Annotated in this window: 850 protein-coding genes, 16 tRNA genes, 2 other RNA genes, 20 pseudogenes and 1 riboswitch (1 of these 889 only partly in view); of the genes and pseudogenes, 455 read left to right on the forward strand and 433 right to left on the reverse strand. The window is 55.5% G+C overall.

The window, feature by feature from the left end; all coding sequences use genetic code 11:
- Together dnaA and HEQ18_RS00010 are read left to right on the forward strand one after the other, a co-directional pair.
- Entirely contained in the window at positions 1 to 1,446 is a 1,446-nt protein-coding gene (gene dnaA / locus HEQ18_RS00005; protein WP_397606224.1) for a chromosomal replication initiator protein DnaA, read from the forward strand.
- A gap of 573 nt (positions 1,447 to 2,019) precedes the next feature.
- The gene (locus tag HEQ18_RS00010) at positions 2,020 to 2,643 is read left to right on the forward strand and encodes an SH3 domain-containing protein (protein ID WP_432815027.1); all 624 of its coding nucleotides are present in this window, start codon (positions 2,020 to 2,022) and stop codon (positions 2,641 to 2,643) included.
- 18 nt (positions 2,644 to 2,661) lie between these two features.
- Here HEQ18_RS00010 and HEQ18_RS00015 read toward each other — a convergent pair whose 3' ends face one another.
- The 4 genes from HEQ18_RS00015 to secB form a co-directional block, all read right to left on the reverse strand.
- On the reverse strand, positions 2,662 to 3,315 hold the full coding sequence (locus tag HEQ18_RS00015; protein ID WP_397604655.1) for a DUF4136 domain-containing protein: 654 nt from the start codon (positions 3,313 to 3,315) through the stop codon (positions 2,662 to 2,664).
- Between the two features lie 103 nt (positions 3,316 to 3,418).
- Positions 3,419 to 4,417 (reverse strand): tryptophan--tRNA ligase, encoded by a 999-nt coding sequence (gene trpS / locus HEQ18_RS00020; protein WP_432815028.1) that lies wholly within the window; start codon positions 4,415 to 4,417, stop codon positions 3,419 to 3,421.
- A gap of 5 nt (positions 4,418 to 4,422) precedes the next feature.
- On the reverse strand, positions 4,423 to 6,027 hold the full coding sequence (gene murJ, locus HEQ18_RS00025) for a murein biosynthesis integral membrane protein MurJ (RefSeq protein ID WP_432815029.1): 1,605 nt from the start codon (positions 6,025 to 6,027) through the stop codon (positions 4,423 to 4,425).
- A gap of 23 nt (positions 6,028 to 6,050) precedes the next feature.
- On the reverse strand, positions 6,051 to 6,560 hold the full coding sequence (gene secB, locus HEQ18_RS00030) for a protein-export chaperone SecB (protein WP_432815030.1): 510 nt from the start codon (positions 6,558 to 6,560) through the stop codon (positions 6,051 to 6,053).
- Positions 6,561 to 6,801: 241 nt separating this feature from the next.
- On the opposite strand from secB, the gene HEQ18_RS00035 reads away from it, so the two are divergent.
- The 3 genes and pseudogenes from HEQ18_RS00035 to HEQ18_RS00045 all read left to right on the forward strand — a co-directional run bounded on the left by HEQ18_RS00035 (position 6,802) and on the right by HEQ18_RS00045 (position 9,245).
- Positions 6,802 to 7,461, forward strand: coding sequence for a Tim44/TimA family putative adaptor protein (locus HEQ18_RS00035; protein ID WP_432815031.1), 660 nt, complete (start codon positions 6,802 to 6,804; stop codon positions 7,459 to 7,461).
- 12 nt (positions 7,462 to 7,473) lie between these two features.
- A pseudogene (gene mltA, locus HEQ18_RS00040) lies at positions 7,474 to 8,683 on the forward strand (murein transglycosylase A).
- A 7-nt stretch (positions 8,684 to 8,690) separates the two neighbouring features.
- On the forward strand, positions 8,691 to 9,245 hold the full coding sequence (locus HEQ18_RS00045; RefSeq protein WP_432815032.1) for a Smr/MutS family protein: 555 nt from the start codon (positions 8,691 to 8,693) through the stop codon (positions 9,243 to 9,245).
- A 49-nt stretch (positions 9,246 to 9,294) separates the two neighbouring features.
- Here HEQ18_RS00045 and dapE read toward each other — a convergent pair.
- From dapE to HEQ18_RS00060, 3 genes and pseudogenes are all read right to left on the reverse strand, one after another.
- Positions 9,295 to 10,396, reverse strand: a pseudogene (dapE, locus tag HEQ18_RS00050) (succinyl-diaminopimelate desuccinylase).
- Positions 10,397 to 10,475: 79 nt separating this feature from the next.
- The gene (locus tag HEQ18_RS00055; protein ID WP_432815033.1) at positions 10,476 to 11,942 is read right to left on the reverse strand and encodes a glycerol kinase; all 1,467 of its coding nucleotides are present in this window, start codon (positions 11,940 to 11,942) and stop codon (positions 10,476 to 10,478) included.
- Entirely contained in the window at positions 11,939 to 13,468 is a 1,530-nt protein-coding gene (locus HEQ18_RS00060; RefSeq protein WP_432815034.1) for an SLC5 family protein, read from the reverse strand. Before HEQ18_RS00060 ends, HEQ18_RS00055 begins: the two co-directional genes overlap by 4 nt.
- A gap of 92 nt (positions 13,469 to 13,560) precedes the next feature.
- On the opposite strand from HEQ18_RS00060, the gene HEQ18_RS00065 reads away from it, so the two are divergent.
- Positions 13,561 to 15,735, forward strand: coding sequence for an alpha-galactosidase (locus tag HEQ18_RS00065; RefSeq protein WP_432815035.1), 2,175 nt, complete (start codon positions 13,561 to 13,563; stop codon positions 15,733 to 15,735).
- A gap of 216 nt (positions 15,736 to 15,951) precedes the next feature.
- Here the strand turns inward: HEQ18_RS00065 and HEQ18_RS00070 are convergent, their stop codons facing one another.
- From HEQ18_RS00070 to HEQ18_RS00095, 6 genes are all read right to left on the reverse strand, one after another.
- Positions 15,952 to 16,482, reverse strand: a complete 531-nt coding sequence (locus tag HEQ18_RS00070) for a retropepsin-like aspartic protease (RefSeq protein WP_432815036.1) — start codon at positions 16,480 to 16,482, stop codon at positions 15,952 to 15,954.
- 588 nt (positions 16,483 to 17,070) lie between these two features.
- Positions 17,071 to 17,946, reverse strand: coding sequence for an alpha/beta fold hydrolase (locus tag HEQ18_RS00075; protein WP_432815037.1), 876 nt, complete (start codon positions 17,944 to 17,946; stop codon positions 17,071 to 17,073).
- Positions 17,943 to 21,356, reverse strand: coding sequence for an AAA family ATPase (locus tag HEQ18_RS00080; RefSeq protein WP_432815038.1), 3,414 nt, complete (start codon positions 21,354 to 21,356; stop codon positions 17,943 to 17,945). Before HEQ18_RS00080 ends, HEQ18_RS00075 begins: the two co-directional genes overlap by 4 nt.
- A gap of 52 nt (positions 21,357 to 21,408) precedes the next feature.
- Positions 21,409 to 22,146 carry a DsbA family protein gene (locus tag HEQ18_RS00085; protein WP_432815039.1) on the reverse strand — a complete coding sequence of 246 codons (738 nt, stop codon included), beginning with the start codon at positions 22,144 to 22,146 and terminating at the stop codon, positions 21,409 to 21,411.
- Positions 22,147 to 22,186: 40 nt separating this feature from the next.
- Entirely contained in the window at positions 22,187 to 22,861 is a 675-nt protein-coding gene (locus tag HEQ18_RS00090) for a thioredoxin domain-containing protein (protein ID WP_432815040.1), read from the reverse strand.
- Between the two features lie 53 nt (positions 22,862 to 22,914).
- The gene (locus tag HEQ18_RS00095; protein ID WP_432815041.1) at positions 22,915 to 23,478 is read right to left on the reverse strand and encodes a DUF721 domain-containing protein; all 564 of its coding nucleotides are present in this window, start codon (positions 23,476 to 23,478) and stop codon (positions 22,915 to 22,917) included.
- Between HEQ18_RS00095 and HEQ18_RS00100 the strand changes: the two genes are divergently transcribed.
- Genes HEQ18_RS00100 through HEQ18_RS00115 form a run of 4 tightly spaced genes read left to right on the forward strand, consistent with a single transcriptional unit; the run spans position 23,477 to position 27,408 of the window.
- Entirely contained in the window at positions 23,477 to 24,553 is a 1,077-nt protein-coding gene (locus HEQ18_RS00100) for an A/G-specific adenine glycosylase (RefSeq protein WP_432815042.1), read from the forward strand. The genes HEQ18_RS00095 and HEQ18_RS00100 overlap by 2 nt on opposite strands.
- A 2-nt stretch (positions 24,554 to 24,555) precedes the next feature.
- The gene (locus HEQ18_RS00105) at positions 24,556 to 25,851 is read left to right on the forward strand and encodes a serine hydrolase domain-containing protein (RefSeq protein ID WP_432815043.1); all 1,296 of its coding nucleotides are present in this window, start codon (positions 24,556 to 24,558) and stop codon (positions 25,849 to 25,851) included.
- Positions 25,852 to 25,867: 16 nt separating this feature from the next.
- A complete protein-coding gene (nudC, locus tag HEQ18_RS00110) occupies positions 25,868 to 26,737 on the forward strand; it encodes an NAD(+) diphosphatase (RefSeq protein WP_432815044.1) in 870 nt (289 codons plus the stop codon).
- Complete coding sequence (locus tag HEQ18_RS00115) at positions 26,734 to 27,408, forward strand: DsbA family oxidoreductase (protein ID WP_432815045.1); 675 nt, start codon at positions 26,734 to 26,736, stop codon at positions 27,406 to 27,408. Before nudC ends, HEQ18_RS00115 begins: the two co-directional genes overlap by 4 nt.
- On the opposite strand, the gene HEQ18_RS00120 is transcribed toward HEQ18_RS00115, so the two are convergent.
- Both HEQ18_RS00120 and mgtE read right to left on the reverse strand, forming a co-directional pair.
- Positions 27,405 to 27,809 (reverse strand): DUF1489 family protein, encoded by a 405-nt coding sequence (locus tag HEQ18_RS00120; RefSeq protein ID WP_397604678.1) that lies wholly within the window; start codon positions 27,807 to 27,809, stop codon positions 27,405 to 27,407. The two genes, HEQ18_RS00115 and HEQ18_RS00120, sit on opposite strands and share 4 nt — an antisense overlap.
- 24 nt (positions 27,810 to 27,833) lie before the next feature.
- Positions 27,834 to 29,243: a magnesium transporter gene (gene mgtE, locus HEQ18_RS00125; RefSeq protein WP_397604679.1), complete on the reverse strand. Its 1,410-nt coding sequence runs from the start codon at positions 29,241 to 29,243 to the stop codon at positions 27,834 to 27,836.
- 156 nt (positions 29,244 to 29,399) lie between these two features.
- On the opposite strand from mgtE, the gene HEQ18_RS00130 reads away from it, so the two are divergent.
- Positions 29,400 to 29,849, forward strand: a complete 450-nt coding sequence (locus tag HEQ18_RS00130; protein ID WP_397604680.1) for a peptidylprolyl isomerase — start codon at positions 29,400 to 29,402, stop codon at positions 29,847 to 29,849.
- Positions 29,850 to 29,910: 61 nt separating this feature from the next.
- Here HEQ18_RS00130 and HEQ18_RS00135 read toward each other — a convergent pair whose 3' ends face one another.
- From HEQ18_RS00135 to pdxH, 4 genes are read right to left on the reverse strand one after another with little or no spacing between them, the layout of a single operon-like run.
- Entirely contained in the window at positions 29,911 to 30,189 is a 279-nt protein-coding gene (locus HEQ18_RS00135; RefSeq protein WP_432815046.1) for a hypothetical protein, read from the reverse strand.
- Positions 30,190 to 30,224: 35 nt separating this feature from the next.
- The gene (locus HEQ18_RS00140) at positions 30,225 to 31,025 is read right to left on the reverse strand and encodes a PhzF family phenazine biosynthesis protein (RefSeq protein ID WP_432815047.1); all 801 of its coding nucleotides are present in this window, start codon (positions 31,023 to 31,025) and stop codon (positions 30,225 to 30,227) included.
- Entirely contained in the window at positions 31,015 to 31,968 is a 954-nt protein-coding gene (locus HEQ18_RS00145) for a cation diffusion facilitator family transporter (protein WP_432816012.1), read from the reverse strand. The genes HEQ18_RS00140 and HEQ18_RS00145 overlap by 11 nt, the downstream gene beginning before the upstream one ends.
- Positions 31,969 to 31,978: 10 nt before the next feature.
- Positions 31,979 to 32,575, reverse strand: a complete 597-nt coding sequence (gene pdxH / locus HEQ18_RS00150) for a pyridoxamine 5'-phosphate oxidase (RefSeq protein WP_432815048.1) — start codon at positions 32,573 to 32,575, stop codon at positions 31,979 to 31,981.
- Between the two features lie 63 nt (positions 32,576 to 32,638).
- On the opposite strand from pdxH, the gene HEQ18_RS00155 reads away from it, so the two are divergent.
- The 6 genes from HEQ18_RS00155 to aroC all read left to right on the forward strand — a co-directional run bounded on the left by HEQ18_RS00155 (position 32,639) and on the right by aroC (position 37,274).
- Positions 32,639 to 33,094 carry an ABA4-like family protein gene (locus HEQ18_RS00155; RefSeq protein WP_432815049.1) on the forward strand — a complete coding sequence of 152 codons (456 nt, stop codon included), beginning with the start codon at positions 32,639 to 32,641 and terminating at the stop codon, positions 33,092 to 33,094.
- 62 nt (positions 33,095 to 33,156) lie between these two features.
- Positions 33,157 to 34,083: a DnaJ C-terminal domain-containing protein gene (locus tag HEQ18_RS00160; RefSeq protein ID WP_432815050.1), complete on the forward strand. Its 927-nt coding sequence runs from the start codon at positions 33,157 to 33,159 to the stop codon at positions 34,081 to 34,083.
- Positions 34,076 to 35,038 carry a YihY/virulence factor BrkB family protein gene (locus HEQ18_RS00165; RefSeq protein ID WP_397604686.1) on the forward strand — a complete coding sequence of 321 codons (963 nt, stop codon included), beginning with the start codon at positions 34,076 to 34,078 and terminating at the stop codon, positions 35,036 to 35,038. The genes HEQ18_RS00160 and HEQ18_RS00165 overlap by 8 nt, the downstream gene beginning before the upstream one ends.
- A 7-nt stretch (positions 35,039 to 35,045) precedes the next feature.
- The gene (gene fabI, locus HEQ18_RS00170; RefSeq protein ID WP_432815051.1) at positions 35,046 to 35,873 is read left to right on the forward strand and encodes an enoyl-ACP reductase FabI; all 828 of its coding nucleotides are present in this window, start codon (positions 35,046 to 35,048) and stop codon (positions 35,871 to 35,873) included.
- Positions 35,873 to 36,208 (forward strand): hypothetical protein, encoded by a 336-nt coding sequence (locus HEQ18_RS00175; RefSeq protein ID WP_397604688.1) that lies wholly within the window; start codon positions 35,873 to 35,875, stop codon positions 36,206 to 36,208. The genes fabI and HEQ18_RS00175 overlap by 1 nt, the downstream gene beginning before the upstream one ends.
- Positions 36,198 to 37,274, forward strand: a complete 1,077-nt coding sequence (aroC, locus tag HEQ18_RS00180; RefSeq protein ID WP_397604689.1) for a chorismate synthase — start codon at positions 36,198 to 36,200, stop codon at positions 37,272 to 37,274. Before HEQ18_RS00175 ends, aroC begins: the two co-directional genes overlap by 11 nt.
- 7 nt (positions 37,275 to 37,281) lie before the next feature.
- Here the strand turns inward: aroC and HEQ18_RS00185 are convergent, their stop codons facing one another.
- From HEQ18_RS00185 to HEQ18_RS00215, 7 genes are all read right to left on the reverse strand, one after another.
- Positions 37,282 to 37,944, reverse strand: a complete 663-nt coding sequence (locus HEQ18_RS00185; protein WP_432816013.1) for a glutathione S-transferase family protein — start codon at positions 37,942 to 37,944, stop codon at positions 37,282 to 37,284.
- Between the two features lie 72 nt (positions 37,945 to 38,016).
- Positions 38,017 to 38,637 carry a ribosome biogenesis GTP-binding protein YihA/YsxC gene (gene yihA / locus HEQ18_RS00190; protein ID WP_432815052.1) on the reverse strand — a complete coding sequence of 207 codons (621 nt, stop codon included), beginning with the start codon at positions 38,635 to 38,637 and terminating at the stop codon, positions 38,017 to 38,019.
- Positions 38,634 to 40,403 (reverse strand): membrane protein insertase YidC, encoded by a 1,770-nt coding sequence (gene yidC / locus HEQ18_RS00195; RefSeq protein ID WP_432815053.1) that lies wholly within the window; start codon positions 40,401 to 40,403, stop codon positions 38,634 to 38,636. Before yidC ends, yihA begins: the two co-directional genes overlap by 4 nt.
- A gap of 34 nt (positions 40,404 to 40,437) precedes the next feature.
- Positions 40,438 to 40,650, reverse strand: coding sequence for a membrane protein insertion efficiency factor YidD (gene yidD, locus HEQ18_RS00200; protein WP_432815054.1), 213 nt, complete (start codon positions 40,648 to 40,650; stop codon positions 40,438 to 40,440).
- A 148-nt stretch (positions 40,651 to 40,798) separates the two neighbouring features.
- Positions 40,799 to 41,134, reverse strand: coding sequence for a ribonuclease P protein component (gene rnpA / locus HEQ18_RS00205; RefSeq protein WP_397604692.1), 336 nt, complete (start codon positions 41,132 to 41,134; stop codon positions 40,799 to 40,801).
- Between the two features lie 23 nt (positions 41,135 to 41,157).
- Positions 41,158 to 41,292 carry a 50S ribosomal protein L34 gene (rpmH, locus tag HEQ18_RS00210; RefSeq protein WP_125230634.1) on the reverse strand — a complete coding sequence of 45 codons (135 nt, stop codon included), beginning with the start codon at positions 41,290 to 41,292 and terminating at the stop codon, positions 41,158 to 41,160.
- A 115-nt stretch (positions 41,293 to 41,407) separates the two neighbouring features.
- Positions 41,408 to 41,749 carry a hypothetical protein gene (locus HEQ18_RS00215; protein ID WP_432815055.1) on the reverse strand — a complete coding sequence of 114 codons (342 nt, stop codon included), beginning with the start codon at positions 41,747 to 41,749 and terminating at the stop codon, positions 41,408 to 41,410.
- Between the two features lie 168 nt (positions 41,750 to 41,917).
- Here HEQ18_RS00215 and HEQ18_RS00220 point away from each other — a divergent pair, with 168 nt between their 5' ends.
- Complete coding sequence (locus HEQ18_RS00220; RefSeq protein WP_397604694.1) at positions 41,918 to 42,319, forward strand: acyl-CoA thioesterase; 402 nt, start codon at positions 41,918 to 41,920, stop codon at positions 42,317 to 42,319.
- Positions 42,320 to 42,491: 172 nt separating this feature from the next.
- Here the strand turns inward: HEQ18_RS00220 and HEQ18_RS00225 are convergent, their stop codons facing one another.
- From HEQ18_RS00225 to HEQ18_RS00250, 6 genes are all read right to left on the reverse strand, one after another.
- Complete coding sequence (locus tag HEQ18_RS00225; protein ID WP_432815056.1) at positions 42,492 to 43,262, reverse strand: phosphoadenylyl-sulfate reductase; 771 nt, start codon at positions 43,260 to 43,262, stop codon at positions 42,492 to 42,494.
- On the reverse strand, positions 43,255 to 43,677 hold the full coding sequence (locus HEQ18_RS00230) for a DUF934 domain-containing protein (protein WP_432815057.1): 423 nt from the start codon (positions 43,675 to 43,677) through the stop codon (positions 43,255 to 43,257). Before HEQ18_RS00230 ends, HEQ18_RS00225 begins: the two co-directional genes overlap by 8 nt.
- The gene (locus HEQ18_RS00235; RefSeq protein WP_432815058.1) at positions 43,670 to 45,298 is read right to left on the reverse strand and encodes a nitrite/sulfite reductase; all 1,629 of its coding nucleotides are present in this window, start codon (positions 45,296 to 45,298) and stop codon (positions 43,670 to 43,672) included. The genes HEQ18_RS00230 and HEQ18_RS00235 overlap by 8 nt, the downstream gene beginning before the upstream one ends.
- A 1-nt stretch (position 45,299) precedes the next feature.
- Positions 45,300 to 45,596, reverse strand: coding sequence for a DUF2849 domain-containing protein (locus HEQ18_RS00240; protein ID WP_296199915.1), 297 nt, complete (start codon positions 45,594 to 45,596; stop codon positions 45,300 to 45,302).
- Positions 45,593 to 46,360: a uroporphyrinogen-III C-methyltransferase gene (gene cobA / locus HEQ18_RS00245; protein WP_432815059.1), complete on the reverse strand. Its 768-nt coding sequence runs from the start codon at positions 46,358 to 46,360 to the stop codon at positions 45,593 to 45,595. Before cobA ends, HEQ18_RS00240 begins: the two co-directional genes overlap by 4 nt.
- A 68-nt stretch (positions 46,361 to 46,428) precedes the next feature.
- Positions 46,429 to 47,838 carry a protein adenylyltransferase SelO family protein gene (locus HEQ18_RS00250; protein WP_432816014.1) on the reverse strand — a complete coding sequence of 470 codons (1,410 nt, stop codon included), beginning with the start codon at positions 47,836 to 47,838 and terminating at the stop codon, positions 46,429 to 46,431.
- 37 nt (positions 47,839 to 47,875) lie between these two features.
- Here HEQ18_RS00250 and HEQ18_RS00255 point away from each other — a divergent pair, with 37 nt between their 5' ends.
- The 3 genes from HEQ18_RS00255 (at position 47,876) to HEQ18_RS00265 (ending at position 51,103) form a co-directional block, all read left to right on the forward strand.
- Positions 47,876 to 49,024 carry a glycosyltransferase family 4 protein gene (locus tag HEQ18_RS00255; protein WP_432815060.1) on the forward strand — a complete coding sequence of 383 codons (1,149 nt, stop codon included), beginning with the start codon at positions 47,876 to 47,878 and terminating at the stop codon, positions 49,022 to 49,024.
- A 72-nt stretch (positions 49,025 to 49,096) separates the two neighbouring features.
- Positions 49,097 to 50,500, forward strand: a complete 1,404-nt coding sequence (locus tag HEQ18_RS00260) for an NAD(P)H-dependent flavin oxidoreductase (protein WP_432815061.1) — start codon at positions 49,097 to 49,099, stop codon at positions 50,498 to 50,500.
- A 174-nt stretch (positions 50,501 to 50,674) separates the two neighbouring features.
- Entirely contained in the window at positions 50,675 to 51,103 is a 429-nt protein-coding gene (locus tag HEQ18_RS00265; protein ID WP_432815062.1) for a DUF262 domain-containing protein, read from the forward strand.
- A gap of 113 nt (positions 51,104 to 51,216) precedes the next feature.
- On the opposite strand, the gene HEQ18_RS00270 is transcribed toward HEQ18_RS00265, so the two are convergent.
- Entirely contained in the window at positions 51,217 to 52,293 is a 1,077-nt protein-coding gene (locus tag HEQ18_RS00270; RefSeq protein ID WP_432814106.1) for an IS5 family transposase, read from the reverse strand.
- A 44-nt stretch (positions 52,294 to 52,337) separates the two neighbouring features.
- Between HEQ18_RS00270 and HEQ18_RS00275 the strand changes: the two genes are divergently transcribed.
- Positions 52,338 to 53,753, forward strand: coding sequence for a hypothetical protein (locus HEQ18_RS00275; protein WP_432815063.1), 1,416 nt, complete (start codon positions 52,338 to 52,340; stop codon positions 53,751 to 53,753).
- A 951-nt stretch (positions 53,754 to 54,704) separates the two neighbouring features.
- Here HEQ18_RS00275 and HEQ18_RS00280 read toward each other — a convergent pair.
- On the reverse strand, positions 54,705 to 55,703 hold the full coding sequence (locus HEQ18_RS00280) for a 2-hydroxyacid dehydrogenase (RefSeq protein WP_432815064.1): 999 nt from the start codon (positions 55,701 to 55,703) through the stop codon (positions 54,705 to 54,707).
- Between the two features lie 83 nt (positions 55,704 to 55,786).
- On the opposite strand from HEQ18_RS00280, the gene HEQ18_RS00285 reads away from it, so the two are divergent.
- On the forward strand, positions 55,787 to 56,284 hold the full coding sequence (locus HEQ18_RS00285) for an SH3 domain-containing protein (protein ID WP_432815065.1): 498 nt from the start codon (positions 55,787 to 55,789) through the stop codon (positions 56,282 to 56,284).
- A 10-nt stretch (positions 56,285 to 56,294) separates the two neighbouring features.
- Here the strand turns inward: HEQ18_RS00285 and HEQ18_RS00290 are convergent, their stop codons facing one another.
- The 5 genes from HEQ18_RS00290 to HEQ18_RS00310 all read right to left on the reverse strand — a co-directional run bounded on the left by HEQ18_RS00290 (position 56,295) and on the right by HEQ18_RS00310 (position 61,525).
- Positions 56,295 to 56,555, reverse strand: a complete 261-nt coding sequence (locus HEQ18_RS00290; RefSeq protein ID WP_395614718.1) for an ATP synthase F1 subunit epsilon — start codon at positions 56,553 to 56,555, stop codon at positions 56,295 to 56,297.
- 198 nt (positions 56,556 to 56,753) lie between these two features.
- The gene (atpD, locus tag HEQ18_RS00295) at positions 56,754 to 58,331 is read right to left on the reverse strand and encodes a F0F1 ATP synthase subunit beta (protein ID WP_432815066.1); all 1,578 of its coding nucleotides are present in this window, start codon (positions 58,329 to 58,331) and stop codon (positions 56,754 to 56,756) included.
- A gap of 61 nt (positions 58,332 to 58,392) precedes the next feature.
- A complete protein-coding gene (locus HEQ18_RS00300; RefSeq protein WP_432815067.1) occupies positions 58,393 to 59,274 on the reverse strand; it encodes a F0F1 ATP synthase subunit gamma in 882 nt (293 codons plus the stop codon).
- 119 nt (positions 59,275 to 59,393) lie between these two features.
- The gene (atpA, locus tag HEQ18_RS00305; RefSeq protein ID WP_432815068.1) at positions 59,394 to 60,923 is read right to left on the reverse strand and encodes a F0F1 ATP synthase subunit alpha; all 1,530 of its coding nucleotides are present in this window, start codon (positions 60,921 to 60,923) and stop codon (positions 59,394 to 59,396) included.
- Between the two features lie 35 nt (positions 60,924 to 60,958).
- Positions 60,959 to 61,525: a F0F1 ATP synthase subunit delta gene (locus HEQ18_RS00310; RefSeq protein WP_432815069.1), complete on the reverse strand. Its 567-nt coding sequence runs from the start codon at positions 61,523 to 61,525 to the stop codon at positions 60,959 to 60,961.
- Between the two features lie 295 nt (positions 61,526 to 61,820).
- On the opposite strand from HEQ18_RS00310, the gene HEQ18_RS00315 reads away from it, so the two are divergent.
- Positions 61,821 to 61,910 (forward strand): hypothetical protein, encoded by a 90-nt coding sequence (locus tag HEQ18_RS00315; RefSeq protein WP_432815070.1) that lies wholly within the window; start codon positions 61,821 to 61,823, stop codon positions 61,908 to 61,910.
- On the opposite strand, the gene truA is transcribed toward HEQ18_RS00315, so the two are convergent.
- The gene (gene truA / locus HEQ18_RS00320) at positions 61,907 to 62,647 is read right to left on the reverse strand and encodes a tRNA pseudouridine(38-40) synthase TruA (protein ID WP_432815071.1); all 741 of its coding nucleotides are present in this window, start codon (positions 62,645 to 62,647) and stop codon (positions 61,907 to 61,909) included. The genes HEQ18_RS00315 and truA overlap by 4 nt on opposite strands.
- Positions 62,648 to 62,933: 286 nt before the next feature.
- Complete coding sequence (fmt, locus tag HEQ18_RS00325) at positions 62,934 to 63,839, reverse strand: methionyl-tRNA formyltransferase (protein ID WP_432815072.1); 906 nt, start codon at positions 63,837 to 63,839, stop codon at positions 62,934 to 62,936.
- Positions 63,840 to 63,881: 42 nt separating this feature from the next.
- On the opposite strand from fmt, the gene recR reads away from it, so the two are divergent.
- On the forward strand, positions 63,882 to 64,478 hold the full coding sequence (gene recR, locus HEQ18_RS00330) for a recombination mediator RecR (protein WP_397605322.1): 597 nt from the start codon (positions 63,882 to 63,884) through the stop codon (positions 64,476 to 64,478).
- Between the two features lie 31 nt (positions 64,479 to 64,509).
- Complete coding sequence (gene def / locus HEQ18_RS00335) at positions 64,510 to 65,067, forward strand: peptide deformylase (RefSeq protein WP_397605321.1); 558 nt, start codon at positions 64,510 to 64,512, stop codon at positions 65,065 to 65,067.
- 38 nt (positions 65,068 to 65,105) lie between these two features.
- Here def and HEQ18_RS00340 read toward each other — a convergent pair whose 3' ends face one another.
- Positions 65,106 to 66,269 carry a penicillin-binding protein activator gene (locus HEQ18_RS00340; RefSeq protein WP_432815073.1) on the reverse strand — a complete coding sequence of 388 codons (1,164 nt, stop codon included), beginning with the start codon at positions 66,267 to 66,269 and terminating at the stop codon, positions 65,106 to 65,108.
- 33 nt (positions 66,270 to 66,302) lie between these two features.
- Between HEQ18_RS00340 and rsmI the strand changes: the two genes are divergently transcribed.
- From rsmI to HEQ18_RS00360, 4 genes are read left to right on the forward strand one after another with little or no spacing between them, the layout of a single operon-like run.
- A complete protein-coding gene (gene rsmI, locus HEQ18_RS00345) occupies positions 66,303 to 67,133 on the forward strand; it encodes a 16S rRNA (cytidine(1402)-2'-O)-methyltransferase (protein WP_432815074.1) in 831 nt (276 codons plus the stop codon).
- Positions 67,130 to 67,480 (forward strand): YraN family protein, encoded by a 351-nt coding sequence (locus tag HEQ18_RS00350; RefSeq protein WP_432815075.1) that lies wholly within the window; start codon positions 67,130 to 67,132, stop codon positions 67,478 to 67,480. The genes rsmI and HEQ18_RS00350 overlap by 4 nt, the downstream gene beginning before the upstream one ends.
- An 11-nt stretch (positions 67,481 to 67,491) precedes the next feature.
- Positions 67,492 to 68,454 (forward strand): glutathione synthase, encoded by a 963-nt coding sequence (gene gshB / locus HEQ18_RS00355; RefSeq protein WP_397605317.1) that lies wholly within the window; start codon positions 67,492 to 67,494, stop codon positions 68,452 to 68,454.
- Positions 68,454 to 69,098, forward strand: a complete 645-nt coding sequence (locus HEQ18_RS00360; RefSeq protein WP_397605316.1) for a DedA family protein — start codon at positions 68,454 to 68,456, stop codon at positions 69,096 to 69,098. Before gshB ends, HEQ18_RS00360 begins: the two co-directional genes overlap by 1 nt.
- On the opposite strand, the gene HEQ18_RS00365 is transcribed toward HEQ18_RS00360, so the two are convergent.
- The 4 genes from HEQ18_RS00365 to rph form a co-directional block, all read right to left on the reverse strand.
- Positions 69,055 to 69,951, reverse strand: coding sequence for a tyrosine recombinase XerC (locus HEQ18_RS00365; protein WP_432815076.1), 897 nt, complete (start codon positions 69,949 to 69,951; stop codon positions 69,055 to 69,057). The two genes, HEQ18_RS00360 and HEQ18_RS00365, sit on opposite strands and share 44 nt — an antisense overlap.
- A gap of 4 nt (positions 69,952 to 69,955) precedes the next feature.
- Positions 69,956 to 71,128: a radical SAM family heme chaperone HemW gene (hemW, locus tag HEQ18_RS00370; protein WP_432815077.1), complete on the reverse strand. Its 1,173-nt coding sequence runs from the start codon at positions 71,126 to 71,128 to the stop codon at positions 69,956 to 69,958.
- 124 nt (positions 71,129 to 71,252) lie between these two features.
- A complete protein-coding gene (rdgB, locus tag HEQ18_RS00375) occupies positions 71,253 to 71,879 on the reverse strand; it encodes an RdgB/HAM1 family non-canonical purine NTP pyrophosphatase (RefSeq protein ID WP_397605313.1) in 627 nt (208 codons plus the stop codon).
- Between the two features lie 130 nt (positions 71,880 to 72,009).
- The gene (gene rph / locus HEQ18_RS00380; RefSeq protein WP_432815078.1) at positions 72,010 to 72,723 is read right to left on the reverse strand and encodes a ribonuclease PH; all 714 of its coding nucleotides are present in this window, start codon (positions 72,721 to 72,723) and stop codon (positions 72,010 to 72,012) included.
- A 118-nt stretch (positions 72,724 to 72,841) separates the two neighbouring features.
- On the opposite strand from rph, the gene hrcA reads away from it, so the two are divergent.
- The 3 genes from hrcA (at position 72,842) to HEQ18_RS00395 (ending at position 76,046) form a co-directional block, all read left to right on the forward strand.
- The gene (gene hrcA, locus HEQ18_RS00385; RefSeq protein ID WP_432816015.1) at positions 72,842 to 73,888 is read left to right on the forward strand and encodes a heat-inducible transcriptional repressor HrcA; all 1,047 of its coding nucleotides are present in this window, start codon (positions 72,842 to 72,844) and stop codon (positions 73,886 to 73,888) included.
- A gap of 101 nt (positions 73,889 to 73,989) precedes the next feature.
- Entirely contained in the window at positions 73,990 to 74,565 is a 576-nt protein-coding gene (locus HEQ18_RS00390) for a nucleotide exchange factor GrpE (protein ID WP_432815079.1), read from the forward strand.
- Positions 74,566 to 74,648: 83 nt separating this feature from the next.
- Positions 74,649 to 76,046: an MATE family efflux transporter gene (locus HEQ18_RS00395; RefSeq protein ID WP_432815080.1), complete on the forward strand. Its 1,398-nt coding sequence runs from the start codon at positions 74,649 to 74,651 to the stop codon at positions 76,044 to 76,046.
- On the opposite strand, the gene HEQ18_RS00400 is transcribed toward HEQ18_RS00395, so the two are convergent.
- Positions 76,035 to 76,499: a vgr related protein gene (locus HEQ18_RS00400; protein ID WP_432816016.1), complete on the reverse strand. Its 465-nt coding sequence runs from the start codon at positions 76,497 to 76,499 to the stop codon at positions 76,035 to 76,037. The genes HEQ18_RS00395 and HEQ18_RS00400 overlap by 12 nt on opposite strands.
- A 2-nt stretch (positions 76,500 to 76,501) precedes the next feature.
- The gene (locus HEQ18_RS00405) at positions 76,502 to 76,975 is read right to left on the reverse strand and encodes a copper chaperone PCu(A)C (RefSeq protein WP_296200847.1); all 474 of its coding nucleotides are present in this window, start codon (positions 76,973 to 76,975) and stop codon (positions 76,502 to 76,504) included.
- Between the two features lie 225 nt (positions 76,976 to 77,200).
- Between HEQ18_RS00405 and dnaK the strand changes: the two genes are divergently transcribed.
- Positions 77,201 to 79,108 (forward strand): molecular chaperone DnaK, encoded by a 1,908-nt coding sequence (dnaK, locus tag HEQ18_RS00410; RefSeq protein ID WP_432815081.1) that lies wholly within the window; start codon positions 77,201 to 77,203, stop codon positions 79,106 to 79,108.
- 68 nt (positions 79,109 to 79,176) lie between these two features.
- Complete coding sequence (gene dnaJ, locus HEQ18_RS00415; protein ID WP_432815082.1) at positions 79,177 to 80,307, forward strand: molecular chaperone DnaJ; 1,131 nt, start codon at positions 79,177 to 79,179, stop codon at positions 80,305 to 80,307.
- Here the strand turns inward: dnaJ and HEQ18_RS00420 are convergent.
- Positions 80,297 to 82,645, reverse strand: coding sequence for a patatin-like protein (locus HEQ18_RS00420; RefSeq protein WP_432815083.1), 2,349 nt, complete (start codon positions 82,643 to 82,645; stop codon positions 80,297 to 80,299). The two genes, dnaJ and HEQ18_RS00420, sit on opposite strands and share 11 nt — an antisense overlap.
- Positions 82,646 to 82,917: 272 nt before the next feature.
- On the opposite strand from HEQ18_RS00420, the gene radA reads away from it, so the two are divergent.
- The 4 genes from radA (at position 82,918) to HEQ18_RS00440 (ending at position 87,116) form a co-directional block, all read left to right on the forward strand.
- Entirely contained in the window at positions 82,918 to 84,282 is a 1,365-nt protein-coding gene (radA, locus tag HEQ18_RS00425) for a DNA repair protein RadA (protein WP_397603131.1), read from the forward strand.
- A 91-nt stretch (positions 84,283 to 84,373) separates the two neighbouring features.
- Positions 84,374 to 84,898, forward strand: a complete 525-nt coding sequence (locus HEQ18_RS00430; protein ID WP_432815084.1) for a CvpA family protein — start codon at positions 84,374 to 84,376, stop codon at positions 84,896 to 84,898.
- Positions 84,898 to 85,329, forward strand: a complete 432-nt coding sequence (locus HEQ18_RS00435) for an iron-sulfur cluster assembly scaffold protein (RefSeq protein WP_432815085.1) — start codon at positions 84,898 to 84,900, stop codon at positions 85,327 to 85,329. Before HEQ18_RS00430 ends, HEQ18_RS00435 begins: the two co-directional genes overlap by 1 nt.
- Positions 85,329 to 87,116, forward strand: a complete 1,788-nt coding sequence (locus HEQ18_RS00440; RefSeq protein WP_432815086.1) for a monovalent cation:proton antiporter-2 (CPA2) family protein — start codon at positions 85,329 to 85,331, stop codon at positions 87,114 to 87,116. The genes HEQ18_RS00435 and HEQ18_RS00440 overlap by 1 nt, the downstream gene beginning before the upstream one ends.
- Here the strand turns inward: HEQ18_RS00440 and aroB are convergent.
- Both aroB and HEQ18_RS00450 read right to left on the reverse strand, forming a co-directional pair.
- Complete coding sequence (gene aroB, locus HEQ18_RS00445) at positions 87,113 to 88,213, reverse strand: 3-dehydroquinate synthase (protein WP_397605301.1); 1,101 nt, start codon at positions 88,211 to 88,213, stop codon at positions 87,113 to 87,115. The two genes, HEQ18_RS00440 and aroB, sit on opposite strands and share 4 nt — an antisense overlap.
- Positions 88,210 to 88,734 (reverse strand): shikimate kinase, encoded by a 525-nt coding sequence (locus tag HEQ18_RS00450; protein ID WP_432816017.1) that lies wholly within the window; start codon positions 88,732 to 88,734, stop codon positions 88,210 to 88,212. Before HEQ18_RS00450 ends, aroB begins: the two co-directional genes overlap by 4 nt.
- A 291-nt stretch (positions 88,735 to 89,025) precedes the next feature.
- Here HEQ18_RS00450 and HEQ18_RS00455 point away from each other — a divergent pair, with 291 nt between their 5' ends.
- From HEQ18_RS00455 to HEQ18_RS00470, 4 genes are all read left to right on the forward strand, one after another.
- Complete coding sequence (locus tag HEQ18_RS00455) at positions 89,026 to 90,807, forward strand: hypothetical protein (protein WP_432815087.1); 1,782 nt, start codon at positions 89,026 to 89,028, stop codon at positions 90,805 to 90,807.
- 30 nt (positions 90,808 to 90,837) lie between these two features.
- On the forward strand, positions 90,838 to 91,743 hold the full coding sequence (locus HEQ18_RS00460; RefSeq protein ID WP_397605298.1) for a tyrosine recombinase: 906 nt from the start codon (positions 90,838 to 90,840) through the stop codon (positions 91,741 to 91,743).
- Between the two features lie 17 nt (positions 91,744 to 91,760).
- Positions 91,761 to 92,705, forward strand: a complete 945-nt coding sequence (locus HEQ18_RS00465) for an acetyl-CoA carboxylase carboxyltransferase subunit alpha (protein ID WP_432815088.1) — start codon at positions 91,761 to 91,763, stop codon at positions 92,703 to 92,705.
- A 96-nt stretch (positions 92,706 to 92,801) separates the two neighbouring features.
- Positions 92,802 to 94,301, forward strand: a complete 1,500-nt coding sequence (locus tag HEQ18_RS00470) for a M48 family metalloprotease (RefSeq protein WP_432815089.1) — start codon at positions 92,802 to 92,804, stop codon at positions 94,299 to 94,301.
- A gap of 90 nt (positions 94,302 to 94,391) precedes the next feature.
- On the opposite strand, the gene HEQ18_RS00475 is transcribed toward HEQ18_RS00470, so the two are convergent.
- The 3 genes from HEQ18_RS00475 to HEQ18_RS00485 form a co-directional block, all read right to left on the reverse strand.
- Entirely contained in the window at positions 94,392 to 94,568 is a 177-nt protein-coding gene (locus tag HEQ18_RS00475) for a Flp family type IVb pilin (protein ID WP_432815090.1), read from the reverse strand.
- A gap of 123 nt (positions 94,569 to 94,691) precedes the next feature.
- Positions 94,692 to 95,768 carry an IS5 family transposase gene (locus tag HEQ18_RS00480; protein WP_432815091.1) on the reverse strand — a complete coding sequence of 359 codons (1,077 nt, stop codon included), beginning with the start codon at positions 95,766 to 95,768 and terminating at the stop codon, positions 94,692 to 94,694.
- Between the two features lie 186 nt (positions 95,769 to 95,954).
- Positions 95,955 to 96,131, reverse strand: a complete 177-nt coding sequence (locus HEQ18_RS00485; protein WP_432815092.1) for a Flp family type IVb pilin — start codon at positions 96,129 to 96,131, stop codon at positions 95,955 to 95,957.
- An 84-nt stretch (positions 96,132 to 96,215) separates the two neighbouring features.
- On the opposite strand from HEQ18_RS00485, the gene HEQ18_RS00490 reads away from it, so the two are divergent.
- Positions 96,216 to 96,623, forward strand: a complete 408-nt coding sequence (locus tag HEQ18_RS00490) for a (deoxy)nucleoside triphosphate pyrophosphohydrolase (RefSeq protein WP_397605294.1) — start codon at positions 96,216 to 96,218, stop codon at positions 96,621 to 96,623.
- On the opposite strand, the gene HEQ18_RS00495 is transcribed toward HEQ18_RS00490, so the two are convergent.
- A complete protein-coding gene (locus tag HEQ18_RS00495) occupies positions 96,620 to 97,480 on the reverse strand; it encodes a class I SAM-dependent methyltransferase (RefSeq protein ID WP_432815093.1) in 861 nt (286 codons plus the stop codon). The two genes, HEQ18_RS00490 and HEQ18_RS00495, sit on opposite strands and share 4 nt — an antisense overlap.
- Before the next feature lie 73 nt (positions 97,481 to 97,553).
- On the opposite strand from HEQ18_RS00495, the gene HEQ18_RS00500 reads away from it, so the two are divergent.
- From HEQ18_RS00500 to HEQ18_RS00590, 19 genes are all read left to right on the forward strand, one after another.
- Positions 97,554 to 98,291 carry a ComF family protein gene (locus tag HEQ18_RS00500; protein WP_432815094.1) on the forward strand — a complete coding sequence of 246 codons (738 nt, stop codon included), beginning with the start codon at positions 97,554 to 97,556 and terminating at the stop codon, positions 98,289 to 98,291.
- 31 nt (positions 98,292 to 98,322) lie between these two features.
- Positions 98,323 to 98,592 carry a glutaredoxin 3 gene (grxC, locus tag HEQ18_RS00505; protein WP_397605291.1) on the forward strand — a complete coding sequence of 90 codons (270 nt, stop codon included), beginning with the start codon at positions 98,323 to 98,325 and terminating at the stop codon, positions 98,590 to 98,592.
- Complete coding sequence (locus tag HEQ18_RS00510) at positions 98,592 to 99,080, forward strand: DUF1178 family protein (RefSeq protein WP_397605290.1); 489 nt, start codon at positions 98,592 to 98,594, stop codon at positions 99,078 to 99,080. Before grxC ends, HEQ18_RS00510 begins: the two co-directional genes overlap by 1 nt.
- 35 nt (positions 99,081 to 99,115) lie before the next feature.
- Positions 99,116 to 99,192 (forward strand) — tRNA-Arg (locus HEQ18_RS00515).
- Positions 99,193 to 99,575: 383 nt separating this feature from the next.
- Positions 99,576 to 100,418 (forward strand): DUF4915 domain-containing protein, encoded by an 843-nt coding sequence (locus HEQ18_RS00520; RefSeq protein WP_432815095.1) that lies wholly within the window; start codon positions 99,576 to 99,578, stop codon positions 100,416 to 100,418.
- A 264-nt stretch (positions 100,419 to 100,682) separates the two neighbouring features.
- The gene (locus tag HEQ18_RS00525) at positions 100,683 to 101,312 is read left to right on the forward strand and encodes a response regulator transcription factor (protein WP_432815096.1); all 630 of its coding nucleotides are present in this window, start codon (positions 100,683 to 100,685) and stop codon (positions 101,310 to 101,312) included.
- Positions 101,313 to 101,591: 279 nt separating this feature from the next.
- Positions 101,592 to 102,361 (forward strand): IS5 family transposase gene (locus HEQ18_RS00530; protein WP_432815097.1). Its coding sequence is split into 2 segments (ribosomal slippage): positions 101,592 to 101,906 and positions 101,909 to 102,361, totalling 768 coding nucleotides; the frame shifts between segments, so codons are not numbered across the junction.
- Between the two features lie 608 nt (positions 102,362 to 102,969).
- Complete coding sequence (locus HEQ18_RS00535) at positions 102,970 to 104,298, forward strand: TolC family protein (protein ID WP_432815098.1); 1,329 nt, start codon at positions 102,970 to 102,972, stop codon at positions 104,296 to 104,298.
- Positions 104,292 to 104,564 carry a hypothetical protein gene (locus HEQ18_RS00540; protein ID WP_432815099.1) on the forward strand — a complete coding sequence of 91 codons (273 nt, stop codon included), beginning with the start codon at positions 104,292 to 104,294 and terminating at the stop codon, positions 104,562 to 104,564. Before HEQ18_RS00535 ends, HEQ18_RS00540 begins: the two co-directional genes overlap by 7 nt.
- A 23-nt stretch (positions 104,565 to 104,587) precedes the next feature.
- Complete coding sequence (locus HEQ18_RS00545; protein WP_432815100.1) at positions 104,588 to 106,543, forward strand: ATP-binding cassette domain-containing protein; 1,956 nt, start codon at positions 104,588 to 104,590, stop codon at positions 106,541 to 106,543.
- Positions 106,540 to 107,742, forward strand: a complete 1,203-nt coding sequence (locus tag HEQ18_RS00550; RefSeq protein WP_432815101.1) for an HlyD family efflux transporter periplasmic adaptor subunit — start codon at positions 106,540 to 106,542, stop codon at positions 107,740 to 107,742. Before HEQ18_RS00545 ends, HEQ18_RS00550 begins: the two co-directional genes overlap by 4 nt.
- Before the next feature lie 135 nt (positions 107,743 to 107,877).
- Positions 107,878 to 112,524: a beta strand repeat-containing protein gene (locus HEQ18_RS00555; RefSeq protein ID WP_432815102.1), complete on the forward strand. Its 4,647-nt coding sequence runs from the start codon at positions 107,878 to 107,880 to the stop codon at positions 112,522 to 112,524.
- Positions 112,525 to 112,639: 115 nt separating this feature from the next.
- A complete protein-coding gene (locus HEQ18_RS00560; protein ID WP_432815103.1) occupies positions 112,640 to 118,633 on the forward strand; it encodes an Ig-like domain-containing protein in 5,994 nt (1,997 codons plus the stop codon).
- A gap of 242 nt (positions 118,634 to 118,875) precedes the next feature.
- Positions 118,876 to 119,031 carry an integrin alpha gene (locus tag HEQ18_RS00565; RefSeq protein WP_432815104.1) on the forward strand — a complete coding sequence of 52 codons (156 nt, stop codon included), beginning with the start codon at positions 118,876 to 118,878 and terminating at the stop codon, positions 119,029 to 119,031.
- Between the two features lie 117 nt (positions 119,032 to 119,148).
- Positions 119,149 to 122,604: a beta strand repeat-containing protein gene (locus tag HEQ18_RS00570; RefSeq protein WP_432815105.1), complete on the forward strand. Its 3,456-nt coding sequence runs from the start codon at positions 119,149 to 119,151 to the stop codon at positions 122,602 to 122,604.
- A gap of 102 nt (positions 122,605 to 122,706) precedes the next feature.
- On the forward strand, positions 122,707 to 123,330 hold the full coding sequence (locus HEQ18_RS00575) for a hypothetical protein (protein WP_432815106.1): 624 nt from the start codon (positions 122,707 to 122,709) through the stop codon (positions 123,328 to 123,330).
- Positions 123,327 to 124,190 (forward strand): hypothetical protein, encoded by an 864-nt coding sequence (locus HEQ18_RS00580; protein WP_432815107.1) that lies wholly within the window; start codon positions 123,327 to 123,329, stop codon positions 124,188 to 124,190. Before HEQ18_RS00575 ends, HEQ18_RS00580 begins: the two co-directional genes overlap by 4 nt.
- A gap of 49 nt (positions 124,191 to 124,239) precedes the next feature.
- Complete coding sequence (locus HEQ18_RS00585) at positions 124,240 to 125,790, forward strand: LysM peptidoglycan-binding domain-containing protein (protein WP_432815108.1); 1,551 nt, start codon at positions 124,240 to 124,242, stop codon at positions 125,788 to 125,790.
- Between the two features lie 305 nt (positions 125,791 to 126,095).
- Complete coding sequence (locus HEQ18_RS00590) at positions 126,096 to 126,395, forward strand: DUF1153 domain-containing protein (RefSeq protein WP_432815109.1); 300 nt, start codon at positions 126,096 to 126,098, stop codon at positions 126,393 to 126,395.
- 177 nt (positions 126,396 to 126,572) lie between these two features.
- Here the strand turns inward: HEQ18_RS00590 and HEQ18_RS00595 are convergent, their stop codons facing one another.
- The 3 genes from HEQ18_RS00595 to HEQ18_RS00605 all read right to left on the reverse strand — a co-directional run bounded on the left by HEQ18_RS00595 (position 126,573) and on the right by HEQ18_RS00605 (position 127,888).
- Positions 126,573 to 126,836 (reverse strand): hypothetical protein, encoded by a 264-nt coding sequence (locus tag HEQ18_RS00595; RefSeq protein WP_125229852.1) that lies wholly within the window; start codon positions 126,834 to 126,836, stop codon positions 126,573 to 126,575.
- A gap of 72 nt (positions 126,837 to 126,908) precedes the next feature.
- Positions 126,909 to 127,322, reverse strand: coding sequence for a holin family protein (locus HEQ18_RS00600; RefSeq protein ID WP_432815110.1), 414 nt, complete (start codon positions 127,320 to 127,322; stop codon positions 126,909 to 126,911).
- A 20-nt stretch (positions 127,323 to 127,342) separates the two neighbouring features.
- Entirely contained in the window at positions 127,343 to 127,888 is a 546-nt protein-coding gene (locus tag HEQ18_RS00605; RefSeq protein WP_432815111.1) for a glycoside hydrolase family 108 protein, read from the reverse strand.
- An 859-nt stretch (positions 127,889 to 128,747) separates the two neighbouring features.
- On the opposite strand from HEQ18_RS00605, the gene HEQ18_RS00610 reads away from it, so the two are divergent.
- From HEQ18_RS00610 to HEQ18_RS00620, 3 genes are all read left to right on the forward strand, one after another.
- Positions 128,748 to 135,380, forward strand: coding sequence for an Ig-like domain-containing protein (locus HEQ18_RS00610; protein WP_432815112.1), 6,633 nt, complete (start codon positions 128,748 to 128,750; stop codon positions 135,378 to 135,380).
- A gap of 177 nt (positions 135,381 to 135,557) precedes the next feature.
- A complete protein-coding gene (locus HEQ18_RS00615; RefSeq protein ID WP_432815113.1) occupies positions 135,558 to 136,628 on the forward strand; it encodes a TIGR03032 family protein in 1,071 nt (356 codons plus the stop codon).
- Positions 136,629 to 136,803: 175 nt separating this feature from the next.
- Positions 136,804 to 137,358, forward strand: a complete 555-nt coding sequence (locus tag HEQ18_RS00620; RefSeq protein ID WP_432815114.1) for a hypothetical protein — start codon at positions 136,804 to 136,806, stop codon at positions 137,356 to 137,358.
- Between the two features lie 53 nt (positions 137,359 to 137,411).
- Here the strand turns inward: HEQ18_RS00620 and HEQ18_RS00625 are convergent.
- Positions 137,412 to 137,519 (reverse strand): annotated as a pseudogene (locus HEQ18_RS00625) (IS1595 family transposase); the annotation flags it as partial.
- A 79-nt stretch (positions 137,520 to 137,598) separates the two neighbouring features.
- Between HEQ18_RS00625 and HEQ18_RS00630 the strand changes: the two are divergent.
- Positions 137,599 to 138,662 (forward strand): IS630 family transposase gene (locus HEQ18_RS00630; protein WP_432814187.1). Its coding sequence is split into 2 segments (ribosomal slippage): positions 137,599 to 138,090 and positions 138,093 to 138,662, totalling 1,062 coding nucleotides; the frame shifts between segments, so codons are not numbered across the junction.
- Here the strand turns inward: HEQ18_RS00630 and HEQ18_RS00635 are convergent.
- From HEQ18_RS00635 to HEQ18_RS00645, 3 genes are all read right to left on the reverse strand, one after another.
- Positions 138,663 to 138,926 carry a transposase gene (locus HEQ18_RS00635; protein ID WP_432815115.1) on the reverse strand — a complete coding sequence of 88 codons (264 nt, stop codon included), beginning with the start codon at positions 138,924 to 138,926 and terminating at the stop codon, positions 138,663 to 138,665.
- 477 nt (positions 138,927 to 139,403) lie between these two features.
- Positions 139,404 to 140,627, reverse strand: coding sequence for an IS256 family transposase (locus tag HEQ18_RS00640; RefSeq protein WP_432814241.1), 1,224 nt, complete (start codon positions 140,625 to 140,627; stop codon positions 139,404 to 139,406).
- A 21-nt stretch (positions 140,628 to 140,648) separates the two neighbouring features.
- On the reverse strand, positions 140,649 to 141,662 hold the full coding sequence (locus HEQ18_RS00645; RefSeq protein WP_432815116.1) for an IS110 family transposase: 1,014 nt from the start codon (positions 141,660 to 141,662) through the stop codon (positions 140,649 to 140,651).
- A gap of 176 nt (positions 141,663 to 141,838) precedes the next feature.
- Between HEQ18_RS00645 and HEQ18_RS00650 the strand changes: the two are divergent.
- From HEQ18_RS00650 to HEQ18_RS00670, 5 genes and pseudogenes are all read left to right on the forward strand, one after another.
- Positions 141,839 to 143,047: pseudogene (locus HEQ18_RS00650) on the forward strand (IS3 family transposase).
- A gap of 243 nt (positions 143,048 to 143,290) precedes the next feature.
- Positions 143,291 to 143,590 (forward strand): DUF6471 domain-containing protein, encoded by a 300-nt coding sequence (locus tag HEQ18_RS00655; RefSeq protein ID WP_432815117.1) that lies wholly within the window; start codon positions 143,291 to 143,293, stop codon positions 143,588 to 143,590.
- A 92-nt stretch (positions 143,591 to 143,682) separates the two neighbouring features.
- Positions 143,683 to 143,991: a hypothetical protein gene (locus HEQ18_RS00660; RefSeq protein ID WP_432815118.1), complete on the forward strand. Its 309-nt coding sequence runs from the start codon at positions 143,683 to 143,685 to the stop codon at positions 143,989 to 143,991.
- The gene (locus tag HEQ18_RS00665; protein ID WP_432815119.1) at positions 143,988 to 144,734 is read left to right on the forward strand and encodes a nucleotidyl transferase AbiEii/AbiGii toxin family protein; all 747 of its coding nucleotides are present in this window, start codon (positions 143,988 to 143,990) and stop codon (positions 144,732 to 144,734) included. Before HEQ18_RS00660 ends, HEQ18_RS00665 begins: the two co-directional genes overlap by 4 nt.
- Before the next feature lie 71 nt (positions 144,735 to 144,805).
- Complete coding sequence (locus HEQ18_RS00670) at positions 144,806 to 145,675, forward strand: Fic family protein (protein ID WP_432815120.1); 870 nt, start codon at positions 144,806 to 144,808, stop codon at positions 145,673 to 145,675.
- A 97-nt stretch (positions 145,676 to 145,772) separates the two neighbouring features.
- Here the strand turns inward: HEQ18_RS00670 and HEQ18_RS00675 are convergent.
- Positions 145,773 to 145,849, reverse strand: a tRNA-Pro gene (locus tag HEQ18_RS00675).
- 179 nt (positions 145,850 to 146,028) lie between these two features.
- On the opposite strand from HEQ18_RS00675, the gene yajC reads away from it, so the two are divergent.
- The 3 genes from yajC (at position 146,029) to secF (ending at position 149,021) form a co-directional block, all read left to right on the forward strand.
- Positions 146,029 to 146,355 (forward strand): preprotein translocase subunit YajC, encoded by a 327-nt coding sequence (gene yajC / locus HEQ18_RS00680; RefSeq protein ID WP_432815121.1) that lies wholly within the window; start codon positions 146,029 to 146,031, stop codon positions 146,353 to 146,355.
- Positions 146,356 to 146,422: 67 nt separating this feature from the next.
- A complete protein-coding gene (gene secD, locus HEQ18_RS00685) occupies positions 146,423 to 148,021 on the forward strand; it encodes a protein translocase subunit SecD (RefSeq protein WP_432815122.1) in 1,599 nt (532 codons plus the stop codon).
- Between the two features lie 10 nt (positions 148,022 to 148,031).
- Positions 148,032 to 149,021: a protein translocase subunit SecF gene (secF, locus tag HEQ18_RS00690; RefSeq protein WP_296198892.1), complete on the forward strand. Its 990-nt coding sequence runs from the start codon at positions 148,032 to 148,034 to the stop codon at positions 149,019 to 149,021.
- 3 nt (positions 149,022 to 149,024) lie between these two features.
- Here the strand turns inward: secF and HEQ18_RS00695 are convergent, their stop codons facing one another.
- The gene (locus HEQ18_RS00695; protein ID WP_432815123.1) at positions 149,025 to 149,588 is read right to left on the reverse strand and encodes a helix-turn-helix domain-containing protein; all 564 of its coding nucleotides are present in this window, start codon (positions 149,586 to 149,588) and stop codon (positions 149,025 to 149,027) included.
- An 88-nt stretch (positions 149,589 to 149,676) separates the two neighbouring features.
- Between HEQ18_RS00695 and HEQ18_RS00700 the strand changes: the two genes are divergently transcribed.
- Positions 149,677 to 150,174, forward strand: coding sequence for a DUF6456 domain-containing protein (locus tag HEQ18_RS00700; protein WP_432815124.1), 498 nt, complete (start codon positions 149,677 to 149,679; stop codon positions 150,172 to 150,174).
- Positions 150,175 to 150,435: 261 nt separating this feature from the next.
- On the opposite strand, the gene HEQ18_RS00705 is transcribed toward HEQ18_RS00700, so the two are convergent.
- On the reverse strand, positions 150,436 to 152,238 hold the full coding sequence (locus tag HEQ18_RS00705) for an ABC-F family ATP-binding cassette domain-containing protein (protein WP_432815125.1): 1,803 nt from the start codon (positions 152,236 to 152,238) through the stop codon (positions 150,436 to 150,438).
- 135 nt (positions 152,239 to 152,373) lie between these two features.
- Between HEQ18_RS00705 and HEQ18_RS00710 the strand changes: the two genes are divergently transcribed.
- The 5 genes from HEQ18_RS00710 (at position 152,374) to HEQ18_RS00730 (ending at position 156,475) form a co-directional block, all read left to right on the forward strand.
- Complete coding sequence (locus tag HEQ18_RS00710) at positions 152,374 to 153,222, forward strand: D-amino-acid transaminase (protein WP_432815126.1); 849 nt, start codon at positions 152,374 to 152,376, stop codon at positions 153,220 to 153,222.
- A 27-nt stretch (positions 153,223 to 153,249) separates the two neighbouring features.
- Positions 153,250 to 153,966 (forward strand): SIMPL domain-containing protein, encoded by a 717-nt coding sequence (locus HEQ18_RS00715; RefSeq protein ID WP_397606343.1) that lies wholly within the window; start codon positions 153,250 to 153,252, stop codon positions 153,964 to 153,966.
- Between the two features lie 80 nt (positions 153,967 to 154,046).
- Positions 154,047 to 154,343, forward strand: coding sequence for a PepSY domain-containing protein (locus HEQ18_RS00720; RefSeq protein ID WP_432815127.1), 297 nt, complete (start codon positions 154,047 to 154,049; stop codon positions 154,341 to 154,343).
- Positions 154,344 to 154,415: 72 nt separating this feature from the next.
- A complete protein-coding gene (locus HEQ18_RS00725) occupies positions 154,416 to 155,081 on the forward strand; it encodes a response regulator transcription factor (protein ID WP_296198906.1) in 666 nt (221 codons plus the stop codon).
- An 83-nt stretch (positions 155,082 to 155,164) separates the two neighbouring features.
- Positions 155,165 to 156,475, forward strand: coding sequence for a sensor histidine kinase (locus tag HEQ18_RS00730; RefSeq protein WP_432815128.1), 1,311 nt, complete (start codon positions 155,165 to 155,167; stop codon positions 156,473 to 156,475).
- Here the strand turns inward: HEQ18_RS00730 and HEQ18_RS00735 are convergent, their stop codons facing one another.
- Positions 156,476 to 156,763, reverse strand: a complete 288-nt coding sequence (locus HEQ18_RS00735; protein WP_432815129.1) for a chorismate mutase — start codon at positions 156,761 to 156,763, stop codon at positions 156,476 to 156,478.
- 96 nt (positions 156,764 to 156,859) lie between these two features.
- Between HEQ18_RS00735 and HEQ18_RS00740 the strand changes: the two genes are divergently transcribed.
- From HEQ18_RS00740 to HEQ18_RS00750, 3 genes are read left to right on the forward strand one after another with little or no spacing between them, the layout of a single operon-like run.
- Positions 156,860 to 157,873: a polyprenyl synthetase family protein gene (locus tag HEQ18_RS00740; RefSeq protein WP_432815130.1), complete on the forward strand. Its 1,014-nt coding sequence runs from the start codon at positions 156,860 to 156,862 to the stop codon at positions 157,871 to 157,873.
- 29 nt (positions 157,874 to 157,902) lie between these two features.
- The gene (gene hrpB, locus HEQ18_RS00745; protein WP_432816018.1) at positions 157,903 to 160,356 is read left to right on the forward strand and encodes an ATP-dependent helicase HrpB; all 2,454 of its coding nucleotides are present in this window, start codon (positions 157,903 to 157,905) and stop codon (positions 160,354 to 160,356) included.
- Positions 160,357 to 160,412: 56 nt separating this feature from the next.
- The gene (locus tag HEQ18_RS00750) at positions 160,413 to 160,688 is read left to right on the forward strand and encodes an ETC complex I subunit (protein WP_296198917.1); all 276 of its coding nucleotides are present in this window, start codon (positions 160,413 to 160,415) and stop codon (positions 160,686 to 160,688) included.
- Here HEQ18_RS00750 and HEQ18_RS00755 read toward each other — a convergent pair.
- Genes HEQ18_RS00755 through HEQ18_RS00770 form a run of 4 tightly spaced genes read right to left on the reverse strand, consistent with a single transcriptional unit; the run spans position 160,685 to position 163,316 of the window.
- Complete coding sequence (locus HEQ18_RS00755) at positions 160,685 to 161,203, reverse strand: NUDIX hydrolase (protein WP_432815131.1); 519 nt, start codon at positions 161,201 to 161,203, stop codon at positions 160,685 to 160,687. The two genes, HEQ18_RS00750 and HEQ18_RS00755, sit on opposite strands and share 4 nt — an antisense overlap.
- Complete coding sequence (locus HEQ18_RS00760; protein WP_432815132.1) at positions 161,200 to 161,889, reverse strand: TPM domain-containing protein; 690 nt, start codon at positions 161,887 to 161,889, stop codon at positions 161,200 to 161,202. The genes HEQ18_RS00755 and HEQ18_RS00760 overlap by 4 nt, the downstream gene beginning before the upstream one ends.
- A gap of 11 nt (positions 161,890 to 161,900) precedes the next feature.
- Positions 161,901 to 162,686 (reverse strand): TPM domain-containing protein, encoded by a 786-nt coding sequence (locus HEQ18_RS00765; RefSeq protein WP_432815133.1) that lies wholly within the window; start codon positions 162,684 to 162,686, stop codon positions 161,901 to 161,903.
- Between the two features lie 21 nt (positions 162,687 to 162,707).
- Positions 162,708 to 163,316 (reverse strand): LemA family protein, encoded by a 609-nt coding sequence (locus HEQ18_RS00770; protein ID WP_432815134.1) that lies wholly within the window; start codon positions 163,314 to 163,316, stop codon positions 162,708 to 162,710.
- Between the two features lie 256 nt (positions 163,317 to 163,572).
- On the opposite strand from HEQ18_RS00770, the gene HEQ18_RS00775 reads away from it, so the two are divergent.
- The 5 genes from HEQ18_RS00775 to HEQ18_RS00795 all read left to right on the forward strand — a co-directional run bounded on the left by HEQ18_RS00775 (position 163,573) and on the right by HEQ18_RS00795 (position 168,922).
- Positions 163,573 to 164,775 (forward strand): serine hydrolase domain-containing protein, encoded by a 1,203-nt coding sequence (locus HEQ18_RS00775; RefSeq protein ID WP_432815135.1) that lies wholly within the window; start codon positions 163,573 to 163,575, stop codon positions 164,773 to 164,775.
- 122 nt (positions 164,776 to 164,897) lie between these two features.
- Positions 164,898 to 166,007, forward strand: coding sequence for an ABC transporter substrate-binding protein (locus HEQ18_RS00780; RefSeq protein ID WP_432815136.1), 1,110 nt, complete (start codon positions 164,898 to 164,900; stop codon positions 166,005 to 166,007).
- A 3-nt stretch (positions 166,008 to 166,010) separates the two neighbouring features.
- Entirely contained in the window at positions 166,011 to 166,925 is a 915-nt protein-coding gene (locus HEQ18_RS00785; protein ID WP_432815137.1) for an ABC transporter permease, read from the forward strand.
- Positions 166,925 to 167,761, forward strand: coding sequence for an ABC transporter permease (locus HEQ18_RS00790; RefSeq protein WP_296198936.1), 837 nt, complete (start codon positions 166,925 to 166,927; stop codon positions 167,759 to 167,761). Before HEQ18_RS00785 ends, HEQ18_RS00790 begins: the two co-directional genes overlap by 1 nt.
- Positions 167,762 to 167,791: 30 nt before the next feature.
- Entirely contained in the window at positions 167,792 to 168,922 is a 1,131-nt protein-coding gene (locus tag HEQ18_RS00795) for an ABC transporter ATP-binding protein (protein WP_432815138.1), read from the forward strand.
- Between the two features lie 11 nt (positions 168,923 to 168,933).
- Here HEQ18_RS00795 and HEQ18_RS00800 read toward each other — a convergent pair whose 3' ends face one another.
- Positions 168,934 to 169,737, reverse strand: a complete 804-nt coding sequence (locus HEQ18_RS00800) for an FKBP-type peptidyl-prolyl cis-trans isomerase (protein WP_432815139.1) — start codon at positions 169,735 to 169,737, stop codon at positions 168,934 to 168,936.
- 163 nt (positions 169,738 to 169,900) lie between these two features.
- On the opposite strand from HEQ18_RS00800, the gene HEQ18_RS00805 reads away from it, so the two are divergent.
- Positions 169,901 to 170,670, forward strand: a protein-coding gene (locus HEQ18_RS00805; RefSeq protein WP_432815097.1) for an IS5 family transposase whose coding sequence is annotated in 2 segments (ribosomal slippage) — positions 169,901 to 170,215 and positions 170,218 to 170,670 — 768 coding nt in all. Because the reading frame shifts where the segments join, the coding sequence is not laid out codon by codon here.
- A gap of 366 nt (positions 170,671 to 171,036) precedes the next feature.
- Here the strand turns inward: HEQ18_RS00805 and HEQ18_RS00810 are convergent.
- From HEQ18_RS00810 to HEQ18_RS00825, 4 genes are all read right to left on the reverse strand, one after another.
- Positions 171,037 to 172,428 carry an aspartate aminotransferase family protein gene (locus HEQ18_RS00810; RefSeq protein WP_397604126.1) on the reverse strand — a complete coding sequence of 464 codons (1,392 nt, stop codon included), beginning with the start codon at positions 172,426 to 172,428 and terminating at the stop codon, positions 171,037 to 171,039.
- 281 nt (positions 172,429 to 172,709) lie between these two features.
- Positions 172,710 to 173,024, reverse strand: coding sequence for a gamma-glutamyl-gamma-aminobutyrate hydrolase family protein (locus HEQ18_RS00815; RefSeq protein WP_432815140.1), 315 nt, complete (start codon positions 173,022 to 173,024; stop codon positions 172,710 to 172,712).
- Complete coding sequence (locus HEQ18_RS00820; RefSeq protein WP_432815141.1) at positions 173,024 to 173,203, reverse strand: DUF4177 domain-containing protein; 180 nt, start codon at positions 173,201 to 173,203, stop codon at positions 173,024 to 173,026. Before HEQ18_RS00820 ends, HEQ18_RS00815 begins: the two co-directional genes overlap by 1 nt.
- A 10-nt stretch (positions 173,204 to 173,213) precedes the next feature.
- Complete coding sequence (locus HEQ18_RS00825; RefSeq protein WP_432815142.1) at positions 173,214 to 174,377, reverse strand: isovaleryl-CoA dehydrogenase; 1,164 nt, start codon at positions 174,375 to 174,377, stop codon at positions 173,214 to 173,216.
- A gap of 109 nt (positions 174,378 to 174,486) precedes the next feature.
- Here HEQ18_RS00825 and HEQ18_RS00830 point away from each other — a divergent pair, with 109 nt between their 5' ends.
- The 4 genes from HEQ18_RS00830 (at position 174,487) to fdxA (ending at position 179,234) form a co-directional block, all read left to right on the forward strand.
- Positions 174,487 to 175,722 (forward strand): NAD(P)/FAD-dependent oxidoreductase, encoded by a 1,236-nt coding sequence (locus HEQ18_RS00830; protein ID WP_432815143.1) that lies wholly within the window; start codon positions 174,487 to 174,489, stop codon positions 175,720 to 175,722.
- Positions 175,723 to 175,807: 85 nt separating this feature from the next.
- On the forward strand, positions 175,808 to 178,528 hold the full coding sequence (locus HEQ18_RS00835; RefSeq protein ID WP_432816019.1) for a helicase-related protein: 2,721 nt from the start codon (positions 175,808 to 175,810) through the stop codon (positions 178,526 to 178,528).
- A 13-nt stretch (positions 178,529 to 178,541) separates the two neighbouring features.
- Entirely contained in the window at positions 178,542 to 178,790 is a 249-nt protein-coding gene (locus HEQ18_RS00840) for an RNA-binding S4 domain-containing protein (RefSeq protein WP_432815144.1), read from the forward strand.
- A 105-nt stretch (positions 178,791 to 178,895) separates the two neighbouring features.
- A complete protein-coding gene (fdxA, locus tag HEQ18_RS00845; RefSeq protein WP_296198955.1) occupies positions 178,896 to 179,234 on the forward strand; it encodes a ferredoxin FdxA in 339 nt (112 codons plus the stop codon).
- On the opposite strand, the gene HEQ18_RS00850 is transcribed toward fdxA, so the two are convergent.
- Genes HEQ18_RS00850 through lipB form a run of 3 tightly spaced genes read right to left on the reverse strand, consistent with a single transcriptional unit; the run spans position 179,231 to position 181,500 of the window.
- On the reverse strand, positions 179,231 to 180,523 hold the full coding sequence (locus HEQ18_RS00850; protein WP_432815145.1) for an NADH:flavin oxidoreductase/NADH oxidase family protein: 1,293 nt from the start codon (positions 180,521 to 180,523) through the stop codon (positions 179,231 to 179,233). The genes fdxA and HEQ18_RS00850 overlap by 4 nt on opposite strands.
- The gene (locus tag HEQ18_RS00855; protein ID WP_432815146.1) at positions 180,520 to 180,804 is read right to left on the reverse strand and encodes a hypothetical protein; all 285 of its coding nucleotides are present in this window, start codon (positions 180,802 to 180,804) and stop codon (positions 180,520 to 180,522) included. Before HEQ18_RS00855 ends, HEQ18_RS00850 begins: the two co-directional genes overlap by 4 nt.
- 15 nt (positions 180,805 to 180,819) lie before the next feature.
- Entirely contained in the window at positions 180,820 to 181,500 is a 681-nt protein-coding gene (lipB, locus tag HEQ18_RS00860) for a lipoyl(octanoyl) transferase LipB (protein WP_432815147.1), read from the reverse strand.
- A 204-nt stretch (positions 181,501 to 181,704) separates the two neighbouring features.
- Between lipB and HEQ18_RS00865 the strand changes: the two genes are divergently transcribed.
- Complete coding sequence (locus tag HEQ18_RS00865) at positions 181,705 to 182,448, forward strand: hypothetical protein (protein ID WP_432815148.1); 744 nt, start codon at positions 181,705 to 181,707, stop codon at positions 182,446 to 182,448.
- Here HEQ18_RS00865 and HEQ18_RS00870 read toward each other — a convergent pair.
- From HEQ18_RS00870 to petA, 7 genes are all read right to left on the reverse strand, one after another.
- Entirely contained in the window at positions 182,438 to 183,025 is a 588-nt protein-coding gene (locus HEQ18_RS00870; RefSeq protein ID WP_432815149.1) for a GNAT family N-acetyltransferase, read from the reverse strand. The two genes, HEQ18_RS00865 and HEQ18_RS00870, sit on opposite strands and share 11 nt — an antisense overlap.
- 6 nt (positions 183,026 to 183,031) lie before the next feature.
- Positions 183,032 to 183,889, reverse strand: a complete 858-nt coding sequence (gene hemF, locus HEQ18_RS00875) for an oxygen-dependent coproporphyrinogen oxidase (protein WP_432815150.1) — start codon at positions 183,887 to 183,889, stop codon at positions 183,032 to 183,034.
- Positions 183,886 to 184,347 carry a tRNA (cytidine(34)-2'-O)-methyltransferase gene (locus HEQ18_RS00880; RefSeq protein WP_432815151.1) on the reverse strand — a complete coding sequence of 154 codons (462 nt, stop codon included), beginning with the start codon at positions 184,345 to 184,347 and terminating at the stop codon, positions 183,886 to 183,888. The genes hemF and HEQ18_RS00880 overlap by 4 nt, the downstream gene beginning before the upstream one ends.
- Positions 184,348 to 184,448: 101 nt before the next feature.
- Positions 184,449 to 184,522: transfer RNA gene (locus tag HEQ18_RS00885), tRNA-Gly, on the reverse strand.
- A gap of 120 nt (positions 184,523 to 184,642) precedes the next feature.
- Positions 184,643 to 185,506 (reverse strand): cytochrome c1, encoded by an 864-nt coding sequence (locus tag HEQ18_RS00890; RefSeq protein ID WP_432815152.1) that lies wholly within the window; start codon positions 185,504 to 185,506, stop codon positions 184,643 to 184,645.
- A gap of 18 nt (positions 185,507 to 185,524) precedes the next feature.
- A complete protein-coding gene (locus HEQ18_RS00895; protein ID WP_432815153.1) occupies positions 185,525 to 186,820 on the reverse strand; it encodes a cytochrome b in 1,296 nt (431 codons plus the stop codon).
- A 14-nt stretch (positions 186,821 to 186,834) separates the two neighbouring features.
- A complete protein-coding gene (gene petA, locus HEQ18_RS00900; protein ID WP_432815154.1) occupies positions 186,835 to 187,503 on the reverse strand; it encodes a ubiquinol-cytochrome c reductase iron-sulfur subunit in 669 nt (222 codons plus the stop codon).
- 284 nt (positions 187,504 to 187,787) lie between these two features.
- Between petA and HEQ18_RS00905 the strand changes: the two genes are divergently transcribed.
- A complete protein-coding gene (locus HEQ18_RS00905) occupies positions 187,788 to 189,161 on the forward strand; it encodes a class II 3-deoxy-7-phosphoheptulonate synthase (protein WP_432815155.1) in 1,374 nt (457 codons plus the stop codon).
- Between the two features lie 40 nt (positions 189,162 to 189,201).
- Here HEQ18_RS00905 and HEQ18_RS00910 read toward each other — a convergent pair whose 3' ends face one another.
- The 3 genes from HEQ18_RS00910 to HEQ18_RS00920 form a co-directional block, all read right to left on the reverse strand.
- Positions 189,202 to 189,888, reverse strand: a complete 687-nt coding sequence (locus tag HEQ18_RS00910) for a response regulator transcription factor (protein ID WP_432815156.1) — start codon at positions 189,886 to 189,888, stop codon at positions 189,202 to 189,204.
- A 155-nt stretch (positions 189,889 to 190,043) separates the two neighbouring features.
- Positions 190,044 to 190,118, reverse strand: a tRNA-Gln gene (locus tag HEQ18_RS00915).
- A gap of 62 nt (positions 190,119 to 190,180) precedes the next feature.
- Complete coding sequence (locus HEQ18_RS00920; RefSeq protein ID WP_432815157.1) at positions 190,181 to 191,281, reverse strand: branched-chain amino acid aminotransferase; 1,101 nt, start codon at positions 191,279 to 191,281, stop codon at positions 190,181 to 190,183.
- Positions 191,282 to 191,329: 48 nt separating this feature from the next.
- On the opposite strand from HEQ18_RS00920, the gene HEQ18_RS00925 reads away from it, so the two are divergent.
- From HEQ18_RS00925 to HEQ18_RS00940, 4 genes are all read left to right on the forward strand, one after another.
- On the forward strand, positions 191,330 to 191,839 hold the full coding sequence (locus tag HEQ18_RS00925; protein WP_432815158.1) for a MarR family winged helix-turn-helix transcriptional regulator: 510 nt from the start codon (positions 191,330 to 191,332) through the stop codon (positions 191,837 to 191,839).
- Entirely contained in the window at positions 191,839 to 192,153 is a 315-nt protein-coding gene (locus HEQ18_RS00930; protein WP_432815159.1) for a phosphoribosyl-ATP diphosphatase, read from the forward strand. The genes HEQ18_RS00925 and HEQ18_RS00930 overlap by 1 nt, the downstream gene beginning before the upstream one ends.
- A 280-nt stretch (positions 192,154 to 192,433) precedes the next feature.
- Complete coding sequence (locus tag HEQ18_RS00935) at positions 192,434 to 192,811, forward strand: histidine triad nucleotide-binding protein (RefSeq protein WP_432815160.1); 378 nt, start codon at positions 192,434 to 192,436, stop codon at positions 192,809 to 192,811.
- 66 nt (positions 192,812 to 192,877) lie between these two features.
- On the forward strand, positions 192,878 to 194,326 hold the full coding sequence (locus tag HEQ18_RS00940; RefSeq protein ID WP_432815161.1) for an amino acid permease: 1,449 nt from the start codon (positions 192,878 to 192,880) through the stop codon (positions 194,324 to 194,326).
- Between the two features lie 95 nt (positions 194,327 to 194,421).
- Here the strand turns inward: HEQ18_RS00940 and HEQ18_RS00945 are convergent, their stop codons facing one another.
- Complete coding sequence (locus HEQ18_RS00945; protein WP_432815162.1) at positions 194,422 to 195,675, reverse strand: multidrug effflux MFS transporter; 1,254 nt, start codon at positions 195,673 to 195,675, stop codon at positions 194,422 to 194,424.
- 121 nt (positions 195,676 to 195,796) lie between these two features.
- Positions 195,797 to 196,492: a RadC family protein gene (gene radC / locus HEQ18_RS00950; RefSeq protein WP_296198990.1), complete on the reverse strand. Its 696-nt coding sequence runs from the start codon at positions 196,490 to 196,492 to the stop codon at positions 195,797 to 195,799.
- Positions 196,493 to 196,602: 110 nt separating this feature from the next.
- On the opposite strand from radC, the gene HEQ18_RS00955 reads away from it, so the two are divergent.
- The 15 genes from HEQ18_RS00955 (at position 196,603) to HEQ18_RS01025 (ending at position 210,235) form a co-directional block, all read left to right on the forward strand.
- Positions 196,603 to 199,776: an intermembrane phospholipid transport protein YdbH family protein gene (locus HEQ18_RS00955; RefSeq protein WP_432815163.1), complete on the forward strand. Its 3,174-nt coding sequence runs from the start codon at positions 196,603 to 196,605 to the stop codon at positions 199,774 to 199,776.
- Between the two features lie 25 nt (positions 199,777 to 199,801).
- Positions 199,802 to 200,041: a YnbE family lipoprotein gene (locus HEQ18_RS00960; protein ID WP_432815164.1), complete on the forward strand. Its 240-nt coding sequence runs from the start codon at positions 199,802 to 199,804 to the stop codon at positions 200,039 to 200,041.
- Positions 200,041 to 200,433 (forward strand): YdbL family protein, encoded by a 393-nt coding sequence (locus HEQ18_RS00965; protein WP_397604407.1) that lies wholly within the window; start codon positions 200,041 to 200,043, stop codon positions 200,431 to 200,433. The genes HEQ18_RS00960 and HEQ18_RS00965 overlap by 1 nt, the downstream gene beginning before the upstream one ends.
- 178 nt (positions 200,434 to 200,611) lie before the next feature.
- On the forward strand, positions 200,612 to 200,929 hold the full coding sequence (locus HEQ18_RS00970; protein WP_432815165.1) for an AtpZ/AtpI family protein: 318 nt from the start codon (positions 200,612 to 200,614) through the stop codon (positions 200,927 to 200,929).
- 67 nt (positions 200,930 to 200,996) lie between these two features.
- On the forward strand, positions 200,997 to 201,752 hold the full coding sequence (locus HEQ18_RS00975; RefSeq protein ID WP_432816020.1) for a F0F1 ATP synthase subunit A: 756 nt from the start codon (positions 200,997 to 200,999) through the stop codon (positions 201,750 to 201,752).
- A 42-nt stretch (positions 201,753 to 201,794) separates the two neighbouring features.
- The gene (locus HEQ18_RS00980) at positions 201,795 to 202,022 is read left to right on the forward strand and encodes a F0F1 ATP synthase subunit C (RefSeq protein WP_125229901.1); all 228 of its coding nucleotides are present in this window, start codon (positions 201,795 to 201,797) and stop codon (positions 202,020 to 202,022) included.
- Between the two features lie 58 nt (positions 202,023 to 202,080).
- Positions 202,081 to 202,575 carry an ATPase gene (locus HEQ18_RS00985; protein WP_432815166.1) on the forward strand — a complete coding sequence of 165 codons (495 nt, stop codon included), beginning with the start codon at positions 202,081 to 202,083 and terminating at the stop codon, positions 202,573 to 202,575.
- A gap of 97 nt (positions 202,576 to 202,672) precedes the next feature.
- On the forward strand, positions 202,673 to 203,227 hold the full coding sequence (locus tag HEQ18_RS00990; protein WP_432816021.1) for a F0F1 ATP synthase subunit B: 555 nt from the start codon (positions 202,673 to 202,675) through the stop codon (positions 203,225 to 203,227).
- Positions 203,228 to 203,443: 216 nt separating this feature from the next.
- Entirely contained in the window at positions 203,444 to 205,402 is a 1,959-nt protein-coding gene (gene uvrC / locus HEQ18_RS00995; RefSeq protein ID WP_432815167.1) for an excinuclease ABC subunit UvrC, read from the forward strand.
- A gap of 70 nt (positions 205,403 to 205,472) precedes the next feature.
- Positions 205,473 to 205,784 (forward strand): hypothetical protein, encoded by a 312-nt coding sequence (locus HEQ18_RS01000; RefSeq protein ID WP_397604410.1) that lies wholly within the window; start codon positions 205,473 to 205,475, stop codon positions 205,782 to 205,784.
- Between the two features lie 37 nt (positions 205,785 to 205,821).
- On the forward strand, positions 205,822 to 206,412 hold the full coding sequence (gene recO / locus HEQ18_RS01005; RefSeq protein ID WP_432815168.1) for a DNA repair protein RecO: 591 nt from the start codon (positions 205,822 to 205,824) through the stop codon (positions 206,410 to 206,412).
- A 328-nt stretch (positions 206,413 to 206,740) separates the two neighbouring features.
- Positions 206,741 to 207,787: a 3-isopropylmalate dehydrogenase gene (leuB, locus tag HEQ18_RS01010; protein WP_432815169.1), complete on the forward strand. Its 1,047-nt coding sequence runs from the start codon at positions 206,741 to 206,743 to the stop codon at positions 207,785 to 207,787.
- Positions 207,788 to 207,814: 27 nt separating this feature from the next.
- Entirely contained in the window at positions 207,815 to 209,023 is a 1,209-nt protein-coding gene (locus HEQ18_RS01015) for a trans-sulfuration enzyme family protein (protein WP_432815170.1), read from the forward strand.
- Entirely contained in the window at positions 209,020 to 209,430 is a 411-nt protein-coding gene (gene apaG / locus HEQ18_RS01020; protein ID WP_296199014.1) for a Co2+/Mg2+ efflux protein ApaG, read from the forward strand. The genes HEQ18_RS01015 and apaG overlap by 4 nt, the downstream gene beginning before the upstream one ends.
- Positions 209,431 to 209,440: 10 nt before the next feature.
- The gene (locus HEQ18_RS01025; RefSeq protein ID WP_432815171.1) at positions 209,441 to 210,235 is read left to right on the forward strand and encodes a LysR family transcriptional regulator; all 795 of its coding nucleotides are present in this window, start codon (positions 209,441 to 209,443) and stop codon (positions 210,233 to 210,235) included.
- Positions 210,236 to 210,491: 256 nt separating this feature from the next.
- Here the strand turns inward: HEQ18_RS01025 and parE are convergent, their stop codons facing one another.
- Together parE and HEQ18_RS01035 are read right to left on the reverse strand one after the other, a co-directional pair.
- Positions 210,492 to 212,480, reverse strand: coding sequence for a DNA topoisomerase IV subunit B (gene parE, locus HEQ18_RS01030; protein ID WP_432815172.1), 1,989 nt, complete (start codon positions 212,478 to 212,480; stop codon positions 210,492 to 210,494).
- 87 nt (positions 212,481 to 212,567) lie between these two features.
- Positions 212,568 to 213,239 (reverse strand): GcrA family cell cycle regulator, encoded by a 672-nt coding sequence (locus HEQ18_RS01035; RefSeq protein WP_397604416.1) that lies wholly within the window; start codon positions 213,237 to 213,239, stop codon positions 212,568 to 212,570.
- A 91-nt stretch (positions 213,240 to 213,330) separates the two neighbouring features.
- On the opposite strand from HEQ18_RS01035, the gene HEQ18_RS01040 reads away from it, so the two are divergent.
- The gene (locus tag HEQ18_RS01040) at positions 213,331 to 214,188 is read left to right on the forward strand and encodes an ABC transporter permease (RefSeq protein ID WP_432815173.1); all 858 of its coding nucleotides are present in this window, start codon (positions 213,331 to 213,333) and stop codon (positions 214,186 to 214,188) included.
- Positions 214,189 to 214,207: 19 nt separating this feature from the next.
- Here HEQ18_RS01040 and HEQ18_RS01045 read toward each other — a convergent pair whose 3' ends face one another.
- The gene (locus HEQ18_RS01045) at positions 214,208 to 214,630 is read right to left on the reverse strand and encodes a DUF2147 domain-containing protein (protein WP_432815174.1); all 423 of its coding nucleotides are present in this window, start codon (positions 214,628 to 214,630) and stop codon (positions 214,208 to 214,210) included.
- 94 nt (positions 214,631 to 214,724) lie between these two features.
- Between HEQ18_RS01045 and maiA the strand changes: the two genes are divergently transcribed.
- Positions 214,725 to 215,357 carry a maleylacetoacetate isomerase gene (maiA, locus tag HEQ18_RS01050; RefSeq protein ID WP_397604418.1) on the forward strand — a complete coding sequence of 211 codons (633 nt, stop codon included), beginning with the start codon at positions 214,725 to 214,727 and terminating at the stop codon, positions 215,355 to 215,357.
- Positions 215,357 to 215,803: a MarR family winged helix-turn-helix transcriptional regulator gene (locus HEQ18_RS01055; RefSeq protein ID WP_432815175.1), complete on the forward strand. Its 447-nt coding sequence runs from the start codon at positions 215,357 to 215,359 to the stop codon at positions 215,801 to 215,803. The genes maiA and HEQ18_RS01055 overlap by 1 nt, the downstream gene beginning before the upstream one ends.
- Positions 215,804 to 215,816: 13 nt before the next feature.
- Here the strand turns inward: HEQ18_RS01055 and HEQ18_RS01060 are convergent, their stop codons facing one another.
- Together HEQ18_RS01060 and HEQ18_RS01065 are read right to left on the reverse strand one after the other, a co-directional pair.
- Positions 215,817 to 216,353 (reverse strand): C13 family peptidase, encoded by a 537-nt coding sequence (locus tag HEQ18_RS01060; protein ID WP_432815176.1) that lies wholly within the window; start codon positions 216,351 to 216,353, stop codon positions 215,817 to 215,819.
- Between the two features lie 27 nt (positions 216,354 to 216,380).
- Positions 216,381 to 216,764, reverse strand: a complete 384-nt coding sequence (locus HEQ18_RS01065; RefSeq protein WP_432815177.1) for a hypothetical protein — start codon at positions 216,762 to 216,764, stop codon at positions 216,381 to 216,383.
- A 79-nt stretch (positions 216,765 to 216,843) separates the two neighbouring features.
- Between HEQ18_RS01065 and HEQ18_RS01070 the strand changes: the two genes are divergently transcribed.
- Positions 216,844 to 217,851 carry a fumarylacetoacetate hydrolase family protein gene (locus tag HEQ18_RS01070; protein WP_432815178.1) on the forward strand — a complete coding sequence of 336 codons (1,008 nt, stop codon included), beginning with the start codon at positions 216,844 to 216,846 and terminating at the stop codon, positions 217,849 to 217,851.
- A gap of 36 nt (positions 217,852 to 217,887) precedes the next feature.
- On the opposite strand, the gene HEQ18_RS01075 is transcribed toward HEQ18_RS01070, so the two are convergent.
- Genes HEQ18_RS01075 through HEQ18_RS01100 form a run of 6 tightly spaced genes read right to left on the reverse strand, consistent with a single transcriptional unit; the run spans position 217,888 to position 222,764 of the window.
- Positions 217,888 to 218,886 (reverse strand): type II secretion system F family protein, encoded by a 999-nt coding sequence (locus HEQ18_RS01075; RefSeq protein ID WP_432815179.1) that lies wholly within the window; start codon positions 218,884 to 218,886, stop codon positions 217,888 to 217,890.
- A 21-nt stretch (positions 218,887 to 218,907) separates the two neighbouring features.
- On the reverse strand, positions 218,908 to 219,870 hold the full coding sequence (locus HEQ18_RS01080; RefSeq protein ID WP_432815180.1) for a type II secretion system F family protein: 963 nt from the start codon (positions 219,868 to 219,870) through the stop codon (positions 218,908 to 218,910).
- A 40-nt stretch (positions 219,871 to 219,910) separates the two neighbouring features.
- Positions 219,911 to 220,624, reverse strand: a complete 714-nt coding sequence (locus HEQ18_RS01085) for an AAA family ATPase (RefSeq protein WP_432815181.1) — start codon at positions 220,622 to 220,624, stop codon at positions 219,911 to 219,913.
- Complete coding sequence (locus HEQ18_RS01090) at positions 220,555 to 221,154, reverse strand: pilus assembly protein N-terminal domain-containing protein (RefSeq protein WP_432815182.1); 600 nt, start codon at positions 221,152 to 221,154, stop codon at positions 220,555 to 220,557. Before HEQ18_RS01090 ends, HEQ18_RS01085 begins: the two co-directional genes overlap by 70 nt.
- Positions 221,155 to 221,158: 4 nt before the next feature.
- Complete coding sequence (cpaB, locus tag HEQ18_RS01095; protein ID WP_432815183.1) at positions 221,159 to 222,172, reverse strand: Flp pilus assembly protein CpaB; 1,014 nt, start codon at positions 222,170 to 222,172, stop codon at positions 221,159 to 221,161.
- 43 nt (positions 222,173 to 222,215) lie between these two features.
- Positions 222,216 to 222,764: an A24 family peptidase gene (locus HEQ18_RS01100; protein ID WP_432815184.1), complete on the reverse strand. Its 549-nt coding sequence runs from the start codon at positions 222,762 to 222,764 to the stop codon at positions 222,216 to 222,218.
- On the opposite strand from HEQ18_RS01100, the gene HEQ18_RS01105 reads away from it, so the two are divergent.
- Together HEQ18_RS01105 and HEQ18_RS01110 are read left to right on the forward strand one after the other, a co-directional pair.
- The gene (locus tag HEQ18_RS01105) at positions 222,763 to 223,686 is read left to right on the forward strand and encodes an alpha/beta fold hydrolase (RefSeq protein ID WP_432815185.1); all 924 of its coding nucleotides are present in this window, start codon (positions 222,763 to 222,765) and stop codon (positions 223,684 to 223,686) included. The genes HEQ18_RS01100 and HEQ18_RS01105 overlap by 2 nt on opposite strands.
- A complete protein-coding gene (locus HEQ18_RS01110; protein ID WP_432815186.1) occupies positions 223,683 to 224,792 on the forward strand; it encodes an NAD(P)/FAD-dependent oxidoreductase in 1,110 nt (369 codons plus the stop codon). The genes HEQ18_RS01105 and HEQ18_RS01110 overlap by 4 nt, the downstream gene beginning before the upstream one ends.
- Here HEQ18_RS01110 and rnhA read toward each other — a convergent pair.
- The 3 genes from rnhA to ispH are packed head-to-tail and all read right to left on the reverse strand — an operon-like array spanning position 224,789 to position 227,167.
- Positions 224,789 to 225,229 carry a ribonuclease HI gene (gene rnhA, locus HEQ18_RS01115; protein ID WP_397602785.1) on the reverse strand — a complete coding sequence of 147 codons (441 nt, stop codon included), beginning with the start codon at positions 225,227 to 225,229 and terminating at the stop codon, positions 224,789 to 224,791. The two genes, HEQ18_RS01110 and rnhA, sit on opposite strands and share 4 nt — an antisense overlap.
- Complete coding sequence (thrB, locus tag HEQ18_RS01120; protein ID WP_432815187.1) at positions 225,226 to 226,200, reverse strand: homoserine kinase; 975 nt, start codon at positions 226,198 to 226,200, stop codon at positions 225,226 to 225,228. Before thrB ends, rnhA begins: the two co-directional genes overlap by 4 nt.
- 1 nt (position 226,201) lies before the next feature.
- Positions 226,202 to 227,167: a 4-hydroxy-3-methylbut-2-enyl diphosphate reductase gene (gene ispH / locus HEQ18_RS01125; RefSeq protein WP_432815188.1), complete on the reverse strand. Its 966-nt coding sequence runs from the start codon at positions 227,165 to 227,167 to the stop codon at positions 226,202 to 226,204.
- Between the two features lie 136 nt (positions 227,168 to 227,303).
- Between ispH and HEQ18_RS01130 the strand changes: the two genes are divergently transcribed.
- The 10 genes from HEQ18_RS01130 to tatC all read left to right on the forward strand — a co-directional run bounded on the left by HEQ18_RS01130 (position 227,304) and on the right by tatC (position 235,084).
- A complete protein-coding gene (locus HEQ18_RS01130) occupies positions 227,304 to 227,954 on the forward strand; it encodes a hypothetical protein (protein ID WP_432815189.1) in 651 nt (216 codons plus the stop codon).
- A 25-nt stretch (positions 227,955 to 227,979) separates the two neighbouring features.
- Positions 227,980 to 229,701, forward strand: a complete 1,722-nt coding sequence (gene argS, locus HEQ18_RS01135) for an arginine--tRNA ligase (protein WP_432815190.1) — start codon at positions 227,980 to 227,982, stop codon at positions 229,699 to 229,701.
- Between the two features lie 19 nt (positions 229,702 to 229,720).
- A complete protein-coding gene (locus HEQ18_RS01140) occupies positions 229,721 to 230,353 on the forward strand; it encodes an SPOR domain-containing protein (RefSeq protein WP_397604435.1) in 633 nt (210 codons plus the stop codon).
- 276 nt (positions 230,354 to 230,629) lie between these two features.
- On the forward strand, positions 230,630 to 231,136 hold the full coding sequence (locus HEQ18_RS01145; protein WP_397604436.1) for a DUF1993 domain-containing protein: 507 nt from the start codon (positions 230,630 to 230,632) through the stop codon (positions 231,134 to 231,136).
- Positions 231,137 to 231,211: 75 nt separating this feature from the next.
- Positions 231,212 to 232,261 (forward strand): beta-N-acetylhexosaminidase, encoded by a 1,050-nt coding sequence (nagZ, locus tag HEQ18_RS01150; RefSeq protein ID WP_397604437.1) that lies wholly within the window; start codon positions 231,212 to 231,214, stop codon positions 232,259 to 232,261.
- A gap of 8 nt (positions 232,262 to 232,269) precedes the next feature.
- A complete protein-coding gene (locus tag HEQ18_RS01155; RefSeq protein WP_432816022.1) occupies positions 232,270 to 233,052 on the forward strand; it encodes a segregation and condensation protein A in 783 nt (260 codons plus the stop codon).
- Entirely contained in the window at positions 233,049 to 233,654 is a 606-nt protein-coding gene (gene scpB, locus HEQ18_RS01160) for an SMC-Scp complex subunit ScpB (RefSeq protein ID WP_432815191.1), read from the forward strand. The genes HEQ18_RS01155 and scpB overlap by 4 nt, the downstream gene beginning before the upstream one ends.
- 64 nt (positions 233,655 to 233,718) lie before the next feature.
- Positions 233,719 to 233,940 (forward strand): twin-arginine translocase TatA/TatE family subunit, encoded by a 222-nt coding sequence (locus HEQ18_RS01165; RefSeq protein WP_432815192.1) that lies wholly within the window; start codon positions 233,719 to 233,721, stop codon positions 233,938 to 233,940.
- Positions 233,941 to 233,987: 47 nt separating this feature from the next.
- Positions 233,988 to 234,320 (forward strand): Sec-independent protein translocase protein TatB, encoded by a 333-nt coding sequence (gene tatB / locus HEQ18_RS01170; protein ID WP_397604439.1) that lies wholly within the window; start codon positions 233,988 to 233,990, stop codon positions 234,318 to 234,320.
- Positions 234,317 to 235,084, forward strand: coding sequence for a twin-arginine translocase subunit TatC (gene tatC / locus HEQ18_RS01175; protein ID WP_432815193.1), 768 nt, complete (start codon positions 234,317 to 234,319; stop codon positions 235,082 to 235,084). Before tatB ends, tatC begins: the two co-directional genes overlap by 4 nt.
- Before the next feature lie 242 nt (positions 235,085 to 235,326).
- Here tatC and HEQ18_RS01180 read toward each other — a convergent pair whose 3' ends face one another.
- The 3 genes and pseudogenes from HEQ18_RS01180 to HEQ18_RS01190 all read right to left on the reverse strand — a co-directional run bounded on the left by HEQ18_RS01180 (position 235,327) and on the right by HEQ18_RS01190 (position 238,543).
- Positions 235,327 to 235,449 carry an entericidin A/B family lipoprotein gene (locus HEQ18_RS01180; protein ID WP_125229934.1) on the reverse strand — a complete coding sequence of 41 codons (123 nt, stop codon included), beginning with the start codon at positions 235,447 to 235,449 and terminating at the stop codon, positions 235,327 to 235,329.
- A gap of 131 nt (positions 235,450 to 235,580) precedes the next feature.
- Positions 235,581 to 237,713 (reverse strand): TonB-dependent receptor, encoded by a 2,133-nt coding sequence (locus HEQ18_RS01185; RefSeq protein ID WP_432815194.1) that lies wholly within the window; start codon positions 237,711 to 237,713, stop codon positions 235,581 to 235,583.
- 123 nt (positions 237,714 to 237,836) lie between these two features.
- Positions 237,837 to 238,543, reverse strand: a pseudogene (locus HEQ18_RS01190) (IS5 family transposase).
- Between the two features lie 184 nt (positions 238,544 to 238,727).
- On the opposite strand from HEQ18_RS01190, the gene HEQ18_RS01195 reads away from it, so the two are divergent.
- The 3 genes from HEQ18_RS01195 to HEQ18_RS01205 are packed head-to-tail and all read left to right on the forward strand — an operon-like array spanning position 238,728 to position 240,879.
- Positions 238,728 to 239,720: a cysteine synthase A gene (locus HEQ18_RS01195; RefSeq protein WP_432815195.1), complete on the forward strand. Its 993-nt coding sequence runs from the start codon at positions 238,728 to 238,730 to the stop codon at positions 239,718 to 239,720.
- Positions 239,721 to 239,750: 30 nt separating this feature from the next.
- Positions 239,751 to 240,038, forward strand: a complete 288-nt coding sequence (locus tag HEQ18_RS01200) for a hypothetical protein (protein WP_432815196.1) — start codon at positions 239,751 to 239,753, stop codon at positions 240,036 to 240,038.
- Positions 240,039 to 240,048: 10 nt separating this feature from the next.
- On the forward strand, positions 240,049 to 240,879 hold the full coding sequence (locus HEQ18_RS01205) for a Gldg family protein (RefSeq protein WP_432816023.1): 831 nt from the start codon (positions 240,049 to 240,051) through the stop codon (positions 240,877 to 240,879).
- Positions 240,880 to 240,886: 7 nt separating this feature from the next.
- Here HEQ18_RS01205 and HEQ18_RS01210 read toward each other — a convergent pair whose 3' ends face one another.
- Positions 240,887 to 241,039 carry a hypothetical protein gene (locus tag HEQ18_RS01210; RefSeq protein ID WP_432815197.1) on the reverse strand — a complete coding sequence of 51 codons (153 nt, stop codon included), beginning with the start codon at positions 241,037 to 241,039 and terminating at the stop codon, positions 240,887 to 240,889.
- A gap of 141 nt (positions 241,040 to 241,180) precedes the next feature.
- Between HEQ18_RS01210 and HEQ18_RS01215 the strand changes: the two genes are divergently transcribed.
- From HEQ18_RS01215 to HEQ18_RS01335, 25 genes are all read left to right on the forward strand, one after another.
- Positions 241,181 to 241,678, forward strand: coding sequence for a division/cell wall cluster transcriptional repressor MraZ (locus HEQ18_RS01215; RefSeq protein ID WP_397604444.1), 498 nt, complete (start codon positions 241,181 to 241,183; stop codon positions 241,676 to 241,678).
- On the forward strand, positions 241,675 to 242,631 hold the full coding sequence (rsmH, locus tag HEQ18_RS01220) for a 16S rRNA (cytosine(1402)-N(4))-methyltransferase RsmH (protein WP_397604445.1): 957 nt from the start codon (positions 241,675 to 241,677) through the stop codon (positions 242,629 to 242,631). Before HEQ18_RS01215 ends, rsmH begins: the two co-directional genes overlap by 4 nt.
- Positions 242,628 to 243,221 carry a hypothetical protein gene (locus HEQ18_RS01225; RefSeq protein ID WP_432815198.1) on the forward strand — a complete coding sequence of 198 codons (594 nt, stop codon included), beginning with the start codon at positions 242,628 to 242,630 and terminating at the stop codon, positions 243,219 to 243,221. Before rsmH ends, HEQ18_RS01225 begins: the two co-directional genes overlap by 4 nt.
- A complete protein-coding gene (locus HEQ18_RS01230; RefSeq protein ID WP_397604447.1) occupies positions 243,221 to 244,957 on the forward strand; it encodes a peptidoglycan D,D-transpeptidase FtsI family protein in 1,737 nt (578 codons plus the stop codon). The genes HEQ18_RS01225 and HEQ18_RS01230 overlap by 1 nt, the downstream gene beginning before the upstream one ends.
- Before the next feature lie 32 nt (positions 244,958 to 244,989).
- The gene (locus tag HEQ18_RS01235) at positions 244,990 to 246,384 is read left to right on the forward strand and encodes a UDP-N-acetylmuramoyl-L-alanyl-D-glutamate--2,6-diaminopimelate ligase (RefSeq protein ID WP_432816024.1); all 1,395 of its coding nucleotides are present in this window, start codon (positions 244,990 to 244,992) and stop codon (positions 246,382 to 246,384) included.
- Entirely contained in the window at positions 246,381 to 247,769 is a 1,389-nt protein-coding gene (locus HEQ18_RS01240) for a UDP-N-acetylmuramoyl-tripeptide--D-alanyl-D-alanine ligase (RefSeq protein ID WP_397604518.1), read from the forward strand. The genes HEQ18_RS01235 and HEQ18_RS01240 overlap by 4 nt, the downstream gene beginning before the upstream one ends.
- Positions 247,769 to 248,839 carry a phospho-N-acetylmuramoyl-pentapeptide-transferase gene (gene mraY / locus HEQ18_RS01245; RefSeq protein ID WP_432815199.1) on the forward strand — a complete coding sequence of 357 codons (1,071 nt, stop codon included), beginning with the start codon at positions 247,769 to 247,771 and terminating at the stop codon, positions 248,837 to 248,839. The genes HEQ18_RS01240 and mraY overlap by 1 nt, the downstream gene beginning before the upstream one ends.
- Positions 248,836 to 250,125 carry a UDP-N-acetylmuramoyl-L-alanine--D-glutamate ligase gene (murD, locus tag HEQ18_RS01250; RefSeq protein ID WP_432815200.1) on the forward strand — a complete coding sequence of 430 codons (1,290 nt, stop codon included), beginning with the start codon at positions 248,836 to 248,838 and terminating at the stop codon, positions 250,123 to 250,125. Before mraY ends, murD begins: the two co-directional genes overlap by 4 nt.
- The gene (locus tag HEQ18_RS01255) at positions 250,122 to 251,342 is read left to right on the forward strand and encodes an FtsW/RodA/SpoVE family cell cycle protein (protein ID WP_432815201.1); all 1,221 of its coding nucleotides are present in this window, start codon (positions 250,122 to 250,124) and stop codon (positions 251,340 to 251,342) included. The genes murD and HEQ18_RS01255 overlap by 4 nt, the downstream gene beginning before the upstream one ends.
- On the forward strand, positions 251,339 to 252,520 hold the full coding sequence (gene murG / locus HEQ18_RS01260) for an undecaprenyldiphospho-muramoylpentapeptide beta-N-acetylglucosaminyltransferase (RefSeq protein WP_432815202.1): 1,182 nt from the start codon (positions 251,339 to 251,341) through the stop codon (positions 252,518 to 252,520). Before HEQ18_RS01255 ends, murG begins: the two co-directional genes overlap by 4 nt.
- Positions 252,517 to 253,935 (forward strand): UDP-N-acetylmuramate--L-alanine ligase, encoded by a 1,419-nt coding sequence (gene murC, locus HEQ18_RS01265; RefSeq protein ID WP_432815203.1) that lies wholly within the window; start codon positions 252,517 to 252,519, stop codon positions 253,933 to 253,935. Before murG ends, murC begins: the two co-directional genes overlap by 4 nt.
- On the forward strand, positions 253,932 to 254,828 hold the full coding sequence (murB, locus tag HEQ18_RS01270; RefSeq protein ID WP_397604453.1) for a UDP-N-acetylmuramate dehydrogenase: 897 nt from the start codon (positions 253,932 to 253,934) through the stop codon (positions 254,826 to 254,828). The genes murC and murB overlap by 4 nt, the downstream gene beginning before the upstream one ends.
- Complete coding sequence (locus HEQ18_RS01275) at positions 254,825 to 255,748, forward strand: D-alanine--D-alanine ligase (protein ID WP_432815204.1); 924 nt, start codon at positions 254,825 to 254,827, stop codon at positions 255,746 to 255,748. Before murB ends, HEQ18_RS01275 begins: the two co-directional genes overlap by 4 nt.
- Positions 255,748 to 256,680: a cell division protein FtsQ/DivIB gene (locus HEQ18_RS01280; protein WP_432815205.1), complete on the forward strand. Its 933-nt coding sequence runs from the start codon at positions 255,748 to 255,750 to the stop codon at positions 256,678 to 256,680. The genes HEQ18_RS01275 and HEQ18_RS01280 overlap by 1 nt, the downstream gene beginning before the upstream one ends.
- The gene (ftsA, locus tag HEQ18_RS01285) at positions 256,677 to 257,942 is read left to right on the forward strand and encodes a cell division protein FtsA (protein ID WP_432815206.1); all 1,266 of its coding nucleotides are present in this window, start codon (positions 256,677 to 256,679) and stop codon (positions 257,940 to 257,942) included. The genes HEQ18_RS01280 and ftsA overlap by 4 nt, the downstream gene beginning before the upstream one ends.
- Positions 257,943 to 258,046: 104 nt before the next feature.
- Positions 258,047 to 259,555, forward strand: coding sequence for a cell division protein FtsZ (ftsZ, locus tag HEQ18_RS01290; RefSeq protein WP_432815207.1), 1,509 nt, complete (start codon positions 258,047 to 258,049; stop codon positions 259,553 to 259,555).
- Between the two features lie 127 nt (positions 259,556 to 259,682).
- Positions 259,683 to 261,464, forward strand: a complete 1,782-nt coding sequence (locus tag HEQ18_RS01295; protein ID WP_432815208.1) for a hypothetical protein — start codon at positions 259,683 to 259,685, stop codon at positions 261,462 to 261,464.
- Positions 261,465 to 261,503: 39 nt separating this feature from the next.
- The gene (locus HEQ18_RS01300; protein WP_432815209.1) at positions 261,504 to 262,655 is read left to right on the forward strand and encodes a deoxyguanosinetriphosphate triphosphohydrolase; all 1,152 of its coding nucleotides are present in this window, start codon (positions 261,504 to 261,506) and stop codon (positions 262,653 to 262,655) included.
- The gene (locus HEQ18_RS01305) at positions 262,652 to 263,308 is read left to right on the forward strand and encodes an NAD-dependent epimerase/dehydratase family protein (protein ID WP_432815210.1); all 657 of its coding nucleotides are present in this window, start codon (positions 262,652 to 262,654) and stop codon (positions 263,306 to 263,308) included. The genes HEQ18_RS01300 and HEQ18_RS01305 overlap by 4 nt, the downstream gene beginning before the upstream one ends.
- Positions 263,309 to 263,342: 34 nt before the next feature.
- A riboswitch (glycine riboswitch) is annotated at positions 263,343 to 263,431 on the forward strand.
- Positions 263,432 to 263,613: 182 nt separating this feature from the next.
- Entirely contained in the window at positions 263,614 to 264,762 is a 1,149-nt protein-coding gene (gcvT, locus tag HEQ18_RS01310; protein WP_432815211.1) for a glycine cleavage system aminomethyltransferase GcvT, read from the forward strand.
- Positions 264,759 to 265,130, forward strand: a complete 372-nt coding sequence (gcvH, locus tag HEQ18_RS01315; RefSeq protein ID WP_397604462.1) for a glycine cleavage system protein GcvH — start codon at positions 264,759 to 264,761, stop codon at positions 265,128 to 265,130. Before gcvT ends, gcvH begins: the two co-directional genes overlap by 4 nt.
- A 36-nt stretch (positions 265,131 to 265,166) precedes the next feature.
- A complete protein-coding gene (gcvPA, locus tag HEQ18_RS01320) occupies positions 265,167 to 266,525 on the forward strand; it encodes an aminomethyl-transferring glycine dehydrogenase subunit GcvPA (protein ID WP_432815212.1) in 1,359 nt (452 codons plus the stop codon).
- Positions 266,522 to 268,090, forward strand: a complete 1,569-nt coding sequence (gcvPB, locus tag HEQ18_RS01325) for an aminomethyl-transferring glycine dehydrogenase subunit GcvPB (RefSeq protein WP_432815213.1) — start codon at positions 266,522 to 266,524, stop codon at positions 268,088 to 268,090. Before gcvPA ends, gcvPB begins: the two co-directional genes overlap by 4 nt.
- Positions 268,087 to 268,716 (forward strand): DUF938 domain-containing protein, encoded by a 630-nt coding sequence (locus tag HEQ18_RS01330; protein WP_432815214.1) that lies wholly within the window; start codon positions 268,087 to 268,089, stop codon positions 268,714 to 268,716. Before gcvPB ends, HEQ18_RS01330 begins: the two co-directional genes overlap by 4 nt.
- Positions 268,717 to 268,811: 95 nt before the next feature.
- Positions 268,812 to 270,371: a fatty acid--CoA ligase gene (locus HEQ18_RS01335; protein ID WP_432815215.1), complete on the forward strand. Its 1,560-nt coding sequence runs from the start codon at positions 268,812 to 268,814 to the stop codon at positions 270,369 to 270,371.
- An 18-nt stretch (positions 270,372 to 270,389) separates the two neighbouring features.
- On the opposite strand, the gene HEQ18_RS01340 is transcribed toward HEQ18_RS01335, so the two are convergent.
- From HEQ18_RS01340 to HEQ18_RS01370, 7 genes and pseudogenes are all read right to left on the reverse strand, one after another.
- Complete coding sequence (locus HEQ18_RS01340; protein WP_432815216.1) at positions 270,390 to 271,691, reverse strand: UDP-glucose dehydrogenase family protein; 1,302 nt, start codon at positions 271,689 to 271,691, stop codon at positions 270,390 to 270,392.
- A 159-nt stretch (positions 271,692 to 271,850) separates the two neighbouring features.
- A pseudogene (gene wecB, locus HEQ18_RS01345) lies at positions 271,851 to 272,561 on the reverse strand (non-hydrolyzing UDP-N-acetylglucosamine 2-epimerase); the annotation flags it as partial.
- 134 nt (positions 272,562 to 272,695) lie between these two features.
- Positions 272,696 to 273,772 (reverse strand): IS5 family transposase, encoded by a 1,077-nt coding sequence (locus HEQ18_RS01350; RefSeq protein WP_432815217.1) that lies wholly within the window; start codon positions 273,770 to 273,772, stop codon positions 272,696 to 272,698.
- 68 nt (positions 273,773 to 273,840) lie between these two features.
- Positions 273,841 to 274,254, reverse strand: a pseudogene (locus HEQ18_RS01355) (UDP-N-acetylglucosamine 2-epimerase); the annotation flags it as partial.
- A gap of 101 nt (positions 274,255 to 274,355) precedes the next feature.
- Complete coding sequence (locus HEQ18_RS01360) at positions 274,356 to 277,460, reverse strand: efflux RND transporter permease subunit (RefSeq protein ID WP_432815218.1); 3,105 nt, start codon at positions 277,458 to 277,460, stop codon at positions 274,356 to 274,358.
- Between the two features lie 12 nt (positions 277,461 to 277,472).
- Positions 277,473 to 278,519 carry an efflux RND transporter periplasmic adaptor subunit gene (locus tag HEQ18_RS01365; protein WP_432815219.1) on the reverse strand — a complete coding sequence of 349 codons (1,047 nt, stop codon included), beginning with the start codon at positions 278,517 to 278,519 and terminating at the stop codon, positions 277,473 to 277,475.
- Positions 278,520 to 278,687: 168 nt separating this feature from the next.
- A pseudogene (locus HEQ18_RS01370) lies at positions 278,688 to 278,954 on the reverse strand (FAD-dependent oxidoreductase); the annotation flags it as partial.
- 338 nt (positions 278,955 to 279,292) lie between these two features.
- Between HEQ18_RS01370 and HEQ18_RS01375 the strand changes: the two are divergent.
- The gene (locus HEQ18_RS01375) at positions 279,293 to 280,729 is read left to right on the forward strand and encodes a S41 family peptidase (RefSeq protein WP_432815220.1); all 1,437 of its coding nucleotides are present in this window, start codon (positions 279,293 to 279,295) and stop codon (positions 280,727 to 280,729) included.
- A 20-nt stretch (positions 280,730 to 280,749) separates the two neighbouring features.
- On the opposite strand, the gene HEQ18_RS01380 is transcribed toward HEQ18_RS01375, so the two are convergent.
- The 4 genes from HEQ18_RS01380 to HEQ18_RS01395 form a co-directional block, all read right to left on the reverse strand.
- Positions 280,750 to 281,493, reverse strand: coding sequence for a 3'(2'),5'-bisphosphate nucleotidase CysQ (locus tag HEQ18_RS01380; RefSeq protein WP_432815221.1), 744 nt, complete (start codon positions 281,491 to 281,493; stop codon positions 280,750 to 280,752).
- Positions 281,490 to 283,412: a sulfate adenylyltransferase subunit CysN gene (cysN, locus tag HEQ18_RS01385; RefSeq protein ID WP_432815222.1), complete on the reverse strand. Its 1,923-nt coding sequence runs from the start codon at positions 283,410 to 283,412 to the stop codon at positions 281,490 to 281,492. The genes HEQ18_RS01380 and cysN overlap by 4 nt, the downstream gene beginning before the upstream one ends.
- Positions 283,412 to 284,314, reverse strand: a complete 903-nt coding sequence (gene cysD / locus HEQ18_RS01390) for a sulfate adenylyltransferase subunit CysD (RefSeq protein ID WP_432815223.1) — start codon at positions 284,312 to 284,314, stop codon at positions 283,412 to 283,414. The genes cysN and cysD overlap by 1 nt, the downstream gene beginning before the upstream one ends.
- Before the next feature lie 421 nt (positions 284,315 to 284,735).
- Entirely contained in the window at positions 284,736 to 285,617 is an 882-nt protein-coding gene (locus tag HEQ18_RS01395; RefSeq protein WP_432815224.1) for a hypothetical protein, read from the reverse strand.
- A gap of 192 nt (positions 285,618 to 285,809) precedes the next feature.
- Here HEQ18_RS01395 and HEQ18_RS01400 point away from each other — a divergent pair, with 192 nt between their 5' ends.
- The 4 genes from HEQ18_RS01400 (at position 285,810) to HEQ18_RS01415 (ending at position 290,582) form a co-directional block, all read left to right on the forward strand.
- Positions 285,810 to 286,631, forward strand: coding sequence for an IS5 family transposase (locus tag HEQ18_RS01400; protein ID WP_432815225.1), 822 nt, complete (start codon positions 285,810 to 285,812; stop codon positions 286,629 to 286,631).
- A 1,155-nt stretch (positions 286,632 to 287,786) separates the two neighbouring features.
- On the forward strand, positions 287,787 to 289,100 hold the full coding sequence (locus HEQ18_RS01405; protein WP_432815226.1) for a tyrosine-type recombinase/integrase: 1,314 nt from the start codon (positions 287,787 to 287,789) through the stop codon (positions 289,098 to 289,100).
- 24 nt (positions 289,101 to 289,124) lie between these two features.
- Positions 289,125 to 289,832, forward strand: a complete 708-nt coding sequence (locus HEQ18_RS01410; protein ID WP_432815227.1) for a hypothetical protein — start codon at positions 289,125 to 289,127, stop codon at positions 289,830 to 289,832.
- Positions 289,833 to 290,360: 528 nt separating this feature from the next.
- Positions 290,361 to 290,582, forward strand: a complete 222-nt coding sequence (locus HEQ18_RS01415; protein WP_432815228.1) for a helix-turn-helix domain-containing protein — start codon at positions 290,361 to 290,363, stop codon at positions 290,580 to 290,582.
- A 1,654-nt stretch (positions 290,583 to 292,236) separates the two neighbouring features.
- On the opposite strand, the gene HEQ18_RS01420 is transcribed toward HEQ18_RS01415, so the two are convergent.
- Positions 292,237 to 292,536 carry a hypothetical protein gene (locus HEQ18_RS01420; protein ID WP_432815229.1) on the reverse strand — a complete coding sequence of 100 codons (300 nt, stop codon included), beginning with the start codon at positions 292,534 to 292,536 and terminating at the stop codon, positions 292,237 to 292,239.
- On the opposite strand from HEQ18_RS01420, the gene HEQ18_RS01425 reads away from it, so the two are divergent.
- From HEQ18_RS01425 to HEQ18_RS01440, 4 genes are all read left to right on the forward strand, one after another.
- On the forward strand, positions 292,516 to 295,638 hold the full coding sequence (locus HEQ18_RS01425; RefSeq protein WP_432815230.1) for a MobA/MobL family protein: 3,123 nt from the start codon (positions 292,516 to 292,518) through the stop codon (positions 295,636 to 295,638). The genes HEQ18_RS01420 and HEQ18_RS01425 overlap by 21 nt on opposite strands.
- Positions 295,639 to 295,692: 54 nt before the next feature.
- A complete protein-coding gene (locus HEQ18_RS01430) occupies positions 295,693 to 295,872 on the forward strand; it encodes a hypothetical protein (protein ID WP_432815231.1) in 180 nt (59 codons plus the stop codon).
- A gap of 561 nt (positions 295,873 to 296,433) precedes the next feature.
- A complete protein-coding gene (locus tag HEQ18_RS01435) occupies positions 296,434 to 297,351 on the forward strand; it encodes a DNA N-6-adenine-methyltransferase (protein ID WP_432815232.1) in 918 nt (305 codons plus the stop codon).
- 86 nt (positions 297,352 to 297,437) lie between these two features.
- Positions 297,438 to 298,181: a hypothetical protein gene (locus HEQ18_RS01440; RefSeq protein ID WP_432815233.1), complete on the forward strand. Its 744-nt coding sequence runs from the start codon at positions 297,438 to 297,440 to the stop codon at positions 298,179 to 298,181.
- 323 nt (positions 298,182 to 298,504) lie between these two features.
- On the opposite strand, the gene HEQ18_RS01445 is transcribed toward HEQ18_RS01440, so the two are convergent.
- A complete protein-coding gene (locus HEQ18_RS01445) occupies positions 298,505 to 299,158 on the reverse strand; it encodes a Crp/Fnr family transcriptional regulator (RefSeq protein WP_432815234.1) in 654 nt (217 codons plus the stop codon).
- An 82-nt stretch (positions 299,159 to 299,240) separates the two neighbouring features.
- On the opposite strand from HEQ18_RS01445, the gene HEQ18_RS01450 reads away from it, so the two are divergent.
- Positions 299,241 to 300,086: a sterol desaturase family protein gene (locus tag HEQ18_RS01450; RefSeq protein ID WP_432815235.1), complete on the forward strand. Its 846-nt coding sequence runs from the start codon at positions 299,241 to 299,243 to the stop codon at positions 300,084 to 300,086.
- A gap of 140 nt (positions 300,087 to 300,226) precedes the next feature.
- Here HEQ18_RS01450 and HEQ18_RS01455 read toward each other — a convergent pair whose 3' ends face one another.
- From HEQ18_RS01455 to HEQ18_RS01470, 4 genes are all read right to left on the reverse strand, one after another.
- A complete protein-coding gene (locus tag HEQ18_RS01455; protein ID WP_432815236.1) occupies positions 300,227 to 301,672 on the reverse strand; it encodes a PepSY domain-containing protein in 1,446 nt (481 codons plus the stop codon).
- A 37-nt stretch (positions 301,673 to 301,709) separates the two neighbouring features.
- Complete coding sequence (locus HEQ18_RS01460; RefSeq protein ID WP_432815237.1) at positions 301,710 to 303,869, reverse strand: TonB-dependent receptor; 2,160 nt, start codon at positions 303,867 to 303,869, stop codon at positions 301,710 to 301,712.
- A 151-nt stretch (positions 303,870 to 304,020) separates the two neighbouring features.
- Positions 304,021 to 304,149: a hypothetical protein gene (locus HEQ18_RS01465; protein WP_432815238.1), complete on the reverse strand. Its 129-nt coding sequence runs from the start codon at positions 304,147 to 304,149 to the stop codon at positions 304,021 to 304,023.
- Positions 304,146 to 304,379, reverse strand: a complete 234-nt coding sequence (locus HEQ18_RS01470; RefSeq protein WP_432815239.1) for a GTP-binding protein — start codon at positions 304,377 to 304,379, stop codon at positions 304,146 to 304,148. The genes HEQ18_RS01465 and HEQ18_RS01470 overlap by 4 nt, the downstream gene beginning before the upstream one ends.
- A gap of 96 nt (positions 304,380 to 304,475) precedes the next feature.
- Here HEQ18_RS01470 and HEQ18_RS01475 point away from each other — a divergent pair, with 96 nt between their 5' ends.
- The 5 genes from HEQ18_RS01475 to HEQ18_RS01495 all read left to right on the forward strand — a co-directional run bounded on the left by HEQ18_RS01475 (position 304,476) and on the right by HEQ18_RS01495 (position 307,750).
- Complete coding sequence (locus tag HEQ18_RS01475) at positions 304,476 to 304,862, forward strand: MerC domain-containing protein (protein WP_432815240.1); 387 nt, start codon at positions 304,476 to 304,478, stop codon at positions 304,860 to 304,862.
- A gap of 68 nt (positions 304,863 to 304,930) precedes the next feature.
- Positions 304,931 to 305,287, forward strand: a complete 357-nt coding sequence (locus HEQ18_RS01480) for a hypothetical protein (protein WP_432815241.1) — start codon at positions 304,931 to 304,933, stop codon at positions 305,285 to 305,287.
- Positions 305,288 to 305,321: 34 nt separating this feature from the next.
- On the forward strand, positions 305,322 to 305,975 hold the full coding sequence (locus HEQ18_RS01485) for an ABC transporter ATP-binding protein (protein WP_432815242.1): 654 nt from the start codon (positions 305,322 to 305,324) through the stop codon (positions 305,973 to 305,975).
- On the forward strand, positions 305,975 to 307,234 hold the full coding sequence (locus HEQ18_RS01490; RefSeq protein WP_432815243.1) for an FtsX-like permease family protein: 1,260 nt from the start codon (positions 305,975 to 305,977) through the stop codon (positions 307,232 to 307,234). The genes HEQ18_RS01485 and HEQ18_RS01490 overlap by 1 nt, the downstream gene beginning before the upstream one ends.
- Positions 307,235 to 307,243: 9 nt before the next feature.
- On the forward strand, positions 307,244 to 307,750 hold the full coding sequence (locus HEQ18_RS01495; protein ID WP_432815244.1) for a DUF3299 domain-containing protein: 507 nt from the start codon (positions 307,244 to 307,246) through the stop codon (positions 307,748 to 307,750).
- Between the two features lie 25 nt (positions 307,751 to 307,775).
- On the opposite strand, the gene HEQ18_RS01500 is transcribed toward HEQ18_RS01495, so the two are convergent.
- On the reverse strand, positions 307,776 to 308,978 hold the full coding sequence (locus HEQ18_RS01500) for a hydrolase (RefSeq protein ID WP_432816025.1): 1,203 nt from the start codon (positions 308,976 to 308,978) through the stop codon (positions 307,776 to 307,778).
- Positions 308,979 to 309,113: 135 nt separating this feature from the next.
- Here HEQ18_RS01500 and HEQ18_RS01505 point away from each other — a divergent pair, with 135 nt between their 5' ends.
- From HEQ18_RS01505 to HEQ18_RS01535, 7 genes are read left to right on the forward strand one after another with little or no spacing between them, the layout of a single operon-like run.
- Positions 309,114 to 310,079, forward strand: a complete 966-nt coding sequence (locus tag HEQ18_RS01505) for a CobW family GTP-binding protein (protein WP_432815245.1) — start codon at positions 309,114 to 309,116, stop codon at positions 310,077 to 310,079.
- A 1-nt stretch (position 310,080) separates the two neighbouring features.
- Positions 310,081 to 311,115: a WD40 repeat domain-containing protein gene (locus HEQ18_RS01510; protein WP_432815246.1), complete on the forward strand. Its 1,035-nt coding sequence runs from the start codon at positions 310,081 to 310,083 to the stop codon at positions 311,113 to 311,115.
- Positions 311,112 to 311,297 (forward strand): DUF1289 domain-containing protein, encoded by a 186-nt coding sequence (locus HEQ18_RS01515; protein ID WP_432815247.1) that lies wholly within the window; start codon positions 311,112 to 311,114, stop codon positions 311,295 to 311,297. The genes HEQ18_RS01510 and HEQ18_RS01515 overlap by 4 nt, the downstream gene beginning before the upstream one ends.
- Positions 311,294 to 312,115 carry a nickel permease gene (locus HEQ18_RS01520; protein ID WP_432815248.1) on the forward strand — a complete coding sequence of 274 codons (822 nt, stop codon included), beginning with the start codon at positions 311,294 to 311,296 and terminating at the stop codon, positions 312,113 to 312,115. Before HEQ18_RS01515 ends, HEQ18_RS01520 begins: the two co-directional genes overlap by 4 nt.
- On the forward strand, positions 312,112 to 314,508 hold the full coding sequence (locus HEQ18_RS01525; protein WP_432815249.1) for a M1 family aminopeptidase: 2,397 nt from the start codon (positions 312,112 to 312,114) through the stop codon (positions 314,506 to 314,508). The genes HEQ18_RS01520 and HEQ18_RS01525 overlap by 4 nt, the downstream gene beginning before the upstream one ends.
- On the forward strand, positions 314,505 to 314,996 hold the full coding sequence (locus HEQ18_RS01530) for a DUF6702 family protein (RefSeq protein ID WP_432815250.1): 492 nt from the start codon (positions 314,505 to 314,507) through the stop codon (positions 314,994 to 314,996). The genes HEQ18_RS01525 and HEQ18_RS01530 overlap by 4 nt, the downstream gene beginning before the upstream one ends.
- 26 nt (positions 314,997 to 315,022) lie before the next feature.
- On the forward strand, positions 315,023 to 316,237 hold the full coding sequence (locus tag HEQ18_RS01535; protein WP_432815251.1) for an alpha/beta fold hydrolase: 1,215 nt from the start codon (positions 315,023 to 315,025) through the stop codon (positions 316,235 to 316,237).
- A gap of 3 nt (positions 316,238 to 316,240) precedes the next feature.
- Here HEQ18_RS01535 and HEQ18_RS01540 read toward each other — a convergent pair whose 3' ends face one another.
- Positions 316,241 to 318,157 (reverse strand): PhoX family protein, encoded by a 1,917-nt coding sequence (locus HEQ18_RS01540; RefSeq protein WP_432815252.1) that lies wholly within the window; start codon positions 318,155 to 318,157, stop codon positions 316,241 to 316,243.
- 272 nt (positions 318,158 to 318,429) lie between these two features.
- Here HEQ18_RS01540 and HEQ18_RS01545 point away from each other — a divergent pair, with 272 nt between their 5' ends.
- From HEQ18_RS01545 to hisI, 6 genes are all read left to right on the forward strand, one after another.
- Positions 318,430 to 320,454 (forward strand): M3 family metallopeptidase, encoded by a 2,025-nt coding sequence (locus HEQ18_RS01545; RefSeq protein ID WP_432815253.1) that lies wholly within the window; start codon positions 318,430 to 318,432, stop codon positions 320,452 to 320,454.
- Positions 320,451 to 322,250 (forward strand): M14 family metallopeptidase, encoded by a 1,800-nt coding sequence (locus HEQ18_RS01550; protein WP_432815254.1) that lies wholly within the window; start codon positions 320,451 to 320,453, stop codon positions 322,248 to 322,250. The genes HEQ18_RS01545 and HEQ18_RS01550 overlap by 4 nt, the downstream gene beginning before the upstream one ends.
- Positions 322,251 to 322,272: 22 nt before the next feature.
- Complete coding sequence (locus HEQ18_RS01555; RefSeq protein ID WP_432816026.1) at positions 322,273 to 323,010, forward strand: superoxide dismutase; 738 nt, start codon at positions 322,273 to 322,275, stop codon at positions 323,008 to 323,010.
- 109 nt (positions 323,011 to 323,119) lie between these two features.
- Positions 323,120 to 325,156, forward strand: coding sequence for a TonB-dependent receptor (locus HEQ18_RS01560; RefSeq protein WP_432815255.1), 2,037 nt, complete (start codon positions 323,120 to 323,122; stop codon positions 325,154 to 325,156).
- Complete coding sequence (locus HEQ18_RS01565) at positions 325,153 to 326,343, forward strand: CobW family GTP-binding protein (protein WP_432815256.1); 1,191 nt, start codon at positions 325,153 to 325,155, stop codon at positions 326,341 to 326,343. The genes HEQ18_RS01560 and HEQ18_RS01565 overlap by 4 nt, the downstream gene beginning before the upstream one ends.
- A gap of 221 nt (positions 326,344 to 326,564) precedes the next feature.
- Entirely contained in the window at positions 326,565 to 327,035 is a 471-nt protein-coding gene (hisI, locus tag HEQ18_RS01570; RefSeq protein WP_432815257.1) for a phosphoribosyl-AMP cyclohydrolase, read from the forward strand.
- Here hisI and HEQ18_RS01575 read toward each other — a convergent pair.
- Positions 327,032 to 328,120, reverse strand: coding sequence for a succinylglutamate desuccinylase/aspartoacylase family protein (locus HEQ18_RS01575; protein WP_432815258.1), 1,089 nt, complete (start codon positions 328,118 to 328,120; stop codon positions 327,032 to 327,034). The genes hisI and HEQ18_RS01575 overlap by 4 nt on opposite strands.
- Positions 328,121 to 328,182: 62 nt before the next feature.
- On the opposite strand from HEQ18_RS01575, the gene HEQ18_RS01580 reads away from it, so the two are divergent.
- From HEQ18_RS01580 to HEQ18_RS01610, 7 genes are all read left to right on the forward strand, one after another.
- Positions 328,183 to 330,321 carry a S46 family peptidase gene (locus HEQ18_RS01580; protein ID WP_432815259.1) on the forward strand — a complete coding sequence of 713 codons (2,139 nt, stop codon included), beginning with the start codon at positions 328,183 to 328,185 and terminating at the stop codon, positions 330,319 to 330,321.
- A 179-nt stretch (positions 330,322 to 330,500) separates the two neighbouring features.
- Positions 330,501 to 331,895 (forward strand): cysteine--tRNA ligase, encoded by a 1,395-nt coding sequence (gene cysS / locus HEQ18_RS01585; protein WP_432815260.1) that lies wholly within the window; start codon positions 330,501 to 330,503, stop codon positions 331,893 to 331,895.
- Complete coding sequence (gene yidD, locus HEQ18_RS01590) at positions 331,892 to 332,116, forward strand: membrane protein insertion efficiency factor YidD (RefSeq protein WP_432815261.1); 225 nt, start codon at positions 331,892 to 331,894, stop codon at positions 332,114 to 332,116. The genes cysS (HEQ18_RS01585) and yidD (HEQ18_RS01590) overlap by 4 nt, the downstream gene beginning before the upstream one ends.
- Positions 332,116 to 332,559 carry a Fur family transcriptional regulator gene (locus HEQ18_RS01595; RefSeq protein ID WP_432815262.1) on the forward strand — a complete coding sequence of 148 codons (444 nt, stop codon included), beginning with the start codon at positions 332,116 to 332,118 and terminating at the stop codon, positions 332,557 to 332,559. Before yidD (HEQ18_RS01590) ends, HEQ18_RS01595 begins: the two co-directional genes overlap by 1 nt.
- Complete coding sequence (locus HEQ18_RS01600; RefSeq protein WP_432815263.1) at positions 332,556 to 332,825, forward strand: hypothetical protein; 270 nt, start codon at positions 332,556 to 332,558, stop codon at positions 332,823 to 332,825. Before HEQ18_RS01595 ends, HEQ18_RS01600 begins: the two co-directional genes overlap by 4 nt.
- A 9-nt stretch (positions 332,826 to 332,834) precedes the next feature.
- Positions 332,835 to 333,962 (forward strand): iron-containing alcohol dehydrogenase, encoded by a 1,128-nt coding sequence (locus HEQ18_RS01605; RefSeq protein WP_432815264.1) that lies wholly within the window; start codon positions 332,835 to 332,837, stop codon positions 333,960 to 333,962.
- Between the two features lie 146 nt (positions 333,963 to 334,108).
- Positions 334,109 to 334,834 (forward strand): hypothetical protein, encoded by a 726-nt coding sequence (locus HEQ18_RS01610; RefSeq protein WP_432815265.1) that lies wholly within the window; start codon positions 334,109 to 334,111, stop codon positions 334,832 to 334,834.
- 531 nt (positions 334,835 to 335,365) lie between these two features.
- Here the strand turns inward: HEQ18_RS01610 and HEQ18_RS01615 are convergent.
- Complete coding sequence (locus HEQ18_RS01615) at positions 335,366 to 336,559, reverse strand: IS91 family transposase (RefSeq protein ID WP_432815266.1); 1,194 nt, start codon at positions 336,557 to 336,559, stop codon at positions 335,366 to 335,368.
- Between the two features lie 3 nt (positions 336,560 to 336,562).
- Positions 336,563 to 337,462: a tyrosine-type recombinase/integrase gene (locus HEQ18_RS01620; RefSeq protein ID WP_432815267.1), complete on the reverse strand. Its 900-nt coding sequence runs from the start codon at positions 337,460 to 337,462 to the stop codon at positions 336,563 to 336,565.
- A 274-nt stretch (positions 337,463 to 337,736) separates the two neighbouring features.
- On the opposite strand from HEQ18_RS01620, the gene HEQ18_RS01625 reads away from it, so the two are divergent.
- The 4 genes from HEQ18_RS01625 (at position 337,737) to HEQ18_RS01640 (ending at position 341,459) form a co-directional block, all read left to right on the forward strand.
- Complete coding sequence (locus HEQ18_RS01625) at positions 337,737 to 338,654, forward strand: DNA N-6-adenine-methyltransferase (RefSeq protein WP_432815268.1); 918 nt, start codon at positions 337,737 to 337,739, stop codon at positions 338,652 to 338,654.
- Between the two features lie 244 nt (positions 338,655 to 338,898).
- Positions 338,899 to 339,699 (forward strand): hypothetical protein, encoded by an 801-nt coding sequence (locus tag HEQ18_RS01630; RefSeq protein ID WP_432815269.1) that lies wholly within the window; start codon positions 338,899 to 338,901, stop codon positions 339,697 to 339,699.
- 117 nt (positions 339,700 to 339,816) lie between these two features.
- Positions 339,817 to 340,428 carry a hypothetical protein gene (locus tag HEQ18_RS01635; protein ID WP_432815270.1) on the forward strand — a complete coding sequence of 204 codons (612 nt, stop codon included), beginning with the start codon at positions 339,817 to 339,819 and terminating at the stop codon, positions 340,426 to 340,428.
- Between the two features lie 185 nt (positions 340,429 to 340,613).
- Positions 340,614 to 341,459, forward strand: coding sequence for a hypothetical protein (locus tag HEQ18_RS01640; protein ID WP_432815271.1), 846 nt, complete (start codon positions 340,614 to 340,616; stop codon positions 341,457 to 341,459).
- Between the two features lie 138 nt (positions 341,460 to 341,597).
- On the opposite strand, the gene HEQ18_RS01645 is transcribed toward HEQ18_RS01640, so the two are convergent.
- The 3 genes from HEQ18_RS01645 to HEQ18_RS01655 form a co-directional block, all read right to left on the reverse strand.
- Positions 341,598 to 342,047 carry a hypothetical protein gene (locus HEQ18_RS01645; protein ID WP_432815272.1) on the reverse strand — a complete coding sequence of 150 codons (450 nt, stop codon included), beginning with the start codon at positions 342,045 to 342,047 and terminating at the stop codon, positions 341,598 to 341,600.
- Positions 342,048 to 342,102: 55 nt separating this feature from the next.
- Complete coding sequence (locus tag HEQ18_RS01650; RefSeq protein WP_432815273.1) at positions 342,103 to 342,699, reverse strand: hypothetical protein; 597 nt, start codon at positions 342,697 to 342,699, stop codon at positions 342,103 to 342,105.
- A gap of 468 nt (positions 342,700 to 343,167) precedes the next feature.
- Positions 343,168 to 344,522, reverse strand: a protein-coding gene (locus HEQ18_RS01655; protein ID WP_432815274.1) for an IS3 family transposase whose coding sequence is annotated in 2 segments (ribosomal slippage) — positions 343,168 to 344,183 and positions 344,183 to 344,522 — 1,356 coding nt in all. Because the reading frame shifts where the segments join, the coding sequence is not laid out codon by codon here.
- A gap of 73 nt (positions 344,523 to 344,595) precedes the next feature.
- Between HEQ18_RS01655 and HEQ18_RS01660 the strand changes: the two genes are divergently transcribed.
- The gene (locus HEQ18_RS01660) at positions 344,596 to 345,594 is read left to right on the forward strand and encodes an IS110 family transposase (protein ID WP_432815275.1); all 999 of its coding nucleotides are present in this window, start codon (positions 344,596 to 344,598) and stop codon (positions 345,592 to 345,594) included.
- Positions 345,595 to 345,891: 297 nt separating this feature from the next.
- Here the strand turns inward: HEQ18_RS01660 and HEQ18_RS01665 are convergent, their stop codons facing one another.
- Entirely contained in the window at positions 345,892 to 347,016 is a 1,125-nt protein-coding gene (locus HEQ18_RS01665; RefSeq protein WP_432815276.1) for an AAA family ATPase, read from the reverse strand.
- Positions 347,017 to 347,488: 472 nt separating this feature from the next.
- A pseudogene (locus HEQ18_RS01670) lies at positions 347,489 to 348,415 on the reverse strand (IS110 family transposase); the annotation flags it as partial.
- A 117-nt stretch (positions 348,416 to 348,532) separates the two neighbouring features.
- On the opposite strand from HEQ18_RS01670, the pseudogene HEQ18_RS01675 reads away from it, so the two are divergent.
- Both HEQ18_RS01675 and HEQ18_RS01680 read left to right on the forward strand, forming a co-directional pair.
- Positions 348,533 to 349,706 (forward strand): annotated as a pseudogene (locus HEQ18_RS01675) (IS3 family transposase).
- Between the two features lie 148 nt (positions 349,707 to 349,854).
- Positions 349,855 to 350,880, forward strand: a complete 1,026-nt coding sequence (locus HEQ18_RS01680) for an IS110 family transposase (protein ID WP_432814488.1) — start codon at positions 349,855 to 349,857, stop codon at positions 350,878 to 350,880.
- A gap of 423 nt (positions 350,881 to 351,303) precedes the next feature.
- Here HEQ18_RS01680 and HEQ18_RS01685 read toward each other — a convergent pair.
- From HEQ18_RS01685 to rpsD, 13 genes and pseudogenes are all read right to left on the reverse strand, one after another.
- Positions 351,304 to 351,450: pseudogene (locus HEQ18_RS01685) on the reverse strand (IS3 family transposase); the annotation flags it as partial.
- Between the two features lie 85 nt (positions 351,451 to 351,535).
- Positions 351,536 to 354,637 carry an HsdR family type I site-specific deoxyribonuclease gene (locus HEQ18_RS01690; protein WP_432815277.1) on the reverse strand — a complete coding sequence of 1,034 codons (3,102 nt, stop codon included), beginning with the start codon at positions 354,635 to 354,637 and terminating at the stop codon, positions 351,536 to 351,538.
- Positions 354,630 to 355,814, reverse strand: a complete 1,185-nt coding sequence (locus HEQ18_RS01695; RefSeq protein WP_432815278.1) for an AAA family ATPase — start codon at positions 355,812 to 355,814, stop codon at positions 354,630 to 354,632. Before HEQ18_RS01695 ends, HEQ18_RS01690 begins: the two co-directional genes overlap by 8 nt.
- Positions 355,811 to 357,025, reverse strand: coding sequence for a restriction endonuclease subunit S (locus tag HEQ18_RS01700; RefSeq protein ID WP_432815279.1), 1,215 nt, complete (start codon positions 357,023 to 357,025; stop codon positions 355,811 to 355,813). The genes HEQ18_RS01695 and HEQ18_RS01700 overlap by 4 nt, the downstream gene beginning before the upstream one ends.
- A complete protein-coding gene (locus HEQ18_RS01705; protein WP_432815280.1) occupies positions 357,022 to 358,566 on the reverse strand; it encodes a type I restriction-modification system subunit M in 1,545 nt (514 codons plus the stop codon). Before HEQ18_RS01705 ends, HEQ18_RS01700 begins: the two co-directional genes overlap by 4 nt.
- Before the next feature lie 157 nt (positions 358,567 to 358,723).
- Positions 358,724 to 359,452: pseudogene (locus HEQ18_RS01710) on the reverse strand (IS3 family transposase); the annotation flags it as partial.
- 212 nt (positions 359,453 to 359,664) lie between these two features.
- Positions 359,665 to 359,740: transfer RNA gene (locus HEQ18_RS01715), tRNA-Lys, on the reverse strand.
- A 40-nt stretch (positions 359,741 to 359,780) separates the two neighbouring features.
- Positions 359,781 to 360,314, reverse strand: a complete 534-nt coding sequence (gene folK, locus HEQ18_RS01720; protein WP_432815281.1) for a 2-amino-4-hydroxy-6-hydroxymethyldihydropteridine diphosphokinase — start codon at positions 360,312 to 360,314, stop codon at positions 359,781 to 359,783.
- The gene (gene aguB / locus HEQ18_RS01725) at positions 360,298 to 361,164 is read right to left on the reverse strand and encodes an N-carbamoylputrescine amidase (RefSeq protein WP_397604481.1); all 867 of its coding nucleotides are present in this window, start codon (positions 361,162 to 361,164) and stop codon (positions 360,298 to 360,300) included. Before aguB ends, folK begins: the two co-directional genes overlap by 17 nt.
- A gap of 101 nt (positions 361,165 to 361,265) precedes the next feature.
- Positions 361,266 to 362,126: a class I SAM-dependent methyltransferase gene (locus tag HEQ18_RS01730; protein ID WP_432815282.1), complete on the reverse strand. Its 861-nt coding sequence runs from the start codon at positions 362,124 to 362,126 to the stop codon at positions 361,266 to 361,268.
- A gap of 75 nt (positions 362,127 to 362,201) precedes the next feature.
- A complete protein-coding gene (locus HEQ18_RS01735; protein ID WP_432815283.1) occupies positions 362,202 to 363,182 on the reverse strand; it encodes an agmatine deiminase family protein in 981 nt (326 codons plus the stop codon).
- Positions 363,183 to 363,185: 3 nt separating this feature from the next.
- Entirely contained in the window at positions 363,186 to 364,865 is a 1,680-nt protein-coding gene (locus tag HEQ18_RS01740; protein ID WP_432815284.1) for a M28 family metallopeptidase, read from the reverse strand.
- A 295-nt stretch (positions 364,866 to 365,160) separates the two neighbouring features.
- Complete coding sequence (gene rpsD / locus HEQ18_RS01745) at positions 365,161 to 365,775, reverse strand: 30S ribosomal protein S4 (protein ID WP_125229985.1); 615 nt, start codon at positions 365,773 to 365,775, stop codon at positions 365,161 to 365,163.
- Between the two features lie 179 nt (positions 365,776 to 365,954).
- On the opposite strand from rpsD, the gene HEQ18_RS01750 reads away from it, so the two are divergent.
- A complete protein-coding gene (locus HEQ18_RS01750) occupies positions 365,955 to 366,272 on the forward strand; it encodes a chorismate mutase (RefSeq protein ID WP_432815285.1) in 318 nt (105 codons plus the stop codon).
- A 2-nt stretch (positions 366,273 to 366,274) separates the two neighbouring features.
- Here the strand turns inward: HEQ18_RS01750 and HEQ18_RS01755 are convergent, their stop codons facing one another.
- The 5 genes from HEQ18_RS01755 to rpiB are packed head-to-tail and all read right to left on the reverse strand — an operon-like array spanning position 366,275 to position 369,610.
- A complete protein-coding gene (locus HEQ18_RS01755) occupies positions 366,275 to 366,997 on the reverse strand; it encodes an RNA methyltransferase (RefSeq protein WP_397604488.1) in 723 nt (240 codons plus the stop codon).
- Positions 366,994 to 367,455, reverse strand: coding sequence for a transcriptional regulator NrdR (nrdR, locus tag HEQ18_RS01760; protein ID WP_397604489.1), 462 nt, complete (start codon positions 367,453 to 367,455; stop codon positions 366,994 to 366,996). Before nrdR ends, HEQ18_RS01755 begins: the two co-directional genes overlap by 4 nt.
- Complete coding sequence (locus HEQ18_RS01765; RefSeq protein ID WP_432815286.1) at positions 367,456 to 367,800, reverse strand: zinc-ribbon domain-containing protein; 345 nt, start codon at positions 367,798 to 367,800, stop codon at positions 367,456 to 367,458.
- A 47-nt stretch (positions 367,801 to 367,847) separates the two neighbouring features.
- Positions 367,848 to 369,161: a serine hydroxymethyltransferase gene (gene glyA, locus HEQ18_RS01770; protein WP_432815287.1), complete on the reverse strand. Its 1,314-nt coding sequence runs from the start codon at positions 369,159 to 369,161 to the stop codon at positions 367,848 to 367,850.
- Positions 369,158 to 369,610, reverse strand: a complete 453-nt coding sequence (rpiB, locus tag HEQ18_RS01775) for a ribose 5-phosphate isomerase B (protein ID WP_397604492.1) — start codon at positions 369,608 to 369,610, stop codon at positions 369,158 to 369,160. The genes glyA and rpiB overlap by 4 nt, the downstream gene beginning before the upstream one ends.
- Before the next feature lie 116 nt (positions 369,611 to 369,726).
- Between rpiB and HEQ18_RS01780 the strand changes: the two genes are divergently transcribed.
- Positions 369,727 to 369,933: a hypothetical protein gene (locus tag HEQ18_RS01780; RefSeq protein WP_432815288.1), complete on the forward strand. Its 207-nt coding sequence runs from the start codon at positions 369,727 to 369,729 to the stop codon at positions 369,931 to 369,933.
- A 162-nt stretch (positions 369,934 to 370,095) separates the two neighbouring features.
- Here the strand turns inward: HEQ18_RS01780 and HEQ18_RS01785 are convergent, their stop codons facing one another.
- A complete protein-coding gene (locus tag HEQ18_RS01785) occupies positions 370,096 to 370,752 on the reverse strand; it encodes an alpha/beta hydrolase (RefSeq protein WP_296201015.1) in 657 nt (218 codons plus the stop codon).
- Positions 370,753 to 370,866: 114 nt separating this feature from the next.
- Between HEQ18_RS01785 and HEQ18_RS01790 the strand changes: the two genes are divergently transcribed.
- The 4 genes from HEQ18_RS01790 to ssrA all read left to right on the forward strand — a co-directional run bounded on the left by HEQ18_RS01790 (position 370,867) and on the right by ssrA (position 373,737).
- Entirely contained in the window at positions 370,867 to 371,907 is a 1,041-nt protein-coding gene (locus HEQ18_RS01790; protein ID WP_432815289.1) for a cysteine desulfurase family protein, read from the forward strand.
- The gene (locus tag HEQ18_RS01795; RefSeq protein WP_432815290.1) at positions 371,904 to 373,058 is read left to right on the forward strand and encodes a cysteine desulfurase family protein; all 1,155 of its coding nucleotides are present in this window, start codon (positions 371,904 to 371,906) and stop codon (positions 373,056 to 373,058) included. The genes HEQ18_RS01790 and HEQ18_RS01795 overlap by 4 nt, the downstream gene beginning before the upstream one ends.
- Positions 373,055 to 373,387 carry a 2Fe-2S iron-sulfur cluster-binding protein gene (locus HEQ18_RS01800; protein WP_296201026.1) on the forward strand — a complete coding sequence of 111 codons (333 nt, stop codon included), beginning with the start codon at positions 373,055 to 373,057 and terminating at the stop codon, positions 373,385 to 373,387. The genes HEQ18_RS01795 and HEQ18_RS01800 overlap by 4 nt, the downstream gene beginning before the upstream one ends.
- A gap of 6 nt (positions 373,388 to 373,393) precedes the next feature.
- Positions 373,394 to 373,737, forward strand: a transfer-messenger RNA (tmRNA) gene (ssrA, locus tag HEQ18_RS01805).
- 111 nt (positions 373,738 to 373,848) lie between these two features.
- On the opposite strand, the gene HEQ18_RS01810 is transcribed toward ssrA, so the two are convergent.
- From HEQ18_RS01810 to HEQ18_RS01840, 7 genes are all read right to left on the reverse strand, one after another.
- A complete protein-coding gene (locus tag HEQ18_RS01810; RefSeq protein WP_432815291.1) occupies positions 373,849 to 375,102 on the reverse strand; it encodes an N-succinylarginine dihydrolase in 1,254 nt (417 codons plus the stop codon).
- Positions 375,102 to 376,121: an arginine N-succinyltransferase gene (locus tag HEQ18_RS01815; protein WP_432815292.1), complete on the reverse strand. Its 1,020-nt coding sequence runs from the start codon at positions 376,119 to 376,121 to the stop codon at positions 375,102 to 375,104. The genes HEQ18_RS01810 and HEQ18_RS01815 overlap by 1 nt, the downstream gene beginning before the upstream one ends.
- Positions 376,118 to 377,326 carry a hydrolase gene (locus tag HEQ18_RS01820; RefSeq protein WP_432815293.1) on the reverse strand — a complete coding sequence of 403 codons (1,209 nt, stop codon included), beginning with the start codon at positions 377,324 to 377,326 and terminating at the stop codon, positions 376,118 to 376,120. Before HEQ18_RS01820 ends, HEQ18_RS01815 begins: the two co-directional genes overlap by 4 nt.
- A 51-nt stretch (positions 377,327 to 377,377) precedes the next feature.
- A complete protein-coding gene (gene rsmA, locus HEQ18_RS01825) occupies positions 377,378 to 378,199 on the reverse strand; it encodes a 16S rRNA (adenine(1518)-N(6)/adenine(1519)-N(6))-dimethyltransferase RsmA (protein WP_432815294.1) in 822 nt (273 codons plus the stop codon).
- Positions 378,199 to 379,215 (reverse strand): 4-hydroxythreonine-4-phosphate dehydrogenase PdxA, encoded by a 1,017-nt coding sequence (gene pdxA / locus HEQ18_RS01830; protein WP_397580441.1) that lies wholly within the window; start codon positions 379,213 to 379,215, stop codon positions 378,199 to 378,201. Before pdxA ends, rsmA begins: the two co-directional genes overlap by 1 nt.
- A complete protein-coding gene (locus HEQ18_RS01835; protein ID WP_397604502.1) occupies positions 379,215 to 380,555 on the reverse strand; it encodes a peptidylprolyl isomerase in 1,341 nt (446 codons plus the stop codon). The genes pdxA and HEQ18_RS01835 overlap by 1 nt, the downstream gene beginning before the upstream one ends.
- 106 nt (positions 380,556 to 380,661) lie before the next feature.
- Entirely contained in the window at positions 380,662 to 382,941 is a 2,280-nt protein-coding gene (locus HEQ18_RS01840) for an LPS-assembly protein LptD (RefSeq protein WP_432815295.1), read from the reverse strand.
- A 129-nt stretch (positions 382,942 to 383,070) separates the two neighbouring features.
- Here HEQ18_RS01840 and HEQ18_RS01845 point away from each other — a divergent pair, with 129 nt between their 5' ends.
- From HEQ18_RS01845 to HEQ18_RS01860, 4 genes are all read left to right on the forward strand, one after another.
- Positions 383,071 to 384,528, forward strand: a complete 1,458-nt coding sequence (locus tag HEQ18_RS01845) for a leucyl aminopeptidase (RefSeq protein WP_432815296.1) — start codon at positions 383,071 to 383,073, stop codon at positions 384,526 to 384,528.
- A 12-nt stretch (positions 384,529 to 384,540) separates the two neighbouring features.
- The gene (locus tag HEQ18_RS01850; protein ID WP_397604504.1) at positions 384,541 to 384,972 is read left to right on the forward strand and encodes a DNA polymerase III subunit chi; all 432 of its coding nucleotides are present in this window, start codon (positions 384,541 to 384,543) and stop codon (positions 384,970 to 384,972) included.
- Positions 384,973 to 385,040: 68 nt separating this feature from the next.
- Positions 385,041 to 385,463 carry a nucleoside-diphosphate kinase gene (gene ndk / locus HEQ18_RS01855; protein ID WP_397604505.1) on the forward strand — a complete coding sequence of 141 codons (423 nt, stop codon included), beginning with the start codon at positions 385,041 to 385,043 and terminating at the stop codon, positions 385,461 to 385,463.
- Between the two features lie 10 nt (positions 385,464 to 385,473).
- Positions 385,474 to 386,064, forward strand: coding sequence for a hypothetical protein (locus tag HEQ18_RS01860; protein WP_432815297.1), 591 nt, complete (start codon positions 385,474 to 385,476; stop codon positions 386,062 to 386,064).
- Between the two features lie 16 nt (positions 386,065 to 386,080).
- On the opposite strand, the gene purN is transcribed toward HEQ18_RS01860, so the two are convergent.
- Positions 386,081 to 386,983 (reverse strand): phosphoribosylglycinamide formyltransferase, encoded by a 903-nt coding sequence (purN, locus tag HEQ18_RS01865; protein WP_432815941.1) that lies wholly within the window; start codon positions 386,981 to 386,983, stop codon positions 386,081 to 386,083.
- A gap of 168 nt (positions 386,984 to 387,151) precedes the next feature.
- A complete protein-coding gene (gene purM, locus HEQ18_RS01870) occupies positions 387,152 to 388,258 on the reverse strand; it encodes a phosphoribosylformylglycinamidine cyclo-ligase (RefSeq protein ID WP_432815298.1) in 1,107 nt (368 codons plus the stop codon).
- 61 nt (positions 388,259 to 388,319) lie between these two features.
- On the opposite strand from purM, the gene HEQ18_RS01875 reads away from it, so the two are divergent.
- Both HEQ18_RS01875 and HEQ18_RS01880 read left to right on the forward strand, forming a co-directional pair.
- The gene (locus HEQ18_RS01875; protein WP_432815299.1) at positions 388,320 to 389,375 is read left to right on the forward strand and encodes a heavy-metal-associated domain-containing protein; all 1,056 of its coding nucleotides are present in this window, start codon (positions 388,320 to 388,322) and stop codon (positions 389,373 to 389,375) included.
- 17 nt (positions 389,376 to 389,392) lie between these two features.
- Positions 389,393 to 389,977 (forward strand): ATPase, encoded by a 585-nt coding sequence (locus tag HEQ18_RS01880; RefSeq protein ID WP_397604510.1) that lies wholly within the window; start codon positions 389,393 to 389,395, stop codon positions 389,975 to 389,977.
- A gap of 14 nt (positions 389,978 to 389,991) precedes the next feature.
- On the opposite strand, the gene rnd is transcribed toward HEQ18_RS01880, so the two are convergent.
- Positions 389,992 to 391,188 (reverse strand): ribonuclease D, encoded by a 1,197-nt coding sequence (rnd, locus tag HEQ18_RS01885; protein ID WP_432815300.1) that lies wholly within the window; start codon positions 391,186 to 391,188, stop codon positions 389,992 to 389,994.
- 94 nt (positions 391,189 to 391,282) lie between these two features.
- Here rnd and aspS point away from each other — a divergent pair, with 94 nt between their 5' ends.
- Positions 391,283 to 393,067 (forward strand): aspartate--tRNA ligase, encoded by a 1,785-nt coding sequence (aspS, locus tag HEQ18_RS01890; RefSeq protein ID WP_432815301.1) that lies wholly within the window; start codon positions 391,283 to 391,285, stop codon positions 393,065 to 393,067.
- 95 nt (positions 393,068 to 393,162) lie between these two features.
- On the forward strand, positions 393,163 to 393,948 hold the full coding sequence (locus tag HEQ18_RS01895; protein ID WP_432815302.1) for a polyphosphate kinase 2 family protein: 786 nt from the start codon (positions 393,163 to 393,165) through the stop codon (positions 393,946 to 393,948).
- On the opposite strand, the gene HEQ18_RS01900 is transcribed toward HEQ18_RS01895, so the two are convergent.
- Both HEQ18_RS01900 and HEQ18_RS01905 read right to left on the reverse strand, forming a co-directional pair.
- Entirely contained in the window at positions 393,930 to 394,418 is a 489-nt protein-coding gene (locus HEQ18_RS01900) for a GreA/GreB family elongation factor (RefSeq protein ID WP_432815303.1), read from the reverse strand. The two genes, HEQ18_RS01895 and HEQ18_RS01900, sit on opposite strands and share 19 nt — an antisense overlap.
- 101 nt (positions 394,419 to 394,519) lie before the next feature.
- Positions 394,520 to 396,427, reverse strand: coding sequence for a lytic transglycosylase domain-containing protein (locus HEQ18_RS01905; RefSeq protein ID WP_432815304.1), 1,908 nt, complete (start codon positions 396,425 to 396,427; stop codon positions 394,520 to 394,522).
- Between the two features lie 207 nt (positions 396,428 to 396,634).
- On the opposite strand from HEQ18_RS01905, the gene dapA reads away from it, so the two are divergent.
- The 8 genes from dapA (at position 396,635) to alaS (ending at position 406,396) form a co-directional block, all read left to right on the forward strand.
- Positions 396,635 to 397,510: a 4-hydroxy-tetrahydrodipicolinate synthase gene (dapA, locus tag HEQ18_RS01910; RefSeq protein ID WP_432815305.1), complete on the forward strand. Its 876-nt coding sequence runs from the start codon at positions 396,635 to 396,637 to the stop codon at positions 397,508 to 397,510.
- Positions 397,510 to 397,992: an SsrA-binding protein SmpB gene (gene smpB, locus HEQ18_RS01915; RefSeq protein WP_125230014.1), complete on the forward strand. Its 483-nt coding sequence runs from the start codon at positions 397,510 to 397,512 to the stop codon at positions 397,990 to 397,992. Before dapA ends, smpB begins: the two co-directional genes overlap by 1 nt.
- The gene (locus HEQ18_RS01920; RefSeq protein ID WP_397606095.1) at positions 397,989 to 398,555 is read left to right on the forward strand and encodes a DUF2062 domain-containing protein; all 567 of its coding nucleotides are present in this window, start codon (positions 397,989 to 397,991) and stop codon (positions 398,553 to 398,555) included. The genes smpB and HEQ18_RS01920 overlap by 4 nt, the downstream gene beginning before the upstream one ends.
- A 137-nt stretch (positions 398,556 to 398,692) precedes the next feature.
- Entirely contained in the window at positions 398,693 to 401,101 is a 2,409-nt protein-coding gene (locus HEQ18_RS01925; protein ID WP_397606096.1) for a hybrid sensor histidine kinase/response regulator, read from the forward strand.
- Positions 401,102 to 401,227: 126 nt separating this feature from the next.
- Positions 401,228 to 402,307 (forward strand): recombinase RecA, encoded by a 1,080-nt coding sequence (recA, locus tag HEQ18_RS01930; protein ID WP_397606097.1) that lies wholly within the window; start codon positions 401,228 to 401,230, stop codon positions 402,305 to 402,307.
- 181 nt (positions 402,308 to 402,488) lie between these two features.
- Complete coding sequence (locus HEQ18_RS01935) at positions 402,489 to 403,052, forward strand: arginase family protein (protein ID WP_397606098.1); 564 nt, start codon at positions 402,489 to 402,491, stop codon at positions 403,050 to 403,052.
- A gap of 10 nt (positions 403,053 to 403,062) precedes the next feature.
- Positions 403,063 to 403,689, forward strand: coding sequence for a glutathione S-transferase family protein (locus HEQ18_RS01940; protein ID WP_432815306.1), 627 nt, complete (start codon positions 403,063 to 403,065; stop codon positions 403,687 to 403,689).
- A gap of 64 nt (positions 403,690 to 403,753) precedes the next feature.
- The gene (gene alaS, locus HEQ18_RS01945; protein ID WP_432815307.1) at positions 403,754 to 406,396 is read left to right on the forward strand and encodes an alanine--tRNA ligase; all 2,643 of its coding nucleotides are present in this window, start codon (positions 403,754 to 403,756) and stop codon (positions 406,394 to 406,396) included.
- On the opposite strand, the gene HEQ18_RS01950 is transcribed toward alaS, so the two are convergent.
- Complete coding sequence (locus tag HEQ18_RS01950; protein WP_432815308.1) at positions 406,393 to 408,153, reverse strand: cation:proton antiporter domain-containing protein; 1,761 nt, start codon at positions 408,151 to 408,153, stop codon at positions 406,393 to 406,395. The two genes, alaS and HEQ18_RS01950, sit on opposite strands and share 4 nt — an antisense overlap.
- A 101-nt stretch (positions 408,154 to 408,254) precedes the next feature.
- Positions 408,255 to 409,475 (reverse strand): NADP-dependent isocitrate dehydrogenase, encoded by a 1,221-nt coding sequence (locus HEQ18_RS01955; RefSeq protein ID WP_296199626.1) that lies wholly within the window; start codon positions 409,473 to 409,475, stop codon positions 408,255 to 408,257.
- A gap of 152 nt (positions 409,476 to 409,627) precedes the next feature.
- Between HEQ18_RS01955 and HEQ18_RS01960 the strand changes: the two genes are divergently transcribed.
- The 3 genes from HEQ18_RS01960 to HEQ18_RS01970 are packed head-to-tail and all read left to right on the forward strand — an operon-like array spanning position 409,628 to position 412,530.
- A complete protein-coding gene (locus tag HEQ18_RS01960; protein ID WP_432815309.1) occupies positions 409,628 to 410,362 on the forward strand; it encodes a phosphatidylserine decarboxylase in 735 nt (244 codons plus the stop codon).
- On the forward strand, positions 410,362 to 411,129 hold the full coding sequence (locus HEQ18_RS01965) for a CDP-alcohol phosphatidyltransferase family protein (RefSeq protein ID WP_432815310.1): 768 nt from the start codon (positions 410,362 to 410,364) through the stop codon (positions 411,127 to 411,129). The genes HEQ18_RS01960 and HEQ18_RS01965 overlap by 1 nt, the downstream gene beginning before the upstream one ends.
- Before the next feature lie 54 nt (positions 411,130 to 411,183).
- A complete protein-coding gene (locus HEQ18_RS01970) occupies positions 411,184 to 412,530 on the forward strand; it encodes a DNA recombination protein RmuC (RefSeq protein ID WP_432815311.1) in 1,347 nt (448 codons plus the stop codon).
- A gap of 2 nt (positions 412,531 to 412,532) precedes the next feature.
- Here the strand turns inward: HEQ18_RS01970 and HEQ18_RS01975 are convergent, their stop codons facing one another.
- The 7 genes from HEQ18_RS01975 to HEQ18_RS02005 are packed head-to-tail and all read right to left on the reverse strand — an operon-like array spanning position 412,533 to position 417,712.
- On the reverse strand, positions 412,533 to 413,345 hold the full coding sequence (locus tag HEQ18_RS01975) for a TrmH family RNA methyltransferase (RefSeq protein ID WP_432815312.1): 813 nt from the start codon (positions 413,343 to 413,345) through the stop codon (positions 412,533 to 412,535).
- Positions 413,345 to 413,623: an HPr family phosphocarrier protein gene (locus HEQ18_RS01980; protein WP_296199619.1), complete on the reverse strand. Its 279-nt coding sequence runs from the start codon at positions 413,621 to 413,623 to the stop codon at positions 413,345 to 413,347. Before HEQ18_RS01980 ends, HEQ18_RS01975 begins: the two co-directional genes overlap by 1 nt.
- Entirely contained in the window at positions 413,620 to 414,024 is a 405-nt protein-coding gene (locus HEQ18_RS01985) for a PTS sugar transporter subunit IIA (protein WP_432815313.1), read from the reverse strand. Before HEQ18_RS01985 ends, HEQ18_RS01980 begins: the two co-directional genes overlap by 4 nt.
- The gene (rapZ, locus tag HEQ18_RS01990) at positions 414,021 to 414,986 is read right to left on the reverse strand and encodes an RNase adapter RapZ (RefSeq protein ID WP_432815314.1); all 966 of its coding nucleotides are present in this window, start codon (positions 414,984 to 414,986) and stop codon (positions 414,021 to 414,023) included. Before rapZ ends, HEQ18_RS01985 begins: the two co-directional genes overlap by 4 nt.
- Entirely contained in the window at positions 414,983 to 415,456 is a 474-nt protein-coding gene (locus HEQ18_RS01995) for an HPr kinase/phosphorylase (RefSeq protein ID WP_432815315.1), read from the reverse strand. The genes rapZ and HEQ18_RS01995 overlap by 4 nt, the downstream gene beginning before the upstream one ends.
- On the reverse strand, positions 415,456 to 417,036 hold the full coding sequence (locus tag HEQ18_RS02000; protein ID WP_432815316.1) for an ATP-binding protein: 1,581 nt from the start codon (positions 417,034 to 417,036) through the stop codon (positions 415,456 to 415,458). Before HEQ18_RS02000 ends, HEQ18_RS01995 begins: the two co-directional genes overlap by 1 nt.
- Positions 417,005 to 417,712 (reverse strand): response regulator transcription factor, encoded by a 708-nt coding sequence (locus HEQ18_RS02005; RefSeq protein ID WP_432815317.1) that lies wholly within the window; start codon positions 417,710 to 417,712, stop codon positions 417,005 to 417,007. The genes HEQ18_RS02000 and HEQ18_RS02005 overlap by 32 nt, the downstream gene beginning before the upstream one ends.
- A gap of 190 nt (positions 417,713 to 417,902) precedes the next feature.
- Between HEQ18_RS02005 and HEQ18_RS02010 the strand changes: the two genes are divergently transcribed.
- The 3 genes from HEQ18_RS02010 (at position 417,903) to prfB (ending at position 421,073) form a co-directional block, all read left to right on the forward strand.
- On the forward strand, positions 417,903 to 419,504 hold the full coding sequence (locus HEQ18_RS02010; RefSeq protein ID WP_432815318.1) for a phosphoenolpyruvate carboxykinase: 1,602 nt from the start codon (positions 417,903 to 417,905) through the stop codon (positions 419,502 to 419,504).
- Positions 419,505 to 419,542: 38 nt separating this feature from the next.
- A complete protein-coding gene (locus tag HEQ18_RS02015) occupies positions 419,543 to 419,827 on the forward strand; it encodes a hypothetical protein (RefSeq protein WP_432815319.1) in 285 nt (94 codons plus the stop codon).
- Positions 419,828 to 419,945: 118 nt separating this feature from the next.
- A complete protein-coding gene (prfB, locus tag HEQ18_RS02020; protein WP_397605939.1) occupies positions 419,946 to 421,073 on the forward strand; it encodes a peptide chain release factor 2 in 1,128 nt (375 codons plus the stop codon).
- 20 nt (positions 421,074 to 421,093) lie between these two features.
- Here the strand turns inward: prfB and HEQ18_RS02025 are convergent, their stop codons facing one another.
- On the reverse strand, positions 421,094 to 421,903 hold the full coding sequence (locus HEQ18_RS02025) for a hypothetical protein (protein WP_432815320.1): 810 nt from the start codon (positions 421,901 to 421,903) through the stop codon (positions 421,094 to 421,096).
- A gap of 161 nt (positions 421,904 to 422,064) precedes the next feature.
- Between HEQ18_RS02025 and HEQ18_RS02030 the strand changes: the two genes are divergently transcribed.
- On the forward strand, positions 422,065 to 422,406 hold the full coding sequence (locus HEQ18_RS02030) for a hypothetical protein (protein ID WP_397605941.1): 342 nt from the start codon (positions 422,065 to 422,067) through the stop codon (positions 422,404 to 422,406).
- Positions 422,407 to 422,412: 6 nt separating this feature from the next.
- On the opposite strand, the pseudogene HEQ18_RS02035 reads toward HEQ18_RS02030, so the two are convergent.
- Positions 422,413 to 422,520, reverse strand: a pseudogene (locus HEQ18_RS02035) (short-chain dehydrogenase); the annotation flags it as partial.
- Between the two features lie 122 nt (positions 422,521 to 422,642).
- On the opposite strand from HEQ18_RS02035, the gene HEQ18_RS02040 reads away from it, so the two are divergent.
- The 3 genes from HEQ18_RS02040 (at position 422,643) to HEQ18_RS02050 (ending at position 427,358) form a co-directional block, all read left to right on the forward strand.
- Complete coding sequence (locus HEQ18_RS02040) at positions 422,643 to 423,800, forward strand: CaiB/BaiF CoA transferase family protein (protein ID WP_432815321.1); 1,158 nt, start codon at positions 422,643 to 422,645, stop codon at positions 423,798 to 423,800.
- Positions 423,801 to 423,802: 2 nt separating this feature from the next.
- Positions 423,803 to 425,017: an acetyl-CoA C-acetyltransferase gene (locus tag HEQ18_RS02045; RefSeq protein WP_432815322.1), complete on the forward strand. Its 1,215-nt coding sequence runs from the start codon at positions 423,803 to 423,805 to the stop codon at positions 425,015 to 425,017.
- Between the two features lie 145 nt (positions 425,018 to 425,162).
- Complete coding sequence (locus HEQ18_RS02050) at positions 425,163 to 427,358, forward strand: 3-hydroxyacyl-CoA dehydrogenase NAD-binding domain-containing protein (RefSeq protein WP_432815323.1); 2,196 nt, start codon at positions 425,163 to 425,165, stop codon at positions 427,356 to 427,358.
- Positions 427,359 to 427,429: 71 nt separating this feature from the next.
- Here HEQ18_RS02050 and HEQ18_RS02055 read toward each other — a convergent pair whose 3' ends face one another.
- Positions 427,430 to 429,979, reverse strand: a complete 2,550-nt coding sequence (locus tag HEQ18_RS02055; RefSeq protein WP_432815324.1) for a TonB-dependent receptor — start codon at positions 429,977 to 429,979, stop codon at positions 427,430 to 427,432.
- Between the two features lie 548 nt (positions 429,980 to 430,527).
- Between HEQ18_RS02055 and HEQ18_RS02060 the strand changes: the two genes are divergently transcribed.
- From HEQ18_RS02060 to pgl, 7 genes are all read left to right on the forward strand, one after another.
- Entirely contained in the window at positions 430,528 to 432,720 is a 2,193-nt protein-coding gene (locus tag HEQ18_RS02060; RefSeq protein ID WP_432815325.1) for a thiamine pyrophosphate-dependent enzyme, read from the forward strand.
- Complete coding sequence (locus HEQ18_RS02065) at positions 432,717 to 433,751, forward strand: ACP S-malonyltransferase (RefSeq protein WP_432815326.1); 1,035 nt, start codon at positions 432,717 to 432,719, stop codon at positions 433,749 to 433,751. Before HEQ18_RS02060 ends, HEQ18_RS02065 begins: the two co-directional genes overlap by 4 nt.
- 365 nt (positions 433,752 to 434,116) lie before the next feature.
- Positions 434,117 to 435,562, forward strand: coding sequence for a glucose-6-phosphate dehydrogenase (gene zwf, locus HEQ18_RS02070; protein WP_432815327.1), 1,446 nt, complete (start codon positions 434,117 to 434,119; stop codon positions 435,560 to 435,562).
- On the forward strand, positions 435,555 to 437,378 hold the full coding sequence (gene edd / locus HEQ18_RS02075) for a phosphogluconate dehydratase (protein ID WP_432815328.1): 1,824 nt from the start codon (positions 435,555 to 435,557) through the stop codon (positions 437,376 to 437,378). Before zwf ends, edd begins: the two co-directional genes overlap by 8 nt.
- Entirely contained in the window at positions 437,375 to 438,346 is a 972-nt protein-coding gene (locus tag HEQ18_RS02080; protein ID WP_432815329.1) for a glucokinase, read from the forward strand. Before edd ends, HEQ18_RS02080 begins: the two co-directional genes overlap by 4 nt.
- A 13-nt stretch (positions 438,347 to 438,359) precedes the next feature.
- The gene (eda, locus tag HEQ18_RS02085) at positions 438,360 to 438,974 is read left to right on the forward strand and encodes a bifunctional 4-hydroxy-2-oxoglutarate aldolase/2-dehydro-3-deoxy-phosphogluconate aldolase (protein WP_432815330.1); all 615 of its coding nucleotides are present in this window, start codon (positions 438,360 to 438,362) and stop codon (positions 438,972 to 438,974) included.
- A gap of 16 nt (positions 438,975 to 438,990) precedes the next feature.
- Entirely contained in the window at positions 438,991 to 439,698 is a 708-nt protein-coding gene (gene pgl, locus HEQ18_RS02090; protein WP_432815331.1) for a 6-phosphogluconolactonase, read from the forward strand.
- On the opposite strand, the gene HEQ18_RS02095 is transcribed toward pgl, so the two are convergent.
- Positions 439,699 to 440,085, reverse strand: a complete 387-nt coding sequence (locus tag HEQ18_RS02095) for a PilZ domain-containing protein (RefSeq protein ID WP_432815332.1) — start codon at positions 440,083 to 440,085, stop codon at positions 439,699 to 439,701. It abuts the gene before it with no gap.
- Between the two features lie 135 nt (positions 440,086 to 440,220).
- Positions 440,221 to 440,586 carry an RNA polymerase-binding protein DksA gene (gene dksA / locus HEQ18_RS02100; protein ID WP_296199528.1) on the reverse strand — a complete coding sequence of 122 codons (366 nt, stop codon included), beginning with the start codon at positions 440,584 to 440,586 and terminating at the stop codon, positions 440,221 to 440,223.
- Between the two features lie 459 nt (positions 440,587 to 441,045).
- On the opposite strand from dksA, the gene serS reads away from it, so the two are divergent.
- From serS to HEQ18_RS02115, 3 genes are all read left to right on the forward strand, one after another.
- Complete coding sequence (gene serS, locus HEQ18_RS02105; RefSeq protein WP_432815333.1) at positions 441,046 to 442,326, forward strand: serine--tRNA ligase; 1,281 nt, start codon at positions 441,046 to 441,048, stop codon at positions 442,324 to 442,326.
- Positions 442,326 to 443,093 (forward strand): 5'/3'-nucleotidase SurE, encoded by a 768-nt coding sequence (gene surE, locus HEQ18_RS02110; RefSeq protein ID WP_432815334.1) that lies wholly within the window; start codon positions 442,326 to 442,328, stop codon positions 443,091 to 443,093. Before serS ends, surE begins: the two co-directional genes overlap by 1 nt.
- A gap of 90 nt (positions 443,094 to 443,183) precedes the next feature.
- Positions 443,184 to 444,212 carry a potassium channel family protein gene (locus HEQ18_RS02115; RefSeq protein ID WP_432815335.1) on the forward strand — a complete coding sequence of 343 codons (1,029 nt, stop codon included), beginning with the start codon at positions 443,184 to 443,186 and terminating at the stop codon, positions 444,210 to 444,212.
- Between the two features lie 78 nt (positions 444,213 to 444,290).
- On the opposite strand, the gene HEQ18_RS02120 is transcribed toward HEQ18_RS02115, so the two are convergent.
- A complete protein-coding gene (locus tag HEQ18_RS02120) occupies positions 444,291 to 444,692 on the reverse strand; it encodes a DUF1761 domain-containing protein (RefSeq protein ID WP_432815336.1) in 402 nt (133 codons plus the stop codon).
- A 90-nt stretch (positions 444,693 to 444,782) separates the two neighbouring features.
- Between HEQ18_RS02120 and rimO the strand changes: the two genes are divergently transcribed.
- Positions 444,783 to 446,147: a 30S ribosomal protein S12 methylthiotransferase RimO gene (gene rimO / locus HEQ18_RS02125; RefSeq protein WP_432815337.1), complete on the forward strand. Its 1,365-nt coding sequence runs from the start codon at positions 444,783 to 444,785 to the stop codon at positions 446,145 to 446,147.
- Here the strand turns inward: rimO and HEQ18_RS02130 are convergent, their stop codons facing one another.
- Entirely contained in the window at positions 446,148 to 446,957 is an 810-nt protein-coding gene (locus HEQ18_RS02130; RefSeq protein ID WP_432815338.1) for a DUF1295 domain-containing protein, read from the reverse strand. It abuts the gene before it with no gap.
- Positions 446,954 to 447,559, reverse strand: a complete 606-nt coding sequence (locus tag HEQ18_RS02135) for a lysophospholipid acyltransferase family protein (protein ID WP_397605901.1) — start codon at positions 447,557 to 447,559, stop codon at positions 446,954 to 446,956. Before HEQ18_RS02135 ends, HEQ18_RS02130 begins: the two co-directional genes overlap by 4 nt.
- A 119-nt stretch (positions 447,560 to 447,678) precedes the next feature.
- Between HEQ18_RS02135 and HEQ18_RS02140 the strand changes: the two genes are divergently transcribed.
- On the forward strand, positions 447,679 to 448,818 hold the full coding sequence (locus tag HEQ18_RS02140) for a beta-ketoacyl-ACP synthase III (RefSeq protein ID WP_432815339.1): 1,140 nt from the start codon (positions 447,679 to 447,681) through the stop codon (positions 448,816 to 448,818).
- Between the two features lie 155 nt (positions 448,819 to 448,973).
- On the opposite strand, the gene HEQ18_RS02145 is transcribed toward HEQ18_RS02140, so the two are convergent.
- Positions 448,974 to 449,150, reverse strand: a complete 177-nt coding sequence (locus HEQ18_RS02145; protein ID WP_296199519.1) for a PspC domain-containing protein — start codon at positions 449,148 to 449,150, stop codon at positions 448,974 to 448,976.
- A 380-nt stretch (positions 449,151 to 449,530) separates the two neighbouring features.
- Between HEQ18_RS02145 and recF the strand changes: the two genes are divergently transcribed.
- A complete protein-coding gene (gene recF / locus HEQ18_RS02150; RefSeq protein ID WP_432815340.1) occupies positions 449,531 to 450,589 on the forward strand; it encodes a DNA replication/repair protein RecF in 1,059 nt (352 codons plus the stop codon).
- Positions 450,590 to 450,601: 12 nt separating this feature from the next.
- Here the strand turns inward: recF and clpA are convergent, their stop codons facing one another.
- Together clpA and HEQ18_RS02160 are read right to left on the reverse strand one after the other, a co-directional pair.
- A complete protein-coding gene (clpA, locus tag HEQ18_RS02155; protein WP_432815341.1) occupies positions 450,602 to 452,944 on the reverse strand; it encodes an ATP-dependent Clp protease ATP-binding subunit ClpA in 2,343 nt (780 codons plus the stop codon).
- Positions 452,945 to 453,090: 146 nt separating this feature from the next.
- On the reverse strand, positions 453,091 to 453,288 hold the full coding sequence (locus HEQ18_RS02160; protein ID WP_432815342.1) for a DUF1192 domain-containing protein: 198 nt from the start codon (positions 453,286 to 453,288) through the stop codon (positions 453,091 to 453,093).
- 119 nt (positions 453,289 to 453,407) lie between these two features.
- Here HEQ18_RS02160 and HEQ18_RS02165 point away from each other — a divergent pair, with 119 nt between their 5' ends.
- Positions 453,408 to 454,412 (forward strand): NAD(P)H-quinone oxidoreductase, encoded by a 1,005-nt coding sequence (locus HEQ18_RS02165; protein ID WP_432815343.1) that lies wholly within the window; start codon positions 453,408 to 453,410, stop codon positions 454,410 to 454,412.
- Here HEQ18_RS02165 and HEQ18_RS02170 read toward each other — a convergent pair.
- Complete coding sequence (locus HEQ18_RS02170) at positions 454,369 to 455,337, reverse strand: alpha/beta fold hydrolase (protein WP_432815344.1); 969 nt, start codon at positions 455,335 to 455,337, stop codon at positions 454,369 to 454,371. The genes HEQ18_RS02165 and HEQ18_RS02170 overlap by 44 nt on opposite strands.
- Positions 455,338 to 455,495: 158 nt before the next feature.
- Between HEQ18_RS02170 and HEQ18_RS02175 the strand changes: the two genes are divergently transcribed.
- The 10 genes from HEQ18_RS02175 (at position 455,496) to HEQ18_RS02220 (ending at position 464,870) form a co-directional block, all read left to right on the forward strand.
- A complete protein-coding gene (locus tag HEQ18_RS02175) occupies positions 455,496 to 456,197 on the forward strand; it encodes a DUF1013 domain-containing protein (RefSeq protein ID WP_397605894.1) in 702 nt (233 codons plus the stop codon).
- A gap of 49 nt (positions 456,198 to 456,246) precedes the next feature.
- On the forward strand, positions 456,247 to 457,347 hold the full coding sequence (locus HEQ18_RS02180; protein WP_432815345.1) for an MBL fold metallo-hydrolase: 1,101 nt from the start codon (positions 456,247 to 456,249) through the stop codon (positions 457,345 to 457,347).
- 7 nt (positions 457,348 to 457,354) lie between these two features.
- Entirely contained in the window at positions 457,355 to 459,037 is a 1,683-nt protein-coding gene (locus tag HEQ18_RS02185; protein ID WP_432815942.1) for an AMP-binding protein, read from the forward strand.
- Between the two features lie 13 nt (positions 459,038 to 459,050).
- A complete protein-coding gene (gene dinB / locus HEQ18_RS02190; RefSeq protein ID WP_432815346.1) occupies positions 459,051 to 460,148 on the forward strand; it encodes a DNA polymerase IV in 1,098 nt (365 codons plus the stop codon).
- Positions 460,149 to 460,213: 65 nt separating this feature from the next.
- Positions 460,214 to 460,858, forward strand: a complete 645-nt coding sequence (locus HEQ18_RS02195; RefSeq protein ID WP_432815347.1) for a TetR/AcrR family transcriptional regulator — start codon at positions 460,214 to 460,216, stop codon at positions 460,856 to 460,858.
- Positions 460,859 to 460,959: 101 nt separating this feature from the next.
- Positions 460,960 to 461,373: a DUF1330 domain-containing protein gene (locus HEQ18_RS02200; protein ID WP_432815348.1), complete on the forward strand. Its 414-nt coding sequence runs from the start codon at positions 460,960 to 460,962 to the stop codon at positions 461,371 to 461,373.
- A 1-nt stretch (position 461,374) separates the two neighbouring features.
- Positions 461,375 to 462,316: an NAD(P)H-dependent flavin oxidoreductase gene (locus HEQ18_RS02205; RefSeq protein WP_397605888.1), complete on the forward strand. Its 942-nt coding sequence runs from the start codon at positions 461,375 to 461,377 to the stop codon at positions 462,314 to 462,316.
- Positions 462,317 to 462,324: 8 nt separating this feature from the next.
- Positions 462,325 to 462,720, forward strand: coding sequence for a ribose-phosphate pyrophosphokinase (locus tag HEQ18_RS02210; protein WP_432815349.1), 396 nt, complete (start codon positions 462,325 to 462,327; stop codon positions 462,718 to 462,720).
- 36 nt (positions 462,721 to 462,756) lie between these two features.
- Complete coding sequence (locus HEQ18_RS02215; protein ID WP_432815350.1) at positions 462,757 to 463,560, forward strand: TIGR03084 family metal-binding protein; 804 nt, start codon at positions 462,757 to 462,759, stop codon at positions 463,558 to 463,560.
- A gap of 5 nt (positions 463,561 to 463,565) precedes the next feature.
- Positions 463,566 to 464,870 (forward strand): amidohydrolase family protein, encoded by a 1,305-nt coding sequence (locus tag HEQ18_RS02220; protein WP_432815351.1) that lies wholly within the window; start codon positions 463,566 to 463,568, stop codon positions 464,868 to 464,870.
- On the opposite strand, the gene HEQ18_RS02225 is transcribed toward HEQ18_RS02220, so the two are convergent.
- A complete protein-coding gene (locus HEQ18_RS02225) occupies positions 464,857 to 465,945 on the reverse strand; it encodes a DUF2855 family protein (protein WP_432815352.1) in 1,089 nt (362 codons plus the stop codon). The two genes, HEQ18_RS02220 and HEQ18_RS02225, sit on opposite strands and share 14 nt — an antisense overlap.
- Positions 465,946 to 466,066: 121 nt before the next feature.
- Between HEQ18_RS02225 and ribB the strand changes: the two genes are divergently transcribed.
- From ribB to HEQ18_RS02260, 7 genes are all read left to right on the forward strand, one after another.
- Positions 466,067 to 467,368: a 3,4-dihydroxy-2-butanone-4-phosphate synthase gene (gene ribB / locus HEQ18_RS02230; protein ID WP_432815353.1), complete on the forward strand. Its 1,302-nt coding sequence runs from the start codon at positions 466,067 to 466,069 to the stop codon at positions 467,366 to 467,368.
- Positions 467,368 to 467,787 carry a 6,7-dimethyl-8-ribityllumazine synthase gene (gene ribH, locus HEQ18_RS02235; RefSeq protein ID WP_432815354.1) on the forward strand — a complete coding sequence of 140 codons (420 nt, stop codon included), beginning with the start codon at positions 467,368 to 467,370 and terminating at the stop codon, positions 467,785 to 467,787. Before ribB ends, ribH begins: the two co-directional genes overlap by 1 nt.
- 180 nt (positions 467,788 to 467,967) lie before the next feature.
- Positions 467,968 to 469,611, forward strand: a complete 1,644-nt coding sequence (locus HEQ18_RS02240) for a carboxyl transferase domain-containing protein (RefSeq protein WP_432815355.1) — start codon at positions 467,968 to 467,970, stop codon at positions 469,609 to 469,611.
- A gap of 316 nt (positions 469,612 to 469,927) precedes the next feature.
- On the forward strand, positions 469,928 to 470,149 hold the full coding sequence (locus HEQ18_RS02245) for an HTH-like domain-containing protein (protein ID WP_432815356.1): 222 nt from the start codon (positions 469,928 to 469,930) through the stop codon (positions 470,147 to 470,149).
- A 7-nt stretch (positions 470,150 to 470,156) separates the two neighbouring features.
- On the forward strand, positions 470,157 to 472,019 hold the full coding sequence (locus HEQ18_RS02250; RefSeq protein ID WP_432815357.1) for an acetyl/propionyl/methylcrotonyl-CoA carboxylase subunit alpha: 1,863 nt from the start codon (positions 470,157 to 470,159) through the stop codon (positions 472,017 to 472,019).
- Positions 472,020 to 472,167: 148 nt separating this feature from the next.
- On the forward strand, positions 472,168 to 472,626 hold the full coding sequence (locus tag HEQ18_RS02255; protein WP_432815358.1) for a MaoC family dehydratase: 459 nt from the start codon (positions 472,168 to 472,170) through the stop codon (positions 472,624 to 472,626).
- Positions 472,627 to 472,982: 356 nt separating this feature from the next.
- The gene (locus HEQ18_RS02260) at positions 472,983 to 473,834 is read left to right on the forward strand and encodes an HpcH/HpaI aldolase/citrate lyase family protein (RefSeq protein WP_432815359.1); all 852 of its coding nucleotides are present in this window, start codon (positions 472,983 to 472,985) and stop codon (positions 473,832 to 473,834) included.
- A gap of 123 nt (positions 473,835 to 473,957) precedes the next feature.
- Here HEQ18_RS02260 and acnA read toward each other — a convergent pair whose 3' ends face one another.
- Positions 473,958 to 476,633: an aconitate hydratase AcnA gene (gene acnA, locus HEQ18_RS02265; RefSeq protein ID WP_432815360.1), complete on the reverse strand. Its 2,676-nt coding sequence runs from the start codon at positions 476,631 to 476,633 to the stop codon at positions 473,958 to 473,960.
- A gap of 242 nt (positions 476,634 to 476,875) precedes the next feature.
- Here acnA and HEQ18_RS02270 point away from each other — a divergent pair, with 242 nt between their 5' ends.
- From HEQ18_RS02270 to HEQ18_RS02280, 3 genes are all read left to right on the forward strand, one after another.
- On the forward strand, positions 476,876 to 477,205 hold the full coding sequence (locus HEQ18_RS02270) for a type II toxin-antitoxin system HicB family antitoxin (RefSeq protein ID WP_432815361.1): 330 nt from the start codon (positions 476,876 to 476,878) through the stop codon (positions 477,203 to 477,205).
- A 104-nt stretch (positions 477,206 to 477,309) separates the two neighbouring features.
- Positions 477,310 to 478,452 (forward strand): AAA family ATPase, encoded by a 1,143-nt coding sequence (locus HEQ18_RS02275; RefSeq protein ID WP_432815362.1) that lies wholly within the window; start codon positions 477,310 to 477,312, stop codon positions 478,450 to 478,452.
- On the forward strand, positions 478,452 to 479,045 hold the full coding sequence (locus tag HEQ18_RS02280; RefSeq protein ID WP_432815363.1) for a hypothetical protein: 594 nt from the start codon (positions 478,452 to 478,454) through the stop codon (positions 479,043 to 479,045). Before HEQ18_RS02275 ends, HEQ18_RS02280 begins: the two co-directional genes overlap by 1 nt.
- Positions 479,046 to 479,285: 240 nt before the next feature.
- Here HEQ18_RS02280 and HEQ18_RS02285 read toward each other — a convergent pair whose 3' ends face one another.
- Together HEQ18_RS02285 and HEQ18_RS02290 are read right to left on the reverse strand one after the other, a co-directional pair.
- Positions 479,286 to 479,471, reverse strand: coding sequence for a hypothetical protein (locus tag HEQ18_RS02285; protein WP_397605874.1), 186 nt, complete (start codon positions 479,469 to 479,471; stop codon positions 479,286 to 479,288).
- A gap of 149 nt (positions 479,472 to 479,620) precedes the next feature.
- On the reverse strand, positions 479,621 to 481,264 hold the full coding sequence (locus HEQ18_RS02290) for a tetratricopeptide repeat protein (RefSeq protein ID WP_432815364.1): 1,644 nt from the start codon (positions 481,262 to 481,264) through the stop codon (positions 479,621 to 479,623).
- A 690-nt stretch (positions 481,265 to 481,954) separates the two neighbouring features.
- On the opposite strand from HEQ18_RS02290, the gene HEQ18_RS02295 reads away from it, so the two are divergent.
- The 9 genes from HEQ18_RS02295 (at position 481,955) to HEQ18_RS02335 (ending at position 487,212) form a co-directional block, all read left to right on the forward strand.
- A complete protein-coding gene (locus HEQ18_RS02295; protein ID WP_432815365.1) occupies positions 481,955 to 482,098 on the forward strand; it encodes a hypothetical protein in 144 nt (47 codons plus the stop codon).
- A 43-nt stretch (positions 482,099 to 482,141) separates the two neighbouring features.
- A complete protein-coding gene (locus HEQ18_RS02300) occupies positions 482,142 to 482,342 on the forward strand; it encodes a prolyl oligopeptidase family serine peptidase (protein WP_432815366.1) in 201 nt (66 codons plus the stop codon).
- A 55-nt stretch (positions 482,343 to 482,397) separates the two neighbouring features.
- The gene (gene crcB, locus HEQ18_RS02305; RefSeq protein ID WP_397603086.1) at positions 482,398 to 482,775 is read left to right on the forward strand and encodes a fluoride efflux transporter CrcB; all 378 of its coding nucleotides are present in this window, start codon (positions 482,398 to 482,400) and stop codon (positions 482,773 to 482,775) included.
- The gene (locus HEQ18_RS02310; RefSeq protein WP_432815367.1) at positions 482,772 to 484,016 is read left to right on the forward strand and encodes an RluA family pseudouridine synthase; all 1,245 of its coding nucleotides are present in this window, start codon (positions 482,772 to 482,774) and stop codon (positions 484,014 to 484,016) included. The genes crcB and HEQ18_RS02310 overlap by 4 nt, the downstream gene beginning before the upstream one ends.
- Positions 484,017 to 484,476: 460 nt before the next feature.
- The gene (locus HEQ18_RS02315) at positions 484,477 to 485,076 is read left to right on the forward strand and encodes an FMN-binding negative transcriptional regulator (RefSeq protein ID WP_432815368.1); all 600 of its coding nucleotides are present in this window, start codon (positions 484,477 to 484,479) and stop codon (positions 485,074 to 485,076) included.
- On the forward strand, positions 485,073 to 485,735 hold the full coding sequence (locus HEQ18_RS02320) for an HAD-IA family hydrolase (protein WP_432815369.1): 663 nt from the start codon (positions 485,073 to 485,075) through the stop codon (positions 485,733 to 485,735). Before HEQ18_RS02315 ends, HEQ18_RS02320 begins: the two co-directional genes overlap by 4 nt.
- Complete coding sequence (locus HEQ18_RS02325; RefSeq protein ID WP_432815370.1) at positions 485,732 to 485,971, forward strand: hypothetical protein; 240 nt, start codon at positions 485,732 to 485,734, stop codon at positions 485,969 to 485,971. Before HEQ18_RS02320 ends, HEQ18_RS02325 begins: the two co-directional genes overlap by 4 nt.
- Entirely contained in the window at positions 485,968 to 486,669 is a 702-nt protein-coding gene (locus HEQ18_RS02330; protein WP_432815371.1) for an ATP12 family chaperone protein, read from the forward strand. The genes HEQ18_RS02325 and HEQ18_RS02330 overlap by 4 nt, the downstream gene beginning before the upstream one ends.
- Before the next feature lie 66 nt (positions 486,670 to 486,735).
- Positions 486,736 to 487,212 carry a DUF3429 domain-containing protein gene (locus HEQ18_RS02335; protein WP_432815372.1) on the forward strand — a complete coding sequence of 159 codons (477 nt, stop codon included), beginning with the start codon at positions 486,736 to 486,738 and terminating at the stop codon, positions 487,210 to 487,212.
- A gap of 9 nt (positions 487,213 to 487,221) precedes the next feature.
- Here the strand turns inward: HEQ18_RS02335 and gmk are convergent, their stop codons facing one another.
- The 4 genes from gmk to HEQ18_RS02355 all read right to left on the reverse strand — a co-directional run bounded on the left by gmk (position 487,222) and on the right by HEQ18_RS02355 (position 490,404).
- Positions 487,222 to 487,875 (reverse strand): guanylate kinase, encoded by a 654-nt coding sequence (gene gmk, locus HEQ18_RS02340; RefSeq protein ID WP_432815373.1) that lies wholly within the window; start codon positions 487,873 to 487,875, stop codon positions 487,222 to 487,224.
- A gap of 69 nt (positions 487,876 to 487,944) precedes the next feature.
- Positions 487,945 to 488,139 (reverse strand): hypothetical protein, encoded by a 195-nt coding sequence (locus tag HEQ18_RS02345; RefSeq protein WP_397602484.1) that lies wholly within the window; start codon positions 488,137 to 488,139, stop codon positions 487,945 to 487,947.
- Positions 488,140 to 488,542: 403 nt separating this feature from the next.
- Positions 488,543 to 489,931: a class II fumarate hydratase gene (gene fumC, locus HEQ18_RS02350; RefSeq protein WP_432815374.1), complete on the reverse strand. Its 1,389-nt coding sequence runs from the start codon at positions 489,929 to 489,931 to the stop codon at positions 488,543 to 488,545.
- Entirely contained in the window at positions 489,928 to 490,404 is a 477-nt protein-coding gene (locus HEQ18_RS02355; RefSeq protein WP_397580390.1) for an SspB family protein, read from the reverse strand. Before HEQ18_RS02355 ends, fumC begins: the two co-directional genes overlap by 4 nt.
- Positions 490,405 to 490,497: 93 nt before the next feature.
- Between HEQ18_RS02355 and hisB the strand changes: the two genes are divergently transcribed.
- The 6 genes from hisB (at position 490,498) to groL (ending at position 495,899) form a co-directional block, all read left to right on the forward strand.
- The gene (gene hisB / locus HEQ18_RS02360; protein WP_397580391.1) at positions 490,498 to 491,085 is read left to right on the forward strand and encodes an imidazoleglycerol-phosphate dehydratase HisB; all 588 of its coding nucleotides are present in this window, start codon (positions 490,498 to 490,500) and stop codon (positions 491,083 to 491,085) included.
- A 180-nt stretch (positions 491,086 to 491,265) separates the two neighbouring features.
- A complete protein-coding gene (hisH, locus tag HEQ18_RS02365) occupies positions 491,266 to 491,880 on the forward strand; it encodes an imidazole glycerol phosphate synthase subunit HisH (RefSeq protein ID WP_432815375.1) in 615 nt (204 codons plus the stop codon).
- Positions 491,881 to 491,974: 94 nt separating this feature from the next.
- The gene (hisA, locus tag HEQ18_RS02370) at positions 491,975 to 492,703 is read left to right on the forward strand and encodes a 1-(5-phosphoribosyl)-5-[(5-phosphoribosylamino)methylideneamino]imidazole-4-carboxamide isomerase (protein WP_432815376.1); all 729 of its coding nucleotides are present in this window, start codon (positions 491,975 to 491,977) and stop codon (positions 492,701 to 492,703) included.
- A gap of 193 nt (positions 492,704 to 492,896) precedes the next feature.
- Complete coding sequence (gene hisF, locus HEQ18_RS02375; protein WP_432815377.1) at positions 492,897 to 493,655, forward strand: imidazole glycerol phosphate synthase subunit HisF; 759 nt, start codon at positions 492,897 to 492,899, stop codon at positions 493,653 to 493,655.
- A gap of 166 nt (positions 493,656 to 493,821) precedes the next feature.
- Entirely contained in the window at positions 493,822 to 494,109 is a 288-nt protein-coding gene (gene groES / locus HEQ18_RS02380) for a co-chaperone GroES (protein WP_295442258.1), read from the forward strand.
- 134 nt (positions 494,110 to 494,243) lie between these two features.
- Positions 494,244 to 495,899: a chaperonin GroEL gene (groL, locus tag HEQ18_RS02385; RefSeq protein WP_295490368.1), complete on the forward strand. Its 1,656-nt coding sequence runs from the start codon at positions 494,244 to 494,246 to the stop codon at positions 495,897 to 495,899.
- 62 nt (positions 495,900 to 495,961) lie between these two features.
- Here groL and HEQ18_RS02390 read toward each other — a convergent pair whose 3' ends face one another.
- Positions 495,962 to 497,398 carry a carotenoid oxygenase family protein gene (locus HEQ18_RS02390; protein WP_432815378.1) on the reverse strand — a complete coding sequence of 479 codons (1,437 nt, stop codon included), beginning with the start codon at positions 497,396 to 497,398 and terminating at the stop codon, positions 495,962 to 495,964.
- A gap of 50 nt (positions 497,399 to 497,448) precedes the next feature.
- Between HEQ18_RS02390 and HEQ18_RS02395 the strand changes: the two genes are divergently transcribed.
- Complete coding sequence (locus HEQ18_RS02395) at positions 497,449 to 498,051, forward strand: TetR/AcrR family transcriptional regulator (protein ID WP_397602478.1); 603 nt, start codon at positions 497,449 to 497,451, stop codon at positions 498,049 to 498,051.
- On the opposite strand, the gene HEQ18_RS02400 is transcribed toward HEQ18_RS02395, so the two are convergent.
- The 11 genes and pseudogenes from HEQ18_RS02400 to HEQ18_RS02450 form a co-directional block, all read right to left on the reverse strand.
- Entirely contained in the window at positions 498,048 to 498,440 is a 393-nt protein-coding gene (locus tag HEQ18_RS02400) for a nuclear transport factor 2 family protein (protein ID WP_432815379.1), read from the reverse strand. The genes HEQ18_RS02395 and HEQ18_RS02400 overlap by 4 nt on opposite strands.
- A 136-nt stretch (positions 498,441 to 498,576) precedes the next feature.
- Complete coding sequence (locus HEQ18_RS02405) at positions 498,577 to 499,521, reverse strand: D-2-hydroxyacid dehydrogenase (RefSeq protein WP_432815380.1); 945 nt, start codon at positions 499,519 to 499,521, stop codon at positions 498,577 to 498,579.
- Positions 499,522 to 499,524: 3 nt separating this feature from the next.
- Entirely contained in the window at positions 499,525 to 499,932 is a 408-nt protein-coding gene (locus HEQ18_RS02410) for an endonuclease domain-containing protein (RefSeq protein ID WP_432815381.1), read from the reverse strand.
- A gap of 161 nt (positions 499,933 to 500,093) precedes the next feature.
- On the reverse strand, positions 500,094 to 501,551 hold the full coding sequence (gene cysS / locus HEQ18_RS02415; protein WP_432815382.1) for a cysteine--tRNA ligase: 1,458 nt from the start codon (positions 501,549 to 501,551) through the stop codon (positions 500,094 to 500,096).
- A gap of 428 nt (positions 501,552 to 501,979) precedes the next feature.
- Positions 501,980 to 502,651 carry a nitroreductase gene (locus HEQ18_RS02420; protein WP_432815383.1) on the reverse strand — a complete coding sequence of 224 codons (672 nt, stop codon included), beginning with the start codon at positions 502,649 to 502,651 and terminating at the stop codon, positions 501,980 to 501,982.
- 64 nt (positions 502,652 to 502,715) lie between these two features.
- Positions 502,716 to 504,534: pseudogene (gene cobT, locus HEQ18_RS02425) on the reverse strand (cobaltochelatase subunit CobT).
- Entirely contained in the window at positions 504,534 to 505,010 is a 477-nt protein-coding gene (locus tag HEQ18_RS02430; RefSeq protein ID WP_432816029.1) for a hypothetical protein, read from the reverse strand. The pseudogene cobT and the gene HEQ18_RS02430 overlap by 1 nt, the downstream one beginning before the upstream one ends.
- Complete coding sequence (locus tag HEQ18_RS02435) at positions 504,949 to 505,731, reverse strand: alpha/beta hydrolase (protein ID WP_432815384.1); 783 nt, start codon at positions 505,729 to 505,731, stop codon at positions 504,949 to 504,951. The genes HEQ18_RS02430 and HEQ18_RS02435 overlap by 62 nt, the downstream gene beginning before the upstream one ends.
- On the reverse strand, positions 505,731 to 506,267 hold the full coding sequence (locus HEQ18_RS02440) for a peroxiredoxin (RefSeq protein ID WP_397605019.1): 537 nt from the start codon (positions 506,265 to 506,267) through the stop codon (positions 505,731 to 505,733). Before HEQ18_RS02440 ends, HEQ18_RS02435 begins: the two co-directional genes overlap by 1 nt.
- Positions 506,268 to 506,306: 39 nt before the next feature.
- The gene (gene cobS, locus HEQ18_RS02445) at positions 506,307 to 507,302 is read right to left on the reverse strand and encodes a cobaltochelatase subunit CobS (protein WP_397605018.1); all 996 of its coding nucleotides are present in this window, start codon (positions 507,300 to 507,302) and stop codon (positions 506,307 to 506,309) included.
- Between the two features lie 10 nt (positions 507,303 to 507,312).
- Positions 507,313 to 507,909 carry a J domain-containing protein gene (locus HEQ18_RS02450; RefSeq protein ID WP_432815385.1) on the reverse strand — a complete coding sequence of 199 codons (597 nt, stop codon included), beginning with the start codon at positions 507,907 to 507,909 and terminating at the stop codon, positions 507,313 to 507,315.
- A 43-nt stretch (positions 507,910 to 507,952) separates the two neighbouring features.
- Between HEQ18_RS02450 and HEQ18_RS02455 the strand changes: the two genes are divergently transcribed.
- Genes HEQ18_RS02455 through HEQ18_RS02465 form a run of 3 tightly spaced genes read left to right on the forward strand, consistent with a single transcriptional unit; the run spans position 507,953 to position 509,727 of the window.
- Positions 507,953 to 508,231: a BolA family protein gene (locus tag HEQ18_RS02455; RefSeq protein ID WP_397605016.1), complete on the forward strand. Its 279-nt coding sequence runs from the start codon at positions 507,953 to 507,955 to the stop codon at positions 508,229 to 508,231.
- 45 nt (positions 508,232 to 508,276) lie between these two features.
- Entirely contained in the window at positions 508,277 to 508,795 is a 519-nt protein-coding gene (locus HEQ18_RS02460; protein WP_397605015.1) for a hypothetical protein, read from the forward strand.
- Between the two features lie 17 nt (positions 508,796 to 508,812).
- Positions 508,813 to 509,727, forward strand: a complete 915-nt coding sequence (locus HEQ18_RS02465) for an alpha/beta fold hydrolase (protein WP_432815386.1) — start codon at positions 508,813 to 508,815, stop codon at positions 509,725 to 509,727.
- On the opposite strand, the gene HEQ18_RS02470 is transcribed toward HEQ18_RS02465, so the two are convergent.
- Positions 509,724 to 510,812 carry a DUF2332 domain-containing protein gene (locus HEQ18_RS02470; protein WP_432815387.1) on the reverse strand — a complete coding sequence of 363 codons (1,089 nt, stop codon included), beginning with the start codon at positions 510,810 to 510,812 and terminating at the stop codon, positions 509,724 to 509,726. The two genes, HEQ18_RS02465 and HEQ18_RS02470, sit on opposite strands and share 4 nt — an antisense overlap.
- Before the next feature lie 39 nt (positions 510,813 to 510,851).
- Between HEQ18_RS02470 and hisG the strand changes: the two genes are divergently transcribed.
- The 5 genes and pseudogenes from hisG (at position 510,852) to HEQ18_RS02495 (ending at position 516,485) form a co-directional block, all read left to right on the forward strand.
- Positions 510,852 to 511,508 (forward strand): ATP phosphoribosyltransferase, encoded by a 657-nt coding sequence (gene hisG, locus HEQ18_RS02475; protein ID WP_397605012.1) that lies wholly within the window; start codon positions 510,852 to 510,854, stop codon positions 511,506 to 511,508.
- On the forward strand, positions 511,495 to 512,784 hold the full coding sequence (gene hisD, locus HEQ18_RS02480) for a histidinol dehydrogenase (RefSeq protein ID WP_432815388.1): 1,290 nt from the start codon (positions 511,495 to 511,497) through the stop codon (positions 512,782 to 512,784). The genes hisG and hisD overlap by 14 nt, the downstream gene beginning before the upstream one ends.
- Positions 512,781 to 513,245: a transcription antitermination factor NusB gene (nusB, locus tag HEQ18_RS02485; protein ID WP_296200558.1), complete on the forward strand. Its 465-nt coding sequence runs from the start codon at positions 512,781 to 512,783 to the stop codon at positions 513,243 to 513,245. The genes hisD and nusB overlap by 4 nt, the downstream gene beginning before the upstream one ends.
- A gap of 56 nt (positions 513,246 to 513,301) precedes the next feature.
- The gene (gene thiL, locus HEQ18_RS02490; protein ID WP_432815389.1) at positions 513,302 to 514,219 is read left to right on the forward strand and encodes a thiamine-phosphate kinase; all 918 of its coding nucleotides are present in this window, start codon (positions 513,302 to 513,304) and stop codon (positions 514,217 to 514,219) included.
- A gap of 136 nt (positions 514,220 to 514,355) precedes the next feature.
- Positions 514,356 to 516,485, forward strand: a pseudogene (locus HEQ18_RS02495) (sodium-translocating pyrophosphatase).
- A gap of 76 nt (positions 516,486 to 516,561) precedes the next feature.
- On the opposite strand, the gene HEQ18_RS02500 reads toward HEQ18_RS02495, so the two are convergent.
- On the reverse strand, positions 516,562 to 519,255 hold the full coding sequence (locus HEQ18_RS02500; protein ID WP_432815390.1) for a hypothetical protein: 2,694 nt from the start codon (positions 519,253 to 519,255) through the stop codon (positions 516,562 to 516,564).
- A 179-nt stretch (positions 519,256 to 519,434) separates the two neighbouring features.
- Here HEQ18_RS02500 and infA point away from each other — a divergent pair, with 179 nt between their 5' ends.
- From infA to HEQ18_RS02525, 5 genes are all read left to right on the forward strand, one after another.
- Positions 519,435 to 519,653, forward strand: a complete 219-nt coding sequence (gene infA, locus HEQ18_RS02505) for a translation initiation factor IF-1 (RefSeq protein ID WP_125230427.1) — start codon at positions 519,435 to 519,437, stop codon at positions 519,651 to 519,653.
- A gap of 18 nt (positions 519,654 to 519,671) precedes the next feature.
- Complete coding sequence (locus HEQ18_RS02510) at positions 519,672 to 520,247, forward strand: Maf family protein (protein WP_432815943.1); 576 nt, start codon at positions 519,672 to 519,674, stop codon at positions 520,245 to 520,247.
- Positions 520,240 to 521,232, forward strand: a complete 993-nt coding sequence (locus HEQ18_RS02515; protein WP_432815391.1) for a ribonuclease E/G — start codon at positions 520,240 to 520,242, stop codon at positions 521,230 to 521,232. The genes HEQ18_RS02510 and HEQ18_RS02515 overlap by 8 nt, the downstream gene beginning before the upstream one ends.
- Before the next feature lie 28 nt (positions 521,233 to 521,260).
- Complete coding sequence (yacG, locus tag HEQ18_RS02520) at positions 521,261 to 521,395, forward strand: DNA gyrase inhibitor YacG (protein WP_432815392.1); 135 nt, start codon at positions 521,261 to 521,263, stop codon at positions 521,393 to 521,395.
- A 67-nt stretch (positions 521,396 to 521,462) separates the two neighbouring features.
- A tRNA-Phe gene (locus tag HEQ18_RS02525) sits at positions 521,463 to 521,537 on the forward strand.
- Positions 521,538 to 521,689: 152 nt separating this feature from the next.
- Here the strand turns inward: HEQ18_RS02525 and HEQ18_RS02530 are convergent.
- A complete protein-coding gene (locus HEQ18_RS02530) occupies positions 521,690 to 524,287 on the reverse strand; it encodes a TonB-dependent receptor (RefSeq protein WP_432815393.1) in 2,598 nt (865 codons plus the stop codon).
- Between the two features lie 225 nt (positions 524,288 to 524,512).
- On the opposite strand from HEQ18_RS02530, the gene HEQ18_RS02535 reads away from it, so the two are divergent.
- The 3 genes from HEQ18_RS02535 (at position 524,513) to HEQ18_RS02545 (ending at position 528,402) form a co-directional block, all read left to right on the forward strand.
- Positions 524,513 to 524,653, forward strand: coding sequence for a DUF2256 domain-containing protein (locus tag HEQ18_RS02535; RefSeq protein ID WP_296200580.1), 141 nt, complete (start codon positions 524,513 to 524,515; stop codon positions 524,651 to 524,653).
- Positions 524,654 to 524,918: 265 nt separating this feature from the next.
- On the forward strand, positions 524,919 to 527,363 hold the full coding sequence (locus HEQ18_RS02540; protein WP_432815394.1) for a TonB-dependent receptor: 2,445 nt from the start codon (positions 524,919 to 524,921) through the stop codon (positions 527,361 to 527,363).
- A 58-nt stretch (positions 527,364 to 527,421) separates the two neighbouring features.
- Positions 527,422 to 528,402: a 5'/3'-nucleotidase SurE gene (locus HEQ18_RS02545; RefSeq protein ID WP_432815395.1), complete on the forward strand. Its 981-nt coding sequence runs from the start codon at positions 527,422 to 527,424 to the stop codon at positions 528,400 to 528,402.
- Between the two features lie 136 nt (positions 528,403 to 528,538).
- Here the strand turns inward: HEQ18_RS02545 and HEQ18_RS02550 are convergent.
- The 4 genes from HEQ18_RS02550 to HEQ18_RS02565 all read right to left on the reverse strand — a co-directional run bounded on the left by HEQ18_RS02550 (position 528,539) and on the right by HEQ18_RS02565 (position 532,047).
- A tRNA-Thr gene (locus tag HEQ18_RS02550) sits at positions 528,539 to 528,614 on the reverse strand.
- A gap of 20 nt (positions 528,615 to 528,634) precedes the next feature.
- Entirely contained in the window at positions 528,635 to 529,483 is an 849-nt protein-coding gene (locus HEQ18_RS02555; protein WP_432815396.1) for a hypothetical protein, read from the reverse strand.
- The gene (locus tag HEQ18_RS02560) at positions 529,483 to 530,808 is read right to left on the reverse strand and encodes a replication-associated recombination protein A (RefSeq protein ID WP_432815397.1); all 1,326 of its coding nucleotides are present in this window, start codon (positions 530,806 to 530,808) and stop codon (positions 529,483 to 529,485) included. The genes HEQ18_RS02555 and HEQ18_RS02560 overlap by 1 nt, the downstream gene beginning before the upstream one ends.
- 72 nt (positions 530,809 to 530,880) lie before the next feature.
- The gene (locus tag HEQ18_RS02565) at positions 530,881 to 532,047 is read right to left on the reverse strand and encodes a glycosyltransferase family 4 protein (protein ID WP_432815398.1); all 1,167 of its coding nucleotides are present in this window, start codon (positions 532,045 to 532,047) and stop codon (positions 530,881 to 530,883) included.
- Positions 532,048 to 532,076: 29 nt separating this feature from the next.
- Between HEQ18_RS02565 and HEQ18_RS02570 the strand changes: the two genes are divergently transcribed.
- Positions 532,077 to 532,799 (forward strand): MOSC domain-containing protein, encoded by a 723-nt coding sequence (locus tag HEQ18_RS02570; RefSeq protein WP_432815399.1) that lies wholly within the window; start codon positions 532,077 to 532,079, stop codon positions 532,797 to 532,799.
- 194 nt (positions 532,800 to 532,993) lie between these two features.
- On the opposite strand, the gene HEQ18_RS02575 is transcribed toward HEQ18_RS02570, so the two are convergent.
- The 11 genes from HEQ18_RS02575 to HEQ18_RS02625 form a co-directional block, all read right to left on the reverse strand.
- On the reverse strand, positions 532,994 to 533,932 hold the full coding sequence (locus HEQ18_RS02575; protein ID WP_432815400.1) for a hemolysin family protein: 939 nt from the start codon (positions 533,930 to 533,932) through the stop codon (positions 532,994 to 532,996).
- Between the two features lie 32 nt (positions 533,933 to 533,964).
- Positions 533,965 to 534,540: an rRNA maturation RNase YbeY gene (gene ybeY / locus HEQ18_RS02580; RefSeq protein ID WP_432815401.1), complete on the reverse strand. Its 576-nt coding sequence runs from the start codon at positions 534,538 to 534,540 to the stop codon at positions 533,965 to 533,967.
- A complete protein-coding gene (locus tag HEQ18_RS02585; RefSeq protein WP_432815402.1) occupies positions 534,533 to 535,528 on the reverse strand; it encodes a PhoH family protein in 996 nt (331 codons plus the stop codon). Before HEQ18_RS02585 ends, ybeY begins: the two co-directional genes overlap by 8 nt.
- Positions 535,529 to 536,863, reverse strand: a complete 1,335-nt coding sequence (miaB, locus tag HEQ18_RS02590; protein WP_432815403.1) for a tRNA (N6-isopentenyl adenosine(37)-C2)-methylthiotransferase MiaB — start codon at positions 536,861 to 536,863, stop codon at positions 535,529 to 535,531. It lies immediately after the preceding gene.
- Positions 536,864 to 536,872: 9 nt separating this feature from the next.
- Positions 536,873 to 537,673 carry a lysophospholipid acyltransferase family protein gene (locus tag HEQ18_RS02595; RefSeq protein ID WP_432815404.1) on the reverse strand — a complete coding sequence of 267 codons (801 nt, stop codon included), beginning with the start codon at positions 537,671 to 537,673 and terminating at the stop codon, positions 536,873 to 536,875.
- Positions 537,645 to 538,067: a Fur family transcriptional regulator gene (locus HEQ18_RS02600; RefSeq protein WP_296200900.1), complete on the reverse strand. Its 423-nt coding sequence runs from the start codon at positions 538,065 to 538,067 to the stop codon at positions 537,645 to 537,647. Before HEQ18_RS02600 ends, HEQ18_RS02595 begins: the two co-directional genes overlap by 29 nt.
- A 90-nt stretch (positions 538,068 to 538,157) precedes the next feature.
- Positions 538,158 to 538,592, reverse strand: coding sequence for a MucR family transcriptional regulator (locus tag HEQ18_RS02605; protein ID WP_296200903.1), 435 nt, complete (start codon positions 538,590 to 538,592; stop codon positions 538,158 to 538,160).
- A gap of 99 nt (positions 538,593 to 538,691) precedes the next feature.
- Positions 538,692 to 539,093 (reverse strand): GNAT family N-acetyltransferase, encoded by a 402-nt coding sequence (locus tag HEQ18_RS02610; protein ID WP_432815405.1) that lies wholly within the window; start codon positions 539,091 to 539,093, stop codon positions 538,692 to 538,694.
- Between the two features lie 50 nt (positions 539,094 to 539,143).
- On the reverse strand, positions 539,144 to 539,752 hold the full coding sequence (gene tsaB / locus HEQ18_RS02615; RefSeq protein WP_432815406.1) for a tRNA (adenosine(37)-N6)-threonylcarbamoyltransferase complex dimerization subunit type 1 TsaB: 609 nt from the start codon (positions 539,750 to 539,752) through the stop codon (positions 539,144 to 539,146).
- A gap of 21 nt (positions 539,753 to 539,773) precedes the next feature.
- Positions 539,774 to 540,364, reverse strand: a complete 591-nt coding sequence (locus HEQ18_RS02620; protein WP_432815407.1) for a malonic semialdehyde reductase — start codon at positions 540,362 to 540,364, stop codon at positions 539,774 to 539,776.
- 27 nt (positions 540,365 to 540,391) lie between these two features.
- The gene (locus HEQ18_RS02625; protein WP_432815944.1) at positions 540,392 to 540,967 is read right to left on the reverse strand and encodes a NifU family protein; all 576 of its coding nucleotides are present in this window, start codon (positions 540,965 to 540,967) and stop codon (positions 540,392 to 540,394) included.
- Positions 540,968 to 541,065: 98 nt separating this feature from the next.
- Between HEQ18_RS02625 and HEQ18_RS02630 the strand changes: the two genes are divergently transcribed.
- Complete coding sequence (locus HEQ18_RS02630; protein ID WP_432815408.1) at positions 541,066 to 541,890, forward strand: SDR family NAD(P)-dependent oxidoreductase; 825 nt, start codon at positions 541,066 to 541,068, stop codon at positions 541,888 to 541,890.
- Positions 541,891 to 541,895: 5 nt separating this feature from the next.
- Here the strand turns inward: HEQ18_RS02630 and HEQ18_RS02635 are convergent, their stop codons facing one another.
- Together HEQ18_RS02635 and ccmA are read right to left on the reverse strand one after the other, a co-directional pair.
- Positions 541,896 to 542,543: a heme exporter protein CcmB gene (locus HEQ18_RS02635; RefSeq protein ID WP_432815409.1), complete on the reverse strand. Its 648-nt coding sequence runs from the start codon at positions 542,541 to 542,543 to the stop codon at positions 541,896 to 541,898.
- A complete protein-coding gene (gene ccmA, locus HEQ18_RS02640; protein WP_432815410.1) occupies positions 542,540 to 543,151 on the reverse strand; it encodes a heme ABC exporter ATP-binding protein CcmA in 612 nt (203 codons plus the stop codon). Before ccmA ends, HEQ18_RS02635 begins: the two co-directional genes overlap by 4 nt.
- Before the next feature lie 49 nt (positions 543,152 to 543,200).
- Here ccmA and HEQ18_RS02645 point away from each other — a divergent pair, with 49 nt between their 5' ends.
- Complete coding sequence (locus HEQ18_RS02645) at positions 543,201 to 543,494, forward strand: 4a-hydroxytetrahydrobiopterin dehydratase (protein ID WP_432815411.1); 294 nt, start codon at positions 543,201 to 543,203, stop codon at positions 543,492 to 543,494.
- A 7-nt stretch (positions 543,495 to 543,501) separates the two neighbouring features.
- Here HEQ18_RS02645 and HEQ18_RS02650 read toward each other — a convergent pair whose 3' ends face one another.
- Positions 543,502 to 544,320 (reverse strand): SDR family oxidoreductase, encoded by an 819-nt coding sequence (locus HEQ18_RS02650; RefSeq protein WP_432815412.1) that lies wholly within the window; start codon positions 544,318 to 544,320, stop codon positions 543,502 to 543,504.
- Between the two features lie 118 nt (positions 544,321 to 544,438).
- Here HEQ18_RS02650 and HEQ18_RS02655 point away from each other — a divergent pair, with 118 nt between their 5' ends.
- On the forward strand, positions 544,439 to 544,948 hold the full coding sequence (locus HEQ18_RS02655) for a hypothetical protein (RefSeq protein ID WP_432815413.1): 510 nt from the start codon (positions 544,439 to 544,441) through the stop codon (positions 544,946 to 544,948).
- Here the strand turns inward: HEQ18_RS02655 and HEQ18_RS02660 are convergent.
- Entirely contained in the window at positions 544,945 to 545,568 is a 624-nt protein-coding gene (locus HEQ18_RS02660; protein ID WP_432815414.1) for a DNA-3-methyladenine glycosylase family protein, read from the reverse strand. The two genes, HEQ18_RS02655 and HEQ18_RS02660, sit on opposite strands and share 4 nt — an antisense overlap.
- A 5-nt stretch (positions 545,569 to 545,573) precedes the next feature.
- The gene (gene rlmB, locus HEQ18_RS02665; protein ID WP_432815415.1) at positions 545,574 to 546,335 is read right to left on the reverse strand and encodes a 23S rRNA (guanosine(2251)-2'-O)-methyltransferase RlmB; all 762 of its coding nucleotides are present in this window, start codon (positions 546,333 to 546,335) and stop codon (positions 545,574 to 545,576) included.
- Positions 546,336 to 546,480: 145 nt separating this feature from the next.
- Here rlmB and HEQ18_RS02670 point away from each other — a divergent pair.
- Together HEQ18_RS02670 and acs are read left to right on the forward strand one after the other, a co-directional pair.
- Positions 546,481 to 546,566, forward strand: a tRNA-Tyr gene (locus tag HEQ18_RS02670).
- A gap of 312 nt (positions 546,567 to 546,878) precedes the next feature.
- Positions 546,879 to 548,816 carry an acetate--CoA ligase gene (gene acs / locus HEQ18_RS02675; protein ID WP_432815416.1) on the forward strand — a complete coding sequence of 646 codons (1,938 nt, stop codon included), beginning with the start codon at positions 546,879 to 546,881 and terminating at the stop codon, positions 548,814 to 548,816.
- A gap of 173 nt (positions 548,817 to 548,989) precedes the next feature.
- Here acs and HEQ18_RS02680 read toward each other — a convergent pair whose 3' ends face one another.
- Together HEQ18_RS02680 and ald are read right to left on the reverse strand one after the other, a co-directional pair.
- Positions 548,990 to 550,006 (reverse strand): LacI family DNA-binding transcriptional regulator, encoded by a 1,017-nt coding sequence (locus HEQ18_RS02680; RefSeq protein WP_397604858.1) that lies wholly within the window; start codon positions 550,004 to 550,006, stop codon positions 548,990 to 548,992.
- Positions 550,007 to 550,037: 31 nt separating this feature from the next.
- The gene (gene ald, locus HEQ18_RS02685) at positions 550,038 to 551,165 is read right to left on the reverse strand and encodes an alanine dehydrogenase (protein ID WP_432815417.1); all 1,128 of its coding nucleotides are present in this window, start codon (positions 551,163 to 551,165) and stop codon (positions 550,038 to 550,040) included.
- An 87-nt stretch (positions 551,166 to 551,252) separates the two neighbouring features.
- On the opposite strand from ald, the gene HEQ18_RS02690 reads away from it, so the two are divergent.
- The 12 genes from HEQ18_RS02690 (at position 551,253) to tig (ending at position 564,381) form a co-directional block, all read left to right on the forward strand.
- On the forward strand, positions 551,253 to 551,765 hold the full coding sequence (locus HEQ18_RS02690; protein ID WP_432815418.1) for an Lrp/AsnC family transcriptional regulator: 513 nt from the start codon (positions 551,253 to 551,255) through the stop codon (positions 551,763 to 551,765).
- A 452-nt stretch (positions 551,766 to 552,217) separates the two neighbouring features.
- Positions 552,218 to 552,940 (forward strand): TorF family putative porin, encoded by a 723-nt coding sequence (locus tag HEQ18_RS02695; RefSeq protein WP_432815419.1) that lies wholly within the window; start codon positions 552,218 to 552,220, stop codon positions 552,938 to 552,940.
- 121 nt (positions 552,941 to 553,061) lie between these two features.
- Positions 553,062 to 554,408: a glutamine synthetase family protein gene (locus tag HEQ18_RS02700; protein ID WP_397604855.1), complete on the forward strand. Its 1,347-nt coding sequence runs from the start codon at positions 553,062 to 553,064 to the stop codon at positions 554,406 to 554,408.
- Between the two features lie 150 nt (positions 554,409 to 554,558).
- Entirely contained in the window at positions 554,559 to 555,833 is a 1,275-nt protein-coding gene (locus tag HEQ18_RS02705) for an NAD(P)/FAD-dependent oxidoreductase (RefSeq protein WP_432815420.1), read from the forward strand.
- Positions 555,830 to 557,197: an aspartate aminotransferase family protein gene (locus HEQ18_RS02710; protein WP_432815421.1), complete on the forward strand. Its 1,368-nt coding sequence runs from the start codon at positions 555,830 to 555,832 to the stop codon at positions 557,195 to 557,197. The genes HEQ18_RS02705 and HEQ18_RS02710 overlap by 4 nt, the downstream gene beginning before the upstream one ends.
- 4 nt (positions 557,198 to 557,201) lie before the next feature.
- Complete coding sequence (locus HEQ18_RS02715) at positions 557,202 to 558,605, forward strand: glutamine synthetase family protein (protein WP_432815422.1); 1,404 nt, start codon at positions 557,202 to 557,204, stop codon at positions 558,603 to 558,605.
- A gap of 142 nt (positions 558,606 to 558,747) precedes the next feature.
- Positions 558,748 to 559,035 carry an Asp-tRNA(Asn)/Glu-tRNA(Gln) amidotransferase subunit GatC gene (gene gatC / locus HEQ18_RS02720; RefSeq protein ID WP_295492228.1) on the forward strand — a complete coding sequence of 96 codons (288 nt, stop codon included), beginning with the start codon at positions 558,748 to 558,750 and terminating at the stop codon, positions 559,033 to 559,035.
- Between the two features lie 127 nt (positions 559,036 to 559,162).
- A complete protein-coding gene (gatA, locus tag HEQ18_RS02725; RefSeq protein ID WP_432815423.1) occupies positions 559,163 to 560,647 on the forward strand; it encodes an Asp-tRNA(Asn)/Glu-tRNA(Gln) amidotransferase subunit GatA in 1,485 nt (494 codons plus the stop codon).
- A 35-nt stretch (positions 560,648 to 560,682) separates the two neighbouring features.
- Positions 560,683 to 561,135: a hypothetical protein gene (locus HEQ18_RS02730; protein ID WP_432815424.1), complete on the forward strand. Its 453-nt coding sequence runs from the start codon at positions 560,683 to 560,685 to the stop codon at positions 561,133 to 561,135.
- A complete protein-coding gene (gene gatB, locus HEQ18_RS02735; RefSeq protein WP_432815945.1) occupies positions 561,126 to 562,598 on the forward strand; it encodes an Asp-tRNA(Asn)/Glu-tRNA(Gln) amidotransferase subunit GatB in 1,473 nt (490 codons plus the stop codon). The genes HEQ18_RS02730 and gatB overlap by 10 nt, the downstream gene beginning before the upstream one ends.
- A 104-nt stretch (positions 562,599 to 562,702) precedes the next feature.
- Positions 562,703 to 562,787 (forward strand) — tRNA-Leu (locus tag HEQ18_RS02740).
- A gap of 94 nt (positions 562,788 to 562,881) precedes the next feature.
- Positions 562,882 to 564,381: a trigger factor gene (gene tig / locus HEQ18_RS02745; RefSeq protein WP_432815425.1), complete on the forward strand. Its 1,500-nt coding sequence runs from the start codon at positions 562,882 to 562,884 to the stop codon at positions 564,379 to 564,381.
- A 69-nt stretch (positions 564,382 to 564,450) separates the two neighbouring features.
- On the opposite strand, the gene katG is transcribed toward tig, so the two are convergent.
- Positions 564,451 to 566,637: a catalase/peroxidase HPI gene (katG, locus tag HEQ18_RS02750; protein ID WP_432815426.1), complete on the reverse strand. Its 2,187-nt coding sequence runs from the start codon at positions 566,635 to 566,637 to the stop codon at positions 564,451 to 564,453.
- 239 nt (positions 566,638 to 566,876) lie between these two features.
- Between katG and HEQ18_RS02755 the strand changes: the two genes are divergently transcribed.
- From HEQ18_RS02755 to HEQ18_RS02765, 3 genes are all read left to right on the forward strand, one after another.
- The gene (locus HEQ18_RS02755) at positions 566,877 to 567,509 is read left to right on the forward strand and encodes an ATP-dependent Clp protease proteolytic subunit (RefSeq protein ID WP_295492237.1); all 633 of its coding nucleotides are present in this window, start codon (positions 566,877 to 566,879) and stop codon (positions 567,507 to 567,509) included.
- Between the two features lie 134 nt (positions 567,510 to 567,643).
- Complete coding sequence (clpX, locus tag HEQ18_RS02760; RefSeq protein ID WP_432815427.1) at positions 567,644 to 568,915, forward strand: ATP-dependent Clp protease ATP-binding subunit ClpX; 1,272 nt, start codon at positions 567,644 to 567,646, stop codon at positions 568,913 to 568,915.
- Positions 568,916 to 569,176: 261 nt separating this feature from the next.
- Positions 569,177 to 571,816, forward strand: a complete 2,640-nt coding sequence (locus HEQ18_RS02765) for a TonB-dependent receptor (protein ID WP_432815428.1) — start codon at positions 569,177 to 569,179, stop codon at positions 571,814 to 571,816.
- 50 nt (positions 571,817 to 571,866) lie between these two features.
- On the opposite strand, the gene mtgA is transcribed toward HEQ18_RS02765, so the two are convergent.
- From mtgA to HEQ18_RS02780, 3 genes are all read right to left on the reverse strand, one after another.
- A complete protein-coding gene (gene mtgA / locus HEQ18_RS02770; RefSeq protein ID WP_432815429.1) occupies positions 571,867 to 572,568 on the reverse strand; it encodes a monofunctional biosynthetic peptidoglycan transglycosylase in 702 nt (233 codons plus the stop codon).
- A gap of 51 nt (positions 572,569 to 572,619) precedes the next feature.
- Complete coding sequence (rpoH, locus tag HEQ18_RS02775; RefSeq protein WP_432815946.1) at positions 572,620 to 573,525, reverse strand: RNA polymerase sigma factor RpoH; 906 nt, start codon at positions 573,523 to 573,525, stop codon at positions 572,620 to 572,622.
- Between the two features lie 73 nt (positions 573,526 to 573,598).
- Complete coding sequence (locus HEQ18_RS02780) at positions 573,599 to 574,540, reverse strand: RluA family pseudouridine synthase (protein ID WP_432815430.1); 942 nt, start codon at positions 574,538 to 574,540, stop codon at positions 573,599 to 573,601.
- A gap of 22 nt (positions 574,541 to 574,562) precedes the next feature.
- Between HEQ18_RS02780 and HEQ18_RS02785 the strand changes: the two genes are divergently transcribed.
- The 9 genes from HEQ18_RS02785 (at position 574,563) to HEQ18_RS02825 (ending at position 582,001) form a co-directional block, all read left to right on the forward strand.
- Positions 574,563 to 574,964 (forward strand): Mov34/MPN/PAD-1 family protein, encoded by a 402-nt coding sequence (locus HEQ18_RS02785; RefSeq protein WP_432815431.1) that lies wholly within the window; start codon positions 574,563 to 574,565, stop codon positions 574,962 to 574,964.
- Between the two features lie 64 nt (positions 574,965 to 575,028).
- Positions 575,029 to 575,670, forward strand: a complete 642-nt coding sequence (locus tag HEQ18_RS02790; RefSeq protein WP_432815432.1) for a histidine phosphotransferase family protein — start codon at positions 575,029 to 575,031, stop codon at positions 575,668 to 575,670.
- A 102-nt stretch (positions 575,671 to 575,772) separates the two neighbouring features.
- Positions 575,773 to 576,465 (forward strand): N-acetylmuramoyl-L-alanine amidase, encoded by a 693-nt coding sequence (locus tag HEQ18_RS02795; RefSeq protein ID WP_397604840.1) that lies wholly within the window; start codon positions 575,773 to 575,775, stop codon positions 576,463 to 576,465.
- 6 nt (positions 576,466 to 576,471) lie between these two features.
- Positions 576,472 to 576,851, forward strand: an RNA gene (gene rnpB, locus HEQ18_RS02800) — RNase P RNA component class A.
- A gap of 142 nt (positions 576,852 to 576,993) precedes the next feature.
- Complete coding sequence (locus tag HEQ18_RS02805; RefSeq protein ID WP_432815433.1) at positions 576,994 to 577,608, forward strand: Yip1 family protein; 615 nt, start codon at positions 576,994 to 576,996, stop codon at positions 577,606 to 577,608.
- Between the two features lie 51 nt (positions 577,609 to 577,659).
- Positions 577,660 to 578,193, forward strand: coding sequence for a J domain-containing protein (locus HEQ18_RS02810; protein ID WP_397604838.1), 534 nt, complete (start codon positions 577,660 to 577,662; stop codon positions 578,191 to 578,193).
- A 6-nt stretch (positions 578,194 to 578,199) separates the two neighbouring features.
- Positions 578,200 to 578,625, forward strand: coding sequence for a hypothetical protein (locus HEQ18_RS02815; RefSeq protein ID WP_432815434.1), 426 nt, complete (start codon positions 578,200 to 578,202; stop codon positions 578,623 to 578,625).
- A 51-nt stretch (positions 578,626 to 578,676) separates the two neighbouring features.
- The gene (locus HEQ18_RS02820) at positions 578,677 to 580,650 is read left to right on the forward strand and encodes a TonB-dependent receptor family protein (protein WP_432815435.1); all 1,974 of its coding nucleotides are present in this window, start codon (positions 578,677 to 578,679) and stop codon (positions 580,648 to 580,650) included.
- A gap of 10 nt (positions 580,651 to 580,660) precedes the next feature.
- Entirely contained in the window at positions 580,661 to 582,001 is a 1,341-nt protein-coding gene (locus HEQ18_RS02825) for a PepSY-associated TM helix domain-containing protein (protein WP_432815436.1), read from the forward strand.
- Here the strand turns inward: HEQ18_RS02825 and HEQ18_RS02830 are convergent.
- From HEQ18_RS02830 to HEQ18_RS02880, 11 genes are all read right to left on the reverse strand, one after another.
- Positions 581,989 to 582,393, reverse strand: coding sequence for a SufE family protein (locus HEQ18_RS02830; RefSeq protein WP_397604834.1), 405 nt, complete (start codon positions 582,391 to 582,393; stop codon positions 581,989 to 581,991). The two genes, HEQ18_RS02825 and HEQ18_RS02830, sit on opposite strands and share 13 nt — an antisense overlap.
- Before the next feature lie 25 nt (positions 582,394 to 582,418).
- A complete protein-coding gene (locus tag HEQ18_RS02835; RefSeq protein WP_397604833.1) occupies positions 582,419 to 582,661 on the reverse strand; it encodes a hypothetical protein in 243 nt (80 codons plus the stop codon).
- A 27-nt stretch (positions 582,662 to 582,688) separates the two neighbouring features.
- The gene (locus tag HEQ18_RS02840) at positions 582,689 to 582,961 is read right to left on the reverse strand and encodes a hypothetical protein (protein ID WP_296200714.1); all 273 of its coding nucleotides are present in this window, start codon (positions 582,959 to 582,961) and stop codon (positions 582,689 to 582,691) included.
- Positions 582,962 to 582,973: 12 nt separating this feature from the next.
- On the reverse strand, positions 582,974 to 583,270 hold the full coding sequence (locus HEQ18_RS02845) for a hypothetical protein (protein WP_296200712.1): 297 nt from the start codon (positions 583,268 to 583,270) through the stop codon (positions 582,974 to 582,976).
- A gap of 11 nt (positions 583,271 to 583,281) precedes the next feature.
- Positions 583,282 to 583,587: a hypothetical protein gene (locus HEQ18_RS02850; RefSeq protein ID WP_296200756.1), complete on the reverse strand. Its 306-nt coding sequence runs from the start codon at positions 583,585 to 583,587 to the stop codon at positions 583,282 to 583,284.
- A gap of 36 nt (positions 583,588 to 583,623) precedes the next feature.
- A complete protein-coding gene (locus tag HEQ18_RS02855) occupies positions 583,624 to 583,923 on the reverse strand; it encodes a hypothetical protein (protein WP_432815437.1) in 300 nt (99 codons plus the stop codon).
- Positions 583,923 to 584,078: a hypothetical protein gene (locus HEQ18_RS02860; protein WP_432815438.1), complete on the reverse strand. Its 156-nt coding sequence runs from the start codon at positions 584,076 to 584,078 to the stop codon at positions 583,923 to 583,925. Before HEQ18_RS02860 ends, HEQ18_RS02855 begins: the two co-directional genes overlap by 1 nt.
- Positions 584,079 to 584,104: 26 nt before the next feature.
- On the reverse strand, positions 584,105 to 584,482 hold the full coding sequence (gene pspC, locus HEQ18_RS02865; protein WP_432815439.1) for an envelope stress response membrane protein PspC: 378 nt from the start codon (positions 584,480 to 584,482) through the stop codon (positions 584,105 to 584,107).
- 1 nt (position 584,483) lies between these two features.
- On the reverse strand, positions 584,484 to 584,771 hold the full coding sequence (gene pspB / locus HEQ18_RS02870) for an envelope stress response membrane protein PspB (RefSeq protein WP_432815440.1): 288 nt from the start codon (positions 584,769 to 584,771) through the stop codon (positions 584,484 to 584,486).
- A gap of 3 nt (positions 584,772 to 584,774) precedes the next feature.
- Positions 584,775 to 585,458 carry a phage shock protein PspA gene (gene pspA, locus HEQ18_RS02875; RefSeq protein WP_397604827.1) on the reverse strand — a complete coding sequence of 228 codons (684 nt, stop codon included), beginning with the start codon at positions 585,456 to 585,458 and terminating at the stop codon, positions 584,775 to 584,777.
- Positions 585,459 to 585,568: 110 nt separating this feature from the next.
- Positions 585,569 to 585,757 (reverse strand): hypothetical protein, encoded by a 189-nt coding sequence (locus tag HEQ18_RS02880; protein WP_432815441.1) that lies wholly within the window; start codon positions 585,755 to 585,757, stop codon positions 585,569 to 585,571.
- Between the two features lie 167 nt (positions 585,758 to 585,924).
- On the opposite strand from HEQ18_RS02880, the gene pspF reads away from it, so the two are divergent.
- Complete coding sequence (gene pspF / locus HEQ18_RS02885; RefSeq protein WP_432815442.1) at positions 585,925 to 586,962, forward strand: phage shock protein operon transcriptional activator; 1,038 nt, start codon at positions 585,925 to 585,927, stop codon at positions 586,960 to 586,962.
- A gap of 50 nt (positions 586,963 to 587,012) precedes the next feature.
- Here pspF and HEQ18_RS02890 read toward each other — a convergent pair whose 3' ends face one another.
- On the reverse strand, positions 587,013 to 587,576 hold the full coding sequence (locus HEQ18_RS02890) for a urate hydroxylase PuuD (protein ID WP_397604825.1): 564 nt from the start codon (positions 587,574 to 587,576) through the stop codon (positions 587,013 to 587,015).
- A gap of 165 nt (positions 587,577 to 587,741) precedes the next feature.
- On the opposite strand from HEQ18_RS02890, the gene HEQ18_RS02895 reads away from it, so the two are divergent.
- Complete coding sequence (locus HEQ18_RS02895; RefSeq protein ID WP_432815443.1) at positions 587,742 to 588,362, forward strand: superoxide dismutase; 621 nt, start codon at positions 587,742 to 587,744, stop codon at positions 588,360 to 588,362.
- 16 nt (positions 588,363 to 588,378) lie between these two features.
- Here the strand turns inward: HEQ18_RS02895 and HEQ18_RS02900 are convergent, their stop codons facing one another.
- The 5 genes from HEQ18_RS02900 to HEQ18_RS02920 all read right to left on the reverse strand — a co-directional run bounded on the left by HEQ18_RS02900 (position 588,379) and on the right by HEQ18_RS02920 (position 593,715).
- Entirely contained in the window at positions 588,379 to 589,008 is a 630-nt protein-coding gene (locus HEQ18_RS02900; RefSeq protein WP_432815444.1) for an inner membrane-spanning protein YciB, read from the reverse strand.
- Positions 589,005 to 589,934 carry a signal recognition particle-docking protein FtsY gene (ftsY, locus tag HEQ18_RS02905; RefSeq protein ID WP_397580283.1) on the reverse strand — a complete coding sequence of 310 codons (930 nt, stop codon included), beginning with the start codon at positions 589,932 to 589,934 and terminating at the stop codon, positions 589,005 to 589,007. Before ftsY ends, HEQ18_RS02900 begins: the two co-directional genes overlap by 4 nt.
- Positions 589,931 to 591,184, reverse strand: coding sequence for a tRNA (N(6)-L-threonylcarbamoyladenosine(37)-C(2))-methylthiotransferase MtaB (gene mtaB / locus HEQ18_RS02910; RefSeq protein ID WP_432815947.1), 1,254 nt, complete (start codon positions 591,182 to 591,184; stop codon positions 589,931 to 589,933). The genes ftsY and mtaB overlap by 4 nt, the downstream gene beginning before the upstream one ends.
- 8 nt (positions 591,185 to 591,192) lie before the next feature.
- The gene (gene dapF, locus HEQ18_RS02915) at positions 591,193 to 591,999 is read right to left on the reverse strand and encodes a diaminopimelate epimerase (RefSeq protein WP_397604822.1); all 807 of its coding nucleotides are present in this window, start codon (positions 591,997 to 591,999) and stop codon (positions 591,193 to 591,195) included.
- Between the two features lie 66 nt (positions 592,000 to 592,065).
- Complete coding sequence (locus tag HEQ18_RS02920; protein WP_432815445.1) at positions 592,066 to 593,715, reverse strand: putative bifunctional diguanylate cyclase/phosphodiesterase; 1,650 nt, start codon at positions 593,713 to 593,715, stop codon at positions 592,066 to 592,068.
- A 273-nt stretch (positions 593,716 to 593,988) separates the two neighbouring features.
- On the opposite strand from HEQ18_RS02920, the gene ffh reads away from it, so the two are divergent.
- From ffh to HEQ18_RS02965, 9 genes are all read left to right on the forward strand, one after another.
- Positions 593,989 to 595,473 carry a signal recognition particle protein gene (gene ffh, locus HEQ18_RS02925; protein ID WP_432815446.1) on the forward strand — a complete coding sequence of 495 codons (1,485 nt, stop codon included), beginning with the start codon at positions 593,989 to 593,991 and terminating at the stop codon, positions 595,471 to 595,473.
- Positions 595,474 to 595,517: 44 nt separating this feature from the next.
- Complete coding sequence (gene rpsP / locus HEQ18_RS02930) at positions 595,518 to 596,078, forward strand: 30S ribosomal protein S16 (RefSeq protein ID WP_432815447.1); 561 nt, start codon at positions 595,518 to 595,520, stop codon at positions 596,076 to 596,078.
- A 102-nt stretch (positions 596,079 to 596,180) separates the two neighbouring features.
- The gene (gene rimM / locus HEQ18_RS02935) at positions 596,181 to 596,699 is read left to right on the forward strand and encodes a ribosome maturation factor RimM (RefSeq protein WP_432815448.1); all 519 of its coding nucleotides are present in this window, start codon (positions 596,181 to 596,183) and stop codon (positions 596,697 to 596,699) included.
- Between the two features lie 30 nt (positions 596,700 to 596,729).
- The gene (locus HEQ18_RS02940; RefSeq protein WP_432815449.1) at positions 596,730 to 596,999 is read left to right on the forward strand and encodes an antitoxin; all 270 of its coding nucleotides are present in this window, start codon (positions 596,730 to 596,732) and stop codon (positions 596,997 to 596,999) included.
- A complete protein-coding gene (locus tag HEQ18_RS02945; RefSeq protein WP_296201607.1) occupies positions 597,000 to 597,389 on the forward strand; it encodes a type II toxin-antitoxin system VapC family toxin in 390 nt (129 codons plus the stop codon).
- A gap of 768 nt (positions 597,390 to 598,157) precedes the next feature.
- Positions 598,158 to 598,859, forward strand: coding sequence for a tRNA (guanosine(37)-N1)-methyltransferase TrmD (gene trmD, locus HEQ18_RS02950; protein WP_432815948.1), 702 nt, complete (start codon positions 598,158 to 598,160; stop codon positions 598,857 to 598,859).
- A 7-nt stretch (positions 598,860 to 598,866) separates the two neighbouring features.
- Entirely contained in the window at positions 598,867 to 599,259 is a 393-nt protein-coding gene (rplS, locus tag HEQ18_RS02955) for a 50S ribosomal protein L19 (protein ID WP_125230085.1), read from the forward strand.
- A 274-nt stretch (positions 599,260 to 599,533) separates the two neighbouring features.
- Complete coding sequence (locus HEQ18_RS02960) at positions 599,534 to 600,559, forward strand: aspartate-semialdehyde dehydrogenase (RefSeq protein ID WP_296199172.1); 1,026 nt, start codon at positions 599,534 to 599,536, stop codon at positions 600,557 to 600,559.
- A 3-nt stretch (positions 600,560 to 600,562) separates the two neighbouring features.
- Positions 600,563 to 601,216: a 2-hydroxychromene-2-carboxylate isomerase gene (locus HEQ18_RS02965; RefSeq protein ID WP_432815450.1), complete on the forward strand. Its 654-nt coding sequence runs from the start codon at positions 600,563 to 600,565 to the stop codon at positions 601,214 to 601,216.
- 3 nt (positions 601,217 to 601,219) lie between these two features.
- On the opposite strand, the gene HEQ18_RS02970 is transcribed toward HEQ18_RS02965, so the two are convergent.
- The 3 genes from HEQ18_RS02970 to HEQ18_RS02980 are packed head-to-tail and all read right to left on the reverse strand — an operon-like array spanning position 601,220 to position 604,230.
- Positions 601,220 to 602,776, reverse strand: a complete 1,557-nt coding sequence (locus tag HEQ18_RS02970) for a DHA2 family efflux MFS transporter permease subunit (RefSeq protein ID WP_432815451.1) — start codon at positions 602,774 to 602,776, stop codon at positions 601,220 to 601,222.
- Positions 602,751 to 603,797: an HlyD family secretion protein gene (locus HEQ18_RS02975; protein WP_432815452.1), complete on the reverse strand. Its 1,047-nt coding sequence runs from the start codon at positions 603,795 to 603,797 to the stop codon at positions 602,751 to 602,753. Before HEQ18_RS02975 ends, HEQ18_RS02970 begins: the two co-directional genes overlap by 26 nt.
- The gene (locus HEQ18_RS02980; RefSeq protein WP_432815453.1) at positions 603,790 to 604,230 is read right to left on the reverse strand and encodes a MarR family winged helix-turn-helix transcriptional regulator; all 441 of its coding nucleotides are present in this window, start codon (positions 604,228 to 604,230) and stop codon (positions 603,790 to 603,792) included. The genes HEQ18_RS02975 and HEQ18_RS02980 overlap by 8 nt, the downstream gene beginning before the upstream one ends.
- Before the next feature lie 145 nt (positions 604,231 to 604,375).
- Between HEQ18_RS02980 and HEQ18_RS02985 the strand changes: the two genes are divergently transcribed.
- From HEQ18_RS02985 to HEQ18_RS03000, 4 genes are read left to right on the forward strand one after another with little or no spacing between them, the layout of a single operon-like run.
- Complete coding sequence (locus HEQ18_RS02985) at positions 604,376 to 605,134, forward strand: alpha/beta fold hydrolase (protein ID WP_397606528.1); 759 nt, start codon at positions 604,376 to 604,378, stop codon at positions 605,132 to 605,134.
- Positions 605,131 to 605,694, forward strand: a complete 564-nt coding sequence (locus HEQ18_RS02990; RefSeq protein ID WP_432815454.1) for a GNAT family N-acetyltransferase — start codon at positions 605,131 to 605,133, stop codon at positions 605,692 to 605,694. Before HEQ18_RS02985 ends, HEQ18_RS02990 begins: the two co-directional genes overlap by 4 nt.
- A gap of 7 nt (positions 605,695 to 605,701) precedes the next feature.
- On the forward strand, positions 605,702 to 606,232 hold the full coding sequence (locus HEQ18_RS02995) for a hypothetical protein (RefSeq protein ID WP_432815455.1): 531 nt from the start codon (positions 605,702 to 605,704) through the stop codon (positions 606,230 to 606,232).
- A gap of 54 nt (positions 606,233 to 606,286) precedes the next feature.
- Entirely contained in the window at positions 606,287 to 608,161 is a 1,875-nt protein-coding gene (locus HEQ18_RS03000; protein WP_432815456.1) for a M2 family metallopeptidase, read from the forward strand.
- A gap of 48 nt (positions 608,162 to 608,209) precedes the next feature.
- On the opposite strand, the gene HEQ18_RS03005 is transcribed toward HEQ18_RS03000, so the two are convergent.
- The 3 genes from HEQ18_RS03005 to HEQ18_RS03015 all read right to left on the reverse strand — a co-directional run bounded on the left by HEQ18_RS03005 (position 608,210) and on the right by HEQ18_RS03015 (position 610,725).
- Positions 608,210 to 608,638, reverse strand: a complete 429-nt coding sequence (locus HEQ18_RS03005) for a hypothetical protein (RefSeq protein WP_432815457.1) — start codon at positions 608,636 to 608,638, stop codon at positions 608,210 to 608,212.
- 68 nt (positions 608,639 to 608,706) lie between these two features.
- A complete protein-coding gene (locus tag HEQ18_RS03010; protein ID WP_397604804.1) occupies positions 608,707 to 610,152 on the reverse strand; it encodes an AMP nucleosidase in 1,446 nt (481 codons plus the stop codon).
- Positions 610,153 to 610,245: 93 nt separating this feature from the next.
- Positions 610,246 to 610,725 (reverse strand): peroxiredoxin, encoded by a 480-nt coding sequence (locus HEQ18_RS03015; protein WP_397580273.1) that lies wholly within the window; start codon positions 610,723 to 610,725, stop codon positions 610,246 to 610,248.
- A gap of 376 nt (positions 610,726 to 611,101) precedes the next feature.
- Between HEQ18_RS03015 and ahcY the strand changes: the two genes are divergently transcribed.
- The 8 genes from ahcY to trxA all read left to right on the forward strand — a co-directional run bounded on the left by ahcY (position 611,102) and on the right by trxA (position 623,893).
- Entirely contained in the window at positions 611,102 to 612,496 is a 1,395-nt protein-coding gene (gene ahcY / locus HEQ18_RS03020; protein WP_296199192.1) for an adenosylhomocysteinase, read from the forward strand.
- A 162-nt stretch (positions 612,497 to 612,658) separates the two neighbouring features.
- Positions 612,659 to 614,971, forward strand: coding sequence for a PAS-domain containing protein (locus HEQ18_RS03025; protein ID WP_432815458.1), 2,313 nt, complete (start codon positions 612,659 to 612,661; stop codon positions 614,969 to 614,971).
- Positions 614,968 to 615,399, forward strand: a complete 432-nt coding sequence (gene tsaE / locus HEQ18_RS03030) for a tRNA (adenosine(37)-N6)-threonylcarbamoyltransferase complex ATPase subunit type 1 TsaE (protein WP_432815459.1) — start codon at positions 614,968 to 614,970, stop codon at positions 615,397 to 615,399. Before HEQ18_RS03025 ends, tsaE begins: the two co-directional genes overlap by 4 nt.
- 1 nt (position 615,400) lies before the next feature.
- Positions 615,401 to 616,378 (forward strand): aminoglycoside phosphotransferase family protein, encoded by a 978-nt coding sequence (locus HEQ18_RS03035; RefSeq protein WP_432815949.1) that lies wholly within the window; start codon positions 615,401 to 615,403, stop codon positions 616,376 to 616,378.
- Positions 616,371 to 617,099 (forward strand): nucleotidyltransferase family protein, encoded by a 729-nt coding sequence (locus HEQ18_RS03040; RefSeq protein WP_432815460.1) that lies wholly within the window; start codon positions 616,371 to 616,373, stop codon positions 617,097 to 617,099. Before HEQ18_RS03035 ends, HEQ18_RS03040 begins: the two co-directional genes overlap by 8 nt.
- Positions 617,089 to 620,064, forward strand: a complete 2,976-nt coding sequence (gene addB / locus HEQ18_RS03045) for a double-strand break repair protein AddB (RefSeq protein WP_432815461.1) — start codon at positions 617,089 to 617,091, stop codon at positions 620,062 to 620,064. Before HEQ18_RS03040 ends, addB begins: the two co-directional genes overlap by 11 nt.
- Entirely contained in the window at positions 620,061 to 623,492 is a 3,432-nt protein-coding gene (addA, locus tag HEQ18_RS03050) for a double-strand break repair helicase AddA (RefSeq protein ID WP_432815462.1), read from the forward strand. Before addB ends, addA begins: the two co-directional genes overlap by 4 nt.
- A gap of 80 nt (positions 623,493 to 623,572) precedes the next feature.
- Positions 623,573 to 623,893, forward strand: coding sequence for a thioredoxin (gene trxA / locus HEQ18_RS03055; RefSeq protein ID WP_300038735.1), 321 nt, complete (start codon positions 623,573 to 623,575; stop codon positions 623,891 to 623,893).
- Here the strand turns inward: trxA and argJ are convergent.
- Positions 623,890 to 625,113, reverse strand: a complete 1,224-nt coding sequence (gene argJ / locus HEQ18_RS03060; protein WP_432815463.1) for a bifunctional glutamate N-acetyltransferase/amino-acid acetyltransferase ArgJ — start codon at positions 625,111 to 625,113, stop codon at positions 623,890 to 623,892. The two genes, trxA and argJ, sit on opposite strands and share 4 nt — an antisense overlap.
- Before the next feature lie 176 nt (positions 625,114 to 625,289).
- Here argJ and HEQ18_RS03065 point away from each other — a divergent pair, with 176 nt between their 5' ends.
- From HEQ18_RS03065 to HEQ18_RS03075, 3 genes are all read left to right on the forward strand, one after another.
- Positions 625,290 to 625,562 carry a hypothetical protein gene (locus HEQ18_RS03065; protein WP_432815464.1) on the forward strand — a complete coding sequence of 91 codons (273 nt, stop codon included), beginning with the start codon at positions 625,290 to 625,292 and terminating at the stop codon, positions 625,560 to 625,562.
- Positions 625,563 to 625,649: 87 nt separating this feature from the next.
- Positions 625,650 to 628,379 (forward strand): preprotein translocase subunit SecA, encoded by a 2,730-nt coding sequence (gene secA / locus HEQ18_RS03070; RefSeq protein WP_432815465.1) that lies wholly within the window; start codon positions 625,650 to 625,652, stop codon positions 628,377 to 628,379.
- A gap of 24 nt (positions 628,380 to 628,403) precedes the next feature.
- Positions 628,404 to 629,150: a sulfite exporter TauE/SafE family protein gene (locus tag HEQ18_RS03075; RefSeq protein WP_432815466.1), complete on the forward strand. Its 747-nt coding sequence runs from the start codon at positions 628,404 to 628,406 to the stop codon at positions 629,148 to 629,150.
- Positions 629,151 to 629,364: 214 nt separating this feature from the next.
- On the opposite strand, the gene HEQ18_RS03080 is transcribed toward HEQ18_RS03075, so the two are convergent.
- The 6 genes from HEQ18_RS03080 to HEQ18_RS03105 all read right to left on the reverse strand — a co-directional run bounded on the left by HEQ18_RS03080 (position 629,365) and on the right by HEQ18_RS03105 (position 636,000).
- A complete protein-coding gene (locus HEQ18_RS03080; RefSeq protein WP_432815467.1) occupies positions 629,365 to 629,916 on the reverse strand; it encodes a hypothetical protein in 552 nt (183 codons plus the stop codon).
- Between the two features lie 290 nt (positions 629,917 to 630,206).
- Positions 630,207 to 630,281 (reverse strand) — tRNA-Asn (locus HEQ18_RS03085).
- Positions 630,282 to 630,355: 74 nt separating this feature from the next.
- Positions 630,356 to 631,132, reverse strand: a complete 777-nt coding sequence (locus HEQ18_RS03090; RefSeq protein WP_397581158.1) for an NAD kinase — start codon at positions 631,130 to 631,132, stop codon at positions 630,356 to 630,358.
- Positions 631,129 to 632,115 carry a GTP 3',8-cyclase MoaA gene (moaA, locus tag HEQ18_RS03095; protein ID WP_432815468.1) on the reverse strand — a complete coding sequence of 329 codons (987 nt, stop codon included), beginning with the start codon at positions 632,113 to 632,115 and terminating at the stop codon, positions 631,129 to 631,131. The genes HEQ18_RS03090 and moaA overlap by 4 nt, the downstream gene beginning before the upstream one ends.
- Positions 632,116 to 632,245: 130 nt before the next feature.
- Positions 632,246 to 635,716: a transcription-repair coupling factor gene (gene mfd / locus HEQ18_RS03100; RefSeq protein WP_432815469.1), complete on the reverse strand. Its 3,471-nt coding sequence runs from the start codon at positions 635,714 to 635,716 to the stop codon at positions 632,246 to 632,248.
- A complete protein-coding gene (locus HEQ18_RS03105; protein ID WP_432815470.1) occupies positions 635,713 to 636,000 on the reverse strand; it encodes a succinate dehydrogenase assembly factor 2 in 288 nt (95 codons plus the stop codon). The genes mfd and HEQ18_RS03105 overlap by 4 nt, the downstream gene beginning before the upstream one ends.
- A gap of 60 nt (positions 636,001 to 636,060) precedes the next feature.
- On the opposite strand from HEQ18_RS03105, the gene recG reads away from it, so the two are divergent.
- Positions 636,061 to 638,121, forward strand: coding sequence for an ATP-dependent DNA helicase RecG (gene recG, locus HEQ18_RS03110; RefSeq protein ID WP_432815471.1), 2,061 nt, complete (start codon positions 636,061 to 636,063; stop codon positions 638,119 to 638,121).
- A 33-nt stretch (positions 638,122 to 638,154) separates the two neighbouring features.
- Here the strand turns inward: recG and HEQ18_RS03115 are convergent, their stop codons facing one another.
- Together HEQ18_RS03115 and tyrS are read right to left on the reverse strand one after the other, a co-directional pair.
- Positions 638,155 to 638,469 carry a PilZ domain-containing protein gene (locus tag HEQ18_RS03115; protein WP_432815472.1) on the reverse strand — a complete coding sequence of 105 codons (315 nt, stop codon included), beginning with the start codon at positions 638,467 to 638,469 and terminating at the stop codon, positions 638,155 to 638,157.
- Positions 638,470 to 638,562: 93 nt separating this feature from the next.
- Positions 638,563 to 639,789 carry a tyrosine--tRNA ligase gene (gene tyrS / locus HEQ18_RS03120; protein ID WP_432815473.1) on the reverse strand — a complete coding sequence of 409 codons (1,227 nt, stop codon included), beginning with the start codon at positions 639,787 to 639,789 and terminating at the stop codon, positions 638,563 to 638,565.
- 32 nt (positions 639,790 to 639,821) lie between these two features.
- Here tyrS and HEQ18_RS03125 point away from each other — a divergent pair, with 32 nt between their 5' ends.
- Both HEQ18_RS03125 and HEQ18_RS03130 read left to right on the forward strand, forming a co-directional pair.
- Positions 639,822 to 640,382: a DOMON-like domain-containing protein gene (locus HEQ18_RS03125; protein WP_432815474.1), complete on the forward strand. Its 561-nt coding sequence runs from the start codon at positions 639,822 to 639,824 to the stop codon at positions 640,380 to 640,382.
- Positions 640,379 to 641,578 (forward strand): exo-beta-N-acetylmuramidase NamZ family protein, encoded by a 1,200-nt coding sequence (locus HEQ18_RS03130; protein ID WP_432815475.1) that lies wholly within the window; start codon positions 640,379 to 640,381, stop codon positions 641,576 to 641,578. The genes HEQ18_RS03125 and HEQ18_RS03130 overlap by 4 nt, the downstream gene beginning before the upstream one ends.
- Here the strand turns inward: HEQ18_RS03130 and HEQ18_RS03135 are convergent.
- From HEQ18_RS03135 to HEQ18_RS03160, 6 genes are all read right to left on the reverse strand, one after another.
- Positions 641,575 to 642,759, reverse strand: a complete 1,185-nt coding sequence (locus HEQ18_RS03135; RefSeq protein WP_432815476.1) for a vWA domain-containing protein — start codon at positions 642,757 to 642,759, stop codon at positions 641,575 to 641,577. The genes HEQ18_RS03130 and HEQ18_RS03135 overlap by 4 nt on opposite strands.
- An 81-nt stretch (positions 642,760 to 642,840) precedes the next feature.
- A complete protein-coding gene (locus HEQ18_RS03140; RefSeq protein WP_296199288.1) occupies positions 642,841 to 643,686 on the reverse strand; it encodes an AAA family ATPase in 846 nt (281 codons plus the stop codon).
- Positions 643,687 to 643,859: 173 nt separating this feature from the next.
- Positions 643,860 to 645,899, reverse strand: coding sequence for an RNA polymerase sigma factor RpoD (gene rpoD, locus HEQ18_RS03145; RefSeq protein ID WP_432815477.1), 2,040 nt, complete (start codon positions 645,897 to 645,899; stop codon positions 643,860 to 643,862).
- Between the two features lie 18 nt (positions 645,900 to 645,917).
- Positions 645,918 to 647,783, reverse strand: a complete 1,866-nt coding sequence (dnaG, locus tag HEQ18_RS03150; protein WP_432815478.1) for a DNA primase — start codon at positions 647,781 to 647,783, stop codon at positions 645,918 to 645,920.
- Positions 647,784 to 647,871: 88 nt separating this feature from the next.
- Positions 647,872 to 648,270: an endonuclease domain-containing protein gene (locus HEQ18_RS03155; protein WP_397604778.1), complete on the reverse strand. Its 399-nt coding sequence runs from the start codon at positions 648,268 to 648,270 to the stop codon at positions 647,872 to 647,874.
- A gap of 51 nt (positions 648,271 to 648,321) precedes the next feature.
- On the reverse strand, positions 648,322 to 648,774 hold the full coding sequence (locus HEQ18_RS03160; RefSeq protein ID WP_432815479.1) for a GatB/YqeY domain-containing protein: 453 nt from the start codon (positions 648,772 to 648,774) through the stop codon (positions 648,322 to 648,324).
- Positions 648,775 to 649,064: 290 nt separating this feature from the next.
- Between HEQ18_RS03160 and carA the strand changes: the two genes are divergently transcribed.
- A complete protein-coding gene (gene carA, locus HEQ18_RS03165) occupies positions 649,065 to 650,366 on the forward strand; it encodes a glutamine-hydrolyzing carbamoyl-phosphate synthase small subunit (RefSeq protein WP_432815480.1) in 1,302 nt (433 codons plus the stop codon).
- Entirely contained in the window at positions 650,363 to 650,734 is a 372-nt protein-coding gene (locus tag HEQ18_RS03170; protein WP_432815481.1) for a hypothetical protein, read from the forward strand. The genes carA and HEQ18_RS03170 overlap by 4 nt, the downstream gene beginning before the upstream one ends.
- A 170-nt stretch (positions 650,735 to 650,904) precedes the next feature.
- Here HEQ18_RS03170 and HEQ18_RS03175 read toward each other — a convergent pair whose 3' ends face one another.
- Positions 650,905 to 651,264, reverse strand: coding sequence for an endonuclease domain-containing protein (locus tag HEQ18_RS03175; protein ID WP_432815482.1), 360 nt, complete (start codon positions 651,262 to 651,264; stop codon positions 650,905 to 650,907).
- A gap of 88 nt (positions 651,265 to 651,352) precedes the next feature.
- Between HEQ18_RS03175 and carB the strand changes: the two genes are divergently transcribed.
- The 3 genes from carB to HEQ18_RS03190 all read left to right on the forward strand — a co-directional run bounded on the left by carB (position 651,353) and on the right by HEQ18_RS03190 (position 655,947).
- A complete protein-coding gene (gene carB / locus HEQ18_RS03180; protein ID WP_432815483.1) occupies positions 651,353 to 654,673 on the forward strand; it encodes a carbamoyl-phosphate synthase large subunit in 3,321 nt (1,106 codons plus the stop codon).
- Positions 654,674 to 654,771: 98 nt separating this feature from the next.
- Positions 654,772 to 655,248 carry a transcription elongation factor GreA gene (gene greA / locus HEQ18_RS03185; protein WP_397606484.1) on the forward strand — a complete coding sequence of 159 codons (477 nt, stop codon included), beginning with the start codon at positions 654,772 to 654,774 and terminating at the stop codon, positions 655,246 to 655,248.
- Positions 655,249 to 655,284: 36 nt separating this feature from the next.
- On the forward strand, positions 655,285 to 655,947 hold the full coding sequence (locus tag HEQ18_RS03190; protein ID WP_432815484.1) for a rhomboid family intramembrane serine protease: 663 nt from the start codon (positions 655,285 to 655,287) through the stop codon (positions 655,945 to 655,947).
- A gap of 198 nt (positions 655,948 to 656,145) precedes the next feature.
- Here the strand turns inward: HEQ18_RS03190 and HEQ18_RS03195 are convergent, their stop codons facing one another.
- Genes HEQ18_RS03195 through HEQ18_RS03215 form a run of 5 tightly spaced genes read right to left on the reverse strand, consistent with a single transcriptional unit; the run spans position 656,146 to position 658,141 of the window.
- Positions 656,146 to 656,364, reverse strand: coding sequence for a DUF4170 domain-containing protein (locus tag HEQ18_RS03195; protein ID WP_296199307.1), 219 nt, complete (start codon positions 656,362 to 656,364; stop codon positions 656,146 to 656,148).
- Between the two features lie 10 nt (positions 656,365 to 656,374).
- Complete coding sequence (locus tag HEQ18_RS03200) at positions 656,375 to 656,860, reverse strand: hypothetical protein (protein WP_397606480.1); 486 nt, start codon at positions 656,858 to 656,860, stop codon at positions 656,375 to 656,377.
- A 14-nt stretch (positions 656,861 to 656,874) separates the two neighbouring features.
- Complete coding sequence (locus HEQ18_RS03205) at positions 656,875 to 657,210, reverse strand: hypothetical protein (protein WP_397606479.1); 336 nt, start codon at positions 657,208 to 657,210, stop codon at positions 656,875 to 656,877.
- The gene (locus tag HEQ18_RS03210; protein WP_397606478.1) at positions 657,191 to 657,592 is read right to left on the reverse strand and encodes a phage holin family protein; all 402 of its coding nucleotides are present in this window, start codon (positions 657,590 to 657,592) and stop codon (positions 657,191 to 657,193) included. Before HEQ18_RS03210 ends, HEQ18_RS03205 begins: the two co-directional genes overlap by 20 nt.
- Positions 657,593 to 657,643: 51 nt before the next feature.
- Positions 657,644 to 658,141, reverse strand: coding sequence for a hypothetical protein (locus HEQ18_RS03215; protein ID WP_432815485.1), 498 nt, complete (start codon positions 658,139 to 658,141; stop codon positions 657,644 to 657,646).
- A 198-nt stretch (positions 658,142 to 658,339) separates the two neighbouring features.
- On the opposite strand from HEQ18_RS03215, the gene eno reads away from it, so the two are divergent.
- The 6 genes from eno to HEQ18_RS03245 all read left to right on the forward strand — a co-directional run bounded on the left by eno (position 658,340) and on the right by HEQ18_RS03245 (position 663,709).
- On the forward strand, positions 658,340 to 659,614 hold the full coding sequence (gene eno / locus HEQ18_RS03220) for a phosphopyruvate hydratase (protein WP_432815486.1): 1,275 nt from the start codon (positions 658,340 to 658,342) through the stop codon (positions 659,612 to 659,614).
- Positions 659,615 to 659,690: 76 nt separating this feature from the next.
- Positions 659,691 to 659,972 carry an FtsB family cell division protein gene (locus HEQ18_RS03225; RefSeq protein ID WP_432815487.1) on the forward strand — a complete coding sequence of 94 codons (282 nt, stop codon included), beginning with the start codon at positions 659,691 to 659,693 and terminating at the stop codon, positions 659,970 to 659,972.
- A 119-nt stretch (positions 659,973 to 660,091) separates the two neighbouring features.
- Positions 660,092 to 661,168: a pyruvate dehydrogenase (acetyl-transferring) E1 component subunit alpha gene (gene pdhA, locus HEQ18_RS03230; protein WP_432815488.1), complete on the forward strand. Its 1,077-nt coding sequence runs from the start codon at positions 660,092 to 660,094 to the stop codon at positions 661,166 to 661,168.
- Positions 661,168 to 662,526, forward strand: coding sequence for a pyruvate dehydrogenase complex E1 component subunit beta (locus tag HEQ18_RS03235; protein WP_432815489.1), 1,359 nt, complete (start codon positions 661,168 to 661,170; stop codon positions 662,524 to 662,526). Before pdhA ends, HEQ18_RS03235 begins: the two co-directional genes overlap by 1 nt.
- Before the next feature lie 75 nt (positions 662,527 to 662,601).
- Positions 662,602 to 663,201: a squalene/phytoene synthase family protein gene (locus tag HEQ18_RS03240; protein WP_432815490.1), complete on the forward strand. Its 600-nt coding sequence runs from the start codon at positions 662,602 to 662,604 to the stop codon at positions 663,199 to 663,201.
- Positions 663,202 to 663,244: 43 nt separating this feature from the next.
- A complete protein-coding gene (locus HEQ18_RS03245; protein WP_432815491.1) occupies positions 663,245 to 663,709 on the forward strand; it encodes a hypothetical protein in 465 nt (154 codons plus the stop codon).
- Here the strand turns inward: HEQ18_RS03245 and trmFO are convergent.
- Positions 663,706 to 665,043, reverse strand: a complete 1,338-nt coding sequence (trmFO, locus tag HEQ18_RS03250) for a methylenetetrahydrofolate--tRNA-(uracil(54)-C(5))-methyltransferase (FADH(2)-oxidizing) TrmFO (RefSeq protein WP_432815492.1) — start codon at positions 665,041 to 665,043, stop codon at positions 663,706 to 663,708. The two genes, HEQ18_RS03245 and trmFO, sit on opposite strands and share 4 nt — an antisense overlap.
- 58 nt (positions 665,044 to 665,101) lie before the next feature.
- Here trmFO and HEQ18_RS03255 point away from each other — a divergent pair, with 58 nt between their 5' ends.
- Positions 665,102 to 665,956: an NAD(P)H-hydrate dehydratase gene (locus HEQ18_RS03255; protein WP_432815493.1), complete on the forward strand. Its 855-nt coding sequence runs from the start codon at positions 665,102 to 665,104 to the stop codon at positions 665,954 to 665,956.
- On the forward strand, positions 665,934 to 666,617 hold the full coding sequence (locus HEQ18_RS03260; protein ID WP_397606248.1) for a lysoplasmalogenase family protein: 684 nt from the start codon (positions 665,934 to 665,936) through the stop codon (positions 666,615 to 666,617). The genes HEQ18_RS03255 and HEQ18_RS03260 overlap by 23 nt, the downstream gene beginning before the upstream one ends.
- Positions 666,618 to 666,811: 194 nt before the next feature.
- On the opposite strand, the gene gyrA is transcribed toward HEQ18_RS03260, so the two are convergent.
- Positions 666,812 to 669,538, reverse strand: coding sequence for a DNA gyrase subunit A (gyrA, locus tag HEQ18_RS03265; RefSeq protein ID WP_432815494.1), 2,727 nt, complete (start codon positions 669,536 to 669,538; stop codon positions 666,812 to 666,814).
- Between the two features lie 127 nt (positions 669,539 to 669,665).
- Positions 669,666 to 670,361 (reverse strand): SDR family NAD(P)-dependent oxidoreductase, encoded by a 696-nt coding sequence (locus HEQ18_RS03270; RefSeq protein WP_397606250.1) that lies wholly within the window; start codon positions 670,359 to 670,361, stop codon positions 669,666 to 669,668.
- A gap of 128 nt (positions 670,362 to 670,489) precedes the next feature.
- On the opposite strand from HEQ18_RS03270, the gene HEQ18_RS03275 reads away from it, so the two are divergent.
- On the forward strand, positions 670,490 to 671,818 hold the full coding sequence (locus HEQ18_RS03275; protein ID WP_432815495.1) for a hypothetical protein: 1,329 nt from the start codon (positions 670,490 to 670,492) through the stop codon (positions 671,816 to 671,818).
- 48 nt (positions 671,819 to 671,866) lie between these two features.
- On the opposite strand, the gene HEQ18_RS03280 is transcribed toward HEQ18_RS03275, so the two are convergent.
- Complete coding sequence (locus HEQ18_RS03280; RefSeq protein WP_432815496.1) at positions 671,867 to 672,343, reverse strand: Lrp/AsnC family transcriptional regulator; 477 nt, start codon at positions 672,341 to 672,343, stop codon at positions 671,867 to 671,869.
- A 164-nt stretch (positions 672,344 to 672,507) separates the two neighbouring features.
- On the opposite strand from HEQ18_RS03280, the gene HEQ18_RS03285 reads away from it, so the two are divergent.
- The 3 genes from HEQ18_RS03285 to HEQ18_RS03295 all read left to right on the forward strand — a co-directional run bounded on the left by HEQ18_RS03285 (position 672,508) and on the right by HEQ18_RS03295 (position 674,428).
- Positions 672,508 to 674,103, forward strand: a complete 1,596-nt coding sequence (locus tag HEQ18_RS03285; RefSeq protein ID WP_432815497.1) for a histidine kinase dimerization/phospho-acceptor domain-containing protein — start codon at positions 672,508 to 672,510, stop codon at positions 674,101 to 674,103.
- Positions 674,104 to 674,209: 106 nt separating this feature from the next.
- Positions 674,210 to 674,286 (forward strand) — tRNA-Ile (locus HEQ18_RS03290).
- Between the two features lie 65 nt (positions 674,287 to 674,351).
- Positions 674,352 to 674,428, forward strand: a tRNA-Pro gene (locus tag HEQ18_RS03295).
- A gap of 273 nt (positions 674,429 to 674,701) precedes the next feature.
- On the opposite strand, the gene HEQ18_RS03300 is transcribed toward HEQ18_RS03295, so the two are convergent.
- From HEQ18_RS03300 to HEQ18_RS03315, 4 genes are all read right to left on the reverse strand, one after another.
- Positions 674,702 to 675,760 (reverse strand): glycosyltransferase family 4 protein, encoded by a 1,059-nt coding sequence (locus HEQ18_RS03300; protein ID WP_432815498.1) that lies wholly within the window; start codon positions 675,758 to 675,760, stop codon positions 674,702 to 674,704.
- A complete protein-coding gene (locus HEQ18_RS03305) occupies positions 675,757 to 676,527 on the reverse strand; it encodes a UDP-2,3-diacylglucosamine diphosphatase (protein WP_432815950.1) in 771 nt (256 codons plus the stop codon). The genes HEQ18_RS03300 and HEQ18_RS03305 overlap by 4 nt, the downstream gene beginning before the upstream one ends.
- Before the next feature lie 238 nt (positions 676,528 to 676,765).
- Positions 676,766 to 678,100 carry an alkaline phosphatase family protein gene (locus HEQ18_RS03310; RefSeq protein WP_432815499.1) on the reverse strand — a complete coding sequence of 445 codons (1,335 nt, stop codon included), beginning with the start codon at positions 678,098 to 678,100 and terminating at the stop codon, positions 676,766 to 676,768.
- Positions 678,100 to 680,313, reverse strand: a complete 2,214-nt coding sequence (locus HEQ18_RS03315) for a TonB-dependent receptor (RefSeq protein WP_432815500.1) — start codon at positions 680,311 to 680,313, stop codon at positions 678,100 to 678,102. Before HEQ18_RS03315 ends, HEQ18_RS03310 begins: the two co-directional genes overlap by 1 nt.
- A gap of 226 nt (positions 680,314 to 680,539) precedes the next feature.
- Between HEQ18_RS03315 and HEQ18_RS03320 the strand changes: the two genes are divergently transcribed.
- From HEQ18_RS03320 to HEQ18_RS03395, 16 genes are all read left to right on the forward strand, one after another.
- Complete coding sequence (locus HEQ18_RS03320; protein ID WP_432815501.1) at positions 680,540 to 680,914, forward strand: hypothetical protein; 375 nt, start codon at positions 680,540 to 680,542, stop codon at positions 680,912 to 680,914.
- Positions 680,915 to 681,195: 281 nt separating this feature from the next.
- Positions 681,196 to 682,773: a hypothetical protein gene (locus HEQ18_RS03325; protein WP_432815502.1), complete on the forward strand. Its 1,578-nt coding sequence runs from the start codon at positions 681,196 to 681,198 to the stop codon at positions 682,771 to 682,773.
- 80 nt (positions 682,774 to 682,853) lie between these two features.
- Entirely contained in the window at positions 682,854 to 685,547 is a 2,694-nt protein-coding gene (locus tag HEQ18_RS03330) for a TonB-dependent receptor domain-containing protein (protein WP_432815503.1), read from the forward strand.
- Positions 685,548 to 685,721: 174 nt separating this feature from the next.
- Positions 685,722 to 686,540: a type II secretion system protein N gene (locus HEQ18_RS03335; RefSeq protein ID WP_432815504.1), complete on the forward strand. Its 819-nt coding sequence runs from the start codon at positions 685,722 to 685,724 to the stop codon at positions 686,538 to 686,540.
- Positions 686,540 to 688,726: a type II secretion system secretin GspD gene (gene gspD, locus HEQ18_RS03340; protein ID WP_432815505.1), complete on the forward strand. Its 2,187-nt coding sequence runs from the start codon at positions 686,540 to 686,542 to the stop codon at positions 688,724 to 688,726. Before HEQ18_RS03335 ends, gspD begins: the two co-directional genes overlap by 1 nt.
- Positions 688,726 to 690,282, forward strand: a complete 1,557-nt coding sequence (gene gspE / locus HEQ18_RS03345) for a type II secretion system ATPase GspE (protein WP_432815506.1) — start codon at positions 688,726 to 688,728, stop codon at positions 690,280 to 690,282. The genes gspD and gspE overlap by 1 nt, the downstream gene beginning before the upstream one ends.
- A complete protein-coding gene (gene gspF, locus HEQ18_RS03350; RefSeq protein WP_432815507.1) occupies positions 690,275 to 691,492 on the forward strand; it encodes a type II secretion system inner membrane protein GspF in 1,218 nt (405 codons plus the stop codon). Before gspE ends, gspF begins: the two co-directional genes overlap by 8 nt.
- Before the next feature lie 2 nt (positions 691,493 to 691,494).
- The gene (gene gspG / locus HEQ18_RS03355; RefSeq protein WP_397605366.1) at positions 691,495 to 691,968 is read left to right on the forward strand and encodes a type II secretion system major pseudopilin GspG; all 474 of its coding nucleotides are present in this window, start codon (positions 691,495 to 691,497) and stop codon (positions 691,966 to 691,968) included.
- Positions 691,940 to 692,434, forward strand: coding sequence for a GspH/FimT family pseudopilin (locus tag HEQ18_RS03360; RefSeq protein ID WP_432815508.1), 495 nt, complete (start codon positions 691,940 to 691,942; stop codon positions 692,432 to 692,434). The genes gspG and HEQ18_RS03360 overlap by 29 nt, the downstream gene beginning before the upstream one ends.
- The gene (gene gspI / locus HEQ18_RS03365; protein WP_432815509.1) at positions 692,424 to 692,807 is read left to right on the forward strand and encodes a type II secretion system minor pseudopilin GspI; all 384 of its coding nucleotides are present in this window, start codon (positions 692,424 to 692,426) and stop codon (positions 692,805 to 692,807) included. The genes HEQ18_RS03360 and gspI overlap by 11 nt, the downstream gene beginning before the upstream one ends.
- Positions 692,804 to 693,448, forward strand: coding sequence for a type II secretion system minor pseudopilin GspJ (gene gspJ, locus HEQ18_RS03370; RefSeq protein ID WP_432815510.1), 645 nt, complete (start codon positions 692,804 to 692,806; stop codon positions 693,446 to 693,448). Before gspI ends, gspJ begins: the two co-directional genes overlap by 4 nt.
- A complete protein-coding gene (gspK, locus tag HEQ18_RS03375; protein ID WP_432815511.1) occupies positions 693,445 to 694,431 on the forward strand; it encodes a type II secretion system minor pseudopilin GspK in 987 nt (328 codons plus the stop codon). The genes gspJ and gspK overlap by 4 nt, the downstream gene beginning before the upstream one ends.
- Positions 694,428 to 695,513 (forward strand): hypothetical protein, encoded by a 1,086-nt coding sequence (locus HEQ18_RS03380; protein WP_432815512.1) that lies wholly within the window; start codon positions 694,428 to 694,430, stop codon positions 695,511 to 695,513. Before gspK ends, HEQ18_RS03380 begins: the two co-directional genes overlap by 4 nt.
- Positions 695,510 to 695,989 (forward strand): type II secretion system protein GspM, encoded by a 480-nt coding sequence (gspM, locus tag HEQ18_RS03385; RefSeq protein WP_432815513.1) that lies wholly within the window; start codon positions 695,510 to 695,512, stop codon positions 695,987 to 695,989. The genes HEQ18_RS03380 and gspM overlap by 4 nt, the downstream gene beginning before the upstream one ends.
- Positions 695,986 to 696,681: a type II secretion system protein N gene (gene gspN, locus HEQ18_RS03390; RefSeq protein WP_432815514.1), complete on the forward strand. Its 696-nt coding sequence runs from the start codon at positions 695,986 to 695,988 to the stop codon at positions 696,679 to 696,681. The genes gspM and gspN overlap by 4 nt, the downstream gene beginning before the upstream one ends.
- Before the next feature lie 26 nt (positions 696,682 to 696,707).
- Positions 696,708 to 697,469 (forward strand): prepilin peptidase, encoded by a 762-nt coding sequence (locus HEQ18_RS03395; protein ID WP_432815515.1) that lies wholly within the window; start codon positions 696,708 to 696,710, stop codon positions 697,467 to 697,469.
- A gap of 9 nt (positions 697,470 to 697,478) precedes the next feature.
- On the opposite strand, the gene HEQ18_RS03400 is transcribed toward HEQ18_RS03395, so the two are convergent.
- Positions 697,479 to 697,721: a hypothetical protein gene (locus HEQ18_RS03400; RefSeq protein ID WP_397605375.1), complete on the reverse strand. Its 243-nt coding sequence runs from the start codon at positions 697,719 to 697,721 to the stop codon at positions 697,479 to 697,481.
- Complete coding sequence (locus HEQ18_RS03405) at positions 697,718 to 699,115, reverse strand: M28 family peptidase (protein ID WP_432815516.1); 1,398 nt, start codon at positions 699,113 to 699,115, stop codon at positions 697,718 to 697,720. Before HEQ18_RS03405 ends, HEQ18_RS03400 begins: the two co-directional genes overlap by 4 nt.
- Positions 699,116 to 699,228: 113 nt before the next feature.
- Between HEQ18_RS03405 and ettA the strand changes: the two genes are divergently transcribed.
- Complete coding sequence (gene ettA / locus HEQ18_RS03410; protein WP_432815517.1) at positions 699,229 to 700,908, forward strand: energy-dependent translational throttle protein EttA; 1,680 nt, start codon at positions 699,229 to 699,231, stop codon at positions 700,906 to 700,908.
- Positions 700,909 to 700,976: 68 nt separating this feature from the next.
- On the opposite strand, the gene HEQ18_RS03415 is transcribed toward ettA, so the two are convergent.
- Genes HEQ18_RS03415 through HEQ18_RS03430 form a run of 4 tightly spaced genes read right to left on the reverse strand, consistent with a single transcriptional unit; the run spans position 700,977 to position 703,495 of the window.
- The gene (locus HEQ18_RS03415) at positions 700,977 to 701,606 is read right to left on the reverse strand and encodes a pyridoxamine 5'-phosphate oxidase family protein (protein WP_432815518.1); all 630 of its coding nucleotides are present in this window, start codon (positions 701,604 to 701,606) and stop codon (positions 700,977 to 700,979) included.
- Positions 701,603 to 702,226, reverse strand: coding sequence for a carbonic anhydrase (locus tag HEQ18_RS03420; protein ID WP_432815519.1), 624 nt, complete (start codon positions 702,224 to 702,226; stop codon positions 701,603 to 701,605). Before HEQ18_RS03420 ends, HEQ18_RS03415 begins: the two co-directional genes overlap by 4 nt.
- On the reverse strand, positions 702,226 to 702,537 hold the full coding sequence (locus tag HEQ18_RS03425) for a P-II family nitrogen regulator (RefSeq protein WP_397605380.1): 312 nt from the start codon (positions 702,535 to 702,537) through the stop codon (positions 702,226 to 702,228). Before HEQ18_RS03425 ends, HEQ18_RS03420 begins: the two co-directional genes overlap by 1 nt.
- 4 nt (positions 702,538 to 702,541) lie before the next feature.
- A complete protein-coding gene (locus tag HEQ18_RS03430; RefSeq protein WP_432815520.1) occupies positions 702,542 to 703,495 on the reverse strand; it encodes a sodium-dependent bicarbonate transport family permease in 954 nt (317 codons plus the stop codon).
- Between the two features lie 99 nt (positions 703,496 to 703,594).
- On the opposite strand from HEQ18_RS03430, the gene lipA reads away from it, so the two are divergent.
- On the forward strand, positions 703,595 to 704,521 hold the full coding sequence (gene lipA, locus HEQ18_RS03435) for a lipoyl synthase (RefSeq protein WP_432815521.1): 927 nt from the start codon (positions 703,595 to 703,597) through the stop codon (positions 704,519 to 704,521).
- A 15-nt stretch (positions 704,522 to 704,536) separates the two neighbouring features.
- Entirely contained in the window at positions 704,537 to 704,995 is a 459-nt protein-coding gene (locus tag HEQ18_RS03440) for a type II toxin-antitoxin system RatA family toxin (RefSeq protein WP_432815522.1), read from the forward strand.
- On the opposite strand, the gene HEQ18_RS03445 is transcribed toward HEQ18_RS03440, so the two are convergent.
- Positions 704,959 to 705,471: a CinA family protein gene (locus tag HEQ18_RS03445; RefSeq protein WP_432815523.1), complete on the reverse strand. Its 513-nt coding sequence runs from the start codon at positions 705,469 to 705,471 to the stop codon at positions 704,959 to 704,961. The genes HEQ18_RS03440 and HEQ18_RS03445 overlap by 37 nt on opposite strands.
- 2 nt (positions 705,472 to 705,473) lie before the next feature.
- On the reverse strand, positions 705,474 to 706,616 hold the full coding sequence (locus HEQ18_RS03450) for a bifunctional 2-C-methyl-D-erythritol 4-phosphate cytidylyltransferase/2-C-methyl-D-erythritol 2,4-cyclodiphosphate synthase (RefSeq protein WP_432815524.1): 1,143 nt from the start codon (positions 706,614 to 706,616) through the stop codon (positions 705,474 to 705,476).
- A gap of 82 nt (positions 706,617 to 706,698) precedes the next feature.
- Between HEQ18_RS03450 and dusB the strand changes: the two genes are divergently transcribed.
- From dusB to hflX, 7 genes are all read left to right on the forward strand, one after another.
- The gene (gene dusB, locus HEQ18_RS03455; protein ID WP_432815525.1) at positions 706,699 to 707,694 is read left to right on the forward strand and encodes a tRNA dihydrouridine synthase DusB; all 996 of its coding nucleotides are present in this window, start codon (positions 706,699 to 706,701) and stop codon (positions 707,692 to 707,694) included.
- Positions 707,695 to 707,697: 3 nt separating this feature from the next.
- Positions 707,698 to 708,789 (forward strand): two-component system sensor histidine kinase NtrB, encoded by a 1,092-nt coding sequence (locus tag HEQ18_RS03460; RefSeq protein ID WP_432815526.1) that lies wholly within the window; start codon positions 707,698 to 707,700, stop codon positions 708,787 to 708,789.
- Positions 708,786 to 710,228: a sigma 54-interacting transcriptional regulator gene (locus HEQ18_RS03465; RefSeq protein WP_432815527.1), complete on the forward strand. Its 1,443-nt coding sequence runs from the start codon at positions 708,786 to 708,788 to the stop codon at positions 710,226 to 710,228. The genes HEQ18_RS03460 and HEQ18_RS03465 overlap by 4 nt, the downstream gene beginning before the upstream one ends.
- A gap of 82 nt (positions 710,229 to 710,310) precedes the next feature.
- Positions 710,311 to 712,572, forward strand: coding sequence for a sensor histidine kinase (locus HEQ18_RS03470; RefSeq protein WP_432815528.1), 2,262 nt, complete (start codon positions 710,311 to 710,313; stop codon positions 712,570 to 712,572).
- A gap of 1 nt (position 712,573) precedes the next feature.
- Positions 712,574 to 713,974, forward strand: coding sequence for a sigma-54-dependent transcriptional regulator (locus tag HEQ18_RS03475; RefSeq protein WP_432815529.1), 1,401 nt, complete (start codon positions 712,574 to 712,576; stop codon positions 713,972 to 713,974).
- Positions 713,975 to 714,089: 115 nt separating this feature from the next.
- A complete protein-coding gene (hfq, locus tag HEQ18_RS03480) occupies positions 714,090 to 714,587 on the forward strand; it encodes an RNA chaperone Hfq (RefSeq protein ID WP_432815530.1) in 498 nt (165 codons plus the stop codon).
- Positions 714,584 to 715,921, forward strand: coding sequence for a GTPase HflX (gene hflX, locus HEQ18_RS03485; RefSeq protein WP_432815531.1), 1,338 nt, complete (start codon positions 714,584 to 714,586; stop codon positions 715,919 to 715,921). The genes hfq and hflX overlap by 4 nt, the downstream gene beginning before the upstream one ends.
- Before the next feature lie 9 nt (positions 715,922 to 715,930).
- Here the strand turns inward: hflX and mazG are convergent, their stop codons facing one another.
- The 7 genes from mazG to HEQ18_RS03520 form a co-directional block, all read right to left on the reverse strand.
- Positions 715,931 to 716,695 (reverse strand): nucleoside triphosphate pyrophosphohydrolase, encoded by a 765-nt coding sequence (gene mazG, locus HEQ18_RS03490; protein ID WP_432815532.1) that lies wholly within the window; start codon positions 716,693 to 716,695, stop codon positions 715,931 to 715,933.
- Positions 716,696 to 716,787: 92 nt separating this feature from the next.
- Positions 716,788 to 717,384: a retropepsin-like aspartic protease family protein gene (locus HEQ18_RS03495; protein WP_432815533.1), complete on the reverse strand. Its 597-nt coding sequence runs from the start codon at positions 717,382 to 717,384 to the stop codon at positions 716,788 to 716,790.
- Positions 717,381 to 718,157: a TatD family hydrolase gene (locus HEQ18_RS03500; RefSeq protein WP_432815534.1), complete on the reverse strand. Its 777-nt coding sequence runs from the start codon at positions 718,155 to 718,157 to the stop codon at positions 717,381 to 717,383. Before HEQ18_RS03500 ends, HEQ18_RS03495 begins: the two co-directional genes overlap by 4 nt.
- The gene (metG, locus tag HEQ18_RS03505; RefSeq protein ID WP_432815535.1) at positions 718,157 to 719,725 is read right to left on the reverse strand and encodes a methionine--tRNA ligase; all 1,569 of its coding nucleotides are present in this window, start codon (positions 719,723 to 719,725) and stop codon (positions 718,157 to 718,159) included. Before metG ends, HEQ18_RS03500 begins: the two co-directional genes overlap by 1 nt.
- 34 nt (positions 719,726 to 719,759) lie before the next feature.
- Positions 719,760 to 720,725 carry a DNA polymerase III subunit delta' gene (locus HEQ18_RS03510; RefSeq protein WP_397605395.1) on the reverse strand — a complete coding sequence of 322 codons (966 nt, stop codon included), beginning with the start codon at positions 720,723 to 720,725 and terminating at the stop codon, positions 719,760 to 719,762.
- On the reverse strand, positions 720,722 to 721,369 hold the full coding sequence (tmk, locus tag HEQ18_RS03515) for a dTMP kinase (RefSeq protein ID WP_432815536.1): 648 nt from the start codon (positions 721,367 to 721,369) through the stop codon (positions 720,722 to 720,724). The genes HEQ18_RS03510 and tmk overlap by 4 nt, the downstream gene beginning before the upstream one ends.
- A 141-nt stretch (positions 721,370 to 721,510) precedes the next feature.
- Entirely contained in the window at positions 721,511 to 722,551 is a 1,041-nt protein-coding gene (locus HEQ18_RS03520; protein ID WP_432815951.1) for a lytic murein transglycosylase, read from the reverse strand.
- Positions 722,552 to 722,743: 192 nt separating this feature from the next.
- Between HEQ18_RS03520 and HEQ18_RS03525 the strand changes: the two genes are divergently transcribed.
- Positions 722,744 to 722,833, forward strand: a tRNA-Ser gene (locus tag HEQ18_RS03525).
- Positions 722,834 to 722,854: 21 nt separating this feature from the next.
- A complete protein-coding gene (locus HEQ18_RS03530) occupies positions 722,855 to 723,205 on the forward strand; it encodes a hypothetical protein (protein ID WP_432815537.1) in 351 nt (116 codons plus the stop codon).
- A gap of 515 nt (positions 723,206 to 723,720) precedes the next feature.
- Here HEQ18_RS03530 and HEQ18_RS03535 read toward each other — a convergent pair.
- From HEQ18_RS03535 to HEQ18_RS03580, 10 genes and pseudogenes are all read right to left on the reverse strand, one after another.
- Positions 723,721 to 724,513: pseudogene (locus HEQ18_RS03535) on the reverse strand (enoyl-CoA hydratase-related protein).
- A 43-nt stretch (positions 724,514 to 724,556) separates the two neighbouring features.
- Entirely contained in the window at positions 724,557 to 725,099 is a 543-nt protein-coding gene (locus HEQ18_RS03540; RefSeq protein WP_432815538.1) for an acyl-CoA dehydrogenase family protein, read from the reverse strand.
- Positions 725,096 to 725,563, reverse strand: coding sequence for an acyl-CoA dehydrogenase family protein (locus HEQ18_RS03545; RefSeq protein WP_432815539.1), 468 nt, complete (start codon positions 725,561 to 725,563; stop codon positions 725,096 to 725,098). The genes HEQ18_RS03540 and HEQ18_RS03545 overlap by 4 nt, the downstream gene beginning before the upstream one ends.
- A 178-nt stretch (positions 725,564 to 725,741) precedes the next feature.
- A pseudogene (locus tag HEQ18_RS03550) lies at positions 725,742 to 725,879 on the reverse strand (acyl-CoA dehydrogenase family protein); the annotation flags it as partial.
- A gap of 192 nt (positions 725,880 to 726,071) precedes the next feature.
- The gene (locus HEQ18_RS03555; protein ID WP_432815540.1) at positions 726,072 to 726,929 is read right to left on the reverse strand and encodes an FAS1-like dehydratase domain-containing protein; all 858 of its coding nucleotides are present in this window, start codon (positions 726,927 to 726,929) and stop codon (positions 726,072 to 726,074) included.
- Positions 726,930 to 727,206: 277 nt separating this feature from the next.
- Positions 727,207 to 727,551 (reverse strand): hypothetical protein, encoded by a 345-nt coding sequence (locus HEQ18_RS03560; RefSeq protein WP_397605401.1) that lies wholly within the window; start codon positions 727,549 to 727,551, stop codon positions 727,207 to 727,209.
- Positions 727,552 to 727,662: 111 nt separating this feature from the next.
- A complete protein-coding gene (locus HEQ18_RS03565) occupies positions 727,663 to 728,967 on the reverse strand; it encodes an amidohydrolase family protein (RefSeq protein ID WP_432815541.1) in 1,305 nt (434 codons plus the stop codon).
- Between the two features lie 226 nt (positions 728,968 to 729,193).
- A complete protein-coding gene (gene lpdA / locus HEQ18_RS03570) occupies positions 729,194 to 730,585 on the reverse strand; it encodes a dihydrolipoyl dehydrogenase (RefSeq protein ID WP_432815542.1) in 1,392 nt (463 codons plus the stop codon).
- A 170-nt stretch (positions 730,586 to 730,755) separates the two neighbouring features.
- Positions 730,756 to 731,040, reverse strand: coding sequence for a hypothetical protein (locus HEQ18_RS03575; RefSeq protein ID WP_432815543.1), 285 nt, complete (start codon positions 731,038 to 731,040; stop codon positions 730,756 to 730,758).
- Entirely contained in the window at positions 731,040 to 732,338 is a 1,299-nt protein-coding gene (locus HEQ18_RS03580) for a pyruvate dehydrogenase complex dihydrolipoamide acetyltransferase (RefSeq protein ID WP_432815544.1), read from the reverse strand. Before HEQ18_RS03580 ends, HEQ18_RS03575 begins: the two co-directional genes overlap by 1 nt.
- A gap of 153 nt (positions 732,339 to 732,491) precedes the next feature.
- Between HEQ18_RS03580 and HEQ18_RS03585 the strand changes: the two genes are divergently transcribed.
- Entirely contained in the window at positions 732,492 to 732,947 is a 456-nt protein-coding gene (locus HEQ18_RS03585; RefSeq protein WP_397605404.1) for a universal stress protein, read from the forward strand.
- Positions 732,948 to 732,958: 11 nt separating this feature from the next.
- Here HEQ18_RS03585 and rnr read toward each other — a convergent pair whose 3' ends face one another.
- The 3 genes from rnr to phaR form a co-directional block, all read right to left on the reverse strand.
- Complete coding sequence (gene rnr / locus HEQ18_RS03590) at positions 732,959 to 735,229, reverse strand: ribonuclease R (protein ID WP_432815545.1); 2,271 nt, start codon at positions 735,227 to 735,229, stop codon at positions 732,959 to 732,961.
- 207 nt (positions 735,230 to 735,436) lie between these two features.
- Positions 735,437 to 736,966 carry a proline--tRNA ligase gene (gene proS / locus HEQ18_RS03595; RefSeq protein WP_432815546.1) on the reverse strand — a complete coding sequence of 510 codons (1,530 nt, stop codon included), beginning with the start codon at positions 736,964 to 736,966 and terminating at the stop codon, positions 735,437 to 735,439.
- 26 nt (positions 736,967 to 736,992) lie between these two features.
- Positions 736,993 to 737,559, reverse strand: a complete 567-nt coding sequence (gene phaR / locus HEQ18_RS03600; RefSeq protein ID WP_432815547.1) for a polyhydroxyalkanoate synthesis repressor PhaR — start codon at positions 737,557 to 737,559, stop codon at positions 736,993 to 736,995.
- Between the two features lie 474 nt (positions 737,560 to 738,033).
- Between phaR and HEQ18_RS03605 the strand changes: the two genes are divergently transcribed.
- Complete coding sequence (locus tag HEQ18_RS03605; protein ID WP_432815548.1) at positions 738,034 to 741,186, forward strand: TonB-dependent receptor domain-containing protein; 3,153 nt, start codon at positions 738,034 to 738,036, stop codon at positions 741,184 to 741,186.
- Between the two features lie 103 nt (positions 741,187 to 741,289).
- Here HEQ18_RS03605 and alr read toward each other — a convergent pair whose 3' ends face one another.
- From alr to HEQ18_RS03645, 8 genes are all read right to left on the reverse strand, one after another.
- Positions 741,290 to 742,333, reverse strand: coding sequence for an alanine racemase (gene alr, locus HEQ18_RS03610; protein WP_432815549.1), 1,044 nt, complete (start codon positions 742,331 to 742,333; stop codon positions 741,290 to 741,292).
- Positions 742,334 to 742,364: 31 nt separating this feature from the next.
- Positions 742,365 to 743,951, reverse strand: coding sequence for an MFS transporter (locus tag HEQ18_RS03615; protein ID WP_432815550.1), 1,587 nt, complete (start codon positions 743,949 to 743,951; stop codon positions 742,365 to 742,367).
- Positions 743,952 to 744,013: 62 nt separating this feature from the next.
- Positions 744,014 to 746,179 carry a biotin carboxylase N-terminal domain-containing protein gene (locus HEQ18_RS03620; RefSeq protein ID WP_432815551.1) on the reverse strand — a complete coding sequence of 722 codons (2,166 nt, stop codon included), beginning with the start codon at positions 746,177 to 746,179 and terminating at the stop codon, positions 744,014 to 744,016.
- A 160-nt stretch (positions 746,180 to 746,339) separates the two neighbouring features.
- Complete coding sequence (gene bioB, locus HEQ18_RS03625) at positions 746,340 to 747,347, reverse strand: biotin synthase BioB (protein ID WP_432815552.1); 1,008 nt, start codon at positions 747,345 to 747,347, stop codon at positions 746,340 to 746,342.
- Positions 747,344 to 749,599 carry a methylmalonyl-CoA mutase gene (gene scpA, locus HEQ18_RS03630; protein WP_432815553.1) on the reverse strand — a complete coding sequence of 752 codons (2,256 nt, stop codon included), beginning with the start codon at positions 749,597 to 749,599 and terminating at the stop codon, positions 747,344 to 747,346. Before scpA ends, bioB begins: the two co-directional genes overlap by 4 nt.
- 167 nt (positions 749,600 to 749,766) lie before the next feature.
- Positions 749,767 to 750,210 (reverse strand): methylmalonyl-CoA epimerase, encoded by a 444-nt coding sequence (mce, locus tag HEQ18_RS03635; RefSeq protein WP_432815554.1) that lies wholly within the window; start codon positions 750,208 to 750,210, stop codon positions 749,767 to 749,769.
- 348 nt (positions 750,211 to 750,558) lie between these two features.
- On the reverse strand, positions 750,559 to 751,080 hold the full coding sequence (locus HEQ18_RS03640) for a hypothetical protein (protein ID WP_432815555.1): 522 nt from the start codon (positions 751,078 to 751,080) through the stop codon (positions 750,559 to 750,561).
- A gap of 6 nt (positions 751,081 to 751,086) precedes the next feature.
- Complete coding sequence (locus tag HEQ18_RS03645; protein ID WP_432815556.1) at positions 751,087 to 752,613, reverse strand: acyl-CoA carboxylase subunit beta; 1,527 nt, start codon at positions 752,611 to 752,613, stop codon at positions 751,087 to 751,089.
- A 144-nt stretch (positions 752,614 to 752,757) separates the two neighbouring features.
- Between HEQ18_RS03645 and HEQ18_RS03650 the strand changes: the two genes are divergently transcribed.
- Together HEQ18_RS03650 and HEQ18_RS03655 are read left to right on the forward strand one after the other, a co-directional pair.
- The gene (locus tag HEQ18_RS03650; RefSeq protein WP_432815557.1) at positions 752,758 to 753,699 is read left to right on the forward strand and encodes a rhodanese-related sulfurtransferase; all 942 of its coding nucleotides are present in this window, start codon (positions 752,758 to 752,760) and stop codon (positions 753,697 to 753,699) included.
- A 44-nt stretch (positions 753,700 to 753,743) separates the two neighbouring features.
- The gene (locus HEQ18_RS03655; RefSeq protein WP_432815558.1) at positions 753,744 to 754,373 is read left to right on the forward strand and encodes a glutathione S-transferase; all 630 of its coding nucleotides are present in this window, start codon (positions 753,744 to 753,746) and stop codon (positions 754,371 to 754,373) included.
- On the opposite strand, the gene gorA is transcribed toward HEQ18_RS03655, so the two are convergent.
- Together gorA and pgi are read right to left on the reverse strand one after the other, a co-directional pair.
- Positions 754,374 to 755,720, reverse strand: coding sequence for a glutathione-disulfide reductase (gene gorA / locus HEQ18_RS03660; RefSeq protein WP_432815559.1), 1,347 nt, complete (start codon positions 755,718 to 755,720; stop codon positions 754,374 to 754,376). It lies immediately after the preceding gene.
- Between the two features lie 96 nt (positions 755,721 to 755,816).
- On the reverse strand, positions 755,817 to 757,319 hold the full coding sequence (gene pgi, locus HEQ18_RS03665; protein WP_432815560.1) for a glucose-6-phosphate isomerase: 1,503 nt from the start codon (positions 757,317 to 757,319) through the stop codon (positions 755,817 to 755,819).
- Positions 757,320 to 757,440: 121 nt separating this feature from the next.
- On the opposite strand from pgi, the gene lepB reads away from it, so the two are divergent.
- The 3 genes from lepB to era are packed head-to-tail and all read left to right on the forward strand — an operon-like array spanning position 757,441 to position 759,865.
- Entirely contained in the window at positions 757,441 to 758,310 is an 870-nt protein-coding gene (gene lepB / locus HEQ18_RS03670) for a signal peptidase I (RefSeq protein ID WP_432815561.1), read from the forward strand.
- Positions 758,307 to 758,975: a ribonuclease III gene (rnc, locus tag HEQ18_RS03675; protein WP_432815562.1), complete on the forward strand. Its 669-nt coding sequence runs from the start codon at positions 758,307 to 758,309 to the stop codon at positions 758,973 to 758,975. The genes lepB and rnc overlap by 4 nt, the downstream gene beginning before the upstream one ends.
- Complete coding sequence (gene era, locus HEQ18_RS03680; protein WP_432815563.1) at positions 758,972 to 759,865, forward strand: GTPase Era; 894 nt, start codon at positions 758,972 to 758,974, stop codon at positions 759,863 to 759,865. The genes rnc and era overlap by 4 nt, the downstream gene beginning before the upstream one ends.
- A 117-nt stretch (positions 759,866 to 759,982) precedes the next feature.
- Here the strand turns inward: era and topA are convergent, their stop codons facing one another.
- The 3 genes from topA to plsY all read right to left on the reverse strand — a co-directional run bounded on the left by topA (position 759,983) and on the right by plsY (position 764,290).
- The gene (gene topA, locus HEQ18_RS03685) at positions 759,983 to 762,517 is read right to left on the reverse strand and encodes a type I DNA topoisomerase (RefSeq protein ID WP_432815564.1); all 2,535 of its coding nucleotides are present in this window, start codon (positions 762,515 to 762,517) and stop codon (positions 759,983 to 759,985) included.
- A 91-nt stretch (positions 762,518 to 762,608) separates the two neighbouring features.
- Complete coding sequence (gene dprA / locus HEQ18_RS03690; protein WP_432815565.1) at positions 762,609 to 763,688, reverse strand: DNA-processing protein DprA; 1,080 nt, start codon at positions 763,686 to 763,688, stop codon at positions 762,609 to 762,611.
- 23 nt (positions 763,689 to 763,711) lie between these two features.
- Entirely contained in the window at positions 763,712 to 764,290 is a 579-nt protein-coding gene (gene plsY, locus HEQ18_RS03695) for a glycerol-3-phosphate 1-O-acyltransferase PlsY (RefSeq protein ID WP_432815952.1), read from the reverse strand.
- Between the two features lie 95 nt (positions 764,291 to 764,385).
- On the opposite strand from plsY, the pseudogene HEQ18_RS03700 reads away from it, so the two are divergent.
- Both HEQ18_RS03700 and hemA read left to right on the forward strand, forming a co-directional pair.
- Positions 764,386 to 765,099: pseudogene (locus HEQ18_RS03700) on the forward strand (glutamate racemase).
- 160 nt (positions 765,100 to 765,259) lie between these two features.
- Positions 765,260 to 766,481, forward strand: a pseudogene (hemA, locus tag HEQ18_RS03705) (5-aminolevulinate synthase).
- Here the strand turns inward: hemA and HEQ18_RS03710 are convergent.
- The gene (locus HEQ18_RS03710; RefSeq protein ID WP_432815566.1) at positions 766,469 to 767,455 is read right to left on the reverse strand and encodes a threonine ammonia-lyase; all 987 of its coding nucleotides are present in this window, start codon (positions 767,453 to 767,455) and stop codon (positions 766,469 to 766,471) included. The pseudogene hemA and the gene HEQ18_RS03710 sit on opposite strands and share 13 nt — an antisense overlap.
- Before the next feature lie 54 nt (positions 767,456 to 767,509).
- On the opposite strand from HEQ18_RS03710, the gene HEQ18_RS03715 reads away from it, so the two are divergent.
- The 5 genes from HEQ18_RS03715 to HEQ18_RS03735 all read left to right on the forward strand — a co-directional run bounded on the left by HEQ18_RS03715 (position 767,510) and on the right by HEQ18_RS03735 (position 772,308).
- On the forward strand, positions 767,510 to 768,718 hold the full coding sequence (locus HEQ18_RS03715; RefSeq protein WP_432815567.1) for a saccharopine dehydrogenase family protein: 1,209 nt from the start codon (positions 767,510 to 767,512) through the stop codon (positions 768,716 to 768,718).
- A gap of 148 nt (positions 768,719 to 768,866) precedes the next feature.
- Complete coding sequence (locus HEQ18_RS03720) at positions 768,867 to 770,021, forward strand: carboxynorspermidine decarboxylase (protein WP_296198038.1); 1,155 nt, start codon at positions 768,867 to 768,869, stop codon at positions 770,019 to 770,021.
- Positions 770,022 to 770,148: 127 nt separating this feature from the next.
- Positions 770,149 to 771,354, forward strand: coding sequence for a type III PLP-dependent enzyme (locus tag HEQ18_RS03725; protein WP_432815568.1), 1,206 nt, complete (start codon positions 770,149 to 770,151; stop codon positions 771,352 to 771,354).
- Between the two features lie 68 nt (positions 771,355 to 771,422).
- Complete coding sequence (locus HEQ18_RS03730; protein ID WP_432815569.1) at positions 771,423 to 771,851, forward strand: MAPEG family protein; 429 nt, start codon at positions 771,423 to 771,425, stop codon at positions 771,849 to 771,851.
- A gap of 13 nt (positions 771,852 to 771,864) precedes the next feature.
- Positions 771,865 to 772,308: an MAPEG family protein gene (locus HEQ18_RS03735; RefSeq protein WP_432815570.1), complete on the forward strand. Its 444-nt coding sequence runs from the start codon at positions 771,865 to 771,867 to the stop codon at positions 772,306 to 772,308.
- Here the strand turns inward: HEQ18_RS03735 and HEQ18_RS03740 are convergent.
- The 6 genes from HEQ18_RS03740 to HEQ18_RS03765 are packed head-to-tail and all read right to left on the reverse strand — an operon-like array spanning position 772,302 to position 778,950.
- Entirely contained in the window at positions 772,302 to 773,498 is a 1,197-nt protein-coding gene (locus tag HEQ18_RS03740; RefSeq protein ID WP_432815571.1) for a class I SAM-dependent RNA methyltransferase, read from the reverse strand. The two genes, HEQ18_RS03735 and HEQ18_RS03740, sit on opposite strands and share 7 nt — an antisense overlap.
- Before the next feature lie 36 nt (positions 773,499 to 773,534).
- A complete protein-coding gene (locus tag HEQ18_RS03745; RefSeq protein WP_397604527.1) occupies positions 773,535 to 773,966 on the reverse strand; it encodes a hypothetical protein in 432 nt (143 codons plus the stop codon).
- On the reverse strand, positions 773,947 to 775,668 hold the full coding sequence (gene ilvD / locus HEQ18_RS03750; RefSeq protein WP_432815572.1) for a dihydroxy-acid dehydratase: 1,722 nt from the start codon (positions 775,666 to 775,668) through the stop codon (positions 773,947 to 773,949). Before ilvD ends, HEQ18_RS03745 begins: the two co-directional genes overlap by 20 nt.
- A gap of 35 nt (positions 775,669 to 775,703) precedes the next feature.
- Positions 775,704 to 776,441 carry an N-formylglutamate amidohydrolase gene (locus tag HEQ18_RS03755; protein ID WP_432815573.1) on the reverse strand — a complete coding sequence of 246 codons (738 nt, stop codon included), beginning with the start codon at positions 776,439 to 776,441 and terminating at the stop codon, positions 775,704 to 775,706.
- Entirely contained in the window at positions 776,438 to 777,265 is an 828-nt protein-coding gene (locus HEQ18_RS03760) for a 4-(cytidine 5'-diphospho)-2-C-methyl-D-erythritol kinase (protein ID WP_432815574.1), read from the reverse strand. Before HEQ18_RS03760 ends, HEQ18_RS03755 begins: the two co-directional genes overlap by 4 nt.
- 44 nt (positions 777,266 to 777,309) lie before the next feature.
- A complete protein-coding gene (locus HEQ18_RS03765; protein WP_432815575.1) occupies positions 777,310 to 778,950 on the reverse strand; it encodes a 4Fe-4S dicluster domain-containing protein in 1,641 nt (546 codons plus the stop codon).
- A 114-nt stretch (positions 778,951 to 779,064) separates the two neighbouring features.
- Between HEQ18_RS03765 and HEQ18_RS03770 the strand changes: the two genes are divergently transcribed.
- The 3 genes from HEQ18_RS03770 to moaB are packed head-to-tail and all read left to right on the forward strand — an operon-like array spanning position 779,065 to position 782,082.
- The gene (locus HEQ18_RS03770; protein ID WP_432815576.1) at positions 779,065 to 779,817 is read left to right on the forward strand and encodes a uracil-DNA glycosylase family protein; all 753 of its coding nucleotides are present in this window, start codon (positions 779,065 to 779,067) and stop codon (positions 779,815 to 779,817) included.
- On the forward strand, positions 779,814 to 781,568 hold the full coding sequence (locus HEQ18_RS03775) for a lytic transglycosylase domain-containing protein (protein WP_432815577.1): 1,755 nt from the start codon (positions 779,814 to 779,816) through the stop codon (positions 781,566 to 781,568). The genes HEQ18_RS03770 and HEQ18_RS03775 overlap by 4 nt, the downstream gene beginning before the upstream one ends.
- A complete protein-coding gene (gene moaB, locus HEQ18_RS03780) occupies positions 781,555 to 782,082 on the forward strand; it encodes a molybdenum cofactor biosynthesis protein B (protein ID WP_432815578.1) in 528 nt (175 codons plus the stop codon). Before HEQ18_RS03775 ends, moaB begins: the two co-directional genes overlap by 14 nt.
- Positions 782,083 to 782,132: 50 nt before the next feature.
- Here moaB and HEQ18_RS03785 read toward each other — a convergent pair whose 3' ends face one another.
- From HEQ18_RS03785 to HEQ18_RS03805, 5 genes are all read right to left on the reverse strand, one after another.
- The gene (locus HEQ18_RS03785; protein ID WP_432815579.1) at positions 782,133 to 783,731 is read right to left on the reverse strand and encodes a long-chain fatty acid--CoA ligase; all 1,599 of its coding nucleotides are present in this window, start codon (positions 783,729 to 783,731) and stop codon (positions 782,133 to 782,135) included.
- Positions 783,732 to 783,799: 68 nt separating this feature from the next.
- Complete coding sequence (gene dnaE / locus HEQ18_RS03790) at positions 783,800 to 787,276, reverse strand: DNA polymerase III subunit alpha (protein WP_432815580.1); 3,477 nt, start codon at positions 787,274 to 787,276, stop codon at positions 783,800 to 783,802.
- A 62-nt stretch (positions 787,277 to 787,338) separates the two neighbouring features.
- A complete protein-coding gene (locus tag HEQ18_RS03795; RefSeq protein ID WP_432815581.1) occupies positions 787,339 to 787,827 on the reverse strand; it encodes a glutathione peroxidase in 489 nt (162 codons plus the stop codon).
- 15 nt (positions 787,828 to 787,842) lie between these two features.
- On the reverse strand, positions 787,843 to 788,514 hold the full coding sequence (locus HEQ18_RS03800; protein ID WP_432815582.1) for an ABC transporter ATP-binding protein: 672 nt from the start codon (positions 788,512 to 788,514) through the stop codon (positions 787,843 to 787,845).
- On the reverse strand, positions 788,507 to 789,757 hold the full coding sequence (locus HEQ18_RS03805; RefSeq protein WP_432815583.1) for a lipoprotein-releasing ABC transporter permease subunit: 1,251 nt from the start codon (positions 789,755 to 789,757) through the stop codon (positions 788,507 to 788,509). The genes HEQ18_RS03800 and HEQ18_RS03805 overlap by 8 nt, the downstream gene beginning before the upstream one ends.
- 385 nt (positions 789,758 to 790,142) lie before the next feature.
- Between HEQ18_RS03805 and HEQ18_RS03810 the strand changes: the two genes are divergently transcribed.
- The 3 genes from HEQ18_RS03810 (at position 790,143) to HEQ18_RS03820 (ending at position 791,848) form a co-directional block, all read left to right on the forward strand.
- The gene (locus HEQ18_RS03810) at positions 790,143 to 790,235 is read left to right on the forward strand and encodes a DUF6471 domain-containing protein (protein ID WP_432815584.1); all 93 of its coding nucleotides are present in this window, start codon (positions 790,143 to 790,145) and stop codon (positions 790,233 to 790,235) included.
- A complete protein-coding gene (locus HEQ18_RS03815) occupies positions 790,193 to 791,170 on the forward strand; it encodes a hypothetical protein (RefSeq protein ID WP_432816030.1) in 978 nt (325 codons plus the stop codon). Before HEQ18_RS03810 ends, HEQ18_RS03815 begins: the two co-directional genes overlap by 43 nt.
- Before the next feature lie 192 nt (positions 791,171 to 791,362).
- Complete coding sequence (locus tag HEQ18_RS03820; RefSeq protein WP_397579836.1) at positions 791,363 to 791,848, forward strand: Hsp20 family protein; 486 nt, start codon at positions 791,363 to 791,365, stop codon at positions 791,846 to 791,848.
- Between the two features lie 58 nt (positions 791,849 to 791,906).
- Here the strand turns inward: HEQ18_RS03820 and HEQ18_RS03825 are convergent, their stop codons facing one another.
- The 3 genes from HEQ18_RS03825 to tpiA form a co-directional block, all read right to left on the reverse strand.
- Entirely contained in the window at positions 791,907 to 793,541 is a 1,635-nt protein-coding gene (locus HEQ18_RS03825) for a CTP synthase (protein ID WP_432815585.1), read from the reverse strand.
- Between the two features lie 99 nt (positions 793,542 to 793,640).
- Positions 793,641 to 794,006 carry a preprotein translocase subunit SecG gene (secG, locus tag HEQ18_RS03830; protein WP_397604543.1) on the reverse strand — a complete coding sequence of 122 codons (366 nt, stop codon included), beginning with the start codon at positions 794,004 to 794,006 and terminating at the stop codon, positions 793,641 to 793,643.
- A gap of 79 nt (positions 794,007 to 794,085) precedes the next feature.
- Positions 794,086 to 794,832 carry a triose-phosphate isomerase gene (tpiA, locus tag HEQ18_RS03835; protein ID WP_432815586.1) on the reverse strand — a complete coding sequence of 249 codons (747 nt, stop codon included), beginning with the start codon at positions 794,830 to 794,832 and terminating at the stop codon, positions 794,086 to 794,088.
- A 153-nt stretch (positions 794,833 to 794,985) separates the two neighbouring features.
- On the opposite strand from tpiA, the gene HEQ18_RS03840 reads away from it, so the two are divergent.
- The 9 genes from HEQ18_RS03840 to lexA all read left to right on the forward strand — a co-directional run bounded on the left by HEQ18_RS03840 (position 794,986) and on the right by lexA (position 803,728).
- Complete coding sequence (locus HEQ18_RS03840; protein WP_432815587.1) at positions 794,986 to 796,926, forward strand: peptidylprolyl isomerase; 1,941 nt, start codon at positions 794,986 to 794,988, stop codon at positions 796,924 to 796,926.
- Complete coding sequence (trpE, locus tag HEQ18_RS03845) at positions 796,913 to 798,388, forward strand: anthranilate synthase component I (RefSeq protein ID WP_432815588.1); 1,476 nt, start codon at positions 796,913 to 796,915, stop codon at positions 798,386 to 798,388. Before HEQ18_RS03840 ends, trpE begins: the two co-directional genes overlap by 14 nt.
- 41 nt (positions 798,389 to 798,429) lie before the next feature.
- Entirely contained in the window at positions 798,430 to 799,014 is a 585-nt protein-coding gene (locus HEQ18_RS03850) for an anthranilate synthase component II (protein ID WP_397604547.1), read from the forward strand.
- Positions 799,011 to 800,006, forward strand: a complete 996-nt coding sequence (gene trpD, locus HEQ18_RS03855; protein ID WP_432815589.1) for an anthranilate phosphoribosyltransferase — start codon at positions 799,011 to 799,013, stop codon at positions 800,004 to 800,006. Before HEQ18_RS03850 ends, trpD begins: the two co-directional genes overlap by 4 nt.
- A 2-nt stretch (positions 800,007 to 800,008) precedes the next feature.
- Positions 800,009 to 800,788 carry an indole-3-glycerol phosphate synthase TrpC gene (trpC, locus tag HEQ18_RS03860; protein WP_432815953.1) on the forward strand — a complete coding sequence of 260 codons (780 nt, stop codon included), beginning with the start codon at positions 800,009 to 800,011 and terminating at the stop codon, positions 800,786 to 800,788.
- Positions 800,781 to 801,248, forward strand: coding sequence for a cyclic pyranopterin monophosphate synthase MoaC (gene moaC / locus HEQ18_RS03865; protein ID WP_397604550.1), 468 nt, complete (start codon positions 800,781 to 800,783; stop codon positions 801,246 to 801,248). The genes trpC and moaC overlap by 8 nt, the downstream gene beginning before the upstream one ends.
- A complete protein-coding gene (locus tag HEQ18_RS03870) occupies positions 801,245 to 802,426 on the forward strand; it encodes a molybdopterin molybdotransferase MoeA (RefSeq protein WP_432815590.1) in 1,182 nt (393 codons plus the stop codon). Before moaC ends, HEQ18_RS03870 begins: the two co-directional genes overlap by 4 nt.
- A gap of 134 nt (positions 802,427 to 802,560) precedes the next feature.
- Positions 802,561 to 802,974 carry a PH domain-containing protein gene (locus HEQ18_RS03875; RefSeq protein WP_432815591.1) on the forward strand — a complete coding sequence of 138 codons (414 nt, stop codon included), beginning with the start codon at positions 802,561 to 802,563 and terminating at the stop codon, positions 802,972 to 802,974.
- A gap of 70 nt (positions 802,975 to 803,044) precedes the next feature.
- Positions 803,045 to 803,728: a transcriptional repressor LexA gene (gene lexA, locus HEQ18_RS03880; RefSeq protein ID WP_397602402.1), complete on the forward strand. Its 684-nt coding sequence runs from the start codon at positions 803,045 to 803,047 to the stop codon at positions 803,726 to 803,728.
- On the opposite strand, the gene HEQ18_RS03885 is transcribed toward lexA, so the two are convergent.
- Entirely contained in the window at positions 803,722 to 805,872 is a 2,151-nt protein-coding gene (locus tag HEQ18_RS03885; protein WP_432815592.1) for a ComEC/Rec2 family competence protein, read from the reverse strand. The two genes, lexA and HEQ18_RS03885, sit on opposite strands and share 7 nt — an antisense overlap.
- Positions 805,873 to 806,124: 252 nt before the next feature.
- Between HEQ18_RS03885 and HEQ18_RS03890 the strand changes: the two genes are divergently transcribed.
- Positions 806,125 to 807,411, forward strand: a complete 1,287-nt coding sequence (locus HEQ18_RS03890) for a citrate synthase (RefSeq protein ID WP_432815593.1) — start codon at positions 806,125 to 806,127, stop codon at positions 807,409 to 807,411.
- A 1-nt stretch (position 807,412) separates the two neighbouring features.
- Here HEQ18_RS03890 and HEQ18_RS03895 read toward each other — a convergent pair whose 3' ends face one another.
- Genes HEQ18_RS03895 through HEQ18_RS03905 form a run of 3 tightly spaced genes read right to left on the reverse strand, consistent with a single transcriptional unit; the run spans position 807,413 to position 810,968 of the window.
- On the reverse strand, positions 807,413 to 808,759 hold the full coding sequence (locus HEQ18_RS03895) for a sensor histidine kinase (RefSeq protein WP_432815594.1): 1,347 nt from the start codon (positions 808,757 to 808,759) through the stop codon (positions 807,413 to 807,415).
- Positions 808,756 to 809,733: a hypothetical protein gene (locus tag HEQ18_RS03900; RefSeq protein ID WP_432815595.1), complete on the reverse strand. Its 978-nt coding sequence runs from the start codon at positions 809,731 to 809,733 to the stop codon at positions 808,756 to 808,758. Before HEQ18_RS03900 ends, HEQ18_RS03895 begins: the two co-directional genes overlap by 4 nt.
- A 35-nt stretch (positions 809,734 to 809,768) precedes the next feature.
- On the reverse strand, positions 809,769 to 810,968 hold the full coding sequence (locus tag HEQ18_RS03905; protein WP_432815596.1) for a hypothetical protein: 1,200 nt from the start codon (positions 810,966 to 810,968) through the stop codon (positions 809,769 to 809,771).
- A gap of 218 nt (positions 810,969 to 811,186) precedes the next feature.
- On the opposite strand from HEQ18_RS03905, the gene HEQ18_RS03910 reads away from it, so the two are divergent.
- A complete protein-coding gene (locus HEQ18_RS03910; protein ID WP_432815597.1) occupies positions 811,187 to 813,478 on the forward strand; it encodes a hypothetical protein in 2,292 nt (763 codons plus the stop codon).
- Between the two features lie 3 nt (positions 813,479 to 813,481).
- On the opposite strand, the gene HEQ18_RS03915 is transcribed toward HEQ18_RS03910, so the two are convergent.
- The 28 genes from HEQ18_RS03915 to tkt form a co-directional block, all read right to left on the reverse strand.
- Positions 813,482 to 813,754 carry a DUF1467 family protein gene (locus HEQ18_RS03915; RefSeq protein WP_296197943.1) on the reverse strand — a complete coding sequence of 91 codons (273 nt, stop codon included), beginning with the start codon at positions 813,752 to 813,754 and terminating at the stop codon, positions 813,482 to 813,484.
- Positions 813,751 to 815,394, reverse strand: coding sequence for a ribonuclease J (locus tag HEQ18_RS03920; RefSeq protein WP_432815598.1), 1,644 nt, complete (start codon positions 815,392 to 815,394; stop codon positions 813,751 to 813,753). Before HEQ18_RS03920 ends, HEQ18_RS03915 begins: the two co-directional genes overlap by 4 nt.
- Positions 815,391 to 816,176 (reverse strand): type III pantothenate kinase, encoded by a 786-nt coding sequence (locus HEQ18_RS03925; RefSeq protein ID WP_432815599.1) that lies wholly within the window; start codon positions 816,174 to 816,176, stop codon positions 815,391 to 815,393. Before HEQ18_RS03925 ends, HEQ18_RS03920 begins: the two co-directional genes overlap by 4 nt.
- A 12-nt stretch (positions 816,177 to 816,188) precedes the next feature.
- Positions 816,189 to 816,848: a biotin--[acetyl-CoA-carboxylase] ligase gene (locus HEQ18_RS03930; protein ID WP_432815600.1), complete on the reverse strand. Its 660-nt coding sequence runs from the start codon at positions 816,846 to 816,848 to the stop codon at positions 816,189 to 816,191.
- Between the two features lie 53 nt (positions 816,849 to 816,901).
- Positions 816,902 to 818,344 carry an NADH-quinone oxidoreductase subunit NuoN gene (nuoN, locus tag HEQ18_RS03935; RefSeq protein WP_397604563.1) on the reverse strand — a complete coding sequence of 481 codons (1,443 nt, stop codon included), beginning with the start codon at positions 818,342 to 818,344 and terminating at the stop codon, positions 816,902 to 816,904.
- Positions 818,345 to 818,346: 2 nt separating this feature from the next.
- Positions 818,347 to 819,906, reverse strand: coding sequence for an NADH-quinone oxidoreductase subunit M (locus tag HEQ18_RS03940; RefSeq protein WP_432815601.1), 1,560 nt, complete (start codon positions 819,904 to 819,906; stop codon positions 818,347 to 818,349).
- Positions 819,906 to 821,930, reverse strand: a complete 2,025-nt coding sequence (nuoL, locus tag HEQ18_RS03945) for an NADH-quinone oxidoreductase subunit L (protein ID WP_432815602.1) — start codon at positions 821,928 to 821,930, stop codon at positions 819,906 to 819,908. Before nuoL ends, HEQ18_RS03940 begins: the two co-directional genes overlap by 1 nt.
- Before the next feature lie 6 nt (positions 821,931 to 821,936).
- Entirely contained in the window at positions 821,937 to 822,242 is a 306-nt protein-coding gene (nuoK, locus tag HEQ18_RS03950) for an NADH-quinone oxidoreductase subunit NuoK (protein WP_125230259.1), read from the reverse strand.
- On the reverse strand, positions 822,239 to 822,859 hold the full coding sequence (locus tag HEQ18_RS03955; RefSeq protein WP_432815603.1) for an NADH-quinone oxidoreductase subunit J: 621 nt from the start codon (positions 822,857 to 822,859) through the stop codon (positions 822,239 to 822,241). Before HEQ18_RS03955 ends, nuoK begins: the two co-directional genes overlap by 4 nt.
- A gap of 12 nt (positions 822,860 to 822,871) precedes the next feature.
- Positions 822,872 to 823,360: an NADH-quinone oxidoreductase subunit NuoI gene (nuoI, locus tag HEQ18_RS03960; protein ID WP_397604567.1), complete on the reverse strand. Its 489-nt coding sequence runs from the start codon at positions 823,358 to 823,360 to the stop codon at positions 822,872 to 822,874.
- A complete protein-coding gene (gene nuoH, locus HEQ18_RS03965; protein WP_432815604.1) occupies positions 823,357 to 824,403 on the reverse strand; it encodes an NADH-quinone oxidoreductase subunit NuoH in 1,047 nt (348 codons plus the stop codon). Before nuoH ends, nuoI begins: the two co-directional genes overlap by 4 nt.
- Positions 824,404 to 824,500: 97 nt before the next feature.
- Positions 824,501 to 826,516, reverse strand: coding sequence for an NADH-quinone oxidoreductase subunit NuoG (gene nuoG, locus HEQ18_RS03970; RefSeq protein WP_432815605.1), 2,016 nt, complete (start codon positions 826,514 to 826,516; stop codon positions 824,501 to 824,503).
- A gap of 157 nt (positions 826,517 to 826,673) precedes the next feature.
- Complete coding sequence (gene nuoF, locus HEQ18_RS03975; protein ID WP_397604571.1) at positions 826,674 to 827,969, reverse strand: NADH-quinone oxidoreductase subunit NuoF; 1,296 nt, start codon at positions 827,967 to 827,969, stop codon at positions 826,674 to 826,676.
- Positions 827,969 to 828,106: a hypothetical protein gene (locus tag HEQ18_RS03980; protein ID WP_397604572.1), complete on the reverse strand. Its 138-nt coding sequence runs from the start codon at positions 828,104 to 828,106 to the stop codon at positions 827,969 to 827,971. The genes nuoF and HEQ18_RS03980 overlap by 1 nt, the downstream gene beginning before the upstream one ends.
- A gap of 145 nt (positions 828,107 to 828,251) precedes the next feature.
- Complete coding sequence (locus HEQ18_RS03985) at positions 828,252 to 828,920, reverse strand: complex I 24 kDa subunit family protein (RefSeq protein ID WP_432815606.1); 669 nt, start codon at positions 828,918 to 828,920, stop codon at positions 828,252 to 828,254.
- Between the two features lie 3 nt (positions 828,921 to 828,923).
- A complete protein-coding gene (locus HEQ18_RS03990) occupies positions 828,924 to 829,151 on the reverse strand; it encodes a hypothetical protein (protein ID WP_432815607.1) in 228 nt (75 codons plus the stop codon).
- A gap of 90 nt (positions 829,152 to 829,241) precedes the next feature.
- Positions 829,242 to 829,421 carry a hypothetical protein gene (locus HEQ18_RS03995; RefSeq protein WP_432815608.1) on the reverse strand — a complete coding sequence of 60 codons (180 nt, stop codon included), beginning with the start codon at positions 829,419 to 829,421 and terminating at the stop codon, positions 829,242 to 829,244.
- Positions 829,421 to 830,626 carry an NADH-quinone oxidoreductase subunit D gene (locus HEQ18_RS04000; protein WP_397579936.1) on the reverse strand — a complete coding sequence of 402 codons (1,206 nt, stop codon included), beginning with the start codon at positions 830,624 to 830,626 and terminating at the stop codon, positions 829,421 to 829,423. Before HEQ18_RS04000 ends, HEQ18_RS03995 begins: the two co-directional genes overlap by 1 nt.
- Before the next feature lie 2 nt (positions 830,627 to 830,628).
- Positions 830,629 to 831,381 carry an NADH-quinone oxidoreductase subunit C gene (locus tag HEQ18_RS04005; protein ID WP_432815609.1) on the reverse strand — a complete coding sequence of 251 codons (753 nt, stop codon included), beginning with the start codon at positions 831,379 to 831,381 and terminating at the stop codon, positions 830,629 to 830,631.
- Positions 831,378 to 831,914 carry a NuoB/complex I 20 kDa subunit family protein gene (locus HEQ18_RS04010; protein WP_296197893.1) on the reverse strand — a complete coding sequence of 179 codons (537 nt, stop codon included), beginning with the start codon at positions 831,912 to 831,914 and terminating at the stop codon, positions 831,378 to 831,380. The genes HEQ18_RS04005 and HEQ18_RS04010 overlap by 4 nt, the downstream gene beginning before the upstream one ends.
- Positions 831,905 to 832,279 (reverse strand): NADH-quinone oxidoreductase subunit A, encoded by a 375-nt coding sequence (gene ndhC, locus HEQ18_RS04015; RefSeq protein ID WP_296197889.1) that lies wholly within the window; start codon positions 832,277 to 832,279, stop codon positions 831,905 to 831,907. The genes HEQ18_RS04010 and ndhC overlap by 10 nt, the downstream gene beginning before the upstream one ends.
- 102 nt (positions 832,280 to 832,381) lie before the next feature.
- Positions 832,382 to 833,200 (reverse strand): inositol monophosphatase family protein, encoded by an 819-nt coding sequence (locus tag HEQ18_RS04020; protein ID WP_397604578.1) that lies wholly within the window; start codon positions 833,198 to 833,200, stop codon positions 832,382 to 832,384.
- Positions 833,200 to 833,763 carry an elongation factor P gene (efp, locus tag HEQ18_RS04025; RefSeq protein ID WP_295491160.1) on the reverse strand — a complete coding sequence of 188 codons (564 nt, stop codon included), beginning with the start codon at positions 833,761 to 833,763 and terminating at the stop codon, positions 833,200 to 833,202. The genes HEQ18_RS04020 and efp overlap by 1 nt, the downstream gene beginning before the upstream one ends.
- Before the next feature lie 81 nt (positions 833,764 to 833,844).
- Entirely contained in the window at positions 833,845 to 834,468 is a 624-nt protein-coding gene (gene thiE / locus HEQ18_RS04030; protein WP_432815610.1) for a thiamine phosphate synthase, read from the reverse strand.
- Positions 834,469 to 834,805: 337 nt separating this feature from the next.
- Positions 834,806 to 835,693 carry a fructose bisphosphate aldolase gene (locus HEQ18_RS04035; RefSeq protein ID WP_432815611.1) on the reverse strand — a complete coding sequence of 296 codons (888 nt, stop codon included), beginning with the start codon at positions 835,691 to 835,693 and terminating at the stop codon, positions 834,806 to 834,808.
- A gap of 74 nt (positions 835,694 to 835,767) precedes the next feature.
- A complete protein-coding gene (locus tag HEQ18_RS04040; RefSeq protein ID WP_397604581.1) occupies positions 835,768 to 836,964 on the reverse strand; it encodes a phosphoglycerate kinase in 1,197 nt (398 codons plus the stop codon).
- Between the two features lie 10 nt (positions 836,965 to 836,974).
- Positions 836,975 to 837,982 (reverse strand): type I glyceraldehyde-3-phosphate dehydrogenase, encoded by a 1,008-nt coding sequence (gene gap / locus HEQ18_RS04045; protein WP_397604582.1) that lies wholly within the window; start codon positions 837,980 to 837,982, stop codon positions 836,975 to 836,977.
- Positions 837,983 to 837,990: 8 nt separating this feature from the next.
- Entirely contained in the window at positions 837,991 to 839,952 is a 1,962-nt protein-coding gene (gene tkt / locus HEQ18_RS04050; protein ID WP_432815612.1) for a transketolase, read from the reverse strand.
- A 221-nt stretch (positions 839,953 to 840,173) separates the two neighbouring features.
- Between tkt and HEQ18_RS04055 the strand changes: the two genes are divergently transcribed.
- The 4 genes from HEQ18_RS04055 to HEQ18_RS04070 all read left to right on the forward strand — a co-directional run bounded on the left by HEQ18_RS04055 (position 840,174) and on the right by HEQ18_RS04070 (position 841,692).
- Entirely contained in the window at positions 840,174 to 840,359 is a 186-nt protein-coding gene (locus HEQ18_RS04055; protein ID WP_397604584.1) for a hypothetical protein, read from the forward strand.
- On the forward strand, positions 840,359 to 840,673 hold the full coding sequence (locus tag HEQ18_RS04060) for a cell division protein ZapA (RefSeq protein ID WP_432815613.1): 315 nt from the start codon (positions 840,359 to 840,361) through the stop codon (positions 840,671 to 840,673). Before HEQ18_RS04055 ends, HEQ18_RS04060 begins: the two co-directional genes overlap by 1 nt.
- A gap of 216 nt (positions 840,674 to 840,889) precedes the next feature.
- Entirely contained in the window at positions 840,890 to 841,459 is a 570-nt protein-coding gene (locus HEQ18_RS04065; RefSeq protein WP_432815614.1) for a 5-formyltetrahydrofolate cyclo-ligase, read from the forward strand.
- The gene (locus tag HEQ18_RS04070) at positions 841,456 to 841,692 is read left to right on the forward strand and encodes a DUF2842 domain-containing protein (RefSeq protein WP_397604587.1); all 237 of its coding nucleotides are present in this window, start codon (positions 841,456 to 841,458) and stop codon (positions 841,690 to 841,692) included. The genes HEQ18_RS04065 and HEQ18_RS04070 overlap by 4 nt, the downstream gene beginning before the upstream one ends.
- A 14-nt stretch (positions 841,693 to 841,706) precedes the next feature.
- On the opposite strand, the gene HEQ18_RS04075 is transcribed toward HEQ18_RS04070, so the two are convergent.
- The 5 genes from HEQ18_RS04075 to thyA form a co-directional block, all read right to left on the reverse strand.
- Positions 841,707 to 841,783: transfer RNA gene (locus tag HEQ18_RS04075), tRNA-Asp, on the reverse strand.
- 324 nt (positions 841,784 to 842,107) lie between these two features.
- Positions 842,108 to 843,379 carry a dihydrolipoamide acetyltransferase family protein gene (locus tag HEQ18_RS04080; protein ID WP_432815615.1) on the reverse strand — a complete coding sequence of 424 codons (1,272 nt, stop codon included), beginning with the start codon at positions 843,377 to 843,379 and terminating at the stop codon, positions 842,108 to 842,110.
- Positions 843,380 to 843,383: 4 nt separating this feature from the next.
- Positions 843,384 to 844,412 (reverse strand): alpha-ketoacid dehydrogenase subunit beta, encoded by a 1,029-nt coding sequence (locus HEQ18_RS04085; protein WP_432815616.1) that lies wholly within the window; start codon positions 844,410 to 844,412, stop codon positions 843,384 to 843,386.
- The gene (locus tag HEQ18_RS04090) at positions 844,412 to 845,698 is read right to left on the reverse strand and encodes a thiamine pyrophosphate-dependent enzyme (protein ID WP_432815617.1); all 1,287 of its coding nucleotides are present in this window, start codon (positions 845,696 to 845,698) and stop codon (positions 844,412 to 844,414) included. The genes HEQ18_RS04085 and HEQ18_RS04090 overlap by 1 nt, the downstream gene beginning before the upstream one ends.
- Positions 845,699 to 845,806: 108 nt before the next feature.
- A complete protein-coding gene (gene thyA / locus HEQ18_RS04095) occupies positions 845,807 to 846,739 on the reverse strand; it encodes a thymidylate synthase (RefSeq protein ID WP_432815618.1) in 933 nt (310 codons plus the stop codon).
- Positions 846,740 to 847,113: 374 nt separating this feature from the next.
- Here thyA and HEQ18_RS04100 point away from each other — a divergent pair, with 374 nt between their 5' ends.
- Positions 847,114 to 848,100: a transglutaminase-like cysteine peptidase gene (locus HEQ18_RS04100; protein ID WP_432815619.1), complete on the forward strand. Its 987-nt coding sequence runs from the start codon at positions 847,114 to 847,116 to the stop codon at positions 848,098 to 848,100.
- Positions 848,101 to 848,150: 50 nt separating this feature from the next.
- Here the strand turns inward: HEQ18_RS04100 and HEQ18_RS04105 are convergent, their stop codons facing one another.
- Genes HEQ18_RS04105 through HEQ18_RS04130 form a run of 6 tightly spaced genes read right to left on the reverse strand, consistent with a single transcriptional unit; the run spans position 848,151 to position 864,500 of the window.
- Complete coding sequence (locus HEQ18_RS04105) at positions 848,151 to 849,410, reverse strand: HlyD family type I secretion periplasmic adaptor subunit (protein WP_432815620.1); 1,260 nt, start codon at positions 849,408 to 849,410, stop codon at positions 848,151 to 848,153.
- On the reverse strand, positions 849,407 to 850,477 hold the full coding sequence (locus tag HEQ18_RS04110; RefSeq protein WP_432815621.1) for a cell wall hydrolase: 1,071 nt from the start codon (positions 850,475 to 850,477) through the stop codon (positions 849,407 to 849,409). Before HEQ18_RS04110 ends, HEQ18_RS04105 begins: the two co-directional genes overlap by 4 nt.
- A complete protein-coding gene (locus HEQ18_RS04115) occupies positions 850,474 to 852,639 on the reverse strand; it encodes a type I secretion system permease/ATPase (protein ID WP_432815622.1) in 2,166 nt (721 codons plus the stop codon). Before HEQ18_RS04115 ends, HEQ18_RS04110 begins: the two co-directional genes overlap by 4 nt.
- Positions 852,640 to 852,676: 37 nt before the next feature.
- Positions 852,677 to 854,338, reverse strand: coding sequence for a TolC family protein (locus HEQ18_RS04120; protein ID WP_432815623.1), 1,662 nt, complete (start codon positions 854,336 to 854,338; stop codon positions 852,677 to 852,679).
- A gap of 13 nt (positions 854,339 to 854,351) precedes the next feature.
- On the reverse strand, positions 854,352 to 855,074 hold the full coding sequence (locus HEQ18_RS04125; protein WP_432815624.1) for an OmpA family protein: 723 nt from the start codon (positions 855,072 to 855,074) through the stop codon (positions 854,352 to 854,354).
- A 30-nt stretch (positions 855,075 to 855,104) separates the two neighbouring features.
- Positions 855,105 to 864,500, reverse strand: a complete 9,396-nt coding sequence (locus HEQ18_RS04130; RefSeq protein ID WP_432815625.1) for a DUF5801 repeats-in-toxin domain-containing protein — start codon at positions 864,498 to 864,500, stop codon at positions 855,105 to 855,107.
- Positions 864,501 to 864,882: 382 nt separating this feature from the next.
- Between HEQ18_RS04130 and HEQ18_RS04135 the strand changes: the two genes are divergently transcribed.
- Positions 864,883 to 866,592, forward strand: a complete 1,710-nt coding sequence (locus HEQ18_RS04135; RefSeq protein WP_432815626.1) for a sensor histidine kinase — start codon at positions 864,883 to 864,885, stop codon at positions 866,590 to 866,592.
- Positions 866,585 to 867,223, forward strand: coding sequence for a response regulator (locus HEQ18_RS04140; protein WP_432815627.1), 639 nt, complete (start codon positions 866,585 to 866,587; stop codon positions 867,221 to 867,223). Before HEQ18_RS04135 ends, HEQ18_RS04140 begins: the two co-directional genes overlap by 8 nt.
- A gap of 10 nt (positions 867,224 to 867,233) precedes the next feature.
- On the opposite strand, the gene HEQ18_RS04145 is transcribed toward HEQ18_RS04140, so the two are convergent.
- The 14 genes from HEQ18_RS04145 to HEQ18_RS04210 form a co-directional block, all read right to left on the reverse strand.
- A complete protein-coding gene (locus HEQ18_RS04145) occupies positions 867,234 to 867,725 on the reverse strand; it encodes an A24 family peptidase (protein ID WP_432815628.1) in 492 nt (163 codons plus the stop codon).
- The gene (locus tag HEQ18_RS04150) at positions 867,722 to 868,567 is read right to left on the reverse strand and encodes a tetratricopeptide repeat protein (RefSeq protein WP_432815629.1); all 846 of its coding nucleotides are present in this window, start codon (positions 868,565 to 868,567) and stop codon (positions 867,722 to 867,724) included. The genes HEQ18_RS04145 and HEQ18_RS04150 overlap by 4 nt, the downstream gene beginning before the upstream one ends.
- A 7-nt stretch (positions 868,568 to 868,574) precedes the next feature.
- Positions 868,575 to 869,615 carry a hypothetical protein gene (locus tag HEQ18_RS04155; protein ID WP_432815630.1) on the reverse strand — a complete coding sequence of 347 codons (1,041 nt, stop codon included), beginning with the start codon at positions 869,613 to 869,615 and terminating at the stop codon, positions 868,575 to 868,577.
- 4 nt (positions 869,616 to 869,619) lie between these two features.
- A complete protein-coding gene (locus HEQ18_RS04160) occupies positions 869,620 to 870,564 on the reverse strand; it encodes a type II secretion system F family protein (protein WP_432815631.1) in 945 nt (314 codons plus the stop codon).
- 31 nt (positions 870,565 to 870,595) lie between these two features.
- Entirely contained in the window at positions 870,596 to 871,597 is a 1,002-nt protein-coding gene (locus tag HEQ18_RS04165; RefSeq protein WP_432815632.1) for a type II secretion system F family protein, read from the reverse strand.
- The gene (locus HEQ18_RS04170) at positions 871,597 to 872,952 is read right to left on the reverse strand and encodes a CpaF family protein (RefSeq protein WP_432815633.1); all 1,356 of its coding nucleotides are present in this window, start codon (positions 872,950 to 872,952) and stop codon (positions 871,597 to 871,599) included. The genes HEQ18_RS04165 and HEQ18_RS04170 overlap by 1 nt, the downstream gene beginning before the upstream one ends.
- A gap of 3 nt (positions 872,953 to 872,955) precedes the next feature.
- Complete coding sequence (locus HEQ18_RS04175; RefSeq protein WP_432815634.1) at positions 872,956 to 874,065, reverse strand: AAA family ATPase; 1,110 nt, start codon at positions 874,063 to 874,065, stop codon at positions 872,956 to 872,958.
- An 89-nt stretch (positions 874,066 to 874,154) separates the two neighbouring features.
- On the reverse strand, positions 874,155 to 874,787 hold the full coding sequence (locus HEQ18_RS04180; RefSeq protein ID WP_432815635.1) for a TadE/TadG family type IV pilus assembly protein: 633 nt from the start codon (positions 874,785 to 874,787) through the stop codon (positions 874,155 to 874,157).
- Positions 874,787 to 875,227, reverse strand: coding sequence for a TadE/TadG family type IV pilus assembly protein (locus tag HEQ18_RS04185; protein WP_432815636.1), 441 nt, complete (start codon positions 875,225 to 875,227; stop codon positions 874,787 to 874,789). The genes HEQ18_RS04180 and HEQ18_RS04185 overlap by 1 nt, the downstream gene beginning before the upstream one ends.
- A gap of 56 nt (positions 875,228 to 875,283) precedes the next feature.
- Positions 875,284 to 876,465 carry a TadE/TadG family type IV pilus assembly protein gene (locus HEQ18_RS04190; protein ID WP_432815637.1) on the reverse strand — a complete coding sequence of 394 codons (1,182 nt, stop codon included), beginning with the start codon at positions 876,463 to 876,465 and terminating at the stop codon, positions 875,284 to 875,286.
- Positions 876,466 to 876,485: 20 nt separating this feature from the next.
- Positions 876,486 to 876,758 carry a hypothetical protein gene (locus HEQ18_RS04195; RefSeq protein WP_432815638.1) on the reverse strand — a complete coding sequence of 91 codons (273 nt, stop codon included), beginning with the start codon at positions 876,756 to 876,758 and terminating at the stop codon, positions 876,486 to 876,488.
- Positions 876,748 to 878,187, reverse strand: a complete 1,440-nt coding sequence (locus HEQ18_RS04200) for a type II and III secretion system protein family protein (protein WP_432815639.1) — start codon at positions 878,185 to 878,187, stop codon at positions 876,748 to 876,750. Before HEQ18_RS04200 ends, HEQ18_RS04195 begins: the two co-directional genes overlap by 11 nt.
- Before the next feature lie 4 nt (positions 878,188 to 878,191).
- Positions 878,192 to 879,148 carry a Flp pilus assembly protein CpaB gene (gene cpaB, locus HEQ18_RS04205; protein ID WP_432815640.1) on the reverse strand — a complete coding sequence of 319 codons (957 nt, stop codon included), beginning with the start codon at positions 879,146 to 879,148 and terminating at the stop codon, positions 878,192 to 878,194.
- A gap of 81 nt (positions 879,149 to 879,229) precedes the next feature.
- On the reverse strand, positions 879,230 to 879,430 hold the full coding sequence (locus tag HEQ18_RS04210) for a Flp family type IVb pilin (RefSeq protein ID WP_432815641.1): 201 nt from the start codon (positions 879,428 to 879,430) through the stop codon (positions 879,230 to 879,232).
- A gap of 452 nt (positions 879,431 to 879,882) precedes the next feature.
- Between HEQ18_RS04210 and HEQ18_RS04215 the strand changes: the two genes are divergently transcribed.
- Positions 879,883 to 880,149: a hypothetical protein gene (locus HEQ18_RS04215; RefSeq protein WP_432815642.1), complete on the forward strand. Its 267-nt coding sequence runs from the start codon at positions 879,883 to 879,885 to the stop codon at positions 880,147 to 880,149.
- A gap of 261 nt (positions 880,150 to 880,410) precedes the next feature.
- Here the strand turns inward: HEQ18_RS04215 and HEQ18_RS04220 are convergent, their stop codons facing one another.
- Positions 880,411 to 881,196, reverse strand: coding sequence for a DUF2569 domain-containing protein (locus HEQ18_RS04220; RefSeq protein WP_432815643.1), 786 nt, complete (start codon positions 881,194 to 881,196; stop codon positions 880,411 to 880,413).
- 425 nt (positions 881,197 to 881,621) lie between these two features.
- On the opposite strand from HEQ18_RS04220, the gene HEQ18_RS04225 reads away from it, so the two are divergent.
- Together HEQ18_RS04225 and HEQ18_RS04230 are read left to right on the forward strand one after the other, a co-directional pair.
- Entirely contained in the window at positions 881,622 to 883,760 is a 2,139-nt protein-coding gene (locus tag HEQ18_RS04225) for a putative bifunctional diguanylate cyclase/phosphodiesterase (protein WP_432815644.1), read from the forward strand.
- The gene (locus HEQ18_RS04230; RefSeq protein WP_432815645.1) at positions 883,757 to 886,261 is read left to right on the forward strand and encodes an ATP-binding protein; all 2,505 of its coding nucleotides are present in this window, start codon (positions 883,757 to 883,759) and stop codon (positions 886,259 to 886,261) included. Before HEQ18_RS04225 ends, HEQ18_RS04230 begins: the two co-directional genes overlap by 4 nt.
- A 35-nt stretch (positions 886,262 to 886,296) precedes the next feature.
- Here HEQ18_RS04230 and HEQ18_RS04235 read toward each other — a convergent pair whose 3' ends face one another.
- The 5 genes from HEQ18_RS04235 to HEQ18_RS04255 form a co-directional block, all read right to left on the reverse strand.
- Positions 886,297 to 887,019, reverse strand: coding sequence for a polysaccharide biosynthesis/export family protein (locus tag HEQ18_RS04235; RefSeq protein WP_432815646.1), 723 nt, complete (start codon positions 887,017 to 887,019; stop codon positions 886,297 to 886,299).
- Positions 887,020 to 887,103: 84 nt separating this feature from the next.
- Complete coding sequence (locus HEQ18_RS04240) at positions 887,104 to 888,573, reverse strand: S41 family peptidase (protein WP_432815647.1); 1,470 nt, start codon at positions 888,571 to 888,573, stop codon at positions 887,104 to 887,106.
- A 208-nt stretch (positions 888,574 to 888,781) separates the two neighbouring features.
- A tRNA-Ser gene (locus tag HEQ18_RS04245) sits at positions 888,782 to 888,871 on the reverse strand.
- Positions 888,872 to 889,291: 420 nt separating this feature from the next.
- Complete coding sequence (locus HEQ18_RS04250) at positions 889,292 to 890,116, reverse strand: hypothetical protein (protein WP_432815648.1); 825 nt, start codon at positions 890,114 to 890,116, stop codon at positions 889,292 to 889,294.
- Positions 890,113 to 890,565: an ABA4-like family protein gene (locus tag HEQ18_RS04255; RefSeq protein ID WP_296197765.1), complete on the reverse strand. Its 453-nt coding sequence runs from the start codon at positions 890,563 to 890,565 to the stop codon at positions 890,113 to 890,115. Before HEQ18_RS04255 ends, HEQ18_RS04250 begins: the two co-directional genes overlap by 4 nt.
- A gap of 52 nt (positions 890,566 to 890,617) precedes the next feature.
- Here HEQ18_RS04255 and HEQ18_RS04260 point away from each other — a divergent pair, with 52 nt between their 5' ends.
- Positions 890,618 to 891,241 carry a TetR/AcrR family transcriptional regulator gene (locus tag HEQ18_RS04260; RefSeq protein WP_432815649.1) on the forward strand — a complete coding sequence of 208 codons (624 nt, stop codon included), beginning with the start codon at positions 890,618 to 890,620 and terminating at the stop codon, positions 891,239 to 891,241.
- A 34-nt stretch (positions 891,242 to 891,275) separates the two neighbouring features.
- Here HEQ18_RS04260 and HEQ18_RS04265 read toward each other — a convergent pair.
- Together HEQ18_RS04265 and HEQ18_RS04270 are read right to left on the reverse strand one after the other, a co-directional pair.
- Positions 891,276 to 891,524 (reverse strand): annotated as a pseudogene (locus HEQ18_RS04265) (transposase); the annotation flags it as partial.
- Positions 891,525 to 891,914: 390 nt separating this feature from the next.
- A tRNA-Ser gene (locus HEQ18_RS04270) sits at positions 891,915 to 892,004 on the reverse strand.
- Positions 892,005 to 892,136: 132 nt separating this feature from the next.
- On the opposite strand from HEQ18_RS04270, the gene hspQ reads away from it, so the two are divergent.
- On the forward strand, positions 892,137 to 892,487 hold the full coding sequence (gene hspQ / locus HEQ18_RS04275) for a heat shock protein HspQ (RefSeq protein ID WP_432815650.1): 351 nt from the start codon (positions 892,137 to 892,139) through the stop codon (positions 892,485 to 892,487).
- Here hspQ and HEQ18_RS04280 read toward each other — a convergent pair.
- From HEQ18_RS04280 to glmM, 13 genes are all read right to left on the reverse strand, one after another.
- Positions 892,474 to 892,716, reverse strand: a complete 243-nt coding sequence (locus tag HEQ18_RS04280; protein WP_432815651.1) for an aspartate/glutamate racemase family protein — start codon at positions 892,714 to 892,716, stop codon at positions 892,474 to 892,476. The genes hspQ and HEQ18_RS04280 overlap by 14 nt on opposite strands.
- Positions 892,717 to 892,764: 48 nt before the next feature.
- Complete coding sequence (locus tag HEQ18_RS04285) at positions 892,765 to 894,147, reverse strand: NAD(P)(+) transhydrogenase (Re/Si-specific) subunit beta (protein WP_432815954.1); 1,383 nt, start codon at positions 894,145 to 894,147, stop codon at positions 892,765 to 892,767.
- A 31-nt stretch (positions 894,148 to 894,178) separates the two neighbouring features.
- Positions 894,179 to 894,460, reverse strand: coding sequence for an NAD(P) transhydrogenase subunit alpha (locus HEQ18_RS04290; RefSeq protein WP_125230306.1), 282 nt, complete (start codon positions 894,458 to 894,460; stop codon positions 894,179 to 894,181).
- Positions 894,460 to 894,879, reverse strand: a complete 420-nt coding sequence (locus HEQ18_RS04295) for an endonuclease domain-containing protein (RefSeq protein ID WP_432815652.1) — start codon at positions 894,877 to 894,879, stop codon at positions 894,460 to 894,462. The genes HEQ18_RS04290 and HEQ18_RS04295 overlap by 1 nt, the downstream gene beginning before the upstream one ends.
- A gap of 81 nt (positions 894,880 to 894,960) precedes the next feature.
- Positions 894,961 to 895,146, reverse strand: a complete 186-nt coding sequence (locus HEQ18_RS04300) for a hypothetical protein (protein WP_432815653.1) — start codon at positions 895,144 to 895,146, stop codon at positions 894,961 to 894,963.
- Complete coding sequence (locus HEQ18_RS04305) at positions 895,146 to 896,276, reverse strand: NAD(P) transhydrogenase subunit alpha (protein ID WP_432815654.1); 1,131 nt, start codon at positions 896,274 to 896,276, stop codon at positions 895,146 to 895,148. The genes HEQ18_RS04300 and HEQ18_RS04305 overlap by 1 nt, the downstream gene beginning before the upstream one ends.
- Entirely contained in the window at positions 896,277 to 896,411 is a 135-nt protein-coding gene (locus HEQ18_RS04310) for a hypothetical protein (protein WP_432815655.1), read from the reverse strand.
- A gap of 106 nt (positions 896,412 to 896,517) precedes the next feature.
- On the reverse strand, positions 896,518 to 896,937 hold the full coding sequence (locus HEQ18_RS04315) for a DUF2177 family protein (RefSeq protein WP_432815656.1): 420 nt from the start codon (positions 896,935 to 896,937) through the stop codon (positions 896,518 to 896,520).
- A gap of 73 nt (positions 896,938 to 897,010) precedes the next feature.
- Positions 897,011 to 898,102 (reverse strand): dihydropteroate synthase, encoded by a 1,092-nt coding sequence (gene folP / locus HEQ18_RS04320; RefSeq protein WP_432815657.1) that lies wholly within the window; start codon positions 898,100 to 898,102, stop codon positions 897,011 to 897,013.
- Positions 898,099 to 899,229: a site-specific DNA-methyltransferase gene (locus tag HEQ18_RS04325; protein ID WP_397604604.1), complete on the reverse strand. Its 1,131-nt coding sequence runs from the start codon at positions 899,227 to 899,229 to the stop codon at positions 898,099 to 898,101. The genes folP and HEQ18_RS04325 overlap by 4 nt, the downstream gene beginning before the upstream one ends.
- Positions 899,230 to 899,441: 212 nt before the next feature.
- On the reverse strand, positions 899,442 to 900,023 hold the full coding sequence (locus HEQ18_RS04330) for a ribonuclease HII (RefSeq protein ID WP_432815955.1): 582 nt from the start codon (positions 900,021 to 900,023) through the stop codon (positions 899,442 to 899,444).
- Positions 900,020 to 901,162, reverse strand: a complete 1,143-nt coding sequence (thiD, locus tag HEQ18_RS04335; RefSeq protein WP_432815658.1) for a bifunctional hydroxymethylpyrimidine kinase/phosphomethylpyrimidine kinase — start codon at positions 901,160 to 901,162, stop codon at positions 900,020 to 900,022. The genes HEQ18_RS04330 and thiD overlap by 4 nt, the downstream gene beginning before the upstream one ends.
- Positions 901,162 to 902,502 (reverse strand): phosphoglucosamine mutase, encoded by a 1,341-nt coding sequence (glmM, locus tag HEQ18_RS04340; protein WP_432815659.1) that lies wholly within the window; start codon positions 902,500 to 902,502, stop codon positions 901,162 to 901,164. Before glmM ends, thiD begins: the two co-directional genes overlap by 1 nt.
- 96 nt (positions 902,503 to 902,598) lie before the next feature.
- On the opposite strand from glmM, the gene HEQ18_RS04345 reads away from it, so the two are divergent.
- Together HEQ18_RS04345 and HEQ18_RS04350 are read left to right on the forward strand one after the other, a co-directional pair.
- Positions 902,599 to 903,843: a dicarboxylate/amino acid:cation symporter gene (locus tag HEQ18_RS04345; protein ID WP_432815660.1), complete on the forward strand. Its 1,245-nt coding sequence runs from the start codon at positions 902,599 to 902,601 to the stop codon at positions 903,841 to 903,843.
- Complete coding sequence (locus HEQ18_RS04350; protein ID WP_432815661.1) at positions 903,830 to 904,825, forward strand: aldo/keto reductase; 996 nt, start codon at positions 903,830 to 903,832, stop codon at positions 904,823 to 904,825. Before HEQ18_RS04345 ends, HEQ18_RS04350 begins: the two co-directional genes overlap by 14 nt.
- An 8-nt stretch (positions 904,826 to 904,833) precedes the next feature.
- Here HEQ18_RS04350 and HEQ18_RS04355 read toward each other — a convergent pair whose 3' ends face one another.
- The 4 genes from HEQ18_RS04355 to HEQ18_RS04370 are packed head-to-tail and all read right to left on the reverse strand — an operon-like array spanning position 904,834 to position 909,838.
- Positions 904,834 to 905,511, reverse strand: coding sequence for an NnrU family protein (locus HEQ18_RS04355; RefSeq protein ID WP_432815662.1), 678 nt, complete (start codon positions 905,509 to 905,511; stop codon positions 904,834 to 904,836).
- Between the two features lie 50 nt (positions 905,512 to 905,561).
- A complete protein-coding gene (locus tag HEQ18_RS04360) occupies positions 905,562 to 906,854 on the reverse strand; it encodes an amidohydrolase family protein (RefSeq protein ID WP_432815663.1) in 1,293 nt (430 codons plus the stop codon).
- On the reverse strand, positions 906,851 to 908,254 hold the full coding sequence (locus HEQ18_RS04365) for an amidohydrolase (RefSeq protein WP_432815664.1): 1,404 nt from the start codon (positions 908,252 to 908,254) through the stop codon (positions 906,851 to 906,853). The genes HEQ18_RS04360 and HEQ18_RS04365 overlap by 4 nt, the downstream gene beginning before the upstream one ends.
- A gap of 3 nt (positions 908,255 to 908,257) precedes the next feature.
- Positions 908,258 to 909,838 (reverse strand): peptide MFS transporter, encoded by a 1,581-nt coding sequence (locus HEQ18_RS04370; RefSeq protein ID WP_432815665.1) that lies wholly within the window; start codon positions 909,836 to 909,838, stop codon positions 908,258 to 908,260.
- A gap of 133 nt (positions 909,839 to 909,971) precedes the next feature.
- Between HEQ18_RS04370 and HEQ18_RS04375 the strand changes: the two genes are divergently transcribed.
- A complete protein-coding gene (locus HEQ18_RS04375) occupies positions 909,972 to 910,541 on the forward strand; it encodes a nitroreductase family protein (protein ID WP_432815666.1) in 570 nt (189 codons plus the stop codon).
- A gap of 72 nt (positions 910,542 to 910,613) precedes the next feature.
- Positions 910,614 to 910,955: a GntR family transcriptional regulator gene (locus HEQ18_RS04380; RefSeq protein WP_397579919.1), complete on the forward strand. Its 342-nt coding sequence runs from the start codon at positions 910,614 to 910,616 to the stop codon at positions 910,953 to 910,955.
- Between the two features lie 34 nt (positions 910,956 to 910,989).
- Here the strand turns inward: HEQ18_RS04380 and HEQ18_RS04385 are convergent, their stop codons facing one another.
- Entirely contained in the window at positions 910,990 to 912,405 is a 1,416-nt protein-coding gene (locus HEQ18_RS04385; protein ID WP_432815667.1) for a helix-turn-helix domain-containing protein, read from the reverse strand.
- A gap of 148 nt (positions 912,406 to 912,553) precedes the next feature.
- On the opposite strand from HEQ18_RS04385, the gene HEQ18_RS04390 reads away from it, so the two are divergent.
- Together HEQ18_RS04390 and HEQ18_RS04395 are read left to right on the forward strand one after the other, a co-directional pair.
- Positions 912,554 to 914,155, forward strand: a complete 1,602-nt coding sequence (locus tag HEQ18_RS04390; protein WP_432815668.1) for an isocitrate lyase — start codon at positions 912,554 to 912,556, stop codon at positions 914,153 to 914,155.
- A gap of 12 nt (positions 914,156 to 914,167) precedes the next feature.
- On the forward strand, positions 914,168 to 914,326 hold the full coding sequence (locus HEQ18_RS04395; protein ID WP_295444897.1) for a hypothetical protein: 159 nt from the start codon (positions 914,168 to 914,170) through the stop codon (positions 914,324 to 914,326).
- 112 nt (positions 914,327 to 914,438) lie between these two features.
- Here HEQ18_RS04395 and HEQ18_RS04400 read toward each other — a convergent pair whose 3' ends face one another.
- On the reverse strand, positions 914,439 to 915,224 hold the full coding sequence (locus HEQ18_RS04400; protein ID WP_432815669.1) for a 3-hydroxybutyrate dehydrogenase: 786 nt from the start codon (positions 915,222 to 915,224) through the stop codon (positions 914,439 to 914,441).
- A 184-nt stretch (positions 915,225 to 915,408) separates the two neighbouring features.
- Between HEQ18_RS04400 and HEQ18_RS04405 the strand changes: the two genes are divergently transcribed.
- Entirely contained in the window at positions 915,409 to 916,557 is a 1,149-nt protein-coding gene (locus tag HEQ18_RS04405; RefSeq protein WP_432815670.1) for an alpha-hydroxy acid oxidase, read from the forward strand.
- Here HEQ18_RS04405 and creD read toward each other — a convergent pair.
- Positions 916,538 to 917,950 (reverse strand): cell envelope integrity protein CreD, encoded by a 1,413-nt coding sequence (gene creD, locus HEQ18_RS04410; RefSeq protein WP_432815671.1) that lies wholly within the window; start codon positions 917,948 to 917,950, stop codon positions 916,538 to 916,540. The genes HEQ18_RS04405 and creD overlap by 20 nt on opposite strands.
- A 117-nt stretch (positions 917,951 to 918,067) precedes the next feature.
- The gene (locus HEQ18_RS04415; RefSeq protein WP_432815672.1) at positions 918,068 to 918,679 is read right to left on the reverse strand and encodes a LysE family translocator; all 612 of its coding nucleotides are present in this window, start codon (positions 918,677 to 918,679) and stop codon (positions 918,068 to 918,070) included.
- A gap of 525 nt (positions 918,680 to 919,204) precedes the next feature.
- Between HEQ18_RS04415 and HEQ18_RS04420 the strand changes: the two genes are divergently transcribed.
- Positions 919,205 to 919,498, forward strand: a complete 294-nt coding sequence (locus HEQ18_RS04420; RefSeq protein ID WP_432815673.1) for a GIY-YIG nuclease family protein — start codon at positions 919,205 to 919,207, stop codon at positions 919,496 to 919,498.
- Positions 919,499 to 919,645: 147 nt separating this feature from the next.
- Here the strand turns inward: HEQ18_RS04420 and sdhA are convergent, their stop codons facing one another.
- Genes sdhA through sdhC form a run of 3 tightly spaced genes read right to left on the reverse strand, consistent with a single transcriptional unit; the run spans position 919,646 to position 922,280 of the window.
- Complete coding sequence (gene sdhA, locus HEQ18_RS04425) at positions 919,646 to 921,448, reverse strand: succinate dehydrogenase flavoprotein subunit (protein ID WP_432815674.1); 1,803 nt, start codon at positions 921,446 to 921,448, stop codon at positions 919,646 to 919,648.
- Positions 921,448 to 921,837: a succinate dehydrogenase, hydrophobic membrane anchor protein gene (sdhD, locus tag HEQ18_RS04430; protein ID WP_397604623.1), complete on the reverse strand. Its 390-nt coding sequence runs from the start codon at positions 921,835 to 921,837 to the stop codon at positions 921,448 to 921,450. The genes sdhA and sdhD overlap by 1 nt, the downstream gene beginning before the upstream one ends.
- Positions 921,837 to 922,280, reverse strand: coding sequence for a succinate dehydrogenase, cytochrome b556 subunit (gene sdhC, locus HEQ18_RS04435; RefSeq protein ID WP_432815675.1), 444 nt, complete (start codon positions 922,278 to 922,280; stop codon positions 921,837 to 921,839). The genes sdhD and sdhC overlap by 1 nt, the downstream gene beginning before the upstream one ends.
- Before the next feature lie 164 nt (positions 922,281 to 922,444).
- Here sdhC and HEQ18_RS04440 point away from each other — a divergent pair, with 164 nt between their 5' ends.
- On the forward strand, positions 922,445 to 922,746 hold the beginning of the coding sequence (locus tag HEQ18_RS04440; protein WP_432815676.1) for an SDR family NAD(P)-dependent oxidoreductase. It continues 391 nt past the right edge of the window; 302 of the gene's 693 nt are visible here — the first part of the coding sequence; it begins with the start codon at positions 922,445 to 922,447; its stop codon lies off the right edge, out of view.

The raw sequence follows: 922,746 nt of genomic DNA on the forward strand, positions 1-922,746 counted from the left end.
ATGGGGGCAGGCACGTTGGCCGAAGGCAATTCAGTATCGCAAAGCAAAATCGGTTTATCAGGAAGCGGACATGACGTTTCTTCGTCGCATGTCCGTTTTGACGCCGATTGGCATAATATCTCCTCCGGCTTGCGTCGCGATTTGGGTGCGCAGGTTTACGGCCAATGGATTCGCTCCATCAGCCTTGGTGACTATTGTGACCTGACTGGCACGTTGGAGCTTTTGCTGCCCTCGGACTTTTCGGCAAGTTGGGTTTCCGACCATTATGCCGACCGCTTGCGCCTTGCATGGTCAAGCACCAATAGCAGCGTCAAGCAGTTGAAAATTCGTACCCGCCCCGGTGCGCCGCGCGTCGAATTGCTCCGCGCTTCCTCCAATGCAGAACGCACGGTTGCACAAGAAACCAATGCGGCACAAGATACACGGTCGGCGCTTGACCCACGCATGACTTTTGCGAATTTCGTCAAGGGCCAAACCAACGTGTTGGCGCTGAGCGCGGCGGAGCGCGTGGCGTCGAAAGACAAGCCATTGTTCAACCCGCTCTATTTACAAGCCGCGACCGGCCAAGGCAAAACGCATCTGATGCATGCCATTGGCCATGCCTATGCTGATGTAAATCCCGACGCACAGATTTTGTATATGTCCGCCGAAAAATTCATGATGGAATTTGTGACCGCAATGCGGCGCAAGGAAGTCATGGAGTTCAAGGCACGTTTGCGTGCTGTTGACGTGCTGCTGATCGACGATATCCAGTTCATCATTGGCAAGGTGTCGACGCAGGAAGAGTTTCTGCATACCATCGATGCCATCATTGGTGCGGGCAAACGCCTGGTGGTGTCCGCTGACCGCGCACCACAAGCGCTTGATGGGGTGGACCAGCGCATATTGTCGCGTCTGTCGATGGGCCTTGTTGCCGACATTCAACCTGCTGATCTGGAATTGCGCCGTTTGATCCTTCAACAGCGCCTCGCCCATATGCCCGAAGCGCAAGTGGGTGAAGATGTGGTCGAGTTTCTTGCCCGCACGATCAGCCGCAATGTCCGCGAACTCGAAGGTGGCTTGAACAAGCTGCTCGCTTATGCCCAATTGACGGGCAAGCCAGTCACGCGGACATTGGCCGAAGAGCAACTCAAGGATATCCTGAGTGCTTGCCGCCGCCGCATCACCATCGACGAAATTCAACGTGCGGTATGCGAATATTATCGCATCGATCGCAGCGAAATGTCTTCGAAGCGCCGTGCGCGTGCCGTTGTGCGCCCGCGTCAAGTCGCCATGTACCTTGCCAAGGTCATGACGCCGCGCAGCTACCCTGAAATCGGACGCAAGTTCGGTGGGCGTGACCACAGTACGGTTATTCACGCCGTTCGGTTGGTCGAAGGGCTTCGGCAACAAGACAGCGACATGGACAATGATGTCCGTGCGTTGCTCCGCCAACTCGAAGCCTGAATCTTCCACCAACGCGAAGCCTTAGTTTTCCACCCCTTTTCAACAGGCTTTCCAGCGCTTATCCCCACGATGTGAGTCGGAAGGACAATGATGGGAAAAAAATGCGCGTCGTGCGGGTCCGCCTAATCCAAGCAAAGCTGCCTTTTGCGCCAGTTGCGGGCAAGCGTTGGAGGCAAAAGCGGCGAAAAAACCGGCAACATCTGCCCCAAATCAGCACATGGCGAATGCCGGTCGCTTTAGTCGTGACTTTATTGGCGCTGGCCGGTGTGTATTTCTGGCTGTTCATCGCTGATGATTTGAAGCGGGATGCGGATACGCTGATAACGCAAGCCGGGGACGCCTCAACCCCCGGCGCACAGATATTCTTCGCGATGACTGAGGTGAATTTACGCGATAGGCCGAGCACTGCGGGCAGCAACATTCTTGGCAAGCTTCCGCGTGGTTCGCAAGTCACCGGGACAATCCAGCCTGGCGCAACCCCTGATGGCCCCTGGCTTCAATTGAAGCGACGGCAATGGCTTTGTCGCACTCACCAACATGTCGGAAAGTCGCCCACCGGTCTTGGTAAAGTCATTGAACGACCAGTCATGGGTTGCAGATGGACTAATCGATGTCTGGGCAACGACCCTGGCAGATAGCAATTTGCTTGACCGGCTGCGCGAGGGCACAAAGCTGACATTATTGGGAACCACGGCAGATAACTTCATTGAGGTGAAGCTTGCCGACGGTCGCTATGGATATCTTGCAGACGCACCGTCGATGTTAAAGCGACTGGGGGGCAAGGCAATTTCCATCGGATTTAATCCTCAGACTTGTGCGTTTTCCGGCGAAATAGGTGCTGAATTTGTTAAGATAGGCACAGAGTTACGCGCGCAATGGCAGGCGTTAGAGGCAAAGGAATTTGCCAGTGAATCTGCCCGTCAAAAGGCCTATGCGGCGGTGGAGGGCAAAAGCAAATATATGCGGCTACGCCGGTCATTTGAAGGCTTGTCGTTGACCGGCCTCGCGCAGCATTATGAATCGCAATCTTTATATTTCGATGATTCACCCGCCAAGGTTATGGACGTATTTCGCGCGCAAGGGTTCGACATCGGACGCGATGGGTTGTTTACCGGGACGGAGCTTTATGCAGGCATCGCCGCCACCCGGGGTGAGGGTGCGGCTTATGGAAAAACCGAACTGGGCTGCGGCGTATAGACCGCCACAACCTTGACCCTAGCGCTTTTCCTCTGGCGCGACGGAAATCCGGACGGTCTCTCCTCCATTGCCGGGGAAGCCTGTGAACATGGCCTCAACCAGATTAGGCACCAGATAGGGAAGTTTGTTCGAACGCGACTTGGCTTCTGCCTTGCCTTCGAACAGACGTTTCCCGTCAATATTGCGGTCAATTTTTAGATCCAGATTGGCGGTGTACACCATGAAGCTGTCAACATCATATGGCCGGTTGAAGCCGCTGTAGAGGAACGGGTCATAATAGCCCACGACATAGCGCGCGCCGCGCCGCGTGCGCACAACATAAGGGCGGTAAAAGCTACCAAAGCCCCAATAAGGATCGTAAAACGGATCCTGACGCACGATGTTGCGTTCCTTGCCTTCATCCACGGCATAATCGAGCGATACGGTCATGTCGGCTGTGCTGCCCGATGACGGCACATACCCAATTTCCTGAAGCTCATTGGCGACCAACGCGGCATATTGGCCAAATTCAATGCCACCTGCGTTGGTGGGATTGGCCGCACGGATCATAAAGGTCTGACCCTGCGGCGCGGGCAGTTCCTGAAAACGCGACACATCGGCGTTAAAGGGCGTTGCGCATGCGCCCAAAGCAAGCAGCGCCAACGGAGCCAGAAAAGTTGCGACCTTTTTCATCAATTCAAATCCCTTCGAAGGCGGCCAGACGGCGTCTTATAGCTAATGTGTCAAAATTAGAATATTTTCGCTGAACTACGGTTGAACGACCATATAACATTATTCAACGCAGCAAGCCAAGCGCGGCATAGGCTGCCTTTAACGTCGGTGCACTCAATTCGCGGGCCTTCGCCGCGCCTTTCGCCAATGCCGCGTCAATCTGTTCATGGTCGTCTTTTAGCGCACTAAAGCGTTCCGAAATGGGACGTAGATGTTCGACCACAATCTCTGCCAGTGCAGGCTTGAATGACCCGAAGCCCCGACCGCCAAAACGCGTCAGCGTATCTTCCACAGTCTCGTTGGCAAAGGCAGCGTAGATGCCAACCAGATTCTTGGCCTCGAGCCTATCTTCAAGACCGGCGGCCTCCGATGGTAACGGCTCTGGGTCGGTCTTGGCCTTCTTGATTTTGCTTAAGATCGTGTCGGCATCGTCGATCAGGTTAATTCGGCTCATGTCGCTTGGGTCGGATTTGGACATTTTGGCGCTACCGTCGCGCAAGCTCATGATGCGCGCCGTAGCTTTGGGAATGATGGGGTCAGGCAAGGTGAAAATCTCTGTGCCCTTGCCAAAATCGGTGTTGAACTTTTGTGCGATGTCGCGGGCAAGCTCCAAATGTTGCTTCTGGTCTTCGCCCACCGGCACATGCGTCGCCTGATACAGCAGCACGTCCGCAGCCTGCAACACCGGGTAGGTAAACAACGCAATGCTTGCGCCTTCGCGGTTCTTGCCGGACTTGTCCTTGAACTGGGTCATCCGGTTGAGCCAACCCATCCGCGCCGTGCCCGTCAGCAGCCATTGCAGCTCCGCATGGGCAGGAACGCGCGCCTGATTGAACAGGATTGCCTTATTGGTATCCAGCCCGCAGGCGAGCAACGCGGCTGCCATCTCGCGGGTGTTTGCTGTCAACTCCTCGGGCACAACTGGCATCGAAATGGCATGCAAATCCGCTAGGAAATACAGGCATTCCATTTCATCCTGCATCTTCACCCAGTTGCGGATCGCGCCCAGATAATTGCCGAGATGAAGGTTGCCAGTTGGCTGAATACCCGAAACGACGCGCATAGAATTTACTCGCTTGCAGAAGCCGCGGGCGCAATTGCACGCCTGCGGAAAAGGGATTTCAATTCGCTGATCCGGTACGCCCCGAACAGCAATATGGCCAGCGCATAGACCGCGCCGCCAGCGCTTACCAAACTAAACAAAACGGTAATGCGCCGCCATAACCCCGTGCCAAGCTGGTCTTCGACAAGTTCATTTCCGAAATAAAGCGCGACGCCCATAATGGCAGCCGCCAAAATTATGCGCCATGCCTTTTGCTTTAACCGCGCATCGACGGCAATATGCCCACGCTTTCGCAAAGTGAACCACAGCAACGCCACGTTGACCCAAGCGGCAATCGCAGTCGCCACGCCGACGCCAATATGCGCCAAGGGCCAGATCAGGATCAGGTTGCCGACAAGGTTGACCAGCATGGACCATAAGGCCAGCCGCAAGGGCGTTTTGGTGTCGCTGCGCGCGTAAAATCCGGGGGTAAGCACCTTGATGAGCACATAGGCCGGCACGCCTGCCGAAAATGCCATCAATACCGCCGCTGTCCCTTTTGTGTCGGCCGGCGTGAATGCGCCATGTTCGAATATGCCATGCACAATCGGGATCGCCGAAACAATCAACGCGACCGTCGCGGGCATCGCGAAGAATAAGGCCAGTTCGACGGCGCGGTTCTGCGTGTCGGATGCGGCTTTGCTATCTGACCCGGATATCTGCCGCGATAGTGCGGGCAAAATAGCTGTACCGATTGCAATCCCAATCAGGCCTAACGGCAACTGGTTCAGGCGGTCGGCATAATAGAGCCACGATACCGATCCTTCGGGCAGGAACCGCGCAGCCAGCGACGTGGAAATTAACAGATTGAACTGGATTGCGCCTTGGCCAATCGCGGCAGGTGCAATCAAGGCCAGCATCAGCTTCACATCGGGCGTCAGGCGCGGCAGTGTCAGTTTAAGATTAACGCCAGCGCGGTGACAGGCCCAGATGAGCCAAAGCAATTGCAGCGCGCCCGACACGGTAACTGCGACCGCTTGCGTGACCGCCGTTTCAACGGGATTATCCCCACGGAAGAAAATCAGCGCAATAATCATGCAGATGTTGAGCAAGATCGGCGCTGCGGCATTGACCCAGAATCGGTTCAGCGAATTCAATATGCCCCCAAGCAATGATACCAATGATATCAGCGCCAGATAGGGAAATGTGATGATCGTTAAGTGCCGTGCCAGCGCGAACTTCTCCGGCCCGCCATTAGGAAAGCCGCCCGTCATAGCCCAGACAATAGGGCCAGCGGCCAGCATCATAAGGGCCGTGAACAGCACCAGGAATGGGAACAGTACCGACAGCACTTGGCTTGCAAAATTGCGCGCGGCGATCAGGCCTTGGTCGGCCTTTTCGCGTTCGGCCTGCGTCATTTTTTTGTTAAACAACGGCACGAATACCGCCGCAAACGCGCCTTCGGCAAAAAGTGCACGAAACAGATTGGGTAAACGCCATGCGATCAGGAATGCGTCGGACGCGAGACCCGCACCGACGAAGCGCGCCATCAACATGTCGCGCACCAGGCCCAAGACGCGGCTGACCAAAGTCAGCCCCCCGATGGTAATGCTGTTTCGAACCAGGCTCATCTGTTCACCTGGTGCCGTCGGCTTCAGGCTTCGCCGGCAGGCTGCGTCTCTGCCATTTGTTGCGCTTGCGAAAGCTGCTGAATGTAGAGCGCGTTGAAGTCGATGGGTTCAAGCACCAGTGGCGGATAGCCGGCATCACGCACAGCGTCCGCAACGATTCGGCGCGCAAATGGGAACATCAAGCGCGGGGCTTCACCGAATAAGAACGGGTGGGCTTGCTCTTCGCTGACATTACGCAGGCCAAACAGAGTTCCATAATCCAGCTCAACGGAGAATTGTACGCCATCGTCAGTCTCTGCCTTGATGGCAAGCCGTAAGGCGACTTCATGCACTTCGTCTGTAATGGCGTTGGCTTGGATGTTGACCTGCACATCAATTTGCGGCGCGCCTTCCCAGTTGAAGCTGTGCGGGGCGTTCGGACTTTCAACCGACAAATCCTTGATATACTGGTTCAACATGCCAACAGCGGGCGCAGTGTCTTCGCCATTTGCTTTTACCTTGTCGGAAACGATAGTGCCTGCTTCGTCGGCCATGATGTGTCGTGCTTTCTTGTTGTTTGCTATAGCCGCAATGATACGACCCCTTTATGGCCGACGCGCCTAGCAGGCGTGCCGTCAAAGGGCAATGATTGTTGCGCTTGTGCTACCGTGCATTTTTCTTTGGGCAAAGCCCTTTGAAACCCGTATCAATAGTGCCTATATGTTTTGATGTGGAAGCATAGCGATTAGTTTTCGCGCCGGGACCATGTTTAGTTTCTAGCCGGATGGAGGCGTTGTGACGTTTACTATTGTTTTGCTCGCTCTTGTTGCAGCTTTCCTGGGCCTTCGCCTTTACGCAGTGCTCGGCAAACGTACCGGACATGAACAAGAACCTGTGGCCCGCCGCCCTATTGAAGCGAATACTCCGCCATTGTTACGGCAGCCATCTGCTGGCGGCGATGCTGCGTCGGCTTTGCCCGCTACTGATCCGTCAAACGTGGATATGGCCGCGCAAAGCGGTATCAAAGCGATTGGTAATGCAGATCGCGGTTTTGATCTCGGCGCGTTCGTAGAGGGGTCAAAAACCGCATATAAAATGGTGCTTGAGGCCTATTGGAAGAACGACAAGGAAGCGCTTCGCTTCCTGTGCGATGATGACGTTTATGCAAGCTTCGCCGAGGCGATTGATGGCCGGGTTGCGCGTGGTGAAACCCTCGAAAACCGCTTGGTCCGCATTGACGAGATTCGCGTTGTCGACGCAAGTTACGATCACCCCATGGCCCGTATCTCTGTGCGCTTTGACGCCGACATTGCCGCTATGGTCAAGGATGCCGATGGAAATGTCATTGGTGGATCGATGACAGATGCGGTGGAGACGCATGATATCTGGACATTCATGCGCGACGTAAAATCGGGCGGCCGTAACTGGAAGCTTGACGAAACCGACTCGGTCTGATTCACCTGGGCGATGAAACGCGCCCTTTTCACTCTCGGTCTATCGGCCCTCACGCTCTCCGCTTGTGCAAGCGGGGGGATGCATCATACTGGCCCCGCAACGTCGTCGGGTTCAACGGTGCCTGCACCGCCAGTTGCGGATATAGCGGCAACGCCTACGCCGTCGCGCGATATCACAACAGCGGCAGGACTGGGCGTATTGCGCGGTCCGCAAATTACCACTTTGCAGGTTGATGCGCGCAAAGCGGCGCTTGCGATGGATAGTTTCAGGACAAGTTGCCCCGGCCTTGTCAGCCGAACCGACAATAGCGGCCTCACCCAAGGGAGCGACTGGATCGCGGCTTGCGACGCCGTCAAAACATGGACCAATGATGCCATTTCCTTTTTTGCAGAGCATATGGATGCGGTGCAGGTCGGCAACGGCAGGGCTTTTGCTACGGGCTATTTTGAACCCGAAATCGCCGGTTGCCGCACGCCGCAAGTTGGATGTGATGTTCCCGTTTATAAGCGCCCATCAGACCTGATTGATGTCGACCTTGGGCAGTTTTCCGATGAACTGAAGGGCCGCAGTATCCGTGGCAAGGTCAGCGGCACGAAATTTGTGCAATATGACGACCGAGCTGCGATTGAAAACGGGGCCTTGGCTGGGCGCGGCCTTGAAATCGCTTATGCGTCCGATGTTGTCGAATTTTTCTTCCTGCAAATTCAGGGGTCGGGCCGGCTGAAACTGCCCGACGGCAATGTGATGCGCATTGGCTATGAAAGCCAAAATGGGCGTGGATATACCGGCATCGGCCGGTTGATGCGGGATCGCGGGCTGATTACCGATGGCTCTATGCAGGGCATTGTCGCCTTTTTGCATGCCAACCCCGAAGAGGGCCGCAAGATCATGCAGGAAAATAAAAGCTATATTTTCTTCCGCGAACTGACCGGCGCGGGTCCCTTGGGCGCGATGGGCTATCCTGTGGTGGGTGAGGCAAGCATTGCGGTGGACGTGAAATTCATCCCGCTGGGCGCGCCGGTATGGCTGTCGATGGACCGCGCAGAACCCAATGGCATTTGGATTGCGCAGGATACGGGCGGCGCCATCAAGGGCGCAAACCGCGTTGATACCTTCTGGGGCGCTGGCGACCGCGCGCGCGTGATTGCGGGCGGCATGGCGGCGCGGGGCACCGCTGCTTATTTTCCTGCCCAAGGCGGCGGTTGCGCGGCTGGGCCTGTAAATCTGGCATGGCGCGGCCTCTCGACAGCACAGAAAAGTCGCTTTGGGGCAGGGTCATTGCGACCGTAAAACCGATGCATGGCGGCAAGCCAAAGCCGGTGCCTGTTACGACTCCGTCGGCGGATAAGGCGGTGCTGGCGAAGTTTTTGAACGCCAAGCCAAAACCTGTCCCTGCCGATACAAAGCCGAAGCATACGTCCGTGCACAGCAAGATTGCACCGGTGCCCTACAATCTTGACGGACATTGGGACAAAAGGATCATGCGGGGTAGCATAGTGCCCGACGTCAGCATCGATCTGCACGACGCGTCCTTGTCGCTGGCCTATAACAGGCTCGATGGTGCGCTGGAGCAGGCGATTGCGCAGCGGATGAAAGTGATATTGCTCGTAACCGGCAAACCGCGCGCGCATGATCGCGCAAGTGGCGAGGGCCGGGGCGCGATTGCGGCGGTTGTCCGCGACTGGTTGGCGGCATCGCGGCATGCGCGGCATATTTCGGCGGTGCGCAACGCCCATCCGCGCCATGGCGGCGCGGGCGCGCTTTACATTATGTTGAAAAGCTAGGCCTAAGCCTGACAAGCATTTTGAGCGTCACGCGCCGGTAAATTCTCGGTCAAGGCGGCCGAAGGTCGGCAATGGCGACCGCTTCGTCCAACTTATGCATCGTTGCGTTGCATAGGCCAAATTCGACCACCGGGCATATTTTGGTCAGGAATCGGGCGTCTGAAGTGCCGCCCGTCGTCGACTGCTTCGGGTGCGAATGCCGACGACTTGCTCCAGCCGCCTATGATATAGCCGCTGAGAACGCGCCAGGAGGCGTCAGGAAGGCCTCTCCGGATATCATGGCTGTCAGCACACCCCCATGGCGCTCAACAAGCTCACGGAGCCTTAAAACAAGCGCATCGCCATTTTGTAGATCGTTGAACCGGATCGACAATCGTGCTTCGGCCTGTGCGGGAATGACATTGGTTGCCTTAGTTGCCGACAATCAGGTCGGTGACCTCGATATTGCTCGCCTGAAACCAATCGGTGCCTGTGTCGAGCGTGATGGCTTCGATCTCGGCCAGAATCGCAATAAGCCTTGGAATTGGGTTGTCCGCCAGATGTGGATACGCGACATGGCCTTGCGTGCCCGCGACGGAAATCCACATGTTCACCGAACCGCGACGGCCGATTTTCATCATGTCGCCCAAGCGGTTGACGCTGGTGGGTTCGCCGACAAGGCAATAATCAGGGATGTTGCCGCGTGCCTGCATATGGGTGATGAGTGCCCGTGTGCCGTGGATGGCCGGCCCTTCTTCGTCGCCCGTGATGATCAGGCTGATCGTGCCTGCATTCTTGGGTATGTCATGCAGCGCAGCAACAAAGGCGGCGATGCTGCCCTTCATATCGACAGCGCCGCGTCCGTGCAGCAAATCGCCCTTAATCTCTGGCACAAACGGGTCGCTAGCCCAGCCATTGCCGGGCGGCACGACATCGACGTGACCAGCAAACGCAAAGTGCTTTCCGCTTGCCGCACGAATGGCGAACAGATTTTCAACAGGCGCGCCATGTGCGGGGTTGGTATCGCCTTCGCCAGACATAAAGCGTTCGACGGTAAAGCCCAGCGGAACAAGCATATCTTCAAGCGCGTCAAAAACCGGGCCAGTGGCAGGTGTGACGCTTTCGCAAGCGATCAGTCGTTGGGCATAAGCCAGTGCAAGGGCATCATTCATTAATCCCAAGCGTTACGGATTAATGCGTGCCAAAACAAGTCAGACGTCTGGCGCACGCAACGCCTTTTTTGTCAGCGCATCATTGCAGAACGCGGGCAAGTGCATTTGACCAGCCAGCCAAGCGGACGTCGCGCGCCTCTGCACCAAGCATCGGTGTAAAACGCGTTACGCCGCCCCGCATGCTGGCCGCATCCTCCAATGTGGGGAATAGTCCGCAACCAACCGCCGCCAGCATGGCTGCGCCAAGTGCCGTCGTTTCGACAAAGGCGGGGCGTTCGACATCAATCGCCAGCATATCCGCGAGGTCCTGCGCCATCCAGTCATTCGCCACCATTCCGCCATCAATGCGCAATTCGGCCCAATCGGCACCATCGGCGGCAAAGGCGGTTTTGAGGTCATAGGTCTGATGCGCCATAGCCTCCAGCGCAGCGCGGGCGACATGCGCTTTTGTGGCCGCAAAGCTCAATCCGCTGATCGTGGCGCGGGCATCGGGACGCCAATGCGGTGCGCCTAGCCCCGAAAGCGCAGGCACGAGGTAAACGCCGCCATTGTCGGGAACGCTGCGCGCCAGCGGCTCGGTTTCGGCGGCAACTGCGATCAGCCCCAGATCATCGCGCAGCCATTGCACAAGGCTGCCCGCAGCAAATACCGACCCTTCCAACGCATAATGACGTTCACCATTCAACTGATACAAAATCGTCGATAGCAAGCGGTGGCGGGACTGGCGCAATGTGGTCCCGGTTTGTGTCAGCACAAACGCGCCGGTGCCAAAGGTCGCCTTTGTCTGCCCGACGGCAAAGCAACCTTGCCCTATGGTTGCGGCTTGCTGATCCCCCGCCATGCCCGAAATGCGGATCGCGCCGCCGAAATGCTCCGGCAAACTCGTGCCAAGGTCGCCTGCGCAATCCGTGATCTCTGGCAATATGTCGCGTGGAACGCCGAACAGGTCCATCAACCCGTCATCCCATCCGCCGCTACCAATCGCCATGAGCGCGGTGCGTGCGGCATTGCTGGCGTCGGTGATATGGCTTCCGCCCGTCAGCCGATAGACAAGGTAGCTTTCAACTGTGCCGACCGCCAGATGCGCGCCCGCGTCCTTCAACTGCGACCAATTTTCGAGCGCCCAACCGATTTTCGATCCCGAAAAATAGGGGTCAAGCAACAATCCGGTCTTCGCCTGAACCACGGGCTCTTCGCCTTGCGCCTTCATCGCGGCGCAAATGTCCGCCGTCCGCCGGTCTTGCCATACAATGGCGGGCGCGAGCGGCTCGCCGGTGCGCTTGTCCCAAAACACCACGGTCTCGCGCTGATTGGTGATGCCAATGCTCGCGATCCGGTCCGCACCTCCTGCCTTGGCCACCATCGCCTGCGCACAGGCAAGCGTCAGGTGCCAGATTTCTTGCGCATCATGTTCGACAAGGCCAGGTTGCGGATAATGCTGCGTTAGCGGGCGCTGGCAACTGTCCACGGCGCTACCGTCCGCTGCAAACAATACCGCGCGGGTTGATGTCGTGCCTTCGTCAATGACCAATATATACTCGCTCATGCTTCTGCCGCGCGCACTGCGCGTCCCTCCTTGGACAAAATGAATATCGCGCGGTTGCCGAAAATGAGGCGGTTGACCGCAAGCGCCACCAGCACCGAACTAACCAGCACAAAGACCATGACGTCAATATAATGCAACCAAGGCAGACCAAAATGCTGATAAAATGTCTCGCCCACATACAGCGTGTCGGGACGGTAGAGTATGAAATTGTGCAGCGCATAAATGCCAACACCGTAAACGAGCCCGACTATCGCCGCCCGCGCATCGACATTGCGGAACAGCAGTCCGGCGATAAAGGCAGACAAGATCGGCATCGACAACAGGCCGTTTAGTTCCTGCAGCAAGTTGATGATGCTGCTCGCCCCAGAATAAAGCGGCACAAGCGCAATCGCGACGATGCTTGCGCCAATGCCGACCACGCGGTTCAGCGTGATTGCGCTGGTCTTTTGATTGATAAATTTGCGATGGAAATCGACCGTGTAGAGCGTGATCGTCGCGTTAAGAACCGCCGAAAAAGTTGTGAGCACAGCCGCTGCAATCATCGCGGCGAACATGCCGCTGGTCCAACTGGGCAATACTTGGGCGACCACCATGCCATAGGCCCGATCGCCGACATCGCCGAACAATTTGAAGGCGACGACGCCGGGGATGACGACAATCGGCGGGATGATGAGCACGCGAACAATCGCGGCGGCCATGACCCCTTTTTGTGCCTCGCGCACCGTCGGCGCGGCTAATGCCTTTTGCGTGATATTCTGATTGGTGGACCAATAAAATATCTGAATGAAAATCATTCCTGTAAACAAAGTATGAAACGGAATGGGCGAATCCAAGCTACCGATCATCGATATCCGTTCGGCCGGAACGCCGGTAAACAGGTCGAAATTGACCGCTGCCAAGGCCAAAATCACCACCGCCAGAGCCAGCCCCAATATGCCGACGCCGCTATAGGTATCGAGCACTGCGACCGCGCGCAGCCCGCCCAATATCGCATAAGCCGCGCCAACGACCGCAAAGATGCTCGCGATGACGATGACGGGCATTTCGGTGCCAAATAGCGACTGCATGAACAACGACCCGCTATAGATGACGGCGGGCAAATAGATGAAGACATTGCCGATGAGGAACAGCGCCGAAATGGCGGTGCGAATGCTCCCGCCATTATATCTTTTTTCCAACAGTTCCGTCACCGTCGTGCAATTGTTACGATAGTAAATGGGCACAAAGACAAAGGCCAAGATCAGCAACCCGACAAACCCCGCCAGTTCCCACCATGCGAGCAACAGCATTTGACTGCCGTTCATACCCACCAATTGATCGGTGGAAAGATTGGTGAGCGTAATCGCGCCCGCCACGAAGAACCAGTTCAGCCCGCCGCCTGCCAGAAATATGTCTTTGTCGGTTTTGCTCTGGTCGCCATCGGCGTGATTTTTCCCGCGCACCTTGGCCCAAGTGAACACAGCAATGAGGACCATAAGGCCCACAAAAATACCGAATTGAACGGCCGATTGATTGGCTTCGAACATCGCAATCCCCCTTATTCTTTTATGCGTCAAATTGCTCTGCGCTTTTGTTGGTTGCGAAACTATAGCATGTGTTTGAAAAGGCAACGCGTCTGATGCGCGCGATTGTTGCAACTGCGCCCGAGGGAGAAAATATTTTGCGCCACATGCGTTTTGATGCGCCAGATAGCTGCTTGATATTGGCCTGCGCCAAGGGTGCGCCTTTGTCGGTGTTATATTGGGGTGCCGCCTTGCCCTTGGGCGTGGATGGTGCCGATTTGGAGCGGCTGTCCGAACGGCAAGGGATGCACGGCGTGGCGGATATGTCCTTGCCTTTGTCCTTGGCGATGGAGCCGGGGCTTGGCCATCCGATGTTTCATGGCTTTGCCGCGCATCGGGCGGGCAAGGATTGGGGCAGTATATTTGCCGTCGCCAAGGTCGAACCGCGCGACCACGGCGCTAAGGTCATTTGCCGTGACGAACGCACGCGGCTTGGGTTGGAATATGAGATTGATTTTGATGGCAATAGTGGCGTGCTGCGCATCCGGTCAACATTGACCAATTATGGGGCAACGCTGCTTGATCTAAACGACATGATGACCGCGTGCCTGCCCGTGCCGGACACGATGACCGATATTATCGGCTTTACGGGACGTTGGACGCAGGAGTTTACGCAAGGGCGGGTGGCGCGCAATGCAGCAACCTATCTGCGCGAGAACCGCAGCGGGCGGACGTCGCATTTCAGCTACCCCGCTATCTTGCTGGCCACCGCCGACACCCATGAAAGCGCGGGCGAGGCCTATGGCTTTCATCTGGCGTTCAGCGGCAATCATCGCCTGCGCGTAGACTCACTCACCGATGGGCGGGTGTTGACCAGCCTTGGGGCGTTGCTTTTACCCGGCGAAGTGCGGCTCGCGCCGGGGGAGATTTATGCAAGTCCTCAGATTGTCGCGGCTTATAGTGGCGCGGGACTCAGCGCGCTCAGCCGCAAATTCCACGAATATGTGCGGACAAAATTGCTGCGGCCTGAAACGCGGGCCAAGCCCCGTCCGGTGCATTACAACACTTGGGAGGCGGTATATTTTGACCATGATATCAATAAGTTGAAAGAGCTCGCGACCCGCGCTGCGGCGATCGGTGTGGAACGGTTTGTCTTGGATGATGGCTGGTTTGGTGGCCGCCGCCATGACCAAGCGGGGCTGGGCGATTGGACCGTATCGCGGGACGTTTATCCCGATGGGCTTGGTCCGTTGGTCGATCATGTCACGGGCCTTGGCATGGAATTCGGGCTGTGGTTCGAGCCCGAAATGGTCAACGCCGACAGCGACCTGTATCGCGCGCATCCCGATTGGGTATTGGGCCTGGAAGGCGTCGAACACGTGCCGTTCCGGTCGCAATTGGCGCTGGATATCAGCCGACCAGAAGTCGCCGATTATCTGTTCCATGCCATTGACGCGATGTTGCGCGATCATGACATAAGCTACATCAAATGGGACAACAACCGCGACCTTAGCCATCCCGGCGGGCAAGGCGGCACAGCGCGTGCTTTTGCCCAAGTTCAGGCGCTTTACACTTTGCTTGACCGTATCCGCAGCGCGCATCCGCAGGTTGAAATTGAAAGCTGTTCCTCCGGTGGCGCACGCGCCGATATGGGCGTTTTGGCGCATAGCGACCGTGTGTGGACGTCCGACAGCAATGACGCGCTAGACCGCCAAGTAATCCAACGCGGGGCCAGCTTTTCCCTGCCTCTCGAAGTGTTAGGTTGTCATATAGGGCCCGCAAAATGTCATGTGACGGGACGGCGGCTATCGATGGAAATGCGCGCGGCGACGGCATTTATGGGGCATATGGGGCTTGAGCTGAATTTGCTGACCGAGCGGGCGGCGGACCTTGATATGCTCAAAAACGCCATAGATTTGCATAAAAAACACCGTGCTTTGCTACATACAGGCGACCTTTATCGTTTGGACAGCGCGCCGCAGTTGATCGCCAGCGGCGTCGTTGCGCGCGATAAATCCGAAGCAATCTATGCGCTCGCTTATGTCGCCAGCGATGCAAAGGTTCTGCCGGGCCGTTTGAAGTTCGCGGGTCTTGATCCGGAGCGCCAATATCGGCTCCAACTCATTTGGCCAACCAATTGGCAGGCGGTGAAAGGACCGTCGGCGATTGAAACGCTGAACCTGACCGGCAAGGGCGCAATATTCAGCGGCGCGGCATTGATGCAACATGGGTTGCAATTGCCGCATGCCTATCCCGAAACCTGCTTGCTGTTTCACGTCGCCGCCATCTGAAGCGCTTCAACGCGGTCGCGCCAATGATCATCTGCGTCAGTCGAAGTTTTAGTGGGGCCATTGGCTTACATAGGCCCCACTGCGCCCCATATCCGGCATTGGGTCAGGACCACTTAAATCCACCTTCGCGGCGTCAAAATGGCAAAGATGTCGGAATTAAGTGCACTGTCACGGTAATTCACGGTAATTCAACTCAACAGTGCGCCGTCCACAACATCATCGTAATTCCAAGAACAACCGCTGCGAGCGCACGTCGATGATACCTCCATCGCGCGTCAGTATGTCCTGGCCGATAACGCCGTCGATGGTCACCCCGGCAGCTTGCTGGATAGCAGTGACTACATAGCCCAGGTCCGTGACTGAAATTTCTGGCTGCGGAACGGCGACGGTACCGAGACTCAAACTCCGTATCGGAACCGTTTGCAGCGAGATTTGCCCGCCAGCACCCGTTCCGGTGATCGAGGCACCCGTTTCGGTAAGGCCGAATTTGTTGCGGTTGGCGCTGTGTACGACAGACGCCCCTGCGCCGGAATCGAGAACAAAATTGCCCCTCACACCATTGAGTGTTACCTCAATCGTTTCATGGCCTGTGCGCAATTTCGTCAGGGCAACCACCTTATATCCGTTCGCAAGAAGCGTCTGTTCGAGCGAGAATTCCGGATGGTTTGGTTCTGGTTGCTGTGCTTCAGCGTGAGGAGGTGTCACCAACAGGACCCACGCAACCAGCACCATCATCGCGACACGCATAACATCTCCTTAGATCATCAAAAGTAGTCTTTTATTATAGCTCTCCTTCTGTCGGCGCAAGGCCAATTACGAATTACGGAATTACGCTGACAGTGCACTAAATTATTGTACGCTGCAGGAATTCCGGTGATAGGTGCGTCATCCCCCGAAATAATCTTGCTGCGGTGCATATTGCGAAATTAAGCCCCTCCCCTTCAGGCGTGGAGGGACCAGTCCCCCTCCACGGGGTTGGGGTGGGGCATAAAGGTTTGCGCAACGCCGACAGCCCCCCCCTTCCCCTCCCCTGAAGGGGAGGGGTGATTTAGGGAATTGCGGTAACTTGTGCCTTATCCCCGAGATAGCTGTGTACTATGACGGATCGGGCCGACCTCTTCTTCGCGCCTCTGCGCTCTCTGCGGCTGGCCTCTGGCCGTCTTCGACTCCTGCGTGAGATTATATTGGCGCAGGGTTTCGACCGGGCATGACCGCGAGATTGCGCCAACCGGCGGGTGCCCCCCAATCTGCTTCGCATGGTCCCGCTGTTGCTCCGCAACACCTGCGGCTCCCCCGTGCCGGGGAGGAGCTATTTCGAACCACGGTGACAGTGCACTAAATTATCAGAAACGCCCGCACATCGGCCATGAAACGGTCGAACTGGTCATGATGTAACCAATGGCCGGCATTTTCATATTCCACGACCTTTGCCGTCGGGAAATGCGCGAGACGACCGTCCTTTTCGGGGTTGGAGGCCCAGCTATTCGCGCCATACATCAGCAACATCGGGCAGGTGATCGACTGCCAAATGGCCAATAAATCCTCACGCGGCATATCAAAGATCGCCCAGATATTGAGGTAATTGTCGAACTTCCAGCTCCAGCTTCCATCCTCGTTGCGGCTGATACCGTGCACCGTCAAATGCCGCGCTTGTTCGTCGGTTAAATAGCTGTTTTCGACCTTCATCCGTTCATAAGCGGCTTCGATATTGGGATAACGCTTTGGCGTGCGACCGGCGGCGTTGCGCTTGTCCTCGATCCACTGGCGGAAACGGTTTTGAATGCCGATGGCATCGCGCTCGGCCTGCATCTTTGGGGACAGGCCGAGTCCTTCGATGTTGACCATTTTGCGGACATTTTCGGGGAAGAGGCCGGCATAGCGGGTCGCGATATTGCCGCCCATTGAATGCGCAATGATGCTGACGGGGGCAAGGTTGAGCTGATGGATCAATTGCGCCATGTCATAGACAAAACCCGACATTTCATAGCTGCCATCGGGCGACCAGGCGCTGTCGCCATGGCCCCTTAAGTCGGGGGCAATGATATGCCAGTCGTGGCGCAATTCCTCGGCCACCCAATCCCAGCTGCGCGCATGATCGCGGCCGCCATGGACCAAGAGCAAGGGCGGCGCGTCGGGGTTGCCCCAGTCGACATAATTTAGCCGAAGGCGTTGCGAGATAAAGCTGTTGGTGATGGGGCCATGTAAAGTCATTCTGCGGCCAGTAATTGCTCTGCGCCCCCAAGGTCAACCGATACTAGTCGGCTGATGCCCTGTTCAACCATGGTCACGCCGAACAAACGGTGCATCCGGCTCATCGTCACGGCATTGTGGGTGACGATTAAATAGCGTGTCTCCGTTTCCTGCGTCATGGCGTCGAGCAAATCGCAAAAGCGTTCGATATTGGCGTCGTCCAAAGGCGCGTCAACTTCGTCGAGGACGCAAATCGGCGCGGGGTTCGTCAAGAATAGCCCAAAGATGAGCGCGACCGCCGTGAGCGCCTGCTCACCGCCCGATAGAAGCGTGAGCGACTGCAGTTTCTTGCCCGGCGGTTGCGCGAAAATTTCGAGGCCAGCCTCCAACGGATCATCGCTGTCGATCAACGCCAGATGCGCTTGCCCGCCATTGAACAGGGTCGAAAACAGGCGGCGAAAATGGCCGTCTACCGCCTCAAAAGCGGTCAGCAACCGCGCGCGGCCTTCGCGGTTCAAGCTACCGATGGAACCGCGCAAGCGGTTGATGGCGAGGGTTAGCTCTTCGCTTTCGGCAAGGCCACTGCCTTGCTGCATTTCCAGTTCAGCCAGCTCGTCGGCGGCGATTAGGTTTACCGGGCCAATGCGTTCGCGTTCGTTTTGCAAGCGGTCGAGGCGGCTGGATTCCACACCCGCATCGTCCATCGCATCTTCATCAAAGTCCCATTTTTCCGGCAGGACTGGCGGTGGGCACTCGAAGCGTTCCCCTGAAATCCGGCCCATTTCGACGCGGCGCTGTTCCTGATTTTCGGCGCGGGCTTCCGCCCCGGCGCGGGTTTCGCGGGCAACAGAAAGCTGCTCGGCTGCTGCTGAATATTCGCTTTCGAGCGCGCGCAGCGTCGTTTCATGCGTCGTTTCGGCGGATTGCAGGCCAGCGAGCTTCTCGGCCAACTGCGCTTTGTCAGCCTGCATAATAGCAATCTCGCGGGCCAGTATTTCCGGCCTTCCCGCGTTGTCTGCTTGCTCAGTAGCAATGTCGGCGCTGCGTTTGTTCATTTCGGCGATCCGGCGTTCGGCTTCGCCGGCGCGTTCCTGCCAACCGCGAATTTCGGCCATCGCCACGGCGCGGCGCTCGCGGCTTTGCGCTATGCGTTGTTCGAGTGCAGACAGGTCCGCCTGATTGCGCACCAGAAGGTCGCGCGTTGCATCATGTGCCGCCGCGAGGTTTTCGACGCGGTCGGCATGATGCGACCCGTCGGGCAGGGCATTTCGTGCCGTCTCGGCCGCTGTGCGCTCCGCTTGCGCCTCGGCCACATCTTGCGCGGCGGCGGCCATCCGGTCGCCAAGCGCCGCCTTTGCAGATTTTAGGCGCGCCAACGCGTCTTCGGCTTGATCGACTGCGCGAAGGGCTTGCCGCAACTGGCCTTCAGTTACCACACGCGCCGCCGCTGCCGCGCGAACCGCGTCCTGCGCCGCTTCAATCTTATCCGTCATCTGCAACAGGCTTTGCGCCTGCGCATCGAGCGCGGCTTGCGCAGGCGCGATGAGCATATCCAATTCGGCCAAACGGTTGGCGCGGACCAGTTGCTCGGCAATCGTCGCGCCATCGCCATCGGTCGCAAAGCCGTCCCAGCGGCGCAACCTGCCTGCCAGCGTCACCAGACGTTCGCCAGGGGCGAGTGCTTGGCCATCGTCGGTCTCGACGACGCGCACCATAGACAATCGCGCGGTAAGCTCTGACGGCGCGTCGACAAAATGGATCAGGGCCGTGTCGGCGACCGTGCCAAGCGCCGCCGCCCCGCCAAGCCAGCGGCGTCCGGTTTCGCCGCCAATGCTGGCGTCCGCATCCTCACCCAGTGCAGCGGCCAAAGCGCGTTCATAGCCTGGCTGGACCGAAATGCGGTCAATCGCCTTGTTGCCTTGGCTTTTGGTCAAGGAACGCTGCAGCGCGCTTTGTTCGGTCAACAACGCCGCCAGTTCCGCCTTGGCACTCGCGATTGCGACTTGGGCAACATCGCGGGCGGAAGTCAGTTCAGCGCGCTGCGCCTCGGCGGCTTCATGCGCATGGCTGTCCGCTTGCAATTGTGTCTGCAAGGTTTGCACGTCCGCGTCGGCTTGGCTTTTGGATGCGGTATATTCTGCCTCGTCCCCCAAGGCATCGCGTTCGGACATGATCCGCGCGCAGGCCTGCTCAGCCCGAACTACACGCGTTGTTGCCGCCGCCAGCGCAGCATCGGCCACGCGCAATTCGGCATCCGCGCGCGCTTGCTCTGCCGATGCATTGGCCAATGCTATTTCGCTCTCACGCGCCTGCCGTTCGGCATTTTCCGCCGTGCGCAGCAGGGCAGGGCGCTCCTCCTCTTGCGCTTTAATCTCGTCGGCCAGCTTGCCGCTTTCTGTCTGCAACCGGGCGAGTGCGTCTGCCGCATCATGGGTCAGCTTGCCCTCGCGTGCGCCATCCTCGGCCATGCGCGCCGCTTGCGCCGCCAGGTCGGATTGGCGCTGGATTATGCGTTCATGTTCGCCCGTCAGTTGCACGAGCTTGTTCGACAGTTCGCTGGCCGCATCGCGCGCCGCCATGGCCACTGCCCGCGCATCGGCCAGTTGTCGCACCGCTTCCTGCTGCTTTTCGGTGAGGACGCGCTGAGCGACGGCGGCGTCCTCAACGGCTTTAGCGGCTGTGTTGGCCTCGGCGCGGGCTTCATCTGCCGCTGCCTTGGCCTCACGCCAGCGGACAAAGATCAAACGGGCTTCTGCCTGCAAAATGTCTTTGGTCAGCGTGCGATAGCGTTCGGCTTGCTTGGCTTGGCGGCGTAATTGGCCTGCGCGCGCGTCCATATCGGCAAGGATGGTCGCCAGCCGCGCCAAATTACTTTCGGCGGCGCGCAGCTTTTGTTCGGCATCCTTGCGCCGGACATGCAAGCCGGAGATTCCAGCCGCTTCCTCCAGCATCTGCCGGCGCTCCTGCGGTTTGGCCGAGATGATTGCGCCAATGCGGCCTTGGCTCACCAAAGCAGGGGAATGCGCGCCCGTTGCGGCGTCGGCGAAGATAAGCGCCACATCCTTGGCGCGGACGTCGCGGCCATTGGACCGATAGGCGGAGCCAGCCCCGCGTTCGATCCGGCGGGTGACTTCCAATTCTTCGTCGCTGTCACTGTCGGCGCTGTCGTCGCTGCGTTCGGCTAATATCGTGACTTCAGCAAAATCGCGCGGCGGGCGGGACGCGGTTCCGGCGAAGATCACATCTTCCATGCCTGCGCCGCGCATTGATTTGGCGCTGCTTTCCCCCATCACCCAACGGATGGCCTCTAACAGGTTGGATTTGCCGCAGCCATTTGGCCCGACAATGCCGGTGAGCCCGCTCTCGATCCGCAGTTCAGCGGGCTCGACAAAGCTTTTGAAGCCGACAAGTTTCAGCTTCTTTATCCGCAAGGGGCGGGCCCCGTTGCGGTTAAAGCTATGCCTTGGCCCCCCCGCGCCATATTCAGCGTGCGCCGGCCTCGACCAGCTTGTTTTTCACCTGCACCCAAGAACTGGCGTCAAGCTTCGCGCCATTCAGCAGGAAGAATGGCGTACCAGCGACCTTGTCTTCTTTCGTGCCGCGCTCGGTTGTTTTGATAAGCGCGTCAATCGCATTTTTGTCAGACAAGCACGCTTTAGCTTGGTCTTCGCTAATGCCACGCGACTTCACAAATTCGATCAGCCCCATTTTCGTGCCAAGCAAAGTTGCGATCTGTTCGGGCGACATTTTCTGCATCGCTAACTGGTCCGCCTCGGTCACTGTGCTGATTTTACTGAGCCATGACGCCTGTTCGGCATAGAGCTGGTCGGTCAGCGGGAAGAACGCCTCCGGGCCGCTGCATTGGGCCAAGAGGAAGCCGGGGATGTCTTGAATACCATGGACCAAGAATGGCCGGAATTCCATCGAGACGGTGCCGTCATTAACCAGCTTGTGCAATTCCTCGGTCGACTGCATCGAAAATTGCGCACATCCGGGGCACGTAATAGCGCCATATTCGACCAGTTTCAATTTCGCATTGGGGTTGCCCATTTGATAGCCGCCAAATTCGGTTTTGGTGACAACATCGACCCACGCCTTATCCGCAGGGGCGGCAACCTTGGCCAGCGGTTCGCCTTTTGGTGCGCCAGCCGTATCTGCTCCGCCGCAAGCGGCGAGCGCCATGGCGGCGGCAGTTGTCAAAATGAATGTCTTGATACGCATATGCTATCCTTCTGTCTGGCCTTCTGCCTGGAATCTCGGTTTACTTCATGACCGCCTGTAATTCGGCAGCATTATGGATGTGGTCTTGCAAAACGCCATTGACCAAAAATGCTGGCGTGCCGCGCACACCAAGCGCGGAGCCTGATTCTGTCATACCAATAACGGCATTAAATGCCAATTTGTTGGCCAAGCAGGTTTTTGCCTGTGCAGGTGTGATCCCGCGTTGTTGCATGATGGGGCCAAGGCCGATTTCGTCAAAGGTGCCGATCATGAACCCGGTATAATCTTCGGCTTTCAATTTATCGCGTGTAGCCGCGCTAATGTTCTTGGTATTGCCAGACCAGATGGCTTGAGTTGCGAGCAAATGCCGCTGGTTGCCGAAGAATTTTCCTTTACCGCCGCAGCGCGCCAACATGGCCGCAGTCAGATCGACGGGATTGAGCACCATGTTACGAATTTCGAGGCTGGCCTTGCCGGTGGCTACAAATTTTGCCTTGAACGCAGGTGCTTCCTTCACTTCAAATTCTGCGCAATGCCCGCATGTGTAGCTCAAATATTCGACCACTTTGTTGGGCGCAGCCGGGTTGCCGAGGATATAAGCGCCTTTGTCCGTGACCGTCACGGTCGAAAGCCATTTGCTTGGTGTAGGCGCGGCAACGAGCGCGGTCGAGAGCGCCATTACGCCCACCAAAACTGCGCCCAGATATTTTTTCATAGGTGACATTCCGCTGGACCTTATACTTCGAACTTTATCTTGCGCATTTGGTGTCACGCGCCGCCTTTGGCAAGGCTTTTTGCGAGGCTTTCGAGGACGGCAAAAAGCTCTGGATCGCCAATTTCACGCAAGGATTCGCCCAATTCCATCGGCACAGGTTTCAGCATGGGCGCTGCGGTGGGTTGGCGGACATTTGGCTTGGCGACGGGCCCTTGGCGGACTTTGACCCGCGCCACGGCCCCGTAACCAAAAAAGCGGTTCACGCGCTCAATGATTTCGGGAAGCACATGCTGGATCATAGAGGCGTGCGCGCCCTCCACGGTGAGTTCAAGTGTGCCGTCGGATTTCTTGCCAATGGGAAAGCGGATAGCCTCCGGCGCGGACACAGCGGCATAGCGCGCGCCGACGATTTCGTCCCAACGGCTCACGACAGAGCTTTGCACGAAGCCGAATTTCCGAAACGCGGCACGGCCGATATCGGGCATCAGCGACGACACAGACTTCGCCTCGCCACCGCGCGGGCGCTGAAATGTTTTGGGCGTCAGCGCCTTTTTGGTGCCTTTTGGCGGTGGTGGTGACTTGCCTTTATCCATCCCGTCATTCATGCCATTTTTCATGCCAGCCGTCCAACAAGCCATCGATAAATCTGGGGATATCGCGCAGGCCTTGCTCACGCATTACAACGCGCATGCACGGACCCTGCCTTGGCGCACGCCGCCGGGTCAGGGATTTGCCAATCCCTATCATGTGTGGCTGTCGGAAATCATGTTGCAGCAGACAACGGTCGCAGCGGTGGGTGCCTATTTCCAAAAATTCACGCAAACATGGCCGAATTTTGCGACTTTGGCGGCGGCGGATGATGCGGATGTTATGGCGGCATGGGCTGGCCTTGGCTATTATGCCCGCGCGCGCAATTTGCTGAAATGCGCGCGGGTGGTTGTGGCGGAATATGAAGGTCGTTTGCCGCAGACCGAGGCGGCGTTGCTGAAACTGCCCGGCATCGGTCCTTATACCGCCGCCGCCATCGCCGCGATTGCGTTCGGGCAACGAGCGGTGGTGGTAGATGCCAATGTCGAGCGCGTGGTATCGCGGCTATTTGCGATCTCTACGCCCCTACCGCAGTCAAAGCCGCTGATTCGTGCGGCGATGGACAGCATCACGCCCGACACCCAAGCTGGCGACTTTGCGCAGGCGATGATGGATTTGGGGGCAGGCATATGTTCGGTGCGCGCGCCGTCTTGTCCGGCTTGCCCGCTTGCCTTTGCCTGCGATGCCATGCGTTTGGGCAATCCGGAAGCCTATCCGGCCAAAACGCCCAAGGCCGCCAAGCCGCAACGCACAGGGAATGCATATTGGATCGAGCGGGACGGACAAGTCTGGTTGGTGCGCCGCGAGGACAAGGGCCTTTTGGCAGGTATGCGCGCCTTACCCGATGATCAATGGACCGCACGATTGGATGGCCATGCGACGCCCCCTGCGCCAGCCAATTGGCACAAATTGCCCGTGCAGGTGTCGCATGTTTTTACCCATTTTTCGCTTCTTCTCGACATTGCCGTTACGGCATGGCCCGCGGGCGCTGACGACCCTGGCGACGGCATATGGTGGCCATTAAAATCGCTCGACAAGGCCGGTCTGCCAACCCTATTCAGAAAAGCAATAGAGGCGGTTTTGAACGCAGGGGAAAGAGTATGAATATGCAGGATAGTGGTCAGGCCATGATTGGCCGACGCGGGTTTTTGACGTGGGGCGGCCAATTGGCAGCGGCGGGTGCCATAAGCGCATTTGCGCCTGCGCGCGCCTGGGCACGTGCGGCAGATTTATATCCGACCGTCCGGATGCAGTTGGAAAGCTATGTCTCTTCGGGCAAGCTCCCCGGTGTTCTCGCATCGATTGGCCGCACCGCTGGCTTGCCTGATATCGTTGCCGTTGGCACGCAAGGACTGGGCGAAGCGACACCTGTGAATATCGACACATTGTGGCGTATTTATTCGATGACAAAGCCTGTCACCGGTATTGCCGCGATGATCCTTGTCGGCGAAGGCAAGATGAAGCTGGATCAGCCGATTGCCGATTTCCTGCCAGAATTTGCCAATATGACTGTACTGACCGACCCGGACAAAAGCCTGGATGCGGTGCCAGCCAAGACGCAGATTACCGTGCGCCATTTGCTGACCCATACTGCCGGTCTGGGCTACTCGATTGTCACCAAGGGACCATTGCTTCAGGCCTATCTGGACAATGGCATCACGCCGGGCATCATCAGCCGCTTTCCCATTCCGGGCCAGCCAAAAAGCACGCCCACCCCTGATCTCAAGACATTTGCCGAACGTCTGGCAAAGCAGCCTTTGATTGCCGAGCCGGGCACGAAATGGAGCTATTCGATCTCGCTCGATTTGCTTGGCCGCGTGATTGAAGTCGCGAGCGGCATGGATTTTGAGGCGTTTTTGAAAACGCGCATTTTTGAACCGCTGAAAATGACCAGCAGCTATTTCCAAGTGCCCAAGTCGGAAACCAAGCGCTTCGTGTCCAATTACGCGCCTGTGAATGGCGTGTTGTTCCCCATCGACCCGGCATCGACGAGCATTTACCTCGACAAGCCAGCCTTTGCCTTTGGTGGCGCTGGCATGGTGACGTCCGCGCGCGATTATGACCGTTTCCTCAATATGCTCGCTAATCATGGTGAATTGGATGGCGTCCGCGTGATGTCAACCGCGACTGCCAAGCTTGCTATGTCCGATCTACTGCCATCGGCCGTTTCAACCGACGGCACTTATGCCAACGGCGCTGGCTTTGGTGCGGGTGGCCGGGTTGGCAAGGGCGTGAATGCTGGCGTATTCGGCTGGGGCGGTGCGGCTGGAACGGTGGCTTTTGTCGACCCAAGACGCAAGTTGCGCGCCGTCTGCATGGCGCAATATATGCCAAGCAGTGTCTATCCGTTCCATGAAGACTTCGCCAAATGGGTCCTGAAGGACTTAGGCTTGCCAGCCTGATCCGGTGCCTGATCCGATGATGGCTCCGGGTTTTACGGGCTCCCCGCTCGACCGCGCTGACCGCGTGCGCAATGATGCAGAGGCTTATGGCCTGTTGCTCGGGGACTGGCGCGCGCGGGTGTTGGGGCTTGACGGGCTTGACCCGCGTGTCAGCGATGCAGGCGGGTTGCACTGGCATTCCTTGGCCGAACTGGACGGTTCGGAAGAGCTGATCCTGCTTGGCCTTTCCGATGGAAAGCCGCATTTTGTGGCGTTGGTCGATGCAACGGGCGATGCGTTTCGTTCGCCTGCTATCTGGCGCGCTTTATCGATGTTACCCGCCGAGGATGCCGCGATTTATGGCACGGCGCGCAGCCTGATCGAATGGCATAATGGCCATCGTTTCTGCGGACGATGCGGCGCGGCGACGGCGCTGTTCCGCGCAGGCTGGGGCCGCAAATGCGGCAATTGCCAAAAGGAACATTTTCCGCGCACCGACCCTGTGGTCATCATGCTCGCCGAATTTGAAGGCAAGGCACTGGTCGGACGGCAATCGCGCTTCCCGCCGGGCAATTATTCGGCGCTAGCGGGCTTTTTGGAACCCGGCGAATGCATTGAAGAGGCCGTTCGCCGCGAAATCCATGAAGAGGCCGGCGTCACCTGCGGCGCGGTGCGTTATGTCACCAGCCAGCCCTGGCCTTTCGGCGGGTCGCAATTGATGATTGCGTGCACCGCCGATGCGTTGGGCGATGCACTCACGCTCGACACAACCGAGATTGAAGATGCGATGTGGGTGACGAAGGATGAGGCCATAGCTGCTCTAAAGGGTGAGGCCGACCGTCGCTTCAACGCGCCGCCACCCTTTGCCATAGCGCATAGCCTGCTGCGCCATTGGGTATCGCAGTGAACCCCGACGCTGTTCCATTGCGCATCGACATCGTCTCCGACGTGGTATGCCCATGGTGCATCATTGGCCTGAAGCAAGTGGAGCAGGCGCTCGCGTTGGTCGGCCAAGACATTGCCGCCGAAACTTACTGGCATCCGTTCGAACTCAACCCAAACATGCCGCCCGAAGGCGAGGATACCGCCGAGCATATCGCGCGCAAATATGGCAGCACGCCCGAACAAAGCCGTGCGAACCGGAATAGATTGTCCGACATCGGCAACAATGTTGGCTTTGCGTTCAATTATGGCGACGGCATGCGCATTTATAACAGCTTCAACGCGCATAAATTGCTCACCATCTTTGGCAGCGAACGTGGCTGGCGTGCGCAGACCGCGTTGAAAATGGCGTTATTCACCGCCTATTTTCAGGACCGCCGCGATGTCAGCGACACCGACGTCTTGTGCGATATCGCCGAAGCGCAAGGCATGGACCGCGATGTCGCCTTGGCATGGATCAACGATGCCGCGCTCACCACCAGCGTGCGGGCAGAAATGGCGCATTGGACCGACCAAAATATCACTGGCGTTCCTGCAATCATCTTCGACCAAAAATACATGGTCCCCGGCGCCCAAAGCGCCGAGACCTTCGCCGATGTGATTAACAAGGTGTTGGCGAAGCGGGCGGCGGCTTAAACCAACCCCATCTTCATCAGGTCATTCAGCATCTTCGGTGACATTTCGTCGCGGCCGTCGGTTTCGACAGAGTCGAGGTCAGGTGGGGCGTTGGCTTCTTCGAGATAGCGCCAGCCCTGATGTGCGCGCTTGGGTGTGGTGCGGACGGTGATGAGTTGGGGTACAATGCGGATCCAATGCCGGCCAGCACCATTTTCCATAAAGCCGATAATCGGGCTTCTGCCGATGATCGTATGCGTGTGAATCCAATAGAGCGAACCGCCCGCCATTTCTGCGACGCGCTTGGGCAAATAGCGGGTGGTTAAGCGGACTTCGCCGTCTTGGGCATAGGTCGCAAGGCGTTCCCGCAAATGCTGCGGGCTTTGCGCGCCAAAGGCGATTTTGGTCATGTTCAATGGCATGGAGGCGATTTGCGAACGGCGCGGCTAACCGGCAAGGCCGCTGAAAACCGCAAGGCCAAGAAAGATGAGAAAGCCCATCGAATCGGTTATCATCGTCACAAAGATGGAGCTTGATACCGCAGGGTCCTGATCCAGCCGGTCCAGCACCACCGGAATTGCAACGCCGGACAATCCAGCGAGCGAAATGTTGCACAATATCGCGACCGCAATGACACTGGCGAGCAGCCAGTTGCCAAAAATCACGCCCGCGCCCAAGCCTGCGATCACCGCGATCGTCGCGCCGATGAGCAAGGCGACCCGTATCTCGCGCCAAATCGAGCGCATGGTGTTGGATTGAGTCAACTGATTGGTGGCCAGCGCGCGCACCGTCACGGCCAATGTCTGCGTTCCCGCATTGCCGCCTATCGACGCAACAATGGGCATTAGGACCGCCAGCGCAACCATCGTTTCAATGGCCGCGCCAAATTGTGCAATGATGAAACTTGCGACCATCGCCGTGCCCAGATTGGCAATCAGCCAGCGCACGCGCGCCTTGTAGCTTTCCGAAATGGGCTCGTTAATGTCGCCTTCGCCTGCACCGGACAGCCGCAGGATATCTTCGTCGGCTTCTTCCTGAACAATATGGACAATGTCATCGGCGGTGATGACACCCACCAACCGGCCAGAACCATCGACAACAGCGGCGGAAATGAGCGCATATTTCTGAAAGCGTAAAGCGACCTCTTCCTGATCCATATCGACCGGGATGAGCGTTTGTTCATGCATCATGATTTCGCTGACCGGCACCTTGCGCTGGCTGCGCATGATCCAGCTCAATTTGCATGTGCCAACGGGCTTATGCTGCGGATCGACGACGAAAACTTCCCAGAATTCTGTGGTCAGGTCTTGGTGGTCGCGCAGATAATCGATGAGCTGACCAACGGTCATATGCTCCGGCACCGCGACCAGTTCGCGCTGCATGATACGGCCCGCGGATTCGTCGGGATACGACAAAGCATCTTCGATGACGGCGCGGTCTGCGGGGTCCAGCTCGGCCAAAACGGCTTGCTGGTCCTCCGCCTCCATATCCTCGATAATCGCAACCGCGTCATCGGTATCCAACTGCCCGGCAAGTCCGGCGACTTGCGACGCAGGCAGGGCGTCGATGATGTCCTCGCGGACATAATCGTTGACCTCGGCCAATACCTCGGCGCTCATGAGGTCGCCCAGGCTGATGGCGAGTACGCCGCGCCGTTCGGATGGCGTCAGTTCGAGCAGGTCGGCAATGTCAGCTTCGTGCAGCGGTTCGACCAGCCGGTAGACTTCGTCGAGATTGCCGTTCTCGACCGCATCGAGAACGCGGTCGACATAGTCTCGCGTCAGGCGATTGTCTTCGTCCAGCGTTTCCACGATTTCGGGGTCAATGACGGTCGGGTTGGCGATGTCGCTGGTCAATTGCGGGCCTCCCGTTTTTCCATCTGAGACGTTATAGTAAATATTCGCCCCTCCTACGCAGGCGGCGTCAAAATGCAATGATTTTGGCTTTGCACCATTGGTATCCATCCCCTAGGGCAGCCGTCATCCATTTCCCACGCCTAAAGGAATATCAATATGGCCGATGAAACACTTACCCTTTCGCTCGACAGCGGCGACGTTGTTATCAAGCTGCGTCCTGATCTGGCACCCAACCACGTTGCCCGCATCACCGAACTTGCAGGTGAAGGCTTTTACGATGGCGTGAAGTTTCACCGCGTTATCCCCGGCTTCATGGCGCAGGGCGGTTGCCCCAATGGCACCGGCATGGGCGGTTCGTCGAAGCCAAATCTGAAGCAGGAATTTAATGCCGAACCACATGTGCGCGGCGTTTGCTCCATGGCGCGGACCAATGATCCGAACACCGCCAACAGCCAGTTTTTCATCTGTTTTGACGATGCCAGCTTCTTGGACCGTCAGTACACCGTCTGGGGCCAAGTGATCAGCGGTATGGAGCATATCGACGCTTTGCCAAAGGGCGAGCCACCTGCGAACCCAGGCGTCATCCGCAAGGCTACTGTCGCTTAATAAGAAAAAACGCGCGGGAGGCCTATTGGCTTCCCACGCGTCTCACGCATGTATGATGCGGTTATTGCGAGGGCTCTGGTGGACGCATTGCTGCCATAGCGGCTTTCAATTCTTCCAAAGAAATCTTTTCGTCCTTATCGGCATCAATATTCGCAAAATACTCAACCAATGGCCCTTGTGCTTCATCCTTTGCGATGAAGCCGTCCTTATTGGCGTCCATGAACGCTAAAATCTGCTCTGGTTGTGGCATGCCGCCGCTTGGCGGGGGCGGGGGGGCATCTTGCGCCATGACGGCGGGTGAAAGCAGGAGTGCCGACAAGACGGCGAATGACTTTAGCATAAATGATCCTTTAACCTATGGAATGTCTTTGATGGTCAGCGTAAGCTGAACATACCCTTTACTACCGTAAAACAATGGCCTGACAACCAAACTCTGTCGCCCTCCAATTGGCAGCCCAAATAGCCGCCGCGCGCCGATGCCTGATAGGCGGTGAAGCTGTCGCGGCCAAGAACCGATGCCCAATAAGGCGCGATGACCGCATGGGCGCTGCCGGTGACGCTGTCTTCATCTACGCCTGCACCGGGCACGAATACGCGGCTGACGATATCGGTGTCGTCGCCGCGTGCGGTGGCGGTGAAGCTGTCATCGCCTAACGTCGCCAAAGCCTTCATATCGGGTTTGAGCGCCAGTATTTCTGCGGCAGTAGCGTAGACGAACATATTATAGCTGTCGGGGTTGCTGCGCATCGACAAAGGCTTGCCACCCATCGCGGCCATCATGTCCGCATTGTAGACCTGCTCGGTCGGAATGGCGGGTAGGGCGACAGCATAAGCATCGCCTGCGCGGCGCACTTCCAAAATCCCTGCTTTGCGTGTGCGGAATGTCACGCGGTCCAGCGCGGGATTTTGGCTCAAGAAGATATGCCCGCTTGCCAATGTCGCATGGCCGCAGAGGCGAATTTCTACCTCCGGCGTAAACCAGCGCAGTTCATAATCCGCCGCGCCTGTTGCGTCGGGCACATAAAAGGCAGTTTCCGCGAAATTGTTTTCCTCCGCAATCGCCTGAAGCACGGCGTCATCCAAATATGCGGTCAGCGGCATCACAGCGGCCTGATTACCCGTGAAGGGACGGTCAGCAAAGGCGTCTACATGATAATATGGCAGTTCAGTCGTCATGTTCCTCGCCACGCTCTATGGTTTTCGCCGGGATATAGCCCATCTCGTCCTTATGGCCTTCGGGGTCAGGGTGAATCAAGACTTCGACGCCCGGAAATGCGTCCATCAACGCTTGTTCCACCTCATCCATGATATCATGTGCCGCCGCAACCGTCATATTCGGGTCAACCCATACATGGAATTGGCAAAAATCATGCGCGCCGCTGGAACGGGTGCGCATATCGTGAATGCCGCGCAATTCAGGATGGCGCAGCGCGACTTCAATGAAGCGCTGCCTTTTTTCTTCCGGCCATTCGCGGTCCAGCAACTGGTCGAGCGCCAAGCGCGCGGCGCGATATGCACCCCATGATAACCAAGCAGCAATCGCAATGCCGAATAATGGATCGGCCCCCCGCACATTCAACATATTGTCGAGCAGTATGGCAACGATCACCGCGACGTTGAGCAACAGGTCGCTTTGATAATGCACATGGTCGGCTTGAATCGCGACCGATCCGGTTTTGCGGACCACATGCCGTTGATAGGCGAGCAAACCCAGTGTGGCGACGATGGCAATGACCGACACGCCAATGCCATATTCGGGATGCGCGGTCTGTTCCTGCGCGCCCAAGCGCATAATGGCGCGCCATGCGATAAATATGGCCGATACGGTGATCAATATGACCTGAAACAGCGCAGACAGCGCCTCTGCCTTGCCATGGCCGAACCGGTGGTCATCATCGGCGGGCATGGCGGCATAACGGACGCTGAACAGTGTCAGCAAGGATGCCAAAACATCAAAGCCGGTGTCTGCCAAAGAGGCCAATAAGGCGACTGAACCGGTTTCGGCTGCCGCAAATATCTTTAGCGCCAGCAGAAACAGCGCTACCGATACGCTGGCTATGGCCGCGCGCTTGGTTAAATCACCATGCGCATGGTGATGGTGATTATGCCCAAGGCTCATCGTGTAAACATCATGGGTACAGCATGCCGCTTGTCCAGCCGTCGCCATCACGTTCATACAGCCAACGCTCGTGCAGGCGGAATTCACGGTCTTGCCAAAATTCGATACGCTTTGGGTTCACCATCCAGCCGGACCAATGTGGCGGGCGCGGGACGTTTTCGCCGTCAAAGCGGGCCTCCACCTCGGCAAAGCGCGCTTCAAACGTGGCGCGGTCGGCAAGCGGGCGCGACTGGTCGGACGCCCATGCGCCAAGCTGCGAATTGCGTGAACGCGTGGCAAAATAGGCATCAGCGGTCGCATCGTCGACGGGATTGGCCGCACCCTCAATACGAATTTGCCGCCGCAAGGATTTCCAATGAAATAGCAAGGCAACATGCGCATTGTCCAACAATTGCATGGCCTTGCGGCTTTCAAAATTGGTGTAGAATATAAATCCGCCATGCGTGCCCAGATCGCGGCCATGGCCTTTCAACAGCACCATGCGCACCGAAGGCTGCCCATCCGCGCCCGTGGTCGCCAATGCCATGGCGTTGGAGTCATTGATTTCGGTGGTGCGCGCTTCGGCAAACCAGGTGTCGAACAGGCTAAAGGGATCAGGTCTTTCCATAATCCACCGATAGGCTAGACTGATGCGGGTTAAAAGGGGCTAGACGATAAAATGAACTGGGACATGATATTTGGGTTCGCCAATGCATGGGCTTTGCTTGGCTGGGTGATTTTGGCGTTTGCGCCGAAACGCGCGCGCGTTGTGCCTTTTGTCTTTTTTGCAGGGGCGGTCTTGCTCTTATGCCTCTATGCGGGCCTTATCATTCCGTTGATGGCAGGCTGGATTTCGGACGGTGGACCCGTGGGACGCCCGCCAGCGGACTTTACGACTTTGGCAGGCGTGATGGCGTTGTTTGACTCGCCTGGGGGTGCAACGATTGGCTGGATACATTATTTGGCCTTTGACCTGTTTGTCGGCATCTGGATCGCGCGCAATGCCGATGCGCATAAAATATCCCGCTGGCTGCAGGCCCCGATATTGTTCTTTACATTAATGGCAGGGCCGATTGGCTTGCTGCTTTATCTTCTGCTACGCCAGATAAAGGGCGAAAAACCCAATCAAGCCGTGCTTCCAAGTTGACTCGGGGGACCGTAATACCAATGTAAGACGGGTAGTAGAGTAACAGAGTAGCAGGGACAAGAATGGCAGATCCTTATTCCATATTAGGTGTGTCCAAGGGGGCGGACGGCAAGGCGATTAAGGTCGCCTATCGCAAGCTGGCGAAGGAATTGCACCCCGACAAGAACAAGGACAATCCAAAGGCGTCGGATCGGTTCAGCGAAGTTACGCAAGCCTATGACCTATTGTCCGACCCTAAAAAACGCGGTCAATATGATCGCGGTGAGATTGATGAAAACGGGCAGCCGCGCTTTACGGGTAATCCTTTTGGCGGCGGTGGTGGCCATAGCCAAGGTGGCCCAGCGGGTGGCAATTTCGATTTCGGCAGTGGCGGCATTGACCTGGGCGATATATTTGATGGTCTGTTTGGCGGCGGGGGCGGTGCACGCCCAGGCGCTGGACCCGGCCCACGTCCGCAGCAAGCACCGCCGCCCAAGGGCGCGAACATTGCCTATGCGCATTTGGTGTCGTTCACAGACGCCGCCACGCTTGCGCCGCAACGCATCATGCTGGGCGATGGCAAGACGGTGGAATTCAAACTGCCCGCTGGCATAGTTGCGGGGCAGCAAATCCGTATTCCCGGCAAGGGGCAGCCCGGCCCCGGCGGCCATGGCGACGCGATGGTGACGCTCCAGATTGGCAAGCATCCACATTTGGTGCGGGATGGCGATAATATCCGCATTGATTTGCCAATTTCACTGAAAGAGGCGGTAGCAGGCGGCAAGGTCAAAGTGCCGACGGTTGATGGCGCAGTGATGTTGACCGTCCCGCCACGCACCAATTCTGGTGCTGTCCTGCGGATCAAGGGCCGCGGCTTTACCACCAAGACCGGCGCGCGGGGTGATCAGCTTGTGACGTTGATGATCCATCTGCCCACGGACCCGGCGGAACTTGCGCGGATAAGTGACGTTTTCTCGGACAGCCCTGTCCGGGAGAATTTGCGTGTCTGAAATTTCGCCTCTGTCACCGGAGGCGCGTGCACATCTTCCGGCGACAACGCTTGCCCATGAAAGCGAAGCCAAATGGTTTGCGCGGCTCGGCCTTCCGGGTCAGGTCATTGAAGTGGTCAAGCGCGTCGGCTTGGGCGTTTATAGCGACGGTTTCATTCACGCGGGCAATTTTGCCTATCTGTCCTTGCTGTCCTTATTTGCCTTTTGCGTCGTGGCGGCGGCGATCGCGGGTGCATTTGGCCAAACCGAGTCTGGCCTAGCGTTAATCGAAGCATTTTTTAAAACGGTGCCGCCCAGCGTCGCCAGCGCCCTTCAATTACCCATCCAGTCGGCCATGACCGCGCGTTCGGGCCCCTTATTGTGGCTCAGCGCGGGGGTCAGCCTGTGGACAGCAGCAAGTCTTATCGAAACCTTTCGCGACGTGTTGCATCGCGCTTATGGCGCAACACCCAGCCGTGCTTTCTGGCATTACCGGTTGGGCTCGCTGGGTGCGATCATCGCTTCGGTCGTTCTGGCGATGGGCGCGTTTTCCGCGCAGGTGATAGTCACTGCGGCTGAAGACCTCGTATATCGCTACATCCCCACCGCGCAGGCCGTATCGAGCTATTTCGCTTGGGGGCGCATCATTCCCTTTGTCGTCTTATTTGCGGCGATTTATGTCATTTTTGCGGGGCTGACGCCGTCCAAATATCGCTCCCCCGACTTCCCGAAATGGCCTGGGGCGGCCTTTGTAAGCATTTGGTGGCTGGGGTTAACCGCGTTACTGCCCATGTTCCTGTCGCGCGTTAGCAATTATGATCTTGCTTATGGCAGTCTGGCAGGGGTGATGGTTGCGCTCATTTTCTTTTACCTGATCGGCCTTGGCTTGGTAACAGGGGCGCAGTTGAACGCGGCGCTGGCCAACGCACATGAAAATGGACTAAGGCAAGCCAAAGTAAATATCGCTGACGAATGAGGATATTATGACCGGATTGATGGCAGGTAAACGCGGGCTGATTATGGGGCTTGCCAATGACAAGTCGCTCGCATGGGGTATTGCAAAGCGCTTGCATGCCGAAGGTGCCGAACTGGCCTTCAGCTATCAGGGTGAAGTCATGGAAAAGCGCGTCCGGCCATTGGCGGCGCAACTGGATTGTGATTTCCTGATCGACTGCGACGTTGCGGACATGGCCAATCTCGACCGCGCATTTGAAACGCTGGCGGACAGATGGCCAACCATCGATTTCGTGGTTCATGCCATTGGCTTCACCAATAAAGAGGCGTTGCGCGGCAAATATTATGAGGTCGGATTGGAGGACTTCCTGATGACCATGAACATCAGCGTTTATAGCTTCACTGCTGTCGCCAAGCGCGCTGCGGCGATGATGAAGCCGCTCGATCCCGAAACCGGCGAAGGCGGCGGATCGCTGCTGACATTGAGCTATTATGGCGCAGAAAAGGTCATGCCGCATTATAACGTCATGGGCGTGGCAAAGGCTGCGCTGGAAACATCGGTCAAATATCTGGCCAATGACGTGGGGCCGCAGGGCATTCGCGTCAACGCCATTTCGGCTGGCCCCATCAAAACGCTGGCGGCGTCGGGCATTGGCGATTTCCGATACATATTGAAATGGAATGAATTGAATACACCGCTGCGCCGCAATGTCACGATTGATGATGTCGGTTCTTCGGCGCTGTATTTCCTGTCCGACCTTGCCGCAGGGGTGACGGGCGAAGTCCACCATGTTGACGCAGGCTATCACACCGTCGGCATGAAACAGGAGGATGCTCCTGATATCGCTGTCTCCTAATGTTTGAGGGGCATAGCGACGCGCTGGTTCTTCTTCTGGCAGCCTGTGCCATGCTGGTTGGCGTCCACGGCTATTTGCACGCGCGTCGCTATTGGGAGGGCTTGCCGCCTTTGTTGGACGCCTTTGTCTCGATGGCGGGTTTTTTAGGTATCATCGGCGCATTTGTATGGGCAGGCCGTATTGGCACGATATACGGTTATCCCAACGCGGCCCGCGTGATGGGTGTCGCAATCGCACTGATCATTTTCCGTGCAATCCGGACTTGGTTGGGCAAGGAGCAGGTGCGCTATCGTTCGGGAAATGTGCAGAAAACGGAAACAGCAAATGAGCTTTAATACCTTTGGCCGCGTGTTCCGTTTTTCGACTTGGGGCGAATCGCATGGTCCGGCGCTTGGCGCGTTGGTCGATGGCTGTCCTCCGGGCCTTGCTTTGTCTGAGGCGGATATTCAGCCATTTCTGGACCAAAGGCGTCCCGGCACGTCGCGCTTCACGACGCAGCGGCAGGAACCCGATGCCGTGCGGATATTGTCCGGCGTATTTGAAGGCCGGACGACAGGTACGCCAATTTCATTGATGATAGAAAATGTGGACCAACGGTCGAAGGATTATTCCGACGTCGCCAAGGCCTATCGTCCTGGCCATGCCGATTACAGCTATGACGCCAAATACGGCTTTCGCGACTATCGCGGCGGTGGCCGATCCAGCGCGCGTGAAACTGCGGCGCGGGTTGCGGCGGGTGCAGTGGCACGGGCAGTGATACCGGACGTTGAAATCATGGCTTATGTCGCCGAAATCGGTGGCGATGCAATTAATCGCGATAATTTCGAAGCGTCACAGATTGATAAAAATCCGTTCTTTTGCCCCGATGAAGCGGCGGCGGGTCGCTGGGAAAAATTGGTCGATGAAGCGCGCAAGGCTGGTTCCTCGCTTGGTGCGGTCATCGAATGCGTGGCCACCGGCGTTCCCCCCGGTTGGGGCGCGCCGCTTTATGCCAAGCTCGACAGCGAGCTCGCGTCGGCCATGATGAGCATCAACGCGGTAAAAGGCGTGGAGATTGGCGCAGGCTTTGGCGCAGCGCGTCTGCGTGGTGAGGAAAATGCCGACCGGATGCGGCCAGCCAGCGCAGGGTCAAACCACCCCGAATTTCTGGCGAATAATGCAGGCGGTATCGCCGGCGGCATTTCTACGGGGCAACCTATTTTGGTGCGCGTCGCGTTCAAGCCAACGTCATCCATCCTCACGCCCGTTGAAACCGTCACCCGCGACGGCGACGCCACGGACATAGTCACCAAGGGCCGCCATGACCCTTGCGTGGGCATCCGAGGCACGCCCGTTGTGGCGGCGATGATGGCGTTGGTACTGGCCGATCAGAAGCTTCTGCACCGCGCGCAATGCGGTTAGGGGCGTTTTAAGTAACAGCGCGCTCTATGCGCTCTATCGTCCATGGCTCTTGCGCGGCGGCGGCATAATATTGTTCCATCCACGGATGCGCCATGATGGTCTCGGCATAGGCTTGGGCAAAGCCGGGAAGCGTAAAGCCGTACGTCACAAAGCGCGTGACCACGGGTGCGAGCATGATGTCGGTGGCGCTGAACGTGCCGAACAGATATGGCCCATCCTTGCCAAAACGCGAACGCGCCTCTGCCCAGTTTTGCAATATGCGGACAGCATCGGCGCGGGTTTCTTCGGACAATGTTACGTCGGTGAAGGTCTTGCGCGTGTTCATCGGGCATTCGCGGCGCAAGGATGTGTAGCCCGCATGCATTTCCGCCGCCATGGAACGCGCCATGCCGCGCGCGACAGCGTCCTTGGGCCAATAACGGTCACGCCCGACCTTGTCGGCAAGATAATCGATGATCGCGAGGCTGTCCCAGACAACCACCTCCCCGTCCCACAAGACAGGCACCTTGCCAGCGGAAGGCGCGAGGTCTTCCGCACGTTTGCGCGCGTCCCAGTCTTGGTCAAACAATGGAACAACGACCTCTTCAAAATGCAGGCCAGATTGCTTGGCCGCGAGCCAGCCGCGCAGCGACCAGCTTGAATAAGCTTTGTTGCCAATGATCAGTTTCAGGGTCATGCGACCTTACATGGCCGTTGTTTGCTTTTCTGTCGAGAGGGCAGAAAAGCAAAATTTACGCACTTTTTAGGAGGCCACGGCTTCCAACACGGCGGCGCGCAGTTCCTCAATCCCGCCGCGCTTTTCGGCGGAGGTGATCGATAGGTCAGGATAGGCCGCAACATGCTTGCGCAGCTTTGCCATAGTGTCGGTTTCAACTGCGGCCAAGTCGCTGGCCTTGATCTTGTCGGTCTTGGTCAACACGATGCGATAGCTGATTGCGGCACTATCGAGCATCGACATGATGTCATGATCGACCTCCTTAATCCCATGGCGGCTGTCGATCAGGACGAAGACACGTTTCAACACCACGCGGCCCCGCAGATAATCGTTAATCAGGTAACGCCATTGCTGCACGGTCTTGATCGGTGCTTTGGCATAACCATAGCCCGGCATATCGACGATGCGAAATGTTGCAGGGTCGCCCACATCAAAGAAGTTTAATTCCTGTGTGCGGCCCGGCGTATTTGACGCGCGCGCCAGATTGTTGCGGTTGACGAGCGCGTTGATCAGGCTCGACTTGCCGACATTCGACCGACCCGCAAACGCAATTTCCGGTACCGTTGGTTCGGGCAGAAATTCAAGCTTTGGCGCAGATTTCAGGAAACAGATCGGCCCTGAAAAGATTTTGGTCGTCGGTTCGGTCACGCCTTGGCATTCGCTTTCGCCTGCGCCTTTTCTTCGGCATCACGGGCCATCTGTTCGCGCAAGACCGGGTGGCGCGAATATAGCCATTTTTGCTGGGCAATCGAAACGAGGTTGGACATCACCCAATATAATTGAAGACCAGCGGCAAATGGGGCCATGATGAACATCAGGAACCAAGGCATGACAGCAAATACCTGCTTTTGCACTTCGTCCATCGGCTGCGGATTGAGCCGTTGCATCAGCCACATTGTGACACCCAACAAGATTGGCAAGATGCCAATCGCGATGAAAGATGGCGGGTCGAACGGCAGCAATCCAAACAGGTTGATCGGCGTCAACGGGTCGGGTGCGGACAAATCCTTCAACCATAACACAAATGGCTGATGACGCATTTCAATCGACAGCAGCAAAATTTTGTAGAGTGCGAAGAAGATAGGAATTTGCAGCAATATGGGTAGGCAGCCCGCGAGCGGGTTTACTTTCTCATCCTTGTACAGCTTCATCATTTCCTGCTGGAGCCGTGGCTTGTCATCCTTCCAACGCTCTTGCAGCGCCTTGAGCTTAGGCTGCACCGCACGCATCTGCGCCATGGACGCAAATTGCTTTTGCGCGACCGGATACATGAATCCGCGGACAATGAGGGTCAGCCCAATAATCGCAACGCCAAAGTTACCGAACACGCCAAACAGCCAATGGAGAATCCAGAAGAACGGAATGGCGATGAACCAGAACCAGCCCCAGTCGATGGCATAGTCCAGATAGGGAATACCCAAATCCTGTGAATAGGCATTGAGGACCGCCATTTCCTTAGCGCCCGCAAACAGACGTAAGCTGCTGTCAAATGTGGCCCCGGCGGCGACGCTCGTGTTACGCGTTGGAATAACCTGCGCCTGATAGACATCGCCGCTTGCGCGGAACTTGGCCGAGACGGGCGTTTTCTGATCGGGAATCAGCGCGCCGAGCCAATATTTGTCGGTGAAACCAAGCCAGCCACCCGTGCTGGTGAACGATGCTTCACCCTTATTTTCTTCGACATCGACATAGCCCCAGTCATAATTGGGCTTGTCATCGAAAACGCCCATGGGGCCGATGTGGATGTGCGTGAATATCGATCCACCTGAGGTCGCGTCGGCGGGCTTACCCGTGCGGCTGAGTAACGCGAAGTTGGCGATTTCGGCAGGTGCCGTGCCTCCATTGGTGAAGCGCTGCTTTGCCGTAATCATGTAATTTTCGTCAATCGACAAAGCGATTTCAAACGTCTGACTTTGCGCATTGGTCCAGCTTAAGGTCACAGGCGTGGACGGCGTCAGCTTATTGCCGCTTGGTGTCCAAACGGTCTTGTCGTCTGGCGCTATGATGCCACTGCCGGCCCAGCCAAAGCGGGCGAAATAGGCGTTTTTGGTGCCAGATGGCGCAAAAAGGCGAACGGGGGGCGAATCCTTGGCAAGCTCGGTACGGTGGGTCAGCAACACGAGGTCGTCGATTTTCGCGCCCTCAAGATTGATTGAGCCCTTCAGCTTTGGCGTTTCGACAGTGATGCGTGCCGAAGATTGCAACGCATTGCCGAGCGGAACGGCCTGCGCCTTTGCGGGTGCGGCTTCGACGGTCACATCAGACGTTGCCGCGCCTGCGGGATTGGCCGTCGATACGGCTGTGCTGGCGACAGGCGCTGGTGTGGGGAAGAAATAGCTGGCGACATAGGGCCAACCGAACAGGATGAGACCCGTCAGCAATACTGCAAATATCAGGTTGCGTTTATCGTCCACGTCTAAAATTCCCCGTTAATCCGTAAGTTGAGCGTCATGGCACAGGATCATTTCCGTGCCCACCCCAAGGTTGGCAGCGCAATAGCCGTTTGATGGCCAGCCAGCCACCCTTAATTGCGCCATATTTTTGTAGCGCCGTAATCGCATATGCCGAACAGCTTGGGCTATATCGGCACGTCGGCGGCAAAACACGCGATGGCCCGATCTGCCAGGCCCTTGCGACAAGGATGAAGAGCTTTGCGATCATGTGGACCTCCCCATCGACTTGCGATGGGGAGGGGGACCGTTCGCGCAGCGAAGGGTGGAGGGGCCTCTATGCTTGAAGGCCCCTCCGTCACGCCGTTGGCGTGCCACCTCCCCATCGCAAGTCGATGGGAAGGATAATATGTCCATCATCAGCCGCATAACTTGCCCAGCGCCTTGGCCATGTCGCTGCGCAATGCGTCAAAGTCCCGCTCGATCCCGCTGTCGCGGCCAATCAGGATATGGTCGGCGCCAGCCTTGCCATTTTGTCCGAGCATTTCCTGCGCCAAGGCGCGAAAGCGGCGGCGCATGCGGTTGCGGACGACGGCGTTGCCGACTTTCTTGGTAATGGTAATGCCCAACCGAATCTCGGTGCTTTCATCCTGCCTGTCTTTCACAAGCAAAACAAAACCGGGAGTTGCATATCGCTTCCCCCGGTTAGCGGCCAAGAAATCTGGCCTTTTTTTGATGACGCTATAACCGCGCATGTCGCGGTTCGCTTGCTCGCTACTTAAGCCGACAGCTTCTTGCGACCGCGTGCGCGACGGGCGTTCAGGATGTTGCGGCCAGCAGCAGTTGACATACGGAGACGAAAACCGTGGCGACGGGCACGCACGAGATTGCTCGGCTGAAAAGTGCGCTTCATGACTGTAATCCTTAAATTTTTTGCGTCTTGAAATGAAAATGGTCGCCGAATCTGCGCAACGACCTTCTCTGTTGCTGTGGCCGATACGGTCAGGATGGTTAAAAGTCAACACGGGTCAGGGCATTTTTATGTCAACGTCGTCGCGACGGAACAGGTGCAGAAAATCCCCTTTGACGTCGGGAAAGGGCGGGCGGCCTTTGACCTTTTTGCGCCGCAGTGCCCAATTTGCCCAGCGGGCATATTCAGGATGTTGCTTTGAAAGCCGCGAATATCGTTTCTTTGCCCAACGCGAATGTTTAAGGATGACGCCGAGCCCGATGATAAACAGCAATAGTCCGCCTGGGCCTGGAAGCCAGCTGACAAGTGGCACCGCAACGATCAGCGCCCAACCCAAAATGACCATCGACCAGCGATAGGCAGGCGTATCGCTCCAGTTTTTTCTTTTCGAACGGTGCATATGCGTCATGTGGGATAAAGGAACGGGTGTTGCAAGTTCATGTCAGCTCCAAGCAGTTTCCGCCGAGATAAAAAATCTTTAGGGGCACCCATAATTGCCAGCATGTATTCATGTTTTCGCCGTAATAAGGCTGTATGACCGTTTCTTATCGTTTATGATGAAAGCCTGATGACAAAAGCCCTCTCCCACCTTCACCGCATAGGCGTGCTGCCTGCTGACATCGATTTCATGGGGCATGTGAACAATGCGCGCTATCTGAACTGGGTTCAAGATGCGGTTCTGGCGCATTGGAACAAGCTTGCCCCGCCGGAGACGGCAGCGAAATATCTTTGGGTCGCGCTCAAACATGAAATCACATATCGCAAGCCGGCATTTCTGAATGATGAGGTGATTGCATCGGTTGTGCTGGAAAAGGTGCAAGGGGCGCGGTCATTTTACGATACGGTGATCAAGCGTGGCGAAGAAGTTCTTGCCGAGGTAAAGTCGAGCTGGTGCTGCATTGATGCAGAAACGCTGCGGCCTGCGCGCATTGCGGCCGATGTTCAGGCGTATTTTTTCAGTCGGGATTGATTCTGGATTGGCGGTGCGGCGTTTCGGCTGACGCGTTTTGCCAAAGCTTCGTCATCCTGAACTTGTTTCAGGATCTTAGTTAATCGGCAATGCAGTAGTAAGATCCTGAAACGAGTTCAGGATGACGGGACTCTGTAAGTTCAGGATGACCTACTTCAAATACTGAAAGTCCTCAGAAAATAGGATCATCCGCACCGTCGCCCATCGGCGTCACGGCGTTGTGTAACCCGCATTCAACCTTGTCCCAGCCCTTCCAACGGCCCGAGCGTGGGTCTTCGCCGGGTGCAACTTTGGTGGTGCAGGGGGAGCAGCCGATGGATGGATAGCCAAGCTTTACCAAGGGATGTGCGGGCAAGGCATGCTCGGCCATATAAGCGTCGATTCTGGCTTGGTCCCAATCGGCGATCGGATTGACTTTCAAACGGCCATTTTCGATTTCGAACCGGGGCAGCGCACGGCGGGTTGATGATTGAAACGCTTTGCGCCCAGTAAACTGTGCATCAAAGGCGGTCAAAACAGCATTCAATGGCAGCACCTTGCGGATTTCGCAGCAACCATCGGGGTCATATGACCAACGCAGGCCCGTTTCGTCCTTTTGCTGGAGCAAAATAGGGTCAGGGGTCAGGATACGTAGATCCAACAAGCCAAGCTTGGAACGAAGTTCCTCCCGATAATTGATCGTCTCGGGAAAATGCTTGCCCGTGTCCAAGAACAAGACGGGCAAAGTCGGATCGATGCTTGCAATGAGGTGCAGCAAAACCGCGCTCTCCGCGCCGAAGCTGGAGACTACAGCAGCATCACCCAACATGTTCTCGCGTAACAAGATCGTCAGCATCTCAATCGTATCACAGCCCCGGAACATGTTGTTCAGGCGCACCGCGTCGCCGTCTGTATATCGCGGGGCAGTGTTGATACGATCGGCGATGCGGACCTCATTACCCATGGCGTAGCTTCCAAATAGGCACCAAGCTATCAGCAGCCCCTTGATACGCATGGTCATAATGCGCCAGCGCGCGTGCGACGGCATCGGGGTTTAAGGAGGATTCAGGGGCGAAACTGTCAAAGCCGCAGCGGCGCATGAACGCAATCTGATCGACCAACACGTCGCCTTGGGCGCGCAATTCGCCCTGATACCCGGCCTCGCGCAATATGCGTGCGGCGCTATAGCCCCTGCCATCGCGATATTTGGGGAAAGCAACTTCGATCAGCGTCAGCCGGTCGAGGAAAGGAATTAAAGCGCGGGCATCATCATCGGGTTCCAACCGGACGGCGGTCGCGTTGGATTGGTCCAGAAACGCATCCAGCGTTACCGATGGCTGTTCTGTGACTTCATCGGCGCGATAACGAAACTCAACCATAAATCGCCTCCTTAAAGGGTTCGAGGCCGACACGGCGATAGGTGTCGAGGAAACGTTCATCACCCTCTCGCAGTGCCTTGTAGACTTCCGTCGCCTTTTCTACCGCATCGACAACGCCATCTTCGTCAAAGCCGGGTCCAATGATCTTCCCGATGCTGACGTCTTCCGCACCAGAGCCACCAAAAGTAAGCTGGTAATTTTCCACGCCTTTCTTATCGACGCCCAATATGCCGATGTGCCCCGCATGATGATGTCCGCAGGCATTGATGCAGCCCGAAATTTTAAGCTTCAGCTCGCCCAAATCGCGCTGCCGGTCCATGTCGGCAAAACGTGTCGCAATTTTCTGCGCGACGGGGATCGAACGCGCATTGGCAAGGCTGCAATAATCAAGGCCAGGGCAGGCGATGATATCGCTGATCAGGTCAAGATTGGCGTCGGCCAACGCGGCATCGCGCAAGGCGTGCCAGACGGCATATAAGTCGCGCTTTGCCACATAAGGTAGAACGATGTTCTGCGCATGCGTGACGCGCAATTCGTCATAGCTGTATTTTTCGGCCAAGTCAGCCATGACATCAATTTGCTGTGATGTCGCGTCGCCAGGGATACCGCCAATAGGCTTTAAGCTGATGTTGACGATGGCGTAGCCACCTTGCTTGTGCGGCTTTACATTCTGATCGAGCCAGACGGCAAAATCGGGATCAGTGCGGTCCGGTTCTACGTCCGGCGCGTCATATGCAGGTGCCGCAAAAAAGGCAGCTATGCGTTCCAACTCAGCCAAAGGCGGGTCGATGCCCAAGGTTTTGACATGCGCAAATTCCGCTGCGACCTGACGGCGATATGCGTCCGCGCCGATTTCATGGATCAGTATCTTGATCCGCGCTTTGTAGATATTGTCGCGCCGTCCGTAGCGGTTGTAGACGCGCAGACAGGCCTCAAGATAGCTCAACAGATCGTCCGCTTTCACAAAGGGATTGATCTCAGGCGCGATCATCGGCGTCCGGCCCATGCCGCCGCCGACAAATACCCGCGCGCCCAATGCGCCATCTTGGCGGATCAGCTCAAGCCCGATGTCGTGTAAACGCATGGCTGCGCGGTCCTCAGGTGACGCAATCACGGCGATTTTGAACTTGCGGGGTAGATAGCTGAATTCCGGATGGAAGGTTGACCATTGGCGCAGCAATTCGGCCCAAGGACGCGGGTCTGTGACTTCGTCAGCCGCAGCGCCCGCATATTGGTCCGACGAAATGTTGCGGATGCAATTGCCACTTGTTTGAATGGCATGCATTTCGACGGTGGCCAGCTCTTCTAGGATATCGGCACAGTCTTCCAGTTTGATCCAGTTATACTGAATATTCTGGCGCGTGGTGAAATGGCCATAATCGCGGTCATATTTGCGCGCGATATGCGCCAGCATCCGCATCTGCCGTGAATCGAGCGTGCCGTAAGGAATGGCAACGCGCAGCATATAGGCATGTAATTGCAGATAGAGGCCGTTCATCAACCGCAGGGGTTTAAACTGGTCTTCCGTCATTTCTCCGGCAATGCGGCGGGTTATTTGGTCACGAAATTCGGCAACGCGCGCGTCCACCATCGCTTGGTCATAATGGTCATATCTATACATGTCAGATTATCCAGTCGCCAGCCGCAGGATCGGCAGGCTTGAGTGTGAGGTCAGTGCGGACGGTTGGTCCCAGCGCGCGAATACGGTCCTTAATATGTGCCGGGCGCGGGCCATCTTCGGTTGGCAGCGCATCAATAATGTACGGCGCATTGACGCGGCGTGCGCCTTCCTCGGCGTGGAGTATTGCCTCGCCATGTTCGCCAACATCGGCGGCATCTTCGACATGGATGGACCAGCCATTGCCCGTCCACCAGGTTACAGCGCCAGACCCCAAATCATTTCCCGTCAGTAATTTCACGCAATTTTCTCCGCCTGTTTGGCAAAATGGAACAACCGGTCTTCGGCATCGGATTTCAGGACGACATCGCCGACAATGATGATGGCGGGCGAAACAACGCCTTCGCGCGCGATCATGTCGCCAAGGTCGGTTAGTATCGTCCGCATGGCGCGCGCATCGGGCCGTGTGGCGCGCTCCAGCACCGCGACAGGCGTATCGGGTGACAGGCCATCGCAGATGAGCTTTTCGGTAATGTCCGCCGCCGTGGCGATGCCCATATAGATAACCAAGGTGCGGCCTTTACCCGCAAGACCCGCCCAATTCTGGTCGGTCAGGCCCTTGCACTGGCCAGCGACGAAGGTAACGGCGCTGGCGGCATCACGGTGTGTCAGCGGCAACATGCTGGCTGCTGCACCGCCCATCGCGGCAGAGATGCCGGGAACGACCTCCACATCGATGCCAACGTCGCGGCAGGCTTCCGCCTCTTCACCGCCGCGTCCGAAAATAAACGGGTCGCCGCCTTTTAACCGCACGACCCTATGACCCGCCAGCGCCTCGCGCACGAGGATGTCGTTGATCCCGTCTTGCGGGACCGAATGGCGGGAGCGGCTTTTGGCGACGGAAATCAGACGTGCGGCGGGATTTATGAGCGCCATGATCGCGTCATCGACAAGGCCATCATGCACGACAACGTCCGCGCTCGAAATCAACCGAACCGCTTTAACGGTCAGAAGTTCGGGGTCACCGGGGCCAGCGCCCACCAAATATATGCGTGCTTGTTCCATCTTGCGTTCATGGGCAAATGCGCCGCACGCATCAAATCAGGATAAGTTGGCCAAGGCCTAGAAGAACTTTAGCGGATCACTTTGGCGCAAGGGTCAGGTGAAATATGGGCTTGCCCCATCTCCCGAATATCACGGATTTTGCGCTCCAGCATTTGCCAGTCATCCTTTTCGGCAATCGCCTGCCAGATATCTTCCACCTCGTTGATTAACATCGAACATATCGCGCCCTTCGCCCAATAATCGTGACGGTCCCCTTCCACTGGCGCGTAATCACGCAGCAAAGCTGCAAATGCCACTTCATATTCGCCGGGGGCTTCGCCCGCATCCGCGTTGCCGTGGCGATAGCGATAGAAGAATTGATCGATTGCAATTTTCTCCCGCGACATCGCGCGTTCGGCGGCTTCGACCAATTGCCTGTCCAATGCCTCTCCGTGCGATGCTACACCCAACCGCCACAAAAAACGCCGAATGACCGCTTGCTGATACAGGCCAGGAAAACGCTCCAGTGCCGCAATCAATGGCGGAGCGTCCGACACCAAACGCAGCGCAACTGCCAACTGCCCCAAGTTCCAATGCAGCGCTTCGGCCTGTCTGCCAAATGCGTAAAGACCAGATTCGTCGAAATAGGCCGCGGTGAATTGCGGGTCCCAATATTCGGTGAAGCGCCATGGCCCATAATCGAAGCTTTCACCGGTAATATTGATATTGTCGGTATTGAGCACGCCATGAACAAAGCCCGCGACCATGTATGACGCCGCAAGATCCGCGACCCGTTCCACCGCCAATTCAAGCAACTGAGCCGCAGGATTTTCCGTTGCGGCAACATCGTAAAGCTGCGTCAGGCAATAAGCGATAAGCTCCTCCATAAACGCAGCATCGCCTTCGGCGGCGACACGTTGGAAGCTGCCAATGCGGATATGGCTATGGCTTAATCGGACCATGACGGCGGACCTTGTGGGCGATGGTTCATCGCCGCGCATCAATTCTTCGCCGGTTTCAATGATCGAAAATGTTTTGGAGGTGTTGACGCCAAGCGCCTCCAGCATTTCGGTTGCCAATATTTCGCGCACCCCACCTTTTAGCGTCAAACGGCCATCACCACGGCGGCTATAAGGTGTGGTCCCCGACCCCTTGGTGGCCAGATCTAGCAAGCGGCCGTCGCCATCGCGCATCTGCGCAAACAGGAAACCCCGACCGTCACCAATGTCGGGATTATAGACGCGGAATTGGTGCCCATGATAGCGCAAAGCCAACGGTGCAGGCATATTGTCGGGCAGCGGTTCAAAGCGGCCAAAGTGGCGGACCCAGGCGGCGTCGTCATAGTCGGCGAGGCCAATTGTCGCTGCCCAACGATCATTCCGAAAGCGCAAGACCGTCTCCGGAAAATGCGCAGGCCGGACGGCGTAACCAATTTTCGCGCCAAGACTGGCGATTATTGGATCAGGACGGTAGGGGGAAGGGGACGGTTTGATAATCATAAAACGCATCTGGGCGGTGCATAAGGGAAAGGCAAGTATGGCGGCGGTTCGCATCCTGCATTTGCATAGCAGCTTTGATTTAGGTGATCAGCAATCGCGCACGGTTCGCCTGATGAACCACTTTGGCAATCAAGCCGAACATACGGTTTTGTCGGCTGTTCGCGATGCCTTTGGCGCGGCAGACATGATTGATCGCCGCGTGAAGGTCAGCTTTCCCAAAGACGCAGCGCCTTCGCTCGCCGGAATGCCCAGCATGGGCCGCTATCGCCGTTTGGCCAGCTATATGAAGAAATTTCACCTCGTGCTCAGTTACAATTTCGGTGCAATGGACGGGGTCATGGCGCATACCTTGTTTACGCGCAGCATGAAATTGCCGCCGTTGATTCATCATGAGGACGGATTTGAGCATGATGAGGTTGATCGGCTGAAATGGCAACGCAATTGGTTCCGCAATATTGCGCTGCAACGGTCTGATGCCCTTGTCGTGCCATCCAAAACGCTTGAACATATTGCCCGCAATGTCTGGCATCAGCCGCTGGAGAAAATCGCCCGCTTTCCCAACGGGATTGATACCGAACATTATAACCGCCGCCCGCAACGCGGGTCCTTTCCGGGGTTCCAAAAACGGGACGGAGACATTGTTGTCGGCACGATTGCCGATCTGCGCAGCGTTAAGAATGTGCCTCGGCTGTTACGTGCGGTCGCTGCGGCTGGCCCGAATATCCGGCTTGCCATTGTCGGCGAAGGGCCGGATCGCGATGTGATTATATCGGAGGCAAAGCGGCTTGGTATCGCCGACCGCGTGATGATGCCTGGATATTTGCGTGACCCGGCGCGCTACATTCGGCTTTTCGACATTTTTGCTTTGTCCTCGGATAGCGAACAATATCCCGTTTCACTGGTTGAAGCGATGACCAGCGCGCTGCCCATTGTGTCGACGGACGTAGGCGATGTCCGCACTATTGTTGCGCGCGAGAACCGGCCCTTTATCGTTGCACGCGCTGATGAGGACGCGCTGGCTTTGGCTATCGCTAGCTTGGCAAAAGATGCGGCACTTCGTGAAGCATTGGGCGCTGCAAACCGCTTATTGGCCTGTTCTCAATATGATGAGGAAACGATGTTCGCGCGGTATCGGCAGCTTTATGGTTCTGCCATGAAACGTGCTGATTTTGCGCGACAAAGCTAGATATTTACGATAGCGCAAAATGAGAGAAGCGCATGAAACTGTGCTTTAACGCGCATTTTAGGGGTAGTATTTGTGTTTAAGGGTCTGAAACCCATTATCTATGGTGGCCGTGAAGTATGGCCATTGGTCGAAGGCGGCAAGGGCGTTGCGGCGACCAATCATGCAAGTTCTGGTGCGTGGGCTGCGGCGGGCGGCATCGGCACAGTATCGGCGGTAAATGCCGATAGCTATGATGAAAATGGCGACATGATCCCGCAAGTCTTCCTTGGCAAAACGCGCGCCGAACGGCATGAAGAACTGGTCGAATATGGCATTCGCGGCGGCATTGCGCAGGTGAAGCTTGCGCATGAAATTTCCAATGGGCGCGGCGCCATTAACATCAACGTGCTGTGGGAAATGGGCGGTGCCCAGCGCATCTTGCACGGTATCTTGGAAGCGACCAAGGGCATGGTGACAGGCGTCACCTGCGGCGCTGGCATGCCATACAAATTATCCGAAATTGCCGCGCAATATGGCGTATATTATTTGCCCATCGTCAGCTCCGCGCGCGCGTTCCGCGCCTTGTGGAAGCGTGCCTATCACAAGGTGCCGGAATGGCTCGGTGCGGTTGTCTATGAAGATCCATGGCTCGCCGGTGGCCATAATGGCCTGTCCAATGCCGAAGACCCGCGATCCCCCGAAGATCCTTATCCCCGCGTAAAGGCCCTGCGCGATGTCATGCGCGTTGAAGGCATTTCGGATGATGTGCCCATCGTCATGGCCGGCGGCGTCTGGTTCTTGCGTGACTGGAACAACTGGATTGATAACCCCGAACTGGGGCAGATTGCGTTCCAATTGGGCACACGTCCGCTGTTGACGCAAGAAAGCCCCATTCCCGCCGGTTGGAAAGACGCGCTTACGAAAATTCCGGAAGACGGCGTGCTGCTGCATCAATTTTCGCCCACGGGCTTTTACTCCAGCGCGGTCATCAACCCCTTCCTGCGTGAGCTTCAGGCGCGATCGGAACGTCAAATTCCGTTTGTGCAGGCCGCCGACGCGGAACACACGGCGCAATTGGATGTCGGCGTGAAGGGTAAGAATTTCTGGGTGACCCAAGCCGACCTGATGAAGGCCCGCGAATGGGATGCGCGCGGGTTTAATGTTGCGCTGAAAACGCCCGATAACTCGCTTGTGTTCGTGACACCGTCATCGGGTGAAACGATCCGGAAGGATCAAAAGGACTGCATGGGATGTTTGTCGCATTGCGGTTTTTCGTCGTGGAAGGACCATGACAATAACTCCACAGGCCGCCTTGCCGACCCGCGCAGCTTTTGCATTCAAAAGGCGCTGCAGAACATCGCCCATGGCGCACCCATTGACGAAAATCTGATGTTCGCCGGACACAGCGCCTATCTGTTCGGAAAAGACCCGTTTTATTCGAACGGCTTTGTCCCGACAGTGCAGCAATTGATGGACCGTATTTTAACGGGCGATTGATGTTGGTCATGTCAGGCCCAAGGGGTCATAGCGCAGGGCTGTTTTGGGGATGACGGGCGTGTTAGTGGAATTTCTTTAATCCCCTCTACTTTAGTTCGGTATGTTTGGTGAAAATGTATACCGCCACCGTCTCGACTTGGCTAAAGCACGATTATTCTTAGAAGGGGATATTGAATGGCAAGCGCGGCTCCTGATTTAACGGTCAAAGGCGAGTTGGTTGAACGAGTTTATGGGAACTTTGTCGAGAGTCGGTATGTTGTAAATCGCCGATATCAGCGAAAACTGATATGGACACTGGAAGAAAAACAAGAGTTTATTGACTCTCTGAAAAAGGGTTACCCAGTGCCGATTATTTTGTTGGCAGAGAGCTCCAACAGAGAATCAAACCAATTGGAAATCATAGATGGCATGCAACGACTCGATGCAATTGTGTCATTTATAGAGAACAAATATGCCGTCGATGGGCGCTATTATGATCTTGAGACAATGGCAAAAACCAAAGAATTGCTAGATACCCAAATTATTGAACAAAAACACCCGAAGTTGGATCGCGCAACTTGCGTTAAGATTGCTTCGTATCTGGGCACCTCCATTAACCGTTGATTTTGGTCAAGCGGCCTCGATATGCGCGTTGCAGGCACCTGATCGGTGCATTTCGGGCTGAGATTGGCTCTATTGCCGCTGTTTTGGCCCCTATTTCTGGATTTTGGACACAATTATCCTGTCGCCGCTCGTCGTTCGTGGAACAGCAGGCGCTGCATATTGTACGCAAGATTGGCGAGCATGATCTTCGTCTCGGCACGCTTGATGCCGATGGTGCGGATGAACAGTCCCATATGCGCCTTTTGCTGCGCAAAGACGTGCTCGACCCTTGCACGTATCTTCGACTTTGTTCGGTTGGCTGCACGAAGCGCTTCTGACCGTGGCTTGCCCTTTGGCTTCTTGCGGTGGATGCGGCTGACCCGGCCATGGGCTGCAAGCCACGCTTCATTGGTCTTGGACCGGTAAGCGGTGTCGCCCCACACATCAGATGCAGTGTTGTTTGTCGTGACCACTTCGCGCAGTTGTGATCCATCATGACGCGCGCCGTGCGTGACCACAGCCTTGCGGATGAACCCGAAGCGCTGATCGATAGCTATATGATTCTTGTAGCCAAAGCTTGGGATCGCAATGTCGATCTGCGGCTTGCCGTTCGCAGCCATGCGCGCTTTGGCAAACTTCACCGTCCAGCGCGCATCTGTGTCTTTCTGCGCAGCCTTGGCGGGTTGGTCGGGCCAGACTTCCTGTGCCGTCTTGCCCGTTTTGATTGCATCCTTCTCGTCTTGCGTATTGCGCTGCTTGGGGGCTGCAATCAGCGTTGCATCGACGATCTGGCCGCCCATTGCCAGATATCCATTGGTTCGCAGCCGGTGGTCAAAGGCGTCAAACAGCACCTGCAAGGTTCCGGCATCGGTCAACTTCTCCCGGAATAGCCGGATCGTGTTGGCATCAGGCGTTGGCGCTCCAAGATCAAAGCCCAGAAAACGCAGCCAGCTCAACCGATCACGGATCAGATACTCCATGCGGGCATCGGCCACATTGTTCTGCGCCGCCAGAATAAGGATCTTGAACATCGATACGCAGTCATAGGGCGGTCTGCCACCCTTCGAACCGTCCGAATAAGCCAGTGCATTGTCCAGGATCACACGAAAGCCTTCAAAATCAACTATCCGCCCCAGCGCCTCAAGCGGATCGCCATTGGCCGAAAGCCGCTTCAAATGATCCGATAAACCGAACAAACCCGCCTGCTTCATAATCGCCTCCCGATGGGGACCGTTGAATCAGATCACACGCTCAAATGCCAGAGGTTTTTGGAGGTGCCCATCTTGTCCCCCTCTCCATCTATGAATTTGCAGATGAAGAGTCAGTTGACAAGGTTTTCCGAAGAATAAATGCAGGTGGTCGACAATTGTCGCGGCAAGAGCTTCGTTCCGCTGGTGCCACTGGGCATTTTGCTAACGCCGTTCGCCGGTTAGCAGCTAAAGTTAGAGGAGACGATTCTGCCTCCGACATTCTCAAACTTAATGAAATGCAAAAGATAAGTATTACCAATAAGGATTTGGAATACGGAATTGATGTTGATAATCTTTTTTGGGTTAAACAAGGCATCCTTTCACGCGACCATATTCGCAAAAGCCAAGACGAAGAAATTATTGCTGATTTAGTATCGTACATGGTTTACGATGAACCCATCTCTTCGAGAACAGAATTTCTAGATGACTATTACAATCCCGGTCCAGAAACCGCAGCAATAACGCGTCACGTTGACGTAGAGAGATTTGTCCAACGCCGGTCCGTTGATCTTGTGGTGAGCGATTTTACTCGAACACTCGATCAAATCAGACTGGTAATCGACGCTTCAAAGAAAAATTTTTCGCAGTTGCTGTTCCCCGATGGCCAGAATAACCCAATTCCACGTTATTTTCAGGCCATTTTTCTCGCTTTTTATGACTTAATGATTAAACAAAATCAAGATGTTATGGACCAAAAAACACTTTTGACTGCAATGTCGTCAATGGGACGGCATATAAACGTGCAAGACGGGGGCGGGCGCTGGGGGGCGGAAAGTCGTCAGAAGGCAATTGAAGCTGTGGCAGGAATGATTTCAAAATCATTTGGGCCAGCCGAAGCGCCAGACCCTGCAAAAGTGCTTTGGATTACCCAGTTGGAGAATCTACTAAGCCAGTCCTATACCGAGCAAGCGTCCTATGATTTCAAGCAGGGTTTTTTTGCTCTTAATGACCCACCATCATTTGACGAAGATTCGTTCGAGAAAATTCTCAAAACACTAGTCGCGATTGCAAATGTAGGCCCAAGAAAAAAAGGCTATGTCATTGTCGGGGTCGCCGAAACCCGTTTGACCGCAGAAAGAATATTAACATTGTTTGGTGCTGAGTCTTTAGCCTTCCAGAATTTTTGGATTAGCGGTATCGATCACGAAGCAAACCGGTTGTGCAAGTCACCGGATCAAATGTTTCAATTCATTACGGACAAAGTAAGTCAATCGGTTATATCCGAGCCTTTAAAGGGTTACATCTTGGCCAACATTAAGCCAGTTCGGTATTACGATAAAACCGTGTATGTTTTTGAAGCCAAGGGGATGGACGACCCGAGTATGTATGCGGATAGCTATTTCGAACGAAACGGTGCACAGCTGTCCAAAGTCGAACCTGCGATGATATCAAACTTAATTAGACGCTACATATCGCGCTAAATCTGAATTACCGTGATAGGGAATTACGAATTGAGTTCCGGTGACAGGTGCGTCATCCCCGAAATAGCTTTGCTTCGCGTCCGCCTTTGCATTGCTGCGTAACATGATGCGAAGTCCCCCGATCAAATGTAACGAAAACACATGCGATAAGAGCGGGTTAATGAAATTCCGATGAATGTCAATTTTGGGGTTAATGCACCTGTCCCCTAATTACGGGGATGACGTAGCTGTTAGCGCAATTCCTTTAGTCGATGCGGAAGATATTGAAGTGGCGCAGCACCCGTCGCCCCAGCGCAGGCTGGGGCCTATCGCGTCTGTCGGCCTGCCCATACACACGTCATAGGCACCAGCCTTCGCTGGTGCGACGGCGTTTTGTGCTGAACGGGTTATTTCGGGGATGAAGCAGCTGAAATTCCGATGACAGGTGCGCCACGCCCGAAATAGCGTTGTATTATGGCGGTAGTTTGCTCCATGCGCTTTTCCCGCACTACTAAACGTCATTCCCGCGCAGGCGGGAACCCAACTCCCGCGCAAGAATGCACTATCACCTTTGCTGAAAATGTCGCTGTCATGAGTTGGGTTCCCGCCTACGCGGGAATGACGAGGAATTACCGAATTACCGTGACAGAGGAACTACCGTAACAATTACCATAACCCCTAAACAGCTTTCGCTTGCAATGTAGGATTTGGTTTGAGATTTTGTGCTTCACGCCCGCATTTGTTGCGCGACCGGCTCTTTGAACATGTTGACCCCCAGCCCGCGCTTTCGGACCCGGTAAGCCAACGTCGCAAAGTTGGGGTAAGTTTACAGAAATACCCCGTTTTGCGTATATGTTTGTAAACTTAGGCACCGGATTGACCGAATTACCGTGAAAATCACCTTATCCCCGTCATACACAAACCGCGTGATGCCAGATGCGCCGCCGCTGGTTTCTTTGGATGCCGCTTCGTTTATTGCCAGCCTTCCAAGACTTGGTCTGGCGGTCTGTGGCCGTCTGCCCACATGCGGATGTTTGCAATCACGCGCTCGCCCGACGCCTCTCGCCCTTCAAAGGTCGCGCTGCCCAGATGGGGGAGCAATACGACATTGGGAATGTTGAACAATCGCGAGTCCACCGCTGGCTCATGCGTATAGACATCCAACCCGGCCCCCGCGATACGGCCCGTTTCCAAGGCATCAATCAACGCGTCCTCGTCAATCAACTCCCCACGCGAGCTGTTGATGATATAGGCGTCCGTTTTCATCTGCGCGATGCGGTGGGCGTTGATGATCTTGTCGGTTTCTGCGGTTAACGGGCAATGCAGGGTGATGATGTCCGACCGCGCCATAAGCCGGTCAATGTCGGGTTCAAAAATGATACTCAATTCATCCTCGACGCTGGCGGGCAAGCGATGGCGTTTGTTGTAGATGATGTTGAGGCCAAAGGCCCTTGCGCGCATCGCCACAGCTTCGCCAATACGGCCAAGCCCGATAATGCCCAATGTCTTGCCGCCAATCCGGTGGCCAAGCATGCCCGTCGGGCTCCAGCCGCGCCATTCGCCGTTGCGCATAACACGCTGGCCTTCGCCAAGGCGGCGGGGGACGTTGAGGATGAGCGCCATCGTCAGGTCGGCGGTATCGTCGGTGAACACGCCGGGCGTGTTGGTGACCATGATGCCCTTCGCCTTTGCGGCGGCCAGGTCGATATGGTTGACGCCCGCGCCATAGCTGGCGATCAGCTTGAGCCGGGGCGGGGCGGCGGCGACGATTTCTGCATTGATGCTGTCGGTGACCGTTGGCACAAGCACGTCGCAACCGGCCATTGCGGCGATCAATGCGTCACGGCTTAATGGGGTGTCGTCGGTGTTGAAGCGTGCGTCGAATAACTCCGCCATGCGTTTTTCAACCGCAGGCAGCAAACTGCGTGTAACGCGGATGGACGGACGTTCGATGCGGCTAAGTTCTGGCATAGGCTGACTAAAGCCGAATTTGTGGCTAGGTCAAGACAGGATGGTTGCACTCCCCGCAACGCTTGCCGTATAAGATGCAAACGATGGTAAACAATATGGCCAAGCAGAACAAATCGATATGGCGTTATGGCGCAGTGGCGCTTGCGCTTTTGGGTTCGGTGTCTGCCGCTGGACAGACGCAGCGCAAGCCGCCTTATTGGGCGTCGATACAAAAGCCCGAAGCCCGCATGCGCACCGGGCCCAGCACTGAATTTCCAGTGACATGGGTGTACAAAAGGCAGAATTTGCCGGTGAAAGTCGTCGCGGTCCACAGCGTCTGGCGCAAGGTCGAGGATCCCGATGGGGAACAAGGCTGGCTGCACGTGCGGCTTTTAAGTCCCCAGCGGACCGCCATCGTTATTGGTAAAGACAATGGCGCATTGCGGGACTCGCCGCAAGCCAGCGCGCATATTTCATGGCGCGTTCAGCCCGGTGTGGTCGGAATCATTGAGGAATGCGAAAAGGGCTATTGCCGTTTTGAAACCAATGGTCGGTACGGTTATATCGAAACGGCGCGTATTTGGGGCGATGAAGCGCCCTAAGCCGTGAAGCTTACGCTTCGACGCGCTCTGCGAGAACCGTCAGGCCGCCTGCGTTCACCTCGGCAAAACCACCTGCGATCATCAGGCGCTCCGGCGTTGCGCCTTGCGTCTTGTAAATCTCCAGCGCGGCGTCGTTGCGCAGCGTGCTCATCATCGGGCTATGGCCCTCCAACACGCCGAAATCGCCCTCAGTGCCCGGAACGACAACCATATAGACATCGTCCGAGCGGTAGAGCTTCTCAGGGGTTACGAGTTCGAAGTGTAATGGCATCAGTCTTTTCCCAACCTTCCCCTCTCCTTTGGGAGAGGGTTGTGAAGACTTAGCGCCGTAGCTTTCGCGAAGGCGGTTAGTCGTAGCTGGGTGAGGGGGAGTGCCCAATCGTCAGGGCTGAACCCCTCATCCAACTTCGCCTAAGCTGCTACACAGCTAAGGCTTCGTATCCTTCTCCCAAAAGGAGAAGGTAAATGCTTACGCCGCTTCCGCAGCCATTTTGGCTGCTTTGGCAACCGCTTCTTCGATTCCGCCGACCATGTAGAAAGCGGATTCGGGAAGATGGTCATATTCGCCATCGACGACTGCCTTGAACGATTTCACGGTGTCTTCGACCTGAACAAACTTACCGGAAATGCCGGTGAAGACTTCGGCAACATGGAATGGCTGCGACAGGAAGCGTTGGATTTTACGTGCGCGGGTTACGGTCAATTTGTCGTCTTCGGACAATTCGTCCATGCCCAAAATCGCAATGATGTCTTGCAGTGACTTATATTTTTGCAGCGTTTCCTGAACGCGGCGGGCGGTGTCATAATGCTCCTGGCCAACAACGGCTGGTGTCAAAACGCGGCTAACCGAGTCAAGCGGGTCAACGGCGGGGTAAATGCCAAGCTCCGAAATTGCGCGGTTTAGCGTGGTCGTTGCATCCAAGTGGGCAAATGACGTTGCTGGTGCAGGGTCGGTCAAGTCATCTGCGGGAACGTAAATCGCCTGAACCGAGGTAATCGAACCCTTGGTGGTTGAGGTGATGCGTTCCTGCAACTGGCCCATGTCGGTTGCCAAAGTTGGCTGATAGCCCACAGCCGATGGGATACGGCCGAGAAGCGCGGACACTTCGGAACCGGCCTGCGTGAAGCGGAAGATGTTGTCTACGAAGAACAATACGTCCTGGCCTTCTTCATCGCGGAAATATTCCGCCATGGTCAGGCCCGAAAGCGCAACGCGGGCACGGGCACCGGGAGGCTCGTTCATCTGACCGAAGACCAACGCAACCTTTGAACCTTCTGGGGTTGGGTTGCCGTCGGCGTCCTTGGCGATAACGCCGGCGTCGAGGAATTCGTGATACAGATCGTTCCCTTCGCGGGTGCGCTCACCCACGCCAGCAAACACCGAAACGCCACCATGGCCCTTTGCGATGTTGTTGATCAGTTCCTGAATAAGAACGGTCTTGCCAACGCCGGCGCCGCCGAACAGGCCGATCTTGCCGCCCTTTGCATAAGGCGCAAGCAGGTCGATGACCTTGATCCCGGTGACGAGGATTTCGGCTTCGGTCGACTGGTCAGTGAACAAGGGCGCTTCTGCGTGGATCGGGTTGGACTTTGCCGCGCCAACAGGGCCGCGCTCGTCAATGGGCTCACCAATCACGTTCATGATGCGGCCAAGCGTCATTGGGCCAACGGGCACAGAAATCTGCGCGCCGGTGTCGCGGACTGGCTGACCACGGGTCAGGCCTTCGGTCGCGTCCATCGCGATGGTGCGGACGGTGTTTTCGCCCAAATGCTGCGCCACTTCAAGGACCAAGCGGTTGCCATTATTGTCGGTTTCAAGCGCCGACAAAATCGATGGCAATTGGCCAGTGAAGGTGACATCGACAACAGCGCCGATGATCTGGCTGATACGGCCAGTTGCGCCAGCAACGTTGATGGCGGTCTGGCCGGAACCTGCCTTAGGGGCGGAGGCCTTGGTTGCAGCGGCCTTTTTCACAGGTGCCTTTTTGGCGGCTGCGGCGGGTGCTGCGGCCTTTGGAGCGGCGGTCTTCTTCGGGGCGGTTGCCATTTGCTTCTTCCTTGCCTTTGGATGTCGTTAAAGCGCTTCTGCGCCTGCGTTTATTCTGTTGCTACAATGCTTCCGCACCAGCAATAATTTCGATTAATTCCGTGGTAATCGCTGCTTGACGCGTGCGGTTATATTGAATGGTCAGCTTGTTGATCATGTCGCCCGCGTTGCGCGTTGCGTTGTCCATGGCTGTCATTTTCGAACCTTGCTCCGACGCCGCATTTTCGCGGTTTGCGCGCAACAATTGAACCGCCACGTTACGTGGCAGCAATTCGGCGAGAATTTCTTCTTCGTCGGGTTCATATTCCACTGTTGCGGACAAGCCGACCGTGTCGCTTTCGTCCGCGCTTACTGCAACGGGCATCAACTGGATCTGCGTTGGCGTTTGCGTCAGCACATTTTCAAACTTGCTGAAGAACAAATGCGCGATGTCAAAATCCCCGGCTTCAAAACGCGCGGTCAGATCTTCGCCCCAAGCTTGCACATCGGCAAAGGTCAGCTTGCCCAGATCGCCCGGTTCAATGCTGTGGATGATATCGCCACGGAACGTGCGGCTCAACTGATCGCGGCCCTTTTTCCCGATGGTGTAGAATTTGACGGTCTTGCCCTCGGCCTTCAACGCCTCTGCCTGACGGCGGGCGAGGCGGACGATATTGGTGTTAAACGCGCCGGCAAGGCCCTTGTCGCTGGTCGCGACAACAAACAGATGCACGTCGCTCTTGCCTGAGCCTGCAAGCAGCTTTGGCGATTGTGGGCCAACAGAAACCTTGGACGCGATGCTCGACACCACTGCCTCAAGCCGCTCGGCATAAGGGCGCGATGCTTCGGCCGCTTCGGTCGCCCGACGCAACTTCGCAGCGGCGACCATTTTCATCGCCTTAGTGATCTTCTGGGTCGACTTGACCGAGTTGATCCGCATTTTGAGGGCCTTCAGAGACGCCATCTAACTTCCTCACTTTCGTCATTCCCGCGTAGGCGGGAATCCAACTCCTGAACTATAGGCCTGAACCAAGGGCTCAGGGGCTGGCCCCCCGCCTGCGCGGGGGTGACGGTTAAAATAGGTTACGCAAAATTCTTCGTGAATGTATCCAGTGCCGCCATCAGCGCTTTCTTGCTGTCGTCGCTGAAGTCGCGGCTGTCGCGGATCGTCTTCAGGATGCTCGCATGGTTGGCGCGCAAGTCGGCAAGCATTGATTCTTCGTAACGGGTCACGTCGGTGACAGGAATGCCATCGAGATAACCGTTGGTGCCGGCAAAGATCGACGCGGTTTGCTCTTCAAACGGAAGCGGTGAGAATTGCTTTTGCTTCAACAATTCGGTCAAACGTGCGCCACGGTTCAAAAGCTTTTGCGTCGAGGCATCAAGGTCGGAACCGAACTGCGCGAACGCCGCCATTTCGCGATATTGTGCAAGCTCAAGCTTGATCGAACCCGATACCTTCTTCATCGCCTTTGTCTGTGCCGCCGAACCAACGCGGCTCACCGACAGACCCACGTTAATCGCAGGACGGATGCCTTGGAAGAACAGGTCGGTTTCGAGGAAGATCTGACCATCGGTGATCGAAATCACGTTGGTTGGGATATAGGCCGAAACGTCGCCAGCCTGCGTTTCGATGATCGGCAATGCCGTCAATGAACCACCGCCATTGGCGTCGGACATCTTCGCGGCGCGCTCCAGCAAGCGGCTGTGCAGATAGAAAACGTCACCGGGATAGGCTTCACGGCCCGGAGGACGACGCAGCAGCAAGGACATTTGGCGATAGGCCACGGCTTGCTTTGACAAATCATCATATACGATCACGGCGTGCATGCCGTTGTCGCGGAAAAATTCGCCCATCGCAACGCCGGTGTAAGGCGCGAGATATTGCAGCGGTGCAGGCTCGGAAGCGGTTGCGGCAACGACGATGGAATATTCCATCGCGCCTTGTTCTTCCAACGCGCGGACGATCTGCGCCACGGTTGAACGCTTCTGACCCACAGCAACGTAGATGCAGTATAGCTTCTTCGATTCGTCGGTGCCCTTGTTGACTTCCTTCTGGTTGATGAAGGTGTCGATGGCAACAGCGGTCTTACCCGTCTGACGGTCGCCGATGATCAATTCGCGCTGGCCACGGCCAACGGGCACGAGGGCGTCAAGCGCCTTGAGGCCAGTTTGTACAGGCTCCGAAACCGATTGGCGCGGGATGATGCCGGGCGCTTTGACTTCAACGCGGCTGCGTTGCGTGGTCTTCAATGGGCCCTTGCCATCGATGGGGTTGCCAAGGCCGTCAACAACGCGGCCAAGCAATTCCTTGCCGACAGGAACGTCCACAATCGTGCCGGTGCGCTTTACAACGTCACCTTCACGGATTTCGCTGTCTGACCCGAAAATAACAACACCAACATTGTCCGCTTCCAGGTTCAGCGCCATGCCCTGAATACCATTGGAGAATTCGACCATTTCACCAGCCTGGACATTGTCGAGGCCATGAATACGGGCGATGCCGTCACCAACCGACAAGACGCTGCCGACTTCCGAAACCTGTGCTTCGGTGCCGAAATTGGCGATCTGGTCCTTAATGACCTTGGAAATTTCTGCGGCGCGGATATCCATGTTGCTACTTAGCCTTTCACCGACGGCGGATGCCGTCAGCCTTTCATCTGGTTAGCGAGGGTGTTCAAACGGGTTTTAATCGAATTGTCGATCATCTGGCTGCCGATTTTTACGGTAAGCCCGCCAAGAAGCGACGGATCGACTTTGGTCTGGATGGCGACATTACTGCCGACGCGTTTTGTAAGTGTGGCCAATAATGCCTTGGTCTGCGCCCCGCTCAATGCATGAGCGGAGGTAACTTCGGCAGTGACTTCGCCGCGATGTGCCGCAGCAAGCGTTGAAAACGCGCGGGCAACGGAGGCAGTTTCGTTCAAGCGACGATTGTCAGCGAGCACGCCCAATGTCTTGGCGGTCAGGGCATCCAGCTTCATTGCTTTTGCAACAGCGGCAATGGCTTTCTTCGCATCAATACGGCTGAGTACAGGATTGCTGGTGAGTGCTTTTAGTTCAGCCGATTCGGTCACGGCTTGGGCCATCGCGCGCATGCTCTTTTCAACGGCATCAATCGCCTTTGCGTCGCGGGCCAGTTCAAACAATGCCGTCGCGTAACGGCCAGCAAGACTGGCCTGAATATTAGCGCTTGTGCCGCCGGAATTATCCACGCGTCGAATTCCTAAAATGTGAGACTGAAAAACTTACCGAGCGCACCAAGGAGTTGCCCCCTCTTTGGCGTCGGGCCGCGCCTAGCAGGGGTTTTGTTGCGATGCAAGATGGCGATTGTCGCTTGTGCAACAGGAATCGTGATATGGCGCTTTCGATGCTCTTTACCACGACCTGCAGAGCCCATTATCCTGAATTTCGTGCCTTCGTCATCCTGAAACAAGTTCAGGATGACGACAGGGCGGGTGTGAGGGCTAGGATGACGATACGGCGGGTTCGGCCAATGGTGCGAACCCTGTGTCGGCGCTCATTCCCTGCCACCGCGTTATTCGCTCTAAAGCGGGCAGGGCGGTCTGTTTTAAGTGTAGGCCAGTACCCATTTTTTAAGGATAAAGCGCCCGGACAAAATAGAGCCCTTCGGGTGGTGCATTTTCGGCCAGAGCTGATCGGTCGGCGGCATCGAGCGCAGCTTTCAAGTCTGCCGCTGTCCAGCGGCCAAGTCCGACGGCGACAAGGCATCCGACCATGGAGCGCACTTGATGGTGCAAGAAGGACAAGGCCGCTGCCTCGATAATCACATGCCGCCCCTCCCGCCGCACATTGAGGCGGTCGAGCGTTTTGACGGGGCTGGCGGATTGGCAAGCGGTGGAGCGGAAGGTGGTGAAATCATGCAGGCCGACAAGTATCTGCGCGGCGTTATGCATTGCATCGGCATCCAATTCCGGTCCGACGCGCCAGACGCGACCCTTTTCCAGCGTTAGCGAGGCACGGCGGTTGAGGATGCGATATTCATACGCCCGGCCAATGCAGCTATAGCGCGCATGCCAGTCGTCGGCGACTTCTTCGCATGCCAGTATCGCGATGGGGTGCGGGCGCAAATGCGCGTTTATGGCCTCCATCAAGCGGAAGGCGGATAGGCCTTTTTCCACATCAACATGCGCGCGCATGGCGAGCGCATGGACACCAGCGTCGGTGCGGCCCGCGCTGTAGACCAAAGTTTTTTCGCCAGTGGTTTTGAATATCGCCTCTTCGATCGCGCCTTGGACCGAGGGGCCATGGTCCTGCCATTGCCAGCCCATATACGGGCCGCCGTCAAATTCGATGGTAAGCGCGAAGCGAGTCATGTCAGGGTAGCATATATGTTGGGGCGACGGGGATTTGGATTCACGCAGAGGCGCATAGGTCGCAGAGCAATGCTTCTCCCTGCGTCATGTTGAACTTGTTTCAGCATCCATCGTGCCACACAGACCGAAGGGGTAAGAGGCAAATCGCCCTCCCCACACATACCGTCGCTCCTGCGCAGGCTGGAGCCTATGGTGCCGTGCCGCAATACACCGCGCTTGATCGATAGGCGTGATAGACCCCAACCTGCGTTGGGGCGACGAATGGCGATGTTTGGGGTGAGAATAGTCATGACAGGGTCGTTCCGACTGGAATCGCCTTGCCGCGCAGCAAGTCGGCGGTGGGCATAACAGGCTTGCCTGCGCGTTGGATGCGCGTTGGGCGGATGGCGTTAATGCCGCAGGCGATGGTGAGTTGGTCGTCGATAATCTCGCCTGTCGCGCCGTGGGCTGCGACTATGTCTGCCGCCAAAACGCGGTAGCGGTCGCCGTCAAATGCGAACCATGCGCCCGGCGTGGGGTTGAAAGCACGGATTTGGCGTTCGACCGCGGCAGCGGACAGGGAAAAATCTAGCTTCGTTTCCGCCTTGTCGATCTTGGCGGCGTAGGTGACGCCTTCTTGCGGCTGCGCCACGCAGGGAAATGCCCCCAAATCGGCCAAAACCCGGACCATTAGCTCCGCCCCAAGCTCCGCCAGCTCCATAGTAAGCTGGCCCGTCGTCTGGTGCCCGATTTCGATTTCCGTCGTCGCGCGGACGGGGCCAGTATCCAGTCCGGCCTCCATCTGCATGACCATGACGCCACTATTGGCGTCACCCGCCAATATCGCCCGCTGCACCGGCGCGGCTCCCCGCCAGCGGGGCAGCAATGATCCATGGACATTCAGGCAACCATGCGCAGGCGCTTCCAAGACCGCAGGCGGCAATATGAGGCCATAAGCAGCGACGATGGCAACATCGAGGCCCAGTGCAGCAAAATCAGCCTGTGCATCCTCCTGACGCAGCGACAAAGGGCATCGAACGAGCAGACCCAGTTCCTCAGCGCGTTGTTGCACGGCGGACGGGGTAAGTTTCTTGCCGCGATTGGCAGGGCGCGGCGGCTGCGTATAAACTGCGACCACATCATGCCCGGCGGCTACCAACGCATCGAGCGTCGGCACGGCAAATTCGGGAGTTCCCATGAAGGCAAGACGCATCGTCACTTTTCCTTTGTTCAAAAGCCCCCTAAGACCCGGCGCATGGCATCGCAAGAAATAGACGCACTCGCGCAAGCATTGTCGAAACTGCCGGGGCTTGGCCCACGGTCGGCGCGCCGCGTCGTTCTGCACCTGATGAAAAAGCGCGAGAGCGTCTTGCAGCCGCTTTTACGCGCGTTGGAGCAGGTCGAACAAAGGCTGGTAGTGTGTGACACCTGCGGCAATATCGACACAGGCAACCCATGCGGCATTTGCATCGATCCGCGCCGCGACATCCGGTCCATCTGTGTGGTCGAGGATGTATCCGACCTATGGGCGTTGGACCGTTCGCGTCTGTTTCCCGGGAAATATCATGTTCTGGGCGGTCGTTTGTCCGCGCTTGATGGTGTTCGGCCAGAGGACCTCAAAATAGACGGATTGGTTAGCCGCATTGCCCACGGTGGCATTGATGAGGTGGTGCTGGCGATGAACGCAACGCTTGAGGGGCAGACCACGGCGCATTATCTGGCCGAACGGCTGGAACAATTCCCTATTCGCCTGACCCAATTGGCGCATGGTGTGCCAGTGGGCGGGGAACTTGATTATCTCGACGATGGCACTTTGGCGCAAGCATTGCGTGCGCGACGACCCGTCGGTTGATTTATCCAAAGACCGTCCCTATTTGCGACCCATGGCTATATTACCTATTCTTGAAGTGCCTGACCCGCGGCTGAAAACCATCTCGAAGCCTGTCGAGAGTTTTGGTGATGATTTAAAAACGCTCGTCAATGACATGATCGAGACGATGTATGACGCGCCCGGCATTGGCTTGGCCGCCATTCAAGTGGGTGTGCCAAAGCGCCTGTTGGTTATCGACTTGCAGGAAGATGCAATGGAGGGCGACGCGCCTATTCGCAACCCGCGCGTTTTTGTGAACCCCGAAATCCTGGACCCGTCCGACGAACATAGCCTGTATAATGAAGGTTGCTTGTCGGTCCCCGACCAATATGCCGAGGTCGAGCGCCCCGCCCAAATCCGGGCGCGCTGGCAGGACCTGGATGGTAAGCTGCATGAAGAGACCATGACTGGCCTGATGGCGACATGTCTACAGCATGAAATGGACCATCTGGAAGGCATATTGTTCATCGACCATCTGTCGCGGCTAAAGCGTCAGATGGTGTTGAAGAAGATCGAAAAGGCCCGCAAAATGGGCGGCGGTCATGTGCATGGCCCCGATTGCCGCCACTGATGCGGTAAATACAGCGCCCCACCCAAGACGGGATGTCGTTATTTTGCGAACTGTGACGGGGCTGCGCTAACCGTTACAAACTTGCCCGCCTGGATTTCCTGCACCTCAAGCATACGGTCGGTCATTCCATTAGGGTTGAAGCGGAACGCGCCGTCAACGCCGATGAAACCCTGAGGATCGGTCAGTTGTCCTATGGGAAAGCGTGTGCCCGGACGCCAGTCGCGGGCGACGCGGGCCACCAGCAGCACCGAGTCATAGCCCAGGCTCGATAGACGCAATGGTGCTTTGCCAAAACGGGCGCGATATTTGGTGGCATATTGGGTGTAGAGCGTGTCCGATACACTTGCGAACCAGGCGCCATACATGGGCGAACTACCCGCAAGCGTGCCGTCGATATTCCACAAATCGGTGCCCAAGATTTTGGCCGTGCGAAGCCCGCTGCGGCGCAGCGCAGGCACAATTGCCATCGCAGCCCGCCCGCTGTCGGCAACCAATATGGCATCAATCGGGCCCATCTGTGCCAGACGACGGGCGGCGGCATCGGCAGACGCGGCGGTACCATTTGATTCCTGAATACCCAATAATATGCCGCCGGCAGCCCTTACGGCTGTCGTTATGTTCGATTGCGCACGTTGTCCGTAGACATTCGATGAAACGACAGCGGCAAAGCGGTTTATGCCTTGTGACTTGGCATAAAGCACCACGCGTTCAATCGATTGGTTCGGCAAATGGCCAAGCAAGAACACATTCTGTCCGGCAACGCCCACATCGTTGGAGAAGCTGATGATGGGCACGCCCGATGGACGCGCAATTTCTGCGACCTCAACCACATTGTCACCGCGCAGCGGGCCCAAGATGACCTTATTTCCATCCGCAATCGCGCGCTGTGTCGCGGCGGCCACACCAAGGCCGGTGTCATACGTAACCATGCGGATGTTGGTTACTTTGGTATCTGCAAGCGCCAGTGCCGTCGCATTGGCAATCGACTGCCCCACGTCTGCATCTGGACCGGTTACGGGCAACAAAAGGGCAACGCGGTGCATCCCGTCCGATGGCTCAGCAACTACCGTTGGTGGGGCTTTGCTGCGCGGAACTGTGTTACATGCCGCCAGCAAGATAAGCGACGTCAATAGCAACAGCTTTGAGATTGGGCCTGCTAAAGCTTGCGGCTGCGCGCCCGTTACGGCAATGGATGAACTCATTTTGGGTTCCTTGGGAAGAAGCTGCATATTCCGATGACTTTCGAATCAGGCTTATATGTCGTTGCGACCCCCATCGGCAACCTTGCAGATATATCACAAAGGGCAATCGACCTTCTGAAAAACGCAGAAATCGTCGCGGTTGAGGACAGCCGCGTCACGGGAAAATTGTTGCATCACCTTGGCATTAAAAAGAAAATGCGGCGCTACAACGACCATAGCGGGGATATTGAGCGCGAGTCCTTGGTCGCTGCGGCGCGGGACGGTGTTGTCGCCTTGGTGTCGGACGCTGGCACGCCATTAATCTCCGACCCCGGATATAAGCTTGTCCGCGCCGCACGTGACGCCGGCGTGCCGGTGTTCACCATTCCGGGCGCAAGTGCCGTGACGGCGGCTTTGTCGATCTGTGGCCTGCCAACAGACCGTTTCTTGTTTGCAGGGTTCCTGCCCAATAAAGCCAAAGCGCGGGTCGAGACATTGACCGAGCTGGGGCAGGTCAGGGCGACATTGGTTTTTTACGAAGCTGGTCCGCGTCTGGCCGCAAGCTTGGCCGCCATCGCCGACACTTATGGCGACCGCGAAGTTGCCGTGGCCCGCGAACTGACCAAAAAGTTTGAAGAGGTTGTCACCGGAACGGCGGCAGAACTGGCGGCGCGCTATGCCGCACAGGAACCGAAAGGCGAAATCGTCCTGATAATTGCCCCGCCTGCCGGCGACGTGGCGACCGAGACGGGGGATGTCGATGCGGCGTTGCAAGAGGCGCTGGAAACTATGTCAGCCGCCAAGGCAGCGGGCGCGATTGCCAAGCGCTTTGGCCTAGAGCGCAATGCGGTTTATGCGCGCGCTACCGAGTTGAAGGCGAAATGAACCGCCTTGCCGCCGAACAACGCGGACGGCGCGGGGAGGCTATCGCCGCTTGGTTCCTGCGGCTGAAAGGATGGCGCATTGTGGGCACGCGCGTGAAAACCACGCGTGGTGAGGTGGACTTAATCGCACGGCGCGGAAAGAGCATCGCCTTTGTCGAGGTAAAGGCACGGACAAAAGCCGTTGACCTTGCTACGGCGATTGATGCCAGTCGGTTGCGCCGTGTGGCCGCTGCCGCAGAAATTCTGCTCCCCAAATATGGCAAAGAATGCGAAAATATGCAGATTGATGTAATTATGGTTGCGCCATGGCGATGGCCCAACCATTTGCCAAATGTCTGGCACGGATAGGAACTCGCGAAATGACAATCAAAATGGCGGTCCAGATGGACCCGATGGACGGCATCAACATCATTGGCGATTCCAGCTTTGCGCTGATGTTGGCAGGGCAAACGCGCGGTTATGATATCTGGCATTATGATGTTGGTTCCTTGACGCTGGATGCCAATGATCGGCTGATGGCTTGGGCGCATCCGGTGCATGACCTGCAACGGGTCGAAGGCGCGCATTATCGTTTTGGCGCGCCGCAGAAGATTGATTTAGGCGCTGACATCGACGTGGTGTTGATGCGGCAGGACCCGCCTTTTCACGTCGGCTACATCACCGCCACCCATTTGCTTGAACGCATCGCCCATGAAACTTTGGTGGTCAACAACCCCGTCAGCGTCCGCAACGCGCCCGAAAAAGTGATGGTGCTCGATTATCGGCAATATATGCCGCCGACAATCATCACCCGTTCAGCAGACGAAGTGCGCGACTTCCAAAAAATACATGGCGCGGTTGTTGTAAAGCCGCTGCATGGCAATGGTGGCAAAGCCATTTTCCGCATTGACGCCGACGGAAGCAATCTGGGTGCCTTGTTTGAGGTGTTCAACAATACTTGGCCGGAACCGCATATGGTGCAGCCATTCCTGCCCGATGTGGCGCTGGGCGACAAACGTATCGTCATGATTGACGGCGAAGTGACTGGCGCGATCAACCGCCGTCCGGGCGAAGGCGAGTTCCGATCCAACCTGGCCGTTGGCGGCAGCGCGGAGTGGACGCAGCTTACCAGCCGTGAGCTTGAGATATGCCTGGCCATGGGGCCGCGTTTGAAGAAGCTTGGCCTGATATACGTGGGCATTGATGTCATCGGTGGGCAGTGGCTGACCGAGATAAACGTGACCTCGCCGACGGGAATCGTCGCCATTGATCGTTTTAATGGCACGGACACACCATCGCGCATTCTCGACGTTATTGAACATAAATTGTGGGGGCAGAAATAATGGAAGACTGGATCATTCGCTTGGTCGAATGGGGCCATTATTGGGGTGTCGCGTTGTTGATGCTGCTCGAAACGATATTCCCGCCGATACCGTCCGAAGTCATCATGACCGTGGCTGGTGTATCATCGGCGCGCGGGACGATGAACCTTGCAGGGACAATTGCGGCTGGCACGGCAGGCGCGATGCTCGGCAACTGGATATGGTATTGGGTAGCGGTCAAATTTGGTGAGGCGCGGATGCATGTCTTCATCGACCGCTACAGCCGTTGGTTGACGCTCGATTGGGATGAGGTTGAGCACGGCCAAAGTCTGTTTCGCAAGCATGGTTCGATCATCGTATTGGTCGCGCGGATGTTGCCCACATTACGGTCGCTGATTTCGATACCCGCTGGCTTGTTCGGCATGACGTTTCGGCGTTTCATGATATTTTCGACGATTGGCACCGCCGGATGGACCTCGGCCTTGGCATGTGCGGGCTATTTTCTGGGATCGCAGTTCGACGATGTGGAAAAATGGCTTGGGCCAGTTTCGACCTTAGTGATCGCAGGCATCGTCCTGACCTATGTTTGGCGATTACTGCGGTGGAAAGCTAAGCCCGTGCCTAAGCCCGAGGATGTGCGTTCTGATACTCATCCAAAAGCATAGCGGTATCGACAGCGGTATAAACCTGAGTCGACGACAGGCTGGCATGGCCCAATAGTTCCTGCAAGCTACGCAAGTCCGCCCCGCCGGCCAGCAAATGCGTGGCAAAGCTGTGGCGCAGCGCGTGCGGCGTTGTCCGGTCGGACAAGCCCAATCGCGTGCGTGCGCCCTTAACCGCGCGGCGAACCAATGCGGGCGATAATGGCCCGCCTTGTGCGCCGCGAAACAATGGCTGATCGGCACCGGCGGTATAAGGGCAGAGCGCGAGATATTCTTGGATGGCGGTCCGGACTATCTCCAGCAAGGGCACGATGCGCGTCTTGTTGCGCTTGCCTGTGACCCGCAACGTGCTGCCCAGCGGCAATATGTCGCCCATCAGGCCGGTCGCTTCGCTCACGCGTAGGCCGCTGCCATAGAGCAACAAAAGCAGCGCCCAATCGCGCGCGCCGATCCAAATATCCTTTGCATTTTCGGCGACGTCATCGGCCAGTGCCAGAACATCATCAGGGTTCACCGGGCGCGGAAGACTGCGCTGCACACGCGGTCCCTTCATCACAGGCAAAGCCACATCATCGCCCAAGGCAAAGCGTAAGAAATGTCGCGCTGCGGACAGTTCCCGCGCCGTGGAACGATTAGTAAGGCCATCGCCGCGCCGGTCGGCCAAAAATGCGCGCATGTCTGCCGATGAAATCTTCTGCAGCGTCACGCGGGTAACTTCGCCGCCCCAATGGCTTTGCAGGAATCCGGTCAGCCGATCCGCCGTCGCGTAATAGGCGCGCACGCTATGCGATGACATCCGGCGGTTGTCGGTCAGGAACGCGAGATATTCGGTGAGCAAGGACGGCATAAATGTCATGCTATCAGGCTGCGACATCCGCCTCAATATTTACTATTTGCGGCAGGATGGCATCAAGCAATGGCATGCCTTGCGGTGTGACTGTGACATGATCTCCAACGCGCACGATAAGGCCAAGCTGCGCGATTTTGTCGACTGCATCGATGTCGAGCAAGTCGGCGGCAGCGATGCCCGTGCGTTGCGACAGGCGGCCAAGGTCAATCCCTTCCGCCAGCCGCAATCCCATCAGCAAGCTTTCGGTGGCGCGCGTTGACGCATCGAGATGATCTTCGCTGCTAATGCCATGCGTATTACGTTCGACGGCGGACAAAAAATTCTCCGGCTTTTTATGACGCTGTGTTGCGGCGTGAAGCCGCCGCCCATGTGCGCCGGGGCCAATGCCGATATAATCATCATAGCGCCAATAGCTTAAATTATGGCGGCTTTCGCTGGCCGCACGCGCATGGTTACTGATTTCATAGGCCGCTATGCCTGCGGCGGATGTCATCTGTCCGGTCAATTCATACAATGTCGCGGCATCGTCATCGTCGGCGGGAATAAAATGGCCCGTGCGCACCAATGTTTCAAATCGCGTGCCTGGTTCAATAGTAAGCTGATACAGCGACATATGATCGGTGCCGAACGAAAGGGCGCGTTGCAGCTCAGCCCCCCACTGGTCGGCGGTTTGATCAGGTCGCGCGTAAATCAGGTCGATGTTGACGCGACTAAAATGACGTTGTGCAATGGCCAGCGCGTCTAAACTTTCCGCCACCGAATGCGCGCGCCCCAAAAATGCCAGCGCGGCATCATCCAGTGACTGAAGCCCAAGCGATACGCGGTTGACGCCTGCTGCTGCGAGGTCAGCAAAGCGCGCCGCCTCCACCGAAGACGGATTGGCTTCCAAAGTGATTTCGATGTTGTCAGCAAAGCCCCAATGCCGCTGCGCCGCGTCAATCAGCGCGGCAACGGTGGACGGCGGCATCAACGACGGCGTGCCCCCGCCAAAGAAGATGGAGGTCAGCTTACGATCCGCCGTGCGTCCCGCCTCATAGGCCATGTCCGCCAGCAATGCCGCGCACCACGCCGCATCGTCCACCGTGTCGCGGACATGGCTATTGAAATCACAATAAGGGCATTTTGAAACGCAAAATGGCCAATGGATGTAAAGGGCGAGGGGTGGCTGCAATTGGCGTGTCATCGTCATCAGCCAACAAAGACCGTAGCCCTGAGCCAAGATGCTATACTGAAAAGCACCCTTCGACTTTCGTCAGCGCTGTCGCACTGACGGCTCAGGGCTGCGGTGCATGGGCGCGCGGGCTCGTTCAAAACACCGCCGCAACCAATTTGCGGAATGCGTCCGCCCGGTGGCTCATGGCGTGTTTTTCTTGTGGATCAAGTTCGGCAAAGGTCTCGCAGCGTCCCTCAGGCACGAACACAGGGTCATAACCAAAGCCAAGCAACCCACGTGGCGGCCACGTCAGGCTGCCCTGCACACGGCCTTCGAAAATTTCCTGATACCCGTCGGGCCATGCCAGCGCCAAAGTGCAGACGAAATACGCGCTCCGGTCGGTGTCGGGGCCAAGTTCGGCCAGCTTGCCCTCAACCTTGCCCATCGCCATATACCAGTCACGCCCCGGCCCGCCTTCGAACATTTGCGTTTCCGCCCAGTCGGCCGTGTAGACCCCCGGGGCACCGTCTAAGGCGGCAACGCATAGGCCGCTGTCATCGGCCAGCGCGGGAAGGCCGGAACCTTGCGCCGACGCATGGGCCTTGAGCAAAGCATTTTCGGCAAAGCTGGTGCCGGTTTCGTCAGGTTCAGGCAGGCCAAGTTCGCCTGCCGATACCGGTTCGATCCCAAAAGGCGCAAGCAAGGCACGGATTTCCCGGACCTTGCCCGCATTATGGCTGGCGATGACCAGCCTGCCGGGTTCGAGTTTGCGGTGATTCATATGAAACGTCGCCTCAAGCCATAGTGTCATCCCCGACTTGATCGGGGATCCATGGCCTAACCGTTCGGCCATGGGTTCCCGCTTTCGCGGGAATGACACAGAATTTAAGTGGTCCTGACCCTAAGACTTCCTATTTAACCGCGTCGGACTGCGCGGCGAAAATCCGGTCTGTTCCCATCCGCGCGAGGCGGAGCAGGCGCAGCAGGCCTTCTTCGTCATAGGTCGCGCCTTCGGCGGTGGCTTGCACTTCGGCAATCTGGCCACCTTCGATCAGGACGAAATTCGCATCGGCATCTGCGTCGGAATCTTCTATATAATCAAGGTCCAACACAGGCTTGCCTTTGAAGATTCCGCAGCTTACCGCAGCAACCCGGCCGCTAATGGGATCATCCTTAATCGCGCCCGACGCCAGCAGGCCATTGACGGCAAGCCGCAAGGCAACCCAAGCGCCGGAAATCGCGGCGGTGCGTGTGCCGCCATCGGCTTGCAACACGTCGCAATCGATGGTGATTTGGTTTTCGCCCAGCTTCTTCAAATCCACGACCGAGCGTAACGAACGGCCGATAAGACGCTGAATTTCCTGAGTCCGGCCCGATTGCTTGCCCTTGGCTGCTTCGCGCTGGCTGCGCGTATGCGTGGCGCGGGGCAGCATCGAATATTCCGCCGTGACCCAGCCTTCACCCTTGCCGCGTAACCATGGCGGAATACGATCTTCGACGCTGGCGGTCACTAGCACACGGGTGTCGCCAAAACCGATGAGGCAGCTACCTTCGGCATGTTTGGTGAAATGGGTTTCAATCGAAATGGCGCGCATTTCGTCTGGCGCACGGCCGGAAGGACGCATGATAATCTCCTGATAATAAGTTGCCGCCCGCAGTAGGCCGTGAAAGTGATAGTTATGCGTTCACGGCCTTAGACTGCCCCGCTTGCTTTGCAAGTGCGCGGTGCGCTACACTGTCGCGGTGAGCCAAACACCCATCCATGAATTGAATGACCGGACACGCGTGATTTTCCGGATGGTGGTGGAAAGCTATCTGGACAATGGCGCGCCCGTGGGATCGCGGACAGTCTCCAAATTTGCAGGGTTAAACCTATCGCCAGCCTCGATCCGCAATGTCATGCAGGATTTGGAGGAAGCGGGCTATCTCGCATCACCGCACACAAGCGCCGGGCGGGTGCCAACCGAAAGCGGCCTGCGCCTGTTTGTGGACGGCATGATGCAATCGGCGGTGCCATCTGTTGAGGAACAGCGCGCGATTGAATCGCAAATCCGGGGCGAGGGGCCGATTGAAGAGGCGCTGGTCGCCGCAACTTCGGTACTGTCGGGCCTGTCTGCCTGCGCCGGTATCGTGCTTGTGCCAAAGCGTGACGCGGTCCTGAAGGCATTTAGCTTTGCGCGCCTGTCTCCGTTACAAGTGCTCGCGATCATGGTCGGGTCCGACAACAGCGTTGAAAACCGGCTGGTGTCGATTGACCCGGCAATCAGCGAAACCATGTTATCGGAGGCCGCAAACTATATCACGGCGCGCCTTTCGGGGTTAACGCTGTCCGAAGCGCTCGAGCGCCTCGACAGCGAAATTCGGGCCGAAAAGGCGGAGCTTGATGTCGCCAGCCAAAAACTGGTGCGCGACGGGCTGGCGATTTGGTCGCTCGATGCCAATGACCGGCCAGTGCTCATCGTGCGTGGGCAGTCGAACCTGATCGACGAAGCCGCCGCCGCCGACCTCGACCGCGTCCGGCAATTGTTGGATGAGCTAGAGAGCAAAGAGGAAATCGCGCGGCTGGTCGACAGTGCGCGTGAGGCACAATCGACGCGGATCTTCATCGGTTCGGAAAATAATCTTTTCTCGCTTTCGGGATCGTCGGTGATCGCCGCGCCTTATCGGGAGGCAGGGGGCAAGGTGGTTGGCGTCATTGGCGTCATTGGCCCGACCCGCCTGAATTATGCACGCATTGTGCCGATGGTGGATTTTACCGCGCAAGCGCTGAGCCGTTTAATTAGGCCGTGAACATATAAATGATGCGCGGGTTGATGAAATAAAATTGCTTTCTATATGCGAGACGCAACAAACGACCATGCAGTCGCAACGTAATTGGGTTAATCAGGTTTATGACAAAGAAGAAATCCGCCGCAGCCGATCCTGCCGTAGAACAAGAACTTGAGGGCGTGCCAGAGCATATGAAAGACGATACGCCAGAAGCAACCGACGCTGCCGATACACAGATTTCGGCGCTGGAAGAGGCGCTCGCCGCTGCACAGCAGGATGTTTTATACGCGCAGGCCGAAACGCAAAATGTGCGTCGCCGTATGGAGAAAGAGGCGCAGGATGCCCGCGCTTATGCCGCTACGGGTTTTGCCCGCGATGTGCTGTCCGTGTCCGACAATCTTTCGCGTGCATTGGAAGCAATTCCGTCTGAAATGCGCGAGAGCGACGCGATGAAACCGCTCGTCATCGGCCTTGAGGCAACGGGCCGCGAGTTGGACAGCGTCTTTGCCAAAAACGGCATTACCCGCATTGCCGCCATGGGCATGCCGCTGGACCCTAATCAGCATCAGGCGATGGTTGAGATTCCAAGCGCCGATGTCGCACCCGGCATCATTGTCGCCGAAATGCAGGCGGGGTATATGATCAAGGACCGCTTGCTGCGCCCTGCTTTGGTTGGGGTGGCAAAGGCGGCGGACTAAGTCCGCCCACTTCTGAAATATTAGGTCCTGACCCTCGGCCGGGGGTGGCGTAAGTCAGCACGCTCCGCTATTGAGCGCGTCCCATGACCACAGCGGCAATCCCGACGGACCGTCATTCCCCTTGGCGCGACGAGCTTCGCGCTACCTTGTCGCTTGCGTGGCCGTTGATTCTGACCAACCTGTCGATGTCGTTGATTGGCGCGACCGATGTGGTGATGGTGGGGTGGCTCGGGCCAACCGAGTTGGCGGCGGCGTCGCTTGGGTTCAACCTGTGCATGACGGCGGCGATTTTCTGCATGGGATTGGTCACCGCGACCGCGCCGATGATGGCCAGCGAGCGCGGCGCAAAGGCGCATTCGGTGCGCGATATCCGCCGCACATTCCGGCAAGGATTGTGGGTCGCGGTTGCGATCATGATCCCGATCTGGCTGATCTTATGGCAGACCGAAGCCATATTGCTGACGCTTGGCCAGCAAGCCGAACTTGCGGCCAAAGCGCAAAGCTATGTGCGAGCCTATATGTGGTCGATCCTGCCATTTTTGTGGTTGATTATCGCGCGCAATTTCCTGTCGGCGTTGGAGCAGCCCATGTGGTCGCTCGTGATCGGTATCTTGGGCGTCTTTGCGAACGCGGCATTCAACTATGTCCTCATTTTCGGGAAATTGGGCGTGCCGGCCTTGGGCATAATCGGCGCTGGTATTGGCAGTATTCTCGCCAATATGTTCATGTTTTTGGGCATGGTGGCGGTGATAAGCTATCATCCCAAATTCCGGCGATATCATCTGTTCGGGCGTTGGTGGCGCAGCGACTGGCCACGGTTTCGGGCGCTGTGGAAACTGGGGTTACCGATTGGCGTGACGATGGGCTTGGAAGGCGGCGTGTTTGGCGTTGCGGTCATCCTCATGGGGTTAATCGACACCGCCTCGGTCGCGGCGCATGCCATCGCGCTTCAGGTCGCAAGCGTCACGTTCATGGTGCCCTTGGGCCTTGCGCAGGCCGCGACAGTGCGTGTGGGCATTGGCTATGGCCGACGCGATTTTGCGCTTATCCGCCGTGCTGGTTGGACCAGCTTCGTCATGGGAACGGGTTTCATGGCGGCGATGGCGGTGCTGATGTGGCTGTCACCCGAATTGCTGATTTCGCTGTTCATAGACCGCGATGCCGCGATCAATGCGGAGGTCGTGCGACTGGCCGTCAGCTTCCTTGCCATTGCGGCCTTGTTCCAGATTGTCGATGGCGCGCAAGTCGTGGGCGCGGGCATGTTGCGCGGATTGCATGACACAAGTATGCCCATGTTGTTTGCCGCCTTTGGCTATTGGGTGGTTGGCATTGGCGTCGGCGCATGGCTGGCATTTTCGCAAGGGTGGAATGGCGTTGGTATTTGGGTCGGCTTGGCGACTGGGCTTGGCATTGTCGCGGTGCTGATGCTCGTGCGTTGGTCGATGCGCGCGCGGCTTGGGCTGCTGCCGTCAGAAGGGTAAAACGCCCTCATATTGCGACAGCGGCGGCGCGCCTGCAACCTTCGCGCCGTTGCGCAACAGGAATATATGCCGGACGATTTCGGCTTGCTGTTCCAACCCATATTGGTCGAGCTGCCACCCCGGCTTCAAGCTATAATCATAGCGGCAAAAAGGATGCCTCCGCAGCGGCAAAAATATGCCCTTTTGGTGCTGCCACACATGCACCAGTTCGTGGATGAACAGGCCTTGCGCACTCAGGCTAGCGTCGCAAAAATCATCGCAGAACATATCGCCCTTGGGATGAAACCATAAATGGCCGTTCGGGGCCATGGTCACGCGGCGCGGCTGAAACCAAAAATAACTGCGGTTATGGATACGGATGCTGTGATAATCGAGCGCTGACCCGAAAACGGACTGTGCCAGCGCCCGTTCGCGGACGGTCAGGGGCCTGCCGGATTTGTGCGGGCCGAACATGTTCAACCATCAATTGCTTTCTTCTCGTCCGGGTCGCTGCCGTCGATTTCTTGTACCCGCGCCTTGACCACTATGCGGACATTGTTTGAAAACAGAAATTCGGTCTCAATCACGCCCAAGCGGCGGGGGATGACGTTGACGCCCCACATCATCACATGCTTGCCGCCTTTTTTGAAGGCGACTTTCTCGCCAGAGGGAATAAGCACGCGGTCCATAGGGGCCATGGTCACGGCACCGGTTTTTGCATCCACCGTGACATCGTGCATTTCCACGCGAACGGCCGATGGTGAACTTACGCGCAGCAAATGCACATCCTCCGGCCCGCCATAGACGTTGAAATGCATCGCGGACGGGTTGTCATCGACGGGCGACAGGGTCAGCGTTGCTTCCTTTACCTTCAACTGCGGCGTCGGGCCGCATGCACCCAGCAAAAGGGCAGCCGCAGCGGCGCTGAATATGCATATACGTCGGTTCATAACGTCCTCCTTTTGATGTTAGCTGAGGGCACCGCAGCGGCCCAGCTATACAGAGTTTTCACTTAACTTTTTCCCTATCTAGGAACGCCGAAGTCTTGTGCCAAGAGAATTGGCTCCTATATCGCCGCTACAACGTCACGTTACGCGGAAACCCGGTGCCTGATAGGGCTGGTGCGAAATGTGACAGGGTAAAGTTCAATTTTTAAATTTTCGGGGTAAGTTTTTATGGCTAAAGTTATTGGTATCGACTTGGGCACGACAAACAGCTGCGTTGCGGTAATGGACGGCGGCAAGCCCAAGGTCATTGAAAATGCAGAAGGCGCACGGACAACGCCATCAATCGTGGCCTTTGCCAAGGATGGCGAGCGCCTTATCGGCCAGCCAGCCAAGCGTCAGGCCGTCACCAATCCTGAAAGCACGATTTACGCGGTGAAGCGCCTTATCGGCCGTCGCTTTGATGACCCTATGACCAAGAAGGATATGGGTCTTGTTCCTTACAGCATCGTCAAGGGCAAGACCGGCGATGCTTGGGTCAAGGCAGGCGGCGAAGAATATTCGCCATCGCAAATTTCGGCATTCATCCTGCAAAAGATGAAAGAAACAGCGGAAGCCTATTTGGGCGAAACCGTCACGCAAGCGGTCATCACCGTTCCAGCCTATTTCAACGACGCCCAGCGTCAGGCCACAAAGGATGCTGGCCAGATTGCGGGTCTTGAAGTGCTGCGTATCATTAACGAGCCAACCGCTGCTGCGCTTGCCTATGGCATGGACAAAGACGAGAATAAAACCATCGCGGTTTATGACCTTGGCGGCGGCACGTTCGACATTTCGATCCTCGAAGTCGGCGACGGCGTGTTCGAGGTGAAATCGACCAATGGCGACACCTTCCTGGGCGGTGAAGATTTCGACAGCGTGCTCGTCGAGCATTTGGCAGCCGATTTCAACAAGGCCGAAGGCATTGACCTGACCAAGGACAAGCTTGCGCTGCAACGTTTGAAGGAAGCGGCTGAAAAGGCGAAGATCGAATTATCCTCGACACAGACGACGGAAGTCAACCTGCCTTTCATTACCGCTGACCAAAATGGTCCAAAGCACCTTGTGAAAACTATCACGCGTGCCGACCTTGAAAAATTGGTTGGTGACCTGATCAAGCGCACGCTTGAGCCTTGCAAAAAGGCATTGGCCGATGCGGGTATCAAGGCCGATGCCATTGATGAAGTCGTGATGGTCGGCGGCATGACCCGCATGCCAAAGGTGCGCGACGTCGTAAAGAATTTCTTCGGCAAGGAGCCGCACACGGGCGTGAACCCTGATGAAGTTGTTGCCATGGGCGCAGCCATTCAGGCGGGCGTTTTGCAGGGCGACGTCAAGGACGTGTTGTTGCTCGACGTGACGCCACTCTCGCTAGGTATCGAAACGCTCGGCGGCGTATTTACGCGCATGATTGACCGTAACACGACGATCCCGACGAAGAAAAGCCAAGTATATTCGACTGCTGAAGACAATCAAAATGCCGTGACCATCCGCGTCTTCCAAGGCGAGCGTGAAATGGCGGCGGATAATAAGCTGCTTGGAAATTTCGATCTGGTCGGCATTCCACCCGCTCCCCGCGGCGTTCCGCAGGTTGAAGTGACCTTCGATATTGACGCCAATGGCCTCGTCAGCGTGACGGCCAAGGACAAGGGCACAGGCAAGGAACAGCAGATCAAAATTCAGGCATCGGGCGGTCTGTCTGATGCGGATATTGAACAGATGGTCCGCGATGCCGAAGCCTTTGCCGAAGAAGACAAGAAGCGTCGTGAATCGGCAGAAGCCAAGAACAATGCAGAAAGCCTTGTCCACTCCACCGAGAAGCAGTTGGAAGAGCATGGCGACAAGATTGACTCCGCGTTGAAGGCCGAAATCGAAGCGGCGGTGGCGGAAACCAAAACCGCCATCGAAGGCGGCGATGCAGAAGCCATGAAGGAAAAGGCAACCGCCTTGGCCCAAATCGCGATGAAGCTTGGCGAAGCGATCTACAAGGAAGAGCAAGCTGCCGGCGCATCGGCAGGTGCCGCATCGGAAGAGGCGCCAGCAGACGATAATGTTGTCGATGCCGAATTCTCCGAAGTCGAAGACGACAAGAAAGACTGATGTTGAATATTTCTAACCGTCGCTGTCGAAACGCAGCGACGGTCGGGAAGACCGGGGGGTAGTCAGTCATGAATCTCGACATTGATTATTACGAATTGTTGGAAGTCGAGCGGACTGCGGATGAAAAGACGCTGAAAACCGCGTATCGTCGGATTGCGATGGAATGCCATCCCGACCGCAATCCCGGCTGCGACAAATCAGAGGCCAAGTTTAAGGCGATTAGCCAGGCCTATGACGTCCTGAAAGACCCGCAAAAGCGCGCCGCCTATGACCGGTTTGGCAAGGAAGCGTTTGAAAATGGCGGCATGGGTGGCGGCGGTGGTGGCCAAGGCGGCGCCGGTTTTGGCGACTTCTCCGATATCTTCGAAAGCTTTTTTGGCGACGCTTTTGGTGGCCGCCAGCGAGGCCCTGCGCGTGGTGCAGATTTACGCTATGATCTCGAAATCTCGCTCGATGAGGCCTTTCACGGCAAGGATGCCGAGATTACCATCGACGTCGCCACCGCATGCGGCACGTGCAGTGGCAGTGGCGCGACGCCGGGGTCAGGCAAGCGTCGCTGCAACCTGTGCGCAGGCCATGGCAAGGTGCGTGCGCAGCAAGGCTTCTTTGTGGTCGAACGGACATGCCCGACCTGCCATGGTCGCGGCGAAGTGATTGAGTCCCCATGCCGGGCCTGCGGCGGCGAAGGCCGGGTGGATGAACGCAAGACCATCGCCGTCAATATTCCGCCCGGCGTCGACGAAGGCACGCGCATTCGGGTCGCAGGTCGGGGCGAGGCCGGGCCAAATGGCGCAGCGGCGGGTGATCTTTACATCTTCATCCATCTCTCGCGTCACAAGGTGTTCGAACGCGACGGCACGACATTGTTCTGCCGTGTGCCCGTAAGCTTCACCACAGCGGCGCTGGGTGGCCAAATCCGCATTCCGGGCCTCGACAGTGCCGAACATATTATCATTGTTCCAGAGGGCATACAGTCGGGCAAACAGCTTCGCCAGCGCGGGGCAGGTATGCCCGTGCTGCAAGGGCGAGGTCGCGGCGACATGGTCATCCAAATCGACGTGGAAACGCCGTCGAAGCTGTCTGCGCGGCAGAAGGAGATATTGCGGGAGTTCCGCGAAACCGAAACCGGCGAAGAATGTCCGCAATCAACCGGCTTTTTTGACAAGCTTAAAGGCATTTGGGACGACATCACCGATTAGGGTCAGGACCACTTAAATCCACCTCGGTCCGTAAGGAATTTATCAGGGGCCGGATATGCGTCAGCCGCTCCTGCTCCTCATCCAATATCGCGTGGAACGCCTGTTTTTTGTAACTTTGCGCGCGGGCCGGCGAAAATTCATGGCTTGGCGGCAGTGACGATATCAGAATATCAATCATCCGTTCCGCGCCATGCAAACGGCCCCATAGATAGTCGTTTTCACGATAGGTGCGGCTGAAAAACGCACCAAAATTATTGAACTCTATGCCCTTTAACGTCGCCGCCGTGCCGCCCTTGCGGATGGAGGCGCAGTCGTCGGGCGATATGCGGTCCACTTTGACCGGGTCGAATTCGTCAAAGCCTTCATCCTGCAACAAAGGCAGCGTGGCGATGTCATAAAGTGCATAGCCCAAATAGCCGAGCAGTATGATCCGGCGTGCCTCAACGGGCAGTATCAGCATGGCGTCGCATAATATTTTGTCGACTTTGCCGTCGGTCCGCACCAGATCGCGCTGTGCCGCAAGATGGTCCATCAAGCCTGCGGGATCGTCGATGCCAGATTTGGCGGCCATCGCAAAATCCAGCCCTAAAAATTCCGCCGTTTCCAGATCAAGAAACAAAGCGAGGCAATTGTAAATGGCGTCGCGCATTTTGGCGATGTCATCGTCCGGTACATTGATAACATTTTCGACCTCTTCGGTCAGGTGCCGGGCAAGAAAGCGCAGGCGACGGATGCGGAAGCGCAGGTCATGCGCGCGGAAAAAGGCAATTTGGCGTGCGGTGGCTTTGCCCTTATGCGGCGGCATAAGGTCGAGATTCCGGTCCCCGATTTCGGTCCAAAGCGCGGCACGCAAGTCACGGAAAAGCGTGGCTGATGCATCGGGCAAGCTGCGGCGCGCGGTGGCGATAACATCGTCAACGACGCCAGCGATTTTGAGGTGGTTATAGGCGCGATAACCGAACCCGGCGGCAACAATCGCCTTTTCCTGCGCCGACTGCCGCCATTTTTGCATACGGCTTGCGGTTGGCTGGGTTAGGAACCATGTCTTGCCCAATAGCGTCTCTACCGTATTTTCAACTTCGCTCCGCAAGCTGTCGATGACACGTTGCATCCGTTCAATACCTTCCGAACGGCCCATGATTTTTTCCAGACTGTCACGAATAGGCTGTTCGCGCGGAATATTGGACGTCGCCCCCAATATCGTCGAGAAAAACCCCGGTGGCTTGCGCGGCATATCGGCGGTGCCGTCCGTATTGCGTTTGCCAAATCGGAAACTGGGGCGGCCCGGCTTTGGGTCGATATAGACAAAACGCCGGTCCACTTCGCGGCGCGCTGGGCGGTTGCGCAAGGCAGAGATCGCTTGGTTAAACGGCGCATTGGCCAAGACCGATCCGTCGATTAACATCGTATCTTCGGCGGCATTGGCGGCAAATTGCTGCGGCAATATGCGCTTCAAAAACATATTGCGGCCAAGCCATGGGACATTTTCCCGCGCCAGCAACCGGTCAAGTTCACGCACCGAAAATGGCGGGAAAGCGCCGGGGAAACTTGCCGTGGCGCGCGCCGCAAAAACCAACTCGGCAATGTCGGCAAGCCCCGTTCGCCCGCGCGTTGAAAAATCGACAGTGATCCGATGTTCGGACTCTGTGACTTCTTCAGGACTGTTAAGACGCAGCATCCGGTCATGCCCGTAATAGTCCGTTACGGTGACAAACAAATCCAGCGGCTGACTTGCTGGTAAAAGTGGCGGTTCCGCTGCGCTCGCCGCCATTGCGTTCAGCGCGTCGAGCAACAGTTTCGAAAACACATTCCCGCCAAAGGGCGGCGCAAACCAGCGTGCGCGGACAAAGCGTGACAGCTTGGCCGCGACTTCCTCCTGCGCCTCTTTTGCGACCGTTCTTTCGACCGCCCCGCCGCGTCGGCGCAAGATCATCCACGCAATGGGCGTCGCCCAAAATTTGGTGAAGCGCGACAGCGGGCGGGCGTCCGGATCAAGCAGCACGTCGACGTCCGCCATTTCAAGCCACATATCGGTCAACGGTTCAAGCGATTGGCCCGTGACAATAGCCTGCGACAGGAAAATGCCGTTGATACCGCCCGCGCTTGACCCCGCAATGATGTCCGTCAAAACGCGCAGTTTTACGCCACTGACGCGTGACAACTCTGCAAGCAAATCATGATAGACAATCTCGCTGCGGCGGGCGGGCGGCGCACCGTCATGAAACGCGCGGCTCGCGCGGACCATGTGCCAAATCTCGCGTGTGACGCCATGCATGTAAATGGCAAGGCTAACCCCGCCATAACAAATGAGCGCCAGCCTGAGTTCTTTTTCGCGCATATCAAATATGTGGCATTACGCTGCGTTTCACGCAAGCGCTGATACTGGGGTCAGGACCACTTAAATCCACCATCGCGGCGTCAAGACGTCCTTCGGATTTGACCCATATTGTCCATTGCCACGTTGGCAAGCTTGGACTTAGAACCACTAAGCCCTGCGGTTGCCGCATGGCACTGAACAGTATGGCCTCAAACCGCGAAGGTGGATTTAAGTGGTCCTGACCCTAAGCACTTATGTCTTGAGTTCTTGATTTGTTCTGTTAATCACCAGCTATGGCAAAAGCAAAGCGCAAATATGTGTGTCAGGCATGCGGGTCCGAATCCAACCGCTGGCAGGGGCAGTGCGATGATTGCGGCGAATGGAACACCTTGGCGGAAGAGGCCAAAGCAACTGTTTTTGAGCTGAAGCATCACCTGCATTCGGGCGGCCGTGCGGTCGAATTGTCCGGATTGAACTCCGACATTAAACTGCCCGAACGTGCCTCGACCGGTATATCCGAATTTGATCGCGCCTTGGGTGGCGGCCTTGTGCCGGGTTCAGCGACCTTGCTCGGTGGTGATCCAGGCATTGGTAAGTCGACGTTACTGTTACAAGCTGCCGCGAACCTCGCACGGCGCGGCCTATCCGTTGCCTATATTTCGGGTGAAGAGGCTGTGGACCAAGTGCGCTTGCGGGCGCGTCGGCTTGGCCTTGGTGATGCGCCGGTGCAGCTTGCCGCCGCAACCTCTGTGCGCGATATCCTGACGACGATGGCACAAGGTGCGCCGCCCGCTTTATTGGTCATCGATTCGATTCAGACCATGCATAGCGACCTCATCGAAGGCGCGCCGGGCACCGTCAGCCAAGTTCGCGCGTCGGCGCAAGAGCTTATCCGCTTTGCCAAGGAACGCGGCACAGCGTTGATGCTCGTTGGTCATGTTACGAAGGACGGAACGATTGCCGGACCCCGCGTGCTGGAACATATGGTCGACACCGTATTGTCGTTCGAAGGCGAACGCAGCCATCAATATCGCATTTTGCGCGCGTCCAAGAACCGGTTTGGCGGGACCGACGAAATCGGTGTTTTTGCGATGGTTGAAGAAGGCTTGACGGAGGTCGGCAACCCAAGCGCATTATTCCTAACCGACCGGGCCGAACAGGTTACGGGGGCAACGGTATTTCCGGCGCTGGAAGGAACGCGTCCAGTGCTTGTGGAAATTCAGGCCCTTACCGTGCGGCTATCGAGTGGCGCAACACCGCGCCGCGCCGTTGTGGGCTGGGACAGCGGTCGGCTCGCGATGATATTGGCGGTGTTGGAGGCGCGATGCGGCCTGAGTTTTTCAACCGCTGAGGTCTATCTCAACATTGCGGGTGGCTATCGCATTTCCGACCCAGCCGCCGATCTTGCGGTTGCAGCGGCATTGGTTTCGGCTTTGGCGGAACGGCCACTGCCGTCCGATGCTGTGCTCTTTGGTGAAGTGGCTTTGTCTGGTGAAATCCGTCCCGTCGCACATGGTGCGTTGCGACTGAAGGAATCAGCGAAGCTCGGGTTCAGCCGCGCATTGGTACCGCCGTCTGTGAAAGGTCAGGCCGGCATTTCAACGCAAGAGTTCCGCACGCTTGCCAATCTCGTTGACCATATGCTGGGACGTCCCTAAATCCTTTTTGAACGGTTATAAGGGCGTCATCTTAAGATGGGCGCCGCAGTTTAATCGCGACGCATTTGGGTAATAAGGGCAACAGGATCAGATGACAGCACTTGATATCATGGTCCTGTTCTTGCTGGGTAGCGGGGCCGCATTCGGCTTCTTACGCGGCTTTTTGCAAGAGGCTCTGTCGATGATCGCATGGGTGCTGATCATCTTGGCTGTTCGTATGTTCCACGCGCCTGCGACGGCGGCTTTGGCAGAGGCTGTGGGTTCTGACTCCGGCGCTGCCGTGCTTGCCTTTTTAGCCCTTTTCATCGTGATCTTTGCCGTGGGTAAATGGATTGCGAAATCGATTGGCGCTAAATCGCGCAAGTCCGTACTCGGTCCAATTGACCGCGTCCTTGGCTTTGGCTTCGGTATGCTCAAGGGCCTGATTATTGCGACCCTCGTTTTCCTGCTGTTCGTGATGGGATATGATTTGGTGTATGGCGCGGATGAGGGGCGGCCCGAATGGATGGCTCGTTCGCGCACATATCCTTTGCTCAATGCCAGCGGCGACGCCATGTCCGAATTTGTCCGCGAACAACGCCTCGCTGCCGATCGTGCCGCAGAAACAGCAAATTGATGGACTCCGCGCTCTACAATCGGGATATTTTGCGGTTGGCGACGTCTTTGGTCGCTGACCATCGCCTCGCAGCGCCGGATGGCAGCGCCGAAGTGCGTTCGCCCTTATGCGGCAGCCGTATTCAGGCGGATATTGTGACCGACGCCGACGGAAAATTGCAGGGACTTGCATTACGCGCCAATGCCTGCGCGCTTGGACAGGCTTCCGCTGCGATTTTGATGCATAACGCTGTTGGAACAGCTATGACCGAAGTTGCCAAATTGCGCGATGGCATGGCGCAGGCGTTACAGCGGGAGGGCGATATGCCAAGCTGCTGGCCGGAATTGGCATTGTTGGCAGCGGCAACTGATTATCCTTCGCGTCACGCCGCAATATTATTGCCTTATGACGCAATCCTTGCTGCTGCCGCGCAGGCCAAAGAGAAAGCCTGATGGAAGAAACATCACACCACCTCGTCGCGGATGTCATGATAGGCGGGGTGGTCCTGCTCGGCGCGGCGTTGTTGGCGGTGCTGATTTTCAGGCGTCTCGGCCTTGGTGCGGTGCTTGGCTATCTGGTCGCGGGTATTGCCATTGGGCCTGACGGCCTTGCGTTGATTGACGCGCCAGAGACGATATTAGCCTATTCCGAAATCGGCATCATCTTGCTGCTGTTCCTCGTCGGGCTCGAGTTATCACCCAGCAGGCTTTGGCTGTTGCGGCGGGATATCCTGCTTTTCGGGCCGTTACAGGTCATCTTGTGCGGGCTTGGCATGTTTGCCGTCATTCATTTCGCAATGCCCAGCTTTAGCTGGCAAGCCGCCTTAGTGCTTGGGCTTCCGCTGGCTTTATCCTCCACCGCCCAGGTGTTGCCGTTGCTGCAATCGCGCGGTCGGATGAAGACCGATTATGGAGAGAAAAGCTTCTCCATATTGTTATTTCAGGACATTTCCATTGTTCCCTTGTTGACGATCGTTGCTGCCTTGTCGCGCGCACCGGCGGAGGAGGGCGCGATTGAGGGGTGGTCGTTGGTGTTATACGCGGTGCTGGCGATTGCGGGACTGGTGTTGGCCGGACGCTATCTGCTGTCGCCGCTCTTGCGCTTGGTCGGCAAGATTTCAGAGCGCGAATTGTTTATCGTCACGGGCCTATTCACCGTCTGCGTCAGCGCCGCGGTAATGCAAGCGATCGGTGTTTCACCAGCCTTGGGCGCATTTCTCGCTGGCGTCATGTTGGCGGAATCCCCTTACCGGCATGAGTTGGAGGCCGACATTGATCCGTTCCGATCAATTTTACTCGGCCTGTTTTTCCTGGCTGTCGGCATGTTGCTTGATGTCGATGTCATCCTTTCGCAGCCCGTGTTCGTTGCGGGTCTGGCGCTGGCGCTGATCACGGTCAAGATCGCCGTCATATATGCGCTTGGTCGGTGCTTTGGCCTCCAAGACAGACCGTCGATCATTATGGCGATGCTTTTGAGCCAAGGTGGCGAGTTTGCGTTCGTGTTGTTTGCCGCGGCGCAGCAGGCGCTGTTGATTGAACCGGAGGCCGCAAGCTTGTTTGGCGCGGTCGTCACCTTATCCATGGCGACGACGCCGTTCCTGATGATCTTTGCGGGCAAGCTTGCAGCACGAAAGGTCAGTGGCGATGTGCAGCTTGATGATCCGGAACTCGCGTCGCAAGCCAATGTCATTATCGTAGGGCATGGACGTTTCGGGCAACAGGTATCGCAGATCATGCAGGCCGCAGGGCGCTCAGTCACGTTGATTGACATCAACCCGCAGACCATCGACCTCAGCGAGGACTTTGGCTTCAAGGTTTTTTACGGCGATGGCACCCGCGTCGACTTGCTGAAGCGCGCAGGCGGCGAAGACGCGCAGGCGATATTTTTCTGCATTGACGACCGGTACATGACCGCAGAATCGCTGATGCCCGTGCGCGAAACATTCCCGCGCACAAAATTGTTCGTGCGCGCTTATGACCGGGAGCAAGCTTTATTGTTGATGGAAGATGATGGTATCAGCATCATGCGCGAGGTGTTTGAATCCTCCATCCGGATGTCCGCCGATGCGCTGAAATATTTTGGTACTGACCGCGACCAAATTTCTGAAATAATATCAGAGTTTCGGCGTCGCGACCGCAGCCGCCTGCAAGCGCAATTCACCAGCGGCGACATGCATGCGGGAACCCGTCACAGTTTCGGCGGCGATGACTCTGACGACTTTCTGATCACGGGCGATTAAACTTCGCTGTCGAGGAATGCTGCGACGTCGTCCAGTGCGACTTCTTTGGACAAAAATGTCTGCCCGATACCGCGTGCGAGCAAGAAAGGCAGTGTGCCCGCGCTCATTTTCTTGTCATGCCGCATATAGTCGACCAAGGCCGCGCCATTGGCAGTGACGCCGGCTTCGGATAGCGTCGTGGGCAGGCCGGCCCGCTTTAGAAGCTTAGTAACCCGTGCGGCATCTTCTGCTGGGCAATGGCCCAGCCTCACCGAATACCGAAATGCTAAGGCCATGCCGGCGGCGACCGCTTCGCCGTGAAACAGCCGGTCGGAAAAGCCAGTGTCGGCCTCCAGCGCGTGACCAAAAGTGTGCCCCAGGTTCAACAACGCCCGCGTGCCCGTGCGTTCGGTTTCGTCTGCGGCGACGATCCGCGCCTTGGATTGTACGGACAGGATGATGGCCTGCGCGCGGATATCAGGGTCACTCGCAAAAAAGCTGTCGAGATTATCCGCGCAAAAGTCAAAAAACGCCGCGTCATCGATCAGGCCGTATTTTACCACCTCGGCAAAACCCGCCGCGAGTTGGCGGGGTGGAAGCGTTAAAAGTAACTCTGGGTCGATCAACACCATCGCGGGTTGATGAAACGCCCCGACCATATTTTTGCCTGCCGCGCTGTTGATGGCGGTCTTGCCGCCAACACTGCTGTCGACTTGGGCAAGCAGGGTCGTAGGTATCTGTACAAAGGCGCAGCCGCGTTTGATGATATGCGCGGCAAAGCCCGTAATGTCTCCAACTACGCCGCCGCCCAGCGCAACAATATGGTCGCTGCGTTCCACATGCTGTTCGAGCAACCAATCCGTCAGTTTTTCCAACTGCTCCCAGCTTTTCCCCGCTTCGCCAGCGGGCAGTGTGAAATGCGCGCATGACAGCCCTGCGCCGCGCAAGGCCGATTCAAACTGCGGCAGAACCGCCTGAGCCACATTTTCGTCGGTTACCACAAGCAAGCGGCTGTCGCGGGCATAAGGCGTTAAAATAGCGCCGACATCGGCGAGTAACCCGGCGCGGACATGAATGTCATAGGGGCAGTTGGACAGGTTGACGGATATCACGGTCATGCGGAAAGGGCCTTCAATATGTCTTCAACGGTCCGCACATGCGGCGAGCTATCGCTGCGAATATGGAGATTGGCCGCGGCATATATGGGGTTACGCACCTTGCCAAGATCGGTCAGGACCGTGACGGGGTCCTTGCCTTTCAACAAAGGGCGGTGGTCCCGCCGCGACACGCGGTCGGCAAGCACTTGGACATCGGCATCAAGCCAGATCGATGTTGCGCGTTCCAAGATGAGTGCGCGGGTATCGTCGTTGACGAAAGCGCCGCCACCAGTCGCAATGACCTTCGGTTCGCCTTCGATGAGCCGGGCAATTACGCGGCGTTCACCATCTCGAAAATATTCCTCACCAAATTTTGCGAATATTTCGGTGATCGACAAACCCGCTGCCTTTTCAATTTCGTCATCGGCATCGGCGAACGGCACATCCAGACGGCCGGCAAGCCGTTTTCCGATGCTGGTTTTGCCAACGCCCATCATGCCGACAAGCACCACCGGACGGTCAATGACCAACGCGGCTTGCATGCCAAATTTACGTTTTATCTGTTCGTGATGTTCAGCCATGACGATATGGCTTATATATCGCCTTAGCGTAAGCCGAAAGCAGTTTGCCGCTTTTCAGATTTTATTTTTAAATACAGGATGATAATCGGAAAAAAGTCGCATGGTTGCATGAAATGCCGTTTTTGCGGTTTCTATCGGTTGCTGCAAGGGGCATAGGATTGCTATTCTCAGCGCAGGGTTGCGGCAATGGCAACGGATGATATGGAGACATACCGCATTGCTGTTCGCAGATATGGAAACAGGTTCGCATCATTGACTGACAAGATTTCAAAAAGCGGCCTTTTGGTTGCCAGCGCTCTGGTCTTGGTATTTTCTTTGCCCGCGCTTGGGCAGCAGGGGCCTGAATCCCTGCTTCCTGAAGGCTTTGGCGATCCTCCACCCCCGCCGACGCCTACGGCAGGCCGACCTGCGCCGAATGCCCCCAGATCGCCGAATGGCGCAACCGCCACGACCCCTTTGACGGGGGATGAAAGTGCGACGGAAGAGGAAGGTGAAGAAGAGCCGGAATTGGTCATCCGTTTTGATGTGCCACCTTCCGCGCGAAAGTCTTTGGACGATATTGGGATTTTATCCGAAGCATCGGGCGGATTTCCGGCGGACTCTTTTGGCACCCTGGATGGTGCTTTCCTCAGCCAGATAGTAGAGCGGACGCAGGGGCCGATTGCCTCGCGCTGGGCCACTATCATGGCGCGGCGCTTACTTGCCAGCCGCACCAACACGCCAGCCGGTGTCAACGGCGCGGATTGGACAGCGGAGCGCGCGTGGTTGTTGCTGCGGATGGGCGACTCGGTCGTGGCGCGTAATCTTGTTCAGCAGGTTGATGGCGCAGATTACACAAAACGCCTCCACGAGGTCGCAATGCAGGCCTATTTGGCCAACGGCGATTTAGCGGGCATGTGCCCATTGACCGAAAGCGGTGTTCGCCTTGTGAACGATGGCCGCTGGAAAATGACGCGCGCCATCTGTGCGTCGCTGGCGGGTGAGCAAGGCAGCGCGACGGCATTTATCAATCAGGGACGCTATCAGGGATGGGTGCGCGGCGTCGATTATTTTCTGGCTGAAAAAGCGGTTGGGGCCGGTGTTAACGGGCGGCGTTCGGTGAAAATCGAATGGGAAAATGTGGAGGGCATGAACCCTTGGCGCTTCGGTCTTTCCGCTGCTGTGGGCCTTGAGCCCCCCGAAAGCCTATTTGCCGACACGGGTCGTCAGGTTGACGGTTGGCGGGTGCAGTTGCCGATGTTTACGCCGACAATCCGGGTTAAATATGCGCCCGGAGCTGCTGCGCTTGGTATATTGTCGAACCGGAACATGGTGGATCTTTATGCGCAGGTCCTTGATGATCCCGATGCGCCCGACGCCGCGCGGTCACAGGCCGAAAGCCTTGGATATGCTTACACCGCATCAGGTGCAGATGCCAAGGTTGCGGCTATGACGTCTTTATGGACCACGGCGGCCACGGGCGTAGACTATCATGGTTCATTGGTGATGACGGCGCGGGCGGCTGCGCTTATTGCGCCGAGCGCTGATCATCAGGCAGAGGCTGACCGGCTGATTGCCTCTATGCTGACGGCTGGGCTTGACCGTTCCGCTGCGCGATGGATTGACATTGTGGCGGATGGTTCGCTGGGTTGGGCGCTTCTGACTTTGGCGTCTCCGGGGCGGGTAACGGCCGCTGATTATGGCAGCCTTGACGATTTTTTCGACAATGATGGCAGCACCGACGGACATAAGTCACGGCTATTGCTCGCCGGCTTGTCCGGGCTTGGCCGTATTGAAAAGGATGCAGACACTGAATTTGCCAGCAACCTCAAAATCAATATTTCCCGACAAACCGCATGGTCAAAGGCGATTACCGCCGCCGCCGAACGTGGCGAGCAGGGCACGGTTGCATTGCTGGCGATGGCTGCACTGCAGGCGCCTTCATGGTCACTGGTTCCCGCCAATCATCTCTACTATATCGTCCGTTCATTGCGTCAGGTCGGTTTGGAGGCCGAAGCACGGATGATTGCGGCTGAAGCTGTCACTTTTGCCTGACAATATGGCAATGGCGATCGTCAGCCAGCAATGAGCTTACCGGACCGTGATCTCATTGCGCGTTTTTTGGAGATGCTGGCGGCAGAGCAGGGTGTCGCCAAGAACACGCTGTCGGCGTACCAAAGCGACTTGAATTCGGCATCCGGCCTTTTGCACAGTAAACTGGCAGTGGCAGAGCCTGACGCGCTTGTAGAACTGGCGCGCCAATGGCGACACCTTACCAACAGCTCCGTAGCGCGCAAGGCATCGGCATTGCGGCGTTTTTTTGCCTTTCTGCAAGAGGAGGGATTTCGTGCCGACAATCCGTCGGCAGCGCTCCCAAAACCAGCGCAAATGCGGCCCTTGCCCAAAATTCTGGATAAAGACGAAGTCGACACCTTATTCGCGGTCATTGAAGCAAAGCTCGCCCAGGCGCATCCAATATCAAGTGATTATCGGCTGTTGGCGCTTATCGAACTGCTGTACGGTTCCGGCCTGCGTGCGACCGAATTGGTCGCCCTGCCGCGAAATGCAGTCATATCCGATAGGCCGTTCATCATAATAAAAGGCAAAGGCGACAAGGAACGATTAATCCCCATTTCCAATCGTGCCCGCCACGCAGTAAGTGCTTGGCTGGACTTCGTTCCTGAAAAATCGCGGTTTCTCTTTCCGTCGCGCGGGGGGCATATCAGCCGTATTCGCCTGTTCCAGATCATTAAGGATCTTGCCGCGCATGCGGGGCTGGACCCGGCAAAGGTCAGCCCCCATGTCCTGCGGCATGCCTTTGCCACGCATCTTTTGGCGGGCGGCGCTAATTTGCGGGCGTTGCAGTCCATGCTGGGGCATGCGGACATCGCGACGACGCAGATTTACACGCATGTCGATAGCAGTAAGCTCGTCGAATTGGTCAATCGGCGTCATCCATTGGCAACGCGCACATTGACCCGTCGCACGTGAGGCTCTAACCCGCAGACATGATGGTCTATCTCGATTTTGAAAAGCCGGTTGCCGCGCTCGAAGCGCGCATCCTTGAATTGCAAGATGCTGCGCGTGATAGCGACGTTGATGCGGGCGCCGAAATCGCCAAATTGCGCGACAAGGCGGACAAGCAGTTGAAGGATACCTATGCCAATTTGACGGCATGGCAGAAAACGCAGGTCGCACGGCACCCGGAACGTCCACATTTCAAACATTATATCGAAGCGATGTTTGAAGACTTCATGCCCTTGGCAGGGGACCGCGCCTTTGGCGATGACCAAGCGATCATGGGCGGCCTTGCGCGCCTAAATGGCCGCCGCGTGATGGTCATTGGGCATGAAAAGGGTGACGATACGCAAAGCCGACTGCGCCATAATTTTGGCATGGGAAAGCCTGAGGGCTATCGCAAAGCCATTCGCTTGATGGAACTTGCCGATCGGTTCGGTATCCCGGTGGTGAGCTTGGTCGATACGTCGGGCGCGTTTCCGGGTATTCAGGCCGAAGAACGCGGGCAGGCAGAGGCGATTGCCCGTTCCACCGAACAATGCCTGGCGCTGGGCGTGCCGATGATTGCGTGCATCGTGGGGGAAGGTGGTTCGGGGGGTGCCGTTGCATTGGCGGCTGCCGACCGCATATTGATGTTCCAATATGCGGTTTATTCGGTGATATCGCCCGAAGGTTGCGCATCGATTTTGTGGCGTACCGGCGACAAGGCGTCGGACGCAGCGCAAGCCATGAAGATGACGGCAGACGACCTGAAGGCGCTGCGCATCATTGACCGGATCGTCCCAGAGCCCATTGGTGGCGCGCATCGCGACCATGGCATGGCCGCGGCAGCGCTTGCGACCGCCATAGACGAGGAGTTGGACGCATTGTCAGGCTTCTCATCCAAAGAACTGCTTCAACAGCGGCGCACAAAATTTTTGTCCATGGGCGCCTAAGTTTTTCTTGTGGTAGAAAGTTGATACGCTTTAAAATTTCGACGTGTCGAAACTTAATGGACTAAACGCCGTTCTGTGTATTTAGGCAGAAATTTTATGCGCTATTCAAAGATGTTTCTTGTTACTGGCGCCGCAATTGTCGGATTGGTAAATGTTGGCGGCTATGTTCCCGCCGAAGCACAACCTCGAACCACGGCCCCCGCTATTCCTAAGCCCTTCACCGCGCAGGAAAAGAATGAAGGTGCAAAATATCACGCGGAAATTTTGAGAGAGTTTGGCGGACCGATGCAAAGTCCGCAGACCGCCTATGTCGTGCGGATCGGCCAAAACATCGCCATGCAATCGAGACTTGGAAACGCGCAAAGCGATTTTAACGTTACATTGCTCAATTCGTCGGTGAACAATGCATTCGCGTTGCCGGGGGGGTATGTTTACATCACCCGCCAATTGGTCGCCTTGACCAATAGCGAAGCCGAAATGGCAGGCGTTCTTGGTCATGAGATCGGGCACACAGCAGCACGGCACAGTGAAAAACGCAAAAATAACTCTACAATTGCTGGCCTTTTGGGGATTGGCGGCAGCATATTGGGGGCAGTGCTTGGTAACTCGGGCGGTTGGCTCGGCGCTCTGGGCGATGGGTTACAGCAATATGCAGGTCCGTTGGCGCAGGTCTTCACTCTAAAATATTCGCGGAAGCAAGAAGAGGAGGCCGATGATTACGGCATCCGTTATCTCAGCACAGCGGGATATGATCCAAGCGCATTGGCATCGATGCTCAATTCATTGGCGTTGCAGACCAGCGTGGATACGCAGGTGGCCGGCTTGGCCAATAACCGGGTTCCGGAGTGGGCAAGCACGCACCCCGATCCTGCCCGCCGCGTGTCGCGCGCAGCATCGCGGTCCAAAAGCTATCCGGCCAGCACCTTCCGCAATGCTGACGCCCATTTGGCGGCCATTGACGGCATGTTGTATGGCGATGACCCTGCGCAAGGTGTGGTCGAAGGGCAAGATTTCCTGCATCCGCAACTGAAGATGAGGTTCACCGCGCCCAATGGCTTTGGTATGCAAAACAGCAATGATGCGGTGACAATTAACGGGAATAGCGGGAAAGCCATGTTCACGGGCGGTGCATTTGATGGCAACCGCAGCAGCTATGTGGACAACGCGCTTAAGGCAGTGTCGGGGGAGAATGCCACGATTCCCATAGGCGAAATACGCCGAACAATCGTGAATGATATCCCTGCTTTTTACGCCAATTCCGTGGTCAATACGCAGCAGGGGCAACGCGTCGTTTCGGTGTTCGCGTATGAATGGGTGCCGGGCATGGCCTATCATTTTGTGACGATAACGGCGAACAACGTGAACCCGTTTGATCGCATGTTTGCTAGCATGTCGCGTCTCACCCCCGCGCAAGCCGCGACGGTAAAACCACGCAGGCTGCGTGTGGTAACAGCCGGGCCCCGGGATAGCGTCGCAACACTCGCCGCGCGCATGGCTTACCCATCGCTGCAAAATGAACGTTTTAGGGCGCTCAACGGACTGTCATCCAATGCCGCCATTCGCGCTGGGCAGAAGCTGAAGATTGTGACCTACTGAATGTAAAAAGCGGGGACCGTGAAGTCCCCGCTTTTGTGGCTAACGTCAAACTGCAAACGTCACCTTAAAGCAGTTTTTTGCAGTTAAAGCTTATGATGCGGTATTTGCCGCGTCGAGCTTACCGCTTACATTGTCAAACGTACCCGACAGGTTCTCGCCAAGGCTCGTCATGGCTGCGATGGCGGCAACAGCAATCAAAGCGGCGATCAAGCCATATTCAATTGCCGTAGCGCCGTCTTCATTCTTGAAGAATTTGGGCACCTCCATTAACCGTTGATTTTGGTCAAGCGGCCTCGATATGCGCGTTGCAGGCACCTGATCGGTGCATTTCGGGCTGAGATTGGCTCTATTGCCGCTGTTTTGGCCCCTATTTCTGGATTTTGGACACAATTATCCTGTCGCCGCTCGTCGTTCGTGGAACAGCAGGCGCTGCATATTGTACGCAAGATTGGCGAGCATGATCTTCGTCTCGGCACGCTTGATGCCGATGGTGCGGATGAACAGTCCCATATGCGCCTTTTGCTGCGCAAAGACGTGCTCGACCCTTGCACGTATCTTCGACTTTGTTCGGTTGGCTGCACGAAGCGCTTCTGACCGTGGCTTGCCCTTTGGCTTCTTGCGGTGGATGTGGCTGACCCGGCCATGGGCTGCAAGCCACGCTTCATTGGTCTTGGACCGGTAAGCGGTGTCGCCCCACACATCAGATGCAGTGTTGTTTGTCGTGACCACTTCGCGCAGTTGTGATCCATCATGACGCGCGCCGTGCGTGACCACAGCCTTGCGGATGAACCCGAAGCGCTGATCGATAGCTATATGATTCTTGTAGCCAAAGCTTGGGATCGCAATGTCGATCTGCGGCTTGCCGTTCGCAGCCATGCGCGCTTTGGCAAACTTCACCGTCCAGCGCGCATCTGTGTCTTTCTGCGCAGCCTTGGCGGGTTGGTCGGGCCAGACTTCCTGTGCCGTCTTGCCCGTTTTGATTGCATCCTTCTCGTCTTGCGTATTGCGCTGCTTGGGGGCTGCAATCAGCGTTGCATCGACGATCTGGCCGCCCATTGCCAGATATCCATTGGTTCGCAGCCGGTGGTCAAAGGCGTCAAACAGCACCTGCAAGGTTCCGGCATCGGTCAACTTCTCCCGGAATAGCCGGATCGTGTTGGCATCAGGCGTTGGCGCTCCAAGATCAAAGCCCAGAAAACGCAGCCAGCTCAACCGATCACGGATCAGATACTCCATGCGGGCATCGGCCACATTGTTCTGCGCCGCCAGAATAAGGATCTTGAACATCGATACGCAGTCATAGGGCGGTCTGCCACCCTTCGAACCGTCCGAATAAGCCAGTGCATTGTCCAGGATCACACGAAAGCCTTCAAAATCAACTATCCGCCCCAGCGCCTCAAGCGGATCGCCATTGGCCGAAAGCCGCTTCAAATGATCCGATAAACCGAACAAACCCGCCTGCTTCATAATCGCCTCCCGATGGGGACCGTTGAATCAGATCACACGCTCAAATGCCAGAGGTTTTTGGAGGTGCCCATTTTGTGCTAAATTTCATTTTTGGTCTCCAGTCTATTTTTATACCCCAGACGACTTCATAAAAAATCGTCAAAGTATAAATAAATTTAAACAATTTATATTTATTTAATGTCAAAATTACTTACTAGTTGCGACTATTTTATCGGATAATTTGTTCCAAATATCCATATTATTTTTTGACACCTGCGTTAATGCTACAATTATTGTAATAACAATTAATGAAGCGATCAGACTATATTCTACTGCCGTCGCGCCTTGGTCGCATTTTTTAATGCAATGAATTAATCCCAACATGTTCGGTCCCACTTCATTCCCTGGTTGCGAGCATCGTTAAAATCTCACACACAAGTTAACAAATGCTTGCAGCGTGGTGGGGATATGGAAAATAGTCGGAATATATTGTTCGTGGTGGCCGCTGCGTTGACGAATGACAAAGGCGAAATCCTGCTGCAACAGCGTCCTATGCATGCCCAAATGGGCGGTTTATGGGAATTCCCCGGCGGCAAAGTGGATCTCGGCGAATCGCCAGAAAACGCTCTTGTGCGAGAGCTTGAGGAGGAGCTTGGTATCATCGTTGCCGCGCAGGATTTGGTGCCCGAAACCTTCGCCAGCGAACCATTGGGCGAACGCAATCTTGTGCTTCTGCTTTATCGCTGCACCACATGGTCGGGTGCGCCCTCCGCGATCTATGCGTCCGATATCCAATGGACTTTGCCGCAAGACATGGCGGATTTGCCTATGCCGCCTGCGGATTATCCTCTGGTCCGCAAGCTTCAGGGGATTTAGCCCGCTGGGTCCTTCGACAATATGTCCGCGAGCGAAACCTGTCCGCTGCCTCTTTTGGCGGGTCGGGGTTGGTTTTCGGACGGTGCCCATCCGCTTAAATAGATATGGGCAAAGCTCTCGGTAACCTTGCCTTGCGCATCGGCACGGGCGGCAAACGCATATTCGAGCCGTGCGGCCACGTCTTTGCCCAGATAGTTGCGCGGTCCGGCAAGCGCATTGCCAACGCCAGCGTCCCGTATATCTGACACAATCGAGCGCCAGTCACCATAACGCACGGCGCAAGTGTCCTGATCCGCGACAGGCAAAGTGAATCCAGCGCGAACGATGAGGTCTGCTGCGCTGCGCAAGTCAATCTGTGGGTGGATATGCGGGGTGACCCGATCGGCATCCGCCTCCAGCAACATCGCTTTCAGCATAGCTAAGGTTCCAGCGCCGAACATATGGCCAAGGAACAATCCATCGGGCCGCAAGATACGGCGGATTTGAATAAGCGCTCCGGGCAAGTCGTTGACGCTATCCAGCGTTCCTGCCGAAATCACCAAGTCAAAGCTGCCGGGCGTGAAGGGCAGGCGGTCTTCTTCCAACGCAACTGGCGCGTCATTCTCCGCCACAACATCGCGGAGCGGGGCAAGCGTGCAGGGGACATTTGGCGGCAGGATTTGCCCATACCATCGTCCGATGGGCCCGATGATCAGGGCATGTTCGAACGTGCGCGTAACCGCAGACAGCCGCTCTGCCATATCTTGCGCGATGTGGTGCCACAGGAAATCATCACCCGAACGCCCAATGGCCCGCGCGCGCAGGGCATGACGGCGGCGGCGGTCAAAAATTTCCGGTGGATATAATTCATTGTTCATTTGCGGCCTTGTGCAGACCCAATCTTTGTCCGACAAGTGCGATATGGCAAAAGGCAGCCACATTTTCCATAGGATGTTGAATTGGGTTTTGCCCGAACGCTGCCCCTGTTGCGGCACTATTACCGCAGCGGGCGGGCCGTTCTGCGTCTCCTGCTGGCAAAAGCTGGAATTTATGGGGCCGCCTTGGTGTCGGGGATGCGCAGCCCCCTTTGACTTTGACCGTGGTGTGGACGCGTATTGCGCGGCCTGCATCGCAAACCCGCCCCGACATGACGGCATCCGCGCCGCCGTAAGATATGATGATCTATCGGCGCAAGTGGCGCTGCGGTTAAAATATGGTGGCAAAATCGGCTTAGCGCGTGTCATGGCGCAGCAATTGCTGCGCCATGTGCCGGAGGAGGCGGACCAAGTCATCATCACGCCAGTGCCGTTGCATTGGACACGGATATGGTCGCGCAGCTTCAACCAGTCGGCGCTGATCGGCAAACAGCTCGCGGTCCTAACCGGCATGACTTTTGTGCCCGATATATTGTTACGGCATAAGCGCACACGGAGCATGCGAGGTTTGGACCACAAACGCCGCAGACAGGCCGTGGGAAGCGCCTTTATCCTGCATCCAAAATACAAGGGCAAATTGAAAGGGCGCAAAATCATCCTGATCGACGACGTCCTGACCTCGGGCGCAACCAGCGACGGCTGCGTCGCGGTGCTGAAACGTGGCGGCGCGGATTGGGTACAGATATTCTGCTGGGCGCGGGCCTTGCGCGGCGGCAAGACGCCAGCGGACGCGGCGATATCGTTCAACGCTTGACTTGCAGGACTGGGATCACCATTTCAGTTCTATGACTGTAAACGTTGAAATCTACACCAAATTCGCCTGCCCTTATTGTGTGCGGGCCACACATCTTTTGGATAGCAAGGGCGTCAGTTATACCGAATATGACGTCACGATGGGCGGCGCAAAGCGCGCCGAGATGGTCGCACGTGCGCCGGGTGCCCAAACCGTGCCGCAGATTTTCATCAATGACGTCGCGATTGGCGGCTCGGATGACTTGCGTGCGCTCGATGCCCAAGGAAAGCTGGATAGCTTGCTGGGAGTTGGCGGCGCGTAATGATCACATTTGACTTGAACTGCAGTAACGGACACCAGTTCGAGGGCTGGTTCGCGTCCTCTGCCGATTTTGATGCTCAGAAATCCAGCGGTCTGCTCGCTTGCCCAACCTGCAATGACGGCATGATTCAAAAGGCGCTGTCGGTGCCCAATGTGCCGCGCAAGGGCAACCAACGGCCCGCCCTTTTGCCTTCGGTCGCTCCCGCCGCAGCCGAAACGGTGGCGGATGCGCCCGCAAATGCCATCCTGCCCCCAGCCATGGCGGAACTGGTCCAAAAATTGGCCCGAGCGCAATCCGAAATGCTGGATAAATCGCAATGGGTGGGCGGCAACTTCGCAGAAACCGCGCGCGCCATATATTATGGCGAAGAACCCGATCGCCTCATTCACGGTGAAACCAGCAGTGATGAGGCAAAGGCATTGGTTGAAGAAGGCGTCGGCATTGCGCCTTTGTTGTTTCCGGTCGTCCCGCCCTCGGCAAAAAATTGACCGTCCGGTTGCGCGCAGCTATGACCGTGGGCATCGCACCCATAGCTCAGCAGGATAGAGCATCAGATTCCTAATCTGGGGGCCACTGGTTCGAATCCAGTTGGGTGCACCAAGTTTTTCCGAAAAATCAGGTCAAGGGTAGGGCGCACCCGCGAAGGCAGGAGCCTATCGCGTCTCGCTGATGACCACTGCGCTGGGGCGACAACCGGGCCCAAGCGCGATGCACATGCGTTCACGGCCAAATGCGATTTTCCGCCCGTGACCTGCGCGCAACGGTGTTTTTCCGATGGTCAGCGCTGCCTAATCGGGCGTTACGTAGCAGGAGGAATTTCAATTCGTAACGCACTGTAAATTAGATGCTATTCTCTCAAAAATGAGAGTTATTTATTTGGCATGGCGTTAAGGAAATGGTAACCATTTGGTGTATAACTAAAGATATGTTGGTTTCTTTAACATCAGCGGCTGCGGCGCATGCTTGGCCATGAGGTATGCATTTTGAATTATGTTAATCCCATAATGAATGTCGATGTCGCCACGCGGGATGAGGTCACGACATTCCACCAGTCGGACGGACTGTCGGCGCTTCTTGCCGCGCAAGGCGTTTCCATCCTGTTTTCATCTTATCAATCGGGCTTGCTATACACGCTTCGGAATACTGCCGAAGGCGAGGGGGCGGTGCATCCGTTCGCCTTGGGCCAACCCTTGGATATATGCGTCAATGATGGCACGAACGCGTCTGCGCTCTTTGCGACCGAGCTTCCGCACCACAGCTATCGCGGCCCGTGGCGGCCGCCCTTCATCCCGGCTTTGGCGGACGAGGACCGGTGCCAGATTAATGGTCTCGCGATGGAGGGCGGTCAGCCGGCTTATGTCAGTGCAATTATCCGCTCCGATACAATCGATGGCTGGCTGGACCGCGAATATCACGGCGGCGTGGTCATTGATGCCCGCACCGGTAAGATTGTGTGCGAGGGGCTGTCAAAGCCACATGCGCCTCGCTTGCACAAGGGCGATCTTTGGGTGCTCAATTCCGGTACAGGCGAACTTGGCGTGGTTGCGGGCGCCGCTTCGGGCAGAGGCACATTCGAACCGCGCGTGTTTTGCCCGGGCTTTGCCCGCGAGTTGGTCATCTATAATGACTTTGCTTTTGTCGGCCTGTCCAAGCCGCGCAGTGGGACCGTGGAAGGCGTCACCCTCGATCAAAAGCTGCACGATGTTGAAAGCGAAGCTTGGTGCGGGGTCCAGATTATCGACCTGGCGAAAGGCGTCTGCACAGAGTGGTTCCGCATTGATGGTGCTGTCACGGAAATTTTCGACGTTGCGGTGATCAGGAGGTAGCGTGTCTACCATGCAATATATTGTGATCGCGTCATAATCTTAAGTTGCGCCTCATGATACGTAATGCGGATATGTTAAGGCCATCTTCACATTGGACGGTGCCTTAGGCGCAACACAATGGTTGTTTTCTCATCGCCTGAGGCAGTCATTAAGCCTGCAGTATTTTGTAAAATGGTGTAATAGCTTTACCATCTTCGAAGAATGCATTTGGTGCCGAGCAAACGCCTTGATATGCAACTGAATGCAAATGGGATGCGGAGTGAAATGCACGATTTCAAGCGAAAAATTTACGTTATTGATAATGACCTGGCGTTTCGCGCTTCGCTGGCGGTCATGTTGCGGTCATTAGACTATGACGTTGAATTGTTCGATGATGGTGAAGCATTTTTACTCGCTGCACATGACGGGCTATCAGGTTGCATCGTCCTCGACGTGCGACTGCGCGGCATTGGTGGCCTAGAAATCCAGCGAAGGCTGGCTGAGATGGGAAGCGTCGCACCCATGATCTTCATCACTGGCCATGGCGATGTTGAAATGGCCGTCAAAGCGATGAAAGCAAAAGCTGTCGATTTTCTAACCAAGCCCGTTCGCGAGCAGGATCTGTTGGACGCCATAAGCGTTGCCATGCAGGATTTGCGGGAGCGTGAACTCGAATTGCAACGACGCATGCAAAAACTGAATCATGTCAATGCATTGACCCCGCGAGAGCGAGAGATTTTCGTGGCACTTTGCAGTGGCAAGCTCGCAAAGCAAATTGCGCATGAACTGGGTGTGTCAGAAGCAACAGTGAAGGTTCATCGTCGCAACATGATGCAAAAGCTTGGCGTATCGTCGATTAGTCAGCTTATTCTGCAATTTGGTATCTTCTCAAACGGTAGTAGGCTGGCAGCTTAGGGACAGGGCCACTTAAACTCAATTTCGCGGCGTGAAAATGGCGAGGGATTTGAACCATTTTGGCGTCTTTTGATCTTGACCCTTTTTGTCCATATCTGCGTTGGCAAAGCGCAGGCTTAGAACCACTAAGCCAGCACTTTGCCGCCTTGCACTGAATAAAATGGCCGCAAACCGCGAAAGTTGATTTGATAGGACCTGACCCTAGGTCACATACTCATAAATTAGATTCCCAAAGTGATTGATATCTGATTCAATGCTTTTCCTGAAAGGGAGAAGTTGATGGCACGGTTTGATTTGACAGATTTCGAGTGGTTGGTGATCCAGCCTTTGTTGCCGACCAAGGTGCGTGGCGTGAAGCGGGTTGATGATCGGCGGGTTTTGAACGGGATATTCTGGCGGTTACGCACTGGCGCGCCTTGGGCGGATATTCCGGCGCGATACGGTCCGTATACGACCTGTGTGAACCGGTTCAACCGCTGGCGCAGAGCTGGTGTGTGGAAGCATATATTGGATGCAGTTTCCGTGGCTTACGAAGGCGATATCCAGATGATCGACTCGTCCTCGATCCGGGTTCATCAACATGGAGCCAATGGTAAAAAAAAGACCAGCGATCCCGTTGCATGGGTCACTCGCGTGGCGGCCTGACCACCAAGATACATGCACTGGTCGATGCGATGGGCATGCCGATCATGCTCAAGCTGACCGAAGGGCAAGCCGCCGATGGTCGCAGTGCAGTAGACATGTTCGATACCGTCGGCAAAGGGGATATCCTGCTCGCCGACCGGGCTTATGACTCCGATGCGTTGCGCGCCGAAATGGAGGCGCGCGGTGCCAGGGCCAATATCCGCGCCATGCCGCAACGCGTGATCAAACCGGTATTTAGTCACCTCCTCTATAAGCAACGCAACCTCGTCGAGCGCTTCTTTAATAAACTCAAGCACTTCAGAGCAGTTGCCACGCGATACGATCAAAGAGACGATAATTATCTCGCATCTGTCCAACTCGCATCAATCCGGATCTGGTTGAGACATAATGAGTCTGTGACCTAGTTTTGCTGCGCTCAAGCTGGCGATGAAAAGAACATCGCATGGGTTATGTGATTGCTCTCAGGTGCTGCGTTTGAGTAGCCATCACACGGCCTGTGTCTGGCGAAACTTCTCTTTCTACCGGTGTTTGCCGCAAAGCATTAATTGCTCCAATTTGGTTAAGCCTTTAGGGAATGAACTAATCTATAAGATTAGTTATATAACCTAAATTATAAAAAAACTTAACTTTTAGAAGAAATTCATCCCCAAAAAACTAGTTAATTTATCAATCGATTAATTGTTTTTGAGGTTGATCGGGTCGATGGCATGGCCGCGCTCAGTTGAATGTCCTGAACAGAGTTGCATTCGATTGCATTGTTTCTCGCGCCTGGGTTCAAAATCATAGCCCAGTTTTTGAGAGTGGAGAGCGGAAGGGAAAATGTTTGGCCACTTCTGTCGGTAATAAACATTTTGGTTACCGCGACGTAATAGATTGATGAATTTAGATTGATTTGATGCCGGGGGTTTTGGAGGGTAAGTTGGTCCAAGTTTTTACGAAAGTTTTCCCGGCTGGGCTTAGCGTTTACGGTTCGCCCTTCTCCTTGCTCCGCCCATTTTCTTTGCTTGGCAGAATGCCTCAGCTGCGTCTGCTTGCGCCGGTGCTTGGCGGGTTGGTTTTTTCCACACTCTGGGCCGTGCCAAGCCCCGTTGTGGCCGCGCAGGTCGCGGCTGATGAAACTGTGGCATCTGATGGGGCTGTAACAGAGGTCCTCACGGATGAATCACAGCCTGCGTGGACATTCGAGCGGCTGGTAAGTGAAGTGGCGGCGCGAAACCCGCGTATTCGTTCGCAATCTGCCGCAGCCTCGGCCGCAGGCTATGATGTCGCAGCCGCACGTTGGCAATTTTTTCCCGCTCCCGCAGTTCAGGTCGAGAGCAGTGGAAAAGATCGTCAGCTCATCGCCTCTGTTTCTCAGCCCATTTACAGTTTTGGAAGGCTGGAATCCGATCTGAAGGCCGCAAAGTCCCGTGCGAGCGTTGCGAATGTGCGGGTGGAAGAGGCGCAATATGTGCTGAGCTTTCGGGTGTTGGATTTGTTTGGGCAACTGTTGTCAGCATCCCGATCCCTCGACGTGTTTCGCCAAGATTTGGCCCGGTTGGGCGCATTGGAGGGGATGATCGGTCGCCGAGTGACAGCCGGCGTTTCGGCACCCGTGGACCTCAACCTGGTACTGACCCGCATACGCCAGTCGGAAAATAATATCGTAAGCCTCACGGCGCGTCAGAACGCTGCCCTTGCTGGGTTAAGCGAACTTCTCGGTGCGCCTTTGACGATGCAAGACGTCGTTTTGCCAACGATGCTCGCACAGACATTGTCGGATGACCCCTCAGTCGCGCAGGACCCTGTTGAACAAAGCCTCAGCTACAGCCCTGTTCTGAAACGCGCGCGCGGCGATGTTGAAGTGGCTAACGTCGACAGTGCGCGCGCCCGCAATGCCATGAAACCAACGCTCTATGGCAAGTTTGAGCAGCGCATTGATGATGGGCGTTATGACACATCTGCTTTCCCTGCCAGCCGTGTTCTATTCGGCTTGCAATATAGCTTCGGGTCCGGCCTGTCGTCTTTGTCACGGGTGGATGCAGCACGGGCGCAGGCTGAAGGCGCCCAACTTTCATTAGATGCTGCGCGGGAAGATATTCGGGCTTCTGTCCGCACCGACTTAGAAACGCGGGATGCGGCGTCTCGGCTGGTCGAATCCTTGCGCTTAAACCTCATGCTTCAGGAAGAGACTTTTGGTTCTTACAGCCGCCTTTTCCTTGCGGGGAAACGCAGTTGGCTCGACGTGTTGAACGTCGTGCGCGAAGTCACAGAAAATGAGCGCGCTCTTGCGGATGCAGAAGTCCAATATCTCGTTTCAAGCTATCGTCTGCAACTCCAGACAGGGCAGATAAAATGGTAGATGCCTTTGGCAGTGACGGCGTGGTAACGATGATGGACGGCGCGGACGACGATGGCGTTGCGGTCGTCCTTTCCGCGACCCGCGATGCGTCTTTTTCGCACGAAGGGCTCATGTGGCTGAGCCAGCAACTCGTTTCCGCCGGTGTCACAGACTATCGGCTGTTGAGCAGGGATTCAGTTACGCTGGCCCGGCATTTTCTATTGGAAGATGCGCCCGATTTTCATCAGGTCGCACTTCTTGAGTTATTCGAAAAACTGAAGCATTGAGGCAGGGGACTGGACAACCGAGCTTGGCATCTATCGCGCTACCGACGGTCGCCCTTATTCCGGATCATGGCTATGCCTTTGTCTACGCAGCCGGCGGTCCTGGTGAATGGCTGGTGGAAACGCAAATTGGTCGGCGGCAATATAGCGCGTGGCCTGCGGGGACAATATTCTTGCCGGCGTCGCCCGCCCGCAAAAAGGCTGAGGCACAAACCGCCGAGGAGTTGTTCGAGACGATATTGCGCAAGGATCGGGCTTGGGTACCCTTAGCTGCGGTTGCGACAGCGCTGAGCTCGATATTGTTATTGGCGACTTCGATATATTCGATGCAAGTCTATGACCGCGTTATTGGGCAGGGTGGCCTGTCAACTTTGATTGTCCTCACCGTCGGTGTTGTCATCGCGATTGTCGTTGAATTGGGACTTAAGGTGGCGCGCTCGGCCATTATGGATCGGGCCATTAACGCGATTGATGTGGACGCCTCGGTTTCTGTCTACGCGCGACTGTTGTCGGTTCGCTTGGACCAAATGCCGCCAAGTCTTGGGACATTGGCGGCGCAGGTGCGTGGTTTTGAAACCGTACGTGCCTTTGCCCTTGCCAGAATAATCTATTTGGCAACGGACCTGCCCTTTGCCGTTTTCTTTCTGCTGGTCATCTGGATGATCGGTGGATTTACCGTGGCTATGGTTCCGGCGATAGCCTTTGTGATTGCTGCCGCTGGCGGCCTTTCCCTGCGTCGTGCCATTGCCAAACATGCGACCAATGAAATGACGGTCGCGAATATGCGTCAAGGTGTCCTTGTTGAAACGATTCAGTCCGCAGAATCGGTGAAGGCAGCGGGCGCAGGATGGTTGCTGCAGGGCCGTTGGAATTCCCTATCGCGGGAAAGCGCTAATGAAACGATGAAGCTCAAGCAGCTCAATGATTATGCTGCACATTTTTCCGGCCTTATGCAGCAGCTTAGCTATGTTTTTCTTGTCGCCGCTGGAGCCTATTTGGCCGTGGACGGCCGAACAATGACGGTAGGGGCGATTATCGCCTGTTCGATAATATCGGGTCGGGTCCTCGGTCCGGTTGCAGCTTTGCCGGGCCTGCTGGTGCAGTGGGGCAATTCAAAAATTGCGCTCGACCATCTTGAAAAGCTGTTTGAACTTGAACGCGACAATCATGGAGTTCTTCAGTCACTGTCGCCGACATTTGTGCAAGGTAAGCTTGAGGTCCGCAACGTCGAATTTGCTTGGCGGGGGCAGACAACGCCCTTCGCGTTGAACGGCTTTACGGTTCAACCGGGCGAGCGGGTCGGAGTCATTGGATCGGTCGGGTCCGGGAAGAGCACGCTTTTGAAGCTTTTTGCTGGCGTTATAAAGGCGTCGAAGGGCGTGGTGTGCCTCGACGGCATGGATGTGCAGCATATCGCTGCGGATCGGCGATCAGAGTTGATCGGATATTTGCCGCAGACCACGAGATTGATCAGCGGGACGTTGCGGCAAAACCTTACCCTTGGCCTCCCTTATGTCGCAGAAGATGTGCTGATGGCCGCGATCCAAACAACGGGACTGGCGGAACAGATTGCTGGCCGTCCGGAAGGATTGGATGCGCGCATTTCGGAAGGCGGAGAGGGCCTGTCTGGGGGGCAAAAGCAGCTTGTGGCGCTCACACGTCTGCTGTTGTGCCAGTCTTCATTGTGGCTGCTGGATGAACCGACATCGTCTATGGACGAAGGGACCGAGGAACGGTGCCTTATGGCGTTGAAGCAGCATGTTCGTTCGGGCCAGACGCTTGTTCTCGTCACGCACAAAGCACGCTTGCTTGATCTTGTGGATCGGCTTGTCGTTTTAACCCCTCAAGGCATCGCACTGGATGGTCCAAAGGACAAGGTTCTGGACGCGTTGCGTCAAAGAGCCGCTGCGGCTCAGCAACAGCAGAGCGGCATCGTCACCACCAGTTCAAATCTTCGCTCTTCTGTGCAGGCTCATTCATGAATATGATCGAACATCGTTCAAAATCCTCGCGCGCGCAGGCTGGCAGCCTTGGTTCGGCGCTGCGTCGCCCGTCCCGTGCCGTTATCATTGTATTGTCATCGCTGGTGGCGATTACGGCGATCATCCTGTGGGCCGGATTTGCAGAAATTGATCAACTCGTGCGCGCGCGCGGTCAGGTGATTGCGGTTGAGCGTACGCAGATGATCGAAGCCACCGATAATGGCGTGCTTGCCCAAATGTATGTTCGCGAAGGGCAGATGGTAAAAAAGGGGCAACTGCTTGCGCAGTTGGACCAAAGCCGGGTCATGGCAGCCTATGATGATAGCCAGAATAAAGTAGCTGCACTGAAGGCTGCGCTCGCAAGATTGCGTGCCGAAGTTTATGGTGAGGACCTCCAATTCCCGCCTGAACTTGATGCGTGGCCCGTGTTTAAGGAAAACCAGAGGCAGTTGTTCCAGCGTCGACGCCAAGCGCTGCGTGAGGGCATTGGCGCGTTAGAAACAAACCGGAATCTTGCCGCGCAGGAATTGGCAATTTCCGAGCCGCTGCTGGCGTCCGGAGACGTCGGTCAGGCTGAAGTGATCCGTCTAAAGCGGTCTCGCGCCGAATTAGACGGTCAGATTGTTTCCTTGCGCAATCGCTTTTTTCAGGATGCCCAAGCCGAAATGGTGAAGGCAGAGGAAGATCTGGCCGCGCAAGAGGAATTGCTTCGCGAACGGACCGCTGTCTTGCAAATGACGGACTTGCGTGCTCCGCTTGATGGGCAGGTGAAATCCATTGATGTCACCACCCCGGGTGCCGCAGTTCGTCAAGGTGAGCCTATCCTGCAAATTCTTCCGACATCCGGAAATCTGATTGTGGAGGCTAAATATCTACCCACCGACGTTTCGTCGCTTCGGGTTGGTCTTCCTGCGACAGTGAAGCTCGATGCTTATGATTCCGGGCTTTACGGAAGTCTTGAAGGCTGGGTGGACTATATCAGTCCGGACACGCTGACCGAGCCCGGCCCGCAGGGTTCGGAGACGATTTACTATCGGGTTCTTGTGCGCCTTGATCCAAAATTAAACGCAGCGAGCAAAGTCAAAATTAACGCTGGAATGACCGCGACCGTGGAAGTTCGCAGCCGGACCCGCACAGTGCTTAGTTACCTCACCACTCCCATAACGAAAACCTTATCCAACTCGCTTGGGGAACGTTGATAAGGTTAAAGGATGAGGGACATAAACAACCAAAATCTGATCTCTGATCACAATAGTCGCCAGGTTCCGTCGCAAAGCGGTGCTGTTAGGGACTATGCGCCGTCAGTTCAGATCCCGATCCAAGCAGCAGGCATTTTGGTTGATCCATTGGGTGTAGGTAAGCAGTCCAAAGGCAAGCGCCGGGGCAAGAAGGTGGCTCCGACCCAGCAGGATTTGGCTTATGCAGATAGTCAGGAGCAGTCCGCGAACGGTAAGGGCGAAGAAAAGGCATCTGGCGGCGGTAGCACCGTTTTATATGTGGTCGGTGGTCTTGCTGTAGTTGGCGCCGGCTTGGCTCTAGCTGGAGGCAGCGGCTCGTCACCCGCTCCCGAACCCCCCAAGGATACAACGGCACCTACCGCACCAACGGTTTCTCTTTCAACCGACACAGGCAGCTCTTCCACTGATCGCATCACCAACAACGGTCGCATCGATGTTGGCGGCCTCGAAACGGGCGCGACTTGGGAATATTCGACCAATGGCGGAACAAGCTGGCAGCCGGGCAGCGCGACAAGCTTTACACTCACCGCCGGGACTTATGCCGATGGCTCTGTTCTTGTCCGTCAAAAGGATGCCGCGGGCAATGTAAGCACGACGGGTAAACCCGCTGGCGCTGTGATCGTTGACGCCACGGCACCTTCGGTAGCCATTATTGCGCAGGTCGCAGGGGACGGGACCGTGAGCGTCACGGAAAAGGCTGCGGGTATTACCTTGAGTGGTACAGGTGAAGCTGGTGGCGCTGTGTCTGTTGCTTGGGGCGCGGTTAAGAAGGCCGCGACGGTGAATGCGTCTGGCGCATGGAGTGTCCAGTTTGCATCGGCAGATGTGCCCGCCGATGGCGCAACGACAGTACGGGTCACATTGACCGATCTGGCCGGAAATGTATCTGCCGAGGCACAGCGGGCTGTAACTGTCGATGCCCGCGTTCTCATTCAAGGTAACATTGTCGCTGGCCCGCTGGTTGCGGGCCACGGCCTGACCGTGTCCATTTTTACCAGCGCGGGTGCGCTTCTTCAGTCGGGTGTCGCCGTTGCAAGTAACGGAAGTTTTTCGACCCGTGTGTCTGCAAATCTTGGCGATGTGCTGATTGCGAAGGTCACTGACTCCAGCACAGGTGCCGACTATTCTGACGAAGCGACCGGAGCAGCGAAAGACCTTAACGCTGCGCTTTTTGCCACCGTGATCGTTTCGAACCTGTCTGCTCCAATTCAGGCGCAGGTTAACCCTGTGACCACTTTGGCGGCGATCAAGGCTGGCCTTAGTGCCGATGGCAGCGGGACAGTCAGCAATGCTGCTGCCGTTCTGAATGCCAATACGCTTGTGGCAAAGGCCTTTGGCCTTGACACTGTGAATGTGGTTCCTGTCCCGACCAATGGCGGTAGTTATGTCCCATCGGATGGTTTGAGTTCAGGTGAAAAGCTTGGCGCAGTTTTGGCTGCACTTTCCGGTCTTGACGTAACAAATGCAGGTAACACGCAAACGTCTTTGTCGTTCTTGGCGGCGCAGATCGGTCTGGGTGGTCAGTCTATTAGCGCAGACGGTCAGGCGGCTCTTCTCAATGGCGCAGCAGCAGCAGCGCCAGGCACCGTTGGGAAGCTGGAAGATGTAGTTTCAAGTCTGTTGGCAGCAACGCAGCAGTCAGTTGGCCTGAGCATCGCATCTGTCGCGACTGACAATGTCGTTTCCGCATCTGAACTTAATGGACTTGTCCTTACAGGAACTGTGGCAACAGGGGCGACTTCGGTGGTTCTCAGCCTTGGCAGTTGGACCGCAAATGCTACCATAACCAATGGAACTTGGTCATACGCCCTTTCCGCTTCTGATGCTTCTGCATTGGGTTCGAATGGCGCAAAGATTTTGGTCGCCACGGCTGTATTGGGTCAGGGACAATCCGTCACTTCGTCGCGGGCAATCCTGCTCGACACCTCTGGACCCGTTGCCACTATCAATATGATTTCAGGGAATGATGTTGTCAATGCAGCCGAAAAATTGGCTGGCGTGGTCATTTCCGGAACTGCCGAGGCAAAATCATCCATTCTGTTGACTTGGGGCGGTGTGGCGTTTTCGACGCAAGCGAACCTCGCTGGTAGCTGGACGTTGACAGTTCCGTCTGCTCAAGCGCCAGCGAGCGGAAACACGACCGTCTCGGTCGTTGCAACCGACGTTAATAACAATGCTGGGCAGGCTATAACCCGCAATGTCTCTGTCGATACGACGCCGCCGGCAAAGCCAATCATTAATGTGCTGAGCCAAGATGATGTGCTTGGCGCACCTGAAGTTGTAAGTGGCATTGTTTTGACTGGGGTAGCTGATCCTGGGACGAAGGTCCTTCTAAGTTGGGGAATTGGCACTCCATATTCCGCCTTTGCCAACGGTCTTGGTGAATGGACGATCCCCATTCCAGCCTCTGGAATTCCGGCTCCGGGCGTGCGCATTATTACGGTCCAAGCCGAAGATTCTGCGGGTAACTTGAGTGATAATGCAACCCGAGATGTTACACTTTATGGTGCCCTTACTGCGCCTGTTATTCTGCCCGTCATGGGCGACGACGTGGTCAATGCTGCCGAAAGTGCAAACGGGATCGCGTTGAAAGGCCTCGCGCCGCCCAATGCACTGGTTCGCATCGTCTGGGGATCCGCAACTGTGACGGCGAAGACCGATCCGCTTGGGAATTGGATTGCGCAATTTGGTCTAGCGGATAATCCGGCAGACGGGAATGCGACAGTTACGGCAACAATCGTTGATGCATTTGGCGCTGAATTTGGTTCTTCGAGTCGACCAGTTGCAATTGACACCGTCAGCCCGGACCCAGTTTTGATAGATACGATAGCGCAGAATAACGTAGTGAATGCGCTGGAAAAGTCGGCCGGTGTTGTTGTGTCAGGCACAGCCGAGGCGGGCAGCAAAGTAGATATCAAATGGGGTGAGGCCTCGAAATCTACAAATGCCTCTTCTTCTTCGGGTGCTTGGACCGTGACATTTGCGGCTGGGGATGTTCCGGCAGATGGTTCGACGACCGTTCAAGCAAAGGCAACGGATTCTGCTGGCAATATCAGCCAAATTTCGACGCTTCCGATCACGATTGACTCGGGCATTCCATTGACGCCTAACGTCAGCTTGGTGTTAGACACCGGAAAATCGTCGACGGATCAAATCACCAGGAACGGTAGCTTTAAGGTTCTTGGTGTGGAGCCTGGCGCAAGCTGGAGCTATTCTATCGATGGCGGTGCAAGTTGGGAACCTGGAAGCGGAACGACCTTCCCCGTTGATGACGGTAAATATACAATTGGACAGATACGGGTGTTGCAGACTGATGCGGCAGAGAATGAAAGCGTCGCATATTCAAATGCTACTGCCGTAGTCATTGACACCGGCGCAGATGAACTCGTGATTGACGACGTCAGCGGTGATAATGTTGTAAACCTTGCCGAGAAGGCGGCGGGCGTCACAGTAGCGGGCACGTTTGAACCCGGCTCTTCTGTTGTTGCCACTTGGGGAACAGTGGTTAAGACTGCGGCACCCGTTGGTGCTAATGGAATATGGTCAGTCAAATTTCTTTCGTCCGAAGTGCCGGCGGATGGTAGTCGTTCAATTACCGTATCAGCGACCGACGTTGCAGGAAACAGCACAACCGTCTCAAAACCGGCTATTGTGATCGATACGGTCGCACCGGCCGCAGCTCAACTGTCGGCTGTTGCAACGGATCAGGTTGTGGACATTCTGGAGCAGGCGCAAGGCGTGACCTTCGCGGGTACGGCGGAAGCCAATGCGCAAGTTGTGGTCCAATGGGGAGGATCGTCCAAGACTGTAAATGCGAATGGCACGGGCGCTTGGTCTGCCCTGTTCGAACCGGCAAATGTGCCTGCAGATGGGGTTCGAATTGCCTTGATAACAGTGTCAGACGCGGCAAACAATGTAGCCACGTCAATAGCCACTGTTCAGGTTGCGGCGACGCCATATATGGCGTTGACCAAAGGGGCCGAGCTTATTGTAACGAAGAACATTTTTGCATTATCGGCCAATGGGGTGAGCGCCACTTCTACGAGCATTACCATTTCCGGTCTGACAAATGGTGAATTCCGCAAGGGTGGGTTCGCTATCACCCAATTTACACTCAAAGATGTCCAAGATGGACTGGTAACATTTGTACATGACAACTCTGTCAACGCGCCGACCTTTAACGTGGCGGTGAGTGACGGGGTAATTTCCTCCGCGGCGAAGGCTGCTCAGATTTTCTTTGTGCCGATCAGCCTTTCTGTGAGTCTTGATGATATCCTAACGGGCACGAACACGGCCGATCTTTTGATTGGTGGGGATGGAAATGACACCATCAGAGGTGGCGAAGGCAATGATGTCCTTTATGGCCATGGCAGCGGGCTTATTCAGGGCCTTGATAATGACATTTTTGTCTGGGGATCGGGCGATGCCGGCCTTGGTGCTACCGATGTCATACGGGACTTTACTGCGTGGAATGGCACAAGCGGTGACAAGCTGGACCTTACGGCTTTGCTCGTGGGATATCAAGCTGGCACATCCGACATATTTCAGTGGATATCCGTGCAGAATGGAGTGACCCTGCCTGGTGCAACAGGTTGGGATGTTGGAAAAACGGGTACCCTTTTGACCATTGATATCGATGGTGCGGGGGCAGGAACTGTCACGCAGACCATTTTCTTGGAAAATGTAACGCTGACGACGACAAATCCCAATCAACTCATCTCTGGTGGAGTCATTTTAGCTTAGTTTTTTTGGGGGGCGCTTGGGCGGTCCAAATAATTTTCGGTTTAACAAATTTAAAAATATAAAATGTTGAAGCTAATTTTAATCATAGTCTTTAATATTTATTCAGGAACTCAACATGGCGCAAGACTTAAACGGATCTAATGCAAATCCTGCAAAGAATATTGTTAAAGTCAATGTTCTCAGGGCGAATGTAAAGCAAACTAAAGTCATTGACACTGACATTGTTTTCGTTCTCGAGGATGGTCGAACTGTTTTCATCCGGGACGGCGCGGTCCAGTCTCTTCTGGATAGCGGCTTTTCTGTTGAGTTTAGCGATGGCGACCAAGTGACGGGGCAAGAGTTGCTGCAATCCGCAGGTGCTGCCGAGATTTCCTCAGTTGCTTTGACGGGGCCTCAGGCGTCATCCAATGATGGTGTTATTGTTGCACAAGCACCTCAGGCAGTTGGAACGTCACCCGTTGCTGCGCCGTCTTCGGGCGGCGGATTAAAGACTTGGCTAGCCGTTGGTACGCCATTGGTGGGCGGTGTGTTGGGAGGGGTCCTTGGCGGCGGCGGCGGCGGTGGTGCAGCAGCAGCACCGACGACGGGCACTGGCACTGGCACTGGCACAACGACGAACGTCAAGCCAGCGACACCTGTGATCAACGTTGTCGCCAATGATGACAAGGTCAGCGCAGCCGAGAAGGGTGCGACTGCCGGAGTTGCGGTAACCGGGATCGCGGAGGCCAGCGCTAGCGTAACTGTTAACTGGGGTAGCACGTCTAAAACGGTAACGGCGGATAGTGCAGGCCGTTGGTCGGCCAGTTTTACAAGCGCAGAAGTGCCCGCAGATGCGCCAGGTACAACGATCAGCGCGATTGTAAAGTCGACAGCCGGCGTCTCAAGCGATCCCGCAACGAGGACCGTGCAGATTGACACAACGCCGCCCGCTGCCCCTGTAATTGCGAATGTCGCCGGTGATAATGTTATCGGCCCAACCGAGAAAACGTCTGGCGTCAACATTAATGGGACGGCGGAAGCGGGGAGCATGGTTACGGTCGGTTTTGGCGGGATAAATAAGACCGTAGCTGCCGATATGGGAGGGAATTGGTCGGTCAATTACGCAGCCACCGAAGTTCCGGTCGCGGGAACTTATCCTGTTACTGCAACCGCACAGGATGCGAATGGTAATGTTGGCACAACTCCAGCCAGCCGGTCGATTATCGTTGCCGCTGCGGTCAATCTGTTGGGTCAGATTGTTGCCGGTCCAGTGGTTACCGGCAACGGCCTGTCGGTTGATATCTATCTTGCCAACGGGACGCTTCTCGTTTCGGGTGTCAAGGTAAACGCGGATGGCAGCTTTACGGCAAACAACTTGCCTGTCGGCACCGGGGATGTGATTTTTGCGCGGGTTTTAGATAGCACGACCGGTGCGGATTATCTCGACGAAGCAACTGGGGTTCCCACGGACCTTAATGCTGTTCTGCTCGCCGCAAAGGCGGTAGAAGGCACATCGGTTACGATGAACATCAATCCGCTGACGACCATCGCGGCGATCAGGGCTGGCTTGGCGGCAGATGGTAGTGGAACGATTGCGAATGCCGCGGCGGCAACAAATGCCAACACCGCGACTGCACAAGCCTTTGGTCTTTCGGGGATTGATATTACGACATCGTCTGTCGTTGCGACAAACTCAGGTGGCTACAACCCGGACGATGGTATGTCATCTGGCGAAAAGATTGGCGCGGTGCTGGCTGCCCTGTCTGGCATGGATAGCCTAAACGCCGGGAACAGTCAGACGACGATCACGTCCTTAAGTCAATCAATCGGCAGCAACGGCGAGCTTACCAGCCAAGGTCAAGTGTCCTTGATGCGCGGGGCCATTGCGGCCGAAGACAAGGTCGACGGTTCGCTGCAAAACCTGGTTTCCGATAGCTTGGCGGCGTCTTCACCTGAGGCGCAGGTGACAATTAACGCCATTGCCACAGATAACATCATCACTGGAAATGAGGTGGCCAACCTCACTCTTTCGGGGACGGTTTCTTCGGGCGCTACGGGCGTTTCGGTTCTACTCGGCACCAAGACATCTGCGGCGAGCGTCAGCGGCACTACATGGAGCTATACGCTTTCCACCGCCGATATTGCCGAGCTTGGTGCGGATGGTGTGAAGGTCATTCAGGCGCAGGCGGCGTTGCCAAATGCGGCATCGGCCACCGCCTCGCGTGTGGTAACGCTTAAAATTGCGCCACCTGCGGCACCGACGTTAAATGTGGTTTCGGGCGACAATGCGATTAACGGTTTGGAAAAAACCGCTGGTGTTGCCTTTAGCGGCACAGGTGAAGCCGGCAGCATTGTTGTTCTCACATTTGGCAGTGTCACCAAAAATGTGCTGGTGGGCTCTGCGGGGACATGGACAACGGCGTTTTTGGCTTCTGAAATCCCGGCCGATGGCAGTTCGACTGTTTCGGTGGTGGCAAAAGATTCGTTTGGCAACTCCAGCGCTGCGGTAACGCGTTCGATCCAGATTGACACTGTCGCACCAAGCCTAGCACCAATCATTAATCCGGTGACGGGCGATGATCTGATTGGTCCGTCTGAAAAGCGTGTCGGTATCGACATTCAAGGTACGGCCGACGCGCTAGCCATTATTAGCCTGACATTTGGCAATTTTGTGCGCACAGCGACAGCCAATGCATTGGGCGTTTGGAGCGTCAGAATCCTCAGTTCGCAAATTCCCGAGGACGGCGAAACTTTGGTGACGGCGACACAATCTGACGCTGCGGGCAATGTCAGCGCCGCAGCGACACGCACGGTGAATATCGACGCGCAGCCTCCGTCTAAGCCCGTCATTTTGCCCGTGGCAACGGACAACATCGTCAATGCGACGGAAAAACTGAGCGGGATTGTCTTGCGCGGCACGGCGGAGCCGAATACGTTGATCGAACTCAATTTGGGGCTGATCAACCGCACTACCAGAACGCTCGCGAACGGCACATGGAGCGTGTCGTTATCGCCTGCACAGATCCCGTTGGACGGCACGGTAAATGTGTCCGTGACTGCGACCGACTCCTCGGGCAATGTCAGTGAAGCCGGCACGCGAACCTTCACCATTGATACGGTTATCCAGCAACCGATAATTGCCTCCATCGCGACGGACAATGTCGTCAATGCTGCTGAAAAGTTGACGAATTTAACCGTCACTGGTCAAGGAGAGCCGGGTGCCAATGTCGTGGTAACATTGGGTGGAACCTCTCGGAATGTCGCGATCAACCAATCTGGTGCTTGGCTTGTCAGTTTCTTGCCTGCGGAAATTCCGGGTGACACGCTTCAGACCGCGGTTACGGTGCAATCAACTGACCAAGCTGGCAATATCAGTGACATGGCGACGCAAAATATCCGCATTGACACGGTCGCGCACGCTACGCCTGTGATTTCTACGGTGGCGGGTGACGATCTGATCAACGCGACCGAACGCGCTGGCACTATCACCGTCAATGGCACGGCGGAGGCGGGTGCAGCGGTTAGTGTCACATGGAACGGTTTTGTCAAAAATGTTATCGCCAACACTCTTGGTGCTTGGAACGCAACCTACACCAGTGCCGAACAGCCATCGGACGGCACTTCCACCATTACGGCGCGGGCGACGGATACTGCGGGCAATGTCAATGCGGTGGATGGCACGCGCAGTGTAACCACGCTGACCACGCCGCCCGCGCTTCCAGTGATTAATCTGGTTGCGGGTGATGACAGGATCAACATTACCGAACGTTCGAACGGCATCACGGTGACGGGCACGGCGACCAACGGTGCTCGTGTTGAGGTGACATTTGGGACAACGACGAAGACCGTGACGGCAAATGGGACTGGCGTTTGGAACGCCAATTTCGCGACCACCGAAGTTGCGACAGAAGGTGCAGTGCGTCCCATCACGGCGGTGCAAACCGATGTGAATGGCAATATCAGCGGCACGGCCACCCGCAATGTCGAAGTGGACCTGACCGCGTCCGCTACGCCTTTGATTTCCACGCCGATAGCCGGAAATAATATCATCAATGCGGCGGAAAAAGCAGGGGATATCACTGTTTCCGGAACAGCCACGGATGCCGCCAATGTTGAGGTTGTTTGGGGCGACCAGACCAAAACGGTCGCGGTAACAAGTGGTGCCTGGACTGTAGTTTTTGCGGCGTCAGAGGTTCCGGCAGACATACTAACATCAACGATTCGGGTGACGGCGATTGATACAGCCGGCAATCGCAGTGCTGAGAATACAAGCAATGTCCGCATTGACACGGTCGCGCACGCTACGCCTGTGATTTCTACGGTGGCGGTTGACGATCTGATCAACGCGACCGAACGCGCTGGCACTATCACCGTCAATGGCACGGCGGAGGCGGGTGCAGCGGTTAGTGTCACATGGAACGGTGTTACCAAAAATGTTACCGCCAACACTCTTGGTGCTTGGAACGCAACCTACACCAGTGCCGAACAGCCATCGGACGGCACTTCCACCATCACGGCGCGGGCGACGGATACTGCGGGCAATGTCAATGCGGTGGATGGCACGCGCAGTGTAACCACGCTGACCACGCCGCCCGCGCTTCCAGTGATTAATCTGGTTGCGGGTGATGACAGGATCAACATTACCGAACGTTCGAACGGCATCACGGTGACGGGCACGGCGACCAACGGTGCTCGTGTTGAGGTGACATTTGGGACAACGACGAAGACCGTGACGGCAAATGGGACTGGCGTTTGGAACGCCAATTTCGCGACCACCGAAATTGCGGCAGAAGGTGCAGTGCGTCCCATCACGGCGGTGCAAACCGATGTGAATGGCAATATCAGCGGCACGGCCACCCGCAATGTCGAAGTGGACCTGACCCTGCCTGTTACGCCTTTGATCACCACGCCGATAGCCGGAAATAATATCATCAATGCGGCGGAAAAAAATGCCGGGGTTACCATTTCGGGGACTGCGCCAAACTCCACGACAGTGGAGGTCAGAATAGGCGGCGGCACCGCGAAATCCGTGACGAGCAATGGCGCATGGTCGATTACCTTTGCCGGTACCGAAATTCCGGCGGATGCGACGGGCGTCGTTATTGAGGCACGCACCATTGATGCTGCTGGAAACCCCAGCGCTTGGGTTGCGGCGGCGGCTACTGTAACTATCGACACGACGCCACCTGCTGCTGCGCCGACTGGTCTTGATTTGGCCGCGGACGATGACACAGGGTCGAGCAATAGCGATAATCTAACGCGCCAGACGTCAGGCTTGACGATCACTGGCAAAGCAGGGAACAACGCCACCGTTGAGTTGTTCGACGGCGCAACCTCGCTTGGCACGACAACTGCAAATGGCTCTGGCGACTTCACTCGTGATGTGACGCTTGCCGCTGGCGCGCGTTCCATCACCGCCAGGGAAATTGACTCAGCGGGCAATGCGAGTGTGGCATCTGCTGCACTGGCCATAACCGTTGACACGACGGTTGCTGCGCCGACCAGCCTTGATTTGGATGAGGCCGATGACAAAGGGTCGAGCGATAGCGATAATATAACGAACCAGGTCTCAAACTTGACGATCACGGGCCAGGCCGAAGCCAATGCCAGCGTTCAGTTGTTTAACGGCGCGACCTCGCTTGGCACCACAACCGCCAGTGGAACCGGCGCATTCAGCCTTGATGTGACGCTAGGTGCTAGGGTGCTTCCGCACTCAATCACCGCCATAGCAACGGACACAGCGGGCAATGTGAGTGTGGCATCTGCTGCACTGACCATAATAATCGACACGACAGCGCCTGCTGCGCCGAAGGGGGTCGACCCTGTTGCTATCCCTACCCTCTCGAATATTGTAAACGGCATTGGCGGCTTTGTGATCAACGGCGTAGCGGCAGGAGACCAATCGGGCATCTCAGTCCGCTCTGCGGGCGATGTGAACAATGATGGTTTGGACGATCTGATCATTGGGGCAAGGTTCGCCGACCCGAATGGGGTCAGTAACGCCGGCGCGAGCTATGTGGTGTTTGGCAAGGCTGGAGGTGCGTCGGTTAACCTCTCGGATGTTGCAAGCGGCACTCGCGACCTTGGCTTTGTGATCAACGGGGCAGCGGCAGGTGACCTTGCGGCCTAGGTCAGTCAGCTCTGCGGGCGATGTGGACGGACGATGGTTTGGACGATCTGATCATTGGGGCACCTAATATGGTCCACGAACGGCCCCAATTCCGGCGGGACCTTTGTGGTGTTTGGCAAGACGGATGACGATCCGGTTAACCTCTCGGATATTGTAAGCGGCAATGCCGCTAAATGGCTTTGTGATTCCTCGGGTTAAGTGCACAAGACAATCTGGGCTGCTCAGTCAGCTCTGCGGGCGATGTGAACAAGGATGGCATTGACGATCTGATCGTCGGGGTACCGGGTGCCGACCTGAACGGGGTCAATTCCGGCGCGAGCTATGTGGTGTTTGGCAACCGCAATAGGGAGAGATACCACAAGCAGTTGACCTCATCGGCGATTGCAAGGCGGCAATAGCAACCTTGGCTTTGTGATCAACGGGGCAGCGGCACATTGACTATTCGGGCCGCTCAGTCAGCTTTGCGGGCGATGTGAACGGCGATGGCTTTGGCGATCTGATCGTCGGGGCAGATTTTGCCGACGCGAACGGGACCAATTCCGGCGCGAAGCTATGTGGTGTTTGGCAAGGCTGGAGGGGCACGGGTTGACCTCTCGCATGTTGCAAGCGGCGTTGGGGGCTTTGTGATCAACGGGGTAGCGGCAGGTGACCAATCGGGCCGCTCAGTCAGCTTTGCGGGCGATGTGAACAATGATGGTTTGGACGATCTGATCGTCGGGGTAAGGAACGCCGACCCGAATGGGACCACTAACGCCGGCGCGAGCTATGTGGTGTTTGGCAAGACTGATGGAACGCAGGTTAACCTCTCGAATATTGTAAACGGCATTGGCGGCTTTGTGATCAACGGGGCAGCGGCAGAAGACCAATCGGGCTGGTCAGTCAGCTCTGCGGGCGATTTGAATAATGATGGCTTTGACGATCTGATCGTCGGGGCAGTGGGTGCCGACGCGAACGGGACCGATTCCGGCGCGAGCTATGTGGTGTATGGCAAGGCTAATACAACGCCGGTTAATCTCTCGGCGATTGGCACTGACGGCTTTGTGATCAGGGGGGCAGCGGCAGGCAACTTTTCGGGCTTCTCCGTCAGCTCTGCGGGCGATATGAACAATGATGGCATTGACGATCTGATCGTCGGGGTACCACAAGTCAACACGAGCTATGTGATATTTGGCGGTAATTTCACAGGGACTGGAGCGACCCTTGACTTGGCTACGGCCGATGACACAGGGTCGAGCAATAGCGATAACATAACGAGCCAGACCTCAGGCTTGACGTTCACGGGCCAGGCCGAAGCCAATGCCCTCATTAGGTTGTTTAACAACGGCAATACATTGCTTGGCACCACAACTGCCAGTGCAACCGGCGCATTTAGTGTTGATGTGACGTTAGCAGGGGGCGTGCACGCAATCACCGCCAGAGCAACGGACATAGCAGGCAATCTGGGTGCGGCATCTGCTGTACTGACCGTAACGGTTGACACGACCGCTCCTGCTGCGCCGACTGCGCTTGATTTGGCTGCGGTCGATGACACAGGGTCGAGCAATAGCGATAATATAACGAGCCAGACCTCAGCCTTGACAATCACTGGTACGGCTGAAGCCAATGCCCGTGTTGAGTTGTTTAACGGCACGACCTTTCTTGGCGCCACAACTGCAAATGCAACAACCGGCGCATTCAGTCTTGATGTGAGGCTTGCATTCGGCCAGCGTTCAATCACCGCCAGAGCAACGGACTCAGCGGGCAATGTTGGAGATGCATCTGCTCCACTGGGTATTACTGTGACGCAGGTTAACGTCTCGGATATTGTGCTCGGTACTGGCGGCTTTGTGATCAACGGGGTAGCGGCAGGCAACGCTTCGGGCTACTCAGTCAGCTCTGCGGGCGATGTGAACAATGATGGCTACGACGATATGATCGTGGGGGCAATTTACGCGGTTTCCGGTGTCGGCGCGAGCTATGTGGTATTTGGCAGGGCTGATAACACAACGCCAATTAACCTCTCGGCGATTGCAAGCGGCACTAGCACCCTTGGCTTTGCGATCAACGGCGGATCTGTTGGGGCAGCTTTTATTGACAATGTGGGCAACTCCGTCAGATCTGCGGGCGATGTGAACAATGATGGCTTTGACGATCTGATCGTCGGGGCAAATACATCCAACATATCCGGTTCGGGCGCGAGCTTTGTGGTGTTTGGCAAGGCTGATGGGGCAGCAGTTAACCTCTCGGCGATAGTAAGCGGCACTTACACACGTGGCTTTGTGATCAACGGGGTGTCAGGTCAAAGCAATCTGGGCCACTCCGTCAGCTCTGCGGGCGATGTGAACGGTGATGGCCGGGACGATGTAATCGTCGGGACAAATGGCACTGGCACGAGCTATGTGGTGTTTGGCAAGACTAATAATATAGCGGTTAACCCCTCGACGCTTAGCACTGGCGGTTTTGCCATTACCGGTGCCGCCGGTGCGGGCACCTCCGTCAGCTCTGCGGGCGATATGAACGGCGATGGCCTGGACGATCTGATCGTCGGGGCACCTAACGTCGCTGTGGCGGGGGTGGGGTCCAATGTCGGCGCAAGCTATGTGGTGTTTGGCAAGACTGATAATAATACAGTTAACCTCTCGACGCTTGGCACTCAAGGCTTTGTGATCGTCGGGGTAGCGGCAGGTGACATTGCGGGCCAGTCAGTCAGCTCTGCGGGCGATGTGAACGGCGATGGCTTGAACGATCTGATCATCGGGGCGCCTTCCGCCAACGGCTTTAGCGGCGCAAGCTATGTGGTGTTTGGCAAGGCTAATAATACGTCCGTTAACCTCTCGACGCTTGGCACTCAAGGCTTTGTGATCAACGGCGCAGCGGCAAATGACCGATCGGGCCAGTCAGTCAGCTCTGCGGGCGATATGAACGGCGATGGCTTGGACGATCTGATTGTCACGGTCGCTACCGGCGGGAGCTATGTGGTGTTTGGCAAGGCTGGTAATGCGGCGGTTAACCTTTCGGATATTGTAAGCGGCAATGGCACTCAAGGCTTTGTGATCAACGCGTCGGGGTCGGGGGTAGCGGAACGAGTCAGCTCTGCGGGCGATGTGAACGGCGATGGTTTTGACGATATCATTATGGGGCTACCATATGGCACCAACGGCAATGCAAGCTATGTGGTGTTTGGCGGTAATTTCACGGGCGCTGTCTCGCATGTTGGCACGGCTAATAATGATGTTATTTCGGGAACTGTCGGCAATGACGTGATTTTTGGCGGGTTTGGGAATGATGTCATCACTGGCAATGGCGGCAATGACCGGCTTGACGGTGGGGAAGGTAATGACACGTTGATCATCAGCAATGCCAGCTTTGGCCGCGTCGATGGTGGTGCGGACACCGATACGTTGCGCTTGGCAGGAACAAACGGCTTTACCCTCAACCTCTCCGCGCTTGCGGCGCGGGCGATTAAGGATATTGAAGTGATCGACCTTGTTGCCGGATCATTGAATAATATACTGACCGTCACGCAACAAACATTGATGAACCTTTCGACCACCACCAATCGCCTGACGGTGCTCGGCGGCAGCGGCGACACGGTGAATGCCTTCGGATTTAATCAGTTCGATGCCCAGACCGAAAACGGCATAACTTACATTCTCTACGGTAATGGTTCAGCGGAGCTTTGGGTGCAGAGTGGGGTGCAGGTGAATACGACCGTTAGCTTGTCGTCCGAAGACTTCGTCGCCCTTGCATCTTCGTGGACGGACCAAACGGACCTTGCGGGCCTTGTTTCCCCACCTGAAAGCATCTTTGCCCCGGCAATTTCGTGGACGGACCAAACGGACCTTGCGGGCCTTGTCTCCCCGCCTGAAAGCAACTTTGCCCCGGCAATTTCGTGGACGGACCAAACGGACCTTGCGGGCCTTGTCTCCCCGCCTGAAAGCAACTTTGCTCCGGCAATTTCGTGGACGGACCAAGCGGTGCTTGCGGTATAAGATCGTTAGCCTGCTCGACGGTTTCGGGCAGGCCTGTTCACTGTGTAATCGTAGCTTTGCGGAACCGCCGACGGAACCAACAGGCGTAATGAAGGGAATGTTATGGCGGGTAGTCATGACGATGAAGATCCCGGGTTTTGGCCCGGCTATGTCGCCGCAACGGCCGGGCTGGTGCAGGGCATGCTCATCATGTCGATGGCGCTTGGCATCGCTATCTTTGCCTTGGGCAGCGTTTCCTCCGGCGGGCCGGAAGGCAGCGCCCGCCCGATCGGGCCGGGTGGTCCATTGGATGTTGCCCCGGTGTTGCCGGCTTTGGCACCTGTCCGCATTCCGGAACGGATGGCGATGCCCATAATGGCGCCTGCTCCGGTTGAGGCTTTACGCCCGATCCGCGTTTCTTTTGAAGGGGATGCGACCGTGACGCCCCCGTCTACCGCGAGCATCATCGGCGATGCCATAGCCGAACGCGAGGCTTTGGGTGTGCGGCGCTGGTTGCTTGTGTCGGCGGGTGACTTATCTGACCCGCGCCAAAGCCGCGCAACCTATTTGCGGATCATGGGGGTCCGCGCGGTGCTTATGAATTTGGGCCTGCCGGGCAACGCCATTGAGATGCGGATGGAAAATACAGGCACATCGACCACAGACGCAGGGGGCGGGGCGGTTTTGATAGAACCACTTGCCGGCGGACGTCCCGGCACACCAACTCCAACGGGTGACCAACCATGAAGCGTAGCAAGAAAGGCGTTGGCGGGGCCGCCAATTTCTGGCCAGGCTATGTCGATGCGATGGTCAACGTGGTCTTGAACCTGCTGTTCATGGTTGCGTTGTTCGGCATCACGCTCGCCGTTTTTAGTCAACAACCGAAAAAGGGTGCGGACGGCGACACCGAAGCCCAAGCCGAAGCCGAAGCAGCCGCTTTGTCGTCGCCGGATGCAACGCTTGGCGGGCCTGCGCAAGACGTGCCGCCCACGCCGCTGTTACGCGATCCGGATAATGCCGGCGACCCTACGAATATCCGCGTTCCCTCCGCGCCGGTCGTGTCTGGCCCGCTTGGTCCAACGCGTTTAGGTGACAATATGGGCCGCGCAGATACCGGGGTTGCGTCTCCGAACCAAAATGCGCCTTCGGGCAGAGGGGCGGCACCTGTCAATGCGGCGGGTGCGGGGCAAGCATTGCGGTCGGGCAGACAGGCCGGGCGGGAAGTGACCGATATCGTCGTGGCCGACGCTTTCGTCCGCAAGGCAGGGCCGCCCGTCACCGTAACCCGCCGGGCGACATCTTCGGGTCAGGTCATACTGACACTGGATGCGGAAATGGGTGCTGACCCCGTGGGTGCATTTAGCCGCGCCTCGGTCGCGGCGGCGCTGAAAGAGAATATCCGTCCGAACAGCGGAAAAGTGAAGCTGTGGACCTCGATTCCGCGCGCGGACCCCAATATGCGACGCACCGCGTATCTCGCGCTCACGACGCTGCGCAATCAACTCATCACCGCTGGGGTTCCGGCATCCGCGATGGAGGTCCGGGTGTACGAAGGGGCAGGCACCGCATCGGGCGGACTGCGTCTGTTTGTAGTCACAGAACCCTGACCATTTGTTGGGGCAAAAGAAACGTCAGGGTAAGATTAGGAAAAACATCATGGCAGAAACATATACGTCAATACTACCGATGGAGGAAACATCAGGCAGTCGCAGAATGATTGGCCCAGGCGGCAAAGCGGCGCTGAGCTGGGTGAAGGCATTCTGGATTCTGGCCTTTGTCATCATCGGCGGCGCGACGGCATTTCAAGATGCAGTCGTCGCATCCATCGCGTCCACCCCGCACCCGGAAATCGTCTACATCATTTTTGCGGTGGCCGCAGTTGCCGCAATCATGCTTGGTATTGTTCTGCACGATTTTCTGAAAGAACAAACTTGGTTTGATGTCATGAGGTCCGCGTCCCGCGAAGATCAGGACCGGATGATTGTAGCATTACCCCGGACGGGCAGCATGGCCTATTTCTACCGTGTCTATATGCAAACGCGCGGAATGCCGCTCGCCATCCGACAACCCGCTATGGAAGATGAGATTCACGGCGTGGAAGCGCAAATGTTCGGCCGTCTTTCCATGCCCAATTTGCTTTCGGGCAGCCTTGTAGGCCTTGGTCTCGTCGGAACGTTTATCGGTCTGCTGCAAACGTTAGAAGAATTGTCCGGCGTGTTTGCTGCGCTCGGCGGCGGCTCTGGCAGCGATTCCGGCGCCATGTTCTCGACCATGATTGTGAAACTGCAAGGCCCGATGCAGGGCATGGGTACCGCATTCGTGGCGTCGCTTTATGGTCTGTTGGGCTCGCTCGTCATCGGCCTCACCGTCAGCAGCGTGAAATCAGCCGGGGAACGCCTATTCCGCGACGTGCGTGAATTCATCAATGAAGAGCTTTACCCGGCAGGTGGTGCTATAGTTGTAGGCACCCCCATAGTTGCTGTGCAAGCGGATGGTACGGATCTAAACACTGCGTTCTCGCCCCAGCAATCGGCGATATTGCATACAATCATTCGTGAAGAACATCAGGCGATGCGCGATTTGTTTGTTCAATGGGACCGGAGTTTCTCACAGCGGTTTGAGCAACTGTCCAATGTGGCGACCCATATTAATCACCAGCTTGTGGACACCTTAAATACTGTAGGTGCGCAGGCGGAACGCAATGCAGACCAGTTGAAATTAGTGACGGAAGCTGGAGGGCGTCTCGCGTCTGCTATCGACGATAAGGGTTCCCGGTTTGTCGACCAAATCGACTTGCTGCGTCAGGACCTGTCGGTTGCCCATCATGGGGCGTTCCCGGTGTTTGGACGGCTTGCGCTTGCCTTGGCTGTCATCGGGGCTGTCGCAGGACTTGCGGCGGTCGTTTTGTCCCTCGGTTCGGGTAGTGCAGTCACGCCGCCGAAAGCCGCTCCAGCCGCAGTCGTGGCACCGGTCGCAGTCGTCGCACCAGCCGCTGCACCCGCACCAGCAGCGGACTTAGCTACAAAGGCACCGTCAAACACTGTCAAAGCCCCGGAGCAGGTGATTGTTATGGAGGGGGACAGCCTTTCCGGAATAGCAATGAAAAGGGGTGTTTCCGTTGACGCTATGATTGATGCAAATCCGCAATTGGCTGACCCTACGCGGTTGTATCCGGGCGATGCGGTCAATCTGCCGACGGCGGAGTAAAGCGGAACTGTGCAACATCGCAGTTTTATTGAAAATGTGAAAATAAAGGGCGGAGTGCGCAGCTCCGCCTTTTTAATGGGTTGTTCCGGCATTTTTGGCACAGCGGTATTTGCGGCCGTTCACTGTCTCGCCGACATCGCATATCCACTCCGGCGGTGAATTCTGCGTGCGCTGCTTTATTCAGGCCGTCGGATGGGCGGCCAAAAGATACCGATTGTTAACCAAGATTTATTTCTCTTAACGCATTGTTTTACTGACTATTAATGTTATATTTGATTTAAGCGTGAAAGCGAGTGATGCCTGATATGATCGAGAACGGAAAAATTCGAAAAGCACATGTCATCGGTCCGCTTGGCGATCTGTTAACCATGGAAAGCCTTCCTCCGATTGGCACCACAAGATGGATCGTTCGCCGCAAGGCCGAAGTCGTCGCGGCCGTCACCGGAGGATTGCTGACCATGGACGAAGCTTGCAAACGGTATAACTTGACGATGGAAGAATTCGCGTCGTGGCAGCGCGCCGTTGATCGTTCGGGCCTTGCTGGACTGCGGGTAACGCGCACGCAACATTATCGTGATTTATACAAACGCCAACAAAAAAACTAACGCTAACTTGCTCTGCTCTGGACAGCCGCCAACGCGCGGCTGGCCGGAACCTCCGCACGCGCTCCATTATAGTTCCCTCAAGATGACATGACGGCACGGACGCGTATTTAGGTGTGAAAAAGCCCGCCGCTGCGTAAGCGCAGGGCGGGCTCATATTCTATACGGAATCAGTACCGTTTATTCGGCAGCTTTCTGCATGTCTTTGCCAGCCTCTTCAACGGCGGCGCCGGCTTCGGCTGTTGCGTCACCAGCGGCCTCTGCGGTTGCGTCGGCTGCGCCTTCGGCGGCAGTCATGGCGTTCTCTGCTCCAGCTTCCATAGCTTCGCCAGTTGCGTCGGCGGCTTCGGCGGTTTCCTCGGCTGCCTTTTCACCGGCTTCGCCACATGCGGTAAGCGATGCTGCAAATGCAAGAGCAGCAACGGTTGCGACTAATTTCTTCATCTTGATTCTCCTAAGTCCCTATAATCCCTCGCGGGCATGATGAAGGTAACGGATGAAGGCCGCTATGCGCAACTATTTTTCCAGCCCGCGTGAAATACCCCATTGGCGCGCAACGGTGTAACCGAGATAGCCAGTGCCAAACAACGCGTATAAAGGCTCTGGCAGGCCGTTGAGATACGCGTTCATTCCACGCGCAATATTGGTCGCGGCCTCTGGCTGAACAGCGGCAATCAACCCCATCGGGATCGCCCACAACAGCATGGCATACATGACATACAGAAAACTTGGCCGTGCGCGACTTGTCCATGGGTCTGCTGATTGCGCCTCCGCCAAGACGGCGGACAATTGCGTGCGCAATGCATCCATCTCCTGACTGCCTTGCAGCTTGATCAGTTCCAATTTTGCCGCATCCCGGGCTTTTGGGTCTGGAATGATCTTGTCGATCAGGCTCGCAATAGGGCCGATGATACCTTCAATGAGTGACATGGCGTACTCCCTTTTTAAACTTAACCAATACGGCTCGTGAGCCAGCCGTATAGAAATGCCTCTTGCGCAGGGCGTGCTTCGGCCAAGCGGACATAATGCGCCCCTTGCAACGCATCGATTGCTCTGGTCAGAACATTCTCAGCCGGCGGCCCGCGTTTTGCCAAAAATGCCTCCAGCGCGCGCAAAGTGTTGGGGCCGATTGTGCGGTCTACGGCTATGTCTGGGTAATCCACACCATTGCGGTTCAGAGCATTCAATGCGCGTTGCAAAAATCCGATGGCTGTGCCGGTGCCCATATTGACGCCAGTGTCAAATAATTCGCCTGCCAATATGGGCCCGATCTCCGCCACTTTATCGAAGGCAGGCGTGCGCCAATATTGCTTTTTGTAAATCAACGCCGCAACGCTGCGCGGCAATTCTTCCATCTGCCCCATATAGCCATGCCGACGGGCGACCGCCTGTGTGATGCCCCAGCGTGTTGGTCCGCCCTTATCGGCAGGGTGGTCAACAAAGCCACCCTCACGGGCAATCAGGTCGTCAATTAATTCTTCAATATTGTCGCGCATAACAGCATCCTCACTTTCAAAATCTATAATAACCAAATGGGTTATTTGTAGGAAAGTAAAATGTGCCAAACACAGGATCTGCGCTGGTTGGCGCACCGTTGAGCTTGTATTTTTTGGTAGAATATTTGGTCGGGACGACAGGATTCGAACCTGCAACCTTCCACACCCCCAACCCGTAATTTAGGGGGTTCCGGGTGCACCGTGACGCACGTGAAAAACCTGACATAAACCGCAGAATTTTGACATTTATTGTTCGTGGTTGTTGTTGCATCGGGTGCCACTTTGTTCCGTTCTAATTCATCAAGTTGCACCGCCACGTTGATTCGAAAACGGTAATCCATGCGTGCAGCTCTGACCCCAATGGTCTTCGACAAACTTCCCATTCCGTCTGCCACAGTCGATCATCGCGACACGCGGTTGAAGGGTGAAGGGTCATGCCCCGCGGCACGAAATCTTATAATCGCGAATATGCGCGCGGCAAACGGGTCTAGCTTGGGCGGGCCGATGTGCTTGGTATCAGTAAAGCGCGCGAAAGTGCGCGCCGCATTTTCCAAGTTTGATCGACGATTTTGTTCCAGGCGAAGCGGCAATGATCGACGATATCGTCATGGGATTTGACGATGCGGTTGGAGAGCGGTGTTGTCATAGACTTTACATAATATGACTTAATTTTACGTTATGTTGCTATATATTAATATCACTTATTATTGATTTTACATGATATTACCTAGCTTTACGTTGAATTGTGTAATTTTATGTGTAGCGCCGGATTTCTCTCCGTTTTGGACTAAATAAGGTCCATTTTGGAATATTCGTTTTGGAGTGCAGATCTCCAGATCAAAGCAGAGAAGGATGCAGCATGGCTAAGATTATTCGACTAACGGCAAAGAATGGCGCGATTAAGGAAATGCCTTTTGTAGGCAAGTTCAAGCTTGATCCCCAGTTTCTTGGCGCGAAGGTTGAGGTGATCGACAGCGTTACCGGATCCTGGGTGTCAGCCGTTAAAGTCCGTATTCGTGGCAAGAATGTTGATCTGTCATATTCTGAAGACGCGCAAACCGATGAGGCAAATCCCGAAGTCGCTTCCGAGAGCCAGAGCTCTTCGAATGTGGGCTTGAAAGACGGTTCCAATTTGTCTGACTTAGATACCGGCGACACAGGGGGTGTCGGTGCATCGGCTTCGCAGCAGCCATCTGCGGCGTTGCCGTCGGGAGGCCTATCTGGGGCTACAATTGCACTTGGTGTCCTTTGGCTTGGCGCGTTGGGTGGCATTGTTGCTGCCGGTGGCGGTTCTAACAAGACGCCTCCGCCAGCTCCCACGCCACCTGCTGCCCCCACTGCACTCGACTTGGCTTCTGCCGATGACGCAGGGGCGAGTAATAGTGATAATATAACGAGCCAGACTTCAGGCTTGACGATCAGTGGTACAGCCGAAGCCAATGCTCGCGTTGAGTTGTTCGACGGCACAAATTCGCTTGGCACCGCAACTGCAAATGCCTCTGGTGCATTCAGTCTTGATGTGACGCTTGCCGCTGGTGCGCGTTTGATCACCGCCAAGGCTACCAATGCTGCGGGCAATGTGAGTGTAGCATCTGCTGCACTGACCATAACAGTCGACGCGACAGCGCCTACTGCGCCTATTAGTGTTGATTTGGCTTCTGCCGATGACACAGGGTCGAGCGATAGCGATAATGTAACGAGCCAGACGTCCGCCCTCACCATTACTGGCCAGGCCGAAGCCAATGCTCGCGTTGAGTTGTTCGACGGCACAAATTCGCTTGGCACCACAACTGCAAATGCCTCTGGTGCATTCAGTCTTGATGTGACGCTTGCCGCTGGCGCGCGCTTGATTTCCGCCAAGGCAACAGACATAGCGGGCAATGTGAGTGTGGCATCTGCTGCACTGGCTATAACGGTCGATGCGACAGCGCCTGCTGCGCCTATTGGCCTTGATTTAGCTGCGACCGATGACACAGGGTCAAGCAATAGCGATAATATAACGAGCCAGACGTCCGCCCTCACCATTACTGGCCAGGCCGAAGCCAATGCCCGCGTTGAGTTGTTTGACGGCACGACCTCACTTGGTACGACAACTGCCAGTGGAACCGGCGCATTCAGTCTTGATGTGACGCTAGCCGCTGGCACGCGCTCCATCACGGCAAAAGCAACTGACGCTGCGGGCAGTGTGAGTGTGGCATCTACTGCACTGGCCATAACGGTTGACACGACAGCACCTGCTGCGCCTCTTACTCTTGATTTGGCTGCGACCGATGACACAGGGGCAAGCAATAGCGATAATATAACGAGCCAGACTTCCGGCTTGACGATCAGTGGTACAGCCGAGGCCAACGCCCTCGTTGAGTTGTTTAACGGCACAACCTCGCTTGGCACAACAACTGCGGATGCAACAACCGGCGCATTCAGTCTTGATGTGACGCTAGCCGCTGGCACGACCTCGAACATCACCGCCAGAGCAACGGACGCTGCGGGCAATGCGAGTGCGGTATCTACTGCACTGGCCATAACGGTTGACACGACGGTCAATGTGACGGGTAAGATTGTTGCCGGTCCAGCGGTTACCGACCACGGCCTGTCGGTCGATATCTATCTTGGCAATGGGACGCTTCTCGTTTCGGGCATCAAGGTAAACGCGGATGGCAGCTTTACGGCAAACAACTTACCTATCAACGCCGGGGATGTGATTTTTGCGCGGGTTAAAGATAGCTCGGCCGGTGCGGATTATCTCGACGAAGCAACAGGGGTTGCGATAGATCTCAATGCTGTTCTGCTCGCCACAAAGGTAGCGGAGGGCACATCGGTTACGATGAACATCAACCCGCTGACGACCATCGCGGCGATCAAGGCTGGCTTGGCGGCAGATGGTAGTGGAACGATTGCGAATGCCGCGGCGGCAACAAATGCTAACACCGCGACCGCACAAGCCTTTGGTCTTTCGGGGATTGATATCACGACAACGTCTGTTGTTGCGACAAACTCAGGTGACTACACCTCGGGCGATGGTTTGACATCTGGCGAGAAGATTGGCGCGGTGCTGGCTGCCCTGTCTGGCCTGGATAGCTTAAACGCCGGGAACAGTCAGACGACGATCACGTCCTTAAGTCAATCAATCGGCAGCAACGGGCAGCTTACCGGCCAAGGTCAATTGTCCTTGATGAACGGGGCCGCTGCGGCCGAAAACAGGGTCGACGGTTCGCTGCAAAACCTGGTCTCCGATAGCTTGGCGGCGTCTTCACCTGAGGCGCAGGTGACAATTAACGCCATTGCCACAGATAACATCATCACTGGAAATGAGTCGGCGAACCTCACTCTTTCGGGGACGGTTTCTTCGGGCGCTACGGGCGTTTCGGTTCTACTCGGCACCAAGACATTTGCGGCGAGCGTCAGCGGCACTACATGGAGCTATACGCTTTCCGCCGCCGATATTGCCGAGCTTGGTGCGGATGGTGTGAAGGTAATCCAGGCGCAGGCGGCGTTGCCAAATGCGGCATCGGCCACCGCCTCGCGTCTGGTAACGCTTAAACTTGTGCCACCTGCGGCGCCGACCGAGCTAGACCTTGTCGCTGCTGATGACACAGGCTCGAGCAATAGCGATAATATAACGAACAAGACCTCAGGTTTGACGATCACAGGCAAAGCCGAAGCCAGCGCCCTCGTTGAGTTGTTCGACGGCACAAATTCGCTTGGCACAACAACTGCGGATGCAATAACCGGCGCATTCAGTCTTGATGTGGCGCTTGCCGCTGGTGCGCGCTCAATTACCGCCAAGGCAACGGACATAGCAGGCAATGTGAGTGCGGCATCTAATGCACTGGCCATAACGGTCGACGCGACAGCGCCTGCTGCGCCTCTTACTCTTGATTTGGCCGCGGCCGATGACACAGGGTTGAGCGATAGCGACAATATAACGAGCCAGACGTCAGGTTTGACGATCACAGGCAAAGCCGAAGCCAGCGCCCTCGTTGAGTTGTTCGACGGCACAAATTCGCTTGGGACAACAACCGCGGATGCAATAACCGGCGCATTCAGTCTTGATGTGGCGCTTGCCGCTGGTGCGCGCTCAATTACCGCCAAGGCAACGGACATAGCAGGCAATGTGAGTGCGGCATCTTCTGCACTGGCCATAACGGTCGACGCGACGGCGCCAGGTGCGCCGTTCGTCCTTGACTTGGCTGCGGTCGATGACACGGGGTCGAGTAATAGCGATAATGTAACGAGCCAGACGTCAGGCTTGACGATCACAGGTTCGGTGTTTGGCGGCACTAACAAACCAGAGTCCAATGCCCTCGTTGAGTTGTTTAATGGCACGACCTCGCTTGGTACCACAACTGCAAATGCCTCAGGCGCATTTAGTATTGAGGTGACGCTTGCCGCTGGCGTGTACTCAATTACCGCCAAGGCAACGGACAAAGCGGGCAATGTGAGTGCGGCATCTGCTGCACTGGCCATAACGGTCGACACGACAGCGCCTGCTGCGCCGTTCGTCCTTGACTTGGCTGCGGTCGATGACACGGGGTCGAGCAATAGTGATAATGTAACGAGCCAGACGTCAGGCTTGACGATCACAGGTTCGGTGTTTGGCGGCGCTAACAAACCAGAGTCCAATGCCCTCGTTGAGTTGTTTAATGGCACGACCTCGCTTGGTACCACAACTGCAAATGCCTCAGGCGCATTTAGTATTGATGTGACGCTTGCCGCTGGCGTGTACTCAATTACCGCCAAGGCAACGGACAAAGCGGGCAATGTGAGTGCGGCATCTGCTGCACTGGCCATAACGGTCGACACGACAGCGCCTGCTGCGCCTACTGGTCTTGATTTGGCCGCGGCCGATGACACAGGGTTGAATAACGATAATATAACGAGCCAGACGTCAGGCTTGACGATCACTGGCAAAGCAGGGAATAACGCCACCGTTGAGTTGTTCGACGGCGCAACCTCGCTTGGCACGACAACTGCAAATGGCTCTGGCGACTTCAGTCTTGATGTGACGCTTGCATTCGGTCCGCGTTCGATTACCGCCAAGGAAATTGACTCAGCGGGCAATGTGAGTGCGGCATCTGCTGCACTGGCTGTTACTGTGACGCAGGTTAACCTCGCGGATATTGCAAACGGCACTGGCGGCTTTGTGATCAACGGCGCAGGAGGAAATGACAAATCGGGCCGCTCGGTCAGCTCTGCGGGCGATGTGAACAATGATGGCTTTGACGATCTGATCGTCGGGGCAGATGGCTTCAACGGGAACACTGGCGTGAGCTATGTGGTGTTTGGCAAGAGCGATAATAATACCACAGCAGTTAACCTCACGGATATTGCAAGCGGCAATGGTGGCTTTGCGATCAACGGGGCAGCGGCAGGTGACCTTTCGGGCTGGTCAGTCAGCTCTGCGGGCGATGTGAACAATGATGGCTTGGACGATATGATCGTGGGGGCACGTAACGCCGACCCGAACGGGAGCAATTCCGGCGCGAGCTATGTGGTGTTTGGCAAGACTACTGGAACACAGGTTAACCTCTCGGATATTGCAAGCGGCATTGGCGGCTTTGTGATCAACGGGGCAGCGGCAGCTGACGAGTCGGGCACCTCCGTCAGCTCTGCGGGCGATGTGAACGGCGATGGTTTGGACGATTTGATCGTCGGTGCACGTGGCGCCGACCCGAACGGGAGCAATTCCGGCGCGAGCTATGTGGTGTTTGGCAAGGCTACTGGAACACAGGTTAACCTCTCTTCGCTTGGCACTGGCGGCTTTGTGATCAACGGGGCAACGGCAGGTGACCAATCGGGCTTCTCAGTCAGCTCTGCGGGCGATGTGAACGGCGATGGTTTTGACGATTTGATCGTCGGGGCATATGGTGCCGACCCGAATGGGATCAATAACGCCGGCGCGAGCTATGTGGTGTTTGGCAAGGCTAATAATACGTCCGTTAACCTCACGGATATTGCAAGCGGCACTGGCGGCTTTGTGATCAACGGGGCAGCGGCAGTTGACCAATCGGGCATCTCCGTCAGCTCTGCGGGCGATGTGAACGGTGATGGCTTGGACGATCTGATCATTGGGGCAAGGTTCGCCGACCCGAACGGGGACCGATCCGGCGCAAGCTATGTGGTGTTTGGCAAGGCTGGAGGGACACCAATTAACCTCTCGGCGATTGCCAGCGGCACTGGCGGCCTTGGCTTTGTGATCAACGGGGCAGCGGCAGAAAACCGTTCGGGCCGCTCCGTCAGCTCTGCGGGCGATGTGAACGGCGATGGTTTTGACGATTTGATCGTCGGGGCATATAGTGCCGACCCGAACGGGATCCTCGATTCCGGCGCAAGCTATGTGGTGTTTGGCAAGGCTAATAGTGCGCCAGTTAACCTCACGGATATTGCAAGCGGCAATGGTGGCTTTGCGATCAACGGGGTAGCGGCAGGTGACTCTGCGGGCTGGTCAGTCAGCTCTGCGGGCGATATGAACGGCGATGGCTACGACGATCTAATCGTGGGGGCATATAAAGCCGACCCGAACGGGCTCGATTCCGGCGCAAGCTATGTGGTGTATGGCGGTAATTTCACGGGTTCTGTCACGCAGCTAGGCACGACGGGCAATGATATTCTTTCGGGAACTACCGGTGATGACGTGATTTTTGGCGGGCGTGGGGATGATGTGATCACTGGCAATGGCGGCATTGACCGGATTGCCGGTGGGACAGGCAATGACACGTTGATCATCAGCAATGCCAGCTTTGGCCGCGTCGATGGTGGTGCGGACACCGATACGTTGCGCTTGGCCGGGGCCTTTACCCTCGACCTCTCCGCGCTTGCGGCGGTGGCGATTAAGGATATTGAAGTGATCGACCTTGTTGCCGGATCATTGAATAATATATTGACCGTCACGCAACAAACATTGATGAACCTTTCGACCACCACCAATCGCCTGATGGTGCTCGGCGGCAGCGGCGACACGGTGAATGCCAACGGATTTACTGCTACTGGCAGCGCTACCGACAACGGCATCACCTATACGACCTACACTAATGGTGCGGCCAAATTGTGGGTGCAGCAAGGCGTTAATGTTGTCACAACTCCTCCGTCACCGTCTGCCAGCTTCTTCTCAACGAGCTTTGAGAGCAATGATATGTTGATCGTCGACGATGCCAACTTCCTGGGTGTTGATGGTGGTGCTGGCACCGATATCTTGCCCATGGCCGGGACAAGCGGCTTTGGCCTCGACCTCTCCACGCTAACGCCGGGGGCGATTAACGATATTGAGCCGATCGACCTTGTTGCCGGAGAATTGAACAATATGCTGACAATCACGCAGCAAACATTGTTGGATTTTTCGACCACCAGCGATCACCTGACCTTTACCCAGAGCGGGAGCGGTGACACTCAAATTGGGTTTGGTGCTGATACCTCAATGATGGTCGAAGGTTATCTCCCTGCCAAATTGACTGACTTCTTGACTAGCACGCCGTCTTCATTAATCGTGCTTTAGGGTCTTGACCCTATATCTACCCAGCAGGTGCCGCCCATAAAGTTTCGGGTTGCACCTGCTGGGTTTGATGTTCCATCTGACAACGGCTTGTCTCTGGCTCTTTGCTGGGGGTTTGTAGCTTGGCTGTAGTGTTACCACATTCTCCATCGCAAATGCCGTGCGTAGAAAGGCGATTTTATGACTGACCAGATACCTCCTGCGCTGGAATTAAATGGCTCGCGGTTGTTTACAACCTGGCTCAAAAATGCCGATGTTAGTCTGGTCTTCACGACCTATCAGGCCGGCAAGGTCTTTTTTATCGGGATGCAGCCCGATGGCCGACTCTCGGTCTTTGAACGCACTTTTGAACGCCCTATGGGGCTTGGAACTAGTCCGGGCCGCTTTTGGATGAGTTCAATTTACCAGCTTTGGCGTTTCGAAAACTTCCTCGATCCCGGCCAGATGCACGATGGTTATGATGCGTATTATGTGCCTGTCAGCGGGCATACGACGGGTGATATCGACATCCACGACATCCATGAGGATGCAGCGGGCGATCCTATATTCGTCGCTACCCGCTTCAACTGCCTTGCAACCTTGTCCCATCGGGGAAGTTTTCGCGAAATTTGGCGCCCGCCATTTATCGACCGGCTCGCGGCGGAGGATCGCTGTCACCTGAATGGAATGGCCGTGCAGGACGGCAAACCCGCTTATGTAACCTGCCTGTCGCGCACCAATGTCTTCGAAGGTTGGCGCGACAAACGGCGCGACGGCGGCGTGGTCCTTGACGTGGCTAGCGGGGAGATAATGGCAGAAGGCCTGTCGATGCCGCATTCGCCGAGGCTCTACCGCGAGAAGCTGTGGATGCTGCAGGCAGGAACCGGCGAATTTGGTACAATTGATGTAAGCACCGGTTCCTTCGAACCCATATGCTTCCTGCCTGGCTTTGCCCGTGGACTTGTTTTCATGGGCGACTACGCTGTGATTGGCCTCTCTCGCCCACGCAATAACAAAACGTTCGAAGGCCTGCCTCTCAACGAGCGGCTGGATGCCGAAGGTATCAGCGCGCAATGCGCGATCTGCATTGTCAATCTGCAGAGCGGGGATATCGAGCACCGGCTCGAAATTTCTGGCATTGTCGAGGAAATTTACGATGTCGCGCTACTGCCGGGCGTTACACGTCCTATGGCACTGGGCTTCCGAAGCGACGAAATCCGCCTTAAGATCAAGCCCGAAGCCCTACCGGAAGCAACCGACATATCGCACTGAAAGGCCCGATACCGGCGTCGCACGGGGTCGTTCGTTGGTGGCTGATCGATCTTGGCACATTGGGAGCGCGATGCGTTCGGCCCGTTGATCACCCAGCGGACATTGCGCCACTGCGCCACCAGCGGCATTTTAACCCTTTGCCGGGTCATCGAGAGGCCACTAAATCATTGATTTATTGCGGCATTATGGCGCAAAAGAAGTAATTTCGGACTCCACGAATCTTTTTGAAATCCCTAGACAATTTCTCATGGGAATAAGCAATCTACAGGCTTCGTTAGAGAAGAAATATGCCGCTTGGAATGGCGAGCTTCTCGATGTGCAAAAACAGATCCAGGAAATCGAGAGATCGCACGTCGAATTATCGACTCTGCGGGCTCGCGCTGCCAGGCTCGAACATCTTGTCGCCAACGCAACAGGCATATTCTTCGAGGTTAACCCCGAATGGAACGCCGAAGGTGTAAAACCGGTCCGCGCCGGCACTTATGGTCTGCCTTTTGAGATTGGCACAGTGTCGAAAGATTGCATGACGATCCTTCGTGAGGAGGATAAGCCAATGACATCCCGCCAGATCGCCAAAATGATTGTCGCACGGCACGGCCTTGATTCATCAGATTGGGAACTGGTGCAGAGGATATGCAGCACCGTCGATGGCAACATGCGCAAACGACGTGATAAGCACGTCAAAGGCGAGGGCGAATGGCCAATCTACTGGTCGATATTGCCAGCCTAGAACAGAGCTAGGCGATTTTTAACGCTCTGATGAGCTCTGCCTTATCTGGATCGCGCTTCACGCATCTTGTGAGCTAGCACCCAGGCTGTTTTGTATGAAACGTTGATCTCGCGTGAAAGACGCAGTGCCGAGACACCAAGCGCGCCGTTATACCAAGCTGCGCTGAGGCTGACTCAGATTTGGGATTCCCAAACGGTGGAAAGTCTGATTCTATGTTGTTCTTCATTTGGAGGACGTGACATGGGATCAGCGATTAGCTTGCGGGATGATTTTGACGGCACTGCCTTGAGGCGACTGGCGCGGAAGTCGAAAAGTGCGAACCAGGCGCGGCGGCTTTTGGCATTGGCTGAGATTTATGACGGCGGCCGCCGGACAACGGCGGCGCGGATCGGCGGTGTTGGCTTGCAGATTGTGCGTGACTGGGTGCTTCGCTTTAATGCGCGTGGTCCTGATGGGCTGCTAGATGGCAAAGCGCCTGGAAGACAATCGCTGCTCAATGATGCCCAGCGCCGTGCGCTTGTCGAAATGGTCGAGTCCGGCCCGATCCCCTCGATCCATGGCGTTGTTCGCTGGCGACTGATTGATTTGACCCGGTGGCTTTATGACGAATTTGCGGTCTCGCTTGATACAACGACCGTCGGGCGTGAACTGAAGAGACTGGGTTATGTCAAACTAACGGCACGGCCTCGCCACCACGCGCAAAACGAGCTTGCGATGGAGGCCTTTAAAAAGGGGGCTTTGCCGCCGAGCTGGCAAAGGTCAGAAGATCTCTCCCGAAGGGCACGCCGATAGAGATCTGGTTTCAGGACGAAGCGCGGATCGGGCAGAAGAACAAGATCACGCGGCGCTGGGCCCGTCGCGGGACGCGGCCATCGGCACCCAAAGATCAGCGAACTAAATCGGTCTATATCTTCGGCGCGATCTGCCCGGAGCACGGCAAGGGCGCGGGGCTGGTGCTGCCGTTCTGCAATACCGAAACCATGACGCTCCATCTGACAGAAATAGCGCTCGCCGTCGCTCCTGGCGCTCACGCTGTTATACTGATGGATCAAGCCGGTTGGCATATGACTGACAAGCTGGACGTGCCTGACAATATCAGCATCATAGCGCTCCCGGCCAAATGTCCTGAACTCAACCCGGTTGAGAATATCTGGCAGTTCATGCGCGACAACTGGCTCTCCAACCGGGTGTTCACTTCCCACGACAATATCGTCGACCTCTGCTGCGAGGCGTGGAACAAACTCATAGATCAGCCTTGGCGCATTATGACCATCGGGCACCGCAAATGGGCCAGTGGGTTATGATCATTGCAGGTTGGTATTAGTGAAGATCGCAATAGCCTCGAGCATCTTCCGGAACGACATCTTGTGGCTTTTGAACAGAGTATCAGTCGTTACGGAGAACTGCTTGCCGCAGCCGCTGCATCCAAACTTGCGAGGTGTTGCTAGCTTCCAATGGTCGACGCAACCACATTCAGGACAAATAGGCTTCCCTTTATTTGCATGCCAACGCAAACGGCAAAACTTTGCGTAAGCGCGATCCTCGGACATGCTGAAGATCGAACGCATAGAGAGTGGACTTGTAACGGTCGTCTAATCGCATATTCGTCAAGGGGGATTTTTGACATATTTCTTGGGGCTACGATTGATTGATCGCAGTGATGTTCGTTTTGGTTTGCTAGTTCAGCTTTGGTTGCGTCGTTGATAGTCGTTTGTCGGGAACATGGTCGTCTACGCGGTCGAGACTTGCGCGCCGCATGATAGGTTTCGTAAGGAAGGATCTTGCCAATGTTTAGTTCGCATTTTGCCGATAAGGCACTTGCAGCCGTTACAACGCAATGATCCAGCCCGCGCCCCGACAGGGACGGCTCGACGCGCCCAAAGCATGAACGCAAACGAGAAAGAGGTTTTCAACTCAGTCTATTGGCCTTTCTATTCTGCCTTGCGCGTCAGGCTGTGGCACCAGCTGAACGATTGAACAGTTCGCCGGTTTTGAGCATCGTATGGCCCTGTCATTAATTTCGTGTGTGGGCGGGCGGTTGAACATTATGCCGCCATGGCTTTGATGAACCGTTCGCCGAATATTACGGCGAACTGGGCCTTTGCCATGGTCCACTCACGTGGTGGCATCTTCCACTCTTTTTCCGATCGGTTCAAGATCAGATAAAGCAGTTTGGTTGCAGCCTCGTCGCTGGGGAAGTGCCCTCTGGCTCTGACCGCCCGCCGCAGCTTTGAGTTCAGCGCTTCGATGGCATTGGTGGTGTAGATGATCCGGCGCACTTCCTCGGGGAAGGCGAAGAACGGAATGACCTCAGCCCATGCCCGCCGCCAACTTTGGCCGATGGCGGGGTAACGCATGCCCCATTCGCTGGTCTCGAAGGCGGTGAGTGCCTCTTCGGCGGCTTTGGCATCGACGGCGCGGTAAATGCTCTTCAGTGCGGTTGCCAGCGGCTTTCGGTCTTTCCAGGACACAAAGTCCATAGAGTTGCGCAGCAGATGCACGATACAGGTCTGAACCACAGCTTCGGGGAACACGGCGGTGATGGCGTCGGGGAAGCCTTTGAGGCCGTCGACCACGGCCAGCATGATATCATCGACGCCCCGGTTCTTGAGTTCGTTCATGACGCGAAGCCAGAACTTGGCCCCTTCATTCTGCTCGATCCACAGCCCCAGAACCTCCTTGCGACCGTCAGCGCGGACGCCAAGGGCAATGTGGATCGCCTTGCTGCGGACCATGCCTTCGTCGCGGATTTTGACACGGATGGCGTCGAAGAACACCAGCGGATAGGCCGGATCAAGCGGGCGCTGCTGCCAGGCGGCAACCTCATCCAATATCGCGTCGGTGACGGTCGATATCAGGTCAGGCGATACGTCTATGGCATAAAGCTCGCGCAGATGCCCGGTGATCTCGCGCGTGCTCATGCCGCGCGCATACATTGAGATAATCTTATCGTCAAAGCCGGGAAAGCGGCGCTGATACTTGGCGATCAGCTGCGGATCGAAGCTGCCGGAACGGTCCCGCGGCACGTCGATATCGATCTTGCCGGTATCGGTAATCACGGTCTTGCGGCCATAGCCATTGCGGCTGTTGCCTGCCTGATCGTCGCTGCCCAGATGATAATCCATCTCAGCACCCAGCGCACGTTCGGCCAACGCCTTCTTCAAAGAATCAAGCAATCCGCCCTGATCCAATGCAGAAGCAGCATCCGTGCCAGCCAAAAGACGATCCAATAACTCAGCCGGGATCACAGGCTCTTTGCGTCGTGACATAGTAGGTCTCCTTCTTACCCATTATGCCCGCCCACACACGAAATTAATGACAGGGCCCATCGTATGCATGATGACCGCGAGTTTGCGCGCAACTGCAATGGCTGCTCGCTTGAACCCGGCCTTTTCCCTGAGCTTCAAGCCCCAGACACGCAGAGCACTGTCCGCTGTCGTCCGCGTCAGGATCACCATAGCGGCTTCGTACAGCAATGCGCGAAGGTGATTGTCGCCGCGCTTCGAGATGCGTCCGGCATAATCGACCTCACCTGACTGGTAACGCTTGGTGGTCAAGCCGATCCAGGCACCGACAGAGCGCGACTTGGCAAAGTTGGCGGGATCCTCGATCGCTGCAATAAAGGACGACGCTGTTACCACGCCAATACCCGGGATCGTCATGAGCAACTGGCACTGCTCGTCCGCACGCGCTGTGGCGATGAGCTGCTTGCTCAGCTGCGCGACACGCGCACGCACCGCCAGCCACGCTTCGAGCAACGGCAAAACGATCCGCTCAAGCCCGGCGTTCGTTGCCAGCAAAGTGCGGATGTGGCCCTCCAATATGTTCCCTGCACTTTTGGGAACAATCAGCCCGAACGTTTTCATGACACCGCGTATCTGGTTCGATATCTGAACCGTCATTTTCAACATCTGATGGCGGGCGGCGACCAATGTGCGAACGAGCATGCTATCAAAGCTCTTCACTCGAACCTCGCGGTAAAAGCCAACCTCGGCAAGGTGGGCCAGCCCATCTGCGTCGTTCACGTCGGTCTTGTTCGGTGCCATGTCGAGTGCTGCTTTGGCATGACGTGCATCGATACAAATCGCTGGCACGCCCTGCGCCGTCAGCGCATGAAAGAACCACACCGACAGCGGGCCTGTTTCAAAAACGACGCGTCGCACACTCGGCGCATGTGTGCGGATCACTTTGGCTATAACTGTGGGATCAGACGCGCATTTGCCGCGCCATATCCGTTTGCCGCCTTCGCGAACCGAGATGAAAGTGTCTTTCAAAGATACGTCTAAACCGATATATTGATCCATGATTGTCCTCCGTCAGGTGCTTGGGCCCAGTCACAATCGTGAGCCCGTATTTTTATCCTATCGGGGACAACCAGCATTCAATCACAGCATCGTCCAGCTAATCACAGCCCCGCGATTACCCTATGTTTCGTGCCGGTCACTTGAGAGTTAAACACTCATACAAGGAGACCGAAGAGATGATGAAGCATACAGAAGATTTCAAACAAGAGGCCGTCCGGATTGCTTTGACCAGCGGATTGTCACGGCGGCGTGTTGCTGCTGACCTGGGCGTTGGATTGTCGACGCTGGGCAAGTGGATATCGCAGTATCGGCCAACCGATCTGGTATCAGCGCCGCAAGCGGATTTAGCCCGCGAGAATGAACGCCTGCGCTTAGAGAACCGTATCCTCAAGGAGGAGAGGGAGATACTAAAAAAGGCTACCCAGTTCTTCGCGAGCCTCGGCAAGTGAGGTTCGCATTCGTGCACAACTGGCGGCATGTCTGGCCAGTGGAGATGCTTTGCCGCGTGATGCAGGTATCGACGCGCGGTTACCGGTCCTGGCACGCACGGCCGACAAGCCGACGGTCACGCGGTGACATGAAAGTGCTGGCCCACATCCGTGAACAATATGGCCTCAGTCTCGGCAGCTATGGCCGTCCTCGCATGACTATGGAGTTGGGCCGAAGGCAACGCCCGTAGGGCGGTAACGAGGTAGGGCTCGTTGTAGGCGAGCGCCGTGTTGGCCGTTTAATGCGGATCAACGGGAGCGCAGGTAACTTATGATCCGGGGGATCATAAAGCCAAGCCCAGTTCGCACCCGCAAGCATAAGGTCACCACCAACAGTAATCATCGTCTTGGCATCGCTGCGAACTGGCTGGACGGCGATTTTGTTGCCGCTGCTCCTAACCAAAAATGGGCAGGCGACATTACCTACATATGGACTGCCGAGGGTTGGCTCTACCTCGCTGTTGTTCTTGATCTACACAGCCGCCGTGTCGTTGGCTGGGCGGTCAGCGACAGAATGACCCGAAGGGCGGCGTAGCCAACAAGGATCTGGCAATCAGGGCGCTGGATATGGCGGTAAACCTGCGGCAACCCGCCGAAGGCTGCATCTTCCATTCTGATCGCGGCAGCCAATACTGTGCGTATGATTATCAAAAGAAATTGCAGGCCTACGGCCTGCGGCCATCGATGAGCGGCAAAGGTAATTGTTACGACAATGCATCCGTTGAGACGTTCTTCAAATCGCTGAAGGCGGAGCTGATCTGGCGTCAGAAATGGTCAACACGAAGGCAGGCAGAGGCAGCAGTCTTCCAATACATCAACGGGTTCTACAACACCCGTCGCCGCCACTCGTATCTGGGTGGCATCAGCCCGCTGGCGTTCGAAGCAAAGGTGGCATAATGACATAAGTGACCGGCGCAAAACTGTTACAAGTCCAAAGCGTCCGGGCTATAGCAGAGAGGAGGAAGTGTTGCGCCATTTTCTGTGATGATCCGTATCATCATATATAATGACATATTGCACTTTGTCGACTCTAATATCATTACAGACGATGACCCTAATCACGCATATTGACGATAACCACTTGGCATAAATGCGCATTCAATCCTACAAGACCTGCGTGAACTTGTAGGAAGCGTTGCCATGCCGATCGAAGAAAAGGTCTGGGAAGAAATGGTCAAAAACATACTGCGCGCAGAAATGATGCGCCGCGGCGTCTCCTTCGCGGGGCTCGTCGAACGGCTCGCCGACCATGGGATCGAGGACAATGAACTCAACCTGCGCAACAAGGTGAGCCGGGGCCGCTTCACTGCCGTCTTTTTCATCCAGTGCATGCAGGCTTTGGGCGTCGACCTTCTGCAGTTGCCGAAAGACATCGAAGAACGCGGACGCAAAGGTGGGGCACAAAAGCTTGCCAAAGGCAGATCGATCGCGGAAGCCTAAAACGGCGATGAAAAATCTAAAGGCGTGTTTCTGCGAACAAGAAATTGATTAAGGCCATCAATGCGCTGTCTAGAGTTGAAAGGAAAATGATCATGACTACAAACATCAGCGCTGCAGTGTCACCGTCGGTTATGAATCTTTGGCACGAAGCGCAAATTAGTCATCACAGCATAGCTCGTCCCGAAATTATTGAGGAAGCCATACGCTCAGGTGCAGGAACCAAGGACGCTCAAGAAGCAATAGCACTGGCCATACAGGAGAGCAGCACCTGGGATCTGATCGACCTTCTCGTCGATAAGGTGATTAATGGACCTTCACTCCACGCGTTGCTTCGTAACCTGCAAATGCAAGGCGCCATCAGACGGCCAGACCTACTTAAATGGGCGGAGATATTCACATGAGCATCCTTGACAGACAAACCCATAAGGATCTCGAAACGTGGCGAAAACTGCTTAGCAAAGCCATTACAGCCATCGAAATAGTCGAGCGGGAAACTAGCCAAAAACAATCGATAAGGCTCGGCGGCGGCACAGTGCTCTCCGCTCTATGGGGACACCGTTACAGCCAGGATGTCGATCTCTTCACACGCGATCCGCAGATCATCGCGTATCTTCGTCCATGGCTCAATGACGAAATAGCAGCTGTACTAGGAAATGACTATGTCGATGGAGGAAATGCCATAAAGTTCAGGGTCGGTGGTGGTGCAATAGATATCGTGGCCTCAAGCGACATACTGACTGACAGTTCACCGACAATCGAGGAATATCGCGGTCGCATGATAGAGATCGAAGATCCAGCCGAAATTTTGGCGAAAAAGCTTTATCATCGGGGAGATCGAGGCACGGTTCGTGATTATGTCGACTTAGTTCGGGGAATGCAGGAAATACCAGACCTCGCAAAGAGACTTTCCAAGCCGCTTGGGAATAAAATCCGCGGTGCCACCGAAGTCCTTCGTCAGATACCCAACGATCGCTTCGAAAGCGAACTCGCAAAAGTGAGATTCATCGGGCCACCACCAGAGGCTCGGCAACTGAAGTCGGAAGCAATCGCGGCTTTGGAGAAGATCGGGGGGCCTTTTGACGATAACGACGGACAGAAGAGGGCTGCTTGGCAAGCTATGCAGGGTCGCGGACCAGGATACTAAGCTGGGCACCTCCAAAAACCTCTGGCATTTGTGGGTGCGATCTGATTCATTCTCCTCATTAGGAGGCGATTATGAAGCAGGCGGGGTTGTTCGGTTTATCGGATCATTTGAAGCGGCTTTCGGCCAATGGCGATCTGCTTGAGGCGCTGGGGCGGATAGTGGATTTTGAAGGCTTTCGTGTGATCCTGGACAATGCACTGGCTTGTTCGGACGGTTCGAAGGATGGCAGACCGCCCTATGACTGCGTATCGATGTTCAAGATCTTTATTCTGGCGGCGCAGAACAATGTCGACGGCAAACCATTACGTGACCACCTCGAAGCGGTAGACCATCATGATGCCCTTGCATGGATGTATCAAATGGCCGACAAAGATATTGCCCTATCCGCCGTTGAAATCGGGCAGATGCACCAACTCATCTTGCAACGTAGTAAGCCTGATATCGCCGGGCAATACGCAGTGACGCAGCGAGGCATCAGAGATTCGGCAGTCATCTTCCCGGCACCGTCAGATGTTCCCCATTTAATGGCCGACTTTGCCACCTGGCTGAAGGAAGCTTCGCTGACTCCAGAAAATGCCTTTGAAGCCCATTATAAACTCGTCACTATTCATCCTTTCCAAGATGGAAATGGAAGAGCTTCGCGCCTGTTGATGAATCTCCAATTGGTGCGTGGCGGATATCGCCTAGTCTCAGTTTGGCCCCAAGATCGCCTGCAGTATATCGATGCGATCGAATATGCACAACTCAATGGAGATACCACTCGGTTCCAGACTTTTATGCACACAAGGCTGCTTGAGACCATGAAAGAATATGTGAATATCATTGGCGAGGCAGCGATAAATCTTGCCAAGCAGGACCTCCAATCAGAACCTAAGGAGGATCGACGAAAACTGACTGCAGACGAGATTGCAAAGATGCATGCCGATCGGGGCATCATTTGAAATCGTCAAAAGTTATGACGAAAAATGAGGTGTTTTCGTCGATAAATCAATAGCTTGGCAATATTGCAGCTTCCTTTGCGCCATAATGCCGATTTATTGGTCGGGACGACAGGATTCGAACCTGCGACCCCCACACCCCCAGTGTGATGCGCTACCAGGCTGCGCTACGTCCCGACCGCCAATGACCTCGCCGAGGTCAATGGAAGAGCGCGTATATGGCGCTGGTTTTTGAAAAGCAAGCGCGCTGTCGACGCTTTGACGTTGCGTCAGCAGGATGCAGGTGATAATCGCGCCCGATTAGTTCCGGGCTGCGCTGCACATTGGCGCTCGATTTCATTAGTGCGAGGTTTTTTATGGCGTTTGTTATCTTAGGTGCTGCCACTGGTGGTGCTGGTGGTTCTGCATTTTTCGTGCAGTTGTTTCCGCTCCTGCTGATCTTTGTTGTATTCTACCTCTTCCTAATCCGTCCGCAGCAAAAGCGGGCGAAGGCGCATGAAGCCAAGATCGCTGGGGTACAGAAGAATGACGACGTCGTCACCGCTGGCGGGCTGATGGGCAAGGTGACCAAGGTTGCCGACGATCATGTCGAAGTTGAAATCGCGCCAAATGTGCGGGTGAAGGCGGTCAAGTCAACCATCGCCAATGTGCAGTCGCGCAATGCCAAAGCCGCCAATGATTAACCCTTTGGGTTGAACGGCTTTGCCGCCAGCCCACCTTTTGCCTTCATAGCTCGTTCGGACCCACCCTATGCTTGATTTTCCCCGTTGGCGCATATGGATGCTCAACATTGTGCTGATTGCCGGGATGGCCTTTGCTATTCCGAGCCTGTTGCCATCGCAAATGCGTGCGCAGCTTGCGCAATTTGTGCCCACACCTACTATCAATCTGGGTCTCGACCTTGCCGGCGGAAGTCATATCTTGCTTGAAGCGGACACGTCGCAACTAGCAGAGGCCCGCCTCGAAGCGTTGGAGGACAGTGTCCGTAATGCTATGCGCCGTGCCAGTCCGCAAATTGCGATCGCCGATGTCTCGCGCAGTGAGGGCCAATTAAGCTTTAACGTCACCGACATGTCCAAGGTGGATGCTGCCCGTGAAGTGATCTTGCCGATCATCAGCAATAGTACAGGCACGCGGGATTGGAATATCGGCGTAAACAACGGCAACCGAATCATTCTGTCACCAGCAAGCTCTGGCGACGAAACTGCGCTTAACCAAGCGATGGACACGGCCAAGGACGTCATTGACCGCCGGATAAACGCGCTTGGCACGTTGGAGCCGACGATCATTCGTCAGGGTGATAACCGCATCGTCGTTCAGGTTCCCGGATTGGATGATCCAGAGGCGTTGAAGGCGTTGATTGGTAAAACCGCAAAGCTTGAATTCAAACTGGTTGATGAACAGGCTGATCCCGACCAAACCGCGCAAGGCAAGGCCCGCGTTGGTAGCCAAGTTCTGCCCTATCCCGACAATCCCTCTGGTCTGCCGTATATCGCGGTGCGTCGCTTGGGCGGCATATCCGGCGACAAGTTGGTCAAGGCTGACCCGACATTCGACCCACAGACCAATGAACCTGCTGTCACCATCCAATTTGATTCCGAGGGCGGTCAAAGATTTGCCCGCATGACTCAGCAAAATGTGAACAAATTGTTCGCGATTGTGCTCGATGGCCAAGTCATCTCCGCGCCGCAAATTCGTGAGCCGATCTTCGGCGGCGTATCGCAGATTTCGGGCAGCTTCACGACCGAGAGCGCCAATGCGCTCTCGATCTCGCTCCGCTCTGGTGCGTTGCCGGTTGACCTGACGATTGTTGAGGAACGTTCTGTTGGGCCAGACCTTGGCGCTGATTCCATTCGCCGTGGGGTTTTGGCTGCGGTTATCGGTACAACCGCAATTCTTGTGCTCATGTTCCTCGTTTACGGCCGCTTTGGCATGTATGCCAATATTGCTTTGGTCATCAATATTTTGATGATCTTGGGCGTTATGGGCGTTGCGAACGCCACGCTGACTTTGCCGGGGATTGCGGGCTTTGTCCTGACGATTGGTGCGGCGGTTGACGCGAACGTACTGATCAACGAACGTATTCGCGAAGAACTGAAACGTGGCCGCCGTGTGGTGCAGGCCATCGAGTTCGGGTACAAAGAAGCGAGCCGCGCGATTTTTGATGCGAACAGCACAAACGTCATCGCGGCGGTTTTGCTTTTCATTTTCGGCTCGGGACCCATTCGCGGATTTGCCGTGGTTTTGATGATCGGGATTGTGACCTCGGTTTTCACTGCCGTGACCATCACCCGCATGTGGGTGTCGCTTTGGGTGAAGCGCACGCGTCCCACTGAATTGACGATTTGAGGATATTGATATGAAACTGCTCAAACTCGTTCGTGATGACACAAATATCGACTTTCTCAGATGGCGTGTATGGGCTTTTGCGATCAGCTTACTTCTGATGGCGGCATCGGTAGGGTTGGTCGCGACCAAGGGCCTGAACTTTGGCGTCGATTTCATCGGCGGCCAGATGATCCGCGCAACCTTTACGCAAAGCGCCACGGCACCCGTGACCGAATTGCGCGAAACGGTGGGCAGTCTTGGCTATGGCGACCCGACAATTCAGCGTTTCGGCGCGGAGAATCAGGTTTCGATCCGCATGAAACTGCCCGAAGGCGCCGACAAAAACCCGGAACTGGCCAATGCGATGGCCGAGAAAATCACCAGCAGTTTGAAGGCCGGTCATCCCGATGTTCGGATTGACGGTGTTGACTCCGTGTCCGGCAAGGTTTCGGAGGAATTGTTCGGCAAGGGGGTATTGGCACTTTTGGCCGCGATGGCGGGGGTTTCGATCTATATCTGGTTCCGTTTTGAATGGCAGTTCGGTGTCGGCGCGATCTGGTCACTGGTTCACGATGTAACGCTTACCTTCGGGCTATTTGCGCTGACGGGGTGGGAGTTTGACCTGAACATCATTGCCGCGTTGCTGACCATCATCGGCTATTCCTTGAACGATACCGTCGTAATTTATGACCGTATCCGTGAGAACCTGATGAAGTTCCGAAAAATGGAAATGGCCTCGCTGTTAAACCTGTCGGTCAATGAAACCTTGTCCCGGACGGTGATGACCAGCGTATCGATTTCGCTGCCGCTGATCGTGCTGGTGCTGTTTGGACCAGACGTTATCTTTGGTTTCAGCATGGCCATGGCATTTGGTATTGTCGTGGGGACGTATTCGTCCATCTATCAGGCATCACCAATTTTGATCTGGCTTAAGGTTGGTTCGCATAGCTTCGTCCCGACTGACGAAGTGACGGGTTCTAAGGCCGAACGGATAGGCGCAGACTTCGGCGCGCAGCCTTAACGGCTATAGCTTGCGGACGAGCCGGACGGCTTTGGCAATCCAGGCTGGGTCGGTCACGACCTGTTGACGTGCGCCGGCCTCAAGCGGCAGAAGGTGGAGCTTGCTTGCATCACGGCCAAGCAAGCGGCCAAAGATGAACCGTCCGCCCGGTCGCGGCACAAGGACATCCAAATTCAGCGCAGAGGCAAAATCGTCCGGTTGTAGTTGCTCAAGCCATAATTCATCGCCGCGTCGATATTCGCCCATTGCCGCCGCAATCCGAAGCCCGACCATGCTGCCGCCGACATTGGGAACCATGATGCGCTCCTCCTGAGTTGGGGCATAAGTTCCATCCTTATGCAGCTCCGCCGCGACTGGCAGAAATTGTTGGTCAGGCAGGGCAACGAGATCGCTGGAATCCACGCCCAAAGCATCCGCAATGCGGTTAATCCAGATGAGCGACAGCACGCGCATGCCGGTTTCGAGGCGGCCTATGGTTTGTGCCGTTGTTGGTGGATTGCAGCGTTCGGCTACATCGGAAAGTGTCAGGCCCTTGGCTCTTCGAACATCGCGAATTCTACTTTGCATGGAACACTCCGTTACCAAATAGGTTTTTTCTTTCCTACAATATTTACCACATGGCAAGGGTGATTCGAACAGTCAAAGGAGATTATCGATGCCCGCCAAATCCCATTCGAACCGAAAATTTCACGATCCACGCATGCTGGTCGAAAACCCAGTGGCGGAAAGTCGTGCCACCCGGCGCACCGTCACGATTAACCTATCGGAATCGCCACTGTCGTGGCTGCATGCGCGCGGCCATTTGTCGAACCGACAAATGTTGGCTGGCGAGACATTACGCGGGGATTATGAATCAGCCGCACTTGGACCTCATGTAACTATGTCGTGGGAGAATATCCCGCGCAGCCGTCAAAAACGCGGAGCGCCATCTGGGCTGAACCGAACGGAACGGATGATGCAGGCCAAAAGCCGCTTTGACGGCGCGCTGAACGCGCTTGGCCCCGATTTGTCGGATATTGCATGGCGAGTCATTTGCGTTGGGGAAAGTGTGCCCGCTGCGGAACGTGAAATGTCGTGGCCTGTGCGGTCGGGAAAACTCGTGCTAAAAATCGCGCTAGATCGACTGGCGGCCTTTTACCGCATTCCCGGCTAGGGCCAGGACCACTTAAATCCACCTTCGCGGCGTCAAAATGGCAAAGATATCGAGGGAAAATGTCCGCCGCAGGCAATCATTCTGCCTGCAAGGGCATTTTGTTTCGAGATCGAAGCCATTTTGGCGTCCCTCGGATTTGACCCATATTGTCCATTGCCGCGTTGGCAAGCTTGGACTTAGAACCACTAAGCCCTGCGCTTGCCGCCTGGCACTGAACAGTATGGCCTCAAACCGAGAAGGTGGATTTGAGTAGTCCTGACCCTAGGTCGCGGAATTCTCGACCATCATCGCGAGTTCGAGCCAGCGTTCCTCCGCGGCATCCTTTTCGGCGCGCAGGCTTTCGGTCTTGGTGGTCAGTTCGGCAAAGCGCGCTGGCTTTTGCGTGTACAAAGCCGGGTCGTTCATTTCCATCTCCGCCGCCGCAATCTCGGCATCTATGTCTGTGATGCGCTTTGGCAGGAGGTCATAGTCGCGCTGGTCTTTGTAAGTCAGCTTGACTTTCTTTAGTGCTGATGGGGCCGCAGAGGCGGGCTCCGTCGAAACGGTTTTTTCGGTCCTCTTGGCGGCGGGCTTGTCCCGCTTGTCGCGTTTTTCTTCCCAATCAGCATATCCGCCGGCGATGATATCGACATGGCCTGAACCATCCAAACCTAGCGTCAAATTGACCGTCCGGTCTAAAAAATCGCGGTCATGGCTGACAATCAAAACCGTGCCGTCATAATCTGCGATAACCTCCTGCAGCAGGTCCAGCGTTTCCAGATCAAGGTCGTTGGTGGGTTCGTCCAGCACCAGCAAATTGGCTTCCCTGGCAAATTCTCGGGCGAGCAAAATGCGCGATTGCTCGCCGCCGGACAAGGAACCGATCCGCGCCTCAATCAAGGCGGGGTCGAACAGGAATTCCTTGAGATAACCCTGTACATGTTTGCGCACGCCGCGCACATCGATCCAGTCGCTGCCATCGGCCAACACATCGCGCACGCGTTTTTCGGGCGTCAGCAATTTGCGTTGCTGGTCAATGACGATGCCTGTCAGCGTTGGTGACAGCGTGATGCTGCCCGTGTCGGGTTCGGTCTCACCGGTCAGTATACGGATCAGCGTTGTTTTACCCGTGCCATTTGCGCCGACAATGCCGATGCGGTCGCCGCGTTGAATGCGCAGCGTGAAATCCTTAATAATCGTGCGATCGCCAAAGCTTTTGCAGACATTCTGCGCGCTGATGACCGTTTTGGTTTTGCTGTCGTCGCTTGAAGCAGCGAGCTTGGCCGTCCCTTGCGGGCCAATCATCGCGGCCCGCGCGGCACGCATTTCCCAAAGCTTTGCCAACCGGCCTTGATTTCGCTTGCGCCGCGCAGTGACGCCGCGTTCCAACCAATGCGCCTCAATCTTCAACTTGGCGTCCAGACGGTCTGCATTGCGCGCATCTTCGGCAAAGACGCGTTCAGTCCATGCGTCGTAGCCACCAAAGCCGATTTCATTGCGGCGCAGCAGCCCGCGATCCAGCCAGAATGTCTGTCGCGTCAAGCGCGTCAGAAACGTCCGGTCATGGCTGATCACCATGAATGCGCCGCGATAGCGCGTGAGCCATTCCTCCAGCCATTCAATCGCGGCAAGGTCAAGATGGTTGGTCGGCTCGTCAAGAAGCAACAAGTCGGGCTCGCTTGCAAGTGCGCGGCAGATCGCGGCGCGGCGTTTTTCTCCGCCGCTTGCGGTTTTCGCTTCGCGATCAAGATTGATGCCCAATTGGTCGGCAATCGCGCGCACCGCATATTCAGGCGGACCTTTTTCACCATGAATGGCAAAATCGATGAGCCGGTCGAAGGCGCTGACGTCGGGGTCTTGCTCCAACATTACGATGTTGGTGCCGGGCACGACGACGCGGTTGCCCTTGTCAGCTTCGACGGTTCCCGCCACCAGCTTCATCAACGTCGTTTTTCCGGCCCCATTGCGACCGATGAGCGCCAACCGGTCGCGCGCGCCGATGAACAAATCCATATCCTGAAACAGCCAGCCGCCACCTTGCTGGAGCGCGAGATTTTCGAAGGCGAAGATAGGAGGTTGCGACATATGGGCTGGCGGATAGGGGCTAGCACTGGCAGGGGCAAGCCAGATTGTCTATTCTGCATAGTTTGTCATTCCCGCGAAAGCGGGAACGGCAACGTGGATGTTGACGATAGGCAGAGCTTCAAGCAAGGTCCTTACATGCGTAATATCTATCTCAACGGAAACTACATCCCAGAAACCGAAGGCAAGGTGTCGGTGTTCGACCGTGGTTTCCTGTTTTCGGACTCAGTCTATGAGGTCGTCTCCGTACTCGACGGCAAACTCGTTGATTTCAACGGCCATGTGCAACGCCTCGCCCGATCACTCTCGGAAATCGGCATAAAATGCGCACCAGGCGCAGACGACTGGCTCGCCATCTGCCGCGAACTGGTTGCGCGTAATCATGTCGATGAAGGCATGATCTATTGGCAGGTCACGCGCGGCACGCCGGAAGACCGAGACTTTGTGTTTCCGCCCGCCGACACGCCGCCCACGGTTCTTGCCTTTACGCAATCGCGCACGCTTGCGGACAACCCGGCGGCGCTTCGCGGGCTTCGCGTGGTGACGATGCCTGATTTGCGTTGGGGCAGGGCGGACATCAAAACAACGCAGTTGCTGTATGCGTCCATGATGAAAAACGAAGCTATGGCGCGCGGCGCGGACGACGCGTGGATGGAACGCAATGGCTGGATTACCGAAGGCAGCGCGCAAAACGCGCATATCATCACGCAGGAGGGCGTTTTGGTCACGCACCCACTTAACCGCGAAATCTTGCACGGCATTACCCGTGCATCCGTGCTTCCGCTTGTGGCACAACGCATAGAAGAGCGGCCTTTTTCGGTTCACGAGGCGGAGCAAGCCGCCGAAGCCTTTGTGTCGTCCGCCTCAGGCTTTGTGATGCCCGTAGTGCAGATTAACGGGCATATAATCGGCAACGGCCAACCCGGTTCGGCAACCGTTCAGCTTCGCCATGCCTATATGGATTGGGCACGCCGAACAGCAATATAAATGGTTGGCATAAAATGGGAGTTTCACATGCGTAAATTGATTTTGGCAGCGATGCTGGTGACCGGCGGGATGATGACCAGTGGCGCGATGGCGACTGAGGTGCATGTTACCACCGCCAATCCGGTCATTGACCTGACGATCTCAGAAACGGTCGAAACCCCTCCGGACATCGCCACATTTTCAACGGGCGTTCAAACAATGGCACCAACGGCAAGTGCTGCGGTCCGCGCCAATAATCTGCAAATGGCATCTGTTGTTGCCCGGCTGAAAACGCTTGGCATTGCTGATCGTGATATCCAAACCACACAAATCAATTTGAATCAGCAATTTGACTATCGCGACGGGCAGCAGATTTTTAAGGGATATCAGGCATCGAACATGGTCAATGCTAAGCTTCGCGACTTGAATAAGCTTGGCGCATTCCTTGATGCGCTTGCGGTAGATGGCGCGACCAATTTCAATGGACCCAGCTTCGGAATTGATGACGACAGCAGATTTCAGGAAGCCGCCCGGGATAAGGTTTGGGCTTCGGCGATGAACCGTGCGCGCAGCTTGGCGCGGAAGGCTGGTTATACTGAAGTGCGTGTGCTGCGCGTCGAAGAAAATGATCAGGGACGGGGGTTTACACCAATGCCAATGCTTGTGCGTTCGATGGACGCCGCAGCGGAAAAAACCACACCTATCTCGCCGGGCGAACTCAGCGTTGCAGCAAGCATGTCTTTCACATTTGAAATGGTAAAATAATGGGTTTTGGACATCATGCGACGCGAAAAGTGGGTGCCTCATTCACTTTGCGTTCAATGCCGCACGCTTAGGGGGCAAGGATGTTACACCGACTTGTCCTTGTCTCTATGTTTGCAAGCATCGCGATGCTTAGCCCCGTAACGGCCGACCCGCGCCGGGGCGAACAGAATGAGGCGCGGCAGGATATGAGGGCCGGCAAGGTCAAGCCCTTACGCGAGATCGAGGCGAATATTGTGCCGCGAATGCGCGGTATGCAGTATCTGGGGCCGGAATATGACCCCAGCGCACAAGTATATCGGTTGAAGTTCATTGACCGCGACCGCGTTATCTTCGTTGATGTGGATGGACGGACAGGAAGCGTGTTGCGGCAACGGTGATAGGATTTTGTGGCTGCACGCAAATCTGCTAGCCACATCAATATACAAAAATTGACAATATAAGGGAACGGCATGCGCATCTTGATCGTGGAAGACGAACCCAATTTGGGCAAGCAGCTCAAGTCAACGCTTGAAGGCGCTGGCTACGCTGTCGACCTCTCGGTTGATGGTGAGGATGGCCATTATATGGGCTTCACCGAAAATTATGACGCCGTCATCCTTGACCTTGGTCTGCCGGAAATTGACGGGCTGACCGTTCTTGACCGCTGGCGCAAGGAAGGCAGGAAATTCCCTGTTTTGGTGCTGACGGCACGTGATAGCTGGTCGGACAAGGTCGCTGGCCTTGATGCAGGTGCCGATGATTATCTTGCCAAGCCGTTCCAGACCGAAGAATTGATTGCACGATTGCGTGCGCTTATCCGCCGTGCGTCTGGCAATGCGTCGAGCGAGTTGACTGTAGGCGATGTCCGGCTGGATACACGTTCGGGCCGTGTGACGCTTGACGGGCAGCCGGTTAAACTTACCGCGCAGGAGTATAAGCTGCTGTCGTACTTGATGCACCACAAGGGCAAGGTCGTTTCGCGGACGGAACTCATCGAACATATTTATGATCAGGATTTCGACCGCGATTCTAACACCATTGAGGTCTTCGTGACCCGCATCCGCAAGAAACTGGGGCAGGACGTGATTTCGACGATCAGGGGCCTTGGCTACAGCCTTGAGGAACCCGTCAGCTGAAGCCGCCAGTCGCCATTATGTCCTCACCAAAGCCGCCAACCTGGCGCAGCCAATTCCAAAGCACGGGATCGCTTACGCGTCGGATGATCCTGACGGCAGCTGCGTGGATTACGATTTTGCTGATCGGCGGGGGCGCTGCGCTGGACCGCGTGTTGACCAATTCGGTCGAACAGAATTTTGATACTCAGATCGAATATGTCCTAACCGCGATGATTGCTTCGGCAGAAATCGGCCCTGACGGCGAAATCCGAATGAACCGCCCACTTGGGGACCAACGATTTCTCGAGCCCAACAGCGGACTTTACTGGCAGATTACTGGCAAAGACGCGATGCCATTTCCCTCTCGCTCGCTGTGGGACCGCGCACTTAGCTCGCCCGCTGGTCACAAAGATCAGGCGGTTCATTTTCGTAACAGTGATGAATTTCCTGACGAGCCGCTGCGCATCGCAGAGCGCTCCATAAAGCTTCCGGACTCCGATGTCGCTTGGACATTCATGGTGGCGCAGAGCCGCAATAGTCTTGATGCACAAATTCAGGAATTGCGGTCGGTATTGGTGACAAGCTTCTTTCTGCTGGCGCTTGGCCTCATCATTTTGGCGGCGTTACAGACATTTTATGGCCTTTGGCCCTTACGTGCCGTCCGTAAAGCGATCGCGCAAATGCGCAGCGGCGAGGAAAGCCGGGTGACAGATGCCTTGCCCGACGAAGTGATGCCGATGGTCAATGAACTGAACGCCTTGCTCGACCATAATGAGAAACAGGCGGAGGAATCGCGCCGTCATGCGGGTAACCTTGCGCACGCGCTCAAGACGCCATTAACGGTCATCATGAATAGCGCGACCGCGCAAGCCCCCGATATATCGGAAACGGTCATTCGCGAAGCTACAACGATGCGGCGTCAGGTGGACCATCATTTGGCCCGCGCCCGCGCCGTCGGCCGCCGGGGCCACAGCCACAGCCGCGCGGTAGTCTGGGGCAGCTTGGAAGCGGTGGAGCGCGCGGTCGGTCGTCTTTATGCGCATGTCCGACTTGATATGGCCGGAGACAAAGCAATTGCTGCACGGGTGGAACGTCAGGATCTGGATGAAATGCTTGGTAACCTGATCGAAAACGCGGCCAAATACGGCGGCGGCAGCGTGTTTGTGACCGTCGAGGATGCTGGCGATTTTGTGGAAATGATCATTGAGGATGACGGACAAGGTATCCCCGAAAGCGAACGTGAACGGCTGTTTGATCGCGGTGCGCGGCTGGATACTGGCAAGCCTGGTACCGGCCTTGGTCTCGCGATCGTACGCGACGTTGTCGAAATTTATGGCGGGACTGTCGCGTTGGAAAAAAGTGAGGATCTCGGCGGACTTCTGGTCAGACTACGTTTACCAAAAGCGATAAGTTGATTAACTTCCGTCGCGGATTTGCTGATGATGGCGGATGACTTCGTCAATGATGAAGCGCAAGAATTTCTCGGTGAAATCAGGATCAAGCTTGGCGTCACGTGCCAATTGCCGAAGCCGCTGTATCTGCCGCTCTTCACGTGCGGGGTCTGCGGGTGGCAGCGATGACTGCGCCTTAAACTCCCCCACCGCCTGCGTTATCTTGAACCGCTCGGCGAGCATGAAAACCAACGCAGCATCAATATTATCAATGCTGTCGCGAAAGCGGGCGAGGGCGTCTGCGTCGTTCATTGATGTCATCTGTGCCGATATTGACCGCAACGGACAAGAGGAAATACGCCATTTGCACTTGCCTATCCTCGCCGTGCGCGTCACAGCGATCAGATTATGACGGCAACTATCCACAAAATCGGCGGGCATCAGGCACCATCGCTTGACCCAATCTTGAAATTGGTCGCTTTGGGTATGAATAAGGTCAATGCGGTTATTCTTGACCGTATGCAGTCCGAAATCCCGCTTATTCCCGAACTGGCTGGCCATTTAATTGCCGGCGGCGGCAAACGAATGCGGCCAATGCTTACCTTGGCCTGCGCGCAGTTGCTGGATTATCCTGGTGATCGTCATCATAAGTTGGCTGCAGCCGTAGAGTTTATTCACACCGCTACTTTGCTGCATGATGATGTTGTCGACGGCAGCGACATGCGACGGGGCAAGACTGCTGCGAACCTGATTTTCGGGAACCCAGCGGCTGTGCTTGTCGGCGACTTTCTGTTCAGCCGGTCGTTTGAGCTGATGGTTGAGGATGGTTCGCTCAAGGTTCTTAAAATCCTTTCAAATGCGTCGGCGGTTATTGCAGAGGGCGAAGTCCACCAGTTGACTGCGCAGCGGCAGATTTCGACGACTGAGGAAAAATATCTCGACATCATTGGTTCGAAAACGGCGGCTTTGTTTGCGGCGGCGTGCCGGATATCTGCGGTTGTCGCCGAAAGCGGGGAGGCGCAGGAAATGGCGCTGGATGCCTTTGGCCGCAATCTTGGCATTGCGTTCCAGCTTGTGGACGATGCCATCGACTATGTCTCCGACGGCGCGACCATGGGCAAGGACAGCGGCGACGATTTCCGCGATGGCAAGGTTACGCTGCCCGTTATTCTCGCGCATTGCCGTGGCAACGCCGAAGAGCAGAAATTCTGGCGCGACGCGATGCTTGGCAATCGGGTGAGTGACGCCGATTTGGCCCATGCCCGGGCATTGTTGCGTGCACATCATGCCATTGACGACACATTGAATCGGGCGCGGCATTATGGTCAGCGTGCAATAGATGCGATTGCGCATTTCCCCGCAGGCGAAGCCAAATTTGCGCTGACTGAGGCAGTGAAGTTCGCAATAGCCCGCGCATATTGACGGATGAAGCGGTGCCGCCCGCGCTTAACATGACCGAAGCATTGCCTGTCATGGCGGTGATGCCCGATTTGCTGGCATCGTTGCGCGCGGCCCCCAACGCCGTTCTTATCGCCCCGCCGGGCGCGGGCAAAACAACGATGGTTGCGGCCGCTTTATTGGATGAGCCATATTGCGACGGGCAAATCCTGTTGCTGTCACCGCGCCGCTTGGCCGCGCGCATGGCGGCGGAACGTATCGCCGAAAATTTGGGCGAAACGGTCGGCGGACGGGTTGGATACGCGACACGGCTCGATAGCAAAGTTGGCCCCAGCACACGCATATTGGTGATGACCGAGGGCATTTTTCGCAACCGGATTATCAGTGACCCTGAGCTATCAGGCGTAACGGCTGTGCTGTTTGACGAAGTCCACGAACGCAGCATTGATAGCGACTTCGGCCTCGCGCTGGCGTTGGAGGCGCAGGCCGCTTTCCGGCCTGATCTGCGCTTGCTGGCAATGTCGGCGACTTTGGATGGATCGCGTTTCTCAATATTGATGGACAACGCGCCTGTACTGGAAAGCGAGGGCAAAAGATGGCCTTTGGAATATCTTTATGTCGGCCGCAGGACCGAACTGCCGATTGAAACCGATATCGTGCGCATATTGCGCCAAGCGCTGTCGGAACAGCAGGGCGACATATTGGCATTTCTGCCCGGCGTGCGTGAGATTGACCGCGCCTTTGACACTTTGGGCGATTGCGGACCTGATATCGTTGTGCACAGGCTGCATGGGCAGATTGATCCAGTGGCCCAGCGGCTTGCGGTCCGCCGTGACGCGCAAGGTCGCCGCAAAGTCATTTTCGCCACAAACATTGCCGAGACCAGCCTGACCATTGATGGGGTGCGTGTGGTGGTAGACAGCGGCCTTGCACGACGCGCGCGTTTTGACCAAGCGGCTGGCGTCACGCGGTTAGTCACCGAGCGTGCAAGCCTGTCTGCCGCAACACAGCGCGCCGGGCGTGCCGCGCGCCAAAAGGCAGGGGTTGCCTATCGGCTATGGGAGGCGGCGGGCAATGGAGGCCTGCCGCCATTCGACCCGCCCGAGATTCTTGAAAGCGACCTTGCGCCTGTGTTGCTCGATTGCGCGCGCTGGGGCGAAAATGATCCTGCGAAACTCCGTTGGCTTGATCTGCCGCCTGCCGCCGCCGTTCAGCAAGCGCGTAAGCTGTTGATGTCGGTGGACGCATTGGACGCGCAGGGACGGATTACGGCGCACGGAACGACGCTTGCCAACCTGCCTTTACCGCCGAACCTTGCGCATATGGTCGTGACCGCCGCCCATAGCGGGCAAGCGGAGGACGCAGCGATGTTGGCCGTCCTGATGCAAGAGCGCGGTCTGGGCGGGCAAAGTGAGGACATTGACGCACGCTATGAACGCTTTGCGCGAGAACGCGGGCCAAAGGCAGAAGCCGCGCGCAAATTGGCGCAGCGTATTGCGCGGCTGTGTAGCGGTAATGGCGGGGTCGAACCCCTGAGCATCGGCGGCCTGATCGCCACAGCGTTTCCTGAGCGCATAACGAAGCGTCGCGACCCCAAGGGCGAAAGATGGATCAGCGCAATGGGCCGCGGGCTTCAGCTTGACCCAACATCGCCTCTCGCACGCGCCCAATGGCTTGCCGTGGCCGATGTGCAAGGCGCGGCATCGGGCGCGCGTATATTGTCGGCGGCGGCGCTGACCGAGCCGGAAATCATGGGTCGATTTGCGCATCGAATCGTCAGTCAGGAAATATTGTCCTACGACAAAAGCGCAGACCGTGTGGAGGCACGCATGCAGCGGCGGCTTGGCGCGATTGTGCTGAGCGAGGGGCGCGTTGAAAAACCCAACCCGCAGGCCGTTGCCAACGCTTTGTTAGCCGCTGTGCGAGATATCGGGATCGACGTGTTGCCTTGGTCAGTTTCGGCTCGTGCGCTTCGGGAACGCGCGCTGTTTGCCGGTATCGCGGCACTCAGCGACGATGCTTTGGCGCACAGCGCGGAACAATGGCTTCTGCCCTTGCTGGGCAAGGTGAGCCGCTTGCGTGATGTCGCGCCATCGGGTTTGGTGCAGGCGCTGGACAATATTCTTGGTTGGGACGTGCGGACTCGCATTGACCAAATCACGCCCGCGTCGTTCAAAAGCCCTGCCGGAACCGAACATGATATCGATTATGCCGCCGAAGCCGGTCCAACCGTCGAATTGCGCGTGCAGGCTTTGTTCGGCCTTGATACGCACCCGTTGGTAGGCGTTGACCGCATACCACTTGTTCTCAGCCTAACCTCGCCTGCAGGTCGTCCTATTCAGACAACGCGCAACCTTCCCGAATTCTGGCGCGGAAGCTGGCGAGATGTCGCCAAAGAAATGCGGGGGCGTTATCCCAAGCATAACTGGCCCGACGCACCGTGGGAAAGCGTCGCCAGTCTCAAGACCAAAAAAGCACAAGCGCGCGCTACGCCCCGGAACGCTTGACGACTCAGATGCTGTTCGGGCAAGGCGGTGGCGAAACAACCGTCAGGAAATACAATATGTCCGCCCGTATCTTTCAACGCCCTAAAAATGCCATGCAATCGGGCAGTGGACGCCGCGAATGGGTGCTGGAATATGTGCCGGCAGAACCACGCAAAGCCGACCCGCTCATGGGTTGGGCAGGCTCAGGCGATACGCAAGCGCAGGTGCAATTGACCTTCCCAAGCATGGACGCGGCGCGCGCTTATGCGGAGAAAAAGGGCATTGTCGCGACCTTCATCCCAACGCCGCCGAAAACGCTGAAGCTTCAGGCTTATGCGGATAATTTCCGTTAAGCGATCATTCCGGGCAGCATCAGCAGCTTGACGTCCATGACGCAGCCTTCGGCCCGCTTTTCCTGAACAAAATGCGGCAAGTCGGCCAGGGCAACGCGGTGGACGATGATATTTTCGCCGTCAACACCGCCGCCTTCACTTACTTTTGTCAAGCCACGTGCGCGGACGAGTGAAAAGCTTTCGCTGACCATGCCTGGTGACGAGAAAAACGCGCCAACGATCTCAAGGTGGTCGGCGCGATAGCCGGTTTCTTCCTCAAGCTCTCGGGCAGCGGACACCAATGTGTCTTCGCCCTCTTCATGGTCACCAATCAGGCCAGCGGGTAGTTCAATGCAGCGCGCGCCAAGCGGAACGCGATATTGTTCGACGAGCAGGACATGATCACCTTCCATTGCGAGAATTACCGCTGCCTTGATTCCGCGCGCACGGCTGACATATTCCCATTTTCCGCGCGTCTTCGCCGTGATGAAGCGCCCTTGCCACATCACGGTTTCTTCCTCGTCTTGTTCCATCATAATTCGATGAGCCTGTCGGGTAGTTCGTTAGGGTTATTGCTGCCCTTGGGGAAATGTTCGGCCAAAACCAAGCCCATTTGCGCCACCGCTGCCGCGACACCAGCGCCGGGATTTCCGGCCTTCACCTGATCCAGCAAGGCGACCATTGCATCACCCCAAACCTCTGGCGCAACCTTGGAAGCGATGGCTTCGTCCGCGACGATTTCCGCGCGATGCTCTTTCATCGAAAGATACAATAAAACGCCGGTTCGGGCCTGTGTCTTTGACTCCGTTCCAACCTTAAAAAGACTGATGGCGCGGTTGCGTACGCGGGCCAGTTTTGTGGCTTTTGGCGTGAGCGCCATGCGCAAGGGTGTCCATTTCAGAATCAACCAAGTTCCGACCCATTTCAACGCAACAGCGGTCACCAACAGTGCGACATATTCACCCGTTGTATATTCATGACCCCAGCCACCCGAAAGACGGGTAATCAGGCCGATGTAAAAGTCAGGAAAGGTCGCGTAGCTCACCAGCGCAAGGAACGCGACGGCGCTTGCCCAAGCCATTGCAATATCGTCATAATGGTCCGAAAGGTCCGTCACAATCGTAACGATTTCGCCGCTAGTGTGTTGTTCGGCATCGGCGACTGCGGCTGTTACCAACACATGGTCAGATACGCTCATTTGGCTTATTTTACGTATGTTCATATCAAATGTTCCTACCAGCCGCCCGACGCACCGCCGCCGCCGAAGCTGCCGCCTCCGCCGCCAAAGCCGCCACCTCCAAATCCGCCGCCGCCACCGCCGAAGCCGCCACCGCCTCCCCAGATGATCACGGGACCCATGCCGCCGCGCCGGTGCTTGCGCCCGCCACCATTCATGGAACGGAACATCGGCAGAAATACGAAGAAGATCAGGAACAGAACGAATATGATCGCGCCAAAAGGAACGCCCTCATCGCGCCCGCGCGGTTCCTGCGCTGCGTTAGCTATCTTGGCGGCTTCATCGGCGGGTAGCTCCAACTGTGTGACGATGCGGTCAACGCCCGCATTGATGCCACCGATAAAATCACCTTGCTTGAACCGAGGCGTGATGTCGTTGCGGATGATACTGGAGGACAGACCGTCGGTTAGAACTGGCTCAAGGCCATAGCCCACTTCAATCCGCATTTTGCGTTCATTAGGCGCAATGATCAGGATTGCGCCATTGTCCTTCTCAGTTTCGCCTTTGCCATCCTGACCCAGTGCCCATGCGCGGCCAAGGCGGTAGCCATAATCGGAAATCTCATAGCCTTCGAGGCTGTTCAGCGTTGTTACCACCAACTGACGCTTGGTGCGGGTTTCCAGCCCCGCCAACTTGGCAGTGAGCGCGGCCTCTTGCTGTGGGTCAAGTAGGTTCGCCTGATCCACCACACGACCAGTCAGCTTGGGAAAATCCTGCGCAACTGCTGCTTGGCCGGTAAGGGCCAGCAGCAGCGCAATCATGAGGCCAAGGGCCTTATTCATGTTCAACTCCCTAAATTGGCCTTAGGCCGCAGGCGCCATATCTAGCGTTGGTGCGGTCTCGGCACCTTGTGTTGTGGCTTGATAAGGAACCATCGGCTTTGCGCCGTGGATGATTTTTGCGCCAATGATATCGGGGAATGTGCGAATGGTGGTGTTATAACCGCGCACCGCTTCATTATAATCGCGCAGCGTAATACGCACGCGGTTTTCCTGACCTTCCAATTGGTCCTGCAATTTCAAATAACCTTCCTGGCTTTTCAACTGCGGATATTGCTCGACCGAAACGAGCAAGCGCGACAAGCTGCCCGACAATTGATTCTGTGCGGCCTGAAACGCGGCCATCTTTGCAGGATTGCTTAAGTCGTCAGGGTTGACCTGGATGTTGGGCGAGGTGGCTTGCGCACGTGCCTGTATGACTTCAGTGAGCGTCTTGTTTTCCTGCGCTGCTGCGCTTTTAACAATATTGGCTAGGTTGGGAATGAGGTTAGCGCGCTCTTGAAACGCGGCTTGCACATCGGCCCACTTCGCCTTGGCATTTTCTTCAGCCGTCGGAACACTGTTGATACCGCATCCTGCTAAGGACGCCGCAGCAACGGGCACCAGAAGAAATTTCAAAAAGGTTATACGCATCTAACGAACTCCTCCACTTGGCACAATGCCTAGAAATCCAGCCTTTAAGGGGCGTGTGTTACATACATAAGGCGCATTATGGTCTTTCGCAATGACTGCTGTCGTTCGCACAATGAATTTTACTAACGGGCTTTGGCGATAAATTTACTTCGCTTTGGCGCTATTATCTGATGTATTGCAGCAGCGGGTCCAAGTGCGTCGGCATCAATGTTACGCCGGTCACTTTGATCAAAAGATAAAATATTGGGGGAGCAGGATGAAAAAATGGATATTCGGGTTTTTGCTGGTCATGTCATCGGCAGCGGGCGGTTTCTGGGTCAGCGCGGACAAGGATATGAAAGCGCTCCTGTCCAGCCTGCCGACGGATGCTAACGTGCTGTTCTGGAGCGTAGAGCAACGCGACGCCGCGTTTCGTACGATGGATCGGATACCCATCCTTTCTAAAGCCAATGTCATTGCGAAAGGCGACGAGGTATATCCTTTGCCCAAGGGCGCTCCGCTGGCGATCGCAACGGATGTCGATGCCTATATGAAGGCGCAACGCACCGCGGGGTTGGTCATCATTCAGGATGGCAAAGTGCGGATGGAAAAATATGGTCTCGGTTTTGGCGCAGAGGGTAAATGGACCAGCTTCTCTGTCGCGAAATCATTCACCTCCACTTTGGTCGGTGCGGCGATAAAAGACGGCTATATCAAAAGCATCGATGACAAGGTTTCGGCCTATATCCCTGATCTGAAGGGCTCGGCGTATGATGACGTAACCATCGAACAATTGCTCACGATGACGTCGGGCGTCAAATGGAATGAGGATTATGGGGACCCCAAGTCCGACGTCGCTTTGTTTAACACACATAAGGCCGAAAACGGCATGGACGTGACCGTCAGCTACATGCGCAAATTGCGGCGTGAGGCGCCTGCTGGTACAAAATGGGTCTATAAAACCGGCGAAACCAATTTGATTGGCGTGTTGGTTAGCTCCGCCACAAAGAAGACCTTGTCCGCATATCTGTCCGAGAAGCTATGGGCACCATTTGGCATGGAACAGGACGCAAGCTGGCTATTGGGTGCGACCGGGCACGAGATCAGCGGTTGCTGCATTCAGGCATCGACGCGCGATTATGCACGTTTTGGCGTGTTCATGATGGGCGGAGCGAAGGTAAAGGGCGCAAGCATCTTGCCCGACAACTGGATCGCGCCAGCGACGAGCAAACAAGCCGACATCGGTATGCCCGGTAAGGGCTACGGCTACCAATATTGGACCTATGACGACGGCAGTTACGCTGCCCAAGGCATTTTCGGGCAGGGCATCTTCATTGACCCAAAGCGTAACCTTGTGATCGCATCAAACAGTAACTGGCCCAAGGCAACTGACCCCAACACGGTGGGTGCGCAGCGGGAAGCCTTTTACAAGGCTGTTCAAGCGGCGGTCGATGCAGAGGTAACGCCGCGCGCGAAATAGTTTTGTTGCGGTGCAAAACAATTAAATTACGCCGCGAAACATGGAAAAAAGGGGCTTTTCTAAGTCTGGATATTAGTCCAGCATAACTGCCTCACAGACGGGGAATCAGAGGGAGATTGGCCATGGATTTTAAGACCTTTTTGCACGCAGGTAGCAATCGGCGCTTTATGCTGAAAGGCATGGGCGTTGCGGCGGTTGGCTTCTCGCTGACTGGTGCGCTTGCTGGATGTGGCGAGAAAGAGGCGGCAAAGCTTGCCAATGGCGAAGAGGCCAAGCTGAACTTTTATAACTGGGACACCTATATTGGTGAGACCACGTTGGAAGATTACAAGGACAGCGCCGGCGTTGACGTGAACATGACTTTGTTCGCCAGTAACGACGAATTGTTCGCCAAGCTGCGCGCTGGCAACCAAGGCTATGACGTTATCGTGCCATCCAACGACTTTGTTGAGCGCATGGCCGCTGCGGATATGCTGGTTGAACTCGACAAAGCGCAGATCCCCAATTTCAAGAACATTGCCCCGGATTATCAGGATGTGCCTTATGATCCTGCGCGCAAATATTCTATGCCTTACACATGGCTGGCGCTTGGCATTGGGTATCGCAAGTCCAAGGTGAAGTCGGTGCCGGATAGCTGGAAAGTCCTGTTTGACAGTGACGAATATAAGGGCCGCATTGCTGTGCTGTCCGAGGCTGGCGACATGTTCCGGCTTTATGGCAAATATCTGGGTAAATCGGTCAATGGCTTGACCGACGCTGACATCAAAATGATTGAAGCGATGATGATCAAGCAAAAGCCGAGCATTAAAGCCTTCCATGAAGACAATGGGCAGGATCTGTTGCTGAAGGGCGAGGTTGATCTTGTCCTTGAATATAATGGCGACATTGCGCAGGCGATGGTTGAAGACCCCGACATTGGCTTTGTGATGCCCAAGGAAGGCAGCCAGCTAAATTCCGACAATCTGTGCATTCCAAAGGGTGCGCCGCATCCGAAAAATGCCCATGCTTTCATTAACTATTTGCTGGATGCCGAAGCGGGTAAGAAGATAACCGAGACAATCCTTTACCCAACACCCAATGACGCAGCAAAGGCGTTGATGCCCGATGATTATAAAAATAATCAGGTCATTTTCCCGCCCGCCGCTGTTCTGGCGAAATGCGAATATGCCAAATTCAATCCAGAGCTGCAGCCGAAATATGAGGAGGCGTTCACCCGCGTTCGGGCGGCCTAATTGATGTCAGGGCCGTTGCAGGACTGGAAAAGCCAGAAGAAGCCTTTTGCCGCCGTTGCCTCGGCACCGGTGTTCTGGCTTGCCCTGTTCTTCATCGCGCCCATGACCATCGTCTGGCTCTACAGCTTTGGGCAGAATGCTGGTCCAGCCGACATTGATATTTCCGGCACGCTCGACAATTACAAACGCGCGACCGAGTGGCTGTATCTTTCGATCTTCCTGAAAAGCCTGGCGGTGGCTGCGCTCACGACATTGATTTGCCTCATCATTGGCTTTCCCGTGGCAATGGCCATTACCTTTGTTGCGCCGAAATGGCGGCCTTGGCTGCTGCTCGGCATCATGCTGCCGTTTTGGACAAATCTGTTGATCCGCACCTATGCCCTGATGGCGTTGATGGGCACCAACGGCTATATGAACAAGGGGTTGGGTGGGCTGTGGGAGGGCGCAAGCTGGTTGCGCACATTGGTGGGCATGCAACCGCTTGAGGCTTGGACGCCTGTGCAGTTGCTCTACAATAATTTTGCGGTCGTATTGGGGCTGGTCTATGTGCACCTGCCCTTCATGGTATTGCCGTTATATTCGGCGCTCGACCGGCTGGACAAAAGCCTGATTGAGGCGAGCCTTGATTTGGGCGCAGGCCATTTCAAAACCTTCATGAAAGTCGTGGTGCCGCTTGCCGCACCCGGTATTGTTGCCGGCGTTATGATAACGCTCATCCCGGCATTGGGGGCATATCTGACGCCCGATCTGATGGGCGGCACCGATAGCCAGATGATTGCCAATGTTATCGAACGGCAGTTTAAGCGCGCCAACGACTGGCCGTTTGGCGCGGCTTTGTCCTTTTTGCTCATCTACGTAATGTTCATTTTGATTGCGCTGCAATCGATGCGGTCGAACAAAGTGAAGGAGGTGCGCTGATGTTTACCCGCACCGCGATCGCCCCGCTTGAATATACCCGCAAGCTTTGGATGCGCAGTTGGGTTGGGCTGACCATGCTGTTCCTCTATGCGCCGCTCATCGTCCTGATGATTTTCAGCTTTAACGACAGCAAGCGCAACGTGATGTGGAAAGGTTTCACGCTTAAATATTATGAAAAGGCGCTGAACAATGACAGCCTGGTCGAAGCGATGGTCAATTCGCTCACCATCGCGTTTTTGGCGACGATCGTCAGCCTGGTCATAGGCGCACTGGCTGCGGTCATGCTCTGGCGCTTTCGTTTTCCATTCAAGGGGCTGGTCGAAGGCACCATGTCCTTGCCGATCATCGTCCCCGAAATATGCCTGGGCGTCGCGTTTTTGATCTTTTTCGCCAAGGTCGACTGGCCAACCGACCTGCCATGGCCGCTCAACCTGTCTGCGATTACCATTGCGCATATTACTTTCTGCTTTCCCTTTGTCGCTATGGTCGTGCGCGCGCGATTGGCGAGTTTTAACAATGAAGAGGAAGAGGCGGCAAAGGACCTTGGCGCGACGGAGTGGCAGGCGTTTCGCGATGTCCTGCTGCCGCATATAAAGCCATCTTTAGTCGCAGGCGCGTTGCTCGCCTTCACGCTCAGCCTCGACGATTTCGTCATCACCTTTTTCACCAGCGGCCCCGACACCATTACCTTCCCGGTAAAGGTATATTCGATGGTCCGCTTCTCGGTGACGCCAGAGGTTAACGCCGCGTCGACCATTCTCATCGTTCTCACTGTCGCCCTGACCTTCGTCGCGCTGAAATATCAGGGTGTGAAGGGCATATCGGATGCCCATTGAGATGCGAACCGCCACTTACGGAACACTGATATGACCGAAACCAAACAGCCCATCATCCAAATCCGCAATGTGTCCAAACGCTTTGGCAAGGTGACGGCGGTTGATAATGTCAGTCTGGATATTCGCGCAGGCGAATTCTTCGTTCTGCTTGGGCCGTCAGGCTGCGGCAAGACGACTTTGTTGCGGATGATCGCTGGGTTTGAATTGCCAACTGAGGGACAGATCCTAATCGATGGACAGGATATGAGCCTTGTTCCGCCCAATAAGCGTCCCGTGAACATGGTGTTCCAAAGCTACGCCGTGTTTCCGCATATGAATGTGACCGATAATGTCGGCTATGGCCTGCGCATATCCGGCGTATCGAAAGGCGAGATTCGCGACCGCGTGGCCGAAGCGTTGGAGCTGGTGAAGCTTGGCGGGTTTGAGGACCGGATGCCCGACCAAATGTCAGGTGGGCAGCGGCAACGTGTTGCGCTCGCACGTAGCTTGGTCATGCGGCCCAAGGTGTTGTTGCTTGATGAGCCACTCTCCGCGCTTGACGCCAAACTGCGTGCGCAAATGCAATTCGAACTGGCGGATTTGCAGGACAAGGTCGGTATTACCTTCGTGACGGTCACCCATGATCAAGACGAGGCGCTCTCGATGGCAAGCCGTGTTGCCGTGATCAATAAAGGCGAAGTCGCACAACTCGCGCCACCATCGGACCTTTACGAATATCCCGCCAACCGCTTTGTTGCGGATTTCGTGGGTTCGGTGAACATATTTGAAGGCACGCTGACGCTGGATGAACCCGATAAGGCTGCCGTCGATTGTCCGGGCCTTGGTAAGGTTTACCTGAACCACGGTGTCACCGGCCCCCATGGAGCAAATGTCTGGATCGCGTTGCGGCCCGAAAAAATTTATTTGCACGTCCCCGGCGAGGGCAAAGCCTTTCGCGCTGCGGCCCAAGACGCGCCAGACGGCCACAATCTGGCGCGCGGTACGATTAAGGGTATGAGCTATCTTGGCGATGTCACTTTATATGATATTCAACTTGAAGGCGGCCAAATCATCCGCGTCAGCCGCCCCAACCTGTCCCGCCATGACCAGGAAGACTTCACCTGGGACGACAAAGTCAGCATGCACTGGCGTGCCGACAGTCCGGTTGTTTTGTTGAGCTAGAGGCCTCGTTCTCAATTGTCACCGCTTGGCGCTGGCCTCAAATCGATCAATGTGACGATGATGTTGCTTTCTAGCGATCCGTCTGCGGTTTTAGGCATGCAAAAACGATAAGTTGACCCTGTCTGCATCATTTTCAGGCTTTCGCTGAAAATCGGCGATGCTTGGTTCAACGGGATTTTCTCCCATTCGCTTTTTTGCTGCACTAGGCCGGTCGCGGCGTCAAAGATGGTGAAGTCGACCAAAGCCATGTCGCCATCGGTTGGCTTTCTGCCCGTGGCGGATTTTACGATTTCGAAACCGAGGCCAGTTGCGGTGGATTGCGAACAGGCGCGTTCGGCGACGGGAATGACGAGTTTTGGTGGCGGGTTGGTGAAGGAGAGCAGATCAACCTCAAACACCAGATCGGCATTGGCCGGGATGGGGCCAGTGCCCGCTGCGCCATAGCCAAGCGCCGCCGGGATGCAGAGGCGGTAGCTGCCGCCCGGCTGCATCAGTTGCAGCCCCTGTGCAAATCCGGGAATGACGCCGCCAACGGGGAATTGGGCAGCTTGGCCGGAATCAAATTCGGTGCCGTCTGCGGTCAGCATGCCCTTATAATTCACTATGACCTTGGACTCGGCATTTGGCCGATCACCATTGCCCGGCGTGATGACTGAGTAGGACAGCCCCTCTGGTGTTTTGACACTGCAGGTGAGCACGGGAGTTTTTGACTTTGCCGCTCCCTGCGCCGCCGCTTGGACGGGCGCTAAAGCAAGGATAAGGGCAGGTGTGACAACAGCGGCCATAAAGGCACGCTTGAGCGTTAACGATTTCATAAATGCCTTCGATAGTGACTGGTCGTCATTTGTCCAGTTGGGTTTTATACGTCTCAAACAGAGTGACCGAATTTGGAAAGTCACACTAGGTCACATACTCATAAATTAGATTCCCAAAGTGATTGATATCTGATTCAATGCTTTTCCTGAAAGGGAGAAGTTGATGGCACGGTTTGATTTGACAGATTTCGAGTGGTTGGTGATCCAGCCTTTGTTGCCGACCAAGGTGCGTGGCGTGAAGCGGGTTGATGATCGGCGGGTTTTGAACGGGATATTCTGGCGGTTACGCACTGGCGCGCCTTGGGCGGATATTCCGGCGCGATACGGTCCGTATACGACCTGTGTGAACCGGTTCAACCGCTGGCGCAGAGCTGGTGTGTGGAAGCATATATTGGATGCAGTTTCCGTGGCTTACGAAGGCGATATCCAGATGATCGACTCGTCCTCGATCCGGGTTCATCAACATGGAGCCAATGGTAAAAAAAAGACCAGCGATCCCGTTGCATGGGTCACTCGCGTGGCGGCCTGACCACCAAGATACATGCACTGGTCGATGCGATGGGCATGCCGATCATGCTCAAGCTGACCGAAGGGCAAGCCGCCGATGGTCGCAGTGCAGTAGACATGTTCGATACCGTCGGCAAAGGGGATATCCTGCTCGCCGACCGGGCTTATGACTCCGATGCGTTGCGCGCCGAAATGGAGGCGCGCGGTGCCAGGGCCAATATCCGCGCCATGCCGCAACGCGTGATCAAACCGGTATTTAGTCACCTCCTCTATAAGCAACGCAACCTCGTCGAGCGCTTCTTTAATAAACTCAAGCACTTCAGAGCAGTTGCCACGCGATACGATCAAAGAGACGATAATTATCTCGCATCTGTCCAACTCGCATCAATCCGGATCTGGTTGAGACATAATGAGTCTGTGACCTAAAGTCTCACCTAAAACGATGCGGTGCGTGGCGATTACAGGATATTCTTTATACTGAGAAAGAGCCACGCCAGCGTTTTGCCAGCGCGGCGACTCTCTCAAACGAAATCCTACATTGCAAGCGGGATCCGAGCAGATGCGGAAACGCGTTCAGCATGACGAGAATGCCTCGTAGCCAAGTCTCGTCACCCCCCGTCATCGCCGTTACCCTCAATATCGCCGTCACCCTGAACTTGTTTCAGGGTCCATTTTTCCAGGAACCCTTTGATCACGAGGCAGGATAGGCCCTGAAACAAGTTCAGGGTGACGTTAGCGGTGTAAGAACAACTTCTCGCTGAAGGGCGAAGCGCTACGGTTTCTTATTTGCCCTTATCCAATCGCCCGCAATTTCGGCTCTGCTTCATCGAGCGATTTGTGAATGATGCCGACAAGCTCGTCAATTTGGGCTGTGCTGATAATCAATGGCGGGCACATCACGATGCTGTCGCGGATACCGCGCACCATCAGGCCGTTGCGGATGCAAATATCGCGGACCATCGGGCCGGCTGTGCCCTCTGCGCCTCCAAACCGCGCGCCTGTTGCCTTGTCCGCCACAATCTCGACCGCGCCAAGCAAGCCGATGGACCGTGCTTCACCAACCAAAGGATGGTCACGCAAGGGGGCTAGTGCTTTGGCGAGATATGGCCCGGTTTCATTGCGGACCCTATCGACCAGGCCTTCGCGCTCCATGATCTCGATATTGCGTAAGGCAACGGCGGACGCGACCGGGTGGCCCGAATAGGTGTAACCATGCACAAAATCGCCGCCGGTCTTCATCACCTTTATGATGTCCGCGCTTACTGCGACAGCGGAGATGGGCAGATATCCAGACGACAGCCCCTTGGCCATCGCGATAATGTCGGGCTGGATGCCCATGGTTTCATGGCCCCAAATGTTGCCGGTACGCCCAAAGCCGCAAATAACCTCATCACAGACCAATAATATGCCATATTTGCGGCAAATCGCCTCAACCTGCGGCCAGTAATTGGCAGGTGGGATGATAACGCCGCCAGCGCCTTGCACAGGTTCGCCAATGAAGGCCGCGACGTTTTCAGGGCCGACCTCTAATATCTTGTCTTCAATGGCTTGCGCACATGCCGTGCCGAAATCCTCCGGCGTCATGTCGCGGCCTTCATTATACCAATAAGGCTGACGCACATGTTCAATACCAGCCATCGGCAATATGCCCGGCGCGGGGAAGCCTTGGCCATGCATCGCCTTCATCCCGCCCATGCTGACGCCCGCGACGGTGGAGCCGTGATAGGCATTATGGCGGCTGATGATGATAGTGCGACTATGTTCGCCCTTCACTTGCCAATAATGGCGGACCATCCGCAATATGGTGTCATTGGCTTCGGAGCCGGAGCTGTTGAAAAACACATGCGGCAGGCGGCCACCTGTTAGGCTGGCAATCTTGTCCGCCAGCATGATGGCAGGCGCGTTCGCTGTTTTGAAGAAGCTGTTATAATATGGCAGCTCACGCATTTGTTCGCGCGCGACCTCGGCCAATTCGTCACGGCCATAGCCGACATTGACGCACCACAGGCCAGCCATGCCGTCCAATATGCGGTTGCCGTCGCCATCATGAATATAACAGCCTTCGGCATGGGTGATGATCCGGCTACCGCCCAGATCCTCTATTTCCTGCCAATCGGCTTGCGCGGGCAGATGGTGGGCGATGTCCAAACGGCGCAGTTCGGCGATGTCGTAATTACGTGGCATATCTAAAACCCTCAGATATTTTGGAAGAACCAAGCCCCTCCTCTTCAGGGGAGGGGCAGCGAGACTTGGCAGCTTGCTGCCTAGTTGCAGCGGGGTGGGGATTGGAGGCGCCGTGTAAGGCCGATAAACCCCACCCCAACCCCGTGGAGCCTCTCGGACCAGTCCGGGGGACTGGTCCCTCCACGCCTAAAGAGGAGGGGCTTATATGCCCTTAAGGCGAAAAGCCTATCCGCGCTTGATAGCGATTATATCGGGTCACTGTTTTGTTCACAGTTCGCCTCTTAACGCCTTTCCCAAAAGGTGGAAATAGGTTTGCGAATCCGGGTCATTTTCTGTGCCCCATTCGGGGTGCCATTGCACCGCGAACAAAGGTGCGCCGTTGCGACATTGGACGGACTGCCGGTCAGCAAGATGCCATCAAGTCTGGGTGCAACCTCTGACGCGGTCATGAGGTCTGGCAATGACGGCACAATCAACGCGGCCGCGTCAGCGTAGGTCATCGCCGCACGAATATACCGCTCCATCACCGCTTGTGCCGGTTCGGTACCGACGATGCGATTGCAGGCAATGACGCCTAGGACGGGGCGGGCCGTCATTACTTCCGAGTGACAGGACGTTTGAAAAACAGCGAGACTTGGGTGTCGCCGCGAAAGGGGCCTTGCTTTATGACCGATACCAGTTCCCACCCACCGGATCCTTCGCGATCAAGATGCGGCTTTGGATCGCCCGGTTTGAAACTCATATCCATTTCGATAATTTTATACTCCCACTGCATCGCACTCTCCTTACGAAGCTCCGATCAGCTCCCGGCCAATCAGCATCCGCCGAATTTCATTTGTGCCCGCACCAATGTCGAGCAATTTGGCATCGCGCCAATAGCGCTCGACGGGCCAATCCTTGGTATAGCCAGCGCCGCCGAGGGCCTGAATTGCTTCGCCAGCGACTTTCACCGCGCTTTCACTGGCAAGCAGGATTGCGCCCGCCGCATCAAAGCGCGTGGTCTGCCCCGCGTCACATGCGCGCGCGACATTGTAGACATAGCTGCGGGCAGAATTGAGCGCGACATACATGTCGGCGACCTTCGCCTGCATAAGCTGGAAACTGCCAATGGGCTTACCGAATTGCTTGCGTTCGCGCACATAAGGCAGGACGACATCCAAGCAGGCCTGCATCACGCCAAGCTGAAGTCCGGCGAGCACAACGCGTTCGTAATCCAGGCCGGACATCAATACGCCAACCCCGCCATGCAACGGACCCATCATCTGTTCGTCGGATACGAAGCAATCGTTGAATACCAGTTCCGCGGTTGGCGAACCGCGCATCCCGACCTTATCGATTTTCTGGCCAATGGAAAAACCCTCCATGCCTTTTTCAATCAGAAACGCGGTGATGCCACGTGAAGCCGCTTCTGGCGCGGTCTTGGCATAGACAACCAAAGTGTCGGCATAAGGCGCGTTGGTGATCCAAAATTTGGTGCCGTTCAGGATATAACCGCCTTGAACCGCTTCAGCCTTAAGCTTCATCGACACAACATCGGAGCCAGCGCCCGCTTCGGACATGGCAAGGCTGCCGACATGTTCACCGGAAATAAGCTTAGGCAAATATTTCGCCTTTTGCTCAGGCGTGGCCCAGCGTGCGATCTGATTGACGCACAGGTTGGAATGCGCGCCGTAGGACAAGCCAATAGAAGCAGAGGCACGGCTGACTTCTTCGACCGCGACAACATGCTCCAAATAGCCAAGGCCAAGGCCGCCATCGGCCGGATCGACGGTTATGCCATGCAAGCCGAGTTCGCCCATGGCGGGCCAAAGCTCATCCCGCGGAAACCAGTCATCCGCGTCGATTTTGGTCGCGAGCGGCGCGATTTTGTCGGTTGCAAAACGCTTCGTCGTTTCGCGGATCATGTCGGCATTATCGCCAAGGGCAAAGTCTAATGTCATGCTTGTCATGGCCTTGCTTTGCCAGTTAATTGCATATGCTGCAAGCATAGGACTAGCCAGTGGGCGACCTTTTGCCTACCGCTCAAGCGATGTTTGTTAAGCGAGCGAATCTGCACTGATGCATTATGATATTCTTATTGTCGGTGGTGGCCACGGCGGCGCGCAGGCCGCGATTGCGCTACGGCAGGCCAAATATGAAGGGAGCATCGGCGTGGTGAACGCTGAGCCTGAATATCCCTATGAGCGTCCGCCTTTGTCGAAAGACTATTTCGCGGGCGACAAAGCGTTTGAACGCATCATGATCCGGCCGCCCGCTTTCTGGGCGGAGCGCGGCGTCGATATGATATTGGGATTGCGCGTTGAGGTGGTCGATCCATCTGCCCATAAGGTGACACTGTCTGACGGGGCGGCCATTTCCTATGGCAACATGATTTGGGCGACTGGCGGCAGTCCGCGGCCATTGCCTGTAGAGGGCGGCAATCTGCCCGGGATGCACGTTGTGCGCACGCGCGCGGATGTGGACCGGATGCTGGACGGTCTCGACGATGTCGCTGACATTGCGATTGTGGGTGGCGGGTATATCGGACTTGAGGCGGCGGCTGTGCTCTGTAAAATGGGCAAGAAAGTCACTGTGCTGGAAGCGATGGACCGCGTGTTGGCGCGGGTTGCTGGCGAGCCCCTATCGCGCTTTTACGAGGCCGAGCATCGCGCGCATGGTGTCGATGTGCGCCTGGGTGTTGAAATACGTGGCATACAGGGCGAAGATTTTGTCACCGGTGTGCATTTGGCCGATGGCGAGGTGATCCCCGCCCAAATGGTCATTGTCGGCATTGGTATTATTGCTGCAGTTGCGCCTTTACTGAACGCTGGCGCGGCGGGCGGGGCCGGAGTTGATGTCGATGCCTATTGCCGGACGTCATTGCCTGACATCTATGCCATTGGCGACTGCGCGGCCCATGCTAATGATTTTGCAGGGGGCAATGTGATGCGCGTTGAATCGGTGCAGAACGCCAATGATATGGCGAATGCCGTGGCCAAAAGCCTGACTGGTGCGTTGACGCAATATCATGCGGTGCCATGGTTCTGGTCCAACCAATATGATTTGCGTCTGCAAACGGTAGGCATCAGCGCGGGTTATGATGCCACGGTGTTGCGCGGTGACCCTGCTACCCGCAGCTTCTCTGTGGTCTATCTGAAGGCCGGTAAAGTTATTGCGCTCGACTGCGTCAACGCGACCAAGGATTATGTCCAAGGCCGCTTGTTCGTGACCGAGGGCCTCTCGCCCTCGGCTGAACAATTGGCCGATACCGACGTGCCATTGAAGGAACTCGCCGCAGCTTTGATGGCCAACTGATGTAAATTTGCCCCCAGTCCGTTCCGCCCTCACGGCCATTTTAGGCCCAACCAATACGGGTAAGACGCATCTTGCTGTCGAACGGATGTGCGCGCATTCCAGCGGGATGATCGGGTTTCCTTTACGCTTGCTGGCGCGGGAAATTTACGACCGCGTTGTCGCCATGAAGGGCGTGCAGAATGTTGCTTTAATCACGGGTGAAGAGCGGATCGAACCGCCGCAAGCCCGCTGGTATTGCTGCACCGTTGAAAGCATGCCCATTCAGAAGGAATTTGCCTTCGTCGCCATAGACGAAGCGCAATTGGGTGCCGACCCCGAGCGCGGGCATATTTTTACCGACCGGATATTGCATGCGCGCGGGCGGGAGGAAACGATGATCTTGGGCTCGGAAAGTCTCCGCCTGATGATCCGTTCGTTGCTGCCCGATGCTGAAATCATCTCCCGTCCGCGTTTTTCGACGTTGAGCTATGCTGGCGCGAAGAAGCTGTCGCGTTTGCCCAAACGGTCAGCGATCGTCGCTTTCTCGATAGAACAGGTCTATGCGGTCGCCGAAACATTGCGCCGAATGCGCGGTGGCGCTGCGGTCGTTATGGGGGCGTTGTCACCGCGCACGCGCAATGCGCAAGTCGCGATGTTCCAATCAGGCGAGGTGGACTATCTCGTTGCGACCGACGCCATTGGCATGGGGTTGAACCTTGATGTCGCGCATGTCGCATTCGTCAGCCTCTCCAAATTCGACGGTTCGCGCCGCCGCCGCCTGACCGTCGCCGAAATGGCGCAGATTGCTGGACGTGCTGGCCGGCACCAGCGCGATGGTAGTTTCGGGACATTGGCTGGCGAGGGCAGCGAATTCACGCCGGAAGAAGTGTTGGCGATTGAGGGGCACAGTTTTCCAAGTCTGGACTGGTTGTATTGGCGCGAAGCCAATCCGCGTTTTAACGATATCGCGACGCTGATAGCGGATTTGGAGAAGAAGCCACATCGTCCGGGGCTATTGCCTGCGCCGAAGGTCATCGACCTGTTGGTGCTGAAACGCTTGGCCGAAATGCCCGATGTGAAAGCGCTCATCCGCCATCATGTGGACGTCGCCCGGCTTTGGGAGGTCGCGTGCTTGCCTGACTTCCGGCAAATGGGCGAGGAGCATCACAGCCGATTCGTCGCGTCTTTATGGCAATATCTGGGACAAAATGACCGTGTCATTCCACAAGGCGTCTATGCCAGCGAACTTGCGCGGCTCGACAATATCCAAGGCGATGTCGATACGCTTTCTGCGCGAATCGCGGCGGTGCGGACCTGGACCTATATCGCCCATCGGAGCGATTGGTTGACCAATCCGCCCGCCATGGCGGAACGCGCACGCGCGTTGGAGGAAAAACTGTCCGACGCGTTGCACGATGCATTGCGCCAGCGATTTGTCGATAAACGCACATCCATGCTGCTGCGGAAAAGCGCGAAAGACGTCGGTTTATTGCCTGTGGACATTCAAGCCGACAACCGTGTTCTGGTCGATGGGGAGGACATTGGAACTTTACAGGGTTTCGCCTTTCGGGTTGACCCGGCGGCCAAAGCAAGTGACCGTAAGCTGTTATTGGCCGCCGCCGAACGACATTTGGCAGCATATTTGAGACAAAAGGCAAAGGACGTAAGCATGGCAGAGGATAGCGAATTCTCGCTCGCAGCCGATGGAGAAGGCAAGCCCGCAATTTTCTGGCAGGGCGAAATATTGGGCGCGCTGACCAAGGGGCGGACACTGCTTCAACCTGCATTTACGCCGGTGAAGGCGGTTGCTGGCCTTGAAGGCGACGCGTTGCGCGAGATTACCACCCGGGCCGAAGGCTGGATTGCAGCGCAATTGGCGAAGGCCATGGGCGGCATAGTCGGACTATTGGAACTCGCCCAGCAAATAGATATCGATGGCAATGTCCGCGCGCTTGCCGTGCGATTGGCAGACGAAGGCGGCATAGCGGGCCGGCATTATTTGGCCGATGCGATTGCGGCATTGCCTAAGGAAGCACGCGGCGCAGCGCGTAAGGGCGGCATCGTCTTTGGCGCACTTGATATTTATCATCATGCCGCGCTGAAGCCAGCGGCGGCCAAATGGCGTGCAGCATTATTTGCGGCGCGCGACAATCGCGCGATGCCCGAACTTCCGCCCGAAAGCGCGGTGCATTTGAAGGCGTGGAATTTTGCCAATGCCTCCGAAGCGCGCAATGCAGGCTATCGCCGGATTGGCGGCGAATATGTCCGCATTGACCTCGCTGAACGGGTTATCAAAAAAGCGCATGAAGCACGCGGGCAGGGTAATCTGTTTGGCATGGACATGGCGTTCGCCACGTCTTTGGGCATCAGCGAAGCCGGATTAAAGGCCCTGATGCGTGATGCAGGCTTCCGCCCGGCGGAGAAGACGCCAGAGCCGCAAGTTGTGCCTGAGACGGTCGTTGATAATGTGGTTGAGCCAATTGAGGTTGTTGCAGAAGAGGTCGCACGGACGCCCGAACCTGAAAAACTAGAGGCGGCGGTTCCCGCGGAACCCGAAGCGAGCGCCCCAGAGGCCGCCGCGCCGCCAGCAGCGGAGCCGCAAGCCATTACCCTGACGCATTGGCGCTGGGTTGGCCTTCCAAAGCCGCGCCCGCCCGAACAGCGTCAGCCGCGCGCTAAGCCGCAACACCAGGCATCCCGCGCAACGGGTAAACCACAGGTCAAACAACAAGCCAAGCCCGAGCGCGCACCCGTTGCCGCAAAGCAAAGCGCACAACCATCATCCCTTGCGTTGCAATTGGCGGCGCTAAAGGGGCTTAAGCTGTAGGGTCGGGGCGAAGTTGCGGATCGACAAACTTCTGTTCTTTCTGCGATTTGCCAAGAGCCGGACGCTTGCCCAAAATTGGGCGGAGACCGGGCATGTCCGAGTCAACGGTCGCCGGGTGGAAAAGGGTAGCCTGCCCATCGCCATCGGCGATGTCATCACATTGCCCATTGGCGAAGCTGTGGTAACGTTCAAACTACTGTCGACGCCATTACGGCGTGGTCCCGCCTGTGAGGCATTGCTTTGCTATCAGCGCATAGACTAAAAATTGGCAGGCAGTTGCATTCCGCCGTTGACTTCCCCCCGCGCCTCGCAATAGGCAGAAAACTACAACGGCTACTCCGTCGCCGCATTTGGGAGATTTCCGCAAGTGACTTATGTCGTTACCGATGCCTGCATCCGCTGCAAATATATGGACTGCGTTGAAGTGTGTCCGGTGGATTGCTTTTATGAAGGCGACAATATGCTCGTCATCAACCCCAATGAATGCATCGATTGCGGCGTCTGCGAACCTGAATGCCCAGCAGAAGCGATCTTGCCAGACACCGAAAACGGTCTGGAGCAATGGCTTGAATTGAACACGACCTATAGCGCGGAATGGCCGAACATCACCTCAAGTCGTGAACCGCCTGCTGATGCAGATGAGTTTAAGGGCGTAGAAGGCAAGTTCGACAAATATTTCAGCCCCGACCCCGGCGAGGGCGATTAAGCTCTCGCGGCGCGGGACGCCTTTAACCAGTCTTTCTGATAGGCTTCCACTTCACGTAACGCGGCAAAAACCGTCATGTCTGGTGCTGTGTGGCCCGTGCGGCCGAGGGCGAATATCTGGCTGTAAAACCAATATTGCGTGGCAAACCCCTCCATGCTGCGGACCAACTTGATCTTGCGTAGGCTTGAAAGCCATTTAGGCAGCAGCTTCAATTGGTTCTCGACCTTGGGTAACATCGCCATACCACCGAGCAGCCTCTTTGGCGCTTCGGGCATCACGCATAATGGCCGGGCAAGGCCGATGACGTCGGCACCGCCGTTGCACAATGCTTGATCCATTGCCGATACGCTGCGGAAACCGCCTGTAACCATCAGGGGTATTTTCAACTCGGCCTTCATCGCTTGGGCGAAATCAACAAAATAAGCTTCGCGGGAGAGCGTGGTTTCTGCGACATTCTGGGCTTCTTCCGCCTCCATGCCTTGAATGCCAAGAAGCTTGGGTTGCTCATAAGTGCCGCCCGAAATCTCGATGAGGTCCACACCCGCATCCTGCAACCATCGGGCCACTTGCAGGCTGTCCTCAAAGGCAAAGCCGCCGCGCTGGAAATCGGCGCTGTTCAATTTGACGGAAATGGGGAATTCGGGTCCGACCAATATGCGCACAGTGTTTATCGTGAACATCAGGAAACGGGCGCGGTTCACAAGGCTTCCGCCCCAGCGGTCGGAGCGTTGGTTCGACCGTGGGCTTAAGAACTGCGAAATCAGATAGCCATGCGCGGCATGGATCTGAACGCCAGTAAATCCGCCATTTTTGCAATGTAATGCGGCCTGACCAAAGCGGCCAATGAGGTTAAGGATTTCGTCCTCGGTTAAGGCGACAGGCGTACCAAATTGTCCACCGGGTAACCCCAGCTTGACCGCAGAAGGTGCCTTGGGACGCGGGTTGACCGCGCGCATCGTCTGCCGTCCGGCATGGCTGATCTGTGCCCAGAAATGATTGCCGTTGTGGGTCGCAGCCTTTGTCCAGAATTGGAGGGCTGTCATCATCTCGGCGTCGGGATGTCCGTCAAAAAAGACGTTGCCAGGGCGCTCGAGATGGTTCGCATCAATTTGAATATTGCCCGAAATATGCAGGCCAGCGCCGCCATCGGACCAAATGCCATATAGGCGTTGCAATTCAGGTGTCGGACGACCCAATGGGTCGGCAAGTCCCTCGGTCATTGCGGCCTTTGCGATGCGGTTGTTAAGCACGGCCCCGCAAGGTAGCGTCAGCGTGTTGCTTAGTCTCACTCGGAATCGCCGGACGCTTCGACTTTTGCCGTGTCTGCTGCATCAGTTTTGGCTGGGGCAGCATCCCCGCTTGCGACAGGTGCCGACACATCTGCGCCAGACTGAACCGGCACATCATCAATGGCTTCGTCCGTGTTGATCATGTCGTCGCTGATCGTGCCTTCTAGGCTGTCGAGATTATCCATGCGCGTTTCGGTCGCCTGATTATCTTCCGTCGAACCGCCGCATGCGGACAAAAGCAGCATCATGGCAAGGGCAGGCGTAAAGTTGCAAAAGCGCATAATATCCTCGTCGGTCTAAGTCTGCGAGACCGTACAATTTTCATCTGCTTTCGCAAGACTATTGAGAAAATCGGGGAAAGTGGAAAGCAAAGCGGTATCAAAATCTGATAGGGTGGCGTTGATACCTAACGCGGCGAGGCTGGTTACCGGATATTCCGATATCCCACAGGGTACGATGCCGGAAAAATGGTTGAGATCAGGCGAAATATTTACGGCAAAGCCATGCATTGTGACCCATTTGCGAATACGTACGCCAATCGCGCCGATTTTCGCCTCTCGGCCGTCTTGCGTGTCGCACCAAATGCCGATGCGCCCTTCGGCGCGTCGGGCTTCGATACCAAAATGGCCAAGCGCATGTATCACCCAGCCTTCCAACGCATGGACGTAGCAGCGAACATCCTTGCTGTGGCGGGCAAGGTCCAATAGGACATAGCCAACGCGCTGACCCGGCCCATGATAAGTGTATCGCCCGCCGCGCCCCGTGTCATAGACTGGAAATTGCTGGCTGAGTAGTTCTGTGGGGTCCGCACTGGTGCCGCTGGTGTATAAGGGCGGGTGTTCCAGCAGCCAAATAAGCTCTCTTGCGTTGTCATCACGGATGGCCCCCTGCAACGCCTCCATCCGCTTTAGCGCGTCTGGATAAGGTATTAGGCCTGTTGATATGTCCCAGTCGATATTGTGATCCAAAATCATCATGCGCCCTTTAGCATATTGCAAGCGGCTTGCCACCGCATATGTCTGCCATTTTGGCGTCCTTCGGATTTGATCCATTTTGTCCATTGCCACGTTGGCAAGCTTGGACTTAGAACCACTAAGCCCTGCGCTTACCGCCTTGCACTGAACAATATGGTCTCAAACCGCGAAGGTGGATTTAAGTGGTCCTGACCCTAAGGAGAAGTTATGCCAAAGAAGCTTGATTATCGCGCTGTCTGGACTGACGCGCGGGCTTTGCTTGCGGCGCATAAAGAGGCGATTGCGGCAATCGCAGGTTTCTTCATTTTCATGTCGGCATGGATTTCGGCATTTCTCGTGCCGCCGCTGATCTTTGAAAATCTGGGCAATTCGAATCAGGCTGTCGTGGAAATCAGCCGCTATTTCGAAGCCAACTGGCGCGTTCTTGTGCCGACGATGTTGGTAACCATATATGGCAGCCTGTCGCTGTACGTGCTGATGTCGGGTCGTCGCTTGGAAAAAGTGGGGGATGCTCTTGGAATCGCAGCAGCATTATTCCTCCCTTATTTGCTTGCAAGCTTGCTCGTTGGCTGGGCCACCTTGGCTGGATTTTTTCTGCTGATAATACCCGGCCTCTATCTTTCTGGCCGCTTTGCAATATTGCCCGCCGTCGTCACGCAGGATGCGGGGGATGGTATAAACAAATCCATCATCCGGACTTGGCGCGTTACAAGTAATTGCGGTTGGACGATTCTGTTCTTGATGCTTTTCGTTGCTGTCATAGTGCGCATTTTCGCCGGTGTGGCCGATGCCGCGATCGTCGCCATTTGCCAGTCGATAGCTGGCGAAGATGGCGTCCCGATTGTCGAGTCCGCCGTCAAGGCGCTGTTTGTTGCTTTGGAGGCCGTGGCCTTCATATTGATGTTAGTCGCCGTCAACCGTCAGCTTTCCGCGCAGACACCTAACCTATAAGCGGGATATGCGGCGCAGCATCGCGCGGTATGAGGCCATGAAGGCGTGGATCGGGGAAGGTTTCCAACTGCCGTTGATAGGCGGTGAAACCGGACCTTTGGTAAAAGGCCAGCGCCTGGGGACCATCAAGCGTACAGGTGTGCACCCACATCCGCTGAACGTCGGCCTCCGCCCAGCCCAATTGTAGCGCCATCGCCATCAGCCATTTGCCATGACCCTTGCCAGCCAACTCTGGCACAAGGCCGAAAAAGGCAATCTCGCATTGTCCGGCCTGCCGGAAATCAAGCTCCAATATCCCGACCTCAATGCCGCGCCGGTCCAGAACGGCAAAGATTCGCACTGCAGGGTCGTGGATGATGTGCAACAGGTCGGTGTCGTTAAGCGCGAGCCGGGAGAACCAAAGCCATGGTTCGCCAATCCGGCGATACAGCGTGCGGTACCTATCTGCCGTTGGCGCTTGCCATTGTTCCAATCGCAGCTCTGACGCTGGCAGCGGCCGCAACGGCGGACGGCGCGTCATTTCCAACGATGTTACAATGGCACCAAGTTCACCATGGGCAATCGGGCTAAATACCATGTGGGTTCAGGTCCATACAACTTCGGGTGGTAGGCTCATCAATATCGCGTCGACATTGCCGCCAGTCTTCAATCCAAAGGCCGTGCCACGGTCATATACCAAGTTAAACTCGGCATAGAGGCCACGCCAGCGCAATTGCGTCTGCTTTTCTTCGGCACTGAAAGGTTGGTTCATGCGGCGGCGGACGAGCTTTGGAAAGATGTCGAGGAAGGCATTGCCGACATCGCGGGTGAACGCGAAATTCTGTTCAAACAATGCGTCGCTCGTGTTTTCGAGATGATCGTAAAATATCCCGCCGACGCCGCGATGGACGTTGCGGTGCGGAATCCAGAAATATTCGTCCGCCCATTTGCGATAACGTTCATACACATCGGGGCCAAAAGGCGCGCAGGCCGCACGGAGGCGCGCATGGAAGTCGTCCGTGTCTTCCGCATAGGGAATAGGCGGGTTAAGATCGGCACCGCCTCCAAACCAGCTTTTCGTTGTAACCAGATAACGCGTGTTCATATGCACCGCGGGCACATGCGGGTTTGCCATGTGCGCTACGAGGCTGATACCCGTCGCGAAAAAACTGGGGTCTTCAGCCGCACCATGAATGGTTTTGGCAAATTCGGGGTTGAAGCTGCCGCCGACGGTCGACACATTGACACCGACTTTCTCGAAAACCTTGCCCTTCATCACCCCGCGGACACCGCCGCCACCGGGGGAGCCATCATGGTCGTTGCGGTCCCATGGGGTATATTCAAACGACACGTCGGACCCTGCCTCACGCTCAATCGCTTCAAACGACGCGCAAATGCTGTCGCGAAGCGATTCGAACCATGTCCGCGCGGCCTGTTGGCGTTGATCTAATATCAGGGTCATCTCTCACCTCTCGGGAATGAATGGGTCTGCCTAAGACCTTCTGCCAAAGCGATGCCAGCCGATACCGAAATGTTCAAGGATCGAAATCCTGCGGCCATCGGAATACACACGCGCGCGTCGGCACGTGCATGCACTTGCGCTGGCGCCCCCTTGCTTTCGGACCCCATGAGAATGATGTCATCGGGACGAAATGTGAATTGTGGAAGCGGGGTAGACGCCTTGCTGGACATCAAGACGATCCGCGCGCCGTCCAAAGTTTCGAGAAAGGCCGACCAGTCGGCATGACGCTGAAGCTGGACATGTTCCATATAATCCATGCCTGATCGTTTCAATGCGCGTTCGGAAAAGGCAAAGCCGCAAGGCTCGATGATATCGCATATGACGCCAAAGCAGGCCGACGTGCGCAAAACCGCTCCGACATTTCCGGCCATATCCGGCTGATACAGCGCAATGCGCATAACGAACTCCCTGCTGAAAACTTATAGGGTCCGATTAGCGCGCAACATATGGCACAGGCAACCATGCGTGTCTGCATGATGCGCTTGTAAGGCAAGAAAATTGGAGCGGGTAAGGGGAATCGAACCCCTCTAGCTAGCTTGGAAGGCTAGTGCATTACCACTATGCTATACCCGCGACGGACCAATTGGCCGTTTGAAGCGCCGCTATTGCCATTATCCGGCCACAGCGTCAACGCCCTCATTGCAAAAGAAAGGGCCGCAAAAGCGGCCCCTTCAAAAAATAGGTTTCACCCTATCAATGCTTTTTGTCTGCCCAGATAGTTTTGTAGGACATCCACGCAAGCACGGTGAAGATGATCAGGAAGCCCAATGCCGCCCAACCTGCGCTCTTGCGGTTTTCCATCTTTGGCTCTGCTGTCCATGCCAAGAATGCAGAAACATCTTTCGCCATCTGCTCTTTGGTGGCCTTCGTCCCATCATCATAGGTAACCTGATCATCACCCACGATCGGGTCGGCCATTGCGATGTTCAAATTTGCGAACCATGGGTTGAAGTGCAGACCGGCAGACGTCGAGGCTTCAGGGAATTCCTTCAGCAGCTCTTTGCCTTCTGCATTCTTATAACCCGCTTGATTGCGGTAGCCCATCAACAAGGAATATACATAGGCCGTGCCATCAGCGCGCGCCTTTGTGATCAGCGAAAGATCGGGTGGAAGCGCATTGTTGTTGGCCGCACGTGCGGCAGTTTCGTTCGCAAATGGCGAAGGAATTTTATCTGCAGGAATGCCAGGGCGCGAGGCCGGTTCACCCGTTTCAGGGTTGATGCTTGGCACTTCGGTTTTCCAAGCCTTGGCAAGTGCCTTCACCTGGTCTTCATTGTAACCCAATGCCGCGAAATCACGGAAGGCGACAAGCTTTAGGCTGTGGCACGCCGCGCATACTTCGGCATATACCTTCAATCCACGCTGTAGCTGGCCACGGTCATACTTGCCGAACGGACCGTCATGCGCAAAGCTGACGGCAAGTGGCGTTTCGTGAAACTCATACTCAGCCGAGGGCTGTGCAGGTTCCTGAATGGCCTTGATAACCGTATCCCCAAGGCCAATCAAAAGCATGCCGCTGAAAAACAGGCCTACTAAAAAAGCAACTAAACGAACCATGATACTGCTTTCCCTGTTTTACGCAGCCGCTGTTTCAAGCGGTTTGCCGGTGACGGCTTCGGTGATTGAATTAGGCAGCGGGAGCGGCCGTTCAATGCGTGAGACTATCGGCAAGATGATCAAGAAGTGGGCGAAATAATAAGCCGCTGCAATCTGGCTGAGAATAACCCACTGGGTGTAAGGGGGCTTTCCGCCGCAATAGGTCAATAGGACCAAGCATGGGATTAGGCCAAACCAGAAGAACTTGCGGAACAGCGGACGATAATGGCCCGAACGCACTGGTGACGTGTCCAACCATGGCAGGAAGAACAGCAGCAGAATCGAACCAAACATCGCAAGCACGCCCATCAACTTGGCTTCAATGATGATGATACCTGTGAAGGGGATGCCGAAATCGACGGTGAATGCCTTCAAAATCGCATAAAATGGTAAGAAATACCATTCAGGCACGATGTGCGCAGGCGTCGAAAGCGGGTTTGCGGGGATATAGTTGTCGGGGTGGCCCAACATATTTGGCGCAAAGAAAGTCACCGCAACGAAGAAGATCAAGAAGATCCCAAGGCCAAAGCCGTCCTTTGCGGTATAATAAGGGTGGAATGGAACCGTGTCCTGTTCGCCCTTGACGCTAACACCCGTCGGGTTCGATGATCCTGGAATGTGCAATGCCCAAATGTGCAGGATGATGACGCCAGCAATAACGAATGGCATCAGATAGTGCAGCGAGAAGAAGCGGTTCAGAGCCGCTTGGTCTGGCGCAAAGCCGCCGAGGAGCCATTGACGCAATGGTTCACCTACCAACGGAATCGCCGAGAAGAAGCCAGTGATAACCTGCGCCCCCCAGAAGCTCATTTGGCCCCATGGAAGCACATAGCCCATGAACGCAGTAGCCATCATCAAAAGGAAGATAGTGACGCCCAGCAGCCAGATCATTTCACGCGGCGCTTTATACGATCCGTAGAAAAGTCCTCGGAAAATGTGAATGTAGACAACGATGAAGAAGAAGCTGGCGCCGTTCATGTGCGCATAACGCAGGAACCAGCCAGCGTTCACGTCGCGCATGATATGCTCAACGCTGTTGAACGCTCCGTCGATGCTTGCATAATAATGCATGGCAAGGACGATGCCGGTTACGATCTGGATAACCAAAGCGACGCCCGCAAGGACACCGAAGTTCCAGAAATAATTCAGGTTACGTGGCACGGGATAACCTGCGCCGACTGCGTTATAAACCAGACGCGGCAAGGGCAGGCGTTCATCGACCCACTTACTTACTGTGCCTTGCGGCTTATACTCTTGTGCCCAAGGGAAGCTCATTACGTTCTAGCTCCTCAACCGATTTTAACGACTGTGTCAGAAATGAATGCGAATTCCGGAACGACGAGGTTTGTCGGGGCTGGGCCCTTCCGGATACGTGCGGCAGTGTCATAATGCGAACCATGGCAAGGGCAGAAATAGCCGCCATATTCACCTTTAACTTCGCCAGCGGCGGCACCCAAAGGCACGCAGCCCAAATGGGTGCAAACGCCAAGCGTGATGAGCCAGTTTTCCTTGCCCGGTTTCGTACGGTCGGCAAGCGTCTGCGGATCGCGCAATGCACCGACATCGACCTTGTTAGCCGCTTCGATTTCAGCAGGCGTGAGGTTGCGGATAAATACAGGCTGTTTGCGCCAGATTTCCTTCATCGCCATGCCAGGATCAATTTTGGATATGTCGACTTCGATAGAGGCCAAGGCCCGCACGTCAGCGCTTGCGCTCATCTGCGATATGATCGGCATTGCAACGGCGGCAGCGCCTACGCCAGCGAAGCTAATGGTTGCGATGTGGATGAAGTCGCGGCGGCGGACGCCTGGCGCCTTATCATTGTTTTCAACGCCCAGGTCTTCCGTAGGAATACCGCCCGACGTCGCACTATCCGCATTCAAAGCGGCTGCAACGGGGCCCTTTGGCGCTTTAACCGGTTTTTTCCCGGAGCCATTTGTTTTTTTGACTGTCGACATAATCTGCCCTTTTTGCGTCGCGGAACTGGACCCCGCAATACCGACGAAATCTTCTCACTCCAACCGCGTCCACCAAAATGGCGCACGGCAGGGGCGATTCAGCGGCCACATAGACGTCTTTCCAATCAATTGCCAACAGGCAATTTGGTTGCCAATGTAGCAAACGACGCCAGCTTGGTTGCATTTTGCGAAACCAACGGAAATTAGGCGCTAACACTTGCTACCGACAACATGTTACGCCTAAAGGACGCAAATTTTATTCGATTATTGTTGGAGTATGACCCATGGCGACGAATTGGACGCCTGAAAGCTGGAGAGACGCAACGGGCATTCACATGCCTGCCTACAAGGATGCTGCCGCGTTGTCGGCCACCGAAAATACGCTGCGTAATTATCCGCCGCTGGTTTTTGCAGGCGAAGCGCGAAACCTCACTGCCGATCTTGCGAAAGTAGCGGAAGGTAAGGCGTTTCTGCTTCAAGGCGGCGACTGCGCCGAAAGCTTTGCCGAATTTCATCCGAATAACATCCGCGATACGTTCCGCGTGATCTTGCAAATGGCGGTCGTGCTGACCTTCGCGGGCAAGTTACCTGTGGTCAAACTTGGGCGCATGGCGGGACAATTTGCCAAGCCACGCTCGACACCGACCGAAACAATAGACGGCGTTGAGCTGCCGAGCTATTTCGGGGACATCATCAATGATATTGAATTTGTTGCCGAGGGACGTGAGCCAGACCCGGCGCGTATGATTCGCGCCTATAGTCAGGCGGCATCAACATTGAACCTGCTGCGTGCCTTTTCCAGCGGTGGCTATGCCAATCTGCAGCAGGTCAACGCCTGGACGCATGATTATATGGGCCGTTCGCCATGGGCACAGAAATATAAAGAAACCGCAGATCGTATCAGCGAGGCGCTGGCCTTTATGGAAGCGTGCGGCATTACGCCCGAAACAGTGCCGCAAATTAAGGGAACGAGCTTTTACACCAGCCATGAAGCCTTGTTGCTGCCTTATGAGCAAGCGATGACGCGTCAGGACAGCCTGACCGGCGGCTGGTATGATACGTCAGCACATTTCTTGTGGATTGGTGATCGGACGCGGTTCGAGGGGTCGTCCCATGTCGAATTTTTGCGTGGTATCGGCAACCCCATTGGCGTGAAATGTGGCCCAAGCCTTGAACCCGATGCATTGTTGCGGATGCTCGATACGCTGAACCCAGCGCGTGAGGCAGGGCGGATCACTCTGATCTCGCGTTACGGCTATGACAAGGTAGAAACTGGGCTCCCGTCCTTGGTGCGCGCCGTGCAACGTGAAGGGCATCCCGTCATCTGGTCCTGTGACCCGATGCATGGCAACGTCGTCAAATCAGCTAGCGGATATAAAACCCGCCCGTTTGAACGTATCTTAGCTGAAGTGCGCGGCTTCTTTGCTGTGCACCGCGCCGAGGGAAGCTTTGGCGGCGGTATCCATATCGAGATGACGGGGCAGAATGTCACCGAGTGTACTGGCGGGGCCATTGCCGTGACTGATGAAGGTCTGGCAGATCGGTATCACACACATTGCGACCCACGCCTAAACGCGGCGCAGTCGCTTGAACTGGCGTTTCTGTTGGCCGAAATGCTGAATCAGGAAATAGCGGGACGCGCGAAAAAGGCCGCTTAAAGCGGCCTTTTTGTAATGCTCACATTTTACTGCTTACTTCTTAATGCGCAGTTTCGAGACGGTAACCGTACCCGAAAACCGTGGAAATCCGGAAGCCGTTTTCGGGACGCAAAGCCAACTTCGCCCGCACCCTCGATATGTGCATATCTAACGTGCGTGTCGCGAGCGATGCCGTCGTCCGCCAAATGGTTTGCATAATATAATTACGCGACAAGGTCCGGTCTGTATTTTTGAAAAACATTTCCGCCAACTCAAATTCCTTGGCGGTCAAAATGACGGTCTGTCCGTTGATTGTAACGCTCTGCTCGAGCCGGTCCATTTTGTAGGCGCCATATATGACTTCAGTATCAAATGTGCCCCCCACAGCATTGCCACGCAGCAAAGCGTTGATCCGTGCGGCAATAACATTACGGCTTTCTGGCTTGGTAATGTAATCGTCAGCGCCGGCATTTAACGCTTCTGTAATATCGCGCTTGGCAGACCGTTTCGCCATCATGATAACCGGAGGTCGTCTGGGCAAAGACCTATTCATCCATGCAAGCAGGGGCATATTGTCCCCTGTGCGAATAGTCCAATCCAGTATGACGAGGTCAAATGCTTCCCGCGACAATATCTCCGTAAAAGCATTTTTGTCGGTGCAACCGACGGCAATATATCCTAAGTCTTCGACTATCTGTTTAAGATAATCAACAACATCCACACCATAGTCGGCAATAAACACTCTCATCCTAGCACCACCCCTCAGCAGCCCGCCGGTATAACGGCGATAAGATGTATCTAACGATATATTACTTAGTTACTAGATAGTATACAAAATTTTACGAAAAGTTACACAATTTTACAAAAATTCTGGAAGTGTTAGATGCGCAGTATGTGCATAAATGGCTGGGGCGGCAGGGATCGAACCTGCGAATGGCGGCATCAAAAGCCGCTGCCTTACCGCTTGGCGACGCCCCAGCAAGCCAGTAATCTGGCCAGTTCGGGCGGCTTATATCGCGGGAATCTTATTGCGCAACTTCTTAATCAATGCGCTGCACCCAGCCATGGGCATCTGCGGCAATTCCGCGCTGGATATCCACAAGTTTTGACCGGATTTGCTGAGTCATCTGCCCCGCACCGCCTGCGCCGATGGTAAAACTGCCCTTTGCGGACTGCACTTTTCCAACTGGCGTGACGACCGCAGCCGTTCCGCAGGCGAAGGTTTCGACCAAGCGCCCCGATTCCGCATCGGCCCGCCACTGGTCGATGGCGTAGCGTTCCTCGCGCACGTTCAACCCTTGCGCGCGCGCCAAAGTCATCACGCAATCGCGGGTGATGCCTTCCAATATTGTACCGTCGGCGGGCGGTGTGATGATCGACCCGTCATCGAACAGGAAAAACAGGTTCATGCCGCCCAGTTCCTCCACCCAGCGATGTTCGGCTGCGTCGAGAAACACGACTTGGTCGCAACCTTGCTTAATGGCTTCGGATTGTGCGACGAGGCTGGCGGCATAATTGCCGCCGCATTTTGCCGCGCCCGTGCCGCCGGGTGCCGCGCGGGTATATTGTTCGGACACCCAGATCGAAATTGCCGGCGCGCCGCTTTTGAAATAATTGCCCGCCGCAGACGCAATGACCATGAACAGATATTCTGCGGATGGCTTCACGCCCAGAAACACTTCGCTCGCGATCATGAATGGGCGCAGATAAATGGAGCCGCCGTCAACAGGTGGAAACCAGTCCTTATCGACATCAACCAATTGCTTGCATGCTTGCAGGAACATCTCTTCGGGCAATTCGGGCATGGCCAGGCGCTTTGCCGAGCGTTGGAAACGGCGGGCATTTTGTTCGGGGCGGAACAAGGCCATCCCGCCGTCGGCAAGGCGATAGGCCTTTAGCCCTTCAAAAATCTCTTGCGCATAATGCAAAACGGCCGTCGCAGGGTCGAGCGTCAGGGGCGCGCGTGGCCCGACCTTTGCGTCGTGCCAACCCTTGTCGTCCGAATAACGGATTGTCACCATATGGTCTGTGAACACCCGGCCAAAACCGGGGTCGATCAGCCGCGCGGCGCGTTCATTGGGATCGACCGGATTCAGGTTTGCCTCAAAAGGAAATGCGCCAGCGTTCATCGATGCTCTCATTCATTAGGGTCTTGCACTGTCCTATGGGCTAGGCCAAGATACGTCAATATGGCTGTCCCATCTTCTATTTCGGTCACCCCGACCGCGTCACCTCTGTTCCTTCGTGAGAATGAGGTGCGGCGCGGGGTTGAGCTTTTGTTCTTTGGATATACGCGGCTTACCCGCGCAATTGACGAAGGGCTGGCGGAACATGGCCTTGGCCGTGCGCACCATCGCGCCCTGTATTTCATTGCGCGCCAGCCCGACCTGCCGATCAGCGCGTTACTTAAAATCCTCGCAATCACGAAACAATCGCTTGGCCGCGTCCTTACCGATTTGGGGGACAGGGGGCTTGTGGAAACGCGTATGGGGAATGTCGACCGGCGTCAGAAACTCTTGCGACTCACGCCTGAGGGCATTCAGTTCGAAGCGCAATTATTTGATGCGTTGCGTAACAGCTTGGCGTCGGCTTATGCCGCGGCGGGTCAGGAATCCGTCACAGGCTTCTGGCGCGTCCTCGAAGGCTTGATCCCCGCTGAGGACAAGGCCATGGTCGTCGCCTTACAGAAAGATATTTGATGCGCGATACACTCCTAAGGCTTGAACACACCATTGCCCAGCGCGCGGACGCCGCCCCTGACAGCAGCTATGTCGCATCTTTATTCGCCAGAGGACGCGGCAAAATCGCGCAAAAAGTAGGCGAAGAAGCGACCGAGGCGATTATCGCGGCGCTGTCGGGTGACAGGGCGGATGTCACTGCTGAAGCGGCGGACCTTATTTTTCACTTAATGATTTTGCTGCGTGATGTGGGTGTATCGCTGGACGATGTGCTCGCTGAACTGGACCGCAGGGAAGGCGTGTCCGGCTTGGTCGAGAAAGCAGCGCGGACATAAGCTAGGGTCAGGACCACTTAAATGCACCTTCGCGGCGTCAAAATGGCAAAGATATCGAAGGAAAATGTCCTCCGCAGGCAGTCATTCTGCCTGCAAGGGCATTTTGTTTCGAGATCGAAGCCATTTTGGCGTCCTTCGGATTTGACCCATTTTGTCCATTGCCACGTTGGCAAGCTTGGACTTAGAAACACTAAGTCCTGCGCTTGCCGCCTGGCACTGAACAAAATGGCCTCAAACCGCGAAGGTGTATTTAAGTGGTCCTGACCCTAAGGAGTAAGGCATGCCGATTGATCCGACACTGGAATATGACGACCAGAATATCTTCGCCAAAATCCTGCGTGGCGAGATACCGTGCCGCAAGGTGTTCGAGGATGAATGGGCCTTGGCCTTTGACGACATCAACCCGCAAGCACCCCTCCATGTGCTGGTGATTCCCAAAGGTCGCTATGTCAGTTGGGACGATTTCAGCGCCAAAGCCAGCGACGCGGAAATAGCCGGATTTGTCCGCGCCGTCGGCCAACTTGCGCGCGAATTGGGGCTGCTGGAACCCGGATATCGCTTGCTCGCCAACATCGGAATGGACGCGCATCAGGAAGTTCCGCACCTGCATGTCCATATTTTTGGTGGAAAACCCCTCGGACCCATGCTTATGCGGTGAAATTAAGTTGCGCTGACGCACGGAGTGTTTAGGTCAGCGTTGGAGTTTTTTTTTGGGGAGACGAATATGATTTTCGGGCGCGTAAAGCCGCTTGATGCGATCTTGGCTACGGCTGAGAAAAAATCGCTCACGCGAACGCTGGGGGCTTTTCAGCTTACCATGTTAGGTATTGGTGCCATCATTGGTACCGGCATTTTTGTTTTGACAGCTGAGGCTGCAAATAAGGCCGGTCCTGCCATGATGGTTAGCTTTGTCATCGCTGCGGTGGTTTGCGGACTGGCGGCATTATGTTATTCCGAATTGGCATCCATGGTGCCGGTTTCAGGGTCAGCTTACACCTATAGCTATGCCACTTTTGGCGAAATTATTGCGTGGATTGTCGGATGGGCACTTGTTCTTGAATATGCCATTGCGGCTTCGGCTGTGTCGGTTGGCTGGTCCGGATATATGGTTGGGCTGGTCGAAAACATATTTGCGATAGAGGTCGGCAATGACTTCGTTGCGGGACCATTTGACGCGAATCCCGGCATTATCAACGTTCCCGCTATGCTCATCGCTTTATTGTGCATGGCGTTATTGTTGATTGGAACTAAGGAAAGCGCGCGTTTTAACGCAATCTTGGTCGCCATCAAGGTAGCGGCCCTCATGCTCTTTCTTGTCTTGGCATTGCCAGCAATGAACGCAGAGAACTTCCAGCCATTTAGCCCGAACGGTTTTTTTGCCAAGGAAGTGGTCGATCCGATTACGAATAATATGGTCACGGTCGGCGTTGCGGCTGCGGCGGCATCCATTTTCTTCGCTTATGTTGGTTTCGACGCCGTTTCAACAGCAGCAGAAGAAACAATCAATCCTCAACGGAATATCCCGATCGGTTTGATCGGCTCGCTGGCGATTTGCACGATCATCTACATGTTGGTTGCCGCAGGTGCCACTGGCGCTGTTGGGGCTCAACCCGGAGGTGAACTGTCGCAATCGAAAGAAGCTTTGGCATTCGTGCTTAATGAAATCGGTCACGGTTGGGCCGGTAAGCTCGTCGCTATTTCAGCCGCCATTGCATTGCCTTCGGTTATCTTGATGATGATGTTTGGGCAAACTCGCATCTTTTTTGTGATGGCGCGCGACGGATTGCTGCCGGACGTGTTTTCCAAACTTCACCCGAAATACGGAACACCGCATGTCGTAACCTTGTGCACGGGTGTATTTGTGGCATTGTTTGCTGCACTTTTCCCTGTGGGCAAGTTGGCCGACATTTCAAATTCTGGTACTTTGTTCGCATTCTTTACCGTTGCGGTCGGTGTCATGATTTTGCGTCGGACCAATCCCGACCGCGCTCGGCCATTCCGTACACCTTTGTACTTCTTGGTGTGCCCCTTGGCTGCCGCAGGTTGCGTGTTCCTGTTCTTCCAACTTTCCGGTTACACGGAACTCATGTTCCTGGGTTGGACAATAATCGGTCTGGTCGTATATTTCTTATACAGCCGCCGCCGGAGCCATGTTGGCCAGGGGATTGCGTAACATAGGAGCGCCGACAAGCGGTCTAGCGGCAATTTCGTAAATTTGTTGCTAAATAACAATAAGACAGGGGCGCTTCGGCGCCCCTTTTCTTTGCCTTAATTGCGCGGGGTGACGGGCAGGGGCTGGGTCGTGCCGGGCCGCGTAAACAGCCTCCCTTTCTCGCACCACAGGACAAAGCCAAGTGCGACCAACCCGCAGCACAGGAACCCAAAAGCGACGGGATATACTGTGCCGTCAAACTGCTGCCCGATAAATGCACCAAGCGATGCCGCAAGCGCCGTGCGGACGAAGGTCTGAAATGACGAGGCCGCACCTGCGACATGGCCAAAGGGGGTCATCGCAATCGACGAGAAGTTGGAGCCGATGAAACCGATCATCGCCATGTTACCGGTCAGCAATATCAGGAAGATCGGCAAGGATGTTGGTGCATAACGCGCCGCAAGCAGTTGCAACGCGCCCAATGCGATAAAGGTCAACAAAGCGGTCTGCGACACACGGCGCGCGCCAAAGCGTTCGACGATGCGCGAATTGGTGAAGTTGGACACCGCGATACCAATGGCGACGATCGCAAAGCCAATGGTGAAGAAATCCGCAGCGTTGAACACCTTGTCAAACATCTGCTGCGAACTGTTGAGATAGCCGAACAAAGCGCCCTGCGTGACGCCAGCGCCAATCATATAGCCGGCCGCGTTGCGGTTAAGGACAACAGCCTTCCAAGCCTTAGCGAGCGTCTTTGGCTGAATCGGAATGACATTTTCGGGTGCCAATGTTTCGGGCAAGCGCAGATAAACCCAGATAGCGGCGGCGACGGAGATGACGGCCATCAGGTCAAAAATCACCCGCCAGCTAGCGAAAAGCAACACCAACTGGCCAATTGTCGGCGCAATAATTGGCACGATCATAAAGATGAGGAAGATAGTCGACATGCGCCGCGCCATGGCGTCGCCTTCAAACTGGTCCCGGATGACCGAAATCACGAGAACGCCCATGGCAGCCGCCAAAAGCCCATGGATAAAGCGCATGATCAGCATGATTTCAAAATCAGGCGCAAAGGAACAGGCCAGCGAAGCTATCGCCGCACCAATAGTTGCAATCAACAATATCGGCTTTCGCCCATAACGGTCGGACAATGGACCGTAAATGAGCGCACCGATTCCTGTGCCAGCCAGAAAGGTCGAGATGATATATTGGATATGATTCGGCTCGGCGAGGTTAAGGCCCCGCACCATGGCAGGGAAGGCGGGCAACATCGCGTCAATCGCCAGCGCATTGAGCGCCATGAGCGACGACATCATAACGGTCAGCTCACGCGGACCAATGGATTTCTTAACGGGAGTAGGGGATGGCATTTTGTCGCTATGCGGGAGCGGCCACCATTTTGCCACCCCTTAGGGTCAGGACCACTTAACTCCACCTTCGCGGTTTGAGGCCATTTTGACGCCGCGAAGGTGGATTTAATAGCTCCTGACCCTAAATAAGCCCCGAGCTGCGCATGCTGCTGAAACCGTTTTTGCCAATGATGATGTGGTCGTGCACGGCTATACCGAACTTTTTCCCCGCATCCGCAATGTCGCGTGTCATTGCGATATCTTGGCGGCTGGGGGCGCTGTCCCCGCTGGGATGGTTGTGCACAAGAATAATTGCTGCTGCGCCAAGGTCCATCGCGCGGCGGATAACTTCGCGGGTGTAAATGGCGGCTTGATCGACGGAACCCTCACTCGCCACCTCGTCGCGGATCAGCATGTTTTTGCTGTTAAGATACAGCGTGCGCACGCGCTCAATCGTCAGATGCGCCATATCGGCGCGCAGATAATCGAGTAAAGATTGCCACGACGACAGGATCGGCAACTCGCGCACGGGTTCGCTGAGCAGGCGAAGCGCCGCCACTTGGACTATCTTCAACGCCGCAACGCTGGTTTCGCCCATCCATTTTTCTTGCAAGATACTGTCGGCGTCTGCGGTCAGCAAGGCCGACAGGCTGCCGTAACGGTGAATCAAATCCTTCGCGATCTGCTTGGTATCTCGGCGTGGAATGGCGAGCGCGAGGAGATATTCGATCAATTCATGATCGTGCAGGCTCTCGCCATTTTTCTCCAACAAACGCTTACGCAAACGCGCGCGGTGGCCTGTGCCATGATGTTCCGTCTTGTCCGCAATATCTGTCATCAGGTCTATCCTGTTGTGATATAGTTCTTTTCTGCTATTTTTTCGTCGGACGCAAGTCGCATCATGCAAATGGCGTTGCAACCAGTCGGCCTTTCCCGCATTTGAGTGGCATGCAGGATCCTGCCGACGAAACACCGACGGGCGATGTCGATGTGCAACCCGATAGAGGCGCACAGTGGAAGCGGCGCATTTTCGGCGGCGTTGGCATCTTGCTTGCGCTGTTGTTGCTATTCGCATGGACTCAGCGCAACAATATCGCCGACCGTTTTGTGCAAAATGCGTTTGCAGAGCGGGGTATCAAGGCAAGCTACAAAATCGATACCATCGGTTTCCGCACCCAGCGTATCCGCGACCTTGTTATCGGCGATCCGGCACGCCCCGACCTTACCGCAAAGCGAGTCGAAATTGACTTGGCCCTGAACTTCGACGGCGCAACTTTGCGCAACGTCCGCGCGGACGGCGTCATTCTGCGCGGGCGTTATGCCGATGGCACCTTGTCCTTCGGCGAACTCGACAAATTCCGCGACCCTAAGTCCGCCGAGCCGTTTGAGTGGCCCGATATCGCGGTAACCATTAAAAACGCCCGCGCGCGGATTGATACACCATGGGGTGTTATCGGTGCTAGCCTCAATGGCAGCGGCCTGCTGCGGAACCGTTTTGCGGGCCATCTGTCGCTGCGCGCCCCGGTTGTGAAGGCGGCGGGATGCAGCGCGGCGGACATGAAATTTGATGGCAAGCTGCTGCTCGAATGGCGTGAGCCGCGTTTAATCGGGCCAATGACGTCCGCCAAAGCATCATGCAGCGAAGCGGGCATCGCGCTCGTCGCGCCGCTTCTTGAGGCCAATCTAAAGCTGTCAGAACGCTTTGATGCTTGGGACGGCACTTTCGCTTATGCGGCAGATGCGCTCAGAATATCGCAAGCTCAGTTGCGGGGCATATCCGGCAAGCTGTCGGTTGATGGCAAATTGGCGCGCACCAATTTCGACTTTGCCATGGTTAAGGGTTCATTGCGTTCCGCCCCGCTGTCGGCGCGTCGGTTGGCTTTGGCGGCGAAAGGAACCGCTGGTCTCATAGACGGCCATATGGCTTTGTCTGCCCGAGGCGATGCCTCCATCATCGGCGGCGCATTTGATCGCGGCACAATCACGGGCCTTCGTGACCTGGCCGCACAAACGAAGGACACACCAGTTGGCCCCATAATCGCGCGCATGGCACCCGTGCTCGAACGCGCTGGCGATCAATTTTCCGCCAGCCTCGATTTTGATAGCTATCAGGATTTTCAGGGTCGGCGTGGGACAAGCATCGCGGACCTTGCGTTCACCAGTGCATCAGCTGTGCGTGTGCGACAAAATGGTTCTTTTGGCGTGACGGGAACCGCGACCGGATGGCGACTGGATGCGCCTGCGCAATTGGCGCTTTCCGGACCCAATGTGCCCGCTGCCACCCTTTCGCTCGCGCAATCGGGTCAGAACTGGTCTGGCAATCTGGTTATTGCGCCTTATGCCTCTGGCGGGGCGAAGCTTACGGTGCCCAAACTTGCCTTTAACGGTGTCCCCAATGGCGCATGGCGCTTTGCCGGACAGGCGCGGATGTCTGGGCCGTTGCCGGGTGGATTCGTCACGGGCCTGAACATCCCGATATCGGGTCGTTATAATGCTGGGGCTTTCACCTTGTATGACAGCTGCCAGAATGTCCGATTTGACGCGTTGAACGTGTCGAGCCTTATGTTACGAGGCCAATCGCTCCGGCTTTGCCCTGATGCTGGCCGCCCGATGCTCGCCTTGCGCCACGGTAAACTTCGCTTTGCCACCAAACTCGCAGGCTTCAACGCTTTGGGCACGCTTGGTGGCGCACCCCTCGCTGCGCGCGGCAGTAATGTCCGCTTCAGCCTTGCCGATGGTTTTGCCGCCAAAGATGTGGTCGTCGAGCTCGGCCAACCGGACGCGCGCTCTGTTTTCAACATCGCCAGCCTTGATGGCAGATTTGGCCAAGGCGGCGCTTTCGGCACGCTGACGGGCGGCGCGGGGCAGATTGGCAACGTGCCGCTGCTGATTGACGCGGCGTCGGGCGCATGGCGTTACCTTGCCGGAACTCTCACCCTCAACGCGCGGATGAATGTGTTGGATGCGGATCAGGTCGACCGGTTCATGCCCATGCTGCTGCCCGATATGCTGCTGTCGCTCGAAAACAGCATCATCACCGCGACCGGCCATTTGGTTGAACCCACAACTGGCACCCGCGTTTCGGATGTCGATATCCGCCATGACCTCAGCAACAGTAACGGACGCGCCTTGCTCGCGGTGGATGACCTGCGCTTCAATGCAGGCTTTCAACCCGACCTGCTCACGGCGCTTGTCTTGGGCGTCGCCGCCTATGTCGATGGCAGCGTCTCGGGCGATGGCCGTATCGCGTGGGACACAGATGGGGTGCGCAGCACTGGTCGTGTGTCCACGCGCGATATGAACTTGGCCGCCGCCTTCGGCCCGGTTGAGGGGCTGGCGACCGAAATCGTGTTTTCCGACCTTTTGGGCCTCGAAACCGCATCGGGCCAAATCGCGATGCTTGGGTCGGTTAACCCAGGCATAGCTGCACTGGGCGGAACGGTTAGCTACCGATTGCTGTCCAATCGGCAGGTGGCGATTGAATCGGGTCGCTGGCCATTTGCGGGCGGAGAATTGGTGCTTGAGCCAACCGTCCTCGATTTCGGGGTTGAGTCCGAACGCCGACTGACCTTCCGCGCCATTGGCGTTGATGCGGAAAAGCTGCTGGCTGGATATGATTTCCAGAATCTGCGCGTCACCGGCGTGTTTGACGGGACCTTGCCGATGGTTTTCAACCAAGATGGCGGCCGGATTGTCGGCGGCACCCTGGTGTCGCGTGCTGGCGGCGGGGAGGTCAGCTATCTCGGCGAACTGGCCTATGAAGATATGGGTATGTTCGCCAACTATGCCTTTAACGCCTTGCGCTCTATACGCTATTCCAGTTTGACCATTGACGTGGAGGGCGACCTTGGCGGGGAAATCGTGACCGAAATAAGCTTTACGGGTGTGCAACAGGGCGCATTGGCAAAACGCAACTTCATCACGCGGCAACTGGCGCGTATCCCAATCAAATTCAACGTCAGTGTGACTGCGGAATTCATGAAGCTCATTGGCTCTATCCGTGGGCTTTATGATGCCAATTATGCGGCGGACCGCGATCTGAAATCTTTGCTCGACGCGCAGAGAAAGCAGAACGCGAAAACGGAGTCCGCAGAAATTAAAGAAGAACCAACACATGAATGAACCATTCAGCATAGGGAAAGCGAACATGGCGCAAAACCGCGATCAATTGACGAACCGCACGGATAATGCGATTCGTTCCAACATGGGAAAAACGATCTTCTTGTTCATGCCGTTGATGGCCTCGGTTTTGGCAGGATGCGTGCAAGTCACCGCGCCTGACAAGCCAATCGTCATCAACCTCAACATCGCAATCCGGCAGGAGATTTTATACAAGCTGTCGGCGCCGTCCAAAAAAGTGATTGAAAATAACCCGGGAGTATTTTGATGAGAGACTCTGTTGAAATGATCATCGCGGCGTTGTTGCTGGGTGTCACCGCAACAAGCGCGATGGCCTTCCAGTCGGGCCGGGACCCCGCCTATCAAAGCGCACGGGAAAGCGGGCAGGTCGGCGAAAAATCAGACGGTTATCTGGGCTTTGTTGTTCCGCCCTCGTCGTCGGTTCGCGCGTTGGTCGAGGATATCAATATTAAGCGCAAGGCCGTGTATTCAAAAGAGGCCCTGGCAAATGGTGCAACCGTTGAGGAAATGGCCTTGCGTACGGGCTGCCGCCTGATTGCAGAACGTATGGTCGCTGGCGAAAAATACCAGACGCCGTCGGGTGCGTGGAAAACCCGTGACGGAAGCGCGCCCGAACTGGACCCGCGCTGTCCGCAGTGAGACTGCCAACATAGTTTGGATAGGCCGCAGCAGAGATGCTGCGGCCTTTTCTATTGCGTCGCAACATTCTTGCAGGCGCGCTGTTGACTTGGCGCAGACGCTCTCCTAAAGCGCCGTTGCCTAGGCGGGGTTGCCCCGATTTCGTGGTGGTTCCCTTTGTTAAAGAGGATGCAATCACATGACGTCGGACAATTCCGGGCAGGATGGCAAAGGCAAAAGTGACGCTCGGCTCGATTCGTTAGACATGCAGCTGAAAGCGGCGCGGAAGGCCGAAGCAGAACGCGCAGGTAAAGATCAGGTTCCAGCCAAAGGAATGCGGCAAGGGAACAGGGTTTTGACCGAACTGATTGCTGGTCCGGCTGGTGGTGCTTTGGTTGGCTGGTTATTGGACCGGCTTCTGGGTGTCGCGCCTGCGCTTCTGTTGGTCTGCATGTTTTTGGGCATCGCGGTCGCCTTCAGGAATATTATAAAGATTTCAGCAGAGCGTCCGGACTAATCTGGGCGCTTGACGTGTATATAACAGGGTAGTGAACGTGGCAGGCGAAAGCGGCAAAATCGATCCGATGTACCAGTTCAAGATTGAACCGCTCGCGCAGCTTCAACTTGGTGGCTATGACGTCTCCTTCACCAACTCTTCGTTGTTCATGGTGCTTGTCCTTGGCGCTTTGTGGGTTTTTATGGCGGGCGGAATGAAGCGCGAAATGGTTCCCGGTCGCTGGCAAATGGCGGTCGAGGGTGCCACTGGCTTCATCAACAACATGTTGACCGCAAATGTCGGTCCCGAGGGCAAGAAATATGTGCCCTTGGTGTTCTCGTTGTTCATGTTCATCCTGATGGCGAACTTCATGGGAATGATGCCCTTTGGCATCGTCCCTGGCGTGCATCCCTTCACGATTACAAGCCACCTGACGGTAACTGCCGTCTTGGCATTGTTCAGCTTCGGCACTGTCTTGGTCGTTGGTTTCTGGAAGCATGGCCTACATTTCTTCAGCCTGTTCGTCCCGCAGGGCACGCCATGGTGGTTGCTCTGGCTAATCCCGGTTATTGAGCTTTTCTCCTTCATGATCCGTCCATTCAGCCTCGCGCTGCGTTTGTTCGTCGCCATGACGGCAGGACATATCATGATGAAGGTGCTCGCCGGATTTGTGATCAACGGCCTGAATGCAGAAGCCGCTTGGGTGCCGCTGATTGTGAGCTTCCCAGCTTTTCTGCTGATGATTGGTATTACCCTGCTTGAACTGCTCGTGTGTGCAATTCAGGCTTATGTTTTCGCGCTTTTGACGTCGCTGTACATCAACGACGCCGTCAATTTGCATTAAGTTTTCAACCACTAAGTTTATTTTTTAACAGGAGTTATTATCATGGACGCAGAAGCAGCCCAAATGATCGGTGCCGGTCTTGCAGCAATTGGTGCTGGCATCGCCGCTGGCGGTGTTGGTAACGTTTTTAGCTCGTTCCTTCAGGGCGCGTTGCGTAACCCAGCAGCCGCTGACAGCCAGCAGGGCCGTCTGTTCATCGGCTTCGCCGCCGTCGAACTTCTTGGTCTGCTCGCGTTCGTTATCGCGATGATCCTGATCTTCGTTGCCTAACTGACGGTTCGCCCCGGCACTGCGCCGGGGCATTCTTTCATAAGGACGAACGCATAATATGCCCCAGATTAGTCAGATCCTTGAAACCTATGCATCGCAGTTCTTTTGGCTGTTGATTGTCTTTGGCTTGATCTATTTTACGGTCGGCCGGGTCATGTTGCCAAAGGTGGAAGCAACGATGGATGCCCGTAATCGCAAGATTGCGGACGACCTTGCTGCTGCCGAACATGCACGGTCAGAGGCCAACAATCTGGGTGACAGCGGTGCTGCCAACCTGACGGCGGCACGAAACGAGGCGCAAGCCAAATCCTCCGCTGCTAAGGCGAAAGCCGCCAAAGACGCCGATGCGCGTCTGGCGAAGGCCGATGCCGAAGTCAGCATAAAGGTCGCTGCGGCTGAAGCAGCATTGTCTAAGGCGACAGCCAAAGCACTCGCAGGCATTGAGGCCGTTGCAGCAGACGCTGCGGCTGATATCGTCGCCAAGGTTTCCGGCGCCAAGGTCACACCTGCGCAAGCCGCAACAGCAGTGAAGGCGGTAATGTTGCATGGCTAATCCTCCAGTTGCAACCGAAGCGGCTACCGTCGCGGCACCCGCAAGCAATATGGCCGCACCCGTAGGCAAATTACAGGAATCCGAAAAGGCACTTGATATGTTGGAGGACGATGCCGTCCCTTTGACCCATTCGGGCACTGAGACAGCAATAGCCGGCGAACATGCCAAGCCATCGGCGCTTGGCTTTGACGCAACGATGCTCGTCGCTTTGGCGATGTTGGTGGTGCTTGCGCTCGCTATTTGGAAAAAGGTTCCCGCCGTGATCGCGGGCGCGCTGGACAAACAGATTGCGGGCATCAAGCAGCAGTTGGATCAGGCGACAGCTCTGCGGGCCGAAGCGGAAGCCATCAAAGCCGAATATGAAGCCAAGGCGAAGCAAGCGGCGATTGACGCCGAAGCGATGAAGGCTGCGGCGGAAGAAGAAGCCAAGTTGATCGTATCGCGCGCCAAGTCCGACGCAACCGCGTTGATTGGCCGCCGTGCGCAAGCTGCCGAAGACAAAATCGCTGCCGCCGAACGCGCGGCGATTGCCGATGTGCGCAAGACTGCGGCCACGGCTGCTGCGGCCGCTGCTGCGCAGCTTATTGCTGCGCATCATGACGCAAAGGCCGACGCTGCGTTAATCGATCAGTCGATTGCGGCCCTGAACTAGGGTCGGGACCTAAGCCTACGTCGCCAAACCTCGTCATTCCCGCGTAGGCGGGAACCCAACTCCGGCCATATCATCATCCTGACCCGGTAATTGCTCCCTTAGAGCTCCGGAGTTGGATCCCCGCCTTCGCGGGGATGACGAAGAATATGCCTATCGTTCTGCCTAAGCGGGAATGACATTGAGTCTGCCAATGGCTCCGCCTACATGGCAGGCAGCATGTCCAAAGCCGACCGCCCCGACCAACCCAACGCAGCCTCCCGCTTTAGCGAGGAAAAGGCGACCTATGCGGTGCGCGGTGCGGACACGCCAGATTTCGACACCGGCATCGCCGCGATCCGAAATGTCCTTAAAACCCTCCCGCTCAAACCTGGCGTCTACCGCATGCACGATGCGCGCGGCGACGTGCTTTATGTTGGTAAAGCGCGCGCCTTAAAGAATCGCGTTGGCAATTATGTGCAGATTGACCGGCTCCCCAACCGCTTGCGCCGGATGGTGGCGCTGACGCGGTCCATGACCATTGTCACAACCAACAGCGAGGCTGAGGCGCTGTTGCTTGAGGCGCAACTCATCAAGCGTTACCGCCCCGCTTACAACGTGCTGCTGCGTGACGACAAAAGCTTTCCCTTCATTCTGCTGCGCGCCGACCATAAATTTCCTCGCATTCAAAAACATCGCGGTGCGCGGCGGCATAAGGGCCAATATTACGGCCCGTTCGCTAGCGCTGGCTCCGTCAACCAAACACTGAACGCGCTGCAAAAATTGTTTTTGCTGCGAAGCTGCACTGACAGTTTCTTCAACAATCGCGACCGGCCTTGTTTATTGTATCAGATCAAGCGCTGTTCCGCGCCGTGTGTCGGCCGGATTGACGACGCGTCATATGGCAGTCTTGTCGCAGACGCTAAATCCTTCCTCGACGGCAAATCCTCCTTTGTACAAGCGAAGCTGGCCAAGGAAATGGAATCCGCCGCCGAGGCTCTCGATTTCGAACGCGCTGCCATGGTCCGCGACCGGCTTCGGGCGCTTACCTTCATTCAGGGGTCGCAGGCGATCAACGCGCAAGGCGTGGGCGACGCGGACATCTTCGCGCTAGCACATCGCAACGGCGTGATGGGCATTCAGGCATTTTTCATTCGTGGCGGGCAGAATTGGGGGCATCGCTCCTTCTTCCCCGCGCATGTTGCCGAAATAAGCGAGGACGAAGTGTTCACCAGCTTCCTCGCGCAATTTTATGAGGATGTACCCCCTGCAAAATCCATTTTCCTTGATCGGCAACTGGGCGAGGCAGACTTGTTGGCGCAAGCCTTGTCCGAACGTGCCGAACGCAAGATCGAAATCAGCGTGCCGCAACGCGGCGACCGTGCGCGCTTGGTTAAACAAGCGACGCGCAACGCCGAAGAAGCGCTCGACCGCAAGCTGGCGGAGAGCACCACGCAGGGTAAATTGCTGCAAGAGGTGGCTGACCTGTTCGAATTGCCCGAAGCGCCGCGCCGAATCGAAGTTTATGACAACAGCCATATTCAGGGAACAAACGCGCTGGGCGCGATGATCGTTGCCGGGCCAGAAGGTTTCATCAAGGGCCAATATCGCAAGTTCAATATCAAAAACCCTGACACTGCGCCGGGTGATGACTTCGCCATGATGCGCGAAGTCATGGCGCGGCGTTTTGGGCGGCTCGTAAATCCTCCCCGTGCCGGGGAGGATTTTGAACCCGAACGCGATGAAAACTGGCCCGATCTTGTCCTGATCGATGGTGGCAAGGGGCAAATGAGCTCCGTCATGCAAATCGTGCGTGAACTGGGCGTTGAGGATGTTGCCTTTATCGGCGTGTCCAAAGGCCCTGACCGTCACGCGGGCCGCGAGATGTTCCACTTCCCCGATGGCCGCGAATTTACCTTGCCCGTCAACGCGCCCGTCATGTTTTATTTGCAACGGCTGCGCGATGAGGCGCACCGCTTTGCCATTGGTGCGCACCGCGCGAAACGCAGCAAGGCCATTACCGTCAGTCCGCTTGACGAAGTTCCGGGCATTGGCCCGTCGCGCAAAAAGGCGCTATTGATGCATTTCGGCACCGCCCGCGCCGTGCGTAATGCCAGCCTTGAGGATTTGCAAAAGACCCCCGGCGTATCTGCCGCCGTCGCACAGACGGTCTATGATTATTATCACAGCAACGGGTGATGTCGGCAGTAGCGAAACTCTGCGCCGCTATTTTGATTGCATGGCGGGGTAGGTTCGATAGAGTCATGTCATGACGAACAATCAACTGTTGCTTGAAGCGATAGCGCTCAAAAAATGTGTCACCCTGGTGTATAACAATGTGCCGATGAAGCTGGCCCCGCATGTCCTGTATTCCAAACACAATGCCGTGTTCACCGATGCTGTCATATTGGAAAAACATGGCGTGGCGCGACGTGATAAGAAGATCGGCGCTTTCCATTTATCGGGGCTCAACGAACTGCAACTGACGGACCAGCCATTTGAAATTGATGCTGCGTTTGAACCTGCCGCCGAAAAATATGCCGGTGTGACCTTATTCATGGTCAGCGCGGACGCAGGATAGAGCTTCCCCTCGCGCCGCAGTCTTGGCATGAGGGCGCATGGATATTTCGGCATCTGCCATCATCTGCGCGGTCCGCAACCATGGCGAAACAGGCGCCATTGTGCGCGGCTTTACCTCAGATTACGGCATGATTGCGGGCTATGTCGCGGGCGCGCGTGGTCGGCAATTGCGGCCAGTCCTCATCCCCGGCAATGTCATCAAGGGCGAATGGCGGACGCGCATCGCCGGACAATTGGCGCGCCTGACGCCCGAACCTTTGCACAGCCGTGCACATTTGTTAAGCGAACCATTGGCGATTGCCGCGATTGACTGGGTCACGGCGCTAACCGCAGCGACTTTGGCGGAGGGTGTGCCTTATCCGCGTGTCCATAGCGCAGCGGACGGTTTGCTATCCGCCATCGAGCTGGCGCCAGCGGCCAGGGTGTGGGCTGGGGCAGTGGCACAATATGAGAGTTTGCTGCTGGCCGAACTAGGCTATGCCGAAGAACATGATAGCGACAGCGCGCCCGTCGCAATGATGGCGCAGACCCGTAAGCGGCTGGTCGCTTATGTCTTGGGCGACCGCCGCGCCGATGTCATGGTCGCCCGCGAACGGCTCGTGGAGCGGTTGAAAAGGGCGGCGGTGTGATGGCCGCTACAACATCATAAAAAACCGTCGCACCAGCGCAGGCTGGTGCCTATCTCGTCTCTCGTTCGGGCGCAGTGCTTTTCGGCAATGCGACATAGGCCCCAGCCTGCGCTGGGGCGACGGGATGTTTATTGCGAACAGAGTTGCATAAGCGCGCGGCTGTTGGCAGGGGAAATTCTGCCATTTCAGCTTCGTCATGCTGAACTGGTTTGTGCTCTGCACGCCTGCGGCTCCAGCATCCATCGTGCCCAATAGCCCGCGGCTTGTGACGAGAAATGGACCCTGAAACAAGTTCAGGGTGACGGTAGAAAATTAGAGGACAGTTCGAATGCTCATTGCCTTGTTACCTGGGGACGGAATTGGCCCCGAAGTCATTACGCAAGCACGCCGCGTTTTGGATGCGCTTGCCAACGACGGGCTGGTCTTCGAAGAAGCGCTCGTCGGCGGTGCAGCCTATAAGGCGACCGGACATCCTTTGCCGGCCGACACGCTCGCGCTTGCCAAGCGCGCGGATGCGATATTATTTGGTGCAGTGGGTGATCCGGATTGCGACGCGCTCGAACGGCATTTGCGACCAGAACAGGCGATATTGGGCCTGCGCAAGGAACTATCTTTGTTCGCAAACCTGCGCCCCGCCACATTGTTTCCCGAATTGGCCGACGCCAGCGCGCTTCGACCCGAAGTCGCGTCACAAATTGATATGGTCATCGTCCGCGAACTCAATGGCGATGTTTATTTCGGCGAAAAGGGTATGCGCAAAACCGCCGACGGCAAGCGCGAAGGCTATGATATCATGTCTTACAATGAGGATGAGGTTCGCCGCATCGCCCGCGTCGGCTTTGATACCGCGATGGCGCGGGGCAGGAAACTCTGCTCGGTGGACAAGGCCAATGTGCTTGAAACGTCCCAATTGTGGCGCGATGTCGTCATCGAAACCCATGCCGAATATCCCGAAGTCGCTTTAACCCACATGTATGTCGACAATTGCGCGATGCAATTAGTACGCAACCCCGGCCAGTTTGACGTGATCGTGACGGGCAATTTGTTCGGCGACATATTGTCTGATCAGGCCAGCATGTGCGCTGGCTCGATTGGCATGTTACCTAGCGCCTCGCTGGACGCCGCCCAGAAGGGCTTATACGAGCCCATCCACGGCAGCGCGCCCGATATCGCGGGGCAGGGCAAGGCCAACCCGCTTGCGACGATATTGTCGGCGGCGATGATGCTGCGTTACTCGCTGGGCTTGCCGGAGCAGGCCGACCGTATTGAAGCGGCGGTCGCCAAAGCACTCGCGGCTGGTGCCCGTTCGCCCGATCTTGGTGGCACATATTCGACCAGCGAAATGGGTGATGCGGTGCTTGCCGCCTTGACCTGAACCCTGCTCTCCCCGAAAAGCGAACTTATGAAGAAAACTACAGGCCAGAATCGCGAAATTACCAAGCATTGGCGTCCCGCCACGCAAGCGGTGCGAGGCGGCACTTGGCGCAGTGAGCATGGCGAGACGTCGGAGGCATTGTTCCTGTCGTCGGGCTTTACCTATGACGATGCTGAAACCGTTGCTGCGCGCTTTGCCGGTGAACAGGATGGCATGACCTATTCGCGGTTGCAGAACCCGACGGTGCAAATGCTCGAAGAACGCATTGCGTTGATGGAGGGGGCAGAGGCATGCCGGGTCCAAGCCTCGGGCATGGCGGCGATGACCACGGCGTTATTGTGCCAGTTGCAAATGGGCGATCATGTCGTTGCCGCGCGCGCGGCCTTCGGATCGTGCCGCTGGCTAACGGACAATTTGCTGCCCAAATGGGGTATCAGCACGACCACAATCGACAGCCGCGATAATGATGCGTGGAAGGCAGCTATTCAGCCGAATACGAAAGTGTTCTTCTTTGAAACGCCGGCAAATCCGACGATGGACATTGTCGACATGGCCTATGTCTGCGGACTGGCGAAAGAACATGGCATCACCACCGTCGTCGATAACGCCTTTGCGACGAGCGTGTTGCAACGCCCGATGGACTTTGGCGCCGACGTTGTCGCCTATAGCGCGACGAAATTGATGGACGGGCAGGGCCGCGTTCTGGCCGGCGCAGTGTGCGGCTCGCAACAATGGATCGATGACGTGCTGTTGCCGTTTCAGCGCAACACGGGGCCAAACCTGTCGCCCTTTAACGCATGGGTGGTGCACAAGGGGCTTGAGACGTTGGAACTGCGCGCCATGCGGCAGTCGGAAAATGCGCTTGTCGTCGGTAAATTCCTTGAGGGCCGCGTGCCGCACATGATGCACCCCGGCCTTGAAAGCCACCCGCAACATGCACTTGCGATGCAGCAGATGAAGGCGTGCGGGCCGATTTTCGCCTTTTCGGTCGATGGTGGCCGTAAACAAGCGCATGCCTTGTTAAATGGACTTCAGTTGATCGACATCTCGAACAATATTGGCGACGCACGCAGCCTGATGTGCCATCCGGCATCCTCCACGCATCACGGCATGGGCCCCGAAGCCCGCGAAGCGATGGGCGTTGGCGAAGGTTTGATCCGCATCAATGTCGGTTTGGAAGACCCGGCGGATTTGATCGAAGACTTAGATCAGGCACTCAAGGCCGCTGGTTTATGAGCAGTATCCTCGATTCCTTTTTTGCCGCCAGCGCGACGACCGATGGCATTACCGTCCGCGTCTCGCCCAATTTTTTGGTGGAACAATCCGCGCCCGCTCAAGGACGTTGGTTCTGGTCATACCATATCCGCATCGAAAATGTGGGTGATGAGCCTGTGCAATTGATGACTCGGCATTGGCGGATTACCGATGGTCGCGGCACGATCAGCCATGTCGATGGCGACGGCGTGGTGGGCGAACAGCCGCTTTTACGTCCCGGTGAGAGCCATGATTATGTTTCCGGCTGCCCCTTGCCGACACCCAGTGGCACGATGGAAGGCAAATACCGCTTCGTGCGGGAGGACGGGACGACGTTCTTGGTGGAAATCCCCCGCTTCACTTTGGTGGCCCCAGCTACGGCGCGATGAGCCTACGCGCATGAAACGCACCCATCTCCCCCTAAACGGTCTGCGCGTGCTTGACGCTGCGGCGCGGCATTTGAGCTTTACGAAGGCTGCCGACGAACTCGCGGTCACACCTGCCGCTGTTGGTCAGCAAATCCGCGCGCTGGAGGATATGTTGGGCGTCGTGCTGTTCCGCCGCACGCCCAAGGGGCTTGAACTGACGGACGAAGCGGCAAACGGCCTTGATGCCCTGCGCGCCGGGTTCCTGCAATTCGAAGAATCGGTCCGTGCGATGCAGGCGGGGCAGTCGTCCAATACGCTGACCATTGCTGCGCCGCGTGATTTCACCGCCAAATGGCTCGCCGCACGGCTGGCGACCTTTAGCAAGGCCAACCCCGATACGCGCTTTAATTTGGTTGCAGCGGACGAGAATATTGACTTTACCGAGGCTAATCTTGACCTCGCGATCCGCCTGACCACTGGGCCGGGGGAACATGAAGGCATCTGCCTTGCGGCGGGCGCTTATGTCACCGTCGCCGCGCCACAGGGCGGGGCAGAAACCCCGATTAGCTGGCCCAATTGCCCGGTGGCAGAGGGCGTTGCCGCTTTGCGTTTGGCCGACGCCGGCCTCGCCATTGATGCCGCTGCGATTGGGCTAGGCAGGGCGATTGTTCCATTCCTGCTGGCCGAGGCGGATATTGCGAGCGGAAAAGTCCGTGCGGTCGATAATGCGAAAGAAAGCGATGAAGCCTATTGGCTGGTCGCACCCTTGCCGCAATGGCGGCAGAAAAAGGTAAGGGCGCTGGTAGAGGCGTTGTCGGCACCGTGAGGGCGTCATCCTTATGTTTTGAAGTGAGGGCGTCATCCTAATGTTATAAATCGTCGTCACCCTGAACTTGTTTCAGGGTCTATCGTGCGGCCACGGCGGACCTTGAAAGACGCAATGGATCCTGAAACAAGTTCAGGGTGACGATGGGGAGTGTTCAGGGTGACGATGGGGAGTGTTCAGGGTGACGATGGGGGATGTTCATGGTGACGAGGGGGAATGTTCAGGGTGATGCTCGTCGGAAGACACCCGCCTCCTATCACGCGTCGATCGTATCTTCATCCAACTGCGCGGCGTTTTCCTGAATGAAGTTAAACCGGTGCTCCGGATTTTTGCCCATCAGGCGGTCGACCAGGTCATTGACCACCGCGCGGCGTTCATATTCATGCGGCAAGGTGATGCGGATCAGCGAGCGGGTCGCCGGGTCCATTGTGGTTTCCTTCAACTGGTTCGGGTTCATTTCGCCCAAGCCCTTAAACCGGCCAACATCGACCTTCTTGCCCTTGAACACCGTCGCTTCCAATTCGGCGCGGTGGGCGTCATCGGCGGCGTAGACGCTTTGGCTGCCATGCGTCAGGCGATAGAGCGGCGGGCGGGCGAGGAACAGATGCCCGGCCTTCACGATCTCTGCCATTTCTTGGAAGAAAAATGTCATCAGCAAGGTCGCGATATGCGCGCCATCGACATCTGCATCGGTCATGATGATGATGCGTTCATAGCGCAGATTGTCGGGGTTGCAGTCCTTGCGCGTGCCACAGCCCAGCGCCAATTGCAGGTCGGCGATTTCATTGTTCGCGCGGATCTTGTCGGCGGTGGCCGATGCGACGTTGAGGATTTTACCTCGGATTGGCAAAATCGCCTGCGTCTTGCGGTCACGCGCTTGCTTTGCGCTGCCGCCCGCGCTGTCGCCTTCGACGATGAACAATTCGGTGCCGGTCGGGTCGTCCGACGCACAATCGGTCAGCTTGCCGGGTAAGCGCACCTTACGGCCTGAGGTCGCGGTCTTGCGCTTGACTTCACGCTCGGCCTTACGGCGCAAGCGGTCATCGACTTTTTCAAGGATGAAGCCCATCAATGCCTTGCCGCGTTCCATATTGTCGGCAAGATAATGGTCGAAATGGTCGCGCACCGCGTTTTCGACAAGGCGCGTGGCCTCAGGCGAGGTCAGGCGGTCCTTGGTCTGGCTTTGGAATTGCGGGTTTCGGATAAACACCGACAACATCAATTCGGCTTCGTTGAAAATGTCTTCTGCCGAAATCTGCGCGGCTTTTTTCTGGCCAATCAATTCGCCAAAGGCGCGCAGGCCCTTGGTCAGCGCGGCACGAACGCCTGCCTCGTGCGTGCCGCCATCGGGCGTGGGAATCGTGTTACAATACCAGCTATAGGAACCGTCCGAATATAACGGCCACGAAATGGCCCATTCGACGCGGCCTTGCGCGTCGGGAAAATCCTGCGTCCCGGCGAAAAATTCGGTCGTGGCGCAGGCACGGGTGCCAAGCTGCTCTCGCAAATGGTCGGACAGGCCGCCGGGGAATTGGAACACCGCTTCGGCGGGCACATCGTCGCTGGCCAGTTCGACATCGCAGCGCCAGCGGATTTCGACACCAGCAAATAAATAAGCCTTTGACCGCGCGAGACGGAACAGCCTTGCGGGTTTGAACTTTGCGTCTGCGCCAAAAATCTCGTGGTCGGGTGTAAAGGCAATCGTTGTTCCGCGCCGGTTCGGCGTTGGGCCCAATTCCTCCAGTTTGCCGAGCGGAAGGCCTTGCGAAAAGCGCTGGCGATAGAGCTGCTTGTTCCGCGCGACTTCGACTAAAGTGTCCGTTGACAGCGCATTGACGACCGACACACCCACGCCATGCAGGCCGCCGGAGGTCGCATAGGCCTTGTCGGTGAATTTACCGCCGGAGTGCAAGGTTGTGAGGATGACCTCAAGTGCGGACTTGTCGGGGAACTTCGGATGAGGATCGACTGGAATGCCACGGCCATTGTCGGTGATGGTCAGGCGGTTGCCGACACCCAGATGCACTTCGATCCGGCTGGCGTGGCCGGCAACAGCCTCATCCATTGAATTGTCGAGCACTTCGGACGCCAGATGGTGCAACGCGCGTTCGTCGATGCCGCCAATATACATGCCTGGGCGACGGCGAACAGGCTCAAGCCCCTCCAACACCTCAATCGCAGAAGCGGTATAATCATTGGATGCAGCGGTGGCGGCCGCACTGCCGCCGAACAGGTCATCGGTCATGTGCATGCTATAGGCACGGGAGAGTCACCCGCGCAAGCACGAGCACAAAGCTTTGAAAATCGCCTGTGGATATTTCGTTTCCGGCCCTTAACGAACCCGTGGTCCACCGAACGGCATGGGTGGAGGGGGGCGGCGCACACCGCGTGGAAGCTGCGCCTGATAGGCACGGCCGCAATGTTCGACGCAATAAGGAAAGCCCGGGTTTACCGGCACACCGCAGAAATGGAAATCCGCCTCACCCGGGTGGCCAAGTGGCCAGCGGCAAATACGCTCGTTCAAATCGAGCAAGGACGTTTTGTCCGCCATTTCGCGGCTTGGCTTTGCGGGCACAAGGCGGCGTGGCGGGGCAGGTGGGATCGGCGCTTGTTGATCGCCCGGACCCTGACGCATAAAGCCGCCGGGTCCAATCGATACGATACGCGGCATCGCCGACGCGCGCGGTGCGGGCGCATCTGCGATATCGTCATCTGCGCGCACGGGGGCAATGGGTTCAGCGGCCGGTGCGGAGGAACGTGGCCGCGCTGGCGCAGCGGCGGCAGGAGCCTTTGCTGGCGCCGGTGCTGCCTTTTTCGGCGCAGCTTTTTTGTCCGCGTCGTTCGACTTCACAGGGGAAGGGCGTGATTTCAGGCCCAACCGGTGCGCCTTGCCAATAACGGCATTGCGGCTGACGCCGCCCAGTTCGTCTGCAATCTGGCTTGCGGTCAGGCCTTTGTCCCAAAGCGCCTTTAACTGATCAATCCGCTGGTCGGTCCACGACATAAATGCATTTCCAATAACGAGTTCTATTTGCCACGCGAATGACGCGATTGCGTCTTGCGGTTATCGCTGCAAGCCGATAGTCGATTGCGCGATGACTATCCACCATAAAAGCAACACTGGCCAAGATAGGGAGGCCAACCCCCTTGTGCAACTGCCCGACGGCGAACGCCATATCCGCAATGTAAACTGGGTTGGCCTGCAAACCTTGTATATGAAAGAGGTCCGACGCTTTTTTAAGGTGCAGATGCAAACGGTGTGGGCGCCTGCCATCACGACCCTGCTCTATCTGATCATCTTCACTGTCGCCTTGGGCTCGGTCAAACCGACCGTGTTGGGCGTGTCGTTCGCCGACTTCATCGCGCCTGGCCTGATCATCATGGGCATGATGCAGAACGCTTTTGCAAACTCGAGCTTCTCGCTGTTGGTGGGCAAGATTCAGGGCACGATTGTTGATTATCTGATGCCGCCGCTTTCCAACGCGGAGGTTTTGGTCGCGCTCACGGCGGCTTCGGTGACGCGGGCGTTTCTGGTTGGCGCAACGATCTGGCTCGCCATGCTATTCTGGCCCGGCGTCCATGTCACGCCGGTTCATTTTTGGGCGGTTTTGTGGTTCGGGCTGATGGGGTCCATGATGCTCGCGCTCATCGGGGTCATGACGTCGATCTGGGCGGAAAAGTTCGATCACGCCGCTGCAGTCAGCAACTTCATTGTTGCGCCAGCCGCTTTGCTGTCTGGCACTTTCTATTCGGTTGATAAATTGTCACCTACTTTTCAGGCGATTAGCCACGCCAACCCGTTTTTCTACGCGATTTCGGGCTTCCGCTATGGCTTTATCGGGAGCGCGGATAGCCCGCTGGTGTTTGGCGCTTTGCTGTTATTGGGCCTCAATTCTGTGCTGGGGCTTATCTGCTATCTCTTGCTGCGCTCTGGATGGAAATTACGCGCATAATCTGCGCTGCCAAAGCGGCCTAACTTGCCGGCGTCCATGTCTGCTGCGCCGGACAAATGGGCCCGATACATCCTTTGACGACCAGATTGCCCGATGCGCCTTTATAGACAATCGAACGATAGGTTCTGCCCGATTTCGGATCGTAAATCTGGCCTTTCCATTCTTTGCCATTTGATTTGAATCCTGTCAGGACATTCATACCCAATATCGTTCGGTTGCGCAGCTTTTTGTCGGGGTTGTTCACATCCTTCGCGCCTGCACCTGCTGGCGGGGTGACTAGAAATTTGACCAGCTTCCCGCATAATGCCGCGCCACATTCGTACACTTCGACCACGCCGTCTTTGCTTTGCGTGACCCAGCGCCCGGAAATTGGCGCGGCGGCTTGCGCCGGAATAGCCGTGCATATTGCGGCTGCGATCATCCATGTTTTAGCGTAGTGCATATTTGGTCCTTTGCGTTGAAAAACAACATAAACGGGGAATAGGCAAGCCGCAATGCTTTTGCCTTTTACCAGTGTCATGCTAATTACCTAACGCATGAGTGAAATAATCCTGTTCGATTACTGGCGTTCGTCCGCAAGCTATCGTGTGCGCATCGTGCTGAACCTCAAAAATGTGCCGTATACGCGCGTGCCAATCAGCCTGCTGGACAATGCCCAAAGGGCGCCCGATTATGTGGCGCGCAATCCGCAGGGCTTTGTCCCGATGCTGTCCATCGACGGGCATGACCTGACGCAAAGCCTGGCGATTATTGACTATCTGGATGCACAATATCCCGATCCCGCGATGGTCTCTTCAAACCCGGCAGATCGGGCAAAAACATTGGCGCAGGCGCTGATTATCGCTGCTGACATACATCCCATCGATAATCTGCGCGTCCTGCGATATCTGAAGGACCAGATGGGCCAGTCGCAAGAGGCGGTGGACCAATATTACCGGCACTGGATAATCGAAGGCTTTACGGCGTTGGAGGCAATGGCCCCAGAAGATGGCTTGTTCGGCGGCGACCTGCCGAATTTGGCCGATGTCTGCCTTGTCCCGCAAATGGCGAATGCCCGCCGCTTGGCTACGCCGATGGATGCCTTTCCCAAGCTATTGCGGATGGATGCCGCGCTGACCGCATTGCCGGCTTTTGCTGCGGCGCATCCTGACCAAGTGAAGCCCGACTGATGCCTACAAAAAAACTGACGCTCGGTGCGTTTCTGCCTTATCAATTATCCATCACATCGAACGCGGTCAGTAACCTGATCGCGAGGGCATATCGTGGCAAATTTGCGCTAAAGGTGCCGGAATGGCGCGTAATGGCACTGTTGGGCGAAAGCGATGTGGCGACGCAGCGGATATTGGTTGCGGCAACCGCAATGGACAAGGTCACCGTTAACCGCGCATGCAAGGCGTTGGAGGAGCGCAGCCTGATCAGCCGTGTGCCGAACACGTCGGATGGTCGTTCACATCATCTGGCGCTCACCCCAGCCGGACGCGATTTGTATGAACAAATTGTGCCAGAGGCTTTGACGTTAGAGGCCGAGCTTGAGAAGATATTAGGCAGCGGCGAGGCGGAGTTGCTGGAGGCGATGTTGGCGCAATTGCGCGCGCGGGTCGTTGAGCTCGGCTAAGTTCGCAGCTATTTCAATCGGTCGATATCGCGGGACGTCCGACCTTCGCACTGGCGGTTGCGGGCATCTTATTCTCCAGCACGTCCAACCAGATCCGTGCATTCTCGCTTATGAAAACCTGCGGCCGCGATGGCCTCAATTCCAACGCGTCTTCCCATTGTGTAATGAGCCCGGTGGCTTCGGCAATAGCGGCGTCAAATTTCTGCGGTTTGCGCAAGGCGTGGTTCACCAATGCATCGCCAAAAAACGTCCAGTCATTACTCGGTGTGCAGCCAAATGAAGGGCGTTGCGATGATGCCGCAGTCACGATAACGGTCTGATCATTGGTCAGCAGCGGGATGAAAATTCCGGAATAGCAGGCGGATAGCATGACCATGCGGCGTTTGACGCCGATACCGTCGAGCAAGTCGGCCAGTCGTTGCGGCGCTATCATGCCCGCGGCATTTTCCCTGTCACGATAGGCAAGGCCCGACACAGGGTGCCCATGGCTGGTGGCGAACAGGATGAGGACATCCTCCTTCCTATCCATCTTGCCGGCAATGGCAGCCATGGCAGTGGCGAGGTTTGAAGGCGACCCTTACGGTGCGCCTGTGGCTTTATCATCTGCGCCAGCGGCCAAATACACCGTGCGACCAGCCGCCCCATAACGCCGCTCCAATATTTTGGCGGCTTCAGCCGACTCGCGCGCAAAGACCGCGTCGGAATCGAGGCCAATGGACAGCACATAGGCGTCAACGACACCCGGCCTTTGCGGTTGCAGCGCGGAGATAGCGCGCGCCATCCTCTCATGCTGCGCCAAATACCAGGTTGCTGACCGGTTCTGTTCCGCAAACCACCCGTTTTTTGCGGCTTCGACGGTGTTGAAATTCTGTTGCTGGCTAAAGGCAGAGCCGGTGACGAGCAGCGAAAGCGCCATCGCTCCTGCCTGAACCAACCGCAATTTGGCGTTTTTATATGCCATGTTGCTATGTCTAAACGCAGAGTTGTGGTTGCCGCAACTGCAATATCGTTGCATGAAGGACAAAAGCCGGAGAAAGATAATGAAACTTGCATCATTGAAGTCGGGCCGTGACGGACATCTGGTTGTCGTTTCGGACAATCTTGCTTGGTATGCCGACGCCGCGCACATCGTCCCGACATTGCAGGCCGCACTTGACGATTGGGAAGAGTTTGCGCCCAGATTGCAAGCGCTTGCGACCGATCTTGAACATGCCGTCATTCCGCGCGAACGTTTCCACGAACATGACGCCGCCGCACCTTTGCCGCGCGCCTATCAATGGGCGGACGGTTCGGCTTATGTCAATCATGTCGAATTGGTCCGCAAGGCGCGGGGCGCTGTCCTGCCCGATAGCTTCTGGCATGACCCGTTAATGTATCAGGGCGGTTCCGATGCATTCATGGGTGCCCGCGACGACATTCCCTTAGCCGACGAGGCGTGGGGATGTGATCTTGAGGCGGAAATTGTCGTCGTAACTGGCGATGTGCCGCAAGGAACATCGGCGCAGGACGCCTTGTCTTATGTCCGGCTGGTGGGCCTTGTGAACGATGTATCGTTACGCAACCTCATTCCCGCCGAGTTGGAAAAGGGCTTTGGCTTTGTCCAATCGAAACCCGCTAGCGCTTTATCGCCCGTGTTCGTCACGCCGGACAGCCTTGCGGACCATTGGCAGGGTGGAAAGCTGCACCGCACATTGCATGTTGACCTTAACGGCGCGCCATTTGGACGCGCGGTGGCTTCGGACGATTGTACTTTTGATTTTGGAACCTTGATCGCGCATCTCGCCAAGACGCGCAATATCGGGGCAGGGTCGATTATCGGTTCGGGCACAGTTTCCAACCGTGACGCCGATGGTGGCCCCGGCAAGCCCGTCGCCGCTGGCGGCCTTGGCTATAGCTGTTTGGCCGAAGTACGCATGGTCGAGAAAATCCAGACGGGCGACATGGTGACGCCATTCCTGAAGGACGGCGATGTTGTGCGGATTGAAGTGCTCGACAATGCCGGACACAGTATCTTTGGCGCTATCGAGCAGACCGTCCGTAAAAGTTGAAGGGGCGGCCAAAAGGCCACCCCTTCGTCATCTGCGTCATTGTTGTTTCGAGAAGGCGTCGCTGATCGAGCAGGCAGCAGGCCCAAGGATAACGATAAACAATGTCGGCAGAATGAAGAGGATAAGTGGGACGGTCATTATAGCTGGTAAACGTGCGGCCTTTTCCTCGGCGCGCATCATGCGTTCATTCCGGAATTCTGCGGATAACACCCGCAACGCCGAAGCCAGTGGGGTCCCGTATTTCTCGGTCTGGATCATGGTTGTGACCACGCCCCGGATCGAATCAAGATTGACGCGATAGGCCAAGTTTTCAAACGCCGCCCGGCGCTCCGTTAAAAACCCAAGCTCAATGGCGGTGAGGGCAAATTCGTCACCCAATTCGGGATAGCCGCGGCCTAATTCCTTTGCCACGCGGTTAAAAGCGGCGTCCACGGTCAAGCCAGCCTCGGCGCAGATCACCAACAAGTCGAGCGCATCGGGCAGGCCCTTACGAATGGCGAGGGTACGTTTCGTTACCAAGTTGGTAAGGTAGATGTCTGCCGCCTTATAACTCAGGATAGCGGCGGCAGAAAACGCACCGAATTTTTTGAACGCGCCCCAATCAGGAACGCCGTCCAAGACGTAAATGTAAATGCCTGCGCCGCCGCCAATAATGATGGGAAGCATCATGCGGCAAAAGATCACCGTCACGGCTAATTCCTTACGGCGAATACCCGCTTGCGCCAGCCGCTGCTGCACCGCCTTAACCTGATCGTCCTGAAGCACTTGCAGGTTGGACAGAAGCTGCCGCATCTTGTCCGTCGTTTCGGTCTTGCGGATAAGCTTCGCCCGCTTTTTGGACGTGGTTGCGGTAATCCCGGTCTTTAATTGCTCGCGCCGTTCATTCAGCGCCTTGACGCGTTTTACCATAGGGTCGCGCACGGTGACCGCAGAGTAAATTGCGATCAGCACCGCCATGCAAGCCACTGCGGAAAGCAAGGTGGCGACCCACAATATGTCGATGCCCATCAGTTGAGGTCCAGCCGCATTGGTCATGTTTCTTGTCCTGTTCCCAACTTAGATTTCGAAATTGACCATCTTGGCCATGATGAAGGCGCCAATGGACATCCATAATGCGCCGCCAAGGCCGGCGATCATCAGGCGCGGTTCAGAGAAAAAGCCAGCCAGATATTCCCGGTTCACCACCCAGACCATGCCGAAGACAAAGAATGGCAGCGATCCGACAATATAGGCTGACGCTTTGGATTCTGACGACATCGCCCGTATTTTTAGCTTCATCTGCGCACGTTTGCGCAAAACTTCGGCAAGGTTGGCCAAGGTTTCGGCAAGATTACCGCCGGTTTCACGCTGAATGGCAAGGGTGATGACGAAAAACTGGAACTCCGCTGTCCCCAAACGGTCGGCGGTTTCCTGAAGCGAATCTTCCATGCTTTTGCCGATTTTGATTTTTTCCGTGACCATTTTGAATTCTTCGCCGACTGGTCCGGGTACTTCGCGTGCCACAACGCCAATCGTCTCGCCAACCGGAAGACCTGATTTCAACCCACGTACCAACAATTCGATGGCGTCGGGGAAACTTGTTGTGAAATTCTTGATCCGCCGCGCCATGAAGGAGTTGACCACCATGTGCGGCAGACCCGCACCGATCAGCAGACCCGCAAACAGCGCCAAAAACAAAGGTGCACCGCGCAGCCAGAACACAGCCATCACCAGAAAAGCAAGGCTGCCCGACGCATATAGATATTGCTGCAACGTCCATTTTTTGCCGGTTTGCGCAAGCCGCAGGCGCAATTTTTTCAAGCGGCTGATTTGCTGGCCATCCAGAAATATCATCGGACGGCGCGCGGCCACAGCTTTACGCATTTGTAGTTCAACGCGGGTATCGGCACTGTCGGAATGCCGCATCTTAACCGCGCTCAACCGCCGCATTGTCGACTTGCTCGCATTTGGTCCCATAAACCCAATAGCCAGCAAAACGAAAATCAGGATTATCCCTGTGCCTATGATCAATGTCTGCATGTTGTTTGCTCTGTCATTATGCCCTTGGGCGGATGCCCGCTTACTTCTTTTTCAACATGTTTTTGAAACCGGCAAAAGCCGACTTTTTTGCTTTAACTTTGGTCGCAGCGGCATCGGTCTCAGCCGTTTCCGCGCTACTTCCGGCAATCATTTCAGCCAGCGCCGATATGCCTAATGACAACTTACTGCTGCGCACGGCCTCGACCACCGGTTTGCCAAGCTTTGCGGCTTGCGCCATGGCCTTCGGGTCGGCAGGCAGCATGAGATCAATCTTGCGTTCAATCGTACTTTCGAAATCCTTGCGCGTGATTTCAACGACCGCGCTTTGCACATTATTGGCTACGACCAGCACTTTGCAGTGGGGTGCATTCTGTTTCAGCCACGCCAGCACGCGGATGCTGTCCCGCGCGGACGCGAGCGTCAATTGGGTCGCGACGACGGCGATGTTCACGTCATGCATCAAATGCGGATAGGCAATCAACATGCTGCGTGGCAGGTCTATAACTGTGTTTTCGAACGCCCCTCGGAATTCTTCCTGTAACTGGAATAATGCCGATCCATCGGTTAGGACGGGGTTGTTCATTGGCGCTTCGGCGGACAATATCGAAAGCCGGTCATTGGCCTTAATCATTGCGCGTTCGATGAACAGGGCGTCGATCCGGCTTGGGTTGTCAATGGCATCGGTCAGGCCGCGGCCCGGCTCCAGATCCATCGCCAATGCCGCAGTGCCGAAATGGATGTCCAGATCAAGCAAACCCGTTTGGTGGCCTTGACCTTGCGAAAATGTCCATGCCAGCGATGCCGCAATCGTTGATGCGCCCGAACCACCTCGGGTGCCGATTCGGGCTGACCTACTGTGCCGGTCAGAAGCAAGACGCCGTTCATCGTGGTGACGACGATTTGCGATTCTGGCATGGCGATTGTCAGCATTTGCGCAATCGAGTCCATGTTGCTGCCGACGCGGACGGTTGCTTGAAAGATATTGCGGCCTGCCGCATCCGTGGCGAAGACGGTGGTTTCGCCAGGGCCTTTGCCCAAGATGTAGATTTGGTGCCCCGACTTGACTTCGACATCGGCGATGGCGGGGTCAGCAACCACGACGTCCGTGATGTTCGAACTCAGATTGACCTGTTGACCGCGTCCGATGGACAATATCATCAGCCTGCCGTCCTTTGCGGATTGCGCTGCGGCTGTTGCAGGTAATAGCATCAAGGCCGAAGTGCACGAAGCAGCGGTCATGGCGATAGCGGCAAAGGCCGACTGTATTCTGGTAAAACGTGCCATGTTGTTATCTCCGGCTAATGTCGACTTCGGTCATATTGCCGCCACGCGACACACGGACCACAGGACCCTTCATGATTTTCTCGACTTGCTTTTGCGTGCGCGCTGCTTCTGCGGCGACGGCAATGGGCATTTGCGCGGGCACGCTGCTGCGTTGGAAGCGTGAGACATCACCGCCGGTGGCATAGGTGCTGCGGCCTGCGGACGGGCGCTGGGCGACCTGCCGCATAATGGCTTGCTCATCCTCTGCGGTTGCGTCTTGGGGAATGCTAACCTCGCCGGACGCCATGGCCATCTCAAGCTCGGCCGCATTGTCCGTCAGTGCGCGCAAGGACAGGCTGATGGTACCGATGGATTGGGCAACGGTAATCTTTTCTGCGATGCGCGGTGTGGCTTCGATGGTAACCAATTTATATTCAGTCACAACCGTGTTACCCTTTTCATCCAGCGTTGGCGTTGCGCGTTGGTCGGTTGCAAGCACGCGTAAGTTGCGCACGATGGTTTCCGAAACCTTCAATGGAGGGCCGCTGCTGGCGTTCACATTCTGTGTCAGGACCAGGTCGACGCGGTCGCCGGGAAAGACAAATCCGGCAACGCCCGTCAGTGCCGATACAGGCACCGTAACAGCGCGCATGCCAGGACCAAGCGCCGCAGCAAGGAAGCCGCGATCACCCGGCTTTACCAGCGAACCTTGCGTGAGTGGCTGCCCTGCAGTCACGGCGTTGCGGACAACGGTGCCAACCAGACCATCAATCGATGCACCCTTGTCACCTTCTTTGAAATAAGCCGATTGAACCAGCTCCTTTGGCCATGGCTGGAAGCGAACGCTGTCTGCGGTGATCAGCGTGCCGGGAGGCAACGCTCGCGTTGCGACCAGAACCTTTGGCCCTGTTGATGCTGGCACTGGAGCTGCTGCAGCTTGCGGTGCCGAAGCGCCGGTGAACATGCTGCGCGCCATAAAGGCGGTGATTGCTGCAATGAGTAACGCAGCCACCAACAATACGACTCTTTTCCTATCCATGACAAACTGTCCCCTGAGTGGTCCCGTGAATGAAACTGTTACTTCATGTAAAATGGTTAAAAATCTGTTCACCAGCTATCCTCAACCCGGCGGTAGCGATGGCTAAGCCATAGGGGATGCGCGCATGGCCATCCTCTTGTTTTATGTTGTGAATGAGTAGAAAAATCAGAGTAACAAATGCCCCGATTATTGACGCATATAAAATTAACCGGATGACATCTATCCAGTGAAACCACAGCGCCAAGGCGGCAAAAAGCTTTACATCGCCGCCGCCCATTGCGCCGAAATGGAACGCAGCGGCGAAGATCGCGAAGGTGAGCGTGGCTGTGAAAATATGGATACCGGTTTCAGGCAGGCCGAAACCTCCGCTCGCGAACCAATACACAGGTGCGCCCAACGCAATGGCGAGCGTCACGCTGTTGTAAATCAGCCGGTATCGGATGTCGGTGTAGATCGACACCAACAGCGCAATTGCCAAGCCAATAAGGGTAAAGTAGATGATCGGTTCATTGGTCATCCGTCCGGGATTAACCATGAAAGATTGCCAAAAGGTAAGCATGCACGTGACAAACACAGCTATGAACCGACGCATGATCCCTGCTGACGCAGTGGAGAGCATTTGGCATGCCGCCGACCAATGGGCCATTCGCCGCATTGATTGGCAAGGCGCAAACCCGCCGCGCGGGTCGTTATTGTTCCTGCCGGGCCGCGGCGACCATTATGAAAAATATCTGGAGACGCTGGCATATTATGCCGATGCCGGCTGGCGCGTGACGGCAATCGACTGGCGCGGGCAGGGCGAATCCGGGCGGTTATTGGCTGACCCGCAAGTGGGTCATATCGATGATTTCGGCACTTGGATTTCTGATCTGCGGTTTTTTTGGAGCGCTTGGAAACAGGAAAATCCCGGCCCGGTTGTCGTCATGGCGCATAGCATGGGCGGGCATTTGGCCATGCGTGCTTTGGTGGAAAAGGCGATTGACCCTGACGCTGTCGTGCTGAGCGCGCCGATGTTGGGCATTCAAACCGGCGGTCTGCCGCTGGCCCTGAACCATGCTTTTGCCAAGTTGATGGTCAAAATCGGCAGGGGCGAGGATGCCGCATGGAAAGTCAGCGAGAAGCCCATGTCGCCCATGGCGATGCGTGGCAAAATGTTGACGCATGATGATGATCGTTACGAAGACGAAATCGCGTGGTGGAAATTGCGCCCCAATGTCAAATTGGGGCCGCCAAGCTGGCATTGGATCGAACGCGCAATTGCGTCGATCCGCATGTTGGAAGCGCCGGGTCTGTTGGAGGCGGTGAAGACACCCATCCTGCTGCTCGCGACCACCGGCGACCAATTGGTTAGCACCCCGCGCGTGATTGCCGACAGCAAACGCCTGCCACATGCCGAAACATTAATCTTCGGCACAGAGGCCGCGCATGAATTGTTGCGGGAGGCGGATCCCGTGCGTGACCAGTGCCTTGCGCGGATCGATAGCTTTTTGGAAGCCAACGCACCGCGAAAATGAGCGACTTTGACTTTGCCATTATCGGCGCTGGCATTGCTGGTGCAAGCCTTGCGGCGATATTGTCCGCGCGGGCATCGGTGGTGTTGATTGAGACAGAGGCGCATCCCGGCTATCATGCGACGGGCCGATCAGCCGCATTCTGGGTCGAATGCTATGGCGGCCCCAAGGTTCAGCCGCTTACCACGGCGTCAGGTCCGTTTTTGGCCGCGCCGCCCGCGGATTTTCATGACGGCCCATTAATGTACACGCGCGGCGCACTGCACATCGGTACATCGGATCAGACGGCGATGGCGGACCATATGCTCGCCGAATTTGCGGCCAGCGGCGTGCATATCGATGTCAGCGACCGCGCCGCAGTGGCAACTTATGTCCCCGGACTGCGCAGCGCATGGACGCATGGCCTTTGGGAACCAGATTGTTGCGATATTGATGTTGCTCATTTGCACGCCGCCTATTTGCGCCAAGCAAAAAGACAAGGCGCGGTGCTACACTGCAATAGCCGCCTGAACGCTGCAAAATACGAAAATGGGGTATGGCAGATTTCGGCTGGCAGTTTCAACTGTTCGGCAAATATCCTCATCAACGCGGCGGGCGCTTGGGCCGATGAAGTCGCGCAAATGGCGCAGGTGCGGCCCTTGGGAATCCAACCCTATCGCCGTACCATCGCACAATTGGTCGTGTCACCAGTTGTTCCGGCGGACTTGCCCTTGGTCATTGGGTTGGACGGCAGTTTCTATTTCAAACCCGATGCGGGCGGCCGCCTGTGGCTCAGCCCGCATGACGAAACCGCAACCCCGGCCTGCGACGCCGCGCCGGAGGAACTGGACGTCGCCACCGCCATTGACCGGCTTCAGGCCGTGGTCGATTGGGGCATTCAGCGCGTCGAACATAAATGGGCCGGGCTGCGCAGTTTCGCGCCGGACCGGTTGCCTGTCATTGGCCGCGATGGGGCGAACGATGCGTTTTTCTGGTTTGCAGGGCAGGGCGGCTTTGGCATCCAAACTGCACCTGCCGCAGCACAGCTTGCCGGGTCATTGTTGGATGCAGCTATCGCCGCGCCGCAGAATGTGAATGCCGCTATCTACTCGCCAGCGCGTTTTCTTTAGCGCTGCGCCGCAACCTCCGCCGCGTCACTCGCCAGCCGGTCGGCGCGTTCATTTTCGGGGTGGCCATTATGCCCTTTCACCCAAATCCATTCGACCTGATGACGGGCAACCGCTTCAATCAGGTCATGCCATAAATCTGCGTTGCGGACGGGCTGTTTTGATGCGTTTTTCCACCCATTGCGTTGCCAGCCGTGGATCCATTTGGTGATCCCGTCGAGGACATATTTGCTGTCCGTGTATAATTTGACATGGCACGGCTCGATCAGGATTTTGAGCGCTTCAATCGCGGCGGAAAGCTCCATCCGGTTATTGGTAGTATCGGGATTCCCGCCCGAAATTTCTTTCTCATGCTTGTCATAACGGATCACAGCGCCCCAACCGCCGGGCCCGGGATTGCCCTTGCAAGCGCCATCGGTGAAAATTTCAAGCTGTTTCAAGAGTAATGCCCCAACATGTTTTCAACCTGTGTGCTGTCGCTGTAGAAATCAAGTCGGCGCAGGAAAGCCAGCGGGTCTTTGCGCGTCACAAGCGCATTTGCCGACGTGTTGATCCAGTCATAGCAACGCGTTAACAAAAACCGCAGGCATGCCCCGCGCAGCAATATAGGCAAGGCTTGCCGCGTTGCTGCGTCCAAGGACACGCAACCGGTATAGCCTGAGAGCAAGCCGGCGCTCACCTCTGCATCAAAAACGGTGCCATCACCGGAAAAGCACCATGCGCTGTGCGTCACCGCCAAGTCATAAGCGCGGATTTCGGTGCAGGCGAAGTAGAAGTCGATCAAGCCACTGACATAGTCGCCAAGCATCAGGACATTGTCCGGAAACAGATCGGCATGGATCGCCGCGACGGGCAAATCGGTTGGCCAATGCGCCTCCAGATAATCGCACTCGGCAAACACCCGCGCTGACAGGCCGGGCGCAATCGCCTCAAGGCCCTCCGCCGTGCAACGCATCGCCAATGGCCGCCATGCCGAAATGCCAAGACTATTTGGCCGCGACAAAGTAAAATTGGCCAGCGCCTTATGCATATGCCCCAATGCCGCACCGGTCGAATGGGCTTGTGCTGCCGTCGGCTCGGTAATGGATACGCCATCGAGAAACTCTATAAGGCAAGCCGGCCGTCCCGCGACCGTTTGCAGCCATTGGCCATCACGATCCGTGATAAACTGTGGCACCTTACAACCTGCATCATGCAAATGTTTGAGCAAGGCATAGAAAAACGGCAGATCGTCGGGGTTTACGCGGTTTTCATACAGGGTCAGGATGAAGCGGCTTTGCGTTGTTTGCACGAAGAAATTGCTGTTTTCGACGCCCTCCGCAATGCCCTTCAACGCGACAAGCGCGCCGACGTCATAATGCGCCAGCAATGCATCAACCTGCTGCGGCCCTAACTGCGTATAAACCGCCAAATCAGCTCGCCGCGCCAGCCAGTTCGCGGGGCAGTTTGAACGTGATGGTCTCTTCGGCGGTGGTGACTTGCTGCTCATCCAAGTCGAAATGCAGCGCGAGTGCGTCGATAATCTCGCGCACCAACACTTCAGGGGCAGACGCACCTGCGGTCAAGCCGAGCGTCTTAACGTCATCAAACCAGTTCAGGCTAATTTCTTCGGCACGCTGCACCAAATAGGCCTTCGCGCCGGAACGCGCGGCAACCTCAACCAAACGCTGCGAGTTTGAGCTATTCGGCGCGCCGATAACGAGGACAAGGTCACATTCATGCGCAATTGCCTTCACCGATTCTTGGCGGTTGGACGTGGCGTAACAAATATCCTCCCCCTTTGGCCCGACAATATTGGGGAAGCGTTGTTGAAGAATTCCCACGATTTCCGATGTATCATCGACTGACAATGTCGTCTGCGTCAAAAACGCGAGATTATGGGGCTGCTCAGGTGCAATCAACCGTGCGTCGTCGGCTGTTTCCACTAGTGTCATCGCACCGGGGGGCACTTGGCCAAAGGTGCCGATGACTTCCGGATGTCCCGAATGGCCCACGAAGATGATATGACGGCCTGCCTCAACCTGCCGTTCGGCTTGCTTGTGGACCTTTGATACCAATGGGCATGTCGCGTCAAAATAGGCAAGGCCACGTGCTTGTGCATTTGCAGGAACAGATTTGGGCACGCCATGGGCGGAAAACACCACATGGCCGCCGTCGGGAACTTCGTCGAGTTCTTCTACAAAAATTGCACCTTTGACCTTTAAGCTGTCAACGACATAGCGGTTGTGGACGATTTCGTGGCGGACATAGACCGGCGCGCCATGTTGTTCGAGCGCGAGCTCGACAATCTGGATAGCGCGGTCAACGCCAGCGCAAAAACCACGTGGCGCGGCCAAAAGCAGCCGGATCGATTTTTTCGGGAGTGATTGTTCAGTCATGCGCAATGTCCTTTAGATAAAGTCGCTGCATCCGCCAAGACCTTTCCCCTGTTGCGCGGGCCGCAATGGGGGGATAAGGACCAAAGCACGTTTCGCACCCGCGACCCAAGTCTAAGAAACCCGAGGATTGCCCTTTATGAACTTCGCCGCCAAAGCCCTGACCATCTTTATTGTCGCAGCTACTTTGGCCGGTTGCTCACGCGACGGCGAGCTGGATGTCGCTGCTGGTGTTGGCGTGAACGTCACGCGGTCCGGCTGCCCTACGGTTGCGGTGCCCGATGGCACGGGTGACATCACCATTTTCAACCCAATAAACAGCACGGACGCCGATGCCATCGACGTGGTTGCGACAATCACCAATATTCGCCCCGTTTGCGACGAAAGCGGCGAGAAGATATTTTCGCAGGCGACATTTGATGTGCAAGCGCGGCGCAGCGACGTGCGCGGCAGCCGAACCTTAACTATGCCTTATTTCAACACGGTGGTTCAAGGCGGTAGCGCCGTTATTGCAAAGCGTGTCGGCCAAGTGACACTACAATTCGCCGATGGCCAGCAACGCGCATCGGCGCAGGCGCAAGCCGCTGGCTATATCGACAAGAACGCGGCCAGCTTGCCCGCCGAAATTGTGCAGAAAATCACCAAGAAGCGCAAGCCGGGTGATCCCGACGCGGCGCTTGACCCCATGGCCGATCCTGAAGTGCGCGCAGCGGTTGTCCGATCAAGCTTTGAAATGCTCATCGGTTTTCAGCTTACCGAAGATCAGCTGCGTTACAATGTCACGCGTTGATCCGCGTTAATTTCAAGGCACAGTCATGACCCTTTTTGAACAATATGCTGCGCATGTCGATCATGCGTTGGACGCGCTTGTGGCGCTTGGAACCTTGCCGACGGATTTGGACCGCAGCAATGTAACGGTCGAGCCGCCGCGCGATGCGACGCATGGCGATATCTCCACCAATGCTGCGATGGTGCTGGCGAAGCCCGCCGGAACCAACCCACGCGCCTTAGCAGAGGCTTTGTCGGTTGAACTGGCCAAGGTCGCTGGCGTTTTGGCGGTTGAAATTGCTGGGCCGGGGTTCCTCAACCTGCGACTTGACGCGTCGGCATGGCTTGATGAATTGCGCGCTATGGCGGCATCGGGCGACGATTATGGTCGCTCGCATATGGGCGATGGCAAGTCAGTGAATATCGAATATGTCTCCGCCAACCCGACTGGGCCCATGCATATGGGCCATTGTCGTGGCGCTGTGGTCGGGGATGCTTTGGCCAAATTGCTTGAATTTGCTGGTTACCGCGTCATCCGCGAATACTATATCAACGACGCGGGCGGCCAAGTCGATGTCCTCGCGCGGTCAGCGCACCTGCGCTATCGCGAGGCATTGGGTGAGACCATAGAAATCGCAGAAGGGCTATATCCCGGCGATTATCTGGTTCCCGTTGGCCAGCAGCTTGCGAAGCGTTTTGGTGACCAATATGTTGCCGCGCCTGAAAGCGAATGGCTTGCTTTATTCCGCAAGGGCGCCGTTGCCGAAATGATGGAGATGATAAAGGCCGACTTGGCCTTGCTTGGCATCCACCATGACCTGTTTTCGTCCGAGGCCGCGCTGCATGAAGCTGGCAAAGCCGATGTCGCGGAAAAGGAGTTGCGCGCGCGCGGGCTCGTCTATGACGGCGAGCTGGAGAAGCCAAAAGGTAAGGAAATTGAAGATTGGGAGCCTGTGACGCTTCCCTTGTTCCGCTCAACACAATTTGGCGATGACCAAGACCGGCCCATCAAGAAATCCAACGGCAGATGGACCTATTTCGGCGCTGATTTAGCGTATCATTTCCAGAAAAGCCAAGGCGTCGATGCGATGATCGACATTTGGGGCGCGGACCATGCGGGCACGGTCAAACGGATCAAGGCGGCGGTCAATGCGCTTACCGATGGCAAGGTCGATTTCGATGTCAAGCTGGTGCAGATGGTGCGCCTGCTGCGCGGCGGCGAACTTGTTAAAATGTCCAAAAGGTCGGGCAGCTTTGTAACCTTGGCTGAGGTGATTGAAGAAGTTGGCAAGGACGTCGTCCGCTTCACGATGCTGACACGCAAGTCCGATGCGCAAATGGATTTCGATTTCGCCAAGGTGGTGGAAGCGTCGAAGGACAATCCGGTATTCTACGTGCAATATGCCCATGCGCGCATATCATCGACCATGCGCAAGGCCGAACTCGAAGGACTTGGCCCCGATGGCGCGCATATCGCGTTGCTGGGCGATGCGGAGATCGGCCTCATCCGCGAAGCCGCAAATTTCCCGCGTATTGTGGAAGCCGCCGCAAAATCAGGCGAGCCGCACAGAATTGCTTTTTATCTGAATGATTTGGCGGCTGCATTCCATGCCTATTGGAATTTAGGTAATGACCAGCCGGACAAGCGCTTTATATTGGTGCAAAATCCGGAAGTTACAGGCGCAAGGCTTTTCATGGCGCATAATATCGGGCAAGTTCTGCGTAATGGATTGCGGCTGATGGGGGTTGAAGCCGCGAACAACATGTAATGATTGGGGACGTGACGTGATGGACCGCAACAATGATGGACTGAACCTCGACGACAATGTTCGTCTGCCTTGGCTCGAACCCGCTGACGGCTATGCTGCAGAGGCGAATGGATCGCCCATGAGGGTCGCCTTGTTGGCAGTTGCTGGCTTTGTCTTGCTCGCGGCGATTGCCGGGGGCATTTATTGGTTTCAACCGGGCCAAGTGGGCGGACCAAATGGCAAGGGCGAACTGATCGTCGCGCCCAAGGGTAATTACAAGGAAAAGCCTGCGGATGCTGGCGGCAAAAGCTTCGAAGGTGAAGGCGACTCTGCCTTTGCCGCAAGCGAAGGGCAGAAAACTGGCGCCGTGCTCGCGGTTCCGCCCACTGGCACTGTCGCAGCGACCCCAACTGCAACCACTAGCGCGCCTGCAAATGCCGTCTTGGTGCAACTTGGCGCGTTCGGCGATTCCGCCAAGGCCGAAGCGGCATGGACCGGGTTAAACAAGCGCTTTGGCTTTTTGGCGGGCGTGAATCGCAAGATTGCCCAAGCCAATGTCGAAGGCGGGGGCAGGGTTTTCCGTCTGCAAGCCGTCACCGCCAATTCAACCGAAGCGCAGCAACTCTGCGCAAAACTGAAGGCTGCGGATGAGAATTGCTTGATTGTTCGGTAAAGCCTCCGTCGTCGTGCTGATCGGCTAAATAGGTGTTGGGGGATGAGACAGACAAATTTTTGACCATCGTCATGCTGAACTCGTTTCAGCATCTATCGTGCGGCAAACCCAGAATATGAGAGGCGAAATAGACCCTGAAACAAGTTCAGGGTGACGAAGTGGGGAAGGGGGCCGGCGTCACCATTCACTTCAACATAAAGACACCATCCCCCTTTTTCATGTTGAAGCGTTGCACATAGCAACGTACGCAGCGCCAAACTTCCTGAGGAAAAGAATATGCCTGCTTTATACGATGTTTCCATTCCTACCTTCATCCGCGGCTTGAAAAACCTGTCGAACATGCTTGAAAAGGGTAAGGCTTTTGCCGCTGAACAGGGCATGGATTTGGCTGCATTGCTCAATGCGCGACTGATCGACGACATGGCCCCGCTGACCAAGCAAGTGCAGATGACCACCGATACTGCAAAGTTTGTCGCGGTCCGCGTCGGCCAAGTTGAAAACCAGCCTTGGGCCGATGATGAAGCCAGCTATGACGATGTCCAAGCCCGTGTGGCCAAGGCCATATCCTTTCTACAAGCCGCATCGCCCGATGGTTTTGAGGCGCGCGAAGATGCAAAGGTCGTGCTGACCACGCCCAGCGGCGACATTCCCTTCACCGGCAGTGTCTATGTCCATGGCTTTGCCATCCCCAATTTCTTCTTTCATCTTAGCATGGCCTATGCGCTGTTGCGGATGAAGGGTGTGCCTCTGGGCAAGCTCGATTTCTTGGGCGCAATCCGGTAATTATACACAGCTAAAGCGCTACTTCCCGCCGCTCCATGCTTGCCTTGCGGCGGCGGCGGGCTTAGCGTTCACGACATGAAGCCGGTGATATTTGGCCTATCGGGCCTGACCCTGACAGATAATGAAAAACGCCTGTTTCGCGATGTCGAGCCAGCAGGCTATATTCTGTTCAAACGCAATATCGAAGATCGGGCGCAGGTCCGCGCGTTGACCGACAGCTTGCGGGCGTTGCATGGCCGCGACAACGTGCCCATCCTGATTGACCAAGAGGGCGGCCGTGTCGCGCGGATGCGTCCGCCGGTGTGGCCGGATTTCCCCGCTGGCGGTGCGTTCGACGCGCTGTATGACATCGCGCCCATTACCGCGATTGAGGCGGCACGTTGTAATGCAGAAGCCATTGCGCTCTCGTTGACCGAAGTCGGCATCAATGTCGATTGCTTGCCCGTCCTTGATGTTCGCGTGCCCGACACGCATTCGGCCATTGGCGACCGCGCCTTGGGCAGCGACCCGATGCGCGTGGCGGCGTTGGGCCGCGCGATCCTTGATGGTCTTGCCTTGGGCGGCGTCATCGGCGTCGTAAAGCATATGCCGGGGCAGGGCCGCGCTACTGTCGACACGCATCACGACTTGCCACATGTAACCGCAACCGAGGCCGATCTGGAACAAGACCTTGCCCCCTTCCGCGCGCTCAAAACCGCTGCGATGGGCATGACGGGCCATGTTGTCTATGACGTTTGGGACAATGCGCACACCGCCACCATGTCGCGCTTTGTCATTGATGATATCATCCGTCAGCGCGTCGGTTTCGACGGCCTGTTGATGAGCGACGATCTCGATATGAACGCGTTGCAAGGCGATGTTGCGAGCCGCGCTTTGGCCTGCGTACAGGCGGGCTGCGATCTTGCGCTCAATTGCTGGGGCCGCTTTGACGAGATGGTGGCGATAGCCAATAATCTGCCCGACATTACGCCTGCTGCCCGTGCGCGCCTTGACCGCGCGATGGCGCTGTCGCCTGTGCCGTTTGACGCCGACCGACTGGCGCATTTGCTGGACAAGCGTGACCAGTTGCTTGCCTTGGCCGACACTCAAGCGAAGCTGACAGGCGGGGCCACTGGCGCGGCATGACGGGGCCAATGCTCTTTGATGAGGCTTACGCCCTTCGCGACGAGAGCGCTGCCAGTGTCAAATTTGACCCTGATGTTCTGACCATTGATATTGACGGCTGGGAAGGTCCGTTGGACCTATTGCTCGCGCTCGCCCGCAATCAAAAGGTCGATTTGCGCCAATTGTCCATTCTCGCCTTGGTCGAACAATATCTGGTGTTCATTGATCGGGCATGTGCGCTGAAGCTTGAGCTCGCTGCCGATTATCTGGTGATGGCGGCGTGGTTGGCTTATCTCAAATCGGCCTTATTGCTGCCGAAGGATCCGACGATTGACCCGTCGCCGGAGGAACTTGCATTGCGCCTGCAATTGCGGCTGGAGCGGCTGAACGCCATGCGTGACAGCGGCGCGCGGTTGATGGCGCGCGACCGGGTTGGCCGTGATGTGTTCTTGCGCGGCACACCCGAAGGGTTGCGCGTGGTCAAAGCGCGGGCGTGGGAATGCGATTATTTTGAGCTAATCACCGCGTATGGCCAAATCAACGCGCGCACTGCGCCTGCGATGCACATCGTGAAAAAACGCCAGGTCATGACGTTGGAACAAGCGTTGGAGCGCGTATCTGCGATGATTGGCCGCGCGATTGACTGGACCGCGATTGAAGCGTTTTTGCCGCCGATGGCCGACCCGGCCTTGCGTAAATCGGCTTTGGCCTCCAGCTTTGTCGCCGCCTTGGAACTTGCCAAACGTGGGATCGCCGATTTGCAGCAAGAGGGGACCTTTGCGCCATTAATGGTGAGGAAAACGGTAAGATGATCGAAACCGACCCGGACCTGCGCGCGGTAGAGGCGACCTTGTTCGCCAGCGACCATCCCATGACCGCAGAGCAAATTCGCATTTATGTCGGTGACAGCGTCGATGTTGCGGCGGCGCTTACGCAATTATCCGAACATTATGAAGGCCGTGGCATTGAACTCGTCCAGCGCGGCAAGACCTGGCATTTCCAAACAGCCGCTGATCTGGCGCATTTGCTGCGCCGCGAACGCGAGGAAAGCCGCAAGCTCAGCCGCGCTGCGGTCGAAACGTTGGCGATCATCGCTTATCATGAACCCGTCAGCCGCGCCGAGATTGAGGCCATTCGCGGCGTGCAGATTTCAAAGGGCACGCTGGATGTCTTGATGGAGGCTGGATGGGTGCGCCCTGCTGGCCGCCGCGAAGTGCCGGGGCGCCCCCTGATTTACGCCACGACGCCCGGTTTTCTGACGCATTTCGGGCTTGCCAGCCGCAAGGATTTGCCGGGTATCGCGGATCTGAAAGCCGCCGGGTTGCTTGACCCGATTGATAGCGCAATGGGAGATATGCTATTTGCCGGCGAAGAAAGTGACGCCGAACTGGCAATTGACGAAAACAACGCCTAAATAGGTGAAGGACATGCGACATAGGGTTCGCAACATCCGGGGCGCGCCCCGTTAGGAGTTTGAAATGGGTGGTTTTAGCATCTGGCACTGGCTGATTGTTGGCATTTTGGTGTTGCTCTTGTTCGGCAAGGGCCGCTTTTCCGACATGATGGGCGACGTCGCCAAAGGCATTAAAAGCTTTAAAAAAGGTATGAGCGAAGAGGAGGAAGCGCCGAAGGCTCCGCCGCAAATTGGCGCAAATACCGTCGTTGACGCTGAAAAGCAGACTGACAAGACTCAAGGCTAAGCCATTGACAGCGCGGCATCACTCGCCCTCGATGTCGGGGGCCTGACGTGTTTGATATCGCGTCATCCGAACTCTTGCTTGTCGTCCTTGTGGCGCTTTTGGTCATTGGGCCAAAGGATTTGCCAAAGGCATTGCGTGTTGTCGGCAAATGGGTGGGCAAGGCGCGCGGTGTTGCGGCGCATTTCCGGTCAGGCTTTGACGAAATGGTGCGCCAGTCGGAAATCGAAGAGCTGGAGAAAAAGTGGAAGGCCGAAAATGAGCGCATCATGCGCGCGCACCCGGCCGATCCACGCGCAGACGTTGTCGGTGATGACTCTGCAACGCCTATAGCAGAAACGGCCGTTGACACGCCGCCAACCGAAACGGCGGCCAAGATATGAGCGAAATTGACGATAGCAAAATGCCCTTGCTCGATCATTTGATTGAGCTGCGCAGCCGTCTGCTCTGGAGCTTTTTGGCGCTCGCCATCGCCTTTGGCATCAGCCTGTATTTCGCACGGCCGATCTTCGGCTTTCTCGTGCAGCCTTTGCTCGCATCGGGCCAGACGAAACTGATTTACACCGCGATATTCGAGGCATTTTTTGTCGAGATTAAGGTCGCGTTTTTTGCCGCTACCTTTTTTTCCTTTCCGGTGTTCGCAACGCAATTATGGCGCTTCGTTGCGCCCGGCCTCTACAGCAAAGAAAAGAGGGCATTTCTGCCATTCTTGCTCGCAACGCCCGTCTTGTTCATCATCGGCGCGTCGATGGCTTATTATATGGCGATCCCCGTCGCGCTGGAATATTTGCTTGGCTTTGGCGGCAATGTCGGCGGTGTCGAGCAACAGGCGCTTCCGGGTGTCGACAATTATCTGAATTTTGTGATGAAATTCATCTTCGGCTTTGGCATTTCGTTCCTGCTGCCGGTGTTGCTGATGCTGCTGGAACGCGCCGGGATCGTCACGCTGGAACAGCTTAAGAGCGCACGACGCTATGCGATTGTTGGCGCCTTCGCCATCGCCGCCGTCCTCACGCCGCCCGATGTCGTGTCGCAATTGCTGCTCGCGATCCCCTTGTGCATATTATACGAGCTTGCCCTCATCGCGATCTGGTTCACCCGCCGCCGCCGTAAAAAGGCTGAGGCCGCTGAAGCTGCCGTGTTGTAGGTTTTACAACGCAGCCGTCGTCCTTGGTCTTTTTGCCATCTCCACAAAGTCACCCTCATCCCCCACGTCACCCTGAACTTGTTTCAGGGTCCATCGTGCAGCACGCCCATAGCTAGAACGGATAAATGGACCCTGAAACAAGTTCAGGGTGACGGTAGGTTGCTCAGCATGACTCTGAATGCCCAAACCAAAAGGGCCGGAAGTTCCCCTCCAGCCCTCACGTAACTTCAACAGACCATCTGTCACGTAGCGCGATCGCCCGCTTCGCCGACGGATTCAATGTCTTCGCCCACGCCCTTAACGGTGTTGCAGGCCGCTGCCAGCAATGAGGCTGAGAGCAGGATGATCGTTGCAATTTTGCGCATGATATTCTCCAAGATCTTGGCCCAAAAATTAGACCTAGCTGGCTAACCTGCCGATCGCGCGAAGGTTCCGTTTATAGGGTGCGATCACTGGCGCGCACTCTTGGCGGTGTTGCATGAGCAATATCGGATGATCAGAAGCTCAAGCGTGCTGTCACCCGGAAATCACGACCGGTCAAGGGGACGAAATCCTTGGTAAAGGACGCGGCACGACGGGCGGTTACGTCGAAGATATTGTTCGCCGACGCAATCAACGCAATGTTGCGATCTCGCCCGAAGGGCCGCCAGGTCGCCGAAGCATTGACCAAAGTGAAACCGTCAGTTGGCGTCTCAAATGTCGCGGTCTTTGTTTGATCGTTGCTCCATTCAACCTCACCGCGCAGGTCAAAGCTTGCATTGGTCAACTCAACGCCGCCGAGCAAACGCAAGGGCGGGATGCGCGGGGCATTGCCGCCACCGGACGAGATTTTGGCGCGTGTGTAATCCGCAACGCCATCGACCGACAGATTGGAACTGCCAAAGCTGGCGAGGCGTTTGGACGCCTGAAATTCCACGCCCCAAACCTTGGCGTCATTTTGGAAATATTGGAATACGGGCAAATCGTCTTCGATGTTGCCAGTTTCGGCCTCATAAATGAAATTGTCGAAGCGGTTGGTGTATAGTGTTGCGCTGAACGCGGTCCCCGGCGTGTCATACCGGGCGTAGAGCTCGCCATTCCAAGCGCGCTCACTTTTCAGATCAGGGTCGCCTATTTCGAAGGCCTGCGTTGCGATATGCGGTCCGTTGGAGAATAATTCCTCCACCGCTGGCGCACGGCCCGTCCGCGAAATATTCGCGCCGATCTTCAAATCGCCAATATGGTAGCCAAGGCCAAGTGCTGCGGAGACATTGTTGAACGAGCGCGTTAAGCCCAAAGTGTCGGCGCGCAATTCTGCCGTGTCGAACCGCACAGCGACTTCGGCGTCCAGATTGCCTTTGGTATATTCCTGCAAGGTGAACAGGCCATATTGGCGCGTCTTGTTGGGCGGGACGAAGGCTTCTGCACCAATCGCTTCGAAATCCCGGGTCTGATATTGGACGCCGCTTGCCCCGCGCCAACCGTTACGGTCATTCTGCACAAATTCGGCCCGCGCCTCAATGCCTTGGCTATTGAATATAGTGCCGATTTCGTCGCCTTCAAATTCGGTATGGGTATAATCGGCATAGCCCGCGCGCAGGCGCAGCTTTTCAAACAAGCCGTCGCCCAAATTGACTTCACCGCGAAAGTCGAGGCGATATTGACGCAAGCCAATGGTGACAGGTGCTTCCTCTGTGGTTTCTTCGCCCGCATGCGCATGTGATGCGCCGGGGCGGGCAGGGATGCCATAATTGGTGTCGTAAATGCTGTAAGACACGCCAAGATTGCCGCCGTCGTCGATAAACGCGATGCCACCGCCGGCGGTCCATGTTGTTACTGCGCTATTGGCAATGCGGCCGCGCTGGTTAGCAAGTTCGGTTGCTTCGGCTGCTTCTTCCAGATTGCCTTCGCTGGTTTCCTCGGCAGCGAAGTCGAGGACCTCAGCGCGTAAATTGGGGGACAGGACATAGCCGCCGGTACGCAGATCATCGCTGTTGCGGTAACTGCCGTCGAGATGAACGATGACCCGATCCGTGATTGGCATATCAATCGACGCGCCGCCGGACCAGTCGCCTGCGGCACTGCCATATCCGGCCAGCGCATCGATGTGGATGGCTTCATCCGGGATGGACCTTGGTATCCTTTTGTCGAGCGCATTGACCGCGCCGCCCACGGCTTGGCCGCCGAACAAGAGGACGGCTGGCCCGCGCAACACCTCAATCCGCTCGACCGTCAACGTGTCGATGGTGACCGCATGGTCCGCTGACGTGTTGGAGGCGTCGATATTGCCAATGCCGTCGGTAAGGACGGCAACGCGGTTCCCTTGGTAACCACGCAGCACGGGCCGCGATGCGCCGGGGGAGAAGCTCGTCGCCGAAACGCCGGGCAGGCTGGTTAGTATGTCGCCCAATTGCGCGCGGGTTTTTTCGGCGAGCACTTCGCCGGAAATCGCCGACGTGCCGGAAAGAATGTCGAGGCGTTCAACGAACGGCGCGGTAACGACGATGTCGTCGGACCCGTGAAAGTCGTCGGGCTGTATACGCGCTTCGGTCGAAGCCGAGTTGCTTTGCTGCGCATAAGCGGGCGCGGCCAATGCTAGCGACAATGCGGAAGCGCTTGCGGATATCGCAAGAAGTGGGGCAGTTTTCATGAGGGAACGTCATCCATAAGAGCGGGATATTGAGCAAAGCGTTAGGCGCAATGATATACTATAACAACACTCGAAATGCTTTTTGTGATGATATCCGCCTTTGGCCCGTATATTGCCCTGACCCTAGGTCACAGACTCATTATGTCTCAACCAGATCCGGATTGATGCGAGTTGGACAGATGCGAGATAATTATCGTCTCTTTGATCGTATCGCGTGGCAACTGCTCTGAAGTGCTTGAGTTTATTAAAGAAGCGCTCGACGAGGTTGCGTTGCTTATAGAGGAGGTGACTAAATACCGGTTTGATCACGCGTTGCGGCATGGCGCGGATATTGGCCCTGGCACCGCGCGCCTCCATTTCGGCGCGCAACGCATCGGAGTCATAAGCCCGGTCGGCGAGCAGGATATCCCCTTTGCCGACGGTATCGAACATGTCTACTGCACTGCGACCATCGGCGGCTTGCCCTTCGGTCAGCTTGAGCATGATCGGCATGCCCATCGCATCGACCAGTGCATGTATCTTGGTGGTCAGGCCGCCACGCGAGTGACCCATGCAACGGGATCGCTGGTCTTTTTTTTACCATTGGCTCCATGTTGATGAACCCGGATCGAGGACGAGTCGATCATCTGGATATCGCCTTCGTAAGCCACGGAAACTGCATCCAATATATGCTTCCACACACCAGCTCTGCGCCAGCGGTTGAACCGGTTCACACAGGTCGTATACGGACCGTATCGCGCCGGAATATCCGCCCAAGGCGCGCCAGTGCGTAACCGCCAGAATATCCCGTTCAAAACCCGCCGATCATCAACCCGCTTCACGCCACGCACCTTGGTCGGCAACAAAGGCTGGATCACCAACCACTCGAAATCTGTCAAATCAAACCGTGCCATCAACTTCTCCCTTTCAGGAAAAGCATTGAATCAGATATCAATCACTTTGGGAATCTAATTTATGAGTATGTGACCTAGACCATCTTGCGATTGGCCATGAACGCGCCTAGCTATCGGCGGTATGAACACGCTCGGCTCAACACTTGATTTGATTGGCAACACCCCGCTCGTCCGCCTGAAAGGGCCAAGCGAGGAAGCCGGATGCGATATCTTTGGCAAATGCGAATATGTGAACCCCGGTGCGTCGGTAAAGGACCGCGCCGCGCTTTACATCGTCCGCGACGCCGAACGGCAGGGCCTGTTGAAGCCCGGCGGGACAATCGTCGAGGGTACGGCTGGTAACACGGGCATTGGCCTTGCTTTGGTGTGCAATGCGCTTGGGTATAAGACGATCATCGTCATGCCTGAAACGCAGAGTCAGGAGAAAAAGGACACGCTGCGCGCTTTGGGTGCAGAACTCGTGCTTGTTCCAGCCGCGCCTTATGCGAACCCGGGGCATTTCGTGCACACATCACGCCGGCTGGCGGAGGAGACCGAAAATGCCGTCTGGGCAAACCAGTTCGACAATATTGCCAACCGCCGCGCGCATATTGAAACGACTGCCGAAGAAATCTGGACGCAGATGGACGGCAAGATTGACGGATTCATCTGCGCCGCTGGCACGGGCGGGACGATCGCTGGCGTCGGGCTTGGGCTAAAGGCAAAGGATGAGGGCGTCATCATCGCTCTGGCCGATCCGCATGGTGCGGCGCTCTATAACTATTATTCCTGCGGCGAATTAAGCGCGGAAGGCAGCTCTGTCGCTGAAGGCATTGGGCAGGGACGTATCACCGCCAATCTCGACGGCGCGCCCATTGATGCGCAATTCCGCATTTCCGATGAGGAGGGCCTTGTCTGGGTCCGGCGGCTTTTGGCAGAGGAGGGGCTCTGCCTTGGGCTATCTTCGGGAATCAACGTCGCAGGCGCCGTCGCGCTGGCAAAACATCTGGGGCCGGGTAAGCGTATCGTGACGATATTGTGTGATACGGGCTTTCGCTATTTGTCCACCATTTATAATCCGGCGTGGATGCGCAGCAAAAATCTGCCCGTGATGCCGTGGCAGCAAGACAGCTAAAAGCCATATTGGGGTTTAAGGAGAACGCAGATGGTCGAACAAAAGCAATCCGCAATTCAGCGTATTCAGGTAGGACTGGTCGGGCTCGTCGTCGTGCTTTTGTTCGTGACATTGGCCAATATGGTCTTGGACCGGGTGAGTGACGGGCCACAAACAGGCGGCGTCCCTGAAACTGCACCCCTGACAGTGAACAAGGACGCGACGCCGGATGAACCGCTGGCGGAGCTGGGCGTTACGCCGGTGGCCAAGGAGACCGACGCCGAAAGAGCCGCCAAGGATGCAGTGCAAACGCCGCGTTCATCCGCGCCCGCTCGGTGACATTTGCTTGGTGATTGATAGATTGGCCCAGTTCGGCAGCAGAAAGTGGCTGCTTGTCGCTTTGTTGGCCGCATTTGCGCTTTTGCTTTTGCTCGCTGGCTTTGCAACTAGGGGTCCAGCAGACAGTCGGCCAAAGCCGCCCTTGGGGCTGATCACTACGCTGCCGCTGGTATGGAGCGAGGGGGGTATTGAGGCGGATCTGGCCAAGGACGCCGCCCCGCATCCCGCCTTTACGCGTCTCAGCGTGCATTATGACATCACGCCCATCGACGATCTGGAGGCTTGGGCGTCAAAGCCCAAGCACATGCTTCTGCTCGCGCAACCGCGGGCCTTTGCTCCAAGCGAACTGGCCTGGATCGACAACTGGGTTCGGCAAGGTGGCCTTGTGTTGATACTTGCGGACCCCGCTTTGCAATGGGGAAGCCTTTACCCCTTGGGCGATAAACGGCGTCCGTTGTTTACATCGATGCTGTCGCCCTTGTTAAACTATTGGGGGGTGGAGCTGGTCTTGCCGCTTGAGGACGAGGGGCCTGCTTCCCTGCGCAAGATTGGCGCGTTCAATATCCGGACGGTAACACCTGGGGAATGGCTGCCTAAACACAGCACTGCCAAGAACCGCTGCGCAATATTGGCGAAAGGCCTTTTGGCGGATTGCCGGATTGGCAAAGGGCGCGCCATTCTTTTGGCCGATGCCGATTTTCTCGATGCCGCCTTTTGGGAAGGGCGGGGGATGCGGATACTCACCGGCAAGGATGAATTTGCCAATATAGCCCTGCTGCAAGCGCTTTTGGCAGCTCTGCAAGGCAATAAGGGGCTGGACGGGGATTTTGTGGGAAAATGAAGGACGATCAGAAAAATGGTGCCGCAATCACCCGAAAAGCCGCCGATTTTGGCGCTTTGGGCACCATAAAATCGCTTCCATTATCCCACCTATATTTGGAGCGATGTATAAGAAGTAACGGAATTCCGGCATTTTGCCAAAAATGAGATAGTTTTTCCATAAAATCCCTCTTTTCATCCATGAAATCCCTTGCTATGCACAGTCATCAAGGGGTGGATTCCTGATTCTGTCGGTCGCTACGGCGTCCGCATGGCGATGTGCTTCGCCATGATTAGAGATCTGCGCTCTTTTTTCTGGGGGTATGCGGTTAGTGTCAGCGTTGGTCGTCTATGCAGGTTCGGGGGTGTCGAATGTCGATGCCAAAGGCCGCACGACTATTCCTGCAGAACTGCGCGACAGCGTCCAGCAATCCAGCGGCAGCAACAGCGTGTGCATATCGCGCCACTCCTCCCTGCCTTGCCTCATCGGCTTTGGCGGATCCGAGCGGCTTAAGTTGCGCGCCGATATCGAGGCGCAATGGCAAAGCGCCGTTAATCGCGGTACCGAATTTGACCGCGAAATCGCAGGCGTTTCAGCATCCTCGATTTTCGAGACTGCATTTGAAGCCAGTGGCCGCTTTGTGCTTTCGCCGATGCTCAAGCATTTCGGTCGCATTGAAGATCGCGGCTTCTTTTTTGGTGCGACAACGCATTTCATGCTGTGGAACCCCGACGTCTTCCTGAAAGAAGCGCCTGCGGCATTTAATCCCGTTAAGGATGAGCTGAATTATTGGCTGTCCCAGATAAAGCGGGACAAATGACCTCTCCAGCTCCCCATATTCCGGTCTTACTGGATGAAGTAATTCACTCTCTTGCCATCACCCCTGGCGCTGAGATCGTGGATGGTACCTTCGGTGCAGGTGGATACAGCCAAGCGATACTGGCTGGCGGTGCGCGCGTTTACGCGTTCGACCGTGATCCCGATGCCCTTAAAGAAGGTGCGGACCTTGCGGGCCGCAGTGAAGGCGCCTTGCGTCTTTACGCGGCCTGTTTTTCTAACATGGACAATGTCTTGATGGCCGACGGCATTTCGTCGGTCGATGGCGTCGTATTGGATATCGGCGTTTCGTCGATGCAGCTTGATCGCGCTGAGCGCGGCTTTTCTTTCCAAAAGGATGGCCCGCTTGATATGCGCATGGGTCAGGACGGCATGACGGCGGCAGACTTCGTCAACGAAGCCGAAGAGGCTGACATTGCCGACATTATTTACCGATATGGCGAAGAGCATCGTTCGCGCCGCATCGCGCGTTCAATTGTCGCTGCGCGGCCCATAGAAACCACCGCGCAATTGGCCGCGATTGTCCGCAAAGCCGTTGGTCACAAGCCCGGCGCGCCGAAAGACCCCGCTACCCGCGCCTTTCAAGCCATTCGCATTCATGTGAACCGCGAATTGGACGAGCTGACCGACGGCCTTGAGGCTGCCGAACGCATGTTGAAGCCAGGTGGCCGCTTGGCTGTCGTCACCTTCCACAGTCTTGAAGACCGCATCGTAAAGCAATTTTTGCGTCGCCGTAGTGGAGCAGAAGCCGCAGGTTCGCGCCATGTGCCATTGGTTGGCCGCGACGGCCCTGGCCCCACTTTTGATAAAGCGGACAAGGCAGTCCGGCCATCGGACGCTGAACTGGCCCGTAATCCACGGTCACGGTCGGCAACCTTACGTTCCGCAACCCGCACACACGCCGCCGCATGGGCAACAGGAGGACTTGCAGCATGAGTCTCGCTATGAAGAAACTTCAGAATCTCGGCTGGTTGGCTTTGGTTTTCATGGTTGCCATTCTGTTGTATCCTTTGTCTCTCAATGTTGCTGCGACGCACGGCGATCTTGTGTCGGTTGATCGAGAAATTCTTGAAACAAAGAGGGAAATCAGCTTTCTTCAAGCGGAAATCCGGACGCGTGCCAGCCTTCAGCAGTTGGAGGAATGGAATGAGCTTTTGTACGGCTATCAGCCACCATCGGCGCAACAATTCGTCAGTGGTGAAGCTGCGCTTGCAGAGCTGACCGGAGATCTGCAACAGACGAAACCAGTAATGATGGCTTCCGCAGATATCGACGTCGCGCCAAGCGCGAACCAAGCGAACCCTGCGCCAACGATTGAGGCCGTGGTGAAAAAGTCGACCGCGATTGCAACGGCCGTTGCGGCCCCGATTTTCGCCGAGCCGGCAAAGCGTGCCGCGCCAAAGCCTTTGGCGCCAAAGGTTGAGCAGACCCGGACCGAGCGACTTGCGCGTATGGACGAGACGCTTTTGTCCGACGATTTGTTACGCGACATTTCTGCTAAGTCCGCGAACGAACGTCGCCGGTAATGAACCCCCAACTGGCCCGCACAACCACTCGGAAAAGCGGCATCAACCCGCCACCATTTGCGGCGCACGGGTTTTGGCGCATGCTTATTCTGTTGCTGGCATTTGGTATGTTTGTCGTGCTGTTGATTGGTCGTCTTACCACCTTGGCATTGTTTGAGAGCACGCGGGCATATGGGGCGACGAGCACTGAATATGTCCCTGAACGGGGCGACATTGTGGACCGCAACGGCATTCCTTTGGCGCGCAGCATCTATGGCTATGCGATCTGGGTAAAACCTGAAGATATTCTGGGCGATCGCAAGCAATTGGCGAACCAATTAGCGCGAATCTTTCCGGATACACCAGCTTCTGAATTTTATGCCAAATTGACCGCAGGCAAGCCCGGCTATCTGCGGAAACGCGCGTTGCCAGAGCAAGTTCGGCAGGTGCACAGCCTTGGCGAAATCGCTATCGAGTTCCCGCGTGAGGCCACGCGCTTATATCCGCAGCATGATATGGCGGCGCATGTCTTGGGCTTTGTAAATCGCGACGGCAAAGGCGCGATGGGCATGGAACGGGTCATGAATGACTATCTGCGTGACCCGTCAAAGCGTTCCGCGCCGTTGAAACTTGCGTTGGATGTCCGCGTGCAAGCCGCGCTTGAAAGCGAGCTTGCATCCGGCATGGCTGCAACGACTGCCAAGGGTGCGGCGGGCGTGATCCTGGATGTGCAAACCGGCGAAGTCATCGCCATGGCCACACTGCCATCATTCAACCCGAACCGGCCATCTTTCGCCAACATCCCCGACCTTGGGGAAAATATAGTCGATGGCCGCTACCCGATTTCGCGGCAAACCAATAATGTCACCAACCGTGTCTATGAACTTGGATCTACGTTTAAGCCACTGACGGTGGCAGCGGCGATGGACGCGGGAACGGTGCGCGACCTGTCTGTGCGTTATGATGCCACCAGGCCGCTTCAGGTCGGCAAGTTCAAAATTCGGGATTCGCACCCTTCGGAACGTTGGCTCAACGCGCCAGAATCGCTGATCCACAGTTCGAACATTGTCACTGCGCAAATTGCGGACAATCTGGGTGCCGCCCGCATGGACGCGATGCTGCGCACGATGCACTTCAACGCGCGTCCAGACATTGAGCTCGCAGAAAAAGCGATGCCGCTTTATCCCAAAACATGGGGCCGTCTTACCAATATGACCGTTGGCTTTGGCCACGGGATTTCGGTGACGCCGCTGCATTTGGCCAGCGCTTATGCCGCGATGGTCAATGGCGGTATCTATCGACCGGCGACGATGTTCAAGACAAAGGCCGGGGCAAAAATCCCCGGCAAACGTGTGTTTAAGGCCGCAACCAGCGCACGGATGCGTCAGATGATGCGCATGATTGTGGTCGACGGCACGGGCAAGAATGCCGACGCCTTGGGCTATCGCGTCGGCGGAAAAACCGGCTCGGCGGAAAAACCCGGCATTGGCGGATATAGCCGCAATCTCGTGGTCGCAACCTTTGCCGCTGCATTCCCGATGGACAATCCGCGTTATGTAGTCCTTGTTATGCTGGACGAACCACAGGGCACAGAGGCATCCAGCTTTCAGCGGACCGCAGGCTATACCGCTGCACCGGTCGTGCAGAAAACGGTGACTCGCATTGGTCCGTTATTGGGGATCATTCCGGACATGAAACGCGATGTTGATGTCTCCGAACTGATGCCATTATTGTGGAAGGCGAAGGGAGAGCAATAGTGAAGCTCGGGCAATTGGTAAGCGGTGCCGACATGGCATGTGCCGACAGAATAGTGACCGGCTTTGCCATCGACCATCGGAAGATTGCGCCCGGCACCGTTTTTGGAGCATTTGAAGGCGCTGCGTTAAACGGCGAAGATTTTATCGACGATGCGATTGCCGCTGGTGCCATTGCCGTTGTCGCACGTCCCGAAGCCCTGGTGCGCGGCGCAGTGCATGTTGCCGAAGCCAACCCGCGCCAAGCTTTCGCGCGTCTTGCGGCAAAATTCTTCCAACCTTTTCCAGACCATGTTGCGGCCGTCACCGGAACCAATGGTAAGACATCGACCGCAGAACTGACGCGGCAGCTTTGGCGCATGGCGGGGCATGGAGCGGCGTCGATTGGCACTTTGGGTATCACTACGGCGTCGGATCAGGCCAAGACCGGACTGACGACGCCCGACATCGTCACCTTCCTGTCCAATATGTCGGGGCTAGCGCGCGAAGGCGTCAGCCATGCGATATTCGAGGCATCAAGTCACGGCCTGTCCCAATATCGCAGCGAAGGCGTTCCGGTTTCGGTTGCGGCCTTTACCAATTTAAGCCGCGACCATCTCGATTATCACGGGACCATGGAAGCTTATTTTGAAGCCAAGATGCGGCTGTTTGACGAGGTGGTTGACGAAAGCGGCTGCGCAGTCATTTGGGCCGATGATGCTTGGTCCGACCAAGTGATTGCCCGCGCGCGCAAACGCGAACTCCGCCTGATTACGGTCGGTGAAAAGGGCAAGGGCATACAATTATTATCGCGCCAACCGACCCAGCTTGGGCAGACCCTTGAACTGCGTATTCAGGGCGATGTGCACAAGTTGAAGCTACCGTTGACCGGTGCGTATCAGGCCGCCAACGCTTTGGTCGCGGCTGGCGTGGTCATGGCAAGCGGTGGAGAGGTCGAAAGCCTGCTGTCGCATTTGGCGCGGGTGCAGCCAGTGCGCGGACGTTTGGAACGCGCGGTGATTACCAAAAGCGGCGCGCCCGTTTACGTTGATTATGCCCATACACCCGACGGCTTGCGCGCGGCAATTGCGGCCTTGCGTCCCCATACCAAGGGCAGGCTCATTACGGTATTTGGTGCTGGCGGCGACCGCGACACTGGCAAGCGTCCGGAAATGGGCGCGGTGGCCGTGGCGGATTCCGACATTGTGATCGTCACCGACGACAACCCGAGAAGCGAAGATCCGTCGCTTATCCGTGCGGATGTGATGGCGGGTGCGAAGGGCGCGCATGAAATTGGCGACCGGCGTTATGCGATTGCCTTTGCCATCGAACATGCCGAGCCGGACGACATCGTCCTGATCGCGGGCAAGGGGCATGAGCAGGGACAGATCATCATGGGCCGTGTTTTGCCCTTTGACGATGTCGAAGTTGCGCGGGAATGCGCGGCATGATGCCGTTGTGGACATTCGAAGAACTGCTGGCGGCGACGGGCGGCACAGCGTCGGGGCATTTTGATGCCACTGGCGTTGCCTTTGACTCGCGTGAAATCGGCACAGGCGACTTGTTTCTGGCGTTGAAGGGGGCGGAGACCGACGGGCATTTGTTCGTCGACAAGGCATTTGCCAATGGCGCAGCAGGCGCAATTGTGTCGCAGCCAGTGCCGCACCCACATATCCGTGTCGCCGATACGATGCAGGCATTGGAGGCATTGGGACATGCGTCGCGCGCACGGACCAAGGCAAAGATTATTGGCGTGACTGGCTCTGCGGGCAAAACAGGGACGAAGGAGGCGTTGTTTGCCGCGCTGGACCGATGTTCACGCGGCCGCGCGCACCGGTCGGTTAAAAGCTACAACAACCATGTCGGCGTCCCCTTAAGTCTGGCGCGGATGCCCGCAGATTGTGACTTTGGCATATTCGAAATGGGTATGAACCATGCAGGTGAAATGCGCGCGCTGAGCCATATTGTCCGGCCCGATGTTGCCATCATCACCACCATCGCCCCTGCGCATATTGAATTTTTCAAGGATGAAAGTGGCATTGCCGACGCCAAGGCAGAGATATTCGAAGGCTTGGTCGAAGGCGGCACGGCGATCCTGCCCGCAGACAATGTGCATTATCCACGTCTGCGTGCTGCGGCAGAGCGCTACACCAACATGATCTTGTCCTTTGGTTTCAGCCCCGACGCCGATGTCCGTGTTATCGACCATCTCCAGACGGCCCACAATGGCACGCTGATCACCGCAAAAGTGTGCGACGCGATGCTGTCCTTCAATTTGTCGCAACCCGGTGAGCACTGGATTGCCAATAGCATGGCGGTATTGGCTGCGGTAATGGCCGCTGGCGGTGATCTGGCGTCTGCGGGTCTGGCCATGGCCGAAATGGGTGGCCTATCTGGACGCGGCGCACGGCATGATGTGGCCATTGCTGGCGGCAATGTGCATGTGATCGATGAAAGCTACAACGCCAACCCGGCCTCCATGGCTGCAACGATTGGCCAGTTGGGACTGTCGGGCGGCGGGCGGCGTATCGCTGTTTTGGGTTCGATGAAGGAATTGGGCGACAAGGGTGATCATTATCATCGCGCGCTTGCTGTGCCCTTGGCCGCCGCAAAGGTGGATTTTGCAATCCTCGTCGGTAAAGAGATGGAAATTCTCGCTGAAGAGTTGAAAGCAGGGGTTGAGGGACCGAAGGAATTCGCGCATTGCGCGACCGCGCAGGAGGCACTTGGCGTCCTGCAACAATATCTTTGCGCATCGGACACGGTTTTGGTCAAAGGTTCCAACTCTATGGGACTTTCCACCATCGTTAGCGCGCTGACGGGTGGGGAAAACTGATGTTATATGTTTTGGCCGAATATCTTGGATTTCCGGGTATTTTTAACCTTATCCGTTATTTAAGTTTCCGGTCGGGCGCGGCGATTGCCACGGCGTTGATTATTGGCCTGCTGATTGGACCACGCTTTATCAGCATGCTGCGCGTGCGTCAGGGCAAGGGCCAACCCATTCGCAGTGACGGGCCACAATCGCATCTGGCCAAGGTCGGTACGCCAACAATGGGCGGCTTGATGATTTTGGTGTCGGTCGGCATTTCGATGCTTTTGTGGATGGACCTGAAAAACATATATGTCTGGGCCTGTTTATTGGTGACCGCTGGCTTTGGCATGGTCGGTTTTCTCGACGATTATGACAAGGTCAAGAAACGAAGCCACAAGGGCGTGTCCGGCAAAGTCCGGTTGCTGTGGGAATTTGCCATTGCCGGCGTCGCGGTATCGCTGATTGTCTGGCAATCGGGCGGCAATTTATATCTGCCGTTTGTCAACGGCCCCATCATCGACCTTGGATGGTGGTATGTGCCCTTTGGGGCTTTTGTGATCGTTTCATTCGGCAATGCAGTAAACTTGACCGACGGCCTTGATGGATTGGCCACCATGCCCGTGATCATCGCCTCAATCGCGTTCATGCTGATCGTCTACATGGTCGGCAACGCCAAATATGCAGAATATCTCGGTATTCCATTCTATTTGGGGGCGGGCGATCTTGCGATGCTGTGCGGCGCGATTGTGGGCGCGGGCCTTGCCTTTTTGTGGTTCAACGCCCCGCCTGCGACGGTGTTCATGGGCGACACCGGAAGCCTTGCCTTGGGCGGAACGCTTGGCGCTATTGCCGTTGTGGCGCACCATGAATTTGTTCTTGCCATCATCGGCGGGCTTTTTGTAATTGAGGCGCTGTCTGTTATCATTCAGGTGTTTTGGTTCAAGCGGACGGGCAAGCGCATTTTTCGCATGGCACCGATTCACCACCATTTTGAACAGCTTGGCTGGTCCGAACCGACCGTTGTCATTCGCTTCTGGATTGTGGCTTTCGTATTGGCGCTTGCGGGGCTATCAACCCTCAAACTCAGATGATCACTACCCCTGCCTTTAAAGACCGGAAGTTCGCAATATTGGGACTTGCGCGTTCCGGCCTTTCGGCGGCACGTGCGCTTGTCGCGGGCGGGGCCGAAGTTCTGGCATGGGACAATGACGAAGGCGCGCGGGCCAAGGTTGCAGACATCGCCACGATTGCCGATCCGTTGCTAAGCGACTTAACGGGCTATGAGGCCATTGTCGTTTCGCCCGGCGTTCCTATCAACCGCCACCCTATCGCTGATAAGGCAAAGGCGGCATGCATCTCGCTGATTGGCGATATAGAATTGTTCGCGATGGCGCGGCCGAACCTACCGCCGCATCGTGTCGTGGGCATTACCGGGACCAATGGTAAATCCACCACGACGGCGTTGGTGCATCATCTGCTGGAGAGCGCGTCAATTCCGGTCCGCATGGGAGGCAATATTGGCCTACCGATTTTATCGCAAGTGCCATTGCCCGCAGGCGGCGTTTATGTGCTTGAGCTTTCAAGCTATCAAATTGACATCACGCACAGCCTCGCGTGCGACGCCGCTGCGCTCATCAACCTGTCGCCAGACCATCTTGATCGCTATGATGGTTATGAAGGCTATATGGCGTCGAAAGCGCGGCTGTTTGAAATGCAGACGGGCAAAGAATTTTCTGTGTTTGGCAAAGGCGACGCTGATACCGAATGCGTTTACAACCAAGTGCTTGCGCGGCGTGGGGCGGAATTTGTGCATCTCGCCGATCCGCAATCGGTAACGGGTCAGGCCGAATGGCCTTCGCTTCAAGGGCCCCATAATTTGCAGAATATCGCGGTGGCCATTGCCATCGTCGAATCGCTTGGCGTGACTGAGGCCCAATGGCGGCCAGCGATGCGCAGCTTCAACGGGCTTGCCCATCGGATGGAAGTTGTGGCCGAACGGAACGGCGTATTGTTTATCAACGACAGCAAGGCAACGAATGCGGCATCTACTGCGCCCGCCTTGGCCGCTTATCCGCGCGTGCATTGGATCGTCGGCGGCTTGCCAAAGACCGACAATCTCGACGAATGCATTCCTAATTTTGGCCATGTCGTAAAGGCTTACACAATTGGCGAAGCCGGTCCGTTATTCCATGAATTATTGTCGCCGCACATGCCTGTGGAACGCAGCGAGATGATGGGCGCTGCGGTGCATTCAGCAGCAGCCCAAGCACAGCAGGGCGACGTTATCATGCTTTCGCCCGCTTGTGCGTCCTTTGACCAGTTCAAAGACTTCGAAGCCCGCGGCGATGCGTTCCGCGCAATTGTGGAGGCGTTATGAGCGATCCAAAAGAGGCGCCTTGGGTCCTTGCGGCTAAAACCGGCAAAATCGGCTTTGCCAACCGCTTAGGCCGTGGCGACCGTTCGCCCTTGGGCGTGTGGTTTTGGGAACTCGACCGCGTATTATTATCACTGATGATGGTGTTGATCGCTATTGGGTTGCTGGCCGTCGCTGCCGCGTCTCCAGCGGCTGCGCAGCGGCTGTCGTCTTCAACGACGCAGCTTTCATCGCTCTATTTCTTTTATCGGCAGTTGATGTGGGTCCTAATTGGTGTCCCGCTGATGCTTCTCGTGTCGATGTGCCCGCGCGAAAAAGCCCGACGCTATGCCATCTACGGCTTTTGCGTCTTTTTTGTTCTGCTGGCTTTGGTGCCCCTATTGGGACGCGAGGTGAACGGGTCTCAAAGATGGATTGGCCCTGGTTTTGCGGGGCTTCAGCCGTCCGAGTTTCTGAAGCCCTTTTTCGCGGTCATGATGGCGTGGATAATTAGCTGGCGGTTAAAAGACCCAAGCTTACCCGTTCTTGTCCTGACCAGCATTGCCACTGGCCTTGTGTGTTTTTTCCTGTTGCTTCAACCGGACCTTGGGCAAACTATCTTGTTCATGGGCACTTGGTTTGCGCTGATGATGGTCGCTGGCGTGCCTGCAAGCCGGTTGTGGTTCCTCGTAATCGGCGGCGTGCTGTTTATCCTCCTCGCCTACAACTTCTACCCCGTCGCAACCCAGCGGATAGACGCCTGGATTTTTGGTACGGAAGGGCTGACGCATGACAAGATGGCGCTGGCAACCCTAACCAACGGGGGCTTCATTGGCCTTGGCCCTGGGCTTGGCATAAAGAAATACTCTCTGCCTGAGGGGCATACCGACTATATATTCTCGGTCATCGGTGAAGAATTCGGCCTTTTGGCCTGCATGGTAATCGCTCTTTTATACTTCGCGATTTTGGTCCGCATCATCATCCGCTTGCTGGATGAGAAAGACCAGTTTGTGGTCATGGCGGTCACGGGCCTTGGTGCGCAATTTTGCGGACAGGCAATGATTAACATCGCCGTGAATTTGGGTGTTTTTCCGTCAAAGGGGATGACTTTGCCCTTCATCAGCTACGGCGGATCGTCTATCTTGGCGCTCTCGATTACCTGCGGCCTGATACTCGCATTGACGAAGCGAAACCCATATCTTGACCGGTCGCTTTATATGGTGAAGGGACATAGGCCATGACCATTTCTCGGCATTATGTGTTGGCCGCTGGCGGAACTGGCGGGCATTTGATTCCTGCCTTTGCGTTGGGGCAGGAACTGATCAATCGCGGCCATCATGTGGCGCTGATCACGGACGCGCGCGGTGCGAAAATTCCAGGCTGCCCTGATAAGATGGCCACGCATATCTTACCTGCGGGCCGGATTACCAAAAATCCGGCGAGCTGGCTTCCCGGCATAAAGGCGATTGCCGAAGGCCGTGCTATGGCGCGCCGTCTGTACGAAAATTTTGCACCCAGCGCCGTGGTCGGCTTTGGCGGTTATCCGGCGTTTCCGGCATTGCTGGGTGCCTTTGCCGAGAAAATACCGGCGATTATTCATGAACAAAATGCCGTGCTTGGCCGCGTGAATCGTTTCACCGCGCGGCGAGTGAACGCCATCGCCACCTCTTATCCCGACGTACTCCGCCTGTCGCCGCGTCATGCCAGCAAGGTGCATCTGGTCGGCAACCCAGTCCGCGAAGAGGTGCTTGTCTTACGTGAACAGCCTTATCCGCCTTTATTGGCCGACGGCATATTCCGCGTGCTGGTGACCGGCGGAAGCCAGGGCGCGACGGTGCTTTCCGATGTGGTGCCTGATGGGTTGTCGATGTTGCCGTTGGTTTTACGGCGGCGTTTGCAAGTGACGCAGCAATGCCGCGCTGAGGATATTGACGCGGTACGTGCCGCTTATGCCACCCATGACATTCCAGCGGAGTTGGCGACCTATTTGCCTGACTTGCCGCAACGGCTTGGCTGGGCGCATATGGTGATATCGCGGGCAGGGGCATCGACGATTGCCGAGCTGACATGCGCTGGACGGCCCGCGATACTGGTTCCGCTGCCCAGCGCGACCGATGATCATCAAAGCTATAACGTCAAGGAAATGGTCCACGCCGGCGGCGCGCGCGCAATCGCGCAGCCCTCCTTCACTGCGGTTGAACTCGCCAAGCAGATTCAGAAGATCGCGTTGGAACCCGGTGCGCTGGAAAATGCAGCGAAGGCCGCCAAAAACTGCGGCCGACCAAATGCGGTTGCCGATCTTGCCGACCTGGTCGAATCCTTCGGTCGCGCCCCAATCATGCATGGCATAAAATCAAAACCCCAACCCAGTGGCGCTTTCAGCCCTTCGCCCGCACTTGCTAAAGAGATTGCAGCATGAGAGGTGTTCCAACCGATATCGGCATTGTGCATTTCGTCGGCATAGGCGGCATCGGCATGTCGGGCATTGCCGAGGTCATGCACAATTTGGGCTATCACGTGCAAGGCAGCGATATCGCCGACAGCTATGTCATTGATGGCCTGCGCCAACGCGGTATCAAGGTGATGATTGGCCATAGCGCCGAAAATTTGGGCGAGGCAGCGGTGGTGGTCACATCGACTGCGGTGAAGAAAGGCAACCCAGAACGCGACGCTGCTTTGGAACGGCGCATACCCTTGGTTCGCCGCGCCGAAATGCTGGCCGAATTGATGCGGTTAAAAAACACCGTCGCCGTGGCTGGCACACATGGCAAGACGACGACGACATCACTGATTGCTGCTATGCTTGACCATGGCGGCATTGACCCGACGGTCATCAACGGTGGTATCATCAACAGCTACGGCTCTAACGCGCGGCTGGGTGCCAGTGACTGGATGGTGGTTGAGGCGGACGAAAGCGACGGCAGCTTCCTGCGGCTTGATGGCACGCTTGCTGTTGTCACCAACATCGATCCCGAACATCTCGACCATTATGGTGATTTCGACGCAATCAAAAACGCCTTTGTCGAATTCGTCGAAAATGTGCCATTTTATGGCGCAGCGATCATGTGTCTCGACCATCCCGAGGTGCAGGCGATACTGCCCAAGATCCGCGACCGCCGGATCATTACCTATGGCTTTTCGGCGCAGGCCGACATTCGCGGCGAAAATGTCACGCCGCATCCCGGCGGTAACAGCTTCGACGTCATTGTCCGCGCCCGCGACGGGTCGCAACGGACGATAGAGGGCATCCACCTTCCGATGCCGGGCCGCCACAATGTGCAAAATGCGCTGGCGGCTGTTGCGGTTGGCCTTGAAATGGGGATGAGCGATGCGGCCGTTGCCCAAGGCTTTGACAAATTCGGTGGCGTTAAGCGGCGCTTTACCAAGGTCGGCGAAATAGCCCTTGTGGATGGGGCAGTCACGATCATCGACGATTATGGCCACCATCCCGTCGAAATCCGCGCCGTGTTGTCTGCTGCACGCGAAGGCGCGCAGGGTCGTGTGATTGCCGTGGCACAGCCGCACCGCTTTACGCGATTGCGCGACCATATGGATGATTTCCAACAAGCGTTTAATGATGCCGACATGGTGTTCATATCGCCGGTCTACGCCGCAGGTGAGGTCCCGATAGACGGCATAGATGCAGACGCGCTGGTGCATGGCATAAAGGCGCGCGGGCATCGTTCCGCCGCGACCGTCACGGACGCAGGCGACTTGGCACGCAAGCTAGCGCAGGTGGTGCAGGGCCATGACATTGTCGTGTGCTTGGGCGCTGGTGACATCACCAAATGGGCTCCTGGCCTCGCCGACGCCATAAAGGCAGCGCGTGCATGACCACGCAGCTTCTACCGCATGTAGAAGGCCGCTTGACCCAAGGCGCACCGTTGGCGCCGTTGGTCTGGTTCAAATCGGGCGGCTGCGCGGATGTTCTGTTTGAACCAAAGGACGTTGCCGATCTGCAATCCTTTTTGCGCGAACTTGACTCTAGCACGCCTGTTATGGCGCTTGGCCTGGGTTCGAACCTCATCGTCCGCGATGGCGGTGTCAGGGGCGTTGTCATCCGTTTGGGCAAGGCCTTTGCCAAGGTCACTTGCACGGATGCGGTGACGCTGGCGTGCGGCGCGGGTGCGTCGGGCATATTGGTTTCATCAACCGCGCGCGACAATGGCATCTCTGGCTTAGAATTTTTGCGCTCGATCCCCGGCACAGTCGGCGGCTTTGTCCGCATGAACGGCGGCGCTTATGGCGGTGAGGTAAAAGACATATTGCGTGATTGCGATGTGGTGATGCGCGACGGAACGCTGGCGACCTTGTCGGTGGAAGATGTGCATTACAGCTATCGTCATTCCGAACTGCCCGATGGCGCAATCGTTGTGGCGGCGCGCTTCCAGGGGCATCCGGGCGAACCCGAAGCGATCCAAGCTGAGATGGACCGGATTAGCGCATCGCGCGAAGCATCGCAGCCTTTGCGCTCTAAAACTGGCGGTTCTACCTTTAGGAATCCTGTTGGCCATAAGGCGTGGCAACTTGTCGATGCGGCTGGATGCCGGGGTCTTCAGATTGGCGGCGCGCAGGTGTCCGAAAAACACACCAATTTCTTGATTAATACCGGCGATGCGACCAGCGCAGATATTGAGGCGCTTGGCGAGGAAGTCCGTGCCCGCGTATTGGCGCATTCGGGCGTTGAGTTAACATGGGAAATACAGCGCGTGGGTGAAACGAAATGAGTAAACAAATGCACGTCGCGGTGTTGATGGGCGGATGGTCGAACGAACGGTCTGTGTCCTTGACGAGCGGCAATAATGTGGCCGATGCGCTGGAAAAGGTTGGTTATAAGGTCAGCCGCATCGACATGGACCGCAATGTCGCACAAGTGCTTGCCGGCCTTCGCCCTGACGTTGTGTTCAACGCCTTGCACGGTGTTCCCGGCGAAGATGGTTCGGTGCAGGGCATGCTGGATTTGATGGGCATTCCGTACACGCATAGCGGCATGGTGACCTCCGTCATTGCAATCGACAAGGAACTAACGAAACAGTGCCTTGTGCCCGCCGGAATTCCGATGCCCAAAGGCACGATATTGGACAGCGAAAGCCTATATGCGGCTGATCCGCTACCGCGCCCTTATGTGCTGAAACCTGTGAACGAAGGCAGCTCGGTCGGGGTGGCAATCGTTACAGAAGGCAGCAATTACGGCAACCCGATTACGCGCGATGCCAAAGGGCCGTGGCAGGAATTTGACCGGTTGCTGGCTGAACCCTTCATCAAAGGTCGGGAGTTAACCGTTGCAGTGCTGGGCGACACAGCGTTGTGCGTGACCGAGTTGAAGCCCAAGAGCGGCTTTTACGATTTTAATGCGAAATATATAGACGGGCTGACTGAACATATTTGCCCTGCGGAAATCCCTGCGGATATTGCCCAATATATGTTGGACACGGCCCTGCGTGCGCATCAATTGCTTGGCTGCAAGGGCGCCTCGCGCACCGATTTTCGCTGGGATGATGCAGCGGGCATGGATGGCGTTTTCGTTCTCGAAATCAATACCCAGCCTGGCATGACGCCGTTGAGCCTTGTGCCCGAACAAGCGCGTCATGTCGGGATCAGCTACGAACAGCTTGTGGATATGATCGTTAAAGAGGCGCTCGCATAATGGCTGGTGTCGCACGTAAAGCGCCCGCAAAACGCAAGGCAAAAAGCCCAAGCCCTCGGCAAAAGGTGCTGCAGGCTTCGTGGGTTGATACGTTGATACGCATATTGCCTTTGACCGAAAAGGAGGTGCAGCGGATTGTTACCTGGGTCATATTGGCGGTGCTCACGCTGCTTGCTTTGGTCGCCGCCCAATATGCTGGCCTGACCGCCGCTGCCTATCAACAATATGCCGCGCTGGCCGCCAAGGCTGGTTTCCAAGTAAAGCGCGTCCCGGTCACGGGCATGGAACGGGTGGACCAGTTGAAAGTCTATCAATTGGTGCTCGCCGAAAAAGACCGCGCTATGCCCCTGGTGGATATCGAAAAAATACGCGCGGATTTGCTGCAATATGGGTGGATTAAGGACGCCCGCGTTTCGCGGCGCTTGCCCGATACGTTGGCGGTAGAGATCATTGAACGCAAGCCAGCGGCGCTATGGCAACGGAACGGAAAATATTCGCTGATCGACGCGAACGGGATCGTTCTGGCAAATGTCCGCGCGGATGAGGGCGGCGATTTACCGATGTTGAACGGTAATGAAGCCAATGAACATATCGTAGCGTTAAACGCCTTGCTCGACAATGCTTCGGCGTTGAAATCGCAGGTTTCAGGCGCAACCTGGATAGGTAAACGACGCTGGGACTTGCAGTTCCAGACGGGCGAAACGCTGGCCTTGCCAGAGGGTGAGGCGGAAGCTGCCAAAGCACTGCTGAACTTTGCCCGGTTGGACGGTGTCCACCGTTTGCTTGGCCGCGACCTTATTCATTTTGACCTACGCGACCCCGATCGCGCCTATTTCCGCAAAGCACCAAAGGCAAAACCTGTTAAAGCGCAGAGCAACGAAAATGACGAAAATAACGAAATAACATCAAAAAACAATGGACTAACGGCATGAAGACGACGCGTGCCGAACGGCTGATTTCGGCGATTGATATCGGTTCATCCAAGGTGTCCGCATTAATCGCACGGCAAACCGAAAATGGCGATCTGCTGGTGCTGGGCACTGGTCAGCGCGAAAGTCGCGGTGTAACCCGTGGCTGCATTGCGGATGTCGAACAGGCCGAACTGTCTGTCCGCCACGCGGTGGAGCAGGCCGAACGCATAGCTGGGCTGAACATTGACCGCGCTTGGGTCGGCATGTCGTCGGGCGGGCTCGATAGCATGTTGGCGCCCGTTGAAATTGAACTGGGCGGCGACCGCATCACGCAAGATGATGTCAATGAACTGCTTCAGGCCGGGCGCGCCAATATCCAGACGGGCGGTAAAATTGCGTTGCATATTCAGCCTACGTTATATGCGCTCGATGGTGTCGGCGGTGTAGCAAATCCGGTTGGGCTGCACGCAGATAGGCTTGGCGTTGACGTGCATGTCATCCTTGCCGACCAATCACCCGTCCGCAACATGGATATGACGGTTCGCTCCGCACATCTGGATGTTGATTCGCTTGTGGTCGGACCGGTTGCAACAGGTCTTGCCTGTTTGACGGCCGAAGAGCGGGAGCTTGGCGTCGCCCTTGTCGAATTTGGGGCAGCAGTGACCAACGTGTCGGTGTTCATTGGCGGGATGCTGGTCGGACTCGAAACCATTCAAAAAGGCGGCTCGGACATCACCGACGATATCGCTTCGGTCTTTGGTATTCGCCGCGCGCAGGCGGAGCGGCTGAAATGTTTTCATGGTTCGGCGCTGACCAGCCCACGCGATCATCAGGAAGTGCTCGACATCGGCCCGGACGAAAATGGCGTTGAACCCGGCAATCAAGCGCCACGCATCACCAAGGCGCAGTTGAATGCGGTCGTCTGCCAGCGCGTTGACGGAATTGTGACCGAAGTTGCGCAGGCTTTGAAAACGCTCGGCTTTACGGGGCCGTCCGGGCATCAGGTTGTCCTGACCGGCGGCGGCGCGGAGTTAAAGGGTGCAGCCGAACATATGCAGAGCGCATTAGGCCGTACTGTCCGCATCGGGCGTCCTGCCGGGCTTATTAGCATTCCCGAGGCGCATTCCGGGCCCGCATTTTCAACGCTCGTCGGGTTGATTCATTATGCTGCATCGGAACGGATCGAACTGCAATCGGGCTATGATTTGCGCGCCGAACATTTGGGCGGATCGATACCAAGTTTGATTGAGCGGCTAAAACGGGCGGTTCGTGAGAACTTCTGACAGAAACCTGTGCAAAAAGGGTAATTTTCTGGTGTGCGCTTTGCGCTTTTGTGTAAAAAGCACGTAAATTTCGAACAAGCCAAAGAGGCTAAGGGGATAAAATTATGAGCATCAATATCGGACCACCTATGGTTGACGAATTGAAGCCGAAAATTGCCGTGATTGGCGTTGGCGGTGCTGGCGGAAATGCGGTTGCCAATATGATAAAGGCGAAGGTTGAAGGCGTCGATTTCCTTGTCGCCAATACCGATGCGCAGGCACTGAACGCCTCGCCTGCGGACTATCGTATTCAGCTTGGACCCGAGATTACGCAAGGTCTTGGTGCTGGTTCGCGCCCAGAGGTTGGTCGCGCGGCTGCAGAAGAAACAATTGAGCAAGTGAAGTCCGCTTTGGCTGGTTGCCACATGTGCTTCATCGCGGCTGGCATGGGCGGTGGAACCGGAACGGGTGCTGCTCCCGTCATTGCGCAGGCTGCGCGCGAAATGAACATATTGACCGTTGGCGTTGTTACAAAGCCGTTCCTTTTTGAAGGATCGCGCCGCATGCGCTCGGCGGACTCGGGCATTGCCGAACTGCAACAGCATGTTGACACTCTGATCGTTATTCCGAACCAGAACCTGTTTTTGGTCGCCAACCCGAACACGACGTTCAAAGAGGCATTTTTGTTGGCCGACGAAGTGCTGCAACAGGGCGTTCGCGGTATCACTGACCTGATGGTTATGCCTGGCCTCATCAACCTCGATTTTGCCGATGTCCGTTCTGTCATGCACGAAATGGGCAAGGCGATGATGGGCACTGGCGAAGCCGAAGGCGATGGTCGTGCGCTTGAAGCTGCGGAGAGGGCGATTGCCAACCCGCTGCTCGACGGAGTGTCGATGCAAGGCGCAAAGGGCGTTATCGTCTCGATTACGGGCGGCGAAGACATGCGCCTGATGGAAGTTGACGAAGCTGCGAACCATATTCGTGAGCTCGTTGACCCCGATGCAAACATCATCTGGGGTTCGGCGTTCAATGAAAATCTGAACGGCAAAATCCGCGTTTCTGTTGTTGCAACCGGTATCGACAATGAAGGCCTGAGCGCATCACCCGCAACGCAATCGCGCACGCCATTTTCGTTTAGCCGTCCGGCACCGGAGCCAATTGCGGTGGCCCCTGCGCCAATACCGCCTTTATTTGGAACCACCAATTCCGCGCCAGTCGAAGAGCCAAACGCGGTTGCGGAACCAGAAACCGGTGCGGAAGACGACAGCTTGGTCCTTGGCAGCGATTTCGAAGCCCCAGAAGATGATGAAGACACCACTGCAGAGGGCGAAGAACAGTCGCCCGGATCGAGCAGCTTTTCCTCTAATTCTTGGGCAGGTGCAGATGCGCTTGAACTGAACACTCCGGTAGACGCAAATGAGAACGCAAATGCACCGTCGCCTGCACCTGTCGATGTAACACAGGCGCCTGAGCGGGCGGCACCCCGCATTCCAACAGGGGGGACGTTGTTTGAACGCATGTCGAACCTGTCACGCGGTCTTTCCCGGTCCGACGATGCAGATGACAAGGGCGATGATGGCGCAAGCAGCACCGGCGTTCCGCGTTTCCTTGATAGGCAGAACAACTCCTAAGGGTCAGCGACCTAATCTGCGTCAGCGTCGCCGTGTCACTTCGTCCGGTTTAGGCAACCATTTGTCGGAGCATTGCGTAATCCTGCTTTGCGTCCGGCAATCGGCGTTCAAATAAGGGCGAATGAATGTGACAATGTTACGTGATGCAGGGATACTCTGTGCGCTCGCTTTATCATCGGGCGCGTTTGCGCAAGCCGTTGATGAAAGCGCGCTTGAGGCATTTGACCAGGCAACCCCTGCTGCACCAATAAGTTCGGAGCCTGCTGGTGCAGCCGAGTTGCGTGCGGCCATGCGCCGGATATCTTTTAATCCCTCCGATGCTGACGCCATGGCCGATGCTGGCAACGCGTCGCTTGCCTTGGGGGACGCCAACGCCGCTTTGAACTTCTTCACGCGTGCCAATGCGCTTCGCCCGGGGAACAGCCGTATCGTGTCAGGTCTGGCGACGGCGACCGTGCGCACTGAAAATCCGTTTGAAGCACTGCGGTTGTTTGATCAGGCGGTCCGCCTTGGCGCGAATGAGCGTTCGATTGCGCTGGATCGTGCATTGGCGTTTGACCTATTGGGTAATTTTGGCCGCGCGCAGCAGGATTATAAATTGGCGCGGACAGCGTCCACCTCGGATGACCTCATTATCCGCCAAGCGGTTTCCTTGTCTCTGGCGGGGCAAAAAGAAGCCGCCGACGCGATGCTGGTGCCGCTGCTGCAACGCAACAGTTCCACTGCATGGCGTGCCCGGGCGTTCATGCTTGCTGCCCGTGGGGAGCTGCGTGAATCGACTAAAGTCGCGCAAGGTTTCATGGATGCAAGTTCGGCGATGCGTATGGAGCGTTTTTTCCGGCTGATGCCCTCCCTGACGGCTGCGCAGAAGGCGGCGGCAATACATTTGGGTCATTTCCCGACGAGCCAAGCGGTCGGGCGTGACAGTGAACAAGTCCGCCGAATTGCATCGACGTTACCGCAGACGCCCGTCGTGTCCGGCAATAATCGCCTTATTCCCTCGGGCGCTGCGCTTGGACCAAAATCTACGCCAGCGCGCGACGACAAAAACCCCCCGAAGCCTGATCGTAAACGCGACCGAAAGGCGCAGGAGCGGGCGGAAATTCAGGCGGTAGTCGCCAATATTCCCGAAGCACAGAAGCTGCCTAAGACGGACACGTCCCGCCTTGGCACTGCCACCGCGCGGGCCAAGACCGAGGAAGCGAAAACCTCCCGGATTGCCAGCGTCGGCAATAATGCGCTGCCGGTGCCCGAAACGGCGCGCCCATTGGTCAGCGCAGCATTGCCAAGGCCGGCAAGCACGCTGACACCTGCGCCGACAGCGACGGCTGCTGTGCCCGCTGCTATTGCGTCAGTTCCAACCCAAAGCGGCGGGTCGATAAAGGAGGCACTCCCTATATCGCAAGCCCCTGCGATTACCGCGCCAGCGTCTGAACCCGCGCCTGCGGTGCCGGTTGCGTCATCCAGCTTTAATCTGGGCGCAATTGTGGGGGCCATTGATATTCCGGAAAGCGAACAACAGCCTTCGCAAGTTCCAGTCGATTTGAAAAAATTGAAACCACGGGTACCCAAGGCGACGGCAGAGCCAGCAAAGGTTGATCCCAAGGTTTTGGCGAAAGCCAAAGCCCAAAAGGATCATCCCGCGCGCTACTGGGTGCAGATTGCGGCAGGAAACGCCAATGCTCTTGGCTTTGATTATCGCAAACTCAACAAAACATATGCGGCATTGCTCAAATCCCGGAGCCCATACACGTCCGAATGGGGCAGGACGGACCGGCTGTTGGTTGGTCCGTTTCCCAACCTGAAAGCCGCAAAGAAATGGGAAGGCGACTATAAAAAGGCGGGTGGTGACGCCTTTATGTGGAAAAGCGAGATTGGCGAAGTCGTTAATCCGTTGAAAACAAAATAGTGGCTTCCGGTTGGGGACACTTGGCGGCATAAGCGCGGCATGTCGCATCTTGCCCCTTATGCTTCCTGTCCTGATCATAGCCGAGGTCGGCTACATGCCGAACCGTCAAGCGATGTGCGCGGACCACGTGATATTTTCCAGCGCGACCGCGACCGTATCATTCACTCCATCGCGTTCCGTCGCCTGCGCCACAAGACGCAGGTTTTTATTTCCCCCGATGGCGACCATTTTCGGGTCCGTCTGACACATAGTCTTGAGGTAGCTCAAATTGGTCGGACGATCGCCCGCGCGCTGGGCTTGAATGAAGATCTGACCGAGGCCTTGTGTCTGGCCCACGATATTGGCCATCCGCCCTTCGGTCATGCGGGTGAGGATGCGTTGGAAGAAGCGATGAAGCCTTTTGGCGGGTTCGACCATAATGCGCAGACGCTGCGTACGCTGACGCTGCTTGAATCGCCTTATCCGTCATGGCCTGGATTAAACTTAAGCTGGGAACTGCTGGAAGGGCTGGCCAAACATAATGGTCCGGTTGCCAACCCCGGTTGGGCCTTGGCCGAAGTGAATCATGGCTTTGACCTAAATCTGACCGATTGGCCTTCGTTGGAGGCGCAGGTTGCGGCGATCAGCGACGATATCGCGTATGACAATCACGATATCGATGACGGCATCAGGGCAGGGCTGCTTGACATGGACCAATTGCTTGAACTGCCGTTCGTGGCGGACCGTTGGGAGGCTATCTTGGCCCGCTACCCCGATGTCCGCCCGCGCCGCTTGATTGGCGAGCTGACTCGTGAGCAGATTGGCGTGATGGTCAATGATGTGATTGAATCCACGCGCGCGCGCATAGACGAACTCGGGATCAGAACTGCCGATGATGTGCGCAAGGCTGGCGTCATGATTGGTGGGTTTTCCTCTGAAATGGCAGCGCGTGAGCGGCGGCTTAAAAAATTCATGTATCAAAAGCTCTATTATCACCCCACGCAGACTGCGGCGGCGGTGGAGGCATCGAAGATCGTGCGCGAACTGTTTGGGGTCTATCGAAACGATGTTCGGCTGCTGCCACCCGAATGGCGCGAGAATCTGCCGGAGCAAGACCCGGCGCGCAGCCGCCATATCGGCGACTTTCTGGCCGGGATGACAGATCGTTACGCCACCGACCGGCACCGCGAACTTTGCGGGAACGCGGCGTGAAATCGAAAATCGTCATTGCCGGTGGCTCGGGCTTGGTTGGAAAACAGTTGGCGGTTTTACTGGCCCGCAACGGCGTTGAGGTCCATTTGGTGTCGCGTCAACCTACCGCGCAAGCAACCCCCAATGTGCATGAACATGTTGCCCCAAGCGATGACTGGCCAGCGATTGTGACGCGAATCAAACCTGCCGTCGCCATTTCATGCTTGGGAACTACGATACGCACCGCAGGGTCGCGTGCGGCTTTCCGGGCCGTCGATCATGATCTGGTGCTTGCCTTTGCAGCGGCCAGCCATGAATCCGGAACACAGCGTTTCATAACTGTCTCGTCGGTAGGCGCGATGCCAGCGAGCAGCAATTTCTACCTTCGAACTAAGGCCGAGATGGAGCAGGGGCTTCGCAACATTGGCTTTCAACGGCTTGATATCATGCGCCCGAGCCTGCTGACGGGTGGCAAGCGCGACGCGCACCGTCCGGGCGAGTCATTAGGGATTTTATTGTCGCCATTTGCCGACAGGCTGATGATTGGGCCGATGCGGAAATATGCCTCCACGCCATCGCATATATTGGCACAGGCCATCGCGGCGTTGGCAGATAGGCCCGACGAAGGTGTTTTTATCCACGAAAATGATTCCATCCGCGCGCTCGCGGGTTGACTCTGCAATAGGCTAACGCCAATGGAGAAAAGTCGCTGACGAGGCGGGAGAGCGTCCCTTAAAGGGACCGCCGAAGGAGCAACCGCCCCGGAATCTCTCAGGCAAAAGGACCGCTTCGGCTTTTGCGACACTCTGGAAAGCGCTTATCTTGGCCGTTGGCTGAGATACGCCACCGAAGGTGTAACCTGCCATATACGCCATGCATGGCGCATATCGCGGATAAAGCTCTCAGGTACCCGTGACAGAGGGGGCAGCAGACTTGGCGCTATCCAGCGCCGGTTGCTGCATCTTTTGAACGGACTGATATGCGCGAAGAAGACGAATTAGAACTCGAACCCATCGAAATATTGGAACTGCCGCTCGACGCTTGGCATCGTGACAAAGGCGCCCGCATGGTCGAATTTGCGGGCTACCACATGCCCATCCAATATGAAGGCATCATGGCCGAACATATATGGACGCGCGAAAATGCCGGGCTGTTCGATGTTAGCCATATGGGTCAGTTGCTGCTGACCGGCGATGGTGCCGCCGAAGCGCTTGAAGCGCTGGTCCCCGGCGACATTTCCGCCCTGAAAGAAGGCAAGATGCGCTATTCGCTCTTGCTGGCCGAAGACGGCGGCGTGCTGGACGACATGATGATTACGGCGGCTCCCATGGGGCTGTATGTCGTCGTCAATGGCGCAGTGAAGTGGGATGATATGGGCTATCTGCGCGAATATCTGCCCGACGAAATCACCATCAACAATATGGAAGATCGCGCATTGTTGGCGCTGCAAGGGCCCAAGGCGGTCGATGCGTTGAAACGTGTCGTGCCGGGCGTGGACGCGCTATATTTCATGGAGGCGGGTTCATTCTTCTGGGGTCCCAAAACCGATCCTGAGCCGCTTTGGATCAGCCGTTCGGGCTATACCGGGGAGGATGGCTTTGAAATCGCCGTGCCCGCAACGCACGCAAAGGCATTGGCAGACCAATTATGTGCGCAACCAGAGGTTAAGCCAATTGGCCTTGGCGCACGTGATTCGCTCCGGCTTGAGGCGGGCTTGCCGCTCTATGGTCATGACATGAACCCTGAACTGGAGCCCGTCGAAGCCAACGCCGCCTTTGCCATTTCCAAACGCCGCCGGGCGGAAGGTGGCTTTGCGGGGTCTGATCGTATCCTAAAAGCGCTTGCCAATGGCCCGGCACGCAGACTGGTCGGCCTTTCGGTCGAAGGCAAAATGCCCGTCCGCGAAGGCGCACCGATTTTTGTAGGCGAAGCGCAAGTGGGCGTCATTACTTCCGGCGGCTTTGGCCCAAGCGTCGGCGCACCGATTGCCATGGGCTATGTTGATGCGGCCCATAACGCCGTCGGCACCATGCTTGCAGCCGAAGTGCGCGGCAAGCGCGTGTCCATTACCGTCGCAAATCTACCCTTCATCCCACATCATTATCATCGCAAAGGAGCAAACACATGACCCGTTATTTCACCGAAGATCATGAGTGGATCGAAGTTGACGGCGACAGCGCAACAGTCGGCATCACGCAATATGCGCAAAGCCAATTGGGCGACATCGTGTTTGCCGAAGTTCCTGCGGTAGGTGCAACGCTTAAAAAAGGCGGCGATGCAGCCGTCGTGGAATCGGTGAAGGCCGCATCCGACGTTTACGCGCCCGTCAGCGGCACGGTCATTGAAGGCAATGACGCCTTGGAAGGCGATCCCGCTTTGGTAAACAGCGACCCGGAAGGCGAAGGCTGGTTCTTCAAGCTGACCTTAAGCGACAGCAGCGAGCTCGATAGCCTCATGGACGCCGCCGCATATCAGGCATTTGTCGACGGGCTTTAAGATAATCCGCTCGCGACGCGGGCTATGGAGATTGAAATGCGCTATTTACCGCTAACCCCATCCGACCGGCAGGCGATGCTTGCCGTCATCGGGGCAAAATCGATTGATGATCTATTCTGTGATGTGCCTGCCGAGGCGCGACTGGATGGGCCAATCCGTGGCCTGCCCAATCACGCCAGTGAAATGGCGGTGGAGCGGCATTTTTCCGAACTTGCGCGTCAAAATATGACCGCGTCGCATCATCCATTCTTCTTGGGCGCGGGCGCATATAAGCATCATGTGCCCGCGAGCGTTGACCATATCATCCAGCGCGGCGAGTTCCTGACGGCGTACACGCCCTATCAGCCCGAAATCGCGCAGGGCACGTTGCAGATGCTGTTCGAATTCCAGACGCAGGTTGCGCGTCTGTTTGGTTGCGATGTCGCCAATGCGTCGATGTATGACGGCTCGACCGCCTGTTGGGAAGCCATTGGCATGGCTGGCCGCATTACCAAGCGGACAAAGGCACTGCTGTCATCAGGGCTGCATCCGCATTATGTCAGCGTGGCCAAGACCATGGCGCAATATACAGGCGATACGTTGGACACAAGATTGCCGGAACTGTCCGCACAGACCGACAGCGCGCGTTTGCTCGCCGCTATCGACGGCGAGACAAGCTGCGTCGTGGTGCAATATCCCGACATATTGGGGCGGATCGAAGACCTGTCTGCCATCGCCGCCAAGGCGCATGCGCATGGGGCGTTGTTGATTGCCGTCGTGACGGAACCCGTTGCCTTGGGCGCGATCAAAGCACCTGGAGACATGGGCGCGGACATCGTGGTGGGTGAGGGGCAGTCGCTTGGCGTCGGCCTGCAATTTGGTGGGCCTTATGTTGGACTATTTGCGTGCAAGGAAAAATTCGTCCGCCAAATGCCCGGTCGTTTATGCGGGGAGACTGTGGACGCGCAAGGAAAGCGGGGCTTCGTTCTGACGCTGTCCACGCGTGAGCAGCATATTCGCCGTGAAAAGGCGACGTCAAATATCTGTACCAATTCAGGTCTTTGCGCCTTGGCCTTCAGTGTGCATCTCACCTTGCTCGGCGAAAAGGGGCTGCGCGGATTAGCGCAGTTGAACCATGCACTTGCGGTGCAAGCGGCGGATCGGTTTACCCAAATTCCGGGCGTCGAATTGGTCAATGATAGCTTCTTCAACGAATTCACGTTGAAGCTACCGAAAGAAGCGCGGCCCGTTGTGCGCGCGCTCGCCGACCGAAAAATACTTGGCGGCGTGTCGCTTGGGCGTCTTTACCCCAATGCAGACGCGCTTTCGAACGGCCTGCTTGTGGCCGTTACGGAGACTGCCACCAGCGCGGATATCGAAGCATTCGCCGTCGCTTTGCAGGAGATTTTGGCATGAACAGCATCAACCAGAGCGGATGGAAGCCCGAAATGGGCAATGCCGACGACACTGCCCTTGCAACCTACACCGGCAACAAGGCACTAATGCTGGAAGAGGCGTTGATTTTCGAGATTGGCACCGCCGGAACAACCGGCGTTGATCTCGCCGATTCACCGCAGGTCGCGTCGCGCTTAGGTAATCTGGAACGGCATCGCGACATTGGCCTTCCCGGCCTGTCGGAGCCTGAGACGGTACGCCATTATACGCGCCTTAGCCGCCAGAATTACGCGATTGACCTCGGTTTCTTCCCGCTCGGTAGCTGCACGATGAAGCACAACCCGCGCCTGAATGAAAAGGTCGCGCGCATGGCTGGCTTTGCCGATGTCCATCCGCTGCAGCCGGTCGAGACCGTCCAAGGTGCGCTTGGCGTTATTCACGAACTGGCACATTGGTTGGTTACGTTGACCGGCATGAAGGCCGTGGCGATGTCGCCCAAGGCAGGGGCGCATGGTGAATTGTGCGGCATCCTTGCCATTCGCGCGGCGCTGACCGCGCGCGGTGACGCCCGTTCGGTTATCCTCTGTCCCGAAAGCGCGCATGGCACCAATCCGGCGACGGCGGCCTTTGCAGGTTATGCGGTGGAGAATATTCCCGCGACATCGGAGGGCCGCGTCGATCTGGCCGCGTTGAAGGCGCGGCTTGGTCCCGATGTTGCGGGTGTTATGATCACCAACCCCAACACCTGTGGCCTGTTCGAGCGGGATATGCGCGAAATTTCGGACGCTGTGCATGCGGCGGGTGGCTATGTGTATTGCGACGGCGCGAACTTCAACGCAATTGTTGGTCGTGTGCGCCCCGGCGATTTGGGCGTTGATGCCATGCACATCAACCTACACAAGACATTTTCGACCCCACATGGTGGTGGTGGGCCGGGTTCCGGGCCAGTTGTCCTGTCCGAAGCATTGGCCCCTTATGCGCCGCTGCCTTTCGTCGATAAAAATGGTGATCATTATCGGCTGGTCGAAGAGGAAACGGCTGGCGAGCACCTCGGGTCCAGCTTCGGCCGCATGGTGGCCTTTCACGGCCAGATGGGCATGTTTACGCGGGCTTTGTCCTACATCATGTCGCATGGCGCAGATGGCTTGCGCCAAGTGGCAGAAGATGCCGTGCTGAACGCCAACTATATCTTGCGCAGCTTGGAGGACGTTCTTGAAGCACCCTTCGCCCATAGCGGCCCTTGCATGCATGAGGCATTGTTCAGCGATAATGGGTTGGCCGAAGGCTTCTCCACGCTCGACATCGCCAAGGGTCTGATTGACGAAGGCTATCACCCGATGACGGTGTATTTCCCGCTCGTGGTGCATGGCGCGATGTTGGTGGAACCGACCGAGACCGAGAGCAAGGCCACGCTGGACCAGTTCATTGGCGCGCTGGGTCGCGTTGCGGAGCGGGCCAAGGCGGGCGACCCGTCGTTAAAGTCCGCGCCGCATTATGCGCCGCGTCGCCGTCTGGATGAAACGCAAGCCGCGCGTAAGCCCGTGTTGGTCTGGCGCGAGCCCGAACAGGCGGTTGCGGCGGAGTGAGTGGACCGCAGCCGTTTGTTTTTGAAGTTGGCGCGAAGGTAAAACGCCACGCGCCGGCGACGGAGCGCAACCGTGATGTGATTGCGCAAACTTTGGCGTGTGTGCTTCCGACAGAAGGCCTCGTTCTTGAAGTGGCGAGCGGCACCGGCGAACATGTCGTGCATTTTGCAAAAATGTTCCCCGCACTGACATGGCAGCCAAGCGACCCGGACCCAATCGCCCTTGCATCGATCAACGCGTGGCGTGCGGATTCCAAAGTTCCGAACGTGCGGCCCGCGATGTTGCTCGATGCGTCGGCAGATTGGCCGATAGCGCAAGCGGACGCGGTCGTCTGCATCAACATGACGCATATTAGCCCATGGGCCGCCACCGTTGGTCTATTGCGCAACGCCGCGCGCCTTTTGCCGCAGTCTGCCGTGCTTTTCATCTACGGACCCTACAACCAACGCGACGTCCCGCTGGCCGACAGCAATGCCGCCTTTGATGCTGCGCTGCGGCAACAAAATGCCTTATGGGGCCTGCGCTTTGTCGAGGACATTGCAGCAGAAGCGAATGTATCAGGGCTCCACTTGGACTCAGTCATCGATATGCCCGCGAACAATCTATCGTTGATTTTCCGCGCTTAGTCGTCGGCAAATCACAATATTGACAGGCCGCTATAATCTCTCGACACATTGCATCAGGCCTCTGCGAAAAATGGCCATTGCTAGGAGAGAATGATATGGCCGTTGCCAGCTACGACATATTGAGCTTTGATGGTTTTTTAACGCACTGGGCGGCGGAACGGCAGGAATGGGTGGCGCTTTCGCAGGAGGACCGCCATTTCACATATGGCCAGTTGGAGGAGCGCACCGCGAAGATCGTCGCGATGCTCCTTGGGTTAGGGCTGAAAAAGGGCGACCGGATTGCCTGGATAGGCAAAAACAGTGATTTATACTTTGCGCTTTTTTACGGCGCTGCGCGGATTGGTGTGGTGATGGTGCCCGTCGGATGGCGTCTTGCGCCTGCGGAATGGGCCTATATCGCCAACGATACTGGCGCACGGCTGCTCTTTGCGGGGCAGGGGTTTGAGGCGGGTGTGCACGCTCTGGCCCGCGAGATAGCTGGTGTCGATCGGGTTATAGCCGAAGAAGAAGCGCGCGATATGATTGACGCGACGGCGCGCACCGCGTTTGAGCCTGCTGGCCCTGACGACGCCGTGCTGCAACTCTACACCTCCGGCACGACGGGTAATCCCAAAGGCGCGGTGCTTTCCAACCGGAACCTGTTCGCGCTGCGTAAAAACGCAGCCGAAGAGGCGCATGCCTATAGCAAATGGGAAGATGATGAGGTCGTCCTCATCGCCATGCCTTGCGCGCATATTGGCGGAACCGGACTTGGCATCATGGCCATGGCATCAGGCCTGCCCGCGCTCGTGCAGGCGGAGTTCTCGCCAGATTCCGTCTTTGATGCTATCGAAAAGGGCGGGGCAACGCGGCTTTTCATCGTCCCTGCGGCTTTGCAGATGATGGTCAACCACCCGCGTTGCCGCAACGTAGATTATAGCCGCCTTAAATATATCCTCTACGGCGCAGCGCCCATTCCGCTTGAACTGCTGCGCCAGTGCATGGATGTGTTCAGCGCAGAATTTATTCAGGTTTATGGTATGACGGAAACGACAGGCACGATCTGCATGTTGCCGCCCGAGGACCATGACCCCAATGGCAATACACGCATGCGTTCGGCCGGTAAGCCGCTTCCCGGCGTCGAATTGCGCGTGGTGGATGGGGCAGGGAACGATGTTGCGGTTGGCGAAGTGGGTGAGATTTGGACGCGGTCGTCCAACAATATGATTGGCTATTGGAACTTACCCGACGCCACGAAAGGCACCGTTGCCGACGGAGGCTGGATTAAAACCGGTGATGCGGGATATCTGGATGAGGACGGATATATGTATATCCACGACCGCGTGAAAGACATGATCATCACGGGCGGTGAAAATGTCTATCCCGCTGAAGTCGAAAGCGCGATTTACGGACATCCCGATATATTGGAGGTCGCGGTGATTGGCGTGCCTGACGCCAAATGGGGGGAAGCGGTGAAGGCGGTATGCGTTCCCAAACCTGGCGCACACATTGATCCCGAAAGCGTCATTGGCTGGGCGCGCGAACGCATCGCAGGCTTTAAGGTGCCACGTTCCGTTGACATAATTGCGGCTTTGCCGCGCAATGCGTCGGGCAAAATCCTGCGCAAGGACCTACGCGCGCCATATTGGGCTGGTTTTGAGCGGCAGGTAAACTGAAGCCGCTGAGAATTAAAATTAGCGCCCCACGCTGACATAGTTAAACCCAGCGGCGGCTGTGTCCTCGGGGCGGTAGATGTTGCGCAAATCCACAAGGACATCGCCCGCCATGGCTGCGTGTAGTTTTTTGAGGTCAAGCGCGCGATAGGCATCCCACTCGGTAACCAACGCCACGGCGTGTGCGCCTTGTGCGGCATCATAAGCGCTGTCGGCCATGATGACGTCGGGCAGGATCTTCGCGGCTTCTTCCATACCCTCTGGATCGTGGGCGTGAACGATTGCACCAGCGTCTAGCAAGGTCTGGACAATCGCAATCGACGGTGCATCGCGCATATCGTCCGTGTTGGGCTTAAACGTCAGGCCAAGCAGGCCAATCTTCAGGCCGCGCACATCACCACCCAGCGCCGTGATGATCTTGCGGCCCATAGCGCGCTTTCTAAGGTCATTTGCCTGCACCACAGCCTCAACCACCCGAACGGGTGTTTCATGGTCCTGCGCGGTCTTGAGGAGCGCGAGAGTGTCCTTTGGAAAGCAACTGCCGCCATAGCCTGGGCCGGCATGCAGAAACTTCGACCCGATGCGGTTATCGAGGCCAATGCCGCGCGACACGTCTTGCACGTTCGCACCCAGTTTTTCGCAGAGATCGGCCATTTCATTTATGAAGGTGATCTTCGTCGCCAAAAATGCGTTGGCGGCATATTTGATGAGTTCCGACGAACGGCGGCTGGTGAATAACAAGGGCGATTCGTTGAGGAAGAGCGGGCGGTACACAGCGCGCATGACATCGCGGGCCCATTCGACATCGCTGCCGACGACAATGCGGTCTGGGCGCTTAAAATCGCCAATGGCGGCGCCCTCACGCAAGAATTCGGGGTTGGATACCACCGCAAAGTCCAGATCGGGGCTTGTTTCGCGGATGATCCGCTCGACTTCGTCGCCGGTGCCGACTGGAACGGTCGATTTCGTAACAACGACGGTGTGCGGATCGATCGCGCGCGCCAATTCCTCGGCAGCGGCGTAGACATAGCTCAAGTCCGCATGGCCATCACCACGACGCGAAGGCGTGCCCACGGCGATGAAAACCGCATCGCACTCTTTGACTGCTTCGGTGACATCCGTTGAAAAGCTTAACCGGCCTGCATCGACATTGGTTTTGACAAGCGCGTCAAGGCCAGGCTCGTAAATCGGCATGATATTGGCGTGCAAACGGGCGATTTTGGACTCGTCCTTGTCCACGCAGACAACTTCATGCCCGAAATCGGCAAAGCATGCGCCAGATACAAGGCCGACATAGCCCGAACCGATCATAGCAATTTTCATTAACTGTCCTTCTTAAGGGCGGTATCCAAATGTGTGCGCCTTATGATGTTATCCGCGCAGGAACAAGTCTTGAGACAATCGGTTCCAAGGGTGCTGACCCGAACCAAGCCGGAAACATAAATCGAATCCCCGCGTTGGCGCGACAGTCCCGGGATATTGTCAACGTGCGTTTGAGATTATTTCTGCTATGCGCTGGCTCGCATATCCATCGCCAAAGGAATAACGCCCGTGGGCCATTGCGGCATAAGCGGCGTCATCGTCCAAAAGCGTCGAAACTTCGCAAATGATCCGCTGTGTATCTGTCCCGATGAGCTTCGCTATTCCCGTTGTGACGCTTTCTGGCCGTTCGGTGGTCTCGCGCAGGACCAATACGGGTTTGCCGAGCGCGGGTGCCTCCTCCTGCACACCGCCGCTATCGGTCAGTATGATATGGCTGATCGACAACAGCCGCGCAAAATTTGGATAATCCAGCGGTTCAATCATGGCGACATTGGGTAAGTCCCCTAAGGCCGCATTCATGACCGCACGGACTTTCGGGTTCATATGGACAGGAAAGATACAGGCCACATCGTCACGCGCGGCAATGGCTTTTATCGCGGCCGCGATGTTCACCATGCCCGCGCCAATATTCTCCCGTCGGTGGGCGGTAATACCGATGATTTTACGACCGCGAAACCGGGCCTCCAACGGCGCAAGGCCAAGAATGAGCGACGGATCGTGGACAATTCGCTTTAAGACCCAATGCAGCGCATCAATCACGGTATTGCCAGTTACAAAGACACGATCGGCTGGAATAGATTCTGCCCGTAATGCCGCCGCGGATGTCTCGGTCGCGGCGAAATGCTGATTGGCAATATTGCCTATAATCTGGGCACCTCCATTAACCGTTGATTTTGGTCAAGCGGCCTCGATATGCGCGTTGCAGGCACCTGATCGGTGCATTTCGGGCTGAGATTGGCTCTATTGCGGCTGTTTTGGCCCCTATTTCTGGATTTTGGACACAATTATCCTGTCGCCGCTCGTCGTTCGTGGAACAGCAGGCGCTGCATATTGTACGCAAGATTGGCGAGCATGATCTTCGTCTCGGCACGCTTGATGCCGATGGTGCGGATGAACAGTCCCATATGCGCCTTTTGCTGCGCAAAGACGTGCTCGACCCTTGCACGTATCTTCGACTTTGTTCGGTTGGCTGCACGAAGCGCTTCTGACCGTGGCTTGCCCTTTGGCTTCTTGCGGTGGATGCGGCTGACCCGGCCATGGGCTGCAAGCCACGCTTCATTGGTCTTGGACCGGTAAGCGGTGTCGCCCCACACATCAGATGCAGTGTTGTTTGTCGTAACCACTTCGCGCAGTTGTGATCCATCATGACGCGCGCCGTGCGTGACCACAGCCTTGCGGATGAACCCGAAGCGCTGATCGATAGCTATATGATTCTTGTAGCCAAAGCTTGGGATCGCAATGTCGATCTGCGGCTTGCCGTTCGCAGCCATGCGCGCTTTGGCAAACTTCACCGTCCAGCGCGCATCTGTGTCTTTCTGCGCAGCCTTGGCGGGTTGGTCGGGCCAGACTTCCTGTGCCGTCTTGCCGACCTTGATTGCGTCCCTCTCGTCTTGCGTATTGCGCTGCTTGGGGGCTGCAATCAGCGTTGCATCGACGATCTGGCCGCCCATTGCCAGATATCCATTGGTTCGCAGCCGGTGGTCAAAGGCGTCAAACAGCACCTGCAAGGTTCCGGCATCGGTCAACTTCTCCCGGAATAGCCGGATCGTGTTGGCATCAGGCGTTGGCGCTCCAAGATCAAAGCCCAGAAAACGCAGCCAGCTCAACCGATCACGGATCAGATACTCCATGCGGGCATCGGCCACATTGTTCTGCGCCGCCAGAATAAGGATCTTGAACATCGATACGCAGTCATAGGGCGGTCTGCCACCCTTCGAACCGTCCGAATAAGCCAGTGCATTGTCCAGGATCACACGAAAGCCTTCAAAATCCACTATCCGCCCCAGCGCCTCAAGCGGATCGCCATTGGCCGAAAGCCGCTTCAAATGATCCGATAAACCGAACAAACCCGCCTGCTTCATAATCGCCTCCCGATGGGGACCGTTGAATCAGATCACACGCTCAAATGCCAGAGGTTTTTGGAGGTGCCCATCTTGCGATTTACCTCTTCGGGCCATGGCTGATAAATGTCATGGCTGCGCAATCCCGCTTCGATATGGCTCACCGGAATTTTGCGATAATAAGCGGCTAGCGCGCCGACCATAGCCGTTACGGTATCGCCCTGAACGATGACGCGATCCGGCTTCGCTTTGTCCAGTACCACCCCAATTGTTTGCAGCAGGCGCGCCGTGAGCGTGTCGAGTGACTGTTCCGTGCGCATGAGGTCAAGGTCATAATCTGGCACGATGCCGCTGATCGACAGCACTTGGTCCAGCATGTGCCGATGTTGCCCGCTGACGAGGACTTCGGTGTGCATATCCGGATGTTGCGACAGCGCGTTTATAACCGGGAAGAGCTTAACGGCCTCGGGCCGCGTGCCGAAAATCACCAAATTCTTGTACATCTACGCTCCCTGCTCTCCTGCCTGAGGGAAGATTGTAGATAATATTAACGCATTAAAAAGTAACGAAATTTTTTTGCGAAGAATTTTTATCGCAACGTGCGCTAAGACAGCGGTGCTTCTTGCGTTTTCATTTCCTGTTCCAAGCGGCGCGACACCGCCTCGGGAGAGCCTGTATATTTGGTAAGCCGCGCATAAATGAGCGGGATGAGTATGAGTGTGATGAACGTCGCCAGTGTCACACCGAAAACAATCACCACGCCAATGGCTGACCGCGCAGCGCCACCGGCACCACTCGCAATAGCCAAGGGAATGGCCCCGAATACCGTAGCTATAGATGTCATCAAAATGGGTCGCAAACGACGGGTAGCGGCTTGTTGAACGGCCTCCAGTATTTCCATGCCTTCGTCGCGTAACTGGTTCGCAAATTCGACGATCAGAATACCGTTCTTCGCGGCAAGCCCGACGAGCATCACAATACCAATCTGGCTATATAGGTTCAACGTCATGCCGGTGAGCGCAAGACCAATGATGCCACCCCCGACCGCCAATGGTACCGTCATAATGATGGTCACAGGATGCACGAAGCTTTCAAACTGTGCGGCGAGCACGAGATACACGAGAAGGATGGTCAGTAAGAATACAAGCATGATTGAGCCGCCGGTTTCCTTGAAAGCCTGACTTTCGCCCCGATAGCCAACCGCCAGTACCTCTGGGGATGCAGCGGCTTGCTCTTCCAAAAAGGCCAAGGCCTCCCCCATGGTATAGCCCGGCGCGAGGCCCCCCTGCAGCGTGATTGCGCGCAGCTTGTTGAAGCGCCCCAAATCGCGCGCGCCTGCGGTCTCTGTGTATTTTATGAGGTTGGCGAGCGACACCAATGATCCGTCACGCGTCCGAAGCTGGATCGCAGCGAGATTTTCCGCAGTGGCGCGATCCGCTGCATCCGCTTGCACGATGACGCGATATTCTTCGCCGCGATCTAAATAGGTCGATACCCGGCGCGAACCCAAAAGCGTTTGTAGCGCCTGGCTGACCTCTGCCACTGAGATGCCGAGGTCGCCCGCGCGCGCAGTATCGACCTGAATCTCCATTTGGGGTTTGGTTTCCTTATAATCGGAGTCCATGTTTACGATGCCGGGATTTTCACTTGCGGCGGCCAAGATGCGGTCACGCGCAATGCTCAGCGATTCATATGTTGAACCCGCAATCACAAAATTTATGGGCTGACCGCGTCCACGTCCGATGGACGAGCGCACCGAAGCATTGCCGCGAACAGCAGGTAGCTCGGCGAGGATCTTGTTGACCTGCGCAACCACATCTTCGGTTTTCTCGGTCCGTTCGTCCCACGGTTTCAGAAAGACGATAAATGTCCCGCTGTTGAAATCGTCGCTGGGTCCAAATCCGCCGGGCGTGCGCTGAATGATTGACCTGACCGTGCCCTTTTCGATCAGCTTCACGATCGGTTCCGACGCCTGAAGCATATATTTGTCCATGGCTTCATAGCCAGTGCCCTCAGGCGCGGAAATGTTGGCGTTCAATATGCCGACATCTTCGGCCGGCGCGAGTTCCGATTGCAATGTGGTGAACAGGAATCCAGCACATGAAAGGAAACAAAGCACGCAAAGCGATGTTACCAATGGCTTTGCGATCACAACTGACAGCAGGCGGGTATATCGACGCTCAAGCCGCTGAAACTTGTCATCTACCCATTTGGCCACACGCCCGCGTTCTTCCTGCTTCAGCAACTTGGAACATAACATCGGGGCAAGGCTGAGGGCGACAAAACCCGAAAAGGCAATGGCCGCAATCATCGCGCCAGCCAATTCGCGGAAAAGTAAGCCCGTCTGGCCAGCCAGAAACATCACGGGCACGAAGACGGCGCACACGACGACGGTGGTGGAAACAACCGCAAACGCCACTTGGCGCGTTCCGGTTACTGCCGCGACCAAGGGCGGCTCACCCTGTTCAATGCGGTGATAGACGTTTTCAAGCACAACAATGGCGTCATCGACAACAAGGCCAATCGCCAGCACCATTGCCAATAGCGTCAGCAAGTTAATCGAAAAGCCGAGGAACCACAGGACGGCAAAGGTTGCGAGCAAGCAAATGGGCACCGTGACCGCCGGAATAAGGGTCGCGCGCCAACTGCCCAAAAACAGGAAGATGACCAAGACAACCAGCGCTGCTGCTTCTGCCAGGGTAACCCACACGCTGCTGATCGCCTTGCTGATGAACAACGAGTCATCGGAACCAACGGTAATTGTCATGCCTTGCGGCAAAGTGGGTTTGATCTGCTCGGCAAGTTGCTTCGCACGCTCGGCCACGGCCAGTGTGTTCGCGCCGGATTGACGCACAATACCCATGCCTAACGCAGATTCCCCATTGAGGCGGAACGCTGCGTAAGGATTTTCCGGACCCGTTTCGACCCGCGCCACATCACCCAGTCGCGTCAACGATCCATCTGCGCCCCGCGCGACGATCAACTGACGAAATTCGGCTTCGGTGCCAAAAGGGCGGCTGACCCGCAGCGTGACATTTTGATCGGTGGATTCAAGCCGCCCGGCGGGCAGCTCCACATTCTGGCTGCGCAAGGCATTTTCAATGTCTATCGGCGTCAGGCCCAAAGCCGCCAAGCGATCCGGCTGAAGCCATATCCGCATGGAAGGCCGCGCTTCGCCGCCTACAAATACACGGGCTACGCCGTCGATGGACGAAAAACGGTCAACGAGATTGCGGTCGACATAATCGCTGAGCTCAAGCCGCGACCAACCGGGCTTTGACACGACGAGAAACAGGATTGGCGACGCGTCCGCATCGACCTTGCGCACTTCGGGTGGTAGCACTTCTTCGGGCAAATCGTCCGCAGCCCCTCCGACACGATCACGGACATCATTGGCGGCGCTGTCTACCGAACGGCCCGGCGCAAATTCGATGGTAATGTCCGACTGCCCGTCGCGTGAACGCGATGTGATGGTTTGAATCCCCTCAATACCGGCAAGCGAATTTTCGAGGACTTGCGTAACGCGCGATTCAACGACCGTAGCGGCTGCGCCGGTGTAGGTTGTGTCGACAGATACGATTGGCGGTTCAGTGTCCGGATATTCCCGGACGGGCAGACTTAAAAACCCGACAACACCAACGAGCAGCATTAAAATCGCAATGACGGCTGCGAATACGGGTCTACGGACGGAGGTGTCGGAAAGTTTCATGTCAGACTTGCATCAGCGCGATTTGGCTGTTGCGCCGCTGGCCTTGGCGGGGCCAGTCCGCACCGTTGTACCATCAGAAAGTTTTACCACGCCTTCGGTGACGATTTTGTCACCCACTTCAATGCCCTGAATAATTTCGACCAAATTGCCGTCACGTGTCCCGGTAATGACAGGCGTGCGCTTCGCCTTAAGGTCGGACCCAACCGTATAGACAAAGCTGGTGTCGCCTTCGCGGACCAATGACAATTCGGGCACGGCGGGGGCAGTGCGATTTTTTGACGCTATTGTTACGGATAACAGCATGCCGGGTTTCAAATTGGCATTCCGGTTGGGCAAAACTGCACGCAATGTTGCGGTGCGGGTTTGTGGATTAACAACAGGGTCAATGGCGGTAATGCTGCCCGACGCAACATAGTCTGGAAAGGCGGCAGCCTTTGCCGTTATGACCTGTCCCACTTGGACGTTGGCCAGCATTGTCTCTGGCACAGTAAAGTCGAGCTTGATTGAACTCAGATCGCTCACCGCGGCGATTTCGTCTCCGGCGCTTACCACTGCGCCAATGGAGATTCGCCGCAACGATACGTAGCCGGAAAAAGGCGCGCGCACGACACGGTCGCCAATCGACGCACGTGCCTCATTTGCCACCGCCTTTGCTGCACTTGCAGATGCAGTTTGCGCGTCCAAACTTGCATTGGTTGCAAAGCCGCGGCGGTGAAGTTCGCTGATACGCTTTAGTTGTTGATCGGCTTCGCGTGCGCGGGCTTGCGCACTGGCAAGCGATGCCGTTTCCTGACCCTGCGCAAGAACCGCAAGCATTTGTCCCTTTTGCACATATTCGCCGTCGGAAAAGCCAAGTTGCGTTATCCGTTCGGTGACGGGCGCGCGGACCGAAACTTGTTCATTTGCATTAGCCGTTCCCACAGCGACATAGACATCCGAAAACTGATGTGAGGATGCCGCGTCAATAGTAACCAGCGGGGTAGGGCGCTCGCGCTTTTCTTCGCCGCCGCCACATGCGGCAACACAGAATATCAATGACAGAATGATTGGCTTACGCATTTTTTCACCAGTTAGGGATTCAGAAAGAGAGACACCTTAAACTTGCTGTTGGCGGAACTTATTCCAATCGACCAGTAATTTTCGACAAATGAAGCTTTTCTTTGCGAAAACCTTTTTTGGCAGAAAGCTGGCCGCGGTCGGTTGCATTGTTTTATCTTTCCAAAAATGCCGAATGATATGGTCAAATGCCGACAATCCGGCCTTCGTCCCTTCGCCCATCGCGACTATAATCTGCTTATACGGCACCGTTGTGACATCACCTGCTGCAAACGCGCCGGGAATATTGGTCGCGTTATGTGCGTCGACCTCAATTTCCCCGCGCGACGACAATGTTAGCGGGCCTTTAAGTCATTCGGTATCGGGGACCAAGCCAATCTGCACAAAAATGCCATCCGGATCGATGCGATGGGACTCGTCCCTGTTGCTGTCGGTGTAGCCATACACATGTGATGGGCACCAGCCTTCGCGGGTGCGACGGTTTTTTGCTGGAATTGGGAATTGCTGCCACCGGAACTGCCCAAATCACCCCTCCACGCCTAAAGGGGAGGGGCTTAATTTCGCTATATGCAACGCAGCAAGGCAAAGGCGGGCGTAATGCAGCGCTATTTCGGGGATGACGCATTTGTTGCCGCAATCCAAGGTAAAGCGCCAAAAGAATTTACAAGTAATAGCCGTTAATCCGCAGTTTTTGAGGCAGAAAAACCACTTGTGAATGATCGCAACCCATGCAACTATAAGTTATTGGGATGATGCAAGAATAACAGGAGAAGGTTATGAAAAAACGTTCGTTGAATGGCATCATACTGATATTGGCCGCAGCCGTTTCGGCATGTGGCGGCGGTGGAAGCGATTCAGGCGGCGATGCAATCATCGTTCCGCCCCCGCCCCCGCCTCCGCCCCCTACGACCTGTGGTTTGCTCAATCGACAGAATTTTGCGGCTTCCGTTCTGAACGAATGGTACCTGTTTCCAGAAACGCTACCGACCGCGCTCAGCCCATCGGCTTATACCTCCGTGGACGACTATATTGACGCCTTAACCGCGACTGCGCGTAGTCAGGGGCGTGACCGGTTTTTCACGTATGTTACCTCTATCCAAGAGGAAAACGCCTTCTTCACGTCAGGTGCGACAGCCGATTTCGGCGCGCGTTTTGCGTTTCAAGGCACACGTTTATTCGTAACAGAAGCCTTTGAGGGTGCGCCAGCGCTTAATGCGGGCATTGACCGTGGCACGGAAATAATCGGAATCGGTACAGATTCTTCGAATATCCGGTTGGTATCTGAAATATTGGCAACGCAAGGGTCTGCGGGTGTATCAAGCGCTTTGGGTCCGAATACCGTTGGAACCAGCCGTGCCTTTCGCATAACTGACTCATCGGGCACCCGCAATGTCACCGTGGCCAAAGCAGAATATACCATTCGCCCGCTCTCAACTCGTTATGGCGTCAAAGTCATCGACAATGGCGGCGGACAGCGCGTTGGATACATCAACATGCGCACGTTCATCTCGACCGCGAACGATCAACTGCGGACGGCGTTCGCCGATTTCCGCGCACAGGGCATCACAAACTTTGTTATCGATTTCCGCTATAATGGCGGCGGGCTTGTCGCAACGGCGGAGGTGATGGGCGACTTGCTTGGCGGCAACCGCTCTAGCAGCGACATTTTCTCAGTCACGCGTTTCCGCGCGTCAAAGTCAGCCGAAAACAATAGAACGCGTCGCTTTGCGCCGCAACCGCAGTCGGTGTCACCCGTGAAGATCGCGTTCATCTCCACCAGAGCTACGGCGTCTGCTAGTGAAAATGTCGCGGCGGCCTTCGTGCCGTTTCTCGGGGTCAATGCCGCTTTAGTGGGCAGCAACAGTTTCGGTAAGCCCGTTGGGCAGATCGCGCTTGATCTGACAGCTTGTGATGATCGCATTCGTGTTGTTGCTTTTGCGACAGAGAATGCGGCTGGGCAGGGTGATTATTTCTCCGGCCTTGCCGGCACCATGCGCACCACTTGTGCGGCGGCTGACGATATCACCCGGCCTTTGGGCGACCCGCAAGAGGCATCGCTTCGCGCCGCGCTGGATTTCGTGGCGGGACGCAGTTGCACCCCAATCGCGCTCGCCCAAAGCGCCCAGAGCACAGCTTCAGGAAACGAACGTCGTCTTTTACCTGCGCCGAAAAACGCCAGCACAGCGCAACGTGAGGTTCCGGGATTGTTCTAAAAACATCCTGTTGGATGCACTCAGGTCGCCGCTTTTAGCGCGTCCAACACGCTTTGGGCATGCTCTTTGCGACAAATCAGCAGGTCCGCTATATATGTATCCGCCTGATTATAGACCAAAGGGCTACCATCGATGCGGCTGACGTGCAGGCCAAAGGCGGCAGCGACAGCAGCGGGCGCGCAATTGTCCCATTCATACTGCCCGCCATTGTGCAGGTAAATGTCGGCCGCACCGCGCACGACCGCCATTGCCTTTGCCCCTGCCGAACCCATCGGGATGCATTCAGCGCCTAAAGCGTCTGCTACCGTCAAGGCTTCTGCTGCGGGCCTAGTTCGGCTGACCACCATGCGCAGTTTTTCGGGGGCGGCAGGAATGGCTGTCGGCTGATCGCTCCTTAGAACAACGCCCAACGCCGGAAGTGCTACCGCGCCAATCACCGGCACGCCATGTATAGCAAGCGCGACGTGGACGGCCCAATCGGTGCGGCCTTCACCATATTCACGGGTGCCATCAACCGGATCGATAATCCACACGCGCGATTTTGACAGGCGCGCGTTGGTATCCTTGCTTTCTTCCGACAACAATCCGTCATCAGGCCGTTGTTCGGCAAGGGCATGGATCAAAAACTGGTTGGCGGTTTGATCGCCAGCCTTGCCAAGCGCATGCAATGCCAGCAGCCCGCTGTCGCGCACTTGCAACAGCAATTTGCCAGCGGTTTCGGCTAAATGCGCGGCTAATGCGCTATCGTCGGCGATTATGCTCATTTCAACGGCATCAGCTGGCGAACGATATGTTCAGCGGCTTCGGCAGGGCTCATTTCGACCGTGTTCACGCGGATGTCAGGGTTTTCGGGTGGTTCATAGGGACTGTCGATTCCTGTAAAATTCTTTAATTGTCCGGCACGGGCCTTTTTATAAAGCCCCTTCACATCGCGCGCCTCGGCGACCTCCAGTGGCGTGTCGACGAATATCTCGATAAACTCACCCTCCGGCATCATCGCGCGCACCATATCGCGTTCTGCGCGGAATGGCGAAATAAACGCAGTCAGGACAATGAGGCCTGCATCTGCCATCAGCTTTGCAACTTCGCCAACCCGGCGAATGTTTTCAATCCGGTCGGTTTCGGTAAAGCCCAAATCCTTATTGAGGCCGTGGCGGATATTGTCACCATCGAGCAAAAATGTATGCCGGTTCAGCAGATTGAGTGTCTTTTCCACTTCATTAGCAATCGTCGATTTGCCCGAGCCGGAAAGGCCCGTGAACCATAAAATCTTCGGCTTTTGGTTTTTGAGCGCAGCATGTGCTTCGCGGCCAATGTCGGTCGCTTGCCAATGGATATTTTGTGCGCGACGCAAAGAAAAGTGCAGCATGCCGGCAGCGACGGTGGCATTGGTGATCTTGTCGATCAGAATATATCCGCCCAAAACATGGTTGTTGGCATAAGGTTCGAACACAATAGGTTTGTCGGTTATTATTTCCGCCACCCCAATGGCGTTGAGTTCCAACGTCTTGGCGGCCATATGCTCCATATTGTTTACATTGATGGTGAATTTGGGCGATTGCACGGTGGCCGACACCGTTTGCGTCCCCAGCTTCAAATAATAGGCCCGTCCTGGAATCAGGGGTTCTTCCGCCATCCAAACAATGGTGCTTTCAAACTGGTCGGATACCTCAGGCGGATTGTCTGCAGCGGCAATCACATCCCCGCGTGAACAGTCGATTTCGTCCGCAAGGCACAGCGTAACCGATTGGCCTGCAACAGCTTCGCTCAATTCGCCGTCAAGCGTGACGATCTTGCTGATCGTTGTCGTCTTACCTGATGGCAGCACGCGAATGCTATCGCCCGGACGCAATATGCCCGTTGCGATCTGGCCGGAAAATCCCCGAAAATCGAGATTGGGTCGGTTGACCCATTGCACCGGCATACGCAATGGCTTGGCCTGGGCCGCGTCATTATCAAGCGCGACGGTCTCCAAATGCGCGATCAGCGGTTGACCCGCATAATATGGCATATGGACCGAACGCGCGGTGATATTGTCGCCTTTGAAGCCGGAAATCGGCATGGCGGTAAAATCGTTTATCCCGATGCTGTGCGCAAATTCGGTATATTCGGCGACGATTGCATCATATGTCGCCTGATCATAGTCGATCAGGTCCATCTTGTTCACGGCAAGGACGATGTTTCTTATGCCCAATAAGTGGACAAGATAGCTATGGCGCCGCGTCTGGACGAGGACTCCTTTACGCGCGTCGATCAGGATTACCGCAAGATCCGCCGTTGATGCGCCCGTTACCATATTGCGTGTATATTGTTCATGGCCAGGGCAATCGGCGACGATGAATTTCCGCTTCTCGGTCGCAAAAAACCGGTAGGCGACGTCGATGGTGATGCCTTGCTCTCGCTCGGCCGCAAGACCGTCCACAAGCAACGCAAAGTCGATGTCCTGCCCCTGCGTTCCCATCCGTTTGGAATCGGATTCCAATGCCGCAAGCTGATCTTCAAAAATCATTTTGGAATCGTATAGTAACCGACCGATCAGCGTCGATTTCCCGTCATCGACCGAACCGCAGGTGATAAACCGCAACAACGACTTATGCTGGTGGACAGTCAGATAGGCTTCAATGTCCGAAGCAATAAGGTCATCGGTTTTGTATATGCCATTTTGGAGCGTTGCATCTGACATCAGAAATATCCCTCCTGCTTCTTCTTTTCCATGCTGGCGGCCTGATCATGGTCAATAGCGCGCCCCTGGCGTTCGGAGGTGGTGGTGAGCAGCATTTCCTGAATAATCTCGGGCAAGGTTGCGGCATGGCTCTCGACCGCGCCTGTCAGCGGATAGCATCCAAGCGTTCGGAAACGGATGGAGCGTTCAACCGGAACCTCGCCGTCATGCAACACAAAGCGGTCATCATCCATCATCAGCAACATGCCGTCGCGTATGACGGTAGGGCGCGGCGCGCTGAAATATAAAGGCACAATCTCGATATTCTCAAGGTGGATATATTGCCAGATGTCCAACTCGGTCCAGTTGGAGATCGGGAAGACCCTTATGCTCTCTGCTTTCGCCTTGCGTGCATTATACAGGTTCCATAATTCGGGCCGCTGGTTCTTTGGGTCCCAAATATGCGTCGCGGTGCGGAAGGAGAATATGCGTTCTTTGGCCCGGCTCTTTTCCTCGTCCCGCCGCGCCCCGCCAAAGGCGACATCGAAACCATATTGGTCGAGCGCTTGCTTCAGCCCTTCGGTTTTCCACATATCGGTGTGCAGCGACCCGTGATCAAAAGGGTTGATGCCGCGCGCAATTGCCTCTGGGTTCTGGTGCACCAATAATTCCATACCGGCATCGCGCGCAGCCTTCTCGCGCAACGCGTACATCGCCTTGAACTTCCAAGTGGTATCGATATGCAACAACGGAAAGGGCGGCGGCGATGGGTAAAACGCCTTGCGCGCCAAATGCAACATCACGGCGCTGTCTTTACCCACGCTATACAGCATCACCGGCTTTTCCGCTTCGGCAACAACCTCCCGCATGATATGGATGGCTTCAGCCTCAAGGCGCTCAAGATGCGTCAGGGTTTTGGTCATAGTGTGTTTCTCTTCCTATGACCCCACATTGTCAGAAGTGCGCGCATCCCGCAAACAAGACATTCTTGTTAGGGCAAATAGCGCGGTTTTAGCGAGGGTGATCGGAGCGGTGTGCATATATTGTCGGCGCGTCATCATCATGCGGCATTTAGGTTGTGAACCGCTAAGGTGCATTTACGTGGTCCTGACCCCAATAAGGATGTCGGCTTTATCCGCATTGGACAACAAGCGTCGGTGAAGCTTGAGGCCTTTTCGTTCACGCGGTACGGCGCGGTGCCGAGGCGCGTGCGGGAATTACGGTGACAGGAATTACGGTGACAGTGCACTAAATTATTACACGCTGCGCATCACGGTTCTAAGCTGAAGAAATAAGTGCACTGTCACCGTAATTCCGTAATTAAATGTCTAGAGGCTATCGGCGCTACTGATCTTCGCGTGGCCTAGGCGGCGCATCGTCTCTGCCCTTTTTGGAGGGTCCATGAAATGCCGCATACTCTAAGCATTTATCAATTTGCGGTTTTTCTTCCTTGGCATTGTGCCATAGGATCGACGCTTCCTTGAAACGATGAACCTGATTGGCAGATAGCTGCGCTTCATTAAACGTCCATTCACCGTCATACATAAGCTCATGGATTTTGTTTATCCGGTCCTTTGCGCCCATCGCGTAGTAGTCCGCAATGATCAGCCACTGTTCCAGATCAACACGCCATTTTTTAACCTGCTTTTGCCACGTAGCATCATTGGCAATTCCAGCGCCAGAGTGGACTGGCTGCGCCAAGTTTTCGTATGACGTTTCAAGATCGGAAAACAGCCGTTGATGCCTCTCGCGGTTGTAGATCGCGGCGAAGCCATAATCCACGTTGTCGAATCTATCTCGCAAAATCGGGCGGATTTGTTCCGTATAGGTCGTCAGCAAGTCCAGTTTCTTCTCAACCGCCTTTGTTCGATCTGACAAATCAGCCAGTTTAACATCGCGCACGTGTGCTTGTGCATGTGTTTCAAATTTTGCGCTGATTTTCGTATCAACAAATTGATCTAGTCGAACGTCAATAATCGACTGAAGCTCATCACCCGACAAATCCGTCTTTGATGAATCCAAATGGCTTTCAAAGTAATCCGCAACAATGCCTTTCACATCGTCCATCGACAAGCCACCTAGGCCTTCGGCGTCAGATACCCCTTCATTCGCGGCCTTCCTTGTGCCTGTGACAAGCAGCCAAGCTGCAAGCGCAGCGATACCGATAAGCAATGCGGAAGGAACTGGCCAAGGCGTTGTAAATAGCCACTCAAGCACGTTCGGCATCCGCTGCTTGAGAAGCGCAAAATCGTCTGGTGCGGTTGAGGCACCTATGATTTCGAATCCTATACGAAAGAGTGTGATTAGCAGAAGTAAGTGTCTGACCCGAAATTAAGTTGAGTAGTGTCAGCGAGTTAGCTTGACGCTTTTTCACATCGCTGATTCAACGGTTTTGCAACGACCCGAAGGATTTCAACGATGTGGACCGACACCACTCGCGCGCATCATGCACGCAACGGATTGGCTTTGCCAAGTGATTTAACTAATGAGGAGTGGGCGGTTCTGGAACCGTTTTTTCCGCAGCCGTCCTTTGTCGGCCGTCCGCGCAAATGGCCGATGCGGCGGATAGTAGAAGCGATGCTGTATCTGCTACGCGGTGGCCTGCCATGGCGGATGCTGCCGCCGGGCTTTCCACCTTCCTCGACGGTGCAGCGTTGGTTTTACGCTTGGCGCGATGATGGCACATGGCAACGGATCAACCATTATCTGATCCAGGATGCCCGGGTGGCGCAGGGTAGCGAGGCTTCACCCAGCGCCGGAGTGATTGACAGCCAGTCTGTCAAAACGACGGAAAGCGGCGGCATACGCGGCTATGACGCGGGCAAGAAAGTGAAGGGGCGCAAGCGCCATATCATCACCGATACGAACGGCTTTCTGGTACACGCCATTATTCACAGCGCCGATATACAGGACCGTGACGGTGCGCCGATCGTGCTCTCCGACATCCGTTATAGTTTCCCTTGGCTGCGCCATGTCTTTGCCGATGGCGGCTATGCCGGTGACAAGCTCAAAACCGCGCTGACCAAGATCGGCGACTGGACCATCGAAATCATAAAGCGTTCTGACCGGGCAAATGGCTTTGTTGTTCTACCGCGCCGATGGGTCGTCGAGCGAACGTTCGCATGGCTAAACCGCAACCGGCGCCTTGCCAAAGACTTCGAGCGCAGCATCGCTTCCGCAACGGCATGGCTGTTAATGGCCTCCGTCCAGTTCCTCGCTAGACGAATCGCAAAACTATGATATTAAACATGATAATTATGAGTCAGACTCTAAGACGGCTAATAATAGCCCGCCCAAAATCTTGAGATACGTCATTCTGTATGTCTGCCCGTAACTCCCTAATTTTGCGAGTCCTTTTTTAATTACGTAATTACGGTGACAGAGCACTAAATTACTGAACGCTGCAGGAATGCCGGTGGAATCACCGTGACACGTGCGTCATTCCCGAAATAATCTTGCTGCGTTGCATATTGCGAAATTAAGCCCCTCCCCTTTAGGCGTGGAGGGACCAGTCCCCCGGACTGGTCCGAGAGGCTCCACGGGGTTGGGGTGGGGCATATAGGTTTACGCAACGCCGACAGGCCCCACCCCCTTCCCCTCCCCTAAAGGGGAGGGGTGATTTAGGGAATTGCGGTGACACGTGCGTCATCCCTGAAATAGCTTTGTACTATAACGGTAGTTTGCTCCATGCGCCTTTCCCCCAAAACTCTTCGTCATTCCCGCGCATGCGGGAATCCAACTCATGACGGCGACATTCCCAGCAACGGTGATGGTGCATTCTTGCGTGGGAGTTGGGTTCCCGCCTGCGCGGGAATGACGAGGAATTACGGAATTCCGGTGACAATTGCGATAACCCCAAAATAGGTTTCGCTTGCAATGTAGGATTTGTTTTGAGATTCTGTGCTTCACGCCCGCAATTGTGGCGCGACCGGCTCTTTGAACCTGTTGAACCCCAGCCCGGCTTTCGTCTCCGGTGAGCCAACTTCGCAACATAGTCGTAAGTTTACACAAATACCCCGTTTCCCGTATATGTTTGTAAACTTAGGCACGGGAATTCCGGTGGCAGGTGCTTCATCCCCACAATGGCATGTTGCTTGCGAGATCAAATCCGAAGGTGGATTTACGTGGCCCTGACCCTATCATTATGTGATTTATGTCAGGATTTTCCACACCATGCCAGAACCAAGCTATGGTGAGCCCTGCTGGGTTCGAACCAGCGACCTACTGATTAAAAGTTAGATGGTCTAATATGGACTGCGTTGGACATTATTATATAAAGCACTATAAAGCATATGGTTAGATATATGTTATATTGACATCGTTGTATGAAATTGGACATAGATTGCGTTACGGTGATTGCTACGTGATTGCCATAGCGGCGCAAAGGAATGTTCTATGGCCAATGTTAAGATTACAAAAAGATCGGTCGATGCCGCCACGCCCGGGGACAAAACAACCTTTCTATGGGACACTGAACTCAAAGGGTTCGGGCTTAAAATCACCACGAGCGGGTCGCGAATTTACATCTTTCAATATCGCACCGGCGGCAGGGAAGCAAAGACGAAACGTGTCACCATTGGGACCCACGGCAGCCCATGGACTGCTGATCTCGCGCGCAACCACGCAAAGGAATTGTCTATTGGGGTGCATAAGGGTGAAGACCCACGCGAACTTGATCAACAACGCCGTCGGGACGCAGTCGACCTAGCCTTCGACAAATATGCCGAAGAATTCATTGAGCAATATCTCAAGCAAAACTGGCCGGAAACCTGGCAGGAGGCTGCGCGAATTTTACGGCGCGACGTCGTACCAGTTTTACGCAGCAGGCCGTTGCCGTCGATTACCAAAAACCATATCGCCGACCTGTTGGACGGGATGAATGACCGCCCGGCATTGAAGCGGCAAACCTATGCTGTGCTGAAAAAGCTTTTCAACTGGGCAAGTAAGTCGCGCAGTGATCTTCCCAAATCGCCAATGGCAGACATGGATTCTGTGCCAAGTGTGCCCAGTCGCGAAAGGGCGCTTTCGCCGGAAGAAATTTCGGCTTTTCTTTTCGCAACGGACGTCATGCCTTATCCTTTTGGTCCCTTTTACCAACTGCTGATCACGACATTGCAACGCGTCTCAACCGTTGCCAACATGGATTGGCGGCAGATCAACTATAATGATCAACAATGGCAAATTCCGGCCAAGATTATGAAAATGAAGTCGGATGTCCTTTGCCCCCTCACGACCGAGGCGGAGGGTGCCCTATCCAAATTAGACCGTGCACCGTCAGGGCTGGTTTTTACAACGACTGGAACCACGCCGATCAGTGGGCTTTCGAAAGCAAAAAGTGCCTTAGACAAGAAAATGATCGAAATCCTTCGGCAACGGGCGGCGGCCCGCGGCGAAGACCTATGTGATGTGCTTGACCATGAAGTTCTGCCCACTTGGCGCAATCACGACCTGCGAAGGACAGGCGCGACAATTTTGCAATCGTGCGGCGTTCCGCTCGAGGTCACTGAGGAATTACTGGCCCACAAGAGCGGCACTCGTGGCGGTATCGCGGGGGTTTACAATAAATATAGATATTTAGTAGAGCGTGGTGTCGCGTTAAATATTTGGGCCGAATACCTGAACGAACTCCGATCATCCTCGCAAGCGACTATGCCAAAACGGCCGACGCTCTACTGGGACCGACTGCGGGCGATTTCGTTGGAGGGGTAGGCACCACCACCGGAGGGAGCTGTCATGCAGGATCATTTTTGGAGCAAAGCGGGCAGGGCAGATTGGTATAACCCTCAGCCGCTGGAATATAAAATGCTTGCCGACTTTTTCATTGAATACGGAGAGTCGCAACATGGTTCAACGTGGGATGGTCTCCTTGGCAAACCGTCGGAGGTAACGGCGAAGCCCTTACGAGAAGGAATAGCCCGTCTGGCGGCAAGCGGTGATTTGAAAACCTTTGTTCTCCATCCGAAAACACATAATTTTCGTGCACTCAAGCCTTCGCAGTGGCGGAACAAAGCCGCATTTGCGGCAATTTTCTCTCGATGCCGAATTGACTGCGACAACACTTCGAAATTCGCGCCAGCAGGCGCAAATCATGGGGAGATCTTTGTTTCAAAGCAGTCAGCCGACCGAATTCTCTCAAGGGAGAATATGGCGTCTGATTTGCCGTGTGACGAAATTTTCAGAAAGGCTGATTTGAAATCCGCTTATTTGCGATTTCTGGTTCATATGGCGACGATTGAGGGCAACGACTACGCTGCAGAAACGTCGAAGGAAACAAAGGCGCTAATTCGCGACGAATGGAAGCTATTTTGCGGGACAGATAAAGTTTTGAAAGCGGGTGGCGAAATAGCCGATATGACCGAACGGCTTTGTAACGAAATGGCGGTGATTTTGCGTGGTGCGACAAAACGTATCGAACGGCAAACTCGAAATAAATCGCTGTAGGATTAATAGGCTACAGAAACATAGTTTGGTCCTGCTTGAGTGGTAAATTTGCCTTCTAACGATTGCACCATATGAGAAATGGGCGCGTGCGCCCGCGCCAGCGCGGCACGGTCGCAGTTGAACGCCTTGTTTAACGAGCCACTATTTGGACGTTTACGATTCTTGCGAACTCTAAGTGTCCAGTCTTCGGCCGTGTCCAAGGCCAGCGTGATAATGATCGCGCTTTCCCATCGGTGAGCAAAATTTCTCCGGTTTGACCAAATGCAATAGTAAAAGAGGTATTACGCACTGTGGACATAGTGTCCGAAGGATTTTGCGCCCCTACCCAAAACACTCCAATTGCTACAAATTTGATGTCAAAGAAAAGTGTTGTATATCAGAATGTTATTTTAAAACAAGAAACGTGTCCTACTATTTTTGACCGCGTTCACGAGAATTGAGACACCTTGTCCGGTTAGACATCGGTCCCCGAATCTTAGATCTTCTTTGAGCCAGCCGCGATTTTGCGGGGCGTAAAGGAGTATACGAATGATAACCGATTTGAACAATGCGGGCACCGAGTGGCTCACCACCTCCCAAGTGGCGGGGCTGACCCAAACAAGCAAAAGCTATTGGGAGAAGGCCCGCGTTCGGGGGGACGGCCCCCCTTACTCAACGATAGGAATCCGCGTGCGATATCGTGCTGCCGACGTCGCGGCTTGGATTGCGGCGCGGCGCGTCACCAGCACCTCGGAAGGAGGTGCGAAATGAACCCTTTGAAAGTAGAGGAATAGAAACATGTCGAATACATTTAATGATGGGACCGGTACTCCACCAGTGAGCCCGACGGCAACGCCGCTGGAAGCCAGTGCTGGCGTACCGGCGCCGGATGGACGGAACGCAGCAGCTTCTGCACGAGCCGCGCTGAACGATGCCATTGCATCGCAAAACCAGAGCACAATGGCCAACGGGTCTTCGCGAGCGGATGTGGGCATTGCAACGTCAACGGGGCCTGCGGCTAACGATCGCGACAAAGCCAGGGCGGTTGATCCAATCGGAAGTTCTGCGCCCCACTATCGGCCCGGGCCTGTGTTAGCGGAGCCGAGTGCTCCAAAGCCAAGCCAAGCTTCTGCACAGGCCGAACGTTCCAGCGACCGGCAAGAGCCGCAGTCAGGAGGAAATCAACCACCTCGCCGGCCACCTGCTGATGCCATCTCGAGCGCCTCTGATGAGCCAGAGCCAGAGAAAAAGAGAACGCAGCCGCCGCTCCTTGATATTGAGGAATTTATCCGCGAAGTCGAAGAGAGCAAACGCGGCGCCATGACCAGGCGGCAAATAATTTCCTTAGGTGACTACATCAAGGAGCTTGCCAATTGGGGCGTTCCTATTGGTCCGATCTACAAAGGCCTAAAGAAGCGGGGACTTGTGAGTTGCTCGCGTAGCAGGTTTGGCGAGCTATGTTGCGAACTCTTCCCTGACATATTCGGCTCGGCGGCGCGCCGGAATGCCTGAAGCTGAAGACATCCCGAGCTTTTCTAATCAGCTCGGGATGTCTTCGACGAACTTACGGCGAACATCCACCAAACATCGGGGACTTGTGAGTTGCTCGCGTAGCAGGTTTGGCGAGCTATGTTGCGAACTCTTCCCTGACATATTCGGCTCGGCGGCGCGCCGGAATGCCTGAAGCTGAAGACATCCCGAGCTTTTCTAATCAGCTCGGGATGTCTTCGACGAACTTACGGCGAACATCCACCAAACATCGGGGACTTGTGAGTTGCTCGCGTAGCAGGTTTGGCGAGCTATGTTGCGAACTCTTCCCTGACATATTCGGCTCGGCGGCGCGCCGGAATGCCTTAAGCTGAAGACATCCCGAGCTTTTCTAATCAGCTCGGGATGTCTTCGACGAACTTACGGCGAACATCCACCAAACATTCTTTATATAAGTTGCTCGCATGCAGCGGCAAAATTGCTGCATTATTACATCTGCACAAATACAGATCGCATTTAATTCGCTGTGAATACAGCAAGCATTAAGATAAACATAAAGAAATACGGCCATATGATGGTCGTATGAAGAAAGTATAGTGCGCAAATACGCAAATTGGATGATGTTATCATCGCAACTTGCTTTTTTGAGTGTAAATGACTATTTCTATAAACACAAATTACAAAATAAGATAGAAATATGGTCCGCAATCCAGCTCATATAGCCTCACTGATGGCAGCTGCAGAAGCAAAGCGCAGACGAAACGATGCCGCCTCTGAACGCGAGCATCGTCTTATCATGCACAATATCGAGCACGAATATGATGGCTCGCTTGGCCGCGTCGGAATTTTAAAACGCAGCTTGGCCCGGATCAAATGTGACAGCCTTGCAGTGCCCGCAGAGCGAAAGCGGCAATTGCGATTGTCAACGTTCGGGCGTTCATTCCATGGCCGGGGATCGATACACCTGAAGGAACGCCAAGCAACGGGCGGCAAAAAGTCTAAGAAAGCGGGTTCGTCTGGCGCGGCGCATTACAGTTACATTGAAGACGACAAATCCGAACAGAAGATCGGTGAATCCCAGTCTCCGGCGAACAACAGCCATATCAGTTATATCGATAGTGGCCGCGTTGAAGTCACCGATGATGGCGACCGATTTTCCAAGTCCAACATTGATGGTGACTTCGCCGAACGGATGCGGTTCTTCGAGCTTACCGAAATGTTTGAACGCGATTCCCACGGGGACGCGGTATCCCTGGATTTAAACCGGCCAAGTGCTGCAATCGCTGCAACCTTGGCTGATCCCAACTGCGACGCAGGCTTGCGTGAGGCTATGGAAAATTATCCACTTCCACACATGGGTGAACCAGTCCGGATCAAGCTTAAGGGAAGCAACAAGGATCTTCGCCGCCTGCTAACCACGCATGGAATGAACCTTTCCAAGATCGGCAAGAATACGGCCAAGTTGGCAAATGACGGTATTGTCTTTCATACAGGGCGGTCCGGACGCACGCACTTCCGCTGGGTGTTCGAACTGCCTGTGGAATTTACAGCCGAGCAGCGCGCAATGGTTCTTGAGGATCTTGGTGCGCATATGGACCAAGAGAAGTGCATGTATGCGGCCGTTATCCATGCCCCTGATCCGCATAATGATCAGCGGAACTGTCATTTACATCTTATATTTTATGACCGGCCTTGCCGGCGCCTCAATGGCACCGAAGCTGATTTCGATAACGTTGCCGAAACCTTCCAGGAAGCTATCCGGGACGAGATGGCTCGGGGTCATATTAAAACAGGGGAGTGGGATTTTGCAACTCAGCGCCATTATTTGAGCATTCGGAGTTGGAAAATACATTATCCGTTCCGTGCCGAGAAAAGCCGCGAGATCACCAAAGGTAAGGACTGGCAGGCCCGTTTCCGGCGCAACTACGCCGCAATTGTGAACGACGTGTCTGCCAGAACCGGCGGCGGCGGCTCCGTTTATGATCCTCGTTCATATACTGACCGCAACGTAGACATTACCCCAAGCAAGCATCTCGGGCAGTTGCATGCATCCGAAGTTGCAGGCATTCCAACGCTGATTGGACTGAGTAATGAAGCCAACCAGGCCAACGATGATCGCCGTGCGATCCTTGCCCGCCACAATGCTGAAATGGCGAGATTGGCTCAACTTCAGGCAAAGCTTGAGCCGTATCGCCCTGGAGCCAACGTGAGTCCGATTGTATCGACCCTGGCAAAGTTGCCTTTATCTGACATCGCCGATGCCAAACATGCTGCAGATGCAACACTAGCCATGGACCTTTGGTTGCTTGAAACGGCACGCGAGCGATCGCGCGCTACGCTTGTCCATGACCGCCAAAAACGGGCAAGCCAGAAAGGACGGGCTTATGAACGGCAGCAGCGCCAAGAATTAGCCACTGCTGCTGAAATGCACCTTGCTGGTCTCGACCGCCAAGATGCAGCCGTGAAGACTATGGTCAATTGCGTGCAGCACGACCTTGACTCAAGTCGCAAAATTACTTCTGAATCCGTTGAACGGGCAGCCGCAAACTGCGCTAACTTGTCGCGCCTTGTCGCAATACAGCCATCAGAGAATATGGCCGCGACGCCAACACCAGAAAGCTCTGTAGCTTACCCAGCGCTTCGAATGGGCGCAGCGTCTCTTGGCATCCCGTCGCCTGCGCCTGACGAGGCTTATGGCGGCAAACCAGCGCATTCGTCTCTCGAGCCTGTGCCGGTGCAATCCGATAAAGCCGACATATTTGCGGAGTCAGGATATAATCCATCGTTAAACGGGGAGGCGGAACCGAACGAGCAGCCACCCCCTGTTTCGCCATCCTTGGATGGTCCGGCCAAGCCGATCTTACCACGCGATAACGCTGCTATTGCTGAACCGCCACCAACCCCTGCGGTTGCGTCTTTGCCGGACATGCCGGACAACAATATGGCGCCCCACATTAAATCTGTAGAGTTCGACATCGTTGCCGAAGCAAACTGCGAGAACCGCGCCGGTGCCGTTGGCGCTGGCTCATTAGGCAGTGAACCATATCCTCGACCAGAGTTTCGCGACGAATCCAAGCTCGCAGAAGCGACAACAGATACTGTTGATGAACCTTTCAGCACGAGCAACGGCCGGTTGGATAAAGTCAATGGCAGTAGCATGAACGCATTGGTGGAAAACGCCGCCGCGCCCAGTGCAACGGCCGACGAGCCGGTTCATTCACCCGCGCTAACGCCGAATGCTCCAGCCGTCATCAATGACGCAACCAAGGAACCCGTTGGCGTGCCCGATCAAATGTCTGTGCGGGGTGGTATCGGTTGCCCAAATGCAGATCGCCAAACAGAACATATTGAAGCCGGCCCGCAGATATCATCTGGCACCATAAACAATCTTGATGCTGTCAAAGATGTCGTTCTGCCAATTATCGCTTCGCCCCCTGAGGACACAGATGCAAATGTTCAGCAGGAAAGCATGCCAGCAGGTATGAGGATGCACAATGATGCTGGCGGCCTGACTGTTAAACCGCATGGGCAAACATCTACGGATGTGCCCGTTCAAAAGCCGCCGCAAGCCCAAGAAGGGCCCCGCGGTTCTGATCACAAGCCGAGATATTCAGGTTCGTCTGCCGAACGTGATGCCGCTGTCCGGCGCTCTGAATTCGAGACAAAGGCAATCGTTCATATTGTTCGGACCGAGCGCATCCTCCTAAAGAAAGTCGAAGGCAAGCTGGTCCTCCCAGATCATAAGCGAATATCAGCAGAATGGCATCGGCATGTGCCATTCCTTCAGATTGAGTTGGAGCGCGACCAACGCTTGATAAGGGATGAGCTGGCGGCGTTTGTGCTGCAGATTAGCAATGGCCGCTATGACGCGAACTCGACGCGCGATCAATTCTTTCAAAAGATATTCGAAGGTCAGCCGGAGGTCGTGAAAGCTTTAGACGAAAGACAGCAAAAGGCCGCAGCTGATCGGATGGCCGAAATGCGGCACATTGAATTCGAGAAAGAGATAATAATTCATATCGTGCGGACTGAGCGCATTCTTCTTGAGAAAGTCAACGGCAGGCTGGTTCTCCCGAAGCATAAGCGAATACCGGCAGAATTGCACCGGCATGCGCGATACCTTCAGTATGAGTTGGAACGCGACCAACGCTTGATACGGGATGAGTTAAAGGCGTTCGCGAAGCATATTGGCACTAACAGCTACAACGAGAACTCTGACTACGCGAAGTTCCTCAAAAAGGTATTCGAAGGTCAGCCGGAAGTTGTGAAGGCTTTGGACGAAAAGCCGCTGGCAAGGCAACATGCTTTCGCCGCGAGGCAGGATTTCGGATTGTTGTAGATCCACATATTCGCCATCGAGAGTTTAGTGTTCGCGGACAGTCGGGCGGCGATAATGCGTATCGGCCAGCTTTCGTGCAGTCACAGACGGGACTTGCACAAAATTCCAGCATTCTATCTGCCGATTACCGTTATCGCGGCATGCGGACTTTCGATGCAAGAACGCCGCAAGTTCGACGACGCGCCGACGTATGAACTCCATCCCGTCAACGATATCGAGGTCGGTGACCCCTAGAGCTGCTAGAACACGGAGCTTCGTGTGGCGCATCGCGCACGATGCTACTCAGGACAGCCGACAAGTTCGGACTTTATCCCAACCGGTTGGTAACCGACATAGCCTACGGATCGGCGGATATCGCAAACGCATCCTCAAACTCGACCGCTTGCGTCTGTGAGGACCAAATGGAGCCAAAGATGAGTTCCACCTTGCAGCAACGGCCCATAACCTCGGCAAAATGGCAAAACTGATCCCGATGCCAGCCCCCGCAATAGCCGGGGGAGCGGCACAAAGAGCGTGCGCCTAAAATTACGGCAGCTGTAGCCCGCACCTCGAAAGCGAGTTTTTCAACAAAATCTCTCGAACACTGCCGTTGCACCGCGATCAACGAACGTCTGCTTATCGGTTTCTCACCCTTAAAAGGCGACTGTCGGGAGTTTCCAACATTGCAGTCATTAGCGCGCTAAACAAATGTCGCGCCGCAAAAAGGCGAACTCATTCTGAAGCACCCGAACGCCCGTTGTCGGCCAAAACCGACCATGCTTGAGTGTTAAACAATGCTCAGTATATGATACCATTATGGATCACATATTAGTCAAAGAATTGAAAGAAGCGCGGCGTTCTTGCGGGCTGTCTCAGGCAATGCTTGCGGCAAGGATTAATGTCGAACCACAGGTGATCAAGCGCTTGGAAGCCGGCATTGGGTCTGTGGCCACGCTTGTTGCCGCCAAAGCGGCGCTGGATTTCCACCTCAATGGTATCGGACCTGGCCGCACGCTGGGTGACCAACTACGAGGTCGCCGACTAAGAAAGGGCTTATCACTCGAAGCATTAGCGAGGCGGACCAAGCTGTCTCGTGCGACCATTGCCAGTCTTGAACAAGGCAACGGGTCAGTGCGCAGCTTGCTGCGCCTGTTGTCAGTTATCGCACCCAATGCGCGGAGGCGCGCAAAGGAGCGGGCTTTCTGGGGCGCAGGCGACAAGTTTGACCGGGATAGCCGGTTTACGCCACCAGACTTTATGGAACATATTTATGCTGCCTTTGGCGAGATCGACCTCGACCCTTGCGCCCATCTTTTAAGTCCGGTCATCGCCCGCCGGCGCATTATCCTTAGTGAAGGCGGCGACGGCCTGGTTGATGACTGGTCGGGGCGGCTGGCGTTCATGAACCCACCGTTTTCTGCGTTACTTATTTGGTTGAAGCGAGCGTTTGCTCAGTGGCAAGCTGGCAATATCCAGACGATAGTCTGCCTTGTGCCCGTCCGATCAGATTCAGCCTGGTTCCACGAAACGCTAAGCCCCGTTGCTGATATCTACTTGCTACAGGGGCGCGTCCGATTTCTTGGTAGTGAGGGCAAGGGCCAGCCTACACCCTTCTCACTCATGCTGCTGACGTTGGGCGCATCAACAGAACAAAGGGAGCGCTTTGCATCGCTTGTGCCGGGATTTTGGATGACGCGGGCGCCGGATATGGCCATCCCGTCAATAACGGCGTGATTGCTGCAAGCAGCCTAAGTGCATGATCACATTGCATCGGTTTTGATCCTGCATTCGCAGCATCACCGGGGAAAAATGACACGCAAATGCAGGCCAATGGCGAAGCTGACGACGCCGCCAATAGCGCCGGTAGCCAATCTGCCGCTAAATCGTCCGGTAAGTTTGGAAACTCGGCCGCTCCTAGAAATACGGCAAGTTCAGCCAAAGATAAGTCCTCTGGTGTCTGCCCAATGCCGAAAGCGAACGATTCGTCGACTGACAGTCTCGGCGAGTCAAATAATGCTGATAAGAGCGATCGCAATGTGGATGGCGCGCCAACAAACGACGGAGTGAAGCTGGTCGATGATGGCCGCACGATTCCAAGACCATTGATGGAAGAAAGCCTTCGCGAGCCAGTGACGAAGGTCGCTCAAGGTGCTTCTGGCGCCGACGAGGTTGCCGGGCAGTTGTATGCTGAACCAGAGGTCAAAACGCTGGCCGCGCCCGTCGTGCCCAGTTCGGCTACATCGTCGGGCGGACCAGATAAAGGCTTTGCGCCATTGCCGAGCCTTAAAGATCTGAAGTCCAACGATAGCACAATGTCAGGTCCTGCTCAGTCGCTGGCAGAGACATTGAAGCCAACCACAGACGAGCATGACGCGCTGATCCATCGCTTCGAAACTGCTCGCGATGATAAAGAACGAGTTGCAGCGTTGATCCGAGCCGACAAAATTGCCCTTGAACGAATGGTTCTGCGCAATGACCCGGACTGGATCACCATTGATCGACAATATAAAAATCAGCAGCAAATGGCTGGGCGAGTGCGGGGAATAGGAGGAGTAGGAAGGTAGGTAATGACGCTAAAAGGCACCAACTGATCAGTCCGCTGCCTGATCACGGCTTCATGACGCGCGACGCCCACGGTGCTTTGCAAGGGCAAATTGGATATACATAGCAAAGCCATTCAAATGTATTCGTCATCTGACGGCCGCCGAGCGCGTACCGGCAGATGCCGCTAACTTTTCGGCCGTTCCAGCGTACGGACAGAGCTCCCTAAACCAGACATTCGTTCAGGCCGCCTCCACCATTCAAAATGGCCGATCTAGGACCTTCTGCGTTTTGCGATTGAGCCGCTGCCTTTGCGAAATGGGGCATTCGCGCCGATCCGCCGTTCCTATGGTTCGATCCATGTCAAGGCATCCGCGTTCGTCACATAAATCTGGCGATAGCCAAGCCGGATCAGTCCGGCGCGCGAAAGCCTGTTGAGGATCGCCCCCATGGTCACACGCGAGACGCCAACATAATTGGCCAGCGCTTCCTGCGTTATGTGCAGTTCCGGTCCGTCGCGGGTGACCATGTCTTTAAGCAGACGCTTTACCCTGTCTTCGGCAGACAACGCTCGGTCCCCGTTAATCCGGTCGAGAGCCGTGCGCAACTGATGGGCGAGCGATTTTAACAGCCAGCGGGCAAAAGCGGGTTCCGCATCCAGAAGCGTATTGATCGCTGCGGTATCGACGCGAACCATGACAACGTCGGTTTCGGCCACAACATCCACCTGCCGCGAGGCACCGGTGAAGTGCGCCAGTTCGCCGAACAGGTCGCCGGGGCCAAGCACGGCAAAGATCGTCACGCCGCCTTCTGCGCCGAAACGACAGACCGAGACGTTACCGGACTCAATCAGCCAGAACCCGTCCGTCTTATCGCCCTGCTGCTGGATCATAGCCCCGGCATCAAAACGGCAGCGTTGCCCGGCACGCACCAACAGCGTCGCCATGTCCGCATCGGCCTTGGTCGGGGCCATGTCCGATAATTGATAAGTCCTTTGCATTCTTGCCCTGATTGTCGGTTTATGCAGCGATTCGCAAGCGGGAAGAGGCCAACATCATCGCCCGCCAAAGAGGAGAGTGGACGTGGAACCGGCAACCATCATCGTCATCGCAATCTTGCTGGCATACGGCCTGGCGGAGTTCCTGCGCTCCGATCTTTTTTCAAAGAAGGAGCAATGCCGCAATGATGGCATTACCGAAGCAATTTCCACCTTCATGCTGCTGATTGTCACGCAGCCGCTGATCATCGCCTCGGTTAGCCTGCTAGGAAGCCGCTATTTCCCCGAATATCAAGGCGCGCTGAGCAGCCTCAGTGCTTGGGCCGTGATCCCGCTGTTCTTGGTGCTGGATGACATGATGCAATATTGGTGGCACCGTGCGTCGCACAGTTTCAGCTGGCTGTATAACCTCCACCGCGCCCATCACAATGCCCGCTATATGAGCGTGCGGCTCGTCTACCGGAACAACATCATCTACTATGCGATGATGCCCAGCATCTGGTTCTCGGCGGCACTGATCTACCTCGGGCTGGGCTGGGTCTATTCTGGATATCTGATCGTCAAGCTTGCGGTCATCACCGGCGCGCACAGTGACGTCAAATGGGATGAGCCACTCTATCGCATCCCTTGGCTGTCCCCGGTCATGTGGTTGGTGGAACGCACCATCTCTACGCCTGCGACGCACCATGCACATCATGGCCGCCACGCCGATGATCCGGCGGTCAATTACAAAGGCAATTTCGGAAATCTGCTGTTCTTCTGGGATGTGCTGTTTGGGACAGCGAAAATCACCCGCAGTTATCCGCAAAGCTATGGCGTGGAACATCTGCCCGACGCGACGCTGGGCCAGCAATTACTGTGGCCGATTTTCAGCGAAAACAAGGATATCGACCGCAACGTGCCGGGGGCTTCACCTCAACGAACTAGATAAAACGAAAAATTGACCTTCGATGCAGTATGCCTTTGTCGTAACAGATTCTGGGCGACTGGGCCGAGGCTGACAAGCCAACCAAGGCGGTAAGCGCAAGCGCGGCGGACGTCTTCAGGTGCAGGATCATGGATACTCGCTTTCTAGGAGTGATTGATAATTGCAGCAGATGGAGCCTTGCGAGGGCGGCGCAGCCTGCGCCAGCCGACCACGACCGCCGTGGCAGAACTGATCAGGCCGGCGATCGACATCAGCCAGATCAGCACGTCGCGAGCGGGCGGCGTTCCCAGCAACAGGTTCAGATCCCAGCGGTGGAACAGGTCAAACAGCCAGCGATAGACGCGGCGCTTCGCGTCCGCTTCGCCGAGGATATTTCCGCTTGCCGGATCGATATGGACCCAGGTTGCCGCCTCATCGGCAAACTTCACCCGCAGTACCGGCAGGTGCGCCTCACCGCGCACTGCGTACCAATAGGCGTCAGGCCGGGCCAGCATGTCAATCGCGGCAACCGGGACACCGGGCACAAGGGCCGTCGAACGTTCTGCGATGCGATCATGATCGGGCCGGAGCGGCAGGAGGGTGTCGGCGGCCAGGAGGCGATCTTCTGCCCCCGGTTGCTGCAAGCGCAGGAATGGCCGGTCGGCGGCGGATTGCCAAACAAGCCGGTGTGCCTGCGGTGCAGCCTGGACGAGTAGGCCAAGGTCGGAGGCAGGCAGCGGAGTTTCGCCGGCATAGGCCTGCAAGGCCTCAGAGCCGATCCCGTCGCTGGCAAACAGCCGGAACGGATCGACAGACAACCACCCGGAGAAGATCCACAGCAGCAGAAAGGCCGAACCGACCAGGCCGGTCACATGGTGCCACTTCATCCACCCGCGATAGGGCGTCATTCTCCCGCCCTTGAAGCGTTTGCGTCCGGCACGCACGCGCATCAGGCCGATCCAGATGCCAGTGATGGCAGCCAGAATGCAGGGACCCGAAACCCACATCACCACTTGCCGCCACAAGGGCTGTTCCTCACGCAGCGCCCGCGGATAGAGCCAGTGCGGCACCGAGCCCAGCCAGTTCCAGAATCTTTCACCCTGCGCGGTATCGAGCGCGACTTCGCCCGTGCGGGACGAGACATAGAGCACCCGGCCATTGTGGCCCCTCAGCTCCGCCTTCCACAGCGGCCGGTGCTGTTCATAGCGCTCGGCCACAGTCCACTGGTCGCTGTGGATGGCCCACATGGCAGTGACAGGGGCCTTGCCGAAGCCAGCGGCGATGGCTTGAGCCTCGGCCTCTCCTGCTCTGCCCGCAGGCTCACCAGAGTCGGCCCAGACCGAGAATGGTGCCGCTTCCCAAGGGCTCAGCCGCCAGACCGGCCTATCGCCGCGCATTTCCAGCGCGATCTGCCGCAGCGGCGTGTCCACCACGGGGGGCTGGGTCACCTGCTCCCAGGCAATCGGGTCGAGGCCCGCCAGCCTCTCTTCGGAGTCAAGCGAGGGGAAGGGTACGTAAAGCATGACCAGGCCAGAGGCGAACCACATGACCAACAGCAGGCAGGTGGCAATGCCGATCCACCGGTGGACCAGATAGAGCCATCGCTTCACGGCATGCCAGCCCACCGCAGTTCACCTGTCCCGCGGGTCAGAAGCTGGCGCGAACAGCGACGTCGAACGAACGCGGCCGACCCAGAATCCACTGTTCGTCGCCATAAGTGCTGAATGCGTAATCCTCGCCGAACAGATTGTAGACGCGAAGATCCAGCGCGACGTTCTGTGTGAGGGCATAGCTCGCACCCAAGTCCACGACAGTGTAGGACGGGACGCGGAAGGCGTTGGCATTGTCGGTGAAGCGCCGTCCGACATAGCGCAGGTTGGCGCGGGCCGAGAAGCGGCTGCCGTCGCTCCAGCGCAGCTCCGCATTGGCCGCCGCCTCGGGCACCTGGGGCGGGGTCCGATCGTTCAACCCTGCGAATTCATCGAAATTGGCATCAAGCACAGTGCCATTGGCCGAAAAGCCAAAACCGCCCGGAAGTTCCAGATCGATGCTTGCCTCTATCCCCTGCGATGAGCGCTGCCCCACCTGATCGATCGCTCCGCCCGGCACGTTCTGAGTGAACAGGTTTTGCTTGACCAGACGATAGGCCGCCAGCGTGAAGCTGCTGCGCCCGTCCATGAACAGGCCTTTCACCCCCGCCTCGTACTGATAGCCATCAGCATAGGTCAGCTGGAACTGTGCCGCCGATGTAGCAAAGGTGGTCAGCGTGCCGAGCGGATCGACGGCGGTCGCATATTGCGCATAGAGCGACAGGTTCTCGTTTGGCTGGTAAACCGCGCCGACCCGCCAGGTGGTGCTGGACAGGTTTTTGAACGCATCCTGCCCACCGTTCAGCGCCGGTGTTTCGCCTGTGATGACGCCACCGGTATAGACGAAGTTGAAGCGGCCCGTTTCATTCTCTTCATGCCGGATGCCGGCGACGATCGAAATCTGTTCGGACAATTTCAGCTGGTCTTCGGCATAGATGGCCCAGGTCGTTGTCCTGGTGCGGTAACGTGGCAGCAGTCCAACGGTATCGAGGAACAGCCCCGGATTGAAACCGGTCAGTGCCACTTGGTCTTGCTGCGGAACGGAGGCGAACATGTGAGAATAGTTCAGCTTGAACTGGTTCAGGTCGTAACCGATCAGGAGGTTGTTGCTGGCCCCGCCGCCAAAATTCTGCGCGAAGGTCACATAGCCCTGACTGCCGAACTGGTCGGCATCATGGATAATCCCGAAGTTGTCGGATCGGGCGATCAGGCCCGGACCAGTACCGCCAGCGGGCGGAACCCAGTCATAGGTCTCCAGATTGCGCCATTTGCGATTGCTGGTGATGTAATAGGCCGTGTTCGCGATGCTGACAGTATCGCTCACACCCCAGTCAACGGTCAGCGCGGTGCGATTGTCGCGAAACCGCATTACGGCATCGCCGATGTTATAGTTCTCGCGCCGGATCGACGTATCCAGTTCGCCGTCGATCAGCGGCGTACCGAAGTAGCGCACCGGATTGGCGTTACCGAAATCGTTGCGCAGGGTGACGGTGAGACTGTCGGTCGGGGTGAATTCGAGCGCGCCCGAAATCGCCAGATTGTTGTTGTCACCGCGATCGACGAAACCATCGGACTGACGATAACTGGCATCAACGCGGAAAGCGAACATCTCGCCCAGCGGGCCGCCTGCACCTGCCGCAACGTTCCAGCTGTTCTGCGAACCGTACCCGACTTGCCCCTCCAGTTCGAAGCCCTCGGAATTGGGGCTCTTGGGAATCACGTTGACCACACCGCCGAGCGCGCCCTGGCCGAACAATACCGAGGAAGGACCGCTTAGCACCTCGATCCGTTCAACGTTCCATGGGTCGGAGGGAAAGGTGATCGTGCCGTTGTTGGGGAACAGGCGCAGGCCATCGTACAACTGCAATACCGAACCTTGCCCGTTGAACCCGCGCACCGCGAAAGTCAGCCCGCCATTGCCGGGATTGCCGTTGTTCGTGATGCCCGGAGCGCGCGAGACAGCATCTACGATGGCGATATCGCCGCGCGCGCGAATGTCATCACCCGTGACCACGCTCACCGTCGCCGGAGTTTCCAGCACGCTTAGCCCAAGGCGTGATCCGGTCGCCGCTTCCGACGTCAATATCTGCTCGCGCTGTGCTGTCACGATAATGCTGTTATCGCTGTCGGAGCTCTCGGCATTCGCGGCGTTCGGCAGGACAGCTGTCAATGCAATAAATGATAGGCTTGATGCCCGGGATAAAGTGGTCCGGTTCACGATTGGTCCTTTTCAGCAGTCAGTTGTCTTGGAAGTTGAGGGGAGGTGGCAGACGCCTGAACCCTGCCGCTTCTGGTCGACAGGTTAATTACGGTAATGGCATCGGGTGTAACGGTTACGCGCGTCCGTTCCTGCTGGACTGGTGCACGGGCTAACCATGCTGCGCGCTGCTTGCCGGCCACCGCCCTCGACGCCACGCCAACACGACGACGGTAAGCCCCATGGCAATGCCAAGCATGGTATAAGCTGCATCGTTCATGCCGAAGTCTGGCTGGATCATGCCAAGCGCGGCATAACCCGCCATACCGAACGACATTGCCACGATGGTCCAGCCTCGCCACCACGCACCAGGTCGGCGTCGATATTGACCTCTGACATATCGTTGACGATCACCGCAACACGCTTGCTTTCGCGGTTGACAAGGATGTGGTTGAGTAGCGTGGTTTTACCCGCACCGAGGAAGCCCGAAAGCACAGTTACTGGAAGGCGCTTGTCATTTTGGGGTGGCATAAAGACTCCGAGAAAGGATGTTATGTTATATCATTATATTCTAGACGGAGTCGATGTATTGCGCAACCTATTGATTCGCACTTCGCAGGACCGAGGATGAAGACGATCTCCAAAAACTGGCTCGACGGAATGGCGCTGGGTGCATCCGGCCTGTGCTTGCTGCATTGTCTCGCGCTGCCAATGGCCATCGCGCTTCTTCCCGCAGCAGCGGTGCTGGGCAACACCACCGAGCAGTTGCATATCTGGATTCTGGCCACCGCCGTTCCGACCAGCCTGTTTGCCCTCGTTACCGGGGCGAGGCAGTCAGGCCAAATCATAGCGCTGATAACCGGCTTTGCGGCACTGCTGCTGCTGGTCGCCGGCTTGTTGCTCGAAGAGGTAACAAGCATGGCGGTGGTCGTGACGGTTCTCGGCAGTGTGCTCCTTGCATACAGCCATATCACCAATTGGCGCATGCGGAATGGCGCGGCTGCGAAGCGCTAGAATCCGGCCAGAAATTGCTGGCTTTCCGAGTGTTATGCTGTAACATCGCATGATATAGGAGTCGGTCTATGAAAGCGCTCATGTTGGTTGGTGCCGTCATTACGGCTTTTTCGGCACAGGGCGCGGTTGCCTGTGATCGGGAAGCTGGCTTGGGTGGCCGCTTCTCGCCATTTTATGCGATGGCGCATAACGCGGGCGCGCCGCAGCAACCGGAAGGCCCGTTCCAATCCGAGCCAGTTCGCAGTTCAATGGCTTTTCAAGGCCTGATTGCGAAGGAAAGGGACGCATCAGCGGCTGATACCGAAAAGCAGGAACAGCCTGCGCAGAGCAGCGACAATGTTGAAACATCTGTTCCTGCGGAGGTTGCCAAATCAGAGTCGGACACCGTCGTGAGCGACAGCCCGTCGGAAAAGGTCACCGCCTGACCATTTCGTCCCTAATATGATCAACGACGCCCATATGGCAGTGATCGCTGCTAAATCGCTATGTTACCGCGTGGGCGGTCGTCTCATTCTTGACGACCTCTCATTTTCGCAAGCTGCGGGCGAACACCTGCTTATCCTTGGCCCATCGGGCGCTGGCAAAACGAGCCTGATCAATCTCGTTACGGGACTGGCGACACCGACAGCGGGCGAAGTTCACGTCGCTGGCGAGCCGATGTCGCAACTATCCGGCACCGCTCGTGACGATTTGCGCCGCCGAACGATCGGGGTTGTCTTCCAGTCGCTGCGGTTGGTCTCGGCGTTATCGGTGCGGGCGAATTTGCGTTTGGCCCAGCGTCTCTCGGGCGCACCGAGGGATGAGGCGGATATTGCGCGCCTGATTGACTCGGTTGGCATCGCCCACCGCGCCGATGCGAAGCCGCGCAACCTGTCGCAGGGTGAGGCCCAGCGTGCAGCGATCGCGCGTGCGCTGGTTGGCAAGCCGAAACTGGTCATTGCCGATGAGCCGACCTCTGCACTTGACGATGCCAATGCCGAAAATATTGGACGGCTGCTGCTGGAAACGGCGGAGGCCAATGGCTCGACATTGTTGATTGCAACGCATGATGCCAGGCTTCGGACATATTTGCCGAACACGCTTGCGCTTAGCGCCTTGGCCGGAGCGGATTGATGCTTCGGCTTGCTCTTGCTTATCTTAAGGATCGGTCGCTCACCACCGCGCTCAACATCCTGCTGCTTGGGCTTGCGGTTGCCACGCTGGTCATCCTGCTGTCTTTCTCGACCCAGCTCGGCAACCGGTTTGAGCGCGATGCAAAAGGGATCGATCTTGTCGTGGGTGCCAAAGGCTCGCCCTTACAGTTGATCCTGTCGAGCATTTATCAGATTGATGTGCCCACGGGAAATATCCCGCTCGAAAGTATCGATCTTTTGCGCAACGACCCAGCGGTAGAGTCTGCAATCCCGGTGGCATTGGGCGACAATTTTCGCGGGTTCAGGATCGTCGGGACCGAGGCTGCCTATCTCGACCTATATGGGGCCAAGCTCGCACAGGGCAGGGTTTTTGCAAAGGAGCAGGAAACGGTTATCGGTGCCGCTGTGGCCCGCGACCTGGGCATGGGTCTGGGGCAGCGGTTCGTCGGTTCGCACGGCCTTGAAGCGGATAGCGAGGCGGGCGAGCATGACCATGCTCCGTTTACCAATGTCGGAATTCTTGCACCGACCGGGACAGTCATTGATCGCTTGATCCTGACGCCCGTTGAAAGCGTCTGGGATGCGCATGGGATCGAACATGACCATGCGGCGGAGGAAGGACATGGGCATGACGAGGGTGCGCACAACCATGATGAGAAGCCCAAAACACTGACCGAGCGCGGCGAACTGAAGCCTGAGATTACCGCACTGCTTGTATCCTATCGCTCAGCCTTTGGCGCGGTGCGCATCCCGACGATGGTCAATCGCCAGACCGCAATGCAGGCGGCTGTTCCAGCTACAGAAACCGCCCGGCTGCTCTCGTTGCTTGGGGTCGGGATCGACGGGGCGCGGCTGTTTGCATGGTTGCTTGCGATCACGGGTGGGATGTCGATTTTTGTAGCTTTGCTCAACGCAGCACAAGCGCGCGAGGGCGATCTCGCGCTACTTCGCGTGATGGGAGCAACGCGTGGTTCGGTGTTTGGAACAATCCTTTCCGAAGGGCTGGTCACTGCCATAGCGGGCATCATCATTGGTTTCATTATCGCGTTCGGGGCGATGGCGCTTGCTGTGTCGAGCTTTATGCAGCTCGGTGACCTCGGCGTCGATCCGTTCAAGTTCCATCCAGCCATGCTGGGTATAGTTGGCGGCGTTTTGGGAATAGGCCTGATCGCTGCGCTCATCCCTGCGCTCAGAGTGTTCCGCACCGACCTTGCGGCCACACTCGCGCGCGCCAGTTAGGAGAGAGTTATGCGTATTTCCTTTGCAACGATCTGTGCTTTCGCACTTGTCGCGACGCTTCCAGCATCGGCGGCTATGCAAAAAGGTGGGCGTGCGCCGGATCCCAAGGTTGCCGACGTCTGGAAGCCAGCCAAAACTCCGCCCGGGGGGACGTCGTGGACCCTGCTGCAACAGACCAAACTGAACGACCGCACCGACAAGAAAACAGGCGTGATCTATACCAAGCCCATCTTCCCCGCTGGCGTGAAAGCGCTTGATGGCAAGACGATCAAGGTCGCAGGCTGGATGATGCCATTAGAAAACGGGAAGTCGCAAAAACGCTGGGTAATGCTTGGCTACCCGCCCGGTTGCCCATTCCACATGCACGCGCTGCCCAACCAGTTCATCGAAGTATTGAGCCCTGCGGGAGTGCCAGTCAATGAGACTAAGGTTCATATCATGACCGGCACCTTGAAACTCACCGGATACGACGAAAGCGGTATATTCTATCAGTTGAGAGGCGCAAAACCCGGTTAATGCTTTTGGTGGCGGCGGGAGGCCTTCATGCGGGTTGCTGCTCAGCTAACCGTAAGATGGTGAGCGCCGAAAGCTGGGCGCGCTCGGCGAGGGAATCGATAATCAGAAATTCCTGATCCGAATGAATCGCGCCGCCGCGCGGCCCCATTGTATCGACCACAGGAACGCCGCATGCGGCGATGTTGTTGCCATCGCACACGCCGCCGGTTGCCTTCCACGCGAGCTTCAGACCCAGAGCCGTGCCACAATCGCGGACAAGTTCGAACAGCTTGTGCGCCTGCGCATCGACCGGCTTGGGCGGGCGATTGAAGCCGCCATGCGTATGACAATGCACGCCATGTTCGCGTGAAATCGCAGCAACCGTGTCGTGCAGCATGATTTCGGCCGCACGCATTTCCTCGGGGTTGGCGGGGCGCATATTGACCCGCAGGATCGCGTAATCGGGGACGATGTTATTGGGGCCGCCGCCGTCGATCCGCGCCGGGTTGACCTTGAGGCCGGGAGTCTTTGATGCCGAAAGCCGTAGCGCCAGATCAGCGGCTGCAAGCAGCGCGTTGCGTCCGTCCGTGGGATTGCGCCCTGCATGTGCGGCACGGCCATGCACCATGATCGAAAAATTGCCGCTTCCCGGTCGTGCACCGGCAAGCGTGCCATCAGGCAGCGCCGGTTCATAGGTCAGCGCCGCAGTCTTGCCATGCGCAAGTTGGGCGATCAGGCAGGCCGATGCGTGGCTGCCGGTTTCCTCGTCCGAGTTGATGAGGACATCATATCCGATGCGATCACGCAATGGTGAACTCTCCACAGCGCGCAAAGCTGCGAGAAGAACTGCGAGGCCGCCTTTCATGTCGGCTGTTCCGGGGCCGTTGAGGACACCAGGCTCCAACCAGCGGAGCGTCTGGAACGGATGATCGGCGTCGAAAACCGTGTCCATATGGCCCGTAAAGAGCAACTGAACAGCGGCGTTGGGCCGGACTTGGAGGTGAAAATGCTCGCCCCGCTCGATCTGCCGGATCGTGCCGTTCGTATCGACGAATTCAATGGGATCGGGGTTCACCATCTTCACCTCGCCGGGCAACGCGGCAAAGGCATCGGCTAACATGCTGGCTATCGTCTTCAGGCCGGCCAAATTCGTCGTCCCGCTATTGACGGACGCCCATTGCTCGACCTGTGCGAGCATTGGCTGCGCAGCAGCGATTTCCAGAATTTGCCGCTCATGAGGCTGCACCATCTTCTCAATCAAATTTCATCTCCGGTATGTGCCTGCCGCGTGCGAGATTTACGTCTTCCTCACGCAGCTTTTGCTGGACATCGCGCCATTATGCAACAATATATCATCTCATCCTTATCGAACGGACTCGCGAACATGAATCCTCAGAAAATTCCCGTCACGGTTCTGACCGGCTATCTCGGTGCGGGAAAGACGACGCTGCTCAACCGTATCCTCACCGAGGATCATGGCCAACGCTATGCCGTCATCGTCAATGAGTTTGGCGAAATCGGCATCGATAACGACCTGATCGTCGATGCCGACGAGGAAGTGTTCGAAATGAACAATGGCTGCATTTGTTGCACCGTTCGGGGCGATCTGATCCGCATTATCGAAGGGCTGATGAAGCGGCGCAATCGCTTCGATGCGATCATTATCGAGACTACGGGGCTTGCCGATCCGGCCCCCGTTGCCCAGACCTTTTTCGTCGATGACGATGTCGCCGCACGGTCTCGTCTCGACGCAATCGTGACTTTAGTTGACGCAAAGCATGTGCTGGCCCGCCTTGAAGACAGCCATGAAGCCGAGGAGCAAATCGCCTTTGCCGATGTGCTGCTCCTCAACAAAACCGATCTGGTCAATGCGCAGGAACTCGAAGAAGTGCGTCAGCGCATCCGCGGGATTAACAATCAGGCGCGGCTCTATGAAACGGTGAATGCCCAAGTACCACTTGCCGAAATTCTAGGCCAAGGTGCATTCGATCTCGACCGCATCCTTGAAATAGAGCCAGATTTTCTGGGTGAAGACGACCATGAGCATGACGATGCGATCACCTCGGTTTCGGTGAGCGGGGCGGGCGCAGTTGACCCGAAGCTTTTTCTTCCCTGGCTACAGAATCTCGTTGCCGAACAGGGGCAGGACATTCTGCGACTTAAAGGGATATTGGCCTTTCCAAACGAACCCCGCCGTTACGTCGTCCAAGGTGTGCATATGCTGGTATCAGGCGATTTGCAGGATCGCGAATGGCGCGCCGACGAGCCCCGTAACAGCCGCCTCGTCTTTATCGGCCGCAACCTCGATCAAGAGGCACTGACCACATCTTTTGCCACATGTATGGCATAGGATGCAGGCGGTGATTGCCGAGGCCGACCAACTCGTCGATGATCGGGGACGGCGTCTTAGTTACGACGAACCGGTGTCAGCAATCGCGTGGCGCGGCGACGAGGCATGGATCGGCCTCGGCAGCGGCAGCATCGTTGTCGAGACGCCTGCAGACTATAGATCGATGTTCGCCGTGCATGATGGTGCTATACTCTGCGCTGCGCCGCACCCGGACGGAAGCGGCGTGCTGACCGGCGGTGACGACGGCCGACTTGTTCTGACGAGACCCGATGGCACCAATTCAGAATTTGGAAACTTCGGCTCACTCTGGGTCGAGCATTTGGCGGCGAGCAAAGAGTCGGGTATCGTGGTTGCGTCGGCGGGGCGTCAGGCCATCGTCTGGTCACGCGGATCGCACCAGGCTGCGCATCGCTTTACGTATCCCTCTACGGTTTCCGGCATCGCACTCGACGCCAAGGGGAAGCGGCTTGCTGCGGCACATTATTGCGGCGTTACCCTCAATTACGCACTTGCGGCGGACGGCACCCCAAAGCCGTTCTTCTGGGCTGGCTCCCACTTGTCCTGCACATTCTCGCCTGACAGCCGCTTCCTCATTTCCTCGTTGCAGGAAACCGGACTTCACGGCTGGGTGATTGCGACCGGACACGATATGCGGATGAGCGGGTATCGCGCAAAAACACGCAGCTTTTCGTGGAGTATGAAGGGCAAATGGCTCGCCTCAAGTGGGGATGACGCAGCGATTGTCTGGCCCTTCAGCGGCAAGGACGGACCGATGGGATCGTCACCAGTCTTTATGGGGCCAGGCGGGAGCATCGTCACCCATGTCGCCTTTCATCCCTATGATGATGTGCTGGCGATTGGTTATGCCGATGGCGCGGTGGTGATCGCCCGGATGGGTGAAAGAGGTTATATTCCGGTTCAGCAAGCAGGGTCGCAAGCGATTGCGGCTCTGTCATGGAATGCTTGCGGCAATTGCCTTGCCTGGGGCGGCGAGGATGGCCTGGGCGGCATCGTTGATGTTGAGCGAGCGCGATGAAGTCACCCTGCAAGGACATTTGCATTTTTGATGCGACGACGGGCTGGTGCATCGGCTGCGGTCGCACCTTGCCTGAATGCCGACGTTGGAAGCGCGCCAAGCGCAATCGGTTGGAAAAGATCAGCGCTGAACTTCCTGCACGTCTTTCAGCACTGGCGGCACGGGGGGTAGCCATAGGATGATCGATTTTCCCGTCCTTGAATCAGCCTGGGCGCTGCTGTTCATCCTTGGCCTGCGCCACGGTCTTGACCCCGATCATGTCGCGGTGGTCGATAATCTGACTTTTCGTGCTGCCGACGAACGGCCTCGGCTGGCACCTTGGGTCGGAACTTTGTTTGCAATCGGCCACAGCCTTTCAGTGGCGATCGTTGCAATCATTGTGTCTTCCCTGTCCGGGCTGTTCGAAGCGCCAGCATGGATCGGCCCGCTTGTCGATTGGGCGGTCGTCGGACTGTTGTTGCTGGTCGGAATACTCAACCTGCGCGCACTGCGATCCGCCGCGACTTATCGGCCCATCGGGTGGCGGCAAGGCCTTGTTCCGCAAGCCCTTCGACAAACCTCGCACCCTGCGGCCATCATCGCTATTGGCGCAATTTTCGGGTTGGTATTCGATACAGTGACACAGGCAGCGGCTTGGGGTGCAGCGGCTTCGGCGGGCGGAGGGCTGCTCGAAACCCTTGCTGTCGTGGGTGTGTTCGCCGCCGGAATGATCCTGACCGATACGGCGGATAGCCAGATCGTGGCAAGACTACTTCGCACACGCGGCAGTGCGACAAGGGTCACACGTTATCGCCGTGCAATCGGTTGGTTGATCGTCGCATTGTCGTTCGGAATGGCCGGATATGCGTTCCTGACGATGCTCGCCTCGGACTATGAATTGTCAGACGCTGCTTTTTCCGGACTTGGGGCGGCTATGGCAGGAACTGTCATCCTGTTGCTTTGGATTGGCCGAAACCGGGGAGGGCTTCGGAAAATGGGGACTGAGGGGACGGGTCATTGAGAAGGACATTTAAGGTCAGAGCGATAACGCTTGGCATCGCACTGATTGGTGCCGGCCCCGTAATGGCTAACCCGACAGAGCAGTCAAAGTCTGGTCCCGTCGACAAATTCCGTCAGCTGGAAGGCGAAGACTGGCCTGCCCCGAACGATTATCGCAACGCCGCCGGTGCGCCCGGTTTTCGCTATTGGCAGCAAAAGGTGGACTATGATATCCGCGCCCGTCTCGATGAACCAAAGCGGACGATAACGGGTTCCGCCACGGTCAAATATCGCAACAATTCGCCCGACGCCTTGCCCTATCTCTGGCTGCTGCTCGATCAGAATGAGACAAAGCGCGATTCGATTGCCGAGCTGACAAGAACGATTAGCGGCGAGAAGGTTAGTCTGGGTGAAATCCGCCGTGCCAAACGGATGCAGGAATGGGAGGGCGGTTTCACCATCACCGCCGTCCGCGATGCCAATGGTAAGTCACTGCCGTTCAGCACAACCGACAGCCTCTTGCGGATCGAGCTTGCTGAAGCGGTCGCAGCCAATGGCGGCGAAACGGGGTTTAGCATCGATTGGTCTGTGCCGATGATCGAAACGAAGGTGGTTGGCGCTCGCTCCGGCTATGAATGTTTCACGCAGGCGGGAGAAGACGGCAACTGCCTGTTTGAGGGCGCCCAGTGGTTCCCGCGGCTGGCGGTTTATTCGGACTATGAAGGCTGGCACAACAAGGCCTTTTTGGGCGATGGCGAATTTACGCTGGAGTTTGGCGACTACCGCGTTGCGCTGACCGTCCCCGCCGATCATGTGGTCGCCGCGACCGGTGAAATCCAGAACCCTGAGACTGTCCTGTCCGCAACGCAACGCGCCCGACTGTCGCAGGCCAGAAGCGCGAAAGCGCCGGTCTATATCGTCACACCTGAGGAAGCCGTCGCCGCCGAGAAAGGCCGCGCGACCAGCGAGAAAACCTGGGCCTTCGCTGCGGCCAATGTGCGCGATTTCGGCTGGGCATCTTCGCGTAAATATGCGTGGGACGCGATGGGCGTAAAGCAGGACAGCGCCGAACAGCCGCTCGTCATGGCAATGTCCTTCTTCCCCAAGGAGGCGAGGCCGTTGTGGGATGCTTACTCCACCAAAGCGATTGCCCATACGATCGACGTCTATTCGCGCTTCAGCTTTGCCTATCCCTATCCTACCGCGCAATCGGTCAACGGTCCGGTCGGCGGTATGGAATATCCGATGATTTCGTTCAACGGACCGCGTCCGATCAAGGACAAGAAAACCAGTAATTTGACCTATACCGAGGCGGCCAAATATCGGTTGATCGGCGTTGTGATTCACGAGGTCGGACATAATTATTTCCCGATGATCGTCAATTCCGACGAACGGCAATGGACCTGGATGGACGAAGGGCTGAATACCTTTCTGCAATTCCAGGCCGAAAAGCTGTGGGACAAGGATTTCCCATCGCGGCGTGGCGAACCCAAGGCGATTGCCGAATATATGCTCTCGCAAAATCAGGTGCCGCTGATGACGCAATCGGACTCATTGTTGCAATTCGGCGCCAATGGCTATGGCAAGCCCGCGACCGCACTCGTTATCTTGCGCGAGACGATCATGGGACGCGAATTGTTCGACCGGGCATTCCGCGAATATTCCATGCGCTGGCGGTTCAAACGACCGACGCCTTACGACTTCTTTCGCACGATGGAGGAGTCTTCCGGGATCGATCTCGACTGGTTCTGGCGGGGATGGTTCTACTCGACCGATCATGTCGATATCGCGCTCGACAAGATCGTGCGTGGCCGGATCGATAGCGGTGCACCCGACGCCGAAGCCGCAGAACGCCGACGGGTCAAGGACAGCGAGCCTAAGTCGCTGACCGCTTCGCGTAACGACGAACCCACCATTGTCGATCGCGACCCGGCAACCCGCGATTATTACAACGAAACCGATGAGTTCACGGTGACCGACTTGGAGCGTCGCAAGGCGAAAGCAGCCGATGAGCCGCTGACGCCCGAGGAGCGCGCTGCACGGGCTGTGAAGGATAACTTCTATCGTTTTACGTTCCGCAACGCGGGCGGCCTTGTCATGCCGGTCATCGTCAAGATGGAGTTTGCCGACGGGACAAGTGAAACCGTTCGCATTCCAGCCGAAATCTGGCGGCACGATCCCAAAAAAGTGGTCTGGCAATATGTGACGACAAAAGTTGTGACCAAGGCCGAGCTCGATCCGCTCTGGGAAACCGCCGATGCCGACCGTTCGAACAATGTTTATGCCGGACGCATTGAAACCCAGACATTGAAGATCGAAACACCCGAAGAAACGCAAAACAGAATGAAGGATGACGATCTCAAAGTTCTTCCTGACAGCTTGCGGACCTACCCCGCGCCACCGCCAAAGCCATGAAGAGCCTTTGGTCGTCCCTGCTGTGCGCTTTGCTGGTCCTTATGGTGTCACCTGCCGCAGCGCATCGCGGGCATGACGCGCTTTCGGTTGTTACGCTCGCGGCGGACGGTGGTGTTACAGTTTCGCATCGGTTTGAGGCGCACGACATCGAGCCGGCGCTCGCTCAAATTGCCCCCGACGCACAACCGAGTCTCGACGATCCCGATGCGCAACAGGCGCTGATCGCCTATGTCGCGGCCAATTTTCGGATGGCGACTAACGATGGGCCGATCCGGCTTGCAGTGAGTCATGTCGATTTCGGCAGCGATATTGTCCGGATAGAATTCAGCGGCAAGGTGCGCAATCCGGTGCGCCGCTTGGGCATTGGCTCGCGGCTTCTGAACGGTGTTTACCGACGCCAAGTCAATCAGGTGAATGTGCGCTTCGGCAAAACGGTCCGCACATTGACGTTTGTCGACGACGATGAGCAGTTTGTCGATATAAATTGAGTTCGAACAAACGGTAGGGGTTACGCATGGTTTCTCGGAAAGTAACAGCATTGGCGATAGCCATTTCGGCTTTCGTCGCGCTATCCGGCGCAGCCGCAGCTGGCGAACCGGCTCTTCGCGGCGATGGCGGTGTTCCGGACTTCTATTCGTGGCAAAAACCGCTTCCGTCCAAGCCTGGAAAATTGCTTCGGCAGGAAGCACTTGCCGACAAGACCGCCTTGGAGAATGCCGGTCGTGCGGTTCGGATCCTCTACGCCTCTACCGATGGGCTTGGCGGCAAGGATCGCGTGGCAGTGTCGGGTGCGCTGTATCTTCCGAAGGGAAAGGCCCCGAAGGGCGGATGGCCGCTGCTGGCCTGGGCGCATGGCACCGTCGGGATCGGCGATATGTGTGCGCCGTCCTTCGCAGGACGCTCGCCGCGAGACATGACTTATCTGAACTTCTGGCTGGCCAAGGGTTATGCGGTCGTCGCCTCGGATTATCAGGGCTTGGGTACGCCCGGCGGGCATCCGTATCTCGCAACGCGGCCCGTGGCGTATAGCGTGCTCGACAGCATTCGTGCGGTCCAGGGCAAAACATTCGGCATCGGCAAGCGCACGGTGCTGATCGGCCAGTCTCAGGGTGGAGGTGCTGCATTTGCGACAGCAGGCATCGCGCCCGCTTACGCACCCGAACTTGACATTGCAGGGACTGTCGCAACCGGAACGCCCTATTTCAGAGGCGATAGCGAGGCGGCGCTCGATGCCGCGCGCCCGGCTGACATGGTCGATCCGTTGCTCGCCTATAATTTCTACTTTCTGTCGCTTCAGGAGCAGGTCGATCCCGCCTTTCGTATCGAAGATCATGTCACCGACAAGGCGCTGCCGGTCGCCAAAGCGGCTGCGACCCAATGTTTCCTTGACGTCGCACGCGCTTCGGTGGGTGCAGGCCTGACACGTACCAATGCCTTCAAGGCCGATCCCGCGCTTGCGCTCGCCAAATATGCGGGCATCTTGGGCTTTCCAACGCTTAAGGTCACCTCGCCGGTCTTCATGGGCATCGGCGGCAAGGACCGCGATGTCCCGCCTCAAATGCAGCTCGCACTCAAGGCCGATGCCTGCAAAGCAGGCACGCGGATCGAGGCGCACGTCTATCCGGACGCCGACCATAGCGGTGCAGTCAATGGATCGACGCGCGAGTCGTCAGAGTTTGTGCGTCGCGCCTTCGCCGGTGAGGCTATTGGAGGAAACTGCGCGCATTAGCGGTTATCCGCCAATAGGCCCGCCATCGTCGCGCATGATCGCGACAACGCTTGGGCGAGGCGGTTGTCCGTCCTTGAAATCCGGCCAGCGTGTTGTCGGATTTTCGAAGGTTGCGGTGTTCGTCCCCGTGCCGTCACCCGGATGCTGAACCGAAACGAACAATGTGCTTCCCGAAGACGTAAAACGAGGGCCGCACAGTTCGGCGCCGACCGGCGTGCGGAAGAAAGCGCGACCGGTTGCACGGCCCGGCCCATCGGTTTCCATCGCCCACAGACCGTCGGCGGCGCCAGTATCGTCATTGCCATCGGTTGCAACCCATAGTCGGCCCTTTGGATCGATGGCACAATTATCGGGACTGCCGAACCAGCCATTGGCGCTCGTCGCTGGATTCCATGTGGCACCGACTGCGGCATCGGACGGATCGCCGCAGCGAACGAGAATTTCCCAACGCGAACGGGTTGCGGTGAAGTCGCCATCAGGTTCGATAATTTCGATGATATGGCCGTTTTTGTTGACGGCACGCGGATTGGCGGCGTTCACCTGATCCGCGGTTCGCCGGTCGTTATTGGTGCACATCACCCAGACGCGGCCGCTGCGCGGATCGGGCTCGACATCTTCGGGCCGGTCCATCGGCGTGGCACCCAAAAGATCGGCGGCGCGCCGTGCCTCGATGACGACGTCGGCTTGCGATCCAAAACCATTGTCTGGCGTGAGCGGACCATGCCCGAAAATGAGCGGAAGCCAGTCAAGGGCGCCATCGGCGTCGAAGCGGGCAACATAGAGCGTCCCTTCATCGAGCAGGTCCCGATTGGCAGCCTTGCTGCGTGGGTTGAAGCGGCCCTTGGTGATGAACTTGTAGACATATTCAAACCGTTGGTCGTCGCCCATATATAGGACGACGCGGCCGTCGGATGCGACAACGCTTTCGCACCCTTCATGCTTGAACCGGCCAAGCGCCGTCCGCTTCTTCGGGGTCGATTGCGGGTCCATCGGATCGATTTCAACGATCCAGCCGAAGCGATTGGGTTCATTGGGTTCCTTGCCGATGTCGAACCGATCAAAGTAACGACCCCATTGAAACCAGCCGCCCGGCACACCCATTCTTTTGTGGTTTGCAGTTTCCGGATGCCCTTTAGGCAGACTGCCCATAAAGTTCCCGTTGATGTTTTCTTCCGCCGTCACATAAGTCCCCCAGGGCGTGATTCCACCGGCGCAGTTGTTCATCATTCCGGCCGCCAGCATGCCTTTCGGATCGGCAGATGTTCGCATTCGCGGATGTCCAGCTGCCGGTCCCGTGATTTGCATCGGTGTCGTATCGGCGGTGACTCGCCGGTTGAACCGCGACCCCCTCACGACTGACCAGCGCTTTCCGGTGCGTTCGACCTCGACGATGCTACCACCATGCGCCGCCATCTCTATCTCGCAATGCGCGCGCGTAATCGAATGCGGGTAGTTGCTGGCGACGCCTGGAAACATCAGCGGGGTCGAAGTGTACTCGTGGTTGACGCACAGCAATGCGCGCTCTTCGGCATCGCCGCGCGGCAACGGCACGACCCCAATAAAGTCGTTATTGTAACCGAATTGCCTGAGCTGCGCCGTCGGAGTCTGAGCCATCGCATCGAAGCTCGGGCTGTCCGCAAACAGGGGATCGCCCCATCGTATGAGGACATCGGCACTATAGCCAACGGCAACATGGTGCGTGGTATCGAGGCCCCGTGCAATTTCCCGAAAGGAGAAAGGCGTATGTGCCAGAGCAGGAGTAGTCTCGAGACTTGGCCTTACACAGCCGCCAACCGTTAGCGCCGCGAGCCCACCGAGCATGGTGCGTCGCGACAATCGGAGTGCGATCACATCGTCAAGCGTCGTTGCGCCGCGTTCCACCATCGGATTCACTGGAAGGTTTTCGCTTTCGTCGATCACACTTTGCTCCTCATTCTTGCATCTTTCACTACGGCATCCGGCCAGTCTTGTCCCTCGTCGAACGATGATCGCATTTCGTCGAAATCAATTTCGGTGGACAGGGTTCGAACCTTCACGCAATGATACATCATATCATGGGTTCGAGCTAGAAGGTCAAATGTTCAATGATCCGCATCGTCAAATCAGTTTCGCTGTTGGCTCTCGCAGCCCCTCTCTGTGCGCTTCCGATTTTTTTCGCCCCAACTGCCCAAGCGGCAAAGGCAGCGGCGCAAGTGGCAAATCCGCTTATAGCGGCTTGGACTTCGCCCGACGGCGTTCCACCTTACGACCGGATCAAACCCGAGCATTTCATGCCTGCGTTCGACAAGGGCCTTGCCGAGGCGCGGCAAGATATTGCGCGCATTGCATCGAGCCGGTCGGCTCCGACATTTGCGAACACGATCGAGGCGATGGAAAAATCGGGACGGTTGCTGTCGCGTGTCTCAGCGACCTTTTTCAACCTCAGTTCGGCCGATGCAAAACCCGAAATCCAGAAGATCGAAGAAGCGGTTTCGCCCAAACTGACCAAGTTCAACACCGAAACCTATCTCAATCAAAAGCTGTTTGCTCGCGTCGATAAGCTCTACAAGTCGCGCGCCACGCTCAACCTCGAACCGGAACAATTGCGTCTCCTCGAAGAGACGCACAAGAGCTTCGTTCGCGCTGGTGCGGCATTGCCGCTTGAAAGCCGCGTCCGTGTCGCAGAGATCAATCAGGCGTTATCAGCGGCAGCGGTCAAATTCGGACAAAATTTGATCGCCGACCAAAAGGCCGGTGATGTGTTTCTGACACAGGCAGAGGTCGCCGGTTTATCGCAAGAGGCGCAAAAGTCTGCCGCCGCCGGTGCTGAAGCGGCGGGACGGAAAGGCGAATATCTGATCAAGGCAACACGCTCCGCTGTCGAACCCTTCCTGTTTTCGGCCAGCGATCGCGCGGCTCGCGAGAAGGTATTCCGCGCTTTCACCATGCGCGGCGAGAATGCCAACGCCAATAACAATCTGGCGCTGATCCGCGAAATGCTGACGCTTCGTGCGGAGCGTGCGAAGCTGATGGGCGCGAAATCGCACGCCCACTTCATTCTTCAAGACTCGATGGCCAAAACGCCAGATGCGGCAATGGGGTTGCTCAAACAAGTCTTCGAGCCCGGCCTCGCAATGGCTCGCGAAGAGGAAAAGGCGCTGCTTGCTATTGCGGCTAAGGATGGCATCACCACGCTTGAGCCATGGGATTGGCGTTTTTATGCCGAGCAGGTGCGCAAGGAACGGTTCAATCTAGATGAGGCGGCACTCAAGCAGTATTTCCCGCTCGATGGCATGGTCGATGCCCTGATGGAAACCACGACCAAGCTCTATGGCCTGACCTTCCATCCGCGCCCCGATATTCCGCCCTATGCGCCGGGCGTGAAGGTTTGGGAGATCCGTGAGGCCGACGGGACCAAAGTCGGCCTGTTCTACGGCGACTGGTTTACCCGCGATACGAAATCTCCGGGGGCATGGATGAATTCCCTGCGCGAACAAAGCACACTGCTCGGTGAGTATGCAATCGTCGTGAACAACTGCAACTATACGCCGCCTGCGCCCGGCGAACGCGCGCTGATCTCGCTCGACGATGCCGAGACTTTGTTTCACGAATTCGGCCACGCGTTGCATGGCCTGTTGAGCAAGGTGCGCTACCCGTCGCTGTCCGGAACATCGGTGTCGCGTGATTTCGTCGAGTTTCCAGCGCAGGTTTACGAACATTGGATTGCGGAACCGCAAATTCTGCGCCGCCACGCCAAAAATGCAAAGGGCGTAGCAATCCCTGAAGACATGTTGCAGGCTCTGCTGAAAGCCCGCACTTTCAATCAGGGCTATCTGACCACGCAGCAGCTTTCTTCGGCGATTCTTGATATGGAATTGCACAGCATGGCATCCTTGCCCGCCGACTTTGATGCTGCAGCTTGGGAGAAGCAGCGTCTGGCGCAACTCGGCGTGCCACATGCGGTTGGGATGCGGCATCGGCTGCCACACTTCAGCCACATCTTTGATGGTGGCTATTCGGCGGGCTATTACGCGTACACTTGGGCCGAAGCGATGGATGCAGACGGTTTCGAGGCGTTCAAAGAAAGCGGCGACGTCTTCAACCCGGTTCTCGCGAAAAAATTGCGAACGGAAGTCCTTGAACGCGGCAACAGCCGCGATCCGGCCGCAAGCTATATTGCGTTCCGCGGGCGGATGCCGAACGCCGATGCACTGTTGCGCAATCGCGGGTTGAAATGAGGCTCTTGCTGGCCGCGTTGCTGCTCGCGGCATATCCTGCGACGACGCTAGCGCGGGGCGATGCGCCGATAGAGGCCCCGCTTCCCCCGCTTGCGCCCTGGACGGGCGCCAGCGAGAGCTTGCCGGTCAAGCCCGATCATCTGTGGGCTACGCCGGGCGAGAAAACAGGTCTTGTTGAATCGCCAAATTATGCCGACACGGTGGCATTTGTGCAAAAGATGGCCGCTGCGTCACCATTGCTAAGTATCGAGACCTTCGGCCGAACCCCGCAGGGTCGTGACATGATCGCGGTCGTCGCGCGCAAGCCCGGGACTGCAAAGAAGCCAGTGCTGCTGGTCCAGGCGGGTATTCATTCGGGCGAGATCGATGGCAAGGATGCGGGCCTGATGCTGCTGCGCGACATCGCGTTTCGCGGCAAGGACAGGTTGCTCGACAAAGCTGATCTCGTGTTTGTGCCGATCTTCAACATCGACGGCCACGAACGTGCGTCGCGTTTCAACCGTCCCAACCAGCGCGGCCCGCTGGTGCAGGGCTGGCGAACAACCAGCCTGAACCATAATCTCAACCGCGAATATCTGAAGGCCGATGCGCCGGAGATGCAGGCGATGATCGGCCTGATCCGCAAATATGACCCGGCACTCTATCTCGATCTGCATGTGACCGACGGCACCGATCATCAATATGATGTCGCCTTTGCCTTTGCCGGATGGGACGGCCTCTATGCCTATTCGCCAGCCATTGGCACGTGGCTGGATAACAGTTTTCGCCCCACCATCTCGAACGCGCTGGCGAAAGCCGGGCATGTGCCGGGCTATTATGTGAGCGCCGTGGACAATCGCGATCCCTTGAAGGGTATCTCGCACGATGCCGACACGCCGCGTTTTTCCACAGGCTATGGCGATCATGCGCGTATCCCGACGGTGCTTGTGGAAACGCATTCGCTCAAGCCGCACCGGCAGCGGGTGCTGGGCACCTACACACTGGTTGAACGGGCATTACAGCTGGTTGGCGATGATCATGCCAAACTTGCTGCTGCGATATCAGCGGATCGCGCGGCACGACCGACCAGCATCACCCTGACCTGGAAACCGATTGAAAAGCCGATCAAAATTATTCCGTTCCGTGGCATTGCGCACGAAAGCTACAAGTCTGAAATATCGGGACGCGATGAGATACGCTGGTTGGGCAAGCCCGTCATGCAGCAAATGCCGGTGTTTGGCGTAGAGCCTGACCGCATCAACGCGCTGCCGGTCGCGTGGTGGGTTCCTGCCTCTGCCGCCGACGTGATTGCGCGCATGAAGCTGCACGGCATCCAGATGGAAACGATTAGCACCGCGCGGACAGTACCGCTCGATATGGTCCGCTTGGTCGAACCAAAACTGGGAGCAGCGATCGAAGGGCGAGTCCCCCTTTCGGCGAAGGAGTATAGGCATGAGCGCCGCGAAGAGCTTATGCCTCCCGGATCGGTTCGTGTCGTGTCGGCGCAGCCATTGGGATTGCTGGCAGCAGCGATGCTCGAAGCCGAAAGCCCCGATTCCTTCCTTGCCTGGAATTTCTTTCCCGGCATTTTGCAACGCACCGAATATATTGAAGGCTATGTAATCGAGCCAATGGCCGCCGCAATGCTGGCGCGCGATCCGGCGTTGAAAGCTGCATTCGACAAGCGATTGGCCGAAGACAAGGCGTTTGCGGCCAATCCAACCGCGCGCCTCCAGTGGTTTTACGAACGCTCGCCTTATTATAACGAACGATATCTCCTTTACCCCGTGGGCCGAGAGATCGCCGCCACGCCATGATGACAGTGAGGAAAAACCCATGATGACATCAACGCGTCTTGCCGCCGCTATTCTGGTCGCGTCGGCTGCCCCGCAACCCATTCTCGCCCAATCCGCCACAGCGCCGACCGTTCAGTCTGCTCAGGCCCAGGTGCAAGCGTTCACGCTCGATCCGCTGCCTTATCCGTTCGATGCGCTGAACCCGGTGATCGATACCCAGACAATGACGCTGCATCACGGGCGGCATCACAAGAGCTTTGTGGATGCGCTCAACAAGGCCGCAGCCGAAGATTCCGCCGTGCGCGGTCAGTCGGTCGAGGCGCTGTTGGCGAAGGCCAGCAAACTTCCCGTTGGCATCCGAAACAATGCCGGTGGACATTGGAACCACCGTTTCTTTTGGGAAACAATGGCTCCGGCCAGCCGCAGCGGCGCACCATCGCCTGCATTGGCGGCAGCAATCGACAAGCAATTTGGCTCGCTCGATCAGATGAGGGCGGCGTTCAAAACAGCGGGAACGGGGCGGTTCGGCTCGGGATGGGTGTGGTTGATTGTAAAGCCGGACGGGACGCTCGCCATCATCTCCACCCCCAACCAAGACAATCCGCTAATGGATCTGGCCGAAGAGAAGGGCATTCCAATCCTTGGCAATGACGTCTGGGAGCACGCCTATTATCTCAGCTATCAAAACCGACGCGGCGAATATCTGGACGCGTGGTGGCAAGTTGTGAACTGGGCAAAAGTGTCTGACCGCTTCGCCAAAGCGGCGGTTCCGAAGCGATAGGCCAGCCAGTCACGGAGCAAATGCTTGCATTTTGAATGATATGATATACTGTCTCATTTCACCATCTGCGTGCCCACGCGGTTCGCCACACCAAACCCAAGGAATTTCCATGTATCGCTTCATTCTGCTCGCCAGCGCCAGCCTATTGGCGGCCCCCGCGCTTGCCGAAGAGGCAACGGCAGACGCCGGGGAAGGCGATGCCGAAATCATTGTCACCGGGGCTTTTCAGCGTGATCTGCGCGATTCCTCTTCCCCAGTCTCGGTGGTCGCCGAAGCCGAGTTGCAGCGCGATCTTCGGCCGCAACTCGGTGATGCACTGGCGACGCAAGCAGGCGTCTCGGCAACCAGCTTTGGGCCGAATGCCTCACGCCCGGTCTTACGAGGCTTGCAGGGGGAACGTGTTCGCATCCTGACCGATGGGATAGGGGCATTCGATGTCTCGAACACCTCGGCGGATCACGCTGTCGCCATCGATCCGCTGCTTGCAGACCGTATCGAGGTGCTGCGCGGCCCGGCATCAATGCGGTTCGGGTCTTCGGCTATCGGCGGGGTGGTCAATGTCCTGGACAAACGAATTCCGACTTCGGTTCCCGATGACGGCGCGCTGTTTGAATTGACCGGGTCATATGGCTCCGCAGCGCTGGAACGGGCCGCTGGCGGTGCAGTGACAGCGGCCATTGGCGATGATTTTGCCGTTCGGGCGGGCGGAGCCTATACCGAAACCGGCGATTTGCGAACTGGCGGCTTTATCCTGTCGCGTGATCTGCGCGCCGATGCCGCCGCCAGTATCGATCCCGATATCCGCGCACTCAGCACGCTTCGCGGCAGACTTCCCAATTCAACCGGCGAGACCAAGAATGCCAGTGTCGGCGTGGCGCATATCAACGACGGCGGCAATATCGGTATCGCGTTGACCCGCTATGAAACCACTTATGGCCTGCCGATCCGTTTCGACCTTAGCCCGGGTGCCGAGCAAGAGGCTGTATCCATCGATGCCAAACAGACCCGCGCCGATATCCGCGCCGGGGTGAACATCCCGTCCGGCTTCTTCGAATCGCTCAACTTGCGCGGCGGCTATGCCGATTATGCCCATGTCGAGAAGGAAGCGGATGGCGCTATCGGCACTTTGTTTGCCAATGAAGGCTATGAGGCGCGCGCTGAGCTTCGCCAGCGCAAGCGCGGCGGCTGGCAAGGCGTAAGCGGCGTGCAGACCTTTTTCCGCGACTTCCTTGCGGTCGGCGCAGAAGCCTTCGTGCCGCCGAACCAAACCGATCAGACAGGTATTTTTACCTTGCAGGAAATCGAGGCCGGGGCTTTCCGTTTCGAATTTGGCGGCCGGATCGAAAAGACCAGCATTCGCTCGCAGGATGTAGGGTTTGATCGCAGCTTCACGGCGCGGTCTGCCGCTGCGGGGGTGTTTGCCGATCTGGGGGACGGATTCAAATTGGGCCTTAACCTCTCGACGACAGCGCGTGCGCCAGCGGCCGAGGAGCTGCTCGCCAATGGCCCGCATGTCGGAACGCAATCCTATGAGATTGGCGACCCGAGCTTTGGGATCGAGCGCGCTCGCGGCATCGAACTGATCGCCCGCGCGGGTGGCGACGGGTGGAGCGTTGATGCGGCGGCCTATGTGACGCGGTTCAAGGGCTATATCTACGAATTTGAAACCGGGGCCGTCATCAACGATTTGCCCGTTTTCCAGTTCGCTCAAGCCGATGCACGTTATGAAGGCGTCGAGGTTGAGGCACAGGCGCAATTGTTCGAACTGGGTGAAGTCCGGATTTCGGCAGACCTGGTCGCTGATGCCGTACGCGCAAAAATTGATGATTTCGGGCCAGCACCGCGCATCCCGCCTTATCGGGCGCTGGTCGGCGTAAATGCCAGCGGCACAAAGTCGAACGCGCGCGTCGATGTGGAACGAACAGCAACGCAGAAGCGGGTCACCGGTTTCGAATCGAAAACGCCCGGCTTTACGCGCGTCAATCTCAGCGCAGACTGGCAACCCTTGGCGGACAAGGATTTCAGACTTTCGCTATCAGCGAACAATCTGTTCAATGTCGATGCCCGCCGCCATGCCAGCTTCCTGAAAGATTATGCGCCGCTTGCCGGGCGCGATTTTCGCATTTCGATAAGGACGGCGTTATGACCGGGCTTCTCACCGAACGTATTCCCGTCACCATTCTCACTGGCTTCCTCGGTGCGGGCAAGACGACGTTACTCAACCGGCTGATCCGGTCGCCAGACCTAGCCAAGACGCTCGTCATCATCAACGAGTTCGGGTCGATCGGGCTCGATCACGATCTTGTGGCGCGCAGCAATGAGGATGATACCATCGTCGAAATGTCGAGCGGCTGCCTGTGCTGTACGATCAAAGGCGACCTTCAGAGAACGCTAAAGGATGCGCCGTGGCGCTATGCGCGTGAAGGACAGTGCTGGTTCGATCGCATCGTGATCGAGACCACGGGTCTCGCAGATCCCGCTCCAATCCTGCACACGCTGATGTCCGACCACAGCCTGAACACTCTATATCGGGTCGATGCCGTGGTCACGCTGGTCGATGCTGCGACCGCGATGGCAACGCTCGATGCCCAAGCTGAATCGGTGAAGCAGATTGCCGTCGCCGACCGGTTGCTGCTGTCAAAGACCGATCTGATCGCCGAAAGCGAAAAGGAAGCAGTGCTTGCGCGGTTACGGTCGATCAACCCCGCCGTTGAGCCGATGATTGTTGTCGCAGGCGACATCGCCCCGGCGCGCGTGCTGACGGGCACCAGCTTCAACCCCGATCTCAAGACCAGCGATGTGCGCGATTGGCTCAAGGCGGAGGCTTATCACTCTGGCGGTCACCATCATGGCCACGACCACCATGATCATCACCACCATCACGACGTCAACCGGCACGGCGATAACATTCGATCAGTCTGTATCACGATCGACGAACCGCTGTCGGCAGAAGTTTTCGATGGCTGGCTCGATCTTCTGGTCACTTTCAACGGACCGAATGTTCTAAGGGTCAAGGGTCTTGTCAATCTCGTCGAGTTCGATGGCCCGGTCGTCGTCCACGGCGTGCAGCACATCTGGCACCCGCCAGTGTTTCTCGATGCCTGGCCGAGTGAGGACCGCCGCACACGGATTGTTTTCATCACCCGCGACATTGGCGACAAGGAATTGAGGGACTTGCTTGCCTTCGTAATGGCAAAAGCCAAGGGTGTGAATGTCCTAGGCCTCGATATGCTCTCTGATCCAGCCGACGCCGCGATCATAAATCGTGCTTATAATATCGTTGATGAGGGACGATCATTACCCCCTCATACGGCGACAACGGCTGAGGTTTAGACTATGACAGCTCCGCTCATTCCCCGCACCTACGCAGAATGGAGGCACTGCATAACAGTCCTGTGCGCCATTCCCCTGACGCGTGACTTTATTGCTAAACGGTTGAAGGCGCTTGACGACGAAAGCGATTTCATGACCCAAAAATATCGGCAAGTTTGGGGCGAGAAGCAACTCCAACAGACACGCCAATGGTTTGTGCAAGCACAGCAGGAGTTGTCCGAATGATTCAGTTCGCACAACGCGACAGCGTCGAACAGGTCGAGCTTGGTCTTGCTTTGGCACCCAAGTTCGACGCCGATGGCCTGCTGCCTGCCATCGTGATCGATGCGGCGAACCAGCAGGTTCTCATGCTTGGCTATATGAACGCGGACGCACTTGAAAAGACCATATCAACGCGGCTCGCCCATTTCTGGTCACGAAGCCGTCAGTCGCTCTGGCGGAAAGGCGAACATAGCGGCTTTGCCCAGCGCGTCGATAGGATGCTCATCGATGATGATCAGGATGCCGTCATTCTCTACGTAGCCGTCGATGGGCCGGGGAGTTGCCATGTCGGCTTCACGAGCTGCTTCTATCGCGCGGTTGATTTGGCGGGTGGCGAAACCCGGTCAGTCGCGCTTGCGATGATCGAGGATGCTCCCGCTTTCGATGCGGCTGCCGTTTATGACGGGCTCGCAAACCCAACGCGGCTTTAGCAACCCTTGCGGCATTTGGGATCATCCGACCAGAAGATAATCCGCGCGACCATGTCTCCAGGGTCGCGCAACGGGGTCGTCGCAATGGTGTGAATCCTCCCGCTGACAGGTGCGGTAATTGTCTCAATTGTCGCCCCAAATGCATCGCTTACGGTTCCGATAGCTTCGCCTTTTTCGACCGTCGCGCCCAAGGATTTGCTCATTCGAACAAAACCGCCATTTTCGCTCCGCACATTGACCAGATCGTTGCCGATAAAGGGCGGCACGACATCGGGGGGTTCAGCGGACCGCGCGATCATCTTCATGTCTGCCATCAGCCGCAAGATTCCGGCGACAGTGCGCTTCACAAGCACGGGCTGAAACTCCTCGGGCCTTCCCAGTTCGAGAGTAATGGCTGGAACACCGTCCTTCACCATTTCGGTTTCGAGCGTGCCCTTTTCGCCGGGGTCTAGCTTGATGACGTCAGGGCCGATCAATTCAGCAATTTCCCGCGCACGGGTCGATCCGGCAAAAGCAAACATCTCATAGGCGGTCCCGCGCGACTGGGTATGCAAATCGACGACGGTGTCTGCATTGGGGCGGAGCAGCGCAGTCCAAAGCCGGTGGGCGTACCGATCCGCGGCATCTGCGCCTTCGCCGGTTTTGCCGGGCATCAACCGGTTGAGATTGGCGCCAGCACCATCTTCGCTCGGCGTAAATCCGCGTGTCTTTCGCATCAGGCCAGGAATGTTAAGCCCTGGAACAGCAATGACCGTTCCTGCAAGTTGAGCAGGCTCGATTGATCCAAGCAATTGATGGATGACATCGATGCCGTTGAGTTCATCGCCGTGCAAAGCCGCTGTCAAAAGCAAACGCGGCCCGGGACGCACGCCCTTTACGACAATGACCGGCACATGCCATGCTTGACCAATTGATGTGTCGGCAACGCGAAACCAGAATCGATGTACGACACCGCTTTCCAGATCCTTCGTGTCCAACTGGTCGATAACCCGTTTTGATTGGAAAACATCTCCCATATACCGGGTTTCGGCATTGGCTGACGATGCAAGCAAGAGGAGCGAAAAGGCAGCGGCGCGATACTTCATCCTTGCCTGATAGTCCGGCGGTGCATATGCAGCAATGATATAGTGTATCAGTTGAGGTGCGTATGCGTGTAAAACTGTTGGGCGGTGCCGCTCTGTCTCTTTTTTTCTGGTCCGGTGCCGCGTTTGCGGAGGAGGGGATGTGGCTGCCCAGTCAGACTCCGGCGCTTGGGGAAAAGTTGAAGGCCGCAGGGCTGGAACTTGACCCTGCCGATCTTGGCAAGCTGAATGTCGCGCCGCTCAATGCCATCGTGTCGCTCGGCGGTTGTTCGGCTGCGTTTTTGAGCCCACAAGGTTTGGTCGCTACAAATCACCACTGCGTTTACGGATCGATCCAATATAACTCGAAGCCCGGGCAGGACTATCTGACCAACGGCTTTCTCGCCAAATCGAACGCCGAAGACCTTCCCGCTGCACCGGGTTCGCGTGTTTTTGTGATTGAAGATTTGCGCGACGTGACCACAGCCATGAACAAGGGCGTGACCACCAAACTCGACGGCCTTACGCGGTTCAACCGGCTTGAAGATAACCGCAAGGCGCTGATCGCAGCCTGCGAAAAGCAGCCCAATCGTCGCTGCGACGTCCGCCCTTATTTTGGCGGGCAAAGCTACTTTCTTCAACAGCAGCTTGAGATCAAAGATGTCCGCTTGGTCTATGCGCCAGCTGGCGGGATTGGTAATTTCGGGGGCGAAACCGATAACTGGCAATGGCCACGGCACACGGGCGATTTTGGACTTTATCGCGCATATGTGGCGCCCGACGGCACCTCTGTGCCTTTTGCCAAGGAAAATGTCCCCTACAAGCCGAAAGCGTGGCTAACCATATCTCAGAAGCCCCTCGCCGAAGGTGACTTCGTCATGGTCGCCGGATTTCCCGGCGTGACTCATCGGCATTGGACCGCAGCCGAAGTGCGTCACAATTTTGAGGCGGTCTATGCCATCGACCAGCAACTTCGCGCCGACTATTCGGACGCGATCAGCAAGGCGACAAGCGGCAATGAAGCCGCAGCGATCAAATATGCCTCGATCCTGAAAGGCTCGGACAATTACAAGAAGAAATTGCTGGGCGAGATTGCCGGGGCAGATGCGATCAATCTGCTAGGCCGCAAAGACGCGGCCGATGCGGAATTTCGCCAATGGGTTGCTGCCGATGCAGCGCGAACCGCGAAATATGGCAAGCCGCTTGCCGATCTCGATGCGCTGGTAAAGGAAGCAAATCAAGCGCGGGTGGACAATCTTCGTCTAGGAACACTCAATCGTGCACAGCTCCTGTCCGCGGCCCAACAGCTTTATCGCTGGGCCAAGGAACGAGAAAAGCCCGATTCACAAAGGGAGTCCGGTTATCAGGATCGCGACCGGCTGCCGGTTCGTGAAAGGCTGACGCAGATCGAGCGGCGCTTCGACGCGAGCGTCGATCGTAAATTGCTCGAACAGGCGCTTGGGGAATATCGCAAAGTGGATGCTGCGAAGCGCAACACTGCGCTTGAGGCAAAGCTGGACAGGATCGGTGTTGACGCGCTTTATGCGACAACAAAGCTCGGTGATACGGCAACGCGGCTGGGGTGGATGGATAAATCGGCAGCGGAGTTCGAAGCGTCAACCGATCCCTTCATCCAGCTTGCGGTTGCAGCCTATGCAGGCACGATATCCGATGAACAAAAGGCCAAGACGCGCGCCGGCAAAATGCAGGCTGCGCGTTCGGCGGTAATGGCGGGACAGCTTGCTTTTGCAGCTGAGCAGGGGCGCACGCTTTATCCGGACGCCAATGGTTCGCTCCGTTTCACCTATGGCCACGTCAAGGGGAGGGCGCGTGATGGCTTGATCTGGACGCCGTTTACGACTGCGGAAGGGCTGGTTGCCAAGCAGACCGGCAAAGGCGAATTCGACGCCCCCGACGTGGCCATTGCCAAGCTGAAGGCGCGCGATTTTGGCAGCTATGTGGACCCGAAACTCGGAACCCTGCCGGTCAACTATCTTTCAACAGTCGATATCACTAACGGCAATTCGGGGTCGGCGACGTTAAATGCGCGCGGTGAATTTGTCGGCCTGGCGTTTGACGGCACATTGGATGGAGTCGTGTCCGACTGGTCCTACGACTCCAGCATAAACCGCACCATTCACGTCGACAGCCGCTTCATGCTGTGGACGATGGAGAAAGTCCATGGTGCCCAGCGACTCCTCACCGAGATGGATGCAAAGCCCTAGCACAGCGCACCTCAGGGCGAGTGACAGCCGCTACACTTGCACATCACGATAGTGCCGCGATCCCCATCGCCACGCGGGGGTGTCAGCGTTCACGTGATCATGCAAAATTTTGAGCGTCGAAAGAGAGTATGAGATGATATAATGTTGCATCTTGGATACTCAGATGGTTTACTACACTGGTGCAAGAACCGTTGCCTGTCCTGTGGCTGACCAACAGCCTTTCCCGCCGCAAGGAGGCGTTTCAGCCTGCTGATCCCGTGCATGTGACGCTTTATGTCTGCGGCCCGACTGTGTACGACTACGCCCATATCGGCAACGCACGGCCGGCAGTGGTCTTTGACGTGCTCGCCCGGTTGCTGCGCAGCCGCCATACGCGCCTTACCTATGTCCGCAACTTCACCGACGTTGATGACAAGATCAATGCGGCAGCGGCTGCGGCGGGCGTGCCGATTGCGAGTGTCACCGACCGTTTCATTGAAGCCTATCAAGCCGATATGGATGCACTGGGCGTGCGCCCTCCGGACCATGAGCCGCGGGTCACCGATCATATCCCAGGCATAATTGCGCTGATCGAGCGGCTGATAGGTCGGGGCCATGCCTATGTGGCGGAGGGCCATGTGCTCTTCGATGTGTCGAGCTATGTCGCTTATGGCGCGCTTTCGGGCCGGAGCCGCGATGAGATGATCGCAGGCGCGCGCGTCGAAGTAGCCCCGTTCAAACGCGACCCTGCGGATTTCGTGCTTTGGAAGCCGTCTTCGGAAACCCAGCCGGGCTGGGCTTCGCCCTGGGGACGGGGAAGGCCAGGGTGGCACGTCGAATGCTCGGCGATGATAGAGGACAAGCTCGGCGTCGGCATCGATATTCATGGCGGCGGGCAGGATTTGATCTTCCCGCATCATGAAAATGAGATCGCGCAAGGAACGTGCGCGAATGATGGTGCGCTTTATTGCCGCTATTGGCTGCACAACGGCTTTGTGACCGTCGATGGGCGAAAAATGTCGAAGTCGCTCGGGAATGTCCGGCTGGTCCGCGATCTGCTTGCCAAGGTGCCGGGCGAGGCGCTGCGTTATGCACTGCTGACAGCCCATTACCGCCAGCCACTCGAAATCAACGACCGCGTTCTCCTTTCCGCAAAGCGCGCGCTCGACCGGCTTTATCGTGCCGTCGAAAATGAGCCCGTTGCGGCGGGTTCAAGTTCTACGCTGGAGGACAATCCGGTTGCGGCTGCACTTGCGGACGATTTGAACACTCCAAAAGCGCTGTCCTCGCTGTTCGCGCTCACGCGTTCATTGCAATCGGAACGCGATCCGGTGCGTCGGCAGAGCATTGTTGCGACTATCCGCGACGGTGCGGCGCTTCTGGGCATAATGCAGCATGATCCAGCGGTGTGGTTTGCCCACCATGAGGCCGCGAACGACGATGATGATGAGATTATCGGCTTGGTTGCCGCGCGCGATCTGGCCCGCGCAACACGCGACTTTGAAACGGCGGACAGGTTGCGAAATGAGCTGTCGGCGCGCGGCATCAGCGTCGAGGATCGTGATGGCCAAAGCAAATGGCGGAGACTTGCATGAAGACAGCGATCATTGGCGTAATCCAGCTATACCAGCGGTTCTTATCACCGCTGCTTGGCGCGAGTTGTCGTTTCTCCCCGACCTGTTCGGCCTATGCCGTCGAAGCAATTCAAATACATGGTGCCGTCAAGGGAGGGCTGATGTCTGTCTGGCGCATCCTGCGCTGCAATCCCTTTGGAGGTCATGGCTACGATCCGGTGCCACCGGCGGGGACACGATAATGCTTCAGGCAACTACGCCAGAAACCGCCCAGAGTATGCCGGTCGCTCAGACAAGGCGCAGTAGGACAGAGCTGGAGGATATGGTCCACGAAACGATCAAATCCGCCAACGCGCCGATTGGCGCTTACCAGATCGCAAACCGGCTGACGGCATCGGGCAGGGCAATCGTGCCGAACCAGGTTTATCGGGTTCTGAAACGGCTGCTCGACGCCGGGCTGATCAGAAAAATCCTCAGCCTGTCTGCCTTCATGCCCGCGAACAGCGTGGGCGATGCCATGATTTGTATTTGTGCGGATTGCCATGCGACCAAGGTCATTCCGATCACCGACATTGTGGGGCGGCTGCGCGAGATTTCGGTGACACATAACATGAAGGTGCCCGAATATATTGTCGAAATCATCGGCCAGTGCGTCGGCTGTTCAAAAGGGCGAAAGCGGCAATGATCGGGGCCGATCCTGATCAGATTGCCGAGGCGTGTGACGCTGCCCATGCCATCGATGTCGGCAAAGCGCGCGAGGCCGTCCGGACTGGGATCGAGCAGGCTTTGGCGCTCTGGATTCCGACCATAGCCATCCGTGACGCCCTGATGGAAGAACTGGCATCGCTCGATCAATCGGGTGAACTGGGCCGCAGTCTTGCCGAGCATCTGCGCGCACTTGCCGATCGTCTTGAAGGTGCAACTCAATTTCCAAACCAAACTGCACATTAGGAGGCTCGATTGGCCCTGCTGACCTATCTCACGACAACCCATTTCGATTTCGGTGCGCTGAATCTGCTCTCTGGTGAAGTGTCGCGCTTGGGAATGAAGCGCCCTTTCATTGCGACTGACAAGGGTATTCGCGCAGCAGGGATACTCGACCGGGTGCAAGCAGCGCTTGGCGACGGGGCGAGCTTGGCGGTGTTCGACGATACCCCCGGCAATCCGACCGAGCGGGCGGTGCTGGCGGCGCTCGAACTCTATCGCTCCGAAGGCTGCGACGGCGTGATCTGCCTTGGTGGCGGGTCTTCGATGGACCTTGGTAAAGCGGTTGCACTGCTCGCTGAAAGCGGTGGCCCGCTCGCCCAATTTGACCCGCTCGCTGGCGGGCGGGGTAAGGTCGGCAATGTGGCGCCGGTCATTGCAGTTCCAACGACCGCTGGCACAGGCAGTGAGGTTTCGGTCGGTTTCGTGATCATCATGGAAGACGGCCGGAAGTTGACCTTTGCGCACCCGCACTTCATTCCCAAAGTCGCAATTTGTGACCCCGAATTGACGTTGGGGCTGCCACCTTTGCTGACGGCAGCAACAGGCATGGATGCAATCACCCATTGCATCGAGGCATTTTTGGCTCCGACGATCAACCCCCCAGCCGATGGTGTCGCGCTTGACGGATTGTGGCGTGGCTGGCGCGCCATTCGCCGGGCCGTGGCCAACGGCGATGATCGTGAGGCCCGCTATGCAATGATGATGGCATCCACCGAAGGCGCATTCGCTTTCATCAAGGGACTTGGCGCAGTCCATGCCATGAGCCATGCGGCAGGCCGGATCGAAAAGCTGCGCCTTCACCATGGCACGTTGAATGCGGTCTTTCTTCCCGCAGTGCTGCGCTTCAACGCCGAAACTTGCGCCGACAAATATGTTCGACTACGCCAAGCGATGGATTTGCCTCCGGGTGCCGATCTCGCCGAAGCCATCGAATCGATGAACCGCGAACTCGGCTTACCGTCCGGTTTGGCGGCTATGGGCTTGTCGAACGACGATATTCCCGAGTTGGCTAGCTACGCTGAGCGTGACCTGTCAGCCCTGTCCAATCCGCGCAAGGCTTCTGCCGAGGACTATGCCGCGATGATTGCCGAGGCAATGTGACAGGTGCTGCGGTGTATTCCCCGCGAATCTTGCTCAAAAAGTCTCCTTCACGCCGATCCCTTTCAAGACGGCTATAACCGCAAAGTGGTAGCGGTTGTTTCCACTACCCCTATTTCCATCTGCCGTGTGCTAACCGATAAGGGCATATGATTTTCCTGCGCCCGATCTCAGACCCTTCGGCCGCCATGCGCCATTCGCCGATGTTGCGTGCGATATGCCTAACCTTCGACTACGTCACGGAGAACGGGCCGATTGGCCTAACAACAACCCGCGCCCTGAAGCGCTATTTCGTCGAGTGGGCAGCGAAGGCATTTGAATGGCCGTTTTACACCGCCAAAGACCTATATGCCCTCAACAAGGTGCTCAACGAATGCGATTTCCCGCCGCTGGCACTGACGCATGACTTGTTGCTGAGCACGAAACTTGCGCGGCACAAGAATGGAGCCCTGCACTTGACCCGCCTTGGTAGGAAGCTGAGGGATGACCCCTCTGCTATGTGGGCTCTGCTTGCCGAGCGGTTCCTTTTCGCCACCGACCACAGCGGTTATACACGGTTCGGTGATCGACTGATCGGAAATTGGGACGTGTTTCTCAACGTCATCAATGTCGAAGCCCAACTGGGCGTAAGTGAAGATCGGCTGTGTCATGTGCTATACGGTCCTAGCGAAAGCCACGATGGCCATGACGCAATCCGAGTGAAGGCGGCTCTTTTCATTCATGTGCTTCGCCCATTGTGCTGGATGGGCTTACTCGAAGAGGTCCGCTCTGGGACAGGGCTCAAGCAAGAAGAGCATTACTTCAAAACCGGGATATGGCGCGAAGCCTTTAAGCTCGACACCGACAGTCAACTTGCCCTGGTGACGGAGCACTGAGGATGATCAACTCCATGGGAGACGCTGATCCAGCTGATCAAATTGAGGGATGGTACTGCGCTGAAAAACCCGAGAATGGCCGCTGGGTCGGTGAATCCGGCCCAAACGAATGTCGCGTTCTGAGCAGCCGATTTGCAAGGCGCAATGTCGTGAATGTCTCGTATGACGGGAGTGGCTTTGTTGTAAACGAACGTCCGCTTTCGCCGGTTTCTCAGTAAAAGCGGACTGTCGGCGCGTCGAAGGGTTTCGGGCGCCGGCAGGCGTACTAAACCCGGACAGGTACGACCCGCGGTGGTGGTCATTGCTATGGGGTTTTCGGTTTTAAGCTGTGCTGCACGATGTGCTCGGTCGCGGTACATTGCAGCCTTTGCACTGGTGCGTGCGCCATCTTTAGGCAGCTGTGACCCGAGAGCGAAGGCGTTTGCCAACATTGAGGGGTGATCGTGCTGGTCCGGTGGACGTAAGACACAAGCGTGGGCATTACCCGCGATACGGTCTGCGCGGGTTGAACTGCAGGCGGGCCATGCCGGGTCATGACACAAGCTCCCGGATCGGTGCTGGCGAGAATGGCGGTGCGCGTGGTTGCTGCCAACGTTCGAACGCCTCGATGATGACCATATGCCCGCCGCAGCAGGGACATGGCGGACGAGCATCCACCGGTTCGACAGGTTCAGCGTCGTCCGGTGGTGGTGCAACATCAAGCAGCAGGCGGGCACGCGCGATGCTGGCCTTGCGTGCGGAACCAGCAAGCAGCCCATAATGCCGGATGCGGTGGAAGCCCCTGGGCAGGACGTGGAGAAGGAACCGGCGTATAAACTCAGCCGTGGCAAGCGTCATGACGCGCTGACGCTCGGGGCCATCGCGGCGATAGTCCTTGAAGCGGAGGGTGACGCCTTGCTCGTCGAACGCGATCAACCGCCGGTTCGATATGGCGATCCGGTGGGTGTAACGCGACAGATAAGCAAGCACTGCTTCAGGTCCTGCGAACGGCGGCTTGGCGTAAACCACCCAGCGCTTCTTGCGAACGGGCGATAGATGGCGCCTGAACGTCCGGGCGTCGGCGAGCTGTGCCAGATGGCCGAAGAAGGCGAGCTTGCCGCATTGGTACAGCGCCATCAGCCGGGTCAGGAACAGCCGCCGGAACAATGCACCCAGAACACGCACGGGCAGCAGGAACGCCGGACGCGACGATATCCAGCGCGCGCCGTCATGCGCAATGCCGCCACCCGGCACGATCATGTGGACGTGCGGATGGTGGGTCATGGCCGACCCCCATGTATGGAGCACGGCGGTGATACCGATCCTGGCACCGAGATGCTTAGGGTCAGCGGCAATGGTCAGCATCGTCTCCGACGCCGCCTTGAACAACAGATCGTAAATCACCGCCTTGTTCTGGAAGGCGATCTCGGCGATCTCGGCGGGCAGCGTGAACACCACATGGAAGTAGCCGACCGGCAACAGGTCAGCCTCGCGCTCGGCAAGCCAGTTGCGTGCAGCAGCGCCCTGGCACTTGGGGCAGTGCCGGTTGCGGCAGCTGTTATAGGCGATCCGCCAGTGCCCACAGTCGGTGCAGGCTTCGATGTGACCGCCAAGGGCTGCGGTGCGGCAGTTCTCGATCGCCGTCATTACCTTGAGTTGGACAAGGCTCAGATGCCCGGCTTGCGCGACCCGGTATGCGGGCCCGGCAGCGCGGAAGATATCGGCGACCTCAAGTGAGGCCCGCACGGCTCAGCCGTCGGGTGCCCCCTGTTTGCCGGGGAACATCGCCAGCCTGTCGAGCGGACTGATCACGCTCTTGACTGTACGCGTTGCCACCCGGGTATACAGCGCGGTGGTCGTCAACTGGGCATGGCCGAGCAGCACCTGGATGATGCGGATATCGACGCCATCCTCGAGTAAATGGGTGGCAAAGCTGTGGCGCAATGTGTGCGGTCCAACCTGCTTGGTAATGCCAGCGGCATGGGCTGCTTCGGCGGCGATGCGGTGAACCTGCCGGTAGCAGATCGGCTTGAGATAATGCTGTCCCGGGAACAGCCAGCCATCGGGATGCATCACGCCTTGTTGGCGGCCAACCTTCCACCACTCGCGCAGAAGGAGCAACAGGTCGCCCGCGAGCATCGCGTTGCGGTGGCGGCCGCCCTTGCCGCACTCAACCCGAAGCAACATGCGTTCGCTGTCGACATCGCGGATCTTGAGCTTGGTTACTTCGGACGCGCGAAGGCCCGCACCGTAAGCGACCGACAGGATCGCCTGGTGCTTGAGGCTGGTCGTCGCGCCCAGCATCCGCGCAACCTCATCGCGGCTCAGCACGGTCGGCAAGGAACGCGCATGCTTTACCCGGTGGAGTTTGCGGGTCAGGTCCGGGCGATCGAGCGTCCGCGTGTAAAAGAACCGCAGCGCCGAGACCGCCGTGTTCATCGCCGGCGCGCCAAGTCCGGAGTCGCTCTGCTCGATCTGGTACCTGCGTAAGTCCTCATCGGCCGCGGTATCGGGTGGCCGGCCCAGCCAGGCAGCAAACCGCGTTACGTCGCGCAGGTAGTTGCGTTGCGTCGCGCGCGACAGGCGATGCAGCTTCATGTCCTCGATCATTCGCGCGCGCAGATGGGTGGTAGGGGTAATGTTGGTCATCGTTCGACTCCTCAGTTGAAGGGAGTCAAAGGGTCTGCCTCAAATCTCGATAGCTCAAGCCACGCGCGTCGAAAGTTAGGCTGTCACAACAGCTGGGCAAGCACCATTCCCGCGTCAGCGGGTTCGTACTCGTCCAACATTGCAGTCATTAGCGCGCCGAACAGATGTCGAGTGCCGCAGCAAGGTAAACTCATTCTTAAGCACCCGAACGCCCGTTGTCGGCCAAAACCGACCATGCTTGAGTGTTAAACAATGCTCAGTATATGATACCATTATGGATCACATATTAGTCAAAGAACTGAAAGAAGCGCGGCGTTCATGCGGGCTGTCTCAGGCAATGCTTGCGGCAAGGATTAATGTCGAACCACAAGTGATCAAGCGCTTGGAAGCCGGCATCGGGTCTGTGACCACGCTTGTCGCGGTCAAAGCGGCGCTGGACTTCCAGCTAAACGGTATCGGACCGGGCCGAACGCTTGGTGACCAACTAAAAGGTCGCCGACTAAGAAAGGGCTTATCACTCGAAGCATTAGCGAGGCGGACTAAGCTGTCTCGTGCGACCATTGCCAGTCTTGAACAAGGCAACGGGTCAGTGCGCAGCTTGCTGCGCCTGTTGTCAGTTATCGCACCCAATGCGCGGAGGCGCGCAAAGGAGCGGGCTTTCTGGGGCGCAGGCGACAAGTTTGACCGGGATAGCCGGTTTACGCCACCAGACTTTATGATGCATATCTATGCTGCCTTTGGCGAGATCGACCTGGACCCTTGCGCCCATCTTCTAAGCCCAGTGATTGCCGGCCGGCGTATCATACTTAGCGAAGGCGGCGACGGCTTGGTTGATGACTGGTCGGGGCGGCTGGCGTTCATGAACCCACCATTCTCGGCATTACTCATTTGGTTGAAGCGCGCGTTTGCCCAGTGGCAAGCGGGCAATATCGAGACAGTGGTCTGCCTTGTGCCCGTCCGCTCAGATTCAGCCTGGTTCCACGAAACACTTAGCCCCGTTGCTGACATCTATCTGCTACAGGGGCGCGTCCGATTTCTTGATAGTGAAGGCAAGGGGCAGCCGACACCATTCTCGCTCATGCTGCTGACATTGGGCGCATCGACAGAGCAAAGAATGCGCTTTGCAGCGCTCGTGCCAGGATTTTGGATGACGCGGGCGCAAGAAGTGGCTGTCTCGTCGTTGACGGCGTGATTGCCGCAAGTAGCCCAAGTGCATGATCACAGTGCGTCAATTTTGATCCTATATTCGCAGCATCACCGCTGAACGTATTATTGGAAAACGTGCACAACACGCGCCCACGCCGACGACGGTGCAGAACAAAAGAAAAAAACAAAAAGAGAAGGCAGTAAAAAAGATTTCCGGTTTGAGACCCGGAAGGAGTTGGAAAAATTGGCATGTCGCCGAGCTCCAGCCGGGTCTTGATAAGGAGACCATAATGCATTTCAGATCAACCTATACAAAAGCGCCAAGCCGCGTTGCCTCGCTTGATATCGAGACGCTGGCGCCGCCAGCGCTAGACGATAAATTTCCGCCATGGCCAACGCACCGGCCAATTGTGGCAAGCGTGCTAACGGCCGATCAGGCGGCCTATGGCGAGTGGACGTTCGGACTTCAAAGTATCACATTTGATGACGAGCGAGTAGCCATCATGCGGATTGATGAGCTGCTTGCTGGACGGCGCTGCGTAACATTCAACGGCAAGGGCTTTGATTTGCCTGTGCTGACCATGACAGCCATGCGGGCATCGGTCTTTGATTGTGACAACCTGACCAATGCATGGGTAGCAAACCGTAATAGCGGATCGCACATTGATGTCGCAGATCTGATTACCAACTTCGGATCGGCGCCGCGATCAAGCCTTGAGATGCTGTGTGAAAGTGCCGGGATCCCGGTGAAGAGCAACGGACATGGCGGCGACGTCGCTGACATGCTGCACGACGAAGGCATAGAAGCGGTCATGCGCTATTGCGAAGAAGATGTCACCTCAACGCTCGCGCTGTTTGCACTCGTTCAGGGCCTGCGCAGCAACGATCCTGCTTATGCCTCCAGCCTCATCGGCGACCTTGCCACCTGGATATCTAATAGCGGTCTTGCGCATTTAAACTCTTTTAGCTGCCTGTCGTGGAATACAGAGCGGGCTCGCATTCGCCTTCTGCACCGGGTGGATGAGGGTATTCGCGCACTGGAAGACCGTGCGACCACGGCATATTTCACCGAGAAGACGCTCGCCTTTTAAACTCCTAAGTTGAGCCGCCGGGCTTAACTGTAAACACCAATCAACAAGAACTGCTTCCCGCCGCCAGCGACCATGACTGGCGAGTGATTTTCTACGCTTACAAAAAGGATAAATTCTATGTCTGAATACCCTGCCAAAATGGCAATAATTGTCCCCAATTTCGTCATTGCCGATGCTAACGCTTGCGCAACCCATATGCCTTATTTCGTCTATATCGACGCCTTTGCGGTGTTGAAGGTCGAACGCCAAGGCAGAGGTTTCCGGTTTAGTGAAGCCCGGCACGTCAGTGATTTGCAATCCGCGACCGACAGCGTCGGGGTGCTGGACGCGCTCACCAGCCATCTTGACCCTGACGACAGCTTAGCAGGTTACCGTCTCGACCGCATTATTGCGGCGCTCGTTAGGGTCCCGGATGGCGAGCCCCGCGATGAAAGTGCCAAGCCGTCTTTGCTGCGGCTGCGGGCCGCTTTGGCAAATGATGTTAAAGACGCCGAATGGTATGACCGTGTTGGCTCTCATAGCTTGGAGCAGTTGGCGAGCGACTATGCCCTTCCGGCAGACTGGCACGACCTTAACCGTCAGTTGAATCCTTGCGTTCTGGAACGCGAGCTATCGGCCAAGGCGCAGAGCGTCTGGCTGTTGATTGCCCATGAGTGGCTTAGTGCTGAGGACCTTAGGCGGGCCATGGCTGACTATGACCATTGGCGCACGCTTAGCTCGATTGTCTGAGCTGCGCCGGACGGTGCACGCTGCCCCGCCAGATTGCACCGCAACGAAATTGCAACACCAACAACACAGGAGGCGCTAGCCGAGCAATATCCCTCAATACATTACTACCCCATATTTTCACAATCACACCCACGAAAGCCCGCCATTGGCGGGCTTTCGTGTTTCTAACCAAGGAATAAAATCTTATGAGTATCTATAATACCGCCGCCAACGATGGCGACACCACATTTGGTCAAGACGCTATCGCCTTTACCCGGCAAAAGTCTCTCGAACGGCTGACGCCTCAGACCTTCTGCATATTCGATTTTGAATATGCCTACGACTGGGACGGCTACGACGCATATCGTCACGCCGACAACGCTGCAGGCGAATATAATTGTAAATGGCCTTTTCACCATGCAGTTGCCGGAGCATGGGCGTTGATCACTTACCCTCCCGGAGGCAGCCAGCCTCTCGTTCACAATGTGAGCGTGCTAGACGCGCGCCAATATGATGAACTGGAAATGGTCAGAGCGTTCTTCGGCCTGCTCGACCGCCATCCCGGCGCGGTGCCAGTAGGTTGGGGCACCGAGTGCAAAGAAATGCCCACGTTACGCCGAACCGCTGCAACGCATGGGCTGGTCCTGCCCAAAATGCTTCGCGACAGCCATCCGCACAGTCGTGACCGCATTGATCTGTCGAATGTCCTAAAAGGGCAAGGGCACTTCGTCCATATGCCGGAATATGCGCATGCTGTCGGCATTCCAGCTAAGCCCATGGCTTCGAAAGCAATCGGCAAGGCTGTTGAGCATGGCCAATGGGACGAAGTGCGCGAGCAGGTATTGGCTGATGTCCTAACGACAGCCATCATTGCCAATCGGCACTTGATCTCGGTCGCACGGGTCAGCGGTGATGTTTACGCGAGCGATGCCACGATCTTCGCTGAGCTTTCGGCCGCTTGGCCACAAAGCCGTTGGCTGAACTTGCAAAACCGCGGGTGGGACGTTCACCGGCGAGGACAGACGCGTGCTGCTCATAAAATGGCGGCATAGCTGCCATAGAATGGGCAGTTGACAGGCAAACGGGCGGGATCAAATGAATGGTCTCGCCCGCAAATTGCCAATTCGATTCGATGTTCATTGCGGCGCCAGAAAAGTGCGCGTGACGATGACGTCAAAGCTACGTTGCATTTAGTCCGAATTCCATCGAACCCTAGGCTTGCCAGAAATCATCCTGTATGTAGCTGCACTGGCTTCGGGATGAATAAACACGATATTCCTGCGATCATCGGTGTCTTTTGCAATATAATTATCACCCTGGAAACGATCGCGAAAGGATCCAACGACTAATGGTTTTTTACGCTTGTTGCCGAAATCCACCACTATGATGCCGTTGCGACCGGCATTTGCCATATACGCTCGGTCAGGCAAGTTATCCGAATCGAAGTCAATCATGACTTCAAAAGTGCATTTATTATAGACGTCGCCATTACAATCCGCGCTGGTGAGCGGCTTTGTTTTTGCCGGGAGCGAATTAAAACGCGCTCCTTGAAATGGATCCTCCCAAGCCGCCTGAGAATCAGCATGTGCTGTTCCAGCGCCGGCGGCTATTATCAGTCCTATCACGCTAAACTTAAGCAAGTTAAGCTCCTAAATTGACGCTGTATCTATTCTCGGGCCCAAGCATTTGGATATCTCAAATCCCAGCTTTGGCTTTCGGGGCGAGGCGGTCAACATCGGCATCGATCAACTTTTGAATATAGGATTGTGCTGGGACTCTGCCATCTATCTGCACAGAATTATAGACCGGCAAAGCAAGCTCTGCACTCGCATCGCCGTTCTGACACTGGTTATCGCACCATTTAAAATTACCGACCATTGTCGCGCGTCCGTTAGGCGATCCGAATTTTTTAAAGATTGTGCGCTCTACGTCTTTTGCATCCGTTCTGGACGGCTTAAACGTGTAGCTGATGTTCTCCACCCTTGACCCTTCTGGCATCGAGGCAAACTCCACACTAAGATAGTCGCCCTGCGGACCTTCGAAAAATTGCCTTCTCACAACTTTTGCAGATTTCGACCCCTGAAAATCGGGCTGACGCTTTCGCAGAGCTTCGATGCGCTTATCTGCAAAGGATAGCTCCGTTGAACTACTGCTTATCTTGAACCCTGCTTTCGCCGCTCGGTCAATTGCCTCTTGCGGTGTCATCCCAAGCCTAACTCCAGCAATATCAAACCCTGCTACTCTTCCGTTTGCGATACGCGTATCCAACGGAGCCTTATCATCGCTGCTCACCGGTGAGCTCTCTTTTCGATTTTTGGTAGTGGGATCACTTGGGCTTCCTGCAGTTATCTGCGACTGCGCAAGGATAGGTGAACTAAGACAAGCCGCCACCAACGCAATTCCAAAAGCTCTCCGCATAAAATCTCTCCTGTCTGAATACATGTTATTTATATGTGGAGACAATTATAACGTCGGTCAAATTGAATTTGACGGAGCATGCCTGTTCCCCGTCAGCACCAATGGCACAGATTTGATGTTGTGATTTAAGGAGTGTTTTGGTCTCATCGTAGTGACGAAGGAACGAATCTATGGACGCCTCCCGCACAAGGGGATTTTTCGATGTTGCTTCGGCATTGGATGCATGAATCTATCCGGCCTGTTATTTGGAGCATTTCTGTCCATGGCTGTCCGTCGTCAGAACATTTGGCACTGATGGCTGCGTAAATTAACGGAGCATTGGCCTCATCAGTTGGGTTGATATTAGGCGGCGAGCTTGCGGTGTTGCAAGCGCCGATATTCGATAGTCTGTCGTTTGATCCTTTCACGTTGTTGGATGATGGCTTGCGCCCTGCCGAAGTAGGCATCGGCAGGCGTGACGTTGTTCAGGCTCTCGTGATAGCGCTGATGGTTGTAATGCTCGACGAACGCTTCGATTTGTCGTTCGAGATCGCCGGGCAGGAAGTAGTTTTCCAGCAGGATGCGGTTCTTGAGCGTCTGGTGCCAGCGTTCGATCTTGCCCTGTGTTTGCGGATGCATCGGTGCGCCGCGCACATGGCTCATCTTGTTAGCTTCGATATATTCCGCCAGTTCGCCCGCGATGTAACTGGGGCCATTGTCGCTGAGCAGCCGCGGCTTATGCTGAACAGTGGCATGGTCGCAGCCCGATGCTGCTAGGGCCATGTCCAACGTGTCTGTTACATCCTCGGCCCGCATATTGCTGCACAGCCTCCAGGCGATGATATAGCGCGAGAAGTCGTCGAGCACGGTGGACAGATACATCCATCCCCAACCAATGATCTTGAAGTAGGTAAAGTCTGTCTGCCACATCTCGTTGGGACGGGTGGTCTTGGTGTGGAACTCGTTGGCTGCCTTTACCACGACATAAGCGGGGCTGGTGATCAGATCATGGGCCTTGAGTAGGCGGTATACCGTGGCTTCTGACACGAAGTAACGCCGTTCGTCGGTGAACCGCACCGCCAGTTCACGCGGTGACAGCTCGGACTGTTCCAGCGCCAGTTCGATGATCTGGTCATGGATCGCCTCGGGGATACGGTTCCACACACGGCTCGGGTTTGATGGCCGGTCCGCCAGCGCTTCAGGACCGCCTTCCAGATAGCGATCATACCAGCGATAGAAGGTCCGCCGGGCGATGCCCAGCTTATCAAGGGTGAGCTTTGTAGGCAGATGCGATTGCTCGACGACCCTGATGATCTCGAGCTTCTCCGAGGCTGGATACCTCATGCGTCGTCGTCCCCATCCGCGATCATGCTTTTTTTGAGCAGCCGGTTCTCAAGGGTCAGATCAGCAACGCACTCCTTCAACGCACGGGCCTCACGGCGCAGATCCTGCACCTCACCGCTGGTGGCTGCACGTGCAGTATCGCCCGCAAGCCTGCGCTTGCCAGCTTCCATAAACTCCTTTGACCAAGTGTAATACAGGCTTTGCGCGATGCCTTCCTTGCGGCACAGCTCAGCAATGCTGTCTTCGCCGCGCAGGCCTTCCAATACGATCCTGATCTTGTCTTCAGCAGAAAAATGCCGCCGAGTTGCCCGCCGAATATCCTTCACGACACGTTCGGCAGAGGCCTTCGGTTGGCCAGAGTGTTTTGGTCTCATCTTATGGGATGGACGCCTCCCGCAACTAGGCCACATATGAAGTCTTGCTAACCGGAGAAAGGAGTTCACTAAAATGCAAACATTGGCAATCGATTTGGGCAAACAGTCCTTCCACCTTTATGGGATAACCGATGATGGCGAGGTCATTTCGCGCAAAGTAAGCCGAGCGAAGCTGCTTGATGTGGTGATCAAGTTGCATCCAGCGTCAGTGGCCATGGAAGCGTGTGCCAGCTCACACCATTGGGGCCGGACCTTCGAAGCCTCGGGTTACACCGTTCGTCTGATCCACCCCCGCTTCGTCAAGCCGTTTGTGAAGGGTTCGAAGAATGATGCGGTCGATGCCGAGGCGATTTTCGATGCTGACAGCCGACCCAATATGCGGTTCGTGCCCCTCAAATCCGCTGAACAGCAGGATCTTCAATCATTGCACCGGATGCGCGACAGGCTGATCGTCCAGCGGACAGCACTAATCAATCACACGCGTGGTCTTCTGGCTGAATATGGTCTCATCATTCCTGCTGGCGCTGCCCGGTTTCGGTTGCAGGTCGAAGAACTGGTCAACACCGCCGAACTTTCAGACCTCGCAAAAAGCCTGTTTGAGAAGCTGATCGAGGAGTATCGCGACCTAGATACACGTGTATCGGAGGTTGATGACACATTGGTCCAGATTTGCCGCACAAACGAGCGCTGCAAGCGCCTGACGTCGCTACCTGGCGTAGGGCCGGTCGTCGCAACTGCCTTGGTCGCGGCAATTGATGATGGCCGACATTTTGCGTCGGGCAGAGCCCTGGCTGCGTGGATTGGCTTGGTCCCACGACAATACACCACTGGAGGCAAACCACGGCTTGGCGGCATCGGCAAAAGGGCCAATCATTATCTGAGGCGGCAGCTGGTGCATGGCGCGCGTTCCGCGTTGTTGCGGATTGCTAGATATGACGACCAGCGCTCAAAATGGGTACAAGCACTGCTCGCCCGAGTGGGGCACAATAAAACGCTGGTCGCGATGGCAAACAAGACTGCGCGCATCGCGTGGGCAATGCTGCGCAACGAAGAAAGCTACAAAATGGCGTAGAGGAAAACGGGACCTGCGAATAATCGAATCGGCAGTTTAAATGCGAGGTGAGACTTTGATGGTGTAACGGCACTGCCCGCTGCTTCACAGCCTGTAAGGAACGATGGCCTTCGAGGCCGCTCATCTTAAAAGGCACGAACCGAGCGGATCCCCATCATGGCCATGGACAGAAATGCTCCAAATAACAGGCCGGATAGATTCATGCATCCAATGCCGAAGCAACATCGAAAAATCCCCTTGTGCGGGAGGCGTCCATAGATTCGTTCCTTCGTCACTACGATGAGACCAAAACACTCCTTAAATCACAACATCAAATCTGTGCCATTGGTGCTGACGGGGAACAATGAACGTGTGTTGCACCTGCGCATGTAGATGCACCTCCGGCTCTTCTATAAATATGATCTGGCAGAGAGGGCGATTTTGTGAAGTTCGTACCCATTGTGAATGATAATGCTTTGCTTGAATCGCCATATAGATGAGATTCTTGAAACCCAGACCGTTATACAGCTCTGGCAGTTCATGTCCGCGTTCAACGTCGACGTAGAGCAGGTCGGTATTGCCACTGAGCGCCGTCTCTGGGTTGAGAGTCGAAACAATCTTCAACTCACGGTCATTGACCGAGGGGACGCCAATTCCCTTGATCACACTCATGATCCCAGAGAATTGTTCCGCATAATGTGCCGTGAGTTGATCATTGTTCTCGTTGATGACACGGTGTGCTTCTTCGGCCACTTCCGGTCGCTCAAGATTTTTCTGATAGAACCCGGCAAAAGCGCGAGATAGCCTGTTGCTACGATTCTCTTCGTCGTCATCAATGTTTCGTTGGGCACCAACAAAATCAATCCGGACCAGATTTTGAAGAAGGTTTCTGCCTTCATCTTTATCCAGCGCAGTCGCAATTGTACCATCATCGGTGGCTTCGAGCGACGCATAGGTGATTTCAAAATGTCGATTCAACTCGCTGTCAGTGGCAAGAAAGGCGGAAAGAGTTTTTTCGGGAGGGTCGTCACCGTTCTGGGGATACGCCGCCAAGTAGGCTTCACGCAGCTTGCCGGGATTCGACGTCGCATAACGGAGCTGAACGCCGAGGCGGTCAAAGTCGACCAAGAGGCTGGGAAGTAGTGCAACTGCTCTTCCATACTCAATTGATGCGGGGTCAATCTTGAACCAGATGTCGAGTTCGATTGATGGCAGAGTATCTGGTTCTCTGTTAGCCCCAAAAGCATCAAAGTCACCAATTCGCGCCACCGAAAAATCGTATATCCGAAATTTCCGTTGGCCTAGGAAGCATCGGAAAATAGCACTTGCCGAAGTTTTCCCACTGTTATTAGGCCCTACGAAAACCGTTTCTCGTTCTTCTATCCCTGCGGATATGTTTTCGAGGCGACGAAAGTTTCTAATGTCGATACGGTCGATTTTCATGTGACTTGCATCCGGTTATACCGATTGTTGATTTGGACGCTATCATACTTGAAATTGATTCTGTTGTCATGTGGTTCAAATGGCTACCATAATTGTGATGGACTTGTAACGGTCGTCTAATCGCATATTCGTCAAGGGGGATTTTTGACATATTTCTTGGGGCTACGATTGATTGATCGCAGTGATGTTCGTTTTGGTTTGCTAGTTCAGCTTTGGTTGCGTCGTTGATAGTCGTTTGTCGGGAACATGGTCGTCTACGCGGTCGAGACTTGCGCGCCGCATGATAGGTTTCGTAAGGAAGGATCTTGCCAATGTTTAGTTCGCATTTTGCCGATAAGGCACTTGCAGCCGTTACAACGCAATGATCCAGCCCGCGCCCCGACAGGGACGGCTCGACGCGCCCAAAGCATGAACGCAAACGAGAAAGAGGTTTTCAACTCAGTCTATTGGCCTTTCTATTCTGCCTTGCGCGTCAGGCTGTGGCACCAGCTGAACGATTGAACAGTTCGCCGGTTTTGAGCATCGTATGCATGATGACCGCGAGTTTGCGCGCAACTGCAATGGCTGCTCGCTTGAACCCGGCCTTTTCCCTGAGCTTCAAGCCCCAGACACGCAGAGCACTGTCCGCTGTCGTCCGCGTCAGGATCACCATAGCGGCTTCGTACAGCAATGCGCGAAGGTGATTGTCGCCGCGCTTCGAGATGCGTCCGGCATAATCGACCTCACCTGACTGGTAACGCTTGGTGGTCAAGCCGATCCAGGCACCGACAGAGCGCGACTTGGCAAAGTTGGCGGGATCCTCGATCGCTGCAATAAAGGACGACGCTGTTACCACGCCAATACCCGGGATCGTCATGAGCAACTGGCACTGCTCGTCCGCACGCGCTGTGGCGATGAGCTGCTTGCTCAGCTGCGCGACACGCGCACGCACCGCCAGCCACGCTTCGAGCAACGGCAAAACGATCCGCTCAAGCCCGGCGTTCGTTGCCAGCAAAGTGCGGATGTGGCCCTCCAATATGTTCCCTGCACTTTTGGGAACAATCAGCCCGAACGTTTTCATGACACCGCGTATCTGGTTCGATATCTGAACCGTCATTTTCAACATCTGATGGCGGGCGGCGACCAATGTGCGAACGAGCATGCTATCAAAGCTCTTCACTCGAACCTCGCGGTAAAAGCCAACCTCGGCAAGGTGGGCCAGCCCATCTGCGTCGTTCACGTCGGTCTTGTTCGGTGCCATGTCGAGTGCTGCTTTGGCATGACGTGCATCGATACAAATCGCTGGCACGCCCTGCGCCGTCAGCGCATGAAAGAACCACACCGACAGCGGGCCTGTTTCAAAAACGACGCGTCGCACACTCGGCGCATGTGTGCGGATCACTTTGGCTATAACTGTGGGACGCTATACTGAATGATCTGTGTCATGTGGTTCAATGGCTACCATATTGTTATGGACTTGTAACGGTTTCGTGCCGGTCACTTGAGAGTTAAACACTCATACAAGGAGACCGAAGAGATGATGAAGCATACAGAAGATTTCAAACAAGAGGCCGTCCGGATTGCTTTGACCAGCGGATTGTCACGGCGGCGTGTTGCTGCTGACCTGGGCGTTGGATTGTCGACGCTGGGCAAGTGGATATCGCAGTATCGGCCAACCGATCTGGTATCAGCGCCGCAAGCGGATTTAGCCCGCGAGAATGAACGCCTGCGCTTAGAGAACCGTATCCTCAAGGAGGAGAGGGAGATACTAAAAAAGGCTACCCAGTTCTTCGCGAGCCTCGGCAAGTGAGGTTCGCATTCGTGCACAACTGGCGGCATGTCTGGCCAGTGGAGATGCTTTGCCGCGTGATGCAGGTATCGACGCGCGGTTACCGGTCCTGGCACGCACGGCCGACAAGCCGACGGTCACGCGGTGACATGAAAGTGCTGGCCCACATCCGTGAACAATATGGCCTCAGTCTCGGCAGCTATGGCCGTCCTCGCATGACTATGGAGTTGGGCCGAAGGCAACGCCCGTAGGGCGGTAACGAGGTAGGGCTCGTTGTAGGCGAGCGCCGTGTTGGCCGTTTAATGCGGATCAACGGGATCAGGCCGGTTCGCACCCGCAAGCATAAGGTCACCACCAACAGTAATCATCGTCTTGGCATCGCTGCGAACTGGCTGGACGGCGATTTTGTTGCCGCTGCTCCTAACCAAAAATGGGCAGGCGACATTACCTACATATGGACTGCCGAGGGTTGGCTCTACCTCGCTGTTGTTCTTGATCTACACAGCCGCCGTGTCGTTGGCTGGGCGGTCAGCGACAGAATGACCCGAAGGGCGGCGTAGCCAACAAGGATCTGGCAATCAGGGCGCTGGATATGGCGGTAAACCTGCGGCAACCCGCCGAAGGCTGCATCTTCCATTCTGATCGCGGCAGCCAATACTGTGCGTATGATTATCAAAAGAAATTGCAGGCCTACGGCCTGCGGCCATCGATGAGCGGCAAAGGTAATTGTTACGACAATGCATCCGTTGAGACGTTCTTCAAATCGCTGAAGGCGGAGCTGATCTGGCGTCAGAAATGGTCAACACGAAGGCAGGCAGAGGCAGCAGTCTTCCAATACATCAACGGGTTCTACAACACCCGTCGCCGCCACTCGTATCTGGGTGGCATCAGCCCGCTGGCGTTCGAAGCAAAGGTGGTATAATGACATAAGTGACCGGCACGAAACATAGGGTAATCGCGGGGCTGTGATTAGCTGGACGATGCTGTGATTGAATGCTGGTTGTCCCCGATAGGATAAAAATACGGGCTCACGATTGTGACTGGGCCCAAGCACCTGACGGAGGACAATCATGGATCAATATATCGGTTTAGACGTATCTTTGAAAGACACTTTCATCTCGGTTCGCGAAGGCGGCAAACGGATATGGCGCGGCAAATGCGCGTCTGATCCCACAGTTATAGCCAAAGTGATCCGCACACATGCGCCGAGTGTGCGACGCGTCGTTTTTGAAACAGGCCCGCTGTCGGTGTGGTTCTTTCATGCGCTGACGGCGCAGGGCGTGCCAGCGATTTGTATCGATGCACGTCATGCCAAAGCAGCACTCGACATGGCACCGAACAAGACCGACGTGAACGACGCAGATGGGCTGGCCCACCTTGCCGAGGTTGGCTTTTACCGCGAGGTTCGAGTGAAGAGCTTTGATAGCATGCTCGTTCGCACATTGGTCGCCGCCCGCCATCAGATGTTGAAAATGACGGTTCAGATATCGAACCAGATACGCGGTGTCATGAAAACGTTCGGGCTGATTGTTCCCAAAAGTGCAGGGAACATATTGGAGGGCCACATCCGCACTTTGCTGGCAACGAACGCCGGGCTTGAGCGGATCGTTTTGCCGTTGCTCGAAGCGTGGCTGGCGGTGCGTGCGCGTGTCGCGCAGCTGAGCAAGCAGCTCATCGCCACAGCGCGTGCGGACGAGCAGTGCCAGTTGCTCATGACGATCCCGGGTATTGGCGTGGTAACAGCGTCGTCCTTTATTGCAGCGATCGAGGATCCCGCCAACTTTGCCAAGTCGCGCTCTGTCGGTGCCTGGATCGGCTTGACCACCAAGCGTTACCAGTCAGGTGAGGTCGATTATGCCGGACGCATCTCGAAGCGCGGCGACAATCACCTTCGCGCATTGCTGTACGAAGCCGCTATGGTGATCCTGACGCGGACGACAGCGGACAGTGCTCTGCGTGTCTGGGGCTTGAAGCTCAGGGAAAAGGCCGGGTTCAAGCGAGCAGCCATTGCAGTTGCGCGCAAACTCGCGGTCATCATGCATACGATGCTCAAAACCGGCGAACTGTTCAATCGTTCAGCTGGTGCCACAGCCTGACGCGCAAGGCAGAATAGAAAGGCCAATAGACTGAGTTGAAAACCTCTTTCTCGTTTGCGTTCATGCTTTGGGCGCGTCGAGCCGTCCCTGTCGGGGCGCGGGCTGGATCATTGCGTTGTAACGGCTGCAAGTGCCTTATCGGCAAAATGCGAACTAAACATTGGCAAGATCCTTCCTTACGAAACCTATCATGCGGCGCGCAAGTCTCGACCGCGTAGACGACCATGTTCCCGACAAACGACTATCAACGACGCAACCAAAGCTGAACTAGCAAACCAAAACGAACATCACTGCGATCAATCAATCGTAGCCCCAAGAAATATGTCAAAAATCCCCCTTGACGAATATGCGATTAGACGACCGTTACAAGTCCAAAATGCCAGCACGCGTGCCGTTGTCCACTTCAGCCTTCTTCACCCACTAGTGAAGCGTCTGCGGCGCGCAGCCGATGTTGTCAGCAACCGACACCACCGTTGACCAGCGTAACGGATAGTCGCTATCGTGATCCAAAACCATCCGCACCGCGCGATGGCGACCCTTAGATGAAAATTTGTGCGTTGTTTTGCTCATAGTAGGCCCTTCTTCTCAGGAGCTGGGGCCTCCGACAATCCCGAGGCGATTCACTTCTCGACGCGTGAGCGGCTTAGGGCAGTCGTTAAATTTGGCCGCCTACGCCCATGAATTTCGTAACAAAATCAGACATGCGAAGGAATACCGAGCTTTTCTTTGTCAGGTAAGCTGGGTTTAACGGACTCATCTTCGGAAGCACGTCATTCAGCTCATTCCCATTTTCAGTCGCGAACTCACGCTTGATCGAATTTGTGATGTAGCGCTTGGCTGCTTCTAGATTGAGATTTTCCTCTTCGACCAGTTTCTCAAACTCGCGCCGTTGCTCTTCCTGAGCGAATGCAAAGAACGCTTCGATCATGCCCGCTTTGCCGTCAATATCATCAAGGTTAGTCCGATTAATAAAGTCGACGATGAGGCTTTCTTTTGCCCGATTGCTAACGCTCGCCCGGATGACACGTCGGGCCTCCTCAATCAGATCACTCTTATCTTTCGTGTTACGATTCTTTGCGAATATTAGTTCGAGAATATAGTCGAGATTGATCTCCTGAGACTTCAGGAGGTCGACTTCGAAAACCACATCGTCCCAGTCGAGCGTCGACGCATCGCTTTCACCAGCAGCCTTCTCTCGACGCAACCAATCGCGAATGTCGTTGTAAGTCGACTTGTAGTCTTGGATTTTGCGGTCGGCTGGGAGCGATACAGAAGTCAGCTCTTCAACTTGATCATCCTCTAGGTGATGTTGGGCTTTGAAAGCCTCAACCTCCTCTCGGACGCTTTGATTCACGCCCTTTAGCGCTTTTAGCGCGACATACTCATCAAAGTTCTGAAGTACGTTCTCTGCCTTGAGAAACTCGCCGAAAAGCTTTGCAAAATCCTTCTTATCGGCTTCCTTCAGGATCTCGCTCGGATCAGGGAAGCGCTGCTCAAGCTCGGCTAAAATTGTTTTGAAGCCCCGGCTGGCCGCCCCGGATGTAATGTCAGAGAAGCCTTCCATATATTCCCTGAAGCTCTTCTCTAGCACTACATTCTTGGTGTTGCTCTCACCAAACAACGTGACCGCATCAATGGTCGCCTGCTCAAGATCGCGAAATGCTACAATATTGCCAAAGGTCTTGGTTGCATCGAAGATGCGATTGGTGCGCGAATAGGCCTGAATCAAACCATGATAGCGCAAATTCTTGTCAACGAAGAGCGTGTTGAGCGAAGGCGCATCAAAACCGGTCAGAAACATGCCGACAACTATTAACAGGTCAACTTCCTGCGATTTTACGCGATTAGCGAGATCGCGGTAATAGTTCTGGAAGCCGTTTCCGTCCGTGCTGAAGCTTGTTCCGAACATCGCGTTATAGTCTCGGATGACCGCGTTCAGGAACTCCTTCCCTGTGCTATCCATTGCGGAAACATCGAAGCTTTCATCGCGAATGTCGCCAATAGCATCCTGCTCTTCGTTTGCCGCAAACGAAAATATGGTCGCGATTTTTATCGGCTTTTCGCTGCCATCCTGGAGCTTCCTCAATGTCTCATAATAGAGCTTCGCAGCCTCCACACTGCTGACCGCAAACATCGCATTGAACCCCCGCCCTCTGGGATTCATCCGGTGCGTCTTCTGGCGAAAATTGGTCAGAATATACTGCGAAACCTCCTTGATCCGCTCAGGGTGCAGCAGGGCCTTCCTGTTCTCAGGCGCGCTGAGCTTGGCTTCATCCTGCTCCTTCTCAACGGCTCTGAACTTCGGCCTCACGTCATTGTAATCGACCTTGAACTTCAGCACCTTCTCATCACGGATCGCATCAGTGATGACATAGGAATGCAACTCTGCGCCAAACACACTCGCTGTGGTTTCCGATCCTGAGGCGTTCTGAGGAAAGATAGGCGTGCCGGTGAAGCCAAATTGATAGAAGCGCTTGAACTTCCTTTTGAGGTTCGCCTGCGCCTCACCAAACTGGCTGCGGTGGCATTCGTCAAAAATGAAGACCACCTGCTGCCCATAGACGGGCAGGTCACCTTCGCTCTTCATCAAATTGTTGAGCTTCTGGATCGTAGTAACGATGATCTTCTGATCGTTCTTCGCCAGATTGCGCTTCAGCGCAGCGGTATTTTCAGAGCCATTCACGCTATCTGGCGAGAACCGCTGATATTCCTTCATCGTCTGATAATCGAGGTCCTTGCGGTCGACCACGAAGAACACCTTATCAATGAAATCCAGTTCAGTGGCCAGCCGCGCGGCCTTGAAGCTTGTCAGCGTCTTGCCTGATCCGGTGGTGTGCCAGATGAAGCCGCCGCTTTCCGGCTTGCTCCAGCCCTTGGCATTGTAGGAGCTTGTGATCTTCCACATGATCCGCTCGGTCGCGGCAATCTGATAGGGCCGCATCACCAGCAGCGTGTCGCTGACATCAAAAACCGAATAATGCAGCAGCACGTTCAGCAGCGTGCGCTTCTCAAGGAAGGTCGCGGTAAAATCCTTCAGGTCCTTGATCAGCCCGTTATCCGCCTTCGCCCAGTTCATGGTGAAGTCGAAGCTGTTCTTATTTCGCTTTGTCGTGTTGGCGAAATAGCGCGTGTCAGTGCCATTTGAGATCACGAAAAGCTGGATGAACTTGTAGAGGGAATTGTCGCTGTTGAAGCTTTCCTTGCTGTACCGGTGTATCTGGTTGAACGCCTCCCGAATAGCGACACCACGCTTTTTAACCTCGATCTGTACCAATGGCAGGCCGTTGACGAGGATCGTGACGTCATAGCGATTGGCGTGCAGCCCCGTCTGCTCGAACTGCTTGATTACTTGCAGTTTGTTGCGGGCGATGTTCGCCTTATCGAAAAGGGTGATGTTCTGAATGCGGCCGTCATCGAAGACGAAATCGTGGATATAGTCGTCATGGACCTTGCGGGTCTTGTCGATGATCCCGTCACTAGGATTGTCCAGATAGGTGGCAACAAAGCGCTGCCATTCCGCATCGGTGAAGCGGACGCCGTTCAGGTCTTCCAGCCGCACGCGCACATTGGCCAGCATCGCTTTGGGTGAGGTTAGCGCAGGCAGAAACTCATAGCCCTGATTGCTCAGGTCTTTGATCAACTCGCGCTCAAGTTCGGCTTCGCTCTGGTAGTGGTCCGCAGCGGTCCAATCGCTGGTGTATCTGTCGAGAACGATGAAGTTCTTCGATTCCGCAATTGGCTTCGTTTGCTCAACCATTGGGTGCGTCCTCTTTCCAATAGCCGTAATTATTGACCAGATTTTCTAGCAACAATTTGATCGTCTGCTTTTCCTGTGGCGTGGGGTCGCGCACTTGCTCGGTTGACAGCGACGAATGGCTAAAGGTGTGGATCGTCCGGACATAGGCGTCTTTGCTGCCTGGCGCGGAGTTCAGCAAATCTCCCCACTGATTATGTCCTAGAAAGCCCGCGGTTTTCTCATATAGATTGCGCAGCAAGGTGAAATGATACCTCTCGACTTTTTCTTCGGCGATTGCTTGTTCCAAAATCCTCCGCAAGTGCAAATGGTAGGAAAAGCTCTTGTTTGAATCGCCGTATTTGGTGCTGAGATTAAAGGTGCCATCAGCGAGCCGCTCAAGCAGATAACATCCTTCATTGGCTGGCTTTTTCTTCATGTCGAGTTCGTTGTGCAGAACATTGTAGAACAACGGGCTGTGCGTCGTGATGACGAACTTCAGCTGCGACGGGGCCGACGTAATCAGCTCGGCTAGGTTCACGGCAAGTTCGATAAGGTGGTTTTCGTCTAATGAGGTGACGGGGTCATCAATGAACACATATTCTAGCGCGTTGAACTGATCTGTGCCACGTTCTTCTGGTTCAGCGATGGTCAGCTCAGCCACGACAGTTTCCAACAGCGCGTAAAAAATGCTCCAAATGAAGGTGCTCTCCTCGCCCTTGGAAATCTTAAACGGTTCGGTACCGGCATCATCTCCTGCCTCGACGGTGAAAGTCACTTCCGAAAAGGCTTTCACCTCGATTTTGCTGCCATCCGGGTTGTCACGGGTGTAGGCAGCATTGAAGGTAGGAGTTAGGGTCGCGCTGGAATAGTGCTGAAAGACGCGAGTGATGTTCACCTCTTGGCCCTGTTCATCCAAAATCCAGTCGGTAAAGCTATTGGGCTGGATCATCAGCTTGGGCTGGCCGTCACCGTGCAGGTCATTGTCCCAGAAGAACAGATCTTCGGTGAAGGCGTTGTAATATAGGATTTTGTGGCGGGTTGGGCCTGTATCTTCCTCGCCTTCGACCTTGGGCGCGACAAGCTCCTTCAGCGCGCGGGATAGGCGGGTTTTGCCAGTGCCGTTGAAGGCGTAGATCAGTTGGGCCTTCATTTTCGTGGCGTGAAGCGTCTGGGCAATCTGTTCGAGGGTCTGGCTCATGCTTCCACCGCCTCTTTGGGCTTGGGGAAGCTCAGGAGCAGGTCGCGGTAATATTCATATTGCTGTTGCCGCAGCGCAATTTCGCGCGGCAAACCTTCTCTCAGTGAGGTGGTGAGCGTATCGAATTTATCGAGAATTGAGACAATTCGCGCCTGCTCTTTAAGTGGTGGAAACGGCAGCTTTAGCTGCGCAAAAGTTCCAAGATTTATGTTGCTTTGCGCACTACTCTTCTCTTTGCCCTTCTCTTCCAGCTTTCGCTTGATAGACTGGAGTAAGTACTCAACATAATCAGAGCTTGTTTCTTCAGGGTCAGCGACAAACCCAATGACACTATCGGGGAAGCACGCGTCAAAGTCCAAAATAGAGGTTTCTGCTATGTTGGCAGCAATCGTGATGCAAAGCGTGCCTTTAGGCCACCGCTTACTTTGCCTTAAGCCAAAGTCGCTGTAGGTTTGGGTGTATTTCGTGATGGCGTGCCCTGCGCTTCGGATGTCGCCAGTTTGAATGAAAGGTATTGTCCCGCCGTAAAGCCTTTCGTCATTCCTTGGACGATGCTTGGATTTTCCACGTCCAAAATCGCTAGCCACTTCGTCCAAAGTCTTCCACTTAACCTCGGCATCTTCGAAGGTCAGGAGTTGATCGCGGTAGTGGTTGTATTGTTTCTTGCGCGCTGCAAGCTCGGCGGTCAGCTCGGCGGTCAGCTGGGTGAAGCTGTCCAATATCCGAACAATCTCCCCCTGTATCGCCAGCGATTTCTCCGGGTCATCCGGGCAGGGAATGGGGACTAGCTTTTTCGACAATGTGCCAATCCATTGTCGTTTGTGATCGCCATCAACTAGGCCGCTTGGTAAAGTATTGAGCCAGTAATATAAATATTTGATGTTAAATTTTTGATCGTCACTAGAAGTTATCATTTTCATTGCTGACGACTTCGCTTTGAAGTCAAAATCGACCCATTTGTTTGCGGTCGTGAAATCGTCGAAAATTATCGTCGGACTTTTCGACGCCTCGTAAATCCCAGTTGTTTCATCGGTATAACCTAGGATGAATGTTTTTCCAGCTGTAAGGACAGGCGTGTTAAACAGATCATCGTAATTTTTGCTTTCAACCAGATACTTGGTAGGCTGCTCATAGTCAGTCACCTTCTCCAACGGCAACCATTCCACCTCCGCCCCATCCAGCAGTTTTTCCAGAAAGCCGAAATCGCTCACGCCTCGATCTCCGCGACAATCGCATCAATCTCGCTGCGCAGCCGGTCAATCTTGGCAACGGTGGTTTTCAGTTCCGCGTTCAGCTCGGCAATGATCACCTGCTTGCGCGTGTCCTTCGGCTCGACATAGGCGCTGACCGAAAGGTTATAGTCGGCATCGATGATGCGCTGCTGGTCCACCGTTTTGGCCACATGCGGCACGTTTTCCTTGCTGGCAAACATGCGGATGATCTCGGCCACATGATCGTCGCTCATCTCGTTGGTGTTGGTCTTCTTGGCGAAGAAATCCTCACCGCTGGCATCGATGAACTGCACCTTGGTGTCGGGCTTGTTCTTGGCCAGCACCAAAATGGTTACTGCAATCGTGGTGCCGAAAAACAGATTGGGCGCGAGCGAAATGACCGTTTCCACGACATTGCTGTCGACCAGATGTTTGCGGATTTTTTGCTCTGCCCCGCCACGATAGAAAATGCCCGGAAAGCACACAATTGCCGCCCGCCCCTTGGCCGAAAGATAATGCAAGGCGTGCAGCACAAAGGCGAAATCCGCCTTGGACTTGGGCGCGAGCACGCCAGCGGGCGCAAAGCGGTCATCATTGATCAGCGTCGGGTCTTCATCCCCCTTCCACCGGACCGAATAGGGAGGGTTTGAGACGATAGCATCGAAGGGCCGTTCATCAAGAAAGTGCGGATGTTCAAGCGTGTTGCCGTTCTGGATGTTGAACTTGTCATAGTTCACATTGTGCAAGAACATGTTCATGCGGGCGAGGTTGTAGGTTGTGTAGTTGATCTCCTGCCCGAAGAAGCCTTCTTCGATGAAATGATCGCCGCAATGCTTCTTGGCTTGCAACAACAGCGAACCTGACCCGGCGGCTGGATCGTAAATCTTGTTGATGCTGCTCTGCCCGTGAACGGCCAGTTGCGCGATAAGCTTGGAAACGTGTTGCGGCGTGAAGAACTCGCCGCCAGATTTTCCTGCATTGGCCGCGTAGTTCGAGATCAGGAACTCATAGGCATCCCCGAACAGATCGTTTTCGTTCTCCTCAAACTTGAGCGGCAGGCCTTCGACTCCCTTCAACACCTTGGCCAGCCGGGTGTTCTTGTCCTTCACCGTATTGCCCAGCCGGTTGCTGGTGGTGTCAAAGTCGGAGAATAAGCCTTTGATGTCTTCTTCCGAAGGGTAGCCATTCGCCGAAGCTTCAATCGCCTTAAAGGCCGCAGCAAGGTCGGTGTTCAGGCTATCGTTGGTGTTAGCCTTTGCTGCGACATTGGCGAAGAGCTGGCTGGGGTAGATAAAATAACCCTTGGTCTTGACCGCATCAACCTTAACCGCGTCGGGAATGGTGCTGTCTGCCATCTTGGCGTAGTTGACGCTATCGTCCCCGGCTTCGATGTAGCTGGTGAAATTCTCGCTAATAAAGCGGTAAAACAGCGCGCCCAGCACGAACTGCTTGAAATCCCAGCCATCGACCGCGCCCCTAACTTCGTTGGCAATCGCCCAGATTTGGCGGCGCAATTCATCGCGTTGTTGTTGACCTGTCATTCTGTTTCCTCTTCGTGCTCCAGCTATGAGATTACAATAGAATGTTCGCAAGCATTAGCTTGTTGAGAGAATGGAATTAGTAGCCAATGTCATCAGCTTAATATATACTCAATTGATATTTGCGGATTGTGTCGGTCAGCATTTTCGTAAACCGTTCATCCGTATCTGCTACTCCCCCCGTGTTGTAGGTTCGACGCTGGATGCGCTCACGCTTGAGCAGGTTGAAGAAGCTCTCGGCTACTGCATTGTCGTTGCAGTTGCCCCGTCGGCTCATTGGGTGTTCCAAATTGTGAGCCCTAACAAAGGCAGCCCAGTCCAAACTGGTGAACTGCGCGCCTTGATCGGAATGGATCAGTACACGACTTTTTGGCTTTCGTCGCCAAACCGCCATGTGCAAAGCTTGCAACACCACATCGGTGGTCTGTCGGCTTTGTATAGACCAGCCCACCACGCGGCGGGAATAGAGGTCAAGCACGACAGCCAGATAGGCAAAGCCTTCCATTGTGCGAATGTAAGTGATGTCCGTCACCCAAGCTTTGTTAGGCATGCCGAAATCGAACTGCCGCGCTAACGTGTTATCGACGGCAACCTATGCCTTGCCCCCATAGCTCCTAGGGCGCCTCTTGTAGCCAATTTGCGCCTCGATGTCGGCCATTTTTGTCAGTCGCGCCACGCGGTTCGGACTGCAGATCTCGCCCTGATCCATCAGATCATCATGCAGTTTGCGGTAGCCATATACTTTGTGGCTATCAATCCAAGCCTGCCTGATCAGCTTGGTCTGCCGTGCATCTTCACGTGCCCGCTGGCTCAGCGGAATTTTCTGTCAGGCATAGTAGCCACTGGGCTGCACGGCCAAGCACTGGCACATCGCCCGAACACTGAACTCATTACTGAAATTTACCTTGCCCATCTTCGCCTCCTTACCTCAAATTTAGAGAAGAACGCGTCCAGAAATCTAGGGAAATGCACTATGCCATGCAGATGAAGAATTATCGTGTCGATGACCACGCACAACAGAGATAATAATTCGGTGATTGCCACGTGATTGCTGAAGCCGACCACGCATTTCTTTACTTATCACTAAGTATTTGAAATATATGGTGAGCCCTGCTGGGTTCGAACCAGCGACCTACTGATTAAAAGTCAGTTGCTCTACCGACTGAGCTAAGGGCCCCCGCTTTGAACCAGCATGGGTTCAAAGGAGAGCGCCCCCCCTAATGGCGGTGGGGGGTGCGGTCAAGCGCCTTTGGTCGGTTAAATCTTGATTGCAGGTGACGAATGTTAAGGCCTGACACGGGGTCGCGCCAATCGGGGGCAATCATGGCGGCAGGTGTGAGGACAAAGCCGCGTGAACGCAGGCCAGGATGCGGAATGAAAAGCGCTGGATTGCTGTCGGCCCAGTTGCCGCCGGACCATAAAAGAATGTCGAGGTCTAACACCCGCGCGCGCCAACTTTGGCCGCGACGGACGCGTCCGAAATGGCTTTCGATTTCATGCAGACGTGCCAGCAGGGCAGGTGGTTCAAGTGCGGTTGCCACTATCGCAGCGGCATTGGCAAAGCGGCGTGACGATGGCCCCATCGGGCTGGATTGAATGATGGCCGAATGTGCGAACACATCAATGTCACCCATCTCCAGCGCAGCTATCGCGTGCGGAATGATACGGTTTGGCCTGCCAATGACGGGATGTGGCTGATTTGAACCTATGCCAATGAGATAGAGATGCGACAGATCAAATATCCTGCGCAAGGCGGGTGTATAATGCGGGCCTGCGGTCGCGAAAGAAGCCCATGCTTGCACGGTGCGCGCGGGCTTGGTCCAAGTCAAATGTCGACACTAATATGCCGGTTTCAGCGTCGTCCAGGTCGCAGACCACATCGCCCCATTCATTGGCGATGAAGCTGGTGCCGTAGAATTTTTGCGCCGTCTGACCATGGTCGTCTTCGCTGCCGACCCTGTTAGCCGCAATGACGGGCATACAGTTCGATACCGCATGGCCAATCATCGCCCGCCGCCACATATGCCGTGTGTCCAATGTCGCATCCTGCGGCTCTGCGCCGATGGCTGTGGGATAGAATAACAATTCAGCGCCCATCAATGCCATTGCGCGTGCACATTCGGGGTACCATTGGTCCCAGCAGATGCCGACGCCAACGCGCGTGCCGAACACGTCCCAGACCTTGAACCCCGTATTGCCGGGGCGGAAATAATATTTCTCCTGATAGCCGGGGCCGTCGGGAATATGGCTCTTGCGATACACGCCCATGATTTCGCCATTGGCGTCGATCATCGCGATGCTGTTGTAGAAATGCGCGCCGTCGCGTTCGAAGAAGCTGGCAGGGATGGCAACATTCAGGCGCTTGGCCAGTTTCGCCATGGCCTTGACCGCAGGATGCTCCAAGGTTGGCCGCGCCATTGCGAAATGCGCTTCCTCCTGCGTTTTGCAGAAATAAGGCCCTGAAAACAGCTCGGGCGGCAGGATGATTTGCGCGCCAAGGTCGGATGCTTGCGACACAAGGTCGCTGACGGCATCGATGTTTTCGGCTTCGCTAGCCGACAAAGGCAGTTGCAACGCGGCAACGGTGATATCTCTGGTCATGCCGCGACTATAGCCGCACCCCGAAACGCGCTGCAATCATGATTGTCACCAAACCGCATATTCCGCATATTTTGTTCAGCGCGGCCGCCGCCGCAAAATCATCAATCGCGCTTTTTGAACAGCAGTGTCATCCGATCAGATTCACCAATGCCTTCATATTTCGCGCGATCGACATCCTTCAAACGCAGCGCAGGCGGCAATGTCCACACGCCATCGGGCCAGTTTGCGCTGTCCTTGGGGTTGGCGTTCACTTCGCTCTTGGCGACAAGTTCAAAGCCATTGATTTCCATGAAGCTGATGATGTCGGCTTCGCGCATATAGCCTTTGCTGCCATTGGTATAGCTATAGGGTGCATCTGCCTTTGCGCGGTGCTGTTCGATGCCGATAAGGCCATCTGGCTTCAGCAGGTCACGCATAGCCTTTATTTCGGCGTCGGCGATGTTCCAGTTCATGATGTTATGCATCATGCGCATGATCAATATGCGGTCGAACGTTCCTTTCGCGCCTTCGGGAGCTTCGCTTAAGGAAAAAGCATTGAAATCGGCGGCTGGCCGACCGGATACGGCGGCAACGTCGGAAGGAAATTTACCAATAGCTGCGGCAAGGCCTTGCTTTTGCTGGTCACTGAAAAAGGTTTTTGTTCCGAAATACAGGCCAGTATATTTGCCATTTTCGTTGATATAGCGGCCAAGGATGCGCGATACCCATTCGCCGCCGGGGGCATATTCACCAATCACATGATCGGGGTGAAGACGAAAAAATTCAAACGTTTCTGCAGGGTGGCGATACTGGTCGCGCTTTGCGTCATTGGCGCGGGCGGGGTCAGCAAGGATCTTCGTAAGCCGTTCCTGATGCGCCTTATGCATTTTGTCATGGTTGGCCATCTTGGCGCCATGGTGGTCAGCGAGCGCGGGAACTGCCAAAGTGGCGGCGGCGAGGGCGAATAGAAAAGCTTTTTTCATGAGAAATCCTCTTCTGGCTTGGATGATTTAAGTGGTCCTGACCCTAGACTATCCGAGTGTGGAATTAAAATACAATCAAATTGGCACTTGTTGGCTGGAGCAATGAAAGCTGCCGCCGCCAGTCAATACTGCGTCCGCCATGACACCGACAACTTTTCGGTCCGGGAACAATGACGCCAAAGTGGCAATAGCTGCATCGTCATTCCCCACGCCATAGATCGGCACGACAATTGCGGCATTGCCGATATAGAAATTCATATAGCTTGCCGGAACGACTTCCCCATCTTGCAAGAAGAGCCCGACCGAAGGCATAAGGCTGACCCGACACCCAAATGCTTCCGCGCGTTTGCGGGCATCTTCAAAAACGGTTTGATTGGGATCATTGGGCCCTGCGCCTTGCGGAATGAGGATGTGGTTTACACCCACAAAGCGGGCGAGATTGTCGATATGCCCATCGGTGTGATCATGCGCCAAACCGTCGCCCAGCCAAAGCAATCTGTGTATCCCAAGGTCATCACGAAGCCGCGCTTCAATCGCTTCCTTATTGAGTGCAGGATTACGGTTCGGGTTCAACAAGCAGTCGACGGTGGTCGCGGCAAGGCCTTCGCCGTCGACATCGATTGAGCCGCCTTCCAATATCCAATCAAGCTTTTTCACTTCAAACCCGGCTTCGGCGGCCAGTTCATGGCCGATAGTGAGATCGCCTGGATAATCGAAACGGCCACCCCAGCCATTAAAGCCAAAATCGCGGGCGATGCGCAGATTGCCGTCCTGCACAATGATACAGCCCGTGTCACGCAACCAGATGTCGCCTATTTGGCGCTGTTCTACATGAACCCCGCTGTCCACAAGATCGGCGGCAATCGCGGCGGCTTCGGCGCTTCCTGCAATCAAATGGACACGCTCGCCACGGCCAGAGGCATGGACGGCATTGGCAAATGCGGCAATCTGCTGCTGGGCGCGATGCAGTGGTTCACCCCAAACCTTGACGGAGCTGGGAAAGCCAATCCAGACCGATTCATGGGGTGCCCATTCTGCAGGCATACGAAATGCCATGGATTATCTGCCGCTGCGACTTTTGTCGCGAACGGCGCGGAATTCATCTCCCTCGTTCCAGTTCGGCCATGCATTGGTCATCGCAAGCATCCGGCCAACACGGTAATAAAGTTTCAGATCGGACATCACGCCTGACCAATCCCAATTTTCGTCAAATTCATCGCCGGGGGCGTGATATCGGTTCTTTTCATAATCATCTGCGGCTGCCTTGGCCGCTGCTTTACCGCCAATGATCAGGTCATCGCCGCCTTCAAAATAGACCATCGGCACGCCAAGCTTAGCGAAGCTGAAATGGTCGGAACGATAATAGAATCCTTTCTCTGGGGTCGGCTCCATTTCGGGTGTGCGGCCTTCTGATTTCGCCGCTGCTTCCAAATAAGTGTCAAGTTGCGACTTGCCCTTGCCAATGACGGTCAGGTTTTTGGCAGGGCCGGACATCGAAAACGCATCCATATTTACGCCGCCAACGGTCTGGGACAGCGGAAATATCGGGTTTTCGGCATAATATTTGGAGCCGAGCAGACCGCTTTCTTCGGCAGTGACCGCAAGGAACACGACCGACCGGTCTGGCGCGCCAGCTTTTGTGAAGCCTTCCGCAAGCGCAACGATCGCCGCGGTCCCGGTGGCATTGTCAACGGCGCCGTTGCAGATGTCATCGCCATCCGGCGCCGCCGTGCAGCGCCCCAGATGGTCCCAATGCGCGGTGTACAGCACATATTCGTCGGGACGTTTGGTGCCCTTTATCACACCGATCACATTCTTGCTGGCCTTGCGCGCAATGTCGTTTTCAAAGCTAAGCGACGCCGTCAGGTTCAAGGGCACTGCCTTGAAGCCCTTTTGCTTTGCTGCGGCCATTTGCTTTTCCAGGTTTTGGCCGGCTGCGGCGAAGATGTCTTTGGCGACGGATTTCTGTATCCAGCCATTGGCTTGAGTCTGGCTTTTGCCGCCATCTTTGGATTGTGCGAGGAACTGCGTGCCTGTCCAACTAGAATTGACGACATTCCAACCATAAGCGGCAGGCGCAGTGTCGTGGATGATCAAAACGGCGGCCGCACCCTGACGCGCTGCTTCTTCATATTTGTAAGTCCAGCGGCCATAATAGGTCATAGCTTTGCCACCGAAGGGACCATCAAGGCCTTGATTTTCAAAATCAGGGTCGTTGACCATCACGACGACGGTCTTGCCCTTCACATCAACGCCCGAATAATCGTTCCAACCCTTTTCTGGGGCGACAATGCCATGGCCGACGAAAACCATGTCGCTTTGCTTGATGTCGGTTTTGGGTGCCTCGCGATAGCTGCCGATGACATATTCACTGCCATAGGCAAAGGACATGGCCTTTCCATTCCGGTCGGCAATGTTTAAGGCCGAGACGTTTTTCGCAGTGATTTCGATAAGGGGGACGTCCTGCGTCCAACTGCCATTATTTCCCGGTTCTAGCCCCGCCGCTTTGAACTTTGAAATCAAGTACGCGACCGTCTTTTCTTCGCCAATAGACCCAGGGGCACGCCCCTCATAGGTATCAAGCGACAACTCGCGGGTGACGTCCTGCATTGTCTTTTCCGACAAAGCAGGGACCTCGATCTGGGGTAATGACGCAGTGTCCATATCCTGCGATGCCGCTTTCTGACACGCAGAGGTGAGGGTGAGCGCAGAAATAAGAGCCAAGGACAGAAGGCGCATCAAATTCTCCTAAAGGAATTGTTATCACGGGCACTGTGCCAGACCCGTTCGTGCGGCTCAAATGAAAAAGGCTGTGCGTTGTGAATGTGCCCCGTTGCCGTCAAATCAGCGCGGGGTGTTGCCGATTACGCGGTGTGGAGAAAACTATATTGGTTGATACTGCGGGGCGGCATAGGCCACAGCCTCCGCTGGGGCGACGGGAGGCTTATTGAGAAACTTCCGCGGGCCGACATGGTTGCCGCGCATAAAAAAGGCGGTCACATGGACCGCCTTTTTCGAAAATTTGCGTGGAAGATTAACGCGAATAGAATTCGACGACCAGATTTGGTTCCATCTTCACAGGATAAGGCACTTCATCAAGCGTCGGCACGCGCGCGAAGGTTACCTTGTCGTTGCCATCAACGGCAACATATTCAGGAATGTCACGTTCGGCGAGGCCTTGCGCTTCGATAACCAACGCCATTTCCTTGGCCTTCGGCCCCAGGCTGATAACGTCGCCAACGGCAACCTGACGGCTGGCGATGTTGCACTTCACGCCATTGACACGGATATGGCCATGGCTGACGATTTGACGTGCCGCAAAAATGGTTGGTGCGAACTTGGCGCGGTATACGACCATGTCCAAACGACGCTCCAACAGACCGATAAGGTTCTGCGACGTATCGCCCTTCATGTTGCTGGCTTCTTGATACGCGCGCTTGAACTGCTTTTCAGTTACGTCGCCATAATAGCCCTTGAGCTTCTGCTTGGCGCGCAGTTGGATGCCATAATCAGACAGCTTACCTTTGCGGCGCTGACCATGCTGGCCGGGACCATATTCGCGCTTATTTACAGGGGATTTTGGACGGCCCCAGATGTTTTCGCCCATCCGGCGGTCAAGTTTATACTTCGAGCTTTTGCGCATCGACATATTCAGTCTCCAATTGCTAACAACGTTGTTTCCGGTACCGCGCGACACATCTAAGATGGGCCGGACACCTGCTTCACCGGAATGCAGGGTCGATTGCGAAGCGGCGGCTATGGCCGTTGATGGGCGTTATGTCAACATCTGGCTCGACTTTACGGTGGCGGAATCGTAAAGGCGCGGCCATGAGCAGATCAGTCAGCCCAATTGAACCCGTCAAGTGCAATGATATGACCCAAGTGCGCGCGGGCGTTGATTGGGTTGATGCGCAATTGGTCGCGCTTCTGGCTGTTCGCTTCGCCTATATGGATGCCGCCGCCCGTATTAAAACAGAACGCAACGCCGTCCGCGACGAAGCACGCAAGCAACAGGTTCTCAAAAACGTTCACGACGCGGCAAGTAGCTTGGGCATTCCCGTCGAGGTGGTTGCTGACCTGTGGGAGCGTTTGGTTGAAGCTTCTATCGCCTACGAACTTGATAGATGGGACGCCACGCGCGCCTGACCCTAACCTTCGGGCGGTCGCCGTTTGTTCAACGTTGTGAGCACGCCGCGTAATGTCCTGACCTCAAGCGCATTCCATGCTGGCTTCGTCAGCAAATTGCGCAATGTGCGGCGGGTGACTGGTGCGCGGTCAATGGGCGTGAAATAATTCAACGGCTCCAGCATGGCGTCTAACTGTGCAATCAGGCCGTCCAATTCGAACTGCGTGGCAGGTGGTTCCAAATCCGTTTTGGGCGGGCTCGCTAGCGTCTGCGTTTTCGACCATTCATACGCGCACAGGATGACCGCTTGCGCCAAGTTCAGCGAACCAAATTCAGGATTAATCGGCACCGTGATGATGGCGCGGGCAACATTGACTTCGTCGCTTTCTAGGCCTGATCGCTCGGCCCCGAACAATATCGCGCTTCGCCCTGTGTTGCTCAGAACCTCTCGGGCGGCCACTTCGGGCGTGATAACCGGCTTCGTCACACCGCGCTTGCGCACCGTTGTGGCATAGACATGCGCAATGTCTGCGGTTGCCTCCGCCAGCGTCGGAAAAACCTGGGCGTTCGCCAACACAATGTCTGCGCCCGATGCCGCTGGACCTGCATTGGGGTTGGGCCATCCGTCGCGTGGGGCGACAAGACGCATTTCGGTAAGGCCGAAGTTAAGCATGGCACGGGCCGCCTTGCCAATATTTTCGCCCAATTGCGGACGGCAAAGAATGATGATGGGCGGCGCGCTCATTTTAACGCCGCTTCGACCACACTCCCGGCGAAATCCTCAAAATCCTTGGCTTCGCTAAAGTCCTTATACACCGACGCGAAGCGGATATAAGCAACGCTATCAAGAGCCTTCAACCCATCCATGACGAATTCGCCAATGCGTTTGGTTTCGATTTCGCTTTCACCCAAGGTTTCAAGCTGTCGCTGGATCGCAGAGGCGAGTTTTTCGATTTGCGTATTGTCCACCGGGCGCTTTCGGCACGCGACCGACAGCGAACGTTCCAGCTTTTCCCGGTCGAACGGCTCGCGCTTACCTTCGCTTTTGATCACAACCAGCTCACGCAGTTGAATACGCTCAAAGGTTGTGAAGCGCCCGCCGCAACCCTCACACTGCCGCCGGCGGCGGATCGCGCTATTGTCTTCAGTCGGACGGCTGTCCTTTACCTGGCTATCTTCATGTCCGCAAAATGGGCAGCGCAATTATTTTTCCTGATTCTTTTTCTTGTTCACATGTCTGTACGCGACGATGCCTGCACCAATCAATGCGCCTGTGGCGAGCCCGACGGGTGCGAGGATACTAGCCGCCGCACCAATGGCTGCGCCGCCAGCGACTTTCTTGACGGTGTCCTGATCGGCGAGATGCTTGCCGGTGTGAAAAGCGTCCTTGGTCGCGCCCCAAAGCTCATCGGCTGCTTCACCGACATAATGTCGGGCCTGATTGGGTATGCTTTCTGCAGCGAGCTGCTCAGGTGTCTTTGCACCGCAATTCGGACAAAATTTGGCACCCTCGCCATATTCTGCGTTACACTCGTTACAATATCCCATAGTCAAATTCCCTTCTGTGTATTAGATGGGTAAGTCACCTCTATAGTTCAAGACGGGTAAATTGGGAAGCGGCTGCACAATTCGCGGACACGAAGGCGGACCTCGGCCTCGACCGCCGCATCGCCGTGCTCGCCCTTTTGACGCAAGCCTTCAAGCACGTCAGAGATCATGTGGCCAATCTCCCGGAATTCAACTGCGCCAAAGCCGCGTGTCGTTCCGGCAGGCGAACCAACCCGGATACCGCTGGTTTTCATCGGCGGCAGCGGATCATTGGGAATGCCGTTTTTGTTGCAGGTGATAGCCGCGCGCTCCAACGCCTCGTCCGCATCGCGTCCGGTAATGCCGAGCGGGGTCAGGTCGACCAAAGCCAAATGCGTATCGGTCCCGCCGGAAACCAAATCAGCACCGCGCTCATGCAGTGTTGCGGCCAGAACCTTCGCATTGGCAATCGTCGCTGCGGCATAGGTTTTGAAATCGGGGCGAAGAGCTTCGCCAAAGGCGACCGCCTTGGCGGCAATGACATGCATCAATGGGCCGCCCTGGAGTCCTGGGAAGACCGCAGAGTTGATCTTCTTGGCGATAGCCTCATCATTGGTCATAATCATGCCTCCACGCGGTCCACGGAGCGTCTTATGTGTAGTGTTGGTTACGACATGCGCATGCTCAAGCGGGTTGGGGTGAACGCCGCCAGCAACCAAGCCAGCAAAGTGCGCCATATCAACATGGAAGATCGCGCCGACTTCGTCAGCAATGGCGCGGAAGCGCGCGAAATCAATGATACGCGGATACGCAGAGCCCCCGGCAATGATGATTTTTGGTCGATGTTCCTTGGCAAGCCGCTCAACTTCGTCAAAATCAATCAAGTGGGTTTCTGGATTCACGCCAAACTGCACCGCGTTGAACCACTTGCCTGACATGGCCGCCTTTGCGCCGTGCGTTAAATGGCCCCCTGCATCAAGGCTCATGCCCAGTATCGTGTCGCCTGGTTTTACGAGCGCCAGCATGACCGCGCCATTGGCCTGTGCGCCGGAATGCGGCTGGACGTTGGCAAAGCCAGCGTTGAACAGCTTCTTGGCGCGTTCTATGGCTAATGTTTCAACTTCGTCCGAGGGCGTGCAACCCTGATAATAACGCTTGCCGGGATAACCCTCGGCATATTTGTTGGTGAAGACCGACCCCTGCGCCTCAAGCACAGCTTTCGACACAATGTTTTCGGACGCAATCAGCTCAATCTGGTTCTGCTCGCGGTCCAGTTCATGGGTAAGGCCGGCAAACACTTCGGCATCGGTTTCAGCCAAGCCACGTGTAAAAAAGCCGTCAGGCTGAACATCGGAAAGATCGTGTGCGGGGCGCGTGCTCATGCTGGTTCCTTAGTCATGATGGGGTTGGATAATTTATCAACGCGCCGTTGGTGCCGGTCGCCACCAAATTCGGTTGAGAGAAATGCATCAATACACGCCTTTGCCATTTCAATTCCGATCAGGCGTGCGCCCATGGCAATGACATTGGCATCATTATGTTCGCGGGACAGGCGGGCCGACAGTGGTTCAGACACAAGAGCGGCGCGCGCGGCAGGGTTGCGGTTCACAGCTATGGAAATACCAATGCCGGACCCACATAAGGCAACGCCGCGTTCCGCCGAACAGTCGGCTATCGCGCTTGCAAGCCTGTATCCGTAATCGGGATAGTCCACTGAAGCTTCGTCATGGGGGCCAAGGTCGGCGACGTCATGTCCGGCAGCGCGCAGATATTCAGCTAGCGCTGATTTCAGCGCGAGAGCGGCATGATCTGAGGCGATGGCGATACGCATGGCACATCCTGTAGCAGCTTGAGTCGAACTACTTCCCCCTATGGGACCACGCCGAAAAAGGCCATGCCGAATTTCCGTGATTGCGCAGCTTATCCACCGTCTTTATGGGTGCGATCATGCTTAATGCCTTATTGTCCATCGCCATGCTGTCGGCTTTCCTGCTGCTCTATGGGGCATGGAAACGCTGGCGGCGGGACGGCGCGAGCCAGCAAATGTGGCTAATGGTCGCGGCGGCCTTGGTTATCTTCGCCAATGTGGCGATATGGGTGGTGCCGGATGAAAAAGGCCAATCATTGGTAACTGGCGCAGTGGAGCAGCCCTGATTTGTTCACGCAGAGGGCGCAGAGATTGCAAAAGCTGACGTCATTCTGAACTTGTTTCAGAATCTTGATACTGAGCGTTCTCAGAAATAAGACCCTGAAACAAGTTCGGGGTGACGTTGAATAAATGCCTCTCCGCGTCCTCTGCGCCCCTGCGCGAAAAAATCACTTAATAGGACAGTTCGGGTCCAACCGGAAATCGAGATAGCCGTTCACCGATGCCATCAGCAAATCCATTTCATTTTCGAAGAAATGGTTTGCGCGGGGAATTTCATCATGATGAATGGTGATGTGCCGCTGGGTGCGGAGTTTGTCTACCAGCTTTTGCACCGCATTCGGGTTCACGACTTCGTCATTCACGCCCTGAATGATGATACCCGATGAAGGGCAAGGCGCCAGAAAGCTGAAATCATACATGTTGGCTGGCGGCGCAACCGAGATGAAGCCACGGATTTCCGGGCGGCGCATCAAAAGTTGCATTCCGATCCACGCGCCAAAGCTGAAACCGGCGATCCATGTGGTGGAAGCTTCGGGGTGGAAGCTTTGGACCCAATCGAGCGCGGACGCTGCGTCAGACAATTCACCTATACCGTTGTCAAATTCGCCTTCACTTCGGCCAACGCCACGAAAGTTGAAACGTAAAACGCCAAAACCGCGCGCCACAAAGGTTTTATAAAGCTGTTGCGTGATGCGGTCGTTCATTGTTCCGCCCGCTTGCGGGTGCGGATGCAGTATCATTGCAATTGGTGCTCGTGGGCGCGGTGGCGGCGAAAAACGGGCTTCGAGGCGGCCTTCTGGACCGGGAATAGCAATGGCGGGCATATAAAATTTCGATTCTAAGAGTGTGTGCAGAGCTTTACCCGACGGTTCGGGCTTTGCAGGAACTGGAAGCGCTATATAGAAGCAGTGGCGATTTTCGCAACTGTCATGGAAACTATGCCCGACCAAACCCGCATCTATCTTGATCATGCCGCCACAACGCCGGTCATTCCGGCGGCGCGCGCGGCGATGGCCGATGCAATGGTGCGTTGGGCCAATCCGTCATCGCCGCATCAAGAGGGCAGGGTGGCCCGCTTTGCGTTAGAAGACGCACGCAGGCGGATTGCAGCCGCGCTGGATTGGGATGGCGAAGTCATCCTGACGAGCGGAGCCAGCGAAGCGATTGCTCTTGGGCTTCGGGGAACAGCGGCGGTGGCGAGTGCGGTGGAGCATGATGCGGTGCTGGCGGTGGCTGGGCCGAACCGTTTGCCGGTAGGGGATATTGGACAGGTCGATGTTGGTGCGATTATTGGCAACGCACGATATGCCATTCAATCCGTGAACAATGAAACCGGCGTTATCCAGCCCATGAAGGAGATTGCGGACGCTGTGCGGGACGTTGGCGGCATATTCTTCGCCGATTGTTCACAGAGCGCTGGGAAACTGCCGCTTCCCGATGCTGATATGATTGCGGTCTCGGCGCATAAATTGGGCGGGCCGCCGGGCATGGGCGCATTGCTCGTGCGCAATCTTGGATTGTTGTCACCGACGGGTGGTCAAGAGCAAGGCTATAGACGTGGGACGGAGAATTTGCCTGCTGCGATCGGATTTGCAGTTGCGCTTGAGGCGGGGTTTTTGTGGATAGAAAACGCGGTCCGCCTCCGCAAAATATTGGAAGACGCTGTTGTCGAATCTGGCGGCGTTGTCATTGCGTCGGAAAGCAACCGGCTCGCGACCATCGGCAGTTACCATATGCCGGGCGTTGCCGCATCGAGCCAGCTTATCAACTTTGATATGGCGGGGATCGCGGTTTCTGCGGGTAGCGCCTGCTCGTCTGGGACGCTGAAAACCAGCCATGTGCTTGGCGCGATGGGATGGGATGATATATCCGCGTCCGAAGTCATCCGCGTCAGCTTTGGCGTTGACACGAATGACGCTGAGGTCGCGCGCTTCATCGATGTCTGGCGTAGCATCGCCGCCCGCGCAAAAGCCGCATGATATATCTGGACTATCAAGCCACGACGCCGCTCGCGCCCGAAGCCTTTGCGGCAATGGAGCCTTGGCTAAAGACCGGATTTGCAAACCCGCACAGCGCGCATGCAGCGGGCAGGGCGGCGGCAGCGGCGGTTGAAGTCGCCCGTTATCAGGTGGCAGCTTTGTTGCCACCCGGCGGGCGCGTTATCTTTACCTCCGGCGCGACAGAAGCGATTAATCTGGCGATTATGGGATCTGGTCTGCCGGTGATCGCAGCTGCGACCGAGCATGCTGCGGTTCTGGATTGCGTGCATGCGCGGCATGGTCAGGTGCTAGCCGTGACTGAAGAAGGCGCTCTACAAATCCTCCACGAAACGGGGAGGTGGCGCGCCGCAGGCGTGACGGAGGGGGCGGGAGACAAACCGCCACATATTGCTGCTGACCCCCTCCACCTCGCTTTGCGTGGTCCCCCTCCCCATGCTGGGGAGGAACTATTGGCCGTCATGCTTATCAACAACGAGATTGGAACCATTCAATCTGTTGCCGATCTCGCCGCTGCCGCCCACGTCCAAAACAAGCTTTTCCTGTGCGATGCCGTGCAAGCATTTGGCCGGATGCCTATTCCCGATGGCCCCGACATGATCGCAATATCTGCGCATAAAATTCATGGGCCAAATGGCATCGGCGCTTTGTGGGTGCGCGATGGCGTGTCACTGGCCCCACAAATGCTGGGCGGGGGACAAGAGCAAGGCATGCGCTCTGGCACGCTCTCACCTGCTTTATGCGCCGGCTTTGGCGCTGCGGCGAAATTGGCAGCGGAACGGATGGCAATCGACGCCGTGCATGTCTCCGCCCTGTGGGACCGCGCTTTGGCAGCGTTCGCTGACTGGACCATCAATGGCGCAACGGCTGAACGCTATAAAGGCAATCTAAACATTCGCCGGGAAGGCGTTGACGCGGCGCGACTGATTTCCGAATGCCGGAACATCGCATTTTCTGCGGGGAGCGCTTGTGCCAGTGGCTCCGGTCGCCCAAGCCATGTGTTACGCGCAATCGGCCTCACTGATGCGCAGGCAAAATCTTCCATCCGCTTGGGCTTTGGCCGCTATACGACGGCTGAAGAGATTGATATTGCGGCAGAGGCAATCAACCGAGCAGCAGAGGCGATGTTATGATCACAGTCACGTTCATCAGTGCCGACGGCGAATCGCAAGAGGTGCAAGCAGTCGATGGTCGGAACCTGCTCGACGTCGCACAAGCCGCTGGACAGCCTTTGGAGGGCACCTGCGAAGGCCAGATGGCATGTTCCACCTGCCATGTAATCATTGATAAGGATTGGTTCGACAGGCTTCCCCGCGCGGTTGAGGATGAGGAGGATATGCTTGACCTGGCTAGTGGCGCACGACGCACGAGCCGCCTGTCTTGCCAAATCATCCTGACGCCCGAACTTGACGGGTTGGTTGTCCATGTTCCGGCAGAAAGCCGAAATATGCAGGGTCTGTAACCGCCTTCACTTCCCATTCATAAAAAAGCGCCTATATAGGTCGGTGCCGGGTTCGCCCGGCTATGGTGATAAATTGCGATGTGCAATAGGTGCAGCGGACCCGGGGGCGGTACCCGGCAGCTCCACCAAAATCTCTGTTTGTCAGAGGTCTTGGAGGGGCTGAACTAGGATCGACGTGCGTTGAAAAGCATTGTTTTTGCCCGGCATGAATAAGCCGTGAAATGGTTCATAACCAATAGGTGCAAACGATAACTCAGCACTTGCTCTCGCAGCGTAATTTTGGGCCTCACGGTCTAAACTTACACTAAAAGAACGCGGCCGAACCGGCCGGGCAACAGAAAGGTTACAGCGGCCCCCCGGAGCCGGGCAACAGAATCCGGGACCCTTTTTATATGCGCGTGCCGGGTTGATGCGCTAGCCTCCATGGCCCAATCCCCGTGCGTTGTTAGAAATCTGGACCGTCAGGCGAGCGTAATGAGGTCAGTGGCCTCCAACAACGCCAAACGAGCCGACCGGACCTTATTCAGCAAACCGGTGTCGCCAAGCTGGTCGGGCGTGATGCTCTCTGGCCAATGCGCGGCAACAATTTCCGCTATGGCGTCCAGCTTTGCCGCATCGGCGATAAAGCGCGGGTCAACCGTTGCGGGATCGGCAACGACTCGCAGGCGCAGGCAGGCCGGGCCGCCGCCATTTGCCATTGATTGGCGCACGTCCACGGGTAAAAGCTTGCGGATGGGGCCATTGCCATCGACCATTTCGGTCAGCCAGCCCCAAACCCGGGCATTTTCTTGCGCTTCGCTGGGTAAAATAAGCGCCATGCCGCCGTCGGGCAAGGTGACTAACTGCGCATTGAACAAATAGCTTTGAATGGCGTCTGCAAGGCTCACGCGGTCTGCTGGTACGATGATGATCTCTGCCGCAGGCATAAGCCGTTTAACATCGGCATAGGTCTGCTCTGGATGCTCAAACGCATGTTCATGCGTGAAAAGCACGCGTTCATTTGCCACGGCGACGACATCATTGTGAAACGCGCCAGCGGCGATGGCAACTTCGGATTGCTGCACAAACAAAGTTTTGGCCGGGTCAAGCCGGTGCGCGCGCGCTATGGCCTTTGAAGCCTCAATATGCTGTCGCGCAGGGAAGGGGGCGCCGGTTTTGCCATAGACAAATATTTCGACACCCGCTGCATCATGCGATGCGCATAAGCGCATGAAATTGGCTGCGCCCTCGTCGCCAAATGGCGCTGGAACTGGGCCATGCACCGCAAAATGCCGTTCATTAGCAAAGGCCAACTGCAACTGCGCCAGCGTCCCTGTCCACTCATGGCTTCGGTGCGCCATCGTGAGCAAATTTGCAGCCGACAAATGGCACTTGCCGTCCGCCGTGTCTGGTCCGGGCGAAACAGTCGCCGCATTGGCCGCCCACATTGCAGAAGCCGAAAAAGCGGCTGCGCGGATATGTGGCTCGGCCGATTGCATGTCGGTTGCAAGCCCGCTGAGCCAGTTCTGGTTTGGCCGATTAAGCGGCATGAAAAACCCTTGCGCCAGACCAAGACCAATGTTGGCACGCATCTTCTCAATGCCCTGTAACGCCGCAGCTCTGGGGTAAGATGCCGCGCCAGCGTTGTTTGACGAAGCCAAATTGCCTAGGCTTAGCCCGGCATAATTATGGCTTGGTCCTATAATTCCGTCAAAATTGATTTCCAACAAAGCCATTAAGACCGCTCCACGTAAGTCACCTGATCGCCAACCGAAATATTCAGCGCCCGCGCACATTCTGCATCAATGATGACGTCATCGCCGCGATCATCAATCCAGCCATAAGCGGCCTTGAAGGTGTGCAAGCGGCCCAATGTAAGCAACTTCTTCTGTTCGCGTGCGGAATGGCTTATCTCCGTTATCGTCACATCCTTTGCCTCGCGGATACTCCGGATCTGGTCAGTGCGGGCGGTCATCGTTGGGCCACCGTCAAAAATGTCGATATAATTTTCCCACCCGAAACCTTCATTTTCCAGCATCCGCATGGCCGCGCGGCCAGAAGGGTGCGGCACACCAATGACGGTTTTTGCGCTTTCCTGAAGCATGGCGATATATACTGGATGCTTGGGCATGAGGTCGGCAATGAATTGGTTGCCGAATTTCGCGTTGAATTCGTCGGCCTCTTGAAAGCTCATCCCGAAAAAGCGTCCGGCCACGCCATCCCAGAAAGGAGAGCCGCCGGCCTCGTCGATCACGCCGCGTAATTCGGCAATAGTTCTGTCTGCGAACCTTTGGCGGTGATTGCGAATGAAAAGATAACGGCTGCGCGCAATCAACAGGCCTAGCCCACCAGCGCGTTCACCGGGGTGCAGGAATAAACCGCCGACTTCTGTGGCGCCCTCCAGATCGGTCGAGAGGTTTAAGATGTCCGCACGGAATGTGCGTTCCAATTCCACACTATGCTGGGTTAGCGCGCCAATGCGATAGCTGTAAAACGGCCATGTCTGCCCAACCTTGCCAAAGATTTGGCAGGTGCCGCGCACTTCGCCGGTGATGCTGTTCTGCAACACGAACACATACAGGTCGTCTGCAACAAATTCCCCCACACGGTCAAATCCAGCGGCAGACCGTTCCAGCTTTGCCGACAACGCTTCCTTGTCCGGTGGTAAGTTGGTGAAACCACCGCCGGTGCGTTTCGCCATTTCGTAAATCGGTTGCAAATCGCCCATATTTGCCGGACGGATCAGGAAAGTCATAATGCCCCTTTTTCTGATAAACGCATAATGGTCAGCGCGGACAATTGCGCGCGCTCTGTTAGGCTTTCGACGATGAGGAATTCATCTTTGCTGTGAATATTGCCACCGCGAACGCCCATCGTATCGACCGCCGGGACGCCGCATGCCGCGATGTTATTACCATCACACACGCCGCCGCTGGAACGCCAGGCGATGGATAGACCAAGATCAGCGCCAGTTTGCTTTACGAGGGCAAATAGCTTGGCGGCTCCGTCGTCAATTGGCTTGGGCGGGCGGCCAAAACTGCCATGCAGATGGGCACGCACGTCATGTTCGCGTTCGATGTCGGCGATGATCCGGTGCAAATCTGCCTCGGTTTGTGTTACAATCTCCGGCGTACGTGGCCGGAAGTTAACGCGCAAGATGGCGTGATCGGGCACTACATTATTCGGCCCGCCACCATCGATTTTGGCAGGGTTGACCGAAAGCCCTTCGCGCGCGAGCCGCTTGAGCCGAAGCGCGAGATCCGCCGCCGCCAATAACGCATTGCGGCCATCATCGGGATTGCGCCCGGCATGTGCTGACAAGCCTGAAAAAATGATTGAGAAATTGCCACTCCCGCCACGTGCCCCGGCCAGCGTGCCGTCGGGCAGGGCAGGTTCATAGGTCAACGCTGCCAACTTGTTCCGCGCAAGCTCGGTTATGAGCTTCGCTGATGAAGGTGAGCCAACTTCCTCATCGCTGTTGATAAGGACTTGATACCCCGTACGCGATAGACTTGCCGAAAGTTCAACCGCGCGCAATGCGGCGAGCATGACGGAAATACCGCCTTTCATGTCGGCAACACCGGGGCCATTGAGCACTCCGTCATCCAACCAGCGCAGCTTCTGAAATTCATGGTTCGCAGGAAAAACCGTGTCCATATGGCCCGTAAACAACAATTGTGTTGGCGCATCAGGGCGCACTGTGACCAACAGATGCTGCCCATGCGCGACAGTTTTGATGGATCCGTCGGCCAGCACGCGGTCGATCGGTTCGGGATTAGCCAGGGCAACTTCGCCAGGAAGAACTGAAAACGCATCGGCCAGCATTTTTGCGGTCGTCGCCAAGCCATCGAGATTGCCGGAACCGCTGTTCACCGCGGACCAGCTCTCTACCTGGTCAAGCATGGGCCGCTGTTGAATTGTTTCAAGAACCTGTCGTTCGCTGTCGGTGAGTTTATGCATGAAACGATCTTAGCTTTGGTCGCATAAAAGGACCACCCCTAGCGTATTGGGTTATCCAACTTCCCGTGCGAGCGCGCACCATTCGGCTATGCTGATGGTTTCAGGGCGGCGATCTTCGGCAATTCCAGTTCTGTGGAGTGCCTCCAAAGCGCCGGGAACGCTTTTGAGACTTTGCCGGAGCATTTTGCGCCTCTGCCCGAAGGCGGCACCCGTCAGATTTTCCAACACGGACATTTTGACTCCGTTTGCCGCTTCCTTGGGTCTGATATGCACTACGGCGGACATGACCTTTGGCGGCGGGGTAAAAGCGGAGCGATGGACTGGCATTGCAATTGACGCATTCGAACGCCACTGCGCCAATATGGCCAGGCGGCCAAAAGCGCCGGTGCCAGGGGAGGACACTATCCTGTCAGCAACTTCGCGTTGGAACATTAGCGTGAGGCTTTTCCATGTTGGCGGCCATGCATTGCCGCCAAGCCAGCCAACGGCCAGCGCGGTGCCCACATTATAGGGCAGGTTGGAAACGATGTGAAAGGGCGCGCCGATTTCGGCAAAGGGATCGATTTTGAGGGCATCGCCCTCAATCACGCGCAATTGGCCGGGAAATGCCTCCGCCAGATCGGCGAGCGCCGGTAAGCAGCGGTGGTCGCGCTCTACGGCAACAACATGTGCGCCGGCGCGCAACAGTGCCCGTGTGAGGCCACCGGGGCCGGGGCCGACTTCATACACAACTTCGCCCGCCAATGGGCCGGGAATGGCCGCGATACGATCAAGCAGTTTCTCATCAAAAAGGAAGTTTTGGCCAAGTGCCTTGCTGGCGGAAAGGCCATGGCGCGCAATGACTTCCCTAAGTGGGGGCAGTGCAACCGTCATCAACCACCATCGGCGGCAGCAAGGCGGTATAATGCCGCTGACTCCGCCATTTTGATTGCTGCGATCATGGAATATGGCAGTGCCTTATTTTGGCCAGCTATACCGAAAGCCGTGCCATGGTCCGGCGATGTCCTGACGACGGGCAATCCAAGAGTGATGTTGACAGCATCATGGAAATACAGTGTTTTCAGTGGAATAAGCGCTTGGTCATGATAGGCGCATAAGGCGGCGTCATATTGCGCGCGGGCCTCGGCATGAAACATCGTGTCGGCGGGCAGGGGGCCAATGACATTGAAACCTTCGCTCCTGATCTGCGCAATGGCGGGTTCAAATATTTCTAGCTCTTCGCGGCCCATATTGCCCAATTCTCCGGCATGGGGGTTGAAACCAGCGACCGCGAGCCGTGGATTTTCGATACCAAAATTACGCTGCAATCCCTTTGCTGTGGCGCGCAATCGTTGACGGATCAACCTTCCGTCCAGCTTTGCCGCGACTTCGGCAAGCGGAATATGGGTCGTCATCGGGACCACGCGCAGGTCCGGGCCAGCGAGCATCATGACCGCATTATTCTTGGCTACGCCGCAGCGTTCGGCAATGAATTCGGTCTGGCCGGGGTGCGTAAACCCAACGGCATAAAGCTGCGATTTGGAAACAGGGCCAGTGACCAAGGCGGCGGCGCTCCCCGCCCGGGCAAAGCCAATCGCCATTTCCAACGCCTGATACGCACAATGCGCGCCATCCAGGTCGGGACGTCCTGGAACAACCGATAAGCAGTTATGCAATTGAATGACCGGCAACGCGCTATCAAAATGCTTGAAGGTATCCGCTGGATTCTCAATGCGGACAACTGGGCCGTCCCAGTGCGGCGCGAAACTTCCAATGTCGCCAATGGCAAAGAAAGGCGCCAAGCCAGAGGCATGGCGCGCTTCCCATGCTTTTCCAATAATTTCCGGCCCGATACCAGCCGGGTCACCGACTGAAATGGCCAGCGGCAGTTCCAGTCGGCCCGACGGCATCAGTTATATTCGATAACGGCGTCGCGGCGCAAATCGCGCAGGTAGATACGGGCGCGCTTGTTCACGCGCTCTTCTTCCAATCGTGACATGATTTCGTCAAAACTCTCGGACGCCGCCTCTTGTGGTGCGTCGCGACCACACAGGACGAATACGCGAACGCCATCTTCCAAAGAACCATAAGGTGGTGTTGATTGGCCAACCTGTAAATCGAGCATAACCTGCTGTAATGGCGCAGGTAATTCGCGTATTTTGATACCGTCTCGGTTAACCACATCCGCGCCAAGTTTGCGCGCCATCTCGTCCGCGACACCGCAGCCGGAGATTTGTTGTGTTTCCTCGCTGAACCTTTTGATCAATGGCGTCACCTGCGCTTCAGTCGTGCCCTTTGGGAAGCTGATTGCAATTTGCTTCAAGCTTAACACGGAGTCTCGTGGATCAGAGGTCGCCACCTGGCGTTTATCAATCAGTAACAGGATAGAGATACCGCCGGGCGATGCCACGGCTTTAACCTCGTTACTGTTCATGCTTGCTGCTGCCGTGGCCAGCGATTGTGGCAATTGCGCGAGCGACAACCAACCCAGATCACCGCCGACGGACGCAGTGGATGCTTCAGAAAACTGCCGCGCGTAAGCTACGAAGTTGCCGCCTTGGCGCAATTGATCAATTATTTTTTTGGCGCCTTCCTGCACTGATGGCAATGTTTCAGGCGTCGCGGCCAAATAAATTTCGCCCAAGCGATATTCGGTGGTGCCCTTGGTCGCCTTAATGCGTTCAATGATAGCGTTAACTTCGTCGTCGCTTACATTCGCAGATGGACGTACATTGCGCGAAAGCAGTCGGCTCCAGGAAAGCTCGCCCTTAATTTGGCGCTTGAGTGTTGCGACCGACGCACCAATGGATACCAGATATTTTTCTACCTCGTTTGTTGGGCGGTTGAAGTTCTGTCGCGCGACACGGTCGAAATATTGGTTTACTTCCGCTTCTGTGACTTCAATTTCATTGGCCGCCGCCTCTTGGATCTGCAATGTTTCATCGATCAAATTGGTCAAGATTTGTGCGCGAAAACGGGCGAGTTCTTCTGGCGGTAATTTGTTGTCATTCGCGGCGACGATGAGCGCAAGGCGGTGATCAATGTCCGTGCCAGTGATGATTTCACCATTCACCTGCGCAGTTGCACGACGCACATTGGGGTCGTTTTTGCCGAACAACTGCTGTCCCTCGGGTATATCCAAATTGGACTCAGGGGCGATAGCATCAGAGGCCGTTTGCGCAATTAGCGGTGTCAGTGCCGTGGCGGAAACGAGCACGGCAACTAAGGACAAGCGCGTGAATAACTTCATTGATATTGATCCAATACAGTATCAGGTTCGGACGGCCAAGTAGCCAATACCTGCTGAACAGCAGATGAGCGGCCAGAAACCCGTCAGAATATTTCTTAATGACGCCTTACACACCCAGATTGCGAAATGCCAGACGGAACAGGAAGCTGTTACCGCGCTGGGAATCGCCCACAGGCTGATAGTCGCGGCGCCACGTTAGGCTTAATGATAAGCAATCGTCATCATAGGAGACGCCAAGCCTGTGCCGGATGGGGTCGAAACCATCCGAGAGGATTGTGGGGTCTTCGTTGGCATCGGTAAGGTCAAGAATGGTCGATCCAAAAACCGACCAGTAGCGCGCAACACGGACACGCCCAGCGAGCCGAATTTCTTCGCGATCATTCAAATCTTCTAGCGTCGGACCAATGTTGCGGTTCAACTTTAGGTAGCCCGCCTGCAAATAGGTTCCGCGTGAACCAATCGTGGCGTCGATTTCGTTACGCCGGATGGCCAAATTGTCCTTATCCAGTCTGAAACGGTGCGTTAGCTTTACGATGTTTTTAAAGCGAAATTCTGAACGGCCGACAATGTCTGATGCTTTGTCCGAAAGTCCTGTCCCGTCGGGGAAGATCGAAGCCCGGTTGGATAGGCGGTAGCTTTGGCCCAAATTGACATCGGCGGTAAAATTGGTCTTCCGCAAGACCCAGTCGAAGCCATAGGTTATGCGATAATCGTCTTCAAAGCGGTCATAGCCGGGAAACCGGTTCAGCGCGAAAAGATTGCTATCCTCAAGGTCGACAGCCCGCGAATCTTCGTTTGGAATCTTCAGATTGCTAATGGACGGCGCTGCAACGACCTGAACGCGTGGCGTGAAAATCTGCGTACCGCTAAAGGCCTTTCCTACGAAAGGCCATTTAACGTCTGTCGCCGCTGCAAATATGCTGCGCGTTTGCCAGCCGGTTTCACCGCGGTAAATTGCCGTAAGAGTGCTTGCATTATCGTCACTGTTGTAGACATCGCCACGCGCAAGCATAGTAAAGTTCACTTCTTGACCAAGGCGATTAATTGTCCGCAAGTCCCACTTGGCAGAGGCAAAGGCCCGTTGCGTGTCTTGTCCCGCCGTGCGGGCAATGGCTAGGCTGTTGGCCTGAAGCTGAAAACTTCCCCCAACCACAGGGGCATCCATACGTAAGCGGTAATCTATTTCGGGCAGCGCAATAGGCGCAAGTCTTTGTGGGTCGCCTGTACGCAAGGTCTGCACAGCCCAGCCTGCCAATGAAAAGTAGCTTTTGTCGCCGATGCGCTCTGCCGAAAATGTCGAACGCAGCCTGTCGTCGCGGCTTATGTCATAGCGCCGAAGGAATGTCCGGTCGGATGCAAAGCGACCGGATGCCGAAAATGACCAATGTGGGTCGAATTGAAACCGGCCAGCGCCCTCCAGATATCCACGAAACACATTTTTCCCAACGGAGCTTTCAACTCCGCTTGTGCTAATGCGGTCGCTATATGTGCCATATGCCGTCAGGTCTACCGCGCCGTATTTTTCCAATGACCGAAAATTCACGCGGCCCAAAGGCGCTGTATTTGAAAATGCAGTGACTGATCCGGTTACATCCCGATTTTGGGTGATGCGCCAATAATAAGATTGCTCCAGCTCAACGCCGTTGTTGCGGGAGAAACCGATGCTTGGAACGAGAAAGCCGCTGCCCGCCTTTGTACCGACAGGGTGCGATAAAAACGGTAACGGTATAACGGGTAACCCAAAAAGCTCGATACGCGCGCCTTCGTAATCAACACGTTTCTTGGCGGGGTCATAGACGACTTTGACCGCCTTTACCTCCCAGCTTGGCTTTTTCGGGCAGCCATCGGCGGTTTCGACCTTACACGCCGTGTAGGCGGCATAGTTTAGCGTATAGACGCCATCTTTGCGTGCGCCACGATTGGCGACGAGGCGGCTCTGGTCGGCCAGCACCACCAGCATATTGTTGATAACGCCGTCTTTTAGAGCGTCGGTGAGCTCGACTTTGTCGCCATAAGCGACGTCACCTTCTGGTCCGACCGTCCGGATATTTCCTTCGGCCACAACTTGGCCAGTCGTGCGGTTCCATACGATGGTATCTGCGCGCACGACATAACCGTCGCGATTGGCAATTACGTTGCCTTTGGCCGTTACGACTTCGGTATTCCAATCATATTCGAGATCCGCAGCAGAAAACCCAATCGGGTCGCTGGTCTGCGTCGTTGTTTCCGCGGATGCTGGGGTTTGGGCCATCGCGACTGTCGGCAATGCGCCGCATCCGAGCAATATCGGCATAAGCAGGAAACGAGGAAGGGCGGGCCGAGGGGCAGGAATAATCATAAAAACCGATATGCCCTTTATCGCCGCTATTGCCGTGGGTCCACCCATGTTGCCACGCATGGCATTATTTGGGTTTAAGCGCTCGCATATTCATAGCATCTTTTGCTTTAACCGGAACGCGTAATAGGCCTATAGAAACGACAAACATGACACTCGGCGGAAAGGCTGTTTATTTCCATGAAAATCAATTTTACCCATGCGCGCCCGCAGGATGCTGACGTGCTCGCATTTATCCTTACCAAAGGCACTTTTGCCGATTTCGAATTTCCCTTGGAAAAAACCGACATTATTCACGCAACCGCAAAGCTTGCAAGGTTTGAGGGTGCTGCTGGACAAAGTTTTCTGTTGATTAACGAACAAGACGGTAAGTTGGTGCGCATCATGCTACTGGGCGTGGCCGAAGATGAGGCGGCTGATTACCAGAAAGCTGGCGGAGACATTATCGCTAAGGTGCAGACATCGGGCGCAAAGCACATTGCTATTCATGGGGCTAATTTGACGGCGCAACACGCGGCAGAGGTCGCTTTTGGCGCAACGCTGCGCAACTGGCGGATGGACAAATATCGCACCAAATTGCCCGAAACGTCAAAGCCGACTGTGGACTCGTTCACCGTCGTTGCTGCGCCTAAAGAGGCTAGCGCACATTGGACAAGTTATCATGCGGTGGCCGAAGGCGTTGCCCTGACTAAGGAATTGGTGACTGAACCCGCTAATATCATTTATCCCGAAAGTTTCGTTGCGCGTTGCCAGCATTTAAAAGAACTGGGCGTCGAAATCAGCGTGCTGGATGATCAGGATATGGCGGCGCTTGGCATGGGGGCGCTGTTGGGCGTGGCGCAAGGATCTCGTCGCCCGGCGCGCCTGCTGGTAATGAAGTGGGACGGCACAGGCGGCGCTCAGCAACGGCCGGTCGCATTGGTCGGCAAGGGTGTGACGTTCGATACAGGTGGTATATCCATCAAGCCAGCCGCAGGCATGGAAGATATGAAATGGGATATGGGTGGCGCGGGCGCGGTTGCAGGTGCCATGAAGGCATTGGCGGGACGAAAGGCCAAGGCCCATGTCGTCGGCGTCTGCGGCCTTGTGGAGAACATGCCGGACGGTAATGCGCAACGTCCCGGTGATGTTGTCACGTCAATGTCGGGCCAAACGATTGAGGTGCTGAACACCGACGCAGAAGGCCGTCTTGTATTGTGCGACGCGCTGCATTGGGTGCAGGAGAATTATAACCCAGAATATATCGTCGATTTGGCGACACTGACGGGCGCGATCATTGTGTCGCTTGGCAGTGAATATGCAGGGCTATTTTCGAACAGTGATGAACTTGCCGATAAGCTCACGGCAGCGGGTAAGGCATCAGGTGACCCTTTATGGCGTTTTCCTCTGTCGAAGGCTTATGACAAGATGATCGACAGCCCGATTGCCGATATGAAGAATATCGGCGGGAAAGGCGCAGGTTCCATTACCGCCGCGCAATTCTTGGGCCGCTTTATCAAGGACGGCGTGAAATGGGCGCATCTTGATATTGCTGGCACTGTTTGGGCGGACAAGCCTGGTCCCGTGTGGGACAAGGGCGCAACCGGATTTGGTGTGCGCTTGCTTGATCGCTTCGTCGCCGACAATTTCGAAGGCTGATGTAGCCGCATCATGCAGGTCGATTTCTATCAGCTCACCCGCGATCCTGCTGAGAAAATACTCTCGGTCATTGCCCAGCGTATATTGGACGATGATGGGCGGTTATTGATCGTTAGCGACGACGGTGCGCAATTGGACGCCATATCGTCCGCGCTTTGGACGGCAAAGGCGGACGGCTTTCTAGCGCACGCCAAGGCAGGCGAGGGGGACGATGCCCTGCAACCCATATTGCTGTCACATGATGTGGAGGCCCCCAATAAAGCCCGATTTGTGGCGATTGCTGATGGAAATTGGCGTCCGATTGGAAAAGAGTTCGATCGCATTTTTTACCTCTTTCCGCCCAGCCACACCGACAATGCGCGCGCTGCATGGCGAAGCCTTAGCGATGGGGTGGAACGGCGTTACTGGAAACAGGACGTCGGTAAATGGGTGCAAGGCCCATAAAGCTTGCACAAAAGGCCAAGCAAGGTTAGACGCGCGCCAAATTCACCCCTGTATATTTGGAGCATCTCATGGCGGTTACACGCACATTTTCGATCATCAAGCCTGACGCAACACGTCGTAACCTGACGGGTGCCGTGACCAAAATGCTTGAAGAAGCTGGCCTGCGCGTTGTGGCTTCAAAGCGCATTCATATGTCGCGTGAACAGGCCGAAGGCTTTTACGCTGTGCACAAAGAACGTCCGTTCTTTGGCGAACTCGTCGAATTCATGATCAGCGGACCAGTGGTCGTTCAAGTGCTTGAAGGCGAAAATGCCATGCAGCGCAACCGCGACATCATGGGCGCGACGAACCCCGAAAATGCGGAACCCGGCACCATCCGCAAGGAATTGGCCGAAAGCATCGAAGCCAACACCGTGCATGGTTCGGACAGCGATGAAAATGCCGCCATCGAAATCGCCTATTTCTTCAAGCCTGAAGAGATTGTTGGGTAACGCCTAAAATATGAGTTCAAGCTGGATACGCGCCATCGACGCAATCATTCGTGGTGAGTCGAAAAAATTTCGCGGTGTCCGGCTTGGGCGCACACCAGAAATATTACATGCCTTTGGCCTCGGGCCGCATGACTTGGAAATGTCTGCGGCAAAGATCGCAAAGGCCAGAAAAGAGCATCCTGAGATTTCGCTACAGATTTGGTATGATTTACCAGCGCTTTTGCAAAACCCCCTAGCGATTTTTCCTTCAACGCGTAATGATGGCACAGTCATCATTGTGGTCATGGTGTCGGATACCGATGGCAATCCGATTATTGTGCCCATAGTTCCGAGTGCAGAGCGTCCGCGAAACGTGGTTCTTTCCGTATATGGCAAAACTGGCAACGAGCGCATAAATGGCCATCAGTGGGTAGCCAATCAAATCGCCACTGCCAAACGAGACGGGCAGCTTGTATTTGAGAAAAGTGGTTCTGCCGACTCTGAGCCGAAGCCGGAGTCTGCTGACGCTATCTCCTGGTCACCTGATCCAATTTCAGTAGACCGTTCGACAGAACCAACAAGATCAATATTGAAATTGAGAGAAAAGTCAACAAAAAGCTGACTGGTCAAACTGCGGCCTAAAACTCCTCCGCCACATCCATAAGCCTCGTCAATTTCTTCGGTGCCACCGCGCGCCAGCTTTTGGCGATCCAGTCGCCAATATGGTCCCAATCGGTGTCGCCAAGGTCCAGCCTGATTGCCACCCAGCCATCCCCGAAATAGGCAGGGCGGTAGTAACGCTCCGCGTCGCTGTCGATCAGCATCGCCTGCTCCTCAACGCCGCTGATCTTAACCAATAACGCGGTTTTGCCGTCTTTGTGATGATCAACGGACACATAAGCGAATTTCTTGCCACCGACGATGCCAAAGCAGGGCATGCCATGGGATGATACTTCGTCGGCTTCAGGCTGGGCGAGGGCGAGGGTGCGGACTTGCGCCGTCAGATATTCCGGGTTGGTATCACGCGCGACAAAATCGGCCAGCGTCTTGGGGTATAATTGATATTCCGCCATTTTTACGCGGTCGGCGAGCGTATCTGCTGTGTCGCCGGGCAAAATCGACACTTCGATTTGACCAAGCACGGGGCCATCGTCCAGTTCCGCCGTCACTAAATGCACGCTGGTTCCCGCGACTGTGTCTTTGGCATCAATAGCTCTTTGATGGGTGTGCAGGCCCTTATACTTTGGCAGCACAGAAGGGTGGATATTGAGCATGCGCCCATCCCATTTTGCGACGAATTCCGTGGACAATATCCGCATATATCCAGCCAAAGCGACATAGACCGCACCGGCCTCGACGATCGCGTCATGCATGACCGCGTCATGCGCGGCGCGGTCAAGGCCGATATGAGACACCGCAAAGGTTGGAATACCTTCTGTCGCGGCGATTTTTAGCCCTTCTGCGTCTGGATTGTTGCTGGCGACCAGAACAATTTCATAGGGGCAGCTTGGCAGTTTTGCGGCATACAACAACGCGGCCATATTGGTGCCCGCGCCGGAGATGAGGACGGCGATTCTGGCTTTCAATTTCTCTCCCCTCCCGCAGGCGGGATGGGCCGGGGGAGGGCCCCCACATTAAACGCTGCAAGCGAACCCTCGGTGCGCCCCACCCCTAGCCCCTGCCGCCTGCGGGAGGGGAATAAAGGCAGTTTAGCCCCCATAAGTCGCAGTCCAATCGGATTGCGCGCTCCATGTTTCGACAGAACCCGTGACGGTGCAGCCCTTGTCTCCATCTGCAATGTGACCGATGTTGAACACCGTCTCACCAGCGGTCTCAAGCGCAGTTGTCACATCCGCAACATCCGTCGGTGCCACCACAACAGCCATGCCGACACCACAGTTAAATGTGCGCGCCATTTCCTCTGGCTCAATATTGCCCTGTGCTTGCAAAAACGCCATCAGACGCGGTTGTGTCCAAGCGTCCGCGTTGACATGCGCATGAAGTCCCGCCGGCAAAATACGCGGAATATTTTCGAGCAAACCGCCGCCGGTGATATGCGCCATCGCGTGGATTTTGCCTGTGCGCACCAGAGGTAGCAACGACTTCACATAAATCCGCGTGGGCGCCATCAGCGCGTCGATCAGGATCACATTCTGGTCGAACAGAGCGGGACGATCCAGCTTCCACCCTTTGTCCGCCGCAAGTCGGCGCACCAAGGAAAAGCCGTTGGAGTGCACGCCCGAAGACGCGAGGCCCAAGATGACATCACCCGCCACAATTTTGTCGGCGGTCAGGACTTGGTCGCGTTCCACTGCGCCGACACAAAAACCGGCGAGGTCATAATCACCGTCGGAATACATGCCGGGCATTTCCGCGGTTTCGCCGCCGATCAGCGCGCATCCAGCCAGTTTGCAGCCCTTAGCGATGCTGGCCACCACCGATGTCGCGATAGCATTGTCCAGCTTACCGGTCGCATAATAATCAAGGAAAAACAGCGGTTCCGCGCCTTGCACGATCAGGTCATTTGCGCACATCGCGACCAAATCAATACCGACGCCTTCGTGCCGTCCGCACTCTATCGCCAGTTTCAGTTTTGTTCCCACACCGTCATTGGCCGCGACCAGTAACGGGTCACGAAACCCTGCTGCTTTCAAATCGAAGAACCCGCCAAATCCGCCAAGGTCCGCGTCCGCACCTGCACGACGCGTTGCTTTGGCCAGTGGCGCAATGGCGCGCACCAGGGCATTGCCGGTTTCGATGGAAACACCCGCCTTGGCGTAAGTGTAGGATTCTGGGGTTCGATCTTTTGCGTCCATTTGTCGCCGTTAGCGAGAACAGGCTTGGAATTCCACGTCTATGTCGCCTAAAGGTGCCGAGATGACAAATTTGCGCAAGAATTGGTTCCGCATTGCAGCGATTGGCTTGCCTTTGGCACTGGTCGGCGGCGGCATCGTTGTTGCGCAGATTGAGGGACCAAAGCGCGGTATTGCGCCGATTGCGAGCGGCGGCGACTTTGAAGTTACCGGCGTTTCGGTCAATGTGGTGGGCGACAACGCCTTTGAAGCACGAAAAAAGGGGTGGGAGCAGGCGCAGCGCATCGCTTGGGCGGCATTGTGGCGCAAAACCCATAATGAAGCAGGGGCTGACCTGTCCGATTCGACATTGGACGGCATCACTGCCGCCATTGTGGTGGAACGGGAACAAATTGGCCCACGCCGTTATGTCGCAAAGCTGGGCGTCCTGTTTGATCGCGCGCGTGCGGGTCAGTTGCTGGGCGTCAGCGGCGTTGCAAGGCGTTCTGCGCCTTTGATGTTGTTGCCCGTGACCTATTCTGCAGGTGCACCCACAGTGTTTGAACAGCGCACATCATGGCAGCGGAGCTGGGCCAAATTTCGTACCGCAGACAGCACGATCGATTATGTCCGCCCAAGCGGGGCAGGCGGCGAGTCGCTTTTGTTGAATGCCGGCCAACCGGAACGCCGCAGCCGCATTTGGTGGCGCACGATCCTTGACCAATTCGGTGCGGCTGACGTTATCATTCCCATTGCGCGGATTGAACGGCAATGGCCCGGTGGTCCAGTGATCGGGCGTTTCTCGGCGCGTTACGGCCCGGATAACAAGTTTTTGGGTGCATTCACGTTGCGCACATCGAGTAGCGCGGGCATTCCTGCGATGATGGATCAAGCTGTATTGCGGATGGATCAATTATTCCAATCGGCCTTCTCCTCAGGCCGCCTGCGGGCGGATGCCTCGCTGGTCCTAGAACCTGAAGTGGTTGAGGACGAGGATCTGGAAGGTGCAGTCGAAGACGCCGCGGCCGGGGATCAAATCGGCGCAACGGTGCAGGAATCCGCCGCGCCGTCGCTTGATGACGTCGTCAGATCCATTGTGCCAGAGGGGCAGGCCCCTTCCGCGCCTCAACCCCGGCCATAAGCGCATTTAGCGGGTCGATGAGTCAAATTGCCTTACCCTTGGACGAGTTGCGCAGTGGCGCGTCGTCCAGCCTCATCATTACGGATTCGAATGCGGCGGCCTTTGCCGGGCTATCCAGTGCGGCGGGCTGGGCAACGGGCTGTGCAATTCTTACAGGGCCGGCGCGCTCCGGAAAAACGCTGATGGCGCGTTATTTTTCGGGACGAAATGGTACGGTCATCGATGAAGCCGAGGCGTGTTCTGACGAAACAATTTTCAACGCGTGGAACCGTTCGCAAGAGAGCGGCGTGCCGTTATTGCTGATATCGCGTTGGCAACCTTCGGAATGGAATATTGCATTGCCCGATTTGCAGTCGCGATTAGGCGCGGCAATGTTGCTCGACATTGCGCCGCCGGATGACGAGATGATTGAACAATTACTGCAAAAACAACTCGCCGACCGGGGCGCAGCGATTAGTATCGATGCCGTAAGCTATGTGAAGCGGCGTATCGAACGCAGCTATGTGGCCATTGAAAAATTTGCGCGATCCGCAAACGCCATGGCGCTCTCGGAAAATGCGCCCGTAAATTTGACCTTGGTAAAAAAAGTTCTCGAATGCTGATCTAGGTCCTGACCCTAAGCCGGTGTTTCCCGCACCATGTCTTCTTCATGCGTTAGGGTCATCTTGAGCTTGCCATTGACCACGGCAAAGGCCAACCGTCCTTCGACAAGGTCAAGGGCATCGCGCCCGAATTGGTCAAAACGCCATCCCGTTAACACTTCAAGGTCTTCGCGCTCGCCAGCAGCCAAGCGCTCAAGCTCTTCCGTCCGCACAATCAAGCGCGGGGCTACGTTAATCTCTCGTGACCGGATTTTCAGCAATAGCTTCAACAGATCCGCGACTAACGAACCATCTTTGCCACCGCCAGGGGACGAACGGGCACGGTCTGGCAAATTTTCACGCGCCATAGGCTGGCTCGCTTCAATCACCCCGATCAGGCGCGCACCGATGTCATTGTCGCGCCATGCGGGCGAAAGACCGCGCACTTTGGGCAGGTCAGCCTGACTTTTTGGTGGATGCGCGGCGATATCGGCCAGCGTCTCATCCTTCATGATCCGTCCACGCGGGATATTCTTGCGCTGCGCCTCTTTTTCGCGCCACGCAGCCATGGCTTGAAGCCGACCAAGCACTTCGGGCTTGCGCGATTGCACCTTAATCCGTGCCCACGCGTTTTCGGGGTCATTGCGATAATTCGCGGCGTCGGAAATCCGCTCCATCTCGTCATTCAACCACGCACCGCGACCCGTCGACTTAAGCTTTTCAAGCATCATCGGAAAAATGACGGACAAATGCGTCACATCGGCAATGGCATAATCAATTTGGCGTTTATCAAGAGGACGCCGTGACCAATCGGTGAAGCGAGCGCCCTTGTCCAATTGGATGCCCATCCATAGGTCGACGAGGTTTGAGTAACCGACTTGCTCACCCTGACCCAGCGCCATGGCGGCAATTTGCGTGTCGAACATGGGGTACGGGGTTTTGCCGGTCAGGTTGAAAAATATCTCGATATCCTGCCCGCCCGCGTGGAAAACCTTCAACACATCCTCATTTTCGCACAGCAGCGCAAGCATTGGAGTTAGGTCAAGGCCCTCGGCCTTGGGGTCAATTGCCGCAGCCTCATTGGCGTCTGCCAGTTGAACCAAACATAAGTCAGGATAATAAGTGTTTTCCCGCATAAATTCGGTGTCGACCGCAATAAAAGGCGATTGTGCAAGGCGTGCGCATAATTCGGCGAGGCGTTTGCTGTCGGTGATAAGTGGATGAATCTGCATTGGGTATCGCCGTAGCACCCATTCGCGACTTGACAAAGTGCCGCTGCACTGTTGACAGGCCCGCTTTCCACAGCTTTTTTGAATTGAGTAAACAATGCACGCTTATCGTACGCACAAATGCGCTGAACTCCGCGATTCCCATGTGGGCGAAACCGTCCGCTTGTCGGGCTGGGTCCACCGTAAGCGCGACCATGGCGGTGTGTTGTTCGTCGACCTGCGCGACCATTATGGCATGACGCAGATCGTGGCCGATACCGACAGCCCCGCTTTGCCGATATTGGAGGCGTTGCGCCTTGAAAGCGTCATAACCATTGATGGCGAGGTGAAGGCCCGAAGCGCAAGCACGGTCAATGCCCATCTGCCGACCGGGCAGATTGAAGTCTTCGCCCGCAGCGTGACCGTGCTGAGCAAGTCCGAAGAACTGCCGTTGCCCGTTGCCGGTGAGCAAGAATATCCTGAAGAAACGCGTCTGAAATACCGCTTTCTCGATTTGCGCCGCGAAACGCTGCACGCCAATATCGTCAAGCGCACACAGATCATTCGCGAAACGCGCCGCCGGATGGAAGATATCGGCTTCACCGAATATTCGACACCTATCCTGACGGCATCCAGTCCCGAAGGCGCGCGCGACTTTCTTGTGCCGAGCCGAATCCACGCGGGTAAATTCTTTGCGCTGCCGCAAGCGCCACAGCAGTATAAGCAATTGTTGATGGTCGCCGGTTTCGACCGCTATTTTCAGATTGCCCCCTGTTTCCGCGATGAAGACCCGCGCGCCGACCGTTTGCCTGGCGAATTTTACCAGCTCGATCTGGAAATGAGCTTTGTCACGCAAGAAGAAATCTGGGACACAATGGAACCCGTGATGGCGGGCGTGTTTGAGGCATTTGCCGACGGCAAGAAAGTGACACCCGCAGGGCAGTTCCCGCGCATCCCGCATTCAAAGGCGATGTTAGATTACGGCACTGACAAGCCCGATTTGCGCAACCCGCTGATCATCCACGATGTTACCGATCATTTCAAAACCTCTGGCTTCGGCCTGTTTGAACGCATTGTCGAAGGCGGCGGCGTTGTCCGCGCCATTCCTGCGCCAAAGACTGCGGACAAGAGCCGTAAATTCTTCGACGATATGAACGAATGGGCGCGCAGCGAAGGTCATGCCGGACTTGGTTATGTCACCCGCAAGGGTGGCGAGTTTGGCGGCCCAATCGCCAAGAACCATGGCGAAGAGGGGATGCGCGCACTGTACGAAGCTATTGGACTTGGGCCAGACGATGGTTGCTTCTTCGCCGCTGGCAAGGAAGAGCAAGCGGCAAAGCTGGCTGGTGCGGCCCGCACGCGGACGGGCGAGCAGCTTGACCTAATTGAAAAGGACGCGTTCCGTTTTTGCTGGATCATCGACTTCCCCTTCTACGAATGGAGCGAGGAAGACAAAAAGATCGACTTTGCCCACAACCCCTTCTCCATGCCCCAAGGCGGGCTACAGGCGCTCGAAACGCAGGACCCGCTCACCATCAAGGCATATCAATATGACATGGTCTGTAACGGCTATGAGCTTGCCTCAGGCTCGATCCGGAACCAGCACCCCGATTTGATGGTCAAGGCGTTTGAACTCACGGGTTTGACGCAGGCGGATGTTGAGGCACGCTTTGGCGGCATGTATCGCGCTTTCCAATTTGGTGCGCCACCGCATGGCGGCATGGCCGCAGGTGTGGACCGGATGGTTATGCTTTTGTGCGGCGTGCAGAATTTGCGTGAAATCACGCTGTTCCCGATGAACCAGCGGGCCGAGGACTTGTTGATGGGCGCGCCGTCGCCTGCGATGGCTAAGCAGTTGCGCGAATTGAACATTCGTGTATTGGAGCAACCGCCCAAGGCCTGATTTCAGGGACAAAATTGGAAGCAGGATATGTCCCTTTTGGGGACAGATCTGCGCTTTTGCTTGTTTGTCCGCGCAATAGATGCTGGAAAGCGGGCATGTCCATTGACCTTTCCAAGTTTGAAGCCGGCAAAATTTATGACGGCATATATGACAAGGACCTGAAAAGCCTTCAGGATCGCTTGTCCGAGCTACAAGCACTGCATATCCTGCATGAAGCGCGCACCTTAATCATCTTCGAAGGCTGGGATGCCGCAGGCAAGGGCGGTGCAATTAAGCGCATGACCTCTTTGCTTGACCCGCGCTTTTATCAGGTCTTCCCGATTTCTGCGCCGACTTTAGAAGAAAAGGACAAGCATTTCCTGTGGCGCTTTTGGAACAAATTGCCGGGCAAACAGGAAATCAGCATTTGGGACAGAAGTCACTACGGCCGCGTGCTTGTGGAGCGTGTGGAGGGATTTTGCACCGAAGCCGAATGGCGGCGCGGCTATGACGAAATCAACGAATTTGAATCGCGCCAAGGCGAAATCGGCACAAAGATTATCAAGATATTCCTGCATGTGACCGCCGCAACACAAGACAAGGTTCTGATCGAACGGCTGGATGATCCAACCAAAAGGTGGAAAGTCACTGCAGAAGATTTTCGCAATCGCGAAAAGCGGGAGCAATATCTCGACGCGCTAAAGGATATGTTCAAGCGCACGCATACGCATTGGGCACCCTGGACCATTGTTGACGGCAATAATCAAAAGGCGGCGCGAATAGCGGTCCTTTCACATGTGATCGCAGAATTAGAAAAGAGCGTGCCGCAGGAATTTCCGGAGGCCGACCCAGCGGTCGTGGCGTTGGCGCAGCGGGCGATTGGCTATTCTCCCAAGGGATAGTCTATACGTAATATTTCCCATTCTTTGGGCCCAGTGGGCAAATTCACGGTTTTGACATCACCCACGCGCGCCCCGCGTAATGCGCGGGAAAGCGGTGCGTTCCAGCCTATGCGCCCGTTGCTCGCATCGGCTTCATCATCGCCAAGGATTGTGATCGTGCGCTCCACGTCATCGACGTCCGCAATCGTCACACAAGCGCCGAAGAATATGCGGCTTTGGTCCTCTTGCTTGGATGGGTCGAGTATTTGCGCGACTTTCATCTTTTTGGACAACTGACCCAATTCCCGGTCAATCGCGCGGAGCTTTTGGCGGCCATAGATATAATCGCCATTCTCGCTTCGGTCGCCATTGCCGGCGGCCCAATGGACGATTTCGACGACTGCTGGGCGGTCGATGGCGAATAATTGTTCATAGCGTTCGCGTAAGGCCGCGAATCCGGCTGGGGTGATCGGGTTGGTGCGCTCGGCCATACAACTGCCTTAGCCGTTCGGGGCGAGGAGAGTCGATAGAGCCCAGTCGTGCCGCACGACCTTGCGGTGCCTCGACTGCGCTCGATATGAAAGGTTGGATATCAACCCGGTGTCGATTTGCCCAAATAGGCGCTAAGTGGCGTGGATGACTGCACCCGTGCCTTTTCAGGGTGGAGATGGTCATACATCACCGCATTTTCCAAAACGCGGTAGACATAATCGCGGGTTTCGCTGAGCGGGATTTTTTCAATCCAGTCCATTATATCGATGCTGCCCGTGCGTGGGTCGCCATAGGCGCGAAGCCATTTGTTCACGTTACCAGGACCGCCATTATAGGCGGCAATGGCCAAGGGATAGCTTCCGTCATAATAATCGAGCATGCGCTCAATATAGGTGGCACCCAAGGCGATGTTGTAATCGGTATCAATGGTCAGCGCATCAGGACGATAGGCCATTGAGATTTTGCCCGATGTCTCCCGCGCGGTTCCGGGCATCAATTGCATCAGGCCGCGTGCTCCTGCGCGGCTGACGGCGGCGCGGTCAAACTGGCTTTCCTGACGCATGATCGCGTGGGCGAGCGTCCAGGTCTGGCTATGCGCCGCTGGAACATTGACGGTGGGGTAGCTGTTACCCAGCAAATCGGGGATGCCATCGCTGCGCGCTGCGCGACCCGCCATGACCGCTAAATCGGGACGGCCAAGCGCTTGCGACAAGCCAATTGCAGCAATATATGCGTCACGGTCATCCGCGTGGCGGGCAATGGCCCTGAAAAAATTGCTTTGGTCACGCCAGCTTCCATATTTGGCGGCCAGCGCCGCCGCCAAATGCACGGGGGGAACATTCCCGTCCGCCAGAACAGGCGGGGTAGCTGCCACGCGCGGAACTTGCGGTAAGGCACGACGCAGCTGCTCCAAAGACAACTGGCCAAAAAAGCTTTCATAATATGCCGCTGCTTGTTCATAATAAAGCGTCGCGCTTGACGGGTCGCCAGCCTTTGCTGCGGCCTTGCCCGCCCAATAAAAACCCTTTGATCGGGTTTGTGCGGTTTTTGCGGCAGTCGCATAGCGTTCGAACATGCTTACGGCATCACGTGGGCGGCCCAAACGCTCCATAGCCACCGATCCGGCCAGCCAAGTGAGGCTGGTATAGCGATCACGCGTCGGCAGATCCTGATCCGCCATGACAAGGCCAGCAGGGACGGCATCGTCCACACGCGAGGCGATGCGATATGCCACGTCATATTGGCCGTCCATTTCGGCAGCGCGGGCATGTGTTAGTAGCAATTGGTACCAATCCTTGAGGACGGGCACCGGTGCGACCAGATTCCCGCGGTTTGCAAGTAATTCGCGCACAGCAACGCCATCGCCAGCAGCGCGCATCGCGTCCGCCCGCGCCGCCAGCAGACTGGCTTCGCTATTCGCTAAAGCACCTGCCTCTTGCACCTTCAAGTCGGCATCTTGTGCCTTCATCCGCGTTGCAAGCGCAGCGACAAACGCAGGGCGACGCTGCGGCGAGGTGAATGCGATCCAACGTTCGGCGGCGCGCGTCGATCCTGACCAAAGCAGCCGGTCGATTCGTGCATCATGGTCGGCGGATGTCAGCGTGCCGCTGGCAATGCGGAAAACCCGGCCTTCATCTTCGTCGCTCAGCGCGCCACCGCGCCAAGCTTCGCGCGCTTGTGCTTCGGCACGCGCCTTGTCGCCAACGCTATCCAGCGCCAATGCAAATTTTGCGCGGCCTTCATTGGTGACTGGCGGTAAACGGTCAAAATAGGCCACTAGTTGGTTAGGGGAGTAAGACAGGGGATCTATCGCCTGTTCCGCCTTTTTGCGCATGTCGTCGGCATTTGGCCAATCGGGGTAAAGCATCAAAAATGAGGCATAATTGTGAAAGCTGAAATTCCCGGGTGCGCTTAACATTTTCCAACGCTGCAGCGCGGCGGGGATTTTGCCCTCGCTTGGGTCGTAAACGACGGGTGTAGGCAGTGGTTGTCCAGATGGCGCGGACATTTGTCCACCGCCAGTGCCGGGTTTCCATATGATCCCATCGGATTGCTGTGCGGAGGCGAGCGCAGTGAATGAAATAATGAGAGTCGATGCTGAAAGAAGATGCTTTACCATGCCGGACATATTATGGACCTCAATCTTATCAATCGCTGAACAAGCGACTATATTAAGCTTAGCGTTCAATTTGGATCAGAATGGAAGTCCTGTAATATGTTTTCCGGATCAATACCGGCTCTAGTGACTCCTTTTTGCGACGGAGCGTTTAGCGAAAAGCATTTTCGTGCGTTAATCGATTGGCAAATCGAGCAAGGGTCAAGCGCGCTTGTGCCCGCAGGAACCACTGGAGAGGCATCGACACTGTCTAACGCGGAGCATCACCGTGTCATTGAGATATGCATCGAGCAAGCCGCCGGGCGCGTGCCTGTCATCGCGGGTTGCGGTTCAAACGACACAAACAATGCTGTCCTGCACCTCAACTTTTCTAAGAAAAGCGGAGCTGCCGCTGGGCTTGTGGTAGCGCCTTATTACAACCGGCCAAATCAAGAGGGCATTTACGCGCATTTCGAACATATGACGAAAAAGAACGATCTGTCGATATTGCTCTACAATGTGCCGGCGCGCACGGTGACGGATATCAAGCCGGAAACCGTCGCCCGTCTGGCAAAGTTGCCAACCATAATCGGCATTAAGGATGCCAGTGGCGACATGCCGCGTGTCACCGACCACCGTTTGGCCTGTGGGCCGGACTTCTGTTTGTTGTCAGGTGTCGATGAACAGTCGCTCGCGTTCAACGCGGCGGGCGGCAAAGGCTGTATTTCGGTGACGGCGAATGTCGCGCCGAAGCTATGCGCAGAGTTTCAGGCGGCTTGTGCATCGGGTGACTATGATTTGGCGCGCAAGCTGAATGACAAGCTCTATCCCCTCCATTTGGCATTATTTTCTGATGCGTCGCCCGGTCCAATCAAATATGCTTTGTCTCAGGTAATCGAAGGCTTCCCGACGGAGTTGCGTTTGCCAATGACACCGCCGAGTGAGGCGAGCCGCCGTCAGGTTGATGCCGCTTTGGAGAATGCAGGTCTCATCTAATGACTCGTCCAAAGCCGGAAGCATTTAACAAGGTCAAAACGGTCGCTGAAAACCGGCGGGCGCGCTATGATTTTCATATTGATGACAAATATGAAGCTGGCATTGTCCTGACTGGTACGGAGGTAAAGTCCTTACGCTTTGGCGAGGGGTCAATTGCCGAGAGTTACGCCGAAGTTCGTGATGATCAAATTTGGCTGATTAATGCCAATATTCCTGAATTCAGTCATGGCAACCGCTTCAATCACGAACCGAAGCGCCCGCGCAAGTTGCTACTTAATGAACGTGAAATAAATAAGCTGCATGGAGCGGTTATGCGTCAAGGTATGACGCTCGTGCCGCTGTCGATTTACTTCAATGGCCGGGGCCGGGCGAAAGTGGAACTGGCTTTGGCAAAGGGCAAAAAGGCCCCAGACAAGCGTGCGACGGAAAAAGAGCGTGACTGGAAGCGCGAACAAGGACGAATTATGCGGGATCGCGGATGAGCAAATTCAACGCCTGGTTACATAAGCAAGCGCCGACTCGCGACAGTTTTGAACGCAGCCGTTTTCTGCGTCCTTTTGCGCAACGCGTTTTCCACCCGGCATTGTGGCGATTTACGCGCCGTTCGGTGCCGCGCGGCGTCGCGCTTGGCCTGCTCGTCGGCATTTTCCTGCTGATACCCGGTGTCCAAATTGCTGGCGTAGCATTATTGGCGCTGCCGTTCCGTGCCAATATTCCAATCGGCGCGGCGATGACTTTTCTCAGTATGCCAGCGACCACGCCGTTTATCCTCTTCGGGTCGATCTATGTCGGTGAATCTGTTTTGCGGTTAAACAATGGGTCCGGGCGATTTTATGAACTCATTGAAACGGCTGCGCCCTTATCTGCCTGGGGCGACTATGTCTGGAATGAAGCGCCGCTTGCACTTGTTCAGGGGATAGCTGGGCTGGCAATTATTTCGATTGTGATGGCCGCCATTGGCTATTTCATCTCCGCTTGGTTTTGGCGTTGGCGCGTAAGTGCCAAATGGCGTCGTCGGTCGAAGTCACTTCTGTCGGGCAGATGAAGTTTCGGCAAGTTCGAGGCAGAACCTGCATAGCGATCACGAAATCTTGACAAACGGTGCGATGCGTTCCAGCCCATGGTCATGGTAAACTGTGCCTTAAATCTGATCCTTGCGATTTTATCGGGTAAGGGGCCGTTTTGAACAAGATACCGTCGCCGACTGATTTTCAGATGCTTGGCGGGGATGTCGATGCCTATCCGCGGCTGGATTTTCAAAAGCTCGGGGTCGTGGTGCTGGCAACCATATTGTCGCTCACAATTATGTGGTTTTCGACGGAAAATATCATCCTGTTGGGATCATGCGCTGGAACGATAATCGCCGCGGTCGGCGTCATTCATTTTTTCCGCAGCGGACCTTCTGTCGACAGCGCGTCTGAATTGTCGGTGCCTGACTGGTCGATAACCCATGCAGCGACTCAGATGAGCAATGCTGCCATCGCGATCAGCGACCGGGCAGGCCGTTTGGTCTGCGCCAATGACCATTACACAATAGCCTTTCCGGGATTGAAAGCGCCACCAGACCTTGGCGGCGATGACGCCAATCGTGCATTGCTTGTTGCCGCAGGTCGTGCCGCATGGCGCGACGGAAGCACGGATATCGCAACGATCGTTCAAGATGGCAGAACCTTCCGCGTAAAGGTTGCTCGAGCAGGCATGGCCGATGAATATCTGTTGTGGCATTTGGCGGCGGTAGAGGAGATCGCCATTGAGCACCGCGCGATTGAGGTGATTACGGGGCGCATTGGCCGGGCGATGTCCAGCAGCGGCGTGATGGCGGTCGCCGTGAGCGCGGATGGCGCAGTGCGTGCGGCCAATGCCGCCTTTGCATTGCGCGCGACGGGCAAGGATATGGAGCCTATTCTTGGTCAGCTCTTTGCCGATTTTGTTCGAATGGATGAAAAAGGTAGCGTATACTTTGAACGCGAGGGGCGCCGGGGTTTGCCGATCCGGTTGCTGCACGTGCCTTTGAACGAAGAAAATGCCGAAAGCGCAGCGCTTTTGCTCGCGGTCGATGAAGAAGGCGTGAAAGTTGATCGCGGTTTGGCGCTGGCGCATGTGGAACAATTGCTGTCGACGCTTCCACTTGGGCTTGCGCTGGTTGATCGCGACGGACGGTTCCTGTTTGCCAATGACGCCTTCGCGCGCGTGCTTGATGTGCAGGCAGATAAATTGCCGCCTTATCCGGGCGATCTTGTCATCAACGAGGACAAAGGCGCGGTCCTTGATAGCATTCGGCGATACGGCAGCGGCGCAGTAGCTTCAGGCGATATCGCCATTCGGCTGAAGGAGCGACCCGAAGAGGTGATCGCTTTGTCGATCGCTGGCGTGCGCGGACTAGGTGAGGCTGCGGTGCTGCTCGGGCTGAAGGATAATAGCGAAGAAATTACACTGAAACGCCAAGTCGCGCAGCAGACCAAGATGGAATCCATTGGCCAGCTTGCAGGTGGAGTCGCGCATGACTTTAACAATATCCTGACTGCGATCATTGGCTATTGCGACCTGATGCTGTTGCGACATCAGCCGGGCGACAGCGATTATGACGATATCCAGCAGATTAAGAATAACTCCAACCGCGCGGCCAGCCTGACGCGCCAGTTACTGGCCTTTTCGCGTCAGCAGACCCTGCGTCCGCAAATCCTGCAACTCGCCAATGTGGTTGCCGATGTCTCCAGCCTGTTGAAGCGACTTTTGGGCGAAACCGTGCGGCTTGAGGTGCATCATGGGCGCGGCGTTGGCGCAGTGCGGGCTGACCCGGGGCAGCTTGAACAAGTTATCATCAACCTGGGTGTGAATGCGCGTGACGCTATGCCCAAGGGTGGCGTCGTTCACATCAGCACCGTCGCTGTTAGCCAAAGCGAAGTTGCCGCAATGGGTAGAGAGTTTTTGCCAATAGGTGATTATGTCCAACTGTCTGTCGAAGACAGCGGCGTTGGTATCCCGAAAGAAAATCTGTCGAAGATATTCGAACCGTTTTTCACGACCAAGGAAATGGGCAAAGGCACAGGGCTTGGCCTTTCAACGGTATACGGCATCGTCAAACAATCTGGCGGGTTTATTTTTGCAGACTCCCAACTGCAAAATGGAACGCGGTTTGACATCTTCCTGCCGGTCCACCGGGGCGAAATTCCGACGCCTGAAGTCACGAGGCGCGAATTGTCCAAGCCAAAGGACCTTTGGGGCAGTGGCCGGATCTTAATCGTTGAGGATGAGGACATGGTGCGCGCCGTGGCCGAACGGGCGCTGGTCCGGCAAGGCTATGTGGTGGAAACCGCGAACGATGGCGAACAAGCGCTTGAACTCTTCGCCGACGGGAAGCGTTACGACTTGGTCGTATCCGATGTCGTGATGCCCAATTTGGATGGGCCATCCATGGCACGGCGATTGCGCGAAAGCTATGGCGATATCCGGTTGCTGTTCATATCTGGCTATGCCGAGGAGCAATTGCGCGAAACGATCAGCCTCGACAATGTCGCTTTCTTGGCTAAGCCGTTTTCCGTCCAGCAAATTGCCGAAGCGGTTCACGACGCGCTTGCGAAGGACGATTAGATTAGATATTGAAATACAAGATGTAAATTTTTTTGTTCCACTCTTGTTCTTTTGGAACAGAAGGCGTACATAGGTGATGTTCCGACGAAGTCTTTCGGAATAGGCATGACGCTAAGGAGTGGAAAAATGGCAGCTAGTCTCAAGATAATTGATGGGAATCAGGCAAACGGTATGAAAAATTCGGAACGTGAAAAGGCTCTAGAAGCAGCCCTGGCGCAGATTGATCGCGCATTCGGCAAGGGTTCGGCGATGAAGCTTGGTAGTCGTGAAGCGATCAGCATCGATGCGGTGTCGACGGGTTCGCTTGGGTTGGACATCGCGCTTGGCATTGGTGGATTGCCCAAGGGACGCGTGATTGAAATTTATGGCCCTGAAAGTTCGGGTAAGACGACATTGACCCTGCACGTGATTGCAGAGGCGCAAAAGGCAGGCGGCACGGCGGCATTTATCGACGCAGAGCATGCGCTTGATCCCGGCTATGCGAAGAAGCTTGGCGTCGACGTGGACAATTTGATCGTGTCGCAGCCAGATACGGGTGAACAAGCGCTTGAGATTGCCGACACTTTGGTGCGTTCAAACGCCGTGGACATCATCGTCATCGACTCGGTCGCGGCACTTGTCCCGCGCGCGGAAATCGAAGGCGAAATGGGCGACAGCCATGTGGGTTTGCAAGCGCGGTTGATGAGCCAAGCGCTGCGCAAGATTACAGGTTCGATCAGCCGGTCAAACTGCATGGTCATTTTCATCAACCAGATTCGTATGAAGATCGGGGTGATGTATGGTTCGCCAGAAACCACCACGGGCGGCAATGCGTTGAAATTCTACGCATCGGTGCGCTTGGACATTCGCCGCACAGGCCAGATTAAGGCAGGCGAAGACATTGTAGGCAACACGACCCGCGTGAAGGTTGTGAAGAACAAGGTCGCGCCGCCATTCAAACAGGTCGAATTTGACATCATGTATGGCGAAGGCATTTCCAAAACGGGTGAGCTGCTCGATTTGGGTGTGAAGGCGGGATTGGTAGAAAAATCGGGTAGTTGGTTTAGCTATGATTCGATCCGTATTGGCCAAGGCCGTGAGAATTCAAAAAGCTATCTGACCGAAAATCCGGAGGTTGCGGCCCGGTTGGAAGCCGCCATTCGCGGCAAGACAGAAGAAGTCGCTGAGGTCCTGATGACCGGGCCAGACGCAGACGACGACGTTTAAGAATTGACGAACAAGCGCGGCCTTGCCTGAGGCTGCTGCTTTCGGCCCGCCCTGGTCCACCCCGGGGCGGGTCATTTGTGTGAAGGTCGGTAGATGCTACCCCTTGCCGCCTTTACGGCATCGGCGGACGCACGGGCGCTAAGTTCTTGACAGGCACAATGGCTGGGGCACAACGGTCGGCATGGGGCCAGTCATTCATCTTATCGGCTTGCTGACTGATCAGAACAGCTCATTCGCGCGCGGTGCAGCATTGGCACCACCGGCCATCCGCGCGGCATTGTGGAGCGACCGGGGCAATCTATCCGCGCAATCCGGCCTTGAAATTGGCACGGACGTCATGCTCAAGGACCTCGGCGATTTGCCCTTATCGGACGATGACTGCGCTGCCGATGACGCATTAATTCTGCGGGCGGTGACCGAAAGCATGGAGGCAGATGCTATCCCCCTACTGCTTGGCGGTGACCATGCGGTGACGCACCCCATTCTTGACGGCCCATTATATATCAGCGTTGACCTTCACGGCATCGACCCGTCCGAAGCGCCCGGCGTGGCACATCCAGAGCCTGGCGGCTTAACGGTCCGCGAAGTCCTGTCCATTATCGCTAAACAACGCGCGCGGATCGTGGGCGCGGACATCGTCGAACTTAACCCCGCGCGCGACGTGAACGACATTACCGCCATAGTCGCCGCCAAACTGGTGCGCGAAATCGCCGCGCAAATGCATCAAAATTACGACCATATATAAGGAAGCAGCTATGACCATCATCGTACACCATCTCAACAATTCGCGTTCGCAACGTATCTTGTGGTTGCTCGAAGAACTGAACCTTCCTTATGAAATCCGCCATCATGCCCGTGATGCTGTGACCAATCTTGCGCCCGAAGCGCTTTTGAACGTCCATCCTTTGGGAAAATCGCCCTTGATTGAAGATGACGGCAATGTGATTTTCGAATCCGGTGCAATCGTCGAATATCTGTGTGAACGGCATAATGGTGCGCATCTTGTGCCGGCACGCGGATCTGACGCGCATGTCCGCTATCTGGAATTCATGCATTTTGCCGAAGGCTCGGCGATGACGCCGATCTTGCTGAACCTGTATACTGCGCGGTTGGGCGATGCTGCTGCACCCTTGCATTCGCGCATTAGTCAGCAGCTTGAAAGCCATTTTGCGTTCATGGACGACAATTTGAAAGCGACGGGCTGGTTTGTTGGCGATACGCTCACGGGCGCTGACATTATGATGAGTTTTCCGGCCGAAGCAGCGGTTAAAATGGGCCGGGCTGCAAACCTGCCAAACCTCTCTGCTTTCGTCGAAAAAATCCACGCTCGTCCAGCGTATCAGACCGCCCTGCAAAAGGGCGGACCTTATGCCTATGCGTGATGGCGGCCGCAAACTGCATATCCGGCTTGCAGCGCGGCGAGTCGTTCCCTAAGTCGCAGTCATTATGACATCGACCAATGACATTCGCCGCGGCTTCCTCGATTATTTCGGTGATGCCAATCATGACATAGTGCAGTCTGCACCGCTTGTTCCCTATAATGACCCGACATTGATGTTCGTCAATGCCGGAATGGTGCCGTTCAAGAACGTGTTCACGGGCCTTGAAAGTCGCGAAACGCCGCGTGCAGCATCAAGCCAGAAATGCGTGCGGGCAGGGGGCAAGCATAACGACCTCGATAATGTGGGCTATACTGCGCGGCATCACACGTTTTTTGAAATGCTCGGCAATTTTTCGTTCGGCGATTATTTCAAAGAGCAGGCGATTACCCATGCATGGACATTGTTGACCAAGGAATGGGGGCTTGACCCAGCACGGTTGACGACCACCGTTTATCACACCGATGATGAGGCGTTCGACCTGTGGCGCAAGATTGCCGGCCTGCCTGAAGAACGGATAATCCGTATCGCCACGACGGACAATTTTTGGTCCATGGGCGACACTGGACCCTGCGGACCATGCAGCGAGATATTCTACGACCATGGCGACCATATCTTTGGTGGCCCTCCCGGAAGCCCCGACGAAGATGGTGACCGTTTTGTCGAAATCTGGAACCTCGTGTTCATGCAGTTTGAACGGCAGGACGACGGCACCGACGTGCCATTGCCCAAGCCGTCTATTGATACGGGCATGGGCCTTGAGCGGATTGCGGCGGTCATGCAGGGCGTGCCGGACAATTACGACACCGATACGTTCAGGGCATTGATCAACGCGTCTGAGGAGCTCACGGGCACAAAGGCGGTTGGCGATCAAAAGGCCAGCCATCGCGCCATCGCGGACCATTTGCGCTCGACCAGCTTCCTGCTGGCCGATGGCGTCATGCCGTCGAACGAAGGGCGCGGCTATGTCCTGCGGCGGATCATGCGCCGCGCCATGCGCCATGCACACATTCTTGGCGCAAAAGAGCCATTGATGCATCGTCTGGTCGGAAGCCTCGCCGCCGAAATGGGTGCGGCCTACCCCGAACTATTGCGCGCGCAGCCCATGATTGAGGCGACGTTGAAGCAAGAGGAAACGCAGTTCCGTCGGACGCTTGATAAGGGCATTAAGCTACTCGACGAAGCGACCGCTGGCATGACGCCGGGCGATATTTTGGCAGGCGACACGGCGTTCAAGCTGTATGACACTTATGGTTTTCCTTATGACCTGACCGAAGACGCTTTGCGTGCGCAAGGCTTTGGTATTGATCAGGCGGGTTTTGAAACCGCGATGAATAGTCAAAAAGCCATGGCGCGGGCTGCGTGGAAGGGTTCCGGCGCGAAGGCGTCGGACGATGTCTGGTTTGACATTGCCGAACGCGTCGGCAGCACCGAGTTTACAGGCTACGCCGCAAGCGAAGGCGAGGGGCAGGTTGTAGCTCTCGTCAATGACGGCATTGAGGTGCAATCGGCGGTCGCCAATGACACAGTCACGGTCATCACCAACCAGACACCATTTTACGGCGAGAGCGGCGGCCAGATGGGTGACGCTGGCGTTATTTCCAGCAGCAACATGCGCGGCGAAGTGACGGACACGGCAAAGCCCTTGGGCCGACTGCATGCGCATCAGGTCACGATTGGCACAAGCGAGATCAAAGTCGGCGATTTTGTGACGCTGAAAATCGATACTGCGCGCCGCGACGCCTTGCGCGCCAACCATAGCGCCACACATTTACTGCACGCATCATTGCGCCACCGCTTGGGCGACCATGTCACCCAAAAGGGCAGCATGGTGGCACCGGATCGCTTGCGGTTCGACTTTTCGCATAACCAGGCAGTGACGCCGCAAGAGATTGCGATGATCGAGGCCGACGTGAACGCGCAAATCCGTGGCAATGACGCGGTGACGACGCGGTTGATGACCCCCGATGACGCCGTCGCCGCTGGCGCGCTGGCCTTGTTCGGCGAAAAATATGGCGAAGAAGTCCGCGTTTTGACGATGGGCAAAAGCGAGGACACGCATTATTCGTTGGAACTGTGCGGCGGCACCCATGTCAACGCATTGGGCGACATCGCGTTGTTCACGATCATCTCCGAAGGCGCAGTTGCAAGCGGCATTCGCCGCATTGAGGCGCTGACGGGCGAAGCGGCGCGCTTATGGCTTGTTGGCCGTGAGACGCAGTTGAAGAATGTCGCTGCGATGCTGAAAACTGCGCCGGATGAAGTGGGCGCGCGCATCGAAACGCTCATGAACGAACGCAAGCGGATGGAGAAGGAACTGTCCGAAACCAAAACCGCGCTCGCTTTGTCCGGTGGCGGTGGTCCGAAGGCAGAGGCCGAACAGATCGGTGATATCACCTTCATCGGGCAAGTTATCGCAGGCATTGAACCAAAAATGCTGCGCGGCCTTGCGGATGACCAGATGAAGGCCATTGGCACGGGCATCGTCGCCATCATCGCCGCGAATGAAAACAGCAACACGGTTGTGGTCGCCGTCTCGCCTGCCTTGCATGGCACCATAGCTGCGCCTGACCTCGTGCGTGTGGCGACGGAGGCCATGGGCGCGCAAGGCGGCGGCGGACGCCCCGACATGGCGCAAGGCGGCGGTCCTGCGGGCGCTGAATTGGCGCAAGCGGCGTTGGATGCGATTAAGGCAAAAATCGCTGGTTAAGAGGTAAGTTTGAGCTTTGGGGTCTCTTCAAGGCCCCCGGCTTCCTTTATCTGACGCCGGAATTCGTCGCGCTTTTCGTGGATCGACGCGATGACGGGGCCCATGGCAACGCCCAGATCGACAAGCACTGCTTCCGATAGCTGAAGCGAGCTTTCCAGCGTTTCGGGCACGGCGTCGGTCGCGCCTGCCTGATAGAGCCGCGCGGCATGGTCCGGGTCACGCGCGCGCGCGACAATCGTGATCTCGGGCAACCATTGACGGACGCGCGTGACGATATGTTCGGCCAATACCGGTTGGTCCATTGTCAGGATCAGCGCCTTGGCATGACCCAAGCCCAATTTATCCAGCGTTTCGGGCCGTGAAATGTCGCCGTAGATAACCTTGTAACCCCCGCGCCGTGCGGCGGTTACCGCGTCGACATTGGATTCCACGGCAACATAAGGCTGGCCGTGCGTGGTCAGCATATCGGCCACCAGCTTTCCGACCCGGCCAAAGCCGATCACAACCGTTCGCGGCTCCTGCGTCGGGTCTTGTTCGTGCATCTCATCATCGCTCTCGCGCAGCTCGAGACGGCGGGACATATCATGACCGATCCGTGCCAATATCGGCGTGATCGTCAAGCCAATCGCGGTTGCGACCTGCCAGAAATTGATTGCGGCAGCGTCAATAATCTGAGCTGCGCCTGCGGCACCTAGCACGATCAAAGTCGTTTCCGACGGACTACCCATAAGGACGCCGGTTTCGGTCGCTGTGCCCGTGCGCGCGCCATTTAGCTTTAACAAAGCCGCGGTGACACATGCCTTGATCAGCACGACCGCCGAAACCGCGCCCACCAAAGCCACCCAGTTGGCCGCCACAAAGCGCAGATCAACCTGCATACCGATGCTGATCAGGAACACGCCCAGTGCCAGCCCTTTGAATGGTGCTGTCATCACTTCGACTTCGCGATGGTAATCGGTTTCGGCAATCAACAGGCCAGCGATCATTGCGCCGACGATAGGCGAAAGGCCAACCGCGCCCGTCGCGAGACTTGCGACAATGACAACGAGCAAGCTGACCGATACAAATAATTCAGGGCTTTTTGTGCGCGCGGCTTGTCCGAACAGGCGGGGCAAGAAAAAGCGGCCAAGCACAAGCATTCCGATAATAACCAGCGTCCCCTGCCACAATATGGTGACAAGACCTGACCATGAATCCGCCCCGGCTTGTGGAGCCAATGCACCCAAAACGAATATTATTGGGACGATGGCCAAATCTTCGAACAGCAACATGGCCAGCGCTGACTTACCCACGGCGGAATGCGTGCCGGATATTGGAAGCACCAACGCTGTGGAAGAAAGCGCTAATGCAACGCCAATGCCGATGGCGGCGGTCGCGCCATATCCGAACAGATACAGACCAGCCGCAATAATCAGGCCAGCGCCAAATAACTGTGCTGCACCGACGCCGAACACCAAGCGCCGCATTTTCCATAATCTGCGGAAAGATAGTTCAAGACCAATGGAGAACAGCAATAAAATAATGCCATATTCGCCTATGGGATGAATAACCTCTGGATTGGTGATGGTGACCCATTCGAGCATGGGATAACGTGGCACCAAGGATCCAAGTCCCATCGGGCCAACCATTATCCCGACCAATATAAAACCAATGATGGGCGTGATGCGAAGCCGGGCAAAAGCGGGGATAACTATTCCCGCTGCGCCCAATATGACGAGCAGATCGCTAATGCCTTCGGTTTGTAGTTCGCCTGCCATAAATTCCATTTACGCACAGGGGGCATAAGAAAGAAAGGGTAAGGCAAAAAAAAGTGCGGGAGTTGCCCCCCCGCGCTCTCACCTATTCAAACGCGCTGGAGTTACATCCAACTGCCCATTTTGACTTCGAGATTGGCACGAACCTGCTCAAAAAACTGCTCTGTGGTCATCCAAGCCTGATCCGGGCCGATGAGGATCGCGAGATCCTTTGTCATATGGCCATCTTCAACAGTCTGAATGCAGACTTCTTCAAGCGTTTCGGCAAAGCGCGTGACTTCGGGCGTTTCGTCGAACTTGCCACGGAATTTGAGGCCGCCCGTCCATGCGAAAATCGACGCAATCGGGTTGGTTGAGGTTGCCTTACCTTGCTGATGCTGACGATAATGCCGCGTAACCGTGCCGTGCGCGGCCTCGGCTTCAACCGTCTTGCCATCTGGTGTCATCAGTATGGAGGTCATCAGGCCAAGCGAGCCGAAACCTTGCGCAACTTGATCGGACTGCACGTCACCATCATAATTCTTACATGCCCAGATGAACTTGCCGGACCATTTCAGCGCCGATGCGACCATATCGTCGATCAAGCGGTGCTCATAGACAATGCCCAGTTCCTTGAACTTTGCCGCGAATTCGGCTTCGTACACTTCTTGGAATAGATCCTTGAAACGACCATCATAATATTTGAGGATCGTGTTCTTGGTCGACAGATATACCGGCCACTGCCGGGTCACGCCATAGTTCAACGACGCACGCGCAAAGTCGCGGATGGAATCGTCGAGATTGTACATCGCGAGCGCCACGCCCGGCGACGGGTAACGGAAAACCTCCTCGTCAATTTTCTGCCCATCATCGCCATCCCATACGAGACGCAGCGTTCCGGGACCGGGAACCAGGAAATCCGTAGCGCGATATTGGTCACCGAACGCATGACGACCAATGACGATTGGGTCAGTCCAGCCCGGGATCAAGCGCGGCACGTTATCAATGACGATTGGCTCGCGGAACACCACGCCGCCTAAAATATTGCGAATGGTGCCATTGGGCGACTTCCACATTTTCTGAAGACCGAATTCTTCAACGCGCGCTTCATCTGGTGTAATCGTGGCGCACTTTACGCCTACGCCGAATTCGCGGATTGCGTTGGCGGAATCGACGGTGACCTTATCATTGGTCTTGTCGCGATACTCCATACCAAGGTCGTAATATTTCAGATCGATATCGAGATATGGCAAAATGAGTCGCTCACGAATCCATTCCCAGATGATCCGTGTCATTTCGTCGCCATCAAGCTCAACGACTGGATTTTTGACCTTAATTTTTGCCATGGCAGAAAGCGCTTTCCATTAGGGAGATGGGATGATGAGCGGTGCCATAGCAAAGTTTGCCATATGTTCAACTGCATCCCCAATATTGTCTGAAAATGGCTGAAATTGTATCTTAGGTTGTAAGATGGCGGCGCATCCCCTAGCTAAGCCAAATGAGCAGACAAGAATTGACAAACCGGGGCACCGGGGTTGCGAAATGGTCGTTTCCACCCATCCATCCCGAGGGCCGCAAGTTCGGACTTATTGCCGCGGGCATAACCCTGTTTTTCGCCTTCATGGCCTGGGAAACGCTGGCTTGGCCGATGGCGGCCGTCACCGCGTGGACATTGGCCTTTTTTCGCGACCCTGCGCGTGCGACGCCAATCGATGAGCGGTTTATCGTGGCACCCGCCGATGGGCTTGTCACGCTGATCGAGCAAGTCCCTCCGCCAGTTGAACTGCGCGGGCCTGAAGGCCTTGGTGATCAGCCGATGACGCGGGTGTCGATTTTCATGAGCGTGTTTGACGTTCACATCAACCGGACACCCATTCGCGGCACCATCAAGCGCGTTGTGTATATCGCGGGCAAATTCCTTAACGCCGACCTTGATAAGGCCAGCGAAGAAAATGAACGCCAACATTTTCTCGTGGAACGCGGCGATGGGGTTCGCATCGGTTTCACCCAAATCGCTGGCTTGGTCGCGCGTCGCATCGTTGCTTTTGTAAAGGAAGGCGACAGTGTTGCCAATGGGCAGCGTGTTGGCCTGATCCGTTTTGGCAGCCGCGTTGATGTGTATTTGCCGCATGGCACGTCGTCGCGAGTCATCAAGGGGCAGCGTTGCGTTGCCGGTGAAACGGTTCTCGCCGAAATCGGTGTTGACCAAGACCTGATTGCCGTCGCGCATTGATGGACGTAGTGTCCTCCCGACCCGGAATATCCTTGCGGGCGCTTGCGCCTAACGCGGTCACCGCGCTTGCGCTGTGTACGGGATTGTCGGGTGCATGGTTCGCGATGCAGGGCCGTTGGGAAAATGCCGTTGCCGCAATCGTGATTGCTGGCGTGCTCGACGCCATGGATGGCCGTATCGCGCGGATGCTGAAGGGGGAAAGCCGTTTCGGGGCTGAACTGGATTCGCTTTCTGACGTGATTGCTTTCGGGGCCACGCCTGCTTTGGTCATATATATGTGGGTCATGCAGGATATGCCCCGCTTTGGCTGGACCATATCGGTATTTTTTGTGCTGTGTGCGGCATTACGTCTGGCACGGTTTAACGCACAGATTGATACCGAGAACCAACCGCACAAGTCCGCTGGGTTTAACACGGGCGTGCCGTCGCCACCGGGCGCGGCGCTGGCTTTGTTGCCGATGATGGTCTGGTTTGAAACCGGCGCGGATTGGGTGCGCGATTACCGCTTCATTGCGCCATGGTTGCTGCTGTGCGCGCTGTTGATGATTTCCAATGTGGCAACCTATAGCTGGTCGTCGATTAAGGTACGGCGTAGCCTGCGTTTCATGGCGCTGGCAGTCGTTGGCCTGTTTACCGCAACCTTGGTCGCGGCGCCATGGGTTGCGCTCATCGGTGTCGGCGTCTTTTACGTCGCCCTGCTGCCGCTGAGCGTGATGAGCTACGCACGGGTCAAGAAGTCGCGACGGGACTTTGCCGAAGCCACTTGACCTCCGCCCCACACGGGCTATGTTCCAGTTTCGTTCTAATTCGGGAGGTGGCCGTTGGAGCCGTTGATTGTCATTGTAGCGGTGATTTTTGCCTTGTTGGGCGGACTGTTGCTTGGCTGGTTTGCGGGTAACCGCACGGGCAAAGCAGGGCAGGAAACGACCACGCAGTTGCGGGCTATGCTCGATCAGGTGGTGCTCGAACGCGATGGTGCCAAGGACCGCTTGGCGCGGCTTGAAACCAGTTTGGAAGAACGCGAGCGGAGCTTTGCAGAACAGATCGCGGCGTTGGGCGATGCGAAGGAAAACCTGTCCGCCCAATTTGGTGAGATTGGGCAGAAATTATTGGGCGAAGCGCAGGCGGCGTTCCTGCAACGTGCCGATGAACGTTTCCACCAAGCCGGTGAGAAGAATGAGGAAAGGCTGAAGCAATTGCTCGGCCCAGTAGGCGAAAAGCTGAAGGCCTATGAAGAGCAGGTCGGCAAGATCGAGAAGGACCGGACCGAAGCCTATGGCGACCTGAAGGGGTTAATCGGCGAAATGCGATTGGGTCAGGAACGCGTATCGAGCGTCGCGTCGGGCCTGATGAACTCGTTGCGTAATGCGCCCAAAGCGCGTGGGCGTTGGGGTGAGCAACAGTTGAAAAATGTGCTCGAAAGCTGCGGCCTGTCTGAGCATGTCGATTTTAATCTCGAAACCAGCATTGATGTTGGCGATGGTTTGCGACTGCGGCCCGATGCTATCGTCCATGTCCCCGGTGGGCGCACCTTGGTGATTGATGCCAAGGTATCGTTGAACGACTATCAGGACGCATTTGATTCGGTGGACGATGATGTTCGCGCTGTGGCCATGAAGCGGCACACGCAATCGATGAAAAATCACATCGATGGCTTGTCGCGCAAGGCCTATTGGGATCAATTTTCCGAAGCGCCCGATTATGTCATTATGTTTGTCCCCGGTGAGCATTTCCTCGCGGCCGCGCTGGAGCATGAGCCGCAATTGTGGGACTTTGCCTTTGATAAGAAAGTGCTGCTGGCGACGCCCACAAACCTTGTCGCAATTGCCCGCACCGTGGCCAGCGTCTGGCAGCAAGAGGGGCTAGCGCGCGAGGCGAAGCAAATCGGGGCGCTTGGTAAGGAAATGTATGACCGCATTGCGGTGGCAGCACAGCATCTGAAATCGGTCGGCAGCGGGCTGTCGTCGGCGGTGAATAACTACAATAAATTCGTCGGCAGCTTCGAACGCAATGTCATTTCAACGGGTCGAAAATTTGCCGATTTGAACATCGAAACCGGTAAGCGTGAATTGGAAGATATTCCTATGGTTGAGGCTTTGCCACGTTATGGCGATGGCGAAACGCCGTCTTCGCCACCGATTGAGGACCAACGCGAAGCTACTGGCTAAGGCTAGCCGGCTTTCGAATGCCGAAACTGGTTCAGAACCTCATAGGCCATCACTGCGGTCGCGACAGCCGCGTTTAAGCTGTCCGCCTTGCCACGCATCGGCATTTTGACGCGCAGGTCGCACTCGGTTTCATAATCGTCTGGCAGGCCCTGCGCCTCATTACCCGTCAGGATGAAGCATGGCGCGTGGTAGCGGGCAGATTGATAGTCGGTGTCGGTTTGCAGGCTGGTGCCGACCAATTGGCCTGCGCCCGCCCGCAACCAAGCGGTGAATTCTTCCCACCGGCATTGCACGATTTTTTGCGTGAAAATGGCGCCCATGCTGGCGCGGACGGACTCAACAGAAAATGGGTCCGTGCAATCATCGATCAGGATCAGTCCGCCAGCCCCCACGGCGTCGCCGGTGCGCAACATCGTGCCAAGATTACCCGGATCACGCATCGATTGCGCCACAAGCCAGATTGACGCGCTGCTCCGGTCTAGTTCCCCCAAAGCAGTCCCATGGTCTCGATAGACGCCAACCACGGCTTGGGCGTTGTCCTTGCCCGACAGTTTCGCCATGATCTCGGCGCTGGTTTCAATTACGTCGCCCTTATTGGCCAGAACATCGGCTTCTAAAGCCACCTCAAGTTCATGTACGGGTCGGTCTTTAACGCGAAACAGCATTTCGGGAAGAAATCCCGCCTCGCGCGCTTCGGTCATAATGCGCAGCCCTTCGGCAAGGAACAGCCCAGCGCGTTTACGGAGCTTCTTTTCACGAAGCCCCCGTATTTCCTTTAACAGCGGATTGGAAAATCCGGTAATTTCACGACGCATCAATCTTCGCCAAAACCGTCGACAACCAACCCAACCAGCTTTTCAATGGCGAGTTCGGCCTGTTCACCTTGGACATGAATGATAATTTCACTACCCTTCGCCGCGCCCAGCATCATTAAGCCCATGATGGACGTGCCAGTCACGGATTGACCATCCTTTTCGACCTCAACGCTGATCCCTTCGGGGAAGCGGGACACGAACGTCACAAATTTGGCACTGGCGCGGGCGTGGAGGCCTTTTACGTTAACGATAGTGACGGGGCGGCTAATCCGCGTCATCGTGAAGCTTCAAGCACTTCAGAAGCGACGCTGATATATTTGCGTCCTGCTTCACGTGCGGCAGCGACCGCCTCTTTCACGTCCAGGTTTTTGCGCGCGCTATCCAAGCGGATGAGCATGGGGAGGTTCACGCCAGCGATGACTTCAACGCGTCCGCTATCCAGCAAGGAAATGGAGAGATTTGAAGGCGTTCCGCCGAACAGATCGGATAGGATGATGACGCCCTTGCCGGTATCGACTTTTTTGATAGCAGCGGCGATTTCATTGCGTCGCGCTTCCATATCATCATGCGGGCCGATGCAGATGGTCGCAACGTCCCTTTGTGGCCCCACAACATGTTCAAGCGCGACAAGAAACTCGTTCGCCAGTTTCCCATGCGTGACTAAAATCAAACCGATCATGTGATGTTGCTGCCTTGTCGCGACGTTGTTCTGTCTGCGCCGTTAGCAGGCTCTTCCAGCGCGTCAATCGGTCTTGATGTCAGATCGCGATGTGCCACCGTCAAGGCAAAGCCATCCGCACGCAACCAAGCGCCAAAAGCTTCGGCAACATGGACAGACCGGTGCCGTCCACCCGTGCACCCAAAGGCGATATTTATATAAGCCTTACCTTGCGTGTCGTAGAGCGGCAGCAGGAACCGCAGAAGGTCAAGGATTTTCTGCATGGCTTCATCATATTTCGGGTCGGCGGCAACATAATCGGCAACCGCCGCATCCAACCCCGTCAGGGGCCGCAAATTGCCGTCCCAGTGCGGGTTTCGTAAAAAACGCAAATCGAATACCAGGTCGGCATTGTGCGGGACTCCGCGCGAAAAGCCAAAGCTTGATAACGTGATATTAGAGCGCAGTGACGTATCGCTGCTGAACCTCTCGCGGATGACGACTTGCAAATCATGCGCCGACAGTTTGCTTGTATCAATGACGGCCTCCGCCCATCGGCGAAATGGCTCCATCACGGCCCGGTCAATGGCGATGCCGTCCATCGCAGGCCGGTCTTGCGCCATCGGGTGACGGCGGCGGGTTTCCGCGTAGCGACGCTCGATTTCGACGCCAGCGCAATCCAAAAACAGCGTCATTATTTCAAGGTTAGCTTGCGCCTGCAGTTTCCTGATTTGCCGAATCAACGCCTCGGCATCAAAACCGCGTGTCCGGCTATCAAAGCCAAGCGCCAGCGGAATATTTGGTCCATTTTCACCGCCCGACGCGGGAATTTTAAGCAACTGGCCTGCCAGCTTAATCGGGAAATTGTCGACCGTTTCCCAACCCAGGTCTTCCAGTGTTTTCAGCGCGGTTGTCTTGCCGGCACCGGACACACCGGTAATCAACAGGATTTTCTGCGGTTCGGAGGCTGTGTTCTGGGTCACATTGTTACGCTTTCATTAGACGTGGCATCGGCGTTTGCCACCGGGTGCAACCCAGCGTCAATGACCGACCGGAGCGCCCATTCCACCTTTAATGCGCTGCTCGCCTGAAATGGGTCCAGCTTGAACATGGGCACCGAGTAACCGGCTATGGTTATGCTCTGATGGGCCGGCGGCATGCGGTCCACGTCCTGCGCGAATTGCACGATGAGGCGCAGTGGTGCGCAATCGACGAAATCAATGGGACATATCCCAATGCCACGCACTTCTATTTTTCCGGCTATATTTGGCGCAATGGTCAGTTGTGGCAAACCATTGCAGCTTTCGATGTGTAATATATCGTCGCAGATCAGCTTTGCTCCGCGGTCAATCAGGCGAAGCGCCAGGTCTGATTTTCCGCTGCCGGACGGCCCAAGCAACAGCAACCCGTTCCCGTCAATGGCGACTGCGCTGCCATGCACCATGTCCAACATTAAAGCGTTGCCGCAGCAGCGCAGGGTAGGGCGATTTCGAAGCATGCCCCGCCTTTGCCATCGACCCGGTCGCGAACTGCAATGCGTCCATGATGACCCTCGATAATTGTCCGCGCAATGGCGAGGCCAAGCCCGCTATGCTTACCAAAATTCTCGGTCGCTGGCCGTTCGCTGTGGAAGCGTCGGAAAATGGCCTCCCGCTCTTGTGGCGGCACACCCGGGCCTTCATCGCTGATCCGAATGATGACGTCTTCATCGGCAACCGTCGCGGATATTTCGACGACTGCTCCGGGCGGTGAGAAGGAAACCGCATTATCGATCAAGTTGGTCAACATGCGTTCAAGACGGACATCTTCACCCATCACTGTCGCGATTTTCCGGCGTGGTCGTGCAAAGGCAATGCCGACATCTTTGTCGCTGCCCCGGTCTTCGCGTGCCTGAAGCAATTGCTCGATCATGTCGCCAAGGTCGATAGGCTCAAACTTCGCTTTGGCCAGTTGGGAATCCACGCGGCTGGCGTCCGAAATATCGCTTATAAGGCGGTCCATTCGAAGTACGTCGGCTTTTGCGACATCCATCAATTGTTTACGCAATTTTGGGTCTTCAATCCGATCTGCGCCATCAAGTGCGGAACGCAGAGAAGCAAGCGGATTTTTAATTTCATGCGCGACATCGGCGGCAAAGGCTTCGGTGGCGTCGATCCGTTGGCGAAGCGCTATGCTCATATCCGAAAGCGCACGTGCCAACATACCAATTTCGTCGCGGCGCGAGGGCAGGCGGGGAACGGTAACCTCTTGTGCGCGACCAAGCCGAACCTTTATGGCGGCGCGTGCCAGATGGCGCAACGGACGGACGATGGTGCGGGCAAGAAATATGGAAAGCATAACGCCGATGCCAAGCGCAAAAAGGAAAAACATGCCGACGTTGAACCGCTCTGCCCGAACGAACAAGCGGATGTCGCGTTCATTGGCGGTGGTCAGCACAGTAAAGCGTTGATCGCGCGCCGTTGAGGCTGCGCTAATCATGTGCGTCAGGTCTGGCGCAAAACGCACCATCGAGGCTGCTTTGGAAGGCGTTGCCGCGCGAATTTCTGGCCATGCGGAAGGGATATCTTCTACAGGCTCAACAAAGCGTTCCAGCTTGGCCGCGCCGACGAGGAAATCGAATAGGACGTCCATCCCGCGTGCCGCAATTTTGGGCCAAGGTTCGCTGTCTGGGTCGCGAAAGACATAAGTGGGTTGTCGGCCCGCAAAGCTGTCTAATACTTTCCTTCCGTCTTGGTCGTAAACGCGGATCCGCGACAGGTTCAATTGACCAAATCTGGCGATATAATCGTCCCAATTTTTCTTGGTGATAAGGGGCAGGCTGGATGCCAGGAAGCTGGCCTGAACGCGGGCTGCGTTTTCGCGCTCTGCAATTAACCGGACGCGATAGCTGTCGAGGAAGAACAGACCGGCACCCAGCAGAGCAAGCACGAAGAGGTTGACGGCAAGTATACGGGTGGTCAGCGATAACCCCCGGCTCCATCCCAGCTGCAGATCAGCGGGCTCAGCTGTCTGCGAAGCGATATCCGGCCCCATAAAGCGTATCAATAGCGGTGAATTCAGGGTCAATTTCACGGAACTTGCGCCGGAGCCTTTTGATATGGCTGTCAATAGTGCGGTCATCCACATAGACGTCGTCCTGATACGCCGCGTCCATGAGTTGATCGCGAGTGCGCACGACGCCCGGTCGACTGGCCAGCGCCTCAAGGATCATAAACTCTGTCACCGTAAGTGTAAGCGACCTCTCGTCCCATTTGACATGGTGCCGTGCAGGGTCCATTTCTAGCTTGCCACGCACCATGGGTTCTGGTTCGGGCTCCGCCTCGCCATTGCCCGCGACTTTGTCATAGGTTGCGCGTCGCAATATGGCTTTCACCCGCGCAATCAACAGCCGTTGCGAAAATGGCTTGGTTATATAGTCATCGGCGCCCATGGCGAGGCCAAGTGCCTCGTCCAGCTCCTCATCCTTTGACGTTAGGAAAATGACGGGCATATCGCTTTTTTCGCGCAGCCGGCGCAGCAGTTCAAGCCCGTCCATGCGCGGCATTTTAATGTCAAAAATACCAAGGTCTGCGGGATTTTCGATCAACGCCTTTAACGCAGTTTCGCCGTCCGAATATATCCGCGTCACATATCCTTCGGCCTGCATCGCAATAGATACAGAGGTCAGGATGTTCCGGTCGTCATCGACCAAGGCGATATTGGCGCTCATCCTGTGACTATAGGGTGGCAAGGTCAGGGGTTCAATCTATTGCTCATGCTATGCGAAGTCTGTCGTGGATAACCTTTGTCCTGTAAATTGATATGTCCCCTATTTGACCTTCTACGATGCATCGTATACCGGCGGCGTATTCACAGTGCATACGTATGCCCTAGATTCGCACCTTTTGCCGGAGCATTTAATGTCGACACCACTGAATATCTCACTTTCGCAACAGGGTTTTGGCACGGATGCGACACTGTTTTGCAACCTCGGCACGGCGCCGTTGGTAGAGGCCGCTTTGGCCAATTCAGAAGGCATATTGGCCAAGGATGGCCCGCTTGTTGTCAAAACCGGCACGCATACTGGCCGCTCGGCGAAGGATAAATATATCGTTCGCGACGCCGAGACCGAAAACAGCATCTGGTGGGGTAAATCCAACGTCGCCATGGATCCTGCGCATTTCGCCGCGCTGAAGGCAGATTTCATTGCGGCGCTTGGCGGTAAAGACAAATTATACGTCGCGGACCTGTTCGGTGGGTCGCAGCCTGAGCATCGCGTCAATGTCCGCGTCATCAACGAATTTGCGTGGCATAACCTGTTCATCCGGACGCTGCTGGTGCGCCCAACGCCGCATGAATTGGCAAACTTCGAACCCGAATACACCATCATCGATTTGCCAAGCTTCCGCGCGGACCCGGCGCGCCATGGTTGCCGCAGCGAGACGGTGATTGCGGTCAACTTTACCGAAAAGCTGATCCTGATTGGCGGCACCGCTTATGCGGGCGAAATGAAGAAGTCGGTGTTCGGCATCCTCAATTATTTGCTGCCGGTAAAGGGTGTTATGCCGATGCATTGCTCGGCCAATATTGGTGCCGACGGTCATACTGCGGTGTTTTTTGGCTTGTCAGGCACCGGTAAGACTACCTTGTCTGCCGACGCAAGCCGCACCTTGATTGGCGATGATGAACATGGCTGGTCCGACACCGCCGTATTCAACTTTGAAGGTGGTTGCTACGCCAAAATGATCCGCCTGTCGGCAGAGGCAGAGCCGGAGATTTTCGCCACAACCAAGCGTTTTGGCACCGTGCTGGAAAATGTGGTCATTGACCCGGAAACGCGGGAATTGGATTTCGACGACAATAGCCTCGCCGAAAACAGCCGTGGTTCGTACCCCATCGAATTTATTCCGAATACGTCGGAAAAGAATATGGGCCCCGTGCCCAAGACGATTATCTTCCTGACCGCTGATGCCTATGGCGTGTTGCCGCCCATCGCGCGGTTAACGCCCGATCAGGCGATGTACCACTTTCTTTCGGGCTATACCGCGCGTGTTGCCGGGACCGAAATTGGCGTGACGGAGCCGGAGGCGACATTCTCCACCTGCTTTGGCGCGCCATTCATGCCGCGTCACCCGAGCGTCTATGGCAATTTGTTGAAAGAGCGCATTGCCAAGGGTAACGTCCAATGCTGGTTGGTCAACACCGGCTGGACCGGTGGCAAGGCAACGATGCCCGGCATCAGCCGCATGCCGATCAAGGCCACGCGCGCGCTTTTGAACGCGGCGCTGGATGGCAGCCTGAACAATGCCGAATTCCGTAAGGATCCAAATTTTGGCTTTGAATTTCCGGTTGCTGTGCCAGGCGTCGACAGCGGCATTCTTGACCCGCGTGCGGCATGGTCCGACGGCGCGGAATATGATGTGACCGCGCAAAAGCTGACACAACAATTCATTGATAATTTCGCGCAATTTGCCGATCATGTTGATGAAGGCGTAAGGCAGTCTGCGCCAAAAGCCGCTTAACGCGTCCGGATATGCCGGACCAGTTGGAGGTCCGGAAAATGACCAGTTTTGACATTCGCTTGTTTCACGACGATGCATTGATAGTCGCCATTGGCGAGGGTTTGTTGGCCGCCACTTTGCCGCGTGCGGCATGGACGCATGAGGCGCATTTGGCAGAAGTCGCGACCGGCCTGCCGCTTTATGAGGCGGTCAATAGCCTATTGCTGTCCGCACGGGGACGCCGCGATTTACCGCTTCGCTTTTATTCGAAAGAGCTGTTGTTCTCGGTGCCAGCGCGACGGACCTTTGTGCCGCCAGACCGCCTTAGCCTGGATCACATATAGGTCCTGACACTATTAGATTTTGTGATGCGGCTGATAACTCTGGTCATCGCTGCCTTTGACTTGAGCGTCCAATCCGCTAAAGGCCGCGGCTGACCTATTCATTCCCGTGGAGTTTCTTATGCGCGCCGACGCAGAAGGCTATGTTGCCCGCATTGATGCCGCCCTCAACCTCGTCAAGATGTCGCTTGACTGGGATCGCGCTTTACGTCGCTTGGATGAACTGAATGCCAAGGTTGAGGACCCGACCTTGTGGGATAATCCAAAGGCCGCCGAAGACGTTATGCGCGAACGCCGCCGGTTGGATGCGGCCATTGGGACTGTGCGCGAAATCGACGCCGATAAGGCGGGCACGGTTGAACTGATCGAGCTTGCCGAGATGGAAGGCGACGCCGAGTTGGGCGATGAAGGTGCCGCCGCATTGAAAGCATTGGCAGACCGTGCCGACCGCGACAAGGTCTCTGCATTGCTGTCGGGCGAAGCAGACGGCAACGACACCTTCATTGAAATTCATGCGGGCGCGGGTGGCACCGAGAGCCAGGATTGGGCCGAAATGCTTCAGCGCATGTATTATCGCTGGGCCGAACAACGCGGGTATAAGGTCGAAATGGTCGATTATCAGGCGGGTGATCAGGCAGGCATCAAATCCGCCACTCTGCTGGTGAAAGGCGAAAATGCCTATGGCTATGCCAAGACCGAAAGCGGCGTCCACCGTTTGGTCCGTATTTCACCTTATGACAGCGCGGCAAAGCGGCATACGAGCTTTTCAAGCGTTTGGGTGTATCCGGTGATCGACGACAATATCGACATTGAAATCAACGAAGGCGATTTAAAGATCGATACCTACCGCGCGTCAGGCGCAGGCGGGCAACACGTCAATACGACTGACTCGGCCGTTCGCATCACGCACAAACCATCGGGCATCGTCGTTGCCAGCCAGAACGACCGCAGTCAGCATAAAAACCGCGCCACCGCGATGGGCATGTTGAAAGCGCGGCTTTACGAAGCCGAATTGCGCAAACGTGAAGAGGTCGCGAGTGGCGAATATGCGGCTAAGACCGAAATCGGTTGGGGCCACCAAATCCGCTCCTACGTGCTTCAACCCTATCAAATGGTCAAAGACCTGCGCACTGGCGTTACGTCACCGACGCCAAGCGACGTGCTCGACGGCGACCTAGACAATTTCATCGCCGCCGCGTTGGCCCAGCGGGTAACAGGTGAAGCGGTTGCGGTTGAGGATGTGGATTGAGTACCACATCCTCATATTACCTATTGTACGATAGAAAAATCAAAAACGCGGAAAGTCGCATTGGCTCCTGAACCAACCCCGCCAGATATAAATCCATACTCTCCCGGAGTTAGTGGGAGCGTTGGTGTGATCTTATAGACACCCGGTTTTATCTGTGAGACTTCAAAGTCGCGTTGATCTTTGTCGCGTAATCCAGCTTTACTTCCGCCGAGACCAACGCTGCCGATGACTGCTTCTCTTTTATCTTTTTTCGTCTCAAACCGAATCAGTGAAAATTCTTGAGGAGATGTTACTGCACCTCCGTATGCACCAAGGCCTTGGGCCGCTTGGTCGAAGTAGAAGTAGAATACCGGTCGAGCCTCGCTTGTGCGTACATCCGCTTTTGCACCGTTCACGCCGGCTTTAATGCGCATTCCACTTAGTCCGCTGGTTAAGATTGAGCCTAACATACCGGATGTCCGCGCTTGGTTTGTCGTCGTGGATTCAATCCTCGTCATCTTTTCCTTTCCGGCAAGATAGACGCCGGACGGGTGGGGCACCATTGGGTCAGGAGAGTCGAGTGACATTTCAGGCTGGGCTGCTGCAGCCGATGTCGTGATCATAGCCGCTAGGACTTGGCCTGACACACCGCGTTGTCTCAGCTTGATTACAGTATCTGTTGATAATTCAAAGTTTGAAGTCGATGACTTTATTTTGGCAATTACCACTTCGTCACCAAGTCCGGCATCAATCAGGGCAAGCACTGATTCATTGTTAAGTGTTTCTGCGGCGACGGGGTTTGATAAAGCCAATGCTAATGCAAATGATGTAAGCGCGATATTAAATTTCATTGTATCCCCCGTTGAAAATTAACGTTTTCGTATTTTGGGACTAAAGCAAGCTACGTACGTTGTTTCGCCTTCAACGCCGTTATCCCAGATTATCCTGTTGATAATCAGCCGGATATATGAAATAAAACTTACGGCCGGTCCAGCGCAAAATGGAGTATAAAATGCGTTGGATTATCACCTTAGGTTTCTCTTTATCTCTAATGCTCAATTGCAGTGCTCATGCCCTGAGCGGGAAGGCTGTACCGGTTTTCGAAGGCGATGTTGATCGCGCCTACGTTGTTGTCGGAGAGGTTAATGATAATTTGCGCAAGCATTTTGCTTTCCAGGCCGATCCGACCAAGGAGAAAATTTACGCTGAAATCTGGGAGCGCGGCAGAAAGATGGGTGCCGATGCGGTCATACATGCCAAGTATGGTGAGACGAGACGCACGTTGTTTAACAATGGACGCACGCCGATTTCCGGAACTGCGATCAGATATACGGACGTAGGCAAGAAGCGTTAAGATGCTTTAACCCCCCGGCGAAGCAGCGCTCCCTGCTAGCAATCCGCCGTCCAAATGCACTTCGCTGCCGGTCATATAGCTTGCATCGTCTGACGCTAGCAAAAGGGCGATGGCGCCCCCTTTGCTGCGAACGCTGCCCAACATGCTCCATGCTAAAAAACTTAGTTGACGCTTGCGTCAAGTGCGTGGGCACCTTAATCAGTCGATTAAATGCCTATCGTAACGGAGCCCACTTCATGACCGATTCTCCCGCCAAATCCGGTCCGTTAAGCGGCATAAAGATTGTCGAACTATCTGGAATTGGGCCGGGGCCTTATGCTGGCCAATTGCTGGCGGACATGGGTGCGGATGTGATTGTCATCGACAGGCCGGGTGGCGCAATCGTGCCCAAGGCCATTGATGCGCGCGGTAAAAAATCCATGATCCTTGATTTGAAGAAACCCGAAGCGGTTGCCGCATTGTTGAAGCTGGTTGAGTCCGCGGATGTCTTGATTGAAGGACTGCGGCCTGGTGTGACGGAACGGATGGGGGTTGGCCCCGATGTCTGTCACACGGTCAATCCTGGTCTTATTTATGGCCGGATGACTGGCTGGGGCCAAACGGGTCCGTGGAACCAAATGGCCGGGCATGACATTAATTATATCGGCATGACGGGTGTTTTGAACGCGATTGGCAAGGACGGGCAGCCACCGGTTCCGCCGCTCAACATGGTGGGCGATTTTGGCGGCGGGTCGATGTTTCTCGTCAACGGTATCCTTGCCGCTTTGGTCGAACGCGCACGGACGGGTAAAGGCAATATAGTGGATGCGGCGATTGTCGATGGCACCAACAGCCTGATGAGCTTTGTGCATGGCATGGCAGGGCTTGGCCAATGGCGCACGCAGCGCGAGGCAAATTTGCTCGACGGGGCGATGCCATTCTACCGTTGTTTTATGACGTCTGACGGCAAGTTTATGGCCGTTGGCTGCATTGAACCGCAGTTTTTCGCCGCGATGATGGAGCGGTTGCCCGTCGACAAGGACGTATATGGCGGTCAGCATGACCGCACGGCTTGGGCTAAGCAGCATGAACTGCTGGAAGATGTGTTCGCGACCAAAACGCGCGACGAATGGGAAGCGATTTTTGCCGGAACCGACGCCTGTGTAACGCCCGTGCTGGATTATGTCGAAGCCGCATCCCACCCCGCAAACGCCGCGCGGCAGGCCTTTGTGCAGGATGGTCGTTGGTTGCATCCCCAGGTTGCGCCGCGACTTGCAACGCAGCCACTGGCTACCCATTTCGATATCGCAACAAAAGGCGGCGATTATGCCGACATATTGACCGAGGCTGGACTCGGTGATCAAGAAATCTCCCAACTGATCGCGGCAGGCGCTGTGGTCGTAACCAAGGACTAAATATGACCGAAGCCTATATTTATGATGCGGTGCGTAGCCCGCGTGGCAAGGGGCGCCCTGATGGCGCGCTGCATGAAATTACGCCTATCGATCTGGCATCGCAGGTCTTGGCCGCGATCCGCGACCGCAATGGTCTGTCGGGCGAAGAGATTGAGGATGTGGCCTTTGGCTGTGTCTCCCCTGTGGGTGAGCAAGGCGCGGTTATCACGCGTACCGCCATTCTTGCCGCGGGATATCCGCACACGACGTCGGGGATTCAGGTGAACCGTTTCTGCGGTTCCGGCCTTGAAGCGTCGAACATCGCTGCGGCAAAAGTGAAGTCGGGCGAATGCGATCTAGCGGTTGGCGGCGGCATTGAATCGATGAGCCGCGTGCCCATGGGTTCAGACGGCGGCGCATGGCCCATCGATCCGCGTTCGGCGATTGCCAATTACTTCATCCCGCAAGGCATTTCTGCTGATCTTATTGCCACCAAATATGGTTACAGCCGCGATGATGTTGATGCCTATGCTGTTGAAAGCCAGAAGCGCGCTGGCCGTGCATGGGCCGAGAAGCGCTTTGCGCGTTCGATTCTGCCCATCAAGGACGTCATTGGTGAGGTCGTGCTGGACCATGACGAATTGATGCGCCCGCAAACCGATATGCAGTCCTTAGGCGCGTTGGCCCCCGCATTCCAGATGATGGGCACGATGATGCCCGGTTTTGATGACATTGCCATCATGCGCTATCCCGACGTCGAAAAGATCAATCATGTTCACCATGCTGGCAACAGTTCGGGTATCGTCGATGGCTCGGCGGCTGTGCTCATCGGAACCAAGGAAGCTGGCGAAAAATATGGCCTTAAGGCGCGGGCGCGGATCGTATCGATGGCATCTATCGGTTCGGAACCTGCCATCATGCTTACCGGCCCCGAATTTGCTGCGCAAAAGGCGCTGGCGCGCGCAGGCATGAACAAAAGCGACATTGACGTATGGGAATTGAATGAAGCTTTTGCTTCGGTTGTCCTGCGTTTCATGGAAGCGATGAACATCGATCATTCGGACATCAACGTGAACGGCGGCGCAATCGCCATGGGCCATCCGTTGGGTGCAACGGGTGCGATGATCCTAGGGACTGTATTGGATGAGCTGGAGCGGTCCGGCAAGTCGACCGCGCTCACCACCTTGTGCATCGGCGCAGGCATGGGCACCGCAACCATCATCGAACGCGTGAATTAACCTAGTTTTGTCATCCTCGCGAACGCGGGGATCCATAGTCCGGCACGTCAGCGTAAACCGACGGATATGGCCATGGACCCCCGATCAAGCCGGGGGTGACAAAGTTTTAGATTGGCGCGAAAACGCGCGAACAAGGAACGAAGATATGACTTACAAAACTTTCTCCGTCGATATCGACGCCGATGGCATTGCACTTTTGACCATCGATCTACCCGACGCCTCCATGAATGTTTGGAATGGCGCGTTGATTGAAGAATTCGCCAAATGGGTTGATGATTTCACGACCAACGACGCCGTTAAAGGCGCGGTCATTACCTCGGGCAAGAAATCCGGTTTCTTGGCGGGCGCTGACCTTACTATGCTGGGCGGCGCGAAGGCGAACAGCACCAAAGAAGCTTTTGACCAGGCATTTGCGTTGAACGCATTGCTGCGCAAAATGGAAACGGGCGGTCAGTCGGCCAAGGACCTGAGTTCCGGCAAAGCTTCGGCCAAGCCAGTGGCTTGCGCGCTGAATGGACTTGCCTTGGGCGGCGGGCTTGAGCTGGCTTTGGCGTGCCATTATCGCGTCGTTGTTGACCATCCGAAAATTCAGCTTGGTATGCCAGAAGTCATGCTGGGCTTGCTGCCCGGTGGCGGAGGCACACAACGGACGCCGCGCCTGATTGGCCTGCAGAATGCAGCGATGATGATCATTCAAGGTAAGGCGCTCGATCCGGCTACAGCAAAGGCACAAGGCCTGGTCCATGACGTCGTGCCAGCGGCGGACCTGATTGCGCATGCGAAGGCATGGGTCAAAGCCAATCCGAAGGTCACGGCACCTTGGGATAAGAAGGATTTCAAATTCCCGGGCGGGGCAGGGGCAATGGACCCGCGCGCCGTGCAATTATTCGTTGGCCTCAACGCCATGGCGCATAAGGAAAGCAAGGGCAATTTCGATGCCATAAAGGCGATTTTGTCCTGCTTGTATGAAGGATCGATCCTGCCATTCGACACCGCGCTGCGGGTGGAATCGAAATATTTCACCAAGTTGCTTTCGGGCAGCCAAGCGAAGAACATGATCCGCACTTTGTTCATCAACAAGCAGGCTGCTGAAAAGGGTGCTGGCCGTCCCGCAGGCGTGCCACCGGTTGAGATCAAGAAGGTTGGCGTGTTGGGTGGCGGGCTCATGGGTTCGGGTATCACCCACGTCACCGTCAAGGGCGGCATGGACGTTGTCGTTCTCGACCGCAGCTTGGAAGACGCCCACAAGGCCGTCGATTACAGCCGCAAGATCATCGACAAGGCCGTCAGCCGTGGCAAGATGACAAAAGAAGCCGGTGACGCCTTCATGGCGCGTATTACGCCGACCGATAATTATGACGATTTGAAAGACGTTGACCTCATCATCGAAGCCGTTTTTGAACGTCCCGATGTAAAGGCAGACGTTATCAAGAAAGCCGAAGCTGTCATCGGCCCTGATGTTGTGTTCGCGTCGAATACGTCCACGTTGCCGATCACTGGCCTCGCCAAAAACTCGTCACGGCCGGAACTGTTTGTCGGGCTGCACTTTTTCTCACCCGTTGAAAAGATGCCTTTGCTTGAAATCATCCCTGGCGCGTTGACGGGTGATCGTGCCTTGGCGGCGGCGTTTGACTATAACGCCAAAATCAAGAAGACCCCGATTGTCGTAAAGGATGTCCGCGGCTTCTTCACCAATCGCGTGTTCCCGCCATATATGGGTGAGGCGATGAAGCTGGTGACGGAGGGCGTGAAGCCCGCTTTGATCGAAAATGCAGCCAAGGCACTTGGCATGCCCATCGGCCCGCTGGCGTTGCTCGATGAAACCACGCTGCAACTGGGCTATGACGTTATGCAGTCAACCAAGAAGGAATTGGGCGACGCCTATCAACCAAGCGGCACCGAAGACTTTATGGAGTTGATGGTGGTCAAGCTTGGCCGAAAGGGGCGCCGCTTTGGCTCTGGCTTTTATGACTATGATGACAAGGGCGAGCGCCTGAGCCTATGGCAGGGCATGGCCGAGCATTATCCGCTCGCCGCCGAACAACCTTCGGTCGAAGAGGTGAAGCAGCGTTTGTTGTATATCCAACTGATTGCGACGGCACAGTGCTTTGAAGAAGATGTTGTCAAAGACCCGCAAAGCGCGGATTTGGGCGCGATATTTGGTTGGGGCTTTGCACCTTATACGGGCGGTCCCATGAGCTATATCGATACGGTCGGGATGGAAAATTTCGTCCGTACCGCCGACAATCTTGCGCAACGTTTCGGAAGCCGTTTTGCACCGCCGAAAAGCTTCCGCGAGATGGCGGACAAGGGCGAGACTTTGTATAAAGCTGCTGCATAAAAACCAGAAAGCAAGGCACAAAAAAGGGCGACCTCCACGCGGAGGCCGCCCTTTTTGTTTGTGTCGTTTATTTAGAACTTGGCGCGGACGGTCAGGCCGTACATGCGGGGTTCTTCCACGAAACCGATCAACGAGCGTGCACCAGCTGCGCCACGCAGCGGCGTATTGGCCGTAATGCCGCGTGTGATTTCATTCGTCAGGTTGGTACCCCAAAGCTCGAACGTGTAACGGTCATCAGGTGTGGTAAGCCCGATGCGTGCGTTCATCTTGAAGTAGTTTTCCTGCCGAGCGAGCGGCACGGGCAGATTGTTCGTGTCGGTGTCAATTGTCCGTGTCGTGCGGCTATCGGAATAGTTCACATTGCCATTGACCAACAAACTCCACCCCGAGTCATTCAAAGGACCGTCGTAAGTCATACCGAAAACGCCAGCAAATTTAGGCGCGTTCGTCAGATCTTGACCGCAAAGTCGCAATGTGGATGGGAGGGCTGCGGCTGCTACGCCATCCGCACAGTTTCCGGGATAGCGCGCATTGGCGTATGTGGCCGACATATTCGCAGCGATATGATCGCTCAACTTGCCAAACAACTCCAGTTCAGCACCCGTAGACCGCGCCGAATTGACGTTGAAGGTCAGGAACTGGACGCCTGTAAATTCAAGCACCTGGAAGTCGCTCATCTTCATATCGAACAAAGCCAAATTGGCCTTGATGCCTCCAAACAAAGTTGCCTTTACGCCTAATTCGATCTGGTTGACCTTTTCCGATTTGAAGCTCGGATCTGCATAAACCCGTGTTGTCGTTTGGCCGGCAAGAATGGCAGCCGAGTTCTGCAAGGTTGCCGACTGTGGATCGAGGTTGAAACCACCCGATTTGAAGCCATGGCTGTAACCGGCGTAGAGCAACAAATCTTCGTTCGCCTTATACCCAAGTTGCGCAGTATAGGTGATCTCGTCGTCTTTGAACTCCTGTGTCCACTGACGCGGCAACGGCAACCATCGACTTGCCAAACCACCCCCCAATGCTGCCGGAGCAGTAAGGGCAACCGATGTTGCAAATGGGAAGCAGTTGATACCAATCAAACCTGCACGTGCGGGGGCAGGGACTGCGCCGCTCAATACACCATTCACACTCGCTTGGCACGCACTTGCACCTGCACCGGTCGTTCCGGCAAGCTGGTTGAATGAAGCGTCCTTAGTTTCATTCACATAACGTGCGCCGAGCGTTAAGCTGAGCTTATCCGTGAAGTTAATGACATTATGCGTGAACACCGACCAGCTTTTTGCATCCTGCAGGAACCGGTTTTCGGCATAGTTGCCATTGGCATTAACTGGGACACCGGCATTGCCGAAAGCGGTTAACGTAAACAATGGGTTTGAACCAAAACCAGCTGGCGGACCGACCGCCGTGGCTGGACCGAAGTTAAAGGCGCTTCCGGTCTTCTGGAAATCGGCATTGAGGGTCATCGTCTGGTCGGCACGGATTTTCTCACTGGAGTAAAATCCGCCGAGCAACCAGTCGAGGTGATCGTTAAACGCCATGCCCTGCAAGCGCAATTCCTGCGTAAAGGTTTTGATATGGTCACCCGACGGCAAAATACCGGCGCGCGACGTCGGTGCGCCATTGCCAACCGTGTAAGTGTCGTTGGCGGTGAAGCCACCGACCGTTGTCGAGTTCGTATCGAACTTACGATATGCGGTAATCGAGGTCAGCTTTACGCCACCCAAGTCCCATTTTAGCTCGGCCGAGGTGCCCCATTGCTTGGAGCCGTTCAGATAGGGGCCGCCGTTGATCGACAAATTCTTGAGAGCGCTCATTCCGGACTGATCGACGCCATCGCTTAATAGTCCGTTGGCGGCAAAGAAAGGCGCCAGTTCGGTTTCGCGAACAATAACGGCTTCGCAGCATTGTTCATCAGTCTTGGCATAATCCGCCAGCAAACGGATGCTCACATCGGCATTGGGTTCAATATAAAGCTGGCCGCGCAGCATATAGCGGTCACGATCATTGCTCTCCACGCCAGCGGGGGTTTTCAGATAGCCGTCGCGTTTGCGCCATGTACCAGACAACCGAACACCGGCAACGTCAGTGGCAACAGGCACGCTGACGCCAGCTTGGAGATTCATGAAATTGTAATTGCCGTAACTGGCGTTCGCAAAGCCCTCGACTTCGGAAAGGTTCGGCCGTTTTGTGGTTACGTTCAACGCACCAGCAGATGTGTTGCGGCCGAAAAGCGTGCCTTGAGGACCACGCAGAATTTCAAGGCGCTCAAGGTCGACAAGATCACCCAAAGCAACGCCCGGACGTGACTGGTATACACCGTCGATGAATACGCCAACCGAGCTTTCAAGGCCAGTATTGTTGCCGGTGGTGCCGACGCCGCGGATTTTAATTGAGGTGCCCTGCGTTTCGGTTTGCGATGATTGAATGTTAAAACTGGGCGAAATGGACGCCAGGTTCTTGATGTCATTGATCCCCTGACGCTCAAGTGCCTCTGGCGCGACTGCAGTCACAGCGAGCGGAATGTCTTGCACATCCATCGCACGCAATGTTGCGGTCACGATAATGGGTTCATCACCACTATCTTCTTCGGCTTGGGCTGTTTGGGCATAGGCTGCGGGCATTATCATAACGCTGCAGATGGTGCTGCATAAGGCAGCAGTAATAACACGATTAAATCGACGCATTTCTCTCTCCTCCATTTAACCGACAACCCATTGGCATTTGCTGCTCATATAAGGCTGGCGGCGCTCTCAACGCTTCCCGGTTGGGTACATCCAGGAAGAACAACTCTCTGACCTTTACATACTATCGCCGAAATTTTACAAATCCAGCAATTTAATCGCGCGATTGAAATTAGGGTCAGGACCACTTAAATCCACCTTCGCGGCGTCAAAATGGCAAAGATATCGAAGTAAAATGTCCGCCGCAGGCAATCATTCTGCCTGCAAGGGCATTTTGCCTCGAGATCGAAGCCATTTTGGCGTCCTTCGGATTTGACCCATTTTGTTCATTGCCGCGTTGGCAAGCTTGGACTTAGAACCACTAAGCCCTGCGCTTACCGCCTTGCACTGAACAATATGGCCTCAAACCGCGAAGGTGGATTTAAGTGGTCCTGACCCTATCACTTTGCTGTGGCTTTTGCGTCTTTTGACGCTAATCATCGCTGGCTATGTTTGACCGCCCCACGATCTTGGACGAGGCATTTTCCCGCCGCGTCGCTGCCCATGACTTTCCAACCCCGCGTTTAGAAAATGCGGCTCCAACAGCAGCTGCCCATCTGCTTGTTGATTTGTTCGACACACAAATCATGAGCCGCCATCTCGACCTTTGGGCGCGGCGTTCCAAGGGCAAGACTTTCTATTCGATTGGCAGTTCGGGGCATGAGGGCACTGCGGCCATGGCCGCCGCAACACGCTCGACCGATATGGCATTCCTGCATTACCGTGATGCTGCGTTCCTGATCCAGCGTAAGAAGCAAGCCGGCGGCCTGACGCCCTTGCATGACATGGCCTTGTCCTTCGCCGCGTCAGCCGATGACCCGATTTCGGGCGGACGGCACAAAGTATTGGGATGCGCCCACACCTTTGTTCCGCCGCAAACCAGCACGATTGCCTCACATCTGCCTAAGGCCGTGGGTGCGGCGCATTCGCTTGGCATGGCGCAGCGGCTGCAGCTTGCTGACGCGGTCCTGCCGCATGACTCGATAATCCTATGTTCGTTCGGTGATGCGTCCGCGAACCATTCAACGTCGCAAGGAGCGTTCAACGCCGCATGTTGGGCGGCGTATCAGCATCTGCCCATGCCGATTGTGTTCCTGTGTGAGGATAATGGCATTGGGATTTCCGTGCGCACACCGGGCGGGTGGATCGCGGCCAATTTCGCGCATAGGCCGGCGCTGCATTACATTAGCTGCGACGGTGCGGACATGAACGATGCCTTGCGCGGATGCGCAGAAGCGGTGACCTATGCCCGCACGCGGCGCAAGCCGGTTTTCCTGCACATGCAGACGATCCGACTGATGGGGCATGCCGGGGCGGACGTTGAATTAAGCTACGCCCCTATTGCACAGATCGAGGCGGCTGAGGCGCAGGACCCCTTGCTACACAGCGCGCGTATCTTGCATGAACAAGCGGGCATGTCAGGCGCGGAGATAGTTGCGCGCTATGAAGATATGCGTGCCCGGGTCGATAGCGTGGCACGCGATGCGCTGGCGAAGCCGCGACTATTGAAGGCGGCAGGGGTTATGGCGTCGATTGAACCAACGAAATCCGAAAAGCCGCCGCAACCCTCGCCCGATGCGGCGAAACGTGATGCCCTGTTCGCGCATGACGCGCGCAACCTGGCCAAGCCAGCGACCTTGGCCAAGAGCATCAATTTTGCCTTGGCGGACATCATGCTGCAATATCCCAATGTCGCGGTGTTTGGCGAAGATGTTGCGCGCAAGGGTGGCGTTTATGGCGTGACGCAGGGGTTGCAGGAGAAATTTGGCGCCACGCGTGTGTTCGACACGTTGCTGGACGAACAAACGATCTTGGGCCTCGCCATTGGTATGGCGCATAACGGCTTTGTGCCGATCCCCGAAATCCAGTTTTTGGCCTATCTGCACAATGCCGAAGATCAGATCCGTGGCGAAGCGGCAACCTTATCCTTCTTTTCAAACAAGCAATATCGCAACCCGATGGTCATCCGCATTGCTGGCCTGCCCTATCAAAAGGGGTTTGGCGGGCATTTCCACAATGACAATAGCCTGGCCGTCCTTACCGATATTCCCGGCATCATCGTCGCTTGTCCGTCCAGCGCCGCTGACGCGCCAGCGATGTTACGGGAATGCGTCCGTCTGGCGCATGAGGACGGGCGGGTCGTGGTCTTTATTGAGCCTATTGCGCTCTATCATATAACCGACCTGCAACAGCCGGGCGACGGTGCGTGGACTGCACCTTATATGGCGCCAGATCAGGACAATGTTATTTCGCTCGGTGCGCTCGGTCAATTTGGCAAAGGTACTGAACTTGCGATCATAACATACGGAAATGGTTTTTTTCTGTCGTGTCAGGCGGCGGATGAGTTGAAGGCGGGAGGAATTGACCTGCGGATTATCGATCTACGCTGGCTGCACCCGTTAAATGCCGAGGCGATTGTTGCGGCGGTGGCGGATTGCGGGAAAATTTTGATAGTCGATGAATGCCGTAGGTCGGGAAGCCTCAGCGAGAAGTTGATGACCCTATTGACCGAGGCAGGACGCGGCGATGCCGTCAGCCGGATTACGGCAGAGGATTGCTTCATTCCGTTGGGACCAGCGGCGGAACTGGTTTTGCCAAGCAAAGCGTCCATAATCGAAGCCGCACAGGCGGCGGTGGTATGAAAAAACGCGCTTTAGTCATCTGCCCAGGACGCGGGACGTATAACGCCGCAGAGCTTGGCTATCTTCGGGCGCATCATGCGGCACACGGGGACATAATTGCCACCGTGGACGCAGTTCGGGCGGGGAAGGGGCAGGTGACTGTCTCGCAGCTTGATAGTGCAGACAAATACACGCCATCGGTGCATATGACCGGCGATAATGCCTCGGCGTTGATCTATGCATGCGCAATGGCGGACTTCGCCGCGATTGACCGCGCACAATACGACATTGTCGCGATCACCGGTAACTCCATGGGTTGGTATCTGGCATTGGCTTGCGCGGGCATCGTCGATCTTGCGGGCGGGGCGCGGCTCGTCAACAATATGGGCGGGATCATGCATCAGCATGGAACCGGCGGGCAGATTGTCTGGTCAATCGTCGATGATGACTGGAAAATTAGCCAAGACAAAATGTTTTTTGTCAGTAACTTGTTGAAGGAAGTGCAGACAGCATCACACATTAATGTCCATATTTCCATTCGCTTGGGCGGGATGATTGTGTTCGCCGCAGACGACGCCGGGTTGAAATGGCTGATGGAGCGGCTGCCCAAAGACGACCGCTTCCCGCTGCGCCTTATGCACCACGCCGCATTCCATAGCCCCTTGCTGAACCACATCGTTCCAATGGCGCGGGCCGAAAACCCAATGACCGATTTCGGGGCTGGTGAAATTCCCGCGATTGACGGGCAGGGCCGGATTTGGTCCCCGCGCGCGTTCAGCCATGAGGCCATTTATGACTACACACTCGGCGCGCAACTGACCGACAGCTATGATTTTACCCGCGCAGTTCAGGTCGCAGCCGCCGAATTCGCGCCCGACACGATCATTGTCCTTGGCCCCGGCACGACCTTAGGCGCACCAACGGTTCAGGCGCTGATCGCTTCGGGCTGGCGCGGTCTGTCGAGCAAAGCGGACTTTCAGGCGCGGCAGCAGGATGAACCGATCCTCATTTCCATGGGCATGGCCGAACAGCGCGCTTGGGCACAAAGCTAGGGTCAGGACCACTTAAATCCACCTTCGCGGTTTGAGGCCATATTGTTCAGTGCCAGGCGGCAAGCGCAGGCTTAGTGGTTCTAAGTCCAAGCTTGCCAACGCAGCAATGGACAGTATGGGTCAAATCCGAAGGACGCCAAAATGGCTTCGATCTTAAAGCAAAATGCCCTTGCAGGCAGAATAACTGCCTGCGGCGGACATTTTCCTTCGATATCTTTGCCATTTTGACGCCGCGAAGGTGGATTTAAGTGGTCCTGACCCTAAGTCTTGCATACGAATAAGCGCTAGACGCCCCGCCGCTTCCGGATAAAGGGAGGGACGAATTGCAAGGCGATTGTCTGGTGCCTTGCCAGGAGATCGACGGAATGCGGGACCATAGTTCAACCTTGCTGCTGTTCGGGGCGACGGGCGACCTTTCGCGCCGAATGCTGCTGCCGTCCTTATACGCATTGCATGCCGATGGCTTGATCGATCCGAACTTGCGAATATTTGGCACCGCCCGAAGTCCCCTGACCGACGAGGCCTTCCGCGACATGGCGCGTGCGGCATTGTGCGAATTTCTACCCGATGATCGCAAGGCCGAAGGGTTGATTGATGCCTTCTTGCTGCGTTTGCATTATGTCGCGCTGGATGCGTCCAATCCTGATGGCTTTGACGAGCTGGCGGCGACAATTGGTGATATCTCGGGGGGTGTGTCGATCTTCCTGTCCACAGCGCCGTCTTTGTTCGAAGCGACGATCAAGGGCCTAGATTATGCCGGGCTTTCGGGCGAGAATGTCCGTATTGGTCTCGAAAAACCCTTGGGCAATGATCTTGCGTCCTCGTGCCACATCAATGACGCCGTCAATGCCGTATTCCCCGAAAAACGCACCTTCCGCATTGACCATTATCTGGGCAAGGAAACCGTTCAGAACCTGATGGCGTTACGCTTTGCCAATATGTTGTTTGAACCATTGTGGAATGCCAATGCCATCGAACATGTGCAGATTACCGTGAGCGAAACTGTCGGACTTGAGGGGCGCGCGGGCTTTTACGATGACACGGGCGCGCTGCGGGACATGGTGCAGAACCATATGCTGCAATTGCTCGCACTGACCGCGATGGAGCCGCCCGCCAGCCTTGATGCCACCGCCATTCGTGACGAAAAGGTCAAGGTTCTGCGCGCGCTCCGTCCTGTGGCCGAAGGCGACGTTGTGACCGGTAAATATACCGAAGGCGCGGTCCAAGGCGATGCGGTCAAAAGCTACGAAAGCGATCTGGGTAAAGCGTCCGACACCGAAACATTTGTTGCGATAAAGGCTTATGTCGACAATTGGCGTTGGCAGGGTGTTCCGTTTTTCCTCCGCACCGGCAAACGCCTGCCCGAACGGCGCAGTGAAATTGTTATCCAATTCAAGCCCGTGCCGCATAATGTGTTCCGCGACCGTGGCGGTAAACTTGAGGCAAATACGCTTATCATCCGTTTGCAGCCGGAGGAATATGTGCGGTTGTTGGTGATGGCAAAAGAACCCGGACTGGATCGGGGCGGGGTTACTTTGCGCGAAGTGCCGCTGGATTTGTCGCTAACGGCAGCCTTTGCCGGATCGCGCAGGCGGATTGCGTATGAAAGACTGCTTCTCGACCTCATAGAAGGCGACCAGACGCTATTTGTCCGCCGGGATGAAGTTGAGGCACAGTGGGCATGGATCGATGCCATACGGGCGTTGTGGAACGCCACGGCACTTAAGCCGAAGGCCTATGGCGCGGGAAGCTGGGGTCCGAATGCGGCGATTGCGCTGACTGAACGCGATGGAGTGAGCTGGCATGAGTAAATTGCACTTCACCATTGAGGCCGTCACTGCGCGGATTATTGAACGCTCCAAGCCGGGGCGTCAGGCCTATCTCGACCTGATCGCCAAGCAACGCGACGCTGGTGTTAACCGCCCGGTTTTAAGCTGCGGTAACCTTGCGCATGGCTTTGCCGCCAGTGGCGAGGACAAGGCGTCGATCCGCGATGGCAAGGCAATGAATATCGGCATTATCAGCGCGTATAACGATATGCTCTCCGCGCATCAGCCTTATGGCCGTTATCCAGAGCAGATGAAAATTTTCGCGCGTGAGGTTGGCGCTACCGCGCAAGTTGCAGGATCAACGCCTGCCATGTGCGATGGTGTCACGCAGGGGCAGGATTCGATGGAGCTGTCGTTGTTCAGCCGCGACGTAATCGCGATGGCAACGGCGGTAGGTCTGAGCCATGGCATGTTCGAAAGCGTCGCGATGCTGGGCATTTGCGACAAGATTGTGCCTGGTCTGTTGATCGGCGCTTTGCGCTTCGGCCATTTGCCGACCATCCTTGTGCCAGCCGGGCCCATGCCGTCGGGCCTTGCCAACAAGGAAAAACAACGCGTTCGGCAGCTTTATGCGGAAGGCAAGGTTGGCCGCGCCGAATTGCTTGAGGCGGAGGCCGCGTCTTATCATAGCGCGGGCACCTGCACCTTTTACGGCACCGCAAATTCAAACCAGATGATGATGGAAGTGATGGGGCTGCATATACCCGGTTCCGCCTTTATCAACCCCGGCACGAAATTGCGGACCGAATTGACCCGTGCCGCCGTCCATCGCCTGAGTAAAATTGGGTGGGATGGCGATGATTATCGTCCCTTGGGCCTTTGCGTGGATGAAAAGGCTATTGTGAACGCATGTGTTGGCTTGCTCGCAACGGGTGGTTCAACCAACCATGCACTGCATATTCCGGCAATCGCGCGGGCGGCGGGGATCATTATTGATTGGGCAGATTTGGACCAACTGTCCTCTGCTGTGCCGCTCATTGCGCGGGTCTATCCAAATGGCTCTGGCGATGTGAACCATTTCCACGCGGCGGGCGGCATGGGTTATGTCATTCGGGAGTTGATAGATGCCGGCCTGCTGCACCGCGATATCATGACGGTCGCAGGCAATGATTTGGCTGATTATGGGCGTGAGCCAATGTTGGAGGATGACCGGCTTGTCTGGCGGGATGCGCCAGCCGTCACTGCCGATGACACTATGCTGCGTCCACCATCTGCGCCGTTCAGCCCCGATGGCGGGATGCGTTTGGTGACGGGCAATTTGGGCCGCGCAACATTTAAGACCAGCGCAGTCGATCCTGCCCGCTGGACCATAGAAGCGCCCGTCCGCGTGTTTCATGACCAGAATGACGCATTGGCAGAATTCAAGGCGGGCGAATTGGATCGTGATGTCATTGTCGTCATCCGTTTCCAAGGGCCCGTCGCGAACGGCATGCCCGAATTGCACAAGCTGACCCCGCCCTTAGGCGTGTTGCAGGATAAGGGCTTTAATGTGGCGCTCGTAACCGATGGCCGCATGTCCGGCGCGTCGGGCAAAGTGCCTGCCGCGATCCATTTAAGTCCGGAAGGGGCGCGCGGCGGAGCTATCGCCAAGCTTCAGGATGGTGATATCATTCGGCTCTGCGCGAATACCGGAACATTGTCGGTTCTGGTCGACGCAGATATTTGGGCGGCCCGCGCGCCAGCGCCGACGCCCGCACGGCATATTGGCACCGGGCGTGAGCTGTTCGCGTTGATGCAGGCCGGCGCGGATGAGGCGGAGAAAGGCGGGTCGGCCATGTTGGCGGTTGCTGGACTATGACGGCTATCGTCGCTGTCGATATCGGCGGAACCCATGCCCGCTTCGCAATTGCCGAAGTTATGGACGGCCGCGTGCTTGCCTTGGGCGAAGCGGTGACGCTGAAAACCGCTGAACATGCGAGTTTCCAGACGGCGTGGCAGGAATTTGAACGGATCAATGGTGCGCCACTTCCCCGCGGGGCGGCAATTGCGATTGCGGGGCCAGTGGACGCCGATGTCATCAAGTTTACCAACAATCCATGGATCATCCGCCGTTCGATGGTGTGCGAGAAATTGGACGTCGACAGCTTTGTCATCGTCAATGACTTCGGCGCGGTGGGCCATGCAGTTGCGCAGGCGGGGCCAGAGCACTTTCAGCATTTGACGGGGCCGGATCAGGACTTTGCTACGGACGGCACGTTGAGCATTATAGGGCCGGGAACTGGTCTTGGCGTGGCGCATGTCTGGCGCAGGGGCAGCGCCTATAATGTGCAGGCGACCGAAGGCGGGCATATCGATTTCGCCCCGCTAGATGCGATTGAGGACGCTGTTTTGGCGCGGTTGCGCAAACGTTACCGCCGGGTATCGATCGAACGCGTGGTGTCTGGACCAGGCCTTGTCGATCTCTATGAAACGCTTGCCGGGATTGAGGGGCGTGCGGTCCAGCAATATGATGACAAGACCTTGTGGCAAATGGGAATGTCAGGCGAGGACAGCCTTGCCGCCGCAGCGGTTGACCGCTTCTGTCTATCGCTTGGCAGTGTGGCAGGTGACATTACGCTCGCGCAGGGAGGGTTTGCTGGCGTTGTGATTGCGGGCGGGCTGGGCTTACGGATCAAAAATAGCCTCATCCGTTCGGGCTTTGCCGAACGGTTTCGCGCAAAGGGCCGCTTCGAAGGGCTGATGTCCGCCATCCCGGTAAAACTGATCACACATCCCCAACCCGGCCTTTTTGGCGCAGCGGCCGCCTACGCCCAGCAATATATTTGAGGATTTACACCATATGGTCGCAATAGAAAAAATCATACGCACCGCGCCCGTTATTCCGGTGTTGGTCATTGAAGATGCCGCGCATGCGCGTGATATAGCGCAGGCGCTAGTGGCAGGAGGGCTTCGCGTGCTTGAGGTCACCTTGCGCACGGCTGCCGCCTTGGACGCGATTGCCGAGATGAAGAAGGTCCCCGGCGCGATTGTCGGCGCTGGCACTATCATCGATGTACCCGGTCTCGAATGCGCGATCGCCGCTGGCGCTGAGTTCATTGTATCGCCTGGCCTCACCAACAATTTGGGTAAGGCAGCCATCGCCAAAGGCATACCTTTCTTGCCCGGCATCGCCAGTGCCAGCGACATCATGCGCGGGCTAGATTTGGGACTGAAGCATTTCAAATTCTTCCCGGCAGAGGCTAATGGTGGCCTTCCCGCGCTCAAGGCTCTCATTGGGCCATTCGGCCAGTGCCAATTTTGCCCAACGGGTGGTATAAAACAGGACACAGCGGCAGATTGGTTGGCGGTGCCGGAAATTTTATGTGTTGGCGGTAGCTGGCTTGTTGGTAAAGGCGTTCCAGATGTTGCCGCGATTGAATCGGCAGCGCGTGCCGCATCGGCATTACGGAACTAACGGAGACGCAAGGCATATGGCCGAAGAAATCGAATGGTGGGATTTTGACGCTGCGGAAGATCTGATTGAGGCCGTTGTCGGCGACGTCAGCTTCATCATCGAAAGCGCATTGGATGCCCGTGGTCAGGCATTGGTGGCATTCCCCGGCGGCTCAACGCCTAAACCGATTTTGGAAAAGCTTGCTCAAGCCAATATTCGTTGGAAAAATGTTACGATTATCCCAACCGATGACCGATTGGTACCTGTGGACAATCCCTTGTCCAATGTGGCGATGATTGCCAAAATCTTCATTCCAAAAGGTGCGCGGGTGTTGCCAATCGCAAGTGATGCCGCCGATCATAAACTGGCGGGCAGCGCGGCGAATGCACGGTTGGCGGACCTCCACTGGCCGCCGGATTTGGTCTGGCTCGGCATGGGCACAGATGGTCATACGGCATCAATCTTCCCCGGTCCTGATTTGGAATCGGCGATGGACAGCGGCAAAGATGTGCGCGCTGTAGGCGTTGCGCCCGATCCGTTACCACCCGAAGCGCCCGTCAATCGGGTGACATTAACAGGCGCAGCCATTGGCGCGGCGCGGACCGCGATTTTGGTGATCAACGGTGCCGATAAGCGCAAAGTGCTTGAAACGGCAATCGAACAGGGTGGAAAGTCGACCTATCCGGTTGGCCGCGTGCTTGACAAAATTGTCGTGCCTGTCGACATTTACTGCCTCGACGACTGATTAGGCTCGGCGCAGTTTGCCGGGGATAGTCGTTGCGTTCAGTTTCTTAAGATAAGGCGGGATATCCAATTCGGAGACCGCAACGGGTTTGCGCGCATCTTTCGGATTGATCGGATTTTCGAACGCGATGCCCACGCGCCCCTCGGTGACCCACGCTATTCGCCCACTGACCCAACCAATGTTGTGCAGGTTCACTTCGACAAGCTCGCCGCGCATTGGGCCAGTTGGGAGTTCGGCCATTAAGCCACCGGCGGACAGATTTCGGATGCGTACGGGCCGTTCTTCTTGTGTATTTGGAAAACGTAATACTGCCGTCAGCAAAAGGCTATCGCGATTCACGCTACGCTTTGCATCAGAGAATAATGTATCGCTTAATGGGTCGTCCATATTACAGCGCCAAACAAGATTAGTGTTAATTCGGCCTTGCACACTGGCAACAAAACATCGCCAAAAGGTTAATGCGGCCTACTTTCCCAGCATTCTGCGCTAATTATAACCAACCGTGGTAAGCTGAAGCGCCTTTTAATCGTCGCGTGAAACGCGTTCTTGCCGTTCGTGGCGCTCCTGCGCTTCGAGGGTCATTGTTGCAATCGGACGGGCGCGCAGGCGTGCGAGCGAAATAGGCTCGCCGGTCACTTGGCAGTAACCATATTCGCCCTCAGTGATGCGACGCAAGGCGGCCTCGATTTTGGCGATAAGCTTACGTTGGCGGTCGCGGGTACGAAGCTCTATACCCCAATCGGTTTCGCTCGAAGCGCGATCGTTGAGATCTGGCTCACGCATGGGGCCATCCTGAAGCTGGTTCAGCGTTCCTTGTGCCTCCGCCAAGATGCTATTTTTCCAGTCAACGAGCTGCTTTTCAAAATATCTTAATTGCCGATCGTTCATAAATGGCTCGTCGTCGCCAGGAACATATGAATCGTCGAAGCCAAAGTCAGCAGCGTTTGTTTCGTTGGTCGTATCTTGAGGCTTGGCGCTCACGCCCATCGTAATTCTCCACCCCCAGGGCAGCCCCTCCAGAACGAAGTAGTCTGCGTCCAATCCACACTTGGCGGCGCTATAGACTCGGGCCAAATGCGGCACAAGCCAAATGTGACGTGGTGTCGTCAATTGGGCAAAAGCTTTGGAAAGTGTCCAAACGCGGACTGGTTTGCGTTTATGCATGGGCAATTTCGCGTTCAATTGCTCAGTTCGCTTCGAAAGCATCCGTTGCTTCTTTGTGCGGGCAGTCGTTCCGCTAAGAAAATGATGGCAAGCCACATTGTGTAAGTGCCGCGCAAACGCCGCCTACTTTGCGTCGCCCTTTTTCATTGCGAAACCGCCGCTCGCGGGGCATAGCCTGCCGTCATGCATGACCTAAAATATATCCGTGAAAATCCAAAAGACTTTGATGCTGCATTGATGCGCCGGGGCGCTGAACCCGTTGCCGCGTCTATCCTCGCTTTGGACGAAAACCGGCGCGCAATCTTGACTGAGATGCAAAATGCGCAGGCCCGCCGCAACGATGCGTCAAAATCCATCGGCGCAGCCATGGGCAAGGGCGATACCGCAACGGCGGAGGTGTTAAAGGCCGAAGTTGCCCAGTTAAAAGATATTTTGCCGCAGTTGGAAGAACGCGAACGTGCGGTGGGCATCGAACTCGACGCCTTGCTTGCGGGTTTACCGAATTTGCCCGCTGCTGACACCCCCGATGGCACAGATGAGACCGGGAATATCGAAATTGCCCGCTGGGGCGAACCACGGGAGTTTGATTTCGAACCCCGCGACCATGCTGATATCGGTCCCGCCCTTGGTCTCGACTTTGAAACCGGCGTTGCCATTTCGGGCGCGCGGTTCACCTTCATGCGGGGGCAGATGGCGCGCTTGAACCGCGCGCTTGGCCAATTCATGCTCGACCATCAGACTACGCAGCGCGGCTATACCGAGTGCGCTACGCCTTATTTGGTGCGACAGGAATCTTTGTTTGGAACCGGGCAGCTTCCGAAATTTGCCGAAGACAATTTTCAGACAACCGATGGCCGCTGGCTGATTCCTACTGCTGAAGTGTCGTTGACCAACAGCGTGCGGGAACAGATTTTGGACGAAAGCGCCCTGCCGATCCGGCTGACGGCGCTGACCCCATGTTTTCGATCCGAAGCTGGCGCCGCCGGCCGCGATACCAAGGGCCTCATTCGCCAGCACCAGTTTGAAAAGGTGGAGCTGGTTTCCATCGTCCGGCCCGAAGACAGCGCGGCAGAACATGAACGCATGGTGCAAAGCGCCGAAGGCATATTGCAAGCGCTTGAATTGCCGTATCGAAAGATGCTGCTCTGCACCGGTGATATGGGCGCAAGCGCACGGCGGACCTATGATCTCGAGGTCTGGTTGCCGGGCCAAGGGCTATACCGCGAAATCTCTAGCTGCTCGAATTGCGGTGACTGGCAGGCACGTCGGATGAATAGCCGTTATCGGCCAGCCGAAGGCAAGGGCAATGTCTTTGTTCACACTCTGAACGGCTCCGGCCTTGCGGTTGGCCGCACACTCGTTGCGGTACTTGAAAATCATCAGCAGGCCGATGGTAGCGTCTCTGTTCCGGCGGCTTTGCTGTCCTATATGGGCGGGCTTAGAAAGTTGGAGGCGACCGTTTGATGCGTATATTGTTGACCAATGATGATGGCGTGAATGCGCCAGGCCTTAAGGTGTTGGAGGCGATTGCCCGCACGATCAGCGATGATATATGGATCGTTGCGCCTGCGGAGGAAAACTCGGGCGCCGGTCATTCGCTTACCTTGACCAAGCCTGTGCGCATTCGCCAGCATGGGGATAAGCATTACTCGGTTGCAGGCACGCCTACGGACTCCGTAATGCTTGGCATTGGCGTGATCATGAAGGATGCGAAACCTGACCTGATCCTGTCCGGCGTGAACCGTGGTGCCAATTTGGGGGATGACATTACTTATTCCGGCACTGTTTCTGCCGCGATGGAAGGGGCGTTGGCGGGCATTCGTTCTATCGCACTGAGCCAAGTCTATAGCAAAGAAGGCATGGCCGACGCTGTCCCCTTTTCGGCGGCGGAAGCGTGGGGCGAAAGCGTCCTTCGTCCGTTGCTCGACATGCCAAATACGCCGCGGACATTGACCAACATCAACTTTCCGCCTCTGCTGCCGCAAGACGTGAAGGGGATCAAAGTCGCACGTCAGGGTTTTCACGACTATAGTCGTGGGTCAATTGTCAAAGGTACTGATCCGCGCGGATATGATTATTATTGGTTTGGCCTCCATGGCATGTTGCACACGCCGGGCCATGACACCGACCTTGAGGTTATTGAAGATGGCTATATTGCCGTGACCCCCCTGCAACTTGACCTGACGCACCATGAATCTTTGGGAACATTGCAGCAAAGATATGGCGGCTAAGGGGGTCGAGGATGCAGTTGAGGTTGATGGCAGTGTCGAAGTCCACAAGCCCTGCCGGAGGTAAGTTCTCTAAGCTATATGGGTCCATTCATGGCTGATCCTGACATCCCTTCCAAATTAAGAGTAGCGCTTCGCCGTGCAAGCAAGTTGCCGGTATGGGCGGACGTGCTCCTTCGGCTGTCGCTGGCGTTCTTTCTGATTTTGCTGGTTATCATCATTCACTGGTTTGACAGGGCTGGTTTGAAAGACAATCATGACGGTGTAATCAGCTTTCTGGACGTCGTCTATTTCACGATGATTTCGGTCACGACGACGGGGTTTGGCGACATTGCCCCTGTCTCAGACCGATCACGCTTTATCGAAGCGATTATCGTGACGCCGGTACGCATTGCCGTCATCTTTATTTTCGTAGGTACAGCCTATAACTTTGTCATCAAACGCAGTTGGGAAAAATGGCGCATGAAAAAGATTCAGCAAACCTTGTCCGGACATATTGTGACATTGGGTTTCGGCATCAGCGGTTCGCAAGCCGTTAATGAGCTCATCAAGCGCGGAACCAAGCCCAAAGACATCGTGGTAATTGATTGCAGCGAGGAACGGCTTGCCGAGGCAGAATATCTGGGTTGCAATATTTTGTGCGGTGATGGCACGCGAGACGAAATTCTAAACGCCGTTCGCATTAAGCAGGCGTCATCGGTGATTGTTTCTGCCGGACGCGATGATGCGTCAATCTTGATGGTGCTGACTGTTCGCCATCTGTCGCCCAATGTGCCAATCAGCGTCGTTATACGTGCTGACGATAACGAATTGCTCGCGCGTCAGGCCGGGGCAACGACGGTTATCAATCCGGTCAGTTTTACCGGGTTGTTGTTGGCCAGTTCGTGCCATGGCGAACATATTTCGGAATATTTGACAGATTTGGCGTCTGTCGGCGGCGAGGTCATTATCAAGGAACGTGAAGTAACGCCAAGCGAAGTTGGCAAAAGCTTACGCGATTTGCCCGAGGGAATTGGCCTCCGCATTTACCGTAACGGCGTGAACTTTGGCTTTTGGCAGCCCGAAGCGCAAAAATTGGAAGCCGGCGATTTGCTCGTGCAGATCATCCCTTCAGAAGCTTAGGGTCAGGACCACTTAAATCCGCCTTCGCGGCGTCAAAATGGCCTCAAACCGCGAAGGTGAATTTAAGTGGTCCTGACCCTAATGCCCAAGTAACAGAAAAACCAATCCCATTGCCGCGTAAAACACGAGCCAATACCCCGCATCAATCGCGAACAACCGGCCCGATTTGCGCGAAAACAGATAATTGGTGCCAATGGCGGGGATAATATAGCCAAGCGAAATGCCGACAGATATCATCAGTGTAGAACGTGCATTTGTATCAAAAAATGCTAGCAAATGGCCAAGGAAAACGGCCGATAGCACCGAAAAGGCAAAGGTCAGGCCATAGATTTTCAGCATATTGCCACCGCGCAGTTGCTCCTCGGTAAATCCATGCTCCGCCATCCACGCTTTACCGAACAATGGCCCATACCATAAGCCACCAATCAAAAAGCCCGTCGCGGCGGCCACAAGTATCGCCAACAGATTTGCGTTTGCCATCCATATCCCTTTCGTCATTTCGCGCCTTAATCATGCGCTTGTTCACTAGCCGTGACAAGCGCACCGAAACCCGCTATGCGGCCCATCATCATGGCAACAGTAATTAAAGCAGCGCCCAAGGTCGGCATGGTATCGCTTGGCTGCCCCAAGGCGCTGGTCGATAGCGAACGGATTCTCACCAAACTGCGTGCAGATGGCTATGGCCTGTCGCCCGATTATGCCGGTGCCGATGTCGTGCTCGTCAATACGTGCGGTTTTCTCGATTCTGCAAAGGAAGAAAGCCTGGAAGCTATTGGCGAGGCTATCGCGGAAAATGGCCGTGTCATCGTGACGGGCTGCATGGGCAACGAAGCCGATGTCATCCGCGCGCGCTTTCCCGATGTGTTAGCGATTACGGGCGCGCATCAATATGAGGCTGTCGTATCGGCGGTCCATGAAGCGGCACCTCCGACGCGTGGTGCATTTGTTGATCTTGTGCCTGAAGGCGGATTGAAGCTCACGCCGCGCCATTACAGCTATTTGAAAATTTCCGAAGGCTGCAACCACAGTTGCGCGTTCTGCATTATTCCGACCCTGCGCGGAAAGCTTGCAAGCCGCCGGATTGACGCTGTGCTGCGTGAGGCGGAGAAGCTTGTTTCCGCTGGCACCAAAGAGCTGTTGGTCATTTCGCAAGACACATCCGCTTATGGGGTGGATACGCGGCATGAACCGCGCGCGTGGAAGGGGCGTCAGGTGCGTGCGCATATGACCGACCTTGCGCGCGAATTGGGCGGCTTGCGCACCAGTGATGGCGTCGCGCCATGGGTCCGGCTGCATTATGTTTACCCTTACCCGCATGTGGATGATGTCATTCCGTTAATGGCTGAAGGGTATTTGACGCCTTATCTCGACATCCCGTTCCAGCATGCGGCACCCAATGTCCTCAAGGCCATGAAACGGCCAGCCAATGAGGCAAAAGTACTTGAACGCATCCGCAAATGGCGCAGTATTGCACCAGACATCGCGATACGTTCGAGTTTTGTTGTCGGCTTTCCTGGCGAAACTGAAGCCGATTTTGAATATCTGCTCGATTGGCTAGAGGAAGCCCAGTTAGATCGTGTCGGCGCGTTCCGCTTTGAACCGGTGGACGGCGCGCAGGCGAACAATCTGCCCAACCCAGTGCCCGAAGCAGTTAAAGAAGAGCGGTTCCAGCGTATCATGGCGAAAACCGCCGCGATCAGCGCCGCCAAGCTTGCGGCAAAGGTTGGCCGCAGCATCCCCGTAATCATAGACGAAATCGGCGACGTGGACGAAGACAACAGCATCGGTGCGACCGGACGGTCGCAGGCCGATGCGCCTGAGATCGACGGCCATGTCTATCTGCGCGATGTCGCACCAACTTTGAAAGCGGGTGATGTCGTGATGGTCAACATTGAAGACGCTGACGAACACGACTTGTTTGGAGTGGTCGCCTGATTATTTGCGCTTTGGCGGTAGGGGAAAGAAGCCCGATGTATGGGCGACATAATCAGCATATTCGGGCCGCGTCTTCTTCATGCCACGTTCCAACAATGGCTTTCCCGACCATCGCGTCAGGGTGAATGTCAAGAATATCGGACCAATGACGCTAATCCATCCGGCCAGCCCTACTTCGCACGCGATGAGCCAGATGCCCCACCATGTGCAGGCATCACCAAAATAATTGGGGTGACGCGTATAGCGCCACAGGCCGGTATTAAGAACCTTGCCCTTATTTGCCGGATTGGCGCGGAATGCGTTAAGCTGCGCATCACCGATGGTTTCAAACAATATGCCGATGATCGCAATGATGGTCCCGAAGAATGCCAACGGGCCCAACACTGAGCGCCCGCCTTCGCTTGCCCAAATCCCAAGTTGCGCGGGTAGGGCGGTTATGAAGAGCAGTGGCGCTTGGGTGAGAAACACCGACAGAAGCGATGTCTTGCTCCAGCTCCAGCCTTTCTTTTCCATGACGCTGCCCATAATTTTCGCGTAGCGTGGGTCTTCGCCATGCGCCCGCCAGCGTGTCCACAGATGGAATGTGAGACGTAAGCCCCACAGGCTGGTCAGACCAAGCAGCAGGTGCGACCGTGCGCCCGGCGCGCTTGACTGCGCCCATGTCGCCCAAGCCAGTAACACCATCCCGAATGCCCAAAAGGCATCGATGAATGACACATCCCGAATTTTGACGGAGTAAGCCCATAAGGCAAGAATCACGGTCAGCAACGCCGCAGCATTGATAAGCATCGTCGAACCAAGATCAGTCATGCATCGTCCCTCGCAAATATCTCTGTCATTCCTTTGGCAGGGTGCTTTGGTTTAACCTTCGCGTAGATTTCTGCAACCTTTGCCATATCGGCTCTATAATCGCCTGTTGGCCAGATGGCAGGCCCAAGCCCGCCGGTTTTGGAACCATAATCCATCATGCCCAATACCAGCGGTACGCCTGCACCCACGGCAATGTGGTAGAATCCAGTTTTCCAAGCCTTGACGGTGCCCCGCGTCCCTTCTGGCGCGATGGTCAGCATGAATTCGTCGCGACGGCCGAATTCATCGATCATCTGCTGCACATAATTGCGGTTTGAACTGCGGTCGACAGGAACGCCGCCCATATCGAGCATGAAGTTGGTAAACGGCCAGCGGAAAAGTGAGGTTTTAGCCATGAAATGTGGCTTAATTCCTAAGTCTTCGGTCAATCCTAAAAAATAGACAAAGTCCCAGTTGCTGGTGTGCGGTGCGGCAATGAGCACGAATTTGCGTGGTTCCGGAACGATGCCATGCGCCCGCCATCCGCCGTGTTTATATATACCGACCAGCGCCCGCCGAAACAGCCGGGACAACCAGCTTGGCTGGCGTTCATTCAACGACATTAAGATATTCCTCCCCCATCGCTCACATAACGCCGTTGCAATGCATTTCAAACGGCTTGTTTCGTAAATACGCAAAGGCTAGGCAACCGGACGCAATAAAAATCAACGCGGGAAAATACATGTCGCAACATGCACACGGTTCAACTCCAGTCATTTCGTCGACAGGATTGTTTACGCCACCGGACACCATCAGCAACGAGGAACTGGTCGCAAGCTTCAACGCCTATGCCGACCGATACAATGCGGCGAACCCTGACGCAGAGCCGCTCGCGCATAGCTCAGTTGAATTTGTCGAGAAGGCCAGCGGGATAAAATCCCGGCATGTGATGGATAAGCGTGCCATCGTCGATCCCGACATCATGGAGCCACGTTACCCCGAACGGCCAAATGACCAGATTTCGTTAATGGCCGAAATCGGCGTGGCGGCATGCCGTGATGCGCTTGAGCGCGCCGGGCGGAGCATCGAAGATGTAGATGCCGTCTTATGCGCTGCATCGAATATGCAGCGTGCTTATCCTGCCATGGCGGTCGAGATCCAACATGATCTTGGTATGCAGCGCGGCTTTGGCTTCGACATGAATGTGGCGTGTTCGTCCGCGACATTTGGTATTCAAACTGCTGCGGACTATATCCGCAGCGGCAACGCGCGCTCGGTATTGGTCGTAAATCCCGAAATTACTTCGGGGCATCTTAATTGGCGCGACCGCGATAGCCACTTCATCTTTGGTGATGTGGCCACAGCAATATTAGTTGAGGCAAAGGATATGGCGCCCGCACAACATTGGGAAATTTTGGGCACGCGGCTGAAAACGCAATTCTCGAACAATATCCGCAACAATTTTGGTTTTCTCAACCGCGCGCATGGGCAAGGCCCAGTCAACCAAAGCGGGCCGCGCAATGACAAGTTATTCGTTCAAGAGGGCAGGAAGGTGTTTAAAGAGGTTGTGCCGATGGTCGGGCAAATGATTGTTGAACATGCCGAAAGCTTGGGCCTATCGGGATCAAATTTGCGCCGATTGTGGCTGCATCAGGCCAATACGGGCATGAACAGGCTGATCGCACAAAAGGTTTTGGGGCATGAAGCAAATGAGGATGAAAGTCCCACAGTGCTTGATACCTATGCCAACACCTCAAGTGCCGGCTCGATCATTGCGTTTCACAAGCATAATGAAGACCTCACTGCGGGGGATATTGGCTTAATATGCTCGTTCGGCGCGGGATATTCTGCGGGCTCGGTATTCGTGCGGAAAGTGGCTTAATCCATTGGGCTGCGGATTTACGAGGTAAACCCGGTTGCCAGTTGACGTCAGCTAATAGTTCTTTGCGCAATCCGGTCTGTGATGGGCCGGTCTGTGATGGGTTGTTCAAGTCATTTTTCTTTCACGTAAGCGCGCTGGCGGCGGTTTTATGCCCGTTAGTCGAGTATCAACGCCAGCAAAATGTAAATCAATACCGGCGAACCAAAGCCGACAACCGTTGCAACGGCGAAGATCAAACGAATGATCATGGCATCCATGCCAGTCCAGTTTGCCAGGCCAGCGCAAACGCCAAGAATTTTCTTGTTGGCTTTATCAAGTGTTAAACGTGCCATTAAATTGCTCCCTAATTCCAAAACGCGGGTTTATGTTATGCTATGAATGCTGCGGCGGGCGCAACTGCAGGTGCCACGCTGATGCCGATGGTGATGAATGCGCAGATGACTGCTGCGAAAGCCGATAAAACTTGTGTGCGTGCATATTGTGTCATGTTGATTTCCTTTTCGATGTCCCGGACCATTCCGGCTATGCGAACTACGTTGCACGGCCTATGCCAAAATGAATATATATTTTTAAATCAGTATTTTATGTCATTTTTGGACAATTACAATATTGGAATAAATTCACATATTGGGAAATAATGCTAATATTTGGTAGTAGAAGATTGCCAATAGCCGCTTGACCAAAAGCGGCCATACTATAGCAGACGCATGATATGACGCTGTCGCGACTAACCCTGAATGATTTTCGAAATCATGCTGCGCTGGACATCCGGCCAGTGGCACAGTTCATTGCACTTCACGGGTCAAATGGCGCGGGTAAGACCAATGTTTTGGAGGCAGTTTCGCTGTTGGTGCCAGGCCGAGGTCTTCGCCGAGCGGCCATGTCTGACATGGTGCGCAACGAGGGCAGCGGCGGCTTTGCTATCGTTGCGCACGCCGGTGGCAACGTGATTGGCACGGGCGTCAGCGCAGAGCAGCCTGAACGGCGCAAGGTACGGGTGAACGAGAGCAATGCTGCGATAAACAGCCTTGCCGAATGGCTGTCGGTTATCTGGCTAACCCCGGCGATGGACCGCTTGTTTGCGGATGGCGCAGCCGCGCGACGGCGGTTTCTGGATCGCTTGGTATTGGCGATAGACCCGAGCCACGCGCGGCACAGCAGTCGATATGAAAAGGCCATGCAACAACGCAACCGGCTTTTGGCGGGCGGTGTTGCCGCCGACCCACTTTGGTTAGATGCGCTTGAGGGGCAGATGGCGGAGAGCGGAAACTTTATTCAGGCGGCCCGAGCTTGGGTCATTGAGGCGTTAAGTACACAATTGCTAACGACAACGTCCGGACCATTTGCCACGCCGCAAATCAAATTGGTCGATAAGGTTGCAACTGTAGATGGCGATCTTGCGTCTGCATGGCGCAAGGGACGTAACCGTGACGCGGCTGCCGGGCGCACTTTGCTTGGCCCGCATCGCGCCGATCTCGAAGTATTGCACAGCGCCTCAGGGCGGGTCGCTGAGCAATGTTCTACAGGAGAGCAGAAGGCATTGCTGCTTTCCCTCATCCTCGCGCATGCGGCGCTTGTAACGGCGCAACGCGATGCCCCGCCAATCTTGTTGTTGGATGAGGTCGCGGCGCATCTCGATCCGTCAAGACGCGCTTCGTTATTTGGGTTGTTGGCAGATACTAAGGCGCAAGTCTGGATGACCGGAACTGAACCCGAATTGTTTAAGGATATTGGGCCATCAGCCCAGTTGTTGCCAATCGGCCAGATTTAGTAAGTCCCCAGCCTAGCGGGCTTTGCTGGACTTTTTAACAGCACTCTTCTTTGGCGGCTTGGGCTTGGCAGACTTAGGTGGCGCAGGCGTCACTTCAAATACCGGCTGGTCGTTCTTGATGCGTACAGCAACTTCGCCGCCATGAATGAGTTTGCCAAACAACAGCTCTTCGGCCAGCGGCTGCTTGATCTTTTCCTGGATAACACGACCCATCGGGCGCGCGCCGTAAAGTCTGTCATAGCCCCGCTCGGTCAACCAGGCCCGTGCTTCATCATCAAGCTTGATGTGGACATTTTGGTCGGCAAGCTGCAGTTCCAATTGCAGTATGAACTTGTCAACGACGCGCGCGACGACTTCGGTCGGCAGATAACTGAATGGCACCGTCGCATCGAGGCGATTGCGAAATTCCGGCGCAAACATCTTCTTCACGGCCTCATCGCCAGCATCTTCTTTGCTGATATTGTTGCCAAAACCGATGCCTTCTTTCGCCATATCGCTGGCGCCCGCGTTGGTTGTCATGATCAAAATGACATTACGGAAGTCGACTGTCTTGCCGTGATGGTCGGTCAGACGGCCATTGTCCATGACTTGCAACAAGATGTTAAACAGGTCCGGATGCGCCTTTTCGATTTCGTCGAGTAACAATACGCTGTGCGGACTTTGATCGACGGCATCGGTCAAAAGTCCGCCCTGGTCAAAGCCTACATAGCCGGGAGGCGCACCAATCAGACGGCTGACGCTGTGGCGCTCCATATATTCCGACATGTCAAACCGCTTGAGCGGAATGCCAAGGATAGACGCCAATTGCCGCGCGACTTCGGTTTTACCGACACCGGTCGGGCCACTGAACAAATAGCTGCCGATTGGCTTTTCGGTATCGCGCAGGCCGGCACGGCTGAGCTTGATGGCGCTCGCCAACACTTCAATCGCCTTGTCTTGCCCGAACACCACGCGCTTGAGATCTGCCTCAAGCGTGCCAAGCGCAGTCTTGTCATCGGTCGAAACCTGCTTTGGCGGGATGCGAGCAATTGTGGCGATAACTGCTTCGATTTCGCGGGCTGTGATCAGTTTGCGGCGTTTTGACGGGGCAACAAGCATCTGCATGGCACCAACTTCGTCAATGACGTCGATGGCCTTGTCTGGCTGCTTACGGTCATTAATGTAGCGTGAGGACAACTCCACTGCGGCCTTGATGGCATCGGGGGTGTATTTAACTTTGTGATGCTCTTCAAATGCGCTGCGCAAGCCCGCAAGGATTTTGATCGTGTCCTCAATGCTTGGCTCGTTGACGTCAATCTTTTGGAACCGGCGCAGCAATGCGCGGTCCTTTTCGAAATGGTTCCGGAATTCCTTGTAAGTGGTCGAACCGATGCAACGGATGGTCCCGCCTGACAACGCGGGCTTTAGCAAGTTCGATGCGTCCATCGCCCCGCCGCTTGTTGCGCCCGCGCCGATGACCGTGTGGATTTCGTCGATGAACAGGATTGCATCCGGAAGCTTTTCCAGTTCGGACACAACTGCCTTTAAGCGCTCTTCAAAGTCACCGCGATACCGCGTTCCAGCCAGCAACGCGCCCATGTCGAGCGAATAGATCACTGCTGGTAACAGAACCTCAGGCACCTGCTTTTCCACGATGCGTCGGGCAAGGCCTTCTGCAATCGCTGTTTTCCCAACGCCCGGCTCGCCCACATAAAGGGGGTTATTTTTAGACCGGCGGCATAAAATTTGGACGGTACGGTCAACTTCGGCCGTTCGCCCGATCAGGGGATCAATGCGGCCCTGCTTGGCTTTTTCATTCAGATTGACGGTGAACTGATCCAGCGCACCTTCTTTCTTGTCCTTTTTCGCCTTTGCGTCTTCTGGCTCTTCGTTTTTCAGATCAGCGTCGGCACCTGGCCGAGGTTCGGCTAGCTTGCCGTCCTTGCCAATGCCGTGACTAATATAAGATACTGCATCTAGCCTGCTCATATCCTGTTGTTGCAAGAAGTATACGGCATAGCTTTCGCGTTCCGAGAACAAAGCGACGAGGACATTTGCCCCGGTTACGACGTCTTTGCCGGAACTTTGGACATGCAGAATTGCGCGTTGAACAACGCGCTGGAAACCACTTGTCGGCGATGGGTCAACCTTGCCCTCCACGCGCAGGCTTTCCAGCTCTGTATCCAAATATGTAATGATGATGTCCGAAAGTTCGCCGAGATCGACACCGCAAGCCTGCATGACTTTCGCGGCGTCCGCATCGTCAATGAGCGCCAGCAGGAGATGCTCCAGCGTTGCATATTCATGCGCGCGGTCGCCAGCATGCTTCAATGCGTTATGAAGAGTGGTTTCCAGCGACTCTGCAAATGATGGCATAACTTCGTCTCCCTAAAATGAGTCGCTGCGCGGTCTACACACTATATCGGCGCGGCCTTCGGTGCTTTCAAGCGTGATAAGACAGATAACGGTTTGGGTTCCCGCTTTCTTAGTGTCAGGACCATTTAACATTGGCCCGCGATGAGTCACTTCTTGAACAACGCGTCGGCAACGCTTCTGTGCTTGTTTGCAAAGGTAATTTTGGCTTCGCAGCGCGTGATTTCGACCTTTAGCGCAGCGATCCGTAACTCAAGTTCGGCTACAGACAGGGCATCAATATCCTGCTTGACAAGATTGGCCACAGGATCGTCGCGCCGGCGCGGCAGATTTTCGTCAATATCCATAACGCATATTTTACCGATGGGCAGTTGCTGTCAATATGAAGCTTGCCTAAGTGGTCCTGACCCTAGAAGGCCGTCCATTCAAAAGGGATAACTCAGTAATGCTACAGTTACCGGATATAATGACCGTAATCGAAATTTCGTCGCCAGGCGGGCCCGAAGTGCTTGTCGCTTCGCGTCGGCCGCTGCCCGTTCCAGCCGTGGGCGAGGTGTTGTTGAAAGTCGCTTATGCGGGCGTCAACCGGCCTGACGTTATCCAGCGCAAGGGGCTTTATCCCGCGCCTCCGGGCGCAAGTGATCTGCCCGGGCTTGAAGTGTCGGGAATAATCGTCGCCGTGGGTGATGATGTCGACCCGACTAATGTCGGTGCCCGTTACTGCGCCTTAGTATCTGGCGGTGGGTATGCCGAATATTGCCTTGCACGGATGGAACTGTGCTTGCCGGTTCCAGCGGGCATGGACATGGCCGAAGCGGCTGCTTTGCCTGAAACATTGTTCACCGTATGGCATAATGTGTTTGAGCGGGGCTATGCTTCTCCTGGCGAGACCGTGCTTATTCACGGTGGGACCAGCGGAATTGGCACCATGGCGATCAAGCTGGGCAAGCTTTTCGGCCTGACTGTGATTGTGACCTGCGGCTCTGACGACAAATGCGAAGCAGCGCAAAAAATCGGCGCGGATCAAGCCATCAACTATAACAGTTCCGACTTTGTCGAACGTGTGAAGGCGCTCACAAGTGGCGAGGGCGTTCACCTGGTGCTTGATATGGTCGCAGGGAATTACGTGGCGCGAAACCTGCAGTGCTTGCGTGAAGATGGGCGGCATGTCACCATCGCGGTGCAAGGTGGGATGACAGCAGAAATCAACATGGCTTTTGTCATGTCTCGCCGCCTGACGCTGACAGGGTCAACGCTGCGCCCTCGAACCCCCACGTTTAAGGCGATGCTTGCCCAGGAAATATCTGCAACCGTTTGGCCACTGGTCTGTGATGGTGCGTTGCGTCCGGAAATAGACAAGATCTTTCCTTTGGCCGAAGCCGCGGATGCGCATGCCTATATGGAATCCGGCGCGCATGTCGGGAAGATCATGTTAGCGGTTTCGCCGCCACGCCATCCAGCCAGATTTTGACATCATTAGCGCTCTTCTGAGGAATCTCCTCCATCGGGATGTGGCCGACATTGGGGTAAATGACCAGCTTCGCCTGCGGCATGGCTTCAGCGAACCATTTGGCCGAGCTGACGGGGATTAAATTATCTTCTGCGCCCCATAAGATCAAAACTGGCACCTTAATAGCCGAGAGCCGTTCTTTTGTGCCAGGTGACATGCTCTTGGGACTTGAAAACCGCTGCATGGTTGCGGCGCGGTTGCCGGGATAGCGGTTTAATTCCCAGTATCTATCAACGAGCTTGTCGTCGATTTTGGATTGAACGCTCATGGACGTTTTAATGCTGGATTGAAAAATGCTGCGGGGGGCAATGAAGCGAACGGCCTCTTTTATCACCGGCATACGCATCAGCCGGAATCCAAGTGGCATTTCTCCGGACCTTGCATGTGGCTGCCCACTGGCATCAACCAACAACAAAGCTTCGACCTTCTCCGGATGCTCCAATGCATATAACCACGACACCCCGCCGCCCATCGAATTGCCACCGATCACTGCCTTATCAACATTCAGTTTGGCCAATAAACGGTCAACGACGCTAACATAAGATGCATTGTCGTAGATGCCTGCGGGGTTATTTCCAGTCAGGCCATGTCCAGGAAGATCAAGCGAAATAACGCGATAGTTTTTGCCCAAAATCGCAACCCACTGCTCCCATGTATGGAGCGATGCGTTTGAGCCGTGAATAAGAACGAGCGGTTGTCCGTCCGGCTTTCCTTCGTCGCGATAATGCACGCGCAGGCCAGGCTCCAATTCGGCAAAGCGCGAAGCGGAGTTACTATATTTGCGCTCCATCTGGGCGGCCTGTGTGTCAGGCGCATAGCCCCAGAAAAACAGCGCAGCCAGGGCGGCAAGCAACAAAATGAATAGCCATTTGATCAAACGTAGCATTTCTTCCCCCAATGATTGCTCGGAATGCACGGGTGCTGCGGCGCGTGCAAGTCCAAACGCGCATTGTCGCTTGCCGATATGGCAAACTTCGCCTAATGCTGCCGCACGACATTCAGGCCGCTCCGTAAGGGGCGGCCCTTATTATTGGAGCAAATGAAATGGCCACCCCTTTGATGCCACATGCGACCGCCGCTTGGTTGGTCGACAACACGGGTTTGAGCTTCTCGCAAATCGCCGAGTTCTGCGGTATTCATATCCTTGAAGTGCAGGCCATGGCTGATGACATGACTGGATCGAAATATACCGGACGTGATCCTGTGCACGCCGGCGAACTGGCGATGGAAGAAATTGAAAAGGGTCAGGCAGATGAGGATTATGTCCTCAAAATGTCAAAGGGTCCGGATCAGGTTCGCCGCACAAAAGGCCCGCGGTATACACCAGTATCGAAGCGTCAGGACAAGCCAGATGGCATTGCTTGGTTGTTGCGCAATCACCCTGAAATTTCGGATGGTGCGATCTGCAAATTGATCGGTACGACGCGTAATACAATTGCCGCCATTCGTGAGCGTAGCCACTGGAACATTGCTGAAATTCAGGCGAAGGACCCAGTCACACTTGGTCTGACATCGCAGCGCGAGCTGGATGCGATAGTGAACCGCGCTGCAAAGAAAGCTGGTATCGACAATAAAGCTGCCAACGACGCGCGCCTGGGAACAGATCGTGACGCTTTGATCGAAGAATTGCGCGCAGAACGTACCGAAGCTGCACGTCGCGCAGAGGCTGCGTTGAACGGTGAAGACGAAAATGTTGGCAAGGCAGAATTGACCGCCGACACTTTGTTCAAAAAAGCTGGCGAATAATCGAAACGTGATGATTGCCTTAATCGCTTGATTAAGGCACGGCGGGGGTATGGCAATTTCCACACCCCCCGCATATGACGCATCGCTTGCCGACCATGGTTTTGAAGCAAGAGAGCTTAAGGGGCTAACCTACCCCTTAGGTGAGCACGCCCCGCAATATGGCGAAATTTACCCAATAGCGCCCGATATGGGTTGGACGCGGATGCCCGTGCCCGGCAACTTGGCGCATATCAATCTATGGCTGTTGGATGAGGCGAATGGCGGATATGCCATTGCCGATACCGGCCTGTTCATGCCAGCGACGATTGATCAATGGAAGGCGATGTTTGCAGGCGTGCTGGCCGAGCGCGCACTCAAGCGGATTTTCGTAACGCATTTCCATCCAGACCATGTGGGCTGCGCTGGTTGGTTGGCAAACAAGTTTAAAGTGCCGATCTGGATGAACCGCACCGAATGGCTGATGGCGCGGATGCTTACCAGCGAACAGTTAGAACAGCCGCCCGAGGAAGTCCTAAACAACCGTCGATTTGCCGGCTTTGACGAGGCGCGCATTGAAAAGCTGCGTAAAGCAGGTTGGGGCGGCTTTGCGCGCGCGGTGTCGCGGTTGCCAACGGGACATGTGCGCATGGATGACGGGCAAGTTCTCCGCGTCGGGCGGCGCGACTGGACCGTCATGACTGGCGGTGGGCATACACCTGAGCATGCGAGCCTTGTCGATTTTGATAACAATATGATTATCGCCGGCGACCAGATTTTGCCGCGCATCACATCGAACGTATCGGTCATGGACAGCGAGCCGGAGGCTGATCCGCTGGGTGAATGGCTGGCGTCCATTGCGAAATTCCGTGCGGCTTTGCCCGCAGATATGTTGGTGCTGCCTGCGCATGGGGAGCCATTTACCGGTGTGCATGTCCGTTTGGACAAGCTTGCCTCGGGACATCATGAACGGCTTGATAAGCTTGAGCGCGAATTGCGTACCACCGAAATGCGGGCCGTCGATACTTTCAGCCTTTTATTCGACCGTGAAATTGATGACACCGTGTATGGCTTAGCTACGGGTGAGGCGCAGGCACATCTGCGGCATTTGCATTTTGCCGGACGGATAAAATGTGAAATTCGCGATGGCGTTGGTTGGTATCACGCGGCATAATGTCTGCATGACACAGAGCATTTGGAACGACCATTATTTTCATCCTGCCAAATGGGAGCAGCAGTTTCCTGCATTGGCACTGCATGACATGTTTTTTCAATCGGCAGAGCGCATGGGCCGCGCTGCAATGGCCGACTTCATGGGCCGCAAATATAGCTATGCCGAGATCGCTGCCATGGTTCGGCGCGTAGCCCGCGGGTTGCAGGACAAAGGCATTGGCAAGGGTGACCATATTGGCCTGTTCCTGCCCAATGTGCCGCAGTATATTGCGGCTTATTATGGCGCCTTGGCAGCGGGGGCCACGGTCGTGAATTTTTCGCCGCTCTACACCGTTGATGAACTCGCGCATCAGGTCGCCGACAGCGGCACTTCCATTTTGTTCACGGTCTCTGCGGCGGCGCTTCTGCCCACGGCGATGAAGGTGCTCGACAATAGCAGCCTGAAAGAATTGATCGTAGGAAGCGTTTCTGAAGCTTTGCCAAAGGCGAAAAGCTGGGCTTACCGTCTGTTCAAACGCGGCGAGATTGCGGCGATACCCTCTGATAGCCGCGTGTCAACTTTTGCCCATCTGGTCGCAAATGATGGCGATTATGCGATTCAGCCATGCGCACCCGAAAAAGATATTGCGCAGTTGCAATATACGGGCGGCACTACCGGCACCCCCAAAGGCGCAATGTTAAGTCATCAGAATATCACGGCCAATGCGCGACAGATTAACATGCTTGATCCGCACAGCAGAATGAATCATCCTGATGGACCATTGGACGATCGTATCCTTGGTGTCCTGCCGTTTTTCCATGTCTTCGCAAATGCAACTGTCCTCAATCGCACAGTTGCCAATGGTGGTGAAATTGTCATGTTGCCCCGATTTGAGGCAAAGGCGGCTTTGGCGGCGATTGCCTGCGCAAAGGTAACTTCGCTTCCTGGCGTGCCGACCATGTATCAAGCCTTACTGGATTGCCCGGACCTTGCAAAGACCGATTTCAGCAGCCTTCGCGCCTGTATTTCGGGCGGCGCGCCCTTGGCCGGTGAACTAAAAAAGCGGTTTGAGGCGGCGACTGGGGCCGTCGTTATCGAAGGCTATGGCTTAACCGAAAGCTCAGGCGTGGTCTCGTGCAACCCCTATGAGGGCATGAACAAGATTGGCAGCATCGGGCAACCTGTCCCTGGAACCGATGTCCGGCTTGTTGACAAGGAGGACCCGGCTAAGCCCGCTCTACCCGGCGAACCCGGCGAGCTTATATTTTCTGGTCCACAGGTTATGTGCGGATATTGGAAGCGGCCAGAGGCGGATGCAGAAGTGTTTCTCGGCAAATATCTGCGCACAGGCGACGTCGCGACGATTGACGAAGATGGCTTTATATTCATCGTTGACCGGTTGAAGGATATGATCGCCGTTGGCGGGTTTAAGGTGTTCCCAAGCCAAGTTGAAGATGTGCTTTACCAACATCCTGCGGTCAAGGAAGCGCTCGTCATTGGCGTTGCTGATGCGTATCTGGGCGAAATTCCGCGCGCCTTTGTGACATTGTCCAATGGTGCGACCGAAGATGGCGCGGCGCTTGCGGCGTGGCTCAACCCGAAATTGGGTAAACATGAACGCGTTCAGGGTGTCACGATCATGGATGTCTTGCCAAAAACAATGATCGGCAAGCTTGACCGCAAAGCGTTGCGGATGTCGCTGGGTTCGTAGGCGTTGGTCTGCGATGGAAGGGGATATTGCTCTCATCCGCAAGATAATCCATGTCGACATGGATGCATTTTACGCCAGTGTTGAGCAGCGGGATAACCCTGACCTGCGCGGAAAGCCTGTCGCCGTAGGTGGTTCATCCAAGCGTGGTGTAGTTGCTGCGGCAAGCTATGAAGCGCGCGCGTTCGGTGTACGCTCGGCCATGCCTTCGGTCACGGCGCAAAGGCAATGCCCCGACCTGATTTTCGTCAAACCACGGTTTGAGGCCTACAAAGCGGTATCCCGGCAAATTCGTGAAATATTCGCGCGGCACACCGACCTCATTCAACCGCTGTCGTTGGATGAGGCCTATCTTGATGTCACTCATGACAAGCAGGGCATCGGGTCAGCTGTCAAGATTGCCAAGGCTATCCGCGCGGCCATCCGCGACGAGACGGGCCTTACCGCGAGCGCTGGTGTAAGCTATAACAAGTTCATTGCAAAGCTGGCCAGCGACCAGAATAAGCCCAATGGAATGTGCGTCATTTTGCCGGATCAAGGCCCGGAATTTGTAGCTAGCCTTCCGGTCCGCCGATTTCACGGTGTCGGGCCGCGCACCGCTGAGAAGATGGCAAAGCTTGGCGTAAATACGGGCGCAGACCTTTCGCGCAAGGATGAGGCGTGGCTGGCGCAGCATTTTGGCAGTTGGGGCGGCTATCTTTTCTGGGCCGCGCGCGGAATTGACCACCGTCCTGTCAACGCAAATTCCGTGCGCAAATCTATCGGGGCGGAAAGCACCTATTTCAAAGACAAAAGCAGTGAGCCAGAATTGCGCGATGCATTGGAAGAAATAGTCGATATCGTTTGGGACCGCATTGACCGGTATCAGGCAGAGGGCCGGACATTAGTATTGAAGGTGCGCTATTCGGATTTCCGGACGATTACGCGCTCCCGAACCGTTGGCCAGGCCTTGTCGGATCGTGCGACCATCGCGCAAGTTGGGCATGCGTTGCTTGATCAAATTTTACCGGCCGAAACGGGGGTCCGACTTCTTGGGCTGACACTTTCCGGTCTGGTAGAACATAATGAAATCGCTCAAGGCACAACGCCGCAAGGACAATTTACATTTGATTGATTGAAAATTGAAATATTTTGTTATATATCATAAAACTGTTATACTAATGCAATACAGGATGTGAGATGGCGCGCCCGCAGACAGACATTGATGCTGGAAGAACTGCATTGTTGGAGGTTGTTGATGACTTGGTCCGCAAGCGCGGGGCGGTAGATATCTCAATGACAGATCTGGCGGCTGCGGCTGGCATGTCGCCATCCAATCTATATCGTTTTTTCGACAATAAAGAAGCGTTGCTTGAGGCTGTGGCCGAACGTTTTTTTGCCGAAAAAATCCGGATAATGGTTGAGGTAACCGAATCCGACTTGCCTGTTCAGGAAAAGATGTACCAATATTTTGCGCGGCGTTACCTTGCGATGGTTGAGCAATATGAGGCCGAGCCAGACCTGCTGAAAAGTTACCTCGAAATTGGCCAACAATATTTTGAGGTTATCCGCGGCTATGTTGATCTGGGAGATCATTATCTCTCCCTGATTGTCGCAGAAGCAATGGAGCAGGGCTATTTTGAAGGCCTCTCGATTGATGAGGCCGTGTCATTAATAAACCAGATGGTGCAATGCTACACAAACCCGGATGCGCTTTTTACGATTGGCATGGTTAAGTTGAGGGTGGAGAAGCTTGCAACGATTGTTGAGACAATTTTTCGTGGGCTAGGCAAAAACACAACCGTGGAAACGCGCGGTCATCCCCATATCAGAATCGTTTCGTAAACCCAGCTAGATCCGCGCCACCTCTTTAGCGCATAATCACTTTTACAATGTCACAGCGCTGATTTAAGCACATGATTAAATCGGCAGAGAGGGAGCGTATCATGCTTGTAGACAATGCGATGTTTCCATCAATGGAGCAGGCTTCGTCATTTTTCGGCGGTCCAGAGAACGGGCCCTTTGCCATGGTCAATTTGCTGAAGTTTAAAGACAAAGCGGAATATGCTGATGGCAGCGATTCCGATCTGTCGGGTGCTGAGGCTTATGCCCGCTACGGTAAGGCTATTCAGGCCTGCTTGGCTGCCGTCGGTGGCCGCCAAATTTATGCCGGCTCAGTTACCGGGATGATGATCGGTGAAGTTGAGGATCTATGGGACATGGTCGCTTTGGTCGAATATCCGTCACTCGCGGCGATGCAGAAAATGGTGTCTTCGCCTGAATATCAAGCCATTGAGTCCCACCGCAAAGCTGGGCTTGCCGGCCAGTTAAACATCCGCACCAGCCAGATTGGACGTTGATATGAAGCCCATGAAGAACCGCATGACCGACCTGCTCGGCGTCGAATATCCAATCATTCAGGCGCCAATGGGGTGGATTGCGCGGGCGCAACTGGCATCGGCGGTATCGAACGCGGGTGGTCTTGGCATCATCGAAACATCTTCGGGACAGTTGGATGAAGTGCGCGCCGAAATCATCAAGATGCGCGAACTTACTGATAAGCCCTTCGGTGTGAACATCGCACAAGCCTTTGTGCGTGATCCTGGCATCGTAGATTTTGTCGTCGACCAAGGCATCAAGTTTGTCACCACATCGGCGGGCGACCCTAACAAATATTGCGGTCCATTAAAGGCGGCGGGTTTAACCGTATTCCATGTGGTGCCCACATTGGCCGGTGCATTGAAGGCCATTGATGCCGGCGTTGACGGCCTTGTGGTTGAAGGCGGCGAAGGCGGAGGTTTCAAAAATCCAAAGGACGTCGCGCTGATGGTCCTGCTGCCGCTCATCCGGAGCAAAGTTGACGTGCCTATTGTGGCCGCTGGCGGAATCGTCTGCGGACGGACAATGGTAGCCGCATTCGCTCTTGGCGCAGAGGCTGTGCAAATGGGCACACGGATGGTCAGCGCTGCGGAATCACCTGTTCATCATAACTGGAAAGACGCCATCATCAACGCGAAGGAGACCGATACGCTGTTCCTTAACCGCCACGGGCCTGGGCCAGCATTGCGCGCCTTGCGCACCGAACGAACAACAAAGCTGGACGTTGAGCCAACGGACAATATCATGGCCGAAATGCGCGGGGTGCTTGATTTGTATTTCGGCGGTGACATGGAGGCTGCGATAGCGCTTTCCGGGCAAGTGGCCGGACGCATTGATGCGGTGAAACCCGCTAAACAAATAATCAATGAGGTGATGGAGGAGTTTTATTCTGTCATGAATGATTTGCGACGTGACTATCTTTAGGATTTGACTTGGACCGGGTCCTTGAAGAGTTTCTGAGTGATCCTGCGGCGGATGTTTCGGCGCTACACGATGTTGCGCGGATCAAGGCCATATTGGAGCAATACGGGCGTGAAGGCCGAGCGATCAGTTACTCCGAGCTTTTGCTGAACCTTGGCTTCCGCTTCACGCGGCCTAAAATGCGCGCGGTATGCAAAACGCTGGATAAGATAGACCAGATCACCGCCGAAGACGGCGCACCTGCGCTCGCGGTGCTTGTGGTGCGTGAAGGTGACGGCTTGCCCGGGCAGGGCTGGTGGACAGGGCGGACCGATTATCAGGGTCAATGGACAGGGCCACAAGCGCATGCCCATATCCGAAAGCTTCAGGACGATGTGTTCGCATATTGGCAAGACAGACCACTTTGAATATCTCTGCGCGAACCAAATAAAACAGGAATAATCATGCAACAGGCAATAGATTTCTTGGACGAAAGCAAGGCGTTATGCGCGCTGCTGACGCCGATTTCCGAAGCAGAGTTTGAAATGCCAACCCAGTTCAAGGGTTGGACCATCAACAACATAATCCGCCATTTGCATGTCTGGAATATCGCCGTCGATTTATCCTTGCAAGACGAGGCCGCGTTTGGCGCGTTTGTCGCCGCGATGATGGCTGGCGTTCGTGGGGGTAAGCTGCCTGAGTTTGAGGCAGGCTATCTGGATGGCCTTTCGGGCCATGCATTGCGAAATGCTTGGATTGCGCGCGCGGGAACTACCGCCGATGCATTTGCAAGCGCCGATCCCAAGCTTCGTCTCAAATGGGTTGGCCCTGATATGAGCGCGCTAAGTTCAATCACTGCGCGGTTGATGGAAACTTGGGCACATGGGCAGGCCGTATACGATGTGCTTGGCATGGAACGGCAGGACACTGACCGGATTGGAAATATCGTACGCCTTGGCGTGAACACGTGGGGCTTCACATGGAAAAATCGCCGCATCGAGCCACCGGGCCAGATGCCGAAATTGCGCCTGTCCGCTCCATCCGGCGCGGTGTGGGAATATGGCGCGTCTTGCGAGAGTGGCGTGATTTCCGGCAGCGCGACAGAATTTTGTCAGGTCGTCACCCAATGCCGCAACATTGCGGACACTGCGCTTGAAGTCACAGGCGAAGTCGCGCATCAATGGATGGCAGTCGCGCAATGCTTCGCTGGGCCGCCACAGGACCCGCCGATAAAAGGCACACGGCATCGCGCCGATAAGGGAGTTTGAGTATCATGAAGAAGGTCGTTTTTGTCTCCGTAGGTGCCTTGTTGCTGGCGACTTCGTCCCTGGCAGCACAGCCCGCCGATGTTGTTACAGTAATCCATGCTGGAAAGCTGCTCGACAAGCCCGGCAGCCCGCCACGTGGCCCATCCACCGTGATTATTCGCAACGGCAAAATCGCCGAAATTTTGCCTGGCCATCAACAGGGACCAGCAGGCGCGACGCTGATTGATCTGAAAGACAAATTTGTTCTCCCGGGCTTAATTGACAGCCATGTGCATCTGGATAGCGACGCTGGCGGTAATGCAGCGTTGATTGAGGCCGTTACCGACAGCCCGGCCCGCGCCGCCTATCGCGCTGCGGGTAATGCGAAGAAAACGTTGATGGCTGGCTTTACTACAGTGCGCAACTTGGGCGATGGCACTGGCGCAACCTTGGCACTGCGCGATGCGGTTGCGGCGGGCGAACTCCCTGGTCCACGGATCATCGACGCTGGCCGCTCGATCTCAACGACCAGCGGGCATATGGACGCAACGCTATCGGTCTCCGAAGACCTACATGATAGCATCGGTCAGGAAAATCTTTGTGATGGCGTTGAAAGTTGCCGTCAGGCGATACGCAAACAAGTCCGGCGCGGCGTGGACGTCATCAAGATCGCAACGACAGGCGGTGTGAACAGCCGCATTGGCGCTGGACTTGGACGGCAATTATTCGATGACGAGGTGAAGGCGTTAGTTGATACCGCGCATCTTTACGGCAAGAAAGTTGCCGTGCATGCCCATGGCGACGACGGCGTCAACATCGCCTTAGCCGCAGGCGCGGACTCGATTGAGCACGGCACCATGATGACCGACGAGAGCATTAAATTGTTCAAGGCGGCGGGTGCATATTATGTGCCGACGCTGTCTACGGTAAATGGCTATCTTGAGCGGCTTGCCGCAAACCCCAATGCCTATCCGCCCGACGTGCTGGCGAAAGTGCAATGGCGGATTGGTGTGACCGGCAAGAGTCTTGCCAAGGCCTATCCCGCAGGCGTAAAAATTGCGTTTGGCACAGATGCCGGTGTTTCCAAACATGGCCGGAATGCAGACGAGTTTGAATTAATGGTCAAGCATGGCATGCCCGCTAGCGCCGCCATTCAGGCCGCGACAATGAATGCAGCGACCTTATTGGGCGTTGAAAAAGAAGTTGGCTCGTTGGAACCCGGTAAAGCGGCAGATTTGATCGCCGTAGCAGGTGACCCCATAGCGGACATCACTATTTTGAAAACGGTGCGTTTTGTTATGAAGGACGGACGGGTTTTTAAGGCTGAATGATGATTCCCTTTTGCGGATCGGTCCGGCCTTGAAGGGTTTCCAGAAAGGCGGTTGCGGCAGCCTCTAATCCCGCATGGGTCTCAATTTCCACGATACCCTCGGCTGCGGTTAGGAAGCTTTTCCAACTGCGGCCGATGGCTTCGCCAAAGCCCTTTGGTCCCAGTTCCTGAATCGTTGCAACGGCGTGATCGGGTGCGAAGAACAGGATGGGCTTCGGCCCCGGCATTTCGCCGCCACTTGCGCCAGCACTGTTTGGGCCTCGCGCGTCAACATGGGTAGCTCCGACCAAGCAGCTATATTTTAAATGGCTTGCCAATGTTTCGTGAACGCTACGAAGCAGGCGCGAGTTGCCTGCAAAATCGACGCATACCGAAGCGGTCTTGGGCAGGGTGTCGACTGCATCATAGGCCATGACTTCGTCGTACAGGCCAGTCCCAATGACAAAGCCCACATTGCCTTTGGAGGTCAGGCCAATACGCTTGATACCCGGCGATAAATCCTTCGCGACGCTCGCAAGGCCCATGGCCGTTTTGGATGAAGCGCTGGTGATGAGCAGGTTTTCTGCCCCAAACCAGCTTTCTCGGCGTAGCATGGCTTCAATGAGGAACCCGGTTTTGAACAAAGGCCCGAATAACATACGCTCTGCTTCTTTTGCGGGGTCATGTTCCGGGTCGGCAGCAAGGCGGCTATATTGGTTATATATGGGGCTCATGGGTTGGCGGTGCGCAGCCATGTCGGTGAAGCCTCCCGCGCTTACCTTGCCGGGTACGACAACAAGATGCGTTCCCATCGGTAAATATCCATAGACCCGCTCACCGACCGCAATATCGGGGCAATGTGATTCTTCAACGACTGCATGGCCCCACATCGGCACGACACCAAAATCCCCATCCGCCGGAAAAAAATTCCAATACCCAAACATGTCACCGATGACGGCGTAAGTGATGTTATTCGCGGTGACGGAGAAGCTTTCGATGCGCAAACGAACTGCATCTTCGCCGAGCGACGGCGATGCCGCTTCATACACCTGCGTCTGCGTCAGCGCTTGTTTGTTTACCCAGATTGTCGATGCCATGTTTTTGGTTCTCCTGCGGTGGGCATAACGGGCGGATGTTATGCATTCAATAGCGTCAATCGTTCACGCTGATGTGAATATGCACTTTGACAATCACATCACAGTGTGAAAAAGACGAATCATGAGCACGCAACTGATCACGAAACTTCGGAGCCTCGTCAACGACGGTGGCTTGTCACGGTCCGGCTTGGCCCGCGCTGCTGGCCTTCATGCCAATACCTTGCGCGACTTGGATGAGCCGGGCTGGAACCCGACCGCTGAGACTTTGCGTAAGTTGGAAAGCTATTTGTTCTCTAACGATGACACGGCTGCGCTCGTGCCGATTGAGGAAATCATTGAAGAGGCGCGCAATGGCCGTATGTATATTCTCGTCGATGATGAGGATCGTGAAAATGAGGGCGACCTGATTATCCCTGCGCAAATGGCAACGCCAGACGCGATCAATTTCATGGCCACGCATGGCCGTGGGCTCATCTGTCTTTCCATGACCAAAATGCGCTGCGAACAGCTTGGCCTGACGCCTATGGCGCGGGAAAACCGCGAAAGCATGCAGACCGCCTTTACAGTGTCCATAGAAGCGCGTGAGGGCGTTACGACAGGCATCAGCGCCGCAGACCGCGCGCGCACCATATCCGTTGCTGTGGATGCCTCCATGGGCCCAGACGATATTGTTTCGCCGGGGCACGTCTTTCCACTGACGGCACGCGATGGCGGCGTGCTTGTGCGCGCTGGCCATACGGAAGCCGCTGTCGATATCAGCAGGCTTGCTGGTCTCAATCCGTCGGGCGTGATTTGTGAAATCATGAAAGACGATGGCACAATGGCGCGGATGGACGACCTTGTTGCCTTTGCCCGTATGCATAACCTGAAAATGGGCACGATTCGGGATTTAATCGCCTATCGCCGCAAGCATGACCATTTGGTCGAAAAGCGTGCGGAGATGAAGTTCAACAGCCGCTGGGGCGGGGACTGGACCGCCATGACCTTTTACAACAAGGCGACGGGCGATGAGACGATCGCTTTGGTTAAGGGGCGAATTGACCCTGAAAAACCGAGTTTGGTGCGGATGCACACCATGTCGATGTTCGTTGACGTGTTTGGCGAAGAAAACGAGCGTTCTGGCCTGCTGTCCCGCTCGATGGAGGCCATTGCGGACGAAGGCGCTGGCGTTATTGTGGTCATCAACAAGCCAATGAAAAACGTCGTTTCCCGGTTCATGCAACTGCGCGCCGAGGGCAAGCAAGCTGGAGCGCCGGAGATCGAGGAATTGCGCGATTATGGCGGCGGTGCGCAAATCCTGACCGAACTTGGCGTCCACGACATGATGTTGCTCACCAACACGCACCACACGCTGGTCGGCCTTGAAGGCTATGGCCTTTCCATTGTAGGCGAAAGGCCTATTCCCGGCACTGGAGGCGAGTAATGGCAAAGTTTCTTATCGTTGAAGCACGGTTTTATGACCATCTGAACGACATGCTCGTGTCAGGTGCGAAGGCTGCGTTGAAGGCCAAGGGGCATGAGGTTGAGGTTATTACTGTGCCCGGCGCGCTCGAAATTCCCGGCACAATTGCAATGGCCGCAGAGGCGCAGATGTATGACGGCTTTGTCGCCATTGGTGTCGTTATTCGCGGGGAAACCTATCATTTTGAGATCGTCGCTGGTGAAAGCGCGCGCGGTATCATGGCGTTGACGATGGACGGCATCGCAATCGGCAACGGGATATTGACCGTTGAAAACGAAGAGCAAGCCATTGCGCGCGCTGACCCCAAGCAAAAGGACAAGGGCGGGGAGGCGGCCATTGCGGCGATGGCCTTGTTGGCGTTACAAAGTAAATTCGGGTGACGAAAAATTGGGTTGCGTAATAAAGTTGCGCATTCCTTTTCCTGCTTTGCGCGTTATATACTTCCCAAGTATAGCAATTTTGTCGCCTTGGACTTGGTTCAGGGTCCATCGCGCCTCTAAGGGCCGGGCTTGAGAGGAAAAATGGATGCTGAAAAATGTTCAGCATGACGGAGTGTCTGCATGAGCGCGCCCGTCCTGCCAACGTCGATAAACCCCGACTCCGAGGAGGTTAAGGCGCGCGCTGCCCACAATCGGGCGTTGCGCGATGCGCTTGGGGCAAAGGTGGCTGAAGCAGCGCTGGGCGGTAATGAGAAGTCGCGCGAGCGGCACACGTCGCGTGGCAAATTGCTGCCAAGGGAGCGCGTCGAACGCCTGCTGGATAGCGGTTCGCCTTTCCTAGAAATCGGCCAGCTTGCAGCGTGCGACCTGTATGATAGCGAAATTCCCGGTGCTGGCCTGATCACGGGAATAGGCCGCGTTTCGGGCCGCCAGTGCATGATTGTCTGCAATGACGCGACGGTAAAGGGTGGCACTTATTACCCGATGACCGTCAAAAAGCATTTGCGGGCACAAGAAATTGCCGAGGCGAACCACTTGCCGTGCATCTATCTGGTCGACAGCGGCGGCGCGAACCTGCCGCATCAGGACGAGGTTTTTCCCGACCGTGACCATTTCGGGCGCATCTTTTTCAACCAAGCCAATATGAGCGCAAAGGGCATTCCGCAAATCGCCTGCGTTATGGGAAGCTGCACCGCAGGCGGCGCTTATGTGCCCGCCATGTCCGACGAGAGCGTTATTGTCCGCAACCAAGGTACAATCTTTCTCGCCGGGCCACCATTGGTCAAGGCCGCGACTGGAGAGGAAATCAGCGCGGAGGATCTCGGCGGCGGCGATTTGCATGGCCGTAAATCGGGCGTGGTCGATCATGTCGCGGAGAATGACGAACATGCGCTGACCATTGTGCGTGATATAATCTCGCATTTGGGCGGAGCGTGTTCCCCAGCGCAGGCTGGGGCCCAGACGCCGTCAGGCTGGACCCCGGCCTGCGCCGGGGCACGCGAGCCGCGCCCGCCCAAATATGACGCGGACGAACTCTACGGCGTTATCCCCGACGACGTGCGCGCGCCTTATGACGTCCACGAGGTCATTGCGCGGCTTGTCGATGGCAGCGAGTTTCATGAGTTCAAGGCGCTTTATGGCACCACGCTCGTCTGTGGTTTCGCGCATATCTGGGGGATGCCGGTCGCGATCCTTGCCAATAACGGCGTGTTATTCTCGGAAAGCGCGGTCAAGGGCGCGCATTTCATCCAACTGGCGCAGCAACGCGGCACCCCGTTATTGTTCCTGCAAAACATCAGCGGCTTCATGGTCGGCGGCACATATGAGGCGCAAGGCATCGCCAAGCACGGCGCAAAACTCGTCACCGCCGTCGCCACCGCAAGCGTGCCCAAAATTACCGTGCTGATCGGCGGCAGCTTTGGCGCGGGCAATTACGGCATGTGCGGGCGGGCTTATTCGCCGCGCTTCCTGTTTACGTGGCCCAATGCGCGGATTTCGGTGATGGGCGGCGAACAAGCTGCCTCCGTCCTCGCCACCGTGCACCGTGACGCCGAGAAATGGACGCCGGAGGAGGCCGAAGCCTTTAAAGCGCCCATCCGTCAGAAATATGAAGATGAAGGCAACCCTTATTACGCCACCGCGCGCCTGTGGGACGACGGGATCATCGACCCGGCGCAGACACGGGATGTGCTGGGGCTGGCATTCGCGGCGGTGCTAAATGCGCCAGTCGAGGAGGCGCCCCGGTTCGGGGTGTTCCGGATGTGAGTAAAAGGCGAACTAAAAATATCAGGGTTATGAATGTACCGGGCTCGCCGGGTCGTTATCGGTATAAGCACTATTGTTCGAATTGTGGAGGTGGACCGATCTTCACCGCTTTCCCAGTTTATCACGACCGAAACCCGATTTGCTCGCGAGAATGTGACAAGGAATACTATCGGGGGTGGCTGCGTTGGACGCTGACCGCCCTGATTCTTGGCTCTTGGATCGTTTTCTTTACGAACAAATAAGCGCTGTCTCGGCACGGCGTAGATTTTGAGGGTACGCCGAGGATTTAAGGTGTTTACGACTTGAAAGGAAGACGATGAGTGACATTGTTGATGAGTTGAAACAAACAGTTGCGGCAGCTGGCAAGGGCGACAAGGTGGTAGCGATTCATCTCTTTGGAATTCGCCACTCTCAGCGGCTTGACGGAATGAACCTGCATGACCTCGCAGAACGTGCAGGCATTGGAAAGTCATTCGGCACAGAGCTCCGCAAGGGTGTACGTTTGGCCGACCACGTTTCGCTTAAAGTCAAATGCTAACACACCCATGATCAAATCCCTCCTCATCGCCAACCGGGGCGAAATCGCCTGTCGGATTATCCGTACCGCGCGCGACATGGGTATTCGCACGGTTGCGGTCTATTCGGATGCCGATGCTAAGGCGCTGCATGTGCGAGAAGCGGATGAGGCGGTGCATATTGGGGCGTCTCCGGCGCGGGAGAGCTATCTTGTGGGCGAGAACATCATCGCGGCTGCGCTCGCCACGAAAGCAGAGGCGATCCATCCGGGCTATGGTTTTCTCTCCGAAAATGCCGAATTTGCGCAAGCGGTGATTGATGCCGGGCTGATCTGGGTTGGGCCGAACCCTGCCAGCATTACCGCAATGGGCCTGAAAGATGCGGCCAAGAAGCTGATGGCCCAAGCGGGTGTACCCGTCACCCCCGGCTATATGGGTGCAAATCAAGACCCGGATTTTCTCGCCGAACGCGCCGCCGAAATCGGCTATCCTGTGCTGATTAAGGCCGTCGCGGGCGGCGGCGGTAAGGGGATGCGTAAGGTTGATGACGCAGGCGACTTTGCCGATGCGCTCGCCTCTTGCCAGCGTGAGGCGACCGCTTCGTTCGGAAACGCCCATGTCTTGATCGAGAAATATATCCAACGCCCGCGCCATATTGAGGTGCAGGTCTTCGGCGACACCCATGGCAACATCGTCCATCTGTTCGAACGCGATTGCTCGCTCCAGCGCCGTCACCAGAAGGTGATTGAGGAAGCCCCTGCGCCGGGGGTGACGCCATACACCCGCGAGCTGATTTGTGGAGCGGCTGTTCGCGCAGCAAAGGCCGTAAATTACGTTGGTGCTGGAACGATCGAATTCATCGCCGATTCTTCCAAGGGCTTCATCGATCCGGACCTCGTGTGGTTCATGGAAATGAACACCCGGTTGCAGGTCGAACATCCCGTCACTGAGGAGATTACTGGGGTCGATCTGGTCGAATGGCAATTGCGCGTAGCGAGCGGCGAGCCACTTCCGCTTCGGCAGGACGAGCTGAGCATTGATGGTTGGGCGATGGAGGCAAGGCTTTATGCCGAAGACCCGGCGAAAGGATTTTTGCCGAGCGTTGGCAGGCTGGAGTTTTTCGAGCTCGATGGCAGTGTCCGTATCGACACAGGCGTGTGTCAGGGGTCCGAAGTCTCGCCATTTTATGACCCGATGATTGCCAAAATGATCGCCCATGATTTGGACCGCGAAGGCGCGATACGGTCGCTCGCATGGGCTTTGAACGATAGCAAAATTTGGCCGGTTAAAAACAATGCCGCGTTTCTTATCAACGCGCTTGAACATCCGGATTTTGCCTCGGGCAATGTCGATACCGGTCTGCTGCAGCGCGCAGGCGACGCGTTGATTCCTGACGAGGCCCCCGACAAGCATTGTTTGGCGCGGAGCGCAGAGCAGTATACCAATCAGGCAGTTGCGGGCTTCCGCCTCAACCGGAATCGCAATCACAAGGCTGTCTTGTCGGTCGATGGGGTTGCGACAATAGTCGAAATTCCGATACTTGAGTATGTCGATCCAAGGCCGTTCGTTTTTAGCCAAGACCCGCCAAAGGGCTTCTTCCAGACTGGCAATGGTCAGACTTGGTGGGTCGAACCTTATCGCTATGCTGGCGGCGCGCATGCTTCAGCCCATGACGGCGATATCCTCTCCCCCATGCCTGGTCGCATCATCGCGGTCGAGGTTGCGGCGGGTGATAATGTCACCAAGGGTCAGAAGCTCCTCACGCTCGAAGCGATGAAGATGGAGCATAGCCTCATTGCGCCGTTTGACGGGGTCGTGGCGGAACTTAATGCCGTGGCTGGCGCGCAGGTGCAGGTTGAGGCGTTGTTAGTGCGGATAGCGGTGGTGGAATGATGATGAGCGGCACAAAAATCCTCCCCGAAACGGGGAGGGGGACCACCGCAGGTGGTGGAGGGGCACCCTCGGTCGAGCGAAGCGTAGGCGGCACGTGCCCCTCCGTCACGCCTTCGGCGCGCCACCTCCCCGGTTCGGGGAGGATTTAATGTCAGGACGTTACTTCAACCAATGGCAAATCGGCGACACCATCGCCCACGAAATTCGCCGCACGGTGACGGAGACAGACAATCTTTTGTTCTCGGTCATGACCCACAATCCGCAACCGCTGCATATCGACGCGGAGGCGGCGAAGGCCAGTGAGTTTGGGCAGATTCTCGTCAACGGCACCTTCACTTTTGCGCTGATGGTTGGGCTATCGGTAGGCGACACGACGCTTGGTACGTTGGTCGCCAATCTCGGCTATGATAAGTTGGTGATGCCAAAACCAGTGTTTATCGGCGATACGTTGCGCGCCGAGACCGAGGTTATTGCGCTCAAGGAGAGCAAGTCACGGCCCGATGCCGGGGTTGTGACTTTTCTGCACCGATGCATCAATCAACGTAACGAACTTGTTTGCCAAACTGAGCGTGCCGCGTTGCTAAAGAAAGCGCTGACTGATAACTAGGGTCAGGACCTATTAAATCCACCTTCGCGGTTTGAGGCCATATTGTTCAGTGCAAGGCGGTAAGCGCAGGGCTTAGTGGTTCTAAGTCCAAGCTTGCCAACGCGGCAATGAACAAAATGGGTCAAATCCGAAGGACGCCAAAATGGCTTCGATCTCGAGGCAAAATGCCCTTGCAGGCAGAATGATTGCCTGCGGCGGACATTTTACTTCGATATCTTTGCCATTTTGACGCCGCGAAGGTGGATTTAAGTGGTCCTGACCCTAGACCTTAGTGCTGAGCCTGTCGAAGCACGCCCCACCGATAAGCGCCCTTCGACAGGCTCAGGGCTTCGGTGAAGTTGAAAGGCGTCGCCTCCATGAAACTACGCTCGCTCCTTTTCGTCCCGGGTGACCGGCCTGATCGCTTTGCCAAGGCCGCCGCCAGCGGCGCTGATGCCATTATCATCGACCTAGAAGACTCAGTCGGCTTGGAGCGCAAAATTGTCGCACGCGAGGCGGCGGCGGAGTATCTTTCCGGCGACCGGCCAGTGCCCGTGTTCGTCCGTGTGAACCCGCAAGATAGCCATATGACGCATGACGATCTCGCGTCAGTCCTGCCCTATATTCCAGATGCTATTGTCTTGCCCAAGGCAGAAGGCGCGCGCTCGGTCAATTGGCTACGCGCCGAAGCCGCGGCAGTGGCCGATAGTCAGGATGGCGAGGCACCACCCATCTTGCCCATCGCAACCGAAACGCCAGGCGCGGTGTTTGACCTCGGCAGCTTGCGTGACGTCGCAGTTTATCTGGCGGGTGTCAGTTGGGGGGCAGAGGATTTGCCCGCTTCGGTAGGGGCTGCGACGTCGCGAGAGGCGGACGGCAGCTACACTGCGCCATATGAAATGGTCCGGTCGCTCACGCTTTTTGCCGCCCATGCCGCAGGTGTTGCAGCGATTGATACGGTGTTTCCGAACATAAGTGATCAGGATGGTCTTGCCGCCTATGTGGCCCGCGCCGCGCGCGATGGTTTTAGCGGCATGCTCGCCATTCATCCGTCGCAGGTTGCCGCCATCAACGCTGGCTTTGCGCCTTCTTCGGCGCAGATGGCGCATGCCCAATCAATCGTTGATGCGTTCGCAGCCAACCCCGGAGCGGGTGTTTTGCAAATCGGCGGCAAAATGATCGACGCGCCGCATTTGAAAGCGGCGCTGTCGATTTTAAAACGAGTTTAGGCCGTCAAAATAATGCGTCGCTCCAGCGTAGGCTGGAGCCTATCTCGCCTTGCAGTCAGACTGACAGACGTGATGGGCCCCAGCCTGCGCTGGGGCGACGGGTCAACTGAACCGGCATTATGCCTAAGCCGCAAGCTTCCGCAACACGTAGTGCAGAATTCCACCGTTCATGAAATATTCGACTTCGTTCGCGGTGTCGATGCGGCACAAAGTGTCGAAATTGAACGTTGAACCGTCCTTGCGGGTGACCATCACGGTCACGGTCTGGCGCGGCTGAAGCATTCCAACGCTGGTGATTGTGAAGCTATCATCAGCGGTCAGGCCCAAGGTCGTCCGGCTTTCACCGTCCATGAATTGCAGCGGTAATACGCCCATGCCGACCAAATTCGAACGGTGGATGCGTTCAAAGCTTTCGACGATGACGGCGCGGACGCCGAGCAGGTTGGTGCCCTTGGCGGCCCAATCGCGCGAAGAGCCGGTGCCATATTCCTTGCCGGCGATGACCACCAATGGCGTGCCGTCGGCTTTATGCTTCATGGCGGCGTCGTAGATGGGCATGATTTCGCCATGGTAGCTGCTCATGCCGCCTTCGATGCCGGGGACCATTTCGTTTTTGATGCGGATATTGGCGAAGGTGCCGCGCATCATGACTTCATGATGGCCGCGCCGCGCGCCGTAGCTGTTGAAGTCTGCCTTGCTAACCTGATGTTCTAAAAGGAACTTTCCGGCTGGCGAGTCGGCTTTGATCGAACCGGCGGGCGAAATATGGTCGGTGGTGATGGAATCGCCCAAGATCGCTAGCGGCTTTGCCTCGATGATGTCCATCACCGGTGCGGGCGTCATGCTCATCCCTTCAAAATAAGGCGGATTGGCGACATAGGTCGACCCGGCGCGCCATGTATAGGTGTCCGAGCCTTCGACCTGGATCTTCTGCCAATGCGCATCGCCTTCATAGACCGTCGCATAACGCGCGGTGAACATCGAACGGTCGATGTTTGCGGTCATGACATCATGCACCTCTTGGTTGGTGGGCCAGATATCGCGCAGGAACACGTCGCTACCGTCGGTTGCTTGCCCGATGGGCGTCGTGGTGAAGTCTTCGGTCACGGTGCCCTTAAGCGCATAAGCGACCACCAAAGGCGGCGAGGCCAGGAAGTTCGCGCGCACATCGGGCGACACGCGGCCTTCAAAGTTGCGGTTGCCCGAAATGACCGAGGCAGCGACAATGTCATGGCCGTTAATCGCCGCCGAAATCGGCTCGGCCAATGGTCCCGAATTGCCGATGCAGGTGGTACAGCCATAGCCGACCAAGTTAAAGCCGACCGCGTCCAGATCCGCCGTCAGGCCCGCACGATCGAGATAATCGGTTACAACCTGTGACCCCGGCGCAAGCGATGTCTTCACCCATGGCTTGGGACGCAAGCCAAAGGCATTGGCCTTACGCGCCACCAAACCAGCGGCAACCAATACGCTTGGGTTCGATGTATTGGTGCAACTTGTGATTGCGGCAATCACAACATCGCCATCGCCAATATCGTGCGTCTTGCCCTCAACCGCGACGCGCTTTGCGCTGTCATGCTTGTAGACGTTGATGAGGTCGTCGTTGAACACATTGTCGACTTGGGTCAGGATGACCTTGTCCTGCGGCCGCTTCGGTCCAGCTAGCGAAGGCACCACCGATGCCATATCCAGCTCCAACGTGTCGGTGAAAATCGGGTCGGCCATATCGGCATAGGCCCAAAGCCCTTGTTCCTTGGCATAAGCCTCCACAAGCGCAATCTGGTCCTCATCCCGGCCGGTCAGGCGCAGATATTCGATGGTCTTTTCATCAATGCCAAAGAAGCCACAGGTCGCGCCATATTCGGGCGCCATGTTGGCCAATGTCGCTCGGTCGGCAAGGCTAAGCGACGCAAGGCCGGGGCCATAATATTCGACAAAGCGGCCAACCACGCCCTTGGCGCGCAGCATTTGCGTTGCGGTCAGCACTAGGTCAGTTGCGGTCACGCCCTCGGCCAATGCACCGGTCAGCTTGAAGCCGACGACTTCGGGGATCAACATCGACACCGGCTGCCCCAGCATCGCGGCCTCCGCCTCAATCCCGCCCACGCCCCAACCAAGGACGCCCAGGCCGTTGATCATCGTTGTATGGCTGTCGGTGCCAACGCAGGTATCGGGGTAAGCTATCGTCGCGCCGTCAACGCCAGTGCTGGTCCAAACGGCCTGCGCAATATGCTCCAGATTGACCTGATGGCAAATGCCGGTGCCGGGGGGGACAGCCTTGAAATTATTGAGCGACTTGGAACCCCATTTCAAAAAGTCATACCGCTCCGCATTGCGTTGATATTCGATTTCGACATTCTGCTCCGCCGCCTTGGGATGGCCGAATTCATCGACCATGACGCTATGGTCGATGACCAGATGGACGGGGACCAGCGGATTAATCTTCGACGGGTCCGCCTTCAACGCGGTCATCGCATCGCGCATCGCGGCGAGATCGACCACGCACGGCACGCCGGTGAAATCCTGCAACAATACGCGGGCAGGGCGATATTGAATTTCGCGGTCCGACTTTGCGTCTTTCTGCCAATCGATCAACGCCTGCACATCCTGCACCGATACGGTGAAGCCGCCATCTTCAAAACGGAGCAGATTTTCGAGCAATACCTTCATCGAAAACGGCAAACGCGACACATCGCCCAATTTCTCCGAGACCTTTTTGATCGAGAAATAATCCACCGTCTTACCGCCAGCGGTCAAGGTGGAACGGGTTTGCAGGCTGTCTAATCCGATTGCGGTCATGGTGATATGGTCCCTTAAAATTTGGGCTTTTGGCCGGATGGGGAAGACAACACGGTTGCCGCTATCTACGGCCAATAAACGCGCGTCAAACCAGCACAAAAGCGGGAGAGTCGTTTGCTGGCCGCGCCTTAGCGCTTATGGGGTGGGGGTGCAAGTGGCGGACAATGAAAAGATATTGGATAATGATACCGCATAAGGTATCATCATTCAAATGACGAGAGTAGAAAATGATGGTCCAGAAAATGACTGAATATGCAATCATGGTCGAACCCTTGGCGCAGGCCGATGGCGGCGGCTGGTTGGCAAGCGTTCCGGCGCTGCCCGGCTGCATCGGCGATGGCGAGACGCCCGAAGAAGCCTTGGCCGATGCCGAACGCGCGATTGGCGAATGGATGGACGCGGCAAAGGCACTTGGCCGCGAATTGCCGGGACCATCATCGCTCGGCCAATGGCGTCAACGCGTGCCGCGTTCCTTGCATGAGAAGCTCAAGATCGTCGCCGCGCGTGAGGGCGTTTCGTTGAACAGCTATGTGGCGAGTGTGTTGGCGGAGAATGTGGGGCGGGTGGGGTAGAGGGGTATCCTTTATTCAACTAAGTCTAGTGAGACTTGCGAACCCTCTCATTGTGCCGTTATACGCTGTAAGCCTATTGACGCTCGATAGAAATTGGAACCCGAATGATTGTCCGAAATCTCAAACTCAGAAATTGGCGGAATTTCCGCGAGGCAGACGTCCCGTTGGCAGAAACAACATATCTCCTCGGTGCAAATGCGGCAGGTAAATCTAACCTCTTAGATGTATTCCGATTTTTACGAGACATCAGCAAAGCGCAAGGGGGAGGGCTCCAGAAAGCTATTGCCGATCGTGGAGGTATCTCGAAATTGAGGTGCCTACATGCGCGCAGTGCTCCAGAGGTTAGCATTGAACTCCAAATTGAAGCTGGAGACAACAACTGGAATTACACGATTGCATTCAAGCCAGAAGGTAAAGGTGCTCAACGAATTATCATATCAAAAGAGGAAGTTCGCAAAAACGGCAAGGTTATAATTTCTCGCCCGGATGACGGAGACAAGAAAGATCAAACTCGGCTAACTCAGACACATCTTGAACAAATTCAAGCGAATGAAGAGTTCCGCGAAATCGCAGAATTTTTTGGAGAAACCACATATCTGCACTTAGTCCCGCAACTGTTGAAATTTGGCGATAGAATAGGGGGCCATGTTCTTGAAGATGACCCTTTCGGGCAGGGTTTTCTCGAGCGGATTGCGCGTGCGACCGCACGATCGAGGGACTCTCGTTTAACGAAAATTGGTAAAGCATTACAAGCTGCGGTTCCGCAGTTTGAAGAGCTAGCTTTTGAGAAAGATGCAGTGAATGGCAGACCTCATTTAAGGGCACGATACAAACACCATAGGCCAAACGCCGGGTGGCAGAGAGAGGATCAGTTTTCTGACGGTACACTTCGTTTGCTGGGGTTGCTATGGTCTTTGCTGGACGGAAACTCATTGCTGCTACTTGAAGAACCGGAGTTGTCTCTCAATGATGCAATAGTATCGCAAATTCCTCTCATGCTGGAAAAAATTCAGCGAGCGAGCAAGCGAAAACGCCAAACTATCATTACTACTCATAGCGTGGCACTGCTTAGCAATCCTGGTATTGATGCGAACGGAGTTTTATTGATCGAGAGTGGAGCGAACGGTTCCACGGTTAGAAAACTCGGCGACGAAGAGTCTAAATCGATAGCTGATGGATTTTCTGTCGCAGAGGTTGCTCTTCCAGTCACTCGACCAAAAACAGCAGAGCAATTGGGTTTCTGGTAGTGCCTTATATTACTATTGCGACTGAGGATGAGCTAAGCGAAGCAGTAGGCCTTCGTTTGGTGGAAGATATACTTCCGACATTTGAAGTCGCAAACATGCTACGTCGCGGCGGCAATGGTTATCTGAAACGGAAATGCTTAGACTTTAATAGAATGGCACTTAGGCACCCGGTGTTTTTAATGACCGATTTAGATGATACGCAATGTGCCAGTGCTTTGATTAATAGCTGGTTTGGTCAGGTGCCCAAAAATGCAAATCTGATATTCCGTGTTGCAGTTCGAGAGGTTGAATCGTGGCTGCTTGCTGACCACCAAGGGATGGCAACGTTGCTTGAACGAGGTGCAAACAATATCACTCTGAATCCGGATCATTTACCGGACCCAAAACAGTACCTCCTTCGATGCGCCAAAAGAGCACCAAGAGATGTGAAGAACGACCTAATTCGTTCCAAGGGGGCATTGGCTTCACAGGGACTGGGCTACAACTCACGTCTGTGCTCATTTGTGAGAGAGATATGGGCCCCCGAACAAGCTTCACAGAGATCTGATAGCCTTAGGCGAGCGGTGGAAAGGTTAAGAGAGGTTGACCAATGATCGACAGAATCAAAACAAGTTCAGCATGACGCAGGTATTTTGTGGGCGGGACTGGTTGGCGTGCTGAGTGGGCAGCACAAACCTACGTCGCACCAGCGCAGGATGGTGCCCATAACGTCTTTCCGCTATCCCAACAGGCGCGATGGGCCCCAGCCTGCGCTGGGGCGACGAGGAGCGGACGCAGCGGTTTTTTGATAGTTTGGCGCCTACCGGATGAAGCGGGGCGGCTTCAACCCGCGATTATCCTTGGCGTAGCTTGTCCGTCACCTCATCTAGGCTGCCGCGCACGCGCAACAATTGGTCCTTTCCAAATACGATCAAGCATTCATCATGTGCATTGTCGGCGACGCGGACAAACTGCACGATTTCGGGATTGACCGAGATTTTTTGGCCGCGCACGTCGGTCATGGTGACAAAGGGGATCATATATTTTCCTTAACATAAGCGCCGGCGCGGCGGACTGTCGCGCGCGCGCTTGGGGCGTGCCTATCACGCTTATCGTTCGCCTGCGAGGTGTGATGGGCCTCAGCCTGCGCTGGGGCGATATGGGGGCAGGCATTTTTCGCGCCGTCCGGTCAGGAGATTGTAACACCTGCATCCTGCAGATACTGAATCATCTGTTGGCGCGCCGCCGGAACGACGATGACATCGCGCAGCTTGTCATCCGCCGTCTTGCTTTGCCGGGGCGTGGTGGCTGCAAACAAGTCCCAGTAGCGCGCGGCTTTAGCGCGTTGCCCCTTGCTTGCGGCAATCATGGCCTCTGTCAGGTAAAAATTGGAACGGTTATAACGTGATAAGGGCAATTCCGCGTCATAAATTTCATCAATTTTTTCTGGCCGGTTCTGTGATATCGCCGCTAAAACCAACTGAAGTCGCGCCCTTGCGAAGTAGGGACTTTGTGTTTGGAGAGCCTGATCGAGCAGTTTTTCCGCGTCAGGATAATCACAAATGGGCGCGAGGCCGGCAAGTATGGCCGAAAACGCCGCGCTGTTCGGGTTCGCTGTCATGGTCCGCTGTGTGTACAAACGTGCGGTGAGGCAATCCTGCTTCAAATAAGCCAGGTTGGCGACAGCAAAATTGGCCCAGCCATCATTGGGATCGACAATGATCGCAGCGCGCGCAAATTTTATGCCGCGGGCATAAGCAGCATACACATCTGCTGCCGCGCTTTTGCGTTCCATTTCGAATAAAGCGCGGACACCCAGAATTGTGCCACGGATATGCGGTTCAAGCACTGGCTTTTCGAGACAGGCGGCAACTTTGTTCTCTAATATGTCGCCATGGTATCGCGAAAATTCGAAATATTTTAGGAGGCAGGGATAGCCGCCATCATTCCTGTTACGCGTCTGCACCGCCTCATAAGACGCAATGACACCTTGCGCGCCATTAATTTCTCCCATGATAGGAACAAGTGCAGCGCGCATTTTTTCGGGCTCGGGCGGGATGATCACGATGCGTGACCAGATCATGATATCAGCCTGCGCATCGTCAATATTCAGATATAATGTGACATCGTCTTCGTCCGTTACGAGCCGCGAATAGAGACGATAGACATGGGGTCTATCGATGAACTCTGCGGCTGAAGCAGGTCCGGTGCCGACCCGAACGCGCGATATCTTGAAGCGGCTGAGATCATCGGCCAGAAAGCTGGCGATGCGGCGCGAGGTTTGCCCCGCCTGCCGGTCTTTGCCGGTGTCGATGGGAATGATTTCCAGGATCGGGCTGCGATAGACCGAGACGGCTGTGGGCTTTTTTTGCGTGAAATAAGCTGCTGCTGCAACAAGGGAAATGACGAGGAGGATAAGGAAAGGCACGAGAAAAGACCGGCGATAAAAGGGAATTGACGACTGTGCCGAACCTGCTGGCGGCGATATATGCGCGGTGTCTTCCGCAACCGAGGGTTCTTGTGCGTTTTGTAACGGCGTCAGCTTGGGATAGGCAAGTTCGCGCGCATCCAAATGGACGACATAAGAACCCGGAAGCAGGTAAATGCAGCCACCGGCGCTTGGCGCATTTTGCCCGTAATAACTTTCCAGCGTTTTGCGCAGTCGGCCCATTTGGACGCGGGCCGAACTGTCCGATGCGGAATCGAAATCTTGCTTGCGACCCAATGCATCGACCGCAACAATGAATGATTTTAACGTGCTAGCGCGACCGGCAATCGTTTCGTCGATCAAATAGCGCAGCAAACCCGACAAAACGGGCGAACGTTGAAACACGGCGCTGGATAAAACGACGTCACGCTCTTCATTAACCCTGACCGAAAAATTTGGGTCGGTATCTTTGTCTGTAAATGTAATCGGAGGTCTCCTGCGTCACGATTTCATACAGCAGGTTAAGTGCGTGCACACTGCTGGGACCGTTACATGGTAAATGTAACGGCGGTTCAATGTATCATTTGCCTCATGTGATAAACGCAGTGCAGACCAACAAGTTCCGGATACAAAAGGCGATTATCCCCGAGGCCCAGATGTTACCTGAACGTTACTTCTGTGCATTGTAAACAGGTGTATATCGAAGGTTATGAACCCGAGTTCGGTGATAAACAATAATTCCCCCGGTCATGTTGGTCCTTAATCGGGAGGGTTAAATTGCCAATTCCCCTCAGTTGGCTTGTGTTGTCCTGGGCTCGGGTTCTGCCATGATCGATGCGTCAAACGCGGATCGTGGCGGGGGTTACGCCGAAACGTCCATCGGGTCGCAACCTGACCCTAATCTTTTCAACCTGCCTGTATTTTTCTCGGCCTGATATTCAGTGCCGTTCAAACCCGGCCATGAACCTTGTCATCGGTGTTGTCGCGGGCGGTTCAAAAATAAAACCTCGAAGTGATTGATATATTATCTTTATTTTTTGCGCTTTTCGGCAAAAGGCGTTAAAAAATGAGGAGAATCACTTTGAGGAAAAATGCATGATGTGTCGCTTTCTGCTTGCTGCATTGCTGTTGACGGGATCGGCATTTGCCCAAACGCCGCCGCCCGTTGCGGCAACCACGCCTGCTGCGCCACCAAGCGTGGAGGCATTTGCCAGCCTGCCATTTGTGGCAGTGCGCTGAACTGTCGCCGGTTAACGCCATTGCGAAGATCAAGGCACCATTGATGCTGATCTATGGAAAGCGGGATGTGACGGTCGATCATGTCCAGTCGCAAAAAATGTTCAATGCCATGACCAAGGCGGACAAAGCGGTCGAATTTGTCTCGCTCCCGCTCGCCGACCATTATTTTACGCGTGAGGCAGACCGGATCAAATTGCTGTCGTCGATGGAGGCATTTTTGGCAAAGCATAATCCCGCCTCATGATCTTGCGCGGCGGCAAAGCTTGCTAAAGTAGGCTTTGTCCCGCTACAGCGCGGGCATGAACCCCATCATCCTTGTCATGTCGGGCGGAGCCATGGGCGCAGCCTTGCGTTATGGCCTGTCCCGCGCCTTGCCCGTTGGCGCTGCTGGCTGGCCATGGCCTACCTTTGCGGCAAATGTCGCGGGCGGGCTATGCATGGGTATATTGGCAATGTGGTTGATGCGCGGGGACAATGCGGCGGAACCGTTGCGTCTGTTTCTGGGTGTGGGCGTATTGGGCGGGTTTACGACATTCAGCGCCTTCAGCCTTGAAATGGCGCAGATGGTGCAACGCGGGCAGATGGGCCTTGCGGCAATCTATGCGCTGGCGTCGGTAGTATTGGCGCTTGGCGCAATTTTCGCTGGTATGGCGATAGCAAAGGCAATTTGGGCATGAGCAAGAATGACGATAAGGGCATACGACAATTTGTCGTCGCCCCTGATGATGATGGCATAAGATTGGACCGCTGGTTCAAGCGGCATTTGCCCGATGCGTCGTTCAACATCGTGTCGCGCTGGGCGCGCACGGGGCAATTGCGCGTAGATGGCAAGCGGGCCACGCCGGGTGACCGGTTGTTGGCCGGACAGACTTTGCGCGTTCCGCCTGCGGATACCTCTGCATCCTCCAGCGCACGGCCCGTGCGTAAGCGCCGTGACCTGACCGAAGACGAAATGGAATTCGCGCTGAGCATGGTCATCCACAAGGATGATGCTGCTTTGGTGATTAACAAGCCAGCCGGCCTTGCGACACAGGGTGGAACCAAGACCGAGAACCATGTTGACGGCTTGCTCGATGCCTTGGGCTTTGAACTTGATAACCGGCCAAAGCTTGTCCATCGTTTGGACAAGGACACATCGGGCGCGTTGCTGCTTGCGCGGACATCGCGGTCGGCGGGGCATTTTGCTAAGGCATTTTCGTCGCGCACCGCGCGCAAGGTATATTGGGCGTTGGTCGTCGGCGTGCCGGACATTGCCGATGGTTTCATTGACCTGCCCATCGGCAAGCAACCGGGCAGCGGCGGTGAAAAAATGCATGTCGACGAAAAAGACGGGCAATCGGCGCGCACCCGCTATCGCATCGTTGAACGGGCGGGCAACGCAACCGCCTGGGTCGAATTGCAGCCTTATACTGGCCGCACGCACCAGTTGCGCGTGCACATGGCCGCGATTGGCCATCCGATTGTCGGCGACGGCAAATATGGCGGCAAGGACGCGTTTCTGACGGGCACGATCAGCCGCAAAATGCATCTCCACGCCCGCCGCATCCGCATTGACCATCCCGCAGGCCATCAAATCGACGTTCGTGCGGATCTGCCCCCGCATATGAAGGCCAGCTTTGACGATTTGGGCTTCGATATGGAATTGGGCGATGCTTTGGTTTTGGACGCGCCTAAGTTCAGCGAAACCGCCGAAGGCAAAAAGCGCGTTGCAGCCAACATCGCCAAGTCGGCGCGTAAAGAACGCAAGGGCGAACGCCGCTCGCGCGGTTCGGTGTCCGACAAACCCCAGGATAATAAACGCAGCCAAATGGCCGCTGGCAAGAAAATCGCGGCGAAGAAGCCGGTGATTAAGAAGGCCGTGACGGGTAAAGCGCTGGCAAAAAGGACCCCTGCGAAAAAGCCTGCTGGGAAGAAATAGGTTTTATGTCTTCGTGTCTTTGTGCGAACCTTCTTGCTTTTTTGGTTCGCACGAAGACACGAAGGCAGGAAGATGTCGCTTTCTACGGCCTCCTATCGTTATGCTGATGACGTCCTCCTTTTCGTCACCCTGAACTTGGTTCAGGGTCTATCGTGCCAAACGACCGGCGGTTGCGGTGGAGAAATGGACCCTGAACCAAGTTCAGGGTGACGGGTAAGGGTTTTAGGTGACGGGTAAGGGTTCAGGGTGACTTCGCTTAGGAATACCCACGCAACTTCCCTCTCGTCATGCTGAACTTGTTTTAGCATAAAGGGCATGGGTTTGAGATTCTGACGGGTCGTCAGAACGACGAGGGGGGAACGAACAACATGTATTTTTGTGGGATTATGATGCAACTTGCCCTTTGGATAGCTGCCGTACCTTTACTTATGTGCACATTGTTGAAAGCAGGTAGCTAGATATGCATCCAAATGCTGCATTCGCTTGGGAGGATCGCAATGCGTTGCGGGTCTTTGCGCAGGATATAGGGTTTGGCATGCTCTTCATGGCCACCCCAGAAGGTCCGCGTGTGGCGCATCTGCCGTTCGTTTTTCTGGCGGAGGATCGGCTTGGTTTTCATTTGGCGCGTAACAACGCGATGACGAAATATCTGGATGGCGCAGAAGCATTGTTTGTTGTGAACGGTCCGGACGGTTACATCAGCCCGGATTGGTATGGCATGGATAATCAGGTTCCCACCTGGAATTATTGCGCCATAGAGATGCAGGGCAATATGCGCCAAATGGACGCGGCGGCGCTTATCGCCCAATCCGATGCGCTTAGTCTATTTCAGGAATCGAAATTGGCGCCAAAACCGGTTTGGAACCGATCGAAAATGGCAGACGGTTATTTCGAAAAGATGCTTCGGGGCATAGTCGGCTTTAATATGGACATCACCGCGTGGCGCGGCACATCTAAGCTCGGGCAAAACAAGCCCGACGCCGTGCGCAACGCCGCTGCCGACGGTGCCGAGCGTGCAGGCAAGCGCGATATCGCTGATTTGATGCGCAATCTGCGGTGACGGTGAAAATCGCCATATTTGATTGCGACGGGACTTTGGTCGATAGTCAGGCCAATATCTGTATGGCGATGGAGCATGCGTTTGAGGGTGCGGGGCGCACGCCGCCGCTGCGGCAGGATATACGGCGCGTGGTTGGGCTGTCTTTGGTGGAATCGATGCGGGTGTTGTTGCCCCATGCCGATGACAAAACCCATGATGAGTTGGCCGAACATTACCGAGGCGCTTTCCTCAACCTGCGCAACAATGGCTTGGTCGATGAGCCATTATATGACGGCATGGCGGCTTTATTGTCCGAACTGGACGAAGACGGATGGAAGCTGGGCGTGGCGACGGGCAAGTCCGATCGTGGGCTGATCCGCTGTTTGGACCATCATGCGATTACGGGCTTGTTCGTCACGCTGCAAACCGCCGACCGCCACCCGTCCAAGCCGCACCCGTCGATGGTGTATCAGGCACTGGCCGATGTGGGCGCGGACGCACGCAATGCAGTGGTCATTGGCGATACCGTGTTCGACATCCATATGGGCCGTGCGGCCGGAACGCGCACCGTGGGCGTCAATTGGGGCTATCACCGCGTTGCAGAGTTGCGCGAAGCAGGGGCAGACTATATTGCCGAAAGCATGGACGATCTGAAGGCCTATCTAAAGGATTTTGCATGACGCCAATCGATGAGAAGGCCCGCGCAGAAATGCAGGCGCAATATCGCTTTCTGGTCATCAACTTGTGCCGGATCACGGGCGCAATCATGCTTGTCGTGGGCCTTGCCGTCATCGCGCGGGAGGCGTTTGGACTGCCCAAGGCGGCGGGATATCTGTTGTTTCTGGTCGGTATACTCGACTTTCTTTTCGTGCCTGTAATCCTGTCCAAAAGATGGAAAAGTAAACCCGGTCTATGAGGCGGTTTTGGAAAGCGGTTACGCTTGAACCCACCCCCTTGGGCCAAGCCGTCAGGCTCGACGGGCGTCCAGTAAAGACACCCACGGGCAATGCGCTCGCGCTGCCGACGCAGAAAATGGCGGACGCGGTGGTGGCCGAGTGGGAAGCGGTGGAAAAAACGCTCAACCCGATAGTGATGCCCGTGACCGGCTTTGCCAATGCCGCCATTGACCGGATCGCTCCGGATCAGGCTGGCTTTGCCGCCGCCATCGCCGCATATGGCGAGACCGACCTATTTTGCTATCGCGGCGCAGCAGGCGAGGCTCTTGCCGAGCGGCAGGCACAGATTTGGGACCCTTGGCTGGATTGGGCGAAAGCGCGCTATGACATCAGCTTCGTGATTGTCGAAGGCATCATGCACCAGCCGCAACCCGCCGCAACGCTGGACACATTGCGCGGGGTCGTCACTGCGCGCGGCACGTTTGAACTGGCGGCAATGGCGAAGCTTGCGCATTTGTCGGGGTCGCTCGTTGCAACCTTGGCGGTCGTTGAGCGCGCTGGCACGCCCGAAGACATTTGGAACGCCGCTTGCCTCGATGAGCTTTGGCAGGAAGAGTTATGGGGCGCCGACCATTGGGCGCAAAAAAACCGCAGCGACCGCGCCGGTGAATTCATGGCTGCGGTCCGCTTTCTCGACCTGCTGACGCCGGGAACATAGGTGAATACCCATCTCGCAGGGGGTGACCAGAGCGGGTAACGGCGCGTTGCATATAAGGATTTAGCCATGACCGACAGCGCGACATTCACCTTACGCCCCATTCCCAAGGCGGCCTTTATCGCTGGCTATGCCGGATTATTGCCGCAGATTATTGCTGCCGCGATGGTGGTGTCGGGTTCCGAATATCGCTGGACCGGTCTTGCTTTGGCTTATGGTTATGCCGCATTTATCTTCAGCTTCATTGGCGGCATGTGGTGGGCGCTTGGCGCGACCACGCGCCGGGATGACGCGTCGGCCAATGGCATATTTGCACTTGCCGTTGCGCCCAGCTTGCTGGCTCTTGCGACCTATGCGCCATGGATTTTGGGATGGGAATGGCCCGGCCCGTCGATGGCATGGCTTGGGTTTTTCCTTTTGCTATCGCCCTTGGCGGATCGCTGGCTGTCGGCGCGCTGTGCCTTGCCAGCGGGCTGGATGAAGTTGCGCTGGCATTTGTCGATTGGGCTGGGCGGATTGACCCTGTTGCTGGCGGGGTTGGCGTAAGTCGCGGCCCTAAGTCGCAGCAATGTCACGGACAAAGCCGATCAGGCCCTTTTGCCGCCGCCGTTTCATGCGTTCGGCCGCGAGTATTTGCCGCACTTTTTCAAAACAGGCCTGCACATCATCGTTGATAAGCACATAGTCATAGCCGTCCCAATGCCCGATTTCCGCCTTTGCGCGGCTCATTCGGTCGCTAATGACGGCTTCGCTGTCCTGCGCGCGGCTTAATAACCGGCGCTCCAGCTCCTCAATCGATGGGGGCAAGATGAAAACGCGCACGACGTCGGGGCCCGCCTCTTGATATAATTGCTGCGCGCCTTGCCAGTCGATGTCGAACAGGACATCGCAACCTGCCGCAAGCTTTTTCTCAACGGGGGCCTTTGGCGTGCCGTAGCGGTTGCCAAAAACATGCGCCCATTCCAGAAATTCGCCGTCAGCCGCCATTTGCTTGAATGTCGCGACATCGGTGAAGTGATAATGCACGCCCTCAATTTCGCCGGGCCGGGGGGGACGGGTTGTGTAGGATACCGACAAGGCGATCTTTTCATCGGCATCCAGCAACATGCGCGAAAGCGTGGACTTGCCAGCCCCGGAAGGCGACGAAAGGACGAACAGGAGGCCGCGGCGCTCCAAGTCATACGGCTTATGGGTGTCATTATGGGCCATAGCCGCTACTGCGCGAAAGGGCAGGGCGGCGTCAAGAGGGAAGCGCGGTCGGCGGGTGACGAAAGCTGGTTAGGCGTCCTTGCGCTCTTTGCTTTTGTCATAGATGGTTTTGGCCACAATTGCGCCGCCGACGAGCAACAGGCCCGGAATCGAGCGGGTCGCCAAGCGCGTAGCCACCAGACCAATGCCAGCGCCGAGCAAGCCATGACCCTGCTTGCGTCCAATAACTTCGCCAATAACGGCTCCTGCGATGGATTTTAGCATATTCTGTGTCCATATCCCTTAAATGTCGTCATCCTGAACTTGTTTCACCTGCGGTGACTGACGTTCCAGGATCTTACTTAAATCGCCACCGTCAAAAACTAAGATGCTGAAACAAGTTCAGCATGACGGTGCAATGCCTTAGGGTCAGGACCTATTAAATCCACCTTCGCGGCGTCAAAATGGCAAAGATATCGAAGCAAAATGTCCGCCGCAGGCAGCTATTCTGCCTGCAAGGGCATTTTGCTTTGAGATCAAAGCCATTTTGGCGTCCTTCGGATTTGACCCATACTGTCCATTGCCACGTTGGCAAAGCTAGACTTAGAACCACTAAGCCTGCGCTTTGCCGCCTTGCACTGAACAGTATGGCCTCAAACCGCGAAGGTGGATTTAATAGGTCCTGACCCTAAACCATATCCACTGGCCTGACATGGGTATCGAAAGTGGCTTCGTCAACCAGTCCAGATGCCAACGCCGCTTCGCGCAGGGTGGTTCCGTCGCGATGCGCCTGTTTGGCGATCTTGGCGGCATTGTCATAGCCGATGATCGGCGCGAGCGCGGTGACGAGCATGAGCGATCTGTCGACCAAGTCCGCGATGCGCACACGGTCGGGTTCAAGGCCATCGACGCAGTTTTTGGCAAAGCTTTCCATGCCGATGCTAAGCAGTTCAATCGAACGCAGGACATTTGCACCAATCATCGGTTTGAACACATTCAACTGCAAATGCCCCTGCATTCCGCCAATCGTAACCGCCTGATGATTGCCGATGACTTGTGCGGCCACCATGGTCAGCATTTCGCATTGCGTCGGGTTGACCTTGCCGGGCATGATCGAACTGCCCGGTTCATTTTCGGGCAGAATGAGCTCGCCAAGCCCGGCGCGCGGGCCGGAGCCAAGCAAGCGAATGTCGTTGGCGATTTTTGTTAGCGAGACGGCAAGCGTATTCAAGATGGCGGACATTTCGACCAGCGTGTCGTGCGACGCCAAAGCTTCAAATTTGTTCGGCGCGCTGACCCATGGCACCCCGCCGGTCAGGGCGGCGAGTTCGGTACAGAAATCTGTGCCGAAATTTGGCGGCGCGTTTAAGCCGGTGCCAACCGCAGTTCCACCTTGTGCGAGCCGCGAAAGCCGTGGCCATATGCCGACAATCCGGTCTGCGCTGTCACCGAGCATCGCGACATAGGCCGAAAATTCTTGGCCCAATGTCAAAGGCGTCGCGTCCTGCAGATGCGTGCGTCCAATCTTGACGATATTGGCCCAATTTTCGGTATGGATCGCAAAAGCCGCTGCCAATGCCCGAACGGCCCTTAACAATTGGTCGCGTGCCGCCATGGCGATGGCTATATGCATCGCCGTTGGAAAGCTGTCGTTCGACGATTGGCTCATATTCACATGGTCATTGGGGTGCACGGGCGATTTGCCGCCACGTGTTCCGGTCAATGCCTCATTGGCAATCCCGGCGATAACCTCATTCACGTTCATGTTCGATTGCGTGCCGCTGCCGGTCTGCCAGATGGTCAGCGGGAATTGATCGTCATGCTTTCCGGCGACGACTTCCGCTGCCGCCGCTTCAATGGCGTCGGCCAGCGTCGGATCCAGCCCATGCTTACGGTTAACCCGCGACGCGGCTTGTTTTACCAATGCCAGCGCATGCACAATCGCCATCGGCATGCGTTCATGCGCAGGGAAGGGGAAGTTGGCGATGCTACGCTGCGTCTGCGCGCCCCAATAGGCGTTTGCGGGGACGTCAATGGGCCCAAAACTGTCGGTTTCCGTGCGGGTTTGCCCCGTCACTTTTTCCGTCCAAAGTCCACGCTGACGACGTTGGAGCCGTCTTCGACCACGACGGAGGGGCCGTCATTGCCGGCTTCTTCGTGCGGTTCAGGGGCGCTTTCACCTGCGTCAACGTGGAACTGTAACGCGAAGTCCACGGCTGGGTCCACAAAGGCGGTGATCGCGGAATAAGGGATGAACAGATGCGACGGGATCTGGCTGAACGACAGGCCAACTTCGAAATGCTCTGCCTCCACCTTTAGGTCCCAATATTTGTGCTGGAGCACGATAGTCATCTCGTCAGGGAAGCGTTCATGCAGGTGTTGCGGAATGGAAACGCCAGGGGCTTGAGTCTTGAAAGTAATGTAGAAATGATGATCGCCCGGTAGGCCATCGCGCGCGACATTGCCGAGCACACGGCCCACCACCGCGCGCAATGCCTCTTGCACAACGTCATCATAAGGAATCAGGCTATCAACATGCTCTTCGGTCATCGCTTCTAGGTGGACCGACGGGAGCCCGAAATCAAGACGCTTATTGCCGCAAGCCAACTTGCCAAATGCGCTAGTGCGGCTATATCGGCGGCCATGCGTACAGGCTCTATCAGTCGAAAGACGAATGAAACGTCCATTGATGTTGAGGTTAACCTTGACGGCACTGGTGTGTATGAAGTGTCAACGGGCATTGGCTTTCTCGACCATATGCTTGAGCAATTGTCGCGCCATTCGTTGATCGATTTGAAGGTGAAGGCGATAGGCGACCTGCATATCGACCAGCATCATACCACTGAAGATACGGGCATCGCCATTGGCGAGGCTGTGTTACAGGCATTAAGCGATAAGCGCGGTATTACCCGTTATGGCACGGCCTATGCTCCGATGGACGAAACCTTGACGCGTTGTGCGCTCGACATTTCGGGGCGGCCTTATTTTGTGTGGAAAGTATCGCTTGGCATGCCGCGCTTGGGCGAATGGGACACCGAGCTGATCGAACATTGGTTCCATAGCTTTGCCACCAGCGCGGGCATCACGTTGCATGTCGAAAATCTATATGGTTCGAACAACCACCATATTGTTGAAAGCTGTTATAAGGCTTTGGCCCGCGCCTTGCGCCAAGCGGTTGAGATCGACCCGCGCAAGGCGGATGCTATCCCGTCGACTAAGGGGACGTTGTGAAACCTGCCTTAATGCCAGCGCCGCGTCGCTCCAGCGCAGGCTGGAGCCTATCTCGCCTGTCGTGCATGAACGATAGACGTGATGGACCAGCGGCAGGTCGGATTGTCCCCCGGACAATCCTTGAACATGCGGGGCATGTTCAACGTGCCACTCCTACGCTGGGGTGACGATAGTTTGTAAATGACCGGACTTGCTCTCATAGATTATGGCGCGGGGAACCTGCATTCGGTGCATAATGCGTTGAAGGCGGCGGGCGCGACCGATATTCGCGTGACCGCTGATCCCGCTATCGTTGCCAAGGCCGACCGTATCGTTCTGCCCGGCGTAGGCGCCTTTGCGCATTGTATGGAAGCTTTGTCTGTCATTGAAGGCATGACCGCCGCGATGGAACAGCGCGTTCGGTTCGAAGCGACACCGTTTCTAGGCATTTGCGTGGGGATGCAGTTGCTCGCCGACGAAGGCGTTGAGCATGGAAGCACGCGCGGGCTGGGTTGGATTGGCGGCACTGTGCGCGCGATTGCGCCCGCGCCGGATCTGAAAATCCCGCATATGGGTTGGAATGATGTGGTGCCGCGGGACGGCGCGCCGTTGATAGAGCGCGGCGAAGCTTATTTCCTACATGGCTATCACTTTGATGCAGCGGACGCCGCCGATGTGCTGGCTACGACGGAACATGGCGGCACTCTCGTCGCTGCTGTAGGCCGCGGCAACATAATGGGTGTGCAATTTCATCCGGAAAAAAGCCAGGCTTATGGCATCAATTTTCTGAAACATTTTCTGGAATGGATGCCGTGACCAAAACGCACAAACATGTTCCTGCCTTTGTGCCTTTGTGCGAACCAAATTTATCACGCAGAGGCGCAGAGACGCAGAGACGAGAGAGTTTGTTATGATAGTCTTCCCCGCGATTGACTTGAAGGGTGGCGAGGTTGTGCGCTTGGCCGAGGGCGATATGAACCGCGCGACGGTCTATGCCGATGATCCGGCGGCGCAGGCGATGTTGTTTGCCGAACAAGGCGCACAATTTCTGCATGTGGTTGATCTCGACGGTGCGTTCGCCGGGCGGCCTGAAAATGCCGAAGCGGTGGAGGGGATCATCGAAAATTTCCCCGGCTACATCCAATTGGGCGGCGGCATTCGCAATCCGCAGACGGTGGAACGCTGGTTCGACATGGGCGTCGCGCGGCTGGTGATTGGCACGGCGGCGCTAAAAAACCCGGCATTTGTGAAGAACATGGCGCGCGAATTTGCGGACGGTATTGTTGTCGCAGTCGACGCGCGCGACGGGTTTGTCGCGACTGAGGGCTGGGCCGAGACATCCGACATGCCCGTCATCGATCTGGCCCGCCGCTTCGAAGACGCGGGCGTTGCGGCTATCTTGTTCACGGATGTTGGCCGTGACGGGATGCTAACCGGTTGTAATATAGACGCGACGGTTGACTTGGCGCGACGGGTGCATATACCCGTGATCGCCAGTGGCGGGGTGAAGGGCATTGATGACATCCATATGCTGTCGCTACATGCGAAGGACGGCATTGAAGGCGTGATTACGGGCCGTGCGATTTATGACGGGCGGCTGGATCTGGCGACGGCGATTAAGGTGGGAGCACAAAACTGATGTATATTTTTGTCGACATCTTCGTTGCATTGCTTTGTGGGTGGATTGCGGTGTCCGCGTTTCGCGCGAGCACCTTCTCATTTTCGTTTACCACAGTTGCAAAGTCCGAAAAGCCAGCCTTGTTTTGGGGCCTCATGTTTTTGATCAGCCTTCTAGCAATTTGGAATAGTTATCAAGTTGTTACCGCATTGTTATGACCGTCCGCGTCCGCGTCATTCCTTGTCTCGACGTTTCCAATGGCCGCGTGGTCAAGGGCGTGAACTTTGTTGACCTGCGCGACGCCGGTGATCCGGTAGAGCAAGCACAGGCCTATGATGCGGCGGGTGCGGACGAACTTTGCTTTTTGGATATCGGCGCAAGCCATGAAGGGCGCGGCACGATCATTGACGTGGTCCGGCGGACGGCAGAAGTATGTTTCATGCCGCTGACCGTCGGCGGCGGCGTGCGCAGCGCAGAGGATGCGCGGGCGTTATTGCTGGCGGGCGCGGACAAGGTCGCGGTCAACAGCGCAGCGGTGGCGCGGCCAGAGCTTGTCGCGGATATCGCGGCACGTTTCGGCAGCCAGTGCGTGGTGGCATCGGTGGATGCGCGGCGGACGCGCAGCGGATGGGAAATCTTCACTTATGGTGGCCGCAATCCAACCGGCATTGACGCCCTCGAACATGCCGTCAGGCTCGCCGAACTTGGCGCAGGCGAATTGCTGGTGACGAGCATGGACCGCGACGGCACGCGCGATGGCTACGACCTCGCACTCACCCGCGTAATCGCGGATGCGGTCAACATCCCAGTCGTCGCCAGCGGCGGTGTTGGCAATCTCGACCATCTGGTAGCTGGCGTGCGCGAAGGCCATGCCAGCGCGGTTCTGGCGGCGTCGATATTCCATTTCGGCCAATATAGCATCGCGGATGCACATGCGGCGTTGCGGGCGGCGGGGTTGCCGGCGCGCGCCTGACCTGCGACGCAAAAAATTCGCTCCCCGAGTCCTTGACCTGTCACAAAAACACCCTATCTGGGCTGTATTAGCACTCGTCCTGTATGAGTGCTAATATACATTCATTGCCGTCCTCTGCTTCATGCAGGCGTGGCGGGATGGCGAAACAAAAAAAGGATAGTTCAACATGGCATTTCGTCCATTGCATGACCGCGTTCTCGTCCGTCGGGTCGAGGCCGAAGCAAAAACCGCTGGTGGAATCATCATCCCTGATACAGCTCAGGAAAAGCCACAAGAAGGCGAAGTCGTCTCGGTGGGTTCGGGTACACGCGCCGATGACGGCACCGTAACGGCGCTCGACGTGAAGGCGGGCGACAAAATTCTGTTCGGCAAATGGTCGGGCACCGAAGTCAAGATCGACGGTGAAGACCTTTTGATCATGAAGGAATCGGACATTTTGGGAATCGTTTCCTAAGCAACTGACGTGCTTCCCGGCGCAGGTCGGGATCCAGTCCAAGCGTTCGAATCTGGACCCCAGCCTTCGCTGGGGAACACAACATAATTCAGTCTCCAGCCTTCGCTGGGGCACACACTTAAAGGAAAAATATCATGGCTGCTAAAGACGTGAAATTCGGCCGCGATGCGCGTGAACGCATCCTGCGCGGCGTAGACATCCTCGCCGATGCGGTGAAGGTGACTTTGGGTCCAAAGGGACGCAATGTTGTCATCGACAAAAGCTTTGGCGCACCTCGCATCACCAAGGACGGCGTTACCGTCGCCAAGGAAATCGAACTGAAGGATAAGTTCGAAAATATGGGCGCGCAAATGGTCCGCGAAGTTGCTTCGAAGACCAACGACATTGCCGGTGACGGCACGACCACTGCCACCGTTTTGGCACAAGCAATCGTGCGCGAAGGCATGAAGTCGGTTGCAGCGGGCATGAACCCAATGGACCTGAAGCGCGGCATCGACACAGCGGTAAACGCGGTTGTTGCTGACCTTGTTAAGCGTTCAAAGCCAGTTGCGGGTTCTTCGGAAATCGCACAGGTCGGCACAATCTCTGCCAATGGTGAAGCTGAAATCGGTAAGATGATTGCAGATGCCATGGAGAAGGTTGGCAAAGAAGGCGTCATCACCGTCGAAGAAGCCAAGGGCCGTGAAAGCGAGCTCGAAGTTGTCGAAGGTATGCAGTTTGACCGCGGTTACCTGTCGCCATATTTCATCACCAACACCGAAAAAATGTCGGTCGAGTTGGACAACCCATATATCCTCATCCACGAAAAGAAGCTCGGCAACTTGCAAGCCATGTTGCCAATCCTCGAAGCTGTGGTGCAGTCGGGGCGTCCATTGCTGATTATCGCAGAAGACGTTGAAGGCGAAGCGCTTGCCACTTTGGTTGTCAACAAGCTGCGTGGCGGCTTGAAGATTGCTGCGGTGAAGGCACCTGGCTTTGGCGATCGTCGCAAGGCGATGTTGGAAGATATCGCGATCCTCACCAAGGGTGAAATGATCAGCGAAGATCTGGGCATCAAGCTTGAAACCGTTACCTTGGGCATGCTTGGCCAAGCCAAGCGCGTCACCATCGACAAGGACAACACCATCATCGTCGACGGTGCTGGCGAAACCGATGCGATCAAGGGCCGCGTAGAAGCGATCCGTGCGCAAATCGAAAACACCACGTCGGATTACGACAAGGAAAAGCTGCAAGAGCGCTTGGCGAAGCTCGCCGGCGGTGTTGCCGTGATCAAGGTCGGTGGTTCGACCGAAGTCGAAGTGAAAGAACGCAAGGACCGCGTTGATGACGCGCTACACGCAACCCGCGCAGCGGTTGAAGAAGGCATCGTCCCCGGCGGCGGTACGGCACTTCTGTACGCTACAAAGGCTCTCGAAGGCCTTAAGGGCGTCAATGACGACCAGACACGTGGCATCGACATCATCCGCAAGGCTATTGTCGCTCCATTGCGTCAGATCGCGGCCAATGCTGGATATGACGGCGCAGTTGTTTCGGGCAATTTGTTGCGCGAAAATGACGAGACCATGGGCTTCAACGCATCAACCGATGTGTATGAAAACCTCGTGGCCTCGGGCGTTATCGACCCTACCAAGGTCGTTCGCACTGCATTGCAAGATGCGGCATCGGTTGCTGGTCTGTTGATCACCACCGAAGCTGCTATCTCCGACGCACCAGAAGACAAGGCCGGTGGCGCTGGCGGCATGCCAGGCGGCATGGGCGGAATGGGCGGCATGGGCGGTATGGACTTCTAAGTCTAAACCCTCAGCGCACGCTGAGACAAAACGGGCCGGAGGGGAAACCTTCCGGCCTTTTTTTATGCCGGAACCCAATTGCCGTGAAAGCCGGGCGGGATGCGGTGCGGGATGTGGATGATGGCTTGAGGAGCGGCTTCGAAATTAGCTGCGTTCAGGATCACCAGATCGGTCGTCTGCGCCGCAATGTTCACAACATAGCCCATCAGCCAACCATCATCCTCCGCCTTCGCCGCTTGCTTTGGCACAAAAACAAACTCGCCGGGGATATGGCCCGAACCGAAATCATGGACTTGGCGAGCGCCAGCCTCAAGGTCATGCTTGTACAGCTTTGACTGGTTCGGCGAGGCCCCGTCAAAGCCATCGGGCAGCGACATCGTATAGGCAAACCGGTACGGCTTACCGATGCGTGTCTCATTGGGGCGAGGAAATTCTTGGGAATCTGGGTCAATTACCATGCGCGCGGTGCTGCGTGCGGCTGGATTTATCGTCCAGCGTTCAAACGGGACGCGCGCTGAATCCGGGCCGATTTTGCTTTCGGCAAACATCGTATCATGCGCGCAGACATCCATGATGACTGTGCCGTCTTCGGCCTCAAAAGCGTTGCAGGGGTGGAACACATAACACGGCGCGACGTCGCACCAGATTACATCGTCGCTGCTGCCTTCCTTTGGAAGCAGACCGATGCGCGCCTTGTGCGCGGGGTTCCATGCATAAGGAAAAGGATGGCCTGCGAGTAATGTCTTCATGGAAAAGGTCACGGGTAAATCGAGGATGATCACATAGTTTTTGGTGATCATACAATCGTGGATCGACGGGCCATCTTGTACGCGGATTGGTTCCTCGCGGCGGACCTTGCCTTTGGCATCGACGACTACATGCCAGATCGTGTCGGCGATATCGCCCTTATAGGTAATCGCATGCATTTCACCGCTGTCATGGTCGAAATGCGGATGCGCAGAGAAAGCATTTTTGAGCGTCCCGCCAAAAGGATCAAAGGCGATGGTTTCAAGTTCCTCGTTAATCCGCACAGGATAGCCACCTGCCTCGACAATCGCCCATGTCTCGCCAGCATGGCCCAGGACATTGGTATTGACCGTATCAAAGGTGCCGTTGCGTGGCCCCGGCGCATCGGGAAGGCCGAGCGCCTTAGTGACTTTGCGGCTCTTGATCCAGCGGTTGCGGTACCATAATGCTTTGCCGTCATGCAGCCGCACGCCATGCACCATGCCGTCGCCGGTGAACCAGTGATAGGCGGCGGGGTTTTCGGGAGCCGCCGGATTGGGACCGATGCGAATATAGCGACCGTCCAGTTCGCTCGGGATGCTGCCGGTTACTTTCAAGCTCTCGAGCGTTAGTTCCGCCTCCATTGGCGCATGAATACCCGTTAGATAGGGATTGGGTTTATCCGCTTTCATCCGGTCGCGATTAAAATCGGCAATCTTGGTCACACCTTTGCTCACAACGGCGCGGATCAATGTTTCGACTGCACTTGCCATAACAACATCCTTTGCTTGAACTTCGACTCATTAAAGTTTACGGTGATAACATGATGATCAAAGGTAACGGTGTCAACATAGAATCTGAACCGCGACGCTATCATCATGGCGACCTGCGCTCAGCTCTTGTCGCGGCTGGATTGGAGCTCCTTGCGAGCCGGGCTGCCGATGAAATGTCGTTGCGCGAGGTGGCGCGGGCCGTGGGGGTTAGCGCGACGGCCGTCTATCGCCATTTTCCCGACAAACAGGCGTTGTTGTTCGAGTTGTGCGAACACGGCGCGCAGCAACTGTGCGAAAATCAGCGCAATGCAATGGCTGGCAAGACGCCAAAAACTGCATTAGAGGCATCGGGCCGCGCCTATATCTTATTCGCATTGGCCAATCCCGGATTATACCGGTTGATGATGGCGACCAAACCGTCGATTAAATATATTGATGCCAATGACAGCGCAATGGACAATGCCATGCAATTGCTCAAAGATTGCGTTGCAAATGTGTTGCCGACCAATGCCACTGCCATGGAGCACGAAGTCGCGGCGCTGCATGCGTGGTCGTTGGTCCATGGTATTTCGATGTTAATGCTGGACGAATTGGTTGCACCGGACGGCAAAGTCATTGATGCACTGCTGGAGATACCGCTTAATTTTGTTTAGCCCGCCATCTGCTGCAACATTTCGCCCATTTTCTGGTGCAGCATGTTCATGCCCTTTAAAGGGCGGACCATGACTTTGAAATGGGTGATCAGGCCGTCATCATCGCAGGTGATCATGTCAATGCCGTTGATAGCAACGCCGTCGATGACGGTTTGAAATTCGAGGATTGCGCTGTTCTCCCGGTGCCATTCGCCGACATATTTGAATTCCGCATTGCCCAGCGTATGTCCCGCCGCCGCCAGATATTTGGCGGTGATCGCCTTGCCCAGTTGGGGCGTGTGGACAACGGGGCTTTCGAAAATGCAATCATCGTGCAAAATCGCGGCGATGGCATCTACATCGCGTGACAAGGCGACTTTGTGCCAGATTTCAGCGGGGTTATGTGGCATTAACTGTTTCTCTCATACCGCAGTGCTGAGCCTGTCGAAGCGCGCCTGTCGGGTGGGGGGGGCAGCGCTACAACTGACAAGCGCCCTTCGACGGACGCAGCCGCTTTGCGACTGCTGCTCAGGGCTCCGATGGTTATCAATAACCAAGGTCGAGGTCCACCATTGGCTCAAGCGCTTCGCCCTTGCGATAGCGTTCGAGATTTTCGAAGAAGCGCGTCGCCGAGCGGACAAACATCTTGTCCTGCGCGCGGCCGGACAGATGCATGGTGACATGGGCATTGTCGAGGCTCCACAATATATGATCTGCGGGTAAAGGCTCCGGCGTGGTGACGTCCAGAAACGCGTTGGCGATGTGCTTGGCTTGCAATGCGGTGACCAAAGCGTCCTGATCAACAACCGACCCGCGCGCGATGTTGATTAATGTTGCGCTGGGTTTCATCGCGGCAAGCTCGGCAGCGCCAATCATATTGTCGGTTTCCGGCGTTGCGGGAACGGCGAGGATGATCCAGTCAAAATCGCCTAACTGCGCCCGCCATTGGTCGGGCGTCAGCATATTTGGCCCCGGCGAGCGGCGAACGACCGTCACATCAACGCCAAAGGGTTTGAGGCGTTCTTCGATCAGCTTGCCAATCGCGCCATAGCCCAGCAGCAATGCCTTTGACCCGAACAGTTCAACCTTGCCCGGCGAATCCTGCAACCATTCACGCCGTTCCTGCGCGCGCACGACTTCGCGATAGTTTTTGGCGACGGTCAGCATGCCCATCACCACATATTCGGCGATGGTGATGGCGTTAATACCCGCGCCATTGGTGACAACGCAGCCTTGCGCCTTTAACTGCTGTAGCGGCATGCCGTCGACGCCGGCATAAATGCTGTTGAGCCATTTCATGTGGGTCGCGGCACCGATGACCGTGGCCATGTCGCCCTTGTCATACATGTCGAACCAGCCAATCTCGGCCTGCGGCGCAAGCGCAAGCGCCTCATCCTTGGACATGAAGAAATGCGGATCAATCCAGTTGGGCAAACGCGGTTCAATCAACGGACGCACAAGGCCCGACATGACGAGTTTCGTTTTGGTCAATTTTTATTCCTCCCCAATGACTAAAGATGACACTGGGGGCTTCCCAAAGCGTAAAAGTCGTTCTTCAATGAGCATGATAATCTTGTTTGTTACCTCTGTTACATCCCGGAGTACGTCAATCGCGGGAATACGCAAGGTGTCGATGCGATGTGCCGCGAGCCATGCATCACGGGCAAGGTCGCGGGCGGCGCGAACGTCGGTGTCATGGGCCATGCCATCAACCTCAATCGCCAAATTGGCCCGCGCGCAGAAGAAATCTAGCACATAGGGCCCGGCAGGATGCTGCTTGCGGAATTTATGGCCCGATGGCGATGTTCGCAGATATTGCCATAACATGCGTTCGGGCTTGGTCAGTTCGCGGCGAAACTGCTTGGCGCGTTTAACCGATAAGGCAGATTTGCGCGGACGCACTAAGGCCCCTCCGTCAGTCCTGCGGACTGCCACCTCCCCATCGCAAGTCGATGGGGAGGATAGAGCAGGTAGCGCTAAACTCCTCCCCAATGACTTGCATTGGGGAGGTGGCGCGCTGGAGCGAAGCGGAAGCGTGACGGAGGGGCTGCTGACCGTGAGGCTTAAACATCCAATTTCCAATCCCAACCCAGTGGATCGCCGTCCATCACTTCAACGCCCTTGGCGATAAGGTCGTCGCGGATTGCGTCGGACTTGGCGAAGTCCTTGGCGGCGCGGGCCTCTTTGCGTGCGGCCAGGGCAGTTTCGATATCTTCCTCGGTGATGATGGCGGCTTTAGGCCGGACGCGGAGGTCCTGACGTGTGAGGGTCATAAGGTTAAGGCCAAGGACGTTGTCTGCCACTTCGATTGTAGCAAGTTGAACAGATGGTTCCAGATCTTTACCCGAGATAAAGGCGTCTAGTAAAACTAAGGCGCTAGAAGTGTTGAGGTCGTCATAAATTGTATCTTCGAACGCTGTGATAAATCCACCAACACCATAGTGGTTGGCGTCAATTGGAAAGTCAGGATTCCGTTGATTAGTTTCTTGTGGGAGCATGGCACGAAGCCGTTCAATGCTACCAATCATCCGCTTCAAACGTGTAAGTGTTCCGAACAATAAACCCCAACTAAACTCCAACTCGCTGCGGTAATGCGCTTGCAGGCACATCAGGCGGTAGGCGAGGGGGTGGAAGCCTTTGTCGATCAGCAATTGCAGGCGCAAGAATTCGCCGGATGATTTGCTCATCTTGCCGCTACGCTCGATCAGGAAGTTGTTGTGCATCCAAATGCGTGCGCCACTATCGGCACAGCCTTCATGCGCTTGATTTTGCGCGATTTCATTGGGGTGGTGGATTTCGCGATGGTCAATGCCGCCGGTGTGGATATCAAATGGCAGGCCGAGCAGCGCCTTTGACATGACCGAGCATTCCAGATGCCACCCCGGCGCGCCTTTGCCCCAAGGGGAATCCCACTCCATCTGCCGCGTTTCGCCCGCTGGCGTCTTGCGCCAAATGGCAAAGTCGGCGGCGTTGCGTTTGCCATCGACTTCTTCGATCCGCGCTTCGCCATCTTCGGTGACGGCGCGGGCCAAGCGGCCATATTCTGGCACGGTCGAAACATCGAAATACAGGCCGCTGTCGAGTATATAGCAATGCTTGTCGGATATGCTTTTGCCCCATTCAATCATTGCGTCGATATATTCGGTGGCTTTGGGGTGCGCGGGCTTGCGGATGTTCAGCCGTTCCAGATCGGCCTCAAAATCCGCTTGGTAAAAGGCGGCGATATCCCATGCGGACTTTCCTTGCGCTGCCGCCGCTTTCTCCATCTTGTCATCGCCCGCGTCGGCGTCGCTGGTCAGATGGCCAACATCGGTGATGTTGATGACATGGGTGAGCTTGTAGCCCTTATAGGAGAGCACGCGACCCAGCGTGTCGGCAAAGACATAAGCGCGCATATTGCCGATATGCTGGTAATTATACACCGTCGGCCCGCAGCTATACACCCGCGCTTCGCCGTCGTGAACGGGGGTGAAGGTTTCCAGTTGCCGGGTCAGGCTGTTGAAGAGGCGCAATTCTGTCATGCGCTGGCGATGGTGGAAATGGCGGCGGAGGTCAAGGTCTGGAAATACCCTCCCCATCGCAAGTCGATGGGGAGGAAGAGTGTGTTCGAGCGATATGGGATGGACAAACCGTTCCGGAAAACACCCCGTCGCACCAGCGCAGGCTGGCGCCTATCGCGTCTCTCGGTTTATACAAACTTCCGACGGGCTAGACCGAAAGGCGTGATAGGCCCCAGCCTTCGCTGGGGCGACGGGTTACTGGACTTTATCCTGCCCATCGACTTGCGATGGGGAGGGGGACCGTTCGCGCAGCGAATGGTAGAGGGGCCTCTTGACGTTCAATGCCCCTCCGTCATTCGAAGCTAAACGCTTCGACTGCCACCTCCCCATCGCCCTTCGACAGGCTCAGGATCGATGGGGAGGAAGAACGGTGCCGCTTACAAAATACGTTAAAACCCGTCCCAGCGTATCGCTTGATCAATCTCCACGCGGGGGACGGTGAAGTTGTTCACGGCGGCGTCGGCATCGCGATAGCCAATTGCCATGCCGCAGAAGAAGATATGTTCATCATCAATGTTCAACAATTCGCGCATCGTCGTGCCGTACATCGCCCAGATTTCCTGCGCGCAACTGTCGAGACCCTCTTCGCGCAGCAACAGCATCACGGTTTGCAGCCACATGCCCATGTCGGACCATTGCGGCGGGCCCATATATTTGGCCGTATAGGTGAATAATTGCACCGGCGCGCCAAAGCTGTCCCAGTTTTTCATCATCTGCGCAACGCGGCCAGCGCCGTCTTCGCGGGCGAGGCCAAGCGCGTCGAACATCGCCTTACCCACGCCGCGGCGTTGGTCTTCGTAGCGCCCCTCAAGGCCCTTGGGATAGATGTCATATTCATGGCCATCACCCATCGGCGCAGTGGCCGCTTTGGCCTTAATCTTGGCGGTCAGGTCAGCCAGCGGCGCACCTGTGAGGATCACAGCATTCCAAGGCTGCGTATTGCCGCCGGAGGGCGAACGCTGCGCCTTAGCAAGCACGCGTTCGAGGATAGCCTGATCGACAGGCTTATCCAGAAATTGCCGGACAGAGCGGCGGCTGGCGACGGCTTCGGTGACGTTCATCTCTTTTTCCCCGCAGGTTTAATCGTTTGATTAAATCATATAATGCGGCGTGCGAAAGGCAAGCTTATTCCTCGTCAAATAACCCCGCCAGTTGTTCAATCATCGTGCCGCCAAGCTGTTCGACGTCCATGATCGTCACCGCGCGTTTGTAATAGCGTGTGACATCATGGCCAATGCCGATGGCGACCAGTTGCACGGGGCTGCGGGTTTCGATCATTTCGATGACCTTGCGCAAATGCTGTTCAAGATAGCCGCCATGATTGACCGACAAGGTGCTGTCGTCCACGGGTGCGCCGTCGGAAATGACCATCAATATGCGGCGGTCTTCGGCGCGGGCGATCAGGCGGTTATGCGCCCAGAGCAAAGCCTCTCCGTCGATATTTTCTTTCAGCAACCCTTCGCGCATCATCAGGCCAAGATTGCGCTTGGCATGCCGCCATGGCTCATCGGCTTTTTTGTAGATGATATGGCGCAGGTCGTTGAGGCGGCCGGGCATGGGTTGGCGTCCGGCGGCGAGCCAGTCCTCGCGCGCTTGCCCGCCCTTCCACGCGCGGGTGGTGAAGCCCAATATTTCGGTTTTGACGCCGCACCGTTCCAAGGTGCGCGCCAATATGTCGGCGCTGATCGCGGCAATGCTAATGGGTCGTCCGCGCATCGAGCCGCTATTGTCGATGAGTAAGGTGACTACAGTATCGCGAAAATCGGTCTCGCGTTCGATTTTGTAGGACAAAGAGCTTCCCGGTGAGACAATCACGCGGGCAAGTCGTGCGGCGTCCAGCATGCCTTCTTCTTGGTCGAAATCCCAACTGCGGTTTTGTTGCGCCATCAGGCGGCGTTGCAGGCGGTTGGCGAGTTTTGTCACCACCGATTGCAGGTTCGACAATTGTTGGTCGAGATACGCGCGCAGCCGGTTCAGCTCTTCTTCGTCGGCAAGTTCGGTCGCGGTGATCGTCTCGTCAAATTTGGTCGACCAGATTTTATAATCGCTTTGCGGCAAATGGTCCCAATTGCGGCGCTGCGGCGTGACAGGTTGCATCCCGTCATCGCCCATTTCGCCGTCGGCGCCGTCCTGGATCATCCATATCTTCGCCGTCATAATCGGCCTCAGTCTCTTCGCCTTCGCCTTGTTGCGGCTCCGCGCGGGCTTCGGCTTGGCCAGCTTCGCCTTCGCCGTCATCTTCGCTGTCGCCCGTCTTGGTCTTGCGCATCCTCTGCATCAGTCGCCGCCTTCATCGGCATCGGACGGATCGACATCACCTTCGGTAAGGTTCAGATGCTCCAACATGGATTGAGTCAGCGCGGCAAAGGCGCTTTGATCATCCAGCGCAAGCGCCAGCGCATCAAGGTCACTACCGGCATTTTCCTCAATCCAACTGCGCAGCATATCAACGCCAGCGGCGGCACCGGCCGGCACGGGCGCGCCGGTCAGCCGTTCGCGCACGATCAGGGATAAGGCCGTGGAAATGGGCACTTCGTCAGGGGCTTGTGCGCGGGCAATCGGGTCAGGTGCGCATTTTGAGTTCAAGCGCATGGCCAAGGTTTGCCGCAATTCCCGCCATATTGCGCGAACCCAGCGCCTCAACCCGCGCATTTTCCACCGCGTCAAAGGCTGCGCCCGCAATGACTTCGGAAGGGCGCAATGCGGCGTGGCGGGCGGGGTTATGATGCTTCAACCTCAACGCAAAGCTGTCGGCAAAGCCACGCGCCTCGGCGACTTGATCGGGCGGAAGCAGACGGCCCGGCATGGGTACCTTGAAATTCTTGCCCGCCTGGCTTGGCGCATCGGCGGTGAAGGCCAGTTCTACCTCCGGCTCATGCGCGAGCGCACGGGCAGTGCCGGTCAACACTTGCTTAAATTGTTCCAGAGGGGTTTCGTTGGACATTAATCAGGCAATCTCTTGCACATCGCGGCAATGTCTTCCTTCGTCGGCTTTTCGGGCGCGCGCAGGGTGAATACATGTGCATCCTTGGTCGCCACGCGGTCCTGTGTGGTGCGTGCGCCGTTCACAACGGCGGCAAAATCCTTGCATACCGCAAAGCTGCGCAAATAATCACTATGGCCCGCGCCCCCGCCGGACACGTCGGTCGTGTCGATAATAGTGAATCCGGTTTTGGCAGGTTCGGTCTGATATTTTGACTTTGTCGCAAAGCAGCGTTGCGGCAGACCCTTTGCCTTTAGTTCCTGCGCCTCAAAGGGGTTGAAGCAAAATGGCGAGCCTAAGCGCGGATAGCCATGCACCGCGCGCGATAAGGCCAGCGCGCGGTCGCTGAGCGATGCATAGACGGTCACGCGCCGGTCATTGTTGACATCGCCGCGCGGCCAAGACTTCTTCAGCGATATCGCGTTCAAAATCTTCACGATCCATATCAGGTGATGCCAATATGATATTGGAAATATTGCTGGAATCGGCGTTGGTCGATGTGCGGTCAACATATTCAACCGCCGGAATTACAAGCCGCGCGCCAAGCGAATGGGACACGACGACGATCTCCTTGACCCACTCCGTCCGCGCCAATTTGGTCAGGAAATTGCGGAAATTGCGCTCGTCCCAATACATGTTGGTTTCATCAACAGCGTAGCTCAGCAAATTGCCTTGTGAGGGCCAGCTATAATGAATAATTGGCCCATCAAAATTGCTCATTGCGCCAATTTGCACCGCGTCGCGCGCCGTAGTTGCCAGCGTTTCGCGATAGCCATGCACATATAGCAGCACACGGCCCTTGCGCAGGTTCGTCGCATCGCGCAGGCCATTCCACCATGCATCTTCCGGTTGGAATGCAAGTGGCACAACCACTTGCGCATCGCCCTTCGCAGGCTTTATCTTTTGCGGTGGCGCAAAGCGGGCGTAACGCACGCGATCGGCCCTGTGATTGGTCAGGACGATAGTGTCGCCGCGGCAATCGGGCAGACGACTCGTGACAATGAAATGGTCCTTTCCGGCTATCGCGGCGCTGTCATTCTGCGCTGGATTGCAACGCGGATTTTCCGCCAGCGTGCTGTGCGGCACATCGCCATATGCGACGGCCACGGTGCAACCAGACAGGAGTATTGGCAAAAGCAGGAGAGAGAGTTTACGCATCACTTGCGCTTGGCGTTCGCCGCATGCCATGCCTTTACCGCGTTCAGCGCTCCGGAAACATGGCCCTTCACGCCAAGCTGCGAATAGGCAAACAACACCTTGCCATCAGGCGCGATGACATAGGTCGTGCGGTTGGTGCCTCCCATCATGGGCAGGCTGACTTTATAGTCCTTGATCATGGGCTTGGTCGCGATACCGACCATGAATTTGTTGCGGCAGGCCTCAACCGAAAAACGCTTTAGCGTTTCCAGATTATCCGCCGACATGCCCACAATTGACGCGCCATAAGCGGCAAAGTCATCGGCAGCTTCGGAAAATTCATGCGCCTCAACGGTGCAGCCTGACGTGAACGCTTTGGGATAAAAATACAGCACTACTGGCCCGTTTTTCAAAGCCTTGTTCAGGTTGAAAGTGTCGGCCTTGCCGGCCAGCACGGCTTGCGTCGTGAAATCGGTTGCGCGTGTCCCGGGTTTCAACGCGGCAAATGCCGGTGATGCCGACAGCATGAGCGCGAGAGCCAGTGCGAAGCGTTTCATAATGCGTTCCTTCAACTGAGGCGGCGAAATAGCCGGTAGTTACTTTGTTTTGCCAACGACGCTTTCTGGCAGATCTTGTCCAAAAACGCGCTGATAATATTCGGCGACCAAGGCGCGTTCCGCGTCATCGCATTTGTTGAGGAATGACAGGCGGAAGGCAAAGCCGACATTTTTGAAAATCGCGCTGTTCTGCGCCCAGGTGATGACCGTACGCGGGCTCATGACCGTCGAGATATCGCCGTTGATGAAACCTTGGCGGGTCATTTCGGCAACCTTTACCATATTGGCGACAGTAGCAGCGTCAGTGCCCGAGGCCTTTGCCAAAACGATTTCGCCTTCAACCTGCGCAGGTAGATAGTTCAGGCCAACGACAATGTTCCAGCGGTCCATCTGGCCCTGGTTAATCGCTTGCGTGCCATGATACAGGCCGCTGGTATCGCCAAGCCCCACCGTGTTGGCGGTGGCAAATAAACGGAAATAGGGGTTAGGGCGAATGACGCGGTTTTGGTCGAGCAGGGTCAGCTTACCTTCGGTTTCCAACACGCGCTGGATCACGAACATCACGTCAGGGCGGCCAGCATCATATTCGTCGAACACCAATGCCGTCGGCGTCTGCAACGCCCAAGGCAACAGGCCTTCGCGGAATTCGGTCACTTGCTGCCCGTCACGCAAAACAATGGCATCGCGGCCAATAAGGTCGATACGGCTGATATGCGCGTCCAAGTTGATGCGGATGCAGGGCCATTTCAGACGCGCCGCTACCTGTTCAATATGCGTGGATTTACCCGTGCCGTGATAGCCTTGCACCATCACGCGGCGGTTATAAGCAAAGCCAGCAAGGATCGCGAGGGTGGTGTCGGGGTCAAAGACATAGCTGTCATCGGTGTCTGGCACACGTTCGTCGGCAATAGAGAAAGCGGGGCATTCCATATCCACATCAATGCCGAACAATGCGCGCACGCTGACCATTTTGTCAGGGGCGGCGATGATGGTCGCGTCGCGGCTGTCGGGTTGGATATTTGGGATGTCAGTCATGTTATTCTCGTCAAATGAAAGCGGGCGAAGATTTAAGGTGCGTATAGGCAGCAATCACGTCTTGCAAAGCCTTTTCATAGGAGCGGTTGCCGCCATTTTTGTCCGGATGATACGCGCGCACCTTCGCCGAATAGGCGCTACGCAAGGCGCGGCGATCGGCATCCTCGCCAAGCCCTAGCGTCCGCAACGCTTTGCGGTCCTCCAGCGACAGAAAATGGCCATCGGCACGCTCTTTGGGTAGGCGCGACCGGAACCGGGTGGAGATAGCATCCAGCGGGTCCTTAAAATCCGACCATTTCGGCGGCGAATCGACATTGCCATTGGCGCGAAAGGCGCGGGTTTCACTTGGCCAGAATTGCACCGGGCTTTGCGCCATGGAAATTTCGTCGGCGGTCATGCCCGCAAACCAATTATAGCCCGCGTTAAACTGCCGCACATGGTCAAGGCAGAGATATTGATAGTCGCCGGGGCCGTTGGCCGACGCGGCTTGTCCTTTCGGATCAGGCGCGCGAAATTCCCCCGCTTCGCGGCAGCGTGGATAGGCGCATGGCCGCCCGCCCCCTCGAATGCGGCCGTGAAATCGGTCAGTGGAACGGTCGGAGGCCATGATTTTCCTTGGCGAAAAACCTGCCATATGGGAAGAGGAGGTCATGAAAAAAGGTCCTGCACATGTTGAAATGGAAATGCTGCTTGTAAAAGCATTCGCGCCAACCCGCCTTGCCGTCATCAACGACAGCGCCAAGCATCACGGCCATAGCGGCGATGACGGGTCCGGTGAATCCCACTTTACTGTTGAAATCGAAAGCGCGGCCTTTGCTGGCGTAAACCGTGTGATGCGGCAGCGCATGGTGAACAAGGCGCTCGGCGATATTCCCGGAACGCGCGTCCATGCGCTGGCCATCAAGGCTATTGCACCCGGCGAGATTTAGCTATTCTAAGGAACTAGAAAATCGGCCCATAAAGGAGATGAATATATGCCTAAATTGACTCAAGCAGTTCTTTTGGCGGCTTTATGCGCTTCCCCTGCTTTTGCCGCCGACACAAAGACGAACCGACCTAAGGTGTACACCGACATTGTCGCGTGTCGCGCTGTGGCCGAAGCCACCGCGCGTCTTGCATGCTTCGATGCGGCAACCAAGGCATTGGAAGATGCCACCGACAACCGCCAGATTGTCATGCTGGACCAAAATGATGTGCGCAAAACTAAAAAGTCTTTGTTCGGTTTCTCCTTACCGAAAATTCCGTTTTTTGGTGAAAGCGACGCAGAGCAGGAAGCAGAATTCAAACAAGTCGAAGGCGAATTGGCGGGCGTGAAGTCCATAGGAGCCGGTAAATACCAATTCACCGTCAAGGATGCAGGGGTGTGGCAGACGACGGAGGCAACACCCTTGCTTTTGAAGGACGGTAAAGCCTTTGTTATCAAACGCGGCTCGCTTGGCAGCTTCATGCTGGTGATGAACGGCCGGGGCATCCGCGTGAAGCGGGTCAGCTAAACAACAAGGCCAAAGACATGATCGACCTGACCCCGCACCGCCTGTCGCTTTCGACGGGCATAGACATGGATGTATTTACGGCCGGTGATCCTAAGAATCCGGCGATTATCTTCTTGCACGGCTTTCCCGAATCGCACCGCACATGGCGGCACCAGATCGCGCATTTCGCCGACCGTTTTTACTGCATCGCGCCCGATCAGCGCGGCTATCGCGGGACGTCAAAGCCGCAGGAGGTCGACGCCTATACGGCGGACAAGCTGACCGCCGATATCTTTGCACTGGCCGATGCGTTGCATGTGCAGCAATTCATCATCGCTGGCCATGACTGGGGTGGGGCGATTGCGTGGAGCGTTGCGTTGAATGGGCAAGCCGGCGCGCTCAATCCCGATTGGGCGGGGCGTGTGCCGCGCGCGATTATCGCCAATGCGCCGCATCCCTATATTTTCCAGAATTTGTTGATTACCGACATGAACCAGCGTGAGTCGAGCCAATATATTCGCGCCTTTCGCGATCCGGCGAACGACCTGTTGGTGCAGGAACAGGGCCTGACCGGACTATTGTTGAAGACGATCAAATGGGACAAGCCAAATGCGATGGAACCCGAAGAACGCGCCGCATTATTGGCCGATTGGACCGACCGTGACGCCTGTTTCGGAATGCTCAACTGGTACCGTGCGTCTGCGCTTTATGTGCCTGCGATGGACGAGGATGCCGAAATCCCGGCCTTTGCCGCGGGCGCGTTTCCGAAACTGATGATCCCGACATTGATTATATGGGCGATGGATGACCTGGCTTTGCCGCCGAGCAACATTGATGGCATAAAAGAGCTTGTGCCCGATGTAACAATCGTGCCCGTCGAAAATTGCGGACATTTCGTGATTTGGGAACAACCCGATGCCGTGAACGCGGCGATGGACGCATTCCTGCGCTAATCGCCGCGCCAGTCTATCCACGCACCATGGGCATGCGCTTCGGCCAACACATGCCAGTCGTCGGGGCCAAGCCAATATTTGACCGATAGCTCATGCTTGAAAGTCTCGCGATTGGTTTCCAGCATGATCCAGGCGAGCGGTTGTTCGGACGTTGCCTTTTGTCCAGCGGCTTCAATGGCTGCGCGGATTTTCTGACGCCGGTCCTGGGGGATATATTGCCACACAATCGAATGGTTGAATATGCGGACGACATAAGGGTCTTGTGGAGCAGATAGGCGCTCCAACACCCAGTCAAGCGCATCGGCCTTTACAACATTGGGTGGTTGCACAGCGGCAAGAGCAATCGCGGTGTCCATGCGTGCCATCCGATCCAGATTTTCAGGCCAGACATAGCTTTTTACGCGCATTGCGGAAGCGGGGTCGGATAAATCAATGGGGGCCTGATCACAGCCATGAATGTGGGTGATCGTTACCGGCGACTCAGTTGGCGGCGGGCCGCGCCAATCGGGCCTTATACGCATCGGAGAATTTTCTGGCCCCACGCTGACGCCGCCTAAGTCATAATGATAACGGTCCATCATGCTATTGATGCCCGCGCTCGCGCCCAGTTCATTCAGTTCAAATTGCGTTCCGATTTTGGGTGATAGCCACAGCAAAGCGGCCATGAAGTTGGCGGAACGCCCGACTTCGTTGGTTTGGGGCGGACCATCCAGCCATGGCAATAATCGCGCATCATGGTCATGCGTAATTGCGGCGATGATGGCGTCGACTTCGGCCTGATCCGTCACTTCGCCGCGATAAATTCGTCCCAAGCGATCATCTGCGCCCGTCAGGTGCAGATGGTGAAGCCCGCCCGCGAGCCGCAATGGCAGGGCATCCTCCAGTGGCAGCCCCGGCCAGTTGGCAATGCGCTGTCCGACCATATTTTCGCCTTGCATGAGCGCAAGCTGCGCCTCGACAATCCGCGCTGTCACGGGCGCGTCGTTGCGGCGGCAATGTTCGGCTTGCACCCTCATGCCCTCCGCCACATGCGCATCATCCATCACGCCGCGTCCAAAATCATCCGATGCTATATTTTCTGCCATATTGCCCTTTCCGCCCGCGACCCGTAAAGCGCGGTCATTGTGACCGAACCAATCATCTTTGCAATCCCCAAGGGACGGATTCTTGACGAGGCTTTGCCGTTAATGCAGGCGGCCGGTATAGAGCCTGAAGCGGCGTTTTTCGACGACGCCAGCCGTGCGCTTTTGTTCGGGACCAACGATCCAGCGATCAGTATCATTCGCGTACGCGCGTTCGATGTGGCGACCTTTGTTGCCCATGGCGCGGCGCAGATTGGCATTGTTGGTTCGGACGTTATCGATGAATTTGATTATTCGGAACTCTATGCGCCCGTGGACTTGGGCATTGGCCGTTGCCGCATATCGGTGGCGATGCCGCACGGCGTGCCCGATGATGTCAATGGCGGGCATATTCGTGTGGCCACCAAATATCCCGGCACGACCAGCCGTTATTATCACGCGCGCGGCATTCAGGCGGAATGTGTGAAGTTGAATGGCGCGATGGAACTTGCCCCTTCGCTTGGGCTTTCGGGGCGGATTGTGGATCTGGTGTCGTCGGGCAAGACGCTCGCCGAAAATGGCCTCGTCGAAACGGCGGTCATTTCCCAAGTGTCGGCGCGGCTGATCGTCAACCGCGCTGCGTATAAGATGATGAGCGGGACTATTCCGGCTATGGTGCAACGTTTCCGAGAATTGACGGGCGCCCGTGCAGCGGCTTGATTCCTCCGAGTTTGGTTTTGTGGATGCATTTGACGCGTTGGTAAATGGTCGGCGTGAGGCGGACGCCGATGTGTCGAGCGCCGTGGCGCAAACGATTCGCGATGTGCGCGCACATGGCGATGTGACGCTGGCTGAAATGACGCAACGCTTTGACGGTTTTAACCTAAACGAAGCAGGGTGGCAGATTGACGCGGCGCAGTGCAAAGCGGCCTATGACGCGCTCGAGCCTGAGCTGCGTGACGCGCTGACGCTCGCGGCGAAACGGATTGAGGCCTATCACAAGGCGCAATTGCCAGAGGACCGCGATTATCGTGACAGTGACAATGTGCGGCTTGGTGCGCGCTGGTCGGCGGTTGATGCGGCGGGGGTCTATGTCCCCGGTGGCCGTGCGGCGTACCCATCATCGGTGTTGATGAACGCGATTCCCGCTAAGGTGGCTGGGGTGGAGCGCATTGTCATGGTCACGCCAACACCCGGCGGCGAGACCAACCAGACCGTAATGGCCGCCGCGCATGTGGCTGGTGTGGATGAAATCTGGCGCGTCGGAGGCGCGCAGGCGATTGCGGCGCTTGCCTATGGAACCGCGCACATTCGGGCCGTAGATGTCATCACGGGCCCCGGCAATGCATGGGTGGCCGAGGCTAAACGGCAGCTTTATGGTGTGGTTGGCATCGACATGGTTGCCGGGCCGTCCGAGATCGTCGTGGTGGCCGATGCCCAAAATGACCCCGAATGGATTGCCGCCGATTTGTTAAGTCAGGCCGAACATGACCCGACCAGCCAGTCGATATTGTTCACGGACAATGCCGAATTTGCTGACCAAGTATCAGCCGCAGTTGACGCGCAAATTGCGACGCTGTCCACGGGCGCGGTTGCGCGGGCCAGTTGGACGGACTTTGGCGCGATTATCGTGGTCGCTGATCTGGAAGGCGCAATGCCTTTGGTCAACCGGCTGGCGGCGGAGCATTTGGAGCTGGCGGTCGATGATGACCGCGCCGAGCGACTGTTTGACCTCGTCCGCCACGCGGGATCGGTATTTTTGGGCCGTATGACGCCCGAGGCGATTGGCGATTATGTCGCCGGACCAAATCATGTATTGCCCACCGGACGGCGCGCGCGCTTTGCGTCTGGCCTGTCGGTGCTCGATTTCATGAAGCGGACCAGCTTCATCGCGCTCGATCAACAGGCTATCAACAGCATCGGTCCGGCGGCGGCAACGCTTGCCGATGCCGAAGGTTTACCCGCCCATGCGGCGAGTGTCAGGAAAAGATTATGAGTGCCCATAACGCCAGTGCCAAATCCAAATCGCGATCGGCGGCGCGGCTTGCGTCGGTGCAGGCGCTATATCAAATGGATATGGAAGACATCGGCATTGCCCGTCTGCTGAATGAATTTCATTCGCACCGGCTGGGTCAGGAAATCGAAGACGCCCAATATGCCGATGCCGACCCCGATTTCTTCGATGATGTTGTCTCGGGCGTTGATGCGCGGCGCGCAGAAATCGACGAACGTGTCGATGGCAAACTTGGTGAAAAATGGAAGATGGACCGTCTGGACAAGACGATGCTCCAGATATTACGTTGCGGCACCTATGAATTGATTGCCCGGCCAGATGTACCCACCGCGACGGTCATCGACGAATATCTCGACGTCGCCCATGCGTTTTTTGACAAGAAGGACGCGAAGTTCGTCAATGGCTTGTTGGACGCCGTTGCAAAGGACGTACGCGCCCGCTGAACGGCGCTGTCCTGAATATAGTTCTGCATGTCCTCGCAATGCGGTAACGTTTCCCTATGACCACCGAATCCAGCTTCATCAACCTCTTGCGTGGTTTTGCCACTGACCCAGCGGCGCGTGGGTTAATGGATGACGTTGCGGTGATCGACATCGGCGATGCGGCGTTGATTATCACGCATGACATGATGGCAGAGGGCGTGCATTTCCGGTCAAACGCCAATCCAGCCGACGTCGCGTGGAAGTTATTGGCATCGAACCTGTCTGATTTGGCTGCAAAGGGCGCAGCGCCCATGGGTGTCCTGCTTGGCTTCATGCTGGGTGACGATGCATGGGACAGGGCATTTGCCGCTGGGTTGGAAAAGGCGCTGGCGCATTATAACGTCGTTTTGCTTGGCGGAGATACCGTTGCCAATCGCGGCGATAAGCGGGCGCTTGGGCTGACCGCTTTGGGCAGGGCAACCCATCGCCCCGTGCCATCGCGATCCGGCGCGCAAATTGGCGACATAGTATATGTGACGGGGACGCTCGGCGATGCCTTGGCTGGATTTGAGCTCATTGACGCTGGTTTTGATGAGGTTGGGCCGCTGGCCGATGCGTTTAACCGGCCAGTCGCGCGGGTGGCCGACGGCCAAAAGCTTGCGCCGATTGTCACCGCGATGATGGATGTGTCGGATGGTTTGCTGCTCGATGCCGAACGATTGGCGACTGCCAGCCAGATTGGCATAGAAATTGACCTTGCGTGTGTGCCCTTGTCGCCGCTCTATATCAGCTATCGCACAGACAGCCTTGAAAGCCGGTTGCAGGCGGCAAGCTGGGGCGATGATTATCAATTGCTGTTTACCGCGCGGCCAGAACTGCCGCTGCCCGTGCAAGCAACCGCCATTGGCTGTGTATTATCCGGCGGCGGTCTCACCTTAAAAGACGGCGCGATTCCGGTAAAATTGCCGCCGATGCTCGGTTATCAACATCAATAAGCCAAACCGGCCCACAAGGCCGTTTTTATGGGTTGCGTCATACTGCAAAGCCACCCTATACCGCAGCCGCTTGTGTGCCTTTTCGGGTACACTAAGGGAGAGTTTCTAACACAGAAAAACGGGGAAAGGACAGCTTATGTCTTTGTCAATTATGGCTATATTGTGCGGGGTTGTCGCCGTGCTCTATGGAATTATAACAAGCCGCTCGGTGCTTGCTGCATCGGCCGGTACGCCGCGGATGCAAGGAAATCGCAGCCGCTATCCAGGAAGGCGCCGGCGCATATCTGGCACGCCAATATCGTACTATTGCAATTGTGGGCTTCATCGTTGCGGTTCTGGTCGGTGTTTTCCTTGGGCCGTTGTCTGCGGTCGGCTTCGTCCTTGGCGCTGTGTTGTCTGGCGCGACAGGCTTTATCGGGATGAATATCTCGGTTCGCGCCAACGTCCGTACGGCCCAGGCCGCTAGCGAGAGCCTTCAAAAAGGCCTGACAATGGCGTTCAATGCCGGTGCGATCACGGGTATGCTCGTGGCTGGCCTTGCTTTACTTGCGATTGCCGGTTTCTTCTATTACCTCACCGAAGTCGCAATGAACCTTCCGAACAGCCGCCCCGTTATCGACGGTTTGCTGGCCTTAGCGTTCGGCGCATCGTTGATTTCGATCTTCGCGCGTCTCGGCGGCGGTATTTTTACCAAGGCTGCGGATGTCGGCGCTGACCTCGTCGGTAAGGTCGAAGCAAATATTCCTGAGGATGACCCCCGCAACCCTGCGACGATTGCCGATAATGTCGGCGATAACGTTGGCGATTGTGCGGGTATGGCGGCCGACTTGTTCGAAACCTATGTTGTGACCATTGGCGCAACTATGGTTTTGCTCGCCTTGTTGATGCCAGCTGCGATGCCAGCGGCTGAGCTGTTGAACCTGATGTCGTTGCCATTGGTTGTTGGCGGTATCTGCATTCTGACGTCGATTTTGGGCACCTTTTTCGTCCGCTTGGGCGGCGGTAAAAACATCATGGGTGCGATGTATAAGGGCTTTCTGGTCACCGCAGTCACTTCGATTCCGGCGATTGGCTATGTCACATACCAGACGCTCGGCGGCGATATGAATGCCGAAGTGACCTATAGCACCGGCGGTTTCACGGGTTGGACATTGTTCTATTCGATGATGGTTGGCTTGGCCGTCACCGGGCTTCTGGTCTGGATCACCGAATATTACACCAGCACCAACTACCGCCCGGTCCGTTCGATTGCCAAGGCATCGGAAACCGGTCACTGGCACCAACGTCATTCAGGGCCTAGCGATCAGCCTTGAATCTACAGCACTGCCAACTTTGGTTATCTGTGTTGGTATCATTGTCTCGTTCCAGTTGGCGGGCATTATCGGTATTGCGTTCGCTGCAACCTCGATGCTTGCTTTGGCCGGTATGGTTGTCGCGCTCGACGCTTATGGGCCGGTCACCGATAACGCAGGCGGTATCGCTGAAATGTCTGAAATGGACAAATCGGTTCGTGAAAAGACCGACGCGCTCGACGCTGTGGGTAACACCACCAAGGCCGTGACCAAGGGCTATGCCATCGGTTCAGGCGGCTCTGGCGGCGCTCGTTTTGTTTGGTGCTTATACCGCTGACTTGGCGTTCTACTCCGATAAACTCGGCCTTGCAGAAGGCGGCGTCGATTTCACGCTCATGAACCCCTATGTCATTGTCGGTCTGCTGCTGGGTGCGTTGTTGCCATATCTCTTCGGAGCAATGGGCATGACTGCAGTCGGCAAGGCAGCCGGTGAAGTGGTGAAGGACGTTCGTGACCAGTTTGCGAACAATCCCGGCATCATGGACGGCAGCTCGAAGCCCGATTATGCCCGCACCGTTGATTTGGTGACCAAGGCGGCGATCCGCGAAATGATCGTTCCTTCGTTGCTGCCGGTACTGGCACCAATCGTCGTGTATTTCGTGATCAGCTGGGTTGCAGGTCCCGCACAGGGCTTTGCCGCTCTCGGCGCGCTTCTGTTGGGTGTGATTGTCGGCGGTCTGTTCGTTGCTATCTCGATGACTTCGGGCGGTGGCGCATGGGACAATGCCAAGAAATATATCGAAGATGGCCACCATGGCGGTAAAGGTTCGGAGGCCCATAAGGCAGCCGTAACCGGCGACACTGTGGGTGATCCCTATAAAGACACCGCTGGCCCAGCCGTAAACCCAATGATCAAGATCACGAACATCGTGGCCTTGCTGTTGTTGGCGGCATTGGCGCATGGCGGCATGTAACGCCTACAGAAAATTAAGCTTTAAGGCCCCGCTGGAAGCAATTCCGGCGGGGTTTTTTATGCGCTGATCGAATTGTTCAGAACCGCTTTCTAAAGCTCAATTCAAATACCCGACCGCGCGGGTCGATATAGCCCGGCTGATAGCCCAAAGGCACGTTTCCATTCTGGTCGCGGACATCGACAATATCGTTCAAGATATTTTCGACCCGGAATGAGATGCGGCTACCTTTCAACAAAGGCACGGCCTTTATCACGCGCGCTTGCTGGTCAAAATTGACGAACAGAAATGCATTGATTGCGGCAATGTCGCTAAACCGCAGGTCATTGCTGCCGGGAAGGCCCGAACCGTCGGCGGTAGTGCCGCTCTTATAGGTCCCTTGCAGCCGGAACCCAAAGCCCTTGTGGAACAGGCCACCTGAAAGCTCGACCTCATGCCGCGATGCGCCGCCATTGCTGCTTGTCGCTGAACCGTTGAGCAAATCGAGCACAGGCACGCCGGGACGGATGAGGATTTCGTCTTCTATGCGGTAGCTGTGGTATAAAGCGATGTTCCAGCGGCTGGGCTGGCTACCACCGGGAGCGCCAAAACGGCCACCGCCACCAAAGCCGCGACCGCCGCTGCCGCCTGCCGCCCGAGGCGCGCCGGGAACGCCTGTCGCAGCAGGAGGAGGGCCGCCTGCTGGCCCGCGTGCGGGTGCCTGCGCGCCGATATTGCCCGACAGGTTAAAGCCCCAGCGGATCCGCTGTGACGTTTCACGGTCGAAATTCACCGGTCGTTGGTCGATACTGACTAAGCGGCCATCGACATCACGCACGACGCGGCTGGCAAAGGCGGCTTCAATCTCTGGCGTCAGCAATGGGAATGCGGCCGTGGTATTGCGGCTGTTGTTTTTGAAATAGCTGAACTGAAGCGCGAAATCCTTGATGAAATCTGGATTCCAATTCGCGTTCAATATGACATCGCGGCGTTTTTCGCCGATCAGGGCAGGGTTGCCGCCGGTAAGGACGTTGATGAACAGGCTTTCGCCGCGCGTAAAGTCATAGGTCGCAACATTGGGCGCGACCAAAGTCGGGTTGCCCAATTGGCCAATGCCCGGTGCGTTTTCGTCGCCTGTGATCGATGCCTGAAAGGTCAGGTTGCGCGCAGGGGCCCAGCGCAAGCCAGCGCCATATTCCAATAGCTTTCCGAAATCGGACAGGTCGTTATAGCCGATATTGCCATTGACTGACCATTCGCCAATCGCGGAGCCAATGCCGAAATCGCCGCTGGTCAGGGGCAATTCCGCATTGACCGAATGGTTCATGATGTTCCGGCGCAAGGAGGTGTCGGTCGTGACGCCCGAACGCCATGTTTCACTGTCCAGCATTTGCCGGGTAAAGCCCGACGCGAACGTCATTTGCATATCGCCCGCGGGCAATTTGAGCAACGTTCCAGCAAGGGTGCTGCGCACGTCCATATTCTGGTTCAGGCTGCTGGCAAGATCAGGGGCGAGGAACAACAAATTCGCACCAAAATCGGCTGCAAAGGGGTTCGTCGTTCCGGCCAAAACGCCAGCGCGTAAGTCAGAGAAATCTGCGTTGCGCGTCGTGCGTGTGTCATTTGCAGTGCGTGCATAATTGCCCGTTACTGTCCACCGCCATCCGCCCAGCGCGTGGTTGAACGTGCTACCAGTCTGGAACACATGCGTTTCGCTTGCCCGTTCAAGCGGGCGCGGGGTGTCGAAATAGCGGCTGAGCGTCACGTCTTGACCGAATGGTGAAAACGGGCTGCTGCCGGGCAGGGTGAAGCTTGTTACGGCCAAACCCAGCAAAGATTCGCTGCCTGTCAGCGCGTAATTGGCGTTCAGCGACAATATTGTTTGCGGACCAAGCGATCGGCTCCACGTCCCGTTCACCTCAAGCCGTTCGGTGCGGGGCAGCAATGTTCGTGCATCGTCGATATCCCCGTCATTCAGGCGATTTGCCGTGCTGGCAAATTGCGCCAAACTCGGGTTGGATATGCCCAAGGGCACAGCAGCCCGCGTTACATTGCTTCCGACAAGCGTGCTTAACGCAGGCGAAATCGCTCCATTGAGGCCAAGGCCGCTGATATTGCCGCCGCGCGCCAATAGCAAACCGCCCGAAGAAATCAGGTCGCGTTCGGATTCGGTCAGCGCAGTGGACCGTTCAAGCTCAATATCCAAATTAAACCGCGTGTTTTTACCAATGCGGGTCAGCGTCGTTTCAAATTCATTGCGCGCAAAGCCGCCATCCTGCGGCTGGGCATGTTCAAATTCTGTGGCGAAGGAGGCAAAATTGTCCTTCAAGATGAAATTGATCACCCGTTGGTCTGGACGGAAACCATATTTTAGCGCGACTTCTTCTGGGAAAATTTGAACTTGACGAATGGCTTCTGGCGGTAAATCGCGAAGTTCACGGAAACCCGATACGCGCTGGCCATTCAGCAATATGATCGGCATGCCACCCCCGCGTCCACGCCCCGAATTCGCTTGCGGTGCGACCGCCGCGACAAGGTCCGTCAGCGATGATGCGCCCAAAGACGCAATGTCAGCCTCGTTCAACTCCTCGACGGGCGGGACATCGGTGTCCACAGACCCCTTAATACGTTCAGCCGTAACGACGATTTCGCCCGAAGGCGCGTCTTCAACGGCTTTTTCGACGTCGTCATTGGCAATGACAACGGTGCTGCCCGGGTTCTGGACATCATCCATGGCCATTGCGGGAACAGAGGCCGACACCAGCAAAATTGCGCTCAAACCTGTTGTTTTCATGGGGAGAAGCTCAATGTATATCATCGTTACGTTCGAGCTATAACGTATTGCGCAAGATATGAACGTAAAGTTTACGATATTTTGTCGCAATGAAGCGATTACACTGTAGCGCTTCCCTTTTTCGAACATTAGGTTTACAGGCGCAGCAACGTTGAATTTTTGAAGATTTAAGGGGCCGAATGGCAAAAGAAGAATTACTCGAAATGCGTGGGACAGTCCGTGAATTGCTGCCCAATGCCATGTTCCGTGTCGAGCTCGAAAATGGCCATGAAGTTTTGGGCCATACCGCCGGAAAGATGCGCAAGAACCGTATCCGCGTTCTCGTGGGTGACGAAGTGCTGTGCGAACTGACCCCTTATGATCTGACCAAAGGCCGGATCACGTACCGCTTTAAATAAGGGCGGCAGACCTTGGGTCTGAACCCCATACTCATATTGGCCTCATCAAGCCCACGCCGACGTGACCTTCTCGCGCGGTTGGGCGTTGTGCCTGCGCGTATCGTCGCACCGGACATTGATGAGTCACCCCGTAAGGGAGAGGTTCCGCGTGTCTATGCGCTGCGCATGGCCGAGGAGAAGGCGGTTGCCGTTCCACGTGACGCTGGCGAGATTGTGGTGGCAGGCGACACCACGGTCGCCGTTGGCCGCAGAATATTGCCGCAAGCTGTCGATGCCGACATGCAACGCGGGTTCCTGAACTTACTCAGCGGTCGCCGCCATCATGTCCTTAGTGCCGTTGCGGTGATTGACGGAAATGGCCGGATGCGCAGCCGGATTTGCGACAGCATCGTGCGCTTCAAACGTTTGTCGGCAGACGAAATCGAAAGCTATATCCAGAGCGGCGAAGGGCTGGGGAAGGCCGGCGGCTATGCCATTCAGGGCAGGGCAGAGGCGTTGATCGACTGGATGGCGGGCAGCCATTCTGGCGTGATTGGTTTACCTTTATATGAAACACGCACGCTGTTGCGTGCATCGGGTTATCCGCTTGACTGATATATGGCGCGATGATGCGCCGGGCGAGCGCCGCGCGGCGGTTGTCGAAAACGGAAACATCGTTGAAATTCATATCCAGCGCGACGCTTTATGGGGCTTGGGCGAATGTGGCGCTGGCCGCATTGACCGCAAAACGCCGTCGGGCGCGTATGTCGTTGCCGACGACAATAGTGAACTTTTGCTGCGCAGCAAAACCAAAGAGCCGGAAGGCGCGCGCGTACCTTTTGCCGTTACACGCGAAGCCATATCCGAGCCGGGCCGTATCAAGCCGCCAGAGATACTATTGCGGGATAGCGCGCATGGGGATCCCCTGATTGGCAAAGATGCCCTGTGGGACGCACGTATGGCGTCTCTTGGTCAATCTGCCATCAACGCGTCCATCGCCGAGGGCTTTGACGTCGCCATCGCCGGCCAGTCTCGTGTTGGCGATGTGACCATAAGCTTTCAACGCACCAAAGCGGGATTGGTGTTCGACATTGATGGTGTTGGCGATGCGTTCGCTATCAATAGGATCGCCGCGACCGAAACTGCGCGCCTACTGCGCCTTTACCAAGTCGGCGCGATGGTCATGATCGATTTTGTGTCGATGGAGTCCAAGGCACAGCGCACACGGGTTGCCGAAGCTTTTGATGCCGCATCCTTAGCAGACGCCCGTCCGTTTGAGCGCACTGCCATCAATGGCTATGGCATGATGCAGGTCGTGCGTGCACGGCCAAGGCCGTCTGTGCTCGATCATGTGTTCGGCACGCGTATCGCGGCATTATCAGACGAGACACAGGCCTATTGGTTGTTGCGCGCGGTGGCGCAGTCTTCAGGTTTCGGCGCACGCACAGTGACGACACGGCCGGAGGTTGCGACATTGCTACAGTCCGAACGTTGGGCGGCATGGTGCGCGGCGGCTGTCCGTCTTGCGGGTGCGGATATGGTCGTGGTTGCGGATGAAAAGGCCACAGGCTATGGCCATGTCCATGTCGCGCAAAGCTAACCAATGTCCGCTCTGTGGAAAGCCAATAGTGGCGGAATCCAAGCCTTTTTGCAGTCAGGGATGCAAGGATCGTGACCTGCTGAAATGGCTGGATGAAGGCTATCGCGTGCCAGAGCCGCTGGCCGATTATGAAGATAGCATCGGTTCCGACGGCGGCGACTGATTTTGCGCTTGCCAAGAGGCGCATCGCCTCTCTATAGGCTGCGCTCCCACGCGGTTTTCGCCGCGTAGCCCGAGTAGCTCAGGGGTAGAGCAGCGGATTGAAAATCCGCGTGTCGGTGGTTCAAATCCGCCCTCGGGCACCATTTTTCTGGTGTTAAAGATGTTAGCAACATAAGGCCAAGCGTCTCTTGGTATGCCGCTATGCGTCTGAGTATGCTGCGCCGCGTTCTGGCAATAAAAAAGCCGGAGCAGCGATGGCTGCCCCGGCTTCTTTTGCCCTGAAGAATTCAGGATATTAGAACTTGTACTTCACCGATGCACCATATGTGCGTGGTTGGTTTGGATAGCCCGAAATCGAACCAGACTGCACAACACTTGGGAAGATGGCGGAGAGATATTTCGCGTTCGTCAGGTTACGGCCCCACAGCGACAGTTGCAGGCCATTATCGAGGCTCAGTGTTGTTGACGCACTGAGGTCATTCACTTCACGCTTGTAATCGCGGTAAGCAGGGTTGTCGTTGATGAGCGTGTTCGATTCATTATGGTAATCGGCGTTCAGTATGAGTTCTGAACCGTTGCCGAGTTCTGCCGTGTACGTTGCACCAATTGTTGTCGACAGTTCAGGAATACCTGCAGGCGCTTGACCGCTGATATCTCCGAATGCAGATGCCACATAGCTATCATATTTCGGCGCGAGATAGGTGAATCCAGCGCGCAATTGCAATGCATCGGTTGGATTGACCGAACCATCAAATTCGATCCCGCGTGTTGACTGCTTACCCGCATTGGTCAGAACAAAACCTGTGCCAATGAAGCTGTTGCCCTGGAAATTTTTGATCGACTGATCAAAGATTGTCAGGTTGAATGCAACGCGGTCCCATTTTGCTTTCAAGCCCAGTTCCATAACCGTTGCCTCTTCAGGAAGTGCATAACGCGTTCCGCTGGTAAGGTTGACTGATGCAAGACCCGCGGTGCGAATAGCCGAGGCCGTTAACGGTGCACCCTGCGCTGGCGAACCCGCAACAAAATCTGAAGCAAATGGGCGTGAGTCAATCGACATGTTCCACGACGTTGCCTTAAACCCTGTGCCATAGCTGGCATATAGGTTGATGTTGTCCGTCGCTTCCCATGCCAAACGTGCCGAATAGGTCAGCTGACCATCGCTCGTACGGCCATCTTCAACCACATTCGGGATGTTCAGGAATGGCGGCAAGAATTGCAGCGCTTGCAAACCAAGGAATGGGTTACAGGTGCCCGAACGCGTGGGGTTAGGCGTTGAAGCAGGTGGCGCATTGGTCACGGTTGCGCAACCATTGATCCGCGGGAACAGTCCGGACGAGAGTGCGGTGCCACCTGCAGGTACAAAGCCTGCCGGAAGTGCTGCAGGCAATCCGGCATTGGCGCCGACTTGTACAAGGTCAATCGCGGAGAACACGTCCGTAACCCGAATGTCGCTCGCAAGGTTCTTCTTGTCCTTGGTGTAGTTGAAGCCGCCCGTCAGAACGAGGCCGTCCGTGAGTTCTAAATCGGCCGTTCCAAAGAGGGAGTAGGCTTTGTTCTTGTAATCCCAATCTTCAAAACGACCTTGTCCTTGGCCACCAAATTGGGCTGCGGACGAAGGGACGCCTGCCAATGCGCGAATGGTTGGTTCAAGGCCTGTATAACTTCCGCCGGATAGGGCGTTAGCGTAATTCCGGAAATCCTTACCAAGCGTCAATGCTTGCTTATTGTTGATGCTTTCATCAAAATAATAACCGCCAAGCAAGAAGTTGAATGGGCCATCAAAATCCGAAGCCAAACGCAATTCCTGGGTTTTTGTGGTGATATCCACATCGCCACGGTTCTGGCCGATCAAATCTGCGCTGGTGAAATCACTGTCGGCGTTCGTTTTGGCGCGTGACTCACGATATGCGGTGATGGAGGTTAAGCTCAACGAACCCATTTCATAATCAGCTTGCATCGAAACACCACCATTGGTGATTTTGTTTTCCGATGCGAAATTCTGATACTCGCTGAAGCTGAAGATACCGCCAGAGTTCACCTTGCCACCGATGGCACGAATGGCGGCACCGGTCGGACCGTCGAAGATGTTACCAACGAAGCAGCAATTTTCGTCAATCTTGTCATAGTCGCCAATGAAGCGCAGCTTGAAGCTGTCCGAAGGTTCGATCAGCAATTGCGCGCGGCCATACCAGCGGTTACGCTCACTTGTTTTCGACCCATCGGTCAGGTTGGTGCCATAACCGTCACGCTTGTTGATGCCGCCAGCGAGACTGAAAGCGATATTGTCAGAAATCGGGCCAGTGACGTCGGCCTTGGCCACGATTGCGTTGTAATTGCCGTAGCTGACTTCAGCCGAACCGCCAAATTCATAGCTTGGCGCAGCAGTAACAATCGAGATAACGCCAGCCGAGGCGTTTTTGCCGAACAGGGTCGATTGTGGACCGCGCAACACTTCAACACGCTGCAGGTTTGGAAGGTCGCCGATGGCAGCAGCCGAACGCGACCGATAAACGCCGTCGATGAATACGCCAACCGAGCCTTCAATGCCGGGGTTGTTCGATCCGTTGCCAAAGCCGCGAATGATGAAATCAGTGGATGCCGAGCTCTGAAACTGGCTCACGCGGAGCGAGGGAACGAGTGTCTGCAGATCTTTAAGATCGCGAACCTGCGCCCGTTCAATGGCAGCGGCCGATGTTACCGAAACGGCGACCGGTACTTCTTCCAGCGTTTGTTCGCGCTTAGTCGCGGTGACGATGATGACATCTTCATCAACTTCGTCGCTGGCTTGGGGTGTATTGTCTTGTGCAAAGGCGGCTGAACCCAAACTCAACGAAGCGATGCTGATTGTCGACAACATGGCAGCCTTCAGCAGATGATTTCCCAATTTCATATTCACTCTCCTGTTGTTCATTCCATCCCGGTTGATCCGGGTTTTTATTGGGGATGAGATTTAAAATTGCCCCAGCATCCCACTGAGCCGCCGTTAAGCGTATTGCGATATTAACCAGAAAATGCTGCGCAGCAATTGCTTAGTAACATTTCTGTAAAATATAGTACCATATGCGATAAAAATGTAACGGAACCTTTCGCGGCTCCATAGCGATCTGGATAGCAAATGCCCAAAATGGTCAAAAAATCTGACCTTCCATCGAAAATATGCGCGGCGTGCGCCAAGCCATTCGCTTGGCGCAAGAAATGGGCAAAGGATTGGGACAATGTGCTCTATTGTTCGGATCGCTGCCGCAGGGCGCGATAGACTGATATTGGCTGTCCTGACCCTAAGCGCACCCGATCCAGACCGATTGAACAGTTCCTGACGCGATCTCGGCTCATGTCGTCCAAATGTCTTTTTTTTGATGTGTAGAACGCCGCGCAGATGATCTCGGATCATTTTCGGGACGTGCGGCTTTGCATTTTTGTGACTATCGAATGACAATAGGCGGAGAAATAGTAATATTTTCATCATATTTTGGTCTTCCCCGCAAATTAGGCGAGCGCTCAGTTTCTTTGGGGAATCAAAAATGATCAGTAATTCAAAAGCTGCGCATCGCAGCATCAACAAGTTTACCACAGCTTCGGTCGCAGCGATTTTGGCGGCGTGTTTAACTAACCCGGCAATGGCAGAAGAAGCTGTTGATGAAGATAATGCTGGCTTGTCCGAAATTGTCGTGACCGCCCAAAAACGAACGGAAAATCTGCAGGATGTGCCTATCTCTATCTCGGTTCTGGGTAGTGAGGGTATTGAAAATCGCCACATACAATCGCTGCTTGATTTGGGCGATGGCGCCATTCCTTCGCTGCGCGTCGCCCCGTTCTTTTCGCGTCCGGGCGCGCTTATCATTAACGTGCGCGGCGTGGGTGTTTTGTCGGACAGCAACCAGCCAGCGCGCGATCAAGGCGTCGGCGTTTATGTGGACGGAGTGTATATGGGGCGCGCCCAAGGTTTGGGAACTGCGCTCTATGATGTTGAGAACATCGAAGTGCTTAAAGGACCGCAAGGCACTCTTTTTGGGCGCAATACCGAGGGTGGCGCGGTAAACATTGTCACCAAAAGACCGAGCGGTGAATTTGGACTGGATGCCACTTTGGGCTTTGGCAATTACGGAAGCTATAAAGCCGAAGCCCATCTCGACTTGCCCGAGACAAATAACATCAGTCTAAAATTGGATGGGATTTTGACAAAGCGTGATGGTTTCGTGAAGAACCCGTTTCCAGGCGCATTGGACTATGCCAGCTTTGACAAGCGCGGTTTCCGTGCCGAAGTGCAATGGAAGCCATCAACTAATTTTACCGCTAATTACGCCTTCGATATCGCGCGCGATGCCACAAGCACAAACTATCTGCAATTGGTAGAGGCTCCCGTTGGTGCTCCAGCGACCGCTACCTCAGCGGCGATTTTACCCAACCGTCTTTCTGCCTTGCCAATCGTGCAGCCACGGCGCGCGTCGAGCACTCCGGTTGGTATGCCGCAAGATGCCAGTGTCGGAAACACAAAGGGTATTCGCCTCGGTTTGAACTGGGATGCGACCGAAAACCTGACCTTGAAGTCCATCTCGTCTTATCGCGATATGACGCAGACCCAATATGACAACGCCATCAATATCGTTTCGCTCCAGCAACCACGGACGTCCGCAAACCCGACGGCCAGTTTCGTCGGCTTTCAATTCGGTCGTTACAGCTTGGCACCATTTGCCCAAGATCAAATCAGCCAAGAATTTCAATTCATTGGGGATTTCGAACGTTTGAAATTTGCGACTGGCGCGCTTTATTATCGGGAGAATGCCGAGGATAGCGCAAAAGCGTTCAACACTTTGCAATTCACCGACGCAGCAGGAACGGCCATCGTGGTCCGTTCAATTGATTATGCGACTCAAGTTGTTCAGCGCGCCAGCCGCGTTGAAACGACAAGCATGGGTGTTTATGGGCAAGCGACCTACACGCCGCCGGTTGCCAACGATGTTTTCCACCTTACCCTCGGGGGGCGCTGGACACGCGACAAAAAGGTGGGCGAGCTTTTCACGATTAATGGCACGACCCCGACCATCCCTGTAAATGGTGTCAATGTTACAAGGCCTGTGCCCTTGAACGCGGCTTGGTCCCGGTTTGATCCATTGGTTAACCTGTCTATTGATGCGTCTGAAGACGTCATGATTTACGGTAAATGGAGCACGGGCTACAAATCTGGCGGTGCCAACTCTCGTTCGTTAAATTACGCGCCATTTGGACCTGAGACCGTTTCGATGTTTGAAATTGGTGCCAAGGCGGAATTTCTGGATGGGCGCGCGCGGCTTAATGTCGCTGCCTATCAAGGCGACTATAAATCCATCCAGCTCGACTTTTTCGGCCTGTATGAAGATATCGTCAACGGCGTCCGCGTTGCCACAACACGCACTACCTCTGACACCGTTAACGCCCCGGGCACAGGTAAATTGAAAGGCTTTGAAGCGGAATTTAATCTGGCCCCGGTTACTGGATTAACGCTCTCGGCCAGCTATGCTTATAACAGCGTCAAAATTCCCGCGACGCTTAATCCATTCCCACAACCCGGTAACGTCTTTATCACGGTACCGATCCCCATTTATCAGGTTTATACACCTGAAAATACTGCAAGCGCTTCGATCGATTATGAACTGCCGTTAAAAGATTTCACTATCCGCGCGCATCTTGACGGTAACTTCAATGATGGCTTTTACGGCAACTATAGTGACCCCGAATTTGACCCGGTCACCCGCGCCGTTCGCTATGTGCAGCCAAAGGGTGAAAAGGCGCTTATCTTTAACGGCCGCATTGCCTTTGCCGACATCGATATAGGCGCGTCAGATGCAAAGCTCTCCATCGCGGTCTGGGCGCGGAATCTGTTCAACCAAGAGCATCTGTTCTACAAAGCCGGGGCACCGCGCACCGGCATACAGGGTTTCTTTAACGAACCAAGAACCTTCGGCGTGGAAGCCAAGATCAAAATATAAGATGAAGCGTCATGCCGTTCGCTCTGCGCTTTAAGTATTGAACCATAAGGGACCCGATATGCGTTACTTATTTGCCACTGTCGCATTTTTGGCTTTCGCCGCCCCAATTGCGGCTGAAGCGCGTAATATTGTCATCACCAATGATGACGGCCTGACCAGCAATGTGGTCGCGCTGTATAAGGCGTTGAAGGCCGATGGCCATGATGTGATTGTATCGGTTCCCTGTCAGAACCAAAGCGGGATGGGCGCAGCTTTAGGGTTGCGCCCGCTCACTCCTTTGGAGGCCGCTTGCCGCAACAATGCCGCCAGTATAGGTGCATCCGCCGCTGGCCCGATGACCCGTGAAGGTTTGGGGAGTGATTTTTATTATGTGAATTCCACGCCGGTTATGGCGGTGTTATACGGGTTGGATATCGTCGCGATGAAACGTTGGGGCAGGGCACCCGACCTCGTACTCTCCGGCCCTAATGAAGGGCAAAATGTCGGCGCGATTGCCATCAGCAGCGGTACAATCAGCGCAGCGCAATTTGCAACGTTGCGTGGGGTTCCGGCAATTGCTTTAAGTGCAGGACAGAATAGCGCTGGCCCCGATTTGGAGAATGCGCAATCTCCCATCATCGCCGAAAAAAGTGCGGAGATGGTGCGCGCTTTGGATGTCGCATCAAACGGCGGACGGATGGTTCCGGTCGGATTGGCGCTGAACGTCAATTTTCCCAATGAGGCAAAGGGAGCAAGATTCTGCGTCTCAAAAGTCGGCACATATAATGCCTATACCCTCAAATTTGCCGAAAATATGGCGGCAAGCGCATCGCCCGAAATGAAGGAAATGGCGCGGACGTATAAGATGGATATCCCGGCGCTGCCTGGCTTGTTACTCGGTCAAAATTCGGCCAAGCCTTCCGCTGATCAATTGCAAGATGAATCCTTCCTCCACCTTAGCTGCATTGCCGTATCGCCGATGCAAGCAGGCTATGCCGGTGATGACAAGAATATCAACTGGGTTAGCGGCGTTTTGAAAGGCTCGGCGCTGGCTAAATAAGGGCGAGGGTGCGGAGCAATGACGCACCCACTGCCGCCAGCGTGCCGCGATGTGCCGCTTTGTTCCGTTTTCATGTTCGAACAAAAAAGCAGCCGCGCGAAAACACATCGCACCTATCGGGTTTTGAGGGGAAAAATGGTGCCGGCTACAAGGTTCGAACTCGTGACCCCCTGATTACAAATCAGGTGCTCTACCAACTGAGCTAAGCCGGCACTCGGCGCGTCCCATAGCGTCAAATGACTCCAAAGGTCCAGCCCTCAGTTGCAGCAATTTCAAAATTTAGTGCATTGGGTGCCCAAAGTTGCGGATTTTCGGCAACATTGCGCAGCCATGCTGCGGTTATCAGGGCGTCGGTCGCATGGTCTGTGTAGCGGTTTAAGGGTGAATGGGGTTTCGATCCAAGCGCTTGCAACGCCAAATCGAGTCCAATGGCATCGCGCACCTTGCTGCGGCCCTTGGCAACGCCAGCAGCGCGGGCGGCGATGGTGGTGTAAATCTCTAAAGCCACTTTGCCGCGCGCCGGAGGCGGATCGAAGGGCCAAATCGCCACAGCATCGCGCAGTTGGTGCAGAAGCCGCATACCCGCGAAACTCGCCTTGGCGACTTGCGATGCGCCAATGGCGTCATAAACGGTTGAAGCCTTGCCGCTGCTGCTTTTGTTCTGCAACTCACATTGCCGCCAAAACAGATAGTCCGATTTTGTAACATCTGCCGCGCCGAAATAGAAATGGCTGCGGTGCAGGGTTTCGAGGAAGGATGCCGCGCCCAGATCCGGGTCGTCGCAGACATGGTCGACATACGCCCAGAATGCCTTGGCGGACGCGGGCACATCATCGCCCGGCAAATAACTGCCGCGTTCGACAAAAGGCGGGGCGAAGCTGAAGTCGAAACCGATGAGCAAATCATCATCTTGCGCCAAAAGCCAGTCGGCGACGCCTTGGCGCGACCAGGCCTTGTCAGGCGGCGTTATGAGGCGCGGGGCTTCATCGCCTGCGTCACAGACCGCGAGCGCGATGCCGGGGTGTCGGCTACCTTTTGCGCCGGACCAGTCGGCGCACGCGAAACGGGTGAATGGGCGCATTATTGGCTGTCGGTTTCGCCATTGCGCGCGCGCAGCCGGTCCCAATATTGCAGCCGCTCGATTATCTTGCGTTCAAAGCCGCGTTCGACGGGTTGGTATAAAGCGGTAGGTGTCACCGCATCCGGCCAGTAATTCGCGCCCGAAAATCCGTCAGCGCTGTCGTGATCATAGGCATAGCCTGCGCCATAGCCGATGTCCTTCATCAACTTCGTCGGTGCATTCAGGATATGCGCTGGCGGCATCAGTGAGCCGGTATCCCGTGCCATTTTCCACGCGGATTTTTGCGCCTTGTACGCGGCATTCGATTTAGGCGCGGTAGCGAGATAGAGGCATGCTTGCACAATGGCGACTTCGCCTTCAGGACTGCCCAAAAATTCATAAGCCTGCTTGGCGGCCAGGCATTGGACCAAAGCCTGCGGGTCAGCGAGGCCGATATCCTCACTGGCGAAACGGACCAAGCGGCGCAGCACATATAACGGCTCTTCGCCCGCCACCAACATACGCGCCATCCAGTATAAAGCCGCCTGCGGGTCGGACCCGCGCAAGCTTTTATGCAGGGCGGATATCAGGTTATAATGTCCCTCCCGATCCTTGTCATAAACGGGCATCCGGCGCTGCAACAACGCCGCCATGGCTTGTGATTCGAGCGGATTTTCAATGTGAATCGCAAACAAAGTTTCCGCCTGATTAAGCAAAAAGCGGCCATCACCATCGGCGCTAGAGATCAACGCCAACCGCGCATCGTCGGTTACGGGCAGGGCGCGTTCCAATATGGCTTCTGCACGGGTCAGCAGCGTGGCCAACGCCGCCTCATCCAAACGTTGCAGCACCATGACTTGCGTGCGCGACAGCAAGGCGGCGTTGAGCTCGAACGACGGGTTTTCGGTCGTTGCGCCGACGAGTGTGACCACGCCGCTTTCCACAAAGGGCAGGAAGCCGTCCTGTTGCGCGCGGTTGAAGCGATGGATTTCGTCCACGAACAGCAATGTCTGCTTGCCCGTTCTTGCCATTGCCTCTGCCTCGGCAAAGGCTTTTTTCAGGTCAGCTACGCCCGAGAACACCGCCGAAATCGGCTTGTAATGCATATCCACCGCGTCGGCCAACAATCGGGCGATGCTGGTCTTGCCCGTGCCGGGTGGTCCCCACAGGATCATCGAGGATAATTTGCCCGCAGCAACCATGCGGCCGATCGCGCCATCTGGGCCCGTCAGATGTTCCTGACCGATGACCTCATCCAATTTGGCAGGCCGAAGCTTGTCCGCAAGCGGGGCGTTTTCGGGCATAGATGCGGGAACTATTGCGGTGTCACCAAAAAGGTCGCTCATGTCACAATCCTGCCTGAATAGGCATCACGGGATCCGCATGAACGCCCGAAGCTGCACAGCTGTAAGACCGACTTAACGCGAAGCAACGGCACGCGCCGTATGTTGACGGATGAGGCGAAGATAGGTGTCGGCCATGGTCTGGTTGATGGCATCCCAACTATAGTCCAACGACCGTTGTTCGCCAGCAGCGCCGTGTTTGGCTCGCAAGTCTTCATCCACGCAATAAGCCTGCAATGCATCGGCGAATTGGTTTATCGCTCCGGGCGCAATCAACCGCCCGGACACTTTGTCTTCGACCAAACTTTGGCTGCCGGTTGCCTTTGCGGCTACCACGGGCAGGCCGCTGGCCATGGCCTCGAGCGTCACATTGCCAAAAGCCTCGGTCACCGAAGGGTTGAAAAAAATGTCCATGCTCGCAACTGCACGGCCCAGATCCGAACCCACTTGAAAGCCGGCGAATTTTGCATCGGGAATACGCGATTCAAACCAGGGGCGGGCAGGGCCGTCGCCGATCACCAGAACCTGATGCGGGACTTTGCGGCGTTTGAGTTGGTCAATTGTATCGGAAAAGACATCAAGGCCCTTTTCCATCACGAGCCGTCCCAGAAAGCCGATAACGGGTGTGTCGTCGGCTATCGCAAGCCCGTGCCGCCACGCCATATCCCGCTGGCCAGGGTCGAAGATATCCCGATCCACGCCGCGTGACCAAATGTCGATGTCATAGTTCATCCGCTGCTGGCGCAGGACCTGCGCAAAGCTTTCGGACGGGGCAACCAAGGCGTCACATTTCCGGTACAGCCGGCGAATCCATGCCTCAACGACAGGCTCCATGAACGATAGATTGTAATAACGCAGATAGGTCTCGAACCGTGTGTGCACGGAACACAAAACCGGCAAATGCCGCTTTCGAGCCCATTTTACGGCCTTGCGTGATACCCGGTCAGGGCTTGAAATGTGCAAGATATTTGGGTTGAACGCCTCCAGATCGCGCCGGACGGCACGGGATAAAGACAAGGGAATGCGATATTCCGGACGAAAGGGAATCGCGACCGACGGAACACTCACCAGGTCTCCGGTCGCGACAAAAGCAGGTTCAGCAACCGTTGGGGAATAAATCCTTACCGATGCGCCTTGACTCAAAAGATAGCCTACAAGCCGATTTAAAGCCTGATTTGCGCCATCACGGACATAATTATAATTGCCGCTGAATAGCGCAATGCGAAGGTCGCTGGTCTGCATCGGACGGCTTTTATCGGCGGCAGCGCAAAATGCCAATGGGAATGGTGCATTTGGTGCGATATGCACTCAATATGATATTAAGTCAGATCGATGTTTTGCTTATTGGGAAACCCAAAGCGTTTCACGCCGACGGCACGATGAGCGCCATGGCGCGCACGCCGGTGGACCGACCGGTATTCTTGGGCAAGAATGGCTTTGAGGGAGATCAAGTCGCCGATCCCATTGTGCACGGCGGCGCGGACAAGGCGGTGCATTTTTATCCAGCAGAACATTATCCCAAATGGATTGCCCATTTTGCGGCGGAGAAATTTGTCCACCCTCTGCTCGACCAAGCGGGCGCATTTGGCGAAAACATCAGCGCATCGGGCCTGACCGAGGACAAAGTGCGGATCGGGGACCGCTTCCGTATCGGCAAGGCATTGGTCGAAGTCGCGCAAGGCCGACAACCCTGCTGGAAGCTCGATCATCATTTCGGTGTACATGGCCTATCGAGCGCAGTCATAAACAGTGGCCGTTGCGGTGGCTATTTCCGCGTGATTGAAGAAGGCGCAGTGGCACCCGGCGACAGCATACAACAACTGCACGCGGCAGAGCATGATTGGACCGTTGCCCGAACCTTTCATCTTTTGATTGGCGGCGGGCATCGCGCAGAAGGGGCCAAATCACAGTTGCGGGCGCTCGCGACGCTGGAGACTCTCGCCGAAAGCTGGCGGACCAGGGCGGTGAAATTGGCGGGGATGATGAGGGGGTAGCATAGACAGATCGGGGCCTCGACGACGCTCGATACGAACCGTTTGGGAGAGTGTGATTTTGAAAAGTCACACTCCGTCACCCTGAACTTGGTTCAGGGTCTGTTTATCCATTGTCGCTCTGTATTTGCTGCATGATAGACCCTGAAACACGTTCAGGGTGACGATTAAACGGATGCGGTCGGTCTCCCCGGTGCTTATGCGCTTGCGTCGGGTCGGTCGGACGCAGGGGCGTAGAGCCGGATTCGGGTAACGCGTTTTTCGTCGGCTTCCAATATTTCCAAAGTCCAGCCGCTGGCCTCATGCAACAGCATTTGGCCGATGTCGGGGACTTGGCCGGCAATGACGAAGGCGAGGCCGCCAAGTGTATCGACGTCTTCATCCACTTCCGCCAGCTTCGGGTCAATGGCATCGGCCAGATCGTCGAGCTCCGCGCGCGCGTCGGCTTCCCACATATCGGGGGCCGTTTGCGTGAACAGCAATTCGGGTTCATCGTCATGTTCGTCTTCGATTTCGCCGACGATTTCTTCTACTAAATCTTCAATCGTTACCAAGCCCTCGGTTCCCGAATATTCATCCAGTACGATGGCCAAATGCGTGCGCGTGCGGCGCATTTCGTCGAGCAGGGCAAGTACGCTCATATTTTGCGGCACGAATCGTGGTTGGCGAATGAAGGATTCAAGGCTTTGAGGACGGTCCTGATCTGAGGCCAGAACCGCGAACACATCCTTAATATGGATCATGCCGATGATACTGTCCAACGTATCGCGGTAAACGGGCAGGCGGCTGTGGCCATGTTCGGCGAACGCGGCGATGCAATCGGCAAAGCCAGCGCTTTCTTCAATCGCGATAATGTCGCTGCGCGGCACCATGACGTCGTCGACGCGGTGCTCGCTGAAATGGAGTAAATTGCGCAGCATCGTGCGCTCGACGGCGGTCAAGTCGCCATCGGCGTCCGATTGTCCGTTGTCGTCGCTATCTTCCTCATGCTCCGCAATCGCTTCTTCAAGCTGCTCGCGCAAGGTCGGCCCGTGGTCGCGGCCAAAGAACATGGTCTTCAGCCGCTGCCATATTCGTCCGTCGTTATCGTCGTCGGTTGCGGTTTTCGAACCGCTAAAACTGTCACCCTCAGGCATAATGGAAGCGTACTGGCCTCTTAATGGTCGATTTAATCATTATATGGATTGTTAAGGCCTATAGATGCAAGCGCTTTTACCTCAAGCGCCTCCATCAATTCGGCATCGTCATCCTCGATATGGTCATGGCCAAGCAAATGTAGCATGCCGTGGATGACCAAATGCGTCGCGTGATGGGCAACGGGAATGTTTTTTTCTTTCGCCTCAGCAGCGCAGGTTTCATAGGCCAATATGATGTCGCCGAGCAACATCTCCATCTCCTGATCGTCACCCTGAACTTGTTTCAGGGTCTTAATTTTCTCGGCTTCGGATAAGAAGTAAGACCCTGAAACAAGTTCAGGGTGACGGAGCTGTTCTAAAGCATCGTCTTCCAACATCGGGAAACTCAGGACATTAGTGGGCTTATCCTTGTCGCGCCATTCGCGGTTTAAAGCCTGAACTTCGGCGTTATCGGTGAGCTTGATGCTGACTTCTACCGGCGATGGATATTCCGCTAATCCCGCCAAGCCTGCAAAGCGGACTGCTGCATCGACGGCCTTTTCGACTTCACTCTGCCCGAAATCGCTGTCGCCCCAAACCACGCCCATGTCGAGTTCGACATCAATCATGCCCACCCTCATAGGCGTCGACGATTTTACCGACGAGTGGGTGGCGGACGACGTCGCTGCTGTTGAAACGGATGGTTCTTATGCCATCGACACCGTCAAGGCGCTGCACCGCGTCATTCAGGCCGGACATGCGTTCACCGCCGGGAATATCCACCTGATGCGGATCTCCGCAAATGACCATGCGGCTGTTCATGCCGAAACGGGTGAGGAACATCTTCATCTGTGCCGCCGTAGTATTCTGCGCCTCATCCAAAATGATGAAGGCATCGGCCAACGTCCGCCCGCGCATGAACGCGATGGGCGCGATTTCAATTTCGCCAGACGCAATCCGCCGCTCGACCTGTTCGGCAGGCAAGCAATCGTACAAGGCATCGTAAATCGGTCGCAGATAGGGATCGACCTTTTCCTTCATATCGCCGGGCAAGAAACCCAACCGCTCGCCAGCCTCAACCGCCGGGCGCGAGAGGATGAGCCGTTGCACCGCGCCGGTAATCAGCATGGCCACGGCCTGCGCCACCGCTAGATAGGTTTTGCCGGTGCCTGCTGGCCCAAGAGCGAAGATAATCTCGTCGCGGGCCAATGCCTCCATATACGGAATTTGTGTGGCCGAACGCGGGACCAATGTCTTCTTGCGCGTGCGGATCATGATACCCGGCGCGTCGGTCGCGTCCTTGCGGACAATGCCTTCTAAAGTGGGTTCAGCGGTCATGGCGATAATGGACTGCACGGCTTCGGTATCGATTTCCTGTCCACGCAATAGGCGGGAATAAATGTCGTTGAGAACGTCGCGGGTGCGGCCAATGGCACCAGCCTCGCCTTCAATCTGCACGCGGTTCCCTCGGGCCGAGATATAGACCCCAAGGCGGTTTTCAATCGTAACCAGATTGCGGTCAAATTCGCCAAAAACCGCGTTAATCAAATGCGGTTTGTCGAAGCTCATCTCCAGCCGGGACAAGTCACCGGCTTGCGCTTGGGCTTTTTTTGCCATTCAGGCGGCTGCTCTCATCGTTGGTTCACCCTTCAGGCTAAGCGGTCCAGAATCGGTTATCTTCACAGTAACGATATCGCCGATTGAAAGCTCCGGCGCAAGGACATGCACCGACTGAAGCCAAGGCGATTTGCCAATGAGTTGCCCTGCAAATTTTCCGGGCCGTTCCAAAAGGACATCGGTGGTGCGCCCCACGGTGCGATCATTGAACGCAGTCTGGTCCGCCACGATCTGCGCCTGAAGCCGTTGCAGCCGTTCGTCCATGATTTCCATGGGTATCTGGTCTGACATGTCGGCGGCGGGTGTGCCGGGGCGTGGGCTATATTTGAAGGAGTAGGCTTGCGCATGGCCGACTTCGCGCACGAGGCTTAATGTGTCCTCAAAATCGGCATCGGTCTCACCGGGAAAACCAACGATGAAGTCACCGGAAAAGGCGATGTCGGGCCGCACAGTCCGAACGCGGTCCAGTATGCGCATGTAACTGTCGCGGCTGTGACTACGGTTCATGGCTTTTAAGATGCGGTTGGAGCCGGATTGCACGGGCAAGTGCAAGAACGGCATCAGCTTTTCAACATTGCCATGCGCGGCAATCAGCCCTTCGGTCATGTCGTTCGGGTGGCTGGTCATGTAACGGATGCGGCGAAGGTCGGGTATCTTGTCGAGCGCGCGGATAAGGCCGTCTAAGCCTTGCAGCTTGCCCTTGTCATCTTCGCCATCCCATGCGTTGACATTCTGGCCAAGCAACGTGATTTCGCGCGCGCCAGCATCGACTATTGCCTTTGCTTCATCGATCAACTCGGCCCATCCGCGCGAAATTTCCGCGCCTCTGGTGTAGGGCACGACGCAATAGGTGCAGAATTTGTCGCAACCTTCCTGAACCGTCAGAAACGCCGATGGCGGCTGTTTGCGGCGGGCAGGCAGCTTATCAAATTTGTCGAGGCCCGGCAGATCGAGGTCAACCACACGTTCGCCGCGTCCAACTGCGGCCAATATGTCGGGCAGGTTGTGATAAGCTTGCGGACCAACCACAATATCGACTTCGGGTGCCCGGCGGCTGATCTCGCCGCCCTCGGCTTGCGCGACGCAGCCAGCGACGGCGATGACCGGCCTCGTCCCATCCTTGCGGCGCAGGCGGCCAATCTCCGAATAGACCTTCTCCGATGCCTTTTCGCGAATGTGGCATGTGTTGAGGACGACGAGGTCGGCATTCGCCTTGTCATCCGCAGGCGACATGCCTTGGCTTTCGAACATCTCGGCCATGCGCTCGCCATCATAGACGTTCATCTGACAGCCGTAATTTTTGATCGAATAGGTTTTTGGGGAATCCATGCTCATAAATTGCGCCTATACTATGCGCGCCGCGTTGCCGCCACCCTCCATCGCAGCGCCAATACGCGCCCGCACTTCGCCAGAAATGGCCTTGCGGTCCGGATAATGGAGCGGATCAAATGGCTCCAGAAAATGCAGGGTCGCGGTTATCGGTTTGAGGTAAGACAAAAGTCGCCAGAAATTCTCTGTCACTTTTTCGTCGCCAACCCAAGCCACGCGCGGCGTGTGGCGGCCATAATTGAGATAGACAGGTTGAACGAGCATGCCAGCGGGCGGCGGGACTAAAGCGGCGAACAAAGACGGTTTGAACGGCAAAAGGCCCGATCCATCATGCGTCGTGCCTTCGGGAAAGATGGTCACAGGCTGGTCGCCCGTCATGGCCGCCCGCAAATCATCGATTTGATTGCTGACGCTGGCACGGTTTTCGCGATTGACGAAGATGGTGTTGTTGATCTTGCACAGCCAGCCAATCAGCGGCCAGCCTTCGATGCCGTCATTGGCCACGAAAGTGCAGCCCGTAACGCCAGACATTACCGGAATATCGATCCAGCTATGGTGGTTTGCGGCATAGAACACATTATTGCGTATGCGGGTGCCAGTGGTGGCTGTCGCAATGCCGCTGGTCCAGCTGATTGAGAGCAAAAATAAGCGCGGCCAAGGCGACGGTTTGCGGACTATCCGCCAGACATTGTGTAATAGCAAGCTTGCAGACAGGCTTGCAGCCATCAGCAGCAGTCGTGTCAAAAACAAGAACTGCCCCGTGACAAAAGCCGCCGGGTTGCGTCGTTCAATCCTTGCGGTCGATGGCGACGCCATAAAGCTCCATACGATGGTCGACCAAACGATAGCCCAGCCGTTCCGCAATGATTTTCTGTAATGCCTCAAGCTCAGGGTCGACAAATTCGACGACTTTGCCAGTTTCGACATCAATCAAATGGTCGTGATGCGCCTCGGGCGATGCCTCATACCGCGCGCGACCATCGCCGAAATCATGCCGGTCCAATATGCCAGCCTCTTCAAACAAGCGGACGGTCCGATATACCGTGGCAATCGAGATTTTGGGATCAATCGCCGACGAACGGCGGTAAAGCTCCTCCACATCGGGGTGGTCGGTCGCATCGGAAATGACGCGCGCGATGACCCGCCGTTGATCGGTTATGCGTAAGCCCCGTTGGTTACAGAGCGCCTCAATGTCAATTTTGCTATCCATTGGACAAGACATTTAGTGCCGCGCCATGATTCGTCAAAGAAAAAGGCCGGGAGTGTCCCGGCCTTATATTCTTGCGGATAAGCGAAAAGCTTATCTTACTTTTTTCTTGCGGCCCGAACCCGGCGCGCGTCCAAGGCCAATCGCCTTGGCCAACTCGCGACGCTGCTCGGCATAAGCGGGAGCAACCATCGGATAATCGGCCGGCAATCCCCACTTCGCGCGATAATCATCCGGCGTCATGCCATAATGCGTCATAAGGTGACGCTTGAGCATTTTTAGCTTCTTACCATCGTCCAGACAGACGATGAAATCACGCTTGATTGAATTACGGATAGGAACGGCTGGTTCCAAGGCTGCTTCTACCACAATAGCTGGTTCGGAAATTCCGGACAGTGCCGCGTGTACGTTAGAGATTAAAGTCGATACATCCGACACGGCAACACTGTTGTTGCTAACATGCGCTGCGACAATATCAGCCGTTAGCGTAATTAACAGTTCTGCGACATCGTTACTTTCTTGTGACATTTTACAAAATCCTGACCCATCTATTATGTGTTTTTGAGAATAATTTGTTACATGATTAAAGATATATCGTCAACCAATAGCCAAACATCGACGTTACGTTTATAGTTCCAATAGCAGAGTAATTGCATCGGAACTTATACCGTCGGCATGTTTATAATAATTTTTACGACGCCCAATCGGGGTAAATCCAGATTTAAGATAAAAACCATGCGCATTGTTACCATCGCGAACTTCAAGGAAGATTTTGGTTCGCCCCCCCTGGCGCGCACGTTGGATTGTTTCGGATAACAACAGTTTTCCGATGTTTTGGCCCTGAAGTCGCCGCGCGACGCCAATCATCAACAACTCTTGATGATCAAGAACCCAGCGGTTCATGGCAAAGCCGCAGACCTCTCCAACGTCTTTAGCAAGCAATAACTGGCAATCGGGGAGCACCAAAGTTGATAGACATTGTGCAGCCGTCCATGCTTCGCCAAATCTGGGGTCGAATGCGTCGTTCATGATTGTCATCATGGCCGAAATATCCCCGGCTTCGCCATCAACGACCCGAATCATTTTGGGAGGACTGCGGGCTTTGCGTCTGGCGCTCTGCCGTAGATGGGCGTTGCCGTAAGCGGATGGTCGGCCCGCAAATGCGTCCAATGGCGCGCATCGGGTAGTAGCTCCAGCCAATGGCGATCGGCGCGTTGGAGATCAATGTCGCCTGCCACCACAGTGGCCGTGGCAAGGCTAAGCAGATCTGCCGGTATGACGGAGCGCACAGGCGCACGCGAATGCCCAAGCGCATCAAAAGCCTCAAAGAAATACTCGCCATGGCCGCCAGTCATGACAACGTCTATCGCCGCGGCTTTGGGCAGCTTTGAACGCCCCATCGCCGCCACCAAAGCAAGGCAACCATAACCAGATACATCAATATGCCATGCCAGGCCTAAAGCCTTTGCGGCGGCTACGCCGACACGAATACCTGTAAAACTGCCCGGTCCGACATTGACCATCACCTGGTCCGCTTTGCCGTTGCCGGGCAGTGCAGCGATGAGGGGAAGCAAGCGTTCGGCATGGCCGCGGCCAATGACTTCATGCTCCGCCGCGATAACATGGTCGTCATCGAACAAGGCGACCGAGCACGCCCGTGTCGCTGTATCGATGACCAATGTCCGCATGACTATTTGTTGGCCGCTTGATCAGAGGATGCTGTTGAAGCGGTCAAACGCTGGCCTTGGGCTGCGTTCGAAAGTGCTCGCTTTGTCGCCATAGCCCAAGGTGCAAATGAAGTTTGATTGCACTTTAGTGCCGACAAAAAATGCCTCGTCCACGGCTGCGTTGTTGAATCCCGACATTGGCCCTGTATCAAGTCCAAGTGCGCGCGCCGCGAGCATGAAATATGCTCCCTGCAAGCTGCTGTTGCGGAAGGCGGTTTTTTCTATCAGCTCATCATTGCCGACAAACCAGCTTCGCGCGTCGGTATGCGGGAATAAATCAGGCAGATTTTCGTAGAATTCGAGGTCCATTCCGATAATCGCGGTCACCGGTGCCTGAAGGATTTTCTCGCCGTTGCTTGGTATGCAGAAAGCGGCAAGTTTTTGCTTTGCGTCTTCGCTGCTGCACCAAATGATCCGCGCAGGCAGGCAATTGGCCGATGTCGGACCAAATTTCATCAGGTCCCAAATCTGTTCCAACTGTAAGGGCGACACTGGCGTATCCAGATAGCCATTATAGCTGCGCGCTTCACGAAAAAGCTGATCAAGGGCAACGTCGTTCAAAGCTTTTGACATGATATCTACCTTCGCAATATTTGATTTTTATGCGGCGCGCACTTCAGTCACTTCAGGCACATAATGCTTCAGCAATTGTTCGATCCCGTTTTTCAGCGTGGCGGATGAAGATGGGCACCCGGCACACGCACCCTGCATTTGCAGGAAAACGACGCCTTTCTGGAAACCCCGATAGATGATGTCGCCGCCATCATTGGCGACCGCAGGGCGGACGCGGGTTTCGATCAAATCCTTGATTTGGTCAACGATATCGGCATCGGCAGGGTCATCCAACGGATAGTCTGCTTCACCCGACGGCACCGAGAAGCCAGCGGTAGCTGGTTTGAACAAAGGCATGTTGGCGCTGAAATGGTCCAACAATATGCCAAGCACGTCGGGCTTAAGCTTTGCCCACTCAACGCCGGATGCTGCCGTCACGGAAATAAAGGAATGCCCGAAAAACACGCCTGTCACATCGCCAAGCGCGAAGAGTGCTTCCGCCAAGGGAGAGGCTTCGGCCTCTTCGGGCGAAGCAAAGTCGCGCGTTCCTGTGTCCATGACCGCACGGCCGGGCAGGAATTTGATGGTGGAAGGGTTGGGTGTCAGTTCGGTTTCTATAAGCATATCCCGCATGTGGTGCGCTCGCCGACAAAGTGCAAGCCAGAATGTCTTGACAGCGGCCAAGCCTACGTTGACGGAAAGGGGGGATAAGGAGAGCACAATTGACAGATCAACCTAGCAAAACCGCGTGGATCACAGGGGCATCGTCGGGCATTGGTGAAGCCTTGGCCAAGGCGTTTGTTGCCAGCGGCGGATATGCCATATTGTCAGGTCGCAATGTTGATGAACTGCGGCGCGTTGCAACGGAAACAGACGCAGCGGAACGCTGTTTGATTTTGCCATTCGACAAGGTGGATTATACTAGCTTGGCCAGTAAAGCGGCCGAAGCTATCGCGTTTCAGGGCTATGTCGATGTGCTGGTCAACAATGCGGGCATCTCCCAACGGTCGCTAGCATTGGATACCGATTTTTCGGTTTATCAGCGGATTGTCGATGTCGACCTGCTCGCGCCCATTGCGCTGACTCAGGCCTTGCTATCGCACATGGTCGCGCGCCGCAGTGGGCAGATTGTGATGATCTCCAGCGTGGCGGGCAAGGCGGGAATCCCTATGCGCACGGCGTATTGCGCGGCGAAACATGGCTTGATCGGCTATGCCGACGCGCTGCGCAGCGAAGTGGCGGGGCAGGGTGTAAAAGTCCTTGTTGTCGCGCCCGGTTCCGTCAAAACCAATGTCTCACGCAATGCGCTCAACGCCGATGGCTCCGTGCGCGGCATCAGTGACGCGGCGATCGACAATGGTATTGACCCGGATAAGGTCGCAAGCCGCATTTGGGAGGCTGTGCAGACTGGCAAACGCGAAATTGTTATCGCCGAGGGGATGGAGGCCAACATCCCTATTTTGCGCGCGCAGGACCCGGAAAAGCTGTTTGATATGGTCGAGGCGATGGTTGCGGACGGCTATGCCCGGAAAATATCCGCGCAATAGAGACCCTAAGTTCTGCCCGCGCGCAGGGCGGCGCCTGCGGCAAAGGGGGACAGCGCCGTTATCGCCAATGATGTTGCCGCGAGCAACTGCATCGCGTTACCGGGATCTTCGGCGAGGGTGCCTGCGCCGAAGATGAGTAACGGTATGGTGATGGGCACCAACAATAACCCGCCAAGCGCGCTCGCACCGCTTAGGCCAGCGGTGAGTGCCGCGATCATTACGGACAGGCCAGACAAGGCAGGCAAAGCCAACGCAAGGCCAAGGATCAAAGTGCCCAATTGCGCTTCCGGCAAGCCGATGAGCGCAGAGCCGAATATTGTCGCCAAAAGCAGTGGCAAAGCGAAAGCGACAATTTGCCCTGCGATTTTGGCGGTCGCGACAAGTTCATCGGACCAACCGCGCAGGGCAAGCTGATCCAGCACGCCGGATTGCCGGTCGGGCAAAATCAGCCGTTCAATGGGAAGCAGCGTCGCCAACAGTGCAGCGATCCACAAAATGCCGCCGCCAGTCCGCGCGAGCAATGCCTTATCAGGCCCCGTCACAAAGGGGAATAATGTGGCCACGGCGAGATAAAACACCACGGGAAGCCAAAGACCGCCGCCTGTCCATGCCAAGCGCACCTCACGGGCGACCAGAGCAATAAAGGCCTTCATACGGCAACGCCTTGGCTGTCGAGTATTAAACTATGTGCGACATTGATGGATGGCGGTTGATGCGCGGCGACAAGGACGATCCCGCCCGAAGCCACACGGGCAATAATTGCCTGATCAAGACGCGCGCAGCTTGCACTGTCGAGGCCATTATAGGGCTCATCCATCAACCAAATATCTGCATTGGACGCAAGGACGCGCGCGATGCTGGCACGCTTGCGTTGTCCCGTCGAGAGAAAGCGGACCGGGATATGAACGAGGTTTTGCAAATCCATATCGGTTAAGGCCGCGTGACGTGCGTCGGCGGATGCGCCGTCCAAGTCTGCCCAAAAACGGAGTGCGGCCTCCACTGTCACATTGGCATCCAGCGCCATATTCTCGTCCGCAAGCGCCATGCGACCTTCGGATTCGATCGTCCCCGACATCACCGTCAGCAATCCGGCGACAAGGCGGAGCAAACTGGACTTCCCACATCCATTGGCGCCCCTGATCCAGATGACGTCACCTGGGCGCGCCGCGACCGATAGACCGCGCAGCAATATGCGGTTGCCGCGCATGACCGCGACATTGTCAAGGCTAAGCGATGGCGAGGATGCTTGACGCGAGGACATATCGCGACTTAGGCAGATATTCGTTCAATTGCAAAAGCAGGATTAGGATATGCACGTTTCAAGACTGGATGACGCCGTCCGCGATGCCGCAATGCGGCAACTGCCGCAATGGACGTATGACGCGGATGCCAAGGGTATCCGCCGCAATTTGCGCTTTGCCGACTTTGCCGAGGCATTCGGTTTCATGACTCGCGTCGCGATTTTGGCCGAAAAAGCGGACCATCATCCCGAATGGTTCAACGTATATAACCGCGTCGAAATTTTGCTGACCACCCATGATGCGGATGGCCTGTCGCAACGCGATATTGACCTTGCCGGCAAAATCGACGCGATTACGGCTTAGGCTGCAATCACGGCTTCGTATGCACAATGTCGCCAATTTCGCCCAATAGGCCCAATTGCTTGCGCAAACGGTTCGGAAACCAGCGCGCGAAAAAGGCAAGTTGCTTCGCCAGTTTGTTGACTGGCGTATGCACCTTGTCGCCGTGAATGGCTTCCCACGCCGCAGGGCCAATGATTGAAACGGGGCTGACTTCAACACCCGCTGACTGAAGTCTTTCCTTGCCAGTCATGTTGCTACTGGTGTCGACATTGCCGATGATGTTGGTATCGATGAATCCGGGCATCAGGCTGCGGGCTTTTATGCCATATGGACGCCATTCAATGTCATGCGCCTCGGCAAGCCCACGTACCGCGAATTTGGTGGCGCTATAGACGCTTAAGCCCGCCGACCCGTAAATACCCGCAGCAGAACTGGTGTAGAGCACGCATGCGTCTGGCGTGTTCTTCAGCAGGTCGAAACAGGCCCGCGTGCCGCTGATCACGCCCGTCAGGTTGATCGCGATCATGCGGTCAATATCTTCGTCGGTCATGTCCTGGATCGGGCCGCCAGCGCCTATCCCTGCATTGTTGAACAAAACGGTCATATGGCCGTTGGTGTGCTTGGCAAATTCGGCAACTGCCTTTTTCCATTGCGCGCGGTCGGTGACATCCAACTTGTGCAGCGAATATTGGCCCTTTGATAACAAGGCGGCGGTTTCGTCCAAACCTTTTTCATCAATATCCGCCAGACCTACAAACCAACCCACATTTGCAAAATACCGCGCGACTTCGCGGCCAAGGCCGGACGCGGCGCCTGTAATGAAAATGCTTTTTTGTGCTGCTGACATAATGATGCTTCCTCTCTTACTCACATGGCTGTCAGCGACATCAATTTGCCCAAAACGTCAACTGATTATTGCAAGCGCGGTCATGGGCGGATACATCTTGAATATCTATGGAGCGTCTATGTTTCGCTATTGCGTACTTCTGATTTTCGCCATTTTAAGCCAGTTTCCCGCGTCCGTGCGTGCCGAAGTGGTCGCAACTTTTTACAGCCATGATTTCGGCGAAAATTTTCCGCACGCCTTTGTGAGGTTGAAAGGCAAGGTTGATTCAACGGGCGAGGCGGTTGACACCAATTATGGCTTCACCGCTGTCAACGTATCTCCCGCCATATTGATGGGATCAGTCAAGGGCATCGTCGAAACGAGGCGCGCGCATTATGTCGCAGCTAGCCAGCCGCATTTCTCCGTGCAGTTATCGGATGCCGAGTATATGCGGTTTATGGCCTTCGTTGAAAAATGGCGCAATCTGCCTGGCAAAAGTTACCATTTGGGGCGACGCAATTGCGCGCATTTTGCGATGGAGGCTGCGGCGTTGCTTGGCCTGAGTGTTAACCGACAAAGCCGCTATTTCAAAAAGCCAAAGACGTTTCTGATCGAGGTCATGGGCCTGAACAAAGGCCTTAAGCCCTAAATTGCCTGAAATCCCTTGGCATAGATATGCCATGTGAAAATCGCTGCGGCCCCGCGATGTGGACGCCAGCGTTCGGCGATGACGCGGATTTCTTTTTCCGAGGGCCGCACGTCCAGCTTTAGCAAACGCCCGACGCCCTCTTGCACCGCAAGGTCGCCCGCTGGCCAAATGTCGGTGCGGCCCTCGGCAAACAGCAAATATATCTCTGCTGACCAGCGGCCAATGCCCTTGACCTGCGTAAGATAGGCAATCGCCTCCTCATCATCATCGGGCAGGGCATCGAGCGGCAATGCGCCTGAAATCACAAGCTCCGCCAGGGACCGCGCATAGCCCTGTTTCTGCCGACTAAGGCCGCAGGCCCGCAACGCATCGAAATCCTGCGCCAGCAACTGTTCGGGCGGGCAATCCGCGCCCAGTTGCGCCTCCAGCTTGTTCCAGACCGATGCCGCCGCCGCGACGCTGACCTGTTGTCCGACAATCGTGCGCAGCAAGGTGGTGTATCCCCGCTGACTTATCCGTTCGTCAGGATAGCCTGTGACCATGATGGCCTCAGCAATGCCGGGCTCAATCGCGGCCAGCATATCAAGCGCGGCATGCAGTTTTTTCGTCGGAATGCCCATGCGGCTTATGCGCCGCGGCGGACGGTGGCTGCGTATAAGGCGATGGCTGCGGCGTTGGACACGTTCAGCGACTCCATCTGGGCGCTGATTGGCAATTTCGCCAATTGGTCGCAATGCTCCTCAATATTGTGCCGCATGCCGTCGCCTTCCGCGCCCAGCACCAGTGCATTGCGTCCCGGTGTCAGCGCCTGATCCAGCGTCACCTCTGCATGGCCGGAAAGGCCGATTCGCCAATATCCAGCCTCTGCAATCTCCTCCAGCGCACGCGCCAGATTAACCACCCGCACCCATGGCGTAATTTCCAGCCCGCCCGACGCGGCTTTTGCCAATGCGCCCGATTCGGGAGGCGCGTGCCGGTCTTGCGTCACAACAGCCACCGCATCAAAGGCCGCCGCTGTCCGGAATATCGCGCCGACATTGTGCGGATCGGTGACTTGGTCGAGAATCAGCAACGGCCGGTTATCGTCATTCGGCAACGCAAGTGCATCGGTCAGCCAAACCTCCTCCAGCGGCGCAACCTCAAGCACCAGGCCCTGATGCGGCGCGTCTTTCGGGACGAAACGCGCCAGATCGTTCACTTCGGCATATTGCACCGTCAGGCCATCAGGCACGACAATCTTGCCGATTTCCTCCCGCGTGCCCCACAAATTGATAAAGCGGCGTTCGGGATTGTCGAGCGCGGCATAAACGGCGTGGCGTCCGTAAAATTTGGGATTACCACTGGTAACGGCGGCGCCACGGCGTCGGTGGCTCTTATGTGAAGACATTATATGTACCTGTGCATGAAAAAGAGAAGCTTCTGATGCCCTTTCCCACTTGAGGCATTGACAGGCAAGGGCCGTTTCGCCATTGCGCTGCTTCTTCCGCGGGGCCGGCCCTCATGCAAACACATGATGCCCCGCACGAAGATGTGGACAGGTGGCCGAGTGGTTAAAGGCAGCAGACTGTAAATCTGCCCGGTTTTCCGTACGCTGGTTCGAATCCAGCCCTGTCCACCAATTACTCGTTGCCGAGATTTGTTGCATTCGCTGCGGCCACGAATATGTCTTTTCGCTATCGCTATCTTTCTTCGCTTTTGATCCCGACATATAATTAGCGTCGAACCAATTTGAACTAACTATTTGTTTACGAACAGCTTTCTGGCAAACTTCGTATCTTCGTCCGGCATAGCCGCCCGACTTTGCCGTTGCGGATAGTTAGACTTTGGGCGTATTTCGCGATGCGTCTGTGTTCGACTTAATTCGGGGGTGCAGATGGGTGCAGGCGGCATTATGCTGACGTAGACATGGCAATTTTAGGGAGAAGGCAAAATGTCGGAAATTTATCCTGTTTCGGATGATTGGAAGAAAAAGGCGTTTGTCACGGCAGACGGTTACAACGCTGCTTATGCCCAATCGGTCAGTGATCCGGATAGCTTCTGGCGACAAGAGGCCAAGCGCCTCGACTGGATGACGCCCTTTACCAAAGTGAAGAATATCAGTTTTCACGAAGCTGATTTCGGCATCAAATGGTTTGAGGATGGCGCGTTGAACGTCTCTGCCAACTGCATTGATCGCCATTTGCCCGAACGCAAAGATGACATCGCCATCATTTGGGAAGGCGATGATCCGTCGCAGCAACGGCGGATCACTTTTGGCGAGCTGCATGCCGAAGTATGCCTGATGGCCAACGCCTTGAAGGCTTTAGGCGCACAAAAGGGCGACCGCATCACCATCTATATGCCGATGATTCCCGAAGCCGCGATGGCCATGCTCGCCTGCACGCGCATTGGGGCAATCCATTCTATCGTATTTGGCGGCTTTTCGCCTGAAGCGCTTGCGGGGCGCATTCAGGATTGCGATTCCAATATTGTCATCACAGCCGATGCCGGCATGCGTGGCGGCAAGCTGGTGCCGTTGAAGCAGAATGTGGATGCAGCGCTAACGCATTGCGCGTCGGTCAAGGCGTGCCTTGTGGTGCGCCATGTCGGAAATGACATCGTCATGCAGGGGGTGCGCGATGTCTGGTATCATGATGTCCGCATGGGTGTCCCTAGCGATTGCGCGCCCGAAATCATGGGCGCAGAAGACCCGCTGTTCATATTATACACGTCGGGGTCCACCGGAAAACCAAAGGGCGTGTTGCACACAACCGGCGGGTATCTGGTGTGGGCAGCGATGACGCATCATTATGTGTTCAACTATACGCCGGGCGAAATATATTGGTGTGCCGCCGACATTGGCTGGGTCACGGGCCATAGCTATGTCGTGTATGGCCCGCTCGCCAATGGTGCGACGACCGTTATGTTTGAAGGGGTGCCCAATTATTCTGACCACAGCCGGTTCTGGCAAATTGTTGACCGCCATCAGGTCAATATTTTCTACGGTGCGCCCACGGCCCTGCGATCACTCATGCGTGAAGGCGATGCTTGGGTGAAGAAAACCTCCCGCAGTTCGCTGCGTTTGCTGGGATCGGTCGGGGAGCCAATAAATCCTGAGGCATGGGAATGGTATTATCATGTGGTCGGCGAAGGTCGCTGCCCCATCGTAGACACCTATTGGCAGACCGAAACAGGCGCGACTATGATGACACCTTTACCGGGCGCGCACGCGTTGAAACCGGGCGCAGCGTCAAAGCCGATGTTCGGCGTGCAACCGGTGCTTGTCGACGGCGACGGCACATTGCTGGAAGGCGCGACCGATGGCAATTTGTGTATCGTCGATAGCTGGCCGGGTCAGATGCGGACTGTGTGGGGTGATCATGAACGGTTTTTCCAAACCTATTTCACCACCTATCCCGGTAAATATTTCACTGGCGATGGATGTAGGCGAGATGCGGACGGTGATTATTGGATTACGGGACGGGTTGACGACGTGATCAATGTTTCGGGCCACCGCATGGGCACTGCCGAAGTCGAAAGCGCTCTCGTTGCCCATGCCAAAGTCGCTGAGGCGGCGGTTGTCGGCTTCCCGCACGACATTAAAGGGCAGGGCATTTACGCTTATGTTACGCTCAATGTGAATGAGGTGGAGTCAGCGGACATACGGGCTGACCTCATCAAATGGGTGCGCCATGAAATCGGCCCGATCGCAACGCCAGATGTCATCCATTTTGCGCCGGGTTTACCAAAAACCCGCTCCGGAAAAATCATGCGCCGGATATTACGCAAGATTGCCGAAGGGGATGTGTCAAATTTAGGAGATATCTCGACCCTCGCAGATCCGTCGGTCGTGGACAATCTGGTGCAATCAAGGTCCTCCGCCGCATGACGGGCAACATGCTGATCGCAGAATTGACCCGGGACCACATGCGCCGCGTTCAGCATTTTGACGGACGATACCTCCGCAGCGTGCATGACGGACATTTTATTTAAGAGGATGACCCTGAAGGCTTTGTAGCCTGTATCTTCGAGGGAGCGTGCGCCGCCTAAATTACCCCGGCTTTAGGCTGTTCCGCGTGTGAGCAGCCTGACAGGAACTGGGGCGATGCTAGGCGCTTCGCCTTTGAGCGCGGCGATTAATGCTTCGACTAGCATTTCGCCTGCTTGCACATAATCCTGCTCAATCGTTGTCAGCGGCGGCTGCGCATAAGCGCCCATCGCGATTCCATCAAACCCGATGACGCGCACATCCTTGCCTACGGCAATAGCATGCTCGTCCAGGGCGCGCATGGCACCCAGCGCGATAAAATCATTCGCACAGAACAAGCCGTCGAACGCAATTTTGTCGCGGATGAGGCCCTGGACTGCGGCATAACCTTGGTCTTCACGCACGGCGTTTTCGGGGAGCGGTGGGCAAATGGGCTGCATAGCCTTAGCCGACATGTGCGCCATATAGGTTGTCAGCCGGTCCTGAAACTGGGGCTGCTCGCTATGGGTGGGACCAATATAGGCAATATGTTTACACCCCTGTTGCAACAAATGGTCAATGGCCAGTCGTGCGCCTTGCACATTGTCGCTTTTGATCGAAATCAGGTCTTCTTTGCTGGCGCCCCAGCAGATCATCGGCGTTTTGTGCCGGGCATATTCGCCGAAAAACTGCCAACCTGCGATATTCTGACCGCTGCCAATGACGATGAGGCCATCGGCCTGTCGGCTGCCGGTGTAATTGGCAAAGAAATTTGCTGGGGAATCCTGAAATGAGATGATGAGATTATAGCCGCGTTCCGCAGCTGATGCCGCGATGCAGCCCAATAAAGACAGATAAAAAGGGTTTATACGCGCTCTATTTTCACCCTGCCGACACAGGATGACAAGTGCGATCGAATATGTCTGCTGCGTGCGCAGGCGAAGGGCGTTGTGGTCAACCGAGTAATTGAGTTCGTTTGCGAGCGCGACGATGCGCGCACGCGTGGTTTCATTGACTTTCTTATCCCCGCGCAAGGCACGTGATACCGTGGGCTGCGATACCCCAAGCATGGCCGCAATTTGATGTGCGGTAATTCGTCCCTCTTTACCCATGCAGTGTGTTTAGCACTGGCAAGCGTTCAAGTCACGCAGTGAGGGCCGTTTCGGGCGCAACAAATGCAAGGTTGAGACTTTCTGCAACGGCTTGGCTGGTTACTTTACCCTGATGCACGTTCAAACCCGCCAGCAAGCCGCGTCCGGTTTCTGTGCTGCTGTCCAGCGCCACAACGCCCTTCTGCGCAAGCGCCAGGCCATAAGGCAGGGTCGCGTTGTTCAGCGCTGCCGCGCTGGTCTGTGGGACGGCACCTGGCATATTTGCGACGCAATAATGAATAATGCCATCAACGACATAGGTGGGTTCGGCATGCGTGGTGGGGCGCGATGTTTCAAAGCAACCGCCCTGGTCAATAGCGACATCGACCAAGACCGAACCGGGCTTCATCCGCTTCAGCATTTCGCGGGTCACAAGGCGTGGAGCGCTTGCACCTGGAATAAGCACTGCGCCAATGACGGCGTCGGCAATGCTGATTTCATGGTCGATGGTTTCAAGCGTCGAATACCGTGTGCGTACCCGTCCGTTGAACATCTCATCGAGTTGGCGCAGGCGCGGGATCGAACGGTCAACGATGGTGACCTCCGCGCCAAGGCCAGCGGCCATCCGTGCCGCATGCGTGCCAACAACGCCTCCGCCCAATACCGAGACGCGGCCAGCCGGAACGCCGGGGACGCCGCCGAGCAATATGCCTGCGCCACCTTCGCTGCGGCGCATGGCTTGGCCAGCGGCTTCAATCGCGAGGCGACCGGCAACTTCGCTCATGGGGGCCAATAGCGGCAGAGAGCCGCGATCATCGGTCACGGTTTCATACGCAATGGCGGTGCATCCGCTGGCGATCAGGCCCTTTGCCTGCTCTGGATCGGGTGCAAGATGCAAATAAGTGAAGAGCAATTGGCCGGGACGAAGCTGCACCCATTCGCTTGGCTGCGGCTCCTTGACCTTAACGATCATGTCGCAACGCGCGAAAATTTCCTCTGCTGTTGCGGCGATTTCTGCCCCGGCGGCGCGATATGCGTCGTCATTTGCCATGATGCCCGCGCCAGCGCCTGATTGCACCACCACCTGATGACCAGCGGCCACATATTCGCGCACGGCACCGGGGGTTAGGCCAACGCGATATTCATGAACCTTGATTTCGCTGGGGACGCCAACACGCATGATTTTTGCTCCTCAAAATAAGTTGATAAAGATTAGCATTGTCTTGATGCCGAAACTCCGCAAAGATTCGACTTATCTGGACATTTAGTGCATATATTCGTCGTATTTCTTGTGTTGGATGAAAATAATATGCAACTTGATCGGGCGGACCGTAAATTATTGGGTGCGTTAGTGACAAATGGCCGCGCGACTCAGATGGAACTGGGTGATGCCGCTGGACTGTCGCCAAGCGCGGCGGCGCGTCGGCAAAAAGCGTTGGAAGATGAAGGCATATTGCGCGGCTATCGTGCCGACGTGAACTTACGCAAATTGGGGTTAGGGGCGACGGTGATGGTTACAATCACCCTCGACAGCCAAAGCGAGGAGGCGATGGCTGCGTTTGAGGCGGCGGTTGTCAACAGTCCGTCGACCATCCGATGCCACCTCATGAGCGGGCGGAATGATTATCTGCTGGTCGTGCGTGCCGCATCAATCGAGGATTATGAATTCATCCACCGGCAGGAAATTGCCCGCTTGCCCCGGGTCGCGCGGATCGAAACCGCATTTGCGTTGCGCGAAGTGGTAAACCGAGCCGTTCCTCCGCGTCTTTTTGACACATAACACAGCTATAACATGGCTTAGAAAACGACTGGGTTATGAATTTCGGTGGAACTTGTCCGCAATAATCCTGTTTCAGTGTCAGGAAACGGAGATTTGCCATGGGAAGAACAGTTGGTATCAGCATTGGCGGTTTGATTTTGCTCGTGGTGGTCGTCGCAATTTTATTCTGATCCAGTCCTGCCCCTAGTTCGCTGATATCAGTGTCTTGTCTCAGACGGTGACTGTGACGGTTTTGTCACATCGCTTAAAAAGGACAATGACATTGGCATAAAATTGCTTGCTTGGCGCACGCTTTGATGTTTGTGTGCAGTTGCACAATAAAGCGCTGGCAAAATGAATCTGACCATTGCGTGGGCAAATAGATTTAGCGGGAAGAGAACGGCATCTGCCGATAACGGCGCATGGCGCGGCTATCGGTTTAGTATCAACCGTACCTAAGAAGGGGTAAAATTATGCGTAATTCCATTTTGAAGCTGGCAAGCATGAGCGTCGCCATAAGCGCGATAGCAATGTCGGCACCTGCCTTCGCGCAAGAAGCAGATGAAGAAGCGGCTGGCCCAATCACCCTGACGGGCGGCGTGGCTGTTGTATCTGACTATCGGTTCCGCGGCGTTTCGCTTTCCGATAAGGATTTTGCAGTCCAGCCATATCTGACCGTAAAGCACGAGTCCGGCCTCTACGTCGGTGCTTGGGGCTCCAATCTCTCCGAAAACGCAGGGGACGATGTGGAGGTTGACCTTTACGCCGGTTTTGCCGGTGGCGAAGACATGACATATGACATTGGTGCGACTTACTATCTCTATCCGGGCGTATCGAGCTTCAACTATGTTGAATTCACTGGAAAGCTTGGTTCAACCTTTGGCCCGGCAACCGTCGGTGTGCAATTGAGCTATGTCCCAAGTCAGGATAATACTGGCAATGACGATAACGTCTATTTTGGCACAAACGCTACCATCGCGCTGCCAAATTCGCCCATTTCGATTGTCGGATCAATGGGCATAGAAGATGGCGCGTTCACTGCTGGTAGCGAAAAAGTTGATTGGTCACTTGGGCTGACCGCCGCTGTTTCCGGTTTTACGCTGGGTGCCTCTTATGTAGACACCAACCGTCGGACGATATTTGCTCCCAAGGACAGCTCAGGCGGCGTTGTGTTCTCGGTAAGCTACGGCTTCTGATTCCGCTTTAAGCGTTTCGGCCCTGCAAAAACGCGGGCTGGTATAGAAAAGATACATGCCGGGCTTGACCTTTCAAGTCCGGCATGCGCTTATCTGTATTCCAAAAAACTGGTGAAAAACAATGTCTGTCAATCTTGCGAATTGGATCGCTGAGCACAAAATCGATGAGGTTGAGTGCATCGTCCCCGACATTAACGGCGTGCAGCGCGGCAAGGTTCTGCCTGCGAAGAAGTTCCTGTCATCTGTCCGTGACAAATCGCTGCGCATACCGGGCAGTGTTTTCATCTGCACCATTGATGGCCATTATCCCGAAGACATTGCGGACATTTGGGACAAGGATCCGGACAAAATCTTGATCGCTGATCCCGACACAATCTGCGTCGCGCCGGGCTTCAAATCACCGACTGCTTTCGTGATCGCCGATGTGCTGCATGGCGACGGAAGCGAGGTCGAAATCGCCCCGCGCACGATATTGAAAAAAGTACTCAACATGTATGCCGAGCGCGGGTGGAAGCCGATTATGGCGCCTGAGGTCGAGTTTTACCTTGTGAGCCAAAATGTCGACCCCGACTTTCCATTAGTGCCGCCTACCGGCTCTAGCGGACGCGCAGAAACCGCAAGCCAGCCTTATGGGTTGGAGGCGATGAACGAATATGAGGACATTATCGACCACATCTATGATGATTGTGAGTTGATGGGCCTCGATATCGACACGATGATCCACGAAATGGGTGCAGCGCAGCTTGAGGTCAACTTCATTCATGGCGACCCGTTGAAGCTGGCGGACCAAGTGTTTCTGTTCAAGCGCACCGTCCGCGCAGTTGCCAAACAGCATGGCGTTTATGCCACCTTCATGGCGAACCCGATGGCCGGGCAGCCGGGCAGCGCAATGCATATCCACCAATCGGTGGTTGACGCTGAAACTGGCAGAAACCTCTTCTCCAACGCCAATGGTAAGGACAGTGCGTTGTTCCGCAGTTATATAGCAGGTCTCGTGAAGTTCATGCCGCAGATATCGCCGCTCTGGGCGCCTAATGTGAACAGCTTCCGCCGGATGCGGCCCGATAGCGCCGCGCCCATCAACGTCCAATGGGGCGAGGATAATCGAAGCTGCGGTTTCCGCGTGCCAATTTCGGACAAGGTCAACCGCCGCGTTGAAAACCGCTTGCCGGGCGCAGACTCCAACCCCTATCTCGCGATGGCGGCGTCGTTGGTCTGCGGCTATATTGGTATGGTGGAGCGGATGGTGCCTGCCAAGGCGATCACCGGCAGCGCCTACAACCGCGCCCGCACCTTGCCCCGCACGTTGGAAGCGGCCTTGGACCGGTTCAGCGCCTGCAAGCCCGTGCGCAACCTGCTTGGAGAAGAGTTTTTCGACATCTTCTACGCGGTCAAGGACTATGAATTGTTCAATTACCAGTCCGTGGTCTCGAGCTGGGAACGCGAGCATTTGTTATTGCGGGTGTAACGTGAATCGCGTTTGCACATCACTCTTTCATGGTCATGCTGAACTACTTTCAGCATCCATTTCGCAAAGCCGACCATCGCCCTTTGCGGATAAATGGACCCTGGAACGCCAGTCACCAGAGGTGAAAAAAGCTCTGGGTGACGAATGAAAATGAGCGGGTCGAGTGACCTCAACCAAAGCTATTACGCCGCGACCGCACAAGCTTGGGAAACGCAAGCTGCGTTGGCTTGTGCAGAAGACTGTGATGTAGCCGTTATTGGCGGAGGATTTACTGGCCTCTCCGCCGCGCTGGCCTGTGCCGAAAAAGGACTTTCGGTTATATTGCTTGAGGCCCAGACCATTGGCTTTGGTGCATCAGGCCGCAATGGTGGTCAACTCATCCCTGGCCTGCGCTGGTCGATGCAGGAAATCGACGCAGAGTTTGGCCGCGAACGCGCGCAGGCTATATTCGATTTGGCTTATGGTGCGGTCGACCGGGTCAAGCACCGTATTGCCGAGCACCATATTCAGTGTAATGCAAAAGCGGGGCATTTGGAAGCGGCCTACAGGCCAGCGCATTTCGATGCGATGCAGCGCGATGCCGCATTTTTGGCACAGCATTTTGGTTGGGAGGCGCAGATTGTCCAGCCACAGGATATCGGGCGCCATATCAACGGCGGTGGTTATCACGGCGGTATTTATGACCCCCAAGGCGGGCATTTCCATCCTTTGAATTACGCGCTTGGGCTTGCACAAGCGGCGCAAAAGGCTGGCGTGCGGATATATGAAAATACGGCGGCCCAAACACCTGTCGATACAGGAACACATGTCGAGATACGGTCAGGGGGGGGAACTTTGACCGCTAAGCATGTCATCATGGCAGCCGACACTTGGACGGGTGGTATCGCGCCGGAATTGCGCAGCTACACCGTCCCAATCATGAACTATAATATCGCGACTGCGCCACTGACTGATGCCGACCAGTTGTTCCCCAGCGACGCCGCGGTAGCGGACAGTCGTTTTGTTTTGAATTATTTCCGCCTCTCTGCCGACAAACGCCTTATTTTTGGCGGTGGTGAAAAATATGTGCAGACGCCACCTACTGACATTGGCGCGTTTGTGCGTAAGCACATTGCTGAGGTGTTTCCCTCACTCAGCGATGTTCCCATCGATTATGCCTGGGGCGGTGCCGTTGGCGTTACCATGAACCGGCTGCCGCATATGGGCCGCAAGGGAAATCTGTTTTACGCCCACGGTTTTTCTGGCCATGGCGCGCTGGTCACGACGCTGGCGGGGGAATTGATGGCAGAGGCGGTGGTTGGCACAATGTCACGCTTTGATGTTTTCGCGAACTTACCGCACATTCGCTTTCCCGGCGGGAAATGGCTCGCGCGGCCATTGGCGACGCTTGGGTTGCTCTATTATGCGATGCTAGACCGTTTATGATCGACCGCCAAGCCATAAGCAACATGCGCGAACGCGAAGTCGCGCTCTTCATCGCGGCTAAACCGAAATCCAAGGCGCAGGCAGAAAAGTCGCAGGGCTGGTTCCAAGGCGTTCCGTTTCATTGGATGCTCGATTGGCCCACCCCATTCCCGATCGTCGCTCAGGCGGCTTCTGGCGCGACGCTGACGAGCATTGACGGGCAGGTCTTCGATGATTTCTGCCTTGGCGATACGGCGAGCATGTTTGGCCACTCGCCAGCGCCGCTGGCCAAGGCCATAGCCGAACAAGCAGGCCAAGGTTTAAGCTATATGCTGCCCACCGCGAAGGGCACAGAATTGGGCAATATGCTCGCCGACATGTTCGGCCTGCCGCAGTGGCAAGTGACGACAACAGCGAGCGAAGCCAATCGCGCCGTCATTCGTTGGTGCCGCGCGATGACGGGACGCGACAAGATTTTGGTCTTCAACGGCTGCTATCATGGCGCGGTTGATGATGTTTTCGTTGACTTGCGCGAGGGCCGTGCCGTCAACCGGCCAAGCTTGATAGGGCAAGTGCAGGACTTGCTGCCAACGACTGTTACAATCGAATTTAACGATGTGGACGCGCTGACGACCGCTTTGCGCGGCGGCGATATCGCTTGCGTCTTGGCCGAACCGTTGATGACCAACATCGGTATGGTGCGCGATGCGCCGGGGTTCCTGACAGAATTGCGCCAGCTATGCGATCAAACCGGCACGATTTTGGTGCTGGACGAAACGCATAGCATTTCATCCGGCTATGGCGGACACAGCAACACGCATGGCCCAAAGCCCGACATATTGGTCGTAGGTAAATCCATCGGCGGCGGTGTGCCGTGCGCGGTTTACGGCTTTACGGCGGAAATTGCCGAACGGATGGCGGCGGTGAACGCGTCGCGTCCACCGGGGCATAGCGGTATAGGCACGACCTTATCGGCCAATGCGCTTGCTATTACCGCGATGCACGCGATGTTGGGGCAGGTGATTACGCGAGATGCTTATGCCCATATGCTCTCGATTACCGACAGGCTGGTGGCGCAATTGAACGCGGTGATTGCCGCGCACAGGCTGGATTGGCATGTCAGCCATGTTGGCGCGCGCGTTGAATTGGTCTGTTCGGCCACCCCGCCGCGCAATGGTAGTGAAGCGCGCGCAGTGATGGACCATGAATTGGAAAGCTCGATCCACCTTTATCTCGCCAATCGCGGTATCTTGCTCGCGCCATTCCATAATATGATGCTGGTCAGCCCGGTGACGCAAGCCGCGCAGGTTGACCGCCTCGTGGCAGAGTTGAACAATGCGCTGACTGAGCTATTAGCATTTGAAAATTCGGGCGGACGGAAGTGACATCATGACAATCAAACGCGCAATATCATCAGCGACCATCGCACCGCGTAGCGAGGCAGAGGCGTTTTTTGCGACGCATCCTGATATCGATTCTATCGAGATGATCTACACCGACTTTGGCGGCGTCCCGCGCGGCAAGCGCCTGCGCCAACATGAAGTGTTGTCCGTCTATGAAATCGGCCGCTTTTTCCCTGGCTCCATCGCTGTGGTCGATATCACCGGGCAGGACACGGTCGAAACGGGTCTGGTGTGGGAAGATGGCGATGCCGACCGTTCGATGAAGCCAATTCCCGGCACGTTGGTCCGCACCCCTTGGGCGGGCGACAATGCGGCGCAATTCATGGTCGATTTTTATGAACTGGATGGCCAACCGCACGACCTTGACCCGCGCCATGTCCTTGGCCTTGTCGTCGATCGTTTTGCCGAAATGGGCCTGACGCCCGCTTTGGCGGTGGAGCTTGAGTTTTACTTGCTGGATCCAAAGCGTGCACGCGATGGGTCTATCCGTCCCGCGCGACCAGAATATAGTGGTGAAACCCCGCAGATGGTCGAAGTCTATGGCCTGCGCGAGCTCGACGATTTCCGTCCCTTTTTCGACGAATTATACGAAACCTGCGATATTCAGGGGCTTCCGTTGGAGTCTGCCATATCCGAATTTGCGCCGGGCCAGTGCGAGTTGACCTTGCGCTACAAGCCCGATGTGCTGCGCGCCTGTGACGATGCGATCATGTACAAACGCGTCGTGAAGGCGGTGGCGCAGGCGCACGGGCTTGAGGCGACGTTCATGGCAAAGCCATTTGCCGAACAGGCAGGATCCGGCATGCATATTCACGTGTCGATGAACGACAAAGACGGCAATAACCTCTTCGCCGCTGACGATCCCGAAGGCACGCTTATGTTACGCCATGCCATAGGCGGGATGATCGCCAGCGTTGGCGATTGCTTCGCGCTTTTTGCGCCGCATGCGAATAGCTACCGCCGGTTTAAAGCAAACAGCTACGCACCGGTTGCCCCCACTTGGGGCGTCAATAATCGCACTGTATCCTTCCGTGTTCCGGCCGGTCCGCCATCAAGCCGCCATGTCGAACATCGCGCCTGCGGGGCCGACGCCAACCCATATCTTGCGGTGGCTGGCGTATTGTCGGGTATGCATCATGGTATCATAAACCAGATTGACCCCGGCCCAGCGGTTGTGGGCAATGGCTATGACCGTGACGGGTCAGGCGATGACAAGCCGCCAAGCAATTGGTTTGCCGCAGTCGACCGGTTCCACGGCTCCAAATTGCTGCGGGAGTATCTGGGCGACCGCTTTGTTGACATGTTCACCATCGTAAAGCGCGTGGAGCAGGACCGCTATTTCGGACAAGTGCCCAGCATTGATTATGACTGGTATTTGCGCAACGCGTAGGTTCAGGATCACTTAAATCCATTTTGACGCCTCGAAGGCGAATTTAAGCGTCCCTGACTCTAAGCTTTTCCGTTGAAGCAATGCAGGCGCAATGCTAGCGGCACGAAGGGATCGCTTGTCGATTCCGACCACAAGGAATAGCATGTCTGTAGATAAAGATACCGTGAACAAAATCGCACGGCTTTCGCGTATCGCGATTAGCGATGCTGAGGCTGACAAGATGGTCGGCGAGCTCAATGGCATTTTGGCCTGGGTGGAGCAATTGGGAGAGGTCGACGTCACCGGCGTTGAGCCGATGACGGCGGTCATCCCCAATAAGCTGCGCCTGCGCGATGACGTTGTGACCGATGGCGACGTGCGCGACAAAGTGCTCGCCAATGCACCAGCCAAGGAAGGCAGCTTCTTTGGCGTACCGAAGGTGATTGAATGATGGAACGCCACTTGACTTCCTACCCTTCCGTCACCCTGAACTTGTTTCAGGGTCTATCCATCCTTTCAAGCTCTGGTCGTGCTGCACGATGGATGCTGAAACAAGTTCAGCATGACGGAGTGGTCGAATGAGTGAGCTTACAAAACTCGGGGTAGCTGCGATCCGCTCAGGCGTCGCCGCTGGTGATTTCTCGGCTGTTGAAGTCGCTACTGCTTTCAACGCAAACGTCGCTAAGGCAAAAGCGCTCAACGCTTTCATCGTGGAAACACCGGAAAAGGCGATAGAGGCGGCGCAGGCCGTCGATGCCGACCGTGCTGCTGGCAAGCCGCTGGGTAAAATGGCGGGCGTGCCGATTGGCATGAAGGATTTGTTCTGCACGCAAGGCGTGCAGACAACCGCCGCAAGCCACATATTGGAAGGCTTTGTGCCGACCTATGAATCGACCGTCTCTGCGAATCTTTGGAAGGCTGGGGCAGGGATGCTCGGTAAGCTGAACATGGACCAGTTCGCGATGGGTTCGTCGAATGAGACCAGTTACTTCGGCAATGTCATCTCGCCGTGGCGTCGCAATGACGGCAGCAATACCGCATTAGCGGCCGGTGGATCGTCTGGCGGTTCGTCCTCGGCCATCGCCGCGCGTTTATGCCCTGCGGCGACGGGGACCGATACCGGCGGCTCGATTCGTCAGCCTGCGGCCTTTGTGGGCATTAGCGGTATCAAGCCAACCTATGGCCGTTGTTCGCGCTGGGGCGTTGTCGCCTTTGCAAGCTCCTTGGACCAAGCTGGACCCATGGCGCGCGACGTGCGCGATTGCGCGATCATGTTGGAGGCGATGGCGGGTTTTGACCCTAAGGATTCGACTTCGCTCGATTTGCCCGTGCCTAATTGGGAGGCTGGCCTGAACAGCGACTTGAAGGGCAAGCGCATTGGCATCCCCAAGGAATATCGCCTCGACGGTATTGACGAAGATATCGCCAGTATGTGGGACAATGGCATCGCTTGGTTGAAGGATGCGGGCGCGGAAATCGTCGATATCAGCCTGCCGCACACCAAATATGCGCTGCCAGCTTATTATATCATCGCCCCTGCAGAAGCGTCATCGAACCTTGCGCGCTATGACGGTGTGCGCTTCGGTCTGCGCGACTTGCCGGAGGGTGCTGGCTTGCAAGACATGTATGCCGCGACCCGCGCCGCTGGCTTTGGCGAAGAAGTCCGCCGCCGTATCATGATCGGCACTTATGTGTTGAGCGCCGGTTTCTTCGACGCTTATTACACACAAGCGCAAAAGGTCCGCGCCTTGATCGCGCGCGATTTTGAAAATGCTTGGGCAAGCTGTGACCTCATCCTCGCGCCAACCGCACCAAGCGCTGCGTTTGGGCTGGGCGAGAAAAACGCCGACCCGCTGTCCATGTATCTGAACGACGTGTTTGCGGTCCCCGCCTCGCTGGCTGGTTTACCAGCCATGTCGGTTCCCGGTGGTCTAAGCAAAGAAGGCCTGCCCTTGGGGCTTCAGATTATAGGTAAGGCGCTTGATGAACAGGCGGTGCTGAACGCTGGCCTCGCGATTGAGCAGCGATCCGGCTTTACGGCGGAAGCGGAGCAGTGGTGGTGAGCAGCGCAAAGGGGAATCTTGGCGAGCACATCATAATGGCAGAACTCATTTATCACGGGTTTCACGCATTCATGGCTGATCGAGGCAATCCAGCATTTGACGTGTCAACCCTTTGGGCAGGATCAGGCAGATCGACACTAATAAGGGTAAAAACCACTTCAAATCATAGTGCGGTTTGGACGGTGAAGAAGTCGGGGCTCATTTTTTTGGACCAGCAAGATAAAGACGACTTTGTTGCAATTGTGGATATCGGAAACGGATTGCGTGAACGTGATGTATATATCGTTCCTACGGGCACTCTGTTGAATGCGTTGCAAAGCGACCACGCTTTTTACGTCTCGCATCCAAAAAGAGATGGAACACCTAGAAAGCCAGAGCAGGGGATGAGAAATCTCTGTTTTTATGGGGAGGACAAGGCAACTGACTGTGGATATGGGTATCAGCACAAGTTTGCCGAATATCGAGAAGCTTGGGATTTATTGAAATGAGCGAATACCGCATCCAGGGAAACACCGGCGCATGGGAGGTCGTGATTGGCCTTGAGGTCCATGCGCAGGTAACGAGTGAATCGAAACTCTTTTCGGGCGCATCTGCCGAGTTTGGTGCTGAACCGAACAGCCATGTCAGCCTTGTCGACGCGGCGATGCCGGGCATGTTGCCCGTGCCCAACCGCGAATGCCTGCGTCAGGCGGTGCGTACCGGAATGGCCATTAACGCGCAGATCAACCGCTTGTCGCGCTTTGACCGCAAGAATTATTTCTACGCCGATTTGCCGCAGGGCTACCAAATTTCGCAGCTCTATCACCCGATAGTGGGTGAGGGCGAGATTGAGGTTACGCTCAACGAAAAAGACCCTGATAGCGCGGTCAAGAAAATCGGCATTGAACGCATCCATGTTGAACAAGACGCGGGCAAGTTGATGCATGACCAGCATCCGACGATGTCTTTCGTCGACCTTAACCGTTCGGGCGTCGCGTTGATGGAAATCGTCTCGCGTCCCGATATGAACAGCCCGCAAGAGGCAGGCGCTTATCTGAAAAAACTCCGCTCGATCCTGCGCTATGTCGGATCGTGCGATGGTAATATGGAGCAAGGCTCGATGCGCGCCGACGTCAACGTGTCGGTGCGCAAACCGGGCGGAAAGCTTGGCACGCGTACCGAGACCAAGAACGTCAACTCGATCCGCTTCATGATGCAAGCGATTGAATATGAGGCGCAGCGTCAGGTCGACCTGATCGAAAGCGGCGGCGCGGTGGTGCAGGAAACGCGCCTGTTCGACCCCAACAAAATGGAAACACGTTCGATGCGGTCGAAAGAGGACGCGCATGATTATCGCTATTTCCCCGACCCCGATTTGTTGCCGGTGGAACTGGATGACGCGTTTTTGGAGGAATGCCGTGCGTCCTTGCCCGAGCTTCCCGATGCGAAGCGCGCGCGCTATGAGGCGATGGGCCTGACGGCCTACAACGCCGCCGTCCTGACCGCAGAGGCCGAAACCGCATTCTGGTTTGAAGATTTGCTGGCCGAAGGCGTCGATGCCAAGCAAGGCTCCAACTGGTTGATGTCCGAATTGTTCGGCGCGCTCAACAAGCTCGGCAAAACACTCGACGAAAGCCCCGTCAATCCAAAGCAAGCCGCCGAATTGCTTGGCCTTGTCGCCGATGGCACCATCAGCGGCAGCATCGCCAAGCAGGTTTTTGAGATCATGCTCGAAACGGGGCAGGCGGCATCGGCCATCGTCGCGGAAAAGGGCTTGAAGCAAACCAACGACACCGGCGCGATTGAGGCGGAAATTGCCAAGATCATGGCCGCGAACGAGGACAAGGTAACTGAATATCGTTCCGGCAAGGACAAATTGTTTGGCTTCTTCGTAGGCCAAACCATGAAGGCGATGCAGGGCAAGGCCAATCCGCAAATCATTAATGATTTGTTGAAAAAGGCTTTAGGGTAATCGGGCGGTGCGGGGGTGCGGTGGTTTCGCCGCTTCTCCCCTTGCCCCGCAGCGGCTTTCCCGTTAGAGGCTCCCGTCGTTTGTTAAACGGCAGCTTTTCGTAAGCGGGCGTGGCGGAATTGGTAGACGCACCAGATTTAGGTTCTGGCATCGCAAGGTGTGGGGGTTCGAGTCCCTTCGCCCGCACCACGAAAAAGGGGACGTTCCCGGCTGTCGTTGAACCCGAGAGCCATTTAACAGTTTTTGGCAGGCCAGCGGGCCTGTCGTAGATAGAGAAGAAAACATGCAGACCGTCGAGACACAGAATGAAGGCCTGAAGCGCGCTTATCGCATGACGATTTCCGCCAAGGATGTTGAATCCCGCATCGATGCCGAGGTGAAGAAAATTGCGCCTCAAGTGCGTATGCCCGGCTTCCGTCCCGGCAAGGTTCCCGCCAATCTGGTCAAGAAGATGCATAAGGATTCGCTCCTTCAGGACGCGCTGAACAGCTCGATTCAAGAAGGCGTGCAAAAGGCGATTTCGGATAACAAATTGCGTCCAGCGACTCAGCCGCATGTGCATCTCGGTGAAGATTATGCGCCGGGCAAAGACGCGGTTGTCGATTTCCATCTGGAAATACTGCCTGCGATTGCCGCGCCGTCTATTGACGGCATCACGCTTGACCGCCTGACTGTAGAAGTGAGCGACGCGCAAGTCGATGAATCGATCTTGAAGCTTGCCGAAGGGCAAAAGAGCTTTGAAGCAGCCGACAAGAAATATGCTGCCAAAATGGGCGACAGCGTCGTCATCGATTTTGAAGGCAAACTCGACGGCGTGCCTTTCGAAGGCGGTAAGGGCGAAGGCATGGCCGTTGAGCTTGGCTCGGGTCAGTTGATCCCCGGTTTCGAAGACCAGTTGGTTGGCGTGAAAGCCAATGACGAAAAGGTTCTGAATGTAACCTTCCCAGACGATTATAATGCTGAAAACCTGAAGGGTAAGGCGGCAACTTTTGACATCGTCGTCAACGAAGTGCGCAAGCCCGTTGAAGCTAAGGCGGATGACAATCTTGCCAAGATGTTCGGCCTGGACGGCATAGACAAATTGCGCGAACTGATGAAGGTTCAGGTTGAGCAAGAGCATAACGGCCTGACGCGCACTTATATGAAGCGCCAGTTGCTGGATCAGCTTGCCGCCGGTCATGAGTTCGACGTGCCACCTTCGATGGTCGAAGCCGAATTCGAACAGATTTGGGCACAATTGGAGCAGGAAGCGGCGCGCGAAGAAGATGCCGAAGCTGCGAAAAAGGAAATGGAAGCCGAGCGCCAAGAGTATCGCGATATCGCCGTCCGCCGCGTTCGCTTAGGCTTGCTCCTCTCGGAAATTGGCCAAGCCAATGGTGTTGAAGTCAGTTCGCAGGAAATGAACATGCTCGTGCAGCAAGCTGCGCAGCAATATCGCCCTGAAGACCGTCAGCGTTTCGTGCAATATCTGCAGGAAAACCCAATGGCAGCGGCACAATTGCGTGCGCCGATGTTTGAAGACAAGGTAGTCGATTTCCTATTCGACAAGGCGACCGTGACGGACAAGACCGTGACTAAGGACGTGCTTGAAGCAGCGATTGAAGCTGAACCAGATGCAAAGCCTGCCGCCAAGAAAAAGGCACCTGCCAAAAAGGCAGCCGCAAAAGATGAAGCGCCTGCCAAGGAAGCCAAGCCTGCTGCGAAGAAGGCCGCCCCTAAAAAGGATGCCGAAGCCGCGCCAGCCAAAAAGGCACCTGCCAAAAAGGATGGGCCTAAGAAATAATTGTCCAGCTTTGGACAAAGAAAAAGGCCCCGGAGATTCCGGGGCCTTTCTTGTTTTAACAGGTCCGATTTACATCAGGTCAAAGCGGTCGGCGTTCATGACCTTGACCCAAGCCTTTACAAAGTCGCGAACGAACTTTTCTTCGTGACCGCGCTCGGCATAGACCTCAGCCGTGGCGCGAAGCTGGCTGTTTGAACCGAAGATCAGGTCAGTGCGCGTTGCACGCCACTTTTCGGTCCGGCCGCCTCTTGTGTAGCCGATAAATGCTTCGTCGCTCGCTGTATCGACCAGATCCCAGAAGGTTTCGTTATCGAACAGGTTTACGAAGAAGTCGTTGGTCAGTTCGCCCTTGCGGGTGGTGAACACGCCTTCAGCGATATCGCCGTGGTTCGCACCAAGAACACGCAAGCCGCCAACGAGCACTGTCATCTCCGGTCCTGACAGACCAAGCAGAGACGCCCTATCGAGCAGTAACTCCTCAGTCTTCACCGGTTGGCGTGTTTTGAGATAGTTGCGGAAGCCATCGGCCTGCGGCTCCATCCAGTGGAAGCTTTCGATATCGGTCCATTCCTGTGTCGCATCGCCACGACCGCCAGTGAATGGGACCGTCACATCGAATCCACCAGCCTTCGCCGCCTTTTCGACCGCTGCTGACCCTGCCAGCACGATTGCGTCGGCAAGGCTCATGGAGCCGCGAAGCGCGTTGAGCTTTGCCAAAACCTTTGCCAGTTCAGCGGGCTCGTTAACGTCCCAGTCTTTCTGCGGTGCAAGCGCGATGCGGGCACCATTGGCGCCGCCGCGTTTGTCCGACTTGCGATAGGTCGAAGCAGAAGCCCAAGCTGTCTTGACCAGTTGCGATACTGTCAGCCCGCTTGAGAGCACCGCCGATTTGAACGCCGCAACATCCGTATCCGAAGGCGCGGTGCCAGCCGGAACTGGATCTTGCCAAATCAGCGTCTCTTCGGGAACTTCAGGCCCGAGATACAGGCTCTTTGGTCCCATATCGCGATGGCAAAGCTTAAACCATGCGCGTGCAAAGGCATCGTCCAATGCGGCCTGATCGTCCCGGAATTTCTCCGAAATCGCTCGGAACTCGGGGTCCATCTTCAACGCCATATCCGCGGTGGTCATCATCGTTGGTACACGCTTTGACGGATCGCGCGCGTCCGGTGCCATATCCGCAGGATCAGGGTTGATCGGCTGCCATTGCTTTGCACCGGCGGGGCTCTGAACGAGTTCAAAATCATATTTGAACAGGATACGGAAATAATCGCCGCCCCATTGGGTGGGGTTGTTCGACCATGCGCCTTCGATGCCAGAGGTCGTGATGTGGCCTTTTCCAATTTCATCAACGTCCGTCAGCCAGCCAAAGCCCTGCTGGTGAATGGCTTCGCCTGCAGGGGCATGACCAAAGGTTGCGCCCGGCTTTGCACCATGTGCCTTACCAAAGGCGTGACCGCCAGCGGTGAGCGCGACGGTTTCTTCCGAATTCATCGCCATGCGGGCAAAGGTAGCACGCATGTCACGTGCAGATTGCAACGGATCGGGGTTGCCGCCTGGCCCTTCTGGGTTGACGTAGATTAGGCCCATCTGAATCGCGGCAAGTGGTCCTTCCAGCTCAACATTCTCTTCATCAAGACGCGTCTTTGCGCCTTCGTTGACCCAGATTTCCTCTGCGCCCCAGAATGTATCACCTTCTGATTGGTAGACGTCTTTACGCCCGCCGCCGAACCCGAATACGGGGCCACCCATGCTTTCAATGGCGACATTGCCAGCGAGAATGAACAGGTCGGCCCAGCTAATTGACGAACCGTATTTCTGCTTGATCGGCCATAATAGTCGGCGCGCCTTGTCGAGGTTGCCATTGTCGGGCCAGCTATTCAGCGGTTCAAACCGTTGCTGTCCGCTTCCTGCACCGCCACGGCCATCGGTCACGCGATACGTGCCAGCGGCATGCCATGCCATGCGAATCATGAACGGGCCATAATGACCGTAATCCGCTGGCCACCAGGGCTTGCTATCGGTCATTAACGCAGTGAGGTCGTTTTTCAGGGCTTGATAGTCGAGCTTTTTGAAGGCTTCGGTATAATCAAAATCTTCACCCATCGGGTCCGGAGAGATGCCATGTTGATGAAGCATGTCGACCGGCAGCGCAGCCGGCCACCAATCCTTATTCTGTCGTCCGAGTAACGAACGCATTTTGATTTCGCCGCCCGAGCGCATTGGGCAAGCATCGCGGGGATCTGCATCTGCCATTCTTAATTCCTCTGAGTTCGGTGGGGGGAATACCCCACGACACTTTTATTAACATTCCCACATAATCGGTCAAACCAATGTAAATAGCTAGACTAATCGATTTTATGCTTTTTCAAAGCAGGCCACTTCGGACGACGCATTATTAAGTGCACAAACTAAAACGTTTTCGTGCTTGAAACTTTGCTTGCCCAAGCCGATGTAGGCGGTAACGCATAAACATAACATCTTAGAGGTATTTCATGCACGTTCCTTTTGATCCAGTCCAAGCTTTGGTCCCCGTCGTTATCGAGCAATCGAACCGTGGGGAGCGTAGCTGGGACATTTTTTCGCGGCTTTTGCGCGAACGGATCATTTTCGTGACGGGCGAAGTGGAGGACAATATGGCCTCCGTCATCACCGCGCAGCTATTGTTTCTCGAATCGGACAATCCGAAGAAGGACATCTGGATGTATATCAACTCGCCGGGCGGTGTGGTCACTGCGGGCATGGCGATACACGACACGATGCAATATATCCGTCCGAAAGTCGGCACCGTATGCATCGGGCAGGCGGCGTCTATGGGCAGTTTCCTGCTTGCGGCGGGCGAACCGGGCATGCGCGTCGCTTTGACCAATTCCCGTATCATGGTGCATCAACCTTCGGGCGGCGCACGCGGCATGGCGTCAGATATCCAGATTCAGGCAAATGAAATATTACGTATTCGCAAGCGTATGAATGACCTATATGCAAAATATACAGGTAAACCATTGAAGGATATCGAAAAAGCGATGGACCGCGATACCTTCCTTGAAGCGGATGAAGCAAAAGCCTTCGGCCTTGTAGACGAGGTATTTGACAAGCGCCCGGCAAATGCCGAAGCCGACGCAAGCTGATACTATCGTGGATGAATTTCGCAGATTTGCCTTCATGGCACAGTCCGTATTGGGCTATTGCTAAATCGGAACGCATCTTTAGGATGACGGTTCAATAATGTGCGTTTAAAATTAGCGTGTAAGCAGGACATATTATGACGAAGTTGAGCGGTTCAGATACTAAAAGCACTCTTTATTGCTCCTTCTGTGGAAAATCGCAGCACGAAGTTCGCAAGCTGATCGCCGGCCCCACTGTGTTCATCTGTGATGAATGTGTGGAACTTTGCAATGATATCATTCGCGAAGAAACAAAGGGCGCGTTGAACGGCCGTAAAGAGGGCGAAGTGCCAACGCCGCAGGAAATCTGCGAAGTGTTGGACGACTATGTCATCGGTCAGCCGCAGGCAAAGCGCGTATTGTCGGTTGCCGTGCATAACCATTATAAACGGCTCAACCATGGCGCAAAGGGCGCGGATGTTGAGCTTGCGAAGTCCAACATTCTGCTCGTCGGCCCCACAGGTTGCGGTAAGACATTGCTGGCGCAGACACTCGCCAAGACGTTTGACGTGCCATTCACGATGGCAGACGCGACGACCTTGACGGAGGCCGGCTATGTCGGTGAAGATGTCGAGAATATCATTCTCAAGCTGCTTCAAGCGTCCGATTATAATGTCGAGAAGGCGCAGCGCGGGATCGTGTATATCGACGAAATCGACAAAATCAGCCGCAAGGCCGAAAATCCCTCCATCACCCGCGATGTCAGCGGGGAGGGCGTTCAGCAGGCGTTGCTCAAGCTCATGGAAGGCACCACGGCCAGCGTCCCACCACAGGGCGGCCGCAAGCATCCACAGCAAGAGTTTCTGCAGGTTGATACGACGAACATCTTGTTCATCTGCGGCGGTGCATTTGCCGGGCTTGAAAAGATTATTTCGAACCGGCTTGAGGGCAAGTCTATTGGTTTTGGCGCGCATGTTGCCGACCCGGACGAGCGTCGTACTGGCGAAATCCTTAAGCAGGTAGAGCCTGAAGACTTGTTGAAATTTGGTCTCATCCCCGAATTCGTCGGACGTTTGCCGGTAACCGCCACGCTTGAAGACCTCGACATCGCTGCTTTGGTGAAAATCCTGTCGGAGCCAAAGAACGCGCTGGTGAAGCAATATCGCAAGCTGTTTGAAATGGAAGATGTCGGCTTAAGCTTCACCGATGACGCGTTGGAAGCCATTGCCAAGAAGGCGATTGAACGCAAAACCGGTGCGCGTGGGCTGCGCTCTATCCTTGAGGCGATTCTGCTCGATACGATGTTCGACCTGCCGACCTATGACGGCGTGGACGAGGTTGTGGTGGACAAGGACGTGGTCGAAGGTCGCAAAACGCCCGTTTTGGTATATGCCAAATCTGTCAAGGCCAGCAAAGAAGACGCCGCCTAACTTGGACGGGACACTGTGGCAAAGCTGCCACATTTGCCGAAAAAATAAGAAAGAATGCTGCTTTGCACAATTTGGTGCAGTGCGAAACTATGCTTGCCCCTCGCTCTCGGCTAAGGGCCCCCCATCTGCGGAGCCGACTGTCATTTTACTGACATTTACGGGTTCCAAGGGAGGTCGCAAGGTCCATTTCGTTCGCGTGATTCGGCCAAGAACCAATATTTGTCGAACTTACGGCATGTGAAAATCATAGGGGTTAAGAGCATGAAAATTCGTTACCAGCTTGCAGCAAGCGCTGTCGCACTTACCATTTGCAGCTTTTCCAGCGCGGCATTCGCGCAGTCAACGGGTTCAGTAGACTTCGAAGAAGAGGTCATTGTTGTTTCCGGTTCGCGTTCGCAGGACGTTGCCGGAATTCAGGCACCTGACTCGACCAAGGCAAAAGCAGTTCTTACGCAAGAGCTGATCGAACGTCAGAACCCAGGTCAGACAATTCTCGACACCATCAACGTCATTCCGGGCGTAAGCTTTCAGAATAACGATGCTTATGGCTCGTCGGGCGGCACGCTGAACATCCGTGGTTTTGACTCGTCGCGTATCTCGCTGACGTTTGACGGTATCCCGTTGAATGACTCTGGCAACTACGCCATCTATTCGAACCAACAGCTTGATCCTGAACTGATTGAGCAGGTTAATGTTAACCTTGGCACGACCGATGTTGACAGCCCTACGGCATCAGCCGTTGGCGGCACTGTCAACTACCGTACACTGACACCAACTGAAGATTTTGGCGTTAAGCTCTCGGGCTCAATCGGTCAATTTAACTTCATGCGCGTATTTGGCCTTGTAAACACCGGTAATCTGACATCGCTCGGAACGCGTGCATTTTTCTCGGCATCGATGGCAAGCAACGACAATCCGTTCAACAATTACGGCGTCGTCGACAAGCAGCAGTATAACGCAAAAATCTATCAGCCAATTGGCAGCGATGGTGACTTCATTGCGATTTCTGGTAGCTACAACGAAAACCGCAACAACTTCTTCGGTTCGCTGCCATTGCGCAACGACGCCGGCCGTGTCGTTGGTGCCGCTTCGTCCAACCGTTTCCCAGCGAATAATGATGAGCGGGAATATCTGATTAACTTCCCTTGCACGACAACGGTAACACCAGTTGCGGGTACTGCACAGTCGGCAACAACATGCGGCACAGAATTCGACCGTCGCTATAACCCGTCAAACACGGGCAGCATCCGTGGTGCGTCAAAATTCACTTTCGGTGAAAAGCTGACGTTGACGGTCGATCCAAGTTATCAGTACGTAAAGGCAAATGGCGGCGGTACCGTTACTGCACGTGAAGCACGTCGTGACATTGATCCGACTGGCGGCGCAGCAAACTGCACGACCGTTGTAAGTGGTGCTGGCGTAAACTGCCAAGCTGGATACCTCTCGGGTTCGCCATTCTTTGGTAAGGATCTGAACGGCGATGGCGACATCCTTGATCAGGTTACCATGATTGCCCCAAGCCAGACCCAAACACATCGTTATGGCGTCATCAGCTCGCTCCGTTATGAAATCAACGATGCGCATTCGGTTCGTCTTGCCTACACCTTTGACCGTGCACGTCACCGTCAGACGGGCGAAGTTGGCTTGTTGGACGTTAATGGCGAACCATTTGACGTTTTCCCCGTTAACAATCCGCAAATTGCTGCCAACGGCGTAACGCTTCAAAAGCGTAACCGTCTGTCCTATGCAATTTTGCAGCAGGTTTCGGGCGAATATCGTGGTGAATTCATGGAAAGCAATTTGGTCGTGACAGCCGGTGTTCGTGCACCGTTCTTCAAGCGCGACCTGACCAACTATTGCTTCACCAGCTCAGCTGGCGGCTTTCTTGAGTGCTTCGGCGATGCGAGCCAGAACACTCTAAACGCAACGCTGAACCCAACGCAGGCTGGTCCACAAAACCGCGTCTTTAAATATGACAAGGTTTTGCCAAACGTAGGCTTCAACTACAAGTTTACACCTGAATTCAGCATGTTCGCAAGCTTTGCTCAGGGCCTTTCGGTTCCAGGTACAGACAGCTTGTACAACGCTTTCTTCTTTCCGATCACGACCGCGCGTGCGCGCCCTGCCCCGGAAACGACGGACAGCGTTGATGTTGGCGTTCGTTACCGTTCGGGCAACATTCAGGCACAACTTTCGGGTTGGTTGACGAAGTTCCAGAACCGTTTGGCCTCGGCTTACGATCCAGAGCTAGACCAGAATGTTTACCGTAACTTGGGCAACGTCGACAAATATGGCGTTGATGGTTCGATTTCATATCAGCCAATTCCAGAACTGGCCGTCTATGTCTTCGGGTCATACATGAAGTCGGAAATCAAGAACAACGTTGCATTTGGTGAGAACACCAACGGAACGCCTGTTTTTGCTGCGACAGCTGGCCAGCGTGAGGGTGGTTCGCCGAAATATTCATTCGGTGGAACCGTGCGCGGTGAAGTTGGACCAGTTGAGCTTGGCATTACTGCAAAGCGCACTGGCCCACGGAACATCTTCGACACGGGGGAGGCAACCTACACCGGAACGTTCATTCCAACTGGCGCTGTTCCAACCGGCACTTTGGGTACAACGGCGCGGACTCAAATCTTTGGCGAAGCTACACCTGCTTATTGGTTGGTCAACCTTGATGCGAGCATCAACCTTGGCTTCCTGGGCTTGAACGACAAGACACGCTTCCAAGTCAACGTCTACAACCTCTTCGACCAATTCTATGTCGGCGGTTTTGGCGGCGGCTTGGCGCAGAGTGCATCGTACAACCGCACAAACGGTGTTGCGACTTATGGCGTTCCCGGCTTCGTTCAGATCGGTGCACCACGCACCGTGAGCGGAACAGTTACATTCGCCTTCTAATAGAGCAGCATTCGGCAAAAACAGGGCGGGGCTTCGGCTCCGCCCTTTTTTTATGTGTAGATGCAAGCGTCGAGGCCGTCGCGTTTGACGACGCGGATGCGGGCGGAGATGCTGTTGCCATAGCGGCGGGTAAAGCCGCCTACGCCGTTGACTGCCCGCTTTTTGGGCAAGGGCAGGATTGCTGCTAAGCGTGCTGCCTCTATGCGGGTCAGGTTCTTGGCGGATTTTTTGTAATAACGCTGTGCCCCGGCCTCTGCACCATAGGTGCCAATGCCGGTTTCCGCGACGTTCAGATATACTTCCATGATCCGGCGTTTGCCCCAGATTTTTTCGATCAGGAACGTGAAATACACCTCAGGCACTTTGCGCAAATAGCGGGTCCAGCCGGACCCTTGCCACAAGAACACATTTTTCGCGGTTTGCTGACTGATGGTTGAACCACCACGCATGCGGCCGCCTTGCTGGTTACGTGCCAAGGCTTTTTCGATGGCGTCGCGATCAAAGCCGTCATGGCTGCAATATTTACCGTCCTCTGCGGCGATGACTGCGCGCACAAGGTTTGGCGAAATGTCGGAAAGGGGGGTCCAGTCGCGCTTTGCCCCGTTGCTGTCGAACAACATCGTCAATGTCGTCGGGATAGGCACGACGGCATATACGGCGGTAAGCGCGACGCTACCGCCGATGAAGTACAGTGCCCCCTTAAAGCTGGAACGAAGGACACGGGCGGAAAGCGAAGGCTTGGTTTTTGTCATTTGCAAAAACTAGCGCAGTGCTTTGCGCCCGTCACCTGTTTTTACAGATAGTTAAAACGCGAGCAGTAACCGTTTTTCAGTCGCGATACGCAGCATCGCCTTTTGCAGTTTTTCAAAGGCGCGCACTTCGATCTGGCGCACACGCTCTCGGCTGACGTTATAGGTCTGGCTGAGCTCTTCCAGAGTTTGCGGTTCTTCGATCAAGCGGCGCTGAGTCAATATGTGCTTCTCGCGGTCATTTAGGCTGCCCATCGCTTCGGACAATAAGGCATGGCGCATGTCGCCTTCTTGTGCGTCGGCCACGCGCTCGTCTTGCAACGGTGTGTCATCGACCAACCAGTCTTGCCATTGCCCATCGCCATCTTCGCGCATGGGCACGTTAAGCGACGTATCGCCGCCCATCGCCATGCGGCGGTTCATATTGTTCACTTCTTCTTCGGAAACACCGAGGTCCGTGGCGATTTTGCGCAACGCTTCCTGGTTCAGGTCGCCGTCTTCAAAGGCCTGAAGATTGTTTTTCATGCGGCGCAGGTTGAAGAAAAGCTTCTTCTGCGCGGCGGTGGTGCCGATTTTGACGAGGCTCCAACTACGCAGGATGAACTCCTGCATCGACGCACGGATCCACCACATCGCGTAGGTCGCGAGGCGGAAACCGCGGTCGGGGTCGAATTTCTTTACGCCCTGCATCAATCCGATATTCCCCTCGGAAATCAGCTCGGATACCGGCAGGCCATAGCCGCGATAGCCCATGGCGATTTTCGATACGAGTCGCAGATGCGACGTAACCAGCTGTTCGGCTGCCTTGGTGTCGCCATGTTCTTGCAACCGCTTGGCAAGCATATATTCTTGCTCAGGCTTGAGTATCGGAAACTTCCGGATTTCGCTTAGGTAGCGATTAAGGCTCGCGTCCCCCCCAAGGGCAGGTATCGTAGCCGGAACATTCTTTTTAACAGACATGTTTTCCTCTTTCATTGTGCCTTCCTTCGGGCCTCATCAAGCACCCGATGGTACGGCGTTCCCTTCGTAACTTTTATGACTGAAGCTGGCTTAACAGAAGCTGCATGTCTTCTGGTATACTGCTTTCAAACCGTAAAGTTCCGCCGGTGATGGGATGAATAAACCCCAAAGAGGCCGCATGCAATGCCTGCCGGTCGAATTTGGCTTGATTTGGACCAATTTTATAGTGGTTTTGTCGATTAGAATAGACGCTATCGCCAATGAGCGGATGGCCGATATGGGCCATATGTACGCGGACCTGATGCGTGCGCCCCGTTTCCAGCGTGCATTCGACCACCGCCGTTTTGGCAAAGGCCTCAACCATCCGGTAATGCGTGACGGCATGGCGCCCTTTTGATTCGGGCAGCACCGCCATTTTCTTTCGGTTTGTGGTGGAACGGCCAATTTGTGTGCGGACGGTTCCGGCAGGTGGCGCGGGAATGCCGTTTACAATCGCGATATATTTGCGTTCAATGTCATGCGCGGCGAAGAGTTTTGCCAGGCCCTCATGCGCGGCATCGCTTTTGGCGACCACCAAAAGCCCGGACGTGTCCTTGTCAATGCGATGGACGATCCCGGGGCGCTGCACCCCGCTTATGCCCGATAGCTTGCCGTGGCAATGGTGCAATAGCGCGTTGACGAGGGTTCCATCGCTATGACCCGCCGCAGGATGTACGACGAGCCCGGCGGGCTTATTGATGATGATCAAATGTTCATCTTCAAAAACCACATCGAGCGCGATGTTCTGCGCCATTGCTTTGTCGGGCACCGGGGCAGGGACGTTAAGTTCAAACTTTTGTCCCGACATCTTCTTGCTGCCGGCGTCGGCGAAAATCTGACCATTGATGCGCAGCGCGGCATCAGCGATCAAAGCCTGAATGCGCGCGCGTGAAAATTGCGGCAATGCTGCGGTAAGCGCACTATCCAGCCGCCCCGCACCCAAAACGCCTGTAAATGTGGTAATTTCCCCAAGCATCTCGTAGACATGGGAGATGGCTTTGCATTTATCAAGCAGCGACTGGCGACAACTTCTGGACTGGGCTGAAACCGCACGGGACCATGAGTGTTGCGGTATATTGCGGGGGAAGGGGGATCGGGTCGCCGCGGTGGAGCTGGCGCAGAATGTTGCTACCGATCCTGCAAGGCATTTCGAAATTGACCCGGCCACATTGATCTCAGCAGGTAAGGACGTGAGAAGCGGCGGAATTCCTGTGTTGGGATTTTTCCATTCGCACCCCAATGGAGTGGCCGCGCCGTCGCCAACCGACGTCGCATACGCGGCACCCGACCATCATATTTGGCTCATCATTGCCGATCGTGCGATCACGGCTTGGCAGCCTGTGATTGCAGGCGCTCGGGTGACCGGATTTACGCCCGTTACGTTATTGGTAGAGGGTTGAAACACCCGCCAACTCGGTTCATGAGCGACGGCATCACGCCCGATACCATCTGGAACATCTCTTAATGTCCGAAACCGAAATCGATTTTGCCAGCCTACTTTGTTCTCGCCTGTGCCATGACCTGTTAAGCCCTGTTGGCGCGATGAATAATGGCCTGGAGCTATTGGCGGATGAGCATGATCCCGAAATGCGGCGACGGTGCATGGATTTGCTGGCGGAGAGCGCAAAGGCGGCGGCCGACAAGCTGAAGTTTTTCCGTCTGGCCTTTGGTGCCGCAGGCGGGTTTGGCGCTGAAGTTGATCCCAAAGAGGCGAAATTGGTGATTGAGCCGATGGTGACATCAAGCGGACGCACGGCACTTGAGTGGGCCGTGCCTGCGGAGATGATGCCAAAACGGGCAGCGAAAATATTGCTGAATCTCGTTCTGTTTGCCAATGACGCGTTGGTGCGTGGCGGGACATTGTCCGTGGGCGCCGAAGCGCGCTCCGGCGAGCAGGAAATTGTCATTCGGGCGAGTGGACCCAAAATCGTCATGGATTCGGCTATTCGAGAGGCCCTGACCGGTCAGCTTGACCCCGCAGCCGTGGACTCGCGCACGGCGGCGGCATGGATGGCGTATATGTTGGCAGTTCAAGGTGGTGGTATGTTGCAATTGGCAGAGCCCGATGCCGAACATCTGTTGATTGGCGCGCTGATCCGCGTTTAAGCTAGAGGTAGGACCTAGAGTGGACCGCGCATACAGGACGTGGCGTAAGGAGTGTGCGGGCCTGATATTGCACGTCGCTCCCGACTTACCTATGGTCCGGTCATGACTATGATCTGGAACCCATCACCCAATTTCGGCGAGCGAAGCCTGCCCATCACTATGCTTGTCCTGCACTATACTGGCATGCAGTCGGGCGCGGCGGCTATTGACTGGCTGGCGAACCCGGCGTCCAAGGTTTCGGCGCATTATGTGGTCGATGAAGATGGGCAGCTGGTGCACATGGTGCGTGAGGAGCAACGCGCCCAACATGCCGGATTGTCGTATTGGCGCGGCGTAACCGATTGCAACAGCGCCAGCATTGGCATTGAGATCGTTAATCCCGGGCACGAATTTGGTTATCGCCCGTTTCCTGAGGCGCAAATGGATACAGTGACCCGATTGGTTGCGGAATTAGTCCGGACCTATGGGATTGAACCGCGCAACGTGGTGGGGCATAGCGATGTGGCACCAGCCCGCAAAGGAGATCCGGGCGAGCTTTTTGACTGGGAACGGCTTGCCAGGCTTGGCCTTGCCATACAGCGGCCAAGCGCAAATCTGGTTGACCCCGGCTGGCCGGACGCCGCATTTCTTTTGGCACTTGAACGTTATGGCTATGGCATAGCCGATGGCCGCGCGGCCACAGTGGCATTTCAGCGACGGTTTCGCCCCGCAAACATCGACGGCGTAATCGACGGGGAATGTCGCGCTATCTTGTTCAGCTTACTCTTGGCTGTTGAGGGCAGTTCTGTTATCTAACCAATGCCAGAGGGTTGGGCGACCGCCGCTTAGTGGGTAACTGCTAAGGGGAGGAAAGTCCGGGCTCCAGCGAGGAACGGTGCCGGATAACGTCCGGCGAAAGCAATTTTAGGGAAAGTGCCACAGAAAATAGTCCACCGCATTTCGATGCGGCCAGGTCGAAACGGTGCGGTAAGAGCGCACCGCGTTTCTGGTAACAGAAATGGCATGGCAAACCCCACCGGGAGCAAAACCGAATAGGGGCGGCATATGGCATCCTCCTGCCAGTCGCCCGGGTTGGTTGCATGAGTGCCGCAGCAATGCGTCGCCTAGATGAATGGTCGCACATCCGCTTTGGTTTCGGCTTAAGTGGAGGACAGAACCCGGCTTACAGACCCTCTGGCTTTTACCCCATGCGCGCAAGTTCGCGCGACCAATATCGCCGACGGCTTGCATGCCTCCCCCCAAATTTACGCTAACGTCAATATTTACATATGGGCACCAATATGTTCTGTTCCATGCCAATTCAAAGTCTGGAGGGCTAAGTCAATGTCGATTGTGGAACGCGCCAAAAATATCATCTTCAAACCGACGGATGAATGGAATGTCATTGCTGCCGAACCAGCAACTATTGGCAGGCTGTTCACGGGCTATGCAATGCCTTTGGCGCTGATACCGGCGCTGATGGGGATCGCCGCAGCTGTATTGTTTAATTCGTTGCTGTCTGAATATGTGGCGGGCGGGACTGTGGAGCTTACGGCAAGCGATTTAGTGACGGAGATGGTCATGGGTTATGTGTTGGGATTGGTGTTGCTGATGGCAATGGCCTATTTGGTGAAGGCCATTTCGCCAAGTTTCAATGGCGGTAATGAGCTGATACAAGCGACCAAACTCATCATATATGCTGGCACGCCTGCATGGGTCTTTGCGATATTTTTGATAATCCCGTTTTTGGGTTTTATCGGCTATATCGGCGGCCTAGCTTACTCGGTGTACTTGATCTATTTGGGTTTGCATCCCGTTTTGAGGGTTCCGAAAGAAAAAGTCGCCGGGATGACTGTAGTCGTCATTTTGGCGTATCTCGTTGGGTCGGTTATCGTTTACATAGTCCAACAATCTTTCACTGGCCTCGGCGGAGCGACCAGCACGCTGTCCGGCGCATAAATTGCGTTTACGCCCCTAGCAAAATGCGCATGCCGCCGCTAAGTCGGCGGCATGGTGCGATCTACGCGACGAAATGACTGGGGTTTTCCCCGCTGGCGCGGCTATGGCAGCAGCAGCGAGGCGCAGCAGGTGCGCCTGTGTGACCGATATGGCTGTAACAAGGCTGGAAATTGCCCCGCGCCAAAATCCCCTAACAATCCCGAACGATGGATGTTCTGTGAAGAACATGCGGGCGAGTATAATCGCGGTTATGACTATTTTGAAGGCCTGACCAAGGAGGAAGCCGACGAGCGCGAGGCCAATGAGCGCCGGGATTCTTCGGGTTATAAGGAATCCGCGCATTATGGCTGGGCAGGGTCCGGCGATGGCAGCCGAAGCCGTGATGAAATGCACGCGCTGGATATATTAGGCCTCGAAAGCGATTCCACTTTTGAGGACGCGAAAAAGGCGTGGCGCAAAATTGCCAAGGAAACGCATCCTGACGTGAACCCCGGCAACGGCGATGCCGCAAAGGCGTTTCAGGCAGGCCAGGCGGCATATGACGTCCTGCGCGTCGCCGAAGAACGCCGCGAGTGGAAGGGGTAGCCTCTTGTGCGGACGAATCTGCGCGCCTATAGGGCGCGGGTGAACCTCGCTTCGACGCCTTTACGGAACTTTGCCGCTGTATTTATACTGATGGCATTGGCGATGCGTGTCATCATTCCGTCCGGCTATATGCCGTCAGCGGAACGTGGTTTTGCGCTTACCATCTGTGCGGGCATGGATACCCAAACCGTCTGGATGGATAAAACGGGCAAGTTGCACAAGGAAGATCCATCAAAAGGCAAATCGGTTGAACACCAACCTTGTGCCTTTGCCGGTGCTGCTATTACGGGGAATTTTCCTTCGACGGCTTTGCAAATCGCCATGGCGCCTATTGCGCTGGCGATACCCGTTTTTGCCAAGCGCGAAGTATCGGTTGGCGCTGGCTTAGCCGCGCCGCCACCTCCGGCGATTGGACCACCTTCTTATATCTAAACCAAAGGGCTGCTTGGCAGCGCATTTCTCGGTTAGATTTAGGAAAATATCATGAAATTTTTATCCATTTTGCGCGCCAGTGCGGCGTGCAGCTTTTGTGCGATCATTACCCCTGCAGCCGCTGAAGATGCTGCTGATGCCACAATCATTGTCACTGGTCGCGCCGCTGCCGACCAAGCCGAAGTCACGGCAAACCAGACCGCAGGCGGTACCGATATTGTCAGTCATCAGGATTATGCGGATAAGACTATTGTGTCGTTGCGCGATACATTGGCCTTTTCCCCCGGCGTATATACGCAACCACGCTTTGGGCAGGAAATCCGCATTTCCATTCGCGGTTCTGGCCTGTCGCGCGGGTTTCACATGCGCGGGTTGACGTTATTGCAGGACGGTATTCCCATTAATCTTGCCGATGACAATGGCGACTTTCAGGAACTTGAACCGATATTCTTCGACCATTTAGAAGTATATCGCGGCGCAAACGCCTTACGCTTCGGTTCCGGAACGCTGGGCGGCGCGGTTAATGGTGTAACGCCAACAGGGGATAATGCAGCGGGTCTCTACCTGCGCGGTGATGTAGGCAGCTTTGATTTTTATCGGGGCTTGGCATCGTTCGGCCTAGGTGACGAAGACGCCAACGCTTGGGCCGCGATTAGTGCGGATAGCCATAAGGGGGATCGCCAACATGCGCGGCGGGACTCTATCCGTTTCCACGGCAACGTCGGCTTACAAATTTCGGATATCATATCCACGCGATTTTATGGCAGCATTACCACGTTGGACCAGGAGTTACCGGGCGCGATGACTCGTGCAACGGCATTGACTGCCCCGCGCAGTGGCAATTTTATCGGTGATCAGGCGCGCGATATCGATTCGATCCGCATCCAGAACAGGACCCGGTTCAATTGGGGTAACAGCCATTTGGATGTCGGGGCCTTTTTGAATTCCAAGGAATTGTATCATCCAATTTTTCAAGTGGTGGATCAGGTGTCGATCGATCGCGGCGTATATGCCCGCTACGAACGCTCGGGTGATGTATGGAGTATGACATTGGGCGGTGAATCGCGTTGGGGGAGCATTGACGCAAAGCGTTTCGTCAACCTGAGCGGCAAGCGTGGCGCGCTGACATTTGACGCTGATCAGACGGCGCGCACGACCAACATCTATGGTGAAATCAGGGTCAGTCCAATCGAGAACCTAACCGTGATCGCAGGCGGCATTTACGCCGACGGATTTCGCAAGCAATCGCAAATTGTGCCCGCTGCGGTAAAGGCGCAGGCGTCGTTTGATGCGGTGTCACCAAAAATGGGTGTGCTTTGGGAACCGGATGCCGAAATCCAGTTTTTTGCGAACTACAGCAAATCAGCCGAATTCCCGACCTTTGTTGAACTGGCACAAATTGCGGCATTCGTTCCGGTGCGTGAACAAACCGCGTGGACCACGGAGCTTGGCACGCGCGGGACATTGGGGTGGGTAAGCTGGGATGTGGCGGTTTATCGCGCCAATATCAAAAGGGAGATGCTTCAGTTTACAGTGGGACCGGACATCCCCGCGGCAACCTTTAACGCGGACAAGACACGTCATCAGGGCGTCGAAGCTGCGTTCAGCGCCACGCCGACCAATTGGCTGCGCTTTCGGCAAATCTGGCAATATTCGGACTTTCGATTTGTGGGGGATGCCCAATATGGCGACAACCGGCTTCCGGTGGTTCCGAAGCATGTTCTGCGGTCTGAGCTTCGGCTGGGCGGCGATAAACTTCATATTTCGCCAAATGTTGAATGGGTGCCCCAAGGTGCTTGGGCGGATTATCGGAACACAACCCGTAATGCCGGTTACACATTGCTTGGCGTGTCCGCAGGCGCGCGCATCAAAAACGGTGTCGATATATTCGTCGATGCTCGAAACTTGGCCGGCGTGAAAGCCATTGGCGACGTGTCGGCAGCGGTCGTGGCGACGCCAGCTTCGGCCATTTACTATCCCGTGGAACGCCGGGCCATTTATGGCGGCGTTCGTGCGCGGTTTTAGGAGGTAGGGCATGGAAAATACATCATTCTACCGAACAATCTGGCGTTGGCATTTTTATGCCTCTTTGTTTGTCATGCCACTCGTTCTCGTGCTGGCGACAACAGGTGCAATCTATCTGTTCAAGCCACAATTGGATCGTTGGCAGGAGCGCGCATTTAGCAATCTTTCGCCCCATGGCGCCGTGTCCCCCAATACACAGCTTGCCGCGGTCATCGACGCTAATCCGGGTGCGCAGTTTCACGGCTATCGGTTGCCCGCACGTGACGGGGACGCCGCAATGATTCATATCGGGTTAGCCGATGGCCGGTCCATGCGTGACGTCTATGTGTCGCCGCAGGGCAGGGTTTTGGGCAGCATCGACCCTGATAGTCGCATTTCAGCAACGGTCGCGCGCATTCATGGTTCGCTTTTGATCGGCAAAATGGGGGATTGGATTGTTGAGCTCGCGGCCTGTTGGGCCATAGTGATGATCCTGTCCGGTCTGTATATGTGGTGGCCACGCGGGCAGGGCCTTCAGGGCGTTGTGTGGCCCAGGCTTGGCAAGGGCAAGCGTATACTCCTGCGCGACCTGCATGCGGTGACCGGCTTTTGGGTTTCGGGGCTCGCGCTTGTTTTGCTTACCACTGGACTGCCGTGGGCAAGTGTCTGGGGCGATGCCTTTCGCTTGGCAAGGGCGGAGCTAGGCCTTGTCCAAGGCGCGCAAGACTGGAAAACAGGTAGCCATGCCCCACATGCCGAGCATGATCACGACGCCATGATGAAAATGCAGGCTGCTGGGATACCGCTTATTGGCCTCTCCGACATGGTGGCCAAGGCGAAATTGGAAAAGCTGCCGCATCCCGTTTTAGTAAAGCCGCCGGGCGCGCCGGAGCGTTTTGGTCCACCAACGCCAATGGCTTGGACGATCAAGTCGGAGGCGCAAAACCGGCCACTAAACCGCAGTATCAGCTTTGATGTTGCAACGGGTAAGGAGATGTCGCGGACGGGCTTTGCGGACAAGCATGTCATTGACCGCGCCGTGAATTATGGAATTGCATGGCACGAGGGGCAGCTTTTTGGCTGGATCAATCAGCTTATCGGTGTTCTCACCGCGTTGGGCCTGATCACTTTGGTCATATCGGGCTTTATGATGTGGCGGCGGCGTAAGCCCGCTGACGCGCTTGGGGCACCTATTGCCCCTGCTGTGCCGCAGAAAATACGCGGCGTGGCGGTGATCATGGGTGTGATGGCCATATTGTTGCCATTGCTTGCCGTTTCACTGCTGGCTTTATGGCTGTTTGACCGGTTGCTGTTGCCTCGACTGCCGGCCTTTGCGATTTGGCTGGGCGTGAGGCCAGTTCAGATGGCATAACGCGCTGCTGTTTCGCGGATAAGCGATATCATATTGGGAATGCCCTGCGTTCGATTTGAACTGAGTTGGTTCTTCAGGTCAAACGGGGCGAGGGCATTCTCTATATCAGTGCCCAAAATTTCGGCGGCGTTTTTGCCGTCTACCGTTTTGAGCACAAGCGCGATGATGCCCTTGGTGATCGCGGCATTGCTGTCCGCCATAAACGAAAGTTGGTTATTGTCGGTCACAGGATACACCCAGACACTTGCCGAGCAGCCCCTGACCAAACTCGCATCGGTTTTCAGCGCATCGGGCATTGGGGCCAGTTCGCGGCCAAGATCGATCAACAAACGATAGCGGTCGTCGGCTTCGAGGAATGCATATTCTTCTTGAATGTCGGTGAGTGTGGTCATGGGCACCCGCATATGGCCGCAGGGTTTAGATATCAATCCCTGCGGCGATAGCCTCAAGCTTTTTGACGCGCTCTTTTAAGTCCGCGACTTCGATACGCGACGTAGCCGACGGCACTGGCGCGTCGCTGCTGCGGCGGGCAATGTCCAACTCGGCATGCTTCAGCGCAATCCAATCGCGCCATCCACGCAACCCGAGCGAAGATACAATCCCTAAGGACAGCACTGCAAAAGCACCGATAATGATGTAGAAATTGGGATCCTGTTCCATGGTTCCTTCCTTTCGATCCGCGCGCCGTTACCGGCTGCGCAGTTCCTCTATCTGACGGTTCAGGTCGTTCGCGCTGTTATTGTCGGTCGCGATGCGCTCAAGCACCTGAATACGTTCTTTCAGTGTCTTGATCTCGTCCTGCATCTGCTGTGTTTCTGCGCTGTTCAACAGGCGATGGGTCTTGGTGCCCATAAAATCCTGATCTTCAACAATGCCATGCTTGGCTTTTTGCTTCGTCTGGATAATCTTGCCGATGGTGACGATCAGTATGATTGCCACAACCATTTCAAACGGACCCATAAAATATCTCCCTTAGATCAGGTCTTGTTGCGGCGTCACCGACTTAGGCGGTAAGCTTCGCAACTCTTCGATTTCCTTTGCAACGCTGTAGCCTTGGTCGGTGATAATGCGTTCGAGAACGGCGACGCGTTCTTCGAGTATCCCCTGCTTCGAGGCATATTGCGCAGCCTTTTCGGCAACGTTCTGTGCGTTCAGTTCGAGCTGTCGTTGCTTCAGCTTGAAGAAGGGCAGGACGAACACACCGCCGAAAACGGCAAGCAGGCCGCAGCTGATGCCCAGGATGGGAATGATGAGGGGGTTGATGTCCATTTTTCGCCCCTTCAGTTCGACGGCCCGCGAAGGGCCTCTATTTCTGATCTCAGCCTGTGACTGTCGTCTACGACGATTTTCTCGACGTTCGCCAACCGATCCTTTATCGACCCAAGCTCCGCGCGCAGTTGCGCATTTTCCTGACTCAGCAGCTTCACGCGTTCAACAGCCTCCTGATCATTTTTGGGATACACGGCCTGACCCCATGCCCCATCGAGCGGATAGCCGTTTTTGATACGCATCCATGTCGTTAGCACCCATCCGGCGCAGATAGAAACAACGCCCATGCCTATCATCGGACCAATGGCCGTTATCATCGCGAGTTTATCGGGGTCCATATCATGCCTCCTATTTTAACGAAGCCGTTCGATTTCTTCGGACAAACGCCCGGCCTTATCCGTCACAATCCGTTCCAGAACCGCGACGCGTTCTTCCAAATGCCCGATCTTGCCATTCAGCGTTTCATTCTCGTTGCTCAAAAGCATGATCTTGCGTTCGGCTTCGGGATAGTCGCCATCGGTCAAGGCGGTCTTACCGCCCCATTCATCTTCCAAGGGATAGCCATGTTTGGCGCGGATCCAGTTGTTGACCAGCCAGCCAACCGTCAACATCGCAACTATTGCGATGACGAAATTTGGTCCACCAAAGCTCATTATAAATCCCTCCACGGTAGTCGGCGGGGCAGTGGGCGAATTGGGGTGTCGCGATAATCAACACGCCAATTGCGGCGGTCGGCCTGACGCTTTTTCTGCGCGAAATGGCGGTAAGTGAACCAACCGATAAGGCCAAGAATGATGAGCGTGAACATATGCTAATTCCTTGATAAGCACTTGGTTAACGGAGGCTTTCGATTTCGTCGGCTAGCTGCTTATTGTTGCTGACATAATAAGTTTCCATTTCGGCCAAGCGATGGTCGATTTCCCGAAAGCGTGACCGAATGTCGCGGGTGGTGCGGGCAGGCGATTGACGAACGCCTTGCCAAAATTTCTGCTCTTCTCGGTCGTCGGTATACAGATGCACAGGCTTTTTATCGGCCATCCAAGCTGCAGCGATGTAAAGCAAGATTGGCCAGCCCTGTCCTATCGTGAGCGCAATTAAACCGAGCCTGAACCAAATTGCATCAATCCCCGTGTAATCGGCTAAGCCAGCGCAGACGCCCTTCCATTTGGCATTTTGTTTATCGAGATAGAATTTGGTGTGTTTCCCTGACATTTCAGCGGTTCCTTTCCAGCCTACGTATATTTTCTGGGTCAAAATCTGGCGTATCGAGTTCGATGCGGCGTGGTTGCCAACCGGGGTTCTCCTGCGCGACCAAGCGCTCAACAGTGTCGAGGCGATCTTCCAAACGGCGGGCCAGTTCGTGCATATCGCCAAGCATCCGTTCATCATCATTGGTTAGCGTCGCAGCGGTTTTCCAGCGCGTCACATAATGGAGTACCAGCCAGGGGAGGGCGACAAACAGCATCCCCATGATCATAATCGGAACGAGTACGTCTTCCATAGTTTAGCCTTCTTTCTTGTGGTCGGCCTTCATGGCCTTTTTCATTTCTTCCAGCTCGGCGTCGACGACATCGAAGCTCTCAAGCGCTGAGATTTCGTCACCCAAAGTGCGCGGCGCGTCTGACCCGATGGAGAGTGAGTCCGCATATCCCTGCGCTTCATCGACGCGGCGTTCGAGGACATCGAAGCGGGAAAATGCCTCGCGGACCTTGTCGCCATTGTACATCGTGCGCAGCTTGACTTGATTCTCGGCGCTTTCCAAGCGTGTCATGAGCGCATTCTGGCGGCTGCGGGCGTCGGCAAGCTTCTTCTGCAGCTTGTGAATATCCTGCTCAGAAGCCTTCAGCGCATCGTTCAGAACATCGATCTCCGCGGTTAACTGCTCCTTCATATCCGTCGCCTTGCGCTTTTCTAATAAGGCGGCTTTCGCAAGATCCTCACGGCCCTTTGACAGCGCCAGATGGGCCTTGTCGGTCCAGTCGGTTTCAAGCGTGTTCAACTTGTCGATATGGCGCCGCAGTTCTTTCTGGTCAGCAATGGTGCGCGCAGCAGATGCCCGAACCTCGACCAATGTTTCTTCCATTTCCAGAATGATCATGCGGATCATTTTGGCAGGGTCCTGTGACTTGTCGAGAAGATCGGTCACATTGGCGGCGATGATATCGCGGGTTCGTGAAAATATGCCCATTGGGTAACTCCGATAATGTGTATTGGTGACTTCATTCAAAAAGGTGGCGACCGGGTGCCTTTGGCAGGGGGAGGGAGAGCTGGGGGCACTCCGGTCGCAGGTTATCGACGTCAGGCAAGATAGCTGACAACGATTGGCCTATTCGGTTGGGTGTGTGCGCTGATCTCGCCGACGCCGCGGTGGTTCAGAACCGATACGGCATAGCTCGTAAAGATCATCGTGAAGGACAAAGCGACCGCCAACCAGAGACGGCTATCTTGTCCGTTTGGATAATTGCTGGTTTCGATATCTTTGCGCATTCTATGTAGTCCCTATCTTGTTTGCCGATATTACCGGCTTGCAAAATACTTAGCAGGGACTGTGCCAATTCGCGTTTTTGTTGCATTTCTGCCATTTCTCAAAATTTGTGCGGGGGAGTTGCTAGTAATTATTGCCACTCTATGGTGAAATATGCCAATGTTTAAAAATGGATCGGGATAGCGTTCAATTCATTGGTCAATCAACGGCATTTTTGGATGCTGTGGAACGTGCAAGCCGCGCTGCACCGCTCAATCGACCTGTATTGGTCGTAGGAGAGCGCGGGACGGGCAAGGAGTTGATTGCCGAGCGTCTCCATCGCCTCAGTGCGCGCTGGGATGGGCCTTTGGTCACCATAAACTGCGCGGCTTTACCAGAGACGCTGATTGAGGCTGAATTATTTGGCCATGAGTCAGGGGCATTTACCGGTGCGACGCGGGCACGCGAAGGCCGTTTCGAAGAGGCCGACGGCGGGACATTGTTCCTTGATGAACTTGGTACCTTAAGCATGGGGGCGCAAGAGCGGCTATTGCGTGCGGTGGAATATGGTGAGGTCACCCGCATCGGTTCATCCCGGCCCATGCGCGTTGACGTGCGGATTGTCGCTGCGACCAATGAACATCTGCCCCATATGGTCGACAAGGGGCGGTTCAGGGCCGACTTGCTTGACCGGTTATGTTTTGAGGTCATCACCTTGCCGCCGCTACGTGTGCGCGAAGGCGATATTGAGGTTCTGTCCGAATATTATGGACGCAAAATGGCGGCGGAATTGGGTTGGGATGGCTGGCCCGGATTTGGCGAAGTCGCAACGCGCGCGATGGAAAACCACCTCTGGCCCGGCAATGTCCGCGAACTGCGCAATGTTGTGGAGCGCGCGGTATATCGCTGGGCCGACCCGGCACAGCCAGTTGACTATATTCAATTCGACCCGTTCGACAGCCCATGGCGGGGCGGGGTGGCCGCTTCTGCGCCTGCTCAGGTGCAGGCCGATAATCAGAACAATGTCGCCGAACCCCGTTACTCAACGGACCTAAGCCAAGCCGTGGATGTAAACGATTTCCGCGAGGCGACGGAGAAGTTTGAAAAATCTGTGTTGGAGCAAGCGCTGGCAAAGTGTCGTTATAACCAGCGCCAGACGGCAAAAGCGCTCAATCTCAGTTATGACCAGTTGCGCCACACGTTGAAAAAACACGATCTTTTAGGATAAAAAAAGGGGCGGCATGTGCCGCCCCTTCTTTGACATCCAGATATGCGGATTTAGCCGCCGTTAAAGCTGACCATCGTGTACAGCATCGGGATAGATAGCAATGTGTTCAAACGCGATGTCATCATCGCGGTGGTAGCTGCCTTCGCCTTTGTCGCGTCATCGGCTTCAACAATGCCGAGCGCCTTTTTCTGGTTTGGCCAGATGATGAACCACACGTTGAACGCCATGATAACAGCAAGCCACATGCCAACGCCGATCAGCTTATAAGGATCTTGCAAGGTAAACGCCTGATGCGCGTAGCCAGCTTGAACAGCTATAATAAGGCCGAATAAAACGGTCAGCGCCGCGCCCCAGCGGAAGAAGAACAACGCCGATGGGGCGATATGCTTCGAAATGCCTGGCTTTAGTTCAGCCGGGACCTTTGGCATCGTTGGGATTTGCACGAAGTTGAAATAGTACAATAATCCGATCCAGACGATCCCGAAAAATGTATGCAGCCAACGCGTGATGGATTGCGCCGTGACTCCGTCTCCGTCCAAGCCAAACATTACTGTAAATGACAGCACTAGCCCGGCGACCAGCACCAGATGTAGATTTCCAAAAAACTTCGCCATGATTTCTCCCCTAGGCATTCAGGCGGTATTGCCGCTGATGCGATAATGCCTATCTGTATGGACGAGGCTTGTCACATATTTTCTGCGTTAGCAGTGCGTGACCGACGGAACGGGGACTGCCCCGATGCGTTTGCTTCCGGACCATCCGATACAGAAAGATAAGCAATGTCATTCATTCTCCCAGACCTGCCTTACGACACATCCGCCTTTGGTGATCTCATTTCCGCCGAGACATTCGACTATCACCATGGCAAGCACCACAATGCCTATGTCGATAAAACCAACATGTTGATTGCCGATGTTGCCGCCTTGTCAGGCGCGTCTTTGGTTGAAGTTATAACTGCTACCAAAGCGCAAGAAAACAAGGGGTTGTTCAACAACGCCGCGCAAATTTGGAATCACAGTTTCTACTGGAAATGCCTGACGCCAGAGCAGCAGGCACCGACGGGCAAGCTAAAAACGATGATTGATGAAAGCTTTGGCAGCCATGAAGACATGGTGGCAAAGCTGAAAGAAGAAGCCGTTGGCCATTTCGCCAGTGGTTGGGCATGGTTAGTGCTTGAGGGAGACGGGCTGAAAATCACCTCGCTGCATGACGCCGATACGCCCGTTGCGCACGATATGAGTCCGTTGCTGACGATCGATGTGTGGGAACATGCTTATTATATCGATTATCGCAACGCCCGTCCGAATTATGTCGATGCGTTGTTGAACAAAGCAATCAACTGGGAATTTGTCGCTGAAAATCTTGACGGCAATGGCGCGTTGCGCGCCGACCAAAACTAGGTCCTGACCCTAGCGATTATCCCTGCGGCGGAAGCTCGGCATCATCGCCGAGCTTCAGGCCGTGGCGTATTAGCATAGGGATATTGGCCAAGGCGAAAAGGAAGGTGAGTGCAGTTACACCCCACACTTTGATCGAAAGCCACGTGTCGAACGAAAACCATTCGGGTCGACGGAAAATCTCGTTCAATCCCGCCAGCGCGAGGAAAAACAGCCCCCAGCTTAACGATAGCTTTAACCAGCCAGCTTCGTTCAGACCCTGATAGGCTGCCTCCAGAATATATTTCAGCATCGCCTTACCACGCATCCACCCGCCAAGGAGCAAGGCCGCAAAAAACACATAGATTATTGTCGGCTTAATCTGGATAAAGCGTTCGTCGTGAAACCAGATCGTTAGCGCGCCGAAGAATACTCCCAAGGCCGCCGTTAGCTTCAACATCGGTGAAATCTTGCCGAGTTTTACCTTTGACACGATCACAGCAACGATGATCGCAGCCATAAACACCATCGTACCGATAATCGCGCCCTGTTTTGGGTCGGTGTCGGAACTGCCAAACTTCGACGCCACAAAAAACAACAATAACGGTCCGAAATCGAGGACGAAGTTAAGCTTGCCCGATGGCTTTTGTGTTTGAGTGACTTCGCTCACAATGAACCACCGCTTATGGCGCGGGCAACATCTTGCGGGTTGAATGGCCGCAAATCATCAATAGCCTCGCCCACGCCAATGGCGTGGATGGGCAGTCCGAATTGTTTTGCCGCCGCGACCAAAATGCCGCCGCGCGCGCTACCATCCAATTTTGTCATAACCAGCCCAGTCACGTCTGCGACCTCTTTAAAGGTTTCAATCTGTGACAACGCGTTTTGACCCGTTGTGGCGTCAAGGACGAGGACGACATTGTGCGGTGCGGCTGGATTCAGCCGACCCAAGACGCGGCGGATCTTGGCAAGTTCATCCATAAGCTCGCGTTTGTTTTGTAATCGGCCAGCCGTATCAACGATCAGGACATCGATCCCTTCGGCTGTTGCCTTTTTGACGGCGTCAAACACCACACCCGCCGCGTCGCCGCCTTCGGGGCCTGTAACAATCGGCACGCCAACGCGCTCTGCCCAAATCTTCAACTGGCCAATAGCGGCTGCGCGGAATGTATCGCCTGCCGCCAGCATGACGCCATAATCCTGTTCCAAAAACAGATTGGCAAGTTTTGCGATGGTCGTTGTTTTGCCTGAACCGTTAACGCCAATGACCAAAATGACTTGAGGGCGCGGGAAAGCGTCAATTTCCAGCGGGGAGGCAACTGGCGCAAGGACCGAAGCGATTTCATCCTCCACGATCTGCCTTATGCCATCGGCATCAATACCCTTGTCAAACCGGCCAGCGGCAATCTTGTCCCGGATTTGTGAGGCCATTGCTGGGCCAAGATCAGAGGCAATCAGAGCATCCTCAATCTCGTCAAGGTCGCTTGCGTCAAGCTTTGCCTTGGTAACAAGCCCGGCGATATTCTCGGTCAGCTTACCTGACGTTTTTTTAAGGCCGCCGAACAAACGGTCCGTCCACCCAGCATTCTCACTCATTCGATAACCTCTGCCTGTAAAATTCCGTCTTGGATATGCGTGACACGGACCGATACGATACGGCCTTCCGGCATCATTTTGTCGAGCTTCAGATAGGCGAAATTTTCGGCATGACCAGCCAATCCGCCGCTTTCGACGGCAATATTTTGAACGGTGCCGATCAATGCATTCATCCACATGGCTTTTTCAGCAGCGACTGCATCGCGCAGGGTTTTGGCGCGGGCCTTGATAATCTGTGGCGGCAATTGCGGCATGCGCGCCGCTGGCGTGCCTTTTTTGGACGAATAGGGAAATATATGTCCATGAACGATGCCGCATTGGCGCACGAGGTCCACGCTGTTCGCAAACATGGCGTCATCCTCGGTCGGGAAACCGGCGATGATGTCAGCGCCAATGGCAATGTCGGGCCTTTTTGCTTTCAATCGCGCAACAAGGTCAATCGCTAGTTCACGGCTGTGGCGCCGTTTCATGCGCTTCAGGATCATATTGTCGCCTGCTTGCAATGACAGATGGACATGCGGCATGACTCGCGTTTCGCTGGTCAGCAGGTCAAACAGCCGCGCGTCAATTTCTACGCCATCAATGGACGAAAGACGAAGGCGCGGAAGGTCTGGCACAAGCTTTAAGATGCGCTCAACAAGCGAGCCTAGATTTGGCTGCCCCGGCAGATCATGGCCATAGCTGGTGACATCGACGCCCGTCAGCACGACCTCTTGAAAACCCGTGTCCACCAGCTTTTGAATATGTTCGATAACGCTCCCGGCTGGAACAGACCGGCTGTTGCCCCGGCCATAGGGTATGATGCAAAAGGTGCAGCGATGGTCGCAGCCATTTTGCACCTCAACAAAGGCGCGCGTCTTGCCCGCGTAAGCGGTGACAAGATGCGGTGCGGTTTGCGCAATTGTCATAATGTCCGACACGACAACCGGGCGGTCCGGGCGATTGATTATCTCGCGCAGCAATGCGGCATTTTGTTTCTCATGATTGCCGAACACACCAGCCACTTCTGGCATGTTTTGAAAGGTTTCGGGCTCTACTTGTGCCGCGCAGCCAGTTACCCACACATGGGCATCGGGGCGACGCTTATGGGCTTGCCGAATGGCTTGCCGCGTTTGGCGCACGGATTCATTGGTGACGGCGCAACTGTTAATGATGACAATGTCTTCATGGCCGGCAAGTTGCTCGGCCAAGGCATTGCTCTCGGCGAGGTTAAGGCGGCACCCCATGCTGATAACTTCAGGCTTCTGCAGCGGGGTATTCATCCAAAATCATCCCAGTCGGCTTGTCCGTTAAAGACATAAGTCGCGCTGCCGGTCATGATAACTGGCTGCCCCGGTGCCCATGCGATGGTCAAGCTGCCGCCCGATTGGTGGACGATAACAGGTGACGAAGCCTTGCCTTGCCTGATCGCGGCAACAGCCGTCGCGCAGGCCCCTGTGCCGCATGCGCCCGTTAGGCCCGCGCCGCGCTCCCATACGTTCAGGCGGATTTCATTGCCATCGACGGACGCGACATTGACATTTACGCGTTCTGGAAAGGCGGCGTCATGCTCAATGATTGGGCCAAGCCCGGCGAGATCAACCGCATCGGTGTCGTGCACGAAGAACACGGCGTGCGGGTTGCCCATGTTGACCGCCATGGGGTTTTCCAGTTCTTCCCACGCAAGGGGCAGGGCGCCACTGTCCATGGCAAACGCGAGCGGAATGTCCTGCCAGTCGAATTTGGCTTCACCCATGGAAACGGTTACATCGTTGCCGGACAATTGCCCGGAAATAATCCCGCCCTTTGTTTCGATTTTTAGGTCTCGTTTCAACAAAGCAACGACGCAGCGCGAGGCATTGCCACATGCTTCGACTTCGCTGCCATCCGCGTTAAAAATGCGCATGGCGACATCGGCAACTTTGGAGGTAAGCAAAAGGATGAGCTGATCGCAGCCAATGCCGATCTTCCGGTCCGCAATCGCCCGCGCGCGGGCAGGGGGCATTTCCATCGGACATGCGCGCGCATCAATAATGACAAAGTCATTACCCAGTCCATGCATCTTGTGAAATTCGCCTTTTGCCATCCACGGCGATTTAGGGGCTGCAGGCCGGAGTGTCCACCGCTCATGCTGGGTATGCGGAACAGGCCTTCAATACGCCCCGTGGTTCGCCACTTTGGCTTTATGCTTGGCATGGGCTGGGTTCAGTCGATAAAGCTTCGGAAAAAGGTCATTATCGATCAGCAGGTTGCGAGCCTGGTCGATGTTCAAGGGGTGGCCAAACAGGGCACCTTGACCCTTGCTGCAACCAAATTCCTTCAGTTTTGCAAGAACATGGTCGTCTTCGACACCTTGGGCGATAATCGGTACCTGAAGGGTTCTGCCAAGCCCAGCAACCGACTGCACAATAGCTGCGCTTTCAGCATTATCCAGCATCGATGAGACACAGCTTCGGCCGATCTTTATCCGATCAAACGGCAGCGCGCGAAGATGGGCAAGTGAACTGTCGCCTGAGCCGAAATCGTCCAGTGCAATCTGGATGCCTTGGCTTTTAAGGCTCCCCATGGTGGACTGCGCGATGCTGAGATTGCTGAACAGCGCGCTCTCTGGAATTTCCACTTCGAGCCGATTGGCTGGAAAACCGGTTTCGACAAGCAGCTTGAAGATCTTTTGCGCCAGCCAAAGATCCTGTAACTGGGCTGGCGAGATGTTGACCGAAATAGTGAGGCTTGGATCCCAGTTCTTCGCTTCCAGCAACGCTTGTTGGAAAATGGTGATGGACAAATCATCATTCATCCCGGTTTTGTCGGCGACTGGTATAAGGTCGTCAGGTGAATCAAGGCCACCGATGGGGGATATCCAGCGCGCTAGCACTTCAAAGCCAACCAGTTCGCCAGTGTGAAGATCAACCTGCGGTTCAAAGAAAGGCACGAATGCCTTAGTCGATATTGTGTCGCGATTATCGCTCTGTCGCGGGCTGCGTGATCTTGGTTTAATTTCCATATTGTTGTCGAACCAGCGATATCCGTTACGCCCATTCGTCTTGGCCGCATATAACGCGATGTCCGCACGGCGCATCAGGATATCAATGGCAGCACAATCCCGCTCTGGTCGGCTGATGCCAATGGACGCCGTCACCATTTGTGACGCATCGGCGATGGCAACTGGCCGTGCAAAGGCTTCGATAAGATGTTTGGCGATCTTGTCGACCGTGTCAGGAAATTCAGGTTCGAACATAAGGCAAATCGCGAATTCATCTCCGCCCAACCGCGCGATGACGCTGCTCTGGGGGACAACCTCGCGCATTCGGTCGGCCGCTTCGCGTAGAACAATATCTCCGCTGTCATGGCCGTAAGTGTCATTCACTTTTTTGAAGCCGTCGAGATCGATCATCAGGAACGCGATTGACTTGCCCAGGCGCGACGCGCGGGCGATCATTTCGGATGTCTTTTCCTTAAAGGCACGCCTGTTGTACAAATTCGTTAAAGGATCGGTCATCGCCAGATGTTGTGCCCTCACTTCTGCTTGACGGTAAACTTGGATTTCATCGCTTAAGGCATTGGTGCGACGCCAAGTTAAGAGGATGAGCGCTACATTGAGCAATAAGGCAGTCACCATGATCTGGTTTGTCCCTTCGCTATAGCCCATGAATGTGCGCACAATTTGGGAGCCCAATTGGCCGCCAATAGCCACAAATAGCGCAAGCGCCGCAAACAGGACAAAGCTGCGAATTGGACCATTTCCATCCCGCGGTTTGCGCGGAGGCGGATATCTGTCAGGTAGGATTTGTTGCGATTCCATTATCTTTCCGATCGCGTCCTTTATCGCCGTAAATGGTCAATATATCGTTAATCCAAAGAGAGGCGTCGTTTTAAGAAACACATGTTGCTTGATGACCACGGGCGGAATGATTTGCATTCGGATGGCTAGGTTGGTAATCGACGCGCCAAGGCAGGACATCTGTCATTCAATTTTTGTTGGAAATCCGTAGTTTCCAGGCTGGTTGGCGAAGATTCGCTCACCGGCTTTTTGTTCGTTTATGCGCCATATGGGGCGATTTGGTGAGGAATGTCGATGTTTGACAAGCTGAGTGACCGGTTAGGAGGGGTGTTTGATCGCCTGCGCGGTCGCGGTGCGTTGAACGAAGCCGATGTGCGTGAGGCGATGCGCGAAGTGCGCGTTGCCTTGCTTGAGGCTGACGTTGCGTTGCCTGTCGTCCGTGAATTCATCGACAAGGTGACCGAGCAAGCCGTCGGCGCGCAAGTGTTGAAGTCAGTCACACCTGGCCAGCAAGTCGTCAAAATCGTCAACGACGCGCTTGTTGAAATGTTGGGCGCTGAACAAAGCGACCTGAACCTGGCCGTTGCACCACCCGCGATCATCATGATGGTCGGCCTTCAGGGTTCGGGTAAAACCACTACGACCGCAAAAATCGCGAAGATGTTGAAGACGAAGCAGGGCAAGAAGGTCCTGATGGCGTCGCTCGACGTTAATCGTCCGGCTGCGCAGGAGCAACTGGGCACGCTCGGAACGCAGACTGATGTCGCGACCTTACCCATCGTTCAGGGGCAAATGCCTGTCGATATTGCCAAGCGCGCTATGCAGGCGGCAAAGCTGCAGGGCTTTGACGTCCTCATCCTCGACACCGCTGGTCGTTTTCATGTTGATCAGCAACTGATGGACGAAATGCAGGCGGTGGCGAAGGTTTCGCTGCCGCAGGAAATTCTTCTGGTCGTGGACTCGCTCACGGGTCAGGACGCGGTGAATGTTGCGAAAAGCTTTGGCGAACGCGTTAATCTGACCGGTATCGTGCTGACTCGCATGGATGGTGATGCGCGCGGCGGTGCGGCACTGTCGATGCGCGCCATTACGGGTAAGCCAATCAAATTTGCGGGTGTCGGCGAGAAGTTGGACGCTATTGAGGCATTCAACCCAAGCCGTGTCGCTGGCCGTATTTTGGGCATGGGTGACGTCGTCGGCTTGGTCGAACGTGCGTCTGAAATGGTCGAAAAGGAGGATGCCGACAAGCTCGCCGCCAAAATGGCCAAGGGTCAGTTCGACATGGACGACCTGCGTATGCAATTTCGTCAAATGACGAAAATGGGCGGCCTTGGAGCATTGGCTGGCATGATGCCCGGCATGAAAAAGGCCAAGCAGGCGATGGACGCCAGCGGGATGAACGATAAGTTGCTGGTGCATATGGACGCCATCATCGGTTCGATGACACCGAAAGAACGCGCCAAGCCAGAATTGTTGAACGCCAAGCGCAAGATCCGCATTGCCAAAGGATCTGGCATGACGGTGCAAGACGTGAATAAGCTCATCAAAATGCACCAGGAAATGGCAAGCGCCATGAAGCGAATCCGAAAAATGGGAGGGCTTAAGGGCCTTGCAGCGATGTTTGGCGGAAAAGGCGGCGCAGATCTGGGTGGCGCGATGGAGGGAATGCACGGCCTTCCCCCCGGCGCAATGCCACCGGGCATGGGTGGATTTCCCGGACTAAGCGGCGGTGGCGGGATGCCACCTGACCTCGCAAGGCTTTTGAATAAAAAGAAATAATATACTGTTTAGTTTTGATATTTTAAGAAAGGTGAGTTAGTTTTATGGCATTATCAATGCGTTTGTCGCGGGGCGGTTCGAAAAAGCGCCCTTATTATAAAATCGTCGTGGCCGATGCCCGCGCACCGCGCGATGGGAAGTTCATTGAGCGTATCGGCAGCTACAACCCACAGCTTCCCAAGGACAGCGCCGAGCGCATGATCCTCGATGCCGAACGCGCAAAGCATTGGCTCGCCGCTGGTGCACAGCCATCGGACCGCGTCGCCCGCTTCTTGGACGTCGCTGGTGTTAAGGAGCGTAAGGTCAAGAGCAACCCGAATAAGGGTGAGCCAGGCCAGAAAGCCAAGGATCGCGCAGAAGACAAGGCAACCAAGCTTGCCGAAGCTGAAGAAGCTGCCGCCGCAGCCGCCGCTGCTCCAGCGCCTGAAGTAGTCGCCGAAGAAGCACCTGTAGTAGAAGAAGCCGCACCAGCTGAGGCTGCCGCCGAAGAAGCGCCTGTAGCAGAAGAAGCTGCACCAACTGAATCTGCCGCCGAAGAAGCGCCTGCTGCTGAAGAAACTGCTCCAGCCGCTGAAGAAGCAACTGAAGAAAAGGCTGAGGCCTAAATGCCTTCTCCCCTCCCGCAGGCGGGAGGGGTCGGGGGTGGGCTACCATCCTCGAAAGCAGATCGCTCGCCTATAGCGAGCCCCACTCCTAACCCCTCCCGCTTGCGGGAGGGGAACGACCAAGTCGTCACGCTTGCCGCCGTTTCCGGCGCGCACGGCGTGACGGGCGAAGTCCGTCTCAAGCTATTTGCGGACAGTCTGGACAGCTTGAAACATTATAAGAGCTTCAATGATGGGGCGCTAACGGTCAAGTCGCTCCGCCCGACCAAAGACGGTGCAATCGCGCGCTTCGCCGAAATCAACGACCGCAACGCAGCAGAAAAACTACGCAGCACATTGTTGACTGTCCCGCGCGAAGCCTTGCCAGCATTGGGTGAGGGCGAATATTATTATAGCGACCTTTTGGGCCTGCCATGCGTATCCACCGACGGCGCTGACCTCGGCACCTGCGTGGCTGTCGAGAATTTCGGTGCAAGCGATGTCCTTGAAATCCAAATGCCTCCTTCTGCCGACGGCAAGCCAGGCAAAAAGTTCATGGTTCCGATGACCGCAGATGCCGTGCCCCAATGGGGTGCTCAAGCCGACGGGCGTATCATCATTGACGCGGCGTTCGTGATTTAGTATATACTGACTAGATATACGGAGGTTGCAATGGCGCGGCAATGGACGACTAAAACATTCAAATCCGGCAACTCTGTCGCTCTGCGTTTGCCGAAAGGTGCGGGGTTTGTCGAAGGTGACGATGTAGTCATTCTTCCCCATAAGAGCGGACGCATTTCGATATGGAAAGAATCTGAGGCGTTGGCGGTTCTGATGAGCCTATATGGCAGCATGTCACCCGGCTTTATGAAACATGGCCGAGGAGATATTGAACAGGATGATCGCGTTTGGGACAAGTCATCTTACAAGTCGGTGGCTTGATTGTATCTTCTCGACACCAATATCTGCATCGATTTTGTCGATGGCCGCAGCGATATTGCGCGCCAACGGGTCAAAGACAACTTCAAATCAGGTTTATGCGTTTCTGCCATAACCGCTGCCGAGCTTCTGGTCGGGCCGAGAGAATCGAACGACCCAGAGGGTGATAGGGAAAAAGCCGAACGATTTTTGACGATCGTCACCAATATGGATTTCGACCATCTCGCTGCGGAGCATTATGCGACGCTCGTCCAGCGTGTTGGCGTTAACAGGCGGAGCTTCGACCGATTGATTGCGGCCCATGCGCTGGCGCTGGGCGCCGTGTTGGTAACCAATAACGAAAAACATTTCGCCGACGTGCCAGGGTTGAAGGTTGAGAATTGGACGGTTTGAGTGCAAAACAGATATTCCGGTGACATCGGTGATTACCTGAAAATCGGGTTGTTGAAGGCTATTTCGCCAGCCAAGCGCCTAGCCGTCTGTTGGTGGTTGCATCCAGATGAAAAACACAACGATGACGGGAGGCATATTTCCTATTTAAATAAGCCCGACTATTGGAGACCGGTATCGCCAGAGTTATTCGACGGCCTCGTTGATCTAGTTAAAACAGGTAATCGTTCGGTAGGCCGACTTGAGGATCTAATTGGAAGTTCCTGCTATTTCCATCGGGCAGAGGTTCCGACAGCCAAAAATCGTTTTCAAGATCGTGATATATGGTTTGCGCACCTGATGAATGATGTTGCGACAATGGATGTCTTGTTTGTTGACCCCGATAACGGCATTGACCTGCGTGACGACGCAGGCAAACGAAAATCCGCGAAGCACGTAACATTATCAGAAATTTCATCTCTAGCCAGTGGCAAACGCACGCTAATAGTATATCATCATCAAACGCGCGCAAAGGGCGGTCACCATCTGGAAATATCCAATATTAGCTATCGCTTGCGAGAGTTGAAATTGGGTAGGGTAAGCGCAATCAGGGCAAAGCCCTTCTCGCCGCGTGTTTTTTTCGTAATTGGTCCTGACGATGAAGTTCATAATCGCTTGAAAGAGTTTGCGGGCGAATATCCAAAAATTTATGAGCATCACGAAGGCGAGCCCCGGTTGGTCGTCAAACCGACAGATAAATGGCACGCCCAAATTCTCACGCTTTACCCTGAAATGTTCCCCGGACCGCTGGGGATATCCTTGGCTGGCCGTGCGCTGGAGGAGGGGAAGTGGTCTTGCGCGCCTATTCAGATCCGTGACTTTGCCACAGATAAGCACCGTACCGTCGATGATACACCAGCAGGCGGCGGGGCGGGGATGGTATTGCGCGCGGATATTCTGTCGGCGGCGGTGGAACACGCGGTTGCTAATGATCCCACTGTCCCCATCCTTGCCATGACCCCGCGTGGCAAGCCAATCACGCAGGCGCGTATCCGTGAACTTGCGGCAGGCCCCGGCGTAACGGTGCTCTGTGGCCGGTTTGAGGGCTTTGACGAGCGCCTTTTTGACGCACATCCCGAAATCGAGCTAGTCTCCATGGGCGACATCATCCTATCGGGCGGCGAAATCGGGGCGTTGATGCTGTTAGACGCTTGCATTCGGCTGCTTCCCGGCGTAATGGGCGCGTCTTCCAGCGGTGACGAGGAATCCTTTGAACAAGGATTGCTTGAATATCCGCACTATACCCGACCCAATGATTGGGAAGGGCGTATGATCCCTGAAGTGTTGCGATCGGGGGATCATGCGAAAATAGCTGCTTGGCGGAAACAACAGGCGGAGGAAATCACTCGGTTACGCAGACCGGACCTTTGGGGGCGTTACAAAGACGCCCGGGTTCAGCCTGCCTCTGACGTGCGACAAAAGAATAAGGATTAAATGGGGCATGAACCTCATCCAAACACTCGAAGCCGAAGCTATTGCAGCTTTGTCAGAAAACAAAAAAATTCCTGCGTTCCGTGCAGGGGACACCGTCAAGGTGGGCGTGAAGGTCATCGAAGGTGAGCGCACGCGTATTCAGAATTACGAAGGCGTGTGCATCGCGCGTTCGAACAAGGGCATGGGCTCCAACTTCACCGTACGCAAAATGTCGTTCGGTGAGGGCGTTGAGCGCGTATTCCCTTTGTACAGCCCAAACATCGACAGCATCGAAGTCGTCCGTAAGGGCGTCGTGCGTCGTGCGAAGCTTTACTATCTGCGCGGCCTGACCGGTAAGAAGGCACGTATTGCCGAACGCCGTGACCCGCGTCCTATTAAGACCACCGAGGCTGCCGAATAAGGCAGGAGCCGCCGAGCGTTCTTAAACCGAACACCAAAGGCCGGGCTCCCACAAAGAGCCCGGCCTTTTTTATTGTGTGTGCCCCGGCGCAGGCCGGGGGCCAGACTTAAACGAGGTCTTTCAGCCATAGTTGGACCCCAGCCTTCGCTGGGGAACACAAAAGAAGGATTTGCTTATGTGCCCCGGCGAAGGCCGGGGTCCAGACCTAAACAAAGTCTTTCAGCCATAGCTGGACCCCAGCCTTCGCTGGGGAACACAAAAGAAGGAATATCTCATGGGTTATCGTATCGTAGTGGCAGGCGCGACGGGCAATGTGGGCCGCGAAGTCGTCAACATCTTGGCCGAACGCGCATTCCCTGCCGACGAGGTCGCGGTGCTGGCATCATCGCGCAGCCAAGGTATCGAAATCGAATATGGCGATACCGACAAAATGCTCAAGATCCAGAATATCGAGAATTTCGATTGGACGGGCTGGGACATGGCGATTTTTGCCATCGGTTCGGAAGCGACCATGAAATACGCGCCGATTGCCGCTGCTGCTGGCTGCGTGGTGATCGATAACAGCTCGCTTTTCCGGATGGACCCGGATGTTCCCTTGATCGTGCCTGAGGTCAACCCAGACGCAATTGATATCTACAAGCGCAAGAACATCATCGCCAACCCGAACTGTTCAACGGCGCAATTGGTCGTCGCGTTGAAGCCGCTACACGATTACGCCAAGATTACCCGCGTTGTCGTATCGACATACCAGTCGGTGTCTGGCGCGGGCAAAGAAGGCATGGACGAATTGTTCGAACAGAGCCGCAACATATTTGTCGGCGACAGCGCCGATGCCAAGAAGTTCACCAAGCAAATCGCGTTCAACGTTATCCCGCACATCGATAGCTTTCTCGAAGATGGCTATACGAAGGAGGAGTGGAAGATGATGGTTGAGGTCAAGAAAATCCTCGACCCGAAAATCAAGCTGACCGCGACCTGCGTGCGTGTTCCTGTCTTTGTTGGCCATAGCGAAGCGGTGAATATCGAATATGAGCGGGAAATGTCGGCGGAAACCGCGCAGAATATCTTGCGTGAGGCCCCAGGCATCATGCTCATCGATAAGCGCGAAGACGGTGGCTATACGACCCCGATTGAGGCCGCAGGTGACGATGCGACTTATGTAAGCCGCGTGCGTGAGGACCCGACTGTGGACAATGGCCTTGCCTTCTGGTGCGTGTCCGATAATTTACGTAAAGGGGCTGCACTAAATGCGGTGCAGATTGCCGAATTGCTTGGGCGGCGGCATTTGAAAAAGGGGTAAGTTATGGGGCTGCAAGCCGATATATTCTGGTCGTTTCGCAGCCCTTACAGCTATCTCGCCACCCGGCGGTATCGCGCACTTTCGGAAGAATATGACCTGACGCTCAACCTGCGTCCGGTCTATCCGCTCGCCATCCGCGAACCTGACTTCTTTGAACGCAGTCATCCAAATTGGTTGCGCTATACCTTTACCGATATGTTCCGCGTCGCGCAATTCCATGGCGTTCCGTTCGGCCCGCCGAGGCCCGACCCGATTGTGCAGGATGTGCGGACACGCAAGATTGCGGACGAGCAGCCCTATATTTTTCGCCTGACCCGGTTGGGCCAGGCGGCGACGCGGCGCGGCAAGAGCCTTGCCTTTTGCGATGAAGTCTCACGGCTGATTTGGGGTGGGGCAGAAAACTGGCATGAGGGCGACCATTTGTCGGGTGCTGCAATGCGCGCGGGATTGGATTTGGCAGAGCTGGATGCCGAAGCGATCAGCGACGCAGAGGCGCTTGACGCAGAAATCGCCGCCAACCAAGCCGCACTTGAGGCGGCGGGGCATTGGGGGGTGCCAACCCTCGTTTTCGATGGCGAACCCTTTTTTGGGCAGGATCGTATCGATATGGCGCTTTGGCGCATGGAGCAAAAAGGGCTGACAAAGCGCGTGGCGTAGCCGTTAGTCTGCCATAGCTGGTTGTTGCCCCGGCGCGGCGTTGCCCGGTTTCAAAAAGAAAACCAGCGGGCTAACGATAATCAATAGGATCATCATCAGTTTGAAGTCGTCGAGATAGGCAATCATGGCGGCCTGCCGGCTGATTTCCAAATTGACCATCTGCATCGCAGTTTCGCCCAGCGCGCCCAACCTGTCCGCCGTTGACGGGTCAATTACGCTCATTGATGATGCCGTGACGTGCGATGCCAAATCTTCGTGGCTTGTCTGCATATTACGGGCGAGCATTGTGGTCATGACAGATATGCCGAAGCTGCCGCCCAAGCTTCGGAACAAATATAACAGGCTTGAACCGTCGGTCCGCATCCGCATCGGCAGCGTGGAAAATGCGACGCCATTGAGCGGGATGAAAACTAAGCCCATGCCAAAACCTTGGAATAGGCCCGTATAGACGATCAAATGCCAATCCATGTTCAAGGACCAGCTGGTCATGATCCACATGGATGCAGCGGTCATCAGAAAGCCGACACATATCAAGACACGCGGATCGACTTTTTTGGCCAATTTTGCGGCGATGAACATGGCGAGCAAAATGCCCACCCCGCGCGGCGCCAGCAGCACACCGGTGTCGTAGACGCTATATCCATAGAGATTCTGGAGCATAGGTGGCAACAGCGCGAAGATACCGAACATCATCATGCCCACCAGCAACATCATGTTCAGCGAAATGAAGAAGTTGCGATCGGTGAGCAACAACCGCTCGAACATCGGACGGCGCGTTGTCATTTGATGGACGGCAAACATCCAAAGCGCCGCCAATACGACAAGCAGCTCGATAATGATTTCCCAACTTTGCAGCCAATCTTCTTGCTGCCCACGATCCAGCAGCAACTGAAGCGTCGCCAAGCCAATCGCCAGCATAGCAAAGCCGAAACGGTCAAGTGCGCGCCGGTTAATCGGGCGCGAGGGCAGCAGCCACCACAATATGGCGATGGTGGGGATGCCGATGGGCAAGTTGATATAAAATACCCAGCGCCAGTTGTAATTTTCGGTTAGCCACCCGCCGATCATCGGGCCCAATATGGGCGCTATCATGATGCCCATACCCCAGATCGACATCGCACGCGGTGCCTCCGACGGCTTGTTAATGTCGAGCATGATGGTTTGGGAAAGCGGACCGATGAACGCGGCGCATACGCCTTGGAGTATGCGAAACACCACCATTTCGGAGAGGTTCGTCGCGATACCACACAGCATAGATGCCAGGATAAACCCGGCCACCGCGCCCAGAAACAGATTGCGCGAACCGACGCGGTCGGCAAGCCAACCCGTGATAGGCATCGCAACGGCGCTCGCCACAATGTAGCTGGTCAGGACCCAGGTGATGGTGTCCATCGTCGCACCAAGGCTGGTTTGCATGTGCGGGATAGCCACGTTGGCGATGGTCGAATCCAATATCTGGATAATCGTCGCACCCATGACGGCAAGCGTCAGCAGCGCCTTGTTCTTGACCGGATAGGCCGGTTGATCGAGGGGATTACTTATCGGTGTCGATGCGGACATGTGCCGACAGCCCCGCAATCATCGCACGCTTTGGCTTGTCGGTAATGGCGATCCGCACAGGCACGCGCTGCGTTACCTTCACCCAATTGCCATTGGCATTTTGCGCTGGCAGCACAGAAAATTCCGATCCGGTCCCGGCGCCAATACTCGACACTTTACCGCGAACTTTCAGTTCCGGATACGCATCGAAAGTAATTTCCGCAGGCTGTCCAACCCGCATATGGGCAAGATCGGTTTCTTTGAAATTTGCCTCAATCCAGCTTTTGTTGCTGGCAACTATGGTCACACCAGGTAGACCCTGAACCATCATCTGACCGGGTTGCAAACGGTCGGCTTGGCTCACAACCCCAGCGACGGGTGCGCGTATTTCAGTGCGTGAAAGGTTCAAAAGCGCCTGTTCGCGCTGCGCCTGACCCGCCTTTATGGCCGGGTTGATTCCGGGTGCGGCAGGACCAGTGGCGAGTGCCGCGCGTGCCTTGGTTGCGGTGGCTTGAGCCGATGCAACGCGGCTACGCGCGTCCGACAATGCGTGTTCAGCCGCCTGCAAACGGGCGCGTGTCGTAAAACCGTCCTGCATCAGCGCGCTTTGCCGCTGATATTCCTTCTCGTAAAACGCAACGTCTTCTCGCGCACTTTCGATATCTACGCCAGTTGTCTGATATTCTGTTTGAAGTGACGATACGCGGACTTGTGCGGCCGCAATTGTTGCGTCGGCTTGTTCAATGGCAATGCGGTAGGGCGCAGGGTCAATCCGGAACAAGAGGTCACCTGCGTTGACGACATCATTTTCATGAACAGCCACATCAATAATGCGTCCGCCGACCTCAGCCGAAATAGAAACCTTGTCCTGTTGAACATAGGCATTATCGGTCGATACATAATGGTCGTTCGCAATATAATATGCGGTCGCACCGCCGACGAGTAGCAACGGAACCGAACCGAGCAGCGCCAAGCGCACGAAACGGCGGGGTTTGGCCGGAGCGTTGGCTCTGACGTCGATTTGCGGGTCGGCGTCAGCCATGTGACACATCAAGAGGTTTGCGAGTCAGATTCGCGCGAATGATATTCAACATTGCTTCCAGTTCCAAACGTTGGGGCGAATCCAGTCCGGCCAGTGCATCATCAAAAAGGGCAAGTGCGGTTGGGCGCAAAGCCTCAATTTTTTGCTCGCCTTCGGGCGTTAGATGTAAGCGCCAACTGCGGCGGTCTGCTGGATCCGCGCGACGTTCCACCAAGCCAGCATCCTGCAGCCGGTCAACCATTCGGCCCAGCGTGATGGGTTCTACATCAAGCATGTCCGCCACGGTTACTTGCGTGCTGCCATCGAAACGCTTCAACAATGCAAGCACGCGCCATTGGGGACGGGTGACACCCATGACGCGCGCCCGTTCGTCAAACGACCGGCGCAGCAAGCGTGCGGCATCACCCAAAAGAAAACCAAGATCGTCACTCATCCCTTACACATAATAGCTATGCTTATTATAAGCAAGGCGATTGCAGGCAGAATGTATAATCACCGGAAAAAACTTTCCTGACAGAAACGCGCGTGGCAATAGGTGATGACCTAAGGTCAAATTCGTAAAAGCAAAGAAGTAGCTGATGATCACATGCAATAGTTTCCAAGCCGCCGACGGGGTCGAAATCGCGTGGCGCGAGACGGGGCAGGGGCGGCCTTTATTGCTGATACATGGTTTCATGTCCGAAGCCGACACCAACTGGATAAAATACGGCCATGCTGCTGCGTTGGCCCAAGCGGGATACCGCGTCATCATGCCTGACCTGCGCGCCCACGGCATAAGTGGCAAACCCCATGATCCCAAATATTATCCACGCGATATTTTGGCAGATGACCAATTTGCGCTGCTTGGGCATTTGGATATCACGGATTATGATCTTGGCGGTTATTCGCTTGGCGGGCGAACAGTATCGCGGATGCTGGCGCGCGGGGCCGCGCCCGATAGGGCCGTTATCTCAGGCATGGGGCTGGAAGGCCTGACTCAGACCGTAAACCGTGGGACGTATTTTCGGAATGTCTTTGACAATTTGGGGCAGCATGAAAAGGGTTCGTCCGCATGGATGGCCGAGGCCTTCCTGAAAACCACTGGCGGTGACCCGGCGGCATTGCGGCAAATTTTGGATAGTTTTGTCGATACAGATGCGGCAGTGATTGCCAGATGGACCCTGCCCGTTGCTGTTATATGCGGTGAACAAGATGACGATAATGGCTCTGCGGCCGACCTCGCGGCGCTTTTGCAACATGGGAAACTATTTACGGTGCCGGGCAATCATATGAGCGCGGTAACCAAGCCAGAGCTTGGGCAGGCCTTTGTCGCGGCGCTGACGGGTGACCGCTGGTGACGCCCCCCCATTTTGATATTCAGCCGGTATTGACGGGCGAACGCGTCATGCTGCGGCCGTTAGTGACGACGGATTATGACGCGCTCTATGCCGTAGCGTCTGATCCGGAAATTTGGGCGATGCATCCGTTTCGTGATCGGTACAAAAGGGAGGTCTTTGACGGCTTCTTTGCCGATGCCATGGCATCGCAGGGCGCCTTTGCCATTTTGGACCGCGCGACACACGAAATCATCGGCAGCACGCGCTTTTCCGGTTACGATCCAACAACCGAAGAAATAGAAATCGGCTGGACCTTCTTTGCGACCGCATATTGGCGGACGGGCATCAATCGCGAAGTGAAGGCGCTGATGCTAAGGCATATATTCCAATTTGTGCGCATTGTTGTGTTTCAGGTCGGCGCAGACAATGTCCGATCGCGCACTGCGGTGGAGCGATTGGGCGCTACGTTAGTGCGAGAACACAAGCGCCATCACGGCGGGCAGGTGCATGACTATACAAGCTATCATCTGACGCGCGAGGACGCCCTTTCAGGGGCGTTGGCGGCATCTTTGGAGCTCTAAGGTAGCCATGCGCAAGGAAACTGCTCTGGAAAGGCGTTTCTGGACGTTTTGGCTGTCCGGCATATTGTTGCTTGCGGCGATGGTCGTGGTGAATGTCTGGCTGGTCACCGAAGCCGCGCCATTGGGCATGAGCGACCATCAGGCAGCCGGAAATGCGGCGCGCGTTGACATCATCCACGCGGGCTGGGCCGCATCGGGTGTGATGGACCTCGCCATTTACAGCATGGAATTGGACCTCATCTTTATCGCGGTTTATGCTTGGGGCGCTTTTGCAGGCGGGCGGATGCTTGCCGCGTCGCCGCACCTTATGGTTGCTCGGCTTGGTAAGGTCATCATGGTCGCAGCCGTGGGTTTTGCCATTGCCGATTATGCTGAGACCATTAGCCAGCTTATTCAGGCAGCGTTTACCGGCGGGCATGATATGCTTGCAAGTGTGGCGGCTGCGGCTCGGCCGATAAAAACGATATTGTTTTTGGTGACATTCTTCGGTGTGCTCGTCGGCTTGGCCATTCGAAGCTGGAAACGCCGCGCGCCTTGACGGGGTAGACCTAACGCTTCACCATCGCGCCCTAATGTCTGTCAGGAACCCAATATGAAAAATCTTGTATCCATTGCCGCTTTGGCATTCGCCACGCTTTGTGTTCCGGGCATCGCCATGGCGCAGGATGTTCCGGCAACCGCAGATGCACCCACGGCATCTGATGCCGATGCGTTTGTTGCCCGCGCCGAAAAGGACCTTTTTAACTTCTCCATCGAAGGGGGCCGTGTCGCCTGGATTAATTCAACTTACCTTACCGATGACACCGACGCTATCGCCGCGCGTTACGGCGAAATCGGAACAGAAAAGGCGGTTGCGTACGCACTTGAGGCAGCCAAATATCAGGCGCTTGCCGGCCTGTCTTTTGATACAAAGCGCAAGCTTGATATCTTGCGCGGCGGCATAGTCTTGCCCGCGCCGACCACGCCGGGTGCAGCGGCGGAACTTGCGACCATATCAACCAAATTGCAGTCCGCTTATGGCAAGGGCCGGGGCACATTACGCGGTAAGGAAATCAACGGTTCGGATATTGAAGCCGAGATGGGATCGAACCGCAATCCTGAAGAGCTGAAGGAGATGTGGGAAAGCTGGCATGACAATGTCGGCGCGCCAATGGGGCCGGATTACACGCGCATGGTGGAAATCGCCAATCAAGGCGCAACCGAGCTTGGCTATGCGGACGTCGGCGCAATGTGGCGGTCTGGCTATGATATGCCAGCCGATGATTTTGCCAAGCTGACCGACAAATTATGGCTTGAGGTAAAGCCATTATATGACGAGCTGCACACTTATGTCCGCACGCAGTTGAACAAAAAATATGGCGATGCCGTTCAGTCCAAAACCGGACCAATCCGCGCAGATTTGCTTGGTAATATGTGGGCGCAGGAATGGGGGAATATTTATGACGTTGTCGCGCCTCCTGGAGCGGGCGACATCGGTTATGACATTGGCGAGTTGTTGGTGGCCAAGGGGTATAAGCAAACCGACATGGCGGATTTCAGTGAGAATCGTGGCAAGGCCGAAAAAGATATGGTGAAGATTGGCGAAGGCTTTTTCTCATCGCTTGGCTTTGCGCCATTGCCAAAAAGTTTTTGGGATCGCGCGCAGTTTATCAAACCTGCCGATCGCGAAGTCGTCTGCCACGCCTCGGCTTGGAATGTAGACAATGTCGATGATCTGCGTATCAAAATGTGCATCAAGGTCAACACCGACGACTTTGTGACTATCCACCATGAACTTGGGCACAATTATTATCAGCGCGCTTATAACAAGCAGCCTTATCTATATTTGAATGGTGCCAATGATGGTTTCCACGAGGCGATTGGCGACGCCATCGCTTTGTCGATTACGCCAAATTATCTTGTCCAGATCGGCTTGCTGGATCCGGCCAAGGTCCCCGGCGCGGACAAGGACAATGGCCTGTTGCTGCGTCAAGCGATGGACAAGGTCGCGTTCCTGCCATTTGGCTTGCTGATCGACAAATGGCGTTGGGGCGTATTCAACGGATCAATCGCGCCTACTAACTACAACAAAGGCTGGACCGATTTGCGCCTGCAATATCAGGGTATTATTCCGCCCGTGGAACGCCCGGCCGACCGTTTTGATGCTGGGGCCAAATATCATATCCCCGGTAACACGCCGTATACACGCTATTTCCTTGCCCGCATATTGCAGTTCCAGTTTTACAAGGCCGCTTGCGATATTTCAGGATGGAAGGGACCGCTGCACCGTTGTTCGTTCTATGGCAACAAGGACGTTGGAGCACGGCTGAACGCAATGCTCGAAATGGGGGCGTCGAAGCCTTGGCCAGATGCGCTTCAGGCATTTACCGGCACGCGCGAAATGTCAGGCAAACCAATGCTTGAATATTTTGCGCCGTTGATGACTTGGCTCAAGACGCAAAATAAGGGCGTGAAAAAGGGCTGGTAAACAAAAATAGCCCCGCCGCAAATGGCGGGGCCGTTTACATTGCGGAATTTAGGCTGTTGGTTTTGCTGCGGGCTTCGCCGGTGCGGCCTTCTTCACCGCTGGCTTTGCCCGCGGTGCAGGCTTTGCAGCGGCGACAGGCTTTGCAGCAGGCTTGGCCACTGGTTTCTTCGCAGCCGGTTTTTTCGCAGCGGGCTTTGCGCTGCTCGCGGTTTTGCGGTCATATACCTTCTTACCGGCGACGGCGGCTGCGGCGGTTGCGATAACTGCGCCAGCCACAGCGGCGGACTTGCCGGGATTTTCCTTAATGACTGTGCCTGCGGTGACGGCGGCACTGGAGGCGGAATCTACGGCTGACTTTGCGGTGGTAGTCGCAGTCTCTGCCGCAGATCGCGCCTTACCCGAAAGGGCATCGGACAGATCGCGCATTGTGGCCAAAAGCTTGCTGAACACACCATTTTTTTCGGACTTTCTTGGCATAATCCGTTCCTCCTTGGGTTGTAATGCAATGTTGTTAATCGTTTGGATTGAAGTTGGTTCCCGTGTGCTTATCGGAATGGTGGTTCGTTGAATGCGCGTAACTTGCGGCTGTGTAAGCTATTCCCGGCCTCGCGAAGCAACTCGCATGTTTGAATGCCGATCTGTAAATGTGCGGCGATCGCCTCTTCGTAAAAACGGTTTGCTTGACCGGGTAATTTAATCTCGCCGTGCAGCGGTTTGTCCGAAACACATAATAATGTGCCATATGGTACGCGGAAACGATAGCCCTGCGCCGCAATCGTCGCCGACTCCATGTCGATGGCAATCGCGCGGCTTTGCGAGAAACGAAGCGCGGAGGCGGAATAGCGCAATTCCCAATTTCGGTCGTCGGTGGTCACAACGGTGCCTGTCCGCATCCGCCGTTTCAGATCTGCACCGCTGGCTCCGGATACGTCCTCCGCTGCGCTTGCCAAGGCTTGTTGCACTTCGGCAATGGGCGGAATGGGAATTTCAGGCGGCAGAACTTCGTCCAAGATATGGTCATCACGCAAATAGGCATGGGCGAGGACATAATCGCCAATCCGCTGAGTCTCACGTAGGCCGCCGCAATGGCCAATCATCAACCACGCTTCGGGCCGTAGCACCGCCAAATGGTCGCAAATCGTTTTGGCATTGGACGGACCGACGCCAATATTCACCAAGGTGATACCCGAACGGTCCGGAGCGATCAGATGATAGGCCGGCATCTGGTGTCGACGCCATGTGCTGTCTGCGACAAGCTGCGCTGCATTATCTGTTGGTTGATCCACATATAGGCCACCAGCGCCTGACAATGCGGTATAGCGGCCCTTGCCGACCTGCTTGCATGCCCAACTGACGAATTCATCGACATAACGGTGGTAATTGGTGAACAGGATATAATGCTGCACATGCTCCGCAGGCGCGCCCGTATAGTGGCGCAACCGGGCCAATGAAAAATCGGTGCGGAGACCATCAAACAAAGCGAGTGGTGAACTGCTGTTGCCCTTTACGCGCAGAAGACCATCGGCGATTTCATCGCCAATATCTGCCAACTCCGTCGTGGGGAAATGGCGCGCAAGCTCGTTCGGGCTAACGGTCCCAAGCTCAAGATCGACCGAACCATCCAGAACATAAGGAAAGGGGATTTCTTGGCGACTGCGGCCAACTGAAATCTCGAGTTCATATTGCTCATTCAAAAGGTCGAGCTGCGCGCCAATATAATCGGCAAAAAGGTCGGGCTTGGTGAAGGTGGTCCGAAACGTGCCGATCTTCTCCAGCTTGCCAAATGCGAGGTTAGACTTGGTCTCGCGCGTCTTGCCGGCATAAGTGATGATGAGTTCGGGATAACAGAAGTCATTGCTTGCGCGCTGCTCTGCACTTGGGGGAACCCTATCCTTCAAATAAGCCGCAAGCGCCGATTGAAGTCTTTTAACCGAAGATTCATATTCGGTAACGAGTTGATTAATGATGTTTTGAGCGTGTGTACTAGGCATAATCATGCTTCACCGAATTTTATGAATTTGGCAACAAAAAAGGGAGGGTAATCCCTCCCTTTCCCATATAGTTTCGCTATATCTACCTAAAAATTACAACTGCCCGAGCATATATTCAGCTGAACTTACGTTGAAATCGCCAGGCGCTTCGACATTAACTTGCTCAACGATGCCATCGTTGACGACGAGCGAGAAGCGTTGCCCGCGCTTGCCCATGCCAAATGCGCTGCCGTCCATTTCTAGACCGAGCGCAGCAGCGAAATCGCCATTTCCGTCGGCGAGCATGGTGATTGCGTCCGAACCGCCCGACTTGTTCCAAGCACCCAAAACAAAGGCATCGTTGACCGCGGTGCAAGCAATTTCGTCAATGCCCTTGGCGGCAAGTTCGTCTGCCTTTTCAACGAAGCCGGGAAGGTGGCGTGCCGAGCATGTTGGTGTGAAGGCGCCCGGCACGGAGAATAATGCGACGCGGCGTCCGGCGAAATATTCGGCAGACTGAACGGGTTGAGGGCCTTCGGCAGTTGCCTTGACCAGTTTGACGTCAGGGATTTTGTCGCCAACAGAGATGCTCATGAGAAATTTCCTTTAGCAAGAGAGAGAGTTGCCGCTTCATCCGGGACGCGCCTTGCTAAGTCAAGTGTGCTATGATTAACGGCGCTTGTTTTAGGGTCAGGACCACTTAAATCCACCTTCGCGGCGTCAAAATGGCAAAGATATCGAAGGAAAATGGCCGCCGCAGGCAGTTATTTTGCCTGCAAGGGCATTTTGTTTCGAGATCGAAGCCATTTTGGCGTCCTTCGGATTTGACCCATGTTGATGACAAGGGAAAGCGTTGCGTTTCTGACAAAGCACCCCATTGGAAAGGCATATAAAGCAATCTTTATATTTGATTTCCGGGAAATCCGTAGCTATGGGCCGGGTTATCTGAAACCTCCCGGAGAATAAGCCTGTGGCTTTTAACGATTATGTCATTGCCGATATAGGCGAGGCCGATTTTGGCCGTAAAGAAATAAACATTGCCGAAACCGAAATGCCCGGCCTTATGGCGTTGCGCGAAGAATTTGGTTCGTCGCAACCTTTGAAGGGTGCGCGCATTGTCGGTTCGTTGCATATGACGATCCAAACCGCAGTTCTTATCGAAACGCTGACGGCGCTTGGCGCTGATGTGCGTTGGGCGACTTGCAACATTTTCTCGACACAAGATCATGCCGCCGCCGCCATTGCTGCGCAGGACATTCCGGTGTTTGCTGTCAAGGGCGAAAGTCTAGCGGATTACTGGGATTATGTCGGCCGCATCTTCGATTGGGGTGACGACACCACTGCGAACATCATCCTCGACGACGGTGGCGACGCCACGATGTTTGCGTTGTGGGGCGCAAGGCTTGAGCGCGGCGAAAGCTTTGGTGAGCCGGAGAATGAAGAAGAAGTCGAATTCCAGCGCGCGTTGAAGGCATTTGTTGCCAAGAAGCCGGGTTATCTAACGCAAACGGTCAAGAATTTGAAGGGCGTTTCGGAAGAAACCACCACGGGCGTTCACCGCTTGTACGAAATCGCGAAGAAGGGCGAACTGCCGTTTCCCGCAATCAACGTCAATGACAGCGTTACCAAGTCAAAGTTCGACAATCTTTACGGTTGCAAGGAATCGCTCGTGGACGCGATTCGTCGCGCCACCGACGTCATGCTCGCCGGTAAAGTCGCATGCGTCGCTGGCTTTGGGGACGTTGGCAAGGGCTCGGCTCAATCGCTCCGCAACGGCGGCGCGCGCGTGATGGTCACGGAGGTCGATCCAATCTGCGCATTGCAGGCCGCAATGGAAGGTTTCGAAGTTGTGACCATGGAAGAGGCCGTGCAACGCGCGGATATCTTCTGCACAGCAACGGGCAATGCCGACGTTATCACGGCTGAGCATATGATGAACATGAAGCCCATGAGTATTGTGTGCAACATCGGTCACTTTGACAGTGAAATTCAAATCGCAGCTTTATCAAACTATAGCTGGACCGAAGTGAAGCCAGGAACCGATCTCGTTCAGTTCCCAGACGGAAAGCAGATCATCGTCCTTGCGAAAGGCCGCTTGGTAAACCTTGGTTGTGCAACCGGACATCCAAGTTTTGTGATGTCGGCAAGCTTTACCAACCAAGTGCTCGCGCAAATTGAGCTTTGGACCAACGGCGACAATTATAAAAACCAAGTCTATGTCCTGCCAAAGCATCTCGATGAGAAGGTCGCGACGCTTCATCTCGAAAAGCTCGGCGTGAAGTTGACCAAGCTGACCGACAAGCAAGCTGGATATATCGGCGTCTCGACCGAGGGGCCATTCAAGCCAGACCATTATCGCTATTAATCACATTTCAGTTTGTGACGAAAAGAAAGCCTGCTGCGGAAACGTAGCAGGCTTTTTTCGTTGCGTGCGCTGCGCATTTGGGCATTAGCATATCTGTGGAAACATAAAGGGCACATGACGATGACAGGCACTGGCCTGCCCATTGCACTTATAGGAATTTTGATGGCGCTTTGGCTAATAGGAGCCGCTGTCGCTATTTGGATGGGGCTGTCGATGCGCAACCAAGCGGCAAAAGTGCTGCGCCGGTCCATGCGTCTTGGTCGCCTTTTGGAAACGGCTCCAGCTTTCCCTGTGGTGGTAAAAGATGATGGCAGGATAGAGGCGACCGAACGGTTCGTGCGAATGCTTGGCTTGGACGAACCTGCCGGTTCACTTGCGGAACTTGGCGAACGTGACAATGCCGGCCTGGCGCAAAAGGACTTGGCCGAACTTGAAGCTAAGGTGCGCGAAACGCAGCGCACGGGGAAGGGCTTCACACTGCACTTGGCCATCGAAGGGTCCAACCGGAGGCTGACGGTCATTGGCAATATTGCGGACAATGTCATCTACCCCAATGGAGCAGCATTATTATGGTTTTTTGATTCCACCGAAAATTTGCGCGAACTGGAGCGGCGGACGCGCGAATCTGAAGAAGCGCGTTCGGCATTTTCGGCATTGGCTGGCCTGATTGAAGCTGCCCCCATTCCCATGTGGCACCGACGACCAGACATGAACCTGCATTTTGTGAACCATGCTTATGTTGAAGCCGTGGGTGCGATTGATGGGCTGCAAGTGGTCGACGATGGCGTTGAATTACTTGAACCTGAAAATGGCCGAAGCGCCGCCGATTACGCAGCCGAAGCCGCTGCTGAGAATACGCAAAAAGAGCGTGTAGTTTCAGCGACGTTGAACGGGGAACGCCGTCAGTTGCGCGTGTTTGATATCCCATTGGGCGCGTCGGGCGTCGCCGGACTTGCGATTGATGTTCAGGATCTAGTCGACACAAAATCAGAAGTGCGTGAATTGTCGGAGGCGCAACGCGATCTTTTGAACCTGATGTCCGCGGGCGTTGCGCAATTTGATGGCCGCCATGGGCTTACTTTTGCAAATCTGCCATTTCAAGGTCTGTTCTCTTTTCGTGACCAATGGCTTTCGGAAAAGCCCGAATTTGCGCGCGTGTTGGACCGCATGCGTGAAAATGGCAAACTACCTGAAGTCCGTGATTTCCCGGCGTGGCGTAAAGAGCGTGAGGAGTGGTTTCGCGCGTCCGATCCAACCGAAGAAAACTGGCTCCTTCCCGACGGCACACATTTGCGCGTTTTGGCGCAGCCAATCCCTTATGGGGGGCTGCTTATGATTTTTGAAGACCGCACCGAACAGGCGCAACTGGCGAGCGCGCGCGATATCTTGCTGCGCGTGCGGACAGCGACCTTTGATAATCTGTTTGAAGCGATTGCAGTTTTTTCGGCCGATGGTCGGTTAAGTATCTGGAACCGGCTATTTGCGGAAACGTGGAAATTGTCCGATGATCAACTGATCAAACATCCCCGCTTAGATGAACTTTTGCCTTTGTTGGCGGGGCATCTGAAAAAACCCACACAGATAACAGTCCTTGGCGAACTGATCCGGATGACTTCGTCCAATCGTGCGCAGCGCCAGAGTAAGGCCGTCTTCGCCGATGGCCGCATGTTCCAAGTCGCGACTATACCGCTGCCCGACGGCAACACGCTGTTCACCATGCTCGACATGTCCGACACGTTAAAAATAGAGCAAGCCTTGCGCGATCGGAATAGCGCTTTGCAGGATGCAGATGCGATCAAGGGCAAGTTCTTGGCCAATATGAGCTATGAATTCCGCACGCCGTTGACGTCGATCAGCGGTTTTGCGGACATGCTAAAGGCGGGGATTGCAGGCGATTTGTCTCCGCAAGCGATAGAATATGTCGACGCGATCGTCCAATCGGCCGACCGTCTTTCAGAACAAATCAACACCGTGCTCGACTATAGTCAGATTGAGGCAGGTGCCTTACCGCTCGCGTTTGAAGACGTTGATGTTCCAGCTCTGGTGGAACACATTGCTGCGGCCAAGACGCAGATGGCAGAGGCAAGTGGCGTGATGTTAAAGGTGGAGTGCGGCGAGGCCAAGGGAGGCATGTCGCTCGATCCCAAACGCATTGCACAGGCGGTCGGCCTGGTGCTGGACAATGCCATTCGTTACCAACGTCAGGCTGGCGAAGTGTTGTTCTTGGCGCGTTGGCAAAACGACGTACTTGAACTTGTCGTATCCGATAACGGCCCGGGCATTGACAGTATCGATGTTCAGCGTCTCTCGCCTGACAGCGTGCCCACAGGTAGCTTCAGCGCTGTCGGCGCCATGACCCGCGGGCTTGGTTTGCCCTTGGCACGGCAGATAATCGAATCGCATGGTGGCACTTTCCATGTGCACTCTGCACAAGGAGAGGGAACCACAATCATCATGGCGCTACCGAAGACATGATCATTGCAACCGACGAGGATATGCGCGCCTTTGGCCATTCGCTCGCTAAAAATTTAAAGCGTTCAGACTGGGTCGCGATCAACGGCCCGCTTGGTGCTGGCAAAACCGTGTTGTGCGCAGGGATATTGGCGGGCCTTGGTTATGAAGGCGAAGTCGCCAGCCCGTCTTACGCCATCGTTCACAGCTACGAACCGCCAGATGTTTTGGTTGCCGTTGCCCATGTCGATTTGTATCGCCTCGATGATGCTGACGAACTGGACGAACTGGGGCTTGCGGACGAACGCAGCGAACGTATCACGCTCGTTGAGTGGGCCGAACGCTTTGGTTCAGCCTATGTGGTGCCAAGCCACAGTATAGACATAGCACCGCAAGCGGACGGAAGCCGAATAGTGACTTTGAAAATGGATGATGATGACACACGTAATTAACATGGTGCCGCCGTCTGGCTTGGACGCATTTTTGAGGTTGCATGGCTGGGAGGGAGCGCAAGTTGCGCCTGTTGCGGGCGACGCGTCTTTCCGCCGCTATTTCCGCGTGGAGTCCCCCACGCGCGGCAAGGCGATTTTGATGGATGCGCCGCCACCGCATGAAGATCCGCGACCCTTTATTCATATTGCGCAATATTTGAACGGGCATCAGTTTCGCGCGCCCAAAATTTTTGCCACCGACCTGACGCGCGGCCTTTTGCTGTTGGAGGATTTTGGCGACCGGCGGATGCGGGAGCATCTGGACGACCATCCAGAAGATGAGGCCGCAGTCTATCGCGCGGCTATTGATGCCATTGTCCGGTTGGCGCAGACTCCTGCTGTGCAATCGCAAGGCTATGACATGGCGACCTATATGCGCGAAGTGCGCCTGTTGTCCGAATGGTTTATGCCGACCATGGGCTTATCATTTGATGTAAGCGAATTTGACCAGATATGGACCGAAGCGCTGGCCCCGCTTGCGGATTATCAGAAAGTTACCGTGCTGCGGGATTATCATGCCGAAAACATCATGCTGCTGGATGATGGACAGCAGGGGATAATTGATTTTCAGGACGCTTTGGTCGGCCATCCGGCCTATGATCTGGTGTCCTTACTGCAAGACGCACGCCGGGACGTGTCCCCTGCGCTTGAGGCAGAGATGCTGGCATATTATCATGATGCGGCAAGGCCCGGTGCTGATTTTGGGGCGTATTATGCCTTGCTGGGTGCACAACGAAATACCAAGATTATCGGCATTTTTACGCGCCTGTGGAAGCGCGATGGCAAGGCGCGTTATGTGTCGTTCCTGCCGCGTATGTGGGGGCTGCTGGAACGCGACTTAGCCCATCCGAACCTTGCGCCGATCAAACACTGGTTCGATACGTATATCCCTGCGGACGTGCGCAGTAACATGCCTGCGAAGTTAAACATCGATGGTTAAGCATGTGGATGCAGCGATGATCATGGCGGCGGGCAAGGGAACGCGCATGATGCCCCTGACCGCCGACCGGCCGAAGCCCCTGATCGAAGTGGGCGGCGTTGCCTTGCTCGACCATGTGCTTGACCATTTGCGCGATGCCGGCATCGGCAAGATCGTCGTCAACGTGCATTATCGCGCAGAGCAAATAGAGCAACATTTAGCAGCTTCTGCGGCTGACTTGGATGTGCGCATATCCGACGAGCGCGATGTGTTGCGCGACACAGGCGGTGGTTTGGTGCACGCCTTGCCACTCATTTCCGATGACCCTTTTATTTGCGTCAACGCTGACAATTGGTGGACCAATGCGGGCGAGAATGCGATCTCGCAGCTCATGGAGCATTGGGATGATGCGCGCATGGACGTGCTGATGCTCGTCATTCCGCTAGAGACCGCGAATAACAGCCAAGGCGTTGGCGACTTTAATATGGATGCAGACGGCCGCCTGTCACGTCGTCAGGGCGACGCGCCTGCGTCTTTTGTGTGGACGGGCATCCAGATGTTGTCGAAGCGCCTCATTGTCGATCCGCCTTCAGACGTGTTTTCAACCAATATATTCTGGGATCGCGCTATAGCCCAGGGCCGTTGCATGGGCATATTACATGACGGGCAATGGTTTGACGTCGGCTATCCAGCGGCCATTGCTGCAACCGAAGCGAAGTTGGCGAAACAATATGGCAGATAAAGGCTCCGCCCCGCGCGCCCATGTGTTCAATGTACCTTTGGGTAATGACCTGTGCGATGTAACCGCGCAATGGATATTGCAATCGGCTGGCGCAGACCCGCTTGCGATCAGTAACAACATACTCCTCCTGCCGAATAACCGCGCGATCAAGGCAATGACGGAGGCTTTTGTGCGGCAGGCGGCACCAGGTATGCTGTTGCCGCATATGGTTGCTGTGGGTGACATGCAACTGGACGAAGCCTTAGGCCCAATGCTTGATCCCATACAGGCGGGCAGCGCGATATGGCCAGCCATTGCTTCGTTTGAGCGGCTGATGCTGCTGGCAAAGCTCGTACAGGACCACCAGCCCGGTGACGCCCCACTTTCGCCTGCCGAAGCGTTGCGACTTGCGCGCAAATTGGCAGAATTGATTGATGCGCTTGAGGTTGATCTAGTAGATTTTTCGCAGATCGCGGATATCGAAACCGAAGCCAAGGAATTAGCAGAGCATTGGCAAAGCGCTTATGCGCGGCTTTTGCAGATATTGCCGGCATATCGATCCGCGTTAACCGCGCGCAGATTGATGGGGCCAGCCGAACGCCGCAACCATTTGCTTGCGGCGCTTGAGCTGCGTTTAGCGCAAAATGTGGATACGGCTCCGGTCATAGCGGTGGGGATTACGACGTCTGCAAAGGCTGTGGCCCGCTTGCTGCGCCGTGTCGCACTTATGCCGAACGGGCACGTTATTTTACCGGGCGTTGATCTTGACCTTTCTGACGCGCGTTGGGATGATCTATCGCCGTCCACCGACGATAGCCCAGGCTTTGGGCGGCGTCGTAATGTGGAGGTCCATCCGCAGTTTCATTTGAAGCATTTGTTGGAACTTATGGGCATCGACCGCAGCGAGATTGACATCCTCCCGACCGCTAGACCCAAGCCAGACGCCGCGGCGATTTCCGAGATATTCTGCCTGCCGGAACATAGCATATATTGGCAGGACCTGCCGCCGCTGCGCAAAAGCCTTCCGCATGCAAAATGGCTGGAGGCGGAAGATAGCGCGCAAGAGGCCAAGGCCATAGCCGTGCGCATCAGGGGCGCGCTGGAGGTTGCCGGAAAGCGCGTCGCCCTGATTACGCCAGATCGCGAATTGGCGGTGCGGGTGGCTGGGCAGTTGCATAGATGGGGCATAGAAGTGGATGACAGCGCGGGCATACCCTTGCTGCAAACACCACCAGGCACGCTTGCATTGGCGCTGGTGGACGTAATCTGGAGCCGCTTTTCCGCGTCGAGCATATTGGCCATTGCCAAGCACCCTTTGGTGTTTGCCGGGGCGGAAAGGCTCGCGTGGTTGGACCATGTGCGGCAGCTTGACCTTGCATTGCGCGGCACCGCCAGCGGCATTGGCCTTTCGGCGATCACGCGACGGTTACAGACTGCGCGCAAACCAAATGAAGCGCTGATCGCATGGTGGTCTGGCGTTGCGACGCAACTGGCACCGCTCGAACGGGCCGATGGTCAGCCATTTGAGCATGTTCTGGCATCGCTGCGCGATGTTGCAACTGCGCTTACCGATGGCGGCATTTGGCGTGGCGCAAGTGGCCGCGAACTGACGCAGAACTGGGAGGAGGTCACTGCGAGCGATCTGTCCACACTTGGCCGTGTTGATGCGACAGGCTTGGTTGCGACGTTCAAGGAAATTTTCTCCGGTGCGGTTGTTCGCCCGCCTTATGGTGGGCACCCGCGTGTCGCGATTTACGGTTTGTTAGAAGCGCGCCTACAGCAGGCAGACTATTTGATCTGCTCAGGCCTGAACGAAGGCACATGGCCGCAAATAGCGCAGCCTGACCCTTGGTTGGCCCCCGCCATCCGGCGCCATCTAAAACTGCCGACGTTGGATCGGAATATTGGCCTTTCGGCGCATGATTTGGCGACGGCACTGGGCGCGCAAGAGGTGTTATTGACTCGCGCACGGCGGGATCGCGGCGGGCCAACGGTCGCGTCACGCTTTCTGTTGCGGATCAAAGCGCTGATGGGGGAGGCGCTCGCTCCTGATGATGCACTATTGGGATGGGCCGACGCGCTGGATCATTCTGCCGAAAAAGAACCATTTGCCAAGCGGCCAGTGCCGATGCCAAATGCCGAACAACGTTTGGTTTCCTTGTCCGTTACCGATTTCGACCAGTTGAAATCTGACCCTTATTCCTTTTACGCCAAGCGCATCCTTGGCCTTCCGGTTCTGGAAAAGGTCGATGCCGAACCCAGCTACGCTTGGCGTGGGAGCCTTGTGCACGACATATTGGAAAAATGGTTCACGCACGACAATTGCGCGGTCGATAAGCTCGTCGCGCGCGCCGATGCATTGTTGGCGCAGGAGGCGAGCGACCCATTGCTGCGCACATTATGGCAACCGCGCATTGCCGCTGGTTTACGCTGGGTGGCCTATGAAACCAAACGCCTGATGGCCGAAGAAGGGCGCGTCGTGGCGGTTGCCGAACAACCCGGCACCGTCCATATCAAAGGCATCGCCGTCAGGGGGCGGGTTGACCGTATTGACCGCACTGCAGATGGCGACTTGGTCATCATCGACTATAAAACCGGTAAACCACCATCGCCCAAGCAAATCAACGCGGGCTTCGCACTGCAACTGGGCCTCATTGGCTATATGGCGGAGGCGTTGGCTATCAAGGGCGTATCAGGCACAGCGAGCCATTTTGAATATTGGAGCCTTGCCAAAAACAAGGCCAAGGATTTTGGTTTCATCGCCGTGCCCACCAGCACGCGTGCGGCCGATAACAAGCCTGAACGCGCAGACTTCGTCGCCTTTGCGGTTGAACAGGCGGAAGCTGCGATCGGCAAATGGATATTGGGCAACACGCCCTTTACCGCAAAGCTGCATCCTGAATTCGCTCTATACGGCGATTATGACCAATTGATGCGCTTGCAGGAATGGAATGGGCGTCAGGCCATAATCGAGGATGCGGCATGAGCGCTGAACCCAAAAAGCTGCACCCGTTGATTCCTGCGCAAAGCAGCGCCGTTGTGCCGCACGACAATATCTGGCTGAGCGCTTCGGCAGGGACGGGCAAAACGCAGGTGCTGACTGCGCGCGTCATTCGGCTGTTGCTGGAAAATGACGTCGAGCCTGAAAATTTGCTGTGCATTACATTTACCAAGGCTGGCGCGTCCGAAATGGCGGACCGTATCAATCAGCTTTTGGCGACATGGGTGCAGATGGACGATGGGCTATTGTTCCATGACCTTGAGGCGATTAATGCCGATGCAGGCCCAGAGGCGCGCAAGAAGGCACGGCAATTGTTCGCAAAAGTGTTGGATGCACCCGGTGGCGGATTGCAGATATTGACCATCCATAGCTTCTGCCAATCGCTTCTCGGCAGCTTTCCGGAAGAGGCTGGCCTCGTGCCTGGCTTTAAGCCGGTTGAGGGCCGCGAGCAGCGGGAATTGCTCGACGCGGCGCTCGGGAACTTGGTTTTGGATGCCGAAGCGCGCGGCGACGGCAGGATCATTAGCAACTTGCAGGAATTGAGCCTGAACATGGGCGAGGAAGCGGCCCTGCGCTTCTTGCATCGGACGGCGGCTGCGCCGGATATAATGGCATCAATCCCCGATGATGCTGGCGCGGTGGTTTGGGCGCGGCGTTTGGCAGATGTTAGCTTTTCGGGTTCTGTGGAAGAAATGTTGGCGGGTGAGTTTGCCGACGAAAAACTTCCGCGCGGGGACCTGCAATCCATCATCGACGCCAATCTTTTATGGTGCGGTAATAAAGCCGACAGTCGGGGAGGTAAGCGTGCGGCGGTGCTTCAAGACTGGCTGTCTCGTTCTCCCGCCGAACGAGCAGCTCTATTCACGGAGTTTCATGGTTGTTGGTCAAATAAGAACGGAGACATGCAGATTTCGTCCAAGGGCTTTACCCCGATCACGGACGCTTATGCCGCGCAAGCGTTGGAACTGTTCCAATGGACCAACCAGTTGATGGGGCAGGTGGCGCGCGCGCAATATGCCGATAGACTTGCGCGAGCCTTGTTGGTGGGCAAAGAATTTGCGGCCCAATATGGCAAGGCGAAACACGCGCTTGGCGCGGTGGATTTTGACGACATGATCCGGCGCACGGCGGCGTTGCTTAAACATGGCCAAATGGCGGATTGGGTGCGGTTTAAGCTAGATCGGCAGATTGATCATATTCTTGTCGACGAGGCGCAGGACACCAACGCCGCGCAGTGGGATATCATCAGCGCACTCAGCGATGATTTTTACAGTGGCATGGGCGTGAAGCCCGACAAGGCGCGCACTTTGTTCTCCGTAGGCGATTTCAAGCAAGCGATTTACGGTTTCCAAGGGACTGCCCCGGAACGCTATGAAGCAGCAGGCGTATATTTTGCCGGGCGTATCGGTAAATCGGGGGCCGCGTTGAACCGGCTTACCCTGTCGCAAAGCTTCCGTTCGACCCCACCAATCCTTGATTTCGTGAATGCCGTTATCGAAGAGGCTGGCCCCGAAAGTTTCGGCATAAGCGATGAAATCGCCGAGCATTTTAGCGACAAGCCGCATATCGGCATGGTTGAGTTGCTGGAACCCATATCCGCCAAGCCTAATGGGCAAGATGACAGCAGTTCGGACGAAGAAGAGGATTGGTTCAGCGACGAAAAACGTGCTCTGGCCGAAAAACTGGCGGACCATGTCAAGGCGTTGATCGACGCAAAGCCTTGGTTAGTCAGCAAAAATCGTCCCCTTGAACCCGGCGATATCCTGTTTCTATTGCGCAGCCGTGGCGACATGGCGTCGATGCTGGTGGCGCAATTGCATGAACGCAATGTGCCCGTTGCAGGTATCGACAGGCTTCGATTGTTGCAGCCTCTGGTGGTGCAGGATTTGCTGGCCGCCATCAAATTTGTGCTTCAACCAAATGATGATTTTAGTCTGGCCTGCGTCTTGGTTTCACCCATCATTGGCTGGTCGCAGGATACGTTGCTCCAATATGGCTATGTCGGCGACCGCAAGGGCAGTCTGTGGCAGCATATTCGTGATCGGCCTGAGCTTGAGCCGCAAATCGCTCTGCTGCGCGACATGCTGGCGATGGCCGATTTTACGACGGTCTATCATTTTCTTGAGCAAATATTGTCCGGTCCCATCGGCGCGCGGCGTAAACTCACCGCGCGCCTGGGCAGTGAGGTTTTGGTGCCCATTGAAGAGATGCTGAATTCCGCATTGCAATTTGAACAGCAGCACAGCGGGGGCTTGCAAAAATTCATTGCATGGTTCGACCGTGGTGACACCGAAATCAAGCGTGAGGGCGACAGCAGCAGCAAGGAGGTCAGGATTATGACCGTCCATGGTGCAAAGGGCTTACAAGCGCCTGTGGTCATTTTGGCCGATGTCACATCTGACCCGACCAAGAAACCGGACCATTCTGTCGAGCTTTTAATGGACGAGGGGCATCGCATACCTTTGTTACCCATTCGCAAGGCGGAACAATCGGGACAGTTGCTAGAAACCGTCGAGCGGCAAAAGGTTCGCGAGCTGCAGGAGCACAAACGCTTGCTCTACGTTGCGATTACCCGCGCCGAAGAGCGGCTGATCATGGCCGGGTCATTGGGCATTAGCCGCAATGGAGAGCCGCCAGCCGAAAGCTGGTGCGCGCTTGTGCAACGGGGCATGGCGGCGCTTGGGTGCGATTGGGAGGACGATGCACGCTGGGGCAGGGTGATGCGTCATGTTGGGCTTCAGGGGGCTTGCCTAACGCCCGCAGAGGGCAGCAATATTGCCTCTGCGCAAACTGAGCCGTCTGTTGCCACGCCGCATTGGCTTTTCGCGCCAGCGCCAGCGGAGCAACGCCCGCCGCGTCCTTTAGTCCCGTCGCGTCTGGATGACGACGATTATGGCGATGCGCCAGCCACTTCGGCGATGCGCAAGGCGGCGGCACGTGGCAAGCTTATCCACGCTGTGTTGGAACGCATCACCAACGACGTTTCGCTACAAAAGGCGGAGCAATGGTTAGCTTCGCAGACGCCCGATCATGACATTGACCCGGCACAGCTTATTGCCGAAGTTGGCGGTATCGTGAACGACGCGCAATGGGCACCATTTTTTGGTCCCTCCGCCCGCGCCGAGGTCCCATTGGTCGCGGTGGTTGGCGAAACGGTAATCAATGGACGGATTGACAGGTTGCTGGTTGAACCAGGTCTGGTGCGGGCCATCGATTTCAAAACGGGTCGGCAAGTGCCGCAAGATGAACACGGCGTGCCAGCCCCACATTTGCGGCAAATGGCGCATTATCGTGCAGCATTGCAGACGATCTTTCCGGCGTCGCGTATAGAAGTATCGCTGCTGTTCACGCACGCGCCGCGTTTTATCACGCTTTCCGACGCCATATTGGCACCTTATTACCCCGCCTCCTGACGCTTCAAGCAAAACTATTGCGCATGGTGCTTGTCAGTCCTTGGCGGCGCGAATACATGGGCACAACAAAGGAGATTATCATGGCTACTAAATCCGTTGGCGACAATGACTTCGCCGCAACCGTGCTGGCATCAGGCAAACCCGTATTGGTTGATTTTTGGGCCGAATGGTGCGGCCCATGCAAGATGATTGGCCCAAGCCTTGAAGAAATCAGTGAAGAATTGGCCGGACAGGTTGAGATCGTGAAGCTGAACATTGATGATCATCCCGATACGCCCGCCAAATATGGTGTGCGCGGGATTCCGACGATGATCCTGTTCAAGGGCGGCGAAATTGCGGATACGAAGGTCGGCGCAGCGCCCAAGGCGCAATTGAAAAGCTGGCTCGAAGCCGCGCTTTAACTGCGATAATCGGCGTTGATGCTGATATAGCCATGGGTCAGGTCGCACGTCCACACCGTGGCGCGCCCCGACCCCAGGCCCAGATCAACGCCGATTTCTATGTCCTTTTGCTTTAGGTGACGCGCCACGGGCGCTTCATCATAATCTGCAACCGCAAGGCCATTATGTGCGACTAAAGTCGCGCCAAAGCGTATGGAAAGCGTGTCGCGGTTCGCAGGCTCGCCAGCTTTACCAACCGCCATAACGACGCGGCCCCAATTGGCATCCTCTCCCGCAATCGCCGTTTTGACCAAGGGCGAATTGGCAACCGCCATGCCCACGCGCCGCGCACTGTCATTGCTAACGGCCCCTGTGACCTGAATTTCAATAAACTTCTGCGCCCCTTCGCCATCACGCACCACGAGATGCGCCAATTGGCGACAAACATCGTTTAGCGCTGCTGCAAAAGCGTCGGCTCCGGCGTCTTCAAACGAGGCCAAGCGCGCATTACCTGCCTTGCCTGTGGCAAAGGCGAGGACTGTGTCGCTGGTGGAGGTATCGCTGTCCACGGTAATGCAGCTAAAGCTTGCTTGATTGGCGGCGGACAAAAGCTGCTGCAAAAACGCCGCGTCGACGGCGGCGTCGGTGAAGATATAACCCAACATCGTGGCCATATCGGGTGCGATCATGCCTGAACCCTTGATAATGCCGACAATCTGCACCTTGCGGCCATCGACCATAGCGCTGGCGGTTGCGCCCTTGGCAAAGGTGTCGGTGGTGCCGATACCATGCGTGATATCTTCCCAACTGCATATAGCAGCATCAAACACGGCCCGCAGCCCGGCCTGCGCCTTGTCGATGGGCAAAGGCACGCCAATGACGCCGGTTGAAGACACGAATATCTCCGTCACGTCGCAGTTCAAATGGGCCGCCACTTGGCCGACAATCGCGTCCACCGCGTCTTTGCCCCGCTGCCCGGTGAAGGCGTTGCTATTGCCCGCATTCACCACCAACGCGCGGGCACTGCCGTGCGGCAAATGCGCGCGGCACAGATCAACCTCCGCTGAACAGCACAGATTTTGCGTAGTTACCCCCGCAACTGTGGTGCCCGCATCAAACGTAACATAGCTCAGGTCACAACGGTCCCATTCCTTATACCCCGCCCGCGCAACACGCGGCGTCGCGCCCGCAATGTCGGGCATGATGGGAAAAGATATGGCGAGTGGAGAATTGCTAGACAAGTAACTTGAACCTTGTAATATTTTGAGAATTCTCTGGAGGGCGTGTGAATGGTATATTTCGTCTATCTGCTGGCCGCAATTGGCGCAACTGGCAATGCACGCCAGCTAATTCGCTTCGGGATAGACGAGCAGCCTTTGTCTCCCTATATGCGTCGAAGCACCTCTTAGGGCACAATATGCGTTTACTGATTTATCTACTGGCGATGATGAGCGGATTTTCCGCTGCGGAGGCTGCACGTCCGGTGTCTTCCGCGTCGGCATCTGTGGATACCGCGGTTGCGCAGGCTTATGTTGCGGCCGCCGCGCTTGAAGCTGTTGCCGCTTGCGAACCTGTGGTCCGTGAGGCCGCGAACGTGCGCGTGTCACTTGCACCCGCCGTCGGTGAAGCGAAGCTGGTTGCCGTAACGCCAGATACGCCGGTTGACCGGCATGATATCATTTTAGGTTAGGCTTTCTGCGCCCTTTGGGGTGCGTTCAATAGCTACCTACCGCGCGCCAACCGCGCGCGTTTCCAATATATTTTGAAGGAATTATCCATGCTCGGCGGATTTGCTAAAGCCATATTCGGGTCGTCGAACGACCGTTACGTCAAATCAATCATGAAGATTGTCGAAAACATCAACGCGCTTGAAGTCGACATCGCCGCCATGGACGATGAACGTCTTAAAGGGCAGACGCAGCTATTCCGAGATCGTCTGGCCGCTGGAGAGACGCTTGACGATATCCTGCCAGAGGCGTTTGCCACTGTGCGCGAAGCATCAAAGCGCGTCATGGGCATGCGTCATTTCGATGTGCAGATGGTCGGCGGTATTGTGCTGCATCGTGGCGAAATCGCCGAAATGCGGACGGGTGAGGGTAAAACCTTGACCGAAACATTGCCCTGCTATCTCAACGCGCTTGAGGGCAAAGGCGTTCATGTTGTGACCGTGAACGACTATCTGGCCCGCCGTGACGCGGAATGGATGGGCCGGATTTACGGGTTCCTTGGCCTTACGACAGGGGTTGTCGTTCCAAACATCGCCGAAAATGATCGCCGCGACGCATATGCTTGCGATATCACTTATGCGACGAACAACGAACTTGGCTTCGATTATTTGCGCGACAATATGAAATATGAACGCGCGCAAATGGTGCAGCGCCCGTTCAACTTCGCGATTGTCGATGAAGTCGATTCTATCTTGGTCGATGAAGCGCGGACGCCGCTGATTATTTCCGGCCCGACCGACGACAAATCCGAACTCTATATGCAGGTCCATGCCGTCGTTCTCCAGTTGGACGCGGGCGATTATGAGAAAGACGAAAAGAGCCGCAATGTTACGCTAACCGAAGATGGCACCGAGAAGGTCGAGCGGATGCTTGAGGGCGCTGGCTTGCTGATGGGCTCTAATCTTTATGATTATGAAAATACCTTGGTCGTCCACCATCTTGATCAGGCTCTCAAAGCAAATGTGATGTTCAAGCGCGACATTGATTACATCGTCAAGGATGGCAAGGTCATCATCATCGACGAATTTACAGGGCGCATGATGGATGGGCGTCGCTGGTCCAACGGCCTGCACCAAGCGGTTGAGGCCAAAGAGGGCGTGGATATTGAGCCGGAAAACCAGACGCTGGCGACCATCACTTTCCAGAATTATTTCCGCATGTATCCCAAATTGTCCGGGATGACGGGCACCGCGGCCACCGAGGCTGGCGAGTTTCATGAAATCTACAAGCTAAACGTCGTCGAAATTCCGACCAACGTGCCCGTGCAGCGCGTGGATGAGGATGACCAATTCTACAAAAACACCCAAGATAAATTCGGCGCGATTGCCAAAACGATCAAAGAGGCGAATGACCGTGGTCAGCCCGTATTGGTCGGAACGGTGTCGATTGAAAAATCAGAGCTGTTGTCCGAATTTTTGGAGAAAGAAGACGTCAAGCACAGCGTCCTGAACGCCCGCTTCCACGAAAGCGAAGCGCATATTGTGGCGCAAGCCGGGCGGTTGGGCAGCGTTACCATCGCCACCAACATGGCGGGTCGCGGTACGGATATTCAACTGGGCGGCAACTTTGAATTTCGGTTGAATGACGAATTGCGTGACATGCCCGAGGGGCCAGCGCGCGATGCCGCCATCGCGGCCTTGCAAGCCGAAATCGCGGCGGAAAAAGCGAAAGTTATCGAAGCAGGCGGATTGTTTGTCCTTGCCACAGAACGCCATGAAAGCCGCCGTATCGATAACCAGTTGCGTGGCCGTTCGGGGCGTCAGGGTGACCCCGGGCTCTCCCGTTTCTATTTGTCGCTCGACGATGATCTGTTGCGTATTTTCGGCTCGGAAACATTATTCTCGCGGATGATGAACTCCAGCCTTGAAGATGGGGAGGCGATTGGCGGCAAATGGCTGTCGAAAGCTATCGAAACCGCGCAGAAAAAGGTGGAGGCGCGCAACTATGACATCCGCAAGCAGTTGGTCGAATATGACAATGTCATGAATGACCAACGCAAGGTCATCTATGAACAACGCAGCGACATCATGGATGCGCAAGCCGTCGATGATATCATTGACGATATGCTCAACGATACCGTCAACAACCTTGTCGGCGACCATTGCCCAGAGGGCACGTATCCCGAGCAATGGAATGTGGAGGGGCTCAAGCAAAAATGCACTGAGCTGCTGGGGCTGACGCCTGATATCGACGATTGGTTGAAGGAAGACGGTCTTGAACCCGAAATCATCGAAACCCGCATCGCCGATATGGCGACCGAAAAGTTCAAGGCGAAGGGCGCTGTTCTTGACGATGCCATCTGGCGTCAGGTTGAAAAAAGTATCTTGCTGCAAACGCTCGACCATCATTGGAAAGAGCATTTGTCCACGCTCGATGCCTTACGTCAGGTGATTTACCTGCGCGCTTATGCGCAGAAGAACCCGGTCAACGAATATAAGCAAGAGGCATTTGGCCTGTTTGAACGCATGTTATCGGCTATTCGCGAAGGCGTGACCAAAACCATCGCCACCAATGATTTCCGCGCGGAGGAAGAATTTGTTCCGCAAGATTTGCCTGAACTCCCCGATTTCCTGACAACGCATATCGACCCGTTTACAGGCGAAGATAACAGCGATGATATTGACGCCGGTTCGCTTGGGTTGGTGACAACGACGATCCCGCGTCCAGCGATGGCATCTGGGGGCATCGACCCATATGCAGGCGACCCTGATCTGCGCCGCAACGACCCATGTCCGTGCGGTTCGGGAAAGAAATATAAGCACTGTCACGGCGCATTTTAATCAGGAGATGAGGGAAGGGCGAAGATGATCTGGCTGGCCAGCCTCTTTGCTCTTGTCGCATTTGTCTATGCGTCGGTTGGCTTTGGCGGCGGGTCCACCTACACGGCGCTGCTTGCTTTATGGGGGGTGGATTACCGACTGATCCCGGTGATTGCCCTTGTCTGCAACATCATCGTCGTGACCGGGGGCAGCATCCGCTTTGTGCGCGCTGGCTTGGTGTCCTGGCCGCAAGTTCTCCCGTTGCTGATGGTATCTGCCCCGCTTGCCTTCGCAGGCGGGCTGGTGCCGCTGAAACAGGTTATGTTCCTGACGATATTGGGTGGCGCATTGTTGGCGTCGGCCATCGCGCTTTTTCTCCAAGCGGATAAGATGACGCCGCGCGCAGTTCCAAAGCCATTGTTGCTGGCGCTTTCGGGCGGCGTGGGCTTGCTGGCTGGCCTGTCGGGCATTGGCGGGGGCATATTCATGGCACCGGTCTTACACCTGATCCGCTGGGCAGAGCCACGCCGCATCGCCGCCTTCGCGTCGCTTTACATATTGATCAACTCGGCGGCGGGTTTGCTTGGTCAAATAGTGAAATCAGGGGCGCATTCGCTTGCCGAGCCTGCGCTGCAATATGGACTGCTGCTCGGCGCTGTGTTGGTCGGCGGACAATGCGGCAGCCTGTTCGGCATGCGCTATATCTCCCCACGCTTGTTACGTGTGCTAACGGCCTCATTGGTCGGCTATGCCGCGCTCCGGCTACTCTGGCAGGCCCATGGGCCGCTTTAGCGTCTACTGAGCCAGAAAAGGCTTCCCGGGAGTGCCGAAAATGGCGGGGTTTGGGCCATGCTGGCGGATAGGGCCATCGACTGAAAACCCTGTGGTCCATGAGGCACGTTTTGGCATTATGCTAAGGTGCAGCAAATCGGGCTAAAATTGGTGATTGTAAATTTATACCAAATGCGGATGTTCCGGACATGACAACATTGCGGACGAAGAAGTGCTAATCGAAGTTACAGGACCAGTCGCGGTTGCTGATCGGACGACAGGATCGGATGCGCTCGCCAGTCAATTCGACCATAGTGCCTTGGTTTAAGCCCTCCGGGTTGCGGCCGGGTAACCGAACAATAGCGACCCCTCCATCTGGAATTCCCTCGCGGTATATTACAGCGCGGGGCGGATAACCGACGAGTTCTTTGTCGTGCAACTGGGCAAAGTTCCGCATCTGTCGAATGGACATTGCGTTTTCGATGGCGAAACTCAACAGCATAGCGACAATCAGTGCCGCTATGGGCAATACGCGGCCAATATGCATCCGCCAGTGAGACGGATGATAGCTCGGCTTGGAAAACAGCGTCACAATAGCTGTGCAAACCGCAATAGCTCCAAGGACAAACCAAGCAATCTTCCAGAACAGAAGTGCTACAAAGTCTTGTGCTGCTAGGACGCTGCCGGGATGTAAGGCAACTGCCGTGACAACATATACTGGAAAGAACAGCACGAGCAGGACAGCGGCGAATTTCTCGTTGAAGGTAAAGGGCTGGAGGTTTTCCATTATGCGTCAGATAATAAGAAACTTGATGTCCATTTTCCACAAAATTCCAGACATACAGGCAACAATGTCCCGCCGCCGATAGCTGCCGCTGGTTCATAGACTGACCGAATGGCCGCTCTCCGACCATATGCGATAAAAACGGACTATCAGGATACGACCCAATTCCAGACGTGAACTCAAGGGAAACACTATCCTAAAACCGTCCGGTCCGTTATACAATGAATTGATGTAGTTAGCCGGGAATCTGATCGTGCTAAAACACAGCAATTTCAATTTCTTAGCCAGAAAAATGGCTCCCCGGGAGGGATTCGAACCCCCGACCAATTGATTAACAGTCAACTGCTCTACCACTGAGCTACCAGGGAACGGCCCGATATGTTCAGGCAGAGGCGCGCCTATAGCAGCGCTTTTTTGCTTTTGGCAAGCGCCCATTGCCCGTTCAGACAATAAATTGTTCCATCGATATGCGATCATCCAAGGCATGTTCCGGATCGAACATCAAAGTCAGCGCGCGGTTGCGGTCCAGGGCCACTTCGACATGCGCGATATCGCGGATTTCGCGTTGATCTGCGACCGCGCTCACTGGCCTTTTACTCGCCTCCAATATTTTGATTCGGATGACATAGCGGTCGGGCAATATTGCGCCTTTCCAACGTCGCGGCCGAAATGGGCTGATGGGGGTCAAGGCGAGCAACGAGGAGTCCAAAGGCAAAATGGGGCCATTGGCGGATAAATTATACGCGGTGGAACCGGCGGGCGTGGAGACCAATATGCCGTCGCAAATGAGTTCGGGGATGACGGCCCTGCCGTTGACCGAAATCTCCAGCTTTGCCGCCTGACGCGTTTCGCGCAGCAGGGAAACTTCGTTAATCGCGGGCAATGTGAATTTTTGACCGCTGATGGTGGTTATCTCCGTCGTCAACGGACGGACAGAAAAGGACTTGGCGCGTTGCAAGCGTCTGGGAAGGTCATGCACGTCCCAGCCATTCATCAAAAAGCCAATGGTGCCGCGGTTCATGCCATAAGCGGGAATGTCGCGGCGGCTTTCCAATAACTGGTGCAAAACCTGAAGCATGTGCCCGTCGCCACCCAGCACAATGACGGCATCGGCGCTGTCGAGCGGCACAAATTCATGCACTTCGCGCAAAAGTGCTTCGGCTTCACGGGCTTGCGGGGTTGCCGATGAGATGATCGCAAGTTGCATATTTTGGTTCATCCACCTGTTGCGTTCATATGTCGCGCGAGCCGCAAACCGGGCTGCGCAAGCTGTGTTTCGAATTCATGGCGCTGGGGTTTAAGCCGCAAAGCCTTTTGAAGCAAATGATCGACATCTGATAGCGTGTCCTCACGCAGCGCCTTGCGTAAATCGACATGCAGTTCCGAACCAAGACACATGTAAATCTTGCCGTCGGTGGTCAGGCGGATCCGGTTACATTGGTCGCAGAAATTATGGCTCATGGGGGTGATGAGGCCAAGGCGAAGGTCCAATGGCGAAACCCGCCAATAGCGGGCAGGGCCTGCGCTCTTATGCGCTAAAGGTTGGAGATCATAAAGTGCGCGCAACGGCGCCGTAAAGTCATCAAGCGCAATGTAGCTCTCTTCGCGTTCCGAGCCGCCAGCGCCCAAGGGCATGGTTTCTATCAAGGTGAGATCAAGCCCATTTTCCGCACAGAAATGCGCCATCGGCAACAGCGCGTCTTCATTCTGATGCTTCAGCGCGACCATGTTGATTTTGACATCCATATTGTGCGCGCGCGCCGCAGTTATGCCGGCCAACACTATATTGAGGTCTCCACCCCGGCTGATGCGACGAAACGCGACTGCATCCAAAGTATCGAGGCTGACGTTAATCCTTTTCATGCCCGCCGAGGCGAGCAACGGGGCAAATTGCACCAGCCTGCTGCCATTGGTTGTCATGGTCAGTTCGTCGAGAGCGCCATTGCGCACATGCTGACCAAGCGCGTCGATCAAGATATGGATGTCGCGCCGCACAAGGGGTTCGCCGCCGGTAAGGCGGATTTTGCGGATGCCATGGGCGATGAATCGCTCCACCAAAACTAGGATTTCGTCATAGGTCAGCAGGTCGCGATGCGGCAAAAAGCTTTGCTGTTCCGGCATGCAATATGTGCAACGAAAATTGCAACGGTCGGTCACCGATATCCGTAAATAGTCGATATTGCGTCCGAAACCGTCAATCATTTTTGCGATGTAAGCGCAAAACCGTGCAGACGAAAGCTTAATCCAACAGCGGCAATAATGAGGGCAGGATTATTCTGCGCGCGTCACCGCTTACACCCAACCGTTGCGAGGATTTGGTCCGAATCTGCGTTCAGCCCGATTTGCGCGCCAGACTGGCGAGGCCACGTGACAGTTGCAAACATCCGTTTAATCGCGCCACAGGGTCGCCCCAAACGCGGTTGATCACCAGCTTGCTATCGGGGCGCAGCTTCGCCGTTTGGCCTAGCTTGTCGACATAAGCGAGCAACCCAGCGATATTGGGCGGCGTGTCCTGATGGAAGCTGACCAATGTCCCGCGCGCCCCGACTTCGATCTTGGCGACTTGCGCGATAAGCGCGTTTTGCTTGATCTGGATAAGCTTGAGCAGGTTTTGCGTGGGTTCGGGGATCGGACCAAATCGGTCGGTCATTTCCGCAGCGAAGCCTTCGACTTCTTGGCCTTCTTCGAGGTCGTTCAGGCGGCGATACAGCGCCATGCGGACCGACAGGTCGGGGACATAATCTTCGGGAATAAGGATTGGGGCGTCGATGGTGATTTGCGGTGAGAAGCTGCCACGTGGTTTGGCCAGCCCCTGCGCGCCCGCGCGGGCCTCAAGGATCGCTTCTTCCAGCATCGATTGATACAATTCAAAGCCTACTTCTTTGATGTGGCCGGATTGTTCGTCACCCACCAAATTGCCTGCGCCGCGAATGTCGAGGTCATGGCTTGCAAGCTGGAATCCTGCACCCAGGCTATCCAGATCGCCAAGCACCTTCAGGCGCTTCTCCGCCGTCTCTGTGAGCACATGGTTGGGTTCGTGGGTCAAATAGGCATATGCGCGCGTTTTGGAGCGTCCCACGCGCCCGCGAAGCTGATATAATTGCGCAAGGCCGAAACGGTCTGCGCGTAGGATGATGAGGGTGTTGGCGCTTGGAATATCGAGGCCGCTTTCGACGATGGTCGTTGAAAGCAGCACATCATAACGCTTTTCATAAAAAGCGCTCATGCGCTCCTCGACTTGTGTGGGCGACATTTGGCCATGTGCGGTAACATATTTCACTTCGGGTATTTCGGTGCGCAGAAATTCCTCAACCTCGGTCAAATCGGTAATGCGCGGCACAACGAAAAAGCTTTGCCCGCCACGATAATGCTCGCGCAGCAAAGCCTCGCGCAGCACGACCGGGTCCCACGGCATGACATAGGTGCGCACGGCCAGACGGTCGACCGGTGGGGTTTGAATGACCGACAGATCACGCAAGCCCGACATCGCCATCTGCAATGTCCGTGGTATGGGCGTAGCGGTGAGCGTGAGCATATGCACGTCGGTCTTGAGCGCCTTCAATTGCTCCTTGTGATTAACGCCGAAGCGTTGTTCTTCATCCACAATGACAAGCCCAAGGCGTTTGAACAGGAGCGACTTTGCGAGCACGGCATGCGTCCCGATCACAATATCCACGGTCCCATCGGCAAGGCCCTCACGCGTTTGCGTGGCTTCTGCAGTGGGCACAAGCCGCGACAGCCGACCCAGTTTCAAAGGCAAATCACGGAAACGTTCGGCAAAATTCGCATAATGCTGCCGCGCCAGCAGGGTCGTTGGCGCAATGACAGCGACCTGAAGCCCCGCCATTGCCGCCGCAAAAGCGGCGCGCATCGCAACTTCGGTTTTACCAAAGCCAACATCTCCGCACACCAATCGGTCCATAGGCTTGCCAGCCGACAGGTCCTGAAGCACTTCTTCAATCACGCGGAGCTGATCTTCGGTTTCCTCATAAGGGAAGCGATCAACGAAACTCGCATAAGCAGGGCCATCAACCTCAATAACGGACCCCGGCCGTAATGCGCGCTCGGCGGCGGTTTTGAGCAATTCGCCGGCAATGGCGCGGATACGTTCTTTCAGCTTCGACTTACGCCGCTGCCACGCTTCGCCGCCCAATTTGTCGAGCGCGACATGTTCGCTGTCTGAACCATAACGCGACAGCACGTCGATATTTTCAACAGGGACGTATAATTTGTCGCCGCCCGAATAGGTAAGGGCAACGCAGTCATGCGGGCTATTGCCGACGGGGATGGAAATCAGGCCATCATAGCGCCCGATACCATGGTCTTGGTGGACAACGAGGTCACCCGGCGTCAGCGCGGCCAATTCGGCCAAGAAAGCGTCCGCCGACTTGCGCCGCTTCTGGCGACGCACAAGACGGTCGCCAAGCATGTCCTGTTCGCTCAGCACCACAAGGTCGGGCGTGGTATAGCCATGGTCCAGCGGCAGAACGACCATGGCGGTTTGGCCAGCGGCGACGCCCAAGGCTTGCTGCCAACTATCGACTGCGACAATCGTCGGTGCCTTATGCTCTGCCAGCAACCCCTTCAGCCGTTCGCGCGCGCCACCTGAGTAGCTGGCAATGACTGTCTTGGTTTTGGCGGCATGAAGCGATTTAAGATAAGCGGCCACCGCCTCATACACATTTGCCTTTTGCGCCCGTTCCGGCGCGAAGTCGCGCGCGGCACCAATGCCGAAGTCGATGATGTTTGCCGAGTCCGGCTGCGAAAAGGGTGTGACGAGATGCGCAGCATTATCCGCAAATAACTGGTCGAGTTCATCGCCACTTAGGTACAGCATTTCGGGCGGTAGCGGGCGGTAGCTTCCGGGCTCTGCTGCCTGCGCCTTCACACGGTTTTCGTGATAGTCGGTGATCGAGTCGAGCCGTGACTGGCCCGCCGCAATCGCGCCGCTGTCGCGGATAATCAGGGCGTCTGCACCAACATGGTCGAATATGGTCGCCATGCGCTCTTCAAACAATGGCAGCCAATGGTCCATGCCGGACAGCCTGCGGCCTTCGGATACCGCTTGATATAGTGGGTCGCCGGTTGCAGTGACGCCAAATCGATCACGGTAGCTTATGCGGAAGCGTTTAATGGCCTCTTCGTCCATTAAGGCTTCTACCGCTGGCAAGATGTCGAAATGATCGACCTGATCAATGCTGCGTTGGTCCGATGGGTTAAAGCGGCGGATGCTTTCAATTTCATCGCCGAAGAAATCAAGGCGAAGTCCGACTTCGCTGCCGGCGGGAAACAGGTCGACAATGCTACCGCGTATCGCGAATTCGCCAGCGTCGGCGACTGTGTCCACGCGAAAATAGCCGTTGGATTGTAATAAGGACGCCAGCCGCGCACGGCTTATCTCGCGGCCAGCGGTCAACCGCTCGCCTGTCTGGCGAATGCGGAAAGGCGTCACATATTTTTGAATGACCGCGCTTATGGTCGTGACCACAAGCTGCTTCTTTTTCGCAGGTTGTTGAAGTGCTTGCAAAGTCGACATGCGCTGTGATGTGACGGCGACTGAAGGCGACGCGCGGTCGTAGGGCAGGCAATCCCAACCGGGCAGAATCAGAATTTCGATTTCAGGCGCAAAAAAAGGCACTGCATCCGCAATGGCGCGCATCGCGGCTTCATCGGGCGCAATGTAGAGCGCACGTGTCTTTGCCGCGCGCGTGAGGTCCGCCAGCAACAATGGCGCAAAGCCATTTGGAACCGACGCAAGCGTGAGTGCTTGGCGGCTGTTTATGATGCGTTGCAGGTCAATCATGACTTATGGGTGCTGAGTCCTTCAGGAAGCACAATGAAATCCAGTCGCATCATCTGGTCCATCAACGGGCCAGCAAAGGCCGGATCCGGCGCAGCCGTGCCGAGCGCCCATGACATGATGTCAACATCCTGTTCATCCAGCAGGCGTTCAAACCATTCATACTCAACCTCGCCCCATTGCGCAGAGCAATGATCGAAAAACCCACCGACCATAGCGTCGGCCTCACGCGTGCCACGGTGGTGCGCGCGATAATGTAGTTTGCGACGATAGGGGTCAGCGTCCATGTCACGACTCCTTTAAGCTTCTGGTGGAATATGATTTGCGGGTTATAAGAGGCCCTAGTCATGCGCCCCGATATACTCAATCCGTTATTTGCAGACATACGTGCCCTAAAGGGTGTCGGGCCTGGTCTTGCCAAGCCGTTGGAGCGGCTTGGGCTGGAACGGGTGAAGGATGTTCTGTACCATTTCCCCCACAGTTGGACCTATCGCAAGGCGGTGTCGCGTTTGGATGTGGCCGATGTGGGCCAAAACATCATCCTCACCGTGACCGTTATGGACCATCGCGGTGGAAATAGCCCACGTGCGCCATTACGCATATTCGCGGCAGACGTGGACGGCAATTACATTACGCTGACTTTCTTTGGCCGGAATGGTGGTTGGGCGCGTAAGCAGCTTCCCGTTGGCGAAACGCGCATAATATCGGGCAAATTGGACCGTTATGGCGACGAGCTTCAGATGGTCCATCCCGACCATATTGTGCCCATCGGTAGTGACGCCTCGCCGGGGCTGGCCGAACCGATATATCCCTTGTCCGATGGCCTTACCAATAAGCGCATGGGGCAATTGGCGGCGGCATCTTTACAAGCTGTGCCTGATTTGGCGGAGTGGATTGAACCGACCTTGTTATCCAGTCGGGGATGGCCAAGCTGGTCGAAGTCTATCAACCTACTGCACAACAAGGATGACCAAGACGCGCGGAATAGGCTGGCTTATGATGAGCTATTCAGCAACCAACTTGCAATGCGTTTAATCCGTGCGGCGATGGACAAAAGAACCGCCGTGCCGATACGCGGCGATGGCGCTTTGGTGTCAAAGCTACGATTGCCTTTCGCGCTCACAGGCGCTCAACAGCGCGCCATTGCCGAGATAGAGGGCGATCTTGCCCAGTCGCGGCCCATGCTGCGCTTGCTGCAAGGCGATGTGGGCGCTGGTAAGACGATGGTCGCGCTGATGGCGCTGCTGCGCGGCGTTGAGGCAGGGATGCAGTCGGCGATGCTCGCGCCGACAGAAATCCTTGCGCGGCAGCATTATGCCAGCCTTCAAAAAATACTTTCTGGCCTGCCCATCAACATTGCGATTCTTACGGGTCGCGAAAAAGGCCGCTTGCGTGAGGCAACTTTGATGGGGCTTGCCGATGGGTCCATTCACATCCTTGTTGGCACCCATGCGATATTTCAGGAAGCTGTGACCTATAAGGCGCTTGCGGTCGCGGTGATTGATGAACAGCACCGCTTTGGCGTGTCACAACGGCTGATGCTGTCCCGCAAGGGCAGGGGCGTGCCGCATTTGTTGGTCATGACGGCTACCCCAATCCCACGCAGTCTTGCGCTTGCCGCTTATGGTGAAATGGATAGCTCGATACTGGACGAGCTTCCCCCCGGACGGACGCCGGTTGAAACCCGGGTGATGTCGCAGGACCGGCTATCGGAACTCGTTGATGGCGTCGCGCGGCATCTCGCCGCTGGAAAACAGGCGTTTTGGGTGTGCCCATTAATAGAGGAAAGCGACAAAAGCGACCTCGCCGCCGCCGAACAACGCGCTGAACAGCTTCGCTTGCGCTTTGGTGATCAGGTTGCGCTGGTGCACGGGCGGATGCGCGGCCCGGAAAAAGACGCCGTCATGGAACACTTTGTTGCAGGCAAAACGCGGTTGCTGGTTGCAACAACGGTGATTGAGGTTGGCGTGGACGTTCCAAATGCCAGCCTTATGGTGATTGAGGCAGCGGATCGCTTTGGTCTTGCACAACTGCACCAGTTACGCGGGCGGGTTGGTCGAGGGGCCGAGAAATCAGCCTGCATCCTTGTCCGCAGCACGCAAATTGGCGAAACAGCGCGGGCACGACTGGCGTTGATGCGCGAGACGAACGATGGTTTTCGCATTGCCGAAGAGGATTTGAAACTGCGCGGCGCGGGTGAATTGCTGGGCACAAGGCAGTCGGGCGAAAACCCGTTTCGCGTCGCGACGCCCGAACAAGTCCGCGCGCTGATTGGCGTCGCCGCAGATGATGCGCGCCTGTTGCTTGACCGAGACGGCGGGCTTGATGGCGCGCGCGGTCAGGCGGCGCGGATGGCGTTATACTTGTTTGAAAGAGATGCAGGTGTTGCCACCCTGCGCGGCGGTTAGCGGCTTTTGTGACTAGGGTGTGATTTATATGAGTCACGGCCTAATTTCGTTCAGCAGTACTTGAAAATCAGGGAAACGCAGCACGCGTTCAAATTGCAGCCCCGCGCGTTGGGCCACTGTCCAGATAACCAGCGCTTCAATCCGGCCAATAATCGGCAATCGTAATTCAACCCTTTCGCCGCGTTCGTAACCGGGGTTGTTGTCGATCATAAACCCTTGCGCAGAAATGTTCACTATATGGATATACTGATCGCCATGCCGTCGGCTTTCGGCAATCACCTTATAGTTGGAACGGTGCCGCTCCGCGCGACGCAAATTCATATCTGAATTTTGTAAGGCTTGCGCCATGCTCAGCACCCCATGCGCTGTTTAATTGAAACAGCAATATGGGCCAGAGTTACGAATAAATGGTAAACCCGCCCTTTGGGAAGTGACGGCAGGTTATATGAAGTTGATTAAACCGTGTTTTTTCTTTCCCGCTGAGATTTTCACATGGGCTGCTTGAGCTGAAATGACTGCGTCTTCGTCTGTCACGGCATCGCCATCAACGCGTGCACCGCCGCCTTGGATCATCCGGCGTGCTTCTTTCTTTGAAGCGACAAAGCCCAAGCCAACCAATGCATCAATCAGGGAAATGTCGCCCAAAGCGTCAAAGCTAGGCAGATCGCCGCCGCTTGAGCCTTCTTCAAACGTCTTGCGCGCGGTTTCCGATGCAAGGGTCGCTGCGTCCGCGCCACGGCACAGTTCGGTCGCGGCATTGGCCAAGGCGATCTTGGCCGCGTTGATTTCCGAACCACCGAGGGCCTCAAGCCGTTGTATCTCGTCTAACGGCAAGTCTGTGAACAGGCGCAGAAACCGGCCAACATCGCGGTCGTCGGTATTCCGCCAAAATTGCCAATAATCATAGCTCGGCAATTGATCTTCATGGAGCCACACCGCGCCCGAGACGGTCTTGCCCATCTTGCCGCCGTCCGCGGTTGTGATGAGCGGGGTGGTCACGCCAAAAACTTCGACCGATTCCATCCGGCGCGTTAATTCGATGCCGTTGACGATGTTACCCCACTGGTCCGATCCGCCCATTTGCAGGCGGCAGCCTGTTCGACGCGATAATTCCATGAAGTCGTAGGCCTGAAGAATCATGTAATTGAATTCAAGGAACGACAAGGACTGCTCCCGATCAAGTCGGAGCTTCACTGAGTCAAAGCTCAACATCCGGTTGATCGAAAAATGTTGGCCAACATCGCGTAAGAAGGGGATATATTCCAACGCGTCGAGCCATTCGGAGTTGTCGAGCATCACCGCATCACTTGGGCCATCGCCAAAAGTCAGGAACCGCTCGAAAATGCGTTTTATGGACGCAATGTTCTGACCAATCAGGTCAGTGGTCAGCATCTTACGGGCTTCATCCTTGAAGCTTGGGTCTCCAATTTTGCTTGTCCCGCCGCCCATAAGGACAATTGGCTTGTGTCCGCTTTGCTGCAAACGGCGCAGCAGCATGATTTGCACAAGGCTGCCGACATGAAGCGATGGCGCGGTCGCGTCGAAGCCTATATAGCCCGGCACAATCTCTTTGGATGCCAGTGCGTCCAGCGCCGGAGCGTCGGTTGTTTGGTGAATATAGCCACGTGCATCGAGCAGGCGGAGGAGGTCGGATTTATAAGCAGTCATAGTGCGCCCGCGCCTAGCATGGAGTTTCGACATTGGCCAATATTTCAATAACTGAGGTGCTGTTGACTTGTCACGCGCAATCGCTGGCCAGCGGTGTTGAGGGTATCAGTGTCACGATTACGCGTGGGACGAGCGGAGACGTTACGTTGACCTATCGCGTGTTTGGCGAAACAGGCGCACTAGAAATTCCGGCCCGATCAACACCGCACCGCATTGATGGGCTTTGGAAAAAGACGTGCTTTGAATTGTTTATAGGCAATTTTGAAGATGAAAACTATTTAGAGTATAATTTTTCACCGTCGCGCCAATGGGCAGCATATCAGTTTTCGGGCTATCGTTCGGATATGGTTGAGTTGGAAACAAAAGCTCCAAACATCGGAGTCGCGCAAGCTGCCGACGCTCTCACGCTGACTGCGACGATTGCGTTACCCGATGCTTGGCGGGAGCGTAGTCTTCGGGTAGGCATCAACACGGTTATTGCCACGAAGAGTGGTGACATCTCCTATTGGGCCGTGGCGCACCCTGCGGGCAAACCAGATTTTCATCATAAGGATTGCTTTGCCGTGCAACTGGAGGCACGAAGCGCAGCATGAAATTTGGAATTGATCGCCTTTTGGCAGAAGCTGAACTCCGCGCTCCTTTGAAGGGCAAGCGCGTTGCTTTATTGGCGCACCCCGCTTCCGTTACGGCGGACCTCACCCATTCGCTTGATGCACTCGCGGCTGTAGGCGACGTCAACGTCACCGCCGCCTTTGGACCCCAACACGGCCTGCGCGGTGACAAGCAGGACAATATGATGGAATCGGCGGATTTCATGGACCCCGCGCACAATATCCCAGTGTTCAGCCTGTATGGCGAAGTGCGCCGCCCGACCGCCGCCTCTATGGACACTTTCGATGTTATTCTCATCGATTTGCAGGATCTGGGTTGCCGCATTTACACGTTTATCACGACGTTGCTATACATTCTGGAGGCCGCTGCTGCGCATGGAAAGTCGGTTTGGGTGCTGGACCGCCCAAACCCCGCTGGACGCCCTGTAGAAGGGCTCACGCTGCGTTCTGGATGGGAAAGCTTTGTAGGGGCAGGGCCGATGCCCATGCGCCATGGCCTGACGCTGGCCGAGATGGGACAATGGTTCATAGATCATTATAAAATCAACGTCGATTATCGCGTCATCGATATGGAGGGCTATGCCCCCGACGCTGCGCCAGGCTTTGGCTGGCCGACAGACCGGCTTTGGATCAACCCAAGCCCCAATGCGGCAAATATCAACATGGCGCGGGCTTATGCGGGCACCGTTTTGCTTGAAGGCACGAATTTGTCCGAGGGCAGGGGCACGACGCGTCCGCTCGAGATATTCGGCGCACCTGATATTGATGCGCGTGCCGTCATCGCTGAAATGCACAGTTTCGCGCCGTCATGGTTGAAGGGCTGTAGCTTGCGCGAAATCTGGTTTGAACCAACATTCCACAAACATGTGCATCAGCTTTGCCATGGCGTGCATATTCATGCCGAAGGCCCAAGCTATGACCATCAAGCGTTCCAGCCATGGCGGTTGCAGACTTTGGCGTTCAAGGCCATCCGGCGGCTGTACCCGGATTATGACCTGTGGCGCGATTTTCCGTATGAGTATGAAGTCGGCAAGCTCGCAATCGACGTCATCAACGGCGGGCAGGCCTTGCGCGAATGGGTTGATTCTGCCGACAGTACACCAGAGGCATTTGACGCCTTAACCTCTGTAGATGAGCAAGCTTGGATCGAAGAACGGCGGAAGCACTTGCTCTATTAATGTCCGTGCTTGCGGCTTAGCTCGCGCATAGCGTCATCCAGACCTTCTAGCGTCAGCGGGTACATGCGGTCGTTGACCAGTTCCTTGATGATCTTGGTGGACTGCGAATAGCCCCATTGCTTTTCCGGCACGGGGTTCAACCAAACCGTTGCAGGATAGGTGCTGGTGATACGGTGCATCCACACCGCGCCCGATTCTTCGTTGAAATGTTCAACCGAACCGCCGGGATGGGTGATTTCATAAGGGCTCATGGAGGCATCGCCGACCATCACAACCTTATAATCGTGCGGGAATTTGTGGAGTACATCCCACATCTGCGTACGCTCGCTAAACCGGCGCTTATTGTCTTTCCAAACGCCTTCATATGGGCAGTTGTGAAAATAGAAAAATTCTAAATTTTTGAACTCGCTAGTGGCCGCACTGAATAACTCTTCACATAGTTTGATGAACGGATCCATCGATCCGCCAACGTCCAACATCAACAGCACCTTAATGGCGTTGCGCCGTTCAGGGCGCATTTTGATGTCCAGCCAGCCTTGGCGCGCGGTGCCGTTAATCGTGCCTTCAATATCCAGCTCTTCCACCGCACCATCGCGCGCGAAACGGCGGAGGCGGCGCATTGCGATTTTGATATTGCGCGTACCCAATTCTTTGGTGTGGTCGAGATTCTGAAACTCGCGCTTGTCCCATACTTTGACCGCACGCTTATGCTTGGATTCGCCTCCAATCCGCACGCCTTCGGGGTGATAACCTGAATTGCCATAAGGTGATGTGCCGCCAGTGCCGACCCATTTGCTGCCACCCTGATGACGCTTTTCCTGTTCTTCCAGACGCTTTTTCAACGTCTCCATCAATTCGTCCCAGCTACCCATTTTTTCGATATTCGCCATTTCTTCGGGCGACAGATATTTTTCCGCGATGGCTTTCAACCAGTCGGCGGGAACATCAACGGGGTTTTGGCCATATTCGGTGAAGATACCTTTGAAGACTTTGCCAAAAACCTGGTCGAAGCGATCAAGCAATGCTTCGTCTTTGACCAAAGTGGTGCGCGCCAGATAGTAAAATTCTTCCGGACTTTGGCCAATCACGTCGGCGTCCAGCGCGGCAAGTAACGCCAAATGCTCCTTCAGCGATGCCGAGATACCCGCAGACCGCAACTCTTCCATGAATGAGAAAAACATCGGCTGGCTCCTGTATAAAGTGACCGATTATGCATTTAGCTGCTTGGCGGCGATGGCATCAATACAACGCGCGGACGAATTTTAGCTATTCGGGCGGCGGGCCATGAACGCAAGCCGTTCGAACAACATGATGTCCTGCTCATTTTTGAGCAGCGCACCGTGCAAAGGCGGGATCGCCTTGGTCGGGTCACGCGACTGAAGCACATCCAATGGCATATCCTCATGCAATAACAGCTTTAGCCAGTCGAGCAATTCGCTTGTGCTTGGCTTTTTCTTCAGGCCTGGCACGTCACGAACTTCGTAAAAAATGTCCATTGCCTTTGAAACCAGCATTTTTTGAATACCGGGAAAGTGGACATCGATAATCGCCTGCATCGTCGTACGATCCGGGAATTTGATGTAATGGAAGAAACAACGGCGCAGAAACGCGTCGGGCAGCTCTTTCTCATTGTTGGATGTGATGATGACGATGGGGCGCTCGACCGCTTTGATGGTCTCTTGCGTTTCGTAAACGAAAAATTCCATACGATCGAGTTCTTGCAACAAATCGTTGGGGAATTCGATGTCGGCCTTGTCGATTTCGTCGATCAACAACACGGGCAATTGGGGGGCGGTGAAAGCCTCCCACAACTTGCCTTTTTTGATGTAATTTTTGATGTCATGCACGCGCGCATCGCCCAATTGGCTGTCGCGCAGGCGGGCAACGGCATCATATTCATACAGGCCCTGATGCGCCTTGGTCGTGGACTTGATATTCCATTCGATGAGCGGTGCACCAAGCGCGGTCGCAATTTCCTGCGCAAGCACGGTCTTGCCGGTGCCTGGCTCACCCTTGACCAGCAAAGGCCGACGCAACTTGGTGGCGGCGTTAACGGCGACCTTCAGGTCATCAGTGGCGACGTAGTTATCGGTGCCTTCAAAGCGCATGGACGAACCCTTTTTGTTAATCGAACGATTAATTCGTTAAGTGGGCTAATCGGGATATGCAACAGGATAGTGCGAGACCAAGCAAGCGACTTAACGCCAGAGCATGGATTGCACCGGCGCACACAAAAACGGGCCCAATCCTGAGAGCAAGAAAGGGCCCGGCTTTTGAGATTTTATTGATCGAGGAAGCTGCGCATTTTGCGGCTGCGGCTTGGATGCTTGAGCTTGCGCAGCGCCTTGGCTTCAATCTGGCGGATACGCTCACGCGTCACGCTGAATTGCTGCCCGACTTCTTCAAGTGTGTGGTCGGTGTTCATGCCAATGCCGAACCGCATACGCAATACGCGTTCTTCACGCGGGGTAAGCGATGCCAAAACGCGGGTCACTGTTTCCTTCAGATTGGCCTGAATCGCGGCATCCACTGGTATAACTGCGTTTTTGTCTTCGATGAAGTCGCCCAAATGGCTGTCTTCTTCGTCGCCAATCGGGGTTTCAAGGCTGATCGGTTCCTTCGCGATTTTCATCACCTTGCGCACTTTTTCAAGCGGCATCGAAAGGCGTTCGGCCATTTCTTCGGGTGTAGGTTCGCGCCCTTGTTCGTGCAGGAACTGGCGGCTCGTGCGTACCAATTTGTTGATCGTTTCGATCATGTGCACAGGAATACGGATGGTCCGCGCCTGATCGGCAATCGACCGGGTGATAGCCTGACGGATCCACCATGTTGCATAGGTGCTGAACTTGTAACCACGGCGATATTCAAACTTGTCGACAGCCTTCATCAGGCCGATGTTGCCTTCCTGAATAAGGTCGAGGAACTGCAAACCACGGTTGGTGTATTTCTTGGCAATGGAGATCACGAGGCGTAAATTCGCCTCAACCATTTCCTTCTTGGCGATGCGTGCTTCGCGCTCACCCTTTTGCACCATGTTCACAATACGGCGGAATTCACCAAGTGACATGCCGGTACTGGCGGCAATGTCCGCGATTTCGCTGCGGATGCGTTCGACGCTTTCGGCTTCGTTCGTTGCGAAAGCCGTCCATTTCTTGTCGATGTTTGACACTTCGGAGAGCCAATTCTCATCGAGCTCATGACCCATATAGCTGTCGAGGAAGGCCTTGCGCGGAACCTTATGCCGTTCCGCCAAGCGCAGTATCTGACCACCCAACGCCGTCAGGCGACGGTTGAATGAATATAATTGATCGACCAGATATTCGATCTTGTTCGCATGGAACTGAACACTTTCAACTTCTGCGGTCAGTTCTTCACGCAATTTGTGATATTTGTTTTCCGAAGCTGTGGAAAAATCTTCCCCCGCGTTCAGGGCGCGCATGCGCTCGAGCTGAATGTTTGAGAATTTTTTGAACAGCGACGTGATCTTGGCGAAACGCTCAAGCGCAGCGGGCTTTAATGCCTCTTCCATTTGCGCGAGGCTGAGGGTGTTATCTTCTTCCTCTTCCTCGACAGGACGCGAGCGCCGCTCCGTCATATCTTCATCATCTTCGCTCACCGCTTCGGGCTCGTCTTCGACTTCGTCTTCCTCTTTATAGGAAGTACCAGCGGTCTTCTCGCTGATTTCGCCATCGCCTTCTTCTTCGCCATCCTCGGTCAGCGATTCAGGGGCAGGCTCTTTCGAAAGCATTGCATCCAGATCTAGAATTTCCCGCAACTGCATTTCGCCGTCATTGAGCGCATTGGACCAGTCGATGATCGCGTGGAAAGTGATAGGGCTTTCGCACAGGCCCAAAATCATGGTGTCGCGACCAGACTCGATTCGCTTGGCAATAGCGATTTCGCCTTCGCGGGACAGCAACTCCACCGCGCCCATTTCACGCAAATACATGCGGACGGGATCATCGGTGCGTTCGCCAGTGCCCGTTTTCTTGATAGTGTTCGTCAGCGAACGGGGATCATTTTCGGAAATATTGTCGATGGTTTCGACTTCTTCCTCTGCATCCTCCTCATTATCGTCGCCGGCTTCGTCATTCTCAACAATCTGCACGCCCATGTCGTTAATCGCCGACATGACGTCTTCAATCTGTTCGGACGACATCTGATCCTGCGGCAATGCCGCATTTAGTTCATCATAAGTCAGGAAACCCCGGCGCTTGGCCTTAGCGAGCAGTTTTTTTACGGTCGCATCATTCAGGTCGATCAGCGGTGCATCACCGTTTTCGCCGATGTCTTCTTCATTTTCATTTGCGCGACTTGCCAAAATAATTCCCCGATAAACTTACAAACCATCCGTATCACGCCGAAAAAATTCGATGATACGATCGTCAAATGCCTTTTTTTCGTGTCGCAACCTTTGCTGTTCGGCAAAAGTCTCTTCAGTCATCTCCAAACTCGCCAACCGCGTGGCGCGTTCCAGAGCTTCTTCCAGCGCAGGGCGCTGCTTCATCAGCCTGATTGCTTCACCCAAATTTTTTGAAGCGTTAGAAAATCCGTCGCCTCTCGCTCCGAACTCTCCACGGTTAAAGGCAAAAACCTTACCATTGCTGTGGAGCAGTGCCGACGCGACATTATACAACTTCTCGCCCAATATGGTAATTATCCCCTCGGTATCAAGCGTTTCTTTGCTAAAAGATTCCGTCAGCATCACGTTGAGCAAAGCCGCATGATTCGGGTCGGGCGGAACGAAGTCACTTAGAGCCTCATGATGTTGTGCAATAAGCGCGGGATGACGCAGCAGCGCGGCCAATATACCCTGGATAAGAAAGTCCGAACCCTTGGCATTGAAGCTTTTGGTTTCAGCACCCGGCGGCAAAATTGGTGGCTTGCGCCAATCGCGCTTTTGTCCGCGCACAAAAAGTGCCGATGGCGTAAATGCAGAGCTGCGTCGCGGCGCGAATAGATTGTCGAACCGCTCGCGAAAGGCATCGGCATAATGGCGGCGAATTTCTCCGTCCGCGATATTTGCCATATGCGCGCCCAAACGCTGTTTAAGCCCCGCACGGTCCTCTGGCGTGCTGAGGGGGGCTGCTGACACCTCAGCCTGCCATAGCCTCTCTACGAGCGGCTGAGAGGCTTCTAGCAGCACATTGAGTGCATTGGCACCCGATGTCTTAACCAGGTCGTCTGGATCTTGTCCTTCGGGCAAGGTCACAAACTGAAGACTATGGCCGGGTTTCAACAATGGCAGTGCGCGTAAAGCCGCGCGCATGGCGGCTTTTTGCCCGGCAGCATCACCGTCAAAACACAATGAAGGCTTTTCTGTCATCCGCCACAGCATCTGTATCTGCTGTTCGGTCAGCGCGGTGCCCAAAGGTGCCACAGCATCGGCAAAGCCAGCCTGCGCAAGGGCGATAACGTCCATATAGCCCTCAACCACAATCACGCGGCCCGTCTGGCGCGAGGCGGGCGCGCATTTGTCCAGATTGTAAAGCGTACGGCCCTTGTCGAATAAAGGCGTGTCCGGTGAATTCAGATATTTCGGCTCACCTTCGCCTAAAATCCGGCCTCCAAAGGCAATTACGCGGCCCCGCGGATCACGGATCGGTATCATCAGCCGCCCGCGAAACCGGTCATAGGGTGCCTTGCCATCGACCGAGATAAGCAACCCTGCCTCAATCAACATCGGGTCGCCAAATTGTTTGAGCGCGGTTTTTAAGCCAGTGCGGTTATCGGGCGCGAGGCCAAAACCAAAGTCGCGGATGGTTTGCTCCGTAAACCCGCGTTGCTTGAGATATCCCCGCGCAGCGGACCCCTCAACGCCAAGCAACTGCGTGACAAACCACGCCTGCGCTGCCGTCATGACGTCATACAGGCTGTTTGCCTTCTCGGCCCGTTGAGCTGCCTTCGGATCAGCGGCAGGGACCTCCATCCCGGCCTCCGCCGCCAGTTCCTTGATGGCATCCATGAAAGACAGGCCGCGCTGGTCGGTCATCCAGCGAATGGCATCGCCATGGGCGGAGCAGCCAAAGCAATGATAGAAACCCTTTTCATCGTTGATTGTGAAGCTGGGTGATTTTTCGTTATGGAATGGGCAGCATGCCTTAAACTCGCGGCCAGCCTTGGTGATCTTGACGGTGCGGCCAATCAACGCAGAAAGCGTAATCCGCGCGCGTAATTCATCCAGCCATTGCGGGGTAAGCGTCATTGGGCCTTCATCCTTGAAGCCCACCCTCGACCCCTCCCGCCTGCGGGAGGGGAGTAGGAGGACAATATAACTTCTGTGGAATTGATTTTCACCTGTTCCCCTCCCGCAGGCGGGAGGGGTTAGGGGTGGGCAGCGACATTTCGGCCAAAACCTGACCGATCATTACAATCACCCCTTCCAAATTCTGCATCACATCCCCATTCGTAAATCGGATCAGCCGATACCCTTGCGCTTCAATCCACTCGGTACGGTCGCAATCATACTCAACCTGCACGTCATGGGAAGGGCCATCAATTTCGACAACGAGCCTTGCTGACCGACAAACAAAGTCTGCGAAATACGGCCCAATCGGTATTTGGCGGCTAAACTTAAATCCATCCAGTTGGCGCTTTGACAAGCGTTGCCATAACTTTATTTCGGCGGGTGCGCCCTGTTTTCTCAGGTCACGAGCGCGTTTTGTGTTTCTGGAGTTGAATGCTCTTTCCATTGCTGTCGGATGCCCACCCCCAACCCCTCCCGCCTGCGGGAGGGGAGAATATCAACCCAACGCGGCTTTTACCAAAGCGCTGGCCTTGCTCATGTCGAGTTGTGGGCCATGCCGCTCTTTCAGGACGGCCATGACGCGGCCCATATCTTTTAAGGTTTCTGCGCCAAGCTCGACTTTGATGCCCTCGATCGCCGCGCTGGTTTCCGCGTCGCTTAGCTGCGTAGGCAGAAAATCTTCGATGATCGTCAATTCCGCCGCCTCAACAGCAGCAAGTTCCGCGCGGCCGCCTTGCTCATATAAAGCAATCGATTCGCGGCGTTGCTTGATCATTTTCTGCATGACCTCAACCACCATCGCGTCATCATCGGGTTGCTGCGATGCGGTGCGCAGCTCGATGTCGCGGTCTTTGATTTTGGCGAGGATCAGGCGGACGGCGGCCAGACGGTCTTTTTCGCCTGCCTTCATTGCGGTGATTTGGGCGGCTTTGATGGTGTCACGAATCATATTTGGTTCCGAATTTTTGATGATGCAATGCGTTAGACGAACATCCAAATTCCGTCACCCTGAACTTGTTTCACCTTCGGTGACTGTCGTTCCAGGGTCAATCACGCATCATGAGCAGGGCTTGAAAGGATAAATGGACCCTGAACCAAGTTCAGGGTGACGGTTGAGGGCGCATTGTGTAAAACATTCCACAGCTTTCTTGATTTCCGCATTGACGCTTTGGGCCACCATCTCTAGGCGCGGTGCCTTAGCGACATTGCTGTATTTTGTTTAACAGGAGCGACCCCATCATGGCCGACCCCAAATCTTCGTGCGCGCCTTCTGGAGCGACGGGGGTATTGGTTCTGGCGTCCGGGGAAGTCATCTGGGGCAGGGGCTTTGGCGCCGAGGGGCAGGCGGTTGGTGAAGTGTGCTTCAACACCGCAATGACCGGTTATCAAGAAGTGATGACCGACCCGTCTTACGCCGGGCAAATCATCAACTTCACCTTTCCGCATATCGGCAATGTTGGCACGAACCCCGAAGATGTCGAGGCATTGAACCCACATGCCTTGGGCGCGATTGTGCGGCAAGATGTGACGGACCCATCCAATTTCCGCAGTACGCAGCATTTTGACGCATGGATGAAGTCCAATGGCCGCATCGGCATCTCCGGCGTGGACACCCGCGCGCTGACCCGCCTGATCCGCGTGGCCGGTGCGCCGAACGCCGTGATCGCGCATTCGGCGAAGGGCGATTTTGATGTGCCTGCCATGCTGGCGCGGGCAAAGGCTTGGGCAGGGCTTGAGGGCATGGACCTCGCCAAGGATGTGACGACGTTGCAGACCTACGGATGGGATCAGGGGTTGTGGACGTTGGGTGATGGTTACGCCTCACCCCTCTCCTTCAGGGGAGGGGCCGGTGGTGGGGTCTCTCGGTCTGGCGCTGCGTTTGCCGATATGTCGCCGCCCACCCCTAACCCAGTGGAGCCTCTCGGACCAGTCCGGGGGACTGGTCCCTCCACTCGCCTGCGGGAGGGGAACAAAAAACCACGCGTCGTCGCTATCGACTATGGCATAAAGCACAATATCCTGCGCAATTTGGTCGATGTCGGTTGCGACGTGACCGTCGTTAGCGCCACCGCAACCTTCGAAGAAATCATGGCCCATGCGCCCGATGGCCTGTTCCTGTCGAACGGCCCCGGCGACCCAGCCGCAACGGGCGCATATGCCGTGCCGGTGATCAAGCAATGGTTGGAAACCAAGAAACCCGTGTTCGGCATTTGCCTCGGGCATCAGATGCTTGGCCTTGCCGTTGGTGCGAAGACTGAAAAGATGCATCAAGGCCATCGCGGCGCAAACCATCCGGTCAAGCGCCTCAGCGACGGTGCGGTGGAAATCACCAGCATGAACCATGGCTTTGCGGTGGACGCCGCGACCTTGCCCGCCAACGCCAAGGCAACACATATCAGCCTATTCGACGGCAGCAATTGCGGCTTCGAACTCGCGGACCAGCCAGTATTCAGCGTGCAATATCACCCAGAAGCCTCACCCGGCCCGCAGGACAGCCATTATCTGTTCGAGAAATTCGCGGGGATGATGGACGACAAATGACGGCAGATTCGGACTTTATCGATCTTGTTAATGGGGCTCTCTTGGCTGCAGATGAAGCGCCAATTGGCTGGTTCGATCTGTCAAATTACTTTCGGACGTCCAACTCAGAGTTTCCTTTAAACACGATAAATGATGTTCGAGTTCGACTTGCCCAGCTAGGATATGGGAAAACTTTTACCGATCCCGAACCTCCGTATGGGCGGCATTTCAAAATAAACCAAAACGGCCGGATACGTGCTGCTGAGCTTCGACGTGCTTCAGCGGAGTCGAAACGGTTTTTTTTGAATATAGACTGGGCGAAGTGGGGAACGATAACCGCAATTATTGGCCTACCCCTTTCCGTATTTTTAGCTTGGTTTTTTAGCTAATGCCCAAACGCGCTGACATAACATCCATCCCTCCCTCACCCCCTTTAGGGGGAGAGGGAAAGCTTCGCGTAGCGAAGCAGGGAGAGGGGGGAGTGCGCTTCGGTGACTGCCCCCTCTCCCTGACCTCCCGTTGGTCGGTCTGTCCCTCTCCCCCTAAAGGGGGTGAGGGATTAAGGCCAATCCCTTCCAATCGCCGCCAAGATCATGCGCGCGACGCCTTCGGGATTTTCAAAAACATCGCGATTGGCAAAGCGGACGACCTTGTAGCCCTTGCTTTCCATATAAACGGTGCGCGCGGCGTCTTGGGCTTCGTTCCCCGCATGGCTGTCGCCATCGAGTTCGATGACAAGCCTGTGGCTCCGCGCAGCGAAGTCGGCGATGTAATGCGGCCCAAAAACCATTTGCCGGACGAATTTGATGCCCTCCAGCCTGCTGCCGCGCAGGATCGACCAGAGCTTTGCCTCGGGCGGGGTCATTTCGGTTCGCAGCGTTTTGGCGTTATTCCGCGTTTGGATGTTGCGCTTGGTCAATTGACTTCCCCCTCTCCCTGGCAACGCTTCGCGTCGCCTTTCCCTCTCCCCCTAAAGGGGGCGAGGGCATTTGGAAAAGCCTCAAGCCATGCCTAAAAGAACAGATATAAAATCCATCCTCATCATCGGCGCTGGCCCCATCATCATCGGGCAGGCATGCGAGTTTGATTATTCGGGGACTCAGGCGTGCAAGGCGCTGCGCGAAGAGGGCTATCGTATCATCCTCGTCAATTCGAACCCGGCGACGATCATGACTGATCCGGATATGGCCGACGCGACCTATGTCGAGCCAATTACGCCCGAAATCGTCGCCAAAATCATCGAAAAAGAGCGCCCCGACGCGGTGTTGCCGACGATGGGTGGGCAGACGGCACTAAACGTCGCTTTGGCGTTGTTCAACGATGGCACGCTGGCAAAATATGGCGTTGAAATGATCGGCGCGGATGCCGAGGCGATTGATAAGGCCGAGGACCGGATCAAATTCCGCAACGCGATGACCAAGATCGGGCTGGAATCGGCGCGTTCGGGCATCGCGCATTCGATGGAAGAGGCGTTGGAGGTGCTGGAACGCACGGGCCTGCCATCGATTATCCGGCCCAGCTTCACCATGGGCGGTACCGGCGGCGGGATTGCCTATAATCGTGATGAATTTATCCATATCGTCACGGGTGGGCTGGATGCTTCACCGACGACCGAAGTGTTGATTGAGGAATCGCTGCTCGGTTGGAAAGAATATGAGATGGAAGTCGTGCGCGACCGCGCCGACAATGCCATCATCATTTGCTCCATCGAAAATATCGACCCGATGGGCGTGCATACCGGGGATTCCATCACCGTTGCGCCTGCACTGACGCTGACCGATAAAGAATATCAGATCATGCGCAACGCCAGCATCGCGTGTTTGCGGGAAATTGGTGTAGAAACAGGTGGTTCGAACGTACAGTTCGCAGTAAATCCCAAGGATGGTCGCTTGATCGTCATCGAAATGAACCCGCGTGTGTCGCGTTCTTCGGCGCTGGCGTCAAAGGCCACAGGCTTCCCCATTGCCAAGGTCGCGGCGAAGCTGGCGGTAGGCTACACGCTCGACGAGATTACCAACGACATTACGGGCGCAACGCCAGCGTCGTTTGAACCGACGATTGACTATGTCGTCACCAAAATCCCGCGTTTCGCCTTTGAAAAGTTCAAGGGGGCGGAGCCGCTTCTGTCCACGGCGATGAAGTCCGTGGGTGAAGTGATGGCGATTGGCCGTAACATTCACGAAAGCATGCAAAAGGCGCTGCGTGGGTTGGAGACTGGGCTTTCGGGGTTCAATTATATCGATGCCCTGCGCGGGGCATCTAAGGATGAATTATCGGCGGAACTCAGTCGTGCGACACCCGACCGCTTGCTGGTCGCGGCGCAAGCCCTGCGTGAGGGCATGAGCGTCGCAGAAATCCATGCCATCGCGAAGTTCGACCCATGGTTCCTCGAACGGCTGCAAGAAATCATCGCCGCCGAAAATGACGTCAAGACCAGCGGTCTGCCCAATAGCCAAGAGGCGCTTCGCCGTTTGAAGGCCATGGGCTTCTCTGACAAAAGGCTTGCCTATCTTGCGGTGGAGTCGGTCAATATGCGGCCTGGCATGGAAACGGCCATTCGCCGCGGTTCGGGCATTGCGATGCAGGCCGCCCGCGCGATGGCGGGGGCAGTGACCGAAGACGAAGTGCGCGCGCTGCGCCACAAATTGGGCGTGCGTCCGGTGTTCAAGCGTATCGACACCTGTGCTGCGGAATTTGAGGCAAAAACGCCGTATATGTATTCCACTTACGAGGCACCAAGCTTTGGCACGCCGGAGTGTGAGAGCGCGCCTACGAACCGTGAAAAGATTGTCATCTTGGGCGGCGGGCCGAACCGTATTGGGCAGGGGATCGAATTTGATTATTGCTGCGTCCATGCGTGCTTTGCACTGGCGGATGCAGGTTATGAAACGATCATGGTCAACTGTAATCCGGAAACGGTGTCGACAGATTATGACACATCGGATCGGCTGTATTTCGAACCGCTGACCGCCGAGGACGTGCTGGAAATCCTGCATGTCGAGCAACAGAATGGCACGCTGAAGGGCGTCATTGTTCAGTTCGGCGGGCAGACGCCGTTGAATTTGGCAAAGGCGCTTGAGGCGGCGGGTATTCCTATCTTGGGCACATCGCCTGACGCCATTGACTTGGCCGAGGACCGCGAACGCTTTGCCGCGCTGATCAGCAAGCTAAAGCTTAAGCAGCCCGAAAACGGCATTGCGCGCAGCCGGGAAGAGGCAATCAAAGTCGCCGAGAATATTGGCTACCCCGTGCTGATGCGGCCATCTTATGTGCTTGGCGGGCGCGCGATGGAAATTGTTGATACGCAAGCGCAGTTAGAAAACTATATCCAGACAGCGGTGATTGTCTCCGGCGACTCGCCGGTTTTGATCGACAGCTATTTGCGCGACGCGATTGAGGTTGATGTCGATGCCTTGTGCGATGGCGACGAAGTTGTTGTCGCTGGTATCCTGCAACATATCGAAGAGGCAGGCGTGCATAGCGGCGACTCTGCGTGCACTATCCCGCCATATAGCCTGCCTGCCGACATCATTGCGGAAATCCGCCGGCAGACCGAATTGCTTGCGGTCAACCTGCATGTGCGCGGCCTGATGAACATCCAATTTGCGGTGAAAGAGGGCGAAGTGTACCTCATTGAGGTCAATCCACGTGCATCGCGCACCGTCCCGTTTGTCGCCAAGGCCATTGGCGCGCCCATCGCAAAAATCGCCGCGCGCGTCATGGCGGGTGAGAAGTTGAAAGATCTGCCGCCCATCAATCTCGATATTGATTATATCGCGGTGAAAGAGGCGGTGTTCCCCTTTGACCGCTTCCCCGGCGTTGATCCCGTGCTGTCGCCCGAAATGAAATCAACGGGCGAAGTCATGGGCATCGACCTTGATTTTGCGACGGCCTTTGCCAAATCACAAATTGGCGCGCGCATGCCACCGCCGATGAACGGGAAATTGTTCGTGTCGGTGAAAGATACCGACAAGCCAGTGATCGTGCCTGCCGTCCGTCAGGTTATCGCATGCGGTTTCACCGTCTGCGCGACCGGCGGCACTGCGGACTATTTGTTGGCGCAGGGCATAGAGGTCGAGCGCGTGAACAAGGTTGCGCAAGGCCGCCCGCACATCGTCGACAAGATTAAGGATGGCGAAATCCAGCTTATTTTCAACACGACCGAAGGTTGGCAAAGCCTGAAAGACAGTGAAGAAATCCGCCGTTCTGCGCTGGTGGGCAAGGTTTCGCAATATACTACGGCTGCGGGAAGTGTGGCGGTTGCGCAGGCGATTGCCGCACTGCAACAACGGCAACTTGAAGTTCGGCCACTTCAAGACTATTATTAACACGCGCAGTATCTTTCCCCGACAATTGAACTGCATATCGGATGCGTTGTTAGCATGCGTCCGGTCGGGATATTTTTGTGACGAAGGGTTTTTGCCTGATGGCGAGTTTTGAGAAATATCCGATGTTGGCCGAAGGCTATGAAAAGCTGACGACCGACCTGAAGCGCCTTCGTGAAGAACGCCCGTTGATTGTGGAAGCAATCGAGCAAGCGCGTGCGCATGGTGATCTATCGGAAAATGCCGAATATCATGCTGCCAAGGAACGTCAGGGCCAGGTTGAAGCCGCGATTTCGGACATCGAGGACAAGATTGGTCGTGCGCAGATTATCGACCCTTCAACCCTGTCGGGCGACAAAATCGTCTTTGGTGCGACCGTTAACTTGTTAGATGAAAATGATAAGCCCGTGCGCTATCAACTTGTTGGCGAGACCGAAGCAGACGCAAAAGCGGGCCGCATTTCGTATAATTCGCCATTGGGCCGCGCCCTCATCGGACGCGTTGTCGAAGACGAGGTCGAATTGACAGTCCCATCTGGTGACAAATATTATATTGTATCGAAAATCGAGTTTATTTGATTATGCGCTTCGCAGGGCAGCGCCTAACGGCCTGATATGCAGTTTCCGCGTGGCCCTGTTACCAACGCATTGGTGGTCATCAATCTGGTGATCGCAGCAATATTGCTGGTTCCGTCTTGGTGGCAATATGCAGTGATATCGGGTGGGCTATTCCCGACCCGCCTAAGCAGCGGTAGTGCGGCATTTTCCGATGTCGGTTTTTTGGTGCCAGCGTTTTTGACGCCACTATCGGCGGCGTTTCTGCACGGCGGTGTCGCGCATGTCGTGATGAACATGCTGATGCTTTTGCTTATCGGTAAGATGGTGGAGCGCGTATTGGGCGGTGGGCTCTATCTCGCGCTTTACATCGGATCGGCGTATTTGGCCGCAGCTATGGAGTGGTTTGCGTCATTCATGGCTTGGCCGATGTCTGTGGATATGATGGCGCCAGCCATTGGCGCAAGCGGCGCGATTTCGGGGGTTATTGGCGCTTATGTGCTGCTGTTTCCGAACAAAAAACCGAAGGCTTGGGGTCCGATCCCCGCCGAATATGCGCGGCCATTGCATTTAACCATCGCCTGGGCGGGGTTAAATCTTGCGCTTGGCTTTGTGGGGCCTAGCTTGGGAATCGCTATCGCAATATGGTCGCACATTGGCGGGTTTATCGCCGGATTATTGCTGGCGCGGCCATTGTTATTGTGGCGGTATCGGCACGCCTAATCGGCGCGGCGTGCCGTTATTTGGGTCAGGACCACTTAAATCCACCTTCGCGGCGTCAAGACGTCCTTCGGATTTGTCCCATTTTGTCCATTGCCGCGTTGGCAAAGCGCGACTTAGAACCACTAAGCCTGCGCTTTGCCGCCTTGCACTGAACAGTATGGCCTCAAACCGCGAAGGTGGATTTAAGTGGCCCTGACCCTAGCTTTCGGGCTGCAAAAGCTTGTGCAAATGCACCACAACATATTTCATTTCGGCATCATCAACCGTGCGCTGGGCCGCTCCGCGCCATGCCTCCTCCGCACTGGCATAATCGGGAAACATACCGATAATGTCCAAATCTTCGAGGTTGGTAAAGTTTAACGTTTGCGGGTTGTCAACGCGGCCGCCGAAAACGAGATGTAATTTCGTATCGCTCAAACAACTATCCTTAACTTTTTTCCTTGGCCGCCTCTGTAGCGGCCTGACCTGCGGCCTTTACTGCGAGAGCTGCCTTGCTGACAAGCTCTCTGAATTGCGCACGCATCGCTTCGCCATTTAGCCCAAGCGTGTCCACTTGGCTCATGCCCGCAACTTTTGCAGCTTCGGCTATTTTGCGGGCTTTTTTGTTCAATTTTTTGCCCGCCTTGCCCAACACTTTGGTCTCGCGTTCGGTCCGCGGCAAAAGCGCGCCGACTATCGCACCAATGGCAATTCCGCCCAATATAATTGCCAGCGGACTTTTATCGACACTCTCAATTGTTTTTGCTTTTGCCTGACGAGCGATCACCTTTGACTGCTCTACGCCAGTTGCCGCAGCATCTTTGCCTTTTTCAAAGGCCACTGAGGCCTTCTGACGCGCCGCAGCGCTTGAACGTGCGGTTTTTGCTTTCGCGCTATCCGCTGCGGATTTGATGCTGTCGCCAATCTTGCTCATATATCGTTCCTATGTCATTTGCTGGTGGGCGTTTTGGTTTTACTGTGTCGCAGCCTCGAAATCCAACGTGAAATCGGACCGCGCATCGCAATTAACAAGGCACTTACCCCTATCACACCAACTATGGGGGCATTGTTCTTCGCAATTTGAACTGTCTCGTCTGCGATCTGTTTGGCTTGGGTGGTTTGACGTTCCACCAACCGCCGAAGTTGATTACGTGGATTAAGGACATCACGCGTGACGGCCAAGCTATCTTTCAACTTACGCCGCAAATACCGCCGTTCAGCGTTGGATAAAATCACGCTTTCACGGTCAGTGACAACGGGTTCTTCAGGTAAGATCGTCGACATTTTTCTGTATTTCCGGGAAGTAAACTTTCCGCATCCATCTTCGGGCCAATGCGGCGAAAACTATACCGATGATTACAAAGCTTATGGTGACCAATATGGTTGCCGCCAATGGGCCAATTAATGGCGAAAGTGTAAGGACTAGCCCCAGCACCAGCGCAATGGACGCGCCGCCAAATGCGAAGGCCGCGATTGCGCCATAGCGGAATGACCAGCGAAATACGTGGCGTGTGTAATCTAGCCGCGACCGATGATAGCGCATTTCTGCCTTCACCATCGCACGCAGATCCTCCATCACCAATGCAATCTGTTCGCTCGCGCTTGGCTCTGTTGGCGGTGCTAGGTCTTCCAACGCTTCGATCTGAGGTTCTTCGATCTTCATCATACCCGCTTATCGCCCATTGGCGGCATTTTGCAATGACGCCTGTGTTGCGACTCAGGCGTCTTTACCGCCCGAACGCACGAGACGCGCCAAAACAAAGCCTATTGCAGCCGCAGCGCCCAGGGCGACGGCAGGGCTTTTGCGGACAAATTGTCGCGCATCTTCTGCCAACGCATCCACATCCTTGGCGTCCATCTTACCAGCGAAGCCTTCAACCATGTCGGCTGCGCTGCGGGCATAGTCGCCATATTGCTTTCCAACATTATCGTCGATGGTGCCAGCGCTATCACGGATAAGCTTGCTGATGCTGCCAACCGCTTCAGTGGCACGATCTTTTCCTTTGGTTGCTGCCGCGCGGACGGTGTCGGTGGCTTGGGCCTTAAAATCATTCATGTCCGATTTGACCTTTGATTTGACATTTTCGGTCTTGCCTTGGGCTGGTTGCGCCTTTGCTACGGCCTTTGGCGCAGCGGTTTTGGCCGAGGTAGGCTTGGCTGCTGCTGGCTTAGTGGCTGCTTTCTTGGCGGGGGCGGGCTTTACTGTCTCGGCCATAAGAGTGACTCCTTTTGAACAACTGAGGCGAAAGAAATTGTCTTGCTTCGCACCGATATTTGTATTGCGGGTGCCTTAGTCAACTATAGCACCGCAAATTTAGTTTTAAAATCGATATGTCGGAGCATCGTTGCCAAAACCTGATCACATGGATAAACGCGCTGGCATATCTCCACCTTCGCACAAACGGACCATTTTATGACCGCTATCCTCGACATTCATGCACGCCAGATCCTCGACAGCCGGGGAAACCCTACGGTTGAAGTTGATGTTGTGTTGGAGGACGGTAGTTTCGGCCGTGCGGCAGTCCCGTCGGGTGCTTCGACAGGAGCGTATGAAGCCGTTGAAAAGCGTGATGGCGATATGTCCAAATATATGGGCAAGGGCGTGCTTCAGGCGATTGATGCGGTTAACGGTCCCATTTTTGAAGCCTTGGCCGAACTGGACGCCGAGGAGCAGGAAAATATCGATGCGGTCATGATTGATCTTGATGGCACCGACAATAAAACGAAACTGGGCGCGAATGCCATTCTGGGCGTCAGCCTTGCGGTAGCGAAAGCGGCGGCGGATGCACGTGGCCTGCCGCTCTATCGCTATGTTGGCGGCGTAAATGCCCATGTTTTGCCAGTGCCGATGATGAACATCATCAATGGTGGGGAACATGCCGACAACCCGATTGATTTTCAGGAATTCATGGTCATGCCCGTCGGCGCTGGTTCAATTGCGGAAGCTGTCCGCTGGGGCTCAGAAATATTCCATACACTGAAGAAGGGCCTGCATGAAAAGGGCCTGGCAACGTCGGTTGGTGACGAAGGCGGCTTTGCCCCCAATTTGGCGTCGACCCGTGATGCGTTGGATTTCATCATGGCGTCGGTGGAGAAGGCAGGATTTAAAGCAGGCGAAGATGTCGTCTTGGCTCTGGACTGCGCCGCGACCGAATTTTTCCGCAACGGCAAATATGAAATATCGGGTGAGGGGCTCTCGCTGACGCCAAATGAAATGGCCGACTATCTCGCTGCCTTGTGCAAGGACTATCCCATATTGTCGATTGAGGATGGCATGAGCGAAGACGATTTTGAAGGCTGGAAGGCTATCACCGACAAAATTGGTTCAGGGGTGCAGTTGGTGGGTGACGATTTGTTTGTTACGAACCCGGAACGCCTGTCGATGGGTATTGGCAAGGGACTTGCAAACTCCTTGCTGGTTAAGGTCAACCAGATCGGTACTTTGACAGAGACGCTGGCCGCCGTTTCTATGGCTCACCGTGCGTCCTACACGGCCGTTATGTCGCACCGTTCGGGCGAGACCGAGGACGCAACAATTGCCGACCTGGCCGTGGCAACCAATTGCGGTCAGATCAAAACCGGAAGCCTCGCGCGTTCGGACCGGTTGGCAAAGTATAACCAACTCATCCGCATCGAAGAGGAGCTGGGTGCATCTGCCATATATGCCGGTCGGAGTATTTTCCGCTGACCGTGATATCCTTGCCAACTCGTATAAAATATGATTCAGTCTGAACATGGCCCGAGGCAATAAAAAACCGGAATATATGAAGTCAGTGGTTGGGCCTGCTTTGGGGCTTCTGGCTCTGCTCGGCATCGCGTCTTACGCATTGCTCGGCCCGACGGGAATCATCGCCTGGACCGATTATCGCGCGGCTTTGAGTGCGCGTGAAGTTGAGCTGGCAAAGTTGCAGAAAGAACGGGACGCCCTTAGAAATCGGCAAATCCTGCTGGACCGGGACAATGTCGACCCAGACCTTGCGGGCGAACTCATGCGCAAAGAATTGAACGTTGTTGCCTCTGACGAGGTTGTTGTTCCGTTAAATTAAGGCGCTGGACGTCAAATGAATAGCTATGCAGGGATTTCCGCCGCGGAAAAGCGCTTTTCACCGGGACTGATTTTGACTAGGCGGCATTGTATTCGCATATAAAAATTCCACCAAAGGAAATGATTTTGGCCACCACCCCAGCGAAAAAACCTGCTTCCAAGAAGGCAAGTGTTAGCGAAGACGCCGCGCGCGCCAATCGGGAACGTCCCAAAGAACCCGTGCCGTATAAAGCGACACAGGAAGAGCTTCTGAAGTTCTACCGTGACATGTTGCTGATTCGGCGGTTCGAGGAAAAGGCGGGGCAGCTATACGGCCTGGGCCTGATAGGTGGTTTTTGCCATTTGTATATCGGGCAAGAAGCGGTCGCAATTGGGCTTCAATCTGCATTGACGCCGGGCAAAGACAGCGTCATTACTGGGTATCGGGACCATGGCCATATGCTGGCTTATGGTATCGACCCGAATATCATCATGGCCGAACTGACCGGCCGCGCCGCAGGCATTTCACAGGGCAAGGGCGGGTCGATGCACATGTTTTCGACCGAACATAAATTTTACGGCGGACATGGGATTGTCGGCGCGCAGGTATCGCTCGGCGCTGGCCTGGCTTTTGGGCATAAATATGCGAACGATGGCGGCGTGTGCCTTGCCTATTTTGGCGACGGCGCATCCAATCAGGGGCAGGTGTATGAGAGCTTCAACATGGCGGAGCTTTGGAAGCTGCCCATCATTTTCGTGATCGAAAACAACCAATATGCAATGGGCACCAGCGTCAACCGTGCCTCTTCCGAAGACCAGCTTTACCGCCGTGGTGAAAGTTTCCGCATCCCCGGTATTCAGGTCGACGGCATGGATGTGCTCGCCGTGCGCGGCGCGGCCGAAGTTGCGCTGGATTGGGTGCGCAGCGGCAAGGGACCTGTATTGTTGGAAATGAAAACCTACCGTTATCGGGGCCATTCCATGTCTGACCCTGCCAAGTACCGCAGCCGTGACGAGGTCCAGTCGGTCCGCGACAACAGCGACCCGATTGAAGGTTGTAAGGCCTATCTCGCCGAAATGGGCGTAAGCGAAGACGCGCTTAAGGTGATTGAAAAAGAGATCCGGAAAATTGTGAATGAGTCGGCCGATTTTGCCGAAACTTCACCAGAGCCGGACCTTTCCGAGTTATATACTGACGTTTTGGTGGAGCAATATTGATGGCAATCGAACTTAAGATGCCGGCGCTTTCACCAACGATGGAAGAAGGCACCTTGGCCAAATGGCTGGTTAAAGAAGGCGATTTCGTCAAATCGGGCGATATTCTTGCTGAGATCGAAACCGATAAGGCGACGATGGAATTTGAAGCCGTGGACGAAGGCGTGATTTCGTCGATTAATGTTGCGGAAGGGACCGATGGCGTCAAAGTCGGCACGGTGATTGCGTTGATTACAAGTGAGGGAGAGGAACCTGCGCCTGCGCGTTCTCCCAAACCAGTCGCATCGCGCCCAGTCGAGACGCCGGCACAGAGTGCGCCAGTTTCAACTATGTCGGATACTCAGCCTGCAGAGGCCGACTTTGTTGCCGCGGGCGACAATATGCAAACCGTCACCTTACGCGAAGCCTTGCGCGATGCCATGGCCGAGGAAATGCGCCGCGACGACCGCGTGTTTGTCATGGGTGAGGAAGTCGCCGAATATCAAGGTGCCTATAAGGTCACGCAAGGCCTGCTCGACGAATTTGGCGCACGCCGGGTCATTGATACGCCGATCACCGAATATGGCTTTGCTGGCGTTGGCACGGGGGCCGCAATGGGCGGCTTACGACCCATCATCGAATTCATGACCTTTAACTTTGCCATGCAGGCGATTGACCACATCATCAACTCCGCAGCCAAGACTAACTATATGTCGGGTGGCCAAGTGCGTTGCCCCATCGTGTTCCGTGGACCCAATGGTGCCGCCGCGCGCGTGGGTGCACAGCACAGCCAGAATTACGCGCCTTGGTATGCCAGCGTGCCCGGGCTCATTGTGATTGCGCCTTATGACGCCGCCGATGCCAAAGGTCTGTTGAAAGCGGCCATTCGTTGCGAGGACCCGGTCGTGTTCCTAGAAAATGAATTGCTCTATGGCCGCACTTACGAGGTTCCTATGGGCGACGATCATGTCCTACCCATCGGCAAAGCGCGCGTCATGCGTGCAGGAACGGACGTAACCATTGTCAGTTACTCCATCGGCGTTGGCCTTTCGCTTGAGGCGGCGGATAGGCTGGCCGAAGACGGGATTAAAGCTGAGGTCATTGACCTGCGCACCATTCGTCCCCTCGACAAGGCGACGGTTTTGGCAAGTCTTGCAAAAACCAACCGCTTGGTCGTTGCCGAAGAGGGTTGGCCAACATGTTCGGTTGGCAGCGAAATTCTGGCAATATGCATGGAAGAGGGCTTCGACGATTTAGACGCTCCGGTTTTACGCATTACGAACGAAGACGTGCCCATGCCCTATGCGGCAAATCTGGAGAAAGCGACGCTGGTGAACGCGGACAAGATCGTGGCTGGTGTTCGTAGAACGCTCGGCGTCTAATCGCGCGGTGAGCAGACTGTCGCGGCGCTGGTTATGGCAAGCCGATTATAGCTTAACTGCTCAAGAAGTGCGCAAATGACGCCGGACCCTGTTTTGGAATTGGCTCCGCCCGCCAGGCTGGCAATTGCCTATGCGCCGTCACACGTTCGGTCTGCATTTGCGCTGCTTCTGCAAATCGACAACCGCTTTGCCGAGATATACCGCAATGCGCGCGAGCCGATGATCGCACAAATCAAGATGGCGTGGTGGCGCGAAGCTTTTGCCAGCGCAGCAGACGCGCGACCAAAAGGCGAGCCATTGCTGCAAGCGCTAAACGAAGCGGGCGACCGCATTCCGTTAAGCGCACTTGAAGCGCTGGCTTCGGCGTGGGAGGCGCTGCTGGGCAGTGAGAGGTTCAGCCAAGAGGTCATCGACGTCCATGCCGAATTGCGCGCTGAGGGGATTTTCCTGACCTATGCGGGTTGGATGGGCACTGTGCAGGATATGCGGCCCATTGGGCGGAACTGGGCGCTTGATGCCTTACGCATTGCTTTTCCAGACCGTGTTGCAGACTGCAATATGCAACCGGCGCCGTTGCCAAAGGCACGGGCATTACGTCCATTGTCTATTTTGACAATGTCCGTGCGGACAATATCGGGGCCACGGTTGATTTTACATGCGTTAACAGGGATATAGGTATAGGTTTCGGTTGCTAGGCATCAATAAAGAGGGGGTTGCAATGCAGCGTATGTTGATCGGCGGCGTTGCTGCCTTATTCATGGCGGGCGGCGGACTATTGGTCTGGCAAAGCATGGCCAATCAGCCGTCGCTTATCCCCGCACCGCCACCGCCCGCAGTCATGTCCGACAAGCTGCCCGAAGCAGGGGCCGATGCGCCTGCCTTTGGCTCTGCGCCGCCCACCCCGCCGGAGGCACCAAAAGCGAGCCGTGAGGAAATGCGTTTCAACCGATATGACCGCAACAAGGATGAGCTTGTCTCTCGCCTTGAAATGATGGGCAGCCGGACCAAGGCGTTCAAGGCGCTGGATACCGATGGCAATAATTTGCTGACGTTTGAGGAATGGGCGGTTGCCACTGGCCAGCGCTTTGCGAGCGCCGATGGTAACAAAGATAAGCTCCTTACGCGCAAGGAGTTCGCCCGGACTCGGCCCAAGACACCCGCAAAGCCGGGATGTCGTTGTTAGGCTGCGATGGCCTGGCTGGCGATCCAACTCGTTAAATCTCTCCGTGCTCTGCCGGTCATTGCTGCTTTGCGGGATTTCTTATGCACTTTTTCATCAAGCGGGGCGAATAGGCCAAAATTGATGTTCATGGGTTGATAATCGTCGGCCAGCGCATCGCCCGTGATATGGCCAAGCAATGCGCCAAGCGCCGTGGTGGATGGTGGAGCTATAACCGTGCGCCCGGCCAATTCCGCCGCCGTCATAATGCCGGCCATCAAACCAACGGCGCTGCTTTCCACATAGCCTTCGCAGCCCGTAATTTGTCCGGCAAAGCGGATATGTGGCGCAGATTTCAAACGAAGCTGACGGTCTAACAATATGGGCGCCCGAATAAACGTATTGCGGTGCAACCCGCCAAGCCGGGCAAATTCGGCCTTTTCCAGACCCGGGATCATGCGGAGCAATTCAACTTGCGCTTTATGTTTCATTTTCGTTTGAAACCCGACCATGTTCCACAACGTGCCTTGTTTATTGTCTTGTCGCAATTGCACCACGGCATGCGCCCAACGGCCCGTTCTGGGGTTGTCGAGACCAACAGGCTTCATGGGGCCAAAGCGCAACGTGTCTAACCCGCGCGACGCCATGACCTCAATCGGCATACAGCCTTCGAAATAGGGCGTGTTGGTTTCCCATTCCTTGAACTCGGCTTTCTCCGAGTCCAGCAAACCTTGGTGAAAGGCGCGATATTGCGCCTCGTCCATCGGGCAGTTGATATAATCCTTGCCTTCGCCTTTGTCCCAGCGCGAGGCATACCAAGCAATATCCATGTCGATGCTGTCATGATAAACAATCGGCGCAATCGCATCGAAGAAAGCGAGACGGTCTTCGCCGGTCTTTGCCATGATGCTCTCGGCGAGGTTTGTTGCGGTCAATGGGCCGGTGGCGATGATGACTGGCCGGTCGGATGGAATGACGTCCACGCGCTCACGGACGATTTCGATGTTGGTCTGGTTTTCCAGATGCTGGGTAACGGTTTGCGAGAAAACGTCGCGATCGACGGCAAGCGCGGACCCTGCGGGTACCTTGGCCACTTCGGCGGCTTGCATGATAAGCGAACCCAGATCGCGCATTTCCTGATGCAGAAGGCCAACGGCATTGTTTTCGGCATCGTCTGACCGGAAACTGTTGGAGCACACCAATTCTGCCAAGCCATCGGTTTGATGTGCTGGCGTCATATCCCCCGATCCGCGCATTTCCGACAGCCGCACGCGTATGCCGCGCCGCGCCAATTGCCACGCTGCTTCGCAACCTGCAAGGCCGCCGCCGATAATCTGGACATGAAAATTTTTGTTCATGTGCGTGCGGCTATCAAAAATCCTTGGCGCTGCACAGGCAAAAGCGCCAAGATGGGATATGGGATTTACACCTAACTCTTCAGACGACGGGACGATCTTGCGGCCATCGTTGGTTCCGCCGCCTTCTGACGCGCACAAATATAGCCGTGGGCACGCTATGGTCTGGAGCGGACCGGTCTTGCACACAGGCGCGTCTAGGCTGTCTGCGCAGGCGGCATTGGCGGTGGGGGCTGGCTTGGTCACCCTTATAGGCGAAAGGGCAAGGCTGGCCGAACAGGCGGCACATGTCACCGCGATCATGTTGCGCGAAACGGATATGTCCTTGGCCTGTGTCGATGATCGCGTTACCGCCTTTGCCATTGGTCCGGGGGCAGGGGCAGGGGTTCGGCAGGCTGTCCTCAATATTCTGCGCCTCAATGTCCCGACTATACTTGATGCCGACGCATTGACCGCCTTTGAAGGCGACCCTGCGACCTTGTTCGGCGCAACGGGGCCGACCGACGTTATGACGCCCCATATCGGCGAGTTCCGCCGCCTTTTTCCGGACATAGCGACCGATAATCGTGCGGACGCCGCACGCCGCGCAGCGGACCGGGCGCAATGCGTTGTGCTGCTTAAAGGTTCCGAAACTTGGGTTGCTGCACCCGATGGCCGTGCGTTAGCGAACCGCCATGCGTCACCTTGGCTGGCGACTGCCGGATCGGGTGATGTGCTCACCGGCCTGATTTGCGGGTTAGTGGCGCAAGGGGTGAAGGCGTTTGATGCGGCCAGCATGGCGGCATGGCTGCATGGTGATATTGGCGTTCAGGGCGGACCGGGGCTGACCGCAGACAATATGATTGGGCATATTCCGCTTGTCTTGCGCGGGTGTTTGCACGATGAATCGACACATGGCTCAGGATCTCGCACATAAACGCCCCTATTTGTTCGGCAGCTTGATTGCCGGCATAAGCTTTCCCGCGACGTGGCTTTTTCTGCCGATTGACGGCGGATTATACGCCATGCTCTGGAAAATGGCGGCGGTCGGGCTGCTGGTACCATTTGCGTTGCGCCGACATCATCAGGGCGAATTTATCCTGCTGGCGATCATGCTGGCATTTTATGCGCTGGGGGATGGGTTGATTGAACTCAGCATGGTTGCCGGGGCCTTGGTTTTTTCTGCCGGACATTCTGTAGCGATGCTCATATATTTTCGTCACCGGCGCATAGGCGCGGTATTCAGCCAAAAGCTGCTGGCCGTCACCATATTATTGGCCACGCCAGTCATTGCTTATTTCCTTCCGCCGAGCCAAGACGAAGGCATTCAGGTGGCGGCCTATAGCGTCATCCTCGCTGCCATGGCGGCGATGGCATGGAGCAGCAATTTCCCGCGTTACCGCGTCGGTTTGGGTGCGATATTGTTTGTGGTGTCCGACTTGCTGATCTTTGCGGAGCTTGGGCCGTTGGCGGGATCTACAATGACGGGCATCGCCATCTGGTATTTCTATTATTTTGGTGTGCTGATGATTGCGGTTGGCGTAGCACAGACATTGGTGAAGCGCGGGCATTTTGCCGATGGCGAAGAACGCGACTGAATTGGGAGGGTAGCTCCTCATGAAGCCACCCCACCTAACGTCACCCCACCTAACGTCACCCTGACCTTGTTTCAGGGTCTATGTATCCATTCTGTCTCCGGACGTGCTGCACGATGGACCCTGAAACAAGTTCAGGGTGGCGCACGCTTGACCCACGGTGACGTAGCATTTGTTCCAGTCAACAGTGGCTTGGGCTAATCCGCTATCGGCGTATCGGTGATTGCGCCTTCGCCTTGGGCACCGCTCTGAATGGAGGCGTCTGCATCCTCCTCGTCGCTCTCGTCAATCTTGGCCGCGCCGACCACATGTTCATTTTCGTCGACATTAAATAAGCGCACGCCGGCGGTTCCGCGACCCAAAACGCGTAAGCTGTCGAGCGGCATGCGGATCAATTTTGCCTGATCAGTGACGAGCATCAACTGATCACCTTTTGTCGCGGGGAAGCTGGCGACGACTGAGCCGTTGCGTTCGATATTGTCAATGTTGGTAATGCCTTGGCCGCCACGTCCAGTGCGGCGATAGCCATAAGCCGATGACAATTTGCCATAGCCATTGGCGCAAACGGTAAGGATGAACTGCTCACGCTCCGCCAGTTCAGCGATGCGTTCGGCAGTCATGGTTGGCTCGCCTTCCTTCTCCGGTTTCCAAGGGGCAAAGCGCAGATAATCCTCCCGCTCTTCGCCCGAAGTGCCAACGCGTTTGAGGATCGAAAGCGAGATAACGGCGTCGCCCTTACCAAGCTTCATGGCGCGCACACCCGTGGATGCGCGGCTTTGGAATTCGCGGATGTCGTCAGCCGCAAAGCGGATCGCTTTACCATAGCGGCTTGCGAGCAGGATATCGTCCTCAGCGCTCAGCAGTTCAACGCCAATTAGCTTATCGTCGGCATCGTCGCCTTCGAACTTCATCGCGATTTTGCCGTTGCTTGGGACATTGGCAAAGGCGTCCATGCTGTTGCGACGGGCATAGCCCTTTGACGTCGCAAATACGACGCTCAGGCCGCCCCATTCGGCTTCATCCTCGGGCAAGGTCAAAACGTTGGAAATGACTTCGCCTTCGCCCAATGGCAGCAAGTTGACCATGGGCCGACCGCGCGTTGACGGACCGCCTTCGGGCAGCTTCCACACCTTCAGGCGATAGACCTTACCGATGTTGGAGAAGAACAATACGGGCGTATGCGTGCTGGTTACGAACAATTCGGTAACGGCATCCTCATCCTTCGTCGCCATACCGGCGCGGCCCTTGCCACCACGGTTTTGGGCGCGGAATATCGCCAAAGCGGTGCGTTTGATGTAACCGCCATGGGTGACGGTAACGACCATTTCCTCACGCTCCATAAGGTCTTCGTCGTCCAAGCCATCCCAGCTTGCCGTGATTTCGCACAGGCGCGGGGTGGAAAATTCTGCGTCAATCGCGACCAATTCGTTGCGCAACACGGCATACAGCTTTGTGCGATCGCCCAAAATTGCGAGAAATTCTGATATGCTTTCTGCAAGACCCTGAAGTTCCTTGCCAATTTCGTCACGGCCAAGCGCCGTCAGGCGATGCAGACGCAATTCAAGAATGGCGCGAACCTGTAGTTCCGACAATTGGTAGCTGTCGCCAGTAATCTCGGTTTCGACCGCTTCCACCAATTTGATGTAGGAAGCGATTTCGGCGATTGGCCATTTGCGCGCAATCAATGCCGCGCGCGCTTCGGCGGGGCTGGCGGAACCACGAATGATCCGCACGACTTCGTCCAAATTGGTGACCGCAACGACAAGGCCAAGCAACAAATGCGCCCGTTCGCGGGCCTTGTTCAGCTCAAACTTCGTCCGGCGGGTAATCACCTCTTCACGGAACCGAATGAAAGATTCGATGATGTCACGCAGGTTCAAGATTTCGGGCCGGCCGCCACGAATGGCCAGCATATTGGCGGGGAAGCTCGATTGCGCCTGCGTGTGGCGCCACAATTGGTTGAGGACAACGTCGGTGGTCGCATCACGCTTTAGGTCGATAACAATGCGCACGCCCTTGCGGCTCGATTCATCGCGGATGTCGGACACGCCCTCAATACGCTTGTCCTTTGCGGCTTCGGCGATTTTCTCGACAAGGCCGGACTTGCCCACTTGAAACGGAATGCTGGTGAGGACGATGGAGCGACGGTCGCCTTTTCCTTCCTCAATCTCATGCCGCGCGCGCTGCATGATCGAGCCCTTGCCATCACGATAGGCCGCACGTGCGCCGCCAGTGCCGAGTATGAGCGGACCTGTTGGAAAATCGGGGGCAGGGACGATTTCGATAAGTTCGTCGATGGTGATGGCGGGATTGTCGATATAGGCCAAGCATGCCTTGATTACTTCGCCCAGATTATGCGGCGGGATGTTGGTCGCCATGCCGACGGCAATACCGCCCGCGCCATTGACCAACAGGTTCGGGAAACGTGCGGGCAGAACCTGCGGCTCTTCACGGCTGCCGTCATAATTGGGTTGGAAATCAACCGTGTCCTTATCAAGATCATCCAAAAGCGCGTTGGCGACCTTGTTCAACCGCGCCTCGGTGTAGCGCATCGATGCTGGCGGATCGGGGTCCATCGAACCGAAGTTGCCCTGACCATCAATCAACGGCACGCGCATCGACCAATCTTGAGTCATACGCGCCAGTGCGTCGTAAATCGCGCTGTCGCCATGCGGGTGATAATTGCCCATCACATCGCCGACGATCTTAGCCGATTTGCGATAGGGCCGCCCGGCGACAAAGCCGCCTTCTTGGCTGGCGAACAAAATCCGGCGGTGAACCGGCTTTAAACCGTCGCGCACATCGGGCAGGGCGCGCGATACAATAACCGACATCGCATAATCGAGATAGCTCGACTTCATTTCGTCGACAATATCGACGGGAGAAATGTCCGATGGGTCCAAGGTAATTGTGTCGTCGGTCACGCCGCGATAATCCTTATATTTTCATGAACCACGGACCCTAGACCCAACGCGCCGAAATGGCCACATGCGACTGCCCTAATTGCGCGGTTTTCACCAGCTTATCCACAGATTCAGAGCTTGGCGGCGGTTAGGGTGCTATCAGGCTTCCGTCATATGCAAAAATTTGCCCGCTTTGTTCCGGTTTTAGTCGATGGAGCGTGGCAAGCATGTCCCCGGCAGCCCGTATTGGGGTGAAGCGTTCATGGGCAGGATTGCCTTTGAACGGCGCGCTGAGTGCCGTCTCGACGGTACCAGGATGTAGGCCGACGACAATGGATTGTGGATTTTTGCGTTGCCATTCGATGGCGATATTGCGGATAAACATATTCAGTGCGGATTTTGATGCACGATAGCTGTGCCATCCACCCAAGCGATTGTCAGAGATGCTGCTCACCCGCGCGGACAAGGCTGCAAAGCAGATCGGGCCTTGCTTGGCCATGATAGGCAGGAAATGTTTGGCGACGAGCGCAGGCCCGACCGCGTTGATGCGGAAGTTTTCCATCATCCAGTCAGGATCGAGCTCGCGAAGGCTCTTCTCCGGGCCTTTTTGGGTTGAATGCAGTAGGCCGGTCGCCACAATGACCAAGCTTATGGGAGGATGTGCACCCGTCAGAGAAGCGGCGGCGGCGGCAATGCTGGCCTCGTTCCCTATATCCAGGGGTGGGGCGCTCTCACGGTGAAACCGGATGACTTGCGCATAATTTGGATCATTTTCCAAAAGTTCTGCCAGCGCGGCCCCAATGCCACCACGCGCACCAATGATCACTGCACTGCTTTCACCCACTTGTTTTTTGCTCCGGTTCGTTCAACGGGGATTCATGCAATGGCGCTATGGCAATTGCACAGACGATAGCAAGGTCCTATAAACCAAGCTTTAGCAAGCCCAAGGCCTAATAATTTGCGGAGAGTTACATGAAACTGGTTTCAAAATTTGCCCTCGCTTTGTCGTTGGTAGCGGTATCAACTGCGCCTGCCGCATTTGCGCAGTCCAATGAAAAGCCTAAGAAGGAAAAAAAGGGTAAGGATGCGGCCGCAGCGCCAAAGAGGAATTACTCCAAACCTTTCATCGCCGCTTATGTCCCTGTCGCAGATTTGTTAAACAAAACCAAGGACGCCGCAGCCGCCAAGGCAGAATTTCCAAAGGTTGTTGCTGCTATTGGCAATGACGATGACCGGTACGAAGCGGGCATATTGGCCATTAATATCGGCGCGGGGTTGAAGGATCTGGCGTTTCAGGAGCAGGGCATCGATTTGTTGATTGCATCGGCGTCAACCCCTGCCGATTTGAAGAGGGAATACACGTTTCGCAAGGGTGCCATTGCATATGATAGCAAGAGATTTGCGGATGCGGAAAAAAATATGCTCGACGCCTATAAATTGGGTCACCGCGCTAACAATATCGAATATTTGATTTCCAACGCCATGTCGCAGCAAAGCAAAGATGCTGAGGCAATTGCATGGATTGGTAAGGCGATTGATGCCAGCAAGGCAGCGGGCCCTGTGAACAAGACCTATGTCGTGCGCGCTGCCGTCCTGTCCGCTAAGGCGAAGAATTACGCAGGCGCAGCCAATTTCTACAAGGATTTGATCATCGCCGAAAATAACCCGGATTATTGGCATGATGCGCTTGCGTTTTTTGACCGCTCGCGGGACTTTAATCCAGAAGAAACACTCGACATCATGCGCTTGATGCGCGCCACCGATGGTCTCCGCTTTCAACAGGAATATGCCGGATATCTCGACAGCCTCAGCTATATCGGTGTGCGTTACCCGGCAGAAGCGGTTTCCTTGCTGGACGAAGGCTTCGCCAAGGGGGTGATCTCGCGCAACAATGTGACGTTCAGCGAGCGGTACAACGAAGCGAAGGCGCGTCTCGCGGAAGACACGCGCACTCTGGCCGGAACGATCGCGCCCGCCAAGGCAAGTCCAAAGGGTATGCTGGCATCACTTACTGGCGATTCCTTCTTTTCGCACAAGGATTACAAGACCGCGAAGGATCTGTATGAATCGGCGTTGAGCAAGGCACCTGTTCTGGACAAGGACGGCGGCGACCAGACCGACCGCACGCGCTTCCGTCTTGCGATGTCCAAGACGATGCTGGGCGATTATGCAGGTGCGAAGGCCGACTTTGATATGGTCACGGGCGCGAACCGCAAAGCAATCGCCGAATATTGGGTGGCATTCATTACCCATCGGGCAAATGCCGCGGCAACGCCGGCTGCGACTGCGCCAGTCTCCTGAGATTTGGCCAGATGAAGAAAAAGGGGGCCCGCGCAATCGGGCCCTTTTTTATGCCTGGGAAATAGGGACGCCGGGCTCATCTTTGGCCGTGCGGATCGTCAACGATGTTTTGACGCTGCTCACATTGGGTGCGGACGTTAGTTTTGAAGTCAGAAACTCCTGAAAAGACTGAAGATCGCGTGCTACAATTTTCAAAATAAAGTCTATTTCTCCATTGAGCATGTGGCACTCTCGTACATCTGGTAATGCGCGCACATGTTGCTCAAATGCCTTTAGGTCATCTTCAGCCTGGCTTTTCAGGCTGACCATGGCGAAAACGGTAATGGTGTAGCCCAACGCGCTTGCGTCTACATCGGCATGATAGGATTTGATCGTACCCGATTGTTCGAGCGCACGCATACGTCGTAAACAAGGGGGCGCGGTCAGGCCGACCTTATTAGCGAGTTCAACATTGGTTATGCGACCGTCGGCCTGCAATTCGGCCAAAAGCTTCATATCTATCGCGTCAAGGTTCGTATTGGCCATGATCTGGTAATTTCCATTTCTATTTCGCCCAATGCTTATAATATAATTATGTCGTATTGCAATTGTCCCATAGTGTGACGCCTTCAAATTGCGGCTTTCGCGCTGCCGAAATCGGGTTTATCGCTTGGATATTGCGGGTACCGGTCCACTGGGAATGAACATCATTGCGTTTTGACGATCGTCTTGAAACCACCTTGCGTCAGACCGATGATGAGGGCTTGGGCCTGTCTGCCAAATGGCAGCAGCTGGTGGATATACTCGCACAGAATGCTCAGGATTTTGATCCGGAATTGGTTGTACTTGGATTGCAAAAAGTGCGGCTGTTCATGGGTGCTGTTCCAGCCGACATTCGCGAGCAAACTGTTCGTGCGTTGGCAGGGCGGCTTCAATCCGTGCCCTTAATGTTGTTGTTATCCGGCGATGTCCCCGCTGTTGCATCGGCTGCCATCAAAGGGGCCTTATTGGATGATCACGAATGGGCAGAGATTGTGCCGCAATTATCGACGCGGGCCATTAGGTTTTTACAGAACCGCCGCGACCTTGGCCCCATGACTTTGTGCGCCCTGGCGCAATGGTCTTCGGCTGAACTTGTGCTGCCGGACGAAGCTGTTGATCCATCCACGCCTAAGGTCATATCAGCACCCGTCGCTACCGCGTTGGAAGCATCAGCATCGGATCAGCGCCAAGAAGAGCATTTCGATGTTACGATTGACCCCGTCGATCTGATCCGATTTGAGGCGGATGAATATGGGACAATTTGCTGGGTAGAAGGTGCGCCGTTGGGCGCCATAGTCGGCGTAGATATCGCTGAACCTGCTTTTGACGATGGTCCGGGGCCAGATGCCTATGGAGCAGCAGCCTTCCGGCAGAAAATGCCGCTGGAAAATGCGCGCATGCGGCTGTGTGGCGCTCCTGCCATTGCTGGCGACTGGCGCATAAACGCCGTGCCGTTTTTCGATGGCGTGAGCGGGCGCTTTAATGGCTATCGGGGTGTTTTGCGTCGGCCGAACCTCTCCGAAACTGCGGTAATTGCCGAAAGCTACGCCGATGAGGCCGAGCATATTCAGCAGCTTTTGCACGAGCTGCGCACACCATTAAACGCCATCATCGGTTTTTCCGAAATCATCGAACAGCAGCTTTTTGGTCCCGTGACGGAAGATTATCGCATATTGGCGGGCAACATCCTGCATGATGCAGAACGCTTGCTGTCTGGCTTTGACGACCTGTCTATGGCGGCGACTATCGAAACCGGAACTTATGTTGCCGAAGAAGGGGTAACGGAATGTGAGTGGCTTTCGCAAAAGCTGGCTGAACGCTTGCATGGCCTGACTGATTTGCTTCGGGTCAGGCTCAACCTTGTCCAAGCCCACCCGGTTCTGCCGTTTGCGGTAGACCACCAAACGGCAGAGCGCCTGTTTTCGCGTTTGTTGTCGGCGGTAATTGTTGGTTGTGAACCCGGCGAAGTGCTTGATGGTTGTTTCCGAACGGAGTTGGGCCTTAATGTCACCAACCGATTTGTGCTAACTTTGCCTCAGAAGTTGCGCGACCTTAATGAAAGTGAACTTTTCGGTTCAGGATCAGGATCGATTGACGATAATGATGCGGCGCCTTTGCTTGGTCTGGGTTTCTCCTTACGGCTTGCGCGCAGCCTCGCGCGAAGTTTTGGCGGGGATTTAAGATTTTCTCATCAAGCGCTCATCGTGTCCTTCCCAGCCTTAAGCGACGGTAGGTTAAACTACAAAAACGAAGAGCGGGAATGAACGAAAACAAGATTGCCAACCAAATTGCGTCTTTTATGTAAGATAAAGACTTGCGCATTCTCCCAAAGTTCGGCTATCCGCCCGCAGGTAGTTGGCGAGCCGGTCAGGGCCTGTAGCTCAGTTGGTTAGAGCTGGCCGCTCATAACGGCTAGGTCGGGGGTTCGAGTCCCTCCGGGCCCACCAGCCTCGCATCGCGAAGTTGGCAGGCAGCCAGCCGCGTGGACATTGTTATACCAGTGATCCCATGTCGGGGAGTAGCGCAGCCTGGTAGCGCATCTGGTTTGGGACCAGAGGGTCGCAGGTTCGAATCCTGTCTCCCCGACCATTTTCTTCCTGTGATTTTATTTTTTCGATTTTAGTCCGACATTCCGGCGGCTTCATCGACTGTTGTGGTCTGGCCGCTGAGGTGCGAGCATGCCTAAGCAGCGGTGCGGCCTAATGCGGGAACAATGATGGCTTTTTGCTGTTAGCTATTCGGACACACTGCCTGCGAATCCTCCCTTTGTTAGTTCGGTGTGTCCAACTTGACTGATGGGGCGAATCCCAAAGCCTTGGTGCGAAGTCACCGCCGAACCGCTCGGCATTGATCGCCATTTGCTTACGCGGCTAGCGCGCCCGAAAGACCTGCTTTTGTAATCCCGTTCACAAATTGGCTCGTGCATTTGTCCCAGCAAAATTGGGCTCCGTAATTCGCCGCATCGGCACGACCAAGCGACAGTGCCCCGTTGATTGCCTCGGCCAGATCGGGCTTAAGGCAGCCAATCGCGCGGTCTAACGTGCTATGCGGCCCGCGTCCCTCTGTACCGATAATGTCCAGTGGCCCCTGAACGGGATAGCCAGCCACCGGAACGCCAGTTGCAAGCGCCTCAAGCATGACAAGTCCAAAAGTATCGGTCTTGCTTGGAAATACGAAAACATCGGCAGAGGCGTAAATACTGGCAAGCTCGGCACCCTGGCGCGTCCCAAGAAAGAGGGCGTCGGGATATCGCACCTGAAGATGCGCACGGGCAGGGCCGTCGCCGACGATGACCTTCGTTCCCGGGACATCGGCGTCAAGAAATGCCTCCAAATTCTTTTCCACAGCTACGCGTCCGACCGACAACATAATCGGCGTGGTAAGATGTTTTAGGCTTGGATGGGTGGGCTGGTCTGGATGGAACACGGCATGATCAATTCCACGCGACCAAAGCTGTGTTGGTTGAATGCCGCGGCTTTCCAGTTCGTTCCGCAGGCTTTGTGTCGCCGTCAGGACCGCGCGCGAACCCCTGTGGAATGTGCGCATGATGGGCCAGATGAAGTCCGGTGACAGCCGCGTGCGTGCGGCAACATATTCGGGAAACCGGGTATGAAAAGCGGTGGTGAAGGGGACTTTGTGTTTGATGCACCATGCACGCGCGCTCCAGCCAATGGGGCCTTCGGTTGAGATATGGACGATGTCGGGCCTGAACGACCCCAGCGCCTTACGCACACCAAAACGCGGCGCAAGCGCCAGTCGAATTTCGGGATAGCCAGGGCAGGGAATGGTCGTGAATCTGTCAGGTGCAACAACCTCAACCGTATGCCCGCGTGCTTTTAGGTGGGTTATCGTTTCGGTTAAAGTGCGGACTACGCCGTTGACTTGCGGTGCCCAGGCATCGGTCGCGATGGCTAGCCTCATGCTTCGACGGCCGCTTGCGCCGCGGCGCGATTGCGCACATGCGCTGCCCAGTCGATGATGGATATTGTACCATCCTTGGCTTCTGTCAACGCGGTGCAGCTTTCAACCCAATCACCATCATTATAGTAGGTTATCGACCCAAATTGGCGAATTTCGGCGCAGTGGATATGACCGCAAACGACACCCGCGACGCCGCGCTGCGATGCCTCACGCGCCACGACCTCTTCATATTGGCCGATAAATTGGACAGCGTTTTTAACCCGTTTTTTTAAATAAGATGAAAGCGACCAATATGGCAGGCTGAACCTGCGCCGGACGGCATTGAGGATGATATTGGCCTTCAACAGCAATGTGTAAGCCTGATCACCCAAAAACGCGAGCCAGCGCGCATAGAGTACAATGCCGTCAAAAGCGTCGCCATGTGTGACAAGCAAATTGCGCCCGTCAGCCGTGGTGTGGATCGCCTCCAACTGCACTTCGACGCCGCCAAAGCTGAGGCCCGCATAGTCACGGAACATTTCGTCATGGTTGCCGGGAATGTAAATGACGCGGGTGCCCCGATGCGCCATTTTCAGTATACGGCGAATGACCTCGTTATGTTGGTCCGGCCAGTACCAGCCCTTACGCAATCTCCAACCGTCAACAATGTCACCGACCAAGTATAACGTTTCGCACTCAACCGAATGCAGAAAATCGCTGAGCAGTCCGGCCTGACAACCCGCAGTGCCAAGATGCACGTCCGATATCCAAACCGTGCGCAGTTTCATCTTTGGCTGAAAGCTTCGCGGTTCGGGCTTATCAAACCAAATTGGTAGCTTTGGCCCTTTGCTATCTCGCTCAAGGCGAGGTGCTTCAATTGTGTCAGTGTCGTTGAATAGTGAATATGTCATCCGCTTTTACCCCCAAACAGACGCGTTTCGAACGTAATTGGGGTAGCCGCCCGATGGGTCAGGCGCATGGCAGATCGATGACAGTTTTCTTGCCATCGATCTTATGCCCGTGCGGTTATTTGACCGCGGGAACCTCTGCATCCGGCAGCGTCAATCCCATGGCTTTGGCAAGCGTAGGAGCAATGGCACGCATGTCGATTTCCCCCAAATTACGGCCTTTTTGAATGCCTGCGCCCATCATCATGAAGCTGGACCGCATGAACGGCTTGTCGGGAAAATAGCCGTGCGTGCCTTTACTGGCCGACGGGCTCACCAAAGGCGCGGCTGCGCCTTTGAAGCTGCCAGCATAGGCATTTGGAGCAAAGTCGACGTAAAAGCTTGCCTGCGGATTAGCCCCATAATCGGCGATCTGCGACGTGGTGGCGATCTGGACGATGCCATTTTTGGGGTCGGCTTTTAACTGCGCCAATAGTTCTGAAACGCGCGCGCGTAACGTTGGATCGGATGGCCGCTTCAAAACGATCGCCGATGATCCGCCCGAATTCCACGGACTGGCTTCCCAGTCTTTGATTTTGCCGTTGGCGTCGAGGACAATCAGGCCAGCGTCAATGAATGTCCGATACAGATTGACCTCAGTATCGACCTTTGAAAAGCCATGGTCGGAAACAACGGCGATAACGCTGTCGGGCCTTACGGCCATTTGCGCTGCCATGATCTTGCCCACCACCGCGTCAATCCGTTTTAGAACCGCATGCGCAGCCGCCGTATCGGGACCTTTTTCATGTTGTTCATGGTCAAGCGCCGTCAGATAGACCGTCGTGAAATAAGGTTTCTCACGCGTGATGAGCGCAGTTGCAAAGCGGCCGCGGTTTTCATCACCTTCTATGCTTTCGTCGATACCGGGGGCATATGCGCCCAATTGGCTTTCCAGCGATTCAATCAAACCTGGGGTTGCAAGCGACTTTATGAGCTTTGCGTCGTCGGGATGACCCGTGCGCCAGATTTGCGGGATGTTCCATTTTATCGCGCTTGCGTTGACGCTGACAGGCCAATGCACGTTGGCTGTGGTCAATTTTGCCTTTGCGGCGACATCCCATAAGGTCGGCACCTTGAAATCGCTGGCATACCAATACCAACCGCCTTGGTTTATTTGCAGGGGGTCGAAACTGTTGTTGCCGAATATGCCATGCTGCGATGGGCTGACACCCGTAAGCAATGTGGCGTGGCTGGGGTAGGTTATCGTTGGCAGGATACCGCGCACGCCTTGGGCATAGCTGCCTTCCGCGATGAAACGTTTAAGATTCGGGATGTCGATACCGCGTTTTTCCGCCTCGATAACGTCATCGGGTTGAAGCCCGTCGATGGAGATCAGCAGCACCGGCTCCGCCGAAGCCGCCGATGGCAGCGCACTCATGACGAGCGCGCTGCCGAACAGCAAAGCCGATTTCATTAGAAACCAGCCTTCAAGGTTACAAAGAATTGCTGCGGCGCACCCGCCAACAATGTCTGGTTATCGCCGCTATTGCCAAAACCGTTTGAACCAACGGTAGAGACATATTTTTTGTCGAGCAAGTTGGTTGCATTGAATTGCAGTTCAAGCGGAACGCGCATGCCAGCATCAAAACGATAGCCCAATGTTGCATCAAACAGCACGCGTGCAGGCACGGATTGATCATTGAGATACGTGAAATAACGCTTGCTCATGTAATTCGCGCCAAGGCGACCAAAAAACGTATCGCTGTCATAGGCAACTTCGCCTCGCAGCAAATGCTTTGGCGTATCGACAACATCCTTGCCTTTAATCGCGATGGTGGCCGTCGGGGTAACGACATTGTCTTCATACGTCGCGCCGGTGTAGCTATAGGATGCGAACACGGTCAGGCCCCCGCCCAAGCGAACATCGCCTGCCGCTTCAAAACCAATGGACCGGACGCTGCCGACATTCTGCAAAATGGCAGGATTGCCCACAATACCCGCGCCCGTTTGCACGCCTAATAAACGGTTACGGAAATTGACATAATATACGCCGATGACGCCGTTAAAGACATTGTCGTTATAACGGGCACCAAGTTCAAAAGTGTCCGATCCTTCTGGTTTTAGACCACGGGCGAGCAGAGCGTCAAACCCGGCTTGCGTCGTAGAGAAGGGGCCGCTGGTTGCCGACGACACAAATGCCCGGGTAACTTGGGTAAAGCCGCCAAAGATTTCAGCTTTGCCGCTCAATTTATAGGCAGCACCAACATGCGGTTGGAACCAATCCTGCGACTTGATCTTGCCGGCTGCCAGTGATCCTTGAATGCGCGGGTCGGATTCATTGTTGACCTGAAAGCCCTTCCAACCAAGGTTAACCGTCAAGTCGCCAAAGCTGATTTTGTCCTGCACATAATATTGTAGCGTATCCGTGTTGAAATCGAACAGCCATTGTGTGCGAAACGGGTTGCGAAGGAATTTGGTATGGTCGAGACCTGCCTTGGTGCTGCTTTCATAGGCATAAAAGCGCCGTGCCTGCGTGAAATCATTATGCTCGTACCAGCCCCCGACGGTGATCTCGTGATCGCCGACTTGGGCATTTAGCGAACTGAAAACGCCACCACGCTGAATATCATATTCGGTGGTTCTTGCCGACATTGGAACGCCATTTGGGCTCGCAACATAGGGTGTGCCCCACGTCCCTTGGCCAGTGTTATTGTGATAATAAGCCTTCACCTTAAACGTCACGCCATCGGCCAACGGGGCGGTCAAGCCGAAAGACCCGAGCGTATCCTTGCGAAGACCCGATGCATCATAATAGCTGTCATCCAGATTGTTGATAGGGGCCACAAATACGCTGCGCGCCGCTGCGATTGCCTTGGCATAATCGGGGAAATAATTGTCATGGTTATAGCCAAGGCGCTTAATCATCGCCAGTGAGAGGTCCTGATAATCTTGCTCAGCGCGGTCAGAGTATGAAAAATATGCATCAAATTCGGCCTCGCCTACAGGAATGATCGCCTTGGTATTTACATGCGTGCTGCGCTGGTCACCGCCGCCTTTCCATTTTTCGGCGTTATGATAGGCGCCCGAAACAAAACCGCGAAAACCGCCTGCTTCGCCAAAATTGACGCGGCCAAAGGCGCGTATCGTGTTCGACGAGCCATATGTCAGGTTGCCGTCAACGCCAAAACCGTCGTTGACATCAGCCGAGAAGAATTCAAGCGTACCGCCCAAATTGTTGGTGGCTTGTGTACCAATCGACCCTGAACCTTGTGACACGCGAGTCACGCCGATATTTTCCGAGATAATTGCGCGACCAATGTGAAGGCCGTTGTTATTCCCATAAGTGGAGTCACCCAGGGGAATGCCGTCCAGCGTGTAACCAAGCTGGTTTTGGTTGAACCCGCGGATCGACACGCGGCTTGACCATTCATAGGTGCCGAACGGATCGGCAGACTGAAAATTCACGCTTGGGAGTTTCTCGATTGCCTTCAACGGGCTTGTGCCCGGTGCGAGGATTAGGAGTTCCTTGCTCGTTACGTCCTGGACCTGACGCGTTTCGCCTTGGCCGAAAACCACGATCTCTGCGTCGTCCGAGTCGACAGCAGGCGCCGTGTTAACCTGCTGGGCCATTGCAGGCATCGAACCAAGGGCCACTCCGGCCATAAGCATTACTGATATCTTACGCATTAACTTACCTTCCCTGAGGATGTCTCCGTGGGCGCACTAGGGAAGCTACATGGCCGTTTAATGTAGGCATTATGCTTTTTTGATATAATATTTATGACTAAAATATTTCGACGTTGTTGAATGTTTTTCGGAAATTCACATGGCATTGCACTTTTATGACATAAATATTGCAAGACTGTCATTAAAGTGTAACGTAGCAGGCTGGATGAGAAGGATCGTTATGAAAATGATGTTGTTGGGCGCCTTGATCGCCGGAACTATTTCAGTTGCAGCTCAGGCTAATCCGGGTGCAGTTGGCGAAATTTCATACCCAAAGGGCTCCATCGGATATGAGGCCCTCATGCGCGGCGATAATGAGCGCGCGGTCGCCCAAATCTTGGCCAGCGAGCAGGTCAGCAAGCATGACCCTGCAAAACTGCTTAATCTTGGACGCGCTTACGCTCGTATGGGGCAGACCGAGCAAGCAGCTGGCTATTTCAAGGCAGCGATGCAGGCTCGTGAAAGCGTGGACTTGGTTCTAGCCGATGGCCGCGTGATGAATTCCAAGGTTGCAGCACGCAAATCGTTCGCCAATCTGCAGACGCGGGTCGCGACGCGCTAGGCCACCGTCGCTGAAGTTCAAAATTGTTAAAGCTAAAAAAGGGCGAGCCGGACAGGCTCGCTTTTTTTTCGTTTGGAAACAGGGCCGCGGTAACAAGTGGCCTATAATTTGTCATATTACCGACGCAAAATATTCTCCCAACTGCAATGTGATACGCACAGCGTTGTCATAGGCGTCCCCTATTCGCGGCATGGTCAACGGGTGGGCCCTATGTTGATTCGTCGCTGGTCCGTTGCATCTGCCTATAATCGGGCAAGCCATATTTGTTGCGGAGAATAAGAATGTTTGACCCTAAATTGCGCGGGATCGTATATGCGACAGCAGCAGCCGTCCTTGTCACTGGCTGTGGCGCAGATGATATCGCGTCGCCAGGTATCGGTGGTAACATCACCATCAATAACCCTGCTGCCTCCTCCTCCTCCTCCGCAGCCGCCGGCAACTCCACCTCCGCCGCAGTTACGCCTGCAACGGGCTGCCCTACAATTTCCGACGCGCAGGGTTTGACCGATAGCGGCACTATTACGGGGCCAACCGGCACTTATCGCGTCTGCACCTTGCCAGCACAGATTAACACCAGCACTACTTTGCCGAAGATAACAGGCCTTTTGTATCGTTTGGGCGGTCGCGTTGATGTCGGTACCGACCAAGGCGCTTCGTCCACCAACACAGCAGTAACCCTGACCATTGCACCTGGCGTTATCGTTTTTGGTGGCACGGGCGTATCGTGGCTGAACGTCAACCGCGGTAACCGCATCAATGCAATCGGTACTGCCGCACTGCCCATCATCTTCACCAGCCGCGACAATGTTCTGGGCTTAAGCACCGATAGTTCTATCGGTCAATGGGGTGGTGTCGTTCTTAACGGTCGTGCGCCCATCACCGATTGTCTTGCACCAGCAGCCACACCAGGCACTGCCGCATGCGAGCGTCAGGTTGAAGGCGCAGTTGATCCAGCGCGTTATGGCGGTGCGAACTCTGCCGACAATAGCGGTCGGTTGAGCTATGTTCAAATCCGTTATTCTGGGTTTGTTTTGTCGGGTGACTCGGAGCTTCAGGCTTTAACAACGGGTGGCGTTGGTTCGGGTACGGTGTTGAACAACATTCAATCGTTCAACAGCTCGGACGATGCTGCCGAATTCTTCGGTGGCAGCGTAAACATGAAGTATTTCGTTGCTGTTGGCGCCGATGATGACAATCTCGACACCGACACCGGCGTTAAGGCAAACTTCCAGTATGTGATTGCAGTTCAACGTGAAGGCGCGGGCGACTCGATGATCGAGGCAGACTCGGATAATGCTCTGGACGGCAACACGCCGCGTCAGAATACTCGCGTTGCTAACTTTACCTTCATCCAGCGCAGCAACATTGGCAACCTTTCGGCAATCCTCCTTCGCGGTGGTACCGATTATTCGTTGGTCAATGGCGTCATCGCTAGCCCGAACACGTCCTGCTTGCGCATTAGCCGCCCGCAGACAATTTCGGCAACTGCGGACGCGAGCATAGATGAAGCTGGCGCGCCTTTGGTCCGCTCGGTTGTTGCTCGGTGTGGCACACCAGTATTCCGCGGTTCGAACGGCGTGACGGATGCAGAGGTTGCAGCGGTCTTCGGTTCGGGAAGCAATGGTAACAACAGCGCGTTCACGCCAAGCCTGACATCTTTGTTCATCAATGGTGCGAGCGAAACGGCAGTGAGTGCATTCAATGCGAGCACGTTGAATGCCTTCTTTGACGCAACGACCTATGTTGGTGCGGTGCGTGATGCCAATGACACCTGGTATGCTGGTTGGACTTGCAACAGCGCGACCGCCACATTCGGCACAAGCGTCACCGGGCTTTGCACCTCACTCCCTACCTTTTGATAGGAAATAACTGATTGGGGTGGGGTGCAGGCTTGGCCAGGCACCCCACCCCTTTTTTCAATATGAAAAAGGGAATGAAAATGTTGAAGCCATTGGGGGCAATCAGCCTGCTGCTTGTAACGTCTGCACTTGTCGCGCCGTCGTTGGCATTCGCGCAAAGCGCCGATCCTGCGGTGGCCGAAGCAGTAGAACCATCGGCAGAAGGCGCAACCACCGAGACAGCGGAACAACCTGCCGAACAGGAAGAGGTTGACGTATCGTTCGGCGGTGAAGAAATTGTTGTCCGAGGGTATCTGGATCGCAATATTTCAAAAAATGCACCGCAAGTTGTGTCGGTGCTTTCAGCGGCAGATATAGAACGGACAGGTGAAGGCGATATTGCGGGGGCTCTCTCGCGCGTAACGGGTTTGAGCGTCGTGGGTGGCGGCTTTGTTTATGTGCGTGGCTTGGGTGATCGCTATTCTTTAGCCTTGTTGAACGGGTCGCCATTGCCGAGTCCTGAGCCTCTGAAACGCGTTGTTCCCCTTGATCTGTTTCCGACAAGCGTCATTGCTTCGTCACTGGTCCAGAAAACCTATTCCGCCAACTTCCCTGGCGAATTTGGCGGCGGCGTGATCAATTTGACCACTAAAGCCATTCCGCGCGAAACCTTCCTGACGATGAGCGCCGATGCCAGCATTAACGGCGAAACGACTAATCAGCTTGGCTACACATATTATGGCAGCTCCTCCGATTGGAGCGGCTTTGACAATGGGAATCGTGATCTAAGGCCCGCTCTGGCAGGCTATCTTGCCAGTGGTCAGCGCATCAGTACCGGCGGCGTCGACACGCAAGCCATTGCAAGCCAGTTGGTGACAGGACGCAATGCCGTGGTGCAGCGTGACTATAATCTGCCAGCAAATGGTTCGGCAAATATTACCGGCGGTACCAATTTCGAAATTGGTGACGATGCCACAATGGGTATCTTGTTCAACGCTGGTTACAGCAACAAATGGCGTTCACGCGACACGTTGCAGCAGACGGCATCGACGCTTGACCTCAGTCAGAAAGAATTGGATTTTCAGAAGGTTATAACGGACAACCGCCTCGTTGTTAACGGCCTTGTTGGCTTTGGCATTGAAGCGGGCGAGCAAAAGGTGCGTTGGACCAATGTCTTCATTCGCGACACGCTGAAACAAGCGCGTCTCGGAATCGGTACGCGGCAAAACCTCTCGCCAACCGCGACATTGTTGCAGCAGGACACGGCATGGTATGAACGGCAGTTGGTTAATTCGCAACTTGTTGGCGAATTCAAGCTATCGCCTGACGTAAACTTCAGTTTCCGTGTTGGCTATGCCAATTCAAAGCGGGAAGCGCCAGATGAATTCAGTTTTGAATATTATCGCAGCAACCAAGCGTCAGATCCCTTTGGACAGGTTTTCATCAATCGTCTGAACAACGGACAGCAGGGCAGCGCTGAGGTAAGTTATTCCTACCTGAACGAGAACCTCTGGTCGGGAAGTGCTGATCTGTCGTTCAAGATCACGCCGGATATGACAGGTACGGTTGGTTATGCCTATGCTGACACCAAGCGCCGTACCGAGCGCCGTGACTTTTTGTTTACTGCGCCAGGCGGGACACCAATCGTTTCGGCACTTTTCCGTCCGGATTTCTTGCTGCAGCCTGACGTGATCGATTTTTATAAAATCACATTGACTGACACCAACGAAGCCAACCCAGTGTTTGACGCTGCTTTGCTTACCCATGCTGGTTATGGCCAGATTCAGGCCTTCATCACGCCTGAAATCAGCGTTAACATCGGTGTGCGTTATGAAAAGGCGACGCAATCTGTTGCGCCCGTGCAGGTTTTCAATGTGCCTACGGCGTCGTTAGCCTCCACCAGTCTTGACCGAGCATATTGGTTGCCCGCCGCGACATTGACGTGGGACATCAATGACCAAATGAAATTCCGTGTAAGCGGGTCAAAGACAATTGCCCGTCCGCAATTCCGCGAACTGATTTTCCAGAACTTTTATGACACCGATTCGAACCGCTTGTTCCGCGGCAACCCCTTGTTGACCGACAGCCAGTTGTATAACGCAGAGGCGCGTTATGAGTATTATTTCGATCGTGACCAACGCTTTACGGTAGCGGCATTCTTCAAACGGATTGACAGTCCCATCGAGTCCTTCTCAAGTTTTGATGATAACTCGGTTGTCACCAGCTTTGCCAATGCGCCAAAAGCGGATTTGTTCGGTGTGGAAATCGAAACACAGAAATATTTCGATCTGTCGGGCATCGGTGAAAAGGGCTTTTTCGCCACTCGCCGCGCAGTCGCAATCGTAAACTACACCTACACCCAGTCAAAGCTGGGCGTGAAGGCGGGCGACCCCGTTGCTGTGTTCAACTCATCCTCAACAAGCGCGCTCGATTTTTTCACCAATGGTTCGCCGTTGACTGGCCAGTCGGATCATCTGGCCAATCTGCAGCTTGGCTTGGAAGATACCGAACGTCTGTCGCAACAGACAATATTGTTCACATTTGCAACCGACCGGGTCACCAGCCGAGGCGCATCGGGGCAACCTGATATCAAGGAACGCCCCGGCATCCAGTTGGATTTCGTTGCACGCGAAGGCTTTACGGTTGGCGGTAAGGAGGCTGAGCTGAAGTTTGAATTGCGCAACCTAACCAATACAAAGTATCAGGAACGGCAGGAAAGCGGTGATAATGTGATTTTCTACAACCGCTACAAGCAAGGCATCAGCGCCTCAATCGGCGTCGAAATCAACTTTTAAGGGATTACAGCTCCCTGACTTACGGCGGCATGTTGTCATCAACGTGCCGCCTTTGTTTTGCCTATCGTGCAAGCTGCAGGCAGTGTTCGTCATGAAAATGTAATTTTAACTTCACTTTTAAGTCACAACGGCGTCTTAATCCCCCTGCAACGTGCGGAGTCGCAAGGGGGAATTGTGGCAGGATCATTGGCTGAAAGGGTTGGGGTGCAATCTCGTGCGCTGACGTTGCTACCTATTGGCAATGTCCTTATTGCCTTGATTGTCGTCCTTTTGGCTATTCAGGTGACGCGGCTTTTTTGGGTCGTTGTCATGCCGCTTGGTCCTCTTGCCGGATGGCGCGCGCCATCGGTCAGTGTTGTTTCACCATCGGCTCGTCTCGCGCTTTTTAGCGGCTTTGACCCTTTTTATCGCACCGATGCGTCCGCAGCGACCACACAAAATGTCACGGCTCTAAGCCTCGTGTTGTTTGGCGTGCGCGCAAATGAAAGTTCGGGAGGCGGTTCCGCCATCATTGCTGGCGCGGATGGTATCCAAAATAGTTTTGCCGTGGGTGAAGAAGTCGCGCCGGGCGTGACGTTGGACTCGGTTGCCTTTGACCATGTGATATTGTCGCGCGGCGGGGTCAAGGAGTCGCTTTATCTGGATCAGTCGGTTCCGGCGGAAACGGTCAGCCCCTCGGGATCTGCGCCGCAACCAGCACCCGCCTCGTCCGCCACGGGAGGGTTGAACGCACAAACGCTGCAAAAGGCCATTGGCTTTGCACCGCGTAACGAAGGGGGCAGGGTTACCGGCCTGGTTTTGAAGGCCCAAGACGACGGGACGATGCTTCGGCTCGCTGGATTTCAGGCAGGTGACATCGTTGTGGCCGTCAACGGTCGCCCTGTCTCATCCGCCACTGACGTCATAGCCCAATTCCGAGCCGGAGCCCGCATAAGCGTCGAAGTTGAACGCGGCGGTTCAAAGGTCCCCATCGCTCTAAATCTGGAACAATAGTGATCCGTAAATTCTCCTTATGGTTGGCGTGCAGCACGCTTATTTTTACCACGCCAGTCACCGCGCAGCAGACATTGAATGTCCGCGACGCCGACATCCGCGCTTTTGTGCAAGACGCCGCACGCGTTACGGGACAAACCTTCATCGTTGATGGCCGTGTCAGCGGTAAGGTGTCGGTTGTGACCGACCGCCCATTGTCGCGTTCGGAATATTTCGAAGTGTTTTTGTCGACATTGCGTGCAAACGGCCTTGTCGCCATTCCCATGCGCGGCGGGGGATATCGCATTCAGCCCTCGGACGGCGCGGCAACGCAGCCAACACGTGTAGGCAGCCGGGCCGAGTCTGCCAGCCAGTTTGTAACCGAAGTGTTCCGCTTGCGGTCGATTGACGCAACCACCGCGGTGGAAACGCTTCGTCCATTGATCAGCCGGGAAGGCTCGTTGACGGCGAACCGCAGCGCAAATAGCCTTGTGGTGGCCGATTATGCCGACAATATCCGCCGGATCCGCGATCTCATCCGCCAGATTGACCGCGACAGTGCAGCCACGCAGATTGTGACGCTCGAATATGCTGGCGCACGCGAAATTGCGACGGCATTGCAAGGATTGGCTGGCCAGGGCGGAGGCGAAGGCGCGCGTGCGCCGGTATCGATCGCTGCCATCGACAGCAGCAACGCAATCGCGTTGCGCGGCGACCCAACATCCGTCGCGCGCTTTGCCGAAATGGCGAAGCAATTAGATGCCCGTGCGCAATCTGGGGCGGAAATTCGTGTTTACCGGCTTGAGCATGCGAACGCCGAAACTTTACTTGAAACGGTCCAATCGCTGATTGGCGGACAAAGCGGAGGTGCGCGGGGCAGCGACATGCCGTCCGTGGCTGCATCTGCGAACGGCGGAGCGCCGGCTGCTCCATCCGCGCCCATCGTTGCTACATCTTCTGGCGTAGGCACGATCGGCATTGGCGGACGCGGGCCTATTGTTGTGACGCGTTATGAAGGCACAAATGCCCTCATCGTCGCTGCTAATCCGGACGTCCAGCGCAGCTTGGGCGAATTGATCCGGCAATTGGATACACGGCCTGAACAGGTTCTGGTGGAAGCCATTGTGGTGGAAATCGGCAATGAGGCCGCCAAAAAGCTTGGCGTGCAATTCCTCGTGGGGGGCAAGGACGCGCCTTTTGCAGCGACCAATTACTCCAACGCTTCGCCCAATATCCTGACAATAGCAGGAGCCGTTGGGGCCGAGGAGTTGACGCGCACGACGACGACTGTGAACGGCAACACCACGACCACCGGGACCAGCAGCGCCTTAGGTGATAGCCTGCAAGAAGCGGCGGCGGCATCTATTTTAAGCGCGACTGGTGGCTTTGGCGGCTTCGCCCTCGATATTGGTAACAATGCGATTTTTGGCACAATCATCAACGCAATTGCATCGGACACGGAATCAAATCTTTTGGCGACGCCGCATATCGTGACATTGAATAACCAAAAGGCGAAGTTTCTGGTCGGCCAAGAAGTGCCAGTCAGCACGGGCGAACAATTGTCCGCAAACTTTGAAAATGCATTCCGCACCGTGCAGCGTCAGGAAGTCGGCATTAAGCTTGAGGTCACGCCGCAGGTCAACGCGCAAGGCGATGTGAAGCTGTTCCTCAAGCAAGAGGTGTCGAGCGTTGCGGGCCCTGTATCTTCGCGGTCCAACGACCTTGTCCTCAACAAACGCGAATTCGAGACCACGTTGACGGTCGGCGATGGCCAATTGTTGGCGATAGGCGGGCTGCTTAACGATGACGAGCGCCGCACGATTGAGCGTATTCCGTTGCTCAGCGACATTCCGCTTATTGGTGAGCTGTTTAAGTCGCGCAGCCGCAGCCGAAGCAAAACGAACCTGATGGTGTTCATCCGGCCTACAATCTTGCGGACCCGGCAAGATGGTGATCGATTGACCGCGCGTCGTTATGATTATGTACGCGACATGCAACGGGTGCGTAATCCGGATATTGAGCCGAGCATCGATGAATTGCTGCGCGATTATATGGGCGCCACGCCGCCAACTGAACCAAATACGCGGGCGAACGACATCATGATCGGCGCAGACGGCAATCTGACGCGGCCGGCGGCAGGCGGCGCACTTGAACCCGTAGATGTGCCTGCGAGCGCCATATCGGCTGCCAGTGGGGATGGACAGTAATGACAGGTCCGCAAGGAACGTTGGAACGACAGGACGTGACTGACGCGGAAACTGACGCGCCCATTACTGTTGCCCAAATTACGCCATTGCTGGATCTGCCTTATGCCTTTGCCAAGGCGCACGGCCTAGTTTTGCGTCATGAGAGCAACGCGCGTTTAATCGTTGCCATGCGCAAAGGTGCAGATCCGCTCATGCTGCTGGAAGTGCGGCGCTATCTGGCGATGCCGTTCGATGTTGAGATAGCCGATAACCAGACCTTTGACCGCTATCTGTCCGACCATTATGCAATGGATGGAAGTGCAGCGGCAATGGCGGGTTCGATAGGCCATAACGACGGCGATCTGTTGTCCGATATGTTGCCAAGTGTCGATGATTTGCTCGACAGCGCAGACGACGCCCCCGTTATCCGGTTGATTAACGGCATCATAGCAGAGGCTGTGCGGCAAGGTGTTTCGGATATTCATATTGAGCCTTATGAAACTGGCCTCGTCATCCGTATGCGTGCCGATGGCGTGTTGCAGGAACGGCTTCGGCTCCCCGCCAATGTCGCGCCTGTTGTCGTTAGCCGCATCAAGGTCATGGCGCGGCTCGACATTGCCGAACGCCGCATTCCACAAGATGGCCGTATAGGCCTGACACTTGGGGGAAAGATGGTCGATGTGCGTGTGTCGACCTTACCCAGCCGTGCTGGCGAGCGCGTAGTTATGCGTATCCTCGACAATGAAAATGCAGGGATTTCGCTTGATCTGTTGGGCATGTCCGAAGAGACGCTAAAAATATTGCGCGAAGCATTGGCTGAACCCAACGGTATTATCCTGGTCACTGGCCCGACGGGTTCGGGTAAGACCACCACATTATACGCGGGTCTAAAGCGCCTGAATGACGGTTCCCGCAACATACTGACGGTTGAAGATCCGGTCGAATATGCCGTTGAAGGCATTGGCCAGACGCAGGTGAATGCGAAAGTAGGTATGACCTTTGCCGCTGGCCTGCGCGCGATTTTGCGGCAGGATCCTGACGTCGTCATGGTCGGCGAAATCCGGGACCGTGAAACCGCCGATATTGCTGTGCAGGCGGCGCTTACCGGCCATTTGGTGCTAACCACGGTGCACACAAATGATGCGCTTGGTGCCATAACGCGTATGCGCGATATGAAGGTTGAGCCTTTCTTGCTGGCCTCGACCCTGCGCGCCGTCATCGCGCAGCGGCTTGTGCGTCGCCTGTGTCCGCATTGCCGCCAAACGGTTCAGGCCGACGGTAATGCCGCGTCGTTGCTTGGTTTTGACAAGGGGACGGCAGTCTACAAGGCGGTTGGTTGCCCTGAATGCAACAACACTGGCTTTTTGGGTCGCATTGGCGTGTTTGAGGCTGTCCGGGTGGATGATACCATCCGTCGCTTGATCAATGACGGCGGCGATGAGGCCATATTGGCGCGCCATGCCTTTGTGAACCAACCCAATTTAAGTGCCGCCGCGCGCAAATTGGTGCGTAGCGGGGACACCACGCCAGAGGAGGCTATTCGCATTTCACGCCGTGAAGACATCGTTGATGCCTGAATTTGCCTATCACGCCATCGACCCTGACGGGCGCGAGCGGCGCGGGCGGATATCTGCGGCCAATGATGATCTGGCACGCGAAGCATTGGTGTCGAAAAAACTTTATATTGTGAGCGTTGCGCCTGCCGAAGTGCGGGCATCGGTGTTTGCCAGCCTGCCGCTGAAACGGCAGCCACGGTTGAACGCAAAGCAGCTGACATTGTTCACCCGGCAATTGTCTTCCTTGGCCCAAGTATCACCCTTGGAAGAGGCGCTGCGGACGATAAGTCGTCAGAGCGAGCAGCCAGTTGTCCGTCAGATATTGACCGGCGTTCACGCGGGCGTGGTTGAAGGCCAGCGTTTGTCCGAATCTATGCGGCGCGAAAGCAACAGCTTTCCGCCTTTGTATCGCGCAATGATCGCCGCAGGGGAGGGCGCGGGCACATTGCCGCTGATCACCGAACGGCTTGCTGTGCTCCTAGAACGGCAGGCGGAGATGCGTGGTAAGTTGATTGGCGCGCTTGCTTATCCGGCGATCCTGTCGCTCGTCGCGATCTTGGTTGTGATGGGGTTGATGGTGTCCGTCGTGCCGCGCGTGGTTGAACAATTCGACAATGTGGATCAGCAATTACCGCTGATAACGCGGATAGTGATTGGCATTTCCGCATTTTTGGCGAATTATTACTGGGTGCTGATCATTGTCGCCTTGCTGGGTGCTTTCGTTTTCGCGCAAGCCTTAAAACAGCCAGCTTTCCGTTTGGCGGTGGACCGCAATGTCCTGCGCATTCCGGTGCTTGGAAAGCTTTTGGGCAACTTGCACGCCGCACGCATGGCACGGACACTGGCCACCATGGTTGCAAGCCGCTTGCCGTTGTTAGAGGGCTTGCGCCTGACGGGGGGCACCATTCGCAATAAAGTGTTATCTGCTGCAAATGACGAGATCGTCGAATCCGTGCGTAGCGGGGGTAGCCTGTCCGGCGCGATGCGTGCCAGCGGTGTTTTTCCGCCTTTGCTCGTGTATCTCACGGCAAGCGGCGAGAGCGCAGGACAGTTAGATATCATGCTTGAACGTGCTGCCGAATATTTGGAACGCGAATTTGATAATTTCACCAGCACCGCTTTGTCGTTGCTTGAACCCTTGATCATTGTCGTCATGGGCGGCGTGGTCGCTGTCATCATATTGGCTATATTGCTGCCTATCCTTCAACTTCAAAATCTTACAGGACTGTAGACATGCTTCGCCTAATTTTTAATCTTTTGACTGATACCAGCCGCGCACCCGTCAGGTTCCGCCGCAAGGCAGTTCAGGCGCAACGCAACGGTTTCACCTTAGTTGAAATGATGGTGACTTTGTTCATTTTGGCGCTGCTGACGACGGTCGTGGCCATCAACGTGCTACCGAACCAAGACAAGGCCATGGTGCAAAAGGCACGGGCAGATATCGCAGTTTTGGGACAGGCTATGGAAACCTATCGGCTTGATAATCTGACCTACCCTGATGCAGGTGCAGGGCTGCAGGCATTGGTCACGCCGCCGACGACCGGCGCGCGGAGTGAAGGCTATATCAAGAAACTGCCTATGGACCCTTGGAACCGCCCCTATCAGTATAGCATGCCTGGAAAGAACGGCGCCTTTGACATCTATTCGCTGGGTGCCGATGGCGCACCTGGCGGTGAGAATGACGATGCCGACATCTACGGCGACTAAGCCGTCCGTCCGTAAAATCGTTCAGGGTAATGCGCGCGGCTTCAGCTTAGTGGAGCTGATGGTGGTATTGTTCATCATCGGCATTGCAAGCACGGCCGTTGTTATGACCGTACGCTCGCCTGAGCGCGGTGTGCGGGATGAGGCAGAGCAATTTGCCGCCCGTATTGCCGCCTTGCGCGATAATGCCATATTGCAATCGCGCAATATGGCTGTGACCGTGCGTCCGTCGGGATATGGCTTTGAAGCGCGCAATGATGGGAACTGGGTTCCGTTGTCCGAAGCCCCATTTTCAACAACCGACTGGAAACGTGGCACAACGGTTCAGATGTCCGGGGCGCGACAAATGCGGATTGCCTTCGACAGCACTGGCCTGCCGTCAAGCGCCGCCAATTTCGCGATCAAACATGACAATGTAACGGTCACGCTAAAGATCGCTGCTACCGGGGATATTCGCGTTGTCCGTTAAGCCTTCATTGCCGCGCAATGGCTTCACGCTATTGGAAATCATGGTTGCTTTGGCCATTTTCAGCCTCGCGGCCTTAGCGATGGTGCGCTTGCAGGGATATTCGGTACGCTCGACATCCAATCTGGGCGATAGCAATATGGCATGGCAAGTGGCGCGGAACGTAGCCGTGGAAATATTGTCCAACCCCGCGCCGCCAACTCTCGGAGAAACGCGCGGCGAAGAATTAAACGGCGGTCAAAATTGGAAGTGGATGGCGACAACGCGTCCGACCGATGACAGCCGTTTGGTGATTGTCGAGATCAACGTGGTCGGAACTGGCAACGCGGCAATCCGTAAGGCCCAGATGACAATTGCTAGGCCCGTTGAACAATGACCGAATTGCGACATTCAGAGGCCGGGTTTACGCTTATCGAATTGCTCGTGGCGCTTGCGATTTTTGCACTCATTTCGGTGGCTGGTGTCATGCTTCTACGTTCCGGCAGCGATACCCAAATTGCGGTAAAAAAGCGTCTTGAAGAAATGGCATTGTCGCATCGCTTGGCCAATGGTCTGGAAGGCGATCTGGCGCAGGCGATCGCGCGTCCTGTGCGAGATCAATCGGGCCAACCTGTCCCTACCTTCACCCAAGGAGAGGAAAGCGTTCCCGGCGCGCTATTTGGCTTTGTCCGGGCCGGGTGGTCCAACTTTGATGATGCGCCGAGGGCAGGGCTGCAACGCGTGGCTTATGTGTTGGAAGGTGGGGCGCTCAAGCGTCTAAGTTGGCCCATGCTCGACGGAACAGCCCCCACAGACGCTGCGGTCTTGTTGGAGGATGTAGCCTCTGCAAAGGTCGAATTTCGCGATAATACCGGTGCTTGGCGCGATGATTGGACTGCGGCCGATGCGGATGCTTTGCCGCGCGCTGTTGCCTTAAACGTCAATTTGGTCGGTAAGCCTGCACAACGCATGCTTTTTCTGGTTGGGCCGCAAACACGTGTTGCACTTCCGAGCGTTGAAAAAGGCGCAGCCGAATGATGCCGCAAAAGCCTTCGGAACGCGGCGCGGCGTTGCTGTCGGTCTTACTTATGGTGGCGGTGCTGGCTGTTATTGCGGCAACGACGCTTGACCGGTTACGTTTATCGAACAAATTGTCGGCCAATGGCAATGCGCTGGCCCAGGCGCGGATGTTTACATACGCGGCCGAGGCGATTGCCGTTGCGCGTATTGAGGACCTTGTTGCCCGCGATGCCGCGCAAACGACGTTATCGGGGGATTGGCTGGGCAAAGCGCAAGCCATTCCGGTTCCGATAGGGTCTGCCACCGCTGCCGTGCGTGATGCTGGCAATTGTTTCAATCTCAACAGCTTGGTGACCGAAAATGACGGCCGATACTTGGCCAGTGCGACGGGCCAAGGCCAGATGACGTCTTTATTGGTGGTGTTGGGCACGAACGAAAACACGGCGCGTGTTGTTGTTGCGGCGGCAGCCGACTGGGCGGACAGCGACATCACGCCTTTACCAAATAGCGTCGAGGACGATGGCTATCGTTCAGCAGCGACCCCTTATCTTACGGCGAACAGGCTTTATGCCCATCCAAGCGAGTTGCGCGCGGTCGAGGGCGTAACCCCTGCTATTTATGCCAAGTTGCAGGATTGGATTTGTGCGCTGCCCGATCCGGTTTTATCGCCGTTGAACGTCAACACTTTGCTACCCGAGCAAGCTCCGTTGTTGGCGATGCTATTCCCGCCCGGCAAGATGAATTTGACCTTAGCGCGCAGCTATCTCGCCAAGCGGCCATCTAATGGCTATGGCAGCCTCATTCGATTCTGGGCGGCGCCTGAAATTGCCGCCCTAGAACCGTCTCCTCTGGTTCAAGGGCAGGTAAAACTGACGAGCAATTACTTCCTTTTGAACACAATAGTGTCCTTTGGCGAACTTAAGCTTGCAGGACAGTCGATGATTGTCGCGTCGCCCGCGCCTGCGCGCGTTGTCTGGCGCAGTTGGGGGGAAGAGGAATGACATTGGTCATTACGCGATTCCCCACATCTGAGCGGGACGACCCGTCGGTATTTCGGGTCATCGAGGGCGTCTGGCAGGATGCAGGTGCGCTTTCCAACTTCGTGCCGACGCTTGACGACGTGACTGTCATGGCGCTTGTCGCGCCTGAAGATGTTCGGTGTCACTGGTTCACGCTGACCGATGTGCAAGGGCGTCAGGCCGAAACCGTCGCGAAACTGCGTGCAACCGAACAATCGCTTGGTCTTGTGCACATCAGCGCTGGCGCAGATTATGACGATGTTGTTGCCACAGCGACAATCGCGTCGGAGGTTATGCAGCGCGGGTTGGATAGGCTTGGCGCGTGCGGGCTAAACCCCGACATTGTCCTGCCCTTTGCATCATTGGTGCGTACCCATTCGGATGGCGTGTTCAGGGCCGAAATGAACGGCCTGTGCGTCCTGCGCGGTGCGCGATTTGCGATACCTGACGAAGCCGTGTTGCGCGATCTGTTCATTGGCGACGCGCAAGTAGAAAATATTGATGCCGACTCCCTTCGGTCCATGCTGCTTTCCGCCAGCACGGCGCCATTGCTCAATTTGCGTGAAGGCAACTTCGCAAAGCGGGAGCGCGCAAATTGGATGACCACAGAGCAAAAGATTTGGGTGCGGCGACTTCTGACCGCGCTCCTTATCGTGACAATGATGCTCACTATTGCGACCTTGGCGAAATATTGGACTGCAACTGCGTCTGAAAATGACGCCGCATTGGCTGCGGCACAGAAGATTGATCCGGCTATCCAGGATATCGATCAGGCCGAAAGCATGCTGGCCGCGTCGCTTAATCGTCAGGGCAAAACGCAAAGCAGCTTTGCGCCGCTTTCTGCGGCCTTGTGGCGCAGTGTGAAGGCTTCACCGAATGTGTCCGTGCGGGAATTGCGATATACGCCCGACGGCATATTGACCGTTGTTCTGGCGGCACCCACCGCAGATAACATCAACAAGGCTCTTGTGACCATTCAACAAGATGGGTTCCGCATTACGGCAACAGCGCGGCAAGACACAAGCGGCGCCACATTGGTTGATATGACTGTGAGGATGCCATGATGGCGGCGATACGCTTATGGTTTGCTGCGCTGACGCGGCGCGAGCAATGGCTCGTTGGTGTCGCGGGCGCATTGACCACTTTTGTGGTGGCGATTTTTGGAATTTTACTTCCCGTCCTGTCAACCATTGATCAATCAAAGATAGATCATGACGAGGCGGTGCAGCGGCGCGGGCGCATAATCGCCACGGTGGATGCAACGCAGAAGCAGCAGACAGGGCCGCGCTCTTCAGCAACGGCGGATATTGACCTGTTGATTGTCCAAAATGCGGCAGAAAACGGGTTCGATCTCGTTAAATCGGCCAATGGTGCACCAGGACAAATCAGCTTCCGGATTGATCAAGCACGGGCGCCAGCGTTGCTCGCGTGGCTGACCGAGCTTGAGGGCCAGAATGTTGCTGTGCGCAGTGTCGCCTTACGACCCGGCGCGAACAGCACCGTAACGGTGGATGCGCAGTTGCAGATGAACGCGCCATGAAGCGGCGCTTCGTCATTGCTTCGGTCGCAGCTTTGGCTGTCGCGACGATATTATTCATGCCCTTGCGGACCATCGTCGCTGGCGACGGGGTAACCGCACGCAAGGTTGATGGTATCATTTGGGACGGGTCCATCCGCGACCTGCGCCTTGGCAAATTGCCGTTGGGCGACGTCAATGCACGTTTGTTGTTATCCCCATTATTTATGGGCCGGGTAGAGATATTGCTGTCTCGGGGCAACGCGCAATATGTGCCTGGCATAACCGGGTCTGTATCACGCGGCATAAGTGGTGTGTCGGTCAACAATCTGTCCGCTACTTTGCCAGTAGGTGCGCTGTTCGCTCCGTTTCCTGCCGAAAATATTCAGTTTGAGGGCTTTTCTGCGCGCTTTGCTGCTGGCAAGTGTATGGATGCTGGCGGGCAAGTCCGGCTGACTTTGTCCGACACGATGCCGGGACTTAACTTACAGAATGGGATGCTTGGTCAACCCCGCTGCGACGGTGCACAATTATTGCTGCCCTTGGTCAGCCAATCCGCAATGGAGCGGACGGACATCCGTTTGTCTGCGGACGGTTCTTATACCGTGGCGGTTACGCTTGATGCCGACCGTGGCGACCAGGCGGCGGTGTTGAACATTGCCGGGTTCCGGCCAGTTGCGGGTGGTTACCGCCTGGACCAAAAGGGCCGGTTCTGAGCGCGTTCCTGACGTCATTGGGCGATATGATATTCGCTTTGCCCTTTTGGTATCAACTTATGCTTGCCATGATATTCGGCGCAATCTGGGGTAGCTTTGTTGTGGCCTTATGCAGTCGCTGGCCACGCGGGGAACGGGTATCGGACGGCCGGTCGCATTGTGACCATTGCCAAACGACGCTTGGGGCTAAAGACCTCGTGCCGATATTGTCTTATCTATGGCTTCGCGGCAAATGCCGATACTGTGGGCAATCCATAGGAATAAGCGCACTCTATATTGAACTCGTCTCCGCCGCGATTGGCCTATGCGCAGTCTTATTCTTTTCGGGTGGTCAAGCCGTGGCGGCGGCGGTGTTCGGTTGGGTGCTGCTACCGCTCGTCATCCTCGATTATCAGAAACTGTGGTTGCCCAATCGACTGGTTTTGGCACTGGCATTGGCGGGTGTCTGCGTTGGCCCGTTTCTGAAGCCTGAGACTGGCTGGCCCGACCGCATTTTGGGTGGTATTTTCGGATTTCTTGCATTGGAAGCGATCCGGCAGGTCTTTCGAAAGCTGCGCAACGTCGAAGGCATGGGTGGAGGCGACCCCAAATTGTTCGGAGCCATTGGGCTCTGGCTCGGTTGGCAGGGTCTGCCGATAACTTTGCTTTTGGCAACTATCTTCGGGTTTCTGTTTGTCGCGGCTGCCTATACGCTATCCAAAAAGAGCGCCCGACAGCTACCTTTCGGGGCGTATTTGGGAATGGCTGCCTTTTTGATTGTCTTGCTGCTGGACGGCCAGTCGGCCTAGCGCTTCAGATTATTGTGCAGGTTCGGCGGGTGCGGGCGTTGCAGTCTCTATTTCGGCCTTTGCGTCGGCTTCAATCAACTTTGTGGCTTCTTCGGCGGCTTGTTCGATAGTCAGCTTTTGTTTGGCCACTTCATCTTGTTGCGAGGTTGCAGGCATACCCCCCTCAGCGTTTGCAGTATCGGGCGTTGCCGTCGTATCATTGCAAGCCGCAAGCATGGCCAACGCAGATATCAGTAAAACAGCTTTCTTCATTGCGCTGGTTCCGGCTTTAGTTCGCCCTCATAATTTGCCAGATAGGCCAAAGTTACCACCCAAGCGGCCACGTTTTGACGCAATTCGGCCTTATCGACCTTGTCCAACGTATCATCCGGCGTGTGGTGGAGGTCGAAATATTTTGTTCCATCTTGCTGCAAGTCCACGATACCAAGTTTTTGTGCTTCGATGATTGCGCCGATGTCCGCGCCGCCGCCCGCCAGTTCTCGGCGGGGGACCACGCCCAAGGGTGCAAGCGCCGAAACGATCTGCGTACGCACCTCATTTGCACTTTCAGCTAAGCGGAAATCCACAGCCCAGATTTTGCCTGCACCGAAGTCGGATTCCATGGCCAAAGCATGCGGTTCGTTGGCGTGCTTCGCTCCATAGTCACGGCCACCCCAGATGCCGACTTCTTCAGCCCCGGCCCAAAGTAAGCGCACGGTGCGCTTTGGTTGGCCCATGGACTTCAGATGCTTGGCGGCCGCACCGATGATGCCGCAACCCGCCGCGTCATCAATCGCGCCCGTGCCAAGGTCCCAGCTATCCAGATGGCATGCAATGACGATAATCGGCAATTTCGGGTTGGACCCGATCACTTCGGCCAGCACATTGCCCGAGGTCTGCATGCCTATATTCTGCGGGGTAAGCTTCAACTTCATGCGCACAGGCTTCCCGCGCGCAATCATCCGTTCAAGGTTCTCCGCGTCGGGAATGGACAATGCGCCTGCCGGAATAGGGGTGACGCCAGGTTCGAAATTGGTGTTCCCGGTATGCGGGTTGCGGTGATAGTCGGTGCCGATGGAGCGGATGACGATGGCCGCCGCGCCTTTCTTGGCAGCAATATTAGGCCCGACAAAGCGGGCAGGGCCAAATGCGCCATAACTGCTACCGTCCTGCGTTGCCCTCATATTGTGGCTGACAAAGGCGATCTTGCCTTTCAGGCTGCCGTCTGGCGCAGCGCGCAAGTCGTCGATGGTCGGGAAATAGACGATCTCCGCATCCAATCCCGCCTCGCCGGTGCTGCCGCTATTGCCCAATGCGGCAACTGCCAACTTCTGGGGAAATGGCACGGTGATTTCAGCGGTCTCTTCGCCGCGCACCCATGTCGGCATCTGATATTCTTCAACGCGGACATTTTCGAAGCCCAACGCCTTTAATTTGTTTACCGACCATATCCGCGCGCGCGCCTCTGCCTCCGTGCCAGCCTGCCTTTGGCCAATCTCGGTCGTGAGGCCCTCTACGATGTCATAAGCGATGTCGTCGGATTTTAGCGCCTTGTCGCGCAATTCTGCGACAGAAACCGGCTTCGTGCTATTAGGCGCGGCAATGGCGATTGACGATGTGAGGAACAGCGTGGAAGCTGCGGCGAACAGAGCTAAATTTTTCTTCATAACGCGCAGGCTTAATCGGATCGTGCAGTTTTGCAATCCCGCCTTGCGAGGAAAGCTGCGGATAGCTAGGGAAGCGGCCAAATCAAAGTAACGCAACACAGGAACCGATCCCCATGGCAGCGCAATATAGCTACGTAATGAAGGGAATGACCAAAACCTTCCCCGGCGCGAACAAACCGGTGCTCAACAATATCAATCTGCAATTCTACCCGGATGCAAAGATTGGCATCGTCGGACCAAACGGCACGGGTAAGTCGACACTGATGAAAATCATGGCGGGCATGGACACCGAATTTACAGGAGAAGCATGGCCCGGAGAACATATCCGCGTTGGTTATCTGGCGCAGGAGCCTGAGCTGGACCCCAACAAAACGGTGCGTGAAAACGTCATGGATGGCGTGCGTCCGGTGGCGGATTTGGTCGATCGCTTTAACGAAATTTCAACGATCATGGGCGACCCGCCCGAAGATGCCGATTTTGACGCATTGATGGAAGAAATGGGGGCACTTCAGGAAAAGATTGATGCCGTCGATGGTTGGTCTCTGGATAGCCAGCTTGAATTGGCCATGGACGCGCTGCGGTGCCCGCCCGGCGATAGCTCTGTGACCAGCCTTTCGGGCGGTGAAAAGCGCCGGATCGCGCTTACTAGATTGTTACTTGAAAAGCCTGACATCCTGTTGCTCGATGAACCTACCAACCACCTTGACGCGGAATCGGTGGCGTGGCTGGAAAAGCATTTAGTCGACTATAAGGGCAACGTCATCCTCGTAACCCACGACCGCTACTTCCTCGATAATGTGGTGAGCTGGATACTCGAGCTCGATCGTGGTCGCTATTTTGTCTATGAAGGCAATTATTCGACCTATCTTGAGAAGAAGGGCAAGCGCCTCGAGCAGGAATCGCGTGAAGATGCGGGGCGTCAGAAGGCTATCAAGGACGAGCTGGAGTGGATTCGGCAAAGCCCCAAGGCGCGTCAGACAAAATCCAAAGCGCGTATCAAATCCTTCGACCAATTGGTTGAGGCGCAAGAAAACCGCACCCCCGGCAAGGCACAGATCGTCATCCAAATCCCCGAGCGCCTTGGCAGCAAGGTTATCGAGGTTAAGCATGTCACCAAGGCCTATGGTGATAAATTATTGTTCGAAAATCTGTCCTTCACCATCCCGCAGGGCGGAATTGTTGGCGTTATTGGGCCAAACGGCGCAGGTAAATCAACACTTTTCCGTCTGATTACGGGTCAGGAAGTGCCGGATTCCGGTGAAGTGGAAATCGGCGAAACCGTGAAGCTTGGCTTTGTCGACCAAAGCCGCGATGACTTGGACCCCAACAAAAATGTGTGGGAGGAAATCTCCGGCGGCGCGGACTTTATGAAGCTGGGCAAGCATGAAACGCCAACCCGCGCATATGTCGGGGCGTTCAATTTCAAGGGCACGGACCAGCAGAAAAAGGTTGGCCTGTTGTCCGGCGGTGAACGCAACCGCGTACACATGGCAAAGATGTTGAAAGAAGGCGGAAACGTGCTTCTGCTCGATGAACCGACCAATGATTTGGACGTCGAAACGCTGTCGGCTCTTGAAGAAGCGCTGGAAAGCTTCGCCGGTTGCGCCGTGGTCATCAGCCATGACCGCTTCTTCCTTGACCGTTTGGCCACGCACATATTGGCTTTTGAAGGTGACAGCCATGTCGAATGGTTTGAGGGCAACTTTGAATCTTATGAAGAAGACAAGATTGCCCGCCTTGGCGACGAAGCCACGCGTCCGCACCGTGCAACATACAAGAAGATGACACGTTGATGATGGCATGAAATCACACGCCTCGTCACCGGTTTTAACAGAAGTTCAGGTGACGAGGATATGTGGCCTTATGGGATAAGCCAGCGACCCGCCCATGAATTTTGCAATGCGTCCCATTGCCAGCGCGCACGCCGGTGGCCGGAATTGGCAAGATACAGCCATTCGATTGTATCAACCTCAACCAACAAAGCCGCAAAATTAGCGCGATAGCCCGCCAGATGATTTTCTTCAGGTTGTTTGCCCGCGATCCAATCGGGCAAACCTGACGAAGGTTCAGCCAAGGGTGTTCCTGGAGAAGCCTCGGCCATGTAACAACGCCGTGCAAATGGCGTTGATGCCGACCAAGCCATGTCGGCAAGGTCGCCTGTGGCCGTGAAATGTGTTTTTCCCGACATCCGGATTTGAACCTTTGCCGCCGGGTCATAGATCAACACGCTGGTCGCCGGATTCTGACGCAGTTGTTCCGCTTTTGTCGAACGCGAGTCGGTATGAAACCGCAGCGTGCGTGCATCTCGCGAGACATCGCGCAATATCATGATCCGCAATTGCGGCATCCCCAACGCATCGACAGTGGCCACTGCGGGCATATGAGACGGGCTGTTGCGATTGGTCACACCAGCGTCGATAAGGCTCCATGCTTCTTCAAAACTTAACGCGAGATCATCATAATAAGCGGGGAAGCTGACGGGATCGTTCATTGTACCTCAAAACTGTCGTTCTCATTATTTAGAACGTAAAGATTACCGTCGGATATGCCAAAATAGGCACCGTGTAGCTTTAATTGCTCCGATTGTTCGCGTGCCGCAATAAAGGGAAAACTTCGCAGGTTGGCGAGGCTGACGCGGATCGCCTCCAACTCCAGATCGCGTTGCGGGTCTTGCGACGCGGATGCCAGCACCTTGTCGCGGGCAGGGCGGACAATATCCACCCAGCTATCGATGAAGCTATACCCGGCGTGTCCCAGGTCGCCGCCCTCCAATGATGCTTTAATGCCGCCACATTGCGCGTGCCCAAGAACGACGATATGACGCACCTCAAGGCCCAAAACACCAAATTCGATTGCCGCAGATACCCCGTGCAACCCGCCGCCGGTTTCATAGGGCGGAACTAGGTTCGCCACATTGCGCAATGCGAAAACCTGGCCCGGGGTGGTATCAAATACCGTCGCAGGGTCGACCCGGCTATCGCAGCAGGAGATGACCATGATTGGCGGTGACTGTCCGTCGCTTGCGAGCGCGTCATAGCGCGCCTTTTGCCGCACATACGCGTCCGATTTGAAGCGACGATATCCGTCAACCAAGACGCCAAACTCAGGCATTAGAAACGCTCTCCTCGGACAACTTGAACGTCGCCGACGGTTAACAACATGCCATAGCTATCCAGCAAGGGGGCAATTGCGTCAATTAGCTGTTCCGTCTTTGTGTCTGACGCGATGGCCAGCACGATGGTCTTAGCACTGGCACCCGTGACGTCGTCATGCTGCCATTCGCCCGCACGTCCACCGCCAGAGTCCACGTGAATGAGGCTCCATCCTGAAATGTCCACGGCTTTCAACTTGCTGACAATACGCGGGACAAGCGGCGTATCGACCAGGATTTCAATACGTTTACGCGGGACGGTTTGTATCATTAGGTCATCCTAAAGCTTGGGCAAGGGCAGCGAAGATACTGATGCCAAAGATGATGTTGAACGGAAAAGTGACGCCGAGTGACATGCTGAGATAAATGCCCGGGTCAGCCTGGGGCAGGGCAAGGCGCATTGCCGCCGGAACCGCGATGTAGGAAGCGCTTGCCGCCAATATGCCAAGCGCCGCTGCTGAAGCAACATCAAGGCCAATGACCGTTCCAACGACGGTGCCAATTGTGCCGTTTACCAAGGGTAACAAAATCGCCAAGAAAACTAGCCGCAACGTCATCTTGCGCGATTGAACGAGGCGGCGTGCCGCAATCAGGCCCATATCCAGAAGGAACAGGCACAATACACCGCGAAAGCCGGTATCGAACAGCGGCTTGACGGCTGCGAACCCGTCGCTTCCGGCAATCGCGCCAATGACGAAGCTGCCGACCAGCAACATCACCGAGGCATTGGTAAGCACCTCATGCCATGGCGTCGCGTTGCTTTCACCAGAGCTTGTGTCACCCCGGCGGGCGAGCATCAGGCCTGTTATAATGGCTGGCGTCTCCATCAGCGCCAGAACAGCGACCATATATCCTGCCGGGCTTAAGCCTTCGCCGGTTAGCAATTCTATAGCGGTTACAAAGGTAACGACGCTGACCGAACCATAATGCGCGGCAACCGCGCCCGCGTCGACTTTCGACAATTTGCCGATGCCGCGTAACAATGCAAAAGCAAGAACAGGCAAAAGGAAGCTTAAAGCAAGGCCAGCGGCAGCAGCAACCATGACTTCTGTGGTGATTCCGCTCTTGGATACCTCAACCCCGCCTTTCAAGCCGATTGCGGCCATCAAATAGATAGACATCGCCTTGGCGAACGCCTCTGGAATAGTAAGGTCGGATTTGAGAATAGCAGCAATAAAGCCGAGTACAAAAAACAGGATCACCGGCGAAGTAAGGGTATCAACTATCATCTTGGCCCCTTTGCGAATTTTGCAACCCATAGCAGGCAAGTTGCAGTTGGCAAGATGGCGCGCTACGTCTATTCGAGCTTCATGAACGCTCCGATCAACATGAACGCTCCGATCAATATGCCCGAACGCCCGGTTAGGGAACGCAAGCCCGACTGGATCAGGGTTAAAGCACCGACCAGTGCCGGGTTTAATGAAACGCGCCGCTTGATGCGTGATCTCAATTTGAACACCGTGTGTGAAGAAGCGGCCTGCCCCAATATCGGCGAATGCTGGACCAAGAAACACGCCACCGTGATGATACTGGGCGATGTGTGCACAAGGGCTTGCGCATTTTGTAACGTGAAAACCGGTATGCCGCGGGCGGTTGACCCGCTTGAGCCGGAGCATGTGGCGATTGCTGCGGCCAAGATGGGCCTTGAGCATATCGTTATTACGTCTGTTGACCGAGACGATCTGCCCGACGGTGGCGCAAGCCAGTTTGTAAAGGTGATTGAGGCATTGCGGCGCAATACGCCTAACACCACAATCGAAATCCTAACGCCCGATTTCCGCAACAAGGCGCAGGCGGCGATTGAGGCAATCGTTACAGCCCGCCCCGATGTGTATAATCACAATCTGGAAACTGTCCCGCGCCTGTATCCGACCATTCGGCCCGGCGCGCGTTATTACGCTTCGCTGCGTTTGTTGGAAACGGTTAAGCGACACGATCCGTCGATTTTTACGAAGTCTGGCGTGATGCTCGGGCTGGGCGAAGGACGGATGGAGGTGCATCAGGTGATGGACGACATGCGCAGCGCGGACATTGATTTCCTGACGATGGGCCAATATCTGCAGCCAACGCCAAAGCATGCCAAGGTTATGGATTTTGTTACGCCAAGTGCATTCGACGCTTATGCCGCCATTGCGCGTGCCAAGGGTTTTTTATTGGTTGCGGCAAGTCCACTGACCCGGTCCAGTTATCATGCGGGTGATGATTTCGCCAAGATGCGCGACGCACGTGCGGCGCAACTCGCCAAGGTGCGCTAAGGGTTTCGTTCACACATGCCGCACCACCATGAACGCCGCAGCCTGCCGCATAATGCGGCGCAAATGTATGATTTGGTGGCGGACGTCAGCCGCTATCCTGAATTTCTGCCTTGGGTCAGTGCCATCCGTATCCGGAAGGATGAAGAGAGCGAAATGCTGGCGGACATGATTGTCGGGTTCAAATCGCTTCGGGAAACGTTCAGCAGTCGCGTGCTGAAGACCCCTAAATCATCGATCATCGTTGATTATCTCGATGGCCCCATGAAGCACTTACACAATGCTTGGACGTTCGAGGATGTCGAAGGCGGCGGCTCAATTGTCGACTTTACCGTCGAATTCTCGTTCCGTAACCGCGTGTTTGAGGCGCTGGCCGGTCAGTTTTTTGATTCGGCTCTCCGCAAGATGACAACGGCGTTTGTTGAACGTGCCGACGCGCTTTATGGTGCTGGCGGAAGCAACAACTCCAACGCATGAAGCGTTGCAAAGGCACGGATATCAGCGCGACTTTTGTCTGAGCCAAAAGATTTGTGATCCCCCACCACCTCTTCCGGGTTTTGACCTTTGACCGCTACTGCAAAAACTACGGTGCCAACGGGTTTGCTGGCGGTCCCGCCGTCTGGGCCGGCCACACCGCTTATCGCGACGGCGACGTCCGCGCCGCTTTTTTTCAGCGCACCTTGCGCCATGGCCCATGCGACGCCGACGGATACAGCGCCGAATGCATCGATGATGTCTTCATTTACGCCCAGAAGCTTAATCTTCGCGTCATTACTATAGGTAACAAAGCCATAGCCAAGGACAGCGCTGCTGCCCGGAACTTCGGTGATCGCGGCTGCGACAAGGCCGCCGGTGCAGCTTTCCGCGATTGCGACCATTCGTCCCGCAGCTTTGTTTTCGGCAACAACGCGCGCGGCCAGCTCGGCAATCTCGGTGGGTAAGACGGTGTCCATATTCAGATTTTCTCAAAATTTGCGGTCGCTTGCGCGGCGATGCCTTCGCCGCGACCAGTAAAACCAAGCATTTCGGTTGTTGTTGCCTTTACCGATATGCGATCCACATCAACAGACATTATTTCTGCCAGCCGTTCGCGCATTTTTCCCCGGAAGGGCCCGACCTTTGGCTGTTCGCAGATAATTGTAACATCGGCATTTGACAGCTCAAAGCCATCTGCGCGCGCTAGCTTTATGGCATGCGCAAGGAACCGATCGGACGACGCACCGCGCCATTGCGGGTCGCTTGGTGGGAAATGATCGCCAATGTCTCCCTTGGCAATGGCCCCCAATATGGCGTCGGTCAGCGCATGCATGGCAACATCGGCATCGCTATGGCCATCAAGACCCCTGTCATGGGGGATCAGCACGCCGCATAGCCATAATTCGGCGCCTGGCACCAGGCGGTGGACGTCAAAACCATTTCCGCTTCGGAATGTGGGCATGCTGTTTCCTGCAAAATCGCTTGAGAAGGTAAATTTATTGAGCGCCTCCGCGCCCGGCACGATACGCACGTCGCTTCCCTGCGCCATGAGCATGCGTGCATCGTCAGTTGGTTCTGCGCCCGTCCAGCTTTGGTGGGCCGCATAAATGTCCTGAAAAGCAAAAGCCTGTGGCGTTTGAATACGCCATAGATTTTCGCGTGCGACGGTTTCGGACAGTATATCCGTGCCGCGTGAAAGGCTGTCAACGACGGGGAGGGCGGGGACAGCACCGGGCGCAAGCGACAATGCGTCCAACAGGTCGTTGATGACGTTAGCAGGAAGGAAGGGCCGTGCAGCGTCATGGATCAACACCTGGTCAACCGTTTGCTCAGTGGCAATCGCCTTTAACCCCAAATAGACGCTTTCGCGGCGTGTCAGCCCGCCTTGTAGAAGGATAGGTTCTTTGAGATCTGCTAACGCAGCTACCGCCTCTGCTTCTTGGCCCGCACCAACCACCACATAGACTTGGTCAATGGCAGGGTGCGCCGCCAATGTCGCATAGCTGTGCCACAGCATAGGCTTGCCGCGCACGAGGCGAAACTGCTTTGGCTGCGCGCCGCCCACGCGGCTACCTGAGCCTGCGGCGACGATGAGTGCAACGATGGTTGGTCGAGATGCCATTTGGGCGCTCTAGCGACAGCAGACTTGCCCGCCAAGCTGAAAGCGGGTAACGGCCTGCCTAAATTTTAGGCAGTGTTTGAAGATGCAACTGAAACCCATCCATATCGGCAACATCAAAATTGATTGTCCCGTCATATTGGCGCCTATGACTGGCGTGACCGATATGCCGTTCCGCAAAATTGTGCGTGAGTTTGGCTCCGGCTTGAACGTCACCGAGATGATCGCCAGCCAAGCGATGATCCGTGAGACGCGGCAAAGCATCCAAAAATGCGAATGGGACGCCATTGAGGAGCCCGTGTCGATGCAGCTTGCCGGTTGCACCCCTTATGAAATGGGCGAGGCGGCCAAGCTGAATGAAGAACGCGGTGCGGCCATTATCGACATCAACATGGGGTGCCCGGTTAAAAAGGTTGTTAATGGCGACGCCGGCTCTGCGCTGATGCGTGATTTGCCCTTGGCCGCGAGCTTGATTGCGGCAACGGTGAAGGCCGTGTCGGTGCCTGTGACTGTCAAAATGCGCATGGGTTGGGATCACGGAAGCCTGAATGCGCCTGAACTTGCGCATATTGCCGAGGATCTGGGTGCAAAAATGATCACCGTGCACGGACGAACGCGGAACCAGATGTACAAAGGCTCCGCTGACTGGGGCTTTGTGCGTAAGGTGAAAGACGCGGTATCATTGCCTGTCATCGTAAATGGCGACATCTGCAATATTGAAGACGCGCAAACTGCTTTGGTGCAGAGCGGCGCAGATGGTGTCATGGTTGGCCGAGGCGCTTATGGTAAGCCATGGTTGCTTGGCCAAATGATGCACTGGTTTCGGACCGGACAGACCATTGATGACCCGAATATCGATACGCAGTTTCGTCTTATCATGAACCATTATCGCGCCATGCTTGACCATTATGGCAGCGAAGTCGGGGTGCGTATCGCACGCAAGCATATTGGCTGGTATACCAAGGGACTGAACGGGTCAGCAGAGTTCAGAAACTTTATGAACCGTATTGACGATCCAAATGTCGTGATCGACGAATTGACGCACTTTTATGAACCGTTCCTGATCAAGTCGGCGGCCTGATTTATGTCGCAAGCCATGCATCGTCCCGATTATGGCCAGATGCTGGCGAGTATCGCAGTTCCGGTGCTTTTGATTTCCCCAGATCACATCATAAATTATGCCAATGACGCCAGCGAGGCGTTTTTTGGGCGGAGTAGGCGGCGTTTGGAGGGGCAACGCATTGATGAAACGCTCATTTTTGAAAGCGAGCGGATGAATGCGGCATTATTATCACCGGACAGCGACATATCTGCCCAAGATATGGAGCTTAAAACGCCCCACGGTGTCATTACAGTCGATATAAACCTGTCTTCGGTGTCCAAGGAGCCGGAATGGAGAATCGCCATCATATCGCCCCGTAATGGCGGGAGAGAGCATATCGGCGATCAGCGCGACATTGGGCAGCAGCAAGCGATGGGCGCGCCTGCCATATTGGGGCATGAGATAAAAAACCCATTGGCGGGTATCAAAGGCGCAGCGCAGTTGCTGGCCCGGATCGTCGATGAAAAAAACCGCGCCCTGACGGAATTGATCGTGAACGAAGTCGACCGCATCGCCCGGTTGCTCGACCAAATGCAAAAGCTTGGGCGTTCTGAACCGGCGGAATTTGCGCCTGCCAACATCCACTTGCTGATTGAGCGTGCCATTCGCTCGCTACGTGCAGCGAACCGCGGTATGCCCGAAATTTCCATTAATTATGACCCGTCGTTGCCAGATGTTCTGATTGATGCCGACGGGATGGTTCAAATACTCATCAATCTGCTGCAGAACGCGACAGACGCGCTGCAAGGGCGCCTTGACGGCGTGATAGGCATTTCGACCCGCTATGTCATGAGCGGCGCTCTGAGGGATGCTGACGTTGATCGACGGTCGATTAAATTGCCCGTTGAGATCGCTATTTCGGACAATGGCCCCGGCGTGCCCGAACATATACTAGACGAACTGTTTTCGCCCTTTGTGACCACGAAACGCGATGGGCAGGGGCTTGGCCTCGCCATTGTGCGCAAACTCGTGCAGCAAATGAACAGCCGCGTGCTGTTCGAACGCGATGCTGCGCAGGGGCAAACGACGTTCCGGCTGTTGCTGCCGGTTGCATCAGGGAAAACGAACGCATGAAACCGCCACGGGTACTCATTGTTGAGGATGACGCATCCATCGGCCTTGTGGTGAGCGCCGCGCTTCAAGCGGAAAATATCGAAACATCATTATGTGATTCCGTGGCGGCGCGTGACACGGCTTTGGCCAGTGGACATTTTGATTTGATGCTGACCGATGTCATGTTGAAGGACAGCGATGGCCTGACCACGTTGAAAGAGGCGATGGAAAAAACGCCGGACATGCCGGTCATCATCATGTCCGCGCAGAACACGCTGGAGACCGCAGTGCGCGCTAGCGAGATTGATGCGTTTGAGTATTTTCCAAAACCCTTTGATCTGAATGATCTCGTTCTGGCGGTGAAGCAAGGCATCGAAAAGCGGCAGTCAACGGCCCAAGATCCTTTCGAGTCGCTCACCGAGGCCAATCTTCCGATGATTGGACGAAGCGCAGCGATGCAGGATGTTTACCGCATGGTCGCACGGCTTTTGCGGAATGACTTGTCGGTGCTAATCTCGGGCGAAAGCGGCACGGGCAAGGAGCTGGTAGCCGAAGCGATCCATAATCTGGGGCACCGCAAAACCGGCCCCTTTGTCGCGGTCAACATGGCGGCGATCCCAAGCGAACTGATTGAGGCTGAATTGTTCGGCCACGAAAAAGGCGCGTTTACGGGAGCCGTTGGCCAATCCATCGGTCGGTTTGAACAGGCCCAGGGCGGCACATTATTCCTCGACGAAATTGGCGACATGCCCATGCACGCGCAGACACGATTATTGCGCGCATTACAAAGCGGCGTCATTAGCCGTATCGGCGGCAAAGCCAGCATCCGTTTAGATGTGCGAATCGTCGCAGCGACCAACCAGAATTTGCCAATATTGATCGAAAAAGGCGGCTTTCGTGAAGATTTATTCTATCGCCTGAATGTCGTCCCGATCGAAATGCCGCCATTGCGCGACCGAACCGAAGATATTGGCCTGCTCGCGCAACATTTCTTGATGTTGGCGGCGAAAGATGGTCTGCCGATGCGAAAAATCGATGACAATGCCATTGGCCATTTGATGGCGATGCCGTGGCGCGGCAATATTCGCGAACTGAAAAACTTGGTCTACCGTCTCGCTTTGTTATGTCGCGAAGATACCATCACGGACGCGACGATCATGCAATTTGTTGAACCGGCGCATGACGCGGAACCGCCCATCCAAGGGGTAAGTTTTGAAGCAGCGGTGACGCAGTTTTTAAGGGATCAGCGTCAGCGCGGATCAATGCGCGAAAAACTATATCCACGCGCACTGGCGCAATTCGAAATCCCGTTGCTTCAGCATGTGATGAAGCAAGTGAAAGGCAATCAGTTAAAGGCGGCAGCTTTGCTGGGTATAAACCGCAATACCTTGCGCAAAAAATTGACTGACTATGGCATTGGCCCTTCAGGCGGGGGCATTGGCCCTTCAGACGGGCGTTAGACGGACGAATTAACGCGATACGTTGCCAGAAAACCACTATTTTGTGCTTTTCAGGCATCGCAAGGAATGCCACAGTGTCTTTATGGCAACAATGGACCTTGAGGAAGAACGCGCTGTACCCTCCGCTGTCCGTCGTCTTTTCGAAACGGTTGCCGATCTTATGGGCAACAGCCAATCGATCAAATTTCTGGAAATCGCCAGTGCGCTGATGCTCGTCGTTGCCGGCGTTGTTACCGCCATATTGCTAATCGATGAAGGGTCGCAGTCGGAGCCTCTTGTACCCGCCGCATCGGCAACTATGCTCGTGAGCAACCTGTTGCCAGCGACCTTGCTTCTCGTGCTCTTCGGGCGGCGTGTGGCGCTCAAGCGGGCGGAGAATAGCAACATTGGCAGCAAGCAATTGCTGCACGTCCGTCTGGTGGCGATATTTTCGGCAATTACCGCGGTTCCAACGTTGCTGTTGGTCATCTTTGCCTCATTGCTTTTCCAGAGCGGCGTGCAGTTCTGGTTTTCTGGCTCCGCGCGTGGAATGCTCGAAAATGCGGGGGAACTCGCCAAGGGCTATTATGACGAAAAGGTTCGCGATGTTGGGGCCGAAACTGTCACAATGGCGGGAGACATCCGCTACATTTTGTCGCAGGTAAAAATCGATAGTTCTGAATTTCTAGAGATTGCCTACCCTCAACAGGTCTTGAACCGCAAGTTGAGTGAGTCCGCGATTGTAACGATTGGACCAAGTGGACAACAAAACACGGAGGCCGTGCTTGCTGAAAAAGCACGCGGGGACTGGATCAGCGACGAAGCACTAAGAAAATTGGAATCCGGCGAAAATTTTGTCGTAACGGTGAGTCCCAATAACATCGATGCTGTTGTGGTCCTTTATGACAAGCCGCGAACATATCTTTACGTGAGACGCGCGGAAACAGTTCCTTCGTTTGCTTTGGGTTCACGCGCACAGTCAGTCCTTGAAGACTATGACAAAATGGTCGCGCGTTCGCGGGCATTGCAAATCCAGTTCAATCTCGCGCTGTATTTTGTGTCGTTGATGATTATCGGGATCACTTTGTGGGTCGCCTTGCGGGTTGCCGACCGCCTTGTACGCCCGGTGAATAATCTCGTGAATGCTGCGCAATTGATTGCAGAGGGTGATTTATCCGCGCGCGTCACAATTGACCAATACCGCAACGATGAAGTTGCCTTTCTTGCGCAATCCTTCAACCGCATGACCGAACGGCTGCAGCAACAGACCAGCGTGTTGTTAGCGACCAATCATCAACTCGGTGAACGACGTCTATTTATCGAGGCCGTTCTTGAATCTGTGTCCGCCGGTGTGGTTTCTGTTGATGGCGATGGCGTGGTACAACTCGCCAACTCTACAGCGGAAAAGCTGCTGAAAAATACATTCAAAACGATCGTGGGTCAAAAGTTTGCAAGCGTCGCGCCTACACTGGCTGCATTAGCCAGCGAAAGCCCGCGCGGCGTGGTGCAATTGGGGGATGGACCTGAACCACTCACGGTTGCCGTAACCGTATCCCCGCGTGAGCAGGGCAGTGTGGTGACCTTTGAAGATATTAGCCAGCAATTGGCAGACCAACGCAGCGCGGCATGGTCGGACGTTGCGCGCCGTATTGCCCATGAAATCAAAAATCCGCTGACCCCGATACAGTTGGCCGCAGAGCGCCTGCAACGGCGGTTTGGCAAAAATATTGTCCAAGACGAAGCAATATTCCAGCAGTTGACGAGCACAATCGTGCGCCAAGTCGGTGACTTGCGTAACATCGTCGATGAATTCTCGTCCTTTGCACGCATGCCGAAGCCGATGTTCCGCGCCGAAAATGTTCATGACATTGTGGGCCATGCCGTGTTCATGTTTGAGGTGGCGCATCCCGATATCAGCTTTACCTATAATCAGGATGGCCCGTTTCCCACATTGATCTCCGACCGGCGTCAGCTGGGGCAGGCGATCACGAATATTCTCAAAAATGCGGTGGAATCGATTGAAGAGAAAAAGAAAATGGGCGACGTCGATGGTGCGATTGTTGTGGACCTGGTGGTGGAAGGCAGCGGCCTGACCATTCGGATTGCAGATAATGGTATTGGCCTGCCGTCGGATCGTCAGCGGATTATGGAGCCCTATATCACCAACCGGGCAACAGGTTCGGGGCTTGGCCTGGCCATCGTGAAAAAGATTATCGAGGAACATTTCGGAGAGATTTCTCTGTCTGACAACCAGCCAGATGGCGCGGTTGTGACGTTGAAGTTCAATCCGGAAATCGTGGCGTTGCGGGTAGGGAAGCTAAATGCGTCCCCGCCACCTTCCAATTCAGATGAGGTTATGGGCTAATATGGCACTCGACATATTGATTGTAGACGATGAACAAGACATTCGGGACTTGGTCTCCGGTGTCCTTGATGACGAAGGATACGGCACCAGAACCGCATCCTCCGCAGATGAAGCATTGGCTGCACTGGATGAGCGGCTTCCGTCGCTTATCCTTCTGGACGTTTGGCTGCGCGGGTCTCCCATGGACGGCATTGAGTTACTGCGCGCCATCAAAATCCGCGATCCGCAAATCCCGGTTATCGTGTTCTCGGGCCATGGAAATATCGACACTGCTGTTGCTGCCATCGGGCAAGGTGCGGTCGATTTTATCGAAAAGCCATTTGAAGCCAGCAAGTTGTTGCACCTCGTTTCAAAGGCAACCGAAACGGAACGGCTGCGTGCTGAAAATGCCGACCTTAAGGCGCGTGTTGGGCATTCGGAGGAACTGACCGGTTCGTCGGTATCGATCAACGCGGTACGCGCAACGCTGAAGAAGGTCGCAGGCACAGGAAGCCGAATGCTTATCACTGGACCGGCAGGTGTGGGCAAAGAAGTTGCGGCACGGCTGCTACATAGCTGGAGCCCGCGGGCAGGGTCGCCTTTCGTGTCCGTGAGTGCCGCGCGATTGTCTCCTGAAAGATTTGACGAAGAATTGTTTGGAATCGAACAGGATGGCCGTCTCGTGCAGGCAGGCATGTTGGAGAAAGCGCACGGCGGAACACTGTTCCTAGACGAAGTTGCAGACATGCCGCGCACCACACAAGGCAAGATCCTGCGGGTGTTAACTGACCAGAGCTTCGTTCGGGTAGGCGGTGACCGGCAAATACGTGTCGACGTCCGCTTTGTGTCGGCCACTGCGCGCGATCTGGCTGTCGAAATTTCCGAAGGCCGGTTCCGCGAAGATTTGTTTTACAGGTTAAACGTCGTTCCGGTCGAAATTCCACCCTTGTCAGGGCGGCGCGAAGATATTCCCGACCTCGTCAACCATTATGCCGCGCGCTTTGCATCTGAACATCGCATTTCGCCACCTAATTTCTCGGGCGATGCGATGGCAGCACTTCAGGCATGTGAATGGCCGGGCAACGTCCGGCAATTGCGCAACATCATTGAACGCACCATCATATTGGCCCCGGCAGAAGGCGTTGCGACAATTGAGGCCGATATGCTGCCGTCAGAAATCATCAACAGCTATGAAGGCGCAGAACATAATGTAACGTCTCTTATGGGTGCGCCATTACGTGAGGCGCGCGAAGCATTTGAACGCGAATATTTGCGGGTGCAGATCAAACGTTTTTCCGGCAATATCTCAAAAACAGCGGCTTTTGTCGGTATGGAGCGCTCAGCGCTGCACCGGAAGCTAAAGCTATTGGGCATTTCTGTCCGCAAAAATGCACTGGATTTTAGCGACGACGCAGAGTCTTGAGTGCAATTGCGAAGTTGGTGTTATTCGTGTAATATCCGTATCGCTGAGCTTTGTGGTTGCTTGATGGGCAATCTGAGACATTCGGCGTAACGATAAATATAAACGGATAATCACAATGACTGAAAAAAATAACGGACTTCAAGACCTCTTTCTGAACTCCCTCAGAAAATCGAAGACCCCTGTTACTATGTTTTTGGTGAAGGGCGTAAAACTTCAAGGTGTTGTTACGTGGTTTGACAACTTCTCGGTGCTGTTGCGCCGCGATGGCATGTCACAGCTTGTCTATAAGCATTCTATATCGACAATTATGCCGTCGACTTCACCGGACCGTTCATTATTCGATGATATGATGTCGCGCACCACGCACCGGCCTGGCATGCTGCAGGATGTTTTTCTGTTCGCTATGTGTGATAAGAATGAATCCGTTACGACGTTTCTGGTGAATGGCGTGATGCTTCAGGGCGCTATTGTCGCTTATGACCTTTTTTCGGTCATGTTGGAACGTGATGGCACGACGCAGCTTGTATATAAGCATGCCATATCCACCATTCAGCCAGCGCACGCCGTTAACCTTGCGGAATATAATCAGGGCGTCGACGAGATTGATATTTGAGCGGGTTTGAACGCAGCGAGACTGATGAGTTCGCGCGTGGCGCGCGCGCTTTGGTTATTTATCCAGAGCTGCCTGGACGGGCCTCTGTGGGTCCGGAGGCGCGCGTTGCCGAAGCTGAGGGGCTTGCACTCGCCATTGGCTTGAATGTTGTTCGCAAAAAGCATTATCGGGTGCGTTCACCGCGGGCGGTGACGCTGCTCGGCGGTGGTCAGGTTGAAGAAATAGCCGAAATGGGCCGTGATCTTGAGGCCGATCTTCTGATTGTGGATGCTTCGCTGACCGCCATTCAGCAACGTAATCTTGAAGAACGCACCGGACTGAAGACGATTGATCGGACTGGGCTGATCCTTGAAATTTTTGGCGAACGCGCGGCTACGGCCGAAGGACGGCTGCAGGTCGAGTTAGCGCACCTTGACTATCAAGCGGGTCGCTTGGTCCGTAGCTGGACTCACTTGGAGCGGCAGCGCGGTGGTTTCGGCTTTCTGGGCGGTCCAGGTGAAACGCAGATTGAGGCCGACCGTCGTATGATACGGGACCGCATGGCGCGGTTGCGGCGCGAATTGGAGGAGGTGAAAAGGACCCGTTCTTTGCATCGCGCCCGGCGCAAACGCGCACCTTGGCCGGTGATCGCTTTGGTGGGCTATACCAACGCGGGTAAATCGACTTTGTTCAATCGGTTGACGCGTGCGGCCGTCCTGGCCGAAGATATGTTGTTCGCGACGTTAGACCCAACGATGCGGCAAATTACGCTACCGGGGGTGGAAAAGGCGATATTGTCCGACACTGTTGGTTTTGTCTCTGACCTGCCAACGCAATTGATCGCTGCCTTTCGCGCGACGTTGGAGGAAGTGATATCGGCTGACATTATCGTCCATGTGCGTGACATTTCTCATCCCGAGAGCGATGCGCAGCGTGACGATGTTTTGCAGATTTTGCGCGATTTGGGCGTTCTGGACGACGATCAGGCGGCAAATAAGCCCCGGATGGTGGAAATTTGGAACAAGTTGGATCTTTTGGATAATGATCGGCGGGCGGAGTTATCCGGCATGGCCGCGCGCGATGAAAATATCTTGATGATATCGGCCGAGACAGGTGAGGGCATTGATGTATTCAAGGCCTACCTCGCTGCGCTCATTGCCAAAGGAAACGATGTGCGCAATGTCAAATTGCGCACTGACGATGGCGCGGCTTTAGCTTGGTTGCATGGACGCGGCGTGGTGAGCAGGCAGTATGTTGACGGTGACATTGTCTCAATCGAAGTGTCATTGAGCCGCCAATTGTGGGGCCAGTTCGAAAAACAGTTTGAAAAACAGATCGAACAGGCCGAAACTTAAGCCTGTGTCTTAATTTTTCTCTTTTACTTTCGCTTGTTGCCAAAGTTCTTCTTTTTCATCGAGTGACAAACCCACAAAAGCGTTGCCGGCAGACATTTCCATGTCGCGAAACCGCCGTTCGAACTTGGCGCTCGCTTGCTTCAGTGCATGTTCTGCGTCCACTTTATGAAAGCGCGCGAAGTTGACCACAGCGAATAGCAAATCGCCTATCTCTTCCGCAACATGTTCGGCTGAATTTGCTTCTCTAACTTCTTCTAATTCCTCTATTATTTTATCACGTGCACCTGACTGGTCTGGCCAATCAAACCCTGTGCGCGCTGCGCGTTTTTGAATTTTCTGTGCGCGCAATAAAGCGGGAAGGGCGAGGGCAACTCCTGCTAACGCGCTGTTGTCTTCATCTCCGCTGCGTTCGGCGGCCTTTATGGCTTCCCAATTATCCGGAACCTCATGACTTGTAGCTGTGGCATCCCCGAACACATGCGGATGGCGACGCACCATTTTATCACAAATGCCTCGAACGACGTCTTGCAAGTTGAACGCGCCAAGTTCGGAAGCCATCTGGCAATGAAACACGACCTGAAGCAGCAGGTCGCCAAGTTCGTCCTTGAGCGATACCAGATCATTACGCTCAATCGCATCGGCAACTTCATAGGCTTCTTCAATTGTACATGGGGCAATCGTCGCAAAGTTTTGCTCAATATCCCAGGGACAGCCAGTGTCACGATCACGTAGGCGCACCATGATATCCGTAAGAGGGGTAATGTCAGCGCTCATCAATTCACCATATCAATAAGTTCGATAATATATATTATGTTAAGTAATTTGTGATATCAGCAGTGCATAAGCGTCAATTGCAATGAACTTATTCATGGTTGAAGCACCATCATATTGGCTTCCACGCGCCAGCTTTGCAGGCTGTTGAGGAAGTTCATACCCAATACATTGACGTCGCCAAAACGCTCCGACACGACAACTTGATGGTTCTCGATGCTGTGCGGGCCAACCGACAATAAACGGACGACGCCGCGCTTGGCGGCTATACGGCCGTTTGCGGTGCCAAGGATGATTGGGTAACCATCGGCTTCAACGCCGGCTTCTCTCGCTGTGGTCGCATTGATCGCTGTCAACGTCGCGCCGCTGTCGACCATGAAGCGGACGGGTTCGCCGTTTATGTTGACCATGAGCCAATAATGGCCATCATCCTGTCGGCGCAACTCTATCGCTTCGCCGCTGATGTTTTGTCCGGCGGTCCCCGATATGTCGGCTTTTAAACGTTCCCAAATGCCGATAAATTCAAACCGGAAGCTGAAAATGGCAAATAAAGTCGCAAAAATGGCGATCCATGCGAGCCCCGCCTTGGCAACATAGCCCAAGGGTAAGCGGCGCGCGGCAAGCGAGCTGACAAGCAGCAATATGCAAACAACGCCCCAAATCATCGATGGGCCATCTTCCATGATGTTCATCGACGTGCCTTCGTAAACAGGTTGTAGAAATTGTCTGAAGTTTGCTGTGCAAGGCTATCTAGTGCAACGTCACGTAGCTGTGCCACAAAGCGCGCGGTATCGGCCACAAAGGCTGGCTCTCCGGTTCTACCGCGATGCGGTATCGGCGCCAAAAATGGGGCATCGGTTTCCACCAGCAATCGATCTGCGGGCAACCATTTGGCTACATCTTGAAGGTCTTTGGCGTTCTTAAACGTTACGATACCTGACAGCGAGATATACAGACCCAAATCCAACGCAACCCGCGCAAATTCGGCTCTGGCCGTAAAGCAATGAATAACGCCGGTGAATGGCCCTTCCCGCATTTCTTCGGTCAGTATCGCTGCCGTGTCGGCTTCCGCATCGCGGGTGTGGATGATGATCGGCAGGCCAGTTTCGCGCGACGCCTTAATATGCTCGCGAAACCCCGTGCATTGCTGCGCCCGGTCGCTTTTGTCGTAATAATAATCGAGGCCTGTCTCGCCAATAGCGACCACACGGGGATGTGCGGACTTTGCAACGAGTTTAGCACAGTCCATGCCGACATGTTGGTCGGCCTCATGCGGGTGAATGCCGACGGATGCCCACACATCCTTTTCTTGCTCGGCAAGGCCAATGACCTCATCCCACTCGCGCTCTCGCGTCGAAATATTGAGCATCGCCGACACCCCGCTTTCGCGCGCCCGCTTTAGTATCTCGGCCTGTTGTTCAACCAAGCCCTTGTAATTGAGGTGGCAGTGGGAATCGACAAACATCAGACGGAGGCCCCCTCCTCTGCTGGCAATTCAAGCCGCGGAAACAGTCCTGTTGGCTGGGCAATTTGGAAACCGCCTTCGGCCAACGGCGAATACCAATGCGACCCGGCACGCGCATAATTACGCACATCCTGCGGCACACCCATTTGATCGAGCAGCTTAGTGGCTGACCCGGGAATGATTGGCTGCACGGCTATCGCTAATTGCGCGATGCAGATGAATAATGTCGCCAACACCGTCTCCATCCGCTCGGGATCGGTTTTCTTAAGCGCCCATGGTGCCTGCACGTCGACATAGGCGTTACATGCAAACACGGCCTGCATCCAAGATTCCAAAGCCTGCGACATGGCCAGTTCTTCGAAATGCCCTGGAATTTGCATCGAAACGACATTGCCGACCAATTCCAGCAAGGCTTGGTCATCGCTATGATGGCCGTTAATCGCAGGAAGATAGCCTTCGCAGTTTTTGAAAATCAGCGACAATGTCCGCTGCGCCAGATTGCCAAAACTGTTCGCCAAATCAGCGTTTACCCGCGTCACAATGGCCTCTGGGCTATAGCTGCCATCCTGCCCAAAGCTGACTTCGCGCAATAGAAAATAGCGCAATGCGTCGACACCAAACAATTCTGCAAGTTCCATCGGGTCGACGACATTGCCCAAGGATTTCGACATTTTCTCCCCACGCGACAACAGAAAGCCGTGACCGAACACCATTTTTGGCAAGGGCAAGCCTGCCGACATCAGGAATGCGGGCCAATATACGGTGTGGAACCGGACAATGTCCTTGCCGATGATATGGATGCTAGCTGGCCAGAATTTGCGCCATTCTTCGGTGTCATTTGGAAAGCCAATGGCGGAGATATAGGTGGTCAGCGCATCGAGCCAGACATACATGACGTGGTTCTCGCTGCCCGGAACCTTAACCCCCCAGTCAAAGCTGGTGCGCGAAACGGATAAGTCCTTCAACCCGCCTTCGACAAATTTGACGGTTTCGTTCTTGCGGCTGTCGGGGCGCATAAAACCCGGGTTCGCGGCGTAATAATCCAACAATGGTTGTTCATATTTGGAGAGCCTAAAAAACCAGCTTTCTTCAACGGTCCATTCAACGGGTGTGCCTTGGGGCGACAGCTTTTGTCCCCCTTCCCCGTCGGTAAGCTCGTCTTCGTCATAATAAGCTTCGTCGCGGACAGAGTACCACCCCTCGTAGCGGTCCAGATAGAGATCGCCATTGGCCTCAAGCCGTTTCCAGATCGCCTGACTCGCTGTGTGATGGCTATCGGCTGTCGTTCGGCAAAAATGGTCGAAAGAAATATCAAGTGTTACGCACATTTGTTTGAAATAGCATGACATTTCATCCGCAAGATCGCGCGTTGCCCTGCCCAACCCGCGTGCCGTCTGGTCCATTTTTAGGCCATGTTCGTCCGTGCCGGTGACGAAACAGACTTCTCGGCCATTCAACCGCTGAAAACGTGCAATCGCATCTGTGGCAATTGCCTCATAGGCGTGGCCGATATGCGGCTTCCCATTGGGATAAGCGATTGCGGTGGTGATGTAGAAAGGTTCGGACATGGAAACTCTTATTATTGGCTATGGGTATTATTGGCTATGGGCGCGCTGTATGCGCTTGAATTGATGCCAGCAAGCTTCCCATTTGGAAGACAACGCTTTGTTTGTCCAAACTTAACGCAATGGCCCGCGCGGCAAGCCCGTTTGCTGCCTCCCAAGCGGCGACACCATTGCTCGCCTGCGTGGCATCAAGCTTGCGGGTGTATTCCGCGATTAGGGACGGCGCACGGCGCAAGAAAGCCTCATAACGCGGCTGCGCAGCCTTTAACGCCAGCCTGTCTGCCAAGCCACTGCGCAGTGCATTGTCGCGGTCACCCGTGCGCAAGATCAACATCATCGCGTCCTCAATTTCCTTGAGGTCAAGGCCAAGAAAATCAAGCGCTTGCCCCGGTGTGCCATTGCCCAAGCGGATAAGGGCTTGAAGCTCGTCCGCACCGACCTCTGGTACCGCGCGGTGCAAAACGTTGGTCATGTCGGCGTCACTCAATGCCTCAAACCGAAGGATCTGGCAGCGCGACCGAATGGTGGGCAGCAATCGGTCACTGGCATGGCTCACGAGGAAGAAAAAGGTGCCAACCGGCGGTTCCTCCAGCGACTTGAGCAAGGCGTTGGCCCCTCCCCGCTCCAGGTCGTCCGCAGCATCGATGATGATCGCGCGTCTGTTGCTTAAACCGGGACGTGTGGTCAGCGAATGTTGCAACCCGCGGATTTGATCGACGGTAATGCTGCGCTTGAACTCGGTGGCATCATCAATGTCCTCATCCTCCTTCAACGGCTCCTTCGGTAGCCGCTTCACGGACAGGATATCGGGATGCGACCCACGCGCAATCATGCTCCCATAAGCGTTCTCCGGGTCAACCAGCATGGCCGCAGCCCGCAATGCAAAGGCAGACTTGCCGATGCCTCGTGGCCCCGATAAAATCCAGCCATGGTGGATCTTATCACTGTCACAAGCGGTCGCGAACTGCCGCCACGCCTTATCATGTCCGACATAATCGTTCATGCAGGCTCCAACAGGTCGCTAATTTCGGTCAGTAAGCGCGCGGTTACCTCGTCCGCAGCACCCGACGCATCGACAAGCCGCACGCGCGGTTCACACTCGGCAAAGCTCACAAAGGCGATATCGACGTCCGAATGGAAAACCTCTGTCCGGCCCTGAATTCGGTCGGGCTGGTTCTGGTCACGTGCAGCCGCGCGGCTTGCGGCCTCTTTGGTATCGAGCCGTAACACTAAGGTTCGGTCGGGCAACATGCCATGGCTGCCGATCTGATGCAGCGTCATGATGTCAGCATCGGACAGGCCGGAGCCCGCACCCTGATAGGCCCGACTGCTGTCGATAAAGCGGTCGGAAATAACCCATTTCCCGCTGGCCAAGGCTGGCTCGATAAGACGGTCGACATGGTCGCTGCGTGCGGCGGCGAACAACAATGCCTCGGCGCGAGGCATCCACCGTTCCGCGCTTCCGCCAAGGAGCAACTGCCGGATGGTTTCCGCGCCCTCTGTCCCACCCGGTTCGCGGGTTAACAATACTTCAAATCCATATTGTGTGATGAACGCGGCAAGCGCCGCAATCTGGGTCGATTTGCCAACCCCCTCGCCGCCTTCAATGGATATAAAACGGCCGCGCGCGGTCACAGGCGCACCCATATTTGCTGGATAACCGCAGTTTCAGGCATAAAATATCTGTTCCGTCGTCATATAACGCGAATGGCAGGGCCATTTGCTCTCGCCATCCGATAGGCGAATTTATTGGCCGCGTATAGCGGTCCGCAGACGCTACTCCAAAACCTAATTGCGCAGTTCATCCGCCAACAATCCGACCGACAGCGCATAGAAATTCGAACAATTATAATCCAATATGACGCGGTAATTCCCGCCGAGCAGATAGGCCGTATTGCCAACGCCATCGGGTTCAATCAACGTCGCCATCATATTGTCATTCGGCCAGACGCCCCGCTGCGGCGATATGCCCAATTCCCGCCATTCGGCGATTGTCCGCCATTGGCTGTGCCGTGCAAAGACGCGGGGGCATCGCGGCGACGACATAAGCGACCGCATGACGCCGCGATTGAACGACGCTGGCACATTGACCGCAAACCCCCAATCCTCACCACGCCGCCAGCCGGCATTGACGAAATAATTGGCGATGGAGGTCATGGCATCGACTTCGCTACGCCAAATGTCGGCATAGCCGTCACCATCACCATCGCGGGCAAGCCGCAAATATACCGACGGCAAAAATTGTGGCTTACCCAGCGCCCCGGCCCAGCTTCCGGTGATCGCATATTGCGGCACGCCTTTGTCGATCATTTTGAGCGCGGCGATCAACTCGCCTTCAAACAACGCGCGGCGACGTCCTTCATACGCCAATGACGCCAAGGCTTCGGGTGCGTTGAAATTGCCCATGACGGACCCATAATTGGTCTCATGCCCGTAAATGGCGATCATGATTTCTTCAGGCACGCCCGTCTCATCCTCAATCCGCTGAAGCAACGGGCGAAGCTCTGTATATTTGGCGCGGCCCCGGTTGATGCGCGATGCATCGACATGGCGCGCCTTATATGGCGCAAAATTGGGCACGGGCGCGCTGGACGCACCTTCGGGCTGCTGCCGGTCAAGCCGGACTACGCGGTCATTATAGGTAATCGACGGCAACACGCGGTCGAGCGTCGCTTGAGTCACCCCCTCACGCAGAGCGCGTTGCCGCACTTGCGATAAATAAGACCTAAAACCGGCCTCCTGCGTTTCTGTGCCCGGTGCAGAGCCAGCGACCCCATCCTGCGCCAGACACGCCGGGCCAAGCACCGAAGCACCGGCGCAGATTGCCATCGTCATCACAATTTTACGGTAAAAGCGCACTGGAATCCCTCATATCTGAATGCGACATAGTGCCACAGACAATACCGGCTGTGAATTGTTTTGGTCTTGTCGAACAATCATTTCATCGCGTGGCTTGGCCAAGGGGCACGTCATCTACGCTTGCCATCGCAAAGCGCACTAGCTAGGGGACGCATCGTAAGCGGACAGGTGGCCGAGTGGTTTAAGGCAACGGTCTTGAAAACCGTCGTGGGTGGAAGCTCACCGTGGGTTCGAATCCCACCCTGTCCGCCAGCTCCCTCAAGAGCCGCAGGAATGGCCATAACCCCAAGTTTAATGCCCGGCATGTCATCGACAACTGTCTTTGACGAGGGCATCGCCAAGGCCAAGGCCGCTGGGGTGTATAATGGACGCAAGCCTTCGGTGGACGCTGAGGCCGTGATGGCCCTGAAGGTGTCCGGCAAGGGACCGGCGGAGATCGCGAAGGAACTCGGGATAGGCCGTGCAAGTGTTTACAGTGCGTTGGCGGTGTGGGCTGTCACTTTCCACACGGTCGTGCCTTGCCCGGCTTTTTTGCAAAATTGCGTGTGCCGTCACGTGCTTGTGGAAGGCCTATTTCGGTGCCATATGCTGGAACATATCGGCGCAGTTGGGGCAAGGCTTTGAGAGGCGAAATAGATAACACTCAGCGGGTAATTCTTGATGGATCGCCGTCAGCCCAGAGCCGAGTAGTATACTCCGTTCGTAGGGTCCCAGAGCAACGACTGCAGTTTGGGACTGTCAAGGTCGACTATGGCACTGTGGCTGTTTGGCGGGCCTACGACCCCGACAATGACACGCATGACGCAGAGTGGCGCAAAGAGCCTTGGCGAAACGTATATCGCATACACGTAACGCAGCATCCCATCCCGAACAGGCCGAAATATGTTGTGTTCGCAATTGACGATTTAGAGGTCTCGGGCGTTCAGGCAAAGCTTCCTGTCGCCACCTTGGTTCTCAGCTATCATCTCAAAGGGCACTTGGAAAAGCTTTGACAGTAATTGCTGGCATTGCGGACAAACGTTAGCAACCAACGTCTGGCGCGCGCGGCACAGCACGTCTCCCCGATAGAAATCCAGGCACGACCCGAAAAGGCGCCGCTTTCAAACACCAGCGCCTTCAGATCACAATCCCACCACGCCTCATTGCCCCTTAAAACCTGCTTTGCGCTTTTCCACGAAAGCCCGCGCGCCTTCTTTTGCGTCGGCGGTGCTTCCTGCGATCCTCTGCCCTTCGGCTTCGGCCAGCAATTGTTCGGCGTATGAGTTTTCCAGCGCGGTCAGGATATTTTTGCGCATCACCGCATAGGCCACTGTGGGGCCGTTGGCGAGACGGGTCGCAAGAGCGCGGGCTTCTGCGTGCAACACTACATCTTCCACGCATTTGTAGATCATGCCCCAATCCGCCGCTTTTTCACCGCTGATTTTCTCCCCGAGCATCATCATTTCTGTTGCGCGCGCTTTGCCAACCAAGCGGGGTAGCATCCACGATGCACCTCCGTCGGGGACGAGGCCGATATTCACAAACGCCTGAAGGAAATAGCCTGACTTTGCCTGCAATGACAAAATCGCCGCATAGACCGATGGAGCAGCCAACCCCCGCCGCCGCGCCGTTGATGGCGGTGACGATGGGCATATTCAGACCGCGCAAGGTTCATCATCAGCGGGTTATAATGGCGGGTCAGTGCGATGTAGCTGCCCTCCCCTCCCGATAATCTGCTCGGTCCTGCGCGCGCGGACAGGTCTGCGCCGGAACAAAAGCCAGCGTCCTGCTGCCGGTAAGGACAAGACACCGTGCATCGCCAAGACCATTGGAAACGGCATCATTTATTTCCCCCGCCATTTCGAGCGAACACGCGTTCATGCGTTCGGGACGGTTGAGGGTGATGGTTGCGATCCTGTCCGCAACATCCAAAGTGATCGTTTTATACGTCATAATTATGCGCCCTCCTCCGGCGCTTGTCCTGCCATCGCCTAATTCAGTCGCGCGTTCCGAGCAAGTCGCGTGCGACCACCCAATTGTGAATTTCGCTTGGCCCATCATAAATGCGCATCGTCCGCAATTTGTTGGAAAGCAGATACAGCGGCATTTCGCGCGTCATGCCCATCGCGCCAAACATCTGCATTGCATGGTCGACAATGTCATAGGCCGTTTCGGTGCAATAGGATTTGATCATCGAAATTTCTTGTCTGGTGTCACGCCCTTCGTCCATTTTCCACGCGCAATCATAGGTCATCAACCGCATGGCATGAATCCGCGTGGCGGCGTCAGAAACCCAATTCTGTACCGTTTGGCGGGATGATAAAGCTTTGCCAAAGGTCACGCGTTGCGGCGCATATTCGATCATCATATCAAGCGCGCGCTGCGCCATGCCAATCGACCAAGACGCCATTTCAATCCGTCTTGTGCCCAACCGGACTTGCATAGGTAAAAACCCCTGTCCGCGTTTGCCCAGCAATTTCCAGCCTGGAACGCGGCAATCGTCGAGCGCAATTTCATAAGTCGCGGTGCCGTCAATCATCGGAATTTTACGCAGAACGTTGAAGCCGGCGTTTCGCGGTCGACCAGAAATGCCGACATGCCATTCCGGCCTTCGGCATTTTTGTCCGTCACGGCCATCAAGATGGTAAAATCGGCCTCGTCCGCCTTTGTGATCCAGATTTTGCGACCGTTGATAATCCAGTCGTCGCCATCCTGAACGGCGGTAGTCTTCATCAATTGCGGGTCGGCTCCAGCGCCCGGTTCCGATATACCAATGGCAGAGATCGTCTCGCCGCGCACATAAGGTGCCAGATAATGTTCGCGCTGCTTTTCATCCGCCGCAGCCATCATCATGCGCAAATTGGGCGAATCTGGCGGAATTGTGTAAGGGGTAACGGTCCGTCCAAGTTCTTCGCCAACGCCAACCATGGCGACCATCGGCAGGTTCATGCCGCCCACTTCCTCCGGCGCATCGAGTCCCCACAGCCCCATATCCTTCGACACAAGGTCGACCCGCGCCTGCTCTTGCTGCGGTCAGATAAGCTGCCTTTACCCTGCTGTCTCGCGTGCCAACACGCCGCTTTCCAGCGGCATGAGTTGGGAGTCCACAAATTTGCGGACAAGGTCTTTGAGCATCTGATGCTCTTGCGCGAGTTCGAAATTCATGGGGATGTCCTTACAATCAGTAGCTGCGCGGAAGACCGAGGACGTGCCCGGCAAGATAGCTGAGAATCAGGTTGGTGCTGATCGGAGCGACGGTATAAAGCCGGGCTTCGCGGAATTTGCGTTCGACATCATATTCTTCGGCAAAGCCAAAGCCGCGCGGCCATATTTCAGCAGGGTGTTCATAATGTACATTGCGGCGAGAAACCATGCCTTGGTAAGCGCGTCTACAAACTCGCGGGGATACGCCCTGTCGCTGTCTTTCGCGCGCCAGTATTCGCCGGGAAACTCCGCACATAATGCCTGCACCGCTCGGCGTATTTCGATAATATCCAGGCTTTCTGGCATTCTATTGTTTCCTTTGAGCCTTTGCAGCGGTCACTTGCCGTCCGTCAGCGGCAAAAGCGGCCATTTCGATATCATCGCCCTTCCCGCGCATCACAAGATGCAAAGCTTCGCCACACATTGCTGGCGAAAGGCCCCGGAAGGAAAAATGTGCCAATGCATTATCGCCATATTCCCGTCGCGCCAAATCCAGTAATAATGTCGCCGTCAACGGACCATGAACGACAAGGCCGCGATAGCGCTCTTCCCCTTGCGCATAAGGCAAATCATAATGGATGCGGTGGCTGTTGAAGGTCAGCGCGGAGAAGCGAAATAAAAGCGGTTCGCTTGGAATGAGCATGCGGTGTTTGCTCCAACCCTCTGCATCGAATCTGCCCACGCCATTTTTAGGCGGTGATAAAGCAGCGTCGGGAGCGGCGGCTTCGCGATACACAATGCTTTGGATCTCACGAACCGCAATACCGGCTTCACCAAAAGTTTCATGGGTGACATCGACAAAAAACAACTGGCCCGAACTACCCGATTTTTCGGTGATGGATTGGATGCGCGACGTGCGGGTAACGGCTTCACCCAATTGCAAGGGTGCGAAAAAATCTACTTTGCTGGATGCCCACATGCGGCGCGGCAACATTACGGGTGGAAGAAAGCTTTTCAGGCTGTCATCACGTGCGGGGTGTCCGTCTGGACCCAGTTGTGCCGTCGCTGCGTCCGGCACGCATAGGCACCAATGTAACCCCTGCGGCACCGTGCCATCGCCGCTTGCCGTGCGATCAAAGGTGGCAAGCCAGCGCGCCAGCAGGCCAACGTCGATGCGATCTGCCCGCACTTCTTCACGTCCAATCCACCTGTCCCATATAGGCATTAGTTGCGACCCCCCGTCAGTCCCTTGGCTATCACTTGCGTATACGCTCTTTACCGATCAATGTTGCGCCTCTTGGCAAGGCTAGGCAAATTGGGCGTTCAAACCCGCCCGCTTGATCAAATTCCGGGGCAATGTGTGTCGAGCTGAGGTTGCCGGATAAGCGATAAAATGGAAAAATACAATTAATTCAGTGCGCTAACGTGATTACTTGAATTTTGTTCGCGTTAAGTCCATTTATGGCGACTTAACGAGTCACCAACATTGTGTGTTGCAGCCCTTATTTCTCCGGCGTTAACTTCGATCCACCCTCAACATTTTCATTAAAGCTCGTCACCACCGAATCGACCAGTATCTGGATCTCTTCGGCAGCAAACTTCTCCGCGTCGGCTAGGCTTGAACCATAAGACCGCTCGGCCTTCACCAGTATCGCCTTATAGGCTGCGCGTTCTGTCGGGCATGCCTCATCGGATGTTTTGATGAACGCGGTTGGGGTTACTTTCTCTGAAACTGCAACATTGTGGACTTCAATCATGCAGTTGTTGAATGCCTTGCGCGCGTTGTCCACGGCGTCGCCCTTCATGGCGGCCATGCTGAGCAGTGCGGTTGCGATGAGTGTGATCATGTTTCAAATTCCCTGATGTTCATTCCCATACGGTTCTGAGACCGCTGATGACATAGTTTACACAACCGTTACTGCGCAATCAATGCGCTATAGCAGATTGGTTACGCGCGTTCACCGGACGATTTTGCCGCCCTTTACAACCGCATCGACCGACTCCAGTTCCCGCACATCGGCCAAAGGATCGCCATCGACAGCGATGATATCGGCAAAGCGGCCAATGGCAATCGCACCGACATCCTTTTCTCGGCCAAGCGCTTGCGCGGCGTTGCGGGTTGCTGCCTGAATGGCCTCAATCGGGGTCATGCCATATTCGACCATGACCTTGAACTGTCCGCCGACAAGACCGTGCGGCATCACGCCCGCGTCGGAGCCAAAGACCATCTTTACGCCAGCTTTGTGTGCTTTACGGAAATTGTCGCGCTGAATCTGCCCAACTTCGCGGTCCTTGCGCAGATTGTCCTCCAACACGCCGTTTTTCGCGCCTTCGGCTTGGGTATAGTCGGTGTTGAAGATATCCATCGAGAACCACACAGGACGCACGCGCGCGGCGGCAAGCTTTATGCCTTCATCGTCGACAAGGCTTGCATGTTCAATCGTATCGATGCCCGCCTTGATCGCGGCCTTAATGCCGTCTCCACCATGCGCATGTGCCGCAACGCGCAGGCCCCATTGATGCGCCTCATCGGCGATTACGCGTAATTCACGTTCGGAAAGTTGCTGCTGACCTGGTTCGGTATTGCGCGAGAACACCCCGCCCGTGGCGCAGACCTTGATGACTTCAGCGCCATATTTACGCTGGCGGCGGACTTCGTAGCGCAGTTCGTCCTCGCTATCGGCGATGCCCTCTTCCTTGGAAGCGCCCTCAAGGCTTGGCGGGAGGAATGTCGAGTCGCAATGACCGCCCGTTGCGCCGATGGAATAGCCTGCTGGTACGATCCGCGGACCAATCGCATAGCCGTTTTCAATGGCTTGTTTCAGGCCAATGTCATTGCGGTTTTCCGCCCCAACATTGCGCACGGTGGTAAAGCCAGCCTTGAGCATGGCTTGCGCTGCGCCGACGGCCGACATACCCCAGAAGCTGTCGGTAAATTCAAGGCCGCGATAGCCACCAATATCAGCGGGGCTATCGAGATGGACATGCATGTCAATGAGGCCGGGCAATATGGTTTTGCCGGACATGTCGATATGCGTAACGTCGCTGCCCCATTTTACCGTGCGGGCATCGGCGATATTGGTGATGCGGCCATCTGCGCCGACAAAAACAGCAGGAAAATCAACCGTTTTACCGTTCAAAACATCGACCATCTTGTCGGCAGTAATGACCGTTGTCTGCGCTTGTGCAGTCGAGGACAAAATCGCGACGCCTGAAACCGCCAAGACCCGCAGATTCTTCAGCAAGTTCACACTAAATAACATACCCGTTTTTCCTACATATTCCAGTTGCCGGAAAGGATGGCAAAAAATGGACGTGTAGGACAGCGAAAACGTCGTCGTCCTTATATCATGGACGTTATCCTGAACTTGCTTCACCTTCGGTGACTGTCGCGCCAGTATCCATATTGCGACTCAAGCCGACGTTAGAAAGGCACAATAGACCCTGAACCAAGTTCAGGGTGACGGTTGTATTGGTCCCAACCTTGCCTCACATATGAATCATCTTGCCGTAAGCGCCGAGCACACTCTCGTGCATCATCTCGCTCAATGTTGGATGCGGGAAGACGGTGTGCATGAAATCGGCCTCTACCAATTCGGCGGTCTTGCCGATGGTGTAGCCTTGGATCAGCTCAGTGACTTCCGCGCCAACCATATGCGCGCCAAGCAACTCACCGGTCTTGGCGTCGAAGACGGTTTTGATAAAGCCTTCTGCCTCGCCCAACGCAATTGCCTTGCCATTACCCAAGAACGGGAAATTGCCAACCTTGACGTCGTAGCCAGCCTCTTTTGCTTTGGCCTCGGTCAGGCCGACACTTGCGATTTGCGGATGGCAATAAGTGCAACCGGGGATGTTCAGCGGGTCCATGGCAACTGGGTGGCCGCCGGCGATGGCTTCGGCTGCAATCACGCCTTCATGGCTTGCCTTATGCGCCAACCACGGCGGGGCGGTAATGTCGCCAATCGCCCACAGGCCGGGCACGTTTGTGCGGCACATCGGGTCGGTTTTTAGGAAGCCGCGATCCATTTCCACGCCAAGCGCTTCCAACCCGATATTTTCGGTATTGGGGACTATGCCAATGGCAACGATACAATGCGTAAATTCCGATTGGGCGACCTTGCCGTCCTTGCCCTTGATCGCAGCGGAAACGCCCGTAGTGCTGGCTTTCAGGCTTTCGACCCCTGCCCCGGTCATGATCTTCATGCCCTGTTTGGTCAGCGCCTTTTCTAGGAAATTGGAGACATCGGCGTCCTCGACCGGCACGATGCGATCCAGCATCTCAACGACGGTCACTTCGGCACCCATGTCATTGTAGAAACTCGCAAACTCAATGCCAATCGCACCGGACCCAATCACGAGCAGCTTCTTCGGTATTTCGGGCGGCACCATCGCATGGCGATAGGTCCAGATGCGCTTTCCATCGGCAGGCGCAAACGGCAAATCCCGCGCCCGTGCGCCGGTGGCGAGGATGATGTTCTTTGCGGTCAACTCCTCGGTCTTGCCATCCTTGGTAACGGTCAATGTGTTCGCGGCGATCAACTTGCCGTCGCCCATATGAACAGTGATCTTGTTCTTCTTCATCAGATGCGTAACGCCCTGATTCAACTGTTTGGCCACACCACGCGACCGTTTCACCACCGCGTCAATATCGGCGCTGATATTGGCCGCCGTCAGGCCATAATCGCCCGCATGCTGCATATAATGATAAATCTCCGCCGAGCGCAGCAACGCCTTGGTCGGGATACAGCCCCAGTTAAGGCAAATACCGCCGAGATTCTCCCGCTCGACAATCGCGGTTTTGAGGCCGAGTTGCACGGCGCGGATGGCGGCAACATAACCACCGGGACCGGAACCAAGGACGATAAGGTCATAATCAGACATTTTGGCTTCTCTCTAAAGCCCTCTCCCCTTGCGGGAGAGGGTTGGGTGTGATTTGTATCGACATATCTCTTTTATCCGAAGCAGAAGGCAGCATCGCTTGCCGCGACGCGCCCCCACACCCTCCCACCGCTGCGCGGCGGGCCCCTCCCTCTCCCGCAAGGGGAGAGGGGTTAGGCGGTGACATTGATACTTCCGGCAAAATCGATTTCGATATTCTGGTGTTCGCCAGCAATATATCTTCCCCGCCATATTGATACGTTTTCGCCAATTGGATTGAAACCACTAGTAGGTCGCCCATCTTTGCCGACTGCCATCCGCTGAAAGTCGATCTGCTCGCCGTCAACTAACATCGAAATCACACTACCTGCATGAACACTCTGAAGGGCCCGTTTCACGTCGCCGTCTTCAATATGTGCCAACCAAAGACACTGGTCTGTAAGCTTCGCACGGGCCATCAAGCCACCAACCCCAAAGGATTCTCCACCAGTTCCTTGAATATCTTCATGAACATCGCGCCGTCAGCGCCGTCGATGGCGCGGTGGTCGAAGCTGCCGGTGGCGGACATCACCGTGGCGATTGCGAGGGCGTTATCGACGATATAGGGCCGCTTTTCCCCTGCCCCGACCGCTAGGATCATCGCCTGTGGCGGGTTGATGACGGCGTCGAATTGTTTGATGCCCATCATGCCCATGTTGGAAATCGACGCGGTGCCGCCTTGATATTCATGCGGTTGCAACTTGCCATCCTTGGCGCGCGCCGCGAGTTCGGCCACTTCGGTCGAGATTTTGGACAGCGACTTGTTCGCGGCGTCGACGATGATTGGCGTAATCAAGCCAGTGGGCACCGAAACAGCCACGCTGATATCGGCGCGGGCGTATTGCAGCATATTGTCGCCGGCAAAGCTGACATTGCATTTCGGCACCTGAACCAGCGCCAGCGCCAGCGCCTTGATCAACATATCATTCACCGACAGCTTAATGCCGCGCGCCTCCAGCGACGCATTCAATTCCCCGCGCAGTTTCAATAAGGCGTCTAAGCGAACATCGACCGTCAAGTAAATGTGCGGAACGGTCTGTTTGCTCTCGGTCAAGCGGCGCGCGATGGTCTTGCGCATATTGCTAAGCTTGACGACCTCATGCGGGATGTCGGTATCAATTGCCTGCGTTGGCGCTGGTGTTTCGCGGCGAATGCCGCGATCCAGTTCCGCCACAACCGCGCTTCGGCCTTCGCCGGAAATCGCTTCTACATCGGCTTTCACGATACGGCCATTGGGTCCAGTGCCTGAAATGGTGGTGAGATCAAGACCCTTGTTCCCGGCAATACGTTTGGCGAGTGGGCTGGCTTTGACGCGGTCGTTGGATTGTGGCGTCGCAGGCCCACCCCCAGCCCCTCCCGCCTGCGGGAGGGGAGTTTTGATGGTTGGTTTCACAGGCTGGGGAGTTGAAACAACCTGCTCCCCTCCCGCAAGCGGGAGGGGCTGGGCATCACCCTTATCTACCGCACCCTGATCATCCTCACCCTGAATCATCGCAATGACCGCGCCGACCTTCACGCCATCGGTTCCTTCGGCCACCAATATCTTGGTCACGATACCCTCATCAACCGCTTCAAACTCCATCGTCGCCTTATCGGTCTCAATTTCGGCCAGCAGATCGCCAGAAGACACTTTGTCGCCTTCCTTGACCAGCCAACGGGCCAACGTGCCTTCTTCCATCGTGGGTGAAAGCGCGGGCATTTTCAGTTCTATGGGCATCGGGTACGGGCCTTTTATGGTCGTCGTTATACTTCTCCGAATAGCCAAGCTTTCCCAAGCGTCAAGCGTGATGTGGTTGCCAATCATTCAAATTTCGCGCAGGCTATACGAATTCATGAAATGCTGCGGGTGAAGCAAGCGCCGGGGGAAAATATGCGGACATATTTGGTGGTTATCGACGAAACCGAGGAAGCACGGCTTGCCTTGCGCTTTGCATCGCGCCGTGCCGCCAAAACCGGGGGCGCAGTGCATATTTTGGCGCTCGTTGAACAGGCGGATTTTGTCGCCTGGGGCGGTGTTCAGGCGACGATGGAGGCAGAAGCACGGGACCGGGCGGAGCAGCTTGTGACCGCAGCAGCAGGTTCGATCTTCGACGAAATGGGCGTTCGTCCTGATATTACGGTTAAGCCTGGCGAGGCTATTGATGTTGTAAAAATCATGTTGGAGGAACATCCCGGTATCGCCGCACTCGTGCTGGGTGCCGCCGCCCAAGGTGCTCCTGGCCCGTTAATCAGCCACTTTACCGGTGTGAATGCGGGGACCTTACCCTGCCCGGTCATGGTTATTCCCGGATCGCTCAGCGACGCGCAATTGGATGAATTGAGTTAGGATATACGGGTCTAACGCCTTTTTCCCTGATGCCGGATATTCCCCGGCCTACCGCGCTTTCCAGAGTCATATTTCCCGGCCTTGGGCTTGCCCTTATGCTTGAAACGGTCTGGCGCGTAGCTTCCGCCCTCCGGCAATTCAAAGCGCAGCGCGCCTGAAATCGGGTTCGCCTCGGCCAATCGCAATTCAAGGCACATGCCCGGCCTATATTCCTGCCGTGTCTTTTCGCCGATCAACGTCTGGCTCGCCTCGTCATAATGGAAATAATCCTTGCCCAAGGTTGAGACAGGGACCAAGCCGTCGCCGCCAACCTCTTGTACAGTTGCGAAAAATCCAAAATTCTGTACGCCCGTAATCCGCGCTTGAACGATTTGCCCGACTTGCGCGGAAAGATAGGCCGCAATGTAGCGGTCTGTTGTTTCGCGCTCTGCTTCCATCGCACGGCGTTCGGTGCGGCTGATGGCTTCTGCGGTGGCCGCAAGCTTCGTAATTGCGGCCTCGGTTAAGCCCGTTATGGGCTCAACATCTTTGAGTTTTGGCTTGGGCATCTCAAGCCCATAAGCGCTCACCAATGCGCGGTGCACGATAAGGTCGGCGTAGCGCCGGATTGGCGAGGTGAAATGCGCATAGCTGCCCAGTGACAAGCCAAAATGTCCCACATTAATGGGGCCATAATAAGCTTGTGTCTGGCTGCGCAGCACGGCTTCCATGACTTGCGGACGCACCTCTTCATCGATGATTTTTTCGAGGATCGCGTTGAAAGTCTCAGGCTTGATCACCTGACCAAGCGCAAATTCAATGTCAAAGGTCTTCAGATATTCCTTCAGCGCAACAAGCTTTTCGCGGCTTGGTGGCTCATGTGCGCGGTAAATTAAGGATGACTTCTTTGCCTCCAGCGCCTTTGCTGCGGCAACATTGGCGGCGATCATGAAATCTTCGACCAAACGATGCGCTTCAAGCTGTTCACGCTCGGCAACGCCCGTAACACGGCCTTGATCGTCGAGCGTAATCCGCTTTTCAGGTAAATTGAGTTCCAGTGGCCCGCGCTTATGCCGCGCCAAGGAAAGCAGTCGCCAGCACGCCCAAAGCGGCTTGAGCGCCGATTCCAGCAACGGGTTTTCCATCTGACCATCGATAGCGGCCTGCGCATCTGGATAAGGGATATTGGCGGCAATGCGGGCGATAGCACGTGTGAAGCGCCATGACGTCACTTGGCCTGTTTTGCCGATGGCAAGATGGCAGGCCAGTACCGCGCGATCCTCCCCTGCCCGCAATGAGCATTTGTCCGACGACAGTGCGTGCGGCAGCATTGGCACCACCAGGTCGGGGAAATACACGCTGTTTCCGCGCTTCGACGCTTCATGGTCCAATGCGCTTCCTGGGCGGACATAATAGCTCACATCGGCAATCGCGACGATAGCGTCAAACCCGCCGGTGTCGGCATTGGGTGTTGCCCAGATGGCGTCGTCAAAATCGCGCGCATCACGTGGATCAATCGCGATGATAGGCAAATGGCGCAAGTCTTCGCGATGATCGTCGGTCACCGGTAATTCCCGCACGCGTGCGGCCTCACGCTCGACCGCTTCAGGAATTTCAAACGGAATGCCGAACTTGTGAATGGCGATAAGGCTGAAGCTTTTGGGCGCGAATGGGTCGCCAAGGACTTGCGTCACACGCGCCGATTTTTTGTGTGCATTGCCAGTCAATTCGGCAAGCACCAATTCCCCGGCCTTGGCATCGCCAACGTCACCAATTTGCGTATCGAAACGCGCTTTTTTGTCGACAGACTTCAGCCAGTAACGGCCATTTTCGCCGCCTTCGACCACGCCCAATATCTGCTCGCTGCCCTTTGCGAGCTTCTTCATGATGTGCGCGACATGGCCGCTGCCACGCTCTTCGGTTCGCGCCAATATACGGTCACCAATGCCCAAGGCACCACGCTTGCCTTTGGTTTCTATGACCCGAATTTTGGGCAACGGAATACCTTCGGCCTCCCAATGTTCAGGCACAGCCACCGCAGTATCACCGTCAATCGCAACGATCTTGAGCACGGTAACCTTCGGCACACCGCCCATTTTGTGAAAGGCACGGCCCGGGGCCATGTCGATCAGCCCTTCGTCCGTCATGTCCTTCAACAACGCCTTCAGCGCAATTTTTTCATTGCCGCGCAGGCCAAATTCCCGCGCAATTTCCCGTTTGCCCGCAGGGTCCTTCGACGTTTTGATAAATTCAAGGATCTGATCTCGGGTGGGGAGCCCTTCAAATTGCGCATATTTCGTCATTATTTGGTTATTCCAATTTTGTTCGCACGAAGACGCGAGGACACAGAAGATGTTCGGTCGTTTAATAGCCGCCTTATGCCATCTTTGAACATCGCTGTGCCGAAGTTAATGACAAAGCCATGGCTTAAATTTGAGCACGCAATCGACAATGATATTGCAAACTTCTTCAATGTCCATTCTGCCCTCTTCGTGTCTTCGTGCGAACCGCTAATAAGTCCGCCCGATCAGTATCCGTTCCACCGCAGGGTCGCCTGTAAAAAAGCACGCCCCGTCGGCAGGGGCAGCGTCAATGGGGCTGTTGCGCATGGTGAGTTTCAACGCCTTGAGTTCGGTGACGATCTTGTCGAGTGCCGCGCCGCTTGGCCGCGACCATTGCACTTCGACCCAGCCAGCAAATTTGGCCTCATCGCCCGCAAAATGCTGGGCAAGGTCAGTCACATCACGGCGGATATTGGCCTCTAGCCGCGCTTTTGCCTCGGCATATAAACCGTTCTGGATGTCCTCCAACAATACGGGCGCTGACGCCACAAATTCGGTGCGCGGTGTGAACGCGGTCGCAAGCTTGCCGTCGTCCTTATACAGACGGTCACGGCGTATGACTGCTGCTTTGCCTTCGGCCATATCACGCGGCCCCACCTCAACAATGATGGGCGCGCCCTTCTTAACCCAAGCCCAGCGCTTGTTCGACGCCTTTGCTGCTTTGCTATCCAGCAACACGCGCAATGGCTCACCAAAGGCGTTAGCCGCCAACAATTCCAAGCGCAGGCTGCGGCAATATGCCAATACCGCCTCGTCCTCGTCATTATCCCGCAACATCGGAATGATGACAATTTGATGCGGTGCAATTTGCGGCGGGCAGCGCAGGCCATCATCGTCGCCATGCGTCATGATAACGCCGCCAATCATGCGCGTGGACACGCCCCAACTTGTCGTATGCGCGAATTGCTGATTGCCTTCCTTATCCTGATATTTGATGCCGGATGCCTCGGCAAAGCCAGTGCCGAGATAATGCGACGTGCCGGCCTGCAACGCTTTACCATCCTGCATCATCGCTTCGATGCTGTAAGTGGCAACCGCGCCGGGAAAGCGTTCATTTTCCGGCTTCTCACCGGCCACAACAGGCATCGCCAGCGGACCTTCGGCAAACGCGCGGTACATTTCCAGTGCGCGCATCGTTTCCTGCATCGCGTCTTCGCGGTCCACATGGGCGGTATGCCCTTCCTGCCACAAAAATTCGCTGGTGCGCAGGAACATACGTGTCCGCATTTCCCAGCGCACAACATTGGCCCATTGGTTGACCATCAATGGCAAATCGCGCCAGCTTTGCACCCAGCGGCTCATGGCGGCGCCAATCACCGTTTCCGACGTAGGGCGAACGACAAGCGGTTCCTCTAGCTTCGATGCGGGGTCTGGGATCAGTTTTCCATTGCCATCACTGACAAGGCGGTGATGCGTAACAACCGCCATTTCTTTGGCAAAGCCTTCGACATGGTCGGCCTCTTTTTCAAAGAAGGACAAAGGAATGAACAATGGAAAATAGCAGTTTTCAACGCCAGCGGCCTTAATTTCTGCGTCCATAAGCTTTTGAATGCGTTCCCACATGCCATAGCCCCATGGCCGGATAACCATGCATCCCCGGACACCGGATTCCTCGGCCAAATCGGCCTCCGAAATAACCTCCTGATACCAGCCAGCGAAATTTTGCGCGCGGGTGACGCTTAAAGCATGTTTTATCAAAATCTTACCTGTATTTAATGAGGAAATTATGATGCGCGGTCGGCGGCCATTTTGTCAATTTGGGCCTGTAGCGCGGCAATCTGTTGCTTGAGCTCGGCAACGCTTTCATCGCGTTCCGGCTTTTTACCGGTGAGGTTGCTCAAATTCGGCATCAATGCTTCACGCGCAGATCGCATGAATTCGATATTCTGCTTTGCCAAATGGCCAAAAGGACCAGAGGTGATAGCGGTTTCAATCACTTCTTGAACCTGCCGTTGGTTCTTGCGGAAATTGTCCATCGACGTTTCCAAGAACTGCGGCACCATGGCTTGCATGGAATCGCCATACATAGCGATCAATTGCTTAAGGAAGCCCACGGGCAACATTTGCTGCCCGCCATTTTCCTCATCCATGATGATCTGCGTAAGCACGCCGTGGGTAATATCCGCATTCGATTTGGCATCGACAACCTTGAAATCAATGTTCTTGCGTGTGAGCTCTGCAAGGAAATCGAGCGTGATATATTTCGAAGACTGGGTGTTATACAGCCTGCGATTGGCATATTTTTTAATGATGATCGGGCCATCACCGTTCTTGTTGGCCGTGCGTGCCATATGTGCTCCTTCCGGAAAAGTTGAGCCCTGATAGCATTAAGCCATAGTGCACTGCAACATTGGTGAATTGGTGAATTGATGCCCAGCATAGTCGCGACCTTTGACGCAAGGCACCCGCTGCGAGGTGAAACCCGCTATAATTTATCCTTTTTTTCAGAATGTGTCGTTTTTGGAATTCCAAATCACCTTGATCTCCAACGATCTCCAACATTTTGCCGATGCCATGGTTTCAGATGATGAGACCGTTCAAGGAATGATGCGATACATTCGGGTGGAGAGCGCGGCATTTCCAAACAATTTTGCTTGCCCCATAGGGGGTTGGCGCATGTGATATTGTGGCCACACATACGCAGAAAGTGACGTCATCACAACTAGAACTGTTGCGTATGAGGTTCATAATAGCTTTATGAAGCTACCAAGTGTCAGTGCACGTTTATGAACTGGTACTGAACGTTTAAGTTGGGGAGCTTATTTATGAAAAAATCTGGTTTACTTTTGGCAGGATCGGCGTTCAGCATAGTGCTTTTTGCTTCGGTGCCCTCATTTGCGCAGGACGCGCCTCCATCTGAGGAAAGCGTAAATGAGGCCGCCACCGATGAAGCCGACGAGGCAGTGATCACCGTTACAGGTTCACGTATTCGTTTGCCGAATCTGGAATCGATTGAACCAACCACGACGCTCGATAACCGTCAGCTGCGGGAGCGCAATTTCACCAATATCGCAGACGCTCTCAATGAATTACCAGGCATACGGAGCAGTGTTACGCCACAAGGCGGCCAAGGTTTTGGCCAAGGCGTCAACTTTGCGAACAGCTATGGCTTGGGTTCAAACCGCACACTTACGTTGATTAACGGTCGACGGTTTGTGAGTTCGAACGTTGCCACTATTTTTGCGAATGCTGGCTCAGGAACGCAGGTCGATTTGAACACGCAACCCAGCATTCTTACCGACAGGATTGACCAGCTAAGCGTTGGTGGCGCGCCGATTTACGGTTCCGACGCCATTTCGGGTGTCATTAACATTTTCCAACGTACACGGTTTGACGGCGCTGAATTCTCGGTAACGACAGGGATTTCCGAGAAGGGCGACAACGCCAATTACAACTTCTCAGGAATTGTAGGTAAGGATTTCCTTGATGGGCGTCTGAACGTTACCATGGCCCTTTCACGAGACGAGCTGAGCGGCGTTGAGTATAACAGCCGTGATTTTCTAAAACGCAGAATTGGCAATGCAACCAACCCTACGTCGGCTCAAAACAGCTCGTTGCGCCTTCCCGGCGTAGACCAGACGAATGATGGTCGCTTGAATACTGGCATCGGCTTTAACAACTCCGCTACCGATGGGTGGCCTGGATCGGTATTGATCCGGAACGTAAACATTCCTTTCCTGACACGTGGTGGTTTGATAACCGGCACAAACCTTTCCGGTGCAGGAACGAACCCCCTGAATCCTGCGGTTCCTTTTGGCACCCGGACCACAACAGGGCTTCAGTTTGATTCGCTTGGCAATCTCGTTCCCTTCAATCAGGGCGTGGTCTTCCCCGGAACATCCGGGTCAGGCGGCGATGGGTTTGTGTTTTCTGACTTTACGCAGATTACTTCCGACTTGAACCGTACGAGTGCAAATGCCTTCGTCACTTTCGATGTCACACCGAACGTTGAGCTGTTTTTTGAAGGTAGCTACTTTGAATCACGCGCGGATGAGCTCACACAACAGCCAACCTTTAACAGTTCACTTTTTGGCGGCCTGAGTGGAGCTCTTACATTCTCGGTTGATAACCCTCTGCTTACGCCTCAGGCGAAGGCAGCCTTAGTGTCGCGGGGCGTAACAACGTTCAGCGTGTCGCGTGCATCCGACGATTATGCTGACCTGACAGGGTTTAACAAAACGCGACTGTACAACTTGGTCGGCGGTTTAAAGGCTGATTTAGAAGTATTCGGCAGCACGCTGAACTTCGAAACTTACGCCAGTCACGGAAAAACCCGCAGCCGGGATTTCGGTCAGGATATTAACGCTCAAAACTTTATCAATGCTGTAAACGTAACACGCAACTCATCCGGCCAGATTGTGTGTACAGTAAGTCCCACGCGTCTTGTCGGCACAGCTTTGACGGGCTTTGCTGCCCCTGGTGGCACCCCAATCGCTGATCCAAATTGCGTGCCGCTTGATGTGTTTGGTGATGGTCGCGCATCCGCAGCGGCGCGGGATTATATCATCGAAGATTTTGTCACCGTTAGTGAGCAAGAGCAGACAGTGTTTAACGCCAACATTGGCGGTTCACTGTTTGATCTTTGGGCAGGCCCAGTTGGTTTCAACTTTGGTTATGAACACCGCGAAGAGAGGGCAAGTTTTACGCCTAGCGACTTCCAACAGGCAGGTCGTGGGCGCTCCGTTGCTATTACCCCATTGGCAGGGAAATACAATCTCGATGAGGCGTTTGGCGAACTCGTTATCCCGCTTGTGATTGAAGAAAATAATGTTCCTTTCATTTACAACGCTTCCATAACTGGTCGTGGACGTTATTCGGACAACACTGTGAACGGTGGTTTCTACTCGTATATGATCGGTGGAACGTTGGCGCCGATACCTGACATAGAATTCCGTGGTAACTTCACACGCTCGTTCCGATCCCCCGCAATTACAGAACTGTTTTTACCTAAGGTGAACACATTTGCGTCTGTACCGGACCTTTGTCAGCCATCCGCTCGTAACGCTGGTCCTGCTCCAACGGTCCGTGCAGCAAACTGCGCGGCATTTATTGCTGCGTTTCCAGGTACTGACTTTGGCTTGCCTGACCCTGCGTCGACAGCAAGTGTGCCCGCACAATCGGGCGGCAATCCAAATCTGGACAATGAAGAGGCTGATAGCTTCAGCTATGGTGTGATTCTTCGCCCGTCGTTCATACCGCGCCTATCGATATCAGCGGACTATATTAGCATATCGTTAAATAAGCCAATTGCGAACCTGACTATTGCGCAGATTGCATCTGGCTGTTTCGATAACCCCAATTTCAATACTTCTGACCCATCGAATGGGAACAGTTTCTGTGAGCAAATCAACTATGGCTCCAACGGCCGAGTCCAGGGTGACCCACAAAACCCTGCGGTAAGAAGCGGTTTTGTGAACGGCAACAATATAAAGTTCAGCGGCATTCAGGGAACAATTGGCTATAATTTCCCACTGTTCCGTGGCGACTTCACGGTTGGCGGTGACATGCTTTATGTCCGTCGCCGTTTGGTCGATATTACCGGTGTTGCACCGAGCCGTAATGATGGCATTATCAACGATCCTGAATTTTCAGGACAACTGCGGTTCCGTTATGCTCAAGACAATTTTGGTATGACCACAACGGTGACTTACACCGGCGAGCAGCTGTTCAGTCGGCTCAATCGGGCGCCTGATGTTGCCGGGTCAGGGGCTGATGCCCGTGAACTAGACAAGCTGAATGATTTTGTAGTCGTCAGCGGCGGCGTTTTCATTGACCCATCCGACGATTTCCGCCTCACATTGTCAGTGACCAATTTGTTCAATCGCCAAGGTATGACCTATTTCGGCGAACTGCATCCATCAAGCTACAACGACCTTATCGGTCGTCGCTTTCAGGTTAGCGTCCGCGCTTCTTTCTAAGGCAAGGCTTTTCGGATAAAAGAAAAAGGGCGCCCTTTCCGGCGCCCTTTTTTTGGCCAAGTTATCGGTCCGATGCGCCATAAAACGGTAAACGCCCAGATGGTCAGCTCCAGACGGGCGCGAACCTCGACCCCAAATTCGTTAGCAGTTCATATTGCGAGAGCCCCGTCAGTGCCGCCGCAGTAACAAGGTCATATTCTAATTCTACCCAGTCACCTTCGCGCAATGCTGGGGCCGCATTGAGATCAAGCGTCACAATGTCCATCGAAACGCGGCCGATGACCGGCAACGCATGCCCATCTGCCCAGGCCCTGCCCTTGCCCGAAAAAGCGCGCAGATACCCGTCGGCATAGCCAATCGAAAGTGTGCCCACGCGTGTTTCTTGCGCACAGATATGCGTTGCGTTGTACCCGACCATTGCGCCTGCGGGTAAGTTTCGCACTTGCACAAGCCGCGCCGAGAGACGCACAACCGGTTTGATCCATTCCTCCATGCCGGCGCGCGCGATACCGCCATATAGGCTGATCCCGGGGCGGGTTAGGTCAAAATGATAATCTGCGCCCAACATGATGCCTGCGCTATTGGCTAGGCTGAACCGCTGCGCTGTCGTTGCGGAAACAGTCTGGTGAAACAGGCCGAGCTGCTCACTGTTCTGCGCGACATCGGTGTCCGCCGATGCCAGATGCGACATCAACACATCAACTTGCATGCCGTCGAGCGCGCCGTCGGCCAAGTGCTGCGGCGCAAGGCCCAAGCGGTTAATGCCGCTATCGCACATGACATGGCAACGCCCGCCGCCTGCGTCGCGCCAGTTGCCAAGTTGCTCTGGCGTATTCAGCACGGGCGTGGCCCCCAATGCCCGCGCGGCGGGAACGTCGGATTCCGCGATACCATTTAGCACCGAAATCCAACTGGGCGGTACCACATCGGCAATGGCTTCGGCTTCACCCCAATGGGCAACGAAAAAGTCACGGCACCCTGCATCCCGCAAACGGGTGACGACCGCGCGTGCGCCCAAGCCATAAGCGTTGGCTTTTACCGCGGCCCCTGCCCGCGCCGCGCCGCTACGCGCATCTAGCGCACGCCAGTTGGAAACCAGCGCCCCGCCGTCAAGGTGAAGGCGTAAGGGAGGGTCAAAATTAGTCATCGACCGCTTTTTGCTGCTCGCCCGATGCCTGTCAATCTAACTTGGTTTTTCCCGATGTTTCCGGCAACCAGATCAACGCTACGACAAATGCCAATGCCGTAACCCCGACGGTGTACCACAGTCCCGAAAACGGCTGCCCGGTCTGCGCCACGATATACTGCGAAATATAGGGCAGAAATCCGCCAAAATACCCTGCGCCAATGTGGTAAGGTATGGACATTGAGGTGTATCTAATTTTCGCCGGAAACATCTCGACAAGGATCGCTGCGACTTGCCCATAGGTCATGCCTGACAACGCCACCATCAGGAACACCGCCAAGATAATTTTCCAAGGCTCGCGCTGCGCCGGGTCTGACTTGTCGGGGTAGCCTGCTTTTTCCAGCGCGGCGATATAGGCTTTTTCATCAAAACCCTGAAGATTTGCGTCACCGACGTTCAACGACACGCGATCACTCGGCTGCTTGCTATAGGCTATGCCGCGCTTCGTCAGGAAGTTTAGCGCTTGCGCACATTCGCTTTTGTGTACGCGGTTGAGCGCGTTGAAATCACATTCAGGTATCGAAAGGGTAACAGGGTTGCGCTCTGTCGCGCGGGCCAAGGCTGGGTTTGCGGCATCCGCCATCATCCAGAAAATCGGGAACACACCGACGATCGAAAGGCCGTAGCCAAGCAAGAGCAACCTTTTGCGTCCCCATTTGTCCGACAGCCAACCGCATGCAACATAGGTCGGTGCCGCCAACGCTGCGCCCACTGCCATATACAACAGCGCATCAGTCTCCGGAACGCGCGCAGTGCCCGTCAGAAAGTATAAAGTGCCGAATTGTGACGTGTAATAAATGACAGTCAACCCGGCGGCAACGCCGAATAATGCGACGAAAATACGCCCCACATTGCCCGGATATTGAAAGCTTTCCAGAAACGGGTTTTTGGATGTCGTGCCAGCGGCCTTCATCGCCTTAAAAACCGGGCTTTCCGACAATTTGAGACGCATGTAGAGGGAAATCGCAAGCAACAAAATCGAGATCAAGAACGGCACACGCCAGCCCCATGCCTCAAACGCCTCATTGCTCATGGACTGGCGCGTGATCAGCACGACAATGACCGCCAGCAGAAAGCCGCCAGCGACCGATGCCTGAATCCAACTGGTATATTGGCCACGTTTGCCGTCTGGTGCATGTTCGGCAACATAAATGGCCGCCCCGCCATATTCGCCGCCAAGCGCCAATCCCTGAAGACAGCGCATAAGCAAAAGCAAGCCTGCGGCCCATATCCCTGCGGTTTCAAACGTCGGCAGTAATCCAATCGCCGCGGTCGCAACACCCATCAAAGTAATTGTGACAAGAAACGTATATTTGCGACCAATCTTATCGCCGAAATAGCCGAACAGGATTGCGCCAAATGGCCGCACACCAAAGCCAGCGCCAAAGATCGCCAGCGATGCCAAGGTCGCGGCCGTCGGATTGTCGGCGGGGAAAAACAGCTTTCCGATTAACGCGGCTAAAATGCCATACACGAAAAAGTCATACCATTCGAAAACCGTGCCGAGTGACGATGCGGTAATGACCAAGCGGTCGCGCTTTGGATCAAGTACGGCTTCAGTTTCGGCAGTGATGGTCATAATATTCCCCTAATAACCCTTCGCTCTTGTTTTAATGCCAATGTCGGCACTTACAAGCGGGTTCACTCCATCTCTAGTATCACGGCGTCGACGGCCAAGCTGTCCCCAGCCTGCGCATTGATCAACTTTACCGTTCCGGATTTTTCCGCGCGCAAAATATTTTCCATTTTCATCGCCTCTACCACCGCAAGCGGTTGGCCAGCTTCAACCGTGTCACCGACATTGACATGCAAGGTCGTAAGCAGGCCGGGCATCGGGCAAATGAGGAATTTGGACAAGTCTGGCGGGATTTTTTGTATCATGTGCGTGGCAAGATGCGCGATGTGACCCGGCAGAACGTGGACGACATGCGTTGCACCGCGTGTCGTCAGATGAAATCCGGTTCGCGTTCGCATGATTTTCACGGCGAGATCAATGCTGTTCCCCGGCGAAGGCCGGGGTCCAGATTCGAATTGATTAGGACTGGCCCCCAGCCTGCGCTGGAGAAGACTGACTTCCGCCTCGATTAAGCGATCTCCGGGGTCATATTCCATCGACAGGTCAAAAGGCACACCATCGACGTGGATGTCGCCATCGACCATTTCGATGTCATGGACCGCCTCACCGATGGAAACTTGCCAACGCGATGGCGGATCAAGCGTATCGCCCAATTGGCCGTCGACATGCCGCGCACGGTCGGCCTGCGCCGTCGCCACAAAGCCAGCGATTGCAGCGAGCGATTTGATAAGCTCTGCATCGGCAGGTGCGCCTTGAAAGCCATCGGGATATTCTTCGGCGATGAAGCCTGTCGTGAGTTCGCCTGATCGGAAACGTGGATGTTGCATGATGGCGCTGACGAAATCGATATTGTGGCCAAGGCCCTCTATTTCGAAGCGGTCAAGCGCCGCGATTTGCAAGTCGGCGGCCTCATCGCGGGTTGCCCCCCAAGTGATCAGCTTCGCGATCATGGGGTCATAGAATATCGAAACTTCACCGCCCTCGGCCACACCATCATCGACGCGGACGCCGTTGATGCCGCGCAGTTCGATAGCAGTAAGCCCCTCCCCTTCAGGGGAGGGGTTGGGGTGGGGCTTGTCAGGTTGGTGCTGCGTTTGATGGACAGACCCCACCCCCGTCCCCTCCCCTGAAGGGGAGGGGGGAATGTAGCGGGTCAAACGTCCCGTGCTCGGCAAAAATCCGCGATAGGGGTCTTCGGCATAAACGCGGTTTTCAATGGCCCAACCATCGATTTTGATATCGTCTTGCGTAAAGCCAAGCTTCTCACCTGCCGCGACGCGGATCATCTGTTCAACCAGATCAATGCCCGTGATGCATTCGGTTACGGGGTGTTCCACCTGCAACCGCGTGTTCATTTCGAGGAAGTAGAAGCTCTCACCGCTCGGGTCCGCGCCGGATACGATCAACTCAACCGTTCCGGCGGAATAATAGCCCACCGCGCGCGACAGAGCGACGCATTGCTCGCCCATTGCCTTGCGCATCTTGGGCGTGACGAAGGGCGAAGGTGCTTCTTCGACGACCTTTTGATGCCGCCGCTGGATCGAGCATTCGCGTTCGTTGAGATATAGGATATTGCCATGCTGGTCGCCCAAGATCTGGATTTCGATGTGGCGCGGATTGAGGATGAATTTCTCGATAAACACGCGGTCATCGCCAAATGAATTCAGCCCCTCACGCTTGGTCGCTTCAAAGCCTTCGCGCACATCCTGCTCATTATACGCAAGCCGCATCCCCTTCCCGCCGCCGCCCGCGCTGGCTTTCATCATCACGGGATAGCCAATTTCTTCCGAAATCCGCACGGCGTGTTCGGTATCGTCAATCTCACCGACAAAGCCGGGGACGACATTAACGCCCGCCGCCATCGCCAGCTTCTTGGACTCAATCTTGTCGCCCATCGCGGCAATCGCGTTTACAGGTGGGCCGATAAAGGCGATGTTTTCCTTCGCGAGCGCCTCGGCAAAGCTGGTGCGTTCGGACAGAAAACCATAGCCCGGATGCACCGCTTCGGCACCCGTTTGCTTGCACGCCGCAATGATTTTGTCCGCCAGCAAATAAGACTGCGCCGCCGGCGAAGGCCCAATATGCACCGCCTCATCCGCCATCTGCACAAAGGGCGCGCGCGCATCAGCATCGGAATAAACCGCGACAGTGGCAATCCCCATCCGGCGTGCGGTCTTAATGATCCGGCAAGCAATTTCGCCACGGTTTGCGATTAGGATTTTTTTGAACATTTAACTCCCCCGAAACCGTCACCCTGAACTTGTTTCACCTGTGGTGACTTACGTTCCAGGGTCCATCGTGCCACGCACACCGACAGTTGCTGCTGAAAAATGGATGCTGGAACGTCAGTCACCGAAGGTGAAACGAGTTCAGCATGACGAGAATTTGAGCTCACTCCGCCGCCTCCAACGCCTTGCACGCCCGCAAAGGCTCCTCGGCCTCCATCGGCACCAACCCCAGCTTTGCCATCAACGCGGCGTCCTTATCGTCGCCTGCATTGGCTGCAGTTAGCAACTTGTCACCCGTAAAAATGCTGTTCGCGCCAGCCATGAAGCACAGAGCCTGCGTCGCCTCAGACATGCTTTCACGCCCCGCGCTTAGGCGCACCATGCTCATCGGCATGGTGATCCGCGCCACGGCAATCGTGCGGACGAATTCGATGTCGTCTATCTTGGCCAGCGGCGTATCGGCGAGCATATCGCCCAGCACCGTGCCCTTCACCGGCACCAATGCGTTGACCGGCACGCTTTCGGGATGGGCTGGCAGGGTTGCCAGCGTTTGGATGAAGCCAACCCGGTCGGCGCGGGTTTCGCCCATGCCGACAATCCCGCCGCTGCACACATTGATGCCAGCGCGACGCACCTCGGCCAGCGTGTCGAGCCGGTCTGAAAAGGTACGCGTGGAAATTGCCTTTTCGTAATATTCGGGGCTGCTGTCGATATTATGGTTGTAATAATCCAACCCCGCCTCGGCCAGCATATCGGCCTGTTTGGGCGACAACATCCCCAAGGTCATGCAGGTTTCCATGCCCATCTGCCGGACGCCTTTGACGATTTCGACAATCGCGGGCATATCGCGGTCCTTGGGGTTGCGCCAAGCCGCCCCCATGCAGAACCGATGTGAGCCATTGTCAGCCGCCTGCGCCGCCTTTTGGAGCACCGCTTGGACGTCCATCAACTTCGTCGCCGCAACGCCGCTGTCGGCCTTCACCGATTGGCTGCAATAGCCGCAATCTTCTGGGCAACCGCCGGTTTTAATCGACAGCAATGTGCACAGTTGAATCTGCCCCACCGCATGATGCGCGCGGTGCACAGTCTGCGCTTGAAATAGCAGTTCATCGAACGGCAGATCGAACACAGCGGCGATTTCTGAACGGGTCCAGTCGGTACGGACGGTCATGTTGCATCTCCCAAAGGCGGCATATTATGTCCCAATAACGTCAAAACATCGGCTGCGCACTCCACAACATTGCTGCCGGGGCCGTAAATGCCCTGCACCCCTGCCTCACGCAGATAATCATAATCTTGCGGAGGAATAACGCCGCCTGCGATCACCTTAATGTCGCCGCGTCCTGCCTCGCGCAGACCCTTTATGAGCTCTGGTATGAGTGTTTTGTGGCCCGCAGCAAGGCTGGAGGCACCCACGGCGTCAACATCATGTTGCAAGGCAAGCACAACGGTTTCTTCGGGCGTTTGAAATAATGGCCCGCTAATAACGTCAAAGCCCATATCGGAGAAAGCCGACGCAATGACATTGGCACCGCGATCATGCCCGTCCTGCCCCATTTTCGCTACCAAGAGCTTGGGTTTGCGGCCCAAGCGGCGGCCAACCGATTCGACGCCGTCCAGCACTTGCGCCCAGCGTTTGTCAAATTCATACGCGCTGCCGTAAATGCCTTGAACGGGCACGGGGGTGGTCGCATAGCGACCGAACACGGCCTCCATCGCGTCTGAAATTTCGCCCAATGTTGCACGGGCACGGGCAGCTTCGACGGCGAGCGCCAATAAATTCCTCCCCGGCACGGGGAGGGGGACCACCGAAGGTGGTGGAGGGGCACCGGCGGGGTTGACTGAGCTTTGGATGTTGCGAGACGCGTCACCTGCCCCTCCACCATCCTTTGGATGGTCCCCCTCCCCGTGCCGGGGAGGATTTCGGGCACCCTCGGTCAAAGCCTTCAGCGCCGCCTGACAGGCGGCCTCATCACGTGCGGCACGGGTGGCGACAAGGCGGGCAATCTGCCCTTGGCGCACGAAGTCATTGTCGACCTCCAACGTGTCGAGCTGGTCTTCTGTGACTAGCTTGTACTTGTTGACGCCAACGATGACATCTTCACCCTTGTCCACGCGTGCTTGCCGCGCCGCGGCGGCTTCTTCGATGAGGCGTTTGGGCATACCAGAGGCTACGGCCTTGGTCATGCCGCCGAGCTCGTCGACTTCGCCGATTATCTTCCACGCTTGCTCGACCAATTCAGCGGTCAATGCCTCGACATAATATGATCCGCCCAACGGATCGACAACCTTGGTAATGCCGCTTTCTTCGGCCAGCACAATCTGTGTATTGCGGGCAATGCGCGCCGAAAAATCGGTCGGCAGCGCAATGGCTTCGTCGAGCGCATTGGTGTGCAGCGACTGCGTCCCACCCAAGGTCGCTGCCATCGCCTCAATCGTCGTGCGAATGACGTTGTTATATGGATCTTGCTCCTGCAAAGACACGCCCGATGTCTGGCAATGCGTGCGTAGCATTTTTGAGCGTTCGTCCTTCGCGCCAAGTTCATCCATAACGCGGTGCCACAAGGTCCGCGCGGCGCGCAGTTTTGACACTTCCATGAAGAAGTTCATGCCAATGCCAAAGAAGAACGACAGGCGCCCCGCAAACGCGTCAATATCCAAGCCTGATGCGATAGCGCGCTGCACATATTCCTTGCCATCGGCAATGGTGAAGGCAAGTTCCTGCACCGCCGTCGCGCCCGCCTCATGCATGTGATAACCGGAAATAGAGATGCTGTTGAATTTCGGCATATTAGCGGACGTATATGCGATGATATCTGAAACAATCCGCATCGATGGTTCGGGTGGATAAATATAGGTGTTGCGGACCATGAACTCTTTCAGAATGTCATTCTGAATCGTGCCGTCGAGCTGCGCCTGAGATACCCCTTGCTCTTCACCAGCGACGATGAAGAACGCGAGGATCGGAATGACCGCGCCGTTCATCGTCATGCTGACCGACATCTGGTCGAGCGGAATGCCGTCGAACAATATTTTCATATCCTCGACAGAATCGATAGCCACGCCAGCCTTACCAACATCGCCCACAACGCGTGGATGGTCGCTGTCATAGCCCCGGTGGGTGGCAAGGTCGAAGGCGACCGAAAGACCCTTTTGTCCGGCAGCCAAGTTCCGGCGGTAAAAGGCGTTCGATTCTTCGGCAGTCGAGAAACCGGCATATTGGCGGATCGTCCATGGGCGGCCCGCATACATCGACGCACGCACACCGCGCGTAAAGGGCGCAAAGCCGGGAAGGCCGGGATCGCCCGCGTCTTCGGCGGTATACAGCGGCTTTACGGCAATGCCCTCCGGCGTGTGCCAGGTTAGGTCCCTGCCCTTAACCTCTTTTTCCGCCGCTTTTTTCCAGTCGTCGATATTCGTCATTTTGTTCCTGCCTTCCTCTCCCGCAAGCGGGAGAGGATACGTAGCCTTGGCCAATGGGCCTAGGCGAAGTTGGTGTGGGCTTTTGCCCACCCCGTTGCGACTATCCGCCGCCGCTAAAGCTCTGGCGGTAAGTCTCACTGCCCCTCCCGCCTGCGGGAGGGGTGCAATCAATGCCCGCCTTGCGTAGGCACCTCCATAATCTCGGTCAAAACACCCTGCATATCCTTTGGATGCACAAAGAATATCAATGTCCCATGCGCGCCAATCCGTGGCTCGCCCAGCACGCGTTTGCCCAACGCTTCAAACTCCGCCTTTGCGGCATGAATATCGGGCACTTCGTAACAGACATGATGCTGCCCACCCGCAGGATTTTTCTCCAGAAACGCCGCGATAGAGGTGTTACCGGGCAACGGTTCGATCAACTCAATCTGCGTGCCGTTCATCGCGCCGTCCGCGCCGGGCGTATCAACAAAGCAGACCTTCACCCCCTGATCGGGCAAGTCAAACGGCGGATGGATTTTCGTCGCCCCCATCACGTCGCGGTAAAAGACGATGCTGTCCGCGATGGATGGCGTTGCAACGCCGATATGGTTGAGACGGCCTAGTTTCACCGAGCGACCTCCAAGTCCTTAAATTCGTCATTCCCGCGAAGGCGGGAATCCATCTCCTGCCGTTCAAATTTCATCCACCGGTGATGGACCCCCGCCTGCGCGGGGGTGACGAAGAGAGGGTAAGAAGGCGCTGCAACGCCGATATGGTTCAATCGTCCAAGTTTCATGCGCTTACTCCCCTCCCCTTCAGGGGAGGGGCAGCGAGACTAACGCACTTGTGCGCTAGTCGCAGCGGGGTGGGGTTTCTCGGCCCTCGCGCAACCCCGACAGGCCCCACCCCAACCCCTCCCCTAAAGGGTAGGGGCTTAGGTAAAGTCGCAACGCCTAAATGGTTGAGGCGGCCTGGTTTCATGAGATATGCCTTCTAACGAGCTGTGGCGGCACCAGATTTCCTTCATATTTCACGGTGCCAGAAAGGAACTGTTGCCGTGTCACGGGCCGTTTAAGATACTCGTTTTCCTCGAACATCGAAAAAGTCACCGGAGCGAATAGTTGGACATATAAATGCTCCGATTTCAGGGCTTCATCTAGGCATTCGCTAATCAGTGCATAATTTTCTGAACCAGCAATGAAACTTGCATAAAGTCCTCCTAATGGCCCGCTTGGCATCTGAAAGACAGCGCCACCATTTTGTTCACTAATACCCTCTTCACTGATCAAGTCATCGATATCTTGCCGGTGGTTTAAGATAACGTCTCGTCCCGAAGACCAGCTTAAAACATCAGAATAAATTCTCGCATTCTCCAATTGTTCGATAAAGTCTCGATTGTCATCAATTACATTCAGTGAAATTACCTCAAGCCCATAATCGCACAGGCCGCTTGAGGTCCAAGTTTTGCGGTCAACGCGAGCAATCAATGAAAAAGACATATCACCTCACAACGGAATATTATCATGCTTCTTCCAAGGGTTTTCCAACGCCTTGTTCCGCAATTTCCGTAAGCCCAAGGCGATCCGTTTCCGTGTGGAATGCGGATAGATGACCTCGTCGATGAATCCCTTGCTCGCCGCCACAAAAGGATTGGCGAAGCGGTCTTCATATTCTGCGGTTTTCACCGCTTGCTCCTCCGCCGATAGCCCACGGAAGATGATTTCCACCGCGCCTTTTGCGCCCATCACGGCGATTTCGGCGGTTGGCCATGCGTAATTGAGATCACCGCGTAAGTGCTTGGACGCCATCACGTCATAGGCGCCGCCATAGGCCTTGCGGGTGATGATGGTGATTTTGGGCACCGTCGCCTCGGCATAAGCAAATAGCAATTTCGCGCCATGCTTGATGATCCCGCCAAATTCCTGCGCCGTGCCGGGTAGAAAGCCCGGAACGTCAACGAAAGTTATGATCGGAATTTCGAACGCATCGCAAAAGCGCACAAAGCGCGCGGCTTTTTTGGAGCTGTTGATGTCAAGCACACCGGCCAGCACCATTGGCTGATTGGCGACGATGCCCACGGTCCGGCCCTCAATGCGGCCAAAGCCGATGATGATGTTCGCCGCATGGCTGGGCTGAACCTCAAAAAAATCCGCCTCGTCAACCGTCTTACGGATCAGCTCATGCATGTCATAAGGCTGGTTCGCATTTGGCGGGATCAACGTGTCGAGACTCGGTTCAATCCGGTCCCAAGGGTCTTGCGTCGGACGCTCTGGTACGCCCGTGCGGTTATTCTCGGGCAGATAGTCAAAGAAATCGCGGACTGACAGCAATGCCTCAATATCATTTTCGAACGCATTGTCGGCAACGCCCGATTTGGTCGTATGCGACACCGCGCCGCCCAGTTCCTCTTGCGTCACGACCTCATTGGTCACCGTCTTCACAACATCGGGACCAGTAACAAACATATAGGACGAATCCTTCACCATGAAGATGAAGTCGGTGATCGCCGGTGAATATACCGCGCCGCCGGCACATGGGCCCATGATAAGGGAAATTTGTGGGACAACGCCGCTGGCCAACACATTGCGTTGAAACACCTCGGCATAGCCGCCAAGGCTGGCCACGCCCTCTTGAATCCGTGCGCCGCCGCTGTCGTTCAGGCCGATGACTGGCGCGCCGACCTTCATCGCATTGTCCATGACCTTGCAAATCTTCATGGCGTGCGCTTCGGATAAGGAGCCGCCAAATACGGTAAAGTCCTGGCTGTAGACATAGACCAAACGGCCATTAATCGTCCCGCTTCCGGTGACAACGCCGTCACCGGGTATCTTTTGTTCCGCCATACCGAAATCGGTACAATTATGTGTGACATAGGCGTCGAGCTCTTCGAAGCTGCCTTCATCCAATAAGATATCAAGGCGTTCGCGCGCGGTCAGGCGGCCCTTGGCATGTTGCGCATCAATACGCTTTTGCCCACCCCCCAGTTTCGACGCCGCGCGGCGTGCCTCCAGTTCAGCAATATTGGCCGACATGGCATTCCCCATAAGCAATTTTGTTGACCAGGCCCTTGGCATCCTGTCACAACAATTGCAAATTTATCGTGCGATTAAATGCTGTTTAACCAGCCATAGATTGCAGGCTGCAAAAATCCAAAAAGCGCGTTATAGCGCCGCGTCATGGACGAACATCATCCCATTAAAGTTGCCGCGCTATATCGCTTTGTTGCATTTGACGCGCCAGAGGAATTGCAACCACGTATTCAGGCACAATGCGCGGCTTGTGGCATCAAGGGCACGATATTGCTCGCGCAGGAGGGCATCAACGGAACGGTGGCTGGAACGCCTTGCGCTATCGACGCCTTCATATCATTTTTGCGTGATATTCCCGGTTGCGCCGATCTGGATGTGAAATATTCGCATGCCCAGGAAATGCCCTTTTACCGGATGAAAGTGCGTATCAAAAAAGAGATTGTTACGCTCGGCGTCGAGGGCATCGACCCAAAACATGAGGTCGGCACTTATGTGCAGCCCGAGGATTGGAATGCGTTGATTTCCGATCCTGACACGGTGTTGATCGACACGCGTAATGATTATGAAGTGGCGATTGGCACGTTTGAAGGTGCGGTTGACCCACAAACCAAGTCCTTCAGCGAATTTCCCGATTGGTTTCGCGCCCATCGTGCGGAACTGGCGGCGGGCAAAACAAAGTTTGCTATGTTCTGCACCGGCGGCATTCGCTGCGAAAAATCCACAGCATTTTTGAAAGCCGAAGGCATAGACGAGGTCTATCATCTCGAAGGCGGCATATTACGTTATCTGGAGAATATCCCAGAAGCACAAAGCAAATGGCATGGCGAATGCTTTGTGTTCGACGAACGCGTGTCCGTGAAGCATGGCCTGCAGCTTGGCGAAATGGAGCTTTGCCACGCGTGCCGCCGCCCGATTTCACAAGCAGACAAAGCCTCAGCCCATTTCATTGAGGGCGTGTCTTGCCCCGCTTGCTATGCCGAACGCACCGACGATGACCGCGCGCGCTTCGCCGAACGGCAAAGGCAGATTGCCTTGGCCAAAAAGCGCGGCAAGCAGCATATTGGCGTTAATCCACGTGATGATATTTAGTGTGGGCTTTACACCCCTAACCCAAACGCGCCGTTGCGGCTAAAATGACCGCCCTGCCCATCCTCTTCAGCTTCCGCCGCTGCCCTTATGCCATGCGCGCACGCATGGCCCTCGCCGTCAGCGGCGTGCAAGTGGAGCTACGCGAGGTCGTGTTGCGCGACAAGCCGCCTGAAATGCTGGAGGCCTCACCAAAGGGCACTGTGCCTGTTCTGCTGCTGCCCGATGGCAGGGTGTTAGAGGAAAGCCTCGATATCATGCGCTGGGCGCTCGCACAAAGCGATTCCTTGGGCTGGCTGACCCATGATGACCAAAATCTTGTTTCGGCCACTGACGGGCCATTTAAACAAGCCCTGGACCATTATAAATATCCGCATCGTTATGGTCTGACCGATGGCACCGCACATCGTGATTCCGCCTTGGCGTATCTTGGTGACCTGAACGACCTATTGTCCGCCACGCTTTATCTGGGCGGCGCGCGGCCAGCTTTCACCGATATAGCCATATTTCCTTTTGTCCGGCAATTTGCCGCGACCAATGAATTATGGTTCGCTGCTTTGCCCCTACCTGCGCTGCAACGCTGGCTTTCGGCGTTGGTCAGCACCGACCTGTTCGCACTTATCATGACTCGCTATCCGCAATGGAAAGCAGGCGACGCGCCCGTTCACTTTCCCTGATTATTTCATCAAAACTAATTCTTCGGACATGCTTGGGTGCAATGCGACGGTATCGTCAAAATCCTGCTTCGTCAGCCCTGCCCTCACCGCAATCGCCGCCGCCTGAAGTATTTCGCCGCTGTCGGGGCCGATCAGGTGAAGGCCCACGACCCGCTCGTCCGGACCCGCCACAACCATTTTGTACAATGCGCGCTCATTGCGGTCGGCCAACACGTTTTTCATTGCGCGAAAATCGCTTTTGTAGACTTTGACGTCGTCAAATTGCGCCCGTGCTTCGGCCTCTGTCACGCCGACGCTGGCGATGGGTGGATTGCTGAACACTGCGGTTGGAATACAATCATAATTCACAGTGCGCGGATTGTTACCGAAAACGCTGTCGGCAAAGGCATGGCCTTCACGAATGGCAATCGGGGTTAGCTGCACGCGGTTGGTGACGTCGCCAACGGCATAGATGCTAGGGATATTGGTGCGGCTGTCGTCGCTCACCTTCACCGACCCGTCTTTACCAAGGTCAACGCCGACATCCTCCAGGCCAAGCCCTATTGTATGCGGCGTGCGCCCGATGGCCCACAACAGCAAATCGGTCTCGATCACCTCTCCATTGTCGCCCTCGATCAAAAGCGTGCCATTGTCTTGCTTGGTCACCGATTTGATGCCGAAATGGAAACGGATATCGATGCCTTTTTGGCGGCTGAGGTCAACCAGCCTGTCGACAATCTCGTGGTCATAGCTCCGCAACACACGATCGCCATGTGTCACAAGCTTAACTTGGACACCCAATTCATTGAAAATACATGCAAATTCATTTGCGATATAACCACCACCCGCAATCACGGCGCGCTTGGGCAGTTCAGGTAAGCTGAAAACTTCGTTTGACGTGATCCCATGGCCAGCCCCCGGAATTTCAGGGACCGAAGGCCAAGCACCCGTTGCAATCAGGATATTTGCCGCGGTAATATTTCGTCCGCCGGAAAGTTGAACGCTATTTGGGCCAGTCACGCCTGCGCGTTCGCGAAAAACCTCAACCTTGTTGTTGCCGAGCGTCTGGCCATATAGGCCTTCCAAGCGGTTGACCTCCGCAGCAACATTGTCGCGCAGAACGTTCCAGTCGAATGTCGCGCCTTGGGTGTTCCAGCCAAAACGTTTTGCGTCATGCAAATCTTCGGCAAAATGGGATCCATAGACCAGCAGCTTTTTGGGCACACAGCCGCGAATGACACAGGTGCCGCCAACGCGATGCTCCTCCGCCACAGCAACGCGGGCACCATGCGATGCCGCGATACGTGCGGCACGAACGCCGCCGGAGCCTGCGCCAATGACGAAGAGATCATAGTCAAAATCAGCCATATATTCTTCTTTCCTGTGTTCCCGCAATATGGGAGCACGCTCATTCAATTACCAACGGGAGTTATCGCTTTGCGTTATTGAGCAAATGCCGATCGTTCAAATATCGCCAAGCGCCGCCGCAATCAGCGCCGAGGTAGACGGATCAAACCCGCTTGGGCCATTGTCGCTGATGCTTTTGGCGATTTGCTTGCCCAGTTCAACGCCAAATTGGTCAAATGGGTTAATCCCCAACAAAACCGCATTCACGAACGTCCGGTGTTCGTAAAAGGCAATCAACGCGCCGACCGTTGACGGTGTGACGTCATCCAGCAATATTGTCGTCGATGGCCGGTTGCCGACATAATTGCGCGCCAGATCATCGGATTTCTGCCCCGCCATCAATGCCGCGCCTTGGGCAAAGCAATTAACGAGCAAGGTTTCATGATGCGCGGTATCGAAATCATGCCCCGGCGTCTTGCTGGCGATGAATTCAACAGGGATCAGATGTGTGCCCTGGTGCAGCAATTGGAACACCGCATGCTGGGCATCGGTTCCCACCCCGCCCCATGTCACAGGGGCGCTGTGGCGTCCAAGCGGCGCGCCCTGAGCGGTCACCGATTTACCGTTCGATTCCATCTCCAACTGCTGAAGATAATCGGGCAGCAGGCGCAGACGTTCATCATAGGCAAATACCGCCCGTGTCTGACACGCCTTCGTCTGGGCGTAATACAGATCCGCAAATGCCGCCATTGTCGGGGCGTTCTCCATAATCTGGGCATTGCGGAAATGCGCGTCCATGGCGGCTGCACCATCCAGCAGTTCCTGATACACAGCCCAACCAAGGCCAAGCGCGACGGGAAAGCCGATGGAGCACCATAAGGAATAGCGTCCACCCACGGTCTCGTTAAACGGTAATACGCGGCTTTCGTCGATGCCCCATATGATCGCTTTATCGGGATAAGCCGTCAGCGCCACAAACTGCGCATATGGGTCGGCCACGCCGCCGTCGCGCATCCATTCCATTGCGCTGGTTGCGTTAAGCAATGTTTCAGTGGTGGTAAAGGTTTTGGACGCGACCGCGACAATCGTCTTGTGCGGGTCCATATCCTTCACCGCCTCGGTCAGCGCCGCACCGTCAATATTGGATACGACTTTGACGTCATAACGTGCGCCATCACGGCCAAGTGCATCGATGAGCAATTTGGGGCCAAGCGCCGATCCACCAATGCCGATATGCAATATATGGCGGATGTCGCCCATCAGGCCGGCGTCAATGGCCTCAACCAATCCGCGCATGCGTTGCTGAAGCGCGCGGGCATGAGCGACAGAATCTGCATCGCCAGTACCACGTTCGGCTGCGTGCTCTGCGGCGCGCCCTTCCGTCACATTGATTGCCGCACCCGAAAACAAAGCCGTTTTGGCGGCATGAAGCTGCATGTCTTCCGCAAGCTTGGCGAAATGGCCTAAGGCTGCATCATCAAGATGTGTTTTTGACAGGTCGAAGCGCAACCCCATTTGCGCGATGGTCATCTTGCAGACGCGATTTGCGTCTGATGCGAACAGATCAAGAAGCGATTGCGGTTGATGCTGTTCGAGCGCAGTCCATAGATTATCGGTCATTTTCTATCTCTTTATTAGGGGCGTCGCAACGCAGCGTGAATCTCGGCGCTGGCAAATAACGCGCCTTCACGGTAAAAGGCCAGCCTATCCGTCGTTCGGCGACAATTTTTTGCGAGATTCTGTGACTTCAAATACTGAAAAGCTGGGCGATTTACCTGTAAATGCGCCTGCTCCGTCAGAATGGCGCGAATATGGCAGCTTTTTGCTGAAGCTTGCGTTGTTCGTTTTCATCTTGCGCAGTTTCATCGTGTCGCCTTTTAACATCCCGTCGGAATCGATGCAGCCGCGTTTGCTCATCGGCGATTATCTGCTGGTCGCGAAATGGCCGTATGGCTATTCCAAAAACAGCCTTCCTTTTGCATTACCGATTATCCCCGGACGGATTTTCGCGAGCCAACCAGAACGCGGCGATGTCGTGGTGTTCAAGGCCCCAATGTCAAACGGTACAGATTATATCAAGCGCGTCATTGGCCTGCCTGGTGACGTTATTCAAATGCGCAATGGCGTCCTCGAAATCAACGGCGTTGCGGTTAAGAAGGAACGGATTGCCGACCTTGTCATCCCGGTCACGCAAAATATGCGCGATGCGGCAGAGCTTGAGCGCAATCCCTTTCCATGCTGGCGTCCTGATATGGAGGAACCGGCGGCTAAGGGCGGCACGCAATGCCGCTACCCCCGCTTTCGCGAGACATTGCCCGAAGGCAAGAGCTACGAAATTCTGGACCTGCAAAATGGCCTAGAAGGCGACAACACCGAAGCCTTTGTCGTTGGTCAAGGCGACCTGTTCCTGATGGGCGACAATCGCGACCGAAGCGCGGATAGCAGATGGTCGCCCATTGATAAGCCCGGTGCGATTGGCATGGTGCCGCAAGAGAATCTTGTGGGTCGTGCTTTGGTGTCTGTGTTTTCCACGGATGGATCGTCGCATTGGGTGCTGCCATGGACTTGGTTTACGGCAACGCGCGCGGAACGCATTGGACAAGGATTTTGACCAGCGACGAACAAGCGGCTTGGCTGGCGGAATTACTCCCGAAACAGCCAAAGGATTTGGCACTTTACCAGCGCGCACTGACGCATGGCAGTACGGGACAACCGGACTATCAACGGCTTGAATTTCTCGGCGATCGCATCTTGGGGCTCATCATCGCTGATATGCTCTATCACCGATATAAGGATGAAGCGGAGGGTCGTCTGTCGCACCGGTTAAATGCTTTTGTGTCGGGCGTGACCTGCGCCGACATTGCCCGGCAAATTGGTCTTCCGCTGTATATCAGGCTTGGCAAGCAAGCCCGTGATGATGGTGCGCAACAAAGCGATAATGTGTTGGGTGACGTCATGGAAGCCATCATTGGCGCGGTGTATCTCGACCATGGTCTACTCGTGACCCGCGATCTTGTAGAACGGCTCTGGAGGCCACTTCTCGAATCCGCAAACGGCGCCCCCAAACACCCCAAATCCGAATTACAAGAATGGTGCGCCACCCATGGGCGCAAGGTTCCCGAATATGTCATCACCAAAAAAGAAGGCCCTCCCCACGCCATGAGATTTGAAATCACTGTCACCGTGAAAGGCTTTCCGCCCGTTACGGCCACCGCCAACAGCAAACAGGCCGCCGAAACCGGCGCGGCACAGGCATTTTTGGAAGCCAACGCATGACCAAAAAATGCGGACATGTCGCCATTATCGGCGCGCCAAATGCGGGTAAGTCAACCTTGGTCAATGCTCTGGTGGGGCAGAAGGTCGCGATCGTCAGCCCCAAGGCGCAGACCACACGGACGCGCATGTTGGGCGTCGCCTTGGCGGGCGAAACGCAGATCATGTTGGTCGACACACCGGGCATTTTCGCGGCGCAACGCAGGTTTGACCGCGCGATGGTGGCTGCGGCTTGGGACGGTGCGGGCGATGCCGACATGATCGCATTGATCGTCGATGGCCGCGCAGGCGCAGGACCAAAGGTTGAAAAAATCCTCGACGGATTGAAAGATCGCCCAGAACGCAAATGGCTTGTGCTTAACAAGGTTGATATTGCGGCCAAGGACAAATTGCTCGCCCTCACCACGAAACTGACTGACAAATGCGCATTTGAGCAGATTTATTATATCAGTGCCGCCACCGGCGACGGGCTTGAAGAATTCAAAACTGCGCTTGCCGACAATATGCCGGAGGGCGAATGGCATTTCCCAGAGGATCAGGTGTCAGATGCAACCGACCGTCTGATTGCGTCAGAGATCACGCGCGAACAACTCTATCTGCAACTGCACGAGGAGCTTCCCTATGCCAGCGCCGTCGAGACTGAAAAATATAGCGAACGCGAAGACGGATCGCTAGAAATTCACCAACAGATTTTAGTAGCGCGCCCTACCCAACGCGCCATCGTTCTAGGCAAAGGCGGCACGCGGATTAAGGCCATTGGAGAGGCGGCGCGTCTTGAACTAGCCAAGCTCATGGGCGTGAAGGTCCATCTCTATTTGCATGTGAAAGTATATGCCAAATGGGACGAGGACCGAAGCCTGTATCGCGACATTGGGCTTGAATGGGTCGAATAGACGCGGCTCGGTTTCTTTCCGATCCACGTCGCCCCAGCGCAGGCTGGGGGCCATCACGCCTCTGTGGAGAAGCATAAGCGCGATAGGCATCAGCATGTGCCGGTGCGACGGGTGGATTTATTTCTTTGCTTTCGCTGCTGGTTTGGCCTTTGCCGTCGCCTTCTTGGGCGCGGCCTTTTTCTTGACCTTGCCCTTGGGCGGCATTGCGGCGCGGGCGTCAATCAACTGTGCAGCTTCCTCAAGCGTCAGCTCGTTAGGCGAGATGGACTTGGGCACTGTCGCATTAGTGGTCCCGTCGGTCACATAAGGACCAAAGCGCCCCTCCATCAGTTTAATCTCCGCATCAGTGCGTGGATGCTTACCGAACTCCTTCAACGGTGCACGCGCGGCACCCCGGCCACGGCCCGGGTTGGCCAAAGCTTCTGCCAGCTTCACAACCGCGCTATTCATGCCAGTTTCAAACACTTCAGTCGTCGACTGCAGACGGGCATATTTCCCATTATGCGCCAGATAGGGTCCATAACGACCGATGCTTGCCGTGACTGGCTCGCCGCTCTCGGGATGTATCCCGATGGTACGTGGCAGCGATAGCAGCTTCACCGCCCATTCTAGTCCGATGTCCTCCGCAGGAATATCCTTGGGGATAGAGGCGCGTTTGACGTCAGCGCCCTCGCCCATTTCGAAATAAGGGCCAAAACGGCCTGACTTTTTGCTGACTTCTAATTGTGTTTCGGGATGCTGGCCAAGCACTTCTGGACCGGTGTCCTCCCCACTCTCGCCGCCGGGTTGCGCAAATTTTCTGGTATATTTACAGTCCGGATAATTGGAGCAGGCAACAAAAGCGCCGAACTTTCCGCCGCGCAGGGCCAGCCTGCCCTCACCGCATTTCGGGCATAAACGCGGATCGGTGCCGTCTTCGCGCTCTGGAAAGAGATAAGGCGACAGAAAGATATCAAGCTCCGCGGTCACTTCCGACGGTTTCTGCTCCATGACCTCAACCGTTTTCGGTTTGAAATCGCGCCAAAACGCCTCCAGAAAGGACTGCCAATCGGCACGGCCACCGCTGATTTCATCTAACTGGTCTTCAAGGCCAGCGGTGTAGTCATAAGCGACATAACGTTCGAAAAAACGTTCGAGAAATGCTGTGAGAAGTCGCCCGGATTCTTCTGCAAAGAAACGATTTTTTTCGACGCGGACATAAGCGCGGTCTTTCAGCACCTGAATGGTCGATGCATAGGTCGATGGACGGCCAATACCCAGTTCTTCGAGACGCTTGACCAAAGTCGCTTCCGAAAAACGCGGAGGTGGTTGCGTGAAGTGCTGCGTTTTTTCCGCAGCGTGCTTGGCAGGAGCGTCGCCAACTGTCATCGCCGGCAAGATCGCGCCATCTTCGCCGTCGCTATCATCCAAACCTTCTTCATATACGGCAAGAAATCCCGGAAACTTCATAACTTGCCCCGTCGCACGCAAGCCAGTCTGACCGGTACCGTCGAGTAGATCGACAGTTGTACGTTCCATGCGGGCAGATGCCATCTGGCTGGCCATCGCGCGTTTGAAAATCAAGTCATATAAGCGGCCATGGTCGCCTGAGCCTGCCTTGTCCTTGCCAAAATCGGTTGGACGTATCGCCTCATGCGCTTCCTGCGCGTTCTTCGCTTTGCTCTGATAAACGCGCGGTTTCTCAGGCAAATAGCCGCTGTCGAACCGATCTGAGATGGATTTGCGCGCGGCGGAAATGGCGCTGTGGTCCATTTGAACGCCATCGGTTCGCATATAGGTTATCGCGCCATCCTCATACAGACCCTGCGCAATACGCATTGTGTGGCTGGCGGAAAAGCCCAGTTTACGTGCTGCTTCCTGCTGCAATGTCGAGGTGGTAAAGGGCGGTTGCGGATTGCGGGTTACCGGCTTTGTTTCGACGGTTTCGACCGTAAATTTGCCCGACTCAACTGCAAGGCGCGCTTGCTCCGCGTCCGCTTCGGTCTTGAGGTCCATCTTGTCGAGCTTCTTGCCCAGATATTGGATCAAGCGGGCATCAAATTTTTGGCCCTTATGTTCCATTCCGGCCTTCACAGACCAATATTCCTGCGCGCGGAACGCTTCGATCTCACGTTCGCGTTCCACAATGAGGCGCAGCGCAACCGACTGCACACGGCCAGCGGACTTTGCGCCTGGTAGCTTGCGCCACAAGACTGGCGATAGCGTAAATCCTACCAGATAATCCAGCGCACGGCGGGCGCGGTAGGCGTCAATCAGGTCTAAATCCAACGCGCGCGGTTGTTTCATCGCGTCGGTTACAGCCTGCTTTGTTATGGCGTTGAACGTCACCCGACCAACCTTGGCCGGCAGCGCCTTTTTCTTCGCGAGCACTTCTTGCACATGCCAGCTAATAGCTTCGCCTTCGCGATCAGGGTCGGTCGCCAGGATGAGGCCATCTGCTTTTTTCGCCTCGTCGGTAATCGCCTTAAGCTGTTTTGCCTTATCGACATAATTGTCCCACAGCATTTCAAAGCCATTATCGGGGTCAACCGAACCGTCTTTGGGCGGTAGATCGCGGATATGGCCATAGGAGGCCAGCACCTTGAATCCGGGCCCCAGATATTTCTCGATTGTCTTGGCTTTTGCAGGTGATTCTACGATAACTAATTGCATGATATTTTTTGCTTTTCTAAAATCTCTCGCGTGCGCGTATAGGCTGATGGGGTAAGGCAGGCCTCGTCAAGACGAAAAATGCGGCTGTGTTTTATGTCGCCAAGCGGACCTTCCCACCTGCCCCGCGTTCGAGTTTTCCGGCCAGCTCGAATTCGAGCAACACCATCTGGACGGTCGATGGACTGCTGCCGGATTGCCGCACCAATTCGTCGACCGCAACATAGGTCATGCCCATCAGGTCGATGACTGCGCTGCGTTCGGTGTCGCTGCCGTCATCGGCTATCATGGTCATCGACGGTTCGTATTTAACAGATGGCGCAAGCATGCGGTTGTCCAAGGGAGAAATAAGCTCGGCAATCTCCGATGCGTTCTGCACCAAAGTTGCGCCCTCACGGATAAGCTGGTTACAACCACGCGACCGTGGATCCAGCGGCGACCCTGGAATAGCCATAACCTCACGCCCGGCCTCCGCCGCCAGGCGCGCGGTAATGAGCGAACCCGACTTTGGCGCAGCTTCAATCACCACCGTTCCAGCCGACGCACCAGCGATGATCCGGTTTCGATACGGGAAATGCCTTGCGCGTGGTTCGGTGCCTGGCGGTTGTTCGGCAATCAAAAGCCCGCGCTCGGCAATTGCGTCCTGAAGCGCGCGGTTTTCGGGCGGATAGACCACGTCGATACCGCCAGCGATAACCGCAACTGTTCCGCCTTCGATAGAGCCTATATGCGCGGCGGTATCAATGCCGCGCGCAAGACCCGACACAACAGATAAACCCACTTGGCCGAGTTCAAACGCCAATTGCCGCGCAAACTGGCAGGCACCTGCGGACGCGTTACGCGCGCCGACAAGGGCCACCGTCGGACGCGATAACAAACCAAGATTGCCCTTCACGCAGATGACCGGCGGCGCATTGTCCATGTGCGACAGCAAATAGGGGTAGTCTGTGTCATCCATGAAAACATGGCGTGCGCCAAAGGCTTGAACAAACTGAATCTCCCGCGCAATGGCTGCCTCATTGGCAAGCACAACGTGTTTTCCGCCGCCGCGACGCACGAGATCAGGTAAAGCCTCCAGCGCGGCCCGCGCGCTTCCAAAACGCGCCATCAGTTGCCGATAGCTGACGGGACCGATGTTGGGGGAACGGATCAAGCGAAGCTGATCAAATTGCATTTGGCGCCCCCCCATACCCAAGATCAACTTTTGCTTTTGCCAATGCGGGGTTCAGTGCCGTTTATAAGATTTACTATATTGGCCCGATGTTTCCAAAAGACGATCAACGAGCAGGCGGTGAGCAACGCCACAAGTTCATAATGACCAAAAACGAGTGCCGCGACAGGCGCACAAACGGCGGCTACCAAGCCGGCCAGCGATGATAGCCGGGATATCAGCAAGACGCCAATCCAAGCGGCCGCGTAAACCAAGCCGCCCTGCCAGAACAGGCCAAGCAGGATACCCGCATAAGTTGCTACGCCCTTGCCGCCTTTGAATTGGAGCCAAACCGGGAAAAGATGGCCGAAAAATGCCCCGGCTGCGGCAAGGATTTCACCACCGGGAAGATAGCTACTGGCCAGCCAGACCGCAAAAAACCCTTTCAGCAGATCAAGCAGCAATGTCAGCGCAGCAAGCCCTTTACGGCCAGTCCGCAACACGTTCGTCGCGCCAATATTGCCTGACCCAATGGACCTTATGTCGCCGCCGCCAGAGAAACGCGTGAGCAACAAACCGAAGGGGATGGAGCCAAGCGCATAACCAAGCAACAGACCCGCAAACATGTTGAACCAAAGATCACTCACCACACGAATCCCCAAATTTCGGTATCGTGTAGCTGTTTTGTTCCGTAGGCTCAAGGTCGTCGCCTTGCTAGGCCGTGCAGGCAGCCCTGCAACCCCTGCCAATAGTGTTTGCGGCCGATTATGCGGGCTTACCTTACGGTACCAAGACTGAGGCGGAGATTTCGGCGCTGGTGCCAGCCTTGCTTGGCCGCTTGGTTGAGCGTTATCAGCCGCGCCTTGTCATTATTGCCTGCAACAGCGCCTGAACTATCGCCCTGGGTCATGTGCGCGCCGCTTTGAATGTGCCCGTGGTCGGCACTGTTCCCGCGATCAAGCCTGCTGCCGAGGCAAGTCAGACTGGCGTCATTGGCCTATTGGGGACGGCGGCAACCGTCCGTTAGGTCTATGTGGACGAACTTCAGGCCGATCATGCCCCGCACATAGGTTTGTTGCGCCATGCCGCGCCCGAACTCGTGCGCGCGGCTGAAGCAAAAATGCGCGGCGAAGTTGTTGACCCAGCAATTTATGCCAGAGCGATGGCTGGCTTGATCGAACAACCCTTTGGTGAACGCCTTGACGTGACTGTACTTGGCTGCACGCATTTTCCTGTGGTAGAAGAGGAGTTATTGGCCGCTGCTCCGCATATGCGGTTTGTCGATGGCGCAGCCGGCATCGCACGCCGCATCTGTCATTTCACCAAGGATCAAAACTGGCCCGAAAAGCCCGCTGTCGGTGTATTCGTCACGACTGGAGAGGTCAGCGCGTGGGGATCGCTGCTTCCGGCGTTATTTTCTTTGGGTGTGACGTAGATCACATCGCTGTAAACGAAAATAACTGTAAGCGAAAATATCGTTATAACCGAACCAGAATGACGCTTATTGCAAGTCGTTCGCGCTGGATTTTTGCATTGCCCGCGATTATTGGGGGTCGAATTGCCACGAGGGTGGTTTCAAACCGGGGTTAATATCCGTGAATTATAACGCTATTTTCGAAAAGGCGATTGATCGGCTTCATGCCGAGGGACGCTATCGCGTATTCATTGATATACTTCGGAACAAGGGTAGCTATCCCAACGCGCGCTGCTTTGCTGGTCATAACGGCCCAAAGAATATCACCGTCTGGTGCTCTAATGATTATCTCTGCATGGGCCAGAATCCCCACGTTATCAGCGCCATGGAAAACGCTTTGCATGATGTGGGTGCCGGTTCTGGCGGAACACGCAACATCGGCGGAAACACCCATTACCATGTCGAACTTGAGCAGGAGCTTGCGGACCTACATGGCAAGGATGGCGCGTTGCTGTTCACTTCAGGCTATGTTTCGAACGACGCGACTTTGTCAACGCTCGCCAAAGTGCTGCCGGGCTGCATCATTTATTCGGACGAATTGAACCACGCGTCGATGATCGCTGGCATCCGCAACGCAGGTTGTGAAAAGCGTGTTTGGCGGCACAATGACTTGGCACATCTTGAAGAATTGCTCGCAGCAGATGATCCAGAGGCACCGAAACTAATTGCCTTTGAAAGCGTCTATTCGATGGACGGCGACGTTGCCCCCATTGGCGCGGTATGCGATCTTGCCGACAAATATAACGCCCTGACCTATTGTGACGAAGTTCACGCCGTGGGCATGTATGGCCCGCGTGGCGGCGGCATTTCAGAACGTGATGCGGTGGCGGACCGTGTGACCATTATCGAAGGCACGCTTGGCAAAGCGTTCGGCGTTATGGGCGGCTATATCGCAGCGGACCAGAATATCATTGATGTGATCCGTTCTTACGCACCTGGCTTCATTTTCACGACATCCTTGTCGCCCGTTTTGGTTGCAGGCGTATTGGCCGCTGTGCGCCATTTGAAGGCTTCAAGCGTAGAGCGCGATGCGCAACAAGCCAATGCTGCTATGCTGAAAAAGCTTGTTTGCCGACGCAGGCCTGCCCGTGATGTTAAGCAACACGCATATCGTACCGTTGATGGTTGGCGATCCCGTTAAAGCCAAAAAAATCAGCGATATATTGCTCGCCGAATATGGCGTATATGTGCAGCCGATCAATTATCCGACAGTGCCACGCGGCACGGAACGGTTACGCTTCACACCAGGGCCTCAACATGATGAGGGCATGATGCGCGATTTGACTGCGGCGTTGTTGGAAATATGGGGCCGCATGGAAATGCCGGTCGCTCAGGCGGCCTGAGCAAGCAACTTCACGAACAGTTCCCGATCCACGTTTCCGCCTGACAAGGTTACGGCAGTCACGCCTTTTGGTTGAATTTTACCTGCAAGCATAGCAGCCAGCGCAACTGCGCCGCCTGGTTCCACAACGAGGTGCAGCTTTTCAAAAACCACGCGCATCGCGGTCGCCACTTCGTCGGTCGTGACCGAAACACCCTGAGACACGCGGCTTCGTAAAATCTCAAAATTCACAGGATAAGTTTGCGGCGTTTGAAGTGCGTCACAATAGGTTGGGTGCGTGAGGTCTTTGACAGGCAAAATTTCATCAGCGTCAAGTGAACGAATGATGTCATCCCATCCTTCAGGCTCAACAATGGCGATTTCTGCGTCCGGACACGCCAGCGCAAGGCCGGATGCCAAACCACCGCCGCCGCAGCACGAAATAATCATATCCGGCCCGGACAAGCCGAAACGCTGAAGTTGTTCCGTGATTTCGATCCCAGCCGTCCCCTGCCCTTCAATGACCCACGGATCGCCAAATGCGTGCACCAATGTTGCGCCGCTTTTGGCAATCAACCCAGCGGCGATTTCGTCGCGCGATTCGGTGGCACGATCGTAAAGAACCACGTCTGCGCCAAGCGCCTTCGTCGCCTCCAGCTTCATACGTGGCGCATTGGATGGCATGACAATCGTCGCCGATATTCCAAGCTTCTTCGCCGCCCAAGCAACGCCTTGTGCATGGTTTCCACTAGAAACGCCAACAACACCCCGCGCGCGTTCTTCTTCGTTCAGGTCGGACAGCCGATGCCACGCGCCGCGTATCTTGAAAGCGCCAATGGGCTGAAGCATTTCCGCCTTGCACCAGATGGTTACGCCGTCCACCTCAAGTGGTAGCAATGGTGTTTTGGGCAGAATATCGGAAATTTTGGCCATCGCCCGCCATACGCCCTCGTGCGTTGGTGTTTTGCGGGCCGCAGCCAATTCTTGTTCTGTCATAAAAGCCCCCTATATGCGTGCGCTGAACGAATCTCTGATAAGAGGAAACAGAAGATGAGCAAGATATTGGTTATTGGCGCAGGCGGCGTGGGGTCGGTTGCGGTCCATAAAATGGCCATGAACGCGGATATCTTTAGCCATATCAGCCTCGCAAGCCGCACCAAGTCGAAATGCGATGCGATTGCCGCATCGGTCAAGGAACGCACGGGCGTCGACATCGACACCTTTGGCCTTGATGCCGATGACGTGCCTGCGACCAAAGCATTGTTGAACCAGATCAAGCCAGAACTGGTCGTAAACCTTGCTTTGCCTTACCAAGACCTCAACATCATGGATGCATGTCTGGCCGCTGGTGTGCATTATATGGATACGGCAAATTACGAGCCGTTGGATGTCGCGAAGTTCGAATATCATTGGCAGTGGGCGTATCAGGATCGTTACAAGGAAGCGGGCCTCACCGCTTTATTGGGTTCGGGTTTTGACCCCGGCGTCACCAGCGTGTTCACGACCTATCTGAAAAAGCATTATTTCGACCGCATTGATACGCTCGACATATTGGATTGCAATGGCGGCGACCATGGTCAGGCCTTTGCCACCAACTTCAACCCCGAAATCAACATTCGCGAAGTCACCGCCGTCGCGCGGCATTGGGAAAATGGCAACTGGGTCGAAACCCCGGCGATGTCGGTAAAACAAAGCTTCGACTTTGAAGCGGTTGGACCCAAGAATATGTATCTGATGTATCATGAGGAAATCGAAAGCCTCAAAACACATCTTCCCGAAATCAAGCGCATCCGTTTCTGGATGACCTTTGGCGATGCATATATCATGCATCTGAACGTGCTTCAGGCGGTCGGCATGACGCGGATTGACCCTGTGTGGTATGAAGGCAAGGAAATCATCCCGCTGCAATTCCTCAAGGCTGTATTGCCTGAACCCGCCTCGCTTGGCCCGACGACCAAGGGCAAGACCAACATTGGCTGCATCGCCACTGGTATTGGCAAAGACGGCAAAGAAAAGACGCTCTACATCTATAATATCTGTGACCATGAGGATGCGTACGCCGAAACCGGCAACCAAGCCGTCAGTTACACCACAGGCGTTCCGGCGATGATCGGCGCAGCGATGCTGCTCACGGGCAAATGGTCGGGCGCTGGCGTGTGGAATATTGAACAGTTTGACCCCGATCCGTTCATGGACATGCTCAACGCGCATGGTCTGCCGTGGCAGGTGAAGGAACTGGACGGGCCTTTGGGCTTTTAATTCCGGACGGAACGTTAAAATTTGATCGTCACCCTGAACTTGTTTCAGGGTCCATTTTTTCTCTCAATCCTTCGGTCCGCGTGGCACGATAGATGCTGAAACAAGTTCAGCATGACGTCGGTGGTTTGATGCAGCGGTGAATAATGACATGGAAACCAAGGCTGGCGACCCCGGGGCATTTGCCCATTTTGACCTTCACCGCGTACCCTCGCCTGCCTTTGTGGTGGATGAGGTCGCGTTGCGGCGGAATCTTGCCATTTTGGCCGACGTCAAACTGCGTTCGGGTGCTAAGATATTGTGCGCGATGAAGGCTTTTTCCATGTGGAAGGTCGCGCCGATCATCGGCGAATATCTGGATGGTGTATGCAGTTCGGGCCTTTGGGAATCGCGTCTCGCGCGGGATTATTATAAGGGCGAAATAGCGACCTATTGCGCTGGTTATAAAGAGGCTGATATGGCCGAAATCGTGGCCATTTCCGACCATGTCATTTTCAACAGCCCATCGCAGCACACACGTTTTGCGCCGTTCCTGAATGACAGCGTCGATGTCGGCCTTCGCATCAACCCGGAACATGCCGAGGGCGAAGTCGCGAAATATGATCCCTGCTCGCCGGGATCGCGGCTTGGCTTTCCGATTAGCCAGTTGAAGGCAGAACATCTCAAAGGCGTATCAGGTCTCCATTTTCACACCTTATGTGAACAGGATTTCGAACCGCTCAAGCGCACTTGGGAAACGCTGAAACCGCACATTGCGCCTTATTTTGGGCAATTAAGCTGGCTCAACTTCGGTGGTGGTCACCATATCACGCGCGCCGATTATCAACGGGATGAACTGGTCGCGTTCATTCAAGACGTCCGTGCTGAAACGGGCCTCGACGTCTACCTCGAACCCGGCGAAGCCATCGCGCTCGATGCCGGGATATTGGTCGGCGAATTGCTCGACGTTTTTGAAAACGGTATGCAGGTTGGCATCACCGATATTAGCGCCACCTGCCATATGCCTGACGTCATTGAGGCACCCTATCGACCTGCGATGCTAGGAGAGCGCTCAGAAGGCTCTCCTGTGCGTCTGGGAGGGCCATCTTGCCTCGCCGGGGACATTATCGGCGATTATGTGTTGCCTGTTCCAGCAGAGCCCGGAGCGCGTTTTGCCTTCCTTGATCAGGCGCATTATTCCATGGTGAAAACGAACACGTTTAACGGCGTGCCGTTGCCATCGCTCTGGTTGTGGAATAGCGATAGCGATGCACTGGAATGCGTCCGTTCTTTCGATTGGACCGCGTTCCGCGACCGCCTGAGCTAGGCCGTGAACGAATCACTTTACAACTGTCCCAGCATTTCCTAAGGCGCTCCTCCGCTGCCCCAGGGGGACTTCCAATAACCGCAAGGCAGCCTTGTTGTTTCAATTTATCTTTTGGGGGTCCCTTGAATTGTACGAGAACACTGACGCACTTGCTGTAGTCCGCGCCCTTCGCCCGGACGAACCAATCACGCTCCTTCGCCCACATACTGCTGCGCGCGCTGCTCGTTTCTTCGTTGAGAAGTTTCAGGGTCAATCGCTTTATGCCGTCAAAGCGAACCCGTCACCCGCGTTGCTCGAAACTCTTTGGGAAGCTGGCATCACCCATTATGATGTTGCATCCTTGGGTGAAGTCCGGTTGGTCCACAAATTTCTGCCCGATGCGAAGCTGTGCTTCATGCATCCGGTCAAGAGCGAGCGCGCCATCGCGCAGGCCTATCACAACCATAATGTCCGCACATTCAGCCTCGACAGCCGTGAAGAGCTGGAGAAGATCGTGCGTGCAACACATGGCGCGACTGACCTTGAACTGTGCGTGCGCATTCGTGTGTCCTCTGAGCATGCAAAGCTAAGCCTTGCATCAAAATTTGGCGCTGATCCGTCTGAAGTTGCCGACCTGTTGGTTGCAACGCGTCAGGTCGCCGACAGCCTTGGTATCTGTTTCCATGTTGGTAGTCAGGCCATGACGCCAACAGCCTATGCCGAAGCCATGGAGCATGTGCGTGCCGCGATTGTCGAGGCGTCCGTCACGGTTGACATCGTAGACGTCGGTGGCGGCTTTCCGTCGGTTTATCCCGGCATGGAGCCTCCCGCGCTTGAGGGCTATTTCGACGTCATTCATAACTGCTTTGAAGATCTGCCGATTAGCTACTCTGCGGAACTTTGGTGCGAACCTGGCCGTGCCTTGTGTGCCGAATATGCGTCCCTGCTTGTGAAGGTCGAGAAGCGTCGCGGTAGCGAGTTATTCATCAACGACGGGGCTTATGGGTCGTTGTTTGATGCGGCACATATCGGCTGGCGCTTCCCTGTGGCGCTTCAGCGCTCGGACACGTCAATTGGTACCCAGATGGCTGAATTCAGTTTCTATGGGCCTACCTGCGACGATATAGACCATATGGCCGGACCTTTCATATTGCCAGACGATGTGCAAGCCGGCGATTATATCGAAATCGGCATGCTCGGCGCCTATGGCTGTGCCATGCGGACAGAGTTTAACGGCTTTGGTGAGACTGAAACGCTGATTGTCGGGGATCAGCCGATGGCAACGCTTTATGACTGGGCACCCGCCAATGATGCAGGCGTTCGGGCAACGCGATCGCAAAGCTCAAAAGTCTAAGTTACATTTGACAATTTATCTGAGGTGAACCACCCTCTCCACCTACATAGACGGGGAGGACTTTCTGCATGAATACGCCTATTTTGGCACCAGCGGCTGCGTTGGTGGTCTGGTCGCTTATAATGCTGTTCTGGATGGCGGGGACGCGGCTTCCGGCGATGTCAAAGATTGGCATGGACCTCGGCAAGGCTGCCCCGGGCGGTCGCGGGCAAGATATTGACTCCAATGTACCTCCCTCAGTTGCGTGGAAATCCCACAATTACGCGCATCTCATGGAGCAACCGACGATTTTCTATGCCACGATCATGATCTTGGCAATCTCCGGCGGCGCAACGGACCTGTCCGTTATGCTCGCTTGGGGCTACACCGTTTTGCGCGTGATTCACAGCTTATGGCAAGCGACGGTCAATACCGTCAGCATCCGCTTTATGTTCTTTTTACTATCGACTGTCTGCCTGACTATATTGGCGGTACAGGCGTTGCTTGCGACTATTTAAGGGGGAAAGTTTTATGGAAAGCGCAATTTTAGGTCCAGTTGTCGCGCTTGCGGCGTGGACCATGATTATCTGGATATGGATGTATGCCACCCGCCTGCCAGCGATGGGCCGTGCAGGCATTGACGGAACCAAGGTTGTCGGGTCCACTGGTGGGGCGCTGCGCGATGCTCTTATCGCCAAGGGCGAAGAAAAAGCATCATGGGTTGCAGACAATTACAATCACTTACACGAAGCACCTACAGTATTTTATGCGGTGTGCTTAGTGCTGGCGATGGTAGGACAAGGTGACAATTTGAACGCGACTATTGCTTGGGCATATGTCGGCCTGCGCGTCGCACATAGCTTAGTTCAGATTTTGTCCAACCGCGTGATTATACGCTTTGCGTTGTTTGCGTTGTCAACGATCGCACTCTTGATGCTCGTGGTGCATGCCGTGATGTCGGTGCTGCTTCACTGACGACTAAAATGGCCTACTAGCTCGATATGGGTTGACCAGCGGAACTGTCCCACGGGCCAGATCCGCTGCAACCTGTATCCAGCAGCAATCAGCGTTTTCGCGTCACGCGCAAAGCTTGCCGGATTGCAGCTGACATAGGCAATATTTGCCACATTAGACGCTGCAAGCTGCGCCACTTGCTCCTTTGCGCCGGCACGTGGCGGATCAAGCACCACCGTCTGAAACTTATTCAACTCCTCAGGCGTCAGTGGTCGCCTGAACAGATCTCTATGTTCTGCAAATATGGTCCGACCAGCGCGCCCCGCAGCCGCCTTTAAAGCAAGGCTGGCCTGCAGATCGGCCTCGCCAGCATAAATTTTTCGTCCCGCACCCATCGATAGCGCAAAAGTGCCTGACCCTGCGAACAGGTCGGCGATGATAGTATCACTACCAACGATTGCATTCACCGCATGTACCAACGCAGCCTCGCCATCGACTGTGGCCTGAAGAAAGCCATAAGGTTGATAACCCACCGCAACCCCGCCAAGCGTGACGGTGACAGGCTCTGGCTCGTAAAAAGGCACTGGGCCATAGCCTTCATCGAGCGACAGCCGCGCGAGATTATGGGTTTTGGCGAATTCGGACAGCAACTCGTGCGTATCGAGATCATTTGCGATCCAGTTCTCAATGAGAACGTCAACGCCTTGGTCCACCATCGCCAATTTAATCTGCACCTGACGCGCGCGGTTTAGCCGTGGCTCAAGCAATGTCCGCATCGGCGCAAGCACGGCAAACAACTCTGGTGCCATGACATCACACTGACGTAAGTCGATAATCCGATGGCTTTTCTCTGTGCTGAAACCAAGCTGAAACTGCTTGCCTGCCCAGGCCGAACGCACCGCGATACGGCGGCGCGTCTTTGGCGGCGACAGATGCACGGACATCACTTCGCCGATGTCGACTTGTTGCGTGGCAAGGGCATGCGTCACGCGCTCTGCAATAAACAGGCGCTGGCTGTCTTCGTCGAGATGCTGCAACTGGCAACCACCGCACAACGGAAAGTGCTGACACGGCGGCGTAACGTGGTGCGGGCCGTGTATCAAACCGCCCGACGGTTCAACAATGTCGCCTGGCGCTGCCAAAGCCACATAACGGCCATTTGCAGTGACGCCATCGCCGCGTGCCGCGACCCTGATAATCTTTTCCGTCATTTCCATACCGCCCCATGCCCGTGAAGGGACAAGCAATCAACTGGCGTGTTTGGCAATTTCTCTGGTATTTACGGGCGGCGTGCTTTCAAATTGCGCGGGCAGCCGGTATTTGTCGTCGCCAGAGGACAGTTCAATCATGCCGTCTTCGAGCAGACTGATGCGCGTTTCGTCGAAGCCATCCGCTACAGATAGCCCTCTACCGTTATTGAGAACATTAAACCTTCGAAATCCGCCATTGGGGTGGCGGAGAACCAGCATAATAGTGCCATTTGCGGTAATCTGTTCGGTGGAGCAGACGCGCGCGAAAATAGCAGAACCTGCCAACGCACATTCTATTTTGCCATCCGCTTTGGGTTTCTGTCCGGTGCCGACCTTATTTTGCGGAGACGCGCTATCTTCGCTTCCGCAGCCTGCCAAGGCGGTAAATAGCAAAGTGCCAAACAGCCAATTAGATATCGGCGAAGACATGCGTCTCAGCTGCGCCACCGGGATGCGTCACTGCACCTTTATAGGCTGGACCTACATTTTGGGCATAACGCCAGATTGCACCAGATTGAAAATCCGTCTGACGCGGTTTCCAGTTCTTACGACGTTCTTCAAGGACTTCATTAGCAACATTCAGATCGATTACACCCGTTTCGGCGTCGATCATGATCTCGTCACCATCCTCGATCAAGGCAATCGGCCCGCCCAAAGCGGCCTCTGGTCCAACATGGCCAATGCAGAAACCGCGCGTTGCGCCAGAAAAGCGACCATCTGTGATAAGCGCAACTTTTTCGCCCATCCCCTGCCCGTATAAAGCGGCAGTCGTTGACAACATTTCGCGCATGCCGGGGCCGCCCCTTGGTCCTTCATAGCGGATGACAATAACCGAACCTTCTCGAATTTCCCTTGCCTCAACCGCCGCAAAGCAATCCTCTTCACAATCGAAAACCTGAGCCGGACCGGTGAAAGTCAACCTGTCCATGCCAGCAACTTTCACAATTGCGCCTTCCGGGGCCAGTGTACCGCGAAGTCCGACAACGCCGCCAGTGGGGGTTATGGGTGCGGTTGCGGGATAGATGACCTTTTGATCCGGGTTCCACGTGATTTGGTCGATATTTTCGCCAAGTGTTTTGCCCGTAACAGTCATGCAATCACCATACAACAGCCCCTCAGCCAGCAAGGACTTCATTAGCATGTAGACACCGCCAGCATCATACATGTCGCGCGCGACAAACTGGCCGCCGGGTTGGAGATCGGCCATATATGGTGTGGTCTTAAATGCATTAGCCACATCGAACAAATCGAAATCAATACCGGCCTCATGCGCCATGGCGGGCAAATGCAAAGCGCCGTTGGTTGATCCACCCGTCGCAGCAACAATTCGTGCTGCGTTAACAAAGGCTTCGCGTGTACATATGTCACGTGGTCTGATATTGCGTGCGAGCAATTCCATGACTTGAACGCCCGCCGCATGCGCGATTTGGTCGCGGGTGGAATAGGGCGCTGGTGCCATGTTGCTGTTGGGCAACGAAAGACCAATCGCTTCTGCAACGCAGGCCATGGTGTTCGCGGTATATTGCCCGCCACATGCCCCATGACCGGGGCACGCTACGCGCTCAAGTTCTTCCAATTCCGATAAAGGGCAAGCGCCCGCCGCGTATTTGCCGACGATTTCAAACACGTCCTTAACCGTCACGTCTTTGTTGTTGTAACGACCGGGCAGAATGGAGCCGCCATATACAAAGATCGATGGCACGTTTAGACGCAACATCGCCATCATGATGCCGGGCAGCGACTTGTCGCATCCCGCAAAGCCCACAAGCGCGTCATAGCAGTGACCACGCACCGAAAGCTCCACCGAATCCGCAATGACTTCGCGGCTGACGAGTGACGATTTCATCCCCTGATGCCCCATGGCGATGCCGTCGGTCACGGTGATGGTATTGAAACGACGCGGCATTCCGCCGCCCTGCTCCACGCCCACGCGCGCGATATCGGCCTGCGCATCCAATGTCGTGTTGCACGGGGCGCTGTCATTTCCAGCGGAGACCACGCCAACAAAAGGCCGCGCGATTTCTTCTGCAGTCAGACCCATTGCATAATAATAGCTGCGATGCGGGGCGCGTTCGGGCCCTACAGACACATGGCGGCTTGGCAATTTGGACTTGTCGAACTGGTTTGGCATACTGACCTCCGTTAAGCCCAATGCTTTAAGCCTTTTTATATGGATAAGCCAAGCTGTTCCGACACAAAATGGCACATTTCTGCCAATGTGCGTGCATATCTTGCTTGGCCATCGGGGTCGCTTGATACATCCTGCCGCATCTCGATGCCGATATAGGGGATGTTATTGGCTTCGGCATGTCGGTTCATCGTCGCGTTCAGCAGTTTGCCGGAATAAGGAAGCTGGTCGCCAACAATATATCCTGCGTTTTCAAGAAAAGGGATCGCCAATTTTGATGCCTTTTCCTGTTCATTATACAAAACCCCAAATTCCCAAGGACGAACCTCTTGTGGTGTGCTCTCAAGGGCTGGCGTGAAGCTGTGGAGCGATAAAATAAGGGCCGGACGGTGTTGCGACAGCAACTGCGCCAAATATGTGTGATATGGCCAAAAAAAGCGTTCCAGCCGTTCCTCTTCCTCCTTAGGCCCAAGGTCGTTGCCGGGAATGACCACACCGTCGCTGTGCGTGGGGATCGCCGCGGCATCATGCGCATCGCGGTTTAAGTCGACAACCAGGCGCGAATACCCACCCAGATAGGCCGCAAAGCGCGCGTCCTGTATGATCAAGCGCGCAACCTCGGCGACGCCAATGTCCCACGCAATATGGGCGCTAAGAAGCGCCGGGTCGATGCCGAGATCAACATCTTCGGGGACGCGGTTCGACGCGTGGTCCCCGATTATGAGAAACCCACCTTTCTGCGGCGTTCCCAATATTGCGAACGGAGCCTCGTTCATCGCAGCATAGTGGCTATCGACCACCAATGCGGATCAAGCGTTGCTCTTGCGGTCTCAAGGGCTGCTGCATCTTCAAACAAGGCAAAGCAAGTCGCCCCAGAACCAGACATGCGCGCCAAGGCAGGGGCTGCCCGCGACAGTCGGTCCAGAATGTCCGAAATAGCGGGGCAAATCGCCGCAGCAATTGGTTCAAGGTCATTTTGCCCTGTAATCGCAGCGTCCCAAATATCCCCACGATCAACTTCGCCGCCGTCAACGCCGCTCCATGCGTTGAATATCGCCGCTGTAGAAACGGATTGAAGCGGGTTTACCAATAACACATGCCGCGCGGCGATGTTGCTATCGTCCAAAAATGCCAGCGCGGTTCCGGTGCCGCTGCCAAAACTCGGGCGACTGAATATACATGCGGGAATGTCGGCCCCCAATGGCGCGAGGATATCGGCCAGCTCCTGTTCGGTCGCATCCAACCCCCAAAGCTGGTTAAGTAGCCTTGCGGTGGCTGCTGCGTCCGCGGATCCACCGCCAATACCAGAGGCAATCGGCAATCTTTTGTCGAGCCGGATCGCTGCACCTTGCGTAACCCCAAAGTGCGCCTGTAAGGACAAGGCCGTTTTCAGCACCAAATTGCTTTCATCCGCCTTTAGACCGGGGCCAAAGGGGCCATCAATCTCTAGACTCAGCGCATCTGCAAAGTTTGCAGTAAGAATGTCGCCGTCCTGCACAAAGGCGAACAGCGTTTCGATGTCATGATAGCCATCAGCCCGCCGTCTCCTGACGTGCAAGGCAAGGTTTATCTTTGCAAAGGCTGTTTCAGAATATTCCACGATTAGACCTTAACCCCCCGGTGGCGACCAATGCGCCACCCTGATTACATATTGGGGTAGTTAGGCCCACCGCCGCCCTCTGGCGTCACCCAATTGATATTCTGGTTCGGGTCCTTGATATCGCAAGTCTTACAATGAACGCAGTTTTGCGAATTGATTTGATAGCGGGCATCCTTACCCTCTTCTTCAATCCACTCATACACTCCTGCGGGACAATAGCGCGCTGATGGCCCAGCAAACTCCATAAACTCGCTGTTTTTCTGAAGGTCCATGTCTTTGACCTGCAAATGAACTGGCTGGTCTTCGGCATGGTTGGTGTTTGACAGAAAAACCGACGACAGACGGTCGAAGCTGAACACGCCATCGGGCTTTGGATATTCAATACGTTCAGCCGCATTTTTCTTTTTCAGCGCCTTGTGGTCCGGATGGTGCTTCATGGTGAATGGCATGCGTATGCCGAAATTCTCCAGCCACATGTTCACACCAGCGAGCGCGCTACCCAGAAGGTTACCGTATTTTTCGACCAGCGGAAGGACGTTGCGTACCATTCGCAATTCTTTGTAAATCCAGCTATTTTCATAGGCTGTCTGGTATGAAGTGAGCGCGTCATGTTCGCGGCCCGCAGCCAGCGCTTCCACCGCAGCTTCAGCCGCCAGCATGCCGGATTTCATCGCCGTATGCGTGCCCTTGATCCGCGGCACGTTTACGAATCCGGCCGAACACCCGATCAACGCGCCGCCAGGGAATGCAAGTTCAGGCACCGACTGCCAACCGCCGTCGCTAATCGCGCGTGCGCCATAAGAAACACGGCGACCACCGGCGAGTATCTTCTTAATCTCAGGATGCGTTTTCCAACGCTGAAACTCTTCGAAGGGTGACAAATAAGGATTTGAATAATTGAGCCAAACAACAAAACCCAAGGCAACTTGATTGTTCGCATGATGGTATAAAAACGCGCCGCCATTGGCATCCGTCAACGGCCAGCCCTGGCTGTGGATTACGCGTCCGGCAGAATGCTGCTCGGGCGGAATGTCCCACAATTCTTTAATGCCAATGCCGTAAACCTGCGGCTCACAATCCTTATCCAGCGCAAATTGCGGTTTGAGCAATTTGGTGAGATGACCTCGCACGCCTTCGGCAAAGAATGTATATTTTGCATGCAATTCCATGCCGCGCATATAATCGTCTTTATGGCTGCCATCGCGCGCAATGCCCATATCGCCCGTCGCGACACCCCTGACCGAGCCATCGGCGTTGTAAAGAATTTCTGCGGCCGAAAAACCGGGGAAAATTTCTACACCCAGATTTTCAGCCTGCCCCGCCAACCAGCGGCACACATTACCAAGCGAGCCGGTATATGTGCCCTTGTTATGCATGAAACCGGGCATCAGGAAATGCGGTATGTTGAACTTGCCAGTCTTGGTCAAAAGCCAGTGCTGATTGTCATTGACCGGCGTATCGACCAGCGAACAGCCCAACTTGCGCCAGTCAGGCAGCAGCTCGTCAAGCGCCTTGGGATCAATGACCGCACCGGACAATATATGCGCGCCCACCTCGGAACCCTTTTCAAGGATGCAGACGCTGGTATCGGGGGATAATTGTTTTATGCGGATTGCGGCCGAAAGTCCCGCTGGCCCCGCGCCAACAATAACAACATCATAGGGCATCGACTCACGCTCGCTCATTGCCTTTATCCTTTACCCGGCAGATAATTCAGGCCATCCCGATAACCGAACAGCTCGTGGAAATTGCCATGCCAAGCAATTGACCCTGCCGTCAACTGGTGACTGAAGGGATTTATGGAGGATCGGGGAAAAATTACCGCATTTGCTGTGGTTGAATCATTATCTGGTTGGTGGGAACTGGCTGGGGTTGATTCGGCTGTGCGCGAAAGCACGTCGGATTTGCTAGCGCAGGATGCTGTCGATACGTCCCCGAATGCACCCGTCGTTGCCGCTACCGAGAAAAAACAGGCAGAGCCGCCTGCGACGCCCAACATCATCTGGCCCAATGATATTGCCACCCTTCGCGAGATGGTGGTCGGTGGTGCCCCCCTGCCCGGATATGCTTATGGTCCCGTCCGCTTTCCGCCTGTTGGCCCGGTTAGTTGCGAGGTGATGATTATTTCGGATCTGCCAGATATATTGCCTACGCCAGAAACCTCGACGTCCTTGAATGCGGCTCTTGTGCATCGGATGCTTGCCGCAATCGGGATCGATACAGCACTATGTTATTGCACATGGTTGGCGACGAGCATGCCGTCAACAGCGGAGGTTCCTGAAAACGACTTGCCCGCCCTCGCCGCGTTTATGCTGCATCAGATACAACTGATTAGACCTAAATCTTTGGTGATACTCGGTTCCGCCGCATGCAAGGCTCTGTTAGGCGAAGAATTGATGAACGCACGGGCGGAGTTACGAAATGTTAATCATGATGGCCTCAACATAACAACGCTGGCGACATTTCATCCGCGAACCCTTATTGCGCGACCTGCCATGAAAAAGCATGCATGGAGGGATTTGCAGATGTTTGCGAAAAGGGTGCTCCAATGAGCAAAAGAATATGTAATTGGAAATGGCTGGCTTTTGCGCTGGCTTGCGCCCCCATTGCGACGGCGCACGCAAACACAAGCGATGGATTTCGCGCAATTGTCCCCGCTCAGCCGGCACCCCATGTTCTTAGCGCACAAGAAAAAGCCGTTTTCACTGCGATCTACGAAGCTATCCGTGCGGAAAAATGGGACGAGGCTTCACGCATGATTGATGCAGCGCCCCAGGGCCCCATGTCCGCAATGGCGCGCGCGGAATTATATGTCGCACCCAATAGCCCAAAGGTGGAGGCAGCGCAGTTGCAAGCCCTGCTTGAGGCTGCACCTTATTTGCCGCAGGCTGAACAATTGGCGACTATGGCACGTAAGCGCGGTCTGGAGATGGTTCCCAATCGGCCGGGTATCCGCCGCTTTTCATGGCTAGGTGGCGCACCAAAAAGGGATTTGCCCGCAAGTAAGGCAAGCGATAGCGTACGTGCCGAATTGCAGGTTTTCATTAAAAATGACCAATCTTTTGCCGCCGAACAGTTTTTGGAAAGCAAAGCATTGGAACTGTCACCCGAAGCGCTGACGGAATTACGCTATCGTGTGGCATGGTCTTATTATATCGAAAATGACGATGCATCCGCAAAGCGTGTTTCTGCGGTCGCGCATGTTGCCGGTGGAGAATGGGGCACGCAGGCCGCCTGGGTACTTGGCCTCTCTTCTTGGCGGCTGGGTGATTATGCCGCTGCCTATGACGCCTTTGACGATGTTGCCCGCTTGGCTAGTAACGATGATTTAAGGGCCGCAGGGCTCTTCTGGGGCGCACGCGCGGCCATGGCCGCAAAACAACCGCAATATATTCAGACCAAGATGCAAAAGGCGGCGCAACTGTCAGAGACCTTTTACGGCTTACTCGCCAGCGAAGCGCTTGGCATGGAACCGATCGTGCGCAAGGTAGCGAAAGTCGTCAAGCTAGATTGGGCGAGCTTGAAAGAGCAGCAAAACGCGATTTTGGCGGTATCCCTGACAGAAATTGGTCAGAACAAGTTGGCAGATCAGGCACTGCGCCATCAGGCAAGAATTGGCGATGCGCGGCAGCATACAAACCTCGCGCAATTGGCGGGCGCGTTGAACTTAGCTTCAACGCAATTTTGGTTGGGCCATTATGGTCCATCACGTGACCAGAGCAACATTATGGCACGTTACCCCCTGCCCAATTGGCAACCAACCGGTGGCTGGCGCGTCACGCCATCATTGGTCTATGCCCACACGTTACAAGAATCCAATTTCCGTACCGACGTGATCAGCCCTGCTGGTGCACGCGGCCTCATGCAGGTGCGTCCCGGAACCGCTCAGGACCTTGCACGGGCGCGCGGTGCGTTCTTCACGGCATCCGAATTGGACCGCCCGACGATCAATTTGGAATATGGCCAGTCCTATTTGGAAAAGCTGCGCGATTTACCCGCGACGGGCGGGTTTTTGCCTAAGGTGATCGCGGCCTATAATGCGGGGCCGGCTCCGGTGATACGGTGGAATAGCGAAGTACGCGATAATGGTGACCCGCTGCTGTTCATTGAATCTATCCCTTATTGGGAAACGCGCGGTTATGTAGCTATAATTCTGCGAAATTACTGGATTTACGAGATGCGTGCAAACAAGGCGTCGGGAAGCTTGAAGGGCCTAGCCCAGTATATGTGGCCAAAATTTCCCGATGCTAATGGCACCGTCACCGCGCGCAGGATAACAGGGGGCGTCATTGCCGCTCGATGAAAACAGGGCGTTCAAGCCGGTAAACATCGCGCTCCTGACGGTGTCCGACACCCGTGGAATCGAAAACGACTCCAGCGGCGATATTTTGGCAGAACGGATAGTCGCCGCTGGACACAAGATCGCTGATCGCGCTATTTTGCGCGACGATGCCGCTTCAATCATTGCACGGCTGCATAATTGGATCGACGACGATCACGTCGATGTTGTCATCTCAACCGGTGGCACCGGGTTAACCGGACGCGACGTGACACCCGAAGCTTTGGACCGTGTAAAGACCAAGGATATCCCTGGCTTCGGCGAACTGTTCCGCTTGTTAAGCTTCGCAAGCATAGGCACATCCACCATACAGTCGCGCGCCTGCGCCGTGCTGGCGGGCGGGACGTATATTTTTGCCCTTCCCGGTTCAAACGGCGCAGTTAAAGACGGTTGGGACCAGATTTTGGTTCATCAACTCGATAGCCGCCATCGTCCCTGCAATTTTGTGGAATTGATGCCGCGCGTACGCGAAATGTAATTTAAATGGCCCGCCAAGCCTATTTTAGCCCAAGGTCGCCGCGGCCGGGCTCAATCTTCCAGCACAAAATCCTTAAACTGAGCACGAAGCGCCACTTTTTGAATTTTGCCAGTGCCGGTGTGCGGAAGTTCGTCAACAAACAGCACACGGTCAGGCATCCACCATTTGACGATGCGTTCCGCCAGATAGGCCTTCACCGTCGCTTCATCGACGTCAGCCCCCGGTTTTTTGACAGCGATTAGAACGGGCCGTTCATCCCATTTGGGATGCGGGATACCAATTGCGCCTGCTTCGGCAATGCCGGGGCAACCAACCGCGATATTCTCAAGCTCAACTGAACTAATCCACTCGCCGCCCGATTTGATGACATCCTTCACGCGGTCCGTGATCTGCATCGTGCCGTCCGGGTGCAGCACCGAGACATCTCCGGTATCAAACCACTGATCCGCGTCAACCGCGTCCGCCTCGGCCTTGAAATAGCGTTTAATGACCCATGGCCCGCGAATCTGGAGCGCGCCAGACGTCACACCATCGCGCGGGGCGACATTGCCGTCCTTGTCGATCACGCGCAGCTCAACACCAAATGGCGTGCGGCCTTGTTTGCAAACCACGTCGATCTGCTGTTCGAGCGTCAGTTCATCCCAATTGGGTGTTGGCGCCCCCATCGTGCCAATGGGCGATGTCTCGGTCATGCCCCATGCGTGCGATACACGCACGCCCGACGTCATCAGACGCTCAATCATGCCACGCGGCGCAGCCGACCCGCCAATCGTGACCAAGCGCAGTTTGCCAAGTGTCGCATCACGCCCGGCAGCGGCCTCTGCATCCAAATGCGCGAACATTGAAAGCCACACTGTGGGCACACCTGCGCTATGGGTAATGCCTTCTTGCAGCATTAAGCCATGCAAGGTTGCGGCGTCATTGGTGGTCGAAAACACGAACTTCACCCCCGCAGCGGCACCTGCAAAGGGGAGGCCCCAGCTTGCCGCATGGAACATCGGCACGATCGGCAGCAATGCCGACTGCGGGCTAAGGTCAAAAATGGATGGCGCGATTTCAGCCATCGCGTGCAACATGGTCGAGCGGTGTTGATACAAAACACCCTTTGGATTGCCCGTTGTGCCGCTGGTGTAACACAACATACACGGCTCACGTTCGTCGCCCGTTGCCCATTCATAATTGCCATTTTGCGCGGCGATGAACGCACCGTAGCTGTCGTCGCGGTCAAACACGACATAATGTTCAACGGTCTTCAGATGCGGCTTCAACCGATCGATAATGGGCTGGAACATTGCGTCATACATCAACACCTTATCTTCGGCATGGTTCATGATGTAGATTAGGTCTTCGTCGAACAGCCGCACATTGACGGTGTGGATCACTCCACCAAAACCAATCGCGCCATACCAAGCCGCCAAATGCCGATGATGGTTCATGGCAAAAGTGGCAATCCGGTCGCCCTTTTGCAGGCCCAAACCCGCAAAGGCTTGTGACAATTTGCGCGCTTCGGTTGCGACGCCAGACCAGTTTGTGCGTTCAATATTGCCATCAGTCCAACGCGTCACGATTTCGCGCGTGCCATGTTCGCGGGCTGCGTAGTCGATCAAACGCGGAACGCGAAGATCCCAATCTTGCATGGTGCCGTGCATCAAAATCTCTCCCTCATACCAGGCCGCAGGATACCGCAGACGCAATTTCTGTCTACGGTTTTCGCAGTTCAGCGCACCAATGCCAAAACAGGACCCAGCGGCGCAAGCTCTACATTTTCGATACCGTCAATTATACGCACTTGAGCAAGCAAAGATGCATCAATCTGGAAGCGGCGACCAAGCACGATATGCACCCATCGTCCGTCGGCAGCCCGGGTTTTGATGACCAACTCGCTTCGGCCACCGCCCAATGGCGCAACGATTTGCGCGAGCTGCGCCATGGCTGCTTCATGCGTTACATCCAACTGCATTTTCAGCCGCGACACGCTCGTCAAGCCGCTGAGGGCTTTGGCGCTTTTTACCGTAAAGCTTGGTGTTTCGTCGCCGGGCCGCATGTCCATTTCGCAATCGAGCAAAAGGCACTCCGCGTCTTTTGCCCACTCGGCAAGTTGTGTGCCGACCGCCTCGTCAAAACATCGTACCGAAAACTGGCCGCTATTGTCCGAAAAATCCGCAATCATGAAACGCTTCCCCTTGCGTGACTCGCGCCAGCGGATGCCTTCGATCAATGCCGACATGGTGGCGGGGCGGCGGACACCTTCGGCTATTGGCCCGCTGTCGAGCCAGACCGCATAAGGTTTTGCGCCGTGGCTAATGGCCAGCGCCTCATATTGCGAACAAGGATGTGCCGAGAAATAAAACCCAAACGCGTCTTTTTCCTGGTTCATTTGTTCGCCGGGTGCCCATTGCAGGCTGCTGTCAATCCGTAGCGCCGCCATGTCGGACCCGCCCTCACCAAACAGGCCGCCCTGCCCGCTTTCGCGTGAATCGCGCGCAGATTGCGCTGCCGCCAAAAGTGTTTCTGCTGCGGCATGGACCGCGCCACGGTTTGGTTCCAAATTATCAAAAGCACCCGCAGCAGCGAGATTTTCAAGGCTTCGGCGGTTGATCTGACTTGGATCGACCCGGTTGGCAAAGTCATCAAGGCTTTTGAACAATCCCGCCGTCGCGCGTTCTGTGACCAATATCTCCATCGCCCGTTCGCCGACATTTTTGATGCCGCCCAACGCATAACGCACGGCATGCTCCCCATGCGCATTGGTCTCAACGGTAAATTCGGCCTCGCTCCGGTTGATGTCCGGCTGCAAACAAGTGACGTCCAGCCTGCGCATATCGTCTATGAAGGTCGCAAGCTTGTCGGTTTGATGCATGTCAAAACACATGGATGCGGCGAAAAATTCTTCGGAGTGATGCGTTTTTAGCCATGCAGTTTGATAGGCCAACACAGCATAAGCGGCGGCATGGCTTTTGTTGAAACCATAGCCCGCAAATTTGTCGATCAAGTCGAAAAGCTCGTTCGCCCGGTTGGGAGGAATCGCATGCGTTGCGCAGCCCGTGACGAAGCGTTCCCGCTGGGCATCCATTTCGGCCTGAATCTTCTTACCCATTGCACGACGAAGCAAATCTGCTTCCCCAAGGCTGTAGCCGGCCAAAATTTGCGCGGCTTGCATAACTTGTTCTTGGTAAACAAATATTCCGTAGGTCTCGTTCAACACGGACTCAAGCAAGGGGTGCGGATATTCAATGCTTTCTTCACCATTTTTGCGGCGGCCAAACATGGGAATATTGTCCATTGGACCCGGACGATAGAGGGACACGAGCGCGATGATGTCACCAAAATTGGTTGGTTTCACCGCCGCAAGCGTGCGGCGCATGCCTTCGGATTCCAACTGGAAAACGCCTACAGTGTCACCCCGTTGCAGCAATTCATATACTGCGGGGTCATCATGCGGCAATAGGTCGAGATTGATCTCCACCCCCCGCTTGGCGAGCATCTGGCTGCCCTTTTGCAGGACGGACAGCGTTTTCAATCCCAAAAAGTCGAACTTAACGAGGCCAGCACTCTCGACATATTTCATGTCAAATTGCGTGACGGGCATGTCCGAACGCGGGTCACGGTATAACGGCGCCAATTCCGATAATTCGCGGTCGCCAATCACCACGCCGGCGGCATGTGTCGAACTGTGGCGTGGAAGGCCCTCCAGTTTCATCGCAAGGTCGAACAACCGTTTCACCTGCGCATCTCGCCGATATTCTTCCCGCAACTCCGCCACGCCGGACAAAGCGCGTTTCAAATCCCATGGGTCAGCGGGCAGATTTGGCACTTGCTTACACAGCCGATCAACTTGGCCATAGCTCATCTGCAGCACGCGCCCGGTGTCGCGCAGCACCGCCCGCGCCTTCAGTTTTCCAAAAGTGATGATTTGCGCAACCTGACCCGCGCCGTATTTTTTCTGGACATAACGAATGACTTCGCCACGGCGCGTTTCGCAAAAGTCGATATCGAAGTCAGGCATCGACACACGGTCGGGGTTAAGGAAACGTTCGAACAGCAGGCCGAGCTTGATGGGGTCAAGATCGGTAATTGTTAGCGCCCAAGCGACCAGCGAACCTGCCCCCGATCCACGGCCCGGGCCAACGGCAATATCCTGCTCCTTTGCCCATTTGATGAAATCGGCAACGATCAGGAAGTAGCCCGGAAAACCCATGACGCAGATAACATCGGCTTCAAACTTCAACCGGTCAAAATAAACTTGCCGCTCCGCAGCGTCAGTTATTCCCGCAATCTCAAGCCGCTTTTCAAGCCCAAGCCGCCCGTCTTCGCGCAATTGCGCGTCTTCGGCGGTCCGGTCACCGGCAAGGCTTGGCAGTATCGGGCTGCGATAGGGCGCAAGGGCGGCGCATCGCTGCGCAATCACGAGCGTATTAGCCAGCGCCTCGGGCACATCAGCAAACAATTCGCGCATTTGCTTGCCCGTTTTAATCCACGTGTCGCGGCTGCTCCTGCGGCGGTCCTCGCTTTCGATATAGGCGCCGTCCGAGATGCACAGCATGGCGTCATGTGCGTCGAAGAAATCGGGTTCCGCAAAAAAGGCGGGATTGGTGGCAACCAAAGGAATATCGCGCGTATAAGCAAGGTCAATTAGCGCGTCTTCCGCCGCTTCTTCAACGGCGTCGTGGCGCCTGCTGAGTTCGATATACAAACGGTCGGAAAACAGCGCCTGAAGACGCGTCAGGTAGCTGGATGCCGCGTCATGCTGCCCTTCACTTAATAATCGGGCCAAAGCGCCCTCTGCACCACCCGTAAGGGCGATCAGGCCGTCCTTATGACCGGCAAGCTGTTCCAGCGTGACATGTGCGTCAAGGTCTTCGGGGCGATCAAGATGCGCCATGGAAACCAATCGGCATAGATTGATATAACCGCTTTCATCTTGGGCAAATAATGGCAACCAGTCGCGGATGAACTTTCCGTCGGACGTCGGCCGCCTGATTGCAAGCAGCGCGCCAATGATCGGTTGCACACCGCAAGATTTCGCGCCGTCCTGAAATGGCATAACGCCATAAAGGCCATTGCGATCACAAATCGCAATCGCTGGAAAACCAAGCTTCTTCGCAGTTTCGCCAATCGCCTTGGGCTCAATCGCGCCTTCCAATATGGTGTATGCGGAATACACGCGCAAGGGGACGAAGGGTACATAAGCCATGCCCCATCGTTAGAACACGCGCCTGATTCGACAAAGTCTGTTTTGGGCTAAGCTGTGGACAATCAGGTTGCTTCGGCGAGCAATTTTTCAATGTCCTTTGCCAACGCCTCTGGTTTGACTTGAGGACCATGGCGGGCGACGACATTCCCCTTGCGGTCGACAAGGAATTTGGTGAAGTTCCATTTGATACCGCGTGAACCCATCAGGCCAGCTTGCTGCTGCTTCAGATAATGCCACAACGGGTCTTCATCGGTTCCGTTGACATCAATTTTCGCCGTCAATGGAAAGGACACATCATATGTGAGCGAACAGAAATTCTGGATTTCTTGTGCGTCGCCAGGCTCCTGCGCGCCGAACTGGTTACAGGGGAAAGCCAATATTTCGAGACCTTGGCCCTTATATTGGCGATAGAGCGCCTCCAGGCCCTTATACTGGGGCGTGAAGCCGCATTTGGACGCCGTGTTCACCACCAGCAACACCTTGCCCTTATGCGCTGCCATGGCCTCGATGCCGCCACCGGGCATTTTTACTGTAAAATCATAGACTGACATAAGCCTCCCCCTATTTTAGCCCAATTTACCGTCATGCAGACGCACGATGCGGTCCATCTTGGCCGCCAATCGTTCATTATGTGTGGCAACGATCGCTGACGCCCCCTCTTCACGCACCAGCGCCATAAATTCGCCAAGCACGATATTGGCCGTGTGCTCATCCAAATTGCCGGTGGGTTCATCGGCCAGCACCAGCTTTGGCCGGTTCGCTAATGCCCGCGCGACTGCGACCCGCTGTTGCTCGCCACCCGACAGCTTTGACGGGCGATGGTGCAGGCGCTCGGCCAGCCCCAACTGCGTCAACAAATAGGTCGCGCGATCATGCGCCACATCGGGCGCCGCATCCGCAATCAACTGCGGCAAAATCACATTTTCCAACGCGTCGAAGTCCGGGAGTAAATGGTGAAACTGATAGACAAAGCCCAATTTTTGTCGGCGTATCTCCGTTTGGCGGTCAACACTCGCCGCGCTAACCTCTTCGCCATCCAATTTGATCGACCCTGAAAAGCCACCTTCCAATAAGCCCACAGCCTGAAGCATGGTCGATTTGCCTGATCCCGATGGGCCAAGCAACGCCACAAGCTCCCCTTTCCCAACGACAAGGTCGACGCCACGTAAGACTTCTATGGTGACATCGCCTTGCACAAATTTGCGGCGCACATCGATAAGTTCCAAGATATTATTCATAACGCAGCACCTGAACTGGGTCCGTACTTGCCGCCTTTAGCGCCGGGTACAAGGTTGCAAGGAAGCTGAACAGCAAAGCAAGTCCGCAGATCGCCAGCACTTCAAACGGGTCTGTGCGCGACGGCAGCTCGGTCAGGAAGCGGATTGATGGGTCCCATAAATTCTGACCGGTGACAAATTGAATGAAGTTCACGACCGATTGCCGGAAATACAGGAATATCGCGCCCAATATCATCCCCAACACAATTCCGGATGCACCAATCAGCAAACCGACCGTCATAAATATCTTCAGCAGCGATTGGCGCGAGGCACCCATGGTGCGCAATATCGCAATGTCACGCGTTTTGGCGCGCACGAGCATGATCAATGACGACAATATGTTGAACACGGCGACAAGCACGATAATCGACAGCACGACAAACATCGCGACACGTTCAACCGCTAAGGCCTCAAACAAGGACGCGTTCATGCTTTTCCAGTCGACAATCTGGCCCTTATTCTCAAGCTTGGGCAATAAGGGCATGAGAATCTCGTTCACCTTGTCCGGGTTTTCGGTCTTGACCTCGATCATGCCGATTTCATCGCCCATGAGCATCAGGACTTGGGCGCGTTCGATGGGCATGATGACAAACGCCTTGTCATAGTCAAATACGCCCACCTCAAAGATTGCCGCGACCTCATAGGATATCTCACGCGGCACGGTGCCAAATGGCGTGGTGCGACCGGCTGGGTTGATAATCGTGACGTTCTGCCCGACCTGCACCCCCAAATTTTGGGCAAGCCGCGATCCGATCGCAACCTTGTCTTCATTGGGGCTTAACCTGCGCAGATCGCCGGCGACAGTTTTGCCCTTCAACGTGTCGTTTTTCAGGATATCATTGACCGACATGCCACGCGCCAATATGGCCTCCACCCGTCCATTGAAGGTCGTGAGCAATGGCTGTTCGATCAACGCCGTTGCATCGGTGACGCCGTCCGTCTGCTTCACGTCGGTGAGGATTTGCCGCCAATCTTGCAGACGGCCGCCATAGCCCTGAATCACGGCATGCCCATTGAGGCCAACGATTTTATCAAATAATTCGGCGCGAAAGCCGTTCATCACGCTCATCACAATGATCAACGCCGCGACACCCAATGCAACCGCGACCAGGCTGATGCTGGCGACTAAGAAGATAAAGCCCTCGCCCTTACCCGGAAGCAGATACCGGCGTGCGACCATGCGTTCATATCGCGACAATATCATGTGCGTTCACTCATCCATAATTTCGGCATAGGCTGTTCTTAGGTTCCGCCATGACGACTGGCAAGTATTGTTGCAACGGCGCAACAGCATTGAAAAAAAGCGTTAGGCAGAGTCTGGTTCCGTTTGCAAAGCCCATCGCAAAGGCAGATGCAGTAATAGAATTCGTCGAGAGCCTAAAATGGCCGATGGTTCAGGGGGAAAAAGTCAGACCCGCCGGTGGGGATCGGTAGAGGAATGAAACCACGCGCAGGCAAAGCCGCAGAGCGAGGCCGTTCGGATATCCGGGCGGCCTTTTTTTGTTGTGAAACAAAAGCGCCACGCCGTGTCATATGTTCACCTAATTAAAAAGCTATATGAAATCAGAGTTATGGACTCTTAAGCAAATGTGCGTAACAAGATACCCTATGGTAAATTTAATGCGGTGTTTTTATTGCAATGGCTAGAAGCGATTGGTTCCGGGGACTTGCGACAAAAATAGGAATCTTTGTTGCGTTCATTATTGCCGCCGTGGCGATTGGATGGGGCTGGAATTACGGGCTACGGCATGAGCAAATGTATGAACAAGAGGCCAGACAAGGCTATTTCGATCAATCCGAAAACGGATGTTACCAAATAGCCCAACCGTCAATGCAAGGCTCCTCGGTCGGGCAAGCGAATAGAAAACCATGCACACCATCAGAAGAAGCAAAGCAAGACAACGATAGCCGCCGAAACTATGCGGATCTCGTTGCCCAACGCAGTTCTGCGCTCTGGGCAAAAATAATGGGGATTGCAGCGCTCATCGGCATGGGGTTAAGCTTGGTCGGTGTCGCGCTGGTCTGGACCACCTTCCGTGAAACTCGTAAAGCTAATGAAATATCGAGAGCTTCGCAGCGCCCATGGTTGGACGCCAGCATCAGGCTGCACGGTATCTCGAAAGTCGCTATCGGCTTCGCTCTTCGAGTTGAAGTGATCATTGAGAATGTAGGCTCGACCCCAGCCAACCATGTTCGCTGCGCTGTGGATGGCTTTTTCTTGGATGACGTAATTGGGAACACTCCTTTCAAGTTTGGCGGCTCTCGAAAGGATACAAGCCGAGCCATAAAAGAAGCGGCTGCCCGTGTTAACGCCTCCAACGATTTGCTTGAACGAGACGGCCTTACCATTTTCCCGAATGCCAGCGAATCGCTTTATTCAGAAGAAGTTATCTCCGTAACCTCTCGCATGGACGAGATTAAGGATGTCGCATGGCTTGTAGTTGGGCTCAGGTATTTTCTGGGCCACAAAGAGGCAAGCACTGTCCGCGTTTTCCTTGTTAAATCGTTCGGCTTGCCGAACGAGACGGGCTTGGACGCAATTGGAGAATACGGATACGACCATACCGAGACTAATGCCATGATTAAGGTGTGGGAGAGGGGTGGTTACGCTGATTAGCCCCGAAACGCGCTAATCGCGCGCCATCTCTGCCTTTCCTGTAACTCCTACATAATGCCGCATTTTGGCCTTGCAATTTTTTGGGCACAACCCATCTTCCACAGTGGAGGCCAAATGGCTCCAAAACGAACATGCTGGCCGCTGCATTTGTGGGGTTGGCGACGAACCAAATTGCTTGAAGGAGAATTTGTAATGACGCGTTTTGATTTTACACCTTATCGCCGGAATACTGTTGGCTTTGACCGCCTTTTTGAACTGCTCGAAACCACGGGCCGTGCCGCGCAAAATGAAAATTACCCACCGTTCAATATCGAGCGCACGGGCGAAAATGACTATAAGGTCACTGTCGCCGTCGCCGGGTTCAAGGTCGATGAGGTCGATATCGTTGCGCAGCAAAATTTGTTGATTGTGACCGGCAGCAAGCAGTCCGAAAGCAACGATAATCGCGATTTCCTGCATATGGGAATCGCCAACCGGAACTTTGAACGCCGGTTTCAACTGGCCGATCACATTCATGTAACAGATGCAGACATGGCCGACGGTCTTTTGATTATCACCCTTGTCCGTGAAGTGCCCGAAGCGTTGAAGCCGCGCAAAATTGCGATTGGCGCGAAAACAACGGCAACGGTCATTGAACATGATGACGCGCCCAAGAAAAAAGGGCCGCGCGCCGCTTAAGCGTTAGACATTGAGGCGGGACGTAGAAACGGCCCGCCTCATATTTCCCTTTTACCTCTTATACCAATCGGCTCTGTTTCACCGCAGCCTTCACAAAGCTGGCGAACAAGGGATGCGGCGCAAATGGGCGTGATTTCAATTCTGGATGGAATTGCACGCCGATAAACCATGGATGGTCCGGACGTTCGACAATCTCGGGTAATTCGCCATCGGGGGACATGCCGCTGAACACCAGCCCGCCCTGCTCCAGAGCATCCTTATAATGGACGTTCACCTCATAACGGTGACGATGCCGCTCGGATATCTGCAGCGTGCCATAAATCGACGCAACATGGCTGTTGCCATCCAGCACGGCATCATAAGCGCCCAAACGCATGGTGCCGCCCATATCGCCGCCCGTTTCGCGCTTTTGAATACCCTCTTGGCTCATCCATTCGGTGATGATGCCAACGATGGGTTCTTTTGTAGGACCAAATTCCGTACTTGATGCACCCAAAAGGCCTGCGGTGTTTCGCGCGCCTTCGATACATGCCATTTGCATGCCAAGGCAGATGCCGAAAAAGGGCACCTGACGTTCACGCGCGAATTTGACCGCCGCAATCTTACCTTCGGAGCCGCGTTCACCAAATCCTCCAGGAACCAAAATGGCGTTCATAGGCTCAAGCGCGGTGGCGATGTCATCTTCGGATTGCTCGAACAATTCGGCATCAATCCATTTGATATGGACCTTCACGCGGTTGGACAAGCCGCCATGCGTTAAAGCCTCGTTCAGTGATTTATACGCGTCGGCAAGGCCGACATATTTGCCGACAACGCCTATGGTCACTTCGCCTTCGGGGTTGGATTGCCGGTCGATGATATCGTCCCAGCGGCTAAGGTCAGGCTCGCCTTCTGATTCAAGGCCAAATGCCCGAAGCACTTCATTATCAAGTCCTTCGATATGATATTGCAGGGGCACAGCATAAATGCTCTTTGCGTCCAAAGCAGGGATCACCGCCTCCTTGCGGACGTTACAAAATGCAGCAATCTTGGCGCGCTCTGCCTCCGGCAGCGGATGCTCGCAGCGGCATAGCAACACATCGGGTTGAATACCCAAGGATGTTAATTCACGTACGCTATGCTGTGTCGGCTTTGTTTTCAGCTCGCCTGCTGCGGCAATATACGGCACCAGGGTCACATGCACGGACAAGGTCCGTTCGCGGCCCAGTTCGTTGCGCAACTGGCGAATGGCCTCAATAAACGGCAGAGATTCGATATCGCCAACGGTGCCGCCAATTTCGCACAGAACGAAATCTAAATCCTGTGTTTCGGCCTTGGCGAATTCTTTAATGGCGTCGGTAACGTGCGGGATGACCTGCACCGTTGCGCCCAGATAATCACCACGGCGTTCTTTTTGGATAATATTCTGATAAATCCGGCCAGACGTAATATTGTCCGACTGACGCGCCGAAACGCCGGTGAAGCGTTCATAATGACCAAGGTCGAGATCGGTCTCCGCCCCGTCATCGGTCACATAGACTTCGCCATGTTGATATGGCGACATCGTGCCTGGATCGACATTCAAATAAGGGTCGAACTTCCGGATGCGAACGCGATAGCCGCGCGCTTGCAACAGGGCGGCAAGCGATGCCGCCATAAGACCTTTGCCAAGCGAGGAGACCACGCCACCGGTGATAAAAATGAACCGTGTCATGGGGGAGAAGGCTTAAGCTACGTTTGCACTAAAACACAAGCGCGCGAATCCGGCAGGTGAAAATTAACCTGTGCAAAACGGTATTTTCGACCGGAGCGATTATTTGTCGAGCGGAACTTCGGTCGCAGGCGCAGGGACCGTAGGCGTCGCAGAAGCCGGCGCATTCGTAACTGGCGCGGTTGGCGCTGCAGGCACCTCTGTCCGTTGCAAGCTAGTGTCGATTTCGCCGCTATTGCCCTTTTTCGCAGCTACAAAGGCCAGCGATATCGAGAGCAGGATGAACAGGGTTGCCAATATCGTGGTTGTGCGCGTCAAAAAGTCGGCGGCACCCCGGGCTGACATCAGGCCAGATGGGCTTCCCCCCATGCCCAAGCCGCCGCCCTCGGAACGCTGCATCAAAATGATGCCGACGAGCGATGCCGCGATAATGCCCTGAACAACGATAAGAAAATGAAAAAGACCCATGAGAGAAATTCCGAATATGAAAGGCGATGTGCCAATGATTATGCCGCCCACATAGCGAGCGCATCAATATTCTTCAATGCTATTCGCCGCTGCCTTGGGCTGCGGCCAATATCGGTTGGAATTTGGCGGCAGTCAGGCTCGCCCCGCCAATCAACCCACCGTCGACATTTGGCACCGCCAAAAGTACCGCGGCATTATCGCCGTTCATGGAACCACCGTATAAAATACGGATCTTTTGGCCTTCCGCGCCAAAACGTCCCACCAAAGCAGCGCGAATGGCGGCATGCATGTCCGCAACATCGGCTGGTTCGGCAACGCGACCCGTTCCAATGGCCCATACAGGTTCGTACGCAACGCTAAGCCAAGCGCCTGCGGCATTGTCAGGTAGGGAATGCGCCACTTGACCAAGGACAATTTCCAACGCCATGCCAGCTTCGCGTTCATCAAGCGTTTCGCCGACGCACAATATGGCTTTCAAACCAGCGGCCTTCGCCGCTTGCGCCTTGGCGCGGATATCACTGTCCTGTTCATGCTGCGCTGCGCGACGTTCGCTATGGCCGATGATGGTCAGCACGGCGCCTGCATCCGATAACATCTCGGCAGAAACGCAGCCTGTATGCGCCCCTGAATTTTGCATGTGGCAATCTTGGCCGCCAATTGGAAACGCGCCAACGGCCGCGACGGCACGTTCGATAAGCGTGGCTGGAATACACAAAGCCGAATCCACAGAGTTATGAAGCCGCGCCACGGCAGAAATTTCTGCCATTTCGGCTAGATCAGTGGACGTGCCGTTCATTTTCCAATTCCCGACGATAAACTTACGCATCTGACACCTCAAACTTTTATGGGCTACGAATCTTTCTGGGCTATCCATGCTTTCCGCCATTTGGGCAAGTCTATCCCTTGATTGCCAGCGGCTTGCCGCCTAAAGCGTCACGCAAAGGGCACTTAGCGCCGCATATGCAGGAAATCGCAGTTCATGATTAGCTCCATCCGTTCGCTCATTAATTCAAAATTCGGCGCGATTTTCGCGCTCGCTTTCATTGGATTAATCGCCATTGCCTTTGCACTTGGCGATGTGAGCGGTTCAGGCAATTTTGGTGCATTAAGCGGTGGTAACGTCGCCCGCGTTGGCAACAAGAACATCACCTTAAGTGAGCTCAATGACTCATTGGAAAACCAGTTGAGGGCGGAGCGCCAGAACAATCCAACGCTTGATATGACCCAATTTGTCGATGGCGGCGGGCTCGATTCCACGCTTGCACAATTGATCAATCGCTATGCAATCACGGTTTTTGGTGAAAAATATGGTGTGGCGGTTAGCAAACGTCTCGTAGATTCGGAAATACGCAAGATACCCGGTGCTATGGGATTGGATGGAAAGTTCAGCGCCGACGCGTTTCGCGCCTTTGCACAACAAATTGGCGTCAGTGAAAAAGCAATCCGCGACGATTTGACCCAAAATTTGTTCGCACAGCAGATTTTGCCCGCAGCCGCCAGCGGGCCAGCCGCACCGGACGGCATGGCTTTGCCTTATGCGTCGTTGATGCTGGAACAACGTACCGGACAGATTGCGTCGATTCCGGCCACGGCATTTTTGCCAACACGCCCGCCAAGCGAAGCTGTGCTGGCGAAGTTCTACAACGACAATGCTGCAAGGTTTACCATCCCCGAAAAGCGGGCGGTTAGCTATGCTATCTTTGGCCGCGACATCATTGCGCAACGCGCCAAGCCGAGCGAAGCGGACATTGCCGCTTATTACAAGGCCAATGCGGCACAGTTTGCGGCATCACAAACGCGCAACATCAGCCAAGTCATCGTCCCAACCGAAGCGGCTGCAAAATCCGTAGTGGCGCAGGTTGCTGCAGGTAAATCACTGTCGGCGGTTGCCAATGAACTGGGACTATCGGTAACGACAACGGCAAGTGTTACCAAAGACAGGCTGACAAGTTCCACAACGGCGGCAGTGGCCAACGCGGTGTTCGCCGCTGCACAGGGAAGCGTTACAACGCCTGCGCGGGGTAAGCTGGGTTGGACTGTGATCCGTGTCGATGCCATTAACAATGTTGCGGCAAAGTCGCTGGCGGCCGCGCGCGCCGACATCGAGAAGGAATTGCTCAAAACGCGCAGCGAAGAAATGCTGACCGAAATGACAGCAGAGATCGAAGACGCGTTTGCAGACGGCGCAACGATTTCCGATGTGGCAAAGCAAAATGGCTTAACCGTCAACACCTCGCCGAAGTTGCTTGCGACCGGACAGGACATTAGCAATCCTGCCTATAAGCCAATCCCGGAAATGGCGGCGATGTTGCCAGCGGCATTCCAGATGGAAACCAACGGCGAAGCGCAATTGATTGAGTTGGTCCCTGGCGAGAAATTCGCCATGATCGCCGTTTCTGATTTTGAAGAGGCTGCGCCGCCGCCATTGAATGGCGTCCGCAGCATAGTTCAGCAGCAATGGGCTTTGTCGGAAGGCGCAAAGGGCGCACGTGCTGCTGCGGATGCTTTGCGCAAGACCGCAGACGCTGGTCAGTCGCTTCAAACGGCGCTTGCCGCCGCAGGTATCAAGGGTGCACAAGTTGAACGGCTCAGCGGCACCCGCGCGGACATCTCACGCGAAGGTCAACCTGTTCCCCCGCCATTGTCGATGATGTTCGCAATGAAAAAGGGCACGGCAAAAATTCTTGCGGCAGGTGGGGATCGCGGTTGGTATGTTGTTCACCTTAATGACATTATAAAGGGCGATGCGCGCGGTAATGTGCCGATGCTTATGGCACGCAAGCAAGAGCTAACGGGCATATTGCAACAAGAATATGCAGCGCAGATGATCGTATCGGCCGCCAAAACCGCCGGCGTTGAAAAGAATGAAGGCGGAATCGAAGAGCTCCGTACCCGCCTGACAAACCGTGACGGAAACTAAGCCGCAGCTCATCTGGAGAAAGCGCATTGCTGACACCGAAACACCGGTGTCGGCTGCGCTAAAATTATTTGAGGCAGAGCGCGGCGATTTCATTTTGGAATCGGTCGAGGGCGGCGAAACGCGGGGTCGCCATAGCCTTATTGGCATAGCGCCTGACCTTGTGTTCCGCGCCGCCGGAAACAAGGCAGAAATCAACACCCAATGGATGACCGATAGCGAAGCGTTTGTGCCTTCCTTGCTCCCGTCGCTTGATGCCTTGCGCGCCTTGGCCGCCGCATGTCGCATGGATGTCCCTGAAGAATTGCCACCTGCCCTTGCCTGTCTCGTGGGCTATTTCGGCTATGAGACCATCGGTCTTGTCGAGAAGCTTCCGCGCGCGCCGCAATCGGCGTTGGAATTGCCGGACATGCTGTTCGTGCGGCCAACGGTCATTCTTTTGTTCGACCGCTTGAAGGACGAAATGTTCCTCGTATCGCCTGTCTGGACGGGCATGGAGGACGCGCAAGCCGTTGCGCGCGCCCATGAGCGTTTGGATGAGGCGGAACGGCTGCTTGATGCCGGGCATCTCGCCCAAGCGGAACCCACGGCGCAGAGCGATGGCCAAGAGCTGAAACTGCAACCGGTCCTACCCGCCGGGCGTTATGCCGAAATGGTGACTTCCGCCAAGGATTACATAAAGGCAGGCGACATTTTTCAGGTCGTATTGGCGCAGCGTTTCACCGCGCCCTTTGGTCTGCCGCCTGTCCACCTCTATCGCGCATTGCGGCGCATAAACCCCTCCCCGTTTCTGTATTTTATCGACCTTCCGGGTTTTGCGCTTATCGGGTCAAGCCCCGAAATCTTGGTGCGTGCGCGTGGCGGGGAAGTGACGATCCGTCCCATAGCGGGAACACGGCCGCGCGGTAAAAGCAGCCTTGAAGACGCGGAAAACAAGGCGTCCTTGCTGGCCGACCCCAAGGAGCGCGCAGAGCATCTCATGCTGCTCGACCTGGGGCGCAACGATGTTGGCCGCGTGACCAAAAGCGGAAGCGTGACCGTTACCGACAGCTACATGGTCGAATTTTACAGCCATGTGATGCATATCGTGTCGAACGTGGTAGGCGAGCTTGCCGATGATAAGGATGCGATTGATGCGTTGTTCGCTGGCTTTCCGGCAGGCACGGTGTCCGGCGCGCCCAAGGTCCGGGCATGCGAAATCATTGCCGAGCTGGAGCCTGAAACCCGTGGCGCTTATGCGGGCGGAGTTGGCTATTTCTCGCCCAATGGCGACATGGATAGCTGTATCGTCTTGCGCACTGCGGTGGTAAAAGACGGCATCATGCATGTGCAGGCTGGCGCTGGCATCGTTGCCGACAGCAACCCCGAATATGAACAACGTGAATGTGAGGCAAAGGCTGGCGCGCTCATCGCCGCTGCGCGAGAGGCCATTCGCGTGGCGGGTGACGCGAAATTTGGGCAATAGTGCCTCTTCCACCCAGGCGGCAAAGCCGCTAGGGACGCCGCATGATCTTAGTCATCGACAATTATGACAGCTTTACTTGGAACCTTGTCCATTATCTGATGGAGCTTGGGGCGCAGGTCGACGTTGTCCGCAATGACGACATTTCGGCGGGTCAGGCATTGTCATCGGGTGCGCAGGCGTTCCTGATTTCCCCAGGTCCGAAAACGCCCAATGAAGCAGGCGTGAGCCTTGATCTTGTGACCGCTTGTGCAGACGCAGGCAAGCCACTGCTTGGCGTGTGCCTTGGCCACCAGACGATTGGGCAGCATTTTGGCGGAACCGTTGCGCGCGGTGGGTTAATGCATGGCAAAACCTCCCCTGTTACCCATGACAATAGCGGCTTGTTCGCAGGATTGCCTTCCCCGTTTCAGGCGACGCGTTATCATTCGTTGATTGTCGAAAATGTCCCCTCAAGCTTAGTTGTAAACGCAACAAGCGATGACGGCCATATCATGGGTTTTCGTCACGCGACGCTGCCCATTCACGGCGTGCAGTTTCATCCCGAAAGCATCGCGACGGAGCATGGCCACGCAATGTTGGCCAATTTCATGCGTATTGCGGGAATGACGCCAAAGGAACGCGCATGAACCCCTTCGGTCCCCTGCCCGACCCGCAGCATCTGTTCGACCATGACGAGGCGGCGCAGGCCTTTGCCGACATATTGGATGCCCGCGTATCAGAGGACGAGATTGAAGCCTTTTTGATTGCGCTAACCGCGCGCGGAGAGACGATGGTGGAAATCGCGGCTGCCGCCCAAGCGATGCGCGACCGCCTGATCCCCATAGACGCGCCAGACGGAGCGATAGACGTCTGTGGCACGGGTGGTGATGGGCACCATACGCTGAATGTCTCCACCGCCGTATCTTTGGTCGTTGCCGCCTGTGACGTGCCAGTCGCCAAGCATGGCAACCGTGCAGCATCGTCCAAGGCAGGTGCAGCAGACACTCTGGAGGCGCTTGGCCTCAACATGGAACGTGCAGGACAGAATGCGGAGGCGACGCTGAAAGACCTGGGCATCTGTTTTCTGTTCGCCGCCAACCACCATCCCGCGATGAAGCGTATTCAACCGATCCGCCAACGCATTGGCCAACGCACGATCTTCAACCTGATGGGACCATTGGCGAACCCAGCGCGCGTCAAGCGGCAGCTTATCGGCATCGCGAGGCCAGCCTATGTGCCGGTCTATGCCGAGGCGCTGCATCATTTGGGCACCGAACATTCGCGGATTATTTCAGGCGACGAAGGCTTGGATGAATTGAGCCTTGCCGGCGGCAATGAGGTCGCTGTGGTTGACGCCGAAGGTATCCGTTACCAACGCACCAAAGCGGCTGACGCTGGCCTACCGGTGCATCCGGTCGAGGCGATCCGTGGCGGTAATGCGGCGCATAATGCGCTGGCATTGCGCAAACTGCTGCAGGGCGAACATGGCGCCTATCGCGACGCCGTTTTGTTCAACGCGGCGGCAGCTTTGCTGGTCGCTGGCGTCGTCGAAAATATGTCAGAGGGCGCGGAAGAAGCAGCAGAGGCCATTGATAAGGGCCTTGCCAATGCGTTGCTGAATTGTTGGGTGGCATATTGACGGTGGACAAGCTTGCAGAAATTTGCGCGACCAAGCGCGTCGAAGTGGCGGAACGCAAGCTTCAGGGCTTGAGCCATTGGGAGACGCCGTCGGCCCCGCGCGGGTTTGAAGCGGCGTTGCGGGCCAAAAGCCAGACCGGAATCGCACTGATCGCGGAAATCAAAAAAGCCAGCCCATCCAAAGGCCTGATCCGCGCGGATTTCAATCCGGCAGCCCATGCCCGCGCCTATCAGGCGGGCGGCGCGGCGTGCCTGTCCGTGTTGACCGATGCGCCTTATTTTCAGGGGCATGAGGATTATCTGATTGCGGCGCGCGCGACGTGTGACCTGCCTGTCATCCGCAAGGATTTCATGGTCGACCCGTGGCAATGCGCCGAGGCGCGCGCGATGGGGAGCGATGCGATTTTGATCATCGTGGCGGCGTTGGATGATGTCGTGATGACAGAAATTGAGGCCGCCGCGCGGCAGGAAAATCTGGACGTGCTAGTGGAGGTGCATGACGAGGCCGAACTGCAACGTGCGCTCAAACATCTGAAATCCAAGCTGATCGGCGTGAACAACCGCAATTTGAAAACCTTCGAGGTCGATCTTGCCACGACGGAGCGTCTGGCGAAATTGGTGCCGGATGATGTATTGCTCGTCTGCGAAAGCGGTATTTCGACGCATGCCGATTGCCTGCGCATGGCGAAAGCCGGTGTTAACACATTCCTTGTCGGGGAAAGCTTGATGCGGCAGGACGATATTCAGGCCGCAACGCAAAGGCTTTTGACGGGTCATGGCTGATCTTACGCATTTGAACGCCGATGGCGGCGCACACATGGTCGATGTGTCGGCCAAGGCGGACAATGTGCGTGAGGCCGTGGCCGAGGGCCGGATATCCATGTCCACCGAAGCACTTGCGGCGATACGCGCTGGCAATATGAAAAAAGGCGATGTGTTGGGCACGGCGCGCATCGCTGGCATACTGGCGGCGAAGAAGACCAGCGACCTCATTCCTTTGTGTCACCCTTTGATGTTGTCCAAAATCAGCGTTGAATTTGAATATGAGGCCGCCGCCATTCGTGTCGAAGCGCGGGTGCGGTTAAACGGCCCGACGGGCGTGGAGATGGAGGCCTTGACCGCGGTCAGCGTCAGTTTGTTGACCCTTTATGACATGGCCAAGGCGCTCGACAAATCAATGATCATTTCGGACGTGCGCTTATTATCCAAAACAGGCGGCAAATCGGGCGACTATCGCGCATGATTTCGGTGGACGAAGCGCAAGCCAGATTGCTGGCGCTGGCCTCTCCTTTGCCCCCTGTTGAACGAGAGCTTATGCAGGCCGTGCGGCATTATGTGCATGCGCCGCTGATGGCGATGCGCACGCAACCTGCGGCGGACCTGTCGGCGATGGATGGCTATGCTATCGCCGTACAAGACTTTCCCGGCCCATGGCGCGTGATCGGCGAAAGCGCGGCGGGGCACCCTTTTGCAGGCGACCTGCAACGTGGCGAGGCTGTCCGCATTTTTACCGGCGCTTATGTGCCCGAAAACGCCGATAGCGTCCTGATTCAAGAAAATGCCGTGCGCGATGGCGATAGTTTGCGCACGACCGTTGATCGCGTGCCTTTGCCCGGGGCCAATATCCGCCGCCTTGGGGCCGATTTTCGCGCTGGTGACGTGGTGCTACCAAAGGGCACATATTTGGACGCAGGGGCAATATCCGTGGCGACGATGGCGGGGCATGGCAGGCTCATTGTGGGCGGCGTCCCGCGCATTGCGATTGCCGCCACGGGCGACGAATTGGTTCCCGCCGGGTCCGCCGCTGGCCCAGCGCAAATCCCGTGCTCCAACAGCCCAATGTTGCAAGCCATGCTCGATGGCCTTCCCTGTAATGTGTTTGACGCAGGGATATTGCGCGACGATTTGACGGCGCTTGAGACCGGCCTTTCGGCGCTGTCCAAACAAGTGGATATCATTGTCACCACTGGCGGCGCGTCGGTCGGCGACCATGATCTGGTGCAAAGCGCATTGTTGAATATCGGCGCGCAGATGGATTTCTGGAAAGTCGCGATGCGTCCGGGAAAACCGCTTATGGCTGGCAAAGTTGGCAACGCGGTCGTGCTCGGCTTACCCGGCAATCCGTCCTCTGCCTTCGTCACCGCATTTCTGTTCCTCTTGCCGCTTATCCGGCACATGGCGGGGTGCACTACGCCCCTGCCCGCTTTGTTTGAGGCGGCGACCGCGACCGACTTGCCAGCGGGCGGAGACCGCGCCGAGTATTTGCGCGCAACGGTCGAAGGCGGGGATATCACCCCGTTCATATCGCAGGATAGCGGGTTGGTTTCGCCGCTATCTCAAAGCAACGCGCTTATTATCCGCGATGTAAATTCACCTGCCACGCCCATTGGTGCGGTTGTTCAATATCATCGGTTGTTCTGACCACGACGCGCTTACAGTGCACAAATGTTCTTCAGGCTTGCTTAGTCTGCATACGTGTGCAAGTTTCAAGTTCACAAAAATTGACAAAGTATCATGAATTTGAGTACACACGAAATTTCGGAGGGGAATGCTTTATGGGAAGCTTTGTTGAAACCACGCTCGCACCGGGCGAGACTGTTAAGTATCAGGCTCGTGTAAGTGTGTGGTCTCTATGGTTTCTGATTTTATTAGGCGTTGCTACAATGTGGTTTGTGGTCGGATTTGTTTTTTTCCTGATAGCTTTTCTGAGATGGTGGAGCACTGAACTGGCGATCACAGACAAGAAAGTTGTCGCTAAATATGGCCTGATTAGCCGCCAAACCGTTGAAATACTCTTGCCCCGTGTTGAGAGCATTCAAGTCCAGCAAGGATTTATAGGCAGAATTTGCAACTTTGGGACCTTGGTAATGTCGGGCACGGGAACGGCACAAGCGCCCATTGTAGGCATTAGCAATCCGCTGATGTTCCGGCGAGTTCTCCTAAGCGTTCAAGAGGAATTTAAAAGCTAGGATGTTCTTGACATAACCGCTTTTGTTCTCTAATCGTTCCATTCATGTTCAACAGGATGGGACCCTGAATATGCTCACGGCAAAACAGCACGAACTGCTTATATTCATTAACCAACGATTGGATGAAAGTGGCATTTCCCCTTCGTTTGAGGAAATGAAAGAGGCGCTTGATCTGAAGAGTAAATCCGGGGTGCACCGTTTGATTGGTGCATTGGAAGAACGCGGCTTTATTCGGCGACTCGCCAACCGTGCGCGCGCGCTTGAAGTTATGAAAATGCCCGAAGGCGGGAATATGGGCGGTAACAATGTGGCCCGCTTTGCGCCTGTGAAGGAAAGCAAACCGCAAATTCAGATTCCTGTTGCCGCCAATGATGTCATGGAAATTCCCTTCCACGGCAAGATCGCCGCCGGTGTGCCGATTGAGGCACTGGAAGGCCAGAATTCATTATCGGTGCCGATGGCATTATTGGGTGCAGGTGAGCATTATGCGCTTGAGGTATCCGGCGACTCGATGATTGAGGCGGGGATATTGGATGGCGATTATGCCCTGATCCGTAAGGCAAACACGGCGCGCGATGGCGAAATTGTGGTGGCGTTGGTGCGCGGCGAGGAAGCGACATTGAAATATCTGCGCCGTGAAGGTCAGCAAATCCGCCTTGACCCCGCCAATGGCAGTTATGAGCCGCAATATTATGCGCCGCATGAGGTTGAGGTTCAGGGTAAGCTGGCCGGACTGTTGCGCCGATATCATTGATGGGATGCGTTCGCCGCGCGCGCGGCATGAGCGGCCTTCACCCAAGGCATATGGCGGTTGCTTTCGTTGGCCGTGACCACGCGTTGTGCATCCAGATAAAAGGCCAGACCGCCGCTTTGTTCAAGCAATCGGCGGTCCGCCTTTATCCATTTGGGGCGGCATGACTGGGGCAACCATCGGTCGCTGACGACAATGTCGACGCGTTTGCACGCTGCGGCCATTTCCATGGACGCAATGGGGGTGCGTGTTCTGGTTGCCAACAATGTCCATGATCGCTCTGCACCCGTCACGGTCATCACGCAATTGTCCAACGTGCATCGGACGCCGGGCCAATCCTCAATCGGCGTAGCTTTTGCAAAGCTTCCGGCTTTTTCAAAAATCATCCCGCGCACAAAATCACCCGCCCTTCCGCGCAGTAACGCGACCTCTCCGTCTGCACTGACCAAGGCCAGATGCTTGCCATCACCCGTCACCAGAATATCGGGGCGTGGTGCCGTCACCATTGCGATGATGCCGATCGCGCAAAGCGGAACGCCGCAATAGCGGACATTTGTGGTCAGCAAGCCAAATATCAACGCGCCAACAACGAAAGCAGCAAAGGCCCATATCGGCATCGCAGGCATCATCGTGACCGCGCCGGGCAGGCCACTGACGGAATGCGCCAGCGCCAAAATCGCGGCTATGCCCTGCCCTGCCAGCCACCAAAATGGCTGCCCCAAGCCAATCACGTCAAAAACCAGCGCCAATGCCTCCAACGGCATGATGATGAACGTCGTCATCGGGATGGCCACCACATTGGCCAAGGCACCGTAAAGCCCTGCCTTGTGAAAATGAAACAGGGCGATGGGGGTAAGGACAAGTTCAATGGCGACGCCGGTCAGGATGAGCGATCCGACCGCCCGCGCCGCCTTTCGCGCCAGGCTTTCGTCGCGCCGTTCGGTCAGCCGCCTTATGAACGGCAGATCATGCATGACAACAATGGTCGCAACGGCCGCAAAGCTGAGTTGAAAACTCGGACCCGCCATTGCCTCGGGCCAGAATATCAACACTATTAACGCACCAAAGGCCACCAACCGCAGCGTGAGCGCATCGCGCCCCAACGCCAGCGCAATCAAGATGAGGATCGCAGCGATGCACGATCGGACCGTTGGCACTTCGGCCCCCGTTAACAACGTATAGGCCAGCGCAGCTAAAGCTGCCGTTGCTGCGGCAATGACGGGTATGGGAACCCGCAATGCAAGCCATGACGACAAAGACAAAAGGCGGCTGACCGCGATGAAAACGAACCCGACCACCGCCGTCACATGCAGCCCGCTGATGGATAGAAGATGCGCCAAACCACTGTCCCGCATGGCTTGTGCATCGGCCTCGCTGATATGCCCCTGATCGCCGGTGACCAATGCTGCGCCTATTGCACCGCTTCCGGGGGGCATGGATGCCAGTATATGCTCTGTTAGCGCCGTACGCTGCATCGCGAACCATGCCCCGCTGTCTGCTTTCTGAAAAAGCCGGACATCGCCCAAAGCCGTTCCGGTCGCGCCAATCTGTTGAAACCATGCGCGCCGGGCAAAGTCATATCCGCCGGGCAAAGTTGGCCCTGCCGGAGGCAGCAAGCGTGCGCGCAGGCGAATGATCGCGCCGGGCTGAAAATCGTCTTTATATTGTTCCGGTGACAGGTTCACACGCACAAAAGGCGGCAAGTCCGGGCTATCGCCCGTGGCGAGCCGCAGCCGGTAAACATTGCGCGCGGAGATATTTTCAACCGCTTCAACCCGCCCATAAAACTCCCCAGTCCATATTTTTCCTAAAACTGGCTGGGCAACCGTCGTTGATCGAAAGGCAATCAGGAAGAAACCAAGCAATATCGCAACAGCCGCCATTCGGGCCATTTGCCGCAAGCGGCTATATGGTGGCGCCAAGTTCCCGAAAAACAACAAGGAAGCGCATGACATTGCCAATCCTGCCCAAGCAGATGTGCCAAAAAACTGCCAGAATGCGACGCCGAATCCGATACCAACGGGTATCCATAAGGGTAATTGGTCGCGTTCGCGGTCGAGCCAGTTTTCCAGAACTGCAAACAGCGTCTTTGGCGCACCAAACCGGACGTTTCCGTCCTCAACCATATTGCCAGATTTCTGTTCCACCACAGCTATTTAGCACCAAGAAATGAAAGCGCAATTTATCCGCGATGCGCAAGCCATTGTTTGCCTTGACGCCCATGGAATTTCCTACCATTGGACTAGTCAACGACATAGCCATATTCTCTCCACGAAACATTGGCACTTGAAGGGCCTTAGATTGTCGTCACGGGTGTTTCCCGCGTCCCGTGTCATAAAAAAAACATGCCTTTCTAAAGGGCAGCCCGGTATATAGCTTAGAAGATATGGAGTTTCAGAATGGCCGATAAAAACGCGACGCTCACCGTTGGCGACACCAGCTATGACTTGCCCATCATGCAGGGTTCACAAGGCCCTGACGTGATCGACATCCGCAAGCTTTACGGGGCGTCGGACCATTTCACCTTCGACCCTGGCTTCACATCGACGGCAAGCTGTGAATCCGCGCTGACGTTTATTGATGGCGACAAGGGTATTCTTTTGCATCGGGGCTACTCCATTGAAGAGCTGTCCGAACAGTCGAGCTTCATGGAAGTGTCCTATCTACTGTTGAACGGCGAACTGCCCAACAAGGCGCAATTGGACGAGTTTAGTCACACGATTTCGCGGCACACGATGCTGCACGAACAATTGGCAACTTTTTACCGTGGTTTCCGCCGCGATGCACACCCCATGGCCATAATGTGCGGCGTGGTTGGCGCGCTATCGGCGTTTTACCATGACTCCACCGATATCAGCGACCCAACACACCGAATGATTTCAAGCCACCGTTTGATCGCGAAGATGCCCACAATCGCGGCCATGGCGTTCAAATATTCGGTAGGGCAGCCTTTTGTCTATCCTGACAACAACTTGTCCTACACCGGCAATTTCCTGCGCATGACTTTTGGTGTTCCTGCGGAAAAATATGTTGTGAACCCCGTTATTGAGCGCGCGTTGGACCGGATATTCATCCTCCATGCCGACCATGAACAGAACGCATCCACCTCGACCGTCCGCTTGGCCGGATCATCGGGCGCTAATCCGTTTGCATGCATCGCCGCCGGCATCGCTTGCCTGTGGGGGCCAGCCCATGGCGGCGCGAATGAGGCTGCATTGAACATGCTGCGCGAAATCGGCACGCCTGACCGGATCCCGCATTATATTGAACGGGCAAAGGACAAGAATGACCCATTCCGTTTGATGGGCTTTGGTCATCGGGTTTACAAAAATTATGACCCGCGCGCTTCGGTCATGCAGAAAACGGTGCGTGAGGTTCTTACCGAATTGAATATCAGCGACCCGATTTTCGACGTTGCGATGCAGTTGGAAGAAATGGCGTTGAACGACCCCTATTTCATTGAGAAGAAGCTGTTCCCGAATGTCGATTTCTATTCCGGCATTATCCTGTCGGCGATTGGTTTCCCGACCGAAATGTTCACCGTATTATTCGCATTGTCGCGCACGGTTGGCTGGGTTGCCCAGTGGAACGAAATGATTTCGGATCCCGCACAGAAAATTGGTCGCCCGCGTCAGTTGTATACCGGACCAAATCACCGTCCTTACCATAGCTTAGACGCACGCTGAATTATCGGGGAAGGCGGAGCATAAAGATTGCGCCTCCGCCTTCGGCATCACCGACGGTAAGGTCGCCGCCCATCGCCCGCGCCAGACGGCGCGAGATATACAGGCCGAGGCCACTTCCGCCATCGCCCGACCTACCCAAACGTTCAAATTTGACGAATATACGCTCTCGGTCTGCCGCACATACGCCGCTGCCTTGGTCGGAAACCGAAATAATAGACCAATCGGGTTCAGCGCGGATGTCCAAGCTTACCTCGGTTCCGTCTGGCGCATAACGGATGGCGTTTGTGACCAAATTCAGCAGAATCTGTAGCACACGTCTAAACTCTGCGGTGGCATTCACCTGCATTGCTTCGTCCGGAACTTTCACATTAATGCTATGGTCGGCGGCTTTAAGAGCGAGAAGCCCAGCCACGCGCCGCGCCATATCGCCAAGTTCAATTCTATCGGGCGCGGTTGTAAATCCGGGCCTTTCAACAGCTTCTAAATCCCCCAGATCTTCGACCAGAGCCGTCAGGTGGCGCGCAGCATTGGAAATATCGCGCGCATATGTCGCGTAATTATACCGAACGGGGCCAAGAAGCTCATTTCCGATTGTGTCGGCATTCGCGATGATGCGGCTTAACGGCCGATGCAGAATAGGCGTGAGATTTTCCCCAAAGACAAACGCCGGATCGACAAGTTGCGATCTTTTATAGCCGACAGAAGCGCCTGTAGGGGCCTTGGAAATATATAGCGTGTAGCCGGTACATGCGCCAGACGAGCTGGTTTCCGGTTCGCCCCATAACAACGTATCGTTATTTGTATTTAAACTGGTGCTTGATCGGCCGATTGCAGTGAATTTTTCTATGTCGCGGAGATATATGTCTCCCGTATCACCAAGGAGTCGCGTGACGACATGTCGCGCGCCACAACCGAAATCTTCCTGATGAATCACATCGCCCACTGGACCGGTTGCACGGACCAACCGCAAAGCTTGGTCAAAGTTGAGCGTCATGGTCTCATCCATTACGCGTGCCCAGGACAACTTCGCTGAAGTATCCGGATTTCTTGCGGTTTTGCTCCGCCAACTCAAAATGGCGATACGCACATTCTCGCCTGCTGGCTCCGCTTCGACCCACAATTCGAAATTGTCGGTGCCATCTGACACGATCAGTGCGCGCGCCAAACGCATTTGAAGGCGGGAAACAATCTGTACCAGCCCAAATAGCGCTGGACAGGCAATGATGCCGCCGCGCGTTCCGCCTGCACCCGCATGCAACTTGGTCAGCCTATCGTCTGCGCGCAGCAAATGGCCGTCACGCGACAATTCGCCCGTAACGGGCATTGACGACAGTGCCGCACCCGTCATTTCAGACCAAATGTCAAAAGTGAAAGCCGCGATGCCGACCAGGATGCGACAGTATTCAGCGCGTCTTGCCTGCTGATTTTTTCGTAATTTGCTTCGAATATCGCGGCCTCACGCGGGGTAAGCATTTTACAACGGACATCCAACAATATCGGTAAAGCATCAGCCTTCGCTATGCCGACTGCTGCGATCAAGATCATGAGTGCCACAGCAGATTCAAAATCTATGATCCGCAATACATGGTCATGTTCCAAATTCAGTTCCGCACTCAGCTGCGCTACGAAAAGATGCACGCCGCACGTGGCCGGATTTAAAAGGTCATCGCGCAATTCATCATTTAAGAAATGAACGATTTTGCGCGCTGCAGCAGGAGCAGTGCGGGCTTCGTCGTATAAGGCGATAAGTGCGTGGGCTGCCTTGATAACAACTTCAGAACGCTCACCCTGCGACACCTCAAGCGCTGCGACGACACGCCAGCAGCTTTTGTAAAGAAGTTCAGGCGGCAGGTTTAGAAACGTCCGCCCCCCTGCCCGCAGGTGCAGGCTATCGGCGGCAAGCAGTATCTGTGCGGCATCCGCAACATTCCTGACCGGATGGTCCAACAACCCAGTCACAAATGCAGGTTGGCCCTGGCCAAGACGATCATTTATTTTGTCCTCCGCAACCCGCGCCATGGCAAACTCGACCAACGCCGTTTCGCGTAAAAAGCCGGACCGAACCAACAACGGCCATGTCTTTGGTTCGCGAGCGTTGCCTGCAAGTTTTACCTCAATGTCGCGCACAAGTTGAAGAAGCTTGACCGAAACAGCGCTAATCATCGCTTCTGAGGCAGAAAGCGTGGCCGATGGGAAAATGATAGCCGCCGTATCAAGGCACAGGGCATCAACATCGCGCGCATGTGCGGTGGCGATCGAAAGCAAATCTTCATGCGGGTCAAATGGTGGATTCAACGCCAATCCCATATGGTTAACAGCCATGGCTATAGGGATTTTAGGTTAACGCGGCTTTAAGCTTAGTTTGATTTTTTGCCTTCAGCGTCGCGTATCATGCCTGCGATCATCAGAACGCTAAGCTGTAATACCATAATACATTGTAATATAGTCATTATTCCGACGGTCGCAGCCCCAATGATAGCAAGTAACGCCAAAGCAGCAGGTGAATGCAACACCTGTTTAGCCCATCCAGGCATCGCCATTTTGTGGGTAAGATATGCAAGCGAAGCGACGGCAAACGCCGCAAATAAGCCGTTGTTATCATAGGATGTCGCAACATAAACGCTACCGAACATCGCCAATATGATCAGCGTCCAAGTGACAACTGACAGGCTTTGTATGTGATCACTGCCATCCGCATCATCTGTCACCGCCAAACGTAATGCGTTCGCCGCGATGGATAGAAATGCCGCGACAGTTGCTGCTGTCACCAGATTTCCAAGCCCCAACGCAAGTGCCGCCAACGCTATTACAGGGGCCGCGAATTTAGTCGCGGTTACCGCCGTTGGGCTTTGCCAGATAAGCGGAACGAGACGGGCAAGAATCGGCCCGAATAATTTTGCCTCAACATAGCCTGCCCTGCTTGCAACACGTCGCCGAAGTATCTGGCGATTGAGTTCCGAAAAGTCCTGCGCGCCCGTCAGCACGGTCAGCGTGCCATTATGAACATGTTGTTGAGACAATGGGCGAAAGGGAACTTTAGCCAGCAACGCCTGCCGCAGCAGGGATGATATAATGCTCCAGTCTTCTGGCAGGTCACGCAACATCGCGATAGATTCATATCCAACAACCGAGACACCAGCCCACCGTGTGTTGATATCAATACGTTCAAACGCGCGATTTTCGTCACGGCCATCAATTGTGGCGATGAAATTTTCGGCAGATTTAAGAAGTGTTTCAACCAGCCCTAATTGCACATATAACTGCCCAGATTGCACCCATATGCGATCATCGGCGTTGATGTGACGCAAGATATCCCCGCCCGTACGGACAAAATCGACCGTTAGTTTTCGCGATGCGCAACGGTCGGCCAGCGCGATTAACACACTGTCGATATTTTCAACTTCAATCAGGAATCGTTGGATACCAGCTCGCGCTAGCGTCGTTATCTGATATTCAATCAAGGATACGCCGGCCAAGTCCGAACGCCCGGTGCCAGCAGCGGCACCCTGTCCACTGCTATTATCGCACGCGACGGAGAGCAAAGCGATTGTCGGCAAATTCGAATTTCGAACGGAAAGCATTTTTCAGATATGAACGTTAAGGCCGTTTTGCCAACAGAAATATGATATGCCTGCCTAGATATGTGCGTTAAAGTGCTCAATTGCGACACTCACATTGCCGTAACCTGACCCTAATCCACGGTCGTTTCATTAACCTTTGCGCAATTTGAAAAGTTTGCGTTTCTCTAACCGAATATTGTGTTAAATAGGCCCCTATGACCACACGCTCAAAAATCGTCGGCCTGAACCGCGAAATCGCTGAAACCGAACACGAAACTGCTGTGCAGGATGTAAACAGCAATGCCGGGGGCATTGCGGAAGACAATCAAGCAGCGGATTATGATTATGATCGTGGGGCGGACGAAACGTCATACCATGCGGGTGTCGGGCAATATGTTGCACCAACGCTGCTGTTGGTCGCGTTCGTTGCTTGGTCCGCGTTTTTTGGCCTAACATATTGGTCTGAAGCGCAATTTGGTATGAACGATGACCGTATTGCAACGCTGATCGCGACATGGGCCATTCCGACGCTTTTAATTGCTGTCCTGTGGCTGCTGTCCATGCGCAACAGCAGCCGGGAAGCCATACGCTTTGGCAAGGTAGCGAACGTGCTGCGGACGGAAAGCGACGCGTTGGCAATACGGATGCGGTCGGTGAACGAAGAAATATCGCTTGCGCGCCAATTTCTGTCCCAAAATGCGCGTGAGCTGGAAACAGTCGGTCGCCAATCTTCAAAAAACCTAGTGGACTCTGCGCAAATGTTATCGGCCGCTCTTGCGGATAGCGATGAAAAGGCAAAGACGCTAGAATCGGTGAGCAACGCCGCCAATACAAATTTGGAGCAACTCCGCAAACATTTGCCTGTTGTGACAAGCGCAGCCAAAGATGTCAGCAACCAGATCGGAAGCGCAGGTAATGATGCACAGGTGCAGATAAAGGCAATGATTGCCGCCCTTGAGCGCGTAAGCGATGCAGGTAAATCTGTAAGCGACTACATGCAGAATGTCGAAACGCGTGCGGATGACTTGTCCAACCGGCTAGAGCAATCGTTGAGCGACAATGTGAAGCTGCTCGACGACAAAAGCGCCCAGGCGCTCGACCGAAGCGCCGAAATGGCCTCGCTTATGGACAGCGCCGCACAAGCGATTTCCAACGGCATCGCGCAGGCATCAAGCGATGCCGACACTCTCATTACCCGCAGCAAAGCCCAAATCCTGGCCAACCTCGCCGACCTACGTCGCGCTTTGGGTGACATTGAAGGGCAATCCAGTCAGGAAGAGGCGCGCATTCAGGCCATAATCGCCAATATTAGCGAACATATTCAAAACAGTGCCGCGCAGATTTCAGAGATTGATCGTACGGCCACTGACCAGACGTCGAAACTTGCCTTTGCCGTATCGGCGCTGGCTGAAAGCACCCGTTCACTAGGAAGCGCCCTGTCCGACAACCAATCAACCACCGGAATCTTATTGGACCAATCGGACAAGTTGATTGGATCGCTTAGCGCGGCCAATCTGGAAATAAGCCATAAGATTCCCTCCGCGATGGACAGTGTGAACGCGCGCATGACACAGGGCATAGAGCAAGTGAACTCGGCTCTTGCTGCTGCGGAAGCGCTCGACAATATAAGCGACGGAACGCTTGAAAAGCTCAACGATATTGAGCAATTAATCTCCGCGCAACATGACGCGGTTGGCGCGTTGATGGCCCAAAGCGATGCACATTTTGCGGCACGCCATGAACAAGTAGATGCCCTCGGCGCTGCGCTCAAGCAAACGCAGGCTCTGCTGCAAGACATGTCGGATCAAGCAAATGACAATTTGGTCACATCGCTGCTCCGCGTGCGTGAAACAACCCGCGCTGCCGCAGAAAGCAGCCGCAAGATCCTCGACGAGGAACTGGCGCATATCGCCGATCAGTTGACCGAACAAAACCGCGCAGCATTGGCCAATGCAATCGATGCGCAGGTCGCGTCGATGAATGAAGCTGTGCAGGAAGCCATATCGAGCAACATCGAATTGTCGCAAACCGCCTCTTCTTTGGTGGCCAAACAACTTGGCGAACTCAACGACATGACGATGCGCCTTGAAGGCCGAATAGCAGATACGATAAACGGCTTTGAATCGGTCCAAGATGACAGCTTTGCCCGCCGCATGGTGCGTTTGACCGAATCTTTAAATTCTACCGCTATCGACGTCACCAAAATATTGTCCAACGACGTTACAGATACTGCATGGGCAGCCTATTTAAAGGGCGACCGGGGCGTGTTTACCCGTCGCGCCGTGCGCTTGCTGGATTCACGTGAGGCAAAAATCATTGCTAAACATTATGGCGATGACAGCGAGTTCCGCGAACATGTGAACCGTTACGTTCATGATTTTGAGAGCATCATGCGCCTGTTGCTCAGCACGCGCGATGGCAACGCGATTGGCGTTACCTTGCTGTCGTCTGACATAGGCAAGCTTTACGTGGCGCTGGCGCAAGCCATTGAGCGGCTGCGCCAATAAGTTCTAAACGGGAGGGTTAAACAACCCGTCGAAACTGTCGCGGTTTATCCAGCCATAGCTATAATTGGCGTAATATAACGCAAACAAAGCAGCCGAAAGCATTGTCGTTCTCAGCAAAATCTTCTGGGGTTGGAAATTCCCCGGCGCACTATCCGCTTGGCCTGGAGTCTTTGGAAGGCCCAGTTCGTCATGCGTGCGAACACCAATGGGCAAGATGACGAACGCCGTCATAACCCAAAACAGCAAATAAATGGCAATAATCGACGTCCAGGTCATGCGGTCTCCACTATCAAAACATCCACGATCGGCTTTTTACCCGTCCAGCTTACCGCCACACGGCGCACAGCCAAACGCACAGTTTCGCGCAACTTGTCATAATCACCGCGATGGTCCTTCACCGCCTTAACAGCAGCGGCAGTGGCTTCTTCCAGAAAATCGTCCAGATCTTCCTCAATCGGCACACCGTGCAATCGTATCTCGGGGTTGCCGAGCATCCGGTCTTTAGCGTCCAGCGCGAAGGCGACCGAAATCAGGCCATACCATGACAGGCGGCGGCGTTCGTTCAATGTCGCGCCGTCGGCGGCGATGATGGTGTCCCCATCGAGGATCAAGCGGCCCGTCCGTTCCTTGCCTATGATTTTAGGCTCACCGGGCGCGAGGCGAACCACGTCGCCATTGGATTGCACCACGGCCTTTGGCACACCATGCGCCAGCGCAAACCGCGCCTGTTCCGCCATATGCCGGCGCTCGCCATGGACGGGAATAAGGATTTCTGGCCGAACCCAATCATAGAGCGCGGCAAGTTCCGGTTGCCCCGGATGGCCGGACACATGCACATGCGCCTGCTTTTCGGTCACGGTCAGGATGTTACGTTCGGCAAGCTTGTTCATGATCACGCCAATAGCGATTTCATTACCCGGTATCTGCTTCGACGAGAAAATAACCGTGTCGCCTGCTTCCAGCTTCACCGGATGATTGCCCTCGGATATGCGCGCCAAAGCCGCACGTGCCTCGCCCTGCCCCCCTGTGGCGACCACGATAACGTCGTGACGTGGGAGGCTATCGACGCTCTCCATATCCACCGTCTTAGGCATATCTTTCAAATAGCCATTCGCCTGCGCGGCTTCGATAATCCGGTGGAGCGAGCGTCCTGCGAAACATAAGGTGCGGCCGCTTTCGCGCGCGACCTCGCTTAAGGTCTGCAACCGGGCAGCATTGGACGCAAAGGTTGTGACAACGACCCTGCCCTTGGCAGCCTTAACAGACTTCAACAGGTCTTCCTTTACGCTGCCTTCACTGCCGCTAGTTTCCGGATTGAACACATTGGTAGAATCACACACCATCGCCAACACTTTGCTATCGCCAATGGCGGTCAGCGCTTCTTGCGTCGACGGCGTGCCCAATACGGGGTGCGGATCCAGTTTCCAGTCGCCGGTGTGGAAAATCTTCCCATAAGGCGTGCTTATCAAGCAAGCGCTCATTTCAAGGATCGAGTGGGCCAAGGTGACGAATTTAAAGTCGAACGGCCCCATAGAAAACGCACCCTCCATCGGGATCACGTTGAGTTCCACGATGTCGGCTATGCCTTCTTCTTCGAGCTTGCCCCGGATGAGAGTTGCCGTGAACGGTGTGGCATAGAGTGGAACGCCCAAGTCGGCGGCAAAATAAGCAACTGCGCCGATATGGTCTTCATGGCCATGGGTTAGAACGATACCCAGAAGGTCGTCCTTGCGCTTTTCGATGAATTCCAGATCAGGCAGGACAAGGTCAATTCCAGGATATTCCGAATTCGCGAATGTAAGGCCCAAGTCGACCATCACCCATTTGCCCTGACAACCATATAAATTGACGTTCATTCCGATTTCGTTGGACCCACCAAGGGCAAGGAAAAGCAGTTCATTTTTTGGGGTCGTCATGGGTTAATGTCTCTATTCCTATATAAAAGCGCCAGCCCCCGCAGCGTCAAATCGGGCTCTACCCGGTCAAATAAATGGCCATGTTGCTGAAACAAGATGGCCAAACCACCGGTCGCAATGACCGATACTGGTTCGCCAATTTCAGCTTTCATCCGTGCGAGTATCCCTTCGATCATCGCCACATAGCCCCAATAGATGCCAATCTGCATTTGTCCAACAGTCGTTGTGCCAATAACGCTTTCATTTGGCGGTGGTTCGATTGCAATTCGCGGCAACATGGCTGCTGCGGCATAGAGGGCATCGAGTGACAGATTAACGCCCGGCGCGATGCTGCCCCCACGATAGGAACCATCTGGCCCTATATAATCAAAGGTGGTTGCTGTGCCAAAGCTGATGACGACCTTGTGCCCGTCGGCCAAGGACTGCGCGGCAATGGCGTTCACTGCGCGATCTGCGCCAACGGCATGCGGTTCAGCTACACGCAATGGGATGCCCCAACCGACGCTTCCGCGTCCGGCGACCAAGGCCTCACACCCAAAATAGCGTGTCGCGAGCAACTGCAAATTGTGCAAAGCGCGCGGAACGACCGTGGCAATAATAACCGCTTTGATATCATTGCGGCGAAAGCCGGCCATCTGGATGAGTTGATCCAACCATACGGCATATTCATCCGACGTGCGCCGCGCATCGGTCGCAATGCGCCATCGCTGCAATATTTCGCCAGCGTCATTGACCAGTGCAAATTTCACATTGGTGTTACCCGTATCAATCGCGAGCAGCATAGCCCACTCCTGCTAAATTAGAAAAACATCGGCGGCGTGAATGGCACGAATTGAACCATCCGCCAAGCGAAGCCGCAAAGCACCATCATCATCGAGCCCGGTATACAGACCGTCTACTTCCTCTCCATCAGGCAGTGTCGCCGACAAGGCTGTGCCGCGAGGGTGGGCATACGCTTCCCAATGCCGGACGATAGTGCACAGCCCCGACTGTCGCCAGACATTCAGATAGCGGGCGAACGCCTCGGCCACGATCTCCACTGCTGTTTGCGCATCGGGCGGCGTTGCGCCAAGCGCCAGCAGGTCAGACACCTTCCGATCCAGATTTTGCGGGTGCCAGACAAGGTTTAGGCCAATGCCCACAACCACCGCGTCAGACGCGCGTTCCAGCAATATGCCGCATAGCTTTGAACCGTCATGCGCCAAAATGTCATTGGGCCATTTAAGGATAAGTTGAACTTGCGGCGCAATGTGCCGGATGGCGTCATATGCGGCAACGGCGGTTACGAAAGCCAGACCCGCGGGCGAAGGGTCTGTATCGCGCAAGCGCACAATGGAACTGGCAAAGAGGTTGCCCTTCGGGCTTTCCCAAGCACGGCCAAGTCGCCCACGCCCGCCATCTTGCGCATCGGCGCGAAGCCATAATCCCTCGGGCGCGCCTTGTGCCGCCCGCAATAAGAGATCCGCGTTCGTTGACCCAGTGCGCGCAACTTCTTCAAAGATGGGCGTCAGAACAGCGCCCTCGCGGCATAAGCCGTCCAGATGCCAAGCGCAGGTATCGCGAAATAGCCCAAAGGTGAGTTCGCTGCGGCCAATATGCCGCCGGTCCAGACGAGAACCCTATCATCGCTTTCAACAATTACATCCGCAGCATCATCAAAATACATGACCTTGACGACCTTCAGATAATAAAATGCGCCAATCACCGACGCGGTGATGCCAATGACGGCCAGTGGCAAAAGCCCGGCGGCCACCGCAGCGTTAAACACCACGAGCTTACCCCAGAAACCGAATAATGGCGGAATACCGGCAAGGCTGAACATGAATATTGCCAACGCAGCGGCCAAGGCAGGACGCGTCTTGGATAGACCGGATATGTCGGCAAATTCTTCACGATAGTCACCGTCCTTATCCTTCAACTGCATCAGGCAGATAAAGCTGCCTAAGGTCATGGCAACATAGATCACCAAATAGACGAGCATCGCAGAAACGCCCTGCTCCGTTCCAGTGGCAAGGCCAATCAGGATGAAGCCGACATTGTTGATAGAGCTATAGGCCATCAGGCGCTTCAGGTTTTGCTGCCCAATGGCGCCGACTGCGCCGATGATGATCGACATCAACGCTACGGCTATAATGATTTGCTGCCAAACCAATATTTGCGAGCCAAATGCCTCAAGCACGATGCGGATGGTCAACGCAATTGCCGCAACCTTTGGCGCGCTGGCGAAGAATGCGGTTACGGGGGTTGGCGCACCTTCATACACGTCCGGCGTCCACATGTGGAAAGGCGCGGCGCTAATTTTGAAGGCCAGGCCCGAGAGGATGAACACAATGCCGAAGATCAGGCCAAGGCCGACCTCGTTATCCATGGCCGCGCCGATAGCGGCAAAGCTTGTAGAGCCTGCAAAGCCGTACACCAAAGACGCGCCGAACAAGAGCATGCCGCTGGCCAATGCACCAAGGACGAAATATTTAAGCCCGGCTTCTGCCGAACGCCCGTCCGAGCGCACAAAGCTTGCAAGGACATAAGCGGACAAGCTCTGCAGCTCTAAACCAATATAGAGAGAAATCAGGTCAGTTGCCGAAACCATCACGCCCATGCCCACACAAGACAACAGGATAAGCACCGGATATTCGGCCCGCATCGCACCCGCATTCTCCAAGAAGCGGGGCGCAATCATCAACGAGATTGCGGCCGCAATGAAGATCAGTATCTTGGAGAAATTGCCAAATGCATCATTGACCAAAAGGCCATCAAAAGCGGACAAATTTGTGCCATTCATCATAAAGTTGATGACGAATGCAGCAGCGGCACCAAGCGCAGTAACCGCCAATATGCTGATCAAGCGACCGGCCTGTTCACGCCACGCCGCCACAAGCAGCAGGCCAAGCGCAGAGAAGCTCAAGATGATTTCTGGACGGACCAGAGAGAGAGAGGCGTTAAGTTCCATTATCAATGGCTCCCCTCAGCCAGGTTTTTTTCCGGACCATGCACCACGCGATAGCGCGCGGTTGTCGGGTCGACTAATTTCAGCTTGCTGTCCCCAACGGGTGCAGCGCGTTCAATGCGGGCGACAATCGTCGCCACGTCGCGGCGGATGGGTGCCAGGAATGTTTCCGGATATACGCCCATCCATAAGACAACGACCCCGATGGGCGCGAGAAGCCACATTTCACGGCCATTGACGTCCGACATCGCAGCCGCATCAGCATTGACCTGCGGCCCAAATGCAATGCGGCGATAGAGATACAGCATATAGCCGGCACCAAGGATAATGCCTGTGGTCGCAATGAATGTGGCCCAAGTCGACACCTTGTAAGCACCCGCAAGGCTCAAAAATTCACCTACAAACCCGCTGGTGCCTGGCAAACCAACGCTCGCCATTGTAAACAGCATGAACAATAAGGCATATTTGGGCATATTGACGCTGAGGCCGCCATAACGGCTGATCTCACGCGTATGCAGGCGGTCGTAGATCACCCCAACGCACAGGAACAAAGCGCCCGAAACGAGGCCATGGCTCAACATCACGATGATCGCGCCTTCGATACCTTGTTGATTGAAGGTGAATAGGCCGACTGTCACAATCGCCATGTGCGCAACCGATGAATACGCAATCAGCTTTTTCATATCCTGCTGCACCAATGCAACGAGCGAGGTGTAGACCACCGCGACCATCGACAGACCAAACACCAATGGAATGAAGTCAGCGCTTGCCTCTGGAAACATCGGCAAAGAGAAACGCAAAAAGCCGTAACCGCCCATTTTGAGAAGCACGCCAGCCAATATGACTGAACCGGCAGTGGGTGCCTGAACATGGGCATCGGGCAGCCAAGTGTGTACTGGCCACATGGGCATTTTCACCGCAAAGGATGCAAAAAACGCGAACCACAGCCATTTCTGCGCTTCTGCAGGGAAATCGGTATTCAACAATGTCGGAATATCCGCAGTGCCCGCAAATTGGATCATCCAAAGCATCGCGATCAACATCACGAGTGAACCAAGCAAGGTGTAGAGGAAGAATTTGTACGACGCGTAAATGCGGTCTTGCCCACCCCAAATGCCGATGATGAGATACATCGGGATTAGGCCGGCTTCAAAGAAGATGTAGAACAGCAACAAATCCTGCGCCGCAAAAACGCCAATCATCAGCGTTTCCATCAGCAGGAACGCCGCCATATATTCGCCGACGCGTTTTTGGATGGATGTCCAGCTTGCCCCGATACAAATCGGCATCAGGAATACCGACAGCATGATCAACGTCAGCGAAATGCCGTCAATGCCAAGCCGCCAGCCAATGGGGCCGAACACATTAAAGCTTTCGGTAAACTGCCACTGCGCGCCCGCTGGATCATAATACAGCCAGAGCACGACACCAAGCACCAGGTTCAGCAATGTCGCCGACAGCGCAAACATGCGCGCAAGTTCAGCGCGCACAAACAGGCATATTGCCGCTGCGACCACTGGAATGGCCAGCATGATCGAAAGTACAGGGATATCCGCGGCGTTCATTACACTCTCACCATCATCCAGCTAACCGCGATGACCAAACCAAGAAGCATCACAAGCGCATATGTATAAAGATAACCCGACTGCATTCGCACAGCCAATTTGCTACCGAAGGAAACAAACGCTGCCGAACCATTGGGGCCAAAACGGTCAATAATCCCTATGTCGCCTTGCTTCCAGAACAGACGTCCGAACCAAAAGGCTGGGCGAACGAAAACGAAGCTATACAGCTCGTCAAAATACCATTTGTTGAGGAAGAAACGGTAAACTGGCGCAAAGGTCGTCGCCAAACGTTGTGGTGCGTCTTCCGACCTTTGGTACATCAAATAGGCCGTGGTCAGGCCAATGAGCATTGCCACGGTCGACGACAATTTCACCCACAACGGCACTTCGTGCATGGCATGCATCAGATGCGCGTTGAAATAGAGTGTGCTGTTTGCCCAAAACGCTTGGCCCGCTTCCGCACCAATAAACGCATTGTGGAAGACAAAGCCTGCAAAAACCGCACCGATGGTTAGCAATGCCAAAGGCGTCAGCATCGACCATGGGCTTTCATGCGGATGATAGCCCGCCGTTCCGTCACTGGTCGCGGCATGCGCATGTGCGTCATGGTCGCCATGATCATGCATCGCGTGCTGGATATGCTCCGATTGCTCCCAACGCGGCTTTCCAAAGAAGGTTAGGAACATCAGACGCCAGCTATAGAAACTCGTCAGCAACGCTGCGATCACACCGATGGCAAAGCCATACATATGATAGGTGGATTCGCTGGCAAACGCGGCCTCGATGATGGCGTCCTTTGAATAAAAGCCTGCAAATCCGGCTACCCCAAGGATACCAACACCGGTAATCGCCAGCGTGCCCGCCATCATCGCCCAAAATGTCAGCGGAATATGTTTCCGCAGGCCGCCATAACAACGCATATCCTGTTCATGGTGCATCGCGTGGATGACCGAACCAGCGCCGAGGAACAGCAACGCCTTGAAAAAGGCATGCGTGAACAGATGGAACATGGCCGCGCCATAGGCGCCGGTTCCGGCTGCAAAGAACATGTATCCCAGTTGCGAACATGTGGAATACGCAATAACGCGTTTGATATCGGTCTGCACAAGACCAACCGTTGCAGCAAAAATCGCGGTCGTGGCACCAACGATCGTGACCACGTCCAATGCGAACTGGCTGGTTTCGAACAAGGGCGACAGGCGGCACACCATGAACACGCCAGCGGTGACCATAGTCGCCGCATGGATCAGCGCGGAAACGGGCGTTGGGCCCTCCATCGCGTCGGGTAGCCATGTGTGCAGGCCAAGCTGCGCCGATTTGCCCATCGCACCGATGAACAGCAATATGCACAGCAAGCTCATGGTATCAACGCGCAGGCCCAAAAAGCCGATGCTTGAGCCTACTTTGTCGGGCGCGGCAGCCAGGATTTCGGGGATCGAAACGGTGCCGAACAACCAGAATATGCCGAAAATGCCCAACATGAAGCCGAGGTCGCCGACCCGGTTGACGACAAATGCCTTGATCGCCGCCGCATTCGCGCTTGGTTTCTTGTACCAAAAACCGATCAGCAAATAAGACGCAAGGCCAACGCCTTCCCATCCAAAGAACATCTGCACCAGGTTGTTGGCCGTAACCAACATCAACATCGCGAAGGTAAACAGTGAAAGATAGGCAAAAAAGCGCGGCTGATCGGGATCTTCCTCCATATAGCCCCAGCTATAGAGATGGACGAGCGCCGACACGCTGGTGATGACAACGAGCATCACGGCGGTCAGCGCATCAACGCGTAATTCCCAATCAAAGGTCAGGTCCCCCGACTGCACCCATGTCATCACGGGCTGCACATAGGCCGTTTCACTGCCATTCAGGAAACCGATGAAGATCGGCCAGCTTAGGAATGCAGCAATAAACAAACCAGCGGTCGTGATCGTCTTGGCCGCCAACGCGCCGATGAAGCGCTGGCCAAGACCGGCGACCAGCGCAGCCAAAAGCGGTAGAAAAACAATGATATGGATTGCAGTCACTGGATGTTATCCCTTCATCCGATTGACGTCATCAACGGCTATGGTGCCACGTCCGCGGAAATAGATAACCAATATCGCAAGGCCAATTGCGGCCTCACCCGCCGCGACGGTCAAAACGAACATCGCAAAGATTTGGCCGGTCAAATCGCCCAAAAACACGCTGAACGCGACCAGATTGATGTTCACCGCAAGCAATATGAGCTCAATCGCCATCAAAATGATGATGACATTTTTGCGGTTCAGGAAAATGCCCAGCACGCCCATAACGAACAATATGCTGCTGACGACGAGATAATGTTCGATACCAATCACAGCTCAATCCCCTGCCCGACGGGCTGATTAACATTGCGCGTCGCGTCTTGCGGGCGGCGCTGGATCTGGCTGCTAATGTTCTGGCCGCGTGTGCCATGGCTGCGGCGATGCGTCAGAACGATTGCCCCAACCATCGCGACCAACAGGATCAACCCTGCCGTTTCGAACAAGAACACATATTTGCTATACAGCAACGCACCAATCGCCTCGATATTAGGCACTGTCGCAGACACGGTAGCAACACCAGCCTCAGGCGTGCCAAGCTTCACGGCACCAGCCTGATACGCGCCAATGCCCAACACCAGTTCAGCCACCAAAACCACCGCGAGCAAAAGCCCAAGCGGCACATTCTTGACGAAACCTGCACGCAATTCCGCAAAATCAATGTCGAGCATCATCACGACGAACAGGAACAACACCGCAACCGCGCCGACATAGACAATGACCAACAGCATCGCGATGAATTCTGCACCGATCAGGACCATGAGGCCTGCCGCGTTAAAGAAGGCAACAATCAACCACAGCACGCTGTGCACCGGATTGCGGGCAAAGATGACCATCGCGGCGGACGCGATGACCATGCTGGCGAAGATATAGAAGGAGACGAGTTGGATCACGATGGGTCGCCCTTAACGATAGGGTGCATCGGCGGCAAGGTTCGCGGCGATTGCCCGTTCCCACTTTGCGCCGTTGTCGAGGAGCTTGGCCTTGTCATAGAGCAGTTCCTCACGCGTTTCTGTTGCGAATTCGAGGTTCGGACCCTCGACAATGGCGTCGACCGGACATGCCTCTTGGCAAAATCCGCAGTAAATGCACTTGGTCATGTCAATGTCATAGCGCGTGGTCCGGCGGCTGCCGTCCTCGCGTGGTTCGGACTCGATGGTAATGGCCAAGGCCGGACACACCGCCTCACATAATTTACACGCGATGCAGCGTTCCTCACCATTGGGATAACGCCGCAGCGCATGTTCGCCGCGAAAACGTGGGGAAAGCGGGTTCTTTTCGAACGGATAGTTGATCGTCGCCTTTGCCTTGAAGAAATATTTCAAGGTCAACATGTGCGCCTTAACGAATTCCCAAAGGGTGAAGGTTTTGATGAGGTGGGCGATGCTGGTCATGCGAAATGTCCTGTCCACATAAGATAACCGCTCACCAAAAAGACCCAGAAGAGCGAAATCGGTAAGAACACTTTCCAACCCAGACGCATCAATTGATCATAACGGTAACGCGGCACGGTTGCCTTCACCCATGCGAAGATGAAGAACATCAAAAGGATTTTGGCAAAGAACCAGATGATGCCTGGAACGGCGTATAGCGGTGCCCAATCAACGGGTGGCAAATATCCGCCCCAGAACAGGATCGCGTTCAGCGCGCACATCAACAGGACGTTGGCATATTCACCCAACCAGAACAAAGCGAAGGCCATGGAGGAATATTCAGTCTGATAACCGGCAACCAATTCGCTCTCGGCCTCAGTCAAATCGAACGGCGCACGTGCGGTTTCCGCCATTGAGCTGATGAGGAACATCACCGCAATTGGGAACAGCAAGGGGTTGAACGCATAGGCGTTGATAAAGCCAAATATATGCCCACGCTGCCCCTCAACAATACCGCTTACGTTGAAGGTGCCAGCCCATAAAACGACGCAGATCAGGATGAAGCCAATGGAGACTTCGTATGAAATCATCTGCGCGGCGGCGCGCATCGCCGAATAAAATGGATATTTAGAGTTGGATGCCCATCCCGCAATCACCACGCCGTAAACGCCCAAGCTGCTGATCGCCAGAATGTAGAGCAAGCCGACATTGATATTCGAAAGCACCACGCCATCGGCGAAGGGAATAACCGCCCAAGCCATCAATGCGACAGTGAAGGTGATGATCGGCGCGATCAGGAATAAGCCACGGTTCGACGCGCTTGGGATGATGGTTTCTTGCAAGAATACCTTCAAGCCATCGGCGAAACTTTGCAGCACCCCAAATGGGCCGACGACATTGGGTCCCCGGCGCAGTGCGAAAGCCGCCCATAATTTACGTTCGGCATAAATGATCATCGCCACCGCCAGCATTAGCGGCAGCGCAATCAGGAGGATTCCCGCGATGGTCGCGGTGAACCATGCGGCCTCATAACTCATGCCGAGATTTTGGAAGAAGGATGTCATTATTCTACTCCCTCGTCGCATCCAGACGCAGAAAGGCGAAATGGACCCTGAAACAAGTTCAGGGTGACGGTAGATGGCAGAATTGCGTTAGCGCTCGTCATTCCGCCGCCTCCAAAAACTGCGTGCCATGCACCAGTTCCGCCGAGCATTTCTGCATCGTTTCGGACGCGCGGCAAATGGCGTTGGTCAGGTAGAAATCCTTAATCGGATAATCGGCAATCTTGCCGTTCACATCCGATGGTAGCGATGGTTCCGACCAACCATAATCCGCCAGCCCTTCAACACCCAGAGCAGGCACGGCCTTCGCCATTTCGGCGCGCAAGGCGTCGAGGCTGTCAAATGGCAAGCGCTTGCCCAGCACATCTGACAGTGCGCGGAAAATAGCCCAATCTTCGCGGGCGTCGCCGGGCGGGAATACCGCACGCTCGCCGCGTTGAACGCGGCCTTCCAAGTTCACATAGGTGCCCGATTTTTCGCTATACGCTGCACCGGGTAAAATCACGTCGGCATGATGCGCGCCCCCCGCCCTATTAAAATCGTCGCCATGATGGCCGACATAGACTTTGAAACTGTCGGCAAACAGGCCGTAATCCACCTCATCCGCGCCAAGGAAAAACGCCAGCTTCGGCTGAGCCGCCGCCAGCTTCTTGATGCCGCCGTCATGTGCGTAGCCAAGCATTAGGCCACCCATCCGCGCCGCGGCAAAATGCAAAACGTTGAAACCGTTCCAACCATCGCGGACGAGCTTATATTTTTTCGCAAAGGCCAACGCCGCGCCGTGGACACCAGCATAACGCAACGCACCACCGCCGACGATGATCGCCGGACGTTCGGCGGTCTTCAACGCATCGGACAGGGCCTTAGGCAATTTGGTCAGCGCGCTCAGGTCATCGCCGAGCCACTCGACCTTATAGGTCAGGTCCGTCACGGGACCGATGGCAAACACCTTTGCCCCGCGCTTGCGAATGGCCTTTTGAAGCCTTGTGTTCACCAATGGCGCCTCACGCCGCAAATCGCTGCCGACCAATAAGACCACATCGGCATTTTCGATGCCCGATATCGTGGTGTTGAAATTCACCGCAGACAGTGAGGATGTGTCATAAGCCAATCCCGTCTGGCGACCCTCCAACATCGACGCCCCAGCCAGTTCGCGCGCGGCGAACATGGTTTCGCAATCAACCTGATCCCCTGCCAGCACCGCCGCTGCGCCGGTCCAATGCGCCTTAATGGCGTCAAAGGCCTCAGCCCAGTCTGCCGCGACCAGCTTCCCATCCTTGCGGATATAAGGCTTGTCCAAACGGCGATGCATCAGGCCATCAACGGCATGGCGTGTTTTGTCCGACGCCCATTCTTCGTTCACATCGTCATTGATACGCGGCAAGGCGCGCAGCACGGCCCTGCCCCGGCTATCAAGACGGATGTTGGTGCCAACGGCGTCCATGACGTCGATACTTGGGGTCTTCTTCAATTCCCACGGACGCGCCTCAAAAGCATAAGGTTTCGCGGTCAGGGCACCCACGGGGCACAGGTCAACGACATTGCCCGAAAGCTCGCTTTGCATGGCATGTTCAAGATAGGTCGTGATTTGCATATTCTCGCCGCGACCAATCGCGCCAACCTCTTCGATGCCGGCAACTTCCTCGGCAAAACGGACGCAGCGGGTGCACTGAATACAGCGCGTCATCACCGTTTTGACGAGCGGCCCCATATATTTTTCGGTAACCGCGCGCTTATTTTCCTCAAAACGCGACGCACCGCGCCCATAAGCCACGCTTTGGTCCTGCAAATCGCATTCGCCGCCTTGGTCGCAAATCGGGCAGTCAAGCGGGTGGTTGATGAGCAAAAATTCCATCACCCCCTCACGCGCCTTTTTAACCATTGGCGTATCTGTGCGGATGATCTGGCCCTCGGTAGCGGGTAACGCGCAAGACGCCTGCGGCTTTGGCGGCCCGGGGGCAACCTCAACCAAACACATGCGGCAATTGCCCGCGATGGACAGCCGTTCATGATAGCAAAAACGCGGAATTTCCTTCCCCGCCATTTCGCACGCCTGAAGGACGGTTGCGCCAGCAGGGACTTCGAGTTCTAATCCGTCTACGGTGACTTTAGGCATGTTTACTCCGCCGCCTCCAACAATCTGCCGTCATGCTGAACTTGTTTCACCTCTGGTGACTGACGTTCCAGCATCCATCGTGCAGCATATCCAGACCCAGAAAGGCAAGATAGACCCTGAAACAAGTTCAGGGTGACGTTATTGGAAAAACCAACCTTCATTCCGCTGCCTCCAACATATTGTCACCCTTGGCCTCGTTAATCCGTCGCTCCATCTCGGGGCGGAAATGCTTGATCAGGCCCTGAATTGGCCACGCCGCCGCGTCGCCTAATGCGCAAATGGTGTGGCCTTCAACCTGTTTGGTCACATCATACAAGGTATCAATGTCGCCAATCTCGGCATTGCCTGTGCGCATTTTTTCCATGACTCGCCACATCCAGCCTGTGCCTTCGCGGCAGGGTGTGCATTGGCCGCAGCTTTCATGCTTGTAGAAATAGCTCAATCGCGAAATCGCGCGCACAATGTCGGTGGATTTATCCATCACGATAACCGCCGCCGTGCCAAGGCCGGAGCCAACAGCCTTGCAGCCATCAAAATCCATCGGCACGTCCATCATCATGGCCGCAGGGACCAATGGCACTGACGATCCGCCGGGAATGACCGCGAGGAGATTGTCCCAACCGCCGCGAACGCCGCCGCAATGCTTTTCAATCAGCTCGCGAAACGGGATGCCCATTTCCTCTTCGACAACACATGGCTTTTCGACATGGCCGGAGATCTGGAACAGTTTTGTGCCATGGTTGTTCTCGCGACCAAAGCCTTTGAACCACGCCGCGCCGCGCCGCAATATGGTTGGCACGACCGCAATGCTTTCGACATTGTTGACCGTCGTTGGGCAACCATACAGCCCTGCCCCTGCCGGAAATGGGGGTTTCAGGCGCGGCTGGCCCTTTTTGCCTTCAAGGCTCTCGATCATCGCGGTCTCTTCGCCGCAAATATAGGCGCCCGCGCCGCGATGGACAAACACGTCAAAGTCATAGCCTGATTTTGCGGCATTCTTGCCCAGCAAACCTGCCGAATAGGCCTCGGCAACCGCTTTTTCGAGCACCTTGGCTTCGAAAATATACTCGCCGCGAATGTAGATATAGGCCGCACGGGCGCGCATCGCAAAACCAGCGATCAGCGCGCCTTCGATCAGCTTATGCGGGTCATGACGGATGATCTCGCGATCCTTGCATGAACCGGGTTCGGATTCATCGGCGTTGATGACAAGGAAATTGGGACGTTCAGGCGTTGGTGCCTTGGGCATGAAGCTCCACTTCATTCCCGTCGGGAAACCCGCACCACCGCGACCGCGCAGGCCCGACGCCTTCACTTCCTCAATAATCGCGTCCTGCCCGACCTTCATCAGGTCAGCAGTTTTGTCCCAATCACCACGCGCCTGCGCCGCTTTCAGGGCGAAGTCCTGATAACCGTATAGATTGGTAAAAATGCGGTCTTTGTCAGCGAGCATCAGCCCAAACCTCCAATAAAAAACCAAGCCGCCCCGACGATCAGCAAACCAATAACGGCCAGCTTAATGACGCCCTTGAGCAATTTCCACGCGACGAACGCGGCGATGAAAATGCCAATGAGGGGAAGAGATTCCATTAGTTCCAACCCCCAAGCGCACCAAAACACGCCACGTCGCACCAGCGTAGGCTGATGCCTATCTCGCCTGTCGTTCGTGACTTAGAGACGCGATGGGCCCCAGCCTGCGCTGGGGCAACCGAGTTGGATGCGGCAAAGGCGAACATCAATATTCCCCCCGATAGTCATGGTTCTTGTCCACCATGGCATGCAAGGTCGTTGCACCGCCATAAGGCTCCACCGTGTGACGGCCCGGCAATTGCGTGCCGACCTTTGGCTGCTTGCCCTCGGCCAAGTCTTTTAGGATCGCGGTCATGCTGCTATGATCAAGATCTTCGTAATTATCGTCGTTGATCTGCACCATTGGTGCCGACGCGCAATTGCCCATGCACTCCACTTCGGTCAGCGTAAACATGCCGTCGGGGGTCGTCGCACCTTTCAATAGTCCACGGCTCTTGCACGCAGCGATAATATCATCCGACCCGCGCAACATGCATGGCGTCGTCCCGCACACTTGCACATGATAACGGCCAACCGGCGCGAGATTGTACATCGTGTAGAAAGTCGCAACTTCGTAAGTGCGCATATAGGGCATGCCGAGATAGTTCGCGACATATTCGATCACCGGCACCGGCAACCAGCCCTGAGTCTGCGTTTCTGCGCCGACCTGACGTTGTGCCAGGTCAAGCAACGCCATCACGGCCGATTGCTGCCGTCCGGCGGGGTAGCGGCCGATATACATATCGGCCTTGGCCTTATATTCCGGCGAAAAGGCAAAGCTGCCCCATTTCGCGCGGGTTTCGGCTTCGTTGGGGATGTGTGCAGTGTCAGTCATAAGTTACTTTGGCGTCACCAATTCCAGACGGCGTTCGACGCGCACAAGACGTTCGTCAAACTTATCCATGCGCGTATTTAGCCCGCCAAGGCTGATCAACATACCAGCCAAATGCTCATCTATCGCAGACACGCGGGTCTTAATGCCCCTTATATCGTCTTCCATATTGCCCAAACGCTCATCCATCCGACGCAAGCGTTCCAAGATTAAATTCTCAACATTCTCGGTCATAGCATTGCTCCTTCCGACAGCAGCGATGTTGATAGCATGAAAACGCGCCGCTTAACGGGGGTTTCGGCTTCGTTGGGGATGTGTGCCGTGTCAGCCATGTGCCTCTTTCCGTCCCCAAATCCGCCCGATATACGCGCCAAACATCATGGCCGCAGCGGTCGAACCCACTTCCTTTGCCGACACCTCGGCATGAAACAAATAGAGATAGGCCGCGACCAACGCGACTGAACCGAAGGCCGCCGATGCCAAAAACATAAGCTCGCGTGTCATCACCGGTCACACTCCCCAAACACGATGTCGAGCGCGCCCAAGATTGCGGTCGTATCCGCCAGCATATGCCCACGGGTCATGAAATCCATCGCCTGGAGGTGCGAAAAGGCCGTCGGCCGGATTTTGCAGCGATAGGGCTTGTTACTGCCGTCGGCGACCAGATACACGCCGAATTCGCCCTTGGGGCTTTCGGTGGCGACATAGACGCTGCCTGCGGGCACTTTAAAGCCTTCGGTGTAGAGTTTGAAGTGATGGATCAACGCTTCCATCGACTGCTTCATTTCGGCGCGATTGGGCGGCGCAACCTTGCGGTCGTCGCTGCATACCGGACCTTCGGGCATCTGTTGCAAGCATTGCTTCATAATGCGGACCGATTGGCGTACCTCTTCGACGCGGACCATGAACCGGTCGTAGCAATCACCGCGAGTGCCGACGGGAATGTCAAATTCCATCCGGTCATAGACGTCATAAGGCTGGCTCTTGCGGATATCCCAAGGGATGCCAGCGCCACGGATCATCGGGCCGGAAAAGCCCCATTTGATTGCGTCTTCCTTTGACACGATTGCGATATCGACATTGCGTTGTTTGAAAATGCGGTTGTCGACCACCAACGACATTGCGTCCTCAAACAAGCGCGGCATGCGGTCATCGAGCCACTCGGCAATGTCGGTTAAAAGCTTTAACGGCACATCCTGATGCACGCCGCCGGGACGAAACCATGCCGCGTGCATACGTGCACCGCTGGCGCGCTCATAAAAGCCCATGATGTCTTCGCGGATTTCATACAGCCACAAAGGCGGCGTCATCGCGCCGACATCGATAATGTGGTGCGCAATGTTCAGCGTGTGATTCTTGATCCGCGTTAGTTCGGCGAACAACACGCGCAGATATTGCGCGCGAAGCGGCACTTCGAGGTCCAACAATTTCTCAATCGCGAGCACATAGCTATGCTCCATCGCCATTGGCGATGCGTAATCCAACCGGTCGAAATATGGCAAAGCCTGCAAATAGGTTTTATACTCGATCAGTTTCTCGGTGCCTCGGTGCAAAAGGCCGATATGCGGGTCAAGCCGCTCAACGATTTCACCGTCCAGTTCCATCACCAGACGCAAAACGCCGTGCGCTGCGGGGTGCTGAGGTCCAAAGTTGATCGTGTAATTCTGGATGACTTCATCGCCAGTGGTAGGCGCGAGATCTTGCTGCATGCTCATGCCTTGTCTCCCGTCGCCTTTGGTTTGCGCACGCTGCGCTTGACCGCTTCTTTGTTCGCAGCGTTACCGGCACCGGTCTGCGCCGCGGTATCGGTTGTTTTGGGCGTAGGCGGCGGCGGTGCGCCGGTGCCAGCGCCCTCGCCAGTTTTCTCATCGCCCGGCAGGACATAATCCGCGCCTTCCCAAGGGCTAAGAAAGTCGAAATTGCGGAAATCCTGCGCCAATTGCACGGGTTCATATTTCACGCGCTTTTCCTCTTCGGAATAGCGCAGCTCGACATAGCCCGACAACGGAAAGTCCTTGCGCTGCGGGTGTCCCGAAAAACCGTAATCGGTCAAAATGCGGCGCAAATCCGCGTTGCCGGAGAATAACACGCCATACATGTCGAACACTTCGCGTTCCAACCATCCGGCGACAGGCCAAATGCTGGTGACCGACGGCACAGGATGATCCTCATTCGTAGTCAAATGCACGCGAATACGGTGGTTTTTGGTCAGGCTCAGCAGACAATAGACAATTTCAAAACGCGGGTCACGATCAGGCCAGTCAACGCCCGCAATTTCCATCAACTGTTGATACGCACATTCGTCGCGTAATTGGATCATGCATTCGACCAACGCATCGCGGTGAATGTGCACGGCAACTTCACCATTGGCTTCTTCTATAGAAACCAAATTCTTACCAAGCACTTTTGATATGGATTCTATCGCACCATCGGGCGTTTTGATCAGGGGCGCAGAATGGGTCATCGTTCGATGGTCCCTGTCCGGCGGATTTTGCGCTGCAACTGCATAATACCGTAAAGCAACGCTTCGGCAGTTGGCGGGCATCCCGGTACATAAATGTCTACCGGCACAACACGGTCGCAACCGCGCACAACGCTGTAACTGTAATGATAATAGCCACCACCATTGGCGCAGCTACCCATGGAAATGACATATTTGGGTTCGGACATCTGGTCATAGACCTTGCGCAACGCAGGTGCCATTTTGTTGCAGAGCGTGCCTGCGACGATCATCACGTCGGACTGACGCGGTGACGCGCGCGGTGCGATGCCAAAACGTTCAAAGTCGTAACGCGGCATGTAACCGTGGATCATTTCAACTGCGCAGCACGCAAGCCCAAAGGTCATTGGCCACAATGACCCGGTCCGCGCCCAATTAAACAGGTCTTCGGCCGAAGACACGACAAAGCCCTTGTCGTTCACTTCGCTTTCAATATCCTTGAAGAACGCAGCATCCGGCGCTTGCACGTCAGAGTGTGATGGCGCGATTACTCCCATTCGAGTGCTCCCACTTTCCATGCATAGATAAATCCGATGACCAATTCGAACAGGAACAGCATCATGGTGCCCCAACCGATCCATCCTGTTTCACCCAGGCTGACCGCCCATGGAAACAAAAAGGCGGCCTCAAGGTCGAAAATGATAAACAAAATCGCAACGAGATAGAAGCGCACGTCAAACTGGCTGCGCGAATCTTCGAATGCTGGAAAGCCGCACTCATACTCGGTGAGCTTCGCCTCGGTAGGCTTGTGCGTGCCCGTCAATCGCGAAACACCCATCGGCAGAAACACAAAAGCTGACGACAGCGCAAGCGCCACCACGAGGAAAAGCAGTATGGGCAAATATTGCGACAAATCAGTCATAGCAGACTCGTTTCCGAAACCCCGTAAGTTGCGGCGCTTTTAGGCAGAAGTGTCCATACCTGCAAGGCCAAGACTCGGCATTTTTGGTGCCATTTTCGTGATTTATTTTATGGCCCCGACCAACAGCTTATGCAGCTTGCTGTGGAGGATGTCATTTGCCGCCAAAACCTGAACATCTGCGATGTGCGGGCTGCGTCCCCGATAGTCGGTTACAAAGCCCCCCGCCTCGCGCACAAGCAGGCATCCAGCCGCCGTGTCCCACGGAGATAAGCCACTTTCCCAGAAACCATCATAGCGGCCAGCGGCAAGCCAAGCGAGATCAAGGCTCGCCGCGCCAAAACGCCGAATGCCCGAAACCGAAGGTCCGATGGCCCCACAAATCTTGGTCCATTCTTCAAAATCGCCATGGCCCTTATAAGGCGTGCCCGTCGCGATCAGGGCTTCGTTTAACTGACGGCGTGCAGATACCCGCAAACGGCGGTTGCCAAGCCAAGCCCCCTTGCCCCGTTCGGCCCAGAAGCTTTCGTCCGTGATCGGGTTGTAGACAAGGCCCGCGAAAATATCGCCCCAACCCGAACCATCGGGCTTTGGGTCTTGCACGGCAATCGAAATCGCAAAATGCGGAATGCCGTGCAGGAAGTTGCTCGTTCCGTCGAGCGGATCGACGATGAAGCGTGGTTTACCCTCCGCGCCTGCAATCTCGCCGCCCTCTTCCATCAGGAAGCCCCAATCGGGACGTGCGATTTCGAGCTCACGGAAAATCGTATCTTCAGCGCGCTCGTCGGCTTTCGATACGAAGTCTGCAGGCCCCTTTTGGGAAACCTGCAAATGTTCAATCTCGCCAAAATCGCGGCGAAGCTTGCCGCCCGCTTTTCGAGCTGCTTTTTCCATGATGGTCAAAAGACCGGTTAATGCTGGCATTAGTCAGCCTTCCGGACATATTCCCGTTCGTAGACATCGACCACGATCCGCGTACCCGCGCTGATGAACGGTGGCACCATCACACGCACGCCATTGTCGAGGATTGCAGGCTTATAGCTGGATGACGCGGTCTGACCTTTCACCACTGCGTCTGCTTCGACAATCGTAGCCTCGATTTGGTCCGGCAAAGCGACCGAGAGCGCTTCGTCATCGTACATTTCCATCACAACGTCCATGCCGTCCTGAAGGAAAGCCGCCGCATCACCCAGAAGGTCGCTAGGTAAAGTCACCTGATCATAGGTTTCCTTGTCCATGAACACCAGATTATCGCCCTCTGCATAGAGAAACTGGAAATCTTTCTGGTCAAGGCGCACTTTTTCGACGCTTTCGGCCGAACGGAAACGGATATTGTTCTTGCGGCCGTCGCGGAGATTCTTGAGCTCAACTTGCATATATGCGCCGCCCTTACCCGGTTGTGTGTGCGCGGTCTTTACGACACGCCATAGGCCGCCTTCATATTCCAATATGTTACCCGGCTTGATTTCAACCGCGTTGATTTTCATGAGTGCACTCGCTTGACAGATGGAAAGAGCAGGCACGCAAGAACGTGCCGATGGACGCGGCCTTTAACGATGACGGCGCAATTAGGCAAGCAATGCGTTGAACGCCCTGACCGCTTCGGCGGGACCCTGCGGATGGTTCCAAACCGCGCTGCTCACCGCTATGAAATCCGCGCCTGCATCGATTAATGGCTTGGCATTGTCTGATGTGATGCCGCCAATGGCAACGCAGGGGACCTCCGTCACAAATGACCATTTCTGTAACGTGTCGAGCTCAGCGACATGCTCCACCGTCTTCGTCGCTGTGGGGTAAAAAGCGCCAAAGGCTACATAATCGGCCCCGGCCTCGGCTGCCTCCATCGCCAGATGACGGCTATTGTGGCAGGTAACGCCAATCTGTGCGTCGCGGCCAAGCAGTTCCCGCGCCTCACGCACGTCGCCATCGCCCTGCCCCAAATGCACGCCGTCGGCTTTCAACCGCTTGGCCAAAGCCACACTGTCGTTCACGATGAACGCAACGTCATGCGCAGCGCAAATGGCCTGCAATGGTTCCGCGAGCGCCGCCGCCTCATGCTGCTCCAATTCTTTGACCCGAAGCTGAAACGCTGCAACGGGACCAGCGGATAAGGCAGCCTCAAGCTGGGCGGGAAATTCACCGCCTACGTCAAGCGGTGAGATCAAATATAACTGGCAGGGAAATTCTTTCATGCCGCGCTCATTAGCGGGGCTTTAGGCCGGCGGCAAACATCTTGCGCATTTACCACCGGCCCCTCTCCAAACTTAGGGCCAGGACCACTTAAATCCACCTTCGCGGCGTCAAAATGGCAAAGATATCGACGGAAAATGTCCGCCGCAGGCAGTAATTCTGCCTGCAAGGGCATTTTGCTTTGAGATCAAAGCCATTTTGACGTCCTTCGGATTTGACCCATACTGTCCATTGCCACGTTGGCAAGCTTGGACTTAGAACCACTAAGCCTGCGCTTTGCCGCCTTGCACTGAACAGTATGGCCTCAAACCGCGAAGGTGGATTTAAGTGGTCCTGACCCTAGGTTGCGGATGCTGCGTGGATTTCGTCAATGGCGCTGGCAAGTGCGGCATCAAATTCCTCTGCGGTCATCTGGTGACGTAAATCTTCCAACAAAGCGCGGGAGAAGCTGGCGATCATGCCTTTATTCTTGGCGAGTTCAGCACAAGCCTCGGGACGGGCATAGCCGCCGGAAAGCGCGACAACGCGCAGCACGCGCGGGTGATTGATCAGCGCATCAAACGTACCTGCATCTGCGGGAATCGACAGTTTCAACATCACCTTGTGGTCGGCCGATACGTTATCGAGCGCTTTCAAAATTTCATCGCGCAGGATGATGTCGCTGTGTGCGCGGTCAACGCTTTTGATGTTCACCTCAGGCTCGATAATCGGCATCAATCCAGCAGCGAGGATGTGTTCGGCCACATCAAATTGCTGCTTTACGATCGCGGCAATGCCGGATGGCGAGGCTTGATTGATGACGGACCGCTTTTTTGTGCCAAACACGCCTTTGGCTTTGGCGCGTTGGAGCAACGCATCCAAGTTTGGCATTGGCTTCATCATTTGAACGCCGTCTGCTTCGTCCTCAAGCCCCTTGTCTACCTTAAGGAACGGCACAACGCCGCGCTCTTGCAATGCCGTCGGCACGGGTTTGCCGCCTGCTTCACCGTCCATCGTGCGTTCGAACAATATCGCGCCCAGCACCTTCTCGCCGGAAAAGCTTGGTGCAGTAATGATCCGCGCACGCATGTTGTGGATAAGGCCGAACATCTCTTCTTCGGTCGTGTAGGCATCTTCTTCTATGCCATAGCCCTTGAGTGCCTTGGGCGTTGATCCACCGCTCTGATCGAGTGCCGCAATAAAGCCCGAGGCGGTGGACACTTTTGCAAGCATTTCGTCGTAATTCATTGTTGGCACCCCATAATCTGGCCTTGCATACGTATGCATCGGCAATTGAAAAAAACGGGGCATTGCCCCGCAGGTTAAGCGATATTCAAAGCATCGACCCCCGGAAGCGGCTTGCCCTCCATCCATTCGAGAAAAGCGCCGCCTGCAGTCGAAACAAATGTAAAATCTTCAGTCACGCCCGCATGGGCAAGAGCAGCAACGGTATCGCCACCCCCTGCAACCGACACCAGCGACCCTTCCCGGGTCAGGGCAGCCGCCGTCCGCGCCAATGAGACCGTTGCGGCGTCAAAAGGTTCAATCTCGAAAGCACCCAATGGCCCGTTCCACACCAAAGTCCGGCAGTTTTTCAAAACATCGGCCAATGCCTCAACAGCGGCAGGCCCCACATCTAAAATCATTTCATCCGCTGCCACTTCATGCACGTTGACCGTTCGGATTGGCGGGTTTGCGCGGAATTCGACCGACGTCACCACATCATAGGGCAGATGGACCGTGCAGCCTGCTGAATCCGCCGCATCCATAATCGCATTTGCTTGATCTGCCAGATCATGCTCGCACAAGGATTTTCCGACATTGACACCGCGCGCAGCCAAAAAGGTATTCGCCATACCGCCGCCGATAATCAAATGGTCAACCTGCTTGACCAGATTGTTCAGAACGTCGAGCTTAGTGGAAACCTTTGCTCCGCCCACGACAGCGGCCACAGGATGCTCGGGTGCGCCCAAGGCAGCTTGAAGCGCCTTCAACTCGGCCTCCATCGCACGACCAGCATAAGCTGGCAGGACATGCGCAAGCCCTTCAGTGGACATATGCGCCCGATGCGCCGCAGAAAAGGCGTCGTTTACGTAAAAATCGCCGTTGGCGGCAACCGCGCGTGCAAGTTCAGGATCATTCGACTCCTCGCCCGGCCAAAACCGCGTGTTTTCGAGGAGTGCGATATCACCATCGGCCAATATACCAATGGATTGCGCAACCACATCACCCGCTATTTCCGGCACGAACATGATCTCGCGGCCGAGCACCTCTTGCAAGGCATCAAGCACCATCGACACCGACATTTCGCTATGCTTCGCACCCTTGGGACGCCCGAAATGTGCGAGCAGAAGGACCTTGGCCCCCTTATCCGCCAGTTCCAGCACCGTCGGCAACAACGCACGCATACGCGTTTCATCGGTCACCCGCCCATCAGCCATAGGCACGTTCAGGTCAACGCGCACTAAAGCGCATTTGCCCTTGATATCGCCGAGGTCGTCGAGCGTGCGGAATGCCATGGATCAATCCTTACAGAAACTTGCCTATGACACCGGCGGTATCAACCATGCGGTTGGAGAATCCCCATTCATTGTCATACCAGCTCAACACGCGCACAAGCTTGCCGTCGATCACGGCGGTTTCCAAGCTGTCGATCGTCGAACTTGCGGGGCAATGATTATAGTCAATCGAGACCAAGGGCTCATCCGAATAGGCCAACACGCCCTTCAAAGCGCCTATTGACGCCGCTTTCAACAGAGCGTTGACTTCTTCGACGCTGGTATCGCGCGTTGGCGTGAAGGTCAGGTCAACGATGCTGACATTCGGCGTAGGCACACGGACCGCAGAACCGTCCAGCTTGCCCTTCAGCTCTGGCATAACTTCGCCAACAGCGCGCGCAGCACCTGTCGTTGTGGGGATCATCGACATGCCCGCAGCACGCGCACGACGCATGTCATCGTGGATTTGGTCCAGAATCTTTTGATCATTGGTGTAGCTATGGATTGTGGTCATCAATCCACGTTCAATACCAATGGCATCGTTCAAGACCTTCGCCATGGGCGCCAAGCAGTTGGTCGTGCAGCTTGCGTTTGACACGATGATATCGGCGGCGCTCAACACTTCATGATTGACTCCAAAAACAACCGTCTTGTCCACATTCTTACCGGGCGCGGAAATCAGAACGCGCTTTGCTCCTGCCGCGAGATGCTTTTCGGCGCTGACGCGGTCTGTAAAGAAACCGGTGCACTCCAACGCAATATCGACGCCATTGGCCGCGTGCGGCAAATTGGCCGGGTCACGTTCTGCCGTCACATGAATACGCTTACCGTTGACGATGATGTCATTGCCATCGGCCTCAACCGTGCCGGGGAAGGCCCCATGTACGCTGTCACGTTTGAACAACAGGGCATTTGCCTTGGCGGGTGCAAGATCGTTAATCGCGACCAGTTCCAGATCATGGTCATCGCGTTCCAGAATCGCGCGGGCGACCAAACGGCCGATGCGACCAAAACCGTTAATTGCTACTTTCACTGTCATATCTGCTCCTATCGGCCCAAGCGGGCGACAATTTGCGGGGTGATTTTGTCAGCCGTCAGGCCAAAATGTTCATAAAGCGCCTCAATGGGTGCAGAAGCGCCAAAGCTGTCGATACCGATCCGAAGTCCGTCGCCGACATAACGCTCCCACCCCATGGTTGTGCCAGCCTCAATGGACACGCGCAGCGTATCTGTTGGTAGCAGGTCCGTTTTGTACGACGCCGGTTGTGCGTCAAACCGCTCCCAGCTTGGCATCGAGACCACGTCCGCGCCAATGCCTTGTGCTTCGAGCCTGTCAGCCACCACAGTAGCAATCTCCACTTCCGAACCGGTCGCAACAAGGATGACTTTGCGTGCCGCTGTCGCCGCGCGCAATTTGTAAGCACCCTTGGCGGAGAAATTCTCGCTAATGTCCGTGCGCAGTTGCGGCAGATTTTGCCGCGAAAGCGCCAGCACCGAAGGCGTAGACGCGCTTTCAATCGCCAAGGCCCAGCATTCGGCGGTCTCAATCGTGTCACATGGCCGATACACATCCAAATTTGGGATAAGCCGCATTGACATAATCTGCTCAATAGGTTGGTGCGTCGGGCCATCTTCGCCAACGCCAATGGAGTCGTGCGTCATGACGTAAATGACACGTGTTTCTTGCAATGCGGACAAGCGAATGGCGGCGCGGCAATAGTCGGAAAAGATCAGGAATGTGCCGCCATAAGGAATGATACCACCATGCAGCGCCATGCCGTTCATCGCCGCAGCCATCCCAAATTCACGAATGCCGTAATTGACATAGCGACCAGAATAGTCGTTTTTATCCAATGTGTTGGTTGATGCAGTGCGGGTAAAGTTGGAGCCCGTCAAATCGGCAGAGCCACCCAACAGTTCCGATATCGCTGCCGTTGCAGCCGTCAGAGCGATTTCGGATGCCTTTCGCGTCGCAATCTTTTGCGGTGCGGCAATCAAGCTATCAAGATGCGGCTTCAGCCATGCATTCATTGGTTCGCCCGACATGGCGGTTGTGAACGCAGCAGCCTGATCTGAGACAGCCAACCGCGCATTCCACTCCGCATGTGCAGCTGCACCTGCTTTACCCGTTGCACGCCATGCCCCAAGGATATCCTCAGGTATTTCGAATGCAGGATAGGGCCAGTCAAGAGCAGCGCGTGTCGCAACGATTTCATCTGCGCCAAGCGGGCTGCCATGCGGCGCTTTGGTGCCTTCTTTATTGGGCGATCCCTTGCCGATTAACGTCCGGCAGGCGATTAATGAGGGGCGATTATCCGCCAACGACGCCTTAATTGCGCGCTCTATGTCATTGAAATTATGACCATCGCAGCTCTCAACATGCCAGCCACTGGCCAGATACCGTCCTGCAATGTCTTCGCTGGTGGAAAGGTCGGTCGAACCATCGATGGTGATACGGTTGTCGTCCCAGAGCACAATCAAGCGTCCCAACCCAAGATGCCCAGCCAGACCAACGGCTTCATGGTTAATGCCCTCCATCAGGCACCCGTCGCCAGCCACAACCCAAGTGCGGTGATCGACCAGATCATCGCCAAAGCGCGCATTCAAGTGCCGTTCCGCGATTGCCATACCGACGGCCATAGCCAGTCCCTGCCCCAATGGGCCGGTGGTGCATTCAATGCCGTCGATCAGGAAGTTTTCAGGATGCCCCGCACATGGACTAGCCAATTGACGGAAATTGCGGATATCGTCGATGGTCGGGCTTGCATAGCCCGTTAGGTATAAGGTCGCATAGGCGAACATCGAACCGTGGCCAGCGGACAAAACAAAACGGTCACGGTCGGCCCAATCGGGGGCCTTTGGGGCGAATTTCAGAAATTTTGAATATAGCACCGTTGCGACATCGGCCATGCCCATGGGCATGCCGGGATGGCCGCTATTTGCGGCCTGCACAGCATCCATGGCCAGTGCCCGAATTGCATTGGCCATTTGCTGGTCACTGACGGTCATGTTCTTTGTCCCCCACTGGTTACTCCCAGGTGGGAGCGGGTGGCGGGCACATTCATTTGAGCAGTACCGCCGAATCGATGGAACAAACCCATGCGGATTCAAGCGGAAAGCGTCAAGTGAGCGAGGGGGCTTTTCCCCATGAATTTGTGCTTATAAACGCGTTCACACATTTGCATAAGGCATAGTCTCTGCTAAGCTTCCTCAGCAAAGGAAACTAACCCATGATAGAACAACGATTTATTGTGGCAGTCGGCCGTATAGAGCGTGCCCTGTCGCGCATCGAAAAATCGGCAATCGCGCCTGCATCCGCAGGCGATAATGACCTTGCCGAACGGCATGAGAAGCTAAAATCTGAAACACGCATGGCCATTCAAGATTTGGACAAGATTTTGGCGGATGCGCGCTGATGCCCGACGTTAAATTATCTATCGCTGGTCGTGACTATTTCGTTGCGTGCAACGCCGGAGAAGAACAGCGCCTACTGGAACTGGGTGCTTTGGTGGACGCCACTGCGCTCGAAGTGGCTGGCGGCGCACGTGGCCTGACAGAAACGCGCGCGCTGCTGTTTTCTGCGCTTCTGCTCGCCGACAAACTGCATGAGGCAGGTGGCACAGCTACCGCCGATAATGTGGAACCTTCGTCCGCAATGTTGCAATCCTCCGATATATTAGAGGGGCTTGCGACACGACTGGAAAATCTGGCGCTAAGGCTTGAGAATTAACGCAAGTGGCTTATATTGGAACATGGCGGAACTGTCCGGCACGAACTGATGAGAACATCCCTGAGGCGATTATCTATCTAAGGGAGCTGTCCCTGCCTGGGCCGTTTGGGAAACCTTAAGGTCCAGATCACACGGTGCCCACCTGACGTCCTGGCGTCAGAGGATATTCCGGGAAACGACCCATGGTGGTTCCGCCAACATTTTTCAGGAAAAATTGTGCAACCAAATTTTGACAAGCAGTCGCAGCGGTTGGAATTCCGCCAAAAGCGTGACCGGTTTGTAGATGCACTGTCGCCGCAGGATCGCGCGCTGGCCTTTTCCCGTGTACCAAGTCCGATGGCGCAATATCTTTTACCTGGCAAGATTGTGGCCGGTTACATCGCTATTGGTTCCGAAGTTAATCCAGCCGCATTGTTGACACAGGCACATAAAATGGGCTGCGACATTGCCCTACCCCATGTCACGAGCAAGACCGCACCGATGCGCTTCCTGCGTTGGACGCCCGGTGATGATCTGGTTCCCGGCCCCTTTGGATTGCAGCAACCTGCCGAAGATGCCCCCTTATGCACGCCAGATGTCGTTCTCGCGCCGTTAGTGGCCTTTGATGCCCGTTTGATGCGGCTTGGACAAGGTGCCGGGCATTATGACCGCGCGTTAAGCCTACTGGACCAAGCCGTGGTTATTGGCCTTGCATGGTCCGTGCAACATGCACCCGCCCTCGCATCGGACATTTGGGACATGCCATTGGACGCTATACTCACTGAAAAATCATGGATGACCTTATGACAACACCACGCAAAGAACCCACTTGGCGGAAACCTGTCGGAATGATGGCAATATTGCTGATTATATTGCTCTGGTCCGGCATCATTGTCAGTGCATCCGATTTTATCGGGGCGCAGAACATTGCAATCCAGAGTATCATCTATCTGGTTGCAGGTATCATCTGGATAGCGCCGATGCGGCCGCTGATGATCTGGATGGAGACGGGATCGTTCCGGGCACCACCTCAAGCGTAAATACTTGAAAGAAGTGGCGCGAGTGACGGGGCTCGAACCCGCGACCTCCGGCGTGACAGGCCGGCGCTCTAACCAACTGAGCTACACCCGCTAACTTGCGGTGGGGGCGCACTATAAGCGGCGCAAGATTCTGTCAACGCCATTTGTCAGAAAAGGGCATATTCGGCGACATCACCTTTCACCAACTTAGGGCCATGTCCTTTTGAATTCACCATCGCGGCGTCAAAATGGCCTCAAACATCAATGGTTAATTTAACTGGTCCTGACCCAAACAAAAAAATGCCCTCATAACGTCACCCAGACGCCTCCAAGAAAGCCCGTAGAGCGCACATATAGACGTTGGTACGGTAACGGCACCACCGATCGTTCTTGAGCCCCTACGTGCCGCGTAGGGTCGCCCGTGCCGCGTTACAAATCAGGCTGTGAACAACAGGACTGGCGTCTCGATCAGTTTTTTGAGAGCCTGAACATAATTGGCGGCATCCCAACCATCGACGACACGGTGGTCGCAACTGATGGACAAGTTCATCAACTTGCGCGCCTCAATAGTGTCGCCAACAAACATGGGGCGCTCCACAATCTTGTTCGGGCCGATAATCGCCACTTCTGGACGATTGATAACGGGCGTGGTTGCAATCCCGCCGAGCGGGCCAAGCGATGTGAGTGTCAGGGTTGAGCCCGATAGCTCTTCGCTTTTTGCAGAGCCACTGCGCGCCGCGTCAGCCAAGCGCGCGATTTCGGTCGCCAATTGCCAGATATTCCGGTCCTGCGCATCACGAATGACAGGCACCATCAGGCCAGCATCGGTCTGCGTCGCCATACCCAAATGCACAGCGCCATGACGGGTGACGATCCCAGCTTCATCATCGAAACGTGCGTTGATCATCGGAAACTTTGGAATAGTCTTGCAAATCGCGACGATCAGCATCGGCAACATCGTCAGCTTTGGCTTTGGCCCGCGATTGGCGTTCAAGTCTGCGCGCATCGCTTCGATGGCGGTAACGTCGAATTCCTCGACATAAGTGAAATGCGGGATATGCCGTTTCGACGCTGCCATATTGTCGGCAATCCGGCGGCGCATGCCGATGACCTTGACGGCCTCATCCGCGCGCCGCGCATGGAACTGCGCAGGGCGATAGCCCAACTGCGCTCCATAGGTTAAAAACGCATCGAGGTCGGCGTGGCGAACATGCCCGCCTGCTGCCTTGACGTCTGCCAAATCGACACCAAGGTCTTTGGCGCGCTGACGCACGGCGGGCGATGCCGTGACCTTGTCGACGGCGGGTGTGGCATGCTGCATTGCTGTTGGGGCGACGGGTGGGGTGGCAACGGGTGGAGGGGTGACTTCTGCGATGGAGACAGGCTCTGGCGCATGCGGATTTTCATCTTCGACCACAGCCAAAATCGCCTCTTTTGCTGGCTTTTCCACCTCATTGTCGGCATCGCCAGCGACCTCAATTTCCACAAGCATCGCGCCAATGGCGATCACATCGCCCGCTTCGCCCGCAACCTTGGTGACAACACCCGAAACCGGGCTTTCCATTTCAACCGTCGCCTTGTCGGTCATCATATCGGCAAGAGGCTGGTCTTCGGAGATGATATCGCCAACCTTCACGTGCCAAGCGACGATTTCGGCCTCTGCAATGCCTTCACCAATGTCAGGCAGATTGAATGTAAATTTGGGCATCGCGTCAGTCCTTCATGATCTTGTCAAAGGCGCGGGCAAGCCGCACGGGTCCAGGAAAATAGGCCCATTCCAGGCTGTGTGGGTAAGGCGTGTCAAAGCCCGTGACGCGCTCAACAGGCGCTTCAAGATGATAAAAACACCGTTCCTGCACCTGCGCTGCCAATTCCGCGCCAAAGCCGCTTGTTCGCGTCGCTTCATGCACGACCATGCATCGGCCTGTTTTCTTAACCGATGCCTCGATGGTTTCAATGTCGAGCGGCAACAATGTACGCAGGTCAATGATTTCGGCGTCAATGCCATGTTCGGCGACGACAGCCTTTACGACATGCACCATCGTGCCATAGGTTAAAACGGTAACCGCCGCGCCTTCCCGCACAACAGCAGCCTTGCCCAGATCGATACGATAATAGCCTTCGGGAACTGCACTTCCGTCATGTTTTGACCATGGCTCAACGGGGCGGTCATAATAACCCGTAAATGGGCCATTATAGATGCGTTTGGGTTCGAAAAAGACAACCGGATCATTGTCTTCAATAGCCGCGATCAAAAGGCCCTTGGCATCATAAGGTGTGGCCGGAATCACGGTCTTGATCCCACACACATGGGTAAATAGGCTTTCCGGGCTTTGGCTATGCGTCTGCCCGCCGAAGATGCCGCCACCAAAGGGCGAACGCACCGTCATAGGGCAAATAAAGTCATTGGCCGAACGGTAGCGCAAGCGCGCCGCCTCGCTCACCAATTGGTCAAGGCCGGGATAGATATAATCGGCAAACTGAATTTCGGGCACGGGGCGAAGGCCATAAGCCGCCATGCCAACGCCAACGCCAATGATGCCGCATTCGCTAATCGGGGTATCGAACACGCGCGTCTTGCCATGCTTGGCTTGCAACCCCGCAGTCGCGCGGAACACGCCGCCGAAATAGCCGACATCTTCGCCCATGATGACGACTTCGGGATCTTTGGCGAGCATGATATCCAAAGCGCTGTTAATCGCCTCAATCATATTCATCGTTTTTGTGGCAGGCTCTGACATCAACGCGCCTCCCAATCTGGACCAAATTTATCCTCTTGTTCCTCAAGCATTTGCGCGCATTGCTCTTTCAAATGCCACGGCATTTCTTCAAACACATCCTCGAACATCGTCTCGAACGGATGATGCAAGCCATGGCCGAGAATACCATTTTGTTCAGCCTTTTTCTGAATGGCCTTCACATGGTCCGACAATTCCACGAGCAGCGCGTCATGCTGCGCATCGCTCCACGCGCCGATGGTAATGAGGTGGTCCTTCAACCGCGTGACGGGGTCGCCCAACGGCCACAAAGCATATTCCTCTGCCGCCCGATATGCGCCGGGGTCATCTGAAGTGGAATGCCCTTCCCCGCGATAGGTGAAATATTCAATCAGCGTTGGCCCGCCATTATTGCGGGCGCGGTTGGCGGCCCATTGCATCGCCGCGTAAACCGCCAACGCATCATTGCCATCCACGCGCAAGCCCGCGATACCATAACCGATGGCCCGCGCGGCGAAGGTCGTCCGCTCGCTTCCCGCAAAACCGGAAAAGGATGAAATCGCCCATTGGTTATTCACAACCTGAAAAATAACCGGCGCGTTGTACACAGCGGCAAAGGTCAAGGCGTTATGGAAGTCACCCTCCGCCGTTGACCCATCACCGCACCAAACCGCCGAAATACGCGTGTCTCCGCGTGAAGCAGATGCCATCGCCCAACCCACGGCTTGCGGATATTGCGTGGTCAAATTGCCCGATATGCTGAAAAACCCATATTCCTTGGCCGAGTACATGATCGGCAGTTGGCGGCCCTTCAGCCGGTCACCGCGGTTGGAATAAATCTGGTTCATCATGTCCACGAGCGGATAATCGCGTGTGATCAATATGCCCTGCTGACGATAGCTTGGGAAACACATGTCATCAAAATGCAGCGCCATTGTCGCTGCAACCGACGTCGCCTCCTCGCCAAAGGACTTCATGTAGAAGCTCGTTTTGCCCTGCCGCTGTGCCCGAAACATACGATCATCAAAAGCACGCAAAAGCAGCATTCTTCGCAACATGACCTGTAGAGTAGCGACATCAAGTCCGGGGTTCCAACTGCCCGTTGCCTGATGGTCATCGCCAAGCACACGGACAAGACCATAAGCCAAAGGGTGAATGTCGGCCGGCATTACATGTTCGTCGGGGCGCGGATGGGCATCCACCGCAGGGACAATGATATCGCTAAAGTCGGCGACATCGCCGGGGCGGAATTTTGGTTCGGGGATGTGCAGATGCAGCGGCGCGAGATTGTCTTTCGTAGATTGCACCATGTCCATCTCCGCTCTCAACCGCCTGAACGACTCAGGCAATTTATTATCCATGCTTGATATAATATTTCAAACAGGACTTTAGGTCAACATAGCTGACCTAAATAGCGCTTAGACCGCAACAGGCGCGGAAATATGAGCCTGCGGATGATAATCGACGACCTCGAAATCTTCGATACGATAGTCAAAAATGCTATCCGCGGTGCGCAGTAGCTTTAGTTTAGGGGCGCCAGACGGTGTCCGCGACAATTGCTCTTCGACCAAGGGCGCATGGTTGAGATACAAATGCACATCCCCACCCTGCCAGATTAGTTCACCCGCTTGATATCCGCACACCGCTGCGAGCATCCGCGTCAGCAATGCCGCGGAAAATGCGTTAAAGGCAAAGCCAAGTCCCAAATCGCACGAGCGTTGGAACAAGATGCAGCTTAAAACACCATCGGCGACATGAAACTGGTATGTTTTGTGGCAGGGCGGCAGTGCCATTTGGTCCAGTTCGGCAACGTTCCAACCTTCGATGATATGTCGGCGTGAACCCGGATTGCTCTTCAGGCTCTCAACAAGCTGGCTGACCTGATCAATGCCCTTTTCAGCCCGGCGGAATAGGCCGTTTTCTGCGGCCTCGTAACGCGGCCAATTCACCCATTGCGCGCCATAAACAGGTCCAAGGTCGCCCCATTTTTCGGCGAAATCGGCATCATCGATTATGCGTTGTTCAAAATCATCTTGCGAAATATCTGTGCCGGTTTCGCGGCGGTAGCGGTCCAACGGCCAATCGGTCCATATCTTGACCTTTTGTTCCAGCAATGGCCGGATATTGGTGTTTCCCGTCAGGAACCACAGCATTTCACGCGCTGCCGTCTTCCAATAAACCCGCTTTGTCGTCAGCAACGGAATGGCATCGTCGGTCAGCGAAAAACGCATGGTCGCACCGAACAGTGCCTTCGTCCCGACGCCCGTCCGATCGCGCTGAACGGCACCAGTTTCCCAGATTCGGCGCATCAACGACAGATATTGTTCTTCATAATGTGGCATATTGTGCATGTGCTATCGCTAAGCGCCGCGTAACGTTTTTGCAACCTTGCCCATATCTTATTGTTGGGCGCGCTTTGTTGGCAAAATGGGCGGTTGCATGCCGGCCACGCGACATCAGCAAATATAACAAAGAAGTAACGTGAACTTAGCCATTGGCGCAACAATTGTTCACAATTCTTGCGTTGGGACAGCATAAAATTGCACTTATTGCGGCGCTTCGTTCCGTGGCTGTCTCATGACCAATTCCGGATAATATATCGGCTTTGACATGCGGCACTTCAAGGATTTGTCGATGACGCAGCCAAAATTGTTAACATTGACCGTCGGATTGTTAACCGAAGTTGGAAACGGAATAGCATTATTTTGTCCCGCAAAGAGCGGGCATGATTGAGATACCGTTTTCTAAGCGCCCCAAAGCGCGCAAAAGCGTTCTGCGCAGAGCGGCGTTGCCCATGGCCGTCGCTGCTTTAGCGGCGGCGCTTGCATTGCCGCATGTCGCAATGGCGCAGACCTCTCAAGCCGCTGCATCCAACTTTTGCGCAGACAGTGCTGTTTCGCTCGCCTTTGGCAATAACATCCGTGTTGAACCTGGCGCGGGACCAGTAAGTTTGACAAAGGCCAGCGCAATCTTAGGTGGCACCATAAGCAAGTTGGAGCAAATGCGCGCCATTCAGGCTTCCGGTCCATCGATTGCCGCTGCCGTTACGCCCAATAAAACAATAATCTTATCCGAATGTTCCCGCGAGCGCGCCATATTTGCCGCGCCGGGCGTTACTGCGACCGCCGTCGCCAAAGATGCGGTCTTGGGCGCGCAATCGGTCCTCATCGCACGCACACCTTTTGATAGTGATTGGGCAGCGGTCCAGCACCCGAATGTTGCCAGCATTCAAAATGCGGTGGCGAAATCTGGCGCACGCAGTGCCATTGATAAGCTGCAACAAGTGCAAATGGTCAATCGGTGGATCAACCAGAATGTCGCTTTTGGTGACGATCAAATTGTATATGGGCGCGCTGACTATTGGGCCCCGGCGAGCGAAACATTGCGCCGCGGCGTTGGTGATTGCGAAGATTTCGCCATTGCCAAAATGGATATGCTGGCTGCACTCGGCGTGGCGCGTGCGGATATGCGCTTGATTATCGCCCGAGATCTTGTGCGCAACGCGGACCATGCTGTTCTTATGGTGCAGCTAGATGGCGGGTCTGTCATGCTCGACAATGTAACTGATCGCTTGCTTGATGGTCGCGCACCCAATGATTACCGCCCGATCATGTCGTTCAGCCAAAACGCAAAATGGGTGCATGGGTATAATGTGCAACAGCACAATGCGCAGGTTCGCTTTGCGGCATTACCGACAGCGTCTAAACCATAGATTGTTGCATTAACCGCTGAATTTGAATTGCCAATGAAAGTAAACACCGCTTAGCGTTCCGTTAGTGCTTCCGAGCTTGCTTTGATTACGGGCTTCAAAATGTAACGCAGAACGCTTTTACGTCCGGTCATGATTTCCACATCGCAAATCATGCCTGGCGTGATCGGCAAACGCTTCCCGGACTTGAGCAAATAGGCGCGATCCGTTTCAACAATTACGGTGAAGTAGGCCTGGCGTTCAACCTCGTCATATATACTGTCGGCCGAAACCTGCGCCACGCGACCCGACAAGCCGCCATAGATTGAGAAATCATACGCCGTGACTTTCACATTTGCGCGGTCACCAATCTTTATAAAGGCGATGTCGCCAGGGGCCACGCGGGCCTCAATCAGCAATTTGTCGCCCATCGGCACAATCTGCATGATTTTCTGGCCAGCATTTAAAAATCCGCCGACAGTTGTCACCTGAACATCGTTGATGACACCCGCTACGGGTGAACGGATCTCGGTGCGGCTCAAGCGGCCTTGTGCGCCGCGCATCGTTTGTTCATTCACCGCAATTTTCGTGTTGATCTGCGACCGTTCGTTCAGCGCATCCTGACGATATTGGAATTGCGATTCCGACATTTGTGCTTGTGCTTCGCGGATCGCGGCGATGGCACGCGATGCGCCCTGACGCGCTGCGTCCAATCGTCCACGCACATCGACAAGCTCGCGCTGCGCCGACAATAATTCGGTTTGCGGCACGATATTTTTCTCTGCCAGCGGACGGATCATGTTCACTTGATCCTGCGCCAATTTGAGGCTCGATTCCAAAGATGCAATCGTGGCCTGCGCTTCGCCCAGATCACGTCGACGTTGTTCAACAGCCGCCGACAACGCCCCTACCCTGCTGCGTTGCGCGGATTGCCGTGCCGCTTGCAACCGTGCTTCATCAACGCAGCTTTCACCAACGCAACCATCGGCGCCACCGGTTTCCCGGTTCAAACGCGCGGCACTTGCCGCCAAACGCTCGGTTTCTGCTTGCAAGGAACCCAGCTCAGACGACGATGATGTGTCGTCAAAACGTACGAGCAACTGACCTTTTTTGACGGCCTGTCCTGACCGGACAAGAATGGCTTCAATGGTCGAAGGTTCAGCGGCTTGCACCAACTGCACCTTGGACGACGGGATAACCCGACCCTGCCCACGTGTGATTTCATCGACTTGCGCAAGGCTCGCCCACAAAATGAAAAGCGAGAACCCAACCGCACTAAAAAATATAATCCGTTCGCTGGCATTTAATTGCGCGAACCATAAGCGAAATTTCATTGTGTCGCCTCCACGGCGGGTAACTGAGTTGTGGCGGGTATATTGGCCTTTGCGGCGCTTTCGGGGCCCATCTTCATGGTCAATCGCCATGTTTTGCTGGTGTCAATTCTGCCGCCGATATCATTGTCTGCACGGCGGTCAGACACATGTTTAGCGGGCGTCAGGACATTTTCGACCCCCAGTTCCGCGTCCGCATCAATAGCGATATCCGCATTCATATTGGCTAGGCTTGATACCGGAGGAATATACTCGCCGCCGCGATACACACCGCTAAAGGCAACGCGCCTGCCCCAGTTGCCGGGCCATCTGTAAAAAATATGTGCGCCCATTTGCGTGATTTTGTGCAGTTTCGGTGCCCAATAAGGCGAGACATAATTGGCATGATAATGGGTCGCCATGCCAACCGAAGACGTTACCGTTCCTGCAAGGACCTGCTCGGCCACCTGCCGTGCCTCGGCCCACGCCTTGGCACCTGGCGCGCGGAGTAATGAGCCATCGCAGGCAAAGCTGAACTGGCAACCTGGCCTGTTGCTGCCTTGGTAGATCACGCCGCACACCGACTTTGGAAATGCGGGATGACGCATACGGTTAAGAATGACCTGCGCCACGGCAAAGCGGCCAGCGACAGGTTCAAAGCCAGCTTCATAATAGACCGCTTGAGTCATGCAGCGCAGAGCCTTTTCTGCATCGGTCAGGCTCTTGTCCGTCAGGTAAAATGGCTTTGCAGTTTCAATCGGGCCTTTGCCCAAGGGGATTACCGCGTTCAACATTTCCGCAGCTTCACCTTCGGCAGCGACATTGGTCTGGTCATACTGCGTCACTTGCGTCAAAACAATCTGCTCCTGCGTAAAAGCAGGTGCAGGAACCTCGGCTGACGCATTCGGCAACAGGCGGCCATATACGTCCTGCCAATCCACATTGGTCACCAAGAGTGCCATAGCCAGACTGAGGCCAATCAGGACCAACACGACCTTGCCAAGACCGCTTTTGCCGGGTGCAGTGCCGCGCGGTGGTAAATCATCGCTGACGACGACCGCTGAGGCTCTGGGAGGGTCATCATGCATCATGCCGCAACCCCCTTCGCCATCGCTTGCGCCATAATCTGTTCACGCGGGCCATCGGCAACGATTTTGCCGCGATCCATAACGATCAACCGGTCACATAAAGACAGCACGGCATGCCGATGCGTCGACACGATCAACGTCTGCCCCGGATAGATCGCGGTTTTCAGCAGCTCGACAAAACGCATCTCTGTCCGCATATCCATTGCGCCTGTAGGTTCATCAAGAAACAGTAGCTTGGATGGCGCTGCCAACGCGCGGGCGAGCACCAGAAATCCGCGCTGACCACCAGAAAGATTGCGGCCCCGTTCGCCAGTGCCTCGGTCAAAGCCACCGTCATCACGGCCCAGAAATTCGTCTGCGCCTACACGGCGCAACGCATCGATCAGAGCCTCATCGTCGGCATTTGGCGCGCCCATCAACAAATTGTCTTTAATCGACCCGCTGAACAATTCGGCATCTTGCCCGACAAAGCGAAGCTGCGAACGCAAGTTGATCGGACGATATTGGCGGTTGTCCAACCCATCAATGAGTATCGATCCAGCGTCAGGATAATATAACCCACAAAGCAGCCGTCCCAAGGTCGACTTGCCAGAGGCAACACGACCGATGATGGCTATCTTTTCGCCAGGCTTGATTATAAGATTCAGCCCGGAAAGTGCCTCGCGATTGCTTTCCGGATAGGAAAAGCTCACGTCATCGAGCCTGATATGGCCTTCACGCAAAGTCGGGACGACGCTTCGGCTGCCGAACGAACGCTCGTCATGCTTGTCCATCAATCCGCCAAGGCTGTCGAGCACAGTCAATGCTTGCCGCCCGCGCGTCATCAGGAACGCCAATTGTCCAGCGGGAGCCAATGAGCGCCCGGCGAGCATGACGATCGCGATAATCGCGCCCATCGAAATCTTGCCAGCATCAAACATATAAAATCCGCCGATAACCAGCGCGATGCTTGTCACTTGCTGACACATATTGGCCAAGGTCACGGCGGTCGCGTTTAGGTGCCGCAAACGTTCTTGCGTCTGCGCGCTCATACGCGCAAGATTGCGCCAACGCCCAATTACGCGGCCTTCTGCGGCAGTGGCCTTTAGCGTTTCGGCACCGCTGATCGCTTCGACAAGCAAGCTGTGTTGCAAGCCCGCATCTGCTTGTGCGTCGAGCGTCGCGGCAATCATTTTGCGTTGCAGGATATGACCTGCAAAAAACATAATCGCAATGATGACGACGGGCACCATCGCCAACCAGCCAGCCAAAATCGCGATCAAGCCGACAAACACCACCAAGAACAAGATATCTACCAAAAGAACAGCCGTCGTGGAGGCAAAGAAATCGCGCACAATTTCGAATTCAGACACCCGGCGGACCATTCTGCCGGTATCACCAGTGCGCCCCGACAACGGCATGTTTACTAACTTGCCGAAAATCTTCTCGGAAAGCTTTAGGTCCAGCTTGCGGCCCAATTCATCCAGCAATGTCGAACGCGCCATGCGCAAGGCAAAGTCAATTGCGAAGGCCAACAATACGCCAATTGCCAGGACCCAAAGGCTAGACACAGCGCGGTTTGGAATGATGCGATCATACACATTCATCGAGAATAAAGGCAGCGCAAACGCCAATATGTTGATGATGAAGGCCGCGCCAAAAACAGGGTAAAATTCAGGCTTCAGCTTGCGGAGTTCCGACCAGAACCAGTTGTCACGTGACGTCTTTGGTACGTCAGAGTCATCTATCCCGCGCGCGCGTACCGCTGCACCGCCGACATGGATGGCCTGACCGACATAGACGGAATCTACCTCGGCCGTGTCCGTCCAAACCGGCTCTGGCGCGTCGGCTTTCCATAACAGGACTTGCTCCTTGGCCGCCTCGTAAATGATCGCCACGCTGTCATCATTAAGGCGGATCAAAGCGGGTAGCTGGTGCGCCTTTGTCGGCAAGCGCGCGCCGTGAATGGGCGCGCAGGACAGCCCAGCGAGTTCAATCGCATGTTCGGCCTGGTGAAAAGGCAATTGCCCGTTGCCGTTTAACGGCAACGTCAAAAACAAGCTCTCCGGATCCGGGAGATCGTTTTCACGGGCAAGCCTTTTGACCGCCGCGGCTATTGTATCGGGTGCAATTTCTCCGAAAACAGCGACCGCGTCGGCCAATTTGGTATCTAAACGACTATGCAACTCTCTACTCCAAACTGGGCGATGCCCCACACCGCACTCAACGTGGGTAACGTCTACGCTGCAATTCTGCGGGTGCTGGCGGACCATAATCGAAGCGTGCTCTTGCCGACGCTTCGGCGCCCTGCGGTGCAGCCATATTCATCGACGCCAACAGTTTGTTGGTCGACGCTAACACCCGGTATTCCGCAAATTGTTCCGCAAAACTTGCGGTATCTAGGCGGACCTGAACATTGTAGCGGGTGTTCTGCGCGTCGAGCACATCAAGCAACGAACGGCGTCCGACGTTAAACTGCTCACGATAGGAAAGCAGCAAATCATCGCTGACTTTGCTTTGCGTGGACAATTCTTCGCCAACCTTGCGCTGCGTAGACATGCTGTTCCAAGCACTACGGACGTCTTCTTCGGCAAAACGACCCAATTCATGCAGGCGGAAACGTGCCTCGCTCGCGCGGCGGACCATTTCTTGATACTTCGCGCGATTTATGCCGCCGTCAAAGATGTTCCAACGCAGGAAAACGCGCGCTTGAACGTCATTAGTCTTGCCTGCAAAGCCATCAATGTCTTCGCCCACACGACCACGGGCATCGACGCCAATGGTGGGATACAAGTCGCCCTTGGCCTTTGACGCCATTGCATGGGCGGCATCAACGTCGGCAGCCGCTTCTTTAACCCTTGGGTTGTTCTGTCGCGCTTCGGCAACAGCTTCGCCCAAAGTCGGCGTGATGGCTGTTCTAAGCGATTGCGGCATGGAAGCGCCCGTCACAGTCAAGCCTGTCAACGTCTGCAGCTTGATCTGCGCGTTCACCAATGCTTCTTCAGCTTCAGCCTTGCGGACGATTGCAGCTTGCAAGCGTTCTTGCGCCTGTTGCTGATCCGCAATGCTGATGGAGCCCTGCTGGACGCCCTGCCCTAAATCACCGACAAGATTTTGGTGAAAGGTCACATTGTCATCGGAAGCCGCAGAAATGCGCTGTTGCAACAAGATGTCGAGATATTGCCGCGTCACGAGCAAAGCGATGTTTTCCGAACGCTCCGCAACGCGCAATGCTGCGCCATCGGTTCGTGCCGCTTGACGCGTCAGCTCTCCACGACGGCGACCGAAGTCAATCAACGTCTGCTCGGCAGTTATGCCGGCTTCGAGCGGATAAAGTGTGTCGTCTTCAATACCCAATGTTCGCCGGGTTGGATTTTCAAGGCGGCGAATCCCTGCCGAAGCTTCGATATCTACGCGGGGCAGATATAGGCCCTGCGCTTGTTCGCGTTCAAATTCGATGGCTTCCTTGTTCATGATCGCCTGATTAATCTCAGGGCTGGTCTCCAAGGCAGCGGCAATCGCTTGGTCAAGCGTCAGAACGCCTGAATTGTCGGTCATCGTTGCTTGCAGCGCTAACCCCGTTGCCACAGTTGACTGCGCAACATCGGCTTCGGCAAATTGCGACATTGTCACAAATTCAGCGTCGCCCGCAGCAGGTGCTCCAATTTCGATAACAGGTTCAACCGCCAAATTTGGGACGAGCACAGATTGTGCCGTCATGATTTCTGCGATTGCCACCTCAATGGAAGGAATGGCAGTGGTCACAACCTGGCCGACGATTGGTTCAGCCTGATTGGTGGTGGCCACATTGCCCGATGCGGCAAAGGTGACAGATGAAAGCGATGCCACCGATACGGTGAACATTAAAATAGTGCGAGTGTTCATTGTTCTTCTCCCCTCAATTACTTGCCGTGATTTCAACGCGGCGGTTTGTCGGATTGCGTTCGCCATCGGCGGTCGAAACCTTTGGTTCAGCTTCGCCGCGACCGCTCACCATCAGCGCAGATGCGCTCAGGCCAGCGGCCTGCATTCTGGCGGAGACTGCCTCAGCGCGGCTCTTTGAGAGGGCGTCATTATAGCTATCGGACCCGGACCGGTCAGTGTGTCCAATGATGCTAAATCTATTCCAGCCACATGCCGCCTTGTTGGCCGTGACAAAGGCGATGGTCTCATCTGCATTTACCGGCAAGACGATCGAGTCCCAGTCAAAAAACAAGGTAGCGGCAAGCGCCGAGTCACATGTCGGCGAACGGGTCGGAGGAACAGGTGGCGGCGGTGGTAAGGGCATCGCGACGACTGGCTCTGGAACAGGCGCAGTCATCAACCGGTGATATTTCTCACACCGCGTCAGGCTTTGGTTGTCACGAATCGCGTTTTTCAAAAAGCCAGTGGCAATGCCGCACCAGGCCTTTGCTTCGGAGGCATACATGTAAGTGCTGCCAAGCGATGCAAGAACCGCCGGGTTCGTCGTTGCCGCGAGCGCCTCGTCATAACGCCGCTCAACCTCGGGACGCAAATCCCGGACTTCCATAGACGTCAAATCTAATATTTGTGCGGAGGCAGGAAATGCAACGCTAACTGCTGTTCCAGCCACCAATGCCTTTATCAAAGACCGTTTCATACTGTTTTTCTCCGAAGTATTTCTTGTTTCTTATCCGTTACTTATCATTGCCATGTCATAATGATGCGCGCCTGACAGATCGTTGCTGGCCAACGCTGCCAACTGGAAAGCATCAACCCCTTGGCTGAGGATGCCCGCCAGCAGTGCGCTGTCATTTGCTCCGCCACCTACGTCATTTGCTGGCGCACCCAACGCAGCGGTGAAGGTGCCAATCAGGCGATCCACCATCAAGTCTGGCATAGCCTCACGCAGCGTATCTTCGATGGGGAGCGGTAGAGCCGCATTTTCGCCTGCACCTGCCGATGCCGAAAAGGCTGCGATATCCAGCATGCTGTGCATGACCTGATCACCGCCACCAAAGGCGACAGCAAAATTGCCCTGATCGTCGGAAACCGGATCGGCTTTATCCTCAAGCAAAGCGGAACGCTCGGCCATCGGCGCATCTTGGAAGCTGCGGGCAATATCTGCTTCTTCGGACGGACGTAGGCTGCTGGCGACGTCATGCGGGCGTTGAGCGAAGTCGTGCGTGAGTTCGAAAGCCAAATCGGATACAAAAGGCGCTCCGCCCGTTGACGCAAGAGAAGCAACCTCATGTCCAATGCCTGGATTTTCGCTGACGAGCGCGCTCAATTGGTCCAGATTTCCATCGGGCATCGCAGCCGCATTTTCCTCAATGGCAAGGCCAACAAGTGCCGCCGCAATAACCGACGTGGTTGCGTTACTTGTCCGGATTTGGTCGGCGGACCGGCTTACGACAGAAGTCGTGCCATTTGTCGCGAATGCGGCATCCGCGACAATCCCCGTTGAACCATCGGCCTTGGCATAGACAGATTGCCCGGCAACACTGACGCTGCCGTTTGCAGCGGAATAAGCGATGCCATCCGAGACCAGGCCAATGCTAACAATGCCTGCGTCCGAAAGGCTGCGATATTCGCCAGCATCGGTAACACCATTGCTGTTCGCATCCTGCCACACGCCGAATTTGGCAAAATCGACATCGTTTGCGTCAAGGACACCATCGCGATTGCTATCATAATCAGCCGCCAACCCTTGGAGATCGGTAAGGCCGTCGCGAGCAAAGACGATTTCCGAGCCGTCGTTGACGATTCCATCACCGTTGCGGTCCAGCGCCAGCAACCCGTCATCCGAGCCAACCCAAGCCGTGCTTTCGGCACTGCCATCGCCGTGATAGTCGAAGGTTACGCCAGATGTTATGCCGAGGAATTCAACGCCATCGCCGTCGAGGTCGAGTGCGATAGGTGGTGTGGAATTGGCAGTAATCGACAGGTTGCTAAGTGCAGTTACATCGCCATCGGCATCGATGACTTGCACCGGGATGGTAAAGGTCACAGGATTATTGGTCAGCGTCGTCGCACCGAAATCACCGATCTGGAAGGTGTCGCCCGATTGATAGCTATATTCGACACTGTTATACCCATTGGCCGTGAATACCGCGATAACGGTGCCTTGCATGCTGGAACCGGACTCTCCGGCTACACCGCCTATGGTTACAGAGCCGTCAGCATTTTGGATTACGGTGAATGATCGCCCGTTCACTGTATAATTGACAGAGCTTGTTGTCGGGATGATGACCCCGCTCGAAACGCCCAAATAAGCGATGGTCATTCCGTTGATCGTGTCTTTTACGCCATCGCGCACGACATTGTTGCCGTCTGGATCATCAAAAGCTGTAATCTTGACGGAAGACCCACCACTCGATTTGAACAGGGCGCTTGCACCATTGACCGTATAATGGCCGTCAAACACATGGTCACGGTTTCCTGCTGTACCATAATCGCCTGCGCCATCTGCAGGATTTCCACGAAGATCGGTAACAAAATCAACGCGGAACGTCTCTGTTGCTCCGACAGATGCACCCCCGCCAATGCCGCCGGTGTTGGCCGTAGAATTGATAGTACTGCTTGGCGCACCGTTGACGGAGGGCGTCAATAGCAAGTCTTTGCTGTTGTTATCTATCGGCGCACCGACAGATTCTGCCAAAGGTATAAATTCAGACCAGCTATTGTTGCCGCCCACAAAATTATACAGACCATTGTTGAAATCGATAATCGCTGTAGCGTCTATCTTGCCATCCATATCCACGGAATATTGCGAGGTTGCCGTATTCAACGTGACGGTGAATATCGTGGTGGCACCTGCTTTGCCCAGCAATTGGTTACCCACCACTGTATAGATGATTGGTACGAAGTTGGAAGTCAGGCCGCTGTTCAGACCATTTAGAGTAGGCGAGAATTGCACTGATCCGCCATCTGCGCCAAGATTGTTGGCAACATTGCTATCAATATCTAATGAACCAAATACTGGCGCGCTTGCTCCGTTGATAACAACGGCTGCTGCAGGAGAAATTGCCACCGGCGTGTCGTCATCAAACGTAATGTTCAAAACGCCTGTATTGGTCGAGCCATCGGTGTCTGCAACGCGATAGGTCAGCGCAACAGACGCGTCATTTTCTCCCGCCACATTGCTGTGCAGTATATTGTCGACGAGCGTCACTGTGTAAGAGCCGCTGTTAGGGTTGTTAAGTTGGACCGTAAACAGCGTGCCAGTCCTGCCAGCGGGTGAAGCGCTGATGCTGGCTGTCAAAAGGTTCGTTACTGCGTTCCAGCTATATGTGACTGTTTCCTGTCCAATCGCCGCGGTTGTGCCCTGTAATTGCGCAAAGCTGATCGCGGCGATTGGATTGTCAATCGCGGTGATGTTCAGCATGCCATTGTATATGGCTTCGCTCGCACTTGCAGGAGCTTCTCCAGCGTTGGCATCAAGGTCGCCTGTGCCTCCAGCGATGCCACCCGTCAAACCATCATCGTCCAAAGTGGCCGTAACCGCCGCAGTGGCGGGTAAGTCATTATTCTCAACGAGAACGTTCAGGGTTGCCGTCGCAGTATCGCCGTCGCCATCAACTATTGTGTAGTTGAACACTTCCGTTCTATCCGCAGGGACATTACGCGGCGGCGTGTAGCTCCACTGGCCCGTTGCAAAGTTGAAGCCGAACTGGCCACCAATTTCGGTAGCAACAAGAATGCTTGTTATGCCATTTATGACGGAGCCACCGTTTGATGCCGTAATCTGCGAACCAGCCCCGGTTACACCATTCCACGTATATACAGGGTCATTAGCCGCCGCAGTCGGGACGGTAATTGACAAAATCCGGCCGCCGTCAGTGCCAAAATCATCATTCACGTCGAGATCGCCAGTTATGGCTGTCGGCGTGAAAAGCGCAACAAGGGTGTCAATCAAATCGTCGAAATTCGCCACCAAAATTGGCGTGCCGACGCCATCGACGTCAATCTGTTGCAAATTGCTGTTGTTGATTCCGTTACCAACGCCGATAGCCGTAACATTGATGTCATTGTTGTTGACAAAGCTGTTCCACAGCGGACGAATGGTGTCGTTGAGTGCTTGACCACTGCCACCCAGATTTTCGTTCGGGTTACCGTCACTAAGGAAGAATACCTCATTATCAGCGGTTTCATCCGCCGCATAGTTCGCCAGCAATGTCGTAATGGCGGCGCTGAAGTCGGTCGAGGCACCGAGCGCACCGCTTGGGCGTGTTCCACCCGTCGCCGGGTTAACTGAGTCCAAATAGGTGTTTGCTGCCGCAGCGGTTGTGAAAGTCGTACTCGCCATTGCATCAGCAGCAAACAGCACGAATTTGACTGAGACGTTGCCTCCTGTTGAGCCAAATAACGCGTTGATCGCAGCCTTGACCGCGACAAGTTGGGTATTCAATTCCGTGTTGTCGATGGAGCCTGAAAAATCGATGACGAACGCTGTGTTGAAATCCTTCAGGATTTCGTTGGTTGTTCCCGATTCTCCTATTGCTGCCGGACCATCATCCTCGAACTTGAACAACTGCGACACATCTACTGAATCGTTCGACTGGTCGCCATCGCTATCCGTCAACGTTACCCCGAGTGACAGGGCACCGGCATTCATCATCGCTTCGCTGGGCCCATTTTCATCATGGTTTGTGCCGTCATTATGTTCGACAGCCCGGAATTGGTTGATCGTCGATACGCCAGTTGCCGGGTCAATTGCGATGCGGAAAGATACCGCTCCGCCGTTGCTTCCAACGCGGCCCTCTACGGTGGTCGCGTTGACCGCAACCAGAACGATGGTGCTGTTGGTTACCGAGTCCAAAAGGCCCGAGGTCGCGTTGTTTACAGTGAGCGCATAGACTCGCGAAGCTTCGCCATCCGCGCCGGCATTTCCCGAAATCAGACTGACGATGGATCCTGAAGCAAAGCCGATGGCCGAAGGCGCGGCACCAATGAGCATTTCGTCATTATTCTGGCGACCGCCTTCATTCTGGATAGAACCAGTAATGCCGAGTGATTCATCTACAATAAGCAATGTGCCCGACGCGGCAAAGTCGATTGACGGCGCATCATCCTTGAACGTCAGCGCATTGGCGATGTTCGCCGTAGCACTGGCGGTATCGCCGTCGCCATCGGTCGAGGTCGCCGTTAGCGTAATCAGGTTCGCTGCCGACAGGGTCGTTGACTGGTCAGGACCCGAGTTGGGCGCGTGCACAACGGCGCGCTGTTGATCTAATGTGACGGTGCCCGATCCGTTCACTGTAACGGTAAAGACGAGCTCATTGCTAACCGCAGTGCGGCCTTCAACGACACTGCCATTAAGGAGGAGGTTTACCGCTTGGCCTGTGGCTGTATCCACAAGGCCGCTTGGACCTGCAACAACGCCAAGCGTATAGGCGGTCGCGCCAGCACCATCGGCGCCATAGTTGGTGGTAAATATATCTGCAAAGCTTGTGCTCGCATCATCGCCAAGAACCGTCTCGTCAACTGTCAACGTTGGTACCGCACCATTGGCCGTCACAACTGTTGTATCGTCATCAACATTGACGACCAGCGTTCCGTTAGCAGCATCACCATCCACGTCAGTTACCGTGTAACTAAGTGTGAATGGCGCGTTGTTTTCATCGCCGCCTGCTGCATGCGCGATAGGGGCATTTTGCGTCACAGTGTAAGCGCCCGAAGCGCTATTTAGCGTGACGGTCAGGACAGTGGTGCCTCCTTGCTGTACAAGAACGGAACCAGATGGTCCTGCCACATAGCTGAACCCTGCAGGTGCCCCCGTCAGTTGGTAGGCAAAGGTCAACGCTCCATCGCCGCCACTGCCGGACAGGGTTCCCGCGACATTGGCTGCATCCGCATCATCGCCAGTGCCGCCGGGGTTGCCACCAGCAAGGGCGTCGTCGTCCAGCAGGACAACAGCATTGGAGCCAACAACGGGAGCAGCGTCAGCAATATTGATGGTCAGCGTCGCAGTCGACGTGTCACCATCTGCGTCGGTAATCGTGTACGTGAATACATCCTGCACATTGCCGGGTGTGCCATCATTTCGCGTATAGCTGTAACCGCCGTTCGCATTCATCGTCAGGACACCATAAGTGCCAGCCGTTGAACCACCGACCGTGCCAGCTACCGCGCCAGTGATTGCGGTAACCAGAACGGCGTCCGCGCCTGCGGTATCTTCGCCGCCATCATTTTCGGAGTCGGTGATGACATTGCCAGCCGCAGGCAAATTGCTTCCCGCAGCAATGATGTCCGTATCGTTCACGGCCGCAGGCACATCGTCGATAATCCGGACCTCAACCTGATCGGTGTCGGTTGAACCATCGGTGTCCGTTACCGCAACGCTGAATATCTCGGTGATGAAGTTCTCATTATCGGCATTTGCATGCGCGCTATTGTCGGTCAGCACATAGCGGTAACCAACCGTGATCGCTGTCGCGCTGCCATTTGCAGGCGCAGAAAGCGCGGTGATCGTGAACGTACCAAATGCATTGGTGATCGTCTGACCAACAAAAGTCTCCACGCCGCCAATCTTGATCGAGGCGATGCCATCAACCCCATTGACCGTAAATGTGCCATTTTGCGTCAGCGCGGGGGTATTGGGTGATGAACCATCTAACAGATCATCTTCATCCACAATCAAATCAGGACCTGAAACATTCAGGCCATTGATCGTGATCGGGTCATCGCTGCCGTTGATCGTCACGGTCAATGTCGTGGTTGCAGTATCGCCATCGCCATCGGTAATATTGTAGGTGAATATTTCCGTCAGGCTATCGTCGCCATCAAGGCCTTGAACCACAGCATTATCGTTGTTCAGCGCATAGCTATAGCTGCCATTTGCGTCCATCGTCAGCGCGCCATAAGCTCCGGCAAGCGCCGAGCCGACCACACCAGCATTTGCGCCAAAGGAGAACGCCGTCAGGGATACGCCGTCCGCACCTTGCGTGTCGGCAACACCGTCGGTGCTGTTGGCGTCAGCTACATTGGCACCCGTTATGACGTTACCGTCGGCTACCGTGGGACCATCTTCAGTCACACTATCCACGTCGGCGCGCGCCGAAGGCACGTCGTCGATAATATCGATAACCAGCGTGCTAGCTGTCGCGTCACCGTCTTGATCGGTGACCACCACAGCAAAATCATCAAAGGTCGTGTCACCCGCAGTGTTAGTCGTCAGCGTGTAGCTGTAACCAATTGCGCCATTGGCGATGCTGGTCACCGTCAATAGGCCGAAGTTGCCGACGAAGATCTGACCTACAGAAGTCACAGCCTGACCGTCGAGTGTCACTGTGGCGGGCCCATCGGGCGCAGTGAAGGCGATTGAACCGCTGGTGGTTTCGTTCGTGGAATCGGCATCCGAACCATTAGCTAGGCCTGCCTCGTCAACCAATGTCCCAGCTTCGCCTGCGGTAGGCAAATCAAGTGTCGTTGGGCTGTCAGCGATGCTGATGGTCAAGGTCGCAATTGCGATGTCGCCATCACCATCGATCAGGGTGTAGGTGAACACGTCCGATACGCCACCTTCGGTACCTGCATTGCGGGTATAAATGTAGCTGCCATCGGCGTTAAGCACGAGAACACCATAGGTGCCTGCTGTGGGACCGCCGACGTCGCCTGCCGTGCTGCCCATCACCGTGGTCACTTTTGCACCATCTGCGCCTTGGGTATCGACCCCGCCATCGCCTTCTGCATCCGTGATGACGTTGCCGGTCACAGGACCATAAGTGCCAGCAGCAATTGCGTCCGCATCATCGGCAGCGCTTGGGACATCGTCCTGAATCGCGATAACGAGGGTATCGGTGGCGCTATCACCGTCACTGTCCGTGACTATGACGTTGAAGCTATCAGTGGTCGCATCACCCGATGTATTATCGATCAACGTGTAGCTGTAGCTATAAACCCCTTCTGATACTGATACTGTCAATATGCCCGAAGCGCCTGAGACAGTTCCACCAGCGGTGACGTTTACGTTGTTGATGACAAGTGATGCCAACGCATCGCCGCCAGTTGCAATTGCGATCGTGCCGCCTGTGGTTTCGCTATTTGAAGTTGCGTCCGATCCAGAAGGAAGTCCCGCCTCCGCAACCACATTTTCGCCGTTAACTTCGACGCTTGGAAGAGAATCCTCAAGCAGCGAAATTGTGACGGTTGCGGTGGATGTGTCCCCGTCGCCATCGGTGATTGTGTACTGGAATGTAACCACGCCTTCTTCACCCGACGCGGGCGTGTAAGTGAAAATACCGTTATTGCCATAAGCAAGCGCACCTGCGCCCGTTAGCGATTCAGCCACGACTGACACGCCGGTGGCAAGGTTAACGCCGTCGGCACCAGGCGTATCGTTAACGAATATGTTAATCGAAACGGGCGCATTTTCGCCTTGCTGCGTTCCGCTGTCATTGACGGCAAGTGGCGCATCATCAACGATATTGATGATAAGGTTGTCGATCGCTACATCACCATCAAGGTCGGTAACCACAACGGGAAAGCTGATCGATTCACCATTTGTGTTAAGCGTATTGTCGTTCAGCGTATAAACATAGGTGATGCTGCCAATGCCCGTCACCGGATTATAGGCATAAGCAGTGACAAGCAGCGAACCAGTGGCGTTTGAACTGACCAGCTGCGGCAAGGCACCGGGTGTTAGGACAGCCCCGGCGACGGTCACATTGCCAACGCCGTCAGGCGAATTGAACGTGATTGTCCCGCTAGTGGCTTCTGCGTTGCCGTCAAATTGCGAGCCCGATGGCTCACTGTCGCGCGCTGGCAAATGTGGCTCACGTACAATCGTGCCATCGCCAATATCTGGAATAAATGTAATGCGGTTTGGCGCATCGCCGATGTTTATGGTCAACGTGGCTGTCGAGGCATCGCCATCGGTATCGGTGAGTTGATAGGTGAACACATCGGTAACGCCGCCCGGAGTGTTAACATTGCGCACATAGCTATAGCTGCCGTTCGCGCCGAGCGTCAGCGTGCCATATTGTCCGGCAATATTGCTATCAACGGCGGCAAAGCTGCCTGATGCACCCGCGCGGAACCCAGAAATTGCTGCGCCGTCGGCGCCTAGCGTATCGGCCCCTGTCAACCCGCTGATTGTGCCCGCACCCGTCAGAACATTGCCAAGCTCTGGCCCGAATGTACCGCCTGCGAGGCTATCTATGTCATTACGCGCTGTTGGAACATCGTCCGCAATATTGATGGTCAAACGCGCTGTAGCAACGTCGCCATCTGGATCGGTAAGGCTTACCAAAAACACATCGGTCGTCGTATCGCCTGAAGTGTTGTCCAAAAGGCGATAGGTGTAGCCAATTTGATCACCGTTAAGCGCGCTCAGCGTCATAACGCCAAGCGGCGTGGTGATCTGCTGTCCTGCGGCGCCGGTGACAACTACGCCATTGATTGTAATGGACGCGATGCCATCTGGCGAGGTGACGAAAATTGTGCCTGTCGTGGAATCTGAACCATTGCCAGCAGCCGAGCCGGGGCTTTCGACATTACCGTTCGCCCGCGTTCCGGGCAATCCGGTTTCGTTGACATTGTCAATGACATCACGTCCCGCTGGACCGCCGTCCTGAATAACGACATCCGGGTCGCGATCAACAAGCCCTGGCACCAGCTCGCGCTCTTCGGGTTGGGGGAATGCCAACTGGGTTGGCGGTAATAAATCACCTAATGCAAATGGCTCACCTATATCGCCCACACTATCGGCAAAGTTGCCGCCCGAGCTTTGCGGCAGCCCAGCCGCTGGCTGCGGTTCTTGTCCAGCCAATAGCGCCGCAAAGTTAAGCGCCGGAATGGCTACGCCGTCCACCACGATCTGCGGTACAATAATGGCACCATCGGGAACAATCATCTGCGTGCCATCTGGCATCTGGATAACCAAGTCGCGCCCAACAACTTTGATATCATCAAGCCCAACGCCCGCAGGCAAAACAAGCTGACCATCCGCCGTCAACGGCATGATGTTTCCAGATTGAAGTGCCAAATGCAGCAATGCAGCGCCTTCCAAAGAAGCCGAGGCATCCGCACTCACCAGGCTGGTTACGTCCAAACCATTGGCGATATCGCTGTTCTTAAAGTCCATCGTACGTTCCTATGCAAAATGTTGCTATCGTGCCGGCTGGGCACGGTGCGTGCTTGGTCATTGGCGAACGGCATGGCCCACAGAAACCTGTGAAAAATTCTGTGCCAGAACAAACGCAGACGCCTGTGCTCCGACAATATACAGTGGCCATGATGCCCTTATCCTAATCTGTGCAAACCCCAGGCTCGACGACTCGATCTGTCAGGTTTGCCATTCCAGTGGGCGACCCTAGAATGGTTAAACTGATTCGTTATTTAGGTAGTAATCACCAACCGCAGTCGATTGGCAAGAATGTTAAACAATATTAACCATTATAATTCAAAAGTATAACTATTGTGTTAGGCTAAAGGTTATACTATTGTAGTTTTAACGAGTTCACAAAATGCGGATATCCAATCAAGTGCTAAATCGATTACCTACAGCCGTCATTTTATTAACATGGCCGCTTGCACGAATATTGTTATGCATTATCATTTTTTTAGCTTTATCGGTATCTCCGGCTGAGCTAATTTTTACCAAGTCGCTACAATATTACTTTTATGCTTTTCTTGGATGGACTGCTGCGACGACGCTGCTCGCTGTTGGCGGCCAACTGCTACAACCAAATGTGCTTCGCGCGCAGGTCGCCGGCGACACGATTTTGATCCTCTGCGGCATTATATTACTTCAGGGGACGGAGATGGCGACAATCCCTATCATGGCCTTTGCTGTGTGCGTTGGTGCGATTGCGATGACAATCGGGCTGAAAGGCAAGCATATATTGGCTGCTATTGCTTTTGCCGTGTTTATGTTTCTTCTGCGTTCCCTTGCAGTACAACTTTCCGGCACTCCCCTACTGCCGATAATTGCCCTGTCGGAGCTATCGGAAGCCATTTCCCAACTGATGATGCTCATTGCGATGGGCATGGTTATGATATCGGCCAGCCGGAAATATCGCTTGAAACTTTTCAGCATTGAATTTTCGTCTCTGCACACCCTCTCGCTTGAAAAATCGTTTGAGTTTGACCTTCAGGCGTGGACAAATGCATCCGCATCCTTGTTTGGGCCGCAACAAGCGGCCTGTCTGGTGCAGGGACCGGCGCAATATGCAACAGGCCAGTATCATCAGTGCAACATGCCGATTTTGCAGAAGGAGCAAGAGCGCGAAAAGCTGTTGAACGCTCTTCGCAACTTACCGATTGGTTACAGTCTTTTTGACACGCGGCTTAACCGCGTCATCTGCCCCGATACCGGACGTTATCGGTCCTTTGATGAAAATGAGCAGCGCATTGCGCATGTGCTCCGTCGCGCCGACATCAAAGCAGCCTTGGTTCAGCCCCTACAGATTGACCACATGCGGGGTGGGTTTATCTGCGCTGTAAATAACCACATTGATGCAGTTTTATTGGCAGAGGCTGCGTTCATCGGTCGCCATGTTACTGAAATGAGTGCATATTTAGGAAAAGTCGCCATTGCTCAACGCAATTTTATAGCAGATGCGCACGATGTTGCGCGCCGCGATCTGCACGATGGAGTTTTACAAACACTTGCCGCGTTGCGCATGCGTTTATTGCTACTGACGAAGCGTAAGGATGTCGTTCAACATCCAATCGAATTGGAAATTAGAAAAGCAGTTGATATTATAAACTTGGAACAGTCGCGTCTTCGCGGTTTTTTGCAACGCAGCGATACCGATGATTACACCGTTAATCTGGTGACCCAGATAGATATCTGCGTCCGGACCATTTCGCTGCAATGGGGCATTGAAGTAAAATTAAAATCGGAAGAGCCTGCCATACCGGTCGATACGGAATCGTCATTCAATATCGAGCATTTGTTACGTGAGGTAATCACTAATGCCGCCCGCCACGCCAAAAGCAAATCCTTGACAGTTACACTATCGCTCAAGCAAGATGCGCTGATGATGGCGGTTATTGATTTAAGCCAACCGCTTGATGGGCCTCAGGCATATGAAAAGCCTGAATTAACATTGGAATCAGCTTCGCTGCGAGAACGATTGAGACTCGTAAACGGTGAGGCATATGCGGAGGGGCTTGGGAAAGGAACGTTGTTATCGATCCGTATTCCCATGCAGCAGATAGAGAATGACTAGCGTTCTTGTAGTAGACGACCATCCTTTCTTCTTACACGGCTTTAGCCAATATTTAGAAGACAGCTGCGACTTCACGGTTGATACCGCGTTGTCTGTAGATGAGGCGATTGCCAAGTTAGATACTGCGCGACCAGATCTTGCGATGCTTGATGTCACGATGCACGGTGGTGGTGGACTGCGGGTTTTGCGGCATATGCGCTTACACTATCCACATGTTCCAACTATGTTCCTGACGGTCCATATTGACCCGGAACAGACGATTGAGGCCATGCGTCTTGGCGTCAAAGGCATAGCTTTGAAAGATAGTGACCCCGAAGTCATTATTAATGGCATGAACACCATATTAGCCGGCGGCAAGTGGTTCGAGCGTGGCGTTACTGAGCCGGCATTGCAATATTCCGTTGATAAACCAAGCCGTGGCATTCGTTCTGACGATCTTTTGACCAAGAGAGAGATGGAGATTGTTGAACTTGTGTGCTTAGGATTACGAAACCGTCAAATAGCAGATCGATGCTCATTAACCGAAGGCACGGTTAAAATCCACCTCAACAGTGTATACCGAAAACTTGGTGTTGCCTCTCGTGCGGAATTGATCGTGAAACGCGAAGGCATGCGTTCTTCGCAGAATTAAACTTTTAGGGTCAGAGCCACTTAGGCAGATTGGCAAACATTACAGGCCAGCCAACAAATGCAGCGGTGATCACACCGCCGGCTGCGATGGCAACGCCATAAGGAATGCGGCGGTCCTCCTTAGGCACATTTTTACGGAGGCCCGTCATACGCGCGACGATAAAGGCAAGGGCAAGCACTGCACCCGCCATCGTCGTGAAAAACAACAATATAGCGGCACCGTTCAACGCGAACCACATAGCGGTTGCTGCGTATAGCTTTGCATCTCCACCGCCGATCCACCCCCTACTGAACAGAAACATACCCACAATCAGGGCGATCCCAAAATGCGCGATATTGCTCCAAGGAACCGTTGCGCCTGAATCTATGATTTGAGCTACACCAAAGAGCAGCATTAAGACGCCGGGCAGCGCGTTGGGTATGCGATAGGCGCGTAAATCGGAAATAGCTGCGGCAAAAAGAGTGCCCACCCAAATGGTGATAAAGCCAAATGTGACAGTCATTTCGTGCTGCCCCCAATTGCTGGCTTTACTTCGGACCAGACGGCTTCGTCAAACCGATCTAGCATGAGGATGGCGCGGGAGAACAAAGCAGTCGCTTGGAGCTTACGAGATGCGGATTTTGCACCTTGGGCATATAGGAGCAGTTTGGCGCTCCAATCGGCATCGCTTTCCCCTTTTTCACGCACTGGTGCAAAGCCAGCAATGCCGGAAACGAAATTCCGGTTGGCAGAAATTGCACGATTTAGCGGACTTTTTTCGGCAGCGCGGTTCAAAGCGTGCAAGGCAGTATCCACGGCACCGTCCTGCAGCGCCGCAAGGGCGTCGTTATTCATCAACTGCGCATTGTCGGGTTCGAGCAACATAGCCTCTCCAAACGCATCACGCGCGGCCATTGTCTCGCCTTTTCCAAGGAACGCCAGACCAAGCAAATTCCAAGCCCCCGCGTCGTCGGAACAATTTTTAGTCGCTCTGGCTAAAGCGACTATGGCGTCATCAAAAGCCTGTTGATTAGCAGCCACCCATCCCATGGCGGAATCGATACGGCAGATGTTTCGTTCACGGTTTTCAATATTCGACAAGGCCATAGATGCCGATGCCACGTCCATATGGGCAATGTGGACCTCGGCCTTTAACAGGCGAAGGTCATCAGCAAAAGTGCTAGAAACAGATTGCTCTAGCAAGGCGATCATCTGCCCCGCTTGGGTCAACCTGCCTTCCCGGATTGCGACATCCACCTGCTGCAAATAGTGCACCTGCGCACGCAAAGCGGGCTCATCAGACTGCGCATTAAGTCCAGCCGCCGCAGTGAGCGCCAGAAAAAGTCCAAGAATAAGTTGTTTCATAATGACGTCAGGTGCCAACAGAATCCGTGCTGTCGGCAAAGAATATATAAGCAAATTCAGGTATGTGCGCGCCAAGCGTTTTCGACGCGACCGCCACCTTCTTTTTTAACGTCGCACGCTCAACCGCCGCCATGATCACGATATTTTCATCACCCTGGTAACGGCTAGCGGCTTGTTCCGCGTTCATATATGCGGGCAACCACAATGCTATCCGGTCGCCGAAGCTATCAAAGCTCCGCTTTGGCTGCTGGCCCTGTGGAAGGTTTGTTGCCAGGGTAATCAATCGCACTTCATTCAAAGATACCCGTTCCAACCGAGCACCTGCACGGATGTCTGGCTGGAGATAAGGGATCGGGCGCTCCGAGGGGCGCGCGGGTAGCTTAACCGGCGGAACCGGCACAACAGTCCGCAAAACAACATTTTTGGCAGCCTTATCCATTGCCACATCAGCCGACGCCACGGCAAAACGCGCCGACAATATCCCGCGTTTTGCCAAAATTTCCTGCGTTGGTGTGTCGCTTAATGCCTCAGATTTTATCTGTGCTGCGGCCGGCAACGGCAATATAGGGACATCTTCGAAAACGACGCTAAGCTGATCGAGATTGTTTGCTGTAACTGCCACGGGCTCTCGCGGGGGAAATATGGGCCAGGCAACGGCTTGCCGAGCCGCGCCCCCTTCGTTTCCTTGAAGTTTAGCAAGATTAGCCTGCACTTTGACGTTCAGCGGATCATTTGCCAGCGCGAATTCAAAATAACGCTGCGCCAGATCATTGCGCCCGATGCGACCATAAGCCACAGCCAAACCGTTATATGCGTCCGCACTGTCGGGGTTTAATCGAATTTCTGCACGAAAAGATTCAACTGCCAAGGCTTCGAGGCCAGCGGCCAATTGCGCCCTGCCCCGTTGCAACATTGACGTGCTTTCGACAATTTGCGCGGACGGTGCCGACAACCGATATTCCGGCTGGGCATTCTGCTGGGTGGCGCATCCTCCTACTGTAAGAGCTGCGCATCCACCCAAAACACATCTCGCAAATGAAATATGCATTTTCCTACCCCCCACTCATCGCTGGCAACATTTCGCGGACTAAACGAATAATCGCGGGCAACATCAGAACACCAATCATTACCGGCAGCATGCAAGCCACAAGAGGTACCGACAAGAGCACTGGCAAACGATGTGCCTTTTCCTCTGCGCGCATCCGACGTTTTTCGCGCATTTCCGAAGCGTAGACGCGCAACGTCTCGCCAATGCTCGAACCCAATTTATCGGATTGGATGAGCAACGTCGCAAATGAACGGATTTCGGTGACTTGAGTCCTCGTTGCCATGTTCCGCAATGCTTCTTCGCGGGTAGATCCGGCGCGCAATTCCAGTGTGACGATAGATAACATCTCGGCCACCAATGGATGCGAATTTTGCATCTCTCGACCTACACGGTCAAATGCAGCCTCCATCCCCAGGCCAGCCTCCACGCATACCAGCATCAGGTCGAGGCTATCGGGAAAACCATTGACGATAGCGTCCCGACGACGATCGGCCTTTGCTGAAATGAACAGGTTCGGAGCATAAAGGCCAAATATCGCGAGTGCCACGCCAAACAGATACAGTTTGAACGGCGAAACCTCCGTGCCTCCTAAGAAAACAACGCTTACAAATATCGTCGGCAATACCACCAGCATTCCAAGACGGATTGCCGTGAAGACCTTCGGTGCGAGTGGAGAATTATACCCGGCAGCAACTAAACGGGCACGCAGGCTATCGCCCTGGGTATCGACCAGCGAAATCCCTGATTTTTCAATAATCGCGGTAAGCTTATGCCACCCCTTAGCCATAGTATCGCCGCGAAGACTGGCAGAGGCCGTTAGTCGACTTTGCTGCCCGCGCACTTCGTCTAATCGCGACCGAGTTGCCGCGCGCCGCGCATACGCATTGGACATTAAAATGACGATTGCCATCACGATGACAAACACCAAGGCAAGCAACGCAAACCGCATAGGCCCGTTCAGAGAGAGTACGCCTAACATTTCAGACCTTCAAATCTATCATGCGGCGAATAGTGAAAAAGCCGATGAAGTATAAAACGACCAGCCCCAGAAATCCCGGAACAAATATAGGATCTTGCGCAACGTCGAGATAAAATGAGGGATTTAGCAGGAACAGTCCTGAGATGGTCAAAAGCGGCAGCGCAGTCAAAACTAGAGCCGTCATCCGGCCCTCTGAACTCAGCGCACGGACTTTCATATACATGCTCGTGCGTTCACGGATGACAGAAGACAAATTTGTAAGGATTTCAGCCAGATTGCCGCCTGTTTCATTTTGTACGGACAAAGACACAACAAACATCTGGATATCTTCCAATCCCCAGCGATCCGCCATGGATTGCAGGGCATCACGCACATCTGCGCCATAGGCCACTTCATCAAGCACAAGACCAAATTCAGAGCCCAGCGGGTCTTCCATTTCTTTGGTAAGCAAATCTAACGCCGACGACACGGGGTGACCCGACCGCAATCCTCGAATAAATATGTCGAGAGCAACGGGAAATTGCTCCTGCATTTTCTGCCGACGCTTCGACGCTATCCGCGATAAAATGACCAAAGGAATGCCAAGCCCAATCGCAAGACCAACGACCAAAGCCAATTGAACACTGCCAAAATTGATTGCGTAGCCCGCGATTGCCGCGCCGATGATCACGATTACGGTGACCAACGCGGAACCCAGTGCCATAGCCAACATGATCTGATGCGCAGGCATTGCGACGCCGCTCGCTATCACCGACTGTTGAATATTCGCAAGCGCCTTACCAATAAACCCGTTGCCGCTGGCAAATTCAAATGGTTGTGACTTGCGCAGCTTTGACGACACCAACTCCCTGCCCATTCCGCCTTCGATCATTCGCAAGCGCTTATTAATGGCACGGGTTTCTGACGAGCGGCGTCGCACTGCTGAAATGGCCAACTCGGCAAGAAGAAACACCGCCACAAATAAAAGGATAAGGACGACAAGTCGGGCGATCGTCGGGCTCATTAGGCTATCACCCGATCCGGACGGAAGATATCCGGGGACAGATTAATCCCGTGCGCGGACAACTCATCCATCATTTTTGGCCTGATACCAGTCGCTTCAAAATGCCCGATTACATCATTATTCTCGTCCCGGCCCATCATCCTGAACCGAAAAATTTCTTGCATGGTAACGACCTCGCCTTCCATCCCAACGATTTCGGAGAGGCTTAGGAGCCGGCGGCGTCCGTCCGAAAGCCGACCAATTTGGACAACCACATGGAGCGCTGAGGCGATTTGCGCGCGCGCCGATCGGGGCGAGATATCAATGCCGCTCATGCCGATCATCTGCTCAAGACGCGACAGCGCATCACGCGCAGTGTTTGCGTGGACCGTGGTCATCGACCCATCATGGCCAGTGTTCATGGCTTGTAACATGTCAAAGGCTTCACCGGCGCGCACCTCGCCAACGATGATGCGATCTGGACGCATACGAAGCGCGTTTTTAACCAGATCGCGCTGACCGATTTCGCCCTTGCCTTCTATATTGGGCGGCCGTGTTTCCAGACGGGCAACGTGCCTCTGTTGAAGCTGGAGTTCGGCGGAATCTTCAATTGTCACAACCCGTTCACGTTCGTCGATAAAGGATGACATGGCATTCAACAAAGTGGTTTTGCCGGAACCAGTCCCTCCTGAAATCAGGACATTGCGCCGTGCTCGGACGATGCCCCCTAAAACCTCGGCGATTTCCGGCGGGACACTCCCATATTCGGCTAACTTTGCCATGCTGATGGGGATTTTTGCGAACTTACGAATGGAGAGCAATGAACCATCAACCGCAAGCGGTGGCACAATGGCATTCACTCGCGAACCATCGGGCAACCGCGCATCTACAAATGGCGAGGATTCATCAACGCGTCGTCCGACTGCGCTCACAATCTTTTGGATGATACGCAATAAGTGGCGTTCGTCTTTAAATCGCGTTTCTACACGCTCAAGAACACCGCCGCGTTCAACGAACACGGTGTCATGTCCATTTACCAGAATATCGGTAATCGACGGATCTTGCAGCAACGGTTCAAGCGGCCCTAGCCCCAACAATTCGTCCAATATATCGGCGACGAGGCGTTTGCGTTCCTCTTGGTTCAAAGCATGTTTTTGAAGGGCGAGCTGTTCATGCACAAGCTCACCAATTTCGGTCTCAATCTGGGGCCGAGTCATTTTTTCTAATGCGGACAAGTTAATGAGGTCCAGCAAACGACGATGCAGCTCTACTTTCAGATTGATGTAATCAAGCGTATCGCTTTGCGCATCATTGGCGACGACGACGCCAGATGCACTTGGCACCGCTAGTTCATCGCCTGTACGTATCTGCCACATCGCCTAGACCTCCAACCCGAGACGTGGAAGAAACGCAGCGATGTCGGCAACGATTTTGCTTTTCGCACGGATATGTTGAATCAAAACGCCTTGGTCGTGCGCCGCACGCACCAGCGGATGGTCGTTATGGATACTCAATTCCACCGGATGGCCTAGTGCCAAAGACGCAGAATCGAGATCAATGGTGCGAAACATGCGCTTTTCCACGCGGTTGGCCACGACGTGCACATGAGAACCGCTAATGGCTTGGCTGTTTAGTAACTGAAGCTGCCGTTTCGCCTGGCGCAGGCTGCCGACGGACAATTCAACAATTAAGAATATCGCCGTGGAACGGGCCACCAGAGACAAGGCCCAATTGGTCCAGTTGGTAGGCAGGTCAAGGACGACATAGTCATATTGTTGGCGCGCGAGATCGATAATCCGCAGTATCTGGTCGGCGTTGACCGCCTCAATTGGCATCATATCAACTGGCGCTGCTATGACGTGCAGTCCTGCGTCGGTTATTGTGGCAACCGAGCGAAGCAAATCGCCATCAATGCGAGCACCGGCGTCTAACAAATTTGCAATTGTCAGTTCGTTTGACAGGCCCAAATAAGACGCTGCGTCGCCAAATTGCAGATCTAGGTCAAAGACGCACACACCACGGCCGGTGTTCCGCGCAGCCAGTTCACTGCCCAGATGCGTCGCAATCGTCGTTGCGCCAACACCGCCGATACTTTTTATGATCGTCACCAGTTGTCCCAATGCACTCTCATGAGAGGACACCGCGCGTAATTCTGTCAAGATTTCCTGCAATATTTCGATTATTTCGGCATGCGGCAGTGGTAAGCCGACGACATCACGTACACCTTGCTTCAGCAACGAACGCACGAGCGGCAGATTGGCATCGCGAACTGCCGCAATTATCGGCAGATCAGGATAAAGCGCGCGCACCGCGGACAAGCGATCCAATGAAGCTGCGCTGGCAGGCGACACTTCCAAAACCAGTATGCTGGCATTCGCAAGATCTTCCGAAGGGATTTCTGCGTCTAATGGTAAGGTTTGGACAAGAATTGGTAATACACCAAATTCTACAGCATCAAGCTGCGCCGCAACCATTTCGGCCTCGGACATTATAAGCAGCACAGAATGTGCATGGAGGTCCAAGATCCATTCCTCCGTTAAAGTTTGAAGTTGATTGAGATAGCCCATAGTCATGTTACCTAATTAGACACCGAACCGGTGCCATCCTCTAAAGTCAGGGACGATGCGAACCCCTCTTTTTCAATTACGCCACCGAAGAGTTGCCCTACGATGGACTCGAATTCCATATCCCGGATACGCACCGTTATAATTGGCGCTACATCAGGCCCATATGGATTGCCTGCGAAGCCTAGCCCCGAATAATCATAGTCAATGACCACATTGGCAGGCGTTATCCGCCCTTCCACTCGGCGCATTCGGGTTACGATATTGTTAAAGGCCGTAGCGTTTGAAGTGAGCGGAAAACCGCAAGTCCCTTTGCAAGTGCAAGTGGCAGTGGTCGCCGTGCCGGTGCAATGCACACCCGGAAAGAGCGCAGGACTTACAGGATTACCTTGTAAAACATTGGCTGGTGATGTCGTGAAATCATAGCCCGCCAGCCCCGAAGGCACAATATCAGTCACCGCGGCAAAACGCACACCCATTTGGGTTGCCTTTTCAGCCCTATTCCATTCCCACATTAACCGGCCAACATCAATGATACCAAAAATGAACAGCAGCAACAGCGGCAGAACCAGCGCGAACTCCGCTGCACTCGCGGCCGTTTGGTTCCTTGCGACCCGGCGACATAGATCAAAAACCCGGGTGATCATCAAAACCCCATCGCCGCCGCTTGGGCCTTCGCCTGCAAGTTCAATGTGGCTGTCGTAAAGCCAAGATTGTTGAACAACGCGTTGTAGGACACGGTCGCTGTCACGTTGACCACAGGAGCCCCAGCGGGGCTGTTCACATAAATGCCGGTCTTGGTCGCGGCGCTGCAATGGCCGGTGACGGTGATTGTCGCAGCGCCATCAGTCCATCCGGCAATACGCGGTGTCCCACCCGAAACGCGTCCGGTACGTATCACATTGCGGGTTTCGTTAATAACCGCCGTGCTCGGCGCGCAGCCGGCAAATTCAGACAGCGGCTTACGTCCCGCAAAGCGGACGCCATCACGAACGGCGTTTTCCACGATATGCTGGTTCCAGAAAAAATTACCGGCCTCAAAAATACCGAACATGATGATGATCAGCAACGGCGTCACTAACGCCATTTCGGCGCCAGCAGAACCATGTTTACAAGATATCAAGGCGCGGACGGACTTCATGGTCATTCAATTAAATATGGCACGTCGCGACGTCCGGAAGCTGCCGAGCTGCTCTCGCCAATGACCTCGACATAAAAACGCAGCGGATTCTTCTTAGAATTACCGTTTCCCGACATTTCTTCGGTTATGAACACATCCAGCCAAAGGGTCGGCGTCACGGGTTTTCCCGAACTGCCGCTGCCAAATGCGCCAAATGGAATAACCGCGACGGTCAATCGGCGGCGATCATTGCCAATGTCATAATTTGAACCAACGGCGGCTTTATATCGTTCGTACCGCGTCTCTTTCATGCTGACATTCTGTCCGGGCCACGCGCCATCCCCAATAACCGTTGTGCAAGGCGCTACTGGCTTTTTGGGCGTGAAATTTGTCGCATGGCATGAGTCACGCGGATAGGGTGTCTGAACAAGTGCGGCGCTGCATGTTCCGCCATTGGGGCAATTTCCCTTTCCGCCAAAACGGCTGTCGAAGCCTTTCTCAACCCCCGCAATCACGCCGGTTTGGATCGAAACGGATTCTGTGCGCTGGCACATTCCTTCTTGATCATCCCACGCCATCGCCTGTTGAACGGCGTTTCCACCGCCGTTGCCACTATCGAGATAACCAAACTGGCTTGCGTCCTCCGCGCCCAAAAGTAAAACACCCGTTCCTTTTTTAAGTTGGGACATATCTTCGCTTGACGGATCAAACGCCATGTACAGCGGCGGAACGTTGCAAATAGACGTTTCAAGACCCGCCAGTGCGCTTGCAGGCAGGTTGCCGGACCCGAAAAGGCCGACAATTGGGGTCAGCGCATAACGAACGCTTCTTGGGGTAACGCTAACGCGCACACGGTCGGCGTCGGCGTCGGATGTGGCCAAGATATTAGCGTCGGTAAGGAATTCAACGGTCGGAATGTTAACGGTTCTTCCCAACCCATCGTTCGAAAGCCGGGTATCATTCAATACTAAGGACTGCGCGGCAGTTGTGGCGCGCGCGCGCGCGCCAGGAAGGCCATCCAACTGCGTTACGCCCGCCAAAGCCGCCTGATCAGCGGCGTTTTGCAATTCGGTGTCGAGCGTGGCCATACGCGCATAGTCAAACGCAATGCCGCCAACGGCGATCAGGCCAAAAAGCGATAACGCAACGGTTACTGCGACCGCCGCCGATTCATCTTTTTTCAAGCGCCATAACAACCGCAACACGCTTCATACTCCTTGCCGACTTAATTGGATTGCGCACCCGAACCACTGCCCGAACCACCGGTGGTCGTTTTCACGCTAACGGGTTTTTTGACCGTTCCCTTTCGATAGCGGTCTTGCGCAGCGGCGGTCTGCGCGCCGTTGGCGACTTGCGGGCCTTCATAACTTGGATCGGGGTCGACCACCTGCATGGCGTAATTGGCGCGGGCGGCATTGCCGAGGCCGATGTCGTTGGGCGTACAGGCCGTAACCATCAGGGCGAGTGCTGCCCCTGCGATGATGCGCTTAATAGTCATAGCCATCTACCTTTTTTGTTGTGGTCGATATGCTGCCTTCTGGCGGTGGTGCATTGGGATCAAGCGGGTTGACGCCCATGGCTTTGTCCGTGCGCCCCAATAGGAACAGCTCACCCTCATTTGGGTTCTGCACGCGGTCGGTGGGCAGTTGAATCTGGCTTGCCTTCACCGGTTGCACAATGCGCGGCGTCACGACAATCACCAGTTCGGTTTCACCCTTGTTAAAGCCGGTTGACCGGAACAAAGCGCCAATGATGGGGATTGATCCCAATAATGGCACTTGACGCACGGTCGTTGCGAAATCCTTGCGGATCAGGCCAGCCAAGGCGAAGGATTCCCCATCCCGCAATTCCAAGACCGTATTGGCGCGGCGGGTTTGCAATCCGGGAATATTAAGGCCGTTTACAGTGATGGATGCGCTAGGGTCGATTGAGCTGACCTCTGGTTCCACCTGAAGATTGATGATGCCGTCGGCCAATATGGTCGGGGTAAAGGCCAGGCTGACCCCGAACGGCTTAAACTCGACCGTAATGCCGCCTGAGTCTCCACCGCCACCATTGCTTTGCTGCACCGGCACAGGAAATTCGCCACCGGCAAGGAATGATGCCGTCTCGCCCGAAAGCGCGATCAACGTTGGTTCAGCCAGCGTCTTTACCAGCCCCTTGCGTTCCAGCGCGTCAAGCGTAGCGTTTATGTTCAGCCCCAATGCGCCGAACGTTTTGCGGAACACGCCAAAGCTGCCGGTGATGGAATCGAGGCGCAATATCCCCTGCCCAGTTTCCGGATCGGTCGTCAGGCCAGCGCCATTTCCCGTTGCCGAACCAAAGGTTCCACCATCGCCGCTGGTAAATCCGCTAAAGCCGATTTGCTTGCCCGTCTGGCGATTAATTTCGGAAAAGCGCACCTCAAGCATCACCTGCTGGCTTGCGCCTACCGACATCATGTTGATGACCTTATCACCAGCATAGCTCTGCGCGAGCTGCATGGCGCGGTCGACGGCAGGGCCGTTGGATACAACGCCCGTCAAAACGACTGCGTCATTCGAAATGCGCGCGCCAATTTGCTCACCGGGGATCAGCTCGGCCATTTGCCGCCGCAGCGACACAATGTCGGGCCCTACAGCGACATCGACTACCGAGATAACAATATTGTTACGGTCATAAATCGTCAGGCTGGTCGTGCCCATTTTCTTGCCGAGCACATAAAGTGATCGGTTGGTAACAGGAACAATATCGGCGATTTCGTCATTGCCAACCATCGCTTTGGAAAAGGGACGGTCTACGGTCACAACTTGGCTTTTATGCAACGGCACATCCAACTGCCCCGCAAGCAGGCTAGCGTCAGATGATGAGGAATAGCCCTGCGCCAGTGCGGCGGGGGGCGTGACCAGTGCAAGCAATGCTGCGGTCAGGAAATATGCCTTTTTCATGCGCTTAAAATCCCCCTTGGCGCGTGACGTCGTAACTTGTGCTGGTCGTCCCACGCACGATTTCGACGCCAACCGAATTGGCTGGCCGTGGCCGAACTGCTGCTAATGTGCCGCGTCGCATGGCGGCCACAGGCTGGGATGGATAAGGGAACGGATTGGCGGTAAATGCAGGCGGCGCAGTATTGCGCTCTGCTGGGCCAGCATAAAGGCTAGCCCCAGTGTTACCTTGACCCAAATCCCGGGTTCCCACGGTTTGTGACATAAACTCGTCTTGGTTCGCGGCATTGCGCAAGGCCAAAGACAATGTCCCGACCTGCCCCGCAAGCGCCAATTTTTGCGCGCCTTGTTGGTCTACGGTCAAGGTTGCCGTCTTACCCACTGTCGGGTCGGTTTTTTTCTCGTTCGGTGATTGGTCGATAGCCAGAACGCCGACATTTTGTAGTAGAATATCCGTGACTGGCTCCACCTCGCCCGCTTCGCCATCCAGCTTAGGCGTGCGCGTCAACAGCACATCGACGCGGTCACCGGGAAGGACAAAGCCTGCAACTCCGGCCACATCATTTATGCGCACCGCAACGGCGCGCATGTCGGTTTCAAGCAATTCCGAAAGGCTGGCTCTGCCGCCAAATCCGGTGATCTTGCTCGGCAAAATCGGCTCACCCGGTTCGATGGGACGCAACACAATGCGGGCCTCACCACCATAAAGACCCTTGGGCGATTGAAACGCGCCCGCCGGCATGGATGTTGCTGGCCAGCTTACCATCCGGATATTTTCCGATGTCAGCGTTGCGCCATATTCCAATGGCACCCGCGCAACGGCTATCTGTACCAGGCGCCCTTGTTCCGCAGCGGTCTCTTGCTGCTTTTCAGCGCCCGACAAATAGCTATTGGCTATAACAACGGCAATGATGCCGATAAATGCCGCGATAGCCACGATGAGCAAATTTCGATTTGCAAGCATTCAACATTCCGCCCCAATGTTTGTAATAAATAAAAAAAGGCCCGCCGCATTGTCGCCCAATGCGGCGGGTCCCAATAACAGTTATGCTCCGCAAGGATCGGTTTCTGACGTTGGAGGAGACTCAATGCACAACTCAGCATTATTCATACCAGTTTTGATTGCGTCTCCGAGACCAAAGGCAGCGACAGCGATGCCCGAACCAACGATCGCGAGGATCAAAGCATATTCAGCAGCCGAAGCGCCGCTCTCGTCACGCAAAAACGAAGTTACAAATTTAACCATAAGAAAACCCCTTATCAAAAACTAAGCAAATTCCATTTCGGTGTCCGACCGAATAAGATGAGCACTAGGAAAGGGAGGCAAACTGGTGCCGAACGCGACCCTGTTATTTTTTTAAACCAGAGTTGCGTCTGGCCACAATTCGCGTTCGTTTTCCTAGAACAGCTAAAAACTCCTCCAAAACGGGTATCACAGTCAACATAATAAATTTACACATTGTAAACAGTAATTTACAATTCAGTTTTGTTAACCATGATATAAAATTGTAATTCTACGGCGATAAACTGACCGAATCACAATATGTTACCAAAGATATATAACCCTAATGGTTAATGACCATCGGTTGTAACATATGAAAACTGCAGGCATGCACGCGCCAATTGTTAACTATGTTCGTGAACTTGAACCGGTAAATAATAAGGCTAGGCGTGCGGCGGATCAGTTTTGGGGAATATATGCATAACGATAGTTTTCGGATGCGGATGGGCGTTGCAGCGATACTCATCGGCCTTTTGCCCGTATGGATGGTGCTGGCCCCGCTCGACATCACCAGTGCCCCCGAAGGCTGGCAAATATTCGTCCGCACCAACGCGTTCGCGGTGCCGGTGGTTCCACTGGTTTTTATAGTGTTGGCGCTGTCGTGGGGTGTCTTGTCTTCGCGCTTTACGATGGCGCGCTATATTTCCCACGATCTTCCTCGTGGCAATAGACAGCTCTATTAGGGTCAGGACCTATTAAATCCACCTTCGCGGTTTGAGGCCATATTGTTCAGTGCAAGGCGGCAAGCGCAGGGCTTAGTGGTTCTAAGTCCAAGCTTGCCAACGCGGCAATGGACAATATGGGTCAAATCCGAAGGACGCCAAAATGGCTTCGATCTCAAAGCAAAATGCCCTTGCAGGCAGAATAACTGCCTGCGGCGGCCATTTTCCTTCGATATCTTTGCCATTTTGACGCCGCGAAGGTGGATTTAATAGGTCCTGACCCTAGGCCGGGTTCAGCGCAACACGGCTGCGATAGGTAAGATTTACCCGTTCGGAGAGGATAAGATAGGGCAGCCAAATAGCCATGCTGATCATCACTTTTTGCATATTGCCCTGAAGCAGATTTCCAAGAGCTTCACCCACGCCGACGGGCAACCCCGTTGTCCCTGCGACAACATGGGCCATGAACAGTTGCGCGCTGATGTCAAAGCCCCATACGACAAAGAGAAAGCGCGGGAACCATGGTACGCAGCGCAGCGCCGCCATGAAACATAAAATGTAGAGAAAGTTCATAACGACAACATCAAATGTGGTCACTGCGAACAAGACTTGGCCCCATAATGGCGCATTGCCATTCATAGCGGGCACGGCAGCAAGGAATTCAAGGCTGCGGACGGGGACGTTAAGAAGCATTCCGATCAACAGCGATGCCATCATGCCAGTTGGACCAAATATCGGGTTTGCCCGCGCAACAAGGACGTCCACCGAGCGCCATTTACCGATACGCGAAAGACGAATTTCGGGTTGTTGCATCAGCAATCCGCGGGGAAAAAGCTGATCCGCGATCCAATATGCCGCAACCGGGGACAACCCCAACAGCATATAAGGTAATACTGTTTGAAACAGGCTGACACCGCTCGTGATGGGCGATGCTGAAAAACTGGTCCGCAAAATTCCGGCGACTACAATAAAGGCGACCCATCCCATGATTATCTTTGGCATCCCGCCGTCAAGCCAAGCGACTGCCGAAACGCTCTTACGATAAAGCTTTGCCTTAAATGTCACCATAACTGCCCCCATGCCCAGCGTGCTCTCGTTTCAAGTAGACGCAACCAGCTTAGGGAAACAAGATTAAGGGAGTCTTGCATTTTGTTTCTGATTCCAAAAAATTCAATATTTGCAGTTTCGCCTTCGGTTGCCATTGCCTTGCAGGCGCCTAACGCCCGCAAGCTTCCAATTGAAATGATAAGTCGCATTTTTCAGCTCCTTTTTGCATATTTCTGGCAACCGAAGGCCCATGGAAATGTTCCAGATTTGTTGGATATACAGGCTGAAGCGAGCAAGCTGTCAATCCATGTGCGAATATCTGAGTGTAAGGTGATACAGAATGTCTTCTCAAACCACCCTCCGACACATCTGTCTGATTTGGAATATGACTCAATCGTAAACCCGGCTTTAACCATTTCTTGAGGTTCTCAGCTTAGCGCATTTGCATGCAAGCGCGTATTGTCATTGTGGATGATCGGTCAACGAACCTGCGCGTATACGCGCAATATGTTGCCATGTTGGGCCCGGAGTTTTCCGCAAAGTGTTTTCACAGCGCGATTGATGCTCTAAAATGGCTTGAGACCGAGACGGCTGACCTATTGGTGGTCGATTATCGTATGCCGGAAATGAACGGTGCCGAATTTATTAGCAAAATCCGGTCGCGGACGGTTGGCGCGCATATTCCAGCGATTGTTATCACGGCGAGACAAGACCGAGAATGTCGGATCATCGCACTTGACGCCGGTGCGACGGATTTCTTGCAGACACCCGTTACCCACATCGAATTTCGCGATCGCGCTTTATTGCTGATTCATCAGCATCGTCGACAACGTGAACTGAACCGGTTGCTTGAGACCAATCGTGCTTCTGACGACCATGATGACGACGAAAAAAGCGGCAAATCGATGCTTGAGCAAATCATCGACACCACGCCCATTCTCATCAATGCAACGGACCGCAACGGGAAATTCCTCTTCCTAAACTCCTATCAAGCAGCGCTTTTCGAACGTGAGCCCGAGGAACTTGTCGGAAAGTCGATAAGTGACATTATGGAACCGGATTTAGTCGCACGCGAAATGCGGCGGAACAATATCATTCTGGATTCGGGCGTGACCATCCCGAATTTCGAAGAAAAATTTGTCAGCAAGGGCGTCGAGCTCATCTTCCACTGCAACAAATCGCCTTTGTTGAACAAGGATAATCAAGCGATCGGTATCTTGACGACGGGTTTGGATATTACCGCGCGCAAATTTGCCGAGCAACATCGCACACATCTGGCGCTTCATGATATACTCACGGGGTTGCCTAACCGCACGTTGTTGGCGCAATGGATGCGTACGGCCATTGACGACAGCAATTCCAGCAAGCGTGGCGCGGCGCTGTTGCTGCTGGATCTAGACCGGTTCAAGGTCATCAACGATACACGGGGCCACCAAACAGGCGATATCCTTCTGCGGCAGGTCGCCGAGCGTATTATTTCTGTTTTGGATAGTGACGGCTTTGCTGCGCGCATTGGCGGTGACGAATTCGCCATCGTGCTCCAAAATCTGGATGACAATGGCAGCGTTTCAGGCATCTGCACACGGTTGCTCGCCAAAATTGGTGAGCCCTATACCATCGGCGGCGTTGAGCAGCTCATCAGCGCAAGTATTGGCGTTGCCTTGATCCCCGAAGATGGCTCCTCCCCTGACGAGCTCCTTCGCCTCGCTGACCTTGCGATGTACGAAGCCAAAGCATCAGGCCGGAATTGCTTTTGCTTCTTCTCGCCCAAGATGAACCATATTGCGCAAATGAACGCGAGAATTGAGGCCGACTTGCGCGATGCCTTGAACAATGATCAGCTTTTCCTAGAATATCAGCCAATTGTTGACACGCATTCAGGCGACTATGTCGGGCTTGAAGCATTGGTTCGCTGGAACCACCCTGTTCGGGGTCGCTTGACCCCGGCTGATTTTATCAAGGTTGCCAATGACTCAGGCCTTATTGGCCGTGTTGGCGCATGGGTTGTCGAGGCGGCTTGCAAACAAATCGCAAGCTTCACGAAACAAAATATCGATCTGCCACATATCGCCGTGAACATTTCGCCAAAGCAGTTTCAATATGCGGCAATGTGCACCGAAATACTTGGTCTCGTCGAAAAATACGCCGTACCGAAAGGCAAGCTGGCAATTGAAATTACGGAAGAATTACTCATTGATAATAGCCAGAAAGTGCACGAACAGCTCGCGACCTTACGGGACGCGGGAATCCAGATTTCAATTGATGATTTCGGCACAGGTTATTCATCGCTTCAATATTTGCGCGATTTGCCGGCGACAAGGTTGAAGATCGATCAGACATTCATTTCGCGCATCGAAACATCCGCAACTGACCGCGCCATCGTCTCTACGATCACACATCTTGCGCACGCTCTGGACATGCGGGTGGTGGCAGAGGGCGTCGAGACGGAAGCGCAGTTTACGTTATTGCGGGAAGCCGGCTGCGACGAGGTACAAGGCTTTCTAACGGGACGGCCGCTTTCGGTGCAGGATCTGTACCAACTGTTCAGCGGCACCAGCACGCAATTCCGGACTGGCACAAGATGAACCACCCCCGGAGCCTTATTAAAGACGCATTTACGCCAGAGCAGCAATTGCTGGTCACGCGCATATTGCTTGGTGGCGCGGCAATTTTCGTCAGCTATGTCGTCGCCTTTGATGCGCCGATCATTTGGGCGTTATCCACTTATGTTGGCGCTAATGCCGTTCTTTTTGTCTTGCAAAAACATGGCATTTTGGAACTGGAAAAGCGCTTATCTTTGGCAATGGTCCTCGACATCATTTCGGCTTTTGTGGTGATGTATCATTATCCGGAGCAGATGTCCCTTTTCTTCCCCGCTCTGCTGTGGCTGACGTTAAGCACTGGTTTTCGCTTTGGTATAAAATGGCTGTTATCTGCTGCGACGCTGTCGACGGTTGTCTTTGGCAGTTTGGTTATGACAACAGATTATTGGCAGCAAAATTATGCGCTGGGTTTAACTCTAACCGTCACATTGCTTGCCATTCCTGCTTATTGTTCGACGCTTATCCGAAGCATTTCAAAGGCAAAAGCGCAGGCGGAATCGGCGAGCAAGGCAAAGAGCTTTTTCCTGGCCAGTGTAAGCCATGAACTGAGAACTCCACTGAATGCGATCATCGGTTATGGCAACCATCTGCGTCAGTCCAACATGCCAGCCGGCCAAAAAGACATGGTAGAGGCAAGCGTATTGGCAGGCGAACATCTCCTCCACCTGATTGAACAGCTTATCGACGTCGCCAAAGCAGGCACGGGCAGTACCGAAGTAAAGCGAACCGCCTTCCGACCGACGGATCTCCTCGCCGAGATCAGGGACATCATGACCGTCCAGATCGAAGAAAAGGGCCTCGCGCTGCATCTTCAGGCTGCTCCCATGAGCGATGATATCATCAGCGGGCCCAGCAGCCTCATTCGGAACATACTCCTCAATCTCGTCGGGAATGCGATTAAATTTACCGAAGTCGGCTGTATTACAATAAGCTGCGGAATATTGAGCCGGAACGACAAAAATGCAGTCTGGTTTGCAGTGTCTGACACAGGCATTGGTATTGCTGAATCCGCAAACCAGCGTATTTTCCAGCCCTTTCAGCAGGCAGATGAAACAGTTATGAACCGCTTTGGCGGAACTGGCCTAGGGCTTTCCATCTGCAAACAGCTAGCCGAACAAGTGGATGGCGACATCAGTCTCAAAAGCCAGATTGGCCAAGGCAGCACATTTTGTATCGAAATTCCTGTTGAGGCGTTGGAATATTCTTCCAATCTTAACGACATGCGTGCAGGAGCCGACATCAACGTCCTTGCCTTTGGACAAATGTCACCGGACCTGTTGTCGCAGGCACAAGCTATCGAGAATATGCGCCTCCGTCACATAGCCTGCGCGGACAGTTCTGAACTATCTCTTGCCATTGGCAATCTCGACCTACAGCAATTTCAGATTGTCCTGTTGCCGGAGCGCCTCGCCAAGGGCAATGCAACAGACGACAAAATATGGGCGCGATTTTCCGACGCCGATGTCGCACCAATTTTGGTGTCTAGCGCAGAAACATTGGCTTTAGAGCCTATTCAATATCCGAAGCAGTTTACCTCGGTCCTGTCAGCAACGCCCAATATTGCAGAACTTCGAAGCGCCTTAAAAATTGGTTGTTCTTTGGCCCCCAAAATGCGGATGTCGAACGTAGAGCGCGAGAAGCAAACCGAAGCATACACCCCCAAACGCGTTTTGGTGGCCGATGATAATCGGACAAACCGAAACATATTGGCCGCAATCCTCGAGGCGGCAGGCCATCATGTATCCATGGCAACCGACGGAGATTCAGCGCTTACTGAACTCGCAAAGGGTGAAACCGATATCCTGCTGCTTGATGTGAATATGCCGCGCTTGAATGGCATTGATGCGTGCATGATGTGGCGACAAAGCGATGGCGATACTGGGCATTTGCCGATAATTGGCATCACCGCCGACGCCACGGCGGAGACGGAGGCTAAATGCCTGCAAGCCGGGATGGACTCGCGGATTACCAAGCCAGTGCATGCGCAGTTACTGCTAAAAACAATTGAAACATATTGCTCGGGTTCAGCCGCAACGTTCATGACGCCTGACATCAAGCCCGCCCGCCGCCATGATATAGTTGAAGGCATGTCATGCGAAGCCGCCACCACAAGCGATGCCGTTGATCGCACGCAGATTCAATATCTGCGCTCAATTGGCGACCAAGCCTTTGTTAACAATATGGTCGAGAGTTTCCTCGAAGATATCAATCAAACGCTTGATCCCGTAAGGCGCGCGGTCAAAAATGGCGACATATCTGAATTCCGCTTTTGCGCCCATGCATTCAAAAGTTCGGGTAACAATATGGGTGCGCGCGCCCTATCGCTGCTCTGCGGTCAGCTAGAGCAAATTAACGATGCGGATTTTTCCCAACACAAGCATGAATATCTGGCCCAAATCGAGCAAGAGATCACACGCGCGGTGCATATGCTTAAGACAGACGTGTTTACCGACGCAGCCCCCGTTTTGGAAAAAACTGGGTAAGGCGCACCAGATGCAGAACGCGATTGCTTCGCGAATTAATTGGTCTGCAAGATATAGATCAGCGGCGTTAAAAGAGCAGGTGTGACCTGCAGCGCATCCTTGAACAACCTGCGCGCCTGTGAATCACCGACAACGACAACATCATTGGCGAACACTTCTGGGTCATTGTAAACGCCTCGGCGGATCGATTTCAGGTTATAAAGCGCCGCCATCTTTTGTCCGTTTACCGTTCGGAAAATGACGACATCGTCCAGCTTGGCAAATTCCGAAGTGCCCTTTGCCACCGCCACAGCGCGCATCAGCGTCATTTTGCCAATGACAGGATATAATCCTGGTTCACGCACCTGACCGTCGATGGTGATTACTTGGCTGACCGTTTCTTTCAGATTCACGGTAACCTGGGGGTCGCGGACATATTGGCCACGCAGGCGGCCCTCGATTTCCTCTTCCAGCTCACCGGGGGTTTTTCCAGCGGCCTCTATAATACCCGCCAGCGGGAAAGATATCCGCCCGCCGGCATCGGTTTGAACTTCCTGCTTGCTCAACTCTTCAATGCCGAAGACATCAATTGTCAATTTATCAAAGGGACCAATGAGATAGGGTCTGTTTTGTTCAAATAAATCAATCCGGGTCGGTTCGGGCAGTACGTCACTGTCAACGACCTTAATATCGGACATACTCCCCACCCCGCCAAGTTGCGAGCTGCCGCAAGCAGAAAGTGCCAATGACAAAGCAAGAAGTGCCAACAGTTTACGCATATGTGATTCCCGAAGAATATGTGCCGTTGCTGCTAGCGAATGGCGATATATATTGCTACATGTTTTGCGTGTAGGGTCAGGACCCTAATTGAACGTTAGTCCACGCACCCAATTAGCCACCGCCGCATCGGTCATCGGACCGCCCGGCCAACGGACCGCAGGCTCGTACCATTGGTTGTTGGATCGTATACGGTTCCGATAAACCTTCATCGACCAACTCAGTGAACCGTGCCCGCTTGGGAGCGCTATTCCCGTGTTGTCGATGTAGATCGAATCCGCCGAAGTAGGCAGCCCGACATGCACCACGCCGGGCAGGCGCCGAGCGATGTCGGCGAAGTCCAGGCAAGCGCTCGCGCAGTTATGGTCTGTCAGCAGCAAGACGCGACCCTTGAACGGAGACGCTTCTGTCGGCGGGGTGGCCTCTAATCGAGCAGGTTCAGACTTGTGGACATAAGCCTTCCCCGCTGCGACCGCCGTCTCGATCTCATCAGCCAATTCACGGAAGTACAGGGCGTTAGCAGTCTGGCCGGCCTTCTCTAATCTCTCCGCCGTCTGACGGACCGCTACAGCGTTGAGTGACGATGCACGCCAATCGACCGTCCAATCGAATTGGCCCTCAATCCGGTCGATGGTCTGCTTTCCAAATAGCGCCGCCGCAACCTCACTACCCCAACCGCTGTTACCGCCACCATTGCCCCGGACATCCAACACCACCCAGGGCGCATTGCGCAATGTCTCGGCTTGTTCGCCAAGTTCGCGGATCAGTGCCCGCATGGCATCCACCTGTTCGGATTGCTGCAGGTTGAAGGTTGGCAACGACACAAACCATACCCCATCTACTTGGCGCAATTTGATCGACTCTCCACCCCCGCCCGAGGCCCGATCGATCAGGCTGGAAAGCCGATCTTGGGGTGCCGAAGACCAACGCAAGGTCCGTTCGACCTCCACGCCGTCAACGCGGAAGCGACAGGCTAGAGGCTTGCGTGGATCGCCCTCAAAGGCGGTCATCAAAACGACGGACGCCGCGTTGCGCGCGTGGGGAATGTCGGCGTTCCAACGATAGGGGTCTACCCACTGTCGCTGCAGGGTCTCGGAATCCTTGCCATCGCAGGCCAGCAACTCCGACTGCAATGGCACGCTCGGCTCATCGTCGTTGAGCACCACCCGAGTGCGCCCGTCGGCGTCGCGCATCGTAAGCAGGCCCGGCCACGCGTGCATCATCGACTTGCTGAACCCGAACCAGATGTGCCCGTCGCGAAAACCATTGGTGTAACTGCGCACTGCGCGCCAATAATCGCCCGCATGAGTCGCGGCCGCAGCCTGCGCCAGCGCCTGTGCCTTGCCCTCTTTCAGCCATTCAGCAAAAGCAGGGTTGCCCACATCTACGGGGCCGGGATGGTTGTCGCGCAGGGTGTCATGGATGGCCTCGATATCCATGCGGGCAGCGGCGGCCCAATCTGACTCCACAGCAGACTGTGGAGGTGCAGCCTTATCTTCCGCTACAGCGGCCCCTGCGACACAGAAACTCAATCCAACGCCGAGCCAAGCTCGCACCCAAGCCCTCATAGTTCATCTTCTCCTATCACCAAAAACCCTCTTGCATCACGGACGGCACCCACAGAAGTCTCGATCCATTTTGAACCACAGCAATTCTGATTACAGCGCTTTCAGTTATTGATTCGTCCCCGATGTTTTTAAGAATTAAGCATTTGATAAACAATTTCAATGCTCTTCAAAAAAAGCTGCCGCCTTCGCGCTGTGTTGGCGGAGAGATAGGGATTCGAACCCTAGGTACCGTCACCGGCACGCCGCATTTCGAGTGCGGTGCTTTCGACCACTCAGCCATCTCTCCGCAATGCATAGGGACTGGTCATTGCCGTAAAAACGGCGCATTCCTATGACAGAGCGGGGCCATGACCCAAAGGAGAGCCGCTCGCTAAACTATCGGGCAGTACTTAGGGTTCAGGATCCGCCTGCAGTGTTAAAGCCGACGTAACGGAGGAAGCTGGGACACAACAAAATAGATAAAACGATCTAGCCTAAAGCAAACGCCGCATCAGGGAATCTCTGATGGAACGGAATACGATTTAAAAGAAGTCTTGTTATTTTTCAATATAAATTGGCGGTGCGAGAGCATCTCCCAACCAACTCTCTTTCTATTATCTTATTGATATTAAACGTCTGATTTTTCAGGCCCTTTAGGACCAACGCTGCTTAACATGGGCACCATTTGTAGCGAAGGGGTCCACCATCAAATACAGGGATCAAACATCTAGATAGGCCAAAACGGCTTGCCTGAGAGTGCTTGTAGAAAGAGGAAGGTTGCGAACGTCAGCTGAACAATAGCAACGCCAACGACCAGCTTCACGCCCGGCCATCTTTTACGGTCAGCGATATATCCAGCAAGCGGCAGCGTCTGCATCAAGTGGAGTGAAACAAAGTGAGCTGGACGTAGATCTCCGATCTCGCGAGACCAGCCAAAAAACGGAACCACCATCCCGACATAGTCCGGGTCGCCACCCACATAGCGCCCATACGACGACATGTAGCCGGCGAAGATCAACGTGGAGACGAAACCAAGCGTCAGTCCCAATATTGAGCCCCAGCGCAGACCGGTCATCGACTTGTCGCCCTTGCGATAAATCTGCACCGCAAGTGCCATCGCAACTGCGATCAGCAAGAACGCGCCTAGTCCCATGAAAGCAAACATTAACGCTTCGAACTGGCTATCATAATTGTAATGTGATCGCCTTGCGCGTGCGGCTTGCAAGCTGACGTAACCCCATTCGAAAACCAGTGAGACTGCGGCCGCATATGAAAAACCGATCAACATTGGGCCGCTTCGGACCTCCCGTGGCAATTGCTGTGCAAGGACTGCAAGTGTCGCGAAATGCAGCGCAAGTGAAACGGTGAACTTTTGCGGCTTGGTCCAAACAGAGGCGCCGTCCAAAACGCGCGGATCAAGGAACCACGCAGGGAGAAATACGACGAAGTTCGCCAGCATAAACAAGCAGGAAACAAGCAGCAGACGCGTCACATGGTCGCCATCCAACTGAGGGATAAGCGGCTTTCGATAAGCTGTGTTTTTCTCGCTCATGCGCTTGCCTCCCGCTTGCGAAAATGGCCTGCACGCATTGCCAAGAACAACGCCAGCCCCACCGGTCCGAACATGAACGTCGCGATCAGGATTGGCGCCTGGAACACTCTATTTAGGCCAACTTTATCCGCTTCAACCGCGATCCAACCGCCAATAAAGAGATCAAACGCCAGGTAATGCACCCAGCCAGCCAACAACATCTCTTCTTTTGAGAGCAGAATTCTGACCTGATCTAGCGAGTTGTAGCCTCCCCCTTCGATTGTAAAGAAGTGCGAAAATGCAAGTCCGGCATAAAGCAGGCTGAGTCCGAAAGGGATTAGATAACGCGGAATAAACAAGATCTGTGGCCAGCGTCTCGGCAGAAAAATCAGGATGCCCCAGCCGATCATTGCTGCTTGTCCAGCCCATCCGAACATTGCTTCCGGCGCAACCGCGATTGCTTCGCCCATAATTCGACACCCTCCGCTTGCGACTCGCGCAAATGATGTTAACTTCATCAACATGGCAAAGAATGATAACAGTGTCAAGATAGCGCCAGCACTTGGCCGTGATGCCTATCACCACGGCGATTTGCGCAGTGCGCTGATCGCAGCTGGTATGCATGCGCTGTCAGCGGACAGCGCCGACGCACTGTCGCTACGGGCGCTGGCGCGGGAAGTGGGGGTAAGCGCGACCGCCGTATACCACCACTTCCCGGATAAGGATGCATTGCTGGTCGCTCTCGCGATGACCGGTTTTGACCAGCTGGCGGCAGCACAGCAGGCAGCCTCGCGCTCCGCATCGGGGCAAGGTGCGCTGGCAGCATTTTCCGCAAGCGGTGCTGCCTATGTGCGTTTTGCCATCATCAATCAGGAGTTGTTCCGACTGATGTGGAAGGCGGCGCCACGGGGCGATCAACTTCACCTACCGATCGACGAAGCCCACCCTGCCATGGCCAACCTGCGCCGGACAGTCGAGGATGTCGCCCCGCCCGGATCGTCGGAGGATGACAAGCGCGCCACGGCGCTACGTTGCTGGGGGCTTGTCCATGGCCTCGCCACACTGTCACTAGATGGTCAGATCGATCTGGATGATGACATGATCGGCCGCGTGATCGTCGGGCTTACGGGTGGACTGCGGACATGAGCGATATTCGCCGCATCATCATTCTGACCGGGGCCAGGTTCAGCTTGTCCAGCGTCTGGTCAGATACCGCTCGGCGCAAACGGGCATTTTCCTTCTCGAGGTCTTTCATGCGGCGGGCCTGATCCATATTCAGGCCGCCATACTCCTTACGCCAGCGGTATGAGTTCTGCTCGGTGACGCCGATCCGGCGACACGCATCCGCCACCGTTCCGCCCTGCGCCAGCACAATCTCCGCTTCACGCAGCTTGCCGATGATCTCTTCCGGCTTGTGCTTCCTTGACATCCCATTCCTCCTTCGTGGCCAATTCTAAGATAGAAATTGGGCCACTCAGAAGGCGGCGACTCACTTCATTCTCGCCTGCCATTTTCGATGCGACCTACGCCAGTGGCGTAGGTCGTCGCAGACAGCGAGAACATCATATCGACCGAACCTCGAAAAAAGGGGTTCGGTCGGTGAAAATGCCCGTTTTCTGGGGCTTTATGCTGTTGGACAGGTGATAGAGTTCGTGGCGCTCTCGGTCGGCGGGCGGTTTTTCCAACTCACGGCCTGTGGGTGGCAAAGCGGCAGTGGAGAGCCATTCCGCTCAGAAGCAACCGAAATTCAACGGTTTTCAAGAGGTCATGCCTACTGACGATGGTCGGGGGAGACAGTTTGTTTCGCAACTCGGTGCGTTGGCGGAGAGATAGGGATTCGAACCCTAGGTACCGTCACCGGCACGCCGCATTTCGAGTGCGGTGCTTTCGACCACTCAGCCATCTCTCCGCAATGCATAGGGACTGGTCATTGCCGTAAAAACGGCGCATTCCTATGACAGAGCGGGGCCATTAACCGAAGTTTTTCGCTTTGCCAAGCCACAAGGTTGATTTGCGCGTGAGAAGATACGATATTGGCCTCATGAATCATCACACACGCGCTCCTGACATTGTTGAAACGGCGTTTTCGATCGGTGATGTCGTGCGCCATCGCTTATTCAATTTTCGTGGCGTGGTGTTCGACATTGATCCTGTTTTTGCCAATAGCGAGGAATGGTATCAGTCCATCCCGGAACCCGTGCGGCCTTCCAAGGATCAACCATTTTACCATCTGTTCGCCGAAAATGCGGAGAACAGCTATATCGCTTATGTGAGCCAGCAGAATTTACTTGCCGACCATCAGAAAGGGCCAATCAACCACCCCGGCATTGATGCGGTTTTTGAAGGGTGGAATGGCGACCAATATCAACTCAAACGGCTTATGCTTCAGTAAACGTTGTATGGCATCGGGGCGATGGCCAAGCAGGGTTACATTGCATCCCCAAAATCCAGTCGACCCCTGCGTCGGCATGAATTTCGGTGCTGTCATAAATAGGCAGGACATTGGCTTTGGTATCGACCAACATGCTTAATTCGGTGCAACCCAGCACAACCGCCTTGATGCCTTGTTGGTCAATTTCGGTGATGATCGTTTTCAACGTCCGTTCGGAATCGCGTTTCACCACGCAGTGCATCAGCTCGTCATAGATGATGCGCTCTAGGTTGGGGACCTAGTGCTGCAATGCTTTGACGATGTCCTCACACATCTTCTTCGCATCGGCGAGAAGCATCATCGTTTGATCCATGTAGAACACGTCATTGTCAACGCCCGCATAGCCAACGCCGCCCATCGAACGCTTCACGAAGAATACGGTCTTTGCCTTGTCGACGTCAAACACCGGCATACCGTAAATCGGCGACGTCTTGTCGGTTTTCGCCGCGGGGTTCACAACGTCATTGGCGCCAATGATGAAGGCGACATCGGCTTGGGCAAATTCGCTGTTTATATCCTCAAGCTCGAAAACTTCGTCATAGGGCACCGATGCCTCGGCCAACAGAACGTTCATGTGGCCGGGCATACGTCCGGCAACAGGGTGGATGGCATATTTTACGCTTACGCCCTGTTTCTTCAGAACATCTGCCATTTCGCGCAAGATATGCTGCGCCTGCGCAACCGCCATGCCGTATCCAGGCACGATGATAACGCTTTCGGCCTGTTGCATCATATAGGCAGCATCTTCGGCAGAGCCGCGTTTCCATGGACGTTGCTCCTTGGCTTCGCCGCTGGAGACAGCCGCCTCCGCGCCAAAGCCGCCCGCGATCACGCTGATGAAGCTGCGGTTCATGGCCTTGCACATGATGTAGGACAAAATCGCGCCCGAAGAGCCGACTAATGCGCCCGTGATAATCATCGCCGTATTATGTAGCGTGAAGCCCATGGCGGCGGCGGCCCAGCCGGAATAGCTGTTCAGCATCGACACCACGACGGGCATATCTGCGCCGCCGATGGGAATGATGAGCAAAAAGCCAATAAGAAACGCAAGCGCGGTAACGGTCCAGAAAATCCAAGGGCTTTGGTCCACAGTGAAGTAGCCAATGAGGCCCAAGATCGCTGCCAAGGTGCCCAGGTTGATGACATGGCGCAGCGGCAAGAGGATAGGCGCGCCCGACATTTTGCCCGCCAGCTTCAGGAAAGCGATGACTGAGCCTGAAAAGGTGATCGCGCCAATGGCGATGCCCAAGCCCATTTCAACGCGGCTGACGGGGTTTATAAGGCCGTCTTCGCCGACAATGCCAAAGGCAACAGGGTTGAGGAATGCGGCGGCAGCAACCAGCACTGCGGCCATCCCAACGAGCGAGTGGAACGCAGCAACAAGCTGCGGCATGTCCGTCATGGCAATCTTACGTGCCGTGACCCAACCAATGCCGCCGCCAATGGCGATTGCGCCGAGGATTTCAGGCAAAGACGCGACTTCATGCGTGACCAAGGTCGTGACCACGGCAATCAACATACCGGCCATGCCAAAGCGGTTACCCTGTTGCGATGTTGCAGGCGAAGACAGTCCGCGCAGCGCCAATATGAAAAATACGCCCGAAATCAAATAAGCGAGCATGACCCAAGCGGGAGGAGCAACATGTTCCAACTTAACGCTCCTTTTTCTTATACATGGCCAGCATGCGCGCCGTCACCGCAAAACCGCCAAAGATATTCACGCTGGCCAATGCCACGGCGATCAGGCCAAGCCATTTGGCGGTCGGTGATCCCCCTGCCGCAGCCGCGATCAAAGCACCGACGATAATGACGGAAGAAATCGCGTTCGTCACCGCCATCAACGGCGTGTGCAGCGCAGGGGTGACGGACCAGACCACATAATAGCCCACGAAACAGGCCATCACGAAGATGGATAAGATTGAAATAAAGTCCATTATCGGTAAGCTCCAGTAAATCCTCCCCCATTGGGGGAGGTGGCAGCCCGAAGGGCTGACGGTGGGGGTCTGTCGGTACAAAGGCGCACGATGGCGTCAGCAGCGTTTTCAACGTCGCGCAAAACATCGGCGACAGGGACCCGAACAACTTCAATGCCCAAGGCGCGGAGCTTTGAGTCCCGACTGGCATCACGTTCGGGGCGATTGCCCATGTCGTGGGCGATGCCATCAACTTCGATGGCTATGCGCTTTTCGACGCAGTAGAAATCCAATACGAAATTTTTGATCGGGTGCTGCTTGCGAAACTTCAAGCCCATCGGCTTGCCTTTTAGCAAACGCCACAGCAAAACTTCCGGCAAAGTCATCTCGCCGCGTAATTTGCGTGCGAGTATCAGAGCTTCTGGGGTGTGGTCTTCCATTTCAAACCCCCTCCGTCAGCGCTTCGCGCTGCCACCTCCCCCAGAGGGGGAGGATTTTGTTCCTAGCCAGACCTATGCCTATCACTTAGCTAACTCCCCAAGTGGGCCGCTACTGTCGCGCAAAGCGAAATCAGCCTCGTTAAGCGCGTCGGCCGCATTATCGCGCATCGCCATGTCTTTGCCGACTGAATATCCAAATATCACGACCACAGCCAATATGACCCACCAGCGATGGCGAGATACAGCCTCCCGGACGTCACCTCGCATCACGCCATAAGCCGTTCATTCACAACCTTGCCATCTTTGGTCAGGCGAATTGCTGCGGTAATTTCATCTTCATCCGGCAACACAGGGCGACCAACTTCCTTGTCCCAAAAGGCAGAGAGGAAATTGAACAGGTTGCGCGCATACAGCGCCGATGCGTCCGCCGCCAAATGCGCTGGCGTATTGCTGTAGCCCACGATTTTGACATTATGCTTGATAACGATTTCGTCTGCTTTGGACCCTTCGACATTGCCGCCTTGCGCAACGGCAAGGTCGAAAATGACCGAACCGGGCTTCATGCTCGCAATCTGCGCGTCAGACACCAAACGCGGTGCTGGGCGGCCCGGAATCAACGCGGTGGTAATGACGATGTCCTGCTTGGCGATATGCGCGGAGACCAATTCGGCTTGCGCAGCCTTATATTCGTCCGACATTTCGGTCGCGTATCCGCCCGCGCCCTCGCCTTCGATACCGGCGACATTTTCGACGAAGATCGCTTTCGCGCCCAAGGATTCAATCTGTTCCTTAGTGGCAGAGCGCACGTCGGTTGCGGACACTTGGGCTCCCAATCGGCGTGCGGTGGCAATCGCCTGAAGCCCAGCCACGCCAACACCCATGATAAACGCCCTCGCGGCGCTAATGGTGCCAGCGGCGGTCATCATCATTGGGAAGGCCCGGCCATAGACCGACGCCGCCTCAATCACCGCCTTATATCCCGACAGGTTCGATTGCGACGACAATATGTCCATCGATTGCGCACGCGTAATGCGCGGCATGAATTCCATCGCCAGCGCTTCTACGCCCGCTTTGGCATAAGCATCAATGCGTGAACGCTGCCCAAAGGGGTCAAGTCCGGCCACCAGCCAAGCGCCGGGCTTCATGCCCTTCAACGCCTTTGGGTCTGGTCCCTGAACGCCCAAAACAATGTCTGCATCCTTCAGGACCGCAGCCAGATTTCCCACCGCAGCGCCCGCATTTGCATAATCGCCGTCACCAATGGACGCCCCTGCGCCTGCTTCATTTTCGACCGAAACTGTCGCGCCAAGCGCAATGAATTTCTTGACGGTTTCAGGGGATGCAGAAACGCGGGCTTCGCCGGGCGTGGTTTCCCTTAGTACAGCAATTTTTACCACTTAAGCAGCACGGCTTGCGATGATCAATACTACTATAGCGGTAACAATCGCGGTAACAATTGTACCCCATTTGAACAATGTGACGAAACCCGCATATGTTTCTTTTGCGGGTCCAAGGTCATGATCGTTTGTCAAAACAGCCTCCGTGTAAAATTATAATACGCGACCGCCTTAACTGGTGATTTTCCAATGCTCAAGCACGATGAACAAAGAAAATGCCATCGCGGGCAACACACATCGCTTAGACATTCTTGCCCAACACGGCCTGCGTGACCCAAAATCCCACCAGCGATGCCGAGCCTGTCAGGAAAGTGCCCCAAATGATGTCGAGGATGGTAACTTTCATGCTCCACACTTTCAATGTGGCATAATTGGTCAAATCATAGGTCATATAGCAAAAAAAGCCCATCAACGCGCCCCAAATGAGCGCAGTCTGCCACTTGCCCGTCAGCAGCGCTGGCCCGACAGCAAAGATCATCATGCCTAAAATATACAGCAGGTAAAAAATAATCGCCGGCCCCAAACGGAAACCATTCTTCATCATCATTTCGCCGATTTCTGGCTGATACAGCCGCGTGTACATGGTCCGCAGCCAGACGCTGTCGATGAGCGCAAAGGCGATGCCAGTTGCGATGTACCCAATGATATATTTCATCAGCATTTTAACTCTCTCCTTACCGCCATGAAGTTGCCCGCCATTGGGCAATGGGTCAAGGCCGCCAAAGGACTGTAGACTATACTGCCGCGGTCAACGCCGCATCGCGAAGACCGCGCCAGACGTGAATAGCCTGCACTGTTTCGGCAGCATCATGAACGCGGACAATATGTGCGCCCTGCTCTACTGCTTTCATGGCGAGGAAGATTGAACCACCAAGACGATCGGTTGCGCCCGCCTCATTCGAGAGCGCCCCAATCAATCTTTTGCGGCTTGCGCCAAACAATAAAGCGCAACCCAGTCCATGATAGATTGCCAGATTGTTGATGATCGCCAGATTATCGGCGAGTGTCTTTCCGAACCCGATACCCGGATCGACCAATATTGTTTCACGCGACAACCCTACAGCTTCGACCTCCGAAACCCGCTGTTCAAGCCAGTCGAACACATCGTATACGACATCATCATATTTACCGTCTTTATGCGGGTCGCTGCTTTGGCTCGGGGCGTGCATTAGGACCACTGGAACATTGCTCTTGCGCGCGACTTCGACGGCGCGGTCGTCGTATAAAAGCGCCGAGATGTCATTGATCATCGTCGCGCCAGCTTGCAATGCACCCTCCATCACCAACGCCTTGCGCGTATCGATGGAGATCGCAACCCCAGTTCCAGCGAGCCTGCGGATCAGCGGCGCGACGCGATTGAGCTCGTCGCCTTCCCAGACCAAAGGCGCACCGGGCCGCGTAGACTCTCCGCCAATGTCAATGATGGCCGCACCCGCGCTCGACATCGCGATGGCCGCTTCGGCCGCAATTTCCGGGTCTACATTCTTGCCCCCATCCGAAAAGCTGTCTGGGGTCGCATTGATAATCGCCATGACATGCGGTTGATCAAGCCTGATTCTGCGTGTGCCCAACTGCAGCGCAGCGCGGGGAGCCGTAATGCGGTCGAGCAGCAACGCGCACCGTTCGCGGGTAGACTGCGGAAGTGCCGCCGCAAAAACATTCCATTGGCAAACGGGCACCAACTGCCGCTGCGTCGATATCATGTCGCGTGTGATATATTCGATCTGCGAGAACCACAGCATGGTTCCTGCCAAACGCAAGCTTTCACCTTCGTACCGCTGGGGACTTTCGACAAAGCCAGTGGGGCGAAGATAGACTTTTGTCACGGCTCTGTTGCGAGCAAATAAGTTTGGCGCAGATCGTCAATCGGCTTCATTGCGCCATCGGCGGCGGCATAGTGCCAATAGGTCCAACCATTGCAGCTTGGGGCGTTTTGAATGCTCGATCCGACTTTGTGGATCGATCCGTCCACCACGCCGCAGTTGATAGAGCCATCGGCGCGCACCATCGCCTCAAACTGACGCTTGCGGTCAAACAGTTTCGTGCCGGGATTAAGATAGCCAGCCTCAACCAATTGGCCAAAGGCGACCTTTGGCGCAGACTTTGGTGATTGCATGGTTTTGATGGCGCTTTCGTCCAGAGGTAATGCCGCCGCAATGCGCTCCTCAGCGACTTCGCAATAGACGGCCTCACGCTCGCAGCCAATCCAGTCACGACCAAGACGCCGCGCAACCGCGCCAGTTGTGCCCGTTCCGAAAAACGGATCAAGGACCACGTCACCTGGCTTCGTACAGGCCAGCAAAATACGATATAATAATGCCTCAGGCTTTTGCGTTGGGTGGGCCTTCACACCATTGCGCTTCAGCCGCTCTTGCCCACCACAAATCGGAATCAACCAATCTGACCGCATTTGAAGCTCGTCATTCAACGTCTTCATTGCGCGATAGTTGAAGGTATATTTCGACTTCTCGCTTTTCGATGCCCAAATGAGCGTTTCATGCGCGTTGGTAAATCGCGTGCCCTTAAAATTGGGCATTGGGTTGGATTTGCGCCAAACGATGTCGTTCAGAATCCAATATCCAGCGTCCTGCACCGCCGTGCCAACGCGAAAGATATTGTGGTAGCTGCCAATCACCCAAAGCGAGCCATTGGGCTTCAAAATACGCCGCGCCTCGGCCAGCCATTCGCGGGTGAATGTGTCATAAATCGCAAAGCTTGCAAACTTGTCCCATTCATCGTTGACGGCGTCGACCTTGCTATTGTCAGGGCGCAACAAATCCCCGCCCAGTTGCAAATTATAGGGCGGATCGGCAAAGACCATGTCGATGGAACAATCAGGTAAGGAGCGCATGGCCGCAATGCAGTCCATCCGCAAAATCTGATTACGCGGCAGGTCGTGCGCCGGTGCCAGCTTTGCTTTTGTTGCTGGTCTAATTTTCTCAATAACACCCATTGCGTGCTCCCTTTGGCGCTTACCAAATTGCGATGAGTCAGCACGGCCCTTGGGTCAAGGTCGTTGATGGTTCGGGATTCCTTAGAACAGCGGTCATGATGCCGTCATATAGGCGGAACGAAACGAGTCCGGCACAATATGTGGAGTCTTGCGAATCTGGGCAGACTCAACCCCTAGTGGTGTTACCCGAAGGACTCACTGCCCCAAAAAAATTACAGCAAAAGCAGTTGTGCGATCGGCGCGAAGCTTTTCCGGTGCAGAGGCGTTGGACCATGTGCCCGCAGCGCGGCCAAATGGTCAGGCGTGCCATAGCCTTTGTTCTTTTCCCAACCATAATGCACATGCTGCTCGGCGGCGGCACACATCATCCGGTCACGATGCTCTTTGGCGATAATTGACGCCGCTGAAATGCAGGGTTCTATTGCATCACCCCCGACTATTGCACGCGCTGTCCAACGCCATTCGCGACATCGGCCCATTGGCGTCATGTTGCCGTCCACCAGCACTTCAAGCGGATCAGAACCAAGTTTCACGCACAAGGCATCCACCGCCAAGGTCATGGCCAGCATTGTTGCGCCAAAAATGTTCAGGCGGTCAATGTCCTCAACTTCGACAACACCCACTGCCCATTGGCAGCGGCGTTTGATCGCGGCTTCCAACTCCGCACGGCGCGCGGCGGTTAGTTTCTTGCTGTCGTGCAATCCAGACGGACGCGGTTTGGACAATAATACCGCCGCCGCGACCACCGGCCCCGCAAGCGGCCCACGCCCGGCCTCGTCGACACCGAAAATCATATCCGCCAAGCAGGATAGCGCCGATTTTCACCAGCTTTGTAGAGGCACACCATATTCCCCGCAGGATCCAACAAACGCGCCTCACGCCAGCCCCAGCTTTCATCCTGCGGCAATTGTTCAAAGGCGTAGCCTTGGCTGACCAGCTCCGTTACCCACGCATCGAGGCGCTTGCTTTCAAAATAAACTATGGTCGATGTCGCGATATCGTCACTTTGATATATGGAAAAGGTAACGCCATTGGGCGCTTGTAATCGCGCATAGCCGCTGGACGGGCTATCAACGATTAACGGAAGCCCAAGCGCCGTATAGAAGTCCAACGACGCCGCATAATCGCGGCAACCCACGGTCACATGATTGAGCGACGGGCCAGCGACCATAGCGTCCTCACGCAGCGATTGATGCCCCATAGGGCCATGACCCTGCCCAAGCCCCGGCGCATCACGCAGCGCTAGCCGCACGAACAGGCGCGCGCGCTCTATGGCGGGGACAAGCTCCATCCCCTGCCCAAGGCCCGTTGCGATGGCCGTGGCCAATGTGCATCCGGTGCCGTGCGTGCTGCGCGTGTGTATGCGCGCGTCGCGCCAAATTTCGCTTTGCCCAGGCGTGAGATGCAGTTCGTCGATGATATCATCCCCGTCCGCGTGGCCGCCCTTCAGCAAAAACGGAAACCGCCGCGTGAGCAAAGCATCCTTACCGCCCAAAGCTTCCAGCTCTGGCAGATTGGGCGTCGTCAGCGTGGCAAGCCGCATAAGCCGTTCAAATGCGGCTATGGTATCCGCATCCGCCAAAACCGCGCCGCTCGTCGCGACCATGACGGGATCGAATATGATCGGGAAACACTGGTCCGAAAGACTGTCGGCCACCGCATGCGCGGTTTCCGCATTGCCAATCATCCCGATTTTGGCAGCGTCCACGCCAATGTCGCTGACGACTGCACTAATTTGGTCAATCACCATCTGCGTTGGAACCATGTGCACAGCATCGACACCCAGCGTATTTTGCGCGGTAATAGCGGTCACCGCCGTCATCGCATGGCCGCCAAGCATCGTCACCGTCTTGATATCCGCCTGAATCCCAGCGCCGCCACCGCTATCGGAACCAGCGATAATCAATATGCGGGCGGGTGGTCCTTTCGTCATTAGCCTGCGGCGATCCTTACCGCGTCGCAAATGCCATCAACAATACGCTCAACCTGCGCCACATCATCGCCTTCCGCCATCACGCGGATAACCGGTTCAGTCCCCGACGGGCGGATCACCAAACGACCATTGCCCGCCAGCTCGGCCTCGGCCTTTGCAATAACGGCCTGAACATCTGGGTTATCAAGCGGCTCGCCGCCGGAAAAGCGAACATTTTTAAGTAGTTGGGGAACGGGATCAAACAGGTGCAGCACTTCACTCGCGGGCTTGCCGCTGGCGACAAGCTGGGTCAGCACTTGCAACGCGGCTATGGTGCCATCGCCTGTCGTGGCGTGGTCCAACATGATCATGTGGCCCGATTGTTCACCGCCGACATTGATGCCGTGGTTACGCATTTCTTCAAGGACATAGCGGTCACCCACTTTCGCGCGAATGAGGCGCAAGTCCTGTGTTTCCAGATAGCGTTCAAGGCCCAAATTGGACATCACCGTCGCAACAATACCCCCGCCAGTCAGCTTGCCGCTGCGGCTCATGGCGCTGCCAAGCAAAGCCATGATCTGATCCCCGTCAACGACGCGGCCATGTTCGTCCACAACGATCAAGCGATCAGCGTCACCATCAAGCGCAATGCCGATATCGGCACCCGCTGCGACCACGGTTTCCTGCAACGTCACGACATGCGTTGATCCGACCTTGTGATTGATGTTCTTGCCATTGGGTTCAATACCAATTGACGTTACTTTTGCGCCCAATTCCCAGATCGCGGTCGGCGCGACTTGATACGCCGCGCCATTGGCGCAATCGAGCACCACGTGCAGGCCATCGAAACGGATATGTTCTGGTACCGATGCCTTTACCGCATGAATATAGCGGCCCCGGCTGTCTTCAATACGCCGCGCACGCCCCACATCAGCCGCGTCCGCCAATGCAAGCGGCGTATCCAGCAAAGCCTCAATGGCCAGTTCGTCCGCGTCTGACAACTTAAAGCCATCGGGACCGAACAGCTTGATACCATTATCCTCATATGGGTTGTGACTGGCCGAGATCATCACGCCCAAATCCGCGCGCATCGACCGGGTAAGCAGGGCGACAGCAGGCGTCGGAATCGGGCCAAACTGGACCACATCCATGCCAACGCTCGTGAAGCCAGCCACTAAAGCATTCTCAATCATATAGCCGGACAAGCGCGTATCCTTGCCAATGACGACGCGATGCTTGTGTCCACCACGCAGGAAATGCGTGCCTGCTGCTTGGCCGACTTTCATCGCCATTTCCGGCGTCATTGCACCGACGTTGCTGCGCCCTCTGATGCCGTCCGTTCCGAAATATTTGCGCGCCATTTGCGTTCCTGCTCTTTTGCGGTTGTTCAACGTTTTTTCCGCACTGCCATGCCTCTCCCTTGCATAGGGAGCGACTGGCTGGCAAGACCCGATGCTATGTCTAACGCTACACGTATTCTCCTCGCCCTCGTGATAGGGCTTGCCCTTGGAATTTTCGCTGCCGCGATAATTCCTGCCATTGGAACACAAATCGCATATTGGCTCGATATCGTCGGCTCCTTGTGGCTTAACGGCCTTCGAATGACCGTCGTGCCGCTGGTCGTGGCGCTGCTGATTACCGGTATTGTCAAAAGCGCAGAGGCGGCGCGCGCTGGTCCCATGGCGGCGCGGACCGTCACGTGGATTGTTGTTATGATGGGTCTTTCGGCGGCCATGGGGGCCCTCCTGACGCCGACATTGCTCTCGTTATGGCCAATGCCACCGGAAAGTGCGGCGGCGTTACGTGCGGCGCTTACAGACGTTCCAGCGGTGGCAGAGCAACCGCCGTTGCGCGACTTTATCGTCGCACTGGTGCCGACCAATCCCATTTCCTCGGCCGCAAATGATTCGATCCTACCGCTTCTGATCTTCACTTTAGTATTTGCCTTTGCGATAACGCGTCTCGCGCAAGGCCCAAGGGCGCAAATGGCCGGATTTTTCAGCGCGCTTGCCGATGCCATGGTTATCGTCATTGAATGGGTGCTAAAACTCGCGCCAATCGGCGTATTTGCCTTGGCTTTTGTCGTGGGCGCACGATCGGGGTTCGCGGCACTGGGTGCAGTTGCCCATTACATCGTAACGGTTTCCATCGTCGGCATCATCGTCGGCAGCTTTGCATATCTGGTCGCAACTTTTGCCGGGAAGGTCCGCTTTAGCGAATATGCGCGACAGATCGCACCGGTCCAAGCCTTTGCGGTATCGACACAATCGTCACTCGCGAGTTTACCGCTGATGTTGAAAAAGGCCGAGGCGCTTGGTGTGCGCGAATCGACCGCTGGCCTTGTTCTGCCTATGGCCGTCGCTTTGTTGCGCGTCACTGGGCCAGCCATGAACTTGGCTGTCGCATTGTATGTTGCGAACTGGTTTGGGGTGGAACTCAGCGGCTTCGATTATGGCTTCGCAATCTTCATCGCCGCGTTGACCTCCATGGGCGCGGTCAGCCTGCCCGGCTCGGTCAGCTTCGTGACGTCTATAGCGCCTATCTGCTTGGCGCTTGGTATCCCGATTGAACCTTTGGCCCTATTAATAGCTGTCGAAACGCTACCGGACATTTTCCGGACAACCGGCAATGTGCAGATGGACGTGGCGCTTGCTACGGCCATAGAGGCATCTGAAAAGGAAAAAGCCAATGCAATATCGTGAACTGGGTCATGGCTTAAAAGTATCCGCACTCGGCGTTGGCTGTATGCCCATGATCAAGGGCGGCAACATCACATATGGCGAAGATGCCGACCCGGATGAGGCAATCAAGACGATTCACCGTGCCATCGACCTTGGCATCAACTTTTTCGACACGGCGCAAATTTATGGCCCGTTCCAGAATGAGGAACTGGTCGGCCAAGCGATTAAGGGCAGAAGCGATGGCCTCGTCATCGCTAGCAAGTTCGGTTTCAAATTTGACGGCGGCAATATTGTTGGCGTCGACGGATCAGCCATGAATGCCAAGACTGCGGTTGAAGGCACGTTGAAACGCCTCGGCATCGATTGCCTTGATTTATATTATCAGCACCGCGTCGATCCCAATGTGCCGATTGAAGAAACGGTTGGCGCGATGGCGGACCTGATCACCGAAGGCAAAATCAAGCATATCGGTCTGTCCGAGGCGGGCCCAGAAACGCTTCGTCGCGCGGCTGCTGTTGCGCCGATTTCTGCGTTACAAAGCGAATATTCGCTGTGGGAACGCGATGTTGAAGATGACATTCTGCCGACTTGCCGCGATTTGGGTATTGGTTTTGTCCCTTACTCCCCGCTTGGTCGCGGATTTCTCTCAGGTACGTTCAGAAGCCTTGATGAACTGCCCGAAAATGACTGGCGGCGGCAGGACCCGCGTTTTCAGGGCGACAATTTTGCCGCGAACCTTTATATTGTCGACGTTCTAGGCGAGATTGCGGCGAAGCATGCGGCTTCTCACGCACAAATCGCGCTGGCATGGATATTGGCGCAAGGCAGCGATATCGTTCCGATCCCCGGTTTCAAACGCCGTGTGACAATGGAAGATAGCGCAAAGGCTTGCGACATTGCGCTTGATACGGATGATCTTGCCAAGCTGGATGCAGCCGCCCCGCGCGGTGGCACGTCAGGTCCGCGTTATGGCGAGCGGGGTATGAAGATGGTTCGGCTTTAGGCCGAGAATTAACCGCCAATCCAGCGGAACAGGCCAGCGTCAGCGATGCCCCAATAAGGGTGCGCCCATGTAGCAACAGCCCAGATCAACGTACCTGCGACCCATGGGCCGATGCCCACACGGAACAATGCGGCGGGACGGACAAAGAAATGCGTGCGGCGTAACCACGTTGCCCATTGACCGCCCATCAGCTTAGTTTTTTTGATCTCCTGCGCCTTGGAACCCACCAAAGCCAAGAAGACAAGACTGCCTGCGAAGATGAAATTGTCAATGCGTGGTGCAACGAGAATATGGCCCGCCCCCCATAAAGCAAAGCCCCACATCATGGGATGCCGGGTCGCCTTAAACACCCCCGATGGCATTTGTGCGGCCAATGCGTCGGGTACGCCGGGAAGCGACGGGTTGCGGATGAACGAGCCCGCAAACAGCACCGCCGCAACCAGCGTAGTTAAGCTCGCGAGTATCCAGACGACATCGCCCACAGGCCAAAGACCATCGGCCTTGGGCGCGCGTCCGAACGCGATAATCATCCAAACAAAACTAAGGAGCGATATGGCCGAATAGGCGGCCATAAACCCGTTCGCCCCGAGCCGACGCACAAGTATGGCGCGCATCGGATGCGACATCAGAAAATGGCTACCGACGAACAATAGGCTCGCGGCGGCCAATGTTAGATAATCGTCCAAAACGCCACCTCCTTACCCCGGATAGAACGGCCCGTTATGCTGTCAAACAATCAACGATCATATGCCTTTGGCAAATCACCTTCCGTGGGACGCGCATAACGGTCACGCAGGCGATTCTGACGATTGGTGAGCGGTTGCTCAACTCCACCTATGATAACCGTCGTGGCGGCACTTGAGAGCTCAAGCGGGTCGCCATCCCAGACCACGACATCTGCCGCCCGACCTGCTCTCAAGCTTCCAAGAAGGTCGCCAACGCCCATGATCTCGGCAGGAACCGAGCTGATCGCAGCAAATGCCTCATCCCATGTCAGACCCGTTGCACCAGGCACATATTGAAGGCTCACAATATTACCCGCATATTGCGTTGTGTAGCGCAATTGGTGGGAATCCCGGTCGTTGATCATGCCAATGGCAACCTGAACGCCGGCATCTTTCATCCGGCCAATATTGCTTTGCGTCGCACCCAGCATTTCGAATGTTGAAGGCAAATCATTGAGTGCGGACGCGATGACAGGAATGCCAGCCTGTGCGAGTTCGCGGGCGACCCGCCAACCTTCACTCACGCCGACAAACACGACTTTAATCGCTGGGAATTCCCGTTTCAATTCCATCAGGCGAAGCATGTCATTTGCGCCTTCAACATGGATGAGCAAACGGGTTTCACCGCGAAGGACGGACAACAACGCCTTGGCATCCTCAGCCTTCAACAAATCGTCATCAAATGTGCCACGCCCAGCAGCATAATCTTGGGCCTCACGCAGCATGGCGCGGAAGTGCAGATGCGTTCCCGCTCGGCTTCCACCCGCAGACGCAGCTCCGTCTTCACCGAACTCGGCAAACTGGAACGCTCTGGCTTTTGTGACCGGATTGCCATCCGCACCCAGATCGGCAATCGCGCCCTGCCCTGCAAATATATTGTCCGCAGCCTCTGGTGCAACCACAGCGCGGGTCACACCCGCCGCACGGTTGACGGCAAAAGGCGACCGAAATGGATCAATGGCAGGCGCAACGTCGATAGCCGCGGAAAAACCGCTTTTACCGCCGCTTTTGTCGTTGGTGCCATTAACGGCATCAACCTCAGATAGGCCAAGCCGGGTGAATCCGGCAAAAACACCTGGTGTCACCCATTTGCCCGTGGCGTCAATCTGGCGTGCGCCCGCTGGTATGGTGACACGCGCGCCAGCAGCCACGATTTTACCGTCGCGCATTACCACAGTGCCACCTTCAATCGGCGCGCTGCCATCCCCGACCACGAGGCGGCCACCCGTGATGGCAATGGTTTCGGCGGCAACAGGCGTTGCAAAGGCTGCCACAGCAGCGGCGGCATACAGAAAATGCCTCATTTCACATCTCCTTCACCGGGTTGGCCAAGCTCAAAATCGCTAACTGGACGTATCTTTGGGTTGCTTGCATCAAACATCAAAGCGCCATCGATCCAGACCTTGTCTGGCCGGGCGTAGACGCTCAGCGGGTTGCCGTTCCACAACACGACATCGGCCATTTTACCAGCCTTTAAGCTGCCCGTTTTGGCGTCAATACCAAGCGCCTTGGCCGGGTTGTAGGTCAGCCATTTGATGACTTCCGCATCGCTGATGTTGAAACCCATGCGACGGCCATCGGCTTGCGCCTTTGCCGCTTCTTGATTCAAACGCTGAATCTGGTTTTCATCATCGGAATGGATGATGACGCAGGCACCCGCATTATGCAGAATTGCGGCGTTTTCAGGAATGGCGTCATACGCCTCCATCTTGAAGCCCCACCAATCAGCCCAAACAGCCGAGCAGACCTTATTGTCGCGCAGCAGATCAGCGATTTTGTAGCTTTCGACCGCATGGTGGAATGTCGATACCTTATAGTTAAATTCCTTTGCCATATCAAGGACGAGCGCCATTTCGTCGGCGCGGTAGCAGTGGTTCTGGATCGAGATGTCACCATCCAATACGCCAGCCAATGTTTCCATGCCGAGGTCGCGGGTATATTCTTTGCCGCTATCGCGCTTTTTCTTATACTCCTGCGCCTTAATCCATGTCTGACGGTTCACGGCGATATTGCCCATGCGTGTTGACGGCATACGGCCTCTGGATCCGTAAACGCGCTTCGGATTTTCACCGCACGCCATTTTCAAACCATAAGGCGCGGCGGGGAACTTCATGCCCTGCACCGTACGGGCATAGACGTTTTTCAGGACGACTGACCGGCCGCCCATCAGGTTTGCCGAGCCCGGCAATATCTGCAACGCCGTCACGCCGCCATTGGCGAGCGCACGGCTGAAACCAGGGTCTTGCGGCCATACGCTATGTTCGGCCCACACTTCGGGCGTGGTGGGCGATGTGGCTTCGTTGCCGTCGCTATGCGCCTCAACCGATGGCGTGGGATAGTCACCCAGATGGGAATGGATATCGATGATGCCCGGCGTCACAAATTTGCCGGTACCATCGACCATATTCACGCCCGCCGGAATAGCCGTATCCGGACCGCCAACGCTGCTAATCTTGCCGCCGGCCATAAACACCACGCCATTGTCGATCTTGCCACCTTCGCCGTCATATACAGTGACATTACGAATGGCCGTCGCGACACCGGGATAGGCCTTATAGGTAGATGGAAACGGCGTTGGTGCCTTTTCCGCAGGCTTCGACGCCGGTGTGGCCGACACGGTCTTTGGACCTTCGGCGTTGGAACACGCCATCAGGGCCAGTGGCAGCACCAGATAGGCACTGCGCAATGTATTCGAGATTGCCATCGTTTAACTCCGGTTTGTTGGGTGAACGCCAGCGGCTGCAGCTTCGCCTGCCTCAGCCTGGCCTTCCAAAGGCGCATCGTCGCGCAAGGTGTCGAGGTGCATCAGTTTCTTTATGAGTGGCGAGATGACAACAACGGCCACGCCGACGCCAATCGCGATCCAGCCAATCTGGCTATAGACGGCCATAACGACTTCACGCCCTGCGCCTTCGCCGGATGCCGCTTCTGATCCCGTTGCCGAAGCAATCAGGCCTGCGACAAAGTTCCCAGTTGCTGAAGCAAAAAACCATGTTCCCATGATCAACGATGCAAGATGTGCGGGCGCAAGCCGGTTCATCGCGCTGAGGCCAACTGGCGACAGGCATAATTCACCAGTTGTGTGGAACAAATAGATCAGGAAGATGAACAATACTGGAACCATGTTGTCCGCGCCTGCCGCAGCCGAACCAGCCACAAGGACGAGAAAACCAACGCCGAGCTGCACAATACCAAGGCCGAATTTTGCCGCAGCCGACGGCTCAAGCCCCTTGCGACCAAGTGATGTCCATAGCCATGCAAACAATGGCGCAAGCATAACGATGTAGATGGCGTTTAAGGATTGAAACACCGACGCCGGAACGCCCGCGCGATCCACATGCCGGTCGGTAAACAGGTTTAACGAAGAACCGGCCTGCTCAAACAATGCCCAGAAAAGGATTGAACCGATGATGAGGAACATCGCTGCAAAAATCCGGTCGCGATCATGCGGCTCAAGTTTACGCACCGCTGTCCACAAAACATAAGCAATAAGTATCGCACCAGCGATGCCAAGCAATGTGCCAACAACGCTTTGGTTTTGCACCAACCACCAGCAAATGACGACAACCACAAGGCCGACAAGATACAGCAGCCATTCAAGTTTGAGGCCCAAAACAGTCTTGTTCAACGCTTCAGGGTTTAACGGCTCACCGCGACCAAGCAGCAATGGTTTGAATACAACAAAAACTATAAGGCCAAGCAACATGCCCACGCCCGCTGCGCCAAAGCCATAAGACCAGCCATAGGTTTCGCCCAGATAGCCGCAGAGCAGCGCTCCAAGCGCAGCGCCGAGGTTAATGCCCATATAGAATATGGTATATGCACCGTCGCGACGCACATCCGTGCGTGGATAAAGCTGCCCAACGATGACCGAGATATTTGCCTTCAAAAAGCCCGAACCCACGATGATAAACGCCAAGGCGAGCCAGAAGATGTTAAGCGACGCTGCGTCTTGTCCTCCAGAACCTTCAAATCCCATGAGGAAGTGGCCAAAGGTCAGCAAAATTGCACCGTATGTCACGGCCTTTCGCTGCCCAAGATAGCGGTCCGCAAGATAACCGCCAAGCACGGGCGTGATATACACCAGCGCCGTGTAGGCACCATATATGACGCCGGAATCCTCATCCGAAAACAACCAGTGTTTGGTCAGATAAAAAATCAGCAGCGCGCGCATGCCGTAATAGGAGAAACGCTCCCACATCTCGGCAAAGAATAATACAAAAAGACCTTTGGGATGGCCAAGGAATGTCCCTGCTGCATCTCCATCTTGCGCATATGATGTCGCCATCGAGCGAACCCCCTCATCTTTGTTATGTTTAAAATCCCGTTGAATGGGACGATTGCACCGGAACCTAACGAAAAAATTGCGTGTGTGAAGAATTTTATTGCCGGAAGGGTCGAATTTCGTCGAAGGGAGCGTCATGTTCAATGATCTTTCCTCTGTCACCGCCTATCTGGAAACCCGCCGCTCTGGCAAGCCACGCGATATGGTCGCCCCCGGCCCCGGCGGCGCGCAGCTTGACCTGATCCTGCAAACGGCGATGCGTACCCCCGATCATGGGAAATTATTCCCGTGGCGTTTTGTCGAGATCACTGACCGCGCGGCCTTTGCGGACTTGTTGAAAACAGCATTCTGCGCCGCGAACCCGGACGCTCGCCCGGTGCAAATTGAAGCGGCAATTGCGTCTGCTTACATGGCCCCAACGCTCATTATGCTGATATTCTCCCCGCAACCAAGCCTGAAAATTCCGCTGTGGGAGCAGCAGATGAGCGTGGGCGCGGTGGGTATGAATTTACTCCACGCGGCACATGCGCACGGTTTTGTCGGTAGCTGGATTACAGGATGGACAAGCTACGACCCTTTGGTTCACGCGGCCATTTGTCAGGGCGAGGAGCGGATAGCGGGCATGTTCTTCATCGGCACCCCGGCGCTCGGACTTGAGGAACGCCCACGCCCCGTGCCAAGCGACATCATCCGTCAATGGCCATGACTTCAAGGGTCAGGACCACTTAAATCCACCCATGCTTGACGCGCCATACTGTATTATGGCAGTAAGGATGTGATGAGAAACGATGCGAAACCCGTTTATCTAAAATTGCGTGACGTGATCGCTGCGGCGATCCTCGACGGCGATTATAAAGAGGGGCAAATGCTTCCCTCCGTGCGTGCATTTGCAGCAGTTCAGGGCGCAAATCCGCTGACCGTGGCCAAGGCCTATCAATTATTTCAGGACAGCGGCCTGGTCGATGTTAAACGTGGCGTTGGCCTGTTTGTAGCCCGCGGCGCTATTGCAAAGCTGCGGAGTTTTGAGCGCGAAAATTTCGTTCAGAATGTTTGGCCCGACGTAAAGGCGCAAATGCAGCGCGCAGGCATTGATCCCGCAGAGTTGCTTGCGCTGAACTAAGCCCGCAATTGGGGGCTGCCCGCCATTGGGGGCTTCAGGCAATTTGGTCAAAATTAAAAGGCGACATACCGCGCTCGCGTTCATTGAATACCAGCACCCGGCCAGCAGGCGGCGCGCTTCTTTGAGAGCATTCCGGCCGCGTGCACGCGGAACAACCAAGCCCGATGGCCGTCGCACCGCCATTTGTAAGGTCCATACCACAAGCGGCGGCCAATGGCGCGGCGAGCTTTGCGTCCACGCCAAGGCAAATCGCAAACTCTGCCTCCACACTGCCGCTCACCGCAGTTTGCGGGTGCACGGTACGCGACAAAGTGAACCAACGACTGCCGTCTTCTAACTCCACCAGATGCGGCATGAGCGTCCCGGGCCGCGCAAACACATTATGCACATGCCATAAAGGACAACGCCGGTCGGTCGCCAATAATGGCGATGCGCTTGCACCAGCGTAGCGTTTGCTGCTTTGCCCTGCTTTATCAATGCGCAGCATGAAAAACGGCAAGCCGCGTTGGCCCACACGCTGCAACGTGGTCAGACGGTGGGCGATCTGTTCAAAGCCTGCGCCAAAGCGCCGCTGCAAAAGCATGATGTCATAACCTGTCGCTTCGCAAGCGCGGAGGAACCGCGCATAAGGCATCATGACAGCGGCAGCAAAATAGCTGCTTAAATGGCGACGATAGAGCCGTTCGGCGGCCCGTTCGGTGAAGGATGCTCCGGCGACAAGCGCGTCAATCTCCGTCTTTGCCTCCAGATTGCCAAGCTGCAACGCAGCGGCAAAGGTGCGGCTGGCGGGGTCGAGCAGCTCGGACAATTGCAGCTGCCGTGCGTGCAGATCGAGGCGGCGGAGCCGGTCTGGCATTACGTCAAACGGCAAAATGCGTATGGAAAGCTGATGCTTTACGCGGAGCCGTTCAGTAATCGCGCCATAAAGGTCCGCATTGGCGAGCCGCAGTTCGTCAGACAGGGTTTCTGCTTGAGAGTCCAAATCGGCGAAATGGTTGCGCCAGCGTTCAATTTCGCGTCGCGCCGATACAATCGCTTCAGGCTCAATCTGTGCGCCGCCCGCTGCTGCGCTGGCCCCGCCGTGGGAGCCGCCCGAGAGACGATCAAACGCCCGCGCAAAAGCCTCGGCCGCATCCGGGCTTGCGGCAATCCATTCTTCGACCTGCGCCCGATCCACGGCAAGGTCAGCAAACATCGGATCGCTTAGCCGACGCCGGATGGCATCAACACCGCCACCCGGCGTTGCACCCGTCAATGTGCGCGGGTCGAAGTCATAAGACTGCGCCAGTTTCAATAACAAGGTCGCGGTCAACGGCCGTTGATTGCGTTCAATCAGGTTGAGATATGACGGCGAAATCGCGAGCGTATCCGCCATTGCCCCTTGGGTCAGACCATAAGCGCGGCGGATCCTTCGCACGGCATGTCCTGCAAATAATTTTTCTTCAGCCATCGCTCTCTTGTCAATAACGTTACAACATTACAAATAAACGATAAGGTTTTACGACGATAACACAACAAATATTACAAAATTGACTCGGCTTTTCTGCTGAAGTGGCAGAGAACTGCGGAATAGAACACCGCGACCGAAGGAATAGAAAATGTCATATCAGACACTGATAGCCACAAACAGCGCCCAAATTGCCGCGCATGAAGGAACGTGGGATTCCATCAGCGCCGAATCTGTCGCGCGTATGCAGTTGCAAAACCGTTTCCAGACTGGTCTCGATATCGCCCGCTATACCGCCAAGATCATGCGCGAAGACATGGCGGCCTATGATGCCGACCCCGCGCAATATACGCAGTCGCTGGGCTGCTGGCACGGATTCATCGCGCAGCAAAAGATGATATCCATCAAAAAGCATTTTGGCACCACCAAGAAGCGTTATCTGTATCTGTCAGGTTGGATGATTGCCGCATTGCGCAGTGAATTTGGCCCCCTGCCCGACCAGTCTATGCATGAAAAGACAAGCGTTCCGGCCCTCATCGAAGAACTCTACACATTCTTGCGCCAAGCCGACAGCCGCGAGCTCAACATCCTCTTCCGCGACCTCGACGATGCGCGTGGGCAAAAGAACACAGCACGCGCCGCCGCTATCTTGGATAAGATCGAAAACCATGAAACACATGTCGTGCCGATTATTGCGGACATTGATGCGGGCTTTGGCAACGCAGAAGCCACTTATTTGCTTGCAAAGAAGATGATTGAGGCGGGTGCCTGCGCGCTTCAGATCGAAAATCAGGTGTCGGACGAAAAGCAGTGCGGCCACCAAGACGGAAAAGTTACTGTGCCGCATGAGGATTTTCTCCAGAAAATCCGCGCATGCCGTTATGCCTTCCTTGAACTTGGCGTCCCTGACGGCATTATCGTTGCACGCACCGACTCGCTTGGCGCTGGCCTGACCAAGCAGATCGCCGTTTCAACGGCGGCTGGTGACTTGGGCGATTTGTACAACAGCTTCCTTGATTGTGAAGAAATTGACCCCGCCACGGCGCAAAATGGCGACGTCATTTTGAACCGCAACGGAAAATTGCTGCGTCCAAAGCGTTTGCCATCAAACCTGTTTCAGTTCCGTCCAGGGACAGGCGAAGATCGTTGCGTGTTGGATTGCATTACTTCGCTTCAGAACGGTGCCGACCTCATCTGGATCGAAACGGAAAAGCCGCACATCGAACAGATTGCCGGAATGGTTGATCGTATCCGTGAGGTCGTTCCCAATGCAAAGCTGGCCTACAACAACTCGCCAAGCTTCAACTGGACTCTGAATTTCCGTCAGCAAGTGCTTGATGCATGGTCTGCCGAAGGTCACGACGTCTCAGCCTACGAACGCGCAAACCTCATGAGTGCAAGCTTCGACGAGACACCACTGGGAATTGAAGCGGATGTCCGTATCCAGAACTTCCAGCGCGATTCTGCAAAGTGTGCAGGCATTTTCCACCACCTCATCACGTTGCCAACATACCATACAGCGGCACTCAGCACCGATAATTTGGCGAAGGACTATTTCGGCGAAATGGGCATGCTTGGTTATGTCGCGGGCGTCCAGCGCAAGGAAATCCGTCAGGGCATCGCCTGCGTCAAGCACCAGAATATGTCGGGTTCCGACATTGGTGATGACCATAAGGAATATTTTGCCGGTGAAGCTGCGCTGAAGGCAGGCGGCAAAGACAATACGATGAATCAATTTGGCCAGGCTGCATAAGGAGCGATCGATATGGGTGAACCACCACGCGCACGCGCCGTTCTCTCTACCGAGGACCTGACGCTGCTTCGCCAAGCATTGGTGCATTATCTTGAGGTCATTCAGGACAAGCCTGAATCGGTGAAATTTGCCCGGCTTTATCACCGCCTTGGTAGCGCTGGCGGCAAATAGACCAACCCGCTTAGACCAACCAGTTTTCCGTGTTTTCCTGGGGAGGAAAAACGCCTAACCGCCGACAGCAATGTCGGCGGTTTTTTTATCCCTCGGCGCTAGAAATGCGATGCTATTGCGCGGTCCAACCGCCATCAACGGACAGGTTTGTACCGGTAATCGCGCTCGCCTCATCACGGCACAAAAACACCGCGAGCGCGGCCAATTGCTCCACCTGCACAAATTTCTTCTGCGGCTGGTTGGCAAGCAGCACATCGTTGATCACTTGATCCCGCGTAAGTCCCCGAGTTTTCATGGTATCGGGAATTTGGTTTTCGACCAACGGTGTCCAGACATAGCCGGGGCAGATATTGTTCACCGTGATACCTACTGTAGCCACTTCAAGCGCGACCGTTTTGGTGAAGCCGGCAAGGCCATGCTTTGCCGCATTATAGGCCGATTTGAACGGCGATGCGACAAGGCTGTGCATTGACCCTGTATTGATGATGCGGCCCCAGCCCTTGGCCTTCATTGCGGGCAAGGCGGCCTTTGTCGTGTGAAATGCCGAGGACAGGATGATGGACAGGATCGCATCCCATTTGTCGTCCGGAAATTCGTCAACCGGCGCGACATGCTGGATTCCGGCATTATTGATCAAAATATCAGGCGATCCCAATAGGTTGGTGCATTCGCAGACCATAGCCCGGATGCTGTCGGGTTGAGTCATGTCGGCCGCGGAATACTGCGCCTTTCCGCCGCTCACCTTGCTGAGTTCGTCGACATAGCTTTGGATCAGGTCGGCATCACCAAAGCCGTTTATCATCACATGCGCACCCTGCGCGGCCAACGCGCGGGCATAGCCCAACCCGATACCAGAGGTTGAACCCGTGATAAGTGCTGTTTTGCCTTCGAGGAACATATGAGCATGCCTTTGCATTAGGGTCTGATGACGTTGTCTTGCGCAATGTCCCGGTAACCGGAATGTTCCATCAGGACAATATGCGGCGCGACGACCGTGACCCCAGCAGCAACGCAAGCGACCCTTGCTCGGGCAAACTACCCAAATGGATGCAATTATGTGCAAGGTCTGTCATAAGACCAAAATGCGTTTAGAAGATTGCCATAATGTAGCCGATTTCCGCCGTTTAGCAAAATCGCGCCTGCCCGCACCGATCTTCAATTATATCGATGGCGCTGCCGACGATGAACGGACAAAGTCGCGCAACACGTCGGCATTTGACGATTGCGATCTGGTGCCCAATGTCTTGGCTGGCGTGTCGGAGATCGACATGGGCGTGACGGTGATGGGGCAACGGATGGACATGCCGCTGATGCTCTCCCCCACGGCCTTGCAGCGTCTGTTTCATTGGCAAGGCGAACGTGCCGTTGCGTCGGTCGCGCAGCAGCATAACATATGGTTTGGCATCTCCTCATTGGCCACTGTCAGCATTGAGGAAATCGGCGCGACCATCAAAACGCCAAAAATGTTCCAACTCTACATCCACAAGGACAAGGGGCTGAACGCGTCGATGATCGAACGCTGTAAAGCGGCAAAGTTTGATGCAATCGCGCTGACGGTCGACACGATCGTTTCGGGAAACCGCGAACGGTGCCTGCGCAGCGGGTTCACCTCGCCGCCGCGCTTCACGCCCGCGTCGGTGTTAAGCTATGCCATCCACCCAAAATGGGCGCTGAATTATCTATTCCGCGAAAAATTCGCACTGCCCAATCTGGAAACGCATGTTGATGCGGGCACGAATGTCGCCATATCCGTCGCGGAATATTTCAATACTATGCTCGATACATCGATGGACTGGAAAATGGCCGAAAAAATTCGGTCAGATTGGGGTGGCGAATTCTGTCTGAAAGGGATCATGTCCGTTGACGATGCGAAACGCGCCATCGACATTGGCGCGACCGCAATCATGGTGTCCAACCATGGCGGACGACAATTGGACGGTTCGCGCTCCCCATTTGACCAGATATCCGAGATCGCCGATGCCGTGGGCGGCAAGATCGACATCATCTGCGACGGCGGTATCCGGCGTGGCAGCCATGTCCTCAAAGCAATCGCCGCCGGAGCAACAGCGTGCTCCGGCGGACGTTTGTATCTTTATGCACTGGCCGCAGCGGGGCAGCCGGGCGTCGAGCGTATTGTCGGCAAATTGCGTGACGAGATTGATCGCGACATGCGGCTTATGGGCGTCCGTTCCGTCTCACAGTTTGACCGTTCTATGCTGCGCTGGCGTTAACTTCACCTGCAACTTCGCGCTTTGCGCCCCAGTCAATGGCGCGGGTTGCCCACATCACCACTGCGAGAACAACAAACAGCAGCAACGAACCGATAATCAGCGAATACGCCTCAAGGTTCAAAAGCACATAAAGCGTCGCATACAACCCAACCAGCAATCCGCCAATAAACCGCGCACGCATCCAGCTTTTCAGAACAGCCGCCGAATAGGCGGTTAGTAACCCGGTAATCGCGCCACCAGCAATGAGGTAAGCCCACATAAAGCCGACAACTTCGGCAAAAGCGAGCAGCAAGACAAAGAAGAGCACGAGACCTGCGCCGGTGAGCAAATATTCCGCCGCCGCCACCTTTGCGCCCGCAATAACGTCAAACATCAAGAAGGCGAGGAAGGTAAAACCGATAAACAGGAAGCCATATTTCACCGACCGGTCAACCTGGCTGTAAAGGTCGACAGGTTCGACTAGGCCGATCGTTGCCGCCTGGCTTTGCCCGCCACCTGTAGATGCGGCGTTGACGCTCGTCATCTCAACGCTATCATATCTTTTGATATTCGTTGGGCTTGGCGGGGCAAGGTCATCGGTCAAGACAAGCGCCTGTCCAAGCGCTAGATTGGTGACGGCGTGGCTTGATGTGAAACCCGACGATTTGACATTACGCTTTATCGGCAAGAAATCGCCCGCGAAACTAGGGGATGGCCATGATGAATTCACATCCCATTTGGTTTCGCCACCGCGCGGAACCATTGTCAGCGTCTTGTTACCACGAATAGCGTAATTGTATTTCACCTCCATCGGGCTTGAGGCATCCCAATCCACAAATGTGAAGAAGCCAGAACCGCCCGACGCCGCCAATCCTTTGCCGGGTTGCAATTCAAGCGACGTGCCGTTGACGACGACTTTGCTATCGGCCTGAAGCCCGCGCGCATCGGAAATTCCAAAGCGCAATTCAGCACCTGCCAAATTCAAAGTGTCGCGCGCGATACCATAACGCGCAAAATCGGCAGGTAACGCAAAACGCGCCGTCCCACTATTTTCCGCAACAAAAAGCACGCTTTCATAAATCGACTTCTTCTTGCGGTCCGGCTTTAAATTGGTGGAAAGCGTGTTCGTTTCCGGCGAAAGAAAAAGCTCTTTTGTCAGCTGTAATGTTCGGGTGGTCTGGCGGCCGTTCTCGTCCACCGTCTCGACGCTATTGACGGTGTAAGGGATAACGAGCACCGGCCCGACGACCACCTGCGGCCCGCCCCAGCCTGCCGCAATCGCGTTCTGCGCGACGTTCGATTGTTCCTGCCGGTCCCAGACCAGCGCGTAAACAATCATCAACGGGATGACGAGTACAATGCCAATGATACCAGCAAAGAACAGTTTCCAGCCGGGACTTCGCTCCGATGTCATTACATATTTTCCTTAAATTTTTCAATAATTTGAATATGAAAAACATCATTCGTTTATGAATAAATGGATGAACGGTCAATGAAAAAGAATGGACAATTCGAAATTTCAACGGACAATCTATCCGGTGCTCGCCAGAAACCAGATAGCGATGCCTGCCAACAGAATGGCAAAGACGCGGCGGACGATGCGCGCCCTGTTTCCGTTGGATATCCATCCATGTGCCTGTGCCGCTAGCGCGACGATGACAAGATGCACAAAAGTGGCAATCGCGACATAGCTTGCGGACAACAAAGCCGTTTGCGGCGCAATTGGCGCACTTTGCGTAATATAGGCTGGTAGGACCGTTATGAAGAAAACGGCTGCCTTGGGGTTCAGCACGTTCAACAACAGCCCATGGCGAAACCATGCACCGAGCGCATTTTTGCTTACGCTATCCGGAATGGGTTCATCTTTGCCCGCCCATGTCTTCCACGCCAGCCAGAGCAAATAGCCAACCCCTGCATAGCGCAACAGGCTGAAAATCGCTGGAGAGCGTGTTGCCAACTCCGCAAGGCCGATTGCCGATGCAGCAGCCAGTATCGCGAGGCCAAGCGCAATCCCTGCTACCGCCGCAAATCCCGACCTTTTGCCTTCGCTCGCGCTGGTCAACGCCAACCACGCCATATTTGGACCGGGGGTTAGCTCGATCAGCATTGTCGTCACAAGGAAGGGTATGAAAAATTCTGTCACCACATGAACGCATATCGCACGGCGCGAAGAAATAGTCGATTGCGCTTGGCTTTGGGGTGTCCCTGCCGCCATCGCACATGGCGATGCTGGACAATGTGCTGCCGGCAAGCTCGATTGGGACGACAAAAAGGGTGCACGCAGAGGCGCGGAGGCCGAAGAGGCGCATTCCCCACAACGTCATGCTGGAGCCGCAGGCGTGCAGAGCACAACTCGGTTCAGCATCCATCGTGCCACATAGACCGAAGGGTAGAGACGAGAAATGGACCCTGAAACAAGTTCAGGGTGACGGTTGTGGGAGCGGGCGACATTCGAAAGGTAGCGCGCTAAACTGAAACGCGGGATAGGCCCCAGCCTCCGCTGGGGCGACGAAGTGTTTGTATTCTATGTTGGATTTATAAAACCACCGTCGCACCAGCGAAGGCTGGTGCCTATCGCGTCTATCGGTTTACACCGCGAGCCAAGGCGCTAAACTGAAACGCGGGATAGGCCCCAGCCTTCGCTGGGGCGACGGTGGGAGCTTATCTGATGGCAAAAGGCGGGTATGTCTACATCATGGCCAGCGGCCCGCACGGCACGCTCTACATCGGCGTTACAGCCAACCTCCCACGCCGGATTTGGGAGCATAAGAATGACCTCGGCTCCGAATTCTGCAAAGAAAATGGCTGTAACATTTTGGTCTATTATGAAGCTTTTGACGACATCGAAGAAGCCATCAAGCGCGAAAAAGCGATGAAGGTTTGGAAGCGCCGATGGAAAACCGAATTGATCAGCAGGGCTAACCCCGATTGGCGGGATTTGTATGCGGACCTGAACAGATAACTTTCAACCCACCGTCGCACCAGCGCAGGCTGGTGCCTATCGCGTCTATCGGTTTACACAGACCCCCGACGCGCTAAGCTGATACACGTGATAGGCCCCAGCCTGCGCTGGGGCGACGGGGTGTTCAAAATCCCGATTTGCTAACCCTCAATACACCCGTGGTTTTGGCTTAATATACTCAACATCATCGGTCAGCGTATAATCATGCACCGGGCGATAGTCGATTTTGACCTTACCGCCGGAGCCGCCCCAACCTTCAAACCATGAAGCCGTGTGCTTCATCCAGTTGGCGTCGTCGCGCTCGGGGAAATCTTCGTGCGCATGTGCGCCACGGCTTTCCTTGCGGTTGTTTGCACTTTCGACCGTGCAAACCGCCTGCGCCATCAGGTTATCAAGCTCAAGCGTTTCGATGAGGTCGGTGTTCCAGATCAGGCTGCGGTCGGTCACGCGAACGTCGGCCAAACGTTGATTGACCTTCTGCATTTCAACCACGCCTTCTTCCAACAAGGCGGTGTCGCGGAAGACGGCGGCGTGTTTTTGCATTGTGCGCTGCATTTGCAAGCGGATCTCGGCAGTTGGTGATCCACCTTTTGCGTTACGGAACTTGTCGACGCGTGCAAGCGCAAGGTCCGCGGCGTCCGCAGGCAAAGCCTTATGCGGCGCACCTGGCGTCAACGACGATTTCAGATGCAAGCCGGTTGCGCGACCAAATACGACCAAGTCGATCAACGAGTTCGATCCAAGCCGGTTCGCGCCATGCACCGAAACGCAGGCCGCTTCGCCAACGGCATACAGGCCCTGCACGATGACTTCGGGATCGTCACCAACCTTGGTGACAACTTGCCCATGATAATTGCACGGAATACCGCCCATATTATAGTGGACCGTTGGCGTCACTGGCAAAGGCTGCCGCGTCAGGTCAACGCCCGCGAAAATCTTTCCGCTTTCGGTGATGCCGGGCAAACGCTGCGCCAATACCGCAGGGTCGATATGATCGAGATGTAAATAGATATGGTCTTTATGTTCGCCAACGCCGCGCCCTTCGCGCATTTCAAGCGCCATTGAACGGCTGACCACGTCGCGTGATGCAAGGTCCTTCGCCGATGGGGCATAACGCTCCATAAAGCGTTCGCCTTCGCTGTTGGTCAGATAACCGCCCTCGCCGCGTGCGCCTTCAGTAATCAGCACGCCTGCGCCGTAAATACCCGTCGGGTGGAACTGGACAAATTCCATATCTTGCAATGGCAAGCCAGCGCGCAAGACCATGCCGCCGCCGTCACCGGTGCAGGTATGCGCCGACGTTGCGGAGAAATAGGCGCGGCCATAGCCGCCGGTTGCCAGCACAACGGCGTGGCTTTTAAACCGGTGGATGCTGCCATCTTCCATGCACATGGCGATAACGCCGCGGCATTCGCCATTTTCCATGATCAGGTCGAGCGCGAAATATTCAATGAAGAAGTCCGCGTCATATTTCAGGCTTTGTTGATACAAAGCATGCAACATCGCATGACCGGTACGGTCGGCTGCGGCTGCGGTGCGCTGTACCGGCGGGCCTTCGCCCATATTCTGCATATGGCCGCCAAAGGGTCGTTGGTAGATGGTGCCGTCGGCATTACGCGAGAAAGGCACGCCCGCATGCTCAAGCTCATAGACCGCAGCAGGCGCCTCACGCACCATATATTCGATGGCATCTTGGTCGCCGAGCCAATCGGAGCCTTTGACCGTGTCATACATGTGCCACGTCCAATGGTCGGGCGAGTTGTTACCGAGCGATGCGGCGATCCCGCCCTGCGCCGCGACAGTGTGCGAACGCGTTGGGAAGACTTTGGTAATACAAGCGGTTTTCAAGCCTGCTTCCGCGCTGCCCATGGTGGCGCGCAGACCCGACCCGCCAGCGCCGACGACGACGGTGTCATATGTGTGGTCAATAATCTTGTAAGCGTCTGACATCAGGCGGGAGCTCCGGTAAATGCGAGTTTTGCGACGACGAAAATGCCGAACACGGCGCTGGCGATGACGTAAAAGTTCAAACATGTCATGGCCGCAAACTTCAGGCCATCATCATGGACATAATCCTCGATCAACACCTGAAGCCCAAGGCGGACATGCGCGAAGATATTGGCAATCATCAAAATCATCGGAACAGCAACCAATGGCTGCGCCAGCCACTGCGCCAGTGCGGCATGGTCAAAACTTGGGATCATCAACAACGACAGCACAAACCAAGTGGTCAGCAACACATTGCCAATCGCGGTCAAACGCTGCTTCAGCCAATGTTCGCCGCCATGCTTGGCCGAACCTAGACCGCGGACGCGACCGATATATGTTCTACTGTCCATCACAAAACTCCAAGAAAGCGCGATGCCACAAACAGGGCGACCAATGCAGTTGCAAAAAAGGCTGCGACAAATGCAACCGATGCCCACAACCGGTTGGTCTTCAATTCATAGCCAGCGCCAATATCGAGCACGAAGTGGCGAAGCCCTGACGCCAAATGTTGGAAGAAGCTGAAGGTCACGGCCAGGCCCACAAGGCGGAAGAACCAGTTGCTGGCGATTTGTACTGCCGTGCCATCGGCACCTGCCGAAACGACATATTGTTGGAACGTGGCATAGCTTTGCGCGCCACCCCCAATGGCCGACAACCACCATAATAAAGTCATCATTCCAGCAGTCGCGAGAACAAAGCCTGTCGCGCGGTGGAAGATCGAAATGGCCATCTGCGGCGACCAACGATACACCTGCAAATGCGGTGACAGTGGCCGGTTGGGGTTTTTCGCCATAATTTTTAGCGTCCTTCATATATGCAAGTGGTCGACGTTGCGACGCTCATTAACCGATTAATGCCGTGGTGCAAGACCTGCGCAGTGCGAAACGCGCAACCCTTCAACTGATTTCTTCAATAACTTTGGTTGAATTTTCGTCTGTGCTGTGAAAAGCAGCGCCCATGAAAACCCATATCCTGATCACCGGCGCCTCACGCGGAATTGGCGCAGCAATCGCCGCAAGCTTTGACCCCGCCACAACGAAGGTGGATGCATTGTCCAGCAAGGACGGCGACCTGAACGACCCGGCGGTTCCCGCGCGGCTGTGGGACAGTGCATTTGAGGCTTTGAATGGCCGGATTGATGTCCTTATCAATAATGCGGGCGTCTTCGAAGAAAACCCTATTTCGCGGCCGGATGATGAATGGCTGGCAAGCTGGAACCGGACCATGCAGATTAACCTGACGGCCAGCGCTGATTTGTG

The sequence above is a fragment of the Sphingorhabdus sp. genome (assembly GCF_050921905.1).
Lineage (GTDB): Bacteria > Pseudomonadota > Alphaproteobacteria > Sphingomonadales > Sphingomonadaceae > Sphingorhabdus_B.

Bases quoted from the DNA above. Each gene is read 5' to 3' on its own strand.
- dnaA (WP_397606224.1), top strand. From the start codon at position 1: ATGGGGGCAGGCACGTTGGCCGAAGGCAATTCAGTATCGCAAAGCAAA.
- HEQ18_RS00015 (WP_397604655.1), bottom strand. From the start codon at position 3,315: ATGAAAAAGGTCGCAACTTTTCTGGCTCCGTTGGCGCTGCTTGCTTTG.
- trpS (WP_432815028.1), bottom strand. From the start codon at position 4,417: ATGCGCGTCGTTTCGGGTATTCAGCCAACTGGCAACCTTCATCTCGGC.
- murJ (WP_432815029.1), bottom strand. From the start codon at position 6,027: ATGAGCCTGGTTCGAAACAGCATTACCATCGGGGGGCTGACTTTGGTC.
- secB (WP_432815030.1), bottom strand. From the start codon at position 6,560: ATGGCCGACGAAGCAGGCACTATCGTTTCCGACAAGGTAAAAGCAAAT.
- HEQ18_RS00045 (WP_432815032.1), top strand. From the start codon at position 8,691: ATGGCGCGGCCTCTCGACAGCACAGAAAAGTCGCTTTGGGGCAGGGTC.
- HEQ18_RS00055 (WP_432815033.1), bottom strand. From the start codon at position 11,942: ATGAGCGAGTATATATTGGTCATTGACGAAGGCACGACATCAACCCGC.
- HEQ18_RS00060 (WP_432815034.1), bottom strand. From the start codon at position 13,468: ATGTTCGAAGCCAATCAATCGGCCGTTCAATTCGGTATTTTTGTGGGC.
- HEQ18_RS00065 (WP_432815035.1), top strand. From the start codon at position 13,561: ATGCGCGCGATTGTTGCAACTGCGCCCGAGGGAGAAAATATTTTGCGC.
- HEQ18_RS00070 (WP_432815036.1), bottom strand. From the start codon at position 16,482: ATGCGTGTCGCGATGATGGTGCTGGTTGCGTGGGTCCTGTTGGTGACA.
- HEQ18_RS00075 (WP_432815037.1), bottom strand. From the start codon at position 17,946: ATGACTTTACATGGCCCCATCACCAACAGCTTTATCTCGCAACGCCTT.
- HEQ18_RS00085 (WP_432815039.1), bottom strand. From the start codon at position 22,146: ATGCGTATCAAGACATTCATTTTGACAACTGCCGCCGCCATGGCGCTC.
- HEQ18_RS00090 (WP_432815040.1), bottom strand. From the start codon at position 22,861: ATGAAAAAATATCTGGGCGCAGTTTTGGTGGGCGTAATGGCGCTCTCG.
- HEQ18_RS00100 (WP_432815042.1), top strand. From the start codon at position 23,477: ATGCCAGCCGTCCAACAAGCCATCGATAAATCTGGGGATATCGCGCAG.
- HEQ18_RS00095 (WP_432815041.1), bottom strand. From the start codon at position 23,478: ATGAAAAATGGCATGAATGACGGGATGGATAAAGGCAAGTCACCACCA.
- HEQ18_RS00105 (WP_432815043.1), top strand. From the start codon at position 24,556: ATGCAGGATAGTGGTCAGGCCATGATTGGCCGACGCGGGTTTTTGACG.
- nudC (WP_432815044.1), top strand. From the start codon at position 25,868: ATGATGGCTCCGGGTTTTACGGGCTCCCCGCTCGACCGCGCTGACCGC.
- HEQ18_RS00120 (WP_397604678.1), bottom strand. From the start codon at position 27,809: ATGCCATTGAACATGACCAAAATCGCCTTTGGCGCGCAAAGCCCGCAG.
- HEQ18_RS00130 (WP_397604680.1), top strand. From the start codon at position 29,400: ATGGCCGATGAAACACTTACCCTTTCGCTCGACAGCGGCGACGTTGTT.
- HEQ18_RS00135 (WP_432815046.1), bottom strand. From the start codon at position 30,189: ATGCTAAAGTCATTCGCCGTCTTGTCGGCACTCCTGCTTTCACCCGCC.
- HEQ18_RS00140 (WP_432815047.1), bottom strand. From the start codon at position 31,025: ATGACGACTGAACTGCCATATTATCATGTAGACGCCTTTGCTGACCGT.
- HEQ18_RS00145 (WP_432816012.1), bottom strand. From the start codon at position 31,968: ATGAGCCTTGGGCATAATCACCATCACCATGCGCATGGTGATTTAACC.
- pdxH (WP_432815048.1), bottom strand. From the start codon at position 32,575: ATGGAAAGACCTGATCCCTTTAGCCTGTTCGACACCTGGTTTGCCGAA.
- HEQ18_RS00155 (WP_432815049.1), top strand. From the start codon at position 32,639: ATGATATTTGGGTTCGCCAATGCATGGGCTTTGCTTGGCTGGGTGATT.
- HEQ18_RS00160 (WP_432815050.1), top strand. From the start codon at position 33,157: ATGGCAGATCCTTATTCCATATTAGGTGTGTCCAAGGGGGCGGACGGC.
- fabI (WP_432815051.1), top strand. From the start codon at position 35,046: ATGACCGGATTGATGGCAGGTAAACGCGGGCTGATTATGGGGCTTGCC.
- HEQ18_RS00175 (WP_397604688.1), top strand. From the start codon at position 35,873: ATGTTTGAGGGGCATAGCGACGCGCTGGTTCTTCTTCTGGCAGCCTGT.
- aroC (WP_397604689.1), top strand. From the start codon at position 36,198: ATGAGCTTTAATACCTTTGGCCGCGTGTTCCGTTTTTCGACTTGGGGC.
- yidD (WP_432815054.1), bottom strand. From the start codon at position 40,650: ATGATCGCAAAGCTCTTCATCCTTGTCGCAAGGGCCTGGCAGATCGGG.
- rnpA (WP_397604692.1), bottom strand. From the start codon at position 41,134: ATGCGCGGTTATAGCGTCATCAAAAAAAGGCCAGATTTCTTGGCCGCT.
- rpmH (WP_125230634.1), bottom strand. From the start codon at position 41,292: ATGAAGCGCACTTTTCAGCCGAGCAATCTCGTGCGTGCCCGTCGCCAC.
- HEQ18_RS00215 (WP_432815055.1), bottom strand. From the start codon at position 41,749: ATGCACCGTTCGAAAAGAAAAAACTGGAGCGATACGCCTGCCTATCGC.
- HEQ18_RS00220 (WP_397604694.1), top strand. From the start codon at position 41,918: ATGACAAAAGCCCTCTCCCACCTTCACCGCATAGGCGTGCTGCCTGCT.
- HEQ18_RS00225 (WP_432815056.1), bottom strand. From the start codon at position 43,262: ATGGGTAATGAGGTCCGCATCGCCGATCGTATCAACACTGCCCCGCGA.
- HEQ18_RS00230 (WP_432815057.1), bottom strand. From the start codon at position 43,677: ATGGTTGAGTTTCGTTATCGCGCCGATGAAGTCACAGAACAGCCATCG.
- HEQ18_RS00235 (WP_432815058.1), bottom strand. From the start codon at position 45,298: ATGTATAGATATGACCATTATGACCAAGCGATGGTGGACGCGCGCGTT.
- cobA (WP_432815059.1), bottom strand. From the start codon at position 46,360: ATGGAACAAGCACGCATATATTTGGTGGGCGCTGGCCCCGGTGACCCC.
- HEQ18_RS00250 (WP_432816014.1), bottom strand. From the start codon at position 47,838: ATGATTATCAAACCGTCCCCTTCCCCCTACCGTCCTGATCCAATAATC.
- HEQ18_RS00255 (WP_432815060.1), top strand. From the start codon at position 47,876: ATGGCGGCGGTTCGCATCCTGCATTTGCATAGCAGCTTTGATTTAGGT.
- HEQ18_RS00265 (WP_432815062.1), top strand. From the start codon at position 50,675: ATGGCAAGCGCGGCTCCTGATTTAACGGTCAAAGGCGAGTTGGTTGAA.
- HEQ18_RS00270 (WP_432814106.1), bottom strand. From the start codon at position 52,293: ATGAAGCAGGCGGGTTTGTTCGGTTTATCGGATCATTTGAAGCGGCTT.
- HEQ18_RS00275 (WP_432815063.1), top strand. From the start codon at position 52,338: ATGCCAGAGGTTTTTGGAGGTGCCCATCTTGTCCCCCTCTCCATCTAT.
- HEQ18_RS00280 (WP_432815064.1), bottom strand. From the start codon at position 55,703: ATGCCAGAACTTAGCCGCATCGAACGTCCGTCCATCCGCGTTACACGC.
- HEQ18_RS00285 (WP_432815065.1), top strand. From the start codon at position 55,787: ATGGTAAACAATATGGCCAAGCAGAACAAATCGATATGGCGTTATGGC.
- HEQ18_RS00290 (WP_395614718.1), bottom strand. From the start codon at position 56,555: ATGCCATTACACTTCGAACTCGTAACCCCTGAGAAGCTCTACCGCTCG.
- atpD (WP_432815066.1), bottom strand. From the start codon at position 58,331: ATGGCAACCGCCCCGAAGAAGACCGCCGCTCCAAAGGCCGCAGCACCC.
- HEQ18_RS00300 (WP_432815067.1), bottom strand. From the start codon at position 59,274: ATGGCGTCTCTGAAGGCCCTCAAAATGCGGATCAACTCGGTCAAGTCG.
- atpA (WP_432815068.1), bottom strand. From the start codon at position 60,923: ATGGATATCCGCGCCGCAGAAATTTCCAAGGTCATTAAGGACCAGATC.
- truA (WP_432815071.1), bottom strand. From the start codon at position 62,647: ATGACTCGCTTCGCGCTTACCATCGAATTTGACGGCGGCCCGTATATG.
- fmt (WP_432815072.1), bottom strand. From the start codon at position 63,839: ATGCGTCTTGCCTTCATGGGAACTCCCGAATTTGCCGTGCCGACGCTC.
- recR (WP_397605322.1), top strand. From the start codon at position 63,882: ATGGCATCGCAAGAAATAGACGCACTCGCGCAAGCATTGTCGAAACTG.
- def (WP_397605321.1), top strand. From the start codon at position 64,510: ATGGCTATATTACCTATTCTTGAAGTGCCTGACCCGCGGCTGAAAACC.
- HEQ18_RS00340 (WP_432815073.1), bottom strand. From the start codon at position 66,269: ATGAGTTCATCCATTGCCGTAACGGGCGCGCAGCCGCAAGCTTTAGCA.
- rsmI (WP_432815074.1), top strand. From the start codon at position 66,303: ATGACTTTCGAATCAGGCTTATATGTCGTTGCGACCCCCATCGGCAAC.
- HEQ18_RS00350 (WP_432815075.1), top strand. From the start codon at position 67,130: ATGAACCGCCTTGCCGCCGAACAACGCGGACGGCGCGGGGAGGCTATC.
- gshB (WP_397605317.1), top strand. From the start codon at position 67,492: ATGACAATCAAAATGGCGGTCCAGATGGACCCGATGGACGGCATCAAC.
- HEQ18_RS00360 (WP_397605316.1), top strand. From the start codon at position 68,454: ATGGAAGACTGGATCATTCGCTTGGTCGAATGGGGCCATTATTGGGGT.
- HEQ18_RS00365 (WP_432815076.1), bottom strand. From the start codon at position 69,951: ATGACATTTATGCCGTCCTTGCTCACCGAATATCTCGCGTTCCTGACC.
- hemW (WP_432815077.1), bottom strand. From the start codon at position 71,128: ATGACACGCCAATTGCAGCCACCCCTCGCCCTTTACATCCATTGGCCA.
- rdgB (WP_397605313.1), bottom strand. From the start codon at position 71,879: ATGAATCACCGCAAACTCGAACCCGGCAGGCTGGTCATCGCCAGCCAT.
- rph (WP_432815078.1), bottom strand. From the start codon at position 72,723: ATGCGTCCTTCCGGCCGTGCGCCAGACGAAATGCGCGCCATTTCGATT.
- HEQ18_RS00390 (WP_432815079.1), top strand. From the start codon at position 73,990: ATGACAAAGAAGAAATCCGCCGCAGCCGATCCTGCCGTAGAACAAGAA.
- HEQ18_RS00395 (WP_432815080.1), top strand. From the start codon at position 74,649: ATGACCACAGCGGCAATCCCGACGGACCGTCATTCCCCTTGGCGCGAC.
- HEQ18_RS00400 (WP_432816016.1), bottom strand. From the start codon at position 76,499: ATGTTCGGCCCGCACAAATCCGGCAGGCCCCTGACCGTCCGCGAACGG.
- HEQ18_RS00405 (WP_296200847.1), bottom strand. From the start codon at position 76,975: ATGAACCGACGTATATGCATATTCAGCGCCGCTGCGGCTGCCCTTTTG.
- dnaK (WP_432815081.1), top strand. From the start codon at position 77,201: ATGGCTAAAGTTATTGGTATCGACTTGGGCACGACAAACAGCTGCGTT.
- dnaJ (WP_432815082.1), top strand. From the start codon at position 79,177: ATGAATCTCGACATTGATTATTACGAATTGTTGGAAGTCGAGCGGACT.
- HEQ18_RS00420 (WP_432815083.1), bottom strand. From the start codon at position 82,645: ATGCGCGAAAAAGAACTCAGGCTGGCGCTCATTTGTTATGGCGGGGTT.
- radA (WP_397603131.1), top strand. From the start codon at position 82,918: ATGGCAAAAGCAAAGCGCAAATATGTGTGTCAGGCATGCGGGTCCGAA.
- HEQ18_RS00430 (WP_432815084.1), top strand. From the start codon at position 84,374: ATGACAGCACTTGATATCATGGTCCTGTTCTTGCTGGGTAGCGGGGCC.
- HEQ18_RS00435 (WP_432815085.1), top strand. From the start codon at position 84,898: ATGGACTCCGCGCTCTACAATCGGGATATTTTGCGGTTGGCGACGTCT.
- HEQ18_RS00440 (WP_432815086.1), top strand. From the start codon at position 85,329: ATGGAAGAAACATCACACCACCTCGTCGCGGATGTCATGATAGGCGGG.
- aroB (WP_397605301.1), bottom strand. From the start codon at position 88,213: ATGACCGTGATATCCGTCAACCTGTCCAACTGCCCCTATGACATTCAT.
- HEQ18_RS00450 (WP_432816017.1), bottom strand. From the start codon at position 88,734: ATGCAAGCCGCGTTGGTCATTGACCGTCCGGTGGTGCTTGTCGGCATG.
- HEQ18_RS00460 (WP_397605298.1), top strand. From the start codon at position 90,838: ATGAGCTTACCGGACCGTGATCTCATTGCGCGTTTTTTGGAGATGCTG.
- HEQ18_RS00465 (WP_432815088.1), top strand. From the start codon at position 91,761: ATGATGGTCTATCTCGATTTTGAAAAGCCGGTTGCCGCGCTCGAAGCG.
- HEQ18_RS00470 (WP_432815089.1), top strand. From the start codon at position 92,802: ATGCGCTATTCAAAGATGTTTCTTGTTACTGGCGCCGCAATTGTCGGA.
- HEQ18_RS00475 (WP_432815090.1), bottom strand. From the start codon at position 94,568: ATGGAGGTGCCCAAATTCTTCAAGAATGAAGACGGCGCTACGGCAATT.
- HEQ18_RS00480 (WP_432815091.1), bottom strand. From the start codon at position 95,768: ATGAAGCAGGCGGGTTTGTTCGGTTTATCGGATCATTTGAAGCGGCTT.
- HEQ18_RS00485 (WP_432815092.1), bottom strand. From the start codon at position 96,131: ATGTTGGGATTAATTCATTGCATTAAAAAATGCGACCAAGGCGCGACG.
- HEQ18_RS00490 (WP_397605294.1), top strand. From the start codon at position 96,216: ATGGAAAATAGTCGGAATATATTGTTCGTGGTGGCCGCTGCGTTGACG.
- HEQ18_RS00495 (WP_432815093.1), bottom strand. From the start codon at position 97,480: ATGAACAATGAATTATATCCACCGGAAATTTTTGACCGCCGCCGCCGT.
- HEQ18_RS00500 (WP_432815094.1), top strand. From the start codon at position 97,554: ATGTTGAATTGGGTTTTGCCCGAACGCTGCCCCTGTTGCGGCACTATT.
- grxC (WP_397605291.1), top strand. From the start codon at position 98,323: ATGACTGTAAACGTTGAAATCTACACCAAATTCGCCTGCCCTTATTGT.
- HEQ18_RS00510 (WP_397605290.1), top strand. From the start codon at position 98,592: ATGATCACATTTGACTTGAACTGCAGTAACGGACACCAGTTCGAGGGC.
- HEQ18_RS00525 (WP_432815096.1), top strand. From the start codon at position 100,683: ATGCACGATTTCAAGCGAAAAATTTACGTTATTGATAATGACCTGGCG.
- HEQ18_RS00535 (WP_432815098.1), top strand. From the start codon at position 102,970: ATGCCTCAGCTGCGTCTGCTTGCGCCGGTGCTTGGCGGGTTGGTTTTT.
- HEQ18_RS00540 (WP_432815099.1), top strand. From the start codon at position 104,292: ATGGTAGATGCCTTTGGCAGTGACGGCGTGGTAACGATGATGGACGGC.
- HEQ18_RS00550 (WP_432815101.1), top strand. From the start codon at position 106,540: ATGAATATGATCGAACATCGTTCAAAATCCTCGCGCGCGCAGGCTGGC.
- HEQ18_RS00560 (WP_432815103.1), top strand. From the start codon at position 112,640: ATGGCGCAAGACTTAAACGGATCTAATGCAAATCCTGCAAAGAATATT.
- HEQ18_RS00575 (WP_432815106.1), top strand. From the start codon at position 122,707: ATGGCGGGTAGTCATGACGATGAAGATCCCGGGTTTTGGCCCGGCTAT.
- HEQ18_RS00580 (WP_432815107.1), top strand. From the start codon at position 123,327: ATGAAGCGTAGCAAGAAAGGCGTTGGCGGGGCCGCCAATTTCTGGCCA.
- HEQ18_RS00585 (WP_432815108.1), top strand. From the start codon at position 124,240: ATGGCAGAAACATATACGTCAATACTACCGATGGAGGAAACATCAGGC.
- HEQ18_RS00590 (WP_432815109.1), top strand. From the start codon at position 126,096: ATGATCGAGAACGGAAAAATTCGAAAAGCACATGTCATCGGTCCGCTT.
- HEQ18_RS00595 (WP_125229852.1), bottom strand. From the start codon at position 126,836: ATGAAGAAATTAGTCGCAACCGTTGCTGCTCTTGCATTTGCAGCATCG.
- HEQ18_RS00600 (WP_432815110.1), bottom strand. From the start codon at position 127,322: ATGTCACTCATTGAAGGTATCATCGGCCCTATTGCGAGCCTGATCGAC.
- HEQ18_RS00605 (WP_432815111.1), bottom strand. From the start codon at position 127,888: ATGCGCGACAATATTGAAGAATTAATTGACGACCTGATTGCCCGTGAG.
- HEQ18_RS00610 (WP_432815112.1), top strand. From the start codon at position 128,748: ATGGCTAAGATTATTCGACTAACGGCAAAGAATGGCGCGATTAAGGAA.
- HEQ18_RS00615 (WP_432815113.1), top strand. From the start codon at position 135,558: ATGACTGACCAGATACCTCCTGCGCTGGAATTAAATGGCTCGCGGTTG.
- HEQ18_RS00635 (WP_432815115.1), bottom strand. From the start codon at position 138,926: ATGCGTTCGATCTTCAGCATGTCCGAGGATCGCGCTTACGCAAAGTTT.
- HEQ18_RS00640 (WP_432814241.1), bottom strand. From the start codon at position 140,627: ATGTCACGACGCAAAGAGCCTGTGATCCCGGCTGAGTTATTGGATCGT.
- HEQ18_RS00645 (WP_432815116.1), bottom strand. From the start codon at position 141,662: ATGGATCAATATATCGGTTTAGACGTATCTTTGAAAGACACTTTCATC.
- HEQ18_RS00655 (WP_432815117.1), top strand. From the start codon at position 143,291: ATGCCGATCGAAGAAAAGGTCTGGGAAGAAATGGTCAAAAACATACTG.
- HEQ18_RS00660 (WP_432815118.1), top strand. From the start codon at position 143,683: ATGACTACAAACATCAGCGCTGCAGTGTCACCGTCGGTTATGAATCTT.
- HEQ18_RS00665 (WP_432815119.1), top strand. From the start codon at position 143,988: ATGAGCATCCTTGACAGACAAACCCATAAGGATCTCGAAACGTGGCGA.
- HEQ18_RS00670 (WP_432815120.1), top strand. From the start codon at position 144,806: ATGAAGCAGGCGGGGTTGTTCGGTTTATCGGATCATTTGAAGCGGCTT.
- yajC (WP_432815121.1), top strand. From the start codon at position 146,029: ATGGCGTTTGTTATCTTAGGTGCTGCCACTGGTGGTGCTGGTGGTTCT.
- secD (WP_432815122.1), top strand. From the start codon at position 146,423: ATGCTTGATTTTCCCCGTTGGCGCATATGGATGCTCAACATTGTGCTG.
- secF (WP_296198892.1), top strand. From the start codon at position 148,032: ATGAAACTGCTCAAACTCGTTCGTGATGACACAAATATCGACTTTCTC.
- HEQ18_RS00695 (WP_432815123.1), bottom strand. From the start codon at position 149,588: ATGCAAAGTAGAATTCGCGATGTTCGAAGAGCCAAGGGCCTGACACTT.
- HEQ18_RS00700 (WP_432815124.1), top strand. From the start codon at position 149,677: ATGCCCGCCAAATCCCATTCGAACCGAAAATTTCACGATCCACGCATG.
- HEQ18_RS00705 (WP_432815125.1), bottom strand. From the start codon at position 152,238: ATGTCGCAACCTCCTATCTTCGCCTTCGAAAATCTCGCGCTCCAGCAA.
- HEQ18_RS00710 (WP_432815126.1), top strand. From the start codon at position 152,374: ATGCGTAATATCTATCTCAACGGAAACTACATCCCAGAAACCGAAGGC.
- HEQ18_RS00715 (WP_397606343.1), top strand. From the start codon at position 153,250: ATGCGTAAATTGATTTTGGCAGCGATGCTGGTGACCGGCGGGATGATG.
- HEQ18_RS00720 (WP_432815127.1), top strand. From the start codon at position 154,047: ATGTTACACCGACTTGTCCTTGTCTCTATGTTTGCAAGCATCGCGATG.
- HEQ18_RS00725 (WP_296198906.1), top strand. From the start codon at position 154,416: ATGCGCATCTTGATCGTGGAAGACGAACCCAATTTGGGCAAGCAGCTC.
- HEQ18_RS00730 (WP_432815128.1), top strand. From the start codon at position 155,165: ATGATCCTGACGGCAGCTGCGTGGATTACGATTTTGCTGATCGGCGGG.
- HEQ18_RS00735 (WP_432815129.1), bottom strand. From the start codon at position 156,763: ATGAACGACGCAGACGCCCTCGCCCGCTTTCGCGACAGCATTGATAAT.
- HEQ18_RS00740 (WP_432815130.1), top strand. From the start codon at position 156,860: ATGACGGCAACTATCCACAAAATCGGCGGGCATCAGGCACCATCGCTT.
- hrpB (WP_432816018.1), top strand. From the start codon at position 157,903: ATGACCGAAGCATTGCCTGTCATGGCGGTGATGCCCGATTTGCTGGCA.
- HEQ18_RS00750 (WP_296198917.1), top strand. From the start codon at position 160,413: ATGTCCGCCCGTATCTTTCAACGCCCTAAAAATGCCATGCAATCGGGC.
- HEQ18_RS00755 (WP_432815131.1), bottom strand. From the start codon at position 161,203: ATGATGGAACAAGACGAGGAAGAAACCGTGATGTGGCAAGGGCGCTTC.
- HEQ18_RS00760 (WP_432815132.1), bottom strand. From the start codon at position 161,889: ATGAACATACGTAAAATAAGCCAAATGAGCGTATCTGACCATGTGTTG.
- HEQ18_RS00765 (WP_432815133.1), bottom strand. From the start codon at position 162,686: ATGAATAAGGCCCTTGGCCTCATGATTGCGCTGCTGCTGGCCCTTACC.
- HEQ18_RS00770 (WP_432815134.1), bottom strand. From the start codon at position 163,316: ATGCGTATAACCTTTTTGAAATTTCTTCTGGTGCCCGTTGCTGCGGCG.
- HEQ18_RS00775 (WP_432815135.1), top strand. From the start codon at position 163,573: ATGAAAAAATGGATATTCGGGTTTTTGCTGGTCATGTCATCGGCAGCG.
- HEQ18_RS00780 (WP_432815136.1), top strand. From the start codon at position 164,898: ATGGATTTTAAGACCTTTTTGCACGCAGGTAGCAATCGGCGCTTTATG.
- HEQ18_RS00785 (WP_432815137.1), top strand. From the start codon at position 166,011: ATGTCAGGGCCGTTGCAGGACTGGAAAAGCCAGAAGAAGCCTTTTGCC.
- HEQ18_RS00790 (WP_296198936.1), top strand. From the start codon at position 166,925: ATGTTTACCCGCACCGCGATCGCCCCGCTTGAATATACCCGCAAGCTT.
- HEQ18_RS00795 (WP_432815138.1), top strand. From the start codon at position 167,792: ATGACCGAAACCAAACAGCCCATCATCCAAATCCGCAATGTGTCCAAA.
- HEQ18_RS00800 (WP_432815139.1), bottom strand. From the start codon at position 169,737: ATGAAATCGTTAACGCTCAAGCGTGCCTTTATGGCCGCTGTTGTCACA.
- HEQ18_RS00810 (WP_397604126.1), bottom strand. From the start codon at position 172,428: ATGCCACGTAATTACGACATCGCCGAACTGCGCCGTTTGGACATCGCC.
- HEQ18_RS00815 (WP_432815140.1), bottom strand. From the start codon at position 173,024: ATGACGGCCCGCCCCGTCCTAGGCGTCATTGCCTGCAATCGCATCGTC.
- HEQ18_RS00820 (WP_432815141.1), bottom strand. From the start codon at position 173,203: ATGCAGTGGGAGTATAAAATTATCGAAATGGATATGAGTTTCAAACCG.
- HEQ18_RS00825 (WP_432815142.1), bottom strand. From the start codon at position 174,377: ATGACAAGCATGACATTAGACTTTGCCCTTGGCGATAATGCCGACATG.
- HEQ18_RS00830 (WP_432815143.1), top strand. From the start codon at position 174,487: ATGCATTATGATATTCTTATTGTCGGTGGTGGCCACGGCGGCGCGCAG.
- HEQ18_RS00835 (WP_432816019.1), top strand. From the start codon at position 175,808: ATGTGCGCGCATTCCAGCGGGATGATCGGGTTTCCTTTACGCTTGCTG.
- HEQ18_RS00855 (WP_432815146.1), bottom strand. From the start codon at position 180,804: ATGCGCTTTTGCAACTTTACGCCTGCCCTTGCCATGATGCTGCTTTTG.
- lipB (WP_432815147.1), bottom strand. From the start codon at position 181,500: ATGATGATTTTGGATCACAATATCGACTGGGACATATCAACAGGCCTA.
- HEQ18_RS00865 (WP_432815148.1), top strand. From the start codon at position 181,705: ATGCCAAAGAAGCTTGATTATCGCGCTGTCTGGACTGACGCGCGGGCT.
- HEQ18_RS00870 (WP_432815149.1), bottom strand. From the start codon at position 183,025: ATGGTATTTAGCCCGATTGCCCATGGTGAACTTGGTGCCATTGTAACA.
- hemF (WP_432815150.1), bottom strand. From the start codon at position 183,889: ATGACCCTGATATTAGATCAACGCCAACAGGCCGCGCGGACATGGTTC.
- HEQ18_RS00880 (WP_432815151.1), bottom strand. From the start codon at position 184,347: ATGCGCATTGCGCTGTATCAGCCGGATATGGCCGGAAATGTCGGAGCG.
- HEQ18_RS00890 (WP_432815152.1), bottom strand. From the start codon at position 185,506: ATGGTTCGTTTAGTTGCTTTTTTAGTAGGCCTGTTTTTCAGCGGCATG.
- HEQ18_RS00895 (WP_432815153.1), bottom strand. From the start codon at position 186,820: ATGAGCTTCCCTTGGGCACAAGAGTATAAGCCGCAAGGCACAGTAAGT.
- petA (WP_432815154.1), bottom strand. From the start codon at position 187,503: ATGTCGACAGTCAAAAAAACAAATGGCTCCGGGAAAAAACCGGTTAAA.
- HEQ18_RS00905 (WP_432815155.1), top strand. From the start codon at position 187,788: ATGGCGACGAATTGGACGCCTGAAAGCTGGAGAGACGCAACGGGCATT.
- HEQ18_RS00910 (WP_432815156.1), bottom strand. From the start codon at position 189,888: ATGAGAGTGTTTATTGCCGACTATGGTGTGGATGTTGTTGATTATCTT.
- HEQ18_RS00920 (WP_432815157.1), bottom strand. From the start codon at position 191,281: ATGAGAGCATCGATGAACGCTGGCGCATTTCCTTTTGAGGCAAACCTG.
- HEQ18_RS00925 (WP_432815158.1), top strand. From the start codon at position 191,330: ATGGCTGTCCCATCTTCTATTTCGGTCACCCCGACCGCGTCACCTCTG.
- HEQ18_RS00930 (WP_432815159.1), top strand. From the start codon at position 191,839: ATGCGCGATACACTCCTAAGGCTTGAACACACCATTGCCCAGCGCGCG.
- HEQ18_RS00935 (WP_432815160.1), top strand. From the start codon at position 192,434: ATGCCGATTGATCCGACACTGGAATATGACGACCAGAATATCTTCGCC.
- HEQ18_RS00940 (WP_432815161.1), top strand. From the start codon at position 192,878: ATGATTTTCGGGCGCGTAAAGCCGCTTGATGCGATCTTGGCTACGGCT.
- HEQ18_RS00945 (WP_432815162.1), bottom strand. From the start codon at position 195,675: ATGCCATCCCCTACTCCCGTTAAGAAATCCATTGGTCCGCGTGAGCTG.
- radC (WP_296198990.1), bottom strand. From the start codon at position 196,492: ATGACAGATATTGCGGACAAGACGGAACATCATGGCACAGGCCACCGC.
- HEQ18_RS00955 (WP_432815163.1), top strand. From the start codon at position 196,603: ATGCAGGATCCTGCCGACGAAACACCGACGGGCGATGTCGATGTGCAA.
- HEQ18_RS00960 (WP_432815164.1), top strand. From the start codon at position 199,802: ATGGCGCAAAACCGCGATCAATTGACGAACCGCACGGATAATGCGATT.
- HEQ18_RS00965 (WP_397604407.1), top strand. From the start codon at position 200,041: ATGAGAGACTCTGTTGAAATGATCATCGCGGCGTTGTTGCTGGGTGTC.
- HEQ18_RS00970 (WP_432815165.1), top strand. From the start codon at position 200,612: ATGACGTCGGACAATTCCGGGCAGGATGGCAAAGGCAAAAGTGACGCT.
- HEQ18_RS00975 (WP_432816020.1), top strand. From the start codon at position 200,997: ATGTACCAGTTCAAGATTGAACCGCTCGCGCAGCTTCAACTTGGTGGC.
- HEQ18_RS00980 (WP_125229901.1), top strand. From the start codon at position 201,795: ATGGACGCAGAAGCAGCCCAAATGATCGGTGCCGGTCTTGCAGCAATT.
- HEQ18_RS00985 (WP_432815166.1), top strand. From the start codon at position 202,081: ATGCCCCAGATTAGTCAGATCCTTGAAACCTATGCATCGCAGTTCTTT.
- HEQ18_RS00990 (WP_432816021.1), top strand. From the start codon at position 202,673: ATGTTGGAGGACGATGCCGTCCCTTTGACCCATTCGGGCACTGAGACA.
- uvrC (WP_432815167.1), top strand. From the start codon at position 203,444: ATGTCCAAAGCCGACCGCCCCGACCAACCCAACGCAGCCTCCCGCTTT.
- HEQ18_RS01000 (WP_397604410.1), top strand. From the start codon at position 205,473: ATGACGAACAATCAACTGTTGCTTGAAGCGATAGCGCTCAAAAAATGT.
- recO (WP_432815168.1), top strand. From the start codon at position 205,822: ATGGATATTTCGGCATCTGCCATCATCTGCGCGGTCCGCAACCATGGC.
- leuB (WP_432815169.1), top strand. From the start codon at position 206,741: ATGCTCATTGCCTTGTTACCTGGGGACGGAATTGGCCCCGAAGTCATT.
- HEQ18_RS01015 (WP_432815170.1), top strand. From the start codon at position 207,815: ATGAAGAAAACTACAGGCCAGAATCGCGAAATTACCAAGCATTGGCGT.
- apaG (WP_296199014.1), top strand. From the start codon at position 209,020: ATGAGCAGTATCCTCGATTCCTTTTTTGCCGCCAGCGCGACGACCGAT.
- HEQ18_RS01025 (WP_432815171.1), top strand. From the start codon at position 209,441: ATGAAACGCACCCATCTCCCCCTAAACGGTCTGCGCGTGCTTGACGCT.
- parE (WP_432815172.1), bottom strand. From the start codon at position 212,480: ATGACCGATGACCTGTTCGGCGGCAGTGCGGCCGCCACCGCTGCATCC.
- HEQ18_RS01035 (WP_397604416.1), bottom strand. From the start codon at position 213,239: ATGTCGTGGACCGACCAGCGGATTGATCAGTTAAAGGCGCTTTGGGAC.
- HEQ18_RS01040 (WP_432815173.1), top strand. From the start codon at position 213,331: ATGACTATCCACCATAAAAGCAACACTGGCCAAGATAGGGAGGCCAAC.
- HEQ18_RS01045 (WP_432815174.1), bottom strand. From the start codon at position 214,630: ATGCACTACGCTAAAACATGGATGATCGCAGCCGCAATATGCACGGCT.
- maiA (WP_397604418.1), top strand. From the start codon at position 214,725: ATGAGTGAAATAATCCTGTTCGATTACTGGCGTTCGTCCGCAAGCTAT.
- HEQ18_RS01055 (WP_432815175.1), top strand. From the start codon at position 215,357: ATGCCTACAAAAAAACTGACGCTCGGTGCGTTTCTGCCTTATCAATTA.
- HEQ18_RS01060 (WP_432815176.1), bottom strand. From the start codon at position 216,353: ATGGCTGCCATTGCCGGCAAGATGGATAGGAAGGAGGATGTCCTCATC.
- HEQ18_RS01065 (WP_432815177.1), bottom strand. From the start codon at position 216,764: ATGGCATATAAAAACGCCAAATTGCGGTTGGTTCAGGCAGGAGCGATG.
- HEQ18_RS01070 (WP_432815178.1), top strand. From the start codon at position 216,844: ATGAAACTTGCATCATTGAAGTCGGGCCGTGACGGACATCTGGTTGTC.
- HEQ18_RS01075 (WP_432815179.1), bottom strand. From the start codon at position 218,886: ATGACCAATGCGGCTGGACCTCAACTGATGGGCATCGACATATTGTGG.
- HEQ18_RS01080 (WP_432815180.1), bottom strand. From the start codon at position 219,870: ATGCAGACATTGATCATAGGCACAGGGATAATCCTGATTTTCGTTTTG.
- HEQ18_RS01090 (WP_432815182.1), bottom strand. From the start codon at position 221,154: ATGGCACGTTTTACCAGAATACAGTCGGCCTTTGCCGCTATCGCCATG.
- cpaB (WP_432815183.1), bottom strand. From the start codon at position 222,172: ATGGATAGGAAAAGAGTCGTATTGTTGGTGGCTGCGTTACTCATTGCA.
- HEQ18_RS01105 (WP_432815185.1), top strand. From the start codon at position 222,763: ATGATCCCTGCTGACGCAGTGGAGAGCATTTGGCATGCCGCCGACCAA.
- HEQ18_RS01100 (WP_432815184.1), bottom strand. From the start codon at position 222,764: ATGCGTCGGTTCATAGCTGTGTTTGTCACGTGCATGCTTACCTTTTGG.
- HEQ18_RS01110 (WP_432815186.1), top strand. From the start codon at position 223,683: ATGAGCGACTTTGACTTTGCCATTATCGGCGCTGGCATTGCTGGTGCA.
- ispH (WP_432815188.1), bottom strand. From the start codon at position 227,167: ATGACTGAACAATCACTCCCGAAAAAATCGATCCGGCTGCTTTTGGCC.
- HEQ18_RS01130 (WP_432815189.1), top strand. From the start codon at position 227,304: ATGAACTTCGCCGCCAAAGCCCTGACCATCTTTATTGTCGCAGCTACT.
- argS (WP_432815190.1), top strand. From the start codon at position 227,980: ATGACCCTTTTTGAACAATATGCTGCGCATGTCGATCATGCGTTGGAC.
- HEQ18_RS01140 (WP_397604435.1), top strand. From the start codon at position 229,721: ATGGACCGCAACAATGATGGACTGAACCTCGACGACAATGTTCGTCTG.
- HEQ18_RS01145 (WP_397604436.1), top strand. From the start codon at position 230,630: ATGCCTGCTTTATACGATGTTTCCATTCCTACCTTCATCCGCGGCTTG.
- nagZ (WP_397604437.1), top strand. From the start codon at position 231,212: ATGAAGCCGGTGATATTTGGCCTATCGGGCCTGACCCTGACAGATAAT.
- HEQ18_RS01155 (WP_432816022.1), top strand. From the start codon at position 232,270: ATGCTCTTTGATGAGGCTTACGCCCTTCGCGACGAGAGCGCTGCCAGT.
- scpB (WP_432815191.1), top strand. From the start codon at position 233,049: ATGATCGAAACCGACCCGGACCTGCGCGCGGTAGAGGCGACCTTGTTC.
- HEQ18_RS01165 (WP_432815192.1), top strand. From the start codon at position 233,719: ATGGGTGGTTTTAGCATCTGGCACTGGCTGATTGTTGGCATTTTGGTG.
- tatC (WP_432815193.1), top strand. From the start codon at position 234,317: ATGAGCGAAATTGACGATAGCAAAATGCCCTTGCTCGATCATTTGATT.
- HEQ18_RS01180 (WP_125229934.1), bottom strand. From the start codon at position 235,449: ATGCGCAAAATTGCAACGATCATCCTGCTCTCAGCCTCATTGCTGGCA.
- HEQ18_RS01185 (WP_432815194.1), bottom strand. From the start codon at position 237,713: ATGAAAACTGCCCCACTTCTTGCGATATCCGCAAGCGCTTCCGCATTG.
- HEQ18_RS01195 (WP_432815195.1), top strand. From the start codon at position 238,728: ATGAACACGCTCGGCTCAACACTTGATTTGATTGGCAACACCCCGCTC.
- HEQ18_RS01200 (WP_432815196.1), top strand. From the start codon at position 239,751: ATGGTCGAACAAAAGCAATCCGCAATTCAGCGTATTCAGGTAGGACTG.
- HEQ18_RS01210 (WP_432815197.1), bottom strand. From the start codon at position 241,039: ATGGAAAAACTATCTCATTTTTGGCAAAATGCCGGAATTCCGTTACTT.
- HEQ18_RS01215 (WP_397604444.1), top strand. From the start codon at position 241,181: ATGCGGTTAGTGTCAGCGTTGGTCGTCTATGCAGGTTCGGGGGTGTCG.
- rsmH (WP_397604445.1), top strand. From the start codon at position 241,675: ATGACCTCTCCAGCTCCCCATATTCCGGTCTTACTGGATGAAGTAATT.
- HEQ18_RS01225 (WP_432815198.1), top strand. From the start codon at position 242,628: ATGAGTCTCGCTATGAAGAAACTTCAGAATCTCGGCTGGTTGGCTTTG.
- HEQ18_RS01230 (WP_397604447.1), top strand. From the start codon at position 243,221: ATGAACCCCCAACTGGCCCGCACAACCACTCGGAAAAGCGGCATCAAC.
- HEQ18_RS01235 (WP_432816024.1), top strand. From the start codon at position 244,990: ATGGCATGTGCCGACAGAATAGTGACCGGCTTTGCCATCGACCATCGG.
- HEQ18_RS01240 (WP_397604518.1), top strand. From the start codon at position 246,381: ATGATGCCGTTGTGGACATTCGAAGAACTGCTGGCGGCGACGGGCGGC.
- mraY (WP_432815199.1), top strand. From the start codon at position 247,769: ATGTTATATGTTTTGGCCGAATATCTTGGATTTCCGGGTATTTTTAAC.
- murD (WP_432815200.1), top strand. From the start codon at position 248,836: ATGATCACTACCCCTGCCTTTAAAGACCGGAAGTTCGCAATATTGGGA.
- HEQ18_RS01255 (WP_432815201.1), top strand. From the start codon at position 250,122: ATGAGCGATCCAAAAGAGGCGCCTTGGGTCCTTGCGGCTAAAACCGGC.
- murG (WP_432815202.1), top strand. From the start codon at position 251,339: ATGACCATTTCTCGGCATTATGTGTTGGCCGCTGGCGGAACTGGCGGG.
- murC (WP_432815203.1), top strand. From the start codon at position 252,517: ATGAGAGGTGTTCCAACCGATATCGGCATTGTGCATTTCGTCGGCATA.
- murB (WP_397604453.1), top strand. From the start codon at position 253,932: ATGACCACGCAGCTTCTACCGCATGTAGAAGGCCGCTTGACCCAAGGC.
- HEQ18_RS01275 (WP_432815204.1), top strand. From the start codon at position 254,825: ATGAGTAAACAAATGCACGTCGCGGTGTTGATGGGCGGATGGTCGAAC.
- HEQ18_RS01280 (WP_432815205.1), top strand. From the start codon at position 255,748: ATGGCTGGTGTCGCACGTAAAGCGCCCGCAAAACGCAAGGCAAAAAGC.
- ftsA (WP_432815206.1), top strand. From the start codon at position 256,677: ATGAAGACGACGCGTGCCGAACGGCTGATTTCGGCGATTGATATCGGT.
- ftsZ (WP_432815207.1), top strand. From the start codon at position 258,047: ATGAGCATCAATATCGGACCACCTATGGTTGACGAATTGAAGCCGAAA.
- HEQ18_RS01300 (WP_432815209.1), top strand. From the start codon at position 261,504: ATGTCGCATCTTGCCCCTTATGCTTCCTGTCCTGATCATAGCCGAGGT.
- gcvT (WP_432815211.1), top strand. From the start codon at position 263,614: ATGCGCGAAGAAGACGAATTAGAACTCGAACCCATCGAAATATTGGAA.
- gcvH (WP_397604462.1), top strand. From the start codon at position 264,759: ATGACCCGTTATTTCACCGAAGATCATGAGTGGATCGAAGTTGACGGC.
- gcvPA (WP_432815212.1), top strand. From the start codon at position 265,167: ATGCGCTATTTACCGCTAACCCCATCCGACCGGCAGGCGATGCTTGCC.
- gcvPB (WP_432815213.1), top strand. From the start codon at position 266,522: ATGAACAGCATCAACCAGAGCGGATGGAAGCCCGAAATGGGCAATGCC.
- HEQ18_RS01335 (WP_432815215.1), top strand. From the start codon at position 268,812: ATGGCCGTTGCCAGCTACGACATATTGAGCTTTGATGGTTTTTTAACG.
- HEQ18_RS01340 (WP_432815216.1), bottom strand. From the start codon at position 271,691: ATGAAAATTGCTATGATCGGTTCGGGCTATGTCGGCCTTGTATCTGGC.
- HEQ18_RS01350 (WP_432815217.1), bottom strand. From the start codon at position 273,772: ATGAAGCAGGCGGGTTTGTTCGGTTTATCGGATCATTTGAAGCGGCTT.
- HEQ18_RS01360 (WP_432815218.1), bottom strand. From the start codon at position 277,460: ATGAAACTTTCCGACACCTCCGTCCGTAGACCCGTATTCGCAGCCGTC.
- HEQ18_RS01365 (WP_432815219.1), bottom strand. From the start codon at position 278,519: ATGCGTAAGCCAATCATTCTGTCATTGATATTCTGTGTTGCCGCATGT.
- HEQ18_RS01375 (WP_432815220.1), top strand. From the start codon at position 279,293: ATGAAAAAACGTTCGTTGAATGGCATCATACTGATATTGGCCGCAGCC.
- HEQ18_RS01380 (WP_432815221.1), bottom strand. From the start codon at position 281,493: ATGAGCATAATCGCCGACGATAGCGCATTAGCCGCGCATTTAGCCGAA.
- cysN (WP_432815222.1), bottom strand. From the start codon at position 283,412: ATGTCAGATGCAACGCTCCAAAATGGCATATACAAAACCGATGACCTT.
- cysD (WP_432815223.1), bottom strand. From the start codon at position 284,314: ATGACCAAAACCCTGACGCATCTTGAGCGCCTTGAGGCTGAAGCCATC.
- HEQ18_RS01395 (WP_432815224.1), bottom strand. From the start codon at position 285,617: ATGCCGAACGTGCTTGAGTGGCTATTTACAACGCCTTGGCCAGTTCCT.
- HEQ18_RS01400 (WP_432815225.1), top strand. From the start codon at position 285,810: ATGTGGACCGACACCACTCGCGCGCATCATGCACGCAACGGATTGGCT.
- HEQ18_RS01405 (WP_432815226.1), top strand. From the start codon at position 287,787: ATGGCCAATGTTAAGATTACAAAAAGATCGGTCGATGCCGCCACGCCC.
- HEQ18_RS01410 (WP_432815227.1), top strand. From the start codon at position 289,125: ATGCAGGATCATTTTTGGAGCAAAGCGGGCAGGGCAGATTGGTATAAC.
- HEQ18_RS01415 (WP_432815228.1), top strand. From the start codon at position 290,361: ATGATAACCGATTTGAACAATGCGGGCACCGAGTGGCTCACCACCTCC.
- HEQ18_RS01425 (WP_432815230.1), top strand. From the start codon at position 292,516: ATGTTTGAACGCGATTCCCACGGGGACGCGGTATCCCTGGATTTAAAC.
- HEQ18_RS01430 (WP_432815231.1), top strand. From the start codon at position 295,693: ATGCGTATCGGCCAGCTTTCGTGCAGTCACAGACGGGACTTGCACAAA.
- HEQ18_RS01435 (WP_432815232.1), top strand. From the start codon at position 296,434: ATGGATCACATATTAGTCAAAGAATTGAAAGAAGCGCGGCGTTCTTGC.
- HEQ18_RS01440 (WP_432815233.1), top strand. From the start codon at position 297,438: ATGCAGGCCAATGGCGAAGCTGACGACGCCGCCAATAGCGCCGGTAGC.
- HEQ18_RS01445 (WP_432815234.1), bottom strand. From the start codon at position 299,158: ATGCAAAGGACTTATCAATTATCGGACATGGCCCCGACCAAGGCCGAT.
- HEQ18_RS01465 (WP_432815238.1), bottom strand. From the start codon at position 304,149: ATGATCCAGCCAGACTTCGGCATGAACGATGCAGCTTATACCATGCTT.
- HEQ18_RS01470 (WP_432815239.1), bottom strand. From the start codon at position 304,379: ATGCCACCCCAAAATGACAAGCGCCTTCCAGTAACTGTGCTTTCGGGC.
- HEQ18_RS01475 (WP_432815240.1), top strand. From the start codon at position 304,476: ATGAAGACGATCTCCAAAAACTGGCTCGACGGAATGGCGCTGGGTGCA.
- HEQ18_RS01480 (WP_432815241.1), top strand. From the start codon at position 304,931: ATGAAAGCGCTCATGTTGGTTGGTGCCGTCATTACGGCTTTTTCGGCA.
- HEQ18_RS01485 (WP_432815242.1), top strand. From the start codon at position 305,322: ATGGCAGTGATCGCTGCTAAATCGCTATGTTACCGCGTGGGCGGTCGT.
- HEQ18_RS01490 (WP_432815243.1), top strand. From the start codon at position 305,975: ATGCTTCGGCTTGCTCTTGCTTATCTTAAGGATCGGTCGCTCACCACC.
- HEQ18_RS01495 (WP_432815244.1), top strand. From the start codon at position 307,244: ATGCGTATTTCCTTTGCAACGATCTGTGCTTTCGCACTTGTCGCGACG.
- HEQ18_RS01500 (WP_432816025.1), bottom strand. From the start codon at position 308,978: ATGGTGCAGCCTCATGAGCGGCAAATTCTGGAAATCGCTGCTGCGCAG.
- HEQ18_RS01505 (WP_432815245.1), top strand. From the start codon at position 309,114: ATGAATCCTCAGAAAATTCCCGTCACGGTTCTGACCGGCTATCTCGGT.
- HEQ18_RS01510 (WP_432815246.1), top strand. From the start codon at position 310,081: ATGCAGGCGGTGATTGCCGAGGCCGACCAACTCGTCGATGATCGGGGA.
- HEQ18_RS01515 (WP_432815247.1), top strand. From the start codon at position 311,112: ATGAAGTCACCCTGCAAGGACATTTGCATTTTTGATGCGACGACGGGC.
- HEQ18_RS01520 (WP_432815248.1), top strand. From the start codon at position 311,294: ATGATCGATTTTCCCGTCCTTGAATCAGCCTGGGCGCTGCTGTTCATC.
- HEQ18_RS01530 (WP_432815250.1), top strand. From the start codon at position 314,505: ATGAAGAGCCTTTGGTCGTCCCTGCTGTGCGCTTTGCTGGTCCTTATG.
- HEQ18_RS01535 (WP_432815251.1), top strand. From the start codon at position 315,023: ATGGTTTCTCGGAAAGTAACAGCATTGGCGATAGCCATTTCGGCTTTC.
- HEQ18_RS01550 (WP_432815254.1), top strand. From the start codon at position 320,451: ATGAGGCTCTTGCTGGCCGCGTTGCTGCTCGCGGCATATCCTGCGACG.
- HEQ18_RS01555 (WP_432816026.1), top strand. From the start codon at position 322,273: ATGACATCAACGCGTCTTGCCGCCGCTATTCTGGTCGCGTCGGCTGCC.
- HEQ18_RS01560 (WP_432815255.1), top strand. From the start codon at position 323,120: ATGTATCGCTTCATTCTGCTCGCCAGCGCCAGCCTATTGGCGGCCCCC.
- HEQ18_RS01565 (WP_432815256.1), top strand. From the start codon at position 325,153: ATGACCGGGCTTCTCACCGAACGTATTCCCGTCACCATTCTCACTGGC.
- hisI (WP_432815257.1), top strand. From the start codon at position 326,565: ATGATTCAGTTCGCACAACGCGACAGCGTCGAACAGGTCGAGCTTGGT.
- HEQ18_RS01575 (WP_432815258.1), bottom strand. From the start codon at position 328,120: ATGAAGTATCGCGCCGCTGCCTTTTCGCTCCTCTTGCTTGCATCGTCA.
- HEQ18_RS01580 (WP_432815259.1), top strand. From the start codon at position 328,183: ATGCGTGTAAAACTGTTGGGCGGTGCCGCTCTGTCTCTTTTTTTCTGG.
- yidD (WP_432815261.1), top strand. From the start codon at position 331,892: ATGAAGACAGCGATCATTGGCGTAATCCAGCTATACCAGCGGTTCTTA.
- HEQ18_RS01595 (WP_432815262.1), top strand. From the start codon at position 332,116: ATGCTTCAGGCAACTACGCCAGAAACCGCCCAGAGTATGCCGGTCGCT.
- HEQ18_RS01600 (WP_432815263.1), top strand. From the start codon at position 332,556: ATGATCGGGGCCGATCCTGATCAGATTGCCGAGGCGTGTGACGCTGCC.
- HEQ18_RS01610 (WP_432815265.1), top strand. From the start codon at position 334,109: ATGATTTTCCTGCGCCCGATCTCAGACCCTTCGGCCGCCATGCGCCAT.
- HEQ18_RS01620 (WP_432815267.1), bottom strand. From the start codon at position 337,462: ATGACCAACATTACCCCTACCACCCATCTGCGCGCGCGAATGATCGAG.
- HEQ18_RS01625 (WP_432815268.1), top strand. From the start codon at position 337,737: ATGGATCACATATTAGTCAAAGAACTGAAAGAAGCGCGGCGTTCATGC.
- HEQ18_RS01630 (WP_432815269.1), top strand. From the start codon at position 338,899: ATGCATTTCAGATCAACCTATACAAAAGCGCCAAGCCGCGTTGCCTCG.
- HEQ18_RS01635 (WP_432815270.1), top strand. From the start codon at position 339,817: ATGTCTGAATACCCTGCCAAAATGGCAATAATTGTCCCCAATTTCGTC.
- HEQ18_RS01640 (WP_432815271.1), top strand. From the start codon at position 340,614: ATGAGTATCTATAATACCGCCGCCAACGATGGCGACACCACATTTGGT.
- HEQ18_RS01660 (WP_432815275.1), top strand. From the start codon at position 344,596: ATGCAAACATTGGCAATCGATTTGGGCAAACAGTCCTTCCACCTTTAT.
- HEQ18_RS01665 (WP_432815276.1), bottom strand. From the start codon at position 347,016: ATGAAAATCGACCGTATCGACATTAGAAACTTTCGTCGCCTCGAAAAC.
- HEQ18_RS01680 (WP_432814488.1), top strand. From the start codon at position 349,855: ATGGATCAATATATCGGTTTAGACGTATCTTTGAAAGACACTTTCATC.
- HEQ18_RS01690 (WP_432815277.1), bottom strand. From the start codon at position 354,637: ATGGTTGAGCAAACGAAGCCAATTGCGGAATCGAAGAACTTCATCGTT.
- HEQ18_RS01695 (WP_432815278.1), bottom strand. From the start codon at position 355,814: ATGAGCCAGACCCTCGAACAGATTGCCCAGACGCTTCACGCCACGAAA.
- HEQ18_RS01705 (WP_432815280.1), bottom strand. From the start codon at position 358,566: ATGACAGGTCAACAACAACGCGATGAATTGCGCCGCCAAATCTGGGCG.
- aguB (WP_397604481.1), bottom strand. From the start codon at position 361,164: ATGACCAGAGATATCACCGTTGCCGCGTTGCAACTGCCTTTGTCGGCT.
- HEQ18_RS01730 (WP_432815282.1), bottom strand. From the start codon at position 362,126: ATGAAAAAAGCTTTTCTATTCGCCCTCGCCGCCGCCACTTTGGCAGTT.
- HEQ18_RS01735 (WP_432815283.1), bottom strand. From the start codon at position 363,182: ATGGCATTTCGTATGCCTGCAGAATGGGCACCCCATGAATCGGTCTGG.
- HEQ18_RS01740 (WP_432815284.1), bottom strand. From the start codon at position 364,865: ATGCGCCTTCTGTCCTTGGCTCTTATTTCTGCGCTCACCCTCACCTCT.
- rpsD (WP_125229985.1), bottom strand. From the start codon at position 365,775: ATGTCGATGCGCAAAAGCTCGAAGTATAAACTTGACCGCCGGATGGGC.
- HEQ18_RS01750 (WP_432815285.1), top strand. From the start codon at position 365,955: ATGAGCAGATCAGTCAGCCCAATTGAACCCGTCAAGTGCAATGATATG.
- HEQ18_RS01755 (WP_397604488.1), bottom strand. From the start codon at position 366,997: ATGAGCGCGCCGCCCATCATCATTCTTTGCCGTCCGCAATTGGGCGAA.
- HEQ18_RS01765 (WP_432815286.1), bottom strand. From the start codon at position 367,800: ATGGGATATTGTAACGAGTGTAACGCAGAATATGGCGAGGGTGCCAAA.
- glyA (WP_432815287.1), bottom strand. From the start codon at position 369,161: ATGAGCACGCGCCCCGCACACGATCTTTCCGATGTTCAGCCTGACGGC.
- rpiB (WP_397604492.1), bottom strand. From the start codon at position 369,610: ATGCGTATCGCCATCGCCTCAGATCATGCCGCTCTCGCGCTGAAATCA.
- HEQ18_RS01780 (WP_432815288.1), top strand. From the start codon at position 369,727: ATGCTTAATGCCTTATTGTCCATCGCCATGCTGTCGGCTTTCCTGCTG.
- HEQ18_RS01785 (WP_296201015.1), bottom strand. From the start codon at position 370,752: ATGCCCGCCATTGCTATTCCCGGTCCAGAAGGCCGCCTCGAAGCCCGT.
- HEQ18_RS01790 (WP_432815289.1), top strand. From the start codon at position 370,867: ATGCCCGACCAAACCCGCATCTATCTTGATCATGCCGCCACAACGCCG.
- HEQ18_RS01795 (WP_432815290.1), top strand. From the start codon at position 371,904: ATGATATATCTGGACTATCAAGCCACGACGCCGCTCGCGCCCGAAGCC.
- HEQ18_RS01800 (WP_296201026.1), top strand. From the start codon at position 373,055: ATGATCACAGTCACGTTCATCAGTGCCGACGGCGAATCGCAAGAGGTG.
- HEQ18_RS01810 (WP_432815291.1), bottom strand. From the start codon at position 375,102: ATGGCTTTGTTGGAAATCAATTTTGACGGAATTATAGGACCAAGCCAT.
- HEQ18_RS01815 (WP_432815292.1), bottom strand. From the start codon at position 376,121: ATGACTTTCCTGATCCGTCCGGCAAATATGGGCGATTTGCAACCGATT.
- HEQ18_RS01820 (WP_432815293.1), bottom strand. From the start codon at position 377,326: ATGCATAAACTCACCGACAGCGAACGACAGGTTCTTGAAACAATTCAA.
- rsmA (WP_432815294.1), bottom strand. From the start codon at position 378,199: ATGACGGTTGCACTGCCCCCACTTAGGGAAGTCATTGCGCGCCATGGC.
- pdxA (WP_397580441.1), bottom strand. From the start codon at position 379,215: ATGCCGTCGGGCCGACTGGAACTGCCGCTGGCCATTTCAGTCGGTGAC.
- HEQ18_RS01835 (WP_397604502.1), bottom strand. From the start codon at position 380,555: ATGAAGTTATTCACGCGCTTGTCCTTAGTTGCCGTGCTCGTTTCCGCC.
- HEQ18_RS01840 (WP_432815295.1), bottom strand. From the start codon at position 382,941: ATGGGTGGACCCACGGCAATAGCGGCGATAAAGGGCATATCGGTTTTT.
- HEQ18_RS01845 (WP_432815296.1), top strand. From the start codon at position 383,071: ATGAAAATCAATTTTACCCATGCGCGCCCGCAGGATGCTGACGTGCTC.
- HEQ18_RS01850 (WP_397604504.1), top strand. From the start codon at position 384,541: ATGCAGGTCGATTTCTATCAGCTCACCCGCGATCCTGCTGAGAAAATA.
- ndk (WP_397604505.1), top strand. From the start codon at position 385,041: ATGGCGGTTACACGCACATTTTCGATCATCAAGCCTGACGCAACACGT.
- HEQ18_RS01860 (WP_432815297.1), top strand. From the start codon at position 385,474: ATGAGTTCAAGCTGGATACGCGCCATCGACGCAATCATTCGTGGTGAG.
- purN (WP_432815941.1), bottom strand. From the start codon at position 386,983: ATGGCCGCGTTGTTGTATGCCGCAAAACTGCCAAGCTGCCCCTATGAA.
- purM (WP_432815298.1), bottom strand. From the start codon at position 388,258: ATGGACGCAAAAGATCGAACCCCAGAATCCTACACTTACGCCAAGGCG.
- HEQ18_RS01875 (WP_432815299.1), top strand. From the start codon at position 388,320: ATGACAAATTTGCGCAAGAATTGGTTCCGCATTGCAGCGATTGGCTTG.
- HEQ18_RS01880 (WP_397604510.1), top strand. From the start codon at position 389,393: ATGAGTCAAATTGCCTTACCCTTGGACGAGTTGCGCAGTGGCGCGTCG.
- rnd (WP_432815300.1), bottom strand. From the start codon at position 391,188: ATGCAGATTCATCCACTTATCACCGACAGCAAACGCCTCGCCGAATTA.
- aspS (WP_432815301.1), top strand. From the start codon at position 391,283: ATGCACGCTTATCGTACGCACAAATGCGCTGAACTCCGCGATTCCCAT.
- HEQ18_RS01895 (WP_432815302.1), top strand. From the start codon at position 393,163: ATGTCCATTGACCTTTCCAAGTTTGAAGCCGGCAAAATTTATGACGGC.
- HEQ18_RS01900 (WP_432815303.1), bottom strand. From the start codon at position 394,418: ATGGCCGAGCGCACCAACCCGATCACCCCAGCCGGATTCGCGGCCTTA.
- HEQ18_RS01905 (WP_432815304.1), bottom strand. From the start codon at position 396,427: ATGTCCGCGCCATCTGGACAACCACTGCCTACACCCGTCGTTTACGAC.
- dapA (WP_432815305.1), top strand. From the start codon at position 396,635: ATGTTTTCCGGATCAATACCGGCTCTAGTGACTCCTTTTTGCGACGGA.
- smpB (WP_125230014.1), top strand. From the start codon at position 397,510: ATGACTCGTCCAAAGCCGGAAGCATTTAACAAGGTCAAAACGGTCGCT.
- HEQ18_RS01920 (WP_397606095.1), top strand. From the start codon at position 397,989: ATGAGCAAATTCAACGCCTGGTTACATAAGCAAGCGCCGACTCGCGAC.
- recA (WP_397606097.1), top strand. From the start codon at position 401,228: ATGGCAGCTAGTCTCAAGATAATTGATGGGAATCAGGCAAACGGTATG.
- HEQ18_RS01935 (WP_397606098.1), top strand. From the start codon at position 402,489: ATGGGGCCAGTCATTCATCTTATCGGCTTGCTGACTGATCAGAACAGC.
- HEQ18_RS01940 (WP_432815306.1), top strand. From the start codon at position 403,063: ATGACCATCATCGTACACCATCTCAACAATTCGCGTTCGCAACGTATC.
- alaS (WP_432815307.1), top strand. From the start codon at position 403,754: ATGACATCGACCAATGACATTCGCCGCGGCTTCCTCGATTATTTCGGT.
- HEQ18_RS01950 (WP_432815308.1), bottom strand. From the start codon at position 408,153: ATGGCAGGCGAACTACAAACCGAAGGCATTAGCGATCTGCTCGTCATA.
- HEQ18_RS01955 (WP_296199626.1), bottom strand. From the start codon at position 409,475: ATGGCAAAAATTAAGGTCAAAAATCCAGTCGTTGAGCTTGATGGCGAC.
- HEQ18_RS01960 (WP_432815309.1), top strand. From the start codon at position 409,628: ATGAGCAGACAAGAATTGACAAACCGGGGCACCGGGGTTGCGAAATGG.
- HEQ18_RS01965 (WP_432815310.1), top strand. From the start codon at position 410,362: ATGGACGTAGTGTCCTCCCGACCCGGAATATCCTTGCGGGCGCTTGCG.
- HEQ18_RS01975 (WP_432815312.1), bottom strand. From the start codon at position 413,345: ATGCGTCGTGAAATTACCGGATTTTCCAATCCGCTGTTAAAGGAAATA.
- HEQ18_RS01980 (WP_296199619.1), bottom strand. From the start codon at position 413,623: ATGACGCGGATTAGCCGCCCCGTCACTATCGTTAACGTAAAAGGCCTC.
- HEQ18_RS01985 (WP_432815313.1), bottom strand. From the start codon at position 414,024: ATGATCGGTTTGATTTTAGTCACGCATGGGAAACTGGCGAACGAGTTT.
- HEQ18_RS01995 (WP_432815315.1), bottom strand. From the start codon at position 415,456: ATGTTGGACATGGTGCATGGCAGCGCAGTCGCCATTGACGGGAACGGG.
- HEQ18_RS02000 (WP_432815316.1), bottom strand. From the start codon at position 417,036: ATGGGGCCGGATATCGCTTCGCAGACAGCTGAGCCCGCTGATCTGCAG.
- HEQ18_RS02005 (WP_432815317.1), bottom strand. From the start codon at position 417,712: ATGAGCGCCAATATCGCCTTGGTCGATGACGACCGGAACATCCTGACC.
- HEQ18_RS02010 (WP_432815318.1), top strand. From the start codon at position 417,903: ATGTCGACACCACTGAATATCTCACTTTCGCAACAGGGTTTTGGCACG.
- HEQ18_RS02015 (WP_432815319.1), top strand. From the start codon at position 419,543: ATGACCAGTTTTGACATTCGCTTGTTTCACGACGATGCATTGATAGTC.
- prfB (WP_397605939.1), top strand. From the start codon at position 419,946: ATGCGCGCCGACGCAGAAGGCTATGTTGCCCGCATTGATGCCGCCCTC.
- HEQ18_RS02025 (WP_432815320.1), bottom strand. From the start codon at position 421,903: ATGAAATTTAATATCGCGCTTACATCATTTGCATTAGCATTGGCTTTA.
- HEQ18_RS02030 (WP_397605941.1), top strand. From the start codon at position 422,065: ATGCGTTGGATTATCACCTTAGGTTTCTCTTTATCTCTAATGCTCAAT.
- HEQ18_RS02040 (WP_432815321.1), top strand. From the start codon at position 422,643: ATGACCGATTCTCCCGCCAAATCCGGTCCGTTAAGCGGCATAAAGATT.
- HEQ18_RS02045 (WP_432815322.1), top strand. From the start codon at position 423,803: ATGACCGAAGCCTATATTTATGATGCGGTGCGTAGCCCGCGTGGCAAG.
- HEQ18_RS02050 (WP_432815323.1), top strand. From the start codon at position 425,163: ATGACTTACAAAACTTTCTCCGTCGATATCGACGCCGATGGCATTGCA.
- HEQ18_RS02055 (WP_432815324.1), bottom strand. From the start codon at position 429,979: ATGCCCGCAGCCTATGCCCAAACAGCCCAAGCCGAAGAAGATAGTGGT.
- HEQ18_RS02060 (WP_432815325.1), top strand. From the start codon at position 430,528: ATGTTTGACCGCCCCACGATCTTGGACGAGGCATTTTCCCGCCGCGTC.
- HEQ18_RS02065 (WP_432815326.1), top strand. From the start codon at position 432,717: ATGAAAAAACGCGCTTTAGTCATCTGCCCAGGACGCGGGACGTATAAC.
- zwf (WP_432815327.1), top strand. From the start codon at position 434,117: ATGCGGGACCATAGTTCAACCTTGCTGCTGTTCGGGGCGACGGGCGAC.
- edd (WP_432815328.1), top strand. From the start codon at position 435,555: ATGAGTAAATTGCACTTCACCATTGAGGCCGTCACTGCGCGGATTATT.
- HEQ18_RS02080 (WP_432815329.1), top strand. From the start codon at position 437,375: ATGACGGCTATCGTCGCTGTCGATATCGGCGGAACCCATGCCCGCTTC.
- eda (WP_432815330.1), top strand. From the start codon at position 438,360: ATGGTCGCAATAGAAAAAATCATACGCACCGCGCCCGTTATTCCGGTG.
- pgl (WP_432815331.1), top strand. From the start codon at position 438,991: ATGGCCGAAGAAATCGAATGGTGGGATTTTGACGCTGCGGAAGATCTG.
- HEQ18_RS02095 (WP_432815332.1), bottom strand. From the start codon at position 440,085: ATGGACGACCCATTAAGCGATACATTATTCTCTGATGCAAAGCGTAGC.
- dksA (WP_296199528.1), bottom strand. From the start codon at position 440,586: ATGAACGATCGGCAATTAAGATATTTTGAAAAGCAGCTCGTTGACTGG.
- serS (WP_432815333.1), top strand. From the start codon at position 441,046: ATGCATGACCTAAAATATATCCGTGAAAATCCAAAAGACTTTGATGCT.
- surE (WP_432815334.1), top strand. From the start codon at position 442,326: ATGCGTATATTGTTGACCAATGATGATGGCGTGAATGCGCCAGGCCTT.
- HEQ18_RS02115 (WP_432815335.1), top strand. From the start codon at position 443,184: ATGGCTGATCCTGACATCCCTTCCAAATTAAGAGTAGCGCTTCGCCGT.
- HEQ18_RS02120 (WP_432815336.1), bottom strand. From the start codon at position 444,692: ATGGCAAACGCAAATCTGTTGGCGATACTTGTGGCCGCCGCGACGGGC.
- rimO (WP_432815337.1), top strand. From the start codon at position 444,783: ATGGCAACAGTAATTAAAGCAGCGCCCAAGGTCGGCATGGTATCGCTT.
- HEQ18_RS02130 (WP_432815338.1), bottom strand. From the start codon at position 446,957: ATGACTGATCTTGGTTCGACGATGCTTATCAATGCTGCGGCGTTGCTG.
- HEQ18_RS02135 (WP_397605901.1), bottom strand. From the start codon at position 447,559: ATGTCGTTGAATGAACGCCAGCCAAGCTGGTTGTCCCGGCTGTTTCGG.
- HEQ18_RS02140 (WP_432815339.1), top strand. From the start codon at position 447,679: ATGTCGCAACATGCACACGGTTCAACTCCAGTCATTTCGTCGACAGGA.
- HEQ18_RS02145 (WP_296199519.1), bottom strand. From the start codon at position 449,150: ATGGCACGTTTAACACTTGATAAAGCCAACAAGAAAATTCTTGGCGTT.
- recF (WP_432815340.1), top strand. From the start codon at position 449,531: ATGACGCTGTCGCGACTAACCCTGAATGATTTTCGAAATCATGCTGCG.
- clpA (WP_432815341.1), bottom strand. From the start codon at position 452,944: ATGCCATCATTTGCAGAGTCGCTGGAAACCACTCTTCATAACGCATTG.
- HEQ18_RS02160 (WP_432815342.1), bottom strand. From the start codon at position 453,288: ATGGATATTGACGAAAATCTGCCGCGCCGGCGCGACGATCCTGTGGCC.
- HEQ18_RS02165 (WP_432815343.1), top strand. From the start codon at position 453,408: ATGACCGTAATCGAAATTTCGTCGCCAGGCGGGCCCGAAGTGCTTGTC.
- HEQ18_RS02170 (WP_432815344.1), bottom strand. From the start codon at position 455,337: ATGCTACGTTTGATCAAATGGCTATTCATTTTGTTGCTTGCCGCCCTG.
- HEQ18_RS02175 (WP_397605894.1), top strand. From the start codon at position 455,496: ATGGCCACCCCTTTGATGCCACATGCGACCGCCGCTTGGTTGGTCGAC.
- HEQ18_RS02180 (WP_432815345.1), top strand. From the start codon at position 456,247: ATGGCAATTTCCACACCCCCCGCATATGACGCATCGCTTGCCGACCAT.
- HEQ18_RS02185 (WP_432815942.1), top strand. From the start codon at position 457,355: ATGACACAGAGCATTTGGAACGACCATTATTTTCATCCTGCCAAATGG.
- dinB (WP_432815346.1), top strand. From the start codon at position 459,051: ATGGAAGGGGATATTGCTCTCATCCGCAAGATAATCCATGTCGACATG.
- HEQ18_RS02195 (WP_432815347.1), top strand. From the start codon at position 460,214: ATGGCGCGCCCGCAGACAGACATTGATGCTGGAAGAACTGCATTGTTG.
- HEQ18_RS02200 (WP_432815348.1), top strand. From the start codon at position 460,960: ATGCTTGTAGACAATGCGATGTTTCCATCAATGGAGCAGGCTTCGTCA.
- HEQ18_RS02205 (WP_397605888.1), top strand. From the start codon at position 461,375: ATGAAGCCCATGAAGAACCGCATGACCGACCTGCTCGGCGTCGAATAT.
- HEQ18_RS02215 (WP_432815350.1), top strand. From the start codon at position 462,757: ATGCAACAGGCAATAGATTTCTTGGACGAAAGCAAGGCGTTATGCGCG.
- HEQ18_RS02220 (WP_432815351.1), top strand. From the start codon at position 463,566: ATGAAGAAGGTCGTTTTTGTCTCCGTAGGTGCCTTGTTGCTGGCGACT.
- HEQ18_RS02225 (WP_432815352.1), bottom strand. From the start codon at position 465,945: ATGGCATCGACAATCTGGGTAAACAAACAAGCGCTGACGCAGACGCAG.
- ribB (WP_432815353.1), top strand. From the start codon at position 466,067: ATGAGCACGCAACTGATCACGAAACTTCGGAGCCTCGTCAACGACGGT.
- ribH (WP_432815354.1), top strand. From the start codon at position 467,368: ATGGCAAAGTTTCTTATCGTTGAAGCACGGTTTTATGACCATCTGAAC.
- HEQ18_RS02240 (WP_432815355.1), top strand. From the start codon at position 467,968: ATGAGCGCGCCCGTCCTGCCAACGTCGATAAACCCCGACTCCGAGGAG.
- HEQ18_RS02245 (WP_432815356.1), top strand. From the start codon at position 469,928: ATGAGTGACATTGTTGATGAGTTGAAACAAACAGTTGCGGCAGCTGGC.
- HEQ18_RS02250 (WP_432815357.1), top strand. From the start codon at position 470,157: ATGATCAAATCCCTCCTCATCGCCAACCGGGGCGAAATCGCCTGTCGG.
- HEQ18_RS02255 (WP_432815358.1), top strand. From the start codon at position 472,168: ATGTCAGGACGTTACTTCAACCAATGGCAAATCGGCGACACCATCGCC.
- HEQ18_RS02260 (WP_432815359.1), top strand. From the start codon at position 472,983: ATGAAACTACGCTCGCTCCTTTTCGTCCCGGGTGACCGGCCTGATCGC.
- acnA (WP_432815360.1), bottom strand. From the start codon at position 476,633: ATGACCGCAATCGGATTAGACAGCCTGCAAACCCGTTCCACCTTGACC.
- HEQ18_RS02270 (WP_432815361.1), top strand. From the start codon at position 476,876: ATGACTGAATATGCAATCATGGTCGAACCCTTGGCGCAGGCCGATGGC.
- HEQ18_RS02275 (WP_432815362.1), top strand. From the start codon at position 477,310: ATGATTGTCCGAAATCTCAAACTCAGAAATTGGCGGAATTTCCGCGAG.
- HEQ18_RS02285 (WP_397605874.1), bottom strand. From the start codon at position 479,471: ATGATCCCCTTTGTCACCATGACCGACGTGCGCGGCCAAAAAATCTCG.
- HEQ18_RS02295 (WP_432815365.1), top strand. From the start codon at position 481,955: ATGATGTGTCGCTTTCTGCTTGCTGCATTGCTGTTGACGGGATCGGCA.
- HEQ18_RS02300 (WP_432815366.1), top strand. From the start codon at position 482,142: ATGCTGATCTATGGAAAGCGGGATGTGACGGTCGATCATGTCCAGTCG.
- crcB (WP_397603086.1), top strand. From the start codon at position 482,398: ATGAACCCCATCATCCTTGTCATGTCGGGCGGAGCCATGGGCGCAGCC.
- HEQ18_RS02310 (WP_432815367.1), top strand. From the start codon at position 482,772: ATGAGCAAGAATGACGATAAGGGCATACGACAATTTGTCGTCGCCCCT.
- HEQ18_RS02315 (WP_432815368.1), top strand. From the start codon at position 484,477: ATGCATCCAAATGCTGCATTCGCTTGGGAGGATCGCAATGCGTTGCGG.
- HEQ18_RS02325 (WP_432815370.1), top strand. From the start codon at position 485,732: ATGACGCCAATCGATGAGAAGGCCCGCGCAGAAATGCAGGCGCAATAT.
- HEQ18_RS02330 (WP_432815371.1), top strand. From the start codon at position 485,968: ATGAGGCGGTTTTGGAAAGCGGTTACGCTTGAACCCACCCCCTTGGGC.
- HEQ18_RS02335 (WP_432815372.1), top strand. From the start codon at position 486,736: ATGACCGACAGCGCGACATTCACCTTACGCCCCATTCCCAAGGCGGCC.
- gmk (WP_432815373.1), bottom strand. From the start codon at position 487,875: ATGGCCCATAATGACACCCATAAGCCGTATGACTTGGAGCGCCGCGGC.
- HEQ18_RS02345 (WP_397602484.1), bottom strand. From the start codon at position 488,139: ATGCTAAAATCCATCGCAGGAGCCGTTATTGGCGAAGTTATTGGACGC.
- HEQ18_RS02355 (WP_397580390.1), bottom strand. From the start codon at position 490,404: ATGACCGAAGAGCATGTTGATAGCCTGATTCCTTATGATGACGTTGTG.
- hisB (WP_397580391.1), top strand. From the start codon at position 490,498: ATGCGTACAGGCTCTATCAGTCGAAAGACGAATGAAACGTCCATTGAT.
- hisH (WP_432815375.1), top strand. From the start codon at position 491,266: ATGACCGGACTTGCTCTCATAGATTATGGCGCGGGGAACCTGCATTCG.
- hisA (WP_432815376.1), top strand. From the start codon at position 491,975: ATGATAGTCTTCCCCGCGATTGACTTGAAGGGTGGCGAGGTTGTGCGC.
- hisF (WP_432815377.1), top strand. From the start codon at position 492,897: ATGACCGTCCGCGTCCGCGTCATTCCTTGTCTCGACGTTTCCAATGGC.
- groES (WP_295442258.1), top strand. From the start codon at position 493,822: ATGGCATTTCGTCCATTGCATGACCGCGTTCTCGTCCGTCGGGTCGAG.
- groL (WP_295490368.1), top strand. From the start codon at position 494,244: ATGGCTGCTAAAGACGTGAAATTCGGCCGCGATGCGCGTGAACGCATC.
- HEQ18_RS02390 (WP_432815378.1), bottom strand. From the start codon at position 497,398: ATGGCAAGTGCAGTCGAAACATTGATCCGCGCCGTTGTGAGCAAAGGT.
- HEQ18_RS02395 (WP_397602478.1), top strand. From the start codon at position 497,449: ATGATGATCAAAGGTAACGGTGTCAACATAGAATCTGAACCGCGACGC.
- HEQ18_RS02400 (WP_432815379.1), bottom strand. From the start codon at position 498,440: ATGCCACATAACCCCGCTGAAATCTGGCACAAAGTCGCCTTGTCACGC.
- cysS (WP_432815382.1), bottom strand. From the start codon at position 501,551: ATGACAGAATTGCGCCTCTTCAACAGCCTGACCCGGCAACTGGAAACC.
- HEQ18_RS02420 (WP_432815383.1), bottom strand. From the start codon at position 502,651: ATGAACGTCACCGAAGCCGTCGCCAGCCGCCGCTCTGTCCGGCAATTT.
- HEQ18_RS02435 (WP_432815384.1), bottom strand. From the start codon at position 505,731: ATGCGTAAACTCTCTCTCCTGCTTTTGCCAATACTCCTGTCTGGTTGC.
- HEQ18_RS02440 (WP_397605019.1), bottom strand. From the start codon at position 506,267: ATGAAACGCTTCGCACTGGCTCTCGCGCTCATGCTGTCGGCATCACCG.
- cobS (WP_397605018.1), bottom strand. From the start codon at position 507,302: ATGACTGACATCCCAAATATCCAACCCGACAGCCGCGACGCGACCATC.
- HEQ18_RS02450 (WP_432815385.1), bottom strand. From the start codon at position 507,909: ATGGCCTCCGACCGTTCCACTGACCGATTTCACGGCCGCATTCGAGGG.
- HEQ18_RS02455 (WP_397605016.1), top strand. From the start codon at position 507,953: ATGAAAAAAGGTCCTGCACATGTTGAAATGGAAATGCTGCTTGTAAAA.
- HEQ18_RS02460 (WP_397605015.1), top strand. From the start codon at position 508,277: ATGCCTAAATTGACTCAAGCAGTTCTTTTGGCGGCTTTATGCGCTTCC.
- HEQ18_RS02465 (WP_432815386.1), top strand. From the start codon at position 508,813: ATGATCGACCTGACCCCGCACCGCCTGTCGCTTTCGACGGGCATAGAC.
- HEQ18_RS02470 (WP_432815387.1), bottom strand. From the start codon at position 510,812: ATGGCAGAAAATATAGCATCGGATGATTTTGGACGCGGCGTGATGGAT.
- nusB (WP_296200558.1), top strand. From the start codon at position 512,781: ATGAGTGCCCATAACGCCAGTGCCAAATCCAAATCGCGATCGGCGGCG.
- thiL (WP_432815389.1), top strand. From the start codon at position 513,302: ATGACCACCGAATCCAGCTTCATCAACCTCTTGCGTGGTTTTGCCACT.
- HEQ18_RS02500 (WP_432815390.1), bottom strand. From the start codon at position 519,255: ATGAAAACAACAGGTTTGAGCGCAATTTTGCTGGTGTCGGCCTCTGTT.
- infA (WP_125230427.1), top strand. From the start codon at position 519,435: ATGGCAAAAGAAGAATTACTCGAAATGCGTGGGACAGTCCGTGAATTG.
- HEQ18_RS02530 (WP_432815393.1), bottom strand. From the start codon at position 524,287: ATGAAATTGGGAAATCATCTGCTGAAGGCTGCCATGTTGTCGACAATC.
- HEQ18_RS02535 (WP_296200580.1), top strand. From the start codon at position 524,513: ATGCCCAAAATGGTCAAAAAATCTGACCTTCCATCGAAAATATGCGCG.
- HEQ18_RS02540 (WP_432815394.1), top strand. From the start codon at position 524,919: ATGATCAGTAATTCAAAAGCTGCGCATCGCAGCATCAACAAGTTTACC.
- HEQ18_RS02545 (WP_432815395.1), top strand. From the start codon at position 527,422: ATGCGTTACTTATTTGCCACTGTCGCATTTTTGGCTTTCGCCGCCCCA.
- HEQ18_RS02555 (WP_432815396.1), bottom strand. From the start codon at position 529,483: ATGCGCCCATTCACCCGTTTCGCGTGCGCCGACTGGTCCGGCGCAAAA.
- HEQ18_RS02560 (WP_432815397.1), bottom strand. From the start codon at position 530,808: ATGAGCGACCTTTTTGGTGACACCGCAATAGTTCCCGCATCTATGCCC.
- HEQ18_RS02565 (WP_432815398.1), bottom strand. From the start codon at position 532,047: ATGCAGACCAGCGACCTTCGCATTGCGCTATTCAGCGGCAATTATAAT.
- HEQ18_RS02570 (WP_432815399.1), top strand. From the start codon at position 532,077: ATGCCAATGGGAATGGTGCATTTGGTGCGATATGCACTCAATATGATA.
- HEQ18_RS02575 (WP_432815400.1), bottom strand. From the start codon at position 533,932: ATGCCTGAGGGTGACAGTTTTAGCGGTTCGAAAACCGCAACCGACGAC.
- ybeY (WP_432815401.1), bottom strand. From the start codon at position 534,540: ATGATTGATGTCGAACTCGACATGGGCGTGGTTTGGGGCGACAGCGAT.
- HEQ18_RS02585 (WP_432815402.1), bottom strand. From the start codon at position 535,528: ATGGCAAAAAAAGCCCAAGCGCAAGCCGGTGACTTGTCCCGGCTGGAG.
- miaB (WP_432815403.1), bottom strand. From the start codon at position 536,863: ATGAGCATGGATTCCCCAAAAACCTATTCGATCAAAAATTACGGCTGT.
- HEQ18_RS02595 (WP_432815404.1), bottom strand. From the start codon at position 537,673: ATGGCGTCGCCATCGACCGCAAGGATTGAACGACGCAACCCGGCGGCT.
- HEQ18_RS02600 (WP_296200900.1), bottom strand. From the start codon at position 538,067: ATGGATAGCAAAATTGACATTGAGGCGCTCTGTAACCAACGGGGCTTA.
- HEQ18_RS02605 (WP_296200903.1), bottom strand. From the start codon at position 538,592: ATGTCACAAGAAAGTAACGATGTCGCAGAACTGTTAATTACGCTAACG.
- HEQ18_RS02610 (WP_432815405.1), bottom strand. From the start codon at position 539,093: ATGAACGACGCATTCGACCCCAGATTTGGCGAAGCATGGACGGCTGCA.
- tsaB (WP_432815406.1), bottom strand. From the start codon at position 539,752: ATGCGGACATTGGTCATCGATACAGCGACACGGGCGTGCTCGGTCGCC.
- HEQ18_RS02620 (WP_432815407.1), bottom strand. From the start codon at position 540,364: ATGTCAAAAGCTTTGAACGACGTTGCCCTTGATCAGCTTTTTCGTGAA.
- HEQ18_RS02625 (WP_432815944.1), bottom strand. From the start codon at position 540,967: ATGCTTATAGAAACCGAACTGACACCCAACCCTTCCACCATCAAATTC.
- HEQ18_RS02635 (WP_432815409.1), bottom strand. From the start codon at position 542,543: ATGAAGGCCTTTATTGCTCTGGTCGCCCGTGAGGTGCGCTTGGCATGG.
- ccmA (WP_432815410.1), bottom strand. From the start codon at position 543,151: ATGTCCTCGCGTCAAGCATCCTCGCCATCGCTTAGCCTTGACAATGTC.
- HEQ18_RS02645 (WP_432815411.1), top strand. From the start codon at position 543,201: ATGCACGTTTCAAGACTGGATGACGCCGTCCGCGATGCCGCAATGCGG.
- HEQ18_RS02650 (WP_432815412.1), bottom strand. From the start codon at position 544,320: ATGTCAGCAGCACAAAAAAGCATTTTCATTACAGGCGCCGCGTCCGGC.
- HEQ18_RS02655 (WP_432815413.1), top strand. From the start codon at position 544,439: ATGTTTCGCTATTGCGTACTTCTGATTTTCGCCATTTTAAGCCAGTTT.
- HEQ18_RS02660 (WP_432815414.1), bottom strand. From the start codon at position 545,568: ATGGGCATTCCGACGAAAAAACTGCATGCCGCGCTTGATATGCTGGCC.
- rlmB (WP_432815415.1), bottom strand. From the start codon at position 546,335: ATGTCTTCACATAAGAGCCACCGACGCCGTGGCGCCGCCGTTACCAGT.
- acs (WP_432815416.1), top strand. From the start codon at position 546,879: ATGTCGGAAATTTATCCTGTTTCGGATGATTGGAAGAAAAAGGCGTTT.
- HEQ18_RS02680 (WP_397604858.1), bottom strand. From the start codon at position 550,006: ATGGGTAAAGAGGGACGAATTACCGCACATCAAATTGCGGCCATGCTT.
- ald (WP_432815417.1), bottom strand. From the start codon at position 551,165: ATGCGTGTTGGCGTCCCCAGCGAAATCAAGGTTCATGAATATCGCGTT.
- HEQ18_RS02695 (WP_432815419.1), top strand. From the start codon at position 552,218: ATGCGTAATTCCATTTTGAAGCTGGCAAGCATGAGCGTCGCCATAAGC.
- HEQ18_RS02700 (WP_397604855.1), top strand. From the start codon at position 553,062: ATGTCTGTCAATCTTGCGAATTGGATCGCTGAGCACAAAATCGATGAG.
- HEQ18_RS02705 (WP_432815420.1), top strand. From the start codon at position 554,559: ATGAGCGGGTCGAGTGACCTCAACCAAAGCTATTACGCCGCGACCGCA.
- HEQ18_RS02710 (WP_432815421.1), top strand. From the start codon at position 555,830: ATGATCGACCGCCAAGCCATAAGCAACATGCGCGAACGCGAAGTCGCG.
- HEQ18_RS02715 (WP_432815422.1), top strand. From the start codon at position 557,202: ATGACAATCAAACGCGCAATATCATCAGCGACCATCGCACCGCGTAGC.
- gatC (WP_295492228.1), top strand. From the start codon at position 558,748: ATGTCTGTAGATAAAGATACCGTGAACAAAATCGCACGGCTTTCGCGT.
- gatA (WP_432815423.1), top strand. From the start codon at position 559,163: ATGAGTGAGCTTACAAAACTCGGGGTAGCTGCGATCCGCTCAGGCGTC.
- HEQ18_RS02730 (WP_432815424.1), top strand. From the start codon at position 560,683: ATGGCAGAACTCATTTATCACGGGTTTCACGCATTCATGGCTGATCGA.
- tig (WP_432815425.1), top strand. From the start codon at position 562,882: ATGCAGACCGTCGAGACACAGAATGAAGGCCTGAAGCGCGCTTATCGC.
- katG (WP_432815426.1), bottom strand. From the start codon at position 566,637: ATGGCAGATGCAGATCCCCGCGATGCTTGCCCAATGCGCTCGGGCGGC.
- HEQ18_RS02755 (WP_295492237.1), top strand. From the start codon at position 566,877: ATGCACGTTCCTTTTGATCCAGTCCAAGCTTTGGTCCCCGTCGTTATC.
- clpX (WP_432815427.1), top strand. From the start codon at position 567,644: ATGACGAAGTTGAGCGGTTCAGATACTAAAAGCACTCTTTATTGCTCC.
- HEQ18_RS02765 (WP_432815428.1), top strand. From the start codon at position 569,177: ATGAAAATTCGTTACCAGCTTGCAGCAAGCGCTGTCGCACTTACCATT.
- mtgA (WP_432815429.1), bottom strand. From the start codon at position 572,568: ATGACAAAAACCAAGCCTTCGCTTTCCGCCCGTGTCCTTCGTTCCAGC.
- rpoH (WP_432815946.1), bottom strand. From the start codon at position 573,525: ATGTCTGTTAAAAAGAATGTTCCGGCTACGATACCTGCCCTTGGGGGG.
- HEQ18_RS02780 (WP_432815430.1), bottom strand. From the start codon at position 574,540: ATGCTTGGGGAAATTACCACATTTACAGGCGTTTTGGGTGCGGGGCGG.
- HEQ18_RS02790 (WP_432815432.1), top strand. From the start codon at position 575,029: ATGTCCGAAACCGAAATCGATTTTGCCAGCCTACTTTGTTCTCGCCTG.
- HEQ18_RS02795 (WP_397604840.1), top strand. From the start codon at position 575,773: ATGACTATGATCTGGAACCCATCACCCAATTTCGGCGAGCGAAGCCTG.
- HEQ18_RS02805 (WP_432815433.1), top strand. From the start codon at position 576,994: ATGTCGATTGTGGAACGCGCCAAAAATATCATCTTCAAACCGACGGAT.
- HEQ18_RS02810 (WP_397604838.1), top strand. From the start codon at position 577,660: ATGGTGCGATCTACGCGACGAAATGACTGGGGTTTTCCCCGCTGGCGC.
- HEQ18_RS02820 (WP_432815435.1), top strand. From the start codon at position 578,677: ATGAAATTTTTATCCATTTTGCGCGCCAGTGCGGCGTGCAGCTTTTGT.
- HEQ18_RS02825 (WP_432815436.1), top strand. From the start codon at position 580,661: ATGGAAAATACATCATTCTACCGAACAATCTGGCGTTGGCATTTTTAT.
- HEQ18_RS02830 (WP_397604834.1), bottom strand. From the start codon at position 582,393: ATGACCACACTCACCGACATTCAAGAAGAATATGCATTCCTCGAAGCC.
- HEQ18_RS02835 (WP_397604833.1), bottom strand. From the start codon at position 582,661: ATGGAACAGGATCCCAATTTCTACATCATTATCGGTGCTTTTGCAGTG.
- HEQ18_RS02840 (WP_296200714.1), bottom strand. From the start codon at position 582,961: ATGGGTCCGTTTGAAATGGTTGTGGCAATCATACTGATCGTCACCATC.
- HEQ18_RS02845 (WP_296200712.1), bottom strand. From the start codon at position 583,270: ATGGACATCAACCCCCTCATCATTCCCATCCTGGGCATCAGCTGCGGC.
- HEQ18_RS02850 (WP_296200756.1), bottom strand. From the start codon at position 583,587: ATGATAACGGCCATTGGTCCGATGATAGGCATGGGCGTTGTTTCTATC.
- HEQ18_RS02855 (WP_432815437.1), bottom strand. From the start codon at position 583,923: ATGAGCTTTGGTGGACCAAATTTCGTCATCGCAATAGTTGCGATGTTG.
- HEQ18_RS02860 (WP_432815438.1), bottom strand. From the start codon at position 584,078: ATGTTCACGCTCATCATTCTTGGCCTTATCGGTTGGTTCACTTACCGC.
- pspC (WP_432815439.1), bottom strand. From the start codon at position 584,482: ATGTCAGGGAAACACACCAAATTCTATCTCGATAAACAAAATGCCAAA.
- pspB (WP_432815440.1), bottom strand. From the start codon at position 584,771: ATGGAAGACGTACTCGTTCCGATTATGATCATGGGGATGCTGTTTGTC.
- pspA (WP_397604827.1), bottom strand. From the start codon at position 585,458: ATGGGCATATTTTCACGAACCCGCGATATCATCGCCGCCAATGTGACC.
- HEQ18_RS02880 (WP_432815441.1), bottom strand. From the start codon at position 585,757: ATGCGCAAAGATATCGAAACCAGCAATTATCCAAACGGACAAGATAGC.
- pspF (WP_432815442.1), top strand. From the start codon at position 585,925: ATGGATCGGGATAGCGTTCAATTCATTGGTCAATCAACGGCATTTTTG.
- HEQ18_RS02890 (WP_397604825.1), bottom strand. From the start codon at position 587,576: ATGGCGAAGTTTTTTGGAAATCTACATCTGGTGCTGGTCGCCGGGCTA.
- HEQ18_RS02895 (WP_432815443.1), top strand. From the start codon at position 587,742: ATGTCATTCATTCTCCCAGACCTGCCTTACGACACATCCGCCTTTGGT.
- ftsY (WP_397580283.1), bottom strand. From the start codon at position 589,934: ATGAGTGAGAATGCTGGGTGGACGGACCGTTTGTTCGGCGGCCTTAAA.
- dapF (WP_397604822.1), bottom strand. From the start codon at position 591,999: ATGGCAAAAGGCGAATTTCACAAGATGCATGGACTGGGTAATGACTTT.
- HEQ18_RS02920 (WP_432815445.1), bottom strand. From the start codon at position 593,715: ATGGAATCGCAACAAATCCTACCTGACAGATATCCGCCTCCGCGCAAA.
- ffh (WP_432815446.1), top strand. From the start codon at position 593,989: ATGTTTGACAAGCTGAGTGACCGGTTAGGAGGGGTGTTTGATCGCCTG.
- rpsP (WP_432815447.1), top strand. From the start codon at position 595,518: ATGGCATTATCAATGCGTTTGTCGCGGGGCGGTTCGAAAAAGCGCCCT.
- HEQ18_RS02940 (WP_432815449.1), top strand. From the start codon at position 596,730: ATGGCGCGGCAATGGACGACTAAAACATTCAAATCCGGCAACTCTGTC.
- trmD (WP_432815948.1), top strand. From the start codon at position 598,158: ATGTTCCCCGGACCGCTGGGGATATCCTTGGCTGGCCGTGCGCTGGAG.
- rplS (WP_125230085.1), top strand. From the start codon at position 598,867: ATGAACCTCATCCAAACACTCGAAGCCGAAGCTATTGCAGCTTTGTCA.
- HEQ18_RS02960 (WP_296199172.1), top strand. From the start codon at position 599,534: ATGGGTTATCGTATCGTAGTGGCAGGCGCGACGGGCAATGTGGGCCGC.
- HEQ18_RS02965 (WP_432815450.1), top strand. From the start codon at position 600,563: ATGGGGCTGCAAGCCGATATATTCTGGTCGTTTCGCAGCCCTTACAGC.
- HEQ18_RS02970 (WP_432815451.1), bottom strand. From the start codon at position 602,776: ATGTCCGCATCGACACCGATAAGTAATCCCCTCGATCAACCGGCCTAT.
- HEQ18_RS02975 (WP_432815452.1), bottom strand. From the start codon at position 603,797: ATGGCTGACGCCGACCCGCAAATCGACGTCAGAGCCAACGCTCCGGCC.
- HEQ18_RS02980 (WP_432815453.1), bottom strand. From the start codon at position 604,230: ATGAGTGACGATCTTGGTTTTCTTTTGGGTGATGCCGCACGCTTGCTG.
- HEQ18_RS02985 (WP_397606528.1), top strand. From the start codon at position 604,376: ATGATCACATGCAATAGTTTCCAAGCCGCCGACGGGGTCGAAATCGCG.
- HEQ18_RS02995 (WP_432815455.1), top strand. From the start codon at position 605,702: ATGCGCAAGGAAACTGCTCTGGAAAGGCGTTTCTGGACGTTTTGGCTG.
- HEQ18_RS03000 (WP_432815456.1), top strand. From the start codon at position 606,287: ATGAAAAATCTTGTATCCATTGCCGCTTTGGCATTCGCCACGCTTTGT.
- HEQ18_RS03005 (WP_432815457.1), bottom strand. From the start codon at position 608,638: ATGCCAAGAAAGTCCGAAAAAAATGGTGTGTTCAGCAAGCTTTTGGCC.
- HEQ18_RS03010 (WP_397604804.1), bottom strand. From the start codon at position 610,152: ATGCCTAGTACACACGCTCAAAACATCATTAATCAACTCGTTACCGAA.
- HEQ18_RS03015 (WP_397580273.1), bottom strand. From the start codon at position 610,725: ATGAGCATCTCTGTTGGCGACAAAATCCCTGACGTCAAACTGGTCAAG.
- HEQ18_RS03025 (WP_432815458.1), top strand. From the start codon at position 612,659: ATGGCGCTTTGGCTAATAGGAGCCGCTGTCGCTATTTGGATGGGGCTG.
- tsaE (WP_432815459.1), top strand. From the start codon at position 614,968: ATGATCATTGCAACCGACGAGGATATGCGCGCCTTTGGCCATTCGCTC.
- HEQ18_RS03035 (WP_432815949.1), top strand. From the start codon at position 615,401: ATGGTGCCGCCGTCTGGCTTGGACGCATTTTTGAGGTTGCATGGCTGG.
- HEQ18_RS03040 (WP_432815460.1), top strand. From the start codon at position 616,371: ATGGTTAAGCATGTGGATGCAGCGATGATCATGGCGGCGGGCAAGGGA.
- addB (WP_432815461.1), top strand. From the start codon at position 617,089: ATGGCAGATAAAGGCTCCGCCCCGCGCGCCCATGTGTTCAATGTACCT.
- addA (WP_432815462.1), top strand. From the start codon at position 620,061: ATGAGCGCTGAACCCAAAAAGCTGCACCCGTTGATTCCTGCGCAAAGC.
- trxA (WP_300038735.1), top strand. From the start codon at position 623,573: ATGGCTACTAAATCCGTTGGCGACAATGACTTCGCCGCAACCGTGCTG.
- HEQ18_RS03065 (WP_432815464.1), top strand. From the start codon at position 625,290: ATGCGTTTACTGATTTATCTACTGGCGATGATGAGCGGATTTTCCGCT.
- secA (WP_432815465.1), top strand. From the start codon at position 625,650: ATGCTCGGCGGATTTGCTAAAGCCATATTCGGGTCGTCGAACGACCGT.
- HEQ18_RS03075 (WP_432815466.1), top strand. From the start codon at position 628,404: ATGATCTGGCTGGCCAGCCTCTTTGCTCTTGTCGCATTTGTCTATGCG.
- HEQ18_RS03080 (WP_432815467.1), bottom strand. From the start codon at position 629,916: ATGGAAAACCTCCAGCCCTTTACCTTCAACGAGAAATTCGCCGCTGTC.
- HEQ18_RS03090 (WP_397581158.1), bottom strand. From the start codon at position 631,132: ATGAACCAAAATATGCAACTTGCGATCATCTCATCGGCAACCCCGCAA.
- moaA (WP_432815468.1), bottom strand. From the start codon at position 632,115: ATGATTGACGGTTTCGGACGCAATATCGACTATTTACGGATATCGGTG.
- mfd (WP_432815469.1), bottom strand. From the start codon at position 635,716: ATGATTGACCTGCAACGCATCATAAACAGCCGCCAAGCACTCACGCTT.
- HEQ18_RS03105 (WP_432815470.1), bottom strand. From the start codon at position 636,000: ATGGACGCTGACCCCTATCGTCGCAAACTACATTATCGCGCGCACCAC.
- recG (WP_432815471.1), top strand. From the start codon at position 636,061: ATGCGCCCCGATATACTCAATCCGTTATTTGCAGACATACGTGCCCTA.
- HEQ18_RS03115 (WP_432815472.1), bottom strand. From the start codon at position 638,469: ATGGCGCAAGCCTTACAAAATTCAGATATGAATTTGCGTCGCGCGGAG.
- tyrS (WP_432815473.1), bottom strand. From the start codon at position 639,789: ATGACTGCTTATAAATCCGACCTCCTCCGCCTGCTCGATGCACGTGGC.
- HEQ18_RS03130 (WP_432815475.1), top strand. From the start codon at position 640,379: ATGAAATTTGGAATTGATCGCCTTTTGGCAGAAGCTGAACTCCGCGCT.
- HEQ18_RS03135 (WP_432815476.1), bottom strand. From the start codon at position 642,759: ATGTTTTTCTCATTCATGGAAGAGTTGCGGTCTGCGGGTATCTCGGCA.
- HEQ18_RS03140 (WP_296199288.1), bottom strand. From the start codon at position 643,686: ATGCGCTTTGAAGGCACCGATAACTACGTCGCCACTGATGACCTGAAG.
- dnaG (WP_432815478.1), bottom strand. From the start codon at position 647,783: ATGACGCTTACCCCGCAATGGCTGGATGAATTACGCGCGCGGATTACG.
- HEQ18_RS03155 (WP_397604778.1), bottom strand. From the start codon at position 648,270: ATGGAAAGAGCATTCAACTCCAGAAACACAAAACGCGCTCGTGACCTG.
- HEQ18_RS03160 (WP_432815479.1), bottom strand. From the start codon at position 648,774: ATGATTCGTGACACCATCAAAGCCGCCCAAATCACCGCAATGAAGGCA.
- carA (WP_432815480.1), top strand. From the start codon at position 649,065: ATGGCCGACCCCAAATCTTCGTGCGCGCCTTCTGGAGCGACGGGGGTA.
- HEQ18_RS03170 (WP_432815481.1), top strand. From the start codon at position 650,363: ATGACGGCAGATTCGGACTTTATCGATCTTGTTAATGGGGCTCTCTTG.
- carB (WP_432815483.1), top strand. From the start codon at position 651,353: ATGCCTAAAAGAACAGATATAAAATCCATCCTCATCATCGGCGCTGGC.
- greA (WP_397606484.1), top strand. From the start codon at position 654,772: ATGGCGAGTTTTGAGAAATATCCGATGTTGGCCGAAGGCTATGAAAAG.
- HEQ18_RS03190 (WP_432815484.1), top strand. From the start codon at position 655,285: ATGCAGTTTCCGCGTGGCCCTGTTACCAACGCATTGGTGGTCATCAAT.
- HEQ18_RS03200 (WP_397606480.1), bottom strand. From the start codon at position 656,860: ATGAGCAAGATTGGCGACAGCATCAAATCCGCAGCGGATAGCGCGAAA.
- HEQ18_RS03205 (WP_397606479.1), bottom strand. From the start codon at position 657,210: ATGTCGACGATCTTACCTGAAGAACCCGTTGTCACTGACCGTGAAAGC.
- HEQ18_RS03210 (WP_397606478.1), bottom strand. From the start codon at position 657,592: ATGATGAAGATCGAAGAACCTCAGATCGAAGCGTTGGAAGACCTAGCA.
- HEQ18_RS03215 (WP_432815485.1), bottom strand. From the start codon at position 658,141: ATGGCCGAGACAGTAAAGCCCGCCCCCGCCAAGAAAGCAGCCACTAAG.
- eno (WP_432815486.1), top strand. From the start codon at position 658,340: ATGACCGCTATCCTCGACATTCATGCACGCCAGATCCTCGACAGCCGG.
- HEQ18_RS03225 (WP_432815487.1), top strand. From the start codon at position 659,691: ATGAAGTCAGTGGTTGGGCCTGCTTTGGGGCTTCTGGCTCTGCTCGGC.
- pdhA (WP_432815488.1), top strand. From the start codon at position 660,092: ATGATTTTGGCCACCACCCCAGCGAAAAAACCTGCTTCCAAGAAGGCA.
- HEQ18_RS03235 (WP_432815489.1), top strand. From the start codon at position 661,168: ATGGCAATCGAACTTAAGATGCCGGCGCTTTCACCAACGATGGAAGAA.
- HEQ18_RS03240 (WP_432815490.1), top strand. From the start codon at position 662,602: ATGACGCCGGACCCTGTTTTGGAATTGGCTCCGCCCGCCAGGCTGGCA.
- HEQ18_RS03245 (WP_432815491.1), top strand. From the start codon at position 663,245: ATGCAGCGTATGTTGATCGGCGGCGTTGCTGCCTTATTCATGGCGGGC.
- trmFO (WP_432815492.1), bottom strand. From the start codon at position 665,043: ATGAACAAAAATTTTCATGTCCAGATTATCGGCGGCGGCCTTGCAGGT.
- HEQ18_RS03255 (WP_432815493.1), top strand. From the start codon at position 665,102: ATGGGATTTACACCTAACTCTTCAGACGACGGGACGATCTTGCGGCCA.
- HEQ18_RS03260 (WP_397606248.1), top strand. From the start codon at position 665,934: ATGGCTCAGGATCTCGCACATAAACGCCCCTATTTGTTCGGCAGCTTG.
- HEQ18_RS03275 (WP_432815495.1), top strand. From the start codon at position 670,490: ATGAAACTGGTTTCAAAATTTGCCCTCGCTTTGTCGTTGGTAGCGGTA.
- HEQ18_RS03280 (WP_432815496.1), bottom strand. From the start codon at position 672,343: ATGGCCAATACGAACCTTGACGCGATAGATATGAAGCTTTTGGCCGAA.
- HEQ18_RS03300 (WP_432815498.1), bottom strand. From the start codon at position 675,760: ATGAGGCTAGCCATCGCGACCGATGCCTGGGCACCGCAAGTCAACGGC.
- HEQ18_RS03305 (WP_432815950.1), bottom strand. From the start codon at position 676,527: ATGAAACTGCGCACGGTTTGGATATCGGACGTGCATCTTGGCACTGCG.
- HEQ18_RS03310 (WP_432815499.1), bottom strand. From the start codon at position 678,100: ATGAAATCGGCTTTGCTGTTCGGCAGCGCGCTCGTCATGAGTGCGCTG.
- HEQ18_RS03315 (WP_432815500.1), bottom strand. From the start codon at position 680,313: ATGCGTAAGATATCAGTAATGCTTATGGCCGGAGTGGCCCTTGGTTCG.
- HEQ18_RS03320 (WP_432815501.1), top strand. From the start codon at position 680,540: ATGATGTTGTTGGGCGCCTTGATCGCCGGAACTATTTCAGTTGCAGCT.
- HEQ18_RS03325 (WP_432815502.1), top strand. From the start codon at position 681,196: ATGTTTGACCCTAAATTGCGCGGGATCGTATATGCGACAGCAGCAGCC.
- HEQ18_RS03330 (WP_432815503.1), top strand. From the start codon at position 682,854: ATGTTGAAGCCATTGGGGGCAATCAGCCTGCTGCTTGTAACGTCTGCA.
- gspE (WP_432815506.1), top strand. From the start codon at position 688,726: ATGACAGGTCCGCAAGGAACGTTGGAACGACAGGACGTGACTGACGCG.
- gspF (WP_432815507.1), top strand. From the start codon at position 690,275: ATGCCTGAATTTGCCTATCACGCCATCGACCCTGACGGGCGCGAGCGG.
- gspG (WP_397605366.1), top strand. From the start codon at position 691,495: ATGCTTCGCCTAATTTTTAATCTTTTGACTGATACCAGCCGCGCACCC.
- HEQ18_RS03360 (WP_432815508.1), top strand. From the start codon at position 691,940: ATGACGATGCCGACATCTACGGCGACTAAGCCGTCCGTCCGTAAAATC.
- gspJ (WP_432815510.1), top strand. From the start codon at position 692,804: ATGACCGAATTGCGACATTCAGAGGCCGGGTTTACGCTTATCGAATTG.
- gspK (WP_432815511.1), top strand. From the start codon at position 693,445: ATGATGCCGCAAAAGCCTTCGGAACGCGGCGCGGCGTTGCTGTCGGTC.
- HEQ18_RS03380 (WP_432815512.1), top strand. From the start codon at position 694,428: ATGACATTGGTCATTACGCGATTCCCCACATCTGAGCGGGACGACCCG.
- gspM (WP_432815513.1), top strand. From the start codon at position 695,510: ATGATGGCGGCGATACGCTTATGGTTTGCTGCGCTGACGCGGCGCGAG.
- gspN (WP_432815514.1), top strand. From the start codon at position 695,986: ATGAAGCGGCGCTTCGTCATTGCTTCGGTCGCAGCTTTGGCTGTCGCG.
- HEQ18_RS03395 (WP_432815515.1), top strand. From the start codon at position 696,708: ATGATATTCGCTTTGCCCTTTTGGTATCAACTTATGCTTGCCATGATA.
- HEQ18_RS03400 (WP_397605375.1), bottom strand. From the start codon at position 697,721: ATGAAGAAAGCTGTTTTACTGATATCTGCGTTGGCCATGCTTGCGGCT.
- HEQ18_RS03405 (WP_432815516.1), bottom strand. From the start codon at position 699,115: ATGAAGAAAAATTTAGCTCTGTTCGCCGCAGCTTCCACGCTGTTCCTC.
- ettA (WP_432815517.1), top strand. From the start codon at position 699,229: ATGGCAGCGCAATATAGCTACGTAATGAAGGGAATGACCAAAACCTTC.
- HEQ18_RS03415 (WP_432815518.1), bottom strand. From the start codon at position 701,606: ATGAACGATCCCGTCAGCTTCCCCGCTTATTATGATGATCTCGCGTTA.
- HEQ18_RS03420 (WP_432815519.1), bottom strand. From the start codon at position 702,226: ATGCCTGAGTTTGGCGTCTTGGTTGACGGATATCGTCGCTTCAAATCG.
- HEQ18_RS03425 (WP_397605380.1), bottom strand. From the start codon at position 702,537: ATGATACAAACCGTCCCGCGTAAACGTATTGAAATCCTGGTCGATACG.
- HEQ18_RS03430 (WP_432815520.1), bottom strand. From the start codon at position 703,495: ATGATAGTTGATACCCTTACTTCGCCGGTGATCCTGTTTTTTGTACTC.
- lipA (WP_432815521.1), top strand. From the start codon at position 703,595: ATGAACGCTCCGATCAATATGCCCGAACGCCCGGTTAGGGAACGCAAG.
- HEQ18_RS03440 (WP_432815522.1), top strand. From the start codon at position 704,537: ATGCCGCACCACCATGAACGCCGCAGCCTGCCGCATAATGCGGCGCAA.
- HEQ18_RS03445 (WP_432815523.1), bottom strand. From the start codon at position 705,471: ATGGACACCGTCTTACCCACCGAGATTGCCGAGCTGGCCGCGCGCGTT.
- HEQ18_RS03450 (WP_432815524.1), bottom strand. From the start codon at position 706,616: ATGGCATCTCGACCAACCATCGTTGCACTCATCGTCGCCGCAGGCTCA.
- dusB (WP_432815525.1), top strand. From the start codon at position 706,699: ATGCAACTGAAACCCATCCATATCGGCAACATCAAAATTGATTGTCCC.
- HEQ18_RS03460 (WP_432815526.1), top strand. From the start codon at position 707,698: ATGTCGCAAGCCATGCATCGTCCCGATTATGGCCAGATGCTGGCGAGT.
- HEQ18_RS03465 (WP_432815527.1), top strand. From the start codon at position 708,786: ATGAAACCGCCACGGGTACTCATTGTTGAGGATGACGCATCCATCGGC.
- HEQ18_RS03470 (WP_432815528.1), top strand. From the start codon at position 710,311: ATGGCAACAATGGACCTTGAGGAAGAACGCGCTGTACCCTCCGCTGTC.
- HEQ18_RS03475 (WP_432815529.1), top strand. From the start codon at position 712,574: ATGGCACTCGACATATTGATTGTAGACGATGAACAAGACATTCGGGAC.
- hfq (WP_432815530.1), top strand. From the start codon at position 714,090: ATGACTGAAAAAAATAACGGACTTCAAGACCTCTTTCTGAACTCCCTC.
- mazG (WP_432815532.1), bottom strand. From the start codon at position 716,695: ATGAGCGCTGACATTACCCCTCTTACGGATATCATGGTGCGCCTACGT.
- HEQ18_RS03495 (WP_432815533.1), bottom strand. From the start codon at position 717,384: ATGAACATCATGGAAGATGGCCCATCGATGATTTGGGGCGTTGTTTGC.
- HEQ18_RS03500 (WP_432815534.1), bottom strand. From the start codon at position 718,157: ATGTTTGTCGATTCCCACTGCCACCTCAATTACAAGGGCTTGGTTGAA.
- metG (WP_432815535.1), bottom strand. From the start codon at position 719,725: ATGTCCGAACCTTTCTACATCACCACCGCAATCGCTTATCCCAATGGG.
- HEQ18_RS03510 (WP_397605395.1), bottom strand. From the start codon at position 720,725: ATGAACGATTATGTCGGACATGATAAGGCGTGGCGGCAGTTCGCGACC.
- tmk (WP_432815536.1), bottom strand. From the start codon at position 721,369: ATGGGTGCGCCTGTGACCGCGCGCGGCCGTTTTATATCCATTGAAGGC.
- HEQ18_RS03520 (WP_432815951.1), bottom strand. From the start codon at position 722,551: ATGGCAATCTGCGCCGGTGCTTCGGTGCTTGGCCCGGCGTGTCTGGCG.
- HEQ18_RS03530 (WP_432815537.1), top strand. From the start codon at position 722,855: ATGGCCATAACCCCAAGTTTAATGCCCGGCATGTCATCGACAACTGTC.
- HEQ18_RS03540 (WP_432815538.1), bottom strand. From the start codon at position 725,099: ATGATTGACGGCACCGCGACTTATGAAATTGCGCTCGACGATTGCCGC.
- HEQ18_RS03555 (WP_432815540.1), bottom strand. From the start codon at position 726,929: ATGCCTATATGGGACAGGTGGATTGGACGTGAAGAAGTGCGGGCAGAT.
- HEQ18_RS03560 (WP_397605401.1), bottom strand. From the start codon at position 727,551: ATGATCACACTCATCGCAACCGCACTGCTCAGCATGGCCGCCATGAAG.
- HEQ18_RS03565 (WP_432815541.1), bottom strand. From the start codon at position 728,967: ATGTTATTTAGTGTGAACTTGCTGAAGAATCTGCGGGTCTTGGCGGTT.
- lpdA (WP_432815542.1), bottom strand. From the start codon at position 730,585: ATGTCTGATTATGACCTTATCGTCCTTGGTTCCGGTCCCGGTGGTTAT.
- HEQ18_RS03575 (WP_432815543.1), bottom strand. From the start codon at position 731,040: ATGGCCCGTGCGAAGCTTACAGACCAGTGTCTTTGGTTGGCACATATT.
- HEQ18_RS03580 (WP_432815544.1), bottom strand. From the start codon at position 732,338: ATGCCCATAGAACTGAAAATGCCCGCGCTTTCACCCACGATGGAAGAA.
- HEQ18_RS03585 (WP_397605404.1), top strand. From the start codon at position 732,492: ATGCGGACATATTTGGTGGTTATCGACGAAACCGAGGAAGCACGGCTT.
- rnr (WP_432815545.1), bottom strand. From the start codon at position 735,229: ATGACGAAATATGCGCAATTTGAAGGGCTCCCCACCCGAGATCAGATC.
- phaR (WP_432815547.1), bottom strand. From the start codon at position 737,559: ATGGCACGCACGGCCAACAAGAACGGTGATGGCCCGATCATCATTAAA.
- HEQ18_RS03605 (WP_432815548.1), top strand. From the start codon at position 738,034: ATGAAAAAATCTGGTTTACTTTTGGCAGGATCGGCGTTCAGCATAGTG.
- alr (WP_432815549.1), bottom strand. From the start codon at position 742,333: ATGACTAATTTTGACCCTCCCTTACGCCTTCACCTTGACGGCGGGGCG.
- HEQ18_RS03615 (WP_432815550.1), bottom strand. From the start codon at position 743,951: ATGACCATCACTGCCGAAACTGAAGCCGTACTTGATCCAAAGCGCGAC.
- HEQ18_RS03620 (WP_432815551.1), bottom strand. From the start codon at position 746,179: ATGTTCAAAAAAATCCTAATCGCAAACCGTGGCGAAATTGCTTGCCGG.
- bioB (WP_432815552.1), bottom strand. From the start codon at position 747,347: ATGACCGTCCGTACCGACTGGACCCGTTCAGAAATCGCCGCTGTGTTC.
- scpA (WP_432815553.1), bottom strand. From the start codon at position 749,599: ATGACGAATATCGACGACTGGAAAAAAGCGGCGGAAAAAGAGGTTAAG.
- HEQ18_RS03640 (WP_432815555.1), bottom strand. From the start codon at position 751,080: ATGTCTTTTTCATTGATTGCTCGCGTTGACCGCAAAACTTGGACCTCA.
- HEQ18_RS03645 (WP_432815556.1), bottom strand. From the start codon at position 752,613: ATGTCGGCCAATATTGCTGAACTGGAGGCACGCCGCGCGGCGTCGAAA.
- HEQ18_RS03650 (WP_432815557.1), top strand. From the start codon at position 752,758: ATGGACGAACATCATCCCATTAAAGTTGCCGCGCTATATCGCTTTGTT.
- HEQ18_RS03655 (WP_432815558.1), top strand. From the start codon at position 753,744: ATGACCGCCCTGCCCATCCTCTTCAGCTTCCGCCGCTGCCCTTATGCC.
- gorA (WP_432815559.1), bottom strand. From the start codon at position 755,720: ATGGCTGATTTTGACTATGATCTCTTCGTCATTGGCGCAGGCTCCGGC.
- pgi (WP_432815560.1), bottom strand. From the start codon at position 757,319: ATGACCGATAATCTATGGACTGCGCTCGAACAGCATCAACCGCAATCG.
- era (WP_432815563.1), top strand. From the start codon at position 758,972: ATGACCAAAAAATGCGGACATGTCGCCATTATCGGCGCGCCAAATGCG.
- topA (WP_432815564.1), bottom strand. From the start codon at position 762,517: ATGCAATTAGTTATCGTAGAATCACCTGCAAAAGCCAAGACAATCGAG.
- dprA (WP_432815565.1), bottom strand. From the start codon at position 763,688: ATGCAATTTGATCAGCTTCGCTTGATCCGTTCCCCCAACATCGGTCCC.
- plsY (WP_432815952.1), bottom strand. From the start codon at position 764,290: ATGTTTGCGGGTCTGTTGCTTGGTTATGCGCTTGGCTCCATCCCCTTC.
- HEQ18_RS03710 (WP_432815566.1), bottom strand. From the start codon at position 767,455: ATGACAGAACAAGAATTGGCTGCGGCCCGCAAAACACCAACGCACGAG.
- HEQ18_RS03715 (WP_432815567.1), top strand. From the start codon at position 767,510: ATGAGCAAGATATTGGTTATTGGCGCAGGCGGCGTGGGGTCGGTTGCG.
- HEQ18_RS03720 (WP_296198038.1), top strand. From the start codon at position 768,867: ATGGAAACCAAGGCTGGCGACCCCGGGGCATTTGCCCATTTTGACCTT.
- HEQ18_RS03730 (WP_432815569.1), top strand. From the start codon at position 771,423: ATGAATACGCCTATTTTGGCACCAGCGGCTGCGTTGGTGGTCTGGTCG.
- HEQ18_RS03735 (WP_432815570.1), top strand. From the start codon at position 771,865: ATGGAAAGCGCAATTTTAGGTCCAGTTGTCGCGCTTGCGGCGTGGACC.
- HEQ18_RS03740 (WP_432815571.1), bottom strand. From the start codon at position 773,498: ATGACGGAAAAGATTATCAGGGTCGCGGCACGCGGCGATGGCGTCACT.
- HEQ18_RS03745 (WP_397604527.1), bottom strand. From the start codon at position 773,966: ATGTCTTCGCCGATATCTAATTGGCTGTTTGGCACTTTGCTATTTACC.
- ilvD (WP_432815572.1), bottom strand. From the start codon at position 775,668: ATGCCAAACCAGTTCGACAAGTCCAAATTGCCAAGCCGCCATGTGTCT.
- HEQ18_RS03755 (WP_432815573.1), bottom strand. From the start codon at position 776,441: ATGAACGAGGCTCCGTTCGCAATATTGGGAACGCCGCAGAAAGGTGGG.
- HEQ18_RS03765 (WP_432815575.1), bottom strand. From the start codon at position 778,950: ATGAGCGAGCGTGAGTCGATGCCCTATGATGTTGTTATTGTTGGCGCG.
- HEQ18_RS03770 (WP_432815576.1), top strand. From the start codon at position 779,065: ATGGAGGATCGGGGAAAAATTACCGCATTTGCTGTGGTTGAATCATTA.
- HEQ18_RS03775 (WP_432815577.1), top strand. From the start codon at position 779,814: ATGAGCAAAAGAATATGTAATTGGAAATGGCTGGCTTTTGCGCTGGCT.
- HEQ18_RS03785 (WP_432815579.1), bottom strand. From the start codon at position 783,731: ATGCACGGCACCATGCAAGATTGGGATCTTCGCGTTCCGCGTTTGATC.
- dnaE (WP_432815580.1), bottom strand. From the start codon at position 787,276: ATGGCTTATGTACCCTTCGTCCCCTTGCGCGTGTATTCCGCATACACC.
- HEQ18_RS03795 (WP_432815581.1), bottom strand. From the start codon at position 787,827: ATGTCAGTCTATGATTTTACAGTAAAAATGCCCGGTGGCGGCATCGAG.
- HEQ18_RS03800 (WP_432815582.1), bottom strand. From the start codon at position 788,514: ATGAATAATATCTTGGAACTTATCGATGTGCGCCGCAAATTTGTGCAA.
- HEQ18_RS03805 (WP_432815583.1), bottom strand. From the start codon at position 789,757: ATGATATTGTCGCGATATGAACGCATGGTCGCACGCCGGTATCTGCTT.
- HEQ18_RS03815 (WP_432816030.1), top strand. From the start codon at position 790,193: ATGGCTAGAAGCGATTGGTTCCGGGGACTTGCGACAAAAATAGGAATC.
- HEQ18_RS03820 (WP_397579836.1), top strand. From the start codon at position 791,363: ATGACGCGTTTTGATTTTACACCTTATCGCCGGAATACTGTTGGCTTT.
- HEQ18_RS03825 (WP_432815585.1), bottom strand. From the start codon at position 793,541: ATGACACGGTTCATTTTTATCACCGGTGGCGTGGTCTCCTCGCTTGGC.
- secG (WP_397604543.1), bottom strand. From the start codon at position 794,006: ATGGGTCTTTTTCATTTTCTTATCGTTGTTCAGGGCATTATCGCGGCA.
- tpiA (WP_432815586.1), bottom strand. From the start codon at position 794,832: ATGCGTAAGTTTATCGTCGGGAATTGGAAAATGAACGGCACGTCCACT.
- HEQ18_RS03840 (WP_432815587.1), top strand. From the start codon at position 794,986: ATGATTAGCTCCATCCGTTCGCTCATTAATTCAAAATTCGGCGCGATT.
- HEQ18_RS03850 (WP_397604547.1), top strand. From the start codon at position 798,430: ATGATCTTAGTCATCGACAATTATGACAGCTTTACTTGGAACCTTGTC.
- trpD (WP_432815589.1), top strand. From the start codon at position 799,011: ATGAACCCCTTCGGTCCCCTGCCCGACCCGCAGCATCTGTTCGACCAT.
- moaC (WP_397604550.1), top strand. From the start codon at position 800,781: ATGGCTGATCTTACGCATTTGAACGCCGATGGCGGCGCACACATGGTC.
- HEQ18_RS03870 (WP_432815590.1), top strand. From the start codon at position 801,245: ATGATTTCGGTGGACGAAGCGCAAGCCAGATTGCTGGCGCTGGCCTCT.
- HEQ18_RS03875 (WP_432815591.1), top strand. From the start codon at position 802,561: ATGGGAAGCTTTGTTGAAACCACGCTCGCACCGGGCGAGACTGTTAAG.
- lexA (WP_397602402.1), top strand. From the start codon at position 803,045: ATGCTCACGGCAAAACAGCACGAACTGCTTATATTCATTAACCAACGA.
- HEQ18_RS03890 (WP_432815593.1), top strand. From the start codon at position 806,125: ATGGCCGATAAAAACGCGACGCTCACCGTTGGCGACACCAGCTATGAC.
- HEQ18_RS03895 (WP_432815594.1), bottom strand. From the start codon at position 808,759: ATGACGGGTGCGGCACTGTCGTCAATGCCCGTTACGGGCGAATTGTCG.
- HEQ18_RS03900 (WP_432815595.1), bottom strand. From the start codon at position 809,733: ATGGCTGTTAACCATATGGGATTGGCGTTGAATCCACCATTTGACCCG.
- HEQ18_RS03910 (WP_432815597.1), top strand. From the start codon at position 811,187: ATGACCACACGCTCAAAAATCGTCGGCCTGAACCGCGAAATCGCTGAA.
- HEQ18_RS03915 (WP_296197943.1), bottom strand. From the start codon at position 813,754: ATGACCTGGACGTCGATTATTGCCATTTATTTGCTGTTTTGGGTTATG.
- HEQ18_RS03920 (WP_432815598.1), bottom strand. From the start codon at position 815,394: ATGACGACCCCAAAAAATGAACTGCTTTTCCTTGCCCTTGGTGGGTCC.
- HEQ18_RS03925 (WP_432815599.1), bottom strand. From the start codon at position 816,176: ATGCTGCTCGCGATTGATACGGGTAACACCAATGTGAAATTTGCACTG.
- nuoN (WP_397604563.1), bottom strand. From the start codon at position 818,344: ATGGAACTTAACGCCTCTCTCTCTCTGGTCCGTCCAGAAATCATCTTG.
- HEQ18_RS03940 (WP_432815601.1), bottom strand. From the start codon at position 819,906: ATGAACGCCGCGGATATCCCTGTACTTTCGATCATGCTGGCCATTCCA.
- nuoI (WP_397604567.1), bottom strand. From the start codon at position 823,360: ATGACCAGCATCGCCCACCTCATCAAAACCTTCACCCTTTGGGAATTC.
- nuoH (WP_432815604.1), bottom strand. From the start codon at position 824,403: ATGACATCCTTCTTCCAAAATCTCGGCATGAGTTATGAGGCCGCATGG.
- nuoG (WP_432815605.1), bottom strand. From the start codon at position 826,516: ATGCCTAAAGTCACCGTAGACGGATTAGAACTCGAAGTCCCTGCTGGC.
- nuoF (WP_397604571.1), bottom strand. From the start codon at position 827,969: ATGCTCGCTGACAAAGACCGCATTTTTACCAATCTATACGGTTATCAG.
- HEQ18_RS03980 (WP_397604572.1), bottom strand. From the start codon at position 828,106: ATGGAATCTCTTCCCCTCATTGGCATTTTCATCGCCGCGTTCGTCGCG.
- HEQ18_RS03985 (WP_432815606.1), bottom strand. From the start codon at position 828,920: ATGACTGACACTGCACACATCCCCAACGAAGCCGAAACCCGCGCGAAA.
- HEQ18_RS03990 (WP_432815607.1), bottom strand. From the start codon at position 829,151: ATGACCGAGAATGTTGAGAATTTAATCTTGGAACGCTTGCGTCGGATG.
- HEQ18_RS03995 (WP_432815608.1), bottom strand. From the start codon at position 829,421: ATGACACGCGAGCTTATGTTTTTGGCATCGGCGGCCTTCGGTTCAGTC.
- HEQ18_RS04000 (WP_397579936.1), bottom strand. From the start codon at position 830,626: ATGCAGCAAGATCTCGCGCCTACCACTGGCGATGAAGTCATCCAGAAT.
- HEQ18_RS04005 (WP_432815609.1), bottom strand. From the start codon at position 831,381: ATGACCCATTCTGCGCCCCTGATCAAAACGCCCGATGGTGCGATAGAA.
- HEQ18_RS04010 (WP_296197893.1), bottom strand. From the start codon at position 831,914: ATGGGAGTAATCGCGCCATCACACTCTGACGTGCAAGCGCCGGATGCT.
- ndhC (WP_296197889.1), bottom strand. From the start codon at position 832,279: ATGACTGATTTGTCGCAATATTTGCCCATACTGCTTTTCCTCGTGGTG.
- HEQ18_RS04020 (WP_397604578.1), bottom strand. From the start codon at position 833,200: ATGCCAGCATTAACCGGTCTTTTGACCATCATGGAAAAAGCAGCTCGA.
- efp (WP_295491160.1), bottom strand. From the start codon at position 833,763: ATGAAAATCAACGCGGTTGAAATCAAGCCGGGTAACATATTGGAATAT.
- thiE (WP_432815610.1), bottom strand. From the start codon at position 834,468: ATGAAAGAATTTCCCTGCCAGTTATATTTGATCTCACCGCTTGACGTA.
- HEQ18_RS04035 (WP_432815611.1), bottom strand. From the start codon at position 835,693: ATGAATTACGACGAAATGCTTGCAAAAGTGTCCACCGCCTCGGGCTTT.
- HEQ18_RS04040 (WP_397604581.1), bottom strand. From the start codon at position 836,964: ATGGCATTCCGCACGCTCGACGACCTCGGCGATATCAAGGGCAAATGC.
- gap (WP_397604582.1), bottom strand. From the start codon at position 837,982: ATGACAGTGAAAGTAGCAATTAACGGTTTTGGTCGCATCGGCCGTTTG.
- tkt (WP_432815612.1), bottom strand. From the start codon at position 839,952: ATGACCGTCAGTGACCAGCAAATGGCCAATGCAATTCGGGCACTGGCC.
- HEQ18_RS04055 (WP_397604584.1), top strand. From the start codon at position 840,174: ATGATAGAACAACGATTTATTGTGGCAGTCGGCCGTATAGAGCGTGCC.
- HEQ18_RS04060 (WP_432815613.1), top strand. From the start codon at position 840,359: ATGCCCGACGTTAAATTATCTATCGCTGGTCGTGACTATTTCGTTGCG.
- HEQ18_RS04070 (WP_397604587.1), top strand. From the start codon at position 841,456: ATGACAACACCACGCAAAGAACCCACTTGGCGGAAACCTGTCGGAATG.
- HEQ18_RS04080 (WP_432815615.1), bottom strand. From the start codon at position 843,379: ATGCCCAAATTTACATTCAATCTGCCTGACATTGGTGAAGGCATTGCA.
- HEQ18_RS04085 (WP_432815616.1), bottom strand. From the start codon at position 844,412: ATGTCAGAGCCTGCCACAAAAACGATGAATATGATTGAGGCGATTAAC.
- HEQ18_RS04090 (WP_432815617.1), bottom strand. From the start codon at position 845,698: ATGGTGCAATCTACGAAAGACAATCTCGCGCCGCTGCATCTGCACATC.
- thyA (WP_432815618.1), bottom strand. From the start codon at position 846,739: ATGCACAATATGCCACATTATGAAGAACAATATCTGTCGTTGATGCGC.
- HEQ18_RS04100 (WP_432815619.1), top strand. From the start codon at position 847,114: ATGATTGAGATACCGTTTTCTAAGCGCCCCAAAGCGCGCAAAAGCGTT.
- HEQ18_RS04105 (WP_432815620.1), bottom strand. From the start codon at position 849,410: ATGAAATTTCGCTTATGGTTCGCGCAATTAAATGCCAGCGAACGGATT.
- HEQ18_RS04110 (WP_432815621.1), bottom strand. From the start codon at position 850,477: ATGATGCATGATGACCCTCCCAGAGCCTCAGCGGTCGTCGTCAGCGAT.
- HEQ18_RS04120 (WP_432815623.1), bottom strand. From the start codon at position 854,338: ATGAACACTCGCACTATTTTAATGTTCACCGTATCGGTGGCATCGCTT.
- HEQ18_RS04125 (WP_432815624.1), bottom strand. From the start codon at position 855,074: ATGAAACGGTCTTTGATAAAGGCATTGGTGGCTGGAACAGCAGTTAGC.
- HEQ18_RS04130 (WP_432815625.1), bottom strand. From the start codon at position 864,500: ATGGACTTTAAGAACAGCGATATCGCCAATGGTTTGGACGTAACCAGC.
- HEQ18_RS04135 (WP_432815626.1), top strand. From the start codon at position 864,883: ATGCGGATATCCAATCAAGTGCTAAATCGATTACCTACAGCCGTCATT.
- HEQ18_RS04140 (WP_432815627.1), top strand. From the start codon at position 866,585: ATGACTAGCGTTCTTGTAGTAGACGACCATCCTTTCTTCTTACACGGC.
- HEQ18_RS04145 (WP_432815628.1), bottom strand. From the start codon at position 867,725: ATGACTGTCACATTTGGCTTTATCACCATTTGGGTGGGCACTCTTTTT.
- HEQ18_RS04150 (WP_432815629.1), bottom strand. From the start codon at position 868,567: ATGAAACAACTTATTCTTGGACTTTTTCTGGCGCTCACTGCGGCGGCT.
- HEQ18_RS04155 (WP_432815630.1), bottom strand. From the start codon at position 869,615: ATGCATATTTCATTTGCGAGATGTGTTTTGGGTGGATGCGCAGCTCTT.
- HEQ18_RS04160 (WP_432815631.1), bottom strand. From the start codon at position 870,564: ATGCGGTTTGCGTTGCTTGCCTTGGTGTTTGTCATCGTGATGGCAATC.
- HEQ18_RS04165 (WP_432815632.1), bottom strand. From the start codon at position 871,597: ATGAGCCCGACGATCGCCCGACTTGTCGTCCTTATCCTTTTATTTGTG.
- HEQ18_RS04170 (WP_432815633.1), bottom strand. From the start codon at position 872,952: ATGTGGCAGATACGTACAGGCGATGAACTAGCGGTGCCAAGTGCATCT.
- HEQ18_RS04175 (WP_432815634.1), bottom strand. From the start codon at position 874,065: ATGTCCGAGGCCGAAATGGTTGCGGCGCAGCTTGATGCTGTAGAATTT.
- HEQ18_RS04180 (WP_432815635.1), bottom strand. From the start codon at position 874,787: ATGATCACCCGGGTTTTTGATCTATGTCGCCGGGTCGCAAGGAACCAA.
- HEQ18_RS04185 (WP_432815636.1), bottom strand. From the start codon at position 875,227: ATGGCGTTAGTGACGCCGTTGCTGATCATCATCATGTTCGGTATTTTT.
- HEQ18_RS04195 (WP_432815638.1), bottom strand. From the start codon at position 876,758: ATGACTATTAAGCGCATCATCGCAGGGGCAGCACTCGCCCTGATGGTT.
- HEQ18_RS04200 (WP_432815639.1), bottom strand. From the start codon at position 878,187: ATGAAAAAGGCATATTTCCTGACCGCAGCATTGCTTGCACTGGTCACG.
- cpaB (WP_432815640.1), bottom strand. From the start codon at position 879,148: ATGCTTGCAAATCGAAATTTGCTCATCGTGGCTATCGCGGCATTTATC.
- HEQ18_RS04210 (WP_432815641.1), bottom strand. From the start codon at position 879,430: ATGGTTAAATTTGTAACTTCGTTTTTGCGTGACGAGAGCGGCGCTTCG.
- HEQ18_RS04215 (WP_432815642.1), top strand. From the start codon at position 879,883: ATGCATAACGATAGTTTTCGGATGCGGATGGGCGTTGCAGCGATACTC.
- HEQ18_RS04220 (WP_432815643.1), bottom strand. From the start codon at position 881,196: ATGGTGACATTTAAGGCAAAGCTTTATCGTAAGAGCGTTTCGGCAGTC.
- HEQ18_RS04225 (WP_432815644.1), top strand. From the start codon at position 881,622: ATGCAAGCGCGTATTGTCATTGTGGATGATCGGTCAACGAACCTGCGC.
- HEQ18_RS04230 (WP_432815645.1), top strand. From the start codon at position 883,757: ATGAACCACCCCCGGAGCCTTATTAAAGACGCATTTACGCCAGAGCAG.
- HEQ18_RS04235 (WP_432815646.1), bottom strand. From the start codon at position 887,019: ATGCGTAAACTGTTGGCACTTCTTGCTTTGTCATTGGCACTTTCTGCT.
- HEQ18_RS04250 (WP_432815648.1), bottom strand. From the start codon at position 890,116: ATGAGCGAGAAAAACACAGCTTATCGAAAGCCGCTTATCCCTCAGTTG.
- HEQ18_RS04255 (WP_296197765.1), bottom strand. From the start codon at position 890,565: ATGGGCGAAGCAATCGCGGTTGCGCCGGAAGCAATGTTCGGATGGGCT.
- HEQ18_RS04260 (WP_432815649.1), top strand. From the start codon at position 890,618: ATGGCAAAGAATGATAACAGTGTCAAGATAGCGCCAGCACTTGGCCGT.
- hspQ (WP_432815650.1), top strand. From the start codon at position 892,137: ATGAATCATCACACACGCGCTCCTGACATTGTTGAAACGGCGTTTTCG.
- HEQ18_RS04285 (WP_432815954.1), bottom strand. From the start codon at position 894,147: ATGCTCGCTTATTTGATTTCGGGCGTATTTTTCATATTGGCGCTGCGC.
- HEQ18_RS04290 (WP_125230306.1), bottom strand. From the start codon at position 894,460: ATGGACTTTATTTCAATCTTATCCATCTTCGTGATGGCCTGTTTCGTG.
- HEQ18_RS04295 (WP_432815652.1), bottom strand. From the start codon at position 894,879: ATGGAAGACCACACCCCAGAAGCTCTGATACTCGCACGCAAATTACGC.
- HEQ18_RS04300 (WP_432815653.1), bottom strand. From the start codon at position 895,146: ATGCGAGGTGACGTCCGGGAGGCTGTATCTCGCCATCGCTGGTGGGTC.
- HEQ18_RS04315 (WP_432815656.1), bottom strand. From the start codon at position 896,937: ATGCTGATGAAATATATCATTGGGTACATCGCAACTGGCATCGCCTTT.
- HEQ18_RS04325 (WP_397604604.1), bottom strand. From the start codon at position 899,229: ATGGGTGTTATTGAGAAAATTAGACCAGCAACAAAAGCAAAGCTGGCA.
- HEQ18_RS04330 (WP_432815955.1), bottom strand. From the start codon at position 900,023: ATGATTTTCGGTGTCGACGAGGCCGGGCGTGGGCCGCTTGCGGGGCCG.
- thiD (WP_432815658.1), bottom strand. From the start codon at position 901,162: ATGACGAAAGGACCACCCGCCCGCATATTGATTATCGCTGGTTCCGAT.
- glmM (WP_432815659.1), bottom strand. From the start codon at position 902,502: ATGGCGCGCAAATATTTCGGAACGGACGGCATCAGAGGGCGCAGCAAC.
- HEQ18_RS04345 (WP_432815660.1), top strand. From the start codon at position 902,599: ATGTCTAACGCTACACGTATTCTCCTCGCCCTCGTGATAGGGCTTGCC.
- HEQ18_RS04350 (WP_432815661.1), top strand. From the start codon at position 903,830: ATGCAATATCGTGAACTGGGTCATGGCTTAAAAGTATCCGCACTCGGC.
- HEQ18_RS04360 (WP_432815663.1), bottom strand. From the start codon at position 906,854: ATGAGGCATTTTCTGTATGCCGCCGCTGCTGTGGCAGCCTTTGCAACG.
- HEQ18_RS04365 (WP_432815664.1), bottom strand. From the start codon at position 908,254: ATGGCAATCTCGAATACATTGCGCAGTGCCTATCTGGTGCTGCCACTG.
- HEQ18_RS04370 (WP_432815665.1), bottom strand. From the start codon at position 909,838: ATGGCGACATCATATGCGCAAGATGGAGATGCAGCAGGGACATTCCTT.
- HEQ18_RS04375 (WP_432815666.1), top strand. From the start codon at position 909,972: ATGTTCAATGATCTTTCCTCTGTCACCGCCTATCTGGAAACCCGCCGC.
- HEQ18_RS04380 (WP_397579919.1), top strand. From the start codon at position 910,614: ATGAGAAACGATGCGAAACCCGTTTATCTAAAATTGCGTGACGTGATC.
- HEQ18_RS04385 (WP_432815667.1), bottom strand. From the start codon at position 912,405: ATGGCTGAAGAAAAATTATTTGCAGGACATGCCGTGCGAAGGATCCGC.
- HEQ18_RS04390 (WP_432815668.1), top strand. From the start codon at position 912,554: ATGTCATATCAGACACTGATAGCCACAAACAGCGCCCAAATTGCCGCG.
- HEQ18_RS04395 (WP_295444897.1), top strand. From the start codon at position 914,168: ATGGGTGAACCACCACGCGCACGCGCCGTTCTCTCTACCGAGGACCTG.
- HEQ18_RS04400 (WP_432815669.1), bottom strand. From the start codon at position 915,224: ATGTTCCTCGAAGGCAAAACAGCACTTATCACGGGTTCAACCTCTGGT.
- HEQ18_RS04405 (WP_432815670.1), top strand. From the start codon at position 915,409: ATGCGTTTAGAAGATTGCCATAATGTAGCCGATTTCCGCCGTTTAGCA.
- creD (WP_432815671.1), bottom strand. From the start codon at position 917,950: ATGACATCGGAGCGAAGTCCCGGCTGGAAACTGTTCTTTGCTGGTATC.
- HEQ18_RS04420 (WP_432815673.1), top strand. From the start codon at position 919,205: ATGGCAAAAGGCGGGTATGTCTACATCATGGCCAGCGGCCCGCACGGC.
- sdhA (WP_432815674.1), bottom strand. From the start codon at position 921,448: ATGTCAGACGCTTACAAGATTATTGACCACACATATGACACCGTCGTC.
- sdhD (WP_397604623.1), bottom strand. From the start codon at position 921,837: ATGGACAGTAGAACATATATCGGTCGCGTCCGCGGTCTAGGTTCGGCC.
- sdhC (WP_432815675.1), bottom strand. From the start codon at position 922,280: ATGGCGAAAAACCCCAACCGGCCACTGTCACCGCATTTGCAGGTGTAT.